Origin of the sequence: Microbacterium maritypicum (assembly GCF_041529975.1) — a bacterium.
Lineage (GTDB): Bacteria > Actinomycetota > Actinomycetes > Actinomycetales > Microbacteriaceae > Microbacterium.
The window spans coordinates 784,134-1,677,602 of the sequence record NZ_CP168030.1; the positions used below are offsets into that span (position 1 = coordinate 784,134).

Here is an 893,469-nt window from a genome sequence, read left to right on the forward strand (position 1 = left end):
CGATCGTGGAGTCCAGGCCGAACCCGATGAGCGCGGCCGAGGAGGCGACGGATCCGGCGGCGATCGCGACGACCGCCTCGATCAGGTTGTAGGCGATCGTGATGCCGACGATGAGGCGGATGCGGCGATGCAGGGTCTCGCGACGGGTGAGGGCGAGCGTGGCGGTCATCAGCAGGTACAGCCTTCGCCGGAGCAGCAGTCCGGTTCCACGATGAGCGTCACCCGCATGAGCATGTCGAGCGCGGGTGCGAGGTGCCGGTCTGCCAGGCGATAGCTGCTGCGGCGGCCGTCCGGCACGCTCTCGACGAGGCCGCAGCCGCGGAGGCACGCGAGATGGTTCGACATGGCCTGGCGCGAGACGCCGAGCGCTTCGGCGAGGTCGGCGGGATAGGCGGCGCCCTCCCGCAGGGCGAGCAGGACACCGGCGCGTGTGGGGTCGGAGAGCGCGTGCCCGAGGCGAGCGACGGCGGCCGTGTGCGTGGGGGAGGAGGCGAGGGCGGTGGTCACATGACCACTGTACAGAAAATGATGAATTCAGAACAGGCTGAACTCAAAGATGTGGGGACGCGACGAGATGTCACGCCCCCGCACCCTGACCTGCTCAGCGGATCGCGTACACCGCGCTGCCGACGATGACGGCGACGATGGTCGTCCAACCGATGATCGCGAGCGCCTGCCAGAAGAGGATGCGGGCCTTGCCGACGCCGGAGGCGGCGAGCATCGTCGCCGTGAACTGCGTCGGCAGCAGGAGAGGGCCGAGCAGGCTGACTCCCGGGACGCCGTAGCGCTCGAACGCGCGCTGGAACTTCTCGCGACGCGGGGTGCTGTGCGTGTCCGCGGTGCCCACCGCACCCTCTTCCGTCGTGCCGCCGCCGGCGAGGGCGACTGCCTTGGCTCGCGAGCGGTTAACGACGGCCTGCCGGGCCCCCGAACTCACCAGCACCACCACCAGGACGCACAGGAAGTTGCCCACGATCGCGGCGATCGCGGCGACCACGGGGGGGATGCCGCCGATGATGCCGATGCTCACCGCTCCCTCGCCCTCGATGAAGGGGATCGCGCCGGCGAGGGCGACGATGAGGGGCTGCACGAGCTCGGGAACCTGGGCGACCAGGTCCTGGAAGGTCTCGATGAGGTTCATGGGGGTGCTCCCTGATGTCGGTGCGAACGGTCTCTCCGCTGCGATGACCCCAGTCCACTCGACGCGAGGGCGTGGCGGCAGTGTCGGGTCGTCACCGCTTCCCGGGTGGATCGCACGCGGCATCCGTGACAACTGTCACGGCCCTATCGTGGGAGCGTGAGCAGCCGCGCCGAGCCCCTCGCCCCCGTCGAGCCGAGTCCGGGGGCGCGACAGCTGTCCCGCGGCGTCACGGCCACGTGGTGGTACACCGTGACCGCCGTGATCGCGTTCGAGCTCGCCCTGATCGCTTCGTGGACGCTCACGTCCCTCGCGGACGACCTCGAGGGTTTCGTCGGCCTCGTGGTCGGCGTCGGCGGCATCCTCTGGTGCACGTCCACGATCCCGTTGCTGCTCGACTACCGGCACCGGCTGGACGCCGAACCGGGCGTGCGCTGGATGCGTCTGCTGCTGCCGTTGCTCGTCGCCCTGATCTACGGAGTCGTCGCCGGCGTCGTGGTCGGCAGTTGGCAGCTCGCAGTGATGCCCCTCGTGCTGACGCTCGTCCTGCTGAACTGGCCGCGCGGGGTGCGGTACAAGGTGGTGATCACGGCCACGATCGCCCTCATCCTCCTCGGCGTCGCGGATTCCGCTCTCGACGTCGCCGACGACAACCCGTTCCTGATCCCCGCCGTGTACACCGTCTTCTTCCCGGTGATGCTGGTCAGTTCGCTGTGGTGGTGGGACGTACTGATCACGCTCGACCGCGCCCGCGCATCCGAGGCGAGGCTCGCCGCCACGCAGGAGCGGCTGCGGGTCGCCACCGATGTGCACGATCTGCAGGGGCACCACCTGCAGGTCATCGCTCTGCAGCTGGAACTCGCGGAGCGTCTGCTGCCGACCGACCCGGACGCGGGGATGGAGCAGCTCCGTGCCGCCCGGGTGAGCGTCGACGAGGCGCGCCAGGGGACCAGGGACCTCGCGACCCGCTTCCGTTCGGTGCCGTTGGGGGATGAGCTGGCCAACGCCCGCGACCTTCTCACCGCGGCCGGGCTCGAGGTGGAGTCCGCCATCGACGCGGATGCCGATTCCGCTCCGGCATCCGCGCTGGGCCCCGTGATCAGGGAGACGACGACGAACGTGCTGCGGCACGGCGGGGGAGCGCGGGCGCGGCTGGCGCTCCGCAGGACCGCGGATGCGTGGCGGTACGAGATCGCGAACGATGTGGTCCCCGGCGTCGACGTCGAGCACGACGGCTCCGGGCTGGAAGGTGTGCGCCGCAGGATCGAGGAGGCGCACGGCTCCCTCGAGGTGCGACGCGACGCCGACGAGTTCGTGGTGGTCGTGACGGTGCCGACGCAGGGTGAGGGTGCTCGATGATCCGCGTGCTGCTCGCCGATGACGAGGCGATGATCCGCTCCGCTCTCGCAGCGCTGCTGCGCCTGGAACCCGACATCGAGGTGGTCGCCGAATGCGCCGACGGCGAGCAGGCCGTCGCCGAAGCCCTGCGCCTGGAGCCGGACGTGTGCCTGCTCGACCTCGAGATGCCGGGACTCGACGGGGTGCAGGTCGCCGAGAAGCTGCACAGGGCGATCGCGACGCGCTGCGTGGTCGTCACCCGTCATGCGCGACCCGGTGTGCTCCGTCGCGCGCTCGCCTCCGGCGTCTCGGGTTTCCTGCCGAAGTCCCGCGGTGCCGACGAGGTCGCCGCCGTCATCCGCCGGGTCGCCGCGGGCGCTCGCTACGTGGATCCCGAGATCGCCGCCGACGCTCTGAGCGACGAGCGCTCCCCGCTCACGGACCGGGAGCTCGACGTGCTGCGCGCCGGTCGCCGCGGCGAGACGACCGGACAGATCGCGCGGGCACTCGCGCTCGCGCCGGGCACCGTGCGCAACCACGTCTCGGTCATCCTCGGAAAGCTCTCCGTCGGCACCCGCCAGCAGGCCGTGCTCATCGCCGAGGAGCGCGGCTGGATCTGACTGCCGTTATGCTGGCAGGCATGGGAACCATATGCGCAGCGCCCATGATGGGGCGCAACTTCGTGATCCGCGACCGCCGCGCCTGACGGCGCGCTCGCTCTCCGCACGCATCTGCGCGCCGTCCACCGAGATGTCATCGCACCTCGGGACGGGCAGTCCTCTCTGACGCCTCTTCGCGTCCTCCCCTCCTTCGAGGTGCTCCGATTCTTCTTCTGGAACGCACTCATGCCTCGTTCAATCCATGGCGGCCGACACGAACTCGGCCAGAACTTCCTCACCCATCGTCCGACCCTCGCCCGCATCACCGACCTCGTCGGGCGCACCTCGGGCTCGATCCTCGAGCTCGGGTGCGGTGACGGCGCACTCACCCGCTCGCTCGCAAGGTTGGAGCGACCCCTCGCGGCGATCGACGTCGATGAGCATCGGGTGCATCGTCTGCGAAAGGCGCTGCCCGGCGTGCGCATCGAGATAGCGGATGCGACTCGCCATCCGCTCGACGCGGAGGTCATCGTCGGCAACATCCCGTTCCATGTGACGACACCGATCCTCCGGCGACTGCTGTCCAGCGGCCGGTGGAGTCAGGCGGTGCTGCTGACGCAGTGGGAGGTGGCCCGCAAGCGGGCAGGTGTCGGCGGCGGCACCATGATGACCGCGCAGTCCGCGCCGTGGTTCGAGTTCTCTCTGGAGGGCCGCGTACCGGCCTGGGGGTTCTCACCGCAACCGAGCGTCGACGGTGGGGTGCTGGCCATCACCCGTCGCGGCTCACCGCTCGTCCCGGCATCCGACCGCCGGGAGTACGAGGCGTTCGTGCGGTCGATGTTCACGGGGCGAGGATCGAACCTGGCTGCGGTGCTGGCCACGGCGGCACGCATCCCGATGTCCCGAGCGCGACGGTGTGTCGCGGCGGCGGGTGCCGACGACCGGCGTCTTCCCCGTGACCTGCGCCCGGAGCACTGGGCCGCGCTCTGGCGTCACGTCTCCCGCGGGTGAGATGACCGGGCCGTCTCGCAGCCCCACCGGGCGACGGCCCGGCCTGCTCGTGATGAGCCCGACGTCGGAGCATCCGGGTAGCCTCGACGCATGTCCGCTTTCGGAACGCTCGCGACTCCGGTCGGTGTCGTCGGCGTCGTCAGCGACGGCGTGGCGATCACCCGCGTCATGTGGCGGTCCGCTCCACCCGAGGGCAGCGCACTCCCGGCCGGCCCGACCGCCGATCCACTGCTCGCCGAGGCCCTCGCGCAACTCGCCGCCTACTTCGCGGGCACGCTGCGCCGCTTCGACGTTCCGGTCGACCTTGGTGTGCCGACCGTGGCGACCAGAGCAGTGCTCACGGTGACGGGGCGGAGGGCGCGGCTTGGCTGCACTCAGCCCAAGACCCCGAGGGCCCGGTGAAGGACGAACGTCTGCTCGACAAACTCCGTCGCGTGTTGGACGTCGCCTAGGGTGTGTCCGACAAAGGTCGACGTGTGCGGACGACTTGTGTGAGAGATCCCTCCGATGACCCCACATCTGAGGGCGAGCCAATCCGGAGCCGTCTCTGTCTCACCGACGTGCGCGTCGGTCCGCAATCGCTTGCGGCAGGAGACGCGGATTTGTGTCAGCAGCCACCGACAACAACGTCACGAGATAGAACACGTAGGTGCGCCCGCCTCTCTCGGTGGTTCGCTCGTATGCTGGGGCGATGACGGACCAGGTGATTTTGATGTGCGGTCCCGCGGGATCCGGCAAGTCCACCTACGCGAAAAGGCTCGAGCGCGCCGGCTATGTCCTGCTCTCGTTCGATGCCGAGGCTTGGAACCGCGGGTACCGAGTTCACCCGGTACCCGCGGACGCGATACAGTCCATCCACGATCACCTGCAGGCCCGCCTGAAGGAGCTCGTCACCCGCGGAGCCCGAGTCGTGGTCGATACCTCGTTCTGGTCCCGGGCCTCCCGCGATCGCTACCGGGATTTTCTCGCACCGCTCGGTGCGACCCCTACGGTCTACTACCTCGAAGTCCCGCACGACGTCCTCCTCGAACGACTCGCAACCAGGACTGATTCTGGTCCTAACGATGTCCTCGTTTCTCCAGCGCAAGCCGCTGCCTACATCGATGGCTTCCAGAGACCCACCCCTAATGAAGGCCCGATGCGTGTCTTCCGCCACCAGGTGGGCACCTAGGTGACGCCTGCGGGGTCGTCGCCCGTGAACGCCGCGGACTCCGGTACCGGGACACCGATCTCCTGCTGGATCAGTTCGACCTCCGCGTCGATATCGTCCTCATCCCAGCCGGGGTGAATGCTGCGGACGATCTCCTTGCGAGACGCAGCGCGTGCGGCGTCGAGCAGCTGCGCGGTGCGGGCGAGCCTCTCCGGGTCGGCCTGCGACACCGGGGCGAACTCGACGGCCGGCATCCGGGTCATGTCGCCGAGGTCAGCGCCGCCGAACACGGTCTTGTCGATCTCCAGCGCAGCGAGGGACCAACGTGCGAGAGCACCCTTCGCGTACAGGGCCTTCTTGTCGCGGGTGCGCTCGCTGTCGGACAGGTCCGCGTCGATCTCCGTGGCGGTGCGCTGGCCCTTCGCGGAGTCGAGGCCGAGGTGCGCTTCGGAGTAGCCGAGCGCGGACGCGAGTTCCTTCTTGAGGCCCTCGATCACGGCGAGGTGTTCTTCGACTCGGATCGCGAACTGCACGATGCCCATCGCGCCGTTGCCGTCCGCTGCCTTCCCGAGCGTGCCGGAGACCGGCGTAAACACCTGCCGGTAGACGTCGAAGTTCGCACCTTCGCCGGGCTTCCCGGACAGGTCAAGCATCTCTTCGGGGACGATGAGGCGGCCCTGGCCGTTCTCCACGTCGCGCATCAGCGATGACCAGGTGAAGTCGACCTTGTCGAGGACGTCCTGTACGCCGTCGAGGTCGGAGCGGCCGAGGGATGCGAGTTCGCCGAGCTTGCGCCAGTCGCGCACCGGCGCCGCGTTCTTCAAGTAGGTGACGGCGAGGTGTTTCGTGCCGGTGCCGATCGCAACCGTCTCCGGGAGGGCGCCCTCCCGGACGTTGAGGTCTGAAGCAGTGCGCATCCGGGCGTAATGCGCCGTCTCCTCGCGCGTGTCGATCTGCACCGGCACACCGAGGGCGCGGTCCGTGCCGCGGTACAGGGTGTACTCAATCGTCCCTGGCTTGTGCTCCTCGATGAGGCGATAGACCTCGTTGCCGTCGTGGTACTCGGACCAGAGCGTCACGCCGGCGAGTCGCCCGTGACGGAACGTGGGGATCGCGGTATCCGCGGCGTACGCTTTCGGGAAGACATGGTCGTGCACATCGGCATCCCAGGCAACAGCGAGGTACGAGCCACCGAGGGCGGCCGAGTACTCGCCAGCAAGAAGGAGTTCGGCGTGCGTTTCGTCGGCACCCGTGATGTCGTCGAGGCGGGTCTGCGCCGGGTGTGCCCACCGCTTCCGCGACGCCCGCGTGTCGCCCTCCTGTAGGGGGACGTCGTCGGGCTTGCGGAACAGGATCTGCGGGGCCTCGCCGAACAGCAGATCAGCGGACAGAGTGCAGAGGTCGGCGGCGAGCGGCAGATGCATACGCATCCGCTTCTCTTCCTCGACGATCGGCTGGCCGAGGAACATCTTCGACAGGGAGCCGAGGTCGCAGCCTCAGATGGATGAATTCCCGTGGGGGCAGATGTTCACGGCGATCGCTGCGCTCGGTGGTGCGGCGATCGCCCTCCACGAGACGGTCGGGCACGGAGAGACGATCACCTACGGCGGGCTCGCCGCGCGCAGCGGCACCGACGTCCCCGCCCGGGGGATCGGTTCGATCATGGGTGCGAACCCCGTCCCCCTGATCGTGCCCTGTCATCGGGTGGTGGCCGGCGACGGCCTCGGCGGATACTCCGGCGGCGATGCGGGCCAGGGCCTCGAGACCAAGCGCTGGCTGCTGGAGCACGAGGGGTCTCTGCCGACCTCGCTGTTCTGAACAGCGGCGGCGGCATCCGTCATCCCGTCATCTCACCGACGAACACCCTGCGAGAATGGACGTGCCGAGTCCCGAGCCGAGGAGCCAACGTGCAGTTCATCTCCACCCGCGGCGGCATGCAGCCGCAGTCGTTCAGCGAGACGCTGTTGGAGGGCCTCGCGCCCGACGGCGGACTGGCGGTGCCCGAGGTCATGCCGACCGTCGACGGCGAAACGCTCGAGCGCTGGCGTGCGCTGACGTACCCGCAGCTGGCGACCGAGGTGCTCGGGCTGTTCGCGACCGACATCCCGCGCGCGGATCTCGCGCGGATGACCGATGCGGCATACGCCGGCTTCCCCGACGGCGTCGTGCCGCTGCGGGCCATCGACGACGAGCTGACGCTCGTCGGACTCTCCGAGGGGCCGACGCTCGCGTTCAAGGACATGGCGATGCAGTTCCTCGGACAGGTGCTCGAGTACACGCTGGAGCGCAACGACGCCGTGCTCAACATCCTCGGCGCGACCTCGGGCGACACCGGTTCTGCGGCCGAGCACGCCCTCCGCGGCAAGGAGCGCGTCGCGGTGTTCATGCTGTCGCCGCAGGGCCGCATGAGTGCGTTCCAGCGGGCGCAGATGTTCTCTCTCGACGACGCGAACGTGCACAACATCGCGGTCGAGGGCGTCTTCGACGACTGCCAGAACCTCGTGAAGAAGCTCGCCGGCGATCTGGACTTCAAGCGCGCACAGCACCTGGGCGCGGTGAACTCGATCAACCTCGCGCGCATCACGGCGCAGACCGTCTACTACTTCTGGGCGTGGCTGCGGGCGACGGATGCCGGTGGCTGGACCGAGCTGTCCTTCACGGTGCCCTCCGGTAACTTCGGCAACATCCTCTCCGGCTTCTTCGCCAAGCAGATGGGTCTCCCGATCCGTCGCCTGGTACTCGCCGCGAACGAGAACAACGTCCTCGACGAGTTCTTCCGCTCCGGCGTCTACCGCCCGCGCAGCGCCGCTCAGACGCTCGCGACCTCGAGCCCCTCGATGGACATCTCCAAGGCGTCGAACCTCGAGCGGTTCATCTTCGAACTCGTCGGCCGTGACCCCGCCCGCGTCGTGGGGGCCTGGGACGACCTCGAGGCCCAGGGGTACTTCGACTTCTCGGCCGATCAGGAGCGCTTCCTCGAGGAGTTCGGCATCGTCAGCGGCACCTCGACGCACGCTGACCGGCTGGCGACGATCCGCTCGGTGTACGAGACGACGGGTGAGGTCATCGACCCGCACACGGCCGACGGCGTCAAGGTCGCGCGCGAGTATGTCGAACCGGGTGTTCCGATGCTCGTGCTCGAGACGGCCAAGCCGGAGAAGTTCGCCGAGACGATCCACGAGGCCATCGGTGTCGAGCTCGGCTATGCGCCCGAGCTCCAGGAGATGCTCGACGCTCCCCAGCACGTGACCGAGATGGGTGACGACGAGCACGCGCTGCGCGCCTTCATCGAGACGAACGCGCTGCACTGATCTTCGCGGCGGTCGTCGAGGCCCCCAGTTCACGTCGAGACCCCCCTCGTGCCGCTGTCGGCAGGAGGGGGTTTCGGTGTTTCCGGGGGTCTCCACGCGAGCTGTCGCGGGCGTGACGCAGAGCGGGTACGTGCGATGCGCACATCCGGGTTCGATTCTCGTGCGATATGCACATGTCGTGCGGTGTCCGAGCGTGGCTACTGTGGCGCACAACCCGTTCCCCTCCTCCTCCCGAAGGATCCTCATGGCACGCACGGCGCACGCAGACGACTTCGCGCTCTCCCGGGTGACTCCCGAGGCCCGCAAATCCTGGTTCGGCATCGCCGTGCAGCGATTCGGACAGGTCTCGGCCCTCTCTCAGTTCCTCCTCGGCGCGACCCTCGGCTACAGCATGACTTTCGGCGAGGCTGTCCTCGCCTTCCTCTTCGGCTCGCTCATCCTCGAGGTGATCATGTGCGTGGTCGGCTTCATCGGCCAGCGCGAGGGACTCAACACCGCCCTCCTCGCACGCTGGACCGGCTTCGGCGAGATCGGCGCCTCCCTCGTCGGGCTCGCGATCGGCATCAGCCTGATCGGCTGGTTCGGCATCCAGTCCGCCATCTCGGCGCAGTCGCTCGACGCCCTCATGCCCGGCGCTCTGCCGGTGTGGGCCTGGAGCCTCATCTTCGGCCTCGCGGTCACCGCGATCGTGGCCTTCGGCTTCGTCGGGATGCAGTGGCTCGCGAACATCACCGTGCCGCTGTTCCTCATCCTCGTCGGCTGGTCGGTCATCTCCGAGCTGAGCCGTCACGACATCGGCGAACTGCTCACAGGCCCCGCGCCCGGACCCACGATGAGCGTGTGGGCCGGAACCGGCATCGTCGCGGGTGGCCTCATCGTCGGCGCGATCATCACGGGCGACATGACCCGCTTCAACCGCTCGCGCGCCGACGTCATCAAGCAGACCGTGGTCGGCGTCTCCCTCGGCGAGTTCGTGATCGGCCTCGCCGGCGTGCTGCTGGCGCACGCCGCGGCCACGGGGGACATCGTCGCGATCGTCACCTCGTCGGTCGGCTTCATCGGCCTGTTCATCGTGCTCACCGGCACCCTGAAGATCAACGACTGGAACCTGTACTCCTCCACACTGGGCCTGGTGAACTTCATCTCGACCGCGTTCGGGAAGAACCTGCACCGCGTCACCACGACCATCGTGCTGGGCGTCGTCGGATCCGTGCTCGCCGCGGTCGGCATCCTCGGACAGTTCACCGAGTTCCTGATCGTGCTGAGCGTCGCGTTCCCCCCGATCGCCGGCATCATGGTCGCCGAGTACTACATCGTGCGTCGCTGGCGTCCCGACCTCGACGCGACGCGCGACGAAGGCACCCTCCCGGCGACCGCCCCGCGCATCGTCCCTGCGACGATCGTCGTCTGGCTGGTCTCCGCGCTGGTCGGCTACTTCGTGACGTGGGGCATCCCGTCGCTTCTCAGCCTTTTCCTCTCGATGGCCCTCTACATCGTCGCGGGCAAGCTCGGCTGGGTGCGCGGCGTCGGCGTGGCCACCACACGGCAGGCCGCACCGGTCGAACAGACAGCAGCGGCCTGAACCGCTACAGACAGACACCCCTCACAGGAAAGCGAGCATCATGCACATCGGCATCGACGTCGGCGGCACCAACACCGACGCAGTCCTCATGGACGGCACCCGCACCCTGGCGGGGGTGAAGCACTCGACCACCCCAGACGTCACCAGCGGCATCATCCAGGCGATCGAGGACCTGCGGGCCGGACACTCGTTCGAGGGCGCCGACATCGATGCCGTCATGATCGGCACGACGCACTTCATCAACGCGCTCGTGCAGGCGAGCCGTCTCGCACCGGTCGCGGCCCTCCGGCTCGGGCTGCCCGCCACCCGTGCGCTGCCGCCCCTGATCGATTGGCCCGAGGTGCTGGTCGAAGCGACCCAGGCCCGCAGCTACCTCGCGCACGGCGGCTACGAGTTCGACGGCCGACCGATCTCACCGCTCGACCCCGACGAGATCCGGGCGCACGCCGAGGACATGAAGGCGCACGGCATCCGCTCGGTCGCCATCTCCTCGGTGTTCAGCCCCGTGAACCACGACCTCGAGGTGCGGGCGGCCGAGATCGTCGCGGAGGTGCTGGGGGCGGACGCCGCCATCTCGCTGTCGCACGAGATCGGACGCATCGGGCTTCTGGAGCGCGAGAACGCGACGATCATCAACGCCGCGCTGCGCGAACTCGCATCGGAGATCGTCGACGGGCTCACCTCGGCCGTTCGCGCCCAGGGCATCGAGGCGCCGATCTTCCTCAGCCAGAACGACGGCACGCTGATGGACGAGGAGTACGTGCGCCGCTACCCGGTCGCGACCTTCGCGTCCGGCCCGACCAACTCGATGCGCGGGGCAGCGGCCACCAGCGGCCTCGACGACTGCGCCGTGATCGACGTGGGCGGCACCACCGCCGACATCGGGTTGCTGATCAACGGCTTCCCACGCGAGACGGCGAACGAGGTCAAGGTCGCCGGCATCCGCACCAACTTCCGGATGCCCGATGTGCTCTCGCTCGGCATCGGCGGCGGCAGCATCGTCGACGAGGAGACGGCCGAGGTCGGCCCGGCTTCCGTCGGCTACAAGCTGACCACGGAGGCACTGGTCTTCGGCGGATCGACTCTGACCGCCACCGACATCGCCGTCGCGGCCGGTCGCGCGCAGGTCGGGGATGCGAGCAAGGTCGCGCACCTCGACCCGGCGTTCGTCGAGCGGGTGCTCGCGCGCATCGCCGAGCGCGTGTCCGAGGCCGTCGACCGCATGCGCACCTCGCCCGAGCCCATCGCGGTGGTCGCGGTCGGCGGCGGATCCATCCTGCTCCCCGACGAGCTGCCGCTGTTCGGCACGGTGCACCGGCCGGAGAACTACGCGGTCGCGAACGCCATCGGCGCCTCGATCGCACAGGTCGGCGGCGAGATCGACAAGGTCTACGCGATCGAACCCGGTCGCCGCGAGGAGACGCTCGCCGAGGTGCGGGCCGAGGCCGTCGACAAGGCCATCGCCGCCGGCGCCAAACCCTCGACCGTGTCGATCATCGACTTCGACGAGGTGCCCATCCCGTACCTCCCCGGCAACGCGACGCGCATCCGCGTGAAAGCCGTCGGCGACCTCGACATGGGAGCGTGACATGAGCTGGACCATCACTCCCGCACACATCGACGGACTCGCCCGCGGCGCCGCCGTTCTCGGCACCGGTGGGGGAGGAGACCCCTACATCGGCGCGCTCCTCGCCCGTCAGGCGCTGACTTCCGGCGACGTCACCGTCGTCGGTCTCGACGAGGTGCCCGACGACGCGCTGGTGCTGTTCGTCGCGATGATGGGCGCGCCGACCGTCATGGTCGAGAAGCTCCCGAGCCTGGCCGAGGTCGTGGAGCCCGTCAAGGCGCTCGCCATCCACCTCGGTCGTCCCGTCACGCACATCGCGTGCGCGGAGGTCGGCGGTGTCAACTCGACCATCCCGATCGCCGCGGCCGCCGCGCTCGGGTTGCCGCTGGTCGACGCCGACGGCATGGGGCGCGCTTTCCCCGAGCTGCAGATGGTGCTCCCGACCCTGTACGGCGTCACGGCATCGCCCCTCGCGTTCAGCGACGAGAAGGGCAACACCGGCGTGCTGCAGACGGCGGACAACTCCTGGACCGAGCGCATCGCCCGCGTGGCCTGCGTCGAGATGGGCTGCTCGGTCATGATCTCCGGGTTCTCCATGTCCGGCACGGCCGCGCGGGAGTCGCTCGTCTCCGGTTCACTGTCGCGCTGCATCGAGATCGGGCAGCGCATCGCCACGGCCCGCGACGAGAAGACCGACCCGGTCGACGCGGTCGTCGATCTCCTGGGCGGCCGAGAGCTGTTCGACGGCAAGGTCGTCGACGTGCACCGGGCCACCACGACCGGCTTCGCACGCGGGCGCGCATGCATCGACGGTGACGCCGGTGCGACGCTGACTCTCCAGTTCCAGAACGAGCACCTCGTGGCCGAGGCCGACGGGGCGGTTCTCGCGACCACTCCCGACCTGATCATGGTGCTCGACGGCGAGTCCGGCGAGCCGATCACGACCGAGGGCCTGCGCTACGGGCAGCGGGTGCGGGTGATCGCGGCTCCGGCGGATGAGCGCTGGCATTCGGAGGCCGCCCTCGCGATGGTGGGCCCCGGCTACTTCGGCTATGACATGCCGGCGCACCGTTTCGACGGCAGCATCTCCACCGGATCGGCGTCGGCGGGAGCCGCGGCATGAGCTGGCAGCTCACGGCTGCCGACCTCCCCGATCTCGCTCGCGGCGCGACGCTCCTCGGCACGGGCGGAGGCGGCGACCCCTACATCGGCAAGATGCTGGTCGAGCGGGTGCTGGGGGAGGGGAGCATCACGATCCTCGACCCGGACGAGCTCGCCGACGACCTGTTCGTGATCCCGACGGCGCAGATGGGCGCCCCGACCGTGATGATCGAGAAGATCCCGGCCGGGACGGAGCCCACGCTCGCCCTGCGCACGCTCGAGGAGCACCTCGGACGGACCGCGGACGCGACCATGCCGATCGAGTGCGGCGGCATCAACTCGATGATCCCGCTCATCGTCGCGGCCGAGACCGGGCTCCCGGTGGTGGACGCCGACGGCATGGGCCGCGCGTTCCCCGAGCTGTCCATGGAGACCTTCGCCGTGTACGGCGTGCACGGGTCGCCGCTCGCGCTCGCCGGGGAACGCGGCGAGAAGGTCGTGATCGACACCGGCGACGACGACAGGCAGATGGAGTGGCTCGCCCGCGGCATCACCATCCGCCTCGGTGGCGTCGGTCACATCGCGGAGTACGCGATGACCGGAGCCGACGTCCGGCGAACGGCCGTGCCCCGCACGATCTCGATGGCACTCGCGCTCGGCCGCGCCATCCGGGTCGCCCGAGAGGAGCACCGTTCGCCGTTCGAGGCGATCGCCGACACCCTCTCGACGACTCTCTACCCGCACCTGCGTGAGCTCTGCGTCGGCAAGGTCATCGACGTGGAACGCCGCACGACAGAGGGCTTCGCCAAGGGGCGGGCGGTCATCGCACCGCTCGGGGCGGAGGAGGGCGACACGTTCGAGATCTCCTTCCAGAACGAGAACCTCATCGCCCACCGTGGAGAGACGCTCGTGGCGATCGTGCCCGACCTCATCTGCGTCGTCGACCACGAGACCGCCGAGCCGATCACGACCGAGGGGCTCCGGTACGGACAGCGCGTGCGGGTGCTGGGCATCTCCACTCCCGAGATGATGCGCACTCCCGATGCGCTCGCCGCGTTCGGCCCGTCCGCATTCGGGCTCTCGGCGGAGTTCGTCCCGGTGGAGACGCTGTCCGCAGGCGAGGGCGTTTCTCCCTAGGCTGGAGCGCATGATGCTGCAGCGCGACGACCTCACGGCGCTCGCCCGCGGCTATGCGCTGCTCGGCTCGGGCGGCGGCGGCTCGACCACCATGCTCGAACTCATGCTCGCGCGGGCGACGGACTGGCCCATCGAGGTCTCCCCGGTCTCCTCGCTCGACCCCGCCACGCCCTGTCTCGGGGTCGCGTTCGTGGGGTCGACGATGCTGCTCGGGGAGCGGCTTCCGGGGGAGGAGCCGTTCGCCCGCCTCCTCGACGCGGTCGAGCGCTGGGTCGGGCATCCGGTTCCCGCGGTCTGCTCGCTCGAAGGCGGGGGGATGAACGGGCTCGCACCGCTGACGCTCGCCGGATCTCACGTCGTGCTCGACGCGGACTGCACCGGCCGCGCCGTGCCGGGGCTGGACCAGATGTCGCTCTTCGTCGACAGCGTGCCGGGGCTCGTCTTCGCCTGCGACACGGGTGCCGACGGAGTCGCGCTCGTCGAGGCGCATCGGGCCATCGACGCCGAGCGCGTCGTGCGATCGGCGATCATCCAGGCCGGCGGTGTCGGCTGTGCGGTGCTCGGCGGCTTCACCGTCGGCGATCTGCGGGAGCACGCGATCGGAGGCCACCTCGCGTACGCGCTCGAGCTCGGCAGGGCCTACCTCGCCGCCGCCGCTGCTCCGCTTCCCCTCCTCGCCGACGCTCTGGGGGCCGAGCTGCTCGCCGAAGGACGTATCGTCTCGGTCGCGCCCTCGCTCCAGGACCCGCACGTGAACGCGGTCGAGATCAGCGGTCTCGGCGGCGCGGTGCACCGCGTGGTCACCCGATCCGAGGCGCTGGCCGTGCTCACCGACGGACTCCTCGTCGCCTCGGCCCCCACCATCATCGTGATCGTCGATGCGGTGTCCCGGGAGATCCTCGAGGTCACCGAACTGGGTCTCGCCCGGAACGTGGCGGTCTTCGCCGTCCCCGCGCCCGAGTGGTGGAACACGCGGTCCGACCGGCGGTCCCAGGTGGTGCCGTCGGCGTACGGTCTCGACGATCTGGATGCAGCGTGATCGAGCGGCTGCGGTTGAGCGCATTGCTCGCCCATGCGGAGAACGGCGGGCTGCGGCGAATCGCCGGCCCTGCGGATACCGCCTGGGAGGCGGTCGCTGTCGGAGCGGGGGAGGCGGAGCTGACGGACAGCGGTGCGGACCGCCTGGCGATCGTCACCTCGACGGCCCCGAGCGCGACCTGGCAGCAGGACGCGCTGCTGCGACGACTGCGGGACCGCGGTTTCACGGGACTCGCCCTCCCCGGCGCGGCCGGCTTCGATGCGGGCGCGTTCCGGCTCGCCGACCGCATCGGCCTGTGTCTGCTCGACGTCGAGCGCCCTGTGCAGCTCGCGAAGGCCTGCTGGATGCTGCTCGAGGCCCGTGACGCGCTGACGCTCAGCCAGGTGCGCAAGGTCGCCCAGTCCTTCGAGTACGCCGCCGACGACCTCGCCGATCTGCTGGGGCACATCGCGGCGAACCTCGGTGTCGGGGCCGCATTGATCGACTCGTCCGGGGTTCTCCAGGAGGCAGGAGCCCACCTCGACGAACACCTGCATGCCGCGATCGGCTTCGATTCCTGGCTCGATCAGGCGAAGGCCGGCGACTCCGCGGCGGCTTCGGTGCGCGTCGACAGTCCAGGGCGCAGCGGCCTGCGGCTCGTGCTCTTCGGACGCGGGCTCGGAGAGGCGCAGGTGCAGTCGCTCTCGGTCGCGGCAGAGATCGCGATGCCCGCAGTCGCGGCGCGCATCCTGATCGACGAGGTGGCGGCCGTGAACGACGTCGCCGTGTCGTCAGGTCTGCTTCGGGACTTCGTCGACCTGCACGGGGCCGCCGATGCCGACGTCGAGCGTCGCATGGCGGAGCGCGGCTGGCGCACGGGCGGGCACCACATCGGCTTCCGTGTGGTGGCGAGGGGACGACTCGATTCCTTCTCGCTGCTGCGGTCGGTGAGCGCCGGTCTCTCCGCGATCGACGGCGAGGCGCATGCGACCACGGCGGGCCGCGGACTCAGCGGATGGCTGTCGTTCCCGGAAGCCCCGCATCCGGATCGGGTGGAGCGCGCCGTCGCCTCACTGCGGGAACTCCACCTCGCCGTGCTGCGCGATTTCGCGGTGGCGACCGGTGTCGGGTCGCTGCAGGCCGGGGCGGAAGGTCTGGCCACGACCCTGGACGAGGCCGGCGACGCGGCGCGCATCGCCGCATCGCGATCCGCGACCGGGTGGTTCGTGCGTGTCGACAGCCTCGGCCTGGAGCAGTTGCTGCTCGCCTGGACCGGGAACGACACCTTCGTCCCGGCGGCGGAATCGCTGTTGGCGCCGTTGCGCGACGGCGGTGGGGAGCTGCTCACCACGCTCTCCGCCTACCTCGATCACGAGTCCGGCATCGCGGCGACGGCGAGTGCGCTCGGCCTGCACCGCAACACGGTCATGGTCCGGATCCGGCGCGTGCAGGAACTCCTCGGTATCGACATGACCGACCCCGAGGCGCGGCTGGCCCTGCACCTCGCGTGTCGAGCCGTGCAGCCGCGCTGAGCAGTACCCGCTCACTCCTCCGGATCGCCGTGCAGCATCCACGGGATGCCGAAGCGGTCGACGAGCATCCCGAAGAGGCCGCCCCACGGCGGCACGTCCAGGGGCATCGTGATCGTGGCCCCGTCGGCCAGCTTCTCCCACACCGCACGGGTCGCGTCCTGCGAGTTGCCGCTGAGCGAGACCGAGAAGCCCTGCGGCTTCTCGTAGGGCATGCCGTCGGGAGAATCGGATGCCATGAGGACGAGTCCGCCGGGTGCATCGAGCTGGGCATGCATGACGAGATCCTTCTGGCTCGGATCCTGCACCATGTCGGGGAACTCTCCGAAGGTGTTGATCACGAGCTCACCGCCGAGCACCCCCTGATAGAACTCCATCGCCTCACGGGCTTCGGTGCGGAACGAGAGATACGGGTTGAGGGCAGGCATGAGGACTCCAGGAGGTGAGAGGTGAGACTACGGCACCGCTGACGCTCAGTCTGCGCCGCGGGCCTTGCCTCCGCAAGAGATCCGACGAGGACGGGCGGGCTCAGGCCGGGAGAGCCTTGACCGCTGCGGTGAGCACCTGGGGAACCGTGGGCACGCCCGTGGCTCGGAACACCTCGACTCCCGATGAATCGCGGATGATCACGGTCGGCGTGTGGTCGATGTCGAGTGCCTCCGCGGCGTCCGGATCCTGAGCGACATCGATCTCGGTCACCGTCGCATCCGGCAGGAAACGAGCGGCGTCGGCCAACACCGACCGAGTGCGTGCGCAGGCGCCGCAGAACGACGATGACACCAGGGTCAGCTCCATCCCCACCTCCTCGGATCCACGATGCTTCTCCCTCGTGCAACCGACGACCGCGCCGCGCTGTTCCCGGAGCTAGGACGCGAGCCACTCGTCGAACGTCTGGACGCCCAGGTCCGCATCGGGCCCGGGCAGGGCATGCCCCGCGCGCATCCCCGCCATCTGCGGCCCCGGCACGTTCAGGGCCGGTATCCACCCGCGGTACCCCTCGCGGCGGGCGAAGGCGCGGATCATGGTCGCGAGGCTCTCCTCGCGCGGGCCGGCGAAGTCGCGCACGCGACCCTGCGGCGACCCGGCAGCGAGTGCGGCGAGGCGTGCGCCCACTTCGGCGGCACCCACGGGCTGCGTCCGCGCGTTCGGGGCGAGGTGCAGCGGCCCCACCTTCGCGTTCTCGAACATCTGGCCCGCGAACTCATGGAACTGCGTCGCGCGGAGGATGGTCCACGGAACTTGTGAGGCCTCGACGATCTTCTCCTGCGTGACCTTTCCTGCGTAGTAGTCGTAGGGGATGCGATCGATCCCGACGATCGACAGCAGCACGGCGTGCGAAACCCCTGCATCCGCTGCCGCCGACAGCAGGTTCCCGGTCGCGGCGGTGAAGAACTCGATCGCCGCGCTCGCCTTGAGCGTCTGGATGCTCGCCACATCGATCACCGCGTCCGCACCGGCCAGGGCAGCATCCAGACCCTGCCCGGTCACCAGGTCGACTCCCTGCGACCGGCTGAGCACGACCGCCTCATGTCCTGCGGCCCGCACCGCCTCCACGGTGTGCCGGCCCACGGTCCCGGTTCCTCCTGCGACGGCGATTCTCATGCGTGCTCCTTCGTCTTCTCGGTACATCCTTCTCCATGGCTGACCGGACAGGTGCGCGAAATGTGAGACGTCGGCAGAAACTGCTCGCTACGATTCCCCGGAGCGGGTGACCGCTTGACCTTGTCCCGAGGGCAGAGAGCATCGTGAACCCTGTGAGCCACTCCATCGACCTCCTCAGCATCGGTCCCTTCTCCGAGGCCGCCCTGCTCTCGCCGAAGGCCCTGCGCCTCTACGAGAAGCGCGGGCTCCTGGTGCCGCATGCGGTGGACCCGGACAACGGGTACCGCTTCTATCGGATCGAGCAGGCGAGGACGGGACGGCTCATCTCCCTGCTGCGGACGGCGGGCATGAGCCTCGATGCGATCCAGGAGGTGCTCGCGCTGCCTGATGGTGACGCGATCGCGGCTCTGGATGCATTCCGGGAGCAGGTACGGACGTCCGCAGCCTCGACCGCCACGCTCCTCGACCAGGCGCGTGGCCATTTCAGAGGATCACCGATGAACACGAAGTCCCTCACGACCGACATCCGCCCCGAGCAGGCGGTGCTCAGTCTGCTCGTCACGACGTACGTCGGCGAGCTCGACGAACGCATCCGAGAGGCACACGAGCGGTTGAGCGCGCAGGCGGCCGAGCGCGGTCTCACCGTCCCCTCCGACGCGTTCGGCATCTTCCACGCCCCGATCACCGCCGACAGCGACGGCCCCATCGAGGTGTGCCTTCCTGTCGACCGCGTCATCCGGGACACCCCGGAGGGCATCCGGAGCCATCGACTCGGCGGCGGTGCGGCCGTCGCCGTCACGGTCGAAGGCGACGACACGGCGTTCCCCGCGATCCTCGCCGCCTACGACCGCGGCTGCGAGTGGATCGACGAGGAGAAGGCGACCAGGGTGGGCCCGCCGCGGGAGATCTGGCATGTGCTTCCGTGGGACGAGTCGCGTCCGGCGCGCATGACGGTGCTCTGGCACTACGCGTAAGCACCGCCCGGCGGCGCTGCGTCCGGGTGGATGCAGGCGGAGCCGGGGCGCTCGGTACGATGGCGACTGTGACCACATCGACCGTGCGCCCCGGCATCGCCGAGCGGCTTTCGCAGATGATCCGGATCCCGACGGTCTCGGCTGAGCTCGACGAGCGCGGTGCCGCGCCGTTCGAGGAGTTCGTCGCACTGATCGCCGAGCTCTATCCCCTGACGCACGCGAAGCTGCGCCTCGAAAGGCACACCGACTTCGGGCTGCTGTTCCACTGGGAGGGCACGGGCGCGGCATCGGGTGGACCGGTCGTGCTGATGGCGCACTACGACGTCGTCCCGGTCGATGAGAGCGATGCCTGGACCCATCCGCCCTTCGACGGCGTGATCGCCGACGGTTCGGTGTTCGGCCGCGGCGCCTTGGACGACAAGGGTCCGCTCATCGTCGTGCTCGAAGCGGTCGAGAATCTGCTCGCCGACGGATTCGTTCCGCCCCGCGACGTGTATCTCTCGTTCGGCGGCAACGAGGAGACCTACGGGAAGGCGGCGGAGGAGATCGCCCGGGTCCTGCGCGAACGCGGCGTCGTGCCCTGGCTCGTGGTCGATGAGGGCGGTGCCGTCGTCGACGCGCCCCTGCCGTTCGTCCCCGGTCGGGCGGCGATGATCGGCGTCGGCGAGAAGGGCGTGATGACGCTCCGGTTGTCGGCGCGCGGCGAGGGCGGTCATGCCTCGGCTCCGCCATCGCTCACCGCCGTGCGACGCATCGCGAGGGCCGTCGACCGCCTCGGTCCCGCCACCTTCCGCCCTCGCGCCTCGAAAGCGGTCCTGCGGATGCTGTCGCAGCTGGCGGCGCAGACGCCGGGGCCGGCCCGCCACCTGCTGCGGTTCCTCGGAGCGGCGCCGCTGCTGACCGGGCAGGTGTTCGCGGCGCTCGGCGGTGAACCGGCGGCACTCGTGCGCACGACCGTCGCCCCGACGATGCAGTCCGGAGGGACTGCGGCCAACGTGCTGCCCTCGCAGGCGTCCGCGACCGTCAACCTCCGCATCGCGCTGGGCGAGACGACGCAGCAGACCGTGTATCGCGTGCGCCGTCGCATCCGCGATCCGCGCGTCTCCGTCGAAGTGGTCGAGGCCAGTGAGCCCTCGCCGGAATCGCCCACCGACAACGCGCAGTTCGCGCTGCTTGCGGCCGCGCTCGAGGTCTCGCATCCCGGGGTTCCGGCAGTGCCCTACGTGATGATGGCCGCCACCGACTCCCGGCACTTCCACCGCTTCTCGCCGGCGGTCTACCGCTTCGCTCCGTTGGACATGTCGAACGCGCAGCGCGCCTCGATCCACGGCGTCGACGAGAGCGTCGAGATCGCCGCGCTGGAGCGCGGAGAGCGATTCCATCGCGCGCTTCTCGAACGGCTAGGGTGATCTCACCCTCCTCCCGCCTCGAGTGGGAGTACCCGAACAAGAAGCAGGAGACGCGATGACGCGCACCCGCACTCTGGGCACCCTCGCCGTCGTCGTCGGCTTCCTCGCGTTCGTGGAGTTCACGAGTGGTGTGCTGCAGGGGTACTACACGCCCATGCTCAGCGACATCGCCCGGCACCTCGGCATCCACGACGCCGACGTGAACTGGCTCGAGGGTGCGCAGCTCATGCTGTCGGCGCTCGTCGTCCCGGCGTTCGCGAAGCTCGGCGACATGGTCGGCCACAAGCGGATGCTGCTGATCTCCACCGCCGTCACCGCGGCGGCGGCCCTGGTGCTGCCGTTCACGGACTCCTTCGGCGTGTTCCTCGCGGCCTGGGCGCTCATGGGTTTCTACGTCGTGTGGCTCCCGCTCGAGATCGCCCTGATCTGGTCGCGGTCGCGCCGCATGGAAGGACGCTCCTCCATCACGGCCAAGGCGGCAGGTCTCCTGGTCGCCGCCCTCGAAGGTGGTGCGATCATCGGCGCTCTCGTGGGCGGCGCGCTGATCGACGTCCTGCCCCTCACGGTCGTCCTCCTGGTTCCGGCTGTGCTCATCGTGGTGTGCTTCTTCGTGATCCTGTTCGGGGTCAAGGAATCTCCCGAGCCGACCGGCGGCATCTTCGACACGGTCGGCCTCGTGCTGATCTCCCTGGCCCTCGTCTGCTTCACCGGCGGACTCAGCCTGCTCCGCCTCGAGGGCGGTCTCGTGAATCCGTGGTCCTGGGCCGTGGTCGTCTTCGGCGTGCTGCTGGTGATCCCGTTCGTGCTCTGGGAGCTGCGGTGCGAAGACCCGCTCATCGACGTGCGCATGTTCCGCTCGCCCGCGCTCGGACCGGTGTTCCTCACCGCGGGCCTCTTCGGAGTCAGCGTGCTCGGTGCTCAGGCGCCGCTGTCGACGTTCGCGCGGACCGATCCGTCGGTCTACGGTTACGGTCTCGGCACGAGCGGGTTCGCGACCTCGCTCATCATCGGCGTGTACCTCGTGGCGATGATCGCGGGTGCGCTGCTGTTCCCGACCATCGCACGATGGGCGACTCCACGGGTCACGCTGATGGGCGCTTCGGTGCTGGTGGGGCTCGGCTTCCTGTTGTTCCTGCCGTTCCATGACACCTATGGTCAGGTCATCACGAACATGGTCGTCGTGGGCCTCGGTTCCGGCGCGCTGGTCGCCGCTCTTCCCGCTGCCGCCGCATCGGCCGCGCCCGCCACGCAGACCGGTGTCGCGACGGGGCTCACCAACTCGGTGAAGACCGTGGGCGGGGCGATCGCCTCGTGCGTCTTCGGCATCGCGCTGCTGCACGGTGTCGCCACGACCGCCGGCGCGACCGAGGGGACGGCCGGTTCGCTGGCGGGGTACTTCACCGTCTGGATCGTCTGCGGTGTCACCGCACTCGTCGCAGCCGTCATCCTCGTGTTCGTGCCGAAGGCCGCGTTCACCGACCGGTCCGTCGACGCGGAGGTCGCCCCGGTCGTCTGACGTCGGTTCTGATCATTCCCGATCGAGACCGAACGTCCGCTTCACGATGGCCTGCACGTCGCCGTCGACACCGTCGATGCGCGTGTTGACGGCGTCGAACCGCGCGTCTACGGCGTCGAAGCGGGCATTCATCTCGTTGCGGAGCCCGCCGATCTCACTGCGGACGACATGGATGAACAGGGTCGAGACTACGGTGAGGGTGCTGAACATCAGCGCGCTGAACGCTCCGATCAGGGTCCAGATCTGCGCGTCATTCATGAATCCCACCCCGTCATCGTCGCATCGATTCGGCAAGCTTGCCAGGCCGCGGGCAGCGAAGATATCGGTGACCCGGGAGGTGGGGACAAGACGTTTTCGAGCGTGCCCGGGGAGGAGTAGTCGAGCCGCTCTGACGAGGGCGACGAGGATGCGGCCGGAGCCGGGCAGCGGGCTCCCCGCCGCCCGGCTCCTTTTCTCAATCGCCCTTCACGTTGACGAGCTGCCGCAGCGTGTGCCGGATCGACACCAGGCTCGCGGCATCCGCCATCACCCGATCGATCGGCTTGTACGCCTGCGGGATCTCATCGACGAAGGCGTCCGTGTCGCGGAACTCGATGCCCGTCATCGCCTCCCGCAGCTGGTCGTGCGTGAACGTCCGCCTCGCGGCCGACCGGGAGTACTCCCGACCTGCGCCGTGCGGTGAGGAGTTCAGTGACTGCGGGTCACCGAGTCCTTCGACCACGTAGGACGCGGTGCCCATCGATCCGGGGATGAGTCCCGGACGACCGGCGTCCGCCTGGATCGCGCCCTTCCGCGACACCCACACCTGCTTGCCGTAGTGCTTCTCCGACTCGGTGAAGTTGTGGTGGCAGTTGATGCGCTCCTGCTCGTCGACCGGGGTGCCGAGGAACTCGGACACCTGCCGCACGACCCGGTCCATCATCTCCTCCCGGTTCAGCAGGGCGAAGTGCTGTGCCCACCGCAGCTCCCGGATGTACCGGGTGAACTCCTCGGTGCCCTCGACCAGGTACGCCAGGTCGGGGTCGGGGAGGTCGATCCACCATCGCTTCGCCAGCTTCTGGGCCACCGAGATGTGGTGCCCGGCGATCCTGTTGCCGACGCCTCGGGAGCCCGAGTGCAGGAACAGCCACACCCGGTCGAGTTCGTCGACCGACACCTCGATGAAGTGGTTGCCCGAACCGAGCGTGCCCAGCTGCAGGCGCCAGTTGCCGGCGTAGCTCGCGGGGTCGAAGCCGTTGTTCTCGGCGAGCTGCTCGAGCTCGGCGATGCGCGGCTCGGCGGTCGCGACGACCTTGCGGTTGTATCTGCCGGCCGACAGCGGGATGGCGCGCTCGATCTGCTCCCGAAGCTCGGCGAGGTCGCGACCCTCGAGGTCGTTCCTCGTGAACTGGGTGCGGACGGCGATCATGCCGCAGCCGATGTCGACGCCGACGGCCGCGGGGATGATCGCGCCGAGCGTCGGGATGACCGAGCCGACCGTCGCCCCCTTGCCGAGGTGCGCATCCGGCATCAGCGCCAGGTGCGGGTGGATGAACGGCATGCGGGCCGTGGTGTGCGCCTGAGCGAGTGTCTTCTCGTCGATCAGCGACGCCCACGACAGCAGCCGTGCGGAGAGCCTCTCCATGATTCCTTCCTTGTGGTGGTGGTCAGCCACAGGTCAGGGTGCTCTCCGAACGGAAAACGCCCCGGACCTGACGGTGCGGGGCGTTGCGAGAGCGGATGCTGTCACACGGCGCGCGCCGGAGGGTACGACTCGTTGCGGTCATTGCGCTTCGACTGAAGCTGCAACACCGCTCCGATGGGAAGGTTCCGCTGGGCGGTCATCCGTCGACTCCTCGGCTGGCGTGCTGGGCCGATCGGCACAGCTTTGCCACATTAGGGGGCGACACGCCCGGGAGTCAAGCCGTCTCGCGCGGCGGGTTGTACATGAATTCGATGCGGATGCCGTCGGCGTCCTCGACGAATGAGGCGTAGTAGCGCTCGGAGTAGCGGGGATACTCCTTGGGGTCACGCACGGCGGTCCAGCCCGCATCCAACGCGATCGCGTGCAGGCGTTCGACCTCGTCGCGCGTCGGAACGGCGAAGGCGATGTGCTGCCAGCCGACCTTGCCGTGCCGGTGCGGGGCGGAGTCCTCGTCCCAGGTGTACAGGATGATCTCGGTCTCTTCGCCGTTGTGCCACGAGATCGAATGGTCGTCTTCGCCGCCGCTCTGATAGCCCAGGGCGGTGAGGACCGGATGGAACTGCGCTCGGCCGCGCTCGAGGTCGTCGACGGTGATGCCCAGATGATCCAGAAGTGCCATGCGGCCCAGTCTTCCAGAAACGCCCGACGGCGTCAGGGAGCGATCTTCCCGAATGTGGCGGGGTCGACGGGCCGTTGGCGACGAGGGAGGTTCTCCACGACGAGGAGGTACGACTCGGTCACCAGCTCCCGGACGAGGTCCTGGGGCAGCTTGCCGCCGGGGCGGAGCGAGATCCAGTGCTTCTTGTTCATGTGATAGCCGGGGATGATGTCATCGAACTGGCGGCGGAGCGCGTCGCCGTCTTCGGGCGCCGCCTTGAGGGTCACCATGGCCTCGCCCGTGGCCGAAGTGAGCAGCATGAACACCTTGTCGCGCACCTTGAACACATCCCATTCGGGGCCGAAAGGATGCTCGAGTCGAGACCCCGGCAGTTCATCGGCGCGGTCCCGCGCGCACTGCTGCAGGCGGTCACCTTTCATGAGCACTCCTCTTCCGAAACGGTGCCGAACGACGGTACGCACCACCGTACGGCCTCCCGCCGACAGTGGAGGCCTCGGAGCCGGCACGGGCTCAGTGCGGTGCGTGGTACTCGGCTTCGCCGCGCTTCCAGTAGCCCTTCACGACGGCGTTCGCGGTGTCGACGCCCCATCGGCCGAGGAGCGCCCGGCCCGGCTTGACAATCGACTGCTCGGCGGCGATGAAGACGAACGGGTCGGAGCCCACGGCATCTTCGGCTGTCAGGCGCTCGAGGAAGGCGATGAGTTCGGAGCCGGAAGGAGCATCGCCGCGGTGCAGCCACTCGACCTCGACCGGCGCTTCGATGTCGAACTCGCGGCCCTGATTGACGGTCTCCACCACGATGCGTGCGGGGGTTCCCTCGGGGATCAGCGCGGCGAAGCGGCGGATCGCGGGGATCGCCGTCTCGTCGCCGACGAGCAGCCATCCGTCGGGCTCGCCGACCAGCACGGCCGACCCGCGGGGGCCGCCGACGCCGATGGACGAACCGAGCGGAGCCGTCGCCGCCCACGGCGCCGCGACGCCCTGATCGCCGTGCACGGCGAACTCGACGTCGAGCCAGTCGTCACCCCAGTCCAGCGGCGTGTACTCACGGCTCGGAGACGCGCGCAGCTCCTCGACGGAGCCGACCGGCCCTGCCGGGAAGAACAGCCGCATGTGGTCGTCGGAACCCAGCGACTCGAAGCCGACGAGGTCGGAGCCGGTCAGTCGCACCCGCACGAAGTCGGGAGCCAGCCATTCGCGGGCGCTGAGGGTCACGGTGCGGAAGCGCAGCTCGAGGCCGCGACGCTCGATCGAGAAGCCGGATTTCGTATCGCTCATGAAGTAAGGCTAACCTAAATATGTCGAGGGAAGGGCACCCTAACCTCGGCCTCCCGGCGCCATCGCGTGCGCACAGATCCCGCAGAACAGGAGTCTCTCCATGTCCGTGCCCAGAACCCTCACCGCCACGAGCGTCGCGCTCGTCGGCCTCCTCGCCCTCGCCGGCTGCGCTTCCGGCAGCACGGCGGAACCTGCGAAGGACGAACCTGCGGCGGCATCCGTCACGATCGAGGACAACACCGGCACGCACGAGATCGCGACCCCTCCGGCCTCCGTCGTCGCCCTCGACAACCGCACCTTCCAGACGCTCTCCGACTGGGGAGTCGAGCTCTCGGCCGGCGCCGTCGCGCTCATGCCCGAGACCGTGTCGTACGTGAAGGACGACGGCATCGTCGACATCGGACTGCACAGCGAACCCGACCTCGAGGCCGTCGTCGCGGTCGAACCCGACCTCATCATCAGCGGTCAGCGCTTCACCCAGCACAACGCGGCCATCGCCGACCTCGTGCCCGAAGCCACGATCATCGACCTCGAGCCGCGTGAAGGCGAGCCCTTCGACGAGGAGCTCAAGCGCCAGGTCACCGCGCTGGGCGAGATCTTCGGCAAGCAGGACGAGGCGCAGAAGCTGGTGGATGACTTCGACGCCGCCGTCGAGCGCGCCCAGGCCGCCTACGACGACGCCGACACCGTCATGGCCGTGAACACCTCCGGCGGTGAGATCGGGTACCTCGCCCCGACCGTCGGCCGCTCGCTCGGCCCGATCTACGACATCCTCGGACTCACGCCGGCGCTCGAGGTCGAGGACGCGACCGACGATCACCAGGGCGACGACATCTCGGTCGAGGCGATCGCGGCTTCGAACCCCGACTGGATCCTCGTGCTCGACCGCGACGCCGTGTTCGCTGCGGAGACCCCCGACTACGTGCAGGCGGCCGAGATCCTGGAGAACTCCGAGGCGCTCGCCGGTGTCACGGCGGTGAAGGACGAGCAGATCGTCTACATGCCCACCGACACCTACTTGAACGAGGGAATCCAGACGTACACGACGTTCCTCGAGGACTTCGCCGACGCCCTCGAGGCCGCGAAGAACTGAGGCAACGCGGCGGCATCCGGATGATTCGGGTGCCGCCGCACCGTCATCATGGTCTCCACCGACATCACCCCGCCGCCCCGGTACACCGGGCGGCTCTTCGACGGCACGCTGCTCATCGGCGTGCTCGTCGTCGTCGTTCTCCTCGTCATCTCGCTGTTCACCGGCGTGTACGACATCGCCGGAGCCGACGACGGCGCGGAGATGTTCCAGATCACGCGCGTGCCCCGCACGATCGCCCTCGTCCTCTCGGGCGCGGCGATGGCGATGGCAGGCCTCGTGATGCAGCTGCTCACCCAGAACCGTTTCGTCGAGCCGACGACGACCGGAACCACCGAGTGGGCGGGGCTCGGACTCCTCATGGTCATGATCCTCGTCCCGCAGCCGTCGCTCCCGTTACGGATGGCGGGGGCAGTGCTCGCGGCGTTCGTCGGCACGATGGTGTTCTTCGCCTTCCTGCGCCGCGTCGCCCTCAAGTCCTCGCTCATCGTCCCGATCGTCGGCATCATGCTCGGCGCGGTCGTCGGCGCCCTGTCGACGTATCTCGCACTGGCGACCAACTCGCTGCAGATCCTGGGCGTGTGGTTCGCCGGCAGCTTCACCTCGGTGATGCGCGGCCAGTACGAGATGCTGTGGATCGTGGCGATCATCGGTGTGATCGTCTTCCTCGTCGCCGATCGGCTGACCATCGCCGGACTCGGCGAAGAGGTGGCCACGAACGTCGGCGTGAACTACAACCGGATCATCCTGCTCGGCACCGTCCTCATCGCGATCACCACGGGCGTGGTCACGGTCGTCGTCGGCAACCTGCCCTTCCTCGGACTGATCGTGCCCAACATCGTCTCGATGGTGCGCGGCGACGACCTGCGCAGCAACCTGCCCTGGGTGTGCCTGCTCGGCATCGCGATCGTCACGGTGTGCGACATCATCGGGCGCACGATCATCATGCCGTTCGAGGTACCGGTGTCGCTGATCCTCGGCGTCGTCGGGGCCGTGGTGTTCGTGCTGCTTCTGCTGAGGCAGCGTCGACGTGGTTAGCGGCGTGGGGGAGCAGCTGACGACGACCCCGGCGACGCGCTCGGCCGGCTCGTTCACGACCCCGCGTGCGCGTCGGCGTTACCTGATCGTGCTGGGCATCCTCATCGTCCTGGCCGCGGGATCCGGATTCGGCCTCCTCGCGTGGGGGAACCCCATGCCCGTCGGCTCGACGGGGTTCTGGCGCATCGCCCAGCATCGCGCGATCGATGTGACGGTGATGGCGCTCGTCGCGGTCGCGCAGGCCATCGCCACCGTGAGCTTCCAGACTGTCACCAACAACCGCATCATCACGCCGTCGATCATGGGCTTCGAGTCGCTCTACCGCGTCGTGCAGACCTCGACCGTCTACCTGTTCGGGGTGGCCGGGCTCGTGGCGATCCAGGGCGTCGGCCAGTTCGCGATCCAGGTCGCGATCATGGTCGGGCTCGCGGTCGCGCTCTACGGCTGGCTGCTGTCCGGTCGATACGGGAACCTGCAGATCATGCTCCTGGTGGGCATCGTGATCGGCGGGGGACTGGGCGCGATCGCCACGTTCATGCAGCGACTGCTCACGCCCAGCGAGTTCGACGTGCTGGCCGCCCGGCTGTTCGGCAACGTGTCCAACGCCGATCCCTCGTACCTCCCGTTGGCGATCCCGCTCGTCGTCGCGGCATCCGCACTGCTGTGGCTGCGATCCCGTCGGCTGAACCTGATGGCCTTGGGGCCGGATGCCGCGCGCTCCCTCGGCGTCGACCATCGCCGCGAGCTCTTCCTCGTGCTCTTCCTGGTGGCCGTGCTGATGGCGACCTCGACCGCGCTCGTCGGTCCGATGACGTTCCTTGGATTCCTGGTGGCGACGCTGGCGTATCAGTTCGCCGACACGCACGACCATCGGCTCATCTTTCCCGTCGCGGTGCTCACGGCGTTCACCATCCTCGCGGGCGCGTACTTCGTGATGAAGAACGTCTTCTACGCGCAGGGGATGGTGTCGATCCTGATCGAGCTCGTCGGCGGCACCGTGTTCCTCATCGTCATCCTCAGAAAGGGCAGACTGTGATCGCACTCGACGGCGTCCGCCGTGACTACAGCAGCGAGGTCGCGATCGGCCCCGTCGACCTCGAGATCCCCGCCGGCGGCATCACCGCGCTCATCGGCCCTAACGGCGCCGGCAAGTCGACGCTGCTGACGATGATCGGTCGCTTGAACGGCATGGACGCCGGTGCGATCGAGATCGCCGGGCTCGACGTCGCCTCCACCAAATCGAAGGACCTCGCGAAGGTCGTGTCGATCCTGCGCCAGGAGAACCACTTCGTCACCCGGCTCACCGTGCGGCAGCTGGTCGGCTTCGGACGCTTCCCGCACTCGAAGGGGCGGCTGACCCGGGCGGACGAGGAGATCATCAGCCGGGCGATCGACTTCCTCGATCTCGGGCCTCTCGAGGGGCGCTATCTCGACGAGCTCTCCGGCGGGCAACGCCAGCGCGCCTACGTCGCGATGGTCTTAGCGCAGGACACCGAGTTCGTGCTGTTGGACGAGCCGCTGAACAACCTCGACATGCGGCACGCGGTGCAGATGATGAAACACCTGCGCCGGGCTGCGGAGGAACTCGGACGCACGATCGTCATCGTGCTGCACGACATCAACTTCGCCGGGCACTACTCCGACCACATCTGCGCCATGAAAGACGGAGCGGTGGTGGAGTTCGGGTCCCCGGCCGAGATCATGACCGACGAGGTGCTCACCCGGGTGTTCGACACCCCGGTGCGCGTCGTCGACGGTCCGTCGGGGCCGCTCGCCGTCTACTACTGAGCGGACGATACGGTGCCAGGGGCCTCAGAGCTCGATGCCGTGATCCTCGTCGTTGACGCCGGCGTTGTTGCCACGACGCGACTCGTAGCCGAGGAACCATCCCAGCCACACGATGGCGGCCAGGAGCACGCCGAGCCAGACGTTCTGGAAGATCAACCCGACGACGACTCCGACGACGAGCAGGCCGACGGTGATGGAGATGCGTAGCGCAGAACGGGACATGGCCCCAGCATAAGCGGACGGAGTCAGCGGCCGCGATGGTCCTCGGGCGCGAGACGGGGTCCGCGGCGCGGTTCCTGAACCCCGCTGGCGAAGATGAGGCGGATGACACGCTGCCGCTGACCCGCCCAGGGCTCGAGGAGCTCGAGCATCCCGTCGTCGTCGGTGCGCTTCCCGGTGAGCGCGTGCCCTACCTCGTGCGCCAGGTGGTAGTCGCCGACGCTGACGGCATCGGGATCACCCAGCGCGCGGATGCGGGTCTCCGCCGAGGTCCAGACGCCGACTCCCGGCAGGCTGGTGAGCACGCGGTCGCGGTCGGCGCCGGTCGTGGCCGCGCTCACGGCACGGGCGATGCGGTCACCGCGCTCGGCTGCGCGCACGATGGTGCGGGACTGCGGGGGCTCGACGCCGGCGCGGTGCCAGGCCCACGAGGGGATGCGGAACCACTGCGCGGCTGTCGGTGCGGCGAACATGGGTCGCGGCGTGGGGCCGGGCGCACGCTCGCCGAAGCGGGAGACGAGCCAGCGCCAAGCGCCGAAGGCCTGCATGCCGGTGACTTTCTGCTCGATGATCGCGCAGGCGAGAGCATCGAACACTGCGTCGGTGCGGGCGAGCCGCAGTCCGGGGGTGCGCCGGGCGGACTCTGCGATGAGCGGATGCAGCGACGCGTCGAAGTCGCCGGGCTCGTCGTGTGCGCCGCAGAGTGCGGGAACGCCCTCGAGAGCGTGCTCGGCTCCGGAACCCCAGGCCGAGACCCTGACCTCGTCGCCGGACATGCGCAGGGCGAGTGTCGCGGGGCCGAGCGGCGTGCGCACGGCACGCCAGATGACGCCGCCGTCGACGATCATCGTCGGATCGGTGCCGCCGCGGCGGAGCATGCCGACGGTGCGTCGAAGATCGAGCGGATGCGGCGGCCGGTAGACGGTCTCCCATCGAGCATCCGCGGACGCGGCGTCGGCCGCTGCAGGGTGCTCGATCAGGGTCATGCGCCCACCCTACGCGCCGGTCCTGACACCGACCCGGGGTGACTCAGAAGCGGTCGGGCGAGGGGGTGCCGTGGCCGTAGCGGATGACGACGTCGGCGTGGCGGTCGAACCGGTAGCCGATGCCGCGCACGGTGCGGACGATGTCCTCGTAGCGGCCGAGCTTGGCGCGAAGGCGGCGGACATGCACGTCGATCGTGCGCTCGCCGGGCGTCTCGTCGTCCTGTGCCTGCCAGAGCGCGGAGACCAGCTCGCTGCGCTCGATCGTGCGTCCCTCACGGAGCACCAGGTACTGCAGCAGCTCGAACTCCTTGTAGGTGAAGGCCGCGGACTCTCCGTCGATGAGCACGCGCTTGCGGGAGATGTCGACGGTCACGCCGGTCTCCTCTTCCACGGTGTCCTCTTCGGCGGCGGCCTTGGTGCGGGCGATGGCACCCGGCTCCTGCAGGGCGAGGCGGACGACGTCGAGGTCGCGGCCCCCGGAGCCGTGCGGTGCGAGGGCGACCGTGGCGTGGGTCTCGGCTCCCGGTGCGAGCTCGGCGAGCGTGCGGCGCAGTGCGTCGACGAGGAGGGGGAGGCTGACCCCGGCTTCGGCTGCCTTGATCTCGTCGAGTCCGACGTAGAGGGCGAAGCCGCGGGGCGAGCGGACGGCGGGCAGATCGGCTCCGGCGGCGGCCAGGGGAGCAGCGGCGTCCGGCTGCGTGCGGATCGCGGCGGTGGTGGCGGGACGCTCGAGAAGTGCGGTGTTCGACATGATGATGAGTCCTCAGGACGTGAGCCCGGATCGAGCGGGGCTCTGATGCGTTGCATGAATGACCGGCGGAGCCGGGAAGCGAGCAAAGGGTGGATGCTCGGTGACTCTGACCTCGCAGATGTCGAGGAGTCAGGTCAGGCGGGGTGGCTGTTCGTTCAGCGACACATTCGGCAACACATGCCAACGCGACCGGGCATCATCATCCCGGCAGTCCTGTTCGCCTCCTGGGCGGACAAAGGGCTTGCGTTGGTGGTCATGGGGGGATTATGTCCGATCATGACCGCTCATGTCAAAACGCCCGGGCGACCGTGAGCGGGCGTAACGTTGCTCGGATGACGATCTCGCACACTGTCGGCGGCTTCATCCTGACCGACGAGAAGGACGCGTCGCGCTACACGCTCATGCGCGACGGAAAGCTCGTGAGCGTTCTCGACTACCGCGACGACGGACACACGATCGCTCTGACGCGAGCCTTCACGGTCCCGACTTTCCGCGGCAACGGCTATGCCGGGAAGGTCGTCGAGGGGGCCGTCGCCGACATCGAGGAGCGCGGAGACCGCAAAGTCGACGCCGTCTGCTGGTACGTCGCGGACTGGTTCGCAGCGAACCCCGAGCACGCCCCGCTGCTGCGTTCGCGCTGACTCGCCTGCTGTATGACGCCGTGTTACGGCCGCCTGCTGCGAGGATGAGCCCATGAAACTCGCTGAGGCCCTCACCGCACGAGCCGATCTGCAGCGCCGCATCGAGCAGCTGCGTGCCCGCATCGTCGCGAACGCCCGCTTCCAGGAGGGGGAGGAGCCGGCAGAGGACGCCGCGGCGCTCATCGTCGAAGCCGACGCCGCCCTGACCCAGCTGCGTGACCTGATCCGTCGCATCAATGCGACCAACGCGCGACTCGAGTTGGGCGCGGCCGGCACGATGACGGATGCGCTCGCCGCCCGCGATGTGCTGCGCCTGCGCCATTCCGTGCTGACGGATGCGGCCGCCGCGGCATCCGGATCCAACGACCAGTACCTGCGCCAGATGCGGTCGGAGCTGCGGCAGGTCTCGGCGCTTCCGGTCGCGCAGCTGCGATCGAGGGCCGACGCCGTCGCGCAGGAGCTGCGGGAGCTCGACAACCGGATCCAGCAGGCGAACTGGTCGAACGACCTCGAGGAGGAGAGCGGAAGTCGGTAGTCACGACGAAGCGGGCACAACCCTCAGTCGGCGGGGCAAGCCGGCACCTGTCGGGCGGAGGGCAGCCCTGATATCGCATCGCGCAGCCCCGCACGCCGCACAGGTGAAGGTGCACAGCGCATCTCGCATCACCGCGTGCCGATCGTCGCGACGAGGGTGGGTCAGGGGACCTTCCGCTTCCTCCTCGAACATCATGCGATAGAATGGAGTTCTGCTCAGCCCCGTTGGCTGAGGTGGTCAGGCGCCGAGAGGCGCGCTGATCCGAGGCTCGAAACCTCCGGCATCCTCATCAGACACCGGAGGTTTTTCCATGTCTTCATCCCTGCGCGCCCGTCCACATTCCCGGTGGTGGGCACTCATCGTCATCTCCCTCACTCAGCTCGTCGTGGTGCTCGACGGCACCATCGTGAGCATCGCGCTGCCGCGTGCACAGGCCGCTCTCGGTCTCACCGACGGACAGCGGCAGTGGGTCGTCACGGCTTACGCCCTCGCGTTCGGTGCGCTCCTCCTCTTCGGCGGACGCCTCGCCGACTACATCGGCCGCAAGCGCATCTTCATGATCGGCATGATCGGATTCGGCGCGGCATCGCTGTACGGCGGGTTCGCGCAGCAGGGGTGGGAGCTCATCCTCGCCCGCGGGCTCCAGGGCGTCTTCGCGGCGCTGCTCGCTCCGGCGGCACTGGCTCTGCTGACGGTGACGTTCCCCTCCGGCCGTGAGCGCAACACCGCCTTCGCCGTGTTCGGCACCGTCGCGGGAACGGGGGCGGCGGTCGGCCTCCTGCTCGGCGGGCTGCTGACCGAATTCGCCGACTGGCGCTGGTGCCTCTTCGTGAACATCTTCTTCGTCGTGGTCGGGCTCATCGGCGGCGCCCTCTTCCTCACCGAGAGCAGGGCCGAGGGTGAGAATCGGTACGACGTCTGGGGGACCATCACGGTGACCCTCGGGCTCGGGGCCCTCGTCTACGGGTTCAGCCTCGCCGAGCACGGCTGGGGCGATCCGCTGACGATCACGTTCCTGGTGCTCGGTGTCGTCCTGCTCGCGGTCTTCGTCTGGATCGAGAGCCGGGTCGCGCAGCCGCTGCTGCCGTTGCGGATCGTGGCCGACCGCGTCCGGGGCGGCGCGTTCCTCATCCAGGGTGTCGCCGGCGCCATCATGATCGGCGCCACGATGTACCTCACGTTCCACCTGCAGTTCGTGCTCGGGATGGGGGCGTTCCCGGCAGGACTCGCCACGCTGCCCCTGCCGATCGCGACCATGATCATCGCACCGATCGCGACCCGGCTGCTGCCGGTGATCGGACCGCGGCCGATGCTCATCGTCGGACCGCTGCTCGCCGCGGCGGGGATGGTCTACCTCTCGGGGATCACGCCGGACGGCGCGTACCTCCTGCAGGTCGCCCCTGCGCTGGTGGTGCTCGGTGTCGGCATGGCTTTCATCTTCATCCCGCTGCAGAACCTGGCGCTGTCGGGGGTGGCCCCGCACGATGCCGGCGTCGCGTCCGCCATGGCGAACTCGGCGATGCAGATCGGCGGATCGATCGGGCTGTCGGTGTTCACCGCCGTGTACGCGGCTTCCGTGGGCGGTCACGCTCAGGCCGACGTCACGCCGTCGCAGTTGACCGACGCATACGGCTGGACGTTCATCGCCGCCGCGATCTTCATGGTCGCCGCCTCCGTGATCGCGATGTTCCTGGTGCGCGGCACCAAGGAGGAGCTGATGCCCACGCAGGGCGAGCGGGCCCTCGCCGCGCACTGAGCCGTGGTCGCGGCATCCGTCCCGGCGTAGATCGCCCGATTCCCGCCCCGGGAACGGATGCCGCGGCACGCCTCGCACGTAATGTCCGAGGGTGTTCGTACCGTGTGAGTATGCGAATCCTGCACACCTCCGACTGGCACATCGGCCGGACGTTCCATGGCAACTCGACCATGGACGCGCTGGCCGAGGTGCTCGGCGCGCTCACGGAGCAGGTTCGCGAGAACGCGGTCGACGTCGTCGTCGTCGCGGGCGACGTCTTCGACTCCGCGACGCCGTCGGGCGCCGCGTACACGCTGCTCGGCGATGCGCTGGTGTCACTGCACGAGACGGGCGCCCGCGTCATCGTCACGAGCGGCAACCACGACTCGGCCGCGCGACTCGGTTTCCAGGCCCGGCTGCTCCGCGAGGGCATCCACGTGCTGACAGATCCGCTCGCGGTCGGCGTGCCGGTCACCATCGCCGACCCCGAGGGGCCTGTTCACTTCTTCGGAATCCCCTACCTCGAACCGGCGATCGTCCGTCAGCACTGGCCCGAGGGTGACAGTTCGGGGCGGCAGCTGCGCACGCAGGCGCAGACCATGGCTCATGCGATGGATCTGGTCCGCGCCGGCATGCGCGAGCACGAGGGACGTTCAGTGGCGATCGCGCACTGCTTCGCGGCCGGCGTCGACGCGACCGTCGGGCTCGAACGCGAGGTGCGTCAGGGCGGACTCGACGTCGTGCCGCTGAGCGTCTTCGACGGCCCCGATTACGTCGCGCTCGGGCACATCCACGGGCGCCAGCAGATCAGCGAGCGCGTCCGGTACGCGGGTGCTCCGCTGCACTACAGCTTCGGCGAGCAGGACAAGCCGCGCGGATCCTGGCTGGTCGAGCTCGACGCCGAGGGCCTCGCCACGGTCGAGTGGCTCGAGCTGCCGGTTCCGCGTCGGCTCGTCACGCTCACGGGCTCGCTCGGAGAGATCCTCGCAGCCGACACCGTCGCCGCACACGCCGACGACTGGGTCTGCGCCGTCTACACGGATGCGGTGCCGCAGTCCGAGCCGATGCGGCGTCTGCGAGAGAGCTATCCCCACTGCGCGATGGTTCAGCACCAGCCCGCAGCTGTCGCAGAGGTGGAGGAGAAGTCGTACGTGCAGCGGCTGCGCTCCGCCGTCACCGACGCCGACCGCATCGAGGCGTTCCTCGAGCATGTGCGGGCAGGACACGGGCCCACCGAGGTCGAGCACGAGCTGATCCGTGCGGTGCTCGATGAGCGCGTGCGCGCGGAGGCACTCGTCTAGATGCGTCTCCATCGCCTGGAGGTCGAGGGCTTCGGTCCCTTCCGTTCGCGGCAGGTCGTCGATTTCGACGCGTTCGCCGATGACGGCATCTTCCTCATCGCCGGCCGCACGGGGGCAGGTAAATCGAGCATCCTCGACGCCGTGTGCTTCGGACTCTACGGCGGGGTGCCGCGTTACGACGGCGGTGAGAAGCGGCTGCGCAGCGATCACTGCGAGCCCGACGATCCGTCGGAGGTGGTGGTCGAGTTCAGCACTCCGGCGGGCCGTTTCCGTGTGACCCGTTCACCGGAGTACCTGCGTCCCGCCAAACGTGGCGGCGGCATGACCAAGCAGGCCTCGGCCGTCGCCCTCGACGAGTGGACCGATGCCGGCTGGGTGGGTCGCGCCGCTCGCGCCGTCGATGTCGCAGGCGAGCTCGATGAGATCCTCCAGCTCAGCCGCGAGCAGTTCCTCCAGGTGATCCTCCTCGCGCAGAACCGATTCTCGGAGTTCCTGCTCGCGGGCAGCAGAGACCGCCAGGCACTGCTGCGGCGGCTGTTCGGCACACAGCGGTTCGAAGACGTGCAGGCACGGTTCGACGAGCGGCGCCGGGAGGCGGAACAGACACTCGGCGCTCGGCTCGCGACGGTGAATGCGCGTATCGACGAGGCCGAGCAGCTCGTGATCACCAGCGGGCTCTCCGACGACGTGACAGCGCCGACCGAGGACGCGGCGGTGTCCGGCCCCCCGCCGATAGAAGGGCGTCTCGAGGCACTCCGACGAGCGAGGGCGCGTGCCGACTATCGGGCGGAGCGCCGCGCCTCGGAGCGGGTGGAGGCGGAGAAGCGTGCGGCCGATGCCGATGCGGCGCTCGCCACCGCTCGCGAAGAGAAGCATGCCCAGGGGGAACGTGATCGCGCCCGGACAGCGCTCGAGCGACTGGATGCCGATGCGCCGTCGATCGACGAGGCCCGCGCCGAGCTCTCAGCCGCGCGTGCCGCCGAGGCGGTGCGGTCGACGATCACTGCCGCAGCCCGAGCGCAGGCGGCGGTCACCGTGGCGGCCGAAGACGAGCAGCGGTCACGGGCGGTGTGGGACGCGTTCGAGGTCACCGTCGATGGCGACCTCGACGGCTGGGTTGCTGCGCGCACCAGGGAAAGCGGTTCCTGGGAGCGCGCGCGGGAGCTCGAGGGCCAGGCGTCGGCGCTCGAGGCCGAGCTGCAGTCCGCCGACGAGACCGTTGCGGCGGCGACCGCGCGCCTCGAAGCCGGGGAAGCGGAACGCGCCGCCCTCCCCGCCGCGATCGCCGCGCTGACAGCGGAACGCGACGAGAAACGTCGTCTGGCCGACCGCGTGGGCGATGCCCGAGCGGCCCAGGAAGAGGCAGGCGCTCGACGCACGGCGGCTCGCGAGGCGGAGCGGCTGCAGAAGACGCAGGCCTCGACCGAGCTCGAACTCGCCGACGCCACTGCTGTGCACGCCGCCGCGCAGACGAACCTCGCACAGCTGCGGCAGCGCCGCATCGACGGGATGTCCGGCGAACTCGCGTCGAGCCTGCGCCCCGAGCATCCGTGTCCGGTCTGCGGCTCACTCGAGCATCCGGCTCCGGCCACGCACGCCGATCCTGTCTCGCCCGACGACATCGCTGAAGCGGAGAAGGCCCGCGACGTCGCGGCGCAGCGGGAGCGCGAACGCTCCGCGGCGTCTTCGAGCCTGCGAGCTGAACTCGCTGCTGTCTCCGCCCGCGCGGACGGGCGGAGCGTCGACCAGGCCGAGACGGAGTACGAAGCAGCCGCCGCAGCCCACGCGCTCAGCCTGGCCGCAGCCGATGAGCTGACGGTGCTCGACGTGCAACTGAGCGGCCTCGTCGCCCGGGTCGATCAGCTCGAGGCCGAGAAGACCGAGGGCATGGCGGCGCTCGCTCGGGCGCGGGAGCAGCACGCTCTGCTGCAGCAGCGGAGCACGGAGGCCCACACGCTGATCGCCGAGGCGCGCGGCTCCTTCGACACGGTCGCCGAGCGTCTCGACGACATGGCCACCAGGATCTCCGCCGCCCGCGCGGTCGCCCAGGCGATGGCAGAACGTCTGCGCAGGACGCAGGCGCTGGCCGAGGCGGAGGCCGAGCGGGATGAGGCGATCGCCGACTCGCCGTTCGACGATGTGACCGCCGCTGAACACGCCCTCCGCTCCGTCGCGACGCAGGAGGCACTGGACGCGCGCATCGCCGAGCACGCCGTGCAGCGGGAGAAGGAACGGGCGATCCTGTTCGATCTGGAGCTGCGGACGCTGCCGGAGGAGCCGATCGACCTCGCGCCCGTCGAAGAGGCCTCGGTGGCCGCCCGAGCGATCTGGACCGAGGCGGTCGACGCGGCGGCTCGAGCGGCGGGCACGGCCGAACGGCTCGGGGGACTGATCGATTCCGCCACCGCCGAGCATGCGCGCACCGCCGCCAATGCCGCCGAATTCGTTGTGCTGCAGAACCTCGCCGACACGATCGCCGGGCGAGGCGCGAACACCCGAAAGATGACGCTGGAGACGTTCGTCCTCGCGGCCGAGCTGGAAGAGATCGTCGACGCGGCGAACCGGCGCCTGCACGACATGTCGACGGGCCGCTACCAGCTGCAGCACTCCGACGCGCTCGCGGCTCGAGGGGCAGCATCCGGACTCGGGATCGTGGTCTCCGATGCCTTCACCGGGCAGACGCGGCCGCCGCAGTCGCTGTCGGGCGGCGAGACCTTCCTCACTTCACTCGCACTCGCACTCGGTCTCGCCGAGGTGGTCACGGCCCGGGCCGGCGGAATCCGCCTCGACACGCTGTTCATCGACGAGGGCTTCGGGTCCCTCGACGGCGACACGCTCGATGTGGCCATGCGCACGCTCGACGAGCTGCGACAGGGCGGCAGGACGGTCGGAGTCATCAGCCATGTCGAGGCCATGCAGGAGCAGATCCCGGCGCAGCTCACGGTGCGGGCGCTGCCGAACGGTCCGAGCATCATCGAGGCCCGCTGAGCCTACGCGGAAGCCGATGGCCTCCGCCGCGTCAGACCCCGTACTCGGTGCGGATGAAGTCGCGAAGCTGCACGCTGCAGCGGGCGACCGCCTCGCGCCAGTCGGTCAATGCGCCGTCTTCAGCCTGGTCGGACACGGCGCGGAACACGCGGATGGGCACGCCGAACTGTCCTGCGACCCAGATGTAGGCGTAGGTCTCCATGTCGACCAGTGCCGCTCCGGAAGGACGGATCACGGCGGTGACCTCGGCATCCTCGACGAAGTGGTCGCCCGTCGCGATCAGCACGCCGTCGCGCCCAGTGGCGACCCGCGCCGGCAGCGACACGTGCTGGCCGGCGACGCCGTCGAGGTCGGTGACGTCGTGCTGGAACGCGGTGCCGACCTCGTGGACGGTCGCTTCGAGGTCGGGATCGATCGCGCCCGCCGTGCCGACGACCACGATCTCGTCGTAGACGGTGGCGTCGAGCGCACGCGTCAGGGCGTACGTCGCCTGCAGCTTGCCCGGGCCGGTCACGAGACGGTCGAAGCCCTCGAGTTCCTCGGGGAAGGCGGACAGTTCGGATGCGAGCGCGGCGACGAGGAGTTTCACTGCCCCATTCTCTCAGGTCGTGACTGGCAGGAGCATCCGAACGCCGCGACGTCACCCCGACGTAACACGGAAGCGGGATACTGATTCGAGGAAACGAGCGGAGGATCACATGTCGTTGCAGCAGCAGATCTCTGAGGACCTCGGTGTCAGGTCCGAGGTCGACCCCGAAGCCGAGACCGAGCGTCGCATCGGTTTCCTCGCCGACTACCTGCGCACGACGGGGGCGAAGGGGTATGTGCTCGGGATATCCGGCGGGCAGGACTCGACTCTCGCCGGTCGCCTCGCCCAACTCGCGGTCGAGCGGGTGCGGGCCGAGGGCGGCGAGGCGAAGTTCCTCGCCGTGCGTCTGCCCTACCGCGTGCAGCACGATGCCGATGACGCCCAGGCCGCGCTGGAGTTCATCGCGCCCGACTCCTCCGTCGAGGTCAACATCCAGAACGGCGTCGACGGCGTCGAGGAAGACATCGAGTTCGCGGTTACGAGCGACATCAGCGACTTCAACCGCGGCAACATCAAGGCTCGCCTCCGCATGGTCACCCAGTACGCGCTCGCAGGTCACGACGGTCTCCTCGTGATCGGTACCGACCACGCCGCCGAGGCGGTCACGGGCTTCTACACGAAGTTCGGCGACGGCGCGGCCGACATCCTCCCGCTGTCCGGTCTCACCAAGCGTCAGGGGCGCTCGCTCCTGCAGTTCCTGGATGCTCCGGATCGTCTCGCGTTCAAGGTGCCCACCGCCGACCTGCTCGACGGCCAGCCCGGTCGTGCCGACGAGGACGAACTCGGTCTCACCTACGAGCAGATCGACGACTTCCTGGAGGGGCGCCCGGTCGACCCGGAGGTCGCCGGCCGCATCGAGGCGCGATACCTCGCCACGCAGCACAAGCGGCACCTCCCGGTGACCCCCGACGACACCTGGTGGCGCTGACCGCACGTTCGCATCTGCGGAGGCGCCGCTTCGCGTCGTGTCGGATGCCGCGGATAGTGTCGAAGCATCCGACAGAACGGGAGCATCGTGCGGATCGACACTCAGGCGCAGCGCGTCATCTGGAGCGCAAGCGACCTCAAGGCGGCCGCCGAGTGCGAGTTCGCGTGGTGTCGGGCGATCGACGCGAAGCTGGGGCGAGTCCCGGCCGTCGAAGAGCCCGAAGACGCGACTCTGAAGCGTGCCGCCGAGCTCGGCGACGTGCACGAGCAGAACGTGCTCGCCCGGTACATCGACGAACTTGGCGATGCGAGTGTCCACCGCATCGAGAAGGTCTCGTCGGTCGATGCCGAGGCTCTGGCGGCCGCGATCGAAGAGACGGTCGCGGCCCTGCGCTCCGATGCGCTCGTGGTGTTCCAAGCGGCTTTCTCCACCGACGAGTTCGTCGGGTTCGCCGACTTCCTCCGCAAAGACGACGACGGCCGATGGCGGGTGCAGGACTCCAAACTGGCGCGCAAGGCCCGGGTCACGGCCCTCATGCAGCTCGCGGCATATGTCGACCAGCTCGACCGGCTCGGCATCCCCCGCTCCGACGAGGTCGACCTGATCCTCGGCGACGGCACACTCAGCACCCATCGGGTCGACGATCTCCTTCCGCTCTTCCAGGTGCGGAGGGCTCGGTTGCGGGCGCTCATCGCCGACCGGCGCATCGCCGACGGGGCGACGGGTGCGCCGCTCGCCTGGGGAGACGATCGCGGCGACCTTCAGGTCGTGGCCTGCGGGCGATGCGCGACCTGCGAGGAGCAGGTGCTCGCCCACCGCGATCTCCTGATGGTCGCGCGGATGCGCCCGGTGCAGCGTGCGCGACTGCGTGCGTCCGGGATCGAGACGATCGATGCCCTGGCGGAGGCATCGGGGCCGCCAGCGGGGATGAACATCGACACGTTCGAGACGCTCCGCGACCAGGCGCGACTGCAGTTGCGCGCCGATGCCGAGGGGCGGCCCACCTACGACGTGCACTACGCGCCGGCGATCCACACCCTCCCGCTGCCAAGCCACGGCGACATCTTCTTCGACTTCGAGGGCGACCCCCTCTACACGGAGCCGGCCGCCGACGGCGAGGGGCACTGGGGAATCGACTACCTCTTCGGGTGGGTCGACAACGCCGACCAGTACTCGGCCCTCTGGGCGCATACCTTCGCCGACGAGAAGCGCGCGCTCGAGACGTTCCTCGACTTCGTGAATGCGCGCAGGATCGCCCACCCCGGCATGCACATCTACCACTACGCGCCCTACGAGACCTCGCACCTGGTGGCGATGGCGGCACGGCACGGGGTGCGCGAGGGCGAGGTGGATCGGCTGCTGCGCGAGGGCGTGTTCGTCGACCTGTATCCGCTCGTGCTGCGGACGGTGCGCGTCGGTTCGCGCTCGTACTCGATCAAGAAGCTCGAGCCGTTGTACATGGGCGCCGACGTGCGAACCAGCGACGTGCAGAAGGGCGACGACTCGATCGTGCAGTACGTCGCGGCCCGTGAGCTCGCCGCTGCGGGGGAGCAGGCCGGGGCAGACGCAGTTCTCGCCGACCTCGCCGACTACAACCGCTACGACTGCGTGTCGACCAGGCGCCTGCGCAACTGGCTGATCGACATCGCGCGTAAAGAGGGTGTCACCCCGGCCCCGCCCGACGAGGCTGACGAGGTCATCTACGAGCCGTCGCCGCGCTCGGTCGCCCTCCTCGCAGATGCCGAGCGCGCGGTCGAGGCGGGTGGTGACGGGCTCGTTCATCGGCTCGCGGCCGCCGCGATCGACTACTTCCCGCGCGAGGCGAAGAGCTTCTGGGTGTCGCACTTCCAGCGGCTTCGCGAGCCGGTGACCATGTGGGACGGGACGCGCGATGTGGTGCGGGTCGACCGCCCGTCCTCGACCGTCCGTCGTGACTGGAGCATCGGTGAGGGGCGTCGGGTGATGTCTCGTGACGTCGAGATCCGTGGCGAGGTGTCGCCCGGCACGACGCTCGGCGCCGGGTCGCAGCCGTTCGCGCTCTACGGCGTTCCGGCGCCGTTCGACACCGAGGTCCCTTCGCGGGCGGTGCATGTGCCGCACACCGTCACGGTGGCGGAGGTGCTCGACGACGGCTACCTCATCACCGAGTCGGCGGTGCAGGGGCAGACCTGGGACGAACTGCCGCTCGCCCTCACCCCGGCCGCACCGCCACGCGTCGTGTCCCTCCAGGGCGCGATCGACGAGTGGGCCGATGCGGTGCACGCCGCAGCTCCGGGGTTCCCGGACGACGCCGCGACCGACATCCTGCGCCGGATTCCTCCGCGCACCGTGTCGGGGAAACCTCTCCCCGCTGCCGGCGACGACACCGTCGGCGCGATCGTGTCGGCGGTGCTCGACCTCGACCGCAGCTATCTGGCGGTGCAGGGCCCTCCGGGAACGGGCAAGACCTACACCGGATCCCGGGTCATCGCACGCCTCGTGAACGAGCACGGCTTCAAGGTCGGCGTCGTGGCGCAGTCGCACGCGATCATCGAGACGCTGCTCGAGCGGGTCGTGGCCGATGGGGTCGCACCGGCTCAGGTCGCCAAGGCTCCGAAGGATCCGGATGCGACGCACTCGTATACCGCCATCCCGAAGCCCGGGATGGCGGCCTTCCTCGCCGAGCACGCCTCCGAGGGTGCCGTCGTGGGCGGGACGGCCTGGGACTTCAGCAACACCCAGCGGGTCGACCGCGACGGGCTCGACCTGCTCGTGATCGACGAGGCGGGGCAGTTCTCGCTCGCCTCGACCATCGCGGTCGCCGCCGGGGCGAAGCGGCTCCTGCTCCTCGGCGATCCGCAGCAGCTTCCGCAGGTGAGTCAGGGCGCCCACCCCGAACCGGTCGACGCCTCCGCGCTCGGCTGGGTGATGGATGGCGACCCGGTCGTGCGGCCGGAGTACGGCTACTTCCTCGCGCGCTCCTGGCGGATGCATCCCTTCGTCGCGGCACCGGTGTCCACGCTGGCCTACGCGGGACAGCTGGCGTCAGCCCCCGGTACCGAGCTGCGGGCGGTCCAGGGGATCGAACCTGGTCTGCACGTCATCCCCCTGCGGCACCGCGGCAATTCCACGCAGTCGCCCGAGGAGGCGGCCGAGGTCGTCCGGCTGGTCCGTGACCTGATCGGTCGCTCCTTCACCGACAACGACGAGTCCCGGTCCACCCGGCCGCTCGTGCCCGCCGACATCATCGTGGTCACGCCGTACAACGCACAGCGTCAGCTCGTGCTCGATGCACTCGCGACGGCGGGCTATCACGACGTCCCGGTCGGCACGGTCGACAACTTCCAGGGCAAGGAGGCGGTCGTCTCGATCACCTCGCTCGCGGCCTCCAGCGGGCGGGACGCTCCGCGCGGCCCGGAGTTCCTTCTGCTGCAGAACCGACTGAACGTGGCGATCTCCCGCGCGCAGGTTGTCGCCTACCTGATCCACTCGCCCGCACTGCTCGACGATCTGCCGTACACCCCGGAGGGAGTCGCTCGTCTCAGCGCGTTCGCCCGTCTGGTCGGCGCGGCGGACTGAGTGCCCCCGCTTCGACGGGCTCTGTGAGACGACCGCGTCGCGGAGTGCAGTCGGCCGGGTCAGACCGTGCCGTAGAGCCGATCGCCGGCGTCGCCGAGCCCGGGCACGATGTACCCCTTCTCGTCGAGACGCTCATCGAGCGCACCCAGCACGAGGGTCACATCGCGGTCACCGGCCATGGCCTCGATCGCGGCGACGCCCTCCGGTGTGCCCAGCAGGCAGATCGCGGTGACGTCCTTCGCGCCGCGGTCGAACAGGAACTGGATCGCCGCGGCGAGCGAGCCGCCGGTGGCCAGCATCGGGTCGATCGCGAAGCACTGGCGGTCGCTGAGGTCGTCGGGGAGGCGCTCGGCGTAGGTCGTCGGCTCGAACGTCGTCTCGTCGCGGACCATGCCGAGGAACCCGACCTCGGCGGTCGGGAGCAGCTTGACGAGGCCCTCGAGCATGCCGAGGCCGGCGCGCAGGATCGGCACCACGATCGGTCGCGGCTCGGAGATCTTGACGCCCATCGTCGTCGTCACCGGCGTGGTGATCTCGACTGGGCTCACCTTCACGTTGCGGGTCGCCTCGTACGCGAGCAGCGTGACGAGCTCCTCCGTGAGCTGCCGGAACACCGGCGAAGGGGTGCGCACGTCGCGCAGCACCGAGAGCTTGTGAGTGATGAGAGGGTGGTCGGCCACGTGAACGCGCATGGATACAGGGTAATGCGCCGCGCCTCCGGGAACGACATCGAGGCACCGGCGGCGGCCGGCGGCTGTCGTAGGCTCGACGCATGACCGCTGCCGACGACCTCGCGATGGGGCGTGCGCTCGAGCTCGCTGCCGAGGCCGCGGCAGAGTCGGAGATCCCCGTCGGCGCCGTGGTCCTGGACCCCGCCGGGCGGATCATCGCCGAGGGGCGCAACACCCGCGCGGCGACGAACGATCCGACCGGGCATGCCGAAATCGAGGCGCTGCGGCGTGCGGCGGCATCCGTCGGGTCCTGGAATCTCGAGGGGCACACGCTGGTCGTGACCCTCGAGCCGTGCATCATGTGCGCCGGCGCGATCCTGCAGGCACGCGTCGGTCGGGTGGTCTTCGGTGCCTGGGATGACAAGGCGGGTGCGGCCGGTTCCATGTACGACGTGCTGCGTGATCGGCGGCTGCCCTATCGGGCGGAGGTGATCGGCGGAATCGAGGCGGAGGCGGCGACGGCACTGCTGCGGACGTTCTTCGAGCAGCGGCGCTGAGCCGCAGCGTGCACGCGTCGGGCTCGTCAGCCCTCGGATTCGACGGTCCACCAGGTGACGTCGACGACGCACAGCCCGTCGTCGGTCTCCTGGTAGAAGACGTAGCCGGGGAATTCCACGCCACCGGCCACGCGCTCCGTAGGCAGGGAGAGGCCGATGTTCCAGCGTGGCTCCAGGGGGACCTGATCCGGCCAGTAGTCCGCCACGAAGCGTTCGGGCTCCTCCGCGGACAGCCCTTCCCAGTCCGCCGGTTCGCGAAGCTCCGGGTCGTGACCCTCGCACGTGTACGAGTCGGCTTCGCCTTCCGTCGCTGCGTCGATCAGGCCCTCGGTAGTCTCGATCACCCCAGCTCCGTCGTCGCCCCAGAGCATCGTGTTCAGGGAGCAACCGGAGAGCAGGACGGCCAGACCGGCCGCGCCCAGGAGCCCGACGAGTTTCTTCGCCTGCATCATGTCGGACTCCGTGATCAGTCCGACGACTTCAGCACGAAGACGTCGGTCGATGGCTCGGGGTCGATCGCCGGGCGGTACACATCCGGCTCGATGTACACGATGCGCGCGACCGGCACGGCGTCGCGGATACGGGCCTCGATCGCGTTGATGTCATCGGCGGCCTCGCGCAGCGGCTTGTCGGCGTTGAGGGCGATCTTCGCGGCGACCATCAGCTCGTCCGGGCCGAGGTAGAGGGTCTTCATGTGGATGATCTTCTCGATCTCGTCGCCCGCGTTGATGGCATCGACGATCCGGTCGTGGTCGGCCTGGGTCGCGCCCTCACCGACCAGCAGGCTCTTGGTCTCGATGCCCAGCACGATGGCGATCAGCACGAGCAGCACACCGATCATCACGGTGCCGAGTGCGTCGAAAACGGGGTTGCCGGTGAGCAGTGTGAGCCCGACGCCGAGCAGAGCGAAGGTGAGACCGGTCAGAGCGCCCACATCTTCGAGCAGCACGACCGGCAGCTCGGGGGCCTTCGAACGGCGCACGAACGACACCCACGACTGCCCCTTCTCCCGCACGAGGTTGCTCTCGCGCACGGCCGTGCGCAGGGAGAACGACTCCAGCCCGATCGCGACGGCGAGGACGACCAGGGGCAGCCACCACCAGGTCTTGTCCAGCTCGTGCGGGTTCGTGAGCTTGTCGATGCCCTCGTAGATCGCGAACAGGCCACCGACCGAGAACAGGATGATCGAGACGACGAACGCGTACACGTAGCGTTCCCGGCCGTAGCCGAACGGGTGTGCGCGGTCGGCCTCCCGCTGGGCCTTGCGTCCGCCGAGCATCAGGAGCAGCTGGTTGCCCGAGTCGGCGACGGAGTGGATGGCCTCGGCGAGCATCGAGGCGGAGCCGGAGAGGGCCCAGGCGATGAACTTCGCGATGGCAATACCCAGGTTCGCCAGGAACGCCGCGACGATGGCCTTGTTGCCTCCGGATGCACTCATGGGACGAGTCTAGAACCGCCCGCCCGAGGTTGCGGGAGTGCCCGCCGTAGGATGACGACATGGCTCACTCGCTTCCTTCTCTCGCTTTTCTCGGTGCCGGTTCGATGGGCGGTGCGATCCTCCGGGGTGTGGTCGCCTCCGGCATCCGGATCGACGGCGGGATCACCGCGACGAACCGTACTGCGGAGAAGGCCGAGGCGTTCGCCGGCCTCGACGGGGTCACGAGTATCGCGCTCGCCGAACGGCCGGACGGCAACGCCGAGGCCGCCGCAAGCGCGCGGATCGTGCTGGTCGGCGTCAAGCCCGCGATGGTGCCCGACCTGCTGCGCGAGATCGCTCCGCACCTGACGGACGACGCGATCGTGGTGAGCGTCGCCGCCGGCGTCACGCTCCAGACCTTTGCCGACGTGCTCGGCGCCGACGCCCGCGTCATCCGCTCGATGCCGAACACGCCGTCGACCGTGCGCAAGGGCGTCACGGGTCTCGCTGCCGGTTCCGCCGCCACCGCCGAGGATCTCGCCCTCGTCCGCCGGCTGTTCGAGACCGTCGGCGCGGTCGTCGAGGTTCCGGAGTCGCAGATCGACGCGCTGTCCACGATCTCGGGCTCCGGGCCCGCCTACGTGTACCTGCTGATCGAGGAGTTCACGAAGGCCGCTGTCGGCATGGGCTTCGCCGACGCCGACGCCCGGCTGATGGTGGAGCAGACCTTCATCGGTGCGACCGCGCTGCTCGACGCGTCGGGGGAGGACCCCGCCGAGCTGCGTCGTCGTGTCACGAGCCCCAAGGGAACCACCGAGCGTGCGGTCGCCGTTCTGCAGGACGCGCAGCTCGACCGCACCTTCGCGGATGCCGCGGCCGCAGCCCTCGCGCGGGCGAAGGAACTCGCCGCCGGGGCCTGATCCATGCAGCTGCGGATCGAGGGAGTCATCTGGTACTGGCGCGGGCCGGCGCCGTTCCACTTCGTCACCGTGCCGCCTGCCGAGAGCGAGCTGATCCACGAGGTCGCGTCGATCGTCACGTACGGGTGGGGGATGATCCCCGCATCCGTCACCATCGGTTCCACCACCGTGACCACGGCCCTCTGGCCGAAGGACGGCGGCTACATCGTGCCGATCAAGAAGGTGCTCCAGGACCGCGAGGGCCTGGGCGTCGATGGCGTGGTCGAACTCGTCCTCGACATCGACGCCTGACCGCCCGACCTCCGCTCAGCTCTCGCTGGAGACCTCGGCGAGAACTTCCGGCCAGCGCCGGTTCAGGATGCTGCCGCCCAGCACCGCCCCGCCCCACAGGGCCGCGGCGCCGAGCACGACGCCGCAGCCGAGGCTCACCCAGCCGAGCGCAGGATTCCAGATGCCGGCGATGGCGAACCCGAGCGCCGGCGCCCCGAGCACGAGCGTGATCGGCCCGATGATGATCATCGCCAGCAGCGACTGCACGCCGCCGGACGAGCCACGACCGAGCGGATTCGCCTCGGGTGCGGGCGCGCGGCCAGGAAGGAAGCTGCCCACCCAGGCCCCGGCGCCTGCCGAGATCGCCGTCAGGCCGAAGGCCGACCCGATGCTTGCGGGGAGCAGGTCCCATCGGCCGGCGATCAGGCAGGTGGCCGCGCACAGCAGCAGCGTCACGGGGATCGCGATCAGCCCGAATCCGAGCAGTCGCCCTGCCCGATCCGCGGCGCCGCTGACGCCGTTCAGGATGTGGGCCGCGACCGCGTCGTTGTCGTAGGCGATCGCCATCTGCACGATCGTGCCGGTGAGGAGCGCGTTGATCGTCGGGATGAGGATGATGGCCGGACCGAACCCGATGGACTCGTCCTGCAGCCCGTTCATCAGGGAGAGCCCGATGAAGATCGCGGGCAGCAGCAGGAGCATCACGATGTTCACGATTTGCCGGGGGTCGCGCCGGAAGTATCGCAGCGTGCGGGCGGCGATCGCCCCGACCGGGCTGGCCGGCAGTATCCGGTCGAGCAGCCCGGCCGAGCGCACGCGTCCGCCGCCGGCGTCCTGGATGGGGGCGACCAGGCGCGCAGCGAGCAGGCCCTGTGCCGCGAACCACAGGGCTGAGACTGTGGCGAGAGCGATGAGCAGCCGGAGCGCCGCCGTGAGGAAGTCGCCCTGAGCCACGGATCCGGAGACGCCGAAGACGGCGCCCATCGGAGTCCAGGCGGCGATGTCGGCGATGGTCGTGAAGGCTCCGCCGACATCGTTCACCCGGACCAGCGCGCCGATCCCCACGTTGAGCAGGACACCGGACGAGGAGAGAAGCACCACGCCGACGATCACCACCAGGTCGCGGGCGCTGCGTCGGGCGAGCCAGCCGGCCAGCACACCGCTCACCACGCGCGCGCCCAGCACGCAGGTGGCCACGGCGACGGGGATCATGATCAGGGCGGTCAGCAGCGCAGGCAGGCTCACCGACCAGCCGAGGAGCATGAGCAGGAGTGCGACGGTGGTGCCGATGCCGCCCACCGTCGTCGCCCCCGCGACGACGAAGCCCGGCAGCAGGGAGCTTGCGGTCAGGGGGAGCAGCGCGAACCGTTCCGGCGCGAGCGAGTCATCGGCACTGACCAGGATCGACCCGACCCACCAGCCGAGGACGATGACGGTGCCCGCCAGCACGATCGCGGTGACGGCGGCGTCAGGGGCGGCGAACCGCAGCGCCACGAGTCCCGCCGTCAGTGCGGCGAGGAATCCGAGGGCGATCAGTCCGGTGATGATCAGGGTGACGACCATCCAGGGATTGCGCGACAACTGGTGGCGCAGCTGGCGCCAGCGCAGGCTTACGAGGAGCGCAACCATGCGAGCGTCTCCGTCCCGAGGTCATGCGCCCCCACCAGGGCGAGGAACCGCTGCTGCAGCGACAGTCCGGCGCGCACCTCGTCGAGAGTGCCGTTCGCGAGCAGGCGTCCCTCGGCGACGATCGCGACCCGATCGCACATCGACTCGACGAGCTCCATCACGTGGCTGGACAGCACCACGGTGCCGCCGCCGTCGACGAACGCCCGGAGGATCTGCCGGATCGTCTCGCCGGACACCGGGTCGACGGCTTCGAGCGGCTCGTCGAGGATCAGCAGACGAGGTGCATGGATCAGCGCGCACGCCAGGCCGATCTTCTTGCGCATGCCCGCCGAGTAGTCGACCACGAGCCGGTCCCGAGCATCGGTGAGGCCGAGCGCGGCGAGGAGCTCGTCACTGCGCGAGACCACCTCGGCTTCGGCCATGCCGCGCAGCAACCCGGTGTAGCGCAGCAGCTCGGCACCGGTGAGGCGGTCGAGCATGCGGATGCCGTCGGGGAGCACGCCCATCCGGGCCTTCGCGTCGGCGGGGTTCTGCCATACGTCCGCGCCCAGCACCCACGCGGCGCCGGCATCCGGCCGCAGCAGACCCGTGGTCATGGCGAGCGTCGTGGTCTTGCCCGCGCCGTTGGGGCCGAGGAGCCCGAGCATGGATCCGGCCGGCACATCGAGGGAGAGGTCATCGACCGCGATCTTCTGCCCGAATTGCTTGCGGAGCCCGCGGAGGGCGAGGACGGGAGGGGCCGCTGCGTTGTCGGTCATGAGTCCCATCCCACCACGGCCGTGCACGACGATGCATCCGCCGTGAGGGGGAGTCGAGGTATCCGGACGTGTCCGAGGTCAGCGGTCGAGGCCGGCGAAGCGTTCGATGTCGCTGTTGGTGCCGGACACGATGATGAGGTCGTGGTTCGTGACGATGGTGTTCGCCTCGGCGTAGCGGAACGGCTTGCCGGGGCTCTTCACACCGACGACCGTGACCTTGTACTTCGAGCGCACGCCCGACTCGTTCAGGCCGACGCCGCGGATGAACTTCGGCGGGTACATCTTGGCGAGGACGAAGTCGTCGTCGAAGCGGATGAAGTCGAGCATCCGCCCGCTCACGAGGTGCGCCACGCGCTCGCCGGCCTCGCGCTCGGGGTAGATGACATGGTTCGCACCGACACGGGCGAGGATCTTGCCGTGGGACTGCGAGACCGCCTTGGCCCAGATCTGCGGCACCTTCAGGTCGACGAGGTTCGCGGTGATCAGCACGGACGCCTCGATCGAGGACCCGACCGCGACGACGGCGACCTGGAAGTCCTGGGCGCCGACCTGGCGGAGGGCGTCGATGTTCTTCGCGTCGGCCTGCACCGTGTGGGTGACGCGGTCGGACCACTTCTGCACGAGTTCGAGGTTGTCGTCGATCGCGAGCACCTCGCGGTCAAGGCGGTCGAGCTCTCCGGCGCAGGCAGCGCCGAACCGACCGAGACCGATGACGAGGACGGGAGCGTCGCCCCGGAGGACTTCAACCAACGATCGGCCTTTCCACGGGCAGTGAGTAGTACTGCGTTCGCGATGTCGCGGCGACCGCCGCGGCGAGTGTCACTGTACCAACGCGCCCCATGAAGATGGTCGCGGCCATGACGTACGAGGCCGAATCAGGGAGCTCTGCGGTGAGCCCCGTGGACAGGCCGACGGTGCCGAACGCCGAGATGACGTCGAACAGCACGTGACTGATGTCGTCCTTGGTGATCTGGGAGATCGTGATGGTCGAGAGCGCGACGATGGTCGCGCCCCACGCGACGACGCTGAGTGCCACGCGCTGCACGTCGCTGGGGATGCGGCGGCCGAAGGCCTCGACCGACTGGCGGCCCTTGGCCTCGGACCAGACGGCGATCGCGAGCACGGCCAGAGTGGTGACCTTGATGCCGCCGGCGGTCGAGGCGGAGCCGCCGCCGACGAACATCAGCATGCTGGCGGCCAGCAGGGACGAGCCGTTCAGATCGTCCATCTCGATCACGTTGAAGCCGCCGGATCTGGTCATGGCGGAGAGGAAGAAGGCTTGGAAGGTGGTGTCGGCCGCATCCATCGACCCGAACGTCTTCGGGTTGTTGAACTCGAGGACGACGAAGACCGCGGCGCCCAGGATGAACAGCAGCACCGTGGTGACGAGTGTCAGCTTGGTGTGCAGCGACCACCGCTTCACGTGCCAGACGTGCTTCGCGAGGGTGTAGATCACGGGGAAGCCGATGCTGCCGAGGAACACACCCACCATGAGGAGGAACAGCACGAGATAGTCGTCCGCGAACACCGCGACGCCACCGTCGTTCGGTGCGAACCCGGTGTTCGTGAACGCCATGGCCGCGAAGTAGGGGGCCTCCCACAGTGCGGCGATGGGGTCGACCTTCGCCATCACCAGCGCCGGGTACAGCAGGGCTGCCAGCGATGCCTCGATGATGAGGGCCGAGACGGCGACCGTGGTCAGCAGCTGCCCGACCTCGCCGAGTCGCACGGTCTGGCTCTCGTTCACCACGCCGCCGTGTGCCCGCAGAGGATTGGTGTCGCCCGCTGCCAGCAGCTTGGCCCGCAGCCCGAGCCGCTTGGAGATCAGCATCCCCATGAGAGACGCGAGCGTGAGGACGCCGAGGGCGCCGATGTTCACCCCGAGGAAGATCAGGACGTGGCCGAAGGGTGACCAGTGGTTGGCCATGTCGACGGTGGCGAGGCCGGTGACGCAGATCGTCGACACGGCGGTGAAGAGCGCATCGCTCAGCGGTGTGACCGTGCCGCTCGCGGAGGCGATCGGCAGCGACAGCAGCACCGTGAACACGAGGATCAGGAGCGCGAACACGACGATCGCGAAGCGGGAGGGCGAGGACGTGACGAGGTGCTTCACCCGTCCGGCGGCGCCTTTGAGGGCCTGTCGTGGGGACGACGCCGAAACGATGCCCGACATCGCTGCCCCCTCGTGATTCTCTCTTGCCCGCGCGCTGCGGACACGCGGCGCCTGTCGCCGAGCCTTCGTCATGGTACTCCGTGCCGGAGCCGACTACCCTGATCACATGACGGACATCTTCGACGTGATCGCAGACGGTACGAGGCGCGACATCCTCCAGCTCCTGCTGCGACGCACGGAAGAAGGAGAGACGGGCACCAGCGTCAGCCAGATCGTCGCCGACCTCGGCATCAGCCAGCCCACCGTGTCGAAGCACCTGAAGGTGCTGCGCGATGCCGAGCTGGTCTCGGTGCGCGAAGACGGACAGCGTCGTTTCTACAGTCTCGCCGTCGAGCCGCTCGAGGTCGTCGACGACTGGCTGGTCCCCTTCCTCGTCGATGCGTACGGCGACGAGGCCCCCGACATCGACTACCCCGTGAACGACAGCGCCGCGCACGCCGCGGAGGTCGTCGGTCGCGCCGCGGCCTCCGCGAAGCATGCCGTCGCCAACGCACTCAAGCGCCTCGGCGCCTGAGGCATCCTCAGCGACGTCCCGCCTTGCGGCGGAAGAGCCACGCGCCCCACGTCACCGCGATCAGTAGGATGACCAGGCACCAGCCGATCGCCCACCAGGCTTCGCCCTGCAGGGGCGTATCCATCAGGAGGGCGCGGATCGTCTCGACGATGGGCGTGATCGGCTGGTTGCCCGCGATCGGCTGCAGCCACTCCGGCATGCTCGCGACGGGCACGAACGCGCTGGAGAGATAGGGCAGGAACAGCAGGACGAAACCGTAGCCGTTCGCGCCCTCCGGGCTTCCTGCGGCGAGACCGATCGCCGCGAACAGGTAGGTGATCGCGAGGATGTAGAGGGTGATGAGGCCCGCCAGCGCGATCCATTCCCCGAGGTCCGCGGTGGGTCGGAACCCGACCAGCACGCCGACGCCGATCACGATCGCGGTGGCGACCAGGTTCCGCAGCACACTGGCGACGACGTGCCCGGTGAGCACGGCGCCTGCACGCAGGGGCATGGTGCGGATCCGATCGATGATGCCGGTGCGCATGTCGTTCGCGACATACACGGCGGTGGACGATGCTCCGAAGCCGGCGCAGGTCAGGATGATGCCCGGCACGACGTAGTCGACGTATGCGCCCGAAGGGTCGATGGCGCCGCCGAAGACCCATGTGAACATCAGCATGAGCATCACCGGCAGCATGATCGCCATCAGCAGCGATTCGCCGTCGCGCACGGAATGGCGCAGGCTCCGTCCGACGAAGACGGCCTCGGCGGCGAACCCGCGCAGCCTCGGACGCGGAGTGGGCGCGGAGGGGGTGGATGCCGTCGGTCGAGGCGTGGCCAGGGTGGCGTTCATGCGTTCTCCTTCACGGGGCGAGAAGTCGAGGTGGGCGAGGTGACGGCGAGGAAGACGTCGTCGAGGGTGGGGCGGCGCAGCGTGACGACGCCGTCGGCTCCCTCCTCATCGAGCAGGTCGAGCGCTCGCCGCAGGTCGGCGACCGTGCCGTCGGTGGGGATCCGTCGGCTGAGTGCGCCGTCACCGTCATGGAGCTCGACCGTGTCTCCGCCGATGCGCGCCTTCAGCTCCGCCGGTGTGCCGAGCGCGGCGATGCGGCCGTCGTGCAGCACGGCGATCCGGTCGGCGAGCTGATCGGCCTCCTCCAGGTACTGCGTCGTGAGGAACACCGTGGTGCCTGACGCCGCGAGCGTCCGGATGATGTCCCACAGGTCGCGGCGGCTCCGGGTGTCGAGGCCGGTCGTCGGTTCGTCGAGGAAGAGTACCTCGGGGGTCACGACGAAGCTCAGGGCGAGGTCCAGTCGACGGCGCATCCCCCCGGAGAACGTGCGCACGGTGCGGGCGGCGGCCTCGGTCAGATCGAACTGGGTGATCAGTTCGGTCGCACGACGCGCGGCGGCTGCGCGGCCGAGCCCGGCGAGCCGGGCGAACATGACCACGTTCTCCGTCGCCGTCAGGGCGTCGTCGACGGCGGCCGCTTGACCGGTGAGGCTGATGCGGCGTTGCACTTCGACCGCGTGGGTGTGTACATCCCACCCGGCGACGGCCACCGCACCGGCGTCGGCACGGGTGAGTGTGGTGAGGATGTTGATCGTGGTCGTCTTTCCCGCCCCGTTTGGTCCGAGCAGGGCGAAGACCTCTCCGCGTCCGACGGTGAAGTCCAGGCCGTCGACGACGGTCTTCTGGGCGAAGGCCTTGTGCAGGCCGCGCACCTCGATGGCTGTGTCCATCAGGCGATCCTTTCTGTGTATGAAGAAAACTGTGTATGAGCAACGCAACTGTGTATGACCGTAACACACTGTTTATTAAATAAACAGAAGTAGGATGAGCGCATGACTGAGACCGAGCCGCCGGAGCTGCCACGGGGGATCGCGCTCGCCTGGGGTGTCGCCGCGAACCCGCAGCGCGGACCCAAGCGGGAGATGAGCGTCGAGAAGATCGTCGATGCGGCCGTCGAGCTGGCCGATGCCGAGGGGATCGGCGCCGTTTCCATGGCGGCCGTGGCGGCGAAGCTCGGCTTCACGCCGATGTCCCTCTATCGGTACGTGACCGCCAAGGACGATCTGCTGCTGCTCATGCAGGAGCAGGCGACGGGGCTTCCGCCGGCGAGCCACCTCGAGGTCGACGGATGGCGTGCACGATTGCTGGCGCTGTACGAGGCGCAGATCATGCTCTACCTGCGCCACCCCTGGATGCTCTCGCTGCCGATCACCGGATCGCCGATCACTCCGAACAGCTCCGCCTGGCTCGATGCAGGCCTCGCCGCGCTCGAAGAGACCCCGCTGACCGCCGAGGAGCGGCTGGCCGTCGCGCTCGCCATGACGGGGCATGCTCGCTGGTGCGGGATCGTGCTGGCCGGCTACACGGAGCAGGCCCGCGGCAGCGGCCTCACTCCCGACGAGGTCTCTGCGCGCGAGGCCGAGCTCTTCGATCGGGTGATCACCGCGGAGGAATTCCCTGCGCTGCATCGCGCGATCGAAGACGACGTGTTCCTCTCCGCGGCCGACCCCTTCCGCTTCGGGGTCGAGCGGACCCTCGACGGCGTTGCTGCGTACATCGCCGCCCTCGAGCGTGGTGAGCCGCGATCCGTGGCGACCGACTGGGTCGACCTCGAGCCCGTAGAACTCGCGGGGGACCGTCGTCTGAAGGAGGCGCAGAGGGCGGTGCGTGACGCGGAGAAGGCTCTGCGCGTGGCCCACAAGATCGAGCGGCAGGCGCTTCGCGAGGCGCGCGAACGACTGGCCAAGGCGAAGAAGCCGGCCTGACCCGCGTCCCGGGTTCAGTGCGTACCCTCGTCGCGGGTCAGTGACCGCGCATTCGTCCCGTTGATCACACGGGCCACATGGGTTTACATGCGTCCCAGCTACCCCATAGAGTGTGCACATCGAGAAAGGGGTACGTGGGATGCCCGAGGTTCCAGATGTCCGATTCCTCACGGTGGCCGAGGTCGCCGAGCTGATGCGCGTGTCCAAGATGACCGTGTACCGGCTGGTTCACGCCGGGGAGCTGCCGGCCGTTCGCTTCGGCCGCAGCTATCGCGTGCCCGAGTCCGCCGTGGCCGATGCGCTGCAGCGGCCCATCGCCGACGTCGGTTGAGGCGCGCGCGGCGGAGCCCGTCGGGTTTGCTAGACTGACCCGAGGCATTTTCCGTGCCCGTACCCGGGTGTCCGATTTCGGCGACACCCAGCCACTGACTTAGTGAGGTTTCCGTGGGTTCTGTCATCAAGAAGCGCCGCAAGCGCATGGCGAAGAAGAAGCACCGCAAGCTGCTTCGTAAGACTCGCCACCAGCGTCGCAACAAGAAGTAAGCGACCAGACACGAGCGCCTGTCTTCGGACGGGCGCTTTGTGTCTCTGCCCGCAGATCCGTACCGCCGAGAGGATTTCATGAAGTCGATCACCGTCACCGAACTCGCCGAGCGGTCGGGTGTTCCGCTCATCGACGTGCGGGAGGTGGACGAGTTCGCCGCAGGCCATGTGCCCGGCGCCGTCAACATCCCCATGTCCGAGATCGGCAACAGGCTCGATGAACTGCCGGCGGAGTCGTTCGACGTCATCTGCCAGGCCGGCGGTCGCTCCGCCCGCGTCGTCGAGGCGCTGGAGTCACGCGGCTTCGATGCCACCAACGTCGAGGGCGGCACGGGGGAGTGGATCTCCCAGGGGCGCGCTGTCGAGGTGCCGTCGGCGTGACCACGCTGACCCTGATCCGCAAGCCTGACTGCCATCTGTGCGAGGTGGCCTCCGACGTGATCGACGCTGTCGTCGCCGAGCTGCCTGACGCCGCCGCGGAGCAGATCGAGATCGTCGAGGCGTCCATCCAGGACGACCCCGCACTGTATGAGCTGTGGTGGGAGAAGATCCCCGTCGTCCTGATCGACGGCGATCTGCACGCGCACTGGCGCGTATCGCCCGAACGACTGCGTGAGGCGCTGGAGACCGCGGTCCGCGGTGAGGCGCGAACCGAGACGAAGGAATCCCTGTGACCATCCGCCATGTCGTGATGTGGAAGCTCGCGGCCGAAGACGCCGCCGTGCGTGCCGAGCAGGCGGCCGAGGTCGCTCGTCGCCTCAACGCCCTGGAGGGTGTCGTGCCGCAGCTGCTGTCGATCTCCGCCGGTGCCAACGCGGCCTACCCGGAGACGAACTGGGACGTGACGCTCGTGGCCGACTTCGACTCGGTCGCCGACATCGACGCGTACCAGGTGCATCCCGCGCACGAGGAGGTCGCCGGCTACATCCGCTCGGTGGTCGCCTCGCGCGCAGCGGTCGACTTCGAGGTCTGAGACCGCGTCTCGTTGCATTCGGCTTGTAGGTGTTTTCCACATACCTGGAGCACTTGCCGTCTGGCAGCGTAGTTCTTGGCTACGTTCTCCGCTGAACGGCCACCGCTCAGAGTGGCCAACGGCGAAAGGCGAACGGCGATGAACAGGTGGAACAAGGTAGCTTTTGGCGCGATTGCCGCCGTGGCGTTGACGGTGGGAATCGCCCTCCCGGCGCAAGCAGCAGATTCGGTAGGAACGTCCTGCGGGGGGACTGTCACGACGTGCGTGCTGACGATCAAGACTCATACGACATCGGGAAGCGTCACGATCAACTGGCACAACACCAACGCGACCTCGACAGTGAAGGTCACGCTTTTCGGTCCGTACAACTACACGTGCACCCTTGAGGGTACGGGTACGACAAAGTCCAAAGTGTGCCCGAGTGTTCCCGGGGGCCAGATGAAGGTAACCGTGTACAAGCCGTTGAACAAGTACGCATACTTTGGAGCCGCGTGGTAGCGGAATAAGGGTCGTAAGGCAATGGCCGTGGATACGCGGTGCGCGAGCGAACTCGGATGGTAGCCGCGCACCGCTTCCTCCGTGAATGCTGAATCGTGGCGCCCGGTCCCAGAACTCTCGGCACTCGGTTCCACGTCGCCACTGACGTGCACTTGCAACGCAAACGTGATACGTCGACCGACTGATGTCATTGGTCACGCGACGGGCCGCATGTTTAGATGTTCTCCTACCCGTCCGTGGGCACACCCCGCCCTCGTCTTACAGGAGCCGACATGCCTCGTCGTAACCTCATCGCCGGTCTCGCCCTCGTGGCGACCGCCACTCTCGCGCTCGCCGGCTGCGCGACCGGTTCGTCCGATGCGGGAAGCAGTGACGCTCCCGCCGCGGGCGATGAGTACGGTCTGATCGAGGCCGGCACGCTCACGGTCTGCTCCGACGTTCCCTACCCGCCCTTCGAGTTTGAGGACGACAACGGGAAGATCATCGGTTTCGACATCGATCTCCTCACCGCGATCGCCGAGAAGCTCGATCTCAAGGTCACCGTGCAGGACGTGGCTTTCGACCCGCTGCAGTCGGGTGCGATCCTCGTCTCGGGCCAGTGCGACATCGGTGCGTCGGCCATGACGATCACCGAGGAGCGCAAGGCCAACATCGACTTCTCCGACCCGTACGTCGAGTCTCTGCAGTCGCTGCTCGTGCGTACCGACTCGGACATCAAGTCCATCGACGACCTCGACGGCAAGAACGTCGGCGTGCAGCAGGGCACCACCGGTGAGACCTACGCGACCGAGAACGCCAAGGGAGCCCAGCTCGTGCAGTACGGCGGCGACGGTGAGTTGTGGCCGGCCATGCAGGCCGGGCAGATCGAGGCCATCCTGCAGGACCAGCCCGTCAACTACGAGCACGAGCAGGCTGACTCCGACTACAAGATCGTCGAGACCTACCCGACCGACGAGTCGTACGGCTTCGCCTTCGCCAAGGGCGAGAAGGACGAGCTCCGTGAAGCCATCAACAAGGCGCTCAAGGAGCTCCAGGACGACGGCGGCTACCAGAAGATCTACGACGAGTACCTCGCGGCCAAGTGACCGGCGGCGTCGGTAGAGCGGGAGGACCTCGACGATGGCGTTGAGGCGTACCACCAAGAGCAAGCTGTATCGGTACTCGGTCTATGCGGTGCTGATCGTGATCGCCGTCTGGGCGATCGTGACCACCGACTGGGCGAAGATCGGACCGCTGTTCTTCAACCCCGCGGTCGCGGCGAAGATGTTCCCCGGGATCATCACGACCGCACTCGTGAACACCCTGTGGTTCACTGCCGTGGCGTTCGTCGGCGGCCTGCTGCTCGGTGTGCTGCTGGCCCTGATGAAGCTGTCGGTCATCGCCCCGTTCCGCTGGATCGCGACGTGCTGGATCGAGCTGTTCCGTGGACTCCCCGCGATCCTCACGATCTTCGGTATCGCCTACATCCTGCCGATCGCCGTGGGCGTTCCCGGGTCGAAGCTCGGCGGACCGGTCGTGCTCGGTCTCGTCGGTCTCATCCTCGTCGCCTCGGCGTACATGGCCGAGACGATCCGCGCCGGGATCCAGGCGGTCCCGAAGGGGCAGACGGAGGCCGCGCGCTCGCTGGGTATGTCGCCCATGAAGACGACGTTCTGGATCGTCGTGCCGCAGGGGTTCCGGATCATCATCCCGCCGCTCACCAACGAGTTCGTGCTGCTGCTGAAGGACACCTCGCTGCTGTTCATCGCCGGGTCCTTCATCTGGTCGAAAGAGCTCACGAACTTCGCGCGTGACGCGAGCACCCAGAACGCGAACGGAACGCCGCTGATCATGGCGGCGATCCTGTACCTGATCGTGACGATCCCGCTCACGCGCTTCAGCGCGTGGCTGGAGCGTCGGATGGCGAGGCAGCGATGATCACCGAACTGATCGATGTGCATGCCCCCGCGATCGATGTGCAGGGGCTCGTGAAGTCGTTCGGCGACAACGAGGTGCTCAAGGGCATCGACCTCACCGTCACCCGAGGCGAGGTCGTCTGCGTGATCGGACCATCGGGCTCCGGCAAGTCGACGTTGCTGCGGTCGGTCAACCTGCTCGAGGAGCCGACCGCCGGCAAGGTGCTGATCGAGGGGATCGACATCACCGATCCCGACGTCGACATCGACGGTGTGCGCACGCGCATCGGCATGGTGTTCCAGAGCTTCAACCTCTTCCCGCATCTGGATGTGCTCGGCAACCTGACGGTCGCCCAGCAGCGGGTGAAGAAGCGCTCGAAGAAGGAAGCCGAGCTGATCGCGCGCGCCATGCTGGAGCGCGTGGGATTGTCCGAGAAGTCGGATGCCTACCCCGGACACCTGTCCGGCGGGCAGCAGCAGCGCGTCGCGATCGCGCGTGCGCTGTGCATGAACCCGGACATGATGCTGTTCGACGAGCCGACCTCGGCACTGGACCCCGAGCTGGTCGGCGAGGTGCTGCAGGTCATGCGCTCACTGGCCGACGAGGGGATGACGATGCTCGTCGTCACGCACGAGATGGGCTTCGCGCGGGAGGTCGGCTCGCGCCTGATCTTCATGGACGGCGGACACATCGTCGAGGAGGGAGACCCGCGCGAAGTGCTGGCGAACCCGCAGCATCCGCGCACGAAGGACTTCCTGGCGCGCGTGCTCTGAGGTTGCGGCGGCAGGGTCCGCCGAGACCCCGCCTTCACGACGAGACCCCCTGTTGCAGACGTCTGCACCAGGGGGTCTCGTCGTGAAGTGGGGGTGTCGAGCTAGTCGACCTCGACGACCTCGGCGTCGGCGGCGTTGCGGCGGACGGCGTCGATGCCGTTCAGCGCGCCGGACTTCGACGAGTAGCCCTCGCTGATCGCGATGACCTCGCCGTTGCCGGCCTTCAGACGGAACCGGTACTCACCGGACTTGTCGGTGTAAAGCTCGAACGTGCCTGCCATGAGGCGTCCTTTCTCTTTCGGATGGAGGGAACCCGCCCTCGCGGCTCACGCTAGCGGTCCCGGTATATCGGTGGGAAGGGCGGCTTCACCCGCGCGGGTGCACCGCGACCGGCTCCGGGGCGACGGCGATGCGCACCCGGTCGCCGAACGAGGGATGGATGCCGGGGGCGTGCTGCACCCGGACGAGCTCGCCCGACTCGGTGCGGACGAGGGTGCGGCGCATGCTGCCGAGGAAGGTGCTCTCCTCGACCAGGGCGTCGGTGGCGGCATCCGCCTCCGACGCGAAGTAGACGTTCTCGGGTCGGAGGTACACATCGACCGGGCCGTCTGCTGGCGACTGCAGCGGCAGGCGCTGCCCCCACACCAGCACGTGGTCGCCCTCGGCGACGCCGGAGACGACGCTGGAGAGCCCCACGAAGGCCGCGACCCCCGCCGTCGAAGGGGTCGTGTACAACTGCTCCGGAGAGCCGATCTGCTCGATCCGCCCCGCGTTCATCACGGCGATCCGGTCGGAGACGGCCAGCGCCTCCTCCTGGTCGTGCGTGACGAAGACCGTCGTGATGCCGAGGCGCAGCTGGATGCGGCGGATCTCATCGCGCAGCTGCACGCGCACCTTGGCGTCCAGGGCCGACAGCGGCTCGTCGAGCAGAAGCACCTTGGGCTCGGTGACGAGAGCCCGCGCGAGCGCGACCCGCTGCTGTTGCCCGCCGGAGAGCTGGTGCGGGAAGCGGTCGGCGAAGTCCGCCAGGCCGACCAGCGCGAGGGCATCGAGCGCACGCTTCTGCGCCTCCTGCCTGCCGACGCCGCGCCGCCGCAGACCGAATGCCGTGTTGTCGACCACCCGCAGATGCGGGAACAGCGAGTACGACTGGAAGACCATGCCGATGTCGCGTCTGTTCGTCGGCACACGCGATACGTCACCGCCCCCGAGCAGCACCGCACCCTCGTCGGCGCCCTCGAGTCCGGCGAGCACCCGGAGCAGCGTCGTCTTGCCGCATCCCGACGGGCCGAGCAGCGAGACGAACTCGCCGGGCGCGATGTCGAGGTCCACCCCGTGCAGCACGCGCGTGCCGGCGTAGCTCTTCACGATGCCTTGCAGCTCGACGCGGGTCCCCTCACCGGCTCGTGCCAGGAGCAGGTTGTCCTTGGTGCGCGGCAGCGCCTGATCGAGGGTCATGAGCGGGCCTTTCCGGTGCCGCGGGCGACGCGGCCGATGAGGAGGAGCACAAGGAAGACGAACGCCAGCGCCAGCAGGGTGAAGATCGCCGGCGCGTAGGGATCCTGCTTCTGCACGACGACCATGGCGGTCTGGAACACCGGGCGGTTCAGGAGCGAGGCGATCGTGAACTCGCCCAGCACGACGGCGATCGAGATCAGCGATGCCGCGAGGAGTCCCTGCCGGAGGTTCGGCGCCAGCACCCTCAGGATCACGGTCGGCCAGCTCGCGCCGAGTGAGCGCGCCGCTTCGGAGAGGGTGCGCAGGTCGGCGGCATCGATCGAGGCCTGGATCGATCGGGAGGCGTAGGGGAGAACGGTGATGCCGTAGGCGAACGCGAGGGTCCAGGTGCCCGTGCCCAGCGTCCGCCCGATCTGCAGATAGAGCGGCGCGAGCCCGACGACGAGTACGATCGCGGGGATCGAGATCGGCAGCAGCGCCGCGAACTCGAATGCGGGCTTGAGCTTCGGGAAGCGCAGGTTGACCAGGATCATGGTCGGCGCGAGCAGGAGCAGCACGATCGCGACCGTGACGACCGCGAGCACGAGCGAGTTGCCCAGGCCCGTCCAGATCGGCTTGATGGCGGCGGAGGCGGCCGGATCGAAGAGGGCGGCCCAGTGTTCGAGAGTCGGTCCTTCCTTCCCACGGAGCGTGAACAGGAAGGTCGAGGCGAGGGGGATGGCGAAGAACGCGCCGACGATGATGCCGATGACCCAGCGGGTCGTGCGAGAGGGACCGAGGCGATTCACGACTGCCACCGTGCCGCGCGGCGCTGGATGAGCGAGTACAGGGACATCACGACCGTCACCACGACGATCATGCCGAGTGCGAGGGCTCCGGCGAGGTTCTCCCGCCCGAGCAGCGTCTCGCTCGTGAGGGCGGTGCGGATCTGCAGCGGCACGATCTGCGAACCCTGGCTGGCGAGAGCGGCGGCCGTCGCATAAGAGGAGAACGCGTTGGCGAACAGCAGCAACAGGCTGGCGAGGAACGAGGGGGCGAGCACGGGGAAGCCGATGCGCAGCCAGAAGCTGGAGCGGCTACCGCCGAGAGTGAGGTTCGCCTCGGCCCACTGCGGCTTGAGCGCGGCGAGGGCGGGCATGAACGTGATGACCATCAGCGGGATCTGGAAGTAGATGTAGGGCAGGATCAGCCCGGGCAGCTCGTACAACCAGGCGCCGTTCGCGAAGATGTCGATCCCGAACGTGTCCTGGAGGAACAGGGTGACGACACCCTGGATGCCGATCGTGGCGATGAAGGCGAACGCCAGCATGACCCCGCCGAACTGCGCGAGCACGCCGGCCGCAGCATCCACCGACTGGCGCATCGCCCCGTCGGGATTCATGCCGAGGAGGGCGTAGCAGACGAGCGCGCCGACGACCGCGCCGACGACGGCCGTGAGCAGGGAGAGCCAGGCGGAGTTCGCGAAGGTGTTCAGCACGACCGGGTCGGCGAGGGCCGCGACGTTCGTCCAGGTGAAGGCGCCGTCGTCGTCGAAGAAGCCGGAGCCGATCGCGAGGATGGTCGGCACGGCGAGGAACAGCAGGACGTAGGCCGCGAACGGGACGAGCCCGAGCCACGCGGGGGACGGGCCGGACCGCCGGGCCCTCGCATGCTGCGAAGGCCCGGCGGCCGTGGCGGGGGCGGATGCCGCAGCATCCACCCCCGGTGCGGAGATTGTCGTCACTGGACGGCCGCGGCCCACTTCTCACCGAGCAGCGTGCCGGCGTTCGTCGACTGCTCCTCGGTCGGCACCACGGTCTCCTCGGGAGCCTCGGGGAGCGCGGCCGCGAGGTCGGCGTCGATCGTTCCCGCCTCGGTCATGGCCTCCATGCGCACCGGACGCGCGCCACCCTTCAGCCAGAGGTTCTGCACCTCGTCGCTGTAGAGGAACTCCTGCCACAGGCGGGCCGCCGCCGGGTTCGGGGCGTCGACGTTGATGGCCTGGTTGTAGTAGCCGGCGTATCCGGTGCCGTCGAGCACGACGACCTTCCAGTCCTCGTTGTCGGCCGTGTGCGAGGCGTTCAGGTAGTCCCAGTCGAAGACGACCGGGGTCTCGCCGCTCGCGATGGTCGCCGTGGTGACATCCACCTTGAGCAGGTTGCCGGCCTTCTGCATGTCCGAGAAGAAGTCGATGCCGGGCTGGAAGTCGTCGAGCGTGCCGTCGGACTGCACGGTGGCGAGGCCCACGGCGGCGAACGCGGCGCCGGCCTGGGTCGGGTCGCCGTTGATCGCGACGGCGCCCTTGTAGTCGGGCGACAGCAGGTCGGCGAGCTCGGCGGGCGCATCGAACTTCGACGAGTCGTAGCCGATCGACATGTATCCGCCGTAGTCGCCGACGAAGAGTCCGGTCGGCTCCTTGAGCTCGTCGGGGATCTCGTCCCACGTCTGCACCTTGTAGGGAGCGAACGTGTCGGTGTTCTGCAGTGCGACGGTCAGACCGAGGTCGAACACGTCGGGCGCGGTGTCGAGGCCCTTGTTGGTCTCGGCGGCCTGGATCTCCTCGGCACTGGAGACGTCGGGCGAGGCCTCGTTGATCGTGATCTCGGGGTACTTCTCGGTGAACAGGTCGAGGATCTCGCCGTAGTTCGCCCAGTCGCGGGGAAGGGCGATGACGTTGAGCGACCCCTCCTCCTTGGCAGCGGCCTCGAGGTCGGCGAACGTGCCGAAGTCCTCCACGGACGTGGCCGCGGCGGCATCGACCCCCTCGCTGCTCGAAGCCGGTGCGTCGGTGGCGGACGCGCAGGAGGTGAGCGCGAGTACGGCCGTGGTGGCCAGGGCGATGCCGGCGCCGATGCGCGCGCGGCGGGTGAAGCGAGCCATGAGTGTCCTCTCGGTGTCCGGCGGGGTGCGCCGGTTTCGGGTTGCGAGAGGACACTATGAGGCGCAGGTTGCCGACCGTCCCGGGCCGGGTGAACGGCGAGTGTCGCGGTGGTGGCGGGACGGATGCGGGGTGCGGTTCGCTCGGCCTTACGCGCTTCGCTCGGCCCGAATCCGAGAATCAGGCCGAGGACGCTGCGATCGGCCGAGGGAAGCGCGGGTCAGGCCTGCGGGACGTTGTACTTGAAGCCGCGGTGCGAGCCCACGTAGCCGAGGCGCTCGTAGAAGCGGTGGGCGTCGGTGCGGGCGGCATCCGAGGTGAGCTGCACCATCGACGCGCCGACAGCGGGGGCCGCCGCCTCACCCACCCAGCGCATCACCGCGGATCCGATGCCCGACGACCGCAGACCGCTGTGCACGCGTACCGCCTCGACCAGCAGTCGCCGCGCGCCGCGGCGTGACATCCCGGGGATCGAGGTGAGCTGCAGCGTGCCGACGACCGCGCCGTCGAGCTCGACGACGAGCAGATCGTTCGAGGGCTCGGCCAGGATCTCGGTGAGGGCCTGAGCGTACACGGGGCGATCCTCGTCGGATGCCACATCGCCCCGCGCCGCGCTGATCGGGTCGTCCGCGAGCAACGCGATCACGGCATCCGCGTCATCGACCACCGCACGGCGGAGCACGGCCGTCCCGATGCGCGATTCGAAGGAGTGGGGCAGTGGGAGGGCCTCGAGCATGCGACCAGTCTGCCAGCGGGCGGAGCGGATGCCGGCGTGCGGCCGACTCTCTGGAATCATGGCCGAGTGGATATCGGCGCCGTGCTCGGACTGGAGCAGCTCACCTGGGGGATGCTCCTCCTCGTCGTCATCGCCGCGTTCTGCGCCGGCTGGATCGATGCGGTCGTCGGCGGGGGCGGTCTGCTGCAGCTGCCGGCGCTGCTGCTGATCCCCGGCATCTCGCCCGTGCAGGCGCTGGCGACCAACAAGCTCGCCTCCGTCTTCGGCACCGCGACCAGCAGTGTCACCTATTACCGCCGCGCCAAACCCGACATCCGTACGGCCTTGCCGATGGCGGCGATCGCGTTCATCGGCTCGTTCGGGGGCGCGGCCGTCGCGACGGTACTGCCGCCCGCCGCGTTCAAGCCCATCATCGTGATCGCCCTGCTGGTCGTCGCTCTGTTCACCGCGTTCCGGCCGCAGATGGGCGCGGCGACGAAGCTGCGGTACCACGGGCACAAACACCACATCATGGCGGGTGCCGCCGGGCTCGGCATCGGGTTCTACGACGGGATGATCGGCCCCGGCACCGGCACCTTCCTCGTCATCACGCTCGTCGCCCTGCTCGGCTACGACTTCCTGCAGGCGAGCGCGAAGGCGAAGATCGTGAACCTCGCGACGAACGCGGGCGCGCTGATGCTGTTCATCCCGCACGGGGCGGTGCTGTGGCTGCTGGGCGGCATCCTCGCGGTGGCGAACGTCGCGGGCAGTTACCTGGGGTCGCGGATGGCGATCTCGCGGGGGACGACCTTCATCCGCGTCGTCTTCCTGGTGGTCGTGGTCGGCCTGATCGCCAAGCTCGGGGTCGACGTGTGGAACGAGAACATCGTCCCCGTGCTCGCGCTCCTCGGCTGAACGGCGTTTCGTCTCGTCGCTGCGCTCCTCGCTCAACGACCGAGGTTGGCGTTGGCTGGGCGTTGCGCTCCTCGATCAACGACCGAGGCCCCTGGGAGGAACCCGGTCGTTGAGCGAGCGGAGCGAGACGAAACGGTCGTCAGGCCTCGTCGTCCTCGGGTTCGAAGTCGACGCCGGCCTCGGCGCGCTGCGCGTCGGTGATGGGCGCGGGAGCGGAGGTCAGCGGGTCGAAGCCGTTGCCGGACTTCGGGAACGCGATGACCTCACGGATCGACTCGGTCTTGGACAGGTGCTGCAGCACGCGGTCCATGCCGAGCGCGATCCCACCGTGCGGCGGTGCGCCGAACTTGAACGCGTCGAGCAGGAAGCCGAACTGCTCGTCGGCCTGCTCGTCGCTGATGCCCATGACCTCGAACACGCGCTTCTGCACGTCTTCGCGGTGGATGCGGATCGAGCCGCCGCCGAGCTCGGAGCCGTTGCACACGATGTCGTACGCGTAGGCGAGGGCCGAGCCGGGGTCGGTGTCGAACGTGTCCTGGAATTCGGGCTTCGGACCGGTGAACGCGTGGTGCACGGCAGTCCAGGCGCCGGCACCCACGGCCACGTCGCCCGAGGCCACGGCGTCGGCGGCCGGCTCGAACATCGGAGCGTCGACGACCCAGGTGAACGCGAACTCGTCCGGGTTCAGGTAGCCGAGGCGGCGACCGATCTCGACGCGGGCGGCGCCGAGCAGTGCGCGGCTCTCCTTGGTGGAACCGGCGGCGAAGAACACGCAGTCGCCCGGCTCGGCGCCCACGAAGGCGGCGAGTCCGGCCTGCTCGGCTTCGGACAGGTTCTTGGCCGCGGGGCCGCCGAGCGAACCGTCTTCGTTGAACAGGACATAGGCGAGACCACGGGCGCCGCGCTGCTTGGCCCAGTCCTGCCAGGCGTCGAGCTGCTTGCGCGGCTGGCTCGCACCACCGGGCATGCGCACGGCACCGACGTACTCCGCCTGGAACACGCGGAACGGCGTGTCCTGGAAGTACTCGGTCGCTTCGACGAGCTCGAGGCCGAAGCGCAGGTCGGGCTTGTCGGAGCCGTACTTGGCCATGGCGTCGGCGTACGTGATGCGGGGGAGCGGGGTCGCGACCTCGACACCGATCGTCTTCCACATCGCGACGATGAGCGACTCCATCAGCGTGATGACGTCTTCCTGGTCGACGAAGCTCATCTCGATGTCGAGCTGCGTGAACTCGGGCTGGCGGTCGGCGCGGAAGTCCTCGTCGCGGTAGCAGCGCGCGATCTGGAAGTACTTCTCCACGCCGCCGACCATCAGCAGCTGCTTGAACAGCTGCGGCGACTGCGGCAGGGCGTACCAGCTTCCCGGGCTCAGACGTGCCGGCACCAGGAAGTCGCGGGCGCCCTCCGGGGTCGAGCGCGTGAGGGTCGGCGTCTCGACCTCGGTGAAGTCCTCGGCGTGCAGCACGTCGCGGATCGCCTTGTAGACGTTCGAGCGCAGGCGCAGGTTCGCCGCCTGGGCAGGACGACGCAGGTCGAGGTAGCGGTACTTGAGGCGTGCCTCCTCGCCGACGGTCTCGGTGTCGGCGACAGCCGTGGAGACCTGGAAGGGGAGTGGCGCGGACTCGTTGAGCACCTCGACGTCGGTCGCGATGAGCTCGATCTCGCCGGTCGGCAGGTTCGGGTTCGCGTTGCCCTCGGGGCGCCGCGACACTTCGCCGGTCACCTTCAGGACGAACTCGTTGCGCAGCGGGTGGGCGATCTCCTCGTCGCGGATGACGACCTGGGCGATGCCCGAGGCATCCCGCAGATCGATGAAAGCGACTCCTCCGTGGTCACGACGGCGGTCGACCCAACCCGAGAGGGTGACGGTCTGACCGATGTGCTCGGCTCGCAGAGAGCCTGCCGAGTGGGTGCGAAGCACGGAGTATTCCTTCTGATCTGGGAAATGGGGAACCCGGCCATTCTACGGGGGTGCGCGGCTCCTCCCGGCGGGGTGGGCCGTCGATCAGTAGGGTGGCTGTGAACGGAAGGTGCCCCATGAATCTCACCCTCGTCCCCGCGGCCGACGTCCCGGTCGTCCCCGACTTCGTCAGCCAGATCTTCTCCGGAACCTCCGGCGTGGTGGCGCTGATCTTCTACATCCTCCTCGCCGTCGCCTGGTGGAAGGTGTTCACCAAGGCCGGATACCCCGGCATCCTCGCCCTCATCCCGATCGTCAACGCGATCTTCCTGCTGCGCATCGCCGGCATGTCGGGCTGGTGGGTGCTGCTCTATCTGGTGCCGATCGCGAACGTGGTGCTCGCGATCGTCGTCGCCGTCAAGGTCGGCGCGCGCTTCGGCAAGGGCGGGGTCTTCTCGTTCTTCCTGCTCTTCGTGTTCTCGTTCATCGGATACTTCATCCTCGGCTTCGGCGACTCCCGCTACCGCAAGGCGTGACATGACGGCGTCTCGTCTGCACCTCGTCCGACACGGTGAGGTGCACAACCCTGCTCGCGTGCTCTACGGGCGGCTTCCCGACTATCACCTGAGCAAGGCAGGCCGGGGGATGGCAGCGGCCGCGGCCGACCACCTGGCGTCGCTCGATCGCCCCGTCGTCGCCCTGTACGCCTCGCCTCTCGAGCGGGCGCAGGAGTCGGCGGAGCCGTTCGCCGAGCGGTTCGACCTCGTGCCCGAGACGGACATCCGCCTGATCGAGCCGGCCAACGTGTTCGAGGGCACGCAGATGCGTCGCTCCCTGATGAACCCGATGAACTGGTGGCACCTGCGCCAGCCTTCTGTGCCGAGCTGGGGCGAGCCGTACACCTCCATTGCGGAGCGGATGCTCAGCGTGATGGACGAGGCCTGGGATGCGGCGCCGGAGGGGGACCTCGTGATGGTCTCGCACCAGGCGCCGATCTGGATCACGCACCTCCGCGTCGCGGGTCTGCCGTTGCGGCACGACCCGCGCACCCGTCGCTGCGCGCTGTCGAGCGTCACCTCGTTCGAGCGGGTCGGTGATGTGTGGCGCGAGGTGGCCTACGCGGAGCCCGCCGCGACGGGCTCCGCTGTCGACGTCGGCGCGGTCTGACTTTCGTTCGCGTGGGCATTTCGTCTCGCTGCGCTCGCTCAACGACCGAATCGGTCGTTGAGCGAGGAGCGCAGCGACGAGACGAAACGTCCCGCTCAGGCGAGTGACTGGATGATGCCGACCGCCGCGAGCTGACCGGCGGCGGCCGCGAGCAGCACCGACGCCATCGGGCCGGGGAGGCTGGCGCGGTGGGCGAGGTCACCGGCGGCGAAGACGCCCGGGATCGAGGTGCGGCCGAACTCGTCGATCTCGATCGAGCCGGACTCGAGCATCGCCAGCCCGAGGTCCGCGGCGAACGGCGCCCGCTGACGCATCGCTCCAGCCGCCACGAAGATGCCGGCGACCGTGCGCTCGTCGTCGTCCGTGCGGATCCGCACACCGTCGGTGTCGTTCTCGACCGAGACGACGGGAGTGCTGCTCACGCGCACACCCTTCGCCTCCAGGGTCCGCGCATCCTCGGCGGAGAACGCCTCGTCGACGGGGAAGACGGTGATGTCGCCGACGATGCGCCCGAGCAGGCCGATCAGGTGCTCGGCTCGAGGAGCTGCACCGACGATACCGATCGGCTTGTCCGCGTGCTCATGTCCATCGCAGAACGGGCACATGAAAGCGTGCGTGCCCCACAGATCCTGCAGTCCGGGGACGGGAGGGAGGTCGTCGGCGACGCCGGTGGCGAGGATCACGCGGCGCCCGTCGACCGCCGAACCGTCGGCGAGGGTGACCTGGAAACCGTCCCCGTCCGTCCCGGCGATGCTCGCAGCGCCGATGTCGCGGACCTCCGCGTCGGCGTAGGCGGAGAGCTCGGTACGGGCGGTGGCGCGGAACTCCGCCGGCGGCGCACCGTCTTCGCCGACCATGTTGTGCATGTGCAGGACGGTGCCGTTGCGGTACTCGCCGGAGTCGAGCAGCAGCGTGGAGCGGTGCATGCGTCCGAGGGTCAGAGCGGCCTGCAGTCCTGCGGGCCCTGCGCCGATGACGATGGCGTCGTACATGGTGGTCCTTCCGGTGGGAGGTTGCTTTCCCCGCCAGTCTGTGACTTCATGTCAACATGAAGTCAAGTGCTGAGCATCCGTGGTCCGTCGGAGATGTCGCCGCCCGGTTCGAGCTGCCGACGAACGTACTGCGGCACTGGGAATCGGTCGGTCTGCTGCGGCCGCCGCGTGACTCGGCGGGACGCCGCCGCTACGGCGAGGACGAGGTCGTGCGCATCGCCGTGATCCAGCGCAGCAAGGCCGCCGGGATGACGCTCGACCAGATCGCCGTGCTGCTCGACGACGGCAGCGCAGGTCGACACCAGGTGCTCCAGCAGCACCTCGACGACCTCGATCGGCGCATGGAAGAGATGCGCCGGTCGCGTGAGATGACCGAACACGCGATGGGATGCCGGGCTCACGACATCGCCACCTGCCCGCGGTTCCGGGCCGGCGTCGACGACGTCCTGGCGCGGTTCTGACCGAGGTCTCAGGCCGCCCCACATCCACCTCGCGCATAGGATCCTCTGCGTAAACTCGGAGTCGTGCCACGCGATTCGACGGTCCGTCAGATCCGCAGCGGCCGCTCCTCCCGCACCCGGCGTTCACGCCGTGCGGTCGGTGCCGCGCTCGCTGCGGTGCTCGCCATCGGTCTGAGCGCCTGCGCTCCCGATCCGGTCAGCCAATCCTTTCTGAGCGGCGAGAACACCGGCTACGTCGCGGCCGACGGCGCGATCGTTGAGATCCCCGTCGCCGAGCGCGGTGAGCCCGTGGAGTTCGGGGGAGTCACCGAGACCGGCGAGAAGTTCGACAGCGCCGACATCGCCGGCAACGTCACCGTCGTCAACTTCTGGTACGCCGGATGCGCGCCGTGTCGCCTCGAAGCCGCCGACCTCGAAGCCGTGTGGCAGGACTTCTCAGGCGAAGATGTCTCGTTCGTCGGCATCAACACCCGCGACCAGGCCGACACCGCCGTCGTGTTCGCCGAGGAGCACGACATCACGTACCCGAGCCTGATCGACGTCGACACCGCCGAGGCCAAGCTCGCGTTCGCGAAGGTCACGCCGATCGCTGCCACCCCGACCACGCTCGTGCTCGACAAGCAGGGCCGTGTCGCCGCGCGCATCATCGGCCCCATCGACGGCCCCTCGATCCTCTCGACGCTCGTCAAGGACGCGCTCGCGGAGGACTCGTGAACACCCCGGTAGCGTTGTGAACCCCGAAGCGATCATCGGCTCCGGGGCCCTGTGGATCGCGATCCCGGTCGCGATGCTGGCGGGACTCGTCTCGTTCCTGTCTCCGTGCGTGCTGCCGCTCGTGCCCGGCTACCTCGGCTTCCTCGGCGGGGCCGTGGCCCCCCGTCCGGCCGTCGCCGCCGACGGCGAAGGGCGCGCCACGACGCAGACGGCTGAGACCGCGACACGCGGCCGGCTCGTCCTCGGCGTGCTGCTGTTCATCTTCGGCTTCAGTCTGGTCTTCGTCTCCATCACCGCCCTCGGGGGCGTGGCGAGCGTCTTCCTGCTGCAGTGGGGCGAGATCATCACGCGCATCCTCGGTGTCGTGATCATCGCCATGGGCCTGGTCTTCCTCGGCCTGTTCGGCTTCGCGCAGCGCGAGCTGCGCTTCCACGTGGACTCGAAGGCCGGCATCATCGGCGCTCCGCTGCTGGGCATCGCGCTCGGCATCGGCTGGGCGCCCTGCCTGGGCCCGACGCTCACGGCGATCTTCGCCCTGTCGTTCAACGCCGGCGATCCGGTGCGCGCGGGCTTCCTCGGCCTCGCCTACTCGCTCGGGCTCGGCATCCCGTTCCTGCTCGTCGCACTCGGTTTCGGCTGGGCGACGAAGGCGATCGGCTTCCTCCGCCGCCACATCCGCGTGGTCAACGTCATCGGAGGGGTGCTGCTGATCCTGCTCGGCATCCTGATGGTCACCGGCCTGTGGACCGACATCATGTCTCGACTGACGGCGGTGATGGGCAGTGTCATCCTCCCGCTCTGACCACTCCGAGAAGACCCGCCCCGAGAAGACCACCACGAAGAACAAGGGTGCCGTGAACAGCGACTCCAGCGATCCGCTCCGCCCGTCCGACCACGTCGACGGCGACGACTCGATCACCCAGCCGCGTCTCGGCTTCGTCGGCTGGCTGCGCTGGGGCTGGCGGCAGCTGACGTCGATGCGCACGGCGCTGGTGCTGCTGCTCGTGCTCGCGATCGCGGCGATCCCCGGCTCGATCTTCCCGCAGCGCATGGCCGACCCGAACGGCGTCACGCAGTGGGAACGCGACAACCCGGATCTCTTCCCGGTGCTCGACGGACTCAAGATGTTCGACGTGTACCTGTCGCCGTGGTTCTCGGCGATCTACCTGCTGCTGTTCGCCTCGCTCGTCGGCTGCGTGATCCCGCGCATCAAGCACCACGCCAAGGCGCTGCGCGCCCGTCCCCCGCGCACTCCCGCGCGATTGCAGCGGCTCGAGGACTACCGTGCCGTCACGCGCGATCCCGCTGCCGACTCGGGAACGAAGACGGGCGACGCCGAGGCAGAAGCCGCCGCGTCGATCGACGTCGCCACCCAGCAGCTCAAGGCTCTCGGCTACCGCGTGGAGCGCTACGACCGCGGCCGCACGTTCTCGGTCTCCGCCGAGCGCGGATACTGGCGCGAGACCGGCAACCTGCTCTTCCACCTCGCGCTCGTCGGGGTGCTCGTGACGGTCGGTGTCGGCGGCGGCTTCTCGTACACGGGCCAGCGGGTGCTGGTCGAGGGTGAGACCTTCGCGAACACCCTGCTCGACTACGACTCGATGAACCGCGGTCGCTTCGTCGCCGACGACGCGTTCTCGCCCTACTCCATGCGCCTCGACTCGTTCGACGTGACCTACCAGCCCTTCGGGGAACCGGGCTCCGGCCAGGCGGGCGACTTCTCGGCAAATGTCACGGTGCAGGAGAACGGCGAGGAGCGTACGGGGGCCGTCAAGGTCAACGAGCCGCTCGGGGTGGCCGACGACGACGTGTTCCTGCTGGGCAACGGCTACGCGCCGACCGTGACCGTGCGCGACCCGGACGGCAATGTGGTCTTCACCAACAGCACGCCGTTCCTCCCGCAGGACACGAACATGACCTCGCTCGGTGTGCTGAAGATTCCGGACGGCCTCGCCGAACAGGTCGGCCTGGTCGGGTTCTTCTACCCGACGACGGGTGTGCTCGAGAGCGGGGCCTTCTTCTCCGCCTACGGCGACCTCACCAACCCGACTCTCACGCTCGATGTGTACACCGGCGACCTCGGCATCAACGAGGGCGTGCCGCGCTCTGTGTACGTGCTCGACACCACCGGCATGACCAAGCTCACCGGTCGCAGCACCGACGTCGAATCGATCGAGCTCGTCCCCGGACAGACGGCCCAGCTGCCGAACGGCCTCGGCTCGGTCACCTTCGAGGACGAGTCTCCGGCCGGGGCGACGGATTCCTCCGAATCGGTGAAGAGATTCGCGTCGCTGCAGATCCACCGTGACGAGTCGGGTGTGTGGGTGCTCGGCTTCGCGCTGCTGGCGCTCGGCGGGCTCATGATCGCCCTGTTCGTGCCGCGTCGGCGCGTGTGGGTCAAGGCCACCGCGCACGACGGGGAGATCGCGCTGGAATACGCCGCGCTCGCTCGCGGTGAGGACCCGACCCTCGCGGCCGCCGTAGACGATCTCGTCGCCGGTCACGCCCGACTCCTCGACGCGGCGGGCGGCACCGTCGTGCGCGCCGAGACGGATGCCGCCGACGACGACATCGCGGAGGATCCCGCAGCGCCGGACGCCCCGGCTCCCGACACCCGGAAAGTAGACTGACACCATGCTCGAGCTCAACGTGATCTCGCCGGTCCTGCTGTGGACGGCGATCGCGATCTACGCGGCGGCCTTCGTGGCCTACGCCTTCGATCTCGCACGGCGCTCGCAGGCGACGGCCGACGCACAGACCGTCCGCGAGTCGGTGCTCGTCGGAGCCGGCGGGGGAGCCACCATCATGGCTTCGGGCGCTGCCGGCGCGGAGCCACCGCCGCAGCGCTTCGTGATGGCGCGGATCGGCACCTCGCTGACGGTGCTCGGATTCGTCTTCCACCTCGCGGCGGCGGTCACCCGTGGCGTCGCCGCCGGTCGCGTGCCCTGGGCGAACCTCTACGAGTTCGCGATGATGGGCACGCTGCTCATCGTGGCGGTCTTCCTCGTCGTCCTCACGCGCCTCGACCTGCGCTTCCTCGGCACTTTCATCACCGGGCTCGTCGTGGTGCTGCTCGGCCTCGGAGCGACGAACTTCTATGTCGACGTCTCGCCGCTCATGGACCCGCTCAAGAGCGTGTGGCTCGTCATCCACGTGTTCGTCGCCTCGCTCGCCACGGCGTTCTTCGCCCTCGCTTTCGCGCTCTCGGTGATCCAGCTCATGCAATCGCGTCGGGAGCGTCTCGTCGCAGAAGGAGCGGCGAAGACCGGCCCGGGCTTCCTCCGCACCTTCCCGAATGCGGTGCGCCTGGAGAGCCTGGCGTACATGTTCACGATCATCGGGTTCATCCTCTGGACGTTCACGCTGATCGCGGGATCCATCTGGGCCTACTACGCCTGGAGCCGCTTCTGGGGCTTCGACGTCAAGGAGACCTGGACGTTCGTGATCTGGGTCATCTACGCGGGGTACATCCACGCACGTGCGACCCGCGGCTGGCGCGGCAACCCCTCGGCGTGGCTCGCTATCGTCGGCTTCTCGGCCGTGATCTTCAACTTCACGATCGTGAACGTGTTCTTCAAGGGCCTGCACGCCTACTCCGGCCTGAGCTGAGTCTCGACCACTCGCACACCCGAGACCCGTCCGCGGCACCATCCGCGCGGACGGGTCTCGTGCGTCCGACACGTGCGCAAACATGCCGCCGAAACCGCGGATACGCGGTTGTATGCTCATCGCAGGGGAGCGCGCCCGAGGCAGGAGCCCACATGCCCGTACTCGTCGGAATCGTCGAAGATCACCCTGCGATGCTGTTCGGCATCGCCACGATCCTCAATCGCAGCGGGGGCATCCGGGTAGCGGCCAGCGGTGCGACGGCTGCTGAGGTTGCGAGCCGCGCTCGGCGGCTCGACGTGATCCTGCTCGATCTCTCGCTATCCGACGGTTCCACTCCGTCTGAGAATCTGCGCACCCTCGAACCCCTCGGCGCGAGCGTCGTCGCCTACACCGCAGGCGATCAGCCGCATCATCTCCGCGAAGCGGCGCGAGCGGGTGCTGTGGGCATGATCAACAAGTCCGACTCCCTCGAGGTGATCACCTCCTCGGTGCGACGGGCGGCGCAGGGCCACATCCTCGCCACGACCGAGTGGGCGGCCGCCCTCGACGCGGATCACCAGTTCGTCGCTGCGCATCTCAGCCGCCGGGAATCCGAGGTGCTGTCCCTCTACGCTTCGGGAGAGACGGCCGAGAGGGTGGCGCAGGCACTGTTCCTGTCCCGTGAGACCGTGCTCGATCACATCCGTCGCATCCGGGCGAAGTACGCGGCGGTCGATCGCGCCGCACCGACCAAGGTCGACCTGTTCCGGCGGGCCGTGGAAGACGGGCTGGTCCTGCAGAACCGGTGAGGGAGGCCGGACTCGCTCAGCCCGTGAACGGCCAGATCAGCGGTACGTAGAACACCGCGACGACGAAGAACAGGACCGTCAGTGGCCAGCCGAAGCGCGCATAGTCGCCGAAGCGGTAGCCGCCAGGCTCCATCACCATGAGGTTCGCCGGCGTCGCGACGGGGGTGAGGAACGACGCCGCCCCGGCGATCGTGAGAGCCATCAGGAACGGCAGCACCGACGCATCCATCGCGGCCGCCAGAGCGACGGCCACCGGAGCCACGATGAGCACGGTCGCGGTGTTGCTGATGAGCTGCCCGAGCACCAGCGTGATCAGCACGATCACCGCCACGGCCGCGTGCGGACCCGCGTCACCGAGGAACGAGCGCAGCCCGTCGGCGATGAGCTGCGCGGCACCGGTCTCCTGGAATGCCGTGGAGAGCGGGATCATTCCCGCCACGAGGATGACCGTCGTCCAGGAGATCGCGCGGTAGGCCTGGGTCATCGAGACGACACGGGTGAGGATCAGCGCCCCCGCGGCGAGCAGCCCCGCGATCGCGGCTGGCACGATCCCCGTCGCGAGCAGCACGATCATCGCGAGCAGGATCACCGCCGTCCGCTTCGCGCCCGCACCGAGCGGCACGGAACGGCGGAGGGTGAGTGGCGCGTCGACCACCAGGACCTCGTCGCGCTGGGACGTGTGCCGTTGGAGGTCGTCCCAGGAGCCGTCGAGGAGCAGGGCATCGCCGGCCTGCAGGTCGGTGCCGGACTCGTCCAGCGCCTCCTGCCCGCGCCGCACACCGAGCACGACGAGGTCGCCCGACGGTGTGCACATGCCGGGGAACACGTGCAGGCCGATCAGGCTGGAGCGCGGCGGCACGACGACCTCGGCGACTCCGCGCGAGGCGGACACCAGCGCCCGGTCCGGGGCGAGCGCATAGTCGGTGCGCAGCAGGGACGCGAGGCGCTCGAGGTCGATCGGTGCGGATGCCGGAGTGCGCTCCGGCAGCAGCCGGTTGCCCAGGAGCAGGATGATCGCGAGCGTGCCGACGAGCAACGGGAGCCCTGCGAGCGCGAACTCGAAGAAGCCGAACGGTCGGGCGCCGTTGTCGGTGGCGACCTCGGACACGATGATGTTCACCGGCGTGCCGGTGAGGGTCAGCATCGACCCCGCGTGGGCTGAGAAGGCGAGCGGCATCAGCATCTGCGAGGGGCGGATCCCCGCGCGGGCGGCGACCACGACGACGAGCGGCAGGAGCGAGGCGACCGAGCCGTTCACGCTGATCACCGCCGTCATCGCGGCGGTCAGCAGCCCGATCGTGAGCAGCAGCCGCCGACGGCCGGTGCCGGAGTGGGCGACCACCTCCTGCCCGGCCCACGCGATGATGCCGGTCGATTCCAGCGCCTCGCTGACGACGAACAGGGAGGCGATGAAGAGCACCGTCGGGTCGCCGAATCCGGCGAGAGCCGAACCCAGGTCGAGCACGCCGGTCAGATAGAGAGCGACCGAGACACCGACGGCGACGACACCGAGGGGGATGCGGTTGGAGACGAAGGCGATCACCGCGCACAGCAGGATGACGAGGGTCGCGACGATCGGGTCCACGGCCCCACGATAGGGCGCGCTTCGGATCGCGGCGACCCCCCTAGTTCTAGGGGGTGTGCTTGCAGGAGGTTCTCGCGCGACACGATCATGGGGGCTATGGCTGCGGAGAAGTCGGTGAGTGCCTCGGATGCCGAGAGCAAGGGATTCCTGAACTGGATCGAGAAGGTCGGCAACAAGGTGCCGGACCCGACGATCATGTTCGTCTACCTGATCGGTCTGATCGCGGTGCTCTCCGCCATCCTGTCCTGGGTGGGGGTGTCGGTCACGGACGACGTCGTGATCCCGGTCCCGAAGGACGAGTTCTCCCAGGTCAACGAGCAGTTCGGTGGCAACTGGGAGATCTACGACACCACGACCGGCATGCCCGCGGAAGTTCCCGACTACACGATCGAGGAGCAGACCTTCGAGGTGCGCAACCTGCTGTCCATCGACGGCATCCGCTTCTTCTTCTCGTCCTTCGTCGACAACTTCGCCGGCTTCGGCGTCGTCGCGGTGGTGCTCATCGCGATGGCCGGTGTCGGCGTGGCCGAGCACGCAGGACTCATGGGCGCGATGATCCGCCGCGTGGTCAAGGTCGCACCGCGTCGCTGGCTCGCGTTCATCCTGATCTTCGTCGGCGTGCTCTCCTCGGTGGCCACGGATGCCGGCTACCTGATCCTCGTTCCCTTGGCTGCCGCCGCGTTCTTCACCGTGGGGCGGCATCCGCTCGCAGGGCTCGCCGGTGCGTTCGCCGGCGTCGGGGCGGCGTTCGGCGCGAACCTCCTCATCACCCCGAGCGACAGCATGCTCACCGAGATCACGAACGAAGTGCTCACCAGTGCCGGGATGCAGCCGATCGAGGTGACGCAGAACTTCTACTTCGGGATCGTGTCGACGTTCCTGCTCACGACGGTGGCGCTGCTCGTGACCGTCCTCGTCACCGAGAAACGGCTCGGAAAATACGACCGCAAAGAGATGACGATCGCGGACGAGGCCGAGAACGTCGACCACGACGCCGAGGCCCGTGGGCTGAAGTTCTCGTTCTGGGCGCTGCTGGGCTTCGTCGCCGTGATCCTCGTGCTCACCCTGCCGCCGGGCGCACCGCTGCGCGACCCGGAGACGGGCGACATCATCGGCACCACGCCGTTCATGGCCAGCCTGGTCTTCATCATCTCGCTCGCGTTCCTCGTGTGCGGCCTCGCGTACGGGGCGGGGGCGAAGACGCTGCGCGGTGGCTCGGCCGCGGTCGGTGCGATCGCGAAGACGTTCGGGAGCCTGGGCGGCCTGCTCGTGATGTTCCTGATGATCGCCCAGTTCATCGCGCTGTTCAACTGGAGCAACCTCCCCACCGTCGCCGCCATCTCGGCCGCCGAACTGCTGGAGCAGGCGAACGTGCCCGCGATCGTGCTGCTGCTCGCGTTCATCGTCGTGATCGTGATCCTCGACTTCATCCTTCCCGGCCTGGTGCCGAAGTGGGTGATCTTCGCCCCGGTCTTCATCCCGATCTTCGCGTCGCTCGATGTGGCACCGCAGACGCTGCTCGCCGCCTACCGCGTCGGTGACTCGCCGGTGAACGTGCTGACCCCGCTCATGGTCTACCTGCCGTTCATGGTCACGGTCGCACAGCGCTACAAGAAGGAGGCCGGCATCGGCACGATCATCGCGCTGATGATCCCGTACGCGGTGTGGATGCTGCTGTCGTGGACCGCCCTGTACGTGGTCTGGTTCCTCCTCGGCATCCCCTGGGGCCCGGGCTCACCGGTCGACATGGTCGGCTGACCCGTCTCCCGTCCCGCAGGGTGCAGGGACGGATCTCGACGCCGCATCGCAGAACAAGGAGCAGACTCATGGACCGCAGGCCGAACAAGCTGATCCCCGCCGATCTGAAGACCACCCCGGGACTGGACGCCGTCGATGCGGTCCGGATCCGGGTGGGTGAGGTCGCCGCCGATGTCGGGGCGATCGGGATCGGGGTGTACTCCGACGGAGAGGTGCCCGCAGACCTCGGGTTCGATCGCGACGCACTCGAGAACGCCGGCTTCACGGCGAAGCCGGGTACCACGATGGTGCTTCCGCGCGCGGGAGAACCCGACCTCGTCGCCGTCGGTCTCGGGGCGAAGGCCGATGCCGGGGCGGGCGGCCTGCGCGACGCCGCCGCGACTCTCGCCAGGGCCGCCTCGCGGCGGGAGACGCTGGGCCTGCGGATCGACGACCTCGCGGGAGTGGATGCCGCAGCTGCCGTGCGCGCGCTCGCCGAAGGGGCGCTGCTCGCCCGCTACCGCTACTCGGTGCTGAACGGGTCGTCGAAGCACGTCCCGCTCGCGGCGTTCACGATCGACGTCCCCGGAGGGACGACCGAGCCCGTCGCCGCTGCCCTCACCGCCGTGCGTGCCGCTGTCGTCGCCCGCGACCTGGCGAACACCCCTCCCGGACATCTGACCGCGGTCAACATGGGCGAGATCGCCGTCGAGCTCGGCGCCCGCTTCGGATTCGAGGTGGAGCTCTTCGACAAGCAGGCGCTCATCGATCTCGGCTGCGGCGGACTGCTCGGTGTGAACCAGGGCTCGGTGGAGGAGCCGCGCATGATCAAGCTCGTCTACACCCCCGGCGGCGGCGGCACGGGACATCTCGGCCTCGTCGGCAAAGGCATCATGTACGACTCGGGCGGCATCAGCCTCAAGCCCAGCGACCCGATGCACCTGCTCATGAAGATGGACATGGGCGGCGCAGCCGCCGTGCTCGGTGCCTTCGTCGGACTGCGCGACGCCGGGGTCACGGCCAAGGTCTCGGGCTGGCTGATGTGCACCGACAACATGCCCTCGGGCACCGCGTACAAGCTCGGCGATGTGCTGACTGCGCGCGGCGGCACCACGATCGAGGTGAAGAACACCGACGCCGAGGGGCGCCTCGTGATGAGCGATGCGCTCGTGCTCGCGAACGAAGACGAGGTGGATGCCATCGTCGACATCGCGACGCTCACCGGAGCCGCGCTGGTGTCGCTCGGCGCCGCGACCGCGCCGGTCTTCGGCAATGACCAGGCGACGGTCGACCTGGTGCGCGCGGCCTCCGAGGCCGTCGACGAGTCGGTGTGGCAGCTGCCGCTGGAGCAGAAGTACCGCAAGCAGCTCGACTCCGAGATCGCGGACATCGCGAACCTCGGCGGTCCGTTCGCGGGGGCGACGACGGCGGCGCTGTTCCTCGAGCACTTCGTCGGTGAGACCCCCTGGGCGCACCTCGACATCGCCGGCACGATGCAGACCGAGAAGGACGACTCCTGGCGCACCGCGGGTGCCACCGGGTTCGGGGCGCGGCTGCTGCTGGAGGCGGCTCGCACGTTCGTGCCGGCATCCTGAGGCCTGACTGCACGGCCGGGGACGGGGTCGCCGAGGGGTTCGCCGGTCCGGCGGCCGGTCAGCCGCCGAGTGGCAGGACCTCGGCGTGCTCGATGCCGTCCTGGTACCAGACCAGTTCGGCCTCGGTGATGACCTCGGCCGGTGCGGGCCGGAGCACGCGGGACTCGGCCTGCGCGAGAGCGCCCCACTCGGCGGCATCGAGGGTCTTGCCGTAGAGCACGGACAGGTGGAACGTCCAGTCGGCCAATGGCAGTTCGCCGAGGCGTCGGAAGTCCGTGGCATCCAGGGCGGTGGTCAGGGTCGAATACGCCGACACGAGCGAGTCGCTGCGGGCGAGGCGGACGATCAGGATCTGCCAGGGCGCGGGGAACTCGTCGACGGCCTCGGCGATGACCTCGATCGGCGGCTGCTTCGCCGCCCAGGCGCGGATCCCCTCGGCGAGTTCTTCACGCCGCTCAGGTTCGTAGAACCCTCGGAGCGTGACGTGCCCGGTGTGCGGATGCCGTGCCGGGATGCCGAGGCGCGCGAGCGCAGCATTCTGGACTTCGCGGTAGACCTCGCCGACGCCCGCGGTGGGCCGGAGCACGAGGTACTGCTGGCCCTCCAGGCTCGTGAGTTGCTCGGTGGTGTCCATGAACGGTCGGCGCATGCCGAGAGCCTAGGGTCGCGCGTCTCCTGTGCGGAAACGGAGACCGAAACACGCACGGCGCGCCGCGTCATACTTCGACGCGCCGGGCCGGGAGCGGATGGTCTCCGTTTTGGCAGGGGTCCAGGGGGAGGGGGCGGGTCAGGCGGTGGCGAGGACCGCCTTGGCCGAGGTCGTTCGGCGCAGGGTGACCGCGAGCGTGGTCGCCACCAGGGACAGCACGCCCCAGACGACCAGGGCAGCGACGGCCGAGCCGCTTCCCGCGATCAAGCCGGCGAACGCCGGAGCGGTGGGGAGCGCTGCGCCGATGCTGGAGAGCCACCCTGGCACGGTCGAGATGAGACCTGTCGCGACGGCGAGCACACCGACGAGGGCGGAGATCCAGCGCCCGACGCCACCGAACAGGGCCACGAGGGCCTGGTTCACGGCTGCGAACGCCACGCCGGCAAGCACGGCTGTTCCGGCGAACGCCCACCAGGTGGCGGCGTCGTAACTCGCCACGATCTGCACGATCAGTGACACGAGCAGCCCCTGTCCCGCGCCTATCAGGGCGGCGGGTGCGAACGCACGCAGCGTCAGCGCGGCGGATGAGCGCCGGGACGTGAGAGTGCGGGCGGTGTGGGCGCGCATCACGATGAAGGTGGCGAGTCCGCCGAACCACAGCACGACGGCGGCGAGCAGCGGGATGGCGGTCGGACCGAAGATCGTGTCCATCGAGGAGTTCGACGACACCGGGTCGGCGATCACCGAGGCGAGCGACTTCGAGTCGCTGTCGCTGAACGAGGGGAGCGAGTCGGATGCGGTGCGCAGCCCGCCCGCCAGGTCGCCGGTCCCGGTCGCCAGGGTGTCGATCCCGGTCGCCAGCTCGGTCGTGCCGTCGGCCAGTGCGGTCGCGCCGGTGGACAGCTGGGTCGCACCGGTCGCGATCCCGCGTGCTCCGGTGGCGGACGCGGCGATGCCCTGGTCGGCGAGCTGCGTGAGCCCGCCGGAGAGCTGGGTGGCGCCGACACCCGCCTGGGTCATGCTCGAGGCGATCGTGCTGAGCGAGCCGGGGAGGGCGGCGATTCCGCCGGCGACCTTCGGGCTGTTGAGCACACCGGAGGCGGTTCCAGCCGAGGTCGCGACCGCGCCCGCGTCCGTGGCGAGCGAGGTCAGGAGGTCGCACTCATCCTGGTCAGCGACCGGCGGCGTGCAGGCGGTCTGCGCCAGCCCGCCCAGCTTCTGCGCGAGAGCGGCCGATCCGCTCGCTGCACTCTTCGCCGATGTCGACGCGCCCTGAATCGCTCCGACGAGCTGCTGTGTCCCGCCGACGCTCTGCTGCAGCTGGTTGCCGCCGCCGGTCAGCCCCGAACCGATCTGCGCAGCACCCGCCGCAGCCTCCCGCGTCTTCCCGGCGATCGTGTCGAGGCCCGTGGCGAGCGACGACGCACCCGTCCCGAGCTCGCCCGCGCCCGAGGCCAGCTTCGTGGCACCGTCGGGGATGGCTGCCGCTCCTGTCGCGGCGTCCCGCGCACCGTTCGCGAGCTTCAGCGCCCCGTCGGCGGCTTCGCCGATCTGGTCGCCGATGGTGGTGAAGCCGACCAGGATGTTCTCGGTCGTCGCCTCGGACAGCATGGTGCCCATCGTCGAGGCCGCGACATCGGCGATCTGGCCGGTGATGAGGTCGTCGGCGACGAGGCCGTCGTCGGGAGTGGTCACGGTGATGGTGGCCTGCTCGGCCTCACCGCCGCCGTCCGAGATCGCCTGACCGGCCGAGGTGGCCGCCGCGGAGAACTCTTCGGGGATCGTGATGACCGCCTGGTACGAACCGTCGGCGAGACCGTCGGCCGCATCGTCTTCGTTCGAGATCACCCACGTGAGGTTGGAGTCGAGGTCGTCCGAACCCTCGACGAGACCTGCGGCCAGCTGGCGTCCGAGCGGGGTGACCTGGTCGTCGATGGTCACCGGCTCGTCGAGGTTCACGATGGCCGCGGTCATCGAGTCCAGACGCTCGGTCGGGTTCTGCAGGGCCGCGACCAGGATGCCGCCGACCGCCGCCGGCAGCAGCAGCACGCCGAGGATGGTCAGCCACGTGATGGGCTTGCGGGAGCGCGCACGCTCGATGGGGAGGGTCATGCGGTCACCTCGGTGGATTCTGCGGCGCTCCGGCGAGGAGCGCGCGTGTCGAGAGTCTGTGCGTCGGGCCATCCGGCCTCGGCGAGGGTGGTCCGTGCCGCGTCGGCATCGGAGGCGGTGGCGAACACCGCGAGCGTGCGGGAGGCCGCGGCATCGCGCAGCATCGCGGCCGCCTGGTCGCGCTGGCCGCCGGTCAGGCGGTCGATCCCGTCGATCACGACGATCTGCGACTTTCCGCGCAGCGCCTCGGCGAGATCGGCGAGGGCGGCGTCGGCGTCGTCGACCAGCACGCAGCCGACGTGTGCGCGCACCCAGGCTCCGCGTCCGGGGAGCAGATGGCCTGCGACGCGGAGTCGTCCGTCGGTAGGTGTCACCCGGCCCGCGATCGTGAGCGCCAGTGCCCGTCGTGCCCGCACGTCGCCACCGGTCGCGATGAGTGCTCCGCCTTCCGGGATGCGCAGCGAGAGGTTCTCGACGATCGGCGCATCGGCGCTGATGTCGAGATCATCCGCGGCGACGATCGAGCCGTCTCCCGGCCATTCGGCCAGGTGGCGCTCGCGCTCCACGGCCTCGCCCTCGACGTCGACCCGGGGGAGGATCTTCTCCAGCCACGCGGGCAGCTCCCAAGCGCGCTCGCCGAGGATCGCCATGAGGGCGGGGATCAGTGTCATCCGCACCAGGAAGGCGTCGATCGCGATGCCGGCCGCGAGGCCCAGGGCGATGGGTTTCAGCGACGAGTCGCCCTCGGGGACGAACGCCACGAAGACCGCGAACATGATGAGCCCTGCGGCGGTGACGACCTTGGCTGAGCCGGTGAAGCCGCTGCGGACGGTGCGCAGCGCGGCAGCGCGTCGCGTGGCCCGATCAGGGCTCTTCGAGTCGGGGTCGTGCACGAAGTCCTCGCGCATCCGCGAGACGAGGAACACCTGGTAGTCCATCGCGAGCCCGAACAGCACGCCCATGAGGATGATCGGCATGAAGCTGATGATCGGACCGACCTTGGCGACATGCAGCAGATCGGCGAACCAGCCCCACTCGAACACGGCGCCGACCACGCCGAACGCGGCGACGATCGAGAGCAGGTAGCCGGCGGCTGCGGTGATCGGCACCCACAGCGAGCGGAAGACGATGGTGAGCAGGATGAGCGAGAGCCCGATCACGAAGATGCCGAACGGCAGCAGCGCATTGCCCAGCTGGTCGGAGATGTCGATGCCGACGGCGGTGAAGCCGGTGACCTTGAGGTCGATCCCGAACTCATCGAGCCACTCGTCGTGGTGGCTCCGCAGCTCGCGCACGAGGTCGGCCGTCGCCGGGTCGTCCGGAGCGGTCTCCGGGACGATCTGCACGATCCCGGTGTCGGCGGTCTCGTTCGGGGTCGCGAGCGCGACCTCCTTGACTCCGGGAACCTCGGCGACGGCATCCCCGAGGTCTTCCATCAGGGTGAGCGGGTCGGTCGAGGTGACGATCGTGCCGGTGAGGATCATCGGTCCGTTGAACCCCGGTCCGAATTCCTCGGCCACGAGGTCGTAGGTCTGACGCGCCTCCGAGTCCTTCGGCAGCACGCCGGCGTTCGGGAGCGCGAGGTTCAGGCTGAGCGCGGGGATGGCCACGATACCGAGGCCGATCACGACGGCGAGCGAGACGAGGATCGGGCGCTTGGTGACGCCGTTCACCCACCGCGCGCTGCCCTTCGCGCGCACCGGAGCGGCGGGCGCATCATCGCTGTCTGCGTTCTTCTTCGCCTTCGGCGCGCGCCTCGGGCGACCCACCACCTTGCCCTTCATGAAGCCGAGGAATGCGGGGGTCAGCGTGACCGCGATCGCGACCGCGACGGCGACCGAGACGGAGGCCGCGATGCCCATGGTCGTCAGGAACGGGATGCCGGCGAAGCCGAGGCCGATCAGTGCGATGAGCACCGTGACGCCGGCGAACACGACGGCCGATCCGGCGGTGCCGACGGCGCGCGAGGCGGACTCCTCGGGATCCACGCCCGCGCGGACCTGATCCTGATGTCGCGCCATGATGAACAGCGCATAGTCGATGCCGACCGCGAGCCCGAGCATGAGCGCCAGCAGCGGGGTGGTGGACGACACGGTCGCGAAGGCCGTCGCGGTGAAGATGCCCGCCATCGAGATGCCGACGCCGAGGATCGCCGTGAGCAGCGGCAGCCCGGCCACCACGAAGGAGCGGAAGGTCACGATCAACACGAGCAGCGCGATCAGGAGGCCGACCGCCTCGGTGAGGGTGACGCCGGGGATCGAGATCGCGAAGAGGTCGCCGCCCAGCGAGGTCTGTGCGCCGTCCGGGAGCTCGGCGTCGAGATCGCTCACGACGGAGCGCAGCGCGTCCTTCGTCTCGTCCGAGACATCGGTGGACTCGCCGTCGAACTGCACGCGCACGATGGCGGCGGTGTCGTCGTCGTTGATCATGCCCTCGACCATCTCGTCGTAGGGCGAGGTGGCGGCGAGCACACCGTCGAGGTCGCCGAGTTCGTCGACGGCATCCTCGATGTGGTCGCGGTAGTCGTCGGCGGTGATCTCGTCGCCGTCGGCTGCCACGACGATGAATTGGGCATTTGTCCCGCTCACCTGCGGGAACGACCGCGAGAGCTGCTCGAGGCCCGCCTGTGATTCAGTGCCGGGGATCGAGAACGTGTTGTCGGTGCCCGCTCCCAGCACGAGTGCTCCGGCTCCGGCGATGCCGAGCGCGAGCAGCCAGGACACGAGGACTCGCCAGGGGTGCCGGAAGGACCAGCGGCCGAGCGAGGACAGGAGTGTGGACACGCGTTCCTCCGAGGGGTACTGATCGGATACACAGGTGTATCCGATACATACATGTATCGTAAATTGACCGGCACATCGGAATCTGTGTGCCGGGTGTGAATCGTGCGAGAGTGAAGGGTCAGGAGGTTTCGATGTCGACACCCGCAACCCGCAGCCGTGAGAACACGCGTGCCCGTCTGCTCGAGGCCGCCGCGCAGGTCTTCGCCGAGGTCGGTCTCGACGGCGCCTCTGTCGAGGCCGTGTGCGAGCGAGCCGGATTCACCCGCGGTGCGTTCTACTCCAACTTCGAATCCAAGGACGAGCTGTTCCTGATGCTCGCCGCGAGCGTCTCCGACGTGCGCGTGAGGGGAGTGCGCACCCGCGTCGAGGAACTGACGGCGGAGGGTGCCCTGGTGGAAGGGTGCGATCCGATCGAGCTCGTGCAGCAGATCATGGAGCTCGGCGGCGATGACCGCCTCGGCGTGATGCTGCTGAGCGAGATCCGCATCCGGGCTCTGCGCGACGCGAAGTTCGGCGAGGCGTACCTCGCGCAGGAGAGCGAGATGGTCGCGAGCATCGCGCAGATCATCGACGACATCGTCTCGGTGAGCGCGCTGAAGCTGCGCCTGCCGGCCGAGACCGCGGCACGCATGCTCATGATCCTCTGGGAGGGCATGACCGTGCGCGGGGCGATGGCCGGCCAGGACGACGCGCAGCTGCGCCAGGCGGGCAGCGAGCAGCTCGGCCGTCTCGTGCAGCTGATCATCGAGTCGTAGCGCGCGTCGCCGGAGCATCGGTCGCGGAATCGCTCGATCGTGCGCGGTTCGGCGCGAGCGACAGCAGGGCGCCGGCTGCCAGGAGCGCGGCCGTCACGAGGAACGTCGTCCGCAACGCAGAGGTCAGCGCGTCCGGGGAGGCGGCTGCGATCTCGCCGGAACCGGATGCTGCCGCGAAAAGCGCGGCGAGCACGGAGGCACCGGTGACGAGACCGAGATTGCGGGAGAGTCCCAGGAGGCCCGAGGCCGCACCGCGACGGTCGGCGGGGGTCGAGTTCAGAACGCCGGTGTTGTTGGCGGCGAGGAACAGCTGGTAACCGGGAGCGAGCAGCACGGTGCCCGTGATGTAGCCCGGCAGCCCCCACCACCCGGGGAGCAGGGCGAGCGCGAGCGCCCCGAGGAGCATGCCGCCGAGTCCGACCGATGTCATCCGGTGCGTGCCGAACCGGTCGACCGCGCGTCCGGCCAGCACGCCGGTGCAGATCGATGCGAGCGGACCGGCCGCCATGACGGCGCCGATCGCCGCGGGCGGCAGGTGCAGAGCGCCCGCGAGGAAGAAGGGGCCCACCACGAGGGTGCTCATCATGACGGTGCCCACGATGAGGTTGAGGACTGCGCCGAGCGAGACGCGGCGGTTCCTGAGCAGGGTCGGCGGCAGCAACGGGTGTTTCGCGCGACGCTCGCGCATCACGAACAGTCCGGTGGCGACGACCGCTCCGCCGAGGAGGGGCAGCGTCGGCCACGAGGCCTGATCGCCCGGTGCGGTGACGCCGAGCGTGTAGAGGGCGACCGCCACCGTCAGCAGGACCATGCCCGGAAGGTCGAAGCCGCGTCGGGGGCTGCCTGCCTGCCGTGCTTCCGCTCCGGTCACCGCCGCCAGGGCTGCGGCGAGGAGTCCGAGCGGCACCATGGCGGCGAAGATCGCCGGCCAACCGGCCACCGTGATCAGGAGCCCGCCGAGCACCGGACCGGAGGCGGTCCCCACCGCGGCCGTGGTGCCGAGCAGGCCCATGACGCGGCCGAGACGATCCGGCGGGACCAGGTCGCGGGCGCGCGCCAGGGGGAGTGCCATCATGACGGCGGCACCGATGCCCTGCAGTGCGCGGGCGGCGATCAGCATCCACAGCGACGGCGCGATCGCACTCAGTGCCGCCGCGATCGTGAAGACACCCATGCCGAGCAGCAGCACCCGACGGCGCCCGATCAGATCGCCCAGGTGCCCCACCGTGAGGCTCGTCGCCGTCATCGTGAGCAGGTAGGCGAGGGCCACCCACTGCGCCTGCGCGAAGGTGCCGTCGAGTTCGACGGCGATCGTGGGGAGCGCGACATTCGCGGCGCTCGTCCCCAGCGATGCGACCAGGACGCTGAGGGCGAGCCCGGCCGTGCCCGCGCGAAGGAGGGGTGTGGGGGTGGAAGTCTCCGTCATACCGTCAGCATCGATCGCGGAGCGCTCGATCAGCAACTCGTGTTGCCGAAACAGGGACGCCTGTGATCCTATGAAGCCATGGAAGAACAGGAATCGGTGCTCGACGCGACACTGGAACAGATCGGCCCCCGTCTCCAGTCGCTGCGCGCTCGCCGAGGGCTGACGCTCGCCGAGGTCGCCACGGCCACCGGGATCTCGAAGAGCACGCTCTCCCGCCTGGAGACCGGTCAGCGGCGGCCGAGCCTGGAGCTGCTGCTGCCCCTCGCGCGGATGTATCGGGTCTCCCTCGACGACATCGTCGGTGCTCCCGAGACCGGAGATCCACGCGTGCGACTACGCCCGCGACGCGTCAACGGTCGGACCGTGGTGGCGCTCACTCGCCAGCCGGGGGAGAGGCATGCGTGGAAGATCATCGTGCCGCGGGAGGCGTCGGAGCCGAAGCTCACCGCGCACGAAGGTTCGTCCTGGATGTACGTGCTCACCGGCCGCATCCGGCTCATCGTCGGCGACCGCGACGTGATGCTCGACGCGGGAGAGGTCGCGGAGTTCGACACCCGAACGCCGCACTGGTTCGGCGCCGACGGCGAGCAGGACGCCGAGATCCTCACGATCTTCGGCGCGGACGGCGAGCCTGGGCCCCGCAGTGCGGATCTGGCGACGCGTCACCTCGCCGAGGTTCTCGGTCAGCACGCGGAGGCGCACTGACCTCCGCAGCGGTGTCGCTCGACGATCCGGATCGGTTCAGTTCGCGCGGGAAGTCAGTTCGTAGTGGCAGCGGGCGAGCCGTGCCACCCACCACTCACGGCGCTCATCTGAGGCCGCGAGACGGCTGAGCGCCTCGGCATCCGGCGTCACCCGACCCACCGGGATCGAGCCGTCGACGGGACGCAGGTCCGCCACGTCGTCGAGGAAGAGCGACGCGGTACCGAGCCCGCAGTCGTAATCCAGCGTCGGGAGAGCTGCGGCGAGTGCGGCGCCCTGGGACAGGCCGATCGCGGTGTCGAGAGCACTCGAGACCACGACCGGGAGCCCCGCTGCGGTGACGATCTGCAGCGCGTGGGTGATGCCGCCGAGCGGCTGCGCCTTGATGACGAGCAGATCGGCTGCACCGGCGCGGGCGACGGCGAGCGGGTCGGAGGACTTGCGCACGCTCTCGTCGGCGGCCACAGGGATGCCCATGTACTTGACCCGCTTGCGCAGATCCGCGAGCTCCGGCACTGTCGCGCAGGGCTGCTCCACGTACTCCAGGTCGTACTCGCCCAGGGCGTGGACGGCGTGCTCGGCCTCGTCGACGTTCCAGGCGCCGTTGGCATCCACGCGGATGCGTCCCTCCGGTCCCATCGCCTCACGCACGGCGCGGACTCGCGCCACGTCGTCGGCGAGGTTCTGACCCGGTTCGGCGACCTTGACCTTGGCGGTGCGGCATCCGGGGAACCGGTCCAGCACCTCGGCGACGCGGGCGGCATCCACCGCGGGGATCGTCGCGTTCACGCCGATCCGGTCGCGCAGTGGCGCCGGCTGCTCGCGCCACGCGAAGTCGATCGCGGCGGCGAGCCAGGTCGCGGCCTCCGCATCCTCGTACTCCACGAACGGCGAGAACTCCGCCCATCCCCGCGGGCCCTCGAAGAGGAGCGCCTCCCGCACCTCGACGCCGCGGAAGCGGCTGTGCATCGGGAGGGCGACGACCCTGGCCGAGTCGATCAGGTCTGCGAGCGGCGGGATCATGTGCCCATTCTGCTCCGTGGAAGCCCCGCCGCGCCGCTCGTCCCCCGGGTGAGTCGCCCCGGCCCGCCCCGCCTCGCCCCCGAGCGCACGGCTTGCTGCCGAGCGCACGGCGTGTAAACGCGACGAAGCCGTGCGCTCGACGAGAAGCCGTGCGCTCGGCTATCCCGAGGGGGCGGGGGTAGGTCAGGCATAAATGTGTGATTGACAATGGTGTGTGGCGCACAGTAATGTGATCGACATGAACGAGACGCTCGACACGCACCTGCAGGAGCTGCGCCGCGGCACGGTGGTGCTGGCCTGCCTGCAGCTGCTGCGCACGCCGGGATACGGATACTCGCTGCTCGAGCAGCTTGAACAGCGAGGCTTCGCGACCGACGCGAACACGCTGTACCCGCTGCTGCGACGACTCGAGAAGCAGGAGTACCTCACGAGCGAGTGGAACACCGACGAGGCCCGGCCCCGCAAGTTCTACCGCACCTCGGATGCCGGCATCCGCCTCGCCGACACCCTCACCGACGAATGGCGGTCGCTCACCACGGCGATCGCCTCCCTCACCGCAGAGGAGAACTGACATGACCACCACAGCCACACTCACCGAGCGCTACATCAGCGCGACGATCCGCAGTCTCCGGCCCGAGGCACAGGACGACGTCCGCGCCGAGCTCGAAGCCTCCATCGCCGACGCGATCGAGGCGAGGCTCGAGCAGGGGGAGGCGCCGGAAGACGCCGAACGCGCCGTCCTCACCGAGCTCGGCGACCCCGGGGTCCTGGCCGCGGGGTACGCGGATCGCCCGTTGTACCTCCTCGGCCCGCGCTTCTATCTGACCTGGTGGCGACTGCTCAAGCTGCTGCTGATGATCGTTCCGGTCTGCGTCCTCGGCGGCGTCGCACTGGGACAGACCATCTCCGGTGCCCCCGTGGGCGAGATCATCTCGACGTCGATCGTGGCGACCGGCGGGGCAATCCTCCACATCTGCTTCTGGACCACGCTCGTCTTCGTCATCCTCGAGCGTTCGAACAGCACGACGGCGATCGAGAAGTGGGATCTCGACCAGCTGCCGGAGCCGACCGAGAAGGGAGTGGGGCGCAGCGAGCTGATCGCGTCGCTCGTCTTCCTCGGCATCGCGATCGGTGCTCTCCTCTGGGATCGCTACCGCGGCTTCGTCCACGTCGACGGCGAGACCTTGCCGATCCTGAACCCGCAACTGTGGCCGTGGGGGATCGGGGTCCTGTTCCTGCTCATCGTCGCGGAGGCCGTGTTCGCGGTCGTGCTCTACCGCAGGGGCCGCTGGACCACGGGGCTGGCCGTGACGAACACGATCCTCGCCCTGGCGTTCCTCGCCTGGGTGCTCGTCCCGCTGCTGACCGGAGACCTGGTGAATCCGGAGTTCCTCGCGCAGATCACGGCGGCCGGCGGGGAGGGCTTCGCGGCCGGACAGGCGGAATCGGCCGACGAGGGCGGGGTGTTCCGCATCCTCGCCGTGCTGCTGGGATTCGGTATCGCGCTCGGCGTCGGCTGGGACATCGTCGACGGCTGGATCAAGACGGTCCGCGCTCGTCGTCGCTGACCACGCGCGATCGAGGAAGCGCCGTCCCGCTCGGGGCGGCGCTTCCTCCGTTGGCGGGGGCGGGCGAGGAATAGGGTGGATGCCGTGACCAGCGCATTCGTCTCCGATCTGTTCGACCCGGCCGAATGGGTGCTCGCGCCCGGCGCCGAGGACTACACCGACATCACCGCCCACGTGTCGAACGACGGCGGGGTCGCGCGCATCGCCTTCGACCGTCCGGAGGTGCGCAACGCCTTCCGCCCGCACACCGTCGACGAGCTCTACCGTGCGCTCGACATCGCCCGGCAGGATGCGCACATCGGAGCGGTGCTGCTGACCGGAAACGGCCCGAGCCCGAAGGACGGCGGCTGGGCGTTCTGCTCGGGTGGGGACCAGCGCATCCGCGGTCGCGACGGCTACAAGTACTCCGATGCGGAGACGGCGATCGTCGACGGTGCGAGCCGCGCGGCTGTCGGCCGCCTGCACATCCTCGAGGTGCAGCGGCTCATCCGCTTCATGCCCAAGGTCGTCATCGCGGTCGTGCCCGGGTGGGCTGCCGGCGGCGGGCACTCGCTGCACGTGGTGTGCGACCTCACGATCGCTTCGGCCGAAGAAGCCCGGTTCAAGCAGACGGATGCCGACGTGGGCAGCTTCGACGCCGGGTACGGTTCGGCGTACATGGCACGGCAGACCGGGCAGAAGTTCGCCCGCGAGGTGTTCTTCCTGGCCGAGGAATATTCCGCACAGCGTGCCTACGAGGCCGGCGCCGTGAACCGCGTGGTACCGCACGCCGATCTCGAGCGCGAGGCCCTGAAGATGGCGCGCACCGTGCTCACGAAGTCGCCCACCGCGATCCGCATGCTGAAGTTCGCCTTCAACGCGGTCGACGACGGTCTGGTCGGACAGCAGGTCTTCGCCGGCGAGGCGACCCGTCTGGCCTACGGAACCGACGAGGCCGTCGAAGGTCGCGACTCCTTCCTCGAGAAGCGCGACGCCGACTGGTCGTCGTTCCCCTGGCACTACTGAGCCGGAGACCCGCATGACCGCCCTGACCACCACGGACGCCGAAGATCCGGATCTGCTGCGGGAGGCCTTGCAGCGCGCGCTCGAGGGCGGACCGGCGCTGGGGCTCGGCATGGTGGCCGGTGCGCCCGAGAACGTGGCGGACGGCATCGCGGCGGTGATCGCGACCTCGGGGTCGAGCGGCATACCGAAGCGGGTCGCGCTGAGCGGTGAGGCGCTGCGCGCGAGTGCCGAGGCGACGGCGGCGAGGATCGGGAGCGGCCGCTGGCTGCTTGCTCTGCCGGCCGGCTACGTGGCAGGGCTCCAGGTGATGGTGCGCTCTATCGTCGCGGGAACCCGGCCGGCCGTGCTCGACGGCCGGTTCTCGCCTGCGTCCTTCGCCGATGCGACACTGGCGATGCTGCGTCCCTCGGCGGGGGCGGGGATTCCCGAGCTGTACACCTCGCTCGTCCCTGCGCAGATCGCGACGCTGCTCGAGGCCGCCGACGACACGGCCGTGCGTGCTGCGCTGACGGCGTACCGGGCGATCCTGGTGGGCGGACAGTCGCTGCCGGAGCCGCTTCGCGAGCGTGCGGCCGACCTGGGCGTGCGGGTGGTCCGAACATACGGCTCCACCGAGACCAGCGGTGGCTGTGTGTACGACGGCGTGCCGCTCGACACGGTCGGCGTTCGCACGGTCGACGGGGAGCTGCGCATCGCGGGGCCCATGCTCGCCGAGGGTTATCTCGGTGACGCCTCGTTGACGACGCGCACCTTCGTGCGGGACGAGCACGGCATCCGCTGGTATCGCACAGGCGACCTCGGTCTGGTGGAAGACGGGATCGTGCGGGTGCACGGGAGGGCCGACAACGTGATCGTGTCGGGCGGCATCAACATCTCCCTCGATCGGGTGGAGCGGATCGTCCGGCGTGTCCCGGGGCTGCACGAGGCTGTCGTGGTCGGCGTGGAGGATGAGCGCTGGGGGGAGGCATCGGTGATCGTCGCGGCGCGTGGCGAGGTGCTGCGGCGCAGCGAGTCCGAGCAGCTCGCGCAGGCCCGTGAGGCTGTCGCGGAAGAGCTCGGCAAGCACGCGCGTCCCTCCCGTCTGATCCTGGTCGACGAGATGGATGTCCTGCTCTCCGGCAAGCCCGACCGTGAGGCGATCCGGCGGGCCGTCGCCGACCTGCGCTGATCGCCGCTGCCAGACTGGGTCGCATGGATGTGCTGCGGCTGGCGGGAGTGCCGGGGGTGGGGAAGAGCGCCGTCGCGTGGGCTGTCGCCGAGCGTCTCGCGTCGGACGGTGTGCCGACCGGGTATGTCGACATCGATCAGCTCGGCATGTGCTACCCCGCGCCGTCCGACGACCCCGACCGGTGGGCGCTGAAGGAGACCGCACTCGCCCGGCTCGCCGTGCGGTTCCGCGACGCGGGTGTCGAACGTCTCGTGGTGTCCGGAGTCGCCGATCCGTCGCAGCCGCCGCCGGCGAGCGGGTTCCCGACGTCGTCCCTGTGGCTGGATGCGGATGAGGAGACGAGGCGGAGACGATTGGCTCCCCGGAGGTGGGAGCGCGAACAGGTCGATGCCGCACTCGCCGCCGGCACCGAGGAGGCGAGCGCGGTGCACCCCGCATGGGAACGACTGGACACGGCGCACTCGACCATCGAGGAGACGGTGCAGGCAGTGATCGCCCGGCCGGCAGGCGGGGCGGAGGTGGCATCCGATGTCGTATTCCCCGAAGAGCATGCGACGGGTCGGGTCATCTGGATCACGGGTCCGAGGTGCGCCGGTGCCTCGCGCGTCGGCTGGGAGCTGGCTCGCAGGCAATGGGTTGCGGGCGAGCGCACGGGGTTCGTTGACGTCGCGCAGTTGAGCTTCTCGTGGAATGCGGATGCTGTGAACGGAGCAGAGGCCGCAGCGGTGGTGCAGACGGTGTTCGCCGAGGTCGGGGCGAAGGCGCTGATCGTCGTCGCACCGTTCGAGGTCTCGCCGAAAGACGTACGCGCGGCTTTCCCGCGAGCGGACGTCCGGTTCTTCCGACTCGATGCCGACGATCGCACGCGCCGCGGCCACGCTGTCCGGAGGGCGGAAGGAGCCGACGGCGCATCTCTCGCCGGGGACGACCTGTACGGTGCGTCCGCCGACGCGATCGAGAGGATCATCGCGACCGGAGCCCGTCAGCGGGCATCGTCGTTGCGCATCGGAGAGATCCTCATCGGCACACCGATGTCCTCGACGCAGCCGGTGGTCGACGAGGTGGCGAAGCGGGCCGGTCTGAGCGCTCTGCCACACTGAAACGCATGGCCTCGTACACGCACGGACACCACGAATCAGTCCTCCGCTCGCACAACGTGCGCGACATCGGGAACTCCGCTGCTTACCTCCGCCCCCACCTCACGTCCGGGACCCGACTCCTCGACGTCGGGGCCGGCCCCGGTACCATCACCGTCGACTTCGCCGGCGTCGTCGCCCACGTCACCGCGACGGAGATCGACGAGAACGCGCTGTCGCTGTCGCGCGGCCTCGCCGAGGAACGCGGCCTGGCCAACCTCGACTTCTCGGTCGAGGATGTGCACGCGCTGAGCTTCGCCGACGACTCGTTCGACGTCGTGCACGCGCACCAGGTGCTGCAGCATGTCGGCGACCCGGTGCAGGCGCTTCGCGAGATGCGCCGCGTAACCGTACCCGGCGGGATCGTCGCCGCGCGCGATGCCGACTACTCGGGCTTCATCTGGTTCCCGGTCCTGCCCGAACTCGATCGGTGGCTCGCCCTGTACCAGGCGGCGGCGCGTGCGAACGGCGGTGAACCCGATGCGGGTCGTCGGCTGCTCTCCTGGGCGCGCGCCGCGGGCTTCGACGACGTCACGGCGACGGCATCCACCTGGTGCTACGCGTCGCCTGCGGAGCGTGCCTGGTGGGGCGGGATGTGGGCCGACCGCATCCTCGAGTCCGCGCTCGCGCGGCAGCTGGTGGACAGCGACATGGCGACTCCGGCGCATCTGCAGGAGATCAGCGATGCCTGGAAGCGCTGGGCCGACGACGGCGACGGCTGGTTCCTCGTGCCGCACGGCGAGATCCTCGCGCGCGTCTGACACTGCACGGATACATCCACGGGCGGATGTGTCCGTGCGGTGCGCTCGCGTAGCGTGGGGGAGTGATCCGCCCGCTCTCCCGCATGGCGCTGACCCTCGACATCGTCGGGGCGGCGCTGCTCTTCCTCGTGCTGATGCCGATGTCTCTCGTGTTCTATGGGCCGGGGACCGGGAACACGGCGATCGGCGGCGTGTCCGTCGTGGCGGTCGTCTTCGCGGCGGTGCTGATGTTCGGCGGTGTCGCGATCGGACGACTTGCGCCGGGTTGGTCACTGGTCGCCGCCTGGGCCGGGGCGATCCTCCAGATGATCGCCGGGTTCGGCCCGCTGCCGATCGACTTCGCCATCCTGCTCGTGCTCTACGCCACGGCGGCGTGGGGCACGAGGCGGGTGCTCTGGTGGGGGTTCGCCTCCGCGCTGTTCGGCGGCATCGTCGCGGCGGTGTACATGGTCATCGTGAACGGCGTCGCCTTCGGGACGGGTACCGGCTGGGAGAAGGTCACGACCGGCACCCTGCTGCTCATCGTCTCCGTCATGGCGCTCGGATTCGCGTGGGTGTGCGGGCTGCTGTGGCGGGTCGTGCTGCGTGCACGTCGGACCCGTGCCGCGCAGCTGCAGGCCGAATCGCTCGCGGTCGAGGAGCAGGAGCGGGTACGCATCGCCCGCGACATGCACGACATCGTCGCCCACTCTCTCGCCGTCGTGATCGCGCAGGCCGACGGTGCGCGCTACGCGGCAGCGGCGAAACCCGAGATGGCGACGGAGGCGCTCGGCACGATCGCACAGACCGCCCGTGGGGCGTTGAGCGACGTGCGGATGCTGCTCACCCAGCTTCGGCACCGGCAGGGAGACGGCCCGCAGCCCACGCTCGCCGACCTCGAAGCGCTGTTCGCGCAGGTGAGGCAGGCGGGGATCGAGCCGCGTGTCACCGTCGACCCGATGCCTCCGGGGGAACCACCGGGGGCGATCCAGCTCGCCGTGTATCGCATCCTCCAGGAGGCGCTGACGAACGCGATCCGCCATGGCGACGGTGCGGTCGACGTGCACCTGGCGTGGTTTCCCGATCGGGTCGACATCGACGTGCGGAACACGGTGCCGCGGGAGACGACGGTCGGGCCCGGTGGGCACGGCGTCATCGGCATGCGCGAGCGGGCGCAGCTCGTCGGCGGTAGTCTGCAAGCCGAGCATCGGGGGGCACAGTTCGTGGTCCACGCCTCGCTTCCGATCGGAGCTTCCGAATGATCAGAGTCGTGCTCGTCGACGACCAGGCGCTGTTCCGCGCCGGCATCCGGATGCTCGTCGCCTCGCAACCCGACCTGGAGGTGGTCGGCGAAGCCGGCAACGGACAGGAGGCACTCGACGTCGTCCGTGCCACGCGGCCCGACGTGGTGCTGATGGACATCCGGATGCCGGTCATGGACGGACTCACGGCGACCGCCGAGATCCTCACCCGGCCGGAGCCTCCCCGCATCGTCATGCTCACGACGTTCGACCTCGACGAGGCTGCGGCCCGAGCGATCCGGCAGGGGGCCAGCGGATTCCTCCTGAAGGACGCCGATCCGGAGTTCCTGCTCGCCGCGATCCGCACCGTGCATTCCGGGTCGAGTGTGATCGCCGCCTCGGCGACGCGCGACCTGTTCGCGCACTTCGCCGAGGCGCCCAAGCCCGTCCCGCCGCAGTACACCACCCTCACCGACCGGGAGAAGGAGATCTTCGCGCTCGCGGCTCGTGGCCTGTCGAATGCCGAGATCGCGGGCCGGGAATACCTGAGTGAGGCGACCGTGAAGACGCACATCAGCCGGATCCTCACGAAGCTCGCGCTTCGCGACCGGGTGCAGCTGGTCGTATTCGCCTTCGAGCACGGCCTCGCCTGACCGCCGATCGACCGGGGAAGGGCCGAGTGCGGATCATCCCTGCGATGTACGCGGATGCTCCGGCCGGGCGATGACCGGCGCGGGGCCGCGGAAATAGCGTCGAAGGCATGGAGATCACGACCACCGACCTGGGGCTCGCCGCCCGCGTCCAGCACCTGAAGAAGACCTACGGCTCGGGCGAAGGCACCGTCCGTGCGCTCGATGACGTCAGCGTCGGCATCCGTCGCGGACAGTTCACCGCGATCATGGGCCCCTCCGGTTCCGGCAAGTCCACGCTGATGCACATCATGGCGGGGCTCGACAGCCCGACGGAGGGGCGCGCGTGGATCGGGGACACCGAGATCACCGGCCTCGGCGACATCGACCTGACGATCCTGCGCCGCCGCCGCGTCGGCTTCATCTTCCAGGCGTTCAACCTGGTGCCCACTCTCGACGCGTTGGGGAACATCATGCTCCCGTTCGAGCTCGACGGCCGTCGGCCGAGCGCGATCGAGCGGGCGCGCATCGACGGACTGATCGAGACGCTCGGACTCGGCTCGCGCCTCAACCACCGCCCGCATCAACTGTCGGGCGGACAGCAGCAGCGTGTGGCCATCGCCCGCGCCCTCGCCACCGCCCCCGACCTGGTGTTCGCGGATGAGCCCACCGGCAACCTCGACTCCCAGACCGGGCGCGAGGTGCTGCGTCTGCTCGCCACCGCGAGCCGCGAGCACGGGCAGTCCATCGCGATGGTGACGCACGACGCGATCGCGGCGAGCCATGCCGACCGCGTGCTCTACCTCGGCGACGGCCGGATCGTCGCCGACCACCCGCGCCAGACCGCGGAGGAGATCTCCGCCTACATGCTCGCTGCCGAGGTGGCGGCATGACCGCCGTCGCCACGGTCGTCCCCGAGACGCGGGCGACAGGTCCTCGACTGGCCTGGCTGCGCGACCGGGGCATGGGCGCCAGCATCCTCGTCGCCGCGCTCTCGGCCGCGTTCGGTGTGCTCCTCGTAGAGATCACGGCATACATCGGCGCTGTCCTGCAGGCAGACCCGTTCATCGGAGACAGTGAGACGCTCGCGTTCGTGGTCGCGCTGCTGTCGGTGCTGCTCACCGTGGTCGCGATGTACGTGGCCGCGATCGTCACGGCGAACACCTTCTCCACGATCATCGCCGGACGCACGCGGCAGATCGCGCTCATGCGTCTGATCGGGGCGACCGCGCGCTCGCAGCGGGCTCAGGTCGGACGACAGGGTCTCGTCGTCGGTGTCCTCGGCGCCGTGATCGGCCTACTCGCCGGGCTCGTGCTGGCGTTGATCGGTGTGCAGATCGGGACGCAGCTGATCGAGAACACCCCGGCGTCCTTCTCGCTCGCACAGCCGTTCGTCGCCCTGCCCGCGATCGGTGTCGCACTCACGACTTGGGCAGCCGCCTGGGCCGGTTCCCGGCGGGTGCTCTCGGTGACCCCGCTGCAGGCACTGGGCGGCTCCGTCGAGCGGACCCACGACGAGGTATCGGGCAAGGCCGGACGGCACGTCGGCGCCTGGATCCTGCTGATCACCGGAGCCGTGCTCCTCGCCGCGGGCGTGGTCGTCGGACTTCTGACTCCGCTCGGCGTCGTCATCGCCTTCTTCGGCGGTGTGCTCTCCTTCACCGGGCTCGCTCTCGGGTCCGTGCTGTTCATGCCGCCGGTGCTGCGCCTGGTGGGCCGGATGTTCGGCTCGAGCGCGACCGCGCGCCTCGCCGCCGAGAACGCGCTGCGCTATCCGGAGCGGTCGTCCCGCATGGCGATCGGCGTGGTGATGGGCGTGACGCTGGTGACGATGTTCGCGGTCGCGCTCGAGTCCGCGAAACGTCTGATGATGAGTCAGGTGACCGGCGAGATCCCCGAGGAGTTCTTCGCCCCGTTCGACGCGTTCGCCGCGATCATGATGGTACTGGTGGCCGTCTCCGCGGTCATCGCGGCCGTCGGCCTCGTCAACCTGCTCACGATCGGCGTGGTGCAGCGTCGCCGCGAGCTCGGACTGCTGCGCTCGATCGGGCTGTCGAACCGTCAGGTGCGTCGCATGGTGCTGCTCGAGGCCACGCACATCACGGTGGCCGCGACGCTGACCGGTCTCGTGCTGGGCGTCACGTATGGGTGGATCGCGGCACAGTCGCTGCTCGGCTCGGTTCCGACCTTGCCGGAGTTCACTCCAGCCGGGCTCGTGGCCCCGCAGATCCCGTGGATCCCCGTCGCCATCATCGTCGTCGCCACGGCGGTGCTCACGCTGGTCGCTGCTGCCACACCCACGCGACTGGCCACTCGGGTGGCGCCGGTCGAAGCACTCGCGGCCGACTGACGGCTCTAGGCTTGTCGGATGCCGTCGCCGTTCGATCAGTCCACGTATCAGGTCCGTCTCGACTGGGGCACGGCGGGTCTCGCCCGTCTCGCACCCGCCGACATCGTCGTGGTCGTGGATGTCCTGCGATTCTCGTCCACCGTGATCGATGCCGCAGTCGCCGACACCGAGGTGGTTCTGGCCGAGGCCGAGGGATGGTCGCGGAATGGCGCCGCCGTCGCCGCCGCGGCCTCCCCGGAGGCGACCGTCCTCGTCGGCGGCATCCGCAACGCCTCGGCTGTCGCCCGCGCGGTGCAGACCGTGCAGGAGCGTCGACAGGCGCGCACCTCGGTGGCGGTCATCGCCGCAGGAGAGGTCGATGCCGGGGGTGTGCTGCGGTTCGCGGTCGAGGATCAGCTCGGCGCGGGGGCCGTCATCCTGGCGCTCTCGGATCGGGGCATCGATCACACGTCGCCGGATGCGGCGGTCGCCGCCGAGGGCTTCCGCGCGCTCCGCGGTGCGCTGCGGCACATGATCGGCGCGAGCGGGTCGGGGCGCGAGCTCGCCGATGGCGTGGCCTCCACCGCTCGTATCGACGCATCCGGCCTGACGCCGACATCGACGACGGATGCCGCCGTGCTCGACGCGGTCGACGTCGTCCCCGTCTTGCGCGAGGGGTTGTTCACTCGGTTCGAGTGATCTCCGCCCGACGCCGCGCGGGAGACGATGGTTCGGCCGGCGCGACGTAGGGTCGTGGCATGAGGTACCTCCCCGCCGTCATCGTCGACATCGTGCTCGTGCTCGTCTTCGCCGCGATCGGTCGTGCCTCGCACGATGAGAATCCGGCGGGGTTCCTGCTCACCGCCTGGCCGTTCCTGATCGCTCTCGCGGTCGGTCATGTGCTCGCGGCACTGCTCCCCGGCAGGCCGCGTCGGCCGTGGTCGGTGCTGTGGGGCACGGTGGTCTGGGTCGTGACGGTCGCCGGAGGCATGCTCATCCGCGTGCTCAGCGGCGACACCGCCGAGGCGCCGTTCATCATCGTGGCCACGATCGTGCTCGGGGTGTTCCTCGTCGGCTGGCGGGCGATCACCGCGCTGCTGCGTCGACGCCGCGCTGCCGCGGAGGCGCAGGCAGATTCCGTCCCGCTCGAGGACGAGTACCCCGACGACCTGCCGCGCTGAGCCGCGGTCAGCGGGGCATCTGAGCGGCGAGACGCACGTCGGACGGGATCTCGCGGCGGGTCCATGCGAAGACGTGTCTGGCGTCGAACGTGCGTGAGCAGCGTGCGCACGAGGTCGCCCTCGTCGGCCGCCGATGCCGGTAGGTCACGTGGCCGGCAGGGCAGCTTCCCACCCACGGCGCGAGCTCGACAGCGGTCTCCCCGTGATGGGTCGTGCCGCCGACGTAGCCGAGTTCTTTCGCCACGCGTTTCCATGCCGGTCCGTGTGCAGCCGCATGTCCGGCGAGTGCATGCGCGACCTCATGCAGCAGCACCTGGTGGATCTCGTCGTCTTCGAAGCGGGCGGCGAGATAGCGCGAGACCGTGATGCGCTTCTTCGTGTAGTCGCATTGCCCGGCCCGGCGCTTGGCATGGTCGAAGCCGAAGGTCCAGCTGTCGTCGAGATGCAGCGTGATCAGTGCTTCGCCCCAGACGCGCACACGGTCGAGTTCCGCCATGCGCCCAGATTATGCCCTGCGACCGACATCGTGGTCGCAGGGCATGCTCAGCCCGCGACGAGCTGCGAGGGGCGGCGGCGCTCGGCGGCCTCGATCGCGAGCAGCACGGTCTCGAGTTCGCGGTCCTCTGCGCCGGACTCGCGTCGCAGGAACAGCGACTGCTTGAAGCTCTCTCGCGCCGTCTCGTAGTCGCCGGCCTCATAAGCGTTCTTGCCGTGGTGCTGGTACGCGAATGCCGCGATCGACAGCCAGCGCTGGCCTTCGGCCTCGGTCGCGCAGGTCGCCAGCTCTTGCTCGGCAGCGGCGTGTGCCCCCCGATACTGCAGGATCGTGGCGTGCAGCACTCGAGCGCGCAGCACGTCCTTGCGGGTGCCGGCCATGCGCGCCTGGCGCACGGTCTCGTCGGCCAGCACGAGCGCTTCGTCCAGGCGGTCGAGCACCTTCAGCAGCCACACCCGCTCGAGCAGTGCGGGCAGGCTGCGCTGCGACTCGATCTCGGCAAGGCGCGTCGCGCACTCGTCGAGATCGACCTTTTCGCGGAGCGTCTCCTGGTCGTATCCCCGGATGAAACTCATTGCTCTCCTTCCGCAGCGTCCCCGTCCAGTCTGCCTTCCGGTCGAGCGCTCGTCGGGGCGGCGCGCCCTGGTCGGCGCATCCGACCCGTGACATACCGCGGCGCGGCCGGGGCACACCCGATCGATCCGGTCGAGGTCAGCGGAGGAAGAGTGAGGCGTCGGGGCGAGGCGACGCGACGGCATCGGCATCCGTGACGATCCGCGCCCCCTGCAAGAAGGCCTCGGCCTCGGCCCCCTGCGCGATCTTCGCCGGGTGCGGGCCGGCCGCCAGCATCCGCGGCAGCCACTCGGTCGGCAGGGGAGAAGCGGATGCCGCGATCACGAGGTTTCCGAACCGACGTCCCTTGAGCACCTGCGTGTCGGCGAGGATGCCGATCTCGGGCAGCACTTCGGCGATCGTCGCGGCCTGCCTGCGGGCGAACGCGAGGCCCGGGCCGTCCGCGACGTTCACGAGCAGCACGCCGCCGGGAGCGAGCAGGCCGGAGAGCTCGCGGTAGAACTCGACGCTCGTGAGGTGGGCGGGCGTCTGCGCTCCGGAGTACACATCCGAGACCACGAGGTCGCAGCTCGCCTGCAGGGCGCCCGGAAGCCGACCCACTCCCTCCCGTGCATCACCGATGCGGATGCGGATGGCGGCGCCCTTCGGCAGCGGCAGATGTTCGCGGACCAGCTGGGCGAGCGGCGCTTCGAGTTCGATGACCTGCTGGCGGGAGCCGGGGCGGGTGGCGTCGATGTAGCGGGGGATCGTGAGCGCGCCGGCGCCGAGGTGCACGGCGGTGAGAGGCCCGGGCGCGAGCTGATCGATCACCGCGCCCATGCGCACGATGTACTCGAAATGCAGGTGTGTGGGGTCATCGAGGTCGACGTGCGACTGCGGGGTGTCGTCGACGATGAGTTCGAACCCGCTGGTGAACTCCGACGGCACGATGCTGGCGATGCCCCCGTGGTCGAGGCGGACCTGCGGGTGCTCGACGTCGCGCGATCGGTTCCGGCCCATGGCCCGAGCCTACGCGTCAGCGGAATGCGTCAGCGCAGCTTGCCGTTGGCGCAGGTCTCCTGCTCGACCGTCTGACCGGAGATGGCCGGGTCGAGCGTCGCGCGTGGTGCGGGAGTCTCGGTCGCCGGGGCGCCCGTGGCCGGAGGGGTCGCCTCCGGGGCCTCGGGGTCGGTGCCCGGTGCGGGCTCGACGAGTTCGACGCCCCCGTTGTTGCTGACGCCGCCGGTGAGCTGCACGGGCTGGCCCGCTTTCAGCGCGTCCCAGATGGTGGCTGCGGCGTCGTAGTTCGGGACGACCCGGTCGGAGTCGTCAGGGTCACCGAACACCGGATACTGCAGGAAGACGAAGTCCGAGAAGGGCACGTCCTTGATCGAGAGCGCGAGCTGTGCGAGCCGGACGGGATTGGCCAGCTCGTCGCTCGGGTCGATGTTGTCGACCACGGTGTCGGCGAGTCCCAGCACCTTGCCCGGATCGCTGAGCACCTCGTCGCTCATGATCTTCTTCACCAGGCGTGACATGTACTGCTGCTGGTTCGAGACGCGGGCCATGTCGCTCTCGTCGCCGACACCGTGCCGGGTGCGGATGAACTGGAGCGCCTCGTAGCCCGAGACGGTGCGCGGTCCCGGCTCCCAGTCGAGAGCCGTGTGTCGGTCGCGGATGCCTTCTCCGCCGATGCACACCTCCACACCGCCGATCGCGTCGGTGACCTCCATCACTCCGTCGAAGGCGATCTTCGCGGCGAACGGGATCTCGATGCCCGTGAGCTGGGTGACCGTCTTCGCGACGCAGGAGAGTCCGGCGCGCTGGAAGATCGAGTTGATCTGCGTCTTGTTGGTCGCGGAGGCGACGGATCCGTCCGGGAGGGTGCACTCCGGGGTCTCGATCATCAGGTCGCGGGGGAGCGAGACCACCGTGACGTTGCGGGGCTCTGCCGAGACGTGCACGAGCAGATTCACGTCGTTGAGGATGCCGCCGTCGGCCTCCGAGCAGCGTTCTCCGAGAAGCCCGGTGGAGACCTCGCCGCACTCGTCGGTGCCGATGATGAGCATGCTGAACTCGCCGGGGAAGGCGCCGATCTGGGGAGGCTCCACCTCGGGGGCGTCTTCGAGGGTGACGGCACCGTCGCTGAAGCGATTGAAGTAGTCCGTCACGATGAACGCGGCGACGGCGATCGCCGACACGAGGATGACGCCCAGCGTGATCCCGGCGATCTTCAGGAAGCCCTTGGCGGGCCCGGGCGTGGGGAGAGTCGCATGGCGCGCGACCGTGGAGCGGTCGGCTTCGTCGTGGCGGCGCATGCCCGCGAGCCTACCGGCGGACCCTGCGGGCGCCGCGCAGGCCGAGCCTGGGCAACACGTGGGAGAGACCGCGTTGATGGGGATGTTACGGCCGCATGACGATTGTGAGAGGAACTTGCAGGTAATTAGTTAGTCGTGGATACTTTTTCCTAACCCCCGGTGAATACCCGATATTCGCCTGGACTTTTCAAAGAGGAGATCCCCGCATGCACAAGCGCATTCTTCCGGCCGTGGCGCTCGGCGCCGTGGCCACGCTCGCCCTCGCCGGCTGCGCCGGCGGCGGTGACACAGGCTCCACCGACGGCGAGGGCAAAGAGCTCACCGTCTGGATCATGAAGGGCACCAACCCGGACGCGTCGGCCTTCTACGACGACGTCGCCGAAGCCTTCGAGAAGGAGACCGGCGCCACCGTCAAGATCGACGAGATCCAGTGGGCAGACGCGCACGACCGCTTCGTGACCTCGATCGCCGGTGGCACGACTCCTGACATCGCCGAGACCGGCACCACCTGGACCGCCGAGTTCGCCGACGCGGGCGCGCTCCTCCCGATCGACGAGTACGTCGACGGCGAGAAGGGCCTGCGTGACGACCTGGTCGAGGGCCTCGAGGTCGCCGGCACCTACGAAGACGAGCTGTACGGCATGCCCTGGTACGCCGGTGTCCGCTCGCTCATGTACCGCGCCGACGTGTTCGAGGAGCTCGGTCTCGAGGCTCCGAAGACGTGGGACGACATCGTCGCCGCGGGTGACGCCATCAAGGCCGCGAAGCCCGACATGCTGCCGTTCCCGGTTCCGGGCGACGCCGAGTTCCAGGTCTACCCCTGGGTCTGGGGTGCCGACGGCGAGATCGCCACGAAGGACGGCGACACCTGGACCAGCGAGCTCGACAGCGCCGAATCGCAGGCCGGCATCGAGTTCTACACGGGCCTCGCCACCGAGCACGGCTTCTCTTCCGCAGGTGCCACCACCTGGAAGGAGACCGACCTCCGTGACGCGTTCACGCAGGGCAACGTCGCCATGATGCTCTCGGGCTCGTGGACGCCGAACTCGCTCATCGAGGCGAACCCCGACCTCGAGGGCAAGATCGGCGCCGCGGTCATCCCCGGGAAGGACGGCGGCATCGCCCCGTCGGTGCTCGGTGGATCGCACCTCTCGATCTTCAACACGACGAAGAACGCCGACCTGGCGTGGGAGTTCGTGAAGCTCGTCACGACCGGCGAGTTCGCCGAGCAGTGGTCGGACGAGACCGGATACTTCCCGGGTGTGCAGTCCGCGATGGAAGAGGCCCTCGCCTCGACCGACCCGCTGGTCGCACCGTTCGCCGAGCAGATGGTCGATGGCGGAGCATCCGTCCCGGTCACCCCGAACTTCGGCGCCGTCCAGGCGAAGAAGACGACCAACTCCATGATCCAGGCCATCCTCAGCGGACAGAAGGACGTCGCGACCGCGACGAAGGACGCTTCCGCCGAGATGACCGAACTGCTCAACCAGTAAGGAAGCATCCCTTCCATGTCGATGGTGCAAGCGCCACTGCCGGCCACGAAGGCGGAGTCCACCTCCGCCTCCGTGGCCGGCGGCCGGAAGCGACGCGGTCTCTCGATCGTCGCGGCCCGCCCCTGGCTTCTTCTCGCGCCCGGGCTGGTCATCCTCGCGGTGCTCATGCTCTGGCCTCTCATCCAGGTGTTCATCTACTCGCTGCAGGACTACGGCCTGCGCGAGATCAACACCGGGGAGAACAACTGGATCGGTCTCGACAACTACGTCGAGGCGCTCACCAACCCGACTCTCTGGACGGTGGTGCTGCCCAACACCGTCGGCTTCGCCGCTGTGGCGGTCTTCGTCACGGTGGCCGTCGGCACGCTCGTGGCCCTGCTGCTCGCGCGGCTCGGCACCACGTGGCGCGTCATCGTCTCCAGCTGCATCATGGTCGCGTGGGCGATGCCCGCCGTGACCGGTACCTACGTCTGGACCTTCATCTTCGATGCCGACCGCGGCATCTTCAACCAGGTCCTCACCGACCTCGGGCTCATGGACGATCCGGTCAACTGGTTCACGAACCAGTGGTCCTTCTACGCGATCGTGCTCCTGAACGTCGTGCACCACGGCTTCCCGTTCGTGGCGATCACCGTGCTCGCCGGACTCCTCGGCGTCTCGAAGGAGATGCTCGAGGCGGCGGCTCTCGACGGCGCCGGCGCCTGGCGTCGTTTCTGGAAGATCATCTTCCCGACGCTCCGCCCGGTGTTCTCGGTCGTGATCATCCTCTCGACAATCTGGGACTTCAAGGTCTTCGCGCAGGTGTACCTGATGCCCGGCGGCGGTGGCGGAAACCGCCAGGTGCTGAACCTCGGCGTCTGGTCGTACGTGGAGTCGTTCGGCCAGAACCGCTACGGCTTCGGTGCAGCGCTCGCCGTGCTGCTCACGCTGGTCCTGATCGGCATCACCATCGTCTACATCCGCTCCCTCATGAAGGAGGACGAGCTGTGAACCCGCGCCCTCGGCTCCGCTCCCGGATCGGACTCGGCATCGCGGTCGCCGCGGTCCTGATCTTCACGTTGTTCCCCGTGTACTGGATGGTCTCCAGCGCGTTCGACGGCAAGGCCTCCAGTGGTGGGCAGTCGCTGATCCCGCAGGAGTTCACGTGGGACAACTTCGCATTCGTCCTCACCGACGGCGGCTTCGGCACGTACCTGCGCAACTCGGCCATCGTCGCCCTCGTGACGGTCCTCGTCAGCGCCCTCGTGTGCCTGCTCGCTGCCGTCGCTGTCGCGCGGTTCAAGTTCAAGTTCCGCACGATGATCCTGATGATGATCCTCGTGGTGCAGATGGTGCCGCTCGAGGCGCTCGTCATCCCGCTGTTCCTCCAGGTCAAGAGCCTCGGCCTGCTCAACAGCATCCTGGGCCTCATGGTCGTCTACGTCGCCCTGTCGCTCGCCTTCGGCATCTGGATGCTGCGCGGCTTCGTCGCCGCCGTTCCGGTCGAGCTCGAGGAGGCCGCCTACATCGACGGTGCCAGCTGGTGGCGGATGTTCCGCTCGGTGCTGCTGCCGCTCGTCATGCCCGGCCTCGTCGCGACGAGCATCTTCAGCTTCATCACGGCGTGGAACGAGTTCATCTTCGCGATGACGATCCTCGGTGCCCAGACCGATCAGTACACGGTCTCGATCGGCCTCAAGTCGTTCTTCGGCCTGCACTCCAACGACTGGGGCAGCATCATGGCCGCGTCGACCATCATCACCGTCCCGGTCATGATCTTCTTCGTGCTGGTGCAGCGCAAGCTCGCCTCCGGCATGGTCGCGGGAGCCGTGAAGGGATGACCGACGAACTCGAGCGCCTCGCGAACGGGGTGCTGTGGCCGGGGTTCTTCGGCACCGAGGCGCCGGAGTGGCTGCGCGCCGAACTGCGTGACGGCCTGGCCGGGGTCGTGTACTTCGGCCAGAACGTGGGCGAAGGACTCCCGGCGCTCAGCGCGGCGATCCTCGACGCGAACCCCGACGCCCTGATCGGTATCGACGAAGAGGGCGGCAGCGTCACCCGCCTGGAATCCGCCACAGGGTCGACCGTTCCCGGAGCAGCCCAGCTCGGTCTGCTCGACGACCTGGTGGCCTCGGAGAAGACCGGCGCAGAGCTGGCTCGGCGCGTGCGCGCGGTCGGCGCCAACGTGGTGCTCGGCCCGGTCGCCGACGTCAACACCGACCCCCGCAACCCGGTCATCGGCGTGCGGGCGTTCGGCGACGACGAAGCGCTCGTCTCACGGCACGTGGTCGCCACGATCGACGGCATCCAGGATGCGGCGGTCGCCGCATGCGTCAAGCACTTCCCCGGTCACGGCGACACCCACATGGACTCGCACCACTCCCTCCCCGAGATCACCCTCGATCTCGAGGAGTTCGAGCGGGTGCACCTCGAACCGTTCCGCGCGGCCGTCGACGCGGGCGTGGATGCCGTGATGACCGCGCACATCGTGGTCCCGGCGTGGGGCGAGCAGCCCGCCACGCTCAACCCCCGGGTGCTCGGCAAGCTGCGCGACTGGGGGTATGACGGCGTCATCATCACGGATGCGCTCGACATGGCCGCCATCCGCGAGACCGTCGGACTCGGTGGGGGAGCAGCCCTGGCCCTCGCCGCCGGTGCCGACCTGCTCTGCATCGGAAACCCGACCAACCCCGGCGACGCCGCGCTTCCCGACCAGGACGAGCGAGACTTCCGTGCGGCCCGTGACGGGATCGTCGCCGCACTGCGTGACGGCTCGCTCTCGCGTGAGCGCGTCGAGGAGGCCGCCCGTCGGGTCGCCGCCCTCGCCGCCAAGCTCCGCGCGGCCGCCGACCGCGACCAGGAGACCGCCGACGACTTCGATGCCGCGGAGATCGTGCGTCGCGTGCTGATGGTCACCGGTGACACCCCCGCTGCAGCATCCGAGCTCGCAGTGATCGATGCCCGTCGCCGCTCGACGCTCGCGGTCGACAGCGCGGGCTCGTATGTCGCGAACGCGCTCGCCGACGACGGTCTGCGCGTGCGCCTCGATGTGGCATCCACCCCGCTCGCCGAGCAGGACCGTGTGCTGGACGAGGTCGTCGCAGCTCCCGGAACCACGGTGCTGCTGATCGACCGTCCGGATACCGATGCCGCGCAGCGGGCTCTCGTCGAACGGGCGGCGGTGCGGGATCCGGCAGCGGTCGTCGTCAATGTCGGTCTACCGACGACGAACCCGTTGCCGCTGCCGACCGTCGAGGTCGCCGCGGCCAGTAGGCTCGGTGCGCAGATGGCGCGCGATGCGCTTCTGGGGCGTTTCGCCGTGAAGCAGAGGGCCAGCGCCGACTGAGGACAGGATCACTCCATGGACGATGACGTTCTGGCACGTGTGCGGCGCTCGCTCTCGAAGCTGAGCGCCGCGGAGGCGCGGGTCGCGGAGACGATCCTCGGCGACCCGACGCTCGTCGTCGACCTGGCCATCAACGACCTCGCCCAGCTCTGTCGGACCTCGCTGTCGACGGTGGCCCGTTTCTCCCAGTCGCTGGGGTACAGCGGTTACCGGGAGCTGCGCGTGGCGGTCGCCCGTGCGATCACGCTCGCCCAGGCGCAGCAGGCGCGGTTCGGTCTGGACACCACGGCCATCGATCCGGACGACGGGCCGACGGCCATCGCCGCGAAGCTCGCCGCGCAGGAGATCGACGCGATCGAGAAGACCGCCCTCGCCCTCGATGCCGCAGCCCTCGACCGGGTAGCCCGCGCGGTTGTCGATGCCCGGCACATCGACCTCTTCGGACAGGCGGCATCGTCGCTGACGGCGCAGGATCTGCTGCTGAAGCTGTCGCGCATCGGGTGCTCCGTGTCGCATTCGCCGGACCCGCATCTCGCGGTGACGACGGCTTCGCTACGCACGGCGGATGACGTCGCGATCGCGTTCTCGCACGGCGGGGAGACCGCAGAGACCCTGCGGGCGCTCGAGGTCGCCCGAGATGCCGGTGCGCTGGCTGTCGCGGTCACCAGCGTCGCGGAGTCGACTCTCGCGCTCGCGGCGGACGTCGTGCTGCTCACGCACGCGCACGAGTCGCCGTTCCGGATGGCGGCGATGTCGAGCCGCATCGCCCAGCTCGCTCTGGTCGACGTGCTGTTCGTCCGTGTCGTGCAGCACCGCGGCGAACCGGTGGCCGTCTCTCTGCAGCGCACCCACGACGCGGTTCCCGCGCGCCGCCGCCGCACCTGACTCCCCGTGCCCGTCTCCCCGTGTGGGGAGGCATCCTCCGTGTCGGGCGGAGAAACCCGGGGCGACTTCCGCCCCACGGCGAGTTCTCCGCCCCGCGGCGCACGGCTCAGTCGACGTGGTCGCGGGTGCTGAGGAGCGCGCGGGTCGCGATGCGGTGCCCGCGGGCGACGCTCCCGGTGAGCGACAACCCGGTCAGCACCCCGGCGAGGAAACCCGCGGCGAAGGCGTCTCCCGCGCCGATGGTCTCCACGACCGGGGCATCGAGCGCGTCGCTCTCGGCACGCTCTTCGCCGTCGAAGGCGACGGCCCCGCTGGCGTCGGTGACCGCCAGGTAGCGCGGCTGGGGGAACTGTGCGCGCAGTTCCTGAGGATCGCTGGTCCCGAACACCGCTTCCGCGTCGGGGCGTGTGCAGAACACGATGTCGGCGCGGCGGGCGAAGCCGGACACGATCTCCCTGCCCTCCGCCTCGCGGCCACGCCACAGCGCCGGGCGCCAGTTCAGGTCGAAGCTGACGAGCCGGCCGGGACGATGGTCGGAGTACAGCGCCTCCTGGGCGGCGAGCGCAGATGCGGAGATGGCGGGCGTGATCCCGGAGGTGTGCACGAGCGCGGCCCTGGCGAGCAGGGTGGATGCCACCGGCGCAGCCAGCTTCTCGGGCGACATCGCGGCGGCCGCGGAGCCCGCGCGGTAGTAGTGCATCGTCCCGTCGACCGCGCCGTCCGCACGGGCGACGAGCTCCTTCACATAGAGCCCGGTCGGCGCCTGATCGTCGATCTCCACGGCCGTGTCGTCGACGCCGTGTGCGCGCAGCTCCGCGGTGAGGAACCGGCCGAATCCGTCGTCGCCGACCCGGGAGAGGACAGCAGTTCGGATGCCGGCCGACGACAGAGCGATGGCGGTGTTCCATTCCGCTCCGGCCAGGGAACGGTGAAAGGTGCGGCAGTCCTCCAGCGGTCCGGCTGTGGCGGCGACGAGGGCGACCATGCCTTCGCCGAAGCAGATGGCGAGCGGGGTGGAGTCGGACACGGTCTGGACACTACCCGATCGGCAGGGCGCCCGCCGATACCGGATTGCAATGCGGATGCGTTTGGCATCTGCCGATCTGCTGGGTACCGTCTAGTCATCACCGTCGCCGAGGCGAAGAAGCCTCGGGACGCGCAAAGAAGCGCCCGACAGGGAAGGTCACACAATGCACCAATCAGTCAAGCGTCGGCGAGGACTCATCGCCGTAACCGGAGCCACGATCGCCGCGATCGCCCTCGCAGGGTGCGTCGCCAGCGAGCGGGGCGACGACGATGCGGACGCGGGAGGCGATGTCGACGGGACGTTCGTGTTCGCGGCATCCTCCGACCCGGCCAGCCTCGATCCCGCCTTCGCGCAGGATGGCGAGAGCTTCCGCGTCTCGCGGCAGATCTTCGAGGGTCTGGTGGGCACCAAGCCCGGTACGGCAGATCCGGCACCGCTCCTCGCCGAGAAGTGGGAGTCGTCCGACGACGGCATGTCGCACACGTTCACCCTCAAGGAGGATGTGACCTTCCAGGACGGCACCCCGTTCAACGCCGAGGCCGTCTGCGTCAACTTCGACCGCTGGTTCAACTGGACCGGTCTCGCCGCCTCGGAAGCGTTCGGCTACTACTACAACAAGCTCTTCAAGGGCTACGCGTCCAACGCGGCCGATGCCGTGTACAAGTCGTGCACCCCCGATGGCGACTACTCGGTCACGATCGAGCTGAACAAGCCGTTCGCCGGTTTCATCCCGTCGCTCTCGCTGCCGTCGTTCGCGATGCAGAGCCCGTCGGCGCTGCAGGAGTTCGGTGCGGACGAGGTCGCCGGCTCCGCCGAGGCCCCGCAGCTGTCGGAGTACGCCATGGGACACCCGGTCGGTACCGGCCCCTACCAGTTCGACGAGTGGGCACCGGGCGAGCAGGTCACGCTCAAGGCCTACGACGACTACTGGGGCGAGGCGGGGCAGATCGACGAGATCATCTTCCGCACGATCGACGACCCGACCGCCCGCCGCCAGGCGCTCGAGTCCGGCTCGATCGACGGCTACGACCTGGTCGGTCCCGCCGACACCAAGGCACTCGACGACGACGGCTTCACGATGGTGTCGCGCCCGCCGTTCACGATCCTCTACCTGGCGTTCAACCAGGCGATCCCGGAGCTGCAGGACCCGAAGGTCCGTGAGGCGCTGTCGTACGCGGTCGACAAGGACGCGCTCATCAGCCAGGTGCTCCCCGAGGGCACCGAGAAGGCGACGCAGTTCGTGCCGGAGGTCGTCAACGGGTACAACCCCGATGTCACGACCTACGACTACGACCCCGAGAAGGCCAAGGATCTGCTGGCCGAGGCCGGCTACGACGAGGCCAACCCGTTGAAGCTCACGTTCAACTACCCGGTCAACGTCTCGCGTCCGTACATGCCGGACCCCGAGCAGATCTACACCGTCCTGTCGTCGCAGCTGTCCGAGGTCGGCGTCGAGACCACCCCGGTCTCGGAGGAGTGGGTCGAGTACCTCGACCGCACCACCGGCACCGCGGATCACGGCATCCACCTGCTGGGCTGGACCGGTGACTACAACGACACCGACAACTTCGTCGGCGTCTTCTTCGGACAGAAGAGCTCCGAGTGGGGCTTCGACAACCCGGAGCTGTTCCAGAAGCTGACCGAGGCGCGCGGCGTCTCCAGCCTCGAGGAGCAGACGCCGCTGTACGAGGAGATCAACGAGATGGTCGCCGAGTTCATCCCCGGCGTCCCGCTCGCGCACCCGGCGCCGACTCTGGCGTTCGACCCCCGCGTGAAGAGCTATCCGGCCAGCCCGGTGAACGACGAGGTCTTCACGGACATCGTCCTCACCAAGTAGTCGGCCTGACCATCTGATATGCCGAGTCCCGGTCCCGCACACATGCGCGGGACCGGGACACGGCGTACCTTCTGATCGACGGAGATCTTCGTGCTGCGCACCATCGGCAGGCGACTGCTGTTCCTCATTCCCACTCTGTTCGGGCTCAGCATCCTGCTGTTCGCCTGGGTCAGAGCCCTTCCCGGCGGCCCCGCGGTCGCCCTACTCGGCGAGAAGGCCACACCGGAGGCCGTCGCCAGGGTCAACGAGCTCTACGGCTTCGACGAACCCCTCATCCAGCAGTACTTCACCTGGATCGGGCGACTGCTCCAGGGCGACTTCGGAACGTCCATCCAGACGAACCGCCCCGTCGTCGAGGAGTTCATGCGCCGCTTCCCGGCGACGCTCGAGCTGAGCGTCATGGCGCTGATCTTCGCGATCGGCGTCGGCATCCCTCTCGGATACTGGGCCGCTCGTCGTCACGGCAAGCTCACCGACCACGCGTCGGTGGTGCTGAGCCTGATCGGCATCACCATCCCGGTGTTCTTCCTGGCGTTCATCCTGAAGTACGTCTTCGCCGTGCAGCTCGGATGGCTGCCGTCGGACGGCCGTCAGGATCCGCGAATAGACGCCACCCATCCCACCGGGTTCTACGTGTGGGACGGCATCATCACGGGCGAGTTCGATGCCTCGTGGGATGCGATCCTGCATCTGATCCTGCCGGCGCTCGCGCTGGGCACGATCCCTCTCGCCATCATCGTCCGCATCACCAGGGCCAGCGTCCTGGAGGTGCAGAACGCGGACTACGTGCGCACCGGACGGGCGAAGGGCGTCGGAGCCCCGACGCTGCGCAACCGCTTCATCCTGCGCAACGCGATGCTGCCGGTGATCACGACGATCGGCCTGCAGACCGGACTCCTGATCTCGGGCGCCGTGCTCACCGAGACGGTGTTCGCGTTCCCGGGCATCGGTTCGTTCCTGGCGCGGGCGATCTTCACCAGGGACTTCCCGGTCCTCCAGGGATTCATCATCTTCATCGCGATCGCGTACGCGCTGATCAACCTGGCGGTCGATGTCTCCTACAGCTTCATCGACCCGAGAGTGAGGGTGCAGTGATGTCCCTCGTCATCGTCCGAAAGGAGGCGGTCTCATGAGCATCGCCCTCCCACCCGCCCAGGGCCCGTCGGCCGAGAGCGGCGGCAGCATCGACACCGTCGCGATCGCCCAGGCCGACCTCAAGAAGGGCTCCGGCGGTTTCTGGCGGGATGTGTTCCGTCGGCTCCGCCGCAACCCGACCGCATGGATCGGCGCGGTCATCGTGGTGCTGTTCCTCCTGGTCGCCGCTCTCGCTCCGTGGCTCGCTCCGTACCCGGAGACGGCGCTTCCCGGCGCGAAGTACATCACGCCGACCTACATCCCGGGTCCGGGCGAGGTGCCGGGGTTCCCGCTGGGCCTCGACCGTTTCGGCGGCGACGTGCTGTCCAAGCTCATCTGGGGTGCGCAGGCCTCCCTGATGATCGGCGTCATCTCCACCGCGATGGGACTCGTGGGCGGCATGATCCTCGGCCTCCTCGCCGGCACGTTCGGCGGGTGGGTCGACACCCTCATCATGCGCGTCGTCGACATCATCCTCTCGGTGCCGAACCTGCTGCTGGCGGTGTCGATCGCCGCGATCCTCGGGCAGACGCCGTTCGCGGTGATGATCGCGATCGGTGCTTCCCAGGTGCCCATCTTCGCTCGGCTGCTCCGTGCGTCGATGCTGCAGCAGCGGTCGAGCGACTACGTGCTCTCGGCGCAGACACTCGGTCTCGGCCGCGGCAGCATCACGATGTCGCACGTGCTGCCGAACGCCATCGGCCCCGTGATCGTCCAGGGCACGTTGACGCTCGCGACGGCCGTGATCGATGCGGCCGCGCTGTCGTTCCTCGGTCTCGGCGGCGGCGGCCCCGCGACCGCCGAGTGGGGGCGCATGCTCACCTACGCGCAGGCCGAGCTCGCGATCGCCCCGTGGCTCGCGTTCCTCCCGGGTATCTGCATCGCCGTCACCGCGCTCGGCTTCACCCTGCTGGGCGAAGCGCTGCGTGAGGCGATGGACCCACGGACGAGGGCACGATGAACGCCCGCGACGAAGGCGCGATGCGCGCCGCGAAGGAGAATCAGATGTCCACCGAGCCGCTGCTGTCCGTCCAGGGGCTCGCCGTGGACTTCGCCACCATGGACGGCGTCGTGCACGCCGTCGAGGGTGTCGACCTCGAGATCCGACCCGGTGAGACCGTCGCGATCGTGGGCGAGTCCGGTTCGGGCAAGTCGACGACGGCCATGGCCATCATCGGGCTGCTCGCAGGGGGAGGGAAGATCGCGTCGGGCAGCATCCGGCTCGACGGGAAGGAGATCTCCCACGCGCCGGAGCACGAGCTGCGCACGATCCGCGGTCGCGACATCGGCCTCGTGCCGCAGGACCCCATGTCGAACCTGAACCCGGTCGCGAAGATCGGCACGCAGGTGGCGGAGACACTGCTCGCGCACGGACTCGCCACGCGGCAGAACGTGCAGGCGAAGGTGGTCGAGGCGTTGACCGCCGCCGGCCTCCCCGATCCGGAGCGGCGCGCCAAGCAGTATCCGCACGAGTTCTCCGGCGGCATGCGTCAGCGCGCCCTGATCGCGATCGGTCTGGCGTGCAAGCCACGGCTGCTGATCGCCGACGAGCCGACCAGTGCGCTCGACGTCACGGTGCAGCAGACGATCCTCGACCAGATCGGCGCGATGACCCGTGAGCTGGGAACGGCGGTGCTGCTCATCACCCACGACCTGGGCCTCGCCGCTGAGCGGGCCGAGCGGGTGATCGTGATGCACCGGGGCAAGGTCGTCGAGCAGGGCGACGCGCGACAGATCCTCGAGGATCCGCAGCATCAGTACACGAAGTCGCTCGTGCAGGCGGCACCATCGGTCGCCGTCGCCCGGCTGCAACCTCAGGCGTTCCAAGTAAAGGAACGGGTGGACGGAGCAGACGCCTCCAGCGCGGCGGCACCGGTCGACAACATCGTCGAGATCGAGAACCTCACCAAGGTGTACCCGGTGCGCGGGCGCGGAGAGGACTTCGTGGCCGTCGACGACGTGTCGCTGGTGATCCCGCGCGGGGAGACCGTGGCGATCGTGGGGGAGTCCGGGTCGGGCAAGACCACGACCGCGCGGATGCTGCTCAAGGTGATCGAACCCACGAGCGGGCTGATCCGCTACGAGGGCAAGGACATCGCGTCGCTGAGCCGAGCGGAGATCAAGGAGTTCCGGCAGCAGGTGCAGCCGATCTTCCAGGATCCGTACTCGAGCCTGAACCCGATGTTCACGATCGAACGTCTGATCGCCGAGCCGCTCGACTTCTACAAGAGGGGGAGCAACGCCGACCGGCGAAAGCGCGTCCGGCAGCTGCTCGACGACGTGGCGCTGCCGCAGTCGATGCTGCGCCGGTATCCGTCAGAGCTGTCCGGCGGCCAGCGGCAACGTGTCGCGATCGCCCGGGCGCTCGCGCTGTCTCCGGATCTGATCGTGTGCGACGAGCCGGTGTCGGCGCTGGACGTGCTGGTGCAGGACCAGATCCTGACGCTGCTCGGCGACCTGCAGAGCGAGTACGGGCTGAGCTACCTCTTCATCTCGCACGACCTCGCGGTGGTGCGCCTCATCAGCGATTACGTGTGCGTGATGAAGGACGGGAAGCTCGTCGAGGCGGCGACCTCTGAGGAGATCTTCACGAACCCGCGCGACCCGTACACGCGGCGTCTGCTGGCGTCGATCCCGGGCAACGAGCTGAACATCGCGTCCTGACATCACCGGGTCGGCCGTGCGCCGACCCGGTGATCGGATGCTCATACCGCAGCATCCGAGATTGGTCAAGGACTCCGCTTGCCATGTCGCACAATCGTGCGTATAGTTGGTAGTTGCGCTCGCTTCTCCCTGCCCTCATATGGTGGTCGGCATCTGTTGAGTTCCCGGGCGCACACTCCACCTGACGACAAAGGAATCGAGAAGCCCTGCGGGGCTCACGGAGGTTATTCCCTTGGCTGCTGCTCGCAACGCATCCACATCCACCACCACCAAGAACGGACGCGGAGCTTCCCGTCTTTCGTTCGCCAAGATCTCCGACACGCTGACTGTCCCAGACCTTCTTGCCCTGCAGACCGAGTCCTTCGGTTGGCTGGTCGGAAACGACGCCTGGAAGGCGCGCGTCGCCGAGGCCAAGAAGCAGGGTCGCACCGACGTCAACGAGAACAGCGGTCTCGGCGAGATCTTCGAGGAGATCTCTCCGATCGAGGACCTCGGCGAGACGATGCAGCTGTCGTTCACGAACCCGTACCTCGAGCCGGAGAAGTACTCGATCGAGGAGTGCAAGGAGCGTGGCAAGACCTACGCCGCTCCGCTGTACGTCGAGGCCGAGTTCATGAACCACCTCACGGGTGAGATCAAGACCCAGACGGTCTTCATGGGCGACTTCCCGCTCCAGACCGACAAGGGCACGTTCATCATCAACGGCTCCGAGCGCGTCGTCGTCTCGCAGCTCGTGCGCTCGCCGGGTGTCTACTTCGACAAGACCCCCGACAAGACGAGTGACAAGGACATCGTGTCGGCTCGCGTCATCCCGAGCCGTGGTGCATGGCTCGAGTTCGAGATCGACAAGCGCGACCAGGTCGGCGTGCGCGTCGACCGCAAGCGCAAGCAGTCGGTCACGGTCTTCCTCAAGGCGCTGGGCATGACCAGCGAGGAGATCCTCGCCGAGTTCGCCGGCTACACCTCGATCGAGGAGACGCTCGCGAAGGACACGATCGTCACGAAGGAAGATGCGCTCCGCGACATCTACCGCAAGCTCCGTCCGGGCGAGCAGGTGGCCGCCGAGGCAGCCCGTGCGCTCCTCGACAACTTCTACTTCAACCCGAAGCGCTACGACCTGGCCAAGGTCGGTCGCTACAAGATCAACCACAAGCTGGGCCTGGACCAGCCGCTGAACTCGTCGGTGCTCACCGTCGAGGACATCGTGGCCACGATCAAATACCTCGTCCGCCTGCACGCAGGCACCGAGGAGACCTTCACGGGCATCCGCGGTGGCAAGAAGGCCGAGATCCGTCTCGCGACCGACGACATCGACAACTTCGGCAACCGTCGCATCCGCGCGGTCGGCGAGCTGATCCAGAACCAGGTCCGCACCGGTCTGTCCCGCATGGAGCGCGTCGTCCGCGAGCGCATGACCACGCAGGACATCGAGGCCATCACGCCGCAGACCCTGATCAACGTGCGCCCCGTCGTCGCCGCGATCAAGGAGTTCTTCGGAACGTCGCAGCTGTCGCAGTTCATGGACCAGAACAACCCGCTCGCGGGTCTGACGAACAAGCGTCGTCTCTCCGCGCTCGGCCCCGGTGGTCTCTCGCGTGACCGCGCCGGCGTCGAGGTCCGTGACGTCCACCCGTCGCACTACGGCCGCATGTGCCCCATCGAGACGCCTGAAGGCCCGAACATCGGTCTGATCGGTGCTCTCGCGACGTTCGCGCGCATCAACTCGTTCGGTTTCATCGAGACCCCGTACCGCAAGGTCGAGGGTGGCGTCGTCACCGACCAGATCGACTACCTCACCGCGTCCGAAGAGGTCGACTTCAACATCGCGCAGGCCAACGCCCCGCTCGATGCCAAGGGTCGCTTCCGCGAGAGCCACGTCCTGGCACGCCCCAAGGGCGGCAGCGGCGAGGTCGACCTGTTCGTCCCCGAGGAGATCGGCTACATCGACGTCTCCCCGCGCCAGATGGTCTCGGTCGCGACCTCGCTCGTCCCCTTCCTCGAGCACGACGACGCACAGCGCGCCCTCATGGGTGCCAACATGCAGCGTCAGGCTGTGCCGCTGCTCCGCAGCGACTCGCCGCTCGTCGGAACCGGTATGGAGGGCTACACGGCCATCGACGCCGGTGACGTGCTCACCGCCGACAAGGCCGGTGTCGTGTCCGAGGTCTCCGCAGACCGCGTCGTCGTCATGCTCGACGAGGGCGGAACGCAGGAGTACCACCTGCGCAAGTTCGACCGCTCCAACCAGGGCACGTCGTACAACCAGAAGGTCGTCGTCAACGCCGGTGAGCGCGTCGAGGTCGGAGAGGTCATCGCCGATGGCCCCGCCACCGAGAACGGCGAGCTGGCCCTCGGAAAGAACCTCCTCGTCGCGTTCATGACGTGGGAGGGCTACAACTTCGAGGACGCGATCATCCTGAGCCAGGACCTGGTGAAGGACGACACCCTCTCGTCGATCCACATCGAGGAGTACGAGGTCGATGCTCGCGACACCAAGCTCGGCAAGGAGGAGATCACCCGTGACCTCCCCAACGTCAGCCCGGAGCTGCTGAAGGACCTCGACGAGCGCGGCATCATCCGCATCGGCGCCGAGGTCCGTCCCGGCGACATCCTCGTCGGCAAGGTCACGCCGAAGGGTGAGACCGAGCTGTCGGCCGAGGAGCGTCTGCTCCGCGCGATCTTCAACGAGAAGAGCCGCGAAGTCCGTGACACCTCGCTGAAGGTGCCCCACGGTGAGCAGGGCACGATCATCGCCGTCAAGGAGTTCAACGCCGAAGACGGCGACGACGAGCTCGGCTCCGGCGTGAACCGCCGCGTCGTGGTCTACATCGCCCAGAAGCGCAAGATCACCGAGGGTGACAAGCTCGCCGGCCGTCACGGCAACAAGGGTGTCATCGCGAAGATCCTCCCGATCGAGGACATGCCGTTCATGGCGGACGGCACCCCGGTCGACATCGTGCTGAACCCGCTCGGTATCCCGGGTCGAATGAACTTCGGTCAGGTCCTCGAGACCCACCTCGGGTGGATCGCGAAGCAGGGCTGGAAGGTCGAGGGCACCCCGGAGTGGGCGGCTCGTCTGCCGGAGCAGGCCTTCGAGGCGGCTCCCGGTACGAAGGTCGCCACCCCGGTGTTCGACGGTGCGAGCGAGGAGGAGATCGCCGGTCTCCTCGACGTGACCACCCCGACCCGCGACGGTGTCCGTCTGATCGACTCCACCGGAAAGGCCCAGATGTTCGACGGCCGCTCGGGTGAGCCGTTCCCGGCTCCGATCTCCGTGGGCTACATGTACATCCTGAAGCTGCACCACCTGGTCGACGACAAGATCCACGCACGTTCCACGGGTCCGTACTCGATGATCACCCAGCAGCCGCTCGGTGGTAAGGCGCAGTTCGGTGGACAGCGCTTCGGTGAGATGGAGGTGTGGGCCCTCGAGGCCTACGGCGCCGCGTACGCGCTCCAGGAGCTCCTCACGATCAAGTCCGACGACATCCTCGGCCGCGTCAAGGTGTACGAGGCGATCGTCAAGGGCGAGAACATCCAGGAGCCCGGCATCCCCGAGTCCTTCAAGGTGCTCATGAAGGAGATGCAGTCGCTCTGCCTGAACGTCGAGGTCCTCTCGGCCGACGGCACGCTGGTCAACCTCCGCGACACCGACGATGAGGCGTTCCGCGCCGCAGAGGAACTCGGTATCAACATCTCCAGCCGCTTCGAGGCCGCCTCGATCGACGAGATCTAATCCGCTGGTGTGCTCGGGAGCCCCGCTCCCGAGCACACCCCAGCAGACTTCTCAAAAAGAATTCCGACACAGGAGAATCAGTGCTCGAGTCAAACACTTTCGATGAGCTTCGCATCGGCCTGGCCACCGCGGACCACATCCGCGCGTGGTCGTACGGTGAGGTCAAGAAGCCCGAAACCATCAACTACCGCACCCTGAAGCCGGAGAAGGATGGTCTCTTCGGAGAACAGATCTTCGGCCCGTCCCGCGACTGGGAGTGCGCCTGCGGCAAGTACAAGCGTGTCCGCTTCAAGGGCATCGTCTGCGAGCGCTGCGGCGTGGAGGTCACCAAGAGCTCCGTCCGTCGCGAGCGCATGGGTCACATCGAGCTCGCCGCTCCCGTCACCCACATCTGGTACTTCAAGGGTGTGCCCTCGCGTCTCGGCTACCTGCTCGACATGGCGCCGAAGGACCTCGAGAAGGTCATCTACTTCGCCGCCTACATGGTCATCTCGGTCGACGAGGATGCTCGTCACCGCGACCTGGGCACGCAGGAGAACAACATCCGCCTCGAGCTGAAGACGCTCGGCGACCGCCGCGACTCCAAGATCGCGGAGCGCCTGGCCAAGCTGGAGGAGGAGCTCGCTGCTCTCGAGGCAGAGGGTGCCAAGGCCGACGCCAAGAAGAAGGTGAAGGACGCCGCCGAGAAGGAGATGTCCCTCATCCGCAAGGGTGCCGACGAGCAGATCGCCAAGCTCGAGCGCGTGTGGGAAGACTTCCGCACCCTCGAGGTCGGCGCACTGCGCCCGGAGGACGACGTCTTCCACGAGCTGCAGGACCGCTTCGGTCAGTACTTCGAGGCCTACATGGGCGCCGAGTCGATCCAGCGTCGCCTCGCGGCGTTCGACCTGGTCGCCGAGGCGGAGAACCTGCGTCTGCAGATCTCCGAGGGCAAGGGCCAGCGCAAGATCCGTGCGATCAAGCGCCTCAAGGTCGTCAGCTCGTTCCTCGAGACCGGCATGAGCCCGGCCGCGATGGTCCTCGACGTCGTCCCGGTCATCCCGCCGGAGCTGCGCCCGATGGTCCAGCTCGACGGTGGCCGTTTCGCCACCTCCGACCTGAACGACCTGTACCGCCGCGTCATCAACCGCAACAACCGTCTTCGTCGTCTGATCGACCTCGGTGCTCCCGAGATCATCGTCAACAACGAGAAGCGCATGCTGCAGGAGGCCGTCGACGCACTGTTCGACAACGGTCGCCGTGGTCGTCCCGTCACCGGTACCGGAAACCGTGCCCTGAAGTCCCTCAGCGACATGCTGAAGGGTAAGCAGGGTCGCTTCCGTCAGAACCTGCTCGGCAAGCGCGTCGACTACTCCGGCCGTTCGGTCATCATCGTCGGCCCGCAGCTGAAGCTGCACCAGTGTGGTCTGCCCAAGCAGATGGCTCTGGAGCTCTTCAAGCCGTTCGTCATCAAGCGTCTGATCGACCTCGGTCACTCGCAGAACATCAAGGCCGCCAAGCGCGCGGTCGAGCGCACCCGTCCCGAGGTCTGGGACGTGCTCGAGGAGATCATCCGTGAGCGTCCGGTTCTGCTGAACCGTGCACCCACGCTGCACCGCCTCGGCATCCAGGCGTTCGAGCCGCAGCTCGTCGAGGGCAAGGCCATCCAGCTGCACCCGCTCGTCTGCGCGGCGTTCAACGCCGACTTCGACGGTGACCAGATGGCTGTGCACCTGCCGCTGTCGGTCGAGGCTCAGGCCGAGGCCCGCGTGCTGATGCTCGCGTCGAACAACATCCTGAAGCCGTCCGACGGACGCCCGGTCACCCTGCCTTCGCAGGACATGATCATCGGTCTGCACCACCTGACCACGGTCAAGGAGGGCGCAGCCGGTGAGGGCCGTGCATTCGGTTCGGTGGGCGAGGCGATCCTGGCCAAGGACGAGGGCACCCTCGACCTCCAGGCGAAGATCCGCATCCGCATCCCGGGTCTGACCTTCCTCGAGGGCGAAGCTCCCGAGGGCTACGAGCGCCACGGTCTCGTGGACGCCTCGCTGGGTCAGGCGATCTTCAACGACACGCTGCCGAAGGGCTACCCGTTCGTCCGCGAGCAGGCTGACAAGAACAAGCTGTCGCAGATCGTCAACAAGCTGGCCGAGGAGTACCCCAAGGTCGAGACCGCTGCATCGCTGGACCGCATCAAGGACGCCGGCTTCTACTGGGCCACGCGCTCCGGTGTGACCGTCGCCCTGAGCGACATCCTCACCCCGCCGAACAAGGCGGAGATCGTCGCCGGCTACGAGAAGCAGGCCGCGAAGGTCCAGTCGCAGTATGAGAAGGGTCTGACGACCGACTCCGAGCGTCGCCAGGAGCTCATCAAGATCTGGACCGAGGCGACCGACGAGGTCCAGGCCGCGATGAAGGCGAACTTCCCGGAGGACAACACCATCAACCGCATGGTGTCCTCGGGCGCCCGTGGTAACTGGCTGCAGATCCGGAACATCGCCGGTATGCGTGGTCTCGTGAACAACCCCAAGGGTGAGATCATCCCGCGTCCGATCATCTCCTCGTACCGCGAGGGTCTGTCGGTTGCGGAGTACTTCATCGCGACGCACGGTACCCGTAAGGGTCTGGCCGACACCGCTCTGCGTACCGCCGACTCGGGTTACCTGACCCGTCGTCTGGTGGATGTCTCGCAGGACGTCATCATCCGCGAAGAGGACTGCGGCACGTCGAAGGGCCTCGAGCTCCCGATCGCCGCTCCGAACTCGCAGGGCGAGCTGGTGCGCGACGCGAACGTCGAGAACTCGGTGTTCGCTCGTACGCTGGCCTCCGACGTGGTCGACAGCAAGGGCGAGGTCCTCGCCTCTGCCGGTGACGACGTGGGTGACGTGCTGATCGACAAGCTGGTCGCTCTGGGCGTCGAGACCATCAAGGTGCGCTCGGTCCTGACCTGCGACTCCGCCGTCGGTGTCTGCGCGCAGTGCTACGGCCGTTCGCTCGCGACGGGTAAGACCGTCGACATCGGCGAGGCCGTCGGTATCATCGCGGCCCAGTCGATCGGTGAGCCCGGTACCCAGCTGACGATGCGTACCTTCCACACGGGTGGTTCGGCATCGGCGGACGACATCACGCAGGGTCTTCCCCGCGTGCAGGAGCTCTTCGAGGCGCGTACCCCCAAGGGCGCGTCGCCGATCGCCGAGGCCGATGGCCGCATCGCGATCGACGAGACCGACAAGGGCAAGAAGGTCATCCTCACGCCCGACAGCGGTGAAGAGCCGGTCATCTACCCGGTGCTGAAGCGTGCGACGCTTCTCGTCGAGGACGGGCAGCACGTCACGGTCGGTCAGCCGATCCTGGTGGGCACGCTCGACCCCAAGGAGATCATGCGCGTCATGGGTGCTCGCGAGGTGCAGCGTTACCTCGTCGGCGGCGTCCAGGGCGTGTACCGCTCGCAGGGTGTGCCGATCCACGACAAGCACATCGAGGTCATCGTCCGTCAGATGCTCCGCAAGGTCACTGTCGTCGATCACGCCGACACGAACCTGCTGCCGGGTGAGATGGTCGACCTCAAGCGCTACCAGTCGATCAACCGCGAGACCGTGGCAGAGGGCAAGCGCCCCGCGTCGGGCCGACCGGAGCTGATGGGTATCACGAAGGCGTCGCTCGCGACCGAGTCGTGGCTGTCGGCCGCCTCCTTCCAGGAGACGACCCGCGTGCTCACCGAGGCTGCGATGCAGGGCAAGCGCGACCCGCTGGTCGGTCTCAAGGAGAACGTCATCATCGGTAAGCTCATCCCCGCCGGAACCGGTCTCTCGAAGTACCGCGACGTCACGGTCGAGGCCACCGAGGAAGCCAAGAGCGAGCGTTACCCGAACCGGATCTTCGCATCCGACGGCGCGTACGCCGACGGCGACTTCGGATACGTCGACTTCGACGCGTTCTCGACGGACGACATCACCCCCGGTACGTATAACTGAGTACTGAGTGATTGAGGAAGGCCCCGGGGTTCGCCCCGGGGCCTTCTTCGTGCGCGCTGCCATCCGCCGAGTGCACGGTTTGCTGCCGAGCGCACGGCGAGTTCGCGTGGACGAGCCGTGCGCTCGACACGAGGCCGTGCACTCGACGGCGGGGTGGCGGGGAAGCGGGCGCGGTAATGTCGGCGGGTGAGCAACGAGACATCTTCCGCTCGGTCCGTGGTCGTGATCGGCGATGCCTTGATCGACGAGATCCACGATGCCGCGGGGGTGCGTGAACTGGTCGGCGGCGCCGCGCTGAACGTCGCCGTGGGCCTGCGTCGGCTCGGCATCGAGACGACTCTGATCGCCATGGTGGGTGACGATGAGGCCGGCGCGCACATCCGCGAGTACCTCTCCGATCACGGCGTGCGTCTGATCTCGAGCGAGGCACCCCTCGGGTCTTCACGCGCGATCGTGCGGCGGGCGGCGAACGGTGAACCGGAGTACGTGTTCAACGAGGCGGCCCGGCAGCGCAGCATCCGTTACTCGGACGAGGCGCGCGAGGCGATCGCGGATGCCGGGCTCGTCGCGATCAGCTGCTTCCCCTTCGACGTGCCGAGCGAGGTGGATGCTCTCGTCGGTGCCCTCGCTGATGCCCGTGTCGCCGTGGACCCCAATCCACGTCTCGGGATGCTGCACGATCGGGCCGAGTTCGTCCGAGGGTTCGAACGGATCGCCGCATCGGCAGTCATCGTCAAGGTCGGCGCCGACGATGCCGCGCTCCTCTACGATGGCGATCTCGACGCGCTGCGAGTGCGGCTTCGCGAGATCGGTGCCGCTGCGGTGCTGGCGACCGCAGGTGCTGCCGGCGCGACGCTCGACACGGAAGCGGGCATCGCCTCCGCGCCGATCACCCCGCTCGCCGGTGACGTGATCGACACGGTCGGCGCAGGAGATGCGACGCTCGCAGCCGTTGCCGCTGGGCTGGTGTCCACGTCCCCGACCGAGCTGAGGGAGTGGCGTGTGCTCCTCCTCCGCGCCATGCACATCGCGGCTGCGACGTGTCGCGCGGAGGGCGGTCTGCTGCGGACTCCGGAGTCGTTGGCGGACGCTCAGCGCGGGGTCCACGGCAGCTGACGGTTCGATTTCTTCGACCCGGCTCGGGCAGGTATGCTTATCTTTCGTGCCCCCGGTTGGCTGTTCAAGTCGGACGGGTGCGCTCTGGCGAGTTACCCAAGCGGCCAAAGGGATCTGACTGTAAATCAGACTGCTCAGCATTCGGGGGTTCGAATCCCTCACTCGCCACCACGGAGGTCCTCGGACCCGACCAGGACGTTTCGAAAGGCCGCTGACTCGAGTCAGCGGCCTTTCGGCTTGATCCGATCGTCTCGGCGAGAGGACGCGACGGGGGACCGCGCCCTCGGTCCCGTGCCCAGCCGCCGACGGAGTCCTCGAATTCTGCCCTCGCCCGCTACAGTCTCACTCGAACCACCTACGAGAGGCAGCACCGATGGTCGATGACGCAAGGCTCGCCCAGCTGGAGAACGAGCACGTCGAACTCGTCCTGCGCCGGTTCGACCGCAAAGACGCGTGGGAGCTCGGGCGTGCCATCGCAGAACGGGCACTCGCAGCTGGTCATCCGGTCGCCGTCGACGTGCGCACCTCGTCCGGGATCCTGTTCCACGCGTCGCTGCCGGGCGCGACCGCCGATAACGATTCCTGGGTGGAGAAGAAGGCCGCGACGGCCCTCCGCTTCGACACCAGCACCGCGCTGCTGGAGGCACGGATCGAGAACGGCGGGCGCGACATGTACGAACCCGGGTGGCTCGATCCCGCCGTCTACGCCGTCGCCGGCGGTGCTGTCCCCATCCGCGTGGAGGGTGTGGGTGTCGTCGCGGTCGCGACGATGTCGGGGTTGCCGTCTGCGCAGGACCACGACAACGTCGTCGACGGCATCCGCGGGCTCGGACTCCTCGCGGGATAGCGCCTCCGGCCCGGCTGCCGGTCAATGCTCGGGCGGTGTGACGCAGATGGCCGGCCCGCATCGGCGGGCCGGCCATCTCTTCGTGATCGGATCAGCGCAGCGTGACGTCGATCGTCTCGGTGAACGGGTCGATGTCGATGTTGGTCGTGATCGCGTAGCCGGAACCGGACGCACCCGTGGGGCGGAACTGGATGCGGATGTTGGTGATGTCGTTCGCGGTGATGATGCCCGTGATCGAGCCGTCAGGGTTCGTCGTCACCACGATGCCGATGGCGTTGGTGACTGCCAGGGTGACGCCAGGGTCGGGCACGATCGTCACGCTCGTGCCGGCGGGAAGCAGCGCGAGGTTCCCGTCCGCGTCGCTGCCCTCCACCGTGAAGTTGGTGACGTTGCCGCTCACGACGCTCACGGTTGCTCCCGTCGCCCAGAAGGTGGCGGGCGGTGCCGTGGTGGAGGCCGCGGCCAGGGGAGTGGCGACCGCGACAGCGACGACCGGCACCGACCACGCCGCCCCCTTGACGAGCGTCCGGCGGGAGAGGCCGTGGGTGTCGAGTTCTTCCTGCATGTTCGTTCCTTGTCCGGCTCTGTCGAGCCCTCTGTTCCGTGGGCTCTCTGTCGTCCCTCGGTAAGGAGTCGGAATGCACTCGGAGGTGACGCGAGGGGGTCAGGAAAGTGGATTCGCGTCACGTTCTCCGCCTTTTCGGCTCTTTCTTCTCCACCTCGCGTCACTTTCGGAGGCCGTCTGACTCCTTGTAGGTGTATCGACGCACAGGCGTCCACACCGGAGGCATCGGCGTCCAATCGAGGGGATTCGGAACAGATGAATGAGAACGAGGTAGCAGTCCCGGGGCGCGGCATGTCGCGCAGGACGATCGTGAAGGGAGCAGCATGGTCGCTGCCCGTGATCGCCGCCGCCGTGGCCACACCACTGGCGGCTGCATCGACGACGAACTGCACGGCGACGGTCAGCACGAGCACCGCCACGTACACACGGCTGAGCGCCACCTCGTCCGTGTTCACGTGGACCGACCTCTTCGGTGACGGCAAGGACTTCACGCTCACGCTCAACGCCGTGCCCAACGGGGCGGCCAACATGACCATCAACACGACGAACAACTTCGTTCTGGATTCCAGCACGCAGGGCAATGAGTCGCTGCCCAGCGTGCGGTTGTCGCTCGACACCGTCAACCTCAACAACATCGGCGGAGGCGAGCGGGTGACATTCAGCTTCGCCCTGGATGGCGCGCCAACCATCGTCGAGAACTTGACGTACAAGATCAAGGACATCGACGGCTTCCAGGCAGTCGATGCCCTCGGCGGCGCAGAGCGCGTCTACCTTTCGGCGGGGGCCGGGACCGGCGTCTACAACTCCGACTGGATCCGCGGACAGGGGACGGCCGCCAACCCGTGGCGGCCGTTCACCGGCGCCCCGAACGTCGAGGTCATTCCCACCAACACGGGAGGCAACATCGCGGTCACCGCAGCGACGGTCGGTGCATTCGACCTCACCTTCGTCGCCAACAACTCGGGTCGTGCGGGCACGGATCGGCCGAACCAGAACATCTGGGTGGGCCCGTTCAGCTTCACCGCGGTGAACCCCGCCTGCCTCGCATGATGCCGTCGAGGAGGTCGACTCGGTCGACGGGATGGGTCGCAGGGGCGATGCTCGTCCTCGGTGCGCTCATCGCACCCGCGGGCGTCAGCGCCGCAGCAGCCGCAGAGGTCGCCCCGGGGGACTCCGTCTACATCGGCAGCAAGGAAGGCTACAGCGGTACGGGGGTCTTCCCGATCTGGTCTGAGGGGATCCCGAGCGGGGATCCTGACCTGTGGGCGTACTGCCTCGAGAACCAGGTGACGGCGCAGACGGGCCGGGTAGGCACTGTCGGCGACGGCGGCGACTTCCTCGGCAGCAACTACTTCGTGGATCCTGCCGTGCAGGGGAAGGTGCTGTGGGTGCTCGCCCACAGCTATCCCGCGGTGAGCCTCGCAGATCTCGCAGCGTCGGCCGGGGTCGCGCAGATCTCGCGGAACGATGCGATCGAGGCCACGCAGTATGCGATCTGGCGCTATACGGACCTCACGTTCGATGCCGCGTGGCCATGGGAGACGCCGGACTCGGAGGCGGCCTACTGGTACCTCGTGAACGGCGCGAACGCGAGTCCAGGGCTGACCCCAGAGGATCTCGAGGTCATGGCCACCGTGACGGCGCCGGATGCGGCGCAGGTCGCGGGGACCCTCATCGGACCGTTCGTCGTGAACACCAACCGGGCCTCGGCCTCCGTCTCCGTCGATCCCGCCGTGGCGGTCACCGACGTGAACGGGGCGGCAGTGGCCCTCGACGCGGTCGTCGACGGTCAGGAACTGTATCTGGACCTGCGTGCATCGACGGCAGCGGGAAGCGCGACCGTTCGGGTCGCGGCCGAGGGATCGAGCAGCACCGGCATGGTGGTCTCGGTGCCGAACGTGCCGGGTGGCACGCCAACTGCCGACGACCACGCGCAGTCGATCATCCTGGTGGCACCCGAGGCGACGCAGACGACCGGGGAGGCGACCGTGGAATGGGCCGCTCAGCCCGGTGCAGCGGAGCCGGTGATCGGGACGTCGCTGGTCGACGCCGCCGACGGCGACCGGGTGCTGGGATGGAACGGGGGAGCGGTGATCGACACCGTCGCCTACCAGAACCTGGTTCCGGGCACGGAGTACACGGTCTCGGGTGAGCTGGTGCGCAAGTCCGACGGTCAGCCGACCGGCATCACGGGTTCGACGACGTTCACTCCGACGACGGCGAACGGCTCCGTCGGTGTGAACCTCGTCGTGCCGGCGGGCTTCGCCGGAGACGTGCTCGTGGCCTTCGAGGAGCTCTTCGAGGGCCCGGACGCATCCGGAGACCCGGTGGCCGAGCACAAGGACATCGACGACCTCGCGCAGACCGTCACGGTGGAGCAGGCGCCGGAAGCACCTGAGCCGTTCATCGGAACATCGCTGGTCGATGCCGCTGACCAGGACCATGTTCTGGCTCCGGGCGGCGGAACCCTCATCGACACGATCGCGTACCGCAACCTGACGCCGGGAACCGAGTACACGGTCACGGGTGTGCTGATGGACAAGGCGAACGGGGAGCCGACGGCCATCACGGGGTCGACCACGTTCACGCCGACCGCTCCGGACGGCTCGGTCGACGTGTCGTTCCGTGTCACGGCAGAGTCCGCCGGCACGGTGCTGGTGGCGTTCGAGGGGCTTTTCGTCGGCACGGATGTCACCGGGGACCCTGTCGCGGTGCACACCGACCTCGATGACGCGGCGCAGACGGTCGCGGTCGAAGCGGCGGATCCCGGTGTGCCCACCACACCGGCTCCGGGTGGAAAGGGAGACCTCGCGGCGACCGGCGCCCCGGCACCGATCGCGGGCATCGCTGCGGCGCTGCTCGCTGTTCTGGCCGGCGCTGTTCTGATGCTGACGAGGCGGCGCCGCCTCGTCGCCTGACCGGGCGCCCGGACAGGACAGGGTCGCGGAGTTCCCCACTCCGCGGCCCTGTCCGCTGCCGCTAATATGAGCCCAGCCCCGTCGTTGAACACAGATTCAGTTGTGGACCGACCGCCTGGATCTGTCTACGGTCAGCTGCTCGTCGGAGATGAGCGGGCGTTCTTCTGGAGAGGGAAGACGTGGAAGATTCTCGCGGTGATGCCGAACTCCTCCGTGCGCTTCGGGACGGTGATCAGGCAGCGTATGCCGTGCTGTGGGAGCGACACATCGGCGCTGCACTCCGCTACGCGCACCGGCTGTTCCCTTCGCGGTCGGAGGATCTCGCCTCCGAGGCGCTGCTCGCCATCTACCAGCAGGTGACGACCTCGGACGCGGGGCCCGAGTTCGCGTTCCGGTCGTATCTCAAGGCGGTGATCCGCAACACGGCGATCCGGTGGCGCAAGGATGCCGACCACATCGACGACACCGTCGAGCCCGATCGGGCCGACTTCCGCGATGCGCTCAGCCTGGTCGAGCGGGAGACGAACGCCCAGCAGTTCCTCGGGGCGTTTCAAGAGCTCCCGGAACGCTGGCAACGCGTGCTGTGGCTGACCGAGGTCGCTGACGTCCCCCGCCCGGAGGTCGCGCGCGAGCTCGGCATCAAGCCCAACGCCGTATCCGCCCTGCAACGACGAGCCCGTTCCGGGCTCAAGATGCACTGGCTCACGTCGCAGGTGCCTCTCGCGCTGCGCGACGACGAGGCTCATGTCGCTCGCCTGCTCCCGCGACACCTCACCGAGCCGCTCGACGAGGTCGTGGCGCAGGAAGTGGCCGGGCATGTGCCCTCATGTGACGTGTGCGGCGACCTGTTCGTCACCCTTCGCAGTGATGCCCAGCGCCTGCACGGCGTCACCCTCTCCGCCGTCGGATTCGGCGCACTGGGAGTCATCCTGCCGTCCACCGGAGCTTTCGCTCCCGGCACCGCGGTGGCGGCCGCGGTCATCGCCACCGGAGCAGGAGCGGGTCTTGCGAGTCTTCTGGCGGGCGGCCTCGGCGTACTCACCGCCGGAACCCTGATACTCGGTTCGCTGCTGCTCCCCGGAGCCACGCCGGCCGTATCCGCGCCCTCCGCGGAGGGCGACAAGCCGTGGAGTGCGGCGCCGTCCGTCCCTCACGTCGGAGCGCCGGCCCCCGTCGTCGGAGCGCCCGACGGGACGGTGGCCACCCCCGCGCCGTCCGCGCCCCCGTCCCCTCCGCGAACCGGACGCTGGAACTCGGACCCGTCGATCGACTCCATCGACCTCGTCGACGACCCGAATGCCCCCGGACCGCGCAACCCCACGAGGCCGGGAACGGCGCCGGGGACGACGCCGGATCCGGGGGAGAATCCGGGCTCGTCCCTCGGCCCGGGGGTCACCAGCCCTGCGGCATCCTCCGGCTACCTCGCTCCGGTGGTGGCGGGCACCGCCACGCCAGGGTCGGCTGTCGCGATCGAAGTCGACGGTGCGCGGTACACGCCGGTCGTCGCCGCCGACGGTGCGTGGTCCTTCGACCCGCGCGCTCTGGAGCTCCCCGCCGGCACGTACGACTATCGCGCCTGGGCGTTCGATGCCACCGGGCAGTCTCCGGCCACGACGGGCACCTTCACCATCGAGCCCATCGTCGTCGAGGGTTTCGAGAACATCGTCGGCACGGAAGACATGCTGGTCGATGAGGCGAGCACCACAGGCTTGGTGATAGCCGTCACGGGGCCGGCGAACGGAACGATCTACGTGACCACCATGCAGGGGCACTCGGCGATCATCCCTCTCGACGACACCGGGTATGCGCTCAAGCGATTGCGGATGAACTCCCGCGGTTGGTACTGGTTCACCTTCCGAGCGATGGACTCCGACGGCTACCTGGGGTCGATGGTGGAACACCCTCTCGACGTCTACGATCCCGACATCATCTTCGACCCCTGGGGGCCGGGGCCGGAGGAGATGACGTTCGAGCTCGTCGACCCCTGACGGCGCTCCGGGCGGCTGCTGTCACCCGTCCGTCGGGACGACCGGTCCGCTGCCGGTGAGCGCGTACCGGCTGCCATCCGAGCGGCGTTCCACGAGCTGGTAGTCCACGAGATAACGGCGGAGCACGGCGACATCTTCCGAATACGGCAAAAGCCTGCTGTTCGCCTCGCGTTCGGTGACGACCTCTCCTTCGGAGAACACAGCGCGGGCGACCCAGGCGAGGAGCTCCCCGCGCTCGTGGAGGTTCGCCGGGTACTGGCGGATGCGCTTTCCGTCGGTGAACCGTTCGATCCCCTCGCGCCGGGGAACGGTGGCCGACGCCAGAATCTCTCGGAACACGTCGGGCGCGAGCGCCTGGGTCTCCGCGTCGACGAGCCCGCTCTGCGTGACCGCCTCCGTCACCCGTCGGCGTCGGGAGGGCGAGAGACCTTCCGTGGCCGACGCGAGACTGCTGCCCAGCATCACCTCGGCGGCGACCCGGCGCGTCTCCGGGTTCGCGAGAATCGCGATCAGCGGTCGCCAGCCGTTCGAGTCTTCCATCGCACCATCTTTCATCCGCAGCGCCGCCTCGTGCTCCCGCTGCGAGCCGTGGGAACCTCCTGCAGGCTACTTCGTGTGATCATCTCAGCGCGATATACGGGTGACACCGAGACCCTCCATCCGCCACACTGAGTCCCATGGGATCAGCGTTGACCACCATCGGATTACCCGTCGCCCTCGGCATCATCATGCTGGGTCTCGGCCTCAGCCTCACTCTCGCCGACTTCGCGAGAGTCCTGAAGCAGCCGAAGGCGGTGATCATCGCGCTGCTCTGTCAGCTCGTCGTGCTGCCGGCGATCTGCTTCGGACTCGTGCTGGCGTTCCAGCTCCCGCCGATCCTGGCCGTCGGCATGATGATGCTGGCCGCATCGCCCGGCGGTACCACCGCGAACCTTTACAGCCATCTGTTCCGCGGAGACATCGCGCTGAACATCTCGCTCACCGCGGTGAACTCGGTCATCGCGGTGATCACACTGCCGATCATCACCAACTTCGCCATCGCCTACTTCCAACCGTTCGACGATCGGCTCGGACTGCAGTGGTCGAAGGCGCTCGAGGTGTTCGCGATCGTGCTGCTGCCGGTGGCCCTGGGCATGCTCGTGCGCCGCTTCTGGCCGACGTTCGCCACGGGCATGGACAAGCCGGTGCGCATCGCCTCGGTGATCATCCTGATCGTCGTGATCGCGGGCGCGGTGGCCTCGAACTGGACACTGCTGGTGGCCAACTTCACGCAGCTCGCCCTCATCACGGTGTTGTTCTGTCTGATCAGCCTCACCATCGGGTTCCTGGTCCCCCGGATGCTGCGGGTGGGGAAGCGGCAGGCGATCGCCACGTCGTTCGAGATCGGCATCCACAACGCGACGCTGGCGATCGTGATCGCGCAGTCCGTGCTCGGCTCTGTGGAGCTGAGCCTCCCCGCCGCCGTCTACGGAGTGCTGATGTTCTTCATCGCGTTCGGGTTCGGCTTCCTCATCCGGGATCGCTCATCCGAAGGTGCCGAGGGCATTGCGGCGCCCTCGGGTGCCTCCCGTTCATAGACTGGAGCGATGCGACCGCTCACAGAGGCCGACGTCAGGGCATCGTTCGTCAATGCGGATGCCGATGAGCTGCGGACCATGGAGATGCCGCACGACTTCCTGCTCGTCGACTGGGACTACCTCGACTTCTTCGCCTGGCAGGATCCGAGCGCCAATCGACGCGGCTATGTGCTGGTCCCGCACGGCGATGGGGTTCTCGGCGTCGTCCTCCGTGCCACCGAGCCGGGGCGCGGACGCTCGGGTCTGTGCAACATCTGCCACACCATGCAGCCGGGCAATCAGATCGCACTCCTCTCCGCACGGCGCGCGGGAGAGGCGGGGCGACGAGGGGACTCGTTCGGCACCTACATGTGTGCCGATCTGTCGTGCCACGAGAACGTGCGTCTGGCGCACCCGCTCGCGCCCAACGAGATCCGGACTCCCGGGCAGGTCGACTTCCGCCTCGACGGCACGCGGCGTCGGATGGAGAGCTTCGTCTCGCAGGTCTGGGAGCAGAACTGATCACGGTTACGCTGGACCACACGTCCTGTGCTCGAAGGAGAAGCCATGAGTGATGCCATCCTGTTCGCCGTCGAAGAGGGAATGGCTCGGCTCACGCTGAACCGTCCTGCTCGCCTCAATGCGTTCAACGCCGACCTCGCCCACGCGTGGAGGGATGCGACGGCCGAGGCGACGTCGCGGTCCGACGTGCAGGCGATCCTGATCGATGCGGCAGGTCCGGCCTTCTGTGCCGGCGGCGATGTCATCGACATGGCCACGACGATGGGTGCATCCGGTGCGGAGATCACCGCGCTCGCCGAGGTAATCAACGCCGGTATCCGGTCGCTCACCGAGTCTGCGGTGCCCGTCGTCGCCGCCGCGCACGGCACCACGGCCGGCGGAGGCCTCGGCATCCTGCTCTCCAGCGATTACGCGGTCGTCGGGTCGCGTTCCAAGCTCGGCAGCCTGTACGCGAACATCGGCCTGACTCCCGACCTCTCGGTGTCGGCGCAGCTCGCCAGGGCGGTCGGCCAGCGTCGCGCGTTGCAGCTCGTGCTTCAGGACCGGCTGCTGTCGGCATCGGAGGCCGTGGAGTGGGGGCTCGTCGCCGAGTCGGTGGAAGGCGCCGACGGTGCCGCCGAGGCGGATGCCGTGCGTGCCCGCGGCGAGGAGATCGCGCGCTTCTGGCTCGCCGGCGCAGCCGACGCGTACGGACAGGCGAAGCGGCTCGTGCGCTCGCAGCCCGAACGCTCGTTCGTCGAGCAGCTGACGGAGGAGGCGCGCTCGATCGGCGCAGCGCTGGAGACTCCGGATGCGCAGGCGAGGGTCGCGGCCTTCGCTGCCGCCTCCGCGAGGAAGTCGGGCTGACTTCTCCTACCCGCATCGGCGTCGGGTGACGACTTCTCCTCAGCACGGCGCTCGGCCCTCGCCTGCGGCGATGCGCGTGGCAGGATGAAGGCATCGCCGCTCGACGAGAGGATCGCCATGTCCCAGCCGGACATCACCACGCAGCCGCAGGGTGAGAAGAAGAATATGTCGCTGCTGATCAGAGGATCCCTCTGGATCGCCATCGGCGCACTGATCGCCGCGGCGCTCGTGTGCGTCATCTGGGTGCTCGTTGGGGATCAGGACGGGCTGATCGGAAGAGCCTTCCTCACGATCCTGCTCCTGGCGGCCTTCGCGGGGATCGCGATCCTCGAGGCCGGCCTCGCGCCGAATCGCCCCGACTGGTTGCAACTGGCCAGCATGGTGAGCTGGATCGTCGCGCTCCTCGTCGGAGCCGTCAAGATCTGGCTCCCCGAAGACGGCATGTTCTTCGGGGCCGAGCGCTTCTTCCAGCTGTTGCTCGTCATCGGCATCCTGCAGCTCGCCCTCCTGCATGTGCGGCTGTTCACTCCCGCCGCTGAACGGCACGTCACGACCTTCACCCGTGTGATCTACATCGTCACGATCACCTTCCTGGTCGGACTCGTCGGCATGCTCGTGTTCTTCCTCGCCTTCCCGAACACGTTCCACTACGGCGAGCTCTACTGGCGGATCGTCGTCGCGCTCACGATCCTCGTCGCCGTCGGCACCACGCTCATCCCGCTGCTCAACGCGCTGTTCGCGCCGAAGAAGAAGGCGTCGCCCGCTCGTGGCGTCGCACCGGCGCCGTCGTGGCCGACCTACGCCGACGGCGTCACCCCGCTGCCGGCGCTGCCCGACTCGTCGCCCGACTGGAACGCCTACTACACCGGATATCCGACCCCGGCGCCGTCGCAGCAGCAGCTTGCCGCGCCCGCGTCGAGTTTCCCGGTCGCGCCGCAGCCCGTGCCCCCGCAGCCCGTGCCGCCGCAGTTCGCGCCGCCCGCCGCTCCGGGTGGACACCTCGTCCCTCCTGCGCCTGCCGGAGGCCAGGCGTCGGCCCCGCAGCAGGGCGAACCGCAGGCGTTCCCGCCGCCGCCGCCCGCGCCCCAGCACCCTGCACAGTGACGCTCGAACTCGAGCTCGGCGAACTCGCGACCGAGATCGCCCGGGAAGCAGGGGCGCTCGCCCGAGCCCGTCGGCGTGACGGGGTGCGTCTCGCCGCCACCAAGACGACCCTCGCCGACATCGTGACGGACGCCGACCGCGAGGTCGAGGCGCTCATCCGAGAGCGTCTGCGCGCCGCCCGTCCCGACGACGGCTTCCTCGGCGAAGAGTCGGGGGCTGAGCCGGGTGCGAGCGGGATCACGTGGGTCGTCGATCCGATCGACGGCACGGTGAACTACGCCTACGGCATCCCGGCGTACAACGTCAGCATCGCCGCGGTGCAGGGCGAACCCGACCCGGAGACCTGGGTGGCACTCGCCGCAGCTGTCAACGCGCCCGCGCTCGGGGAGATCTTCACGGCGGCCCGTGGCCACGGAGCATGGTTGGAGGGAAGCCGCCTCGCGGTGACCGAGGAGACTCCGGCTGGTGCACTCTTGGGCACCGGGTTCGGCTACGACCCTGCGACCCACGAGGGCGATCTCGCCACGGTGGCGCGCGTCATGCCGATGGCGCGCGATCTTCGACGCATGGGTGCTGCGGCGCTCGACCTCGCCTACGTCGCGGCCGGTCGGCTCGACGGGTACTTCGAGCGGGGGCTCCGCCCGTGGGACCACGCCGCCGGGGCACTTCTGATCACGGAGGCGGGGGGCTGCGTGTCCCGCGTCGACGTCGAGTCGACGCGGCCGATGCTGGTGGCCGGAGGTCGCGACGTGCACGCCCGACTGCTCGACATCCTCGACCCGAAACACTGACCGATTCATGGCATTCCCAGGCTGATCAGGGTATGGTTTACCCGATCGTTACTTTCGCCACCCGAAGGTGAAAGTCTGAGTTTGCGCCCCCGAGCATGACGCACGACCGAGAGAAACGCTTTGCCCTTCGAGAATTCCCAGGCTGCCTCTGCGCCCACGCGCCGGTCCAGCCGACTCCGCACTGAGGCCCCCGAAGCCTCCGCGGCGGGAACGACGGCACCCGACTCCGCGGCAGAAGCCGCAGCCATCGCCCTCGCCGTCGTCGCTCCGCTTTCCCGCCGTGCTGCACGCCAGCGACAGACCACCGATGACACCGTGGTCGAACCGCCCTTCATCGCCCCGACGCCCGAGCCGATCATCGCGGATGTGCCCGCCTCGCCGGTTGCGGTCGACAAGGTGGAGCAGATCATCGAGATCGCCACCGGCGACGAGGCCCACGCTGCGGCCGAGCCGGAGCCGGCGACCGACCTGCCCCTCGAAGACGATGCCGACGCCTTCGAGCGTGCGTCCCGCGCTTTCCGCACGGGCTCGATCCCGACGGTCGACTCCGCCGCCGCCGCGTTCACCGCGCGGAAGTCGCCGGCTGCGGACTCTGCGCAGCCCGACGCGCCCGCCCACGTCGTCGCGCGCCGCCCGCGTAGCTTCCGCAAGGTCGTGGCCGTCGGCGCCAGCGTCGGCGTGATGAGCCTCGCAGGGCTCCTCGCCGTCTCCATGACTCTTCCCGCCGAGGCCGTCGCCGCGGTTCAGGGAACCTCGGTCGCCGCCACTTCGCTGGTCTCGGCTGCTGCCGCCGACGCGAAGGGAGCGGCCGACGACGAGATCCAGGCCTTCGTCGCACCCTCGGGCGTCGAGAACGAGACGCTTGCGCGGTCCGACGACTTCAGCACCGTCTCGCTGGTCCAGGTCGCCGCCGAGCAGGGCATCAACTACTCGGGTGAGATCTTCACGAACGACCCCGACGCGGCCATCCAGTGGCCCTTCCTGGTCGGCGTCGGCATGAGCTACGGGTACGGCATGCGCAGTGGCCGTCTGCACGAGGGCATCGACTTCGTTCCCGGCGACGGCGCCCCGGTTCAGGCGATCGCCGACGGCACCGTCCGCATCGCGACCGAGCAGGGCGGCGCTTACGGCGTGACCGTCTACATCGATCACGTCATCGACGGTTCGGTCATCACGAGCCACTACTCGCACATGCAGTACGGTTCGCTGCAGGTCAAGGCCGGCGAGACCGTCAAGGTCGGCACGGTCGTCGGCAAGACCGGAAACACGGGCCGTTCCTACGGCGCGCACATGCACTTCGAGCTCATCGTCAACGGGTCGACCATCGATCCGATGCCGTGGCTCAAGGAGAACGCCGGGCGGACGTCGTACTGACCGGCCCGGATTTCATGAGGACGCCACAGTAATGGTATTCTCGTACGGTTGCCCCGCGAGGGGCAGCACGCCCCGATAGCTCAGTGGCAGAGCACTTCCATGGTAAGGAAGGGGTCGTCAGTTCAATCCTGACTCGGGGCTCGCAGCATTCTTCTCACGCGGACGGATGCCTCGCGGCAGGGTAGCTCAGCTGGTTAGAGCGCACGACTCATAATCGTGAGGTCGCGGGTTCAAGCCCCGCTCCTGCTACAGATGAAAACCCCCGGTCATCCGGGGGTTTTGTCGTTTCCTGAACGGGCGCGGTATAGCCGATGATGTGGCCCGGCGCCGCGAGAGAGCAGGCGTGCGCGTGTCAGTCGACGACGCGCATCAGCCGGTCGCGGGAACGCTCGATGTGCGTGCGCATCGACTCGGCGGCCGCGGACGGATCGCCGTCGGTGATGGCGCGGACGATGGCCGCGTGCTCGTCGACCGTGTCGGACACGTACGCGCCCGTGTAGGCGAGTCGGAACGTGTGCAGGTGGCAGTGCGTGCGCGCATACGCCTGGCGGACCGTCTCGTTCTGCGCCGATCGGAACACGAGATCGTGCAGTCGCACGTCATGGCGGGAGAGCAGGCGGTAGGCGTCCGCTTCGCCGACCGCGGTCCGCCCCGCCTCGACCTCGTGGGCGAGTTCCTCAAGGTCCGTGGCCGAGCGGCGTTCGGCGGCGCTCGCCGCGCTGCCCGGCTCCAGCAGCAGGCGCAGTTCGAAGAGTTCGGTCAGCCGCGTCCGGTCGAGCAGATCGGTCGTGCGGTACCCGCGCAAGGGGAGCTTCTCGACGAGCCCGTCCGACTCGAGTCGAGCGAGCGCCTCGCGCACGGGGGTCGGCGACACCTCGAACTGCCGGGCCAGCTCGCCGGCGTTGATGCGTGCGTCCGGCGGGAAGGTGCCGTCGAGGATCGACTGCTGGAGCGCGCCGTACACCTCGTCGCCGAGCATCGTGCGTGCACCGGGGGTGAAGGAGGGCAACTGACCGAGCGTAGACATCCGACCTTTCCCTTGACATAGTGGCGGAGTGCAGCCATCATATCCTTTGAAAGATCAAATACGATATTTCAAAAGGAACCCTTTCCTGGAGGCTCAAAGATGCGCATCACACAGCACGTGCGGCTCGGCGCCGTCATCGCGGCAGCCGCCGCCCTCACCCTCGCGCTCGGCGCGTGCACCCCGCAGAACGCCGATCCGGATGCCGGCGGCGACGGGGCCGGCGGGGATCTGTCCGACGTGCGCGTCGCCCTCGTTCCCGGCGGCGCCCACCCGTACTTCCAGCCCTGGATCGAGGCCGGCGAGAAGGCGGCCAAGGACTTCAGCCTCGGCGAGGTCACGTTCAACGAGACCGCCGAGTGGGACCAGACCAAGCAGAACGATGTGATCAACTCGCTCGTTGCCAACGGCTACAACGCGTTCGGCATCTTCGGCGTCTCCCCGACGGACATCAACGCGACCTTCAAGAAGCTCACCGATGCGGGGGTCGCGGTCGGATCCATCGCCTCCTGTCCGGCAGGCGACGAGAACCTCGCCGCGTTCTGCCTCTCGACCGACACCGAGGAAGCCGCCTACCAGGCTGCCGCTGCGGCCATAGAGGCGATCGGCGGCAAGGGCACGATCGTGCACATGACCGGCAACAACGTCGACTCCAACACGCAGCGTCGCATCGAAGGCGTCCAGCGCGCGATCGACGAGACCGACGGCGCCGTGACCCTGCTCCAGACCATCACCGATGTCGACACCGACCTCGCGACCGCCCAGAAGGCGGCATCCGACCTCCTCGCGGCGAGCGGCTCCGAGATCAACGCGATCGTCACCACGGCCTACAACCCGGCCGTGGCGAGCGCTGAGGCGATCGCCGAATCCGGCCTCGAGATCCAGCTCGTCGCGATCGACGACGACGCCACCATCCTCGACGGCATCCGCGACGGCTCCGTCTACGGAACGGTCGCGCAGAACCCCGCCGGCCAGGCCTATGTGGGCAGCTGGGTGCTGGCGCAGCTCGCGAGCGGCACCTGCGAGATGGCCGACCCCGGAGTGATCGTCGACTCCGGCTCGTTCGTCGTCACGAAGGACAACGTCGACACGTACGACGACGAGCGCGTCGCGTTCGCCGAGAAGGTGAAGAAGCAGTTCGACGACGAGCTGCTCACCTGCAAGTGATCTGACCCACACCAGGAGATGTACCCGATGGCCAGTACGATCACCGATGCTCGCGCGTTCCTCGTGGACGTCGCCGTCGAGACCGAACGCACGGATGCCGTGCAGAGCTTCGTGTCTCAGGAGACGATCTTCGTCGAACTCACCACGAGCGATGGCCTGCACGGCCTCGGGTACTCCTACACGATCGGAACGGGAGGTCGCGCAGTGCTGTCGATGCTGCGCGACCACCTGCTCCCGATCCTCGTCGGCCAGGAAGCCGACCGCATCGAGGCGGTCTGGTACCGCCTGTTCGCCTCGACCCGCGCGACGACGACCGGGGCCATCACCTCGCTCGCACTGGCTGCCGTCGACACGGCGCTGTGGGACATCGCCTCGCGCAGAGCGGGACTCCCGTTGTGGCGCCTCGCGGGAGGGTTCCGTCGTGACATCCCCCTCTACGACACGGAGGGTGGGTGGCTGCACCTCGACACCGACGAGCTGGTGGCCGGAGCGCTCGCCTCGAAGGACGCCGGACTCAAAGGCGTGAAGGTCAAAATCGGCAAGCCGAGCGGACAGGAGGATCGCGAGCGACTGACGGCCGTTCGTGAGGCCGTCGGCTCGCACTTCGACATCATGGTCGACGCCAACCAATCGATGACCTCCGCCGAGGCCATCCGCCGTGCGCGGCTGTTCGACGGACTCGACCTCGGCTGGATCGAGGAGCCCCTGCCCGCCGATGACATCGAGGGGCATGCCAGGCTCGCGGCATCGACCTCGACACCGATCGCGGTGGGGGAGTCGATGTACTCGATCGCGCAGTTCCGCGAGTATCTCGACCGCGGCGCCGCGGGAATCGTCCAGGTGGACGTCGCCCGCATCGGCGGCATCACCCCTTGGCTGAAGGTCGCGCACCTCGCCGAGTCGTTCAACGTGCACGTGTGCCCGCACTTCCTCATGGAGCTGCACGTGAGCCTGGTCGCCGCAGTCCCGAACGGACGCTACGTCGAGCACATCCCGCAGCTGCGCGCGATCACCCGGACCGGCATGACCATCGAAGACGGCCGCGCCCTCGCCCCCGAGACGCTCGGTCTCGGGATCGATTGGGATCGCGACGCCATGGACGATCGGATCGTGCTCTGATGTCGCGTCTGGGCGCTGCCGCACGCGCCGAGCTCCGCTCACCGCGCGCGCTCCTCGTCGTCCTGATCGTCGTCCTGGTCACGACCCTGGCCATCCTCAAGCCGGCGTTCCTCAACGGCCCCTTCGTCATCGCGCCGCTGCTCACGACGATCGCGATCTTCACGGTCGTCGGGCTCGCACAGATGGTCGTGCTCTCGATCGGCCACATGAACCTCGCTGTGGGACAGCTCGCGGGGATCGGAGCGCTCGTCACCGGTGCCGCGTTCGAGAACTTCGGCCTGCCGCTCCTCGCCGGGCTCGCTCTCGGGGTGCTCGCCAGTACGGCGCTCGGCGCGCTCGCCGGATGGATCATCGCCAAGACCGGAGTGAACTCCTTCATCGTGACTCTCGCGATGAGCTTCACGCTGCTGGGGCTGATCCCCACGCTGTACAAGTCGTGGAGCACCGGCCAGGCGTTCACGGTCTCGCCCGCCGGGTTCGAGACCATCGGTCGCGGCACCTTCGCCGACGTCTGCATGTTCGGCTACTGCGGCTCGAACGCCGTGCCGCTCATGGTCCTGCCCGCCCTCGGCTGCATGGCCGTGATCTGGTACTTCTACACCTGCACCCGCAGCGGACGCGAAGTCCTGATGACCGGCAGCAGTGTGAAGGCCGCGGAGCTCTCCGGCATCCCCACCGCGAGCCGGACCATCCTCGCGCATGCCCTCTCCGGGCTGCTCGCGGCGATCGCCGGGTTCTTGCTCGCCGCGAGCACGGGGTCGTTCACCCCCGCCATCGGCAGCGAGTTCATGCTCTCCTCGTTCCTCGGACCGATCCTCGGCGGCACGCGGCTCGCCGGCGGCCTGGTCTCGATCGTCGGCACCGCGCTCGGCATCACGCTGACCTCGGTGATCCGCAAGGGGCTCGAGCTGTTCGGGGTCGGGCTCGAGACGCTCAACGTCCTGCTCGGCGTCATCCTCCTGGCGGCACTCGCCACGGACCGGCTGCGGCTGCTCTTCGCGCGACGCCGTCCCGCCGCAGCGACGGAGTCCGCCGCGACGCTCGCCGTCGAACTCGAAGAGGCGGAGGCCCACCGATGAAACGCATGATCAGCGCGAACAACCTCCTGCTGGTCGGGATCGTCGTGGTCGGAGCAGCCGTGCTGGGCATGGCGACGTCGGGACAGTTCTTCGGCCCGGTGTCGATGACGAGCTTCTTCCGGTTCGTCAGCGTGCCGATCCTGATCGGGCTCGCCCAGATGATCACGCTCTGCGTCGGGCAGCTCAACCTCGCGGTCGGTGCCATAGGCGGTGTCGCGGCCTGCTTCACCGGCGTGATCGTCACCTCCTGGGGCGTCCCCCCATGGATCGGTGCCCTCGTCGCCGTGCTCACCGGCGCCGTCCTCGGCCTCGTCAACGGCCTGCTGGTCGTCGGGACCAGGATCAACGGCTTCATCGTGACTCTCGCGATGTCGCAGATCCTGATCGGTGTGCAGTACGCCCTCGTGGGCACCCGTACGATCGAGCGCAAGGCCTGGCCCGAGCTCGCCGCCTTCGGGCGGTCGGAGATCCTGGGCATCCCCACGATCTTCCTGATGACGCTCGTGGTCGCCGTGATCGTCGCCCTCTACTTCGCACAGACGGTGTCGGGACGCAAGCTCCTGGCCAGCGGGGGCAACGCCTCGGCCGCGCAGCTCGCGGGAATCTCGACCGACCGGGCTCTCATCGTGGCCCACACGCTCTCCGGACTCCTCTGCGGCGTCGCCGCGATGGTGAGCATCTCGTTCCTCCCCGGCGTGAACACGACCGTCGGCGGCGACTGGCTGCTGCCGAGCTTCGCCGCACCGATCATCGGCGGCGTCGCGCTTGCCGGAGGGACCGTGGCCGTCCTCGGCACGGTGCTCGCGGCGATGGTCGTGCGGCTCGTGGATGCCGCCAGCCCGATCTTCCGCTTCGATGCCGAGGTCGTGAACTTCGTCGTCGGTGCGGTGGTGCTGGGTACCGTGGCTCTCGGCAAGCTGCGCGAGGTGCAGGCGTCTCGACATGCCAGCAGGATCAGATCGTTGCGAGCGGAAGCCGCACTGGCGGAGGTGAAGCGATGACCGTCGCACTGGAAGTCCGGAATCTGCGCAAGACGTTCCCTGGCGTGACCGCGCTCGCCGACGCGAACCTGACCCTCGAGGCCGGCTCGGTGCACGCGCTCATGGGCGAGAACGGTGCGGGCAAGTCGACGCTCATCAAGATCGTGACCGGTGTGCAGGGCGCTGACTCCGGGAGCCTGATCCTGGGCGGTGAGGAGATCTCGTTCTCGAACCCGCTGGAGGCGATGGCGGCCGGCATCGGTGTCGTGCATCAGGAGCGCAACGTCGTCCGCGAGTTCACCGTGGGGGAGAACATCGCCCTCTCCGCGATGCCCCGCCGTGCGGGCGCGGTCGACTGGCGGCAGGTGTGGCGCGAGTCGAAGCGCTGCCTGGACATGCTCGACCTCGACATCGATCCCCGCACGCCCATGCGTGAGCTCTCGGCCGCGCAGATCCAGCTCGTGGAGATCGCCCGCGGCCTGTACCGCAGCGCCAAGGTGCTCCTGCTCGACGAACCGACCGCCTCACTCAGCAACGACGAGGCCGACCGGCTCTACAAAGTGGTGCGCCAGCTCAGCGCCGAGGGCACCGCCGTCGTCCTCGTCAGCCACAAGCTCGACGAGGTGTTCGCGCACTGCGATGCGATCACGGTGCTCCGCGACGGCAGCACCGTCATGCCCTCGCAGCCGATCGCGGACACGACCCATGACGAGGTCGTCGCGCGGATGGTCGGCCGCACGCTCGCCGATCTGGAGGTCGAGGAGCGCGAGGTCGACCGCACCGTCACGCCCGCGCTCGAGCTGACGGATGTCAGCACCGCCGCCGGGCATCGCCGCATCTCGCTCGCGGTTCATCCGGGAGAGGTGCTCGGGATGTACGGGCTCGTCGGCGCCGGCCGCACCGAGCTCGCGCGAGCCATCCTCGGACTCGACCGAGTCGTCGGGGGAGAGGTGAAGGTCGACGGCAGATCGGTGCGGATCCGCTCCGTGCGCGATGCCCTGCGCCGTTTCCGCATCGGCTACGTCACCGAGAACCGCAAGGAGGAGGGAGTCTTCCTCCTGCAGCCGATCACGCGCAACGTCGCCGTCACCATCTGGTCGGAGATCTCGAAGGTCCTCGGATTCGTCCCCGGGCGCACGGAGCGCGACGCGGTGCAGACCCACGTCGACGCCCTGGACATCAGGATCAGCTCGCAGGATCAGCTCGCCGGACAGCTCTCCGGAGGCAACCAGCAGAAGGTCTCTCTGGCCAAGTGGCTCGCCGCGCGGACCCGTGTGCTCATCATCGACGAGCCGACGGTCGGGATCGACGTGCGCACCAAGCGCGCGTTCTACGAACTCATCTGGCGGCTCGCCGACGACGGCATGGCGATCCTGCTCATCTCGAGCGACCTCGCCGAGATGGTGACTCTCGCCGACCGCATCGTCGTCATGGACCAATTCATCGTGCGCGGCGTCGTCGAGAACACGCACGATTACCAACCGATGAGCGCGGCCGTGATGAGTCACATCCACGGATCGTCGGTGGAGGCCTCATGATCCCCGTTCGCACGCATCGCGGGCTCGACGTCAGCATCCTCGGCATGGGATGCGCCCAGCTCGGCAATCTGGGCAGCGTGATGACCGACGAGGAGGCGGAAGCGTCGGTGCACGCGGCCTGGGACGCCGGCATCCGCTACTTCGACACGGCGCCCCACTACGGACTCGGGCTCTCGGAGCGCCGACTCGGCCGCGCGCTCGCCGCGTATCCGCGGGACGAGTACGTGCTCTCCACGAAAGTCGGGCGATTACTCGTCCCGAGCCCGGAGACGGCTCACCTGCGGGACATGGCCAACCTCTTCGACGTGCCGTCCGACGTGCGTCGCGTCTACGACCTCAGCCGCGACGGCGTGCTGCGGTCGCTCGAGGCGAGCCTGGACCGGCTCGGAGTCGACCGGGTGGACGTCGTGTACATGCACGACCCGGACGACCACTTCGACGCCGCCAGGACCACCGGTGCGCAGACGCTGTCGGCGCTGCGCGACGAGGGCGTGATCGGAGCGTACGGCGCCGGGATGAACCAGGCCGGGATGCTCGCCGACCTGATCGAGCAGACCGACGCGGACATCGTGATGTGCGCCGGCCGGCTCACACTCCTCGAGCAGGCCGCCAGTCTGCGGATGCTGCGGCTCGCGCGCGAGCGTGGTGTCGCGGTGGTCGCCGCCGCCGTCTACAACTCGGGACTCCTCGCCCGTGACAGCGTGCCCGACCGGGTCAGCTACGACTACGCCGATGCGCCCCAGGACGTGGTGGAGCGGGCGCGCGAGCTCGAGCGCATCTGCCGCGCGCATGGCGGGACGCTGCCGTCGGCAGCCGTGCAGTATCCGCTGCGGATGCCGCAGGTGGTCTCGGCCGTCGTGGGGATGCACGGGGTGCAGCAGGTGACGGAGGCCGTCGCCCGCGCGACGGCGAGCATTCCGGAGTCGCTGTGGAACGCATTGGAGCACGCCGGGCATGTCCTGTCACCGGAATCGATCTGAGCGCGGAGGGGACCACATGCGCATCGCCCTGCATTCGATCATCGCCGAGGGCGCGGTCGACGACTACCGAGCCCACCACGCCCGGATCCCCGACGCGCTGCGCGACCTCTTCGGCGTCGCGGGCATCCACGACTGGACGATCTGGCGCTCCGGGCGACACCTCTTCCACTTGGTCGAATGCGCCGACTTCGAGGCCGCGATGCGCGTCGTCGAGGCCTCGCCGGTGAACGACGCGTGGCAGGCCGACATCGGCCGGTTCGTCGAAGGCTTCCACGGTGCTGATGGCGAGGACGGCTTCACCCCGATCGAGCAGGTGTGGGCGCTGTCGGTGCAGCGCGGCACCGACGCGTGACGCGCGGTCAGGCCGGACGTGTCTCGCTGAAGTCCGGGCGGGTGTCGCCGACGCGGCCGCGGATGAAGAAGATCGTCACGAAGCCGGCGACGACCACCACGATGTTGCCGAGACCGGCGAAGCCCGTGAGCGCGCCCTCCGCCGGGTAGGCGGTCTGCAGGAAGATGCTCGGGTCGGTGCTCGCGTGCAGCAGGATCGGCGCGATGATCGTTCCGGTCACGCGGAGCGCGAGGTACATCAGGATGCCGAAGGCGAAGGTGTAGACCAGCTGGAACCCGGTCGCGAGGAGGTTCTGCCCGTTGAGCAGGTTGCCCGCGTGCAGTCCCGCGAAGAGGGCGGCCGAGACCACGGCCACCACGACCTCGCGGTGGCCCGCCTTGCGCATCAGGTTCACGACCAGGCCGCGAGTGAGCACCTCCTCGGTGAAGCCGATCAGGAGTCCGGCCAGGAGCCACGTCAGCACGACGTCGAAGCCCGCCTTGCCGTAGTCGATCGTCGCGAAGCGGAGGATGTTGAACAGCAGCACCACAACGATGGCGATCCACATCCAGCCTCGGCCGCGGATCGGCTGCCGGCCGAAGACCTCGCGCCACCACCCGACCGAGAGGGTGAAGGCGGCGAGGATGACGGCCCCGACGAGTTCGGGCAGGACGTAGAACACGGCGAGGCCCGCCGCGCTGCTCGGTTCCTGGATGTTCAGCGCGAGCGGAGTGAACGACAGCGAGAGCAGCTGGAAGAGGACGAAGTACGCGGCCGTGAGGAGGAGCGCTCGCCACCATCCGCCCTTTTCCCAGAACCTCTTCCAGAACGTGGCGGTGGGTGCGGGAGAGGTCATGAGGACTCCAGGCGGTGGGGGAGGGCCGGCGTGTTCACGTCAGCTTTGCGCAGGCCGGCGCTGTGCGTCCAGCGGAGGCATCTCGGCGTGTCAGCGAGGAGCGCTCCGACCCGCACCCCGGTTGCGCGTCGGTGGGAGGTGCGGGATCGGGATCGGCCGCGTCGCCCGAGAGGCGTCCTGGAACCTCCGGACGGCGTCGAGCACGTCCTCTGCGGAGCTGTACCGCAGGGCGAGGGGGAGGTCGCGTCGCCACAGGACCTCGAACTCCGTCGGCGCGTCTTCGAAGATCGTGCAGACCACTCGGCGGTGATCGCCCTCCGGGTAGTGCAGATCATGGATCGCCCAGTCGGTGTCGCCGACGCGCGCCAGGGCGAACCTGCGGTCCGGGTCGTGCTCCATCGTTCTCCTGCCTGTCCCCACGATGAAGGATGACCGCTCGCTTCGCGGAAAGGGAGGGGCTTGACACCGTCGCGCCCTCACCCTTCATCGGAAGGGTGAGGGCGCGAGGATGTCAGCGGACCGTCGGTGTGGAACCTGTGTCCGTCGGCCCGGCATCCGCCGTTGCGAGATCGTCCGGATGGGCGATGCCGCGCTGCTCGGCTTCCATGCGCTCCGCTTCCTCACCGCTGATCGCCTCGCCGCGGGCGACGAGTCCGGCCTGATCGGACAGCGGGATCTGCTTGAGGAACAGCGACAGCACGAGTGCGAGTGCGATGAAGGGTACGAGGTACCAGAACACCGGCGCCAGAGCGTCCGCGTACGCGGTGACGATGCCGTCGCGCACCTCGTCGGGGAGGGTGTTCAGCGTCGCGGGGTCGATCGTGGACGCGGCCTGCGACGCGGCATCCGGCGAGGCACCGGCCCCGGCGAAGACCCCGGTGAGGTTCTCGGTCAGGCGCGTGGTGAAGATCGTGCCGAACACGGCGGTTCCCAGCGACGCGCCGACCTCGCGGAAGTAGTTGTTCGTGCTGGTGGCGGTGCCGAGCTCGCCCGCGGGGACCGCGTTCTGCACGACCAGGACGACGACCTGCATGATGAGGCCGAGCCCGGCGCCGAACACGAACAGGAACGTGCAGATCAACCAGATCGGTGTGGAGGCCGACAGGGTGGTCATCGAGACCATCGCGATGCCGGTGATGATCGTGCCGAGGATCGGATAGATCTTGTACTTGCCGGTCTTGGAGATCGCGATGCCCGAGAAGATCGACGTGCCCATCAGGCCCACCATCATCGGGATCATCAGCAGACCGGATTCCGCCGCCGAGGTGCCGGACGACATCTGCAGGAAGGTCGGCACGAAGCCGATCGCCGCGAACATGCCGATTCCGAGCACCAGTCCGATCGCGGTCGCGTTCACGAAGATCGGGTTGCGGAAGAGGCTGAGCGGGATGATCGGGTCCTTGACCCGCGATTCCGTGATGACGAAGGCCGTGGCTGCGACGATCAGGCCGGCGCCCCAGGCCCAGGTGGCCAGCGAATCCCAGCCGAACTCCTTGTCGCCGCCGAAGTCGGTGAAGAAGATCAGGCAGGTGGTCGCGATCGAGAGGAAGATGACGCCGAAGATGTCGATCGGCTTCTCGGCCTTCTTGCTCGGCAGCTTCAGCGCGACCAGAGCGATGATGAACGCGGCGATGCCGACGGGGATGTTGATGTAGAACGCCCACTGCCAGGTCAGGTGGTCGACGAAGTAGCCGCCGAGGAGCGGCCCCGCGACGGCCGACAGACCGAACACGGCGCCGAGCGGGCCCATGTACTTGCCGCGCTCGTTGGCCGGCACGATGTCGGCGATGATCGCCTGCGACAGGATCATCAGGCCGCCGCCGCCGAGGCCCTGCAGGGCGCGGAAGACGACGAACATCCAGAAGTCGGTGGCGAAGGCGCAGCCGACCGAGGCCAGGGTGAACAGCGCGATGGCGACCAGGAACAGGTTGCGTCGGCCGAGGACGTCACCGAACTTGCCGTAGATCGGCATCACGATGGTCGTGGCGAGCAGGTAGGCGGTGGTGATCCAGACCTGGTGGTCGACGCCGCCGAGCTGCCCGACGATGGTCGGCATGGCGGTCGAGACGATGGTCTGATCGAGGCTGGAGAGCAGCATGCCCGCGATGAGGGCGCTGAAGATGATCCAGATGCGGCGCTTCGTGAGCAGGAAGGGCGCATCCTTCGTGGCGGTGGCGGACATTCAGTGGGCTTTCTGTGACCGTGCGTAGAGCGAGCGGGCGAGGTCGAGACGTCGGGTGATGAGGTCGCTGAACGGCTCGGTGGCCTGGTGGTGCAGGAGCTGGTCCATGCTCATCCGCACGAGCGCGCCGACGGTGTGCACGATCACCTCGGCGCAGAGTTCGGCATCAGCGTCGTCTCCGGTGCGGCGGACGATCAGCCCCATGTCGCGACGCTCGTTCTTGGCGAGCTGCTCGAACGCGGCCTTGAGCAGACGCGGCTCCTGCTCGATCACGGCGAACATCGCCGGAGCATCCTCGACCGGGTTGAACAGCTCGAAGCGGCGGATCGTCAGCTGAATGAAGTCGTCGAGCAGGTCACCGTGTTGCGAGGCGAACTCCTCTTCGAGGGCCTCCTGGCGCGAGTCGATGGTGGCGAACCCGAAGACCGCGTTCTCCTTGCTCTCGAAGTAGTTGAAGAAGGTGCGTCGGGACACGCCCACCTCGGCGCACAGCTCTTCGATGGTGAAACCCGCGAAGCCCTGCTCCGTCGTCAGTCGGCGGGCGGCATCGGTGAGTGCACGGGACGTCTCGCGCTTGCGCTGCTCCCGCAGTGAATCTGCACTGTCGCTCATAGAGTGCAATATTGCACTCTCTTCCTTGGAGTGCACTGTGAGTGCCCGCTCAGGCGGGGACGAAAAAGTTCCGACGAATCTGTGACGTTCTCCGCCCGGCATCCGTCCTAGTGGTGTCGCTGAACGGCGACCCGCACTCCGCAGGGGGACGGATACACGGATGAAGGAGCTCGAGATGGCGAACGTGACCGGCAGTACTCAGCCCAAGACCCAGATCGTCGCACCGCAGCAGGGGGCTGCTGCGGGCAAGACCACGATCGAGGATGCGGTGGTGGCGAAGATCGCCGGCATCGCCGCTCGCGAGGTCAGCGGCGTCTACGCACTCGGTGGGGGCACCGCGCGCATGGTGGGGGCCATCCGCGACGCGCTCAACACCACCGACCTCTCGCAGGGGATCCGCGTGGAGGTCGGGGAGACTCAGGTCGCGGTCGACGTGACGATCGTCGCCGAGTACCCGGTCTCGCTCCAGAAGGTGGCGGACGACGTCCGCGCCGCCATCCACCGCGCCATGGTGGAACTGGTCGGCATGGAAGTCGCCGAGGTCAACGTGACCGTCAACGACGTGCACATCCCCTCCGATGACGAGGGCGACGGCACGCAGGAGACGCGAGTCCAGTGACCGCGTCGGTGATCGGAGCGGCGGCTGCGGCCGCCCTCGCGTTGACCTGGGTGGCTCTGGGCTTCTGGGCCTTCGTGCTCGTGGCACTGGCGATGCTGGTGGGCGCGGTCGCCGGCCGCATCATCGACGGTCGACTCGACCTGCGGGCGCTCGCCGAGGTCTTCCGAGGCCGGCGCTCCTCCTCATGACGGCCGACCGCTCACCCCTGGCGGAGGCAGGTGCCGTCCTGGGGACGACGACCTTCACCGCCCGCGCGCTGCAACGGCTCGCCGCGGGCATCGCGCACGATGTCGCCCGGGTCTCGGCTCGCGACGTCGGGGTGCAGCTGTCGGACGATCACGGTGCACTGCGGATCGCGGTCACCGTGCCCGTGGCCGTGGCATCGACGCGTCGAACGGACCTGGTCGCCGGCGGGGAGGAACTCCGCACCGGTCTGATCGAGGGCATGCGAGAACTGGCCGGCCGTCAGGTCGGCACCGTGGACGTCCGGTACTCGGGCGTCCACCGGAGTACGGAGAGGAGAGTGCGATGACGAACGAACAGGCGACATATCGCCGCGTCCTGCGTCGCGAGACGCACACGTCCCGCACTGCCGCGGCGGTGGTGGTCGCATCCATCGGTGCCCTGCTCCTGATCGCGCTGCTCGCCGGCGCCGTGTGGTGGCTTGTCGACGGCGGCTTCCGTGATGCGGCAGCGCGACCGCTCGAGGAGATCTCCGTCGGGGTGCAGCAGCCGCCGGTGCTGTTCGCCGTGGGTGGGGTGCTCACGGCTCTCGCCGTGGTGCTCCTCGCGCTCGCACTGCTGCCCGGACGACGGGCACGGCGGGCACGCCTCACCGAACGGACCGCGCTGCTCGTGGACGACGGCGTGATCGCCGACTCGATCGCCGCAGCGGTCGCCCGTCGTGCCGGCGTCGAACGCAGCCGGGTGGCCGTCTTCGTCGGCCGGCGCACGGTCGAAGTCCGCATCACTCCGACCAGCGGCGTCTTCGTCCGGGTGGCCGACGCCGAGGACGCAGCGAACGACATCCTCGCGGGGATCGGCTTCTCGGCCACCCCGCGCGTCATCGTCGAACCGAACGGAGTGGTCGCATGAACGCGACGAACCGATTCGTGAACCGCAGCGTGCTCTTCCTCGTGGGTGCGGCGCTTCTGATCGCTGGAGCCGTCGCTCTCGCGGCAGGAGTGCTCTCCGCCGGTGATCCGCCGGCGTGGGTGCGGCGGCCGGCGGCAGAAGTCGCGGCCGCGTGGAAATCCGTCGACGACCGGACGTGGCAGGTGATGGGCATCGGCCCGGTGCCGATGCCGCTGCTGTTCGCGGCGGCGGCTGCGCTGGTGCTGACGGTTCTGCTGGTGGTGTTCCTGATCTCGCGCCGACGTGGGCGCTCGAAGACCGTGCTCGACGTGCATACCGCCACCGGGCGGACGACTGTCGATCGCAACGTGGTCGACGCCGTGCTCACCGAGCCGCTGATCCGGCGACCCGATGTGCTCTCGGCCCGCACAGGCACCTACCGTGTCGGTCAGACGCGCGCGGTCGAGTTGGCCGTGACCGTGCGGCCGGGGGCTCCACTGGCGAACGTCGTCGCGGCGGCCGAGGCGGCGATCGGCGAATGGGACGAGCTGCTGGGGTCTCGAATCCCGATCCTGCTGCACCTCTCGGACCGGCGCTGGAGCGAGGGTTTCCGCTCGCCGATGAGAGTGCGGTGATCGGGTGCGACGGCGACACAGACCAACGCACGGACCACGTGCGTGAACACGCGAACCCGAGACACGGGTGCGATGAGAAAAGGAGACGCCATGGGCGCTGAAGACAAGATCAAGGCCGCTGCGGAGAAGGTCGCCGGCAAGGCGAAGGAGGCCGTCGGCAAGGTCACCAACGACGACAAGCTCGTCGCCGAGGGCAAGGCCGAGCAGGCCAAGGGCGAGATCCGCGACACGGCCGAGAACGTCAAGGATGCGTTCAAGAAGTAGCGGACGCGGGGAGGGACCCGACCGGGTTCCTCCCCGATCACTCCCAGGTCGGTCGGCGAGGATCCGATCCGGTGAGGCGTCGGTTCCGAATCTCCTGTGGGGATCGGATCGAGGGGTGGGGAACAGATGGAAGAGGAACGCTTTCGCAGAGCGCTCGAGCAGGCCGACGACGGCATCGTCGCCGGACGTGCGATGGACGGCGATGTCGAAGCCTTCGCGGTGCTCGTGCGGAGATACACGCCGATGATGCGTGCGTACACGCAGCGGATGCTGAACGCCTCGGCCGATGTCGACGACATCGTGCAGGAGTCGTTCGTCACCGCCTGGCAGCGGTTCGGCGAGCTCGACGACCCGTCGAAGGTGAAGAGCTGGCTGATGCGGATCGTGAGTCGGAAGGCGGTGGATCGCATTCGTGCGGCCCGACCCGTCGTGGACATCGACTCCATCGATCGCCCGGCACCTCTGCACGCCTCGCCGTCGGCGGTGGTCGAGGTGCGAGCCGGAGTCGCCGCCGTCGGTGCCGCGCTGCGCGAGCTGCCCGATGCCCAGCGCGAATGCTGGGTCCTGCGCGAGATCGGCGGCTACTCCTACGAGGAGATCTCGGAAGAGCTCGGCATTCCCGTCTCCACCGCGCGAGGACTGCTCGCGCGGGCCCGGAAATACATGATCGTACGGATGGAGGAGTGGCGATGACTGACGAGAGAGACATGCCAGAAGTCCGCCGTCTCGGTCTGGAACCGAGCGATCTCGACGGGCACACGCTCGACGAGCTCACCGACTACCTCGAAGCGGGACGACAGCCCTCCGACCGCTCGATCGACGAGTCGCCCGGCTGTCAGCTGGCGCTGGACGCGCTCGAACGCCTGCACGGCCTCGGCGCGGAGCTGATGGCCGCCGAGACCGCCGCGGAACCGGAGGTCGAGGGGAGCTGGGTCGACCGCATCCTCAGCGGCATCGCCATGGATGCGCGCTCGGGCCGACGCATCCCGTTCGAGTCCCCGGATCCGTCGACGGATCTCGGGATCACCGAGGGGGCGGTGCGCGGACTCATCCGCTCGGCCGAGAGCACCGTGCAGGGACTGCTCATCGGGCGCTGCCGCCTCATCGGCGACGTGACCGTCGCGGATGAGCCGATCCGCGTCGAGATCGACGCCAGCGCGCTGCACGGGCAGCCGATCCCGGTGGTCGCCGACCGCCTCCGGGGCGAGGTGGATCGGGTCCTTCGTGCGCACACGGAGTTGAACGTCGTCGCGATCGACATCGCGATCCGGGACATCAGGGAGGTGTCGTCATGGACGCAGGAGAGCTGAGGGTCACCGATGCAGGGCCGGCGCTCGCCGCCGAGATCGAGACGGCGGTGCGGGCGACTCCCGGTGTCCGCAGCGTGTACCGCTCCGGTTCGCTCATCTCGAATCTGTTGCGCGCGGGGGCCGCGGCGCTCGGCGGGCGACAGGAGGATGAGCCGCTGGTGTCGGTCGCGCCGGTGGGCGACGGCATCGCCGTGGAGGTGTCGATCGGGGTGGACTCCGACGCGAGATCGGCGGATGCCCTTCGCGCCGTGCACGCCGCGGTCGATGCGGTGCTCGAGACGCGGGGGCTCCGGCCGGACAGCATCACCCTCACGGTCGTGCACGTGCAGTCCGCAGAGGCAGCCCCCGCAGGATGACACGGGGGATGCCGCCCTCGGAGGAGGGCGGCATCCCACGGAGAACCCGGTGGCGATCAGGCGATCGCGCGCAGCCCTTCGACCAGCGGGGTGGTGGGGCGTCCGATCAGCCGCGCGAGCGTCCCGTCGGTCTCGGCCAGCGCGCCACCGCGGATCCCGGCGTCGAGCGCGGCGACGAATCCGGCCGTTCCCTCATCGAGACCGGCTTCGCGCAGAGCCGCGAGCTGTTCGTCGAACGAGACCGGGACGAACGCGACCTCGCGTCCCGTGATCTCGGAGAAGGCCGAGGCCAGATCGCTGTAGGTCCAGGCGACGTCGCCGCCGAGCTCGTAGACCTCGCCGACGTGCCCGTCTTCGAGCGCGACGACGGCCGCCGCCTCTGCGAAGTCCTTGCGGCTGGCCGAGGCGACCCGTCCGTCACCGGTGCCCGAGGTGAGCACGCCGGTCTCGGCGGCGCGAGCGAGGTCGGCGGCGTAGTTCTCGGTGTACCAGTTGTTGCGGAGGATCACGGCGGGGAGTCCCGCGGCGGCGATCAGCTCTTCCGTCGCCTTGTGCTCGGGCGCGAGGACCAGGTCGCTGGTGGTCGCCTTCGGTGCGCTGGTGTAGATGAACTTGGAGACCCCGGCGGCCTTCGCGGCGTCGATGACCGCCTGGTGCTGGGCCACCCGCTGTCCGACCTCCGATCCGGACACGAGCACGACGGTGTCGACGCCCTCGACGGCCGCGGCCACCGAGGCGGGGTCGGTGTAGTCCAGGCGCACGACGCGCACGCCGAGGTCGGCGGCCTTCGCGGTGTCGCGGGCTCCGGCGACGATCGACTGCGGGTCGGCGCCGCGCTCGAGGAGGCTGGCGATGATGAGGCGTCCGAGGTTGCCGGTCGCGCCGGTGACGAGGATGGTCATGAGGGTCCTTTCGTAAGTGACACCCTCGACAACCTCGCGACGGGTCGCGCGCATTCCGATCGGCGGGTACCCACTTTGAAGTAAGGTACCCACATGACGGTTAGTTTCGCGCAGATAAAGGAATCCACGCCGTTCGTCTTCGATCAGAACTGCGGCACGCGGGTCGTCCTCGACCACATCATGAGCAAGTGGGGTGTGCTCGTGCTCTCCTGCCTGTCCGACGGCACGCACCGCTGGGGTGCACTGCGTCGCGAGGTCGACGGCATCAGCGAGAAGATGCTCGCCTCGACGCTGCGCACGCTCGCCGAGGACGGGCTCGTGCATCGGGAGTCGCTCCCGACGGTGCCGCCGCACGTGGAGTACAGCCTCACTCCGCTCGGCCGCGATCTGATGGAGCGGATGCTGCCGCTGATGGAATGGGTTGCCGACCACGCCGACGGGATGCTCGAAAGGGGTTGAATCTGCGGATTCCGTTGCCAGGATGCGCCGTTGGCCGCGGATTCGGTCGGTGAAAGAAACCGTTGACGCGATAACCGCGGTGGCCCTACTGTTCTGACATGGCAGCAACGACGCCCATTCATCTGGAACGACCCGACGGCAAGGGTCTGGCTGCGGGAACCCTGGGACTCTGGGGGTCGACCGTCATCGGTCTCGCCTCGACGGCCCCGGTCTACTCGCTCGTCGCGACGCTCGGCTTCGTGGTGCTCGCCGTCGGTGCGCAGGCGCCGATCGCCTTCATCATCGCCTTCGTCCCGATGCTCCTGATCGCTTTCGCGTATCGAGAGCTCAACAACGCGGTGCCCGACTGCGGCACGACCTTCACCTGGGGCACCAAGGCGTTCGGTCCGTGGGTGGGCTGGATGGGCGGCTGGGGTGTCGCCGTCGCCGGTATGGTCGTTCTCGCCAACCTCGCCCAGATCGCCTCGGTCTACTTCTGGTCACTGATCGGACAGGACCTCGAGAACAACGACTGGCGCGTGGTCGTCGTGGCCGTGCTCTTCATCGCTGCGATGACCTGGGTCAGCTGGCGTGGAGTCGAGATCGGCGAGCGCATCCAGAACATCCTGCTGGGCATCCAGTACCTGGCGCTCGCGATCTTCGTGGTGACCGCGCTGTGGCAGTTCTTCGCCGGCACCGCCCCGAACCCCACGCCCTTCTCCTGGGAGTGGATGAACCCCTTCGCCTTCACGGACTGGTCGGGCTTCACCGAGGCCATCCTGCTCGCCCTCTTCATCTACTGGGGCTGGGACACCTGCCTCGCCCTGAACGAGGAGACCAAGGACCCGAAGCGCATCCCGGGCCGTGCCGCATTGCTGACCACCGTCATCCTGCTGTTCACCTACGTCGCCGTGACCATCGCCGCCATGATGTACGCCGGTCTGGGGGAGAGCGGCACGGGCCTGGGCAACGAGGCGAACGCCGACGACTTCTTCCTCGCGATCAAGGACGGACTGCTGGGCCCGTTCGGCTGGGTGCTCGTCGTCTCGGTGATCATCTCGGCGATCTCGTCGACGCAGACCACGATCCTGCCGACCGCCCGCGGCACGCTCGCGATGGGCGTGTACCGCGCCCTGCCGGCGAAGTTCAAGGACGTGCACCCCACCTACAAGACGCCGTCGTTCTCCACGATCGTCATGGGCGTCGTCGCCTCGGCCTACTACATCGGCATGACGCTGATCAGCGACAACATCCTCCAGGATTCGATCCTGTCGCTCGGCCTGGCGATCGCGTTCTACTACGCCATCACCGGATTCGCGTGCGTCTGGTACTTCCGCAAGGATCTGACGGCGTCGCCGCGGGACTTCTTCTTCAAGGGACTCTTCCCGCTGCTGGGCGGACTCATGCTGACCTGGGCGTTCATCCAGTCCGCCATCGACATGTGGGACGTCGACTACGGGTACACCGTCCTGTTCGGCATCGGCGGCACATTCGTGATCGGCGTCGGCTCGCTGGCATTCGGTCTGGTGCTGATGTTCGTCTGGTACCTGTTCCCGCGGTCGAAGCGGTTCTTCCGCGGCGAGAGCCTGAACCGCGAGACGCAGGTGATGGTGCCGGACGAACCCAGCGTCACGATCCGTTCGATCGACGGCGGCATCTGAGGTCGCCCGGGCACGTCCGCGGACGTGTCCTAGGCTTGCTCCGTGCGCATCCGGCTCGACATCGCCTACGACGGCACCCACTTCCGCGGGTGGGCGAAGCAGCCGACGCTCCGCACCGTGCAGGGGACTCTCGAGGCGGCCCTCGCGCGGATCGTCGGCTCCGACGTGCAGTTCGTCGTCGCGGGCCGCACCGACGCGGGAGTGCACGCCAGCGGTCAGGTCGCGCACGTCGACCTCGACGAGAAGCAGTGGTCGCGCATCGAGGCCAGGCAGGGGCGGGCTCCGCTGGCTCCCGCAGAGACCATCGCCGGGCGCATGCGCGGGGTGCTCGGTGCCTACTCCGATGTCACCGTCACGAAGACGTCGATCGCTCCCGAGGGGTTCGACGCCCGGTTCTCGGCGGTGTGGCGGTGTTACCGCTACCGTCTCGCCGATACCCAGGCCGGGTTCGACCCGCTGCGTCGGCACGACACGACGAACATCCGCGGGAATCTCGACGAACAGGCGATGGATGCCGCGGCTCGCAGCCTCATCGGCCTGCACGACTTCGCTTCGTACTGCAAGCCGCGCGAAGAGGCGACGACGATCCGCACGCTGCTCGACTACCGCTGGGTGCGTGATGCCGAGGGCGTTCTCATCGCCGAGGTCAAGGCCGACGCGTTCTGCCACAGCATGGTGCGCGCACTCGTCGGCGCGTGCGCGGCGGTGGGGGAGGGACGCCTCGACGTCGAGGATGTCGTGCTGCTGCGCGACGCCCTGACGCGCACCAGCGAGTTCAAGGTCCTGGCGGCGCGCGGCCTGATCCTCACCGAGGTCGGCTACCCCGCCGACGAGCTGCTCGCGACGCGCGCGGAGCAGACGCGGGCTCGACGTGACGGTACGAGCCGCGTTCGTGATCCGGAGCCCGACCACAGCCTGGGCGAGTAGCGTGGAACGGTCATGAAGGTCATCTCGTACAACCTCCAGAAGCATCGCGCGGCCGGTGAACTCGCCGCCATCGTCGGCGAGCACGACCCCGACATCCTGTGTCTGCAGGAGTGCGACGTTCCGGAGCTGCCCGCAGAGATCGGCGACCTGGTCCTCGCGGATGCGACGCAGGGCAACCGCCTCGGGCTCGCGCTGTTCTACCGCTCGAGCACCTACCATCTGCAGTCGATCCGCACCCTCGGGTTGAAGAAGTCGCTGCACGACCGGATCGCGAAACCCGCTCACGAGCGTGTGCTCGGCGCTCGGCTGCGTGACATCGACGACGCCCAGGATTTCATCGTCGCCTCGTTCCATGCCGCACCGCTCACCGCACTGAACTCGTTGCGTCGGCACCAGATCCGCGCGGCGCTCACCGAGCTCGCGACTCTCGGGGAGGGTCTGCCGCAGCTGATGGTCGGCGACTACAACTACCCGATCTTCAAGGAGAACCTCGGTCAGGCCGTGCGCGACCACGGTTATGCCCTCTCGCTCAGCGACGACCACACCTACACGCGCTACCGGGTGTTCCGCGGGCACTACGACTTCGCGACCTCGGCCGGTTTCGAGATCGAGCGCATCACGACGCTGCCCCAGGGGTCGAGCGACCACCGCCCGATCCTGGTCACGGTCAAACCCGACTGAGTCGGCGGTTTGGGCATCCGCGCCCGGTGGCGTATGATTTCCCTTTGGTGCCTTTCCCGTTCGCGGGAAGTGGGCATCGTCCGAACGTGAGCCCTCCACTGGCGTGTTCCTCCCTGTCGGGAAGAACCACCCCGGAGTGGGATTCACGAACTTCTCCGTTCGACACAAGAAAGCAGCACTATCGTGACGCGCACTTACACCCCCAAGGCTGGCGAAGTCCAGCGCGATTGGGTCGTCATCGACGCCACCGACGTCGTTCTCGGCCGTCTGGCTTCGCACGCCGCTACGCTCCTGCGTGGCAAGCACAAGCCGACCTTCGCCAACCACATCGACTCGGGTGACTTCGTCATCATCGTGAACGCCGACAAGGTCGCGCTCACCGGTCAGAAGCTCCAGAAGAAGCTGGCCTACCGCCACTCGGGTTACCCGGGCGGCCTGAAGTCGGTCACCTACGCCGAGCTCCTCGAGAAGAACCCGGTTCGCGCTGTGGAGAAGGCCATCCGTGGCATGCTCCCCAAGAACAGCCTCGGCCGCCAGCAGCTGACCAAGCTCAAGGTGTACGTCGGTGCCGAGCACCCGCACGCCGCGCAGCAGCCGCAGACGTACACCCTCGACCAGGTCGCCCAGTAAGCGCCGTAAAGACTTAAGGACATACTCGTGGCTGACATCCAGGACACCACCGAAACCCCCCAGAACTTCTCGACGTCGACTCCGGAGACCGACGTGGTCGAGGCGGCTCCCCGCCCCGTCCTCAGCGTCCCGGGTGCCGCTGTCGGCCGTCGCAAGCAGGCCATCGCCCGCGTGCGCATCGTCCCCGGCTCGGGCACGATCACGGTCAACGGCCGCACGATCGAGGACTACTTCCCGAACAAGCTGCACCAGCAGCTGATCAACGACCCGTTCACGGTGCTGAACCTCACCGGTGCATACGACGTCATCGCGCGCATCTCCGGTGGTGGCCCCTCGGGCCAGGCCGGTGCGCTCCGCCTCGGCATCGCCCGTTCGCTGAACGGCATCGACGAGGAGAACAACCGTCCGACCCTGAAGAAGGCCGGCTTCCTCTCGCGTGACGCTCGCGTCAAGGAGCGCAAGAAGGCCGGACTCAAGAAGGCCCGTAAGGCGCCTCAGTACTCGAAGCGTTAAGGTCCACTGCTCCGATGCCGATCTTTGGCACGGACGGCGTGCGAGGACTTGCCAATGGCATCCTCACCGCCGACCTGGCGCTCACCCTGGCCCAGGCGACTGCTGTCGTCCTGGGCCAGGGCCGTACTGCGGAGGCTCGCAAAGCCGAAGGCAAGCGACTCACCGCAGTGGTCGCCCGCGACCCCCGGGTCTCCGGACACTTCCTGACGTCGGCCGTCTCGGCCGGGCTCGCCTCCTCGGGGGTCGACGTCCTCGAGGCCGGTGTCATCCCGACCCCGGCGCTGGCGTTCCTCGTCGCCGACCGTGACGCCGACTTCGGTGTCATGATCTCGGCCTCGCACAACGCCGCTCCCGACAACGGGATCAAGATCTTCGCCCGCGGGGGCCGCAAGCTCCCCGATGAGGTCGAGCAGCGCATCGAAGAGGCCATGCACGGCGAGATGCTGCGCCCGACGGGTGCCGGCGTCGGTCGTGTCGACCGCTTCTCCGACGCGGAGGACCGCTACGTCGTGCACCTCCTCGGCTCGCTGCCGAACCGTCTCGAGGGCATCCACGTCGTGCTCGACTGCGCCCACGGCGCGGCATCCGGCGTCTCGCCCGAGACGTTCCGCGACGCGGGCGCCGAGGTGACCGTCATCGGGGCCGACCCCGACGGCTGGAACATCAACGACGGAGTCGGCTCGACCCACCTCGACAACCTCGCCGAGGCTGTCGTGCGTCTGGGCGCCGACATCGGCATCGCCCACGACGGCGACGCCGACCGCTGCCTCGCCGTGGACGCCGAGGGCAATCACATCGACGGCGACCAGATCATGGCCATCCTCGCGGTGTCGATGAAGGAGCGCGGACGCCTCACCGACGACACGCTCGTGGCGACCGTCATGAGCAACCTCGGCCTGCATGTCGCGATGCGCGAGCACGGCATCACGGTGCGTCAGACCGCCGTCGGCGACCGCTACGTGCTGGAAGACATGAACGAGGGTGGATACGCGCTCGGCGGCGAGCAGTCCGGTCACGTGATCATGAGCGAGTACGCCACCACCGGTGACGGCATCCTCACGGGCCTCCACCTGGTGGCGGAGATGGCGCGGCAGAAGAAGTCGATCGCGGAGCTCGCATCGATCATGACCGTGTACCCGCAGGTGCTCATCAATGTGCGCGACGTCGACAAGGATCGCGTCGCAGACGACGAGGTCGTGCAGCAGGCTGTGCGCGACATCGAGGGTGAGCTGGGTGATTCCGGCCGCGTGCTGCTGCGCAAGTCCGGCACCGAGCCCCTGGTGCGCGTCATGGTCGAAGCCGCCGATGCGGAGTCGGTGCACGCCTACGCCGGACGACTGGCGGAGGTCGTGCAGGAGCGCCTCTCGCTCTGACGCTCGCAGAACCTCGGAACCGGCCGGTCGCTGATCTCAGCGGTCGGCCGGTTCTCTGTGTACGGGGAGCCGAGGGGCGGCGGTCAGGGTGCCGCGCAGATGCGGTACTGGCCGGCGTCGACGAGCGTCTCGGTGGTGCAGGGCTGAGTGGTCAGCCGTGGCACGTCGGCCATGGCGGGGGCGTCGAAGAGCCCGACGTGCGCACCCGTCAGCACGATGGGCGCGACCGCGTACCCCCAGGGCTCGGCCGCCAGCCATTCGACGTCGTTCGCCTCGACCCAGGCCGTGAGCGGCACGAGGGCCGTGCGCTGGCTCTCCAGCGTGGTGCGGGGCTCGTACGTCGACACGACATGAGCCACGCCGCCGCCGGCGATGATGGCGGCCAGAGCGGACGCGGCGATGATCCCGATGACGCGCGCGCCCTTGCGGCGGGGCAGGGCGGCCACCGCCCACAGCGCGGCCGCGGCGATGACGGGGAAGAATGCGAGGATGCCGGGCGCGGGGTGCCGCACCCACAGCGGCAGGCGGGAGGCGGTGGCCCACCAGCCGACGAAGGCGAGCGCGCCGACGATCGCCGCTACGGCGTAGGCGATCACGATCCGGTCCGCTGCGCTCGCGTCACGCCAGCGCCGCACGATGCCGGTGATGGCGAGGCCGAGGGCGATGACCGCTCCGAACACGGCGACGAAACCGGGCAGCGACCACGAGTCCGCCAGCGTGCCGAGCTTCTGCAGCACCGTGGTCGCGGCGTCGCCCTGCCCGCCCGTGCGGAGGAAGTGGGCGAAGTCGCGCACGTGCTGCCAATAACCGGAGAACCCCAGCGACAGCAGCGCGCCCAGCTCGAGGAGCAGCGTCGGCACGGTGGCGAGCAGGAGGGGCAGCCACGACCGCCGGAGCGTGTCGCGCACCCGGGCCCAGCCGGTGCCGTCGGAGAGCACCCACAGGGCGATGGCGAAGGCGGGAAGGGCGAGGGCGGCGATGAGCTTCGCCTGGATCGCGAGGCCCACGAGGAGCCCGGCGAGCCAGGCGCGGCGGGGAAGCAGTGTGAGGGCCCAGACGAGGAGCGCGGCCGCGGGGATCTCGCCGAGCAGGTCGGCGGGGCCCTGGATGGGGGAGAAGCCGGCATCCGCAGTGAACGCCAGGGGCACGGCCACGGCGAGCAGAGCGGCCCAGCGTCCGCCGATGCGTCGCCCGATCACGGCGAGGCCGGCGAGGAGCGCCACCCAGAAGGCCAAGGGGACGAGACGTGCGGCCAGCACCGGGTCCATCCCGGTCGCGAGGAGCGCGGCGACGGGCAGGAGCACGACGGGCCCGGTCGAGATACGCGGGTCGAACGGCGTGATGGTCGAGCCGGAGAGCGCGCCGTCGCTGGAGTATCCGAGTCCGTCCAGCAGATTGAGCGGGACCGTGAGGTTGAAGGCCTCGTCCTCCCAGAAGCGCCACACCACGAGGCTGTGCCAGGCCACGATGACGTGACCGATCAGCAGGGCGACGGCCGCCGCCCAGAACACGACCGTGCGTGCTCGGGTCATCGCGCGACGGTCTCCGGAAGACGGATGCCGCGCAGGGGAGCGGATGGCCGCAGAGAGAGGGTCCACGCCTCGACGAGGGCGACGCGAACGAACCGGCGCAGACGCTTCGGCGGCAGGGTGACCGAGTTCCCTCGCCCCCACATGGTGCCCGTGGTCGATTCGCCCCGACGAGGGATGCTGGCGACGCGGAGGTAGCGCACGGTGAAGCCCGCGCGCGCCTCGGCGAGGGAGAAGTGCACGTGCGGCACCGTGGCGTCGGGCGGGGTCGCGTCGACGAGCAGCCGCAGGGCAGCGGGGCGGTAGGCGCGCAGCGGGGTGTTGACGTCGGGGATGCGGCGTCCGGCGGCGAGGGCGATCAGCAGGCCGACGGCGCCCGTGAGCACCTTGCGGTACCAGGGGTCGGTGCGGCCGTCGCGCACGCCGTGGACGACATCGGCGTCTTCGGTGGTGAGCGCGTTGATGAGCCGAACGAAGTCGCTCCCGTAGAACTGCCCGTCGCCGTCGACATGCACCAGCACGTCGGGGTCGGCGGCGAGCCCGGCGCGGTAGGCCGAGAGCGCGGTCGGGCCGTGGCCGCGGTTCAGCGGCTGCACCTCGACGGTCACGTCGGAGACGGCGTCGAACACCGTGGCCGTGGTATCCGTGGAGCGATCGTCGGCGACGTGGAAGGAGACGTGGTCGGCCAGGGGGGAGACGCAGTCACGGATCTCGTCGATGAAGCCCTGGATGCCCTCGGCCTCGTTGTAGGCGGGCATGACGACGGCGAGGTGGCGAAGGGTCACGGGGTCCTTGGGGTGGCGGAGGGCGCGGGGATCAGCCAGTAGCCTAGTTGAGCCATGAACCCTCCCTCCCGCATCCGTCGCATCGCCAGCGTCGGCAGCCGTTTCCTCGTCGTGGGTGCGCTGAGCACCATCATCGAGGTCGGCGTCTTCAATCTGCTGGTCTTCGTGTGGGGATGGGATGTGGTCGCCGCGAAGATCGTCGCCTCGCTCGTCGCGCTCGTGAACGCGTACATCGGCAACCGCGAGTGGACGTTCCGTCACCGCGATCGTCGCGGACGGGTCTCCGAGGTCACGTTGTTCCTCGTGACCAACGCCGTCTGCACGGCCATCGGCGCCGTGCTCGTCTGGGTGGGCGTCGAAGCGGTCGGCGCGGTCCTCGGTCGTGAGCCGGGCGCGGTCGCCGTCAACCTCGTGAACCTGACGAGCATCGTCATCGTGGTCCTGCTGCGCTTCGTGCTCTATCACGGCATCGTCTTCCGGGTGGCGCCGACCAAGTAGTGGTGCGGCTCGGTCGCGGGCAGGTCAGGCGCGAGCGGTTTCGCGCTTCTTGGCGCTCTTCGCCTTCTTGGCCTTCTTCGCCTTCCGCCGATCCGTCGACGTCTCGCCGTCGAGGTCGTGCGTCGAGCCGTAGGTGTAGGAGCCGTAGCCGTAGCTGTCGGGGCCCTTGGTTGGCAGCATCGTGACGACCACGCCGAGCATCTGCACGCCGGCGTTCTCGAGTGCGCGCAGTGCTCCGGAGAGCTCCTGCTTCTTGGTCTTGCCGGAGGCGGCGGCGAGGATCACTCCGCGGGTCTTGCTTCCCACCACGGCCGCGTCGGTCACCAGCAGCAGCGGCGGGGCATCGATCAGCACGTAGTCGAAGTAGTCGCCGAGCGACGTGAGCACCTGATCCATCGCGGCCGAGCCGAGCAGCTCGCTGGGGTTCGGCGGGACCTGCCCGCTCGGCAGGACGTACAGGTCGGACGTGCCCCACTTCTGCAGCGCGTCGGCCACGTCCACGCGTCCGATGAGCACGTCGGTGAGTCCGACGCCGCCCTCGATGCCCAGGTAGTCGGCCACGCGGGGCAGCCGCAGGTCGCCGTCGACCAGGGCCACGCGGGCTCCCGTCTCGGCGAGGGCGATGGCGAGGTTGGCGGTGGTCGTAGACTTTCCTTCGCCGGGGCCGGCGCTGGAGACGACGAAGATGCGGGGGCCCGAGTCGAGGTTGAGGAACTGCAGGTTCGTACGCAGGCTGCGGAACGATTCGGCGCGCGGGCTGCGCGGATCGGCGTGCACGATGAGGGGCCGCTTGGTGGCATCCGGGTCGTACGCGATGCCGCCGAGGACGGGGCGATCGGTGAGCGCCTCGATGTCGTGGAGCGTGTGGATGCGGTTGTCGAGCACGGTGCGGAGCATCGCGATGCCGAGGCCGAGTGCGAGGCCGATGATGCCGCCGAGGATGATCAGCAGGCGCACGTTGGGGCTCGTCGGCGTGGAGGAGGCGATGGCGGGCTCGGTCACGGTGATGCGCACCGGGCTGACGGCATCTTCGGTGGCGGGCTGCTCGAGCGTCTTCTGCACGGCGTCCTGGAAGCTCACTGCGACGGCATTGGCGATGGCCGCGGCCTGCTCGGGGTCTCCGTCGGTCACACTGACGTCGATCAGGACCGTGTTGAGCGGCGTGGTCGCGGTGACGCGGCTACTGAGGCCCGAGACCGAGTCGTCGAGGCCGAGCTCGTCGATCACGGGTTCGAGCACGAGCGCCGTGCCGACGACGTCGACGTAGCTCGTGACCATCTGTCGTGCGAAGGTCGTGCCCTGCACGAGGTCGCCGGTGGCGGCGCCCTCGGTGCGGACCGAGACGTACAGCTGCGTCGATGCGACGTACTTCGGCTGCTGGAGTGCGGCATAGCCGGCACCGCCGGCGAGGCCGAGGACCATCAGGACGAGGATCAGGATCCAGTTTCTGTGCAGCACACGCACATAGTCGCGAAGTTCCACGCGGCAGATTCCCCCTGATGCAATGCGACCGCTGCCGATCAAGGCGGGCCGTGAAAACGGTATCCCGGTATTCTTCCACAGCGACGGTGGGACGACCGGCCGCTGCGTGTGGTCAGTGCGTCGTCGCCGCCGCGGCGGTGCCGTAGGCCGTGCTCGCGGCCGCGCTGACCGGTGCCTTCGTCAACACGGTGCCGAGCACTCGGGCTCCGACCGACTCGATGCTCTTGGCCGCGTCGGTGAGCCGGTTGGCCTGCGACGATCCGGCGGCGGCGATCAGGAGGGCTCCCGTCGTGACGCGCGCGATCACGGCGGCGTCCGTCACGAGCAGCAGCGGAGGGGCGTCGATGATGACGACGTCGAAGGCCTCTGTGAGCGTCTCGATCAGACTCTCCATCGCGGAAGAGCCGAGCAGCTCGGCCGGGTTCGGCGGCACGGTGCCGGCCGGGAGGACGAACAGGGCGCTGCGGCCCCAGCGCTGGATGACGTCGTTGAGCTGCACGCGTCCGGCCAGCACATCGCTGAGCCCGATCCCGCCCTCGATACCGAAGTACTCCGCCACGCGGGGGAGCCGGAGGTCGCCGTCGAGCAGGGCCACGCGCTGACCGGCGTCGGCGAAGGCGAGCGCCAGGTTCGCCGCGGTGGTCGACTTGCCCTCGCCCGGGCCGGAGCTGGTCACGACGAACACGCCCTGGTTGCCGGAGAAGAAGAAGCGCACGTTGGTGCGGAGGCTGCGGTAGGCCTCGGCGCGGAGGCCGTGCGGTGCGGTGCTCATGGCGAGGGGGTGCTCTCTCGTGTCCGGGTCGAGCGGGATCTGTCCGAGGACGGGAACCGGCACGGCGGCCTCGACGTCGGCGGCGACGCGCACCCGGCGGTCGAGCGTCGCACGCAGGAGAGCGACGCCGACGCCGACCGCGAGCCCGAGCAGCGAGCCGATGATGAGAGACAGGGAGAGGTTCGGCGCGACGGGATTCGTCGGCACCTGAGCGGGTTCGAGCGTGACGATGCGGATGCTGAACGCAGCCGCCTGTTCCCGGCTCTCGAGCGTGTCGGTGACGACCGTGGCGAAGCTGTCGGCGACGGCGTTCGCGATGCGGGCGGCCTGCCCCGGGTTGCGGTTGTCGACGGTGATCGTGATGATCGCGCTGTTGAGGGGTGCGGAGGCGCTGATGCCCGTGGGGGCTGCGGAGAGGCCGAGGTCTTCGACGACGGGATCGAGCACGAGTGAGCTCGTGATGAGTGAGCGGTAGGTCTCGACAGCCTGCTTCGCGTAGCCGGTCGCGAGCGAGCGCTCCGCGGGCGTGGCGGTGTCGGCGACCTGCACGGCCACCATGACCTCGGTCGAAGCCTGGTAGCGGGGAGGAGTGAGCATCGCGACCAGCGCGCCGGTGGAGAGCCCGATCAGAACACTCGCGACGATGACGACGATCTGTCGACGGAACACCCGAAGGTAGTCATGGATGTCCATAGCTCTCCAGCATGGTCGGGTGCGATCGGCGGTATCGTCTTCCGAGACTACCGATTCCTATGAAGGCGACATGACGCACCTCAACGATCTCTTCCCCGACGGGCCCCGCGCCGGCGACGCAGGGAGTGTGGTGCTCGACGACCACCACACGGCTCGCCGGTTGCGGGAGATGATCGGGGAGCCGCGGCAGAGTGGCGCAGCGGCGACGTCCGACGCAGACGCCAGGGCGCTCGCCGACATGGTTCAGGCTGCCGCCCGCACCGCCGTTCCGGTCGGTGCAGGTTCCGGGGAGTCCTCCCGTTCGAAGAAGCGCCCGAGACGGTCGGTCGACGCCGTGACGCTGTCGGCTGCCTCGCTCGCCGTCGTGGCGCTGGTCGTCGCCGGCACCGTCGGCGGCATCCAGATGGCGACGGCCAGCCCGGCCGCGAGTGCCGTGGAGTCGTTGGAGGCCGATGAGGCCGCCCTCCTGAATGCTCACCAGTCCCTGAAGACGGCTCAGGACCGGCTCATCGCCGACATCGACGCGCAGACGGCGGAAGTCGCCCCGCTTCGGAGTGCGCTCACCGGGACGAGCACCGCCCCCGATCCGGCCGGTGAGACCGACGATGCGCCGATCGCGGTGACCGACGCCGCCACGCTCGCCACGGCGCTCGCGGCCGTCGACGCCTACGCCTCGGGGCTGGCGGCGATCACCGTTCCCGAGCTGCCCGCCGAGTACGCACGTGCCGACATCGACGAGGATTCGCTCGTGGAGGTCGGCGGCGCGATCGACGGCGTGCAGGAGCGTCTGGTCGCGATGGATGACGCGACCGCCGAAATGCGGGCGGTTCGGGAGCGGCTCGATGCTCTCCGGCCCGCCGCAGACGCGGCGGTGGATGCGTACGCCGCCTCGTTCGTGCCTGCAGCCCAGGCCGCGCTCGGCCGCTATCCGGATGGCGAGGAGTCGCTGCGTGCGGCTGTGACCGCTGCGGCGGCGCGCGTCGCTGCCGCGGATCTGTGGACGGTCGAGGGACGTTCGGCGCTGGCGGCCTACCGGGATGCGTTCGTCGCTTTGGCTGCGGACCAGCTGCGGTTCGAGATCGAGCGCGACCAGCGCGAGGACATGAACCAGTGGCAGCCGCAGCAACAGCAGCAGCAGGGCGACGGGACTCAGAATCCGCCCACGGAGGGAAGCACCGATCCGGGAACCGGCGTCACTCCGCCGGTCACGGACCCCGGTAGCGGTGACCCGGACCCCGGCACCGACCCGCCGCCGGACGGAGAGGGAACGCCATAACGCTCAGACCTGGTCATTCGCTGTGAGAACATATCTCCAGGAGAGTGAATAAGTCTGAGGGGGCTCCGTATCTTGATTCCGGATGGGTCTGTCGACGTGTCTACCGGCAATATTCCAATATTGTCTGAGGTGTCGGTGAAGCAGCGGCGACGCCGCATGCTGGCCGCGGCGGTCGATGGGCTCGCCTGGACTTTCGGCGTCGTGCTGGCGATCGCGCTCCGCTTCGAGTTCATGATGGACGCGGAGGGGTGGATCTCGACCATCGTGCTCGCGCTCGCCGCCGGCATCATCCAGATGGCGGTCGGATTCGCGACAGCCCTCTACCGCGGGCGCTTCACCTACGGCTCGTTCGACGAGGTCCGCGCGGTGGCGTTGATCGTCGTGATCGAGGCGATCCTGCTGTCCCTCATCGTCATCCCGATCGGCCCGGTGGTCGGCATCCCGCGCGGAACGCTGCTGCTCGCCTTCCCCTTCGTGCTGCTGCTGATGTTCGGCGTGCGCTACGTGGCCCGCCTCGCGATCGAGCGCGCACGCAAACCCGGTGCGGATGCCGAGGCAGCACTGATCATCGGTGCGGGATTCCTCGGCGACAAGCTGCTCGCGAACGTCACGACCGATCCGTCTTCGCCGATCCGGCCCGTCGGCCTTTTGGACGACGACCCGGCCAAGCGCAACCTGCGACTGCGCGGCGTCCCGGTGCTGGGCACCACGCGCGACATCGCGTCGGCCGCCCGGACCACCGGTGCAAAGCTCGCGGTCATCGCCATCCCGAATGCCGACAGCACCCTGCTGCGTGCGCTGAGCGACCGTGCCGAGAGTGCCGGTCTGCGCGTCGCGGTCACCCCCACGCTCGCGACGCTCGCGTCGGGGGAGCAGTCCGTCACCGACGTGCGCGACATCAGCATCGAGGACCTGATCGGACGCCACCCCGTCGACACGAACGTCGAGCTGATCGCCGGGTACATCACCGGTCGACGCGTGCTGGTGACCGGTGCCGGTGGCTCCATCGGTTCGGAGCTGTGCCGACAGTTGGCCAAGTACGGGCCGAGCGAGCTGATCATGATCGACCGCGACGAGACCGGACTCCAGGTGGCCCAGCTCGGGACGCTCGGACACGGGCTGCTCGATTCTCGCGACGTCGTCCTCGCGGACATCCGAGAAGAGCAGAACCTGCTCGACATCTTCGTCGACCGGCGCCCCGAGGTCGTGTTCCACGCGGCCGCTCTGAAGCACCTGCCGATGCTCGAGCAGTACCCCGACGAGGCGTGGAAGACGAACGTGCTGGGCACGCTCAACGTGATCAACGCCGCGCGTGCCGTCGGCGTCGACACCTTCGTCAACATCTCCACCGACAAAGCGGCCAACCCGACGAGCGTGCTCGGACACTCCAAGCGCGTCGCCGAGAAGCTCACCGCCTGGGCGGGATCCGTGACCGGGATGCGGTACCTCTCGGTGCGGTTCGGCAACGTGATCGGCAGCCGCGGGTCGATGCTGCCGACGTTCCAGCGGCTGATCGCCGAGGGGCGGCCGATCACGGTCACCCATCCCGAGGCGACGCGGTATTTCATGACGATCCCCGAGGCGTGCCAGCTGGTCGTCCAGGCGGGCGGCATCGGGCGTGCGGGCGAGGTGCTGATCCTCGACATGGGTGAGCCGGTGTCGATCCTCGAGGTCGCCAAGCGCATGATCGCGATGTCGGGCAAGAGCGTCGAGATCGTGTTCACCGGACTCCGCCGCGGCGAGAAGCTGCACGAAGAGCTCGTCGGTTCGCGCGAGAACCTGGAGCGGCCCTTCCACCCGAAGGTGTCGCACACGCGGGCCGACATCATCACGCCCGAGCGGCTCGACAAGGCGGGCTGGATGGACCGGATGTACGCGAGCCCGCGGATCAATGACACGGTGGCGATCGAGCCGATCGACGTTGGACGCCGCTGATGGCGGCTGAGCTCTGGCTCGTCGGCACTCTCGCGCTGGTTCTCGGCGCAGTGCTGCCCTTCGCCATTCGTCCGCTGCTCTCCAGGATCGGCGCCGTCGACGTGCCAAACGAGCGCTCCTCGCACTCTGCTCCTACCCTCCGGGGAGGAGGACTGGCGCCTCTGCTTGCCTGGGACGCGGCACTCATCTTGGCGATTGCGCTCGGTATGGATGCCGTGCCACTTGTGCTTCTCCTGATCGCGACGAACTCGGCAGCGGCGGTCGGTTTCGCGGACGATCTGCTCAGTCTCGGCTCGGGCTTGCGGTTGTCTCTGCAGCTCATCATCGGGCTTGGGGCCAGCATCGTCATCCTCGCGGTCGCGTCGCAATCCGGGTGGTGGGCGATCATCGGGATGATCTTCATCGCCGGGTACATCAACGTTGCCAACTTCATCGACGGCATCAACGGCATCTCCGGGATCCACGGGGCGGTTGCCGGAGTGGCATTCGTCGTCGCGGGCGTCGCATCCGATCAGCCGTGGCTTGCAGCGTCCGGCGTCATTCTCGCCGCCGCCTTCACCTCCTTCCTGCCTTGGAACCTGCGGCGACCGCATCTTTTCCTCGGGGATACCGGAAGCTACTTGCTCGGATCAGCGATCGGAGTGATCGTCGTGATGGCTCTGTCGCTCGGCGTAAGTCCGCTTCTCGTCGTGCCGGTTCTCGCACCGTGGCTGGCCGACACCGGTGCGACCGTCGTGCGGCGATTCGCGCGCGGTGAGGGAGTGTTGTCGGCACACCGTACGCACGCGTATCAACGGCTGACGGACACGGGGCTCGTCCACGGTTCGGTGACGGTAGTCGTCGGCGCTATTAGCGTGGCGACGGCGTTCATCGGGTACCTCGCCTGGAACGGTGCACTACCGATCTGGGCAGGACTGGCGATCATCGTCGCCCTCTGCGCGTTCTATCTGGCGCTGCCGAGACTGCGAGGTTCGCGCCTGCCGAGTTCGCCTCACCGTCCGCTCGCCGCTTCCGCCGAGGTCGTGCCCGCGCCCTCGGCGCCGGGGAAGCGACGCCGATGGGCCGTCATCGGAGCGTCAGGTTTCGTCGGCGCTGGTGTGGTGCGCCACCTGCGCGCTCGTGGATACGAGGTGGTCGAGCTGCCGGCACCTCGGCTTGAGTATGACGTCGATGTTCTCGACGGCGTCGTGCTCGCCGCGTCTGCCAAAACGGACGCTTCCCTCGCGGGAATGGTCGAACAGCTGGTCGGTGTCGATGTGGTGGTCAATGCGGCAGGAGCGGCTGCGCCGGACGGCGATGCGACGCGACAGCTCTGGGGTGCGAACGCATATCTGCCTGCGGTCCTCGCTCAGGCGAGCCGACAGGCCCGAGCCGTGCGCTTCGTGCAACTCAGCTCTGCGGCGGTGCAGGGGCGTACGCGGAGACTCGATGAGACGCCCAGGTACGCGCCGTTCTCCCCCTACTCGCGATCGAAAGCGTTGGGCGAGCTCGCCCTCCTCGCAGTGGCTGGGACGGATCCGAACGCCACGGGTGGAATCGTCATCGTGCGTGCCACCTCGGTTCAGGGGCCGGGTAGGCCAACCACCCAGAATCTTCGACGTCTCGCTGGCTCCCGCCTGGCAAGCGTTGCTGCCCCCGGCACTCAGCCGTCGGTCGTGAGCGGCCTCCACGGTCTCGCTGCCACGATCGAGTCGATCGGCACCGAGCAGGGCGAAGTGCCCGGCATCGTCTTGCAGCCCTGGGAGGGCTTGTCCGTCGCCGACGTCCTGCGCGTGGCTGGAGGCGAGCGGTCACCGCTGGTCATCCCGCGATGGCTCTGCTCCTCGGCGCTCTCGGCAGGTTATTTCGCGGGACGCATCGCACCTCAGTTCGCCGGCCTGGCGAGGCGCCTCGAGATGATGTGGTTCGGACAATCTCAGGTGAGCGGATGGGCGAGCGACAGAGTGTCTCGAGACGATAGCTGGTTGCGCGACGTGCTCGCAGCAGGAGAGGCACATCATGTCCGCTGAACGCCCGACGATCGTCTTCGGCGTCACGATCGACTACCAGCTTCGCTACCACGACGGCCTCTACCAGCGACTTGCCGATGAGGGGTGGGAAGTTCACGTTGTCGCCGGAGCCGGAGAAATCGGGCTGGGGCTCGGCAAGCACCCCGGCGTGACTAATCACGTCCTCGAAATGGCTCGCGCGCCGAGCCCCGTTGCCGACCTCCGTGGCCTGAAGGACTGGGTTCGGCTGTTGCGGCGGCTGCGGCCGGACGTTGTCGTTGTGGGTACTCCGAAGGCCGGGCTCCTTGGTGGTGTCGCTGCCCTTATCACCCGGGCGCCGGTGCGCGTATACGAACTTCACGGACTGCGTCTCGAGAGCGCGAGGGGGTTGCTGCGATCATTCCTTCGGATGATGGAGCGCATCAGCTGTGCCGCGTCGACTAGCGTCATCGCGGTCGGGCCATCACTTCGTGATCGTGCCGTCGCTGAGAGACTCGTCTCAGCGAAGAAGGTCGATGTCCTCGGCGCAGGCAGCCCGAACGGGGTGGATGTCGACCGCTTCAACGCCGCGACCCGTGACGAGGACACGCGCGCATCGCTTCTAGGGGAACTCGGAATACCGTCTTCCGCGCAGGTGGTCACGTTCGTCGGCCGGCTCACTGCCGACAAAGGCCTGGCGACACTCGCGGAGGCCATGCTGAAGGTCGAGCGCAAGACATCGGCGTGGCTCCTGGTCATCGGCGGAGTCGACGATCAGTCAGGGCTCGACGGGGAGCGCCATCTCCGGGAATCGCTGCCGCGGCTGTTGATCGTCGGCGAGGTCAACGACGTCGCCCCCTACCTGGCGATCTCCGACGTTTTCTGTCTGCCGAGTCGACGCGAAGGACTGCCGACCGTCGTCCTGGAGGCGTTCGCGGCGGGAGTTCCGGTCGTGGCGACGAAGGCCACAGGGATCGTCGACCTAGTCTCCGACGGAGACACGGGGCGACTGGCGCCCATCGACGACGCTCCGGCGTTGGAGCAGCAACTTCTCGCTGCACTGCACGATCGAGTGGCATCACTGACTATGGCGGCCGCAGCATCCCGATTCGTCAGCGAGAAGTTCGCGAGGGAGACGGTCCAGGATGCATGGGTCGATACGGTAGAACTCATGCGTGCGGGCAGACATCGATGACGGCCAATCCGAGTCTCGCCACTCCCGCACGACGTGCCACGATCACTTCCACGGCTTCCTTCGAGATTCGCCGACCCGGATCCGACTAACGAGGTCAAGCAATGAGTACTGAGCCATACCGACGCGATGAGGCTAGCCCGCTCGTATCCGTCGTTGTCCCCGTGTATAACATCGAGACACTCGTCGAGGCCTGCGTTCAGAGCATTTTGGGCCAGAGCTACGCTCACTTGGAGATCATCCTGGTCGATGACGGTTCCACTGATCGATCAGGTTCGATCTGCGAAGCCATCGCTCAGACCGACGACCGAGTGCGGGTATTGACCAAAGTGAACGGCGGGCTGTCAGACGCACGCAACCACGGTATTCGTCACGCGGTAGGCGCGTTGATCACGTGTGTCGATGGCGACGACATGGTCGCCCGGGATTACGTGGCTGCCCTGATGCGTCCCCTTATCGAGACGGACGCAGACCTTTCTTCCATTGGTTTCTTGAGGGTGCTTGAGGGATACGTGGATGCTCGAACAGACACGCCGGACGCCACGTACGAGTTTTGGCCGCGGGAGGTAGCGCTGGAACGTCTCTTCCTCCAGGACGGCTTGACAACGAGCGCGTGGGGGAAGATGTACCGGAGCAATGCCTTCGACGGAATCGAGTACCCCGTCGGCTCCATCCACGAAGATCTCCCCGTCACATACAAGTTGGTCTCGCGAGCGAGAGCCGTCGCTGTGATCAACAGCGTCGGATACTTCTATGTTCAGCGACGAGGGAGCATCACGGGGCGGGCCGACTACGGGCGACGTGTCGAGGCGGTGCGGTTCGCGGAGGAGGCGGTGGAGTTCTGTCGGTTGGAGGAGCCGACCCTGGTGGGTGCGGCGAAGGCGCGGGCGATGATGGAATGCGCGTACATCATCTCTCAAGTGCCGAGGCTCGCAGATCTCCGTGACCTCGATCCTGTTGTGCCAGGCACAATACGGAGCTACCGCGGCGATGTTCTGCGCTATCGGCGCACGCCGAAAGCGCAGAAGCTCACTGCGCTGATTTCCTTTGCAGGCATCGGGGCCGTCTGGTCGCTCATGCGAGTGCGATCCATCGCGAGCGCGGCGCGAACAACTATGAGGAGTACCAGATGATTCGCCGGATCAAGCACATGTTGATTCCGTTCTATCAACGAGCGGCAACGCTACGCGGTGGGCGGACGTTCGTGCGTGAGGGAGACAGACCGACAGCATTCCTGCTCCTCACGCCCGACTACGGGAACATCGGTGATCTCGCGATCGGAGTCGCCGAGGCGAAGTACCTCGAGCGGAAGATTCCGGGCTACGACGTCGTATCGATCCCGCTCGCGGAAACGTACGCATGGCTACGTTCCATCAAGACGCGGAGTCGCGAAGGTGACCTCGTGTTCCTCGTCGGAGGGGGCAGTACCGGAGATCTGTATCCCCGCGCGCATTTCGGGCGCGTCTTCGTCATTCGATATCTCCGCAAGCTCCCCATGATCTCGTTTCCCCAATCGATCATCTACAGCTCAGACGACGCGAAGAGAGTATTTGGGCGGCGAGAACGGGCCGCATTCCAGCGCCACTCATCGCTACGCCTCTTCGTGAGAGAGCGTACGAGTATGAAGATCATGAGGGAGATCTTCGACGGAGAGGTCGGGTTCTCGCCGGACATCGTTCTCTCAATGACAGGACTGGGCGACGAGCAAGAGCAGCGTTCTCATGCGTTACTCGTGTTGCGCGGAGATAGTGAGAGAGCTCTCAGCGAGGCTGACCACGAAGAGATCCTCGCGGCAGCCGGCGCAGTGTCCGAGTCAGTCGTGTTTCAGGACCACGAAGTTGCTTACGACCCCAGCGGAGACGCATCACCTGCCGAGGTGGTCGATACGATGATGGACCGCTACCGCCGGGCTCGGGTGGTAGTCACCGATCGCCTCCACGGCATGATCTTTGCGGCCGTGACGAGGACTCCCTGTGTCGTGCTTCCGAACTCCAATCACAAGATCACGGGCACCTACGAGGATTGGTTGAAGGACGCGTGCCCGTTCATTCGGTTTGCCGATGGCAGGGATACAAAGTCACTGCTGCGCGTCATCGATGAAGTGATGGTTGCTGGACGCGCGGAGGTACGACCACCCCAGCTCGATTTTTCCCAGTTGGATGCCGCGGTAGCTGAGTTCGCGCTGCGCAAGGACTGAGGATGGCGCTGAAGAAGGCCCGTCTCGCCGGAGCGCGCAGTGCGCTCTTGATCAGCGGCGGAACGCTCGTCGGCCAGGTTGTCACTTTCGTGGCGCTTCCGTTTCTCGCGCGGATCTACTCTCCCGCTGAGTTCGGTGTCTATTCGCTTGCGCTGACGATCACTGCGCTCGGGCTTCCCATCGCAGTCCTGCGCCTCGATCGTGCGCTCCTGCTTCCGCCCCTCGAGTCCACTACCAAGTCGCTACTCTGGGCGGCGCTGGCGATCGCCGTCGTGGTTTCGGCGGTCGTTGGCGCCGGGACATGGCTGTTCGGGACCTTTGATCGCGACCCGGTGACGTCCGTGCTGGTTGCGATTCTCTTGCTGACCTCCGCAGCCGTCGCACTTTTCGTGCCTCTTGCTTCGCGGTCAGGCAACTACGGCTCGCTCGGAATTCGTACCGCAACACAATCCGCGAGCAGCACGGCCGCCCAGTTCGCCTTTGGGCTCGCTGGCGTCACATCGGCAGGCCTGGTCGCGGGAGCGGCTATCGGTTCAAGTGTCGGCGCCACCCTGCTGAGTCCATACGTGCGGCGGTTGCGTGGGCGCGCATCACTGCGCAAGGCGCTCGCGAGTCTGCGGTTGTACTGGCGCTTCCCGGTGATCTTCATGCCGATCGCCTTCCTGACCTTGCTGGCTCAGCAGATGCCCCTTCTCTTCGGCGCAAGTGTGTTCGGGCTCAGCGCCGCAGGCGTCATCGGGATGGCTGAGCGGGTGGTTGCCATACCGGTGACGTTGCTTGGGCTGGCAGTCGGAACGGTGTTCGAGAGCGAACTCGCACGCTCCCTCCGGGAACGTGGCGGAGGGCTGCTGCAGCGTTACCTGCAGACTTCCCTAGCGCTCGCGATCATCGGCCTGCTGGCGGGCGCCGTTCTGGGATTGTTGGCACCTTGGGGCCTCACTCTGCTCTTTGGAGAAGAATGGGCCGTCGCGGGTCAGGTTGCTCAAGCTATGTCGATAGTCGTGGCGACGCGCTTGGTTGTCTCCGCTACCAAGAACCTCACTCAGTTGCTACAGCGGGGGCTGGACTCGCTTGGGCTGGAGATTACGCGTGTCGTGCTCGTAGCGGGCACAGCTGGCATTGCGCTTGTCTGCGGTCTCGACTTGATCGCGTCGTTGTGGCTGATCTACGGAGCACTCGCGATATCGGATGTCGCAACCTGGTGCTGGGGTCTGCGAGTGCTTCGCGATCATGAGAGAAATGGAGTGCCGCTGTGAGAATTGTCCACGTCATAAACGCGCTGGCCACAGGCGGAGCAGAGCGCATGGTCGTCGAGTTATCCACGCATGGAATCGCTCAGGGGCATGACGTCGGCATCGTTGTTCTCGCGGACCTCGACGGGATTCCGCGGGCGATAGCGAAGGATAGGCAGATTCCCATCTCCGTGGCAGGTGCTTCCTTAAAGGACCCTCGCCTGCCTTCTCGGCTGCGAAAGCTTACGGCCGATGCCGACATCGTGCACGTGCACCTCTTCCCTGCGATGTACTGGGCGGCGACGTTGAGAAGCCCGAAGATCTTTACCGAGCACAGCACTCACAACCGTCGGATGGATAGGGCTCGGTTCCGACTGCCGGAGCGGTGGGCCTACGACCACTACGACCGCGTTGTGGCGATCGGACGAGGAGTAGAGCGAAGACTCATCGAGCACGCCGTCTCGATCCGGAGCCGGACACCGATCGTCACGGCTCAGAATGGTGTCTCGGACGATTTCTTCTCCGCCACGTGGAACGCCCCCGAGGGTCGACCGCGCCTGATCTCTGTCGGGTCGTTGACAGACGTGAAGCAGCATCGCATCGCCATCGATGCGCTGGCGCTCTTGCCAAGAGCGACTCTCGACATTGCCGGCGATGGCCCGCTACGAGACGAACTTCAATCGCAGATCGAAACGAGGGGTCTGCGTGATCGGGTGCAACTGCTGGGCAACGTCAAAGACATTCCGGGGCTGCTGCGGGGATTCAGCCTGCTGCTCTCCACGTCGAAGTTCGAGGGGTTCAGCCTCGTGGCGGCGGAAGCGCAAGCGGTTGGTCTTCCCGTGGTGGGCCCTGCAGTAGAGGGATTCGACGACGTGGTGATCGACCACGAGTCCGGCCTCCTTTTCGACACGACCACGCCCGAGACGGTAGCGTCCACCGTTCTCCGGGCGCTGGAGCCGGAACGATACGCAGCTCTCGCAGCAGGCGCCGTAGCGAATGCGCGTCGTTTCACGATGGCCGCCTCCTTCGAGGCGAACTTTGCGGTCTACACATCTGTGTTGGAGAGGCGGTCCGCATCAACAAAGTGAGCGTGCCCGGCGGCCGACTCCGCCCAACTCTCGTCCAGGGGACTCCAGTTCTTCGCCCCGGGCTGCAGGTCGGCCGTTGGGAGGCGATCATCGGCATCCTGCGGATGTCGTGGGGGTGCCCTATCTCCTCGGTCGCCGACTGATCGCATAGGGGCGTCCGCGCGAAGTAGCGGGCGCCTTGCTCTTCATGAGGGTGCCTTCCGCCTAGACTGAGCCGATAAGTAGCAGAGCACCGGGGGAGTAGGCGTGGCATTCTTGCTGGCGTTCGTGAACATCGTCGCGTATCTGGCCGCCCCGCCCGCAGGGTTTGCGACTGTCGTGGTCACGATGGTGATCGTTGGCGTCCGTCGAGGCCGCTCACGGCTTGAGAAACTTCTGACGATGCTCGTGCTGACGATGCCCCTCTACGCGCTCCCCGTACTGCCGGGTCTTCATCACGTCGCGTCTTGGACAACGCTTCTCCTCGTTGCACTGCTTGTGATGGTGATACCGCACATCACACGCATGTCTCCGGTCATCCTGGTGGCGTTGTTCATCATCGTGGCCTTCAGCATCCTGACCGGACTGTCGTCGGGTGACGGTGCCGATGGGTGGTATTACATCGCTCAGTTCTTGATGTTTACCGTTCCAGCAGTAATCGTCTATGAAGCGCGATCCTGGATCCGAGCCACGCTGGACAAAGACGCCGCAAACCGTCTGTTGTCGACCCTGGCGTCGACGCAACTTGCGCTCGCGATCGGCGTTCTTGTTCAATGGCAACTTCACAGTCGCCTAGGGATTTCGCTGGGTTCCATTAGCTTCTTCGCCGAGCGCGTCACCTATGACCTCACGGTCTCCGCCTACAGTGTCCTCTCTGGACTGCTAGCCATCGGAATCGTCTTGGCACCCACTCTGTGGCGCCGAGGGCGCTGGAAGATGGCCGTCATCCTTGCCGTCGTCTCTTCGTTCGCAATCGTGGTCAATTCCTCGCGCACCGGCATCATCGTGGGCGCTGTCGTACTCGGCCTCGCGATCTTGTTCCCGCCGAAGGGCGCCCGCCGATTCGGTGCGCGGCTTGCTATCGTCCCGGCTGGAATTCTCGCTTGGTGGATGTACGACCTGTACGCGGGCTCGGTCCGAGGTCGAGAAGGATTCCTGGACGACAACGGACGGTTCGAGACGTTCCGCAATGCGTTCGACCGGATGATGGCAACCGACGAGAACTTCCTCCTTGGGGTCGGCTACGCCGATTACGAGGGTGTCGCACCGCACAACTTCGTTGTGGAGACTTTGGTCAGTTCCGGCGTTATTGTCAGCGCCGTCGTCTTCGCACTGATCGTCGGCCTGCTGGTCTACCTTCGGCAGAGCGAATGGCAGTACTCAATCTGGGCTCTGCTCGGAGCCTCCATGCTGTTCGCCGGTTTTTACGCGGTGAAGGCAGCCGCGGTCATCGCCGTGCTCATGCTCGCTCTGCGAGCCGCTGACAACGCTACACAGCGGGGTGATGTCGCTCCTCCGGCTGTTGGACTCGCGAACCAAGAGCGTCCCGAGATGATGAACGGCTCGCAAAAGACACGTCGGACTGCGTGATCGCTTTCGGTTGTCCCGCGCCCGGTTCGGGCCCCACTGCGCCCGCTGATTGAATGGAAGACATGCATCAGGAGGACCCCCAGCCCCGCACGCGGCGCGAAGCGCGCTCTCTTGCGGAGCCCCCCACTGACGACCTTCCGCCGCGCGGTGATGACGGCCCCCGTCCGCGCCGCCGCCGTCGAGTGTGGATCTGGCTCACAGTCAGCGTGCTGCTGGTGCTCATCGTCGCCGGTGCCGCTTTCGCGGCCGTGAAACTGTATGACCGGGCGATGACCACGCGTGCGCATCTTGAAGCGGCGATGGGCGAGGTGCAGACCGTCCAGCAGTCGGTCCTCGCGCAGGACACGGCCGCTGCAACGGAGGCAGCAGCGCGCTTGGCGCAGGAGACGTCTGCCGCGCTAGAGCCCACGCAGGGCCGTCTGTGGGCATTTGCCGAGTACGTGCCGTGGGTCGGGTCGAACCTTGCGGCTGTTCGTCAGGTCGCGGAAGTGACGGACGCGCTCGTCGCGGACGTCGTGACGCCGGCAACCCAGCTCAACCTGGCGGCGCTCGCGCCCAGCGGTGGACGCATCGATGTGGCAGCGCTCGGCGAGCTGTCCACTGTCGTCGACGGCGTGGCCACTGGCGTGGAGAAGGCATCCTCGACGATCAACAAGATCGATAAGTCCGGTCTGATCGACCAAGTATCGGCGGGAGTCGTCAAGCTCGAAGGCGCACTCGCGAAACTGGACGAGACGCTCGCTCCGGTGCACGAGATCCTCGGCGTGCTTCCTGAAGCGCTCGGAGCGGGTGGAGCGCGGGACTACCTCGTTATGTTCCAGGGGAACTCTGAGGCCCGTAGCCTCGGCGGGAACGCGGCAGTTTTCATCGTCATCCACGTCGACAACGGGGCGATTTCCATCACCGAGCATGTGGACAGCTCTGACTTCAAGCAGCCCCTGGACGAACCCGTCGTTCCCCTCGACCCGGAAGCGGTCGCGATCTATGGAGACAAGATCGGCCGCTACACCCCCGACTTCACGATGGTTCCCGACTTCCCGACGGCGTCGGGAATTCTGCAGGGGTGGTGGGATCGCGATGTGCAGACGAACGTTGACGCGTACATCTCGATGGACCCTGTGGCTCTCTCGTATCTCCTCGCCGCGACGGGCCCGGTCGCGCTACCGACCGGCGACACTCTGACGGCCGAGAACGCCGTACCGCTTCTCTTGAACGAGGCGTATTTCCGATACGAAGATCCCCTGATGCAAAACGCGTTCTTCGGAGCAGCCGCCGATGCGGTGTTCACTGCGCTGACAAGCGGTACCGGGTCGCCGACCGGCCTGATCTCCGCGCTGGGGCGCGCTGCGGCGGAAGGGCGCATCCTCTACACAAGCGAGGACCCGGACGAGATGGCGTTGATCGCGTCATCGCGTATGAGCGGTCGGATGCCGACAGCAGCGGAGGGTAACCCGTTGCTCGGTGTTTTCGTGAACGACAACACCGCTTCGAAGAAGAGCTACTACCTCGACATGAGTATCGACGCTTGCGCGGCCGACGGGGAGACGAGCGCATCGGTGACTCTGAAGTCGTCTCTCGACGAGGCGGAAGCTGCGCGTCTTCCTTACTACATCGCGGGCCCTTACTACCCGCTGGGTGACATCAGCAGTTATGTCGTCCTCTACGGGCCGGTCGGTTCGATGTTCGCGAGCGTCGAGATCGATGGGCAGGCAGCGACACCGCTCGCGGTCGGTCAGCACCTCGGACGCCCTGCCGTCAAGGTCGAAGTGCTGAACCATTACGTGAGCGAACATGTGATCGATGTTCGTTTCACTGATGTGCCCGCGGGGGGAGAGGACCTGGAGGTATGGCACACGCCGATGACGCGCGAGACGCCTGTCACTCTGACTTCTTGCGGCGGATAGCGAAGTGGCGAGCGTCGTGAGAGCCACCGATGCCGTGACCTCAAGCCTCAGCCTCGGGCACGCGACCACGCTCGCCCATGCGCTCTGCGGGGCGATCGGCGATCGTCACGATATCCGGGTGCTGTCGATCAAAGGCCCGTTTGCCGAGTACCACGGCCTCCGTCCTGCTCGGACGGCCGCCGACGCGGACGTCCTCGTGGCGCCTAGCGATTTCGATGCCTTCTGCGCTGCCATCGAGGCTGCCGGGTGGAAGGAGCGTGTCGCGCGAGAGACACCGACTCTGATCGCGAACCACTCCCGCACGTACATCCATGATTCCTGGCCGTGTGACATCGATGTGCATCTGTGGTTTCCCGGCTTCTTCGCGGATCCATCTGTGGTGTTCGATGAGCTGTGGAAGCGTCGATGCGCGATCCCGATCGGCGAAGTCACCGTGCTGTTCCCCGGGCGTCCGGGTGCGGCGGCGATCGCTGCCATGCATGCGCTGCGGAACATGACCGTCGTCCGTCACCAGGCGGAATGGGCGTGGGTTCGAGATGCGCTTCGCGACGACTTCTCCGAAACGGATCGGCGCGACTTCCTCGATCTCGTGACGAAGGGTCGCGCGCAGTGGGTGCTCCGCGATCAGCTGCGCGACATCACAGGGGTGGAACCCGAGAACGATCTCACGGCAGAGGAGCAGCGCGCCTGGCAGGCACACCGGGACTTCGCTGCCGACGGTGGTGCCGCGAGTTGGTGGATCGCCCTGCGGCGGCAGCCGTTTTCGGAATGGCCGGCTTTCCTGTTGCGCGCGGCCTGGGTGCCGCGGGCCGAGATTCCTCGAAACGATGCGTCGGTTCTCCCATCTCGAGGGCAGGCCTGGTCCTATCAGGTTGCTCGATGGGGACGCGGATTCACCGCGACGCTGCGATACGTACGCGGTGCAGACCGTTGAGCGGGCAGGGAGCTGCGGGGAGCGGTTCAGCGAGATCTGAAGGGCTCACGGTCCAGATCGCCGACGTCACCGTAGGGATAACGCTGAGTGGGTGCAACACAGACCTCATCGACGCGGTCCACGCCGAATACGCCCCGATGATGCCGAGCGTCCCGGTTTCCGCGGAGACCCAGGTCGTGGTCGCGGCTGACACCGATGCTGGGAGCGGCATGGAGCTCGTGCGGAGAGAGGTCGACGCCGCCGTCGCCGGGATCCATCGCCAACGCGGATTCATCGACTTCGGTGCAGACCTGCTCGTGGATGATCGCGGCTCTGCCCTGATCGTCACCCTGGATGGAAGCGAGCAAGCGCACGCGGTGATGGCGGCCCTCAGCGCGCGTCACACGAGGCTGCCGCCAGGGAGCTGGGTTTCTGACCGCTCGGGCAACATCGTGCATCGGGCCGCGTCGACGACGATCGCGGGCGACGCGCTGGAGAACGGTGCAGTGGGCGGATCAGCTCGTCTCATCGGCGCGCTCCTTCTGGGCGACGGGGAGAGCGTTGCCGATGCCGAGCAAGAGGACGGTGTCCTCGCGCTCGCGCGTCACACGATCGAACAGGGCTCGCCGAATGAAAGCGCCCCCGTGCTCCGGGCGGTGCAGATGATCGCCGGGAGCACGAGCCGTATTCGACGAGTCGCTGTCGGAGATCTGTCCCACGCTCTCCGCGAGGTGGCGGAGCGGTTTGCCGAGGGGCCTCGAACGATGCGGTTCGCGCCACCGTCTCCCGTGCACTCCGCTCCCGCATCGGTTCCGACGAATGACGGGAGCAAAGTGTGGTTCCGCGGGCCCGCGCACGACTACCTCCAGCGCGACCATGATGTGCTCGTCGTCCGTCGATCGGGCGACGGGCTGGAGCTGGAAGCGCTGCAGTCGCACGCGCGCGCGCTGTGGATGCACGCCGACGGGGCCAGTAGGGAGCAGCTCCTGAGTATCGTGCGGGATCAGTCCTCTCCGGAGAGGAGCGAAAACACACCCCTCGAGGTCGTGTTCGACGAGCTCGTCAGCGAGGGGTTGCTCGTCGACGAGCCGAGTTGGGCCGTGCGGTCGAACGTCGCATACTCGACGAGCTCATCGCAGACCTTCGTGCTCGGGACTGACGGGGGAGACCTCCAACCGCTCGCCCTGGAAGGACCGGCGATGACGATCTGGGAAGCCATGATCGAGCGACCTCACATCTCGATCACCGAGATCACCGCGTGGTGTGCGGAGCGCTATGACGTCGACGCGGATGGCATCCGGCCGGAGGTACAGCAGATGATGGAGGACTTGCGCGAGCGCGACCTGATCGGCTGGGTCTGACAACTGGCCTCCGCGCCGACCGGCCTACGGCCCGCCCCACCGCCCGATCGGCCACAGGATGGCCCCGGCCTTGCCGAACACGTCGTCGCGCGTCATCCAGCGCCAGCAGCTCTCGTCCGGATCCGCCGTCCCTCGGCAGAGGTACGCGGAGTCGGCCGAGTTCGCCCGATTGTCTCCGAGCACGAGATACGAATCCTCCGGAACGGTGACCGGCGCGAAGCAGCGGGTCGACATCGGTTCGCTGTCGCAGTCGAGTGAATCTGTGACGAACGGGAGATCTTTGACGACATACGGCTCGTCGAGCGGCTCGCCGTCGACCAGCACCCTGCCCTGGGCGTCGCAGCACTCCACGGTCTGCCCGGGTCCGGCGATGACCCGCTTCACCAGCACGTAGGGCCGGATGCCGGTGGTCTCGCCGACCCAGTGGAACGCCTGCGAGAACCAGTTTCCGCCGGCCGCCGGCTTCTCACCCCAGGCCTCATCGGGACGGAACACGACGATGTCGCCCGGCGCGGGGTCTGCGGCGACGTAGGCGAGGCGGTTGACGATGAGGCGGTCGCCGGGCTCGAGCGTCGGCGACATGGATCCGGACGACGGCTGGCCGATGAAGGCGACGATGATGCCGGTCAGCGCGAGGGCGAGCACGATGTTCACCCAGATGTTCCCGAGGAGTCGCCGACGCGGTCTCGGTGCATCTGTCGTCATCATCTGCTCTCCGGCTCGCGCGCTGCGGTGTCGACACAATACTGTCAGTGAATGGCCCAGTATTCCGGTGACAGCGGTCCCCGCCTGCTCGAGTCCGCGCAGGCGTCGCAAGCCCAGCGACTGCTCATCCCCGACGTCCTCCGTGGCATCGCGATCGTCGCGATGGTGATCGCGCACGCGAACCCGTTCCTGCCCGAACTGCCCTGGGCCGCGAAGTTCGTGACGGCGAACCTCAGCGACCTGGCGTCGCCGCTGTTCGCGCTCGTCATGGGCATGTCGGCAGAGCTCGTCTGGCGCCGTGGCGGACGCGTCGGCGTCACACTTCTGCAGCAGGTCATCCGCGGACTGTTCCTGATCGCGCTGGGCGTCTGGATGGCGACCTGGGGCTCGTGGGTCGACGTGATCCTGGCGTATCTCGGCGTGACCATCATCCTCGGAGCGCCGATCCTCCTCGCGCGCACGCCCGTGGTGATCGGAGTGACGGCGGTCCTCCTGCTCATCAGCCAACCGCTGGTGGACCTCGCCCGGACCTGGACCTGGGTGTACACGGCGCCCGCCCCGGTCGCCGACATCATGCAGTGGCTCTTCCTCGGATCGCACTACCGCGTGCTCAATCTCCTGCCGATGTTCCTCATCGGCGCGCTCCTCATCCGGCACGGTCTGCAGCGCGACCGACTGCTCACAGTGCTGGCGATCGCGGCACCGCTTGCCTACGTGGCCTGGGCTGTTGGGCAGCGGCTCGGCGGCGTGCAGTCCGGCGACTACCTCGACACCCTGAAAGACTTCGGCCTCGTCTTCGCGGTCTACGTGATCGTGGTCTTCGCCGCGACCGCTCGACGCGACGGAGTCAAGCGCTTCTGGAGCCCGATCTTCGTGCCCCTCGTCGCATGCGGACAGGTCGCGCTGAGTCTCTACCTGCTGCACGTGGGGCTCATCGCGCTGTGGAACAACGCGAACGGACGTCCGACCGAGAACTTCTGGCCGGGGTGGCTCGTGATCGTTCCGGGCATGATCCTGGTGGGGTGGCTCTGGTGGCGGTTCGTCGGCACGGGCCCCGTCGAATGGGTGATGGGCTGGCTGACCGGTCGGCGCAAGCCCCTGCTCCGGAGGCGATGATCGCAGCCGCGCGCCACTGACACCGCGTCAGGCGGGGGAGACCTCGACCGCCGCACGGATGCTGTCGATCAGCACCCGCACCTCGTCGCTGCCGACCGCCAGCGGCCCGGCCTGCGTCCCGTCGGTGCCGATGAGGGCGGCCACCGGGGTCGCCGCTCCGATGCTGAGCACCGCCGCAACAGAACCGCCCACGTCGAGCGCGAAGCGCGTCGAAGCGGGGAGGTCGTGCGGCGGCTCTGTGCTCGCCGCGACGCTCACGGCGCGCTGGATCACGTAAACGTCGACAACGGCCGCCAGAGTGGCCTCTGCGGCCTTGAGTGATGTCATGGCGGTCGCGCACGCGTGGCACCCTGGCGCCACGAACACCAGGAGTCGGGCGCGGGCGGCCGGGGCGAGCACGTCGACGATCTCCGCAGTGCCAGGCAGCAGCACGGCGCCGGCTCCACGGGGAATCTGCGCATCCGCTCGTCCGGCGGCGTTCGATGCGCGGACCAGGGACCAGACGCCGACGGCGATCAGCAATCCTGCACCGACAGCGCCGAGCACGAGGGGCACCGTCGGGCCCGTGAGGAGCGTGGCCGGAATCCCGACGGGCTCGGAGACGGCGGCCGTGGCGACGGCCCCTGCCAGCACGGAGGCGGCGATGGCGGTGAGGACCGCGTTGCGCACGATGAGGCGAGGTCCGATCGCGGAGGGGAGCCAGTCGCCGAAGCAGCCGCAATCATCGGTGGCGCCGAGGCGGTGCGCCCGGATGACGGCGATCAGAAGGCCGGAGGTCAGCAGGAGCGCCGCGGCAGCGAAGACCACGAAGAGCCAGCCGTCCGTCGCGAGCAGCCCGACGGCGACGACCGCCTCGACGGCGATCAGTGCTCCGGCCGCGGTCTTCGGGTGACCGACAGGGATACGCAAGGCCGCGAAGGCGGCGCTTCCGCGATCGGCCGATCGGAGCTTTCCGACGGCGCTCACGGCGAAGACGACGGCGAGGAAGAAGGCAAGCGGAACGAGGAATGCGCTCATGGGTTGATTCTCCCGGATCGGAAAAGCGGGCGGATCCTGGAAGGATCCGCCCGCTCGGTGCTGCACGTCGCCCTGCCGCCACCATCGGCGGTGGCCGGAGCGACGATGGGAGCGTCGGTGCTGGGCCCGGCGCTCCCATCGAAATCCGCTCAGAGCAGGTTGATGCCCACGTTCTGCGAGGTCGAGTTGTTGCCGGTGACCGAGTCGCCGGTGACGGTCGCGGACATGACCTGCTGCGGTCCGCCGAGGAGCGAGGTGAGCAGCCCGACGTTGAGCAGCGAGTCGAGCGTCGTGCCCAGGCCGATCACGATGTTGCCGCCGGCGGGGATCGACGGGAGCGTCAGCGTGTAGTTGCCGTCTGCCCCACCGATGGACACCCCGGCCACGTTGGCGATGTTCAGGCTCAGCAGGCCCGGGTTGTACTGCACGACGGCCGTGGCGCCGGCGGGCGAGGCGTCGGTGCCGTTGTTGGTGATCGTCAGCGTGTTCACGGTGTTGATGGTCGCCAGCGTCAGGGGTGGCAGGCCGAGGTTCAGCGAGATCGGGCCGCTGAGCGCGGGAACGAGGTCATCGTTCACCAGCGACGCGGCCGCGAGCGGCGTGGCGACGGCTGCCGCGATGACGGGGACCGACCATGCCGCGCCCTTGACGATCGTGCGGCGCGAGATGCCCTTGTTCTTCTGGATTTCTTCGGTCACGTGAGTGCCCTCCCTGTTCGATGCAGATGCGGTTTCCCGCTGTGTCGTGAAGAGGCGACACGTTGTCTGCATCCCCCAGGAGCCTCTTCGTGGTCATCAAAGTAGGGAGAGGAAGAGGGGGAGGAAGGGGGTTTCGGTGAACTACGCGCAGGGTGCGCTCAACCTGCGCGATCTGTTCGTTTCCGCGTGCGCGGAGCTACGCGCGGCGCGAGGAGCGCAGTGTGCGCGGGGTGGCCCGATAGGCCTCGTCGAGTGCCCTGCGCATGCTCATCGGAGAGTGGAATCCGGCACGCTGCGCGATCTGATCGATGCTCAGCACGTCGTAGCGACTGTCGACGAGCAGCGAGTGCGCCAGCCGCGCGCGCTGCCGACGGATCTCGGCCGCCACGCTGTTGCCGGATTCGGAGAAGACGAGCTGCAGCTGCCGCAACGACGACTGCACCTCGTGCGCCACACGTGACGGGTTCAGTGAGGGGTCGCCGCACTGCTGCGAGATCACCGCGATGGCGCGCTCACGCAGCACGGCATGCGGCGAGCCCTGCCCGCTGACCCCGCCGATCCGGTCGAGGAGCACCGCCCCGCACATCTCCATCACCAGTTGCTCGATCGCGTACTGCTCGATCGGAGATGCCTTGTCGTCGGTGTCGAGAAGGCACCCGATGAACTGCTGCATCGAGGTATCCAGGAGCCGGCGGTCAGCGAACACGCTCGCATCGGGAGGCAGCGACGGCACGAACGAGGCGATGGCCGAGCGCGGCACGAGGGCGGCGACGAAGCGCCACTGTCCGGCCCACCGCAGTCGGCGTGCGATGCCGTGTGCGGCGACGACGAGACCGCCGTCGGTCTCGACCCAGGGTTCGCCCTCGAGACGTGACCACAACGCCTGCGCTTCGACGAACGCGAACACGGCGTGGTCGGGGTACGAGCTCACGGTGTCCACGTGGAGTTCGGAGGTCCCTCCGCCTGTGCTGAGCAGGCGCACACCGCCGGAGGCACGCTCCCGGGAACGCAGTCCAGGGCGGTCTCCGACCCGCCGGACACCGTGCTTCGCGAGCTCTCTGTCGTCGATGACCTGAGCGTGGGAATGACTCACGAGACGTCCCCTTTCAGGGTGCCAGCGAGCGGCAGTAGCGCCTCTGCGATCGGTGCGGCCTCGAAGCCGAAGCCCCGATACAGCGGTGTATTGAATATAGATTCAATCATCCCGGACCTCCTGTCAATGCAGATCTCGAATTCGTGTAGTGAGACGACACGAAACTCATCTGCATCCCCCAGGAGCCTCACTGCGAGCCACCGTAGAGCGCCCGTCAGGGAAAATCGGACGAATAGACGAAAAGCGCGCAATGTGCGTTGTTCCTGCGCGGAATGTGCTTTCGCGTGCGCGGGTCGCCGAGTCGAAGAACGTGGATAGGCTTGCTGCCATGTCCGATCGCCTCCTCGTCAACGCGGTCGGAGCCGTCATCGAGATCGACGCCTCTCAACGCGACGAAGACTTCCGGGCTCGCGCCGCCGCTGCCTGGACGGACGCGCGCTACGAGGGCGATCGAGTCGCCGATGCGGTCGCCGTGGTTCCGGCCGACACGGAGGACGCCGCAGCCCTCTCCGCGCTCTCGACCGACGTCACGATCAAAGCCCTCGCGCACCGCCGACACGACCCGATCTGGATGCTGCATGCTGCCGGTCTCGCCACTGACGACGGTCGCGTCGTGGTCCTCAGTGCGGCATCCGGCACCGGCAAGACGACGGCGGCGCGCCACCTCTCGAAGCGCTACGCGTATGTGAGTGACGAGACCATCGGCATCGACGACACCGGTCGCGTGGTGCCTTACCGCAAGCCACTGTCGATCATCGAACAGGATGCCGTCCCCAAGGCTCAGGTCGCGCTGTCGAGCATCGGCGGCGCGCACCCGCTTCCCGATGAGCTGCGGGTGGCGAAGATCGTCGTGATCGATCGCTCGCCGGAGGGCCCGGAAGCGCCCGAGATCGAACCGCTGGACATCGCGGATGCCCTGGCGCTGCTGGGGCCGCAGACCAGCTATCTCTCCGACGGCCCGGTACCCCTGCAGCGGATCGCTGCGCTGCTCGAAGCCACCGGCGGTGCCGTGCGACTGCGCTACCGGGAGGTGACGGGCATCGACGGGATCATCGATGATCTGCTCGACGTCGAGCCGGCTCCGATTCCGTCGATCGTCACCCGCACCGCACCCGTGGTCGAGACGTCAGTCGCGGACGCATACCGCCGTGCGGAGACGGTCGACGAGCTGGTGCTCGACGGCCGCATCGCCGTGCTGCGGCGGACGCCGACCGGGGGACAGGTGCACGTCCTCGACGGCATCGGCCCGACGATCTGGACCGCGGCCGCAGGGGGGAGCGCGCTCGCTCAGCTCGTCGACGCCGTGGTGAGCGCGCACGGGGAGCCCGCGGATGGAGACCCCGTGACGATCGTGCAGACGGCCGTGCAGGTGCTCATCGCCGACGGGATCCTGCTGCCGCCGACTCAGCCCTGAGAGGGGCCGCAGACCGAGCGGTGACTCAGACCTGAGCGGTGCCGCGCCGGCGTACACCGGGCGCGGCGTCGGGCTCAGTGCTCTCGCTGTCGCCGCCGTCCTTCGCGTAGCGCTCGTAGGCGCCGTAGTACTCGCGGCCGTAGTACGCCGACTCGGCACCCTTGCGGGGCACACGGTTGAGCACCACGCCGAGCACCCGACCCGTCGTGCGCGTGATGTTGTCGATCGCACGCTGCAGCATGTCGAAGGTGGTCTTCCCGGACGAGACGACGACCAGCACGCCGTCTGCGTTCGCGGCCAGCACCGCGGCGTCGGTCACCGGCAGCACCGGCGGGGAGTCCAGGATGACGATCGCCGACTTGCTGATCTCCGCCAGGAAGTCGCGCATCCGCTGCGACCCGAGCAGCTCGCTGGGGTTCGGCGGGATGCGCCCGGCGCCGACGACGGCGAGCGGGATGTCGCGCGAGGGGCGATGCGCCACATCCTGCAGCTCGGCCCGACCCGCGAGCACATCGGTGAGGCCGACGTCGTGGGACATGCCGAAGATGTCGGCGATGACCGGGCGGCGCAGGTCGCAGTCGATGAGGATGGCCCACTGTCCGGCGGCGGCGAGGCTGGAGGCGAGGTTGACCGAGACGGTGGACTTGCCGTCGCCGGGCACGGAACTCGTGACCACGATCACGCGCGGCGGGTTGTCGACGTCGATGAACTGCAGGTTCGTGCGCAGCTCGCGCATCGATTCGATGAGGTGGTGCGACACCCCGTGCTGCGACTCCAGCGAGAAATCGATCACCTGTCGCTCGTCGGCGATCGACTTCTCGAGCGGGAGGGTGCCGATGACGGAGACGCCCGTCTCGCGCTCGATGTCGCGGGGGTGACGCACGCGACGGTCGACGGTGTGCCGCACGAACGCGTAGACGAGACCGAGGGCGAGACCGGCGAGAGCGCCGATGATGACGTTCAGTCGCGTGTTCGGCGACGACGGGGTGCTGGGAAGGCGTGCGGAGTCACCGACGATGAGGGAGATCGCCGCCGGCGTCTCGGCGGTGCCGCCCTCGAGCTTCTCGATCTCGATCGCCATGCCGTCGAGCCAGGCCTGCGCCAGTGCCTGCGCCGACTCGGGCGTCGGCCCGGTGGCGGTGACCTTCAGCGCGGTGGTGTCGACGGGGTTCGTCACCGTGACCCGGTTCACCAGCACGTCGGGCGAGGCGTCGATGTCGAGTTCGTCGATCGCATGCTCGGCGACCGCCCGCCAGGAACCGAGATTGAGGTACGACTTGACCCTGCTCTGAGCGAGCTGGTTGCCCACGAGCGCGGAACCGCTCGTGCCGTCTCCGCCCACGGCAGTCACGATGCCTGTCGTGTCGGCCGAGTACACCCGCGGCTGGAGGGAACTCCAGCCGAACGCGAGGGCCGCACCCACCAGCGTGGCCGCGACGATGACGATCCAATGCGCGCGCAGAATGCGCGCGTAGTCTCTCAGTTCCAACTCTTCATCCCCTCGCACATCCCGCGGGGAGGCCGGGATGCAGACATGAGAATGAGCATACGGCGAACACCCCGCCGCCGGAGGCGCACACGGCTCACGTGAGGGCGGCGCGCACGATTCGTTCGACCTCGACCAGCGCGGGAGTCAGCTCCGCCGCCGACCGCGCGTAGGTCTCACGCGACCGCCGGTATGGGTCGATCACGTCGTCGTCATCCCCGGAGGAGGCGGTGACGCCGCGCTGATCGTTGACAGCACGCAGCACGGCGGCGAACCGCTCGTGGGACGACGAGCCGGCCGCATCGGCGGCAGCGCGGGCGTCGTCGGTGCTCACCGTCGATGCGAGGCGCGCGAACTCGCGGACCGTGAAGGTGCGACGCAGTCGGTTGGGCATCATCTTGACCACGTGCGACCGATGCTCGCGCGCCATGGTGAGGACGAGGTCGGCGTCTTCGAGAAGCGGCTCGACCAGGTAGCGGGCCAGGTGGGCGGATGCCGTCGCGGGATCGACGCCCGCCTGCGCGGCCAGCTCCAGCGCCGGCTCGGGCATGCCGTGACCTACCAGGGCATGGGTGCCCGCGCTGTGGACCCGCACGCCGAGCGGTTCGAGGTCGGCCCGTAGCATGACCTCGGCCAGCGGCGACCGGCAGATGTTGCCGGTGCACACGGTGAGGATCGTGAGGCGTGACGAGGGGGCATCCGACGCCGGTGCGCCCAGGATCGCGGCGAGGGGGGCGGCATCCTCCGTGGGGGCGGATGCGGGGGCGACGGGTGCGGACGGCGCTTCCGGGGCGGTGGCGGAGTTCTGTCGTTCGCGCCATTCCCGGCGGCTCATGCCGGCCGGCGGACCATCGTCGTGCTGCGGGTTCACGCCACCAGCCTAGGGCTCCGTGCAGGCCGCGACGGCAGCATCAGGATGAGCAGCACCGCGATCACGCCACCCGCGAGAGTTCCGAGACTGTTGGCGATCACATCGGAGATCGTGGGGTAGCGCGAGGGCATGAGACCCTGGACCGACTCGATCAGCCCGCTCATCAGGGCGCCGATCAGCACCACCTGCCACAGCCGCAGACGCGACCAGGCGAACGGCAGCAGGAATCCCACCGGGACGAAGAGGGCGACGTTCGCCAGGAACTCGAACACCACGGCGCTCTGGTAGTAGGGAGCGATGCCGGCGTCGGACACCCATCGAGCCATGACGCCGACGAGACCGGTGACCTTCGCCGAGACGTTCGCCGGCAGCCACACCGTGAAGCCGATGAAGAGCAGGTAGCCGACGAGTGCGACCCGCGCCGTCGCAGCCCCGGCGCGGACGGGGGCAGCGGTGGCGGAGGACATCCCGTCATGGTAGCCGCGGCGCCCCGGCGCGACTCTCAGCTTCGGGCGTCGCTCCAGCTCAGCTGCTCGATGTAGCGCAGCAGCACGCCCTCACGCAGTGCCCACGGCGACACCTCGAGCTCCTCCACCTTCAGCGCCGTCATCGCGGCATGCAGCGACACCGCCGCGGCCACGATCTGGAACGTGCGATCCGGGGTGATGCCGGGGAGCTCCTGCCGGGCCGACGCGGGTAGCCGCGCCAGCCGAGGGATCCACGAGCCGAGCGAGGCCCGGGGGAGCAGCATCCGCTCGGTCCCCGACCACCCGGGCGCCGGGTAGCCGACCAGCCGTGCCAGCGAGCGGATGGCCTTCGATGAACCGACGACGTGGTCAGGCCGGGGCAGCGCGGCGAACTGCGGCAGGACCGTGGCGAGCGTCTCGGCGGCGTGGGTGCGCAGCTTCTCGACGTCGGCCTCACCGGGCGGGTCGTTCGGCAGGAACTGCACGGTCATGCGTCCGGCGCCGAGGGGGACGGATGCCGCGGCATCGGGCATCTCCTCCGCGCCCGCGGCGATCTCCAGCGAGCCCCCGCCGATGTCGAGGAGCAGCAGCTGCCCCGCCGACCATCCGACCCAGCGGCGGACGGCGAGGAACGTCAGCTCGGCCTCGGTCTCACCGTCGAGCACCTGCAGCGGCTGCCCGAGAGCCGCCTCGATGCGGGCGATCACGTCGGCTCCGTTGCGCGCATCGCGCACCGCACTCGTGGCCGTCGCGAGCAGCGCATCCACGCGCTCGGTCTCGGCGACGCGACGCGCCTGGGCGACCGCGGCCTCGAGCGCGACCACGCCCTCTTCCGAGATCGCGCCGTCGGGTGTGAGGTAGCGCATCAGGCGCAGCACCGTCCTGTCGCTCGTCGTCGCGAGCGGACGTCCACCGGGGCGGACGTCGGCCGCCAGCATGTGGACGGTGTTGGATCCGATGTCGAGGACTCCCAGGCGCACGGGAAGAGACTACTCGCGCCCGAAGCCATCATCGCGCTCGTATCGTACGGCCGACCTCGGAAACAGGGCGCCGACACGGTTCGTCACACATGGCAACAGATCGACCCGCCCGAAAGGCGACTCACAGCAGATCGATAATCTCGCGCCATGCCCGATAGCGCCGTCCTCCTGCCCATCGCAGCGCTCACCGTCACCCTCGTCGCGTTCGTCGGCATCGCGTTGCTCCGTCGCCGCGGCGCGGGATTCACCTCGCTCGTCCTGATCGCCCTGGGCGTCGGCATCGGGATCGGCATCGGGTTCCGTGACGGCCTCGAGTACGTCGCCGTTCTGGGGGACCTCTACGTGCAGGTGATCACGGCGATCGTGGCTCCGCTGATCTTCATCTCGATCCTGTCCAGCGTCACTTCGCTGGGATCGGCCGTGAAGCTGCGCACGATCGGGTTGTCGAGCGCCTTCTGGCTGCTCCTCACCAACGCGATCGCCATCGTCCTCACCCTCGCCATCGCGCTGAGCGTCGGCCTCGGGCAGGGAGTGCAGCTCGATCTGCAGGAGGGCAGCGGCGACACGCTCACCGGGCTGATCAAGCCGCTCGACGAGGTGCTGCTCGGACTCTTCCCCTCGAACATCGCCGGCGACTTCGTCGGCAACAACATCACCGGCATCATCCTGTTCGCCCTGCTCTTCGCCGTCGCCTACCTGGTCGCCAACCGGAGCGACGACCCGAACCTGCGCTCGTTCAAGAGCGTGATCGACGGCACCAAGAAGGTCATCATGACCGCGGTGGGCTTCATCATCGAGCTCACTCCGTATGCGGTCCTCGCCCTCGTCGCCACGACGACGGCCACCGCCGTCACGCGCATCGAGACCGTGCTGGCGCTGGCGCTCGTTCTGGTGCTGGCACTCGGGATCGCGTTCATCGACGCCTACGTCGTGAACGGCGTGCTGCTGCGAGTCTTCGCCGACGTGAATCCGATCCGGTGGTTCCGCCTCCTCACCCCCGCCCAGTACACGGCGTTCACGACCCAGTCGAGTGTGGGGACGCTCCCGCTGACCATCCCCACCCTCACCCGCAAGGTCGGCGTGCCCGAGGACGTGGCCGCGTTCACCGCTCCGATCGGCACGACCATCGGGATGCCCGGGTGCGCGGGCATCTGGCCGATCATCGTCGCGGTCTTCTCGATCAACGTCCTCGGCATCGAGTACTCGGTGTGGGACTACGTCGCCCTCGCACTCCTCTGCCTGCTGGTCTCGATCGGCACCGCCGGGGTCCCGGGCACCGCCATCATCACCGCCACCGCGGTGCTCAGCGCCTCCGGTCTCCCCATCGAGGTGCTGGTCGTCCTCATCCCGATCAGCGCGGTCGCCGGGACCGCATCGACGATGGCCAACGTCACCGCGGCGGCCACGGCGGCGACCATCGTGGCACGCCGCCTGGGCGTGCTCGACGACGCCGTCTTCCGCGGCGAACGGCGGCCCGTCGAGGCTCCGGCAGAGCCCGCATCGCGGCGGGAGCGTCGGCGCGCGCAGACCGGCCCGACACCCGTCGTCTCCGACCTCGGCATCCCCGCCGACCTCCCCCTCGGGCAGTGCGAGCTGCCCGCCGCCCGTCCGATCCACGAGAGAGTCTCCCGATGAAATCCGTCCGCCGTTCCCGCGTACTGTCCGCCCTCGCGGTTTCCGCCGCCTTCCTGCTCGCCCCGATCGCGATCCCGACCGCTGCACACGCCGCGGGCGACGTCTGCGACCTGTGCTCGATCAACTTCGACCTGGGAGCCTGCGAGGGCCTCGGCGGCTACCCCTACGACTCCACGGTGGAGGCACCCCCGGCGGCGGTCTCCGGCGGCGGCGGCGCGCCCAAGCCCGCGCCGGCTCCGGCTCCCGCTCCCAAGCCGGCGCCAGCCCCCGCTCCGGCGCCCAAGCCCGCGCAGCCACCCGCGACGGGCAACGACAAGCCGGCGGCCGGTACGTCGAACTCCACGACCACGAGCACGAGCACGAGCACGACCCCGGAGAAGGCGGCGGTCGCGGCCACGGTTCCGACGGCTCCGAGCGGCCTCTCCCACGAGATCGACGGAACCACGCTCTCCCTCGCCTGGACGGCTCCGGCCGACGGCGGCTCCGCGCTCACCGGCTACAAGCTGGTCCTGAACGAGGGCACGCCGATCGCCCTTCCGGCAGATGCCACCGAGTACGAGATCGAACTCGGCGAGGGCACCTACGACCTCACGCTGATCGCGACGAACGCCGTGGGCGACTCTCCGGCGTCCGAGTCGATCGCGGGCGTGGAGATCGCCGGCGAGGAGACGGAGACGGCGAAGACCGCTGCGACCGTCACAGCCGAAGCGCCCGTGGAAGCCGGGATCCCCCTGGCGGCGCCGCTGACGCTCGGCGGCATCGTCGTCGTCGCCGGCGGGCTGCTCACCTGGTGGTGGCTGCGTCGTCGCTCCAGCGCGACAGCGACCGTCCCGGCCGCGGCATCCGACGACGGCACCCCCATCCTCTGACCCCAACACACACGTACCGAGAACAGGAAACCTTCATCATGTCCAGAACAGCACGAGGCAGACGTCTCGCCGCGGGGTCCGTCATCGCGGCGCTCGTCGCGGGCGGAGCCGCGGGTCTCACGGCCCTCCCGGCAGCAGCCGCCCCGGTCCCCACCCCGACGTTCGACTACTTCGCCGACACCATCCCGGGCCTCCGCGCCGGCTCGGTTTTCGAGTCCGTGACGTTCGAGCGGTTCGAGAGCCTCCTCAACAGCGACGGCACCTACGCGTTCCTCCTCGGCGGTCCGAGCGATCCGACCACCGTCGCCACCGCGGCGCAGATCGACCAGGTCGCTCAGCAGTACGGCGTCGACGCGATCTACACGTTCGATCCACTGCTGGACGGTGCCTCCGTCGACATCCGGACCTTCGTCACTGGGGTCACTGGCGAGGCCGCTGGCGCGCTCTACACGCGCCTCGTCGACGGGTACCTGAACAAGGACACGACCCCCGAGTTCGGCGCAGGCACCGACCCCTACCTCTTCGTCTACGACGGCGACCGCCGCGTGGAGGGCGTCGAGGACCGCATCGTCTCGTCGCTCGGCGGCAGTGAGGACACCACCTCGGCGGCGACGGACGGGTACCGCCAGAAAGTGGCATCGGTGTTCGAGGCCGTCGCCGTGAACGGCCATGCGACGCTGGACACCCAGTCGCAGTACGAGTTCTTCTCGACCGCGGTCAACTCCCGCCACCGTGCGGCGTACAGCACCAACCTCACCGCGTACGGCGAGACCATCTTCACGGACGCCGACGCCGATGACTTCGTGCTGCAGTCGATCACGTACCCGGAGCTCGTCGACCTGCTCGAGGCGGACGGGGAGCACACGATCCTGTTCGGCGGCACCTGGTGCCACAACACCCGCGCCGTGATCCGCGACGTGAACCACAAGGCCGCGGAGTCCGGCGTGCAGACCGTGTACGTGTTCGACCTGCGCCTCGACGGCTGGAGCGGGGCGAACGCGCACATCCGCGACTCCAACTCGTCGATCGCGCACCTCTACGGTGACCTGGTGCAGAAGCACCTCCCGAACCTCCAGACCCAGTACGTCCTGAACGGCAGCGCCGGCCAGCGGGTCGAGTACCACCCGGGCGGCGACACCGCGGCGGAGAAGGTCGCGGCCCGCAAGCTGCAGGTTCCGTACCTCTTCGACTACGACGGCTCCGACACGGCTGCCCCCATCACGAAGAACTGGATCCAGGACAACGGCGAGGCGGGCTTCCGCGAGTACATGACCGAATGGTGGTGGATCTCCGACCTGCAGGGCCCCGCGAAGCGGCCGAATCAGACCGATGAGCAGTACGAGGCCGGTCGCCTCGCGAACCTCGCGTTCGCCGATGAGGCGCTCGCGAAGCTCGATCAGTTCTTCGGACTCGGGGTCGAGCCCGTGGTGACCGCTCCCGCGGCGCCGTCGGCTCCGACGGTGACCGCTGTGGGCGATGCCGTCACGGTCAGCTGGGCCGCCCCGGCATCCGACGGCGGATCGCCGCTCACCGGATACTCCGTCACGCTCGGTGCCACCACCGTCGAGATCGCGGCGGGCGTCGCCAGCCACACCTTCACCGGGGTCCCGGTCGGCACCCACACGGCGTCGGTGACGGCGCGGAACGAGATCGGGAGCTCGCCGGCTTCCGCCACCGCCTCCGTCACCGTGGGCGGCGACCAGCCCGGCGGCGGTGAGCCGGGCAGCGGCGAGGGGGAGCTTCCCGCAACGGGTGACGCCTCGGTCACCGTGACGGGCGATCTGCGCCCCGGCGGCGAGATCAGGGTGCAAGGAGAAGGGGTCGACCCCGACTCCGACGCCGTGCGCATCGAGCTGCACTCCACGCCCACGGTGCTCGGCAGCACGACCGCCGCGGCCGACGGCACGTTCGCGCTGAACGCCACGATCCCGGCATCCGTCCCGGCTGGTGGCCACGCGGTCGTCGTGTTCGTCGACGGCGTCGAGGTGGCTCGCACCTCCGTGACGCTGGGGGCATCGGGGCTGGCCAACACGGGAGCTGATGCCGGGCTGCTGATCGCCGGCGGCGTGACCGCCCTGGTCCTGCTCGGTGCTGGCGGTCTGCTGGTGGCTCGCCGTCGAGCGGCGTCGGCATCCTGACGCACGCACGTCGCATCCGGACGCCCCTTCCCTCCCGCGGGGTAAGGGGCGTCCGGCGCGTCACGCGTGCGAGCACGCGGATACGATGTACTCCGTGACCACCGTCGACCCCACGCTGCCGCTGTCGCCCTATCGGGAGATCGGCCGCGCGGAATGGGCCCGGCTCGCCGCCGGACTCGAGCAGCCCCTCACCGAAACCGAGGTCGTGGAGCTGCGCGGCATCGGCGACCGGCTCTCCCTCACCGAGGTGCGCGAGGTGTACCTGCCGCTGAGCCGCCTGCTCAGCCTCTACGCGACCGCCACCAAGCGTCTGGGGGCGGCCACGTCGTCGTTCCTCCAGGAGGACGACACGACCACCCCGTTCGTCGTCGGCGTCGCCGGGTCGGTCGCGGTCGGCAAGTCGACCATCGCGCGCCTGCTGCGCGAGCTCATGAGCCGCTGGCCCGGCACTCCGCGTGTCGAGCTGGTCACCACCGACGGCTTCCTCTACCCGAACGCCGAACTCGAGCGCCGCGGGATCATGGATCGCAAGGGCTTCCCAGAGTCGTACGACCGCCGCGCGCTGATCGAGTTCCTCACGAACGTCAAGAGCGGCGCGACCGAGGTGCGCGCTCCCTTCTATTCGCACATGCGCTACGACATCGTGCCTGACGCCAACGTCGTCGTCCGTCGTCCCGATGTGGTCATCGTCGAGGGCCTCAATGTCCTCCAGCCGCCGCCCGCGCCGAACGACGTCGCCGTGAGTGACCTCTTCGACTTCTCGATCTTCGTCGACGCGGACACCTCGCACATCGAGAAGTGGTACGTCGACCGCTTCCTCGCCCTCCGCCAGGCCGCGTTCGCCAACCCGTCGTCCTACTTCAACGTGTTCGCGCACCTCACGGACGAGGAGGCGATCACCACTGCACTCGGATATTGGAATGAGATCAACATGCCCAACCTCGTCGAGAACGTGATGCCGACGCGGCACCGTGCGCGACTGGTCCTGCGCAAGGGCGCGGATCACGACGTGGAGACCGTGCTGCTGCGCAAACTCTGAGCGCCGTTCGGGGCGGGAGAATGTACGGACGACTCGCAAAAAACCCGCCTTACTCTTGATCCCATGTGTGGAATCGTCGGATACGTGGGCCCGCGCCCCAGCCAGGACATCCTTCTCGCCGGTCTTGCCCGCCTCGAGTACCGCGGCTATGACTCCGCGGGCGTCGCCGTGATCGACGGGGACGGCTCACTCGGCATGCGCAAGAAGGCGGGCAAGCTCGCCATGCTGCGCGACTCGCTCGCCGACGCGCCGCTGCCCGACGGGTCGACCGGCATCGGTCACACCCGCTGGGCGACGCACGGTGGACCGACCGACGTCAACGCGCACCCGCACCTGGCCGACGACGACAAGCTCGCCGTGATCCACAACGGCATCATCGAGAACTTCTCGGCCCTGCGGGAGGAACTGCTCGCCGATGGCGTGGTGTTCCGCAGCGAGACCGACACCGAGGTCGCGGCGGCCCTGCTCGGGCGTGAGTACGCGGGCAACGGCGGCAACCTGCAGCTGGCCTTCCGCAGCGTCGTGAACCGTCTCGAGGGCGCGTTCACCCTGCTGGCGATGCACCAGGACCACCCCGGTCTCGTGGTCGGCGCCCGCCGCAACTCCCCGCTCGTGATCGGACTCGGCGAGGGTGAGAACTTCCTCGGCTCCGATGTCGCCGCCTTCATCGAATACACCCGCAAGGCGCTGTCGATCGGACAGGACCAGATCGTCTCGATCACGCCGGAGGCCGTCACGGTCACCGACTTCGCCGGCACGCCCGTCGAGGCCGAGCCGTTCGACGTGTCGTGGGATGCCGCCGCCGCCGAGAAGGGCGGATGGTCGAGCTTCATGGCCAAGGAGGTCTCGGAGCAGCCCGAGGCCGTCGCGAACACGATCCGCGGACGCATCCAGGACGGCCAGGTCGTCATCCCCGAGCTCGACGGACTCGACGAGCTGTTCGTCGGCATCAACCGTGTCATCATCACCGCCTGCGGCACGGCGTCGTATGCCGCGCTCGTCGGCAAGTACGCGATCGAGCAGTGGGCACGCGTCGCCGTCGACGTCGAGCTCGCGCACGAGTTCCGCTACCGCGACCCGGTGATCGGCGCCGACACCCTCGTCGTCTCGATCAGCCAGTCCGGCGAGACCATGGACACGCTGATGGCCGTGAAGTACGCCCGCGAGCGCGGCGCACGCACGCTGTCGGTCTGCAACACGCAGGGCGCCACGATTCCCCGCGAGTCGGATGCCGTCGTCTACACCCACGCCGGCCCCGAGGTCGCCGTCGCGTCGACCAAGGCGTTCTCGGCGCAGATCACCGCGCTGCTGCTGCTCGGCCTGCACATGGGCCGTGTGCGCGGAGCGATCGCCGACGCGTCGACCGACGTCGCCGAGCTCGCAGCTCTCCCGGAGAAGATCGCGAAGGTCCTCGAGAGCGAGCAGGAGCACGTGACGCAGCTCGCCGGCTGGATGGCGGACACCCGCTCGGTGCTGTTCCTCGGTCGCCACGTGGGCTACCCGATCGCGCTCGAGGGTGCGCTCAAGCTCAAGGAGATCTCGTACATCCACGCCGAGGGCTTCGCCGCCGGCGAGCTCAAGCACGGACCGATCGCGCTCATCGAGCCGGGACAGCCGGTGTTCGTGCTGGTGCCGTCTCCGCGTCACTCCGCGCTCGTGCACTCGAAGGTCGTCTCGAACATCCAGGAGATCCGCGCTCGCGGCGCCCGGGTGATCGTGATCGCCGAAGAGGGCGACGCGGCCGTGCTGCCGTTCGCCGACGAGGTCATCCACATCCCGCTGGCCGGTGCGATGTTCGAGCCGCTGCTCGCCGTCGTCCCGCTGCAGATCTTCGCGATGGCACTCGCCACCGCCAAGGGACTCGACGTCGACCAGCCCCGCAACCTCGCGAAGTCGGTCACGGTCGAGTAAGCCCGTCTTCACGTCGCACGAATGGCCTTGTTTCCACGGAGACGAGGCCATTCGCACGATTCCGATGCGACGCATGCTCGCTAGGCTGAACGGGTGATCATCGGCACCGGCATCGACCTCGTGGACATCCCGCGATTCGAACGGACGATGACCCGAACGCCCCGCCTCAGGGAGCGGCTCTTCGCCCCCTCCGAGCGCACGCTGCGCCTTCCCTCGCTCGCCGCGAGATACGCCGCCAAAGAGGCGCTCATCAAGGCGCTGGGCGGTTCAGACGGCGTGCACTGGACCGAGATCGAGATCGCCTCCGAGCCGTCGGGACGCCCGCACTTCGTCCTCACCGGTTCGACCGCCGCGGTCGTCGAGGAGCGCGGCATCCGTACTCTGCATCTGACCCTCACCCATGACGCCGGCCTGGCCGCGGCGTTCGTCGTCGCCGAAGGAGCCCCGCTGTGACCGTCCCCTTCCGCGAGGCGTCCATCGATCTCGACGCGATCGCCGACAACGTGCGGCACTTCCGCCGACTCACCGGCGTCGAGGTCATCGCCGTCGTCAAGGCCAACGCCTACGGGCACGGCGCCGCAGCCACCGCTGTAGCCGCGCTCTCGGCTGGTGCCACGCGCCTCGGCGTCGCCGAGATCCCCGAGGCGCTCGAACTGCGCAGGCAGGGCGTGCACGCGCCCCTCATGGCGTGGCTGCACGCGCCGGGGGAGAGGTTCGAGCACGCGGCCGCGCAGGACATCGAGCTCGGCATCTCCTCGTTCGACCAGCTCGAAGCGGCTGCCGCGGCGGCCACGGTCGACCGCCCGGTGGGCGTGCACCTGAAGTTCGAGACCGGGCTGTCACGCAACGGCATCGCCCCGGCCGACTGGGGGCGTGTGCTCGCCGAGGCCGCGCGCCTCGAACGCATCGGACGGCTGCGCATCGTCGGGCTGTTCAGCCACCTCTCGAACACCTCGGCAGACGACGACAGGGCCGCGCTCGCGAAGTTCGAGGAAGGTGTCGCCGCGGCCGCATCCTTCGGCATCCACCCGGAGATCCGCCACATCGCCGCCACGGCCGCCGCCATCGACCTGCCCGAGATGCGACTCGACGCCGTGCGCATCGGGGTCGGCCTGTTCGGCCTGTCCCCCTTCGACGACCGCAGTTCCGCCGAACTCGGGCTGCGACCCGCCATGACCCTCCGCGGAGCGATCGCCGCCGTGCGCAGAGTGCCGGCGGGCACGGGCGTCTCGTACGGCTACGACCACCGCACCGACCGGGACACGACGCTGGTCCTCGTCCCGCTCGGATACGCCGACGGTGTGCCGCGGAATGCCTCGGGGCGACTCCCCGTCTCGATCGCCGGACGCCGCTTCGCGAACGTCGGGCGGATCGCGATGGATCAGTTCGTCGTCGACGTCGGCGATACCCCGGTCTCGATCGGCGACGAGGTCGTGCTCTTCGGCGACCCCACGCTCGGGGTACCCTCCGCCGCCGATTGGGCTGCGGCGGCCGACACCATCAACTACGAGATCGTCACGCGCATCGGTCCCCGCGTCCCCCGGCGGGCATCATGAGCGTCGACCCGGCCTTCCTCGGCCGGCGGGAGATCGCGACGACCGAGGCGATGGAGCAGCTGGGCCTCCGCATCGGCGAGCAGCTGGAGGCGGGCGACCTGCTCATCCTCACCGGCCCTCTCGGCGCCGGGAAGACCACCTTCACCCGCGGCCTCGCCGAGGGGCTCGGGGTGCGCGGACCCGTGCAGAGTCCGACCTTCGTGATCGCGCGCACGCATCCGTCGCTCACCGGCCGGGCTCCGCTCGTGCACGTCGATGCCTACCGCCTGGGCTCCGCTGCGGAGCTCGACGACCTCGACCTGGACCTGGAGCATTCGGTGGTCGTGATCGAGTGGGGACGCGGCATGGCCGAAGAGCTCGCCGATTCGTGGTGGGACATCGAGCTCGAGCGGCCGGTCGGCGCCTCCGACCTCGACCCCGCAGAGCTCGACCCCGCAGAGCTCGACGCCGACGCTCCGCGGATCGTCACGATCGTGCGCGAGGGCATCACGTGACGGCGGCTGTGCGCCCGCCGCTCGTCGCCGTCATCATCGAAGACGACCCGGGTGTGCGCTCGCTCCTCGACGAGGTGTTCCTCGCCGCCGGTTTCGAGACCCACCTCGCCGGTTCCGGGCCGGAGGGCATCGCCGCGATCGAGGAACACCAGCCGGTGATCACGACCCTCGACATCAATCTCCCCGGCATCGACGGGTTCGAGGTCGCGAGACGCATCCGCCGGGTGAGCGACACGTTCATCATCATGCTGTCCGCGCTCTCCGACGAGTCGGACGTGGTCCTCGGGCTCACCTCCGGTGCGGACGAGTACCTCGTGAAGCCGTTCCGGCCCCGAGAGCTGCGCGCGCGGATCGAGGCGCTCCTCCGACGCCCCCGGATCGTCGACACGCGCCCGGACCCGACGCCGGCCCCGGCCGTCGTGCACGAGCCGGGGACGGAAGGCGCCACCGTCTTGACCTGGCGGGGCCTGGTGCACCGCGACCTCAGCGTCGACCTGGACACGCGGCTCGTGCTGATCGGGCAGAAGCGGATCGACCTCACACCCACGGAGTTCGACCTGCTCGCCGCCATCCTCGAAGCGAAGCTCCGGGTGCGCAGCAAAGCGGACCTCGCGCGCGGGCTGCGCGGCGCTCCCGACGGCTCCACCGACTACGTGAGCGAGCCGGACAAGCGCGCGATCGAGACGCACATCGCGAATCTGCGGCGCAAACTCGGCGACAGCTCTGCGCGACCGCGCTACATCGAGACAGTCCGCGGCGTGGGCTATCGCCTCGCTCCCGCCGATGACACGGCGACCTGACTGGGGCGGGGCCGCGGCTCCCCAGCCGCGGCCCCGGTGCCTGCGAATCCCCATTCGCGTGGCCCCAGCGTCTGCGTTGTTCCCCAGTCGCAGTGTCGGCCCCCACTCAGAATGCTAGGGCTGCGGGGACGCCTGAAGAGCTGGCACCCGCGATCTTTGAGTAATCTTGCGGTAAAGCTGAGGTTCTTGGGGGAGGGCGAGCGTCGATGATCCGTACTGTGTCGATCTGGCGCTGGCAATTGGTCTTCACCGGCAGCATGGTGGCGATCGTCGTGATGGTCGCAGCATTCAAGCCGCAGACTCTCGGCATACCCTTCTTCCTCGCGGGGATCACGCTGATCGTCGTCACGACCATCGCGACGCTGCTCGTCCCGTGGCACCGCCTCCCACCGAACGCGGTGATCGTCGTGCCGTTCCTCGACGCGCTCGCGGTGGGCTTGACCACCAACGCTCCCGACCTGCGGCTCGGGTTCCTGTGGGTCTTCCCGGTCGTGTGGCTGGCGTCATACTTCACCATGCCGTGGGTGGTGGGAGGCATCGCCTTCATCGGACTCTGTCTGGCGGTGTTCTCCGATCGCACCGGCACGCCGGCCGACGTGCTGCTGCGCGTGCTCACCGCGATCATCACGCTCGGCTTCCTCGGGGTGACGGTCCGCATCGGAGCGCAGCGGGCGCGCGCCTCCCGGCGGCTCCTCCAGCGTCGCTCCGAGCAGATCAACCGCGCCGCGGAGCGTGCCGAGACCAACCAGCAGCGGGTGACGCAGATCATCGATGCGCTCGGGGTGGCCCTCGTCGTGGTCACGGCGGAGGGACGCATCCTGCAGATGAACGATGCCTACCGGGTGCTGTACGGGCGGGATCGCTTCGGAGCCGCACTGCCCACGGCGGCCGTGGAGTACGACGGACGGCGCGGCGCGACCGTGCCCCCCGAGCGCACGACCCTCGCCAGGGCGGCCGCCGGCGAGCAGCTGCAGGACGAGCGCGTCTGGCTCTTCGACGGCACCGGCAAGTGGCGTGCGCTGGAGGTGACGACGCAGACGGTGGCAAGCGCGAAGGCGCGCGACCAGATCACGCTCGTCGTCATCGACGACGTCACGATGCTCCTCGAAGCAGCAGAGGAGCGCCGCGCACTCACCGCGATCGTCTCCCACGAGCTGCGCAATCCCCTCACCGCGATCGTCGGCCACGTCGACCTGCTGCGCGAGCGCGAGGATCTGCCGGGCCGGGTCCCCGCGCAGCTCGAGGTCATCGCCAATGCCGGAGAGCGGATGCAGGAGCTCGTGACGACCATGCTGGACCAGACCGTGCCGCCGACCGAGGACCCGTTCGAGCCTGTGGACCTTCGTCAGATCTTCGATGCCGCCGCCGCATCCGCTGCGCCGCTGATCGCGGTGAATCGCCAGGTGCTGGAAATCGTCGGCGTGGATGCCCTCATCATCCACGGGGATGCCTTCCGGCTGCGTCAGGTGCTCGACAATCTGCTCAGCAACGCCGTCAAGTACACGCCCTCCGGTGGGCGCATCACGGCCCGGCTGCGGGCGATGAGTGCGCAGGCCGAGCTCGTCCTCTCCGACACGGGCATGGGCATCGCGCCGGATGAGCTGCCCCGGCTGTTCGAACCGTACTTCCGTTCCGACGCCGCCATCCGCGGCGGCATCGCCGGCACCGGTCTCGGCATGGGCATCGCCCGCGAGATCGTGGTCGCCCACGAGGGCACCATCGAGGTCACGAGCGAGGTGGGGCAGGGCACCACCGTCACACTCCGTTTTCCCCGCCGTCGTAAGAAAGAGGTGCAGGCATGACGCCTCTCGTGCCCGTGAACGTCGACATCACCACGAGCATGGTCGCGGTCGTCACTGTCCTGACGGTGCTGGTGCTCGGCCTCGCCACACTCGCCCGCCCTTCGCGGGCGACGGTGATCTGGGGAGCCGCGTTCGGGCTCGGCATGCTCGGCGCATACCTCTGGCTCGCGGGGCACCAGAACGACTTCCAGCCGCTTCGCAGTGCGGCATCGGCGCTGCTGCTCTGCTTCGAACCGCTGATCTGGATCGGTCTGCGGGTGCACCTCGGACGACGCGCTCCCTGGTGGATCGTGGTGGTGTTCGTGGCCGTCGCTCCCGTGTTGCTCGTCGCGACATCGGACTCGCCCTGGTATCTGTCCGCTTTCAACCTCGTCTTCGTCGGCAGCGGCGTCTTCGCCGGTCTCGTCGCCTACGAGCTGCTGCGCAGGCAGCCGGTCTCGCGGGACATCATTCTCCCGCTCGCCCTGGCGTCCTGCGGCTTCGTGATCGTGTCGGTCGCCAGCGCGGTCAGTGCGCTCACGATCGGCACGGCGAGCTCCGCGGAGCAGCTGGACGCCCTGCGCGGCATGAACGCCGTCGGCACCATCGTGGTGTCGACCTGCGCGGCCTTCACGCTCGTGCTGCTGGTGCGGGCGGGGGAGTCCCGACCCACCGAGACGGATGGGGTCGCGCAGCGCGCCCGTCGGCGGCTCCGGAAGGCGGAGGCGCAGAACGACCACGGCTGGTCGATTCTCGAGGTGCGTCTGGACGACCCCGCCGACCTCCGCGAGGCGATGTCGGGCTCGGAGTTCGCACGCATCGTCGATCGCTTCCACGACGACATCCAGGAGGCGCTCCCGCCGCTGGCCGATGCCGAGCGTATCGCCGACGACCGTGCCGTCGTGGTGATCCGTGCGAGCGATGAAGCGGTCAGGTTCCATGTCAGGGCGGTGCTGAGCCGGATCTCCGACATCGACCACGACCGGGCCGTCGGTGGCGTCCGCGCCTCCGCCAGTATCGGGTGGGCCACGGCCGACACCTGCGGCTACGACTACGACGTGCTGGTGGCCGCTGCAGGACGGGCGGCGGCGCGGGCACGAGAGGCCGGTGGCGATCAGTGGAAGCGAGCGGCCGAGGCCGACGCGACGGTCGCCTGAGAGGTTGAGGTCGTCGACGGCGGACGACGATCCTCCGTCCGTATGCGGGTCAGGACGGGCGCGACTCGCGGCCACGGGCGAGGGCGGCGACGATCGCATCCTCGGCATCGGCGCCGGTCTCGGCAGCGGCAGACACGTTCTCCGCGACCACGGCCTCGATGATCTCGGTCCGCTGGATGCGCGTCTCTCGCGGCGCCTTCACGCCGATCCGCACGCTGTCGCCCTTGATCTCGAGCAGCGTGATCTCGATGTCGCCGTCGATGCGCACGCTCTCACCGATCCGCCTCGTCAAAACCAGCATTCGTTCAGCCTACTGCCGCGGAGACGGCGCCGATCGACGGGGCCGGGGCGTCACGGACGACGCCGACCGTCTCGATGGTGAGCGCGGCGGACGTCGCCTCCGTGTAGGAGAGCACGGGGAGGCCGTCGGTCTGCGCAGAGACGAGTCGTCGCACGGCCGGACGCAACGACGGAGCGCACACCAGCACCGGCTCTCCGCCCTCGCGAACCGAGGAGACGGCCTGCTTCACGGACTCCACGACGGACTCCATGCGCTGCGGGTCGAAGACGATCTGCGTGCCCTCGTCGCCGGGACGCAGGTTCTCGAGCATCGCCTGCTCGAGGAGCGGGTTGATCATCACGACGCGGAGGATGCCCGCGTCGGCGAAGCGCGCGGCGATCGCCGGGCCGAGCGCGGCCCGCGCCGCCTCGATCAGTCCTTCCGGGTCGGTCGACGTCCTGGCGCGCAGCGCGAGCGCCTCGTAGATCCGGCTGAGGTCGTTGATCGGCACGCGCTCGGCGAGGAGACCCTGGAGCACGCGCTGGATCTCGGCCAGCGACAGCAGGGCGGGCGTGAGCTCCTCGACGGCGGCCGGGGAGGCCTGCTTGAGGGCGTCGGTGAGCTGACGGACGTCCTCGCGGCTCAGCAGACGCGCGGCGTGGGCGTGGATCACGCTGGAGAGGTGCGTGATGATGACGCTGGCCCGGTCGATCACGGTGGCCCCGGCGAACTCGGCGCTGTGCCGCATCTCCAGAGGGATCCACTTGCCCTCCAGCCCGAACACCGGGTCGAGCGTGGCCGTCCCCGGAAGGGATTCCAGGCCCTGTCCGAGGGCCAGCACCGAGCCGATCGGTGCCGTGCCGCGCCCGGTCTCGACCCCGGCGATGCGGATCACATAGGTCGCCTGTGCGAGTTCGATGCTGTCGCGGGTGCGCACGGGCGGGGTGATCAGGCCCAGGTCGAGGGCGATCCGGCGGCGGAGCGCCTTCACGCGCGCCAGGAGGTCGTCCGGGCCGCCCGTGACCAGATCGACGATGTCGGGCGAGAGGAGGATCTCGAGCGGGTGCACCCGCATCTTCTCGATCAGCTCCTCCGGCTGGTCGGTCGGAGCGGCCGTCGGGGTCTGGGCCGCGATCGCCTCCTCCCGCTGTTGGTTCGCCTTGATGCGCTGCGCGACGAGCAGCAGGAGGGCTCCGATCGCGACGAACGGCAGCATCGGCATGTGCGGGATCAGCGACATGATGATCGCGGCGCATCCCGCGATGATGAGCGCGTTGCGGGACTGCCCGAGCTGCGCCGATGCCGCCGTCCCCATCTCGGCCTCGGCCGTGGAGCGGGTGACGATCATGCCGGTCGAGACCGCCATGAGCAGTGCCGGGATCTGCGTGACGAGCCCGTCGCCGATCGTGAGCAGGCTGTACGTGCTCACGGCCTCGTCGATCGCCATGCCGTGCTGCACGATGCCGATCGCGATGCCGCCGATGAGGTTGATGATGATGATGACGAGGCCGGCGATCGCATCGCCCTTCACGAACTTGGACGCACCGTCCATCGCGCCGTAGAAGTCGGCTTCCGCCGCGACCTCCGCACGGCGCTCGCGGGCCTCGGCATCGGTGATGAGACCGGCGTTGAGGTCGGCGTCGATCGCCATCTGCTTGCCGGGCATGGCGTCGAGCGTGAACCGGGCGCCGACCTCGGCCACGCGCTCCGCGCCCTTGGTGACGACCACGAACTGGATGACGACGAGGATGAGGAACACCACGGCGCCGATGATGAGCGAGCCGCCGACGGCGATCGCCCCGAACGCCTCGATCACCTGACCTGCGTACGCCTCCCCGAGCACCAGCCGGGTCGACGCGACGTTCAGCCCGAGCCGGAACAGCGTCGCCACCAGCAGCAGCGAGGGGAACACCGAGAAGTCCAGCGGCTTCTTCACGAACATCGACGTGAGCAGGATCACGAGTGCGAACATGATGTTCAGGATGATGAGGATGTCGAGCAGGAACGGCGGCACCGGGACGACGAGCAGCATGATGATGCCGACGACCCCGATGGGCACCATGAGCTTGACGAACAGCTGTCTCATGCGGTCCTCCGGTAGGGAAGGGTGTGGATGCCGCGGGCGGCGCCGCGCCGACGCAGCGCGTCGACGAACACCAGCACGCGCGCGACGGCGTTGTACAGGTCTTCGGGGATCTCCTGGCCGAGCTCGCACGCGGCGTGCAGGGCGCGGGCGAGCGTGATCTCGCGCACGAGCGGCACACCGGCGCGCACGGCCTCGTCACGGATGCGTTCCGCGATCACACCGCTGCCCTTCGCGACGACCTTGGGGGCCGCGCGACCGGGCTCGTACCGGAGGGCGATCGCGATGTGCGTCGGGTTGACGACCACGACATCCGATCCGGCGACCGCGGCGATCATGCGGTTGCGGCTGGCGGCGAGCTGCCGGGACCGCCGCTGCTGACGGATCAGCGGATCGCCCTCGGAGTTCTTGCTCTCGTCGCGGATCTCGCGCTTGGTCATGCGCGTGTGCTTGCGGTTGCGGCGCATCACGACGAACATGTCGATCGCGGCGAGGACCAGTCCGACGGCGATCGCGGTCTGCAGCAGGGCGGCCGTGCCCTCGGATGCCGTGCCGAGCAGGCGCGAGATCGAATGGGCGCCGCTGGCGGTGAGCACCGGCATCAGCCCCGCGATGACCACCCAGAGCGCGATGCCGATCGCCGCGGTCTTCAGCAGGGCTTTGGCGCCCTCCCACAGCGCCTGCAGGCCGAACACGCGTCGGATGCCGCTGACGATGTTGAACTGCTCGAAGCGCCCGGTGAGCGGTTTCAGATGCACGCCGCCCTGGACCACGGCGCCGATCAGCGTGACGATCGCGACGGCGGCGAGCATCACCGCGATGGTCGGGAGCACGGAGGCGAGGCCACGCTCGAGCGCACCGAGTGCCGCCTCCGGCGTGGGGCTGAACACCAGAGAGGTGACGGTGAGGAGCTGCTCGGTCCCGGCGCCTGCGCCGAGGGCGATCGCCGCGGGCATGGCGATCGCCGCTGCCCCGATGCCGAGCCACGCCGTGAGGTCCTGGCTGCGCGAGAGACGCCCCTTCTTGCGGGCCTCATTGAGGTGCTTGTCGGTGGCCTTCTCGCTGCGTTCGCCGGTGTCGGTGCCGCTCACTCGTGCACCCCCTGCATCATCTTCAGCGCCTGCCCGGAGAGGGCGTCGACGATGCCGGGGAGCACCGCGTACACGGCACCGGCCAGCAGCAGGGTGAGCAGGATCTTCACCGGGAAGCCCATCGCGAAGGCGTTGAGCGCCGGCGCGACCCGGGTGATCAGTCCGAGCCCGACGTCGGCGAGGAACAGCACCAGCACCAGGGGACCTGCGATCTGCACGGCGGCGAGGACCATCTGCGACACCCCGTCGATGAGGAGTTCGGCGGGCCCGGCCACCTCGAAGATGCCGTCGACGGGCACCGCCTCGAAGCTCCGGGCGAGGCCGGCGAGGATCAGCTGATACCCGCCGGAGGCGAATAGCAGCGTGAGCGCGGTGATGTGGAAGAGCCGGGTGAACTGGGCGCCGTTCACGAGCGAGTGGGGGTCGAACGCCTGCGCGAGCTGGAAACCGCCGAACACGTCGATCAGGCTGCCGGCCGCCTGCAGCGCCGAGAAGCACAGCAGCACGACGAAGCCGAGCAGCGCTCCCGTGAGCACCTGCAGCACCAGGGCTCCGAGGAACGGGCCGGTGTCGAGGTTCTCGTAGCCGGGAGCGACCGCGGTGCCCACGGCGAGGGAGAGGCCGATGGCGAGCATCGCCTTGACCCGCACCGGGATGGCGCCGTAGGAGAACGGCGGGGCGATCATGATGAAGGCGGTGATGCGCACAGCGGCGAGCATGGTCGCCTCGAGCCACGCGAAGTCGATGGGGATGAACACGCGGTCACCCGCTCAGCAGGGTGGGGATGCGGGCGAACATCTCGTTCGTGAAGGCGATCATCTCGGCGATCATCCAGTTGCCGGCGATGAGCAGCGCGATGCCGACGGCGACGATCTTCGGCACGAACGACAGCGTCACCTCCTGCACCTGCGTGATGGACTGCAGCAGCGAGATCGCGAAGCCGACCACGAGCGCCGTGACGAGCACCGGGGCGGCCAGCTTCGCGGCGATGATCAGGCCCTGGGTGCCGATGTCGATGACCGCTTCCGGGCTCATCCGACACCCCCGTAACTCTCCAGCAGGGCGCGGATGATGAGGCCCCAGCCGTCGACGAGGATGAACAGCAGGATCTTGAAGGGCAGCGAGATCATGACCGGCGGCAGCATCATCATGCCCATCGACATCAGCGCCGCGGCGACGACGAGGTCGATCACGAGGAACGGCACGAAGATGACGAAGCCGATGATGAAGGCGGCGCGCAGCTCCGAGATCATGAACGCCGGGATGAGCGTGTACATCGGCACGCTCGAGGGATCCTCGGGGTTCGGCTGCCCCGCCATCCGCGTCATCAGGGCCAGATCCTCTTCGCGCGTGAAGCGCAGCATCCACTCCTGGAGCGGCAGCTGGCCGACGTCGATCGCCTGCGTGAAGGTGAGCGTGCCGTCGATGTACGGCTGCACGGCGACCGTGTTGATCTCGGTCAGCACCGGCCACATGATGAACAGCGACAGGAAGAGTGAGAGCCCGGCCAGCACCTGGTTCGGGGGGATCGTGGGCAGCGACAGGGCATTCCTGGTCATCGCCAGCACGACGAAGATCTTCGTGAACGACGACATCATCAGCAGAAGTGCCGGGGCGACCGAGAGCAGCGTGATGCCCAGCAGGGTCAGGATCGAACCCGAGGGGCCGCCGTCGACGCCGTTGATGTCGATCGTGACTCCCTCGCCCGGGTCGTCGGGGGTGACCTCGGCGTGGGCGGCGGTGCCGGTGAGCAATGTGAGCACCGCGACCAGGGCGAAGGCAGCGAGGAGGATCAGTGCGACCCGTCGCAGCGCGCGGCCGTCGACGATCCCACGGGACGCGCTCATCGCGTGCGCCGGATGGCCTCGGCGGTCTGCCGCCAGGTTTCGGGGGAGAGGATGGAGCCGCGCAGGGGATCGTTCCGATGACGCACCCGGCGCTGCGGAGCCGGCCGGGTCGGCGATGCCGCGGTCGTCTCGGTCAGGGCGGTCGCGGCGAGGATGCGGTCGAACTCCGCGGCATCGGATGCGGCGTCCGCGGTGGCCGCCGACCAGTGGGTGTCTGCATCGGGTTGCGCCGCGGCCTTGACCGGAAGCTTGTCGACCACGCTCACGCCGTGCTCGGTGACACCGAGGACGTACCGGGCGTCCTCGGTCTGGACCACGACGACCTGCGCCTTCGGACCCACGCCCTGTCGCCCGAGCACCGTGATGACCTCGCCGTCGCGCCGACGCGCCTGCGTGCGTGCGACGCGGCGCTGCAGGAACCACAGCACCCCGAGCACGGCGGCGAGCGAGAGCACGACCCGCAGGCCGAGCAGGAGGTCGTCCAGGGTCAGGCCTCGACGTTCTCGAGGATGCGGGTGATCCGCACCGCGTAGTCCTGGTCGACCACCACCACCTCGCCGTGCGCGATGATGCGGCCGTTGAGCTTGATGTCGGCCGGGGCGCCGGCGGAACGGTCGAGCTCGACGATGCGGCCGGGTTCGAGGTCGAGCACATCGCGCACCGACATGCGGGTTCGGCCGATCTCGACCGTGAGCTCCATCTCGACGCCGGCGATGCGGTGCAGACGCCGGGTCGAGCTCGATGCCGCCGCCGGAGCGCGGGTGACGACGACGGCGAGGCGTCCGACCGTGCGATCCGCATCGTCCTGCAGGTCGAAGAGCTGCGCGGTCGGGTTCGAGAAGAGCGGAGAGGCATCGCCGATCACGGCATCACCGAGCGCGCCGGCTCCCAGGGTGCTCGTCGAGGCTTCCAGCGCGTCGCGCAGCCGATCGGCGAGGGGCGCTCCGGAGAGCCCGTCGACCAGGGTCTCGGCGTCGAAGAGCTGCACGGCGAGCTGCGCGCTGGCCTCACCGACGAACTGCACGATCACGGCGTCGCCGGTATCCCCGGACACCTGCGAGGCGCGGGCGGTGACGGGAGCGGCGGTCGGCAACGACGCGGCGAAGGCGGCCGCGACGGCCGACTCATAGGTGGTGGTGCTGGTCACGCGGGCTCCTCGGCGAAGACGGGATCGGGGACGGTGGTGGCGACGACGCACGCGAGACGGGCGCCGGCACTGCCCACAGCGGCGGTGGCGACGGTCTGATCGCCCACGGCGAGCAGCATCGGGCGATCGGCGGAGTGCGGGAAGGAGATGATGTCGCCGACGGCGAGGTCGAGCACCTCACGGGGGAGCACGGCGCGCGGGGCCAGACGCAGCGAGAGCTCGATGGGGGAGACCTCGACCTGGCGTCGGACCAGGCCCGGCGCTGCGGCGCGGTCGGCGTCGGAGGTGCGCACGGTGAAGCCGGCGAGGACCGACGCCGGCAGCATGATGCTCACCGGCACCGCCCGACCCGCGAGGCGCATCGAGAAGCGGGCGACGATGACCGGTTCTCCCGATGCCGCGACCTGGGCGAACTGCGAGCTGTACTGGATGCCGCTCACGGTGACGCCGGCGGGGAGCAGTCCGTCCAGGGAGCCGGTCAGGTGCTCGAGCGCGTCGACGATGAGAGAGCGGATCAGTGCCTGCTCGATCGGGGTGAACGTGCGGTCCTCCGACGTCGCGGACGCTCGTCCACCGACCATCTGCACGATCCAGGTCGTGGCGGCGGAGGTCGGCAGCTGCACGATGAGCCGCTCGTCGGAGTCAGGCAGCGCGCACACGATCAAGGTCGTCGTGGTCGGCAGCGAGGCGGCGTACTCGCCGTAGGTCAGCATCCCGACATGCTCGACGGCGATGGTGGCACGTACGTGGATCTTCGCCGAGAGCTGCGCCGACCACTGCCGCGAGAACGTCTCGAAGGCCAGCTCCAGGGCGCGGGTGTGCTCGCGCGACAGGGTCGCCGAACGGCCGAAGTCGTACACCTCGACTTCGGCGGTCGTCGACGCCGTCGCTGTGCGCACGTCGGAGCGCACGCTGTCCTCGATCACCACGAACCCGACTATCGGGTGGCGATCGACGTGCGTTAGAAGGGAACGGTCAGGAGGCCGGCTGCGCGGCCTGTGCTTCGGGGATGAGTGCTCGCACCTCCTCCGTCGCATCGGAGAGGACGACGATGTCGACGCGCCGGTTCTGGGCCAGCGCCGCGGGCGAAGAACCCGCCGCGACGGGCCGCGTGTCGCCGAACCCGACCGACTTCAGGTGCGCCGGCGGGAGCCCGGACGATTCGACGAGGTGCCGCAGCACCTGGGTGGATCGACCGGCCGAGAGCTCCCAGTTCGTGGGGAACGGGGCGACCGATCCGCGGACGTCGGCGTGGCCTTCGACCGAGATCTCGTTCGGCGCGGTCACGAGGACCGAGCCGAGCGCGTCGAGCACCAGCACGGCCTTCGAGCTGAGGGTGGTGCTGTTCGTGGTGAAGAACGTCTCGGCGCTGACGAGTCCGATCGTGAGGCCCCGCTCGTCGATGGTGAAGGTGACGTCGGCCTCGAGGCCGTTCTCGGCGAGCACCGTGCGCAGCCGTTCGCGGAGGGCCGAGAGCTCGTCGAACTCGGTCTGCGCCGCGGCCAGCTCGATGTCGGCGAAGTCCTCGCCCTTCTCGTCGACCAGCTCCGGCGGCACCACGACCCCCGTGACGGCATCCACGTCTTCCGAGGGCTCCTGGCCGAAGCCGGTCGCGAGTGACGCGCTGAGCGCCTCGAACTTCTCCTGGTCGACGGTCGACATCGCGAACAGCACGATGAACATGCACATCAGCACGGTCACCATGTCCATGTAGGACGCCATCCACCGCTCGTCCGGACCGCTGTGCTCCTCCTGGGGCACGCGGCGACGGGCCCGGACGCTCACGGCGCGGGCTCCGTCTCCGTCTCCTCCGCGGCGCGGGTGCGGGTGCGACGGCCCGAGCGGGCGGAGGGGCGCTCGGACACGAGGGCGCGCAGGCGCTCTCCGACGAACTGCGGCGGGGCGCCGGCCTGGATCGCGAGCATGCCCTCCATGAGCACGGTCATGCGTTCGAGCTCGAGCTCGCCGAGACGCTGGAGGCGTCCGCCGATGGGCAGCCAGATGAAGTTGGCCGACAGGAGACCCCACAGCGTCGCCACGAATGCCGTCGCGATCATGGGACCGAGCGTGTCGGGTTTGTCGAGCTTCTCCAGCACATGCGTGAGGGAGACGACGGTGCCGATGATGCCGACCGTCGGGGCGAAGCCGCCGAGGGTCATGTAGAAGCGTGAGGCGGTGCGGTTACGGGCAGCGGTCGAGGTGAGCTCATCCTCCAGCAGGGTTCGCAGGTCTTCGGCGTCCGTGCCGTCGGCGATGCTCTGCAGTGCCTGGCGCAGGAACGGGTCCTTCTCGTCCTCCAGCCCCTGCTCGAGGGCGAGGAGCCCTTCTGCGCGGGCCTTCTCGGCGTAGCCGACCACCGTGTCGATCATGCTCGACGCGGTGCGGCGCTCGCCGCGGAAGGCGCGGGGGAGCGACTTGACCGCATGCAGCGCATCGCGCACGGTGCCGCTCGCGATGCCGACGGCGATCGTGGCTCCGAAGACCAGCACCATCGGGGCGGGGATCAGCAGCGAGCCGATGGTCGCGCCTTCGAGGTTGATCATGGCGATCAAAGCGCCGAACGCGAGGACCAGCCCGAGGAGGAGGGACGGATCCATCAGCGGTCCGTCTCGGGGTCGGTGGGAGCTGCGGGGGCGTCGTCGGCCGCCGTGATCATCGCGGCAGCCGCGGCGAGCACGCCGGCCCGGAACCGGGTGATCTGCGCGATCACGTCGTCCATCGTCTCGGTGACGACGAAGGTCGCGCCGTCGACCATGATGAGCGTCGTGTCCGGCGTTGCCTGGACACGTTCGATCAGGTCGGGATTCACCGCGAACCGGGAACGGTTCAGGCGCGTGAGGACGATCATGGGCTCCATCCTGGAAAGATCCGTCCGCGTTCCGGAGAGCGCGGACCCGACGGCCCGTCCTGGGCTGTCGGAGGTGACTGTCGGCCGGTGAGCGTCGGGCGTTAGCGACGGGGCCGGTGGGCGCGGGGAACCGGCGCACTGGTGCTGTAAACACGAGTAGTCGCTCCGTTACTCGTGGTTAAGGATGCTAAACCTTAGTTTCGGGTGCGATAATCGGCTTTATGAAACCCCAGGCAGATGCGCAGGGAACCGGGTGGCCAGAACATGCCACGGAGACGCTTCCTTGGCGCCAGCAGGTTCGCGGCGGTACGCGAGCAGATCGGATGCTGGCGTCGGTGGAGGCGTCCATTCCCCCGATGATCGCGGATCTCGACTTTCTCGCACCCGCGGCGACTATCGTCGCCGCGGAGCGCGCGCTGCTCGCCGTCGCACAGGCGGACACCGACGCCGAAGGGCATTCGGCGGCGCTGAGTCGGTTCATGATGCGCACGGAATCCGTCGCATCATCGAAGATCGAGCGGATCACGGCCACCGCGACGGACTACGCCAGGGCGCTGGCGGGCAACCGTTCGAACTCCTCGGCGACGAGCATGGTGGCGGCGAGCACCGCGCTGCACGCGCTCGTCACCGGCGTCGGCGATCGAGGCCGGTTCGCGGTCGATGATCTGCTGGCGGCTCACCATGAACTGATGAAGGACGACCCCGTGGAGGCGAGTTATGCGGGCCGTCTGCGTGACATGCAGAACTGGATCGGGGGGAGTGACCACTCGCCGCGCGGTGCGCTGCATGTGCCGCCAGCGTCGCAACGAGTCGCTCCGCTGATGGACGACCTGATCACCTTTCTCAACCGGGATGACGTCCCGGTGATGGTGCAGGCCGCGATCGGGCACGCGCAGTTCGAGTCCATACACGCGTTCACGGATGGCAACGGCCGCCTCGGTCGAGCTCTCGTATCGGCGGTGCTCCGTCGCCGAGGCGCGACGGTGAACGCGGTCGTCCCGCTGGCGAGCGGTCTGCTCGCCAAGAGGGACGATTATTTCGCCGCGCTGGGCGACTATCGGCGGGGCGACCCTACGCCACTCATCGACCTGTTCGCCCGATCGGCACGTGCGGCGGCTGTGTGCTCGCGTGTATCCATCGCCCGCATCAAAGCCCTGCCGGAGGAGTGGGCGAACGAGCTGCGCCCACGTGCCGGGTCAGCAGCGGCCGCGCTTATCTCTGCGTTCTACGACCACCCCGTCATGGCGGCTGCCGAGATCGAGCAGCGCTCGGGAGCGTCCGAGCAGCAGGCCTACAAGGCCATCATCCGGCTCGAAGAAGCGGGATTCGTCCAGGAGATCACCGGGCGCAAGCGGGACAGGGTGTGGGTCGCCGCTGAACTGCTCGCAGAACTCGACGACCTCGACCGCCGTATCCAGGCGGAGATGAGCATCTGAACGCAGACCGGGAGGGCTCCCCGCGATCACGCGGAGAACCCTCCCGGGGAAGCAGCGAGCGGCCGCGGCTCAGCGCTTGAGGTTCGTGAGCTCCTGCAGCACTTCGTCGCTCGTGGTGATGATGCGGGCGTTCGCCTGGAAGCCGCGCTGCGCGACGATCAGGTTGGTGAACTCCTGCGAGAGGTCGACGTTCGACATCTCGAGGGCGCCGCTGATGATGCCGCCCAGGCCGTCGGTTCCGGCCTCGCCGAGCGTCGGCTGGCCGGAGTTGCCGCTGGGGCGGAACTGGGAGGACCCGGTCTTCTCGAGTCCGCCGGGGTTCACGAAGCCCGCCAGTGCGATGCGTGCGAGCACCTCGGTGTCGCCGTTGCTGAACGTGCCCACGAGGCTGCCGTCGTTGGTCAGGGCGTAGGAGCTCAGGGTGCCGGCCGGCTTGCCGTTCTGCTCCTTGATGGCGATGTCGCTGACGTCGGCGAAGCCGGTGACCGCCGAGAGATCGACCGTGATGCCGCCGGACACGATCGATGAAGCGCCGGCCTGCTTGCCGTCGGTGAAGGCCAGCGGGGTGCGCGCGCCGGCAGCGTCGGTGACGTCCCAGCCGGCGGTCGTGCGGGTGAAGGTGAGACGCATCGAGGTCTCCGTGCCCTGCGCGTCGTAGGTCTTGATGTCGCGCACGAGCGTGTCGCCGACGGCCGCGCCCGAAGGCAGGTTGCCGGTCACCCGGGCGGTGGTCGTCGCGGCGGCCGGGCTCAGAGCGCCCACGGGGAGCGTGATGTCGCCGATGCCCTGACCCGGGACGATGGCTCCGCCGCGCGCGGTCCAGCCCTGCACGAGCGCGCCGTCGGCCGAGACCAGCTTGCCGCTCGCATCGAACGAGAAGCCGCCGTTGCGGGTGTACAGCGTCTCGCCGCCGGAGCGCACCACGAAGAAGCCGTCGCCGGCGATCATGAGGTCGGTGGGGACGCCGGTGGGCTGCGGTGCCCCCGACGCGAAGTTGGTGCTGATGCCGGCGACCTGCACACCGAGACCGACCTGGGCGGGGTTCTGACCGCCGAGGTTCGTCTGCGGCATCATCGAGTTGCGCAGCAGCTGCGACAGCGAATCCTGGAACTGCACGGCTGAGGCCTTGAAGCCCGTCGTGTTGACGTTGGCGATGTTGTTGCCCGTGACGTCGAGCATGGTCTGGTGCGAGCGCAGGCCCGAGATTCCGGCGAAGAGGGAGCGGAGCATGGTGGTGCCTTTCTGGGTGCGGGGCTGATCAGGATTTGGGGACGAGGGAGACGCCGGAGACGGCGTCGAGGGGGATGGAGGCTTCGCCGATGGTCACGAGCGGGACAACGCCCGCGTAGGAGACCGAGGTGACGATGCCCTTCTGAGTGACACCGTCGGCATCGACGTACTGCGCTTCATGGCCGATGAGCGCGGCGGCGGTCTGCCGCATGCTGAGCGCGAAGCTCTCGGTCGAGGTGGCCGACAGCGCGGTCAGCTGCTCCATGGACGCGAGCTGCGTGGTCTGCGAGATCATCTCGTTCGTGTTCATCGGAGAGCTGGGGTCCTGGTTGGTCAGCTGGGTCACGAGCAGCTTCAGGAACACCTCCGAGTCGAGCGTCTTCTTGCGTTCGACCGGAGGTGTGGTGCTTCCTGTCTGCACGCCGGTGGGCGGGATGGTGCCGGTGATGGGGTCGACCGTGGTCATGGGGTTCCTCTCGGATCAGGCGAAGACATCGATGCCGCCGAGCGGCGAGTCGAGGGGGCCGGATGGTGCGCCGTCCGGTGCGGTGGGGACGACGACCGGGTTCGGCCGCGCGCCGGTATTCCGGTCGGCGGGGGCGTCGCCGCGGGCCTGGCCGCCGCCCGCGCTCGCCGCGTTCCCGTTCGCCGCGTTGCCGTTCGCGGAGCCGCCGCCGTTCGGCGACGATTGCGGATTCGACGAGCCGGGGCCGTCGTCCGAGGTCGAGAGCATCAGGGAGGCGTGCGGTGCCGCTGCCGCGAGATCCCGCCGCAGGTCGGCGAGCACGGCCCGCAGCGCCTCGCGGCCGAGATCGTTCGGGGCGTGCAGCTCGATGTGGATGGCCCCGCCGGAGATGTGCGCGCGCACGGTCACCGGCCCGAGGTTCTCCGGCGACACGGTCAGCGTGAGACTGTGATCACCGTCTGCGGCCTGGGCGAGGGAGACGACGGGGGCTGTGATCTGGGGGAGCAGCACCGGCCGGGCGATCGCGGCCGCGGCGGCAGGCGTCGTCGGGGCGATCGGGGGCGGTGATGCGTGTGCCGGTGCGGTGACGGCGGCCGTCGGGCCGGCGGCATCCGCGGTCGCGGGTACCGACGCGGCGGGGGCGGCGACGACCGGAGTCGAGCCTGCAGAGGACGGCGCGGCGTCGGGTGCCGTGTCAGCGGCGGTGGCTGCCCCGGCCAGGAGTGCCGGGTCGGCGTTCGACCCCGGTGCCGGTTCCGACGAGGCAGCCGCGACGACGGCACCATGCGGCCCGGCGGGGGCGGTGACGAGGCGGAGAGCGGTCTCGGCCGGAACATCCGCCGTCGTGCTGTTCGCGCCGGATGCGCCGGCGACAGCGGCGTTGCCGACCGGAGCCGATGCCGCACCGACGGCGGCGGGCCCGGTCGAGGCGCGCGGCGACGATACGCCGGTGGCGGCGGGAGGCACGGATGATGCGGCCAGGACTGCCGTCGATGCGGTGGTGCGTGCCGGATCGACCGATGCGGCGACAGCGCCGGACGCCGCGATCGGGTTGGGGTCGGCGGCTTCCGCAGGGGCATCCGCCGCTCCGGTGTCTTCCCCGGCATCCACCGGTGGCGGGGTCCCGTCGAGGTCGGGGCTCGCTCCCGATGCGCTCCCGTCGACGGGAGCCCCCGTCCCCGACCCGCTCGGGATCGTGAGGGGTGGGAGAGGCGATGCGGTCACCGGAACAACCGGATCAGCGGATTCGGCGGTCGCATCCGTCGTCTCGGTTCCCGTCGACGCACCCGACGACACTCCCTCAGCGAGGACGCCATCGGTGGGCGCGTCGTCGGCGAGCTCAGCCCGCGCCGCATCCTGGATCACGTCGGCGAAGGCCGCGGCACCCGGGGTCGCGCCGCGCGAAGGCGCCGCGCCGCTCGGCCGCGACCCGCGAGGGTCGAGCATGTCGACGATGCCGAGAGCGGTCATGACTGCCCCTCCGTGTCGGTGCGCGATCCGATCTCGTCGAGCTCCGCCTGTTCGGCGTGCAGCTCGGCCGCCCGCACCCGCACGGCGTGGGCCTGGGCCAGACGGTCGAGTCCGCGCATCGCTCGTCGCGCCTCCGAGTGCTCTGTGCGGGCCTGGTCGACCGTCTGCTCCTGCAGCTCCGCCAGCATCGTCAGGTCGGAGAGCAGCGTCCGCCCGGCGACCCGGGCGGCCGCGAGCGCCGCCAGGGAGCGGACGTCCACGGCTTCGCTCCCGGCCCCGGCCAGATGCGCGCGGAGGGAGCGATCGCGGGCCTCGGTGTGCCGGGCGTCGAGCACCGCGCGGGAGAGTCGTTGGGCCGCGGCGCGCTCCTGGATCTCGCGCACACGCAGCAGGCCCGCCAGGGAGAACGACCGTGTCATGAGACTCCTCCGAAACCGGAGACGAGCTCGTCGAGTCGACGCCACGATTCGTCGATCGCGCTCGTCTCGTCGAGCGACTGGGTGAGGAAAGCGGAGATCGCCCGTTCGTGGGCGATCGCGGCGTCGATGCGGGCGTCGGCACCCGGCTGGTACGCGCCGATGTCGATCAGGTCGTTGGCCCGGCGACGCGCGGCGAGCACCGCACGTAGCGTCGCCGCGTGTGCCCGCTGCCCGGGGGCGGTGATCTTCCCCACCACGCGGGAGACGGAGCCGAGCACGTCGATCGCCGGATGGTGTCCGGAGAGCGCGAGCGCGCGGTCGAGCACGACGTGGCCGTCGAGGATCGAGCGCACGGTGTCGGCGATCGGCTCGTTGTGGTCGTCACCGTCCACGAGCACCGTGTAGATGCCGGTGATCGAGCCACCCCGGTCGGTGCCGGCGCGCTCGAGCAGACCGGCGAGGAGCGAGAACGTCGACGGCGGGTACCCACGGGTTGCGGGGGGTTCTCCGGCCGACAGGCCGATCTCGCGCTGCGCCATCGCGACGCGGGTCAGCGAGTCCATCATGAGGATGGCGTGCGCGCCGTCGTCGCGGAAGGCCTCGGCGATCCGGGTGGCGGTGTACGCGGCCCGGATGCGCGCCATGGCCGGCTGGTCGGAGGTCGAGACGACGACCACCGAACGAGCGAGTCCCTCCGGCCCCAGGTCGTCTTCGATGAACTCGCGCACCTCACGGCCGCGCTCGCCGACGAGGGCGATCACCGTCACCTCGGCCTCGGTGCCGCGCGCGATCATCGACAGCAGCGACGACTTGCCCACTCCCGAGCCGGCGAAGAGCCCGACGCGCTGCCCGCGACCCACGCTGACGAGCGTGTCGAGCGCGCGCACCCCGAGCGGAAGAGGGGAGTCGATCCGGTCGCGCCCCATGATCGAGGGCGGAGCGTGGTCGAGGCTCACCGAGATCGCACCCGTCAACGGGCCCTTGCCGTCGATCGGCCGACCGAGTCCGTCCAGGACGCGGCCGAGCAGAGCGGTCCCGGTCGGCACGCGCAGGGCGCCACCGCGGCCCCGCACGGGCGCCCCGACGGTGAGCCCGGCGACGGCCCCGAGGGGCATGCATCGTAGCCCGCCCTCGCCGATCGCGACGACCTCGGCATCGACCCCGTCGAGGGTCACGACGTCGCCGACAGCCCCTTCGAGACCGCGCACCTGCACGCTCAGGCCGCGCACCTGGGAGACGACGCCGATGCGTTCCGGTCGAACCGCCTCGCGGACGGCGGTCCAGGCCGTCACGACCCGGCCTCCGCGAGGGCGCGACGGGCACGTTCGAGGGCGCTGCCGATCCGGGCGTCGATGTGGCCGTGCGCCAGGATCGCGACGGCATCGCCGCGCTCGAGCGTGTCATCGGCGACGAGCGCGAACGTGGTCAGGTCCGACTCCGCGGTCTGCAGAGTGCGCAGGTCGTCGGGGTGCAGGCGCACCTCGCGGATGTCGGCGGGGTCGGCGACCGCGAGTGCGCGCCGCGCGGCGGCCGCGGCAGACGAGCCGGCATCCGAGAGCTCCGCGACGAGGATGAGCTCGGCGAGTTCGATCGCGCCGCGCAGAACCTCATCGCGTGCAGCAGCGGTGAGCTCGCGCTCCCGCTCGCCCAGTGAGAGGGCGGCGGCCTGCAGAGCAGACACCGCGGTCGCCACCTCGCGCGCGGCTGCCGCGTCGCGGGCTGCCTGCTCCGCGGCGGCGACCCGCTGTGCCGACTCGGCCTCGGCGAGTCCGGCGCGGAAGCCCTCCGCGTGTCCCTCGGCGTAGCCCCGCATCCGGGCGCGCGCATGCTCCGCGCCGTCCGCGCGTCCGTCGAGACGAGGGAACAGCACCGGAGAGAACGCGTCAGTAGACATACTCGTCCTCGTCGGTGCGCTGCACCGTGATGTCGCCCGCCGCCTCCAGGGCGCGGATGGTGCGGACGATCTCGGCTCTGGCCTCCTCGACCTGTGAGACGCGCACCGGACCGAGGGTCCGTGCCTCCTCATCGAGGTTCTCCCGGTTGCGCTCGGAGACGTTGCGGCGGATGAGATCGGCGATCGCCTGGTTGGCGCCCTTCAGCGCCAGAGCCAGCGAGCGGATGTCCATGCCGCGCAGCACCCGCTGCGTGTCGCGGTCGTCGAGCTTGACGATGTCGGCGAAGGTGAACATGCGCGAGCGGATGTCTTCGGCGAGGGCGCTGTCGCGGTCCTCGATGCTCGCGAGCAGTGCCTTCTCGACGGTCGCCCCGGAGCGGGCGATGATCTCGACGAGCGGTTCGACGCCGCCGAGGGTCTCCGGGGCGTCGCGGCTCGCGAAGCTCCCGGTGCGGGTCTTCAACGCGTCGGCCACGATCGCGATCGCCTCCTGCGACGCGGTGCCCATGGTCGCGATCGCGTGGGCGACATCGGTGCGGGTCGGGTCGGGGAGCGCTGCCAGCACGGCCGCCGCGCGGTCGGTGGGCAGGTGTGCGAGCACGAGGGCGACGGTCTGCGGAAGCTCGCCGTCGAGCAGGGTCGCCAGCTGTGCCGGGTCGGCGGAGCCGAGGAAGTCGAACGACGAGTTCATCGACGTCGAACCCACCCGGCCGAGCACTGCCGCGGCACGTTCCGCGCCGAACGATGCCTCCAGCAGACCGGCCGCGAGGTCACGACCACCGCGGGCGGGCGGCAGGTGTCCGGTCGCGATCCGGTGGAACTGCCCGAGCGCCTGGGCGGTGGTGGCGGCGTCCAGGTCCTGCAGCTCGATGATCTCGGTGGCGACGGCCTCGGCCTCCGACTCCGAGAGGTGCTTCATCACCTCGATCGCCTGCGCGCGGTCGAGGTTCATCAGCACGACGGCCGCCGTCTGCCGGTCGGTCAACCCGCTCATACGTGCTGCCTGTCGTCGATGAGGGTCCGCAGCAGCTCGGCTGTGCGCTTCGGGTCCTGCCGCGTGAGCGAGTCGATCTCCGCGCGGCGGCGCTCGAGGCTCACCTGGGCGGGCTCGGGGTCGGGCTCCGGCTCCGGGTCGGGCGTCGTCTCCAGGAAGGCCAGCGGCGTCGTGGCTGCCTGGTCGATGGCGACGGTGGCCGCACCGGGGTCGAGGGCCGCCGACAACGGGGCAGGCCGGTCGCCGAACAGCTGATCGAACTCGGTCGCGGAGTTGGCGCGGCGCCGCATCCGCACGAGGGCGGCGATGACAGCCAGCAGCAGGGGCAGTGCGATCGCGGCGGCGATGATGGCGGTGTTCAGGAGCACGGCCTGACGCTCGGCCGCCTCCGCGTCCTTGGCGGCCTGGAGGGCGGCCTGTGCGGCTTCGGCATCCGTCTGACTGAACGAGACGAGTTCGACGGCGATGGAGTCGCCGCGTGCGGTGTCGATCCCGGCGGCGGTCTCGACCAGTTCGGTCAGCTGCGCGGTGCTCAGGTCGCCACCGGCACCCGCGTCGACCGCGACCGAGACCGACTGGCGCAGCACGTTGCCGGCGGGGGTCGAGGTGCTCTGCGTGCTCTTGTTGACGGCGTTGGTCTTCGAGGTCTCCGTGGATTCGGAGGTGCCGTCCGCGCCGGCCGACGGCACCGCGATGTTGTCGGGTCCGAGCACACCGGCGTTGGAGCTCGAGCCGTTCTGCGTGTCCGTTCGGGACTGCTCGGTCAGCGGAGGCGCGCCCTCCGCCGGGGTGTAGGTCTCTTCGACACGCTCGTTGACCGAGCGGTCGATCTCGGCGACCACCGTCACGGTCGCATTGCCGGGGCCGACGACGGTGTCGAGCATCTGCTGCACGCTCGCGGTCACCCGTGCCTCGTAGTCGCCGGCCTGCTGGTCGACGCCGCCGATCGCCCCGACGCCGGCGGCCGAGAGGGTCTGGCCGCTCTGGTCCACGACGGCGACGTTCTCGGGCTTCATGCCGCTGACCGCGGCGGAGGTCAGGTGCACGATCGCCTCGACCTGCTTCGAGGTGAGCGACGAGCTGCCCGAGGTCTCCACGAACACCGATGCGGTGGCGTCGACGGTCTCCGAGACGAAGACGCTCTCCTCCGGGATGGCGAGCTGTACGGAGGCCGCCGTCACGCCCTCGATGGACGAGATGGTCGCGGCGAGCTCGCCCTCGATGGCGCGCTTGTAGGTGACGGACTGCTGGAACTCCGAGGTGGTCACGCCCATGTCGTCGAGCAGTGAGTACCCGCCGGAGCTCGCACCGGGGAGACCTGCGGAGGCGGCGGCGAGCCGCTGGTCGTAGACGTCCTTCTCCGGCACGAGCACGGTGGCACCGCCGTCGGCGAGCTCGTAGGGGACGGAAGACGATCGCAGCTGCTCGACGACGGCGTTCGCATCGGAGGCGCTCATCCCCGAGAACAGCGGGGTGTAGGTCGGGCGGGTCAGCCAGCTGGAGAGCGCGACGATCCCGAGCGCGAGCACGGCCACGCCGATGATCGCGATGGTGCGCTGCGCGAGCGTGAAGCCCGCGATCACGCGTCCGATCCGCTGGAAGACGTTGGTGACGGCCTGGGGCATCAGGCTTGCATCCGCATGATCTCGTTGAACGCGTCGACGCCCTTGTTGCGCACGGCGGCGACGAGTTCGAGGGTGACCGACGCGCGCGAGGAGGCGATCATGGCCGAGTGGATGTCGTCGAGGTCACCCGTGACGGCGGCGACCTTGAGCGCGTCGGATTCGGACTGCAGGGAGCGCAGCTCGTCGATCGCCCCGGTGACGCTGTTCGCGAAGGCGGTGTCGTCGGCCGCCTTCGCCGGAGCGGTGGGCGGGGCGAGGGTGAACGCCGAGGAGATGCCCTCGACGCCGGAGAGGGGATCCATCAGCTGCGTCCGATCTGGAGGGCGGATTCGTAGGCGTTGCGGGCACGGTCCACGATCGCGGCACTGGCCTGGTAGCCGCGCTGCGCGAGGATGAGCTGGCTCATCTGGTCGCCGAGGTCGATGTCGGGGTAGCGGACGTAGCCGTCGGCGTCGGCGAGCGGGTGGTCGGGCTGATGCACGAGCCGCCCCTCCGCACTGCCCTGCACGGCGCCGGCGACATACACACCCGGCGACTGGTCGCTGGTCTGGGCGGTGATGTACCGCGCACGGAAGGCGGCGCCGTCGGTCGCCGTCACGGTGTTGATGTTCGCGATGTTGTCGCTGATGGCGTCGAGCCACTTGCGGTGCACGGTCAGGCCGGTGCTCGCGATGCCGATCGCGTCGAAGGTCATGAGGTCCTCATCGCCGCGCGCATCGACGCGAACGAGCCGTTCACGGCCTGCGTGGCGAACTGGTAGCGCAGCATCGTGTCGACACTGGACAGGGTCTCGGTGTCGAGGTTGACGTTGTTGCCGTTCAGGCGCGTGGGCTCGAGCGAGGTGCCGACCGTCGAGCCGACCCGTCCGTCACCCGCCTGGACCGAGTCCGCGAGCGCCTCTTCGAAGCGCACCCGCTTGGCGTGATAGTCGGGGGTGTTGATGTTGGCGATGTTGTCGGCGATCGCCCGCTGGCGCAGCGCGAGGCCGTCGAGCGCGCTCGTCAGCGCGTTGATGGTCACAGAATCGAACACGACCGCTCCCCGTGTGTGGTGGTGTGGCCGATCCATGGCCGAGTCTTGCGAGCCATCCGTGCTCTCCCTGTCCTATCGGCAGGGTCGCGCACGACGTTAGGGAGCGGTCTCAGCCGTCCACGTCGAGGAATGCGGGAGCATCGGGGCGACGGGTCCCCGGGATCCGGTCCACCGCGCCGAGGTGCTGTCGGAGGTCGTCGAGATCGGTGCGGGCGCGCTCCATCGCGAGGCGCTGACGCTCGACCACCCGGCGGGCGCGATCGGCGAGATGCATGGGCAGGGGAGTGGAGGGCGGCGTCCACGGTTCGATGACGGCCGTGTCGGCGGTTCCGGGGGTAGCCGTGAGGATGCGGTCGGCGTCGAGCTCGAGGCGATCCAGCAGTTCGGTCCACTCCGCCGTCACGTCGTCGGCGCTCACGACCGGGTCTCCGCGACGGTCCTGGCGGCTTCGTGCCAGGCGTCCCGCAGCGGGGCGACGATCCCGTGGCACGCACGGGTGCGCTCGGGATCGCGGCCGATGTTGGCGCCGATCAGGGTCTGCGACAGGAAGACGTACACCGAGCGGAGGCCCGCGCTGCCGTTCCAGTCGTCGGTCAACGACGAGGTCAGCTCCGACACGATGGCCTGCGCGTGCTGCAGTTGGGCATTCGCCTCGGTCCAGTCCTCGGCTCGCTGTGCGGCCTCGCCGCGCTCGATGTCGAGCAGCAGCCGGTCGTACAGCAGCGTCACGAGACGCTCGGGCGGTGCCGACAGCACGGCATCGTCACGGTAGCGCTGCTGCGCACGCAGGGCGGCGTTCATGCTCACTTCCCCGAGCTCGAGGTCGGAAGGGCAGCGATCTGCGACGACAGGTAGGTCGACTGCGACTGCAGTTGCGACAGCATCACCTCGAGGCGGGCGTAGGTGCGCTCGAGCGTCGCCTTCCGCTGGGCGAGGCGCACGTCCCAGCGCTCCATCTGCTCGCCGAGGCTCTTGACCTCGCTCTCCTGGCCGGTGATGCGGGAGGTGAGCAGGCCGTCGTACTTGTCGGAGTACACCTTCGCGGTGTCCTGCACGCGCGAGGCGACGTCGGAGAACAGTCCGGCGACCGCATCCGGGTCCTTCGCGAGGGCTTCGGCGAACTTCTCCTCGTCGAAGCTCAGCACGCCGTACATGTCGGTCTCGATGCCGATGGAGGAGGGAGACACCCCATCGACCGGATGCTGGATGGCATCGGCGATCGCCGTCCGCAGCGATCGGACGGTGCTGTCGCCCGTGAAGACGCCCAGGGTGGTCTTGTCGCCCTGGTTCGCGGCGACGGTGGCCTTCGACCCGTTGTCGATACGCGTCAGGATGTCTTTGACTGCGGCGATGAACTCCGCGGAGGCCTTGGTGCGGGCCTCGGTGTCGATGGTGACGCCGATCGTGATCGGGTCGGCGGATGCCGCGGACACCGTCACATCGACGCCGTCGAACAGATCGGTGAAGGTGTTGCTCGACGAGGTCAGCACCTGTTCGGCGCTGGTGCCCGCCCACAGCCGCAACTGTGCGTCGGCGCCCACCGCGATCACGGCCGCCCCCGCTTCGGTGGCGATGTCGGATGCGGTGCCGGCCTCGACCGCGGCGACGTCACCGCGATAGGCGCGGAACTGGCCGCCCTCGCCCGAGTCGGCCGCGCGCAGCTGCAGGCGGTGCAGGGGGTTGCCGTCGGCGTCGCGGCCCGCGGGCACTGCTGACGCGACGACTCCGAAGCCCGCTTCGTTGATGGCCTGGGCGACCTCCTGCATCGAGGCGCCGTCGGCCTCGATCTGCAGACGCTCGCCCTGGGCGTTCTCGAGGGTGATCACCGGCGGGTCGACGGGCCATCCATTCGACGCGGCCGAGACGATGGTGTGATTCTTCGCGACCTTGTCGACGACGATCTCCGCCGCGACCGGGGCGGCGCCGGTGCGGGTGGCGACCGTGACGGTGTTCGACGACGACGATGTCGTGAAGCGTGCCAGTCCGTCGCGCGATGCGGCCTTCTCGGCGGCCGTGGCGAGGTTCTGGATCGCGGTGTTCAGCGTCTGCAGTTGGGTGACGATGCCGTTCTTGTCATCCATCTTCGCTTTGAGCAGCGAACGCGGGATGGCGTGCACGTCCATCAGGGCCTTGATGACCTCTGTGGTCTTCAGGCCGGAGACGAGGCCGTCGAGCGAGAGAGACATGTTCGCCTTTGCAGGTCGGGAGCGGACGGGGTCCGGGCGACGGTCGCGACCGCCGCCCGGACCCTATGGCGTGGTTCAGCGCAGGAGCTGGAGAACGCCCTGGTTGGACTGGTTCGCCTGGGCCAGCATGGCCGTGCCCGCCTGCGACAGGATGTTCGCCGAGGTGAACTTGACCATCTCGGACGCCATGTCGGTGTCGCGGATACGGCTCTCGGCGGCGGACAGGTTCTCCGCCGACACGTTGAGGCTGTTGATGGTCGACTCGAAGCGGTTCTGCAGCGCACCGTAACCGGCACGTGCGGTCGAGACCGCCTGGATCTCCGTGTCGATGTCAGCCAGCGCGGCACCGTAGGTGGCCGCATCCGTCATCGTCGGCGCGTAGCCCTTGATGTCTGCTCCGAGGGTGGCGAAGTTGGTCAGGCCGACCGAGATCTGGTCCTCGGCGGCGACCGCGCCCGCACCGACCTGGAACGTCAGCGTCGTGCCACCCGAGAGCAGCTTGATGCCGTTGAAGTTCGTGCTCTCGGCGATCCGGGTGAGCTCATCACCCAGGGTGTTGATCTCCTTCTGGATCGCTTCGCGCGACTTCGCGTTGTTCGAGTCGTTCGCACCCTGAGCGGTCAGGTCGCGAACGCGCTGCAGGATCGAGTGGACCTCGGTCAGGGCGCCTTCCGCGGTCTGGATGACCGAGATGCCGTCCTGGGCGTTGCGCGCCGCGACGTTCAGGCCGTTGACCTGCGAGCGCAGGCCCTCGGAGATCGCGAGGCCGGCGGCGTCGTCCGCTGCACGGTTGATCCGCAGACCGCTCGAGAGCTTCTCGAGCGACTTCGACAGGTCGTTCTGCGTGCTGGACAGGTTGCGGTAGGCGTTGAGCGCCGACACGTTGGTGTTGATCTGCATACCCATAAGGGTTCTCCTCCGTGAATTTCGTTGTGCGAGAGACCATCCGTGGTCTCCCGCACACACCTATCGGCGGAGGCGGCGCGGGCGTTAGCCGGGCGCGTCGGGGAAAGCAGGCTAGGCGGGGGCCGATTCGCGGAAGACGCCGGCGATCCGCGCGCTGGCCGCATCGGCGATCCGTGTGAAGTAGGCGTCGCGCGCTCCGGCCGACACCCGGGTCGTCGTGGCGGGGGCGGCGCCTTCGGCGAAGTACCGGTCCAGGGCGTCGCGCAGCAGGCGGATGGCCTCCGACCTCTGCTGCGACACGGCGGAATGGGTCACCCCGAGCTCTTCGGCGATCTCCTTGACGGGGCGTTCTTCGAAGTAGACGCCCTGCACGATCCGGCGCATGCGCTCCGGCAGCGCGGCGACGGCCTGCTCGAGCACCTCGCGGCGCTCACCGACGAGCGCCGATTCCTCGGGCAGCAGGATGTCGGCGGTCACATCGCGGGCGGCGGGGTCTTCCAGTGTGGTGACGGTGCGGGCGGCATCGCCGAGGGCTTCGAGGACGACGTCCTTCGCGACGCCCATCGTGGTGGCGACCTCGGCCGCCGTCGCCGTTCTGCCGAGTCCTGCGGTGAGGGTCTCGCGCACGGCGACCGTCTCTTTGATGCGCTTGCGGATGCCGCGGGAGGCCCAGTCCATGGAACGCATCTCATCGGCGAATGCCCCGAGGATGCGGCGGCGCGCGTAAGCGCCGAAGGGGACGCCCAGCGACGGGTCGAACGCGTCCGCGGCGGTCACGAGCGCGAGCGCTCCGACGGCCGCGAGCTCGTCGCGGGGGATATGGGTTGCTCGGGCGTGTGTTTCGGAGGCGAGGTAGCCGACCAGGGGGAGGTTGCTCTCGATGAGCAGATTGCGCTCAGCGCGCGACGACATGGGGGATGATCCACCTCTCTGGATTCACTCCGGAAGCTCCAAGGAGACGAGTAGATGCACTTATCACACTTCTTGTGATCTGTACATGGGGAGAACTACCCATCGCCGTTCCACATAGTAACCTTAGGGGCGCGGCAGCCGATAGTGACCTTTGGCCACGTTAACAGGCGTGGCGATCACTGGGGAAAAGGGGATCATGGGAGCCAACGAACTATCGATACAGCTGTGGCGCGAGCGTGAACTGCTCGAGATGCTGCTCTTCAAACTAGACGAACAGCAGCTGCTGCTCGCAGCCGGGCGATCCCAATGGATCCAGTTCGCCGCGCGTGAGATCGATCAGGTCCTCGATCGCCTGCGTGGCGCGGGACTCGCGCGCACGGTCGAGGTCGCCGCGGTCGCCGAGGAGTGGGGGGCTCCGGAGGGCGCGACGATCCGCGAACTGGTCGCACACGCGCCGGAGGGCGCGTGGCAGGAGGTCTTCGCCGACCACATGCGCGCGCTGACGAAGCTCGCCGCCGAGGTCGAGCAGCTGCGCGACGCGAACACGGAGCAGCTCAGCGGCGTGCTCCGTGCCACTCAGGAGACGCTCGCCGCGCTGGGGCACGAGACGGGCGAATACACGACGAACGGTGACCGCGCACGCGACGACGCAGCGCGCATCATCGACACCGAGATGTGACCGGAAGGGGATCATGTCGACCTTCAGCGGATTGAACACTGCGGCCAGCGGACTCGCCGCCGCCCGACGCGGCATGGACGTGGTCGGGCAGAACATCGCCAACCAGAAGACCGAGGGCTACACGCGTCAGCGGGTCCAGACCTCGGCCATCGCGGCGATCGCCCAGACCGGCCGATTCAGCGTCGGCGCTCTGCCGGGACACGGCGTCTCGATCGACGGCGTCGCCCGTCTCGGCGATGCCCTGCTCGACGCCCGCGTCCGCGACTCGCTCGCCGCATCGGGCTTCTGGTCCACGCGCGCGGTCGCCGCGACCACGATCGAGGCCTCGCTCGCCGAGCCCACCGAGAACGGACTGGCGGCGCGACTGTCGAAGTTCTGGTCCGGCTGGCAAGATCTCGCAAACACACCGGACTCCGGTGCAGCGGCATCCACCATCCTCGAATCCGCCAAGGAGCTCGCGTCCCACATCGCCGGCGGCTACCGCACCGTGGCCACCCAGTGGAGCGACGCGCGGGCCACCGCCGAGCGCACCGTGACGCAGGTCAATGCCGCCGCCGACCAGATCGCGGTGCTCAACGGCGAGATCCGCGACGCCCTCGCCTCCGGGCGCTCGGCGAACGAGCTCATGGACCAGCGGAGCGTGCTCGCGCAGAACGTCGCCCGCATGTCCGGGGCGGCGGCCACCATCGAGAGCGACGGGTCGATGACCCTCCGCGTCGGCGGTAACGCGCTGGTCTCGGGTTCCGATGCGCGCCACCTCGTCCTCAACGGCCCGGCCACGATCGACGCGGGGCAGCGCTTCACCGTCTCGTGGGAATCCGCGCCCGATCTCCCGGCCTCGATCGACGGCGGCGAGCTCGGCGGCTCGCTCGCCGTGCTCGCACCTGCAGCCGACGGCGGCATGCTCGCGCAGCTCGCCTCGACCTACGACGCGGTGGCGACAGCCCTGGCCGGTGCGCTGAACGCGCAGCACCGCGCGGGTGTCACCTCGTCCGGGCAGCCGGGCGGCGACTTCTTCACCCTTCCGACGACCGGGTCGGCCGCGCTCGGACTGCGGGTCGCCGTGACGACCCCGTCCGAGCTGGCGCTCGCCGCACCGGGTGCCGGTGCGCTGGATGCGACCAACGCCGACCTGATCTCGCAGATCGGGCGCGGCGCCACCTCGCCCGACGCCCTCTGGTCCGACCACGTCACGCGCTTCGGGGTGGCGACAGCCGCCGACGTGCAGCGGGCGAAGGTCTCCGATTCGGCCGCGGTCGCCGCGGTCGGGGCGCAGCAGTCCGTGGCCGCCGTCGACGGCGACGAGGAGACGATCAGCCTGCTCACGTACCAGACCGCCTACCAGGCCGCAGCCCGCGTGATGACGGCGGTGGACGAGGCGCTCGACGTCCTCATCAACCGCACGGGTCTCGTCGGACGCTGATAAAGGAGCACCGTGATCTCTCGAGTGACATCGTCATCCATGACGCAGACGGCGATGCGCCAGCTGCAGTCCAACCTCACCGAGCTGGCGCGTCTGCAGGAGCAGGCGACATCGCAGCGCGCTTTCGCCACTCCGTCCGAAGACCCGGCAGCCGCGGCCGCGGCCCTCGCCCTGCATGCGGAGCAGCGCCGCAACGACCAGTACGCACGCAACATCGACGACGGGCTCGCGTGGGTCACGGCGGCGGATGTCGCGATCACCGCGAGCACCTCGCTGCTGGGCCGGGTCCGCGACCTCACCGCCCAGGGGGCGAACGACGGTGCGCTGGATGCCACCGCCAAGGAGGCCCTGGCCGTCGAACTGGAGGGCATCCGCAAGGAGCTCCTGTCCCAGGCGAACACCCGACTGCTCGGTCGCTCGGTGTTCGCCGGCACCTCGGACACGGCGGCCTTCGCCGCGGACTACTCGTACAGCGGCGTGGCGGGCTCCGAGGTCAGCCGCCGCGTCTCCGACGCGGCATCCGTCCGCGTCGACACCGACGGCGCCGCGGTCTTCGGCACCGGCGACGACTCGGTGTTCGCGCTCGTCGACAAGATCGTCGCCGACCTCCGTTCCGGTACGAACGTCGGCCCCCGTCTCGCGGAGATCGACGATCGACGCACCGCCATGCTCGGAGTGCAGGGCTCCGTCGGAACCCGCCAGTCCCAGATCGAACGCGCCAAGGAGGCGGCAGTGCAGAATTCCGTGTCCCTCGAGTCCCGCCGCACGGCGGTCGAGGACGTCGATTCGATCGAGGTGCTCGTGCGGTTGCAAGCGCAGGAGCTCGTGTACCGCTCCGCGCTCGCGGTGAACGCGCGCGTTCTCCAGCCCTCGCTGATGGACTTCCTGCGATGACCGCGGCTCTCAGCTTCCTGACGCCCCCTCCGGGACTCGCGCCGCACGTCGACTTCGCTCTCGCACCGGTCGACGGTGCGGACGGTCTGTTCTCGATGCGAGCCGTGGACGACGCGGATCTGCGCCTGTACCTCGTCGACCCGAGCACCGTGCTCGCCGAGTATGCGCCGATCCTCACCGACGACCAGGCCGAGAGCCTCGCGCTCGCCTCGGCCGACGACGCACTGGTCCTCGTGGTCGCCCACCCCTCCACGGAAGGCGTGAGCGTGAACCTGATGGCGCCGGTGATCGTCAATCGCACCACGGGAGCCGCGTCGCAGGTGATCCTCGAGGATCAGGACTACCCGCTCCGCGCTCCGCTGGGCTGAGGCGCGAGCCGCGGGCACTCCGGGCCGCTCTCACAGCGCGACCACGGCTACCCTGGAGACGTGATCCTTGCCGTCGACACCTCCCTGGGCACCGCTGTCGCCCTCATCGATGCCGACGGGGCGCGACGCGCCGAAGCCGCCGCCACCGACCCGCTGGGCCACGCCGAGGTGATCGGCGATCTGCTCGTCGCGGCGCTCAGCGATGCGGGTGACGGCGAGGTGACGCATGTCATCGCCGGCATGGGCCCAGGACCCTTCACCGGGCTCCGCATCGGCATCGCCGCGGCCCGCACCTTCGCCCTCGGGCGCGGCATCCCGGTCGTCCCGGTCCCCAGCCATCTCGCCGCCGCTCTCACCGCGCTCGAGACCGAGTCGCAGCCGTTCGCGATCGTCACCGATGCCCGCCGACGCGAGGTCGCGATCACCGTCTTCGACGGGCTCGATGCCGACGGGATCCCGCACATCGTCGCCGACACCGTCCTCGTGCGTGCGGCCGACGCCGACGCGCACCTCGACGGCATCCGCCGCATCGATGTCGCCACCCTGTCGGCGGCGGACCTGGCGCGCGTCGGAGCACGCGCCCTGGCAGCCGGTCGCACGCTCACGGGTGACGAGCCGCTCTACATGCGCCACCCCGACGTGACGGTGCCCGGTGCACCGAAGAAGGTCGGCTCATGACCCTCCGCGACGCCACCGCGGACGACCTCGACGCGATCATGGCGATCGAGGAGCGGTCCTTCCCGACCGACGCGTGGAGCCGCGAGACGATGGCCGCCGAGCTCGCGAGCATCCACGGCCGCTACCTCGTCGACGACCACGACGGCGCGGTCATCGGCTACGGCGGCGTGCGCGCGCTGCGTGGCAGTGCCGACGCCGACATCCAGACCATCGCGCTCCTCGCCGAGCACCGCGGGCAGGGTCGGGGCCGCGCGCTCCTGCGTGCACTCCTGGCCGCCGCGGCCGAGCGCGGTGCCCGTGAGGTGTTCCTCGAGGTCAGGGCCGACAACCCCGCGGCGGAAGGCCTGTACCTCGCGGAGGGGTTCGAGGAGATCGGCCGTCGCCCCCGCTACTATCAGCCGGACGACGTGGACGCGATCGTGATGCGTCTGGAACTGCGCCGCCACCCGGCATCGCACGACACGACCGAGGAGGCGAAGGCATGAGCGAACCTCTGGTCCTCGGCATCGAGACGAGCTGCGACGAGACCGGGATCGGCATCGTCCGCGGGCGCACCCTGCTCTCCAACACCATCGCGTCGAGCATGGACGAGCACGCCCGATACGGCGGCGTCGTGCCCGAGGTCGCCGCGCGGGCGCACCTCGAGGCGCTTCAGCCCGCCATCGATGCGGCACTCGCCGAAGCAGGGGTGCGTCTCGACGACCTCGATGCGGTCGCCGTCACGAGCGGCCCCGGCCTCGCGGGCGCGCTCATGGTCGGAGTGGGCGCCGCCAAGGGCCTGGCCGTCTCGATCGACAAGCCGCTGTACGCCGTCAACCACCTCGTCGGCCACATCGCCGCCGACATCCTCACGGCCGATTCCGCGCCGCTCGAGTACCCGACCATCGCGCTGCTCGTCTCCGGTGGTCACACCTCGCTGCTGCACGTCCGCGACCTCACCACCGACGTCGAGCTGCTCGGCGAGACGATGGACGACGCCGCCGGCGAAGCCTTCGACAAGGTCGCCCGGCTCCTGTCGCTGCCGTACCCCGGCGGTCCCGAGATCGACCGGGCGGCGGCCGACGGCGACCCGGACGCGATCCGGTTCCCGCGCGGTCTCTCCCGCGCATCGGATCTGGCGAAGCATCGGTACGACTTCTCGTTCTCGGGGCTGAAGACCGCGGTGGCCCGGTGGGTCGAGCGCTGCGAGGCCGACGGGGTCGAGGTGCCCGTGGCCGATGTCGCCGCGAGCTTCCGCGAGGCGGTCGTCGACGTGCTGGTGACCAAGGCACTCGCGGCCTGCGCCGACCTCGGGGTGCCGCGCCTGCTGCTGGGCGGCGGCGTGATCGCGAACCGTCGGCTGCGCGAGGTCGCCCTCCGGCGTGCCGATGAGGCGGGAGTCACGGTGCGCATCCCGCCCCTCTCGCTGTGCACCGACAACGGCGCGATGATCGCCGCGCTGGCCGCCGAGCTGATCTCCTCAGGCCGGCGCCCCTCGACTCTGGCGTTCGGGGCGGACTCCACCCTTCCGGTCACCGAGATCCAGATCGCCGAGGCGGTGCCCGCATGAGCGACGTCTCCGGCTCGTCCGACGCGAAGACCCCCCGGACTCCGCCGGCGCGCGTCGAACGCGCCAGTGACGAGGTCGAGCAGCATCCCGGGGCGGCGCCGCGGCTTCCCGGCGCCCGTCGCGAGGGCTACACGAAACTGCCCACCGGCCCCGTCGGCATCGAGCCCGTGGTGGTGAGCGGGCCCGACATCGATGCCCCGGGCGAGGCGGAGTGGGAGCCGACGACCGGGGCCATCCCGGTCGACGACACCCGCCTCGCGCCGTGGGCCCTGCTCGCCGCGATCGTGGCGCTCGGAGCATCGTTCTTCGTCGGCTGGGGGATCCCCGTCGCGGTCGTCGCGGTGATCGCCGCGATCATGTCGCTGCGTCGTCCGCTCGAGAGCCGTTCCATCGCGCTGTGGGCGCTCGTGCTGGGCCTCTGCGCGACCGCGTACAGCCTGGGCTGGTTGGTCTGGGCGGGCATGCAGTTCGAGAAGCTCGGCTGACCGGATGCTCGAGCCGGAGGAGTCGGAGGAGCTGCGTTCCCTGCAGGCGCGGGCGTATGGTCGCGATTCCTCGCTGACATCGGCCGAAGCCGAACGCCTCCGCGAGCTGGAGGACCTCAGGCTCGCACCGGTCGCCGAGGCTGCACCCGCCGCACACCCGGGCGAAGTGGAGCGGAGCGCCGCCGCCGAGCCCGATACCGCGGTCGCCGTCTCCGAAGCCGCGCCCGCCGACGAGGGCCGAGTGTCCGCGGGGGAAGACGCGGCAGACGACGCGGTCGACGCCCTCTCGCCCGCATCGTCGTCCTGGCGCTCCCTGTTCTCGCTGCTCCGCACGCGCTGGCGGCCGGTCGCCCTGGTGGCCGTCGCGGTGCTCGCGATCGGGGTGGGGGTCGGCTGGCTCGCGTTCGGCCGATCCGGAGCCGCGGCGGTGGAGCTGACCGCCGACCAGCAGGGATGGCAGAACGATCTCGTCGCGGCCGGCGTGTACGATCCCGGTTCGATCCGCGCGCTCAGCGTCGAGGAGGACGTGGTCATCTGGACGGCGACGAAGGACACGAAGGAGCGCACCTGCCTGATCCTCGGCACGGGTGAAGCGACGGTTCCGTCCTGTGACCGTACGGAGATGATCGCCGAAACCGGGATCTACGGCTCGATCTCGGTCAAGGGTCACAAGGGCCTGCAGCGCGAGGTCAGCGCGCAGATGCTGTTCACCGCATCGGGCGAACCCGCTGTCGCGGTGAGCGTCTACGACTACGACCCGACGGAGAGCGGCATCACCTACGCGAACGAGGCCGAATCGGAGACGGCGGCCCGGTTGGCGGAGAACGGCTTCGACGCCGGCTCGCTCTGGGTCGTCGGCTACGACGGCGACGTGCCGATCTGGATGGCCTCGCAGACCGAGTCGCAGAACCAGTGCCTCATCTACGACGGATCGACCGATGAGGCTCCGGTCACCTGTGCCGACCCGCAGACCATGCAGGAGCAGGCCTCGAGCCTCGTGCTCAACGTCGTCGACACGGAGACGGGCGGCGTGACGCACCTGGAGATGATGTCGAATCGGGGGCCCGGGTATCTGACCATCACCCGGGAGGGAGATGCCTCGGGTGCCGTCGGAGACTGAGGCCGAAGAGTTACGGGCACTGCAGCGGAAGGCCTACGGCCGAGGAGGGCTGCTGACCGCAACGGAATCGCAGCGGCTGCGCGCGCTCGAGGATTCGCGTCGCTCGCACGCCGCGGCCGCGTCCCCGGAGCGGTCGGAGGCCGGCCACGGTACCGACGGCGGCGGCGGATCCATGAGGGGGGACCAGACAGAGGTGGCGATCGGGCCCGTCGACGAAGCGTTCGCGGCGAACACGGCCTCTGACGCGGCCGAGGTTCCCTCCGCAGCGCTCACGCAGCGTGCTCCGGATGCGCAGGCATCGCCGACGCCGCAGCCGACGCCCCCGACCCCGGCTCGAGGCTCGATGCGCCGGCAGGTGGTGGCGACGCTGGTCGCCGTGTCCGCCGTCCTGCTCGCGCTCGGCGTCGGCATCGGCTGGGGGCTGTTCGCGCCGCGAGCCGGCGGCATCCCGCTGACGGCGGAGCAGCAGCAGCGCCTCGGAGAGCTGGTCACCGAGGCGTTCGATCCCGGTTCGGTCCGCGCGGTCGCGCAGGATGGTGATGCCCTCGTCTGGTACGCGACGAAGGACGAGGGATCGGCCGCCTGCCTGGTCCTCGACGTCGGCGTGCAGTCGCAGACGAACTGTCTCGCCGCGGAGGAGTCGGAGCGCGGACTGTCGGCGTCATTGTCGCTCCCGGGGGAGACGGGCTCCGACATCATCCAGGCCACGATGCTCCTCTCGACAGCGGGGGAGCCGCTGGTCGCGATCCAACGGTGGGGCGGGGTCGATTCGCTCCTGGCCCAGTTCCCCGAAGACGTGCGCGACCGGGCGGAATCGCTGACGACGGAGGGGTTCGAGCTCGGTCTCTCGCTCGTCGGTGTCTTCCGGGACGCGCCGGTGTGGCTGGGGGATCGGCTATCGGAACAGGGCGCCACCGAGCGGTGCCTGATCGTGGATGCCGCCGGGCCGGTCGTCTGCAAGGGCTTCGAGACCGCGTTCGCGGAGGGACTCACTGTGAAACTCGAGACCGTCGACCCCTCGGGTGCGCGGGTCGCGACCGCGGCGTTGGACCTGCAGTTCACGAACCAGCAGACGCCGTACCTGACTGTCTCCGTCGACTCCGCAGCGCCCGATGGCGTGGACGAGGTGTCCGATGCGGTGGATGACCCCTTGATGATCCAGCTGTCGCCGGGCGGGCGGATCGAGCTCCAGGACCCGGGCGACGACGGCTGACCCCGGCGGGGCGGGTCGCGATCAGCTCGCGGCCGGAACCCGATCGGCGAGGATCGCCCGCCGCTGATCGCCGATACGCGCGAGGATCAGCGTGGCCTCCTGATCACCGCGCAGCGTGAGCTTCTTCCGGAACGCCGCAGGGTCGATGTCGACACCGCGCTTCTTGATCTCGATGCGACCGACGCCGTGCGCCTTGAGAGCGGCGTTGATCGCCTTGGGGTTGGCGGGCAGGGTCTCGCGCACGCGGAACGACTGCACGAACGGGCTCGTCAGCGCGGCATCCGAGGTGAGATAGGCGATGTGCTCGTCGAGCATCCCGGCATCGAGGCTCCGGGCCACATCGCCGATCAGGCGGGCGCGGATCACGGCGCCGTCCGGCTCGTGCACGAAGGCGCCGAGCTCGCGCACGGGCTCATCGGCCACGTCGGCCGGTGCGGTCATCTCGTGCGATCGGTCGCCGCGGATCACGAGCGCCGAGCGTCGCACGCCTTCTCGGGCGAGGGCGCCGCTCCACACGACCAGCTCGACGACGCTGCCGTCGGCGCTCACCCACTGCGCCTCGGCGTCGGCGGGAAGAGCGTCGCGGTCGTGCGCGGGGCCGAGCTTGATGCCCGTCGGCACGCGCGCCGCGACGTCGAAGGCCCAGTCCAGCGAGGGGGAGTAGTCGTCTGCAGAGACGCGGCGGGTCTCACTGTGCCCGGAGGTGCGCCGGGCGGGATCCATCCAGATCGCGCGTGCGTTCGAAGCATCCGAGCCCTCGAAGGCGTCTTCCGCCGTGCTGTGCCGAACCACCGCGCCCTCTCCGAAGGGCGCGAGGTTGTAGGCCGCGATGGCGGCGGTGACCTCGTCGGCATCGACGGCGAGCACATCGAGTCCGGCTCCGGCGAACGCGAGGGCGTCGCCGCCGATCCCGCAGCCGAGGTCGGCAACGGTGGTGAACCCCGCGCTGCGGATCCGCTGGGCGTGTCGTGCGGCCACACCGAGCCGCGTCGCCTGCTCGAGCCCGGCTCGGGTGAACAGCATCCGCGCGGCGAAGGGGCCGAACTTCGCCGACGCCTTGGACCGCAGGTGCGCCTGGCCGACCACCGCCGAGACCAGCTCGGGGGAGTGCCCGGCGGCACGCAGCCGTGACACGGCGCGGGCGACGTCGGCGGTCGACCCGATCGTCCCGACCGTGTCGAGCAGTTCGAGACCGGCGGGGGTCAGCAGGGCACGCAGCTCGGACATCTCCACGTCCTCAGCCTAATTCCCGCTCGCATCACTGAATCACGGCGTGCGTTGGCACTCGCATTGCATGAGTGCCAGCCCAGCGCATAGACTGGATTAGCACTCTCGGGTTGAGAGTGCGAACAAGTCTTTCGTGTCAGTGTCAAGAAAGAAGAGGTAGACCGTGTCGGTTTCCATCAAGCCGCTCGAAGACCGCATCGTCATCCAGCAGGTCGAGGCCGAGCAGACCACCGCGAGTGGCCTGGTCATCCCCGACACCGCCAAGGAGAAGCCCCAGGAGGGCGAGGTCGTGGCCGTCGGCCCCGGCCGCATCGACGACAACGGCAACCGCGTTCCGATCGACGTCGCTGTCGGCGACCGTGTCCTGTACAGCAAGTACGGCGGCACCGAGGTCAAGTTCGGCGCAGACGAGTACCTCGTCCTGTCCGCTCGCGACGTCCTGGCGGTCGTCGTCCGCTGATCTGCGGAACCGGGTTCCGCCCCTCTCGAAGAGGTGGTGCCCAGGTCCTCGAAGGGGGCTCGGATGCTTCGGCATCCGGGCCCCCTTCTGCATCCCGCCATCGAGCATCCGATTCCTGCCGAACTCCGCGAGGACGGCTCACCGTCGCTCTTCGGGCCGTCGACGCGGGCATAGTGTTGTGCGGTGACCCCCGAGACGACCCGCGCCACCCAGACCGCCGGAGTCGCCTACGCCGGAGCCGCCTATCTCCTCTGGGGCGTGCTCCCGCTCTATTTCCTCCTCCTGGTGCCGACCGGTCCGTGGGAGGTCGTCGCGTGGCGGGTGCTGCTGTCGTTCGTCTTCTGCATCCTGCTGCTCACGGTCACGCGCGGCTGGGCGCCGTTCGGCGTGATCCTGCGGCAGCCGAAGCTGCTGGGCTGGACCGCACTCGCCGGTGTTCTGATCTACATCAACTGGCAGGTGTTCCTGATCGGAACGCTCAGCGACAACGTGGTCGAGACGAGCCTGGGCTACTTCATCAACCCGATCACCACGGTGCTGCTGGGTGTCTTCGTCTTGAAAGAGCGCATCCGCAGGCTGCAGTGGGCCGCGATCGCCATCGCCGCGATCGCGGTCGTCGTGATCATCGTGGCTTACGGTGACTTCCCCTGGATCGCGCTCTCGCTGACCGCGTCCTTCGGGGTGTACGGGCTCATCAAGAAGAAGATCGGTCCGGCGGTGGACGCCGTCAGCGGTCTCACCCTCGAATCGTTCTGGCTGATCCCGATCGCCGTCGTGCAGCTGATCGTGGTCGCGACGACTCCCGCGGGCATCACGATGGGCGGCAACGGGTGGGTGCACGCGGTGCTGCTGGCCTTCGCCGGTGTGGCGACGGCCGTGCCCCTGCTGCTGTTCGCGGCGGGAACCCGCCGGATCAACCTCACGGTGATCGGGATGATCCAGTTCATCACCCCGGTGATGCAGTTCCTCATCGGCGTCGCGATCCTGCACGAGCCGATGCCGCCGGAGCGCTGGGCCGGGTTCATCATCGTCTGGATCGCGATCGGCGTCTTCGTCGTCGACCTGCTGATCGCCGCCCGTCGAGGACGCCGGATCGGCCAGCCCGAACTCGTCTGAACCCGCGGTTCTCCGGCCCGGAATCCCGGTATCGGATCGTTAACGCACCGAGATACTTGCACCCCCTGTGGACGGGTATCACGCCCTAGTGTTAGAGCACCCGCCCGTGGTCACAATCCACGTTCAGTTACGCAAGGGAGCACCATGAACGCAATGAAGGGTTCGCGCACCGCGAAGGTCTTCGCAGGGATCGCTTTGATCAGCGCATCCGCCATCGTCATCGCCGGCTGCAGCAGCACGCCGAACGCTGAGCCCAGCGAAGGTGGTGAGAAGCCGGCCGTCGATCTGACGCTCAAGCTCGGCTCGCTGCTTCCCGCGACCGGCTCGCTCGCCTTCCTCGGCGCTCCGATGGAAGCCGGCGTCCAGCTGGCTGTCAACGAGATCAACGAGGCCGACGCCGGCGTGACCATCGACCTCACCACCGCCGACGAGGGTGACCTCGACAACAAGGCGTATGAGACCTCGATCACCAACCTCCAGAACGAGGGCATCACTGCGATGGTCGGCGCAGCGTCGTCGAGCGTCACCAAGCTCATCCTCGACGGCAACGCCGGCGCGGGCATCCTCACCGTCTCGCCGTCGAACACGTCGCCGGACTTCTCGGGCATCAACCCGCTGTACTTCCGCACGGCACCGAGCGACAACCTGCAGGGCGAGGTCCTCGGCAACCAGATCGCCGAAGACGGTCACAAGACCCTCGGCATCATCTACCAGAACGACCCCTACGGCACCGGCCTGTTCGAAGCCATCAAGTCGACGTTCGAGGGCACCGGCGGCGAGGTCGTCGCCGATGCATCGTTCAACCAGGGCGACGGCCAGTTCAACGCTCAGGTCTCCGAGATCGCGGCCGCCAAGCCCGACGCCGTCGCAGTCGTCTCGTACGACCAGTTCGCGACCATCGCGCCGCTGCTCGGCAACGCGGGCGTCGACACGGGTTCGCTGTACCTCGTCGACGGCAACCTGAAGGACTGGGGCACCGACGTCTCGGTCAACCTCGAGGGCTCGAAGGGCACCCGCGCCGGCGCTGAGCTGCCGCAGGACTTCCTCGACCAGCTCAACGAGGTCTGGACCGCCGACGGCAACGACCCGATCGACGCCGTGACCTACTCGGCTGAGGCCTACGACGCCGTCATCCTCATGGCGCTGTCGGCTCTGGCTGCCGGCTCCGTCGAGGGCGCCGACATGGCCGAGCAGATGGGCACCGTGTCCGGCGGTGGCGACGAGGGCGAGAAGTGCACCACGTACGCCGAGTGCGCCGACATCATCAACGGCGGCGGCACGGCGGACTACGACGGCCTCTCCGGCGAGATCACGTTCGACGAGAACAACGACCCGAAGGGCGCCGCGATCGGCGTCTACGAGTTCGGCGCCGACAACACCACCACGCGCCTCAAGTAAGCGCACAGACGAGGCCCCGGATGCTCAGCATCCGGGGCCTTCGTCGTCCCCGCCCCGTCCCCGCCCCGTCCCGCCCCGTCCCGTCCCGGTTCATCCGTCGGGAGCTCGCACGGATGTCGGGAGAAACGCCGGGCGAGGACCCGACGGATGCACGAACTCCCGACGGACGCTCGCGCCGAGAGGCGACGGATGCCCGCCATGCACGCAGGAGGGGGATGCCGCGTGGCATCCCCCTCCCGCGTGACGCGCTCAGGCGGCGTCGGTGCCGAGCGTGCCGAGGTAGAGGCCGATGACCTTGGGGTCGTTCAGCAGCTCGCGCCCGGTGCCCTCGTAGGCGTCCTTGCCCTGATCGAGCACATAGCCGCGGTCGCAGATCTGCAGGCAGCGGCGCGCGTTCTGCTCGACCATGATCGTCGTCACGCCCGCCTTGTTGATGTCGGAGACGCGGATGAAGGCATCGTCCTGACGCACGGGGGAGAGGCCAGCCGACGGCTCGTCCAGCAGCAGCACCGACGGATCCATCATCAGCGCCCGCGACATGGCGACCATCTGTCGCTCGCCGCCCGAGAGCGACCCTGCGCGCTGCTTCAGGCGCTTGCCCAACTCGCCGAAGATGCTGCTGACGAACTCCAGGCGCTCGGCGAAGATCTTGGGGTTCTGGTACAGCCCCATCTCCAGGTTCTCCTGGATCGTGAGCGACGGGAACACGTTGTTCGTCTGCGGCACGAAGGCCACGCCACGGCGCACGAGCTTGTCGGCCTTGAGCCCGACGATGCTCTCGCCCTTCACCGTGACATCGCCCGAGCGGATCTCGACCATGCCGAAGATCGCCTTGAGCAGCGTCGACTTGCCGGCGCCGTTCGGGCCGATGATGCCGATCAGCTCACCTTTGTGGGCCACGAGGTTCGCGCCGTTGAGGATGTTCACCCCGGGCAGGTATCCGGCGTGCACATCGGTCAGCTCGACGATCACGTCGTCGTTCTTGATCTCGTTGCGCTCCGCGGGCGCGGGCGCGGGCGTGGGGGCGGATGCGTCGGTCATGCCTTCTCCTCCTCGACGTCTTCGGCCTCGACTTCGGCCTCGACCTCGGTCTCGATCTGCTCCCGGATCCGGATCGCGTCCTCTTCCGAGATCACCGGAAGACGACCGGTGACGGCCCCGAGATCGACGTCCTGGTGTGCGCCCAGGTAGGCGTCCACGACGGCCGGATCCTCCATGACCTGGTCGGGCGGGCCCTCGGCGACGACACGGCCCTCGGCCATCACGACCACCCAGTCGGCGATGTGGCGGACCATGTGCATGTCGTGCTCGACGAACAGCACCGTCATCCCCAGATCCTTGAGGTCGAGGATGTGCTCCAGCAGCGACTGCGTGAGCGCGGGGTTCACACCGGCCATGGGCTCGTCGAGCATCACCAGGGTCGGGTCGCTCATGAGCGCGCGGGCCATCTCGAGGAGCTTGCGCTGACCGCCCGAGAGCGATGCGGCGAAGTCCTGCTCCTTGGCGTCGAGCTTGAAGCGGGTGAGCAGCTCGTGCGCCCGTGCCTCGATCTCCTGATCCTGCTTGCGCCAGAGGAAGGGGAACAGCCCCGCCCAGAAGCCCTCGCCGCGCTGGTCCTTCGCGCCGAGCTTCATGTTCTCGAGCACGGTCAGCAGCGACAGCGACTTCGTGAGCTGGAAGGTGCGCACCTGTCCCATCCGCGCCACCTTGAACGAGGGGATGCCGGAGAGGTTCTTCCCGTCGAACGACCAGGTGCCGGCGTTCGGCTTGTCGAAGCCGCACAGCAGGTTGAACAGGGTCGTCTTGCCGGCGCCGTTCGGGCCGATCAGCGCCGTGATGGCTCCGCGCGGGATCTCCAGGTGGTCGACATCGACCGCGGTGAGACCGCCGAAACGGCGCTCCACCGCATCGACGATGAGGATCGGGTCGACCTTCTTGACGCCGGGCGCGGCGGGACCGGCGGCCAGGCCTCCGGTCTTGGCGCGGGGCGTGCTCTTCGCGGGCGTGACCACCGCGTCGTCATTACTTGACAAAGGTCATCTCCCTCTTGTTTCCGAGGATGCCCTGCGGGCGGAAAATGACGATCAGCATCAGCACGACGCCGATCACGATGTACCGCACGACGTCGGCCTGTGCGCCGGACATGGGCAGGTAGCCGGCGTTCGCCATGGCGGGGAGGAGCGCACCGAGGAAGGCGAACACCACCCAGAACAGCACCGCGCCGAGCGTCGGGCCGAGCACGGTGGCCGCGCCGCCGAGCAGGAGGATCGTCCACAGGAAGAACGTCAGCGACGTGGAGTAGCTGCCGGGGATCACCGCGGACGGCAGAATGAAGATGATGCCGCCGACGGCGCCGATCACACCACCGACCACGAGCGCCTGCATCTTGTAGGCGAAGACGTTCTTGCCGAGCGAGCGCACCGCATCCTCGTCCTCACGGATGCCCTTGAGCACCCGACCCCATGGGCTGCGCATGAGCGCCCAGACCACGAGCACGGCGATCACGAGGGCGATCAGTCCGACCACCCGCACCCACAGATCGGTCGCGTTGTAGGTCCACGGGCCGAAGCCGTAGGTGCCCGGCGGGAAGGGGTTCGAGTCGCGGAAGCTCTGGTGGTACCCGGAGAGTCCGCCGGCGGAGTTCGTCCAGTCCTTGAAGAGCTCGGTCACGAACATGAGCCGCACCACCTCGGCGGCGGCGATGGTCGCGATGGCGAGGTAGTCGGCACGAAGACGCAGGGTCGGGATACCCAGGATCAGAGCGAATGCCGCGCCGCCCAGCATGCCGACGAGGACGCCGGCCCACCACGGGAACCCGAAGGTCAGGATCGAGATCGCGTAGCCGTAGCCGCCGATGGCCATGAACGCGGCCATGCCGAAGTTGAGCAGGCCGGTGTAGCCGAAGTGCACGGCGAGGCCGGTCGCCGCCAGGGCGTAGGCGATCGTCGTCGGGCTGAAGAGATAGGAGGCGGTGTTGCCGAAGATGCTTCCGAAGTCCATGCGTCAGCCCAACCTTTCCTTGCGTCCGAGGATGCCTTGCGGTCGCACCAGCAGAATGATGATCAGCGCGACGAGTGCCGTGGCGTACTTGAGGTCGGACGGCACACCCAGCAGGGTCGACACCTCGACGGCGAGGCCGACGATGATCGAGCCGATCAGGGCGCCGATCGCGGAGCCGAGGCCACCGAGGGTGATCGCGCAGAACATCAGCAGCAGCATCTGCATACCCATGTCCCACTTCACACCGGGGCGGAAGTACGCCCACAGGATGCCGGAGATCGCGGCGAGAGCGCCCGCGAGGATCCACACCGTGCGGATGACCTTGTCGACGTCGATGCCGGATGCCGCGGCCAGCTGCGGGTTGTCCGAGATGGCCCTGGTCGCCTTTCCGGTGCGGGTCCTGGTGAGGAAGAACGCGACACCGAGGATCACGACGATGCTCGTCCCCATCGCGATCATGTCGATGTACGACAGCGAGATGGGTCCGAGGCGGATGGGCTCGGGGCTCGCTCCCGGAAGCTGGTACGTGTTGCCGCCGATGAAGTACTGCATGCCGTACCGGAGCGCGAGGGAGAGCCCGATGCTCACGATCATGAGCTGGACCACCCCGAGGCCTCTTCGCCGCAGGGGTTTCCAGATCCCGGCATCCAGCGCCCACCCGAGCGCGGCTCCGCCGATGACGGCGGCGATGATGCCGAGCCAGAGCGGCAGGTGCCAGAACGTCGTGCAGAGCAGCGCGACGACCGCGCCCCAGGTGACCATCTCGCCGTGGGCGAAGTTCGACAGGCGGGTGGTGCCGTAGATGAGCGCGGCGCCCATGGAGGCGAGTCCGAGGAGGAGCCCGAAGTTCAGGCCGCCGACGATGCGCGACAGGAGTTGATCGAGGAACGACACGGTGACCCGCTCGCCCGCTCCGAGGAAGAAGTTGACGATCTTCGTGCCGGTGAGACCGAATTCGAGCTCGAACGACGCGGTGGTCCCCGAGACGGGCTGGATGCCCTCGGGGAGCTGGGTCGCGTCGACGATGACGCCCTTCGGCAGCGTGGACTCGTCCACCGTGAGGGTGTACGTCTCCATCTCCGGCACGTAGAGGCGCCACTTGCCTTCGGCGTCGGTCTCCGTCTCGGCTTCGAAGCCGTTGCCCTCGATGGACATGACGACGCCTTCGACCGGCTCATCCGCATTGGTGACGACACCGGCGAAGTAGAAGTCCGTGACCTCCTGCCCGTCGTCCGTCGTCTCAGCCGAGGCCGATGAGGGGGGCAGGAACAGGAACGCCATGAGCGCCATGAGGATACCGAGGCAGATGACGGCCCAGGGGCGCCTTCGCTGCACGGCGATTGTTGTGGGTCCCACGCAACCTCCACTGTGAGTGCTGTCACTGCGGCATCGGGTATGAACCGCAGGGATGGACGACGCATTTGAGCGTAGTGTGCGATCCCCGAATCACCTACCGTCGCGGTCAACGGTCCGATAACGGCGGGCTCCGGGAATGTTCTCGGGTGCGTCGCGCTTAGAATCTTCATACGGGCCGTGGCCCCGCAAAGGCCGACGTCGACCACCCCCTCGCACTCGGACATGCGCGACTCGCGCAGAAGGAGAATCCATGGAACAGCACGATCCCTTCGGCTTCGTCGGACTGACGTACGACGATGTGCTGCTCCTGCCGGGGCACACCGACGTCATCCCCAGCGAAGCGGACACCTCGTCGCGGATCACCCGCCGCATCTCGGTCGCCACCCCGCTGCTGTCGAGCGCGATGGACACGGTCACCGAATCCCGCATGGCGATCGCCATGGCGCGCGAGGGCGGCATCGGCATCCTGCACCGCAACCTCTCCATCGCCGACCAGGCCGCGCACGTCGACCGCGTCAAGCGCAGCGAGTCCGGCATGATCACCGACCCGATCACCACGACCCAGGACGCGACCGTCGAAGAGGTCGACAACCTGTGCGCCAAGTACCGCATCTCGGGGCTGCCCGTGGTCGACGACGACGGCAAGCTGGTCGGCATCATCACCAACCGCGACATGCGCTTCGTGTCGGGCTTCGAGCGTCAGAGCACTTTCGTGAAAGACGTCATGACGAGCGAGAACCTCGTCACCGCGCCGGTCGGGGTGGCCGCCGGAGAGGTCATCGCGCTGTTCGCGAAGCACCGCGTCGAGAAGCTGCCGCTCATCGATGACAACGGCAAGCTCGCGGGCCTCATCACCATCAAGGACTTCGACAAGAGCGAGAAGTACCCCCTCGCCACCAAGGACGACCAGGGCCGCCTGCGCGTCGGTGCCGCGATCGGCTTCTTCGGAGACGCGTGGGAGCGTGCCGAGGCGCTGCGCGACGCCGGTGTCGACGTGCTCGTCGTCGACACCGCCAACGGGCAGTCCCAGGGCGTCATCGACCTCGTCCGCCGACTGAAGGCCGACGCGTCGTTCGAGCACATCGACATCGTCGGCGGCAACGTCGCGACCCGTGAGGGCGCCCAGGCTCTGGTCGATGCGGGCGTCGACGCGGTCAAGGTCGGCGTGGGTCCCGGGTCGATCTGCACCACGCGCGTCGTCGCAGGTGTGGGAGTGCCCCAGGTCACGGCCGTCTACGAGGCCTCGCTGGCGGCCCGACCGGCGGGCGTGCCCGTGATCGCCGACGGGGGACTGCAGTACTCCGGTGACATCGCCAAGGCTCTCGTCGCCGGTGCCGACGCCGTCATGCTCGGCTCGCTCCTGGCCGGAACCGACGAGTCCCCGGGCGAGATCGTCTTCCAGTCCGGTAAGCAGTTCAAGCAGTACCGCGGAATGGGTTCGCTCGGCGCGATGCAGACCCGCGGCAAGCAGACCTCGTATTCCAAGGACCGCTACTTCCAGGCCGACGTCCCCAGCGACGACAAGCTGATCCCTGAGGGCATCGAGGGGCAGGTGCCGTATCGCGGCCCGCTCGCCGCCGTCGCCTATCAGCTGGTCGGCGGTCTCCGTCAGTCGATGTTCTACGTCGGAGCGCGCACGATCGAAGAGCTCAAGACGCGCGGCAAGTTCGTGCGCATCACCTCGGCGGGGCTCAAGGAGTCGCACCCGCACGACGTGCAGATCGTCGTGGAAGCACCGAACTACAAGAAGTGACGTCGGATCCCGACGGGATCTTCGCAGAGGGGCCGGATGCCGCGCGCATCCGGCCCCTTCCGTCTGTCTACGGCCCGGCGTACCGTGCCGGTATGTGCCGAAACATCGTTCCGCTGAACAACCTCGAGCCCGCCGCGACCGACGACGAGTGCCACGAGGCGGCCCTCCAGTTCGTCCGGAAGATCTCCGGGGCGAACGCGCCGTCGCGTGCCAATCGCGCCGCGTTCGACCGCGCGGTCGCCGAGATCGCGCAGGCGACCCGTGCCCTGTTGGACGAACTCGTCACGACCGCCCCGCCGAAGAATCGCGATGACGAGGCGGCCAAGCGTCGCGCCCGCTCGGCCGACCGCTACGAGGCGATCCGGGTCTACCAACAGGAGAAGAAGGCCGCTGCCGCGAGGTCGTGATCCGCGCGGGCCCGGGTGGCGAACGGGCTATGCCAGAATCGACATACCCCGCTCGACTTTCCCTGCGGTCCCGGTGTTGAAGGCGCCGAGATCGCACTCGCCGATCCCCATCGGTCAGGGAACCTCCCCAAGGAGAGCTGTACACATGCCTGAGGATGCTCCCAGAGTCCTCGTCGTCGACGACGACGCCGACGTCGCCCTGCTCGTGAAGACCGTGCTCGAGAGGCGGGCCGGCTGCATCGTCGACGTCGCCGAAGACGGGCGGGCCGCTGTCGAACGCGTGGCGCAGGTGCGCCCGGACGTCGTCGTGACCGACATCGAGATGCCCGGACTCAACGGACTCGAACTGCTCGCCGAACTCCGGCGCACGGTCCCCACCGTTCCCGTCGTGGTGATGACCGCCCACGTGTCGGTCGAGTACGCCGTCTCGGCTCTGCGCGCACAGGCCGATGAGTTCCTCACCAAACCCCTCGACAACGCCAAGCTCGTCGAGTCGGTCATGCGACTGGTCGAGGAAGGACGCCGTCGCCGGGAAGAGGCGCGCCCGACGGAGCGCGTGCTCGCGATCGGCGCCCATCCCGACGACGTCGAGATCGGGGTCGGGGGACTCCTCGCTGCTCACTCGCGTGCGCAGGACGAGATCACGATCCTCACCCTGTCCCGCGGAGCCCGCGGCGGCGATGCCGCGAGCCGACAGGACGAGTCGCTGGCGGCGGCGGAGATGCTCGGCGCCCGGCTGTTCCTGAAGGATCTCGTGGACACGGAGATCTCCGGCGGCGGCTCGACCGTGCGCCTCATCGAGGAGGTCGTGCAGGAGATCCAGCCGACGATCGTCTACACGCACTCGAGCAACGACCGGCACCAGGATCACCGTGCGGTGAGCGAGGCCACGATCGTGGCGACCCGTCGCGTGGGCACGGTCGCCTGCTATCAGAGCCCGTCGTCGACGATCGATTTCCGTCCCACCCGGTTCGTGCGGATCGATCAGTACCTCGACGACAAGCTCCGGCTGCTGGAGCGTTTCAGCTCGCAGACGGCGAATCGCGACTACCTGGCACCCGAGTTCGTCACCGCGACGGCGCGGTACTGGTCGCGGTTCGGCGGCGGAACAGCCGTGGAACCCCTGGAAGTGGTGCGCGAGACGGCTGAGTTCATCGGCGCCCATGAACTCAGCCGACGGGAGAGCTGATGACGAAGCGTGTGCTGGTGACCGGAGCAGGCGGACCGGCCGGAGTCGCCGTGATCCGATCCCTCCTCCGCCGATCCGATCTGACCGTGTTCGCCGCCGACATGGACGGCTGGGCGAGCGGAATCTATCTGGTGCCCCCGGCCCAGCGTCGCCTGGTCCCACCAGGAAGGGACGACGACTTCGTGCCGGCGATCGCGCGCATGGTCGAGGCTGATCAACTCGATCTCGTGATTTCGACGGTCGACGTCGAGCTCATCGCCCTGGCCGAGCGGCGGGACGAACTGGCACCCGCCGTGCTCGCCGCGCCGTCGGCCGACACGCTGAACACGGCGCTGGACAAGCTCGCGCTCGCCGAACGGTGCGCGCCGACCGGTCTCACTCCTCGCACGGTCCTCGCCGGCCCCGACGCGCAGGCCGTCGACTGGGAGTTCCCGGTCTTCGCCAAGCCGCGCCAGGGTGCCGGCAGCCGCGGCGTGCGTCTCGTGCCCGATCGCGCGGCCCTCGAGGCGCTGCCCACGGACGAGGGTCTGATCGTGCAGGACTTCCTTCCGGGGGAGGAATACTCGGTCGACGTCATCGCGGATGCGACGGGTCACGTGGTCGCCGCGGTGCCCCGCACCCGTGCGCGGGTCGATTCCGGCGTCGCCATCGCCGGACGCACCGTGCAGGACCCGGAGCTCGAAGAGGCGGCGGCATCGATCGCCCGCGCCATCGGACTCGTCGGCGTCGCGAACGTGCAGCTGCGCCGGGACCGCGCCGGCCGGGCCGTGCTGCTCGAGGTCAATCCGCGCTTCCCCGGCGCGCTGCCGCTGACGATCGCGGCCGGTGTCGACATCCCGTCACTCGTGGCCGACCTGTTCCTCGGACGCGAGCTGCCGGTGCGCGTTCCGTTCCGCGAAGTCGCGTCGGTGCGCTTCCTCGAAGATGTGATCGTCGAGGTCGACGACCTGCTGGTCTCCGAGCACGCGGGTCATCAGGAGGAGCTGTGACCCACGCCGTACTGCGCGGCGACCATCACGTGCACTCGACCTTCTCGGACGATGCCGTCTCGACGCTCGCCCAGAACGTCGATGCCGCGGTCGCGGCCGGGTTGACCTCGCTGCGTCTCGTCGACCACGTGCGTCAGAGCACCACGTGGGTGCCCGAGTACCTGGCCGCCGTGCGCGCGCTGCGGGTGCCCGATGGACTCATCGTGCTCTCGGGCGTCGAGGCCAAGATCCTCGATGCCTCGGGGTCGCTCGACATCCCGGTGCTGCCGGAGGGCATCGACCGGATCCTGATCGCCGACCACCAGTTCCCCGGGACGGACGGCCCCCTCGGCCCCTCGACCGTGCGCGATCGGATCGCCGCGGGGTGGGCCCCGGACGACGTGCTGGATCAGTTCGTCGACGCGCTCATCGCGACCATGCGTCGGTACCCCGGGAATCAGCTTGCGCACTGCTTCTCGATCCTCCCCAAGATCGGTCTGTCCGAGCTCGATCTCGGCCCGGAGCGCACGCAGGCGTGGGCGCTCGCCGCGGCGCAGACCGACACCCTGGTCGAGGTCAATGAGAAGTGGGGGTGCCCCGGCGTCGAAGCGCTGTCGGCCCTCCGCCGCGCCGGGGGAGTGATCGTCGCCTCCACCGACAGCCACGACGCCGCCGAGGTCGGCCGCTATTCGCGCGTGATCCCGCTGCTCGATGCGGTGGAGGTGTCTTGATGGCCGATCTGACCTGGCTCGAGACGGCACTCGTCATCGTGCTCCTGCTCTGCGTCCTGGTCGGCACGCTGCCGGTGATCAACACGGGACTGCAGTTCCTCATGCTGCCGGTGCATGCGTTCCGCAACCACTACGGCAAGGCCGCGCCGTACCATCCGAACGTCGCCGTCATCATCCCGGCGTGGAACGAGGGGGCTGTCATCGGCCCGGCGATCGAGCGGCTGCTCCAGCTGGAGTACCCCGCCGATCGCCTGCGCGTGTTCGTCGTCGACGACGCGTCCACCGACGACACCCCCGCCATCGTCGGGGCCAAGGCCGATGCCCACCCCGGACGGGTCGTGCACCTGCGGCGCGAGAGGGGTGGCGAGGGCAAGGCTCACACGCTCAACCACGGCCTGGATGTGGTGCTCGCCGACGTCTGGACCGAAGCCGTGCTCATCATGGACGCCGACGTGATCTTCGCGCGCGACTCCCTGCGCAAACTCAGCCGGCATCTCGCCGACGACAAGGTCGGGGCGGTGACCGCCTACATCGCCGAGGGCAGCCGCGACCGCAACTACCTCACGCGGTTCATCGCGATCGAGTACGTGATCGGCCAGCTCTCCGCCCGTCGGGTGCAGAACGTCGGCGGCGCGATCGCCTGTCTCGCCGGCGGCGCCCAGCTGCATTCGCGGGCCAACCTCGAGGCGATCGGCGGGCGGATCCCGACGGGGACTCTCGCCGAAGACACGATGACCACGTTCGAGGGTCAGCTCAAGGGTCGCCGGATGGTGTTCGAGCCGCACGCCGTCGTGCTCGCCGAAGAGCCGCGGACGATCGACAGCCTCTGGAAGCAGCGACTGCGCTGGGCCCGCGGCAACGTGCAGCTGACCTCGATCTACCGCAAGCTGTGGTTCCGTCCGAGCCGCGAGCACAACCTGGGCAGCTTCTCGTTCGGACTGGCCTGGTTCACCATCCTCCTGCTGCCCGCGTTCATGCTGCTCGCCGCGGCGGGAATGCTCGCTCTGCTCGTGCTGCACAGCGACATCGCGGAGTTCGTCTTCCGCTTCATGTGGATCTCGGCGGCCTGCATCTACCTGTATTCGATGCTGTACGCGGTGCAGCTCGATCCCCGTACGGGCCGGCACTCCTGGCGCGAGGCGATCATGTTCCCGGGGCTGGGTGCGCTCCTCCTGATGGTGATCGCCCTCTTCCCGTGGGCATTCGAATCCGGTCTCGAGGCCGTCGGACTGGATCTCACCGACGAGACGCGCATCCTCTGGGCCGTGATCTTCTACCTCTGGGGCCCGATCTCGATGCTCGGGATCTGGCTCGCGCGCGCGGTCGAGAAGCTTCCGGGCGGGCGTTTCTTCGCCGGGCTCCTGCTCTACATCTGCGGCTACGGCTCCCTGCTGTGCGCGATCACCGTGGACTCCTACATCAAAGAGTGGCGTCGTGCTGACGCCTCCTGGATCAAGACCGAGAAGATCGGACGCGTCGACTCATGAACGCTGCACCGTCACCCGAAGCCGAGCGGGAGGAGATCGTCGCGGATGCCCGGCGCGAGCGACGACTGATCCCGCAGGCTGTTCTCGCGCTCGTCGTCGTCGTCGTGGTCGTCGTCGTGCGAGAGCTGTTCCTTCGATGACCGGGAGGCCGTTGGCCCTCGTCGTCGAGGACGCTCCCGACCAGGCTGCGCTCCTGCGGCGCTATCTCGATCGTGAGGGCTTCGATGTCTTCATCGCGCACGACGCCGAGTCGGCGATCGCGGCCTTCCCGGACATCGATCCGGTGGTCGCCGTGCTCGATCTGCTGCTCCCGGGAATCTCCGGGCAGGCCTGCGCGCGCCTGGTGCAGCAGCGATTCCCCGACTGCTTCCTCGTGATCAGCTCGGTGCTCGATGCCGCCGACTACCCGCCGGCGGATGCCGCGCTGCCGAAACCGATCACGGGCGCCGACCTGCACGCCATCGTCGAAAGGGTGCCACGATGAGGGCGACGCCGCTCGGCCGCGCGGAGAACCGCTGGTATCAGGTCTTCGACAACCCGAGCCCGCTGCTCAAGCAGGCGCCGACGGTCATCGCCACGGTCATCGCGGCGATCCTGACCTGGTGGGTCCCCGATCTTCCGATCACGCATGTCATGCCCGCGGTGGCAGGGATCGCCGTCGTCCTCGCGGCCACCGTGCTCGCCGCCGTGCTCACGACGCGGGGGATGCATGACGGCTGGGCCGTACTGCTCATCCCCATCGTCGATATCGTCGGTCTCGGTCTCTTCCGCACCGGCACAGGCGGCGCCACCTCGCTCTTCTCCTCGCTCGTGCTCCTGCCCGTGGTCTGGTTGGCCGCGGCTCCCGGCATCCGGTGGGTGTTCGTCGTCGGCGGGTTGACCTCGATCGCGCTCCTGATGCCGTACTTCACCAACCCCCCGGACACCTCGGTCGAGTGGCTGCGCGGGGTGGTCGGTCCGCTGGTGTTCTCTGCGGTGGCCGCGGTCATCAACCAGCTCTCCCGGCAGCAGCGCATGCGCGTCGACCAGGCGGAGGAGCTCGTCGTCGAACGCACGAGAGCGTTGTCGGAGAACGTCGCGATGATCGTGCAGCTCCGCGACAAGGAACGTCAGTACCGCGAGCTGCTGGACTCGTTCGAGAGCCTGTGGGCGTCGATCACGGCGCAGGCGGTGATCGCGACGGACTGCAGTGGGAAGATCACGGCCTGGAATCCCGGAGCGGAACGCCTGCTGGGACTCTCGGCGGAGGAGGCCCGCGACGACGTGCGCATCGACCGCTTCTTCTCGACGGCGGTCCTGTCGATGCTGGCCGCCGACAACGTCGACCGTCCCGGCTCGGACCACGAGCTTCTGCCCGGCTATGCGGACCTCTCTCCTGGAATCCAGGCGCTGTTCTCGCAGGCTGATGCCGGGCTCCCGGTCGACGGGGACGTCGAGGTGACGACGGCGGGCGGTACGACGGTTCCCGCCCGGGTCACCGTCACCCCGCACAAGGACGGCGCCGGCGCGCAGCAGGGATACCTGTTCGTGCTCACCGACGAGACCAGGGCGGTCGAGGTCGCGCGCATGAAGGACGAGTTCGTCGGGATGATCTCCCACGAGCTCCGCACGCCGCTGAGCGCGATCATCGGCTTCCTCGATCTGCTGCAGAACGATCCCGGTCAGCCGCTCACCGTCGACCAGCAGGAGTTCGTCGGCATCATCGAGCGCAATGCGAAGCGTCTGCTCAACCTCGTCGGTGATCTGCTCTTCACCGCGCAGGTCGAGTCCGGGAGGTTCCCGCTCGAGCGCGAAGAGGTCGATATCGCCGAGCTCGTCCGATCGGCGGTTGTCTCGGCGGGTCCGCACGCGCAGCGCGAGGGCATAGAGATCGCGGCGGAGGTCGGTTCCGACGCCATTCCTCTCCTGATCGACTCCGGGCGGATCGGTCAGGCTCTCGACAATCTGCTGTCCAACGCGATCAAGTTCACCCCGCGTGGCGGGCGCGTCAACGCCCGCGTCCGTCCGGTCGACGGGGGAGTGGAGCTGGCCGTGCAGGACACGGGCGTCGGGATCCCGGAAGACGAACAGGGGATGCTGTTCACCCGGTTCTTCCGTGCGTCGACTGCGACGCGCAATGCCGTGCCGGGTGTCGGTCTCGGGCTCACGATCACCCGGGCGATCGTCCTGGCGCACGGCGGGAGCATGGACGTGACGAGTCAGGAGGGCGTGGGCACCGAGTTTCGCTTCGTCCTCCCGTCGGCACCCCGCACCGAGGTGCTGACGAGCCTGAGCCGCGCCGACTGACATCCCACTGCGTGCGCATGAGTGGTACCGTAGATCCATGGATACCACGTTCGTCGCGCCGATGGGTGATCGCGGTCGGCTGGTCATCCCCGCTGAGCTCCGCAGCCGCCAGCATTGGGAGCAGGGCGTGCCGCTGCTGATGATCGAGACCGTGGGTGGGGTCATCCTGGTCACCCGCGAGCAGGCCAAGGCCCTCGTCAGGTCTCAGCTCGAAGGCAAAGACGTTCTGAAATCGCTCCTCGCCGAACGTCGGGCGGCCGCGAGCTCCGACGACGCCGCTGCGTGATCGTCCTGGATGCGTCCGCACTCCTCGCATTCCTGCAGGGCGAACCCGGAGCCGATCGCGTGGAGGAGGTTCTCGACGATGCGGTGGTCGGAGCGGCGAACTGGTCCGAGGTCGCGCGGAAGGTGCGCGCATCCGGTGCCGACTGGGGCGTGGCGTCCGGACTGCTGCTCAGCTATCGATTGCGCGTCGAGCCGGTGTCGCACCGTGACGCCGAGGAGGCGGCCCGGCTGTGGAAGCGTGGGAGCGGCCTCTCGCTCGGCGATCGGCTGTGCCTCGCGGTGGCGGCGCGTCTCGACGCGGTCGCGCTCACGGCGGATCGCGCCTGGGGCGAATCTGAACGCGTCGAGCAGCTCCGGCGGTGATCTGAACGGCGGAGCGTCGCGTCCGTGACGCTCCGTTTCCGGGTGTGAAGCCGGATGACGGTCCTCATGCCGCCCGAGCGCAGGGATCGCTACCGTCGGGCCATGACTCTCCTCCAGGACCAGCTCGCCGGTATCGGCGATGTCACTCCCGCCGAACGCGCTCGGCGACTCACCGACGCCGGAACCGCGTGGAACGAGCGGATCGCCGCGGATGCCGCGAACGCACAGCTCACCTACCGCGTGAGCGGGCGGGGCATCGGCTCCGTCGCCACCGAGATCCGCGCAGGGAAGCACCGCTTCCTGGTCGACGAGCCCGGTGCGCTGGCCGGCGACGATGTGGCGGCGAGCCCCGTCGAGTACGCGCTGGGTGCGCTCATCTCGTGTCAGGTGGTCGTGTACCGGCTCTACGCGCAGGCGCTCGGTCTCACTATCGACCAGATCGAGATCACCGCGGAGGGCGACCTCGATGTGCGCAAGCTCTTCGGCATCGACGAATCGGGGAGGGCAGGTTTCCACGATGTCCGGGTCTCGGTCGACATCACGGGCCCGGACAGCGCCGAGCAGTACGAGAACCTGCGCGCCGTCGTGGATGCGCACTGCCCGGTGCTCGACCTCTTCGCGGCGCCCGTGCCGACATCGAGCGCTCTCGGCTGAGCGCGGTTCGGTGCGCGGCACCCGCGCCTGATAGCCTGGTCGGCTCGGCATGCGCGGGCGGAAGGACGGCCACGCACCGTGGGCTACATCGATGTCTCCAGCGTCTCACTGACGCTCCCCGACGGCAGACCGCTTCTCGACGAGGCGACGTTCCGGGTGGGTGCAGGCTCCACCAGCGCCCTGATCGGACCGAACGGGGCGGGCAAGACCACTCTGCTGCGCATCATCCGCGGTGATCAGCCCGCCGATGACGGCGTGGTCACGATCGATGGCGGTCTCGGTGTCATGGACCAGTTCGTCGGTCACGGCGAGGCGGGCGAGACCGTGCACCAGCTGCTGGTGCGCGTAGCGCCGGCTCGCATCCGCGCGGCGGCCGAGGCTCTCGAGGCCGCCGAGAACGCACTGATCGAACGCGACGAGCACGACACGCAGATGGCCTACGCCACGGCGATCGCCGAGTACGCGGATGCCGGTGGATACGAACACGAGACCGTCTGGGATCAGTGCACGGTCGCGGCGCTCGGCGTGCCGTTCGAGCGGGCGCGGTATCGCGAACTCACCACCCTCTCGGGGGGTGAGCAGAAGCGGCTCGCGCTCGAAGCCCTGCTGCGCGGACCCGATGAGGTGCTGCTGCTCGACGAGCCGGACAACTACCTCGACGTGCCGACGAAGCGGTGGCTGGAGGAGCAGCTGCGTCAGACGCCGAAGACCGTGCTGCTCGTGTCGCACGACCGCGAGTTGCTCGCACGCGCCGTCGACCGCCTGATCACGCTGGAGCCCGGCGGCGCCGGTGCCACGGCATGGGTGCACGGCGGAGGCTTCTCGACGTATCAGCAGGCGCGGACCGACCGGATGGACCGACTGGACGAGCTGCGTCGGCGCTGGGACGAGCAGCACGAGAAGCTGCGCACCCTCGTCGCGAACCTCAAAGTCAAGGCGTCGGCGAACGACGGGTTCGCGTCGCGATATCAGGCGGCGCAGACGCGCCTGCGCAAGTTCGAGGAGGCGGGCCCGCCCGAGGAGCGTCCGCCCACGCAGGACTTCGACATGCGTCTGCGCGGCGCACGCACCGGCAAGCGGGCCGTGGTCGCACAGCGTCTCGAGCTGACCGGGCTCATGCGTCCCTTCGACGCGGAGGTCTGGTACGGCGACCGGGTCGCAGTGCTCGGTTCCAACGGATCGGGCAAGTCGCACTTCCTGCGGTTGCTCGCCCGTGGCGGCAGCGACCCTGATGCCACGCTCGGTCACGTCACGTCGACAGGAGAGCAGGTGACCACGGTGGCGCACACCGGCACGGCGACTCTCGGCGCACGTGTCGTGCCCGGACTGTTCGCCCAGACTCACGCGCATCCGGAGTTCGTCGGGCGCACGCTGCTGGAGATCCTGCACCGCGGCGACGACCGTCGGGCGGGGATGCCGCGGGATGCCGCGAGTTCGGCGCTCGATCGGTACGGCCTCGTGCGGCAGGCGCAGCAGACGTTCGACTCGCTGTCGGGCGGGCAGCAGGCGCGGTTCCAGGTGCTGCTGCTCGAGCTGTCCGGGGCGACGCTGCTGCTGCTGGACGAACCCACCGACAACCTCGATCTGGAATCGGCCGAGGCGCTGGAGCAGGCCCTGGCGCGATTCGAGGGGACCGTGCTGGCGGTGACGCACGACCGCTGGTTCGCCCGGTCGTTCGACCGTTTCCTGGTCTTCGGGTCGGACGGCGACGTCTACGAATCGGACGAGCCCGTGTGGGACGAGAAGCGGGTCGCTCGGACGCGCTGACGAGAGCAGAACCACGACCGACGCGAGTCCGCGAGTAAAGGGTGAAATAATACCGAGATGATAGATCTCGGGGACATCACTCACGCACACGGATCAGTGGTTGCGCTCCTGCAACGGAGCGGCCTGGTCGACCGACCTCGGTTGCGGCGGATCTTCGACGCCTTCGAGCGTGAGATCAGGGTCGTGGGTATCTGGGCTCCCGCCGGCTCGGGCAAGTCCGTGCTTCTCCGGCAGTGGATGGCCACCGTCGACGGCCTGGTGTGTTTCGCAGATGCCGCCGATGAGGCACAGGTGTTCGACGCGATCCAGCGGAGCAGGGCGGCAGGTGCCTCCCGGGTGTATCTCGTGATCGACCAGCTGGATCGGCCGTCGGCGCAAGCGCGGGAGGCCATCGCGGCGGCGGTCGACAGCGGCGATGGCCGCCTTCGGGTGGTTCTCGCCGGCAGATTCGATGCACTTCCGGTGTCGCCCGCCAGGTGGGTGCGAACCAGCGAGATCTCCGGTGCCGATCTCGCCTTCACCGCCGACGAGGCGACCAGCCTTCTCGCGGATGTGACAGCCCCCACCGGGAAGCAGCTCCGCGGTCTCCTCGCCCGCACCGGTGGGTGGGCGACCGCACTCGTGCTCGTGCGCCGTCTGCGGGAGACGGGCGACGGCTCGGTGGTGGATCGGTTCGACGGCGACAGTCGCCCTGTCGCCGACTATCTCGTCACCGAGGTGCTGTCCGCTCTCGATCCGGAGCAGGAAGAAGTGCTCGTCTGGTCGGCTGTCGCGCCGACGGTATCGGCAGCACTCGCCGTCACGGTGACGGGGAGTCCCGACGCCGGTCGTGTTCTCGAGCAGCTCGCCTGTGCCAACTCGCTCGTGATGCGACAGGACGCGGATTCGTATCGGTTCCATCCCATCCTCTGGGCGTTTCTCGCCGCAGAGCAGCGACGACGCGATCTCCCACGGGCGAACAGCGCCCACGCAGCAGCGGCGCGGTGGTTCTCGGCGAGGGGCGATCTGCGCAGCGCCCTCGCTCAGACAGTCCGGGCCGCAGACGCGGCCGCGCTCGCCGCCTTCCTCGATCAGCACGGCTACGAGTTGATCTTCCAAGGCGAATCCGGCCCGGTGATGCGTGCCGTTCGCGCGGTCGCGCCCCGGGACCGCGAGAGGCTGGAGGCGGATATGGGGCTGCTTCTCGCGATTCCGCACTTCCCCGATCGCCCAGGGGCAGCGCAGCTCCTCCGTGTCCGCACCCACGCCCAGCGGAGGGCTGAGCGGACCGCCGTGGACGAGATCGTGGACGCGCTGTGGGCGCACGCGAATCGGCGGCGGGGCGACATGCGGGACCGGCCGCCACTAGCCGTCGACGCGTCCTGCTCCCGCGGAACCGCACTCCTTCTCGAGTATGTGCAGGTGTGGACCACGGGAGGGGTGGATGGCGAGATGAACGACAACATGAGCGCGGCGCTCGTGCACCTCGGCTCGCCGACCGCCGACACCTCGGAACTGCGGTGGTTGCGGATGCTCATCCTGGAGAGTGCGCTGTCGATCGTCTCCCGGGCGCCGAGTCGGGTCGACATGGAGCCTGTCCTCCTCCAGATCGAACGTGACCGGCTCAGTGGCGCCGATGAGCGGGATACCGTGGCTGCGCGCGCCGTCTGCCTCCAGGCGACGCGTGCCTATCACCGGGCCGACCCTCTCTCGACGAGCGTGCTGGAGCACTGGAGTCCTCGTGCCGGCGCACGCCTCGACCATTTGACGCAGATGCTCCTCGCGCTCGACGAGCTCACTCGTCGTGGGGGCGGCGCCGCGCTCGCGCGGGTGGTGGCTCTGATCGAGAACGACCTCTCCGATACGGTCTCCAGCCTCGCCTATGCCGTGGTTCCTGCGATCGGGTCCGCCATCCGCCAGGGCGACGTGCCGCTGGCAGACCGGCTCCTGGCGCGCTGTCGTCGTGTACTCGGCGAATACAGCGTCGAATCGGCGACAGCGGCTTTCCTCCGGCATCCGAACCGTGAGGGCGATCACGTCCTCCGTGAGGCCTTGGCGGGCGGTGCTCCACGATTCACCCCGCTGGCTCTGGCCTCTGCCTGGGTGGCTCTTGCCGTTCACGCGCACCGCCACAGACGTGACTCGTCGGCGACCGCGGCGATCCTGAACGCGCTGATGTGCGCGGCGCCGCTGGGGGCCGTGCGGCCGTTCCTCCAGGAGGGGAACGAGCCGTCGGTCGTGCTGCGTGCACGCATCGAACGGTTGGGGGCGTGGCGGCCTGTGGCAGAGGAGATCCTCGCGCATCCGGACATGGCGATGTCGGAGAAGGCCGCGACCGTCACGATCGCGAAGCTCACGGCGCGGGAACAGGAGTTGCTGCGGGAGCTTCCCGCCCACCAGAGCATCGCCGAGATCGCAGGGCGTCGGTACGTCAGCGCCAACACCGTCAAGTCAAAGCTGCGAAGCATCTACAGCAAGCTCCAGGTCAACGGACGTGCCGAGGCGGTCGAGGCTGCTCGCCGTGTCGGTCTGCTCTGACCGGATCGACACGGGGAGGGGCTCGCCGTCGCGTGAGACCACGAGCCCCTGCTTCGCCTCGGATCAGCCCGCGAGCACGCGCGTCTTGATCTGCTCGTACTCCGCAGCGGTGATGGTGCCGCCGTCGAGGAGGGCCTTCGCCTTCGCGATCTCGTCGCTCGGGCTGCTGCCGGCCACGGACTTGATGTAGTCGGCGGCGGCGGATTGCGCGGCCTGCGTTTCGCGGACGCCGCGTTCCGCCATCCCTCCACCGCGGGCGATCAGGTAGATCAGCGCGGTGAGGAACGGGACGAAGACAAGGAAGAGCAGCCAGGCCGCCTTCGCCCACCCGTTCAGCTTGTGATCGCGGAACAGGTCCGTGATGATCGCGAACAGCGCGAACAGGTACGCGAACAGGACGAACACCGCCAGGAACCACCAGACGATGTCCCAGAAACTGGCCCACAGGGTCATGAAGTCACCTCTCATAGAGAACGGGACCCGCTCGGATCCCGCAGGCCAACGATCGCTGGCGATGGGAAGGTCGGTCATCCCCCCATCCGGGTGAAAGGCGGTGCACTCGGTGCTCGATGTCTTCGAGCGCTGTCGCCGTTCCGCGACGCTTCGAGCTCTGCCCGAGTCGACCGCCGCGCCCGGGTAGGCTGGAGGGGTGACCATGGAGATCGAGCTCGGCCGAGGAAAGCGCGCACGTCGCGCGTACACGTTCGATGACATCGCGGTGGTGCCGTCTCGGCGCACGCGCAACCCGGAGGACGTGTCGACCGCCTGGACGATCGACGCCTTCGGCTTCGGCATCCCGGTGCTCGGAGCCCCCATGGACTCCGTCGTCAGCCCGCAGACCGCGATCATGCTGGGTCAGCTGGGCGGACTGGGTGTGCTCGACCTCGAGGGTCTGTGGACCCGGTACGAGAGCCCGGAGCCGCTGCTCGCCGAGATCGCCGGTCTCGACGAGGGCACGGCCACGGTCCGCATGCAGGAGCTGTACGCCGAGCCGATCAAGCCCGAGCTCATCACCCGTCGCCTCGCGGAGATCCGCGAGGCCGGCGTCACGGTGGCGGGCTCGCTCACGCCGCAGCGCACGCAGGAGTTCTACGACACCGTCGCCCGCGCCGGCGTCGACCTGTTCGTCATCCGCGGCACCACGGTCTCCGCCGAGCACGTGTCCAGCGTCGCCGAGCCCCTCAACCTCAAGAAGTTCATCTACGACCTCGACGTCCCCGTCATCGTCGGCGGAGCCGCCACCTACACCGCGGCACTGCATCTCATGCGCACCGGAGCAGCCGGCGTCCTCGTCGGCTTCGGCGGGGGAGCGGCGTCCACGACCCGCGCGACCCTCGGCATCCACGCGCCGATGGCGACCGCGGTCTCCGACGTCGCCGCCGCGCGCCGTGACTACCTCGACGAATCCGGTGGCCGCTACGTGCACGTGATCGCCGACGGCGGCGTCGGCACCTCGGGCGACATCGTCAAGGCGCTCGCCATGGGGGCGGACGCCGTCATGCTCGGCGTCGCGCTGGCCCGCGCCACCGATGCGCCCGGCCGCGGATTCCACTGGGGTCCCGAAGCCCACCACCCGAAGCTCCCGCGCGGTCGTCGGGTCGAGGTCGGCGGCATCGGCACGCTCGAAGAGATCCTCTACGGCCCCGCGCCGGTCGCCGACGGCACCGCGAACCTGATCGGTGCGCTGCGAAAGTCGATGGCGACCACCGGATACTCCGACCTCAAGGAGTTCCAGCGGGTCGAGGTCGTGCTCGCACCGTACGAGGCCTGAGGTTCAGCGCACCACCGTGACGACTCCTGCTCTGTTCCCCCCGACCCTGCGTGAGGTTATGCTCCGGGGACGCTGGATCGGCATGCTGCTGCTCTGCCTCCTCGTCGCCGGCGTGTTCGCCTGGCTCGGGCAGTGGCAGCTCGAGCGTGCGATCGAGACGGATCCGCCCGACCCCGGCGCCACCGAGCAGGTGCAGCAGCTCACCGAGGTCCTCGAACCGGGCCAGTATCTTCCCGAGCCGCTCGTGGGGCAGCGTGTGGAGACCTCCGGTGTCTGGGTTCCCGAGGACTTCATCGTCGTGTCGAGCCGGTTCAACGACGACGTCCAGGGCTACTGGGTCACCGGGCAGCTGCGCGTCGACGAGCGCACCTCCATCGCGGTCGCGATCGGTTGGGCGCCGGACCGGGCCACCGCGGACGCTGCGGTGAAGGAGCTCGAGGCGGGTGCCGACGGCTCTCCTGTCGATATCACCGGGCGCATCATCTCGGACGAGGGCCCCCAGGTCCCGCCGCATTCCGATCCCGAGCAACTGGATCGGATGTCGCCCGCGGCCCTCCTCAGCCGTTGGCACGACATCGAGCAGCTCGACGTCTACCGCCCCTACCTGGCCTCGACGACGGCGACGGCCGGTCTGGTCGACATCTCGTCGCCGGCCCCCGAGGAGATGTCGCCGGTGAACTGGCTCAACGTCTTCTACGCGGTGGAGTGGGCGATCTTCGCGGGGTTCGCGTTCTACCTCTGGTATCGCCTCGCGAAGGATGCCTGGGAGCGCGAGGTCGAGGAGTTCGAAGACGCGGCCGCGGCGGAAACCGTCTGATCGATCCGCGCATCCGCGCGCGTCACGCTGCGCAATTGCGTGCCGCCGCCTCGCGATAGCGACCTTCGTCAGGGGTCGTCGAGGCCATCCGGTGAGCGCTCGATGACGAATCGGAAAACTCCGTTGAGGATGTCCGGACCGCTACGTATGCTCGCACCATGTGAGCATGCTGGGAGTTTCCCCTGTGTGCAGCGTCAGTCCTGAGAAGTGTCGAACCCGACCGAGGAGACAGCACCGATGATGTCCGCTCCAGACGACGAGAACCGCATGGGTTCCGTCTCGCACCGTAGAAGTCGGGGGCGCATCGGCGCTCTCGCCGTGACCTGCGTCGCCACGTTGAGCCTCGGCTCGCTGGCCGCTGTGCCCGCCACCGCCGACACCACCGGCACGGGGGTGGTGATCAACGAGGCGTATCTCTCCGGCGGCAGCGCGGGGGCGGCGTTCAAGAACAAGTTCGTCGAGCTCTACAACCCGACCTCGGCGCCGATCACCCTCGACGGCATGTCGCTGCAGTACCGCTCCGGCACCGGGACCGGCGCCGCCAACGGCGTCGCCACGCTCTCCGGCGTGATCCCGGCCGGCGGCCACTACCTCGTGCAGGGCAACAGCAACGGCGCGAACGGCGCCGAACTGCCCGCTCCGGACGCCACGAGCACACTGACCCCGAGCGGCACCACAGGAACGCTGGCGCTCGTCGAGGGCACGGCGGCGGTGACTCTCACTCCCGGTTCGGTCGTGGGCGTCGACGGCGTGGTCGACCTGCTCGGCTACGGCACCTCCAACACGTTCGAGACCAAGGCGGCTACCCCGCCCGCCGGCAACACCGACGTGAAGTCGCTGAACCGCACCGACGGCGTCGACACCGACGACAACAGCGCCGACTTCACACTCTCGGCCACGATCACCCCGCAGAACTCCGGCGACACCGACCCGGGCACCGACCCGGGCGGCGAGCCGACGAAGGCGACGATCGCCGAGGTGCAGGGCACCACCGATGTCTCTCCGCTGAGCGGCAAGACCGTGCAGGTCGAAGGCGTCGTCACGGCCGACTACCGCACCGGCGGCTACAAGGGCATCGTCATCCAGACGCAGGGCTCCGGCGGCGCGGCGGACGCGACTCCCGGTGCCTCCGACGGCGTGTTCGTCTTCCTGAACGCTCTGTCTCCGAGCCTCGAGATCGGAGACCTCGTCTCGGTCACCGGCTCCGTGAGCGAGTACTTCGGGCAGACACAGCTCAGCCCGGCCGCAGCAGCCGACATCGAGGTGCTGACCGCCGGCGTCGGCGTTCCTGCCGTCACGCCGCTGCCCGCCACGGTGCAGGGTGCCGACCGCGAGCAGTACGAGAACATGTACGTGGCTCCCGAGGGCAGCTACCGTCTCGCCTCCAGCCACCAGCTCTTCAACTTCGGCACGCTGTGGCTGAACGCCGGTGCAGACCTCGCGGTGAAGAGCACCGAGACCACGCGTCCCGGCGACGAGGCGGCGGCGATCGCCGCGGCCAACCGCGCCAACCGCATCCTGCTCGACGACGGCTGGTCCATCCAGGTGTCCAACAGCGGACACCCGGGCGAGCAGCCGTACTTCACGAAGGATGCCGTCGTCCGCAACGGCGACACGGTCGACTTCGGCGACAACGGCTATGTGCTGCAGTGGGGCTTCAACGACTGGCGTCTGCAGCCCGTCGTGCCGATCGACGACTCCTCGTCCGCAGACCTCAAGGTCGGCTTCGAGGCGACGAACCCGCGCACCGAGTCCGCGCCCGAGGTGGGCGGCGACGTGCAGGTCGCGTCGTTCAACGTCTACAACTACTTCACGACGCTGAAGAGTGAGAACTCGAACGCCCGCGGGGCCGCGAACGCGGCGCAGTTCGCGATCCAGAAGTCCAAGATCGTCGCGGCGATCAACGGACTCGACGCCGAGATCGTCTCCCTCATGGAGATCGAGAACTCGGTGAAGCTCGGCAAGCCCGTCGACACGGCGCTCAAGGATCTGGTCGCCGGCCTCAACGCCGACGCCGGCAGCGACGTGTGGGGCTACGTTCCCACGCCCGCCGCGCTGAACGACGCGGCGACGACCGACTTCATCACCAACGCGATCATCTACAAGAAAGACGCCGTCGAGACCGTGGGCGACAGCGCCACGGTCACCGACGAGACCGTGTGGGGCAACGCCCGCGAGCCGATCGCGCAGGCGTTCGACATCGACGGTCGCGTCGTGACCGTGGTGGCGAACCACCTGAAGTCGAAGTCACCGCCCGAGGGCGCAGGTGCCGAGCCGGCCGACGGACAGGGCTTCTTCAACGCCGACCGCGTGAAGCAGGCGAATGCGATCCTCGCCTTCACCGCTGAGCTCGAGGAGACGACCGGCAGCAGCAACATGCTGCTGATCGGCGACTTCAACGCCTACGGCAAGGAGGACCCGATCGACGTGTTCACGTCGAACGGGTGGAGCGACCTCGTCGCCGACAAGACCGATGGCCAGTACACGTACACGTTCGACGGCGAGCTCGGCTCGCTGGACCACGTGATCGCGTCGCCGTCGCTCGTGTCGTCGATCACGGGCGCGGGCGTGTGGGGCATCAACTCGCCGGAGTGGAGCGACCGCGGCTACGCGTACGGCGCCACCGAGGAGGGCACGCCCTACCGCTCCAGCGACCATGACCCGATCATCGTCGGCGTCTCCTCGGAGATCCCGCCGGTGAGCATCGACGTCGTCACGGTCAACGACTTCCACGGCCGGGTCGAGGCCGACGGTGCCGCCGCCGGTGCCGCCGTCCTCGCGGGAGCCGTGAAGCAGTTCCGCGACGCGAACCCGAACACGATCTTCGCCGGTGCCGGCGACCTGATCGGTGCGTCGACGTTCACCTCGTTCATCAACGACGACAACCCGACGATCGACGCGCTGAACGCGGCCGGTCTCGATGTCAGCGCTGCGGGCAACCACGAGTTCGACCAGGGCTGGGAAGATCTGCGCGACCGCGTGCAGGAGCGCGCGGACTGGGAGTACATCTCGTCGAACGTGTTCGTCACCGAGACCGGCGAGCCCGCGCTCGCACCGGCCTGGGTGAAGGAACTCGACGGCGTGAAGGTCGGCTTCGTCGGAGCGGTGACCGAAGACCTCGACTCGCTCGTCTCGCCCGAGGGCATCAAGGATCTCGAGGTCCGCAGCATCGTCGATTCCGTGAACGCGGTGGCCGACGATCTGCGCGACGGTGACGAGTCCAACGGTGAGGCGGATGTCGTCATCCTGCTCGTACACGAGGGCGCATCCAGCGTCGAGCTGTCGAGCATCACTCCGGATTCGCCCCTCGGCGAGATCGTCTACGGCGTCGACGACGACGTGGACGCGATCGTGTCGGCGCACACCCACCTCGCGTACAACCACGTGATCGACGGCCGCCCGGTCGTCTCCGCGGGGCAGTACGGCGAGAACCTGGGCCTGATGAACATCAAGGTCGACCCGAAGACGAAGGACCTGATCTCGATCACCAACGAGATCAAGCCCCTCACCGCTGCGGGCAAGCCGCTGTATCCGGCGGTGCCGGAGGTACAGACGATCGTCGACCAGGCCAAGGCCGAGGCCGACATCCTGGGCGCGATCAAGGTCGGCGACATCACCGCCGACTTCAACCGGGCGCGCCAGAGCGACGGCAAGACGGAGAACCGCGGTGGCGAGTCCACCATCGGCAACTTCGTCGCCGACGTGCAGCAGTGGTCCACGGGCGCCGACCTGGCGCTCATGAACCCCGGCGGCATCCGCGCGAACCTCACCTACGCCTCGTCCAACGCGAACGATCCCGCAGGCAACGTCACCTATCGCGAGGCGGCGACGGTACAGCCGTTCGCCAACACGCTGGTGACGCTGACGCTCACCGGTGCGCAGCTGAAGGGCGTGCTCGAGGAGCAGTGGCAGCCGGCGGGTTCTGCGCGTCCGTTCTTGAAGCTCGGAGTCTCGGAGGGGCTGGTCTACACCTACGACCCCGCCGCGGCACAGGGCTCGCGGATCACGTCGATCACGCTCAACGGCACGCCGGTCGACCCGGCGGCGAACTACACGGTCGCCGCCAACTCGTTCCTCGCCGCGGGTGGAGACAACTTCTTCACCTTCAAGGAGGGCGCGGGCAAGCGCGACACCGGCAAGATCGACCTGCAGTCGATGGTCGACTGGTTCGACGCGAACAAGACCGCGAGCCCCGACTACGCCCAGCGGGCAGTCGGTGTCGCTGTCAGCGCGGCGGATGCCGACGGCTACAGCGCCGGCGACCAGGTGACGGTGTCGCTCTCCTCGCTGGCCTTCAGCGCGGGTGAGCCGGCACCGGGCGAGGTGACGCTCTCGCTGGGCGACACGGTGCTCGCCACCGGAGCCGTCGACCCGGCCGTGGTCGACACCACCGATGAGGGCGGGCGCGCGAGCCTGACATTCACTGTTCCGTCGGGCGTCTTCGGCGAGCAGGTCCTGACCGTCGCGGTCGCCGGAACCGGAACGACGGTGCAGGTGCCGTTCACGATCGCCGGTGAGGAGGAGTTCGCCGGCACGATCACCCTGGGGTCTTCCAAGGTGGCAGCGGGCAAGAACCTCAAGGTCACCGGCGAAGGCTACGTGCCCGGTGAGACGGTGAACATCGAGCTGCGGCCGAAGAAGGGCAAGCCGGTCCAGGTCGGCACGGTCCAGGTGGGGGCGGACGGCACGTTCAGCACCCAGGTCACCGTGCCGAAGAGCGCGCCGTCGGGCAAGTACACCGTGGCGGCGTCTCAGGCCGACGGGGATGCGGCGACCGCCACGGTCACCGTCAACCGCGCCGGCGGCATCATCGGTGCGATCCTCGACTGGCTCTGGGAGCTGCTCACCCGGTGGTTCTGATCGGGGAAGAGTGTTTCTGATCCGCTAGTCGGATGACACAGGCGAAGGCCGTCGGGAGCGATCCCGGCGGCCTTCGTCGTCTTGTCTCCGTGTCAGGCTGTCACCGCGACCGGAGCCCAGACGAAGCCGTCTGGGTCGACGGCCGCGCCGAGCACGCCGTTGACCGTGATCCGATGCGAACCGGAGCCCTCTGCTGGAACGCCTGCGTCCTTGGCGAGCGAGGCATGTCGGTAGAGGCCGAGGCCGATCGGTCCCGACCCCGTGTCGAACTGCACGTAACTGCGCCCGAAGCTCTTGCCGACGGGGATGCCGCGGTCCGCATAGAACGTTTTCGAGGCGACCACGTCCGCGGCGCCGAGCAGCAGGATGATCTCGTCGACCGTGCGGCTCGGCGCGGCCGTGTCCTTCTTCGCCGAGGTGGCGACCTTCCAGATCGTGCCGTCCGGGGCCTGGATCGTGCCGCCGACGCCCCACAGGGACTTCGAGACGGGCTTGATCACGGTGGCCCCAGCGGCGACGGCCGCATCGATCAGGGCGTGCACGTTCGCCGGCTGGGAGACGACCAGCGAGAGGGTGAAACCGCGGAAGCCCGAGGTCTCGGCATCTGCGGTTCGGAAATGCAGACGATCGCCGAGGTCGAAGGCCCGCGCGTAGAAGGAGCGGGCGGCGTCCACATCGGGAACGTCGAGGGTGAGGGAATCGATCGTGGTGTTCATGCAGAAGACGCTACGGAGGCGCTGGACGACCTGCTTCTCGATTCCTGACCGATGCCTCGGAGGCCGGAATCGGCACGATTTCCCGGCGGCTAGACTGGACGCATGCCCGAACCGAAAGTCGCCAGCTTTCCGGCGATCCGCGGTGCGCTGAAGTTCTACCAGATCGCGTCGATCATCACAGGAGTCATGCTGCTCCTGCTGCTGACCGAGATGGTGCTGAAGTACACGCCGATCCACCTCGAGCTCTTCATGGGAGGCTCCGGAGGACCGCTCTGGTTCGCCGGCGTGCTCGCCGGCCCCGACTGCCAGTGGTGGTCGCTGTTCGCCCCGATGACCAACTCCTGCGAGATGACCTCGCTCGGCGACGGGTTCAACCTCTCGCTGTTCATCCTGGTGGCGCACGGCTGGTTCTACGTCGTCTACCTCTTCGCGTGCTTCCGCATGTGGAGCCTGATGCGCTGGCGCTTCCCGCGCTTCATCCTCCTCGCGCTCGGCGGTGTCATCCCGCTGCTGTCGTTCTTCATGGAGGCGGTCGTCGCCCGTGAGGTCAAGACCTATCTCGCCACCCGAGAGGCCGCCGAGGCCTCCACCCCCGCCCCGGAAGGTGTCCGTTGACCGAACAGTCCGAGACCCAGCAGCGTCCTGCGCTCGTCGTCGACTTCGGCGCGCAGTACGCGCAGCTGATCGCCCGTCGAGTCCGCGAAGCGGGTGTGTACAGCGAGATCGTGCCGCACACCGCCACGGCCGAGGAGATCGCCGCCAAGAACCCCGTCGCGATCATCCTCTCCGGCGGGCCCTCGTCCGTGTACGAAGAGGGCGCGCCGAAGCTCGACCCGGCGGTCTTCGACCTCGGCGTCCCGACGCTCGGCATCTGCTACGGCTTCCAGTACATGGCCCAGACGCTCGGCGGCGAGGTCGCGCACACCGGACTGCGCGAGTACGGCGCGACGGACGCCGCGATCTCCGGCGACGGCGGCACGCTGCTCGGCGGTCAGCCGGCGGAGCAGAACGTGTGGATGAGCCACGGTGACCAGGTCGCCACGGCGCCTGAGGGCTTCGACGTGCTCGCCACGACCGAGGCCACGAAGGTCGCGGCGTTCGCGAACGAGGAGCGCGGGTTCTACGGCGTGCAGTGGCACCCGGAGGTCAAGCACTCTGACCACGGCCAGCGCGTGATCGAGAACTTCCTGCACAAGGGTGCGGGGCTCGCCTCCGACTGGAACAGCGGCAACGTGATCGCCGAGCAGATCGAGCGCATCCGCGAGCAGGTCGGTGACGCCCGTGTCATCTCCGCTCTCTCCGGCGGCGTCGACTCCGCGGTCTCCACGGCACTCGTGCACAAGGCGATCGGCGACCAGCTGACCGCCGTCTTCGTCGACCATGGCCTCCTCCGCAAGGGAGAGCGCGAGCAGGTCGAGAACGACTACGTCGAGTCCACCGGTGTGCGTCTCATCACCGTCGACGCGGCAGAGACCTTCCTCGGTCACCTCGAGGGAGTGACCGACCCGGAGGAGAAGCGCAAGATCATCGGCCGCGAGTTCATCCGCGCGTTCGAGAAGGTGCAGCTCGACCTCGTCGCCGAGGCGAAGGCTTCGGGCGGCGCTCCGGTGAAGTTCCTCGTGCAGGGCACGCTCTACCCCGACGTCGTCGAGTCCGGCGGCGGTGCGGGCACCGCGAACATCAAGTCGCACCACAACGTGGGCGGCCTTCCCGACGACCTCGACTTCGAGCTGATCGAGCCGCTGCGCGCGCTGTTCAAGGACGAGGTGCGAGCGATCGGCCGCGAGCTCGGAATCCCCGAGGCGATCGTCGGACGTCAGCCGTTTCCGGGGCCCGGTCTCGGCATCCGGATCATCGGTGAGGTCACCGCTGACCGTCTCGAGATTCTGCGTGAGGCCGACGCCATCGCCCGTGAAGAGCTGACGAAGGCGGGTCTCGACCAGGAGATCTGGCAGTGCCCCGTCGTGCTGCTGGCCGACGTGCGCTCGGTGGGCGTGCAGGGCGACGGCCGCACCTACGGTCACCCGATCGTGCTGCGCCCCGTGTCGAGCGAAGACGCCATGACGGCGGACTGGACGCGTCTGCCGTACGACGTGCTGTCGAAGATCTCGAACCGCATCACGAACGGCGTCCGCGACGTCAACCGCGTCGTGCTCGACGTCACGTCGAAGCCGCCGGGGACGATCGAGTGGGAGTAGGGAGCACCATGCTCCCCCATACGGCGCCGGCTCTGCCCGACGCCGAGTACCTGGTGCTGTCCAGCCGGTTGATCCCGGGTCTGGACGGCGGGTACACGATCGCGACGCTCGCGCGCGCCCGGCAGCTGGCCGGTGCCGGCGTCGCCGAGGGGGCCGGCCCGCAGCTCCTGACGTTCGACCCGGGAACCGCGGCCGATCACGCTGCCCACCGCAGGACGTTCGCGGAACAGGGGGCGCTCACCGACCCGTCGCGGATGCGCAACCTCTTCGATGAAGCGGTCGCGTCCGACGGGGGAGCGGCCGGATGGCTGCGTGCGGCAGCGGATGCCGCCGTCACCGCCGACCCCGACGTCGAGTACCGTGTGCTGACCGATGCCGACGGGCGCCCGTTCGCGGCGCTCCCGGTCATCCCGGGCAACCCCGACTGGCACCTCACCGCGGAGCCGGTCCTGGTCTACGACGGCGCCGGCGAGGTCGCCGGCGCGCTGCACGGTTTCCGCGGTCTCTACCGCGCGTGGCTCGATCATGTGGCGGCCGCGTTCGGTGACCGTCGCATCGTCGTGATCTGTGAGTCTCGCCAGCTCGGAGAGCTCATCGCGGACTGGTCGGATCCGCGGGTGCGCATCGTCCACACCATTCACACCATGCACGTCGAGGCGCCCTATACGCCGGACGCGACCATGAACACGCTCTGGACCCGGTGGTTCCGCCTTGCTGACCGGTTCGACGCCGTGATCTGGCCCACCGCCACGCAGCGTGACGACGTCGTGGCCCGGTTCGGGGATTCGGCTCTGCACGCGGTCGTGCCCAATCCGATCGCTCCCGTCGAGGGTCGGGACGACCTGCGCGAAGACGGCCTCGTCGTGGTGCTGGGCCGCCTCGCACCGGGAAAGCGCATCGATCACGCGATCCGCGCCTTCCTTGCGGCCGACGTGCCCGGTGCCCGGATGGAGATCTGGGGCGGCGGCCCGGAGCAGGAGCGCCTGCACGCTCTGATCGAGGAGCTCGACGCCGGAGACCGCGTCGTGCTCGCCGGATACACGGACTCACCCGCGACGGTTCTCGACCGGGCGTCGATCCTGGTCACCTCCACGGCCTTCGAGGGGCAGCCCCTCGGCGTGGTCGAAGCGCTGCTGCACGGCACTCCCGTGATCTCGTACGACGTGCGCTACGGCATCCGCGACGTGCTGCAGCAGGGCGGCGGTGCCCTGGTGCCGAGCGGAGACGTCGACGCGCTGGGCGACGCGATCCGTTCCCTGTTGACCGAACCCGATCGGCTCGCGGCGCTGAGCGCCGAGGCCCCGACGGTCGCTGCGGCGTGGAGCCCGGAGCGCTCACTCGATGCCCTCACCGCCGTGATCGCTGCGGTCGCTTCCGCGCCACCGCGTCGCTGACACCCCCGCTCTCCTCGGCCCCGGAGTCGGGGTGACGATGCGCTCCTCGCGACCGCGAAAGAAATCTCGAAGATTTCCGTCGCCGATGTCGATCCGCGGCATTCCCGTTCGACGTCTGGAATGAGAGGGTCGAGAGACGGCCCTTCGAACAAGGAGAACATCATGAAGTTCATGCTCATCATGCGCGCAGACGACACCGCCGTCGAGGCATACAAGGAGATGCCCTTCGAGCAGGTCATCGAGGCCATGGGCAAGTACAACGAGTCGATGATGAAGGCCGGCGTGCTGGTCGCGGGCGAGGGCCTGACCGATGCCGCCAAGGGATTCGTCGTCGACTTCAGCGCGGAGAAGCCGCTCATCACCGACGGCCCCTACGGAGAGACCAAGGAGCTGTTCAACGGCTTCTGGATCCTCGAGGTCTCGTCGCGCGAGGAAGCTGCCGAATGGGCGAGCCGTGCACCCCTCGGTGCCGGATCGTTCCTCGAAGTGCGCCGGGTCACCGGCGTCGAGGACTTCCCGGCCGACAACGAGTGGATCGAGAAGGAAGCCGGCTGGCGCGAGGAGCAGGCCCAGCGCGCACAGCAGTGATGGACGGATCCGCGAACGACGAGGCCGAGCGCTCCGCCCCCGATGACGGGTCGGCGGAGCGCGCGGTCGCCGCGGTATGGCGCATCGAGTCCGCGCGCATCGTGGGGGCGCTCACCCGCATGGTCGGCGATTTCGGGCTCGCGGAGGACCTCGCCCAGGAGGCGCTGGTCGATGCGCTCCGGCAGTGGCCCGTCGAGGGGGTGCCGCGCAACGCCGGGGCCTGGCTCACGGCGGTGGCGAAGCGCAAGGCGATCGACGGATGGCGCCGGGCGGAGCGTCTGGATGCCCGGGTCGCCGCTCTCGCCCGCGACCTGGAGCGGGAGCAGGCCGAGTCTCCGGACGTGCTGTGGGACCCGGATGCCGTCGACGACGACGTGCTGCGCCTGATCTTCATCGCCTGCCACCCGGTGCTGTCGAAGGAGGCGCAGGTCGCCCTGACGCTGCGGGTGGTCGGTGGCCTGTCGAGCGAGGAGATCGCCCGTGCCTTCCTCGTACCGACGGCGACCGTGCAGCAGCGCATCGTGCGGGCGAAGAAGACGCTCGCGGCGGCGAACGTACCCTTCGAGGTGCCGCCCCGCGAGGAATATGCCGCGCGTCTGAGTGCCATCCTCGGCGTGCTGTACCTGATCTTCAACGAGGCGCATGCGGCGAGCAGCGGCCCGGAATGGATGCGGCCCGAGCTGAGCGACGAGGCCATTCGTCTCGGCAGGGTGCTCGCGGCGCTGATGCCGCGCGAGCCCGAGGTGCACGGCCTGCTGGCGCTGATGGAGCTGACGGCGGCCCGGTTCGCTGCGCGTGTGGACGGAAACGGCGACCCCGTGCTGCTCGCCGATCAAGACCGTGGGCGGTGGGATCGCGGGCGCATCACCCGTGGTCGAGCAGCACTCGCGACGGCCGACGCGCTCGGTCGCGGTCGGGGTGCCTACTGCCTGCAGGCCGCGATCGCCGAGTGTCATGCCGTGGCGGCATCCGTCGACGACACCGACTGGGACCGCATCGTGCTCCTCTACGAGGCGCTCGGCCGGATAGCACCCTCGCCGGTCGTGGAGCTCAACCGTGCCGCCGCTGTAGCGATGGCGACCGGCCCGGCATCCGCGTTGCGCATCATCGATCAGCTCTCGAGCTCGGGAGCGCTGCGCGGGTACCACCTGCTGCCCGCGACCCGGGGGGAGTTGCTGCGGCGGCTCGGGCGCGAAGAGGAGGCACGGAGCGAGTTCGCGGTCGCCGCCGGCCTCGCGGGCAACGATCGCGAACGGTCGCTGCTCGAGCGGAAAGCCGCCGGCGCAGAGAAATGACCCGCCCCCTTCGGGAAGCGCGAGGCTGCCGAAGGGGACGGGCGTCGAGGATGCGGGAGCGTCAGTCGTTGACCTTCTGACCGCGACCCGCGATCAAGCCGTAGATCAGCAGGACGATGATCGAACCGGCGATGGCGAGGAGCCAGGTGCCGAGATCCCAGAACTCGGTCAGCGGGCGGTTGAGGATCAGGCTGCCGAGCCAGCCGCCGAGCAGGGCGCCGACGACACCGAGAAGGAGGGTGATGAACCACCCGCCACCCTGCTTGCCGGGCAGGATCAGCTTGGCGATGGCCCCGGCGATGAGGCCGAGGAGAAGAAAGCCGAGAAAACTCATGGTCAGCTCCTATGTGTCGGGAGCCCCGGGGGGCCAGGGCTCGTAACACCCACACTGCCGGTCTTCGCGACCGCACGACAACCCCTTGCGCGCACCTCCCCGGATGTGCCAAAAGGCCCGCCTCCGCAAGGGAGACGGGCCTTTCGTACTGCGGTTCGCGTCAGTTGTTGCCGCGGACGATCGCGATGATGCGCAGGATCTCGACGTAGAGCCAGACGACCGTGACCATGATGCCGAAGGCACCGAGCCAGCCGTACTGGCGGGGAGCGCCGTTGCGGACGCCCTGCTGGATCTGGTCGAAGTCGAGCACCAGCGAGTACGCGGCCATGATCACGACGAGGACGCCGATGATGACGCCGAGCGGGATGCCCATGATGGTGGCGCTGAGCATGCCGAACGCCTGATCCTGCGGCAGGACGCCGGTCCACATGAGGACGAGGTTCAGCAGCGAGAAGACCAGGTAGCCGATCATCGCGATCATGAAGATCTTGGTCGCCTTCTTCGACGCGCGGATCTTGCCGCTTGCGAAGAGGGCCAGGGTCACGCCGACGACCGAGACGGTCGCGAGGGTGGCCTGGAACACGATGCCGGGGTAGATGACCTCGAAGAACGCCGAGATGCCACCGATGAAGAGGCCCTCGAGCGCGGCGTAGGCGAAGATCAGCGCGGGTCGCACCTTCTTGCGCGAGGTGAAGGTGATGACCATCGCGAGCACGAAGCCGCCGAGCGCACCGATGATCCACGGCATCATGTTGACGGGCGCCGGGTTCTGGGGGTTGTACGGCGGAGCGTCGATCCCACCGAGCGTCCACACCCAGCCGACGGCTGCGGTGACGAGCAGGATGGCGAACAGGCCGGCGGTCTTCCAGACGGTGTCCTCGACGGACATCCGGTCGGTCTCGATCGCACCGGCAGGCGGTGCGGCGTACATGCCCTCGAGCTGCGCGTTGGCCGCGACATCCATCGCCCCGTGCTGGAGCGAGGCGTTCTGCGCGCCCTGAGCAGCCTGAGGTCCGCCCGGGTAGGTCGCGACGTTGCGCGGGTCCTGCTGCTGGAAAGCAGGGTTGTTGAAAGCGAAGTTGCTCATTGGTGGGCCTCACTCCAAAGGGGGTTGTAGGTCTCTTGCCTCCACGATACTCGGGTGGTGCCGCTCCAGGCGTGTTCTACGCTGAGAGCGTGCCCAGGAAATCACCCCTCGTCATCGGGCACCGCGGTGCGCCCGGCTACCGACCGGAGCACAGCCGCTCCTCCTACGAGCTCGCGCTCGCCATGGGCGTGGATGCCGTGGAACCCGACGTCGTGGCCACCAAGGACGGCGTCCTCGTCGTGCGGCATGAGAACGAGATCTCGGGCACGACCGACGTCGCCCTGCATCCGGAGTTCGCCGACCGAAAGACGACCAAGCGCGTCGACGGACAGGCGCTGACCGGTTGGTTCACCGAGGACTTCACCTGGGCGGAGCTGTCGACTCTGCGCGGACGCGAGCGCCTGCCCGAGGTGCGGGTGTCGAGCGCGAGCTTCGACGACTCGCAGGCCATCCTCCGCCTGCGGGACGTGCTCGACATCGTGCGCGACGGCTCGGTCGAGCACGGCCGAGAGATCGGTGTGGTGCTCGAGGTCAAGCACGCCACGTACTTCGCGAGCATCGGCCTCGATCTGGCTCCGTTGATCGAGCGTGAGCTGCGGGATGCGGGGTGGGCCGACGGAGAGCTGCCGCTGGTGATCGAGTGCTTCGAGTCGACGGTGCTCGGGCAGCTGCGGGAGCGCGGCGTCGCGGCGTCGTACATCTACCTGATCGAGGCGACCGGTCGCCCGTACGACCGGCTGGTGGCCGAAGGCAAGCAGGCGCTCACGTACAAGGCGACCGTCACCCCGCAGGGGCTCGACGGCCTCGTCGGACGTGTCGACGGCATCAGCGTCAACAAGAAGATGCTGCTCGACCGCGGCAACACGATCGTCGCCGATGCGCATGCGCGCGGCCTCGCGGTCTTCACGTGGACGTGCCGGCCGGAGAACGCGTTCCTGTCGCCGGAGTTCCGCGGCTCGGGAGGGCGCTCGGCGTTCGGGGACTACGAGTCGGAGTGGGGCGTCATCGCGCGCCAGGGTATCGACGGCGTGTTCGTGGACCATCCCGATCTGGGCGTCGCGTTCTTCCGCAGCTGAGCGGAGGCGTCTCCGGCCGACCGTTCGTCAGAGCGGACCGAGGACGGTCTTCACGTCGCCGTCGAGCGCTAGTGCGCGCAGCGGTTCGAGGATCTCGCGCTCCTCGAACCGGAAGTGCGACTCCATGATCGCGGCGATGCCGTCGAGGTGCCCGGCGATGGTGGGCGCATCATCTCCCCGCTCCGCCGCGGTGCGCAGCGAGCCGAGCAGGTGGGCGAGCATCGAGTGGTCCTGCATGAGCTTGTCGATCACGCCACCGAGTTCGGGATGCTCCGTGCGCAGCGCGGGGAAGAGCATGCGGTCCTCGGCGCCGTGGTGGCCGTCGAGAGCCGTGCAGAAGCCGATGCAGAAGAGCACGAGCTCGGACGTGGCATCGGGCGCCGAGCCGCCCTGATCGAGGGCCTCACGGGTGGCGGCGAGCGCCGCGCGCAGGCGCGAGTGCGCCGAGCGGAGCTCGTGATCCCAGGCGATCAGGCGGGCGGCATCCATCGCCCCAGTGTAGGCGGGGGCCGGGTCAGAGAGTGCGGTCGAACGCGCCGCGACGGGTGGAGACGATCTCCTTGCCGAGCGGCATGAGCGAGATCGGGACCATCTTGAAGTCGGCGATTCCCATCGGGATGCCGATGATCGTGACGCACAGCAGGATGCCGGAGACGATGTGGCCGATCGCGAGCCACCAGCCGGCGAGGATCACCCACAGGACGTTGCCGAGGAACGAGCCGACGCCGGCCGTCGGCTTGCTGATGACCTCGCGCCCGAACGGCCAGATCGCGTACGCGGCGATACGGAACGAGGCGATCGCCCACGGGATCGTGATGATCGGGATGCACAGCAGGATGCCGGCCAGGACGTACCCGAGGAACAGGGCCCATCCGGCCAGGATGACCCAGATGATGTTGAGGATCGTGCGCATGGGGAGATTGTGTCACCCCCGAGGCTCGGTGTCTGAGCATCCGCCCCGAGGTCCCGGGCGCGCGGCGGTCCGGATGCCAGACTGACCGCATGACCGGAATCGTGGTGCAAGACGTCAGTAGAGCGTTCGGAACGGTGCAGGCGGTGCGAGGGGCCACCCTGCGAGCCGAGCCGGGCCGCGTGACCGGGCTGGTCGGGCCGAACGGAGCGGGCAAGACGACGCTGCTCCTCATGCTCGCCTCACTCCTCGCCCCGGACAGCGGGACGATCAGCATCGGCGGCGTCGACCCGTCGGTCGACCCGCTCGCGGCTCGGCGTCTGCTGGGCTGGATGCCGGACGCACTCGGCGCCTGGCCGTCGCTCACGGCGCGGGAGACCATCGTCACCACCGCCCGCCTGTACGGCATCGAGAAGCCGGACGCCGCCGCGCGGGCGCAGCAGCTGCTCACACTCGTCGGGCTTGGGGAGCTCGCGGACTCGCCCGCGAAGGTGCTGTCGCGGGGACAGAAGCAGAAGCTCGGCCTCGCCCGCGCCCTCGTGCACGACCCCCAGGTGCTGCTTCTCGACGAGCCGGCATCCGGACTCGACCCCGAGGCGCGTGTCCAACTGCGCGAGCTGCTGCGTCGCCTGGCCGCCGAGGGGCGCACGGTGCTGATCTCGAGCCACATCCTCTCGGAGTTGGAGGAGGTGGTCGACGATTCGGTCTTCCTCGTGGCCGGTGCCGTGGTGGACGCGGCTCCCCTGCAGACCTCTGTGCGCGCGTGGCGCGTGCGCCTGGCCGGCGCGACGCCGGAACGTCTGAACGCCGACACCTGGCAGGTGGCATCGAACCTCGGCCTGTCCCCGGACTCCCTCGCCACGGATCGCGGAGCGGTACTCGTCGGATTCGCCGGTGAAGACGCTGCGGCGCAGTCGCTGCGCCGGCTCGTCGAGGCGGGCCTGCCGGTAGCGGAGTTCGCCCCGGCGCAGAGCGATCTGGAGCACACGTTCCTCAACCTGTCGCATGCGCCGCTGCCGCAGGCCGCCGCCTCCGGAGCGCAGCATCCGGCGGCGCCTGCGCCCGCTTCCCCCGCCGCACCACCCGCCGCGCCTCCGGCGCCACCCGCCCCCGCAGCACCGACCGGAACGGAGACGGGAGCATGAGCCTCGCGAACATCGGGATCATCGCCCGACTCGAACTGACCCAGCGGCTGCGGAGCGTCGGCTGGTACGTCCTCCTGGGTGTCTTCGCCCTCATCCTGCTCGGGGTCACCGGACTCGCGTTCGCCGTGTACTCCTGGGGCGACTTCGTCGGTGCCGGCGTCTACTCCATCGTCGTCAACATCGTGCTGCTGCTGGTCGTGCTGGTCTCGCCGACCCTCAGCGGCAACGCGATCAACGGCGACCGTGATGCGGCGACCCTCGCCGCGGTCCAGGTGACCGCGGCGTCGACCGGTGACATCATGCTCGGCAAGCTCCTCGCCGCCATCGCGACCGGCGGCGCCTTCCTGCTCGTCGCCGTGCCGTTCCTCGCCCTGTCGCTCCTGGGCGGGGGAGCGGATGCGCTCGTGCTGCTGGTCTCGCTGCTCGTGCTCGCGGTCGAGATCATCGTGGTCGCGGCCATCGGCGTCGGCCTGAGCGGACTCATCGCCCGCCCGCTGTTCTCGGTCGCGGCGACGTATCTCGTGGTCGCCGGCCTCGTGTTCGGCACGCTCATCGCCTTCGGGCTGGGCGGCATGGCCGTGCGCAGCGAGGCGACGACATACTCGCGCCCGTACGACGCGAACGGCGCCCCCATCTGCGACGAGTGGGAGGTCGGCACCACCTACGAGGTGCCGCGATTCGACTACGTCTGGTGGGCGCTGTCGGCCAACCCGTTCGTCGTGCTCGCCGATGCGACCCCCACGGAGTTCTCGCCCGAGGGCTACCCGGTCGACCTGTTCGGCCAGATCAAGCTCGGCGTGCGCAGCGCGCAGCAGTCGCCGCTCGAACAGCGCTGGGACGAGTGCGACCCGAACGGCGGCTACCGCACGCCGGAGGAGATCATGGACTCGTCGGTGCCCAGCTGGTTCGTGGGACTCGGGGTGCAGATCGTCATCGCCGGATCGCTGTTCGCCGGGGCATGGGCACGTACGCGGACGCCCGCGAAGCGTCTGCCGCCGGGCACCCGCATCGCCTGAGGATGTGAGAACGGAAGGGGAACGGGAAGTCGCCACCTCCCGTTCACCTTCCGTGCACCGGAGGGATTCCTCGCGGCCACGCGGGATCGGTGGTCTGGGCTGGTACCCGACTGAGTCCGGTCGGGCCCCGCCTGGGGCCTGCCGGCCGACCCCCAGGAGTCCTCCATGCCCCGCCTGCAATCCGCAGCCGCGGTCGCGGCGGTGTGCGCACTGAGCGCCGCCGCCCTGCTCGCCACTCCCGCCGCCGCCATCGGCGCCTCTCCCGGCATCCGCCCGGCGGAGAAGGTCTCGGCCGCGCCGAGCCTCGTGCTCAACGAGATCGTCTACGACGACGCGGCGACCGGCCTCGCCGACCAGATCGAGATCTACAACGCGGGCACCGAGACGGTCGATCTCGCCGGCTGGAAGGTCGCCGACGAGAAGCGCGACAGCTTCGGGGAGGCTCCGGAGCGCACGTCGCTCGCTCCCGGCGAGTTCCTCGTCCTCGTGAAGGACATCGACTTCCCGTTCGGACTCGGCAAGGGCGACGAGGTCGTGCTCTTCGACCCGAGCGGCGCCGAGGCCGACTCCTATGCCTACGAGAACACCGCGCCGCTGTCGGTGTGGGCCCGGTGCGCCGACGGCACGGGCGAGTGGGCACATGCCACGACAGCGACCCCCGGCGCAGCGAACGACTGCACGGTCGCTCCCGTCGCCGGCTCCATCGTGATCAACGAGGTCGACTCGCAGCCCGCCGACTGGGTCGAGTTCTACAACCCCGGAACCGAGGCGCTCGACATCTCGGGCTACGAGATCCGCGACAACTCCGACGATCACCGCTGGCAGTTCCTGGCCGGCACGCAGATCGGAGCGGGCGAGTTCCTCGTCGTCGATGAGGGCACGATCGGTCTCGTCGGAGGAGCCGAGGCCGCGTTCCGCGACCCCATCGGCATCGGCAGCGCCGACCGCATCCGCCTGTTCGACGCAGCAGCAGCGCAGATCGACGACACCCTCCCGTGGGAGGGGCACGCGGCGATCGACGGAGACTTCTCCGCCGCCACGCTCGCACGCTGCCCGGACGGTGTCGGCGCGTTCGTACTCGCTCATTCGACGCCCGGAGCCGCCAACTCGTGCGTCATGCCCGACGTCGTGATCAACGAGATCGAGTCGAACGGCGACACCACCGACTGGGTCGAGGTCGCGAACACCGGCAGCACGGCCGTCGATCTGTCGGGCTGGAGCGTCATGGACAGCGACCCCAGCGGTCATGCGGGTGAGACCACACCGCTGCCGGTCGGCACGACGTTGCAGCCGGGCGCGTACTTCGTCTTCGACCAGCCGGCGAACTTCGTCTTCGGTCTCGGCAACGGCGACACCGTGACGGTCCGCGATGCGAACGGCAACACCGTCGACGAGCATGTGTACACCGCCCACGCTGCGGGCGTGCTGGCGCGCTGCGCCGACGGCTCCGGTGACTTCGTCGATGTCGCGGTCTCGACCAAGGGGCTGCGCAACGCCTGCGGCAATCCGGTGCGCCTCAACGAGGTCGAGTCCGACGGCGGCTCGCCCGACGACTGGGTGGAGCTCGTGAACCCGACCGACGCGGCGCTCGACGTCTCGGGCATCGTGGTGAAGGACGACGACGACACCCACGCCTATTCGATCCCGGACGGAACCCGCATCGGCGCGGGGGAGTACCTCGTCATCGAGCGCGAGCAGCTCGGCTTCGGCCTGGGCGGCGGCGACGCGGTGCGACTGTTCGACGGCGAGCTGCTCGTCGACGAGACCAGCTGGGGCGAGGGACACGCAGCCATCACCTGGGGGCGCTGCCCCGACACGACGGGTGCCTTCGCCGCGACGACCGCGTCCTCGAAGGGCGCCGCGAACGTCTGCGCCGGCGAGGTCACCGTCTCGCCGTGGCCCGGATCGGCCGAGGTCCGCGTGCTCGACAGCATCCCGACGTTCCTCGAGGACAGCTCGGGGCTCGACGTGCAGGAGACCGCCGACGGCGCGTTCCTCTGGGCGGTCGACAACGGCGAGGGGCGCATCTGGAAGCTCGAGGCGCACGCCGACGGCTCGGTCGAGAAGGTCGACGGCTGGGATGCGGGCAAGCGGGTCCGCTTCCAGAAGGACGCCGCGGATGCGGGTGCCGCAGGTCCGGACACCGAGGGCATCACGGTCGACGGAGACGGCTTCGTGTACGTGGCCTCGGAGCGCGACAACGGTGCCAAGGGGGTGAACCAGAACAAGGTGCTGAAGGTCGACCCGGAGGCGTCGGACGGGGACCTCGTCGCCCAGCAGGAATGGGACCTCACCGCGCTGCTGCCCTCCGTCGGGGCGAACCTCGGCATGGAGGCCGTGCAGTGGGTGCCGGATGCCGCGCTCGCCGGAAAGCTCTTCGATGACAACACCGACGCGGCGTACAAGCCCGCGGACTATGCCGGCCACGGCGGCGGACTGTTCCTGGTGGCGGTCGAGGACAACGGCCACGTGTACGCCTTCGCCCTCCGCGGTGACGGGACCGCGACGCTGGTCTCGGAGGTCGCTCCCGGGCTCGCCGGCGTGATGGCTCTCGACTACGACAGCGTGCGCGGCACGCTGTGGGCCGTCTGCGACGACGGCTGCCAAGGCCGTTCGGCCGAGATCACCCTCAACGGCACCGCCCAGCCGGGCATTGTCCAGTACGCGCGTCCTGCCGGCATGCCCGACATCAACAACGAGGGCTTCGCGACCGCGCCGGCCTCGCTCTCGGTCGACGGTCAGCGTCCGGTGTGGTGGTTCGCCGACGGCTTCGCCTCCGAGTCGCTGCGCACCGGAACGCTTCCGGGCGTCGACGGTGAGAATCCCGGTGGCGAGAACCCGGGTGGGGAGACCCCTGGTGGCGAGAACCCCGGTGGCGAGAATCCGCCGCTGCCCGGCACGGACCTGGTCGACGGCAACCGCAACGGCGTGACGGTCGATCCCGCGGTCGCCACCCGCGGTCAGAAGGTCACGGTCACCGTCGGCGCGGACGCGGCGGGAGAGGACATCGCGGTGTGGATGTACTCCGACCCGGTGCAGCTCGCGACAGGCGCGCTGTCCGCGGCAGGGGCGATCACCGTGACGGTACCGACCGATGCCGCGCTGGGTGCGCATCGGATCGCGGTGTACGACGCCGATGGAGTGTTGCTCGGCTGGGCGGACATCCGTGTCGCCGACGGAGCGGGTGGTCTGGCCGCGACCGGTGCCGAGTTCCCCGTCGCCGCGATCGCGCTGGCACTGATGCTCCTGGTCGCGGGAGGGGTGGCGGTCCGACGCCGCACGCGCACCGTCTGAGATCGATCGGGTGCGCGGGTCGTCCCGCGCACCCCATCGCAGCCGCCTCGGCTGGGGCATCCTCGTGCCGCAGTGTCGGTGCCGACGCCTAGACTCATAAGGCCATGACCGAAGCTCCTCTCATCGTCCCCGGATCCGTCGGCCCCCGCTCCTCCGGGGCCCCGGGGCAGGACGATCTCCTCGCCGGCCTGAACCCGCAACAGCTCGAGGCCGTCACCTATCGCGGGCCCGCACTCCTCATCGTCGCGGGCGCCGGATCGGGCAAGACGAGCGTGCTCACCCGCCGCATCGCCTCGCTGCTCCGCGGGCGCGAAGCCTGGCCGAGCCAGATCCTCGCGATCACCTTCACCAACAAGGCCGCCGGCGAGATGCGGGAGCGCGTCGAAGGACTGATCGGCGACGCCGCGCGCGGCATGTGGATCTCGACGTTCCACTCCGCCTGCGTCCGCATCCTGCGCCGCGAGGCCCAGCAGTTCGGCTACACGAAGTCGTTCACGATCTACGATTCCGGCGACTCGCGCGCGCTGCTGAAGCGCCTGGTCAAGGAGCACGAGGCCGACGCCTACGGGCTCACCCCGGCATCCGTGCAGTCGCGCATCTCCAAGCTGAAGAACGAGCTGTCCGACGCCGAGTCTTACGCCCGGCAGGCCAACATGAGCGACCCGGCCGAGCGGGTCTTCGTCGAGGTCTTCGCCGATTACCAGCGGCAGTTGCAGAAAGCCAACGCCTTCGACTTCGACGACCTCATCGGTCAGACCGTCTACCTGTTCCGGGCGTTCCCGCAGGTCGCCGACACGTACCGTCGCCGGTTCCGGCACATCCTCGTCGACGAGTACCAGGACACGAATCACGCGCAGTACTCGCTGATCCACGAGCTCACCCGCCCCGTCTCCGGTGCTGCGGGCTCTGCCCCCGACCCGTATGCCTCCAACGGCATGATGATCTTCGAGCCCGATCCCGCGCCCACGGCGGATGCCGGCGAACCGGGCGCCTCGCTCACCGTGGTCGGCGACTCCGACCAGTCGATCTACGCCTTCCGCGGTGCCGACATCCGCAACATCAGCGAGTTCGAACGCGACTTCCCGGGCGCCCGCGTGGTGCTGCTCGAGCAGAACTACCGGTCGACGCAGAACATCCTCTCCGCCGCGAACGCGGTGATCGGCAACAACTTCGACCGCAAGGACAAGAAGCTCTGGAGCGACAAGGGCGACGGCGACGCCATCATCGGCTTCACCGGCTACTCGCAGCACGACGAGGCGCAGTTCGTCGCCGACGAGGTCGAGGCGCTGCACCGTGCGGGCATGCCGTACTCCGAGATGGCCGTGTTCTACCGCACGAACTCGCAGTCCCGTGCGCTGGAAGAGATCTTCATCCGCTCCGCGGTGCCCTACAAGATCATGGGCGGCACCAAGTTCTACGACCGCGCCGAGATCAAGGACGCACTCGCCTACCTGGTCGCGGTCGCGAACCCGGCCGATGAGATGTCGGTGCGACGCATCCTGAACAAGCCGCGGCGCGGCATCGGAGATGTGACCGAGACGGCCATCGCCCGGTTCGCCGAAGACCACGGCATCAGCTTCCGCGACGCGCTGTCGATGCCGGGTCAGCTCGGGGTCGGACCGAAGATCCAGGCGGCGATCGGGCAGCTCGACGCCGTGCTCGCCGAAGCCGCCGCGATCCTGACTCCCGCCACCGGCGAGGTGCCGCCCCCCACGAGCGTGGCTGATGGTCTGGGCGTGCTGCTCGGCAAGAGCGGCTACCTCGACGCGCTGCGCGCCAGCCGCGACCCGCAGGACGAGGCCCGTGTCGAGAACCTCGACGAGTTCGTGGCCGTCGCCCGCGACTTCGCCCGCAACAACCCCGAGGGCACGATCGTCGACTTCCTCACCGAGGTCGCGCTGGTGTCCGATGCCGACGACCTCGACGACGAGTCCGGGTCGGTCTCTCTCATGACCATGCACACGGCGAAGGGCCTCGAATACGACGCCGTCTTCGTCACGGGTGTCGAGGAAGATCTGATCCCGCACCGCATCTCGGCGGGAGAGCCCGGTGGGCCGCAGGAGGAGCGACGCCTCTTCTACGTCGGCATCACACGGGCGCGCAAGCGGCTGCACCTGTCGCTCGCCATGACGAGAGCGCAGTTCGGCGAGGTCACCGTGGCGATGCCCAGCCGCTTCCTGCAGGAGATCCCGGCGAACCTCATCGACTGGCGGCAGTCGCCGGGAGATGTGAACTCCCGCGGGGGCATGCAGTCGCGGGCGCTCAACGCCCGTCGCCAGGGCGGGTTCGGCGGTTCCGGCTCCAGCGACCGGTTCGCCGTCAAGGCGCTGCCCGGTCGCGACTCCCTGAAGCCGCTGTCGACCGCGATGGACAAGTTCCCCAACCGGGTCACGGCCAAGATGCGCGACAACGGCGACCTCGAGCTCACGGCGGGCGACCGCATCCGTCACGTCGACTTCGGCGAAGGGCGGGTGGATGCCGTGACCGGCGAGGGTGCGAAGCGCATCGCCCACGTGCGGTTCGACTCGGCGGGGCAGAAGAAGCTCCTCATCAAGGTCGCGCCGATCGAGAAGATCTAGCCCGCGCCGCGCGCCGGTCACCGGCGGAGCGCGCGGGGGAATGCCGGTTAGGCTGGCTGATTATGGCCCTCTTCTCCCGCCGCAAGAAGTCCGCAGACGATGCTGTCACCCCCGCGCCCGACGCGGAGGAGACCGCGACCGGGTCGGATGCCGTGAACGCCGATCATGCCGTGACCGAGGTCGAGCAGCCCGTCGAGGCGCCGTCGATCGGCATCTCGGTGCAGGCGTTCCGCGGCGTCGGTGCCCAGGCCGGGCCCGAGGTCGCGCTGCCGACCTCCGATGCGCAGCCCGAGGCAGCAGCCGCGGACCCGCGTCCGGTGCAGCCCGCTCCGCCTGCGCAGCCCGCAGCTCCCGAGGAACGGCGTCTTCCGCTCGCCTCGCCCCTGCCGCCCGAGCAGACCGAGACCGTCGCCGGGATGAAGGACAACGTGCTGCTCCGCGAGGCTCTCACCGAGATCGAGGCGGGCGCGAGCAACGACCAGCTCCTCGGTGTGATGCGTCAGGCGCTCCAGGGCCACCTCTACATCCGCGTGAACGGCGACGCGCGTGCGCAGATCAGCGAAGGAAAGCCGCTGTCGGTCGCTGTCGTGCGCGACAACGACGACCGGCAGTTCATGCTGGCCTTCAGCTCGGCCCGTGCCGTGCGCGATTCGGTACAGCTCGAGGCCGACCCCGCCGCGACCTCTGCCGTCGCGCAGCCGGTGACCTCGGTGCTCCAGCAGGTCGTGTCCGGTGACTTCGCCGGCCTCATCGTCGACAACGCCTCCGCCCCGCATCGCGTGGTGTTCCCCACCGATCTGCTGCAGAAGACGCTCGAACAGGCCGACGTCGACATGACCGTCAAGACGATCCTCGCCGCTCCGCGCGAGCAGGACTCGACGCTCAAGGTCGGCGAAGCGCTCGCGGTGAAGCGCATGTGGGTCGCCGTGAACGAGGGTGACGGCAGCGGCCAGGCCGGTATCGCCGAGGCGCAGACCACCGACGGGCGCCGCTTCCTGCAGCTGTTCTCCCACCCCCTCGAGGTGATCGCGCTGGGCCGCGGCGACCGTCCGCTCCCGTTCGAGCCGGAGCAGCTGGCGAAGGTCCTGTCGAGCCATTCCGACATGGCGGGCGTGATCGTCGACTCCGCGGGTCCGTCGATCGTCGTCGAGCGGGATGCGCTCACCCCGGTTCTCGCGCTGGCTGTCGCCCTCGGCGACTGAGCGGTACCTGAGCCGGTGGCCCCCGCGGTGCGGGGTTCCGTCGGTCGGAGCATCGCTCTAGGGTCGGAGCATGGCCTCAGAACGTGTCACCCTGACCATCACCGACTCCGACGGAGAGCGCGATGTCGCGCTGTCGAGCCCGAACCGGGTGGTGTGGCCGGACCTCGGAATCACGAAGGCGGAACTGGCCGAGTACGTGCAGCTCGTCGCGGATCCCTTCCTCGCGGCCAACGGCAACCGTCCGGTGTCGCTCGAGCGATTCCGTGACGGCGTCGGTGCGTCGGGCGGACCGCGTGCCGAGGGCTTCTTCTCGAAGAATCCGCCCAAGGGGACCCCCGACTTCGTCGACGCCGTCACCGTCACGTACAACAGCGGACGTCAGCATCCGCAGATCGTGCTCAACAGGGCGAGCGCGATCGTCTGGGCTGTGCAGATGAACACGATCGTGTTCCACCCCTGGGCGTCGCTGGCGACCGACGCGGACAACCCGGTCGAACTGCGCATCGACCTCGACCCGCAGCCGGGCACGGACTTCGCGGATGCCGTGACCGCGGCGCACACGCTGCGCGAGGTGCTGCGCGAGGCGGGACTCGAGGCGTTCGCCAAGACCAGCGGCAACCGCGGTCTGCATGTCTTCGCTCCCATCGAGCCGACCCACGAGTTCCTGGATGTGCGGCACGGCGTGATCGCGGCCGGGCGCGAACTGGAGCGACGGATGCCGGAGCAGGTCACCACGAACTGGTGGAAGGAGGAGCGCGGGGAGCGGATCTTCGTCGACTTCAACCAGGCCAACCGAGACCGGACGATGGCCGGCGCCTACAGCCCCCGCGCGCTGCCGGGGGCGACGGTGTCGACTCCGGTGCAGTGGGACGAGCTCGACGGCCTGGATCCGCGCACGTTCACGGTGCGCAGTATCCCGAAGCGTCTCGAGGAGGTAGGTGACCCCTGGGCGACGATGCAGGCTTCTCCCGGCCGCATCGACACCCTGCTGGAGTGGTGGGAGCGCGACAGGGCGAACGGACTGGGAGAGCTGCCGTTCCCGCCCGAGTTCCCGAAGATGCCGGGGGAGCCGCCCCGCGTACAGCCGAGCAAGAAGGTCGCCGCGAACTGGGACGAAGACGGTACTCCCGCCGAGAAGGACTGACCTTGCGCGAACGGCCCGTCAGCGGAGGACGTCGGCGAGGTCGTAGCCGGCGACCGTGTCGAGCTGGTCGTAGGTGCAGGAGCGGGCGTCACGGTCGGGCCGCCACCGCTCGAACTGCACCGTGTGGCGGAAGCGGGCGCCCTCGAGCTGGTCGTAGCGGACCTCGAGCACCCGCTCGGGGCGCAGCCTCACGAACGAGACGTCCTTGCTGCCGCTGAACCGTGACCGCTCGCCTTCTGCGGTCAGCGCTTCGCCGCTGTCGTCGCGCTCGACGAGGGGAGCGAGCTCCTCGACGAGTTCCTGCCGCCGCACGTCACTCCAGGCGGCCACGCCGCCGACCTGCCGCAGCACCCCGTCGTCGCCGTACAGCCCGACCAGGAGCGATCCGACGCCCGAGCCGGACTTGTGGGTGCGGTAGCCGAGCGCCACCACATCGGCCGTGCGGGCGTGCTTGATCTTGAACAGCGTCCGCTTCCCCGGCGCATACGGCTGGTCGAGGGGCTTGGCGACGACACCGTCGAGTCCTGCTCCTTCGAATTCGGCGAGCCAGCGGACGGCCGCGTCGCGGTCTCGAGTCGTGCGGGTGATGTGCAGCGGATGCTCGACGCCATCCATGAGTGTCTCGAGACGGGACCGGCGGGTCTCGAAGGGCTGCGTCAACAGGTCGTCGTCGCCGAGGGCGAGCAGATCGAAGGCGATGAACATCGCCGGCGTCTCCGCCGCGAGCTTCGCGACGCGTGAGGCCGCCGGGTGGATGCGCTGGCTCAGCGCCTCCCAGTCCAGGCGCTGCGAGCCGAGTGGTCCGGTGGCGACGACGATCTCCCCGTCGAGCAGGCACGGTCCGGGCAGCAGCTCGGGGATCGCCTCGACCAGCTCGGGGAAGTAGCGGGTGAGCGGCTTCGCGCCCCGAGAGCCGATCTCCACGGTCTCGCCGTCCCAGGCCATGAGGCCGCGGAAGCCGTCCCACTTGGGTTCGAACAGGAGCCCACCGGAGGTCTTCGCCGGATCGGGAACCGCCGGCACCGCTTTGGCGAGCATCGGCGCGGGGATCTCGTAGCGCATGCTCCCATCCTGGCCGCGGCATCTCGATTCCGGAACCCCGGCGTCGCCGGCGACCGAGCGTCAGCCGAACACGTCGTCGAGCCCGGCCGGCATCCCCGCGTCGCGCAGCACGGTGCGGGCCGCGTGCCACCCGGCCATGCCGCTCACGGCGGGTCCCGGCGGAGTCGACGCCGACGCCAGATACACCCCGCGCATCGGGGTGCGCCAGGGCACCGGAGACACCACCGGGCGCCGCACCGCCTGCCGGATGTCGAACACGCCGCCGGAGATGTCTCCGCCGATCTCCCCGGGGTTGATGGCCTCCCGAGACGACGCAGGAACCGCGTGATGAGCGAGGATCAAGTCCCGGAAGCCGGGCGCGAAGCGCTCCACCTGCGCCGTGATGAGCTCGGTGGGGTCGAGGTCGGAGCCGTTCGGCACATGGATGTATGCCCACAAGACGGCCTTGCCCTCGGGCGCGCGCGTCGGGTCGAAGACGGAGGGCTGCACGGCGAGCACGTAGGGGCGCGCGCTCACACGACCCGCGGCCACGGCGTTCTCGCTCGCCCACACCTCGTCGCGGGTGCCGCCGAGGTGCAGGGTCACCGCGTTCCGCACCTCCGGGTTCGACCACGGGATGGGGCCGTCGAGCGCGAAGTCCACCTTGGCCGCGGCGGCGCCGTATCGGTAGCCGCGGAGCGCTCTGGCGTATCCGGCCGGCACGTCGGGGTGGGTGAGGGCGAGGCGGGGCGAGGTGTTCAGCAGGAGCACGTCCCCGCGGGAGGGGTCGCCCGCGTCCAGGGTGCGCAAATCGTTCACGCGCGCACCGGTCTCGACCGTTCCCCCGTGCGCTTCGAGGTCGGCCACCAGTGCATCGGCGATGGTCTGCGAACCGCCGCGCGGGTAGGGCCAGCCTCCGGCGTGGGCGAGAGCGGCGAGGAGGAGCCCCGCTGCCGCCCCGGCGAGGGTCGGCTGCGGGGAGTTCGCGTGGGCCACGACTCCCGACATCAGGGCGGCGGCCTCCTCGGCCCGGAACGAGACGCGGGCGAGAGGGGTGCCCTGGTCGAGCATCCGGATCGCGTAGCGCACCGCGGTGACGGGGTCGGCCGGCATCCGGAGGAGTTGATTGCCCGTGAAGTCCGTCACCCCTTCGATGTGCGTGCTGAGCGGACGCAGGCGGGTCAGCCAGGCGTCGCGGTCGGGTCCGAGGGCGGCGGCGGTGCGCTCGATGTCCCGCCAGGCGACGGCCGCGCGGCCGCCGTCGAGGGGGTGGGCGAACGAGATGTCGGGGCGGATCCATTCGATGCGCTCGTCGAGCCGGAAGGCGTGGAAGAACGGCGAGGATACCGCCGCCGGATGCACGGCGGAGCACACGTCGTGGCGGAAGCCCGGAAGCGTCCCTTCTCGGGTGCGCAGCCCGCCGCCGATCGTGTCAGCGGCCTCGAGAACGCGGACCTCATAGCCGGTGCGGGCGAGCGCCACCCCGGCGGCGAGGCCGTTGGGTCCGGATCCGATGATCGTCGCGCGTGCCATGCGGCCAGTCTCGCACGGGCAGCGTGGTCGAAAGAGGGGGTTGCGGCGTGCGATCCTGGAACAAATGAAAGAAGTACAAGGGCCGACCCCCGCAGGCACCTCCCGTCCATACCGTTCGCTCCAGGAAGCGCTGCGCGCGCACCGCATCGACCCGTCGAACCACGCGTTCATCGCGGAGATCACCCAGACGATCGGAATCAGCTCGTTCATCGACCGTGGTCGCTACATCGAGGCCATCCGTCGCGGTGAGGGCGCCGCGCTGCACATCGGACGCACCTACACGAACGGTTTCACCGAGGACGAACGGCTCGTCGTCGGGTCCACTCCGCTTCGTCTGCAGCCGAGCGAGGGTCGCGCGCCCTACTTCTACGTCAGCCACCCGAGCGAGTTCATCCCGCTGACCCCGCCGCGCGCTGCCAAGCGCACCACGACTCCTCGTGTCTCCGCTCCGCGTGCCGAGAAGGCACCCAAGCCGGTGGAGGAGCGGGACTACGGCGTGTGCGACGTGTGCTTCATGGTGAAGACCCCGTCCGGCGGCTGCGGCTGCGACTGACGGTGAGCGTCGACGCGCACCGTCCGCTCGAGCGACCGGTGATCCGCGTAGCCGATCTGACCGGCCCCGATGCGATCGAGGTCGGTTCCGCGGTGCGGGCCTATCTGCTGCAGACCGAGCTCGAGAAGCACCAGCAGGAACGGACCGTTCCGGATCCTGCGGCCCCGCTCCCGGAACGCTATCGCCGCGAGGTGGAGACCCCGGCCGCCGCGTATGCCGGGCATCGGGTTCTGCTCGCGCAGCTTGAGGAACGCGTCGTCGGTGTGGTCGTGCTCTCGGAACGAGAGGGGATCGCGGAGATCAAACGTCTCTGGGCGGTTCCTGCCGCCCGCGGCCGCGGTGTGGGGTCGGCGTTGCTCGACGGCGCCGTGCACGCGGCGGCCGCGTCAGGTGCGACTGAAGTTCGACTGTCCGTCTGGGACTGGCGACAGGGAGCTCTGCGTCTCTACGAATCGCGGGGCTTCGAGCGCGTGCCCTCCTGGGACGACCGGGAGCGGCTCGTGTGCCTCGTGCGTCCGGTCTGACGAGAACGCTCGCCGACCGAGGTCTCAGGCGAACGCGCTCATCCCGGTGATGTCACGCCCGAGCAGCAGCGCCTGGACGCTCTCCGTGCCCTCGTAGGTGTGGATGGCCTCGATGTCGGCCATGTGCTGGATGACGCCGTTCTCGAGCAGGATGCCGTTGCCGCCGAGCAGGTCGCGGGCGGTGGAGGCGATGCGTCGCGCGGCGCGTGTGTTGTGGAACTTCGCGAGCGACGCCTGGGTCGGCCGCAGCTCGCCCGCGGTCTCGAGATCGGCCATCCGCCGGCAATACAGCTGCATGGCGGTGAGATCTTCGAGCATGTGGGTGAGGCGCTCCTGCACCATCTGGAACTTCGCGAGCGGCTTGCCGAACTGCACGCGCTGTGTCGCGTAGGCGAGCGCGGCCTCGTAGCAGGCGGTCGCGTGTCCGAGCGCCGACCAGGCGACGCCGGAGCGGGTCGCGTACAGCACGGTCGAGGCGTCCTTGAAGCTCTTCGTCCCCGGCAGCACGGCGTCGAGCGGCACCCGCACGTCGTCGAGGACGATGTGGGCCTGGTGGATAGCCCGCAGCGAGGCCTTGCCGCGGATCACGCTCCCGGTGTACCCCGGCGTCCCCTGTTCGACGAGGAAGCAGCGGACCGCGCCGTGCTCGTCGGCGCCCTCGTCGTCGACGCGGGCCCAGACGAAAGTGATGCCGCCGGACGCGCCGTTGCCGATCCATTTCTTCGCGCCGCGGATGACCCACGAGTCGCCGTCGCGGCGGGCGACGGTCTCGAGGGAGACGGAGTCCGAGCCGTGGTCGGGCTCGGTCAGCGCGAAGGATCCGAGGACCGAGCCGTCGGCGAGAGCGGTCAGCCACCTCTCCTGCTGTTCCGGGGAGCCGAACAGGGCGAGGGTGCGCAGGGCGAGTCCGCCCTGCACGGCGAGGATCGTGCCCAGCGAACCGTCGCCGCGGGAGATCTCCATGTTGACGAGCCCGGCGGCCAGCGGTGACAGGCTCGTGAGCGAAGGGTGCTGGACGCCGTCGACGACGAGGTCCATCTCGCCCATCCGACGGGCCGCCTCCAGCGGGTACTCCGCACGGTCCCAGGCATCCGCCATCTGCGGGGCGACCTCGTCGACGTAGGACTTCGCCCGGTCCCACGCCTCGCGATCGGCTGCGGGGATGTCGGTGAAAGCGGCGTAGTAGTCGCTGTCCTGACGCGCGGTGATGTCGTACGACGAGACCCGTTCGCCGGGGAACGGGGTGGCTGCAGTGCTCATGGGGCTCCTTCGTGGACCTGAGTATCGTACTCCTCGATACTCGGTTCCACGACCCTGACGCGGCTAGTCGAGCTCCGACTGCAGGCGGCGGGACACCTCGGCGATCGGCATCGAACGTGGGAACACCGCGACGACCATGTCGTCCGGGGCGGTGGCGGCTTCGCCCGCCACACCGTAGCGGCGGCGCACATCGGCCAGTGCCGTCTGCAGGGTAGACAGCGGCACTTTCTTGCGCCCCCGCAGCAGCTGGCGCAGCACGTGGTTGTGCACGGCGGTCACGAGGGCGGCGAAGCCCACGGCGTCCAGCGGGTCGACGCCGGGAAGCGCACCGCGCAGGTACTCGTCGAACAACCTCTCGTATCGGAAGACCGTGATGATCTCGCGTTCGCGCAGCACGGGCACCTCGCGGACGATCTGGTAGCGACGGCGGGCGAGCTCGGGGTCGTGCGCGAAGTGCGCGAAGACCGACTCGGATGCTGCGCACACCGCGCCCCACGGATCGTCGTGCCCCTCGGCGAGGAACTCCCTGAGCTGCTCGAGCAGCACCTCGTGGTCGGCGAACACCACGTCCTCCTTGCCGCCGAACTGGCGGAAGAACGTCGAGCGCGAGACACCGGCGGCCTTGGCGATCTGTTCCACCGAGGTCTGGTCGAACCCCTGGGCGCTGAAGAGCTCGAGCGCTGCGGCCACGACGCCGGTGCGCAGTTCTGCGGATTCGTGCATGGCGAAAGCCTAGACCTCGGCGGGCGGAGACGCCGAGGCGAGGCCGTCATACTGAGAGCGTGAGTGAGCGCGGAATTGCGGCCGGATGGTTCGAGACCCGGCGACGCGGCACCCTGCGCTGGTGGGACGGCTCGCGCTGGACCGAGCACATCGCGGTGCGAGGGCGGACGACCACGCTCGCCGAGGACAGGGCGTCCGTGCGCAGGCAGCTCATCCTGACAGAGGTGGTGCTGGTCGCCCTGATGGTCGTCTCCATCCTCATCGCCTTGTGGGGCTCGCTGCCGGTCGTCGCCGTCCGCCCCGTGATCGTGGCGGCCGGCACAGCGGCGGTGTGCGTCCCGATCGTGATCGCGCGCCAGCTCCGTCTGGTCGCGCTGCCGTCGCGGCGCTTCGGTGTACCGGCACTGCGCTGACCCGGCGATGCCGCGGCCGCAGGAGCGTCCAGGCCGAGGTAGTAGGCTGGGGGACTGGTCGATGTCTCGACATCGAGAGAATTACCAGACAGCAGCCCAGTGAAGGAACCACAGTGGATCTGTACGAGTACCAGGCACGAGACGTTTTCGAAAAGTACGGAGTGCCGGTCCTCGCCGGCATCGTCGCGGACACCCCTGAAGAGGTGAGGGCGGCCGCCGAGAAGATCGGTGGAGTGGTCGTCGTCAAGGCTCAGGTCAAGACCGGCGGCCGTGGCAAGGCGGGCGGCGTCAAGGTCGCCAAGACGCCCGATGAGGCGTACGAGGCAGCGAAGGCCATTCTCGGCCTCGACATCAAGGGCCACGTCGTCAAGCGCGTCATGGTCGCGCAGGGCGCGCGCATCGCCGAGGAGTTCTACTTCTCCGTGCTGCTCGACCGCGCCAACCGCTCCTACCTGAGCCTCTGCTCGGTCGAGGGCGGCATGGAGATCGAGGAGCTCGCGGTGGAGCGTCCCGAGGCGCTCGCGCGCGTCGAGGTCAACCCGCTCACGGGCATCGACAAGGAGAAGGCCGTCGAGATCGCTCGCGCGGCGAACTTCCCCGAAGACCTCGTCGAGAAGGTCTCCGACGTGTTCGTCAAGCTCTTCGACGTCTACAAGGGCGAAGACGCGACGCTGGTCGAGGTCAACCCGCTGGTGCGCACCGAAGAGGGCGACATCATCGCGCTCGACGGCAAGGTCACGCTCGACGACAACGCCTCCGAGATCCGTCACCCGGAGCACGAGGCGCTCGAGGACAAGGACGCCGCAGACCCGCTCGAGGCCAAGGCCAAGCAGTCGGGCCTCAACTACGTGAAGCTCGACGGCGAGGTCGGCATCATCGGCAACGGCGCAGGGCTCGTCATGTCCACGCTCGATGTGGTCGCCTACGCGGGCGAGAACCACAACGGCGTGAAGCCGGCCAACTTCCTCGACATCGGCGGCGGCGCCTCGGCCGAGGTCATGGCCGCGGGCCTCGACGTCATCCTCGGCGACCCGCAGGTCAAGAGCGTGTTCGTCAACGTGTTCGGTGGCATCACGGCGTGCGACGCCGTCGCCAACGGCATCAAGGGTGCACTCGAGACGCTGGGCGCCACGGCCTCCAAGCCGCTCGTCGTGCGCCTCGACGGCAACCGCGTCGACGAGGGTCGCGCGATCCTCGCCGAGTACGCGCACCCGCTCGTGACCCTGGCCGCCACGATGGACGAGGGCGCCGACAAGGCCGCCGAGCTCGCCAACGCCTGAGACTGAAGGACTAGAAGAATGTCGATCTACCTCAACAAGGACTCCAAGGTCATCGTCCAGGGCATCACCGGCGGCGAGGGCACCAAGCACACCGCGCTGATGCTCAAGGCCGGCACCCAGGTCGTCGGTGGCGTGAACGCCCGCAAGGCCGGCACCACGGTCGCCCACACCGACAAGGACGGCAACGCCGTCGAGCTGCCCGTCTTCGCCTCGGTCGCCGAGGCCATGAAGGAGACCGGCGCCGACGTGTCGATCGCCTTCGTCCCCGGCGCCTTCACGAAGGACGCGATGATCGAGGCCATCGACGCCGAGATCCCGCTGCTCGTCGTCATCACCGAGGGCGTCCCCGTCGGCGACTCGGCCGAGGCCTGGGCCTACGCGCAGAGCAAGGGCAACAAGACCCGCATCATCGGCCCGAACTGCCCCGGCATCATCACGCCGGGCGAGGCGCTCGTCGGCATCACGCCGGCGAACATCACGGGCAAGGGGCCGATCGGCCTCGTGTCGAAGTCGGGCACCCTGACCTACCAGATGATGTTCGAGCTGCGCGACCTGGGCTTCTCGACCGCCATCGGCATCGGCGGCGACCCGGTCATCGGCACCACGCACATCGACGCGCTCGCCGCGTTCGAGGCCGACCCTGAGACCAAGGCCATCGTCATGATCGGTGAGATCGGCGGCGACGCCGAGGAGCGTGCGGCCGACTACATCAAGGCGCACGTCACCAAGCCGGTCGTCGGCTACGTCGCGGGCTTCACGGCTCCCGAGGGCAAGACCATGGGTCACGCCGGTGCGATCGTCTCCGGCTCGGCCGGTACCGCTCAGGCGAAGAAGGAGGCCCTCGAGGCCGCCGGCGTCAAGGTCGGCAAGACGCCGTCCGAGACGGCAGACCTGATGCGCGCGATCATCGAGTCGCTCTGATCTGAGTTACGCTTGATCTGAAGGCCCCGGACTCCACTCCGGGGCCTTCTTTCATCCCCTCGGTTGGTGGACCGTCGAGTCAGGTGCGCGGGGTCACCGCGTCCAGAATGTCGTCGAGCGCCGTGTGGGCCTGCGTCCGCGCGTCGGTATCGTCCGGGTGCGCGGCGAGCCAGAGCGCGAGCTCGTTCATCGCTCCGGACAGCGCCGCGGTCAGGGCGTCGAGGAGGGCGGGGGCGGCCCCGGCTTCGCGTAGTCCCAGGCGCAGTTCCCGTTCGGGCCCATCGGCATCCAGCTTTCGCCATTCCTGCCAGCCGAGCACGGCCGGGCCGTCGACGAGGAGGATGCGCGAAGCCGCTCCTCGGGTGATGGCGTCGAGGAACGCGTGGCTGCCGTCGCGGAGTGCGGCGTCCGGAACGCCCGCGGCAGTGGCCTGCACGATCGCCCCCGCGACGACTTCCTGCTGTGCCGCAGCGACCGCCGCGAAGAGCAGCGGCTTCGACGAGTAGTGGTGGTACACGGCGCCGCGGGTGACTCCGGCCGCCTGGGCGATCTCGTCGACGGACGCGGTGGCGTATCCCTGTTCGGCGAAGTGCGCGGTCGCGGCATCGAGGATCCGGCGTGCGGTCTCAGCGGCGTCGGCGGCGGATGCTCGGGGCATGGGGTTCCTTTACGTGCGGCGTGTATGTATTCTAGCGGAAAGATACAAACACACTGTACGTAAAGGGAGAGATGATGGAGATCACGAGCTTCTATCCGGTGCTGATGGTCGACGACGTCGCCACTGCCACGCAGTTCTACCGCGAGGAACTCGGCTTCGAGACGACGTTCGAGGCCGACTGGTACGTGAGCCTGCGCTTCGCCGGCGGAGAGCTCGCGCTTCTGGACCGGACACACGAGACCATCCCGGAAGGCTTCCGCGAGCCGGTGCGCGGACTGCTGCTCAACGTCGAGGTCCCCGATGCCGCAGCCGAATACGCGCGGCTGGTCGGGGAGCGCGGGCTGCCGGAGCGGCTGCCCCTGCGGGACGAGGCCTTCGGGCAGCGGCACTTCATCGTCGAGGCTCCCGGTGGTGTGCTGATCGACGTGATCGAGCCGATCGAGCCGTCCGCGGAGTTCGCCGCCGCCTACGGGGGCTGAACACCAAAGAGGGGCGGATGCCGCAGCATCCGCCCCTCTTGTGACGCTTCGGGTCAGATCCCGACGCCGAAGAGCGCCTCGATAGGCCCTCGCGCGAAGAAGATCAGGAAGCCGGCCCCGACGACCCACAGCAGCGGGCTGATGGTCTTGGCCTTGCCGGAGAAGGCGTGGATGAGCACCCAGCTCACGAAGCCCGCGCCGATGCCGTTCGCGATCGAGTAGGTCAGCGGCATGACCGAGACGGTGAGGAACACCGGGAGCAGTACGCGGAAGTCGCTGAAGTCGATGTAGCGGATCTGCGCCATCATCATGGCTCCGACGATGATCAGCGCGGCCGCGGCGATCTCGGTCGGGACGATCGAGGTGAGCGGGGTCAGGAACATCGCGATCAGGAACACGACGCCGGTCACGACGTTCGCGAGTCCTGTGCGCGCGCCCTCGCCGATGCCCGCACCCGACTCGATGAAGACCGTGCTCGACGACGACGAGGTCGCCCCACCGGCGATCGCACCGACACCCTCGACGACCAGTGCCGACTTGATGCGCGGGAAGTCGCCGTTGTCGTCGGCCAGGTTGGCCTCCTTCGCGAGACCGGTCATGGTGCCCATGGCGTCGAAGAAGTTCGTGAACAGCAGCGTGAAGACGATCATCACGATCGCCACGAGGCTGACCTTGCTCAGGTCGAAGCTGAAGTCGACCGCGCCGATCAGGCTGAGGTCGGGGACGCCCACGGGGGAGCCGTTCAGCGCCGGGACGGTGAGTCCCCATCCGCCGGGGTTGACCACGTTGCCCTCGTCGTCGAAGCCACGGGCTCCGATGTGCCAGATGGCCTCGACGATGACCGCGAGCACGGTGCCGCCGATGAGGCCGATCAGCATGCCGCCCTTGATCTTGAGGGCGACGAGGATGCCGGTGAGCAGGAGCGTGATCACGAAGAGCAGCGTCGGCACTGTCGCGACCGAGCCGTTGACGCCGAGGCCCACCGGCGGCGAGGAGGCGCCGGTCGCGGTGACGAAGCCCGAGTTGACGAAGCCGATGAAGGCGATGAACAGGCCGATGCCGACCGTGATCGCGATCTTCAGCTGGAACGGCACGGCGTCGAAGATCGCCTTCCGAAGTCCGGTGGCGGCGAGCAGCACGATGACCACACCGTTGATCATCACCAGTGCCATGGCCTCGGGCCAGGTCACCTGGCCGACGACCGAGAACGCGACGAAGGCGTTGATGCCGAGGCCGGCGGCGAAACCGAACGGCAAGCGGGTGACGAGTCCGAACAGGATCGTCATCACACCGGCGGTCAGCGCGGTGGCGGCTCCCACGGCGTTGAACTCGAGCATGTTCCCGGCGACGTCGGGCTTGCCGGAGAGGATGATCGGGTTCAGGATCACGATGTAGGCCATCGTGACGAACGTCACCAGACCCCCTCGGATCTCGGTGCCGATCGTGGATCCGCGCTTGCTGATTTCGAAGAAGCGGTCCAGGGAGTTCTTGGGCTCGGTGGATGCCGGGGCGGGCGGGGCAGTTGTCATCGGGAAACCTCCGGAGAAACGCTATCGTGTCGCCGACCTCACGCGCGCCCCCAGGGCTTCGTCGGCAACTCGTCGTAGTCTCGAAACGCTATGCAACGCCTCCTCGTCGCGCTCCTCGCCGCCTTCGACGCCGCCATCGCCGCGGCGGTCGGCCTCGTCGTGCTCCTGGCGCCGTTGACGCTGCTCTGGACCGTCGCCTTCGGGATCACGGCCGACTGGGGAGCCCTCTGGCCGCTCACCGGGACGCTCTGGGAGTTCGGTCACGGCGTTCCGCTGACGGTCACGATCCCGGACGCGCTCCTCGTCGCGCTCGCGATCCCACCGGCGGCGGCGAACTTCGTCGTGTCGATCACACCGCTCGCCTTCCTGGTGTTCACGCTGCTCTTCGCGGCGCGTTCGGGCAGCAGAGCGGCGAAGGCCGGAGCCTGGCTGCTCGGCTCGCTCACCGGAGCCGCCGTGTTCACCCTCATCGCCGCCGGCGTCGCGCTGACGGCACGACTGGACGCGGCGCAGACGCCGTTCGCGCCGGCGATCATCCTCCCCGCCGCGGTCTACCTCGTCGGTGTGCTCTGCGGCGCGGTGCGCATCGCGTGGGAGGAGGGCGACGGCGGCATCCTCGACCGACTGCACGACTGGTTCGACGCCCGCGAGGACTGGGCGCCCGTTCCGGCGGCGATCGTGCGCGGCGCCGCCTTCGCCCTCGTCGGAGTGGTCGGCGCGTCCGCCCTCGCACTGGCCGTCGCCACGCTGCTCCGCGGGGGAGAGGTCGTGGCCCTGTTCCAGGCCGCCAGGGTCGACGCGCTCGGCGCGACGGTGATGACCCTCGCCCAGCTCGCCTACCTGCCGACCATGCTCGTGTGGACGGCGGCGTGGCTCGCCGGTCCCGGCTTCGCCGTCGGCGCCGGAACGGCGGTGTCGCCCGCGGGTACGCAGCTCGGCGTCGTCCCCGGCATCCCCGTGTTCGGGCTGCTGCCGGAGAACAGCTCGATCTGGATGCTGATCGTCGTGCTCATCCCCATCGCCGCCGGTGCGTTCGCCGGCTGGGCGGTCCGCTCGCGCCTCGTGTGGGAGGGCACACCCCTCGGTATGCTGCAGCGTGCGGTGATCGCCGTCGGCATCGCGGCCCTGAGTGCCGGGGTCGGCGGGCTCGCAGCCGCCCTCGCGAACGGCTCGATGGGTCCGGGGCGGCTGGCTGTCGTCGGACCGGCTGCCTATCCGTTCGCCCTCGCGCTCGGTGCGGAGGTGCTGGTCGGTGCGGCCATCCTGCTGCTGTCTCCGCGGAACCGTGATGAGCTCGCCGAGGAGCGCACGGACCGGTGGATCGCCGAGATGACCGAGCTCGACCCGAATGCTGTCGTCGTCGCCGGCGCGGCGTCCGCTGTGCCCTTCGCAGACGTGTCGGCCGCCGACGACACGGCACCGCTCGATGACGTGCGCGGGTTCCTCGCACCGCCGCGTGATCCGGCGGAACCGCGCGACTGACGGCGGGGTCCGGTCGGCCCCGGACACCGGGCGGGAGCAGTATGCACACCCCGGTAGACTGGGCGCGTGCTCACGGTCGCCGTTCTCATCTCGGGCACCGGCTCGAACCTTCGCGCCCTCCTCGAGGCCGCTCGTCATCCCGATTTTCCCGCCAGGGTGATCGTCGTGGGTGCCGACCGCGAAGCCGACGGGCTGGCCCACGCCGAGGAGTTCGGCATCCCCAGTTTCACCGTGCCGTGGCACGAGCACGAGAGCCGTGAGGCCTGGGGGGAAGAGCTCGGCCGTCAGCTCGCCGTCTGGAACCCCGATCTCGTCGTCCTCTCCGGACTCATGCGTCTGCTGCCGCCGTCGCTCGTCGCGCAGTACTCCCCGCGCCTCATCAACACGCACCCCGCCTACCTGCCGGAGTTCCCCGGAGCGCACGGCGTCCGCGATGCGCTCGCCGCGGGCGTCAGCGAGACCGGCGCCAGCGTGATCGTCGTCGACGACGGCGTCGACTCCGGACCGATCCTCGCCCAGGAGCGCGTGCCCGTCCTCGACGGCGACACCGAGCATAGCCTGCACGAGCGCATCAAGCCCGTCGAACGCCGACTGCTCATCGACGTCGTCCGCGGCATCGCCACTGGCGAGCTCACCCTCACGCCTTCTTCCTGACCCCCACCCGACGCCCCCGCACGAAGGAGCCATCATGGCCGGCCCCCGCCACGACCCCACGCTCTACCGCGATCGCGACACCGTGCCGATCCGGCGCGCGCTCGTCTCCGTGAGCGACAAGACCGACCTGTTGGTGCTCGCCGCAGCCCTCGCCGATGCCGGCGTGGAGATCGTCTCGACCGGGTCGACCGCCGCGACGATCCGCGACGCCGGCTTCACCGTGACCGATGTGGCCGCCGTCACCGGCGTCGCCGAGATGCTCGACGGTCGGGTGAAGACCCTGCACCCGAAGGTGCACGGAGGTCTGCTGGCAGACCTGCGCCTCGAGGAGCACGAGCGTCAGCTCGAGGAGCTCGATATCGCGCCGTTCGAGCTCGTCGTGGTGAACCTGTACCCGTTCGTCGAGACCGTCGCCTCGGGCGCGGTCGGCGACGACGTGGTCGAGCAGATCGACATCGGCGGCCCCGCCATGGTGCGCGCCGCGGCCAAGAACCACGCCAACGTCGCGATCGTCGTGTCGCCGCAGTCCTACCCCGCGATCGTCGAGGCCGTGGCCGCCGGCGGCACCTCCGTCGCGCAGCGCCGCGAACTCGCGGCCCGCGCATTCGCGCACACCGCCGCCTACGACACCGCGGTGGCGCAGTGGTTCGCCGAGGGCACGCTCACCGAGCCCGGCGACCTGCCCGCACACCTGACGATCCAGGCCGAGCGCCTCGCGACCCTCCGCTACGGCGAGAACTCGCACCAGCGCGGCGCGATCTACACGCGCGCCGGCGGTCACGGCATCGCCCAGGCCACGCAGCTGCAGGGCAAGGAGATGTCCTACAACAACTACGTCGACGCGGATGCCGCGCTGCGGGCCGCGTACGACATGGTCAAGCCGGCCGTCGCGATCATCAAGCACGCCAACCCGTGCGGCATCGCCACGACCGCCCCGAATGCCCTCGACCCGATCGCCAGCGCCCACCTGCGCGCGCACGAGTGCGACCCGGTCTCCGCCTACGGGGGAGTGATCGCCGCGAACGGCACGGTCACCCTGAAGATGGCCGAGAACCTCAAGGACATCTTCACCGAGGTCATCGTCGCGCCCTCGTTCGAGCCCGCCGCCCTCGAGGTGTTCAAGGCGAAGAAGAACCTGCGACTGCTGCAGCTCCCGCAGGACTGGCAGCAGGAGCGCATGGACGTGCGCCTGGTCTCGGGTGGACTGCTGCTGCAGGACGCCGACCGCTTCCCCGACGACATCGGCTCCGTCGCCAAGAACTGGGAGCTCGTGTCGGGCGAGCGTCCGAGCGACGAGGAGATGGAGAACCTCATCTTCGCGTGGAAGGCCTGCCGCGCCGTCAAGTCGAACGCCATTGTCCTCGCGAAGGACAACGCCACGGTCGGCGTCGGCATGGGCCAGGTCAACCGCGTCGACTCGTGCCGCCTCGCGGTCGAGCGCGCCGGCGACCGCGCGGCCGGTTCGGTCGCCTCGTCGGATGCCTTCTTCCCGTTCGCCGACGGCGCCCAGGTGCTGATCGACGCCGGTGTCACCGCGATCGTGCAGCCCGGCGGATCGGTGCGCGACGAGGAGGTCGTGGACGCGGCTCGCAAGGCCGGCGTCACGATGTTCTTCACCGGAGAGCGTCACTTCTTCCACTGAGCGGCCGGCGTCCGCGCCGACGCCCCCGCTTCTCGCCGAGACCCCGGCCTGCCCACGTGTGCAGGTCGGGGTCTCGGCGTTGTGACGGGGCTTCGTGTCAGCTCGGGGGTTCGGTCTTGAGGCGCACAGCGATGTCCGATTTCCGCCAGTCGAGGTCGGTGGTGCGTGGCAGGGTGGAGGCATGAGCTTCCCCGTGATCGACTTCGACGAGCGCTACCGTGCCATCAGCGCGCGCGACACCCGCTTCGACGGGCAGTTCGTGACGGCCGTGCGCTCGACCGGGATCTACTGCCGTCCGAGCTGCCCTGCTCGCACACCCAAACGGCAGAACGTGACGTTCTATCCGACGAGCGCGGCCGCACACGAAGCCGGATACCGCGCGTGCAAGCGCTGCCTGCCCGAGGCGGCCCCCGGGTCTCCGGCGTGGGACATCCGCGGCGACGTCGCGGCCAGGGCCATGCGCCTCATCTCCGACGGCGTCGTCGAGCGCGAGGGGGTGCCGGGGCTCGCCGCGCGTCTCGGGTATTCCAGCCGGCACCTCACCCGTCTGCTGACGACCGAACTCGGTGCCGGGCCCCTCGCCCTCGCCAGGGCGCATCGTGCGCACACGGCGCGGATGCTGCTCGTCGGCACCGACATGCCGATCTCCGATGTGGCGTTCTCGGCCGGCTTCGCCAGCATCCGCCAGTGCAACGACACGATCCGCGAGGTCTTCGGCCTCGCCCCCGGCGAGCTCAGGGCGCGTCGACGTCTGCCGGCGTCCGCGGTTCCCGGCGCCATCGACCTCGTCCTGCCGTACCGCGGTCCGCTCGACGCGAGCGGCATCTTCACCTGGATGGCGGCACGCGCCGTACCCGGGGTCGAAGAAACCACAGCGTCGTCTTTCTCCCGGCATCTGCGGATGGCCGGCGGTCCCGCCTGGTTCGAGGTGAGTCAGGATGCGTCGGAACGCCTGCACCTGCGGGCTCGAGTCGCGCGCCTCGGCGATCTGGCGCCGCTGGTGGCTACCGTGCGCCGCATCTTCGACCTCGACGCCGATCCGCTGGCGATCGACGAAGCGCTCTCCGCGCACCCCGAGCTCGCCCCGCTCGTCGCCCGCACGCCCGGCATGCGGGTTCCCGGCTCCGCCGACCCGCACGAGATGCTGATCCGCGCCATGGTCGGGCAGCAGATCACGGTGGTCGCCGCCCGCACGGCCCTCATCGCGCTCACCGAGGCGCTGGGGGAGCGCACCGCGCAGGGGCTGCTCTTCCCCACGATGCCCGCGATCGCCGAGCACGGCGCCGAGGTGCTCCGCGGACCCGCCGCCCGTATCCGTGCGATCACGGGTGCCGCCGCGGCCCTCGCCGACGGCTCGTTGACGCTCACGGTCGGTGACGACGGTATCGAGCAGCGCGAAGCTCTCCTCGCGATGCCGGGGATCGGCCCCTGGACGGCCGACTACGTGCGCATGCGTGTGCTCGGCGACCCCGACATCCTGCTCCCCGGCGACGTCGCGCTGCGGGCAGGAGCCGCGGCCTCCGGACTCCCGGGAGAGGCGCGACCGCTCACCGCCTGGGCGGAACGCACCGCCCCCTGGCGCAGCTACCTGAGCGCGCATCTCTGGCGCGCCGCCCCGGTGCGACCGGCAGGGCCCCGGCGCGCGGCATCCACCGCCCGCGCTGCCACCACAGCTGACACGACATCGAAGGAGACCTCATGACCGCTCTCATCCAGACCATCGAGACCCCGGACGGGGCCTTCACGATCCTCGCCGACGAGCGCCAGCGGGTGCTGTCGTCGGGGTGGACCTCCGACGTCGAGGCGATCCTTGAGCGACTGTCTCCGGCGAACCGCCCCGAGGAGCTCCGCGAGGCGGAGACAGACGCTGGGGACGCCGCACTGGCCTTCTACGCGGGCGACCTGTCCGCGATCGACACGGTCACGGTGAAGCAGTCGGGCACCGTGCTGCAGCTCGCCGGATGGTCGGCGCTGCGGGCGATCGAACCCGGCGCCCCGCTCACCTACACCGGCTTCGCGGCGCGGCTCGGCAACCCGAACGCCGTGCGCGCGGCTGCCTCGATCTGCGCGCGGAACGCCCCGGCGCTGTTCGTGCCGTGCCACCGCGTGCTGCGCACCGACGGCAGCCTCGGCGGCTTCGCCTGGGGGCTGGACGTGAAGGAGAGCCTGCTCGCGCGCGAGGGCATCGCCGCCTGAACGCCCTCTCCTCGCCGCGCTGCCCACCCCCGGCGGCGCGGCGTCGGCGTGCCGGAAGGCGGGCTGATCACGGATTGCCGCGAAAGACGCCGAACAAATCGGGAATGCGTCTTGTGTTCAGCTGGTTCACAGCAATAGGCTGGTGGGCTGTCGCGCCGACCGGACGACACAGCCGAGCCCTGAGGAGGACACCATGACCACGATCGCCACCGCGCGGATCGCAGCTCTCGGCTCGACCCCGGCGCGCCCGCTCTCCTAGAGCCACTCCGCCCCTTCTGCACCGGATGCCGGACTCTGTGAGTCCGCTCTCGCATCCGTCCCCTTCCGCAACCGCATTCCATACGAAACTCGTCTGAGAGACATGTCTTCCTCGCCTTCCGCGCAGAATCCCTCGCCTTCGTCCACCCTTTCCACTCCGGCCGCACTGTGGCGGCTGAAGCCGTTCGTGAAGCCCGTCATCTGGCGGCTCGCCGGCGGTGCTGCCAGCGCGCTCATCGCGGCCATCATCGCCCTGATGATCCCGATCGTCCTCGAGCAGATCATCAGCGGACCGGTCCGCTCCGGTAACTTCACCGCGATCGTCTGGGGTGCCCTCGCCGTCTTCGCGCTGGGCCTCGGCGAGGCGCTGATGGTCTGGCTGCGTCGTCAGTTCGTGCTCAACCCCTCGACCGAGGTCGAGTACAAGATGCGCACCGAGCTGTATTCGCGCCTGCAGACGCTGCCGGTGTCCTTCCACGACAGGTGGGGCTCCGGTCAGCTGCTCAGCCGCATGATGCAGGACATCGGCCTCATCCGCCGCTGGCTGGCCTTCGGGCTCGTGCTGCTCGTCGTCAACGTGCTCACCATCATCATCGGATCGGTGCTGCTGTTCCGCTGGCACTGGCTGCTCGGCACGATCTTCCTGGTCACGGCGATCCCGCTGTGGATCCGCGGCTACCTCTTCGAGAAGCGCTACGGCGCGCTCACCCGCCGCAGCCAGGACCAGGCCGGCGACCTCGCGACCAGCGTCGAGGAGAGCGTGCACGGCATCCGCGTGCTCAAGGCTTTCGGCCGCGGCAAGCACGCGCTCAGCCGCTTCAGCCGCCAGGCCGAGACGCTGCGCGAGACCGAGATGAGCAAGGCCGGTGCGATCGCGTCGATCTGGTTCTGGCTCGACATGATGCCGCAGATCGCGTTCGGCCTCAGCCTGATGTCGGGCATCTGGCTGATCTCGCAGGGGCAGATCGACGAGGCGCAGCTGTTCGCGTTCTTCGCGATGGCCGTGGTGCTCCGCTGGCCGATCGAGTCGATCGGCTTCCTGTTCTCGTTCATGCTCGACGCCCGCACGGCGACGGACCGCGTGTTCGACATCTTCTCCGAGACCAACACCATCACGGACCCGGAGAACCCCGTGCACATCGAGAACCCGCGCGGCGAGCTCGCGTTCGTGAACGCCCACTTCCGGTATCAGGACGCCGGTGCGAACGAGCGCGATCTGCTCGACGGCATCGATCTGGTCCTCCGCCCCGGCGAGACCATGGCGCTGGTCGGTCTCACCGGCAGCGGCAAGACCACGCTCACGACGCTGCCCACCCGCCTGTATGACGTGACGGGCGGCAAGGTCACGCTCGACGGCGTCGACGTGCGCGATCTTCCGCTGTCCGAACTGCGTCAGCACATCGCGATGGCGTTCGAAGACGCGACGCTGTTCTCGGCGACCGTGCGCGAGAACGTGTTGCTCGGCCGTGCCGACCTCGACGTGCACAGCGAAGAGGGGGAGCGCGTGCTCCGGGAAGCGCTCGACGTCGCGCAGGCGTCGTTCGTGGACTCGCTGCCCGACGGCGTCGAGACCGTGATCGGCGAGGAGGGGCTCAGCCTCTCCGGTGGGCAGCGTCAGCGGCTCGCCCTCGCCCGCGCGGTGGCGGCGGCGCCGAAGGTGCTCGTGCTCGACGACCCGCTCTCGGCGCTCGACGTCGACACCGAGGCGCTCGTCGAAGAGGCACTGCGGCATGTTCTCGCCGAGACGACGGCTCTGATCGTGGCGCACCGTCCCTCGACCGTCGCGCTCGCCGACCGCGTCGCGCTGCTCGAAGCCGGCCGCGTGACCGCGGTGGGCACCCACTCCGAGCTGCTGAAGACGAGCCGGCACTACCGCCACGTGATCTCCAGCCTGGAGGCCGAGGAGGCGGCGCGGACCGGGGCGATCCCGATCATCCGCGACGAACAGCTCGAGGTCGAAGACGAGGTCCGTGAGGGCCGCAGAGCCGAGGCCGCCGACGAAGACCCGATCACCGAGAAGGAGGTGCAGCGATGAGCTCCGCCATCACCGGAACCCAGGACGAGGATCGTTCCGAGTACACCCGCGAGGAGAGCAGGGAGATCCGTCGTCGGTCTCTCCGGCTGCTCGGATCGCTGGTGCGCCCGCTGAAGCCGCAGATCGTGCTGGCCGCCGCGGTACTGATCATCTCGACCGCTCTGCAGGTCGCCGGTCCCATCCTGATCAGCATCGGCCTCGACCGTGCGCTGCCTGCAGCCATCGACCAGGCCGACTGGATGCCGACCTTCATGATCGGCGGCATCTACTTGGCCGCCGGCATCCTGGCCGCCGTGATGATCGCCTGGTACGTCATCATCGCCGCCAAGCTGACGCAGGCCGTGCTGCTCGATCTGCGCAAGCGGATCTTCCTGCACACCCAGCGCCTGAGCCTGGAGTTCCACGAGTCGTACACGTCGGGTCGCATCATCTCGCGCCAGACGAGTGACCTCGATTCCATCAAGGAGCTCCTCGACGGAGGTCTGAACGAGCTCGTCTCGGGCGTGCTCTTCGGACTCTTCACCTTCATCGCCCTGTGCTTCTGGGACTGGCAGTCCGGCCTGATCCTCGCGATCGGCGGCGTCCCGCTGTTCTTCCTGATGAAGTGGTTCTACTCGCGCTCGCAGCTGGTCTATCGCGAGTCGCGTGTGATCAGCGCGAAGGTGATCGTCCAGTTCGTCGAGACGATGACCGGAATCCGCGCCGTCAAGGCGTTCCGCAAGGAGCCCCGCAACGACAAGGCGTTCCAGGAGATCGCGGGAGAGTACCGCGATGTGAACCGCCGCTCGATGCTGCTGTTCGGCACGTTCGAGCCCGGTCTCATGGGCGTCGCCGCGCTGGTGCTCGGCATCGTCGTGCTGTGGGGCGGCATCCGCGTGTCCGAGGGCGCGCTCACCGTGGGTGTGCTGCTGTCGGCGGTCCTCTACGTGCGCAACTTCTTCGCTCCGATGCAGGAGATCGCGATGTTCCTGAACTCCTACCAGTCGGCCACGGCCGCGCTGGAGAAGGTGTCGGGCGTGCTCGAAGAGGTGCCGACCGTTCCGGATCCCGAGAAGCCGGTCGACCTGTGGGAATCCCGCGGCCACATCCGGTTCGACGAGGTGACCTTCGGCTACAACGGCGAGAAGACGATCCTCCCGAACTTCTCGCTCGACATCCCCGCCGGTGAGACGATCGCCCTGGTGGGCACGACCGGTGCGGGCAAGTCCACGCTGGCCAAGCTCATCTCGCGGTTCTACGACCCCTCCCAGGGGCGGGTCACTCTCGACGACGTCGACCTCCGCTCGCTGCACCCGAAGGACCTTCGCCGCGCGATCGTCATGGTCACGCAGGAGGCCTACCTGTTCAGTGGCACCGTCGCGGACAACATCGCCCTCGGCAAGCCGGATGCGTCGCTCGACGAGATCAGGGCCGCCGCGCGTGCGGTGGGAGCGGACGAGTTCATCTCGTCGCTGCCCGACGGCTACGGCACCGACGTGAACAAGCGCGGTGGACGGGTCTCGGCCGGTCAGCGCCAGCTCATCTCGTTCGCCAGGGCGTTCCTCGCGGACCCCGCGGTGCTGATCCTCGACGAGGCCACGGCATCGCTCGACATCCCGTCGGAGCGGTTGATCCAGGATGCGCTGCAGACCCTGCTCAAGGACCGCACCGCGATCATCATCGCGCACCGCTTGTCGACGGTCGCGATCGCGGACCGGGTGCTGGTGATGGAGCACGGGCAGATCATCGAGGACGACACTCCGGCCGCGCTCATCGGCGGTACCGGCAAGTTCGCCCAGCTGCATGCGGCTTGGCAGGAGACACTGGTCTGATGATGCCGATCACCTCAGCTCTGCGGGCGCGGGACCTCCCCGTGCTCGCAGAGGTGGGGACCGGCTTCGGGAGCGCGGCACGGGGGATCCGTCCGTCGCCGCGCCTGGGTAGCATCGAATCATGGACCCCTTGCTGTTCGCCGCCGAGTGGTGGTGGATCGCGCCGACCGCCGTCGCTGCGGGAACGGCCGGTGCGATCGGTCTGCGTCGCAGGAGCAGCACGATGAGCGGGCGTCGGCTCGAGGTCGATGCGGCGCGCCACGACCTCAGGACGGCGCAGCGGATCGCGTCCGAGCGACGCATCGCCCTGAAGATCGCCCGTGCCGATCTGGCTCGCGTGACCGCGGAGCGCGCAGCGCAACGCGCGACAGCGGAACAGGTGGCCGGAGCGCGGCGCATGCTCAAGGAACGGGAGCGCGACGCCAAGGCGGCCTCGGCCGACGTGCGTGCCCGTCAGGTGCGTCTGAACGCCGCACGCGCGGCGATTCCGGGGTCCTCCGAGCCCGGCCCCGTGGAACGGCTGCATGCCACGCACGACGCCGTGACGGTCCGGTGGATGCGGTACGAGACCGACCCCGCGCTCCAGATCGCCTATCCCGCGATGACCGATGTCAAGCTCCCCGCCACGGCGGCGTACCTGCGGGCAGCCGGACACGCGGCCGAGATGCGGCGCGCGGTCTCCGGCAAGACCACACCCGCCGACTTCGCGGCCTACCGAGACGCGGTCGCCGAGCTCGAGCGCGCCTTCGAGGCCGCCGAGCACGCGGCGAGGGTCCAGGCCGGCGAGGCCCCGCCGAACGCGGCGTGGCAGGACGCGGCCCAGGACATGCTCAGCCGTTCCGCCGAGGCGATCGACCGTGCTGCCGGTGCGGCGGCATCCGCCATCGCCGCCTGGACCAACCGGAAGAAGCCCGGCAAGCCGGACGACCGCCCCTGACGGCCGCCCGGCGAAGCGCGTCAGGCGGTCAGCCCTCCACGGTGCGGGTGCGGATGAGTTCCCGGTACCAGAGGCCGGAGTCCTTCACTGTGCGTGCGAGGTCGTCGAAGTCGACCCGCACGATGCCGAACCGCTTGGCGTAGCCGTATCCCCACTCGAAGTTGTCGAGCAGCGACCACACGAAATACCCGCGCAGGTCCACACCGCGCTCGATCGCCCGGTGTGCGGCGGTGAAGTGCCGGCGCAGGTAGTCGGTGCGCTCGACATCATGCACCGCACCGTCCTCGGTCACCTCGTCTTCGAACGCGGCGCCGTTCTCGGTGACCATGAGCGCCTGCTCGGGGAACTGCTCGGAGAGTGACACCAGCAGCTCCTCCAGTCCCTCCGGAGCGATGTTCCAGCCCATGGCGGTGTAGGGACCGGGCTGCTCGACGAACTCGACCAGCTGGTCGCTGCCGGGCCAGGCCGTTCCGCCCGCGGCACCCTTGTGGCCGTCGTTCTGCTGCTTCGGCGAGACGCCGTCCCAGAGGCGCACGGTCGCGGTCGAGTAGTAGTTCACTCCGAGCACGTCGATCGGCTGGGCGATCGTGGCGAGGTCGCCCTCCTGCACGAAGTTCCAGTCGGTGACCGATGCGGTGTCCTCGAGGAGATCGGCCGGGTATTCGCCGCGCAGGATCGGTCCGGTGAACGCGCGGTTGGCGAGGGCGTCGATCCTGCGCATCGCCTCCGCGGCGCCGTCTCCCTGTCCGCGGAGCACGTGGAAGTTCAGGGTGACCGAGTAGTCCGGGTCGCCGGTGGAGGTCGCGCGAAGCGCCTGCACCGCGCGACCGTGGGCGAGGTTCAGGTGGTGCACGGCAGACAGCGCCGACGCCGGTTCGTGGCGGCCCGGCGCGTGACCGCCCTGGCCGTAGCCGAGGTAGGCCGAGCACCACGGCTCGTTCAGTGTCGTCCAGGTGTGCACGCGGTCGCCGAGTGCCGTGCCCATGATCTCGGCATAGCGCTCGAAGGCGTCGGTCGTCGCCCGCGACGTCCAGCCACCGGCATCCTCGAGGTACTGCGGGAGGTCCCAGTGGTAGAGCGTCGCCACCGGCCGGATTCCGCGTTCGAGCAGCCCGTCGACCAGGCGCGAGTAGAAGTCGATCCCGGCCTGATTCACCGCGCCCGATGCGGTGGGGACGATGCGCGGCCAGGCGATCGAGAACCGGTAGGCCTCGAGCCCGAGGTCGGACATCAGATCGAGGTCCTCGTCCACACGGTGGTAGTGATCGCACGCGACGTCGCCGGTGTCGCCGTTCCAGACCCGACCCGGTGTCTTGCTGAAGGTGTCCCAGATCGAGGGGGTGCGCCCGTCCTCGGCCGCGGCTCCCTCGATCTGATAGGAGGCGGTGGCCGACCCGAACGTGAAGTCCTCGGGGAACACGAGTCCGGAGCCGCGGTAGTCGTCGCGGGGCGTGAGCAGGCTGGTCATGCGGTGATCTCCTCGAGGTCGACGGTGTAGTCCTCGGCGCGCCCATCGGGGTCCGTCACGGTGACCGTGGTGCTGCCGGCGCCGCCGGGGAAGACCCGGAGCCGCAGTCCGTCATGGTAGTCGTAGTCGGGGCGGTCGACCCGGGCGCCCCAGGGGAGCGCCGTGCCCGGCCGTACGTACAGCGGCAGCGAGTCGAACCCGTGCTTCTCGCGCCGCCAGCCGCCGCCCGTGACGGTCTCGCCCGTCAGCAACGAGGTCCACTCGCCGGCGGGGAGGTAGAACTCGACCTCTCCGTCTTCGGTGAACACCGGGGCGACGAGCAGGTCGGAGCCCAGCATGTACTGCCGGTCGAGGTAGGCGGTCGCCGGATCCTCGGGGAACTCCAGCACCATCGGCCGCATCAGCGGCACCCCCGTCGCCGCGGCATCCAGCCCCTGCTGGTACAGGTACGGCATCAGGCGCATCTTGAGGTGCGTGAACTGCCGCGTCACCTCCACGGCCTCCTCGTCGAACGCCCACGGCACCCGGTACGAGCTCGAGCCGTGGAAGCGCGAGTGCGACCCCAGCAGCCCGAATGCCGTCCAGCGCTTGAAGACACCGGCATCCGGCATGCCTTCGAACCCGCCGATGTCGTGGCTCCAGAACGCGAACCCCGAGAGCGCGAGCGACAGGCCTCCGCGCAGCGTCTCGGCCATCGACGTGTAGGTCGACGTGGAGTCGCCGCCCCAGTGCACCGGCATGGTCTGGCCGCCGGCGGTCGCTGACCGGGCGAACAGCACCGCGTCGCCAGCGCCGCGCGTCTCGGTGAGCACGTCGAACACCGCGCGGTTGTACAGGTCGGTGTAGAGGTTGTGCATGCGCTCGGGGTCTGCGCCGTCGGCCCACACCACATCCGTGGGGATGCGCTCGCCGAAGTCGGTCTTGAAGCAGTCGACGCCCTGCGCGACGAGGCCCCGCAGCTTCGACTGGTACCAGGCGGTGGCGTCGGGGTTCGTGAAATCGACGAGTCCCATACCGGCCTGCCAGAGGTCCCACTGCCACACCGAGCCGTCGGCGCGCTTCACCAGGAATCCCTGATCGGCGGCTTCCCGGAACAGGGGGGAGCGCTGGGCGATGTAGGGGTTGATCCACACGCAGACCCGCAGATCCTTGTCGTGCAGGCGTCCGAGCATCCCCTCGGGGTCGGGGAAGACCCGCGGATCCCACTCGAAGTCGCACCACTGGAACTCGCGCATCCAGAAGCAGTCGAAGTGGAAGACCGACACCGGCAGCTCGCGCGCGGACATCTCGTCGATGAAGGAGTTCACGGTCTGCTCGTCGTAGTCGGTCGTGAAGCTGGTCGACAGCCACAGCCCGTAGGACCAGGCGGGGACGACGGGCGGGCGACCGGTGAGAGCCGTGTAGCGACCGAGCACGTCCTTCGGAGTCGGACCCGCGATCACGAAGTACTCGAGCACCTCGCCGGACACCGAGAACTGCACGCGCTCCACGGATTCCGAGCCGATCTCGTAGGAGACGTGGCCCGGGTCGTTCACGAGCACGCCGTAGCCGCGGTCCGAGAGGTGGAACGGGACGTTCTTGTAGGCCTGCTCGCTGGAGGTGCCGCCGTCCGCGTTCCAGATCTCCACGGTCTGGCCGTTCTTGACCAGCGGTCCGAAGCGCTCGCCGAGTCCGTAGACGTGCTCTCCGACGCCGAGGTCGAGCTGCTCGTGGACGTAGGCGGATGCGCGGGGAGCTGCGCCGCCCTGCCGTCCGTTGCCGACGATCCCGCGATCGACCTGGGCATCGTCCGCCAGCCGCACGTAGCCCTGCGCCTTGTGGCCGCTGCCGGTCACCCGGCGTCCGTCGACCTCGAACGAGAGGTCCCACGGCTCGCCGGGGGTGATGCGCGCGACCAGGGATCCGGCGTCCAGCACACCGCCGTGGTCGCCGACGGAGATCGAGGCCGTTCCCGTTCCCGCGCCGGGCAGTGAGAAGCCTCCCTGCCGACGTCCGCCGGCGTGATGCGCGATGCGTACGCGGATGACGCCCTCCGCGGGGGAGGAGAGGGTGGTGGTGAGTACGGGCCGGTTGAGGGTGTCGCCGCGCTTCGCGATGACCATCGTGGGTGCGGTGATGACGATGCCGGTTCCGTCCGGCGTCTCGTCGGTCGCGGCGATGTCGTACGCCTCCTGCGCGTAGAGCGCCGAGACTCCGGGACGCAGCTGCCAGAACCCGTCGGTGAACTTCATTACTTGACTGCTCCTGCGGTGATGCCCCTGGTGAGGGTGCGTTGGAAGATGAGGAAGAAGATGAGCGTCGGGATGATGCCGAGCAGGGCCGAGGCGCTCGTGGTGGTGACGTCCATCAGGCGGTCGCCCTGGAGCACGCTGATGGCCACCGGGACGGTCTGATTCGCGTTCGACGCGAGGAACGTCAGCGGGATCAGGAACTCGTTCCACGTCCAGATGAAGAAGAAGATCAGCAGGACCGAGAGCGTGGGACGGCTGATCGGGAAGATCACTCGCCACAGGATCTGCCAGCGGCTCGCACCGTCGAGCGATGCGGCCTCGAGGATCTCCTTGGGGAACGTGCCGTATACGGACGAGAGCAGGTAGGTGCCGAACGCCGCCTGGATGACGGTGAACACGATGATGACCGACCACACGTTGTCGTACAGTCCGACCGATTTGAACATGTAGTACAGCGGGTAGAGCAGGGCCTCCTGCGGCAGCAGGTTCGCCATGAGGAAGAGCAGCACGATCCAGCTGCGACCGCGGATGCGTCCGATGCCGATCGCGAACGCGTTGAGCATCGAGATGACGACCGCGAGCACCGACACGATGCCGGCGATGAAGATCGAGTTCCACACCTTCTCCGGGAAGTTCACCCGCTCCCAGAACTTGACGATGCCGCCGAAGTCGAGGGTCTCGGGGAGGGCGAGGGGACCGGAGGTGGCGTAGTCGACGGGCGACTTGAAGGAGTTCACGAGCACCAGGTAGAAGGGGGCGATGACGAGCAGCGCGCCGACGATGACGAGCGCGAGCAGGAGCCAGTCGATCGGGCGCTTCTTGGTCATGCCGCCGCGCGGGCGCGCCTTGACGGGCTTTCCGGTGACGATGGCGGTGGTGGCGTGCATCACAGACCCGCCCTTTCCTTGCGCTCGAGGGAGTTCTGGACGCGGATGAAGATGATCGACACGATCACGACCACGATGGTGAGCACCGTCGCGATCGTGGCGCCGTAGCCGACGTTCCGTTTCGTGAAGAACTCCTGGTAGGCGTAGTAGGCGGGCACCAGGGTGGCACCGGCAGGGCCGCCGCGGGTGATGATGTAGACCGGTCCGAAGACCTTGAGCGCCGCGATCGTGCAGGTCAGGGTGACGACGAAGATCTCGGGGCGGATGATGCTCATCGTGATCGCCGAGAACCGCTGGAACCAGTTCGCGCCGTCGAGCTCGGCGGCCTCGTACAGCTCGGGGTCCACGCGCTGGAGCGCGGCCATGAAGACGACGACGGGGTAGCCGAGCTGCACCCACACCATGACGACCATCAGCACGATGAGCGCCGACGGCATCTGGCCTAGCCAGTCGTAGGCGGGCAGCCCGAACCATCCGAGCATCTGGTTGAGGGCGCCGTCGCCGCCGGGGCGCACGATCCAGCCGATCACGATGCCGGCGACGGCGATCGGGAGGATCTGCGGCAGGTAGTAGGTGGCGCGGAGGAAGCTGCCGACCTTGCCGCCGAACTTGCGTCCGACGACGTCGAACAGGAGGGCTGCGACGATGAGGCCGACGATCGTGGGCACCACGACCATCGCGATGATCATCCATACCGAGTTCGTGAACGACGTCCAGAAGTCGTCGTCGGTGAGGATCTTCTGCCAGTTCTCGAGGCCGATGAACTCCGGTGTGCGCACCCCCTTCCACTTGGTGAAGGTCAGGTACACGTTCCAGATGAGCGGGACGATCACGACGACGAGCAGGAGCACGAAGCCAGGCAGCAGGTAGATCCAGTAAGCCCCGGTCCCACCGCGGCGCTGCGGGATCGACGGCTGTTCGGGCGGCAGCTTCGTGCGGCCCTCGCGGCGGGTGGCGAGTGACATGTTCATCTCCAGGAGGTGCGGGGGCGGCGTCCCTGTGGATGCCGCCCCCGCAGGTCGATCAACGGAAGTCGGCGGTGCCTTCGTCGTACTGCTCGCCGAGGTTCTTGTTCGTGGTCTCGACGTCCTGCACGCCGGTGACGAGGCCCTGCAGCTCCTGCACGATCACGTCGTAGAAGCCGGGCGCGGGCCAGTCCGGGTAGAACGAGAGGCCGTCGGCGTCGAGGACCCCGTTGAAGGTCTCGATGAGGGCCGCGCTCTTCTCGTCGGTGATGTCGGCGGTGTCGGCCGCGACGGGCAGTCCGCCGTTGTTGCCGATGATCGCCTGGATCTCGGGGCGCATCGTGATGTCGATGAACTCGTAGGCGAGGTCCTTGTTCGACGCGTTCTCGGGGACGACCCAGAGGTTGCCCGACGAGCCGAGCGAGAGGTCTGCTCCGGGGAACGCGGCCATCGACCAGTCGAAGCCGGTGGCCTCGGCGACGAAGCGACCGAACCACCACGAGCCCGAGACGAAGATCGGCGACGAGCCGTTGATGAACGAGACGCCGGCGTCCTCGGCCTTGACCGACGAGACGTCGGAGGCGATGTAGCCCTTGTCGACGTACTCCTTCAGGGTCTCGGTCGCCGACGTGACCTCGGAGCCCTGCCAGTCGACGGGCTCCTTGTAGAGCTGGTAGTCGTCGACGAAGCCGCGGTCGGCCTCGCGCAGCGCGAGCTGATACCAGAGCTGCCCCAGCGGGTACTCGGCTCCGGCTTCCGCGAGCGGCGTGACGCCCTGGGCGACGAAGGCGTCGAGCACGTCGACGAACTCCTCGTACGTGGTGGGAATCTCCAGCCCTGCTGCGGCGAAGGCATCCTCGTTGTAGTAGACGCCGACGAACTCGCCGTAGTTCGGAACGCCGAACCAGGTGTCACCGCCCATCACGCCGTCTTCCGAGTACTTGGCGGTGGTCTGCAGCGACGGCGCCAGCTTCTCGTCCCATCCGTACTCCTCGACCGCGTCGGAGATGTCGGCGATCAGGCCGGTGGAGGCGAGGAAGCCTGCCGTCGCGTTGCCCTTGTTGAACTCCATGAGGTCGGGCGCGGCGTCGGTGTCGAGCACCTGGCTCGCCGTCTTCTGGATCTGCTCGAAGGACTTCTCCTCGAACTCGACCTTCGCTCCGGTCTCCTTCTCGAAGATCTTGATGGACTCGGCCCAGGCCTTGCCCATCGCGCTGTCGGCGCCCTCGTAGTGCCAGAGCTTGAGGGTCTGACCGTCGCCGCCCTCTTCGCCCAAACCGGCTGTACAGCCGCTCAGCGCGATGCCGGTCGTCGTGAGCGCGGCCACCAGGGCCAGCGCCTTCGTCCTGCGGGTGCTGCGTGCCATCGTCGGCACTCCTTTCTCAATGGCCCCATGGGCCGGACACTTCACTGGGTCGGATTGTTCAGTTGTGGGCGAGGCATCGTCGAAGCGTTTCGATCGCGAACATGCCGGCGAGCGGGCGAGGAGGGTGGTCAGTCCTGGGCGGGGGAGACGGAGCCGACCGAGCGGTACTCGGGCGGGATGAGGTGGATCTCGGCGGGGGCGAGAGGGTCGTCCAGGCGGCGAACCGCCAGGTCGACCGCGAGTTCGCACGATCGCTGCGGCACGAGTGGGATCGTGTCGACGGGGACCGGCAGTGCGGCGGTGTCGAAGGATGCGGCGGCGGAGATCACCGAGACGTCGTCGCCGACCCGCAGTCCGTGTTCGGCGAGCACGGACAGCAGCACCTGGTGCACATCGTCGACGGCGTGCACGATGAACGCGCGGTCTCCGCGGGCGAGCGCGGTCTCCGTGCACGCACGCACGGCGGACGCATCCGTCACCGCCGAACCGGAGGCTGACCAGTCGAGAGTGACGTCGCGGGCGGCTGCCTGTTCCTGCGCGCCCCGGAGCAGACGGCGGGGGAAGTTCGATTTGCGGTACGAGACCTCGGTCTGACCGAGCAGGGCGATGCGTCGGTGACCCGCGTCGGCGAGACGGTCGACCGCCAGCCGACCGGCCGCTTCGAAGTCGAGGTCGACGCAGGTCAGACCCTCGCGGTCGTCGGGCAGGCCGATGAAGATGGTGGGCGTGCCGACCGAGCGGGCTATGGGGACGCGCTCGTCGTCGGGAGCGACGTCGAGCACGAGGATCGCGTCGACGAGGTTGCTCGCCGCCACGCGGTTCATCCCCTCGGACGCCTGCTCGTCGGTGAGGAGGAGGATGTCGAAGCCCTGCCGCCGTGCGGCGACCGCGGTCGCGAGCACGAAGGCCATGTGGGTGGGGGCGTGCGTGTCGGCGCGCAGCGGCTCGGTCAGGGCGAAGATGTGCGTGCGGCGACCGGCCAGCATGCGTGCGCCGGCATCGGGCTCGTAGCCGAGCGCGTGCACCGCATCCTCGATGCGCATCCGGGTCTTCTCCGACACCGGGCGCTTGCCGCTGAGTGCGTAGGAGACCGTGCTGATCGACACACCGGCGGCGCGTGCCACCTCATGGATCGTCGTCATCGGGACTCCATCGTCATCGTGCGGAAAGCAATCGTCGAAGCGCTTCGCTCACGCTTCTCCAGCGATGATAGACACGACCCGTCGCCCTGCGCAAGCCTTTTGTGGTCATGCGCAACAAATACGCTTCCGCAACCGTGGGAGCGATCCCGCGGTCTAGGGCGACGAGGTCTCGATGGGGGAGGGGATTCGAGACCCCGCCGCCGGCCTAGGACGTGACGCGGATCTCGGCGATGACCTCGCCGTAGGCGGTCTCGCCGACAGGCGTGAAGCCGACGCGGTGGAAGAAGGTCTCGGGCCCGCCCTCGCCGGCCTCGTAGATGACGTTGACGTGGTCGACGTCGCGCGCCTTGGCCTCTTCGACCAGCGCCTCGACGGCGAAGCGGCCGACGCCGCGACCCTGATCGTCGGCGTCGACGTTGATGCGCCACAGCACGGAGCGGAAATGCTCCTCCGGTGCTTCGGGATCGAAGTTCGCGCTGACGAAGCCGACGACCTCGTTGCGGTCGAGGATCACCCGCTGCCAGGAGGTCTGCGGGTTGATGACTGTGGCTGCGATCCCGTACGAGACGGGAGCGAGGAACTGCTCCTGTCCGGGCTTGAGCGACAGGTTGTTCACGGCGACGATCGTCGCAGCGGAGAGTTCGACCATGCGCAGTTCGGACATGGACCCAGGCTAACCCCTCGGGCCGGCACCGACACGTCTCGGTCGAACATTTCGTCCAGAACTGGCCGATCGTCACCACTCGCCGGACGTCGGTGAGGGGCCGGGGCAACGGGCCCGAAGCCACTCAGGTATCTTGGTATCGAGACAAATAGACCACAAGAGCGGAGAACCTCCCGGTGACCGACGAAGCCATCATCTACACCCACACAGACGAGGCGCCGGCACTGGCCACCGCCTCGTTCCTGCCGATCATCCAGGCCTACACGGGTCAGGCGGGCATCGACTTCGAGACCCGCGACATCTCGCTGGCAGGCCGCATCCTGGCCGCCTTCCCGCAGAAGCTCACGCCGGAGCAGCAGGTGGGCGACGCGCTCGCCGAGCTGGGCGGCCTGGCCACGCTCCCCGAGGCGAACATCATCAAGCTGCCGAACATCTCGGCATCGATCCCCCAGCTCAAGGGCGCCATCGCGGAACTGCAGAAGCAGGGCTACGACATCCCCGACTTCCCGGACGAGCCGTCGTCGCTCGAAGAGAAGGACGTGCGCGCGCGCTACGACCGCATCAAGGGCTCCGCCGTGAACCCGGTGCTGCGCGAGGGCAACAGCGACCGCCGTGCGCCTCTCGCCGTGAAGAACTACGCGAAGAAGCACCCGCACCGCAACAAGCCGTTCGCCGCGGGATCGAAGACGCGCGTCGCCACCCTGGGGCACGACGACTTCAAGCACAACGAGCGCTCCTGGGTCGCTGCCCACGACGACGTGCTGAGCTTCCGGCACACGGCCGAAGACGGAACGGTCACCGTGCTGAAGGAGGGCCTCAAGGTCCTGCCGCGCGAGATCATCGACGCGACCTTCCTCTCCGCCAAGGAGCTGGATGCCTTCCTCGCCGAGACGCTGAAGACAGCCGCGGCCGACGACGTGCTGTACTCGGTGCACCTCAAGGCGACCATGATGAAGGTCAGCGACCCCATCATCTTCGGCCACGTCGTGAAGGCGTTCTTCGCCGACGTGTTCGCGCAGTACGGCGACAAGCTCGCCGCGGCAGGACTCAGCGCGAACGACGGACTCGGCTCGATCCTCGCGGGGCTCGCGAACGTGGCGGGTGGCGACGAGATCGCCGCCGCCTTCGACAAGGCGATCGCCGAGGGGCCGCGCCTGTCGTACGTGAACTCGGACAAGGGCACGACGAACCTGCACGTGCCGAGCGACGTGATCGTCGACGCATCGATGCCCGCGCTCGTCCGCAACGGTGGAAAGCTCTGGGGCAAGGACGGGGAAGAGGCGGACACCCTCGCGGTGATCCCCGACTCCTCGTACGCGAGCGTCTACCAGGCCGTGATCGACGACGTGATCGCGAACGGTCCGCTCGACCCGGCGACGATCGGCACGGTCCCGAACGTGGGGCTCATGGCGCAGGCCGCCGAGGAGTACGGCAGCCACGACAAGACGTTCGAGATCGCCGCAGACGGCATCGTCCAGGTGCTCGACAGCGAGGGCACGGTGCTCATCGAGCACACCGTCGGCAGGGGCGACATCTGGCGCGCGACGCAGACCAAGCACATCCCCGTCATGGACTGGGTCAAGCTCGCGGTCACCCGTGCACGCGCGACCGGCGACCCCGCCGTGTTCTGGCTCGACGCGAACCGCTCGCACGACGCCCAGATCATCGCCAAGGTGCACCAGGGCCTCGCGACGCTCGACACCAAGGGCCTCACGATCACGATCCTCGCGCCCGAGGAAGCGACGCGCTACACGCTCGCCCGCATGCGTCACGGGCTCGACACGATCTCGGTCACCGGCAACGTGCTGCGCGACTACCTCACCGATCTGTTCCCGATCCTCGAGGTCGGCACGAGCGCCAAGATGCTCTCGATCGTGCCGCTGCTCGCGGGCGGCGGTCTCTTCGAGACCGGCGCCGGGGGCTCCGCACCGAAGCACGTGCAGCAGCTGGTCGAGGAGAACTACCTGCGGTGGGACTCCCTCGGCGAGTTCTTCGCGCTGGCCGCATCGCTCGAGCACTTCGCCGACCGCACGGGCAACGAGAAGGCCCGCGTGCTGGCCGAGACGCTGGACGCCGCGACCGGCACCTTCCTCGAGGAGGACCGCTCCCCGGGCCGCGCGCTGGGCACCATCGACAACCGCGGCAGCCACTTCTACCTGGGCCTGTACTGGGCTCAGGAGCTGGCGAAGCAGTCGAAGGACGCCGAGCTCGCAGCGGCGTTCGCCCCCATCGCCGCGACGCTCGCCGAGAACGAGGAGAGGATCGTCTCCGAGCTCAACGCGGTGCAGGGCAAGCCGGTGGAGATCGGCGGCTACTACCGTCCCGACGAGGATCTCGTCGCCGCGGTCATGCGTCCGTCCGCCACACTGAACGGCATCGTCGACGCACTGCGCTGACACACGAGAAGGGGGTGGATGCTTCGGCATCCACCCCCTTCTTCATGTCCGCGGGAGAGCGGTTCAGTAGTAGACCGAGACCTCGAGGCCGACCGGCGACCAGTCGTAGACGTACTTGGCGAGATCGATCGGGAGGTTCACGCAGCCGTGGCTCATCCGCTGGCCGAAGTTGTTGTGCCAGTAGGTGCCGTGGAAGCCGATGTTCGGCGCGAACCAGGTGATCCAGGGGACGTCTTCGGTGCAGTAGGGCGCGCCCTCGTAGCAGCCCATGTCCTGGATGGCCGTGTGCGCGAACACCTTGAAGTTGCCGGCCGGGGTCAGCGTGCCGGGCAACCCGGTCGACACCGCCCAGGACTGCACGACCTCGTTGTTCTGGAACAGGTAGGCGCGCTGCGAGCTCAGGTTGATCTCGATGCGGCGGAACAGGTTGACCGTCTCGAAAGCGGTCTCGCCCACGGTGAGCTTGTAGACCCCGTCGCCGGCGGCGAGCTGCTGAGCGAACTGCTCGGCGATGCCCGACGTGTCGCCGACGGCGCGGCCCACGACGCCCTCCTGCTCGGCCCGCAACACGGTGCCGGCGGAGTCGACGATGTTCGTGGCGTTGACCGGCGCCCGGTCGACGAGACCCGGAAGCGTGTCGACGGTGGCCTGGATGGCCTGGGCGTCGGCTTCGATGCGCAGCTGGCCGTCTTCGTCGACCACGGTCAGCCAGGTGGCTGCGACCGCGGGCTTGACCGGCACGGTGCGTTCGTCGCCGACGTAGAAGCCGATCGTCCCGAGCATCGTGTTCAGCTCGGTGGCGGTGGCGGTGGCGTCGTCGTCGGAGACGGCAGGCAGGGCCTCGGCAGGACCGCCGGGGTATTCGAGAGACGTCTTCCCCGCGGCCACCGCATCGGTGAAGGCGGCGGTGAGATCATCGACGTCGATTCCGGTGCCGGGCTCCGAGGCCGTGACGATGTACTTACCGCCGGCGGGGTCGAATGCGACACCGGCGTCCACCGGGTCTTGGAAGCTCGACGGCACGGCGCTGCGCAGCGCCGCTGAGGCCTTCTCCGTATCGAGGGCGATGTCGGCGGGAACCGGATCGCCCATCCACATGCCGAGGTTCCACAGCGGTCGGGCGGCGAAGGCGGCATCGGCGAGAGCGGTCGCATCGAGGGACGCGCCGAGGTCGGCGCCGGTCAGGACCGCGTCATCTCCGTCGCCGGTGAGCGTGACCTCGGTCTCGGCGAGATGCGTGCTGATCGCTTCGGCCGCGGCGCCCGGTGTCATCCATCCGACCGGGATTCCGGCGACGGTGGTTCCCGGGGCGATGAGTACCAGCGAGGCTGCTCCCGCGCCCAGGGCGACGACGCCGAGTCCGAGCCCGATCCAGAGGCCGAGGCGGCGCTTCTTGGGGGCCGGCTCGACGGGGGCCCACGCCAACGGCTGTTCGCCGGTGGTGGGCGGGACGGCGTCGGTGGCCGAATCCCGCGGCGTGAGTACGGCGGTGGGCGTGGCGTCGTCGCCATGCGCCTCGGCTGCTGCGCCCGGCGCAGAAATCAGATCGGTCACGAACTTCACCCCCCGGATCTCAAACGTGTCCTGAGGTCCAATGGTACGGGATGGGAGGTAACGGGGAGGCAACGGTCCGTGATATCGTCCCTCCCCGCGCCAGGTCAGTCGACGATGGCGATGCCGTCGATCTCGACGAGCATCTCCTCGCGGGGGAGACCGGTGAAGACGGTGGTGCGCGACGGGAGGACTCCGCTGAGGGTGTTCGCGGTCACGAAGGCGCCGTAGGCATCGTTCATGATCGGGAAGTCCTCGCGCTTGGTGAGGTACACGCGCAGCATCACGACGTCGTCGAACGTCGCGCCCGATGCCTCGACGATCGCCTTGACGTTCTCGAGGGTGCGAGTGGTCTGCGCGGCCACGTCGCCGGGGAAGAGGTACTCGTTCGTCTGCGGGTCGACCGGGCCCTGGCCGGACACCTGGACGAACGGGCCCTTGCGGATCCCCTGCGAGAAGGTGTGCGCGGGAGCGGGGGCGGCATCGGTGGAAACTCGGATCTTCGCGGTCATGCCGTCCAGCCTAGTAGCCTTGTTAGATGCCTCTACAAATTCCGGATCCCGTTCTCGGCGCCTGGACGAAGGGCTTCCCGGCGCATGCTGCGGGACTCCGACTCTCGGAGGTCGCGGGCGCCGATCTGCGCCTCTCCGACCTGGTCACTCCGGTGCTCACGGTGCATGAGGGCGCACTCGCGCACAACGAGGGGACCGTCTTCGCATGGGCGCGGGAGCAGGGGGTGCTGCTCGCGCCGCACGGCAAGACCACGATGGCGCCGGCCCTCTGGCAGCGGCTCCTCGAAGCGGGCGCGTGGGGCATCTCGGTCGCGACGCCGTGGCAGGCCGAGGTCGCCGTCGACGCCGGTGTCGCGACGGTGCTGATCGCCAATGCTGTGACAGATGCCGCGGCGGTGCGCCGCCTGAGCGCACTGCTCGCCGCCGATGACGGGCTGCGGGTGCTGTGCTGGGCGGATTCCCTCGCCGGCGTCGCGATCCTGGCGGACGGGACGCGCGGTGCCGTGCGGCCGCTCGACGTGCTGGTGGAGCTCGGCGGCGCGCAGGGCCGCACCGGCGCCCGCAGCGTGGAGGAGGGCGAGCGGATCGCGCAGGCGATCTCGGAGGCTCCCGGGCTGCGACTCGCCGGTGTCGCCGGGTACGAAGGTCCGTTCGGGCCGGATCGCAGCGACGCTTCCGTCGCGGCCGTCGACGCGTATCTCCGGACGATCGTCGAGCTGCACACGCGCCTGGTGTACCCCGCGGACATCCGCCCTGTGCTCAGCGCGGGCGGCAGCTCGTTCCCCGATCGGGCTGCCACGGTACTCGCGCCCCAGGGCGCGGAGGCCGACGTCGTCCTGCGGTCTGGTGCCTTCCAGATCCACGACGACGGGTTCTACTCCCGCATGTCGCCGTTCGGCCCGTTGACCGGAACCGCGCCACTTCGTTCGGCGATGCACGCCTGGTCGCGTGTCGTCTCGCAGCCGGAACAGGGCCTCGCCCTGTTGGACGCGGGCCGTCGAGATGTGCCGTTCGATCTCGATCTGCCGGTCCCGCAGTCGGTCGACGGTGAGATCACGGCGCTCAACGATCAGCACGCGTTCCTGCGGCTCGCGGACGGCGCTTCGGCGGGGGTCGGCGACGTGGTGCGTCTGGGCCTCTCGCACCCATGCACGGCGTTCGACAAGTGGCGGGTGGTCGCCGTGATCGACGATCCCGACGCGGATGACCCGCGCGTGATCGGGGCGGTCGCGACATGCTTCTGAGTGCGGAGAAGGCGGCGGCCGGCCTGGTGCGGGTCTACCGCGGAGCGACGGTCGTCGACGGGACGGGGGCGGCGCGCTACGTGGCCGACGTCGCCGTCGAGGGTGCCCGGGTGGCCGCGGTGCTGACGAAGGAAGCCACCGAGGGCCTCGAGCTTCCGGATGGGGCGACGGAGATCGATGCGGCCGGCCTGGTGCTGGCCCCGGGATTCATCGACATGCACGCGCACAGCGACCTCGCCGTGCTGAGCGGCGCTGCCCACGAGGCGAAGATCCGGCAGGGGGTCACCACCGAAGTGCTCGGTCAGGACGGCCTTGGCTACGCCCCGTCGGACGACCGCGCGGCCGCCGTCATCCCCGGCCAGATCGCCGGATGGAACGGCATGCCCGCCGAGGTGCCCTGGCGGACGATGGACGACCTGCTCGCCGCGATCGATGCCGCAGCCGTGGCCAACGCCGCAGTGCTCGTGCCGCAGGGGAACCTCAGGATGATGGTCGTCGGGCATGAGAACCGCCCGGCGACGTCGGCCGAGATCTCCGCCATGGCGGACCTGCTCGGCGCGGCGCTGGATGCCGGTGCGTTCGGGATGTCGAGCGGCCTCACCTATACGCCGGGGATGTACGCCGACACGGCGGAGCTCGAGGCGCTGTGCCGCGTGGTCGCGGAACGGGGCGGTTACTGGGCGCCGCACACGCGCAGCTACGGCGGGGGAGCGCTCGACGCCTATCGGGAGGCGCTCGACATCGGCCGCCGCACCGGGTGTCCCGTCCACCTCACCCACGCCACGATGAACTTCACCCCGAACCGGGGGCGGGCAGCGGAGCTCCTCGCTCTCATCGATGAGGCCATCGCGGATGGCGTCGACGTGACCCTGGACACCTATCCCTATCTGCCGGGAGCCACCACGCTCGCGGCCCTGCTGCCGAGCAGGCTCGCCGCCACGGGCGACCTGTTGCGTGCTGTCGCCGAGCTGGACGCGGCCGGTCGGGAGACGGTCCGAGTCGAGCTCGAAGAGGTCGGCTGCGACGGCTTCCACGGTGAGAGGGCCGACTGGACGCAGATCCAGATCTCCGGCACGGTCCATCCTGACCTGGTCGACCTGGTCGGTCGGACGGTCGCCGAGATCGCCGAGACCACGGGGCGTCGAGCCGTCGACGTCGTGCTCGACACGATCATCGCCGATGCCGGGGCCACCGGCATCCTGATGCACATCGGCGACGAGGAGAACGTCCGCGCGATCATGCGCCACCCGCAGCACACCGGCGGAAGCGACGGCATCCTGATCGGTGCGCGGCCGCACCCCCGTGGCCGGGGCACGTTCCCGCGCTATCTCGGACACTACGTGCGCGAGCTCGGCATCCTCACGCTGGAGGAGGCGGTGCAGCACCTGGCGGGTACACCGGCCAGACGGCTGGGCCTCGACCGCGACGATGCTCCGCGCGGTGTGATCCGCTCCGGCGCGACCGCCGACCTGGTGCTCTTCGATCCCGAGACCATCGCCGCCGGCGCGACCTTCGACGAGCCGTTCACCCCACCGCTCGGCATCGTCGAGGTGCTGGTCGGCGGAGTGCCCGTGGTCTCCGACGGCGAGCCCACCGGTGCCACGCCGGGGCGGGCGCTGCGGATGCCGCCGGTGGCCCATCGAGCCACGGTGCCGCGCATCGACGCACGCATCGACCCGCTGGCAACAGGTTTCGCCTGGTCGGACGAGACACCCGTGCTCGCCACCGCGGAGCTCGCCACCGTTGCGGGCCGGCTGGGTGGAGTCGGTCGCGACGACGGACGGCCGGGCATCCGCCTCGTGGTCGATGAGACGCTCGGCGCCGATGCCGCAGCGGCGGGTCGCATCGCACCGGAGGCGTTCCGCGTGAGCGTGAGCGCCTCGGGTATCGAGGTCCGGGGTGCGAGTCCTGCCGGCGTGTACCGGGGTGCCACGGTGCTGCGGCAGCTCCGTGACCCGGACGGAGCGACGACGCCGATTCCGGCCGGAGTCTGGGAGGGAGCGCCCGCCTATGCGTGGCGAGGCGCGATGCTCGACGTCGCACGTCACTTCCGGACCGTGGAAGAGGTCCGTCGTCTCATCGACCAGCTCGCGGATCACCATCTCAACGTCCTGCACCTGCATCTCTCGGATGACCAGGGCTGGCGGTTCGAGGTGCCGGGCTTCCCCCGCCTCACCGAGATCGGTGCCCGTCGAGCAGCGACGCAGCGCGGCCACGGTCCGCTCGCGACCGTCGAGCCCGGCGTCCATGAGGGCTTCTACACGACCGCCGAGTTGCGTGATCTCGTGAGGTACGCCGCCGAACGCTTCGTCACGCTCGTCCCGGAGGTCGAACTCCCCGGTCACGTGCAGGCCGCGCTCGCCGCCTATCCTGAGCTCGGGAACACCGACGTCGGCGACCCGGTCGAGTCGCCGTGGGAGCGGTTCGGCGTGAACCCGCGCACGCTCGCGCCCACCGAGGCCTCGCTGGCCTTCGGGCGCGCGGCCATCGACGCGCTGTGCGACGTGTTCGACTCGGAGTGGATCGGCATCGGCGGTGACGAGGTCCCGGTGACCGAGTGGGCGCAGAGCGCCGCGGCCGCCGCGCGTGTGCAGGAGCTCGGACTCGCCACCGCGCACGACGTGCAGCCGTGGTTCACGGCCCATTTCGTCGCTCACGTACGCGCCAGAGGTCGCACGGCGCTGGCGTGGGACGAGGTGCTCGAGGGTGACGTGCCCGACGGCGTCCGGATTCTCGCATGGCGTGGCCCGGTCGCGATGCGCGCGGCTCTCTCGCGGGGCATCGAGGTCGTGGCCTGCCCCGACCTCGAGGCGTACCTCGACTACCCGCAGTCCGAATCCGCGGAGGAGCCCATCAGGGTCGGCCCGCCACTGACGATCGAGCGGGCGTACACCCTGCGCGTCGAGGACGGAGCCGTCGGCGGTCAGGCCAACGTCTGGAGCGAGCATCTGCCCACCCGTGATCGGGTCGACTTCGCGATGTTCCCTCGTCTGTCGGCGATCGCCGAGCGGCTTTGGGAGGGTGGTGACCCGGCACCGTTTGCGGACTTCGGTCGACGTCTGCCGATGCAGCTGCGCCGTCTCCGCGCGGCGGGGGTGCGGTATCGTCCACTGGACGGACCTGCACCCGATCAGCGTCGTCCCGGAGTGCCCGGCAAACCCCTCACGGTCGAGGCGCGCGAGCGCATCGTCGCCGGTCTGGTGACGCGGCTTCTCGAGCGTTCGGAGGACGCCTCCGCCGAGCTTCGAAAGTAATGTAACGTTTCGGTAACCCTCCTCGCGCGACCGCGGGGAGAGGTTGCACAAATTTTGTTCGTAAGGTCTACTAACAAACATGTCCGTTTCGGATGAACAGCGTCCCGCGCCGCCGGTAGAGTACCTCGGCGCGAACACGCATGCCTTCGGCCCGGGGCGCCACCTGCGCTCGCGTGCGAAAGTGCTTCCCGAGCATGCACGCGGCCACAACCGTGCACTCGTGCTGCAGACGCTGTATCACGCCGGTGCGATGAGCCGTGCGGATCTCTCGCGAGAGACCGGGCTGACCCGAGTCACGATCTCCGACCTGGTCGCCGAATTCATCGCCGACGGCATCGTCATCGAGATGGGCGTCCGCGAGGCCGTAGGTCCGGGCAAGCCGCCCATCCTGATCGACATCGACCGCGTCGGCCACCAGATCCTCGGCCTCGATCTCTCGGGTCCCAGCGCTTTCACCGGCGCGGTGCTGAGCCTCGACGGCGACGTGCTCGAACGGCGTGAGGTGCCGAGGCCGGACTCGCCCGACGGCGAAGCGGCGTACGCGGCCCTGCACGAGCTCGCCAAGACCCTGGTCGCCGCTTCCACGCAGCCGCTGCTCGGCGTCGGCATCGGAACTCCCGGTGTCGTGCGGCCCGATGGACTCGTCCTCAGCTCGCCGAACCTCGGCTGGACGAACTTCCCGCTCGAGGCGAAGCTCGGCATCGACCTCGATCTGCCCGTCCTCGCCAGGAACGACGCCAACGCGGCGGTGCTCGCCGAATACACGTTCGGCGATGCGAAGGCCGACTTCATGCTGATCAAGATCGGCAAGGGCGTTGGCGCCGGGCTCATCACCGGCAGCCAGCCGCTGCTGGGCAGCCGCTTCGCGGCGGGGGAGATCGGACACGTCGTCGTCGGCACCGACGGCGGTCCCCGATGTGCCTGCGGCAAGGATGGCTGTCTCGAGGCCTGGCTGAGCGTCAGCCGCCTGCGTGCGGCGCTGGAGTCCGACTCCGACGCTCGCGACGAGATCCTGCGCGACGCCGGAACGCGCATGGCGATCGCCGTCGCTCCGATCGTCGCTGCTCTCGACCTCTCCGAGGTCGTGCTCTCCGGTCCCGCAGATCTGCTCGACGGCATCCTGATCGATGCCGCGATCGAGACGCTGCACGCCCGCACGCTCGAGGGTGTGTTCGAGGACGTGGTCGTGCGCCGGACCCATCAGGAGGACATCGTCCTGCGCGGTGCCGCCGTGATGGTGCTCTCCGGCCAGCTGGGCGTGTCGTGACGCTCCCCTTCGCCACCGCGGAGACCGCGGGGAGCAGCATCCGATGAGTGATGCGCGTGCTGCCGACCCCGCCGGTCGGCGGATTCGAGTGGGCCTGGACGTCGGCGGTACCAAGATCGACGCCGTGGCTGTAGACCCTTCCGGGGAGATCATCGGCCGACTCCGCCGGGTCACCGGCTGGGGAGACGATGCCGTCGTCGAGAGCATCGTGACGGCCGTCAGCGGGCTCGCCGATGAAGTCGGATTGTCGCTGTCGGACATCGGCTCCGTCGGAATCGGCATCCCCGGGCTGGTCGACGCCGACGCCGGCCGCGTCGACCATGCGGTCAACCTCGGCGTGGAATCCCTCGATCTCGCCGACCGTGCCGAACAGGCGCTCGGCATGCCGTTCCGTGTGGAGAACGATGTGAAGGCGGCCGCACTCGGTGCGGCGGCCCTGAGCGGGGTCACCGGGTCGATGGCATATCTCAACCTCGGCACCGGCGTCGCCGCCGGCATCGTGATCGACGGCCGCATCTGGCGCGGCGCCCGTGGCACAGCCGGGGAAGTGGGGCACCTCTCGGTCGATCCGAAGGGACGCCTGTGCGGATGCGGTCAGCATGGCTGCGTCGAGACGTTCTGCGGCGGCGGAGCGCTCGCCAAGGCCTGGGGTCGCCCGGGCGCGCTGCCGATCAGAGACATCTTCGACGCCGCGGACGCCGGCGATCCGCTCGCTCTCGCGCTCCGAGAGGACCTGTTCCACGGCGCTGCCGCCGCCGTTCGTGTGCTCGTCCTCTCGGCCGACGTCGAGACCGTCGTCATCGGAGGAGGGCTCACGGCTCTCGGCGACCGCCTGGAGGCCGGCGTACGTGCGGCGCTGCATGCCGGCGCCGACGCGTCGCCGTTCATGCGGTCCCTCCGCCTGGATGAGAGAATCGAACTGCTTCCGGCCGGGTCTCCCGCTGCCGCTTTCGGCGCCGCACTGGTCGGCGCATCCATCACCGAGAAGGAGATCGTCCCGCATGGCTGAGGTCGTCATCGTCGAGAATGCCGAGGCCGCAGGCGCCTTGGTCGCCACCGAGATCGTCGAGCTGATCGAACGCCGGGCGGATGCGGTGCTGGGGCTGGCGACCGGATCCACTCCGCTTCCCGTGTACCAGGCGCTGCGCACGCAGCTCGCCGGTCGCGACGTCTCGCAGGTGCGCGGCTTCGCGCTCGACGAGTACGTCGGCATCGACCCGTCGCACCCGGAGAGCTACCGCTCCGTGATCACGCGCGAGGTCGTCGAACCACTCGGTCTCGACCCGCAGCGCATCCACGTTCCCAACGGCGCTCTCGCGACGATCCAGCACGCCGGCGACGACTACGAGGTCGCCATCGATGCGGCCGGTGGGGTCGACCTGCAGATCCTCGGGATCGGTACCGACGGACACATCGGCTTCAACGAGCCGGGGTCGTCCTTCGCGTCGCGCACCCGGGTGAAGACGCTCACGGAGCAGACCCGCGAGGACAACGCGCGCTTCTTCGACTCCATCGACGACGTGCCGATGCACTGCATCACGCAGGGACTCGGCACCATCCTGAAGGCGCGGCACCTGGTGCTGCTCGCTTTCGGCGAAGGCAAGGCCGAGGCCGTGGCCGGCGCCGTCGAGGGACCGCTCACCGCGCTCCTTCCGGGCTCCGCCATCCAGCTGCACCCGCATGCGACGATCGTCGTCGATGAGGCTGCGGCATCGCGTCTCGCTCTTGCCGACTACTACCGCTACACGTTCGCGAACAAGCCGGCCTGGCAGGGCATCTGACGCCTGTCCGGCGCGTTCAGCCCGCCAGCGCGGGCCAGGCGATCGGCAGCAGGTGCTCGACGCTCAGGGGCGCCAGGGGGAGTGTCGCGACGTCTGCCGGCGTGATCCATCGCAGTTCAGCGAGCTCCGCCTGGACCGTGACGGCTCCGGGGTCGACGGATGTCGCGAAGGCCGCAGCGACGACACGGTGCCCCGGTTCGTTCGCGGCCGCGGAGATGAAGGTCCCGAGTGGGTGAAGGTCACTCTCGTCGAGCGTGAGTCCCAACTCCTCGTGGAGCTCGCGGATCAGGGTCTGCACCGCGGATTCGCCCGGCTCGGGCTTGCCTCCCGGCTGCATGAACCGCGTGGTGCCCTGCTTGCGGACGACCAGCACCCGGCCTTCGGCATCGATGATCACGGCCGCGCTCACATGGATGTCAGGCATCGGGGCTGAACACCTTTCCCGGGTTGAGGATGCCGAGGGGATCGAACACCGCGGCGATCTGCCGTTGCAGCTGCCACTGGTCGTCACCGAGCTCTTCGGCGAGCCAGCGGCGCTTCAGCACGCCGATGCCGTGCTCTCCGGTCAGGGTCCCGCCGAGGCGGATCGCCGCGCGGAACAGCTCGTCCGCCGCGACCCACACCTCGGGCGGAACGTCCGGACCTTCGAAGAGGAAGTTGGGGTGCAGATTGCCGTCGCCGGCGTGCGCCACCGTCGGGATGGTGAGCGCGTGCTCGCGTTCGATGCGCGCGATCTCGTCGAACATGGCGGGCATCGCGCTGCGCGGCACGGAGACGTCCTCGATGAGCGTCGTTCCCAGTGACGCCATCGCCGCGTGCATCGATCGGCGGATCGCGAGCAGCTGTTCGCCCTCCGCGCGATCGTGCGAGACCACAGTGACCCCGCCATGGGAACGGAGGATCTCCGCGATGGCGTCGGCCTCGGCACGGGCGGCGGGTCCGTCGGTCTGAATGGTGAGCTGGGCCGCCCCCGGCGTCGGGGCGACGAGACCGAGGAGCGCGTGCACGGCGGTGAGGCTCGCGGCATCCATCAGCTCCATGATCGCCGGTTGCACCCCGGCGGCGGTGACAGCGGCAGAAGCGGAGGCTGCGGCGCGCACGCCGGGGAAGGTGGCGACGACCGTGCAGGTCTCTCCGGGCACGAGCCTGCGCAGCTTGAGGGTCGCTCCCACCACGACACCCAGCGTGCCTTCGGAGCCGACGACCAGTGCGGTGAGGTCGAGACCGGTGACGCCTTTGACGCTCCGGTGGCCGAGGTGCAGAAGCCGTCCGTCCGCGAGCACGAGGTCGGCGCCCAGCACGGCATCGCGGACGACACCGTATTTGGCGCAGAGCAGTCCGCCGGCACCGGTGGCGATGTTGCCGCCCACCGTGGAGATGTCGCGGCTGGCCGGGTCGGGCGCCCACCACAGGCCATGCCGGGCGAGCTCCGTGTTGAGGTCGGCGTTCAGGATGCCGGGTTCGACGACCGCGAGCAGATCGTCTGGTCGCACCTCGCGGATCGCGGTCATCCGCCGCAGGGACAGCACGATCTCGCCACTGCCGGCGTTGGCGGCACCGGCGAGTCCGGTGCCGGCACCGCGGATGACGACGGGGGTGCGCGTGGCCGTCGCGATGCGCATGGTCTGCTGGACGTGCTCGACCCGTTCGGCGTGGATGACGGCGATCGGGCGTCCGGCGGCGGCATGACCGGAGCGGTCTGCTCTGGCCTGCTCGAGAACAGTCTCGTCGGTGTCGACGAGCGCGCCGAGCGTCTCCTTCAGCCGTGCCAGGACGCTCACGGCCGCGCGCTCACCACGAGAGGCTCACGACAGTGCGCGCCGACCACTGAGAACGCCCGCGACGACGGCCACCAGGGCGAACGCGGTGCCGATCAGCGCCTGGCCCATCGACCACCAGGCGATCGTGACGCCGACGTAGATCAGCAGCTCGACGGCGGCGCGGAGGAACGGGTGCACGCGCAGTACCGGGCGCGGAGACAGGAAGAGCGCCCAGACGAGGATCACGAGCACCGGCGCACCGATACCGAGGATGACGTTCCAGGGGAGGTCCCAGCTGGCGAAGCCCCACAGGGCGAGGGAGGCGACCGCAGCGACCAGGACGACGGTGCGGACGACGTCGAGAGCGGAGATGGTCGGGCGCTCGACGCCGGGGACGGGTGCGGGATCCGAGGACATGCATCCAGTCTATTCGGCGTCCGGAGCGTCCTCAGCCGGTGCGATGGCGGCGGTTTCGGTGGCGGGTGCGTCGGTGGCGGGTGCGGAGTCGACCGGCTCCTCGGGAGCAGGTGCTACCGGTGCCGGTGCGGCCGGTGCGGGTGCCGGTGCCGGTGCGGCCGGTGCGGGTGCAGCCTGTGCGGGTGCAGCCGGCGCGGGCTCGACGGGTGCCGGCGCGGGCTCGACGGGTGCGGGCTCGGCGGGAGCCGGCTGCGTCTCCGCGGCGGTGACGGCCGTCGTCGTGTCGTCGCCCTCGAGAGCCTGTTCCGCCTCCTGCAGGACGGCCTCGACGGCGGGGCCGGATTCGAGTGCCAGCAGAGTCGTGTCGGCGGACGGGCCGATCTTGTCAGCCAGGACGTAGCGGAACGTGACGACGGTCGTGTCGGCGTCCACGACCTGCCAGAAGCTCGGACGAAGATCGATCGTCCCGGTGCCCGCGTCGTCGAGGACGATGCTGTCGCCACCGCCGCCGCTGCCGTCGAGGAGCGCTTCGACCGTCGTTCCCGGTGCGCCGGTGACCGGCACGCTGTAGTGGATGGTGAAACCGCTGAACCAGATGGTCGCAGCGGACCAGGTGGGTGCCTCCGTCGGGTCCACCGGATCGACCGGGTCCACGGGATCGACCGGGTCCACCGGATCCACGGGATCGACGGGATCGACGGGATCGACGGGATCGACGGGATCGACGGGATCGACGGGATCGACGGGATCCACGGGATCCACGGGATCCACGGGATCCACGGGATCCACGGGATCCACCGGGTCAACGGGATCGACGGGATCGACGGGAGTCGCGGGGGGAACCGGCGGAGCGATGACCGGGCCGGCGTCTTCCCGCGGCTGCGCCGGCGAGGAGTCTTCCTCAGGAGGAATGACCGGCGCCTCTTCCGGCACGGTCTCCGGCTCGTCGATGACGATCGGCTCGTCGAGGTTCAACGAGGCGTCGGGGCCGACCTGCGAAGTGATCGACGACGGGTCGGAGTCTCCGGCGCTGGGCTGCGATGTGGCCGGGTCCGCCCCGGCGAGTCCAGGAATGATGGTTGCCGCGGCGACGACTCCCGCGACGACCAGCGCAGCGGAGCCCGCGCCGACGAGGGCGCCGATCCCCGTCAACGCGCCACCGGTCGAGCCCGCTCCTGCGGTCGCACCGCCGCCGGCGGCGCCACCCGACCCGGTCCCGCCACCCGAGGAGGCGATGCCCGTCGCTGCCGGACCCGTCGGGTCTCCGGCGAACACCGCTCCGGGGATGCCGGACGGCATGGCAGCCAGAGCCACGATGGGAGTGCCGGCGCCCTGCAGCGTCGCAAGGTATCCGGCCGCGCCGGTGACGCCGAGCACGAGCGGGAGCAGCACGAGGGCGAGGCGCTTGGAGACGTCTTTGGCCTCGGCAGCGACGATCATGCATCGGGCGCACTCATCGAGGTGCAGCTCGAGGCGCTTGTGGTCACGAGTGCTGAGGTTGCCGCGCGAGTAGGCGCCGAGATGTTCGATCGTCCACTGGCATTCGGAGCCTTCGTCGGCGCTGCGCAGATGAGCCTGGATCCAGGCCTCGCGGAGGCCTTCGCGAGCGCGGAACGCCAGCTGCGACACCGCGCCGGACTTCATGCCCAGCAGGTGTCCGACTTCCTGCGGCTTCATCTGCTCGATCTCGGTGTACCAGAGCACCTCCTGCCAACGGGAGGGAAGGCTGCGGAAAGCCTGCGCGGTGAGGCTCCGATCGAGCGCCTCGTTCGCGGCCTGGTCGGTGGTGTCGGGGTCGGCGACGGCGTCGAGCTCGTCGATCGCGGTCTCCCGGCGGGCGCGACCCCATCCTGCGGCAGTGTTGCGGATGCTCGTGAAGAGGTAAGCGCGGAAGGAGCCGTTGGGACCGCCGCCCTTGAGGATCGCCTGGTAGATGCGGGTGTACGCCTCTTGGACCAGGTCGTCCGGGTCGATCGAGGAGGTGACCGAGCGAGCGACCGCGAGGCCGGACGGATAGTGGCGACGCCAGAGTTCGCCGAACGCGCCTGTGTCGCCCGAGCGGGCTCGCAGGATCAGGTCGGCGTCGCCGATCGGTTCGTCGTGAGTCGTGTTCTCTTCGTGCACAATCATCCATCTGTCGCGGGCGCAGGTACGTCTCTACAGGGTGAGATGCGTGAGGGCGCCGCTCATCACGCGACTTCATCATTCTCTCGCGAATCTCCCAGCTAAGCCACCCTTCCCTGCGGATTCTGAACAGATATACGGGATCTCGCCAGGCCGACCGGGAGCCCGCGGCCCGCGGGAGCACGGCGGCACGAACTTTTTTCCGAAGTCGCGTAATGAACCCGAGGGGTCGCCGTCTCATCCCATAGGGACAGCCGTACGAACTCCACCGGGGGGCGGAGTTCAGGTGCTGGTGTGAAGGACATGCACCGGTCGGGCGGGTCGGGATCCTCGGGGGAGGAGAGCCCGGCCCCCCATCTCTGCACACGAGGAAGAGACCGCCGATCTGGGGACCGGCGGCCTCCCGCGTGGATCGGTCCTCGGACCGGGGTGGCTTTCCGAAGATTTTCGAGAAGTCGCGTAATGAATCGGTGGGGATGCCGTCTCATCCCATAGAGACAGCCGTACGAATTCCTCCGGGGGGCGGGATTCAGGCAGCGGTCGGTCGGGATCCTCGGGGGAGGAGAGCCCGGCCACCGGCTCTGAGAGGGGAACGGGGCCGTCGATCTGGGGACCGGCGGCCCCCCACCCGAACCTGAACGACCGGAGAGCGCAGGGTTGCGCGTCGCGCGATGCTCTGCTGCCTCTAGGCGTGCAGCCGTGGTCCTGACCACACTCGTGCGACGCGCAGCTCGGCATCCAGCAGTACGGCATCTCCGAGCATCCCGACCCGGAGCCCGCCGAGTTCGGCGGAGCGGCCGATCGCCCGCGCCGGCGTCTCGGTGAGGGCCCGCACGGCTTCAGCGACGTCCACCCCGGCGGCCACCGTGCGTCGCAGCGCGACATCCTGGGTGAGGGTCGACCCGGCGATCGAACCGGTGTCATCGGTTCGGGCGACGCCGTTCTCGACCGTGACGCTCACCGCTCCGAGGTCGTAGTGGCCGTCGGCGCTTCCGGCCGCGGCCATGGCGTCGGTGATGAGGGCCACTCGGCCGGGCGCGGAGTCGAACACGAGCTTGATGACGTGCGGGTCGAGGTGCACGTTGTCGGCGATCGCCTCCAGCACCACACGATGATCTGCGGCGGCGGCGAGCACCGGTCCGGGAGCACGATGGTGGATGCCGGGCATCGCATTGAACGCGTGGGTGAGGATCGACGCGCCGGCCTCGAATGCGGCGACCGCCATCGCCGCGTCGGCATCGGTGTGTCCCACGGCTGCCGCGGATCCGGCGGCCACGATCTGTCGGATCGCGTCGAGTCCGCCCGGAAGCTCCGGCGCGATCGTCACCTGCCGGACCGTGCCGCGGCCCGCGTCGAGCAGACGCGCGACGTCGGCCGCAACCGGGTGGCGCAGAAGCGCGGGCTCGTGCGCGCCGTGGTGGCCCGGGTCGAGGAAGGGTCCTTCGAGGTGCGAACCGAGGATGTCCGCATCGGTCTCGGTCAGGTCGGCGATCGTGGCGACGTTGCGCGCGAGCGCGTCGATCGACGCCGTCACGAGCGACACGACCGCCCGGGTGGTGCCGTGCGCGCGATGCAGACCGCGCCCGGTGCGGATCGCCTCCACCCCGTCGTCGAACGATGCACCGGCACCGCCGTGTCCGTGGATATCGATGAAACCCGGGGTGAGCAGGGCGCCGGGTCCGGCATCCGCCGCGGCGTCGACGACCTCATCGGCGGGCGACCAGTCGGCGCCGGTGCCGCGAGCCGTGACGGCGCCGTTCTCGATGCGGACCCAGCCGTCTTCGGTGATCTCGCCGCGATCGACGATCCTGGCCGAATGGACGACCAGTGAACCGGTCGCGGAGGAGTGGGTGCTCAACGTTCGCTCCAGGGGATCTCGTCTGCGGGGTGGAAATCGACCCCCTCAGCCTTCCACAGCGGGGCGAGCGCTCCGACCCGCTCGCGGAAGGACTCCCACACCCGCTCGGGAGCGTGCTGCGGCGACCATGCCACCTCCGCCTGGGCGGCCACGCGGGGGAAGACCAGCTGCTCGACGTCGCCGAGTGTGCGCGTGGTCTCGGACCACAGCGGCGCTTCGACGCCGAGGATCGCGGCATCCGGCACGTCGAGGACCGCGGTCGGCTCCCACTCGTAGGCGGAGCGGACGTCGATGATCGCGGCCCAGGTGAGTCCCAGGGGGAAGTCCTCGGTGTACTTCATGTCGAGGTAGGTGACGTCGGCCGCGGACATGATCAGTGCGCCGCCGCGCTCGACGAAGTGCGCGGCCTCTTCCGCATGGGCGCCCTCCGGGGTCGTCTTGCCCCAGTACTGCCCGACCGTACCCTCGGCGATGTTCGCCGCCGATCCCATCTCATGCCAGGCGACCGGTGTCTTGCCCGCGTCGACCACGATCGCGGTGGCGCGCTCGGCGAACAGGTCGAAGTCCGCCTGGGGCGTGCCGAGCGACTCGTCGCCGCCGATGTGGATGTACGGACCGGGTGTCATCTCGGCCAGCTCGCGGACGACGTCGCGCACGAAGTCGTACGTGCGCTCCTCGTGGATGCGCACGCTGGAGTGTCCGACGCCCCAGCCCAGGTAGCTCTCGCCGGCGACCGGCAGCGCCTGGCCGAGGCGTTCCGAATCCGCGATCAGGTTGTCGTTCATGACCGGCTCCTCGACGAGCTCCGGGTAGGCGACGCCGATCGCGTGCGTGTGACCGGGGAGGTCGATCTCGGGGATCACGATCATGTGCCGGGATGCGGCGTACGCGACGATCTCCCGGTAGTCGTCCTTCGTGTAGAAGCCGCCAGGGTCGCCGTTCGCCGACGTGCCGGCCGACAACTCCGTGAGCCGCGGCCAGGAGTCGATGTGCACACGCCACCCCTGGTCGTCGCTGAGGTGGAGGTGCAGATGGTTGAGCTTGAGTGCGCTCGTGCTGTCGATGAACTTCTTGACGTCGTCGACGCCGAAGAAGTGCCGGGCCACGTCGAGCATCACGCCGCGCCGGGCGAAGCGGGGGGAGTCGGCGATGTCGGCGCCGAGGAGCGTCCAGCCGGAGTCGTCCTGCCGGAGCAGTTGCAGCAGTGTCTGCACGCCGTAGAAGAGTCCGGCCTCGTCGGCGCCGACGACGACGGCCCGCTCACCGATCTCGAGCGTGTAGCCCTCCGGCGCCGACGAATTCGGGTCGACGAACAGCTCGATCTCGGCGGGGGCCCCGTCGGCGACGGAGAGGCGGATGCCGGTGCGGCGCTCCACCGCGTCGATCAGTTGGGCGGCGGCGGGGGAGGAGCCGAGCACGCGCGTCGTCGCGGTGACGGGCATCCGCCCTTCTCGTGCGGCGGCGGAGACGGGCACGGGCACGAGAGGAAGGGGATGAGGAAGGACCATGAACAAAACCTACCTGCCGCGGCCCCTCAACGGAACGGGGAATCGAATCGATTCTGTGGCGGGGTGTCGATGTCTCCGCGTCCGCCGCCTCGGGCATCCGCTATGCTCGTAACCGTCGCGACTGGCGTCTGGGTGGACTACCACCGGGGAGCGACTGACCACGGAATTCGACCGCGCGCCTGGGCCGATAGGAACACCCCTTTCGAATCCGTCGTCAAAGGAGCATGTCACCATGACCGACCGTTACTTCAACGCCCCGCTCGCCGAGGTCGACCCCGAGATCGCACAGGTCCTCGACCGTGAGCTGAAGCGTCAGCAGACCTTCCTCGAGATGATCGCCTCGGAGAACTTCGTTCCCGTCTCGATCCTGCAGTCGCAGGGTTCCGTGCTCACGAACAAGTACGCCGAGGGATACCCCGGCCGCCGCTACTACGGTGGCTGCGAAGAGGTCGACGTCGCGGAGTCCCTCGCGATCGAGCGGGCGAAGAGCCTGTTCGGCGCCGAGTTCGCGAACGTGCAGCCGCACTCCGGCGCGTCGGCGAACGCCGCGGTCCTGCACGCGATCGCCCGCCCCGGCGACACCCTGCTCGGCCTGTCGCTCGACCAGGGCGGCCACCTCACGCACGGCATGAAGATCAACTTCTCCGGCCGGCTCTACGACATCGTCGCGTACGGTGTCGACCCCGAGACCTCGACCATCGACATGGCGGAGGTCCGCCGCCTCGCGATCGAGCACAAGCCCAAGGTCATCATCGCCGGCTGGTCGGCCTACCCGCGCACCATGGACTTCGCGGCCTTCCGCGAGATCGCCGATGAGGTCGGCGCGCTGCTCTGGGTGGACATGGCGCACTTCGCCGGTCTGGTCGCCGCGGGTCTGCACCCGAACCCGGTTCCGCACGCGCACGTCGTCTCCTCGACCGTGCACAAGACCATCGGTGGCCCGCGCTCGGGCTTCATCCTCACGAACGACGCCGAGCTCGCCAAGAAGATCAACACCGCGGTCTTCCCGGGCCAGCAGGGCGGACCGTTGATGCACGTGATCGCCGCCAAGGCGACCGCGTTCAAGCTCGCCGGCACCCCGGAATTCAAGGAGCGCCAGGAGCGCGTGCTACGCGGAGCGAAGCTCATCGCCGAGCGCCTTTCGCAGCAGGACGTGAAGGATGCCGGCATCGCGGTGCGCTCGGGCGGCACCGACGTGCACCTGGTGCTGGTCGACCTGCGCGACGCCGAGATCGACGGCAAGCAGGCGGAAGACCTGCTGCACGACATCCACATCACCGTGAACCGCAACGCCGTTCCGAACGACCCGCGTCCGCCGATGGTGACCTCGGGTCTGCGCGTCGGCACGCCGGCGCTCGCGACCCGCGGCTTCGGTGACGCCGAGTTCACCGAGGTCGCCGACATCATCGCCCTCGCGCTGCTGCCGGGTGCGGATGTGGAGTCGCTGCGCGCCCGCGTCGACGCCCTGGCCGCCGCGTTCCCCCTCTACCCGGACCTGCAGCAGTGACGGCGAAGATCCTCGACGGGAAGGCGGCTTCCGCCGCGATCCGTGCCGAACTCACCGAGCGCGTCGCCGCGCTGAAGGCACGGGGCATCACCCCGGGCATCGCGACGGTCCTCGTGGGCGCGGACCCGGCATCGCAGCTGTACGTGGGCATGAAGCACCGGCAGTCCGAGGCGATCGGGATGAACTCGATCCAACGCGAGCTGCCCGCGGATGCGACCCAGGCCGAGGTCGAGGCGCTGATCGACGAGCTCAACGCCGACCCCGCGTGCCACGGCTACATCGTGCAGCTGCCGCTGCCGAAGCACCTCGACACCGACGCCATCCTGGAGCGGATCGATCCGGCGAAGGATGCCGACGGACTGCACCCGACCAACCTCGGCCGCCTCGTGCTGAACGTCAACGGTCCGATCCACACGCCGCTGCCCTGCACGCCGCGCGGCGTGATCGAGCTGCTGCTGCGCAACGACTACGACCTCAAGGGCAAGCACGTGGTCGTGGTCGGGCGCGGCGTCACCATCGGCCGTTCCATCGGGCTGCTGCTCACCCGCCGCGACCTCAACGCGACGGTCACGCTGACGCACACCGGCACCGTCGACATGCCGCGGTACCTGCGTGAGGCGGACGTGATCGTGGCTGCGGCCGGCGTCAAGCACCTGATCCGCGCCGAGGACGTCAAGCCCGGTGCCGCCGTGCTCGACGTCGGCGTGACGCGCGAGACGCACCCGGAGACCGGCAAGAGCCTGGTCTTCGGTGACGTCGCCCCCGGCGTCGCGGATGTCGCTGGTTACATCTCGCCGAACCCCGGCGGTGTGGGGCCGATGACGGTCGCCCTGCTCATGACGAATGTCGTCGAGGCCGCCGAGCGGGTCGTGTAGCCGCCGGTCGCCGCAGATACGCACGATGTCGCAGGAATCCGTGAGATTCCTGCGACATCGTCGTTTGACTGCGAGGTGAGGCCGGTCAGCCGAGTTCGTCGAGCATCCGTCGCTGCTCGGGCGTGAGTCCGTCGTTGAGCTCGTCGCGGGCCGCGGTCGTCTCGGGGGACTCGGGTGCGGCCGTCGTGGAGGCCGTCGCGGGTGCGGACTTCGAGCGTCCGCCCGTCACCCGCGCCTGCACGGAGTCGTAGATCTCCGCGGCCTTGGCCCGCATCCGGTCGTCGATCTGGTCGTAGATCATCCAGCCGAACAGCAGGGCGAGCGGCGGCAGCACGAACGCCCAGAAGCCGGAGGCGCGAACGCCGCTCAACCACACCGTGAGCACCCAGACGATGAGCTCGACGAGGTAGACGAGCACGTATTGGACGATCTTCTCGCCGGTCTTCGTGCGTTCGGCGGCCGACTTCGCTGCGGACTTGCGGAAGGCACCGGCGATCAGCGGCTTCACGAAGAGCGCGGCGAGGGTCAGGATGACCGATGCCCACAGCGCATTGAACCCGACGGAGACGCCGGGCAGCAGCAGACCGATCAGGAGCAGCACCGCGACGTTGAACACGTAGAGCGCGGCGAACCGGACGATTCCGTTCTTCATGCGACCAGAATCCCATAGATCGCGGTGGCGCGGAGGGGGAGCGGCCGCCCCGCGCGGTCAGCCCTGTGGGTGCAGCGTGCTCTCGATGCCGCTGATGCGGGCCTGCTCGTCGAACCGGAACGTCGCCGTGCCGGTGGTGTCCGACACGGACGCGCCCGAGAAGGCCTCATCGGTCCAGGTCAGGGTCCAGCCGGCGAGCCGCGCGAGGTCCCACACCGCGGTGCGGGCGTCGGGCAGGTCTGCTCCGGCGAGCACACGGGGGAGGGCGACGACCGCGTCGGCGACGGTGAGCGGTGCGAGCGGTGCGTCGAGCAGGAACACCGCGCGGGTGCCGTTGCCGACGGGCGCGGAGTAGTACGGGGAGCGTCCGGTCAGCTCGACGGCGACGCCGCCGATGGTGTGCGCCGCCTGCGCGATCCAGTCGTCGTCGCCCGCGCCCTCGGGGAACGGCACTTCCGAGTTCGTCAACTCCGCGATGCCGTGCTCGGCGCCGTATGCGTGCAGCTGAGCGGCGACGCCCTGCGGGTCCCCGTTGGGGTGCGCCCAGGCCCACAGCAGCGAACGGGGGCCCGGCGCGATCGTCGCGATCAGGTGCGCGCGGGCGACGAACTGCTTCGAAGGGTCGTCGTTCGCCGTGAAGGTGAGCGTGCCGGCCGCCATGTCCGCGTCCCAGCGGTGCTCACCGAGCGCGTCGGCGGCGGCGGAGAGGGCTTCCTGTCGGAGTGCGACGAAGAGGGCGGCACGGTCGGCGAGGGGCTGGAGCGCGGCGAAGGTCATGCCGACAGTCTCGCCGGAAATGCTATGAATCCGCTAGCTCGCACACCGTTCGTGTGAGCGGCTCAGTAGCTGGCGCGCGCCGCCCCGTCCGCGGCGATGAATCGCGCCGCCAGCGCCTCGGATGCGCGGGCCAGCAGGGCGACATCCGCACCCACGGCCACGAAGTCCGCGCCCGCGGCGAGGTAGGCATCAGCGGCGGCGGGGTCGAACGCGTTCACGCCGACGGCCTTGCCCGCGGCCTTGACCGCGGCGAACACCTTCTCGACGGAGGCCGTCACATCGGGATGCGTCTGCTGCCCGAGGAGCCCCATCGAAGCGGACAGGTCGGACGGTCCGACGAAGACGGCATCCACGCCGTCGACCGCGGCGATGTCGGCTGCGGCCTCGACCCCTGCAGCCGTCTCGATCTGCACGGTCAGCGAGACGTGCTGCGCGGACTCCTGCAGATACTGGTCGACGCGGTTCCACCGGGCGCTGCGGGCCAGGGCGCTTCCCACTCCGCGTACGCCCTCCGGCGGGTAGCGGGTGGCGGCCACGGCGGCGCGGGCCTCATCGGCTGAGGAGACCATCGGGACGATAAGATTCTGCGCCCCGAGATCGAGGATCTGCTTGATCGCGACCGTGTCGTTCGACGGCACGCGCACGAGCGGGGCGATCGGATAGGCGGCGACGGCCTGCAGCTGCTGCAGCACGGAGTCGAGCGTGTTCGCCGAGTGCTCCATGTCGATCAGCAGCCAGTCCAGCCCGGACCCTGCAGCGACCTCCGCGAGAAGCGGGCTGCCGGAGCAGACCCACATGCCCACGAACGGGTGATCGGAGTCCGCGAGCTGTTCGCGGAAGGAGGGGTCTAGACGAAGCGGCATGCGATTGTTCCCATCGGTCCGTAATCGCACAGCACTTCATCGCCACGCGACACCCACATCGGGCGCGTGAACGATCCTGCCAGGATGATCTCGCCTGCTTCGAGACGCGCGCCGTGCTGATGGAACTTGTTCGCGAGCCAGGCCACGCCGGTGGCCGGATGGCCGAGCACTCCGGCGGCGACGCCGGTCTCCTCGATCTCGCCGTTGCGGGACAGGACGCCGGGAACCCATCGCAGGTCGATCTCATCGGGGCGCTTGTGCACGGTGCCGAGCACCATCGCCCCGTACGCGGCGTTGTCGCTGATCGTGTCGACGATCGTCCGACCCTCCAGCTCGATGTGCGAGTTGAGCACCTCGAGGGCCGGCACGGCATAGTCGATCGCCGCGAGGGCGTCTTCGAGAGTGCAGTCGGGGCCTTCCAGTGGGCTCTTCAGCACGAAGGCCAGCTCGACCTCGATGCGCACGTTCGAGAAGTGGGAGGTCGCGATCTCGGCCCCGGACTCGTACACGGTGTCGTCGAACATCACGCCGTAGTCCGGCTCGGTGATACCCGTCGCCTGCTGCATCGCCTTGGACGTCAGCCCGATCTTGCGCCCGACGAGCCGACGGCCCGCCGCGAGGTTCTGGTCGCGCCAGACCCCCTGGATCGCATACGAGTCCTCGACCGTCGCCTCCGGGTACCGTGCGGTGATGCGCGGGATCACGCTGTGCGTGCGATCGGCTTCGGCGAGCTCCGCCGCGATCGCCGAGATGGTCTCGTCTGACAGCATCGGTGCCTCCTAGAGCTGGTGGCCGAGCTTGTACTCGCCCTGCTTGTACTCGGGCATGTCCTTGTCGTCCTCGGCGCGGGTGTACGAGAAGCCGTCGGCGCCGATGGTCACCGCCATCTCGCTGGAGTCGGTGCGGGCGACGACCGGCTGCGGGTTGCCGTCGAGGTCGAGCACGAGCGAGGCATCCGTGTACCAGGACGGGACGACGGGGTTCCCCCACCAGTCGCGGCGCTGGTTGTCGTGCACGTCCCAGGTGACGACCGGGTTGTCGGGGTCGCCCGTGTAGTAGTCCTGCGTGTACACCTCGACGCGGTGTCCGTCGGGGTCGCGCAGGTACAGGTAGAACGCGTTCGAGACGCCGTGGCGGCCGGGGCCGCGCTCGATCGCATCGGAGCGGCGGAGCGCGCCGAGCTTGTCGCAGATCGCGAGGATGTTGTGCTTCTCGTGCGTCGCGAAGCACACGTGGTGCATGCGGGGCCCGTCGCCGCCGGTCATGGCGGTGTCGTGCACGGTGGGCTTGCGGCGCATCCACGCGGCGTAGACGGTGCCCTCCTCGTCCTGGATGTCTTCCGTGACCCGGAATCCGAGGTCCTGCATGAAGCCGACCGCGCGCGGCACGTCGGGGGTGACCTGGTTGAAGTGGTCGAGACGCACCAGTTCGCCCGGGATATGGAGGTCATAGCGCCACGACATCCGCTCGACGTGCTCGGTGGCGTAGAAGAACTCGTACGGGAAGCCGAGCGGATCGACCACGCGCACGGAGTCGCCGATGCCCTTCACGAAGCCATCCGGGTTGCGGCGTACGTCGCAGCCGAGCTCTGTGTAGAACTCGACGGCGCGGTCGAGGTCTTCGGGCGTGCGGACCCGGTAGGAGAAGGCGGCGACCGCGGCGATCGGTCCCTTGCGCAGCACGAGGTTGTGATGGATGAACTCCTCCGTCGAACGCAGGTAGAGCGCCTCGTCGTCTTCTGCGGTCACGTAGAGACCCAGCACGTCGACGTAGAACTGACGGGAGGCCGCGAGGTCGGTGACCACGAGCTCCATGTACGCGCAGCGGAGGATGTCCGGCGGCGTGCTCTTCGGTGTCGCCACGGGGTTCTCCGAGTGGATCGGCGCCTCCTGGGAGACGTAGAAGCCGGAGGAGGTCAGGGTCATGTCTTCGCGGTGTGTCATGTCAGCGTCCTTGCGTGATCGGGCAGACGGGTTTCAGTTCTTGCCGAAGGTCGGGTTGTGGGCTCCGCCGAGCGTGATGTGCACGCTCTGCTGGTCGGTGTAGAAGTCGATCGAGCGGTAGCCGCCCTCGTGACCGAGGCCCGAGGCCTTCACGCCTCCGAACGGGGTGCGCAGGTCGCGCACGTTGTTGCTGTTCAGCCACACCATGCCGGCCTCGACCGACTGCGCGAAGTTGTGTGCGCGCTTGAGGTCGTTGGTCCAGATGTAGGCGGCGAGCCCGTACTTGGTGTTGTTCGCGAGGGACAGCGCCTCCTCGTCGGAGTCGAACGGCGTGATCGCGACGACCGGGCCGAAGATCTCCTCCTGGAAGATTCGGGCGTCGGGGGAGACGTCGGCGAACACGGTCGGCGCGACGAAGTTGCCCTCGTCGAACCCCTCCGGGCGACCACCCCCGGCGACCAGACGCCCCTCGGTCTTGCCGATCTCGACGTAGCTCATCACCTTCTCGTAGTGCTCGGGGTGCACGAGTGCGCCGACCTCGGTGGCCGGGTCATGCGGGTAGCCGACCTTGACGCGCTTCGCCTGCGCCGCGTAGCGCTCGACGAACTCCTCGTAGATCGAACGCTCGACGAGGATGCGCGATCCGGCCGTGCAGCGCTCGCCGTTGAGGGAGAAGACGCCGAAGATCGTGGCATCGACCGCGGCTTCGAGATCGGCATCGGCGAAGACGACGGCGGGGGACTTGCCGCCGAGCTCCATCGACAGGCCCTTGAGGAAGGGCGCGGCGTTGCCGAAGATCAGCTGCCCGGTCGAACTCTCGCCCGTGAAGGAGATGAGCGGCACGTCGGGGTGCTTCACGAGAGCGTCGCCCGCGTCTTCGCCGAGGCCGTTCACGAGGTTGAAGACACCCTGGGGGAGACCTGCCTCTTCGAAGATGCCGGCCCAGAGGGAGGCCGACAGCGGGGTGAACTCGGCGGGCTTGAGCACGACCGTGTTGCCGGTCGCCAGCGCGGGGCCGAGCTTCCACGACTCGAGCATGAAGGGGGTGTTCCACGGGGTGATGAGCCCGGCGACACCGATCGGCTTGCGGTTGACGTAGTTCATCTGGCGCCCGGGCACCTTGAAGGCGTCGTCGGACTGCGCGACGATCAGATCGGCGAAGAAGCGGAAGTTCTCGGCGGCGCGGCGGGCCTGGCCCAGCGCCTGCGTGATCGGAAGACCGGAGTCGTATGACTCGAGCTCGGCGAGGCGCGCGTCGCGGGACTCGACGAGGTCGGCGATGCGGTGCAGCACGCGCGAGCGCTCGCGGGGGAGCATCCGCGGCCAGGGTCCTTCATCGAAGGCGCGCTTGGCGGCGGCGACGGCGAGATCGATGTCGGCCTTCTTGCCGGCGGCGGCCGTCGTGTAGGTCTGATTGGTGACCGGGTCGAGCACGTCGAAGGTGTCGCCGTCGACGGAATCGACGAACGCGCCGTCGATGTAGTGCTGGATGTGGTCGGGGAGGTCGGCGGGGATGCGCGAATCGGTCATGAGTGTTCTCCGGTCGTCTGGGCGGAACGGGTGTGCAGGGCGTCGAGGAACGCGTCCATCGTGCGCCAGCGGTGGTTGCGGGCGGCGAGTTCGATCTCGAGCGGGTCGGCGCCCGCGCGGATGAGCTCGAGGATCTGGGTGTGCTCCTCGACAGAGTGCTGGGCGCGTCCGGGGACCGACGCGAAGGTCGTGTCGCGGATGCCGGAGAGCCGAGACCAGCCGCGGTGCACGAGGTCGAGCAGATGAGGGTTGGGGCACGGCTCGAACAGCACCGAGTGGAACTGGCGGTTGAGCTCGGTGAAGGCGTGGGCGTCGAGGTGGTCGAGCATCTGCGCCATGCGCTCGTTGATGCGGGCGGCCTCGTCGAGGGCGGCCTCGTCGAGCAGGGGAGCGGAGAGCGCGGTGGCGCACCCCTCGACCAGGCCGAGCGTCTGCATCGTGTGGGCGTATTCGCTCTCGTCGACGAGTGTCACCCGCGCTCCGACATTGCGCTCGAACGTGACGAGCCCCTCGGCTTCGAGGCGGCGGATCGCCTCGCGCACGGGGACGACGCTCATCTTGAGGTCTTCGGCGATCGAGCCCAGCACCAACCGGTAGCCGGGGCTGAACATGTGTCCCGTGATGCGCGAGCGGATCCACTCGTACGCGACCTCGGACTTGCTGGCCGTCGTCATCGTCATCGGGAGCTCCGGTGGGCCGTGGCCTCCTCGTAGCGGGCGCGCCACTCGGCGTTGAGCGGGAACAAGCCGTCTACCGGGTGGCCGGCGGCGACCTGTTCGGCGATCCACGCGTCTTCGACCTCCTGCGCCACGGCGTCGGCCGCGACCTCGGCTGCCAGGGCCGGCGGGATGACGATCACGCCGTCGCTGTCGCCGACGATGATGTCGCCCGGCTGCACGGTCGCGCCCCCGCAGGAGATGGTGACATCCACGTCCCACGGCACGTGCTTGCGGCCGAGGACCGACGGGTGCGCGCCCTGCGAGAACACGGGGAGTCCGATCTCGGCGACCGCGTCGAAGTCGCGGACCCCGCCGTCGGTCACGACGCCGGCAGCACCGCGGGCCTTCGCGCGCAGGGCGAGGATGTCGCCCAGTGTGCCGGTGGTGGCGTCGCCGCGGGCCTCGATCACGATGATCTCGCCGTCATCCACGGCGTCGAACGCCCGCTTCTGGGCGTTGTACCCGCCGCCGTGGGCCTTGAACAGGTCTTCGCGGAACGGCACGAACCGCAGGGTCTTCGCGGTGCCGACGATCTTGCTGCCGGGGATGTTCACCGACACCCCGTCGATGAAGCAGGAGTGGTGTCCGCGCTTGCGGAGCTGGGCGGAGAGCCCCGCCGTCGGAGCTTCGAGGAGCAGGGCGCGCAGCTCGGGGGAGAGGCGTGAAGGGTCAGGAATCGCCGCGTCGGCAGGGGGGAGCGCGGCATTCTGCGACCCCTCACCGGTGGGGGGCGCGAGCCCGGCAGCCTCGGCCGAGCCCCACGCCTCGGTGCGCTGCAGGTCGTCGACGGCGGGAAGTGAGCCGAGGTCGCCGTCGAACGGGACATCGCCCTGGGTCACGGTGGTGACCAGGCGGCCGGAGGTCGGTGCGCCGGGAGCATCGGGAGCATCCACCTCGACCTCGACGACGTCGCCGGGGACGATGACCGAGGATCCCGCGGGGGTGCCCGTGAGGATGACGTCGCCCGGCTCGAGCGTGAAGTGCTGGGAGAGGTCGGCCACGAGCTGCGCGAGCGGGAAGATGAGCCCAGCCGTGGTGTCGTCCTGGCGGAGTTCGCCGTTGACCCAGGAGCGCACGCGGAGGGCGGCGGGGTCGACGGTGCGGGCATCGATCAGCTCGGGGCCGAGAGGGGTGTAGCCGTCGCCGCCCTTGGACCGGACGTTCGAGCCCTTGTCGTTCGCGCGCAGGTCGTACAGTCCGAGATCGTTCGACGCGGTGACCCACCCCACGTGGGACCAGGCGTCGTCGAGGGAGACGCGCCGGGCGGCGGTGCCGATGACGAGGGCGATCTCACCCTCGAAGGCCAGCAACTCGGTGCCGGCCGGGCGCTCGACCGAGCCGCCCGAGACACCGACGGAACTGGCCGGCTTGAAGAAATAGGAGGGGGCGGCGGGACGCCGGCCGCGCTGATCGGCGCGGGAGGCATAGCTCAAATGAATCGCGATGATCTTGCCGGGGCGGTCGATGGTATCCGTCACGGGGCGCCTCCTCGCGCTCGTCTGCGTGGTCGTGCAGGACGCCTTGTGCGTCGTATTCGAAATCATATATCATCGGTTCACCCCTCGGCAAGCACTCCGGATCCGCATCCGCTGCACGCCGTGACAATGCGGTCACAACCAAAGGAGACACCCATGAGCGGGCAGTCACAGGATGGGTTCACACCCACCGGAACCATCGCGACAGCGGCCGATCGGCGCCGCGTCGTGTTCGCCACCGTCGTCGGCACCACGGTCGAGTGGTACGACTTCTTCATCTACGCCACGGCCGTCGGGCTCGTGTTCGGCCAGCTGTTCTTCGAGCCGCTCGGGGCGGACAGCGCGCTGATCGCGTTCGCCACCGTCGGCGTGAGCTTCCTGTTCCGGCCGCTCGGCGCATTCCTCGCCGGGCACTACGGCGACAAGCTCGGACGCAAGACCGTGCTCATGTGGACGCTGATCCTGATGGGTGCCGCAACCGCGCTCATCGGTCTGCTCCCGACATACGAGACGATCGGCATCATGGCGCCGATCCTCCTCGTGCTCCTGCGCATCATCCAGGGCATCTCGGCCGGTGGCGAGTGGGGCGGCGCTGTACTGATGGCGGTCGAGCACGCTCCGCGCAAGAAGCGCGGCATCTTCGGGGCTTCACCGCAGATCGGCGTTCCCCTCGGCCTGCTGCTCGCCTCCGGTGTGATGGCGCTGATGACCGTGATCGCCCCCGGCGACCAGTTCGCGATCTGGGGCTGGCGTGTGCCGTTCCTCCTCAGCGTGGTGCTGATCCTCGTCGGCTACTACGTGCGCCGCAAGGTTGAGGAGAGCCCGGTCTTCACCGAGCTCGCCGCGCGTAAGGAGAAGGCGCGGATGCCGATCGCGCAGCTGTTCCGCAAGCACCTGCTGCTCGTGATCATCGCGGCGCTCGTGTTCGCCGGCAACAACGCGGTCGGCTACATGACCACCGGCGGGTACATCCAGGGCTACGCCACGAACCCCGAGGGGGCGATCGGCCTCGAGCGCGGTCCGGTGCTCTGGGCCGTCGCGGGCTCCGCCGTCACGTGGCTGCTCACGACGCTCCTGGCCGGCTGGCTGTCCGACCGCATCGGGCGCCGAACGACGTACGTCATCGGCTGGGTACTGCAGCTGGTCGGCGTATTCACGCTGTTCCCCCTCGTGAACACCGGTGAGATCGGACTCCTGTTCGCCGGTCTCGCGATCCTGACGATCGGTCTCGGCTTCACCTACGGCCCGCAGGCGGCGCTCTACGCCGAGCTGTTCCCCGCGAGCATCCGGTTCTCGGGCGTCTCGATCTCGTACGCGATCGGTGCCATCGCGGGTGGGGCCTTCGCGCCGACCATCGCCACGGCCATCGTGAGTGCCACGGGCTCGACCGACGCTGTCACCTGGTACCTCGCCGGGATGACGCTGATCGGCCTGGTCGCCACGCTCCTGCTGCGCGACCGCTCCGGTATCCCGCTCGGTCCGGACCATGAAGAGGAGCAGTCCGTCAGCCCGATCTACGGTCTCGCGAAGGCCTGAGCGGCCTGTTCGCGGAATCCGATCGAGAGCGTGCGTCCCCAGTGGGCGCACGCTCTCGTCGTGCCGCCCTCGCCCTCGCCTCGACCGGGTCGTCAGCCGTCGAGGGCCTCACGGATGACGGCGGCCGAGCGGTGCAGTCGTGCGGCGATCTGGGCGTCGTCGAGATCCGTCGCCACATGCACCACGGCGATCGCGGCCAGGCGCTGACTCCGCAGGACCAGCGGCACGGCAACGGATTGCACGGTGGGGATGACCTCGTCATGGCTGGTGGCGTAACCGCGGAGCTTCGTCGCCGCCACGTCCGCGGGCAATGACGCGGGCGCTTCGGCGGGCCATTCGGCGCTCGGCAGCTGAGCGAGAATCGCTTTGCCCGGGGCGCCGACGGTGATCGGATGCCGGGCGCCGGGGCGCTGGGCGACGCTCGCGACGGCATGCCGCGGTTCGACGCTGGCCAGCGTGATGCACTCGGCCCCGTCGAGGACGGCGAGGAAGCACGTCATCCCGAGCTCGTTGGCGATCGCGGTGAGTTCGGGGAGTGCTTCGGCCTGCAGATCGTGCGCGACGCCGGCCGCGAGTGCCGCCATCCGCGCGCCGAGGCTCACCGCCCCGGCCGCGTCCCGCGTGACGAGGCCGTGGTCCTCGAGCGTGCGCAGCAGGCGGTAGGCGATCGAGCGATGCACGCCGAGACGGGTCGCGATCTCGTCGATCGTGAGGGGGCCGCGGGCGTCGGCGAGGACTTCGAGGATGCGGATGCCGCGGCTCAGCGTCTGCGAGGCGGGGGAGGTGCTCGGGGTCTCGGGCATGCGTGCGCTCCCTTGCGGTCACCGGCGCGGCGGTTTAGGCTGTGTTCAATAGTAGAACAGTGTGTTCGAATATAGAACACACACCCCCCGAGCGCAAGACCCGAAGCGCAGGACCGACGAAGAAGTCCGGAAGGAATCGACGACGATGCAGTTCCACCACCACGGCTACGTCTCCGCAGACCCGCGCGTGCAGGACGCCGCCGGCGTCGGACTCGACCGGCCGACCGACCTCCCCGATGAGATCGATGTGCTCATCGTCGGCTCCGGACCCGCCGGGATGCTCCTCGCCGCCCAGATGTCGCAGTACCCCGGCATCTCCACCCGCATCATCGAGAAGCGCGACGGCCGCCTCCCGTTGGGACAGGCCGACGGGATCCAGCCGCGCAGTGTCGAGACCTTTCAGGCGTTCGGATTCGCCGAGCGGATCATCGCCGAGGCCTACAACATCGGCTGGATGAACTTCTGGGGCCCGAACCCCGACAAGCGCGACGAGATCGTCCGCACCTCGCGCACCGCCGACTACGCCTACGACATCTGCGAGTTCCCGCACCTGATCGTCAACCAGGCACGCGTGCTGGACTACTTCGCCGAGGCGGCCGCGAACGGCCCCGGCCGCATCGCCCCCGACTACGGAGTCGAGTTCGTGGGGCTCACCGTGCACGAGGAAGGCGAGTACCCGGTCGAGGTCCGCATCCGCTACGTCGCAGGGGAGCGCGCAGGGGAGGAGCGGACGATCCGCACCAAGTTCGTCGCCGGGTGCGACGGCGCCCGCAGCGGCGTGCGCCAGGCGATCGGGCGCACGCACGTCGGTGCCTCGGCCGCGCACGCATGGGGCGTGATGGACGTGCTCGTCAACACCGACTTCCCGGACTGGCGGACCAAGTGCGCCATCAACTCCGAGGCCGGCAACATCCTGCACATCCCGCGTGAGGGCGGCTACCTCTCCCGCATGTACATCGACCTGGGCGAAGTCGCCGCCGACGACGACCACCGGGTACGGCAGACGCCGATCGAGGAGATCATCCGCCGCGCCAACGAGATCCTCCACCCGTACACCCTCGATGTGCGCGAGGTCGCCTGGCACAGCGTGTACGAGGTCGGCCACCGCGTCACCGACGGGTTCGACGACGTGATCGACGAGTCGGGACGCACGCCGCGCGTCTTTCTCACCGGCGACGCCTGCCACACGCACAGCGCCAAGGCAGGCCAGGGCATGAACGTCTCGATGCAGGACGGCTTCAACCTCGGCTGGAAGCTCGGCTCGGTGCTCACGGGGCGCGCCCCGGAGGCGCTCCTGGCGACGTACGGCGCGGAACGACGTCCGGTGGCGCAGCAGCTCATCGACTTCGACCGCGAATGGTCGAGCCTGATGGCGCGCAAGCCCGAGGAGATCTCCGACCCCGGCGACCTCGCGACCTACTACCTCGCGACCGCCGAGTTCCCGTCGGGCTTCATGACGCAGTACACCTCGTCGATGATCACCGGCACCGACGCCCACCAGGCGCTCGCCGTCGGCTACCCCCTCGGCAAGCGCTTCAAGTCGGCCGAGGTCATGCGCGTGGGCGACGGCAACGTCACCCACCTCGGACACCATGCGAAGGCGGACGGCCGCTGGCGCGTGTACGCCTTCGGCGACCGCACCGGGGAGGCGCTCGCCGCCTGGGCCGCCGATGCCGCCCCGTTGTTCGCGCGCTTCACTCCGGCGGATGCCGACGTCGACGCCGTGTTCGACGTGAAGGCCGTGTACCAGCAGCCCTTCGAGGAGGTGGAGGTCACCTCGGCGCCGGACCTGTTCCAGCCGAAGACCGGTCCGCTCGGCCTCACCGACTGGGAGAAGGTCTATGCGGCGGGCCCCAGCAAGTGGACCGAGACCGACATCTTCGCGGCGCGAGAGCTCTCGCGCGACGGCGTGGTGGTCGTCGTGCGACCCGACCAGTACGTAGCGGCGATCCTGCCGCTGGACGCGGTGGACGAGCTCGCCGGGTTCCTCGACGGGGCGCTGCTCCCGGCCCGCTGAATCTCCTCGGCATGACACGTGTCATGCCGAGGAGATGACACCTCCCTCCGGTGTCGTGATGCTCCTGCCGCGAGGCTGGAGACATGAACAACTCCTCCGTGGACGGGTCGGCGACGCAGGTCACCGCGCGTCCGGCATCCGAAGCCTCGAACCATGATCCGGTCGTCCTCGAGCTGAACGGCGTCACACGCCACTTCGGCTCGGGCGACCGCCGCGTGCAGGCCGTCGGCGGGGTCGACCTGTCGATCCGCCGCGGCGAGGTCGTCGCGCTGCTCGGACCGAACGGCGCGGGCAAGACGACGACTCTCGACATGCTCCTCGGGCTCACGCAGCCCAGCAGCGGCAGCGTCCGGGTGCTCGGCGTCACGCCGGAGCAGGCGACGTCGAGCGGAGCGATCGGCGCGGTGCTGCAGACCGGCGGCCTTCTGGGCGACCTGACCGTGGGCGAGACCGTGCGCCTCATCGCCTCGCTGTACGGAACGGAAGCGGCCGCGCGGGTGCCTGAGGTCATGGCCCGCGCCGACCTCGAGCACCTCGCCCGCCGCCGCGTCTCCAAGTGCTCGGGGGGAGAGCAGCAGCGGGTGAAGTTCGCGCTCGCGATGGTGTCCGACCCCGACATCCTCGTGCTCGACGAGCCGACGGCCGGGATGGACGTCACCGCCCGGCGACACTTCTGGGACGTGATGCGGGCCGATGCGGATGCCGGACGCACGATCATCTTCGCCACCCACTACCTGGAGGAGGCGGAGCAGTTCGCCCGGCGGACCGTCGTGATGCACCGCGGTGCGGTCGTCGCGGATGCGCCCACCGCTCTGCTGCGAGCGAGCCTGGGGGAGCGGAGCGTCTCCGCGACGGTCGGAGAGGGGGGAGCGGCGCTCGTCGCGACGCTGAGCGCGACCGATGGCGTGGTCGACGTGCGGCTCGACGGAGATCGTCTCAGCCTGCGGGCCGTGGACTCCGACGCCGCCGCCCGCATCCTGCTCGACCACGGCGCTCACGACCTGGAGATCGCCGCACCCACCCTCGAAACCGCCTTCACGGCTCTGACGGAGAACTGACATGCTCGTCTCACCCACCATGCTGCGCATCGAAGGCGTCCGCCAGCTGCGCAACCCGTACACTCTCGCGTTCACCCTGGCGATGCCGGTCGCGATGTACCTGCTGTTCGGAGCCGGGATGGGCTTCGGCTCGCTCTCGGCCGGGCACGGCAACGTCTCGTTCTACGTGATGACCTCGATGGCCGCGTACGGCACGGCGGTCGCGATGAGCTCCCTGACCTCGCTCGCCGCGACCGAGGCGAAGCAGGGCTGGGGGCGCCAGCTCGCCATGACGCCCCTGACGACCGCGGGCTATGCGCTCACGAAGCTGCTCACCTCCGTCACCTTCGCGGCGCTGGCACTGGTGGCCGTCTTCGCCGCAGGCATGATGACCGGCGCGGAGGTCGAGGACGGCTGGCGCTGGGTGGCGACCGCGGGCATCATCCTCGGGGTCGGCCTGATCTACGGCCTCTTCGGGCTCGGTGTCGGCCTGTTCTTCAGCTCCGACTCGGCCGCGGCGCTCGCCTCGATCTCGATGACGTTCTTCGCGTTCTTCGGCAACGTCTTCATGCCCCTCGACGGGGTGATGCTCGACATCGCCCGGTTCACCCCTCTCTACGGCTTCGTGGCCCTGAGCCGCTGGCCGTTGACCGACGGCACCCTCACCACCGGACAGACGGATGAGCTGTGGATGGTGTTCCTGAACGTCGCCGTGTGGCTCGCACTGTTCGTGCTGCTGGTCACCCTGGGCATGAAGCGCTCCCGGGCGCGGCAGTAAGACGCCGGCCAGATCGGGCGACGACAGTAGGTTGGACGGATGACGCAGCACTCGAAGCGGGCCTCCTCGGAAGCATCCGAGGAGGCCCGGCGGTTCGCCGCCCTGGGAGCACCGCCGGCCGCGTGGTCGGCTCCGGGAGCGCGGGCACCGCGTGGGCCGGTGGGAAAGGATCCCTGGGCGCGGTTCGGCTGGCTGATGGCCGTGATCTGGCTGGTCTTCCTCGTGTACCCGGTGATCGCACTGCTGCGTTCCGAAGCGCCGCTCGCGTGGATCGTCGTCGGCTGGATCGCACTGGTCGTCTTCGTCGTGCTGTACGTCACCGGTTTCATGCACGGCATGCGGGGTGGTGGAGGACTGGGGAGGCCGCCGTCGACACGACAGTGGGTCACGTTCGTGGTCCTCATCGTCTGCGTGCTGGTTTCGGTGCCGGCTGAGGGCGGATCGGCGCTCAGCTTCCTGCCGTTCATCATGTCGTTCGCCTCGTACGGGCTGACGCGCGTGTGGCACTGGATCACGACAGCCGCAGCCGTGATCGTCGCGGCGCTGTGTGTGTTCCTCCTTCCTGGAGGCCTCAGCTACCTCTCGGTGCTGGCGATCATCGGGCTGCTCGGCGTGGTGAACACGGTGTCGACGTGGCTCATCATCCGCTCCGCCGAGGCCGAACAGCTCGGGCTCGAGCTGGCCACGAGTGAGGGTCGCGAAGCGGTCGCCCGCGACGTGCACGACCTGATCGGCCACTCGCTGACGGTCGTCGGTCTCAAGGCGCAGCTCGTGCGCCGGCTCATGGATTCCGATCCGGAGCGCGCCAAGGCCGAGCTCGCCGATATCGAACGGCTGACCGCGGAGGCGATCGCGGGGGTGCGGTCGTCGGTTGCCGGTGCACGGGCCACGACGCTCGTCGAACAGCTCGCGTCGTCGCGGGACTCTCTCCGCGCGGCCGACATCGATCTGCGCGTCGACGGGGAGCCCGCTGCTCTGTCGCCGGTGCAGGCGATCACCGCGAGCTGGATCCTGCGCGAGGCGACGACCAATGCGCTGCGTCATTCCGAGGCCCGCACGGTTCGAGTGCTGCTGGCGCCGGGGCGCCTGGTGGTCGAAGACGACGGGGTCGGCCTCGCGGAGGGAGCGGATGACGCGACCGGGAACGGCATCCGCAGCATGCGCGAACGCGCCGCTGAGGCGGGGGCCGGTTTCGTGATCGCCGCGTCGCGGGAAGCAGGCGCCTCGGGCACCCGCGTGGAGGTGACCTGGTGACGGCCGCCGGGGAGGCCGGCGGCATCCGGCTGCTGATCGCCGACGACCAGGCGCTGGTGCGTGGCGCGTTGGGGGCGCTGCTCGATCTGGAGCCGGATCTCACCGTGATCGGCATGGCTTCCGATGGTGCAGAGGCGCTACGGCTCGCGGAGGAGCTGCGACCGGACGTGTGCCTGATGGACATCCAGATGCCGGGCATGGACGGTGTGGAGGCCACGCGCCGCATCCGCGAGGCGAGTCCGGAGACGCGCGTCCTGGTCGTGACCACCTTCGCGCGCCCCGGCTACCTGCGGTCGGCGCTGGATGCCGGAGCCAGCGGATTCATCGTGAAGGACACTCCCGCCGAGCAGCTGGCGGAGGCGGTTCGTCGGGTGCATTCCGGGTTGCGCGTGCTGGATCCGGTGCTCGCCGCAGACAGCCTGTTCGACGGCGCGAACCCGCTGAGCGACCGCGAGCGTCAGGTGCTGCGCCTGGCCGCCGACGGGCGGTCGGCTGCGGCCATCGCGGCGGAGGTGTTCCTGTCGGCCGGCACCGTGCGGAACCATCTCTCCGCGGCGATCGGCAAGACGGGTGCGGGGAACCGGGCGCAGGCCGTGCGGATCGCCCTCGACAAGGGGTGGATCTGACGCTCAGCCGTCTGCAGCGGATCCCGCCTGCGCGCGCTGTGCCGCGGCCTGCTTCTGCCGTGCGAGCCAGGTGTGCCCGGCGATCGCGGCCCTGACCTCGGCGGAGTAGTCCCTTCCCTCGTCCGGGTGGCGTAAGAGGTTCCTCCGGTGGAAGGGAGACGCCTCCCGATGCGGCCCGCTGCGGTCGATGCGCCGGGCGAGTTCGGTGAGGCTGTCGCGGCCGGCTTCGTGGTACTCCTGGCGCTCGGCCTCATCCAGGCGGATCAAGCACGAGTCGTCGGCCATCGAGGAGATCGTGTACCGGGAGTCGAGGTACAGGTCGCCGTGCTGTTCGACCAGGAACCACAGGCCCGGCTCATGATCGACGTAGCGCATCGCATCGCGCACCTCGGCGATGCGAGCGGCGTCGCCCCACTCCTCGACGGGAGGGATGGCTTCGAGGGGCCGTCGCATCGCGGCATCCAGCGGGTGATACCCGAATGTCGGAGGGGCGTCGCGATACAGGGTGAGGCAGGCGACCCGGCCGCACGCGGTGCACGTGACCTGGCTCTCCACCCGCTCCATGAGGGCGGAGGCGTGCAGCAGCCGGAGGTCGGCGAGGCTCACGGCTCCGCTGGACTCCTTGAGGACTCCTGCTTCGACCCCCGCCACGAGAGCGTCGACCGTGCCGTCCAGATCGAAGGACCCGTCGCCGGTGCGCACGATCAGTTCGCGGCACACCGGGCAGTCCTCGTCGGCCGGGCGGCACGTCTCCCTCGGATCGTCCACGGTGAACGCCACCCGCTGCAGGTCGCCGGCTCGACGGCCCCCGTGCTTCACGAACTCCGGGCGCAGATACGCTGCCTCGAGGACGAAGTAGCGGTCCCCGTCGGCGAACCTCCAGGGGACGTCGAACGTCGCCTTGAAGTCGGCGAAGGTCGCATCGTTGTCGACCCCCGGGAGCCACTCCGCGGCGTCGAGGCCGCGCGGAGCGGACGGCGTTGGCGCGAGGTGCAGGATCACGGCGACGACCGCGTCATCGTGCAGCACGATCTCGCCGCCGGACCCGAACAGCAGATGCTGCGAGAGCACGGCCGGTTCACCGATCCGGCGCTCCGTCGTCTCCACGGGTTCGGTGCCCAAGGCATCGATCAGGCGACGCACGGGGGCGTCGTCACGTGCCAGGCAGAGGGCGTCGAGAATCAGGGGCATCCGGTCATGCTCTCGGCGTCGCCTCACCCGACCAGTATCGGTCACCGACCGCTCTGGTGCGACGTCGGCGGCGCCGCGTACCGTGGACGCCGATGGGCGACGGCGCCCGACAGGAGGAGCACGTGATGGATTGGAAGATCGAACTCATCTTCGTCCCGGTCTCGGATGTCGACCGGTCGAAGGCCTTCTACGAGAAGATCGGCTTCCACGCCGACCACGACCAGACGCCCGTGGAGGGGCTGCGGTTCGTGCAGATGACTCCACCGGGTTCGGCCTGCTCGATCGCCTTCGGCACCGGCCTCGGCATCGATCTCGAGCCGGGGCAGCAGAACACGATCCAGGTCGTGGTGCCCGACGCCGACGAGGCGCTGGCGCATCTGCAGGGCCTCGGCGTCGACGCACGAGGCGTCGAAGACATGGACTGGGGGCGTTTCGTTTCTTTCGACGACCCCGACGGCAACAGCTGGACGCTGCAGGAGCTGCCTGACTACGGCGCCCAGGCCTAGGCGGTGGTGGTCGCCGGCGTCGACGTGGTGTCGGCGACCACCTCGACCTTGAAGCCCGCGGCATTCTCGAGCCAGCCCGCGTAGTGCTGCTCGCCGCCGGCGTGCGGGTAACGCTCGGAATAGAGCGGGTGCCAGCCGTGCGCCGGGGCCTCGGACATGAGCGCATCCACGGAAGCGGGGTCGCCACCGTGGAACGCCAGATGGTTGAGCCCGGCGCGCCGGCGGTCGTGCCCGGCATCCGACAGATTCGGAGAGGTCGTGAAGGTGAGGTAGGTCCCGCCCGCAGCCCAGGATTCGCCGTCGGCCCACTCGCTGTCGAGGGTGAAGCCCAGACGATCGAGGATCCAGCGCCATTCCGTGCGCACGGCATCGAGGTCGGCGACCCACAGTTCGACGTGATGAAGACCCGGCATCATCCGAGTCTGCCAGTCGCGTCAGGAGTTCACGCGGATGATCTCCTGCTGGTACGGCGCGATGACGTCCCCGGAGATGCGCAGGTCGAGGAGCAGGAAGCGGCGGGTGGAGGGATCCTCGGCGGTCCAGCTCTCGAGGCGGTCGAGGTCGGCGAGCGTGCGCACGACGACGCCCTCGGCTCCGACGGCCGCGCCGAAGGCGGCGAAGTCCACCTCGGGGATGCGCATCGGGCCCTCGGCGAGGCCCTTGAGCCCGTACAGGTTCACTTCGGCGCCGTATGCCGCGTCGTTCCAGACGACGGCCATGCCCCGGCCGCCGGCCGCGCGGACCGCAGATTCGAGGTCGGCGATCGCCATCAGTCCGCCGCCGTCGCCGGAGGTGAGTACGACGGTCGATTCGCGCCGAGCCAGAGCGGCCCCGACGACGCTCGGCCAGCCCTGCCCGATGGACTGGAACGCGGTGCCGATCATCATCATGCGATCGGGCGCGGCGACCGGCCAGTACATGTTCGCCCAGCCGATGAAGTGGCCGCCGTCGGACACCACGACACGATTCTCGGGGAGCAGTTCCGCGATACGACGGGCGGCCGATCGCGGGTCGAGGCGTCCGTCGGCGGCGAGGTCGTCACCGGCGTCGTACGCTCGGGCCGCGGCGACGTCGACGCTCTCCCGCCACGGGCTCGACGACAGGGAACCACCGAGCCGGGACACGAGAGCCTCGGCGGCCAGGCGGGCGTCCGCGCGTACGAACCCGCCGACGTGGGCATGGGTGGCGGCGGGGGCGATGTCGACCTGGAAGACCCGCGTCCCCGGCGCGAAGAGTTCGCCGAACCGCATCGTGAACTGGTTCAGGGAGGCGCCGAACACCACGGCGACATCGGCTGTGCGCACGAGGTCCATCGCGCCGTCCGCACCGAAGCCGCCGGTGACGCCCAGGTCGTACCGCGTATCGGGGAAGATGCCCCGGCCGAGAGCCGAGGACGCCGTCAATGCGCCGGTCGCCGCGGCGAGCTCGCCCAGCGCGGCGCCGGCACCGGAGAGCCACGCGCCGCGACCTCCCAGGAGGAAGGGTCGCCGGGCGGTGCGCAGAGCATCAGCGATCTCGTCGAGCATCCCGTCGGCGAACTCCCCGCGCGGCGCGAGCGGAGCGGGCACCCGTGGCGACGGGGCCGCCGGAACCTCGCCGGCTTCGAGCGCCGCGACGTCGTAGGGGATGGCGAGGACGACCGGGACGCGATAGGTCAGCGCGTGCTCGATGGCGATGATCGTCGTGGCCGCGGCATCCGCTCGGCCGACCGTATAGGTGCGGGCGCCGACGGCCGAGGCGAGGGCGATCTGGTCGACGTCCCACGGGCGCGGGCCGGACGTGGGCTCGTCGCCGACCACGAGCACGAGCGGGACGTGCGCCTGCACGGCCTCGGCGAGGGCGGTCAGGGTGTTGGTGAATCCGGCGCCGTACGTCGAGGTGCCGGCGGCGATGCGCCCGGACGCGCGGAAGTGGGCGTCGGCGGCGACCACGGCCCCCTGCTCGTGACGGACGGCGGTGAAGGAGGCATCCGTCTGCGTCTCGATGGCGTCGAGGAAGTAGGCGTTGCCGTTGCCCATCACGCCGAAGACCGAGTCGATGTGCTGGGCGAGGGTGAGGGCGACGTGCGCGGAGACGGTGGGCATGCGAAGGCCTTTCGAGACAGGGACGGAGGAACTGCGGGATCCGTATGTGTCTCGCCTCCGCGTCTTCGCGAAGTGCTTCGTGCCTCTTTTTCAGGCACCGGCCGGGCCGGACCCGCTCAGTCTACCGGCGAGGAAGCACCGCGGGATGCGGGAGAATGCAGAGATGACGGATGCGGCGCTCGAGCGCGAGACACTGACCTGGGACGGCTTCGGAGCGGCGACACGGGAGCTGGCGCGGAGCATCCTCGCCACCGGCTTCGAACCGGAGGTGGTGGTGGCGATCGCCCGCGGCGGGTTGCTCCCGGCCGGTGCCATCGCCTACGGGCTCGGTGCCAAGAACTGCGGCGCGATCAACGTCGAGTTCTACACCGGCATCGGCACGGTGCTCGAAGCGCCCGAGGTGCTTCCGCCCGAGCTCGACATGGCGTATCTCGACGGCCGCCGGGTGCTGCTCGTCGACGATGTGGCCGACTCCGGGCGCACGCTCGCGCTGGCCGTGCAGCTGCTGCAGGAGAAGGGTGCCGACGTGCGGTCGGTCACGATCTACACCAAGCCTTCGACGATCATCCAGCCCGACTTCGCCTGGAAGGACACCGACCTGTGGATCAACTTCCCGTGGTCGTTCCAGGGCACGGTGCGCGAAGAAGATCTGGGCCTCGCGCCCTCGGCCTGAACCGCGGCTCCCTCGGGTCAACCCCGCAGCAGCGACTGCAGCGTCTGGATCGTGTCGGCTTCGGCCGCGGTCTTGTCCGGACGGTAGCCCTTCACCCGGGCGAAGCGCAGCGCGATGCCGCCCGGATACCGCGGAGAGCGCTGCACACCGTCGATCGCGATCTCGACGACGATGTCGGGGCGCACGAAAACGGTGGATGCCGTGCGGTGCGACTCGTGCTCGGGGAACTCGGCGGTCTGCCACCGCAGCAGCTCGTCGGTGAGTCCTTTGAACGTCTTGCCCACCATGACGAATCCGCCGGGGTCGCCGAACTCGCCGTCGGGGTCGCGCGCGCCGAGGTGCAGGTTCGAGAGCCAGCCCCGACGACGCCCCGAGCCCCACTCGGCGCCCAGGACCACCAGGTCGAAGGTCAGCACCGGCTTGACCTTGACCCACGACTTGCCGCGGCGCCCGGCGGCGTAGGGGGCGTCGATCGCCTTGACCACGACCCCCTCGTGCCCGGCGGCGAGGGCATCGTGCGACAGCTGCTCGGCGGCATCGGCATCGGCCGTGACGATGCCGGGCATCCGCCATTGGCCGGCCACGCGTTCCAGCTCGGCCAGCCGTGTCGAGAGCGGCTCGTCGAGCAGGTCGCGTCCGTCGACATGCAGCATGTCGAAGAACCAAGGCCGCAGAACGAGCTCCCGCGAGACCTCGGCCCCGAACCGCGACATGGTCTCCTGGAACGGGCGCGGCCCGCCGTCTTCGTCGAGCGACAGTGTCTCGCCGTCGAGGATGACGTCGTGCACCGGCAGCGACCGCACGATCTCCACGATCTCGGGCACCCGGTGGGTGATGTCGGCGAGGCTCCGCGTGTAGACACCGACCTCGTCGCCGTGGCGATGCACCTGGATGCGGGCACCGTCGAGCTTGTATTCGACGGACGCTTCGCCGGTGACCTGCAGGGCCTCCGATGCGCTCGCCGCGGTCGATGCCAGCATCGGCAGCACCGGACGCCCCACCTGAAGCCCGACCGCCTCGAGGTCGTCGGGTGCGCCTGTGAGGGCGATGCGCGCGGTCTCGCCGAGGTCGCCCGACAGCATCGCCGCGCGTCGGACGACGGCCGCCGGACGGTCGGACGCCCGGGCGATCGCGTCGAGGAGCACGCCCGACAGAGCGCCGGTGCGGAGCTCACCGAGCATCGCCCGCACCAGGAAGTCCCATTCGGCGGCGGTCGCTCGCGAGCCGAGATCGACGAGGATGCCGGTGCGGCCCGCCGCCGAGCCCGAACCGGACGTCGAGGCGAGGGCATCGAGCGAGTCATCGACATCACCGACCGTCAGGGTGGATTCGTCGGCGTGGGCGATCTCGATGGCCGAGAGCCCGCGCCAGCCGACGCCCAGCCTGCCCTGGCGCGGTGACGCGAGGAGGAGACCCATGACGATCGGGAGCTCGGAGGGGTCGGCGCGCGCGAGGAGCTCGGCGAGGGCATCGATCTTGGCGAGCCGGGACGACGTGGCGCCGACGCGGTCGGTCGTGGTGACGAGCTCTGCGAGCTTCATCCGAGCATTCTCGCACCGGCCTCGGACATCGGGTCGGTGTCGGGTCTCAGCGCCCGCGGAACTCCGGCTTGCGCTTCTCCTGGAAGGCGGCGAACCCTTCGCGATAGTCATCGGTGTCGCACAGGGCGGCCTGCGCCGCGTTCTCGATGCGGACCGCATCCCACAGCGCGAGTCGCTCGTCGCGGATGCGCGCGATCAGCTCCTTGCTCGCCAGGAACGCCGCCGTGGCGCCGCGGGCGGCCGTCGCGGCGGCGTCCGTCGTCGCCTGGACGACCTCGTCGTCAGGGAAGACCCGCGAGAAGAGGCCCGAGGACACGGCCTCGGCCCCGCTCATCAGACGTCCGGTGTAGATGAGGTCGAGCGTCTTGTGGGCCCCGAGGCGGTCGAGGAACAGCGCATGACCGCCGGAGTCGAGCGTCGCACCGAGCGCGGCGAACGGGGAGCCGATCTTCGCGGACTCGGCGACGTAGACGACATCGGTCGCGATCAACAGGCCGAGTCCCACCCCGAGGCAGGCGCCGTGCGCGACCGCGAAGGTCGGCGCAGGGAACCGCGCCATCCGCTGCAGCAGCGGGGTGACGAGCCCACCGAGGTAGCCGAGCACGTCGTCGTCGCGCGGGTCGACGCCCGAGATGTCCCGGCCGGCGCAGAACGCACGCCCCTCACCGCGGAGTACCAGCGCGCGCACGCCCGCGACCTCCGCGGCCTCGTAGGCGGCATCCAACTCGGCCAGCGCCCGCTCGTCGAGAGCATTGAGCTTCGCCGGCGCATTCAGCACGATCGTCGCGACATCGTCGGCGACGGTGAGGTCGATCATGGGGGCTCCTGGTCAGACGTCGTAGTCGACGACCACACGGTCGCTGGTCGGGTGGGACTGGCAGGTGAGGACGAACCCGCGTTCGAGCTCGTCCGGCTCCAGGGCGTAGTTCTCGGTCATCGTGACGCTGCCCTCGAGCACGCGTGCTCGGCAGGTGCCGCAGACCCCGCCCGCACAGGCGAAGGGCGCATCGGGGCGCACGCGCAGGGCGGCGTTCAGTACCGACTCGTGCGCATCGACCGGGCTCTCGACCGTCGATGAGACACCGTCGAGGGTGACCTCGATCCGCACGGTCTTCTCGCCGGCCCGCACCTGCACCGGACGGGCCGCGCGCGCGGGCTCGTCGCCGGTCGTGAAGAGCTCGAAGCGGATGTGCGAGCGGTCGACGCCGACATCGGCCAGCACCTCGCGGCAGAGGTCGACCAGGGCGAGCGGTCCGCAGAGGAACCACTCGTCGACGGTGGCCGGAGGGATGAGCGTGCCGAGGATCGTCCGCAGCTTCTCCTCGTCGATCCGGCCCGAGAGCACCGGGGCCGCCCGCTGCTCGCGGGAGAGCACATGGTGCAGCACGAGTCGCGTCGGATACCGGTCCTTGAGGTCGGCGAGGTCCTCCAGGAACATCACGTCGAGCGTGGCGCGGTTCGTGTACAGCAGGGTGAACCGCGACGTGTCCGACCGGGTGAGCACCGTGTGGGCGAGAGCCATCAGCGGCGTGATGCCGGAGCCCGCGGCGATCCCGACCACGTGCCGGTCGTCGAGGTCGGGAAGCGCCGAGGTGAACGTGCCCTGCGGGCTCATCACGTCGATCTCGAATCCGGGCTGGAGCCCGGTCTGCGCCCAGGTCGAGAAGAGCCCGCCCTCATCGCGCTTCACTGCGACGCTGAGGCGCGTGTCCTGCCCGTCGTCGCGGTGCTCCGGCGCGCGGCACAGCGAGTAGGAGCGCCGCACCTCGACCCCGTCGAGCGTCGTGCGCAGGGCGACGTACTGTCCGGGCAGGTGGTCGTACTCGTCCGCGAGCGCGGCGGGCACCGTGAACGTGACCTCGACCGCGTCGTCGGTGAGCGGGCGCACGTCCTCGACCGTGAGCGTGTGGAAGCGGGCGCGCTTTCGAGGAGCGGTCTCGCGGGCGGTCGTCGCGCGGGGGACGGATGCCGGCGCGGACGTGAAGAGCGACATCTCAGTGCACCTTGAAGTGGTCGAAGGGCTCGAGGCAGGCCCGGCATTCGAACAGCGCCTTGCACGAGGTGGAGCCGAAGTGGGACACCTCACGGGTGTCGAGGGAGCCGCAACGCGGGCAGCGCACGCTCAGCGAGAGCCGGATCGGTCCGGTCGACACCGCGGCGCGGCCGGACGGCGGGGCGATGCCGTAGGCGGCGAGCTTGGCCTTGCCGGCATCCGACATCCAGTCCGTCGTCCAGGCGGGCGAGAGGACGAGGCGCACCTCGACCCGGTCGTATCCCGCCGCCGTGAGCGCGAGGATGACGTCGTCGCGGATCGTGTCCATCGCCGGGCAGCCGCTGTAGGTCGGGGTGATGTCGACCCGCACGCGATCACCGTCGGCCTCGACCGCGCGGAGCACACCGAGGTCCTCGATCGTGAGGACGGGCACCTCGGGGTCGGGGACCGCCGCGGCGATGCGCCAGGCATCCTGGGTGGGGGTCCGCGTCACCATGACGCCCCCGGATGCCGTCGTGCGAGCACCTGCATCTCGGCGAGGATGTGGCCGAGGGGTGTCGCGTGGGTGCCCTGCCGTCCGCCGGCGGAGGATGCCGCGATTGCGGGCACCGACAACTCCGCCTCGGCGAAGACCGTATCGACCACGCCGTCGAATCCGGCGCGGAGGCTCGACGGGCGCACCGCGGCATCACCGAGACGCTCGATCAGGTCGTCGTCGCGGAACAGCTCATCGACATACGGCCAGACGTCTCCGATCGCGCGGACGATCCTGGTGCGGGACTCCTCGGTGCCTCCGGCGAGGCGCAGCATCCACTGCACCGCGTGGTCCCGGTGGTAGTCGACCTCTTTGAGGGACTTCTCCGCGATCGCCGCGAACGTCTCGTCGCTGCTCGCCCGGAGGGCCGAGTACAGCTCGAACATGTAGGTGGCCACCACGAACTGCCGGGCGATCGTCTGGGCGAAGTCGCCGTTGGGCTGCTGCACGATCCAGGCGCAGCGGAACTCGGGCTCGTCGCGGAAGAAGGCCAGGTCGTCTTCGCTGCGCCCGTCGTACGACCCCGCGTAGTGCAGGAAGGAGCGCGCGTGCCCGAGCAGGTCGAGGGCGATGTTCCCGAGGGCGACGTCTTCTTCGAGCTCGGGGGCTCGCGAGATCCAGGCGCCGAGTTGCTGGGAGAGGATGAGCGCGTCGTCACCGAGGCGCAGCGCGTACTCCGCGATGTCGGCCGATGCCGCGACCGCGCCGGTGCCCGAGAGCTCCTGCGAGAGGCGGAGCTCCTCGACCGAGACGTCGCCGTGGACGTCGCCGTGGACGTCGATGTCCTCGTGCGCGGTGTTCGGGTGTGCGATGCTCACAGGTGCGGCACCCCCTCGGAGGCCGTGTAGTACACGGCATGGCGGTAGTTCTTGCCGGCGGGGCTCTCGAAGTAGGCGCCCTTGGCATCCGGATCGCTCGTCGTGATCGCCTCGGCCGGTGCGACCCAGATCGACACGCCCTCACCGCGGCGGGTGTAGAGGTCGCGGGCGTTGCGGATCGCCATCTCGGCGTCCGGCGCATGCAGCGAGCCGACGTGCACGTGGCTCAGCCCGCGGTTCGCGCGGACGAAGACCTCCCACAGTGGCCAGGGTTCGCGTTCGTCGGCACCGGGAGTCGCCATCACGCCACCGCCTTCTTCTTCAGGGACTGCTTGCGGGCGTACTCGGCCGCGGCCTCGCGCACCCAGGCGCCGTCTTCGTGAGCCGTGCGACGGCGCTCGAGCCGCTCGGCGTTGCAGGGACCGTTGCCGCGGAGCACCTCGAAGAACTCGTCCCAGTCGATCTCGCCGATCACGTACTGCCCGGTCTCATCGTCGAAGCGCAGCTCGGGGTCGGGCAGCGTGACGCCGAGGATCTCGGCCTGCGGCACGAGCATCCCCACGAAGCGCTGACGCAGCTCGTCGTTCGTGAAGCGCTTGATCTTCCACTTCATCGACTGGGCGGAGTTCGGGGACTGGTCATCGGGCGGCCCGAACATGGCGAGGCTCGGCCAGTACCAGCGGTTCACGGCATCCTGCGCCATCTCGCGCTGCTCGTCGGTGCCGCGCATGAGTGAGAGCAGGATCTCGAAGCCCTGGCGCTGGTGGAACGACTCCTCCTTGCACACCCGCACCATCGCGCGTCCGTAGGGGCCGTACGACGCGCGGCACAGCGGCACCTGATTGCAGATCGCGGCGCCGTCGACGAGCCATCCGATCGCGCCCATGTCGGCCCAGGTGGGCGTGGGGTAGTTGAATATCGAGGAGTACTTGGCTTTGCCGCTGATGAGCTGGTCCATCATCTCGTCGCGGGTGGTGCCGAGGGTCTGCGCGGCGGAGTAGAGGTAGAGCCCGTGACCCGCTTCGTCCTGCACCTTGGCCATCAGGATCGCCTTGCGCTTGAGGCTCGGGGCGCGCGTGATCCAGTTGCCCTCCGGCTGCATGCCGATGATCTCGGAGTGCGCGTGCTGGGAGATCTGGCGCACCAGGGTCTTGCGGTACGCATCGGGCATCCAGTCGCGCGGCTCGATGCGCTGCTCGTTCGCGATGAGCTCGTCGAAGAGACGTTCCTCATCGGAGATCTCGCCCACGAGGGACAGGTCTGCGGGACTGGTCATCATCGACTCCTCGGCATCAGGCCATCTTTACTGACCGATCGTTAGGTAATTCTGACACAGCGGATGGCCGGTTTCAAGACGGCCCTGAGTGCGGCTCAGTGTGAGCGGGAGATCAACGCCAGCAGCGCGCGCCCATATGCTTCGGACGGATCCGGATGCTCGAAGACCGAAGTGGCGTCCGCGATCTCGATCTCGACCCGGAAGGTGTCCTCGACGCGCGACAGCGAGCGGAACGTGCCGCGCAGCAGCTCGCGCAGCTGATCCTCCCGCGGCAGCCACACCGCGTCGGCGAGCGTCACCGCGTCGAGCGCCCACTCGGTCGTGCCGTTGAAGGCGAGGTCGGTGCCGCTCGGGGTCTGTCTGGCCTCGATCGTCATCTCGCTGACCGTGAAGATCTCGGCCTCCGCCTCGAGCTCGACCTCATCGGGGAGATCGAGCTGGAAACGGTCGCCCTCCGCCGGGTGCCAGACGAGTCCGGCCTCTCGAAGGGTGACGGCGAGCTCGCGAGTGATCATCCCTTCACGCTAGACGACGGAGGATCGCCCGGGATGCGAGCGGGCTGGGGATGAGGGGCCGGTCGTGTCGGCGGGGTGAGGCAGAGTGGAGGCATGACCTCCCTCGCTCCTGCCGACACCCGGGGCGCCGCGCTCGCCGCTCTGCGCGAGCTCGTCGGCCGACCGGGCGCCGACTTCCACGACGGCCAGTACGAGGCGATCGAGGCGCTGGTCGAAGGGCGCCGGCGTGCGCTCGTGGTGCAGCGCACGGGATGGGGCAAGTCCGCGGTGTACTTCGTCGCGACGCTGCTGCTGCGACGTCAGGGCGCGGGACCGACCGTGCTCGTCTCGCCGCTGCTGGCGCTCATGCGCGACCAGATCGCCGCCGCCGAGCGTGCGGGAGTGCGCGCGGTCGCGATCAACTCGACCAACGCGCACGAGTGGTCCGACGTGCTCGCGCAGCTCGATCGCGACGAGGTCGACGTGCTGCTGGTCTCACCCGAGCGGCTCAACAACCCGGCCTTCCGCGAGCAGCAGCTGCCGGCGCTCGTGCGTCGCATCGGGATGCTCGTGGTCGATGAGGCGCACTGCATCAGCGACTGGGGCCACGACTTCCGCCCCGACTACCGGCGGCTGCGTGATCTGATCGCGCAGATGCCGGCGGACGTGCCGGTGCTCGCGACCACCGCGACCGCGAACAGTCGGGTCGTGGCCGATGTCGCGGAGCAGCTCGGCAGCCTCCAGGCGGGCGAGACGGTAGAGGGTGACGCGGCGCCCGTGCTCACGATCCGCGGGCCGCTCGCACGGACCTCGCTGCGTCTCGGCGTGCTGCGGCTGCGCGACTCGGCGAGCCGCCTGGCCTGGCTGCTGAGCCACCTCGATGATCTGCCGGGGTCCGGCATCATCTACACGCTGACCGTCGCCGCGGCGGTCGACACGGCCCGGCTGCTGCGTGATCACGGGCACGACGTCCGCGCGTACACCGGGCAGACCGACACCGACGAGCGCGCGGAGTCCGAGGGGATGCTCAAGCGTAACGAGGTCAAGGCGCTGGTCGCGACCAGCGCGCTGGGCATGGGGTTCGACAAGCCCGATCTGGGCTTCGTCCTGCACCTCGGTGCCCCATCCTCGCCTGTGGCCTATTACCAGCAGGTCGGCCGAGCCGGTCGAGCGAGCGAGAGCGCCGACGTGCTGCTGCTCCCCGGCGTCGAAGACCGCGATATCTGGCACTACTTCGCCACCGCGTCGATGCCCGACCGGGAACGGGCGGAGCGGGTGATCGGCGCGCTCGGCGACGCGCCGATCTCGACACCGGCACTCGAGGCGATGGTCGACATCCGGCGGACGCCGCTCGAGCTGCTGCTCAAGGTGCTCGACGTCGACGGTGCGGTGCGACGCGTGCAGGGCGGCTGGGTCGCGACGGGCGAGCCCTGGGCGTACGATGCCGAGCGCTACGAGCGCATCGCCGCCGAGCGCATCGCCGAGCAGCAGCACATGATCGACTACGAGCAGACCGACGGATGCCGCATGGAGTTCCTGCAGCGCTCGCTCGATGATGACACGGCCGCTCCCTGCGGACGGTGCGACAACTGCGCGGGCGGATGGTTCCCCCGCGAGATCGGGGAGTCGGCGACCACCCAGGCCGCGGAGTCGCTCGACCGGGTCGGTGTTCCGATCGAACCTCGTCGTGCCTGGCCGACCGGTGCCGATCGGTTGGAGGTGCCGGTCAAGGGCCGCATCCCCACCGACGAGCAGGCGGGAGAGGGACGAGCCCTGGCTCGACTCACGGATCTCGGGTGGGGCGGTGCGCTGCGCGAGCTCTTCGCCGCGGGGGCGACGGATGCCCCGGTGACGCCGCAGTTGCTGCAGGCCTGCATCCGTGTGCTCGCCGGGTGGGGCTGGGGCGAGCGGCCGGTGGCCGTGGTCGCCCTGCCGTCGCGGTCGCATCCGCTGCTCGTCGACTCGCTCGCGCGCGGCCTCGCCGACGTCGGACGACTGCCCTATCTCGGAGCGCTCGAACCGGTCGGTGGCGGTCCTACCGGGCAGCCGGGCGGCAACAGCGTGTTCCGCCTCGGCGGCGTCTGGGATCGGTTCAGTGCCGAGCACCTCGACGTTCCGGCGGGGCCGGTGCTTCTCGTGGACGACCTGGTCGACAGCCGGTGGACGATGACGGTCGCCGCCCGGGTGCTACGGCAGGCCGGTGCGACTCAGGTGCTGCCGTTCGCGCTGGCGTTGCGCGGCTGAGTCAGGGCCGGACCGGCGTCAGTCGTCGGCGGGCGCGATGCGGGGCGGCCACGAGGTCGCTCCGAGTTCCCGCGAGATGTTCCTGGCGGTCTCGCGCAACGCGTTCATGATGGCGTCGGAGGCCGGCGTCTGCGAGGTCGGCAACACGACCGCGACCGCCGCGACGATGTCGTTCGAGGCGTCGGCGACGGGGGCGGCGAGCGAGGACTCGCCCAGCACGGCCTCGTCGAATTCGCCCGCGGTGCCGCGCTCCGCGATCGCGGGGAGCTCCAGGGTGAGGCGGGCGACGTCGGTGATCGTGTCGCCGGTGAGGCTGCGCAGCGGCTGCTCGAAGACGCTCTGCTGGAATCCCTGGTCGTAGGCGAGCAGCACCTTGCCCATCGCGGAGGCGTGCGCGGGGATGGCGACGCCGGTCTCGAGCATCTGCTGGCTGTCGTCGGGACGAAGGTTGTGGTGGATGACGAGCACGTCGGTGAAGTGGGGGGCGCCGAGCCGCACGGAGAGGTCGGTGCGACGAGCGAGCTCCTGCGTCCAGCGCATGGCCCGCGCGCGCACGTCGAGGGTGTCGAGGTACACGTTGCTCAGGCGCAGCAGCGTCGGCCCGAGCATGTAGCGCTGGCCACCGCGCTCCTTCGCGACGAGGCCGTGCGATCGCAGCGACTTCACGATCCCGTGCACGGTCGACGGCGGCAGGCTGAGGGCTGCGGCGAGGTCGGTGATGCCGAGGTGGCGTGCTCCCTGGAGCAGTTCGAGGATCTTCGCCGCGCGGTCGATGGCCTGGATCACGGGGGAGCCTCCTTCCGGTGCGTCGTCGAGCCGGTGCGTGTGCCGTGCCGGTCTTCAGGATGATCTTGACAACCCGGCAGGGTCCGAGCATATTCGACATTAACGAATTGCTTTCGGATTTCGCGAAAGAAGTCCCGAGGATCAAAGGAGATCGAACGATGAAGAAGCTCATCAACGCCCCCGAGGACGTTCTCGTCGAATCACTGAAGGGGGTCGCGCTCGCTCACCCCGAGCTCTCGGTCGACCTGGAGAACCACGTCATCACGCGGGCGACGCCCAAGGCGCAGGGCAAGGTCGCCATCGTGTCCGGTGGCGGTTCGGGCCACGAGCCCCTGCACGGCGGCTTCGTCGGCACCGGGATGTTGGATGCCGCCGTGGCCGGCGAGGTCTTCACCTCCCCGACGCCGGACCGCGTCCAGGTCGCCACCAAGGCCGTCGACCGCGGGGCCGGCGTGCTCCACATCGTGAAGAACTACACCGGCGACGTGCTGAACTTCGAGATGGCCGCCGAGCTCGCCTCCATGGAGGGGATCGAGGTGGGCAGCATCACGGTGGACGATGACGTCGCCGTGCAGGATTCCCTGTACACGGCAGGTCGCCGCGGCGTGGGTCTGACTGTGCTGCTCGAGAAGATCGTCGGTGCCGCCGCGGAAGAGGGCCGCGACCTCGCCGCTGTCGTGGAACTCGCCAAGAAGGTCAACGGCCAGGGTCGCTCGATGGGCATGGCGCTCACCAGCTGCACGGTTCCCGCCGCGGGCAAGCCCACCTTCGACCTCCCCGACGACCAGATGGAGATCGGCATCGGCATCCACGGTGAGCCCGGTCGTCATCGCGAACCGCTCGCTCCGGCATCCGACATCGCCCGGCAGCTGGTGGAGCCGATCCTCGCCGACATCGATGCCGCAGGCCCCGCAATCGTGATGCTCAACGGCATGGGTGCGACACCGCTGATCGAGCTGTACCTGATGTACGCCGAGGTCGCGGCGATCCTCGAGAAGTCCGGGGTGCAGATCGCGCGGAACCTGGTCGGCAACTACATCACCTCGCTCGACATGGCGGGCTGCTCGGTCACGGTGCTCAAGGCGGATGACGAGCTGCTGCGCCTGTGGGACGCCCCGGTGAACACCCCCGGCCTGCGGTGGGGTGCGTGATGGCGGCTGTCGACACCGCTGTGCTCGCCGACTGGGTCTCCCGTTTCGGCGCGGCTGTCACGGAGAAGCGCGACTGGCTCACCGAACTCGACTCGGCGATCGGCGACGCCGACCACGGCGCGAACATGGCCCGCGGGATGAGCGCGGTGAGCGAGAAGCTCGGGGCGAGCACTCCGGCCACGGTCGATGAGCTGCTGAAAACCGTGGGCATGACGCTGGTGAGCTCCGTGGGCGGGGCGAGCGGGCCGCTCTACGGCACGTTCTTCCTGCGGATGGGGATGGCGGCCGGTGCCGTGTCGGAGCTCGACGGGCCGGCGCTCGCCGCCGCCCTGCGCGCAGGACTCGACGGCATCGTGGCGCGAGGCAAGGCCGAGGCGGGCGACAAGACGATGTTCGACGCGATGGCTCCGGCCGTCGATGCGCTCGACACCGCGCTCGCCGGAGGTGCGTCTGTCGTCGATGCCGCGAGGACCGCAGCGGATGCGGCCGCGGCCGGCCGCGACGCCACGCTCCCGCTCGTCGCCCGAAAGGGCAGGGCCAGCTATCTCGGCGAACGCAGCGCCGGGCACCTCGATCCGGGAGCCGCATCGACGGCGATCCTGTTCGACACGCTCGCCGCAGCGGTGGAGGGCAGCGCCGGATGATCGGCATAGTCGCCGTCTCCCACAGTGCACGGCTCGGGGAGGCGGCCCTGGAGCTTGCCCTGCAGATGGTGCAGGGCGGCGGGGTGCGCGTGCAGGTCGCCGCCGGCGCCGGAGTGGACGGCGACGGCACGCCGATCCTCGGGACGGATGCAGTGGCGGTGGCCGCCGCGATCGACGAGCTCGCGGCGGACTGCGACGGCGTCCTGGTCCTCATGGATCTCGGATCGGCCGTGCTGAGTGCCGAGCTCGCACTCGAGCTGCGTGCGAGTGACGTGCCCGTGCGCCTCGTGCCGGCTCCGTTCGTGGAGGGGCTGCTCGCCGCGGTCGTCTCCGCCGCGGCGGGGGGCGGGCTGGACGCGGTCGCGGCGGAAGCGACCGCCGCACTCGGGGTGAAGACCGGGCAACTCGGGGTGCCTGACGACGCGGCGCCGTCATCCGACGCCGAGCCCACGTCCGGTGTCGCAGAGGATGGGGGGCCGACCGGCGAGGAGATCGTCCGACGGGTGCGCGTGCGCAATCCGCTGGGCATCCATGCGCGCCCCGCCGCGCTGATCGCCGAAGCCTCGGCGGGGGCCGATGTGCGGCTGCGTCGTCTACCCGACGGTCCCGACGCGCCGGCCGCGAGCCTCTCTCGACTGCTGATACTCGGGGCTCGGCAGGGCGACGAACTGGAGCTGGTCGCGCGCGGCCCGGAAGCCGACGCGGTGCTGGAGAAGCTGTCCGCGCTGTTCGACGACGGCTTCGGCGAGGGGACGGACGAAGCAGCACCGACGGCGGCTGCGGCGGCCTCGGGATCCACCGCCCCGCTCTCCGACGCCCCGGCGCCCGTCATCGCGTCCGGCGCGGTGTTGCGGGGCCGCGGTGTCAGTCCCGGTCGCGTGGCCGCACCGCTCGTGCACCTCGCGCCGGCGGTCGGCGAACCGGAAGCGGGCGAGGTCGTCGCTTCGGCCGACCGCGACGCCGAGGTCTCGGCGATCGAGTGGGCCGCCGTGGCCGTGGCGGATCAGCTGCGCGCACGGACGTCTCAGGCGACGGGGGAGACCAGGGCGATCCTCGATGCGTCGCGTCTGCTGGCCTCCGACCCCGAGCTGGTCTCGGAGGCGACGGCGCTCGTCCGGTCGAAGGGCCGCAGTGCGGCGCGCGCGATCTGGGAGACCGCAGCCGCGCACGAGAAGGGTGTGGCTGCGCTGGGAGGCCGGATGGCGGAGCGTGTCGCCGACATCCGTGACGTGCGGGACCGGATCATCGCCGAGATCCTGCAGGTCGACATGCCCGGGGTGCCCGAGCGCGATGAGCCGTTCGTGCTCGTGGCGACGGACCTCGCGCCCGCCGACACCGCAGCCCTCACCGGAGGGCACTGCGTCGCGCTCGTCACCGAGCAGGGCGGGCCGACTTCGCACACCGCGATCATCGCGCGATCGCTCGGTCTTCCCGCAGTCGTCGGCGTCACCGGCGCGGTCGGCATCCCGGTCGGCTCGACGCTCCTCGTCGACGGCGGGCGCGGCACGGTCGAGGTCGATCCGCCGGCATCCCGCGTCGCCGACGCCCAGGCCGCCGCCACCGTCGTCGAGTTCGACGGATCCGGGCGGCTCGCCGACGGGCACCGCGTGGCCCTGCTGGCGAATGTGGGCGGTGCTCCGGATGCCGTGAACGCCGCGGCGGCACGGGCGGAGGGCGTCGGCCTGTTCCGCACCGAGTTCTGCTTCCTCGACCGGACCGAAGCGCCGACGGTCGAGGAGCAGACCGCCGCCTACCGCGGTGTCCTGGCCGCATTCCCCGATCGCAAGGTCGTCGTGCGCACGCTGGACGCGGGGAGCGACAAGCCCCTCCCGTTCGCGAACTCCGACGAGGAGGACAATCCGGCGCTCGGCGTGCGGGGACTCCGGATCGCGCGCCGCCGGCCGCAGCTGCTCGCGGACCAGCTGCGCGCGCTCGCGCTCGCCACGGCCGAGGAGTCGGCCGAGGTCGAGGTGATGGCCCCGATGGTGGCCACCGTCGAAGAGGCCAGGGAGTTCGCCGATCTCGCGCGTGCGGCGGGGATCGGCCGCGTCGGCATCATGATCGAGACACCGTCGGCGGCACTTCTCGCCGCCGAGCTGTTCGAGGTGGTCGACTTCGTGAGCCTCGGAACCAACGACCTCGCGCAGTACACGCTCGCCGCCGATCGGCTGCTCAGCGACCTGGGTGATCTGAACGATCCGTGGCAGCCCGCGGTGCTGCGCCTGATCGGCGTGGTCGGAGCGGCGGGGCGTGCGGCGGGGAAGCCGGTGGGTGTCTGCGGAGAGGCGGGTGGGGACCCGACCCTCGCTCCGGTGCTCGTGGGGCTCGGGGTCACCTCGCTCTCGATGACCCCGAGGTCGCTCGGACGAGTCGCGGAGGCGCTCCGCGATGTGACTGAGGAGGAGTGCCGTCGCGCCGCCGAGGCCGTGCTCGAGGCCGCCACCGCGGACGAGGCCAGGGCCGTGGGCGCCGCCGCTCTGCAGCGTGCCGACGCTCGGTGATCGCACCGCATATGCGTGCTCCGGCATGTGCAGAATCTCATTCTGATCTCGACGTGGAACGAGCGCCTCAGATGCCCGGGGCGAGGCTCTAGGCTCGGCTGCACGGGGGTGCGCCGATGCCGGCGCCGAGTGTGGATCGGAGTGGGACATGTCGCGGTCGAGGACGTTCGTGCAGGGCCTGATCGGTGTGGTCGCGGTCGGGGCATTGGCGGCTCTTTCCGGGTGCGCTCCGACTCCGCAGTCCACGCCCACACCCGAGCCCACGGCCGCGCCGGAATCCCCGGCTCCCGACCCGTATGCCGGACCCATCGCCTTCGTCGGCGACGAGCTGGACTGGTTCCTGCTGAGTGCCGAGGAGATCTCCGGTCTGCTTCCCGATGTGGGTGACGTCAGCCCGGCGGTGCCCTCCCTGATCCAGGTGTCCGACGGGGGCGGCTACGAGCCGGATCCCTCCATCTGCAACGCGGTCTACGCCGAAGCCTCGCTGGGCTCCATCGGTGCACGGTCCGTCACGTGGACGACGACCGTTTCCGAAGGGCGAGACGGCTGGCTCCACGTGATGCAGTTCGCCGATGAAGCGGCCGCCACGGCGCGCATGGACCAGTACGCCCAAGCCGCGGAGCAGTGCGGTGAGTTCACCTTCGGCGGGGCGCCTTCTTCCTTCGCCTCGTCGACGGCCGAGGGCGACGGGGGCGTCCGCGCCATCGCCGGATCCCTGGTCCTCACCTACCCGGGCGGCGACGGTCACTCCCTCTACAAGACCTACTCCTCGGTCGGAAACGTGGTCGTCGAGATGTGGCAGCCCTTCACGGGGGAACCCGCGTTCGACACCGAGGCCGCTGCAGCTCAGCTGCGCGATCGCGCGAGCGAGGCGAGGGCGAAGCTGATCGACGAGCTGACGGAGAACCCGCCGGTTCCCGTGGACGTCCCCGCCGCCGACGCCGCGGCGCCCTGGAGCGAGTGGGAGATCACGACGGAGGGGGTCGGCCCGGTGCGCCTGGGCGTCGAGCTCGATGAGGCCATCGCCGCCGTGCCCGGAGCTCGGGTCGCGGAGCCCGAGTGGCCGGGGGCGCCGACGCGATTGATCTCGGCCGATGGGGCGGCCTCGCTGGTGCTCTGGACGCAGGACGAGTCGACCGTCGTCGCCGGAGTCTCCGTCGGCATCGCGAACGTCGCAGGGGACCTGACCCACGATGGCGCGTCGCTTCCGTCCGCCGGTGGTGTGCGAATCGGAGATCCGGTCAGCGCCGCGGCAGCTGCCTTCCCCGAGGGGACGGCGCTGCGCATCATCTCGTCGGGCGAGTACTTCTACGAGTGGTCCAGCCGCGAGGGGGTCGTCATGCGGTTCCGCCTGGATCGCGACTCGACGGCAGACCCCGCCGCGGTGATCACCGGCATCACGGTCGACGACGCCACGCTCGCAAAGCCGCTGATCTTCGGCTGAGCTTCGTGCAGGTTGCCGGCCCGCATGGCCCTTCTTTACCGACCGAGCGGTCAGTTAGTATGGGCCTGTCGGGCGCTGCTGCGGTGGCATCCGCGCGACGAGGAGGTCGACGATGACGGATGCGACGCCGCGGGCCACGGACGCCGTGCGCCCCAACCGCGCCATGATGGAGCGCGATCGTGCGTCCGCCTCGCTGGGCCTCGTCGTGGAACGCGACGATCCCGGACACGCCGTGGTCTCGATGCGCGTGCGCGACGACATGACCAACGGGTTCCACATCACCCATGGCGGTTTCGTCTTCGCCCTGGCCGACACGGCCTTCGCGATCGCCTGCAACGAGGACGATCGGGTCACGGTGGCTGCGGGCGCCGACATCTCCTTCCTGAAATCCACCGTCTCCGGACAGACGCTGACCGCGACGGCCGTGCGGCGCACCCGCAGCGGCCGCTCCGGCATCTACGACGTGACGGTCGTCGACGAACTCGGCGATCCGGTCGCGGAGTTCCGTGGGCGCTCGCGCACCACCGACCAGACCTACTGACCCCGTGCTGCCGATCCCGGCCGACAGCGCGATCCGATGCGAGACTGTGGGGATGTCCGAGATGCAGAGCACGAGACGAGGCCGCCCCGGGTACGACCAGCAGGGCATCCTCGCGGTCGCCGTCGCCGCATTCAACGAGCACGGGTACGACGCGACCTCGATCGGCATGCTGGCCGAGCGGCTCGGCCTGTCGAAGTCGGCGATCTACCATCACTTCGGATCGAAGGATGAGATGCTCGACCTCGCCCTCGACGCCGCGCTCGGGGGGCTCGAGGCCGTGGTGGACGACCCGCTCCCGGCCACCGTCGATCGTGACGATTCCCGCGCGGTCGCCCGCCTCGAGCACGTCCTCCGGGGTGCCGTCCACGTGCTGGTGGACCAGCTCCCCGCCGTGACGCTCCTGCTGCGAGTGCGCGGCAACACCGATGTCGAGCGCCGTGCGCTCACTCGACGTCGCGCGTTCGACCGCCGGATCACCGCGCTCGTCTCGGAAGCACAGGCCGAAGGTACGCTGCGCGCCGACATCGACGCCAGCGTCGTGGCCCGCCTGGCGTTCGGAATGATCAACTCGATCGTGGAGTGGTACCGTCCGGGCGGCCGCGAGGGCGCGGATCGGCTCGCCGACGACGTCGTCGCCATCGCCCTCGACGGTCTGCGCCGACGATCCGACGATCCCGCGGGCGCCCCGGTCTCCTGACCGGCGCGCCCGCCGGGGATCAAGCGGCTGCGGCCTGCTCCTTCGCGACGAGGGTGAGCACGTCGTACGTGGCGACGATCTCGTCGCTCTGGTTCTTCAGCACCGCGTCCCAGCGCACCTCGCCGTACTCGTCGGTCTCGCGGGGAGTGATCTGCTTGGCGGTGAGCTCGACGCGGATCTCGTCGCCGGGGGAGACCGGGGTCAGGAAGCGCAGGTTCTCCAAGCCCGAGTTGGCGAGGACGGGACCGGGCGCCGGGTCGACGAAGAGGCCGGCAGCCCACGACACGAGCAGGTAGCCGTGGGCGACGCGACCGGGGAAGAACGGGTTCGCCGCCGCGGAGGCCTCGTCCATGTGCGCATAGAAGGTGTCGCCGGTGAACGCCGCGAACGTCTCGATGTCCTCGAGCGTCACCGTGCGCGAGCCGCTCACGACCTGATCGCCGATGCGCAGCTCGGCCAGCGACTTACGGAAGGGGTGGACGCCCCCGCTCTCCTGGTACGGACGCGCCACCGTGCCCTGATGCCAGACCCCGGTCAGGGCGGTCAGCATCGCGGGCGAGCCCTGCACCGCGGTGCGCTGCATGTGGTGCAGCACGGCACGGATGCCGCCGAGCTCCTCGCCACCGCCGGCGCGGCCGGGGCCGCCGTGCACGAGGTTCGGCAGCGGAGAGCCGTGGCCCGTGGAGCTGCGGGCGTCGTCGCGATCGAGGAACAGCACGCGTCCGTTGTAGGCGGCCATGCCGGTGGCGAGCGCGACGGCGACCTCGGGGTCGTGCGTGGCGACACTGGTCACCAGGGAGCCACCGCCCCGGGCGACCAGGGCGCTCGCTTCGTCGAGGGTGCGATAGCCGACGATGCTCGAGACCGGGCCGAACGCCTCGATCTCGTTGACCGCCGCGCTCTGCGGGTCGGAGAAGCGCAGCAGCATCGGCGCGAGGAAGGCGCCATCCGGAGAGGGCCCCTGACTTCCGTCGCCGTGTCGCACGTCCGGAGCATCGGTCGAGCCGATGACCAGCTCGCCGCCGCCGTCCTGCAGCCGTGCCACCTGGCGCAGCACCTCGTCACGCTGCGCGGTCGAGGCCAGCGGCCCCATCGTGACGCCCTCCGCCCGGGGGTCGCCGAGCACGATGCGTTCGGACAGCCGTGCCCGCACGGCGCCGATCACGTCGTCGACGGTGCCGGCCGGCACGATCGCGCGTCGGATCGCTGTGCACTTCTGCCCGGCCTTGCTGGTCATCTCCGCCACGAGCTGCTTGACGTAGGCGTCGAACTCCGGCGTGCCCGCGACGGCGTCCGTCCCGAGGATGGACGCGTTGATGGAGTCGGTCTCGCTCGTGAAGCGCACGCCGCCGGTCTGTACCGCATCGTGGGCGCGCAGCCCCTCCGCGGTCGACGCCGATCCGGTGAAGGCCACCAGATCACCGAGCCGCAGCTCGTCGAAGATACCGGGAATGCTGCCCGAGACGAGTTGCAGCGACCCCTCGGGTAGCAGGCCGGACTCGACCATGATCCGCACCATCGCCTCGGCGAGGTACCCGGTCGGCGTCGCGGGCTTCACGACGGTCGGCACACCGGCGAGGAAAGCGGGCGCGAACTTCTCCAGCGAGCCCCAGACCGGGAAGTTGAAGGCATTGATCTGCACGGCGACGCCGGGGAGCCGGGTGTAGATGTGGCGCCCGAGGAACGAACCGTCCCTGGACAGGTTCTCCACCGCGCCGTCGACATAGACCTTCGCATTCGGCAGCTCTCGCCTGCCCTTGCTGGAGTAGGCGAACAGCACGCCGATACCGCCGTCGATGTCGACCCACGAGTCCTGGGTGGTCGCGCCCGTCCGGCTCGAGATCTCGTACAGCTCCGCCTTTCGTTCGGTGAGCGCGAGCGCGAGCTGCTTGAGCCGAACGGCGCGCTGGTGGAAGGTCAGCTCACCGAGCGAAGCCTGCCCCGCGGTGCGGGCGTAGGCGAGAGCCGCTGAGAGGTCGATGCCCTCGGTCGACACGCGGGCGACGATCTCGCCCGTCGAGGCGTCGCGCACCTCGGTCGCCTCGGCGTCGGCAGCCGGCGACCACCAGGATCCCTGCAGGTAGCTGGGGAGGATCTCGGTCATGTCAGTTCCCTTCATGAGGCGTCCCATTCGTAGAAGCCGCGTCCGCTCTTTCGTCCGAGGTGGCCCTCGGCGACGAGGCGGCGCAGCAGAGCCGGCGGTTCGAAGCGTTCGCCGAGGTTCGCGGCGAGGTATTCGGAGATGCCGAGCCGCACGTCGAGCCCGACGATGTCGGTGAGGCGGAGTGGCCCGACCGGATGCTTGTAGCCCAAGGTCATCGCGGCGTCGATGTCTGCGGCCGAGGCGACGCCCTCTTCGAGCATGCGGATCGCCTCCAGGCCGATCGCGACGCCGAGTCTCGACGACGCGAACCCGGGGGCATCGGCCACGACGATCGGCGTCTTGCCGAGGGCGTGCACCCAGGCCCTCGCATCGTCGACGAGCGGGGGAGCGGTGGCCGTGCCGCGCACGATCTCGACCAGGGTGGACGCGGGCACCGGGTTGAAGAAGTGCATTCCGAGGAAGCGCGACGGACGGTCCAGCACTGCGGCGAGCTCATCGATCGAGATCGACGAGGTGTTCGAGGCGAGGACGGCGTCCGGTCCGATCTGCGCTTCGACGCGAGTGAGGGCGTCGACCTTCAAGGCCAGATCCTCGGGCACGGCTTCCACGACGAGGTTGCACGGAGCGAACAGCGCGAGATCTGTGCCGGTGTCGAAGCACGCACGGTAGGCGTCTCCCGGTTCGGCCGCGGTGCCGCGGGCGATCGAGGCGTCGACGGATTCGAGCACGCGATGGGCGGCTGCCGCGGCAGCATCCGCATCGCGTTCGACGACCGTCACGCGCGAACCCGCGAGAAGGAACGCGTGGGCGATGCCGGCGCCCATTCGCCCGCCGCCGAGCACTCCGACGTGCGCGGGAGCGTGAGGCGTGGCCTCGGTCATCGGTCTCTCCGTTCCAGGAAGTCGGTCATGCGTCGGAACTTCTCCGGGCTCTCGAAGAGCTCGGCCTGGGCTTCCAGATCGGCGGCGGGGTGGCGGTCGCGGGGCGCGCGGAACACCCGTTTCGTCGCGATGGTGGCGGCCGGGTCGTTGCGGGCGATCCGGTCGGCGATCGCCTCGGCTGCGGCCAGCAGTTCCTCGGGGTCGTGGATCGCCGAGACGAGGCCGATGCGCAGCGCCTCCTCGGCCTTCACCGTGCGGCCGGTGAGCAGCAGCTCGATCGCCCTGGCATCGCCGACGATCTCCTTCAGCCGCCAGCTCGCGCCGGCCGCGGCGAGGATGCCGAGGCCCGTCTCCGGGTTGCCGATCGCGAGCGAGGGCGTGGCGATGCGGATGTCCGCGGCGTAGGCGAGTTCGGCGCCGCCTCCCAGGGCATAGCCGTCGATCGCCGCGATGACCGGCATCGGCAGCTCGGCGACCCGGACGAAGGCGTGCGCGTTGATGCCGCGCAGCGCGTCGGCGGCCCGGCGTTCGCGCAGCTCGGCGATGTCGGCGCCCGCCGCGAAGACGCCGTCGGCGCCGACGAGGATCAGGGTCCGCGGCGTCTCTTCGAGCTCGTCGCAGAGCAGGTGCAGGGCATCGATCGTGGCCTGGTCGATCGCGTTGCGCTTGTGGGGACGGTTGAGAGTGGCGACCACACGGTCGGGGTGCCGCTCGACGAGCAACGGCTCTTCGGGATTCGCCGGGCCGGGCATCACACCTTCTCCAGGATCACGGCCGCACCCTGACCGACGCCCACGCACATGGTCGCGAGTCCGTACCGGGAGCCCTCGCGCTCCATGCGCCCGAGCAGTGTGATCAGCAGGCGGGAGCCGGACGAGCCGAGCGCATGGCCGAGGGCGATGGCCCCGCCGTCGGCGTTGACGCGCTCGTCGTCGAGGCCGAGCCGACGGATGGAGGCGATCGACTGTGTGGCGAAGGCCTCGTTGAGCTCGACGGAGCCGATGTCGTCGATGGTGAGTCCGGCGCGGCGGAGCGCCTTCTGCGTCGCGGGCACCGGGCCGAGGCCCATGACCTCCGGTGCGAGACCGGCACTGGTGCCGACGACGATCCGGGCGCGGGGCACGAGGCCATGGCGCTCGACCGCTTCGGCGCTCGCCACGAGGATCGCCGAGGCGCCGTCGTTGAGGGCGCTGGAGTTCCCGGCCGTCACGACCTGGCCGCCGGCGACCACGGGGCGCAGTCGGGCGAGCGCCTCGAGCGTGGTCTCGGGTCGTGGGCCCTCGTCGACCAGCACCTCTCCGGCCGCGGTCGGCACGCCGACGATCTCGGGGGCGAAGCGTCCGGTCGCGATCGCGGCGGCGGCGCGCTGCTGCGAACGCAGGGCGAAGGCGTCAGCCTCGTCACGCGTGATCCCGTCGATCCGGGCGACCTCCTCCGCGGTCTCGGGCATCGAGAAGGTCGCCTTGTCGCGGGCGACGAGGCGCGGGTTCGGGAAACGCCAGCCGATCGAGGTGTCGAAGGCCGCGCCCGGTTTGGACCAGGCCTTCTCCGGCTTGGCCTGTACCCAGGGCGCACGGGTCATGGACTCGACGCCGCCGGCGACGATGAGGTCGGCATCGCCCGCGCGGATCGCCTGCGCGGCCATGGTCACGGCCGACATGCCCGAAGCGCAGAGCCGGTTCACCGTGATGCCCGGAACGCTGTCGGGGAGCCCGGCGAGCAGCACCGCCATCCGGGCGACATTGCGGTTGTCCTCGCCGGCCTGGTTCGCCGCCCCCAGGATCACCTCGTCGATGTCGATCTGCGTCGCATCGATGCCGGCCCGGCGCACCGTTTCGGCCACCACGATCGAGGCGAGGTCGTCGGGGCGGACGGTGGCGAGCACGCCGCCGTAGCGCCCGACCGGGGTGCGCGCCCCTCCGACGAGGAATGCCTCGGTCATGCGGATCTCCTGACTTCGTCGTCTCGGCGGGGGCTCGTCGCCCTCTCGCGCGGCCAGGAATTACTGACCGATCGTATGGTAATTATGGCACACGCGCCGCGTCGGCCCGAGGGGCTTCGGGCGGTCTCAGACCCGCACGAACGCGCGCAGCGGATGCTCGATGAGCTCGGTGACGCGCCGCAGGAATCCCGCCGCGTACCCGCCGTCGCAGACGCGATGGTCGAACGCGAGCGACAGCTGCACGATGCGACGCGCGACGATCGCCCCGTCGACGACCCACGGCCGCTCGATGATCCGGCCGATGCCGAGGATGGCGACGTCCGGGTGGTTGATGATCGCCGCCGAGCCGTCGACGCCCAACCCGCCGTAGTTGTTGAGGGTGAAGGTCGAGCCGCGCAGGCGTTCCGGCGGCATCGTGCCTGCTCTGGCCGTGGCGGTGAGCTCGCGCAGTGCCGCATCGAGCTGCTCCACGGTGAGGGCGTGCGCACGGGGGACGACCGGGACCAGGAGTCCGCGTTCGGTGTCCGCCGCGATCCCGAGGTTCACACCGTCGAACGAGATCAGCTCCTCGCCGCTCTCGTCGAGTCGCGAGGCCAGCACCGGATAGTCCTCGAGGGCGAGCAGGACGAAGCGCGCGAGCAGTGCCGTGACCGAGGGGGCCTTGCCGCCCTCCGGGGCCATCTGCGCGCGGAGGGCCCATAGGGACGTGGCATCGACGTCGACCCAGACGGTGGCCTCGGGGATCTCGGTGCGACTGCGCGTGAGCTTCGCGCTGACCGCGCGCCGCAGCGGCGACATGCGCTCGCGGGAGACGACGTCGAGCCCGTCGACGGACTCACCCGTCCCGTTCGTGGCGCGGTGATGCGCGGCCGCGCCGTCCACGGCGTTCTCGACCGCGGCCTTCAGCACGTCGGCGCGGGTGATCGCCCCGTCGGGGCCGGTCGCGGCGATCGTGTGCACGTCGAGGCCGAGATCGCGGGCGAGGCGACGGACGAGGGGGGAGCGCACGGCCACCGGGCGGCGGACGGATGCAGCGAGGGCAGGGGTCGCGTCAGGGTCGACGGCGGCGGCCTTCGATGCGGATGCCGGTGCCGGTGCCGGTGCGGGTGCGGGTGGGGATGCGGTCGGGCGGTCGACTCGGACCGACGCGGCGGCCGGCCGTCGCCGCCCCTTCGTCGTGTGCGCTGTGGTGCCGTAGCCGATCAGCACGTTCCCGGATCCGGCGCGTTCCTCCTCGCGGTACGCCTCATGCTCGGGGGTGCTCGACGCTGCAGACCCGGCAGCATCCGGAGTCGTTCCCTCCGCCGCCGATGCCGATTCCGGGTCGGCGACCTCGAGCACCGGTGCACCGACGTCGATGGTGTCCCCGGCGGTGCCGTGGAGAGCCGTGACGACGCCGGCGAACGGCGATGGCAGCTCCACCACGCTCTTCGCGGTCTCGACCTCGGCGATCGGCTGGTCGGTCGTGATGGTGTCGCCCACCGCGACGAGCCACGTCACGAGTCCCGCCTCAGTCAGGCCCTCGCCGAGGTCCGGCAGGCGGAAGATGTGCGTGGACGGCTTCAGCGGGGCGCTCATACGTCGTCCTCCCAGTGCAGGGTGTCGATCGCATCGAGCACGCGGTCGACATCGGGCAGGTACCAGTGCTCGAGCTTCGGAGGTGCGTAGGGGGTGTCGAACCCCGTGACCCGTCGGACCGGGGCCGCGAGGTACTCGAAGCAGCGCTCGAACACGCGGGCCTGGATCTCCGAGGCGACGCTCACATATCCGGGGGCCTCGGCGATGACCACGGCACGGCCGGTGGACTTCACCGCGGCGGTCACGGTCGCGTCGTCGAAGGGGGAGAGCGAGCGCACGTCGACCACCTGCACGCTGCGCCCCTCGGCGGCGGCGACATCGGCGACCTCGAGTGCGAGCGGCACGGAGGCGCCGTAGGCCAGGAGCGTCACATCCGTGCCCTCGCGGGCGATACGGGCGGTGCCGAGTTCCGTGGTGATCGAGGTGTCGACTTCGCCCTTCGACCAGTACAGCTTCTTCGGCTCGAGGAAGATCACCGGATCCGGCGAGGCAATCGCCGCGCGCAGCAGCGAGTAGGCATCCTGCGGCGTCGACGGACTGACGACCGTGAGGCCGGGGGTGTGCGCGTAGTAGGCCTCGGACGAGTCGCAGTGATGCTCCACGCCGCCGATGCCGCCACCGAACGGGATGCGGATCACCAGCGGCATCCGCATCCCACCGCGTGTGCGGTTGCCGAGCTTGGCGACATGGCTGACGACCTGCTCGAACGCCGGAAGTGCGAACGCGTCGAACTGCATCTCCACCACGGGGCGCATCCCGTTCATGGCCATGCCGACCGCGGTGCCGACGATGCCGGACTCGGCCAGGGGTGTGTCGAAGCAGCGCTCCTCGCCGAACCGCGCAGTGAGGCCGTCGGTGATGCGGAAGACGCCCCCGAGCGCCCCGACGTCCTCACCGAAGACGACCACATCCGGGTCGGACTCGATGGCGTCGGCGAGTGCTCTGTTCAACGCGGCGGCCATGGTCATGGTGGTCGCCGTGGGGGACTCGACCTCGGTGCGGGTGTCGTCGTGTGTGATCGTCATCGGTGGCCTCCGTTCGGGGTGATCTCTGCACTCGCATCGGCGAGGCGCGAGCGCTCGATCTCGTCGCGCAGCAGGTGCCATTGCTCGTCGAGCTGTGGCGAGCGTGTCGCGGTGACGAAGCGGAACAGGTCTTCGGGGTCGAGGTCGGCGTCGGTGTTCAGCGCGGTCCGCATGGCCGCGGCGATCGCCTCGGCTCCGGCGGCGAACCGCTCCTCGGCGTCGGCGTCGAGAGCCCCGGTGTTCGTCAGGTGGGTGCGCAGGCGAAGCAGGGGGTCGCGGGCGGTCCAGGCCTGCACCTCATCGCGTTCCCGGTAGCGGGTGTCGTCGTCGGCGTTGGTGTGCGCCTGCATCCGGTAGGTGTGCGCCTCGATGAGCGAAGGGCCGCCGCCGGTACGGGCGCGATCCACCGCCTCGCCGAGCACGGCGAGCACGGCGGCGACGTCGTTCCCGTCGACACGCTGTCCCGGCATCCCGTAGCCGACCGCCTTGTGGGCGAGGGACGGAGCCGCGGTCTGCCGCGAGAGCGGGACCGAGATCGCGAACCCGTTGTTCTGCACGAAGAAGACGACCGGCACCTGGAAGACGGCGGCGAAGTTCATCGCCTCGTGGAAGTCGCCCTCGCTGGTGGCGCCGTCGCCGCACAGCGCGAGCACGACCGTGTCCTCGCCGCGATGCTTGGCCGCCTGCGCGAAGCCGACCGCGTGCAGCAGCTGGGTGGCGAGCGGGGTGGCCTGCGGTGCGACCCGGTGGGAGCGCACGTCGTAGCCCGAGTGCCAGTCGCCCTTGAGGAGGACCATCGCGTCGGCGGGTTCGACTCCGCGTGCGATGACGGCGACCGAGTCGCGATAGGTCGGGAACAGCCAGTCCGTTTCGCCGAGAACCATCGCGGCGGCGACCTGGCACGCTTCTTGACCGTGGGACGACGGGTAGACGGCGAGACGTCCCTGACGTACGAGCGCGCCGGCCTGGTCGTTGATGCGGCGGCCCTCGACGAGGCCGCGATAGGCGGCCAGCAGGGTGTCGCCGTCGGGGAGCGCGTAGTGCTCGTCCGCGACAGGCTGTCCGTCCGCATCGATCAGTTGCACCGCGGTGTCTCGCGGAAGCATGTCGGTGTGCAGCATGCGCTCGTCCTCCTTGCCGAACTCGGTGGGGACAGCTTGCCTCTGTGGGCGACAGTCATCCAAGATCATCCGCGAAATACTGGATGGAAGAGCGACAGATGCGGCATTCTTGATCGAAGTGTCAGATTTTCTGGCCCGAGGAAGGGGTGTCATGATCGCGCTGGACGACACGGACCGAGCGATCCTCGAGGAGCTGCGTCGCGACGCGCGCTCGTCGATGACGGCGATCGCGGATGCCGTGCACATCTCGCGCGCCGGTGCGCACGCGAGGATCAAGCGCCTCACCGACGCCGGTGTCATCACGGGATACACGGTCCGCACGGATCCCGTCCTGCTCGGGCACCATGCGAGCGCCTACGTGACCCTTGCCATCGAGCAGGCGACGTGGCAGGCGGTGAGCGACCGGCTGCGCGCGATCCCCGAGATCGAGCACATGGCGCTCGTCGGCGGTGACTTCGACGTGATCCTGTTGGTGCGCGCCAACGACGCCCGCGACCTGCGTCGAATCGTGCTCGAGGACATCCAGGCGATCCCTTCGATCCGCTCGACCCGGACCACGCTGATCTTCGAGGACTACACGCGGGAGTAACGGGGACGCGGGCGCGTTCTGCGGTGCGGGTGGGTTCTGGGGCGTGGTCTGCGGCGGCGGGGTCTGCGGGGGCGGGGTCTGCGGCGAGTGTGGACAAGTGCTGCGTCGGTGTTTCTGTGGAGGGCGTGTCGGTGTTTCGCGTGTTTCGGAATATTGCTCTGAACTGGGGTTATCGGGGTTTGAATGTCTGTGGTCCCGGGTTGACTTAGGGGTATGAACAACCCCGTGGAGGTGCTCGGCCAGGTCGTCGCTGACCTGGATGCGGTGCTGCGCTCTGACGTGATCGCCCGGCTCGGTGACGACGAGAAGATGGGGCTGTTGCGGGTCGCGGGTGAGGTGCAGCGGCGGGTGGAGGCGGTGGTCGTGGAGACGGTCGCGTCGGTCGATGAGCGGCCGGCGGGGTCGGGGGAGCCGGCGTTCTGTGGGCGATATGGCTGTCGCACGGTGAACGAGTTGCTGCAGCGGGTGTTGCGCACGGATGCTGCGGGGGCGGGGCGGGTGGTGAAGGCCGCGAAGGCGGTGCGGCGGGAGGTGGGGGTGTCGTCGGGGGCGTGGTTGCCGGCGCGGTGGCCGGCGTTGCGGGTGGCGTTGGTGGACGGGACGATCGGGGTCGCGGGGCTGTTGGCGGCGATCGGGCCGATCGAGCAGGCCGGGTCCCGGGTCGGGACGGCGGACCGGTTGCGGGCGGATGCGGAGTTGGCCGCGTACGCGCGGGGAACCTCTGTTGCTGACCCGGATGCGGGTGCGGATGCGGAACCGGACGCTGGCGGGGATGTTGGACCGGCGGCGACGCCGGAGGATCTGCGGTTGTTGGCGCAGGTGATCGTGCAGTATCTCGACCCCGATGGTGCGGAACCCGCGGACGACATCGCGATGCGGGTGCGGGGGCTGACCCTCGGGCGCGCGAAAGACGGGGTGATCCCGGTCCGGGGACGGTTGCTGCCCGAGGTCGCGGGACAGTTGCAGCGCCTGTTCGACGCGTACCTGAACCCGAAAGTCGACGGACCACCCGTCCCCGGAGTCATGTTCCGGCCTTCGGACGCGACGAACTCGGAAACGAACTCGGAAACCCTCGATGACGGTGCGGGTATGGACGACGACGCCCTTCCGTCCGGTGACCCGGGACGGATGGTCGACACCCGCTCCCGGTCGCAGAAGCAGCACGACACCCTCGCCGCGATCCTCGGCATCGCCGCCCGCCACGACGACACCCCACGCCTGGGTGGGGGCGCGCCCACACTGGTGGTGTCCGTCACCGCCGACGACTACACGACCGGCCGCGGCTGGGCGCACATCGACGGCATCGACACCCCCGTCCCCACCCGTGTCGCCGTCCACACCGCGTGCGCGGGCGGGGTGCAACGGGTGCTGTTCGACCCGCACGGGCGGATCATCGGCATCAGCACCACCGACCGGATCTTCACCGCGCATCAGCGTCGCGCGATCACCCTCCGCGACCGCGAGTGCCTCATCCCCGGCTGCCACGTCCCCGCGACCTGGTGCGAGATCCACCACGTCCACGAGCACGCCCACGGCGGCCCCACCCACACCGACAACGGCGTCGCCCTCTGCTGGCACCACCACAGAACCCTCGACACCAGCGGATGGGAGATCCGCATGCGCCACGGCACACCCCACGTCCGCGGACCCGCCTGGTGGGACCCCACCCGACGCTGGCGCACCCCACGACCCCCGACACCACGACCGGCACCTGAGGCCTGCCGGTCGACTGCGCTCAGAGCATGAGCGGCCACGACCGGGCTCGGCGTGAACTGTCGACCTGTGCGACACGATGTGGCATGCTTGCGGGCATTGCGCCGGGCCCCGTTTCTGGGGCCGTCCGTGAATCGAGAGGTAGACGCCGGAACACATGTCCAGACCACTCGCGGGACCGCAGGGCCTGCTACGCACGCTCAACGGTCGCGCGATCCTGGAGGCGCTCGCGCGCAGCGGTCCGCAGACCCGCGCGGAGCTGATGTCGGCGACGGGGCTGTCCCGCACGGCCGTCACCCAGGTGCTGCGGATGCTCGAGGCAGCGGGCGCCGTCGCCTCGGCAGGCATCGACCGCGAGACGCGCGGGCCTGCCGCCGGTCGCGTGACCCTGCATCCGCGGCTCGGGTTCGCCGCCGCCGTGCACATCGACCACCACGCCGCGCACGTGGTGCTCGTCGACGCCCGCGGAGTCGTGCACGCCGAGGAGCACGCCGTGCTGCCCATCCAGGAGGACCGCGTCGAGCAAATCGTCGCCCTCGTCGACCGTTGCCGAGGGTCGGTGAAGGCGGCCAAGGGGGCGATCCACCTCGCCGTCGTCGGCATCCCCGGGATCGTCACCGCCGACGGCGGCATCCGCGACGATCTCGGTCCGGACGGCGGCGCCTTCCGCGCTGCGCTGACCGCATCGCTCGGCTGCCCGGTACGCATCGAGAACGACGTCAACCTCGCCGCCCTCGCCGAGCTCACGGCGGGCGTGGGCGGCGACCTCGCCAGTTTCGCGCTGCTGCTCCTCGACGACGGGCTCGGTGCCGGCATCGTGATCGACGGCGCACTGCACCGCGGATTCTCCGGTGTCGCGGGCGAGGTCATGTACCTGCCACAGACTCCGCTCCCGATCGGGGCGCCCATCGTGAGCGACGCCGTGGTCGGAGATCTCGCACTCGGGGTAGGGCGAGACGCCGAGGCCACGTTGGAGGACCATCTCGAAGCCGCTGGTCGCGGTGACGAAGCCGCGATCCGGGTCGTCGCCGAGATCGGCAAGCGCATCGTCCTCGTGGCCGGCAGCATCGGCCTGGTGCTGGACCCGGAGGCGTTCATCCTCAGCGGCACGGCAGCCCATCCCGTGCTGGTCGACGCGATCCAGCGCGTCGCAGACGAGTATGCCGCCCAGCTGCCGCTGCGGTTCCTGGTCTCCTCGTTCGGCCCGGAAGCCCCGCTGGTCGGCGCCGTCGACGAAGCGGCATCCGCCCTCCGCAGCATGCTCTTCACCCGCATCCTGACGCCGACGCCGAAGCCCGGCCGCTGAGCACCCCCGATCGTCGCCCCCGATCGCCCGTCCCTACCCGACAGGACCTCTGATGACCGCTCCCTCCGATCTCGCCGACCGCCTCGGCCTCGCACCCGGCGCCAGGGCGATCATCCTCAACGCCGACGACTTCGGCATGTGCCATGCGGCGAACACCGCGATCGTCGAGCTGCTCACGACCGGGCACATCGACTCGACGACCGTGATGGTCCCGTGCTCGTGGTCGCCCGAAGCACTGGCCTTCGCGGCTTCCCGCACCGATCTCGACGTCGGCGTGCACCTGGTGCTCACCAGCGAGTGGAGACGCTACCGCTGGCGCCCATTGACCGGCACGGGAACGAGCCTCGTCGACGCCGACGGGTTCTTCCCCGCTGATGTCGCGACCGTCGAGCGGGATGCGACCGACGACGATGTCGCCGCCGAGCTCGCCGCCCAGCTGCAGGCCGCGCTCGACGCCGGGGTCGACGTGACGCACCTCGACAACCACATGGGCTCGGTCTACGGCCTCGTCACCGGCCACGACTTCCTGCGCCCGGTGTTCGAGCTCGCCGCCCGCAACGGCCTCCCGTTCCGGCTGCCGCGGACGATGGACGGGGTGGGGGAGGATGCCGCGTTGCAGGCCAAGCTCGACGACGCGGCGGCCGCAGCGGACGCCAGCGGCATCGAGATCATCGATCGGCTCTGGTCGCATCCCTTCGAGCTCCTCCGCGAGGGCGAGCCCGACGAGGAGACCTACGAGCAGGTGCGCGACGGCTTCATCGCGTTGCTGCGCGCTGTTCCTGCCGGCGTCACCGAGATCTACCTGCACCCGATGATCGACGACGACGAGCTCCGGGCCGCGGTCGACTTCAGCGCGGCGAAGCGTGGGTACGAGCTGCGTCTGCTCACCGACCCCGCCGTGCTGCAGGCCATCGAAGACGAGGCTCTCGTGCGCATCGGCTGGCGTGACCTGCGCGACCTGCAGCGGTCGTCCGCGCGATGACGGTTCTGGGCGAACGCCTGCGCGATCGACGGCTGGATGCGGCGCCGACCAGGGCGCAGACGATCGCATTCGGGGCATCCGGGTTCCCGACCCAACTGATGGCGCAGACCTTCTCGGCCTTCATCGTCTACTTCTACGTCTCACACCTCGCTGTCCCAGCCGGATGGGTGGCCGCGGCGATGATCGCCCACGGTGTGCTGAACGCGGTGCTGAATCCGGTCGTCGGCACGATCTCCGACCGGCTGCGCACTCCCTGGGGTCGGCGCATCCCGTGGATCGGTCTGGGCATCGTGCCGCTCGTGGTCGCCTTCGCGCTGGTGTGGATGCCGCCCGAGCTCCCGGCGGCCGGCCTCATCGTGTGGTTCCTCGTGGTCGTCGCCGTGTACGACATCGCGTTCGTCGTCGTGGTGCTGAACATCTCGGCCCTGTTCCCCGAGATCTTCCGCACCACCGAGGAGCGCGCCCGAGGCAACGTGCCGCGGCAGATCTTCGCGATCCTCGGCATGGTCCTCGGCACCGCCGGCGCGCCCGCCCTGTACAGCGCGCTCGGGTGGCCGGGGATGGCCCTGGTGCTGGGCGCCGTCTGCCTGGTGCTGCTCGTGTGGTCGTTCCTCGGCGGGATGATCGAGCGCCGGGTCCCGGAGGCGGCTTCCGAGGCCATGCGGTGGGGCGACCAGCTGAAGTACACCTTCCGCAATCGGGCCTTCGTCCCCTACGTGCTCGGGTCGCTGTTCGTGCAGACCTCGATCGCGGTGATCCTCGCCGCGATCCCCTTCTACGTGCGGTACTCGCTCGGGGCTGCCGAGGGAGAAGGCAGTCTGCTGCTCGGGGCCATCTTCGTCACCGCGATCCCGTCGATCGTGCTGTGGAGCGCGGTCGTCCGCCGCACCTCGCCGCGCACGGCGGTGCTGTGGAGCGTGGCGGTCTTCGGCGTCGCCGTGCTCGGCTACCTCGCCCCGTCGGACGTGCTCGGGGCGGTGCTGGTCGGCGTCGCGGTCGGGGTGGGCGTCGGCGGCCTGCTGCAGCTGCTCGAGGTCATGCTCGCGCAGATCATCGACGAGGATGCCGTGCGCACCGGGCACCGCCGCGAGGGGGCCTACTTCGGGGTCAACGGCTTCGTGGTGCGAGGATCGGTGGTGCTGCAGGCGATCGTGGCCGCGGTGGTGCTGACGGCATCCGGATTCGATGCCACGCTCGGCGACGCGCAGCCCGAGAGCGTCGACGGTGGAATCCGTCTGATGCTCGCCGTGATTCCGCTCGGGTTCACCGCCCTCGCGTGGCTGTGCTTCTGGCTCTACCCCATCCGCGCCCGCGACATCTGAGTCAGGCCGACGCCGCCTGCCGCGCCTCCCACCCCGTGCGCACCATCTCGTCGACCGTGTACCGCATGGTCCAGTCGAGGTCGCGGGCGGCGAGCTCGCCGGTGGCGACGATGCGGTCGGGGTCGCCGGGGCGGCGGGGGCCGATCTCGGGCGTGAAGTCGATGCCGGTCACGCGGGCGACGGCATCCATGATCTGCTTCACGCTGAGTCCGTCGCCGGAGCCGAGGTTGTACGCCGCCTCGATGGGGCTTCCGTCGGCGAGGCGCTGGGCGGCGGCGACGTGGGCGGCGGCGATGTCGCCCACGTGCACGTAGTCGCGCACATTCGTGCCGTCGGCGGTGTCGTAGTCGTCACCGAAGATCTTCGGGGTCTTGCCCGCGAGCAGCGCCTCGAACACGATCGGGAAGAGGTTGTGCGGGCTCACGTCGTAGACGGTCGGATCGGCGGAGCCCACCACGTTGAAGTACCGCAGCGAGGTGTGCCGCAGCGGGCGCGCGGCGTCGGCCGTCGCGATGGCCTGGTCGCGCAGCAGCCACTCGCCGATGAGCTTCGATTCGCCGTAGGGGCTGGCCGGCTTCTTGGCGGTGTCCTCGACGACGAGCGCGACGTCGGGGGTGCCGAACACCGCAGCCGACGACGAGAACACGATGTTCGAGACGCCCGCGGCTTCCATCGCCTCGAGGATGATCCGGGTGCCCTCGACGTTCTGCGCGTAGGTGTGCAGCGGGCGCTGCACCGAGACGCCCGCGTACTTGTACCCGGCGACGTGGATGACGCCCTGGGCGTCGTGGTCGCGCAACGTCTTCTCGACCAGGTCGCGATCGAGGATGCTGCCCTGCACGAACGGCACGCCCTCGGGCACGAACGACGCGACGCCGCTGGAGAGGTCGTCGAGCACGACCGGGGTGAGCCCTGCTTCGGCGAGGGCCCGGACGACGTGGGCTCCGATGTAGCCGGCGCCGCCGGTGACGATCCAGGACATTGCGTTCCTCTCCTGCCGCGGAGTGATCGCGGCTCGATCGATCATTCTCTCAGGCGTCGCGGAGCGGACCTGCGGAGGGGGTGACCGTGAACAGGTGCGGAGCGCCGAATCCCGAGGCGGCGAACGCGGCGGTCACGGCACCCGACACCGCCTCGACGGCATCCTGCTCGATCAGCGCGATCGCAGCACCGCCGAAACCGCCGCCGGTCATGCGGGCGCCGAGAGCGCCGGCGGCCAGCGCGGTGTCGACCGCGGTGTCGAGCTCGACGGTCGAGATCTCGAAGTCGTCCCGCATTGACACATGCGACGCTACGAGGAGGTCGCCGATGGCTCTCGCGCCCTTCTCCCGCAGCACCTGGACGGTGTCGAGCACGCGCTGGTTCTCGGTGACGATGTGACGCACGCGGCGGAAGGTCACGTCGTCCATCAGCTCCTGAGCGCGGGGAAGGTCGGCGATCGACACGTCGCGCAGGGCGGGCACGCCCATGAGTGATGCCCCGAGTTCGCACGACGCCCGGCGTTCGCGGTAGCCGCCCGTGGAGTGGGCGTGCTTCACGTGGGTGTCGATCACGAGGATCGCGAGTCCGGCCTCGGCGATGCCGAGCGGCACCGGCCGGGCCTCGAGCGAGCGGCAGTCGAGGAAGATCGCGGTGTCGGGCTGACCGAGCATGGACGCCATCTGGTCCATGATCCCGGTGGGGGCCCCGACGGCCTCGTTCTCGGCGCGGCGTCCGACGCGGGCGAGAGTCGTGGCGTCGAGGCCGGTGCCCCAGAGCTCGTTGAGGGCGGATGCCGTCGCCCCCTCGATCGCGGCGGAGGAGGAGAGCCCGGCGCCCACCGGCACGTCGGAGGCGATCGCGATGTCGAGGCCGCGGAACGGGCCGTCCTCGGCGGTCTCGCGCCGCAGCGCCCAGGCGACTCCGAGCGGGTAGGCGGCCCACTCCGGGACGGCGGGGTGTGTGCCCGGCGCGGTCGGGAAGAGTCCGTCGAGCTCGTCCAGGCCGACCTCCACCGGTTCCTCGGCGAAGGTCGAACCGACCATGACCCGGCCGCGATCGTCGCCGCGCAGCCCGACTGCGGCGACCGTGCGCTGGGGGATGGCGAACGGCAGCACGAAGCCGTCGTTGTAGTCGGTGTGCTCGCCGATGAGGTTGACGCGGCCCGGTGCCGACCAGAGGCCGTCGGGCTCGCGGCCGGTGAGGTCGGCGAACAGTGCGCGGGCGTCGTCGTGGGCGGCGGTCATGCGGATGCTCCGTCGGAGGTCGGGTTCGGGGTCTGGTTCGGGGATGAGCGTTCGATCGCCTCGCGGAGGCGTGCGGCGCCCACCTCCGGCGGGACCTCGGCGGCCCACGCCCCCATCGCGGCCTCGGAACCGGCGAGGAACTTCAGCTTGTCAGCGGCCCGGCGCGGGCTCGTCAGCTGCAGGTGCAGGCGCACGGTGTCGCGGCCGATGTGCACGGGCGCCTGGTGCCAGGCGGCGATGTACGGGGTCGGGGTGTCGTAGAGGGCATCGACGCCGCGGAGCAGGCGCAGGTAGAGCGGGGCCAGCTCGTCTCGTTCGGCCTCGGTCGTCTCGGCGAAGTCGGGCACGTGGCGGTGCGGCATCAGGTGCACCTCGAGGGGCCAGCGGGCGGCGAACGGCACGAAGGCCGTCCAGTGCTCGCCGCGGAACACCACGCGCTCGGAGGCCTGCTCGGACTCGAGGATGTGCTGGAACAGGTCGGGCGCGGTGCGGTCGATCGAATCGAGCAGCCGGGTGGTGCGCGGCGTCACGTAGGGGTAGGCGTAGATCTGGCCGTGCGGGTGCGGCAGGGTGACCCCGATCGCCTCGCCGCGGTTCTCGAACGGGAAGATCTGCTGGATGCCGGGCAGCTTCGAGATCGCGGTCGTGCGGTCAGCCCAGGCCTCGATGACCGTGCGGGCGCGGGTGACGGACTGCGTGCCGAAGGAGCCGGAGTGGTCGGGACTGAAGCAGACCACCTCGCAGCGGCCGACCGACGTGCGGGTGCGACCGAGGCCCAGGGCGGCGAGGTCGTCGAGGCCTCGAGGCGCGTTCGATGCCTGTGGGGCGGTGCCGACGGCCTCGGCGAGGGCGGGGCCGAATGCGGGGGAGCGGTTCTCGAACACCGCGACGTCGTAGCGCGACGGCACCTCGGAGGGGTTGCCCGGTGTCTGCGGCGCGAGCGGGTCCGCGTCGGCGCTGGGCATCATGACGCGGTTCTGCCGGTTGGCGGCGACAGTGATCCAGTCGCCCGTGAGCACGTCGAGGCGCATCGTCGCGGTGTCGGGGCGCGGGTCGAGGGTGCGGGCATCGACGGCGCGCTCGGCTCCGAGCGCGGTGCCCGGATCGTCGTAGTAGATGAGGTCGCGGCCGTCGGCGAGGGTGGTGGCGCGTTTGACGACGCCGGCGCCGAGGGTCTCGGTGCGCAACTCAGGAAGATCGTGCGTGTTCACGTAAACATGGTACCCACAGGGCCGTGATAACGTCAACATTGCGGAGTTGTGCACCGGCGGCGAACGGAGAAAGTGCGTGGGAGACGAACGCGACCTGGTCGGGGAACCGCGCTCGGGACGGCACGCATCACCGTCCGGACGTGTATCGATGGCAATGGTCGCCGCCCGCGCCGGGGTCTCGGGCCAGACCGTGTCGCGCGTCGTCAACGGCAGCCCGCGTGTCGACCCGGACACCCGCGCCCGCGTCGAGAGCGCGATGGCCGACCTCGGGTATCGCCCGCACCGTGCCGCCCGCGCCCTGCGCACCGGACGCTCGCAGACCATCGGCCTCGTCGTCACCACCCTCGCCACGGTCGGAAACTCGCGGATGCTGCAGGCCACGGCCGAAGCGGCGGCGGAACGCGGATATGCCCTGACGCTCGTGACCGCGACCGACGGCGTCGCCGAGGCGTTCGAGCGGCTCGCCGAGCAGGAGGTCGACGGCGCGATCGTGCTCAACGAGGCCTCGGCACTCGTGCCCGCGACGCAGCCCCCCGCGGGACTGCGCCTGGTCGTGGTCGATGCGCCGACCGACGCGGGGGTCACCTCCGTGCACAGCGACCATGCGGGCGGTGCGGCTGCGGCGACGGCTCGGCTCCTCGCCCTCGGACGCGAGACGGTGCACCACCTCGCCGGTCCCGAAGACTCCTTCGCGGCTGTCGAGCGTGAGCGGGGATGGCGCGAGACGCTGATCGCCGCCGGCATCCACCCGCCCGCCGTGGTCCGCGGTGACTGGAGTGCCGACTCGGGATACTCGGCGGGGGGAGCGCTCGCCGGAGCATCCGCGGTCTTCTGCGCCAATGACCAGATGGCGCTCGGACTGATGCGCGCCCTGGCCGAGTCCGGCCGCCGGGTGCCCGAGGATGTCGCGGTCATCGGCTTCGACGACGTGCCGGATGCGGCGAACTACCGTCCGCCGCTGACCACGATCCGGCAGGACTTCGCCGCCCTCGCCCACCGTGCGGTCGCAGCGCTGGTCGATGCGATCGAGGGTGCTCCGCGGTCCGAGTGCTCCGCGGTCATCCCGACCGAGCTCGTCGAGCGCGACAGCGCGGGCTGACCTCGGGCACGAAAGCGCTTCGGTTGCGTTCGACTCTCGTCTCGTGGCATGATCTCGGAAAGCGCTTTCCACTCACGGTCGAGAGAAAGCGGCGACTGCTTCCCGCGAAAGAAACGGAACACCATGACCCAGGCGAACACCCGCGAGATCGGCATCATCATGAACGGCGTCTCCGGACGCATGGGATACCGGCAGCACCTGGTGCGCTCGATCCTCGCGATCCGCGAGGAGGGCGGCATCGAGCTGCCCGACGGCTCCCGCATCACGGTGAAGCCGATCCTCGTCGGCCGCAGCGAGGCCAAGCTCGCCGAGCTCGCCGCGAAACACGGCATCGAGGACTGGACGACCGATCTCGACGCCGCCCTCGCCGACCCCCAGTGGGAGATCTACGCCGACTTCCTGGTGACCAAGGCCCGCGCCACCGCGATCCGCAAGGCCATCGCCGCCGGCAAGGCCATCTACACCGAGAAGCCCACCGCCGAGTCTCTGGAGGAGGCGCTCGAGCTCGCCCGCCTCGCGAAGGACGCCGGCATCAAGACCGGCGTCGTGCACGACAAGCTCTACCTGCCGGGCCTGCAGAAGCTCAAGCGCCTGATCGACTCCGGGTTCTTCGGCCGCATCCTCTCGGTGCGCGGCGAGTTCGGCTACTGGGTGTTCGAGGGCGACTGGCAGCCGGCCCAGCGCCCGAGCTGGAACTACCGCACCGAAGACGGCGGCGGCATCATCACCGACATGTTCCCGCACTGGAACTACGTGCTCGAGAACCTCTTCGGCGAGGTCAAGAGCGTCTACGCGCAGGCGGCCGTGCACATCGCCGACCGCTGGGACGAGAAGGGCGAGCACTACACCGCCACGGCCGAAGACGCCGCCTACGGCATCTTCGAGATCGAGGGCGGCGTGATCGCCGAGATCAACTCGTCGTGGACCGTGCGGGTGAACCGCGACGAGCTCGTCGAGTTCCAGGTCGACGGCACGCACGGATCGGCCGTGGTCGGGCTGTTCGGTGCGAAGATCCAGCCCCGCAACGCCACGCCCAAGCCGGTCTGGAACCCCGACCTGGAAGACACCCGCGACTACGACGCCGACTGGCAGAAGGTGCCCACCAACGACGTGTTCCTCAACGGATTCCGTCAGCAGTGGGAGGAGTACCTGGTCTCCTACGTCGAGGGCACCGACTATCCGTTCGACCTGCTCGCCGGCGCCCGCGGTGTGCAGTTCGCCGAGGCCGGTCTGACATCGAGTGCCGAGGGTCGCAAGATCGCCCTCGAGCCGCTGACGCTGGGCTGAGGCGCGCATGAGCACCCTCCGACTTCTCCGCGCGACCGGGGAGACCGCCGACGTCTCCCTCAACGACTCGGGCGCGTACACCCGTCCGACCACCCCGCTGCAGAGCCGGGTCGCCTACGCCGCCGCGCATGTGGTGCCGAAGGTGCACGCCGACAACACCCCGGGGCAGCCGGCCGACATCGACTGGGACGCCACGCTCGCGTTCCGCCGCAACGTGTACTCGTGGGGGCTCGGCGTCGCCGACGCGATGGACACCGCACAGCGGAACATGGGGCTGGATGCCGCGGCCACCCGCGAGTTGATCGCCCGCAGCGCCGAGGTCGCCCGGGAGGAGGGCGGCTCGGTCGTCGTCGGCGTCAACACCGACCACGTCGCCGAGACGCACATCTCACTCGAACAGGTCATCGCCGCCTACCTCGAGCAGCTGCACTTCACCGAGGAGCAGGGAGCCGGCCCCGTGCTCATGGCCTCCCGCCACCTCGCCCGCGTCGCGACGGATGCCGACGACTACCGCCGCGTCTACCGCGAGGTGCTGTCGCGCGCGACCGTTCCCGTGGTGCTCCACTGGCTCGGCACGGCGTTCGACCCCGAGCTGGCCGGATACTTCGGAGCCGACGACTGGCAGACGGCATCCGCGGTGCTGCTCGATGTGATCGCAGAGAACCCCGACAAGGTCGCCGGCGTCAAGATGAGCCTGCTGAACGCCGAGTCCGAGATCTCGGTGCGGGAGCGACTGCCCGAGGGCGTGCGCATGTTCACCGGCGACGACTTCAACTACGTGAGCCTGATCGGCGGCGACACCGTCGGCGACGGCGCGGGGCACTCGGACGCACTGCTCGGGGCGTTCGCGGCGATCACCCCGGTGGCGTCGGCGGCGATCCAGGCGCTGGATGCCGGCGACCCGGAGGCGTACCTGCGCATCCTCGGCCCGACCGAGGAGCTCAGCCGACAGGTCTTCGCCGCGCCGACCTTCTACTACAAGACCGGTGTCGCCTTCCTCGCCTGGCTGAACGGGCACCAACCGGCGTTCCAGATGGTGGGAGGCCTGCACTCCGCGCGCAGCCTGCCGCATCTGAGCCGCATCGTCGAGCTCGCCAACGCCTCGCTCGCGCTCGAGCAGCCCGACCTCGCCCGCGAACGGTGGCACGGGATGCTGCGCCTGAACGGAGTGGACGCGTGAGCGCCGTGGATCCGCGCCTGTCGATCAACCAGGCGACCATCAAGTACGCCGACCTGGCCACGGCCCTGCGGGTCACCGCCGACGCCGGCATCCAGGCGATCGGACTGTGGCGCGAGCCGGTCAACGAGGTCGGCCTCGACATCGCGGCCCGGATGCTGTCGGACTCGGGGCTGCGCTTCACGACCCACTGCCGTGGCGGCTTCTTCACGCTGCCGGCCGGGGCGGAGCGGGATGCCGCGCTCGACGACAACCGTCGGGCGATCGAGGAGACCGCGACCCTGGCCGCCGCCGGTGCCGAGGGCTCGACCGCGGTGCTCGTGCTCGTCGCGGGTGGCCTGCCCGAGGGGTCGCGCGACCTGATCGGGGCGCGCGAGCGTGTCCGCGATGCGATCGGCGTTCTCGCTCCCGAAGCGAAGGCCGCGGGGGTCACACTCGCGATCGAGCCGCTGCATCCGATGTTCGCCTCCGATCGTGCGGTCGTCTCGACGCTCGGTCAGGCGCTCGACATCGCCGCCGATTTCGAGCCCGAGGTGGTGGGGGCGGCGGTCGACACCTTCCACATCTGGTGGGACCCGCAGGTGCTCGAGCAGATCGCCCGCGCGGGTCGCGAAGGCCGCATCGCCACCTACCAGGTGTGCGACTGGAAGACGCCCCTCCCGTCCGACGTGCTGCTCTCGCGGCATTACACCGGCGACGGGGTGATCGACTTCGGCTCGCTCACCCGTGCGGTCATCGCGACCGGGTACGACCGCGACATCGAGGTCGAGATCTTCAACGCCGACATCTGGGCGGATGCTCCTTCGAACGTCGTGCGCCGCACGGCTGACACCTTCGCCGCGGCCGTCTCCCCGCACCTCGGATGACGCCCGCCGGTCGCCGGCAGGAACGGGACTGAGAGGATGACGCCATGACCCGCACCCGCCCCGGACTGTGCTCGGTGACCTTCCGCGCGCTCGCGCCCGAGCGGATCATCGAGCTCGCAGCGGATGCCGGGCTCGAGGCGATCGAGTGGGGCGGCGATGTGCACGTGCCGTCGGGAGACGTTATACGCGCCGGGAAGGTCGCCCACCTCACCGCGGACGCGGGCCTCGCGGTCGCGTCGTACGGGTCGTATTTCCGCGCCGGAGCGGACGAGCCCCTGACCCCGGTGCTCGACAGCGCCGAGGCCCTCGGAGCCGATCGTGTGCGCATCTGGGCAGGCAGGATCGGCTCGGATGCCGCGACCCCCGACGACTGGAGCGCGGTGGTCGACCGACTGCAGGCCGCGGCAGCAGAGGCGGCGGCCCGCGGCATCGCTCTCGCTCTCGAGTTCCACTCCCGCACGCTCGCCGACACGGCGCCGACGACGCTGCGGCTCCTCGCCGAGGTCGGCAGCCCGGCGCTGTCGACCTACTGGCAGCCGACGGTCGGAGCCTCCGTCGACACCGTGCTGGAGGAGTACCTCGCGCTCGCCGCGCACACGCGGGCGGCCCACGTCTTCTCCTGGTGGCCACAGGACGAGCGGTTGCCCCTGCGCGCGCGGGACGCGCTGTGGACCCGGTTCTTCGCGGCGGCGGCATCGGCCGCGGCGCCCCCACGGGATGCGCTTCTCGAGTTCGTGCCCGGCGACGATCCGGCCCTGCTCGCCCGCGAGGCGGCAGCGCTGCGCGACTATCTGGAGAGGCCCGCGTGACGAATTTCCGGGAAGTAGGCTCGGAGTCATGACCAACCCCGCATCCCCCGCGGAGCGGCCGTCGTCGGAGCGCGCCTCACGTCATCCCCGCGGCCCCGCGCCCACGCTGCACGACGTGGCTCGCGAGGCCGGTGTCTCCTTGGCCACGGCCTCGCGCGCGCTCAACGGCTCGGAGCGCAAGGTGGCCGAATCGTTCCGCGAACGCGTCGAAGCCGCAGCGGCGAAACTCGGCTACACCGCCAACGTCTCCGCCCAGGCGATCGCCCGGGGCACGTCGCCCGTCATCGCCCTGCTCGTCGCCGACATCGCCGACCCCTACTTCGGGCTGATCGCATCCGGCGTCGCGCGTGGTGCCGACGAGCACGGACTGGTCGTGACCATCGCGATCACCGAACGCGATCAGGAGCGGGAAGCGCGGATCGTGCGCGCTCTGCGCGGCCAGCGTCCGCGCGGGCTGATCCTCGCGGCCTCGCGCACGCAGGAGCCCAGGGAGGTCGACACCGCGCACGAGCTCGCCGAGTTCGCCCGCCTGGGCGGCACGGTCGTCGCTTTCGGGCCGGACGGCGACGCGGATCGGCGCATCGAGATCGACAACCGTTCCGGCGCCGAGGCGCTCGGTCGGCGGATGGCCGAGCTCGGCTACCGCTCAGCGATCGTGCTCGGCACCGCCGAGGGCGTGCGCACCTCGGATGATCGTCTGGCCGGTTTCCGCGCCGGGTTCGAGGCCTCCGGGGGCGCGGTGGAGAGCGTGCGGCGGGGGGACTTCCGGCGCGAATCGGGTGCGGCGGGCATGGCGGCCGCCCTCGCCGACGGGGTGCCGGCGGGAACCCTCGTCTTCGCGATCAGCGATGTCGTCGCGATCGGTGCGATGTCCGCCATCCGCGAGGCCGGTCGCGAGATCGGCGCGGACATCGCCGTCTGCGGCTTCGACGACGTGCCCGCGAGCAGCGACGTGTCCCCGGCGTTGACGACCGTCCGCGTACCGCTGACCGAGGTGGGCTACCAGGCCTTCCGCGCGACGGTCGACGCCGATTGGGAGCAGTCGCCGCTCCCGCTCGAAGTCGTCGTGCGGGCGAGCACTCCCGCGATCCCCCGATGACCCGCGTGGTGCTGGCGCCCGACAGCTTCAAGGGCACGCTCACGGCGGCCGACGCCGCGGCGGCGCTCGCCGAGGGATGGACCGCGGTCGATCCGGCCGCGGAGTTCGTGCATCGACCGATGGCAGACGGCGGCGAGGGCACGGTCGCCGCGTTCGAGGCCGCGGTCCCCGGTGCGGTTCGGATGCCCGTGGTCGTCGACGGGCCTGCCGGCACCCGCATCGACACCTCGTGGCTGCTGCTGCCGCCGAGCAAGGGTGCGCCCGCGGGAACCGCGGTGGTCGACCTCGGCTCGACCTCCGGAATCGAGCTCCTCGACGAGCTGCGGCCCTGGGATGCCGACACGACGGGCCTCGGCCAGGCCATGGCCTCAGCCCTCGATCACGGTGTCTCGTGTCTCGTGGTCGGCATCGGATCGAGCGCCTCGACCGACGGCGGCACCGGGATGCTCACCGCGCTGGGTGCGCGGTTCCTCGACGCGTCCGGCGCCCCCGTGGCCCGCGGTGCCCGAGGGCTCGCCGAGATCGCCTCGGTCGACCTGACGGCGTTGCGAGCGGCGCCCGAGGTGCGCGTGCTGACCGACGTCACCAACCCGCTCACCGGCCCGCGGGGTGCCGCCGCGGTCTTCGGGCCGCAGAAGGGGCTGCGTTCGGCAGAAGACATCGCCCTCGCCGACGACGGTCTGCGCCGCCTCGCCGACCTGCTGGGCATCGACCCGGCGGGGGAGGGGTACGGCGCGGCGGGAGGCACCGGTGCCGCGCTCGTCGTGTGGGGCGGTGTGCTCGCACCCGGCGCCGCCGAGGTGGCCGAGCTCATCGGCCTCGCCGACGCGATCGCCGACGCCGACTTCGTCATCACGGGCGAAGGCTCCTACGACGGACAGTCCGGCGACGGCAAGGTGCCCTCGTTCCTCGCCGGCCTCGCCGCCGTCGCGGACACCCGCGCGCTGCTCGCCGCCGGGCGCATCACCGCGGATGCGGACACCGCGCTGTTCGCGGCATCCGTTTCTCTCACCGATCTCGCCGGCTCCTCCGAGGCCGCTCTCGCCGACCCCGCGCGCTGGCTGCGCGAGGCCGGCGCCGTGCTGGCTCGCCCCGCCGCCTCCTGAGGTGCTTCTCGGCGTTTCCCCGTCGAAAACCAACCATCCGACGTAGGGTTCGCCCTCTGCTACGATCAGCGCAGAATACCGGTTGTTCGATCGAATGGACTGAGCCGGCTTCGCTCGATCTAGTGGAGATTGTCCGTGAGTCCTGTCCGTTCGCGCCGTCGCGCTGCGCTGTCCGAATCGCACCGGGGGCTCCGGTCCCGCATGCTCCGCACCGGCGGGGTCCTGCTCACTGCACTCGCGCTGATCGCCTCCTCCGCAGTGCCCGCCGTCGCCGGCGAGATCGCACCCGCGACCCCGACGATCGTCACCGCAGCAGCATCGGACCTGGTCAGCGACGACCCCGCGGTGGTCTCGGCGGCCCACGGAGCGCAGATCAGCACCGAGCTCGGTGACGTCTCGTCGCGCGACGCATCGTCCGACGATGCCTCCACCGATGATGCCTCCGACGCCGAGCCGCCGACCCCGGATGCCCCGGCAGCTCAGTCGCGCATCGTCGATGCGGCAGCGACCGAGGCGGGCCCGCCGGAATCGAGCTACGGCGAGGTGGTGAGGGTCACCGTCTCCGGACGCTTCGTGACCCCCGCAGGCGCGGCGGCTATGGGCGTGAACCTTCGGGCAGAGGCCATCTACGGCGATGGTCCCGGCCTGCTGGCTCAGATCACCACCGGTGCGAACGGGACGTTCACGATGAACGTGGAGACGGCGCGTCCCTTCTACCTCCTGGTGACCCCGGGCGCGGGCTACGTCCCTGGGACGATCGGCACCGACCGCAAGATCCTTCCGGGCAACTGGTCGGAGGGTCAGTGGGTCCTGGAGCCCGTCGCGGCCGTCTCGACGCTGGGCGACGTCGCGCTCGTCGCCGGACAGCAGGTGTCGGGAACCGTGACGGTCACCGGTCCGCTGTCGCCCACCGAAGCTCGGCTCCAGTTGTCATCGGACGGTGCGCAGTTCGAGCAGCCGCTGTCGATCCAGACGGGCTCGACGCCCTGGTCGATGACCGTGCCCAAGGGTACGTATCGCGCCTCGGTGAGCGCCTACGGGCCGGGCATCCAGGGCTACCACGGAGGCACCTCGTACGAGACCGCGAAGCTGATCGTCGTGAACGGCGCGGTGCCGAACATCGGGATCGGTGTGACCGTGAACTCCCGGACGATCTCGGGCACGGTCCGCGACCTGAAGGGGAACCCGGTCGAGGGTGCCGGTGTCATGCTGAACCCGCGCCCGTGGGTGCCGGGGAGCCTCTCCCGGTCCGCCTCCACCGCGGCGAACGGCACATACACCCTCATCAACATCGTGCCAGGTACCTACGATCTGAGCTTCTACGGCTCCGGACCGGTCACGTACTGGCCCGGGGTCAGCAATTGGGCGGATGCCGGGACCATCACCGTCACGAGCGCGTCCGCCTCGCTCACCGGCCACAACGCCACGGTGACGGCCGGGGTGCGCATCACCGGGCGCTCCACCAATCCGGACGGGACTGCTCGACAGGGCGACTCGATCTCGTTCACCCGGGCGGGCAGCGACGACGTCGCGTCCACCGTGACCGGCGCCGACGGCTCGTACTCGTCCTACAACCTGCCGGCCGGCGACTACACCGTCGGTCTGAGCCACGCCGGCTCCGCAGGGGCGCCGCAGCAGTGGTACGACGGCAAGAGGAGCGCCGCCGAGGCCAATACCGTGCGCGCGACGACGGACGGCGCGGTCTACGGCGGCATCGACTTCGTCGCCGTGAAGGGCGGCTCGATCACCGGTACCGTGTCCTTCGCGAACGGCGTCGCGGTGAACGGCGCCACGGTCTCGGTCTACGCCGCGCATGACACCTACCAGCCCGTCGCCACCGCGACCACGGATGCGCAGGGCCGATACGCGGTCAAGGGTCTCAACCGCGAGAACTACGTCGTCAAGGTCACCTCGGGCTCCAGCGGCGTCGCCGACGTCTGGTTCGGGGCCAGTGCCGACGATCCGGCCGCCGTCGTGATCGAGCTCGGTCTCGATGCGACGTTCCGCGCCGATGTCACCGCCGTCCTCGGCGGCACGATCAGCGGAAGCCTCACACCGAGCGTCGCAGGTGAGACGTACTGGGTCACGCTGACCAGGCAGGACGGCTCCGCGCAGCGCTCGATCGCGGTGCCGACCACCGACGGCTCCGCCGTTGCATGGGAGGTCTCCGGCCTGACGGGCACGTGGATCGCTTCGGTCGACGATGTCTACTGGAACGGCGCCGGCTCGCCCGATGGGTTCACGCCGATCACCGTCGCCCCCGGTCAGGTCTTCGGCGGCGTCGACATCGATCTGCGCAAGGACCTGAACGTCACCGGAACGCTGAGGACCACAGACGGATCGGAGATCGCGCGCGTCGACGTGACGATCGAGCGCCAGGACGGCGAGTGGTGGAACTACGTCGACTCCTCGTATGTGACCGGCACGAAGTTCGGGTTCTCCGTGGAACCGGGCGTGTATCGGGTGCGCACCTCGGGATACTCCCCGAACGGCGACGCGCTGCGTGAGACGACGACGCCTCTCACCGTCGTCGCCGGGACGCAGACGGTGCTCGACATCACGACCCAGCGGGGCTGGACGATCAGCGGACGCCTGACCGACGCCGCGACGGGTGAGCCGGTGTCCGGGGCATCCGTCCGGGCGCACTCGCTCGTCACCTACTCGTCCGCCTACGGCACGACCCAATCCGATGGAAGCTACCGAGTCGTGGTCGGGGCCCCCGGGGCCTGGGATGTCGTCGCGGCGGAGGGCTCCACCACCTACTCGGCTGCGACACGGCGCGTCACCCTCGCCGGCACGGATCTCACGGACATCACCTTCGCGCTCGCCAAGGGTCAGCGGGTGAGCGGCCGGGCGACCGGCGAGAACACGACGAATCCGCTGCCCGGCATCCAGGTCGATGTCTGGAACGCCGCGGGGGAGATCGTCGCCTCGGCGACCACCTCCGGCGATGGCACCTATCGCACTCCCGCCCTGGCCGACGGCACCTACACCGTGCGCTTCGTGAACTGGAACGGACTGTACGTCGAGGAGTGGTGGAAGGATGCCACGACCTCGGCAACCGCGACGAAGATCAGCGTCGCGGGCAAGCCGGTCACGGCCGTCGACGCCTCCATGCGTCTCGGCGGCGTCATCATCGGGTCGGTGCTCGACGCCGACGGCGATCCGCTCGCGGGGGCGACGGTCGGTCTCGCGACGCTCCCGGATACGGGGATCGGGGCGTTCATCGCACCCCTGACGCAGATGTTCGGTGCCACGCCCGGGGGAACGATCCTCGACGTCGAGACCACCACCGATGCGGACGGGACCTACACGCTGCCACCGGTGGAGGCGGGATCGTACGGGTTGTACGTCTACTCGCCGACGACGGGCACGACGTGGTTCGACGGCAAGAAGACGTTGAGCGAGGCGGATGCCGTCGAGGTCTCCGCCGGAGGGACCGTGAGCGTCCCGCTGCAGCTGCGTGCGCTCGCCTCGGGGGAGGAGCCGCGCACGCCGGAGCAGTCCATCAGCGACGAGTTCACGATTCAGCGACAGCCCGCCGACGTCACCGTGACCGACGGTGAGACTGCGACCTTCCGCGCCGCCGCGTCGGGTGCGACGGCACCGACGATCCGGTGGGAGAAGCGCAAGTCGGGTGCCTCGGCATTCACGACGATCGCGGGCGCGACCGACTCGACGCTCGCGCTGACCGGAACGCTGGCCGACTCCGGCACAGCGTTCCGCGCCGTCTTCACCTCGGATGGAGCGACGAAGACCACCGACATCGCGACGCTGACGGTCATGGCCAGGCCCGCGGTGCCGAAAGCGCCGACGGTGCCGGTCGTGTCGAAGCTGCAGGACGCGGCCGCACAGCTCGACTGGACCGCGCCCGCCTCGGGAGGATCTCCGATCACCGGGTACTCGGTGCGGATCTACACCGGGGGAGCGCTCGTCCGAGAGATCGCCGTCACCGGTGAGTCCTTCTCGCTCACCGGGCTCACCGCGCAGACGACCTATGCGGCGTCTGTGACCGCGGTGAACGCGGTCGGCAGCGGTGTGGAATCGCCGCGGGTCTCGTTCACCACGCTCAAGCCCCTGACGGTGCCGACCGCTCCGACCGCGGTGTCGGCCGTTCCCGGCGACGGGCAGGCCGTGGTGTCGTGGAAGGCACCGACCTCGAACGGCGGGTCTGCGATCACGGGCTACACCGTGACGGCGTCGCCGGGCGGTGCCAAGGTGACGACGACGGGTGCGACGACCGGAACGGTCACCGGACTCACGAACGGCACCGCGTACAAGTTCCTCGTCACGGCGACGAACGCGGTGGGGACGTCCGTGCCGTCGGCCGTCTCGGAGGCAGTCACCCCCGTGGCCGCGCCGAAGGCTCCCGGTGCCCCGACCGCGGTCACGGCGGTGGCCGGCAACGGACAGGCGACGGTGTCGTGGAAGGCCCCGGCCTCGAACGGCGGGTCTGCGATCACGAGTTACACCGTGACGGCGTCGCCGGGCGGTGCCAAGGTGACGACGACGAGTGCCACGACCGGGACGGTCACCGGGCTCACGAACGGAACGGCCTACACGTTCACGGTCACGGCGAAGAATGCGATCGGCACGTCGATCGCGTCTGCCGCCTCTGCGGCCGTGACGCCGACGACCGCCCCGACCGCTCCGGTTGCCCCGACCGCGGTGTCGGCGGTGGCCGGCAACGCTCAGGCGACGGTGTCGTGGACGGCATCGGCGTCGAACGGCGGGTCCGCGATCACCGGTTACACGGTGACAGCGCAGCCCGGCGGCAAGACAGCCACGACCACGGGTGGCACGACGGCCACGGTCACAGGCCTCGCGAACGGGACGGCGTACACGTTCACGGTGAAGGCGACGAACGCGGTCGGCTCCTCCGCGGCCTCCACCGCATCCGCCGCGGTCACGCCGAAGGCCGCCGTCGCCGCGGTTTCCCGTCAGTCGGGTCCTGGTCGGTATGAGACGGCGGTGGCGGTGTCGGTGGCGTCGTTCCCGACGGCGGGCGTGCCGGTGGTGTATCTCGCGAACGGGCGGGACTTCCCGGATGCGTTGGCGGGTGCGGCGGCGGCGGGGCACTTCGGTGGTCCGGTGCTGCTGACGGAGCCGGGGGCGTTGCCGCCGGTGGTGGCTCAGGAGTTGGCGCGTCTGAAGCCGCAGAAGATCGTGATCCTCGGTGGCACGGGTGTGGTGTCCGAGGCGGTCAAGAAGCAGGCGGGTGCGTACACGACGGGCGGTGTGACTCGTCAGTCGGGGCCGGGTCGGTATGAGACGGCGGTGGCGGTGTCGGTGGCGTCGTTCCCGACGGCGGGCGTACCGGTGGTGTATCTCGCGAACGGGCGAGGCTTCCCGGATGCGTTGGCGGGTGCGGCGGCGGCGGGGCACTTCGGTGGTCCGGTGCTGCTGACGGAGCCGGGCGCGTTGCCGCCGGTGGTCGCGGCGGAGCTGGCGCGTCTAAAGCCGCAGAAGATCGTGATCCTCGGTGGCACCGGTGTGGTGACCGAGGCGGTCAAGAAGCAGGCGGGTGCGTACACGACGGGCGGTGTTTCCCGTCAGTCGGGTCCTGGTCGGTATGAGACGGCGGTAGCGGTCTCGGTGGCGTCGTTCCCGACAGCTGGCGTGCCGGTGGTGTATCTCGCGAACGGGCGGGACTTCCCGGATGCGTTGGCCGGTGCGGCCGCGGCGGGGCACTTCGGTGGTCCGGTGCTCCTGACGGAGCCGGGGGCGCTGCCGCCGGTGGTCGCTCAGGAGCTGGCGCGTCTGAAGCCCCAGAAGATCGTCATCCTCGGTGGCACGGGTGTGGTGACCGAGGCGGTCAAGAAGCAGGCCGAGACCTACGTCAAGCGCTGACGACAGAATTCACGGGATTCGGAGTTCGTTGATCGGTTCTCGACGGCTCGCCAGAATCGCCGGAGCGATGGCAGCGACGAGAGCCGTGTTCACAGCGACCACCGCCAGCGCTCCGGTGAAGGTCGCCCCTGGCCAGGGGTCGCCACTCGCGGCGAGCGCGACGAGCGAGATGCCGATTCCGATCCCGGTGCCGATGACGCAGAGCACCGCGGTTTGCATCAGGAGGAGGGTGATGATGAGCGCGCGACTCGCCCCGAGCGCCCTCCTCCGGCCGAAATCCTTTCGCCTCATCAGCACCAGGCCGTACTGCAGAACAGCGACCAGAAGGGCGGTCAGAGTGAGGAGAGCGATCACGAGGCCTCGGGAGAATCCGCGGAGTTGCGCGTCGATTAGTCCTCGCAGATCGGCCAGCGCCTCACTCGTCTGTACCTTCGTCTTCGAGGCGTCTTCGACGCCGAGCAGAGATACGACTGTCTCACTGATCGGGCCGACGAGTTCGGGTGACGTGGCGATGACGATAAGGACAGCGATTCGCTCGTCGCCATCGACGGGGTGTGGGACCAGCGCCAGAGGCTCGAATCTCCGAAGAAATTCTGGAACCTCAAGTCGCCCGCCTATGCCGAAGGCGCCGCCCGAGTCGACGATTGAGACTCCACCGACGAAGTCTGGAGTGCCGAGCTGCTCCGCTGCCTGATCCGACTCCCAAACCAGGGCGCCTGGTAACGGGGACTCATGGGGTATTCCTAGTCGCTCGAGGTCGGCGCCGTAGGCGAGGCGAACGGGAACGTGCGCCCCGCCTGGCACGCGCGAATTGGTGGCATCCACCGCAGCCGACAAGCCCGCGGCCCACTCGATCCCTTCGATCCCGTCGATCCGGTCGAGAACGTCGGCGGTGAGGCCGGAATCGGGATCGGCGCGGATCGTTATCGAGCGCGTGCCTGCGGAGTCGATGGAGTTGAGAACGTTCTGCTCGGCTCCGACGGTGCGCCCGGTGGTGAGCATGACGACGACGATCATGCCCACGACCATCAGGACCGTGATGAGGGAAGCCACCGGTTGGGAGCGGATCGCCGCTCGCGATTCGCGGAGAACAGGACCGATCACAGTGTGATCTCCCGGTCGCACGCGCTCGCGACCTCGGGGGAGTGCGTGACGATGATGACAGCGGCCCCCGCGCGGGCATGATCCTGCAGTGCCTTGACGACGACGCTTGCCGTCGTCGGGTCCAAGTTTCCCGTGGGTTCATCGGCCAAGAGAATGTCCGGCGCGTTGAGGAGAGCCCGGCAGAGAGCGATGCGCTGTGCCTGACCCCCGGACACTTGCCCGGGTTTGCGTTGCGCCGGCACATCGACACCGAACCGCGCGAGAAGCTCGTGTCCTCGCGGCTCGAGAGCGTGTCGAGGCAGTCCGCGGTACAGAGCCGTCTCAGTGACGTTGTCCAGCACGGATCGCGTGGTGTCGAGGGCGGCATCCTGAAAGACGAATCCGAACCTTTCGGCGCGCAGATGCGCGCGCTGCGCATCGCGGAACACACGGCTCGAAGTCCCATCGATCAACACTTCCCCGCTGCTCGGCTTCAGCATGAGGCCGAGCAGGTACAGCACCGTTGACTTTCCGCGGCCAGACCGGCCCGTCAGCGCCGTTGTCGAACCGGCGGGAAATTCTGCCGACCAGCCTTCGATGAGCGGATGATCGGCGTCGTACCGGAAGGTCAGGTCATCGGCGCGCAACCTCATGCCGGTCGCGGAACTCATTTCGTCGCACTCCCGGGGATCTGTACACGCAACCCCTGCCGCGCCCCGGTGATCGCCGACATCCCTTTCGCAGACGCAACGACCTTCACCGCGACCTCACTCCCGTCCTCATCGACAACAGCTGTCGATCCGTCTGCGACGGTCACCAGCGCCGCAGAGGGCACGACAAGTCCTTCGACTTCTGCGACGACGATGATCCGTGAACGGAGGGCGGTCTTGCCCGTAGGCGGTATCTCGCTGCACGCGGTTGCGCAGATGAACTCTCCGTCCGGTGCGCTCAGACGGATATCAATGGCGCCTTCGTCACCGCGCAGTTGTTCTTCGGCGGTCGCCTCCCATGTCTCTCCGCGCGGAGAGGTGATCTCGACTTTCGTTCCGGTGGGCATCATCGCCGCCTGAGCCTCGGTGACGGGGATCTGGAATGTCGGAGCGGGCGAGAGTCCGCGTACGACACTCTCGCCCCCGGTGAGCGTTGCCCCGCGATTGATCACGGCGGTGTCGAGCGTCACGCGCGCGGGTAGCGACGGCACAAAGATGACGTCACCGACGTCGACCATCCCCGACGGTTGTGCGCCAAGCGTCCTCTGCCAGCGGCTGACGGCGCCCTTGGTTCCCTCGCCGAACACCCCGTCGATGCTGCCGCCGTACTGGCCGCTGTCGCGAAGCATCTCCTGCAATTGGCGAACGTCCGCGCCCGCGCTGTCGAGACCGAGGGATCGGAACATCGGAACGGCGCCCTGAGCGACGACGACCGGACGCAGATCGACGGTGTAGAGCACCGTGCCGGAGGTGACCGCGGTGCCTGCTTCGACGGCGATATCCGTGACGATACCCGCGGCACGGTTGGTGCCGATGGGCTGCTGCGCCCACTCAGTCATCGTGTTGAGGCTCACCGCGTACCCGACACTGCCGTGTTCCACCGCGACGAAGGAGTGTCCCGCCGAGGACAGAGGATCGTCGGCGGGACGGAGGATCGTCACGACGGCCCAAGTACTCGCGGCACCGATCACCAGCAGGGCGATGGCCGCGAGGATCATCGCACCGCGCAGGCGACCGCGAGGCCGTCCGGCGATGTCCTCGCGGTATGCCGAGTCGACAGGTGATGAAGACATCTAGTATCCCGGCCGAGGGCACTCTTCGAGAAGTGCGAAGTACTCGTCTTCGGTGACCTGGGAGTTCGAGGTCGTGTACACCTCCGCGTACGGGTCCCATGCGTTCCCATCGGCGAGTGCACCTTCCACGAAGCTCTGCTCGCTCGGTGGGCTCCCTGGATCGAGGCCCTGACCGCGGATGCACTCGGCCGTGTCCAGCTCCATGAGATAAAGCAGCCTCAACTCGGGTTCGGTGAGTGCGGGGGCGATCTTGTCGAGTCCGTTCTCCTTCGCGCACTCCGCGAGGTCTGCGTCATACGGCTCTTCCTGTCCATCGGGGACGTTGCTCAACACTCCGCCGTCGCCGGTGACGTCCGCGTCCCATCCGTGATCGACCATGCATGACGCCATGGTGCTGCCGAACTCTGGATCGATCCCCAGATCCACGCTTTCCGCAGTCGCGCGCGGCTCCGGGGCTGAGCTCGCGCATCCTCCGAGGAGTAGTGCGGGGGTTGCGATGATTGCGCTGAGTAGCACCGCTGCGGTTCGCTTCATCACCGACCTCAGTAGCTGCAGTCGTAGCCTTGATATACCCAACGGGAGGCGCTCGTGTACGCTGATCCGCTCTGCTGATCCTCGTTGGGGCTGTTCACGTAGCGGCGGGTGGCGACGGCGCCGTTGCCCCAGGTTCCGGACTTGGTTCCCGTTCGCGCCGTCCCGGTGATCTTCAGCGTCACGGTGTTCGTAGCGGAGCCTTCCACATACGCGTGCATGGGCCAGTAACAGTCGTGCGGGCCGTAGTACGTCGTCATCGCGGCGGCGGGCAGCGCGGTGAGCGCGACCAGTGCTATCGCGCTGAACGTTCCGATCAGCCCCAGTCGAATCTGCTTCTTCGTTTCCATAGTGATGGCCTCTCCCTATCGTGAGTGATGTGTAAAACATTACTGACGATACGGGTAAAGGTGAGAAAAGTATGTCCCCCTTCTGGGGGACATACCCGTTTTGGTGGCGGTTGCCTCAGCCCTCGAGCGCAGCCGAAACCACGGCGCGCGCCTCGGCCTGCACCTCGGCGAGGTGCTCCGGGCCGCGCAGACTCTCGGCGTACAGCTTGTAGACGTCTTCGGTGCCCGACGGCCGGGCGGCGAACCAGGCGTGCTCGGTCTGCACCTTGAGGCCACCGATCGCCGCGCCGTTGCCCGGTGCGTGCGAGAGCTTCGCCGAGATGTCCTCACCGGCGAGAGTCGTCGCCGTCACGGCCTCGGGAGCGAGCTTCGCGAGCGTCGCCTTCTGTTCGGGCGTCGCCGGTGCGTCGACGCGCTGATAGGCGGATGCGCCGAAGGCAGCCTCCAGCTCGCTGTACCGCTCCGACGGCGTCTTGCCGGTGACGGCGATGATCTCGGCGGCCAGCAGGCACAGCAGGATGCCGTCCTTGTCGGTCGACCAGACCGAGCCGTCGCGACGGAGGAAGGATGCGCCGGCCGACTCCTCGCCGCCGAACGCGACCGAGCCGTCGAGCAGACCGGGCACGAACCACTTGAATCCGACGGGCACTTCCAGCAACCGCCGGCCGAGTGACTCGGCGACGCGGTCGATGATCATCGACGACACGAGCGTCTTGCCGATCGCGGCATCCCGCGGCCAGTCCTGCCGGTGCGAGAACAGGTAGTCGATCGCGACAGCCAGGTAGTGGTTCGGGTTCATCAGCCCGGCATCCGGGGTGACGATGCCGTGCCGGTCGGCATCCGCGTCGTTGCCGGTGAGGACGTCGTAGGAGCCCTTCTTCGCGACCAGCGAGGCCATCGCGGAGGGCGACGACGGGTCCATCCGGATCTTCTCATCCCAGTCCAGGGTCATGAAGCGCCAGGTCGGATCGACCTCGGGATTCACGACGGTGAGGTCGAGATCGTGCATCTCGGCGATCAGCGACCAGTACTCGACGGATGCTCCGCCCAGGGGGTCGGCGCCGATGCTGACCCCGGCGTTGCGGATCGCGTCGATGTCGATGATCGAGGGCAGGTCGCGCACGTAGGCGTCGCGGAAGTCGTAGCCGTTGAGCCCGTCCCAGTCGACGTCGGCGAAGCGCACGAGCTTGACGCCCTCGAGCCCCGCGGCGATCAGCGCGTTCGCCCGGTCGGCGATCCAGCCGGTGGCATCGGTGTCGGCGGGTCCGCCGTGCGGCGGGTTGTACTTGAAGCCGCCGTCACGCGGCGGGTTGTGCGACGGGGTCACGACGATGCCGTCGGCGCGGCCCGGGTCGTCCGCCGCGCGGCCGCGGTTGTACGTGAGGATCGCGTGGCTGAGCGCCGGCGTCGGCACCCACGAGTCGCGCGAGTCGACGCGCACGTCCACGCCGTTGGCGAGCAGCACCTCGATCGCGCTGCGCTCGGCCGGCAGCGACAGCGCATGCGTGTCGCGACCGAGGAACAGCGGACCGGCGATGCCCTGGGTGGCCCGGTAGTCCACGATCGCCTGCGTCGTGGCGAGGATGTGGTTCTCGTTGAAGCTGTTCGACAGCGACGACCCACGGTGGCCGCTGGTGCCGAACACGACCCGCTCGGCGGCGACGTCGGGGTTCGGTGCGCGGTCGTAGTAGGCGGCGATCAGCTCGTCGACGTCGATCAGGTCACTTTCCTCCGCGGGGAGGCCGGCACGGCTGGTCATCTCTTCAGTCTGCCCCCTGATCGGCAGGATCGCATCCGCGAAGTCATCCGCATATCGGTCTGTCAGCTGGGGGATAAGGTGAAACCCGTGACTGAACGCCGTACCTACAGCTATCTGGGCCCTGCGGGAACCTTCACGGAGGCGGCGCTGGAACAGGTGGCCGAAGCCCGAGGTCAGCAGTGGCGCTCCGTGCACAACGTGGGCGAAGCTCTGGCCGACGTGCTCGAGGGCCGCAGCGACGCCGCGATGATCGCGATCGAGAACTCGATCGAGGGCGGCGTCTCCACCACGCAGGACGCCCTCGCGACGCTCCCCGGCCTCCGCATCATCGGCGAATACCTGGTGCGGGTGAACTTCGTGCTCGTCGCGCCGCGGGGGACCACGCTCGACCAGGTCGAGGTGATCGCGGCGCATCCGGTCGCGTACGCCCAGTGCCACGGCTGGCTCGGCGCCCATCTCCCCTCGCACTCGCACGTGCCCGCATCGAGCAACGTCGCATCCGCGATCGGCGTCCTCGACGGCACGCTGCCCGCGCAGGCGGCCATCGCGGCACCCGGCATCGTGAACCACTACGACGTCGACGTGCTCGCGGAGGGCATCGGCGACAACGCCCAGGCCGTGACTCGCTTCGTCCTCGTCACCCGCACGACCCGTTCGCCCGAGCCGACCGGGGCGGACAAGACCTCGCTCATCGTCGAGCTCCCGCACGACCACCCCGGTTCGCTCCTCGAGATGCTCGAGCAGTTCTCGACCCGCGGCATCAACCTGTCGCTCATCGAGTCGCGGCCGATCGGCGACGAGCTCGGCCGCTACCGGTTCGTCATCGACGCCGACGGGCACATCGAGCACGAGCGCATGGCCGACGCGCTGCTCGGCATCCGGCGATTCAGCCCTCGGGTCGTGTTCCTCGGCTCGTATCCGCGCGCCGACCGGCAGATCGTGCACTACCCCGAGCGCTACTCCGACGACATCTTCATCGAGGCGCGCGACTGGTTGCGCGGCATCCTCTCCGGCGAGCCCGACGTCTGACGTCACCCGCCCGACCGCCCAGCACGGTCAGGCGGATGCCGTGGTTCAGTGCTCCTGGAAGCGGGGCCAGTCGCTGCCCGGAGCCATATGGGAATGCAGGGAGCCCTTGGCCGAAGCGAGGTTCGGGTACGTCCCGGTCGCCTCGTCGGAGCCGACCATCGTCACCGTGTAACCGGCGTCATCGTGGCGGATGCTGCCGACGACGCCGTTGCGGCCATAGGCGACCCAGAGGGCGAGAGTCTTGGTGGTGCTCATCATCGAACTCCTTCTGCTGCTGTCGACAGTGCGATCGCCGAAGGGTCCGCGCCCCTGTCGACGGCACTGTTCGTGACGCTACGCCTGTACCGGCGGGAAAGCCAGGGCTTGACAGGAGCTCAGCGCGCGGCGGCGATGAGCTCGAGCGTCTGTGCGCGACCGGTCGGTGCGTCGTTCGGTTCGGCATCGTAGGCGCCGGCGACCGGCGACAGCATGACCTCGTCGACACCGTATCGTTCGGCGAAGGCGCTGATCTCCGCGGCCACGCTCTCGCCCGTGCCGACGAACCACCGCGAGCGGGCGGCCTGTACGACCTCGTCGGTCGCAGCGTCGGTCTCGGCCGCGGCCGCCTGCTCGACGGTCTCGAGAGCGGCGAGCGGCTGATTCAGGCGCAGTCGCGCCATCATGCGCAGCTGCGGGAGGGCGCGCGACTCCGCCTCCTCCTGCGTGGGTGCGGCGACCGCGTTGACCGTGAGGAAGGTGCGCGGCTCCGGGTGCTCCTCGCTCGGACGGTAGCCGGTGCGATACAGGTCGAGCGCGCGCTCGAGGCCCTGGCCCGAGAAGTGGTTCGCGAAGACGTAGGGCAGACCGTGCGAGGCGGCCAGCTGCGCCGAGTAGTCGCTCGACCCGAGCAGCCACACCTCGGGGGTGCCGGTCGCGGCGGGTGTCGCGCGCACGGTGTACTCGCCGCCCGAGGTGAACCGCAGCGCGGCGCCCTCGGCGGAGAGCAGCGCCGCGATGTCCTGCACGTGGCGGGGGAACTGCTCGACGTCGCTCGTGGTGCCCGAGCCGCGCAGCAGCTGCGTGATGACGGGGTCACTGCCGGGGGCGCGGCCGAGACCCAGGTCGATGCGTCCTGGGGCGATGGCCTCGAGCGCCGCGAACTGCTCGGCGACGATGAGCGGGGCGTGGTTGGGCAGCATCACGCCGCCGGAGCCCAGGCGCATGCGGGAGGTGCGGGTGGCTGCCGCCGCGATCAGCACCGGGGGAGTGGTGGATGCCACCGACGGCATGTTGTGGTGCTCGGCGAACCAGTACCGGCGGTAGCCGAGCCGATCGGCGATCTCGGCGAGGGACAGGGAGGCGGCGATGGCCTCGGCACTGGTCTGGCCGGTGCGCACCGGGACGAGGTCGAGGACGGAGAGGGCGACGTCATTCATCCCGAGGGACAACCCGCCGCCGCTCTCCGGCATTCCCCGATCAGGCCGCGACCGGCGTGGCGGGGGTGGCGCGCGCGGCGCCACCCCCGGTGGGTCAGGCGTCGATGGCCTGGCGCTGCTCGGTCGACTCCACGGTGATCTTGCGCGGCTTGGCGCGTTCGCTCACGGGGATGATCACCGAGAGCACGCCGCTGTCGTACGAGGCGCTGATGCCGTCGAGGTCGACGCCCTCGCCGAGCGAGAACTGTCGCAGGAATGAGCCGGCACCGCGCTCGCGGGCGAGCCAGCGCACGCCTTCTCGACTGTCGGCCGTGCGCTGCGCCCGGAGGGTCAGCTGGCCGCCGTCGAGGTCGACGTCGATCGATCCGGGATCGACTCCCGGCAGGTCGGCGTGCAGGATGTACCGGTCGCCGTCGCGGTACAGGTCCACCGGCATCAGCCGGGGTGCGCGAACGGAGTCCAGCACGCTCGCGGCGAAGCGATCGAGCTGACTGAAGGGATCGAAGGTGAGTGCCATGGGGTGTCTCCTTTCGTGCGGCCCAGTTGGGCGGTGATTCGATGCAGGTTATCTGCATCTCGTGCTATAGATTTTTTATAGAACAACTTCGGAGAACTCGCAACCCGAGCTGAGGGACTTTTCAGGATGACGCACCGCGACTCACGCACACCGCTCTACGGCATCGCCGTGGCAGCTCAGCTCGTCGACCTTCCCGAGGCGACGCTCCGGTTGTTCGAAAGTAAGGGTCTGCTCCTGCCGGCGCGCAGCGAGGGAGGCACCCGGCGCTACAGCGACGACGACATCGACCGGCTTCGGCGCGCGGCGCAGTTGCGAGACGACGGCCTCAACATCGTCGGGATCGCCCGGGTGCTCGAGCTGCAGGACGAGAACGCCGACCTGCGCGAATCCCTCGCCGACGATTCCGCGTCCGCCTCTGATCGGGAAAGGCCCACCTCCCGCCGCTCCTGAGCGCCGGGAAGCCATGCAGGGCGGCGATACGCTTCCCTCATGGAAGCAGGCATCTTCTACGTCCTCGTCGGCTCGGTCGCGGTGGCGGCGTTCGCACGCTCACGAGGGTGGCCGGCGCCGCTGCTGGTGACGGTCGTGGCGCTCGCCGTCTCCTTCCTCCCGTTCGTCCCCGACATCGACATCGACGGGCACCTGCTCCTCAGCCTGGTGCTGCCGCCGCTGCTGTACTCGGCCGCGCTCGACGTCTCGTTCGTCGGGTTCAAGCGCAGCCTGCCGCAGATCCGCAGGCTCGGGATCTGGCTCGTGCTGATCACCGCCCTCGCTGTCGGATTCGTGGCCTGGTGGATCTTCCCCGCGCTCACCCTCCCCGGCGCGCTGCTGCTCGGTGCGATCGTCGCCCCGCCCGATGCGGTGTCCGCCGCGGCGATCGGTCGCCGACTCGGTCTGCCCCGCCGGATCATGACCGTCCTCTCCGGCGAGAGCCTCATCAACGACGCCACCTCGCTCACGCTGTACCGGGTGTTCGCGGCGATCCTCGCCGGCGCCACGGTCTCGGTCTGGGGTGGGATCGGGCAGTTCCTGCTGGCCGTCGCGATCGGGGTCGGCATCGGCCTCGTGTTCGGGATCGTCCTGCACCAGCTGCGGATGCGCATCAGCGATGCGGTCGTGATCGGCACGTTCGGGCTCCTCGCTCCGTTCGGCGCCTATGCGATCGCCGAGCATCTGCTGGGCTCCGGGGTTCTCGCCGTCGTCGCGATGGGCCTCTACGTCGGCTACAACTCCCCGCGCACCGACTACACGACCCGTCAGCAGGAGAAGCCGCTCTGGCTCTCGGCCGACCTGCTGCTGGAGAGCTTCGTGTTCGCCTACATCGGGCTGCAGTTCCCGCGCGTGCTCCGCGATCTCGGCAGCGAGTCGGTCGGACACATCCTCCTGCTCTCCGGTGCCGTGCTGCTGGTCGTCCTGGTCGTGCGGCCGCTCTACATCTACCCGACGAGTGCCTGGGCGAACTTCCAGGACCGCCGGAAGCTCGAACGGTGGGACCGGGGTGTGCAGAGCGGCGAGTTCGAGAAGCGGCACCGCAAGTCCCGGCGCTGGGGGGACTACACGGCCGACGAGCTTCGCAGCCAGATCGTGCGCGACCGGATGGCGGGGCTCAAGCTCACTTGGAAGGACAGCGCCGTCATCTCCTGGGCGGGCATGCGCGGCGTGGTCACCCTCGCGATCGCGGTGGCCGCCGCCGACCTCGCGACGCTCGACGCCGAAGCCTCGCACGCCATCGTCGTGGTCGCCTTCATCGTCACCGTCGGCACGCTGCTGCTGCAGGGGCTCACGCTGCCGCTGCTCATCCGGAGCCTCGGGATCGCCAGCGACGCCGATGAGAAGGAAGACGAAGCGGCGCTCGCCGAAGTGCGGGCGAAGAGCCGCGAGGCCGGGAAGAAGTTCCTCGCCGAGAGGCGCGTCGAGTGGGAGGCGAAGTACGGCGAGGTCGACCTCGATGTGTTCGACGCGTTCACGAAGCGCATGACGCGGGTCGAGAAGGACACCGACGAGGCCCAGAAGGTGGAGGATGCCGCGAGCCGCCCGTCCTACGAAGACCTCGTCGCCCTGTCCCGGGGATGGCTGCAGGTGCGGCGCGAGATCCTCCTCGCCGAGCGTGATGCCGGGAACCTCGACGAAGAGGTCATGCGCGAGCTGATCGCCGCGATGGATGCCGAGGAGCTCGCGCTCGACACCCGCGGCGCCACCCGTCAGCAGAGCCGGGCCTGACCTGAGACGCGAGAGCGCCCCGTCCCGAGAAGGGGCGGGGCGCTCTGTGCGAGGCGGGAGTGGGGTCAGCGTGCGCCGACCGGCTCCTTGTCGGAGGTGGCATCCGCTTCGGGAGCGTCGTCGTCGCCGGAGTCGTCGGCGAAGGGCAGGCCCTCGCGCGGCGCGTTGTAGAGCTCCTCGTTCAGGATGCCCTCGCGCTTGGCGACGATGGTCGGGATCAGCGCCTGGCCCGCGACGTTGACCGCGGTGCGGCCCATGTCGAGGATCGGGTCGATCGCGAGCAGCAGTCCGACGCCCTCGAGCGGCAGGCCCAGGGTCGACAGCGTCAGCGTGAGCATGACGACCGCGCCGGTGGTGCCGGCGGTGGCCGCCGAGCCGACGACCGAGACGATCACGATCAGCAGGTACTGCACGAAGTTCAGCTCGATGCCGAAGAACTGGGCCACGAAGATCGCGGCGATGGCCGGGTAGATCGCGGCGCAGCCGTCCATCTTGGTGGTCGCCCCCAGCGGCACGGCGAACGACGCGTAGGAGCGCGGGACGCCGAGGTTGCGCTCGGTGACGCGCTCGGTGAGGGGCAGCGTGCCGATCGAGGAGCGGCTGACGAACGCCAGCTGCACGGCGGGCCAGACGCCCGAGAAGTACTGCTTGATCGACAGGCCGTGCGTGCGCACCAGGATCGGGTACACGACGAACAGCACGAGCGCGAGGCCGATGTAGACGGCGGCCGCGAACCAGCCGAGCGAGGCGAGCTTCTCCCAGCCGTACTTGATCACGGCCGAGCCGATGAGGCCGAAGGTGCCGAGCGGGGCGATGCGGATGATCCACCACAGCACGCGCTGGATGACCTTCAGCAGCGACTCGGTGAAGACGAGGAAGGGCTCGGCTTTCTTGCCGGCCTTGAGTGCCGCGATGCCGATGACGGCCGCGACCACGATGACCTGGAGGATGTTGAAGCCCACGCTCGACGAGAACGTGCCGTCGGCTGCGCCGGGCGAGGTGTTGACCGTCAGGCCGAGGAAGTTCTGCGGGATCAGGCCCAGCAGGAAGTTCCACCAGGTACCCACGGTGTACGGCTCGCCGGTCTCGAGGCCCTCGCCGGCGCGGTTGCCCGGCTGGATCACGAGACCCAGCACGATGCCGATGATGACCGCGATGAAGGCGGTGATCGCGAACCACAGGATCGTCTGGCCGGCCAGGCGTGCGGCGTTCTGCACGCGACGCAGGTTCGAGATGCTGGCGACGATGGCCGTGAAGATCAGCGGGACGACAGCGGCGCGCAGCAGCGTCACATACGAGTTGCCGATGGTGTCGAGGGTGGCCGACAGACCGTTGGGGTTCTCCGCCGTGGCTCCGAGCTGGCGGCCGATCAGACCGGCGGCGATGCCGAGGACGAGGGCTGCGAGGATCTGGAAGCCGAACGAGGTCAGCAGCTTCCGGACCGGCCCGCGGGTGTCAGGCGCCTTCTGGGCGCGTGCGGTGGTGCTCATGAGGGTGGGGACTCCAGGATCACGGCGCGCCGAGTGCGCGCCCTGAGGCCCAACGCTATGACCGCCTGGGAATTCCCTGGGCGGATATGACGAACGATGACGCTGTTCGCTCAGCTGCCGCCGCGGGCTCGCGCGTCCGTCGCCGGATCGAACCATTTCAGGTCGGGGAATCGGGCGAAGCCGCGGTCGCGGGTGGCGAGACGTGCGCCGTTCGCCAGAGTGAGCGCGGCGATGTATGCGTCGGGGACGAGGTTCCCGCGGATGCCCTGATCGCTTGCGGCGAGATCGTCGAGCCGGTTCCAGGCCGGTGCCCCTGCCGTGAGCCACTGTGTGCGCGGGGCGGCGACGAGGCTGCGGGTGAAGGCCATCGCCGCGTCGATCGGTGCCGGGGCCGTGGTGATCCGAGGATGGGTGACGATGCGGACGAACCCACTCAGGATCGTGTCCGAGACGCCGATCGGTTCGAGGGTGAGCACCTCGTTCAGCCATGGGGCGTAGGTCTGATGTTCCGCGGAGTCGGCACGGAACGCGTAGACGAGGATGTTGACGTCGGGAACGATCACCGGATCGGAGTCTCTTCCAGTGCTTCCCACAGCGCGTCGCGGTCGTCGATGTCGACGAGGAATCGTGAGGTGCGCGGGTTGCCGAAGGTCGGCAGGGGCTCGACGGGCGCCGCGGGTTCGAGCTTCGCTAAGTGCTCCCGCAGAGCCTCTTCGATGAAGCTCGTGAAGGTCCGGCCCTCCGCGGCTGCGCGCGCCTTCGCCTCGGCCGCGAGGGCTTCAGAGAGGTTCAGGGTGGTTCGCATGCAGATGAGCATACTCGTCCACGCAGACGTCTGCCTGCGTCAGCGCGGAGCCAGCACCAGCAGCTCACCCACCTCGCAGTCGAGCGCCTCGCAGATCGCGCGCAGCGTGGAGTACCGGATGGCGCGGGCGCGGTCGTTCTTCAGCACCGACAGGTTCACGATGCTCACCCCCACCGTGGCGCTGAGTTCGGTCAGGGTCATCCCGCGCTCGGCGAGCAGCTCGTCGAGCCGGCAGTGGATGCCGGTGAACTCGTCGTCGCTCTCGGCCGGGGTCACACCAGTCCCTCCGTGTCCTTCTGCAGGCGCTCGGTCTCCTGCTGCAGGCGAGCCCTGTCCTGCTCTAGACGCATGCCCTGGCGGAAGACGGCGGCGAGGGCGACGAGCGCGAGCGCGGCTCCGAACGGGAGCGGGGTGACGGTGAGCTGGTAGGCCGAGGGGTACCACTCGCTGTCGGGCGGGAACACCTCGCGCAGCCCGGCGGTCGCAGCGATCCCGCCCAGCAGGTCGGCGGCGACGCCGAACACGAGGACGGCGATCGCGCCGCCCACGAGAGCCCGCGTGACCGTGCGCGAGAACACGCGTCCGCGCAGGGTGTGGAAGCAGATGACCGCGAGGATCACGGCGGGCATGGTCGTCAGGGCGAGGGTGCTCAGCTGGGCCGCTGCGGCGAGGAGGCGGAGCCCGAGGGGCGCGTTCCCGACCGTGAAATCCGCGAGCGACGACCCGCTGCAGGTGAGCATGGTCGTCGCGCTGTCGCCGAATTCGGAGCACGGAAGGTCCGCCGGCCATGCCACCCAGACGTTCGTCTCGCCGTGGAGCTCGGCCCAGTCGACGGTGAACGCTTTCGCGATGACGATCACTGCGCCCACGGCGGAGAGCAGGATCCACCACGCGGAGAGGGTGAGGGCGGCATCGAGGGCGACGGTGCGGCTCCCACGGCGGCGACTGTTCCATACGACGACCGCCACGATCAGGGCGATCACCGCGAGCCCGATCCCGATGTAGAGCAGGGACTGTCCGAGTTCGTCAGATCCGAATGTGAGCATCAGACGAGTCCCTCCGTCTCCTTCTCGAGCGCCGCCTTCTCGTGCTGGAGGCGGATGCCGCGGCGGAATGCGACGGCGACCAGGCCGACGGTCACCCCGGTGGCGAAGAACGGCGCGATCGTCCAGAACTCGACCAGATGTACGGGCTCACCGTCGCCGAGACCGAGAGCGCTCGTCACGCCGTTGCGCCCCATCGTCTCCAGCATCACGATCAGGATCGGCGCTGCCACGAGCGTCCAGCCGATCGCGTTGAACGCCCACACGTTCGCGCGGACGAAGAAGCGGCCGCGCAGGAAGTTCCAGGCGACCAGGGTCACGCTCGCGATGACGAGGAGCGCCGCGAGAGCCCACAGCGCGATGGCGGCGACGATCGCGACGATCGACACCGTGTCCACGCCGCTCGCGATGATCATCGCCTCGTCGGCGAACCCTTCGATCGAGATGGCGCCCGAGTCGGTCGTCGTCGAGATCGGCTGCTGGTCGATCGGGATCGTCCAGGCGATTCCGGTCTCGCGGAACGTGCGCGCGACGCGCAGGATCGTGGCGAACGCGACCGTGACCAGCGCCGCGGCGGCGTAGAGGATCACGGTGATGGCATCCGCCGTCTCGGATCGGGTGGCTCTGGTGGTCGTGTTCGTCGTGGTCATCAGACGAGTCCTTCCGTGTCGCGCTGCAGTCTTCGGCCGATCTCGAACAGACCGGCGACGAGGGCGAGGGCGAACGCCCAGCCCACGGGTGCGAGGTCGAACTGCACGAGGAGCGTCCACAGCACGTCCTCGACCTGCGGATCGGTGGTGGCGAGGTCCTGCACGATCATGGCCCGGCCGACGCCGCCGGCGAACTGTCCGAACAACGAGCCGGCGATCATCAGGATTGCGGCGACCGCGAACATCCAGCCGAGCGATGCGCGGAAGGGCCGTGAGCGGATGAGGGAGACACCGAGCCACCAGACGCCGGCGCACAGCGCCACGGTCGCGAGGGCCGGGAGCAGCGTCTCGAGGAGCAGCATCCAGCGGGCCCCCGAAGGCATCGCCGGAACCGTGACCAGCGCGGTGTCGACCGTCGCCGCGCTCACGCCGGAGACTCCGTCCAGCGCGGTCAGGTCGACGTCGTGCACGGGCATCGACACGGTCGGCGCGGTGCCGAAGATCTCGGATGCGGCCGAGGTCACGGCGACGATCGCGCCGATCCCGACGCTGACGGCGCCGGTGGCGATGAGTCCGAGGGCGATCCCGTCGACGAGTGAGGGGCGTCCTTCTCTGGTGCGCATCGCTGCCTCCTTGAGTTCGGTTGTTATCGACTGTCGTTAACATAACGACTGTCGATAACACGGTCAAGCCCCGGTATGCCCACGGCGAACACGGGCATACGTGCCCGATGTGGTGGTTACTCTCGATGTACAAGCGCTTCACGCGTCTTCGCCCCGTGCGAATAAGGAGTCACAGCATGTTCGAGAGATTCACGGACCGAGCCCGTCGAGTGGTCGTCCTCGCCCAAGAAGAGGCGAAGATGCTCAACCACAACTACATCGGGACCGAGCACATCCTGCTCGGCCTCATCCACGAGGGTGAAGGCGTCGCCGCCAAGGCCCTCGAGAGCCTCGGCATCTCCCTCGACGCCGTGCGCGAGCAGGTGCAGGACATCATCGGCCAGGGTCAGCAGCAGCCGACCGGGCACATCCCGTTCACGCCGCGCGCCAAGAAGGTGCTCGAGCTCAGCCTCCGCGAGGCCCTGCAGCTCGGCCACAACTACATCGGCACCGAGCACATCCTGCTCGGCCTCATCCGTGAGGGCGAGGGCGTCGCCGCCCAGGTGCTCGTCAAGCTCGGCGCCGACCTCAACAAGGTCCGCCAGCAGGTCATCCAGCTGCTCTCCGGAGCCCCTGGCCGCGAGCCGGCATCCGTCGGTGCGCAGACCAACGACTCGCCTGCCGGCACCCAGGGTGGTTCCGCGGTGCTCGACCAGTTCGGTCGCAACCTCACCCAGGCCGCGCGCGACAACAAGCTCGACCCGGTGATCGGGCGCGAGAAGGAGGCGGAGCGGGTCATGCAGATCCTCTCCCGCCGCTCCAAGAACAACCCCGTCCTGATCGGCGAGCCCGGCGTCGGCAAGACCGCCGTCGTCGAGGGTCTGGCCCAGGCGATCGTCAAGGGCGATGTGCCCGAGACGCTGAAGGACAAGCAGCTCTACTCGCTCGACCTCGGCTCCCTCATCGCCGGTTCCCGCTACCGCGGTGACTTCGAGGAGCGCCTGAAGAAGGTCACCAAGGAGATCCGCACGCGCGGCGACATCATCGTCTTCATCGACGAGATCCACACCCTCGTGGGTGCGGGTGCCGCCGAGGGCGCGATCGACGCGGCCAGCATCCTGAAGCCGCTGCTCGCTCGTGGTGAGCTCCAGACCATCGGCGCCACCACGCTCGACGAGTACCGCAAGCACTTCGAGAAGGATGCGGCGCTCGAGCGCCGCTTCCAGCCGGTGCAGGTCAACGAGCCGACGCTGCCGCACACCATCAACATCCTCAAGGGGCTGCGCGACCGCTACGAGGCGCACCACAAGGTGCAGATCACAGACGGTGCCATCGTGGCCGCGGCGAACCTCGCCGACCGCTACGTCTCCGACCGCTTCCTTCCGGACAAGGCCATCGACCTGATCGACGAGGCCGGCGCACGCCTGCGGCTGTCGATCCTGTCGAGCCCGCCCGAGCTGCGTGAGTTCGACGAGAAGATCGCCACGGTGCGCGAGCAGAAGGAAGTCGCCTCCGAGGAGCAGGACTTCGAGAAGGCCGCATCCCTCCGCGACGAGGAGAAGAGCCTCCTCGCCGAGCGTCTGCGTCTCGAGAAGCAGTGGCGTGCGGGCGACGTCGCGACCTCCGCGGTCGTCGACGAGGGTCTGATCGCCGAGGTGCTCGCACAGGCCACCGGCATCCCCGTATTCAAGCTCACGGAAGAGGAGTCCAGCCGACTCGTCTTCATGGAGAAGGCTCTGCACCAGCGCGTCGTCGGTCAGGAAGAGGCGATCGCCGCCCTCTCCAAGACGATCCGTCGCCAGCGTGCCGGTCTCAAGGACCCGAAGCGCCCCTCGGGCTCGTTCATCTTCGCCGGCCCCACGGGTGTCGGAAAGACCGAGCTCGCCAAGGCTCTCGCCGAGTTCCTGTTCGACGACGAGGCGGCTCTCATCTCGCTCGACATGAGCGAGTTCGGTGAGAAGCACACGGTCTCGCGTCTGTTCGGTGCCCCTCCCGGATTCGTCGGATTCGAAGAGGGTGGCCAGCTCACCGAGAAGGTGCGCCGCAAGCCGTTCAGCGTGGTGCTCTTCGACGAGATCGAGAAGGCCCACCCCGACATCTTCAACTCGCTGCTGCAGATCCTCGAAGAGGGTCGGCTCACCGACGGCCAGGGTCGGATCGTGGACTTCAAGAACACGGTCATCATCATGACCACCAACCTCGGTGCACGTGACATCGCGGGCGGTCCTGTCGGCTTCCAGATCGAGGGCAACGACTCGACCAGCTACGACCGGATGAAGGGCAAGGTGAACGAAGAGCTCAAGCGGCACTTCAAGCCCGAGTTCCTCAACCGTGTCGACGACATCATCGTGTTCCCGCAGCTGTCCAAGACCGAGCTGGTGCAGATCGTCGATCTGTTCGCCAAGCGCCTCGGCGAGCGTCTGCTGGACCGCGACATGACGATCGAGCTGTCGCAGGCCGCCAAGGAGCGTCTCATCGAGATCGGCTTCGACCCGGCGCTCGGCGCCCGACCGCTGCGTCGCGCGATGCAGCACGAGGTCGAGGACCGTCTGTCGGAGAAGATCCTGCACGGTGAGCTCAACTCGGGTGACCACGTGAAGGTCGACGCGAAGGACGGGGAGTTCCTGTTCGAGCACGGCCCGCGCGGCGAGAAGGTCGCGGTCGGTGCCAACACCGGCGGCGGCGCGATCGCCGGCACTCCCGACCTGGCGGTCGCCAGCGGGGAGTGACCTCCGGCTGAATCACGAAGGCTGAATCACGAAAGGGGCGGATGCTGCGGCATCCGCCCCTTTCCTGTGTCCGGCACAGGCGGCGACGGGTCGTGGGTTCTAGGCTTGTCCCGTGAGTGAGTACATCGTCCGACCGGCCCGCAGCGCCGACATCGTCGGCATCCGCAACCTGCTGCAGCCCCTCGTGGAGCAGCGCATCCTGCTCGGCAAGGATCTGGCGGTGCTCTACGGCGCGGTGCAGGAGTTCGTCGTCGCCGAGGCCGACGGTGTGCTGATCGGCTGCGGCGCGCTGCACGTGTTCTGGGAAGATCTCGGCGAGGTGCGCACCCTGCTCGTGCAGGATGACTGGCTGCACCACGGCGTCGGCCGGGCCATCGTCGATCGTCTCGAGGAGAACGCGCGCACGCTCGGGCTGTCGCGCCTGTTCTGCCTCACGTTCGAGGTCGAGTTCTTCAGCCGCCGCGGCTTCACTCCCATCGGCGAGCAGGTTGTCGACCCCGACGTGTACTCCCAGCTGCTGCGCAGCGGTGACGCGGGTGTCGAGGAGTTCCTCGATCTCGCGCACGTCAAGCCGAACACGCTCGGCAACACGCGCATGCTCAAGGTGCTCTGAGGACGCACGGCAGACCGCCGCCGCGGCCTCCCAGGCTGCACGGGCACGATCGCTTAACCTGGAACCATGCCCCGTCCTTCCGCTGCCGTCTATCGTCGTCGGCGACTGGTCGTGGTGATCGGGCTCATCCTGCTCGTCGCCGCGATCGGCATCGGGATCTGGCTCCTGATCGCGAAGCCCTGGGCAGCCGCGGATGCCTCTCCGAAGCCGACATCCTCGTCGTCGCAGACACCCACCACGACCCCGACGACCGACGCCGAGTCGCCGTCGCCGAGCCCTTCGTCCGAGCAGACGCCGGCGATCGTCGCCTGCGAGGCGAAAGACGTCGAGGTCTCGGCGGTCACGGATGCGGAGACCTATGCCGCGGGTGTCCTGCCGAAGCTCTCCATCTCCTTGACCAACAAGGGCACGAAGGACTGCACGCTCGATGTCGGCTCGACGACGCAGGTCTTCACGATCTCCAGCGGCGCCGACGTCTGGTGGCGGTCGACGGACTGCCAGGAGAACCCGAGCAGCATGATCGCGACGCTCACCGCCGGCACGACCGTCACCAGCAAAGACCCGGTGACCTGGGATCGCACCCGCTCGAGCGTCGAGACCTGCGACCAGGAGAACCGTCAGCGCGCTCCCGGCGGGGGAGCCTCGTACCACGTCGAGGTTTCCATCGGCGGATTCACGAGCCTCACGACCACGCAGATCCTCCTGTACTGACCCGTCGTTCGAGTTCGCTGTTCGCACTTCGAAGTGATCGCGCCGCAGCGCCTTCGAAATGCGTCGCGTTGAGCGGCTTCCCATGCGGAAAGGCGCGACCTTGGCATCCTCGGCTGTCTGAGGCAGACAGGCGCGGATCTTTGGGATACCATTGAGGTGACTCTCCGCATCATGCGGCAACATGCCATCCCCAGTGGCGTCGAACTACAGCGTCCCCAGCGCTTCGACATCGCCGCACCGAGAGTCCGAGGGCCCTCTCGAGTACCCCAGTCCCCAATGGAGGACTCGAGAGGGCCCCTTACATCTCCGCTGTCGATTCCGCGCGCGGCGCCTCGCCGTCTGCATAAGCTGGATGCATGGCAGCGAAGAAGGCGAAACCCGGGAAGAAGAAGCCCGCCCCCGAGGACTTCCGTTCGGAGGCTCTGGCCCTGGCGCTCGAGAAGCAGGACGTCGCAGCGGTCGCCCTCGCCCTCCGTAACGGCACCACGGTCGTGCCGCTGATCAAGCCGGGAGCCCGCGACAATCCGCTCGACAGCGGAGAGGTATGGACCTACCGTGACGCGAACACCGGTGACCTCGCGCTGCTGTTGTTCAGTGACGCGAAGAACAAGCCCGCCAACCTCCCGCCCGGCGTGGGCATCTACACGTCAGACTGGCTCCGGAGCTTCCTGGCGGCGCATCCGATCACGACCGTGTTCCTCGACATCGCGGGCCCGCATCCGATGCAGGCGGACCCGGTCGAGCTGCTCAAGGCGCTCGACGCCTGAGAGCCGAGACCCTCGGGGGCTGCAGCGACCCGCCGGGGTCTATCAGAACGGCGGAACGTCGCGATCGGAACGGCGTGACGTGTTGCGGGCGCGGACATCGCCGAGCGCGGCGCGGAGGGTCTTCGATCGGTCGTCGACGACCTGCTCGTAACCGAGACGAGCGGCCTCGGATCGACGTTGCGCCGCTTGGGTGACCGGACGGATCTCACCCGCGAGGCTGAGCTCACCGACGGCGGCGACCGTGCGCGGCACCGAGAACTGCTGGATGGAGCCGGCCACGGCGATGGCGATGGCGAGGTCGGCGGCCGGTTCGGTGAAGCGCACGCCGCCCACGGTCGACACGTAGACGTCGAGCGTGCTTGTCTTGATGTTCGCGCGCCGTTCGAGGATCGCCAGCACCATCGCCACGCGCGACGAGTCGACCCCGTGCACGATGCGGCGGGGATTCGGAGCGTTGCTGGGCACCGTGAGTGCTTGCACCTCGACGGGAAGCGCGCGGCGCCCCTCGAGGGAGATCGCGACGCAGGTTCCCGGCTCGGTGGCACCCTGCGAGAGGAAGAGCCCAGAAGGGTCGGGGACTTCGGCAATTCCGTCGCCCGTCATCTCGAAGCAGCCGACCTCGTCGGTCGGACCGAAGCGGTTCTTTAGCGCGCGGATGAAGCGCAGCGACGTCTGCCGGTCGCCCTCGAAATGGCACACCACGTCGACCAGGTGCTCGAGCACGCGGGGGCCGGCGACCTGGCCGTCTTTCGTCACGTGGCCCACGATGATGATCGGCAGATCGCGGTCCTTCGCGATGCGGATCAGTGTCGCCGCGACCTCGCGCACCTGGCTCGGCTGCCCGGCGGCACCGTCGATCAGCGACGACGAGACGGTCTGCACCGAGTCGACGATCACGAGCTGCGGCTTGACCTCGTCGATGTGGCCGAGGATGGTCGCCAGGTCGGTCTCGCTCGCCAGGTACAGCTCGTCGTGCAGGGCGCCGGTACGTTCGGCGCGCAGGCGCACCTGGCCCGGCGACTCCTCGGCACTGGCGTACAGGACACGGCGACCGCCGCGAGCCGCCTGGGCCGCGACCTCGAGCAGCAGGGTCGATTTGCCGACTCCCGGCTCGCCGCTGAGCAGGATCGCGGCTCCGGGCACGATGCCGCCGCCGAGCACCCGGTCGAACTCCCCGACGCCGCTCGAGCGCCGCGGAGCATCCTGCGTCGTGATCTGCGTGATCGGTCGTGCCGCGCGATCCGCCGTCGGAGCGACGGGGCCGACGCGTCGGAGGATGCCGGTCTGCGCTGCCTGCTCCTGAACCGTGCCCCACTGCTGGCATTCGCCGCAGCGGCCGACCCACTTGGCGGTGGTCCACCCGCATTCCGTGCAGACGTAGGCTGGAGGAGCGGGTTTTCGGGTGGCCATGCTGCCAGGCTATCGCCGGGATCGGACATCCCTATCGACCAGGTGTTTATTCACGGCCGGACACCGGTGCAAAGTCCCGGTATCACGGGATACTGGGACCATGGCCAACGGCGGGTCCGTTTGCGGGCCGATATCGAGCTACTCCCGGGTGCAGATCCTGCACCTGCTCTTCGAGGCGGGAAGCACGAGGGCGCGCGCCGAACTGACGATCGCGGAGCTGTGCGAGGCCACGGGGCTGCATCCCAACACGGTCCGCGAGCACCTGCAGCGCCTGATCGAAGGCGGCCACGTCATCCCGACCGTCGAGCACCGCAAGACGCGCGGACGACCGCGCACCCTCTACCGGGCAGCCACGGGCGCGCCGGGCGCGTCCAGCCCGGTGGCGCGCGACAAGGCCAAGGCGGCTGCGCGTCGGGGCGACCTGATGCGCAGCATGATTCCCGACGCGGCGTCCGACCTCGGCCGTGAGGCCACGTATCAGCTCGACGCGCTGGTGGAGCACCTGGAGGAGAGCGGCTTCGAGCCGGTCGTCGACGACGGCAGCCTCTCGGTCGACCTCAGCCCGTGCCCGCATGCGGCCAGTCGGTCGGAGGACCGTCCGATGCTGTGCCGCGTGCATCTCGAGCTCATGCAGAGCGTGCTGAACGAGGCCGGCGGACCACTCGAAGCCGAGTGCGTCCGCGACGCGGTCCTCGCATCGGATTGCACCGTCCAGCTGCGCGACGCCACGGCGCGGATGGCTGAGGGAACGACGCTGCGGCGTCACACCGCGGGGCAACGGCCTCACAGAACAGGAGTAGCGCATGGAATGGCTTGATCCGCTCGCTCTCGCCCGATGGCAATTCGGGCTGACGACCGTCTACCATTACCTCTTCGTTCCGCTGACGATCGGCATGGCCCTGGTGGCCGCGATCTTCCAGACCGCGTGGGTGCGCACCGGCAAGGTCCAGTACCTGCACCTGACCCGCTTCTTCGGCAAGATCTTCCTGATCAACTTCGCCATGGGCGTCGTCACCGGCATCGTGCAGGAGTTCCAGTTCGGCATGAACTGGTCGGACTACTCCCGCTTCGTCGGCGACGTGTTCGGCGCCCCGCTCGCCTTCGAGGGGCTCCTCGCGTTCTTCTTCGAGGCGACGTTCATCGGACTGTGGATCTTCGGCTGGGACAAGCTCCCGCAGAAACTCCACCTCGCCACGATCTGGTGCGTCTCGATCGGCAGCATCCTCTCGGCGTACTTCATCATCGCCGCCAACGCGTTCATGCAGAACCCGGTCGGCTACACCTTCAACGAGGCGACCAACCGCGCCGAGTTGACGGACTTCTGGGCCCTGCTGACCAACCCCGTCGCGCTCGCCGCGTTCCCGCACACGATCTTCGGCGCGTTCATGTTCGCCGCCGGTGTCGTCATCTCGGTGTCGGCCTGGCATCTCTCGCGCGGCCAGCACTTCGACACGATGCGCATCTCGCTCAAGTTCGGGCTGTGGGCGATGATCGTCTCCACCGCCGGGGTCGTGCTCACGGGAGACCAGCTCGGACTCGCGATGTATGCCGCGCAGCCGATGAAGATGGCGGCAGCGGAGGCGACGTTCAACACGGTCTGCGGGCCGGACGCCTCGTTCAGCCTCTTCACCCTGGGTACGCCGGACGGCAGCTCCGAGCTGTTCTCGATCCGGGTGCCGTACCTGCTGTCGCTGCTGTCGACGCACACTCTCGACGCGTGCGTGCACGGCATCAACGACCTGAACGCCGAGTACGCCCAGACGTACGCCGCGACGGGGCTCGAGGACTTCGCCCCGGTCCTGTGGATCACGTACTGGGCGTTCCGCTGGATGATCGGCCTGGGCATCGCGGCCGCCCTCGTCGCCGTCGCCGGCCTCTGGCTGACCCGCAAGGGCGCCAAGAAGCCCCCGGCGCAGTGGATGTGGAAGCTCGCGATCTGGTCGTTCCCGCTCGCGCTCGCCGCCAACATCATGGGCTGGGTCTTCACCGAGATGGGCAGACAGCCCTGGATCGTGTTCGGGTTGATGACCACCCAGGACGGTGTCTCGCCGGGAGTCAGCGGCCTCGAGGTGCTGATCTCGCTGATCTCGTTCACGGCGATCTACGCGGCGCTCGCCGTCGTCGAGATCCGCCTCATCATCCGGGCCGCGCAGAAGGGACCGGACACCGACGAGCAACCGCACGAGGAGACGGCCCAGCTGCCGTCGGTCGTCTACTGAGAGGGAGGAGCATCATGGATCTCGCAACACTCTGGTTCTTCATCGTCGCCTTCTTCTTCGTGGGCTACTTCGTGCTCGACGGGTTCGACTTCGGAGTCGGCATGTCGCTGCCGTTCCTCGGCAAGGACGACGTCTCGCGCCGTCAGGTCATCAACACGATCGGTCCGGTCTGGGATCTCAACGAGACCTGGGTCATCGTCGCCGGCGCCGTGCTGTTCGCGTCGTTCCCCGAGTGGTACGCGACGCTGTTCAGCGGGTTCTACCTGCCGCTGCTGCTGATCCTGCTCGCGCTGATCCTGCGCGGCGTCTCGTTCGAGTACCGGCACCAGCGCGACAGCGCGAAGTGGAAGGCCGGCTTCGACCGGATGATCGTGATCGGCTCGGTCGTGCCGGCGCTGCTGTGGGGCGTTGCCTTCGGCAACATCGTGCAGGGCGTCGCGATCGACGAGAACCACATCTACGTCGGCGGCTTCTTCGCGCTGCTGAACCCGTATGCCCTGCTGGTCGGCGTCACCACGCTGCTGCTGTTCTTCCTGCACGGCGTGCTTTTCGTCGCGCTCAAGACCGACGGTCAGGTGCACGAGGATGCGCGGCGTCTGGCGAAGAGGGCGGCCATCCCGACCATCCTCGTGGCGGCCGCAACGGTGATCTGGACGGTCGCGATCGCGATGGGGCGCGAGGCTCCGCTGCTCTGGCTCGTCATCGGTGCCGGTGCGCTCGCGGCGGTCAGTCTCATCGCAGCTGTCGGGCTCTCGCTCGTTCGGCGCGACGGCTGGGCGTTCTTCTCCGGCATGCTCACGGTGCTGTTCGCCGTGGTGATGCTGTTCGCCGCCCTGTTCCCGTTCGTGATGCCGTCGACGATCGACCCGGCCTACAGCCTCACGATCGCCAACGCATCCAGCACCCCGTATACGCTGCAGATCATGAGCTGGACCGCCCTGATCGCGATGCCGCTCGTGCTCGCGTACCAGGCGTGGACCTACTGGGTGTTCCGTAAGCGCGTCACCCGGAAGTCCATCGAGGGGGCTCCGGCGCACGCGTGAAACCCGTCGATCCGAGACTGCTGCGCTACGCGGGTGCCGCGAGGGGGTTCCTCGCGGCATCCGCGTTGATCGGCGTCGTCCAGACGGCGGTCGTTATCGTCTTCGCCTGGCTGCTGACGGATGCCGTCACCGGGGCGATCGCGGGGCGTGACGTCTCGGCATCCCTGATCTGGTTGCTGCTCACGGCGCTGCTGCGCGGGCTGCTGATCGCCGCCTCGGATGCCGCGGGCACCCGGGCCGCCGCGAAGACCGGGATGCAGCTGCGCTCGGCCCTGATCTCGGCGGTCGGTCGATTGGGACCGGGGTGGCTCGCGCAGCGGAACCAGACCGAGCTCGCCGTGACCGCGGGACACGGACTGGAAGCGCTCGACGCGTACTTCGCCCGCTACATCCCGCAGCTCGTGCTGACCGTGATCGCGACGCCGGTGGTGGTGGCCGTGATGTGGTGGCAGGACTGGCCGAGCGGGCTCACCGCGATCATCACCCTGCCGCTGATCCCGCTGTTCCTGATCCTCATCGGGATGGCGACCCGCACCGTGCAGACGCGGCAGTGGCAGACGCTGCAGCGCCTCGCCGCCCGCTTCGCCGACACGGTGCAGGGGCTGTCGACGCTGCGGCTGTTCGGGCGTGACCGGCGGGCGGCCGACCGCATCGAGGTCACCGCCGACGAGTACCGCCGCGAGACCATGAAGGTGCTGCGGTTCTCGTTCCTGTCCGGCTTCGCGATGGAACTGCTGGCCTCGCTCGCGGTCGCACTGATCGCGGTGTCGGTCGGGTTCCGGCTGCTGTCGGGCGACCTGACACTCGAGGTCGGGCTGTTCGTGCTGCTGCTCGCGCCCGAGGCGTTCCTGCCGATCAGGCAGGTGGGGGTGCAGTTCCACGCGGCCGCCGAGGGGGTCGCGGCGACCGAAGACGTGTTCGAGGTGCTCGACGCGGCGCGGGCCCGGGTACAGATGCAGGACGGTTCCACGGATGCAGGAGGAATCGCCGGCGAATCGTCCGGCATCCGTGAATCGATCCTGCAAGTGGGACCGGCGGGACCGGCGAGACCGGTGGGACCGGCGGGACCGGTGGGGCCGGCGGGACCGGCGGATGCGGGAGCCCTCGTGGTCGAAGGGCTGCGCGTGCGGGACCTGCCTCCCGTGTCGTTCACCGCCGAGCCCGGAACGATCACGCTGATCGAGGGGCCGAGCGGCGCGGGCAAGTCCTCCCTGCTCGCGGCGCTCCGGGGCGCGGCCGACTTCGACGGGATGGCCACCTTCGCCGGGCGCGACCTCCGAGGGCTCTCCCCGGCGGTCTGGCTCGCCTGGGCCGGGCAGACTCCGGGGCTGATGCGGGGGACAGTGGCGGCGAACGTCGCACTCGGCGATCCGGAACCGGATGCCGACCGCATCCGAGTGGCGCTCGACGACGCCTGTGCGGAGGGCATCGACCTCGCCCTCGAACTCGGCGTGCAGGGCAGCGGTCTGTCGGGCGGTCAGGCGCAGCGCGTCGCTGTCGCCCGAGCGCTGTACCGTCAGTCGTCCGACCCGTGCCGGATGCTCGCGCTCGACGAGCCCTCGAGTGCTCTCGACCCCGACACCGAGGACCGGCTCTGGCGTTCGCTGCGCGCACGAGCGGATGCCGGGGCGAGCATCCTCCTGGTGTCGCACCGTCGGACCGCGCGGGACATCGCCGATCACATCGTGACGCTGGGGGTGAACGCATGAGCGGGTCGACACGTCGCGAACGGATCCGCGGTGTCCTGCAGCTCGCGCAGCCGCCGATCGGACGCTTCGTCCCCGGCCTCGTCTGGGGCGTGTTGTCGGCCGCCGCCGCCGTGAGCCTGCTGGCGGTCAGCGGCTGGCTGATCGTGAGCGCGTCCATCGTCGACTCGCTCGTCCCGCTGTCGATCGCGGTCGTCGGCGTGCGGTTCTTCGCGGTGTCCCGCGCCGTCACCCGCTATCTCGAGCGGCTGAGCGGCCACGATGCTGCGCTGCGACAGCTCGCCTCGACGCGGGCCGACATGGTGCGGAGAGTGACACCGCTCTCTCCGGCCGGTCTCGGTGCGACGGATCGCGGACAGATGCTCACCGCCCTGGTGGACGACGTCGAGAACCTGCAGAACCTGCCGCTGCGCGTGGTGCAGCCGCTCGGGGTCGCCGCGGTCGTGGCGGTCGGTGCCGTGGGCTTCATCGCATTCGTCTCGCCGCCGGCCGCCCTCACGCTGGCGGTGTGCCTGTTGGCCGCTGCGGCCGCGGCGATCGGACTCGGCTGGGTGTTCGGCTCGCGTGCCGAAGCGCTCGTGTCCGTGCGACGGGCCGAGCTCTCGGCCGCGCTGGTCGACTACTTCGGCAGCCTCGACGTGCTCCTGGCCTACGGTGCCGAGGCGCTGGCGCGCGAGCGGATCGCGGCGGCGGATTCCGCCCTGCGACGCGTCGTCGATCGCGCCTCATTCGCGCAGGCCATCGCCGCGGGTGTCGTCTCCGCGGTCGCCGGGGCGGCGTCCGTGTGGGCGCTCGCCGCTGCCGCGCCCGGACTCGTCGACGGTTCCATCGACGGGCCGTGGCTGGCCGTCGCAGTCCTGGTGCCGATGGTGGTGTTCGAGATCTTCGGCGCGGTTCCGGTGGCCGCGGCGTCATGGCGGAGCGTCCGTTCGAGCGCGGAGCGCATCGTCGACACGTTGCCGGAGCGGATGCCCGACGAGCTCCGCCCAGACGCGGGCGACGACGTCGAGTTTGACGGTACGCCGACGATCCGGATGCGTGGCGTTCGCGCGAACTGGCCCGGCGGTGCTCCTGCGCTCACGGGGGTCGACCTCGATCTGCGGCCAGGGGAGCGGGTGCTGGTGGCAGGGCCGAGTGGGGCGGGGAAGAGCTCGCTGGCGGCTGTGCTCGTCGGCTTCCTCCGCGTGCAGGGCGAGTACCTGATCGACGGGCAGGACGCGGCGGAGATGTCCGGGCCGGCGCTGCGTCGGACCATCGGCCTCTGCGAGCAGAGCCCCCAGCTGTTCGATGAGGACATCCGCCAGAACCTGCTCTTCGCGCGCGACACGGCGACCGACGACGAACTGTATGCCGTGCTCGACCGGGTCGGCCTCGGGGAGTGGGCCCGGGAGCGCGGTGGCCTCGACGCGAGGGTCGGCGACCGTGGCGTGCTCGTGTCGGGTGGCCAGGCGCAGCGCCTCGCGCTCGCCCGCGCCCTGCTGCGTGGGTTCCCCGTGCTGGTGCTGGACGAGCCCACGGCGGGAGTCGACCCCGACGCGTCCGACGCGCTGCTGCGCGACCTGCTCGAGGCGGCGGGGGAGCAGTCGGTGCTGTTGATCTCGCACGTGGCACCGCCCGCAGGCACGGTCGATCGCGTCGTGCGGCTCGAGGGCGGCCGCACGGTCTGAGCCACGCTCGCGCAGGTTGCTCCGGCGGGGCGTCAGCCGCCGATCGCGTTCATGCCGCGTGCAGGCTGGAGGAAGGCCGGGTCGTTGATCGCGTGTCCGGGCAGCTTGGCCCAGACGCAGCGCCGCAGCACGTCGTCGACCGCCGCGTCGCTGCCGGGGTCGCCCGTGGCGCGAAGCACGGGCAGGAGGTCGAACTCATCGGTGGAGAAAAGACAGTTCCGCAGCTGCCCATCGGCCGTGAGGCGCAGGCGATCGCATGCGCCGCAGAAGGGAGCCGTCACCGAGGCGATCACGCCGACGGTCGCCGCCCCTCCGTCGAGATGCCACCGCTCGGCGGGTGCCCCACCCCGGCCGGGGATCTCGGTCAGCGTCCAGCGCTCGGAGAGCGTGTCGAGGATCTCCTCCCGCGTGACCATCCGATCGCGATCCCAGGTGTGACCGGAGTCGAGCGGCATCTGCTCGATGAAGCGCAGCTCGGCTCCGCGGGCTGTCGCGAACTCGACGAGGTCGCACAGCTCGTCGTCGTTGACTCCGCGCATCGCGACGGTGTTCAGCTTGAGGGGACGCAGCCCCGAGGCCGAGGCCGCCGCGATCCCGCGCAGCACGTCGTCGAGGCGGTCACGTCGCGTCAGGGCGGCGAACCTGTCGGGGCGCAGCGTGTCGATCGAGATGTTCAGGCGGCTCAGACCGGCGGAGATCAGGTCGTCGAGCACCTCGTCGAGGCGGATTCCGTTCGTCGTCATCGCGACCTGGACGGGGCCGTCCTCGGTATCGATCTCTCGCAGTCGACGCACGATGTCGACGATGTCGCGGCGTAGCAGCGGTTCGCCGCCGGTGAGGCGGAAGGTCGTGATGCCGGCCTCGGCGGCGATACGGGCGACCCGGACGATCTCGTCGACGGACAGGATCGACTCGCGCGCGAGCCACTCGTTGCCCTGCTCCGGCATGCAGTAGGTGCAGCGCAACGAGCACCTGTCGGTGAGCGAGATGCGGAGGTCCTTGTGGCTCCGACCATGCGTATCGAGGAGCGCACCCGACGTCGGGTGCGACGCCGGCGCCGGCGGCATCCGGCGTCCGATCTGCACAGGAACGGTCGTCACGATCTGCCCAGGTTACGCTTTCCACCGACGTCTCGGAGCATTCCCGCGACCACCAGGGCGAAGGCGCCGACGAAAACCAGGAGCCATAGACCGAGCGAGTAGGAGTTGGTGTCGGGGTTGTATGTCGCTCCCATGACCAGCGGCGGGAAGTATCCGCCGAGGCCGCCCGCTGCCGCGACGATGCCGCTGACCGATCCGACCTTCTCCGGTGGCGTCGATGGGCCGATCCAGGCGAAGACCGCCCCCATGCCGAGCCCCATCGCCGCGGCCATCAGGATGAAGGTCACCCCGGTGACCACGCCCTCGGGCGGCTGCTGGCCCACGATGTAGGCGAGGGAGACGATCCCACCGAGTGAGATCAGTGCGATCACCTTGGGGCCGAAGCGGTCGGCCAGCACGCCGCCGATGGGACGCGCGATGACCGCCGCCGCGGCGAACAGAGCGGTTCGTGTCCCCGCTCCGACGACATCGACGTCGTTGGGATAGATCGTGGTGAGGTACTTGGGCAGGAAGGTCGAGAATGCGACGAAGCCGCCGAAAACGATGCCGTAGAGGAAGGCCATCTCCCACGTCACCGCGAGCTTGAGCGCACCGATGACCTTCGGCACGAATCGCTCCGTGTTGGGCCGCCAGACCGGCGAGTCGCGGAGGAAGAACCAGGAAAGCACGGCGAGTGCGGCCAGTGCCCCCGCGATCACCAGGTGCGTGGGGAGGTAGCCGATCGACTCCACCAGGCGGGGCGTGAAGAACGCCGAGACGGCCGTGCCGATCATCCCCATCCCGAAGACGCCGTTCGCGAACCCACGTCGAGCCGGCGGGAACCAGGCGCTCGAGAACGGGATGCCGACCGCGAAGATCGTTCCGGCGACACCGAGGTAGAACCCGGCGATCAGCAGCAGGGGGAAGCTGCGGATCTCTCCCGCCACCGCGACGAGGAGGACGGCCGGAACCGAGATCAGCAGCACGGCGGTGAACATCTTCCGCCCGCCGAAGCGATCGGTCATCGCACCGACGACGATGCGTCCGAGCGCGCCCACCAGCACGGGCGTGGCCAGCATCAGCGAGATCTGCCCCTCATCGAGGCCCATATCGGTGGCGTACGCCTTCTGCAGTGGAGCGATCGCCATCCAGGCCCAGAACCCGACCGTGGAGGCGAGAGTCGCGAGGATCACCTGCGCGAAGCCGCCTTTGAGTTCGGACGGGGCGGGGGAAGTTGCGGCAGAACTCATGGGTGGTTCCTCCTCTGAGCGATGAGAGTAGCCCCGCGACCACCCCGCACACCACCCTGTTCTCCCGTGCTAATTGCCCCGCGGATTAACACGGCGCACCCTTGTGCGGGTCCGGGCTCGGGTGTTGGATGCTGAGTCAAAGGCCGCCTGAAGGAGACACGATGACCCCTGGCATCCGAACCGAGAGTCCGCACTCCACAGATGGCGCTCTCGCCGATGGGCTGGTGAGCCTCGGCAGGTTCATGAGGCCGGGCGAGGTCTCCTCCGATCTGCGGTCGCTGTTTCTGGAAGGCGGCCGCTCGGGCGATGCGTTCTACCGCGACCGCTGGTCGCACGACAAGGTGGTGCGCTCGACGCACGGTGTGAACTGCACGGGCTCGTGCTCGTGGAAGGTGTACGTCAAGGACGGCATCATCACGTGGGAAGCACAGCAGACCGACTACCCCTCCATCGGTCCCGACTCGCCGGAGTACGAACCGCGCGGCTGCCCCCGGGGTGCCGCCTTCAGTTGGTACACGTACTCGCCGACCCGGGTGCGCTATCCGTACATCCGCGAGACGCTCGCGCAGCTCTACCGTGAAGCTCGGGCCGTGCACGCAGACCCCGTCGACGCCTGGGCCTCGATCGTCGAAGATCCGGAGAAGGCCACCGCCTACAAACGCGTCCGTGGCAAGGGGGGTCTGATCCGCGCGACCTGGGATGAGGTGCTCGAGATCGCGGCGGCTGCCCACGTGCACACGGTGAAGAAGTACGGCCCCGATCGCGTCGCGGGCTTCTCGCCGATCCCGGCCATGTCGATGGTGTCCCACGGAGCGGGCTCGCGCTTCCTCAATCTGCTCGGTGGCACGATGCTGTCGTTCTACGACTGGTACGCCGACCTGCCGGTCGCGAGCCCCCAGGTGTTCGGCGATCAGACCGACGTGCCGGAGTCCGCCGACTGGTGGAACGCCGGCTACCTCATCATGTGGGGCTCGAACGTCCCGGTCACCCGCACGCCGGACGCACACTTCATGGCCGAGGCGCGCTACCGCGGCCAGAAGGTCGTCACGGTCTCGCCGGACTACACCGACAACACCAAGTTCGCCGACGAGTGGGTCGCGCCGCACCCGGGTACGGATGCTGCACTCGCGCTCGCCATGGGCCACGTCATCCTCCGCGAGCACTTCGTCGAGAAGCGGACGCCGCGGTTCGAGGACTACATGCGGCGCTACACCGATGCGCCCTACCTCGTGGCGCTCGAGGAGCGGAACGGCGGGCTGGTTCCCGGCAAGTTCGTCACGGCGTCCGATCTCGACGGGGACGCTGCAGCGCAGGCGCGCGCCGACTTCAAGCCGGTGCTGCTCGATGCCGTCGGGAATCCGGTCGTTCCGAACGGTTCGCTCGGCCACCGGTTCACGGCGGAGGACGAGGGGCGCTGGAACCTCGACCTCGGCGACGTCGTCCCGCCGCTCTCCATCAGTGATCTGCCGGGTGATCACGATGCCGTCGAGGTGCGACTGCCGCGCTTCGATCTCGATCCGGAGCCGGGTCAGGAGCATGCCGGCGGGTCCGGGGTCGTCGTGCGCGGCGTTCCGGTGCGCACGGTCGCCGGGCGGAAGGTCACGACCGTGTTCGACCTCATGCTCGCCCAATACGGCGTCGGTCGCGAAGGGCTGCCGGGTGCGTGGCCGACCGGCTACGACGACGCGAGCAGTCCCGGAACACCGGCGTGGCAGGAGGAACACACCTCGGTCCCGGCGCCGCAGGCGCTTCGCATCGCGCGCGAGTTCGCCGACAATGCCGAGCGGTCGGGCGGCCGGTCGATGATCCTCATGGGTGCCGGCACGAATCACTGGTTCCACTCCGACACGATCTACCGCACCTTCCTGGCGCTGACGACGATGACCGGATGCCAAGGGGTGAACGGCGGCGGCTGGGCGCACTACGTCGGTCAGGAGAAGGTGCGTCCGATCACGGGGTATCAGCAGTACGCGGCCGCAGCGGACTGGGGGCGCCCGCCGCGTCACACCATCGGGACCGCGTTCTGGTATCTGGCGACCGATCAGTGGCGCTACGACGGGCTGCCAGCCGACCAGCTGTCGTCTCCGCTCGGTCTCGGACGCTTCGCCGACCGCACCACGGCCGACTGTCTCGTCGAGTCCGTGCAGCGCGGATGGATGCCCAGCTATCCGACATTCGACCGGAACCCGCTCGATCTGTGCGACGAGGCCGATGCGATCGGAAAGGAACCGGCGCAGCACGTGGTCGACAGCCTCGACGACGGCTCCCTGAAGTTCGCCGTCGAGGATCCGGATGCGCCGGAGAACTTCCCGCGCGTCGTGCTGGTGTGGCGGGCGAACATCCTCGGCTCCTCGGGCAAGGGCAACGAGTACTTCCTCAAGCATCTGCTCGGCACCGACGCCGCGATCCGCGCCGACGAAACAGCGCCGGGCTCGCGTCCGACCACCATGACCTGGCGGGACGAGGCTCCGGAGGGCAAGCTCGATCTGCTGATGACGGCGGATTTCCGCATGACGAGCACCACGCTCTTCAGCGACATCGTGCTGCCGGCGGCGACCTGGTACGAGAAGCATGATCTCTCGTCGACCGACATGCACCCGTTCATCCATGCGTTCAACCCGGCGATCGCGCCGCCATGGCAGACCAAGACCGATTTCGACACGTTCGGGATGCTGGCGGAGAAGTTCAGCGAGATGGCCCGCACGCACCTGGGTGTGCGGCGGGACCTCGTGGCGGCGCCCCTGCAGCACGACACCCCGGATGCCATGGCGACGCCCCACGGCACGGTGCAGGATCTGCCCCGCGTGCCGGGTGTGACCATGCCGAAGCTGATCGTCGTCGAGCGGGACTATCCGAATCTTTTCGACAGGTGGAAGGCGCTCGGACCGCTCACACAGAAGCTGGGCATGACCACCAAGGGCATCACGTACCGTGCCGAGCCCGAGATCGAGAAGCTCAAACGGAGCAACGGCGTCGTCGAGGCAGGACCGTATGCCGGATCGGTGCGCCTCGACGACGATCGTCGGGCGTGCGAGATGATCCTCGCGTTCTCGGGCACGAGCAACGGCCGCCTCGCTGTGCAGGGCTTTCACGCACTCGAGAAGCACACCGGTCAGAAGATGGCCTTCCTCGCCGAGGAGCATGAGGGGACGCACCTGACCTTCTCCGACGTGTCGGTTCAGCCGCGCAGCGTGATCACGTCGCCGGAGTGGTCGGGGTCGGAGCACGGGGGTCGGCGCTACACGGCCTTCGCGATCAACGTCGAGCATCTCAAGCCGTGGCACACCCTGACCGGTCGCCAGCACTTCTACCTCGACCACGACTGGATGGACGAGCTCGGCGAGGCGCTTCCGATCTACCGGCCCCCACTCGACATGCACCGTCTGTTCGGCGACGTCGTCCCGGGGACGAACGGTGGGGCAGAGGTGCACGTGCGCTACCTGACGCCGCACTCCAAGTGGTCGATCCACTCGGAGTATCAGGACAACCTCTTCATGCTGTCGCTGTCGCGCGGCGGCCCCACGATCTGGATGAGTCCGCAGGACGCCGAAAAGATCGGTGTCCGTGACAACGACTGGATCGAGTCCTACAACCGCAACGGGGTGGTCGTCGCGCGGGCGAACGTCTCCCACCGCATGCCGGAGGGCACCGTGTACATGTACCACGCGAAGGATCGCACGGTGGATGTGCCCATCTCGGAGATCAGCGGACAGCGCGGCGGCATCCATAACTCCCTCACCCGCATCCTGCTCAAACCGAGTCATCTGATCGGCGGCTACGCGCAGTTGTCGTGGGCGTTCAACTATCTCGGCCCGACCGGGAACCAACGCGACGAGGTCACCACGATCCGTCGCCGCGACCAGGAGGTGCGGTACCGATGAAGGTCATGGCGCAGATGTCGATGGTGATGAACCTCGACAAGTGCATCGGATGTCACACCTGCTCGGTCACGTGCAAGCAGGCGTGGACGAACCGCACCGGCATGGAGTACGTCTGGTTCAACAACGTCGAGACACGGCCCGGTGTCGGGTACCCGCGTGGGTATCAGGACCAGGAGAAATGGGGTGGCGGCTGGGTGCGCGACAAGCGCGGTCGGCTGCGGCTGCGGAGCGGCGGACGGTTGGCGAAGCTCATGCGCATCTTCTCCAACCCGAAGCTGCCGGGCATCGACGACTACTACGAGCCCTGGACGTACGACTACGACATGCTCGTCAACGCTCCGAGCGGCGAGCACACCCCGGTGGCTCGACCGAAGAGCCTGATCACCGGCAAGGACATGAAGATCTCGTGGTCGGCCAACTGGGACGACGACCTGGGCGGTTCGATCGAGACCATGCAGGAGGACCCGATCCTGCAGAAGATGAGCGAGCAGGTCGAGGCCGAGTTCCAGAAGGCCTTCATGTTCTACCTGCCGCGTATCTGTGAGCACTGCCTCAATCCCTCATGCGTGGCATCGTGCCCCTCGGGTGCGATGTACAAGCGGGAAGAGGACGGCATCGTCCTCGTGGACCAGGATGCGTGCCGCGGTTGGCGCATGTGCGTGTCGGGCTGCCCCTACAAGAAGGTCTACTTCAATCACAAGACCGGCAAGGCCGAGAAGTGCACCATGTGCTACCCGCGGATCGAGGTGGGGCTGCCCACCGTGTGCTCGGAGACCTGCGTCGGCCGACTGCGGTATCTCGGACTGGTGCTCTACGACGTCGATCGGGTCGCCGAGGCCGCGGCGGTGGAAGACGAGCACGAGCTCCTCGAGGCGCAGCGTTCGGTGATCCTCGACCCGAACGACCCCGCGGTGATCGAGGCGGCACGTCGTGACGGGATCCCCGAGGACTGGATCGATGCCGCCCAGCGGAGCCCGATCCACCGGCTGATCCAGAAGTACAAGGTCGCGCTTCCCCTGCACCCCGAGTATCGGACGATGCCGATGGTCTGGTACATCCCGCCGCTGTCGCCCGTCGTCGACGTGATCACCGGATCGGGCAGCGACGGGGAGGATGCGCGGACGCTCTTCGCCGCGATCGACAAGCTCCGGATCCCGATCGGCTACCTCGCCGAGATGTTCACCGCGGGCGACCCGAAACCGGTGGATGCATCGCTGCGCAAGCTCGCGGCGATGCGGTCCTACATGCGCGGGGTCAGTCTCGATGACGAGCGCGACGAGCGCATCGCGACGGCGGTCGGCATGACCGGCAACGAGATCGAGGAGATGTACCGGCTGCTCGCGATCGCGAAGTACGAGGAACGGTACGTGATCCCGGCAGCGCACGCGGAACGGGCGCATGAGCTGGAGGAGATGGCCTGTTCGCTCGACTACGACGACGGGCCCGGCATGGGTGGTGCCGGCCCCTTCGGAGCGAACAGCGGCTACCCGACGCCGGTCGCGGTCGAGAACTTCCACGTGCTGGCCGACCGGCAGACCGCCGACAGGCCGTCGACACCGAATCGCCTGAACCTGTTGAACTGGGACGGCAACGGCAGGCCGGGCGGCCTGTTCCCGCCGGAGGCGGACTCGTGAGCAGCGTGCTCCCGATCCGGGACCGGACGGAGCGGGTCACACCGCTGCGTCCGCTTCCCGAAACGCTGGCTCCCACGGCGCTCACCCCCGGTCAGCGCCGGACGGTGCATATGCTCGCATCGCTGCTTCTGGAGTACCCGGACGCCGTGTGGTTCGACCGCATCCCCGTGCTGCGCGAGCACATCTCCGCGTTGCCCCGGCCCGTGGCCGAGCCGATGACGCGGTTCCTCGATGGGGCGGAGCGTGACGGGGCATCCGGGCTGCAGCGCGAATACGTGACGACGTTCGACCTGAAACGGAAGTGCTCGCTGTACCTGAGTTACTACGCCACCGGTGACACTCGGCGTCGTGGCACCGCACTCGTCACGTTCCTCGAGGCGTACCGTGCAGCCGGCTGGGAGTTCGACGCGGCCGACCTGCCCGACTACCTGCCGGCTGTGCTGGAGTTCTCCGCGCTGTCGGGGTCTCCCATCGCCGACGCGCTCCTGGCCGCGCACCGGGAGGGCGTCGAAGTGCTGCGGGCTGCGCTGGAGAGCATGGGCAGCCGCTGGGCGGATCCCGTGCGCGCTGTGACGCTGTCGCTGCCGAAAGTCGACCAGGCCACGAGAGAGCGAGTGCTCGCACTGGTGAACGAGGGACCGCCCGCCGAGACGGTCGGTCTGAGTCTGCCGATGCCCGCATTCCGAGCGAGGGAGTCGAGATGAGCGTGCAGATCATCCTGTGGGTCGCGCTGCCGTACGTGTGTTCGGCGATCTTCGTCGTCGGCCACATCTGGCGGTACCGCTACGACAAGTTCGGGTGGACGACCCGCTCCTCTCAGACGTACGAGAACAGGCTGCTGCGCTGGGGATCCCCGATGTTCCACCTCGGCATCCTCATGGTGATCGCCGGACACGTCGTCGGGCTCCTCATCCCACGGGAGTGGTTGTACGCGATCGGTATCAACGAGGAGATGTATCACATCGGGGCGACCGTGCTCGGAACGGCCGCGGCGGTGCTCACCCTGGCGGGGCTCGCCATCCTCATCTACCGACGCCGCACGGTCGCGGCGGTGTTCCTCGCGACCACCGTCATGGACAAGGTGATGTACGTGTTCCTCGGCGCGACGCTGCTGTTCGGTACGGCGGCCACCGTCGTCTACCAGGTGTTCGGGGAGGGGTTCCACTACCGCGAGACGGTCTCGCCCTGGTTGCGTCAGCTGATCATCCTCCAGCCGCGACCCGACCTGATGCTCGATGTGCCGCTGCTCTTCCAGCTGCACGTCATCACGGCGACACTCCTGTTCGGCCTGTGGCCGTTCACCCGCCTGGTGCACGTGTTCTCCGCACCGGTCGGTTACCTGTTCCGCCCGTACATCGTCTACCGCTCGCGCGACGAGCAGCGTGGATCGCGGGCGCCGAAGCGAGGGTGGGATCCCATCTCCACTCCGGATCCGGAGCGGCTGCGTCGCCCCTGACCGGCACCCCTGACCGGCACCCCTGACCGGCACCCCTGACCGGCGCCCGTGACCGTGCAGACCCGGGATCGGGAGGCCGCGTCAGCGTGCTGAATCGGCGACGGCGGCCGCGAAGGGAGTCGCCGGGGAGGCGAGCACCTCGGCGACGGCGGCATCCTGAACGATGCGCCCGGCCTGCACGATCACCAGCCGCTCCGCGAGAGCCTGGGCGTCGAGGATGCCGTGCGAGACGAGGATCGTCGTGGTGGCTCCGCGCTGTTCGCGCACGACCTCGCGCAGCTGGGCCGCGGCCTCGACGTCGAGCGAGGTGAACGGCTCGTCGAGCAGCAGCAGCCGCGGCGAGGCGGCGAGGGCTCGGGCGAGGGCGATGCGCTGGCGCTGTCCGCCGGAGAGCTCGTCGGGCCGCCGATCGCCATACCCGGCGAGGCCGATGCGGTTCAGCCACTCCGTCGCGCGTCGGGTGGACTCCTCGCGGGTGCGTCCGGCGGCCCGGGCGGCGAACGCGATGTTCTCTGCCGCGGTCATGTGCGGGAACAGCAGGGCGTCCTGCCCGAGCAGGCCGATCGCACGGCGTGACGGCGGCGTGTGCTGCCGCGGTCCGGAGAGGCGGATCCCATCGAGGTCGACGTGCCCCTCGTCGAGTCGCACGAGCCCGGCGACCGCCTCCAGGAGGGAGGTCTTGCCGGCGCCGCTCGGGCCCATGATCGCGACGAACTCGCCCGCGGCGACGCGGAGTGCGGCATCGAGACCCGCATGCCGCACCACGACGTGAGCGTCGAGGGCGCCCTGGTCGAGCGAGCCGACGTCGCCGGTCATCGGAGGGCCCCCGGCCGCCACGCCCGCACGAGCAGCAACACGGCGACGGCCGTGCCCAGCAGCAGGATCGACAGGGCCACCGCCGTCTCGCGGCCGGCACCGGCCCCGTTGAAGGCGGTGTAGATCGCGAGCGGCATGGTCTGCGTCACGCCGGGGGCGTTGCCGGCGAACAGGGCCGTGGCCCCGAACTCGCCGATGGCGCGGGCGAAGCACAGGATCACCCCGACCACGATGCCGGGCGCGGCGAGGGGCAGCGTGACCCGCCACAGCACGGTGCTTGGCGAGGCCCCGAGTGTGGCAGCGGTGCGCTCGTATCGGCTCCCCGTGCTGCGGATCGTCCCCTCGACGGCGAGCACCAGGAACGGCAGCGCCACGAACGCCTGCGCGAGCACCACGGCCGCCGGCGTGAACGGGATGCCGGTGCCGAACCACGCGGCGATGAGGCCCCCGAGTGGACTGGAGCGGCCGAGGAGGAACAGCAGGGCGACCCCGCCCACCATTGGCGGGAGCACGAGCGGCACCGCGACGAGAGCTCGCAGCAGGGCGGAGGTGCGCGGTCCCGAGCGGGCGATCAGCAGGGCGAGCGGGAGGCCGAGCACGATGCACAGCGCGGTCGCGGCGAGCCCGGTGGTGAGTGAGAGGCGGAGGGCGTCCAGTGCCACCGTGGAGGTGATGTCGGTCCAGAAGGTCGACCAGGACGCGCGCGTGAGAAGGGCGACCAGCGGCAGCGCGAGCAGGAGGACACCGAGCACGGCGGGCGCGACCAGGAGGAACGGGGGCGCTGCGCCCGTGTCGACCCGTCGCATCGTCGTCGTGCTCGTCCTCGTCATGCTCCGCCTCGCGGGCCGATCCCCGATCACGGCGTACCGAAGCCGTGGTCGGCGAGGATCCCGCGGCCGACCGGACCCCGCACGAACTCGGTGAATGCTCCTCCGGCATCCGTGGCTCCGTCGAGTGCGACGATCGGGTAGCGGTTCACGACCTCGTCGCTGCCCTCCGGAGCGAAGCTCTCGACGTCTGCGCCCACCACGTCGGTCGCGTAGACCAGACCGGCGTCCGCTTCGCCGGCGACGATCTTCTGCAGGACCGCGGAGACGTTCTGCTCGAGGCTCGCCGCCGTGACCGAGACGCCGGCGGCGTCGAGCAGCGTCTGCGATGCCGCCCCGCAGGGCACCTCGGGCGCACACAGCACGGTGGTCGCGTCTGCGAGGTCGGCGAGTGAGGTGATGCCGGCGGGGTTTCCTGCGGGCACCGCGACCACGAGGGTGTTCGTCGCGAACGGCTCCGGGTCGTCGGCGAGGCCGGTGTCGATGAGCGTCTGCATCGTGCGTTCGTCGGCGGTGGCGAGGACATCGGCGTGTGCGCCCTCGGCGAGCTGCGTCACGAGCACGCTCGACCCGTCGTAGACGATCGGAGCCACGTCGACCGTCGGGTGCTCCGCGGTGAAGGCCGCGGCGATCTCGTCGAAGACCGGGCTCAGCGAGGCCGCGGCGAAGACGGTGACCTCGCCGGTGAGCTCTCCCTCGGCGGGGGAGGGCGACGGATCGGCGGAGGAGACGGCAGAGCAGCCGCCCAGCAGCAGCGCGAGGACCAGCGCTGCCGACCCGGTGAGGAGCCGGTGGTTCACCGCGGCGTCTCCACGATCACGGTGGTGGCCTTGATCACCGCGACGGCGAGAGACCCCGGCTGCAGATCGAGCTCGCGAACGGCCTCGGCCGAGAGCAGCGATACGAATCGATGGGGACCCGCCTGGATATCGACCTGCGCCATGACGCCGTCGATCTGCACGCGGGTGACGAGTCCCGTGAAGCGGTTGCGGGCGCTGGAGAGCACATCGCCCGGAGTGGGCGGGGCCGCGGCGAGGGCGACCGCGTGCTGGGCGAGGGCCGCACCGGGGATGCGGGCGGGACTGTCGGCGGTGACCGGCAGTGCGTCCTGGTCGACCCACCGCCGCACCGTGTCGTCGCTCACGCCGAGCAGCCGTGCGGCTTCGGCGATGCGATAGGTGGTCACAGACCGAGCCTAAAGGCGCGAGTTCCGCAGATCCAGGCCATCTGCCGTGCATATTCCGCATCCGCGGAGATCTGCCGCATCATCGGTCCTTCGGCGGGGGATTTCTCCGGCGCTCGGAGAGCCCGCTGCCACGCGTCCCGGGGTAGCCTGAGCGCATGCCGCTGCCTCCGCTCGTCGAGCCCGTCGCAGCACTCAGCGCCGCGGAAGCACAGCGGACCGCCCGGCACCTCGTCCTCGCCGACCTCGGCGAAATCGGACAGCGACGGTTGCGCGCGGCCCACGTCACCGTCGTCGGTGTGGGTGGGCTCGGATCTCCCGTCGTGCTCGCGCTCGCCGCAGCCGGCGTCGGCACCCTCACGGTCATCGACGACGACGTGGTCGAGTTCTCGAACCTGCAGCGTCAGGTGTTGCACCGGCTCGCCGACGTCGACGCGCCGAAGGTCGACAGCGCGGTGCGCGTCGCGGCCGACCTCGCACCCGAGACGACCGTGCTCCCCGTGCGCGAACGACTGACCGCGACGAACGTCGAGGTGCTGCTGGCCGGTGCCGACCTCGTGATCGACGGCTCCGACACGTTCGAGACCCGCACGCTCGTCGCTGCGGCGTGCGAGCGGCTCCGGGTGCCGCTCGTGTGGGGTGTCGTGCAGGAGTTCGCCGCACAGGTGACGGTGTTCTGGTCGGCTCCGCCTGCGGGAGTGCCGCCGGTCGTGCTGAGCGACCTTTATCCGCCCGAGGGGGTCGGCGAGCTGCCGAGCTGCGCGACGGTGGGAGTGCTCGGGGCCCTCTGCCTGCAGGTCGGATCGGTGCTCGCGATGGAGGCCATCAAGCTCATCGCCGGAATCGGTGAGCCGCTGTTCGGCCGCGTGCTGCTGATCGACGCGCTGCGGGGGCGGATGAGTGAGGTTCCGCTGCGCGGGCGCGCGGAGACGGCCGGTGCGGCGACGACCAGCGCGGCGACCTCGGTTCCCGCGCGCCCGGCGGTACCTCACGTCGCCGCGGACGCACTCGACGACGAGGTCGCCGCCGGAGCGTTCGTGCTCGATGTGCGCGAGGCGGATGAGATCGCCACCGGCGCGATCCCCGGAGCCCGGCACGCTCCGCTGGCGGAAGTACTCGGTCGTCCCGAGGCCTTTTCCGCCGAGGGCCGGATCGTCGTCGTGTGCCAGCGCGGACTGCGGGCAGTGCGCGCTGCGGCAGCCCTGCGGGACGCCGGGGCCGACGCCGTGGTGCTGACCGGCGGCATGGACGCCTGGAGCGCGCGATGAGCGGCATGCGCACGGTCGAAGAGCAGCTCGCCGTGGTGCTCGCCGCCGTGCGGACTCGTCCGGCGGTCACCCGGACTCTGGACGAGGCGGTCGGCTTCACGCTGACGGAGCCTGCTCGCGCGCAGAACCCCGTCCCCGTGTTCGACAACTCTGCGATGGACGGCTTCGCGGTGCGTTTCGCCGACGTCGCCACGGCATCCTCGGAGCGTCCGGCGGTGCTGCGCGTCGTGGCGGACGTCCCGGCGGGCAGCGCGGAGGATCCACCACTCGCTCGGGGCACGGCCGCCCGCATCATGACCGGCGCTCCGGTGCCGGCTGCGGCCGACACAGTCGTGCCTTTCGAAGACACCGTGGGTGGCCTCGCCGACTCCCTGGGGGACATCCGGGTGGTTCGCGCACCGGCGGCGGAGGGCGCGCATGTGCGGCGGGCGGGGGCGGATGCCGCGGTCGGCGCCGTCGTTCTCGAGCCGGGCACGCTGCTCGGCGCCCGGCAGCTGGCCGCGCTGGCATCCGTCGGCATCGCTCGGGTCGCCGTCGCCCCGCGGCCGCGGGTGGCCATCGTCTCGACCGGCGCCGAGCTCGTCCCGCCGGGGGAGCCTCTGGCCCGAGGGCAGATTCCGGAATCGAACGGGCTGTTGCTCGCCGGGCTCGTGGCCGAGGTCGGGGCCGAGGTGGTGTTCCGGGAGGTCGTCGGTGACGATGGTGCGGGTCCTGCCGAGGCTGTGGCCCGTGCGACCGCGCTCGGGCTCGATGCCGTGATCTTCTCCGGGGGCGTGAGCGCCGGCGCATACGAGCCGGTGCGGCAGGGTCTGAGCGACGCGATGGAGTTCGTGAAGGTCGCGATGCAGCCGGGCAAGCCCCAGGGGTTCGGGGCGACGGACGCGGGCATGCTGCTGTTCGGGTTGCCCGGCAATCCGGTGAGCGTGGCCGTCTCTTTCGAGGTGCTGGTGCGGCCGGCGTTGCTGCGCCTGCAGGGTCGCCGCGATATCCATCGCCCACGGAGACGTCTCGCCGCGGGCACCGGATGGCGCACCCCTCCCGGTCGTCGTCAGTATCTGCCCGCCGTGATCGACGCGGAGGGCCGCGTGCATCCGGCGACCCGCGGGGGATCCGGCTCGCACCTCGCGGTCGGCCTCGGGGCCGCCACCGCCTATGCCATCGTCGCCGCCGAGACCGAACAGGTCGAGATCGGCGACCTCATCGACGTGCTGGAGCTGTCATGACCTTCACCCATCTGGATTCGGCCGGCCATGCGCGCATGGTCGATGTGACCGAGAAGCAGCCGACCCTGCGGGCCGCGACCGCCGCGGGTTTCGTGCGCTGCGCGCCGGAGACGGTCGCACTGCTCCGTGACGGCACGGTGCCCAAGGGCGATGTGCTCGCGGTGGCGCGCATCGCCGGCATCCAGGCGGCCAAGCGCACGCCCGAACTGCTGCCGCTCGCACATGTCATCGGCGTGCACGGCGCGGTCGTCGACCTCGACATCGAAGACGCGGGGATCCGGATCAGCGCCACCGTGCGCACGGCCGATCGCACCGGGGTCGAGATGGAGGCGCTCACCGCCGTCTCGGTCGCGGCGCTCGCCGTGGTCGACATGATCAAGGGTGTGGACCGCGCGGTGACGATCGAGAACGTGCGCATCGTCGCCAAGGAGGGTGGGCGCAGCGGTTCCTGGCGGAGGCCGGGGGAGTGACCACGTCGTCGCACGCCGGGGTCGGCGCCGTGCTGCTCGTCGGCGGCGAGGGTCGCCGGATGGGCGGCATCGCGAAGCCTCTTCTCACGCTGGAGGGGCGATCGCTGCTGACGCGCACCGTGGAGGCGCTGGTCGATGCCGGTGTGGGCCCGATCGTGGCGGTCGGTCCGGTGCTCGAGGAGTCGGCCGACGTGGTCTGGACGCGGGAGGAGCCGCCGCTCGGCGGCCCGGTGGCGGGGATCGCTGCGGGACTCGCGCGGATGCCGGCGGAGAGGGTGCTGATCCTCGCCGGGGACCTCGCGCGACCGGATGCGGTCGTGCACGGCTTGCTCTCCCACCGCGCCGATGATGCGGGGGCAGCGGCATCCGTCGACGGTGTCGTGTTCTCTGCAGACGGGCAGCCGCAGTGGCTGGCCGGCCTGTATCGCACGGCATCGGTCCGCGGCGCGCTCGACGTGATCACGACCGACCGCGATGCCTCCGTCCACGCCCTCCTCGGCGGTCTCGCCATCGAGTGGGTCGTCGACCAGGAGGGGACCACCGCCGACATCGACTCGCCCGCCGACCTGGCTCGCGCACGAGAGGAAATCGAGGAGACGCCATGACCGAGAACAGTCGCACCCTTCCTCCGGAGGCGCTCGACGCCTGGGCGGCGGAGCTGCGTGAACGATTCGACCTGGGCGAGGAGGATGTGCCGGTCGCGTTGATCCTCGACCTCGCCCGAGACGTCGCGAACGGGGTCGCGCGCCCGGCTGCGCCGTTCAGTGCCTTCGTCGCCGGTCTGGTCGCCGGTCGCGCCGGCGGTTCGTCCGACGATGTGAGGGCGGCGGTGGCGGCGATCGTCGAGCTCGCGAATGCGCATGCCGCGGAGGGGAAGAGCTGATGGCGACGGTGCGCTACTTCGCGGCAGCGGAGGATGCGGCGGGCCGGGCGAATGAGCCCACGGATGCGGTGACCCTCGGCGCGCTGCGGGCCGAGCTGGTGGACGCGCATCCGGCACTCGGAGCGATCCTCGACCGCTGTGCGCTGCTCGTCGACGGCGCCAGGGTGGACGACGACTTCGTATTGGCGGGGGTGGGGACCGTCGACGTGCTGCCTCCGTTCGCCGGAGGCTGAGGCTCAGCCGCCGATACCCTTCCAGGCGGTGGTGCCGTCGGCCTCGACCTGACGCTTCCAGACCGGGAGCTCGCGCTTGATGGCCTCGATGATCTCGCGGCACACCACGAACGCCTCGTCGCGATGTGCGGCGGCGACCGCGACGACGACAGCGGCCGAGCCGACGGGCAGGCGGCCGATGCGGTGGCTCACGGCGACGATCGCCTCTCCGCTGACACCTGCGGCGACGGCGCGTTCGGCGAGGTCGCGAAGGATCCGCTCGGCATCCGGGTGCGAGGAGTACTCGAGGGCGACGACCTCGCCGGCGGCATCCGGGTCGTGGTCGCGGACGCGTCCGAGGAACGTCGTGACCGCGCCCGCGCGGGCGTCGTCCACCGCGGCGAGGTGCGCATCGAGAGACAGGGCTGTGTCGCTGATCGCGGCAAGGGTGACGGTCATCGGTGGTCCTCTCCGTCGAGCTGGGCGATCACGTGCGGGGCGACCGACAGGATGACCGGCATGCCGTCGGCGACGCCGCCGGGGGAGCCGGGCAGGTTCACGATCAGCGCGCCCTGCGCGGTGCCGGCGAGGCCGCGGCTGAGCATCGCGGCGGGGAACCTCGCGGCACCCTGCCGCCGCAGCTCTTCCGGGATTCCCGGAAGCTGTCGCTCGAGCACGCGTGCGGTGCCCTCGGGGGTCTCGTCGCGCGCGGCGATGCCGGTGCCGCCGGTGGTGACGATGAGCCGCAGACCGTGGGCGAGGAGTTCGTGCAGCGCCTGCTCGACGGCATCCGCGCCGTCGGGGATGATCACAGGGTCGGCGCAGTCGAACCCCGCTTCGCGGAGCGCGGCGACGGCGAGGGGACCGGCCGTGTCGGCGCGGGTGCCTGCCGCACCGCGATCGGACACGGTGAGCACGGCGGCGGAGGTCATGAGCCGAGGGTAGCGTCGGGAGTTCCGGACACGAGCGGTCAGACGCTCATGTCGACGGGCGGTTCCATCACGATGCCCTGCGCTTCGAAGGCGCGGCGGCGCTCCTCGATGCGGCGGTGCAGCTCGACCTGCGCGTCGTCGACGAACTGAGGGTCGAGGTCGACGGTCGGCGGATGCGGGTCGCCGTGGTTCGCGGCGATGTACGCGTCGAGCTCGGGTCCGCTCGTCCACGACGTGATGAGGGCGTAGCGCGGGGCGGTGCCGCGGTGCCAGACCGCGTGCCAGAAGCGCTGGGTGTCGACGATGATGCGCGAGCCCGCGCGCAGCGGCAGGCGGATCTCGGTGGCCGGGTCGAAGCGGTCTGAGCGCAGGATCAGCATCGACTCGGTGTCGTCCGAGAGGTTGAAGAACCCGCGGACCACCCACCCGGTTCCCTCTTCATTGAGGCGGTTGTTGTCGTCCTGATGCAGGTTGTAGATCGCGTCGGCGTACTCGTTGGGCTGCAGCTCGATCACGCGGCAGCGGCCGATGCCGGCGCCCGGCTCCTGTGCCCGGCGCTGGAGCGTGGGGGCGATCGCGATCTGCGACTCGACCCAGACGCCGTCTTTGTCGGCCCGCGGCGGGGTGTGGTTCCAGAAGCCGTTGCAGTCGACGTCGCCCGCGTAGCTGGTGAGCGGGGCGAAGCGCGTGATGCCCGAGGAGCGCCACCCGACGTACTCCAGATCGAGCCATTCGGCCGGATCGGCGGCCGACGTGTGGTCGTCGAGGACGACGTAGCCCGTCTCGGCCAGTGCCTCGGACGTGATGAAGCCCATGATGAGTACCCTTCCCGTCATCGCTGCCCCCACAGGCGGCGGGTTCTTAGGCAATCCTAACCCGCATCTCCCGCTCTCGTGGAGGGATCCTGCCGTGCAAAAGCGCGAGGGTGCCGGTCCTGCGCGCCGATATTCTGAGGGCATGACTCAGCCGCAGGGCGCCCTCCTCGTGGGCAGTGTGAACTTCGACGACGCCGAGACCACGATGCGCACGGCGGCAGAGCTTCTCGGCGACCGGCTTCGCCGCATCCCGGACGGTGAGGTGGGCAAGCGGTTCCACTGGATCATGTTCCAGCCCGACGTGATCGGCCGGGCCGACGGCATCGAGCGCATCGGCGACGAGCCCATCCCGTTCCCCGCGGGGATCGACGCGCGTGGCCTGCGCATCGCCGAGGGAGTGGATGCCGCGAGCATCGTGCTGCCGCCGCTCGGCTACGCCGCCGCTGCGATCGAGTCGTACGCCGTGTTCACGCGCCTCCGCGCTGAGGGGGCTGTGCCCGCCGGCATCCGATTCCAGGTGTCGCTGCCGACCCCGCTGGCCGTGATCTCCTCGTTCTTCCACGGCGACGACCGGGCTGCGATCGAGCCCGTGTACACGGCGGCCATCGTCCGCGAGCTCGATGAGATCCTCGCCGCGATCCCGCACGAGGACCTCGCCGTGCAGTGGGACGTCGCGAGTGAGATGGGCATCATCGAGCGCGCGGCAGGTTACGGCGCGGTCATGGAGGCGTGGTGGCCCGGCGACCCGTTCGACGGTCTCGTCTCGCGTCTTGCCGCGCTGGTCGACGCCGTGCCCGCAGGAGTCGAGGTGGGCGTGCACCTCTGCTACGGCGATGCGGGGGAGAAGCACTTCTTCGAGCCGACGGATGCTGCGAACCTGGTGCGCTACGCGAACGCCGTGGCCGCGGCATCCGCCCGCCCGCTGACGTGGCTGCACCTGCCCGTGCCGATCGCCCACGACGACGCCGCCTACTTCGCGCCGCTCGCCGACCTCGCGCCCGTGAACGAGCTGTACCTCGGGCTCGTGCACCGGGAGGATGGCGCCGAGGGGGCCGCGCGCCGCATCGCCGCCGCATCCCCGTACGCGGCCGAGTTCGGCGTCGCGACCGAGTGCGGCATCGGCCGCGCACCCGCCGGCTCGACCGAGGGCATCCTGCGCACCCACGCCGAGGTCGCCGCCGCCTGGTGACCCGCATCGCTCGATTCGCGCGCTCGCCCCGCGTCGCGTAAGCTATTCCGCGGTGACGTGTCCGAGCGGCCGAAGGTGCAACTCTCGAAAAGTTGTGTAGGGTAACCCCCTACCGTGGGTTCAAATCCCACCGTCACCGCCATGGAAACCCCCTCCTTGTGAGGGGGTTTTTCCGTGTCCGGGGAGGCCATGGGCACCTTGATGAAGCTCATGGCATCGCGACCCGCCGAGGAAGCGCCTAGGAGTCGGTCTCAAGGGTGAGGTCGGCCCGAAGTTTCGCGCGTGCCCGCGAGTATCGGCTGCGGACGGTCGCGGGCTTCTTGCCGAGGACCTTCGCCGCCTCTGCGAGGGAGAACCCGTCCCAGTGGACGAGCTGGATGATCTCGCGATCGCCCGCCGGAAGTGCCTCGAGTGCTTCCCACACGTCATCACGCACGGGGCGGACGTCGCCGCTGACGAGCGCTTCACCCGTGAGTCTGTCGCTGAGCTTCCGTGTGGATATCGCTTCGATGATCATGGGGCCTCGATCGTCTCGATCGCGTGGATCCCCTTCTGGCCGTGGGCGCAGCTGAAACGCCTACGCGAGCTCGAGGCGAGTGCCGCCGTGCATCCTGATCAGGAGTCGTAGATTCAGCCGGAAGAGGACCTACAGCACCTCGAGCTTCTACCCGAGGATGACCGCGTGCGCGCGGTCTCTGAGGTAGAGCTTCGCGACGACCCGGTTGACGTGGGTCTTCACCGTCGCCGGAGTGAGGTGCAGGCGCTCACTGATCTCCGGATTGGAGAGCCCGTGCGCAGAACGCGTCGGTCTGCGACGAGGCCGCCGACGATGATCGGAATATCGGCGAGGGAGCCATCGGACAGGACCAGCTGGACCGCATTCATCGCCGTGGTCTGGCCCGAGGGCCACTCCCGACCGACGACAGCCCATTCGCTGTCGCCGAGCGTGGTGCCGGCGGGTATCGTCGGTGCCGCCGCCGGAAGCGGGGATATCGGGTCGACGAGACTCGAGACGCTGCTCGCCAGTTGTTCCTGATACCGCTCCTCGACGCTCGCGGTCGGGGTGGCTTCGGTGGTCGGCGCCCTCGTGGCGGTCGGCTAGCGTGGTGCGCATGTGTCCCCGTTTCCGTGTCTCCCACAGCCAGGCCGAGGGCGGTGCCGCATGAGCACCGACGTGTGGTTCCTCGCGGCGAACGCCTCCTTCGACGAGTTCGTCGCCGCGTTCCAGCCGGGCGACGCCGGGCGTGACTTCGGTGACGGGCAGACCCTGCTGCACCGCGCTCTGACCAACGGCGACCTGTCTGCGCGCGTGGCGATCAGTTCGTTCCTGCTCGACGAGGGGGCCGATGCCACAGCCCTCTCCGGGGTCGGTGGCGAGCGGAACACCGTGCTGCACGCCCTGCTCGGCCGGGGTGACCACGACGTGCGGGCGGAGGTGCCGTTGCTGCGCCGGCTCATCGAGGCGGGTGCCGACATCAATCACTTCTCCGGTCGGTTCCGCACTCCGCTGCTCACCATCGCCCGTCAGGCGAAGTTCTCGGATGCCACGCTGGCACCGTTCTACGACGTGTTCTTCGAACAGCCGCACCTCGATCTGCGGGCAACGGCGAAGGATGGTCGCTCGGTGTACGAGAGCATCCAGCTCATGCGCGAACCGCATCGTTCCGACCTGAAGCGCCGTGCGGCCGCCTACCTCGCAGAGCGCGGCCAGCACGCACCCGAGACCCCAGCGAAAGAGTAGGTGGATGATGCCCAGGGGCGGAAGATCGCCACGCCCGCGCGCGGCCGAGGCCGCCGCAGCCGCTGGTCGAGCTGCTGATCGAGGGTGTCGATTCGCGCTGGCGGGCTAGGCCTGTGCGGGTGCGGTGGTCGTTGCTCCGACCGGCTTCTCATCTGTTCCCTTGATCACCCAGCGGACGACGACGACAGCGAGGATGCCGATGACGGGCGCCAGGATGCTCGCCCCGGCACCGTTGAGGGGGGGCGAAGCCGACGGCGAAGACGGATATATCCCAGAGTCCGTGCAGTGCCATGGCCCAGATGAGAGAGCCGGTGACCCGTCGCACGATGTAGAAGCAGGTGCCGGACATGGCGGCGATCACCACTTGACCGAGAGTGCCCGGGAGCGGGGCCCCGAGGGCGGCGTTGAGCAGGTGCATCGCGCCGAAGAGGATCGAGGTGAGCAGCCAGACCCAGACCTCGGATAGGCGTGAGCGGAACGCTGTCAGCAGGAGCCCTCGCGACATCAGTTCTTCGCAGAATCCGACGGCGACTCCGAGGGCGAGCAGGGACAGGAGGAATGACGTGTCGAACTGGGACCATTCGGTGCTGAACAGGTTCACCACAGCGACGACGAGCATCAGCACCGGAACGAAGATCGGCCACTTGTGGTGCGATCGCTTCCGCTCGAACAGCGCAGGCTTCCACCACCCCATCGCCCAGGTGGTGATGGCGAGGAGGACAGCGCCGACAGCGAGATCGAGCACCGCGCCGCGCCAGGTGAACTCGGCGGACTTTCCGATGTCGGTGTACGCCACCCCGCTGAGCTTCGACACGACGAAGATGACGACGACGTAACCGACGTAGATCGTCAAGCCGATCCAGACGCGAGGAGTGACGCGCATGTGCTGTTGCCTTCCGGTCAGGGAGTGGTTCGACTGCTCAACCTAGCGCGGCGCTCCGAAAGCCGCATAGCGAGGGACAGGCTCACCCGAGCAGTTCCACCCCGAACCCCGAGACGACGGTCCGCAGCTCGGCGAGGTAGCGCTGCGCCTGCTCGGTGAGGGGGATCGCGGAGCGGCCGATCCAGCCGATCTCGATGCGCTCGTCGACGTCGAGCGGGATGGCGACGATCTCGGGATCGAGGTCGTCGCTGATGATGCCCGTCGAGATGGTGTACCCGTCGAGACCGATCATGAGGTTGAAGATCGTCGCGCGGTCGGAGACGCGGATGTCCTGCGGGCTCGAGAGGGTGGAGAGGATCTCCTCGGCGAAGTAGAACGAGTTGTTCGCACCTTGATCGAAAGTCAGGCGCGGCACCTCGGCGAGGTCGTCGAGGGTCACGCGATCCCGCGATGCGAGGGGATTCTTGCGGGAGATGAAGATGTGCGGCTCCGCGACGAAGAGCGGGTGGAACGCGAGCCCGGAGTCGCGCAGCAGCTTGTCGATGACGTTGCGGTTGAAGTCGTTGCGGTAGAGGATCCCCAACTCGCTGCGGAGGGTGCGGACGTCTTCGATGATGTCCCACGTGCGCGTCTCCCGCAGCGAGAACTCGTACTCGGCCGCCGAGGTCGCCTTCACCATCCGCACCAGCGCGTCGACCGCGAACGAGTAATGCTGCGTCGACACTCCGAGCAGGCGTCGAGATGGCGGCCGGTCGAGGTAGCGCTGCTCGAGGAGCGCGACCTGCTCGACGACCTGCCGGGCGTAGCCGAGGAACTCCACACCATCCGTGGTGAGTGTCACTCCGCGCGCGGAGCGGAGGAGGAGCACACGGCCCACCCGGCTCTCGAGGTCTTTCATCGCCGCCGACATCGTGGGCTGCGCGACGTAGAGCAGGTCGGCGGCGGCGCTGATCGATCCTTCCGCGGCGACCTCGATGTAATAGGTGAGCTGCTGCAGGGTGATGCCGCTCGAACGCTTGGCCATAGGCACAGACTATGCCACGGCATAGTCACAGCGCATTTCTCGATAGGGCGGCTTGCACCGCACCATGGAGTCACCCCCTTTCGCGAGGCCGAGCCCGGCCGATCAGCTCACCGATTGGCAACCTCATGGCCCACGACTTCACGTTCCGCATCACGACGACCCGCTTCGACGAGGACTATTCGCCGTCGGAGAACTCCCGCATCACCACGAACTTCGCCAACCTGGCGCGCGGTGAGCACCGCCAGCAGAACCTCCGCAACGCCCTGTCGATGATCGACCGTCGATTCAACGATCTCGCCGAGTGGGACAACCCGCACGGCGACCGCTACACCGTCGAACTCGAGATCGTCTCCGTCGCGGTCCAGTTCGCCGCGGCGGGCGAAGACCAGGAGTTTCCGCTGCTCGAGGTCCTCGACATCCAGATCGTCGACCGCCTCACCGGAAAGCGCAGCCACGGGATCGTGGGGAACAACTTCTCGTCCTACGTGCGCGACTTCGACTTCAGTGTGCGGCTTCCGGCCGCGACGGCAGCGGCAGGAGGGTTCACCGTTCCCTCCGACTTCGGCGACCTGCACGGCAAGCTCTTCCAGCACTTCCTCGACTCGACCGCCTACCGGGAGCGCTTCGCGGTGTCGCCCGTGATCTGCATCAGCGTCTCGACGAGCAAGACCTACCGTCGCACCGAGAACCACCACCCGATCCTCGGCGTCGAATACGAGCAGAAGGACCCGTCGCTGACCGACGCGTACTTCGGGAAGATGGGTCTCTCCGTCCGGTACTTCATGCCACGCGGCAGTGTCGCGCCCCTGGCGTTCTACTTCCGCGGCGACCTGCTCGACGACTACACGAACCTCCAGCTCATCGGCACGATCAGCACGATGGAGACGTTCCAGAAGATCTATCGACCGGAGATCTACAACGCGAACTCGGCCGCGGCGAAGATCTATCAGCCGAGCCTGGAGCAGCAGGACTACTCGGTGACGAAGATCGCCTACGACCGCGACGAGCGCAGCCGGCTCGCGGCCGAGCAGGGGAAGTACACGGAGGAGCACCTCATGAAGCCGCACGGTGAGCTGCTCGAGCAGTGGGCCGCCGGCAGTTCCGCAGCCTCCCTGGTCTCCGTCGGATGATGACCGGAGAATCGCCGATCATGAACACGCTGCTTCCCACCGCGATCGTCGGCAGCCTGCCCAAGCCGTCCTGGCTCGCGCAGCCGGAGACCCTCTGGTCTCCCTGGAAGCTGGAGGGGGAGGCGCTGGTCGAGGGCACGCAGGATGCGCTGCGCATCGCCGTCCAGGAGCAGCGCCTCGCGGGCCTCGACATCGTCAGCGACGGCGAGCAGACCCGCCAGCACTTCGTCACGACCTTCATCGAGCACCTTTCCGGCGTCGACTTCGACCAGCGCGAGACCGTCCGCATCCGCGACCGCTACGACGCCAGCGTGCCGACGGTCGTCGGTGCCGTGGGTCGGGAGAAGCCCGTGTTCGTGGAGGATGCGAAGTTCCTCCGCCAGCAGACCGACCAGCCGATCAAGTGGGCGCTGCCCGGTCCGATGACCATGATCGACACTCTCTACGATCGCCACTACAAGAGCCGCGAGAAGCTGGCCTGGGAGTTCGCGACGATCCTCAACCAGGAGGCGAGAGAACTCGAGGCCGCGGGCGTCGACATCATCCAGTTCGACGAGCCGGCGTTCAACGTGTTCTTCGACGACGTGCGGGACTGGGGAGTCGCGGCGCTCGAGCGGGCGGCCGAGGGGCTGCGCGCCGAGACCGTGGTGCACATCTGCTACGGCTACGGGATCAAGGCGAACACCGACTGGAAGGCGACCCTCGGCGCGGAGTGGCGGCAGTACGAGACGTCGTTCCCGCTGCTGCAGCGCTCGAGCATCGACACCATCTCGCTCGAGAGTCACCACTCCCACGTCCCCCTCGACCTCATCGAACTCATCCGCGGCAAGAAGGTCATGCTCGGAGCCATCGACGTCGCCAGCGAGACCATCGAGACGCCGGAAGAGGTCGCGGACACCCTCCGCGACGCGCTCCGTTTCGTCGATGCCGACAAGCTCGTGGCGAGCACGAACTGCGGCCTGGCGCCGTTGCCTCGTGACGTCGCACGTGGCAAGCTGCGCGCGCTCAGCGCGGGTGCCGCTCTTCTGCGCGAAGAGCTCGCCGTGGTCGAGGACTGACTGCGCGGCACCGGCGCCGCGTGCCGCTAGCATCCGACGGGTGAGCGGGCAAGGGGCGCGGGGATGCAGCGCTCGTGCCGTAGAACGGCACTATGCAATCGATCCTGTATGGCGGCGAAGAGTTCCTGACCGGTGACGACATCGCGGACGCTCTGCTGGCGTACGGGCGCGCGCTGGGCGATGAGGAGCGCGCGGAGATCATCGAGATACCGGTGCGGGAGCAGGACGGCACCGTCGTGTCGGCGAAGTTCCTGATCGGTCCGGCCAGCCAGATCGTGGCGAAGGCGATCAGCGGCAGCGGGCCGGAGCTGGAGGATCCCGAACTGGTCCGTCGTCTGCAGGCGCTCACCCGCGCGGTCGAGTCCCCCTCGGGGCCGCCCCTCGACGCACCCGAAGGTCCGGAGTACGAGCTCGGCTAGACGGCGCGTACAGTTCTTCTCATGGGAACTCTGGAGTACAACAGTTCGCGCCCCGCGATCGAGATCGACGATGCCACTCTGGCGCACCTCAAGATCGTGATCGGCACGAAGCTCCGCCGCAACGAGAGCTTCATGATGACCTGGCTGCCGAAGCCTGAAGTGCAGTCGGGGCGGTTGAGCATCTGGGTGCACCCGAGCATCCCGTTGGTCTTCGAGTTCGACAAGCCGACGCTGCCGAAGGTCGAGGCCAATCGGGTCACGCACATGATGGAGCAGTTGAACTCGCGCGGGGAGCTCGTCCTCGATCAGCTCTGAACCGTCACGCGGTCAGCCCTCGGCGTTCCAACGGAGGCGCGGGGGTGAGGCGTCGAGGTCGGCGAGCAGCGCGGTCGGGTCGGCGACGGGGAACATCGTGATGAGTCGGCGACCCTGTGCGGGGGAGTCGAGCGCGTAGGCGAGCGCCGAGGGGTGCGGCTGCCGATCGGCGACCGCGACGACGGCATCCACGTCGCCGAGTCGTTGCCGCCGCACCGGCACGCCTGCTATCAGGGTCTCGGCGACCTCGGTCACGCGGTCGAGGAGTGTGCGCTCGCCGATCCAGGGGACGAAGGCGTCGGGGGCCAGTCCGCACGCGCGGGCCAGCTCACCGCCGAGCCAGCGATCGCGCTTCAGACCGTACGGAGTGGGCGTGGTCGAAAGCAGATAGCCGTACACATGCAGCAGCCCCGCGTTGCCGACCGGCCACGCCGAGTCCAGACCTGCGCGGTCGTGCAGCGCTTCGAAGGTCGACCGCGACAGCACCGGCGCTCCGACGTTCTCGTCCACGACGGTGGATCGGCCCCAGCGGGCGAAGCGCTCGTCCCGAGCATCGGCATCGATCGCCGGACCGAGCCAGTCGAACATCGACAGCACGTCGGCGGCGTCGTGCGCGGTAGCCGCGGCATCCAGTCGTTCGATCACGACGATGAGCGTAGCGGGCGCGGATGCCCGCACCGGAACGGGAGTTCACGCACTGTTCACACACGATGGTCGTATCGTCCATAAACGACGTTCCAGGAGACCGTGCTCTTAGTCATCGCCATCCTCGTCTCATTTTCGCTCTCACCATAGACGCCCGCGATACAACGGCGTGGCGGTCGCGCGGCCTATGAGACGACGCATGCGCTCAGCGTAATGGACCAGCTAGAAATGGCGCTTCGTCTTGTATTCGAACGGTTCGCCTTCGACTGACCAACCGATCGTCGCGACAGCCCCGGCTCCAGCCCTGTTGCCAGAGATCGCGGTAAAGGTCAGGACGTCACCATATTCGACGTGGGCAGGCAGATCCTGCGGGAAGAAGAGCTTGACGTCACCTCCTTCCACATCCAGAGCGTTCACGATGACTGCCTGTCCCGAAGTGTTGGGGATGCCGTAGCCGGACTTGTCGTCTCCTAGCCTGAAAGGAACGCCCCACGGCGCCGGGAGAGTGCGGCGCTGAGCGTTGAGCGCGTCCTTCGCAATCTGGTTCGCTTCCACGAGCGCAGTCGCAGATGCCTTCTGCGCCGCAACAGCTTCATTCTTCGCGTTCTTGGCCGCCTCCGCGTCATGTAGCGCTGCCCGAGCCTGCACGAATGCGACGAGCGCCATGACTCCGGTCAGGACCAGGATGCCGACGTTGACGAACAGGGCGGGCAGGTCAGTCTCGTTCATGAGGCGAGATTGTCCAGGAAGCCCGGCAAACCGAGGATGACGCTGACAAGCAGAGTCACGACGGCGACGATGAGCGTCGCCCATGCGATCCGGCGGCCTGACTTCTCACGCTCCCCGCTCTTCTCTGCTTCGTCTTTCTGATGCGACAGCTGGTCCGACTGGAGATCGCGCTGGGCTGTCTGGAGGTCGACGAGGCGTTCGAGGTACTGATTCGCCGCGAGCTGAACGGCGTCCTGCACCTCCGCGGCCGTCTCCGCAGGCGCTTCGTCAGCCGCAAGGTCGACCGACACCTCGGCGCTGCCCGTCGCGGTCAACTCACCCTTCGCCGTCCGGTAGATCATCGGAATTCCCGTGGCGGGGTTGATGGCGCTCTTGGGCAATGTGGAAACAAAGTCGGTCAGCGACTCCGTCGCCCACTTCCCCAGACCGAAATCGACGGGCTTGGCAAATCCCGAATCGAAGTGCGTCGTCAGATTCCAGCCCGGGTGAATCTCGAATAGCGGTCGCATCGGCGCGATTACCTCCCGCGCGACCTCCTTCGCCTTCTCATGAAGGGGGTTCTCGGGGTCGGTCTCGATTTCAGCCAGTTCGCGAAACGACATCTTCCACAACCGCTGATAGTCCGGGTCACTCGACTCCCGCGTCGACGGCTCATCTTCCATGCGGCCGATCGTATCGGCCCGCTGTACTTCCCGGCGCGATGCCGGGTCGGCCCCGTGACGGGGCTCTCACAGGAAGGGCGACCATGCCCAGAGATCAGATCACCCACAATCGCATCGTGCCCCCGCCTTCCGACGTGCCGTTCGACACGAGCGCCCCTGACGGCGAGACGGTCGCTCCGGCGATTGTGCAACAGGAAGTTGCATGCCGGAACCTGCATGGCGGATGGAACCGCGAGGTCAGATGGATTCAGGTCGCGATCGACCTGACCGTGGCCGAGATCCGCAGCCTCCTGGAGCACGCCGAGCGCGAAGCTGCAGCGGCGGCGCGCACGAACGAGCACATCGGCGAGTACTTCACCGAGCAGCACCAGGTGAAGGTCTGGTCCGACGTTCTGGACCGCGGCGAGGCGAACAAGACGATCCTCGCGCTGCGCCGAGCACGCGACGCCGCCTACGGGAAGGACGCGTGATGGGCCGCCGCGACGCGATCTCCGCTGTCTTCGCCTGGGTCTTCATCGTCAGATTCGTGATCTCGCTCTGCGCTGTCACCTTCGGCATCCGTCTCGCGATCACCGGCGGCGACGTCGGATCCGTGTTCGCCACCGACTCGGCGCTCTGCGCATTGTGGTGAAAAGGGTCAGCATGTGCGCATCTGGCCGACGTCGTCGAGACGGCGCGGCGTTTGGCTCAGGAGACCGGTACCTTAGCGTGGGCGCTTCACCCGCGTCTGCGCGATCGCGATGCTGACGGCCGACCCACCGATCAACGCGAAGGCGATGCAAATCCACGCCAACAACGCAGGCAGGTCACCCTGCATCCAAGCGACCGCTTCGGGCAACATCGCGACGATTGTTGATATCAGGTCCATCTTGGTCACCTGCCTCTAGTAGGGCGCAGTTGCTTCGCCTGGAGGTCGGCAACTGCGCCCTAGAATACACCTTCCCTATTTCTCCGGGAGGCGGTTCACGGTGTGCATCCCGATTAGGGTCTTACCGTCCACCTCATAAACGGGCACCTCGTACGGTTCATCGGTACTCAGTGCCTTCGCTTCGTTTTGGGATCTGGCGACTGCTGCCGGGAAAAGCTCCGCGTAGTACGCGTAACCGTCAACGCCTTCTTCTGTGGTCACGAGAACGAGCTGGGGCCGCACTGATGAATCGGACAATAGCCCCTGATCGACGAGACCGTAACTCTGGCCTGATTCATTTACAGGGAACTTCTCGACTGCACGCACGCTCTCGGCTCCGCCTTGCGGCTGGGCGACAGGGGCTGGGGAGGTCGCCACTGCGATGGTGAACCCCGCAAGGCTCCCACCAACGATGGCGCCGGACGAGACCGCGAGAACGATAGCAACTTTGGCGAGTTTCTTCATGTTGTCGATCCCTTAAAAGGCCTGGTAAGGGGCCATAATTGACTTGCTCTTGTAACCCGTGCTGACGTATCCGTAGCTGGTCCCTCCGCCCGCGAAACTACCTGTGCCGCAAGCTGAGCTGCTGTAGGTCGCTGAGCGGAGATGGTAGATACCGTGCACGTAGGTGGCGGACGCCGAGGAGCATGTAGCTCCGTTCGACTTCTTCAGGTAGGCCGAACCTCCAATGTCGTGAGCAATGTTGTTCGCGCAAACGCTGCCGCGCGACCAAGTTTGCATCCTTCCGCCGACTCCACTGATGGTGGACGCCTGCGCGTCATAGCACAGGGTGCCGTCGTTGTGGTATCGAGTCACGCTGCTAGATGCATCCGCGTACGCAACGCCAGCGCTCACTCCAAAGAGTCCGCCAAAAGCGATAGACGCCACTGCCAAGGCGGTCAATCGTGACCGCAATCTCTTCTTCAAACCGATCTCCTTTGATCAATTTCCCGCACACAGCGAGGAATCTCCGCAAGCTATCGGCCCAGATCTCGCAGTGTCTGTCCCCTCTATGGGGGACAGCGGATCTGAGCCACTCGTCTAAGACGAAACGATCGCACCGCACGTCCCAGGTCTCTCAACCCTGCTGGCTGGTAGCCCCGTCCCGAAGCGGCGGAGTCGACCCGCGTGCCCTTCACTTCCCACGGCTGGAGGGGCGTCAACGCGTCTGAGGATCCGCGAAGGATCCCATGAAGTCACTCCACCACGGCGAGGACACCCTGCGCCCCTCCACGCCCTCACCATCGCCCGGAAGGAGCCACCATGCCGCTGCCCGAAGGGAACGCCGTCTGGCCGCCGAAGGAATTCGTCCCGTACCTGGACCTCCTCGAAGTGTTCGACGGTTGGTACAGCGGCGACATCGAGACTCTGGCGAGCATCTACCAGTCGCGGCCGATCACGCACCGCGCGCAGTACAACGGCGGCCTCGTCGGCGCTGGTGCTCGCGTGTGGCTCGGGAAGCCCCCAACGCCCGCCGAGGGCCGGAACCGCCTGCACATCCCGCTCGCGGCCTCGCGGCCGACCTCGCCACGCTCTCCACGGACTATCTGTTCTCTTAGGCCCCGCGGGTGGTGTTCCCGGGCGAGTGGTCAGAGAACGGCGACAGCGAACGCGACAAGGTTCGGACCGCACCGGAATCGGAGTTCACGCACTGTTCACACAGGATGGTCGTATCGTCCATAAACGACTGTAAGTATGGACGCATCGTCCCGATCCTGACCAGGAGAACCGTGCTCCCCACTATCGTCCTCGACTTCGACGGCACCATCGCGCTCGGCGCGGGGCCGCTCGAGGCCTTCGCCCGCGCCGTCGCCATCTCCGCCGACGACCCGACGTTCGCCGACCGCGCGATGTCCGACCTCGCCGCATTCGAACGCGGCGAGACCGACGCCCGCGACGGCTACGACGTGATCAGCACGCTCGCCGCCGGGCAGGGCGTGACCGCCGATGCGCTCGAGGCCGCCTACCAGTCGTCGCGGGCGCTGTTGGGCTCCGAGCACGCGGCGATCGCGCCACCGGCAGGGCTCGCCGACTTCCTGACCCGTGTCCACCCGCGGGTCCGGCTGGTGCTCGCGACCAATGCGCCCGGTGCCGGCATCCGTCCCGTCCTGGACGGGTGGGGCATCACTCACCTGTTCGACGACCTGCACTTCACGGTCGGCAAGCCCTCGGGGCTCATCCCCATCATCCAGGCGGCGATCGCCGAGGGGCCGGTGCTCTCGGTCGGCGACATCTTCGAGTTCGACCTCGCACCGGCCGCCGCGCAGGGCGCAGCCACGGCGCTCGTCGGCGCCACCGCCGAACGCTCCCCGGCCGCCGTCACGATGCGCGGCCGGACCATCGCCGACCTGTACGGCGACATCGAAGCCTGGGCCGCGACTGCGGCTTCCAGTACCCCCCGCAGCACCACCCTCACCGAAAGGCACGATCCGAATGCGTAAGTCCTTGCTCACCACGGGCATCGCCGCCGTCGCCGTCCTGGCGCTCGCCGGCTGCAGCAGCAGCGCACCCGACGAGACGGCAGACGAGACGACCGAATGGCCGTCCTCCATCACCCTTTCGCTGGTCCCGTCGGTCGAGGGCGAAGACCTCGCCCAGGCCCTCGACCCGCTCACCACGTACCTGTCCGAGAACCTCGACATCGAGGTGAAGGGGGTCGTCGCCTCCGACTACGCCGCCACGGTCGAGGCCCTCGGCACCGACCAGGCGCAGGTCATCATCACCGACGCCGGATCGCTGTACAACGCGACCGAGCGCTACGACGCCGAGCTCATCCTCCGCGACGTGCGCTTCGGCGCCACCTCGTACGCCTCGGTGGCGTACACGAACAACCCCGACAAGTACTGCGAGGACGAGCCGGTCATGTCGACCTACGCGGCCAGCGGCATCGAGCTCTCCTACTGCAACGGCATCGAAGAGGCCGCCGCCGACGCGACCGGCTCCGGTCCCGCCGGCATCGAGGCGCTCGGTGAGATCTCCGACGGCACGAAGGTCGCCCTGCAGGCCGCCACGTCGCCGGCCGGTTACCAGTACCCCGTCGTCGCGATGCGCGAACAGGGTGTCGACACGGATGCCGGCATCACGCAGGTGCCCGTCGAAGGCAACAACAACGCGGTCCTCGCCGTGTACAACGGCGACGCCGAGGTCTCGTTCGCATACTGGGACGCCCGCACGACCGTGACCGAAGAGGCCCCGGACATCGCCGAGAAGGTCGTAGCCTTCGCCTACACGGAGATGATCCCCAACGGCGGCGTCGCGGTCACCTCGACGCTTCCGGACGACCTCGTCGCGGAGCTCACCGAGCTGCTGGACGGCTACGCCGACTCGTCCGAAGAGGCCGCATCCGTGATGTTCGACCTCGTCGGGCTCTCGGACTGGACCAGCGAGACCGCCCCGGACGAGATCACCCGCTACGGCGAGATCCTCGCCGAGTTCTCGAACTGACACGCAGAACTGAGAACAATGCACACTGATCCGCAGCGCGCGGAGGCCGGAGCCCTGCTCCCGGCCTCCGCGTCGTGGTCGATCCGTCTCGACGACGTCTCGGTCACCTATCCCAACGGCACCCGCGCCCTCCGCGGTGTGTCCCTCGACATCGCCGCCGGCGAGATGGTCTCGGTGGTCGGCCTCTCCGGCTCGGGCAAGTCCACGCTGATCCGCACGATCAACGGTCTCGTGCCGGTGACGAGCGGCACGGTCACCGTCGGCCCGCATGCGGTCACCGGCATGCGCGGACGACGCCTGCGTGAGACCCGAGGGCACATCGGAATGATCTTCCAGGGGTTCAACCTCGCCGATCGGGCCAGCGTCTACCGCAACGTACTCGTCGGCAGGTTCGCCCACACCCCTACCTGGCGGACGGTGCTCGGCCTGAGCACGCCGCAGGATCGCGAGCTCGCCCTGCGCGCACTCGACTCGGTCGGCATGCTCGAGAAGGTCTGGAACCGTGCCGGCCAGCTCTCCGGCGGCCAGAAGCAGCGCGTCGCGATCGCCCGGGCTCTGACGCAGCAGCCGAGCGTCATGCTCGCCGACGAGCCGGTCGCCAGCCTCGACCCGCCCACCGCGCACGCGGTCATGCACGACCTGCGCCGCGTCAACGTCGAGGAGCACCTCACCGTGCTCGTCAACATCCACCTGATGGACCTGGCTCGTCAGTACACGACGCGCATGATCGGCCTGCGGGCCGGTGAGGTCGTCTACGACGGGCCGGCAGCGGATGCCGCAGACCACGACTTCGAGCAGATCTACGGCCGTCCGATCCAGCCGAGGGACGTGCTCGGCGCATGACCACCGAAGCCCGCCCCCTCGTCGTGCCACCCAAGCCCACGTCGAGGCTGCGCACCAGCCTCGTCGTCCTGGCGTTCGCCGCGTTCACCGTCGCCACCTGCATCCCGGCGATCGGCGGCATTGAGCTGGACTTCGGTGCGCTCATCCGCAACTGGGACAACGGGTCCGCGCTGCTCGTGCAGTTCCTGCAGCCGGACTTCTCGTTCCTGCCGCGCACGTTCGGGCCCATGCTCGAGACGCTCCAGATGGCCGTGGTCGGCGCGGCGGTGGCCGCGGTGATCTCCGTGCCGCTGACGCTGTGGGCCGCTGCCCCGACCAACCCGAACAGTCCGACCCGCATCGCGGTGCGGACCGTCATCAACGTCATCCGCTCCGTCCCCGACCTCGTGTACGCGACCGTCCTGGTCGCGATGGTCGGCGTCGGCGCACTGCCCGGCCTGCTCACCCTGCTCCTGTTCGACATCGGCATCATCGTCAAGCTCGTGTCGGAGGCGATCGACTCCACAGATCTGCCGGTCATCGAGGCCGGACGCGCCACCGGCGGCGGCCAGACGCAGATCAACCGCAGCGTCGTGCTGCCGCAGACCTGGCCGCTCTTCGCGAACCAGTGGCTGTACACGCTCGAGCTCAACGTGCGCATCTCGGCGATCCTCGGCATCGTCGGCGCGGGCGGCATCGGCCGACTCCTCGACGAGCGGCGGGCGTTCTACGCCTACGACGACGTCGCGGTGATCGTGCTCGAGATCCTCGTCGTCGTGGTGCTGATCGAAGTGTTCTCGAATTTCCTGCGGAGGCGATTGGTATGACGCTCTCGACCACCGCACGGGGCATCGGGCTCGAGCTGCCCCGGCATCCGTCCCGTCTCGTCCCGACCGTCGTCGCCGTCATCGTCGGTGTCGTGGTCCTGGCCGCGGCGGCGGGGCTGCCGATCCCGTGGAGCGACCTCGGATCGCTGCCCGGACAGATCGCGCACTACCTGACGCTCATGTTCGCCGACCCCAACTGGGAGAAGCTGCCGCAGGCGCTGTTCGAGACGTGGCGGTCGATCTCGATGGCCTGGATCGGCGCGATCGGCTGCGTGATCGTGTCGATCCCGCTCGGCATGCTCGCCGCGAACAACGTCGGACCCGTCTGGGTGCGTCTGCCGCTGCGCGGACTGTTCGCCGTGATCCGCGCCGTGCCCGAAGTCATCATCGCCCTGCTGCTGCTCACCGTCACCGGGCTCACGCCGTTCACGGGTGCGCTGGCGCTGGCGATCGCCGGAATCGGCACGCAGGCCAAGTGGGTCTACGAGACGGTCGAGTCGGTGCAGGAGGGCGCATCCGAGGCCGTCAAGGCTGCCGGGGGCAACACGGCGCAGGTGACGCGGTGGGCGCTCTGGCCCGCGGCGGCCCCGACGCTGCTGTCGTTCGCGCTCTACCGTTTCGAGATCAACATCCGCACCTCGGCGGTGCTCGGACTCGTCGGCGCGGGGGGAATCGGCAGCATGCTCGCGAACTACACGAACTTCCGCGAGTGGGATACGGTCGGGATGCTGCTGATCGTGGTCGTCATCGCGACGATGCTGATGGATGCGGTCTCCGGTGCGATCCGCCGCCGGATCATGCGCGGCCCGCGGGTCAAGGCGATCGTGGAACCGAAGAAGGAGCGCGCCGATGTGGCAGGGACCCGCTGAGACGCCGCCGACGGCGCGCATCGCGATGCTGGCTCCGTCGATGCAGCCGAGCGAGCGTCGTGTGGCCGAAGCGATCGCCGCCGATGTCGACATCTCGATCGAGCGCACGGCGCAGGAGATCGCGGATGCCGTCGAGGTCGGTCGCACCACCGTGGTGCGCACTGCCCAGACCCTCGGCTACGACGGTTACCCGCAGCTGCGGGTGGCGCTCGCGCGCGAGCGGGCGAGTTCGGCGCCATCGCAGGATGCCGCGGCCGATGCCACGATGCTCGGGGCGCTTCGTGGTGCGGTCGACCGCTTCGCGTCCCGCCTGGCGCACACCGTCTCCGCGGTCACCGAGGAGACCCTGGCGGCCTTCGTTGGCGAGCTCGACGGTGCGACGCGGCTGCTCGTCGCGGCCAACGGTCTCTCTGCGCCGGTCGGCGCCGATCTCTCGATGCGCCTGACCTCGGCCGGTCGACCCGCCGAGTACGTGGCGGACACCCTCGGCCAGCAGATCACCGCGTCGCAGCTCGGCGCCGGCTCGGCCTGCCTGGTCGTGTCCGGGTCGGGGGTGAATCGCGCATCGATCGACGTGATGACGGCCGCCCGGGCGAGCGGCGCCCGGGTGCTCGCGATCACGTCGTTCCCGCGCTCACCGGTCGCCGAGATGGCCGATGTGGCTCTGGTCGTCGCCCCGATCAACGACTCGTTCCGCGACGAGCTCCTCTACACCTCGCGCGCCGCGCTGATGCTCGTCACCGAGTCGGTCGTGGGTCTGCTGGTGAGCAGACGAGGGGCGAGCGCCACCGCGGCCCAGATGGCGACGTTCTCCGTGCTCGGCCACTCGCTGTCGGAGTGATCACCATCCGAGGAGGGCGAGTGCGCCGGTTGCCGCGGCCGCGATGAGGCTCGTCCACAAGACGATCGCGACGACCTGCCACAGGATCACCCATCGCTTGCTCACCCCGGACGCGACGAAGAACGCCGCCGTCAGCATCGTGGGCAGGGCGAGCGGAGCCAGGATGCTCGCCCCCGGAACGCCGAAGCGCACCAGCCAGCGACCGAGCTTGGCCCGTCCCTTCGTCTTCCGCGACGGCTTCTCCGGATCCGCGTCGCTCGGCGACGTTCCGCCGGGAGCCGGCGCCGTGCCAGATCCGCCGACGAGGGAGGGCTCGAGGCGCATCGCCTCGGTGCGGGCTGCTTTCCGCGACACGACGCCCTCTCTCATGCGTGCACCGAGGAAGACCACTCCGATGACGCACAGGATGTTCCCCGCCGCCCCCGCGACGGCGGCGACGATCGGGTTGATCCCTGCGAGGATGCCGAGGCCGGCGGCGCCTTCACCCTCGATGTAGGGGATCGCACCCGCCAGCATGACGAGAAGCGGCTGCAGGAACTCCGGCAGCTGGTCGATGGCACTCTGCAGCCACTCGTACGGGTTGTCCACCATGGCGGTGTCTCTTTCTCTTCAGGCGCGGCCGGAAGCCGGCGCGGGGCATGGGAAGAAGTACAGACCCTGTTCCCCGCACAGGGTCAAGCGACCTCGGCAGATCGACGTCGGGTCTTGACCCTGTTCCGAGAACAGGGTCTTGAATGGTGCTGAGCGCCACGACCGAGACCCCGGCCCTGCGTGCCGACAGAAGGATGGACGGATGCCCTGGAGTACGAGTGAACTCGCCGAGCTCGCGGGGACGACCGTGAACACGGTGCGTCATTACCACCGCTCCGGCCTGCTCGAGGAACCGGAGCGGATGTCGAACGGCTACAAGCAGTACCGCGCTCGGCATCTTGTCCGGCTGCTGCAGATCCGGCGGCTTCGCGACCTCGGCGTCCCGTTGGCCCAGATCGAGTCCGTCGGCTCTGCGGGGGACACCACGAAAGAGGCGCTGCTCGCGATTGATGCCGACCTCGCCGCGAGCATCGAGCGGCTGCAGCGGGCACGGGCCGAGATCCGCGCCATCGTCGACGGAGCATCGACGACCGACCTGCCTGCCGGGTTCGAGGACGTCGCGGGGAGACTGTCGACCACCGAGCGGTCGCTCATGCTCGTCTACGAGCAGCTGTACGACACGGAGGCGATGGCGGATCTGCGCACGATGGTCGAGACGGAATCCGACGACGGCAGTGCAGAGTTCGAAGCGCTCACGGTGGAGGCGGATGACCAGACGCGTCAGCGCGTGGCAGAGATGTTCGCGCCGGTGATCGCGCAGCACCTCACCGACTACCCATGGCTCAGCGAGCCGACCGAGCATCTGTCGAAGGGGCCGCGCGTCACGGCGCAGGCTTTCCTGGAGACCGTCGGTGGGCTGTACAACGAGGCACAACTCGACGTGCTCGGCCGAGCATCCGGGCTCGCCAGGGAGCAGGCGTTCGGGTCGAACGCCGCACCGAGCGACGACGCTGCAGCCGACGACGCTGCACCCGAAGATGCCGCACCCGAAGAAGGAGAGAGACGATGACGGACCAGCCCGACGCCCGCTCCACGAACGATTCGCCCGACCCGCACCTCGGCGAGCCCCTGCTCGTCGAAGACGTGCTGCTTCTGCTCTTCCAGCCCGATTCGGGCTCGATCGCCGGGGAGAACATCCTCTTCTACGTGCTCGGCGGCGCTGCTCTGGGCGACCTGGCGCTTCAGGAGCGGATCGAGGTGCGCAACGAGGGAGCGCTCACGAGCCGCATCCACGCGCTCGACGCTCACGCCGCGCCCGACGAGCTGCTCGTGCCCGGGCTCGAGTACATCGAACGGAAGCCGCGCGATGCGCAGACGGTGCTCGCGGCGAGCGGTCCGAACCTCCGTGCACCGGTGCTCGACCGCCTCGTGGAGCGCGGCGATCTCACCAGGGAACACGGCAGATCGCTCGGAATCTTCCCGACGACGAAGCTCGCCCTGGGAAGCGACCGACGTGCCGTGTTGATCGAGCGGGTGCGCTCCGTGCTGACCGACGGCGAGACACCCGACATCCGCACCGCCGCGAGCATCGCCCTCCTGTCCGCGAGCGGAACCCTGCCGCAGTTCCACAGAGAGATCCCGTGGAGCGGCGACGTCTACACGCGCGCCAAGGCGATGGAGCGCGGCGACTGGGGTGCCGCGGCCGCGGCTGAGGCCGTGGCCCGCACGATGAGCGCGGTGCTCACGAACGCGCTCATCGCGGCCCTCGCCCTCCCCAAGAACTGACAGGGCACACCGGCTCGCGCGGGAGCTGAAAGCGCTCTTCAATCCATCCGGCCGTCGGCGCTGGTGCCCGGCCCCGGCATGCGCGTCACGCGGCCGGGTGCGCGCTCATCGTGCGGCCGCGGGTCACACGCCGCCGCGCGGTGTGTAGATTGCAGGACGTGGACCTCTCCGACATCCTCGCCGCCCTCGGTCTCGTCCTTCTCGCGCTCGGAGGCGGAACGTTCTGGTCGTTCTCGACGGGGGTGATGCCGGGGCTGGGGCGTACCGACGACGAGACCTTCGTCTCGTCGATGAGGTCGATCAACCGCGCTGTCGTGAACCCGCTGTTCCTGCTGCCGATCTTCCTGCCGCCGGTCCCGCTCGTGTGGGCGGGGCTCCTCGATCTGGATGACCCGCGCGGATGGATGCTGGTCGCGTCGGGCGTCGTCTTCTTCGTCGGGGTCATCGTCGTCACAGGTGCAGGCAACGTCCCGTTGAACAATGCCCTGGACGGCTCGACGTCATCGTCGACGGCTGCGCGCGCGGCGTTCGAACGGCGCTGGAACGCGCTGAACGGCGTGCGCTCGCTCTCGTCGGTCGCAGCGATCGTGCTCGCGGTACTGGCACTCGTGGTCTGAGCGCGAGGATGCGGAGTCGCGGCGTCGCGCTCCAATAGGCTTCGGGGCATGACGACTTTTCGCCGCGCCGCCGTTGTGAGCGTGTCCCTCGCCGCCATCACCTTCCTCGCCGCAGCGTGCGCGCCGTCCGCTGATGTGCAGGAGAAGCCGACCACGGATCCCGCCGGGGCCGGCTGCGACGTGGACGAGTCCGCTCTCGGCGCTGCCGCGGCATCCGAGGTCGTCACAGACGAGCGGGGAGGCTACTGCCATCTCGAGGTCGATCTCGCTCAGGTGGAATTCACGCCCCTCGAGGATGTCCGCGCCGGCACCTGGGCATCTGAGACCGGCATCACATGGAGCGACGAGGCACCCGCTCTCGACGCGGAGGCCATCGAGATGTCGCAGCGGATGAGCGCGGAGTGGGTCGTCGGCGACTTCCTGGACGGACCGGCGATCGAGCTGTCGGCCGACGATTACTCCGCATGGATCGAGAGCACTGACCTCATCGGCGAGGACTGGCGTGCGGGCTATCTGTCCGAGTGGAACGACAACGGCTCGACCGGCGGGCTGACGGTGACCCCGTTCACGACGCCCCTCGTGCGGGACGACGCCGCGCGGGTCTCGCAGATCGCGCTCTCCCCGTCGTCGACGAGCATCCTCGATGTCGAGGGGCGCACGTTCGTGGAGACCTGCTACGACGTCACCGCCGTCTATCACGGTGAGGGCGAGGCGGCTTTCGACTTCTCGGGCAAGGCGTGCTCCACCTTCCCGCACGACGGCACCACGATCAACCGCGTTCTCGAAGGCACGCACGGGGGCTTCACCGTGACCGACGAGTCCGGAACCGTCATCGCCGAAGAGCAGGACAGCTGAGCCGGAGCGACCTCAGTGTCGCTCCCACGGGAAGCGACCGCGCACGTGGAACGGATCCTCGAACGACTCCCCGCCCGAGAGCGCCAGTTCCTCCAGGTGATGTCAGAGCTGCCTGCCCCGGAGCGCACAGCCACCCGCATCGCCGGGGCGATGGGGTTCTCGAAAGTGACCGAGGTGGGCCCCACCGCCCAACGCCTGGACACCGTGCGCGGCGTCATCGACAGGGGCAAGCCATACAGCTTCCGGCACCGCGCCGTCGAGGCCTATCTGACCAGCGAGTGGCCGAGGGTCTGAGCGACGGACAGATCTCAGTCGAATTCGTGCAAGTCTGAGGTCATGTCGCCGCCGGCGTCTCCGGTGTTCACCGTGCCCTTCGGCTCGAACAGGATCGCGTGCACCTCGTCGGTCGCCTTCGGGCAGTGCTCGACTCCGCGCGGCACGACGAACACGTCATTCGGGTTCAGTACGACATCGCGGTCGCGGAGCTGGATCGTCAGCTGACCGCTGACGACCATGAACAGCTCATCGGTGTCGGGGTGGGTGTGCCAGACGAACTCGCCCTGCAGCTTGACCACCTTGACGTCGTAGTCGTTGATGCTGGTGAGCCGATGCGGCTGCCAGTGCTCGTCGATCGTGGAGAGGGCTTCGAGCACGTTGCGAACATCGTCTGCCATACATCTCAGCGTAGTCGCGGCGTCATCGTCGGGGTCTGTCGAGCTACCTCGCAGCGCCCGCGCCGACGAACCCCCGAATGTCCGTGGCCAGCGCGACCCGGGGTGCCTCTCCGAGATAGGGCATGTGGCCGGATCCGTAGACCTTCAGGTGTACGCGCGAGCGATCGAACCGGAAGCGGGTGAAGGTGAACTCGGTCGCCGCCCTGGTCGTGACGAGGTCGTACTCGCCCACGCCGATCATCAGCTCGAAGCGCTCGTCGCGACGCACCGCCTCGGTGAAGTCGTCGAAGCAGTTGCTGTGGGGTGAGTCGTGCCCGTCCCAGTCCCAACCGCCCATCGCGAGACGGAAGTCGATGGCACGGTACTCGTCGTCGCTCGCGTATCCGAGTTCCTCGCGCAGATAGTGCTGGATCGCTCCGGTGAACTGCGGAGCGTATGCGCCCATCGCCGGGTCGTCGGCGACAGGGTCGGAGCCGGCGCCCTGTGCGGAGAGCGTGTAGCGGCTGTCGTACATTCCGAGCTGGCGACCCTCGGCACGCAACGCGAGCCGGGCGAAGGCATCCGGGGTGATCCGCAGATCGTGCTCGATGAGCACCGGCGCGGGGAGTCCGAGCAGCCCGCCCATGCGCGCCGCGAGGGCCTCCCGCTCCGCGTCGTCCAGCTGCGTTCCCGCGACGAGCGCCGGGAGCAGTTCGGTGCGGGCGAAATCCGAGACATCGTCATCGGAGAGATCGGCGGCAGCGCCGTGCTGGCGGGCGGTGCGCACGAGCGTGGGGAACTCCAAGGCCGCGCGCACATCTCCGTTCCAGGCGGGTTCGCCGAGTCCGAACGCCGGCCCGAGCACGATCGCGCCGTTCAGCGAGGTCGCCCTCGTGGTGCCTCCGCGCATCGGGCCGCCGTTCGCGAGACGCGACATGCGCGCCGCGCGATGCGTGCCGTAGCTCTCGCCCATCACGAAGCGCGGCGACTGCTCCCGGCCGTTCCGACGCACCCAGCGACCGATGAACTCCAGAGTCGCGCGGGCATCCTGCTCCACGCCGTGGAAACGTTCGCGATCGGCGTCCGGGTGGATCCTGCTGTAGCCGGTGCCGGGCGGATCGATGAACACCAGGTCGGCGACGTCGAGCGGCGATTCCTCGTTGTCGATGAGGGCGAACGGCGGAGCCATGCGCGGATGCAGCGTGTCGGCGTCGGCCACCCGTCGAGGTCCGAGGCCCAGGTGCAGCCACACCGATGACGAGCCGGGGCCGCCGTTGAACGCGAACAGCACGGGGCGCGCGGCGCGTTCATCGTCGGTCAGGTCGGTGCGGATGTACTCGGTGAAGACGTAGCGCGCACCGGGGCCGTCTTCGCCGTCGGAGACGTCGATCTCCCCGACGGCGCCGCGGTACTCGATCTCGGCGCCGCCGATGCGCGCTCTGCGTGCGGCCCCGGTCATTCGTGGCCGCCCGTCACGAAGTCACGCAGGTCGGCGTTGAGCTTCACGACCGTGTCCCTCTCGCTGTACATCATGTGACCGCCGTCGTACCAGTGCGAGACCACGCGATCCCGCGGCAGGTCCCACTGGCGAAGAAGGTGGTCCGCCGAGCCGATGGTGGTGAGGGAATCGTAGATCCCGGTGCCGATGAACAGGCGCCCCGATGGCATCTGCTTCATCCATCGGCTGAGGCGTGCCGGGTACGGGTAGGTGTGGAACGGCGACGGCTTGCCCATCGACATGAACAGGGCGCCGCCCTGATCCGCCCATTCCCATTCCCTGGCGGCGTTCACGTCGTGGACGAGATAGGGGATGCCGGGGGTGTCGTCGAAGAGCTCCTCGAAGAGCTGCGCGAACGCCGCGGTGTAGCGAGGGGAGAGGTGCGTGCCGGCCGCGTCGAGTCCGAGCTCGCCGAAGCCGGGATCGGTCGCGGGGGAGGTGTAGCGGCTGTCGTTCACGCCGACCTCGAGCCCGCGATCTCGAAGCAGTCGCGTGCGGAAGTCGGTCTTGGAGATCCAGAGGCGAGACCGGACCAGTTCCTCTGCGGGGATCCCGATCATGCCGGACAGGCGGGCGGCCTCGGCCTGCAGCTCGGCGCCGGGCAGTGACGTCCCCTGCAGCATGGCGGTGGCGAGGTCGCCCCAGGCGTAGTCGAGCGCGGCGTGGATGGCATCCTCGACGGACTCGTGCTCGCGCGATCCTGCTCCGTGGTACCAGGCGACCGCGGCCTTGTACGGCACGTTCGCCAGGGCGCCGGGCACGTTGCCGGGTCGCTCGGCCGTCTCTTGGATGTTGACCGCCTGGCCCAGCAGCGCGATGCCGTCCAACGGCACCGTCGACATGCCGTGTGTGCTCGACGCGAGGAACGCGGCCCGGTGGGTGCCGTAGCTCTCGCCGAGGAAGTACTTCGGAGAATCCCAGCGTCGATGCCGGCCCACCCACTCGGTGATGGCCCGGGCGAACGCCTCGGCATCGCCCTCCATGGAGAAGAAGGGCGTGAGGTCTGCGCCCTCCGCCACCGTGCCGAACCCCGTCCCCGGAGCGTCGATGAACACCAGATCCGCGGTATCCAGCAGCGACGACGGGCTCTCCTCGATGCCGTAGGGAGCGCGGACACCCGACTCCAGGTCGGCGGGGATCTGGGCGCGGAACGGGCCGATGCCGCTGAGATGCAGGTAGCTGGACGCGGCGCCGGGGCCGCCATTGGTGAGGAACAGCACGGGGCGGTGCCGACGGGTCTCGGCGTCGGTCTCGGCGATGTACGAGAACGCCGACAGCGTGCCGACCTGGGTGCCGTCGGCCGTGCGCAGCGGGATCTGCTCGAGGCTCATCGCGTAGTCGATCGGGCGTCCGTTGCAGGTGGCGGAGCGGATGACGCGTCGTTCGTCCACGAATCCCTATTCCTCTTCGTTCGAGGCGTCCGCGGATTCCTCGATCTCGTTCAGATAGTTGTAGATGGTGTGCCGACCGACCCCGAGGTTCTGGGCGGCGATCGGCACGGCCTCGCGCATGGTGAAGAAGCCGCGATCGCGCAGCTGCCGGACCACCTCCACCTTGTGCCGCTTCTTCATGGCCTCGACGGGGATGCCGGTCTCGGTGACGGCCTCGGCGAGGATCCCCTGCGCGAGATCCTCGACGGAGGCGGGGAACTTCTCGGCGGTCATCGTCTCGGATCGCAGCGACGGATCGATGGTCGTGATGGCGCTCAGGCTGCGCAGCAGCTCCTGCGCGCGCACCACTTCGCTCACGTCGGTGTTCAGGCACAGGCAGGCGACGGGTCGACCACTGGCGGCGTGGAAGAAGATGCTGGACGAGCGCATCGGCAACCCGTCGTTCGTCTCGGTCCGGTAGCCGATGAGGTGCTCGTTCCACCCCGAGGAGAACGTGCGCAGGCCCAGATCGGTGGCCGGGCCGCCGATGCCGCGCCCGGTGATGTTGCCGCCGATCGCGGCGATCGTGCCGGGCATCTTGGTGAGGTCGTGCAGCAGCACCTCGGTGCGAGGAGCGAGCGCGCGGGCCAGCGGCACGATGATCGGACCCACGATGTCGACGATCGTGGCGGCATGCGCCCGCTCCTCATCGGTGAACGCGGGGATGCGCGATGTCGTGTCCGACGTCGGCGGTGCGGTATCCGTCATGGTCCCTCCACAGTTCTGGGTACCTGGAATTTGGCACAGATTGTAGAAATTTGCAATGAATTCTTGCCCGGCCCGGATAGGAGGCTGATCTGCTCTCTCCCGGAATCACGGGGTATTCGGGCGAGTTATCACCGCCGTAACACAGTTGTTACATGAACGTTCTTCGTCATGGTGTTGAATAGCGCCCAACAAACTGTCGAAGGCGACGACGCTCGCCCCGAACCCTGGAGGACCCTTGCGCACTACCCCGAAGTCCCCGCGCCTCGTCCCCGCTGCGGTGGGGGCCGGCCTGGCCCTGGCAATGGCGCTCACCGCGTGCACCCCCGCCATCCCCGGCGAATCCGGCGGCGGTGGTGACAGCTCGAAGCTCACCATGCTGCTCCCGGACACGGTCAACAGCATCGACCCGGCACTCGCGTTCAGCACCGGCGGACGCCAGGCCACCTGGCTCATCTACGAGGCGCTCGTCCGGGAAGACCCGAAGACCGGCGAGGCCATTCCCGGACTCGCGGAGTCGTGGGACTTCACGCCGATGTCTGCCTCCTTCGTCATCAAGGAGGGCGCGATGTGCGCCGACGGTAGCGAGATCACCGCCGGCACCGTCGCCCGCAACTTCGAGCGGTGGAAGGACCCGGAGACCAACGCCCCGCTCGTGAACAACTTCTTCGGCTCCTCCGACTTCACCGTCGAGTACGACGACACCGCCCGCACGGTCGACGTCGCCCTCACGGTCGGCATGCCGTTCCTGGGTGCAGAGCCCTCGTTCACCCAGCTGGGGATCGTGTGCGACTCGGCGCTGGAAGACCCGTCGGTGCTCACCACCGGCTCCGACGGCACCGGCCCCTACGTCGTCGACGAGTTCGTCACCGGCTCGCACATCACCCTCACCCGCAACGACGACTACGCCTGGGGCCCGGAAGGGTTCTCGGTCAAGGACCTCCCGAAGACCGTCAACCTGAACATCGTCGAAGACCTCAACACCCAGGTGAACCTGCTCCTGGGCGGCGACGCCGACACCGCGCTGCTGCAGGTCGATCAGCTCGCGCGGCTGGAGGGCGAGTCGGGCTTCACCGAGCAGGTGGCCGACACCGGCGTCACGATGATGATGTTCAACGAGCGCGACGGCTACCCGACGCAGGACGAAGCCGTGCGTCGTGCGCTCGCCCAGGCCCTCGATTTCGAGGAGCTCACCCAGGTGCAGACCCAGGGGCTCGGCTACGTGGCCGACTTCCTGCGCGCACCCTCGAACATCTGCGTCGACCAGAAGGCGATCGCCGACGTCATCCCCACCGGCGGCATCGAGGCGGCATCCGCCACGCTCGAAGAAGCCGGTTACGCGAAGGGCGACGACGGGATCTACGCCAAGGACGGCGTGCCGCTGAGCGTGCAGCTGCTGCAGATGGAGTTCACCTCCGCCGCATCCGAGCTCGTCTCCAGCGCCTGGAAGGACCTCGGCGTGAAGGTCGAACTCGACAACCGCGGACCGGCTCAGGCCGTGGACGTGCTGTACTCCGGCACCGGATGGAGCGTCAGCTTCGTCTCCATGGGAGCGTCGCAGCCCACCGGCTTCCGTCCGTTCTTCGTCGGCCCGGCGGCTCCCGAGGGCCCGAACTTCGGTGCGATCAACAACCCCGTCTACGCGCAGAAGCAGGGCGAGGCGTCGCAGGTCGGCGGACTGGACTCCTGCCCGCTCTGGATCGAGGCCGAGGCCTCCGTGGTCGAGCGCGCGGACTGGGTGCCCACCATCGCCGCCGACTCCAAGTGGGTGCTCGGGGAGGGCGTGAGCTTCTTCTCGAAGGGCGCCTTCGTCGATCCGCTCACCCTCCGCAAGAACTGATCGCAGGACAGACCGCGTGATGACCAGCACCGTCACCACCCCCTCCCGGGAGGACTCGTCGGAGTCCTCCCGGAAGGGGGCGCGATCGCCGTGGGTGGGCTTCATCGTCCGACGCACCGGATCGCTGATCCTGAGCCTCTGGCTGATCGCCACCCTCATCTTCTTCCTCTCCCGCGCCATCGGCGGGGATGCCGTCCGCGCCGCCGCGGGCGTCACCGCGACTCCGGAGTACGTCGCCGCCCGTCGTGCGGAGCTCGGCCTGGATGACCCGCTGCTGGAGCAGTACGGCCGGTTCATCGAGCGGATCGTCACCTTCGACTTCGGCGAATCGATCTCGACAGGCAACAGCGTGGCCGTCGAGATCGCCGCGCGACTGCCGTACACGGTGCAGCTCGGCCTCTACGCGTTCCTGCTGGCGATGCTCGTCTCGATCCCGCTCGGGATCTGGATGGCCGTGCGCACCGAGAACGGGCGCGGCGAGCGCACCAACGCCGCCTTCAACGCGATCTCCGGGTTCTTCGCCTCGATCCCCGACTTCCTCATCGCGATCTCCCTGGTGATGATCTTCGCGGTCGGTCTGCGCTGGCTGCCGGCCGCCGGGGGAGAGGGCGTGACCGCGTTCATCCTTCCGGTGCTCACGATGTCGCTCGGTCTCATCGCCGTGCTCAGCCGTCTGATGAAGGCCGAGACGACCCGGGTGCTGCGCGAGGACTACACGCGCACCGCCCGCGCCAACAACCTTCCTCCCCGCGTGGTGCTCTTCCGGCATGTGCTGCCCAACGTGATGACCGCCACGCTCACCTACTCGGGCATGATGCTGGCCTCGCTCATGGGCGGCGCGATCATCACCGAGACCGTATTCGGATGGCCGGGCATCGGCAACCTCTTCGTCAAGTCCATCGCCGTGTACGACTATCCGCTTCTGGAAGGTCTGGTGATCATCATCGCGACGTTCTCGCTCGTTGCCACCTTCATCGTCGATCTGATCCTCGCGAAGGTCGATCCCAAGTCTCTGATCCGGAGCAGCTGATGACCGAGTCCCTCACCACCACGCTCGGCACCAAGACGCCCCGACGACTGCTGCGGCGGGTGTTCCAGACGCCGGCGGGCCTGGTCGGGTTCGTCCTCGTCCTGTTCTGGGTGCTCGCCGCCCTCTTCGCTCCGTTCTTCCTCGAACCGCAGGCGAACGACTTCGACACCGCCAATCCGCTCGCCGGGCCCTCTCTCGAGCACTGGTTCGGCACCGACGCCCTGGGGCGCGACGTCCTGAGCCGTGTGCTCGTGGCGGCACGACTGACCTTCGCGCTCACCTTCGGTGCCGTCATCATCTCTCTCGTTCTGGGTGTGTTCATCGGGGTGCTCGCGGCCGTGCTCGGCAACGGTGCCCGCCAGGTGCTGTTCCAGCTGATCGCCGCGGCGACCGCGTTCCCCTCGATCATCCTCGCCCTGCTGCTGGCGACGATGCTCGGCCGCTCGGGAACCGCCGCGATGCTCGGTCTCGCGCTCGCCGGTGTGCCGTCGACCGCGCGACTGGTGGTCAACCTCACCGCCACCGTCGCGGGCGCCGACTTCGTCGGAAGTGCGCGCCTTCTCGGCGTGCCCAAGGGGCGACTGATGTGGCGCTACATCGTCCCCAACGTGGCCGAGCCGATCGTCACGCTCACCGTCGTGACCATGGGCGCGAGCCTCATGATGATGGCCGCCCTCTCGTTCCTCGGCATCGGAGTGCAGCCGCCCGAGTACGACTGGGGCGGGATGATCGCCGAGGCGATGAAGGACATCTACTCCACGCCCTGGACCACGATCGGCCCTGCCGTGGCGATCGTCTCCGCCGGGATCGGATTCAGCCTGCTCGGCGAGAAGCTCGCGGAGCTTCTCGACCCGCGGGGCGCGGTGATGACCCCGGGCCGGATGCTGCGCCGTCTCGCCCGCGACCGCGGCCGTGGTGGAGCACCCGCCGCCGAGATCGACGACGCACCGTCGTCGCAGGCCCCGAAGGGCGAGCTGCCGCAAGACGTGGTGCTCGGTGTGCAGAACCTGCGCGTCTTCACCGGCCACGGCGACGATCGGCGCGAGCTCGTGCGCGGGATCGACCTGATCGTCCGCCGCGGTGAGCGCGTCGGCATCGTCGGAGAGTCCGGCTCCGGGAAGAGCCTCACCATCTCGGCGCTCGCCCACATGCTCCCCGGCCTGCTCGAAGCCGAGGTCGACGCGCACACCTTCCTCGGCACGGATCTGCGCGGGCTCAGCCGTTCACGCCTCCGCCGCATCATCGGCGCGAAGATGCCGATGATCTTCCAGGACCCGATGTCATCGCTCAACCCGTCGCTCACGGTGGGGAGGCAGATGCGCGACAAGCTCGACGCCCACACCTCGTTGCGCGGTGCTGCGGCGAAGGCGTGCATGATCGAAGCACTCGAGAACGTCGGCATCCCCGAGCCCGCGCGGCGCCTTCGGCAGCATCCGCACGAGCTGTCGGGCGGCCAGCGTCAGCGCGTCATGATCGCGATGGCCACGCTCGGCGATCCGCAGGTGATCCTCGCCGACGAGCCGACGACCGCGCTCGACGTGTCGGTGCAGGCGCAGGTCATCGACCTGTTGAAGAAGCTCAACGAGGAAGACGGGACGGCGCTGGTGATGGTCTCGCACGACCTGGCGCTGATCAGCCAGGTCTGCGAACGCGTGATCGTCATGTACGACGGGCGCATCGTCGAGGAGGGCCCCATGGCCGAGGTGATCGGTGACCCGCAGCATCCGTACACGAGGGCGCTGCTCGGCGCGGTACCTGATCTCTCGGGTGGCACCGCGCACGAGCTGACCACGATCGACGACTACTCGTGGAACACGGACGAATACCGCGCCGCCCATCCGGTGCCCCGGCACACGGACTCCGCAGCGAGCGTCGCAGGAGGTGCACGATGAGCGGTCAGCTGATCGGCTCGGACATCCATGTCGTCTACGGGCGCGGCGCCACCCGGGTGCACGCCGTGCGCGGGGTGAGCGTCGCGGTCTCGACCGAGCGCTCGCTGGGCCTGGCCGGAGAATCCGGATCGGGCAAGTCGACGCTCGCCCGCGCCCTCGTGGGCATGAGCCGGCCCACCGACGGGCGCGTGGAATGGAACGGCGCCCGATTGGAGACGCTGCCCGCGCGCGGCGTGGGATCTCGTCCTCGCATCGTGCAGATGGTGTTCCAGGACCCGATGTCGTCGCTGAACCCGCGCATGACCGTGGGCGATGCGATCCGCGAGGCGCTGCAGGTCAACGACATCCCGGGAGACCACCGCACGGAGACGGTCCGGCTGCTGAACATCGTCGGTCTGAGTGCGACGGACGTCGAGAAGTATCCGTTCCAGTTCTCCGGCGGGCAGCGTCAGCGCGTGGCGATCGCCCGTGCGCTGGCCGTGCGACCCGAGGTGCTCGTCTGCGACGAGGCCACGAGCGCGCTCGACGTGAGCGTGCAGGCGTCGGTGCTGAACCTCCTCCGTGACATCCGCCGCGAGTCCGGGCTCGCGCTCGCCGTGGTGTCGCACAACCTCGATGTGCTGCGCTACCTCTGCGACGACATCGCCGTCATGCGGCAGGGCGTCGTCGTGGAGAACCGGCCGGCGGAGGACCTGTTCCGCGACCCGCACGATCCCTACACGCGGATGCTGCTCGACGCCGTGCCCCGGTTCTCGGTGACGCCGGGGATCGACCGGGGGACGGCCGCATGATCGACGAACGCGCCATCGCCGACCACTTCCCGCATCGTCCGCGCGGGTACTTCGATCACGCGGCGGTGAGCACGGTCCCGGTCGAGGTGGAGTCGGCCGTCGCCGGAGTCGCGCGCGCTCTCGGTCGCGGGACGCGCGGTTCGTCGGACTGGCATGAGCTCACGGATGACGTGTCGGTGCTGCTGGCGGATGAGCTCGGGGTCGCGGCGACCGCGGTCTCGGTGCTGGCGAACACCGGCACGGCGATCAACTCCGTGGCCCGCGCGATCCCCTTCGTCGGTGGAGACGAGGTCATCGTGCTCGCCGATGACTTCCCGAGCCCGCGGATGCCGTGGCACACGATCCCCGGGCTCTCCGTCCAGGAGGTCGCCACCACCGCGCACGCCGACCGCACGACGGCGCTCATCGCGGCGATCAGCCCGGGCACGCGGGCGGTCTCGGTGACGCACGTGCACGCGACGACGGGTGATGTTCTCGACCTTGCTCGGCTGCACGACGCGTGCGTGTCTGCGGACGCGCTCCTGATCGTGGACGGGGCGCAGGCGGCCGGGCTGCTCCCCGGTGCCGCTCGCGACGCCGACGTCTACGTCGCCGCGTCGTACAAGTGGCTGCTGGCGGGATTCGGCGCCGCCGTGGTCGCGACCGGCGAGCGCTTCGACGACCGCGCGGTCCCGGGGCTCATCGGCTACATGAACGAGCCGCCCTCGCCGCGACTGGCCGTCGGCCACAGCAACCTGTTCGGCATGGCCGCGCTGCAGGCCGCGGCCCGCGTGCGGCAGGGGATCGGGCTCGAGGCCATCCGCGCGCACACGCTCTCGCTCGCCCGGCGCATCGCCGACGGAGCAGCCGACCTCGGCCTGCCTCCGGCCGTCGCCGAGCCCGCATCGGGCATCGTCAGCCTCACGGTGGCGGACGCCCCGACACTGACCGACCGGCTGAAAGACCGCGGAATCACCACGACCGTCCGGGACGGCGCCCTGCGCGTCTCGCCGTACCTGACGACGACCCACGACGACGTCGACCTGCTGCTGTCTGCGCTGACAGAGCTCGCGCCGGCACACCATCCCCATGGAGGACACTCATGACCACGCGCGCCACCCTCGTGCCGCAGCCCAAAGGCCCCTACGCCACGACCAGGCGGGTCGGCGACGTGCTCTACCTGTCGGGCCAGGGATCGATCGACGTGGCAACGGGCGATGCCGTGCTCGACGACATCGGCGCGCAGACCCGCCGCACGCTCGAGAACGTCGAGGCGCTGCTGCACTCGGAGGGATTCGCCCTCGAAGACCTGGCGCAGATCGTGTGCTTCCTCACCGACATGGATGAGTGGCCGGCCATGAACGAGGCGTATGCGGCGTACCTGAGCGATCGCGCCCACCCGGTGCGGACGGCGGTGGAGGTCTCCCGGCTGCCGTTCGGGATCAGCGTCGAGATGTCGTGCATCGCGCATCGACCGGCAGCTCGGGGATGAGCATGCCGCGGTTCGAGCTCGACCTCCGGCCCGTCGCGGACGGCGATGTGTGGACGGCGTTCGACGTGCACTACCTCGTCGACCTGCCCGCGGTGGCGGCGGGCGAGACGCTGCTCAGCATCCCGGAGGTCGTCGTCTCGATTCCGGCGACGCCCTACCGCACGGAGGATCTCGCCGTCTCCGACGACGCGGGGCCGCTGGTGCTCACGGAAGCCGAGCCCACGTCGGATTCCTCCGGTGTCTACCGTCACTGGGTCGCGGATCGCACGACGGAGGGCCGTGTCGAGGTCTCCTTCCGGGCGTCCGTGCGACCCCACGACGAACTCACTCCGGTGGGGCCGCTGTTCGACCTCCGGGCCGAAGCGCTCGGACTGTTCGGCGCCGGCCTGAACTTCCTGGTGCTTCCCGGCGACGTCTCGACCCCCGACGGACCCGTGTTCGACTTCACGCTTCGCTGGCGCCTGAGCGAGGGCGTCCAGGCGGTGTCGAGCTACGGCACCGGCGATCGCTCGTGGAACGGGCCGCTGCAGTCGGTCGCGTTCTGCTACTACGCCGCCGGTACCCCGCACCGCACTCCGGAGGGGTCAGCGGACTTCGGCATCCACTCCTACAACGACACCCCGTTCGATCTGGACGAGATCGGCGAGTACGTCGCGAGGCTGCACACCGAGTTCACCCGGTTCTTCGAGGACGAGGGGTCGAGCTACCACGTGCTCATCCGCAAGAACCTCGGGCAGGGGACGGGCGGTTCGGCGTTCCCCGGGTCCTTCGCGTTCGCGTTCTCAGCGGTCGGCGAGACCGAGACGGACCAGCTGCGGAGTCTCCTCGCGCACGAGATGGCGCACAACTGGCCCACCCTGAACGACCACCACTCGACGATCTCCTGGTACACCGAGGGCACCGCCGAGTACTACTCGCACGTGCTGCCGCACCGCAGCGGCATCCTTTCGACCCCGGCGCTTGCCGCGCAGCTCACCGACAGGTTCCAGCAGTACGACACCAACGCCCTGCGAGGGCTCGACAACGACGCGGCCTCCGCCGCGTACTGGGCCGATCCCCGCGCGCAGCGCATCCCCTACGGGCGCGGTCTCCGCTACCTGATCGCGACCGACGGCCGGATCCGGCAGGCCACCGACGGTGAGAAGGCGCTCGACGACGTCGTGCTCGACATCCTGCGCGCGCAGCGCGCCGGCGAGCAGGTCGGAGCTGCGGGTTGGGTCGAGCGGGTGGCGGTTTTCACGGGGGCTGACGCGCAGCGCGACTTCGACGCCATGGCCGCAGGGACCCCCATCCCGCTTCCGGATGTTCCGTTCGAGGGGATGCGAGCGGTCCCGGCGACGGCTGCCGAGTACGACCTCGGCTTCGACGTCGCCTCTTTCCGCAGCGACGGGCGGCGCGTGCAGGGTCTGCGTCCCGATTCCGCGGCCGCCCGTGCCGGGGTGCGCGACGGGGATGCGCTGGTCGATCTCGCGCTGCCGTACCACGCATCCCGCTACAGCGACCGGCCGCTGTCGCTGCACGTCGTGCGCGACGGCGAGCCGCTCGACTTCGACTATCTGCCGGCCGGCGACCAGGTCGCCACCGTGCGCTGGGAGGCGCTCTCATGACTCTGCCCGTGTTCGATCTCGAGCTCACCCCGTTCCGCAGCGCGGAGGGATGGGCGGGCATCGACGCCCGCTATCGCGCCGAGTTCGGCCCCGTCGCCGCGGGGGAGGTGCTGCTTCGGCTTCCGGCGGTGATCGCCTCCGTTCCCGGCGCGGTCTACGGGCTGGAAGACATCCGGGTGAGCGATTCCGCCGGCGCCGTCTCGTTGACGGAGGTCGAGGGCACGTCGGATCCCATGAGCACCTATCGGCACTTCCTCGCCGACCGCGACGTCGACGGCGTCGTGGAGGTCGCGGTGCGGGCCCCCGTGCGCGATGTGGATCTGCGCACACCGGTCGGGCCGCTGTTCGACCTGCGCCGCGAGCAGCTCGGACTGTTCGGCGCCGGCTGCACCTTCCTTCCCGTGCCGCTCAGTGCGGAGAGCGAGTTCGACTTCTCGCTGACCTGGCACCTCGACGACGGCGTGACGGCGGTCTCGAGCCACGGGGCCGGCGATGAGGTGCGGCGCTGGTCGGGCGACATCGCATCGATCGAGCACTGCCTGTTCGGCGCCGGGACCCCGATCATCGCCCCTGAGGGTGCGACGAACTTCGGCATCCACGCCTACAGCGACGTGCCCTTCGACCTCGACGGCCTCAGCAGCTACCTGCGAGACATCCACACCACGATGAGCGCGTTCTTCGAAGAGGAGAATCCGCAGTATCACGTGCTCGTGCGCCGCAACCCCGACAAGGGCTCCGGCGGCACGTCCTTCCCGTCGTCGTTCGCGTTCGGCTATTCGCCGACGACCGAGGTCGACGAGGCGGATCTGCGCACTCTGCTCGCGCACGAGATGGTGCACAACTGGCCGCACCTCGACGAGGACTGGACCGTCGGATCCTGGTACAGCGAGGGGACGGCCGAGTTCTATTCGCTGGTGCTGCCCTGGCGAGCAGGGATACTCGACTCCGCGACCTTCGCCGAGCAGCTCACCGACATGTACCGCCGGTACGACGCGAACCCGCGACGGCACCTGAGCTACGCGGCCGCGGCCGATCTGTTCTGGGCGGATCTGCGAGCGCAGACCATCCCCTATGGGCGCGGCATCCAGTACCTCGTGGCCGTCGATGCCCGCCTGCGGGCGGAGTCGGCCGGAGAGGTCTCGCTCGACGACATCGTCATCGACATCCAGCGGGCGCAGCGTCGCGGCGAGAAGGTGCTCGTGGAGGGCTGGCTGCAGCGGATCGAGAAGATCATCGGCGAGCGGGCGCGAACCGACTACGACGCGATGGTGGCCGGCGAACCGATCGAACGACCGACGGAGCTTTTCCAGGGAGTGCTTCGCCCGGTTCCCGTTGTCGCCCCCGAGCATGACCTCGGCTTCGACATCGTGTCGTTCCAGGAGCCGCGGCGCATCACCGGTCTGGTCGCGGGGTCTGCGGCCGAACGCGCGGGACTCCGCGACGGCGACGAACTCGTCACGCGCCGCTTCTCGTACAGCGCGGCACGGGACGGATCCACGCCGCTCGACATCGTCATCGCGCGCGACGGCGAGGAGGTGACCGTGCGCTACGAGCCCCGAGGCGGCGACATCCGCACCACCGACTGGGTGGTGGACGGGTGAGGTCGATCGAGGGGCGCGTCTCGCACGCCGCAGATCTGGGCGGCGGCGTCGCGCGATGGAGCGAGCTGGTCCTCCTCGGGCCCGACGGCGAACCGGATGCGACCATCAGCGCGACGAGCTACGTCCGGCACTCGGACACGGAGCGCCCTGTCGCCTTCCTGTGGAACGGCGGCCCCGGCGCCTCGTCGTCTCCGCTGCACATGAACGCCCTGGGCCCGCGCATCCTCCGCTCCGGTGAGGTCGTCGAGAACGCCGTCTCGCTGCTCGACGCGGCCGATCTCGTCTTCGTCGATCCGGTCGGCACCGGGTTCAGCCGGGTGCTCCGGGACGAGGCGAAGGCGCGGCTGCTCACGGTGCCCGGCGATGCGGATGCCGTGGAGACCTTGATCCGCGCCTGGCTCCGCGCGAACGACCGGGAGCACGCCTCGATCCATCTGATCGGAGAGAGCTTCGGCGGCTACCGGCTCGCCGCCGTCGCCCCGCAGCTGACGGATCTGCGGTTGGACAGCATCACCCTCATCTCGCCGATGCTCGACGCCACGACGGTCGCCGAGGCGCCCGAGAACGACCTCGCCGCGGTGTTCGCGCTGCCGACGATGGCGGTGGCGGCCTGGTTCCACGGTGCCGCCCGTGCGGGCGTCGATCACGTCGCGGAGGTCTGGGCCGAGGCGGAGCGCTTCGCCGTCGACGAGGTGCTTCCTGCGCTGCACCGGGGCGCGGCCCTCGAGCTCGAAACCCGCACCCGCCTCGCCGCACGGATCGCCGAGCTCGTGGGCCTCTCGCCGGATGACGTGCTCGCCGCCGACCTGCGTGTGGGCAGCGAGGACTTCCTCCGCAGCCTGCGCGGCGATGAGGGACTCGTCGTCGGGCGGCTGGACGTGCGGGTGACCGGCCCGCTGCCCGAGCCCCATCCCGACGGTCGGCCGCCGGCAGCCGATGACCCGGCTCTCGGTCTCGGCCGCGGCAACGTCATCCACTCCGCGCCCATCGCCCGGTACCTCCGCGACGAGCTGGGCGCACCCGTCGATGCGGACGAGCCCTATGTGTCGCTCTCCCTCGATCTGAACTTCGCCTGGGACTGGCGTCCGGCAGAGGCCATGCCGCCCATCTTCCGCACTTCGGTGGCGACGAACCTCGGCGAGGTCGCGAAGGAGCGGCCTGACCTGCGCATCCTCCTGCTCGGAGGATACTTCGACCTCGCCACCACGCTGGCCAGCACGATCCACGCGGTGCGGCACTCCGGCGTGCCGGCATCCGCCGTCGAGATCCGTCCGCTGATCGCCGGGCACTCCCTCGATGAGACGGTTCTCGTCGAAGCCCGCGACGCGATCGGCCGAACCATCACCCACACCTCGAAAGCAGGGACCCGCCGATGACGGTGCAACTGATCCTCGTGTCCAACGGCGAGCCTGTCGGATCACTCTCGGCCGACACCGATCCGGACGGCCTCACCCGCATCGTCTATGAGGTCGACAACAACGGCCGCGGTGCGAGACTCGCCGAGACACTCCGGCTCGATGCCGGTCGGCCGGTGCGGTGGGAGATCGACGGCACGTCGCTCATGGGCGGCACGGTGCACGAGAGGTTCGCGATCGACCCCGACGGGGCGGCGCGCTGGAGCAGCCAGGCCGACGAGGGCACCACCACGGCGGAGGGCTTCTACCTTCCCGCCGACGCCAGCCCGTACGGCCTGGTGCTGCTGGTCGAGCGCGCCCTCGCCACCGGAAGGCCTGTTCCACTGCTGCCGGCCGGGGAGGTCGCGGTCGTCTCGGTGCCGCTCGGTGAAGTCGGCGGCCGTGATGTCGAGGCCTTCGCGCTCACGGGTGTGCAGCTGCGGCCGCAGTACGTGCTGCGAGACCGCGTCACCGGGGAGCTGCTCGGCATCGCCGACGGCGAGCTGCTGCTCCACCCGGATCTCGTCGGCGCGGCAGCCGAGATCGATGCGGCGCTGCAGCGAGCGACCAGACGCCGCTTCGCCGCGATCTCCCGCGAGGCCACGCTGCACCAGGGCGGGACGCTCGTCGTGCGCGACGTGCGCATCTTCGACCCGGTGAGCGGGCAGGTCGGCGATCCGCAGACCATCGTGGTCGACGGGCGACGCATCACCGGGATCGGCCCCGACATCGCGGTTCCCGACGGCGCCACGATCATCGACGGGGCCGGTCGCACCGCCATCCCCGGCCTGCACGACATGCATGCTCATCTCGACACGTCATCCGCTCTGCTGTACATCGCCGCCGGAGTCACGAACATCCGCGACATGGGCAACGACAACGATGCGCTCGCCGCTCTGATGGGCGCCATCGAGGCGGGGGATGTGACGGGGCCTTCCACCGTGCCCGCCGGATTCATCGAGGGCCGGAGCGCGCACGCGATGCGGATGGGCCACGTCGTGGAGAGTCTGGACGAGGCGCTCGCAGCTGTCGACTGGTATGCCGATCGCGGGTTCCACGCGATCAAGATCTACAACTCCTTCACGCCCGACTGGGTCGCCGAGACCGCCGTGCGCGCCCACGACCGGGGGATGCGGGTGCAGGGCCACGTGCCGGCGTTCATGGATGCCGATCGGGCCATCGCCGACGGGTACGACGAGATCACGCACCTCAACCAGCTCGCACTCGGCTGGGTGCTGGAGCCGGAGGAGGACACGCGCACGCCGCTGCGGCTGACGGCGCTCACCCGGGTCGCCGACCTCGACCTCGACTCGGAGCGAGTCCAGCGCACCATGACCTCGATGGTCGACGGGGGCGTGAGCCTCGACGTGACCCTGGTCATTCTCGAACAGCTGATGCTGAGCAGAGCGCGCACCGTGATCCCCGCTCACGAGCCGGTCATCGAGCACTTCCCGGCGGGCGTCCGCCGCTACCGCCGACGTACCTACGTGCCCTACCGGGACCAGGCCGAACTCGACAGCTACGAGACGGCATTCCGGTGCCTTCAGGAGATCGTGGTCCGGCTGCACCAGAAGGGCGTGAAGCTGTGGCCGGGAACGGATGACGGCACCGGCGTCACCGTGCACCGCGAGCTGGAGCTCTTCGTCGATGCCGGCATCAGTCCGGTCGACACGCTCCGCATCGCCACGATCGAATGCGCGGAGCACCTGCATCGCGCCGAAGACCGGGGCACGATCGAGGTGGGCAAGGCCGCCGACTTCATCCTCGTCGACGGTGATCCGACGCGGTCGATCAGGGACATCCGCAACGTGGCCCTCACCGTGGCCGAGGGGCGGGCCGTGAGTCCGGAGCGGATCTACCGCGGCTTCGGGATGGTGCCGTTCGCCGCGGAGCCGGGCGTGACGACCGGATAGTCTCCCGCCCCGGTTGACGCGATGTCGATCCCTCGTGATACTTAGGTGCATGCCTAAGTATCACGAGGAGATCGACGCCGTGTTCCGCGCTCTCGCGGACCCGACGCGTCGCGCCATCGTGGAACGGCTGGCGAAGTCTCCTGCCGTCGTGTCCGATCTCGCGGCGCCGTTCGCCATGGCGCTGCCGTCATTCCTGCAGCACCTGAGTGTGCTCGAGGGTGCCGGAGTCGTGACGTCGGAGAAGCTCGGGCGGGTGCGCACCGTGAGCCTCCGGCCCGGCGCCCTCGACGTGCTGCACCTGTGGCTCGGCGAGCAGCGCACACCCGCGGAGCACCGCGCCGACCGACTCGGCATCCATCTCGCTCTCACGACCCCGAAGGAGAACTGACATGACACGTGTCCGCATGGACCTGTTCGCCTCGCTGGACGGCTACACGCCGTCGGATGCGACCCCCGAGAATCCGATGGGCGAAGACTGGGCGCGACTTACCGCTGCGTATGCCGCCACCCGAACTTTTCGCGAGAACGTCTTCGGGGACACGAGCGGCGCGGGAACGACCGGCGTCGATGACCGTCATGCGGCCGCGTTCTTCGACGGAGTCGGCTCAGAGATCATGGGTGCCGGCATGTTCGGACTCCACTCCTTCCCCGACGATCCGGACTGGAAGGGCTGGTGGGGTGACACGCCTCCGTTCGGCACCCCGGTCTACGTCCTCACCCACACGGCACCTCGGGCGCCGCTTCCGATGAACGGCGGAACCACCTTCCACTTCCGCGACGCCCCGATCGACGAGGTGCTCGCCGAGGCGAAGGAAGCCGCCGGCGACCTCGACGTGCGCGTCGGCGGAGGGTACCGAACGGCGCGAGACTTCCTGCGCGCAGGGCTGATCGACGACCTGCACCTCATGGTCGCCCCGATCTTCCTCGGTCGAGGGCATCGGCTGTGGGACGACCTGGTCGGCTTCGAGCTCACCCACGAGGTGACGACAGAAGTCGCCGATAGCGGCGCGATCCACGTCACTCTGGCCCGATAGGAGGCGGGGATGACGATCGAACGCCGACTCGCGCGCTCCGGATTCACCCTGACCCGCGACTATGCGGCGCCCGTCGAGCGCGTCTGGGCGGCGTTCGCCGACGAGGACAGCAAGCGGAGCTGGTGGGGCGACGCCGACCGCATCAGTACTCGGGAGTGGGTGTTCGACTTCCGCGTCGGCGGCCGCGACATCGACGAGGGCAAGTTCCACGGCGGTCCGGTTTCACGGTACGAGGCGACGTACACCGACATCGTCGAACACGTCCGCATCGTCACGACGTACGACATGTGGCTCGACGGGGCCCACATGTCGACGTCGGTCGCGTCGTTGGAGTTCGAACCGATCGATGCCGGTACCCGCTTCACGCACACGGAGCACGGCGTCTTCTTCGACCAGTTCTGGGCGGACGGGCAGGGGCGTGAGGACGGCACGCGCGGTCTCCTCGACGCCCTGGGTCGCCACCTCGCCTGACCTCCGCAGGTCTCAGCGGGTGAGCAGCGCGACCACGACGATGATGGCGGCGATCGCCACGACCAGCGCGGCCCAGCCCAGCCAGCTCTCCCGCGGCGGGCGTCCCATCGCGGGAGGAGACCCCAGTCGGAGGCGGATGGCGTCGGCTTCGGCCTCGAGTTCTTCCTCGCCATCGTCCGGGGGGAACGTGGCGAGCGTCCCGCGCAGTCGCTCGCGCGCGATCACCTCGAGTTCGACCTGGATGTCGGCCAGACGGCGCTCCAGCTCCGCCCGCTCTTGAGCGGGGAGTGCCTCGCGGTGCCCGTGGTCGCTCACGGGGTCAATCGTCGGACTCGATGGCGAGGGTGTTTCCGTCGGGGTCTTCCACCCAGGCGATGCGGCCACCGCCCGCACGCGGTCCGATCCCATGATCGTCTTGCCCGAATCCCTCGTAGCGGAGGGGTTGCGCCCCCGCGGCCTTCAAGCCGGCGACGACCGCATCGATGTCGTCGACGTACCAGGTGGCCACTGTCGAGCGCGTCGAACCCGCAGTGGGCGTCTCGAAAACGTTGAGCACGGTCCCCTGCCCGCAGGCGTAGAACCGAGCGCCTCCTTGGATTCCGGCACTCGGGCCGATGCTCACGGGGACGAGGCCCAGCACTTGCTCGTAGAACGCCGCCGACCGTTCGATATCGGTCACCCCGATCGAGGCCCTGACCGGGTAATTGCCTAGCGTCATGAAGTCACCATGCTCTCGAACTCTGTGAGATCCATGCGAGGGCGAAGCGCTCCAGGACCATCCTTAGACTTCCGAACACATTCCGAATAGAATGAACGCATGACGATCCTCAACGACCTCCGCACGACGACTCGGCGCTCGTCCGATCTCAGCAAGCACTCCGCTGACGTCTTCGCCGAGGCGGAGGACCACACGGTCCAGATCACGCGCCGAGACGGTGAGCCGCTCGTACTGATGTCGCAGCGTGAGGCCGACGCCCGCGCGGCGCTGCTGCAGTTCGCCGCCGACCTGATCACGGTCACGCTCGACGAGGAGGGCACTCTCGCGTCGCGGATGGCTGACCGCTTCCCGTGGATGCTGGCGCTCTCCGATACCGACCAGGCGACGTGCGCACGGGATCTCGTCGATGCGGCTCGCGCATCGTTCGCCACAGGACAGCCCCATCTGGCGATCGCGGAGCTCACGTCCTGGCGGGAGACGGCGACCGCGATCGCCGCAGGGCTCTCCGCTCGACCTGCGGAGTGGCTGGATCACGACGAGCTGATCGAGCGTCCCTGAGCGTGGCCAAGGACGACCTGGTCGCCAGGCCCACGAAGAAGACCGAATACACGATCCGATACGCGACCGCCGGCGCCCGCAGGGGTTGGCGCGACCTCGTCGCGACCATCCGCAACCCCATGGCCGATACATGGGACTTCCTCACGGGAAGCCCTCTCGAGCGAACACCGACGAACTATCCGCTGCGAGGCGAGCTGCAGTTCATCCAGCGCGGCAACGCTCGTCACGAGCGCTGGCAGCACAAGCCGACCGCCCAGGGTGATGCGCGAATCTGGTTCTACGTCGACGGTGGCGACGTGTTGATCGAGCAGGTGCACACGCATCACCCGAACGCGACGAAGTAGCGAGCCACTTCTGGTGCACTCGCCCACGGCCGGGGCCGGTCCGGTGACTGACGGGTGGGTTCGACCCCTCAGCGATCCTTGAGCAGCTCGTCCCGCACCTGGCGACGCAGCACCTTGCCGATGAGCGACCGGGGCAGGTCGTCGACGGCGGTGATGCGGCGCGGCACCTTGTAGGGCGTGAGCCTGGTGCGGCAGAAGTCGCGGAGCGCATCCACGTCGAGGGTGGCGCCCTCGCGGAGCACGACCGCGGCGGCGACGTCTTCTCCGCCGTGGGGCCTCGGAAGACCGATGACGGCGGCGGCGGTGACATCCGGGTGCGCCGCGAGCACGTCTTCCACCTCGCTGGGTGACACGTTGAACCCGCCCGTGATGATGAGTTCCTTGAGGCGGTCGACGATGCTCACGAACCCGTCGTCCGAGACCTCGGCGATGTCTCCGGTGCGGAGCCAGCCGTCTGCCAGCAGCGCATCCGCCGTATCGCCCGGACGCCCCCAGTAGCCCTGGAAGACCTGAGGCCCACGGATGAGGAGCTCTCCGCGCTCGCCGGCCGGCATGTCGACATCGGTGTCCTCGGGGTCGACGACGCGGATCTCGGTGCTCGGGAAGGGCACGCCGACGGTGCCGGGACGACGGGTCGGCCCCATCGGATTGCCTAGTGCCACCGGCGAGCTCTCGGTCATGCCGTAGCCCTCGACGAGGAGGCCGCCGGTCGCCTCCTCCCACCGCTTCACCGTCGCGACCGGAAGGCTCATCGCGCCGGAGATGGCGAAGCGGACCGTCGAGAGATCGATGGTCCCGCGCGTGGCTGCGCGAGCCAGAGCGTCGTAGATCGGCGGCACGGCGGGGAGGAAGGTGGGCGGAGTCGAGCGCGCCGCGGCGGTGACCAGCCCCAGATCGAACGCGGGGAACAGGACGAGCCGCGCGCCGATGCTCATCGCGAACGTGAGGCACAGCGTCATCCCGTACGCGTGGAACAGCGGCAGCACGCCGTAGAACGTCTCCTCGCCGTCGACGAGCCCTGGTACCCACGCCCGTCCCTGCATCGCGTTGGCGCGGAGGTTCGAGTGCGTGAGGATCGCGCCCTTCGGAACGCCCGTCGTCCCGCTCGTGTACTGCAACAGCGCGGTGTCGCCCAAGGCGGGACCGGGCACGCGTCGCGAGAGCCGGCGATGGTCGATGAGACTCTTCCAGGCGACGAGGTGCCGTGCCTTCGGTGTGCTGGTCAGCTTCGCTCGCGCCTCACGAGCCTTGGGGATCGGGAGTCGGAGCGCGACGCGCTTCGACAGGGGCATCGCCGCGGTGATGTCGACGCTGACGATGTGCTCGACCCGGAGGTCGGCGGGAAAACCTGCGACCATGTCGGCGGCCTTGTCCCACACGATGGCGACGCGCGCGCCGTGATCCTCGAACTGGTGTCGCAGCTCGCGAGGCGTGTAGAGGGGGTTGTGCTCGACCACGATCGCGCCGAGTCGCAGAGTCGCATAGAAGGCCACGACATGCTGCGGGCAGTTGGGAAGCACGAGGGCGACGCGATCGCCCTTGCCGACCCCGAGCCGCCGGAGACCTTCGGCGGCTCGCTCGATCTGCTCCCCGAGCTCCCGGTACGTCGTGACCGCGCCGAAGAAATCCAGTGCCGGACGCCGGCCGAACGCCTTCACGCTCGCCGACAGCATCTCCGGGAGGGTCTGCGTCGGCTCGTCGATCTCCGCGGGGACGCCCTCCGCGTACGAATCGAGCCAGGGGCGTGAAGAGAGGGGAGGAACGGCCATGCCTCCATCCTGCCGGGGAATGCCGGTGCCTGTCAGGCCGGCCGCCGTCGATTCACCCCACGAACAGCAGGATGATCGAGAGCGTGACCGCCGCAGCACCGACGCTGGCGAGCGTGACTCCGAGCACCTGGACGGCATGGAGGAGAGGGCGGCGGGGTTCGAATCGCATCAGGCTGGGGTGGTGTTCGCTGACGAACGCATCGACCTCTTCGCGGCCCTGCCAGTGGCCGGATTCGTCGGCGCGGAGCGGGCGCTCCCAGAAGTCGCCGGCGGTGAACCATCGGGCACGGGCGCGGCCGTCGTCCTCGAGGATGAAGACCTCATGCGGCACCCAGCGGCCATCGTGCACTTTCACCAGGAAGACGATGAGAAGCAGGGGGAGACCGACCCCGAGGCCGATCCACGACAGGATCTCGGCGATCAGCCCGATCGCATCGGCAGCATCCATGATCGGCTCCGTTCTCCTGAGAAAACAGTACCGGGGGTGTGTGGGCGCTCGTGTCAAGGCCCGAGCCTCGAGCGCGTCGAATCCGTAAGGTGGGCGTTCGCCGCCCGATACCCGACGGGCGTCAGGAGGATTCGACGATGACCGATGACTCGCTTCCTACCGAAGCGCTGCTCGATGGGCGCTATCAGCTGCAGGAATGCGTCGGGCAGGGCGGTATGGCCCGCGTGTATCGCGCCGACGACATCTTCCTCGGCCGCACCGTGGCGATCAAGATGCTGCGCGAGGAGATGGACGACGCCCAGTCATCCGGTCGTGCGCGCAGCGAGATGACGGTGCTCGCCTCGCTCAATCACCCCGGCCTGGTCACGCTCTATGACGCGCAGCTCGTCCCGGGGCGAGCCGAGTACCTGGTGATGGAGTTCATCGATGGGCCGACCTTGTCCGCCCGCATCGCGCAGGGGCCGCTCGCGCCCGCGGAGGTCGCCCGGCTCGCAGCGGACCTCGCCGAGGCGCTGCATGTCGTGCACGGCGCCGGCATCGTGCATCGCGACATCAAGCCGTCGAACGTGTTGATGTCGCGGACGCCGCTCGCCGGCAGCCGGTCGGGGGCGAAACTCGCCGACTTCGGGATCTCCGTCCTCGTCGACGGCGCGCGGCTCACCACCCCCGGGCTCGTGATCGGAACCGCGGCGTATCTCGCCCCGGAGCAGTTGAGAGGGGAGCCGCCCGCTCCGCCCGCCGACATCTATTCGCTGGGGCTGGTGCTGCTCGAGGCCCTCACCGGTGCGCGAGCCTTCCCGGAGGCCGAGGGTATCGGTGCCGCGATGGCCCGGCTCATCGAGACGCCGGAGGTGCCGGCGGTGCTGGGATCCGAGTGGTCCACCCTCCTGACCCGGATGCTGGCAGCGGACCCGGGTGATCGGCCGCGCGCCTCGGAGGTGTTCGCTGCCTCGTCGGCACTCGCGACGGCAGCGACGGCACCGTCAGCATCGTCGCGTCCGGCACCTCCTGCGCCTCCGCGTCCTGCCGTCCCGGCCACGGTCGCCGCGATGGCCGCAGCGGGCGCCGTGTCATCGCCGGCCACCACCCCGACCCTCCTTCTTCCCGACGGCGCTGTCCGACCGCGCGGTCGGACAGCGCGAAAGGCTCGCAGACGTCGCCGGGGGATTATCGGCGGCGCGGTGGTCGCGGCATCCGTCCTGACCGGGGTGTGGCTGTCGGGCATCGGCCCCGTGGATCCGGACGTGACCGACACGGTCGACACCGAGCAGTCTCCCGCGACGACTCCGGAGCCCTCCGTGACACCCGTGAACGCTCCGGACCAGCCTGCTGAGCCTGCCGAGCCGGTCGTGCCCGCCGAGGACACCGAGCCCGGCGGTGGAAAGCCGACCGACGAGCAGAAAGCCGCCGAGAAAGCGGCCAGGGAAGCAGAGAAGGCGCAGCAGAAGGCTGAAGAAGAGGCCAGGAAGCAGGCGGAGAAGGTGCAGAAAGAGGCGGAGAAGCGGGGCGACGGTTAGATCCTCCGGCCTCGGACGGCTCGCTACTCGACGATGCAGGCCGAGCTCACGGTGAGGTGGACCAGGCCGTCGGTGCTCGATGTGTCCCGCACGCTCATCCGCTCCACGGGGCGGCCCTCGCTGTAGCGGATGTCCTCCTGCATGGCACGATCCTTCTCGTACCCGGCCCGGTCCCAGTGTGCCTCGAGACCGCACTGCGGCGTACGCCCTTCGACCCAGGACACTGTCGGCATCCGGTGAGCGTCGACCGGCGAACCCGCAGAAGCGATCCGACCGCTGGTCCTCAGCGGTCAGTTCGTTCCGGGCGGGAGCTTGTCGACGCCGTGCCGGTTCGGCTTGCCGGGTTCGGCTGCCGTCTCGGGCGAGGCGTGGGTTTCGCCGACGGGTGCCTCGGAGGTCGGATAGCTCGGCTCTTCGATCTCGATCGCCTTGTCCCGCTCTTCGAGGGGAGGCAGGTGGTCCAGGGGCTGTTTGATGTCGTCTGGGTGTGTCATGCCCCGAGGATGCGACGCTCCGGAAGAGAACGCCAGGGGGTTGCGCACGTGCGAATCAGGTCACTCGTCCTGGTCGGCGACGTCGATATCGTCGTCCTCGTCGATGTCGTCATCGGTGGACGGCATGTCCGGGTCGATGCCGACGGCGTCGACGAGGGGCTGGTCATCGTGGTTGTTCTGCGGATCTGACATCAGAGACTCCGTTCGGACGAAAGGGATGGGGAGTTCAGTCTCGCCCTGCCGGCCCGGGCACGCGTGCCCATTGACAGACGCGTGCGCCGGGCCGGACAATCCCGACCCTCGTCGGCTCGCCCGCCGGCGTCTCGTCGACGTCAGGCGGTGGCCAGCGGGGGCAGATGCGGGATCGGAACCGGGCGTCCGGCACGGCTCGGCGAGTGGAACCGCTGCACGTCCTCCAGAACATCCGCCGCAGACATGTAGTAGGTCGCGAGCGGCAGGTCTCGTAGCCAGACGGCCTCGACCTCGACCGTGTCGACCTGATAGATGCAGGCGACCGTGCGGCGCGAGTCATCCGCGGCGTAGCGGTGGTCGAGGATCAGCCACTCGGTATCGGTGATCTTCCTGAGCTCGAATCGGGGATCGGGCATCGTGAACATCTCAACACTCCAATCAGTCGGCCGGCATCGGCTGTCGAGGAGCGCACCGCATCCGAGGATGCTGATCTCTGCATCGTGCGGTGGAACGGGCGCCCTTTCAGCCCGCCGGAATTCACGGAAATTATACGTCCGACCCGATATGTTGCTCAACTTCCGGTGCGCGTCGTTCGGGTGGGTCGCCGAGTGCACGGCGTGCCCTCGAGTGCACGGCTCGTCGACGCGGATAGCCCGTGCACTCGGCGACAAACCGTGCACTCGGCGGGGAGAGGAGCGAGAGGAGCGAGAGGAGTGAGAGGAGTGAGAGGAGGCGAGAGGGGACCGGGGGTCAGCGGCGGACGCGGGCGCGGGTCTTCGCCACGCTCGCGAGAGTCGCCCGCACCGGGGTGCCGAGGTAGAGGCCGAGCGAGGCGCCGGACGCCAGACCGATGCCGATCACTGCCGCGTCGATGAGCGATCCGCCGGCGACCAGCATCCCCGTGGACGTCCCGGTGGCGTGCACCATCTCCAGCAGGCCCTGGAACACGGCGACACCGGGAACGAGGGGGACGATGGCCGCCGTCGTGACCGCGACCGACGGGACGTGCAGGTTGCGGGCGATGAGCATCCCGAGGAAGCTCGCGAGCAGAGCGCCGACCGCGCTCGCCGCAGCCGGGTGCAGGTTCAGCGCCACCGAACCCGAGTAGCCCGCGAGGGTCACCGCACTGAGCAGCGCGCTCACCAGGATGATGCGGATGCCGGCGCCGTTGAACACCGCGACGGCGATCGCGATGATGATCGCGCCGACGAACTGGTTCAGGATCGGGCCGAACGGTGCCGGGTCGTCGGGGAGGTCCATGGTGAACCCCAGGACGCTCCCGAGTTCCAGGCCGACGAGGATGCCGATCACCACACCGAGGGTCTGCATCGTGAGGTCGAGGATGCGCCCGCCGGCGGTGAGTGCGAAGCCGTCGATCGCATCCTGTGCCGCGCCCACCACGGTGAGACCGGCCAGCATCAGCACGATGCCCGAGGCGACGATGATCGACGGACGGATTCCGACGAACGGCTCGATCCCCGCCGAGCCCAGCGCCGAGACGACCACCGCCACGACGGTGGTCACGAACCCTCCGGCGATCTGGCTGAAGAACAGCGGAACGCGGAGGCGAGCGAGACCCGCCTGGGTCAGAGCCGCGCACAGGGCGGCGACGAACGTGAGTCCGACGATGATCGGGGAGGCGCCGAGCATGATGCTTACGCCGACGGCGAGCAGGGCTCGGGCGACGATCACGACCGACTGCTGATAGCGGAACGGGACCCGGCGGATCGCTCGGAAGGTCGTGCGGGCGGATTCGAGGTCGAGCCCACCGTCGATGTCGGCGACCAGGGCCTGCACCCGCTGCAGCTTCGCGTGATCGGGGGCGGTGACCCGCACGACGCGCACCAGCGTCTCGGGCCAGACCTCGCCGCTCAGGTGGAACGACACCGTGATCGAGTTGTAGGTGACGTCGACCTGCACGCCCTTCATCCCGTACGCATCGCAGACGCGGGTGATGGCCAACGTCACCTCATGGGCCGAGGCGCCGACCGCGAACATCGACTCCCCGATCCTCGTCGCCAGGTCGAGCACCCGGGGCACCGTGCGCTCGTCGATGACGGGCAGGACCTCGGTGTGCGCGACCGTGGAGGGGTCGGTGTGCAGCAGGCGGCGCACAGCGGAGAGCAGCGGCCGGCGGGGTGTCGCGGACATATCGTCCATTCTCCCGGACGAGGGCCGCCGATCGAGGTGATCGAAGGCTCTGCTTTCGACGCGGATGCCGAATATCGTGCGGATCGTCGCTCCTGCAACCCCTACGGCGCGCGCTTAGCGCACCCTTGCGGCGGCTGTAAAGGGGAGCGCGCTGTGGACGGTGCGCACGTATCGTTCCAGAGTGCCGAACTCCGCCCGACCCGATCACGACGTCCTCTGGGCCTGCGTCGAGGAGGGCTTCCATGTCGGAAGCCGCCGCGGCGACTTCCTCGGATACATCGACAGGCAACCGGACGGAGGGTATCGCGCGTTCGATGCCCGGTCACGGCCCCAGGGTGACTTCCCGACGTTGCCGGCGGCCACGGCCGCGGTGGAGCAGCTGATGGTCGAGTCGTCGCCCGAGTTCCATGACGGCGAGCAGGGGGTGGCGTTGTGACCACGAAAGCCGACACCGGTCTGGTCTCGCTGGTTTACACCAGCACTGCTTCCCAGCCGTTCCGTGAAACCGCACTCGAGCAGCTCCTCACCGTGTGCCGGCGTCTCAACGATGGGCGTGCCATAACCGGCATGCTCCTTCATCGAGACGGGCGCTTCATCCAGGTGCTGGAGGGGCATCCGGAGACCGTCGCGGACCTCGTCGACGTCATCCGCAACGACTCCCGACACCACGACCTGCGCGTGCTCATGCAGGAGTCGATCGCCGAGCGCCGCTTCTCGGACTGGACCATGGGGTACCGGGTGTTGCATCGCGGCGAGAGGCGCCCCGAGGGGTACCGGGACTCGTTCGCCGACCTGGACGCCGGCTCAGACGTGGACACCCTCGTCCGGGCGCTGACCGAGCTCACCCTCTGGTTCCGGGTGCGCGCGGGGGATCGGTCGGTCACTGCCGAAGCTGTGGCGAGTCCGGGGCGGTTCGGCGAAGCGAGCGCCTGAACGATCACCAGCGGGCGCGAGCGTGCGCCCGCCGCGGCCTCAGTCCTGCGCGAAGATCTCGGGGTGCGCGCCGATGAGCTCGGCCTGCTCCGTCCACGAGAGGCCCACGATGCTCAGCACCACGCGGACGACGGTGGAGTCGGCATCGGTCGTGGTGAGCCGCAGCTCGCGCAGCGTGGCCCGCGCCGTCTCCTCGATGAGGAAGGCGAGCAGCTCGGCCGGCATGTCTCCGCGGAACGCCCCGGACTCCACTCCGGCCCGCGTCAGATCACGGATTCGTCGGCGCAGCGGTGCCAGGGCGAGCACGGTGTCGGTCAGATGGGCATCATCGAGGGCGATGTTGGCCGAAGCGCGCACGGCCGAGGCCTCCCGCCACAGCCGCGTCGCCATCCGCGCCAGCGTGACGCGGGGGTCGGATTCGTCGGTCGCCTCGGCGATCGCGTTGAACCGCTGCGCACCGACGGCGATCACCTCGCGCAGCAGGCTGTCGCGGTCGGCGAAGTGGCCGTAGACGGACCGACGCGTGAGGCCGGCGGCCTGGGCGATCACGTCGAGCGACGCCGTGGGGTTGGTCGCGAGCACCGACTGCGCCGCGCGCAGCAGGGCCTCGCGGTTGGCGAGCGCATCGCGCCGACGTCGGGGATTCGGTGCGGTCACTTCATGGTCCTTTCGCGGAGACACAGGAGTCACGACATCAACTTGGTCGACGCGAGTGCGTCGACGAGCTTGCGGTTGTACGTCATCAACGGGCGACGGAGCACGAGACCGAGGAGCAGCGCGGGGATGATGAACAGCGCGAGCGCGCCCAGCGACCACCAGAAGTCGCCCTGGTAGACGCCGGCGATCGCCGATCGCACCATGTTCACGGCGTAGGTCGCGGGCAGGAACGGGCTGATGCTCTGGAACCAGTCGGGCAGCAGCTGCAGCGGATACGCTCCGCCCGAACCCGAGATCTGGATCACCAGGAGCAGCACCGAGAGCGCCTTGCCCGCGTTGCCGAACGCGACCACGGCCGTGTAGACGATGAGGGTGAACACGGTCGAGATCGCCCACCCGGCCAGGATCAGCAGGAGCGGATGTGCGGGTTCGACCTGGACGAAGAGGATCAGCCCGAGCGTCAGCAGCGTGCTCTGTGCGAGCCCGACCAGGCCGAAGATGCCGTAGCGGCCGAGATACTTCTGCGTCGGGGTGAGCTCGGGGCGATCGGGGAGCGTCTCGGCGTTCACGTCGACGCGGATCGTCACGGTCATCAGCAGCGCACCCACCCAGAGGGCCAGGATCATGTACAGCGGTGCCATGGCCGCGCCGAAACCGGCCACGGGGAAGACCGCGGTGCGGTCCACGCGCACGGGTTCGGCGAGAGAGGTGGCGAGCACGCCGGGGTCGGCGCCCATCAGCTCGCTGAGATCGCCGGTGTCCGCGGCTTTCGTCATCGCCTGCTGCACGGTGTCGAACCGGTCGGCCAACGAGTTCAGCGATGCCGACAGCTGCGTCGTGGCCTCCTGCGCGCGCGACAGGGTCGACTGCACGGAATCGGATGCTCCGGAGAGGCCGGACGTGATGCCGGAGAGGTCGGAGCGGATCGCCGAGACGTCGGAGCCGATCTGCGTGAGGGTCGACGAGAGGGAGTTCAGCTGGGCTTTCAGCCCGTTGTCGTACGTGCTCCGTGCATCCGTGATCGCCTTCTTCGCCGCGGCGATCGCGGCGGTGATCTCCTGGTGCGAGCTCTGCGCCGAGTCGTTGCCGGCCGCGATCTCGGTCGCCGCGCTCTGGAGGCGCTCCTGCAGCGCCTGCTGCCGGGCGATGGCCTCGTCGAGTCGGCTGATCACGGCGTCGAAGTCGGGCTGCGCGGATTCGGGAAGGTTCGGTCCGACCTCGGTCTCCAGGGTGTTCTTGACCGCGGAGTACTGGTCGATCTGCTGCTGCACGCGCTCGGCGAGCGTGGTGATCGCCTGCACCTGGCTGCCGCTGAGCGAGTCGGCACCGGCGTACAGCTCGTCGATGCGCTGGCCGACGGCGTCGTAGCTGCTCGACGTCGCCGCGAGCGCATCCGTCAGGGACTGCGCCGCCGTCTGGAGGGTGGACTTCAGCGTGCCCGCCGCGTCCACCCCGCTGCCGAGCGCGCCCGAGGTGTCGGTGAACGCGTCACCGGCCGAGCCCACCAGGCCCGAGGCGCTGTCGAGCAGGGGCCGGCTCGCCTCCAGCAGCGCCGTGAAGCTGTCGGCCGTGTGCGCCCCGGACCGCAGCTGATCTCCCACGCTCCCGAGGCGGGCCTCGATGCGGGTGAGCGCTGCCTGCGTGTCCTCATCGGTGAGGTAGTCCGACATCGACGAGACGAGGCCGAGAGCCACGTCGCCGAGCGTCTGGGCGAAGGTGTCGCTGATCGCGGACGAGACCCCTTCCGCGCCCTGTCCGGTGATCTTCGGCGCCAGGGCGTTCTTCTTCTCGTTCGTGTAGAGCGCGATGTGCGTGCGGTCGCCGCCATCGGCGTAGAACGTCAGCATGTCGGCGCTGAACGTCTCGGGCAGCACGATCGCGGCGTAGTACTCGCCGGACTTCGTCCCGTCGATCGCGTCGTGCTCATCGGTGATGACCCAGTCGAGCTGGTCGTTCCCGCGAAGCTGGGAGAGGACCTGTTCGCCGACGTTCACGCGGATCGGCACGAGGTCGCTCTCATACCCGGCGTCGGTGCTCGCGACCGCGATCTTCAGGTCCTTCGTGTTCGCGAACGGATCCCAGCTGGCGATGACGTTGAACCAGGTGAACAGCGACGGGATGACGACGAGGCCGAACAGGACGATGCACGCCATCACGTTCTGGGTCGCGTGCCGCACGTCGCGGGCCGTCAGGTGCAGAATGTCCCTCATGCGCGGTCCTCCCCTTCTGCGGTCCGGTGTTCGTCTTCGTCGGTGAGTGGTTCTTCGTCCGCGAGATCTTCTTCTGTCTGCTCGGCGTCGTCCTGCTCGGCGGTCGGCCCGGCATCCGGTCCGATAAGGGGTTCCGCTACCGTCTCCGTCTCCGGATACGGCTCCGTGTCCGTCTCCGGGTACGGCTGCGTGTCCGGCTCCGGCTCGAACCACTCGGTGAGCAGGGCATCGGCCTCGGCGCCGGCGGCCGGAGCATCCGGAGCATCCGGGGCCTCGGGCGCCTCCGCCTCGGTCGTGGCGACCGGTGCGTACCGGACCGTGCCGAGCGGCCCCTCCGCTGAGGCGGGCATGACCGCGTCACGGCCGGCGGGACCGACGAGGGCGAGCTCACGCAGCTCGGCATCGTCGAGAGCCGCGACCTCCGCGCCGTTCTCGAAGCTGTGCTTGATGTATTCGATGGCCACGAGGAATCCGATGACGAGCAGGATCCAGAGCGTCCACAGGCCCAGCAGCAGCGCTTTCGATCCGGGGAGCGCCCAGGTGATGACTCCGAGCACGACGAGCCCGGCGACCCCCGTGAGCACCGTCGCCTTCAACAGGGTGGGGTAGCGGCGGGTGAACGGCTCGGCGCGTCGAGCGAGGTCTTCGCGGTATTCGCTGCGGTTCGAGAGCGCGCGGATCACGTCGGTGAGCCGGTACCCGCTGCCGACGACCTGCACCTTCTCGCCGATCAGCAGGTCGGTCGCGAGCACCTGCCGGTTGAAGAGCAGGGTGAAGTTCGCGAGCCGGCGCCGCAGGACGAGCCCGATGAGGAACGCCAGGGCGACGAACACGGCGAGGGCGCCCAAGTACCGCCAGTAGTGGCCGTCGTAGAACCCGCCGATCGTCTCGCGCATCGCGTCGATGCCGTACGAGAACGGGAGGAGCGGGTAGATCGCCCGGAAGAATCCGGGCATCAGCTCGATCGGGTACAGCCCGGATGCTCCGGGGATCTGCATGATGACCAGCAGGATGCACAGGCCGCGGCCGACGTGCCCGAACGCGACGCAGAGGGCGTAGATGATGCTCACGTAGGCGAGGGCGATGAGCACGCCGGTGCCGAGGAAGGCAGCGGCGCTGACGGTCTGCACGCCGATGATCAGGTTTCCGGTGCACACGATCAGCGCCTGGCCGACGGCGAGCGTCGCGAAGAGGAAGAAGCGGCCGAAGTAGGCCTCGCGCACGGTGACGCCCTCGACGCCCTCGGTGTCGACCTCGACGCGGAAGATCACCATGAGCACGAAGGCGCCGATCCACAGCGACAGGTTCGTGAAGAGCGCCGCCATCGCCGACCCATAGGTGTCGACGGGGAACACCAGGTGCTCGTCGACCTCGACGGGGGAGGAGATGAACTGGGCGATCTGCTCGGGCTCCAGGTCGGTCAGTGTGCCCAGCAGACCCCATTCGGATGCGGCGTTGAGGGCGACGACGTCGGTGCGCGAGGTCTGCAGCCCCTGCTCGATGCCGGCGAGGTCGCCGTCGAAGCTCTCCAGTGCCGACGAGGTGGCCACGAGCTGAGAGTCCAACCCGCCCAGCAGCTGATCGGCTTCGGCGAGCACGCCCTTCTGCGCATCCAGCGCCGCCGACAACGATCCGACGCTCGACGACAGCTGCGACATGGCGCTGTTCAGCGAGGGGACGGTGCGGGTGAGGATGTCGCGCATCGCCGACGACGCATCCCTGGTGTCCTGCATCGCCTTGTCGACCGCGTCGGCCGTCGCCTGGACGGAGCCCACGGTGTCGGATGCGCTGGCCTTGAGGTCCTTCAGGTCTGCGAGCAGCTGCTGGTCGGTGGCGTTGCGCTGCTGGAGCGAGGCGATGACCTCGGTGAGCTGCTGCTTCGTCTCGTCGCTGAGGTCGGTGTCGTCCACGAGCGCCTGCAGACGGGCGGCGGCCGCTTCGTTCGCCTCGAGCACGTTCGAGACGTCGTCGATCCCGGCGTCGATGCGCACACCCGCCTGCTCGAGGCTCTGGGTGAGACGGGTGATCGAGACGTTCGCCTTCGACGACGCATCGGCGAGCAGCGTGGTGCCCTGGAGGAACGCGGTGGTGGCGCTGTCGGTGAAGGCGATCACCTCCTTCTGCGTCTCGGCGATGATCGACTGCGTCTGGTCGAGCGACTTCTGCACATCGCCGAGCGTCTTGTCGACGTCGCCGAGCGTGCTCCGGGCGGAGGCGAGAGTGCCGCGAGACGAGGTCAGCCCGGCCTGCGTCTCGGCGAGGTTCTCGCGCGCCGACGAGATGGTCTGCGCTGCCTGGTCGAACGCGTTGAGGGTGTTGTCCCTGGCGTTCAGCAGCCGCAGCTCGGTGGAGTCGCCGACGTCTTTGAGGGCGTTCGTCGCGGCGAGTGCCACCTGCTCCTTGAAAGCGGTGGTGACCTGCTTGTCGAGTTCGGATGCGCCGACGTCGGTGATCTTGGGCGCGATCGCCCCGGCCTTCTCGTTGACGTAGTACTCCAGCGCCGGCTGGGTGAAGTCACCGCTGGTGATGCTGACCAGGTCTTCGCTGAACTGCGCGGGGATGACGATGGCGGCGTAGACGTCGCCCTTCTTCACGGCCTCCTGAGCCTCGTCCTCGCCCATGAACGTCCAGCCGAGCTGGTCGTCGTCCTCGAGCTGCGCGGTCACCTGCTCGCCGATGTCGATGTGACCGGTGAGGTCGGAGGTGGCGCCCTCGTCGAGATCGACCACCGCCACGCGGATGTTCGCGGTGTTCGCGTAGGGGTCCCAGAACGCGTTGATGTTGAACCACGCGTACAGGGCCGGGGTGATGAGCACCCCGATGATGATGATCCAGGCTTTGGGTACGCGGGAGAGTCTCTTGACGTCGCGCTTGTAGACCCGCCAGCTCTGTTTCACAGGACGAGTTTACACAATACGTGCACACGAGCGTGCAAGTTAGCTGAGTAAAGCGGTCGGGGCGTGCGTCAATTCAGGGTCGTGACCGTCAGCTCGTTGGTGGCGGTGTCGCACATCGTGAGCTGCCACACGGGCGCGCCGTCGTCCATCACGCGGGCCATCTCCACGATGAGCGGACTGGGGTATTCCTCGCCCGAGAGCTGCGCCGCGGCGTAGGCGCTGCTGCCGTTCAGCTGCTGCTCCGCCTCGGTGAGCTCCGTCTCGCCGGTCGAGAGAACCTCCAGGGTGCGGACGTCGACCAGCGACTCCCGGCCGAAGCTCGGGTCGTCGACCCGTTCGCCGAACGTATCCTCACGGGTGTCGGCGCTGCGCAGCCGCCACGCGAAATCGTCGTCGAGCCACTCGAGGCGCAGACCGACGATGGCGCCGCCGATCGCCTCGGACTCTCCGGGCAGGGACTCGAGGAAGTCGGACGGCCAGGAGACCTCCGACGGCAGGCAAGTGCCGGGGAAGTCGTCGCCGACGGCCGCCGGCGGGCTCGGAATCGCCGCGGAGCAGCCGGCGCAGGCCAGGATCCCTGCGAGCACGAGTGCGCTCGCGCGCAGCCTGGGGGGAGTGGGCATCGGTGCCTCCATGGTCGTCGACGGCTTCTGGGAGCCTAGCCGGGCCAGCGTCGTCGCCCCCGCCCGGACCTCCGGCGGTCATCGCGGCGGGATCGGCGAGGCGATTCCGATCAGTCCGCGCAGCTCGTCGGCGGTCACGTCGGCGCCGAACGCGGGGTTCCCGGGTTGGAGCGCAGCTCCGGCCGCCAGAGTGTCGATGAGCACGGCGTCGAAGCCGAGCCTGTCGATCAGCTCCGCGACGCGGGCGAGGTCGGCGGACTTGTCACCCGCGACGGCGATGGCCTTGCGCCCGGGCGCTCCGGCCGGTCGGGACTCGTCTTCGAGGTCGTGATAGCCCATGTGGTTCAGGGCCTTCACGACCCGCGACTCCGGCAGGAACTCCTGCACGAGCTCGCTGGTCGAGGTGCGTGGATCGCTCAGGTCGTCACGGATCCCGTCGGTCTCCCACCAGTAGTTCATGGCGTCGAGCACCAACGTCCCGCGCAGCTGCTCGACCGGAAGCGTGCGGTACTTGCCGAGGGGAAGGGCCAGGATGACGGCATCCGCCCCGGCGGCCGCGTCCGCGGCCGTCACCGCGCTGGCCCCGGGGGCGAAGACGTCGATGGTGAGCGCGATCCTCTCCGGAGCGCCCGAGCCGGCGATGAGCACGCGGTATCCCGCGGCGAGGGCGAGGCGGGCGATCGTGGTGCCCACCTTGCCCGCGCCGAGGATGCCGATGGTTTCGATGGTGTCGTTCATGGTGATCTCCCTCACGCGTGGACGGCCTTGCCGTCTTTCGTGATCCGGGCCACACCCGGGTCGGCGAACGCGCCCTCTCCCGGGTCGTCGGCGAGCAGTTCGCGCACGCGCGGGGCGACCTTCTCTCCGAAGAGGCGGATGCTGCGCTCGCGCACGTCCTTCGGCAGGTGCATGATGTCGTACTTCAGGTCGAACCGCGACAGATGATTGCTCCGAACGGCGGCGGCGAGCTTGTGCGCGACGGTCTCGGGGGAGCCGACGTAGAGGGCGCCGGTGTCGACCTCCTCTTCGTAGCGCTCGAGCGTCGGTGCGTAGAACCCGCGCTCCTTGCTCATCTGAGTCACGACCGGCTCCCAGTGCTTCCAGTGCACGATCTTCGCCTCATCGTCGGTGTCGGCGATGAGGCCGAGCGAGTGCTGCCCGATCGGGAGTTCCGCCCGCCTGAACTGCTCCAGTGCGCGCAGGTACAAGCGGGCGTGGCCGGCGAAGCGCTCGGGGCGTCCGCCGATGATCGCCATCATGAGGGGCAGTCCGTGCTCGGCGGCGCGGATGACCGAGTCGGGGCTGCCGCCGATACCGATCCATGCCGGGATGCCGCCCTCGGGCATGCGCGGATGCAGGCGCACGTTCTCGAGCGGGCTGCGGTAGTTGCCGCTCCAGGTGACGCTGTCCTCGCGCATCAGGCGCAGGAAGAGGTCGAGCTTCTCCTCGAAGATCCGCTCGTACTCGGCGATGTCGTATCCGAAGAGCGGGAAGGACTCGATCGCCGACGCCCGCCCGAGGATGAGCTGGGCGCGTCCGTTCGAGAGTCCGTCGACCGTCGCGAACTCCTGGTACAGCCGCACCGGATCCTGCGTCGAGAGCACGGTCACCGACGAGCCGAGCCCGATCGTCGACGTGGCCTGCGCCGCGGCCGCCAGCAGCACCGGGGTCGCGGAGTCCATGTGCCCCTCGCGGTAGTGCTCGCCGACGCTGAAGACATCCAGGCCCACCGACTCGGCGAGCTGCGCCTCTTCGACGAGCAGCCGCAGCGTCTCACCGTCCGACAGGATGCGACCGCCGTCCGTCGCCACCTCGCCGAAGGAGTTCAGCCCGAACTCGAGTTCCGTCATGTCCATCACGACCCTTCTCCACGGCACCGGTCCCTCCGGATTGACGTGTCAATACCTTGCAACCGTAGAATTGACATATCAATTCCCAGGAGGTGTCATGATCGAAGAACGTCGTCGCCGCACGCCGACGCCCGAGCAGCTGCGCATCTGGCGGGACTTCATCGAGACGAGTGAGGTCCTTCGCTCTCGTCTCTCCGCACAGTTGCAGAGCGAGTCGTCGCTCTCCTCCGGCGACTACCAGGTGCTGCTCGCGCTCAGCGAAGCCGACGGCCGCAGGGCGCGCTCGTCCGAGCTCGCGACGCTGATCGACTGGGAGCGCAGTCGGCTGTCACACCACCTCGGACGGATGGAGAAGCGCGAACTCATCCGACGAGTCCCGTGCGCCGACGGCGTGCACGGCGTCGACGTGCTTCTCACCGAGACCGGAGCCGACGCGTTCCGGGCCGCGAACGTGCCGCACCTGCGCGCCATCCGCTCGCTGTTCGTCGACGCGCTCTCGCCCGAGCAGCTCGCGCAGGTCGACGACATCACCACTGCGCTGCGCAGGAACCTCGAAGGCTGATCGGGCCTCGAGGAGCCTCAGAGCGCGGCGTGGTCGGCGGCGACCTGGCGTCCGATCTCGGCGGACAGGATCACGCCGGGGTGAGCGATCGCCAGATGGAGGCCGGGCATCGCCGGCACCGGCCCGACCAGAGGGTGGCCGCCCGCCGGTATCGGGCGTTCGGCGATGACGGCGTGCTCGAGGCGGACGTCATCGGTGTCGACGAAAGAGCGGCGGATCGCGGCGAGAGCGGCAACGGCGAGCTCTCTCGGATCACCGGAGAAGCCCTCGGGGACGTCTTCTGCGGCGAGGAGGGTGGTGTCGTCCAGCTGGCGAACCTCGAGCTCCGGGGTGGAGAGGATGCCGCGCGCGAGCGGGCGGGGCGTGGAGAAGCGCAGCAGGCAGCACGGCGACCCCACGACGTCGATGTTCACTCCGGCGGATGCGGCGATCCCCACGGAGGCGGTGCCCGCAGCGATGACGACGCTTTTCGCCACGAGTTCGCCATGGTCGGTCAGAACGCCTCGAACTCCTCCGTCATCGCTGAGCACCCGCACGACGGTGATACCGGTCCGCACCTCCGCACCGTGCTCCTGCGCGCTCTGCAGCAGGGCGCGCGTATACCCGACGGGGTCGACGCCGACATCGTCGGGGGCGTAGGCCACGACGTCGGGAACTTCACGAAGGCCAGGCTCCCGCATCCGCGCCTCGTCGGCCGTGAGCAGCTCCATCCGGTGTCCCGCGGCCTGGTGATCGGAGACGAAGGCGCGAGTCAGCGCATCGGATTCCTCCCAGGTGACCGCGCCGAACGCACGGAGCCCGATGGGCGCGGGGAGTTCCGTGACGACGCGATCGAACTCCGGCCGCGCACGCTGACGAAGGGAACCGGCGTAGGCGTCGGCCGGGCTCTTGGCCATCCCGACCCAGGCGAACGACGCGGCGGTCACCCCCGCCCCCGGTGCCTCGCGTTCGAGCACGATCACGTCGTGTCCCGCGCGAGCCAGATGATGTGCGACCGCGGCGCCGATCACACCGGCACCGATCACGATGATGCGGTCGCTCTCGGAGGGCCGGGCGGCCGACTCCGCTTCCCGCGTCGTCACTCGAAGACGGGGCTCAGGAAGCGACGCTCGTAGCGGCGGATGCACTGCGTCCGGCGGGCGAAGTCGAACGCCTCGACGCACTCCGGATCGGTCTTCGACGCGGTCCGGTAGACCTCGTACTCGGCGAGGGAGGGGAACGTGAACAGTGCGAACGCCTCGTCGCTGTCGCCCTCGCTCGGCAGGAAATAGCCGTGGTGGGTGCCGCCGTGCTTGGCCACGAGCCGGATCCAGGTGCGACCGTACTCGGTGAAGTCCTCGAGCTTGTCGGGGTCGATCTCGTAGCGCAGGTGAACGGTGATCATCCCCCGATCCTCTCAGAGCACCGAGGCCGCCTGACGTGCCATGCCGACGGCGACATACTCCGCGGCCTCCGGCACCTCGACCGGCAGCCCGAACACCAGTGGGGCGATCTCGCGGACGGCCTGCGACTGGGCGCCCCCGCCCACGAGCAGCACCCGCTCCAGGGGGATGCCGAGCTCGCGCAGCGCGTCGAGCCCGAAGCGCAGCCCGCCGAGCATGCCCTCGACCGCAGCCCGGGCGAGGTTCTCGCGGGTGGTGGAAGCGAGCGTCATGGCGGTCAGGCTCGCGGTGGCATCGGGCAGGTTCGGGGAGCGCTCGCCCTCGAAGTACGGGACGAGTCCGAGTCCGCCGGCGCCGGGTTCCGCGATCAAGGCGAGTGTGCTCAGCCCGTCGTGGTCCACCCCGAGGAGGCGGGCGATCACGTCGAGCACCCGCGCGGCGTTGAGCGTGCAGACCAGCGGCAGGTACCCGCCGTCGGCATCAGCGAACCCCGCGACGATGCCGGTCGGCTCCGCCACCGGGCGGTCGGTCACGGCGAAGATCGTGCCCGAGGTGCCGATCGAGACGACGACGTCGCCGGTCCGTGCACCGAGGCCCAGCGCGACGGCGGCGTTGTCTCCCGCACCGGGGGCGACGCGACGCGACGCAGCGTCCGTCACGGACTCGCGCGGTCCGAGCACTCGCGGCAGGATCACGTCGTGGCCGAGGGCGGCGACGAGCAACTCGCGGTCGTACTCGCCGGTCGCCGGGTTCCAGTAGCCGGTGCCCGAGGCATCCGACCGGTCGGTCACGAGTTCGTCGAGGTCGGGCCGCTCAGGACCGAACCCGCGCAGCCGCCACGTGAGCCAGTCGTGCGGCAGAGCGACGGCGGCGACGCGAGCCGCGTTCTCGGGCTCGTGGTCGCGCAGCCAGCGCAGCTTCGTGATCGTGAACGAGGCGACCGGCACGAGTCCGGTGCGATCGGCCAGGGCTGCGGCCCCGAACTCGCCGATCAGGTCTTCCGCCGCCTGCGCGGAACGAGTGTCGTTCCACAGCAGGGCGTCGCGGATGACGCGTCCCTGGGCATCGAGGGCGACCAGGCCGTGCTGCTGCCCGCCGATCGCCCAGGCCTCGACGTCATCGAGGCCACCGGCATCCGCGATGGCCGCCTGCAACGCGACCCACCACGCCTCGGGATCGACCGACGTGCCATTGGGATGCGGAGCGCGGCCGGAGCGGACGACGGCATCCGTCTCGGAGTCGACGACGACGACCTTGCAGGACTGGGTCGAGGAGTCGACCCCGAGGACGAGTGCCATCGCCGGACTCAGCGCGCGCCGAGCAGGTGCTCGGTGGCGAGCTGCTGCAGGCGCACGAAGCCGAAGCCCTTGCCGCCGAGGTACGCGTTCGCGTCGAAGTCCTCGTAGGCCGAGCGGTCGGCGAGGAAGTCGTCGTACGACTCGCCGTCGTTCAGCGTCGGGGTCGAGAGCTCGGCGACCTTCGCGGCGGCCAGGGCCTCCTGCACCTCGGGGTCGGCGCGGAAGGCCGCGGCGCGCTCCTTCAGCAGCAGGTACGTGCGCATGTTGGCCGCGGCGGAGGCCCAGACGCCCGCCTCGTCCTCGGTGCGCGAGGGCTTGTAGTCGAAGTGACGCGGGCCGTCGTAGGCGGGAACCCCGCCGGGGCCGCCGTTCTCGAGCAAGTCGACGAGCGAGAACGCATTGTGCAGGTCGCCGTGGCCGAACACCAGGTCCTGGTCGTACTTGATGCCGCGCTGACCGTTGAGGTCGATGTGGAAGAGCTTGCCGTGGAACAGCGCCTGCGCGATGCCGGCCGTGAAGTTGAGTCCGGCCATCTGCTCGTGCCCGACCTCGGGGTTCACGCCCACGAGCTCGGGGCGTTCGAGCGAGTCGATGAACGCGATCGCGTGGCCGAGCGTCGGCAGCAGGATGTCGCCGCGGGGCTCGTTGGGCTTCGGCTCGATCGCGAAGCGGATGTCGTAGCCCTTGTCGGTCACGTAGTCGCCGAGCAGGTTCACGGCTTCGCGGTAGCGCTCCAGAGCCGCGCGCACGTCCTTGGCGGAGTCATACTCCGCACCCTCGCGGCCGCCCCACATGACGAAGGTCTTGGCGCCGAGCTCGGCACCGAGGTCGAGCTGGCGGAACACCTTGCGCAGCGCGAACCGGCGCACCTGGCGGTCGTTCGAGGTGAAGCCGCCGTCCTTGAAGACCGGGGCGCTGAAGAGGTTGGTGGTGACCATCGGCACGATCAGGCCGGTGTCGGCGAGCGCGCCCTTGAGGCGGTCGATCTGCGTCTGGCGCTCGGCATCCGTCGATCCGAACGCGAAGAGGTCGTCGTCGTGGAAGGTGAGGCCGTAGGCACCGAGCTCGGCGAGCTTCTCGACCGCGTGCACGACGTCGAGCGCCGGACGGGTCGGGCCGCCGAACGGGTCAGTGCCGTTGTAGCCGACGGTCCATAGTCCGAACGAGAACTTGTCGTCGCGGGTGGGGTTGGGCATGATCGCTCCTCTGCGAATGCTGCGGGCGTGCGGGATGCACGGACGCAATAAGTTGTGCTTCACAACATAACCGATGACAGGTGGCATCCGCACCCCTAAAGTGGGAACGTGCCCCCTGAATCCGCTGCCCCGCGCTCCCGCGAAGCGAACCTGGCGTGGATCCTCTCGATCGTCCACCACGACGGCCCCCGTTCCCGCTCGGCCCTGACCGAGGCGACGGGCCTCAACCGCTCGACCATCGCCGCGCTGGTGGCGGAGCTCGTCGGTGCCGGACTCGTCGACGAGCGGCCGCCGGAGTCCTCGGCGCGAGCCGGTCGCCCCTCTCCGGTGGTCGCGCCTTCGGCTGACGTCGTCGCGATCAGCGTGCACCCCGAGGTCGACGCGGTCGAGATCGCCGCCGTCGCCCTCGACCGCAGCATCCGCGTCCGCGAGCGCATCGTCAACGCCGCCCCGCCGTCCACGGCCGATGTCGCCGCCCTCGTCGCCGAGCGCATCGAAGGCTGGCGGGCGGATGCTCTCGCCGACTGCAGCGTGATCGGCATCGGCGTCGCGGTGCCGGGGCTCGTGCGCTCGGCCGACGGCGTGGTGCGCAACGCCCCGCACCTCGGCTGGACCGACGAGCCGCTGGCCGCCCGGATCCAGGAGGCGACCGGGATCCGCACCGCGGTGGACAACGACGCGACCCTCGGCGCGCTGGCCGAGCACCTCTTCGGCGCCGGCCGCGGTATCGACGAACTCGTCTACCTCAACGGCGGCGCCTCCGGCATTGGCGGAGGACTCGTGATCCGTGGTCTGGCCGCCACCGGCGCGAGCGGCTACGCGGGCGAGTTCGGGCACAACCGACCCGGCATCGAGGGCGCCGACCGTCGCACCGACGACGGCGTGCTCGAAGACGAGGTGAACCGGCGGCACCTGCTCGACCTGCTCGGGATCGACGACGCCGACGACGACGAGCTCGCCGCAGCCCTCGCCGCCACGGAGGCGCCCGAGGTGCACGCGGAACTGGTGCGGCAGGCCAAGATCCTCGGAAGTGCGCTGGCGAACGCGGTCAACGTGCTCAATCCGGCTCTCGTTGTTCTCGGTGGCTTCCTGGCGCTCGTCGACGAGGGGGCGCACGACCTGCTGGTCGACGAGCTCTCGCGGTTGGCGATGCCCGAGAGTGCTGCCGCGGTCGCGATCCGCGCCGCCGAACTCGGCTCCGACCGGCTGCTCGTCGGTGCAGCGGAGTTGGCGTTCCGCCCGCTGTGGGGGAGCACCAGGGCGTTCGACGCGTCCCGCTGAGCGCAGGATCCGCCGGCCGGAATACTCCCGGTCCTCCCGCCGCGGCCGAACACTACGCTGAGTCTCGTGACGAACTCGCGCGACATGGTCCACATCCCCGGCGGCACGTTCCTGATGGGGTCGGATGACTTCTATCCCGACGAACGGCCGGCGCACGAGCGCGAGGTCGAGTCGTTCTTCATCGACCGCTATCAGGTGACGAACGCGCAATACGCCGAGTTCGTCGGCGCCACCGGATACGTGACCGTCGCCGAACGAGAGCTCGATCCCGCCGCGTTCCCCGGAGCCGATCCCGCCGACCTCGTTCCCGGGGCGATGGTCTTCACTCCGACCGCCGGTCCGACGAATCTGGGTGACTGGCGCAACTGGTGGCGCTGGCAGCCCGGGGCGTTCTGGCGCAAGCCGTTCGGCCCTGACTCGTCGATCGATGACCGGCTGCAGCATCCGGTCGTCCACATCGCGTTCGAGGATGCCGTGGCCTACGCCGACTGGGTGGGGATGCGGCTGCCCACCGAGGCCGAACACGAATACGCGGCGCGGGGAGGACTCGAGGGTGCGGCCTTCGCCTGGGGCGACGAGGCGTACCCCGACGGGGTCGCACAGGCGAACTCGTGGCTCGGACGCTTCCCGTACGACAATCAGGGCGTCGGCGGCACGGCGCCCGTCGGCTCGTACCCGCCCAACGGTTACGGCCTCTACGACATGATCGCGAACGTCTGGGAGTGGACGACCGACTTCTACACTCCGCGCCACCTCCGCCTCTCGGACACCCCGGTCGATGCCGGCAAGCGCACGAACCTGCTCGCCGCCGCCAGTGCGCAGGAGGGTTTCCCCGACATCCCGCGCCGTGTGCTCAAGGGCGGATCGCACCTCTGTTCCCCGGACTACTGCCTGCGCTTCCGGCCCGCCGCGCGCTCGCCGCAGGCCGAGGACACCGGGATGTCGCACATCGGATTCCGGCTCACCCGCTCCGTGTGAGGGCCCCTGGGCACAGGCCCGGAATACTGCTTGGCTTCGACCGAGGGCACGTGCCCACCTCACCGGTCGAAGCTAGGAGTCACTCATGGCCGAGAAGCCCAACATCCTCATCATCTGGGGCGATGACATCGGCATCAGCAACCTCAGCACGTACTCCGACGGCCTGATGGGCTATCGGACCCCGAACATCGATCGCATCGCCCACGAGGGTGTGAAGTTCACCGACTACTACGGCGAGCAGAGCTGCACCGCGGGGCGGGCCGCCTTCATCACCGGCCAGAACCCCTACCGCACCGGCCTGACGAAGGTGGGGATGCCCGGGGCTCCGCTGGGCCTCCAGCCCGAGGACCCGACCATCGCCGATGCTCTCAAGCACCACGGCTACGCCACCGGGCAGTTCGGGAAGAACCACCTCGGCGACCGCGACGAGCACCTGCCGACCGCCCACGGTTTCGACGAGTTCTTCGGCAACCTCTATCACCTCAACGCGGAAGAGGAGCCGGAGCACCCGGACTACCCGACCGACGAGGAGTACCCCGGGTTCAGCGAGAAGTTCCGTCCGCGCGGGGTGCTGCACACCTGGGCGAACGGCGACGGCACGCAGCGCATCGAAGACACCGGTCCGCTGACGAAGAAGCGCATGGAGACGGTCGACGAGGAGTTCCGCGACGCGGCCGCCGACTTCATCCGCACGCAGGCCGAGGACGACACCCCGTTCTTCGTCTGGTTCAACTCGACGCACATGCACTTCCGCACGCACACCAAGGAAGAGAGCAAGGGGCGTGCGGGACGCTGGCAGTCGAACTACCACGACACGATGCTCGACCATGACGACGTCGTGGGCAGTCTGCTCGACCTCCTCGACGAGCTCGGACTGGCCGAGAACACCATCGTCATGTACTCCACCGACAACGGTCCGCACATGAACAGCTGGCCGGATGCGGGCATGACCCCCTTCCGCAACGAGAAGAACTCGAACTGGGAGGGTGCCTACCGGGTGCCCGCGATGGTCCGCTGGCCCGGGCACATCCCCGCGGGGACGACGCTCAACGGCATTGTGAGCCACAACGACTGGTTCGTCACGCTGCTCGCGGCCGTCGGTGACGACGACGTGGCCGAGCGGTTGAAGTCCGGGACCGAATTGCACGGGACCGAGTACAAGGTGCACCTCGACGGACACAACCAGCTCGACTACATCACGGGTGCGGTCGAGCACAGTCCGCGTCGACACTTCTTCTACGTCTCGGACGACGGCGACCTGACGGCGCTGCGTTTCGAGAACTGGAAGCTCGTGTTCCTGGAGCAGCGCGCCGCGGGAACGCTGCTGGTGTGGCAGGAGCCGTACATCGAGCTGCGCTTCCCGAAGCTGTTCAACCTGCGCACCGATCCGTACGAGCGTGCCGACATCACGTCGAACACATACTGGGACTGGGTGATCGACCGCATCTTCCTGTTCGTGCCGGCCCAGGCCTACGTCGCCCGCATGCTGCAGTCGCTCGCCGAGTTCCCGGCGCGGCAGGAGTCGGCGTCGTTCACGATCAACCAGGTCATGAAGAAGTTGAACACCACCGCCGGCAACTCCTGAGTCTTGAGCGGGTGACCTCCCGGTCACCCGCTCCGGATGAAAACCCCTGTCGTTCGCCATCGACGGTCGATAGTTTCTGGAGAGGTGGCGGATTCACCGCCGCTCTCACCTGAACCGATGAGGGACCTGATGAAGACATATCACGAGGGCGAGCGGTTCCCAGGCCGTATCGGTCGCACGTATGAGGAATCCGAACCGGCATTTCCGATGCCGCCGACAGCGCCGGAAGGCGCACCGAACGTCCTGTACATCGTGATCGACGACATCGGATTCGGATGGATCGATGCCTTCGGTGGTCTGATCCACACCCCGAACATCTCTCGGCTCGCCGACGGCGGCCTGCGCTACACCTCGTTCACCACGACGGCGCTGTGCTCACCGACCCGCTCGTGTCTGCTCACCGGTCGCAACCATCACTCGGTGGGAATGGCGAACATCCCCGAACTCGCGAGCGGGTTCCCGGGCTACAACGCCCGCCAGCCGCAGAACAAAGCCGGGATCGCGGCGATGCTCCACGATCACGGATACACGAGCTTCTGCATCGGCAAGTGGCACAACACGCCGTCCGAGGAGACCGGGATCTCCGGGCCCTACGATCGCTGGCCGACCGGCCCCGTGTTCGGGTTCGACCGGTTCTACGGTTTCCTGGGCGGCGATTCCGACCAGTGGTATCCGAAGCTCTTCCTCGACAGGGAGGCGATCGACCAGCCGCGGCTCCCGGAGGAGGGATACCACCTTTCCGAGGATCTGACGGAGCGGGCGATGAGCTGGATCGCCCAGCACAAGTCGCTGTCACCGGACAAGCCGTGGTTGACCTACCTGGCTTTCGGCGCGATGCACGCGCCGCACCACATCTGGCCGGAATGGGCGGACCGGTACAAGGGCAAGTTCGATTCGGGCTGGGACACCTACCGCGAGGAGACACTCGCAAGGCAGAAGGCGATGGGCATCGTCCCGGAGTCGGCGGAACTGTCGCCGATGCTCGAGGGCGTGCCCGAGTGGGACACCCTCTCGGCAGACGAGAAGCGTCTTTTCGCCCGCATGGCCGAGGTCTACGCCGGCTACATGGAACACACGGACGAGCAGATCGGCCGATTGATCGACTTCCTCGAAGAGACCGAGCAGCTGGAGAACACCCTCCTCTTCGTGTTCGTCGGCGACAACGGCTCTTCCGGTGAAGGCACCCTGAACGGTCTGTTCAACGAGCAGTCCGTGACGATCTTCGCCGGAGAGCCGCCCGAGACGGTCGAGCGGAACGTGGAGCGCATCGACCAGCTGGGTCAGCCCGGGTCGTACAACCACTATCCGGTCGGGTGGGCGTTCGCGGGGAACACGCCGTTCAAGCTGTGCAAGCAGTACACGCACTGGGGCGGTGTGCGCAACCCGATGGTGGTCCACTGGCCGGCCGGGATCAGCGCCGCCGGTGAGCTGCGCCATCAGTATCACCACGTCACCGACATCGTGCCGACCATCCTCGATGCGGTCGGCGTCGAAGCGCCGCGCTTCGTCAACTCCGTGCAGCAGGCGGAGATCGAGGGCGAGTCGATGCAGTACACCTTCGAGGCCGAACCCGACGCCCCGTCGACGCACGTGACCCAGTACTTCGAGATGCTCGGAAACAGGGGCCTGTACCACGATGGCTGGAAGGTGGTCACCTATCACGGGCGCAAACCCTGGGAGAACGCCGCCGCATGGTCGTTCGATGAGGACAAGTGGGAGCTGTACCACGTCGCCGAGGATCCGGCCGAGGCCCACAACCTCATGGAAGGCAAAGACGCGAGCAATCTCGACGATCCCGATGTGCGCAAGTGCATCGATCTCGTGTCGCTGTGGTGGGCAGAAGCGGGCAAGTACCAGGTGCTGCCTCTCGATGACCGGTTCCAGGCGCGCGCGCTCGATCGGGAGGCGCTGTACGCCGTCAACCCGAAGACGACCTGGTACGAGGGTGCCGTGCGCATCCAGCCGTTCGAGGCCCCGCCGACGCTCAGCCGGTCCTGGTCGATGAGCGCCGTCATCGAGGTTCCCGACGGAGGTGCGACCGGTCCTATCGCGGCGATGGGCGGCGACTCGTCCGGATGGAGCCTGTACTTGAACGACGGCGTCCCGACGTTCTGCTACAACTTCCCCGGGCCGGAGCTGACCTACATCCGCGGGACCGAGAAGCTCAGCCCCGGGCGTCACACCATCGACTACGTCTTCGAGAAGACGGGGCCGGAACCGCTCGGTGCCGGGGGCGTCGGACGGATCACCGTCGACGGAGCCGTGGTCGCCGACGGCGAGATCCCGCGAACGTGCACGGTCGGATACTCCATGGACGAGACGTTCGACATCGGATGGGACAAGGGGTCACCCGTCTCGGAGGACTACGGTCCCATTGCCGAGTTCACCGGGAAGATCATTCGCGTCGATTTCGATTCGCAGCCGGATCTGCACTCCGACCACGACGACCATCACGCGCAGCACCACGTCACCCAGGCGATGATGCGGCAGTAGGAGTACGCGACGAACGCCCCGCCCTCCACGCAGGAGGGCGGGGCGTTCTGCCGTCCTGTGGAGCTTCGCATCCCTCTCGGTTGCTTAGCCGCGAGGCGGGCCGGACGACTGCCGGATGATGAGCTCGTGCGCGGTCTCGATCGTCCGCGCCTCATCGCTCGCGGGGCGGAGGATGAGCGAGACGGCGTGCTGCCCCATCTCGAACATCGGGATGCGCGCGGTGGTGAGGGCGGGCGCGACATCCGGGGCGACGGAGATGTCGTCGAAGCCGACGACCGACATCTCCTCCGGCACGCGGATGCCGTGCTGTCGCAACTCGCTGAGGATGCCGATGGCCATCGCGTCGTTGAGGCCGACGATGGCGGTGACGTCGCGGTCGAGCAGCTCGCGTGCCCCCGCGATGCCGCCCTCGCGGGTGAATTCGTGGGAGACCACGACGAGCTCCAGGTCCGGATCGCTCGTGCCTTCGCGGAGCCCGGCGATGCGGTCGGCGACCGTGTTGAGGTCGAGCGGGCCGGCGACGACGCCGATCCGGCGGTGCCCCAGCTCGGCGAGGTGGCGTCCGACCGAGATGCCCGCACGGTGATTGTCGGGCAGCACCGCGTCGACCGGAAGGTGGTGGCGGCCGATGACCGCGGCACGGCCCCCGGACAGCGTGAAGTCGAGCAGCGCCTCGGTCATGCCCTGCTCGCGTGCGGGGTCGGCGTACCCGGAGCCGGCGATGATGATCGAGCCGACGCGTTGGCGCAGCAGCGACTTGACCTGCGCGAGCTCGCTGTCGGGGGTGCGGTCGGCCTGGGCGATCTGCACGGATCGGTTCTCGAGCGTCGCACTGCGGATCACGCCGCTGGCGATGTCGGAGAAGTAGGGGTCGCCGATCTCGTGCACCACGAGGCCGATCGTCGGCACGAGCCCGCCGGCGAGACCTCGCGCATGCATGTTGGGTTCGTAACCGAGCTGCTTCGCGATGACGCGCACGTGCGCCGCCACTTCGGGAGAGATGCCGGAGCCTCCGGTCATCGCCCGCGACGCGCTCGCCAGGGAGACCCCTGCGGTTTCGGCCACATCGATGAGTCGTGGCGCGCCTTCACGCTTCACGAAACCTCCCCCTTGTGGAGCAAGATCAACGCTGATTGCGAGGTAGGTTGCTCTTCGTTCTTCGGTCCCACTATAGTGGCGGAAGCGCTTACGAAAGCGCTTTCGCTACGATGACGTAGGAGACTCGGATGACTGCACCCAGACACGGTCGACGGATCGCGGCAGCGATCGGAACGCTGTCGATCGCCGCGCTCACGGTTTCGGCCTGCTCGGCCCCCGGCGATCAGGCGGAGGGGGGTGGATCCGACGATCCGATCGTTATCGGCATCTCGCTGCCGCTCACCGGCGACTTCTCCGAACCCGGCAAGGGTGTCGAGCGGGGCTATGAGGCCTGGCGCGACATCGTCAACGAGAACGGCGGCCTCCTCGGACGCCAGGTCGAGCTGAAGATCCTCGACGACCAGTCCAACGCCGACCGCGTGGTCTCGGACTACGAGTCGCTGATCGCGCAGGACGGCGTCGACCTCGTGTTCGGCCCGTTCTCGACCCGACTCGTCGTTCCCTCGGCGCGCGTCGCCCAGGAATACGGCATGCTCTTCGTCGAGCCGGCCGGCGCGGCGGAGGAGGTCTTCGAGCAGGGCTTCGACAACCTCTTCTACGCGGCCCCCGCGATCGCGAACGACCACTACAACAACCTCGCGGACTACCTGCTCGCGCTTCCCGAGGAGGAGCGGCCCGAGACGGTCGCCGTCGCCGCGATGGACGACCCCTTCGCGCAGGGCACCGCCTACGGCCTCAGGGACAAGCTCGAAGAGGGCGGGGTCGAGGTCGTCGTGAACGAGGTCTACCCGCCGAACACGACCGACTTCTCCACCATCGCGGCCAAGATCGCGCAGTCGGATGCCGACATGGTGATCGGCGGCACGCAGTATCAGGATGCCGTCAACCTGATCATCGCGCTGCAGCAGCTGAACTATCAGCCCGAGCTCGCGGCATTCTCGACCGCGCCGACCAACCCGGAATTCGCCGCTGCGATCGGCGGCGCGACCGAGGGCATCCTCGCTCCCACCGGCTACTCGCCGAAGTCGCAGTTCCCCAGCAACATCGAGTTCGTCGAGAAGTACACCGAGATGCACGGCAACCCGCCGTCCGAGGACGAGGCCAACGCCTACACGACCGGTCAGGTCGTCGCCGCTGCGGTCGAGGCCGCGGGCTGCGCCGAGCAGGGTGAATGCCAGCAGGAGCTCATCGACTGGCTGCGCGACAACTCCGTGGAGACCGTCGTCGGCGAGCTCAGCTGGGACGAGACGGGCAAGCCCACCGGCGCGCACCTCATCCAGCAGTGGATCGACGGCGAGATCCTGATCGTCCTCCCGGACGACGTCAAGGAAGCCGACTTCCTCTTCCCGAAGCCGACGTGGTGATCCGCACATCGTGAGTGGAGCACTGCTGCTGCAAAGCCTGATCCTCGGCATCCTGCTGGGAGGGCTCTACGCCCTCCTGGCGGCCGGGCTCACGCTGTACTTCGGAATCATGCGCGTCGTCATGATCGCGCACTCCGCCTTCCTCATCCTGGCCGCGTACCTCGCGTGGTGGTTCAACCGGGAGACCGGCATCGACCCCCTCGTGTCGCTCGTCGTCACGGTGCCCCTGTTCTTCCTGACGGGTGTCGTGATGCAGCGACTGCTCGTCTCGAGGCTCAAGCCGCTGACCTTGACCATGATGTCGGTGCTGCTCACGTTCGCCGTGGCGCTGATCATCGAGGGGGCGCTCGGGTTCTTCTTCACCGGCACCCAGCGCCGCATCCCCCTGCCGTACGCGAGTGCGAGCCTCGACTTCTTCGGCGCGCAGGTGCCGGTGGTCAAGCTCATCGCCTTCGGGCTGGCGGCGGTGGCCCTCGCGCTCCTGTTCGTGCTGCTGAAGTACACGAAGTTCGGGCAGGCGCTGCGGGCGACGATCCAGCACCCCGAGGCCGCGCGACTGGTCGGCATCAACACCGACCGGGTCGCCGGCTACGGGTTCGGACTCGGGCTCGCCACGGCGGCGATCGGCGGCACCGCGCTCTCGCTCGACGCCACGATCTACCCGTCGCTGCACTGGCACTGGATCGGACCGCTCATGGCGATCATCGTCGTCGGCGGACTCGGCAGCATCCCGGGTGCCGCCATCGCGGCTCTCGTCCTCGGCGTCGCACAGAGCCTGCTCCAGCTCCCGCTGGGGCCGACCTGGGCACAGACGGTGTTCTACGTCGCCCTGTTCGCCACGCTCATGTTCCGTCCGCAAGGATTCTTCGGAGGTCGTCTTGCCCAGCGTTTCTAGCAGAGAGCCGATCCCCACCGAAACGGTCGTGATCGCTCCTCCCGCCCCCGTGCGGCGCTCGTCGTCGAAGTGGGTGCGGATCGTCCTCCTCGTCGTGGGCGCAGCCCTCGTCCTGTCGTTCCCGACCATCGCCCCGAACCCGTACATCCTGTCGGCGGGCGTCGTCATCCTCAACTACGCCGTGCTGTCGACGGGGTGGAACTTCATGGGCGGGTTCACGGGCTACATCTCCCTCGGACACGCCGCCTACTTCGGGCTCGGCGCCTACGGCACCGGACTCCTCATCAAGTACCTGGCGCTGCCCGGCTTCGTCGCCTGGATCCTCGCGGCCGTGCTCGTCTCGATCATCGCGATCCCGATCGGTATCGCCGCCCTCCGGGTGCGCGGCGCCTCGTTCGTGATCGTCTCGATCGCCTTCGTGCTCATCATGCTGCTGGTGTTCCAGAGCTGGCGCGACGTCACCGGCGGCTCCGAGGGACTGAACGTCCCGCGTCCGTTCGACGTGCTGCGGCCCGAGCACCACCGCATCTTCTACTACCTGTTCGCGGGCCTGCTGGCCTTCGCGCTCGTGGTGTGGTGGATCATCGACCGGTCCAAGTTCGGCACCGCGCTCAAGTCGGTCCGCGAGGATGAAGACAAGGCGCAGGCCCTCGGCGTGCCCACCACGCGGTACAAGCTGATCGCCTACGTGCTGTCGGCACTCTTCGTGTCGCTGGGCGGCGGACTCTACGCGCTGTGGTTCGGAGACCTGGATCCCATCTTCCAATTCTCGATCCTCATCGGCTCGTACATGGTGCTGATGGCGCTGCTCGGCGGGGTGCGCAACCTCTTCGGTCCGCTGCTCGGCGCCGTCGTCGTCGGTCTCGCGCTCGAGTATTTCAAGCTCGAGTTCGGCGACACGCAGTTCCACCTCATCGCCACCGGCATCCTGCTCGGCATCGTCGTGCTCTTCATGCCCGACGGCATCATCCCCGCCGTGAAGGGACTGTTCACGCGGTCGTCGAACGCGGCATCGATCCGCGAGTTGACCGCCGGCCAGCTGCTCGAGCAGAACGAGAAGCGGGCGGCGGATGCGTCGGCCCGAACAGCGGATGCCTCGACGAAGGAGACGTCGTCATGAACGCCCCCACGGCACAGCCCACGACGCTGGAGAGCCTGAGCACGGTCGAGATGACCAAGTCCTTCGGCGGCGTCACCGCCGTCGACGGTGCGACGGTCACCTTCCAGGAGGGCAAGGTCAACGGTCTGATCGGGCCGAACGGCTCGGGTAAGACCACCTTCTTCAACTGCGTGACCGGCATGATCAAGCCCGACTCGGGCGAGGTGCGTTACCGGGGGCAGGCGATCACCCGCAAGTCGCCCGACCGCATCGCCCGTGCCGGCATCGGCCGCAGCTTCCAGCTGTGCCGGGTCTTCCCTCGCATGACCGTGATGGAGAACCTGCTCGTGGCGGTGCGCAGCACGAGCATCCGCCAGCAGCTGCGCTCGGCGCACGATCCGGAGGAGTTGGAGCGGGCGCGCGGCTGGCTGCGGCGCGTCGGCATCGACCACCTCGAGCATGCCGAGGCACGCAATCTCAGCTACGGCCAGCAGAAGCTGCTGGAGCTGGCGGGCGTGCTCATGGGCGAACCCGACACGATCATGCTCGACGAGCCGGCCGGCGGGGTGAACCCCGCCCTCATCGGACGCATCGCCACCCTGGTGCGCGAGCTCAACGAAGAGGGCAAGACGTTCATCATCGTCGAGCACAACATGGAGATGGTCATGAGCCTGTGCGACCACGTCGTGGTGTTCGACCGCGGGCGCCAGATCGCCGAGGGAACCCCGGAGATCATCCAGCAAGACCCGCGAGTCCTGGAGGCCTACCTTGGAGTCTGAAGCGAAGAACCTGCTCGAGCTGCGCGACATCGAGGCCGGCTACGGTCGGGCGGCGCTCGTGCTCCGCGGCCTCACGGTCGAGGTGCCGCCCGGATCGGTCGTCTGCCTCGTCGGGCCCAACGGTGCCGGCAAGTCGACCGTGCTCAAGGTGGCATCCGGCATGCTCAAGCCCCGCTCGGGGAGCATCCGCGTCGACGGTCGTGACATCACCGGCGAGGGACCGCAGTCGATGCTGCGCCACGGGCTCGCGCACGTGCTGCAGGGGCACAGCGTGTTCCGGGAGATGACGGTCGGCGAGAACGTGATGCTCGGCGCCTTCACCCTCAAGGATCAGAAGGTCATCCAGGAGCGCGTCGATTTCGTGCAGAACCTCTTCCCCATCGTGGGGGAGCGGTGGAAGCAGCTCGCCGGCCTGCTCTCGGGCGGTCAGCAGAAGCAGGTCGAGTTCGCGCGGTCGCTGATGGTCAGCCCCAAGGTCGTCCTCCTCGATGAGCCGTCGATGGGCCTCGACCCCAAGACGACCGAGAAGGTGTTCGAGCAGATCGTGCGGATGCGCGATGCCGGCACCGCCGTGCTGCTCGTAGAGCAGAACGCGCGGCGGGCGCTCGAGACTGCGGACATCGGGTGTGTGCTCGACCTCGGTCGGGTGCACATCTCGGGCCCGGCATCCGAGCTCCTCGCGGATCCGACCCTCGCCGCGCTGTATCTCGGCGGCAAGCCCACCGTCCCCGACGCGGGATGAACCTCCGGCGGGAGGAGGCAGCGACTGCCTCCTCCCGCCTTTCTCGTCCATCGGACGAAAGCGCTTGCGAAAGCGGTTCCGCCCCCGACCCGCAGTACCGTTCCACACCTTCTCCGCTGCAGTGCCGCCCCGGAGAAGGCGGCACGACCCATCGGCACGACACCACACGACGACGACGTTGAGAGGTTTCTGATGCACGAACGATCCATGCGACCCGCGAGCTCGAGCACTCGATCGGCAGCACCTCCTCCTCGATCGGTCGGGGTGCGGCGAACGGGTGCGCTGGTCGCCGCGGCGGCCGTCGTCGGAGCCCTGCTCACCGCGACCCCCGCTGCCGCGGCGGAAACCTTCACCGAGCTGGTCGACTTCGAGGCGTATGAGCGCGTCGCGCTGAACGGGCAGGACGGATGGACGTCGTCTGCGGCTCCGCGTGTGATCGCCGACCCGCTCAACGGCAACAACCAGGTCGTCGAGTCCGTGGGTGGCGGGCAGCAGTCGTATCGCGCGATCCCGGCCATCGCCGAGGGGGACACCGGCACGCTGTTCTTCCGCTTCCTGCGCACCGGCAGCGTCGACACCTCGTTCGGCCTCACCGACGTGGATGCGCCGAACGACTACGTGAACAGCCGCGCCTACGTGAACAACCAGAACGACGACGTGCTGCGCGTGCGTGACGGCGGCGCCTTCAAGCCCGCGGGCGTGTGGTCGAAGGACGCCTGGCAGTGCGTGTGGATCGTCGCCGACAACGCGACCGACAAGGTCACCGTGTACAGCCAGGGCGGCGCGTACGAGGATCAGACCCGTCTCCCGGAGGGCACCGAACAGCAGTTCGGCTTCCGTCAGGCGGTGAACGGCGCGCTCGACCGGTTCTTCTGGAAGAACGGCGCCACCAGCACCGGACGTCTACTGCTCGACGACGTCGCCGTCGACAACACGGGGGAGAACCTCGCGATCGCCACCGGCAACCCCGGCGACTGCGCACCGGGCGGCACGGCGAACGAGCCGTTGCTCAATCCGCTCCCCGACCCCGCGCTGGCCGACCTCGGCATCGAGGTGACCGAGCTCGCTCAGCTTCCGAAGTCGCAGACGACCCCGGCCACGCAGGACCAGCGTCTGGTGCGCCACAACCGCATCACGCACCTCGACGAGGTGCCGGACGACTCCGGCCGGCTGATGGTCCCCGACAACAACGACATCCTCTATCTGGTCGACAAGGAGTCGGGCGAGTACGTGCCGTACCTCAACGTCCGGAACGAGTTCATCGACAACTTCCACAACAGCGCAGGGCTCGGCACAGGTCTCGGATCCGCCGAGTTCCACCCCGACTTCGCTGAGAACGGGCTTTTCTACACCGTGCACACCGAGGGCGGCACCGCGCTGACCGAAGACACCCCGGACTTCCCGGCCTTCGGCACCACCGCGTTCCACAGTGTGATCACCGAGTGGAAGGCCGATGACCCGTCGGCGGCGACCTTCGCCGGAACGCACCGCGAGGTCATGCGCATCCCGTTCGCCGGTCGGGTGCACACCGTGCAGCAGATCGCGTTCAACCCGACGGTGTCGGAGGGCGACGCCGACTACGGCAACCTCTACATCCTGGTCGGTGACGGCGGCAACGGCGTCGGGAACGGCAACCCGCAGGACCTGGCCACGCCGCAGGGCAAGATCCTGCGTGTGAACCCCACGGGCGACGACAGCGAGAACGGCGAGTACGGCGTTCCGGCCGACAACCCCTTCGTCGATGACGCCGATGCGCTGCCGGAGATCTACGCCGTCGGCATGCGCGACCCGCACCGCATCAGCTGGGACACCGAGGGCGACCACACCATGTATCTCGCGCACATCGGCGAGTGGCAGGTCGAGTCGGTCTACGCCGTCGAGCCGGGGGACAACTTCGGCTGGTCGGTGCGCGAGGGCTCGTTCCTGGCCGAGAACCGGCAGATCTTCCCGCTGCCGAAGGACGACGCCGAGAACGGCTTCACCTACCCGGTGGCCGCCTACGATCACAACCGCGACCCCGGTCAGACCGGTGATGCGGGCGTGGCCGTGAACGGTGGATTCGTCTACCACGGCGACATCCCCGAGCTCCAGGGACGCTACCTCTTCACGGACCTGGTGCGCGGTTGGGTGCTGTCCACGGATGCCGAGGAGATGGTGCGCAACGACGGCGACATCGACGACCTTGCCACCATCGAGGAGCTGCGGGTCTTCGCCGACGGCGAGGAGACCACGTTCCAGGAGCTGGTCGGCGACAAGCGCGTCGACCTGCGGTTCGGCTCCGACGCCGACGGCGAGCTCTACCTCGTCTCCAAGGCGAACGGCAAGATCTGGAAGGTCACGGGGGCGCGCTCGGTCGATGAGCCGACCAACCCCTTCGTCCTCCCGGCGCTCGCCCCGAACCTCGTCACGCACCACGACTTCGATCACCCGGATGCGGCGAAGCCGACGATCGAGGTCGACCAAGGTCGTTCCGGCACCGACATCTCGCTGATCAACGGCGGGGTCGAGATGCGGGTCGCCGACCGGGCCTACCCCGGTGCGGGCGAGGCGCTGCAGACCCAGCAGATGAGTCCGCGAACCGCGTCGAACGACGACTGGAAGGCGGGCATCTACAACGCGAACGGGGTCGAGTCGCTGGACGCGTTCGCCGGTACGGACAAGGCCTCCGTCATGGGCTGGTTCAAGCCGACCGGCGATCACCCGGCACTGAACTCGGGCACCGCGAACCCGGACGACGTGTACAACGCGATCGGTCTCGCGGGCGTGCTCACCGGCACCTCCGACGGACACGCGGTGCGGGCGCTGCTCGAGGTCATCACGGTCGACGGCGAGCTCAAGCTTGTGGCGCTCGGGCGTCGTGTCGACGGTGCCGGCTCCTGGACGTTCGCGGCCGACCTGCCGTGGAACGAGATCCTCAAGAAGGGGCAGTGGGTGCATCTCGCGGCGACCTTCGACTTCGCGGCGGGCGAGATGAAGCTGTTCATGAACGGTGAAGAGCTCGCGGGGAAGTACACCGCGGCGAACCCGTGGGGTGGCGGATCCACGTCCGACACCGCACCGGCCGGAATCAAGATCGGCGGCAGCTTCCCGCAGAACACGCGCGAAGCCAACCCGTTCAACGGGCGGATGGACGACATCATGCTGCTCGACACCGTGCCGACGGCCGAACAGGTCGCCGCACAGTACGCGCTGTACGCGGTGCCCCCGGTCGAACCGCCGACGCCGCCCACCTGCACGCCCGACGGCGAGGTCATCACCGACGTGATGGCGGAGGGCGACTGGGCACCGCGGACCCCGGCCAAGTGGGACTTCCCCGGCGACGAGGTCGTGCTCACCGAGGCGGGGACGAACCCGAACGACGGCATCCGCCGACCGTTCGAGTACGCCGTCCTCACCGAAGGGCCGGAGCTCGGATCGTTCGACCTCACCGGCCAGGTGCGGCTCGACGAGAAGGCCTCCGTGAACAACCGTGACGTGATCATCGTCTTCGGCTGGAAGTCGGACACGGAGTACTACTACGCGCACCTCTCGCAGGACAACTCGATCTACCCGCACAACGGCATCTTCAAGGTGAACAAGGCCGACCGCGAGCGGATCGACGACCAGTGGGACGGTGCGGTCGGTGCTCCGCCGGCGGTCACCGACGAGGAGTGGCACGACGTGCGCGTGGTCCGCTGCGTGGACAGCGGCGACATCGCCGTCTACGTCGACGGACTCGACGCCCCGCTGATGACCGCGAACGACAAGACGTTCCCCGAGGGTCGGGTGGGCTTCGGCTCGTTCGACAATTTCGGGCGTCTCCGCGACCTCTCGGTCACGGCGGCGGCGACGGACACCACGGCTCCCGCGGCGACGGTCAAGAGCGGCGCGGAGTTCACGGTCGGTCGTGACGGCGTCTACAGCAAGGTGTCGTTCAAGCTCCAGGACGAGGGGAAGATCGATCGACTGACCCTCAACGGCGTCGAGAAGGATCTGACCGACAACGTCTGGTCCGACCTGAACCACGTGAAGCCGGGAGTGTTCGGTGCCGTGGCCGGGGCGAACACGCTGGTCGTGTACGACGTGGCGGGCAACGCCACCACCCTGAAGTTCACGCTCGACGTCACGGCTCCCGCCGTGACGGTCAAGGAGGGTGGCCAGTACACCGTGGGCGCCAACGGCTCCTACAGTCTGGTGTCGTACAAGCTCAACGACGCCGGCAAGGTCGATCGGCTGACGGTCAACGGAGTGGCGAAGGATCTGACGGACAACGTCTGGTCCGACCTCAACTTCGTGAAGCCGGGAGCATTCGGCGCCAAGGTCGGGGCGAACACGCTGGTCGTGTACGACGTGGCGGGCAATGCCACGACCGTGCCGTTCACGCTGACCGGCGCCGGCGGGTAGTTGCGATCTCGGACGGCGCGGCCTCGGGGGCGGATCATCGTTCCCGAGGCCGCGCTGTGTAAGTGCGTCAGACGACGGCCGAGCTCGCGCGGGTGAAGAGCGTGGGGGTCATCGTGATCGTGCGGTGCGTGTGGTCGGCGGGGTCGGCGATCTCCTCGTAGAGCACCTGAGCGGCGGTGCGCCCCATCTCGTGTCCCGGCTGGCCGACGCTGGTGATCGGGATCGAGCTGTCCTGCGCGAAATGGTTGTTGTCGTAGCCGACCACCGCGATGTCCGAGGGGACATGCATGCCAGCCAGTTGCATGGTCTGGATCGCTCCCGCGGCGAGGGCGTCGGCGGCGGCGAACAGTCCTTCGGGGCGCTCGCCGACGGGGCGCGAGCTGAGCATCTCGCCGAGCGCATAGCCGCCGCGCACGGTGATGCTGTGCGTCTCGATCGTCTCGAGATGGGCATCGGCGACCTCCGCCACCGCCCGCTGCGCTCCGATGTGACGCTGGGCGATCGCGGAGAGTGAGAACGGCCCTCCGGCGAAGGCCAGGCGTCGCAGACCCTGGTCGAGCAGGTGCCTGGTCGCGAGGTAACCGCCGAGTTCCTCATCGACGACCACGCCGCAGGCGTCGTCGTCTCCCGGCCAGTTCACGTGCACGACCGGCATGCCGCGGTGGCGGGCGGCGCGAGCGGCATCGAGGGGGGCGTCGAGAGGGGCGAGGAGGATGCCGGCCACCTTCGCCTCCTCGAACACGCTGATGTAGGAGTCCTGCTTCGCGAGGTTCACGTCGCTGTTGGCGAGCAGGAGCCGGATGTTGTGCGCGTCGAGCTCTTCCTCGACGCCGCGCGCCATGTCGACGAAGAACGAGTTTCCGACATCGACGACCACGAACCCGACGGTGTCCGCTCGTCCGGTCACGAGGGAGCGGGCCGCGTTGTTGCGCACGAACCCGAGTTCGTCGATGGCGTTCAGCACGCGCTCGCGCGTCTCCTGAGCGACGATCTGCGGATTGTTCAGCACGTTCGACACCGTGCCGAGGGCGACGCCCGCGTGCCGGGCGACGTCAGCCATCACCGGGCGGGGCCGACTCGCGTCGGGGGAGGTGTTCATGTGTTCGTCGTCCGTTCGTCACGAATTGCCATTTGCATCTTGGAGCGCTTCAAGCGTACTATCTGAAGCGCTTCAAGTGTGTGATCAATGCGGCTCGCCCGTTTCAAGGAGGAATCATGAAGCTGACCACAGCACGGCTCTGGAGACGCGGTGCGATCACCGCCATCGCCGGAGCATCGGCCCTCGCACTCACCGCGTGCGGTGGCGGCGGGGGATCGACGGCGGGCACGGACTCTCTGTCCCTGTTCGTGAACGTCGAGAACACCGAAGTACCCGCCATCCTGGAGACCCTCGCCGGTGAGGCGTGCTCCGCCGAGGCCGACACCCTGCCGCTCGACGTCGAGACGGTGCCGCAGTCGAACCTCGACCAGCAGCTGCAGCTCAAGGCCGGCCAGGGCGACCTGCCGGTGCTCTTCAGCGCGGGCAACGCTCCTGCGCTGACCAAGACCCTCGCCGATTCGGGCAACGTCGCCGACTTCGAAGAGATCCTCACCGACCTCGACGTGATCGACAACATCGAGCCCGCGGCGATCTCGACCATCGAGAACCTCTACGGCGGCTTCCGTGTGCTGCCCTTCGAGTACAACGTCGAGGGCATCTGGTACAACAAGGCGATCTTCGCTGAGCAGGGCATCGACGAGCCGCAGACCTTCGACGAGCTCACTGCCGCAGCCGCGAAGCTCGAGGCCGCCGGCATCCAGCCGTTCTCCGCGAGTGGTGAGCAGGGCTGGCCCATCACGCGCCTCATCTCCGGCTACCTCTTCCGCGACCTCGGTCCGGACGCACTGCAGAAGGTCGCCGACGGCGAGGCGAAGCTCACCGACCCCGAGTACGTGGCCGCCGCGCAGGCGATCGCCGACCTCGGCGCCGAGGGCTACTTCGGCAAGGGAGTCGGCTCCATCGACATGGCCACCAGCGAGAACCAGTTCCTCAACGGCTCCGCGGCGATGTTCTACATGGGCTCGTGGTTCCTGAGCCAGGCCAACGACCCCGAGGTGAACCGGATCGGCGCCGAGAACGTCGGCTTCATGCCGTTCCCGGGCGTCGAGGGCGGCGCGGGCGACCGTTCGCAGCTCGCCGCCAATGTGGGCCTTCCCATCACGATGAACGCCAAGGCCGTGAACGACGACACCGAGGCGTGGCTGTCCTGCATCACCGAGAACTACGGCTCCGTGGCGCTCGAGCAGGAGAACCGCGTGTCCGGTTTCGCGCTCAACACCGAGGTCACCGATGTGCCGCCGCTCACGCAGCTCATCCAGGAGCAGGTCGCCGACACCGAGACGACCGTCCTCTGGTTCGAGGCGCTGTTCTCCGCGGAGGCCACGACCACGAGCCAGCGCAATGCGGCACCGCTGATCACCGGCAGTGTCTCCGCCGAGGAGTTCATGTCGATGATCCAGGCGGACCTCGACTAGCGAGAAAACGAGAGGGGGCGGCGTCCCCGCGCGCCGCCCCCTCATCCTTCAGGAGAACGAATGCAGAACGTGCTGGGCGACCGCAAGGCGATCGCCATCCTTCTAGGCCCCGCCTTGCTCATCTACTCGGTGGTGATGCTCATCCCCGTGTTCTGGTCGCTGGGCTACACGCTGTTCGAGGGCAACGCCATCGTCGGCTTCGAGTTCGTCGGCCTCGACAACTTCGTCCGGCTGATCGGCGACTCCGAGGTGCACGCCGCGCTGCTGTTCACCCTGAAGTACGCCGCCGTCGTGACCATCGGGCAGGTCCTGCTCGGGTATCTGCTCTCGCTCCTCTACGTCTTCGCGCTCAAGCGCGCCTCCGGCCTCGTCCGGACCCTGGTGTTCTTCCCCGTCGTCATGCCGACCGTCGCCGTCGCGCTGCTCTTCCAGCAGCTGTTCTCGATCGCGCCGACCGAGGGCGTCGTCAACTCGATGCTGTCGGGCCTCGGCGGGGTCCCCGTCGACTGGTTCGGTGACGGCGCGAGCGCGTTCATCGTCATCGCGATCATGGACATCTGGCGCTCCATGGGCTTCTACGGTGTGCTGCTCTACGCCGGGCTGATCGACATCCCCGAGGATGTGCTGGAGTCGGCCCGCCTCGACGGCGCCAGCGGATGGAAGCTCGTCCGCCACGTGGTGCTGCCGCTCTCCGCCCCGGTGCTGATCTCGTCGCTGATCTTCTCGGTCAACGGAACCCTGAAGGTGTTCGACAGCGTGCTCGCGCTCACCAACGGTGGCCCAGGCACCTCGACCAGCCCCCTCACGATCTCCATGTTCGACAACGCCTTCACCTACGGCAACTACGGCTACGGCTCGACCATCGCGATGCTGCTCACCATCATCTGCCTCGTCGTGACCGTGTTCATCTTCCGTGCCAATGCCCGCACGGCGAAGAAGGGAGGCGTGGCATGAGCGCGTCGACACCCGTATCCCGCCGTGCGACGAGGATGCTGCGCCGCACACCCATCTGGCTGCTCGTCGCCGTGCTCCTGGTCATCGTCGGCTACCCGCTGATCTGGCTGCTGCTGGGCTCGTTCAAGAGCCAGCGGGAGTTCCTGGAGTCACCCACCTGGGCGCTGCCCGAGCAGTGGAACTTCGACAACTACATCGTCGCCTGGGACACGGCCGGCCTCGGCCAGTCCCTCTTCAACAGCGCCATCACCGTGCTGCCCTCGCTCTTCCTCATGCTGCTCCTCGGCACCGCGGCGGCGTTCGCCCTCGAGGTTCTCGTGTGGAAGGGCCGCAACGGGGTGCTCATCATCTTCCTCGCCGGCATCATGGTGCCGACGCAGATGATCCTGCTGCCGCTGTTCAGTACCTACTTCCAGCTCGGACTCACCGGCTCGCTGTGGCCGCTGATCATCACATACACGGCCACCGGTCTGCCGCTGACGGTCTTCCTGATGGCGACGTACTTCCGTGCGATCCCGCGTGAGGTGTTCGAGGCGGCGACGCTCGACGGCGCCAGCATCTACCGGCAGTTCTTCTCCATCGCGCTGCCGATGATGAAGAACGGGCTCTTCACGGTCGGTCTCGTGCAGTTCTTCTTCTTCTGGAACGACCTGCTCATCGCGCTGACCTTCGCCAACTCCGGCGACCTGCGCACCCTGCAGGTCGGGCTGCTCAACTTCAACGGCCAGTTCGGGACGACCCAGTACGGTCCGCTGTTCGCCGCCATCAGCATCAACGTGTTCGCCCTCCTGATCATCTACCTGGTGCTCAACCAGCGCATCCAGAAGGGCCTGACGGCCGGAGCGGTCAAGGGATGAGCGCGCCCACCTCTGAAAGGACGTTCGTGAAGGTCTCCGCTCCCCGGTTCGAGCACATCGACGACACCCTCGGGATGGGGGCTCGCACGCCGCGACTCTCCTGGAAGACCGAAGCCCCGGAGGGATGGACGCAGCACGGGTGGCAGCTCGAGTGCGAGCGCGCGGACGGCACGGTCATCGCCTCCGGTACGAATGCCGACCAGGTGCTCGTCGCCTGGCCGTTCGAACCGCTCTCCTCCCGCGAGCAGGTGCGCGTGCGCGTGCGTGTCCGCGGCGAAGATCAGCGCTGGTCGCCTTGGAGCGACCAGACGACCGCCGAGGCGGGGCTGTTGGATGCCGCCGACTGGGTCGCTGCTCCCGTCGGCGCGGCGTGGCCGGAGACGCCGGACACCGACCGTCGGCCGGCACTCGTGCGGCGCACCTTCCGTCTCGACCGCCCGGTCTCCCGGGCACGCCTGTACGTCACGGCGCACGGACTCTACGAGGCGGAGATCAACGGCGCGCGCATCGGCGACCACGAGTTCTCGCCGGGATGGACCAAGTACGACGAGCGTCTCGTGTACTGGACCTTCGACGTCACCGACGAGCTCGTCGAGGGCGAGAACACCCTGGGCGCGTGGCTCGGCGACGGCTGGTATCGCGGCCGCCTCGGCTTCAACGGCGGCTACCGCGACCTCTACGGCACGGACCAGGCCCTCATCGCCCAGCTGGAGGTCACGCACGACGACGGCAGCGTCACGGTCATCGCCACCGACGAGAGCTGGTCGGCCGCGCCGAGCCCGGTCCTGGTGTCGGGCCTGTACGACGGCGAGAAGCACGATACCCGCGAGGAGCAGCCCGGGTGGTCGCGCCCCGGAGCCGGTGACGACGGATGGAGCCCCGTGCGTGTCGGCCATCGCGACCCGACGACGCTTGTCGCCCCAGCACTCCCGCCGGTGCGCTGCACCGAAGAACTCGCCCCCGTCACCGTCACCCGGATCGACGACACAACTCACCTGCTCGACTTCGGGCAGAACCTCGTCGGGCGATTGCGCGTCCGGGTGCAGGGGCCGGCCGGGCACGTGGTCGCGCTGCGCCATGCCGAGGTGCTGGAACACGGCGAGCTCGGCATCCGCCCGCTGCGCCTGGCCGACGCGCAAGATCTGATCACGCTCGACGGTGGCGAGCCGCGCTTCTGGGAGCCGAAGTTCACCTTCCACGGCTTCCGGTACGCGACGGTCACCGGTCTCGACGAGATCGGGGAGGGAGACGTGGTCGCCCGCGTCATCCACAGCGACATGCGCCGCACGGGGTGGCTGGAGACGTCGAACCCCGACCTGAACCGCCTGCACGAGAACGTGCGGTGGGGCATGCGCGGCAACTTCCTCAGTATCCCCACCGACTGCCCGCAGCGCGACGAGCGCCTCGGCTGGACGGGCGATGTGCAGGTCTTCGCGCCCACGGCATCCTTCCTCTACGACTCGGCGGGCTTCCTCGAGAACTGGCTCACCGACGTCGCCTTGGAGCAGCTGCCCGACGGCACCATCCCGTGGTTCGTCCCGGTGATTCCCGGCGGCCCCACCTGGAACCCGATCCGGACCGGGGCAGTGTGGGGAGATGTCTCGGTGCTCACGCCGTGGACCCTCCACGAGCGATTCGGCGACCTCGACGTGCTGCGCCGCCAGTACGACAGCGGCCGGAAGTGGGTCGAGCGGATGATCACGCAGTCCGGGCCGTCGCGGCTCTGGCGCGACGGTCATCAGCTCGGTGACTGGCTCGACCCGGCGGCACCGCCGCACGATCCGGCCGACGCGCGCACCGACAGGTACCTGGTCGCCTCCGCGTACTTCGCCTTCTCGACGCGGCGGCTGGCCGACACCGCCAGGCTCCTCGGTCTGGCGGCCGACGCCGATCGCTACGCGCGGATCGCCGAGGAGGCGCGCGATGCCTTCCGCGCCGAATACGTGCGGCCGGACGGCACTCTGACCTCCGATGCGCAGACCGCGTATGCGCTCGCCATCCGCTTCGGACTCCTGAGCGTGACCGAGGAGGCTGTCGCGGGTCGGCGTCTCGCCGCGCTCGTCCGCGAGGCCGGCAACCGCATCGCGACGGGCTTCGCAGGGACCCCGGTCATCAGCGATGCGCTGTCGCAGACCGGGCACGTCGACACGGCGTACGACCTGATCCTCGAGACCGAGTGCCCGTCGTGGCTGTACACCGTGCGCATGGGTGGGACGACGATCTGGGAGCGCTGGGACTCGATGCTCCCGGACGGATCGATCAATCCGGGCGAGATGACCAGCTTCAACCACTTCGCTCTCGGAAGCGTCGCGGACTGGATGCACCGCGTCATCGGGGGGCTCTCGCCGGCCGCACCCGGATACCGTCGCATCGAGTGGGCACCGCAGCCCGGAGGTGATCTCGAACATGCCCGGGTGGCATTCGAGTCGCCGTACGGACTCATCGAAGGGTCATGGGAGCGTGTGGCCGAAGGAATCCGGTACTCGCTCTCCGTCCCCACCGGTGTCGAGGGCACGATCCGCGTGCCGGGTCTCGACGAGCAGTACGTCGTCTCGGGCGGACGGTTCGAGGCGTTCGTCTCGTCGTCGGACGCCGCCGCCGCGTGATCCGGGCATCGCGTCGCCGCTGATCACCAGGTCGACTTCAGCATGCCTCGATACCCTCGGGGCATGCGCCGAATCCTCGTCCTCCCGCTCGTGCTCGCCGCCGGCCTCATCCTGGCGGGCTGCTCGCAGGTGACGCAGATGGCGGGCGATGCTCTCGGCGTCGACGTGCAGGCTGCCTGCACGACGATCGACGACGCCTACGGGCAGTACCAGACGCTGCTCGACCAGGGGGAGCTGTCGGCGGAGCAGGCGGATGCCGCGCGCGACGACCTGGTCGCCTCGCTCAACGGGCTGGCCGAGAACACCGACGGTCAGCTGGGCGACCTCATCCGCTCGGGTGCGGAGAAGATCGGCGGGATGACCGATCTGCAGGCGCCCGAGACCGTCGAGGCGATCGAGCAGCTCAAGAACTCCGCCTCCGCGTTCTGCGGCTGACCGCGAGAGGTGCTCGCCTATCGCATCGGTGTCAAGGGGCGTGCCACTGCGCCTGCACCGTCGTAGCGTCGGACCGACATAGACGTCGTCCCGCATGCGCGGGGCCTGCGGCGTCTGCCCACGGGAAGGAACGCACATGAGTGGTGGAAGCGACGACATCCGCACCGACCGGAACGACATCAGCACGGAGCCGGGCCCGGGTGCAGAGGAGAACGACAACCTCGGCGCCGAGGACGGCAAGGGGAACCCGCCCACGGTGGTCCCGAGCGACGGAGGCGACACCGACGACGCCGATGTCCTCGCGGAAGACCCCGAAGACGGCTGACCGCGCTCCTGGCCGACGCCTCAGTTGAGACGTTCGGTCAGATGGTGAGCTTGATCACCGCTGAACGCCCGCATGCATGCGCGAACTGACGCTGAGTCCAGTCGCTAACATTATACTTCGGGGTCATTCGGGAATTGGATCAAGAGATTTCCGAGGTTGTGAGGAGTTCAACGTGACCGAAGCGCGCACCACGCGTCCATCAGGCGCAGTCATCACTGGCTGGGTGGCAGTTATCTTCTGCGGAGCTCTCGCGTTTCTCAACGCGACGATCGCAACCGAAGTTGGATTTCGGGTCTTCTTTCTCGCTCTTGGGGCAATCCTCGTTGTCGGCGGAATCTGTCTCATCGCACGCTGGTATCGCGTGAATTCCAAGATCAGCAATGCCCCGAACTGACTCAAGTCGGACGAGCACGCAGAAGGAGGGGACGACCGGATTGGTCGTCCCCTCCTTCTTGCCCGCGGGCGGAAAACTCCGAAAGGACCGCCAGAGGGAGGCGAGCCCGGACCGTCGCGCCGGATCCGAGGCGCCGACCGGTTAGGACGTGACCTGCGCCGCGGGGGAGCTCGACCGCTTCGCCGCGGTCGGCATCGCCCGCCGCATCGCATAGGCCCAGGTGGCGAGGCCGAGGAGCGGACCCCAGAGCCAGAACGGGAACATCAGAAGCACGTACACGGAGTTCTCCACGTTCCCCACCCCTTCCAACGCGAACTGGATGCCGGCGGCCGTGAACAGGACGCTGACGAGGCTCGCCGGGACGATGGCCAGCCCCGGCGGCACCGACCGACCGCCGAGTCCGGCGAAGGCGCGGGGGAACCGCTCGCCCCACGGCAGGATCAGCCCGAGGGTGAGCACACCTCCCGTGAGCATGGCCGCGCCGAGCGCGAGGCCGAGCGCACGCACCGACGGGTCTGCGGCGAACATCTCCGCGCCTCCGCCAAAAAGCGGCCACGGGGTCAGCCAGCTCGCACGGGCGAACGCGTAGGGGAGAGCGCACGCGGCCGCCACGATCGTGATCGCGCGGCGGTGACGGAGCACCTCGCGCGCGAATCGGCTTCGGCGGGACGACGGGTCAGCGATCATCCAGATCAGCAGGCCGGCGGCCGCGGCGACATGCGCGAGTGCGAGACCCGCCTGCGGAAGGATCATGTCGTAACTGCCCAGGATCTGTGGGACGAGCGGCCCGGCCCCGAGCCCGATGGCGGCGTAGGCGAGGGCGCCGACGACTACAGCGGCGAGGAGGAGACCGAGCAGCGGACGGCGCAGCACCGTGAGCACGATGAGGACCAGGGCGCCGACGATGACCATCATCGCGAAGGTGTAACCCGCCGCGGCGATCACTCCTCCGGGCATCGTGACGGCGAGGATCCCCGCGGCCACGAGACCGACCGTGTGCAGGAGCCACCGCGGCACGGCGCGGTTCACGAGGTCACGAGTCGCCAGTGCGGACACGGATACGAGGAGCGCGGCGAGCGCCCCCGTGAGGGAGAGCGCGAGTTCGACACCGTGACCGAGGTTGCCGACGAGGCTCGAGGGCAGTGCGTCGGTGCCGGGAGTGAGCATCCTCACGAGGCTGGTGACGGTCACGGCCAGGGCGCCGACAGCGGCGGCGAGAAGGACGATGATGCGTGTGGGAATGGACATGCTTCCACGCTAGGAACGCGTTCCGCCGCCGACTTCGACCGCAGGGGTCATCCTCCTCACCCGCAGGAGTGAACCTGCGGGCGCAGAGCGGTCAGCGTCCCGGGCGCAGCAGCCCGTTCTCGTATGCCCAGATGACGACGTGCACCCGGTCGGGAACGCCGAGCTTCGCGAGGACGGCCTTCACATGCGTCTTCACCGTGTTCGCCGAGAGGAACAGCGTCCGAGCGATGTCGTCGTTCGAGGCGCCGGTGGCGAGAGCGCGGGCGACCTCCTGCTCGCGAGGGCTGAGGGCGGCGAGCGCCGACGCCGGGTCTGCTCCGGGGGCCCCGTCGCGAACGAACCCGATCAGTGCCTCGGTGGCGCGTGAGGACATCACCGACTCGCCGGAGGCCACGGCGACGGCGGCATCCGCGAGTTCCGCCGGGCTGGCGTCTTTGGTGAGGAAGCCGCTCGCCCCCTCGCGGATCGCCGCGTATACGTACTCGTCCAGGTCGAAGGTGGTGAGGATCAGGACCCGGGTGGCGGGCCGGAGCCGCAGCACCTCCCGGGTGGCGGCGATGCCGTCCATCCCCGGCATCCGGATGTCCATCAGGACCACGTCGACGGCATGAGCGCGCACATGCTCGATCGCTGCTCCACCCGACGAGGCGGTGGCCACGTCCGACAGGCGCGGGTCGCGCGAGAGCATCAGCGCGATGGCCGTGCGGAACAGCTCCTGGTCGTCGACGATCAGAATGCGAAGGGTCATCCGATGCTCCTCTCGGTCGGAAGATCCACCGTCACGATCCATCCCCGCAGATCCCGTCCGTGCGCGGTGAGCGTGCCGCCGGCGAGCCGCACCCGCTCGGTGATGCCCACCAGGCCCACGCCGCTGCCGAGATCGGTCACGACCGGGCCCGACCCTCCGTCGTCTTCGATCGTTGCCTGCACCCCTTCCGGTCGCCAGTCGATCCGCACCTCGATGGCGACCGGAGGCGCATTGTGACGGATCGCGTTCGTGAGCGCCTCGCGCACCGCATGATGCAGTGCCAGCGCGGCGTCGGCGCGAAGTGGAGCCCTGGTGCCCGACTCGCTCAGCCGCACGTCGGTCGAGGGAGTACGCACGCCCTCGACGAGCTCCTCCAGGGAGTCGACGGTGGGCAACGGCTGGCGCGGGGCATCGTCGGCGACGACCGAACGCATTCCGCGCAGAGCCTCACGGCCGGTGTCCACGACGATCCCGAGAGCAGCGTCACTCCGGTCGGGGTCGTCGGCGCGCACCGTGCGGGCGACCTCGGCCTGCGCGATCATCACCGTCATCGAGTGCGCGACGATGTCGTGCAGGTCGCGGTTGATCCGTCCGCGCTCATCCGCGATCGCCTGCGAGACGCGCGCCGCCATCCGCTCCTCGGCCTGGTCACGCCGCACCCGCAGGACCAGCCCCAGCGCCCAGGCCGCCGCGATCGCACCGCTGAGTCCGAGGAACGCCCCGAGGCGGAGCTCCGGATCGTCGAGTCGAAGCTCGGTGAAGGCGATGAGGCCGGCGCCGAAGATGCCGCCCGCCAGCGCCGCGATCCGCACGCTCGAGCGGGTCTGCGCGGCGACTTGGCCGATGACGAGCAGGTAGGCCGCGGCCGAGGGGAGGAAGGCTCCGGATGCCGCGCGGATACCCGGGACGAGCACGAGTGCGCACATGACGGCGTTCGCGATCACGATCGCGGCGACCGGGTGCCGCACGGCGAGCAGTGTCGTGAGGTGGAGCACCACGTACAGGGCGATCATGAGCGCGAGGATCCAGGGCTCGGGGCGCGTGGCCGGCTCTGTGAGGATCGCGATGCTCGACGGCAGCAGGATCACGAGGGCGATGAGCGCCACGATGACGTCGACACGCAGCCAGGCGTGCCGACGGGGACTCGCGACAGAGGCCTCGGACCGCATCGCCCTCATGCTCTCACGCGGCTTCGCGGCGGCGGATCACCCCTCCGGGTGAGTGGCGAGCGGCGGCGCAGTCGGCGGGACGAGGGCTTCGGCGACGGCCTCCGCGACGATCGCGCTGGCGCGGGCATCGAGATGGATGCCGTCCGGATGCCGCGTGACGGATCGGCGGGTGACGTCGAAGACATCGATCAGGTCGACCCCCAGCCTGCTCGCGACGGCGCGCACGATCGGGGCCACCTCGTCGGCGATGATCCGCTTGTGGACCCCGCGGCGATTCGGGAACGCGACGGGTGGAGTCAGCAGGAAGACGGTCGCGCCGCGCGTGCGGTAGCGCTCGACGAACGCGGCGAGCTGGGTCTCGTAGCGCTCCGCATTCCAGTTGTCGCCGCGGGCATCGTTCGAGCCGAGCATGACGAGCACGATGTCCGCCCCCGCGTGCAGAGACGCCGTGGCCTGGGGAGTCGCGTCGTACGGCCAGTCGCCTTCGCGCTGCAGCGTGCACCGATTCACGCCGTAGTTGAGCACCTGGTATCCGTCGCCGAGGAGCTGTTCGAGGCGGCCCGGGTAGGACCGGCGGCCCCGGCCTCGGAACAGCATCCCTGCACCATAGGTGTTGCTGTCACCGACGGCGGCGAGCCGGATCCGGTCTTCCCGGGGGCGGGGCAGCGGCGGGTACATGACGCGTCTGTAGACGACGCCGACGACGGCCGCGAAGGCAGCGACCGCCGCCGCGATGGCGACGAGGGGTTTCCCGGTCAGGCGCGTGCCGGTCATCGAAGCGATCTGCCGATCTCGTCACGGATCATCCATCCATCCTCTCTCAATCGCCGTCTGACGGGGCTGCACGCGGGAGACTGTCTCCGAGGCCTGCACGCACGAGAGGAGAACGATGACGACCGTCTTCCCCCGTTCCGTCTCGGTGGTCATCCCGGTGCGGAACGACGCCGTCCTTCTCGAGCAGTGTCTGCGCGCTCTCGAGCGGCAGACCCGCAGAGCCGACGAGGTCGTCGTCGTCGACAACGGCAGCACGGATGACACGGTGGCGGTCGCCGAGCGATTCGGCGCACGCGTCGTGACCGAGCCCGTGCGGGGGATTCCCCGGGCGTCCGCGGCGGGGTACGACGCGGCGACGGGCGACATCATCGCGCGGCTGGATGCCGACTCGCGCCCGAGGCCCGACTGGATCGAGCGGATCGAGCGGATCTTCCGCAGCCGCGACGGCCTCGACTTCCTCACCGGCGACCCGAGCTTCTACGGCTCCACGCCGCTGGTGCACTGGATGGGGGAGCACCTCTACATCGGCGGCATGTACACGGTGCTCACGCCGCTGCTCGGCCATGCCCCGCTGTTCGGCTCCAACATGGCGATGCGCGCCGAGACCTGGCGGTCGCTGAGCGGCGAGGTGCACCGGGAGCCGCAGAACATCCACGACGACTTCGACCTGTCCTTCCATGTGCGTCCGGAGATGACGGTGCTGCGGGACCGGAGTCTCGTCGTCGAGGTGTCGGCGCGCCCGTTCCGGGATTGGGCGTCGCTTCGACGTCGGCTGAGCTACGTGCTCCCCACGGTCCGGCTGCATCTGCCGCGGGAGCCGCTGCGCGTGCGGCGACGGGCGCGGCGTGAGGCTGATGCGGAGGCCCTCCGCGGCTGAGTCAGCCGTCGGCGCGCGCGTAGAGATCGAGCAGGTCGGCGGTGAGCTGATGCGGAGTGGTCTCGCTCGGGCTGTGCCCGGTCGCGTAAGCGCGGAAGTCGGCGCCGATGTCGTGGGCATAGCGTTCGTGGGCGGCCAGCGGCCACAGGTCGTGCGAGCCGGCGACGACCAGCTTGGGGATCGGCAGCGCCCGCACGCGGCCGCGCACATCCGGGGCGGCCATCATGAGCCCGACGATCTCGTCGACGCTGCGCCTGCTCGTGAGCGCGAACCGTGAGCGGACGAACTCGAGCCTCCGGGGCGGGACCCGGTTCTTGTTCGTCACGATCCCCCAGATCATGAGACCGGCACCGCGACGTGGGCTCGCGATCGGCGCGATCGGGCCCAGCCACTTCATGGTCGCGAACACGTTGCCCACGCCGGGGGGAGTGGTCAGGAGCGCCAGGGACAGCACGAGGTCGGGGCGACGGGCGGCGACCAGCTGCGCGACCGTGCCCGCGAAGGAGTACCCCAGCAGATGAGCGGGGCTGTCGGCTTCGAGGAAGGCGATGAGGTCGCCGATGAACAGCTCGTACGTGTAGCTCGTGTGCGCGCCGGCGGCGTGGGACTCGTACTGCCCGGCGAGATCGAACGACTGCACGAAGAAGCCAGCCTCCGCCAGGAGCGGCAGCATCAGGGCGAAGTCCTCCTTGGAGCCGGTCGCCCCGGGGACCAGGACCACGCGCGGATGCGCGGGATCGCCCAGCGACACCACGGCCAGCTCGCCGCTCGGCGCTGAGAACCGCGAGGCCGTCGACCCGGGCGGCAGCACCGTCCAGTCGACGTCGCCGATCGCCGCGTCGAGGTCTGCCGGGGCGATGTGCGCCCGCTCACTCCGCGATTCCGTCGACACGCTGACACGGTACCGCTCGGGGTGCCCGCCGAGAAGGAAGAGCGCCGTCACTGTCGGATCTCCCTGCACTGCCGACAGTGGGCAGAGAGTCCCTCGGGGCCGCCGGGCGACTCTGCGCCCGGTCATGCGCACAAGGAAGGCGGCCCATGAAGCCGAAGAAGTTTGTCCCTGTCCTCACGATCACCGCGATCGCGGCGGTCGCTCTCGCCGGATGCTCCGGGGAATCGGCGGGCCCGCAGCAGGGCGTGTTCGAGTTCGAGTCGGCCTACGGCGATTCGACCACGGGTGAGCTGCTCATCCGCGTTCCGGAGGCTCTCATCGAGGCCGCGGGCAGCGATGCCGACGCACTGCTCGTGCGTGAGGTGCGGGCCACGCCCCGCGAGCTCGACGGCGCGCAGTACTGTGCCGTCGACCTCGCCATGACCTACGCGGGCGATGCGCCCGACGTGCTCACGGAGCCGTCGATGACCCGGGCCGAGCGGGAGGCGCAGGCAGAGGACGAGTTCGAGCGTCGGCTGACCGGCGACTTCGGCGTGAGCACCGAGGAGGAGGCGCTCGCGAACGGCGCGGATCCCGCGCACATCGAAGAGCTGAAGGAGGTCGCCGGCATCGGCGCACCCTTCACGCCGACGCCGGCGTGGGCTCCGCTGATGGCCGCCGTGCCGGTCGCCGATCTCGACGACGCCGATGCCGCACCCGGGCTCTACCACTCCGACGACTACGCGACCCTGACGCTGGTGCAGGACTGTGCGGCATCCGCATCGGATTACGACAACAGCACCGAGTTCTGGCTCCCTGCGATCGCCGATGACGGCGGCATCACCCGGTTCGCCGGTATGAACCTCGCCGTGATGACGTCGGGCACGATGTTCGTCCACGAGGCGGAGATCTCCGGCTACGTCCGCGACTCAGAGGGCAACTGGATCGCCAGCTGACGGCGGTTCCGCTCCATGTGTCGGGGGTTCCTCTCATCGTTCCGGTGAGAGGAACCCCCGATCCTGCTCCAGCGTCGTGCGAGCCAGCCCGCGAGCCACCTCGAACGGCGTGCCGAACGTCTCCATGCCGACCGTGACGATGGCGCCCTCGTAGAGCAGCATCAGGGCCTTCGACATCAGGTCGGGGTCCGCGGCGCCGGCCTCCCGGCAGAGCTCGGCGAAGAGGTCGAGCAGCCAGGCCTTCTGACGCGCTACCTCGGGGAAGACGGGATGCCCGTCGTGGCCGTCGCCGATCTCGGCGCGGGCGTTGATCGCGCTGCACCCCTTGGGGCTGTTCTCGTCCGACCAGGTGATCGCCGCGTCGAACACGGCGAGCACGCGCTCGATGCCGGGCTCCGGTACGCGGGACAGGTGCTCGGCGACGTGTGTCCGCCACCGTGCATCCCGGTGCTGCAGGTACGAGACGACCAGTGCCTCCTTGGAGCCGAAGCGGTCGTAGAGGGTCTTCTTGGTGACGCCAGCGGCCTCGGCGATCGTGTCGACTCCCACCGCGTGGATGCCGCGCTCGTAGAAGAGCAGTGATGCGGCGTCGAGCACGCGGGACGCGCCAGGGGTGAGCGGGGCGAGGTCGGGAACGGGGACGGGGACGGCCATGTCCCCGACTATACCAACCTGTATAGTCGGGGGAATGGGTATACAGGTCGGTATAGTTCGTGTCGGCGTGACGATCGCGGCATCCGTGGCGTTCGTCGTCACCTGGAGCTCCGGATTCCTCGTGCCGGCGATCGCCGCCGTCGAGGTGCCGCCGCTGACGCTGCTCGTCTGGCGCTTCGTTCCTCTCGCTGTGATCCTGCTCGCCGTGGTCGGCTTCACCGGCGCGGGGCGGGACGTCACCCGCGCTGATGTGGGACGGCAGGCGCTCATCGGTCTCTTCGCCCAGTTCGGATACTGCACCGCGGTGTACGCGGCCGTCGCCTCGGGCGTCGCCACCGGCACCACGGCGCTGATCGACGCCGTGCAGCCGCTCATCATCGCCGTCCTCGTGGGTCCGCTGCTCGGACTGCGTGTGCGCGGGGCGCAGTGGGCCGGGCTTCTGATCGGCGCGGCGGGCGTGCTCCTGGTGGTGCGCTCGCAGCTCGACGACTCGACCGCGCACCCCGCCGCCTACGTCTGGCCTGCCCTCGCCATGGCCAGCCTCATCGTCGGCACCTTCCTCCAGCGCCGTTCGGAACCGCGTACGGGCACGCTTGTCACGCTCACCATCCACGTGAGCGTGACCGCACTGGCTCTCGTGCCGGTCGCCGCAGTCTTCGGTGCCCTCGCGCCGCCGGCATCCGCATCGTTCTGGATCGCCGCCGGGTTCGCCGCTGTCTTCCCGACGCTCGCCGCGTACGGGCTCTACTGGTGGCTGCTGCGCCGGGTCGGCATCACCGCTCTGAACGCGCTGCTCTTCCTGATCGCGCCGACGACCGCGCTGGCCGGAGCGCTGCTGCTGGGTGAACCGCTCACCCTCGTCACCCTCGGCGGATTCGCCCTCTGTGCCGCCGGTGTGGCCGCGGTGCTCGTGAGCGAGACGCGCGCCGTGCATAACTCCTCAGAATCGTCGGGAGATTCGCGATCCGGGGCTCTGGGCTCGGTTTCGCGCGCGTTCATTGAGGAGTTGTGAACACCCTCCCGATAGTTGCGCTTTCGCAACTATCGGAGTATGGTTGACCTCGATCAACTTTCTACGCAGGAGCGTTACCCCCGTGACACACACCCCATCCTCAGCACCCGAAGCCACCCGCTCGGCCCGCGAGGTCTTCACCGCGATCTCCGGACTCGTCGTCGGCATGTTCGTCGCCGTGCTCTCGGGCACCGTCGTGTCGACCTCGATGCCGGTCATCATCGCCGACCTCGGCGGCACCCAGTCCCAATACACCTGGGTCATCACCGCGAGCCTTCTGGCCACCGCCGTCTCGACCCCCATCTGGGGCAAGCTCGCCGACCTCGTCGACCGCAAGGTCCTCGTGCAGATCTCGCTCATCCTCTTCACCGTCGGCACCGTGATCGCCGGCTTCTCGACCGACACGAACATGCTCATCGCGGTTCGCGTCATCCAGGGCATCGGCGTCGGCGGCCTCATGTCGCTCGTCATGATCGCCGTGGCCCTCATCATCTCCCCGCGTGAGCGCGGCAAGTACATGGGCGTCGTCGGCGGCATCATGGCCCTCGGCACCATCGGCGGCCCGCTGCTCGGCGGACTCCTCACCGACGTGTGGGGCTGGCGCTCCAACTTCTTCGTCGGCGTGCCGTTCGCGATCCTCGCCCTCGTCCTGCTGCAGTTCACGCTGCACCTGCCCAAGCCGCAGCGTGACAGCAAGGTCTCGATCGACTACTTCGGCATCGTGCTCCTCGCGGTCGGCGTCTCGACCCTGCTCATCTGGGTCTCGATGGGCGGCAGCCAGTTCGACTGGGACTCCTCGACGAGCATCATGCTCGCCGTCATCGCCGGAGTCGCGATCGCCGCCTTCATCACGGTCGAGTTCTTCGTCAAGGAACCGATCGTGCCGATGTCGCTGTTCCGCAACCGCACCTTCACGCTGTCGGTCATCGCCTCGATCGCCATCGGCGTCTCGATGTTCGCCACCTCGGTGTTCCTCGCGCAGTACTTCCAGCTGGCTCGTGGCGCCACGCCCACCGAGTCCGGCCTGATGACCATCCCGATGATCATCGGCCAGATGGGTGCGTCGATCATCATCGGCCAGCTCGTGAGCCGCTTCGGCAAGTGGAAGGGCTGGATGCTGACGGGCTCGGTCCTCGCCACCATCGGCGTCAGCCTGATGGCCACCCTGCGCTACGACACCCCGTTCCCGCTGGTCGCCGTCTACATGTTCATCCTCGGTGCGGGCCTCGGCATGGTCATGCAGAACCTCACGCTCATCGTGCAGAACGACACTGCTCCGCAGCAGCTGGGCGCCGCGTCGTCGAACGTGAACTTCTTCCGCACGATCGCCGGCACCATCGGCGTCACGGTCATGGGTGCGATGCTGTCGACCAGCGTCGCGTCGTACATCACCGACTCGCTCGAGGGCTTCACGCCGACGACCCCCGCCGAGGTCGATGCGCTCAAGCACCTCGCCTCGGGTGATGTGCCGAAGGTCGGACAGCTGCCCGACACGATCCGCACGATCGTCGAGGGTGCTTACGGCCACGGCATCGCCGACTCGTTCATCATCGCCATCCCGCTCGCGGTGATCGCCATCATCGCGATCGCGTTCATCAAGAACAAGCCGTTGTCGACGAAGAACGCCGCCGAGCAGATGCTCGAGCAGGCGGAGGAATCCGTCATCGAGGTCTCCGAGGCCGAGGTCGGCGCGTCGCTCTCCACCGGGGCCATCCGGCTCGGGGGTGCGGAGTCCGCGTCGCCCGCGACCGGTTCGGTGCGCGTCCTCGAACGCGAAGATCGGGACCAGGAGCGCTGAGATGCTCGCCCCCGAAGCGGTCGAGCAGGCGGATGTCGACAGCGCGCTCGGTGACCTCCAGGCGCACCTGAACCTTATCTTCGCGAGGACCAGGTCGCTCTGGAAGGAGTCTGCAGCTCGGGTGCACCCCGAGCTGCAGGTGGCCGGGTACAAGCTGCTGACATTCATCGCCCGGGCGGGCACCGCGAACGCGCATGAGCTGGCCGAGCGGTTCGAGATGGACAAGTCGGTCATCAGCCGTCAGGTGCGGATGCTGGAGGAGGCAGGACTCCTCGAGTCCCGGCCGGACGAGCGGGACGGGCGGCTCCGGGTGCTGAGCGCGACGCCGTCGGCCTGCGAGGCGCTCGCCGAGGTCCGCCGCGAATACGGCACACGCCTGCAGGCCGTGGTCGACGAGCTGACGCCCGACGAGATCCAGGCCGCATCCAAGGTGTTCCGACTCCTCGCCGAGGTCTGAGTGAAGCCCCGCTGTCACGTTCGACAGTCGGGCTTCGCCGTACACTGGCGAGCATGAGCGCCTCGTCCGACGCCCCCGCCGACGCCCCCGCATCTCCCTCTGAAGAGGGCCGTCTGAGCGGGGCGGATCTCGACCAGGCCGTCACCAGGGTCGAGCAGGAACTCGGCCGTCTGTTCGCGCGGATCCGTATCAGCTGGCGCGAGGCCGCCGCGACCGTCCACCCCGAACTGCAGCCGCTGGGATACCAGGTGCTCACGTCGATCGCGACAGGCAAGGCGACCTCGGCGGGTGCGATCATCGAGCACCTGCAGACCGACAAGTCGGCGGTGAGTCGTCAGGTGCGTCAGCTCGAGCAGCTCGGACTCGTCGAGAGCGTGCACGATCCGGAGGACCGCCGCGCACGCGTCCTCGTCGCGACCGACCTGGCGCAGGAGCGGATCGCCGTCGCCCGCTCCCGCTACGAGGGCCGCATCGGCGAGCGGCTGCGCAAGTGGACGGCCGCCGACCTCGACCACTTCGCCGACCTGCTGTCGGCCCTCGGTGGCAACTGAGGGGAATACGAGGCTCGCCCCGAGCCTTACCTCCCACTGTGACTCTCTTCGATCCGGCCGTCTTCGGCGCCCTGCAGCTGTCCAATCGCGTCGTCATGGCGCCGCTCACCCGCACCCGCGCGGATGACGACGGCGTGCCCACCGAGGTGATGGCGGAGTACTACCGGCAGCGCGCGGGTCAGGGCCTCATCATCTCCGAGGGCACCTGGCCGGCTGCCGAGGGCAAGTCCTATGCGGGCCAGCCGGGCATCGTCACGCCCGCCCAGATCGAGGGGTGGCGGCCCGTCACCGCGGCGGTCCACGAGGCGGGCGGCACGATCGTCATGCAGCTGATGCACGGTGGCCGAGTGGGGCACCCGGAGATCTCCGGGCAGCCGCGCGTGGTCGCCCCGAGCCCGCTCGCCGCACCGGGTCAGACGCACACGCCCGTGGGGAAGGTCGATCTCCCGGTGGCTCACGCGCTCACCCTCGATGAGATCCCCGAGGTCGTCGAGCAGTTCGCGCAGGCCGCGCGCAACGCGATCGCCGCGGGCTTCGACGGCGTCGAGGTGCACGGTGCCAACGGCTACCTGGTGCACGAGTTCCTCTCGCCGGTCTCGAACATCCGTGACGACCAGTACGGCGGGTCGCCCGAGAACCGCGCCCGCTTCGCGATCGAGGTCACGACAGCCGTCGCGGCGGCGGTGGGAGCCGACCGCACCGGCATCCGGCTGTCGCCGCAGCACAACATCCAGGGTGTGCTCGAAGAGGACGACGCGGACGTCCACGCGACCTACGCCGCCGTCGCCCAGGGCCTCGCCCCGCTCGGTCTCGCCTTCATCGATGTGCTGAGTGCTGCGCCGACGAGCGCGCTCGTGCAAGAGGACATCCGCCGCACGGCCGGCGCAGCGTTGATCATCAACACCGGCTTCGGCGTCGTCACGACGCGGGAGGAGGCCGAGGCGCTGGTCGACGACGGATGGGCGGATGCCGTGGCCGCCGGCCGCCCCGTGATCGCCAACCCCGATCTGGTGGCGCGGTGGCGTGAGGGGACCGAGCTCAACGACCCGCGCCCGCAGCTGTTCTACGGGCGGACCGCCGAGGGGTACACGGACTACCCCTCGCTGGAGAGCGTGCGCGCCGGGGTCTGAGGGCTCATCGGGATGCGCCCTCCTTGGCAGTTGCCGGTGCGACGCGCAGACTGATGGCCGTCCACGAGACGGGCGGCAGCTCGACGACCGCGACGCCTTCGGAGTGGACGAGAGTCTCGTTCTGGCGAAGGGTCACGCGCTCCGGATCTTCGAGCGTGTTCACGGCGTAGACATCGTCGTCGCTGAGGGTGCGTGCAGACGCTTCCAGGACCGTGCCGAAGTCCGCGATATCGAAAGAGAGTGTCACCGGGTCGGTCTGCGATCGGTTGACCAGGAACACGCTGACGCTGCCTGTGGCGGCGTCGAACGTGGTCACGGCGTCGATGACCGGCACGCTCCCGTAGGCGTCGGTTTCATAGAGATCGCACTCGATGTGCGTGGGGATCGACTGCCCGGATGCGAGCTCCGAGGTGACGGCGAACGGGAAGAACGTCGTCTGCTTCCAGGCGATGCCGCCGGGCTCCGTCATGATCGGGGCGATCACGTTGACCAATTGAGCGAGCGAGGCGCTGGTCACCCTGTCCGACCGGCGCAGCAAGGAGATGAGGAGGCTACCCACCACCACGGCGTCCGCCACGGAGTACGCGTCTTCGAGGAGCCTCGGCGCGGTCGGCCAGTTCTGCGCACCGGTGATCTTGTCCACGGTCTCGAACCGGGTGTTGTACCAGACGTTCCACTCGTCGAACGAGATGTTCACGACGTGATCGCTGCGCTTCGCCGCCTTGACATGGTCGATGGTCGCTATCACCGACTCGATGAACTCGTCCATGTCGACCGACGACGCGAGGAAGCTCGCGAGGTCTCCGTCCTTCTCCTCGTAGTACGCGTGGCAGGAGATGTAGTCGATGTCGTCGTACGTGTGCGAGAGGACGACGCGTTCCCAGTCGCTGAAGGTCGGCATCGAGCGACTCGAAGAGCCGCAGACGACCAGCTCGAGCGTGGGATCGAACATCCGCATGGCGCGAGCAGTCTGGGCGGCGAGCTTGCCGTAGTCGTCCGCCGAGCGGTGACCGAGTTGCCATGGGCCGTCCATCTCGTTCCCGAGGCACCACATCCGCACGTCGAACGGCTCGGTGCGGCCGTTGGCTGCCCGCTCCACCGCCCGTGCCGAGCCCGATCGCAGGTTCGTGTACTCCAGGAGGTCGAGCGCCTCCAGTGTGCCGCGTGTGCCCAGGTTCACGGCGAGCATGAGCTCACTGCCGACGGAGTCGAGCCACGTCGCGAACTCGTGCAGGCCCACCTGGTTCGATTCCGCCGAATGCCAGGCGAGGTCGAGTCGGGCGGGGCGCTGCGAGCGCGGGCCCACGCTGTCCTCCCAGCGGAACCCCGATACGAAGTTGCCACCGGGGTAGCGGATCGCGCTCACCCCGAGCTCGGACACCAGGGCCTTCACGTCGGAGCGAAAGCCCTCGGCGTCGGCGCTCGGGTGTCCGGGCTCGTAGATGCCGTCGTAGACGGATCGGCCGAGGTGCTCCACGAAGGAGCCGAAGACTCGTCGGTTCACAGCTCCGACCGGAAGCTGGGGGTCGAAGGTCAATCGTGCGGCGGTCATTTCTGCCTTTCGGTCGGATTCTCGCGGCCCTTCGAGCGGGTCGCGGCCGGCGTGCGGATGGTGGGTCTACTTGAGTCCGGTGCTCGCGACGCTCTCGATGAAGCGCCGTTGGACGAAGAGGAACATGATCGCGAGGGGCACCACGGCGATCAGGGAGCCGGCCATCATGACGCCGTAGGGGATGATCCCGCTCGGTCCCGTGAGCAGTGTGAGCCCGGAGGTGATGGTCCCCATCTCCTGTTCCGTCGTGAAGACGAGCGGCCACAGCAGATCGTTCCAGTTGTTGACGAACGTGTAGATGCCCAGTGTGAGAAGGGCGGGGACAGCGTTGGGGAGCACGACGCTGCGGAAGATCCGGAACTCCGAAGCCCCGTCGATGCGGGCGGCGTTGTCGAGGTCGCGCGGGAGGGAGAGGAAGAACTGGCGGAGGAAGAAGATCCCGAAGGCGTCTGCCGCGCGGGGGATGATGAGGCCCCAGAACGTGTTCACCCAGCCGAAGTCCGAGACCAGCTGGTAGATCGGGATGAGCGTCGCCTGGAACGGAATCATGAGGCTCGCCACGATCACGACGAGGAGCACACGACTTCCACGGAAGTCGATGCGGGCGAGGACGTAGGCGGCCAGAGAATCGAAGACGAGTGCGCAGATCGTGACTCCGCCCGCGAAGACGAAGCTGTTGAAGATCAGTCGGGCGAACGGCAGGTCCGTGAAGATCCGCTCGAAGTTATCGAATGTCCACGTCCCCGGAACGAGCGAGGGTGGGAAGGCGTTGACCTCGGAGACCGGCTTGAAGGCGGTGAAGACGATGATGAGGATCGGCAGCAGGATGAGGAGTGTGACGAACAGCATCGCCAGGAAGTAGAGCCCGCGTCCGACACGCAGTCGGGTGGGTCGGCGTCGGGATGTGGCGATGTCGGTCATGCGGCGTCCTTCGCTCGACGGCCCGAGAGGGCGAACTGGACGAGGCTCAGCAGGAGCGTCGCGATGAGCAGTACGTACGACACCGCCGAGGCGAAGCCGAGCTCGAGGTCACGGAATCCGGACTGGTAGATCTGCATGACGATCGTCTGCGTGCTGCGGTACGGTCCGCCGTCGGTGAGCACATAGATTTGGTCGAAGGCCTGGAGCGCGGCGATCGTCGCGATGATGAGCACGAATCCCGTGGTGTTTCCCAGCAGGGGGAGGGTGACGTTGCGGAAGCGGGCGATGGGGCCGGCGCCGTCCATGTTGGCCGCCTCGTACAGGCTCTTCGGTATCTCCTGGAGCCCAGCGAGGAAGACGATCATGTAGAAGGCGAAGTTCTTCCACACTGCGACCAGGACGACGGTCGGCATCGCGAGCACCGGATCCTGGAGCACATTGCCGATGCGGATGCCGAAGGCCTGTAGCCAGTAGTTCAGCAGACCGACCTGCGGGTCGAGCAGATACTGCCAGGCGAACGCGGCGACGGCGAGGGAGACGATGAACGGCAGGAACAGCCATGTGCGGAACATGCCGCGCAGGGGGAGATGCGGGCTGTTGAGCGCGAGGGCGAGCAGGAGTGCGAGCACGACGGCCACTGGCGTGAAGAGCACGGTGTACAGCACGGTGTTGCTCATCGCCTGGAGCATGTCGGGGTCGGTGAAGACCTCGACGTAGTTGGCGAAGCCCACGTATTCCTCGAGCCCGAATCCGCTCGCGTCGGTGAAGGACAGCCGAAGTGCGGACACCATCGGCCAGAAGACGAACAGGGCGAGGATCGTCAGGGCCGGCACGAGGAAGGCGAGGATCGTGAGGCGGCGCTTCGCGATCCCGGCGATCGGGCCGCGTCCGCCGAGCTGCGCCGGCGGGCGACGGCGGCGGGCGGGTGGGGAAGTCGTGGCGGTCATTGTCACTTCTCTCTACAACGTTGTAACCCACACAGTAAGGACCTTGGGGTCGGCTCGTCAACTCGCGGTCACGAGCGCTGGACGGCTGCGGGAGCGCCCAGGTGGGACGAGGGGCCGAGTGGCTTGACTTTTCTCGGAACATCGAGAACCATAACCTCTATAACGTTTACTTACAACGTTGTAAAGCGATGATGAGGACACCCGTCCTCCGCGCCGACAGAGTGGTCGAACAGTGGAGGTTCCCCTGATGAAGAAAGCACTACCCGCAGCATTCGCGAGCGTCCTTCTGCTCGCCCTGGCCGGCTGCTCGTCGGCCGGCACCCCTTCCGAGGAAGGCGGAGTGATTGAGCTCGACTTCTGGCACGGCTACACGGAAGCGGATGGCGAGGTGCTCAACGACCTCGTCGCCGAGTTCAACAAGTCGCAGGACGAGGTCAAGATCACGCCGTCGGTCAAGCCGTGGGCGACTCTCCTGGACTCGGCTCTGCCCGCGCTCACCGCGAAGAAGGGGCCGCAGCTCATGGCGATCCCTCCCGAGAACATCCCGGTCTTCGCGTCGAAGGGCGCTCTCCAGCCGCTCGATGACTGGTACGAAAGCGACAGCGCCGCGGACGTCCTCAACCCGGGCGCCGTCGATACCGGCATCGTCGACGGCGAGCGCTTCGGGGCTCCGCTGAGCTTCACCCCGCTGACGATGTTCTACAACACCGCGATGTTCGAGGCTGCCGGCGTCTCCGTGCCGACGACGTGGGACGAGTGGGTCGGCGCGGCGACCGCGCTCACCGTCGACGCGAACGGCGATGGCGAGCCCGAGCAGTACGGACTCGCCCTGCAGGACAACGCGACCGTAGGCAACGGCGTCTGGCCGTCTCTGTTCAAGAGCGGCGGTGGCGATGTCGTGACCTCCGATGGCGACGTCGTGGTCGATTCGCCGGAGAACGTCGAGACGCTCACCTACTGGTCCGATGCCGTCGCCACCGGGAAGTTCTCGCCGACGGGCCTCACCGGGGCCGACGCGGACGGACTGTTCAGTGCGGGGAAGGTCGCGATGACCCTCGGGGGTCCGTGGCTCGCCACCGTCTCCGAAGAATCGGGCATCGAGTACGGCATCGCGCCGCTCCCGGCCGGCCCGGACGGGATCGTGGCCTCCGCTCTCGCCGTCGACATGAGCATCACCGCGCAGGCGTCGGCAGAGGAGAAGTCGGCCGCCGAGAAGTTCTTCACCTGGTTCTACCAGAAGGAGAACATGGTCACGTGGTCGCTGGCTTCCGGCTGGCCGCCGCTCACATCCGAAGTGACGGCGGAGGACGTCGCGGAGAACCCGGTCGTGTCCGCCCTCGCGGAGCAGTCCCAGTACGGCGCCGCACTCCTGCCCGGCGTCATCCCGTCGACGGATGTGCTCACCGCGCTCGACACCGCCACGCAGAAGGCGCTCGCCGGGGGCGACCCCGCGGAGCTGCTCCGCACGGCGCAGCAGGAGATGGAGGCGGCCCTGGCGGGCTGACTCCGTTGCACGACCACCCGCACCGACGCTCCCGATCGGTGCGGGTTGCCGTGTGTCGGGCGCCGACACGCGGCAGAGAGATCGAAACGGATCCGCGGATCCGAGAAGGAGAACGACGACGTGAACTGGTTCGAGGACGGACGCCTGCGATTCGCGATGGGAGTGGAAGACACCTTCATCCCTCAGACCCGGCCGGGTGAGCGCGCGCTGGATGAGTACGAACTCATGCAGCACTACCGCTTCTGGTCGGAGGATCTCGGCTACTGCGCCGACGTGGGCAGTGAGATGGTGCGGTGGGGCATCCCCTGGTACCGCGTGAACCCGGCGCCGGGTGAGTGGGACTGGGAGTGGCTCGATAAGGTCATCGACCGCTTCGACGAGCTGGGGATCGAGCTCATCGCCGATCTCGTCCACTACGGGACGCCGCTCTGGCTCGAGGATCAGTTCGTCAACCCGGAGTATCCGGAGCGCGTCGCCGAGTACGCCGCCGCCGTCGCCGAAAGGTATCGAGGTCGAATCCGGCACTACACGCCTCTGAACGAACCGCTTCTGAACATCATGTACTGCGGTGAGTTCGCGCAGTGGCCGCCGTACTGCTCCGGCGATCGTGGCTTCGTGGAGGTGCTCCGTGGGATCTCCCGCGGCATCGTCACGACGCAGCGGGCCATCGCCGCCGCCGATCCGGATGCCGATTTCGTGCATGTCGAGGCCTCCTTCCGGTTCGCGGGAGACACCGCTGCGCAGAGCGAGACTCACGAGCACCTCCGGCATCGCGCGTACATCGTCCAGGATCTCGTGATGGGTCGCGTCGGCGGCGACCACCCGCTCGCCGAATACCTGCGGGAGAACGGGTTCACCGACGAGGACTTCGCCTGGGCCGTCGAGAACACGGCGATCCCCGACGTGGTCGGGGTCAACTACTACCCGCAGCACTCCACGGAGGTGTTCGAAGCAGGGGTCGTGCACACCGGGGGTCCGCGCGATCTTCGGCCTCGCCTCGATGCCGGCACCGAGGGTCTGGCGGACGTCATCCAGTCGTTCGCCGCGCGCTACGAGCGGCCCGTCTTCCTGACCGAGACGAGCTATACCGGCACCGTCGAAGAGCGGATCGCCTGGATGGATGCGTCGATCGCGGCGGTCGAGGACCTTCGCGCCGCCGGCGTCGACGTCATCGGATACACGTGGTGGTGCATCACGGACATGGTCGAGTGGTCCTATCGCCCGGGAGACGGCAAGCCGATGGACTACCGCCTTTCCATGGGACTGTGGGCGCTCGAGGAGGACAGTGATGGTGTGCTCCAGCGGCATCGCACGCCGGTGGCCGACGCGTTCCTGCGGCATTCCCGGCGCTGATCGCCGCGGCTCTTGACTGATTTACAACGTTGTGCAATTCTCCATTTACAACGATGTAAATCCTGATGGGGAACTCCGCGTCAGGACCTCAACCTCGGAGGACGCAATGAAGCGGTTATCGGAACAGAGATCGCGCGGGAGGCTGGCAGGACTGTCCGCCATCGCCGCGACGCTGGCACTCGTGGCGACGGGATTCGTCGCGACATCGGCTCAGGCGGTGACGACGGGCAACGGATCGCTCGTGTACGCCCCACCGGACGGTTCGTCGTTCAACGATGAGGGCGGAGACGCGACGGGCACTGCCTACGCGAAGATCATCGCCCTCAAGCACAACGGCACCTCCAACGGGACGCTCCTGAACACGTTCGACGACGGGCGTCTGATCAAGGACGTCGACCCGAGCTCCAACCCCACGACGGACACGCAGGCCTGCCTCGCGAACCCGGCCCTGGCGTGCCACCAGGAGTGGCCGATCTTCCGCAGCACCAACGACGGCACGAGCTGGCAGAAGATCTCGGCGGTCAACCCGGGGCTGCAGTTCCCCGGGATCGCCGGGCAGGAGAGCACGACGCAGCTCGACCGCCTGGCGCAGCCGTTCCTCTTCGAGGTTCCGCAGACGACGGGGAACCTCGCGGCGGGCACGATCCTGCTCACCGGCCAGATCAGGCCCGCTGATCGCAACGCCGCGTCGTCGGTGACGAAGCTGGTCGTCTACAAGAGCACCGACCGAGGAGTGTCCTGGAGCTACGTGAGCACGATCGACACGGGTGGGCCGGCGATCTACGACCCCTCCTCGACGTCGACGACCACGACCGTCTGGGAGCCGACGCTGGCGATCGATGGCGGGGGCGGACTCGTCGCCTACTTCTCGGACGAGCGGCAGAAGGCGAACGGCGTGCTCCAGGCCGTCTCCTACCGGCGCTCGCTCGACGGCGGCCAGACGTGGGGCGCGCTCTCGAACGTGTCCGCTCCGACCGACTCCACGCATCGCCCAGGAATGATCACGGTGGACAAGCTGCCCGACGGCTCCTACATCGCGACGTATGAAGTGGTGAATGCGCAGGGATATGCCTTCTCGAACGCGTCGCCGGTGTTCTTCAAGAAGTCGCCCGACGGACTCAATTGGGGATCGACGACGAGTCTGGGAACGCCGGTCGAACTCGCGGACGGTCGCGGAATCGGATCGTCCCCGACGGTGAAGTGGGTGCCCACCGGCGGGCCGAAGGGAATGATCGTCGTCGCCTCGAAGTGGGGGCTCGATGCCGCCGGCAACCTCGACGGCGGACAGAACTTCTTCGTCAATTACAACCTCGGCGCCGGTCCGTGGGAGCGACTGCCCTTTGCGGTGACGTTCAACGGTCCGAGCTCGATCACCGGCTTCGCGCAGGGGATCGATTACAGCCCGGACGGACGCACGCTGTACCAGGCGGTGAACGTCGACAACTACCGCGCGAATCCGTCGAACCCTAGTCAGACCTACCTCTACAACGACATCCGGGTCGGGACGATCCCGCTCACCGCGACCGCCTACGAGGCGGAGAACGCCGCGCGGACGAACACCACGCTCGTCACGCACGGCGACGCCTCGAACGGGAGCAAGGTCGGCAACATCAACTTCGCCGACAGCACGGTGACCTTCACCGTGGACGTTCCGCAGGCGGGAACTTACGACCTCAACGTCCGGTACGCGAACGGCACGGGGGCCACGAGCGGCCATGCGGTGTCGGTGAACGGAGGGGCGGCGTCGAGCATCAGCTATCCCGCCACCGCTGACTGGGGCCGCTACCTCTGGGCGCAGAAGGCCGTCACCCTCAACGCCGGGTCCAACACCGTGCGGTTCGCCTACTCGGGGACCTTCGCCGAGCTCGACCAGATCCAGCTCCACAAGAGCGGGACGACCCTGCCGGCGACCTTCCAGGTGCAGAACCGCAACAGCGGCAAGGTGCTCGAGATCCTGTCTGCGCTCACGACCGACGGTGCCCCTGCCGGGCAGTGGGGGCCGACGGCGAACGCCACGCAGATCTGGAAGGTGCAGCCCGCGACGGGGGGAACGTTCGAACTCGTGAACAAGAACAGCCGGAAGCTCCTCGAGATCCCAGGGGCGTCCACGGCTGACGGCACCGACGCGGTACAGCGGTCGGCGAGCGGAACCGCGACGCAGCGCTGGAACCTCTCGCCCAACAGTGCGGGTTACTGGACCGTCGCCAACGCGAACAGTGGAAAGCTCCTCGAGATCGGCTCCTGCTCGACCGCCGACGGAGCGGTCGCGCAGCAGTGGGGCCCGACGGGCGCGGCGTGCCAGGAGTGGCGCCTCATCAAGGAGGGCATCCAGTGATGCAGGAGTGATGCAGGGCGCGGGGCGGTCGGAGACATCGGCCGCTCCGCTCCGGTATCCCGACAGGCGTCAGTCGGCCGGGACTGCGGATTCGCGGACGACCACCTCGAAGTCGACCAGCACCTCGCGGGGCTCCGATGGCCGACCGCCGCCGTCACGGATACGGGCGAGAAGCAGTTCCACGGCGAGCGCGGCGATCTGCTCCCGACCGGGGTTGATCGTCGACAGGCTCGGAAGCGTGTACTGGGCCTCGTCGATGTCGTCGAAGCCCACGACCGAGACGTCGTCGGGAATGCGCAGGCCTGCCTCCTGGAGGGCGCGCATCGACCCCAGGGCGAGTGCGTCGTTGAGGCCGAAGACGGCATCGAACTCGACGCCGTCGCTCAGAAGGTCTCGGATCGCCGCGGCACCGTTGGACCGGTGCCAGAGCGTCGTGTACCGCACCAAAGAGGGATCGACCTCGATGCCGGCGGCGGTGAGCGCCTGCTCGTAGCCCCGCGTGCGGAGGGCTGCGGACCCGACATCCTCATCGACGTGCGCGCCGACGAGGGCGATGCGTCGGCGACCCGCTTTCAGGAGGAGTTCCGTCGCGGCCTGCGCCGCCTCGACGTTGCGCATCGTGACGTGGTCGACGGGGCCGCCGAAGATGCGCTCGCCGAGGAGCACGACCGGGAAGTCGACTTCGAAGTGCCGCGCATCCGCCTGACCCATGCCGAGCGGGCTGAAGATGAGTCCGTCGGTGAGTTGCATGCGCGGACTGGTCAGGACGGCGATCTCGCGGTCACGATCGGCGCCGGTCTTCTCGATGAGCACCACGAGACCATGCTTCTCCGCCTCGGCGATGACCGCGTCGGCGAGTTCCCCGAAGTAGCTGAGGCTCAGTTCAGGCAGCACCAGCCCGATCACTCCGCTCCGTCCGGAGCGGAGAGAGCGTGCCGACAGATTCGGCTGGTAATTGAGCTCTTCGATCGCCTGGCGTACGCGGGTCCTCGTCGACTCCTTGACATGCGGATAGTCGTTCACGACGTTGGAGACGGTCTTGATCGAGACGCCGGCGAGATTCGCCACGTCGTGGAGGGTGGCTGCCATACGACCTCCCAGACGTCATCACCGTCCTTGATGATACAACGTCGTAATCTCCTGGCTGCCGTAGGGGTGAGGGTAGTGAGTCGGCGACTCCACCGGTCCAGTGCGCTCCGTCGCCGGCGTCACAGCAGGATGTCATCCGCAGTGTCCAGACTCCGCCATCCCGTTTCCCGCGCTCCGGGTCGCTCACGCACATCTGCAGCTGGCAGCGGGCCCAGGTCGATGCCGGTCAGAGCGGCGATGTCGGCGATCGGCACCTGGAACGTGCGGAAGGCCCCGAGTGGCGGCACGGCGAGCACGCCCTCCCGCGTGTCGACGAGCTCGGACTGGTCGAGCAGGAACCCGGCGGCGGCGAGCCCGTCCGGCCCCTGCCAGGCGGCGATCTTCCAGAACCGCAACGGGATCCGGATGCCGCGGTACGGCGGGTCGTCGTCGGCCAGGACCGGCGCGGTGAAGACCGACACCCGCTGATCGGTCGTCTCGGCGTAGGCGAGCACATGGTCTTCGAGGCCGAGCCAGAGCTCCTTCGACTGGTTGAAGCCGGCGGCCTGCGGTGCGGCGTTCGGGTAGGAGAAGGTCGCCTCGGTGGCGGCGCGGGCCGCATCGACCGGCCCCCATCCGGGATCGCGGCGGCGCACGAGGTGCCCGCGGTCGAGGTCGTTGCGGGCATAGACCTCCGGCCCGGTCTGCTCGGCGGCCGGCACGCGTTCGTCGAGCCGCCAGTCGCCGGTGCGCGGGAGATCCTGCAGCGAGGCGCCGTCGATGTTCACCGCGGTCACTGCGGCGAGCTGCCGTGCAGGATCGAGCAGCACCGTGAAGCGCGGATAGGGGAGTGGGCGCACCGGCTGCGCCGGGCGTGGAAGGGCGAGGGTCGCTCCGAGGAACGCCGGATCGTGGCCGTCGGTCATGCCCTCATCGTGCCCGGTGCCACCGACGCGCGCACGCCCCCGACCGCTCGCCGCGCCGCGGTCAGGCAGGCATCGCCGCGTAGGCCGCGGCCAGCGGCATGTACTCCGTGTCGAAGTCGTCGAGAGAGGGCAGCGGTCGATCGGTGGACGCGGCGACCAATCGGTCCAGGTACCACTCCCAGCCGGGGCCCGTCTCGCCCAACGTGCCGGGGTCGACGTCCTCCTGCCGAAGGATGAGGGTGGTGCGCCCGTATGCCTCGACCAGCTCGGCGACCAGCCGCCAGGCGCCGTACTCATCGACGGCACTGACGTCGAGGCGATGCGGCGGCTCACACACATGGATGTCGTAGGGGGCGGGCGGGATGGGCGCAGCCTCGGCATTCATCGTGACCAGGACCCGCCCCGTCGACGGGTCGCCCGTCCAGGTGCCGAACCAGCGTGCGAGTCGGTCGGATTCCGTGATGCTCGCCCAGACGTCTGTGACGGGTGCAGAAAAGACCCGCTGCAGCGATAAGGTGCGCCGTTCGGCGTCGAAGACTCCGGTCGGGTTCATGCGATGTTCTCCTCCGTGCTCAGGGATGCGGATGCGGCGCGGCGACGGTCGCGGCCCGCGCGATGAACCTCGGTGTCGAGCGCGTCCAGGTGCTGCGCCGTCACGGGTGCGCGACCGGCGACCAGCTCCGCGAGGAAATCGCCGACCACGGCGAGCGGCTCGATCTCGAGCGAGTAGTGGCGCTCGCGACCGTGGTGTTCGCCGCGGGTCAGCCCGGCGTCGGTCAGGATGCGCAGGTGCTTGCTGATCGCCGGTCGTGAGATGTCATGCCGGTCGGCGAGGTCCACGACGCGCGCGGGGCCCGCTGCCAGCCGACGCAGCAGATCGCGACGGATCGGATCGGCGATCGCCGCGAAGATGTCCATGCTCAGAATGGTAACCAGGAGGTTACCATTGGTCAAGTGCCGGTCCGCGACGATCCGCGGCACGGTACCCTCGATGCCGCCCGGGGGTCCGGCGCCCTCTAGCGCTCCTCAGCCGACGATCACATCCAGCGCGACGGTGGGGCAGGCGACCCGCGGGAGGTCGGCGAGACCGCTGCCGCGCACCGAGTCGCCGGTCGCCCATCGCGGATCGGTCGACACGACCACGCGTCCGACGCCGTTCGTCAGCGTGACCTCGCTGCCCAGCGCGGCGAACCGGTGGGTCAGGTCCCGCTCGACCGCCGACACGAGCAGGTCGAGTCCGGCGACGCCGATCCGCTGTCCGTCCACATCGGCGGGCACGGCGATCGTGATCGTGTACTCGTCGCTGCAGAGGTAGTCGACATAAGGGCCGGCGACATGCGGCTCCCCGGTGGTCATCGGCACGCGGTACCACTCGAGCGCGCTGTAGTCGATGTTCTCCTTGTTGAGCGACTGCGAGGCGAGCACGAGCTGCCGCCGGTCGTCGCCCTGCCACCACGCCAGGTGGCTGTGGGCGTCGGCGAGCAGATCGATCGCCGCGATGAACCCGGCGCCGTACACGGGCACGCCGCGCAGGTCGAGTGTCTTCAGTGCATGCGGTCGCACCAGGGCATCGATCTTCGAGCGGGTGAGCGGTCCGCTGGCCCTGGCCTCGGCGACCTGGGTGGCGAACGGGCCCACCCAGTCGACCAGTGCCCGCACGGGCGCTGCGAAGTAGTCCTCCACGATCGCGGCCGCGGCCTGGGTGGCGGTGTCGGTTGCTGTGTTCATCGCGTCCTCCTGTGCACGTCGATGCGGGTCTTCGGAACTAACCGTTCGCGGCCTGGAGCCGGATCAGCGCGTCGATGGTCTCGGCGGCCATGAGCTCGGTCCTCGCCCCGGCGGCGTCGGGGTCTCCGGCCTCCACGGCGTCGATGACGGCGGCGAGGTGCGCGCCCTGCCGTCGAAGATTCTCGGTCTCGTGCGCGACGAGACGCAGGTAGGGCGAGAGCTCCGCCTGCAGCTTCATCTGCTCACGGGTCAGTCGCGCGGACTGGCTGAGGGCCACGATCTCGATCTGCACGTCGTCGAGCAGCCGGCGCTGCGCCTCGGTGTCGAGCTCGTCGATCCGGTCCATCCGACGGCGCACCCGCTGCGTCTCACTCGGGTCGGCGCGCCTCGCTGCGAGGCGGACGCAGGCACCGGTGATGGCGGCGTAGTGCGCGCCGAGATCGCGCAGGGCGACGCGCGAGGTGCGACGCACCGCTTCCCGCGCGAACGTCAGGGGATCGGCGTGTGCGGCGACGAAGCTGCCGCCGTTACGCCCGCGTCGGGTGACGACGAGACCGCGACCGCGCAGCGCGAGCAGTGCCTCGCGCACGGTCACCGGAGCGACGCCGAGGCTCTTGCTGAGGTCGGCCTCGGAGGGGAGGCGCTCGCCGGCGCGGAGGTGGCCGCGGGTGATCGCGTCGACCAGGCGGCGCTCGACGAGCTCGGCCCTGCCCTCGTCGCCGATGGGCTGGAACAGTGCGCCCTGAAGGCGGTGCGGTTGTTCGTGCTCCGCGTCGGGGGAGGGGTCGGCAGGGGCGTGCGTCGGATGCGTCGTCGAGCTCGATGCCATTCTGCGATTCTCCCTTCCGCGCTCACCATACCCAAGAAACTCGCTGTTGACATATTACCTCTGGGTTTATATGTTTTGGGGAATCTTCCGAGTTCGACGATGACCGAGGAGCGCGAGATGATCGCCACGGCACCCGCAGCACCCGCAGCCGCAGAGGCCGCCCGCCCCGACGGGACGGTGACCCTGAGCGGCGTCACGAAGTCGTTCGGCGAGTTCACCGCCGTCCGCGACCTCGACCTCGAGGTCGCCTCGGGCGAGTTCCTGTCGATGCTCGGTCCGTCGGGCTCGGGCAAGACGACGGTGCTGCGCATGATCGCCGGGTTCGAAGACACCACCTCCGGCAGCATCCGCCTCTCCGGCGTCGACGTGACCAGGACCCCTCCGCACGCCCGTCCGGTCAACACCGTCTTCCAGGACTACGCGCTGTTCCCGCACCTGACCATCGCCGACAACGTCGGCTACGGGTTGCGCGTCCGCGGCGAGGGCAAGAGCGCCAGGGCCGCGCGGGTGCAGACCTCGCTGGAGCAGGTGCGGCTCGACCACGTCGCCGACCGCCTGCCGCACCAGCTCTCCGGCGGGCAGAGGCAGCGGATCGCCCTGGCCCGCGCCCTCATCCTGCGCCCTCAGGTGCTGCTGCTCGACGAGCCGCTCGGTGCGCTCGACAAGCAGCTCCGTGAGCAGATGCAGATCGAGCTCAAGCAGATCCAGCGCGAGGTCGGCATCACCTTCATCTTCGTCACCCACGACCAGGAGGAGGCCCTCACGCTCAGCGACCGCGTCGCGGTGTTCAACGGCGGCCGGATCGAGCAGGTCGGCACCGCACGCGATGTGTACGAGCGCCCGGAGACCGAGTTCGTCGCACGCTTCCTCGGACTCTCGAACCTCATCGGCGGAGAGCTGGCCGAGAGCCTGACCGGCGACCGGCGGACCATGAGTGTGCGCCCGGAGCGGATGCGGCTGATCGGACCGGATGCGGCGCTCGCCGCGGGCGAGGTCTCGCTCACCGGCACCATCAGCGAGGTCGTCTACACGGGCCCCGCCACCCGCTACCTCGTCACGACCGATGCGGGCCTCGACCTCATCGCCGAACGCCCGAACGCACGCCACTCCGCCGACGACGACCTCGCCCGCGGACACCACGTCCGTGCTGTCTGGTCACCCGACCACGCGGCCCGGCTTCCCTGAAGAACCGCACGTGAAACACCGCAACACCCGAACACCTGAGAACACAGCAGCACCGATCACGAAGGAGCGATCCATGCGTAAGAAGATCCTGGCCACCGCGGCGATGACCGCGGTCGCCGCCCTGGCACTGTCCGGCTGTTCCACCGGCGGAGAGGAGACGCCGGCCGAAGGGGGCGGCGGACTCCAGATCGACGTTCCCGACATCGCGATGCAGGAGGAGCTCGGCGACTACGAGGGCGAGGTCAACATCGTCGCCTGGAGTGGATTCGTCGAGCCCGCCTGGAGCGACGCCTTCACCACCGAGACCGGCTGCGTCGTGAACCGCCGCGTCGCCGGCACCAGCGACGAGATGGTCCAGCTCATGCGCACCGGCGACTACGACCTGGTCTCCGCCTCGGGCGACGCGAGCCTGCGCCTGATCGCCGGTGGCGACGTGCAGCCGCTCAACCTCGAGCTCATCCCGAACTTCGGCGACGACATCGTCGAGGGCATGAAGGGTCAGATCTACGACACCATCAACGGCAAGTCCTACGGCATCCCGATCGGTCGCGGCGCGAACATCCTCCAGTACAACAGCGAGGTCGTGACCGAGGAACCCACCAGCTGGGACATCGCGTGGGAGGAGGACAGCCCCTACGCGGGCAAGGTCATCGCCTACGACGCCCCGATCTACATCGCCGACGCCGCGGTGTACCTGATGGCGCACGAGCCCGACCTCGGCATCACGAACCCGTACGCGCTCGACCAGAAGCAGCTGGATGCGGCGATCGACCTGCTCAAGCAGCAGAACGACATCGTCTCGGAGTACTGGTCCGACCCGGCCGCGCAGATCACCTCGTTCGCGGGCGGCACCACGGTGCTCGGCACGTCGTGGGAGGTGCTGCGCAAGCTCACCGAGGATGACAAGTTCAAGAGCGTGCTGCCGGAAGAGGGCTCGACCGGGTGGTCGGACGCCTGGATGATGGCGACCGAGTCGAAGAACCCGAACTGCGCCTACGCGTGGATGGACTACTCGTCCTCGCCGGAGGTGAACGGCGCGATCGCGATGAACTTCGGCATGGCTCCCGCGAACGCCGCCTTCTGCGACACCAGCGACGAGGCGAAGGCGCACTGCGACTACTTCAACGCCACGGACGAGGAGTACTTCAAGAACGTCTGGTTCTGGACGACGCCGATCGAGCAGTGCATCGACGGCCGCACCGACGTCACCTGCACGAACTTCCAGCAGTGGACGGACGCCTGGCTCTCGGTCAAGGGCTGAGCCGCATCGAGGGGCGGGTCTTCCGGCCCGCCCCTCACCTCCGCAGATCTTCCGCCACCACGAACGGGATCGACATGAAGCGCCGCCTCCGCATCGCCGGGCTCCTCGCTCTTCCGATGACCTGGCTCATCGGGATCTACATCTTCTCGCTGGTCATGCTCCTCGTGACCGCCTTCTGGATCACCGACCCCTTCACCTCGAAGGTGAAGCCCGGTTTCACGCTGCGCAACTTCGAGCAGCTCTTCGTCAACCCCGCCTACCTGTCGACGTCGCTGCGCACCCTCGAGATCGCGCTCGCCGTGACGGTGCTCGCCGTGCTCATCTCCGTCCCCCTCGGCATCTTCATGGCGAAGGTCGCCTCGCCCTGGTTGCGGGCACTCCTCGCGGTCTCGATCACCCTGCCGCTGTGGGCCGGCTACCTGGTCAAGGTGCTCGCGATGCGCATCACCTTCACCGAGCAGGGCTTCGCGAACTGGCTGCTCGCACCCCTCGGGCTCTCCGGCCCCGGTTTCAGCATCCTGACCGTCGTGCTGACCCTCACGTACCTGTGGCTGCCGTACATGGCGGTGCCCGTCTACACCGCGATCCGACAACTGCCGCCCAACCTCTTCGACGCCTCCGCCGACCTCGGTGCGGGATCGTGGCGCACGATCGTCTCGGTCGTGCTCCCGCTCATCAAGCCCGCCCTCATCGCGGGTTCCGTGTTCACGTTCTCCCTGAGCCTCGGCGACTACCTCGTCGCCCGATTCGTCGGCGGCGACACGCAGATGATCGGCAGCGTGATCGCGTCGAACATCAACCTGAACCCGCCGCTGGCGGCCGCGTACTCGCTCGTGCCGATCGTCTTCGTCGTCGTCTACCTGGTGAGCGTGCAGCGCACCGGTGCTCTGGAAAGGATGTGAGTCGCGCATGCTGAGACTGTCCCGCACCTCCAAGGTCGTGCTCGGAATCATCGTCGCGATCGTGCTCGCGTTCATGTACATCCCGCTCGCGCTCGTCGTGCTCAACTCGTTCAACTCCGCGCGCATCGTGAGCTGGCCGGTCACCGGGTTCTCGCTCGAATGGTGGGGCAAGGCGTTCACCAGCGAGCCGGTGCGCGCGGCCCTGCTGAACTCGGTCCTCGTCGCCTCCGGTGCCACCGTGATCGCCGTGATCCTCGGAACGCTCGTGGCCTTCGCGCTGCAGCGGTACTCGTTCTTCGGTCAGCGCGCCGTGAATCTCCTCGTGGTGCTGCCGATCGCTCTACCGGGCATCGTCACCGGCGTCGCCCTGAACAACACGTACAACCAGATCCTGGAGCCCATCGGCATCCAGGTCGGCTTCTACGGCATGATCATCGCGCACGGCACCTTCTGCATCGTCATGGTGTTCAACAACGTGCTCGCGCGGCTGCGACGGATGAACCCCGGCATCGAGGAGGCGTCGAAAGACCTGGGGGCGAGCCCGTGGCAGACGTTCGTGCTGGTGACGCTGCCGCAGTTCCGCAGCGCGCTCATCGCCGGCGCCATCCTCGCCTTCGCCCTCAGCTTCGACGAGGTGTACGTGACGATCTTCACGGCTCCTCCCGGCGTCGACACCCTGCCGCTGTGGATCATGAACCAGATGGCGCGGCCCAATGAGGCCAACGTCGTCAACGTCGTCGCGACGGTCGTCATCGTCGCGTCCTTCATCCCGGTGTGGATCTCACAGCGGCTCGGGAAGGAGGTCGACGAGCGCGGCTGACGCGGACGCGGGCGTCGCCGGATGCGGCGCTCGCTCAGATCTGGGGGACTGCAGGGGGCTGCAGTCAGGCACACAGCAGTTTTCGGTCTTCCACGATCAAAGGAGTTCGTTGATGGAAAAGCGCATGAGTGACGTCGTCTTCTCGCGGCGTGCAGTGCTGGGCGGGATGCTCGGGGCGGGCGCGATCATGCTCGTCGGGTGCGGGCCGGGTGAGGCATCGCCCTCGCCGTCCGCGGGAAGCGGAGGAGGGTCCTACGACGTCATCGTCATCGGGGCGGGCTCCGCCGGCATGGCCGCCGCGCGGGAGCTGATGGACGCCGGCAAGAAGGTGATCGTGCTCGAGGCGCGCGACCGCGTGGGCGGACGCCTGTGGACCGACCGCACCCTGATGAGCATCCCGCACGAGCGCGGTGCATCGCTGTGTCACGGCGGGCCGGACACCGAGACCTGGGCCTGGGCGCAGAAGCTCGGGATCGAGGGGCGGAAGTTCGAGAACAAGTTCTCCCGCTACAGCCCGAGCACGCCGTGGGTCGGCTGGGACACCCCCGACTTCTACGCCTTCCCCGAGGGCACGCCCGCGCTCGCGGTGCCGCTGCCGGAGCCGACGGCGAAGGACTCGGCGCTGCAGTACCTGGAGCGCCTCGGCATCGCGCCGACGAACTACCCGCTCGCGCTGTTGGGCATCCAGGTCGACACCGAGCAGTTCGCCGTCTACCCGGCCTCCGGTGTCGTCGACACGCTGACCGCCTGCCTGACGGTGTCGAAGACCGGGGTGATCGAGCCCGACGGGTACGCCGGTGACTACAAGCTGCTCGCGCCGTACGTCGACATCCTGAACGCCGTGGGGGAAGGCGTGGAGGTGCGGTTGGAGACGCCGATCGAGACGATCGACTACTCCGGATCCGGAGTGAGCGTGCAGGCGGGATCCGAGACATTCGAGGCGGATGCCTGCGTCGTCACGGTGCCCATCGGGGTGCTGCAGAAGAAGTCGATCACCTTCTCGCCGCCGCTGGAGGACGACCGGATGGCGGCCATCGACGCGGTGAAGCAGACCGTCGCGTACAAGACCATCCTCGAGTTCGACCACCCGGTGCGCCCGGAGAGCTTCGACATGGTGAACCAGCACGACGAGGGGCCCTGCCAGTTCTGGGATGAGTCCACCGGGATGCCCGGCTACGACGGCCAGCTCATCGTGGCCTGGGACACCGGGGATCGCGCGCGGGAGCTGCTCGCGCTTCCGGAGAAGGAGCGGTTCGACGCGGCGCTCGCCGGAGTGCGCAAGCTCGCCGGCGACCAGGGGCTGGACTACGTGAACGCGTCGAACTACGACTGGCGCGACGACGAGTTCGCCCTCGGGGCGTATGCGACCGGCGAGCGGGATCAGGACACGATCTACCGGCCGGCGAAGGACACGCTGTTCTGGGCCGGGGCGATCAAGAGCTCGGTCGCGAGCGCGCACTCCAGCGGGCTCGAAGCGGCGCAGGCGGTGCTGGTCGCGTCGTAGCGGCGCGGGAGTAGGGGAGGAGCGGGGCCGGTGGCGCACGTCCCGCTCCTCTGCCGCCTCGGCGCGACTTTGACATAGGTCAAAATCTCGAATAGCGTCGAGCCATGGCACAGGCACGCGATCGCGACGACGTCTCCGACCGCATCGCGGGCGCCACCGCCGCCGAGATCTCGGAGAGCGTGCGCGATCTAGTCGATCGCGGCGAGCTCGCCCCCGGCGATCACCTCCCCTCGGTCCGGGCCCTCGCCGCCCGCCTCGGCGTCAACCGCAACACGGTGCTCGCGGCCTACCGCTCGCTGGTCACCGCGCGCATCGCTATCACGGGCGGTCGCACCGGCACGACGGTGCTCGGTCCTGCGCAGAACCCCGACGAGGGCTTCACCGCGGGGACCGTGCTGCGCGACATCGGGAGCGGCAACCCCGATGCCGCGCACCTTCCCGACCTCGCCGCCGCCTTCGCCGGTGTCGAGCCCGCCCACGTGCTCTACGGCGAATCCGTGATCGATCCCGCACTGGCCGAATGGGCCACGGAGTGGATCGCCGCCGACCACCCTCGACCCTTCCGTCTGTCGATCACCGCCGGGGCCGTGGACGCCGTCGAACGCCTGCTCGCCCAGAGCCTGGTGCAGGGCGACCGCGTCGGCCTCGAAGACCCGTGCTTCCTCTCCAGCATCCACACCGCACGCCTGGCGGGGTACGCGCCTGTCGCGATCCCCGTCGACCGCGAGGGGATGACCGTCGAGGGGCTGCGCACCGCACTGGAGAGCGGCGCCCGCGCGATCATCTGCACGCCGCGCGCACACAACCCGACCGGTGTCGGCATCAGTGCGGCGCGGGCGATGGCGCTTCGCGAGGTGCTCGCCGAGCACCCGCATGTCCTGATCGTCGAAGACGACCACTTCTCGCTGCTCTCGACGACGCCCTACTCCAGCATCATCGCGCCCACCCATCACCGATGGGCGTTGGTGCGCTCGGTGTCCAAGTTCCTCGGACCCGACATGCGCCTCGCGGTCACGGCATCCGACCCGGTCACCGCGAACCGGCTGGCCCTGCGACTCAGCCCCGGCACGATGTGGGTGAGCCATGTGATGCAGCGGCTCGCCGCCGGGATGCTGCGCGATACGGCGACCCAGAACCTGATCGCCGACTCCGGCGCGCACTATGCGGCACGCAACCGCGCGTTCGTCGCGCTGCTCGCCGAGCGGGGAGTGCACGCGCAGGGCGACGACGGACTCAACGTCTGGGTCGATGTCCAGGGCGATACCGCCGAGGCCGCCCGTCGCCTCGCGCTGCGGGGCTGGCTCGCCCGCTCCGGTGCGGAGTTCGCGCTCGATCAGGACGGCTCGACGAGTGACTCGCACCTGCGCCTGACCGTGCACGACCTCGATGAGGCCGACACGCAGCGCCTCGTCGAGGACCTCGCCACGGCCATCGCCGGTGTCCGTGCGACGGGGGAGGGGGCGTGAGGGCGGGCGGTATGGCGGGCGCCGAGTACCGGATCGGGCGTTCCTCCCGGCTGGAGGGCGTGCTGTACGACCTCCGCGGCCCCGTCGCGGCACGCGCAGCCGAACTCGAGCGCAGTGGTGAGTCCATCCTGCGGCTCGACATCGGCAACCCGGCCCCCTTCGGGTTCGAGGCTCCGGCGGCCATCGTCGAGGCACTGCGCTCCGCGCTCCCGCACGCGCACGGCTACTCGGAATCGGCGGGTCTGCCCGAGACCCGCGAGGCCATCGCCGCGCACTACGCCCACCGCCGCGGTTTCCCCGCTCTCTCGATCGACGACATCACGGTCGGCAACGGCGTCTCCGAGCTCGTCGGACTCACTCTGCAGGCCTTGCTGGAGCCGGGCGACGAGGTGCTGATCCCGAGCCCGGACTATCCGCTGTGGACCGCATCGACCGTGCTCTCCGGAGGGCAGCCGGTGCACTACCCCTGTGTCGAGTCCGAAGGCTGGATGCCCGACCTCGCAGCGATGGAGTCGCTGATCGGCCCGCACACCGCAGCGATCGTCCTCATCAACCCGAACAACCCGACGGGGGCGGTGTACGGGCGCGAGGTGCTCGAGCAGATCGCCGAGCTCGCGCGACGACACGGGCTGCTGCTGCTCTCCGATGAGATCTACGACCGGGTCGTCTATCCCGGATTCGAGCACCTCTCCACCGCGCAGGTCGCGCCGGATGTGCCCTGCGTCACGTTCGCCGGGCTGTCGAAGACCCATCGCGTCGCGGGCTACCGCGCCGCCTGGATGACGGTCACCGGGTTCCATGCCGATGACCAGTTCCTCTCCGGCGTGCGCCTGCTGGCGTCCATGCGGATGTGCGCATCGGTTCCCGCGCAGCACGCGATCACGGCCGCGCTGACGCAGGATGACTCGCTCGACGCGCTGGTCGCATCCGATGGCCGGCTCACGCGGCAACGGGATGCGGCGCTCGACGCGCTCGACGCGATTCCGGGTATCCGCACCCAGGCCGCGGGTGGGGGGCTGTATCTCTTCCCGCGCCTCGATCCGGAGCTGCACCGCATCGACGACGACGAACGGCTGGTCCTCGACCTCCTCGACGCGGAGCGTATCCTCCTCGTGCACGGGAGGGCGTTCCACCTGCGTACCCCCGATCACGTCCGGATCGCCTTCCTCCCCCAGACCGACGTGCTCGCCGACGCGCTCCGACGCTTCGGCTCCTTTCTGAGCGGATACTCGCCGCCAGCATCCTGAGCGCCTCCGACCCGGTGGAGTGACCGAGTGGCCAGGTCGCGGTCCGCAAGACCGTGCACGCAGGTTCGATTCCTGCCTCCACCTCAGACCGGGCTCACTCGAGCCGACGCCGACGAAGGGCCTTCCGCCATGGACAGCGCATTCATCCCCGCAGCCAAACCGCTCATCGGCGACGAGGAAGTGGCGGCCGTCGAGCGCGTGCTGCGCAGCGGGATGCTCGCGCAGGGCCCGGAGGTCGCCGCGTTCGAGGCGGAGTTCGCCGAGCAGTTCCTGCAGGGTCGCACGGCGGTCGCGGTCAACTCGGGCACGAGCGGGCAGCTGCTGGGCCTGATCGCTTCGGGGGTGGGAGCGGGCGACGAGGTGATCGTGCCCTCATTCACGTTCGCTGCGGTGGCGAACTCCGTCGTCCTCGCGGGCGCGACCCCGGTCTTCGTCGATATCGAGCCGGTGCACTTCACCCTCGATCCGGCACGGGTGCACGAGGCGATCACTCCGCGGACGAAGGGCATCATGCCGGTGCATCTGTACGGGCATCCCTTCCTCGTCGACGAGATCGAAGCGGTGGCGGCCGAGCACGGCCTGGCGATCTACGAGGATGCGGCGCAGGCGCACGGGGCTGCCTGGCGCGGTCGTCCGGCCGGCACCATCGGCGCGTTCGGGATGTTCAGCCTGTATCCGACCAAGAACATGACGGCCATCGAAGGCGGCATCGTCGCGTGTGCCGACGAGGACATGGCTCGCACCATGCGGCTGCTGCGAAACCAGGGGATGGAGACGCAGTACGCGAACGAGATCGTCGGGTACAACAACCGCATGAGCGAGGTGCACGCCGCGGTGGGTCGCGTGCAGCTGCGGAAGGTGGGGGAGTGGACCCGGCAGCGTCAGCGGAATGCGGCGCTGTTGGATGAGGCGCTCGCCGGCATCGACGGGCTCACGATTCCGCGGGTCGCCGACGGCGCCGAGCACGTGTATCACCAGTACACGGTGCGCATCGCCGGGGGCGAGCGCGACCGGGTGCGGGACGCCCTGCGCGATGAACACGCTGTCGGAGCGGGCGTCTACTACCCGATCCCCAACCACCGGCTGCCCTCGCTGCAGCGGTACGCCCCCGGGGAAGACCTGCCCGAGACCGAGCGGGCGGCGCAGGAGGTGCTCTCGATCCCGGTGCACCCGTCGCTCACGCGCGAGGACCTCGACCGGGTCGTCAGCGGTCTCGAGGTCGTGATGTCGGCCGGCGGCTGATCGCCGGGGTTCCGCTGCGGGTCAGGCGGCCAGGGCGAGCCACGCTCTCGGCGAATGGCCGATGCGCTGGGCGAACACCCGAGAGAACGCCGAGGCGCTGGCGTAGCCGAGCTCCGCGGCGACGGTGCTCACCGACATCCCGGCGCGCAGCTGCTCCTGTGCGACGGTGAGACGCCACTCGGTGAGGTGGTCCCCGGGCGATCGTCCGAGGACGTCCTTGAACCGCGCGGCGAACGCACTCCGCGACATGTTCGACCGGCGCGCCAGCGACTCCAGATTCCAGGGATCGCCGGGCGCCTCGTGCATCGCGACGAGTGCCGGGGCGAGCCGTTCGTCCGCGAGCCCGGGAAGCAGGCCCGGCGGGAGATCGAGGCGCCCGCTGTTGTCGAGCATCCACCGCAGCAGCTGGATCAGGACCACTTCGAACATGCGGTCGGCGACGAGCGGGCGTCCGCAGCGGACGTTGTCGACCTCGGAGAACAGCAGGTCGAGCGCCGGGGCGAGCGCGGCGACCTCATCGAGGGGCAGCACGATCGTCGAAGGAAGCGTGCGCACGAGCGGATGTGTGGCCCCGCCGTCGAAGTCCAACGTCGCGCACGCGAAGTCCGACTCGTCGGTCGGCGCGTTGAGGAAGGTGTGGTCGAGCGGACGCGGGAAGAACAGCAGGCTCGGCCGCGTGATGAGCTCGCGCTCGGTGCTGCCGTCGGGGCGACGGTGGGTCACCTCCATCTCGCCGCGTCGCAGCACATGCAGGTAGCCGTGGCCGCCGCTCGCCGGGAAGACCGTCGTGCCGCACAGGGGGCCGGAGTGGAACAGGCGCGTGCGCACGCGGAAGCGCTCGAGCAGCGGAGTGAGGCGGTCGACAGAGGGCATGGTTCCAGTATCTGGACGATCTGTCATGAATGCAAGACGTTCTGCTGCGCATCGTCCGATGATTCTCGGAAGACTCGAGGGGAGGCCGATCGGCCTCACCCGACTAACGAAGGAGCATTACATGCCCAACGTCTCTCTCATCGAACGCGAATCGGCCACCGGACCCGTCAAGGAGCAGCTCGACCAGATCGCCGGCGCCTTCGGGACCGTGCCGGCGATGTTCCGCGCCGTCGCGAACTCCCCGGCTGCCCTCACGAGCATGTGGAGCGCATTCGGCGCGTACGGCGGCGGCACCCTCGGTGCTGCGCTCAGTGAGCAGATCGCCGTGGCGGTCGCCGATCGCAACTCGTGCAACTACTGCCTCGCGGCGCACACCGCACTCGGCAAGAAGGCCGGTCTGACGCGCGAGACGCTCGCCGCAGCACAGGTCGGCGAGTCCGACGATCCGCGCACGGCCGCCCTGCTGGCATTCGCGCTGAAGCTCGTCGACGCCCGCGGACAGGTGTCCTCGGCCGATGTCGACGCGGTCCGCGCGCAGGGGTGGAACGACGAGCAGATCGTCGAGACCATCGGCCAGGTGGCGCTGAACCTGTTCACGAACTACGTGAACATCGCGCTCGATGTGCCGGTGGACTTCCCGAGCGTGGCACTGCGCCGCGCGAGCTGATCTGCCGCAGACGAAGGGCCGGGACCATCAGGTCCCGGCCCTTCGTCGTGCCGTCTCAGCTCGCGTCGGCGGAGTGCGCCGGGCTGTCGACCTCGTCCAGCCAGGTGGCGATCGCGGCACGGGCGGCGGCCTCGAGTCGCGGGCCGTGGATCCTCGCCTGCTCGCGGATCGTGCGCGGGTCGATGTCGTGGTGGTGCAGCTCGTGCGCGTCCCCGATGAGCCAGTTCCCGATCGTGCGGTGGTCGGCCTCCAAGTGGAACTGCAGTGCGAGCACCGTGTCGGTGGCGAACGCCTGGTTCGGGAAGTCCGGAGTGCGGGCGAGATGGCGGGCGCCCTCAGGGATGGTGAAGGCATCGCCGTGCCAGTGCAGGACGGGCAGACCGTCGAGGGGACGCAGGGGAGAGTCGAGGCCCTCGGGCGTGAGCTCGAGCGGCGCGTAGCCGATCTCCACGGACCCGGTCGGAGCGACCGCTGCTCCCATCTCCTCGGCGATGAGCTGTGCGCCCAGACAGATGCCCAACATCGCCCGGCCGTCGCGCAGCCGGTGCGCGATCGCCTCCTTCGACGCGTGCAGGAACGGATAGTGCACGGTCTCGTACACCCCGATGGGGCCACCGAGCACGATGAGCAGATCCGCGTCGTCCACCCGCTCGATGTCGATCGCCTGCACGCCGAGGTCGACGTACTCCACGCGATACCCCCGCTCGATCAGCAGCGGCTCGAGGATGCCCAGGCCTTCGAAGTGGACGTGCCGGAATGCGAGCACGGTGCGCGGCGGCGAGGACGAGGTCGTCATGGAGTCCGCCTTTCTGCGACGTGTGCGACGAGTTCGGTGAGACGGTGCGAGTATCCCCACTCGTCGTCGTACCAGGCCGAGATCTTGACCTGTGAGCCGATCACGCGGATCAGTGTGGTGTCCAGAATCGACGAGTGCGGGTCGATGACCGAGTCCGAGACAGCGATCTCATCGTCGGCGCAGCGCAGGATCCCTTTGAGTCTTCCCTCCGAAGCCGTCTGGAAGGCCACTCTCACCTCGTCGGCCGTCACGGTCCGCGTCGCCGTGACGGTGAGATGCGTGATCGACCCCCTGAGCGTGGGAGCCCGCAGCGCCGTGCCCTCGAGTCGGCCGTCGAGGTGCGGGAGGACGCGGGTGACAGCCTCGGCGGCGCCGAGGCTGCTCGCGCTGATCCTCGCGTCTCGGGTTCCCGCGGGCAGCAGGTCGGCGTGCGGGATGTCTTGGACGCAGTCGTCGACGGAGCCTGCGTGGACCGTCGTCATCAGCGCCGCGTCGATCCCGAACGCGTCGTCGAACACCTGCAACACCGGCGCCAGACAGAGCGTGGTGCACGACCCGCTGGAGACGACGTGGTGCCGGTCGGGGTCGTACGATCCCTCGTTCACGCCGAGCACGAAGGTCCCGTCGTCGCCGGCAGCGGGCGACGTCAAGATCACCTTCTCGGCGCCGGCGGCGAGATGCTCCCTCGCGGTGTCCGCGCGGACGGCCTGGCCGGTCGACTCGATCACGATGTCGACGCCGAGTTCGTCCCACGGCAGGGATCGGCGGTCGTGTTCGGCGTACACCCGGATCGCGTGACCGTTGACGAAGAGATGCTTGTCGTCATGTCGGGCCGCGGCTGTCGGCCGGCCGCTTCCCCGGTCGCTCTCGAGGAGGTCGGCGATCCCGCGAGCGCCGCGCGGGTCGTTCAGCGCGACCAGCTCCAGGTCGGACCTGCGCGTCATGAGAAGGCGGAGCTGGTTGCGCCCGATCCGCCCGAGTCCGTTGATGGCGATCTTCGTGGGCATGGAGTTCTTTCGGGGGTGGTGAGGATCCGGAGCGATCTGTCGGGTGTGGCGCGAGGCGATCCAGCCTCACATCAGATCGGCCTAAGACTATGTTAGTCTTTGGCCTATGTCAAAAATGGAACGGCCGGACGGGGCCGACGATCGATACCCCACGGCGGTCACCGTCGACGACTTCCGTTCCAACATCGCAGCGGTCCGCGCACGCATCGACGAGGCGGCCCGTCGCGCGGGGCGTCACCCGCACGACATCACGCTGCTTCCGGTGAGCAAGACCGTCCCCACCGAGCGCGTCCGGGTCGCCATCGAGTCCGGCATGCGGCTGCTCGGAGAGAACAAGGTGCAGGAGGCGGTGCGCAAGCACGGCGAGACGACCGACCTCGACGTGTCGTGGTCGATCATCGGACATCTGCAGACCAACAAGGCACGGGACGTCGCCGCGTTCGCCGCGGAGTTCCAGGCCCTCGACCGGCTGCGTGTCGCCGAAGCGCTCGACCGGCGCCTGCAGGCGGCAGGACGCAGCCTCGACGTCTTCGTGCAGGTGAACACCTCGGCGGAGGACTCGAAGTTCGGGATGCCGCCGGAGGAACTCCCCACGTTCCTCGAGGCGCTGCCCTCGTATCAGAGCCTTCGCGTGCGCGGACTCATGACGCTCGCCATCCTGACGCCCGACGACCAGCGGGTGCGCGAGTGCTTCTCCCTCCTTCGCACGCTGCGAGACCAGGCCAGGGAAGACGCCCCCGACCTCATCGGCTCCGGCGAGCTCTCGATGGGGATGTCGGGGGACTACGAGATCGCGGTCGAGGAGGGGGCGACCTGTGTCCGTGTCGGTCAGGCGATCTTCGGCGCCCGCGCCCTTCCCGACAGCTACTACTGGCCCGAGGCCTGAACCGCGACGACGTCGGCGCGGCGATCAGTCGTCGGTGCGGAAACCCGCCGCCTTGTGGGTGCCGTCGCAGAACGGCTTGAGGGTCGAGAGCCCGCAGCGGCACAGCGCCACGGTGCGGCGATTCGGCTCGATCGGCTCACCGTCGGCGGTGCGCAGTTCGACGGCGCCCCGCACGAGCAGCGGTCCGTCGGGATAGGGCGTGATCGACGGCGGCTCGGTCCGGGCATTCATGACGCCACCCGCGGTCGGAGCGACGAGGTGCCCGCCTGCCAGGACTCCAGGATGTGTTCGCCGCCCCAACCGTCCACCGTCAGGCACGCCGCCGCGCCGAACAGGATGTCGGGCAGCAGCTCGGGGTGGTCCTCGGCGAGGCTCCCTGCGAGGTCTCGCGCGGCGATCTGCTCGTGCACCGCATCCGCCTCGACGTGCTCCTCGAAATAGGCCGCCACATCCGGGTCGAACCCCAGACGATGCAGGCCGTCGGCATACAGGCGGCAGGGGATGGACGAGGTCATCTCGAATGCGGCCAGGTGCCCGACGATCGCGCCGACGAGGCGGCGGTTGAGCCCGAACATCGACATCATGTTGTGCGAGGCGAGAGTGATCGCCGGCACATCGTCGACGTACGCCCCGTACGTGGAATCGAGGCCCGCGGCACGCATCGCGCGGGCGAAGAGCTCGGCATGCACGCGCTGCGGTCGCCCGCCGCCGTACTCGTCCGACTGGATCTCGACGAGGGCGGCCTTGGCGCGTCCCTGCAGGCGGGGGATGGCCCAGGAGTGCGGATCCGCCTCGCGCAGCGTGTACACCGAGCGCTGGATGAGGGTCTCCTCCGCCTGCTCCCTGGTGGCCTTCTTCGCGATGTGCCGCGAGAGGCTCGGTCCCGTGTCGGCGGCGGCCAGGGCGAAGAGCGCGCGGCCGACGGCGTCCACGGTCGGCTCGGGAGACTCCGGCATCGGCACCCTCGCGCGCAGCGCGCTCTCGAACGTCTCCTCGAGGATCCGGCGGGTGGTGAGAAGGGCGGGGTCCCACTCCAGGTCGGCATCGAGCTGCGGGAGCGATCCGTAGGACGAGGCGTAGAGGACGAAGAGCGCGAGCTGGATGTCGTCGTCGCGCACCACGTCAGCGCTCGCCGCCACGGCAGCGGTCGCGAGGCCCGTGTGGTCGGCGGCAGTGGTGTCGTCGCCCGTCAGGTGCGACATGACGGCGTGACTCAGCGGCCCTCTGTCGGTGAAGGGGAGGGTTGCGGCCGGGGCGGATGCCGGGGCGGATACGGTCATGAACAGGGCTCCCATCGGTGCGATGCTTCGTATCCTGCCGCGTGTGGATCATCCGCTCCAGGGACTTGACGCAGACGGGCGTGCGGGGCATACGCGCCGCGGCGCGGGCGGGGTGTCGACATCCGCTCCGCAGGGGCAGTCAGCGAACCGGTACCGTGGGGGCATGATCCCGGCCGTGCGCACCTTCGGGCGCCTCCTCGCACGGCACGGTCTCGCGTTGGCGGCCTGGTATCTCGCCGGCGAGGCTCTTCACGAGATCTTCGTGCAGCTCGCGGGTTTCGTAGGCGGACTCACCACGCTCGGCGGACTCCTGCTCCTGCCGCTCGCCGTGGCCGCGCGCCTGGTGTCGTACGTCGCCATGTACCTCACGGTGCAGCGGTCGCTGCCGCACAGCGCATCCGACCACCGCCCGGGCTACCGGCAATTCGCGCAGACGACGCTGGTCGCCATCCTGCCGTTCTTCGCCTTCTATGCCGCCTGGGGAATGCTCGACGTCGACATCAAGGCGTTCTTCAACATCGCGAGCGGCATCGCCCTGCGCGACGCCAGCTACGACGCCGCCCAGGTCGGCGACCGCGGCGGCCTCATCGCGGTGGGCGTGCTGCCGGTCGCCGTGCTGGTCATCGCGCTCGTCGTGCGCGTGCTCCTCGCTCGGATCGGCGGGAGACTGCCGTCGTGGACGCTCGCGCTCGCCGCGTACGCCGAGGTGGTCTGGACCTTCATGCTCTTCACCCTGGTGGGCCAGTGGTGGGCGCAGGCCAAGGAGTGGATCGCCGAGCGAGCGGGCATCGCCTGGTTCGAGGGCATCGGCGACTGGTTCGGAGCCCACGTGCTCCCGGTGGCGACGCTGTGGGAGACGGTGCTGTGGCTGGTCGGACTGGTGGTCGCCGCGGTCGTCGTGCCCGCGGCATGGTTGACCGTGGCCGGCGTCATCTACGGCACGACCTTCGACGCGACTCCGGCGGTGCTGGGGCGTATCGAGCAGGCGCCCCCTGGTGCGGTGTCGAACCTCGCGCGAAACCTCGCACTCCGCCTCGAAGGGCTGTGGGCGGCACTGGCCCTGATCTGGCGCGGCGGCCCCGTCGTGTTCGGCTGCACGGCACTGGCGTATGCCGTGTGGTCGTGGGCCGAGCAGGTCGGCTCGCGCGGCGTTCTGCAACTCGTCGGCGCGCACGACACCGCGTTCTGGTCGGGCTTCTTCCCGCTTCTCCTCGTCGCCGTGGCCGCCGTAGCTGAGCCGCTGCGTGTCGCGATCGTGGCGACCGCCTTCGACACCGTGGTGGGTCGCCCGGAAGCACGGATGGGCACACGCGAATCAGGGTTCGATGGGGAAGCGCGCGATCTCGTCGGTGCCGGGGATGTCGAGCACGAACGGCCCGTCGGCGTCGTCGGGGAGCAGGAACACCGCGAGGATGACGGAGGAGCCTGACTCCTTCTGGCAGCCCGACTCGCCCTCGTCGTAGGGCACGTCGAGCACGGACCGGGCGTTGGTCCAGACGCGCGCGCCGTCGGTCTCGGCGAGGGTGAACATCCCGCATCCGGCGGACTCGCCCTCCGCCCTGGCATCGATCCGGATGCTGAGTGTCCGCGATCCCGCCGGTGCCTCGAACTCATCCCAGCGGGCGGAGTCCAGACGGAGTGTCTGCCCGGCGACCTCGGCCCTCCCTTCTTCCGCATCCTGCACCTGCGTGCTCTTCGGGGCGGCAGGCAGCACATCGAACCAGACGTGCACAGCGATCGCGGCGGCCGCGGCCACCACGAGCGCCACCAGCGCGAAGCGCTGTGTCCGCCACCAGGTCATGGCGCCCCCAATCGCGGCTCGTCGAGTTCCCTGTCGGTCTCCTGCGGCACCTCATCGAGCGAGAGCGGGAAGGTGATGACGTCGTCGAGACGCGGCGTCGGGTACTCACCGGTGAGGCGCAGCTCTCCGTTCCCGGTCCGCAGGCCCTCCGGAAGCTCGAACGCCAGTGTCCCGACGGTGTCGGTGCCCACTCGCAGCTTGGCCCGAAGCAGCGATGTCGGCGGACGCTCGCTCGCCAGGAATACCTGCCCGTCGACCACGAGGCTGGCGACGCCGATCACGGCGTCCTCCTCCGTCGTCGGTGCGGACACGGCGAGTTCGATCACGAGCCAGTTCCCGTCAGCCTCCCACTTGTCCGCCACCGTCAATCTGTCGGCGAACGAGGTCTCCTGCACCGCGGCGATGAGGGTACGGGAAGTCGCCGTATCGTCGACGGCCACCCTCGTGAAGAAGGGATCGGTCAGCGCATCCTCGGGCGGTGTAACCGCCGTCACCACGCCGGCCGCGAGGACGAGTGCGACACCCGCGACCCACGGAACCCATCCGCCGCGCGCGCTCACGGATCGACCTCCACGGGGGTGCGGGCGATCAGGTCGGTCCGCCGCCACGTGATCGCCGACGGCGAGAGGATGACCTGGCCGGACTGCTCCCTGGCGTCGTACACATCGAGGTGGGCTTCGTGCTCGTCCAGCGCATCGTCGGCGACGGGGAAGGCGATGCGCACGTCGGCGGGGACGCCGGGTTGCAGCACCACCGCGCGCAGCGAACCGTCCGTCCGCCAGGAGCGCGCGGTGTCGGTCACGGTCACCCCGGAGAGTTCGAGAAGCGGTGCGCTCGACGAGAGGAGCCGTGAGGCGACCTGGTCGGCCGTGCCCTCCACCCCGACCGCGCGGTCGGACAGGTTCTCCAGTCGCACCGTGACGATGAGCAGTGTCTCGCCCGGCTCCGCCTCCAGATACTGCTCCTCGACCTCGTCGGTGACCTCGGCGTCGATCACGGTCACGGTGTACAGCGAGGTGCGCACCTCGCTGCCGACGGGAACGAGCAACGGCTGCGTCGTCGCCGGAGCGAGGCCGCCGAATGCCACGAACGCGCCCAGCAGGCCGACGATCGCGACCACGACGGCCCAGAGCGGCACCGCCGCACGGCTGAAGGCACCGGAGGCGGCCTGGCGTACGGAATCGACCACTCCGCCTGTCCTCGTCACGCCGTCAGCCTAGCGACAGGTCTCGAACACGTAGTCGTCGTCGGTCGGGGTGACCAGGTCGCGGTCGCGGAGCACCATCGATGCCGGGGAGTCGTCGTCCGCACACATCTCGGCGAACGGGCGGGGCAGCTCGTCGGCGTACTCGATGTCGATCACGTGATCGCCATAGACCGCCGCGTAGGCGCCGCACTCGACGTAGACCGCGCACTCCTCGGTGACAGCGAAGTCGAACCCGGCCCGCTCGTGCAGCACGGCCGCGTCCTCGGCCGTGTTCTTCTGCCCGGCCGCGAGGCCGGCCGTATGGGCCGCATCGACGAACAGTGTGGCCAGCGCCAGGTTGTCGTCGAACGAGAGCGCCCCGTCCGACCGGGTGTGCGAGTCGAGGTTGTCGAACTCGACGGCGTCGAAGCCGGCATCCGCGCACCCCTCGATCCACGGGATCACCGTGGCGGCGATCCGGTCGCGGCGCTCGGCTGTCGACGTGTCGAGCAACGCCTCGTCGGGCCAGTCCGGGTCGAAGACCACCTCGCCGTCGCGCCGGAGCAGGAGGTCGCGGGGCCAGGAGTCGAGTTCGTCGGGCTGTGTCTGGAACCCGTTGACGTAGCAGATCGAGTACACGCCCTCAGCCGGCTCCGCGCTCCGGTCCCGGCCGACGATCCCGACCTCGGACGCCGGTTCGTACGCACCACCGAGCTGGTAGTCGGGGGTCGCGCCGGACGGCGGAAGGCTGAACGACGCGGCGGGTGCCGACGATTCGCCGGACGCGGGGGGAGCGGCGGGCGCCGCGCATCCGCCGAGCGCCAGCACCAGCATGGCGGCGGCGAGCAGCGCCCCGCCCCGGCGCGTCCCCGAGGGCACGGTCACTGCGGGGCGCCGGACGCGGCGACGTCGGCCGGCGCCGGTTCGGCCGGGTTGCGGCGGATGCCGATCCACGACACCACGCCGCCCACGACGAGCAACGCCGCCGTGACCCAGGCCGCATTGTGGAAGCCGTCGAGGTCGAGGGTGCCGCCGACGATCGTCGAGAGCATCGCGACGACGAGCAGACCGGCGACGCGGGAGATCGCGTTGTTCACCGCCGAGGCGATGCCGGAGTGGTTCTCGTCGATCGCCCCGAGGATCGCGGCGGTCAGCGGCGCGACGGTGAGCGAGAGGCCGAGACCCATCACGATCATCGCGGGCAGCACCTGCCACCAGTAGTCGAAGTCGTCTGCGACGAGCAGCAGCATGAGCGCGCCGACCGCCATGATCAGCGGACCGATGGTCATGAAGATGCGCGGCCCCCACCGGCCGGCCCACTGTCCCGCGCGGGAAGAGATCAGGATCATCAGGATCGTCATCGGGAGGCTCGCGAGCCCGGCCGCCGTGGCGCTGAGACCCGCGCCCTGCTGCAGGTAGACACCGACGACGAAGCCGTTGAGCGACAGTGCCGCGTACACGAAGAGGGTGGCGAGGTTGCCCCAGCCGAAGTCGCGCACCCGGAACAGCCACAGCGGCATGAGCGGCGAGGCCGAGTGCTGCTGGCGCCACAGGAACAGGGCGAACAGGGCAGCGCCCACGACAGCGGGGATCCAGATCGCCGGCGACTGCCACCCCATGTTGGGCTGCTCGATCAGGGCGAACACCACGGCGCCGAGGCCGAGGGCGCACAGCGCACCGCTCCACCAGTCGACCTTGATGCCGCGCGGGTGCTCCGGAAGCTTCAGGCGGGCGAGCAGCAGCAGGGTGATGCCGATGGGGATCACGTTGATGAGGAAGACGAAGCGCCAGGACAGGTAGTCGACGAACAGGCCGCCGAGCAGCGGGCCGACGAGTTGCGCGCCGGTCGTGAAGGCGGTCCACACACCGATCGCCCGGGACTGCACGTCGGCGCGCATGGTCGCGGTGATGAGCGCGAGCGAACTCGGCACCAGCAGCGCGCCGGCCGCACCCTGCGCGGCCCGGGCGATGATCAGCATGAGCGGATCGAAGGCCGCGGCCACCGCGATGGAGGCGATTCCGAACGCGATCAGGCCGATGCGCATCACCAGCACGCGGCCGTAGGCGTCGGACACCGATCCGGCGAGCAGGATCAGCGCGCTCAGCGTGATCAGGTATGCGTCGACCACCCACTGCTGGGTGGTGATGCCGCCGCCGAGTTCGCGGCTGATCGCGGGCAGAGCGACGTTCACGACGGTGCCGTCGAGGAACGTCACGAACGAGGCGAGCACGGCGATCGAGATGACGAGCCGCTGGAGCGGGGCGAAGGAGGAGGCCACAGGCCGACATTACTCCCGGCGGCGGACACCCGGGCGGCGGTGGTCAGGCTGCCGGCGCGGGCGCGGGCTCCTGTCGTTCCCCGTGCGGATCGGGTCGAGGCGCAGCTGGTGCCGGGTGAGGTGCCGGCGTTCCGGCGCGGAGGAGTCGCGCGAGCCCGGCCGTCCCATCCTGCTCGACGCTGCGGCGCTGCCGGGTGGCGCCGGTGCCGTCGGTGCGCAGCCGGGCGAGCCCGTCGTGCACCCACTCCTCGTCACCGAGTTCACGAAGCGCCGGGGCGATAACGCCCTGCATCCGCTCGGCGACGGTCCGCGCGTCGTCGATCTCCCCGGTCGTCGGGTCGATCACGCGCGCGTCCATGCCGCGGCGAGCAGCGGTCCACAGCGACGCGTCGATCACATCTGCGCCGATCGCGGCGGGAGGCGGGTCGTCGGTCAGCACGATCGCGCGGCTGAGCAGCGCGGCGAGCACCGATTCCTCCGGAGTCAGCTGCGCATCGAAGACCCGCACCTCGACCGTCGGGTAGCGCTCCGAGATGCGCACCGCCCAGGAGAGGGAGGCGGCATCGGCGATGGCCCGCAGATCGATGAGTCGCTGCACCCCCGCGCGGTAGTCGGCGAGATCGCGGAAGTGCGGCGGGCTCCACGAACCGGGCAGACGACGGATCAGGATGCTGCGCCAGCTGGCGAAGGAGGTGTCGCGGCCCTCCACGAACGGGCTGTTCCCGGTGAGGGCCAGCAGCACGGGCAACCAGCCGCGCACCCGGCCGAGGGCGCGCACCCGCTCCTCGTCGTCGAGCACCTCGACGTGCACGTGCAGGCCGTTGACCTCGTGATCGTGGGTGAGATGGCCGAGCTGCTCGGCGACCACGTCGTAGTGCGGGGACGGGGAGACGGCGGAGGAGCGCGTCGTAGCGAACGGTGTTCCCGACGAGGCCGCGATCGCCTGCTGCTCCTGCGCGTGCCACCCGATCAGCTCGCGCAGGTGTCGCAGCTGTGCCTCGGCATCCGCTCCGGTCGAGACGGGCTCGGTGAGGCACTCGATCTGCGAGGTCAGATACTCCTTCGTGACCTCGCCGCCGGTGCGGAGCCGCGTGATGCGCTCGCGCGTGCCGGCGGCCAGGGCCACGGGCACCAGCGAGTGCTCATCGAGGAAGAGGAACTCCTCCTCGATGCCGAAGCGGGTCATCCCCGGCCTCAGTGATTCCTGAGGGCGGAGATCAGCTCGGACTTCCGCTTTCCGCTGTAGCCGGTGAGTCCCAGCTCCTTCGCGCGTTTGCGCAGCTCCGGAACGGTCCAGTCGTCGTAGTCGCCGTGTTCTCCGCCACGGCGCCCGACGGTGCTGCGACCTTCCTTCGCGGCGGCGTTCGAGATGCGCGCCGCCTTCTCCTTGGACGCCCCGTCGTCCCTGAGCTCTTCGTACAGCTCGGGGTCCTTGAGCGAACTGTTCCGTCGTCCTGGCATTGGTTCATCCTTTCGCGCACTCGGAGGGTAGAAGTCAACCCCCTCGGGAAGATGGCTCCGGGGAGCTAGCGTGGGGTCACCGCAGGCGGGCGTTCGCGCCCCGAAAGAAGGGAAAGACCGATGAACATCCTCCTGATCATCGTCATCGTCGTCGCAGTGATCCTCGCGATCACCGGAGGACTGGTGCAGTCGCTCCAGTTCCTCCTGTGGGTCGGACTCGTCCTCCTCGCGATCGCTGTGATCGCCTGGTTGATCCGAGCGATCAGCGGCAGCCGCAAGGTCTGACCGAGGTCTGATCCCGAAGAGGTGGGGCCCGCCCGATGGCGGGCCCCACCTCTTTGCCGTTTCCGGGGGACTCTCGTCCTACTTCTTGTCGAACGCGTCGCGCACGCTGTCGCCGGTCTTCTCGGCGGCGTCCTTCACGTTCTGACCGGCCTGCTTGGTCGAAGCCTTGACCTGATCTGCCTGGCCCTCGGCCTCGAGACGCTCGTTGTCGGTGAGCTTGCCGACGCCCTCTTTGACCTTTCCTGCGGCCTTCTCGGCGGCGTTCTTGACGTCATCTGCAGCACTCATGTTCTGCTCCTCTCCTAGGGCGGATTCGATTGATCCCGACCTTTCCACGCGTGCGCGGAACGGGCCACGGGATTGACAATCCGGCCCGCTCATGTCAGCGTTCCGCCCCATCGACGCGGGGTCCCCGAGGGACTAGCCTGGCGCCAGGCGGGTGGTCCTGCCCGCGGACCTCGAAGGAAGCGGTGAGCGATGGACTCGATGATGATGGGCGCCATGTCGAAGAACATGGAGTCGATGCCCGACATGGGCATGATGGACATGTCCGTCATGCAGGCGTGCATGGATGCGTGTGCCGCGTGTGAGCAGGCGTGCACGGTGTGCTCGACGCAGATGATGGACTGTTCGCCGGCCTGTATGAATTGCGCCGACATGTGCAACACCATGATGCGCTCGATGATGCGGATGCAGGGCATGACCCCGGCCTCGATGATGGCCATGCTCAACGCGTGCATCGCGATGTGCCAGGTCTGCATGGACGAGTGCATGCGGCATGCCGACGACAGCGACGTGTGCCGCATGTGCGCTCAGGCGTGCCAGGCGTGCATGGATGCCTGCATGGCCATGAAGGACATGATGATGGCGAGCGCCTGAGGCGCGATCGTTCTCGACGGCCCGTCGATGACGGGCCGCGTCAGACGGTGGCGACGTTGAACTGCGTGCGCCCCACGGCGAGCACGCCGTAGCGGGCATGCAGCGCGACCGGCGTGCCCGGGGCCGCTTCGAGCGCCGCGCCGGATCCGTTCCACAGCTCGTGGACCTCGCCGTCGAGCGTGCGCACGACGAGGTCGCCGGCGACGGTATCCGTTGCCACGACCAGGGCGTCGACCCACTCGGCGGGTGTCGCCGAGGCGATGCGCGCCTGGATCAGGTGCAGCGCGTGGCCGGGTGCGAACGAGGAGCACCGGTCGCCGCGGCTGCACATGCACGCTGCACGCTCACGCACCGGGAGGGGCGAAAGGCGGTTCAGCGGCGTGGACACGGTGGTCTCCTTCAGGATCGACGTTCCGGAAAGACTAGGTCGGCTTCCGGGTCGGATCCAGGCGGGCCGACACGGAGTGAAACAAACGGGTGTAGTCTCTCGGGGTGCTGTCGTCGATGAGCGCCCCTCGGGCGCAGAGCGGAGCTGCAGGCGCCTTCCGCGCCGCAGGCAGAGGCTGAGGACCGGCCGGAGGCGGAACCCCCGTCCCCGGTGCTGCGTCGTACCCCGGCATCCGTCCGGGGATCCTCACCCCGATCGACTCGCCCTCCGGGGCGACCACTCCGAAAGCACTTCTCCCATGCGTCCCATCGACGAGCGCGGCATCCGCGCCTCCTTCCTCAACGCCTCCCGCAAGGAGGTCTCCGACCTGACCCTCCCGCCCGGCTTCGCCGAGATCGACTTCGATCGGCTCGACTTCCTCGGCTGGGTGGATCCGAAGATGCCCCGCCGCGCGTACGTCGTCACGTGGGTCGACGACGCCCCGGTCGGCGTGTTTCTGCAGCGTGCCGAGCAGCGCGTGATCGCCCGGGCGCAGTGCTCCTGGTGCGAAGACGTCACGCTCCGCAACGACGTGCAGTTGTTCGTGGCGCGCAAGGCCGGGGCCGCCGGACGCAAGGGTGATTCGATCGGCGTGCTCACGTGCGCTGAGTTCGGCTGCAACCGCAACGTGCGCATCCTCCCGCCGCTGGCGTACCAGGGCTTCGACCGCGAGTTCGCGCGCGATCTGCGCATCCTGCGTCTGCAGGAGCACGTCGCCGGCTTCCTCGCCGAGGTGGCGGGGCCGAGGTCCTAGACGGCGCGTGCGCGTCCGGTCGTCCGGGCGCGCACGTGCGCGCGGGCGGGAGCGGCCAGCTCGGCGGAGAGCCGCGCGAACTCCTCGAAGCTGCGTCGTCCGGGCCAGTCGGCCGTCAGCATCGACGGCGGAAGCCCGGGATCGGTGTACGGCAGCACCCGCCAGCGGTCGATCAGCTGCACGTACGCGGCGAACGGCTCGGACGGCAACGCGGTGAGCTGGGCCTGGAAGGCGAGGTGCTCGGCGCGCAGCGCCGCGAGATCCCACCACTGCGCCGCGGCTTCCTCGAGCGTGCCGGCCGGCGCGGGGGCGGACGCCTGGAACAGGGTCGCCCAGCTCCGGGCGTCGAGCTCTTCCAGGATCTGCTCCACCTCCTCCTGGAGATGCCCCGGACAGATCCACAGCGCGGGGGAGACGACCCCGGCGCCGATCCACTGCAGGCGGCGGCGCAGCTGGTGGCGGATGCTGCGTGCGCTCTCGGGGATCGAGAACGAGATCAGGCACCAGGGGTCGGCATCCGTCATCTCGCGCATCTCGAAGATGCGGCGGTCTCCGCGCTCGAGCATCCCGACGGCGGCCGGGTTGAGGCGATAGCCGATCCCGGCGTCGCGCTCCGCGAGCAGGAGCCCTTTCTGTTTCAGGCGGGTGATGCCGGTGCGAGCGGGGCCCGCCTCGATCCCGAGGTCGCCCGCGAGCGCGACGAGGTCGGCCGCCGAGATCCAGCCGCCGAGCGGGCGCAGGAACACTCCGACGAGTGTCCGCAGCAGCGAGGCGGTACTGCCGGGGCGTGCGTCGATGTCGTCGAGCACGGGCGCGGCGGCGAGGTCAGAAGTCACCGGACTCCAGGGCATCGCGCACGGCCAGGACCCCGGTGATCGTCTCTGCGTGCGAGGTGCTCAGCGGGGAGAGCCCGAGGCGGATGCCGTCGGGGAAGCGGAAGTCGGGGATGATGCCGTCGGCCCACAGCCGTCGCGTCACGTCACGGAAGTCCGGGTGGCCGATCGTCACGTGGCCGCCCCGGAGATCAGCGTCGCGCGGGCTCAGCAGCCGCACGCCGAGAGGTGCGAGCACCTCGTCGTACGCGCGCACCGCGAGGTCGGTCAGCGACTGAGACTTTGCCCGGACACCGGCGATCGTGGACTGCTCGATGAGGTCGAGCATCCCCTGCATCGCGAGCATCGACGTCACCGGCGGGGTGCCGCTCAGCAGCTGACGGATGTCTCCCGACGGCACGTACTCCGGGCCCATGGCGAAGATGTCGGCGGCGCTCCACCAGCCCTGGATCGGCTGACGCAGCACGCCCTGCAGTCCGCGGCGCAGGTAGGCGAACGCGGGGGAGCCCGGTCCGCCGTTGAGGTACTTGTAGGTGCACCCGACGGCCATGTCGACGCCCCACTCGTCGAGCTGCATCGGGATCACCCCGGCCGAATGGCAGAGGTCCCACATCATGAGCGCGCCCGCGTCGTGCACCGCCGCCGTGATGCCGGGCATGTCCGCCAGGGCACCGGAGCGGTAGTCGACGTGGCTCAGCGAGACCAGGGCGGTGCGTTCCGACACGACGGCCTCGACGTCGGCGACGGTCACCCCGTGCACGGCATCGGGTTCGAGCCAGCGCAGCGTCATGCCCGTCTCGGCGGCGACGCCCTCGGCGAGGAATCGGTCGGTGGGGAAGTTGCCGGCCTCGATCACGAGATCGGTGCGGTCAGGGTCGGCTGATGCGGCGGCGCGCATGAGCTTGTAGATCAGCACGCTCGTCGAGTCGGCCACGACGGTCTGGCCGGCGGCTGCGCCGAGCGCGACCCGGCCGATGCGGTCGCCGAGCTCCATCGGCAGTGCCATCCACTGCTCGTCCCACGAGCGGATGAGCCGCGTGCCCCAGTCCTCCCGCACGAACGCGGCGAGCTTCTCCGGGATGTCGCGCAGCGGGCGGCCGAGCGAGTTGCCGTCGAGGTAGGCCGTGACGCCCGGAGCCTCGGCGAACGCGTCGAGGTGGGCGCGCAGCGGATCGGCGGCGTCGAGGGCACGGGCGGCGTCGAGCAGGTCGGTATCGCGGGAGTCGGTCATCGTCACACCTTCAGATCGGCGGGGGTGAGGGGGCGGGCATCGAGCGGGTCGGCGGCCGCGGGGGTGCCTCCGGGGAGGAACAGGAGGGGCGAGGCGGGGTCGAGCGGGTCGACCGGGGAGAGCGCTCGCCAGAGAGCCGCGTCGTCGAGCCCGGCCTCGCGGAGGGCGGCGATCTCGCGCGGGTTCAGGTCGACCGGCATCGGCCCGTTGCCCAGATCTGTGCCGTAGAGCACGGTGCCACCCGCCGCGTGGAAACGGCGGACGTTGTCGATGGCGATCTCGCGCTCGGGGTCGTCGTGGATCGCGAGGGTCGAGATCCACGAGGCGCTCGCCGCCTGCCGGCTGATCTCGGAATCGCTCAGCCGTTCGGTGAAGGGCGCGTGGGCGAGGCGGGCGGCGCCGAGACCGACGACCCGCTCCGCTTCGCCCGCGCCCTCGGCATGTGCGACGACGAGGAGCCCGCGGTCGGCGGCGAGCCCGACGATGGTGCGCAGGAGCGAGTCCGAGAACACCGGCCCGGCGGTGCTGTTGCTGGTGACCTTGATGCACGAGGCTCCAGCCGCGGCCATCTCGGTCACGGCCGCGGCGGCGGCATCCGCATCGGCGATCTCCCGCACCGACCCCTCCGGCGCCCAGGAGCGGTCCGACGGATAGCCGCCCGGCGCGGTCAGGAAGGCGCCGCCGAACTCGATGCGGACCTGGTGGACAACGAGCCGCCGAACAACGTCCGGATTTCCGCCGAGATCGACCACCCGGCCGAGGCGCGAGCCCGCCAGCGGGGAGTGATCCACGAGCTGCAGGTGCACGTGATGGTCGGTGAATCCGCCGACGACGACACCGTCGAGGCGGGGGAGTCCGATGGTCGCAACCGCTTCCTGCAGCCGCACGCGCCCGTCGACGAGCTCGACGACGCCCTCGCGCCAGCCGATCCCGTCGAAGAACGTGGCGGCGGGCATCAGCGGCCGATCTCCGTGCGCACGGTGTAGAGCTCGGGGAAGAAGGTCAGATCGAGGGCGCGCTGCAGGAAGCCGACGCCGCTGGAGCCGCCGGTGCCGACCTTCATGCCGATCGTGCGGGCGACCGTCTTGAGGTGCCGGAACCGCCAGAACTGGAAGTTGTCCTCGAGGTCGACGAGGTCCTCGCACGCCTCGTACAGGTCCCAGTACCGGCTCGGGTCCTGGTAGATCTCGCGGATCGCGGGTACGAGCTCCGGCGTCTCACGGTAGGGCTCGCGCACATCGCGGTCGAGGATCTCGGTCGGGACGGGCAGTCCGCGGCGCGCGGCGAAGCGCAGGAACTCGTCGTACAGCGTGGGCTTCTCCCACTCGGCGGTGAGCAGCGCGAGGTTGGCCGGGTGGTCGGCGAAGACGCTCAGCATCTTCTCGTTCTTGTTGCCGAGGGCGAACTCCACCGCGCGGTACTGCACGGACTGGAAGCCCGAGGAGTTGCCGAGCGCCCCGCGGAACTGCGCGTATTCGGTGGGCGTCAGGGTGGCGAGCACCGACCACTGCTGCGTCATCACATCCTGGATGCGCTTGACGCGGGCGATGCGCTTGAGGGCTTCGCGCAGGTCGTCTCGGGCCAGCAGCTCGCGGGCGGAGGAGAGCTCGTGCAGCAGCTGCTTGAGCCAGAGCTCGGTGGTCTGGTGCTGGATGATGAACAGCATCTCGTCGTGGTGCTGCGGGTCGCTCACCGGATGCTGCGCGGTGAGCAGCTGGTCCAGCGCCAGGTACGACCCGTAGGTCATCCGCCCGGAAAGGTCGGTGACGATCCCGGATTCGAGGGCGCGTTCGTTCTCGGTGTGCATGCGCCGAACATATCACTTCTGAGTCGATCGTCACAGAAGTGAAATGTCTGCGCGGTGCGCAGTGAGACCGTCAGCGTGTGGTGTTCGCGTCCAGGAAGTCGATCGTCTTCTGCAGAGCGGTCCGCGCATCCGGCAGGTCGAGGTGGAACTGGTACTCGTGCGGGAGCTGCGGTTCGTGCGGTGCGGGCCAGAACTGTGTCGTCACGTCGACCCCGAGCTCATCCAGGCGCTTCGCCATCGGGATCGACTGCAGCCAGGTGAGCCCATCGCCGTTGCCGCCGGAGATGTAGGTCGTCGGGAAGTCCTCGGTGACCCAGTCGATGGTCGACATCGTGGCGCCGGTCGAGTCCTCTGCCCAGGTCTTCGTGCCCGAGTAGGCCCACATGGCCGATTTGAACCCCCAGCCGGCGATGCCGTCGAGCTGGGCGAGAGCCGACAGGTCGTAGACGCCGCAGTTGAGCACGGTCGCGACGAGTTGGTCCGGCGCGAGCGATGGGGTGATGCCCATGATCTCGGCGTAGTCCGGGCTGGTGATGAGCGTCGCCATCTGGCTGGCGAGCTGGCCTCCGGCGGAGTCGCCCGCGAGGACGAGCTGGTCGGAGTCGACGCCGAGCTCCTCGGCATGCTCGTCGATGTAGGCCAGGGCTGCGTCGAGCTGGTGCACGGCGAGCGGATACACGCCCTCCGGGCCGATCGTGTAGTTAACGGCGATGGTCGTGTACCCCTCGGCGGCGAGGATGCGCATGTACGGGTCGACGTTCTCCTTCGTGCCCGAGATCCAGGCGCCGCCGTGGATCCAGACGACCGTCGGCAGGGGGCCGTCGGCGGATGCCGGGCGGAAGACGTCCATCGTGGTGTCGGCGCCGTCGTCACCGTAGGCGACATCCTTCTGCTCCGAGAGCTTCGTGTCGGGGACGTGCTTCTCCATCTCGGCGGCGGTGTCATCCCCGCCCTGGGTGAACACGGAGCGGATGACCATGGCTGACGGCCAGGGCGTGATCGTTCCGATGATCGCGACCACGGCGACCGCAGCGAGGATGATGCCGAGGACGATCTTCGTCCGATGCCACGGCTTGCGGGCCTTCGCCGGGCGTGCGGGTTCTTCGGTGTGCGCGTCGATGCTCATGGACCCCTCCACCGATCAGTGTGCCAGTAGTCCGGGGCCGGGGTCAGTCGGCCATCCCGGCGAGGAGTCGACGCAGGCCGTAGCCGAACGCGCGGTCGACGTCACCCCCGAGGCGGAAGGCTCCGGAGAGTTCCATCTGCAGGAAGCCCGTCGCCCAGGCGGTGAAGAGACGGGCGGCATCGAGTGCGTCGTCCTCGCCGACCAGCGCAGCTGTCGCACGGATCAGCGGCGCGGCCGAGTGATCGAGTGCATCGTGGGGCGCAGCGACGGTGAACATGAGCCGGAAGCCCTCCGGATGCGCGTGTGCGAACGCCCGATAAGCGTGGGCGAGGGCGGTGAGGTCGTCGCCCACGGCCTCGAGTCGAGCCGTGAGCGCCTCGATGGAGGCGGTCGCCACCGCGGTGAGAAGCGCGTCCCGGTCCCGGACCCGCTTGTACAGCGATGGGGCGCGCACGCCCACGCGCTCGGCAACGGCCTGCATCGTCAGTCCCGCGGGGCCGGCGATCTCGAGGATCTCCCGCCCGGCCTCGACGATCTCCGCTGTGGATGTGCGTTCGGGTGTCGGCATCGCGTCCTCCTGCATGGCTATTGACAATAGCCATGATAGCTACGTAACGTAGCCATCGCAAACACTCCGAGAGGACCCGCCATGAAGCTCGCCCCCCACCTGCACCGCATCGGCAACGACATCGTCGCCGCGTACGTCGTCGACCTGCCCGAGGGCATCACCCTGATCGACGCGGGCCTCCCCGGGCACTGGCACGACCTTCAGCGCGAACTCGACGACATCGGTCGTCCGCTCACGGACATCCGCGGTCTGGTCCTGACCCACGGCGACAGTGACCACATCGGCTTCGCCGAGCGGCTCCGTCAGGAGGCGGGCGTCCCGGTGTTCATCCACGCGGCCGACAGTCACCGGGTGCGCACGGGGGAGAAGCCGAAGACGCCGATGGGGCCCGCCAAGTTCGGTCCCACGCTGGGCTTCTTCGCCTACGGAATCCGCAAGAATGCGCTGCGCACGCACCACGTCGCCGAGGTGGTCGAGGTGGCCGACGGCGACGTGCTCGAGCTGCCGGGTGCCCCTCTCGTGATCGGAATGCCCGGTCACTCTCCCGGCAGCATCGCGGTGCACGTCCCCGCCGTGGATGCCGTGTTCGTCGGCGATGCCCTGACCACGCGGCACGTGCTGACCGGGCGGACCGGCGCGCAGCCCGCGCCGTTCACGGACGAGCCCGCCGAGGCTCTCGCCTCACTCGACCGGTTGACCGCGGTGACGGCCTCGTGGGTGCTGCCGGGGCACGGGGCGCCGTGGCATGGTTCCCCCTCCGACATCGCCGCCGCCGTGCGGGCCGCGGCCTGAGGGACCGGCCTCGGACGATCGCCCGAGCCCCGGATGGTTCCCTGAACCCCGGACGATTCCCCGAACCCCGGACGATTCCCCGAACCCCGGATGATTCGCCGATCGATCGAAGTCAATTCGTCGGCGGATCGTCATCCGCTCGGCGTTTCGTCAGGCGAGGACGGTCGCCGTGTCGCTGATCGTGATCTGCGGCGGATACAGCCCCATCACCTGCAGGGCGGCCGCATGGTTCTCGGACGTCGACCCGGCGCAGGCATCCGCCGCGATCGTCAGGTGCGTGCCCGCGTCGGCCGCGGACAGCGCCGTCGAGATGACGCAGCAGTCGGTGGAGACGCCGGCCAGCACGACGTGCGCTCCGGACCCGATGACCGCCTCGATCTCGGGACCCCACTTGCCGAACGTCGGCAGGTCGATCGTCGGATGCGGCGACAGCCCCACCGCGTCAGGGACGAGGTCGAACAGCGGATCGCCCGGCGGCTGGTCGGCGAAAGGCCACGCGGCGAAGTAGTCGCCCCACGAGGTCGACCGGTCGGCGGTCGGCATCCACCGGGTGACCAGCACCCGGTCGCCGAACGCATCGGCCAGCTCGCGGATGCGCGGCACCACCTCGGCAAAGAACGGCGATCCCCACGCCGAGTCGGGAGAGGCGAAGATCGCCTGCGGGTCGATCACCACGAGCCACGCGTCGTCGCGCACCGGAGCGGTCACACGCCCTCCTGCCGGCGGATCTTCCCGGCCCGCGCGAAGTACGTCACGAGGAACGACAGAACCAGCGCGAAGAACACTCCGAGGTTGGCGTACGCCCAGGCGCCGTCGGGGCCGCCGACGAGGAACAGCAGATAGCCCTGCCAGTTGTTCCACGGCGCATCTTCGGCGAAGCCGTTGAGCACCAGACCCCAGCCGATCACGCTCGTGACGACCATGGTGCCGATCGAGGTCCAGTCCCAGGCTCCGTAGCGGCCACGGCTGTCGAACAGCGCCTCCTCGTCGTAGTCCTTCTTCCGGCGGAGGATGTCGGCGATCAGGATGCCCGCCCACGAGGCGAGCGGCACGCCGAGCGTGATGAGGAAGCTCTGGAACGGGCCGAGGAAGTCGGTCGCGAAGAACACCACGTAGATCGTGCCGATCGTGAGGATCACCCCGTCGATCGCGGCGGCGGACGGGCGGGGGATGCGGATGCCGAGGCTGAGCAGCGTGAGTCCCGAGGAGTAGATGCCCAGCACCGCGCCCGAGACGAGGGCGAGGACAGCCGTGAGCAGGAACGGCACGAGCACCCACAGCGGCAGGATCGAGGCGAGCGCACCGATCGGATCGGCGCCGATGGCCGCCATGAGGTCGTCGTTCGAGCCGCCGAGCAGCAGGCCGAACACGACGAGGATCACCGGTGCCACCGACCCGCCGATCGTGTTCCAGGCGACGATCGCCCCGTCGGATGCCGTGCGCTTCTGGTAGCGCGACCAGTCGGCGGCGATGTTGATCCATCCGAGCCCGAACCCGGTCATCACCATGACCAGGGCGCCGATCACCTGGCCGATGCCGCCGTCGGGACGAGCGAGCACGGCGGCGAGATCGATGCTGGGCGCCGCGAGGATGATGTAGAGCACGGTGACGACACCCGTGATCCACGTCAGCACCGACTGGAGTTTCATGATCGTGTGATAGCCGAGCACGGATGCCGTGACGATCAGCGCCGCGACGATCACGGTCGCGATGATCTTGAGTGCGATGCTGTCGCCGTCGCCGCCCAGCTGCGTGATCACGGTGGCCGTGGCGAGCACCGCCATGATCGCGAGGAACGTCTCCCACCCGATCGAGGTCAGCCAGGAGACGATGCCCGGCACCTTCTGGCCCTGCACGCCGAAGGCCGCTCGCGAGAGGACCATGGTCGGCGCCGAACCGCGCTTGCCGGCGATCGCGATGAGCCCGCAGAGCAGGAACGACACCACGATGCCGATGACCGAGACGAGTGTCGCCTGCCAGAACGAGATGCCGAAGCCCAGGACGAAAGAGCCGTACGACATGCCGAACACCGACACGTTCGCCGCGAACCAGGGCCAGAAGAGGTTGCGCGGCTTCGCGGTCCGCTCGGATTCGGGGATGATCTCGATGCCCGCGCGCTCGATCAGGGCCGGCTTGATGTCCGTCATGGTCACATCCTGGCACTGCCGGGAGGCGGTCGGGCGGAGTTCTCGAGCCAGATCCTGCCCGCGGGTCAGCCCGCGAAGAACGACTGCGCGGTGCGCGTGAGGTCGTGCAGGTCCGAGACCCCGGCGAGCTCACGCGCGGAGTGCATCGAGAGGATCGGGATGCCGACGTCGACCGTGCGGATGCCGAGCCGTGTCGCGGTGATCGGGCCGATCGTCGATCCGCAGGGCACGCCGTTGTTCGACACGAACTCCTGGCCGGCCACACCGGCGCGCTCGCACCAGGCCGACCAGGATGCCGCGCCGACGGCATCCGTCGCGTACCTCTGGTTCGCGTTGATCTTCAGGATCGGACCGGAGCCGAGCACCGGCTGCACCACGGGGTCGTGCTTGGCCGCGTAGTTCGGGTGCACCGAGTGGCCGACGTCGCTCGACAGGCACCACGACGAGGCGTACGCCTGCCGACGTTCGGAGTCATCCGCCCCGAGCCCGGCGTACAGGCGCTCGAGCACGTCTTCGAGGAACGGGCCGGCCGCGCCGGAGCGCGACGCCGAGCCGAGCTCCTCGTGATCGAAGGCGGCGAGCACGGCGATCGGCCCACCGGCCGCCGGTTCGTGCGCGGCGAGTGCGACCACACCGGCATGCACCGAGGCGAGGTCGTCGAGGCGGCCGGAGGCGAAGAACGCGCTGTCCTTGCCGAAGACGGCTCCCCGCGCGGTGTCGGCGACCACGACGTCGTAGCCGCGGATGTCGGCGGCCGACACATCGGCGGATGCGGCGAGCTCGGCGAGGATGTCCGCCTCGCTCGGGTCGCCGAGTCCCCACACCGGCTGCGTCTCGGTCTGCTTGTCGAGCGCGAGCCCGTTGTTGACGCCCCGGTCGAGGTGGATCGCGAGCTGGGGGAGGCGCAGCAGCGGCCCGGTGTCGGCGAGCACCACGCGGCCGTCCGCCAGCGCCAGGCGTCCGGCGAGGCGCAGCTCGCGGTCGAGCCAGGAGTTCAGCAGCGGGCCGCCGTAGACCTCGACGGCGGCCTGCAACCACCCGCGCGAACCCGTCGTCGGCTGCGGCTTGAGCTTGAAGCCGGGGGAGTCCGTGTGTGCGCCGAAGATCTGCACGGGCGTGGCGGCCGCGGCATCCGTCGGCACGACCCAGGCGATCGTGGCACCGTCGCGCACGACCACGTAGCGTCCACCCGCCTGGACGGGCCAGGCCTCCTCCTCGCGGAGCGGCGTGAAGCCGGCGTCTTCGAGGCGTCGGGCCACCTCGGCCGCCGCGTGATAGCTCGACGGGGAGGCGGCGACGAAGTCGGCGAGGTCCTCGGCGTGGGCGAGTGCGACCGGGGTGACGGGCATGGCGGGCCTTCCTGGAGACGAGCGGTCCTTCGAGCGTAGCCGGGGTGATGCGCGGGTCCGCTTCCTGCCGCGGGCTGTCGTTTCCCGGCCGTTCATCCCGGAGGGTTAGGCTCGTCTCGATAGCGCCTAGGGTTCCGGGGTCCACACCCGTCTGGTCCGAGCGGCGCCACGGTCCTCCTCCGTAGGAGGGCCGTCATCTGACAGGACAAAAGCCCGGAGGACCCTGTTCGTCGCGCCGTGCGCCGGACGGAAGGGTCTCGTCGTGTCCCCTCTCGCGTTCGTCCTCGTCTTCGGGGCGGCCATCGCCCATGCCGCGTGGAACATCATCGCCCACGGCGTCAGCAGAGCGGGGTCGCCGTTCCTCTGGTGGGGCGCGGTCGGCAGCACGCTCGTGTGGATCGGCGTCGTGCCGTTCACAGGCGGTCTGGGAACGGATGACCTCGGCTCTTTCGCGCTGGGCGTGACCGTCTCGGCCGTGCTGCACGTGGCCTACATGACGGTGCTGCAGCGCGGCTACCGCGAGGGCAACCTCTCCACCGTGTACGCGACGGCACGGGGCACCGGGCCGTTCCTCTCGGTGATCGTCGCGGTGCTGTTGCTCGGGGAGCGGCCCTCCATCGTGGCGCTGATCGGGGTGGCGGCCGTGATCGTCGGCGTCGTGGCGATCGGCCTGGTCGATCGGGGGACCGGCACTGGCTCGCGGCGCATCGATCCCGGCATCCTGTTCGGCCTGCTCACCGGGGTCGCGATCGCCGTCTACACGATCTGGGACGCGCACGCGGTGCGGACCTGGAGCCTTTCGCCCGTCGCGTTCATGGTCGGCACGAGCCTGCTGCAGGTGCCGTTCTACTCGTTCGCGGTGCGCCGTCGATGGGATGCCGTCTGGGCGCTCGGGCGCGCGCAGTGGCGGCGGATCCTCGTCTTCGGCATCCTGTCGCCGCTGTCGTACATCCTCGTGCTGACCGCGATCCAGATCGCCCCGGTGGCGCTGGTGGCGCCGCTGCGCGAGGTGAGCGTCGTGCTGGTGAGCCTGTTCGGGGTGTTCGCGCTGCGGGAGTCGCGTCCGGGCTGGCGGATCGCGGCTTCGCTCGTCGTGGTCGCGGGGATCGTCCTCCTCGCGGTCTGATCAGCGGAAGCTGACGAGCCCGGCGTGCGCGGCGGTGACCAGGATCTGCACGCGGTCGCGCAGGTGCCACTTCGACATCATGCGTCCGAGGTGCGCCTTCACCGTCCCCTCCGAGACGATCAGCGCCTTCGCGATCTCGGCGTTGGACATGCCCTTCGCGAGGCAGTTCAGCACCTCGGTCTCGCGATCGGTGAGAGGTTCGAGGGCGTCGGCGTCCGCGGCGACGGGGGTGGAGTCGCGCACGTGCTTGATCAGCATCGACGCGATCCGCGGGGAGAGCGAGCTCGCGCCGCTGTGCACCTCGCGCACGCCCGTGACGATCTCTTCGGCGCTCGAGTCCTTGAGGAGGTATCCGGAGGCGCCGGCGCTGAGCATGGGGAGCACCGTGTCGCTGCCGTCGAGCGTGGTGACCGCGAGCACGCGCACGTGCGGCCAGCGTTCGGCGATCACTCCGGTGGCTTCGATGCCGTCCATCTCGGGCATCTGCACGTCCATCATCACGACGTCGGGCTGCTCGCGTTCGACCGTGGCGATCGCTTCCACGCCGTCCTCCGCCTGGGCGATCACGGTGATCTCGGGGTCGCGGGAGACGAAGTGCGACAGCGCCGAGCGGACCAGGGGATCGTCATCGACGATCACGACACGGATTTCCTGCATGGGGGAAGCCTAACGGCGCGGGCGACGGGCGATGGCGATGTAGACCTTTGGCTAAAAACCTCTAGACGAGAGACAGATGTGCGCTCCGCGATTCGCCGAGAAGATGAATACAGACATCGACGAACGACTACAAAATGGAGGTGAACGTTATGACTTTCTGGCAGCAGGTTGGCAAGTTCTTTGGTCTCCACAACTAATCTAGTTGGCAAATAGGAGATAGTGAAGCATGGCCTTTGACCACTCGACCCGGGAAACAGCGGATACGCTCCGCCTGAACCGAGGAGAGAAGCTCAGCGCGATCGAGCGGATCATCGTTCTGGTGATCGTTTCGATCACCATCGCCGCAGACGTCATCGGCTTCTTCACCACACCGGGTGTCAACCCGGTCGCGCTTCTGGTCAGCGTCGCCTCGACGGCGTCGTTCGCTCTCTATCTCTGGAAGCCGCTCATAGCGACATGCGCCCTCGGCGTCGTGTTCGCCGTCTCATTCATCCCCGGATCGGAACTCCAAGTCTTGACCGCCGCCGCAGTTGCGGCCGGCCTGGTCATGCGACTGGGGTGGACCTCGCTGATCCTTTCCTACACCGGCGGTTTTCTGGTCGCCGCGGCGCTCGTTCCGTTCGCCGCCGCACCAGGCGTGATCGTCAACATCGGCCTCTATCTCGTCTTCGCCACTGTGGCTGGAGCTGTCGGGTTCGCCCTGCGGCTCGCTTTCGCCCGTGGCAGCCGCCTCGAACGTGAACTCGAGGCGCGCGCCGAGCAGGAGCGCCAAGCCGTACTCGCCGAGCGACGCTGGATCGCCGGTGAGCTGCACGACAGCATCGCGCACCACCTCACGGTGGTCGCACTGCACGTGCAGATGCTCGAAGACCCCCAGACGAGTTCCGATTCGCAGGAGGCGATCCGAGTCGCCGCGCGCAAGGCGATGACCGATCTCCGCTTCGTGATCGAACTCGCCGACGACGGTCCGCAGTCGTCGAGCGTGCAGACGGGCGACCTCGCCGCCGCGATCGACGAAGCGGCGGAGGAGTTCGAAGCCGCCGGCCACTCCGTCGCCCGAGAGGGTGATCCGCAGGACGAGCGGATCCCGAGAGCCGTCGAGATCGTCCTCGCGCGCATCACGCGTGAATCCGCCACGAACATCCTCAAATACGCCGGCCCCGGCGAGGTGCAGATCACCCTCGCCGTGGACGATGAGGTCGCTTTCCTCACGTTGCGCAGCCCCCTTCCGACCACGCCGCGCCGCGAGCTCTCGTCGAGCCGCACGGGCCTCGGGCGGATGGCGGAGCGGGTCATGGGCGCGAGCGGTGAGTTCAGCGCCGGCGAAGTCGACGGATTCTGGGTCGTGTCGGCCCGACTTCCGGTCGTCTGATGCTCTAGAGTGTGGAGGCACCCTTTCCGCGATCCGCGAGAACCTAGACGAAAGTCTAGGGAAGTCTCGACGTTCGACAGTGTGGAACGGGTTGCGCGCAGCCGTATCCTGAAGGCTCCCCAGATAAAGCGTCCCCAGCGCTGCGATCGCGGGCGCGGTCTTTCTGGCTTCTGAAAAACTTGCGCGCTCGCGATCGCCTTCTGCGTTAACGGCCCGTTTCTCCGGCCTCCGAGCAGGGCTTACCCGCTTCGCTAACCGCCGACCGCGCGCATGTAATGCCCGTCCGTGGAGATGCCGGATGCGGCGACCGTGAAGCGCACGACCTCGCTCAGGTAACGGTCCTCCGAGGCCTCGAAGATCCGACCCTCCGCGTCACGGGACGTGCGGGTCAGCCGCAGGATGGGCGTGCCGCGCGGGACACGCAGCAGAGCGGCATCCTGATCATCGGCGGCCACCGCATCGATCACATGCTGCAGGGTCACGATCGGATGACCGACCGACGACAGGTGCTCGGTGATCGACACCTGGTCGAGATCGACATCGAACAGAGGTCGGCCCGCGGCCTCGGTGTAGTTGAGGCGCTCGAGCATGGTCGGGCGCCCGTCGAGCAGGCGCAGCCGCACAACGCTGACGATCGTGTCGCTCGGGTCCACCTCGAGTGCCGCCGCCAAGTCGCCGGCACGGCGCAGGCTCAGCTCCTGCGTCTCAGCCCCGGGGGAGACGCCCAGCTCGCGGGCCCAGCGCGTGAACGGCACCGACACGTCCACCGCCTGGTTCGCCTTGCGGGCGACGACCCTGGCCGGCCGGCCGCGGCTGGTCTCGATCAGGCCCTCACCGCGCAGCGCCGCCAGCGCGTTGCGGATCGGGCCGCGGGACGTATGCCATCTCTCGGCGAGCTCCGCCTCGGTCGGGACGTCGTCGCCAGGACGCAGTCCGCCGGCAGCGATCTGCGCGCGGAGGTCGTCGGCGATCTGGGTGTACACAGCTTCAGCCACATAGGTACATTACTTGGTCAGGCCGGAGCGCGCGAGCACGTTTTTGGAGTGTTCATCCAGAAGAATGCTCGGTAAACGAGGCCTGAACAAATCCGAGTTAGGTACATATCTCGGCGCGGCACCTGCGAGAGTCTTCCGTGGATCACCCCTCACACCCTGAAAGGCCCTCATGAAGCTTCGCGCTCTCCCCGCCCTCGCCGGCGTCGCGCTCCTCGCCCTCGGCCTCGCCGCCTGCTCCGGCTCCGCCGAGGCCACCGGCACTCCCGGCGCCGACGAATCGTCCGCTGCGAGCGGCTTCGCGGTCGACGAGAACACCCTCGTCTTCGGCGTCGTCCCCGACTCGGTCGACACCGAGACGAACTACCAGCCGCTCATGGACTACATCGCCGACCTCACCGGCAAGACCGTCGAATACCACGAGTCCACCGACTACGCGGCGCTCATCGAGGCCGCCGTCGCCGGCAAGGTCGACGTCGCCTCGTTCTCCGGCTTCACCTACGTCACCGCCACCAACAACGGTGCCAAGCTCACCCCCATCTCCTCCATCGTCACGGACGAGGGCCAGGAGCCCGGCTACTACTCGCAGGCGATCGTCCCCGTCGACAGCGACATCAAGAGCCTCGAGGACTTCCAGGGCAAGAAGGTCTGCTTCGTGGACCCGTCTTCGACCTCGGGCTACCTGTTCCCGTCGTACAACCTGATCGAGGCCGGCATCGACCCGAAGACCGACATCACTCCGGTCTTCGCCGGCAAGCACGATGTGAGCGTGACCAAGGTCGGCGAGGGCGTCGAGTGCGAGGTCGGCTTCGCCGAGGACTCCGAGGTCGAGAAGTCGGACAAGGTCAAGGTCGTCGCCGAGACGATGGTCCCCGGCGCCCCGCTCGTGTACTCGTCGACGCTTCCGGAGGAGGTCTCGAAGCAGCTCGTCGACGGACTCTCCGAGGTCACGATCGACGACATCATCGCCGCCGGCATCGACAGCGCCGACAGCGACTCCTTCCGCAGCGTCTTCTACGCCACGAAGCCGGTCGACGACGCCTACTACGACCTGATCCGCGACATCTGCAAGGAGACCGAAGCGGAGCAGTGCCAGGGCTGAGCCCGGCCTGACCCCTTCGTCTCACCCGGTGCCCTCCGCCTCGTCCGCCCCGCGCGGCGAGCCGGAGGGCCCCACCGCAGGACACACACCACATCACAGGAGCTCCGACATGACCGCCTCGGCATCCGACGCCCTCATCCGTCTCGACGGCGTGACGAAGACCTTCGGCACGACCACTGCCCTGAAGGGTGCCTCGCTCGAGGTCTCCCGCGGCGAGATCGTCGTTCTCCTCGGCCTCTCCGGCTCGGGGAAGTCGACCCTGCTGCGCCACCTCGACGGGCTCGAGGTCCCCACCGCAGGTTCGGTGGAGGTGCTCGGCTCCCAGGTTCCCTCGCTGAAGGGCCGGGCGCTCCGCGGCCTCCGCAGCCGCGTCGGGTTCATCTTCCAGCAGTTCGAGCTCGTGCCCTCGCTCACCGTGCTCGAGAACGTGCTCACCGGCTCGCTGTCGGGTGTGCGCGGACCGCGCCTCGGGCTCTGGGGCTACTCGCGGGCCGCCAAGCTCACCGCGCTCGAGCACCTCGACCGCGTGGGTCTGCTCGACCGCGCCTACCAGCGCAGCGACACCCTCTCGGGCGGACAGCAACAGCGTGTGGCCATCGCCCGCGCCCTCATGCAGAAGCCCGACATCCTGCTCGCCGACGAGCCGGTCGCCTCGCTCGACCCGGAATCGAGCGAGCAGGTCATGGCACTGATCCGCGAGATCGCCGCCGACGAAGGACTCACGGTCGTGTGCAGCCTGCACCAGGTCGACCTGGCGATCAGCTGGGCCGACCGCATCGTCGGGCTCCGCCACGGCGAGGTCGTGCTCGACACCCCCACCACCGACCTCACCAAGGCCGAGGTCATGGAGATCTACGGCCGCGTCGCGACCACCACCGCCGAGATCCGGGCCGTGCAGGAAGAGCTCGTCGTGGCGGCCGCACAGGTGGCGGCATCATGACGATCCTCGCCGACCGTCCGCGCACCGCAGCGGCCTCGACGGTCGCCGAGCGGGCTCCGAAGCGACCGATCTCGCCGGAGCGCATCGCGGCGTCCCTCACTCTGGTCGCGCTCGTCGTGCTCGGCATCCTCGCCGTTCGCGAGGTCGACATCTCCATCCCGGCGATGGTGCAGAGCTGGGGCAACGCCGAGAACTTCATGGCGCGTGTGGGCGGCCTCTCGTTCCCCGAGCCCGCCGACCTGGCCTGGCTCATCGCCCTGACCGTCGGCCTCGTGCTCGTCGGCACCCTGCTCGCCGCGGTGCTGTCGGTGCCGATCGCCTACCTCGCCGCATCCAACACGACGCCGGGGAACGGCTGGCGCGCCGCCGCCCGGTTCATCGGCGTCCTCACCCGCGCTCTGCCCGACGTGGTGCTCGCGATGGCGTTCGTGCTGATGTTCTCGCTCGGCACGCTCCCGGGCATCCTCGCCATCGGCATCCACTCGATCGGCATGATCTCGAAGATGTTCGCCGACGCGATCGAGCAGATCGATGAAGGCCCCCGTCTCGCGATCCGCGCCGCGGGCGGCTCGAAGATGCAGGAGTTCAGCGCCGGCATCCTGCCGCAGGTACTGCCCAGCTGGGTGGCGACGGTCTTGCACCGCAACGACATCAACCTGCGCGGCAGCGTGGTGCTCGGCTACGTCGGCGTCGCCGGCCTCGGCCTCGAGATGTCGTACGCCTTCAAGTCGCTCAACTACGGCAAGGGGCTGGGCATCGCCCTGGTCATCTTCATCCTCTGCATCGTGATGGAGATCGTCTCCAGTTTGGTCCGCGGGGCGATGCTCGGCGAGCAGAGGCACACCCGCTCCTGGATGGACCGGATGCTGCATCCGCGACTCAGCACCCACGCCGCAGCGGCACCCGCGGGACGCCCGGCATGGGCCACCAGCCCGCAGACCGCGGTGCGCCGCCCCTGGACGGCGCAGCGTGTGCGTCACACGATCGCCGGTGTCGTCGCCGTGCTCGTCGTGATCGGCAGCGTCGTGGTCAGCCAGATCAACTGGATGGACTTCGTCACGTTCTGGGCCAAGCTGCCCGAGGTCGCCGCCCGGTTCTGGCCGCCGTCGTTCGGAAGCTACGACGCGAGCGCGATGTTCGAGGCCATGCGCGACACGGTCGCGATCGCGCTCGCCGCGACCGTGCTCACCCTGCTCCCGTCGATCCTGCTCGGCTCCCTCGCCGCACGCAACGTCGCTCCCAGCCCGGGGGCGCGCGGAACGGCGCGACTGCTGCTCGTCGGCATCCGCGGCATCCCCGAGCTGATCCTCGCGATCGTGCTCGTCGTCATCACGGGCCTCGGTGCGCAGGCGGGCGTCATCGCCCTCGCGATCGGCGGCATCGGACTGCTCGGGAAGCTCATCGCCGACTCGTTCGAAGAGGTGGACCGCGGCCCCGAGCGGGCGCTGCGCGCGGTCGGCGCGACGCGTCTGCAGACCTACACCTCGGCCACCGTGCCGCAGGGGATGCAGGCGCTCATCGGCCACAGCTTCTACATGCTCGACACGAACATCCGCGCGGCGACGATCCTCGGCATCGTCGGCGGCGGAGGAGTGGGGTACTACCTGCTCAATGCCAGCCAGGGTTCGCGCTACGAGACCGTGACCGCGATCGTCCTGATGATCCTCGCCACCGTGCTCGTGGTCGAAGGGCTCGCCATGTGGATGCGGAAGGTGTTCCGATGAACGGCACTCCGGACACGGCCGACGTCGTGGTCGTCGGCTCGGGGATCGTCGGCCTCGGTGCGGCATACGCGGCGGTCCGTCGCGGGCTGCGCGTGATCGTGGTCGACCGCACCGAGGCCCCGGTCGGCGCCACGATCCGCAACTTCGGTCACCTCTGCATCGGCGCCCAAGGAGGGGAGGCGCGGCGCTACGCCGACGTCTCCCGCGCGCTGTGGCTGCGCCTCGCCAGAGACGCCGGCTTCTGGCTGCGCGAGTCGGGCACACTCGTGGCCGCCCGCCACGATGACGAGATCGCCGTGCTCGAGGCGGCCTCGCGCGAGGGCGGCATCCGCCTGCTCGAGGCCGACGAGCTCCTGCGTCTCGCCCCGCTCCGGGCCGACGGCCTCGTCGGCGGCGCGCACATCGAGGTCGACCTGCAGACCGATCCGCGCACCGCGGCCACCGCGATCGTGCGTCATCTCGCGAGCCTCGGCGTGGAGTTCCGCTTCCGCACCGCGGTCACCGCGGTGGGGGCGGGCCGAGTGGAGACCACCCGGGGCCCGATCGGCTGCGGAAGCGTCGTCGTCGCGGTGAACCACGACATCGACCAGTTGCTCCCCGAGGTCGCCGAGCGGCACGGGATCGCGCGCTGCGCCCTCGACATGATGCGGGCGGCGGTGTCGTTCCGGCGTCCGCTCGCCGCACCGCTGCTCACCGGCTGGTCGCTCGTGCGCTACGGGCGCTTCGCCGACGGGGTCGAGGCCACGGTGCTGCGGGAACGCCTGCATGCCGAGCGGCCCGACCTCGCCGCCATCGACCTCAATCAGATGTACACACAGCTGCCGGATGGCACGCTCATCATCGGCGACTCGCACGCGACCGCGGTCGCTCCGGCGCCCTTCCAGCCCGAGGCCGCCTTCACCGCATTCCTCGCCGAGGCCGAGGCGCTGTTCGACGCCCCGGCCCCGCGCGTGATCGAGCGGTGGCAGGGCGTCTACGCGAAGGGGCCGCAGGAGTTCCTGATCGACCGCGGCGACGACGGCGTGCTCGTGCTCGCCGCGACCACCGGCATCGGGATGACCACGGGCCTCGGCCTGGCCGAAGAGAACCTCGCCGCCGCCTTCGGGTGGACGGCAGCAATGGAAGGAACATCATGACCACTCCTCTCGAACTCGTCGTCCTCGACATGGCGGGGACCACCGTGCTCGACGACGGCGTCGTGGAGCAGGCGTTCCAGCGCGCCGCCGAGCGCACGGGAGTCGCCGACCGGATGCCGTGGGCCGAGGCCCTCGACTACGTCCGCGTGACCATGGGCCAGTCGAAGATCGACGTCTTCACCCACCTCGCCTCCGGAGACCGGGCCGCGGCCGAGCGTGCCACCGCCGCGTTCGAGGGGGCTTACGCCGAGATCGTCGCCGAGCAGGGCGTCTCCGAGATTCCCGGCGCGGCCGACGCCATCCAGGAGCTGAAGGATGCCGGGCTCACGGTCGTGCTGACGACCGGGTTCGCCCCGGTGACCCGCGATGCCCTGATCGACGGGCTCGGCTGGCAGGACCTCATCGACCTCGTGCTGTCGCCCGTCGACGCGGGGCGCGGCCGCCCCGCACCCGACCTCGTGCTCACGGCGCTGCTGCGCACGCAGACGTCCTCCGTGCGTGCGGTCGCCGTCGCCGGAGACACCGTCAGCGACGTCGAGTCCGGGCGTCGGGCCGGTGCCGGCTTCGTCGCCGGCGTGCTCACCGGTGCCCACGACCGTCCGGCGCTGAGCGCCGCGGGGGCGGATGCCGTGTTGAGCGATGTGACGGCACTCCGCGGAGTCCTCGCCCAGCGCGAGCTGCTTCCGCTCGTCGCCACCTCCTCCTGAGAGAGATCGTCATGGGAACGCTGCTGATCCGTCCGCCCGGTCACCGTCGCGACGTCACGCTGCGCCCGGCGGCCACCGCGATGGTCTGGATCGGCGAAGGCCATCCGCACGAGACGATCGCCGTCCCGGGGGTGGCCCTCGCCGACGGTGACGTGCTCGTCGCGGTCGAGATGTCGACGATCTGCGGCTCCGACGTGCACACGGTGCAGGGACGCCGATCCGCCCCGACACCCCTCGTGCTCGGTCACGAGAGTGTCGGGAGGGTGATCGCGACCGGCGACACCGGCGCGAACGCGGTCGACGGCACCCCGCTGCGCATCGGCGACCGCGTGGTGTGGTCGGTGACGATCTCGTGCGCGAGCTGTGACCGCTGCCTGCGGGGAATGCCGCAGAAGTGCCGCAGCCTCGGAAAGTACGGGCACGACCGGGTCGGTGCGCACGGCGACCTCACCGGCGCATTCGCGAGTCACGTGCAGCTGCGGGAGGGTACCGCCATCGTGCGCGTGCCCGAGGCGCTGCCGGCCGCCGTGCTCGCCCCGGCGGGGTGCGCGACGGCGACCGCGTGGGCAGCCGTGGCCAGGGCTGCCCGGGACCATGACCTCGATGGTGCCGCCGTGCGGATCCACGGTGCGGGGCTCGTCGGGCTCTCCGCCGCCGCGATCGCCGCGGAGCAGGGGGCGACGGTCGAGGTGCTCGACCCCAACCCGGACCGTCGCGCGCTCGCCGCACGGTTCGGCGCGACGAGTCTGGACCGCGAGCCCGACGTCGTGATCGAAGCCTCGGGCCACGCTGTGGGCGAGGCGCTCGCCGGGGTGACCGTCGGTGGCACGGTGGTGCTGGTCGGCAGCGTGTTCCCCGCCGATCCGGTGCCGTTCGACGCCGAGAGCATCGTGCGGCGCCTGGTCACGGTCGCCGGCATCCACAACTACACGGGAGCCGAGCTCGCCGCGGCCGTCGCGTTCCTGGCCGGACGCGGGCGTGCCTATCCGTTCGGTGACGCGGTCGGCGCGGTGCGTGGGCTGCACGAGATCGATGCCGCCCTCGAAGAAGCGACGGCAGCCGGCGCCCCCCTGCGGATCGGACTGCTCCCGGGGCACTGACCCGGCCGCGGTGGTCGGCCGAGCTACGCGGTCTGCTGCGGGCTTCGGCGGGGCCCGGCGGGTCGCAGGCCCTCTGCATGGAAGGCCAGGAGCCGGACGGCGGCCTCGACCGTCGTGGCGAGGACCTCCTCGGGATCGCCCGTCAGCGCCAGGCGGCGGTGTCCGACCGCGTCGGGGGTGGCCCACCCGAGGTACACCGTCCCGGGCGGATGGCCGCCGTCGGGATCCGGCCCGCCGACGCCGGTCGTCGACACGCAGAGGTCGGCGTCGAGCAGATCGCGCGCTCCGATGGCGAGCTGCTCGGCGCACGCTGCAGAGCACGGGTCCGTCCCGGGGACCAGTCCGAGCACCCGCTCCTTCACATCCGTCAGATACGCCACGACGCCGCCCGCGAACCACTCCGACGCGTCTGCCCCGGAACCGACGGTGTTCGCCAGCCGGCCCGAGGTGAGGGACTCCGCCACAGCCACACGCAGCCCCCGCTCGCGGGCGAGGTCGCTCAGTCGTTCGATGTGATCCGTCACTGCGAGACGCTCTCCGATGTCGTGCCCGTCGTCGTTCAGCGGGACTCGTCGCCGTCGTAGTCCGGACGCGGCGGCTGCAGCGGCTGATCGGAGTACTCGCCGCCCGCGCGGCCGCCGAAGGGGCGCCCGTGGTCGGCGAACTCGTCGCGAGCGAACACCAGCGTCCACGGTCCCGCCGTGAAGTGCGCACCGGTGCGGAGCGTCTCGGAATCGTCACCGGGGTGCGTGGCGTCCGCTCCGGCGCTGGCGTTCATCTCGCCCTCGCCGTGCAGGGTCAGGACATACTCGTCGCGGTCGTCGTGCGTGATCGTGGCGTGCACGGGATCGGTGTCCGCCAGACGCAGTTCGTTGCCTTCGGCGGAGCCGACCCGGACCACGTCGGCCTCGAGCGCGAACTCGGTGCGCTCATCGTCGCGCGTGATGCGCAGCCGGGGGTTTCCCGCGCCCCACTCGGCGTGCGTGGTTCCGGGGGTGTACCCCTCGTCGGGGCGATCGTCGATGTGTCGTGCGTTCATGGAAATGCCCTCCTCGAGCTCGGGTGTTCGAGATTAGGGTGAGCGTGTTCGTTCTGCCGAGGGGGTTGACTTCGCGATGGCGGACCCGCATCCGCCATCGGTCTGAACAGAGGCAGAATACTGTCGCCGCGTGAGCGAGAATAGGATGAGCCGTCGTCTCGGCCAGACTGCGACCAAGGAGCACAGAATGGGCAAGTTCGTCTATGAAGGCGGAGTGAAGACCGAGATCGAGGACCGCGCTCTCACACACCTGCAGCTCGTCATCACCGCGAAGCTGCGCCGTGGCGAGCCGTTCCCGTTCAGCTGGCGTGAAGACGCGAGCGTCGGCGGCGGCCGCACGACGGTCTGGATCCAGCCGGGCAGCTCGCTGGTGTTCAAGTACTTCGGCAGCCGTCAGCCCTCCATCAACCGGGCGTGGATCGAGGCGCTCGCCTTCACCGCCAACGCGCCGAGCGGGCTGTACCTGGTTCCCGAACCCGCCGAGGCGGGCGTGGAACCCGGCACCGAAGAGGTCCCCGTCACGCCTCAGCTCTGACCCGCCGCACAGCTCCTCTCGCGGCGGCGCTCCTCCCGCCTCCCTGCACGGCTGTCAACCCCCTGCACTCGTGGCTGCCGATCCGGAAGAGTCGATCGGACACATCGAGACGAGGAGGATCGGCCATGACCGACGACACTTCCGACCCCCGGCACGCGCATCGCGAAGAAGGCTTCCCCGCGCAGCAGCAGGACCAGCCCGGGCTCACGGAGCTGACACGTCCCGACCCCGATCACGGCGAGGAGAGCTACGTCGGCCACGGCCGGCTGGCGGGGCGCCGAGCGCTCATCACCGGCGGGGACTCCGGCATCGGGCGAGCCGTCGCGATCGCCTTCGCGCGCGAGGGCGCCGATGTCGCGATCGCGCACATGCCGGAGGAGCAGGACGACGCGGAGGACACTCTGGCCCTGGTCCGTGAGGCCGGACGCACGGGGGTGAGCTTCGCCGGAGATCTGCGCGACGAGGCCTTCGCCACCGACATCGTCGCCCGCACGCGGAGCGAGCTCGGCGGACTCGACACGCTCGTGCTCAACGCCGCGTACCAGCACGACATCGACGGCTTCGAGAACCTGGCGACCGACCGGATGCGGCGCGTGTTCGACACGAACCTCGTCGGTCTGCTGTTCTCCGCCCGCGCGGCGTACCCCGACCTCGAGCCCGGCGCGAGCATCATCGTGACGGCATCCGTCCAGGCGTTCAACCCGTCTCCGGGCCTCATCGACTACGCGATGACCAAGGCCGCGCAGGTGGCGTTCGTGAAGGCGCTCGCCGAGGAGGCGGGCCCCCGAGGCATCCGGGTGAACGCGGTCGCTCCCGGTCCGATCTGGACGCCGTTGATCCCCGCGACCGGCTGGGACGCGGAGAGGCTGGCGACCTTCGGGCAGGACACGCCCCTCGGACGCGCGGGTCAGCCGGCGGAGCTCGCCAGCGCCTACGTGTACCTCGCCTCGAACGAGTCCTCGTACACTTCCGGCTCGGTGATCGCGGTGACGGGCGGCAAGCCGCTCTGATCTGAGGGCGGCCGGCGGCGGGCGGCCACCTAAGCTTGTCTGGTGCAGAAGCCCGCCGCATCCGGCCCCCTCGTGGGCGTCGCACTCGTCATCGGCTCCTGCCTCTCGCTGCCCTTCGGCGCGGCCGTCGCGGCGCAGCTGTTCCCGGTGCTCGGGCCGTGGGGCGTGACCTCGCTGCGGGTCGCGATCGCCGCGATCCTGCTCGTCGTCATCGTGCGGCCGCGGCCCGGGAAGTGGACGCGCCCGCAGTGGCTCGCCGCGGTGCTCTTCGGCGTCTCGCTGGCCGCGATGAACGGCTTCTTCTACGCGGCGATCGACCGCATCCCGCTCGGCCCCGCTGTCGCGATCGAGTTCCTCGGGCCGCTCGTGCTCGCCGCGGTGCTGACTCGTCGTCTGGCGGATGCCGCCTGGGTCGGTGTCGCCCTCCTCGGCATGGTCGCCCTGGGCATCGACGGCCTCATCGGGGCCGAGCCGCTCGACCCGTTGGGGCTCGTCTTCATCCTCATCGCGGCCGGGTTCTGGGTGATGTACATCCGCATGAGCGCCCGTGTCGGCGCCCTCATCCCCGGCAGCAGTGGCCTGGCGATGGGGCTCGTGGTGGCGGCCGTGCTGCTGATCCCGGTCGGCATCCCGGCCGCATCGACGGTCGCGATGGATCCGCAGCTGCTGCTGCTCGCCGCCATCACCGCGGTGCTGTCGTCGGTCATCCCGTATAGCTTCGAGCTGGCCGCACTGCGCCGGCTGCCCCAGCGCGTGTTCGGCGTGCTGCTGAGCCTCGAGCCGGCGTTCGCGACACTGGCCGGCTGGCTGATCCTCGGACAGGATGCGACCCCGCTGCGGCTGCTCGCGGTCGCCCTCGTGATCGCCGCCAGCGTCGGCGCGACGCTCGGCGTGCGGAAGGACCGCCGCGACGGCGGCCCCTCCGGCCCCTTCACCGCCCCGATACCGCTGCCCGACTGACCGCCGGCGTCGGCAGCGGGAAGCGTCGGCGCAGGATGACGCGCTGCACGAGCGTCCACACGACTGTGACCGTGAGGTACAGCGCGGCGGCGAGCGGCACGAAGGCCGCGAACACCGCCGTCAGGTAGTGCAGCGACGACATCACGCGCAGCATCGTCGGGGAGTTCAGTGGCGAATCGTCGCCCTCGACCGGCGTCGGGCGGAACACCCGGCGGGTGACCTCGGCCACGGCGATCATGATGGCGAGCAGCACCCCGAAGACGAGGAACGTCGCCGGCGTGGCCGTGCCGCCGAACAGGGCCGAGACCAGGCTCGTGCCCAGCGGAGCACCGAACAGGTCGTGAGAGAGCAGCTCGTTCGGATGCCCGGCGATCTCCGGCCGGAGGAACAGCGTGTAGAGGATGCCGACGACGGGGGCCTGCGCCAGCACCGGGAGCATCCCCGCGAACGGCGAGGTGTTCTCGGCCTTGTACAGCGCCATCATCTCCTTCTGCAGGCGCTCGGGGTTCTTCTTGTGGCGGCGCTGCAGCTCGCGCAGCTTCGGGGCGAGGCGTGCCCTGGTCTGCTCGGCTTTGGCCTGCGAGATGCCGACGGGGATGAGCAGCGCGCGCACCAGCAGAGTGACGAGCACGACCGCGAGGGCGGCGGCCGATGCTCCGGCGATCGGGGTCAGGAGGTCGGAGAGCCCGGTCAGCGCGCCGTAGGCGGCGTCGAGGAGGGCGGCGAGAGGGGGGAAGGCAAAGGGGTCCATGGAAGTGTCCGTTCGTGGCGTCGGGAAGGGTCGGCGAAAGCCGCGCGATCCCGTCGTGTGGACGGACTACGCGGCGGTCGCGACTCCCGGCGCCCGCGGGCGTGGATGCCCGGCGGCGTCAGGATCGCTCTGCGTGAGCAGGGTTCCGACATCGATGGCCCGCAGCGGATGCGGGGCGTCGGAGGTGGCCTCGGGGCGCACGCTCAGCACGATCGCGAGCGTCAGCGCCGTCACGGCGAGCAGTGCGATGGCGAGACCGAGGGCCGCGGCATCCGGCATCGAGACGAGTCCGAGCGCGGTCGCGACGAAGCTCAGCATCTGCCCGAACCACTTGCTCATGCGCACTCCCCTCTGCAGCCGAGGGTAGCACCGGGGACCGCGGGACCGGCCGTCACGGTCGACCGTCTCCCTCCGCTGCGGGCGTAACGTCGAAGCATGAGTGACCTTCGCGCCCTGCTCGGGATCGAGCATCCGATCATCCTCGGCCCGTTCGGCGGGCTCTCCTCGACCGCCCTCACCGCCGCGGTGAGCGACGCCGGCGGGCTCGGTTCGTTCGGCCTGTACGGCTACGACGGTGACCGCATCCGCGCGACCGGGGTCGAGCTGCGGGCGGCGACCGACCGGCCGTTCGCGGTGAACATCTGGATCCCCACGGGCGATGAGGTCGAGCCGAACCCGCAGCACACGATCTTCGCGCAGGCGCTACAGCCGTTCTACGAGGCGGTCGGTATCGAGGTGCCCGCCCGACCGGAGCGGTACAACCCGCCTCTGGAGGAGCAGCTCGAGGCGGTCTGGGAGATCGCGCCCGCGGTGCTCAGCGTGGTGTTCGGCGTGCCGTCTGCGTCTGTGGTCGAGGAGGCTCACCGCCGCGGCACCCGGCTCGTGGGGACCGCGACCACCGTGGCCGAGGCGGTCGCCCTCGCCGAGGCGGGCGTGGATGCCGTCGTCGCCACCGGAGCGGAGGCCGGGGGTCACCGGGTGTCGTTCCTGCGCCCGGCGGAGGAGTCGCTGGTCGGGACGTTCGCGCTGGTCCCGCAGGTCGTCGACGCGGTCGGAGTGCCCGTGATCGCGGCGGGTGGGATCGCCGACCGGCGTGGGGTGGCTGCGGCGTTCGCGCTGGGCGCCTCCGGCGTGCAGGTGGGGACGGCCTTCCTCGCCACCGCCGAGTCTGCAGCGAACGACGCCCACCGCGACGCGATCCGCTCCACCGCGGCCGACGAGACCGTGCTCACCCGGGCGATGAGCGGACGGCTGGCTCGCGGGGCGCGCAACCGCGTCGTGCGGGCGATCGAGGCGAGCGGCACGATCGCTCCGTTCCCGATGCAGAACTGGCTCACCGGGCGGTTCCGCACGGCGGCCGGACAGCAGAACCTGGGCGCGCTGCAGTCGCTGTGGATGGGGCAGGCCGCCCCGCTCGTGCGCCATGACACCGCCGCCGAGGTGTTCGCCGAGCTGGCGGCGGGGGTTCCGGCGGACCGGGCTGGCCGGTCCGCGACCTCGGCCGAGATCGACGCGCGGATAGAAGAGAACCGGAACGCCTGGACGACGCCGACCGCTAGAGGATGACCGTGGACTTGCCGTGCACGATCACGCGGTCCTCGGCATGCCACTGCACGGCGCGGGCGAGCACCAGGCGCTCCACATCGGCACCACGGCTCTGCAGCTGAGCCGCCGACTCGGAGTGGGTCACTCGCGTGACGTCCTGCTCGATGATCGGGCCCTCGTCGAGGTCGGCCGTCGCGTAGTGCGCTGTAGCGCCGATGAGCTTGACGCCGCGATCCTTGGCACGCGCATACGGGTTCGCGCCGATGAACGCGGGCAGGAACGAGTGGTGGATGTTGATCACCGGCACCTCGAGACGCGTGATGAAGTCGTCGGTGAGGATCTGCATGTAGCGGGCGAGCACGACCAGGTCGACGTTTCCGTGCAGCAGCTCGAGCTGACGCTCCTCCATGGCGGCCTTGTCGCCGGAGGGGATGTGCACGAACGGCACGCCGAACGAGCGCACCGACTGGGCCAGATCGGGGTGGTTGGAGACGACCATCGTGATGTCGATATCGAGCTGGCCGCGCTGCGTGCGCCACAGCAGTTCCATCAGGCAGTGGTCGTACTTGGAGACGAAGATCGCGACGCGCTTGCGGCGGGCCACATCGTGCAGTGACCATTCCATGCCGAAGCGCTCGGCGACGACGGCGATGTCGGCTTCGAGGGCCGGGCGCGCGGCGGAGAGACCGTCGAGGTGGATCACGGTGCGCTGGAAGAAGCGTCCGCCCTCGGAATCGGTGGAGTGCTGATCGAGCGAGATGATGTTCGCGCCGTGCTGGGCGAGCACACCGGCGACAGCGGCGACGATGCCGGGCTGGTCGTCGCAGGCGATCAGCAGGCGGGCGGTATCGGGCTGAGACATGGGGGCTCCTCGAGGGTGTGCATCGATTCTGCCGTGGATGCTGAGCGGGGGCGAATCGCGGGAGGCGACTCGCTACTCTGAGACCGTGGAAGCGAGTGACCTCGGCCTGGTGCTGATCCCCCTGTTGGCTGTTGCGGCGCCGCTGCTCGCCCGCGGCGTGCGTCCCGTGGTGCGGGTGCCCATCGTGGTGTTCGAGCTCGTGCTCGGCATCCTCGTCGGGCCTGCCGTGCTCGGCTGGGTCGAGCCCGGCCCGCTGCTGGAGAAGCTCAGCGACTTCGGCCTGGCGCTGCTGTTCTTCGTCGCCGGCACCGAGATCGACTTCAAGATGGTGGCCGGAAAGCCGCTCGCACGGGCATCGGCCGGCTGGCTCCTCAGCGTGCTGCTGGGCATCGGCCTCGGCTTCTTCTTCGCTCCGGGCGAGGGGATGGTGGTCGTGGGCATCGCGCTCAGCTCCACGGCGCTGGGCACGCTGATGCCGATCCTGCGCGATGCCCGCGAGCTGGACACGCCTTTCGGGCGAGCGATCAGCACGATCGGGGCCGTCGGGGAGTTCCTGCCCCTGATCGCGATCTCGATCTTCCTGAGCACGCGGACCACGCCGATCGCCACAGCCGTGCTGCTGACCTTCGTGGTGCTGGCAGGCCTCGCGGTGCTGCTGGCGCATCGCGTGCCCCACGGCCGACTCCACCGCATCGTCCTCGCCACACTGCACACGTCCGACCAGTTCGGGGTGCGGTTCGTGATCCTCCTCATCGCGGCGCTCGTGGGGCTGAGCGTGATGCTCGACCTCGACATGCTGCTCGGTGCGTTCGTGGCCGGTGCGGTCTGGCGCATCATCATGACGCGCGCGCCGAAGGAGTCCGCCGAGCAGATCGAGAGCAAAATCGAGGCCATCGCCTTCGGCTTCCTGGTGCCGATCTTCTTCCTCTACACCGGTGTCACGTTCGACCTGCAAGCGCTGCTCACCTCACCCACCGCGCTGGCGCTGGTGCCGATCTTCCTGATCGCCCTGCTCGTGATCCGCGGTGCGGCGGCGCAGCTCTCGGCTCCCGCGGGGATGAGCGTCCGCGACCGGGCAGCGCTCGGGCTGCTGGCCGCCACCGGTCTGCCGATCATCGTCGCGGTCACCGCGATCGGTGTGGATCAGGACATGCTCGACACGGGCACAGCCGCCGCGCTGGTCGGGGCCGGCATGCTCTCGGTGCTGCTGTATCCGCTGATCGGGATGACGCTGCGCGGCGATCGCGCGGAGGTCGTCGGACCGGCACGCGCGGGCGAGGCTGTGCAGGGGGAACTGTGACCACCGCATCGGCGCTGCTGACCGCGGCTGTGGCCGATCTCGCCGGCGCCCCGAAGGAGGGGCTGGGCGAGCAGCGCGATTCGCGGTGGCGCGGGCGCCGCATCGTGCGCGTCGGCGAAGCCTGGCATCTCGGGGCGCTGCTGCTGACCGACACGCACGCGCTGGCCACCGCCGAAGTGCTGCGGGCTGCCGATCCCGGCCGCCGCGGCTACACGGCCGAGTCGGCTCGCGAGCGGGCCGAGCGCCGGGCCGAGGCGCTGCGTGGCGGGTTCGACGAGGGTGACGTCGTGCACGTGGGGTGGAGCGTGATCGACGTGGACGCCGTGGACGCCGGGGGCTCGTCCGGTCCGCTGGCCCTGGTCGACGGGGCGCCGTCGGTGCGCTGGAGCGCGGCCGGAGGCTTCATGCCGCTGGAGGCATACCTGCGGGAGCGAGTGGCTCTGCTACGCGACGGGGCAGCCGGCTGACTCAGGCGCGCTGACTCAGGCGGGCTGACTCAGGCGAACGTTTCGGCGAACCGGCGGAGGAGCGCCGCGCCCTCGGTGACGGATGCCGCGAGCACCTGCTGCTGCACCGCGTCGAACTCGTCGGGGTCGAAGTAGCCGGTGGTGCGGTAGAACGTCATCCGGTCGGCGAAGTCGCGGGGAGTGGGCTCGGGGTGGAACTGTGCCGCGTACAGATGCGTGCCCACGCGGTAGGCCTGCACCGGGCATGCGTCGTTGGTCGCGAGCAGCACGGCGCCGGGCGGGGTGTGCGCCGCGCTCTCCTTGTGTGCCGTGAAGACCGTGAGAGCGGGCCCGCTGGGGCCGAACACCGGGTCGGCTGCACCCTCGGGCGTGACGTCGATGACCGTGGCGCTCGCGGGCTCCGGGGTGTCGGTGACGACCTCTCCGCCGAGCATGCGGGTCACGACGCCGATGCTGAAGCACGTGAAGAACACGGCGACCTCGGACGCGACGGCCGCATCGGCCAGGGTGCGCAGGTCGGCCTCGACGCGCAGCTGCTCCGGGGACTTCACGGTGTCGGAGACGTTGTACGGCGAACCGCCGACGACGATGCCCCGATAGGCCCGCGCGCGCTCGAGGTCGAGCGGCGTCTGCAGCAGGTCGAGCCGGTCGACCACGTCGGCGCCGAGCGCCCGCCGGAACGAGGCGTGCTCAGCATCCGCCGCCCCGAGCTCGGGACGCACGCAGACATAGAGGAGCGAGGCCATCAGGAGATTCTAACGAGCGCGACGACCGTCGCCGGTCACCGGGAGGAGTTCGCCGTGCGGCCGCGGACGATGCCGACGAACGTCTCGACGTCGGGCGTGGTGCGCTCGCGCGGCCAGACGAGGGCGACGGTCGAGGTCGGTCCTTCAGCCAGGATGCGGTGGTCGGCATCCTTGCGGTGATGCATGCGGGCGAGTGACATCGGGACGACCACGATGCCGACTCCCGATGCCGCGGTCGCGATCGCCTCGTGGGTCGGCAGGGCGGCGAAGCCCGCCGGCGTGGTGCCGGGGAGGTCGAGCGGTCCGAGCACGTCGTCGGTCAGGCCGATCACGACCTCGCCCTCCAGGTCGGCGGACGTGAGCTCCTCGACCGCCATCAGGTGCGAGTCGGCGGCGGCCACGACCACCGGGACCTCGTCGTACAGGGGGATGATGTGCAGCGACTCGTCCGTGAGCGGCAGTCGCACCAGCGCCGCATCCAGCTGGTCGAGGGCGGCGCGCTGCGTGGCCGCCTCGATCGGGACGAGCTCGAGCGGCACGCGCGGCATCCGCTGCTTCCACGCATCGATCCACTTGCCCGGAGTCGCACCGGGCACCGCGCCCAATCGGAAAGTGCGCGGTGCCTCGGGCTCGGACTGCGGGGCGTCGAAGACGACCTTGGCCGTCTTCTTCTTGGGCTTCTGCGGGGGGAACCGCTCGGCGGGGGCGGCCTTGTTGCGCCGTACGGGCGTGCCGCGGCCTGCGCCCTTCGCGGGCCGTCTTCCCTGATTCGCCATGCGGACAAGGCTACTCGGCGAAGGGCGCGGCCACTTCCTGCTGCGGGTGGGATGCGGCCGCCAGCTTGCGCTGTGCACGGCGGATGAGCCCGGCGGCCCCGCCGACGAGCAGCAGCACACCGGCGGTGAGCAGGACGATCGCGGTGATCGTCGTGGGCGTCATGGTCATCAGTGCGTCCGCGATCGTCTCCCGTCGGGAAGGGTCGGCGAGCTGGCCGAGCGCGAGGGCCGCGATGGTGGCGAACAGCAGTCCCCAGATGATGGCCGCCCAGCGGGTGCGCGGCGCGGTGGTCGGTTCGGTGGTCGTGGGAGTGCTCATCACTGGTCTTCCTTCTTCGGCTCGACGACGGTGATGGAGATCTCGCCGCTGTTCTGATCGATGGTGACGGGCTGGATGGTGGTCGTCGACACGTTCTCCGCAGAGATGTTCTCGGCGACGACCGACTCCCCGTCGCGCCGCGTGCCCGCCCAGGTGCCGGAATCGATGACGTTGTAGTACTCCGCGTCGACGCGGGTCCAGGTGATGTCCGCCGTGTCGACGGTCGCACGCAGCTGCAGCTGGACACCCGGATCGACGTAGATGTTGGTCGCGCCGGAGCCCTTCTCGATCACGATCGGCCGGGGCGCGTCGTCATGCTGATTCAGAGTCACGTTGAGCTCGCCGAACGGCTGCCGGATGTGCTCCGCACGGTAGTTCGTGACCGACGCCCAGCCGAGGCTGAAGCCCTGCAGGGTGGAGAACCCCCCGACGACGAGCCCGCTCACCAGCGTGAGCACGGTGATGAAGGCCAGGAAGCCGCTGCGTCGACGGAAAGCCCCGGCGACGATCATCCCGAGCGCCAGGATGAGGGCGGCGGCGAGCAGTCCGAGCGCGGTGCCGACCACGTCGCCACCCGCGACGAGGCCGACTGCCGCCCCCGTGATGATCGCGAGACCGAGGATGGTCGCGGCGAATGCGAAGCCCGCGCGCGGGTTCGATGCGCGGCGGATGCGCCGACGCTCGGCTGCCTCGGAGGCGAAGACGGCGGCCTCGGCCTGGCGCTCGCGGCGCAGCTGATCGCGGGCGGCGCGCTCGATGTCCTGCTGCTGGCGTCGCCATGCCTGGTCCTGTTCCTTCCAGGCGGCGTGCTGGCCGCGCCAGGCCTCGAGGGCGGCGGGGTCCTGCGAGCCGGGAGGCAGGGGGGCGGGAGGCGCCGGTGGGATCGCCGCGGTCGCTGCCGGGTCGAGCGGCGGGAGGTCGGATGCCCCGACCTCGGCCGAGGCAGGCGTGTCCGCGACCACGGTGTCCGCATCCGCCGGAGCGTACGCGCCGAGCGGGAGTGTGGCGTCCGTCGCCTCGGCGGTACCCGAACCACCGAGGGCGACGGACGCGGCCGGGGCCGCCGGATCTGCGGAAGCCATCGGCAGATCCGGCGCGGAAGCACCCGGGGTGCGGCTCGCAGCACGCACGATGAGGATGAGCAGGACGGCGACGAGGACGAGGCCGATGATCCAGCTCATGAGAGACAGGGCCGACCAGCCGTCGTAGCCGAGTCCGAAGAGGCGGCCGGCGAGGGGAGCGGTCGGGAACAGCCCGATGACGGCCATCGCGAGGATGCCCCACTGCACCGGCTGGTAGTCGCGGCGGAGCAGATCGCGGACGTGGACGCGGCCGTCGACGTCCGGCAGCAGCGCCCAGGCCGCGGCGTACAGGAAGATGACCGGCAGCCCGAAGAGGGCCGCGACCACGAGGACGCCGCGGACGATCAGCGGGTCGATGCGCAGTCGGGCGGCGATGCCCGCCGAGACACCGCCCAGCCAGCCCTCGGACCGGGCGACGCCGAGACCGGCGACCCAGAGGAGGAATCGCTCGGCTCCGCGAGGGATGCCGGTGCCCGGTGTGCCGGTGGCCGGAGCGGCGTGGTCGGCGGGGGGCGGTGGCGCAGTCGGAATCGTCATGCTTCGATCCTGGCGGCAGCCGCGTACTGCCTGCCATGGGGGGAACCCCTGAGCGACCCCTGATTCTGCGCCGGGGAGGACCCGGAGCGGGCACGCGGATGATTGGATTGCCACATGTCCTCTTCGGCGCACGCTCCTGCGCGACCTCCGCGCGCGGCTGCTCCGCCGCGCCCGCCGCTGAGCCGCGACCGCGACTGCCTGGTGGCCGGCGTGAGCGCCGGTCTCGCCCGTCACCTCGGCGTGCGCGTGGGGCTGGTGCGGGCGCTGTCCATCGCGCTGACACTGTGCGGTGGCGCCGGCATCCTGCTCTATGCCTGGTGCTGGGTCTTCATGCCGTGGGCCGAGGGCGACAGTGCACCGACGAGGCGGATGCCGGTGGCCTGGCTGCTGCTCGCTCCTGCCGCGGTCGGGATGCTCGTCGTCCTGGTCTGGCGCGGGGGCAGCGACTGGCTGAGCGGGTCGATCCCCCCGGATCTCGCCGCGGTCGTGGTGGGCGGCGCGGCGGCGTTCGCGACCGGTGCCGGGCTGTGGGCCACCCTCGTCGACCGTACCGACACGGCTCGTGGGCCGCGGCACACGATGACCGTGCGGGTCGTCGCGATCCTGCTGCTGGCGCTGCTGTTCACGGTGCTGCTCTCCTGGCCCGTCGCCCGGTCGGGGGTGGCGCTGGTGCTCCTCCCGCTCGCCGGGCTCGCCGCCGTGGTCGCGTCGGCCCTGATCCCACGCTGGCGCGAACTCTCCGGTGAGCGGGTCCGCCGCATCCGCGAGGAGCAGCGCAGCCAGATGGCCGCGCACCTGCACGACTCGGTGCTGCAGACGCTCGCGCTGATCCAGAACAGGGCCGGTGCCTCCAGTGAGGCCGCGCGTCTCGCCAGAGCGCAGGAGCGCGAGCTGCGGGCGTGGCTGTACGACGGTGACGCCCCGGCCGACAGCGACCTGCCGACGGATCTGCGTGACTACGCCGGAGCGCTCGAACTCGACTACCCGGTGCGCATCGACGTGGTCTCGGCCGGCCTCTCCGCCGAGCGTGCGAGTGGCGAGCTCGCGGCCGCGGCCAGAGAGGCGATCCTGAACGCGGCTCGTCACGCCGGTGGCGAGATCTCGGTGTACATCGAGGGCAGCGCGACCGGCGTCGACGTGTTCATCCGCGATCGCGGTGCCGGGTTCTCCCTCGACGACGTGCCCAGCGACCGCCTCGGGGTGCGGGAGTCGATCATCGGCCGGATGCGTCGCGCCGGCGGCTCGGGCGGGGTCCGCAGCGACGAGAACGGCACCGAGGTGCATCTGAGCATCACGTCCCGGGAGGAGAACCGTGGCTGACAGCATCCGCGTCGTGATCGTCGACGACCACTCGATCTTCCGCTCCGGTCTGCGGGCCGACCTCGATGCCAGTGTCGATGTGGTCGGGGAGGCTGCCGACGTGCCGTCCGCCATCGCGGTGATCGGCGCGACGCAGCCCGATGTGGTGCTGCTCGACGTGCACCTGCCGGGCGGCCCCGGCGACGACGCGACCGGGGGAGAGGCCGTGATCCGCGGCTCGGCGCCGACGACGGCCCGGTTCCTCGCGCTGAGCGTGTCGGATGCGGCGGCCGATGTCGTGCGGGTGATCCGCGCCGGCGCCCGCGGCTACATCACCAAGGGATCGTCCGGCATCGAGGTCAGCAAGGCCGTTCATGCCGTGGCCGACGGTGATGCGGTGTTCTCGCCGCGGCTCGCCGGCTTCGTGCTCGACGCGTTCGGGGCCGTCGCGGGGGAGACAGCGACCGCGACGGATGAGCTCGACCGGCTCTCGGCGCGCGAGCAGGAGGTCATGCGTCTGATCGCCCGCGGCTACGCCTACAAGGAGGTCGCGTCGGAGCTGTTCATCTCGATCAAGACGGTCGAGACGCACGTGTCGTCCGTGCTGCGCAAGCTGCAGCTCTCCTCGCGGCATGAACTCACCGCGTGGGCGTCGGAGCGGAGACTGCTGTAGTCGCTCCACCCGACCCGCTCAGGTCGAGCGCGCGGCGTCAGGCCGCGAGCCAGAGGCCCTTCTGATCCGTCGCGATGGTGAGTCCGGCGGCGACCGTCTCGTCGTCGCCGATCCTGGCGCCGCGGACGATGCGCGCTCCGGCGCCAACGTCGGTGCGGACACCCACGTACGCGTGGTCCCCGATCGCGGCTCCCTGACCGATGTGCGCGTGCGCATCGACGAAAGCTCCCTCGCCGACCACGGCGTCTTCGTCGATCCAGGCACCGCGGGCGATGGTCGCCCCGGCGCCGACGCGCGCGCCCGGTTCGATATAGGCACCCGCCTCGATGTGCGCCTTCGGATGCACCTTCGCGCCATGCGCGACGAGACCTCGACCGTTCGCGTGCTTGCGGTACCGCAGCGTCGCGCCCTGGTCGTTCTCGATGTCGACGTAGTTCTTACCCACGATTCCTCCCGTGCTCCGGAGTTCTCCGGATATATCAACAACCACGGCACGGGCGGATTCATTCCCGCGGATGGATGTGGGGAGCGCGGTGCGTTTCGGTTCGCTAGTCGACGCGGGTCGCCGCGGAACCGATCATTTTCGCGAGATCCGCAGGGCGGCTCCACATCGGCCAATGCCCGGTCGGGAGATCGATGACCTCGAGATCGTCGAGGGCATCGACCTCGGCGAACATGGGATGCCCGGCGCGAGCGAGTTCCAGAAGCTGAGCGCTGGGGATGGAGCAGCAGACCAGGGTGGTGGGTACTCGGCGGCGCGCCTCATCCGTGAGTTCCACGGGCTGCCGGAGCACCGGCCCGGGCTCGGGGACGGCTCGGGCACGGAAACGCTCGAGCATCTCGGGGCTCAGGCCTTCGAGGCTGGCCTGTTGTCCGAGGATCTCGAAGGGCGGCAAGGGCAGCTCTGCCACCGTGTCGGGGAGGTCGGGCGCGAAGACGCTTCCCGCTGCGACGGGGCCGGAGTCGACCCAGATGATCCGGCGGACGCGCTCGGGATGCCGGTCGAGGACGATGCTGAGCGGAGCGTTGGCTCCGCTGTGACCCACGAGCACCACGGGGTTCTCCACCGAGGCGTCGGCGCGGGCCATGGCCTCTTCGATCGCCGCGGCCTGATCGTCGAGGGTCCGGGACGATCGCTCGGGATCGTGAGGGTCGAGGCCGGGGAGCGTCATCGCGATGGCGTTCTGCCCGTCGGTCGTCAGCCCTTCCTGCACCTCGTCCCAGGCCCATGCGCCGAGCCAGTGACCCGCGATCAGGATGATGGTCGGATTCCGTGTTTCTGTCGTCATAACCCGATGCTGGCACCGCCTCCGGACAGGTGTATGTCACTATTTCTGTCATGAATTCAACGAGGTGCCGGCGGTGAAGCGAAGCGAGCGGCTCCATGCGCTTTCCGAGATGCTGCGCCGCAACGGCACGCGAGGATGCACCGCGGATCGGCTCGCCGCCGAGTTCGAGGTGTCCGTCCGCACCGTGAAGCGCGACCTCGCCGCGCTGGCGAGCAGCGGTGCGGCGGTGTGGTCGCGCCCGGGACCCGGTGGTGGCTACGGGTTGGCATCGAGCGCCTCCCTGCCGCCCATCACGCTCTCGCCGGCCCAGGCCGTGGCGCTCCTGGCGGCCGTCTCGGCGGCGCCCGATGCTCCCTACGCCGACCTGGCATCGGCCGGGGTGCAGAAGATCATGGACGTGCTCGATCCCCGCACACGGGAGAGGGCCGCCGACCTGGGGCGTCGAGTGTGGGTCGACGGATCGCCCCCTTCCTCCCGCGCCGTCCGGTCGGTCCTCGAGGAGGCGATGGCCGAGCAGAGGACGATCCGGATCCGCTACACCTCCCTCGCCGGTGCCACGACCGCGCGTGAGATCGAGCCCGTGATGTTCGCCTCCACGAACGGCCGGTGGTACCTGGTCGGATGGTGTCTGCTGCGCGACGCGATGCGCTGGTTCGTCGTGTCGCGAATCGAGCAGGCTCGCATGACGAACACCGCCTGCAGCGGTCATACCGTGCAGGAGGTCGGGACCCCGCCGGTGAACGCTCGGCCGGTGCACGTCGGCGGTTGAACGACTCGCGCCGTTCCTGCCCGATACTCAGTGCTGGCAGACCGGACACCAGAACGTGACGCGCTCGCGGGTCGGGTCGGCGCCCTGCTCGCCGCGCCGGATGAGGGTTCCGCAGCGGCGGCACGGGCGCCCGGCGCGGCCGTAGACCCAGGTGCCCTGGCCCGGACGGTCGATGCCCGTGAAGGTGCGGTTGCGGCGGTCGCGGTTGACCCGGATGGTGCGCACACCGAGGTCGAGGAGGGCGGCCACATCCACCTCGGGTGTCGGCCGTGTCGGCAGGATTCCGCGCAGGAACAGGAGTTCTGCGGCGTATTCGTTGCCGAATCCTGCGACGTTGCGCTGATCGAGGAGGGCGACGTGGATGCTGCGGGTGTCGGCTCCGAGTCGTCGGAGGGCTTCAGCCGCATCCCAGTCGTGCGCGAGCGGATCGGGGCCCAGGTAGCCGACGAGCTGGTCCTCGTCACGAGTGGGCACGACCTCGATCTCGGCGATGTCGACCCCGACGGCATCACGCTCGGAGGTGCCGACGATCGCACGTACCTTGAAGGCCGGATGCCGCCATCTCTCGCCCGGGCGGTACGCGAACCACGCGCCGTCCATGCGCAGATGCGAATGCAGCGTGCTGTCGCCGATGCGCATGAGCAGATGCTTGCCGCGGGGAACGACGCCGTGCACGTGCTGCCCGGTCAGGTCGAGCGTCGCGAATCGGGGGACGCGGAGGTCGAAGCGGGTGACCTCGCCGCCCGCCAGCGCCTCGTCGAGGCGTCGCGCGGTGCGGAAGACGGTGTCGCCCTCGGGCATCAGGAAGCTCCCGGTCCTGTCCCGAGATGCGGCGGCGGCGGAAGCGGTGACGATACGGCATTCGGAGCGGGCGGCGGAGGTGTCATCGTCGTTCCGGAGGCCGCCGCCGTGGTGCCCGTGCGGGCGAGCATGTCGCGGGCGAGCATCGTGCTGCCGGCGACGGCGACCGGCATGATCGCGACCGCGCCGCCGGGGATCAGGAAGCAGAGTTGTGTGGCGACGCCGAAGCCGAGCACCCGTGCGCGGCTGCCCGAGAACAGTGCGGCGCGATCGAGGGGGCTCAGATCGCGCGCATCGAAGGCGCGGCCGGTGAGCTCGCGCGCCAGCAGTCGGCCGGTCAGGACGACGCCGGCGACAGCGCCCAGGAAGCCGCCGACGCCCGGGATGAGGCCGATGAGAAGCACGGAGAGGGCGATGAGGATGCCGAGGAGGACCAGTCGCAGTCCCTCGCCGAGCGTGGTCCAGAAGCTGCCGCCGTCGGCGGGCGGGGGCGAGCCGAGGTCGACCTCGACCGCGTGCCAGATGCGCTGATAGAAGGGGTCGCCGATGGTCAGGGTCAGCGCGCTGAAGACCACGCTCGCGAGAGCCAGGGCGGCGGCGACGACGACAAGGCTCACGGCGGCGCGCAGCAGACCGCGCCACGGCTCGATCCATCCGTCGGCGAACGGGGTGAGCCACGTGGACAGCGACGGCATGCCGATCACCAGCGGCACGAGCAGGGCGGCGAGCACGATGACGGCGATGATCGCCGGGATCAGGCCCAGCACCATGAGGCCCGGTCGCGTGCGCCAGAGCCCGATTCCGCGCAGCAGAGTGCGGATGCCGGCGGCGAACTCTCGGATCATGGCTTCCAGCGTAGGTGGGTCAGTAGTGGTAGCGGGCCTGCAGGATGATGACCTGATGGTCGTTGGCGGTGTAGACCAGTCGGTTCGTCTCATCGATGCGCCGAGACCAGGCTCCGGCCAGAGCGTGCTTCAGCGGTTCCGGCTTGCCGATCCCCTCGAAGGGGGCGTCGCGCAGGACGTCGGTCAGGAGGAGGTTGATCCGCTTCAGAGTCCGACGATCCTCGGTCTGCCAATGGAGATAGTCCTCCCACCCCTGCGACGTCCAGACCAGTACTCGCGAGGTCATGCCTCGTCGAGTGGATGTTCTGCGACATCGCCCGCCTGTGCGGCGGCGAGAGCGACGAGCAGCCGGTTCGCATTCGCGGGGGAGCGCAGAAGGTGGCTGGTCTCGATCAGGGAGTCGTATTCGGACTTCGACATGAGGACGGCGGCGCCTCGGCGGGAGACGATCTCGATCTCGGAATGATCGAGGTTGACGCGCTCGATCAGGCCGAAGAGGTCGCGGCGCGCTTCGCTCGTGGTGATGGCCATGTGCATCCATTCTGGTACCACTTATGGTACCACTCTGGATGGTTCAGACGACCTTGCGGAGGGTGTAGCCCCGCGGGGTGGCCACGAAGCCCGCCTCCTGCAGGGCGAGTGCGAGGTCGGTGCCGTAGACGCCTTCGCCGTTGATCTTCTCGACGGTCAGGGTGTCGAGTCGGCGGGCGCGTGCGGTGGCCGCGAGATCGGACGCGGCGGCGCGGAGCACTTCGCCGTCATCACTGAACGACAGCACGGTGCGGCCGCCGCGTTCGAGGGAGAGCACGAGGACGCCGTCGACCAGCACGACCAGGCCGCCCGCCTTGCGGCCCGGGCGATGCGAGACCCCGTCGAGCTTGGGCCAGCCGAGGGCCGCGCCATAGGGGTTCGCGGGATCGGTGGCCGCGACGGTCACGGCCTTGCGTGGCGGTGGATCGGCGAGCCCGGCGTAGGTGCGGAGTCGGTCGACCGTGCCGGAGGCGGCGAACTGTGCGGCGCCGAGCTTCTCGATCACATAACCGCGACGGCAGTGGCCCGCCTCTTCGAAACCGGCGAGCACGCGATAGGCCTGGGCGAAGCCACCGGGAACGCCCTCGGCCTGCACGGCTCCGCGCGTGACCACGCCGTAGCGGTCGAGCAGGAGGCCCGCGGTGACGGTGGCGCGGCGGGCGGCATCCGTCTCGAGCGCTGGCAGCAGCGACCAGCGCCCGCCGATCGACGTCGGCCGAGGCGCAGGGGAACCCGTGAAGGACACCCCACGGTAGGTGCGAGCGCGGGGAGCCCGGCGCTTGACCTTGTGCGCCTGCGAACCGCCGGCGAGGAGTGAGCGGATGGGGCCGAACGTGTCGTTCGTGACGTAGCCCGACCACGTCAGCGACCACAGCGCCTCGAGCACGGACTGCTCGTTCTCGGCCGCCGCCATGTCTTTCAGCTGCGCCGCGAAGTACGCGCCGCCGACGTCGAGCGCGATGAGGATGCGCGACTCCAAAGAGTCGGAAGCGATTTCGGCGTCTCGCTCGGGCAGCGTGAACGGCGCGAGGTCGACCGGGTGCAGCGACACCCAGCCGTCGCGCCCCGGGAGGGTGCCGTGGCCGGACCAGATGACCTCGCCCGCTGCCGTGAGCTCATCGAGCATCGAGGGGGAGTAGTCGCGTACTCGCGAGGGCAGGACCAGCGATTCCCACGCACTCGCCGGGATCGGCACTCCGGCGAACTGCTCGATCACGCTCAGCACCCCGTCGACGCCCTCCAGCGGTCGGCCCACATGCTGCCAGTCGGGCAGAAAACGCGCATACGCCTCGGGGGAGACCGGCTCGACCGACCCGCGGATGGCCGCGAGCGAGCGCATCCGCAGGCGTCGTAGCACCTCGCTGTCGCACCACTCGATCGCGTCGCCGCTGCCGGCGGCCTCGGGCAGGAAGTAGCCGCTCGTGAGTCGGCCGGCGTTCTCCAGCCGCTGCAGGGTGTGGCGGGCCACCGCGGCTCCGAGTCCGAACCGGGTGGCGACGGCATCCGTCGTGAAGGGGCCGTGCGTCCGGGCGTGCCGGGCGACGAGGTCTCCCAGCGGGTCGGCCAGCGGTTCGAGGAACGCCACCGGGATGCCCGTGGGGAGTGCGACCCCGAGCGCATCGCGCAGTCGGCCCGCGTCTTCGATCGCAGCCACCCGGCTCACGCCGCCGATCGTCACCGGAATCGCGCGCCGGGCGGTGATCAGGTCGTTGAGCAGTGCGGCGGCGGTCGCGGTGTCGACGGACTCGGCCTCCGCTTCGAGCACACTCGCGGGGTCGAGACGAGCCGCGACCTCTTCCGCATCGAGCGGTCCGAGCATCCGCAGCAGGTCAGCGACGCCCTCGAGACCGCGGGCACGGCGGTCCGGATCGAGTCGCTGCGCCTCCCGCTCGAACTGTGCGATCACCTCGGGGTCGAGCAGCTCGCGGAGCTCGACGGTTCCCAGCAACTCACCGAGAAGCGCGGGGTCGACCGAGAGCGCGGCGGCGCGGCGCTCGGCGAGCGGCGAGTCGCCCTCGTACATGAAGGCGCCCACGTATCCGAACAGCAGGTCGCGGGCATACGGCGAGGGCTGACCGGGCTCGGTCTCGACCAGGCGGATCCGGCGATCGGCGATGGAGGTCGCGAGCTTGCGCAGGGACGGCAGGTCGTAGACGTCTTGCAGCACCTCGCGCAGCGTCTCGAGGATCACCGGGAACGTCGGATGCCGCCGCGCCACCTCGAGCAGCTGCGCCGACCGCTGCCGCTGCTGCCAGAGGGGCGTGCGCTTGTTCGGGTTTATGCGGGGCATGAGCAGCGCCCTGGCCGCGCACTCGCGGAACCGCGAGGCGAACAGCGCGGAGCCGCCCACCTCCTCGGTGACCAGGTGCTCCAGCTCGTCGGGCTCGAACACGAACAGCTCGGCTCCGGGCGGCTCGGCTTCGGCATCGGGGATGCGAACGATGATGCCGTCGTCGCTCGCGACCGCCGATCCTTCGACACCGAGGCGCTCGCGCACGCGGGCGTTGATGGCCAGCGCCCACGGGGCGTGCACCTTCATGCCGTACGGGGAATGCAGGATGACCCGCCAGTCGCCGACCTCATCGCGGCCGCGCTCCACGGTGAGCGTGCGGTCGGTGGGGAGGGTGCCCGTCGCCTCGCGCTGCTCGGTCAGGTGCGCCATGAGGTTCGCCCGCGCCTGTTCGTCGAGCCCGGCGTCGATCAGTCGCTGCGCCGCCTTCTCGGGGGTCGCCGCCGACACTTCGCGGGAGAACGCTCCGAGCGCCTCACCGAGCTCGAACGGGCGACCGATGCCGTCGCCGTGCCAGAACGGCACCTTGCCGGGCTGCCCGTACGCGGGGATCACGTTCACACGGTCGTGAGTGATCTCGGCGATGCGCCAGCTGGTGGTGCCGAGCGTGAACACGTCGCCCACGCGCGACTCGTAGACCATCTCCTCGTCGAGCTCGCCGACGCGGGCACCGGTGCTCTCGCCCGCGACGAACACCCCGAACAGGCCGCGGTCGGGGATGGTGCCGCCGCTGGTCACGGCGATGCGCTGAGCTCCGGGCCGCCCGGTGAGGGTGCCCGCGTCGCGGTCCCACACAAGCCGCGGCCGCAGTTCGGCGAACTCGTCGGAGGGGAAGCGCCCGGCCAGCAGGTCGAGCGTCGCTTCGTACGCTGAGCGGGGCAGCGACTGGAACGGCGCGGAACGGCGGACCGTCTCGAACCACTCCTCGACGCTGATGGCTCCGAGCGCGCTCGCGGCGACCGTCTGCTGCGCGAGGATGTCGAGCGGATTGCGCGGCACCTGGATCGCCTCGATCTTGCCCGCCAGCATCCGTTCGGTGACGATCGCGGTGTGCAGCACGTCACCGCGGTGCTTCGGGAAGAGGGCGGCACGGCTGATCTCGCCCACCTGGTGCCCGGCGCGGCCGACGCGCTGCAGCCCGGAGGCTGCAGACGGCGGGGCCTCGACCTGGATCACCAGGTCGACCGCGCCCATGTCGATGCCGAGTTCGAGACTGCTCGTCGCGACGACGCAGCGCAGCACGCCCGACTTGAGCTCTTCTTCGACCTGGGCGCGCTGCTCTTTCGACACCGAGCCGTGGTGCGCCTTGGCGAGCACGGGATCGGCGCCCGCGGTCGCCCCGGCCTGCGCCATCATCGCGGCAGGCACCGTCGCGGCCGGAAGCTCGACCCCGATCCGCTCGGAGTAGATCTCGTTCAGACGGCCGGTGAGGCGCTCGGCGAGCCGACGGGAGTTGGCGAACACGATCGTGGAGTTGTTCTGCAGGATGCGGTCGACGATCGCCTCTTCGACGTGCGGCCAGACCGACCCGGTGACCTCGCTGTACTCGGCATCCGCCGCGTCCCCCGGTACCCCTGGCGGCGGGGGCGGGTTGGTCATGTCGTCCATCGGGACGACGACCCCGAGCTCGAAGGTCTTCGATGCGGGAGGTGCGACGATCTCGACCGGTGCCGAACCGCCGAGGAATCGCGCCACCTCGTCGATCGGGCGGACCGTGGCCGACAGGCCGATCCGCTGTGCGGGGGTCTCGATGCCGTTGAGTCGGCGCAGCGCGTCGAGGCGCTCCAGGCTCACGGCGAGATGCGCTCCGCGCTTGGTGGCGGCGACCGCGTGCACCTCGTCGATGATCACGGTGTGCACTCCACGCAGGGTCTCGCCCGCGCGGCTCGTGAGCATGAGGTACAGCGACTCGGGAGTGGTGATGAGGATATCGGGCGGATCGGAGACCAGTTTGCGGCGGTCGCTCGACGTCGTATCACCGGAGCGCACACCGACCGTCACCGCGGGGGCGGGCACTCCGAGCCGCCGGGCCGACTGTCCGATGCCGATGAGCGGGGACCGCAGGTTGCGCTCGACGTCGACGCCGAGGGCCTTCAGCGGGGAGATGTAGAGGATGCGGGTGCGCGGCTCGCCCTTGGCCGGTGGGGCAGTCTCGGTCATGCGCTCGCGGAACACGCTGTCGATCGCCCAGAGGAACGCCGACAGTGTCTTGCCGGAACCGGTCGGAGCCACCACGAGCGCGTGCTTGCCCGCGGAGATCGCGTCCCACGCACCCGCCTGCGCGGGAGTGGGCGCGGGGAAAGCCCCCCGGAACCAGTCCTGCGTGGCGGGGGTGAAGCGTTCGAGCACGTCGCTCATCCCTCCATCTTCGTCGAGGCCGGGGACATCGGGGTCGTCGCACCCGCACGACGACACCACGCCGGCACGAGCGGACGGGGGGGATCCGGTCGTGCAGGCGTGATCGCGTCGTGCAGGTGCGCCCCGGTCATGACCCCAGCGAGACCTCCTGCAGAACCCCTTCGCCGTCGATCTCGAGGGTGAGATCGAGGTCGAGTCGGCGCAGGAACGCGTCGTCATGGCTGACGACGAGCACCGCACCCCGGTAGGCGCGCAGCGCCTCGACCAGCTGATCGACCGTGTCGACGTCGAGGTTGTTGGTCGGCTCGTCGAGCACCACGAGGTGCGGTGCGGGATCGGCGAGCAGCAGCTTCGCCAGCGCCACCCGGAAGCGCTCGCCGCCGGAGAGGGCGGACACCGGGCGCTCCGCCGTCGCGCCGCGGATCAGGAACCGGGCGAGCCGGTTGCGCAGCTCCTTCTCCGGTACCTGGGGTGCCGCGCCCGCGATGTTCTCGAACACCGATCGCTGCTCGATGAGCCCGTCGACCCGCTGTGGCAGGTAGCCGATCAGGTCGGTGTGGGCCTCGATGTGCAGGGTCGGGCGTTCATAACTCCTCAATTCTTCGGCTGAATCGGCCGAAGAGCCGTGTTCCGGGCCATCGGCCGCCGTTTTTGAGGAGTTGTGAACACCACCCGCGACCAACCGCTCCAGCAGGGTCGTCTTGCCGGCGCCGTTCCGGCCGATCAGGGCCACACGCTCCGGACCCTGGATCACCCAGGCCCGCTCCTCGTCGCCGATCGTCGCGATCCGGCGGCTCCGGGACACCTGCGGATCGGGCAGCTCGATCTTCATCGAGGAGTCCGAGCGCACGCGGCGCCCGGCCTCCTCGCGTGCGGCGTGCGCGGCCTCCTCCTTGGCGCCGACCTCGGTGCGGAGCCGACCCGCCGACACCTCGGCCGCCATCTTGCGACCGTGCGCGATGATCTTCGGGACCCGTTTCTCGATCTCGGCCTTCTTCGCCGTGCGGGCGCGATGCGCGAGTTTGACCTCGGCTTCGATCCGCTGGCGCTTCTCCTTGCGGAGCGCCTGCGCGGCGGTGACCTCGGCCTGCTTCGCGGCATCCTGCTCCGCGTCCAGCCAAGCCCGCCACTCGGAGTACGGTCCGCCGAACACGCTCAGCGTCTGGGCGTAGAGCTCGGCGGTGTCGTCCATCAGCTCCAGCAGCGACAGGTCGTGGCTGACGACGATGAGCGTGCCCTTCCAGGCGCGCACCATCGCCGCGAGCTTCGCCCTGGCGTCACGGTCGAGGTTGTTGGTCGGCTCGTCGAGGAGTGTGATCGGCGCGCGACGCAGGCGGATGCCGGCGATCGCGACGAGCACGGCCTCGCCGCCGGAGAGTTCCCCGACCCTGCGGTCGAGGAACTCCGGCGCGAGGCCGGCTTCGGCGAGCGATGCCTCGGCCCGTGCCTCGATGTCCCAGTCGTCGCCGACCGCGTCGAAGTGGGCCGGGTCGACATCGCCGGAGCTGATCGCCCGCACGGCGTCGAGCGCCCCGGAGACGCCGAGCAGTTCGGCGACGCGGCGGTCGACGTCGAGGGTCAGCTGCTGGGGGAGGTACGCGACCTCACCGGATGCCGTGACGATGCCCGAGGTCGGTTCGAGCTCGCCGGCCATCAGTCGCAGCAGCGTGGACTTGCCGGCGCCGTTGCGGCCGACGAGGCCGGTGCGTCCGGAGCCGAAGGCCCCGGACACGCCGTCGAGCGCGACCGACCCGTCGGGCCAGGTGAAGGTGAGTCGGTCGAGGACGACCGACGCGTGAAGAGTGGTGGGGGTTGACATGAGTGTCTCCTGTCGAGTGCGAGGGTGCACTGACACCGAGCCCCGGCCGGGCGTGAACACGTCACGGATGCGGAGGGGTGGGTCTGCCGTGGAGTCGGCGATCGTCGGGTCAGCGCGCGGAAAGAGGAGCGCGGAGGCGACGGATCAGATCAAAGGACTTCCAGACACGGCGGACAGGACTCCCCGACGATACCCGGGCGTGTCGGAGTTTCGCAACCCCGGGCGTGTCGCGGAGTGGTCGCGTAGCTCAGCTCTTCGCGATCCCGTCGATCCACTTCGTGAGGAAGCGGTGCACGTCGGTCAACTCCTCTTCGGAGATGCTGTGCGTGAGCCCGGTGTACACCCGGCCCGACAGGTCGGAGTGCCCGGGCAGCCACTGCGCGGTGTGATCGACCAGCTCGGGCGGGATGACGTCGTCGTGCGTGCCGCGCCCCCAGAAGACCGGCGGGCGCAGCTCGGCCAGTGCCTCATCGTGCGGCAGTTCGCCGGATGCCACGTAGCCGCTGAGCGCCGCGACCGCGCCGAAGCGCTCGGGGGCGAGCCGGAGAGCCTGCAGCGACACCGCCGCGCCCTGCGAGAAGCCGAGCAGTGCGACCGAGGGAGCATCCACTGCCGCGACGTCGAGCCAGCGCAGGAACGCCTCGGCGGCGGCCGTGACCGCCTCGGGGCTGCGTCCGTCGAGCCCCTCGATCGCGTACCAGGACCGCCCCGGCATCGGCCACGGCGGCGCGAGGGGAGCGGCCACGGAGGCGACGGCGATGCCCTCGGGGAGGTACGGGACGAGTCCGAACAGGTCGTGCTCATCCGCCCCGTAGCCGTGCAGCAGTACCAGCAGCGGCATCCGTGCGCGGTTGGAGGTCGACCAGCGGGTCGCGGTGTCGTCGATCGTCAGGTTCTCGCTCACACCGTCATCCTGCCAGGGACGACCGACGTGCACGCGGTGTCGGTCGGGGGAGGCGGCTGGTAGAAAGGACACATGGCGGTCCGCACACCTGATCCCGATCCGGAGCCCGAAGACGATGGTCTCGGCGCGTTCCCGGACGCGAACCCGCCGGCGCCCGACGGCAACCCCGGCTGGTTGAGTGAGTTCGAACTCGAAGAGGCGCGGCGCCGACTGCCGATGCTCTACGTCGAAGCGATCCCGGTGCGCACCGACGGCTCCGGGCAGGTCATCGAGATCGGCATCCTCCTGCGGTCCACGCCGATGGGGGAGATGACACGCACGATCGTGTCGGGTCGGGTGCGCTTCGGCGAGACCATCCGCGACGCCCTGTTCCGGCACGTCGAGAACGATCTCGGGCCGATGGCGTTCCCGATCATGCCGCCGCAGCCGCTGCCGTTCACGGTGGCCGAATACTTCCCGATGCCCGGTGTGAGCGCGTTCCACGACGACCGGCAGCACGCCGTGTCGCTGGCGTTCGTCGTGCCGGTCACCGGCACGTGCGAGCCGCGTCAGGATGCCCTCGAGGTCACCTGGTTCTCGCCGGAGGCCGCGGGGTCGGATGCGGTCGCCGCCGAGATGGAGAACGGTCGAGGCACCCTCATCCGTCAGGCACTCGCCTACCTCGGCCTGCTCCGCTAGCTGGCTCCGCACCCTGCACTCCCTCCGGTCGCCCTGGGCCTTCCCGAGGGTGACTCTTGCGTCGACGAATCTAATGGGCTAGAAAGTAGACCATTAGTCCAATCGGCAAAAGGATGCTTCGACATGGATGCTTCGACAACGACGTCGCGCAGCACGGCAGCACCCCGGGAGCGCAATCTCCGCGGGAACCTCGGGGCGGTGTCCGTCACCTTCATGGTGATCGCGGCCGCAGCCCCCCTCACGGTCGTCGGCGGACTCGTGCCCATCGGCTTCCTCGTGGGCAACGGCATCGGCTTCCCGGTCATGTTCCTCGTTGCCACCGTGATCCTGCTGCTCTTCTCGGTGGGCCTCACGGCGATGAGCCGCTTCCTGCCCAAGGCAGGTTCGTTCTTCGTGTTCGCGACCCACGGGCTCGGTCGCACGCCCGGGCTCGCCACCGCCTACCTCGCGCTCGTCTGCTACACGACCGTGCAGATCGCGGTGTTCTCCTACCTGGGCGCGACGATCAGCTCGAGCATCGTCCTCCTCGGCGGCCCCGAGATCCCGTGGTGGCTGCTCACCCTCGCCTCCGTGGCGCTCGTCGGCGCGCTCGGCTATCGGCAGATCGAGCTCAGCTCCCGCGTCCTCGTGGTCGTGCTGCTCGCCGAGATCGGCATCGTCGTGCTGCTGGGGATCGTCATCCTCGTCACCGGCGGTGCGGAGGGTGTGACCTTCGGGTCGTTCCTGCTGCAGAACGTCCTCTCCGGTGCGCCCGCACTCGGCCTGATGTTCGCGATCGCGAGCTTCATCGGCTTCGAGTCGACCGTCGTCTACCGCGATGAGGTGCGCACGCCGGAGCGTACGATCCCCCGTGCGACCTACGCGTCCGCGATCGTGATCGGCGTCTTCTACGCCTTCGCCGCCTGGGCCGTTGTGGTGGGTGTCGGCGAGGGAGCGATCATCGAGGAGGCGGCCGCCGACCCGACCACGCTGATCACCCGTGTCACCGAGCAGTACCTCGGCCCGGTCGGCTCGATCGCCGTCGCCGTGCTGTTCCTCGGGAGCATGTTCGCCGCGGTGCTGTCGCTGCACAACGTGCTGACCCGCTACCACCACGCCATGGCCAACGCCCGCGTGCTGCCCGACAGGGTCGGCACGGTGCACGCGCAGCATGGTTCCCCGCACGTCGCCTCGATCGTGCAGGTGGCGACCTCCGGCATCGCGATCATCGTGCTCGCCCTGATCGGCTTCGCACCGGAGAACATCTTCTCCTGGTTCGCCGGCATCGGGACGCTCGCGATCGTGATCCTGATGGCGGTCACGTGCCTCTCGGTCGTGGTCTACTTCGCCCGCACCCGGGTGCTGCGAAGCCCCTGGCACACCGTGATCGCCCCGATTCTCGGCTTCGTCGGTCTCGCCGTCTCAGCCGTCCTCATCGCCGCCAACTTCCCGCTGCTCGTGAGCGATGTCGACGCCGACGGGAACCCCGCCTGGGGCCCGATCAGCATCACCCTGGTCGGGGTCGTGGTCATCGCCCCCGTGATCGGACTCGTGCAGGCCGCGATCATGCGCGCGAAGGCACCGGAGGCGTACGCCCAGATCGTGCGTCGATTCGACGAGAACGCCTGACCCTCGACACGCTCGCCCCGCACCCGAAGGATGGACATCATCAGCACCCCCGCCCTGCCCCGACCCCTGATCGGCATCTCCGGACGACGCTTGCGTGGCGCGGCGATCGGCGCTCCGCACGGTTTCGCCGACGCTCCGCTCGAGGCCTACCTCAGCGAGTACTCGACCTCGGTGCTGCACGCCGGCGGGCTGCCGGTGCACCTGCCGATGGATGCCGTGCCGGCCGAGCTCGTCGAGCGCCTCGACGGCGTCGTGATCGTGGGCGGTGACGACGTCGATCCCCGCCTCTACGGGCAGACCCCGGGACCGTTCACCCCTCTGATCGACCCGCAGCGCGACGCGTTCGAGGCCGGGCTGATCGAGGCCGCCATCAGCGGCGGCATCCCGCTGCTCGGAGTCTGCCGCGGCGCACAGCTCCTCAACGTCGTCCGCGGCGGCACGCTCCACTCGCACCTGGCGCCGGGCGAGGGGGAGTCGCACGGCTCCTACGCCTACCCGCGCGCCCATCGGGTGCACGAGGTGCGCACGGCGCCGGGCAGCGTCGCTCAGACGCTCTATGGCGAGACGACCCGTGTCAACTCGTTCCATCACCAGGCGGTCGATGTGCCCGGCCGCGGAGTCGTGGTGACCGGGTGGGCGCCGGACGGCGTCGTCGAGGCCATCGAGCTCGAGGGTCTTCCGGTGATCGGGGTGCAGTGGCATCCCGAGACCTTCGGAGCCGACCCGGTCTTCGGCTGGCTGGTCGCACAGGCCGCCGCCCGTGCGACGCTCGCCGCGTCCGCCACACAGAACATCGCCTAGGCGTCACCGAACAAGGAGAAGAAATGCGACACGCAGACAAGAACGCCCTCATCACGGGCGCAGGCTCCGGCATCGGGCGGGAGACGGCCCTCCGGCTCGCCGGTGAAGGAGCGCGCATCCTGGTGACCGACGTGTCCGCCGATGGTGCGGCCGAGACGGTGCGCCTCATCGAGGAGGCAGGCGGCACCGCCCTTGCGTCCGTGGTGGACGTGCGCTCGCGGGAGCAGATCCGCGCGGCGGTCGACCTCGCGCGTGCGGCCTGGGGGTCGCTGCACCTCCTGGTGAACAACGCCGGAGTCGTCACCGAGCACTCGTTCGAGACCCTCACCGAGGAGGCATGGGACTTCGTCTTCGACATCAACCTCAAGGGACAGTTCCTCGTCGCGCAGGAGGTCGCCCCGCTCATCGCCGAGTCCGGCGGCGGGGCGATCGTGAACCTGTCGACCGTCGAGGCCCTCGTCGTCGTGACGAGCACCGGCACCGCGCAACCGCACTACAACGCGAGCAAGGGCGGCGTGCCGATGCTCACGAAGGCGCTCGCGGTCGAGCTCGCGGCGAAGAACATCCGCGTCAACTGCGTGGCCCCCGGCCCGATCGCGACGGACTTCTTCGACTACGAGAGCGTCACGAGCCCCGAGGCTCTGGAGTTCATGAAGCAACGCCTCCTGGTGCCGCGGGTGGGCGTGCCCGCCGATATCGCCTCCGCGGTCTCCTGGCTGCTCAGCGACGAGGCGTCCTGGATCGACGGCATCCAGCTCCCCGTCGACGGAGGGTGGCTGACGCGATGATCGACGACGTGCGCCTGGCTCCGGACGAGCTGGAGGCTGCCGGCATCCGCACCGTGATCGTCGCGACGCCCGACCTGCAGGGTCGACTCGTCGGCCGCCGCATCCCGGTCGAGGGCTTCGGCCGCGTCGTGGAGAACGGTGTCGACATCTGCACCTGTGCCTGGGCGTGGGACATCGACCAGGGCCTCGAACTGATCGATGCGAACAAGTTCGCGCTGTGCGGGATGCACAACGGCGTCCCCGACGTGACGCTGATCCCCGACCTCGAGACCCTCCGCCCCGCGGCCTGGCTCGAGGGGGTGGCCATCTGCCTCGCCGACCCGGTCGACGTGCACACGCACGAGCCGATGCCGCTCTCGCCCCGCGTGCTGCTGAAGCAGGAGCTCGCCCGCATCCGGGAGCTCGGGCTCACCCCGCTCGCGGGGACGGAACTGGAGTTCTACCTGTTCCGCAACGACCCCAGGGAGCTGCGCCGCTCCGGATTCCGTGACCTCGACCCGACCACCCTCACGCCGTCGGACTTCATGATCCACGAGGGCAATCTCTACGAGCCCTTCTTCCAGAAGCTGCGCGCCGACCTCCGTGCCAGCGGCATCCTCGTCGAAGCCGCGCAGAGCGAATGGGGACTCGGGCAGTGGGAGATGACCTTCGAGTACGGCGACCCGCTGGAGATGGCCGATCGGCACGCGCTCTACAAGCTGGCGGTGCGCGACACCGCCGCTCGCGCGGGCATGTCGGCGACGTTCATGGCGCGGCCGCTCAACGACCAGCCCGGATCCTCCTGCCACGTGCACGTCTCGTTCGTCGACGACGAGAGCACGGCGGTGTTCTGGGACGAGTCGGCTCCGGATCGCCTCAGCGGGCGGATGCGGTCGGCGATCGCCGGCGCACTCGAACACGCCCCCGCGCTGATGGCCTGGTATGCGCCGACCGTCAACTCCTACCGCCGCAGCAACTCGTCCGACGTGGCGGGGAGCGGTCAGACCTGGGGCTTCGACAACCGCACCACGACGGTGCGGGTGGTGGGGCACTCGCCGCAGGCGCTGCGCTTCGAGTTCCGCCTGCCCGGCGCCGACACGAACCCGTACTTCACCCTCACCGGGGTCCTGGCGTCGGCGCGCGACGGCATGGAGAAGGAGACCGTGCTGGGTGACGCCGTGGTCGGAAGCGCCTACGACCTTCCCGCCGACGGGGCCATGCCCGCAGATCCTCGTCAGGCGAGCATCCTGTTCGGCGAGAGCCCGCTCGTGCAGGAGCTCCTCACTCCCGAGCTGATCTCACATCAGCAGGTGCTGCTCGACCACGAGTGGACGACGTTCATGGCCCGCGTCACCGACTGGGACCTGCACCGCTACTTCGATCGGATCTGACATGACGTACCCCGCCCTGCGCACCTGGATCGCCGGCGTCGCCGAGGACAGTCCCGAGAGCGACGGCACCTGGCTGCACGACCCGAACACGGGGGAGGCCCTGGTCGCCTCCGCGTCGAGCTCACTCGACCAGGTCGGCCGTGCCGTGACCGCGGCGCAGCAGGCGCACGACGACGGGCGCTGGCGCGGCCTCGCCCCCGAGCGCCGCGCGGAGAAGCTGGAGGCGCTCGCCGACTGGCTGGACGAGCGGGCCGAGGAGGTCGCGCATCTCGACGCACTCAACAGCGGCGTGCCGATCTCCGTCACGCGGCTGTTCGGCGGGGCGAACGGCGCGACCCTGCGGGATGCCGCCCGGCGCGCGGTCGCGGTCGGCGACTCGCGGGCGCTCGCCGCCGAGCACGGGCCCGTGCGTCTGCACCGTGTGCCCTGGGGTCCGACCGCGCTGATCCTGCCGTGGAACGCCCCGTCGGCCATGGCGGTGAAGAAGACGGCGTTCGCGCTCGCGGCCGGTGCGACGGTCGTGCTCAAGCCGTCCTCGTTCTCGCCGTGGAGCGCCCAGCTGCTGCTGGAGGGTGTGCACGCGGTCGGCATCCCCGACGCGGTGGTGGGTCTCGTGCAGGGCAGCGGGGGCGTCGGACGCAGCCTCGTCGCCGACGAGCGCATCGCCGCGATCTCGATGACCGGTTCGACGCCGACCGGGCGCGCGATCGCCGCGACGGCCGCTCCGCGCTTCGCGAGACTGCAGCTGGAGCTGGGCTCGAACAACGCCGCGATCGTCCGCACCGACGCCGACCTGGAGCAGACGGCGAAGGCGCTGGCCGATGGTGTGCTGAAGCTGTCGGGCCAGTGGTGCGAGGCACCCCGCCGGGTGCTCGTCGACCGTGCGCGCCGGGACGAGCTGGCAGGTCTCCTGATCGCCGAGTTCGGCCGCCGGGCGATCGGGTCGAGCCTGGACGATGCGACCGAGGTGGGCCCGGTCGCGTTCGCCGGGCGCCGCGACGAGCTCGTCGAGCAGCGGGAGCGGCTGGCGCAGGCCGGTGCCGAGCTGCTGCGCGTCACGCAGGTGCCCGCACAGGGATGGTTCTTCGAGCCGACGGTGGCGGTGCTCGACGGTCCGGGCCTCGCGGACGAGGTCTTCGGACCCCTGCTGCTCGTGGGCGGCTATGCCGACGAGGACGAGGCGGTGGCGCTCGCGAACACCGGGCAGGTCGGACTCGCCGGCTACGTGTTCGGCGCCGACGAGCACGCCGCGGCCGCACTCGGCACACGGCTCGTCGCCGGTGAGGTCAAGGTCAACGGCGCGAGCGTGCTCGACATGTCGCCGGAGTCGTCGCAGAGCTTCTTCGGCGCGAGCGGACTGGGAGGGCACGGAGACGCCGATGTGCTTGACTTCTTCGTGGGGAAGCAGATCGTGGGCTCCGACCGCCCGGGTCTGCCCCTCTGATCGAAGGAGCACGGATGAGCGAGCGTGACGACGCGCCGCACGACTTCTCCCGTGCCGTCCTGCAGCCGGTCTCCGGCTATCAGGCGGTCGCCGGGTTCCTGCGGCGCGAGATGGCGCTCGGCCGCATCCGCCCCGGCGATCGGCTTCCGCCGGAGCGTCGGCTCGCGGAGCAACTCGGCGTCTCGCGCGAGACGTTGCGTCAAGCCTTGCGGATACTCGAGGGCAGCGGGCAGATCGTGATCTCGCGCGGTGCGTCCGGTGGGGCGTTCGTGCAGGATGCCGCCCTCGACCCGCGGCTCATCCGCGAGGAGGTGCGCACGCGTTCGGCTGAGATCGGTGAGCTCACCGAGTTCCGCTCGATCGTCGAGTCCGGTGGGGCGGCGCTGGCTGCGAACCGCCGCAGTGACGCCGACCTGGAGGCGATGGCGCTGGCGCAGCGCGACCTCGCCGCCGCCGGCACGAAGGCCGAGTCCCGCATCGCCGACACCGACTTCCACATCGCCCTCGCCGAGGCCTCCGGAAACTCCTTCGTCCGCGATGCGGTCGAGGAGGCGAGGGTTCGCATGTTCGAGCCCGTCGACCTGATGAGCTTCGACTTCGTGAAGGAGTCGAGCTGGCAGGCGCACGAGCAGATCCTCGACGCGGTGCGTCGGGGCGACGCCGAGGCCGCAGATGCCGCGATGCGCGCGCACCTGCGCACCACGCGCGAGGAATTCTCGCGCGTCGTCGAATCCTGACGCCCGAGGGACTCGGGCAGGTCAGCGCGTGGTGAGGCGGGAGAGCTCGGCGACGAAAGCGTCGACGTCGGCCTCTTCGGTGTCGAAGCCGCACATCCAGCGCACTTCCTTGCGCGCGGCATCCCAGTCGTAGAAGCGGAACGAGTCGCGGAGCTGGTCGGCGACGCCGTCGGGCAGGATCGCGAAGACGCCGTTGGACTGGGTCGGCTGCGTGAAGTCGACGCCCTGGATGGATCCGTCGGCGATGCCGGCCTCGATTTCGGAACGCAGACGCGCGGCCATGGCGTTCGCGTGCTTCGCGTTGCGCAGCCACAGGTCGCCCTCGAGCAGCGCGATCAGCTGCGCCGACACGAACCGCATCTTCGACGACAGCTGCATGTTGAACTTGCGCGAGTACTTCAGGCCGTCGGCCGCGTCGGGGTTCAGCACCACGATCGCCTCGCCGAGCATCGCGCCGTTCTTGGTGCCGCCGAAGGTGAGAACGTCGACGCCGGCGTCGCGGGTGAACGCGCGCAGCGGCAGGTCGAGGGCGGCGGCGGCGTTCGAGAGGCGCGCACCGTCGAGGTGCAGCTTCATGCCGCGCTCGTGCACGTGGTCGGCGATCGCGCGGATCTCGTCGGCCGTGTACAGCGTGCCGAGCTCGGTCGACTGGGTGATCGAGACCACCAGCGGCTGCGCGCGGTGCTCGTCGCCCCAGCCCCAGGCCTCGCGGTCGATGAGCTCGGTGGTGAGCTTGCCGTCGTCGGTGGGGACCGTCAGCAGCTTGAAGCCGCCGATCTTCTCGGGTGCCGCTGCCTCGTCCACGTTGATGTGAGCGGTGGATGCCGCGATCACCGCGCCCCAGCGGGGCAGCATCGACTGCAGGCCCGTCACGTTCGCGCCCGTGCCGTTGAAAACGGGGAACGCCTCGACGCCCTCGCCGAAGTGCGCCTGGAAGACCTCCTGCAGGCGCGCGGTGTACGCATCCTCGCCGTAGGCGCTCTGGTGTCCGCCGTTCGCCGCCGCGATGGCCGCGAGGACCTCGGGGTGGATGCCGGAGTAGTTGTCACTGGCGAAGCCCCGGATCGCGGGGTCATGCTGGATGCTCACCGACCCAGCCTAATTGTCCGCATCGCCCTCGCGGTCCGGGGGAGGGTCTTCCGGATGTCGGATGCCGGCCCTACCCTCGACTTCATGGAGCGCACCGCCGCCACTCGGGCATTCGGCAACGTCCTCGTCAACACGCTCATCGCGAACGTGACGACGAGCTTCCTCTGGTTCGCGCTCACGTTCTGGGTGTACATCGAGACGCAGTCCGTGCTGGCCACGGGCATCATCGGCGGCGCGTACATGCTGTTCGTCGCGTTCTTCGCGATGGCGTTCGGCACGATCGTCGATCGCAACCGCAAGCACACCGTCATGGTGATCTCGAGTGTCATCTCCGCCGCTGCCTTCCTGGTGGCCGGGCTCCTCTACCTCTGGCAGCCCGAGGCGGCACTGCTCGATCTGGGTGGCCCGTGGTTCTGGCTCTTCTCCGGGGTGATCCTCTTCGGCGGTGTCATCGAGCAGCTGCGCAACATCGCGCTGTCCACGACGGTGACTCTGCTGATCCCCGAAGACAAGCGGGCGAACGCCAACGGGCTCGTCGGCACGGTGCAGGGCATCGCCTTCCTCGTCACGAGCGTGTTCTCGGGTCTGTCGATCGGGTTCCTCGGCATGGGATGGACCCTCGCGATCGCGATCGCGGCCATGGCACTCACGTTCGCCCACCTGCTGTTCATCCGCATCCCCGAGGGTGCTCCGGAGCCCGACCCGAACGCATCGAGCGCGCTCGACTTCCGCGGCAGCGTGCGGGCGATCCGACTCGCTCCCGGCCTGTTCGCCCTGATCATCTTCTCGACCTTCAACAACCTCATCGGGGGCGTCTACATGGCGCTCATGGACCCGTACGGCCTGACCCTCTTCGATGCGCAGACCTGGGGCTTCGCACTGGCTTTCGCCTCCACCGGCTTCCTGGTGGGCGGCGGCCTGGTGGCGAAGTTCGGGCTCGGCCCCAAGCCCATGCGCACCATGCTGCTCGTCGTGATCGCCATGGGGCTGCTGGGCTCGGTGTTCATGCTGCGGGAGTGGTGGCCGCTGTATGTGATCGGCATGTGGGCCTATATGGCCCTGGTGCCCCCGGTCGAGGCGGCGGAGCAGACCATCATCCAGAAGGTCGTGCCGTACGAACGGCAGGGTCGCGTGTTCGGTGTGGCCGCGGCGATGGAAGCGGCGGCGGCCCCGATCACCGCGTTCCTGATCGCCCCGATCGCCGAGTTCCTGATCATCCCCTACATGAACACCCGCGAGGGGCAACAGAGCTGGGGCTGGCTGCTCGGCGAGGGCGAGGCCCGCGGTATCGCGCTGATCTGCCTGTTCGCGGGACTGATCATGGTGGTGGCCGCGACGCTGGCCTTCTTCACCCGTTCGTACCGCAAGCTCACCGAGCTCTACGCCGAGGCGCCGGAGCAGGAGATCGACCACGGTGAGGCCGGCGGGGAAGACGGCGGTGATGCCGGCGCAGAAGCCGTGGCGGAGGAGCCGTCGATCGAGTCGGGCCCTGCCCGGCACAGTGAGGCTCCGCCCGTGGTCCCCGGCATGCCGCCCGAGTCCCGCTGAGCCCGGACGATTCCCCGAGCCCCGACGAGTCCCGCTGAGCCTCGGACGTTTCCCCGAGCCTCGGACGATTCCCCGAGGTTCGGACGTTTCCCCGAGGTTCCGATGGAAGAAGTTCCGCAGATCGTCACTCCGTCGGCGGATCGTCCGACACTCGGGATCAGTCGAGGTCGAACACCCGGTCGTTGAGGGCGGAGGCGTCCGTGTCCCAGAGCATGAGGAGCCGTGCGGCCAAGACCTCGGGATCGAGCGACTTGGCCCGGAACACGACGGATGCCGTGCGCAGCTGCTCACCGGAATCGCGTGCGGACTTCGCGTACCCCTGGGCGACGGCCCGGGTCCAGGCCTCGCTCGCCGCCTTCACCGCGGCGTAGTTCGCCCCGCCGGCGAGGGGCCGCGCGACCGCCGTCGACGACACGATCGCGAACCGACCCGCCCCCGACGCGCGCAGCGCCGTGTCGAACGCCCGGCTCGTCGCGCGGACGGCCTCGAGCGCGGGCAGCAGCGCGGCGAAGTCCTCGTCGGACTGCCCGGCGAGGCCGCCGCCCCCGCGCCAGCCCCCGACGAGGGGGACCACCGCGTCGACGGGGCCGATCTGCCCCGCCAGAACCGTCATCTCGTCGAGCGAGGTCGCATCCGCGAGGAAGACCTCCGTGCCCGCATCCGCCAACTGCTGCAGCCCTTCTGCGGACCGGCCGGTCGCGATCACCCGTGCACCCGCACCGTGCAGAGCGCGTGCCGCCGCCCGCCCCGCCGCACTGGTCGCTCCGGCGAGCACCACCGTGCGGCCGGACAGTCTCGAGTCGATGAGTTCATCCATGTCGCTCACTCTTCCGGTTCGGAGGGGCTTCTGCGGCCGGAACCCGCGGAGAGATCCGCAGAACAGGTTCCGGCCGCAGCGCGGTGCGCCCCAGCGTCACACTCGGAACGCGCGCCATGCGCGCGTGGTCATCAGTCGTCCGTGCCGCGGATGCCCACGGTCGATTCGATGACGGGCTTCATCTTCTTGTGAAGGGTCTCGAAGAACATCGACAGCGGGAACTCGTCGTCCATCACGGCATCCGTGTACCCCTTCGGCGCGCCGGCGAGGATCTCGTCCGACAGGCCGCGGGCCCACTGCGAGGCCGGGTGCGGGGTGAGCGTGCCGCGGACGAGCTCGTACGCGGCGAGCCAGTGCGCGACCTTGGGGCGGTCGATCGAGTGCCAGTACAGGTCGTCGATCGCGTCGCCGAGCGCCACGACGGCATCCGGCACGGCGTCCCAGTCGAAGGTGAGAGCCGTGTCGGTCCAGTGCAGCACGCCGCGCTGGTGCAGCCACGCGAACAGCAGCTGTCCGCCGACCGCGTCGTAGTTGCGCGTGCGGGTGCCGGTGATCGAGAAGCGGAAGATGCGGTCGAAGATCACCGCGTACTGCACGAGGTGCGCGTAGTCGTGCATCTCCTGCTCGGTCTCGGTGAGCTCCTCACCGGCGGCGATGCGGGCCGCGAGGGCGCGCTCGATCTTCACCGACTCGCGGAACGCCGTCATGTCGCAGCGCATCTCCTCGAGGGAGTAGAGGAAGAACGGCATCCGCTGCTTGATCATGAACGGGTCGAACGGCAGATCGCCGCGCATGTGGGTGCGGTCGTGGATGATGTCCCACATGACGAAGGTCTTCTCGGCCACCTGCTGGTCGTCGAGCATCGCGGCGGCCCGCTCGGGCAGGTCGAGGTTGGTGATCTCCGCTGCGGCACGGGTGACGCGGCGGTAGCGAGCGGCCTCGCGGTCCTGGAAGATCGCACCCCACGTGAAGGTCGGGATCTCGCGCATCGCGACGGTCTCGGGGAACAGCACGGCCGAGTTCGTGTCGTAGCCGGGCGTGAAGTCGACGAGCCGCAGCGAGACGAACAGCTTGTTGCCGTAGTCGCCGGCCTCAAGGGCGGCGATGAACTCGGGCCAGATCGTCTCGACGATCAGCGCCTCGACCAGACGGTCGCTCGAGCCGTTCTGCGTGTACATCGGGAACACGACGAGGTGACGGATGCCGTCGACGCGGGCCTGCTGCGGCTGGAAGGCCATGAGCGAGTCGAGGAAGTCCGGCACGCCGAAGTCTTCGGATACCCAGCGGTCGAAGTCGACCACGGAGGCGGTGAGGTACTCCGCGTCGTGCGGGAAGGCAGGGGCGAGTGCGCGGATCGCGGCGGTGATCGCGCCGACGAGCTCGCGGGCCGCGGCGTGGTGCGCGCCATCCGGGATCGAGCCGTCCTTGATCTGCATCTCGCGGAGGGCGATCGCGGCGTCCTTCAGCTGCGCCCAGGCGGCGGACTGCTCGGCGATCGACGCGTCCTCGACGACCTCGGGTTCGCCGACGATGGCCTGGACAGCGGAACTGTTGGCGGAAAGAAGGGACATCGGGACCTCCGATCGGAGTTTTCAACGGAAAGATTCCGGCATATACGGAATCCTGACGATAATCTTACAGCCATGGATGATTCTGTCGACCGCGCGATCCTGACCGCGATCTCCCGTGACGGGCGCGCCACGCTCTCCCAGCTGTCGGAGGCCGTCGGCCTGTCGGTCTCGGCCGTGCAGTCGCGTCTGCGCCGGCTGGAGACGAGGGGAGTCATCTCCGGCTACCAGGCGATCCTCGACCCCGAGCAGGTGGGCACCCCGCTCTCGGCCTTCATCGAGATCACCCCGCTCGACCCCGCCCAGCCCGACAACGCTCCGGAGCTGCTGGAGCACCTCGACGCGATCGAGGCCTGCCACTCCATCGCCGGCGACGCGAGCTACATGCTGTTCGTTCGCGTGCCCTCTCCGCGTGCACTCGAAGAGCTCGTGCGCGACGTGCGGCTCGCGGCGAACGTCAGCACCCGCACCACCGTGGTGCTGCAGACCTACTACGAGCACCGGCCGATCATCCCCGTCGGCTCGGCGGAGTAGCCGGGAGCGCTTCAGAGCACGGCGCCCACCATCGCCTCGCCCAGCGGAGTGCGCAGGTGCAGCATCCGGGTGCCGTCGCGCTCGCTGCCGATCAGCCCCGCGCCCCGCAGCACGGCGAGGTGATGCGACGCGGTCGATATCGCGAGCCCGGCGTCCCGAGCGACCTGCGACGTCGTGCGGGCGAAGCCTGCTCGGAGCAGGATGCCCGCTCGCGCCGGCCCCAGCAGCGCGCCCAATGTCTCCTCGATGTCGGCGGTGTCCCGCGCCCAGCCGGCCGTCACGCCGCGGGCAGGATAGAACAGTGTCGGCTGCGCCGGCGGCTCGGTGAGCACCATGCAGCCCCACGACGACATGACCGACGGCACCAGCACCAGGCCGCTTCCCCGGCAGTCGACCTGTTCGCTGTGACGGCGCAGCGAGACGCGGACGGCGCCTTCTCCCCAGGTCACCTGTGGGTGCAGGTCTCCGGCCATCCCTGCGATGCCGCCGGTCGCGATCCGCTGCGCACGGAACGCGATGTCGGCGCGCAACAGGCGTTCGAGCTGCGGCCAGACGGGAGCCAGCGCGGCATCCCATACCGCGGACCAGGCGTCGGCGATCATCGAGCGCGCCCGTGCCGGCTTCCCCTGCATCTCGCCCAGCGCCCGTTGCCGCGCTCCGGTCGAGCGCCGCACCATCTTCCCGAAGTCGACGCGCATCGGGTCGAGAGGTGTGGTGCGCAGCTCGTCGAGCTCGCCCTCCGGGCTCAGGTCCCATCGCGGTGCGGTCGTCAAGAAGTCGGGCAGGTAGCCGTCGTCCCCGATGACGGTCGCGAGCAGGGCGAACTCCTCGCGGGGCAGGCGCTCGCGCACGGCACGCAGCCACCCCCATTGCAGGGGATGCGCCTCGGGGCGCCGCAGGACCCGCACGGCGTGGGCCAGCTCGTGCCCGGGCGAGATGCCGAATCGCACCGCCTCGACATCGCCGGGACTCAGGTGGAACTCGACGCGGTGGTCGGGGTGCTCGACGCCCTCGACGGGCCGTGTGTTTCGATTCACATCGAAACTCTAGGGGTGGCCCTGCGCGCTGTCGAGACTGGAGTCATGAACAGCACAACCCCCGGATCCGGAATCGTCGCCGGCGCGGACATCCGCATCGGCACGGGCCGCAGTCGCAGGTTCGTCGGCGCAGAGCACGGCGCGGAGGTGTCGTACTTCTTCGTCGAGAACCAGCCGGGCGAAGGCCCGGGGCGGCACTGGCATCCCTACGCCGAGACCTGGGTCGTTATCGAGGGACTTGCCCGCATCACCGTGGGCGAGGAGACTTTCGTCGCCGGGGCGGGCGACACCGCGACCGGCCCCGCCTTCGTCCCGCACTGCTTCACCAACGCGGGAGACGGGGTCCTCAGGATCATCGGCATCCACGCATCCGCCACCATCATCCAGACGTTCCTCGACGAGGACTGAGCACCAGGAGCACCATGTCCTTCCAGGCATACCTCGACAACATCGAGACCAAGACGGGGCTGACCCCGCGACAGTTCATCGAGCTCGCGACGGAGAAGGGGTTCGACCGGACGACGAAGGCCACGCCCATCGTCGCGTGGCTCAAGGAGGATTACGCGCTGGGGCAGGGGCACGCGATGGCCCTCGTGCACGTGATCACCAAGGGCCCGCAGATCAGCAGCAAGCACGTGGGCACGGGCGGTGCGCACGGCGACGCCTCCGACACGCTCTGGCTCGACGGCAAGGACAGCAACCCGAACCCCTGATCCGTCGTCCCGCTGAGGTCGGGCATCGCCCCGGCCAGTAGGATTCCCTGCGTGGCAGCATCCTCCCAGCGCAAGAAGAAGAGTCGGACCGCGAAGCACACCCCGGCCCGCACCAGCGGCAACCCGGCGCGGCGTCCGGTCGTCGAGGCGGGGCCGGTCACCGCATCCGATTGGATCGGGGCCGCGCGGCTGCGCACCCTCCCGCTCGCGATCGCCCCGGTGATCATCGGAACCGGTGCGGCGCGCAGCACCGGCCCCGAGTTCCACTGGGTGATCGCGCTCGCGTGCCTCGCCGTCGCGGTGCTGCTGCAGATCGGCGTGAACTTCACGAACGACTACAGCGACGGCGTCCGCGGCACCGACGCCCACCGGGTCGGGCCCGCGCGCCTGACGGCATCCGGGCGGGTGAAGCCGCGCACCGTCCTGATCATCGGCCTGATCTTCTTCGCGCTCGCCGCGGTCGTCGGGCTCGCGATCGTCGTGCGCACCGAGCAGTGGTGGATGCTGGCCGTCGGTGCGGCGTGCATCGTCGCGGCCTGGTTCTACACCGGCGGCAAGAGGCCGTACGGGTACTACGGCCTCGGCGAGGTCTTCGTGTTCGTGTTCTTCGGACTCGTCGCCACGCTCGGCACCACCTGGGTGCAGGTGTTCGAGCTGCCGCTGCAGGCGTGGCTCGGAGCCATCGCGGCCGGCCTGTTCGCGTGTGCCGTGCTGCTCGCCAACAACCTGCGTGACATCGACCAGGACCGCGAGGTCGGCAAGCGCACCCTGACCGTCTTGATCGGACGCCGCGCCACGCAGGTGCTGTTCACCCTGTTCGTCCTGGCGCCGTTCGGCATCGCCGTGTTCCTCGCGCTGCTGTTCCCGATCGCATGGATCTCGCTCCTCGCACTGCTGGCGGGACTCCCTGCCATCGTCATCGTCTGGGCCTACCGGCAGCCGAGGGAGTTGGTGACCGCGCTCGCCCTGACGTCGCTGACATCACTGCTGTACGCCGGCGCCCTGTTCTGGGCGTTCGTCGGCTGAGCCGCAGCGCGGCGGTCAGGCCTTCGGGTCGGTGGACTCGTCCGCGTCGATCGCCTGATCCTCGGCATCCGCATCGGCCTGGCTGCCCGATGACCGACTCTCGCGGCGCTCCGCGAGTCGGGCCGAAGCGTCGGTGAGCGGTGTGCGCAGGAACAGCATCGAGATGCTCATGCCGATGAGCGCGGCGAAGATCGCGGCGAGCCACCAGTATTCGCGGAAGATCGGGAAGAAGAACCAGAGGATGGCGAGCGGGACGAGGAACGCCAGCAGCCGCAGCACGGTGTAGACGAGGAAAGGCGCGGGCTTCTTCACCCCTCCAGTCTACGTTCGCCGCGCAGGCGGCTCGGCGCCGGTGCCCTCGATGCCGAGTCGAGCGAACGAGATGCCGCGCACGACCCGGTGCCACGGATGCTCGCCGAGCGACCAGAGCAGCCCCGCGTTGATGTCGAGTGCCAGGTCTTCGCAGCCGACCGGGAGGGGCATGTCGTCCTGCTCCAGCGCCGACCGCGGCCCGCTCCACAGCGCACCGGGGCGCAGGCCGTCGGACTGTGAGACGAAGTGGCGGTCTCCCCACCGCACGGCGCCCTGCATGCGGGGGATGCCGGGGCTGAAGACGTGCTCCTCGGTGAACCGCCCGTCGGCGTCCTCCGGGATCGAGAACTCGCCGATCCGGCCGCTGTCGTCGGTGCGGTGCTCGCCGATGAGGACACGCCGCAGGGGAGTGCCGTCCTCGTCGAACACCCGACCCAGGTACGAGCAGCGCAGCGCGACGGGGTGCACGCGCGTGCGGACGGCGACGAGCGCCGTGGTACGACCGCGCCGAGGTCGCCCGCCGGCGATGCGCTGAGCGGCGGCGCCGCGGACCGTCCGCACGTCTGCGAGGTCGAACTCCCAGATGCCGCGACCGGTCGCCGCGACGAAGAGTCGGTCGTCGAACCAGGCGAGTCCCCCGGCGTGGATCGGTGCCGGCTGCAGTTCGCCGCCGTCGTCGGGGACGGCGAGCAGCACGTCGAGGTGGCGGGAGCGCTCGAGGTCGACGAACGTCACGCGGGAGGCGAGATGCACGCCGTCGAGCTGTTGCCGGAACCAGCTCACCGCCACGGTGCGTCGACCCCGCCACTCGCCGAGGTCGATGCCCTGCGGGTACCAGCGTCGGGTCCAGGTCCGGGCGGTCAGCCATCGCAGGTCCAGGGTGTCGCGCTGCTTCTGCCGCACCGGACGCCACGTCGATCCGAAGGGCCAGAGCATGCTCCCATCGTCGCCGATCGAACGGATCCTCGCGAACTCGACCGCGAGTCGAGCGCCGGATCTCGGCGTACGTACAGCTTCACGAAATGCGACATGTATTATGTTACGTGTCGTCGCGCGTATCTCTAGGGGGAGGGAGCGCGACGACACACAACGTCCCGGGTCCGGCTGATGGGGGTCAGCAGGGCACGAGGCGGGCGGGGCCATCATCGGTGGCCCCGCTCTCCGAACGCCTCGCGTTCGGCAGTGCGTAGCACTGGGAGGTGTGGCTCCGTTCGGGTACGGGGCCACACCTCACTGCGCACGGGCCGCAGCATCGGCGGACACCGGTCGTTCACCTCCAGGTCGCCGTCCGGCAACGGTGACCTGACACGATTCCGGGACACCGCCTCTCCCTGGAGCTCCGTGCGCACACCGCTCGTCACCGTCATCCTGCCCGCGAAAGACGCCGGCGCGTACATCGGGACGACGCTCGAGACGCTCACCCGCCAGTTCGAGGATGCGTCGGCGCTCAAGCTCGTCGCGATCGACGACGGCTCACGCGACGACACGGGTGCACTCATGCGCGCGTATGCCGAGCGGCTCCCGCGCGTCGAGGTCATCCGGAACCCGATCGCCCGGGGGCTCGCGACCGCCCGGAATCAGGGGCTGGAACGGGTCGAGGGCGACGCCTTCTGCTTCCTCGACGGCGACGACTGGATGCAGCCGCGGCGGCTCGAGGTGCTGGTGTCGCGATTGCGCGAACTGGACTGCGACTTCCTCCGCACCGACCACGTCACGGTCAGCGGAACGCACCGGGCGCTCGTGCGTGCCCCGCACCCGTGGCGTGAACGCGTGCTCGTTCCGAGGGAGGCGATCCTGCCCGAGAACGAATCCACGATGGTCGACTACCCCTACGCGTGGGCGGGTGTCTTCCACCGAAAAATCCTCGACGACGGGCTGGCACAGTTCCCGGAGGGACTGTTCACGGCGGAGGACCGACCCTGGATCTGGCGGCTCCATCTTCGCGCGCGGTCGTTCGCGGTCGTGGACGCGCCCGCGCTGCTCTACCGACGCGGTGTCGCGACATCCCTCACCCAGGCCAGGGATCGCCGCCAGCTCGACTTCGCCCGGGCGATGGACGAGGTCATCGCCGTCGTGGAGCAGGACGCGGAGGCGGAGCGCTTCCTGCCCAAGGTCGTGTGGACCGCGCTCGCGCTCAGCTCCCACCACCTGGTGCGTGCGCGTCGGATGCGTCCGCGGCTGCGCGCCGAGATGCGCGGCGGCATCCGGGACATGCTCCGCCGCCTGCCGGACGACGAACTCGACGAGACGCTCACGCGCTTCGACGGGCCGCGCCGGCGGGTGCTGGCGCGCGTTCTCCGACAGGCGGGGCGCACGGCATGACCCAGCTGTTCGCGCTGCACAGTGCGTACGGACTCGCCACGGCCGCCGCGGCGATCGACGCCGGGCTCCTCGGCCGCGACGGCGGGGCGGAGCGCATCCTGGTGCCGTTCACCTCGAGCCGGGTGCCGGAGACGGCGGTCGGCATCGCGGGCGACCCCGTGCTCGGGCCGCTGCGCGCGCGGTTCGACCGCGTCGAGCCGCTGGAAGATGTCCTCGGCCCGTTGCATCCGAGCTCGTGGGAACCCGCTGAGGCCGACCTCCCGATCCTGGAGCGGTTGCTCGTACGGGCGTGGCGACTCGATCCTCAGGGCCTGGAGCTGTTCGTGCAGAGCCCGCAGGTCGCGCCGGCCCGCACCCTGATGGCGCTGTTCCCCTACGCGCGGATCACGATCGTGGGGGATGGGCTCATGACCTACTCGCCGATGCGGGTGCGGCTGCCGTATGCGGTCGCGGCGCGCATCGAACGCGTGGTCCATGCGGACGTGGTGCCCGGAGTGCGGCCGCTCGTCGGGTCCCCTCGTGCCGAGATCGTGCCGGTTCCTCCCGTTGCGTTCGCCGCGGCACTGCGGGAGACGGATGCCGGCGAATCGGGCACCGCGGACGACGCCTCCAGCGTGCTCGTCCTCGGCCAGTACCTGTCGGCGCTCGGACTCATGACGCCCGCCGCGGAGGTCGACCTGCAGAAGCAGCTGATCGACCGCGCCGCGCGGTGGGCTCCGCAGCGCATCGTCTTCAAGCCGCACCCCGCCGCACCGCCGCTGATGACCGCGGCGGTCCGCGACCGGGCGCACGTGCACGGAATCGACTTCGTCGAGTATCGCGGCCCGCTCGCGGCCGAGCTGCTCGCTGAACGACTGGATGCGCTGGCCGTCGTCGCTGGGTTCTCGACCGCGTTGCCGACCGTGCACACGCTCTTCGGTCGGGCGATCGGATCGGCGGGCAACGACCGGGTGCTGGCGGCGCTGACGCCGTTCGAGAACAGCAACCGCATACCCGTGACCCTGGTCGATGCCCTCACCCGCGACGACGCGCCCTACAGCGACCCCGCCCGGCTGCAACTGCTGGTGGATGCCGTCGGCTACGCGATGCAGCCTGAGAACGCCGCCCACCTGCGCGGTCGCGCCGAAGAGCTGCTGCACGACCTGGACCCGGTCGAGCGGGATCGGTATTTCGCGCCACGACGGCTTGCGGAGCTGCGGCTGCCGGGAGCGCCGCGGGAGCGCGCCCTGAACCGTGCATTGCGCCCCGCCGGCGGAGTGGGCAGGGTCGAGGAGTGGCGGCTCCACGCCCTCGGCGCGCGGCGACGAGTCGGTCGTGCCTGGCGGGCGCTGCGCGGGCGATGACGATGACGACGAGGATGACGATGACGACGAGGATGAACGACATGGACGAGCAGCGGCCCCTCACGGTGGCGATCATCCCCGCGCGCGGCGGGTCGAAGCAGGTGCCGCGCAAGAACCTCCAGCGGGTGGGCGGAGTCCCGCTGGTCGAGCGTGCTGTTCGGGCGGCGACCGCGGCATCCGGCATCGACCTGGTCGTGGTGTCCACCGACGATGACGAGATCGCCGCGGTCGCGAACACCGCGGGAGCCCGTGTCATCCGCCGCCCCGCCGAGCTCGCCGAAGACACTGCGACCTCGGAGAGCGCGATCCTGCATGCCCTCGACGAGCTCGAAGCAGCCGGAGAGAGGGTCGAGATCGTGGCGTTCCTGCAGGCGACGTCGCCGTTCATCCCGAGTGACGCGCTCGCCGCGGCCGTGGAGGAGATTCGTGCAGACCGCGCCGACAGCGTGTTCGCGGCCCATGAGACCTACGGATTCCTGTGGCGGGAAGACGACCGCGGTGAGGCGGTCGCGATCAACCACGAAGCCGCGCACCGCCCGCGGCGCCAGGACCGGGAGCCGCACCACCTCGAGACCGGCGCCTTCTATGTGTTCCGGGCCGCGGGGTTCCGTGAGAGCCGGCATCGGTTCTTCGGCAGGATCCGCATCGCTGCGGTGCCGGAGTGGACGGCGATCGAGATCGACGATGCGGATCAGCTCCGAGTCGCCCGTGCTCTCGCGACCCTGCACGAGGTTCCAGGGCGCATCCCGGTGCGGGCGGTCGTGACCGACTTCGACGGCGTGCACACCGACGACACCGCGATCATCGATGCAGACGGCGGGGAACGGGTGAGGGTCAGCCGCGAGGACGGGATGGGGGTTGCCCTGCTGCGCCGCGCCGGTGTGCCGCTGCTCATCCTGTCGACCGAGGTCAATCCCGTGGTCCGCGCCCGGGCGACGAAGCTCCGCGTTCCGGTGCTCCATGGCCTCGACGACAAGGAGACGGCACTGCGCGACTGGGCGCAGGAGAACGACGTGCCGCTCGCCGACATCGCCTACCTCGGGAACGACGTCAACGACCTTCCGGCGATGCGGATCGTGGGCTGGCCGGTCGCGGTCGCCAACGCACATCCGCTCGTGATCGAGGAGGCCCGTGTGGTGCTGCGCCGGCGCGGCGGCGAGGGTGCGGTGAGGGAGCTGATCGAACGGGTGTTGTCGAGCTGACCGATGCCGGTAACCCGGCCGTCGCCCGGTGTTCATCCTCGGCCCGTACTCAGGAGGGAGGGGTTGCACCAGCGCTCGACGACCGGAGGAATCATGACTGTCAGCATCGGCTCACGAGTGATCGGCGGCGGTCGTCCCGCCTATGTCATCGCCGAGATCGGACTCAATCACAACGGCGATGTCGACATCGCGAAGAAGCTCATCGACGTCGCAGCCCGCGCCGGCGCCGATGCGGTGAAGTTCCAGAAGCGCACGCCCGAGATCTCCACTCCCGAGCACATGCGCGACGTTCCGCGTGAGACGCCGTGGGGCGTCATGAGCTACCTCGACTACCGCCGTCGCGTCGAGTTCGGCCGCGACGAGTACGTCGAGATCGGCGATCACGCCACCATGCTCGGCCTGGACTGGTTCGCGTCGCCGTGGGACGTGCCGAGCGTCGACTTCCTCGAAGACCTCAACGTGGTGGCGCACAAGGTCGCCTCGGCCAGCCTCACCGATACCGAGCTGCTGGTCGCCCTGCGCGAGACGGGCAAGCCCGTCATCCTCTCGACCGGCATGTCGACCATCGAGCAGATCGACCGGGCGCTCGACACGCTCGGCACCGACCGGGTGGTCCTCATGCACGCGACCTCGACCTACCCGCTCGAGCCCGAAGAGGCGAACCTGCGCGTGATCGCCACCCTGCGCGACCGCTACCCGGGTGTGCCCGTCGGCTACTCGGGGCACGAGCGCGGCCTGCAGATCTCCCTCGCCGCGGTGGCCATCGGCGCAGTCGCGGTCGAGCGCCACATCACGCTCGACCGCACGATGTGGGGCTCCGACCACGCGGCCTCCCTCGAGCCGACCGGTCTCGAGCACCTGGTGCGCGATATCCGCGTGATCGAGCGCGCGACCGGCGACGGGGTCAAGCGCGTGTTCGACAGCGAGCGCGCGCCGATGGCGAAGCTGCGCCGCGTCTCCGCATGACCGGTGCCACCGGCATCCGCGTCGTCGCCATCGCGGACGCCGACTCCTTCGTGAAGTGGGCGGCCTCGCTCCTCGGCTCGGTGCCGGGCCTGCGTCCACACCTGCTGCTCGTACGCACCCCGCTCACGGCCAGTGTCGAGCAGCAGCGCACGGCGCTGGCGGGCACGACGCTCGGCTCCGACGACATCACCCGCATCGGGTTCGCGGAGACGGCGGCCTGGCTGGCCGGGCAGCGCCCCGACGTGGTGCTGCTCGCCGGGCGCGGACCGTTCGTGCGGCTCATGGGGCGCGTCATCGACGCGCTGGAGCATCGACCGGTCACCGTCTCGGGGCTTCCCGGCATGGCCATCCCCGCCCAGCGCGGGGCGCTCGACTATCGCCGTCACACCGACCTGCTGGTGGTGCATTCCCATCGAGAGGTGCGGGCGTTCGAAGAGCTCGGGCGACGCATCGGCGTGCGGACGCCCGTGGCGCTCGCGACCCTGCCGTTCGCCCGGCGCCGGCAGCGGATGCTGCGCCCGGAGCGGATACGGGTCGACGCCGCGGCCGGCGGTCGCGGTGGCATCGCGGTCGCCGAGCGCCCGGCACCGGCTGCTCCGGCGCGACCGCCTGCGACGGACATCGTGTTCGCCGCGCAGGCGCTCGTGCCCGTCGGGAAGGACGAGCGGGCCGAGATCGCGGCCATGCTGGTCCGGGCGGCGGAGGCGGAGCCCGCGCGACGCGTGGTGGTGAAGCTGCGGTCGCGGCCGGGGGAGTCGGAGACGCACCTCGAACGCGAGCCCTACGCGGGGTTGCTGCCGTCGCGCCTTCCGCAGAACCTGGTCTTCTCGTACGACTCGATGTCCGCCGCCCTGCAGACGGCCGCCGGTCTCGTCACGGTGAGCTCGACCGCCGCGATCGAGGCCACCGCGCTCGGAGTGCCCGTGATCGCGCTCGACTCCTTCGGGGTGAGCAAGAGCCTGCTGAACACGGTGTTCGTGGGAAGTGGGCTGCTCGGCGGTCGGAGCGAGGTCGTCGCCGGGCGGTTCCGGCATCCGCATCCGGACTGGCTCCGCGACAACTACTTCCATCCCGAGGTCGAGTCGACGTGGTGGGAGCGGGTGGAGCAGCTCGTGGCGCTGCGGCGCTCGGGCGCGCTGCCGCCACGCCGCGTCCCGGCCGCTCGCGGGGGAGCCCTGCACGAGGCGTGGCATCGGGCGAGCGTGCTCGGCGCCGAGGATCGCACGGTGCAGGGCGCGGTCGCGCTTGCGGTGGGTTCTCCTGCGACTCGCGCGATGGCCGCGGTCCGCGCGCGCCGGGCGCCGTCCGGCGGAGGCACCTGGTCCGATGCGTCGACGGACTACACGCTCGAGCCGAACCCGTTCGACGACTCCCTCCGGCGCTGAATCGGCCGTCTCAGCGCCCGAGGAGAGCCACGATCTGACGGTCGATGTCGTCGACGAGCTCGTCGACGGTCAGATCGACGTTCGTGCTCGCCGTCAGGGTGAGGAACATGATGGCGGACACGATACGGGCGAGGGCGGCGGCACGTTCCTCGCTCGTCTTCGGGTCGCGGCGGAGGATCGACGCCACGGCGTCCTCGGTCTCGCCCACGATGCGGAGCGCTTCGGCATGGTGCCCGTCCGAGGGTTCGGCGAACACCATCTCGCGCAGGTAGGTGCGTCCGTTCTCGACCTGAACGCGGTTGCACTCGACGATCGGTCGCAGCAGTGCGACGATCGCCGCGCGCGCATCGGGAGTCGCTTCGGCCGCCGCGATGCCCTTCTCGAGGGCGACGGCGTAGTGCGCGTTCTGCACGAGCAGCAGCAGCTCGCCCTTGGTCTTCGCGTAGAGGAACAGGGTGCCGGTGCCGACATCGGCTCGCTCGGCGATCTGCTGGGTCGTGACATCGTCGATGCCGTGCTCGGCGAAGAGCTCCGACGCCGCGGCCGTGATCCGTTCGAGTTTCTGCTGCTTGTTGCGCTCGCGACGACCGAGGGCGTTCGAAGCGGACGTCGACATACTCTTCCTCCGGGAATAGAAACTGATTACGCTCAGTTATGACGAGAGTCGCTTATGCGCACGCTCAACTATTCCTCATTGTCGCAAAGAAGAGAGCAGTCCATGCCTTCACTCCACGGAGCCGTCGTCCTCGTCACCGGAGCGAACGGAGGCATCGGCACGCAGTTCGTCCACCAGGCGCTCGCACGCGGAGCCGCCAAGGTCTACGCCAGCGCCCGCACGCCGCGCACCTGGGACGACGAGCGCGTCGTCCCGCTCGCGCTCGATGTGACGGACGCCGAGTCGATCCGCGCCGCCGTCGACGCGGCGCCCGATGTGACGGTGCTCATCAACAACGCGGGCGCCTCGGTGCCGACCGCGGGAATCCTCACCCACTCCGACGAGGACATCCGTCGGAACGTGGAGACGAACTTCCTCGGACCGCTCTTCCTCGCGCGTGCCTACGCGCCACTTCTCGCCGGGCGCCACGGCGCGGCGATCATCGACATCCACTCCGCCCTCGCCTGGTACGCCGTCGGCGGCATCTACAGCGCGACCAAGGCGGCGCTGTGGTCGGCGACGAACTCGCTCCGCCTCGAGCTCGCCCCGGCGGGAGTGCACGTCGTGGGGGTGCACGTCGGCTACGTCGACACCGCCATGGCCGAGCACGTCACCGACCCCAAGACCGATCCGGCCGATCTCGTCCGGGCCGTGCTGGACGCAACCGAGCGCGACGAGTACGAGGTGCTTGCCGACGAGATCTCGGTGCAGGTCAAGGCGGGGCTGAGCGCGCCGCTGGAAGCGGTCTACCCGCAGCTGCGGGCGAACGCCTGAGGAGCCGTCATGCGTGCATTCGTCGTCGACAAGTACAAGCAGCCGCTCGTGGAGCGGGAGGTCGCCGAACCCGAGGTGGGGGACCGAGACGTCCTCGTGCGGGTGGAGGCCGCGGGGCTCAACCAGCTGGACGAGAAGATCCGCCAGGGGGAGTTCGCGCAGATCCTGCCCTACGACCTGCCCCTGGTCCTCGGCAACGATGTGGCGGGGACGGTGATCCGCGTCGGTCGGCTCGTCGACGGATTCCGGCCCGGCGACCGCGTATACGCCCGTCCCGACGCCGCCCGCATCGGGACGTTCGCCGAGCGGATCGCCGTCGCCGAGAAGGATCTCGCCCCCGTGCCCGCCGGTCTCTCGATGGCCGAGGCGGGGTCGCTCCCGCTGGTCGCCCTCACGGCCTGGCAGGCGCTGGTCGAGCGCGGTGGGGTCACGGCGGGCCAGAAGGTGCTCATCCACGCCGGCGCCGGTGGGGTCGGATCCATCGCCATCCAGCTCGCGGCGCACCTCGGGGCCACGGTCGCCACGACGGCCAGTGCCGCGAATGCCGACTTCGCGCGTGAGCTCGGTGCCGACGTCGTGATCGACTACCGTCGGCAGGACTTCGCCGAGGAGCTGTCGGGCTACGACTTCGTGTTGGACAGCCTCGGTGGCGAGAACCTCGAGAAGTCGCTGCGGGTGCTGAGGCCGGGTGGGTTGGTCGTCGGGATATCGGGACCGCCCGACCCCGCCTTCGCCCGTGCCCAGGGGTTGAACCTCGTCGTGCGGCTGGCCATCGCGGGCCTCAGCCGTAAGGTGCGAGCTCAGGCGAAGAAGCTCGGCGTGCGGTACGAGTTCCTCTTCATGCGTGCGGATGGCGACCAGCTGCGCGAGATCACGGCGCTCGTCGACAGCGGCGCGATCCGCCCCGTCGTCGCGAAGACGTACCCGTTGGACCGTCTGCCCGAGGCCCTCGCCGACCTCGCCGCCGGGGTGAGCCGGGGCAAGCTCGTGGTCACGAACGACTGAACCCTCGGAGTCGGCAGCCGAAACCCAGACGCACCGTGCTGCCGCCGGCGCGTCGCGGGTGGACACGCCGACGGTGCGCCGCTTCGTCTGCGTTTTCGCAGGGGCGGCGCACCGTCGGGCCGGGTCAGTTGCTGCGGCGGATGGCGCGCACCCCGACGATCAGTCCGACCACCGCGACCGCGAGAGCGGACACCCAGCCCCACAGCACGGTCACGTCGCCGAGGTCTCCGGCGAACAGCGCCCGCTCGGCCTGCACGACCCAGTTCACCGGGTTGACCGACGCCACGGCGCGCATCCACTCCGGAGCATCGTCGAGCGGCAACAGCATCCCGGACAGGATCAGCAGCGGGAAGATCAGCGACTGCTGCACTCCCCAGAACAGCCACTCCCGGTCCTTCGTCGCCAGCGCCAGCGAATACGACAGCGAGCCGAGGCCCACCCCGAACACGGCCAGCAGCGCCAGCCCGATGAGCAGCCCGAGGATGTCGGCGGCGAAGCCGAACGGCCAGGCGATCAGTACGATCACGAGCGCCTGCACCACGATCGGTGCGATCTCCTTGAGCGCTCGCCCGACCAGCAGCGAGGAGCGGGCGAGCGGGGCGACCAGGGTGCGCTCGTGCGAGCCGGTCATCATCTCGTACTGCAGGTTCGAACCGGTGGCACCGGTGCCGAACAGCACGATCATCACGAGCACGCCGGGCACGAACCAGGCCAGGGTCTCGCCGGCCGGCTGCCCCGAGTCGCCGATCAGCAGGGGAGCGAACAGCCCGAGGAAGACGAGCGGCTGCAGCAGGCTGAAGATCAGCGTGAACGGATCGCGGACCACGGGCTTGAGCTCGCGCGTCAGCACGTTGCGGGTGTCGCGCGCGAGGTTCGGGCGCACGAGCGTGTCGGTGGCGGTCATGAGAGGACTCCTGTCGTGCTGTTCGCGGAAGCGGTGCTGTTCGCGGAGGTCGTGCTGGTGTCGGCGGAATCGGATGCGTCGCCGGTGGCATCCGCTCCTTCGCCGGCGTCGCGCAGGGTGCGGCCGGTGAGTGCCAGGAACACGTCGTCCAGCGTGGGCGGGACGCCGGTCGCGCGGCGGACGAGGATGCCGGCGGCGTCGAGCTCGCGCACGATGACCGGCAGCAGCCGGTCGCCGTCCTGCACCGCGAGCGAGATGGACTCGCCCTCGACCGTGACCTCGGCGGAGCTGAGGCGGGCGACCACGGCGCGGGCGCTCGCCGCTTCGGCAGCATCCGCGAACCCGAAGGTGAGCACGTCGCCGGCCAGTGTCGCCTTGAGGGAGGCGGCGTCGTCGTCGGCGATGATGCGCCCCTTGTCCATGACCATCACGCGCTCGGCGTAGCGGTCGGCCTCTTCCAGGTAGTGCGTGGTGAGGAAGACCGTGGTGCCGTGCTGTGTGCGCAGGTCGAGGATGTGCTCCCACAGGTTCGCCCTGCTCTGCGGGTCGAGTCCGGTGGAGGGCTCGTCGAGGAAGATCAGCGGCGGCGCATGCATGAGCCCGAGCGCGATGTCGAGTCGGCGCTTCTGCCCGCCGCTGAGCTGCTGCACGGTCCGCGTCGCGAAGGAGGTGAGGTCGAGCGACTCGATCAACTCGTCGGCCCGCTTCGCGCTGTCGCGCCGGGACATCCCGTAGAAGGCGCCCTGGCTCAGCAGCTCGTCGCGCACCCGCTGCGAGAAGCTGCCGCTGGTGAGCTGGCCGACGTAGCCGATGCGGGCGCGCACCCCGGCGGCATCCGTGCGGATGTCGTGGCCGACGACGCGTGCGCTCCCCGAGGTGGGCGGGATGAGGGTGGTCAGCATCCGCAGGGTGGTCGACTTGCCGGCGCCGTTCGGGCCGAGGAAGGCGACGAGCTCGCCGCGCACGGCGGTGAAGGAGACGTCGGTCACGGCATGCACCGGCGTCTTCTTGACGGTGAAGACCTTGGTCAGGCCTTCGGTCTCGATGAGGGATTCGTTCATGGGGAGAGCGTAGAAACCCATGCGGACAGATACTGTCCGCATGATCTGGCAATCTGAGACGCATGACCGACACCACCTCGCGTGCACTGGCTCTGCTCAACCTGCTGCAGACGCACCGGCACTGGCCGGGGACCGAGCTCGCCACCCGGCTGGGCGTGACCGAGCGCACCGTGCGCCGCGACGTCGACCGTCTGCGCGAGCTCGGGTACCGCGTGGAGTCCACCCCGGGCATCGCCGGCGGCTACCGGCTCGAGGCCGGGAGTGCGGTGCCTCCGCTGCTGCTCAACGACGACGAAGCCGTCACGATGGCCATCGGGCTGCGGGTCGCCGCCACGCAGCAGCTCGTCGGCGGTCCCGAGGTGACGCTCACCGCCCTGGCCAAGCTCGAGCAGGTGTTGCCGTCGGCGCTGCGCCAGCGGGTCAACGCGCTCGCCGCATCGGTGCAGGCACCGAGCATCGGAGACGGTCCGGTCGTCTCGCCCGAGGTGCTGGGGGAGATCGCGCTCGCCACGCGCGACACCGAGCGGCTGCGGCTGCGGTACGTGGATGGCGAAGGGCGCGAGAGCGTGCGCCGGGTCGAGCCGCACGCCCTGGCGCCGGCCGGTCGCAAGTGGTTTCTGCTCTGCTGGGACCTCGACCGCGAGGACTGGCGCACGTTCCGCGTCGACCGCATCGCTGCCGTCGAGCACACGCGCATACTGTTCGCCCGCCGCGACATCACCGAGGAGGAGATCGAGGAACGCGTGCTGATCGCCTCGTCGTGGTCGCCGCAGAAGGTCGAGGCAGCCGCGGTGATGGAGCTGCCGCTCGCCGAGATGCAGGAGCGCTTCGGCCCGTGGTCGCAGGGAGCGACGGCGGTGGGCGACGACCGCACGCGGTGGCCGTTCGGAGGCTCGGACTGGCGCGAGGCCATGTATGCACTGCTCTGGATCCCCGAGGGTGTCGAGTACGCGGTGGCGCTCGCCGAACCGCACCGGAGCGAGCTGCGCGAGGCCGTCGCCCGGCTGCTGCGCGCCCTCGACGCCCCGGAGCCCGATGACGCCGCGTGACCGGCATCCGTCATCCTCGGACTCATAGGGTTATCCCAGGCAACGGTCCTGGCGGGTCAGATCACGGCCGGGTAACGTCATTCCCATCGCGGCGATCCGGGCGGTCCCGGGCCTCAGCTCATACCTGATGGCGTTGCGGGTTCGACTCCCGCCGTCGCGTCCACTTCAGGTCAGCCGTCGGGCGGCACCGTCAGCGGTTCCGTCGCTTCGAACGGATCGTGAGCGCCTGAGACAGCACCACGCAGGCCATCGCGACGACGGTGAACCATAGGGTCGGGCTCAGCACCTCGGTGAGGATCAGCACCGCGCAGGTCAGCCCGAAGAGGGCGCCGAAGGCGAGCAGCCCCCAGTGGATGCCGGTGCTGGTTCCGTTGCCTCGCATCACTTCACCCTGCCAGTCGGGTGCGTCGATGTCGACCGGGGATCCGTCCTCGTGGCGAGCGGACGACACACCGAGCGGCCTGTTGCATATCGGTGGAGAACGGTTCTCCGGGCGAGGTCATGCTTAGCATCGGAGGATGCGAACGCGACGAACTGTGCAGGTCTACGTCGACGGTTTCGCGCTCTACAAGGGGCTGCTTCAGCGCAGGTTCCCCGAGCACAAGTGGCTGGATCTGAATTCCCTTTCCCAGAGGCTCTTCCCACATCGAGAGGTGGTCGGCGTCAAGTTCTTCACGGCGCAGCTCAAGCCGCAAACGAACGATCCAGGCGTCGGACAGCGCCAGCAGGTGTATTGGCGAGCCCTACGCACGGTAGGTGTCGACATCATCGAGGGAACGTTCCGGTTCAACCGCCAGTACCTGCCGAAGTCGCCCGAGGAGCTGGACGCGTCGGGGAAGGTGGTCACGGTGAAGGTGAAGCGCCCAGAAGAGAAGGGCAGTGACGTCGCGCTCGCCTCGCATCTGATCATTGACGCGTTCGAGATGGTCGCCGACTCATACGCCGTGATCACGAATGACTCTGACCTGGTGGCTCCCGTTCGTATGCTCAGCGAACGAGGGCACGCATTAGCGCTCGTGTCTGTAGCGAACGGAATGTACAACAAAGCGTTCGACTGCGTGGGTCTTGAGACCGTGCGCCAGATTCGGCGGGGAACGTTGTCTGCGTCACAGTTCCCGACCGAACTCATCGGTGTTGACGGGAAGACCATTCGGAAGCCATCGACCTGGCCCTAAAAAAGCAGGCCCTCCGATCTCTCGGAGGGCCGCGCCCGGTAGTCGAAACATCCGGGTGGTTATGAGTCAAGGATACCTCAGCAGCGGCGTAACTGCTCAGGTTTGTCCGCATCGCAGGGAACGCTGGTCTCGTCGGTGTGCACCTGCCCCCTCACAACCCCAACTGATCCAGCCGTTCCTCGAAGCGCACCTGCACATCCTCGGGCTCATCGCCCTCGGCCTCGGCCCAGATCGCGTCTAACTCCTTCTGCACGGAGTCGGGGAGCGCGGCGAACTTCTCGTCCCAGGCGGCGACGGGGGTCCAGTAGCCGACGACCTTGAAGCGGGTCGCGGGCAGGCCGAGTTCCCTGCGCAGGTACTTGCGCACGTCGCGCAGCGCCACGGTCTCGCCGGCCACCCACACGTACCCCTCGTCGAGCGGGAGCCGGTCGTCGACGATGCCGCGGACGAGCGGGCCGAGCGCGCTGGGGCCGTGGCCGTTGCCGCCGACCACCCAGGCGACCTCGACGTCGGGGCCGACCTCGAGCGGCACGCGGTCCGCCTCGCTCGGCACCTCGAGCACGACCCGGGTGCGCACGCCCGACGGCACCTCGGCGATGATGCGTGCCACGGCGGGAAGCCCGGTGAGGTCGGCCACGAGCACCTGCCACGTGATGTCTTCCGGCGGCGAGTAGAGACCGGTCGGGGAGTTCAGCCCGAGCACGTGCCCCGGCTCCGCGCGCGCAGCCCACGGCCCCGCGATGCCCGCCTCGTGGATCACGAAGTCGATGTCGAGCTCGCCGGCATCCGGGCGCACACCGCTGATCGTGTACGTGCGCATCGGCGCTTCGGGCGCGCCCTCCGGCGTCTCCCACCAGTCGCCCGCGGGCACGGGAAGCGAGACATCTTTCGGGTCCTCGCCGTGCGGGAAGAACACCCGCACGTACTCGTCGCCGATGCCGGTGCTGAGGAAGTCGGTGATGCCGTCACCGCCGAGCGTGACGCGGACCAGGGTCGGAGTGAGGGTGGTGGTGCTGCTGACGATGCCGCGGTGGATGCTCACGGAGTCTCCGTCTCTGTGGTGGGGGTCTGGCCGGCAGGGGTGTGGCCGGTGGGGGTGTGCGGATGGGGAGCGCTGCGGGTCTGGGCGAGCCAGGAGTCGCGGTAGAGACCCGCCGTGGCGATGAGCTCGTCGTGCGTGCCGCGCTGCGTCGGCCTGCCGTCGGCGAACACGACGATCTGCTCGGCGGTGACGGCCTGCTGCAGCCGGTGCGCGATGAGCACGGCGGTGCGGCCCTTGCGCAGCGCCGCGATCGCGTCTTCCACGGCTTCGCGGTGATGGAGACCGACGTCGGCGGTGGCCTCGTCGAGGATCACGACGTCGGGGTCGGCGAGGAATGCCCGCGCGACCGCGAGCTGCTGGATGCGTCCCTCGTCGAGCGGCACGGCGGACTCGGATGCGGTGCCGCCGTCCCGCTCGAGGACCATCGCCTCGACCGCCCACTCCGCGCCGACCGCCCGCAATGCGGCGACGATCTCGTCGTCGCTCGCCTCGGGGGCGACCAGCCGCAGGTTGTCGGCGATCGTGCCCCGGAAGTGGTGCAGCTCCTGCGACAGGTAATACGGGGCCTCCGCGCTCGACGCGAGGTGCACGCTGCCCGAGGTGGGCGGATGATGCCCGGCGATCACGCGCGCGAGCGTGCTCTTGCCCGACCCCGAGGTGCCGACCAGTGCCGCCGTGGTGCCCTGGTCGACCCGCAGGTTCACGTCGCTGATGCCGCGACCGGTGGTCGGATAGTGGAAGGTCAGGTCCCGCACCTCGATGCCCACGGATGCCCGTGGTGCCGCATCCGTCTCCTCGTCCCGTGGGGCCGACGCGGGCGCGAGGTCGATGACCCCGACGAGTCGCGCGAGCCCGATCGCCGCGCGCTGGATGTCGTCGAGCCCGAAGATCAGCTGCCCGACCGGCCCGAACAGGCGATGGAACAGCAGCGCGGCCGTCGTGACCGCGCCCACCGTGATCGCGCCGGCGGACTGCAGCAGGAACCCCGTGCCGAGGATCGCAGCCAGCCCGACGAGCTCGCCGCCGTTGATCCACCGGAACAGCCGGTTCGTCACCCGCACGCCCTCGATCTGCATATGGATCGAGGCTTCGGCGCGCTCACGGACACGCTCGAGAGCGGGTTCCTGCTCGTTGAACGCGGTGAGCGTCTCGATGCCCTCGACCGCGTCGAGCACGGCCTGACTGCGCGCGGCTTCACGCACGCGAACCTCGCGGAAGACCACGCGTGACCGCCGCAGGAACGCACGGGTGCCGAGCACATAGAACGGCGCCGAGGCGAGTCCGGCGAGGGTGAGCCACGGGTCGAGGGCGGTGAGCGCCACCACCGAGACCCCGATCGCGAAGCCCGCCGACAGCAGGGTCGGGGCGACGTTGCCGCCGGCCTCGGCCACGGCATCCACGTCTCCGGTGACGCGGGAGAGCAGGTCGGCGCTCTCGCCGTCGTCGACCTCGCCGACCGGCAACCGCATCGCCGAGGCGAACACGTCTTCGCGCAGGGTGGCGAGCATGTCCTGCACCAGGCCGGTGAGCACGCGCACGGCCCACAGCATCATCACGGCCGCGCCGATCGCGCCGAGGCCCGCTCCGGCGACCCACCCGGAGATGATCACGAAGCCGGCGTCCGACGCGACCGCATCCACGATCCGGCCCAGGCACGTGGGCATCACGATCCCGAGAGCGGATGCCGCGAGGAAGAGCGCGGCGACGGCGGCGACCCGGCCCGGATGCTGCCGCAGCAGCCCGCCGACGACGGCCCGAACACGGGCCCCGGAGGCGATGGGCAGCAGAGCGGCGGTCGGGGTCGTGTCACTCATGGGGAGCATCCGATCCGGGAGAGGGGAGGTCGATGACCCGGTCGCAGGCGTCGAGCAGCACGGGGGAGGTGGTGATCACGATCACGGTCTCCTCGTGCGCGGCGAGGGCGTGGGCGATGTGCGCCTCGGTGAGGGCATCGACGGCCGAGGTCGGCTCGTCGAGCACCAGCACGTCGGCCTCCGCGTGCAGGGCGCGGGCGATCCCGATGCGCTGGCGCTGTCCGCCCGAGAGCCGTCGACCGGCCTCGCCGACCTGCGATTCCCAGCCGCCCACCTGCGCCACGGTGTCGTGCAGTGCTGCCATCTCGATGAACGGCGGATGCGCGGGTCCGTCCGCCCCGTGGCCGCGCACGGCCTCGCGCAGAGACCCGCTCACGATCGTCTGCTCGTGTGGCGGGGCGACGACCCGACGGCGGTAGTCGACGGGGTCGAGGGTGGTCAGATCACGGAGTCCGCCGTCGACGGCGACCGACACCAGCCCGGGCTCGGCGCGCGAGCGCAGCCCGAGCAGGCGGGAGAGCGCGCGGGCCGCGTCGCTGTCGGCGGGACGGATGCCGAGCACCTCACGCTCGCGCACCTCCACGAGCGGGGATCCCGAGCCGGCGCGGAAAGCCAGCACGACATCGCCGGCCGGCTCTGTCGGGGAAGACGCGGCGGGCGGGTCGAGCAGGTCTTCGGCGTCGATCACCTCCGCGAGCCGCTTGGCCGAGGCGAGCTTGTGGATCCAGTTGCTGGGGAACGAGCCCGCGTACGCGAGATACCCGCTGATGAACTGGGCGAGTCCGAGCACGGCCACCAGTTCGCCGATGCTGATGCGGCCCTCTGCCGCGAACCACGCAGACATGCCCGCGAGGGCGGTCGTCGCGACCGCGGCCAGGGTGCCGCTCACCGCTTCGTAGGCGGCGAGGGACCGGCCAGCAGCTGTCGCGGCCCGGCGGGAGGTGTCGCTCGCCGCGATGTACCGCCGCACGGCCTCCTCGCGCGCACCGATTCCCACGAGCACCCGGAAGCCGCTCATGAAGTCGGCCGCGACCGCCCCGGCCTCGGTCGCGGCGTGCTGCTCGGCGAAGCCGCGACGCTCCAACGGGCGCGAGACCACCTGCATCACGAACATCATCGCGATGGTCGAGCCGAACACCACGAGCGTCGCGACGGGCGAGATCACGAGCATCGCGAGACCTGCCCCGATGATCGCGGCGATCGTCGAGCACTGCTGCGCGACCGACCAGGCGACTCCGGCCACGCGGTAGGTGTCGGAAGTGACGAACGTGAGTGCTTCGCCCGGAGTGACCGCGCGACGGGAGAGCCGGGGGCGCAGCATCCGCGACAGGGCGAGGTGGCGCAGCGCCTGCTCGCCGTAGCCGTAGATCGAGACCATGAGTCGGGATGCCGCCTGGTAGCTCGCGGTCAACACGAGGAACGTGCCGACCAGCACGCCGAGCCAGAGCACGAGGGCTGCGGGGTCGGCGGGCAGCACGGCGCGGTCGATCGTCGCCCCGATGAGGACCGGGATGGTCGCCTCGGCGAGGGAGTGCACGATGAGCAGCGCGGTGGCCCCGGCGAGGGCGATGCCGCGCCCATCGGACTTCAGCGCGATCCCGAACAGCCTTCGCGGAGTGGACGTCATGGCGTCCGCCGTCCGAGCGGCAGCACCAGCGGCGTTCCCGACACCGGGTCCGTGATGACCTTGCAGGGCAGGTCGTACACGGCCTGGACGAGCTCGGCGGTGATGATCTCCCGCGGGTCGCCCTGCGCCACGATGGCGCCGTCGCGCATCGCCACGAGGTGCGTCGCGTAGCGGGCGGCATGGTTGAGGTCGTGCAGCACGGCGACGAGCGTCGTGCCGTCGCGGTGCAGGTCGGCGAACAGCTCCATCAGGTCGATCTGGTGCGCGATGTCGAGGAACGTCGTCGGCTCGTCGAGCAGCAGGTGCTTCGTCTGCTGGGCGAGGGCCATCGCCACCCAGACCCGCTGCCGCTGCCCGCCCGAGAGCTCATCGACCAGGCGTCGCGACAGGTCGGTGACCCCGGTCGCGGCCATCGCCTCGGACACTGCGCGCTCGTCGGCGCTGCTCCAGGTGCGCATGGCGCTCTGGTGGGGGAACCGACCGCGGCCCACGAGGTCGGCGACGGTGATGCCGTCGGGGGCGATGGACGACTGCGGCAGCAGGCCGAGCTTGCGGGCGGCCTCCTTCGGCTTGAGCGAGCGCAGCTCATCGCCGTCGAGGAGCACCGCGCCGGTCGTCGGGCGCAGCAGGCGGGCGAACCCGCGCAGCAGGGTCGACTTTCCGCACGCGTTCGGTCCGATGATGATCGTGAAAGAGCCGTCGGGGACCTCGAGCGACAGGTCGGAGATGATGGGGGTCTCTCCGTAGCCCAGCGTGATGTCGCGGGCCAGCAGCGAAGCGGTCATGGGTGTTCCTTTCAGGTGCGGCGCACGTACTGGGCGGCCAGCAGCCAGGCGAGATAGATGCCGCCGACCGAGACCGTCACCACGCCGACCGGTACGGCGACGAGCTGGGCGACGGCATCCGACACCACGACGAGGGCGGCGCCGGTCAGCATCACGGGCACCGTGCCCATCGGGGTGTTCGAGCGGGTGAGTCGCTGCGAGATCTGCGGGGCCGCGAGGGCGATGAACGAGATGGGTCCGGCGGCGGCGGTGACGAGGGCGACCAGGGCCACACCGAAGACCATGGCCGCGAGGCGGGTGCGCCCCGGACTGATGCCGAGCGCGGTGGCTGCGTCGTCGCCCATCTCCAGCACCGGCAGCGTGCGGGCGAGCGGGAGGGAGAGCACGGTGACGATCGCGAACACGATCGTCGCGGGGATCAGCTGGTCGAAGCCGAGCGAGGCGAGCGAGCCCGCGCCCCAGGTCGCGGCCATCATCGCCTTCTCGACGCTGACCGAGATGAGGATCCACGAGGTGAGCGACCCGAGCCCTGCCGAGACGCCGATGCCGACGATGATCAGGCGGAACGACGACATGGTGTTCTTGTTGGCCAGCACGTAGACGAGCAGCGCGGTGAGCAGACCGCCGACGAGGGCTCCCGCCGCCTTGAACATGTAGGTGTTCAGCTCGAGCACGATCATCACGAGCGTCACGCCGAACTGGGCTCCGATCCCGAAGCCGATGATGTCGGGGGAGCCGAGCGGGTTGCGCGTGAGGGACTGGAAGATCCCGCCGGCGAGGGCCAGCGCTGCTCCGCACAGCACCGCGAAGAGCACGCGCGGTAGACGCCACTCGAAGACCACCTGGCGGATGTCGGGGTCGGATGCCGGATCGACGATGGCGCGCAGGACCGCAGGGAAATCGACCTCGTAGGCGCCGATGGTCATCGAGGCCAGGCCGGTTCCGACGATGACGATGATGAGCACGACGCTGACGACGACGGAGCGCACGGGGATGAGACCGGCGAGGCGCGCGGTCTCGATCCGGATCAGGCGGCGCCCGTGATCGACCGGGGCGAACTCGGTGTGCGAAGAGTCGATGGTGGGCAGGGCGACGGGCTTCTGGTCGATGCTCACAGTCCGCTCACCCGCTTCCGGCGCACGAGGATGATCAGGATCGGGGCTCCGAGCAGAGCGGTCACGATCCCGACGCGCATCTCCCCGTTGGGGAGCACGATGCGGCCGAGGATGTCGGCGAACAGCAGGAACGCCGAGCCGATGACCATCGAGTACGTCAGCACCCAGCGTTGATCGGGTCCGGTGAACCAGCGGACGACGTGCGGGATCATGAGCCCGACGAAAGCGATGGGGCCGGCGGCGGCGACGCTGGTTCCCGCCAGCAGGGTGACGGCGATGATGACGAGGATCCGCGTCACGCGCACGCGTGCGCCGAGCGCCTGCGCGAGGTCATCGCCCAGGGCGAGGGCGTTCAGCGAGCGCGCGCACAGCAGTCCGATCAGCAGACCGATCGCGATCAGTGGCGCCGCCCACGCGAGCTGGTCGAGGGTGCGTCCGCCGATCGAGCCGACACCCCAGAACCGCATGACCTGGAGGGTGCCGAGGTCGCGCAGCACGATCGCGGTGGTGAATCCGGTGAAGGCCGCGCCCAGGGCGACCCCGGCGAGGGTGAGCTTCATGGGGGTCGCGCCCGATGCCCCGAACGAGCCGAGCACGTAGACGAGCACGGTCAGGACGAAGGCGCCGGCGAGGGCGAACGGCACGTAGGCGCCGGGTGCCGTCAGGCCGAGCACGCCGACCGCGAAGGTGACGGCGAAGGAGGCACCGGCGTTGACTCCGAGGATGCCGGGGTCGGCCAGCGGGTTGCGGGTGAAGGCCTGGATGAGTCCGCCGCACACGGCGAGGGCGGCACCGACGACGATGCCGAGCAGCGTGCGCGGCACCCGCAGTTCCATGACCATCAGGTGCAGCGGGTTCTCGTCGTCGTAGGAGAAGAGGGACTGCAGCACGGTGAGGGGAGCGATCGCGCGGCTGCCGATCGCGAGCGAGGCGACGACGGCGACCACCAGCACCACGGTGGAGACGATGAGCCCCAGCAGCAGCGTCCCGTTGCGGTGCGGGGAGTCGTCGCTGCGACTCCCCGCACCTGTGTTCGAGACGTCCGTGTCGTCTTGCGTCGCCAGGGACATCTCGCGGGTCACTTCCCGTCGATGGTCGGCTCGCCCTGCAGTGCGGCTGCGAGGTCGTCGACGTACTTCGGGAGGATGTACTTCAGCGACAGCACGGTCGGTGCGCTGATCGCGGAGGCCTCGGCGTCGTTCGCGTAGATCACGTACGACCCGGCGGCGATCGGCTCCCAGCGGGAGACGACCTTGTTCTCGACCGTGTACTTCCCCTCATCCGCGCTGCCGCCCCAGGCCGCGAACAGGTCGGCCTGCACGTCGTAGAGGTTCTCGAGGCTGACTCCGGTGTACCAGTTGTCGCCCTCGGCGCTCGCGAGGAAGCTGTCCATCGCCGAGGTGGAGGTGAAGCCCAGCGCCTCGGTGATGCGCACTCGCGGGTCGTACTCGAGGTAGACGCCGAGGTCGGTGCCGCCCTCGTTCAGGGTCAGGCCCCAGACGAAGGTCTTGTCCTGGAACTCGGGGTGCTCTCCGGAGAGGGTGGTGATCTGCTCCTCGGTCTCGGCGATCAGCTCCTCGGCCTTCGTCTCCTCCGACAGGGCCTTGCCGACCGTGCGGGTCATGCCCTCCCAGGTGCCCGGGTTCCACGGACCCTCGATGTACGGCACCGTCGGAGCGATCTCGCTCAGGCGCTCGTACTCGATGTCGGTGACGCCCGAGTAGAGGCTCAGGATCAGGTCGGGCTTGAGCTCCTTGATGGCCTCGTAGTTCGGGCCGTCCTCGACGAAGGGGATGATCTCAGGGGTCTCGCCGTATTCCTCGGTGACGTAGTCCTCGAACCAGGGCTGGTAGCCGCTCTCGTCGGCGCCCCAGACCTCTTCGATGCCGACCGGGTTGGTGCCGAGGGCCGCGACGATGTCGGGCGTCATCCAGCCGAGGGCGACCACGCGCTGGGGCTTCTCGGGGATCACGGTCTTCCCGTGGCCGTGCTCGATGACCACCCCGTCGACGGCGGCCGACGTGGGTGTGGATCCGGCGGCTTCACCGGATGCCGTGCACCCTGCCAGGGTGAGCGCGGCGGCGATGGCCGCGGCGACGAGGGCCGAGCCTCGGCGGATCTTCGGGCGCGCAGAAGCGTGCGACATGGTTCTCCTTCGGGAAGGGGGGAGGGGTGTGCCGCGTCGACGCGGCGAGAAGTTAGGTAAGCATGCCCTAACAGAACGATGTTAGAACGCGGATGGCTCGCTCAGTGTCGCGGGAGCGACGACTTGTGTCGCGGAACCGACAATGGCGGTCGGAACAACCGTGGGCGGTCAGCGCCAGTACAGCTGATGGGCGGTGTCGGCCTGCACGCGCGCGACGTGCTGGCGGGGGGTGATTCCGAACCGCTCCTTGAAGGCGGCGGAGAATGCGCTCGTGGTCGCGTAGCCGCAGCGGTGCGCGGCGGCGCCGATGGGTGTGCCGTCCACGATCAGGCGCGCGCCCAGCGTCATCCGGACTCCCGTGCGCCACCGGCCGAAGCTCATGCCGACGTCGTTCTGGAAGATGCGCAGGACCGTGCGCTCGTGGAGTCCGTGCGCGAGGAACAGCTCGACGGAACCTCGCGGATCGCCGGGGTCGGCGAGTACCGCCTGCACCAGCGGGGCGACCCGTTTGTCGGTGGGCATCGGCACCTCGCCCCACTCGCTCGCGGCCTCGGGCAGCGGCTGCTGCAGCATCTCGATCAGCACCGACTGGATGCGCACGCGCAAGTCGGTGGGCATGTCGTTGATGCCGAGGTGGAGCAGCATCTCCTGCACCGCCCGCGGCACCAGAACTCGGGTGATCTGGTCGACCGGAGCGAGCAGGGCCGTATCCGGGATGTAGGTGTAGCAGCCGATCGAGTCGGGCTCGTGATGGGCGGTGTGCGGGGTGTTCGCGGGGATCCACACGCCCTGCCCCGGGGCCAGGCGCCACCGCGCGTCCTGCAGGTGCACCCAGACCGTGCCGCGGTAGCACCAGGCGAGCATCGGGTCGGCGTGGCTGTGCGGAGGGGAGAGCGGGCGGGCGCCGGTGTCCTCCCCGGTGACGACGCCCGTGCCCATCAAGTACGGCTCGGCCACCGTCGACGGGAACGAGGGGCTCGCCGCCCAGTCGTCCTGCCGGAATGAGTTCATCGTGCTCCGCGTGAGGGCCGCGTGCGCTGCCGTGGAGTGGATGCTGCGCGGCTCGTCGTACCCCGCAATGCTAGCCGGGCTGCAGCGGGAGGCTGCGTGAGGCCCGATGATGGAGACATGCCTTCCGCCCATCGCCCCGGTCTGCGGGTCTCGTCGGGTCTCACGATCCCCGAGGCCGAGCTGTCGTGGCGCTTCTCGCGGTCGTCGGGTCCGGGAGGGCAGGGCGTGAACACCGCCGACTCGCGTGCGGAACTCGTCTGGGACGCGGCGAACTCCACTGCGCTCACGCCGTATCAGCGCGAGCGGCTCCTCGATCGGCTCAGCGGCCGTCTGGTCGACGGGGTGCTGACGATCGCGGCATCCGAGCATCGCGCGCAGTTGCGCAACCGCGACGCCGCGCGCGACCGGCTGGTCGCGCTGGTAGCCGAGGCGCTGCGCCCGCCGGCGCCCCCGCGTCGTGCGACGAAGCCCAGTCGCGGGTCGAAGGAGCGTCGGCTCAAGGCCAAGCAGCGACGGACGGACGTCAAGAGTCTGCGCCGCCGGCCTCGCGAGGATTGAGTCCGCGCGGCAGCCAGCTCCCGATGCCGTCGAGCAGCGCGTATGTGCTGGCCGGCGAGCTCGGGCGTGCGGCCGGAGATCATGCCGCGGCCTTCGCCCGCTACGAGGAGATCATGCGCCCCTACGTCGCGACTGCCCACACGCTGGCACCCGGTGGTGTGGACGGCTTCCTTCCGCGCGGTCGATTCATGCTCCGGATGCGGGTGTTCACCGCTCGGCTCATGCACCACTGGCCGATGCGACAGATCGTCGCGCGGATGCTCGACAAGTCCGAGGCGATCGAGCTCGCGGACTACGCCTCGACCTCGGTCACTGTCGCCTGATCGCGGTCTCGTCGCCGTCGATCGGCTCCGCGCGCAGTGGGCCGAGGCGGTCGACCTCCGGAAGGGGCGGCCCTGATCTCGGAGCCCGCGCCGCCGTATCGGCCCCGCCGACGCGGTTGCTGCGTTCGGTGAGCGCGACGAGGGCCAGGTGGCGATCGGCGGTCCAGCACACGAGCCGTCCGCGCTGGTCCTTGGTGCGGGACAGGATGTCTGCGTCGGCCAGCAGCGTGAGGGCTCGATGGGCGGCCGTGGTCGAGACGCCGTGGCGCTCGGCGACCGAATCGAGCGTCAGGACCGGCTCGGCCGCAAGGTGCTCCAGGATGCGGAGGGCCACGGAGTCGCGTCTCGGCACGGCAGGCGCGAGGCCTTGCGCGCGGCGGTAGGCGATGAAGTCGGCGTTGATCTGCGCGTCCAATGAGGCGATGTCATCGGCGAGGTGCACGGCGTTCGTGGCAGCGATCTCGGTCGCCCTCGCGAAGCCGAGCACCCATTCGTCGAGGCGCGGAGGCTCCGCTCGGAAGGCCGAGAGCCCGGCGATGTATGAATCCGTATCGCCGGCGAAGACGGTACTGATCGGGATCAGTGCATGGCGCACGGCATCCGCACGTCGCAGTACCGTGTGGATGAGCGCCCGCCCGGTGCGCCCGTTGCCGTCGATGAAAGGGTGGATCGTCTCGAACTGGGCATGGGCGATGGCGGCACGGACCACGGCATTTCCTGAGGTCTCGGTGAGGAATCCGGCAAGGTCGGACACCAGTCGTTCCACCTCGGACTCGGGCGGGGGGATGAACTCGGCGCGCAGGGGGCTCCACCCGGCTCCCCCGACCCAGTTCTGCTCCGTCCGGAGCCCGCGCTCGAGGGAAGGCTCGATCACGTGTTGCAGATCCTCGATGTCGGAGACGCTGATGACGTGACGGTGATCTGCGAGCGTGTCGATCGCGTCTTCGGTTGCGCGGACGTTGGCGATCACGTCGAGCGCGACGCGGGGACCGTGATGGAGGAGCTCGGCCACCGCGAGGCGCTTGGGTGTGATGCGGTTGCCTTCGATCCATGATGACGAGATGCTCTCCGACCGGATGAGCAGGTGGTTCAGATAGGAGGATCGGGAGCCGATGCGCTCGTCGGCACGCGCGAGTACGGTGAGGGCGTCTTCCGCAGCGGCCTGGGCGTCGGGGCCGATCGGAGGGAGTGCAGACCCGAGTTCATCGGGGATGTAGGCGCGGTAGCGTCCGGCCGCGCGGTCGCGTCGGCTCAGCTGACCGTACCCGGTCGGGTTCCACAAGCGTTCGACGAAACGTGCCATGGTCGCCTCCTAACGTGGGCGACCGTGTCGCTTGATTAACTTTAGCGCATCTAAAGTTAATCAAGTCCGGAGTTCGGCGATCTTCGCCTCGATCGGCGCCCAGCCGCTGTCGAGCAGCCGGAATCCTGCGTCCAGGGTGCCGAGGGGGTCGTCGCTGTCGTTGACGAGCAGCTGCATCTGCAGCACGAACCGGGCGTAGACACGGATCTCGGCGATCGGGTCGGCGAGACCGAGTTCTTCGGCGATGGCGTCGGCGAGCGCGTCTTCGTGCCGGAGCCACATCTTCGCCGCGTAATCGCGCAGTGCCGGCGTCTCGTTGAGGAAGCGCAGGAACACACGGGTGACGTCGTTGCCGTGCTCGTCGACGTTCGCGCGGAGCTCGGCCGTATAGAAGTCGTGGATCGCACGGTTGATCGTGGTGCCCGTCGGCCGGTCTCGGACGGTGGAGACGAGGCGGTCGCGCTGCTCGTCGTCCTCGTCGAAGACGAGGGCTTCCTTCTGCGGGAAGTGCGCGAAGACGGTGGTGGGGGAGACGTCGGCGGCGTCGGCGACCTCGCGGATGCTCACGTTGTCGAAGCCGCGCTCGAGGAACATCATCGTCGCGACGTCGGAGATCGCCTTGCGGGTCGCGGCCTTCTTCCGTTCGCGGCGCCCGAGGGGCTCTGGGGTCGTCATGTCCTCACCTTATCGTGAACCGACCACAAAACTGGCTTGACACCAAAACTGGTATCGCTACACTTTCGGTATGACTTCACCTAACACCCTCACGCGTCGGGAACAGAACCGCGCGTGGATCATGCTCATCGTGCTGACGATGCTGACTGTCATCGGGATGACGGTCGTCCTCCCCGTCCTGCCTTTCGTGGTGCTCCAGTACGTCTCGCACGAGAGTGACCTCGCCATCTGGGTGGGCGTGCTCGAGGCGGTCAACGGGCTCTGCGCCTTCCTGGCCGCACCGTTCCTCGGCCGCCTCTCCGACCGGTTCGGCCGTCGACCCGTCATCATCGTCGCCGCCTTCGGGGCCGCGTTCTCGATGGCGCTGTTCGGCATCGGCGGCGCGATCTGGGTCCTCGTCCTCGCCCGCGTCATCCAGGGATTGACGGCGGGCGACCTGCCGGCCCTCTTCGCCTACCTCGCCGACATCACCCCGCCCGAGCAGCGTGCCAAGCGCTTCGGCCTGCTCGGTGCGCTGTCCGGCATCGGGACCATGATCGGCCCGGGGATCGGCGGTCTGCTCGCCGCCGTGAGCCTCCAACTCCCGGTCTTCCTCACTGCCGCGGTCGCCCTCACGATCGCGATCCTCAGTATCTTCCTGCTCCCCGAGAGCCTGAAGCCCGGCAACCGCATCGCCACGATCAAGCTCCGTGATGTGCAGCCCTTCGCGGTGTTCAAGGAGGCGTTCGGACGCAAGGAGCTGCGCGGGCTCATGATCGGCTTCGGCCTGCTCGCCCTGCCGTTCGGCTTCTTCGTGAACAACTTCAGCGTGCTGGCGCTCGACTCGATCCAGTGGGGGCCGACGCAGATCGGACTCCTGACCGCGGCGGTCGGCATCATCGACATCCTCATCCAGGGTGTGCTACTCGGCATCCTGCTCCCGCGCATCGGGGAGCGCGGTGTGATCGTGAGCGGCATCATCGCGCAGATGATCGGCCTCGCGGCCCTCGCCATCGTGGCCTCCATCTTCGCTCAGCCGTGGGTGTTCATCGTCGGCGCGCTCATGCTCGCCGCCGGCCAGGGTGCCTCGCAGGCCGCGATGGACGGCGCCATGTCGAACGCCGTCGGCGACGACGAGCAGGGCTGGCTCGGCGGAGCGACGCAGTCGCTGAACGCGGCCATGGGCACGGCGGCCCCGCTCGTCGCGGGCGCGCTCTACGCCCTGGGCAGCCCCGCCGCGCCGTACTGGCTGGGCGTCGCGATCATGATCGTCGCGGTGATCGTCGTCAGCCGCGCACACATCGCGAACACTGCCAAGCGCCCGGTCGGCGCGGATGCGGATGCGGATGCCCCGAGGGAGTCCGTCGTGCAGCGTGATCCGTCGGCTGGTGTATTGACAGATTGATACACCACGGGCAGACTCTGTATCACCTGAGTGATACACGGAGGCAGAATCATGGCGGGGATCGCGCTTGTCGGATACATCGTTTGCGTCGCGGCGGTGGTCGCCGTCGTGTGGTTGGTCGTCCGTGGCCGTCCACGGCGAATCGAGCCGCTGGCGGCATCCGTCCAGTCGCTTCTCGACGCGGCCAGGCGGCGGGCGGTGATCGCCGTCGTCTTCTCCGGCGCCGTGATCGTCGCCCTCTTTCTGGCCGGGTCCTTCCTGCAGTCGTTGGTGGGACTTCCGATCGCTCTCGCCCCTGCCCTGGGCGGCTCTGCGGGCTTGCTTCTCTACTCCGCCACCCCGCCTCGTGCGGTCGTGGTCGCCTCCGGCGCCGCACGCGAGGCGTCCCTGACACCGCGGACGCCGTTGTCGTTCGTGCCCCCGCTGGGAGCGGGCCTGCTCGCGGCGGCCGTGATCCTCCAGGTCGCGTTCCTCATCTTCACGGGGGTGACGTCGAGTCCGGACGGATCGGGCCGCTACCGGACCATCGCCTTCCAGACCGCGGACTCCGCCAGCGCCAGCAGCCCCTACCCCGGTTGGTTCTATGGTGTTCCTCTTCTCGTGGCGACGGTGGTCCTCGTGGCAGCCACGTTCCTCGCGCTCTGGCGCGTCAGCTCCACGCCCGCACTGCCCCAGCGTGAGCGCGCCGACGTGGATGCCGGCTGGCGGCGGGCGACCAATCGGATCATCCTCGCCGTCGGCGGCGCGATGCTCCTGCTCCAGTTCGGCGGTACGGCCCTCCAATCGGGGTCGGCGATGCACAACACGTATTTCGAAGGCGTCCCCGCGATCTGGGACGTGCTCGGTCAGACGCTTGCGGGAGCGGGACTCGTCCTGATGATCGGCAGCATCGTCGTCCTCACGCTCGCCACGCTCTGGGCCTTCACGCTCCCGGACGCGGCGCTCGCCGCCGGAGCGTCGGCCGGTCCGCGGAACGCCGAGTCCGCGCCTGCGGGACTGCCTCGATGATCACCTTCGATCCGCAGAGCAGCGTCGTCCCCTTCGAGCAGATCCGCGGGCAGATCACCGACCTGATCCGCTCCGGGGACCTCGCCGACGGCCAGAGACTGCCCTCCATACGCCAACTCGCCGCCGATCTGCGCGTCGCGGCCGGGACGGCGGCGAAGGCCTACGCGACCCTCGAATCCGAAGGTCTCATCGAAACCAGCAGAACTCGAGGAACCCGAGTCGCGCCGGGGAAAGCACATCCTCCAGAGGTTCAGCGTGCGGCGAAGCGCTACGTGAGCACCATCGGCGATCTCGACCTCGACCAGGCCCTCAGTGCCGTCCGGACCGCCTGGCTCGCACTGCACCCCCAGACGCCCGCGGCGCACTGAGCCGATCCGGGGCCTTCGGGCGTCGCGTGGTTTCGTCAGCGGACATCCGCCGCGTGCGCGACCGGGCGCGGGAGTTCCCGCAGCCGCACGATCGATGCGAGCAGCTCTTCGGGGGAGGTGCCGAGACTCCCGAGCGCCTCGGCGGCCGCCGCACTGAACCCGCGGGTGTCGATCGGCAGGCGAGCGACGTTCGTGACGAGCCCCTTCTCGTTCGTGACCCAGTTGCCGGCCGAGGCGTGCCAGGCGTGCGCGGTGAGCATGGTCGTCGTGGTCCCGCACAGCGACACGTAGGCGACGTCACCGGACTTCGCACCCTTCACGGCGGCGTTCAGCAGGAAGTCGACCTGCCAGAGGTTCGTGAGGAACGCGTCCCGCAGTGCCTCCGGGTAGGGGGTGACGCTGCGGGCGAGGCCGATCAGGATCCCCTCCGGGTCGCGCAGCGGCACACTCGTCGCGACCTCGCCGGCGTAGGCGACGTCGAGGAAGCCGAGCGGATGCCCCGGCTGGGCGTGGAACGCGAACTCGCCCCTCGCGGCGCGAGCGCACTGCTCCGCCACCCGGTCCACGTCGCGGAGGATGAGATCGACCGGCACGCCGTCGACGATCAGCCAGGCGCCGCCGTCGACCCATGGACCCCAGCCGCCCCGTTCGGCGATCTCGACGGGCGCACCCGTCCAGCTGCTCGCCACACGCCCCAGGCCCGCGCGGTCGACGTCCGCGTCGACATAGAGACCCAGGTCGATGTCGGAGTCCGGGCGATGCGTGCCCCGGGCTCGGCTGCCTCCGAGTGTGACGGCGCGCACACCGGGCACGCCGGTGAGTTCGTCGGCCATGGAGCGGAGGCGGTCTTCATCGAGCACGACACCGATCGTACTCACGTCGTGCCCGCCGGGTGCGGGGCGGGTGATATCCGGAAATCCGCATCGCGTTGTGTTATCCGGAAAACGTAATAGTCAGTCCCTTCCACCGCCGCGGACGAGCTCGAGTCCGGCCCCGGCGAACTGCCGCAGGGTGGCATCCGGCAGGAACGCCCGCGTGAGCGCGCCGCCGATGCGGGTGAGATCGCTCTCGTCGCGGAACAGGAGGTACATGGTCTCGTAGCGCGGGTGGAACTTCTGCTTGAAACGGTGCAGTGAGCCGAAGCCGTAGACCGGCTCCAGGGCATCCGCGAGTCGCTCGCTCAGCGCGGCGATCACACCGGCATCCGGCGGATAGTCGTGGGCGAGGGGAGCGCCGGAGAGCGACATGATCTCGGCCCCCTCCTCGGAGAACTGCTTCGCTGAGGATCCGATGAGATATTCCATCACCGGGCCGAACCCGCCGTCGCGGCGGCGCATCAGATCGAGCGTCCACCCGCGCACCGCACCGTCGCCGCCGTACACGGGCAGCCACGAGAGGAACCCGTCGATGTCGCCGTTGGGGGCGACGGCCAGCGCGAGGCGCACCTCCGGGTCCTCCGCCTCATCGAGCGTGCCGAGGGTGAAGCGCATCTCCGGCAGATCCTTGTCGCCGACCCAGGCTTCGGAGATCGCCCGCAGCTGCTGCTGCACACCCCAGGACTCGGCCTTCAGGTGCGTCATCCGGAAGGTCATGTCGTCGCGGCCGGCTCTGTTGAGTGAGGTGCGCACGGAGTTCCACCGCTTACCCGTGAACTCCAGCCCCGGCAGGTCGACGATCGTGTCGTCGGCCACGACGATGCTGCGCCAGGTCGAGGGCACGGCGGCCCGGGTGGCCTCATCGGCGCTGAAGAAGCACGGCACGAGACCTGCCTGCTCAGCGGTGCGGATGAACTCCGTCACGGCCTCGGCGCGAGAATCCGCCGGGCCGATCGGGTCGGCGAGCGCCAGAGCCACGCCGTTGCGCCGCTGGTACGCGACGATGCCGCCGGTCACCCGGGCGTAGCTGTTGCCGTCCCAGGTCGTCATCCACGACAGGGTGCCTCCGCCGTGCGTGCGCAGCTCCTTCTTCATGTCGTCCGCCGTGGGGGAGGGCTGGATGCCGAGCTTCGTCTTGCGCCTGGCCCCGAACGCCCGGCGCACCCAGATGAGGTAGACGAGCATGACCAACCAGAGGAAACCGTTCGCCAGGGAGAGCTCGGTCTCGCCGTCCCAGCGGAAGTCGACCTGGGCCTGGCTGAAGACGGTGATGAGGGTGAGCACGAGCGCCGCGACCAGGACGTTGAAGAGGCCGAGCAGCAGTGCGAGCACCCAGGTCCAGCGGCGGCCGCGGCGCAGACCGTTCACGAGCACCAGGATCACGACGACGTCGATCGCGAGGTCGATGAAGCCACCCGATGCGGGTTCGGTCGGGCCGAACGGGCCGTCGGTGGGGAGGAGGGTCGTGATGATCTCGACCGCGCCGAGCACGAGGATGGCGATCACCGCGATCAGCCTCTGCTCGCGGACGGTCGTGTGCCGCACGCGCAGCGAGCGGTCGACCACGAGGATCAGCAGCACGGCGAGCAGGTGCTCGAGGTCGGCGATCTTGCCCCAGAACAGCATCGCGATGAACACGAAGCCGAGCAGGATCAGCCAGCCGCGCACCCGCCACGGTGGGCGGAACAGTCCGACGGCCGCGGCGATGCAGGCCATGGTTCCGCCTGATGCTCCGACGTCGAGCGCCTGCGCCTGGGTCGTGGCCCACTCCCAGGGGAACTGCGAGAGCAGGAGGAGCAGCAGCGCGGTGGCGAAGATCGCGAACAGCTGACCGATCCAGTAGTACGCGAGTGCGACCCGCGATCCGCGCCGGAACTCCAGGTACGCCATGCCCCAGAAGCCGGCGATCGTGAACACGTAGACCCACGGCTGGTTCACGAAGAACGTGCCGGTCAGCGGGGTCCACCACTTGCCGTCGACGAGGTTCGGCAGACCGTAGGCCACGGTCGGGAACAGCTTCGTGTCCTCGAACGGTGCCCAGAGCCCGTTCCAGGCGACCCCGACGATGAGGATGAGCAGCGCCATGATCAGCGTCGCCGGGATGCGGCGGACGACGGCGATGGCCGGGCGGGGCGTGGGGGAGCGCTCCTCAGTCATGCGCTCAGCGTAGCGAGGGGGCTCCGTGCTGTGGCTACTCGCCGCGCAGCACCCGGCGGAGCTCCGCGATCTCGTCGTTCGTCATGCCGCCGCTGCGCAGATAGCCCGAGACGTCGCCGTGGTTCGCGTCGATCCACTCCAGGGCCGCCTCGATTGCCGAGGCGGGAGACTCGGTTGCCAGCGTCTTGAGGGCGGGCGTGAGGGGGACGCCGAGAGAGGTGATGAGCGCGGTGAGAGCCTCGGCGAAACCGAGAGCCAGGTTCTTCTCCGTCTGCGTGTAGTCCTCGACGATCGCTTCGCGCGGCACCCCGGCGACCGACAGCAGGATGGCCGCCGCGAGTCCGGTGCGATCCTTGCCCGCGGTGCAGTGGAACAGCACGCCGGGGCTGTCGGTGCGCGACGCGGCGAGCACGGTGCGCGCGACGGTCGCGAACTGCGCGGCGCTCGCCTCCAGGATGGCCACGTACAGTCCCTCCAGCGTCGGCACCTGCTTGAGCACGTCGGCGACCTGCGTGACCGACAGGCTCGCGCCGCCCGCCGCGGGAAGCAGCTGCTTCACCATCTCGTCCATGGCGCCGCCCTGCATCGGCAGGGGCAGCAGGGTGACGCTGCCGTCTTCGGGAAGCCGGTCCGCCGCGCGGGAGCGCTCGCCGTCGGTGCGCAGGTCGATCACGGTCCCGATGCGGAGGTCGACGAGCTCCTGCAGCCCCTCGTCGGTGAGCCCTGCGAGGGCGTCGGAGCGGAAGAGGAGACCGGAGGCGAGCGTTCCGCCGCCGGTGAGCGGGAGCCCGGTGAGCTCTCGAGCGTTGTGCGTCCCCTGCAGAATCGACGTCAGTTCCATGGTCGTCCGGGCCCTCTCCTGATTTTGGTCTCAGCGTATCGGGAGTGCACATCCGGCGTTCTCACCGTTTCGGGGTGGGCGTGGACGTTTCGTCCTGTGCTGCACATATACAGGTATGGACCGAATCGAGGAGAACGAGATGCGCGGCATCGGGGATGACGATCTGGACCGCGCGCTGCAGGTCGCGGGCGAGCTGATCGCGCCGCGAACGCCGGAGCTGGAATGGGAGCTGGCGAGGCTCTCGGTCGCGACGAGAACGCGTGGTCGGCGAACTCGCTCCCATCGGGTCGGAGCGATCGCGGCCGCCGGTGGTGTCGCCCTCTTGTTGGCGGGCGGCGCAGCGGCCGCGGCCACAGGCCTCTGGCGGCCGTGGGCGGAGACGCCGGACGGGACGTTCACCTATGTGCTGCCCAGCGGGATCGAATGCGAGGAGCGGGTGGGCGAGATCACGGCCGAGAATCCCGAGGTGCGCGCGGCGATCCAGAGCATCTTCCGGGACACCGACGTCGTCGCGGCGGCCGATCCCGCGCAGTGGGAGCGTCGGCTGGAAGCGCAGCCCGACGTCACCGAGACCGCCCGCTCGTGGATCGAATCGGGCCGCTCCGCCCTCCCCACAGTCGACGACGTCATCGCGCAGATGGCCATGTCGCGCGCGGTGAACGACGTCGTCATCACCGAACTCGAGGAGCGCGGGTTCGACCCCGAGCGGCCGGACAACATGATCGCCTCGAGCGGGCAGGCGATCTGCACGGAGGAGGGCCGGCGAACCCGGTGTCGGGAGGGGGCGCCCGAGCCCGTGCCCTCGATTGCATCTCGGCATGCTCGCCGGATCTGCTGGCGTATTTCGAACGGAGAACGGCGAGCGCTGACGCCGCCGATCTCCTGTCCGAGACGATGCTCACGGCATGGCGGCGGATCGACGACCTGCCGAAGGACGACATCGAGGCGCGGATGTGGCTGTTCGGGGTCGCGAGGCGGATCCTCGCGAACGCCGAACGGGCATCCGTGCGGCGGTGGAAGCTCGCGGAGCGACTGCGGGGCCACCTGGCCACCCACCCGCACACGCACGACGATGCCCAGGCGATCGATGTGCGTGATGCGGTCCGCCGGCTCCCGGACGATCTGAGGGATCTGATCGGGCTCGTGCATTGGGAAGGCTTCACGCTCGAGGAGGCGGCGCGCATCATCGGCATCCCCGCGTCCACGGCGAGGGGGAGGTATCGGAATGCGCGGCGCCTGCTCGCTGACATGCTGCTGTCACCCCAGGCTGCCGGCTCAAGCGCCTCGGCCTCCGAGGGCGCCTGAGCCGGCGTGCCGTGTCAGCCGTTGACGGCCTTCTCGATCGCCTGCTCGAGGTCGTCCCACTCCTGCAGCTCGACCTTCCGGCCGTCGACGAAGAACGACGGGGTGCTGCTCACCTCGAGCTTCTCGCCGTCGCTCTTGTCGGCCTGCACGCGTTCCGCGGTGGCGGGGTCGGCGATCGCGGCGTCGTAGGCAGTCATGTCGAGGCCCAGGTCCTCGGCGAAGCCACGGAACACCTCTGGTGTCTCCTGGGGCTGCTCGCCCCACTGCGCCTGGGTCTCGAACAGCCGGTGGTACATGTCCTCGAATCGGTCCTGCTGCGCCGCCGCCTCGGCGGCGAGGGCGGCCTGGGTGGAGTTGATGTGCCCCGGCAGCGGGAAGTAGCGGACGACGTAGGTGATCTCGCCGTCGAACTTCTCGCGCAGCTCTTCGACGATCGGGTAGAACGCCCCGCACGCCTCACACTCGAAGTCGAGGAATTCGACCACGGTGACGGCGCCCTCGCCGCCGTCGTCGAGCACGTGCGAGTCGGTGCGCACGGTCTGCCGCTCCTCGCCTTCGGGTGGCGCGGTGGTCGCCTTCTGGTTGAGGGCGAACACGATGCCGACGATCAGCAGCACGATGGCGACGGCGATGGCGATCAGGGTCGCTTTGACAGAGTTCTTCATGGGGTCTCCAGACACAGGGGTACGACGGGGAAGGATGCCGCGCGAGGCGGCTCGCTGCACGCGTCGGGGGTCAGGTGCGGGAGATCGAGAGCTGTGTCAGGGAGAGGGCGGGGACGATGAGGCGCGGGCCGGCACGGCTCGGCGACGTCAGGCGGGGAGCGCGGGTGCGGAGGGGCCGGGAGCCCCGACCGCGAAGCCGGAGGAACAGCAGCACCAGTGCGACGCCGCACAGCACGGCGAGCACGCAGACGCCGATGTCGGAGGAGAGCACGTCGATGGCCGTCGCGCTGTCGGGGCCACCACCGGCGGACACGGTGTCAGTCGGAGACGAGACGCCGGACGCGAGGCAGAGGGTGGCGTGCACATCGGCCGGGCCGTGGGAGCTGGACCAGGCGCCGATCACCAGCAGGAGCGCGAGGCCGACGGCGGTGATCGCGCGGGCGATCAGCGTCCGATCAGCCCGCGCTCGCAGCATCCGATCCGGCGGTGAGGGCAGCATTTCCCGCGCAGTCTAGCAACGGTGCCTCTGTCTCTCCGGGGCCGGGCCACCGCTGACACGCCTACACTGGAGGGGTGGCGAGACTACTGATCGTCGGCGGCTTCCTCGCCGCCGTGTTCTGGGTGTACAGCATCGTCGATTGCGCAGTGCAGCCGGCGACGCGGCACCGGGGTGTGTCCAAGGCCGCCTGGATCGCGATCGTGGTGCTCCTCCCCGTGATCGGTGGAATCCTCTGGTTCGTGATCGGCCGGCGCCGTGCGAACGATTCCGGTACCCGCCCCGTCATCGCGCCGGACGACGATCCTGCGTTCCTGCGCAGCATCAGCAAGACCGAGCAGGATGCCCGCATCCGCCGCCTCGAAGAGGAACTCGCCCGTCTGGACGAGGAGACCGACGAGCCTCCCGCCTCGGACCCGCGCCCGTGACGTCGTCGCCGGCGATGGAGGCCGCGGCTTCCCTGATCGCCGACCTCGTCGCGAACGGTGTGCGCGACGTCGTGCTGTCGCCGGGCTCGCGCTCGCAGGCGCTCGCGCTCGCCGCCGTGCGCTTCGCCGATGACGGGCACGTGCGCGTGCACGTGCGCATCGATGAACGCGTCGCCGGGTTCACCGCGCTCGGGATCGCCCGGGAGACGGGTGTGCCCGTGGCCGTGATCTGCACCTCGGGCACGGCCGTCGCCAACCTGCTTCCTGCGGTGCTGGAGGCTTTCCACGCCGGTGTCCCGCTGCTGCTGCTGACCGCCGACCGTCCGCCCGAACTCCGCGGCGTCGGAGCGAATCAGGCGACGCGCCAAGAAGGTCTCTTCCACCCCTGGGTGCGTGACCAGATCGATGCCCCGGTTCCGGGGGACGGTGAATGGGCCGGGCTCGCCGAGCGTGCTGTGGCGGGCGCGATGGGCGCGCGCGAGGTCGATGGCGCGCTGCCCGGCGTTGCGGGCCCCGTGCACCTGAACCTCCCCGCCAGGGAACCGCTCTCGGGCGACCTCACCGCGACCACGGCAGCCCCGGGCGAAGCACCCCGTCCGCTCGCGGAGGAGCCGTTCGCACTCGAGCGCGGTCCGCGGACGGTCGTGATCGCGGGCGCCGATGCGGGAGCGGATGCCGAAGAGGTCGCCCACGCAGGAGGCTGGCCCCTGATCGCCGAGATCGTGAGCGGTGCGCGCTTCGGGCGACAGGTCGTGCACGGCTACCGTCGGCTGCTGTCGCGCGACGAGCTCGGCGGCCGGATCGAACGGGTCGTCGTGCTCGGCCACCCGACGCTCAGCCGTGAGGTGGCAGCACTCCTCGCCCGTACGGATGTCGACGTGATCACGGTGCGCCGAGGCGGGGAGGATCTGAACCTCAACCACCGCACCCGTGCCGTCGGCGCCGTGTCCGTCGCGCCCGGTCCCGCCGATCGCGCCTGGCTCGGCGACTGGCTCCAGGCCTCGGCCGCCGAGGTCGTCGACCTGAGCGAGAACGCCCCCGACCCCGACGGGCTGGCCTCCACGGACTTCGCCGCCCGCAGGGACGCCGTCAAGGCCGAGCTCGACGCCGTCCGCCGCCCGCTCGACCGTGCACTCCTGGTCGACGCCGTGTGGCGTGCCACCTGGCCGCACGACCGGCTGGTGTTCGGCTCTTCGCGGCTGGTGCGCGTCGCCGATCAGGTGCTCGGCGGCAAGAAGGTGCCCGTGCACGCCAACCGCGGACTCGCCGGGATCGACGGCACCATCGCGACGGCGACCGGCATCGCACTCGCCAGTCAGGCAGCCGGAGCCCCCGGTGTGACGAGGGTGCTGCTGGGTGATCTCGCCTTCCTGCACGACGTCGGTGCACTGCTGCTGCCTCCGGACGAGACCGAGCCCCGGCTCCAGGTCATCGTCGGCAACGACGGCGGCGGCACCATCTTCGACTCCCTGGAGGTCGCAGGGTCCGCGTCGCCGGCCGACCTCGATCGCGCTTTCTACACCCCGCACACCGTGCGCCTGGAGCACCTCGCGTCGGCCTACGGCTGGGAGTACCAGAGGGTCACGACCCGCACGGCGCTCGACCAGGCGCTGACCACTCCGCGCGGCGGCCGTCAGATCATCGAGGTGCCGCTGCCGCGTTGACTGGCAGGATGTGCGTATGGACGCGCACCGCTGGACGCAGACGCTACGAGTGGGCGAGGGATTCCGCCTCGCCGATCTCGACCCCGATACCAAGCCCGGATACGTCGGCGGCAAGTCGCACGGCGCCCGTGACCTCGCGGCGGGGCTCGAGAAGCTGAACGATCTGCAGGAGAGGTTGTTCGCCGAGAGTCGGGTCGGGGTGGCGAAGGATGCCGTACTGCTGGTGCTGCAGGCGATGGACTCGGCCGGCAAGGGCGGGATCGTGCGGCACGTGGTCGGCGGGGTCGATCCCCAGGGCGTCGCGCTCGCCGCGTTCAAGGCGCCGACACCCGAGGAGCGCAGCCACGACTTCCTGTGGCGTATCGAGAAGCGTCTGCCGGAGCCGGGCTTCATCGGGGTGTTCGACCGCTCCCACTACGAAGACGTCCTGATCGGCAAGGTGCGCGAGCTGGCGGACGCCGCGGAGATCGAGCGCCGGTACGACGCGATCAACGAGTTCGAGGCGCGCGTCGCGGCATCCGGCACCCGCATCGTCAAGGTCATGCTGCACATCTCGCCGGAGGAGCAGAAGGAGCGGCTCATGGAGCGGCTCGAGCGCCCGGACAAGTACTGGAAGTACAACCCCGGCGATGTGGACGAGCGGATGCTGTGGCCGCAGTACATGCAGGCGTACCAGACCGTGTTCGACCGCACCTCCACCGAGGCGGCCCCGTGGCACGTGATCCCGGCGAATGCCAAGTGGTACGCCCGCCTCGCGGTGCAGGAGCTGCTGCTCGCAGCCCTGGAGGACATCGACCCGCAGTGGCCGGTCGCCGACTTCGACGTCGAGGCCGAGAAGAAGCGCCTCGCCGCGAGCTGAGCGCGCTCAGGCCAGCGCGTCGACCAGCGGCCGGAACTTCACCCGCGTCTCGAGCAGTTCGCTCTCGGGGTCCGAGCCCGCGACGATCCCTGCGCCGGCGTATGCCGTCACCGCGATCTCCCCGGATCCTGCCGTGAACTGTGCGCAGCGCAGGGCGATAGCCCATTCGCCGTTGCCCGCGGCGTCCACCCAGCCGACCGGGCCGGCGTAACGGCCGCGGTCGAAGGGCTCGAGCTCGCGGATGGCGGCGATGGCCGCGGGCGTCGGGGTGCCGGCGACGGCGGCGGTCGGATGCAGCACCTGCACCAGGTCGAGCGCCGATTCGCCGTCGGCGAGCTCGCCCTCGACGTCTGTCGCGAGATGGAAGAGGTTCGGCAGCTTCAGAAGGAAGGGCTGCTCGCTCGCGGCCAACGCCCGGGTGTGCGTCCGGAGCGAGGCGAGCACGCTCTGCACGGCGTACTGGTGCTCGTCGAGATCCTTCGTGCTCGAGGCGAGGTGGGAGGATGCCGCGGTGTCGGCGTCCGCATCCGCTCCCCGGCCGATGGTACCGGCGAGCACACGAGCGGTCACGGTGCCGTCGTGCACCGTGACGAGGGTCTCCGGGCTCGCGCCGATCAGCCCGTCCACGGCGAAGGCCCAGGTGTCGGGGTAGCCGGTCGACAGGGCACGCACGAGACGGCGCAGGTCCGACCCGGCCGGGACGCTGCCGGTGAGGTCGCGCGCGAGCACGACCTTGCTCAGCTCGCCGTCGGCGATGCGTGTGAGCGCGCGGCGCACCGAGTTCTGGTAGCCCTGCGGGCTCTGGGCGCCCGGTCCGACGGTGCCGGCCCAGTGCGGACCGTACGGCTGGGTCGCGAACGGCTCCTCGGAGACGGGCGATGCGGCGAGGCGGATGCGGGTCTCCCAGAAGCGATCGCCGTGGCGCCCGAGCACCTGACTCGGCACGACGAGCACGCTGTCGGCCGCCGACTCCTCGTCGAAGGCGAACGCGCCGAAAGCCACCAGCCCGCTGCCGGGCAGGTCCACGGGGTCGGAGCTCTCGGCCTGTGCCACCATGCCTCGCCAGGCGTTCGCGAGCGCCGCAGTGCGCGACAGTCCGGCCGCCGACGGCTGACGGACCTCGGCCAGCGGTTCGCCGACCGCGACGATGCCGTCTCCGCGCCGCAGCCAGGCGAGCGGGCGGGCGGGATCCGCGTAGGCGAGGAGGTCTTCGACCGGGTCGATCTCTCGGGTCTCCACGACCAGGTGGGTGGTGTGCACGCATCCAGCCTATGCCGCTCTCACGGCACGGATCTGCGCCGACGTAGGGTGAACGGATGAGCGCTGCACGCCCCGCACCCGGCACCGAGATGGTCTTCCAGTGGCGCAAGTGGGACGGGTCGCCGCACTGGCGGCACGAGTGCGTGTATCTCGGCGCCGACGAATGGGGCGACTGGATCGGGCAGCCGGTGGGTTGGCACAGCTTCCGGCCCGGGGCCGAGTTCCATGCGGGCGGACCCAACGTCACGCTCGTTCCGGCGAGCGGCGACCACGCCGTGACGGTGAACCGTCGCCACCGCCGCGGCATGCGGATCTACATCGACCTGGGGTGGGACATCCACTGGTCCGACGACCCGCTCCTCGCGACCGGCATCGACATGGACCTCGATGTCGTGCGCGTGGCCGGGGCCCGGGGCACCTGGGTCGACGACCGCGACGAGTGGGCCGAGCACAGCGTCCGCTACGGCTATCCCGTCGACGTCATGGAGCATCTCGAGACGCTCGCGCTCGACCTGGAGGATCGGGTGCGCGCGCAGGTCGTACCGTTCGACGATGCCACCGCCGATCCGTGGCTCGACCGCCTCGAAGCCCTGGGCCTCGCGCCTAGACTGAACGCGTGACTTCGAACGAGAAGAACCGCGCCGACCTCGGCAAGGACCCCGCCCGCGTCAGCGGCATGTTCGACCAGGTCGCCGCCGGGTACGACCGCACCAACACGGCCATGACCTTCGGCAACGACGTGCTGTGGCGCGCGGCGACCACCCGTGCGGTCGCACCGAAGCCGGGGGAGCGGATCCTCGACCTCGGGGCAGGTACCGCGTCGTCGTCGGCGTCGCTCGCCCGCAGCGGTGCTGACGTCGTCGCGGCCGACTTCTCGCCCGGGATGCTGGCCGAGGGCGAACGTCGCCACGGTGCGATGCGCAACCTCTCGTTCGTGCAGGCGGATGCCACGGCGCTGCCGTTCGCGGATGCCGAGTTCGACGCGGTCACGATGTCGTACGCGCTGCGCAACGTCAACGATCCGAAGAAGGCGCTGCGCGAGCTGTATCGGGTGACCAAGCCCGGCGGCCGGCTCGTGATCAACGAGTTCTCCACGCCTCCGGGGAAGCTGTTCCGCGGCGCATACCGGTTCTACAACGCGCAGGTGCTGCCCCGTGTCGCCCGGGTGGCAGGCACGAACGGCGACGCGTACGACTACCTGAACGAGTCGATCCGCGAGTGGCCCGACCAGAAGAAGCTATCGGCCTGGATCCGCGAGGCGGGGTGGGGCGACGTGGCCTACCGCAACCTCACGTTCGGCATCGTGGCCCTGCACCGAGCGCGCAAGCCCGCGTGAGCGCCGCGCACGCAACTGCGGCATCCCGGCGCAGGTAGGCTGGGACCGTGACTTCGAGCCCCATCGCCCCGGGTTCACGGCTGGCCAGCCGTCTGGGGTTCAGCGACCGCGTGTTCATCGGCCCTGCCGCACGCAAGGTCGCGCGCGCGATCGAAGACGGCCTCGAGCTCGTCGAGACCGGCCTCGCCCAAGACGTCCGGGTCGCCGACCCGCTGGCCGATGCGGCCAGCCGCTATCTGTACGAGGCGGGCGGCAAGCGCATCCGTCCCGTGCTCACGCTGCTCGCCGCCCAACTCGGCGACGGCAACACCTCCGAGGTGATCGATGTCGCCAAGGCGCTGGAGATCACCCACCTGGGCTCGCTGTATCACGACGACGTCATGGACGGCGCCGACCGCCGTCGTGGCGTGCCGGCGGCGCATGCCGTGTGGGGCAACAACATCGCCATCCTCACCGGCGACATCCTCTTCTCCCGCGCCAGCCAGCTGATGTCCCGGCTCGGTGAGCGCGCCATCCGGCTCCAAGCCGACACGTTCGAGCGCCTGGTCCTCGGTCAGATGCACGAGACCCTCGGGCCGCAGCAGGACGACGACCCGATCGCGTTCTACATCCAGGTGCTCGCCGACAAGACCGGCTCTCTCATCGCCGCCGCCACGCAGGGCGGTGTGATCTTCTCCAACGCGCCGAGCGAGTACGAGGAGCCGCTGCGCATGTACGGCGAGAAGATCGGCGTCGCGTTCCAGCTGCTCGACGATGTGATCGACCTGTCGGCCAAGCCCGAAGAGACCGGGAAGGTGCCGGGTACCGATCTCCGCGCCGGCGTCCCGACCATGCCGTACCTGCTGCTGAAGGCCGAGCCCGATGACGCCGCCGTCGACCTCGCGGCGCGCATCGATGACGGGGTGGCCCTCATCGCCGATGGCGCCGACCCCGCGATCCTCGACGGCCCGCTCGACGAGCTGCGCGATCACCGGGTGACGCAGAAGACCCTCGAACTCGCGCACGCCTGGACGCGGGATGCCGTCGACGCGCTCGCACCGCTGCCGCGTGGGACCGTGCGCGAGGCGCTGACCCGATTCGCAGAGACCCTCGCCGAACGCTCCAGCTGATCGCGCGCGACCGTCGGGTCGCGCGCCGGTTACGTCGGCATACGAAAGGACCTCCCATGACCAAGCTCAGACTGGCCATCGTCGGTGCGGGCCCCGCCGGCATCTATGCCGCGGACATCCTGCTGAAGGCCGAGCGCAAGTTCGACGTCTCGATCGACCTCTTCGAGCAGCTCCCCGCTCCGTATGGACTCGTGCGCTACGGCGTCGCCCCCGATCACCCTCGTATCAAGGGGATCGTCAACGCGCTGCGAGACGTGCTCGACCGCGGGGACATCCGCCTGTTCGGCAACGTGCGCTTCGGTGAGGACATCACCCTCGACGACCTGAAGAAGCACTACAACGCCGTCGTCTTCGCGACCGGCGCGATCCGCGATACCTCGATGGACATCCCGGGGATCGATGCGGTCGCCTCTTACGGTGCCGCCGACTACGTCAGCTGGTTCGACGGACACCCGGACGTGCCGCGCGAGTGGCCGCTGGATGCCGCATCCGTCGGTGTGCTCGGCAACGGCAACGTGGCGCTCGACGTCGCGCGCATGCTCGCGAAGCACGCCGAGGATCTGCTCGTCACCGAGGTGCCGGCCAATGTCTACGAGGGCCTCAAGGCCAGCGAGATCACCGACGTGCACGTCTTCGGTCGCCGCGGCCCGGCGCAGGTGAAGTTCACGCCGCTGGAGCTCCGCGAGCTCGGCGAGCTGCGCGACGTCGACATGGTCGTCTACGACGAGGACTTCGACTACGACGAGGCCTCGAAGGATGCGGTCGCCAGCAACAAGCAGGTCATGGTCATCGACCGCATCCTGCAGTCGTGGCGCAAGCGCGACTCGGTGAACAATGCCGGGGGCACGGCCTCACGCCGTCTGCACCTGCATTTCTGGGCGCGCCCTGTCGAGGTGCGCAAGGACGAGAACGGCCGCGTCGCGGCACTCGTCTACGAGCGCACGCAGCCCGACGGACAGGGCGGCGCGGTGGGAACCGGGGAGCTGCGCGAGGTGCCGATCCAGGCGCTGTACCGTGCGATCGGATACTTCGGCTCGCCCCTTCCCGGTGTGCCGTTCGACAAGAAGCACGGCGTCATCCCGAACCGTGAGGGCCAGGTGCTCGCGAAGGACTCCAACGAGCGGGTCTCCGGCATCTACGCGACCGGGTGGATCAAGCGCGGTCCGGTGGGTCTGATCGGGCACACGAAGTCCGACGCCATGGAGACCGTTCGGCACATCATCAACGACCAGGGCTCCTGGTGGCACCCGGAGGACCCCTCCGAAGAGGCCGTCGTCGAGCTGCTGCGCGAGCGCGGCGTGCGCTGGACCGACCTCGAGGGGTGGCACCGTCTCGACGAGCACGAGATCTCCCTCGGTGCTCCCGAGGAGCGCGCCCGCGTCAAGGTCGTGCCGCGCGACGAGATGGTGCGCGTCTCCCGCGGCGAATAGGAGGTTCGCCTCCGCCGTCCCCGGTCTCGTCGGCTAGCCTGGCGACGACGGGGGAGGAATGCATGACCGAATGGATCCGGGATGTGCTCGGCGATGAGTTCCAGCAGCTGACCCTCGACCTCGGCACCGATGAGCAGGGTCCGGTGGTGGCCACCCTGGTGCGCGCGCTCCCGGCCGAGCCGGACCTCTGGAACCGCATCCGTGGACGGTGGCCGTTGCTCGACGGCGTCGACGTGCTCTACGTGCACGGTTGGTCGGACTACTTCTTCCAGAAACGGCTCGCGCGTTTCTGGACCTCGCGGGGTGCCCGCTTCTTCGCGCTCGATCTCCGCAAGTACGGTCGCAGCCTCCGCGACGGACAGACGCCCGGCTACGTCGCCGACCTCGCCACCTACGACGAGGACATCGGGGCGGCGCTGGAAGCGATGGGACGGGGGCAGGGCGGAATCGAGTCGTCCCGGCGTCTGGTGCTGCTCGGACACTCGACCGGCGGGCTCGTCCTGAGCCTCTGGGCGTCTCGTCATCCTGGTGCGGCGGATGCGGTGATCCTGAACAGCCCTTGGCTGGAGTTCCAGTTCGCGCCGGCGCGGGCGGCGATCGCGCCCATGGTGGAGCTGCAGGCTCGCATCCGGCCCATGGAGGCGGCGCCGCAGGTCGACCTGGGCTTCTACACCCGTGCTCAGCTGGAGGTCGCCGACCCGGATGATCCGATGGAGGTGAATCCGCTCTGGCGCCCCGCGCAGACCATGGCGGTGTACGCGGGCTGGTTGCACGCGATCCTCTCCGGGCACAAGGCCGTGGCCGCAGGACTGGGGATCACGGCTCCGGTGTGCGTGTTGCTCTCGGCGCGGTTCGTGCCCCCGACGCGGTGGTCGGAAGAGCTCACCAGCGCAGACTCCGTGCTCGTCGTCGACGACATCGCGCGCGCGGCGCTGCGGCTCGGGGCGAGTGTGACGGTGGAGCGCATCGACGGTGCGCTGCACGACGTCTTCCTCTCGCGCCACGATGCGCGCGAGGACGCCTACCGACGCCTCGAGCGTTGGGTCACGGGCTGGTGCGCGGCGATCTGATCTCGCGTCACAGGTAGTACATCGTCCGGACGAGGCGCTCCGCCTCATCGCCGTCGCCGTCGCGGACGGCGCCCGCGAAGGCGATGTACACGTCGCGCATCCGAGCGCGGTCCGTCACGGGGACCACCCAGTCGCGGAGGTTGCGGAACAGAACCATGCTCGCGTCCTCCATCAGTGTTCGGTGCTGCGCGTTCCCGCTCCGATCTCCGAGATACGAGAACACCGCCCATCGCGCGTCCGAGGTCGTCTCGGGGTGTTCGAGGGACGCGTGCATCGCGGCCACGAGGCGCACGACGTGATCGCGCTGCGCGTCGCTGATGCGCGGCACGGCCAACCGGGCGGCTATCGCCGCCTGGTACCCGGCGAACTCGAGCGACTGCGCGATCGTCTCCGACGTCACCTCGGTCACCTCCGTGTACCGGCTCGGATACATCGTCACCATCCCCAGCCGCTCCAGACGCTGAAGTGCTTCGCGAACGGGAGTTCGTGACACGTGCAGCTCTTCGGCCACGTCGACGTCGCGGATGCGTTCGCCGGCTTCGATCGTGCCCTCGATGATCTGTCTGCCGAGGTGGTGGAACACCTCTTCGGCCAGAAGCTGCTTGCTCTCGCCGACACTCGTCGATCCGATAATGCTCATGGACCTGCCCCCAGTTGCCCTTCATTTCCCGAGCATCCCCATGATTCGCCCCGGGTGGGCCACCGCATCATGAGGTCGCATCGGTTTCCAACACGATCTACGCCTGTCGACGCGTGTGGGGGCACACGGCTGTCGGCGACCTCTCCAGTCTTGGCCACTCGGGCCGGTATTCCGGTATGCGATCCTACTGCGCGGCTCCGGAAGACCGAAGTCGCGCCCGCGGGCAGACGAAAGGCCCCACTCGGTCTTTCGCCGAATGAGGCCTTTCGTCGTACAGGCGGGAGGTTCGCCTAGCGGTAGTTGATGAACTGCAGGTCGAGATCGAGGTCGGCGCCCTTCAGCAGCGCGATGACCGACTGCAGGTCGTCGCGGCTCTTCGACTGCACGCGCAGTTCGTCGCCCTGGATCTGGCTCTTGACGCCCTTGGGGCCCTCGTCGCGGATGATCTTGTTGATCTTCTTCGCGTTCTCCGAGGAGATGCCGTCCTTGAGCGTCGAGACGATGCGGAACTCCTTGCCGCTGGCGAACGGGTCGCCCGACTCGAGGCTCTTCAGCGAGATGCCGCGCTTGATGAGCTTGGACTGGAACACGTCGAGCACGGCCTTCGCCCGCTCCTCGGTGTTCGCGATGATGAGGATGCTCTCGCCGCTCCAGGCGATCGACGCACCGGTGCCCTTGAAGTCGTAGCGCTGCTCGATCTCCTTGCGGGCCTGGTTCAGGGCGTTCTCCGCCTCCTGGTGATCCACCTTCGAGACGATGTCAAATGAGCTGTCAGCCATGGTTTCATCCTACTCAGGGGCTGAGCGCGTAGACATTGTCGGATATCCTGGTGGCTCCGTCCGGAGTGGGGTAGTCGTCCGGCACCGTCGTGAAGTGACCCGCCGGTCCGCTCATCTCCACCGGGCCCCGCTCCCCGCCGCAGCCCATGCCCCACTCGTCCTCGTCGCGGTAGGCGAGTACGCAGACCGTCGACGGCTCGACGCCCCGCAACAGCCAGATCGAGCTGCCGGAGTGCTCGCCGACCAAGCGCGCCGACGAGAGGTCAGCGACGTCGCCCGAGTCCTGCTCGACCACCCCGTCCGGCACGCTGTCCGCAGCCTCCGCGTCTCGATCCAGCACGGCGTAGTTCGTGGCGAACGCGGTGCAGCCGCTCAGGGCAATCGCCGACAGTGTCAGGAGGAGACCCGCCGCTGTCCGCGCGACGCGAAGGGAACGATCCGTCATGGCCCCAGTCTACGAGCGCTCCGTCTCGTGTCCCATGGAAGCGTTTTCACAAGCCTTGCCTCCATTCATCCCGGTCACGGCTTGGTATCGACGCTCATCTTCGTTGCAAAAGCCACCGTGTTCGATGCATACTGTAAGCGCTTGCAGTATGTGCAGGCCACCAGCACCGAGAGAGGCACACACCAATGAAGGTGAACAAGAGGGGCATCGCCGCCGCAGGCGCGATCGCCATCGTTTCGACTCTGACGCTTGCCGGCTGCTCCACGGGGACCAGCGGCGACGACACCTCCGACTCCCAGGGGAGCGGCAAGCTGGTCGTCTGGGTCGACGCCGAGCGCGTGGACGCGCTGCAGGACGCGGCGGACTCCTACGAGGACAAGACCGGCGTCAAGGTCGAGCTCGTGGGCAAGTCGGTCGACGACATGAAGGACGACTTCATCCAGCAGGTCCCGACCGGTAAGGGCCCCGATGTCGTCATGGGTGCGCACGACTGGCTGGGGGAGCTCTCCACCAACGGCGTCGTCGCCCCGATCGAACTCGGCGACAGCTCGGAGGACTACCTTCCCGTCGCGCTGCAGGCCGCAACGTACGAGGGCACCGTCTACATGCTGCCGTACGCGGTCGAGAACATCGCGGTGCTGCGCAACGCCGACCTCGTCCCGGCTGCAGCCACCAGCTTCGACGACATGGTCTCGAAGGGCACCTTCGTCGTCGAGCAGGGCACCGAGGGCAACCCGTACCACCTGTACCCGTTCCAGACCGCGTTCGGTGCTCCGGTCTTCGGCACCGACGACTCGGGGAGCTATGACCCCACCGACCTGCAGCTCGGCAGCGAGGGCGGCTTCGCGTTCGCCGACTGGCTGGGTGTGCAGGGCGCCGCGGGCGTGCTGAACACCGACGTCGACGGCGAGATCGCCAAGCAGCAGTTCCTCGACGGCACGGCAGCCTTCTGGCTGACCGGTCCGTGGAACGTGGGCGCCGCAACCGACGCCGGCATCAACGTCGCGATCGACCCGATCCCGAGCCCGACCGGTGAGACCGCTTCGCCGTTCGCCGGCGTGAAGGGCTTCTTCGTCAGTTCCGAGTCGAAGAATAAGGTCGCCGCGAACGACTTCCTCGTCAACTACATCGGCACCGAAGACGTGCAGCTCGAGCTGTTCAAGGCCGGCAACATCCTGCCGGCGCTCACCGCAGCCGCCGACACCGCGGCGTCCGACCCGATCATCGCCGGCTTCCAGGCCGTCGGCGAAGACGCCGTGCCGATGCCGGCCATCCCGGCCATGGGCGCGGTGTGGGAGTTCTGGGGCGTGGCCGAGGCCGCGATCATCAACGGCGCGGACCCGAAGACGACGTGGCAGAAGCTCGTCGACGACGTGACCGCCGCGATCAAGTAACAGCACCCACTGGCCCTGCCGGGGTGGACGCTCCGGTCCGCCCCGGCAGGATCATGACGAGGACGACATGACAGACATCGACGAGCGCACTGCTCCTCCGACCCGACGCCAGCGACAGGCCGCGAAGATCGCCGAGGCCGCGTCCGGCCCGATCGGCTGGATGCTGCTGAAGATCCTCCTGCTGGCCGTCGTCGACGCGATCGCGCTGTACGCGGCGTTCGTGCTCTTCGCCCACCAGGAATGGCTGATCCTCGGCATCGTCGTCGTGGTGGCCGTCTTCGTCAACTACATCTACTTCTCCCGCAAGCGCATCGCGGCGAAGTACCTCACGCCGGGCATCATCTTCCTGATCCTGTTCCAGGTGTTCACCCTGCTCTACACCGGCTACATCGGTTTCACGAACTACGGCACCGGGCACAACGGCACGAAAGACCAGGCCATCTCCTCGCTCCTCGCGTCGGCGCAGGAGCGGGTCGAGGACTCTCCCACCTATCCGGTCACGGTCGTCGAACAGTTCGGCACCTATGGTCTCCTGGTCACCGACCCGGACTCCGGCGACGCGCTTCTCGGCACGGCCGAGCAGCCGCTCGAAGAGGTGGGCGCGCAGTTCGAGGGCGGACAGGCCGTCGCGGTCGACGGCTGGACGACGCTCCAGCTGGCCACCGTGTTCACGCTCTCCGAAGAGCTCGAGAAGCTGTCGGTTCCCTTCAGCGATGACCCCAATGACGGCGCCCTGCGGGCTCCGGACGGCCAGAAGGGGTATCTGTACGTCTCGACGCTCGAGTACGACGCGGCCGCCGACACCATCACCGACACCACCACCGGCACGGTCTACTCCGACACCGGCGAGGGAGCCTTCACCGCCGATGACGGCGAGCAGCTGCTCCCGGGATGGCAGACCACCGTCGGCTTCGACAACTTCGTGCGCGCGGTCACCGACTCCTCGATCCGCGGACCGCTCATCGCCGTGACGCTGTGGACCTTCGCGTTCGCGTTGATCTCGGTCGCCACGACGTTCTTCCTCGGGCTCCTGCTCGCGCTGGTCTTCAACAACACCCGGATGCGGTTCCGCAACGGGTACCGGATCATCCTGATCCTCCCGTACGCGTTCCCTGCGTTCCTGTCGGCGCTCGTCTGGGCCGGCATGATGAACGAGAGCTTCGGCTTCATCAACCAGGTCATCTTCGGCGGAGCGGACATCCCGTGGCTCACGGATCCGACGCTGGCCAAGGTGTCGGTGCTGCTGGTGAACCTGTGGCTCGGATTCCCCTACATGTTCCTCGTCTGCATGGGCGCCCTTCAGGGCATCCCGGAGGACGTGAACGAGGCCGCCGTCATGGACGGCGCGAACCCGTGGCAGGTCTTCCGCCGCATCAAACTGCCGCTGCTGCTCGTCACGGTGGCGCCACTGCTGATCTCGTCCTTCGCGTTCAACTTCAACAACTTCAACCTGATCTACATGCTCACCAAGGGCGGACCCCGCTTCAGCGACGTGTCGATCCCGGTCGGGCACACCGACATCCTGATCTCGATGGTCTACAAGGTGGCGTTCACCGGGCAGACCCGCGACTACGGACTGGCTTCGGCATTCACCATCCTGATCTTCATCGTGGTCGCGACGATCTCGATCATCAGCTTCCGCAAGACCAAGGCCCTCGAGGAGCTGAACTGACATGAGCACCGCCAGCCCTGCCGCCGCCACCGCCGCCACCACCGCCTCGAAGACCGATGAGCGCACACCCGGCCCGCGTCGCCGCAGCTTCGGCGCCTGGTTCGCCGATACCGGATGGCGACACCTCGTCGCGATCGTCGTGAGCGCCTTCGCCCTGTTCCCCCTTCTGTACGTCGTGTCGGCGTCGCTGAATCCGAAGGGGACGCTGACCGGATCGAACCAGCTGTTCTCCGCGATCGGGATCGACAGCTACGTGCGCATCCTGAGCGACCCGCAGAACCCGTACGGCACGTGGTTCCTCAACACTCTGCTGATCGCCGTCGTGACCGGGGCGGTCACGGTCTTCATCGGCGCCTGCGCGGCATATGCGTTCTCGCGCATGCGCTTCGCCGGGCGCCGTGTCGGGCTCGTCACGATCGTGGTCGTGCAGATGTTCCCGCAGCTGCTCGCCGTGGTCGCGATCTTCCTGCTCATGTCGACCCTGGGGGACTGGTTCCCCGCCATCGGGCTGAACACCCACACCGGCCTGATCCTGGTGTACCTCGGGGGAGCGCTCGGCGTGAACACGTACTTGATGTACGGGTTCTTCAACACGATCCCGAAGGAGATCGACGAGGCCGCCCGCATCGACGGCGCCGGTCACGCGCGCATCTTCTTCACCATCATCCTGCGCCTGGTCGCGCCCATCCTCGCCGTCGTCGGACTCCTCTCCTTCATCGGCACGGTCAACGAGTACGTGATCGCGAGCGTGATGCTCGTCGACGTGGAGCAGCAGACGCTCGTCGTCGGACTCACCAAGCTCGTGGCGAATCCGCGCTACGCGGACTGGTCGGCATTCTCGGCCGGCGCGGTGATGGCCGCCATCCCGGTGATGATCCTGTTCCTCTTCCTGCAGAAGTACATCGTCGGCGGTCTCACCGCGGGGGCGACGAAGGGCTGACCCTCGGTGGGGTTCACCCGCGGGGGCCGGCGTCGCCGGTAGCGTGCATGGCATGGTAGCTTGTCATGCATGACAGCTGATGTCGGATCGCAGATGCGCAAAGGGGTGGTCGAGTACTGCGTGCTCGGACTCCTCGCGCGTGAGCCGATGTACGGCTGGCAGCTGGCCGATGCACTCACCGGCGCCGGACTGATCGCCAGCATCGGCACGCTCTACCCGCTGCTGGGACGGCTGCGGGACAACGGCTGGGTCAGCACGTTCGACCTGCCGTCGGAGAGCGGGCCCGTGCGCAAGTACTACCGGCTCACCGAGTCGGGTACCGAGCAGCTCGAGCGCTTCCGAGTGCAGTGGACCCCGTTCGCCCGTGTCGTGACGGGCATCGTCGGAGAGGGACGACCATGACAGAGACGACAGCAGACACACTGCGCGAGGAGTATCTCGCCCGGCTCGACGAGGCGATGCGCGGGCTCCCGCACGGCGTCGCGTCGGACATCCGTGGCGGCATCGTCGAAGAGCTGCAGGGCCTCGACGCCGCGGATACCGCCGCGCGGATCGCTCGGCTCGGTGATCCGGTGGCCATCGCGAGGAGGCGCAGGACGAGGTGCCGGCGAATCCCGCGATCGTGGTCGCTGCGCCGGTCGCGGCCCCGCCCGCGCCCCGACCGCCGGCGACCTCGACGCGCGGTTTCGCGATCGCTGCCGCGCTGACGCTGAGCTTCGGCGGTTTCCTCGTCCCGGTGCTCGGCTGGTTCGTCGGCGCGGTACTCGTCAGCATCAGCACCCTCTGGAAGACGTGGGAGAAGGTCGTCGCGATCATCGTGCCGTTCGTCTTCGGCGCGGTCTCGTTGTTCCTGGTGCAGTTCATGAGCTTCGTGGAGTTCAGCTCGGCCGGCAGCTCGTCCGGCACCGGCACCCCTGCCGATGAGGTCGTGAACAACCCGCTGCTGCCCGGCTTCAGTGCCTGGCACGTCCTCCTTCTCCTCGGGTTCCTCCTCATCCCGGCGTCGGGTCTCTGGCTGCTCTGGCGGCTCCGGGGGCGCGTCGCTCGCTGAGTCACGCCCCGCCACACCGCGTGCATGCTCGGCGTTGCGCCCGGCCAGTATCCCGGTCGGGCCATACCGTGGAGACATGGCACGGGTGGCGGGGCGCAATCTGGCGATGAGCTGGTTCGCCGGCATCGTGTGCGCCGGAATCATCGGGGCGCTCGTCTGGCTGTCCCTCCCGATCCTTCCGACTCTCGCGGAGTTCGCGGGAACCGCGCTCCGCAACGCCCTTCCCTGACGGCTCGCGAGGGGACGCCGACGCGTGTATCCCGACACGTCGGCACGCCTGCGTCGACGGTCGTCGGCCCGGCGGTACCCTCACAATGCACATATCCGATGAGAGGCGCACCCCATGAGTGACCCCGACGCTCCCCAGCCCGAGAAGCCGACTGACGTCGACGACGTCGTCGGCAGCGCGAACGCCGGTCTCGACGCCGCCGCCGCGGCGGGTGCGGATGTCCCCGGTTCCGCCGATGCGCCGGACCACAAACCGGCAGACGCCGTCGACGAGAAGATCGTCGACCCCGATCTCGCCGCGTTCGAAGCCGCGGAGCGCGACCACCCCGGAACGTTCGCGTCCCCGCCTCCCGCCGTCACTCCGGCACCCATCGTCGAGTCGCGCGAGACCGCGCGCGACGTCCGGGCGGAGGCCGACGCGGAGACCGAATCCTTCTACCCGGAGCCGATCGTGGGCGAGCCCGTGCCGTTCGGGCACGAGCAGTCCGGCCTGGCCGGGGCCGCCTACGCCCAGTACGGTGACGACACCGAGACACGCATCGTGCCGTCGGAGCCGCTGATCGGTGCGACGGGTGTCGCCGCGGCAGCGCAGCCTCAACCCATCTTCGTGCAGGCTCCCGAGCCGCCCCGTGACCGCGGCAACCGCGGCACCGCCGGCCTCATCGGCCTACTCGCGACCCTCGTTTTCGCCGTGCTGTACCTCGGCACGGCGCTGGGTCTCGGCGCGATCGCCGGCGAGGTGAACGGCGAGAACATCGGTGAGGCCGCGCTGGCACCGCTGATGACCTGGGGCTACTGGACGCCGGTCGTCGTCTTCTTCCTCGGCTTCTGGCTGCTCGGCGCGATCATCAACCGCGGCCGCTGGGGCCTCTGGGTGGTCTTCGGCATCATCGTCGGCGTCATCGCCTATGCGGGCCACATCCTCGGACAGCTGTTCGAGGCGCCGTTCTGGAAGCTCACGTCGTCTCAGGGCCTCGACCTCGTCGGCGAGCAGCTGCTCGCCCCGCTCGCCATCGCCGCATTCGTGTTCGCGCGCGAACTGACCATCTGGTTCGGCGCATGGGTGTCGCGCAGCGGCGCTCGCAAGACCGAACTGAACGCCGAGGCGCAGCGCGAGTACGAGCGCACCCTCGAAGCCGGTCCGACGCTGTCGAGGTAATCACGAACTCCACCACGCCGAACCCCCGCGGGCCCGAGTCCGCGGGGGTTTCGGCTGTCCTGGCCGTGGTGCTCGCGACGATCGGCTTCTTCGCGCTCGCGGTGTTCGGCCTGGGGGCCCTGAGTGTGGCCACCGATACCGACATCATCGCGGTGCGAGGGTTGGGGCAGGCACCGGGCGCCGTCGGGATGCTGGCGGCGGTCGCGGTCTTCGCGCTCATGCTGTGGTCGACGCTCCGTCGTGGCCATCCCTCCTTCGTGGCGACGATCGCGATCGCTCTCCTCGCAGCTCTGGCTCATCTCGCGGCGGTGTGGATCACGGTCGTCCTCGGCTCGTCCGACTTCGTGATCGCGACTGCGGTGGCGGGGGATCTGGTCCGCGGTGGTGCGAGTGCGGTGCTGGTGGTCGCGGGGCTGATAGCCGGCTGGGGTGGCATCGCCCTCCGTCGCACTCGTGCCGCGCATCCGCGCTGGCCCTGGGAGCGCGAAGAAGACGAGGAGTGACGCGGCCGCCCCGCCGCGATGCGCGAAATCGCGGTCACGACGGGCGGCGCGCCGTACGCTGGTGGGGTGGAGCGCTCATTGGAGACGCAGGTGGACCAGGCCGTCGAGGCCTGGTTGCGCTGGGTGCCGCGCTGGGAGCCGGCGACCCACCGCGGTCGCGTCGCGCCATGCCGCCGCTGTCTGGGATCGCCGATCCTCTCGGCGGCGGGAATCGGTGCGAACACCCCGCACGGTGTGCAGCACGGACTCTCGACGCGCATCAAGACCATCGTCGACCACGCCGTCGCGGACTACACGGCACGGAATCTCCCCATGCTGCAGCGCGAGCTCGATCAGCAGGCCGCCCGGAACCGCGCCCGCAGCTACCGCCCTGCCGAAGACCTCGATCCGGAATTCGACGGCCTCCCGCTCGACCCCGAGCCGGTTCCCGGCGCGCCGTTCCTCTTCACCATCGCCGGGCTCGCCGATGACTCCGCCGCGGAGCTGCCGGCGTTGCCGCCTCTGACCGAGGAAGCCAAGATCGCCCTCCGGCAGGAGGTCGCCCTCGCCGACGAGTACGCCAATATGGTCGGGCGGGAGATCTGCGGCATCCTGCTTCGCCACCGGATCTACATCCAGGCGGCCATCTCGCAGCACGTGGAGCCGCAGATCGAGGCACTGCTCGCCGAGCTGACGGAGTCGCTGGATTCGCCGTTCGACCCCGACCTGCCGTGATGCTCCGAGCGCCGCTCCGCCGTCACACCGGACTTGCGTTCATTTGACCACCACGTTACGTGGCATTACACTTGACCAGGTGTGTGCACGTCTTGACGTGCGCACTGGGCGTCGGCACCATGCCGGTCCGCCCCCACGGCATACCCACCACACCAAAAGCGCGTCGATTCCGGCGTGCCGGTGGGTCATGATGTGAAACCCATCACGCTGTCACCGTGCAGCACTATGAGGAGAGAACGTGCCAACCATTCAGCAGTTGGTTCGCAAGGGTCGCTCGCCCAAGGTCACCAAGACCAAGGCGCCGGCGCTCAAGTCGAACCCGCAGCAGGCCGGGGTCTGCACCCGCGTCTACACCACCACCCCCAAGAAGCCGAACTCGGCGATGCGCAAGGTCGCTCGTGTGAAGCTCCGCAACGGCACCGAGGTCACCGCGTACATCCCCGGTGAGGGTCACAACCTCCAGGAGCACTCGCTGGTGCTCGTCCGTGGCGGTCGTGTCAAGGACCTCCCCGGTGTGCGTTACAAGATCGTCCGTGGCGCCCTGGACACCCAGGCAGTCAAGAACCGTAAGCAGGCTCGTTCCCGCTACGGCGCGAAGAAGGGTTGAGTTAGATGCCTCGTAAGGGACCAGCCCCCAAGCGCCCCGTCGTCAACGACCCGGTATACGGCGCACCGATCGTCACCTCGCTGGTGAACAAGATCCTCGTCGACGGCAAGAAGTCGCTGGCCGAGTCGATCGTCTACGGCGCCCTCCGCGGCGTCGAGGCGAAGAACGGTCAGGACGCCGTCGCCACGCTCAAGAAGGCGCTCGACAACGTGCGCCCGACCCTCGAGGTCCGCAGCCGCCGCGTCGGTGGCTCGACCTACCAGGTGCCGGTCGAGGTCAAGCCTCACCGCGCCAACACGCTCGCTCTGCGCTGGCTCGTGAGCTACGCGAAGGGCCGTCGTGAGAAGACGATGACCGAGCGTCTGCAGAACGAGATCCTCGACGCGTCGAACGGCCTGGGTGCCGCGGTCAAGCGCCGCGAGGACACGCACAAGATGGCCGAGTCGAACCGCGCGTTCGCTCACTACCGCTGGTAACCAGCTTCGCCCGCCCTTCGGCCACTCGCCGACGGGCGGGCACCCCCTCTTCGCAGTACGACTGCTCCAAAAGATAAGGACACTCCTGTGGCACAAGACGTGCTCACGGACCTGAGCAAGGTCCGCAACATCGGCATCATGGCGCACATCGATGCCGGCAAGACCACGACGACCGAGCGCATCCTGTTCTACACGGGCGTCAACCACAAGCTCGGCGAGACGCACGATGGCGCGTCGACCACCGACTGGATGGAGCAGGAGAAGGAGCGCGGCATCACGATCACGTCTGCCGCCGTGACCTGCTACTGGAACAAGAACCAGATCAACATCATCGACACCCCCGGCCACGTGGACTTCACGGTCGAGGTGGAGCGTTCGCTCCGTGTCCTCGATGGTGCCGTCGCCGTGTTCGACGGCAAGGAGGGCGTCGAGCCCCAGTCCGAGACGGTCTGGCGTCAGGCCGACAAGTACAACGTCCCCCGCATCTGCTTCGTCAACAAGATGGACAAGCTCGGCGCGGACTTCTACTTCACCGTCGACACCATCATCAACCGCCTGGGTGCCAAGCCCCTCGTGATCCAGCTGCCGATCGGTGCGGAGAGCGACTTCATCGGCGTCGTCGACCTGGTCGAGATGCGTGCGCTGGTGTGGGCCGGAGACTCCAAGGGTGACGTCACGATGGGCGCCTCCTACGAGATCCAGGAGATCCCGGAGAACCTCAAGGAGAAGGCGGCGGAGTACCGTCAGCAGCTCCTCGAGACCGTCGCCGAGACCGATGACGCGCTGCTCGAGAAGTTCTTCGGTGGCGAGGAGCTCACGGTCGCCGAGATCAAGGGCGCGATCCGCAAGCTGACCGTCGCTTCCGAGATCTACCCGGTGCTCTGCGGCTCCGCATTCAAGAACCGCGGCGTCCAGCCGATGCTCGACGCGGTCGTCGACTACCTCCCGAACCCGCTCGACGTGGGCTCGATCGAGGCACACGACCCGAAGGACTACGACACGATCATCGAGCGTCACCCCGACGCCAATGACCCGTTCGCAGCCCTCGCGTTCAAGGTCGCCGTGCACCCGTTCTTCGGTCGCCTCACCTACGTGCGCGTCTACTCGGGTCACCTCGAGTCCGGTTCTGCGGTCATCAACTCGACCAAGAACAAGAAGGAGCGCATCGGGAAGATCTTCCAGATGCACGCCAACAAGGAGATCCCGGTCCCCTCGGTCACCGCGGGTAACATCTACGCGGTCATCGGTCTGAAGGACACCACCACCGGTGACACCCTGACCGACCCGGCAGCTCCGGTCGTCCTCGAGTCGATGACGTTCCCCGAGCCCGTCATCGAGGTCGCGATCGAGCCGAAGACCAAGGCCGACCAGGAGAAGCTGGGTGTCGCCATCCAGAAGCTCGCTGAGGAGGACCCGACCTTCCGCACGGAGCTCAACCCCGAGACCGGTCAGACGACCATCAAGGGCATGGGCGAGCTTCACCTCGACATCCTCGTGGACCGCATGAAGCGCGAGTTCAACGTCGAGGCCAACGTCGGCAAGCCGCAGGTCGCGTACCGCGAGACCCTGAAGAAGGCCGTCGAGAAGCACGACTACACGCACAAGAAGCAGACCGGTGGCTCCGGCCAGTTCGCGAAGATCCAGTTCACCATCGAGCCGATGGACCTGGACTCCGAGAAGACCTACGAGTTCGTGAACGCCGTCACCGGTGGTCGCATCCCTCGTGAGTACATCGGTTCGATCGACGCCGGTTTCCAGGACGCGATGAACGTCGGTGTGCTCGCGGGCTACCCGATGGTCGGCGTCAAGGCGACCATCGTCGATGGTGCGGCGCACGACGTCGACTCCTCGGAGATGGCGTTCAAGATCGCGGGCTCCATGGGCTTCAAGGAGGCCGCTCGCCGTGCCAACCCCGTGCTGCTCGAGCCGCTGATGGCCGTCGAGGTCCGTACTCCTGAGGAGTACATGGGCGACGTCATCGGTGACCTGAACTCGCGTCGTGGCCAGATCCAGTCGATGGAAGACGCCGCAGGCGTCAAGGTCGTCCGCGCTCAGGTCCCGCTGTCCGAGATGTTCGGCTACATCGGCGACCTGCGCTCGAAGACCTCGGGCCGTGCCGTCTACTCCATGGAGTTCCACAGCTACGCTGAGGTTCCCCGCGCAGTGGCCGACGAGATCGTCCAGAAGACCAAGGGCGAGTAATCGCTCTTCTGGGCTCCCCGCGGCGCCGAGCACCGCGAAGCGCCGCGGGGTTCCCAGGTCACCTACAACTTCACATTCCCTCTCTACTAAACTGAGAACCTAACCCGTAGAGAACCGGTCGCAAACCAGTGCCCGGTCACCTTTACAACGACGTCCTGAGGAGGACCCAGTGGCTAAGGCCAAGTTCGAGCGGACCAAGCCGCACGTCAACATCGGAACGATCGGTCACGTCGACCACGGCAAGACCACGCTCTCCGCAGCGATCTCGAAGGTGCTTGCTGACAAGTTCCCGTCCGACACCAACGTGCAGCGTGACTTCGCTTCCATCGACTCGGCGCCGGAAGAGCGCCAGCGTGGAATCACCATCAACATCTCGCACATCGAGTACGAGACCCCCAAGCGCCACTACGCTCACGTCGACGCTCCCGGCCACGCCGACTACGTCAAGAACATGATCACCGGTGCTGCTCAGATGGACGGCGCGATCCTCGTGGTCGCCGCCACCGACGGCCCGATGGCTCAGACGCGTGAGCACGTGCTGCTCGCCAAGCAGGTCGGCGTGCCGTACCTGCTGGTCGCGCTGAACAAGTCGGACATGGTCGACGACGAGGAGATCCTGGAGCTCGTCGAGCTCGAGGTCCGCGAGCTGCTCGCAGCCCAGGGCTTCGACGAGGACGCTCCTGTCGTCCGCGTCTCGGCTCTCAAGGCTCTCGAGGGCGACGAGAAGTGGACCCAGGCGATCCTGGACCTCATGCAGGCTGTCGACGACAGCGTTCCGGACCCGGAGCGTGACCGTGACAAGCCGTTCCTGATGCCCGTCGAGGACGTCTTCACGATCACCGGTCGTGGAACCGTCGTCACGGGTCGCGCCGAGCGTGGCACGCTGGCCATCAACTCCGAGGTCGAGATCGTCGGACTCCGTCCGACCGTCAAGACCACGGTCACGGGTATCGAGATGTTCCACAAGCAGCTCGACGAGGCCTGGGCCGGCGAGAACTGTGGTCTCCTGCTCCGTGGCACGAAGCGTGAGGACGTCGAGCGCGGTCAGGTCATCGTCAAGCCGGGTTCGGTCACGCCGCACACCGACTTCGAGGGCACCGCGTACATCCTGTCCAAGGACGAGGGTGGGCGTCACAACCCCTTCTACACGAACTACCGCCCGCAGTTCTACTTCCGCACCACCGACGTCACCGGCGTCATCTCGCTGCCCGAGGGCACCGAGATGGTCATGCCCGGCGACACCACCGACATGACGGTCGAGCTGATCCAGCCGATCGCCATGGAGGAGGGCCTCGGCTTCGCCATCCGTGAGGGTGGACGCACCGTGGGCGCCGGTACGGTCACGAAGATCGTCAAGTAAGCACCTGCTTCCTCGCAGAGGGGTCGGACCTTCGGGTCCGGCCCCTCTGTGCTTTGTATCGTGTCGGGAGTTTCCTCTCCGCGCCAAGACGTGCACAATGATCTCGTCGGCCTCTCCGTCGACGCACACCTGAGAAGGGGATTCACATGGGTATCGATGACGCGGTGAACAAGGGCAAGGACCTCTACGAGCAGAACAAGGACAAGATCGCCGAGGCCGTCAAGAGCGACCAGGCCGAGGACATCAGTGACAAGGTCCTCGATGGCGTCGCGGACTTCGCGAAGAAGATCGCCCCGGGTGCAGCAGACAAGATCGACGAGATCCGGGACAGCGCGGACAAGGCCGTCGGCAACGAGTAGCAGCCCCGCACTCTTCAAGCGGCGATCCACCACCGGGTGGATCGCCGCTTTCGTATGCAGAGGCACGCCCCCGTTCGATCTAGTGGTCGTCAGATGTGGCGGATTCGCAGATGTATCGAGTAGGATCGTCTCGACCGCCTGGGGATCTTGCGGTCGGGGAAGCCGAAGGGGTTCGGTTTCCCGAAGCACGCGGGCTTTCCGCGTTGAAACTGGGGATAAGCGATCTTGGGGATCATCGTGCGACGCGCGCACTCTGTGCGCCTGAGCGTCACCCTGCCTGCGCGGCGGGTCTTCCGCCGCGCCCTCGAACGAGGAGTTCGGCGTCCCTTCACGCCGGGCTACTCGCGTTCGGTGTGCCCCCTCGCACTGAACGCCCTCCCCAAGCGGGGCGAGGCATGGGGATGCTTCGCCCCGCTATCTCCTTCCTTCTGAGCCGGAATTCGACGTCGGTCACCGCCTCGCTGAGAGGCGCGACACGCCCGGGTTTGCAGAAGTGAAATCAGCCGTGGCAGAATAGACAGGTTCGATATTCCGTCGCCGCTGTGCGTGCGCCGGATCACTGCCAGGGCAGTGCATAGACGGCGGTTCCTCATGGGGGCTGCAGGGTTCTAGGCCGCGGGTAGCAGAACACACACCCCGACACCCTTCTCACCGAAGGGTTCGCCGTGCGCGGCGGAGGTCGGGCATCCGGTCGCCTCGCGGCGTCCGGCTGACAGAAGAACAGTGGTGCAGCAGATCGACTCGTGAGAGCCGTTCTCGTGCCGAGGCGCGAACAGCGCCGACGTGCGTCCAATGCCCCAGGGCCACCCGGTCCCGGACGGTATGACGCCTAAAGAGAGAGAGCAGACAATGGCGGGACAGAAGATCCGCATTCGCCTGAAGTCGTATGACCACGAGGTCATCGACACGTCCGCACGCAAGATCGTGGACACCGTGACCCGTGCGGGTGCGACCGTCGTCGGACCCGTGCCCCTTCCGACCGAGAAGAACGTCGTGTGCGTCATCCGGTCGCCGCACAAGTACAAGGACAGCCGCGAGCACTTCGAGATGCGCACCCACAAGCGTCTGATCGACATCGTCGACCCGACGCCCAAGGCCGTCGACTCGCTGATGCGTCTCGACCTGCCTGCCGATGTCAACATCGAGATCAAGCTCTGAGGTCGGACATGGTTGACATCAACTCCAAGATTTCCAAGGGCATGCTGGGCACGAAGCTCGGCATGACCCAGGTCTGGAACGAGAGCGGCAAGCTCGTTCCCGTCACCGTCATCGAGCTCGCCTCGAACGTGGTTACGCAGATCCGTACGCCCGAGAAGGACGGCTACAACGCCGTGCAGATCGCGTACGGCCAGATCGACCCGCGCAAGGTGAACAAGCCCCTCACGGCCCACTTCGAGGCAGCCGGCGTCACGCCGCGTCGTCACGTCACCGAGATCCGCACCGCGGACGCCGGCGACTACAGCCTGGGCCAGGAGCTCACGGTCGACGGCACCTTCGAAGCCGGCCAGCTCGTCGACGTCGTCGGCACGAGCAAGGGCAAGGGCTTCGCCGGTGTCATGAAGCGTCACAACTTCAAGGGCGTCTCGGCTTCGCACGGTTCGCACCGCAACCACCGCAAGCCCGGCTCGATCGGCGCATCGTCGACCCCGAGCCGCGTCTTCAAGGGCATGCGCATGGCCGGCCGTATGGGTGGCGAGCGTGTGACCGTCCTCAACCTCACGGTGCACGCCATCGACATCGAGAAGGGTCTGCTGCTCGTCAAGGGCGCTGTCCCCGGTGCTCGTGGCCGCATCGTCTATGTCCGCAACGCAGTGAAGGGTGCCTGAACATGGCTGACTCCACTCTCGCGCTCGACGTCCTCAAGGCAGACGGCAAGAAGGCAGGCTCCATCGAGCTTCCCGCCGCGCTGTTCGACGCCAAGACGAACATCCCGCTCATCCACCAGGTCGTCGTCGCGCAGCTCGCGGCGGCTCGCCAGGGCACGCACTCGACCAAGCGTCGTGGCGAGGTCTCCGGTGCCGGCCGCAAGCCCTTCAAGCAGAAGGGCACGGGTAACGCCCGTCAGGGTTCCATCCGCGCGCCGCACATGACCGGTGGTGGCATCGTCCACGGGCCGAAGCCGCGTGACTACTCGCAGCGCACGCCCAAGAAGATGATCGCGGCCGCCCTGCTGGGCGCGCTCAGCGACCGCTTCCGTGGCGACCGCATCCACGCCATCGAGTCCTTCGGGATCGACGGCACGCCCTCGACGAAGACCGCGGTGAACTTCCTCACCAACGTCGTCTCGTCGAAGAACGTGCTCGTCGTTATCGAGCGCAACGACGACGTGACGCTGAAGAGCATCCGCAACCTGTCGAACCTGCACGTGCTGACGTTCGACCAGCTCAACGCATACGACGTGCTCGTCTCCGACGACATCGTCTTCACCCAGGCCGCGCTCGAGGGCTTCATCGCCTCCAAGTCCGGCGCCAACCAGGAGGTCTCCGCATGAGCGAGCAGGCATCTGTTCTCCAGACGGCCCTGAACAAGGACCCGCGCGACATCATCCTGAAGCCGGTCGTGTCCGAGAAGAGCTACGGGCTCATCGATGAAGGAAAGTACACCTTCCTCGTCGACCCGCGCGCTTCGAAGACCGAGATCAAGCTCGCCATCGAGAAGATCTTCGGCGTCAAGGTCGCAGGGGTCAACACCCTCAACCGCGTCGGCAAGGCTCGTCGCACCCGCTTCGGCACCGGCAAGCGCAAGGACACCAAGCGCGCCATCGTCACCCTGAAGTCGGGCACCATCGACATCTTCACGGCAATCGGCTGACCCGGGGGATAAGGACAATAATGGCTATTCGCAAGTACAAGCCCACGACCCCGGGCCGTCGCGGCTCGTCGGTGGCTGACTTCGCCGAGATCACTCGATCGACGCCGGAGAAGTCGCTGCTGCGCCCGCTCTCGAAGACCGGTGGTCGCAACAACCAGGGCCGCATCACGACCCGTCACATCGGTGGTGGCCACAAGCGCCAGTACCGCGTCATCGACTTCCGTCGTAACGACAAGGACGGCGTCAACGCCAAGGTCGCTCACATCGAGTACGACCCCAACCGCACCGCGCGCATCGCGCTGCTGCACTACTTCGACGGTGAGAAGCGCTACATCCTCGCTCCGGCGAAGCTGAAGCAGGGCGACATCGTCGAGTCGGGTGCCGGGGCTGACATCAAGCCGGGCAACAACCTCCCGCTGAAGAACATCCCCACGGGTACCGTCATCCACGCGATCGAGCTCCGCCCCGGTGGCGGCGCGAAGATGGCACGTTCGGCCGGTGCATCCGTCCGTCTCGTCGCCAAGGACGGCCCCTACGCCCAGCTGCGTCTCCCCTCGGGCGAGATCCGCAACGTCGATGCGCGCTGCCGCGCGACCATCGGCGAGGTCGGCAACGCCGAGCAGTCGAACATCAACTGGGGCAAGGCCGGCCGCATGCGCTGGAAGGGCGTCCGCCCGACCGTGCGTGGTGTCGCGATGAACCCGGTGGACCACCCGCACGGTGGTGGTGAGGGTAAGACCTCTGGTGGTCGTCACCCCGTCTCCCCGTGGGGCCAGGCTGAGGGTCGTACCCGTCATGCCAACAAGGAAAGCGACAAGTACATCGTGCGTCGTCGTAACGCCGGCAAGAAGCGTAAGTAGGAGTAAGAGAAGATGCCTCGCAGTCTTAAGAAGGGCCCCTTCGTCGACGATCACCTGCTTCGCAAGGTGGTCGTGCAGAACGAAGCCGGCACCAAGAACGTCATCAAGACCTGGTCCCGTCGGTCCATGATCATCCCGGCCATGCTGGGTCACACGATCGCGGTCCACGACGGACGCAAGCACATCCCTGTGTTCGTGTCCGAGACCATGGTCGGTCACAAGCTGGGCGAGTTCGCGCCCACCCGCACCTTCCGCGGCCACGAGAAGGACGACAAGAAGGGGCGGCGCCGCTAATGGTCGAATCGATCGCACGCGTGCGACACATCCGCGTGACCCCTCAGAAGGCTCGTCGTGTCGTCGCGCTCATCAAGGGCAAGCAGGCCCAGGAGGCTCTGGCGATCCTGAAGTTCGCACAGCAGAGCGCCAGCGAGCCGATCTACAAGCTTGTCGCGTCGGCCATGGCCAACGCGCAGGTCAAGGCAGATCGCGACGGCGAGTTCCTCGACGAGAAGGACCTGTACGTGGCCAACGCGTACGTCGACGAGGGCACCACGCTCAAGCGTTTCCAGCCCCGTGCACAGGGTCGCGCTTTCCAGATCAAGAAGCGCACGAGCCACATCACGGTCGTGCTCTCGACGCCTGAGGCAGCTCCGGCCGCCGCGGGCGACAGCAACAAGAAGGCGAGCAAGTAATGGGACAGAAGGTAAACCCGTACGGCTTCCGTCTCGGCATCACGACGGACCACGTCTCGCGTTGGTTCTCTGACTCGACGAAGCCGGGTCAGCGTTACGCCGACTACGTCGCCGAGGACATCAAGATCCGCAACCTGCTCAAGACGCAGCTCGACCGCGCCGGTGTCTCGAACATCGAGATCGAGCGCACCCGTGACCGCGTCCGCGTCGACATCCACACCGCCCGTCCGGGCATCGTGATCGGTCGTCGTGGCGCCGAGGCCGAGCGCATCCGCGGCGACCTCGAGAAGCTCTCGGGCAAGCAGATCCAGCTGAACATCCTCGAGGTCAAGAACCCCGAGGCTGACGCTCAGCTCGTCGCACAGGGCATCGCCGAGCAGCTCTCTGCTCGCGTGGCGTTCCGTCGTGCGATGCGCAAGGGTCTGCAGGGCGCTCAGCGCGCCGGCGCAAAGGGCATCCGCATCCAGGTCTCCGGCCGCCTCGGCGGCGCCGAGATGAGCCGCTCGGAGTTCTACCGCGAAGGTCGTGTGCCGCTGCACACGCTGCGCGCGAACATCGACTACGGCTTCTACGAGGCGAAGACCACCTTCGGCCGCATCGGCGTGAAGGTCTGGATCTACAAGGGCGACCTGACCGCCAAGGAGCTCGCTCGCGAGCAGGCCAACGCACCCAAGGCTCGTCGTGACGACCGTGGTGGCGACCGCCGCCGTGCCCCGCGCAACGAGGCACCTGTCGCAGAAGGAGCGTCGGCATAATGCTCATCCCCCGTAAGGTCAAGTTCCGCAAGCAGCACCACCCGGGTCGCTCGGGCCAGGCAACCGGCGGCACGAAGGTCTCCTTCGGCGAGTACGGCATCCAGGCTCTGACCCCCGCTTACGTGACGAACCGTCAGATCGAGTCCGCTCGTATCGCGATGACCCGTCACATCAAGCGTGGTGGAAAGGTGTGGATCAACATCTACCCCGACCGTCCGCTCACGAAGAAGCCTGCCGAGACCCGCATGGGTTCCGGTAAGGGTTCTCCCGAGTGGTGGGTCGCCAACGTCAAGCCGGGCCGTGTCCTCTTCGAGGTCGCGGGTGTCGACGAGGAGCTCGCTCGCGAAGCTCTGACCCGTGCAATTCACAAGCTGCCGCTCAAGGCACGCATCATCAAGCGCGAGGAGGGCGACGCGTAATGGCGATCGGCACCAAGGAGCTCGCCCCGGCAGAGCTCGATACATTCGAAGACCAGCGCCTCGTTGAGGAGCTGCGCAAGGCCAAGGAGGAGCTGTTCAACCTCCGTTTCCAGTCGGCCACCGGCCAGCTGGAGAGCCACGGCCGCATCCGCGCCGTCAAGCGCGACATCGCGCGCCTCTACACCGTGATCCGCGAACGCGAGCTGGGCATCCGTGCGACGCCCGCTCCGGTCGAGGCTCCGGCCAAGAAGGCGACCAAGTCGAAGGCGAAGAAGGCGGACTCCGCCGACGACGCCGTGAAGGAAGAGGCTGAGTGATGGCCACCAAGAAGGAAGCGACTGTGGAGACGCAGGCCGCAGGACACGAGTCGTCCGAGCACGACGTCCGCGACTCCGCTGCCCGCGGTTACCGCAAGGCACGTCGCGGCTACGTCGTCAGCGACAAGATGGACAAGACCATCGTGGTCGAGGTCGAGGACCGCGTGAAGCACCCGCTTTACGGCAAGGTCATCCGCCGCACCTCGAAGGTCAAGGCGCACGATGAGGCGAACTCCGCCGGCATCGGCGACCTGGTCCTGATCAACGAGACCCGCCCGCTGAGCGCCACGAAGCGCTGGCGTCTGGTGGAGATTCTGGAGAAGGCCAAGTGATTCAGCAGGAATCCCGACTCAAGGTCGCCGACAACACCGGCGCCAAGGAGCTCCTCACGATTCGTGTCCTCGGTGGCTCGAAGCGTCGTTACGCCGGTCTCGGCGACACCATCGTCGCTACCGTCAAGGACGCGATCCCCGGTGGCAACGTGAAGAAGGGCGACGTCGTCAAGGCGGTCATCGTCCGCACCAAGAAGGAGGTCCGTCGTCCGGACGGCTCCTACATCAAGTTCGACGAGAACGCCGCAGTTATCCTGAAGAACGACGGGGAGCCCCGCGGCACCCGTATCTTCGGGCCGGTCGGTCGTGAGCTTCGTGACAAGAAGTTCATGAAGATCGTCTCGCTGGCGCCGGAGGTCATCTAATCATGGCGAAGATCAAGAAGGGTGACCTGGTTCAGGTCATCACCGGTGCCACGCAGGAGCGTGGCGGCGACCGTGGCAAGCAGGGCAAGGTCCTCGACGTCCTCGGTGACAAGAACCGCGTGATCGTCGAAGGCGTGAACTACGTCACCAAGCACACCCGCGTCGGACAGACGCAGCGTGGCACCAAGACCGGAGGCATCGAGACCGTCGAAGCCTCCATCCACATCTCGAACGTCGCACTCGTCGACCCTTCGACCAAGAAGCCGACCAAGGTCGGCCACCGGGTCGAGGAGCAGACCAAGGACGGCGTCAAGCGCACCGTCCGCGTGCGGTACGCGAAGAAGAGCGGTAAGGACCTCTGATGAGCACCGACACTGCCGCGCCGGCTGGCAAGATCCAGCCGCGCCTGAAGCAGAAGTACAACAGCGAGATCAAGAAGGCTCTGCAGGACGAGTTCGGTTACGCGAACGTCATGCAGATCCCCGGACTGGTCAAGGTCGTCGTGAACACCGGTGTCGGCGAGGCAGCTCGCGACAGCAAGGTGATCGATGGTGCCGTCGACGATCTCACCAAGATCACCGGCCAGAAGCCGATCGTCACGAAGGCCCGTAAGTCCATCGCGCAGTTCAAGCTGCGTGAGGGCCAGGCCATCGGCGCGCACGTCACCCTCCGCGGTGACCGCGCGTGGGAGTTCGTGGACCGTCTGGTCTCGCTGGCTCTGCCCCGTATCCGCGACTTCCGCGGTCTTTCGGGCAAGCAGTTCGACGGCAACGGCAACTACACCTTCGGTCTCCAGGAGCAGAGCGTGTTCCACGAGATCGATCAGGACAAGATCGACCGGGTTCGCGGTTTCGACATCACCGTCGTCACCACCGCGAAGACGGATGACGAGGGACGGGCACTGCTCCGTCACCTCGGCTTCCCGTTCCGCTCGGAAGACGCACAGGCGTGACCCTTCGACAGGCTCAGGGACCCATGGGTTGCTGAGCCTGTCGAAGTACTCGCCGACATGCACCTACAATTGAAGATTGCGTGTCATCGCAGGCCGTCTGTCGTGTAACGGCAGCCGGAACCTCATGAACAAAGGAAAACAACAATGACAATGACAGACCCGGTCGCAGATCTGCTGACCCGTCTGCGTAACGCGAACTCGGCGCACCACGATTCCGTGACCCTGCCGTCGAGCAAGCTCAAGACGAACATCGCTCAGATCCTCCAGCAGGAGGGCTACATCGCCGGCTGGGAGACCTCTGACGCTCGCGTCGGACAGAACCTCACGCTGACGCTGAAGTACGGCCCCAACCGTGAGCGCTCGATTGCTGGTATCAAGCGCGTCTCGAAGCCCGGCCTCCGCGTCTACGCGAAGTCCACCGAGCTCCCCACGGTCCTCGGCGGCCTCGGCGTGGCCATCCTGTCCACCTCCTCCGGTCTTCTCACCGACCGTCAGGCTGAGCAGAAGGGCGTGGGCGGAGAAGTTCTCGCCTACGTGTGGTAATTCGAAATGTCGCGTATTGGACGACTTCCCATCGACGTTCCCGCGGGCGTGACCGTTTCGGTCGCAGGCCGCGTGGTCTCGGTGAAGGGCCCCAAGGGTGAGCTCACCCTCACGGTGGCCAACCCCATCGAGGTCGCGGTCGAGGAGAACCAGGTTCTGGTCTCCCGTCCCGACGACGAGCGCGAGTCTCGGTCGCTTCACGGCCTGACCCGCACGCTCATCAACAACAACATCATCGGCGTGACCCAGGGCTACACCAAGGGTCTCGAGGTCGTCGGCACCGGTTACCGCGTGCAGCAGAAGGGGAGCTCGGTCGAGTTCGCCCTCGGCTTCTCGCACCCGGTCCTGATCGACCCGCCCGCCGGCATCACGCTCACGGTCGAGGGCACCACCAAGCTCACCGTCAGCGGGATCGACAAGCAGGCTGTCGGCGAGGCAGCTGCCAACATCCGCAAGATCCGCAAGCCCGAGCCGTACAAGGGCAAGGGTGTGCGCTACGCCGGCGAGAACGTGCGTCGCAAGGCCGGAAAGAGTGGTAAGTAACCATGGCTCTCAAGTCAAAGTCTGACGCCCGCGCGCGTCGTCACGCCCGCCTTCGCAAGAAGGTCGTCGGCACCGAGGTGCGTCCGCGCCTCGTCGTCAACCGCTCGGCCCGCCACGTCTTCGTGCAGCTGGTCGACGACAGCAAGGGTCACACCGTCGCGTCGGCTTCGACGCTCGAGACCGACCTGCGTTCGCTCGAGGGTGACAAGACCGCCAAGGCCCGCAAGGTCGGCGAGCTCCTCGCCGAGCGTGCGAAGGCTGCCGGCGTTTCCGAGGCAGTGTTCGACCGTGGCGGTAACCGCTACGCCGGTCGTGTCGCCGCCATCGCCGACGGCGCCCGCGAAGGGGGTCTGGCACTGTGAGTGACAACAAGGAGAACGAAGTGACCGAAGCGGCAGCTGCCACTTCCGAGACGGCTGCGGGCACCACGCAGGCAGAGCCGGCTCGCGATCAGCGTGATGGCCGCCGCGGTGGCCGCGGTGACCGCAACCAGGGTGGCCGCGACCGCAACTCGCGCGACCGCGGTGACAACCAGTTCCTGGAGCGCGTCGTCACGATCAACCGTGTCTCGAAGGTCGTGAAGGGTGGTCGTCGCTTCAGCTTCACCGCCCTCGTGGTCGTCGGTGACGGCAACGGTCTGGTCGGCGTCGGCTACGGCAAGGCCCGAGAGGTCCCCCTGGCGATCTCGAAGGGTGTCGAAGAGGCCAAGCGCAACTTCTTCCGTGTTCCGCGCGTCGGCAGCACCATCCCGCACCCCGTGCAGGGTGAGGCCGCCGCAGGTGTGGTCCTGCTCCGTCCGGCCGCTGCCGGTACCGGTGTCATCGCCGGTGGTCCGGTCCGTGCCGTGCTCGAGTGCGCCGGTATCCACGACGTGCTGTCGAAGTCGCTCGGCTCGTCGAACACGATCAACATCGTGCACGCGACGGTCACGGCCCTGAAGCAGCTCGAGGAGCCTCGTGCGGTCGCCGCGCGTCGTGGCCTCGAGTTCGACCAGGTCGCCCCTGCCCGCCTCGTGCGCGCAGAGGCCGAGGCCATCGCCGCACAGAAGGTAGGTGCCTGATGGCCGCGCGACTGAAGGTCACGCAGATCAAGTCCAAGGTGAGCGAGAAGCAGAACCAGCGTGACACGCTGCGCAGCCTCGGTCTCAAGCGGATCGGTGACACCACCGTCCGCCCCGACGACGCGCAGACGCGCGGTTACGTCAAGACCGTCGCACACCTCGTCAAGGTTGAGGAGATCGACTAATGGCTGAGAAGAACGAGGCCGTCGAGGCTGAGAAGGCCCCGAAGAAGGCTGCAGCTCCTAAGGCTGCCGCTGAGAAGAAGCCCGCCGCGAAGAAGGCTCCGGCCAAGACCGCTGCGTCCGCCGCCAAGGCTGACGCTCCGGCCAAGAAGCCGGCCGCCAAGAAGGCTGCGCCTGCGAAGGATGCTCCGGCATCCCGCCCCGGCGTCCTGAAGGTGCACCACCTGCGTCCGGTCCCCGGATCCAACACCGCCAAGACTCGCGTCGGCCGTGGTGAGGGCTCCAAGGGTAAGACCGCCGGTCGTGGTACCAAGGGCACCAAGGCGCGCAACACCGTTCGCGTCGGCTTCGAGGGTGGGCAGATGCCGCTGCACATGCGCACCCCGAAGCTGCGCGGGTTCAAGAACCCGTTCCGCGTCGAGTACCAGGTCGTGAACCTGGAGAAGCTCGCGGAGCTGTACCCCAAGGGTGGCGATGTCACCATCGGCGACCTGGTCGCCAAGGGTGCCGTTCGCAAGAACGAGAAGGTCAAGGTTCTCGGAAACGGCGACATCGCCGTGAAGCTCACCGTCTCGGTCGACAAGGTCTCGGGTTCTGCCGAGCAGAAGATCGTCGCGGCGGGCGGATCCGTCAAGTAACCGCAAGATGAGAGGGGCCGGAGATTCTCCGGCCCCTCTCGTCGTTTCACACTCCGAGACCTCGCTCTGGGGCCGCATCCGGCGGGCCTGGTATCGGTGACGAATTCCGGGAACCCCGGATTGCGTTACCCTGGTCTTTCAGCCGTCCTTCGGGAATCGGCAACTTTTCAGGAGGAACGTCCTTGTTTAGCGCCATCGCGCGGATCTTCCGCACCCCGGACCTGCGTCGGAAGATCGGTTTCACCCTCGCCATCATCGCGATCTACCGTCTCGGCTCCAACGTCCCTGCGCCGTTCGTGAACTTCCCGAACGTCGAGGAGTGCCTCGCGGCGAACGCGGGCACCGACGGCCTGCTCGGACTGGTCAACCTCTTCTCCGGTGGTGCTCTGCTGCAGCTGTCGATCTTTGCGCTCGGCGTCATGCCGTACATCACGGCGACGATCATCACCCAGCTCCTTCGCGTGGTGATCCCGCACTTCGAGGCGCTGCACAAGGAAGGACAGGCCGGTCAGGCCCGTCTGACCCAGTACACCCGGTACCTCACCATCGCGCTCGCGCTCCTCCAGTCGACGACGCTCGTGACGGTGGCGCGCAGCGGCCAGCTGTTCGGATCCACCGATCTCGCCGCCTGCCAGCAGTTGCTGACCAATGACGTGTGGTGGGCGCAGCTGCTCATCATCATGACCATGACGGCCGGTACCGGTCTCATCATGTGGTTCGCCGAGCTGGTCACCGAGCGCGGCATCGGCAACGGCATGTCGCTGCTCATCTTCACCTCCATCGCCGCGACGTTCCCCGGTGCCATGGGCCTCATCTGGCAGACCAAGGGCTTCGAGGTCTTCCTCCTCGTGCTGCTGGTAGGAATCATCGTCATGGGGCTCGTCGTCTTCGTCGAGCAATCCCAGCGACGGATCCCCGTGCAGTACGCCAAGCGCATGGTCGGTCGCCGCACGTACGGCGGCACCAACACGTACATCCCGATCAAGGTGAACATGGCGGGTGTGATCCCCGTGATCTTCGCGTCGTCGCTGCTGTACATCCCGGCTCTCATCGCGCAGTTCAACACTCCGCAGGACGGATCCACGCCGCCCGAGTGGGTCAGCTGGATCACCGCGAACTTCACCACCGGCAACAGCCCGGTGTACATGGCCGCCTACTTCCTGCTGATCATCGGCTTCACCTACTTCTACGTGGCGATCACGTTCAACCCGGTCGAGGTCGCGGACAACATGAAGAAGTACGGCGGGTTCATCCCCGGCATCCGTGCGGGTCGCCCGACCGCCGAGTACCTCGACTACGTGCTCACCCGCATCACGCTCCCGGGCTCGCTGTACCTCGGTCTGATCGCGCTCATCCCGCTGATCGCACTGGCCACGGTCGGCGCGAACCAGAACTTCCCGTTCGGCGGCGCCTCGATCCTCATCATCGTGGGTGTGGGTCTCGAGACGGTCAAGCAGATCGACGCTCAGCTGCAGCAGCGACACTATGAAGGGCTCCTCCGATGACAGCATCCGCACGTCTTCTCATCGTCGGCCCGCAGGGCTCCGGCAAGGGCACGCAGGGCGTGCGCATCGCCGAGTCCTACGGCATCCCGGTCGTCTCGACCGGTGACATCTTCCGCGCGAACATCAAGGAGGGGACGCCGCTGGGCCAGCAGGTCACGGCGATCCTCGACAAGGGTGACCTCGTTCCGGACGAGCTGACGAGCGAGATCGTGCGCGACCGGCTGTCGCAGGACGATGCAGCCCACGGGTTCCTGCTCGACGGGTACCCGCGCAACACTGCGCAGGTCGCCCACCTGGAGTCGTTCCTCGCGGGGCGGGGGGAGTCGCTCGACGCGGTCATCCTCCTCGACGTGCCACGTGAGGAGAGCCTGGAGCGTCTGACGCTCCGCGCCACCGAGCAGGGCCGTTCGGATGACACCCCGGAGGCCATCGGCCACCGTCTCGACATCTACGAGCGGGAGACCGCTCCGATCATCGAGGTGTACGGTGCCAAGGGCATCGTCGACCGCATCGACGGTACCGGCGCTCTCGACGACGTCACCGAGCGGATCACGGCGGCTCTGGCCGCCCGCGGCCTGCGCCTCGCGGCCTCCGCCTCCTGAGATGTTCCGCCGGTCGATCTACAAGACCCCGGCTCAGCTGCGAGCGATGGTCGAGCCGGGGCTCATCACGGCCGCAGCGCTGGATGCCGTCCGCCCGTTGATCAAGGCCGGCGTGACGACCCTCGAGCTGGACGCGATGGCCAACCGCACGATCCTGGCCCGCGGCGCGGAGTCGAACTTCCAGCTGGTGCGCGGCTACCACCACACGACGTGCATCTCGGTGAACGAGCAGGTCGTGCACGGGATCCCGGGTGAGCGCGTGCTGCAGCCCGGCGACATCGTCTCGGTCGACTGCGGCGCGCAGTTCAAGGGCTGGAACGGCGACAGTGCGATCACGGTCGTGGTTCCCGACCCGGAGCGGCCGGAACTGGTCGCGCAGCGCGAAGAGCTCTCCCGCGTGACCGAGGGATCCATGTGGGCGGGGATCGCCGCGATGGCATCCGTCTCCTCGATCGATGAGATCGGCGCGGCCATCCAGGACTACATCGAGGCTCAGGGCCCATCGGCGGTGTCGGGGGACCCGTACGGCATCCTCCGTGAGTATGTCGGGCACGGCATCGGCCGCAAGATGCACGAAGCCCCCAGTGTCTTCAACTACCGCACGCCCGACCGTGGCGAAGACGTCAAACCCGGTCTCGTGCTCGCGATCGAGCCGATGGTCACCGCGGGTGGGGATTCGACGTTCATCGAGGACGATGACTGGACCGTCACGACGGTCGACGGAACGGACGGCTCCCATTGGGAACATAGCGTCGCCCTGCATGATGGGGGTATCTGGGTGCTGACTGCGCCCGATGGCGGAAGAGCCGGACTCGCTCCATTCGGAGTCGAGCCTCGAGAGATCGGAAAGTAATGGCAGCGGCGAAGAGCAACACCAACTGGTTCGCGATCGGCGTCTCCATCGCCGTGGTCGTGGTGCTGGTGGCGATCGGTGGACTCGTGGTGTTCCTCAACAACCAGGCCACCTCGCCCGGCGCGGCACCGAAGGCCAACGACACGTTCAATTCAGAGACCGGTGCGATCTCGTTCGGTGACGGCGAGGACACTGTCGCGGTCTTCGTCGACTTCCAGTGCCCGATCTGCGCCAGCTTCGAGGAGCAGTACGGCGAGCAGCTGGAAGCCGCTGCCGCCGACGGTCGCATCACCCTCGAGTACCATCCCATCGCGATTCTGGACCGCTACTCGCAGGGCACCGAGTACTCGTCTCGCTCCGCCGGCGCGGCCTTCTGCGTTGCGGAGTCGAACCCGGATCTCTACCTCGACTACTCCAAGACGCTGTTCGACAACCAGCCGGCAGAGAATTCCGCGGGTCTCACCACGGATCAGCTCGCCGACTTCGCATCGCAGGTCGGCGCTGACGATGCGGTCTCGTGCATCACTGACGAGACCTATCGCAAGTTCGGAGCGGCGCAGGCGAAGGCTCATGAAATCGGGGGCACGCCGACCATCGAGGTCAACGGCAAGCGCCTCGACCTGCAGGCCGGCGAGATCACCGAGATGGAGAAGCTGATCGGTTGATCCGACAGCTGTCCGCCACGGGCGGTCAAGTTGCCGGATGACTCCGGAGCGTCTAACATAGATCTTTGGTGCTTTGTGCCTTGATTCGGCGTGTCCGTCGGCGCAGCACCACAAACCCAATCACCCACCGCAGATCGACCGATCTGCAGAAGCGTCAGCGAGGCTATGGCTAAGAAAGACGGTGTCATCGAGATCGAGGGCGTGATCTCCGAGGCTCTGCCCAACGCGATGTTCCGCGTTGAGCTCAGCAACGGACACAAGGTCCTTGCAACGATCTCCGGCAAGATGCGGCAGAACTACATCCGTATCATCCCCGAGGACCGTGTGGTCGTGGAGCTCAGCCCCTACGACCTGACCCGCGGCCGTATCGTCTACCGCTACCGCTGATCGGTCGAGAAGTAACGGCCTGCCCCTGCCTGGGGCGGTACGAAGACAGCGAACAGGAAACATCATGAAGGTCAACCCCAGCGTCAAGCCCATCTGCGATCACTGCAAGGTGATCCGCCGTCACGGCCGCGTCATGGTGATCTGCAAGAGCAACCCGCGTCACAAGCAGCGCCAGGGCTGAGTCCCCGGCGGGCCCGCCGATCCGCTCGACGGGCCCGAGCTGCGCGGCATCGCTCACGCACATCTCATAACTGAAAACACAACGGCAGGATCAGAACCCGCGGAAGCGGGGGACACCTCGGGGCGGAGGCCCGGGCACCGATCCTGTTCCACACCTCCACAACACCCAGGAGAACCGCATGGCACGTCTTGCCGGCGTTGACATCCCGCGCGACAAGCGCGTGGTGATCGCCCTTACCTACATCTACGGCGTCGGCCGTACCCGCTCGGTCGAGATCCTCAAGGCGACGGAGATCGACGAGAGCATCCGCGTGAAGGACCTCAGCGACGACCAGCTGATCGCCCTCCGCGACCACATCGAAGGCAACTACAAGGTGGAGGGTGACCTGCGCCGCGAGGTTGCAGCAGACATCCGCCGCAAGGTCGAGATCGGCTCCTACGAGGGCATCCGCCACCGTCGTGGTCTCCCGGTCCGTGGTCAGCGCACCAAGACCAACGCCCGTACCCGCAAGGGCCCGAAGCGCACCGTCGCAGGCAAGAAGAAGGCCCGCTAAGCGCGGCCCCAGGGACTAGGAGAACACTTTCATGGCTGCACCCAAGGCCGCCGCGCGCAAGCCGCGCCGCAAGGAAAAGAAGAACATCGCGCTGGGCCAGGCCCACATCAAGTCGACGTTCAACAACACGATCGTCTCGATCACCGACCCGTCCGGGGCTGTCATCGCCTGGGCATCGTCGGGTGGCGTGGGCTTCAAGGGCTCCCGCAAGTCGACCCCGTACGCCGCCGGTATGGCTGCCGAGTCCGCAGCCCGCCAGGCCGCGGAGCACGGCGTCAAGAAGGTCGACGTCCTCGTGAAGGGTCCGGGCTCCGGCCGCGAGACCGCGATCCGCTCGCTGCAGGCCGCAGGCCTCGAGGTGGGTTCGATCCAGGACGTCACCCCCCAGGCGCACAACGGCTGCCGTCCGCCGAAGCGTCGCCGCGTCTGATACGCGCCTCGAGCCGCTCGGCCCATTCGTGGTCCGAGCGGCTCGACGCCCGCGTACGGGCATCGACTTCCACAACTCAAAACCTCACCCCACCACATGTCATATAGCGGGCATGTGATCGAAAGGAACACAGAGTGCTTATTGCACAGCGTCCCACACTGACCGAGGAAAAGATCGTCGAGAACCGTAGCCGGTTCATCATCGAGCCTCTGGAGCCCGGCTTCGGTTACACGATCGGCAACGCGCTGCGCCGCAGCCTGCTGTCGTCGATCCCCGGTGCTGCTGTCACCAGCGTTCGCATCGACGGCGTGCTGCACGAGTTCAGCACCATCCCCGGCGTGAAGGAGGATGTCACCGAGATCATCCTCAACATCAAGCAGCTGGTCGTCTCCTCGGAGCGCGACGAGCCCATCACGGCGTACCTGCGCAAGACCGGTTCGGGCGAGGTCACCGCCGCCGACATCTCGGCTCCGGCCGGTGTCGAGGTGCAGAACCCCGAGCTCGTCATCGCGACGCTGAACGAGACCGCGAAGTTCGAGCTCGAGCTCACGATCGAGCGTGGCCGTGGCTACGTCTCGGCGACGCAGAACCGCAACGAGTACGCCGAGGCCGGTCAGATCCCGATCGACTCGATCTACTCGCCGGTCCTCAAGGTGAGCTACCGCGTCGAGGCGACTCGTGCCGGTGAGCGTACCGACTTCGACAAGCTCGTCCTCGACGTCGAGACCAAGTCGGCGATCAGCCCCCGCGACGCCGTCGCGTCGGCTGCGAAGACGCTCACCGAGCTGTTCGGTCTCGCCCGCGAGCTGAACGTCGAGGCCGAGGGCATCGAGATCGGCCCGGCGCCGGTGGAGGCTGTGAACTCCAGCGAGCTGTCGATGCCGATCGAAGACCTCGACCTGTCGGTCCGCTCGTACAACTGCCTGAAGCGTGAGGGCATCAACACTGTTTCGGAGCTCGTCGCCCTGTCGGAGACGCAGCTCATGAACATCCGCAATTTCGGCCAGAAGTCGGTCGACGAGGTGCGCGACAAGCTCATCTCGCTCGGTCTGTCGCTCAAGGATTCGGTGCCCGGTTTCGACGGCGCCCACTTCTACGGCGGCAGCGAAGACGAGTCCTTCTGAAACCCGACCTTTCTGACCAGGAGTTAGACGATTATGCCCAAGCCCACTAAGGGTCCCCGCCTCGGAGGCGGCCCCGCACACGAGCGCCTGATGCTTGCCAACCTCGCGGCGGCGCTCTACACCCACAAGTCGATCAAGACGACCGAGACCAAGGCCAAGCGCCTTCGTCCGCTCGCCGAGCGTCTGATCACCTTCGCCAAGCGTGGCGACCTGCACGCGCGTCGTCGCGTGCTGTCGGTCATCGGTGACAAGGAAGTCGTGCACATCCTGTTCTCCGAGATCGCACCGCTCGTCGCCGAGCGCGAGGGCGGCTACACCCGCATCACGAAGGTCGGCAACCGCAAGGGCGACAACGCTCCGATGGCCGTGATCGAGCTCGTTCTCGAGCCCGTCACCGCGAAGGCGAAGTCGACCAAGAAGGCTGCTGCTGCGCCGAAGGCCGAGAAGGCGGAGAAGCCCGCCGAGGTCGTCGAGGAGACCCCCGCTGAGGAGGCTCCCGCCGAGGACGCAGCCGAGGCCGGCGCCGAGTCGCAGGCCGAAGGCGAAGCAGCCGAGGCTGCCGCTGAGGACGCTGTCGAGAAGAAGTCCGAGTAAGCACTTCGCTCACGAAGAAGCCCGCCGCCCCATTCGGGGTGGCGGGCTTCTTCGTGTGCCGGGCGGTGGGCCGCGGCGGGGTCATATCACGGTGACGGGGGAGTGACCGAGACGACGATCGAGGTCATCGCGTCACTGGCGTTGATGTAGCGATGCGGCTGGCGGGAGTCGAAGGTGATCGACTCGCTGCCCACGATGATGTACGTCTGCCCCGCGATCTCGACGGTGAGTTCCCCGCTGATGACGAAGACGCACTCGGTCGACGGGTGGCCCCAGGGGTGTGCGGAGCTCGCGGCCCCCGGGGGGATGTCGGCGGTGAGGACTTCGAGGTCGCCGCGTCCCGGCGTCAGTCGCTCGTAGACGAAGCCCGCGTCGGATCCGCTGAGTCGATGCCGGGCGCCCGGCCGGCTGACGGACACGTTGGGGGCATCCGGATCGCTGAACAGCGTGGCGATCGAGGCTTCGAACACCTGGGCGAGCTTGCGCAGCGAACCGAGGCTCGGGTCGGCCGAGCCGCTCTCGATCTGGCTGAGCATGCTGACCGAGAGGCCGGACAGGTCGGAGAGCTGCCGCAGGGTGAGACCCTTCGCGGCCCTGAGGGATTTGAGGCGTTCGCCGAGCACGTGATTCATCGATCCTTTCGATCGAACGGATGACTGTTGCATGTTCGATTTCAATGTGATTGTATCTTTTAATCGGATTGAAAATCTCGATCAGATTGAAATCCGTTCCCCCGAACGCGCGAGCAACCGGATCAACTTCCCAGAACTCTACTGCGTCCTGCCCCCTGATCACAGGAAGATCGACGATGACTTCATCCTTCGCGAAACCCCTCGCACTGGCCTCATCTCTCGCCGTCGCCGCACTCGTGCTCGCCGGTTGTTCAGCTTCATCGAACAATGCAGCCTCGGGCGGCGGTGGGACCCTCACGGTCGACACCTCGTTCGTGCTGAAGACCCTCGACCCGGGACTCGTCTACGAGCAGACCGGCAACATCATCGTGCACGCGCTGTACGACACGCTCGTGACGTACGAGGGCTCCGACGTCACCACTGTCGTGCCGGAACTCGCCAGCGAGTGGGTGCAGTCCGACGACGGCACGACCTGGACCTTCACGTTGAACCCGGACGCCACGTTCGCCGACGGCTCCGCGGTGACCGCGGAGGACGTCGTGTTCAGCCTCACGCGCCTGCAGAACCTCAAGGGGTCCTCCTCCCAGACCGTCGAGGGGCTGACCTTCGCCGCGGACGGTGACGACACCGTCGTCGTGACCAGCCCGACCCCGAACCCGAACGTCCCGGTCGTCCTCGCGATGCCCGCGGCGAGCATCCTGAACGCCGAGGAGGCGGAGAAGCTCGGCGCGACCGACGCGGCCGATGCAGCCTCCGCGGACACGATCGGCACGCAGCTCGACGAGGTCAGCCTCGGTTCCGGGCCGTACAAGATCAAGAGCTACGACTCGAGCTCGAAGGTCGTGCTCGAGGTGAACGACGACTACTGGGGCGACGCCCCGGCCTACTCGCGTGTGGTCGTGCAGAACGTCGACGTGCAGAACCAGAAGCTCACGATCTCCCGCGCCAAGGCCGATGAGATCGCCCTCGACCTCTCCGGCCCGCAGGCCGCCGAGCTCTCCGACGACCTCCAGGTCTCCGGGGTCGCCGACACGTCGTACTTCCTCAGCGTGAACCAGGACCCCGCCGTCTCGGAGATCACCTCCAACCCGGCGTTCCTCGCGGCGCTGCGTGCCAGCGTCGACGGCGCAGGCATCGCCGAGATCTTCGGTGAGGGTGCGACGGCCGCGGCCGGTCTCGTCCCGCCCGCATTCGGCGGCGCGCTCGACGAGTCCGAGGTGCAGCCGCAGGACATCGAGAAGGCGAAGTCGCTGCTCGAGGAGGCGGGCATCTCCGCACCGAAGGTGAACCTCGTCTACCCGGCGATCACGTACCGCGGCGTCGACCTCGGCACCATCGTCACGAAGGTGCAGCAGGACGCGAAGAAGGCCGGCATCGAGATCGAACTCCAGCCCGAGCCGATCAACGTCTTCCTGCAGTCGCAGTCCGAGGGCAAGAACGAGATCAACTTCTCGCCGAACAGCCTGAACTACCCGGCCGCGGACTCGCTCGTGAACAACATGGCACCCGGCGCCTCGACCTCGACCCGTGCGGGATGGACCGTGGAGCGCGCAGATCCGCGCGCGGTCGAGGCCAGCGACGCCGTGAACGCCGAGGTGACGCCGGAAGGCCGTGCCGAGGCGATGATCGCCTGGCAGAAGATCATGAACGAGACTTCGCCCTTCGTGGTCCTCGCGAACAACGCCGGCATCGTCGTCGCCACCTCGAACCTGGTCGGTGCGTCGTACACGCCGGCAGGCTGGACGGTCGACCTCGCGGCCATCTCCGCGAAGTAGTCCGCCGCGGTCGGCCGCCTGTCCCTCCTGTCGGGCGGCCGACCTCCGGTTCTCACCACCTCACCGAAGGCGAACGAGCAATGCCAGCCCTCCTGCAGATGATCGGCCGCCGGCTGATCAGCGCGATCATCCTCCTCTGGGGGGTCACCGTCGTGACCTTCGCGCTCATGACCATCGTCCCCGGGGACCCGGCCGCCGCGAACCTGTCGCAGCAGGCCTACGACGACCCCGAGCTGCGTGCCGCGTTCGAGCAGAAATGGGGGCTGGACCAGCCCATCTGGGTGCAGTACGGCCGCTACATCGCGAACCTCTTCCAGGGTGATCTCGGTATCTCGCAGCAGACCCACCGCCCGATCACCCAGGACCTCGCGCAGTACATCCCCGCGACGCTCGAGGTGGCGCTGCCCGCCATGATCCTCGCGATCGTCATCGCCGTCGCGCTGGGCATGATCGCCGCCACCCGCAAGGGTTCGACCATCGACGGCGGCATCCGCGGCGTGTCCCTCATCGGGCTCTCCACCCCGCCGTTCTGGCTCGCGCTCGTCGCGCTGTACGTCTTCTTCTACGCGCTCGGACTCGTCCCCAACGGCGGGCGCCTCAGCAACGAATACGACCCGCCGCCCACCGTCACCGGCATGTACACGCTGGACGCCGTGTTCGCCGGGCAGTGGGACGTGTTCGCCGACGCCGTCTGGCACCTCATCCTCCCCGTCGGCATCCTCACCGCGCTCACCGTCTCGGGCCTGCTGCGCTTCGTGCGCTCCGCCATGATCGAGGTGCTGGACGCCGAGTACATCCGAGCCGCCACCGCGAAGGGCCTCCCGGCGCGGACGATCACCTGGCGCCACGTCTTCAAAGCGGGACTGCTGCCGGTGCTCACGGTGACCGGGCTGATGTTCGCCTCGCTGCTCGGTGGCGCCGTGCTCGTCGAGCAGGTGCTCTCGTGGCCGGGGCTCGGCCAGTACGCCTACAAGAGCGCCCTCTCGCTCGATCTGCAGGCGATCCTCGGCGTGACGCTGTTCATCGCCGTCGTCTACACCCTGATCAACCTCCTCGTCGACGTGCTCTACACGATCGTGGACCCCCGGATCGGAGCGAAATGACCATCCTGTCCTCCGACCGGCTCGCCGTCGCGAAGGAGCCGCGTCGTCGCGGATTCCGTCGCAGCCGCCGGTTCACACCGCGCACCTCGTTCTGGACGCCGGTGACGGTGATCTCCTTCGGCGTGATCGCCGCGTGGATCCTCGCAGCGCTCCTCGCCCCGGTCATCGCGCCGTACGACCCGCTCGAGACGAGCGGACCATTCCTGGACGCACCGTCGGCCGCGCACTGGATGGGGACGGACGACCTCGGTCGCGACGTTCTGAGCCGAGTGATCTACGGTGCCCAACTCTCGCTGCCCCTCGCCCTCGCGATCGTCGTGTTCTCGCTGCTCGTCGGCGGAACCGTCGGCCTCGCGGCCGGGTACTTCGGCAAGGCGGCGGACAACCTGCTGATGCGCGTGGCCGACCTCGTGCTCGCGTTCCCGCAGATCATCCTCGCCATGGCGGTCGCCGCGGCCTTCGGGCCGAGCGTCGGAAACGCCGTGCTCGCGCTCGTGATCGTCTCCTGGCCGCTGTACGCGCGGATCATCCGCAGCTCGGTGCTCAGCGTGCGCGAGCAGGAATACGTCTTCTCCGGACGCCTGCTCGGGTCGACGACCCTGAAGTCCATCGTCAAGGACGTCATCCCCAACAGCGCCGGCCCCGCGCTCGTGATGGCGACTATCGAGCTCGGCAATGCCATCCTCATGCTCGCCGCGCTCTCGTTCCTCGGCCTCGGCCCCCGGCCCCCGGCTGCGGAATGGGGCGCGATGATCGCCCTCGGCTCGCAGAACCTCGGGAACTGGTGGATCAGCCTGTTCCCCGGTCTCGCGATCCTCACGATCGTGATGGCCTTCAACCTGCTGGGAGACGCCGTCCAGGACTACCTGGATCCCCGCTCACGGAATGCGAGGAAGCGATGAGCGACGCGACGCTGCTCTCGATCGAGGACCTCTCCGTCGTCATGCCGACGCCGGACGGCGAGATCGAGCTCGTACACGACACGAGCATCCGGATCGGCCAGGGCGAGGTCGTCGGCCTCGCCGGCGAGAGCGGCTCGGGAAAGAGCATGACGGCCTCAGCAGTCATGGGCATCCTTCCCGAGGGCGCGACCGCCTCCGGCCGGGTCCTGTTCGAGGGGCGGGACCTGCTGAACCTCAGCACCCGGGAGCTCAACGAGGTGCGCGGCAATCGCATCTCCATCGTGTTCCAGGATCCGACTGCGGCACTGCACCCGCTGCTGCGGATCGGCACGCAGATCACCGAGCACCTCATCCACCACACCGGTGTGAGCCAGAAGCAGGCGCAGGCGCGAGCGATCGAGCTGCTCGATCTCGTGCGCATCCGCGACCCGCACCAGGCGATCACGGCGTATCCGCACCAGTTCTCCGGAGGCATGCGCCAGCGTGCGGCCATCGCGATCGCGCTCGCGTGCGAGCCCCGCCTGCTGATCGCCGACGAACCCACCACCGCGCTCGACGTCACCGTGCAGGCCGGCATCCTCCGTCTGTTCGACCGCCTGGCGCGCGAGACGGGGGTGTCGATGCTGTTCATCACGCACGACCTCGGGGTGATGAGCGCGATCGCCGACCGCACCTACATCTTCAAGGACGGCACCGTCGTCGAGCACGGTCCGACGAACGAGATCCTCAACACCCCGTCGCACGAGTACACCCGCGCGCTGATCGCATCCAGGGCGCAGTCGCTCGCCGCGCAGCGCACCCACCGAGGAGGCGCACGATGAGCGCGTTGGAGATCGACGACGTCGTCGTCACGCACCGCCGGCGCGGCGCCCCGCCCGTGCACGCGGTGAAGGGCGTCTCGCTGACCGTCGAACGCGGCCGGATCGTCGGACTCGTGGGGGAGTCGGGATGCGGCAAGTCGTCGCTCGCCCGGGTCGCCGTGGGGATCGACCGTCCGACCTCGGGCACTGTGCGCTTCGACGGAGAGCCGCTGCATCCGCTCACGATGCGCCGCCGCCCGAGTCGCGACCGCGGGCTGCAGATGGTGTTCCAGAACCCGTACGCCTCGCTGAGTCCCCGTCGCTCGATCGGAGCGCAGCTGCTGGATGGCGCTCCCGATGCGCTGGAGCGATCCGCCCGTGCTGCCGAGGTCTCGAGACTGCTGCGACTGGTCGGACTCGACGAGTCGGCCGCCTCTCGCTACCCCACCCAGTTCTCGGGTGGTCAACGGCAACGGCTCGCGATCGCCCGTGCGCTCGCCGCCCAGCCCAGCGTGGTCGTCGCCGATGAGCCGGTCACGGCCCTCGATGCCTTCTCGTCGGCGCAGATCGTCGAGCTGCTGCAGGGCCTCGTCCGCGAACTCGGCATGGCGATGCTGTTCATCTCGCACGACCTGTCGTTGGTGCGGGCCATCGCCGACGAGACGGCCGTGATGTACGCGGGTGAGATCATCGAGCGCGGGCCCAGCGAACAGCTGTGGCAGCACGCAGAGCACCCCTACACGCAGCGCCTCATCGATGCCATCCCGGAGATCGGCCCGACGAAGCGGCTGCCGGGCAGAGAAGAAGACCTCGCGGAGGCCGTCGCGGCCCCCGCCACGGGAGGAGAAGCATGATCACCATCGCCGAGGACCGCCGCGTCCTCCTCACCGGAGCCCGCATCTTCGACGGGCGCTCCGAGCACCTGCGGGACGGGCTCGACATCCTCGTCGACGCCGACGGAGTGATCGCGGGGCTCGGCGCCACCCGCACCCTCGATGCCGGCGACGCACGCGTGATCGACCTGGCCGGAAGGATCCTCAGCCCGGGGCTGATCAACATGCACGTGCACCTGGGGCTCGCGCTGCCCGGGACGGCCGGGGCGGAGATCGCCTCCAAGGGCGACCCCGACCTGCTGCTGGTGATGGCCGACAGCGCCCGACGCACCCTGCATGCGGGTGTCACGACCGCGCGGCTGGTCGGCGAGAGCCGCTACCTCGACTTCGCCCTGCGCCGCGGCATCGACGCCGGGATCATCGCCGGCCCACGGCTGTACACCGCCGGACACGCACTGTGCTGCACCGGTGGGCACGGATGGGAGTCCGACGCGCTGGAGGGCGACGGCGCCGACGACCTGCGCCGACTGACGCGCCTGCAGATCCGTCACGGCGCCGACCTGATCAAGGTCTGCATCTCGGGCGGGATCGCGGGGGAGCACGAGCAGATCGACACCCCGCAGCTGACCGACGACGAGATGGCCGCCGTCATCCAGACCGCGCATGACTGGGGCCGCAAGGTCACCGCGCACGTCGGGCCGTCCGAGACGCTGCGGCGTGCCATCGAGCTCGGCCTGGACTGCGTCGAGCACGGCTACGAGCTGACCCGTGAGGTCACCGATCTGATGAGCGAGCGCGGCGTCTGGTACGTGCCGACCATCACGGTCAGCCGGTGCGAGGAGTTCTTCGACGCGCAGGGCGTGCCCACCTGGATGAAGGAGCGTGCGCTCGGTGCGGGTCCGCGTCACTGGGAGAGCCTCGAGAACGCGATCGCGAGCGGGGTGCGCATCGCCATGGGCACAGACATGCCGCCCGCCGCGGACTTCGACGGCACGACCGCGACGGTGCGCGAGATGGAGTTCATGGTCGACGCGGGCATGACCTCGCTGGACGTCATGCGCTCGGCCACCTCGTACGCGGCGGAGCTGCTCGGAGCTGACGACCTCGGCGTCGTCGAGGTCGGTGCGAGGGCGGACTTCATCGCCACGGACGCGGATCCGACAGCGGATGTGGCTGCGCTGCGCGGAATCGACTGGGTCATGCAGGGCGGCGCCGTGCTGCGGGACGACCGGGCCGGACGGTGAACACCCCGACTTCGGGCACCCCGACCTCGGGCACCTCGACCGCGCGCATCGCCGACGAGTACGTCGCGACGCTCGCCGACCACGAGCCGGCCGCTGCGCAGGCGCTCGGCGTCACCGCGCAGGATCGACTGCCCGATCTCAGCGCCGACTGGGCGGTCGAACGTCGTGCGCTCGCCGTGCGCACGCGCGACGCCCTGGCGACCGTCGAGCCGACGACGGAGGATGCCGCGCTGCACGCCGCTCTTCGGGAACGCATGGACAGCGACATCGCCCTGTTCGACACCGGTTTCACCGCACGGCTGCTCGCACCGCTGGCGACACCGGTGCATCTGGTGCGCGAGGCGTTCGACGACGTCACCGTCACGGATGACGCCGCCGGCGACGAGATCATCACCCGCCTGTCGGCGGTGCCGCGGGCGCTGACCCAGCTCGACGACCGCCTGAAGTGGGCGCGCGCGGCGGGGGAGCGGGGCGAGTTCATCGGCACCGGCATCGCCGCGGAACGGCAGGTGCGCGAGGTCGCGGATCAGATCGCGAGCTGGATCGATCCGGATGGGGTCGACTACTTCCGCTCCCTCCGGGCGACAGACCTGTCCACCTCCCGCCGCAGCGCTCTGGATCGTGCGGCACTCGCGGCGACCGACGCGATGGCGGGGTTCGAGCGGATGCTGCGCGACGAATTGCTGCCCCATGCGCCACTGCAGGATGCCGTCGGCGAGAGCGTCTATCGCGCGACCGCGCAGAGCTTCCTCGGCACCGAGCTCGACCTCGACGAGGTGTACGACTACGGCTGGCACGAACTCGATCGGCTGTGGCGGCAGGCGCGCGGCGTCGCGGGGGAGATCCTCGGCACCGGCGCGACGGCAGACGTCTCCGTCGCCGCTCGCGCGCTCGCGCAGGACCCCGGGCACCGCGTCGATGCGGACGCTGTCATCGGCTGGTTGCGTGATCGCCTGGACTGGACCCTGGATCGGGTCGACGGCACGGCCTTCACGCTGCCCGCGGACGTGCGCGATGTCGACATCGTCGTTCCGCGGGCCGCGAAGGGCGTCGTCTACTACACGCCCGGTGCGCCCGACGGCTCGGTGCGCAGCAAGATCGTCTGGACGATCCCCGCCGGAGCGACGTCGGTGCCGACCTGGCAGGAGCTCACGAGTCTCCACCATGAGGGCGTCCCCGGCCACCACCTCGAGCATGCGGTGAACCGGGCCAATGCGTCCCTGCACCCCTGGCAGCGCTACCTCTGCGAGATCCACGGGTATGCCGAGGGCTGGGCGCACTACTCGGAGGCGCTGTCGGACGAGCTGGGCCTGCTGCGCGATGCCCCGGAACGGCTGGGGATGCTGCTCGGACAGCTGTGGCGCACGGTGCGCATCGTCGCCGACATCGGTCTGCACACCGGCCGGCCGCTGCGGCGCAACGAAGTCACCGACCAGACGGAGTGGACGCCGGCGATCGCCCGCGACTTCCTGGTGCACTACGGCCTCGTCGACCCCGTGACCGCGCGGTTCGAGGTGGACCGCTACCTCGGCTGGCCGGGCCAAGCCCTGGCGTTCAAGGTCGGCGCGAAGCTCTGGGCCGAGGCGCGTACGGCGAGCACCGCATCCACTCTCGACTTCCACACCCGGGCACTCGCGCTCGGACCGATGGGGCTCGCGCCGCTGCGCGAGCGTCTGCTGCAGGATCTGACGAAGGAACACGCATGACCACCACCGCCGAACTCGAGCACTTCATCGTCGACCTGTACCAGGACCTCGCCGACCGTGCCGCGTTCGACGCGCGCCTCGCCGACGACGTGACGGTGTGGGAGACGCCCTGGCCGACGCTCATGCACGGCATCACCGAACTCGACGAGCTGCGGGGGCCCGCCGCCGACCCCGAAGAGCGCCGGCGGACCCTGCCGAGCGTCGTGCCGACCGGCATCGTCACGAGCGACTTCGGTGACACCGGGGTGATCCGGTACGTGCTCGAGGTGCGCCCTGCGGCGGGCGAGCCGCTGGTCGAGGTCGTACGCGTCACGGATGTGGTGCGTCGTGACGCCGACGGATGGCGGATCGTGCACCACCACGCCCAGGACATGCCGGTCGAGTGAGTCGCACGAGTCGGAGCAAGGAGAGACAGATGGACCGCAACACCGTCGACTGGCACGGGTACATCCCGGCGATCACCACCCCGTTCACGCGCGAGGGGGAGCTGGACCCCGTCGCGTTCGAAGGGCAGATGCAGTGGCTGGCTGCGCAGGGGATGCACGGCGTCATCCTCGCCGGCACCTCCGGCGAGTGGTTCAGCATGACCGAGGCCGAACGGGCAGAGCTGTTCGCACTCGGCGGCCGGTTCCGCGCGGACATGCGCGTGATCGGCGGCTGCAACGCGTTCACGGCGGCCGAGGCGATCCGGCACGCGCACGCGGCGGAGGAGGCCGGGCTCGACGGTATCCTCGTGACGCCGCCGCCCTACATGGTGCCCACCCGCGAGGAGATCGTGGCCTTCTACCAGGAGGTCTCCGACGGCACATCGCTCCCCGTCACCGTGTACAACTGGCCGCGCGGCTGCATCGTCGACCTGAGCCCGGACCTCCTGAGCGAACTGGCCGACATCGAGAACGTCGTGGCGATCAAGAACTCCACCGGCGACTTCCGGGCTTTCCTCGACGCCATGTATCTCGTGGAGGATCGCGTGCGCTACTTCGGCGTCCCGACGAACGCGCTCGGAGCCGACCTCGCGACGCTCGGTCACGGAGACGGTCTCATGGGCTCCGGAGCCCCGCTCGGCAACGACCACCCCGGCTTCTGGGATGCGCTCGCCGCGGGGGATCGGGCGCGGGCGATCGAACTCGGCGCTCGTGATCGCGTGGTCATGACCAGCTGGTTCGGGCCGGACTACGGCGCGCAGTTCGGAAACCAGCAGGCGATCATGAAGACCGCCCTTCGGTTGCAGGGCGTTCCGGCCGGTTTCGTCCGCCGCCCCCTGCTCGAACTCTCGACCGAGCAGGTGGACCGTGTCCGCACCACGCTGGAGGGGCTCGGCATCGCGACCGTGCCGTTGTCGTGAGCATGCGGTACGACGCGGTCGTCATCGGCGGTGGCCTGCTCGGCGGGGCACTGACCTGGATGCTGGCACGCGAGGGCGCCTCCGTACTGCTGCTGGAGAAAGACCAGTTGAACCAGCACGCCTCCGGCCAGAACGCCGGCAGCCTGCACTTCCAGCTCGAGTATCGGATGGTCGAGAACGGGTGGGAGTCGGCGCGCACCGCCGCCGCAGCCATGCCCCTGCATCTGGACGCCGCCGAGGCCTGGACGCGGCTGGGAGATGAGCTGGGCGAATCGGTCGGTGTCGTGCAGCGCGGCGGCTTCATGCTCGCCGAGACGGCGGAGCAGGTCGCGGTGCTCGAACGCAAGGTCGGTCTCGAGCAGGAGTGGGGGCTGGATGTCACCCTCCTCGACGGTGATGAGGCGCGGCGCATCGCGCCCTACCTGTCGGAGTCGGTGCTCGCGGCCGCCTTCTGTCCGATCGAGGGCAAGGCCGAGACGCGCACCGCGGGGCCTGCGCTCGTGCGGGGTGCGGTGAAGCTCGGTGCAGAAGTCCGCACGCACACCCGTGTGACCGGGCTCGAGCGCGACGCGCACGGCTGGAAGGTGACCGCCGCCGGTCCGGACTCGACGCTGAGCATCCACGCCGACACGGTGATGATCGCCGCGGGGGTGTGGACCACGGAACTGGGCGCGCTCGCCGGGGCCGACCTGCCGACCATCCCGCTCGCCCTCATGATGAGCGTGAGCGCGCCGGTCGAACCGTTCATCGGACACCTGATCCAGCACGCCGGCGCCAAGCTCTCGCTCAAGCAGACGCAGAACGGCACGGTGCTGATCGGCGGGGGGTGGCCCGCGGCACTCAGCCGCCGCGCGGGCTCCCCGGACCTGGAGACGCGTCCTCGCCTTCTCCCGGAATCCATCGTGGGCAATGCCCGCGCGGCGATCGGAGTGGTGCCGGGCACAGCTCGACTGCCCATCGTGCGTTCCTGGGCGGGGACCACGACGATCACCCCGGATCAGCTGCCCCTCGTGGGAGAGGTGCCCGGATGTCCGGGGATGTTCGTGGCCACCGGGGGATCGGCCTTCACGCTCGGGCCGAGCTTCGCCCGTTCCCTCTGCGACCTGGCTGCCGGTCGCACACCTCACATCGACCTGCGGCCCTACGCCCCGGACAGATTCGGAGTCATGGCATGAAAGACCAGCCCCTCGCCGATCGCGCGGTGCCGCGGCGGCTGGACGTGTCCTTCGTCGTGGACGGACGCTCCGTGCGCGCTGCGGCGGGGGAGACCGTGGCGGCGGCGATGCTGGCCGAGGGCGAGCGGTGCTTCGCCCGGCGGAGCGGCGAGCAGCGCGCGCCGCTGTGCAACATGGGCACCTGCTTCGAGTGCGCGATCACAGTCGACGGCGTGCCGATGACCCGCACCTGCCTGACAACCGTCCGCGACGGCATGAACGTGCGGACCGACGCATGAGCGCCGACCTCTACGACCTTGCGATCGTCGGGGCAGGACCGGCCGGTCTGGCCGCAGCGCTCGAGGCGCACGCACAGGGCCTTCGGACGCTCGTGATCGACGAGCAGCGCGCGGCGGGGGGACAGATCTTCCGTCAGCCGCCGACCGAGTTCGACGAGCCGGTGCGGTCTCCGGTCGGGTACCCCTGGGCGGCGGATCTGCTCGCGGATGCGGCCGGGGCCACCGGCGTCGACTGGTGGTTCGAGTCGACGGTGTTCGGTGTGCTCGACGCGCGCTCGACCGGCCGCGACGACTTCGAGGTGCTCGTCACGGGCTCTCAGGGTTCGCGGCGCGCGCACGCCCGAAGGCTGCTCGTCGCCACCGGCGCCTACGACATGCCGGTGGCGATCCCCGGATGGACGATGCCTGGCGTGCTGATGGCCGGCGCGGCACAGGGACTCCTGAAGGCGCAGCATGTGCGGGCAGTGGGTCCGGTCGTGCTGGCAGGCTCGCATCCGCTGATGCTGATCGTGGCCGCCCAGCTGGTCCGTTCGGGGGCCGACGTGGCCGAGGTGGTCTTCGCCCGCGGACTGCCCTCCCTGCGCGAGCTGTTCCTCGCCGCTCCGGCCGTGCCGGGGCATGTGCGTCTGCTGGCCGAGCTCGCCGGCTGCGTGCTCACCCTCGTGCGACACGGCGTCCGGATAACGACGTCGGCGGTCCCCACCGCGATCATCGGCGACGGCGGTGTGACCGGCATCCGACTGGCGAAGGCCGACCGGGCGTGGCGCGTGCGCGGCCCCGAGCGCGAGGTTCCGGCGCGGACCGTCGTCCTCGGATACGGGTTCCAGGCCTCCACCGAGCTCGCGCGTCAGCTCGGATGCCCCGTGCGTTGGGACTCGGCCGCCGGCGGGTGGCTCGTGGATGTCGACGGCACCTTCGAGACGGGCGTTCCCGGGGTCTTCGTCGCGGGTGAGCCCACCGGTGTCTCCGGGGCCGAGCAGTCACGGGCGGAGGGGGCCGCAGCGGCGGCAGCGATCGCCGCCGGTCTCGGCAGGCCCGTGGACGCCGTGCGCGCTCGGGCGATCGAACGGGACCTGCGCCGCTCCCGACGGTTCGCCGCGGTCGTGCAGCGGATGTTCGCGCCCGAGCGCCCTGGCCTCACGGCACTCGCGACGCCGGCGACGACGGTCTGCCGATGCGAGGCGATTCCGCGGTCCGACGTCGACGGGTTCCTCGAGGCGAACAGGCATGCCGACACCGTGGATGCGGTCAAGCTGAGCTGCCGCACGGGTATGGGCCCCTGCCAGGGGCGCTACTGCGAGACGACTGTGGCCGGTGCGGTCGCCGCCGCGCGCGGCGGGACGGTCTCCGACGCCGGTCGCTTCGCCGCCCAGCTGCCCGTCAAGCCGGTGTCCCTGCAGACGTACGCCGACCTCTTCGACGCGGACTGACCGAGGTCGGCGCCCGGGTGGGCGCCGACCGGCGTCAGCGGATCCGCAGATCCTTGCGGAGGATCTTCCCGGAGCTCGACTTCGGGATCACGTCGATGAACTCGACCTGTCGCACCTTCTCGTGCGGGGCGACATGGGCGGCGACGTGCGCCATGACGGCATCCGTGTCGAGGTCGGCGTCCGGCTGCCGCACCACGAACGCCTTCGGCACCTCCTGGCCGTCGTCGTCGAGGGCGCCGATAACGGCGGCGTCGGCGATGGCAGGGTGTTCGAGCAGCACCGCCTCCAGTACGGCGGGGGCGACCTGGTACCCCTTGTACTTGATGAGCTCCTTGAGCCGGTCGACGATGCGATAGATGCCGTCGTGGGTGACGGTCGCGACATCGCCGGTGTGCAGCCAGCCGTCGGCGTCGAGCATCTCGGCTGTGGCATCCGGACGGTTGAGATACCCGACCATGACCTGCGGCCCGCGCACCCACAGCTCGCCCGGCTCGCTGGCACCCTCGGCGGGCACGGCCACGTCTTCGCCCGATTCCGGGTCGACCAGTCGTGCCTCGGTGTTCGGCACGAGCGGGCCGATGGCCGAGCGGTCGATGTCGTCGCGGGTCTCGGAGGTGAGGTTCACGGCCGGGCTGGTCTCGGTCATGCCGTACCCCTGGGTGACGATGCAGTCGAGCCGGCTCGCCACCGCAGACGCCAGCGCCCCGTCGAGGGGAGCGGCTCCGGAGAAGATGACCTTCACCGCCGAGAGGTCGTACTGGTCGACGATCGGATGCTTCGCCAGTGCGACCGCGATCGGGGGCGCGACGAACACCCAGGTCGTCCGATGCTCGGCGATGATGCGGAGGAACTCGGGCAGATCGAACTTCGGCATCGTGACGAGTCCCGCGCGCTGGCGGAGCGCGAAGTTCAGCAGCACGGTCATCCCGTAGATGTGGAAGAAGGGAAGCACCGCGAGGAGGCGGTCGTTCGCGCCGACGCCGAGAACGGGTCGGCACTGCGACACGTTCGCCACGAGGTTCCGATGCGTGAGCATCACGCCCTTCGGTCGTCCGGTCGTGCCGGAGGAGTAGGGCAGGACGGCCAGGTGCGTCGCGGGATCGAACGACACCTCGGGTGCGGGATGCCCCTCGCCCAGCAGCGCCGGCAGCGACGGATGGCCCTCCACTCCGTCGAGGACGATCACGTGATCGGCCGCGAAGCCGAGCTTCTCCGCAGCCGCCAGAGCTCCGGGGAGCAGCGGTGAGACGGTCACGAGCCACGTCGCCCCCGCATCGGTGAGCTGATTCGCGATCTCATCTGCGGTGTAGAGGGAGTTGATGGTCGTCGCGGTCGCCCCCGCGCGGAGGATGCCGTGGAACACCGTCGCGAACGCGGGGATGTTCGGGCACAGCACGCCGACCGTGGTCCCCACACCCACCCCGCGGGCGGCGAGGGCTCCCGCGAAGAGGTCGATCTGCCCGACGAGCTGCCGGTAGCTGGTGGTCGCTCCGCTCACCCCGTCGATCAGTGCGATCGAGTCGAGCTCGGTCTCGTCGAGCCCGCCGAAGAGGAACTCGTGGATGGAGACCTCGGGGATCTCCACATCGGGATAGGCGCTGCGAACCATGAGATCTCCTTCGATCCGGGGGTGTCGACGTCGTCGTCGAATGCGATCCAGTGTCGCACACAACGGCACCGGGTCCCAGGGTTCGGGAGAGGTCAGACGGCGCCGTTCAGCCGGTACCGCGTGCTCGGTCGACCCTTCGTCGTGTAGTCGAGCGTGCGGATCGCTCGACCGGCGCTCGCGAGGTGCTCGAGGTAGCGTCGCGCGCTGACCCGGGAGATGTCGAGGTCCTCGCCGATCTCGGTCGCCGAGGCATCCGGGCGTGCCGCGAGTGCCGCGACCACGCGATCGAGCGTCTCCGCACTGAGCCCCTTCGGAACGCCGAACCGCTGACGGAACGCGATGATCGCGTCCGCGGCCTCGACGCGGCGGACGACGTCGTGCAGCTCGGTGTGATCCCGCAGCAGCAGAGTCGCCCCGATGCCGCCGCCGTCGGCGTCGCTGCCGGTGCTCCGGGCGACGAGCACATGCGAGCCGACGATCACGGGCCGCCCGGCCGCCTCGCCCTCGCGGAGCACGGTCGTCAACTCCTCGCCCAGCACCTCCGCGGCCGGCGCCCCGTCGAGGTCTGCGGCATCCCGGCCGAGGAAGCGCGCGGCCGCGTCGTTGACCAGCGTGATCCGTCCTGTTCCGTCGACCGTGACCACGCCTTCGCTGAGGCCGTGCAGCGTGGTCTCCTGGTTCTTCACGAGCGCGGCGATCTGATGGGGCTCGAGCCCGTAGATCCGACGACGGATGATCGAGGTCACCCACGCCGAGCCGAACACCCCGAACACGGCGGCCGCGAGCATCGCCGAGATCAGCCAGACCAGGTTCGCGGTGAACTCCTCGTTGAGCTCCGATTCGAGGATCCCGACCGACGCGGTGCCGATGACGGTGCCGTCGTCGTCGCGGATCGGGACCTTGACCCGCCAGGACGTGCCGAGCGTTCCGGTCTGCGTGCCCACGTAGACCTCGCCGGAGAGGGGGATCGAGGGGTCGGTGGACACCTTCTCCCCGATGCGCTCCGGATTCGGGTGCGAGTAGCGGATGCCGTCCTCGTCGGCCACGACGACGTACGCGAGGTCGGATGCCTCGCGGATGACCTCGGCGATCGGCTGGATGGTGGTCGAGGGCTCCGCATCGTCGAAGGCGTCGAGGACGGTCGGCAGTGCGGCCACCGACTGGGCCACGGCCTGCATCCGGTCTTTGTAGGCCTCGCGGAGCGCCTGCTCCTGGAACGCGCCGGCCACGATGCCGGTCGCCAGGGTCACCAGGAACACGATCAGCGCCTGCAGCACGAGGAGCTGCACGCGGAGCGTCATCTTCGAGGCCACCTGATCATTGTCGCGCCTGCGCGAGGACCCCGCGAGCGGGGGACGACGCCGTCTCCGACCAATAGTTCCGAAACTCCGACCAATGGTTTCCGAAGCTTGAGCGGCGGCACGCGAGCTTCCACTGTTGACCCCACAGCAGCACGAACGCTCAAGGAGGAGCGCATATGAAGAACGCACGCATCGCCACCCTGACCGCACTCGCGGCGGTGGCGGCATTCACACTGACCTCGTGCGCCGGAGGCAGCGCCGCGAACGACGGCGGCGGTGAGGCCGAGGCCGCCGCCGTCACCGACGTCTCGATCGTCGTCCCCGCAGACCCCGGCGGAGGCTGGGACCAGACCGGCCGTGCCGTGTCGCAGGTGCTCACCGAGGAAGACATCGTCAGCTCGGCTCCCGTGACCAACGTCGGCGGCGCCGGCGGAACGGTCGGCCTGGCCCAGCTCGCGAACGAGAAGGACCCGAACACCCTCATGGTCATGGGGCTCGTGATGGTCGGCGCCGTCGAGACGAACGCCTCGGCGGTGCGGATCGAGGACACCACGCCGATCGCCCGCCTCACGGACGAGCCGCTCGTGGTGGTCGTCCCGGCGGATTCGAAGTACGACACCCTCGAGGATCTGGTGGAAGACGTCGTCGACAACGGGCAGTCGGTCACGATCACGGGAGGCTCGGCGGGAGGGGCCGATCACATCCTCGCCGGGCTGATGCTCGAGGAGGCGGGCCTCGATGGTGCGGAGATCGCGGAGAAGCTGAACTACACCCCGAACTCCGGCGGCGGCGAGGCGGTCCCGCTGCTCATCGGCGGCAAGGTCGCGGCGGGCATCTCCGGCGTCGGCGAGTTCGCGCAGCACATCGAGAGCGGCGACCTTCGGGCGCTGGCGGTCTCGAGCGAGGAGCCGGTCTCCCAGCTCCCGGACGTGCCGACCATCACCGAAGAGGGCTACGACGTGGTGCTCACCAACTGGCGCGGGGTGATCGCGCCCGGGGGCATCTCCGACGGCGAGAAGGACGAGCTGGTGCGCGTGATCACCGAGCTGCACGACTCCGAGGCCTGGACCGATCAGTTGGAGACCAAGGGCTGGACGGATGCATTCCTGGTCGGCGCGGAGTTCGATGAGTTCCTCACCGGGGACATCGAAGAGGTCACCGCGACGCTGAAGAACATCGGTCTGGTGCAGTGACATGACGGTCCCCGCATCGTCGGGGACCGAGGAGCGGGGCGTGCGAGACGGCCATGACGGCCGGCTCGCACGCCGTGCTCCCTCCGTCCCCATCGGCGAGCTCGTGTTCGCCGGCATCATGGTCGCCCTCGGCGTCTTCGCTGTGGTCGGCATCTTCCTGATCCACGTCCCGGTCGGCATGAAGGCCGGGCCGACGGTCTTCCCGATCTTCGTCTCGGTGATCCTGCTCGCCTCCGCGGTCGCCGTCCTGATCGGCGTGCTGCGGGGGGAACGCGGCGGGGCGGAGGACGCGGAAGACGTCGATCAGAGCCTCCCGACCGACTGGGTCACCCTCGCCAAGCTCGCGGGACTCGTCGTCGCGCACCTGCTCCTGATCGAGCCGCTGGGATGGGCGCCCGCAGCCGCCCTGCTGTTCGGCGGAGTCGCGTGGTCGCTCGCCGCCAAACGGTGGTGGATGGCGTTCCTCATCGGCATCGTCGTAGCCCTCGTGATCCAGATCGTCTTCGGCGGTCTGCTCGGTCTGTCGCTGCCGTGGGGTCCTGCTCTCGGCTGGCTCGGAAGGATGTTCTGATGGACAGCTGGACCCTGCTCCTGGAGGGATTCGCGACCGCGCTGCAGCCGCAGTACCTCGCGTTCGCCTTCCTCGGCGTCTTCGTCGGCACCGCGGTCGGAGTGCTCCCGGGCATCGGCCCCGCGATGACGGTGGCGCTGCTGCTGCCCCTCACCTACACGCTCGATCCCGCCGCGGCGCTCATCACCTTCGCCGGCATCTACTACGGCGGCATGTACGGCGGCTCGACGACGAGCATCCTCCTCAACACCCCAGGGGAGTCGGCGTCGATCGTCACGGCGATCGAGGGCAACAAGATGGCCAGGATGGGGCGCGGCGCAGCGGCGCTCGCCACCGCGGCCATCGGATCCTTCATCGCGGGAACACTGGCGACGCTCGGGCTGACGCTGCTGGCGCCGCTGCTCGCGCGGTTCGCGGTGAACCTCGGTCCCGCGGACTACGTGGCCCTCATCGTGATCGCGTTCATCACGGTCGGCGCACTGATCGGCAGCTCGATCTCGCGCGGCATGCTCTCGCTCGGGGTCGGCTTGTTCCTCGGGCTCGTGGGCACCGACTGGCTCTCGGGGCAGCAGCGCTACACGCTCGGGCTCCCGGCACTGTCCGACGGCGTGGACATCGTCCTGGTCGCCGTCGGTCTGTTCGCGGTCGGGGAGACGTTCTACATCGCCGCGCGGCTGCGACACGGCGGCGTCGATGTGATCCCCGTGACCCGCGGATGGCGCTCCTGGATGACCAAGGCCGACTGGCGGAGGTCGTGGAAGCCCTGGCTGCGAGGAACCGCGATCGGCTTCCCGATCGGCACCATCCCGGCGGGCGGCGCGGATGTCGCCACGTTCCTGTCGTACGCGACCGAGCGCAAGCTGTCGAAGCACCGCGACGAGTTCGGACGCGGTGCGATCGAGGGCGTCGCAGGCCCCGAGTCGGCGAACAACGCGGCCGCCGCCGGTGTGCTGGTGCCGCTGCTCACGCTGGGCCTTCCGACGACGGCGACCGCCGCGATCATCCTCACGGCGTTCCAGTCGTACGGCATCCAGCCGGGGCCGCTGCTGTTCGAGAGCCAGTCGAACCTGGTGTGGGCTCTCATCGCGAGCCTGTACATCGGCAACGTCATCCTGATCGTGCTCAACCTGCCGCTCGTGGGCATGTGGGTGAAGCTGCTGCAGATCCCGCGGCCGTACCTGTACGCGGGCATCCTGCTGTTCGCGGTCTTCGGGGCGTACGCGCTGCACAGCTCGCCGACCGACATCGTGATCCTGTTGATCGTCGGCATCCTCGGCTACTTCATGCGGCGGTACGGCTACCCCGTGGCGCCGCTGGTGGTCGGGATGATCCTGGGGCCGATGGCCGAGGAGCAGCTGCGCAAGGCGCTGCAGCTGAGCCAGGGCGATCTGAGCACGCTGGTCCTGCAGCCGTTCGCGGCGATCGCCTACGGGGTGCTCGCGCTCCTCATCGTCGGCGGGCTGTGGCTGCGTCGACGGCAGCGTCGGTACGAGCAGGCGCTGACGGAGTCGATCTCGGTGCCCATCAAGGCCGACTCGGAGGTCTGAGTCCGAGACGGTGGGTTCGAGAGGGGAGGAGGCCGCGAGTAGGCTGATCCGGTGAGTGACGTACAGGCCCCCGCGCGAGGGCCTCGCGCCTACGCAGCATTCATCGGGATCGGCCTTCTCGCCGGTCTCCTCTCCGGACTCTTCGGCGTCGGCGGCGGCACGGTCATCGTCCCGCTGCTGGTGCTCCTGCTGCACTTCGACCAGCGCCTCGCGGCCGGAACCTCGCTGGCCGCGATCGTGCCGACCGCGAGCGTCGGCGTCATCTCCTACGCCACGACGGGTTCCGTCGCCTGGATCCCCGCGATCATCCTCGCGGCCGGTGCCGTGGTGGGTGCGCAGATCGGCACGCGCCTGCTGCCCCGCATCTCGCAGACCGCTCTGCGCTGGGGCTTCGTCGGCTTCCTGGTGGTCGTGATCGTCAGCCTCTTCCTGGTGATCCCCTCCCGCGATGCCGCCTTCGAACTCTCCTGGCTGACCGGCATCGCCCTCGTCGGTGTCGGTGTCGGCACGGGCATCCTCGCCGGGCTCATCGGTGTCGGCGGCGGCGTGATCGTCGTCCCCGTGCTGATGCTGGCCTTCGGCACGAGCGACCTGGTCGCTAAGGGCACCTCGCTGCTGATGATGATCCCGACCGCGATCTCGGGCACGGTCGGCAACCTACGCAACCGCAACGTCGACCTCCTCGCCGCCGCGCTCATCGGCGTCTCCGCGTGCACGACCACGGCCCTCGGTGCGTGGTTGGCGACGATCGTCGACCCGACGCTGGGCAACATGCTGTTCGCGGCATACCTCGTCGTCATCGCGGTGCAGATGGCGATCAAGGCGGTCCGCGGGCGCAAGCGCGGCTGAGCTCGCGCCGCCGTTCCGCCCGGGGAGTTTCCTCGCCCGGGCGTCCGCAGCAGCATGCCCTCGCGTCGTGCCTCCGGTGATGGCCGGAAGAGGCGACGCTCGCTTTTTCTGTTCCGCCTCTTTACAGCGATGAGCTTGTTCGCTAACGTCAGTCATCACATGACGTTATATAACGAGTTATGACGTCTGAATCGAAGGTCATCAGAAGGGACCACCTTGTCTGCCACCGCACTGTTCGTCGACTCCGCCACGATCGAGAGCCAGCTCGCTGCGGCTCGCCAGGCGATCGCGACCCGGGAGAACATCTCGCGTGTCGTGCTCACCGCCTGCGGCGGCTCCTACGCCGTCATGCAGCCCATCGAGTACTTCTTCGGCACTACGGCGAAGACGCTCGAGGCCACCGCCCTCAACGCGGCCGAGTTCACGTCGCGCGCATCCTCCCGGGTCGACGCGGAGACGCTCGTCATCCTCTGCTCGCACTCCGGCACCACACCGGAGACGGTGCAGGCCGCGAAGCACGCCCGAGAGCGCGGTGCGCTCACCGTCGCATTCACGTTCGACCCGACGTCGCCCCTCGCTGAGGCCGCGGAGTACGTGGTGGCGTACCAGCACGGCGAGGGCAAGAGCGAGGCCCACGTCGGGCCCGCCCTCATCCTCCGCCTCGTCGCCGGCATCCTCGACGATCGCGAGCAGGCCGGGCTCGCCACGGCGATCGACGACGCGGTCGCCCAGCTCCCCGCTCTCGTCCCCGCGCTCCGGGAGGCGCACGCGGTCGCTGCGGACGAGTGGGGCTACTCCTCGCGGCGCGAGCCGCTCATCTACACGCTCGCGTCCGGCTCGAACTTCGGCACGGCATACTCCTTCGCGATCTGCCTGCTGCAGGAAATGCAGTGGGTGCATTCGGCCGCGATCCACGCGGGCGAGTACTTCCACGGTCCCTTCGAGATCACGGAGGAGGACGTGCCGTTCATCGCCCTCCTCGGGCTCGATGAGACTCGGCCCGTGGAGCAGCGCGCCGTCGACTTCCTCACCTCGCACTCGAAGCGCGTCCTGGTGATCGACGCGCAGGAGTTCGGCCTCGACGCCGTGTCTCCCGAGGTCCGCGGGATCTTCGCGCACCTCCTCTTCAACGTCGTGCTGCGCGCCTACGCGGACGCTCTGGCCGATCACCGTGGTCACCCCCTCAGCGTGCGCCGCTACATGTGGCGCATGGAGTACTAGGAACGAAAGGATCGCAACGATGCGAAAGTCAACCCGAATCGCTGTGGCGGCTGCGGCCGTCGCGGCCCTCGCCCTCCCGTTGTCCGCCTGCGCAGGCGGAGACGGCGCCGCGACGGACGGAGAGGTGGAGATCAGCTTCTTCCACCGCTGGCCGAACGAACCGAAGAACACGTACTACAGCGACATCGTCGCGGAGTTCGAGAAGGAGAACCCCGACGTCAAGGTCAAGGTGGAAAGCGTCCTCAACGACGCCTACAAGGACAAGGTGAAGGTGGTCGCCGGCTCGGCCAACGCGCCCGACGTCCTGTTCACGTGGAGCGGCTCGTTCGTCGACGAGCTGGTGTCGAACGACGCCCTGCTCGACCTCGGGCCGTGGCTCGAGAAGGACACCGAGTTCCGGGACAGCTTCTATCCGAGTCAGCTGGCCGCGTTCACGGTCGACGGCGCTCCGTACGGGCTCCCGGTGGGCATGCAGTCGAAGCTCTTCTTCTACAACAAGGAGGTGTTCGAGGAGCTGGGGCTGGAGGTGCCGACCACCTGGGACGAATTCATCGACGTCCTGGAGGCGATCAAGGACGCCGGTCTGACCCCGATCGAGTACGGCGCGCAGGAGCAGTGGACCATCGCCCACTACGTCGGCACGCTCAACCAGCGCGTCGTGGATCCCGAGGTGTTTGCCGCGGACCAGGACCCGGCGACGGGGGAGTTCACCGACGAGGGGTACGTCGAAGCGCTGGAGCGATTCCAGGAGCTGGCCACGTACATGAACGACGACCTCGCGGCCGTCGGGCATGAGGTCGCGAGGAACGCATGGATCGCGGGCGATGCGCCGATCATGTACATGCAGAGTGCCGAGGTCGGGTACTTCGGAGACGCCCAGTTCGAATACGGGACGTTCAACTTCCCGGAGGTCGAAGGCGGCAAGGGGGATCCGAACGAACTCACGGGCGCGCCCGAGGGCTTCGCGATCTCGAAGACCACGAAGCATCCGGAGGAGGCGGAGCGCTTCCTGGAGTTCCTGCTCAGCAAGGAGAGCGGCACCGCGTACGCGGAGCAGGCCGGAGAACTGAGCGCGGTCGTCGGCGCGGTGGAGGATGCCGACGTGCCGGAGATCACCAAGGAGCTGGCGCAGGGGATCGTCGACGCTTCGGCGATGACGACCTGGCTCGACAACGCCTACGATCCGCAGATCGTCCAGGCGTACCTGGCCGAGACCCAGCTGATGCTCAGCGGTCAGCAGACGCCGGAGGGCGTCATGGCCGCCGTGCAGGAAGCAGCGAAGCGCGTGCGCGACGCATCCTGATCCACTCCTGGGGCCGTCGGCGCGAGCCGTCGGCGGCCCCACTCACCTATGGAAGAGATCCCGTGATGAGAACACGCTCACGAGCATGGTCGAACCTGCTCTACGTGCTCCCCGCGATCATCCTCATCGGGGTGTTCGTGTACTACCCGCTGTTCGCGAATGCGGCGTTCGGCTTCTTCTCGTTCAGCGCCGGTGCGGGCGAGATGCGATTCGTCGGCTGGGACAATTTCGTCCGGCTCTTCAGCGACCCCGTCATCGCCACCGCGCTCGGCAACAACCTGCTCTACGCCGTCGTCTCCATCGTGTGCCAGGTGGGCGGCAGCCTCGTGATCGCCGCGTGGCTGACCCGGTTGCTCGGCAGGCGCATGGGCGCCTTCCTGCGCAGCCTGTACTTCCTCCCCGCGGTCATCTCCATGACCGTCATCGCGCTCCTCTTCACGTTCGTCTACAACGCGCGCGGCGGGCTCCTGAACTCGCTGCTGGAGCTGGTCGGACTGGGGGATCTGCAGACCGCCTGGCTGGCAGACGTCGACACCGCGATGGGGGCCGTGATCGGTGTCTCGCAGTGGCAGAGCATCGGCTACATCTGCATGCTCTACGTCGTCGCACTCCAGCAGATCCCCGAGGAGTACTACGAAGCCGCCGCGTTGGATGGCGCGGGGCGCATCCGTCAGTTCTTCAGCATCACCGTCCCGCAGGCGAAGGAGATGATCTTCGTCGCGATGATCCTCACGGTCTCCGGGGCGTTCACCGTCTTCAACGAGCCCTACATCCTGACCAAGGGCGGTCCGGGCAACACGACACAGGTCCTGGCGACGTACATGTACAACCAGGGCTTCTTCCAGAACCAGATGGGCTACGCCTCGGCGATCGCGAGCCTGATCTTCGTGATCACCCTCGTGCTCTCCGTGGTGCAGATGCTGTCGTTCCGAAGTGGGAAGGACTGAGATGAGCAGCACCGGCATGCGTCCGATGGAGCGGCTCCGCCGTCTCCCCGTCCATGTGATCCTCGCGATCTACGCCGTCGTGATCGCCTACCCCCTCATCTGGATGGTGATCTCCTCGTTCAAGTCGTCCTCCGAGATCTTCACCGACCCGTGGGGGCTGCCGTCCGTCTGGCTCGTCCAGAACTATGCGGCGGCGTGGGACCGGGGCATCTCCGACTACTTCCTCAACTCGGTCATCGTGACGATCGTCTCGACGCTCGCCACCGTCGCGATCGCGGCCCTCTGCGCCTACGGCATGGTCCGGCTGGGAAGCCGGGCGGCGAACGTCATGCTCGTCATCGCGATGGGCGGGCTCGTGGTCGCGCCGCAGGTGAGCCTGATCCCGCTGTACCGGCTGCTCGATGCGATGGGGCTGCTCAACACGCCGTGGGCGATGATCCTCCCGTATGTCGCCTTCCGCCTCCCCATGGCGATCCTCCTGATCCGCTCGGTGTTCCTCGGGATCCCTCGGGAGCTGGAGGACGCGGCCACGATCGACGGATGCCGTTCCCTCGGTGTCTTCCGGCACGTGTACCTGCCTCTGAGCGCCTCGGTGCTGACCACGACCGCCGTGCTCACGGGGTACTTCGCCTGGAACGAGTTCCTGTTCGCGATCGTGTACATCGACACCGACTCGCTGCGGACGATCCCGGCGGGACTCATGTCCTTCCGGGACTCGCTGTCGACGGAGTGGGGTGTTCTGCTGGCAGGATTGACGATCGCCGCGCTGCCCATCGTCGTGGTCTTCATCGCCCTGCAGCGGTATTTCGTCGCGGGCGTCGCCGCCGGGAGTGTGAAGGGATGAGCATGGACACTGCGGATGAGCTCCGCGAGGTGCTCGCACGAGTCGAGCCGCCGTCGCTGGTGGGGGTCGGGGACAACGTGCTCGACTGCTATCTGCACGAGGACCTCGCGTATCCGGGCGGCAACGCCCTCAACGTCGCCGCGTACAGCCGGCTGTTCTTCGGCGGCGAGGCCGGATTCGTCGGGATCATGGGGGATGACCGGTTCGCCGACCACATCCGCCACGTGCTCGACGAGATCGCCGTGGACCGGAGGCGCGTCCGCGACGTGCACGGTGCGAACGGAATGGCGTTCGTGGCGCTCGACGACGACGGCGACCGACGGTTCGTCGCATCCAACCGCGGTGGCGTGCAGTCGGAACTCCGCCTGCGGCTGACCGAGACCGACCACGACTACCTCGCGGGGTTCGCGCGGGTGCACACCTCGGTGTACTCGTCGATCGAGCCGGAGCTGCCGGCGATCGCCGCGCGTGGCATCCGGGTCTCGTACGACTACTCCGACGACGCGCCGCGCGAGATCATCCAGGAGACCGCGAGGCACGTCGATGTCGGCTTCTTCTCAGGAGGAGCGCTGTCGGAGGCCGAGGTCGAGGACCTCGGGCGGTTCGCCGTCGACTGCGGTCTCGGCTCGGCGGTGATCACTCTCGGCGCACGGGGTTCGTGGGCGTTCGACGCGGTGTCCGCCCGCCGCTCCGGCATCCGCCCGGTCGACGCGGTCGATGCGCTCGGTGCCGGGGACTCGTTCATCACCGGGTTCCTCGCCGCACGGGCAGCGGGCGCGGACCTCGCCGAGAGCCTCGACGTCGCAGCCACCAGCGGGGCACTCGCCTGCACGTTGCGAGGAGCGTTCGGATACCCTGTGCATGCGGGGGACGATGCTCGAGCACAGATGCTTCGACGGTATCCGTCGCCATAGCGAGGAGGGTTTCGACGTGACACAGCTGGCGTCCGCCGTCGGATCCACGCCGCTCCATGAGCAGGTGCGCAGCCTGCTCATGCGTGAGATCGACGCGGGCACGTACGCCGAAGGCGAGCGGCTTCCCTCGGAGCCCGAACTGTGCGAACGGTTCGGCGTCAGCCGGATCACCGTGCGGCGTGCGGTCGCCGACCTCGAAGGTCTGGGGCTCGTGCACCGACAGCAGGGGAGAGGCACGTTCGTCGCCCCGCGCCGGGAGGTCGTCGGTACCATGACCGTCGGTGGCTTCGCCGACAAGGTGGTCGGCGACGGAGTGAAGTCCCGGCGGATCATGCGCGCCGAGATCATCCCCGCGGAGGAGAAGCACGCCCGTCGGCTCGGCGTTCCCGTCGGCGACCCGGTGTTCCATCTGGTCCGTGTCTTCGCCCTCGACAGCACACCGCTGTCCATCGACGACAGCCGCTACTCGCTCACGCGGTTCCCCGACTTCGACTCCCACATCGATCACGACACCTCCACCTATCAGGTGCTCCGCGACGTCTACGGGGTCGAGTTCTCGGAGATGTACCGCGAGATCGACGTCGGATTCACGAATGAGCAGACCGCGCGGTGGCTCGGTCGGCCCGAGCGCGACCCGCTGATCGTCATCCGAAAGCGGGCGCTCGACACGCACGGAGAGATCGTGCACACCTCTCGCGTGAAGGTCGTGCCGAGCCGGGTGACCTTGAACATGGTGGCCAGGTCCACCGACGGAACCGCCACCACCGCGTCGGTCGCCGGCGATTCCTGAACAGGCCGAGCGAGACGCGCAGCCGGGCCTCGGTAGGATCGAGGGGTGGCAGTGAACCAAGAACTGGTCGGCCGGGAGTTCCCGCCGACGGCCCCCTACCTCGTCGGCCGCGAGAAGGTGCGCGAGTTCGCGCGCGCCGTCTTCGCCGATGCTCCGCAGCACACCGACGTCGAAGCGGCCCGCGCGGCCGGCTTCTCCGACGTCGTGGCGCCGCCGACCTTCGCGATGGTCATCCAGGACCTCACGCTCCAGCAGCTGCTGGCGCAGGAGGACTCCGGCATCGTGCTCGCCCGCACGATCCACGCCGAGCAGCGCTTCACCTACACGCGACCGATCGTGGCGGGCGATGAGCTCACCGCGCAGCTGCGCGTCACCGGCATCCGGATGATGGGCGGCAACGCCATGATCACCAGCGAGGCCGCGATCACCGACGCCGCGGGCGACCATGTCGTCACGGCGACGAGCGTGCTGCTGGTGGGCGCCGAGAGCACGGACGAAGGGAAGGCCGCCTGATGGGCTACACCGTCGGAGACGTGGTCGCCGAGCGCACCGTGCATCTCACCCGCGAGTCGCTCGTGCGCTACGCGGGAGCGTCCGGAGACTTCAACCCCATCCACTACCGTGACGATGTCGCCGCATCCGTCGGGCTTCCCGGCGTGCTCGCGCACGGCATGCTGACGATGGGCATCGCCTCGTCGGTGGTCGTCGCCGCCCTCGACCCGGCCGCGAAGATCCTCGACTACGGGGTGCGCTTCACCAAGCCGGTCGTCGTCGACCCGGTCGATGGTGCCGACATCACCGTCGTCGCCACGGTCGGCGCGGTCGATGAAGAGGTCGCGCGCATCGACCTCAAGGTCACGTTCGGCGAGACCACGGTGCTCGTCAAGGCGCAGCTGCGCGTCGCCGTCTGATGAGGACGCTCTGATGCGGGAGCTCGAGCCGGTCCGCCTGGCCGAGCTGACCACGCTGCGCACGGGCGCCGCGCCCGAGCGGATGCAGGAGGCGACGACGACCGCCGGTCTGATCGAGGCACTGCGCGACACCTGGGCCCGCGGTGACGAGTGGTTCGTCCTCGGTGGCGGTTCCAACCTCTTCGTCGGCGACGAGCCCTTCGAGGGCACCGTCATCCGCGTGCGCACCGAGGGGATCGAAGAGATTCCTTCGCCGCACCCGGGTCGCATCCGTCTGCGCGCGCAGGCCGGGCACTCCTGGGACGACCTGGTCGCCTATGCGGTCGCGCACGGCTACGCCGGCCTCGAGGCCATGAGCGGGATCCCCGGCACGGTCGGCGCGTCCCCCGTGCAGAACATCGGCGCATACGGACAGGAGATCCAGGAGACGCTGGTCGAGGTCGAGTTGATCGACGAGTCGACCGGCGTGGTCTCGACCGTTCCCGCGGCCGAGCTCGGATTGGGTTTCCGCACCTCCGTCCTCAAGCACCACCACGGCAGCGTGCCGCTGCGACGTGCCGTGATCCTCTCCGTCACCGTCGACCTGGCGATCGCCGGTGAGCGCGTGGTGCGCGGCGAGCAGCTGCGTCGGGCGCTCGGGCTGACCGATGAGACACCGGTTCCGCTGAGCTGGGTGCGCGAGCGCATCCTCTCGACCCGCGCGTCGAAGGGCATGCTGCTCGACGACGCCGACCCCGACACCCACGGCGTCGGCTCGTTCTTCCAGAACGCGATCGTGACGGCCGCGGTGGCAGGCGCACTGCCGCCGGAGTGCCCGCGCTGGCCGGTGGCGCCCGATCTGGATGCCGTGACCGTGATCCCGCTCGCTTCCTACGACGGGCAGGTGCCGCTGTCGAAGCCGACGACCGTCTCCGACGTGAAGGTCAGCGCAGCCTGGCTGATCGAGCAGGCGGGCATCCGCAAGGGGTTCAAGCTTCCGCGCTCGCGCGCTTCGGTCTCGACCAAGCATGCGCTGGCGCTCACGAACCGCGGCGGCGCGACCGCGGGCGAGGTCGCCGAGCTCGCGCGGTTCATCCAGAGCCGGGTCCACGCCGAGTTCGGTCTCGTGCTGCAGCCGGAGCCGGTGCTGGTCGGCGTCGACCTGTAGGGCGATCGTCCTGTGGGGCGTCGTCGGTCGCGGCTACACTCGCGGCATGAGCGGACTGATCCCGTACCTGCTGTTTCCCGGCAACGCCGCAGAGGCGCTGCGTCACTACCGCTCGGTGTTCGGCGGTGAACTGCAGCTGCTCGACTACGCCACGGCGGGCCGGCGTGACGGACCCGGCGATGCCGTCGCGCACGGCCAGCTGAGCGGGCCGGTCGAGCTCGCCGGCGCCGATGCCGGAGCCGACGACGACGCCGTGCAGATGAGCGGCATGTTCCTCTCACTCCTCGGCACGGCGGATGCGCTGACCCTCACCGGCTGGTACGACAAGCTCGCGGCCGACGGCCGAGTGATCGACGCCCTGCAGAAGCGCCCGTGGGGAGACTTCGACGGCACGCTCGTCGACCGCTACGGCATCCGCTGGCTGATCGGCTTCCAGCCCGAGGACTGATCACGCCGCGAAACCCGAAGGCCCCCTCCCGTCTGTCGACAGGAGGGGGCCTTCGGTACGAGCGGGGTCAGGCGAACAGGCGCTGCAGGCGCTGCACGCCCTCGAGCAGCTGGTCGTCGCCGAGGGCGTACGACATGCGGATGTAGCCCGAGGGGCCGAAGGCCTCGCCGGGGACGACCGCGACCTCGGCCTGGTCGAGGATGAGGTCGGCGAGCTCGAGCGAGGTGGTCGGCGTCACGCCGCCCCAGGTGCGACCGAGCAGACCCTGCACGTCGGGGTACACGTAGAACGCGCCGAGCGGGTTCGGAACCACGAGGCCGTCGATCTTCGACAGCTCCGACACGATGAGCTGGCGACGGCGGTCGAATGCCTGGCGGAACTGTTCGGCCTCGTCCTGCGGTCCGTTGAGGGCGGCGATGGCGGCCCTCTGTGCGACGTTGTTCACGTTGCTCGACAGGTGCGACTGCAGGTTGCCGGCGACCTTGATGGCGTCGGCCGGGCCCACCATCCAGCCCACGCGCCAGCCGGTCATGGCGTAGGTCTTGGCGACGCCGTTGACGAGGATCGTCTGCCCGGCGACCTCGGGCACGGCCTCGACGATCGAGGTGGCCTTGACGCCCTCGTAGGTGAGGTTCTGGTAGATCTCGTCGCTGATGATCCAGATCCCGTGCTCGAGTGCCCACTCGCCGATGGCGCGGGTCTCCTCGGCCGTGTAGACCGAGCCGGTGGGGTTCGAGGGCGACACGAACACGAGCGCGGTGGTGCGGGCGGTACGAGCGGCCTCGAGCTGCGCGACCGTGACCTTGTACTCCTGGTCGGCGCCGGCGAACACCTCGACCGGGGTGCCGTCAGCGAGGCGGATGGCTTCGGGGTAGGTGGTCCAGTACGGCGCGGGCAGCAGGACCTCGTCACCCGGGTTCACCACGGCCTGGAAGGCCTGGTAGACGGACTGCTTGCCGCCGTTGGTGACGATGACCTGGCTGGGGGAGACCTCGAGACCGGAGTCACGCAGCGTCTTCGCGGCGATCGCCTCGCGCAGTGCCGGAAGACCCGGAGCGGGCGTGTACCGGTAGCTCGCCGGGTCGGCCAGCGCCTCGGCTGCGGCATCCACGATGAACTGCGGCGTCGCGAAGTCGGGCTCGCCGGCGGCGTACGAGATGACGTCCTTGCCTTCGGCCTTGAGGGCCTTGGCCTTGGCGTCGACCTTGAGGGTCGCGGACTCGGCGATGGCGGACAGCTTGCGGGAGAGAGGAGCGCGTTCGGTCACGACTACGAGCGTACTCGGCTCGATGCGGTGGGAGCGGTGTGGGATATCGCCAAGATCCGAGGTTCTTTCGGGTTCGGAAGGTCAGCGGGCGGCGAGCCCGTGCGCCTGGGCGACGGCCGGGAGCGTGATGCGTCCGCCCTGCACGTTCAGACCCGCGGCCAGCGCCGCGTCTTCGGAGGCCGCGCGCTCCCAGCCCTTGCCGGCGATCGCCGAGACGTAGGGGAGGGTCGCGTTCGTCAGTGCGCGGGTCGCGGTCTCGGGAACCGCGCCAGGCATGTTCGCGACGCAGTAATAGATCGAGTCGTGGACGGCGAACGTGGGGTCGTCGTGCGTGGTCGGGCGCGAGCCCTCGAAGCATCCGCCCTGGTCGATCGCGATGTCGACGAGCACGGAGCCGGGCTTCATAGCGGCGACCATGTCGTCTGTCACGAGCTTGGGGGCCGCGGCACCGGGGATGAGCACGGAGCCGATCACGAGGTCGGCGGCCTTGAGCTCTTCGGCGATGTCGTAGCGACTCGAGGCGCGGGTCTCCAGCGCTCCGCCGTAGCGGTGCTCGAGTTCGCGCAGACGCGGCAGCGAGACGTCGACCACGGTCACCTTCGATCCGAGACCGAGCGCGTTCGCGGCGGCGTGCTCTCCGGCGACGCCGCCTCCGATCACGACGGTCTTGGCGCGCGGAGTGCCGGCGATACCGCCCAGCAGCATCCCGCGTCCTCCTTGCGAGCGCAGCAGCGAGTGCGAGCCCATCACGACCGAGAGCCGCCCGGCGATCTCGCTCATCGGCACGAGCAGCGGCAGGCTGCGGTCGGGCAGCTGCACGGTCTCGTAGGCCACGGCGGTGGTCCCGGCCTCCACGAGCGCCGTGGTCAGGGCGCGGTCAGCGGCGAGGTGCAGGTAGGTGAACAGGGTGAGGTCCTCGCGCAGGAACCCGTACTCCTGCGCGATCGGCTCCTTGACCTTGATGACGAGGTCGGTGTCGCCCCAGGCCTCGGCGGCGGTCGCCACGATCTCGGCGCCGGCGGCGCGGTAGTCGTCGTCCGTGATGCGCGAGCCGAGGCCCGCGCCGGACTGCACGAGCACCCGATGTCCCTCGTGCACCAGCCGGTCGGCGCCGGCGGGCGTGAGGGACACGCGGTTCTCGTTGTTCTTGACCTCGGTGGGGACGCCGATCTTCATTGATCCTCCTGGGTTGATGCGGTGCGGCACCAGGATCGCAGAAACATCGATGGAACAACAGAATCACTGAAGATGATTCGTGAAGACGCGCCATCGTGAATAATGCTTCGTATGGAGACGACTTCAGGAGCCTCGGAGCCGAACAGCGTTCGGGCGCCCGCCCTCGACGCGATCGACGCGCGGATCGTGCAGCTGATGACGGCCGACGGGCGTATGACCAACGCCGAGCTCGCCGGTCGCCTCGGCGTCGCGCCCTCGACCGCGCACACCCGGCTGCGGGCTCTCGTCGACCGCGGCGTGATCACGGGGTTCCATGCGAGTGTGGACGAGCGGATGCTCGGAGCCGGGCTCCAGGCCGTGATCGGCGTCACGCTGCGCCCGAGCGGACGGCGCGAGAGCATCGTCGAGTTCGCGGACCGTGTGCGGGTGCTGCCGCAGGTGATCCAGGTCTTCTTCCTCGGAGGTGACGACGACTTCCTGCTGCACATCGCGGTCGCCGACTCGTCCGAGATGCGCGAGTTCGTGCTCGAGCATCTCTCGGCCCAGAGCAGCGTCGCCTCCACTCGCACGAGCATCGTGTTCGACTATCACCGCAACTCGGTCGCGGCGTCGTTCCGCTGACGCGGGAAGAGGCCCCGCTCAGCGGCCTCCGAGGAGGGTCGCCAACCGGAGTACGGCTTCTTCGACGAGAGTGTCGTCGAGGTTGCCGTAGCCGAGCACCAGGGAATCCGGATGCCGGTCGCGGACCTCGTAGCGGGCCAACGGTGTGAGCGCCAGGCCCGCTGCAGCCCCTGCTGCGGTGATGTCGGTGGAGGATGAGCCGGTGGGCACGGCCAGCACCAGATGCATCCCCGCGGCGATGCCGGTCACGGTCAGCTCGGGCAGGGCGCGTTCGAGCGCGTCGAGCAGCCGCTGCCGCCGGCGACGGAACCGGGTGCGGGACGAGCGCAGGTGCCGTTCGAGGTCACCGCGCGTGAGGAACTCCGCGAGGGCGGCCTGGTCGATGAGGGAGGGCGGAGCCGTCGAGACCGGGGAAGCGATGTCCGGCGGGAGCAGCATCCATCCGAGCCCCAGCGCGGGTGACACCGACTTCGACAGCGAGCCGACGAGCGCGACGCGGTCCGGCGCGAGGCGCTGCAGGGCGGGGACGGGTCGGCGGTCGTAGCGGAACTCGGCGTCGTAGTCGTCCTCGATCACCAGCGCGTCCCGATCCCGGGCCCAGCGCACCAGTTCTTCGCGGCGGGCGGGAGCGAGTGCCGCGCCGAGGGGGAACTGGTGGGCGGGAGTCACAAGGGCGGCCCCGGCCCCGGTGCGGGATGCGAGCGCGCGCAGCTGCTCGGTGTCGATGCCGTCGTCGTCCACGGGCACCGGAACCGGATGCAGACCGTTCTCCTCCGCGACTGCGCGCAACCGCGGCCAACTCGGGTCCTCGACGAGGATCGTCCGGTGGCCGCGGCGGTGCAGCTCGCGGGCGAGCATTCCCATGCTGTCGGTGGCGCCGTGGGTGATCGTGATCCGGGTGGGGTCGGCGACGGCGTGCCGCGAGCGTGAGAGGTACGCGGCGACCGCATCGCGCGCCGGTGCGTAACCATACGGGTGAGCGGCGGCGAGATCGTGGTCGGGGAGCGCAGCGAGGGCCGCGCGCAACGCGGCTGACCAGCGTGACCTCGGAGTCGCCCGCAGGTCGGGGATGCCGGGACGCAGGTCGTACCGTGTGGGCGGGCCGGCCACGAGGGCGACGGAAGAGGGCGTGCGCGGTGTCCGCAGCGGAGCCCCGCTCTGCTCGGCCACACGGGTGGCCGAACCGGTCCTCGCCTCCAGCACCCCCTCGGCCACCAGCTGTCCGTATGCCTCGGTCACGACCCACCGGGAGACGCCGAGCGTCTCCGCGAGGGTGCGGCTGGGCGGCACAGCGGCGCCGGAGGAGAGCCGGCCCTCGTCGATCGCGCGGCGCAGCGCGGTCTCCACGCGGTCCCGCAGAGGCGGGGCAGCGTCGGAGCCGCGCGTCTCGTCGAGGTCGAGGAGTGTCTCCCATACGAGAATCGGTCTGGTGTTCTGCATCGTGATTGGAGTGTATCCCCGAGCCGATCTGTTTCTACGGTGGAGCCATCCCCCGAGAAAGGAACACCATGCAGTACCGCACCCTCTCCGATGGCCGCACCGCGTTCGACGTCTCGACGCTGTGCCTGGGAGCCATGAACTTCGGTACCCGTACCGACGGGGACACGTCACGCGCCATCCTCGACCGGTTCGTGGAGGCGGGCGGCACCTTCATCGACACCGCCAACAACTACAGTCTCTGGGCGGGCGGCCACGGCCGCGAGAGCGAAGACCTGCTCGGTCGTTGGATGAGGGATCGCGGCAACCGCGACGCGCTCCGCATCGCCACCAAGCTCGGTGCCGCGCAGAAGGACCCGTCGAAGCCGCTGTCGAACACCCCGCCGACGAACTTCGAGGGACTCTCCGCCGAGGTCATCCGCCGGCAGGCCCCGGAGAGCGCCCGGCACCTCGGCATCGACCACATCGACGTGCTCTACGGCCACGTGGACGACCGCGATGTGGCTCTGACCGAGACGGTCGGCGCCTTCGGCGAGCTCCAGGAAGAAGGGCTCGTCGTCATCACCGGAATCTCCAACGTGCCGACCTGGCGCGTGGTCGAGGCGCGAGAGGAGGCGCGGCGGCAGAGCATCGCGCCCTATGGAGTGGTGCAGCAGCAGTACAGCTATCTGTACCCCGCGCCGCGCATCGGGCGGAACAACTTCGTCACGCCCGACCTGCTCGACTATGCGGCATCCACCGGCACGCCCGAGCGTCCGCAGCTCGCCATCACCGTGTACTCGCCGTTGCACCAGGGTGGGATCGCGCGTCTCGACAAGCCGCTGTGGGGTGGGGTCGATCACCCGACCAGCCACGCCCGCCGCGCGCTGCTGCACGAGGTCGCGGCGGAGATCGGCGCGACGCCGAACCAGGTCGCGCTCGCCTGGCTCCTCGGTGCGGAGGTCCCCGTGATCCCCGTCGTCGGGGTCTCTTCCCTCGAGCAGCTGGAAGAGTCGCTGGGCGCTGCCGACCTGGTGCTGGACGACGAGGTGCGCGCGCGCCTCGACGCCGAACCGAGTGACATGCGCTGAGCGGTCGGGTGGATCAGGCTCCGTAGGAGGCCGGCAGCGAGCAGTAGTCGGCGAACCGCCGCACCGGATGCGCGGGGTCGCTCACATCGACGATCGACCCCGCGACCGTGTGCGGCGGCTCGTCGCCGGCCAGCTGCCACACCGCGTAGTTCCACATGCCCCTCGTGCGCTCGCCGAGCAGACCGGCCGGCCCCGAGGCGAGCAGGATGCCCTCGCTCTTCGGGTCTTCGCGGAAAGCGGTGACCGTCGCGCGCACCCCGGCTTCGTCACCCTCGGGCGAGTGCTCGCGGCGAACCGGCTGCCCCGCCTTCGTCAGCGCGGCCGCGAGGTCGTCGGCCGCCTGTCGCGAGCGCTCGGCATCTGCTCCGGCGACCGCGAGCAGCCGTCGGCCGCGCGGGTAGAAGTGCAGGAACTCGGAGGCGATGTCCGCCCAGACGTCGGTCATGCCTCCAGGCTACGCCCGCCTGTCGGCACCGGCTCCGGACGCGGAAGAGCCCCCGAGCGCGGCATCGGCCGCGGTCGGGGGCTCTTGCGTGCGCTCAGTCCTCGTCGACCAGGAACCGGCTGTAGGCGCCCAGCGTGAGGAAGGTCGGGAACTCCTCCTGCAGGGCGACCTCGCGGAAGATCTCCGCCGCGTCGTCGTACCGGTCGCCGTGGCTGCGCGTCGCCTGTGCGAGCACCTGCGTGATCAGTCCCTCGATGTACTCCGCCGTGATGGGGGTGCCGTCCTGTGTCGTCCGGTCCTGGTGGATCCACTGCCACACCTGCGAGCGGCTGATCTCGGCCGTCGCGGCATCCTCCATCAGGTTGTCGATCGCGACCGCGCCGAGTCCGCGCAGCCAGGCCTCCAGGTAGCGGATGGCGACCGACACGTTGTCCCGCACACCCTGCGCCGTGATCGGCCGACCGATGTGCAGGTCGAGCAGATCGCGGGCCTCGACGTGCACGTCGTCGCGCTGGCGGTCGACCTGGTTGGGGCGGTCGCCCAGCACCGCGTCGAACTCCGCCTGAGCCGTGGGGATCAGGTCGGGGTGGGCCACCCAGGTGCCGTCGAAGCCGTCGCCCGCCTCGCGCCTCTTGTCGGCCGTGACCTTCTCGATCGCGCGGGCCGTCACCTCGGGGTCGCGGCGGTTGGGGATGAACGCGCTCATGCCGCCGATCGCGAAGGCTCCGCGCTTGTGGCAGGTCTGCACGAGCAGGTCGGTGTACGCCCGCATGAACGGCACCGTCATCGTCACCTCGCTGCGGTCGGGGAGCACGAAGCGCGCTCCGCGGCCGCGGTAGTTCTTGATGATCGAGAAGATGTAGTCCCAGCGGCCGGCGTTCAACCCCGCGCAGTGGTCGCGCAGCTCGTACAGGATCTCGTCCATCTCGAACGCGGCCGGCAGGGTCTCGATCAGCACCGTCGCGCGGATAGTGCCGTGCGGGATGCCGATGTACTCCTCGCTGAACGAGAAGACGTCGTCCCACAGCTTCGCCTCCTCGCTCGACTCGAGCTTGGCGATGTAGAAGTAGGGGCCGCGGCCGCCGTCGATCAGTGCCTGCGCGTTGTGCAGGAAGTAGAGGCCGAAGTCGACGAGGGAACCGGATGTCGACGTGCGACGACCGGCGCGGTCGATGAAGGCGATGTGCTTCTCGGGCAGGTGCCACCCGCGCGGACGCATCACGATCGTGGGCGTGCGCTCGGCCGTGACCCGGTACTCCTTCCCTTCCGGGGAGGTGAAGGACAGCTCGCCGCGGATTGCATCTCGCAGCGACAGCTGACCCTCGATCACGTTCTTCCAGGTCGGGCTCGTGGCATCCTCCTGGTCGGCGAGCCACACGCGGGCCCCGGAGTTGAGGGCGTTGATCGTCATCTTCGGGTCGGTCGGCCCGGTGATCTCGATGCGGCGGTCGTCGAGACCGGGACCGGCACCGGCGACCCGCCAGTCGCGGTCCTCGCGGATGTGTGCCGTGTCTTCGCGGAAGCGCGGGTCGTGCCCGTTGCCGATCTCGAAGCGGCGGCGCATCCGGTCGGCCAGCCGGTCGTGACGGCGGGAGGCGAACCGGTGGTGCAGCTCGGTGAGGAAGGCGATGGCCTCGGGGGTGAGGATCTCCTCGTAGCGGTCGCGGATGGGTCCGGTGACCTCGATCGCCGGGCCCTGCTGGGTCGTCTGGATCGGAGCCGTGGTCGGGGGAGCGGTGGGAATGGTCATGATCGTGAGTCCTTCAGTTGGTGTCGAACGATGCGACAAGAGGGCCACGCGCGGAGGGGCGTGGGGATCAGTGGAACTGCGAGGCTTCGGTGGAGCCGGCGAGGGCGAGCGTCGCGCTGTCGGGGTTGAGCGCGGTGGAGATGACGTCGAAGTAGCCGGTGCCCGCCTCGCGCTGGTGCTTGGTGGCGGTATAGCCGTGGGCTTCGGCGGCGAACTCGGCTTCCTGAAGCTCGACGTAGGCGCTCATGGCGCGATCGGCGTAGCCGCGGGCGAGGTCGAACATCGAGTGGTTCAGGGCGTGGAAGCCGGCGAGCGTGATGAACTGGAACTTGTAGCCCAGGTCAGCCAACTCCTGCTGGAACGTCGCGATCTCGGCGTCGGACAGGTGCTTCTTCCAGTTGAAACTCGGAGAGCAGTTGTAGGCCAGGAGCTTACCCGGGAACTGCGCGTGGATTGCTGCTGCGAAGTTGCGCGCGAGCTCGATGTCCGGCTCGCCCGTCTCCACCCACAGCAGGTCGGCATAGGGGGCGAACGCCAGACCACGGCTGATGACCGATTCGAGTCCCGGCTCGATCCGGTAGAAACCCTCCGTCGTGCGCTCGCCGGTGGTGAACTGCTGGTCGCGTTCGTCGACGTCGCTGGTGAGCAGGTCGGCGGCGAGGGCATCCGTGCGGGCGATGATCACGGTCGGCACGCCCGCGACGTCCGCCGCGAGCCTGGCCGCGTTCAGGGTGCGGATGTGCTGCTGGGTCGGCACGAGCACCTTGCCTCCGAGGTGGCCGCACTTCTTCTCGCTGGCCAGCTGGTCCTCCCAGTGGATGCCGGCGGCGCCGGACTGGATGAGCGACTGTGCGAGCTCGTACGCGTTCAGCGGTCCCCCAAAGCCGGCCTCGGCGTCGGCGACGATCGGTGCGAGCCAGTCCTGCGTGATCTCGCCTTCGGCATGCTCGAGCTGGTCCTGGCGGATGAGGGCGTTGTTGATGCGGCGAACCACCGCCGGGACCGAGTTCGCGGGGTACAGCGACTGGTCGGGGTAGGTCTGGCCGGCGAGGTTGCCGTCGGCAGCGACCTGCCACCCCGAGAGGTAGATGGCTTTCAGTCCTGCCCGCACCTGCTGCACGGCCTGACCGCCGGTGTAGGCGCCGAGCGCCCGGACGTAGTCCTCGGTGTGCAGGAGGTTCCAGAGGTTCTCGGCGCCGCGGTGGGCGAGGGTCGACTCTTCGCGGACCGAGCCACGGATGCGGATGACGTCTTCTGCCGAGTAGGTGCGCTCGACGCCGTCCCAGCGGGGATCGGTATCCCAGATCTCCTGGAGCTCGGCGGCCGTCTGAACCTGGTCGCCGGCTCGCAGACCGGCGGGGCGGGGCGTCGGGGTGTGGGCGGTGTTCGTCATGGTGTCTCCTCGGTGGATCCGGCGGCTGTGCCGGTGTGGCGTGGTTCCACTGTGCGTGAAGATCGGGACATCGAACCGCCGATACCGGAGAGAAGATCGATCGAAATTCTGTTTCTGTGACAGAATCTGCCGCATGAGCACCATCGACGCTGCAGAAGAGACCGACGCCCTCACGATCGGTCGCCGCATCCGCCGGCTCCGCACGGCGAAGGGCATGACGCTCGACGACCTCGCCTCCGCCGTCGATCGGGCGCCGAGTCAGATGTCGATGATCGAGACCGGCAAGCGCGAACCCAAGCTCACGCAACTGCAGGCGATCGCCCGCGCCCTGGGTGTGACGATCGACGCCCTGCTCGAGGGCGAGCCGCTCGACGAGCGCAGTGCCGTCGAGATCGCCCTGGAGCGCGCGATGAAGGGGCAGACGTTCCAGGCCCTGGGCATCGAGCCGTTCCGCATCGCGAAGAGTCTGCCGACCGATGCGCTGAAGGCCCTGCTCGCGCTGCACGGGGAGATCGACCGGCTCAGGGACGAGCGGGCCGCGACGCCGGAGGAGGCCAGGCGGGCGAACGTCGAGCTGCGGCACCTGATGCGCAGACAGGACAACCACTTCGCCGACCTCGAGGCCAAGGCTGCCGAGATCCTCGCCGCGGTCGGCCACCCCGGCGGCCCTCTGACACAGCGCACCGCATCCGAGATCGCGGCCTACCTCGGCTTCACCCTGCATTACGCGCCAGACCTGCCGCAGACCACCCGCAGTGTCGCCGATCTCGCGAACGGTCGGCTGTACCTGTCGAGCAGCGTGCCCGCGAAGGGCGATGCTCGCACCGCGGTGCTGCAGGCGCTGTCGAGCCGCATCCTCGGGCACTCCGAGCCGCGCAGCTATGCCGAGTTCCTGCGGCAGCGCGTCGAGACCAACTACCTCACGGGCGCCCTCCTCATCCCGGAGGCGCATGTCGTGCCCGCGTTGAGGGATGCCAAGCAGCGGCGGGCGATCTCGATCGAAGACCTCCGCGATGCGTATTCGGTGTCGTACGAGACGGCCGCGCACCGCTTCACGAACCTCGCGACACGTCACCTCGACATCCCGGTGCACTTCCTGAAGGTGCATGAGTCGGGCACGATCACCAAGGCGTACGAGAACGACGACGTGAACTTCCCGACCGACCGCCTCGGCGCCATCGAGGGGCAGATGTGCTGCCGCCGGTGGACCTCGCGCGTGGTGTTCGACGAGGACGACCGCTTCAACCCGTACTACCAATACACCGACACCGGCAACGGCACGTACTGGTGCACGGCGCGGGTCGAGTCCTCGAGCGAGGGGCTGCACTCGGTGAGCGTTGGTGTGCGCTTCGACGACACCAAGTGGTTCGTGGGGAGGGACACCCCGCACCGCGGCGTCTCGAAGCACTCGGTCGAGGTGTGCTGCCGCCGGGCTCCCGCCGAGTTGGAAGACCGCTGGCGGGAGAACTCCTGGCCGAACGTGAAGACGCCGCGCACGCTGCTCGCGACGCTGCCGACCGGCGCGTTCCCCGGGGTCGACACGACTGATGTGTACGAGTTCCTGGAGGCGCACGCGCCGCAGTGAGTTCAGAGAGTCCCCGCTGTTTCGTCAAAAGTTAGTTTCATCTTGCTTAGTCAATCTTGACTATGTTACTTTCGACGAGCCATCAATGACGAACGGCCGAGAAGGGACCCTCATGGCTACTTCCTCTGCGGAAACCCGATTCCGCATCACTGCCACCCTGACGTGCGTTCTCGCCGCCACGCTGACGCTCGGAGCATGCTCCGCGCAGACGCCAGGCGGCGATACCGCCCCCACGAGTGCGAGCGACACCGACGCCTGCAAGCGCAATCAGGATGCCGGCACCATCACCTACATCTCCGGCTACGGCTACTCCGCCAGCGCCGGACAGCTCGACGTGTTCCTCGCCGAGGAGCTGGGCTATTTCGACGACCTCTGCCTCGATGTCGAGATCAACGCCTCCGGTGCGAACGGGCAGCAGCTCGTGGCATCCGGTCAGGCGCAGTTCACGGCGCTCGGCTCCGCATCCGACGTGATGCTGGCCGCGGCGAACAGCAAGAACCTCACGGCCGTCGCCACCTACGGCACCACCCCGCCGTTCTCCATCTTCGGTAACGAGAAGCTCGACAGCCTCAAGGATCTCGAGGGGGGATCGCTCGGGTACTTCATCAACCTGACCCCGATCGCCTCGGCCATGCTCGACGAGGCCGGCGTCGATGTCTCGAAGGTCGAGATGGTCAAGATGACCAACTACGACCCGACGGTCGTGGTGCGCGAGCAGGTCGATGCGATCGTCGGCTACGCCTCGAACCAGCCGCAGTCGCTCAAGGCGCAGGACCTGCCGTTCAGCGAGTTCCTCCCCTCCGACCTCGGCGTCGAGGGCACGTACAACGTGATGGAGGTCAATTCCCGCTTCCTCGACGAGCACCGCGAGGTCGCCGCCGACTTCATGCGGGCGAGCCTCAAGGCGCTGCAGTACTGCCTCGACGAGTCGGATGCCTGCATCGACAAGCTCGCGAAGCTGGCCGAGGACAACAACCAGGGCGCCGCGTTCCCGCGCGACCAGCTGGCCCGCACCTGGGAGGTGGAGTCCGCCTGGGTCCGCGAGAGCGCCGGTGGCAACCCCGGTGTGCAGAACGAGTCGATGTGGGAGCCGGAGTACGCGCTCGTCGAGAAGTACGGCGACGTCAAGGACCTGCCCGCGATCGCCGACATGATGGACGCCGATCTCGTCGCCGACCTCTACGACGGCGACACCCTCATCTGGCAGGCCGAGTGATGTCGGTCGCACAGGGAGCAGGCGTCGAAGTCAGGAACGTCTCGAAGTCCTTCGGCGTCGACGGCGCGAAGGTCACCGTGCTCGACGACGTGAGTCTCACGATCGGCATGGGCGAGTTCGTGTCGGTGATCGGTCCGAGCGGCTGTGGCAAGTCCACGCTGCTCAAGGTGGTCGCCGGTCTCCTCGACGCCGACTCGGGCACCGTCACGATCGACGGCGAGAGCGTCACCGCGGCCTCGCGCGACAAGAAGATCGGCCTCGTGCCGCAGTCGCCCGCGCTGTTGCCGTGGAAGACCGTGCGCGAGAACGTCGAACTGCCGGTGCGCATCAACGCCAAGGCGAACTCCGGGCGAGCGCTGCGCGACCCCGCGGAGCTGCTGGCGACCTTCGGCCTCGGTCAGGCGATGACGAAGTACCCCGGTCAGCTGTCCGGCGGCATGCAGCAGCGTGCCGCGATCGCCAGGGCGTTCGTGTTCGACCCGGCCATCATGCTGATGGACGAGCCGTTCTCGGCGCTCGACGAGATGAACCGTGACCTGCAGCGCATCGCCCTGCTGGAGTTCTGGCAGTCCAACCGCAAGGCCGTCATGTTCGTCACGCACTCCGTGCCGGAGGCGATCATGCTCTCCGACCGCATCGTGGTGATGGCCGCCCACCCGGGGCGCATCGCCCAGGTGATCGACGTGAACCTGCCGCGGCCGCGCGACGAGCAGTCGTATGCCACGGAGGAGTTCCGCGAGATGGAAGCAGTCGTGCGCGATGCGCTGCGTGCGCAGACGGAGAAGGCCCATGTCTGAGCTGACGATGAGAGACACGACCGCGACCCTCGCGACCGCCCGCCTGAAGGCCCAGCCGCGCCGTGGCGTCCCGACCTGGCTGCGCTGGGGGTCGTGGGGACCCACCCTGATCACGTTCGTGATCGCCGCGCTGCTCTGGCAGGTCGTGGCCTGGACCAACCCGTACGTGCTCCCGACGCTGGAGGCGATCGGCGGCAGCCTCGTCGACGACGCCGGCATGTACTGGTCGAACTTCCTCGTCACGCTGCTCGAAGTGGTGGTCGGAGCCTCCGCCGGCATCCTCGCCGGTTTCCTGCTGGCCGTGGTCATGGCCGAGTTCCAGATCATCGAGCGGGCCGTGATGCCGCTCGTGATCATCGTGATGGTGACCCCGATCGTGGCGATCGCCCCGGCGCTGGTCGTGGCCTTCGGGTTCGGCATGGTGCCGAAGTTCATCGTGACGGGGCTCGTGGTCTTCTTCCCGATGCTCGTGAACTCGCTGGCGGGTCTGCGCGACGTCGACCAGAAGGCGCTCGACGTCTTCAAGACGCTGCATGCCTCGCGGTGGGAGATCTTCCGGGAACTGCGCTTCCCCGGCAGCATGCCCTATGTGTTCGCGGGTCTCCGCATCGCCCTGCCGCTCGCCGTCGTCGGCGCCGCGGTCGCCGAGTTCGTGGCAGCGGGACAGCAGGCCGGTCTCGGCTCGCTCGTCACCACCTCCGCCGCCCAGGCGAACCTGCCGGTCACCTGGGCCAGCATCGCCCTGCTGTGCCTGCTCGGTGTGCTGCTGATCATCGTCCTCGCCCTGGTGCGCAAGCGCGTGCTCTGGTGGAGCGACGGCGAGGTCACGGCCAAGGGCTGACACGGCATCCGGATCCCGGGGCGGGCGCTCCACCCGCCCCGGGGTTCCTCCGGCGTGCCCGGAACCACTCGAGAACGACCAGAACCACCCACAAGGAAGGCACCCGCACATGACCGATCAGAACACCGTCAAGCCGCTGCGTCTCGGCCTCTTCGAGAACGCGCAGGCGAACGACTCCGGCACCGCCACCTGGCGTCACCCCGACAACGGGCGCTACCTGTTCGACAAGCTGGAGTACTGGCGCGACACCGCACGCATGGTCGAAGACGCCGGGTTCGACTTCCTGTTCCTCGCGGATGCCTGGGGCTGGGCCGACGTCGCGGGCGAACGCCCCGACATCTGCTCCGTCGAAGGGCTCGATCTGCCCCGCCTCGACCCGGCGATCATCCTCGCCGCCCTGATCCCCGAGACCACGCGGCTGGGTCTCGTCGCCACCGGCTCGACCCTCCTCGAGCCGCCCTACTCGTTCGCGCGCCGGATGGCGACACTCGACATCCTCTCCGGCGGACGCATCGGATGGAACGTGGTGACCACGGGGACGGCCGACACCGCGGTGCAGGGCTTCGGGGTGCCGATGGTCGGTCATGACGAGCGCTACCTGATGGCCGACGACTTCATGCAGGTCGTGTACAAGCTGTGGGAGCAGGCGTGGGAGGACGGGGCGCTGGAGCGCGACAAGTCCGGCCGTTTCGCTGACCCCTCCAAGGTGCACCGCATCGCGCATGACGGCCCCTACTTCCGTTCGCACGGCTACGGCAACACCTCGCGCTCGCCGCAGGGCACCCCGGTGCTGTTCCAGGCCGGGGCGTCGCCCGCCGGCCGGGAGTTCGGAGGCAAGCACGGCGAGGCGATCTTCGTCGGCAGCGGCTCGGTCGAGCAGCTCCGCGCGCACTCCTCGGCGATCCGGGAGGAGGCCGTGAAGAACGGCCGCGGAGCCGACGAGGTCAAGATCATGTCGGCGTTCGCCGCGATCGTCGGCAGCACGGAGGAAGAGGCGCAGCGCAAGTACGCCGAGGTCGCCGACGCGCAGAACCCCGACGTCACCGTCGCCTCCTACGCCTGGTTCACCGGCCTCGACCTGTCGGCGTACGCGCCGAACACGCCGATGTCCGAGCTCAGCACCGAGCTGTCGCAGACCCAGGTCGCCCGCTTCGCCGACAAGACCGTCGGCGACGTGCTCGGAGACTGGCACGCGCACGGTGTCGGCGCCCGCCCGATCGTGGGCACCCCCGAGCAGGTGGCTGACCGCATGATCGAGCTCGCCGACGGCGCCGACCTCGACGGATTCCTCTTCGCCCCCGTGATCCCGCCGGCATCGACCGTCGACTTCATCGAGCACGTGCTGCCGATCCTCAAGGAGCGCGGCGCGATCGTCGAGCCGTCGTCGGAGCCGCAGTCGCTGCGGGAGCGCCTGATCGGCACATCGACTCCGGCACTCGCCGATTCGCACACCGGATCGCAGTACCGGCGGACGATGTCGCGTGTCTGACACCCTCACCGGTGTCGCCGTCGTGGGGAGCGCGAACCTCGACCTCGTGGTCGAGGTCTCGCGCCCCCCACGCGTCGGCGAGACCCTCCTCGGACGAGCCGGCGGACGCTTCTCCGGCGGCAAGGGGCTGAATCAGGCCGTGGCGTCCGCCCGCAGCGGGGCGCCCACGAGGTTCTGCGCGGTCGTCGGAGGCGATGAGGCCGCCGACGTGCTGCAGCAGACGCTGACGGAGGCCGGAGTCGTGGCGGCCCTCCGCCGCAGCGCCACCGCTCCGACCGGAGTGGCGCACGTGCTCGCCCTCGACGGCGGGGACAACAGTATCGTCGTCGCGGCGGGTGCCAACGCCGATCTCACCCCGGAAGACGCGGTCGGCGGGATCGCAGGAGCCGGGGTCGTGCTCGCGCAGCTGGAGGTGCCCGTCGAGAGCGTGGCCGCAGGGTTGCGTGCGGGGCGCGCTGCCGGCGCACTGACGATCCTCAACGCCGCCCCCGCGCATGCCGCGACGATCGGGATGCTCGCCGACGTCGATGTTCTCGTCGTGAACGAGACCGAGTGCGTCGAACTCGGCGGCGTCGACCGACTCCATGCGGCCGGTGCGCAGACGGTCGTTCTCACGCAGGGTGCCGGGGGAGTGACGCTCCATCGCTCGGGGAGCGATCCCGTGCACGTCGCCGCCTTCCGGATCGATTCGGTGGACACGACGGGAGCCGGCGATGCCTTCTGCGGTGCGCTCGCCGCGGCGCTCGCCCAGGGGATGGCGATCGAGGACGCCCTGGTCAGAGCCTGCGCGGCAGGAGCCGTCGTGGCTCAGCACCGCGGGGCGACCACGCCGCAGTTGACGCCCGGGTCGATCGCGGCGTTCGTCGACTCGCGCTGAGCCGCTACCGCGCAGGGGGCGTGGCGGGCGATGCGACCTCTTCCGCCTCGCCGGCGAACGTGTACTCACCCCCGCGCAGGCGCTCCAGCAGGTCGAGCAGCCACTGCTTCTCGGCGGTGAGGCGGGCGGTGGAGAGGTCGAAGATCTCCCGCACGTACTTCGGTGTCGTCTCGGAGCGCAGAGTGTCCTGCACGTCGAAGCCGTTCTGGGTGATGATCGCGTCGCTCTTGATGAGGCGGTGCTCGAGGCCGGCGATCACCTCCTGGCGGCTCAGCACGAACATGAACGAGGCCACGGTCATGATGGCCTGGGTGTCGAAGGCTGCGACGTTCCAGAGGTTCTCGCGCAGCATGCGCTGGAGCTCGACCTCGCCGGCCGGAGTGATGCGGTAGGTCGTGCGTGCCGGGCGCTTGCCCTCGGCTTCGGTGCCGCTCTCGGCGATGTAGCCGTCGACCTCGAGGGCGCGCAGGGCGTTGTAGATCGAGCCGGGCTGGATGTGCGCCCATTCGTCGACGTGCCACGTCATGAGCTCGCGGCGGAGGAAGTAACCGTGCACGGGCTGGAACTGCTTCACGGCGCCGAGGACGACGAGGCGGGTGGTCGACATGCCCCTCATGCTAACGGCTGGTGTCCCACATTCTTATTGTTTGCATGATCAAACTTGCCTATTATGAGTACTAGTCAAAGTTGACTAACGAAAGGAAGCCGAAATGACGACTGCCGTGACCGACGCCCTGCCGCGCGACCTCGCCCTCCGCCGGGCGTTCTCGGTGTATCCGACCGGCGTCGTAGCCCTCGCCGCGCATGTCGATGACCGCGCTGTCGGGATGGCGGTCAACTCCTTCACCTCGATCTCGCTCGAGCCCGCCCTCGTCGCGATCAGCGCGGCGCGGACCTCGAAGACCTGGCCGCTGCTCCGCGAGGTGCCCGAGCTCGGCATGAGCGTGCTGGCCGCGCATCACGAGCCGCTCAGTCGCTCGCTCTCGGCGCGTGAGGGCGATCGCTTCGGCGGGCATGACTGGCAGCGCACCGAGGGCGGCGCCGTGCTGATCTCGGATGCCGCGCTCTGGCTCACCTGCCGCCTGCACAGCACCTTCGATGGCGGGGACCACGAGATCGCCCTGTACGAGATCGCCGACATCACCCTGTTCGACGATGTGGAGCCGCTGGTCTTCCATCAGAGCCGCTATCGGTCGATCGCCGGGTCTGCGAGCGCGTGAGCGCTTCGCCGTCCGCGATCGTCGTCGGCGTGGTCGTGCCCGGTGACGGGCGGGGGCGCGAGCTCGGCTTCCCGACGGCGAACCTGGCGCTGGACGGCAGCGACCTGCCCGCCGATGGGATCTACGCGGCGTGGACGCGTATCGACGACGAACCGGAGGTCTGGCCCGCGAGCGTCAGCGTCGGGACGAATCCGACCTTTGCCGGCGACCGGGAGAGGCGGGTCGAGGTGTATCTGCATGATGTGAACCTCGATCTGTACGGCCGGACGCTGGCGGTGACGCTCGTCGCCCGCCTGCGGCCCACGCTGCACTTCGAGGGGGTCGATGCGCTGGTCTCGCAGAGTGCGGACGATGTCCGCCGCTGTCGACGGCTCCTGGCTGGTCGTGGACCGGCTGGGGTCGCCTGAGAGGCGAGGACCGCCGCAGATCGAGTACTGTTTTACATTTCACTCCTGTGGTACTTTCTCCGCATCACCGACGATCCGGAGGAAAACCCATGCTCGCCCGCAAGAAGACCGCTTTCTTCACGTCCGCCGTCGTGGCACTCACCCTGTCGCTGACAGGTGTGTCATCGGCCCATGGCGCCACCGGCTACTCCGCGCCCGAAGCTGCGGCTGCGACGAGCGCCGGGCTGCAGGCCGCGGGCGACGAGGCCGACCTCGATCCTCGCCTCGCGTCGTCGACCGACCTGGAGCTGCTGCTCCTTGTCATGACGGGACGCGGAGCCCTCGCCGATGCGCACCCCGAACTGATCGCCGAGCTCGGCATCACTGTGTCCACACAGGCGCAGGCCGACGCGATGGCGGCCGTCGCCGCGCAGTTCCTCACCGTCTCTCCCGCATTCTCCGCGACATGGGCGCCCGCGATCAGGAGTACCGACCCGGCCGTGAGGGATCAGGGCATCTCCGGATTCATGACGGACTTCATGGCTTACGTGATGTCGCACTGCCGACCCTCGTGCACCGTGTGAGCGGTCGGCCCCGACCGCAGCGGATGCTCACTCCGACGAGGTGCCGCGCGGCAGTTCGTGCCGGGTGCCGCCGTCACTGCGGCGACGCCCCGTCGGAGGAGGCCCCTCGTCGGACAGCACGGTGCGGGGGACGCTCCAGCGTGCCGTGGTTCCGCGCTCCGTCCGCTGATCCAGTGTGAAGGTGCCGCCATGCAGCGCCGCACGTTCGGCGAGGTTCTCGGTCCCTCCGGGGTCGCCGAGGGACTCCGCGATCCCGTCACCGTCGTCCTGCACCGAGACGATGACCTCTCTCTCCGAGACGGCGACCGTGACGGCGCAGGTGCTGGCCTGGGCATGGTGGGCGACGTTGGCGAGCGCCTCGCGGATGACGGCGATGACGTCATCCGCGAGCTTCCCGGTGACGACCGGATCGACCGGCCCCACGAAGGTGATCGTCGGCGCGGACGGCAGCGCGGGAGTGAGTTCGGTGATCACGTCGAGCGCGCGCCGGCGCACAGGACGGTCTTTTCTCTTCACCCGGCGCGTGCGGAGCGAGAATATCCCGGAGCGGATGTCGGTGATGGCCGCGTCGATCTCCGCGACGTGCTGCTCGAGTTCTTCGGCGTGGGCGGGGTCGGTGGCAGCGAACGCCTGCAGGCTCATCCCCGTCGCGAACAGCCGCTGGATGACGTTGTCATGCAGGTCGCGGGCGATGCGGTTGCGCTCTTCGATGATGTCGAGGTGCTGCCGATCCTCTCGAGCCCAGGCGAGTGAGGTCGCGAGACCCGCCTGGGCGACGAAATCGGAGATCGCGTCGATCTCGCTCGGGGAGAAGTCGCTGCCGGATGCCACTCGCGTGACGCACAGCGCCCCGATCGCATGCCCGGCAGCCACCAGGGGGACGGCCACCGTGGGCCCTGCGGCATCCTGGTCTCCGGCCAGGCTGGCGTGGGTGTCCTCATCGGTGAGGCTTCCGCTCACCACCCTTCCGCTGGCGATGGCGTGCGCGGCGACCGAGCTCGCCGCCGGGAGGACCCCGTGTTCGTATGCGGCGGACAGCGGTCCGCGGGCGGCGTCGATGCGGAGACGGTCGGCATCCACGTGGACGACGATCGTCACCAGGTCGCAGGCGACCACGTGAGTGACGCGCTCGGCCATGACGTCGAGGATGTCCTCGCGCTGAGGGGTCAGGAGCACGGCGCTCACGTCCGAGAGCGCTCGATTCAGTCGCTGCTGGCGACGAGCCTCTTCGGCCGCGCGGGCGTTGTGGATGGTGATTCCCGCGGTCGCGGCCATCGACTCGATGAGCTCCTCATCCTCGAGCGTGAAGACACCGGTTCGCCGATTCGACAGCACGAGGACGCCGCACACCTCGCCGTGGCTTCGGACCGGGACCCCGAGGAACCCCTCCATGGCAGGGTGATGCGGGGGGAAACCCGCGGACCGAGGGTCATCGCTCATCTGGTTCAGACGGATCGTGCGTCCGCTGTCGACCACCGCGCGGAACAGGGTCCCCGGCTCGGGCGGATCGGCGATCGTGGCCGCACTTCGCTGGTCGATGCCCACGTGGATGAATCGCTCGACAGCGCCGGCCGCGTCGATCACGATCAGCGCGCCGTATCGGGCTTGGATGAGGTCGGCGGCAGCTCGGACGATGCGTGTGAGAATCCTGTCGGCGTCGAGTTGGTCCGACGCGTCCGGCGAGAAGTCGACGAGACCGCGGAGCTGGCGGCGGGTGGCGAGGAGCCGAGGTGCGCGTGTCACGGGAGCGTCGTCCCCGTCGTCCTGCTGGGGGCCGGGCGTAATATGCGTCTGTCGGCATCTGTCCTGCATCCCTCCACCTTCCCCGGAGACCGACCCGTCTGCAACGCTCAGCCGGTATATGGCAGGCGCGTCGCCGGCAGGACTCCCGCTGCCGGAGGCCCGCTTTCCCGATCGAGCGGGGACCATGGTCCCGGCCGAGGCCGCGAAACGCCCGTTACGGTGCGAGAGACGTGCCTGGGCAGACCGGGCGGGCGAGCAGGCAGGAACGGGAGAGTGCGGGCATGACCTCAGTGTTCCTGGTCGACGACCATGAGATGGTGCGCAGGGGTGTCGCCGCTGTGATCCAGGCCACCCCGGATCTCGATGTCGTCGGTGAGGCGGGGGGCTACCGGGAGGCGACGAGGCGGATCGCGGCCACTCTTCCCGATGTCGTGGTCCTCGATGTGCACCTGCCGGACGGCAGCGGAATCGACCTGTGCCGGGCGATCCGGCAGAAGCATCCGGGGATGCGGTGCCTGATCCTCACGGCCTACGACGACGACGACGCGGTGATCGCGGCCGTGATGGCGGGGGCGGACGGGCATCTGCTCAAGACGGTGCGCGCTGCGGACCTTCCCGAAGCGGTGCGTGCCGTCGCTGCCGGACGTCGGCTGCTCGATCCCGCCACGGTGCGTCGGGCGACGGGCCAGGTCGCCTCGGGGTCGGCTGATTCCGCTGATCCCCGGTTCGCGTCCTTGACCATGCGCGAACGGCAGATCCTCGCTCTCATCGCCGACGCCCTGACGAACCGTCAGATCGCGGACCGGCTCGGTCTCGCTGAGAAGACGGTCAAGAACTACGTCACCTCGATGCTCGGGAAGCTGGGTTTCACCCACCGGACGCAGGCGGCGGTCTTCGAACTCTCGCGGATGCACGACGAAGGCTGACGCGCGGACGAGGATCCTCCCGGCGGGAGGCCGAGGGACGAAGGGCCCTAGAGCGCTGCTGTCTTCTGAGTGAGGGTGGCAGAGGACGATCTGGAGTCAGGCGAAGGGACGAGACGGTGAGCATTGCGATGCACAGCGACGCCGTGGGACTTCGGGCGCGAGGGGTGGAGGGCGGAGCGAACGACGATGGGGGCGTTCGCCCGGTGATGGGGACTGCGTGGGTGGCCGGGGGAGCCGTCCGAGCGGTTGCGGGGCTGTGCGGGTGGCTGTGGGAGCTGCGCGGACGGCTGTCCGGGGTTGCGGATGGCGGGGGCGCCGTCCGGGGGACGTGGACGGCTGTGGGAGCGGTCCACGGATGAACGGATGGCTGTGGGGAGCTGTTCGGGCAGCGAGGGGCGGGCAGGCCACCCGCCCCTCGCTGGTCGTCCGCGAGTCGCGCGAAGTCAGTCCCGTGCCGTCTGCAGGAGGGTCCACAGTTCAGCCCGTGCGGGAAAAGTCGAGAGGTCGATGTCGAGCAGGCCTCCGGCCTGAGCGATGCGGGACCGCAGGGTGTGCCGATGCACGCCGAGTGCCGTCGCCGCGGATTCCGCCTTGGCATCGTGCTCCAGCCAGGTGCGCAACGAGCGCTCCAGCTCGGCGCCGGTGCGGGCATCGTGCTCGCGCAGCGGCGCGAGACGTGACTCCGCGACCAGGCGGGCCTCATCGGTCGCCAGCGCGGTGAGGATGCTGGAGCCCACCGTCTCGGAGTATCGTGCCGCCCCGTGTGTTCCCTGCTGGCGAAGAGCCGTCAGTGCTTGCGCGTGCGCCCGGGCGAACGAGTCGTACCCGTCGGGATCGGAGACGCCGATGCGGATGCCGAAGCGCGTGGCGACCTCGTCGAGCAGTGCTTCCTCGCCGGCGGAGACGCACATGGTCACGCCGTCCTCGGATTCGGCGAGGAAGACGGGAGTGCCGTGCTCGGAGCGATGCCGCTCCCACCATTCGCCCAGCGGACCGGCCGGGGCATCCGCGGCGACGGCCACGATCACCGGAGCGGGGGGCAGGCCGCCGAGCACTCTCCTCGCCAGCGTGGGATCGTCGGCGAGCAGGGAGCCGAGGAGCTGGGCGTGCAGGCGCCGCCGGCTCCGTGCGAGCTGCTCGCTCTGCTCCATCGCGAGCCCTGCCATCGCGATCACCGACGTCACGACCGACCGGGCTTCGGGATCGAGCGCATCGAGTGCCAGCGCGATCACCCCTCGCAGATGCCCTCCGCGGCCCACGGTGAACAGCATGAACGCGTGCTCGCCGAGGGGGAGCGACTGACTCGCTTCCAATCCGCGCGTGAGGATCTCCATCACCCGCCCGCTCAGGGCGTCGAGTAGCTCGGCATGGAGGCGGTCGCGCGGGTGGGCGGCGACGACCGCGCCCGCGGCATCGAACATCCCCGCCCAGACGTCGAGGCGTCGTCCGAGTTCCGCGATGGTCGCCTCGAGCCCGCTGGGGCGGAGAGCTGCGAGGGCGAGGGCGCGCTGGGTGTCGAGCGCCCAGGATCGCCGGGCGTACGCCTGAGCGGCGATCGCCTCGGAGTGGGCGCGGGCCACAGCGATGAACGGCGTGCGATACGGCACCGCGAACAGCGGCATCCCGTGTGTGGCGCACGAGGCGACGAGCTCCTCCGGAATGCCCGATCGATGGACCTCGGTGCCGAAGCCGAGCCCGAGGACGCCCCGGTCGGCGAGGCGTCCCACGTAGGTGTCGATATCGATCGCCCGGTCGAACTGCGTACCCGTGGTCAGCAATGCCAGGTCCTCGGAGAGGAAGGGGGTCGGGTCTGCGAGGTCGGAACTGTGCACCCAACGCAGCGGGCGGTCGAGAGCACCCTCGGGCAGGTCCTCCTCAAGCGGTACGAGTGCGAGCCCGAGGTCCCGACGGCGCAGCAGCGCCCGCAGAGTCGGCTGCTCCGGTTCGGTGGCGGCCATGAGGAACCTTTCCGCTGTACAGTCGGGCGAACTCTTCGCCTAGATTGTACAAGTTGGCTAGTGCGGCGGCCTCCGTTGCCGCCGTACGCTCGCGAACATGGCACTCCTCGACACCGCAGCCCCCGCAGTCCCTCTCGGCGGACCCGACCTCCCGCAGGAGCGTCGCCTGGTCACGGACCTCCCCGGACCTCGCTCGGCCGAGATCCTCGCACGCAAGGCGGATGCCGTCGCGGCCGGTGTGGGGCACACCGTGCCGATCGCGGCCGTGGCAGCCGGCGGCGGAGTGATCGTCGACGCGGACGGCAACTCGCTCATCGACCTCGGCTCCGGTATCGCCGTGACCACGGTCGGCAACGCGCACCCCAAGGTCGCCGCAGCCGTGGCCGCGCAGGCCGCGCAGTTCACGCACACCTGCTTCATGATCTCGCCCTACGAGTCGTACGTCGGCGTCGCCGAGGCCCTCAACCGCGTCACCCCCGGCGACTTCGCGAAGAAGAGTGCCCTGTTCAACTCGGGTGCGGAGGCCGTCGAGAACGCGATCAAGATCGCCCGCAAGCACACCGGACGTCAGGCGGTCGTCGCCTTCGATCACGGCTACCACGGCCGCACGAACCTGACCATGGCGCTCACCGCCAAGTCGATGCCGTACAAGAGCGGCTTCGGTCCGTTCGCCCCGGAGGTGTACCGCGCTCCGATGTCGTACCCGTTCCGCGATGGGCTCGACGGAAACGAGGCCGCGGCCCGCGTCATCCTCCAGCTCGAGAAGCAGATCGGCGCCGACAACCTCGCCGCGGTCATCATCGAGCCGATCCAGGGCGAGGGCGGCTTCATCGTCCCGGCCGACGGTTTCCTGCCGGCGATCGTCGACTGGTGCCGCGCGAACGGCGTCGTCTTCATCGCGGACGAGGTGCAGACCGGATTCGCCCGCACCGGGCACATGTTCGCGAGCGAGATCTTCGGCATCGAGCCCGACCTGATCACCACGGCCAAGGGCATCGCCGGCGGTCTCCCGCTCGCGGCCGTCACCGGTCGCGCCGAGATCGTGGACGCCTCGCACTCCGGCGGCCTCGGAGGTACCTACGGCGGCAACCCGATCGCCTGCGCTGCCGCCCTCGCCTCGATCGATGTGTTCGAGAACGACGGCGTGATCGAGCGTGCCCGTGAGATCGGGGCGACCCTCACGCAGCGTCTCACCGCGATCCAGCAGAACGACCCGCGCGTCGGCGACGTCCGCGGCCACGGTGCGATGATCGCCGCCGAGTTCGTCGACCCCGAGACCCAGGCCCCGGATGCCGCTCTCACGGCCGCCGTCGCGAAGGCGTGCATCGCCCAGGGCGTCGTCGTCCTCACCTGCGGAACCTACGGGAACGTCATCCGCTTCCTTCCCCCGCTCTCGATCGGCGACGATCTGCTGAACGAAGGACTCGACATCGTCGCTGCGGCGCTCGCCGCGGCCTGACACCCCTGTCCGGTCGCGACCCCGATCGGGGGATTTCGGGTCGCGACCGGCACTGTTTCACCCAACGAAGGAGTTGCAGATGGCTGAGATCACACGCGACGTACTGATCATCGGTGCCGGAGCCGCAGGGCTCACGGCGGCGAACGACCTCCGCAAGGCCGGCCTCTCGGTCGCCGTGCTGGAGGCCCGTGACCGCGTCGGCGGGCGCCTGTGGACCGACGTGATCGAGGGCGCCATGCTCGAGATCGGCGGCCAGTGGGTGTCGCCCGACCAGGACGCGCTCAAGGACACGATCGAGGAGCTGGGGCTCGAGACCTACAGCCGCTACCGTGAAGGCGACAGCGTCTATGTCGGCCCCGACGGGAAGGCACACCGCTTCACGGGCGAGATGTTCCCGGTGGCGCCCGAGACCGAGGCCGAGATCGCCAGGGTCACCGAGATCCTCGACGCACTGGTCGCCGAGATCGACCCGGACCGTCCCTGGGCCCACCCCAGCGCCGAGGACTGGGACACGATCACCTGGGACGCCTGGCTGCGCTCGCAGACCGACGACGACGAGGCCGTGCGCAACCTGGCCTTCGCCACCGGTTCCGCGATGCTCACCAAGCCCACTCACTCCTTCTCACTGCTGCAGTCGCTGCTGATGGCCGCGTCCGCAGGTTCCTACTCGAACCTCGTCGACGCCGACTTCATCCTCGACAAGCGAGTGGTCGGCGGTCTGCAGCAGGTTCCGCTGCGCCTCGCTGAGCGCCTGGGCGACGACGTGCTGCTGAACCAGCCAGTGCGCGGCCTCGAATGGTCCGACACGGGTGTCGTCGCCACCACCGATCAGCACACGGTGCGCGCCCGCCACGCGATCCTCGCGCACGCGCCGGTGCTCTACAGCCGCATCGCGTTCGACCCTCCGCTGCCGCGCCGACAGCATCAGCTGCACCAACACCTGTCGATGGGCTTCGTCATCAAGGTGCACGCCGTGTACGACCGGCCGTTCTGGCGCGAGCAGGGCCTCAGCGGCACCGCCTTCAGCCCGTACGAGCTCTCGCACGAGGCTTATGACAACACCAACCACGGCGACGAGCGCGGCACCCTGGTCGGCTTCGTCTCCGACGCCAACGCCGACGGCGTGTTCGAGCTGTCGGCCGAGGAGCGCAAGGAGCGCATCCTCGAGTCGCTGTCGCACTACTACGGACCCGAGGCCAAGAACCCGGTCGTATACTACGAGAGCGACTGGGGCAGCGAGGAGTGGACGCGCGGCGCCTACGCCGCGAGCTTCGACATGGGGGGCCTGCACCGCTACGGCGCGGACCTCCGCACGGCGGTCGGCCCGATCCACTTCGCGTGCAGCGACATGGCCGGCGCCGGGTACCAGCACGTCGACGGGGCGATCCGCATGGGCCACCTCGTCGCATCGAACATCGTCGACGCGAGTCGCGACGCCGGCGCTGTCGAGAGCGGCAGCTGATGACCGGCTCGGTCGTCGTCGGATACACGGCGACGGACGCGGGAGCGGATGCCGCGGCACTCGGCGCCCGGCTCGCTCGCAGCCTCGGTGCGACCCTGCACCTGGTGATCGTGCTGCCGAACGAGGGCACGCGCAGCGCGGCAGTCCCACCGGAGCGCGCGTACGAGGAGCACGTCAAGGCGCAGGCGCGGCAGTGGCTCAAAGACGCCGTGGTCCGGCTCCCGCAGGAGCTGACCCGCAGCGGTCACGTGCGCTTCTCCGAATCGTTCGCCGAGGGCCTGATCGCCGCCGGCGAGGAATTCGGCGCCAGGGTGATCGTGATCGGCGCGGCCGGGGGCGGCATCTTCGGACGCCACCGTCTCGGCAGCGTCGCCTCCGAGCTGCTGCACTCGTCGACCATTCCGGTGGCGCTCGCGCCCGTGGGCGCCGCCCAGCAGGACGATCACGTCCTGCCGCGCGTGACGGTCGCCGTCGGATCCCGACCCGGTGCCGACGCCCTCCTCGACGAGGCCGTCGCGCTCGCCGGAGACAGCGGTGTCGACCTCCGGCTCGTATCCCTCGTTCCGTTCGACGTTCCCCCCGGACTCGACACCGGAGCGATCCGCACGGTCGGCGACACCCACGGACAGGAGGTGCTCGCCGTCGCCGCGGAGTTGCTGCCGGACGGTCGCACGGCCGCGGTCGAGAGGGCACCGGGCGACTCGGTCGAAGACGCCGTCGCCCATCTCTCCTGGCTTCCCGGCGAGGTCGTCCTGGTCGGCTCCAGCAGGCTGGCGCAACCGCGTCGTCTGTTCCTGGGCTCCACGGCAGCGAAGATGCTGCACGAACTGCCCGTTCCCATGATCGTCGTCCCGCGTACCCGCAACGAAGCAGGAGACCGCTGATGAGCAGCACGAACCGGGCGACGGAGCCCGAATCCGGTGTCACGACCGGCATCTCCACCAAAGGCCTGAGCGCCGGAACGGTCGGCCTGATCGGCGCGGTCGTGATCGGCATCTCGTGCATCGCCCCCGCGTACACCTTCACCGCCGCCGTCGGCCCCACGGCATCCGAGGTCGGGGCGCAGATCCCGGCCATCATCCTCGTCGGCTTCATCCCGATGCTCCTCGTCGCCTTCGGCTACCGCGAGCTCAACAATCGGATGCCGGACTCCGGCACGTCGTTCACCTGGGCGGCCCGAGCGTTCGGACCGTGGGTCGGCTGGATGGCCGGCTGGGGTCTGGTCGTCGCGACGATCCTGGTGCTGTCGAACCTCGCCGGCGTCGCGGTCGACTTCCTCTTCCTGCTGCTGTCGCAGATCACCGGGAACCCGGAGATCGGCGACCTCGCCGGTGTCACCTGGATCAACATCGGTGTCTGCCTGCTGTTCATGCTCGGTGCGACGTGGATCTCGTATCGCGACATGCAGACGACGCAGAAGCTGCAGTACTGGCTCGTCAGCTTCCAGATCCTGGTGCTGGTGTTCTTCGCCGTCGCGGCCATCGTGCAGGCGGTGAACGGCAACGGCTTCGACTACCAGCCGTTCGACCTGAACTGGTTCAACCCGTTCGCGATCTCCTCCTTCAGCGCGGTCGCCGCGGGCCTCTCCCTCTCGATCTTCATCTTCTGGGGCTGGGATGTCACCCTCACCATGAACGAGGAGACCAAGGATCCGGAGAGGACACCGGGTCGCGCGGCCACCGTCACGGTGCTCACGATCGTGTCGCTGTACCTGCTGCTCGCGGTCGCGATGATCATGTTCGCCGGCGTCGGCACCGGGGCGCTGGGGCTCGGCAACGCGGACATCCAGGAGAACGTGTTCTTCCACCTCTCCGGCCCGATCCTGGGGCCGCTCGCGTTCCTGGTGTCGCTGGCCGTTCTGACCAGCTCCGCGTCGTCGCTGCAGTCCACGTTCGTGGGCCCGGCGCGCACACTGCTGGCCATGGGGCACTACGGCGCACTGCCGAAGGCGTTCGCGAAGGTCAGCCCCCGCTTCTTCACGCCGGGGTACGCGACCATCATCTCGGCGATCGTGGCCTCCGCGTTCTACGCCGTGATGCGCGTCGTCAGCGAAGACACGCTGTGGGACACGATCCTCACGCTCGGCATGATGATCTGCTTCTACTACGGGATCACCGCGTTCGCGTGCGTGTGGTACTTCCGCAAGCAGTGGTTCGACTCGACGCGGAACGTCTTCTTCACGTTCCTCTTCCCGCTCGTCGGTGGCGCGATCCTCGCGGTGCTGTTCTTCACGACGCTGATCGACTCGATGGACCCGGAATACGGTTCCGGATCGCAGATCGGCGGGGTCGGCATCGTCTTCATCCTCGGGATGCTGATCATCGTCGTCGGCATCGCGGTCATGATCTGGAACGCGGTCCGCCGGCCCGCCTTCTTCCGCGGCGAGACGCTGGGCATCGACGCACCGCCCAGCCGACGCAAGCGCGCATAGCCCTCCTCACAGAAAGAGAATCATGAGCACTCAGACCGAACAGGCGCTCCTCGACAGCATCCCCACCGGCCTCTTCATCGGCGGGCAGTGGATCGACGGCGAGACCGGCGGCACCTTCGACGTGCAGGACCCGGCGACCGGCACGGTGATCCGGACGATCGCCGACGCGACGCCGGCCGACGGCATCCGTGCTCTCGACGCCGCGGTCGCCGCTCAGGACGAGTGGGCGGCCACCGCCCCGCGCGTGCGCAGCGAGATCCTCCGCACGGCGTTCGACCTCGTGCAGGAGCACAAGGAGGACCTGGCGCTGCTCATGACGCTCGAGATGGGCAAGCCCCTCGCCGAGGCCCGTGGCGAGGTCGTCTACGGCGGCGAGTTCCTGCGCTGGTTCAGCGAGGAGGCCGTGCGCATCAGCGGTCGCTACGGCATCAACCCCGAGGGCACCGGCCACATGGTCGTGTCGCAGCGTCCGGTCGGACCGTCGTTCTTCGTGACGCCGTGGAACTTCCCCTTCGCGATGGCCACCCGCAAGATCGCTCCGGCACTCGCGGCCGGGTGCACGGTCGTCATCAAGCCCCCGGCGCTGACTCCCTTGACGACGATCTTCTTCGTCTCGCTGCTCGAGAAGGCAGGGCTCCCGGCGGGCGTCGTCAACGTCGTGCAGACGTCGAAGTCCAGCGCGCTGTCGGCACCGATCATCGCCGACCCGCGGCTGCGCAAGCTCTCCTTCACCGGATCGACCGAGGTGGGGCGCAAGCTCATCGCCCAGGCGGCCGAGGGCGTGCTGCGGGTGTCGATGGAGCTCGGCGGCAACGCGCCGTTCGTGGTGTTCGACGACGCCGACCTGGACAAGGCGGTGGAGGGTGCACTCGCCGCGAAGTTCCGCAACATCGGCCAGGCCTGCACCGCAGCCAACCGCTTCATCGTGCACAAGGACGTCGCGGGTGAGTTCGCCAAGCGTGTCACCGAGCGCGTCAACGGCATGAAGATCGGTCGCGGTACCGAGGAAGGTGTGGCGATCGGACCGCTCATCGACGCGGATGCCGTCGCCAAGGCGGGCGAGCTCGTCGACGAGGCCGTCGGTCGCGGTGCGACTCTGCTCGCCGGTGGCAAGGCCGTCGAGGGCACCGGCACGTTCTACGAGCCCACCGTGCTCACCGACGTCGTCGCCGGCAGCGCGATCCTCCGCGAGGAGATCTTCGGCCCGGTGCTCGCGATCGCGACCTTCGAGACCGAGGACGAGGCCGTACACCTGGCGAACGACACCGAGTACGGGCTCGTCTCGTACGTGTTCACCGAGAACCTGCAGCGCGGCCAGCGGATGATCGACAAGCTCGAGACCGGCATGATGGGTCTCAACGTGGGCGTCGTCTCCAACGCCGCCGCACCCTTCGGCGGAGTGAAGCAGTCCGGCGTCGGACGCGAGGGCGGATTCGAGGGCATCCACGAGTACCTGTCCACCAAGTACACGCTGATCCCGGTCTCCTGACCGAGCAGCCAGAGGAGGAGAGAACATGACCGACTACGCCGTCATCAACCCCGCCACCGGAGAGACGCTGGCGTCCTTCGACACCTTCACCGACGCTCAGATCGAGGAGGCGGTCGCCGCCGCCGACGAGGCCCACCGCGAGTGGTCCCGTTCGTCGACCGTCGCTGAGCGTTCAGCCCTCGTCCGCCGCGCGGCCGAGCTGCACCGCGAGCGTCGGGAGGAGCTCGCCGACATCTTCGTGCGCGAGATGGGCAAGCCCCGCGAGGCCGCCCTCGGGGAGGTCGACTTCGCCGCCGACATCGCCGAGTACTACGCCGACCAGGCGGAGTCGATCATGGCCGACCAGCCGATCGCGATCCTGGGGGAGGGGTCGGCCATCATCCGCCGCTCCTCGCTCGGCCCGCTCGTCGGCATCATGCCGTGGAACTTCCCGGCGTACCAGATCGTGCGCTTCGCGGCTCCGAACCTGATCGTGGGCAACACGATCCTGCTCAAGCCCGCGCCGCAGTGCCCGGAGTCCTCGTCCGCGATCGAGGCGATCTACCACGATGCCGGCTTCCCGAAGGGTGCCTACCAGAACGTGCTCGCCACGAACGAGCAGATCGCGACGATGATCGCCGACCCGCGCGTGCAGGGCGTCTCGCTCACCGGGTCCGAGCGTGCCGGGGCCGCCGTCGCCGAGATCGCCGGTCGCAACCTCAAGAAGGTCGCCCTCGAGCTGGGCGGGTCCGACCCGTTCATCGTGCTCTCGACAGACGACCTCGACGCGACGGTGCAGGCCGGCGTCGACGCACGCCTCGACAACAACGGTCAGGCGTGCAACGGCGCCAAGCGTTTCATCATCGTCGACGGGCTGTACGACGCGTTCGTCGAGAAGTTCACGGAGAAGATGGCCGCTGTCGAGGCGACGGATCCGACGCTCGACGACACGGTCCTCGGACCGGTGGCCTCCGAAGCCGCGGCCGAGAACCTGCAGAAGCAGATCGATCAGGCCGTCGAGCAGGGCGCGACGCTGCTCACCGGCGGCACCCGCGACGGAGCATTCTTCGCGCCGACCGTGCTCACCGACGTGACGCCCGAGATGAACGTGTACCGCGAGGAACTCTTCGGTCCCGCAGCCGTCGTCTACCGCGTGGCCGACGAGGACGCGGCGGTCGAGCTCGCGAACGACACCACCTTCGGCCTCGGCTCCTACGTCTTCACGACGGATGCCGAACAGGCCGAGCGCGTCGCCGACAAGATCGAGGCGGGCATGGTCTACGTCAACCTCGTGCTGGCAGACAGCCCCGAGCTGCCTTTCGGTGGCGTCAAGCGCAGCGGCACGGCCCGCGAGCTGGGCCACCTGGCCGCCGACGAGTTCGTGAACAAGAAGCTGATCCGCATCGGCTGACGCGAGCAGGTCGGGGGCTCGCGCCCGGAAGGAGATCTCGCGGAATGAAGGAGCGGATGCCGCATCCACTCCTTCACACCGTGAGATCTCCTTCCTTTCGTGCGACCTCGGAGAGGTGGTGCGTCGTCCTGTCAACGCCCGAGCCGCCGTCGCTGCTCGGGCGTAGGGTCGAAGCATGGCCAACGTCGCTGAGAACATCGTCAAGACTCTGCATGCCAACGGGATCGACCGTGTCTACGGCATCCCCGGGGACTCGCTGAACGGCTTCACGGACGCGCTGCGCAAAGACGGCACGATTCGCTGGGTGCACGTGCGGCACGAAGAATCCGCCGCCTTCGCGGCCGCCGCGGATGCCGCCACCACGGGAGAGCTCGCGGTCGTCGCCGGCTCGTGTGGTCCGGGCAACCTGCACCTCATCAACGGCCTCTACGACGCCAACCGCTCGCGCGTGCCCGTGCTCGCGATCGCCGCGCACATCCCCACCACCGAGATCGGCACCGGGTACTTCCAGGAGACGCATCCGCAGGAGCTCTTCCGCGAGTGCAGCGTCTACGTCGAGTACGTCGCCGACCCGAAGCAGATGCCGAGACTGCTCGAGATCGCCATGCGCGCCGCGATCGAGGAGCGGGGAGTCGCGGTGCTCGTGATCCCGGGCGACGTCGCCCTCGCCGACATCGCCGACGACCGCGCCGTCGTGATCGAGCGCGCGCGGCCCGTGGTGGTCCCCAGCGGGGCCGAGCTCGAGAGGGCAGCCACTCTGCTGAACGCCGCGAAGAACGTGACGATCCTCGCCGGTGCCGGTGTCGAGGGTGCGCACGACGAGGTCATCGCCCTCGCCGACAAGTTGGGCGCTCCCATCGTGCACGCGCTCCGCGGCAAGGAGTTCATCGAGTACGACAACCCCTTCGATGTCGGGATGACGGGCCTGCTGGGCTTCGCCTCCGGCTTCCGCGCCATGGAGGCCGCCGACGCCCTGCTGGTGCTGGGCAGCGACTTCCCGTACGAGCAGTTCTACCCGGACCACGCCAAGACCATCCAGGTCGACATCCGCGGCGCGCAGCTCGGCAAACGGCATCCGCTCGATCTGGGGCTGGTCGGCGACGTGCGTGCGACGGCCGACGCGCTGCTGCCGCGAGTGGCGAAGAAAGACGACCGCGGCCATCTCGATGACGCGATCGCGCACTACCGCAAGACGAGGAAGAAGCTCGACGAGCTCGCCGTCCCCGCCAAGGGAAAGCGCCCCATCCACCCCCAGTACCTGGCCCGACTCCTGGACGAGCATGCTGCCGACGACGCGATCTTCACCGCCGACGTGGGATCACCGACCGTGTGGGCGGCGCGCTACCTCTCGATGACGGAGCAGCGTCGCCTGATCGGCTCCTTCACACACGGCTCGATGGCGAACGCCCTGATGCACGGCATCGGCGCGCAGGCCGCGCATCCCGACCGTCAGGTGGTCGCGCTGGCCGGCGACGGCGGGCTCGCGATGATGCTCGGCGAGCTCCTCACGCTCACGCAGAACAAGCTGCCGGTGAAGACGATCGTGGTCAACAACTCCTCGCTGAACTTCGTCGAGCTCGAGATGAAGGCCGCGGGCTTCGTCACTTACGGGACCGGCCTGGAGAACCCGAGCTTCGCGGCGATCGCCGAAGCCATGGGCATCTTCGCGCGTCGGGTGGAACGCAGCGAAGACCTCCCGGATGCCGTGCGCGAGGTGCTCGCACACGACGGGCCCGCCCTGCTCGACGTCGTCACCGAGCGGCAGGAACTCTCCATGCCGCCGGCGATCGAGGCCGCGCAGGTCAAGGGGTTCGCGCTCTATGCGATCCGCACGGTGATGTCCGGCCGCGGCGACGAGCTCCTCGACCTCGCGAAGGCCAACTGGCGCCAGCTCTTCTGACCCGCAGGTCAGCTCTGCACGAGGGCCCGCACCTCGGCCGCCTCACCGTGCCGCCCGAGCGACTCGAGCACGTTGCCGAGCTCGAGGGCTGCGACCTGGAGCAGCGGAGGGTGGTCGGCGGCGTGGTCGATGGTGCTGCGGTAGAGGGGTACGGCATCGGCTGCGCGGTCGTTCCCTGCCAGCACGCGGGCGGCGAAGAGCTCGGAGCCGCCGGCCGAGCCGAGGTCGCCGAGCGCGGCGAACCCGTCGGCTGCGGTGAGGGCGGCGGCGACCGCTTCGTCGATCCGGCCGAGCTCGGCCAACGCACGTCCGCGGGAATCGGTGACGTCGGCGAGGAGCCACTCCGCCTCGTGCTGCTGTGCGAGGGCGGCGACCTCGTCGAAGAGCGCGAACGCACGTTCGTCGCCGCGTCCGCCGTACGCCTGGCCGAGGCTGTGCAGCACTTCGCTCAGCGCGCCCACGGCCTCGGGTGCGCGCCGCACGGTCTCGGCGGCGGACTCGAGCAGTTCGATCGCGTCGTCGTGCTCGTCGAAGCGGGCGAGGATCTTGGCCTGCTCGGTCATGGACATCGCCTGGTCGGCGTGTTCCTCTGCCTGTCCGAAGAGCTCGGAGGCGTAGCTGTGAGCACCGACGGCCTGGCCGAACTCACCGGCCGCGCTCAGTGACCGTGCCAGCATCGAGGCGGTCATCGCGCGCGAGCCGGCGGCCACGTCTGCTTCCTCCTCGCGCTGCAGGACGTCACCGAACAGCTCTGCGGCCTCTTCGGCGTCGCCGGCGCGCAGCATGACCCTGGCGAGTCGGAAGTCCACGCCGGTCGAGTCGCCGTCGCCTTCGCTCGCGATGTGCGCGGCGAGACGGTAACGGGAGACGGCCTTCTCCGGTTCGTCCGCGTCTTCCCAGAGCGCCCCGGCGAGCAGGTGCGCATCGCCGAGAGCGCGGGTCGCGCCCAGTTCTGCGAGCAGCCGGCATACCTCGTCGGCGTCGGCAGCGCCCTCGGCATAGCTGTTGCCGCCGCCGCGCACGCGAGCCCTGGTCTGCAGGGCCTGCGCGCGATGCCCGGTGCTGAGGTCTTCCTGAGAGAGGAAACGGTCGAGCAATGCGGTCGCCGCCTCCATGTCGCCCTTGCGCAGCACGGCCGAGATCGCCACCAGAGTCGTCGTGTTCGCGAGCCGCGTGTCATCCGCCTCCGCGAAGGAGCGCGCGGCGAGCTCGGCGAGGTCCAGCGCGGCGTCCGCCTCCCCGGCCTGCAGGTGAAGTGCGGCGCGGCTGAGGGCCAGGTCGCCGCGCGACCAGGCGGGCAGCGACGCGGCATCGGCGATCGCGTCCTCGAGGTCGGCCGTCGCCTCCGGCGTGTCGATCCCGAAGGTCGCAAGGCCCAGATGTTCCTCCAGCGCGGCCTGCTCATCGCGCCCGGCGGCGCGGAGTGCGGCGATGCGCTGGGGAAGCAGCTCCAGGGCCTCGTCGGCGCGTTCGAAGGCGATGAGGATCCCGAGGCGCATGGAGAGCAGCTGGGCGCGCTTGTACGGGTCCTCGACCTCGAGGGCGCGGGGGAGGGCGTCGAGGGTCTCGTGCTCCGCACCGAACTGGGCGAGCTGCATGGCGCGCTCGAACCACCCGTCGGCGTCCACCGGAGCTGTCGAGGGGGCAGGGGCCACGAACGCGTCCGAGCGGATCGGCACGTCGTACTGCTCGTCGGAGAGCGCACGCATGCGCCCCAGGCTGCGTGCGTGGCCGTCGGTGCCGTCGCGCTCGTCGAACGCGGTGGCGATGCGGTCTGCGGCCGTCCAGGCGGACGCCGCGAGTTCGGCGGCGCTCCAGCGGCCCTCATGCTCGCCGAAGAACGGCACGAGCGCCGGCGAATCCGCTCCGCGTACCGGGGTGTCGCCGTAGCCGGCAGCCGTGACGCGGTCGAGCGCGACGGCGAGGGCGGCGAGGGCGGCGAAGTGCGCGTCGACGTTCAGCCCATCGTGGGCGAGCCAGGCGATGTGCTTCTCGACAAGTGCGAGCGCACGGGCCTCGTTCCCGGTGAGCGCCGCGAAGACGATGTTGTTGGCGACGATGCGCAGGTTGTCGGGGTTGTCCTTGGCCAATCGGTAACTGCGCAGGTGCGCGGTCTTCGCCTCGTCGAAGCGCCCGGCGCGGAGGTAGGGGAGGAGCACGCGGGAGAGGGCGTGCTCAGGCTCCTCTCCGCACGAGAAGCCGCCCTCGATCATCTCTTCCACCAGGACGATGGCCTCCGCGTCGCGGTCGGTGTCCGCGAAGAAGCCCGCGATCTGGCTCCGACCGCAGGCGTCGCAGTGGCTGTGGTCGTCGCGCGGTGTGGCTTCCAGCTGCACCCGCAGCGTCTCGGCTTCGTCGATGCGTCCGGCATCCCAGGCGTCCTCGAAACGGGCGGTGAGCACACCGCTCAGGCCGAGGCCGCCGGCGCGGTAGTGCTTCTCCATGTCGTCGAGGACGGCGGCGATCTGGTCCTGGGAGAACGCCGGCGAGGAGCGCAGAGACGCCGCCATCCACTTGAACTGCCACATCAGGTCGGCGCCGCCGTTGTCGAGGTCGGCGGGGAACCGCTGCGGGTCGGCCTCGTGGTGTGCGAGGCACCAGGCGAACGAGTTCAGCATCACATCGGTCGCGCCGCCCATGTTCGCCGAGGCCGTCTGCCGCATCCGCGCCTCGTACTCGAGTCGCTCGTCGCCGATCTCCACGGCCAGCGCCACCGCCTCCGAGACCAGGGCCTGCTCGGCGGGCCCCCACGGGGTGCGGTCGATCTCCTCGATCAGCTGCTGGAAGCGCTTCTTCGGACGTGCCATGGGGAACCCTTCGGTGGGATGTGTCAGCGGACGTCGCCGAAGGGGATCTGGTCCCCTTCGATGCCGGCTGAGAGGGAGACGAGGTCGGCGAGCGCGCTGGTCATCAGCGCACGGTCGGCGTCGGCGAGCGGATGGTGTCCGGCGAGCAGCGCCTGGATGTACAGGAGCTGCACGGTGCGGGCGAAGACGGCGTCGTCCTGCACGCGCACCAGGGCGCGGACCACCCGGTTCGACCAGTTCAGGCACAGGCGGGCGCGGACGTCGTCGTCGCGGGCCGCGGACAGGGTCTTGTCGATGCGGTCCAGCACGCCGCCCCACAGTGCGCCGGTGACGCCCTTGGTGCGGCCGCGGTCGATCGCGCGCAGCACCTCCGGGTCGGCGACGTAGAGCCCGGCGAGATCGGCGCGGTCGATCGAGCGCACGACCACGGAGCAGTCGGATGCGGCGAGCACGGCGCCCGCGCGCGTCTCCAGCGCCACGGCGGCGTCGCGGTCGTCGAGCGGGGGCGGATCGAGGCGGTCGAGCTCTCCGGTGACGTCGACCTGCTCGACGGTGACGTGCGGGTACAGGTCGGGCAGCATCCGGATCAGGTCGGCGTCGTACAGGTATCCACCGTTGACGAGCACCTCTCCGGCGGGGGAGATGCCGGCCACCTGACGGAACTCGTCGACGGTCTGCGCATAGCGGATGTGCGGGTATCGCTCGACGAGGTCGCCGATCCGCACCGTGCCGTGCGTGGTCTCGACCGTCAGCCAGCGGGAGATGAAGTGTGCCAGCTCCTCGTCGTGGCGTACGAGGGACTTGAGTCCGACCTCGTGCACGGCGACGAACTGAGCGAGGCGATGCGGCTCGCTCAGCCCCAGCTCCAGGACCCAACGGCGGATGCCGGCGCCGAGCTGCGCGCGGACCCGCTCGAGCGCCGCGTCGTCGACGAGCGACTCCCTGCTCGCGGTGGGGGCGAGCCCGGTGGAGTCGACCACGGCGCGGACGAAGAACGCCCATTCGGGGAGGACGTCGTCGACGCGCTCGGAGAGCAGCATCCGTCCCAGATACATGCGCGTCGCCTGACGTGCGCCCGGCGGCGGAGCGTAGGGCAGCACGTAGGCGAGGCCGCGGGTGCCGGTGGCGGGCTCGCTCAGCTCGATCACGTCGAGCGGACTCGCTCCGAGGAGGTCGCGCCCGTACTGCACGGCGGACTCCGGGTCCTGGGCGGCGTCGAGGAACGGCGCGTCCCTGGTGATGTCGATGTCGCCGCCGGCGGTGTCGATCGTGACCCGCACGGGCAGGAACTCGCCGAACGTCGTCGCGAGCTCGTGCACGGCGGCGGGACGCAGCAGATCGTCGGCGTCGAAGCGCGGCACGAGGTGCACGCTGGTGCCGATGGGGAGCTCCTCGTCGATCTCCGCCACCTGGAACGTTCCGTCGGCGCTTCCCGTCCACTCGACCGAGGCGCCGCCCCGGGCGCTGCGGGAGCGGATGACGATGGTGTCGGCGACCATGAAGCAGCTGAGCAGACCGATGCCGAACTGACCGAGGTAGTCGCTGCGCGGGAGGTCGAAGATGTCGCGCTTGGAGCTGCGCCCGACGGTGGCCAGCAGATCGGCCACCTCGGTGACCGTCAGGCCCACGCCGTCGTCGCGCAGGACGAACTCGCCGTTCTCCGCGGTCAGCGGGGTGATCCGGATGCGTCCGCCGCCGCCGTCGACCTCGCGGCGTGCAGTGATCGCGTCGCGGGCGTTCTGCAGGAGTTCCCGCAGGTACACCCGTGGACTGGAGTAGATGTGTCTGCTGAGCAGATCGACCACTCCGCGCAGATCCACCTGGAACTGCTGCACCTCAGCGCTCACCGGCGCTCCCTCCTCCTGCATACGCTCGCTGAGCCTAACAAGAACACGCCTTCGCGATCCCGGTTCGGCGCCACCGGATCGATGCCGTATGCTTGTGGGGCAGTTGTTCTCTGCATTCTTTCGCCATGCCTGGGGTCTCCCGATCACAGTCACGGTGGCAGAGTGGAGAGAGAACCCCGAGACCTCCCGGTCTCTAGGGCGGTAGCTCAATTGGCAGAGCAGCGGTCTCCAAAACCGCAGGTTGCAGGTTCGATTCCTGTCCGCCCTGCGCGTCAGCGCAACGCTGACACACGAAAGGTACATTCAGGATGGATCAGGACGAACCGCGCGGCGAGGTCGTCGCGGCCGGCGCCACCCGCGAGAAGAAGGGCAACCCCTTCTCACGGTTCTTCGGGGGTATCGCCCTGTTCATCCGCCAGGTCATCGCCGAGCTCCGCAAGGTCGTCACCCCGACTCGCAAGGAGCTGTTCAAGTTCACCCTGGTGGTGCTCGTCTTCGTTCTGATCGTCATGGGCATCGTCTACGGCTTGGACACGCTGTTCGCGTTCTTGACGCACTGGGTGTTCGGAATCCCTGGCTGATGACCCCCGCGGCTCGCGCCGCAGCTATGGAGAAGAAACAACGTGTCTGAACGATATTCCGACGACGCCGACTGGGCGACCGCCGCAGAGCAGTCCAGCGAGGAAGACGAAGCCCAGGAGGGCAACGTCCTCGCTGAGGAAGAGCTCTCGGCCACCCCGGCCGAGCACATCGCGGTTCACGTCGAAGACGAGGACGGCGAAGAGGATGACACGGCTGACATCGACATCGACATCGACGACCCGGAGGCGGACGCGATCGTGAACGACGCTCTGAACCTGGACGAAGCGGCTGAGTCTGAGGCTGCCGCTGAGGTCCTCAACGAATCTGTGGCCGAAGAGGCCGCCGACCTCGACGCGGCTGCGGCCGACGAGGTCACCCCGTACGACGGCCCCGAGCTCGGTGCGGACGACGTGCAGGGCGACGAGGACTCCTCCGCCGATGAAGTTGACGAGGACGCCGAGGAAGACCCGTACGAGGCCTTCCGCATGGACCTCCGCATGCTCCCGGGCAAGTGGTATGTCATCCACTCCTACGCCGGCTTCGAGCGCAAGGTGAAGGCGAACATCGAGCAGCGCAAGTCGACGCTCGAGGTCGAGGACGAGATCTACCAGATCGAGGTCCCGATGGAAGACGTGGTCGAGATCAAGAACGGCCAGCGCAAGATGGTCACCCGCGTGCGCATCCCCGGCTACGTGCTGGTGCGCATGGAGCTCACGGAAGACACCTGGTCGGTCGTGCGTCACACCCCGGGTGTCACCGGTTTCGTGGGCAACGCCCACAACCCGACGCCGCTGCGCTTCGAAGAGGCCTTCAACATGCTGAAGTCGCTCGTCGAGGTCAAGGACGTCCCCACGGCCAAGAACATCGCGTCGAAGGGCGGCGTCGCCGTCGCTCGTCCGCTGCCGGCCGAGGTCGACTTCGAGGTCGGCGAGACCATCACGATCAAGGAGGGCTCGTTCGCGGGTCTTCCCGGTTCGATCAGCGAGATCAAGCCCGAGAGCGGCAAGCTCACGGTCCTCGTCTCGCTCTTCGAGCGTGAGACCCCGGTCGAGCTGTCGTTCGACCAGGTCACCAAGATGGTCTGACACATCCTGAGAGCGGCCGTCCCTTTCGGGGCGGCCGTTCTTGCGTTCGCTCTCTCCTTGCGAGGGGCCAGAACACGCCGCAGTACGTCGGGCGGTTGCGGCGTGTCTTGGCTCCTCAGCGCGGGGTGGTGCGGCGTTCGTGCTGTGCGGCACGATCAGGTAGACTTGTGTGGTTTGTGTGCCGCTTCGGCGTGCGCAGAGACGACCACGATCCGGAAACGCCGGATCTGTGGGAGAAGCGGATGCTCCGGCATCCGATTCGATGAAAGGAAAGAGAATGGCACCGAAGAAGAAGGTGACCGGCCTGATCAAGCTTCAGATCAACGCCGGTGCAGCCAACCCGGCGCCGCCGATCGGCCCTGCGCTCGGTCAGCATGGCGTCAACATCATGGAGTTCTGCAAGGCGTACAACGCCGCGACCGAGTCGCAGCGCGGCAACGTCATCCCCGTCGAGATCACCGTCTACGAGGACCGCAGCTTCACCTTCGTCCTGAAGACCCCGCCGGCGGCGGAGCTCATCAAGAAGGCCGCAGGCGTCCCCAAGGGCTCCGCGACCCCGCACACCGTCAAGGTCGCGAAGATCACCAAGGACCAGGTCCGCCAGATCGCTGAGACCAAGCAGGCCGACCTGAACGCGAACGACATCGAGGCCGCGATCTCGATCATCGCCGGCACCGCCCGTTCCATGGGCATCACGGTCGAGGGCTGAGGAGAATAATCATGGCTACCAAGTCCAAGGCTTACAAGGCTGCCGCCGAGAAGATCGAGGCAGACCGTTTCTACACCCCGACCGAGGCAGTCGCCCTCGCGAAGGAGACCGGCTCGTCGAAGTTCGACTCGACCGTCGAGGTCGCGCTGAAGCTCGCGGTCGACCCCCGCAAGGCAGACCAGATGGTGCGCGGCACCGTCATCCTGCCCCACGGCACCGGTAAGACCGCCCGCGTCATCGTCTTCGCCACCGGCCCCGCGGCTGAGGCAGCGATCGCCGCAGGTGCGGATGAGGTCGGCGGCGCCGAGCTCATCCAGAAGGTCGCCGATGGCTGGACCAACTTCGACGCCGCAGTCTCCACCCCGGAGCTCATGGGCCAGGTCGGTCGTCTCGGAAAGGTGCTCGGACCGCGTGGTCTGATGCCGAACCCGAAGACCGGAACCGTGACCCCGAACCCGGCCAAGGCCGTCGAGGAGATCAAGGGCGGAAAGATCGAGTTCCGCGTCGACAAGCACGCCAACGTGCACTTCGTCGTCGGCAAGGCGTCCTTCACCGCAGAGCAGCTCGACGAGAACATCGGCGCAGCGCTCGAGGAGATCGTCCGCCTCAAGCCCTCGAGCTCGAAGGGCCGTTACATCCAGAAGGGTGCGGTGTCGACCACGTTCGGCCCCGGCATCCCGCTGGACGTCAACTCCATCTGAGTCTGCTCCGCAGAAACGCCCCCGGGTTCTCCCGGGGGCGTTTCTGCGTTGTCGGAGAGGGGCCGGGGTGGCAGGATGCCGTGATGGGCACTGTCGACGACTATCTCGAAGAACTTGTTCCTGCGGATCGTGACGCGATCGACCGCGTGTACGCGGTCGCACGTCGGGAGGCTCCGGATGCCGAGCAGGGCAAGGGCTACGGCATGCCGGCCCTCGTCCACGCCGGGAAGCCGCTGCTGTCGGTGATGCGCGCCAAGAAGCACATCGGCATCTATCCGTTCAGCCCGGGTGCCGTCGCGGCCGTGGCGGGAGCGCTGGAGGGTCATCCGGGTGTCAGCGTCGACAAGGGGACCATCCGGTTCCAGCCGGAGCATCCGATCCCCGATGACGTGCTCGAGCAGCTGGTCCGGGCGCGGGTGGCGCAGATCGACGGCTGATCGGTCAGCCGCCCAGTACCGGCAGCACGAGACTGATCGCGATGGCGATCATGATCACGGCGATCACCGCATCCAGGATGCGCCAGGAGCGCGGCGTACGCAGCCAGCGTCCCAGATAGCGCGCACCGAACCCCAGCGCTGTGAACCACAGGATGCTGGCGGCCATGGCGCCGCCCGCGAACAGCCAGCGTTCCTCGCCGTGAGTGGCCGCGATCGAGCCGAGCATCAGCACGGTGTCGAGGTAGACATGCGGGTTGAGCCACGTGAGCGCGAGCGTGGTCAGGACGACAGGCGCCAGCCGGGTGCGGGTGAGGGTCGCCGTCGCGCTGCCCGGCGTCGCCGCGGCCGAGTCGGCGGCATCCGCTCCGTCCACCCGCAGCTCTTCGCCGCCGCGCCAGGCGCGGCGCGCGGCCAGGACGCCGTAGCCCAGCAGGAACAGCGCCCCCGCCCAACGAGCCACGATGACGAGCCAGGGGGCGGCCGACAGCACGAATCCGAGCCCCGCGACGCCCGCGGCGATCAGTGCGGCATCCGACAGGGCGCAGATGATCACGACAGCCCACACGTGCTCGCGGCGGATTCCCTGGCGCAGCACGAAGACGTTCTGCGCGCCGATGGCGACGATGAGGGAGAGGCCGAGTCCGAGGCCGGCGAGAACGGTGAGCATGGGTCCAGCCTAGGAATCTCGCATCATGAAGAGAAGCGAAGATTCCTACCGAACCATTAGCATCGCTTATGTGAGAATCGACCCGGAACTCGCCGCCACGCTCGCCGCGATCGTCGACGAGGGCACGCTCGACGCCGCTTCCAGGCGACTGCAGATCACGCCGTCGGCGGTGAGTCAGCGCCTGAAGACGCTGGAGCAGCAACTCGGTCGGATCCTGGTCGTGCGTACGAAGCCCGCGCAGTTGACCGAGGCGGGGGAGGCCGTCGTCCGCCTAGCCCGCCAGATAGCTCTGCTCGAGCACGACGCGCTCCTCGGCGTGGGGATCGACGAGGTCGCGGAGAGCCGGCGGATCAGCATCCCGCTCGCCGTGAACGCCGATTCGATGGCGACGTGGTTCCTCGCGCCGCTCTCCCGGCTCGCGGCCGGCCACGACATCGACTTCGATCTGCACCGCGACGACCAGAACTTCACCGCCCGGCTCCTGGAATCCGGTACCGTGATGGCCGCGGTCACGAGCGAGGCCGCGCCGGTCGCCGGATGCTCGGTGTCGCCGCTCGGCGTACTCGAATACCGGGCGATGGCGGAACCGGGGTTCGCAGCGCGCTGGTTCGCCGACGGAGTGACGGCGGAGGCCCTGACGGCCGCACCGTTCGTCGACTTCGACCGGCGGGATACGCTGCAGCACGAGTGGCTCCGGGCGATGTCCGTCAGCGAGGCGGGGGTGCCGCGGCACTACGTTCCGGCGTCCCATGACTATGCGCTCGCCGTCGGGCTCGGGCTCGGGTGGGGGATGGTCCCGCTCCTGCAGGAGTCCTCCGGGCTGATCCCGTTGGGCGGCCCGACGCTTCGGGTCCAGCTCTACTGGCAGCAGTGGAACCTGCGCTCAGAGCTGCTCGACACCATCGCTGCCGAGATCGCCGCCGAGGCACGTCGGGTGCTCGGGGAGACGTCCCTCACTCCGAAGCGATCGCGTCCGGGCTCGCGCCCGAAGCGAGGGCGTGCAGCAGGCGGGTGAGGCTCCCGATGTCGGCGAGGCTCCAGTCCTCGAGCGTGCGGAGCAGCCGGCCTTCCTGAGGGAGCCGCGCGGCTGCGAGGCGCTCTTCCCCCAGGTGCGTGAGCTGCAGCAGGAAGGAGCGCCCGTCGGCGGGATCGGTCGAGCGTTCGACGAGATCGAGCTCCTCGAGCTCGCGCACCATCCGACTGACCTGCCCCTTGTCCAGCAGCATCCGCTCGGACAGCGACGACACCGTGACGGTCTCGCACCGGGCGATCGTGGTGAAGATCTTGTACGCGCCCGGCAGCAGGCCTGGACTCACGCGGTTTGCGTTCTCCGAGATCACCCGACGGAAGTGCGTGATCAGTTCGCCGAACTCCGCCTCGAGGGCGCGGACTGCAGCGGCCCGCGCCTCGGGGGTGTCGGAGAGGTGATCAACGTCCGGCATCGGCGGCCGTATCGTCGTGTGCGTCGCGTGTGCGACCGGCCACGGTGACGGTGCCGGTGGTCGGTGCACCGGAGAGCGCCGTGGCATCGGCGATCGCGACGTCTGCCGCGTCGTCGACCGGGGTGGCATCGTCGTCTGCGGCCGAGTCCGCCTTCGCCGCATCCGCCTGCGCCCGCTCGCTCGTCGTCATCGTGGTGAGCGGACGGTTCGGCAGGAACAGGATCGCGATGAGGCTGATCACCGCGAGCGGGATGCCGATCAGGAACGCATGCGAGATGGCCTGCGCGTAGAAGTCCTCGATGATCGAACGCACCGGCTCCGGAAGCAGCCGGACCTCGGGCAGCGTTCCGCTGGAGAGCTGCGCGGCGACATCGGCGCCCTTGTCGCCGAGCTGGGCGATCGCCGCCCCGATACGCTCCTTGCCGTCGCTGAACAGGCTGGTGAGACTGTTCGCCAGTACGGCGCCCATGACCGAGACCCCGACCGTGCCGCCGAGGCTGCGGAAGAACGTCACGCCCGAACTCGCGACACCCATCTCGCTCGGCTTCGCGACGTTCTGCACGATGAGGACGAGGTTCTGCATGGTCATGCCGACGCCGGCGCCCATCACGAACATGTAGATCGAGACGAGGACGAAGTTCGTGTCGTAGTGCAGCGTCGACAGCATGACGGAACCGGCGATCAGCAGCACGGAGCCGAGGATCAGATAGCCCTTCCACTTGCCGAAGCGGGTCACGAGCTGGCCGATGACCATCGACGAGATCAGGAGCCCCGCCATCATCGGCAGCGTCATGAGGCCGGCCTCGGTCGGCGTGGCGCCACGGGAGAGCTGCATGTACTGCGCGAGGTACACCGAGGTGCCGAACATCGCGACGCCGATCGAGATCGATGCCAGGACCGACAGGGTGAACGTGCGACCGCGGAAGAGCGTGAGCGGGATGAGTGGCTCGCGGACCTTGAGCTCGACGATGATGAAGGCGATGGCCGAGACGATCGCGCCGCCGACCATGAGCACGGTCTCGGTGCTCCACCAGTCGAACGTCGAGCCGGCGTTCGTGATCCAGATGAGGATCAGCGACACCGCGGCCGAGAGCAGCACGATGCCGACGTAGTCGATTGAGACCTTGCGGGTGCGCTCGGTGCTGATGTGCAGCGTCTTCTGCAGGATGATCAGCGCGGCCACGGCGAAGGGGAGGGCGACGAAGAAGTTCCAGCGCCAGTTCGCGACGTCGGTGATCCAGCCGCCGAGGAGCGGGCCGCCGACGGTGGCGACGGCCATCACGGCGCCGAACAGCCCCATGTACCGGCCGCGCTCGCGCGGGCTGATGATGTCGGCCATGATGACCTGGCTGAGGGCGGCGAGCCCGCCACCGCCGATGCCCTGGATGGCGCGGAAGGCGATGAGGGTGTTGGTGTCCTGCGCGAATCCGGCCGCCGCAGTCGCTCCGACGAAGATGACGATCGCGATCTGGATCAGGAGCTTGCGGTTGAAGAGGTCGGCGAGCTTGCCCCAGATCGGCGTGGAGATCGCTGTCGTCAGGAGGGTCGCGGTGATGACCCAGGTGTATGCGGCCTGGTCGCCGCCGAGGTCATGGACGATGACCGGCATCGAGGTGGAGACCACCGTGGTGGCGATCATCGAGACGAACATGCCGAGGAGGAGCCCGGTGAGGGCTTCGAGCACCTGGCGATGCGTCATCTTGACGGGGGAGTCCGTGGTCATGCGAGACCTTTCGCGGTCGGAAGGACGGATGCTGCGACAGCTCTGGCGCGCGCAAGATGGTTGAACTGCGTCAACTATATGGGAATCGTTGATCTACGTCAACCATTGTGGCGGGAAATGCGGTGCGCGCGATGTGCCTCGGACGTGCGCGAAATCGCCTTGTTCTGGGGGAAGGCGTCAGTGAGGATGAGGGCACGGCGGGGATGCGGGGCCTCTGCGAGGCGGTCGTTCTCAGGCATTCACGCGATCGCCTGATTCCTGAGGGGGACTCCGATGGCTACCAAAGACACGCAGCGCAAGGTTCTCGCCGTCCTGGCGGGCGGACTCGTCCTCGGAGTGGGGGTGGCCGTCACACTCGCCGCGTGGAACGACTCCGAGTTCGCGAACGGCACCTTCACCGCCGGATCCTTCACGTTCACGGGCTCCACCGACGGAACGACGTTCAGCGAGCACGCGACCGACGACGCGGCAGCTTCGCTGACCTTCGAGCTCAACCCGACGAACCTCAGCCCGGGCGACGTGGTGTACGCGCCGTACGCCCTGCGTCTCGGCGGCACCTACGACGCCACGCTCGACGCCGTCGCTCCCGTCGGGGCAGGCGACTTCGTCACCGCGGGCAAGCTGACCTACGACGTCGTGTCGACGGGGACGACCTTCGGCTGCGACGAGACCGCGTTCGCCGCGGGAACCGCGGTGCCTGCGACGATGACGCCGGGCACGGACGTCAACCTGTGCATCCAGGTCACCGCCGCCTCCGGTGCGGGCGGGATCGAGCAGGGCGACACGGGAACCGTCACATGGCAGTGGAACGCGACCTCGGTGCAGCCGTAGCGCCCACCCGCCGCTCGTTGCGCGCGTCCGTTCGCCCGCGGCCCTCGCGTGCATTTCGGCGCGTGCGGGCCCTGCTCGCCGGCGGGCTGGTGCTCGGCGTCGGCGCGACGATGACGATCGCGGCGTGGACCGACCAGGAACTTGCGACGAGCACGGTCAGCGCCGGGAGCTTCTCGATCGTGTCACGGTCCGATCAGGGGGCATTCGCGTCGCACGGACCCACCGAGACCGTGCTCACCGTGCCTCTCGACGCGACGGGCCTCTACCCCGGGGTGAAGAAGGCGGCGTATGTGCAGGTGCAGGCGTCGGGCACCCTGGGTGGCACGGTCAACCTCACCGCCGTCGCTGTGACGAACAACGCGGGCACGGCGCCGACCGGAGCAGACCTCGCGCTGCAGAACGCGATCAGGGTCAACATCGCCGTGGTCGCTGCACCCGCCAACTGCACGACGACGGCGACCGCGACGGCCGCTCTGACCGCGGTTCCCGCGCTTCCCGCGCAGACACTCACCGTGACCCCGCTCAACACGATCACGTATTGCATCGTGCTCGAGCTGCCCTCAGATGCGACCGGAACGGCGCAGGGCGGCACCGTGAAACCGACCTGGACCTTCACCGGAAGCACGAGCTGAGAGGCGACATGGCCACCATCGCACGCGGCGCCCGCGCAGTGGGACGCGGAGTGCGCGAGGTGCTGCTCACTCTGGCGGCCATCGGCGGTGTGATCTGCATCGTGCTCGTGATCATGGCCTTCACCGGTGGCTATTCGCTCATCATGTTCAAGACCGGGTCGATGGCGCCGACCATCCCTGCTGGATCCGTCGCACTCGTGCAGAAGATACCCGCTTCCGACATCGCGGTCGGTGACGTCGTGACGGTGGATCGGGATGCAGCCCTGCCGATCACGCACCGCGTCACCGGGGTCGAGCCGGCGGATGCGGGCGACATGCGCACCCTCACCATGAAGGGTGACGCGAACGACGTCGAGGATCCGGCGCCGTACATCGTGTCCGACGTCCGCATCGTCCGTGGCTCGGTGCCCGCCCTCGCGAATGTCATCGTCTGGTTCGGCAGTCCGTGGGTGCTCGGCGGGGTCACGCTCGGTGCATCGCTGCTGGTCGTGTGGGCGTTCTGGCCGCGGAGGGAGCGCATGGCGCCGGAGGAATCCTCCGACGACGTCGAGGAGCCAGCGGCTCCGGAGGCGCTGGTCGCGGCGGGGGCCAGACGGAGGGATCGGCGCCCATGAGACGCCTGAGCGTCGGAGTCGTCGTGCTCTTCATGCTGCTCGGCTCGGCGGCCCCTGCGTGGGCGTCGCCGACGACGGAGATCATCCAGGGGCGCATCCTGCGGCTCGTCTCGGTGGCGGACTGGGAAGCCGCCGGATCGCTGCTCCCCGGGCAGCAGGTGCGATGGGATGTCGCCGTCAGTGCTGTGGCACCGGATCCGGGGGTCGTGACGATAGCCCTGAGCGCCACCGGCGAAGCGCCGCTGGTCCTCGACGTGTCCATCTGTCTGCGCGCCTGGGAGGGGAGCGCATGCCCCGGCGGTGCCGTGATCGTGCGCTCGGCATGGCAGGTGCCGCGCGACGGCGGCGAGGTGCGGCTCGGCGAGGTCACCGACACCGACGTCGCGCACGTCCGGCTTTCCATCGGGCTCGGCGAAGAGGCGGCGGGCTCGACGACCCTCCGCCTCCATGCCAGCGGCATCGGTGAAGACGTGATCGTCGGTCCCGGTGGAGGCCTGGCAGCGACCGGCCCGACGCCGCTGCCGCCGTGGGTGCTCGCCGGTGCATCGGCGCTGGTCGTCGTCGGTGTCCTGCTCGTCGCTCGTCGTCGTGCCGTGTCGATCGGTGTCGAGCCGCGTGAACCCGGCGGTGTCCGATGAGTCCCGAGAAGCGTCTGCGGTCGGCGGGCGCCGTGCTCGGGATCTCGCTGCTGATCGGGGTCGGCCTCGCCCCGACCGTCCCGTCGACCGAGGCGGCGTGGACCGATGCCGAGCGGGCGACCGCGACCGGAGCCTCGATCAACGTCCCGGAACCCATCGCCTCCGCATCTCCCGGCTGCGTGGCGAGTAGCGGACTGCTGGGCGCCAACCCGAAGGTGACCATCTCCTGGCGGGCGCCGGCCGCCGCGACGGGGTACGACCTGACGAAAGCCGAGTTCGGGCAGATCGTCAATCAGGGCCTCCTCGAGCCGATCCTGAGCAATCTCCTCGGGAACGTCCAGACGACGGGATCCGCGGCTGCCTACGTCACCGTCATCGACGGGGGCCTGCTCACGGGGCTTCTGGGGGCGACGAAGACCTTCGGCATCCGCTTCACCGGGCCGGGCGGGTGGAAGTCCGACTGGCTCGTGGCGAACGCGACCATGGGACTGCTCGGCGCGAACCCGCAGTGCACGATGGGCACCGCAGCCAGCTACTAGGTCGAAGCCGAGAGGTCAGTCGGCCAGTGCCAGTGCACGGAACGCGTCGCGTTCGCGGAGCTGCTCGCGGCGGCTGGCTGCGGCATCCTCCGGAGTGAGGCTCGGGACCTGCCGGCCGGTGGTGCGTCGGTAGAGCTCGTCGATGAGGTCGGTGGCGAGGCCGACCAGCTTGGCGATCTCGCGGTCGTCGCGGTCGATCCATACACAGCGCGGCTCGTCGTGGATCGGGGAGAAGTCGACGTGCTCCTCCCAGACGAACAGTGTCCGCTCGGCGCCGAGGACGTGCTGCTGCCACCAGATCTGGCGGAGGTAGGTGCGCGGGATGCCGCGGAACGCCTTGTTGGTCGTCTTGATCTCGGCGAGCTTCACTCGCCCCTCGGCGTCGACCGCGATGCCGTCGGGCGTGGCCAGGTGCCGGTGCTCGACCTCGGCGCGGAACAGGGCGGAAGACGGGAGGATGCCGTGGGTCGCTGCCACCCACGCCGCGATCTCGGGCTCCCGCCGCCGGCCGTGATCGGTGTAGGCGTTGCCGCCGAAGCGGGGGCCTCCGCCGAGCTTGGAGTCCGCCGCGCGAGCGATCGACTTCTCGGAGGTGAGTCCGGCGACGTCGGTGGCGGTGATCCCCCGGGAGCGTGCGCGCATCCACGCCACGCGGTCGCGAGAATCCGCGACGATGCGGGCGGCGAGTTCGGGGGTCACCCTTCGACCCTAACCCCGCCCGCCGACCCTCCCTCGCACACACGCCGCCCTCCCGCCCCCGCATCCCTCGCCCTCCCCTTCCGCCCGCCCTCCCCTTCCGCCGAGTGCACGGCTTGATGCCGAGCGCACGGCCCGTTCACGCGTGTAGCCCGTGCGCTCGGCAGCATCCGGTGCACTCGCGGTGTGGCACTCGTCCTGCACAACGAGCCGGGAGCAGCAAGAAGAGGGGAGACGGTGGGGAGGAGGGATGCCGGGAAGGGGGACGGCGGAACTATGAGGCATGCCGATGACAACTGTGCCTGTCCTCACCCAGCTCGTCCGATCGCGGGCAGATCTCTTTCTGAACGGGTGGACGGATCGGAGGATCGCCGCCGCGCTGCAGAGCGGAGTGCTGTTCAGCATCCGGCGAGGGTGGTTCATGGACACCGCCGATCGGGAGTCTCTGCTGCCGGAACAGCGGCACCACGCGCACGTCATCGCTGTGGCCCGAGATGCGAGCGGTTCCGCGGTCATGTCCCATGCGTCGGCGGCCGTGCTGTGGGGACTGCCGCTGTACGCGATGCGCCTCGCCCGTGTCCATATGACCACTCCGTCGCCGCGGAGGATCTCGAGTGCGCCGGACGTGTTCCGTCATGTCGCGCCGCTCCCGATCTCCGACGTCACAGTGCGCAGCGGCATCCGGTGCACCACCTTGTCGCGTACGGTGTTCGATCTCATCCGCGCATTGACGCCGCCCGCGGCCGTGGCACTGGCGGACGCTGCGGAGCGGCAGATGGCGGAGCGGCAGTGGGAGTGGGACATGGATGCCGTCCTCTCTTGGCGTCGTGAACTTGCGGCCAGGTTGACCGCTGCCGGGGGAGCGCGGGGGATCCGTCAGGCGCGGTGGGTCGCGGACTTCGCCGACGGGCGGGCGCAGCTTCCCGGTGAGAGTGTGAGCCGGTTGCATCTGCACAGACTCGGCTTCGCCGCCCCGGACCTGCAGGTGCCGGTGGACGGGCCCGGCGGCACTCGCTACTTCGTCGACTTCGGGCTCGCCGATGTCCGCAGTTTCGGAGAGTTCGACGGCAAGACGAAATACCTCGACGAGGCTCTGCGCTCGGGGCGCACGCTCGAGCAGGTCCTGCTCGCGGAGAAGCAGCGCGAGGACTGGATCCGGGGTCGCACGCAGTGGCGTTTCGCCCGATGGGGGTCGGAGCACATCGGGTCGCCCGCCGCCCTCGCCGCGCGCCTCGCCACCTTCCACATCACTCCTCCCTGACCCTCGCCGCCCCATCGAGACGCCGACTGTGCGGCCCGCCGCCGAGCGCACCGCGTATTCACGGCAACAACCCGTGCATTCGTCAACAACCCGTGCACTCGGCGAAGAGGAGAGGAGGGGAGGGAGGGAGGGGGATTTGGGGGAGAGGAGCGGGTGAGGTAGAGTTGTGGCAACCGAAGACCGCTGGTCATCAGGCGTGCGCAATCACGCAGGATCGAAGCTCTGCACAGCAGGGGCCCGCGCAGGACACGAACTTCTCAAAGCTCCGTGCGCTTGCGCCGGAGCTTTTTTCTGTGCAGGTGGTCCAGGTCGGCGCCCCACCACCGTGCGGCGCCTCGTACACACCAAGGAGTGACCATGGCGCAGAAGGATGCATCGGTCGCCGAGCTCACGAAGTCATTCGAGAACTCGAACGCCGTCCTGCTGACCGAGTACCGCGGTCTGACGGTTGCCCAGCTCAAGGAGCTGCGCAACAGCATCCGTCAGGACGCTGAGTACGCCGTGGTGAAGAACACGCTGACCAAGATCGCCGCCAACAAGGCTGGCATCTCCGCGCTGGACGACGACCTCAAGGGTCCGTCGGCTGTCGCGTTCGTGCACGGTGACTTCGTCGCCACCGCCAAGGCTCTGCGTGACTTCGCCAAGGCCAACCCGCTTCTCGTGATCAAGTCCGGCATCTTCGAGGGCAACGCCCTCACCGCGGACGAGGTCAACAAGTACGCCGCGCTCGAGAGCCGTGAGGTTCTGCTGGCGAAGGCTGCGGGCATGATGAAGGCGACGATGGGCAAGGCTGCCGCCACCATCGATGCTCTTCGCGAAAAGCTGGAGACCGCAGAGGCCGCGTAAGCGACCTGCGATCTCGTCTACAAACCCCATCTATCTAGGAGATACATCATGGCTAAGCTCACCACTGAGGAGCTGCTCGAGCAGTTCGCCGGCCTGACCCTCGTCGAGCTCAACGACTTCGTCAAGGCGTTCGAGGAGAAGTTCGAGGTCACCGCTGCTGCTCCCGTCGCCGTTGCCGGTGCTGCGGGTGGCGCAGGCGCCGCTGAGGCTGAGGAAGAGAAGGACTCCTTCGACGTCATCCTCGAGGCTGCTGGCGACAAGAAGATCCAGGTCATCAAGACCGTCCGCGAGCTCACCTCGCTGGGTCTCGGCGAGGCCAAGGCTGTCGTCGACGGTGCCCCGAAGGCTGTCCTTGAGGGCGCCAACAAGGAGACCGCCGAGAAGGCCAAGGCTGCTCTCGAAGAGGCAGGCGCCACGGTTACCCTCAAGTAATCGCGACGCTCACGCGTTTCTGATCGAAGGCCCCGGGTTCGCCCGGGGCCTTCGTGCGTCTCCGGCGCTTTCCGCGCAGGTCAGCGCGGCGGAGCGGTGGAGTTGCGCACCACGAGGGCGGATGCCGCCGCCACATGTTCGAGCGGAGCATCCGGCCTGTCGATCCGCTGCATCAGGAGGCGCACGGCCTCGTGTCCCTGTTCGCGGGGCGATTGCCCGATCGTGGTCAGGGCGAACATGTCGGCGTGCTGATGGTCATCGATGCCGACGACGCTGAGTTCGGTAGGCACCGCGATGCCCAGGCGACGCGCGGCGATGATCGCGCCGATGGCCGCCTCGTCGCACACTCCGACGATCGCGGTCGGGCGGTTCCGACGGTCGCCGAGCAGACCGGCCGTCGCCGCGTAGCCGCCCGGCATGGTGGGAGCGGCACCGGCGACCCGCGCGTGCTCGGTGAGTCCCGCGGCGCGGAGTGCGCCGCGATAGCCGTCGAGTCGCCGGGCGTCGCCGAGGCTCAGCGCTTTCCCGTCGGACGCGCCGCCGACGAAGGCGATATCGGTGTGACCGAGTTCGATGAGATGCTCGGTCGCGATGCGGGCTGCGGCGGCGTCGTCGATGGAGACGGCAGTGGATCCTTCGCTGTACGGACCCACGCTCACCAGCGGACGCCCGGTGAGCTGCAGGCGTTCGAGCTCGAGGGCGCTGGGCTGGATGTCCACGGCGATGATGCCGTCGAATCGTCGCCCGGGAAGCACGTTCTCGAACAGCCGATCTCGCATCTGCGAACCTTCGGGCACGCCGTAGAGCGCGAGGTCGTAGTCGAGCGTCAACAGAGAGTCCTGGATGCCCGCCAGCAGTTCGGCGAAGAACCAGCGGTCCACGGGCGGCATCACGACGCCGACGGTCTGCGTGCGACCGGTGGCCAGGCTCGTCGCGGAGGAGTGCGCGACATACGACAGCTCGCGCGCCGCATCCGTGACGCGGGTACGGGTGTCCTCCGAGACATAACCGCGCCCGCTCAGCGCACGGCTCGCGGTGGCCTTCGACACCCCGGCACGCGCAGCGACGTCCGCGATCGTGCTCATCGGTCCTCCTCGACCTGATCACGCGGTTGCGTGGGTGGCGGCGCGGTCGCCGCGCCGGGTGACAGCGTAGTCCTCGAAGCGCTCAAAAGGAACCGGTTCCACACTGTGCGCGAGGGAGCGCTCCCATCGACGGCGTCGATCTGAGTCGAATGGTTGTGAGCTTGTGACCCTTCCGTGTTGTGCCGGGATATCGATCGCCAGTAGGTTGGCCTGGAATCGGTTCCCTACCGGTGCCGCGGGGTGGCATCGCATCAGGTGGGACCCTGTACTCGAAGAGGAGAATTCACATGGCTCTGTCACAGCGTTCCCGGCGTTACGCGCCGCTCGCCCTGCTGGGGGTCGCGGGCATCGCGCTCGCCGGATGCGGGGCTCCCGGTGGGACCTCCGGAGGCGGCGGTGGTGGCGGCGGAGACAACACCGTCACGATCTACGGCACGATCGTCGAGGGCGAAGCAGAACTCCTCGCGGAATCCTGGGCGGATTTCGAGAAGGAGAACGACATCGAGATCAAATACGAGGGCAGCCAGGACTTCGAGACGCAGCTCGGCACCCGCGCACAGGGCGGCAACCCGCCCGACATCGCGATCTTCCCGCAGCCCGGCCTGTTCGCGGACTACGCGTCGCGTGACCTGCTGAAGCCGGCTCCGGAGGCGGTCAAGAAGAACGCCGAGGAGTACTGGACGCAGGGCTGGGTCGACTTCGGCACCTACGACGGCACGTTCTACGGCGCACCGCTGATGGCGAGCGTCAAGGGGTGGGTCTGGTACTCGCCGACCAAGTTCGCCGAGTGGGGCGTCGAGGAGCCGACCAGCTGGGACGAGCTGCTGACGCTGACGCAGACCATCAAGGACAAGAGCGGCGCCGCCCCGTGGTGCGCCGGCTTCGAGTCGGGCGTCGCGACCGGCTGGCCGGGCACCGACTGGATCGAAGACCTCGTGCTCCGCAACGCGGGTCCTGACGTCTATGACCAGTGGGTCAAGAACGAGATCCCCTTCACCGATCCGCAGATCAAGGAGGCGTTCGACGCCACCGGTGAGATCCTGCTGAACCCGGAGTACGTCAACGCCGGCTTCGGTGACGTGCGTTCGATCAACTCCACCGCGTTCGGTGACGTGGCCGCGAAGGTCGCGAGCGGCGAGTGTGGGCTGACCCACCAGGCCTCGTTCCTGTCGGGCTTCTACCCCGAGGGCACGAACTTCGCCGAGGACGGCGATGTCTGGGCGTTCCTGACGCCGAGCCCGAACCCGGACGAGACTCTCATCACCGGTGGTGGCGAGATCGTCGGCGCGTTCAGCGACTCGGAGGCGACGCAGAAGGTGCTCGAGTACCTGTCCAGCCCCGAGTGGGCCAACAGCCGTCTCGCCCTGGGTGGCGTGACGTCGGCCAACAAGGGTGTCGACCTCGACGTGGTCGAGGACCCGATCCTGCAGGAGTCGATCAAGCTCCTCCAGGACGACTCGGTGACGTTCCGCTTCGACGGTTCGGACCAGATGCCCGGTGCTGTCGGCTCCGGAACCTTCTGGAAGGGCATGGTCGCCTGGATCAACGGGACCTCCACCGATGAGGTGCTGACCCAGATCGAGACCGGCTGGCCTTCCAGCTGATCGGATGAGGAGGGCCGCCCCGCGGGGCGGCCCTCCTTCTCACACCCGGTCCGCGCATCGCCGCGCCGACCGCTGATCAGCTCCGTCTCATGAAGGGGAATCCATGAACGCGACTGTGTTCTTCCAATGGATCGGGACACTCCCGCCGATCCTCCAGGCGCTCGCCGTGGTCATCGCATTCGCGGTGGTCGTGGTGGTGATCCTGCTGCTCGTCGACATCGCCCCGCGAAAGGGCGCTCTCTACACCGGCATCCGCCTCGCGATGTGCCTGCTCATCCCGCTCGCGGTGATGTGGTTCTTCAACTCCTATTACTGGGCGATGGGAGTCGCGGTCGCCGTCGGTGCACTGTTCTTCTTCCTGGACTACCGGTCCCGCGACGGCGCGGGCTACCTGATCCAGCTCGTGGCCTTCATGGCTCCGGCGATGCTGCTGCTTCTCGCCGGCCTCATCCTGCCGTCGATCCAAACCGTCTATGCGTCGTTCTGGAACTCGACCGGCAGCGACTTCGTCGGGTTCTCCAACTATCTCTGGATCTTCACGCAGTCGGACGGCGTGACCTCGGTGATCAACACGATCGTGTGGGTGCTGCTCGTCCCGACGCTCTCCACGATGATCGGCCTCGGGTACGCGGTGTTCATCGATCGGACCCGCGGCGAGAAGATCTACAAGCTGCTGGTGTTCATGCCGATGGCGATCTCGTTCGTCGGTGCCAGCATCATCTGGCGCTTCGTGTACGCCTACCGAGGCCCGGAGTTCGAGCAGATCGGTCTGCTCAACCAGATCCTGGTGTGGTTCGGCGGCGAGCCGCAGCAATTCCTGTTGAACGGTCCGTGGAACAACCTGGCGCTCATCGTGGTGCTGATCTGGGTGCAGACCGGTTTCGCGATGGTCGTGCTCTCGGCGTCGATCAAGGGCGTGCCGGCCGAGCTGCTGGAAGCGGCGGAGCTCGACGGCGCCAACGCCTGGGAGCGTTTCAAGTCGGTGACGATCCCGTCGATCCGTCCGGCGCTCATCGTCGTGCTGACCACGATCTCGATCGCCTCCCTGAAGGTGTTCGACATCGTTCGCACGATGACCGGTGGAAACTACGGCACGTCGGTGCTGGCGAATGAGATGTACACCCAGTTCTCGAAGTTCGAGGCGGGTCGCAGTGCTGCGCTCTCCGTCATCCTGTTCATCCTGGTGCTGCCGATCGTCATCTACAACGCACGCCAGATCAAGAAGCAGCGGGAGATCCGATGACCGACACCGTGAATTCCGACACTGGCGCCAGCACCCGCGCGATCACGACCTCCGGTCGATTCGAGGCCTCGGCCGGACGAGCGCGCAAGCGGCTCAGCCGGCCCTGGGCGAGCGTCGCCGCGATCATCATCGCCGTCGTGTGGACCGTTCCGACGCTCGGCCTCTTCATCTCGTCGTTCCGCGACCGGGAAGCGATCGAGACCACCGGTTGGTGGACGGTCTTCACCGACCCGAGGCTGACACTCGACAACTACGCGGCGGTGCTGCAGTCCGGCACCACGCAGTTGACGATCCTGGAATCCTTCTTCAACTCGATCGTCATCACGATCCCGGCGACGCTCATCCCGCTGATGATCGCGGCGATGGCGGCGTATGCGTTCTCGTGGATCGAGTTCAAGGGGCGCAACGCGCTGTTCATCTTCGTGTTCGCGCTGCAGATCGTTCCCATCCAGATGGCTCTGGTGCCTCTCCTGTCATCGTTCTCCCGAGGGATCAACCTGTTCGGTGTGCAGGTGACGGAGGGGCTCGACGTCGCCGGCGGCTATGCGCAAGTGTGGATCGCCCACACGATGTTCGCGTTGCCGCTCGCGATCTACCTGCTGCACAACTTCATGTCGGAGATCCCCGGCGAGATCATCGAGGCCGCGCGCGTCGACGGCGCGTCCCGCGGACAGATCTTCTTCCGCGTGGTGCTTCCGCTCACGATGCCGGCGATCGCGTCCGTGGCGATCTTCCAGTTCCTCTGGGTCTGGAACGATCTGCTCGTGGCGCTCGTGTTCGCCGACGGTGCCGCCTCTCCGATCACGAAGGTGCTCGCCGAGATCACCGGCCGCGGTGAGGGCTGGTACCTGCTCACTGCGGGTGCGTTCGTGTCGATCATCGTGCCGCTGATCGTGTTCTTCGCGCTGCAGCGGTACTTCGTCCGCGGTCTGCTGGCCGGTTCGACGAAGGGCTGACGCTTCGGAAGACACCGGGGGGCCTTTCGTGAGAACGGATGCCGCGGGTGGGCGAAACACAGCCCCGCCCGCGGCATCCGCGCGTCTACCCTGAAGTCATGAAGTACGCAGACTCGATCGTCGACCTCGTCGGCGACACGCCCCTCGTGAAGCTCACTCGCGTCACCGAGGGTGTTGCGTGCACGGTGCTCGTCAAGCTCGAGTATCTGAACCCGGGCGGCTCGTCGAAGGATCGCATCGCCGCGAGGATCATCGACGCCGCCGAGGCATCGGGAGACCTGAAGCCCGGTGGCACGATCGTCGAACCCACCAGCGGCAACACCGGAGTGGGCCTCGCGCTGGTGGCGCAGCAGCGCGGCTACAAGTGCGTGTTCGTGCTTCCCGACAAGGTGGGCGAGGACAAGATCGACGTGCTGCGGGCCTACGGCGCGGAGGTCGTGGTGACGCCCACGTCGGTCGCGCCGGACAGCCCGGAGTCGTACTACAGCGTCAGTGATCGACTCACCCGCGAGATCCCCGGCGCGTTCAAGCCGAACCAGTACGAGAACCCCAACGGTCCGCGCAGCCACTACGAGACCACAGGACCGGAGATCTGGCGCGACACCGAGGGGCAGGTCACGCACTTCGTGGCCGGCGTCGGCACGGGCGGCACGATCACGGGGACCGGGCGCTACCTCCGCGAGGTGTCGGCGGGGCAGGTGCGCATCGTCGGCGTCGATCCCGAGGGCAGCGTCTATAGCGGCGGCACCGGTCGTCCCTACCTCGTCGAAGGCGTCGGGGAGGACATCTGGCCCGGTGCCTACGATCCGACCGTCCCGCACGAGATCGTGGCGGTGGACGACGCGGACTCGTTCGCGATGACGAGACGGCTCGCCCGCGAGGAGGGCATCCTCGTCGGCGGATCGAGCGGCATGGCCGTCGTCGGCGCCCTGCGCGTTGCGCGCGAACTGCCCGCAGATGCCGTGATGGTCGTCCTCCTGCCGGACGGCGGTCGCGGCTATCTCGGGAAGATCTTCAATGACGGATGGATGCGCTCCTACGGGTTCAGCGACGTGGAAGAGGGGGAGACCGTCGCCGACGTGCTCGCCGCGCGGCCATCGCGCCAGGGCGAGGGCATCCCCGACCTCGTGCACGCGCATCCGACCGACACGGTTCTTGAGGCCATCGGGATGATGACGCACTACGACGTCTCGCAGCTGGTCGTCCTCAGCGCCGAACCGCCCGTCATGATGGGCGAGGTCGTCGGCACGGTCGACGAGAAGGGGCTGCTCGACCTGCTGTTCCGCGGCGAGGCGAGTGCGACCGATGCCGTCGGAGCGCACGTGGGGGAGCGGCTCCCGCTCATCGGCATCCACGCCTCCGTCGCCCAGGCGAAGACGGCGCTCGCCGACGCCGATGCCCTGCTGGTCACGGAAGACGGCAAGCCGCACACGGTGCTGACGCGACAGGATCTGCTCGGGTACCTCTCCCGCTGAGCGCTCCGACGTCGCCTGACCCCGGGCGTAACGGGAGGGCCTCCGCTGCGGGGGCGGTCGTAGGCTGAGGGCATGTCCGACCACGCCTTCGCCACTCGCGCCATCCATGCAGGACAAGCTCCCGACCCGACGACGGGGGCGATCATCCCGCCGATCTACCAGTCCTCCACGCACGTGCAGGACGGCATCGGCGGTTTCCGCGAGGGCTACGAATACAACCGTGCCGGCAACCCCACGCGGTCGTCGCTCGAGACGCAGCTGGCCGCGCTCGAAGGCGGCGCGAGCGCACTCTCCTTCGCCTCGGGTCTTGCCGCCGAAGACGCTCTGCTGCGCGGCATCCTGAAGCCGGGCGATCATGTGCTGCTCGGCAACGACGTGTACGGCGGCACGTACCGACTGCTCACCAAGGTGCTCTCGCCGTGGGGAATCGACACGACGACGGTCGAGCTCTCGGATGTCGATGTGCTCCGCGCCGCGATCCGCCCCGAGACGAAGATCGTCTGGCTGGAGACGCCGAGCAACCCGCTGCTGAAGGTCGTGGACATCGCGCTCATCGCCGAGATCGCGCACGAGTCCGGTGCGATCGTGGTCGTGGACAACACCTTCGCCTCGCCCGCGCTCCAGCAGCCGCTCGCGCTCGGGGCCGACCTGGTCGTGCACTCCACGACGAAGTACCTCGGCGGCCACTCGGACGTGCTCGGGGGCGCCGTCGTGTTCAGCGACGACCGCTTCTTCGATCAGGTGAAGTTCCAGCAGTTCGCGGTCGGTGCGGTATCCGCGCCCCTGGACGCCTGGCTCACCACGCGGGGTATCAAGACGCTGGCGCTGCGGATGCGGCAGCACTCCGAGAACGCGCAGGCGATCGCGGAGTGGGCGGCAGCGCGCCCCGAGTTCGCGCAGGTGTATTACCCCGGACTCGCCTCGCACCCCGGTCACGAGATCGCCGCGAAGCAGATGAGCCGCTTCGGCGGGATGCTCTCGCTCGGGCTCGCCGCGGGCGCTGACGCCGCACGGGCCTTCGCCGAGAGCACCTCGCTGTTCCAACTGGCGGAGTCGCTGGGCGGAGTCGAATCCCTCATCGGGTACCCGCCGGACATGACCCACGCGTCGGTGCGCGGCACCGAGCTCGCCGTCCCGGAGAACGTCGTGCGGCTCTCGGTCGGGATCGAGGACATCGGCGACCTGCTCGCCGACCTCGAGCAGGGTCTGGAGCGCATCGCGCGCTGACCTCCCGCCCGGAGCCATCGCGGGGGTGGGGTCGGGTCGGCGGTAGCATGGGTTCTTCCCCTGGCGAATCGATTCGACCACGCACCCCGAACACTGGAAGGACGTCGTGTCCGACGCTCCCCGCACTGACTCCATCCCCACCTCGCGACCCGACGGGTCGGACGCCGTTCCTCCCGCAGAGCCCGAGCGCACCGCCACCGGCAGCATCCGCACCTCCACCGCCACCGGCGCCATCCGCACCCTCGGCGCGAACCCGGCGACAGCGCCCATCATGCTGCACCCGGGGGATGCGATCTCCCTCGGTCGCCGGACGCTGTACATCATCCTGCTCGGCGCGCTCACGGCACTCGGGCCGTTCACGATCGACCTCTACCTCCCCGCCTTCCCGGTGCTGGAGGAGGACTTCCAGACCACGGCTGCGGCGATCCAGCTGACCCTCACCGGCACGATGATCGGCTTCGCCCTCGGGCAGCTCGTCGTCGGTCCGCTCAGCGACAAGGTCGGCCGCCGGGTGCCGCTGATCGCGGTCACCGCCCTGCACGTGCTCGCCAGCGTCGGAGCGGCGTTCGCTCCGGACCTCGGTCTGCTCAGCGCCGCGCGCGTCCTCATGGGTGTGGGAGCCGCGGCCGGTGGCGTCGTGGCCATGGCCATCGTGCGTGACCTGTTCGGCGGCCGCCGCCTGGTGGTCATGCTCTCGCGTCTCGCGCTGGTGTCGGGTGTTGCCCCGGTCATCGCGCCGCTCATCGGCTCCTGGCTGCTGACTCTCATGCCCTGGCGGGGGATCTTCGTCGTCCTCGCCGCCTACGGCGTCGTGATGCTGGCCTCGGCGATCCTGTTCATCCCGGAGACGCTGCCCGTCGCCCGCCGACAGGACCGCGGTGGCGCGACGATGCTGCAGCGCTATCGCTCGGTGCTCTCGGATCGGGTCTTCCTCGGTGTGCTGGTGATCGGCGGCATGACCTTCTCGGGGCTGTTCTCCTACCTCTCGGCTTCGCCGTTCCTGTTCCAGGTCACGCACGGACTCGATGCGCAGCAATACGGCCTGCTCTTCGCCGTGAACTCGCTCGGCGTCGTCGCGGGCGTCCAGACCGCGTCTCGTCTCGCCGCCCGGTTCGGACCGCAGTGGGTCATGGCCTACTCCACCGCCGTGCTGCTGCTCGCCGGCGTCGCGATCATCGTCACCGACCAGCTCGGGCTCGGACTCTGGGGAACGGTCATCCCGCTCTTCGTGTTCATGACCGCCTGCGGTTTCACGTTCCCCAACGTGCAGGTGCTGGCGTTGGACCGCCACGGGAAAGCGGCCGGCACCGCGGCCTCCATCATCGGCGCGACGAACTTCGGTGTCGCCGGGCTCATCTCACCGGTCGTCGGATGGCTCTCCCACGACGCCGGGATCACCGCGACGACGATGGCCTCGGTCATGGTCGGCTGCGCGGCCATCGGCATCCTCTCGCTCTGGTTCGTCGTGCGTCCGCGGACCGTCGGGATGCTCAATCCCTGATCGGCAGGGCCTCGTCCCGCAGAATGGGACGATGGACAGGCGGATGCTGCTGTGGTGGGGGGCGGGCCTCCTCGCGCTCGCGACGGTGCTCGGTGCCCTGGTGGTGTTCGTGTATCCGGAGACGCCCGGCTTCGACCACTGGTGGAACGAGACGGTCGCCGGCATCCGGGGTGACTGGCTGCTGCAGTTCGCGCTGGTCATGGACTGGATCGGCGGCGGCTGGGTGGCGATCCTCGGGGTGCCGCTGCTGGCGATCCTCGTGCTCGTGCTCGCACGACGCTGGCGTGGTGCGGTCTTCGCGGCCGTGTGCTTCGCCGCGAGCGCCGGTGCGGTGCAGCTGCTCAAACAGCTCTTCGGAAGAGCGCGCCCGGAGGACATGCTGGTGGTGAGCGACTACGGCTCGTTCCCATCCGGCCACACCGCGAACGCGGCGACGATCGCGCTCGTGGTCTGGGTGCTGTTCCCGCGGGTCTGGACCGCGATCCTCGGTGTGCTGTGGGTGCTGGCGATGGCGCTCTCGCGGACATTCCTGTCGGTGCACTGGGCCACCGACACGCTCGGCGGTGCGCTCGTCGGCGCCGGCGTCGTGCTCGTGCTGGCGGCGTGGCTGCTGCCCTGGGTGCAGCAGAAGAAGTCCGAGGTGGAGGCGCCGATAGGCTGAACCGGACCGTTCAGTCAGAGGAGCCTTCGTGTCGCGCATCCGTCCCTACCGCCCCACCGATCGTGCCGCGCTGTACGAGATCTGCGTGCAGACCGCCGACGCGGGCGGGGATGCGACCGGCATCCTCCCCGACGACTCGCTGTGGGGCGACCTGTTCGCCGTTCCTTATGCCGAGCGGCATCCCGACCTCGCCTGGGTGGTCGAGAGCGACGACGAGCGCACCATCGGGTACATCGTGGCGACGGACGACACCGACGCTTTCTACACCTGGTTCCGCGACGAGTGGTGGCCCGGGCTGCAGGAGCGATACCCCCGGTCTGCGGAGCCCGCGACCCGGGAGGAGCGGATGGTCGAGTACGGGTACGAGCGAGCCCCCGGCATCGAGCCGAACGCCGCCGAGTACCCCGCCCACCTGCACATCGATCTGCTCCCCGAGACGCAGGGGCAGGGGCTGGGGCGCGGTCTCATGGAGACCCTGTTCGCCGAGCTGACCCGCCGCGGGGTGCGCGGACTGCACCTGGGGATCGACCCGAACAACGCCGGAGCGGCCGCGTTCTACGAGCGGCTCGGGATGACGCGACTGCCCGCGGCGCCCGGTGGGCAGATCTACGGCGTGCGCTTCGACGGCTGAGTGAGCCGGGGGCGTATCCCGGCGCTCGCTCCTCCCCGAATCCCCGTACTGGAGAGAAACGCAAGAAGGGCCCCCGCTGGCGCGGAGACCCTTCTTGCGTTTCTGGCGGTGACGGCGGGATTCGAACCCGCGGTTGCTTGCACAACACACGCTTTCCAAGCGTGCTCCTTCGGCCGCTCGGACACGTCACCAGGAACAACCTGTCCATCCTATCCGATCGGGGGAGGGTGGCGTGACAGAGCCGTGACGCGCGGCCCTCGGCCGGTCGCGAGGATGCCGCGGGCAGAATATTGCATGTCACACGTCAGCTGTATAGCCTCAGATGAGGACAGATCGTGTTCGATCAAGGTCCTCGTCGTCTGGGGGAGAGTATGCAGGACAGCGCGACCACGGCATCACGGCCGAGCCACCGCACGGCCACTGCTTTCGAGCAGTACGTCAGCGGAAGGCGGGGAATCGTCGAGGGCGCCGTGTTCTTCCTCGAATCCGGAGACCACATCGAGGAGGTGCTGCACGCGGCGGAGCCCTGCGACATCGTGATCGCCCCCATACGACATTCCGATCCGCGGACCATCGCGTACGACGGTTCCTTCCTCGAACCCGGCGATGAGATCACCCTCGGCGGGCGCCACACCTTCGAACTGCAGGACTACGTCGCTGTTCCCTTCACCACCTTCGCCGGTCCGACCGTCGTCCGGCAGTTCTCGGCAGTGGGGATCGCCGCCTTCCTGAGCGATGCCGACACGGCGCGGAACTCCGGCGTCTTCGTGGGTCAGCTACTGAACACGGAAGTGCTGTTGGATTCCTGGGCCTCCTCTCTCGCGGCGGACCTCATCGGCGACTCACTCGGTCGGGTCCACGTCACGCGTCATGGGGAGTATCGAGACGGGCCTGACGGGCTTCTGCTCGGGAGCGTGGGCGATGAACGGGCCGATATCGAGGCGACGGCCGCGGCGGGAGCAGGGCGAGGGCGCTCGTTTGCCGGGGTCGTCGACCCTCGCGTCCTCGAGGCGGACCTCGACGACCGCCCGTGGTTCGGGCGGTATCTGGCGGCTCTCGATCTGATGCGAGGGTGGGAGGGCGCACCGCCTCGTGCTGCCATCTCCGGATTCGGCCGCCACCTTGTCGCGGTGCTCGACGAGGGTGGGGCATATCCCTCGATACTGGCTGCCGATGCACCCTTCCTCGTTACAGGGGACGGCGAGGAGTACATCCTGGTTGATCGAGTGAGCCACAGACGTCTCCGACTCGGAGTCGATTCCGCGAGGGCTGCGGAATGCCTGATCGCGACCTCGGAGGAGTTTGAGGCGACGGCCCTGCTCGCCACCGAACTCGGCACGCGGGTGAGCAGGGTCGCTCCGCTGGTGCGTGCGCTGCAGGACAGGTTTGCGGCGACGGGATTCGATGTCACCGGCTACCGGCGGCACGGGTCATGACGCGCGACGAAGAAGGGGCGGTCGATATCGAACGCGTCGGAGCCCGGGCACTGCGTGAATGGATCACCGGAGTGCGCGATCAGCACACGCGGGTGTACCTCGTGGATGTCGGAGCCTCGGCACGGAACCTGGACGCGGTGACCAGTAAGGACGACGTCATGCTGTTGCCGACAGGAAGCGATCCGTACAGAGGACCTGCCACGGCCGTCCATTACAACGGCGCACTGCGCGACCCCGGAGACGAGCTGTTTTTCGGAGAACGTGGAGTCGAACTCCAGGACTATTCGGCTGCGGAGTTCGTTCAGATCGTCGGCCCCACTGCGGTGTGCTTCTTCGATGAGTCGAGCTGGCGCGCCTTCCTCGATGACGCTGAACTCGCCCGACGGACGGGCATCTTTCCCTCGACTCTGCTCGACCCCCGGATTCTTCTCGCGGACCGCAGAGCGCTTGCCGACCCCCGCGGACTGGAGACTCCGAGCGCCATCCGCTTGAGTTCCGATGGCAGAGTGAGCATCGGTGTGCGCGGCGCCGACATCGGCCATGTCGATGACCTGCCGGCGGTACTCACGATCCCGCTTCCGGGTGTCGCCGCGTGGGACGACATCGCGCCCAGAGATGTGCTCCTCGCCGACCTCGCGAATCGGGAGTGGATCGGTCGATACCTCCAGGCGACGGATCTCATGAAGATGCTCCGGCTTGCCAACGGTGCGGCGAGAATCACGGGGTTCGGCTGGTCCCTGGTCGACGACAACCTCTCCGATGCCGAACCGCCCATCCGCGATCCATTCCTGCTCGAGATGGCAGACGGTTTCATACTGGCCGACCCCACCACACTGCGTCGCCAGCTGCTGTCGCCCATGACTGCCGCGGTGGTCGCCGTCGCCCAGACTTCCAGCACGCTCGCCCTCGCGGCTGAGCGGGTGGCGCGAAAACTCGGCATCTCTGTCTCGGAAGCGGAGACCCTGTGCCGTGCAGCCCTCGCAGCTCTCGGCGTCCACTCCGGCAGACGCGCTGCCGCCGCACCACGCCCCACGGGAGTCGACGCATGACCGACCCGCACGCGCTGTGGACCTCGATGCTCCCGGCCGACGTCACCTTCGCGCCTGACCGAGTGGCCGTCGGCGCGTCAGGAAACCGCATCGAGTTCGCTGACGGATCCACGCGCCTCTGTGCGACGAGCGGGCTGTGGAATGTCCCCCTCGGCTTCGGCAACGCTGCGGTGACCGAAGCGGTGAGCAGAGCGACACATGATGCCTCGTACCTGTCCCTGTTCAGAGCGCCGCACAGGTATGCGGAAATCGCGGCGGAGGCTCTCATCGAACTGGCGAAACCGAGCAGGTACCGCCGTGTCATCTTCTCGACGTCGGGCGGGGCGGCGAACGATGCCGCCGTGAAGCTGGCGCGACAGTACTGGGTGCAGAAGGGCTCCGGGTCCCGATCGCTCGTCGTCGGACTGAAGGGTAGCTATCACGGCACCATGTACGGCAGCCATGCACTGAGTGGCGATGAACTCCACCAAGCGGTCTATTCGGTCGATCGCAGATCGGTGAGGCACGTGTCGCACAGCGATGACGGGGAGGAGCTGGCGACACTGCTCTCACGCGAAGGGTCGCGGGTGGCCTCGGTCGTCGTCGAGCCCGTCCTTGGCAGCGGCGCGTACGCGCTCTCAGATGCCTTCGTGCACCGTCTTCTCGCTTTGAGGGAGGAGTACGGGTTTCTGATCGTCGCTGATGAGGTCGCGACGGGATTCGGCCGCACCGGGACGATGTTCGCTACCGACCGCTGGGCGGCCGCGCCCGACGTCCTCATCCTCTCGAAAGCACTGACGAACGGCGCGATGGGCGCCGCAGCACTCCTTGTCGGGCACCGTGTGGCCTCCGAGTTCGTCCGAGGAGGCTGGACGTTCATCCACGGCGAGACGCAGGCGGGGACACCAGGGTGTTCGGCGGCGATCGTCGCCGTCATCGAGGAGCTGCACCGCATCGACGTGGAATCGGTAACCATGTCACTGGCAGACGAGTTGTCACAGCTCACGACACGATTGGTGTCGGACGGCATCGTCACCGGGGTCACGGGACGCGGCTGCTTTCTCGGGTTGGAACTCTGCGACCAGGATGGGAATCCGCTCTCCGGTCCCGAGGTTCTTCGCGTCGTCTCCGCGGTCGCGGCGAACGGCGTCCTTGTGCAGCCGGGGCCGAGCTCCATCGAACTGATTCCGGCGTACGGGTTCACCCCCGGGGAACTCGTGGAAATGGATACCGCGGTGCGTGCGGGTGTGGCGCAGTCACGGGAGATCTCCGCATGAATAGAGGCTTTGCGGGGCGCGTTCCCACGCTATGGCACGGAAGCGGGATCGCACGGGAGGCGGTGGGGCGCCTCACGGCGGGACGGGAGACCTTGGTGATCGCTGATGCGGCCGTCACGGTTCCCTTCCTGGACGACGGCAACGCCAGGATGATCGACATCGACGCACTCGCCTCAGACGTCACGACGGTGGTAGCTATCGCGCGCGAGATCGTTCGCCGCCCTCCACGCGTCATCGTGGCAGTCGGTGGAGGGAGCGTACTCGACGCCAGCAAGCTCGCCGCGCTCGCGCTCGCCAATGGGCGGGTGTTCGACTACGCCGTCGAACATGCGTCGAGGGCGCCACTGACATTCCTGCCCGATGCTCCGCCGCCCGTCGACATCGTCACCATGCCGACTACGCTCGGCACCTCGTCGGAGACGAACAGTGTCGCCATCCTCAGAAACGAACACGGCAATCGCCTCATCGTCGGGCGCTCCCTGAGGCCGCGTCACGCCATCATCGATCCCTGCAATTCGGTCACCCTCCGGCCGACTTCGGTCAGGGAGGGAGCGCTGGAGGCGTTCCTTCGCCTGGCAGGGGCGTCGACGAGTCCGGGAAGGAGTGCGAGGGCGAAAAGCGACGCCGTCACGCTCGGTAGGGCACTCCTCGAGACCGCCGCTCGTCACTCGGGTTCCCCCACGGGAAGGTTGCGCGTCGCGCGTCTGAGCGCAGCGACCCAGCGCACCGCAGCGCTCAGGGGCCCCGACCCCTACGGCGCCCGTCATTGGTACCTGGCGAACGAAGTCGCGTTCGTGCTCGGGGTTCGCAAGATGGTCGCAACGGCTGGCATCATCGCTGCCGTGTGGCGGCGAATCTGCTCGGGTGAGTCACGCTGGGGGGATCGTGAGAGCCTCCAGGATTTCTGGGCCGGGGTCACCGCCGGGACCGGGTTGCCTCTCGATCCGCCCGCCGGCGCGGCTGCGCTCGTCGACGGGTGGGGAATCCCGTGCCCGGCGAAGCCGACGGCTGACGAGATCGGTCGCATCTCCACGGCCACCGAGAAAGCGTGGGGGCATCGCCAACCGATGCTTCGCGGACTTCTCGCGGCGGACTTCCGTGATGTGCTCCGCGATTCGTGCTAGAACGCTCAGCCCGTTGGCACCCCCATGCCAACCTCTCACGTTCGACATGAAGGAGGTGAATTCAATGAACAACGGTGTTGAAAGGCAGATCTGCTTTCAAGAACTCGACGAAATGGAAGCCCCCAGCTGGGAGAGCTTCTATGAAGGCGCGATCGGCGCACTGATACTCATCGGAATCGGCGCAGCCGCAGCGACGTGATCTCGTCGACCCGATGAGGGTGACGAAACGAAAGGAGGAAATATGCAGGCCACGATGCCGAAGCTCGAGTTCACCGAACTCGAGGCCATGGAAGCGCTGAACGACGGCGAGGACTTCCTGCGGGGATTCGCCGCGGGCGTCATCATCGGGATTCTCGCGCTGACGTAGTAGTCGTATCCGACTACCGATTGAGGAGGTACCAAATGCTGACGAGATCGCTGGAATTCCAGGAACTCGAACAGATCGACGCACCACTCGAATGGTGGGAGCACGCGGGCTACATCATCGCCATCATCGGCGGTGCGGCAGCGATCGCAACCTGACCGAGGGGTGCGGGCGGACCACACCCGCCCGCACTCCACTGCTCACGCTGAGAGGCCATCGAATGCCAGGACTGATCACCGAAGCCATGCAGGCGCGACTCGACCTGGTCGGGGCGCGTCCCCGGGAACAAGACCTGTACGAAGGGGAGGGCACCGACTTCTATGAGCGACTCGTCGGCCCCGACCGTGCCGAGATTCGAGAGATGCTGGCACTCGCGAGAGATGCCGCGGGGCCTGTACTCGATCTCGCCGCGGGAAGCGGGAGAGTGACGATCCCGCTGGTGAGATCCGGCAAGCGAGTCACCGCCATCGACCTTTCGGACGACATGCTCGCCCACCTGCGACGCGCCTTGCCGGAGCGGTCGGCCGTCGAGTGCATCGTCGCGGACATGCGTCACTTCTCGCTGGAGGCCCGGTACGAGCTCGTCATCATCGGCGCGACGTCCATCACCTTGCTCGATCACGAAGGAAGGTCGCTTCTCTACGCGAACGTGCGGCGTCACCTCGCCCCCGGCGGCGTCTTCGCCTTCACCGTCGCCACAGGTGCGTCTGCGCAGAGTCTCGCCGTGCCGACAGAGCGTGAGATCAGAGTCCCTGGTAGAGGCCAAGACGACATCTATCTCTTCTCCCAGCAGGTGGAAGCGGACGGCGCGGCGCGGGTGGTCAATTGGGTCCGTGCCTCAGACGTGACCCCTGGCGGCGAAGTCACCATCCTCACCAGCCGATTGCAGCTGCTCAGCCACGAGGTTCTCGCGAGAGAACTCGTCGAAGCCGGCTTCCACGAACCTGCCGTATCTCCTGTTCGAACGCACCTCGGAGCGGAGATCCTCCTTCTCAAGACGTCGTGGGCGGGGGCCTGGGGAATGGCGGATGGCGATGTTTCCGACTAGTTCCCTTCGGAGGAGAAAGAGCTCCGCACCAGCACCGCTCACTGCAGACACGTGTCCGCTTCTGTCGACCGGAGTCACGTTCGTGGGAGTCGGCGATGAATCGACGGGGATAGCAGTGCTGCACGGCGTGCCTTCATCCAGGGTTTCGCGGCCGGTCGTCGACCTGCTGTCGGCGATGGACGGCACGACCTCGCTTCACGATCTGCATCTGCGCTTCGCCGCATCCGAGTCCTCCGAGAGCTTCCTCCAGCTGGTCCAGCGTTTCCGCGCCACGGGGCTGCTCGAGGGCGACACCAAGCTGCCGCCCGGTCGGCTGACCTATCGGCCCCCGTTCACGCTGCAGATCGCAACCCTTCGTGCGGCCGCCATCTTCGGTCGACTGCACCGTCTGATCGCGCCCCTCCCACGCCGGGCGATCCTGGTATCCGTTGCGGCCGTGCTCAGCCTGGGGTTCATGGCGGCCATCCTTCAGGCGAGAGAGCTGCTGAACGTCGTCACCACGCCCATGCCTTTGGGGGCGATCGTGGTTCTCGTCGCCGTCCTCGCGTGCCTCACCCTGCTCCATGAGAGCGCCCACGGCCTCACACTCACGCGCTACGGCGGCAGGTCCCGGCGCGCCGGCGTCATGCTCTTCTATCTCGCTCCCGCCTTTTTCGTCGATGTGACGGATGGCTGGCGCCTGCCTCGCCGTCGGCAGCGCGTGGAAGTCGCTCTTGCCGGACCCGCCGTGCACGCCGTGGTCGCGGCGATCGCACTCACGGCGGCGCTGGTGGCTCCGCAACCGGTCGTCCGCGAGACCCTGCAGATCCTTGGTCTCTCCTGCACAGCCATCGTCCTCGTCAATCTGATCCCGTTCGTGCGGTTCGACGGGTACATCGCGCTCATGAGTGCGCTGGACGAGCCGAACCTCAGGAATCGGACGATTCGCGACGGAGCGAACTTCCTGACAGGCCTCCTCTTCGGCGGACGGCGCATGAGCAAGAGCGTGAACACGTGGTGGAGCGTGCCGTTCGGCCTCGCGAGCCTCATCGCACCGATCACGCTGGTGCTGCTCGCCGTCACACGCGCGGTCCGATCTCTGGCCGCGGGCGGACCAAGTCTCGGGATGTTCGTGGTGGCGCTGGAAGCCGTCGTCGTGCTCGTCGGGATGGGGCTTTTATGGAGGGCCCTGCACCGGGTGCTCCGGTCAGGTGTGTCGCGACTGCGCTTCATCTCGGTCTGCGCCGCGCTGGGTGCGATCATCGTGATCGCCGGAGCCGTGATCCCCGTACCGATGACCGCCACCTTCGGCTTCTCCACAGAAGGCGGTCGGGTGGTCCTTGTCCACGCCGACGGGCAAACGGCAGTGGAGGTGCGCGACGGGACCCCTATCGTGCTCTTGAGCAGCGGCATCCTGGGCAGCCGGCAGGTCGGTGAAGGAACCGCGAGACCGCAGCGACCCGAGCCCACGAGGGTGCCGCTCGATGCTCTGGTTCCCGCCACAGCGGCGGGCGTGTCGGTCTCGGCCGTGTCCTTCGCAGAAGTGGATGTATCCGACAGAGGCGGGAGCCCTCCCGAGGCCGGGCAGGCGAGGTTCGATCTCGGAATGGTGAGTCTGTGGGAGTTCCTCTGGGCCACCGGCGTGATGCAGCCACTTTCGGCATCCCAGAACGAGAAGTAGAAAGAGGATCAAGATGAACGACCATGCGATCGAAGTCCGAGGACTCACCAAACGATATGGCAACCGAACCGCCGTCGAGGAGCTGTCGTTCGCTGTGCCGCGGGGGTCCATCGTCGGTCTGCTCGGGCCCAACGGCGCGGGCAAGTCGACGACTCTGCGCAGCATCGTGGGTCTGCTCGCGCCGACCAGCGGCGACAGCCTCATCGACGGTGCCCCGTTCACCGCCCTCGACAACCCCGCATCGCACGTCGGCGTGCACATGGACGGCTTCGGCTTCGAACTCGGGATCACCGCGAGACGGCATCTGGAGATATCCCGACTCGCGGCCGGCGCATCTTCCGGCCGCGTCGACGAGGTCCTGGAGATGGTCGGACTCGCTCCAGACGCCCGTCGCCGTGTGAAGACCTACTCGACCGGGATGGCCCAGCGACTCGGGCTCGCTGCTGCGCTCATCGGTTCTCCGCGCACTCTCATCCTCGACGAGCCGGCGAACGGGTTGGACCCCAACGGCATTCGATGGCTCCGCCGGTTCCTCCGCGGCTTCGCGGAAAGCGGCGGCACCGTCTTGATCGCCAGTCATCAACTGGCCGAACTGGAACAGGTCGTGGATGAGGTCGTCGTCATCAAGCGGCGCGCGCTCTACGCCGGGCGGCTCGGCGACCTCGTAACGAGCGACCGCGATTCTCTCGAGAGCAAGTACTTCGACCTGGTCGAAGGAGCACCCGCATGAGACGAGCCATTCGGAGCGAGGTGCTGCGCGCGGTGAGCGGCCTCTCCATTCTGCCCGTCTACTTCATCGCGCTCCTCATGCCCCTGTTCGTTCTCTTCTCCGACGGCTCCCGCTTCGATGTCGCCGGCGTCGAGGCTGGCGCTGCCACGACCCGGCTCCTGGAGCCGCTTGCCTGGTCCGCCATCGCCGCGGCGTTCGCCGGGGCATACGGTGTCACCCGCGAGTACTACTACGGCTCGATGGACAGAACGCTGACCGGCGTCGGATTTCGTCGCGCATTCACGGGAAAGCTCGTCGCCGGTGCCTTTGTCGCGAGCGCACTGTCAGTGTGCATCTTCGTGCTGTGGACGGTGGGGGTGCACTTCCTTCTCGCTCAGAACGGACTTTCGCTCGTGCTCACCCAGGATGCCTGGCAGATATATGCGGGAGCTCTGCTCGGCTCCGTGCTCGGTTCCCTCGTCGGAGGTGCCATCGGCTGGATAACACGGAACTACTACGTGACGGCGGCTCTCGTTCTCGCCATCCCGATGGCGGTGGAGTTCGCGCTGCTGCGGAACGCACCTGAGCTGGCGCGGTTCTCGCCCGGGTTGGCCCTCGCCGCGCTGAGCGTTCCCGGGTACCAGGACCAGCTGCTCGAGTTCATCCCTGCACTCGCTGTCGCGCTCGCTTGGGCTGTCGGCCTGGTCGCGCTCGCGTGGTACCGGAGACGAAGGGCCGTTTCGTGATTCTGCGGGCTCTGTGCGCTCAGAGCCGGAGCTTCACGGCCGACATCGTCCTCCTCTGGAGCGCGGTGGCGGCATTTGCGATGTCGCTCTCCCTGGCGACGAGCGTCCCACCGGAGTTCGCGACTGCGCCTGCTGATGTTCGTGAGGCGCTCATCGCGCCCTTCGGGGCCGTGCTTGCGACGTATGGCGCAGTTGTCGCGGCTGTTTATGGTTCCTTCCGGTACACCGTCGACCGCCGAGATGGTGTCATCGCGCAGCGTCTGATGCTCCAGCCTCGGTGGGTGATCTTCCTCACCCGAATGCCCACTTCTGCGCTCGGCGGTGCGGTCGTCGCTCTCGCTGGCGTGGTGGGGGGTCACGTTGCGCTGATGATCGCCATGGGCGGCATTCCTGTGCAGTGGTCATCGGTCGGCCCCGTCGTTGCGCTCGGCGCTGTCGCGGGCCTCTGGGGAATGGGGCTCGGGATCGTCATCCAGACCCATCTGGTGGCTTTGTTCGCCGCATCCATGTCGATGGCGGCGGCGATGCTGGTGGCGCCCTTCTGGAGTGCGGGCGCCGTCTACCTTCCGCTTCTCGCAATGCTCGAAGCCCTTCAGTTCGACATCACCGCCCTGGGAGTGGAACCGAAGGACAGCCTCGACACATGGCTGGCCGTGCTGGTGGTAGCAGGGTGGGTGGTGGCGGCACTCGGGGTTGGCGCAGTCGCGTTTCTGAAGCGCGACGTGAAGTAGCGCGGCCGGGACCGGCTCTGAGCGGGTTCCGCCCACCACCCGCACCCGACGTAGGATTCCTGGGTGGCAACCCCCAAGATCGTCCTCTTCTACGCGTTCACGCCCCTCGCCGACCCCGACGCCGTGCGCGTCTGGCAGCGCGACATCGGCGAGGCGCTCGGGCTGCGCGGACGACTGCTCATCTCGAAGGACGGGATCAACGGCACTCTCGGTGGTGACATCACGGTCCTGAAGAAATGGCTCCGTTCCTTCCGCTCCTACGCGCCGTTCGCGGACGCCGACATCAAGTGGAGCGAGGGGACGGGGCTCGATGCCGAAGGCCGCAGCCTCGACTTCCCGAAGCTCAGCGTCAAGGTGCGTGACGAGATCGTGTCGTTCGGAGCCCCGGGAGAGCTGCGTGTCGACGAGCACGGCGTCGTCGGTGGAGGCACCCGCCTGACCCCGGAAGAACTGCACGCGCTGATGGACGAACGCGGCGACGACGTGGTGTTCTTCGATGGCCGCAACGCCCTCGAGGCGCAGATCGGACGGTTCCGCGGCGCGGTCGTGCCCGACACCGAGACGACCCGGGATTTCGTGCAGCTCCTCGACTCCGGCGCCTACGACGACCTGAAGGGCAAGCCGGTCGTGACCTACTGCACCGGCGGGATCCGCTGCGAGGTGCTATCGAGTCTCATGACGGCTCGCGGCTTCGGCGAGGTCTACCAGCTCGAGGGCGGCATCGTCCGCTACGGCGAGAAGTACGGCGACGACGGCCTCTGGGACGGCTCGCTGTACGTGTTCGACGGCCGTGGCTCCGTCGACTTCTCCGACCACGCGCGGGTCATCGGCGAGTGCGTCGGCTGCGGGACGCCCACCAAGCGCACCGCCAACTGCCCCGACCTCTCCTGCCGCTCGCAGTTCGTGGTGTGCGAGGCGTGCGTCGCCGTGTCCTGCGCCGTTCACGCCGCCTGAACGCGGGTTCGACCGACCCAGCCGACCCGAGCCGAGCGTCCCGGAGCCCTGCCGTCAGACCGCCGCTCCTGGCTCGGCGGCTCGCGGAGCGTACAGGGACCGCGGCAGCAGTGCGGCGCGCACCCGGGTCGGTCGGTCGACGCTTTCGCGCAGCTGCACCAAGACCTGGCGCAGTGGCTCGGACAGATCAGTCTCCGCATCACCGGAGCGGGCGTAATTGGACTGCTCGACGGCATCCGTGAGTCGACGCATCGCCGCCGCGTCGACCTGGTTCGACCGCACGAGACCCGCCGCACGCACACGTGGGGTCTCGGCATCGGACACGTCTTGTTGGAGGTCGATCAACGTGTCGCGGAGCTCGGCCCAAGCCGCCGCGGAGTCTCCGCCTCGCGCTCGGCTCATGCGACCGCGGCGCTCCACGACGCGGATGAGCGCCGGCAGCAGGAGCAGCACGACGACTCCGAGTGCGGTGAGCGCGACCGGCATCGGGTCGAGGGTGCGCCGTGCGCCGCCGTCCGCCGAGTCGCCGCCGTCGGGGTCACGGTCCACCTCCGGAGCCGAGGTCTCTTCGCTCTGCGGGGCCGTGGTGGGGACGGGGACGGACGGGTCTCCGGAGCCACCGCCCTGCGTCACCCCCGCCCGGAAGGCGGTCGGTACCCCCAGCGAGGCCGTCGGCTCGAAGGGAACCCAGCCGACGCCGGGGAAGAGCACTTCCGGCCAGGAATGCAGCTGGTCGCTGGTCACGGAGAAGACCGATTCCGTGCCGCGCTTCTCATCGGTGAGCGAGCCGGGCAGGTACCCGACGACGATGCGCACCTGCATCCCCAGGCTCTCGGCCATCAGTGCGAAGGCTCCGGCGAAGTGCACGCAGTACCCGTGGCGCTCTTCGAGGAACTGCGCCACGGCCTCGGCTCCGGTGCCGTCGAAGCCTTCCTGCACCGGTGTCTCGAGGGAGTACGCGAACTGCGAGCGGAACCAGTTCTGCAGTGCCACGAGTCGGTCGTAGTCGGTGCTCGCGGCCGCGGTCACGTCGGTGGCCAGCTCGGCGATGATGCCCGGCAGCTCCACGGGCTCCGCCTCGGGATCGACGACGGGGGGCGCGGCGTCGATCGCGCGGATCTGCTCGAGCGTCGGGATCAGGCGGGACGAGGTGACGGTGTAGTCGTTGCCGACGGCATCGGCGCTGCGCGAGAAGAGCGTGCGGTTGTCGGGGGAGACCCGCCACGAGCCGCTCAGACCCTGCACGGCGGTGGCCGGGTACGGCACCGGAAGCCACGAGCTCGACATGCGCAGCACCCGGATGGAGGTGTTCTCCTCCTCCGTCGCGATCTCCTCACCCCACTCCGGGGCGCCGAAGCCGTCGTCCTGCGACTGCAGGTCGCCTCGGTCGGGCTGCCAGACGCGTCCGTCGAACCGGGAGAGCGTCGTCAACCGCAGGTAGGGGGCGGTCTCGCCGTCCGCCGCCACGGTCAGCACCTCGACCGGGTTCGGTTGGCGCAGGTCGTCACCGAGGCGCAGCGATGCGTCGACCGTGACGCCGACGCCGGTGCCGGCCATGCTCGTCGCGACGGGCAGCGCGGGTGCGATGGCCACGGTCGTGACCAGCGCGGCGGCCCCGAGCGCGACGGCGAGCGAGGTCGACGATCGGCGAGGCGATTCCGGATGCCGGCGCGCGGTGTAACGGAAGAGGAGCAGGGCCATCACGCCGTAGAGCACGAACCAGATCACGTTCGTCTCACCCAGGGTGACGATCATCGGCACCGCGCCGATGGCGCCGGTCAGCAGCGCAGCCAGCACGGCCGAGCGGTGCGCCACGAGCTGGTCGAGGAGGATCGCGACGATCGCGAAGCCGGCGCCCATCGTGGCGGCGAGCCCGGGCGAGGCGTCGAGCGGCGCGGAACCGAAAGCGACCTCCTCGAAGGCCGCGGCCCCGAGGGCTCCGAACACCGCGAGGGTGGTCGTCGTCGGGACCACCCCGAAGATCGCGGTGTCACCCGCGACGAGCAGCGTCACGGCGCCGATGGCCACGACGATCTGGGTGAGGAGGGTGCCGGTGTCCCGGACCCATGCCGCCCGTCGGCGCAGCAGGTGCCGCAGCAGCATGCCCGTCCCGGCCACGACGATGACCACGACGAGGACCGTACCCGACCAGGTGCCCGGAGAGATGACCGACGTGTACGGCCACGTCGCCACGAGTGTCGCCGCGGCAGCCAGTGCACCGGGGCCGACGACGCCGGTCGTCTCCTCGCGGTCGCGGTGCCACTGCGGCGCGGATGGCGTGGGGGCGGCCGCGGTCGGGGCCGACCGCTCAGCGCGGAACATCGCCGACTCCGATCCGCGCCGAGACGGCATCCTCCCACGCCTCGGCGATGTCCGCTCCGAGCTCCACGACCGTCCAGCCGTGCGGGACGGAGGCCTCGGCGGCACCGGGCAGCAGCTCGGTGCTGAACAGCATGGGGGCGGTGGCTCCCGCCGGACGCAGCAGGGCGGCGTCCTCCTCATCGAGGCGCCCGGTGATGAAGACCAGCGGGCCGGGAGGCGTTCCTCCGATGAGCGACGCCAGGTCCCGACTCTCGCCGCGGGGTGTCACCATCGCCAGCGCCACGAGCAGTCCGTCACGGTCGTCTTCGTGCCCGCGCAGGGCGCCGAGCAGAGTTCCCGCGCCGTCGATCACGTCGACGCTGTAGCCCTCGGACGCGAGATGGATGGCGGAGGAGGCGCACAGGGACACAGCGGCTTCGAAGGCCGGATCGGCGTGGACGCCCGGCGCATCCCAGTGGCGGCTGCTGCGGTCGAGCACGACGACCGCGTCAGGGCTCGACTCCTCCTCTTCCTGTCGCACCATGAGCTGCCCGCGGTGTGCGGTCGCCCTCCAGTGGATGCGACGCATCGAGTCGCCGGGGATGTAGCCGCGCGGTGACAGGTTGTCGCTGCCCTGCCCCAGCCTCGTCGACGAGGTGTGCGCGGTTCCTCCGGCGGCTCCGACCCGCACGGCGAGCGGGGCGAGGGCGAAGACCTCGGGCACGACGGTGACGCTGCGGCTGTCGCCGAACGGCTGCTCGCGCTGCGCCAGCCCGAACGGATCCACCGTGCGCAGCATGAGCGGCCCGAGCGGCCAGACGCCGCGTCGGACGCCGGTGATCAGGTAGGTGAGCTGACCGGTCTCGGGCGGGTACTCGCCGCCCGAGTCGCCGGTGACGGCGTCGGGCAGCACGTCGTGCCAGAGCCCCCGTGGCACGCGGAGGGCGCGCAACGTGAAGCGCACCGTGACCCTCGAGGTCTCCGACACGGTCAGCAGGTCGGTCGAGATCTGACGGGTGACCGTCCCGGAGCGGCGGGGGAGACGCACGGCGAGGAGCGAGAAGAGGGTGAGGGCGGCGAGCAGCACCCCGATGTAGAGCAGGATGCGGGCGCCGAGGACGTTGGCGGCGATCATGCAGCCCAGCGCGGCGATGAGCGCACCGGCGCCGCGGCTGGTGAGGGATCGGCGTCGTCGCATGAGGGTCTCGGTCAGGAACGGGTCGCGACGGGAACGCGCACCCGTTCGACGATCTGGGCGAGCGCCGCCTCGACGGGCTGGGCGCCCGCACGGTGGGCGCCGCGAGCGGGCAGCAGCCGGTGCGCCAGCACGGGGATCAGCAGCGCCGTGATGTCGTCGGGAATGACGTAGTCGCGCCCGTCGAGGGCGGCCCACACCTTCGCCGCCCTGATCAGCTGCAGGGTGGCCCGGGGGCTCGCGCCGAGGTGGAGGTTCGGGTCGGAACGGGTCGACTGCGCGAGGGCGACCGTGTACTCCTCCAGCGCGGGGGCCACGTGGACGGAGCGCGCCCACGCGATGAGCTGGGAGATGGATGCCGCATCGGCGACGGGCGTCACCGCGGCGAGCGGGCTCACCACATCGCGCTGACGGAGCATGAGGGTTTCGGCTGCGGCATCCGGGTATCCCATCGAGATGCGCATCATGAAGCGGTCGCGCTGCGCTTCGGGCAGGGCATAGGTGCCCTCCATCTCGAGCGGATTCTGGGTCGCCACGACCAGGAACGGCTTCGGCAGCATGTGCGTGGCTCCGTCGACCGTGACCTGTCCCTCCTCCATCGCCTCGAGCAGCGCAGACTGCGTCTTCGGGGAGGAGCGGTTGATCTCGTCGGCGATCACGATGTGGGCGAACACCGCGCCGCGCTTGAACTCGAACTCCCGATCGACCGGGTTGTAGACCGAGACGCCGGTGACATCGCCGGGAAGCAGGTCGGGGGTGAACTGGATGCGGCGCACCGTCGCGTCCACGCTCGCGGCCAGCGCCCGGGCGAGCATCGTCTTGCCGACGCCGGGCACATCTTCGATGAGCAGGTGCCCCTCGGCGAGGAGGCAGACGAGCGCGCTGCGCACGGCATCGGGCTTGCCGTCGATGACCTGGCCGATGGAGCCGAGGATCGCGGAGGTCTGCGCGGCGAACCGCTCGGCGTCGATCGTCACCGGGACCAGGGGGGCGTTCTCGGGCATGCGTTCCCTCTCACATCGGCGCTGCGGTGCGCGTTACTCGATCGTAACCCTGTGGAGGGGGTAACGCTCTGGCAGGTTCCCCTGAGCTCTCCGCCATCCGCGGTGACGGTTCGAACCACCCGGCGCATCGGGTTAGGATGGTTGACGGCTCTCCGCGTGGCGGCATCCAGGCCAATTCCCCCAGGGCGGAAACGCAGCAAGGGTAACCGGGCTCTGCTGGGTGCGCGGAGGGTCACTTTCTTTTTCTGCGGGTGATCCGCCGGATGCTCAGTCGTCTCCTGGCTGCACCTGCGACAATCATCCGGTGACCGTCTCCCCACCACCGAAGGTGCAGCATCCGCTCGGCCGTTTCGCCTCGCCGGTGCTCCTGCTCGTCGCGATGTGGGTCGTGCAGTTCGCCGATGCGATCCTGCCGGGGTCTTTCACCGGCTTCGGGTTGCGGTCCTGGGATGTGTCCGGTCTCGGTGGCATCGTGCTCGGTCCGCTCCTGCACGCGAACTGGCAGCATCTCATCGGCAACTCGGTGCCGTTCCTCGTCCTCGGCTGCCTCGTCGCGGTCGAAGGAACCCGCCGATTCTGGGCCGTCACGGCGATCGTCGCGGTCGTCAGCGGCATCGGCACGTGGCTCTTCAATGCTCCCGGCACGCTGACGGTCGGCGCCTCCGGACTCGTGTTCGGATACTTCGGCTACGTCGTGATGCGGGTGTTCGCGCCGGGCCGGGTCGCCCACCGGATCCTCTACGCCGTCATCGCGTTGATCGTGCTCGCCCTGTACGGTGCCACGATGCTGGCCGGGGTGTTCGGCGTCGCCGAGGGGATCTCCTGGCAGGGTCACCTCTTCGGCGCGATCGGTGGCGGACTCGCCGCCCTCATCGGCCGTCGCCCGCGAACAGAGCGCGGAGCGCTCGCGGCATGAGTCCTCGACGCGCGGCGTCGCCGGCGAAGCGCAGGCGGGCGACGACGAAGCCGAGATCGAAGCGGAAGAGCACGGCGCGGCGGCGCAAACCCGGCACGCGACGGCAGGCGGCGATCCGGCTCCGCCGCCGGAAGATCCTGCAGCGGGTGCTCGTGTCGACCACGGCCGTCCTGGTGCTCGGCGGGCTGCTGGCCCTCATCCCGCTCGGGCTCGCGCGCGACCCGGCACCGATCTGCATCGACGAGCCGCAGACGTTCCCGGAGGCGGGCATCGAGGGGTGGAGCGGAGAGCAGCTCGAGAATGCGGCGACCATCGTGCGCACGGCGGCCCGGCTGGGCTTCCCGCGAGAGGGGCAGATCCTCGGGGTGATGACGGCGATGGGCGAGAGCAGCCTGCGCAACATCGACTACGGCGACTGGGAGACGAGCGGGTTCACCAACCCCGACGGCTCGCGCACCACGAGCATCGGGCTGTTCCAGCAGCAGGACTGGTGGGGGAGTGCCGAGCAGCGGATGGATCCGGCGACCGCCACGACCCTGTTCTTCGACCGCCTCGGCCGGCTTCCCGACTGGCAGAGCATGCAGCCGTCGCACGCGATCCACCGGGTGCAGATCAACATGGATCGCGACTACTACTCCCGATTCCAGGCGGATGCCACGGCGGTCGTCGATGCGCTGTCGGGGCACTGCGAGTGACGCCGGCGCAATAGTTCCGGTGGCATGCCCGGTGGGTTCACGGATGCCGCGCCTAAGCTGAAGCTGTGGCGCAGAGCATCTACATCACCTCGGCCGAAGGCCATACCGGAAAGTCGACGATCGCCCTCGGGGCGCTCGACGCGTTGATGCGCGTCTCGCCGCGGGTGGGGGTGTTCCGCCCGATCGCGCGGTCCGTCACCGAACGCGACGACATCCTCGAGCTGATGCTGGCGCACGACGGCGTGCAGCTCGACTACGAGGACTGCATCGGCGTCACCTACGACGACGTGCGCAGCGACCCGGAAGCGGCGCTGTCGACGATCGTCGCGCGGTTCAAGGCGGTCGAGGCGCAGTGCGACTCCGTCGTGATCATCGGCAGCGACTACACGGATGTCGCCAGCCCCGCCGAGCTCGGCTTCAACGCGCGTGTGGCCGCCAACCTGGGGGCGCCGGTCATGCTCGTCCTCAGCGGTCGTGATCAGCAGCGCCAGGCGGAGCAGCTGGGCACGACGACCGCTCGCGCAGCCGCTGCCGTCGGACAGATCGCAGAGCTGGCGCTGTCCGAGCTCGCCGCCGAACGGGCCGAACTCTTCGCGGTCGCCGTGAACCGGGCAGACCCCGACGCGCTCGACGCCGTGATCGATGCCGTGCGTGCGGTCCTCCACGACGAGCGCACGCCGGTGTGGGCGATCCCCGAGGACCGTGCGCTGGTCGCCCCGTCGATCCGCGGCATCCTCGCAGCCGTCGACGGGAAGCTCCTCAAGGGCGACGACGACCGGTTGGCGGCGGAGGCGCTGACGATCGTGGTCGCCGGGATGTCGATGGTCAACGTGCTGCCGCGGCTCACCGAAGAGGCGGTCGTGGTGATCCCCGCCGACCGCACCGAGGTGCTCCTCGCTGCGCTGCTGGCCGACTCGTCCGGCACCTTCCCGCGCATCGCCGGCATCATCCTGAACGGCCCCTTCCCGCTGCCGGAGCCGATCCTCCAGCTGCTCGACGGATTCGCCTCCACGGTTCCGATCATCACGACCGACCTGGGCACGTACGACACGGCGGTGCGGGTGATGGGCGCCCGCGGCCGGATCTCGGCCGATTCCCGCAGCCGGTACGACCGCGCGCTCGGCCTGTTCCAGGCGCATGTGGACATCGCCGAGCTGACCGAGAAACTCGGGCTCGCGGAGTCACGGGTCGTCACACCGTTGATGTTCCAGTACGGGCTCATCGAGCGTGCCCGGTCCGACCGTCGCCGCATCGTGCTGCCCGAAGGGGGAGACGACCGCATCCTCCGCGCCGCCGCCACGCTGCTGGCCCGGGAGGTCGCCGACCTCACGATCCTCGGTGACGAGGCCGCGGTGCGGGCGCGTGCCGTCGAGCTGGGCGTCGACATCGCGGCGGCCCAGGTGCTCAGCCCGACCGACCCCGAGCTGGTGGAGCGCTTCGCCGCCGAGTACGCGCGCCTCCGCGCCCACAAGGGCATCACGCTCGCCCAGGCGGCCGACACCGTGACCGACGTGTCGTACTTCGGCACGATGATGGTGCATCTCGGCCTCGCCGACGGGATGGTCTCCGGCGCCGCGCACACGACCGCGCACACCATCCGCCCGTCGTTCGAGATCATCAAGACGAAGCCGGGGGTGAACGTCGTCTCGAGTGTCTTCCTGATGGCGCTCGCCGACCGTGTGCTCGTGTACGGCGACTGCGCCGTGATCCCCGATCCGACGAGCGAGCAGCTCGCCGACATCGCGATCTCCTCCGCGACCACGGCGCGCCAGTTCGGGATCGATCCGCGCGTCGCGATGCTGTCGTACTCGACCGGAGAATCCGGCACCGGCGCCGACGTCGACAAGGTGCGCGCGGCGACCACCCTCGTGCGCGAGAGGGCACCGGAGCTGCCGGTGGAGGGCCCCATCCAGTACGACGCGGCGGCGGATGCGGCGGTCGCCAAGGCCAAGCTCCCCGGCTCCGCCGTGGCCGGACGGGCGACGGTGTTCGTGTTCCCCGACCTCAACACCGGCAACAACACCTACAAGGCCGTGCAGCGATCGGCGGGCGCCGTCGCCATCGGACCGGTGCTGCAGGGGCTCAACAAGCCCATCAACGACCTCTCCCGCGGCGCCCTGGTCGACGACATCGTCAACACCGTCGCGATCACCGCGATCCAGGCGCAGGGAGAGCACGCATGAGCGCGATCCTGGTGATCAACAGCGGTTCGTCGTCGCTGAAGTACAGCCTGATCGACATCGAGCAGGAGAACCTGCTGGCGAGCGGGCTCATCGAGCGCATCGGCCAGGACGCCAGCCCGGTCGCCCACACCGTCCGCCCCGAGTCCGACGGCACGGCCATGCCGACGATGCTGGACGCGACGTATCGCGACGAGCGCCCGATCGCCGATCATGCCGCCGCCTTCGAGATCATGCGCGCGCAGTTCGCCGCGCACGGCCCGTCACTCGAGGAACACCGCCCGGTCGCCGTGGGGCACCGCGTGGTCCACGGGGGCGCCCGCTTCTACGCCCCGACGTTGATCGATGCCGATGTGGAGCGGCAGATCGATGAGCTCGCTGTGCTCGCGCCGCTGCACAACCCCGCGAACCTGGCCGGCATCCGCGCCGCCCGCGCCGTGTTCGATCAGGTTCCGCACGTCGCCGTCTTCGACACGGCGTTCCACCAGACGCTCCCGCCCGCCGCGTACACCTACGCGATCGACGCCGCGCTCGCCGCGGAGCACCGGGTGCGCCGCTACGGCTTCCACGGCACGAGCCACCAGTTTGTGAGCGAGGCCGCGGCGGCGTTCCTCGGCCGTGACCTCGGCAGCCTCCGACAGCTCGTGTTCCACCTCGGAAACGGGGCGTCGGTGACGGCGATCGACGGCGGTCGCTCGGTCGAGACCTCGATGGGGCTCACCCCGCTCGAGGGCCTGGTCATGGGCACCCGCTCCGGCGACATCGACCCCGCCGCGCTCGTGCACCTGTCGCGTCGTGCCGGCCTCTCGATCGACGACCTCGACTCGCTGCTCAACACCCGCAGCGGGCTGGCCGGCCTCGCCGGTCGGAGCGACATGCGCGACATCCTCGCCGGGGTGGAGGCGGGGGACGACGCCGCGATGCTCGCCTTCGACGTGTACGTGCACCGCCTGCGCGCCTATGCCGGCGCGTACATCGCGCAGCTCGGGGGAGTGGACGTCATCTCCTTCACCGCCGGCGTCGGCGAGAACTCGGCGCCGGTGCGGGCGGCCGCGATGGCGACCCTCGGATTCGCGGGTGTGGAGATGGATGCCGCCCGCAACGAGGCGAGGGAACGCGGCATCCGGCGCATCTCCACGAACACCTCACCGGTGACGGTCCTCGTGGTGCCGACGGATGAGGAACTGCAGATCGCCCGGCAGACGGCCGAACTGCTCTGATCCGTCCGCCGGGGTTACCTCCTGAAGCGCCACCGCATTACGCTTGCACAGTGGCACGGAGAGGTGCCGGCCCGACGATCGCCCTTCTCCTGGAGGCTCTGTGCCAGAAGCACTGCCCGACCTGTTCCACGCCGACGGCGTACTGTTCGACCTCGACGGCGTGCTCACTCCGACCGCCGAGGTGCACATGCGCGCCTGGAAGGTCGTGTTCGACGACGTGTTCGCCCGCTGGGGCATCACGTCGCCGTACACCGATGCCGACTACTACGACTACGTCGACGGCAAGAAGCGCTACGACGGAGTGGCGAGTCTGCTGCGCAGTCGCAACGTCGAGGTGCCCTGGGGCGAGGTCGATGACGACCCCTCGACCGAGACCATCTGCGGGATCGGCAACCGCAAGAACGCCGCCTTCGCGCAGTCGCTGCGCGGGCAGGGCATCGCGCCGTACCCGGGCTCACTCGCGGTCGTCGAGGCTCTGCATGCCGCCGGCATCCCGCTCGGCGTGGTGTCGAGCTCCAAGAACGCCGAGGAGGTGCTGGCCGCCGCCGGCATCCGCTCCTTCTTCCGGATCGTCGTGGACGGGGTCGTGGCCGAGCGCGACGGTCTCGCGTCGAAGCCCGCCGCCGACATGTTCGCCGCGGGCGCGGTGGCGCTCGGTGTCGACCCGGCCCGCTCGGTCGCCGTGGAGGATGCCACCTCCGGGGCCGCTTCCGCCGCTGCCGCCGGCTATGCGAGCGTGATCGGCGTCGACCGCGGTGCCGGTGCCGATGCGCTCCGTGCCGCCGGCGCCACCGTCGTCGTCGACGACCTGGCCGTGTTCGTCCCCGATACCCGCACCGACATCCCGGAGACCGCATGATCGACCGCGACCGCTTCCCCGTCGACCCCTGGCGACTGATCGACACGCACTACTCGGAGGAGGGCGTCGGCGAGACGCTGTTCTCGGTCGGCAACGGCTACCTGGGCCTGCGCGGCAACCACATCGAGGGCCGCGGCGCGCAGGAGCACGGCACGTTCATCAACGGGCTGCACGAGACGTGGCCGATCCGGCACGCTGAGCAGGCCTACGGTTTCGCCGAGGTCGGGCAGACGATCGTCAACGCTCCCGACGCCAAGGTCATGCGCGTCTACGTCGACGACGAACCCATCTCCCTCGACGACGCCGACGTGCGCGAGTACCGCCGCACGCTCGACCTGCGCACCGGAGTGCTGGAGCGTCACGTGGTCTGGGAGACCCCGTCGGGCAAGCGTGTGCGCATGCGTGACGAGCGCATCGTGAGCTTCGAGGAGCGGCACCTCGCCGTGCTGCGGCTCGAGGTCGTCGTCGAGAACGCCGATGCCCCGGTCACCATCAGCTGCCAGCTGCTGAACCGCCAGGACGGTGCGGGCGTGTACGCCGGCACTCCGATCGGCACGAAGGCCGCTGCCTTCGATCCTCGCAAGGCCGAGAAGATCGCCGACCGCGTGCTGGAGCCTGCCGAGCACTGGCAGGACGGGCTGCGCTCCGCGCTGTCGTACCGGGTCGCCGACTCCGGGATGACGGTCGCCGTCGTGGCCGACCACGTGGTCGAGACCGAGAACGAGTACAACGCCCGCACGCTCGTGGAGCCCGACATCGCGAAGAACGTGTTCCGCGTGCAGGCGAAGGCCGGCGTCCCCATCACGGTCACGAAGCTCGTCAGCTACCACACCTCGCGGGGCGTACCGCCGCGTGAGCTCGTCGATCGCTGCCGTCGTTCGCTCGACCGCGCGGCCGATGAGGGCGTCGAGACGGTCTTCCAGCGTCAGCGGGCCTGGCTCGATGCGTTCTGGGAGCGCAGCGACGTGCAGATCGGTGGCCGCGACGACCTGCAGCAGGCCACCCGGTGGTGCCTTTTCCAGCTGGCTCAGGCCTCCGCCCGCGCAGACGGCGCCGGCGTCCCCGCGAAGGGCGTCTCCGGGTCGGGATACAGCGGACACTACTTCTGGGACACCGAGATCTACGTGCTCCCCTTCCTCACCTACACGACGCCGCGGTGGGCATACAACGCACTGCGGGCGCGGGTGAAGATGCTCCCGGCTGCGCGTCGCCGGGCCGCACAGCTCAACGAGGCGGGGGCGCTCTTCCCGTGGCGCACCATCAACGGCGAGGAGGCCTCCGCGTACTACGCGGCCGGTACCGCGCAGTACCACATCAACGCCGACATCAGCTTCGCGCTCGGCAAGTACGTGCGCGCGACCGGTGACGAGGAGTTCCTCCGGCGCGAGGGCGCCGACATCGCGATCGAGACCGCGCGGCTGTGGGCGACTCTCGGCTTCTGGCGTGCCTCGAGACTGGTGGAGGAGGCGGATGCCGGCGACGGGATCGAGACCTTCCACATCCACGGCGTCACGGGGCCCGACGAGTACACCACGGTCGTCAACGACAATCTCTACACGAACGTCATGGCGCGCTACAACCTCCGCTACGCGGCGAAGATCGTCCGCGAGATCAAGGAGAGCCACCCCGAGGACTATGTGAAGCTCGTCGATCGCACGGGGCTCGGCGTCGGAGAGGCCGAGGCGTGGGACCGCGCGGCGGAGGCGATGTACATCCCCTACAGCGAGGGCCTCGGCATCCATCCGCAGGACTCGCTGTTCCTCGAGCGCGAGGTCTGGGATCTCGCCAACACGCCCGCCGAGCAGCGACCGCTGCTGCTGCACTTCCACCCGCTGGTGATCTACCGGTTCCAGGTGCTCAAGCAGGCGGATGTCGTGCTGGCGCTGTTCCTGCAGGGGAACCACTTCTCGCCCGAGGAGAAGAAGGCCGACTTCGATTACTACGATCCGCTGACCACGGGTGACTCGACGCTCTCGGCGGTCGTGCAGTCGATCCTCGCCGCGGAGGTCGGGTACCAGGATCTCGCGCAGAGGTATTTCGAGCAGTCGCTGTTCGTCGACCTGCACGACCTGCACCACAACGCGGCCGACGGCGTGCATGTGGCCTCCGCCGGTGGAGTGTGGACGGCGCTGGTGTGCGGTTTCGGCGGCATGCGTGACTATGCCGGCGACCTGAGCTTCGATCCACGCCTGCCGGCCGACTGGCCGTCGCTGTCGTTCCCGCTGCAGTGGCAGGGATCCACGCTGCACGTCTCGGTCACCAAGGACGAGCTGCGCGTGCAGGTGCGCAGCGGCCCCCCGGTGCCTTTCAGCGTGCGGGACACCGCGTATTTCGCGACCGTGGAGGACGAGGTCGTCGTGCCGCTGGCGGATCAGGGACCACTGATCCCCGGGCGTCCGACGCTGCGGCAGTTCGCCGACGCCCGCCGCGACGACGGCACCCGGATGTCGGCATCCGTCCCCGTCATCACCACCGCCATCCCGGTGATCGAGTCGACCGATTGACGCTTCCGGACGCCGTGGATCGGCCGACCCGCCGAAGGTCGGTGGCACGCCGTAGGCTGTTGAGGTGACCACAGCCCTCTACCGCCGCTACCGCCCCGAGACGTTCGGCGAGATGATCGGGCAGTCCCAGGTGACCGACCCGCTCATGACGGCGCTGCGCGGCGATCGGGTCGGCCACGCGTACCTGTTCTCCGGCCCTCGCGGCTGCGGCAAGACGACCTCGGCGCGCATCCTGGCACGCTGCCTGAACTGCGCCGAGGGGCCGACCGACGTGCCGTGCGGCGTCTGCCCGAGCTGCGTCGAGCTGTCGCGCGCCGGCGGGGGATCGCTCGACGTCGTCGAGATCGACGCGGCCAGCCACAACGGCGTCGACGACGCCCGTGACCTGCGCGAGCGGGCGACCTTCGCGCCCAGCCGCGACCGGTACAAGATCTTCATCCTCGACGAGGCGCATATGGTCACCCCACAGGGGTTCAACGCGCTGCTCAAGCTCGTCGAGGAGCCGCCGGAGCACGTCAAGTTCATCTTCGCGACGACCGAGCCCGAGAAGGTCCTCGGCACGATCCGCTCCCGCACGCACCACTACCCGTTCCGTCTCGTGCCGCCCGCAGCGATGCTCGAGTACGTCGAGAAGCTCTGCGCCGAAGAGGGCGTGATCGTCGAACAGGGCGTGCTGCCGCTCGTCGTCCGCGCGGGTGGCGGCTCTCCGCGAGACACGCTCTCGCTGCTCGACCAGCTCATCGCCGGATCCGACGCACCCGCCGGTTCCGAGACCGTCACGGTCGGCTACGCGCGTGCCGTCTCTCTGCTCGGCTACACGCACGGTGCCCTCCTCGACGAGATCGTCGACGCGCTCGCCGCCGGAGACGCCGCCGCCGCGTTCCCCGCCATCGACCGTGTCGTGCAGACCGGTCAAGACCCGCGGCGGTTCGTCGACGACCTGCTCGAACGGCTGCGCGACCTGATCGTCATCGCGGCCGTCGGTGCCGGCGCTTCGGCCGTCCTGCGTGGGATCGCCGAAGACGACCTGCAGCGCATGCGCGGCCAGGCAGAGGTCTTCGGTGCCGCGCGCCTGTCCCGCACCGCCGACGTCGTGAGCGCAGCCCTCGACGACATGTCGGGGGCGACATCCCCGCGCCTGCATCTCGAGCTCATGGTGGCGCGTGTGCTCGCCAGTGCGACGGATGCTGCCGCTGCGGCGCCGGCGGCTCCCATTGCCGAGCGCGCCCCGGCGCCCACGCGGCCCACGGCGGCGTCGGCGCCTGTTTCGGCGCCTGCGGCCTCGGCACCCGCGGTCCCGGCACTCACTCCTGCTTCGCAGGCGTCGGACACGCCGCCCGCGGATTCGGAGGTTGCTGCCGCTGCGCCTGCTCCCGCAGCCGCAGCGCCGGCAGCGCCTGCGCCGGAAGCGCCGAGTTCAGCCGATGCCGCAACGCCCGCTCCGGCGGCGACCGAGCCGGCCGCCGCCGAACCCGCCGCTCATCGAGGGCCGGTCACGTTCGACAGCATCCGCGCATCCTGGCCCGCCGTCCTCACCCGGCTCGAGGGCATCAGTCGCACGTCCTGGCTGCTGGCCACGGCCGTGCAGCCGCTCGCCTACGTCACTGACGCCGAGGTGCTGACGCTGGGCTTCACGAGCCAGCACGACGTCGCGAAGTTCAAGGGCACGACCCCCGGTTCCGGTCCCTCCGACCACCTGCGGTCCGCGATCGAGCACGAGCTCGGGGTGCGGGTGAAGTACCTTCCTGCACCGATGCCTGCCGGTGGTGCTCCACGCCAGTCGGCGGCATCCGGTCCCTCGGCGCCCGCCGATTCCGCTGCCGCATCGGAGCCTGCGTCAGCGAGTTCCTCCCGCTCGCAGGTCCGTGGCTCGTCGGCATCCGCGGTGACCGAATGGGCGGTCGCACCGATCCCCACCGCGCAGGAAGAGCCGGCGAGCGCCCCGCCCGCGCCGTCTTCGCCGCTCCCCGTCGACGAGGAGCCCGAAGAGGTCGAGGCAGCGGCATCCGCTCCCGTCCCGCCATCCGATGGTGCGGTCGATCGTGACGAACCTCCGCTTCCGGGCGACGATGAGGCTCCGGCCTTCGATGACGAGCCGCCCTACGATCCTTCGTACGAGCCGCCGGTCTCGCGGCAGCCTGCTCCGCGGGAGCCAGTGCCTCCACGGGCTGCTCCTCAGCAGCAGCCCGCCCCGCAGGCGCAGCGCGCGGCAGCAGCCCCACCGGTCGTCATCGAGCGCGCTCCTTCGGTCGGGGGAGTGCAGCGCTACGGTGAGGCCGTGATCCGCCAGGTGCTCGGCGCGACCTTCCTGCGCGAAGAGCCCTACGAGCCCCCGACGAGGTTCAACTGATGTATGACGGCATCGTTCAGGAGCTGATCGACGAGTTCGGTCGCCTGCCCGGCATCGGCCCGAAGTCCGCCCAGCGGATCACGTTCCACATCCTGCAGACGCCGACGTTCGACGTCGCCCGTCTCGCGGAACTCCTCAGCGAGATCCGCACCCGTGTGCGGTTCTGCGAGATCTGCGGCAACGTCGCCGAGCAGGAGCGGTGTGCCATCTGTCGCGACCCGCGCCGCAGCCAGACGCTGATCTGCGTGGTCGAAGACGCCAAAGACGTCGCGGCCATCGAGCGCACGCGCGAGTTCCGCGGGCTCTACCACGTGCTCGGCGGGGCCATCAGCCCCATCGCCGGCGTCGGGCCCGACGACCTCCGCATCGCGCAGCTCATGACGCGCCTCGCCGACGGCACGGTGCAGGAGGTCATCCTCGCCACCAACCCGAACCTCGAAGGGGAGGCGACCGCGAGCTATCTGAGCCGGCTGCTCACGACGATGCAGATCACGGTGTCCCGGCTCGCCTCCGGGCTCCCGGTCGGCGGCGACCTCGAATATGCCGACGAGGTCACCCTCGGTCGTGCCTTCGAGGGCCGGCGCATCCTGTGACCCCGAACGCGGGCTTCTCGCGTCGTGGCTGGCTTCTCTTCGGGGCCATGGCCCTGCTGTGGGGCGTGCCGTACCTGTTCATCAGCGTCGCGGTCGAGTCGTTCTCGCCGCCCGCGATCGTCGCCGGGCGCACTCTCATCGCCGCCCTGCTGCTCCTGCCGTTCGCGATCCGCAGCGGAGCGCTCCGGGCTGCGCTGAAGCACTGGCCCTGGGTGCTGGCCTTCGGCGCCGTCGAGATGGCCGGTCCCTTCCTGCTGCTCGGACACGCCGAGATGACGCTGCCCTCCGGCATGACCGGTCTGCTGGTGGCGACGGTTCCGCTCTTCGCCGCGCTGATCGCTCTCGGCGGCGGCGACCGTGGGGTGCTGCGGCCCACTCGCGGAATCGGCCTGCTCGTCGGCTTCATCGGCGTCGCGATCGTGGTCGCCGGTCCCGGTCTCTTCGGTGGCGAGGTCAGCCTGCTGGCGGCCGGCGAAGTCCTGCTGGTGGCGGTGCTCTACGCGATCGCCCCGTTCATCGTGGCGCGCAAGCTCAACGACGTCCCTTCGCTGGGCACCATCACCCTGTCGCTGCTCATGATCGGCATCTTCTACCTTCCGATCGGTCTGCTCACGCAGCACGAGGTCCCCACGCTGCCCTCGATCGCCGCGCTCCTCGCGCTCGCCGTGATCTGCACGGCCGTAGCGTTCCTCGCGTTCTTCGCCCTCATCCGCGAGGTGGGACCGGTACGCGCCCCGCTGTTCACCTACGTGAATCCGGTGGTCGCGATCATCCTCGGGGCGATCGTCCTCGCCGAGCCGCTGACGCCCGGGTTGCTGCTCGGGTTCCCGCTGATCATCGTCGGCTGCTGGTTCGCCGCCACCGGTGGCCGTCTGCGTCCGGTCTCTCCGCAGGCGCTCCCTCCCGCACTCTGACCCACGCGCGCCCCGTGACACATGCACGACTGGGCATACGCGCCGATCGTAGAATGAGCGTGGGCGGATCCGCCCGACATCCCAGGGAGTGATCGTGGCCCTCATCGTGCAGAAGTACGGCGGCTCGTCCGTCGCCGACGCAGAGAGCATCAAGCGCGTCGCCAAGCGCATCGTCGACACCCGTCGTGCCGGTCACGACGTCGTGGTCGCGGTCAGCGCCATGGGCGACACCACCGACGAGCTCCTCGAGCTCGCCAACGAGGTCGCCCCGATTCCCGCGCCGCGCGAGCTCGACATGCTCCTCTCCAGCGGAGAGCGCATCTCGATGGCGCTGCTGGCCATGGCGATCCACTCGATGGGCTTCGAGGCGCGCTCTTTCACGGGCAGCCAGGCGGGCATGATCACCGACTCGCAGCACGGTGCCGCCCGCATCGTCGATGTCACTCCCGTGCGTCTGCGCGAGGCTCTCGACGAGGGGGCGATCGTGATCGTCGCCGGATTCCAGGGCTTCAACCGCGACACCCGCGACATCACCACGCTCGGTCGCGGGGGGTCGGACACCACGGCCGTCGCCCTCGCCGCCGCGCTCGACGCCGACGTGTGCGAGATCTACAGCGACGTGGACGGCATCTTCACCGCCGATCCGCGCGTGATCCCGAAGGCGCAGAAGCTCGATCACGTTTCGAGCGAGGAGATGCTGGAGCTCGCCGCCAACGGCGCCAAGGTGCTCTACATCCGCGCCGTCGAGTACGCGCGCCGTCACGGCGTCCTCATTCACGCTCGGTCGACGTTCTCGTCGGCCGAGGGCACGTACGTTCTGGGCGAGGGTATGAAGAACCCTCGCGAAGCCGAGGGAGCAGTCATGGAAGAACCGATCGTCGCCGGGGTCGCCACCGACTTCAGCCAGGCCAAGATCACGGTCGCGGGCGTGCCCGACGTCCCCGGCAAGGCCGCCGAGATCTTCAAGATCGTGGCCAAGTCCGGCGCGAACGTCGACATGATCGTGCAGAATGTCTCGGCCACCGGGCGCACCGACATCTCCTTCACCGTCCCCAAGGCGGATGCCGCGGCAGCGCTCAAGGCGCTGGCGGGGGATCAGACCGAGGTGGGCTTCCAGAATCTGATCCACGACGACCAGATCGGCAAGCTCTCCGTCGTCGGTGCGGGTATGCGCACTCACTCCGGCGTTTCCGCGACGCTGTTCGAGGCGCTCTCCGCCGGCGGCATCAACATCGAGATGATCTCGACGTCCGAGATCCGCATCTCGGTGGTCCTGCGCGACACCGACCTGACCGAGGCCGCGCGCACCGTGCACACCGCCTACGGACTCGACGGGGATTCCGACGCCACGGTCCACGCCGGCACCGGACGCTGATCTCCGCCATCCGCCTTCGCTTTCCTGCCGACTGTGCGGGCGTGTGCAGCGTGGAAGCCGCATCGCCTCGGACCGCGGTAGACTCACCGAAACCCTGACACCGGCGCCAGGCGCAGCATCCGCATCCCGACGCCGCGCCCGAAGCCTCGTACGCCGCACCGCACGACGCCAAGGAACATCATGACCCGCATCTCCGAATCAGGACTCTCCGTCGCCATCGTCGGCGCCACCGGCCAGGTGGGCACCGTGATGCGCGAGATTCTCGCCGAGCGGTCGTTCCCGATCCGCGACCTGCGCCTGTTCTCCTCCGCACGTTCCGCCGGCACCGCGATCGAATTCGGTGGCGCGACCGTCATCGTCGAAGACGTCGAGACGGCGGATGCCGCGGGCATCGACATCGCCCTGTTCTCCGCCGGGGCCACCGCGAGCCGTGCCTACGCGCCGCGTTTCGCCGCTGCCGGTGCCGTGGTCGTCGACAACTCCAGCGCTTGGCGCATGGACCCCGAGGTTCCGCTCGTCGTCAGCGAAGTGAACCCGCACGCGATCGATGAGCGCCCCAAGGGCATCATCGCGAACCCGAACTGCACCACGATGGCCGCGATGCCGGTGCTGAAGGCGCTGGATGCCGAGGCCGGCCTCGAGCGCCTGATCGTGTCGACCTACCAGGCGGTCTCTGGCTCCGGCCTCGCCGGTGCGCAGGAACTGCTCGGCCAGGTCGAGGGCGTGCTCGCTCAGGGCGACACCCTGCGTCTCGTGCACGATGGCTCGGCGGTCGACTTCCCCGAGCCCGAGAAGTACGTCGCACCGATCGCGTTCGACGTGATCCCGTTCGCCGGCAACCTCGTCGACGACGGCGACAACGAGACCGACGAGGAGAAGAAGCTCCGCAACGAGAGCCGCAAGATCCTCGAACTCCCCGGCCTCCGCGTGGCGGGCACGTGCGTGCGCGTCCCGGTCTTCACCGGTCACTCGCTGTCGATCAACGTCGAGTTCGCTCGGGACATCACGCCCGAGCGTGCCCGCGAGGTCCTGAGCGCGGCTCCCGGCGTCGTACTCGACGAGGTTCCGACCCCGCTGCAGGCGGCGGGCAAGGACCCGAGCTTCGTCGGCCGCATCCGTGCCGACCAGTCGGCAGCTGAGGGCAAGGGTCTCGTCCTCTTCATCAGCAACGACAACCTGCGCAAGGGTGCGGCGCTGAACGCCGTGCAGATCGCCGAGGTCCTCGCGGAGCGTCTGGTCATAGCCTGACGGTATCCCCGCCATGTCGAACCGGTCTGGCAGGGTCGGACGCATGGTCTGCGACCCCGTGCCCGCGAACTAGACTGGTTCGGTGACAGAAAACGTCGATGTCGTCCTGATCGGCGGTGGCATCATGAGCGCCACCCTGGGTACTCTCCTGCATGAGCTGCAGCCGGAGTGGAAGATCGTCGCCTTCGAGCGACTCTCCGATGTGGCTCAGGAGAGCTCGAACCCGTGGAACAACGCCGGCACGGGGCACGCCGCCCTGTGCGAGTTGAACTACATGCCGCAGCAGGGCGACGCTCCGCTCGACCCCGCCAAGGCCGTGTCGATCAACGAGCAGTTCCAGCAGAGCCGGCAGTTCTGGTCGTCGCTGGTCGAGAAGGGTGTGCTCGACGCGCCGTCGACGTTCATCAACGCGACTCCGCACATGACGTTCGTCCGCGGCGAGAAGGATGTCGCCTACCTCAAGGCCCGCTACGAGGTGCTCAAGGAGCAGCCCCTGTTCGCCGGCATCGAGTACAGCGAGGACTCCCGCGTCATCAACCAGTGGGCGCCGCTGCTCATGCAGCAGCGCCGCAAGGGTGAGCCGTTCGCCGCGACGCGCGTGCCGGCCGGCACCGATGTCGACTTCGGAGCCCTGACGCACCAGCTCTTCGACCACCTGACCGAGTCGGGTGTCACGCTGCGCACGAACCACGAGGTGCGCAGCCTCAAGAAGCAGAAGGACGGCGGCTGGCTGGTCAAGTACCGCACGACCATCGGTCGCACGCCGAACGAGATCAAGGCGCGCTTCGTGTTCGTAGGTGCGGGCGGCTGGGCGCTCAAGCTGCTGCAGAATTCCGGCATTCCTGAGATCAAGGGCTACGGCGTCTTCCCGATCGGCGGCCAGTTCCTCAAGACCACGAACCCGAAGGTCGTCGCGCAGCACAAGGCGAAGGTCTACTCGCAGGCATCCGTCGGCGCTCCGCCGATGTCGGTTCCGCACCTCGATACCCGCGTCGTCGGTGGTGAGTCCTCGCTCATGTTCGGGCCGTTCGCGACGTTCAGCCCGAAGTTCCTCAAGAACGGATCGATGCTCGACATCGTCTCGCAGGTGCGCCCGCACAACCTGCTGCCGATGCTGCAGGTCGCCGTGAAGAACCCCGACCTGATCACCTACCTGGTCGGCGAGCTGCTGAAGAACCACGCCAAGAAGGTCGACAGCCTGCGCACGTTCATGCCGACGGCCAAGGACGAGGACTGGACTCTCATCGACGCCGGTCAGCGGGCTCAGGTCATGAAGAAGGACCCGAAGAAGGGCGGCATCCTGCAGTTCGGCACGGAGGTCGTCTCGTCGGCAGACGGATCGATCGCCGGGCTCCTCGGTGCTTCTCCGGGAGCTTCGACCGCTGTCCCGATCATGCTCGAGCTGCTCAAGGCCTGCTTCCCGGACGAGTATCCGCACTGGGAGCCGGAACTCCGCGCCCTGATCCCCACGTTCGGCGAGAAGCTGAACACGGATGCGGCGCTGGCGGAGCAGTACACCGAGGCGACCGCCGCCACCCTCGGCATCAACGTCTGAGTCCGGACCGTGGCGAAGCTCTACTTCCGCTACGGCGCGATGAATTCGGGCAAGTCGACCTCGCTGCTCCAGGCCGCGTACAACTACGAGGAGCGCGGCCAGCACGTGCTGCTGGCGAAGCCCGCGATCGACACCAAGGGGGCGTCCGAGATCGAGAGTCGGCTCGGCGTCACCCGTCCGGTCGACTTCCTGATCGGCCCCGACGACGACGCGCGAGTGCTCTTCGCGGAGCACCGTGCGCGCATGCAGCATTCGTCGGACGACGAGCTGCTCCCGGCGGGACCCACCGATGTCGCCTGCCTTCTCATCGACGAGGCGCAGTTCCTCACGCCGGCTCAGGTCGACGACGTCTTCCGCATCGCGGTGGAAGACGGCATCCCGGTGATGGCGTACGGGATCCGCAACGACTTCCTCACGCATGCTTTTCCCGGCTCCGCGCGGCTGCTCGCGATCGCGCACTCGCTGGAGGAGCTCAAGACGATCTGTCGGTGCGGGCGGAAGGCCGTGTTCAACGGCCGGGTCGTCGGCGGGCGCTTCGTGTTCGACGGCGATCAGGTCGCCATCGACGAGGGGGCCATCGGGTCGGCCTCGCCGGAGCTGACGACGTACGAGTCCCTGTGCGGCACCTGCTATCTCGAGGAGTCCGGCGGACGCCTGGGCTGATCGCCCGGCACACGGCCCGCAGTGCGTGCAGCGGGGCGATCGAGCGCGCTCGTTTGCGTGGTCTGACCACACGCGCTAACCTGTGGTCAGACCACAGGAGGATCGATGAGCGACCAGCCGGCGCGCGCCTGGCAACTCGTGCTCGAGCACATCGAGCGCGACCTGCTCGACGGCCGACTCGGGCCCGGTGACCGTCTGCCGTCGGAGCGAGATCTCGCGACCGAGCTCGGCGTCGGCAGGTCCAGCGTCCGCGAGGCGTTCCGCGTGCTCGAGGTGATGGGACTCATCCGCACCGCGACCGGTTCCGGTCCGCAGTCCGGCGCCATCGTCATCGCCACGCCGACCGGTGGCATGTCGGCGCTGCTGCGGCTGCAGGTGGCGGCTCAGGGTTTCGCGCTGGATGATGTCGTGCGCACCCGCCTCGTCCTCGAAGACGCGGTCGTCACCGCCCTGGCCACTTCGCCCGATCGCGACACCGCACGAGCTCATGAGCTGCTCGAGGCGATGGATGCCGTCGGCCTGTCCGCCGGGGAGTTCCTCGCCCTCGACGCCCAGTTGCACCTCTCGCTTGCGGAAGCCAGCGGAAACACGGTCATCGCCGCGATGATGGCGGGCCTGCGCTCCTCGATCGAGTCCTACGTGCAGGCGGGGGTCGCGGCGATCCCGGACTGGGCGGCGATGGCGACCAGGCTCCGCGCCGAGCACCACGCACTGGTCGCCGCGATCGATGCCGCCGATGTCGAGGCTGCTCGAACCCTCGTCCGCACGCACATCACCGGCTACCACACGTCCGCGGGGCTCACCCGCGACATCCATCCCCAGAACTGAGAGGCACATCATGGTGCAGCGCCAGCTTCCCAACCCCGTCGAACTGCTCGATCTCATGAAGTTCAAGAAGCCCGAGCTCGACGGCCGCAAGCGCCGCCTCGACGCCGCGCTGACCATCGACGATCTGCGTCTGATCGCCAAGCGGCGCACTCCCAAGGCCGCGTTCGACTACACGGACGGTGCGGCCGAGGGTGAGCTCTCCCTCACCCGAGCGCGTCAGGCTTTCCAGGACGTCGAGTTCCACCCCGGCATCCTGCGTCCGGCACCCGATGTCGACACGAGCACCGAGATCCTCGGAGGTCCGTCGGCCCTGCCGTTCGGCATCGCGCCCACCGGGTTCACCCGCCTGATGCAGACCGAGGGCGAGGTCGCCGGAGCCGGTGCGGCGGCTGCCGCCGGCATCCCGTTCACGCTCTCCACTCTCGGCACCACGTCGATCGAGGGCGTGAAGGCTGCGAACCCGGACGGGCGCAACTGGTTCCAGCTGTATGTGATGCGCGATCGCGAGATCTCCTACGAGCTCACCCGACGCGCGGCCGCGGCCGGCTTCGACACCCTGCAGTTCACCGTGGACACCCCCGTCGCCGGTGCTCGTCTGCGCGACAAGCGCAACGGCTTCAGCATCCCGCCGCAGCTGACGCTCGGCACGATCATCAACGCGATCCCGCGTCCCTGGTGGTGGTTCGATTTCCTCACGACGCCCAAGCTGGAGTTCGCGTCGCTGAGCACCACCGGCGGCACAGTCGGCGAGCTGTTGGATGCGGCGATGGATCCGACGATCAGCTACGACGACCTCGCCGTCATCCGCGACATCTGGCCCGGCAAGATCGTGATCAAGGGCGTGCAGAACGTCGAGGACTCCGTGCGTCTGCGTGATGCGGGCGTCGACGGCATCGTCCTGTCGAACCACGGTGGGCGCCAACTCGACCGCGCGCCCATCCCGTTCCACCTGCTGCCCGAGGTACGGCGGGCTGTCGGCGACGACTTCACCGTCATGATCGACACCGGGATCATGAACGGCGCCGACATCGTCGCCGCGGTCGCTCTCGGCGCCGACTTCACGCTCATCGGTCGCGCGTATCTCTACGGGCTCATGGCCGGTGGGCGCCAGGGCGTCGACCGCACGATCGCCATCCTGCGCAGCGAGATCGAACGCACGATGCGGCTGCTGGGCGTCTCTTCGCTGGCCGAGCTCGAGCCGGGTCATGTCACCCAGCTCACCCGTCTGGTGCCGGTCGCCCGCGCGAACGCCGAGGCGCGCACGCGCTGATCGCGGCGGCCGCGCGGTGGCCTCTCCGTCTCAGGACTGCGGGGCCACGGCGCGCGCACGCGGCGGCCACGGGATGAGCATCGAGGTCGAGCGCTTGTACTCCGCGTAGGCCGGGTACTTGGATGCGGTGATCGACTCCGTGAAGATGGTCGACCCGATGAACAGCACCGTCAGCAGGGCGGGACCGACGATGGTCGGGTTGAGCGCCCCGCCGACGAAGCCCGCACCGCCGGCGACCGCAGCCGTCGCCCCGAGCGCGTAGAACGCCCACCACTGCGCCTGCTCGAAGAAGAAGTTCGGGTGGCGGCTGAAGCGGAACAGCCCGGTCGTCAGGAACCCCGGGGCGAGCGTGCCCCCTGCCTCCTTCTTGCGCTGGTGGAAGCGCCACTGCTGCTGATCGGCCACGGTCTCGCCGAGGAGGAACCCGAGGAACGCAGCGACGAACAGTGCATCCCACCCGGTGAGGGCTGCGGGATGCTCGGCCGCGACCAGCGCGGGCAGCGTGATGAGCACGAGCAGCGTCATCTGGTAGCCGATGATGAACAGCACGTTGAAGACCTGGAACTGCCACGGGCGCATGCGCCCGCGCAGGATCGCCCACCGGTAGTCCTCCACGCCCGTGTAGCCGCCCTTGCGCGCGAAGTTGAAGGTCAAGCGTGCGCCCCAGGCGGTCGCGAGCACCCCCATGAGTACGACACGCACGGAGCCGTCGCTGTTAGCGAAGGCGCCGGCCACGAAGATCCACACGTAGACCACGGGAACGATCGACCATGCCCGGTCGACCCACGAGGTGTCGCGTGTGATCAGGGAGAGGATCCAGCACACGGCGCTGGCGACCGCGGCGGTGATGACGACGATCAGCAGGGCATCCATGACGCCATGTTAGGACCAGGGGGCGGCAGAACGTCGCAGGACGCCCCCGAGGTCAGAGCGTCCGCAGGAGGCCGTCGAGCTTGTCCGCAGTGTCTTCCCAGCCGTCGACGGCCACGGACGGCACTCCGATGGCCAGGACCGGGTAGTCGTTCCCGCCCTCGTCGAGTCGGTCGCCGTAGAACAGCATCTCGGTGAGAGGGATGCCGGTGTGCTCGGCGAGCTGCCGCATCCCGAAGGCCTTGTCGATGCCGGCCTGGGTGATGTCGATGGATGTCGATCCGCCGGAGCGGACCTCGAGTCCGGGAAGGCGGGCGGCGACGGCGGCACGAAGAGCCGCGCGCTTGGTCCCCGTGGGATCCCAGTCGTGCTTCGCCTCGCGCGGCGCGCGCTGCCCCAGTGCGGAGAAAGTGATCTGCGAGCCGCGGTCCTCGAGGATCTCGCCCCAGGGTTCGGCCTCCCACAGCCCCAGGTGCTCGGCCTCTTCGCGCAGCGCCGTCAACGCGGACTGCTTGTCCTCGTCGCTGAGGTCGTGCGCATACACCGGTGTGAAGTCGGTCCCGTCGTGGCGGAGGTAGCGCGTACCGCACGTCGGCAGCAGGTGCAGGCGGGCGAGGTCGGCGGCATCCGCATCGCCCAGGCGCGAGAGCACCTGACTGCGGAACTGCGCCTCGTTGCCGCCGGAGATGATGGCAACGTCGACCGAACGCAGCAGGCTGCGCAGCAGCGCGGCGATGCGCGGGTCGATCAGCCCCTTGGAAGGGGCGAGCGTGTCATCGAGATCGAAGGCGACGAGTGTGGGCGCGGTCATGATGTCTCCAGCCTAGAAGGTGGCCGCTGGGAGGGTCGTGAAGCAAGCAGCAGTGTGCAGAGGATGGCGAACACGACGCCGACGAGCGCGCCGGTCGAGTTCGCCACGATGTCGGTGACGGTGGCGGCGCGATGGGGGAGGGCCACACGCTGCGCGGTCTCGATCCCGAGCGACAACAGCGGCCCGACCAGCAGGGCGAGCGGCCACACCCGGCGGGGGAGCAGGACGAAGGCGAGGATGCCGACGGGAACGAACACCAGGATGTTCGCGATGATCTCGAGTCGGGTGAAGTCGAGGGATTCCCATCCGAGGCGGTGCGCCGTGCCGAGGACCAGGTCGAGCAGGTTGGGCATCGCCCGTTCGATCCGCGACGGTGTCAGGGTCAGAGCCGCGAGGCCCAGGAGGAACGGGATGCCGAGCGCGAGGGCCCACAGACGGGTGAACCGGCGCGGTGGTGGAAGCAGCGACCCCATGCGTTCCCTTCCCCTTCGTGCACGTGCCCGATACAGAGAAGGCCGCCCCGGTGGGGGCGGCCTTCTCTTGTCACTGGTCGGGGTGACAGGATTTGAACCTGCGACCTCTTCGTCCCGAACGAAGCGCGCTACCAAGCTGCGCCACACCCCGTTTGCAACCCTCCGAGTCTACAGGGAAATGCTCCGTGCGCCGAATCGAGCCGGCGATCAGTCCCGCGCGGTGAGCGTGAGCAGCGTGGCCTCGGGGCGGCAGGCGAAGCGGACCGGTGCGTAGATCGAGTGTCCGCACCCGGCGCTGACATTGAGCGGCACCGTGCGGCCCTCGTGCGTCCACGTGCTCAGTCCCTTGGCCTGCTTGAGGGGGATGTCGCAGTTGGCCACGAGGGCACCGTAGCCGGGGAGGCACACCTGGCCGCCGTGGGTGTGGCCACCGAGGATCGCGTCGGCGCCGAGGCCGATGAAGCCGTTGAGCACGCGCTGGTAGGGCGCGTGGGTGACGCCCAGCATCGGTATGCCGGCGTCACGCGGACCGAGCGCGCCGATGGCGTCCGGCAGCACGTCGAGGCGGTCCCAGTCGCGGTGGGCGTCGTTGACGCCGAAGAGGTCGACCGCTGTGCCGGCGAGGGTGAGTCGCGCGGCGGCGTTGTTCAGGTCGGTCCATCCGAGCTCGTCCGTGAAGTACCGGTCCATCGCCGCGGTGTCGAGGTGCTCCGGCTCGGGCTGCTTCTTGGACGGACCGAGGAAGTAGCGCAGAGGATTGCGCGGAGACGGCGCGGTCACATCGTTCGACCCGTGCACGAACACTCCAGGGATGCCCGCGAGCGGGTCGAACGCGCGGCGGATGCCTTCCAAGCCGTTCGCGTGCCCGAGGTTGTCGCCGGTGTTGACGACGAGGTCCGGCTTCAGCTCGGCGAGCGAGGCCAGCCAGTCCTGCTTGCGGTGCTGCCAGGGCGCCATGTGCGCGTCCGACACGTGCAGGATGCGCAAGGGGGCCGAACCGGGAGGGAGCGCGGATGCCGTCGCCTCGCGCACCGTGAACAGGTAGCGCTCGATGCCGATGCCCCAGACTGCTGCGGCGGCACCGACGGCCCCCACCGCGCCGAGCGCGATGAGGGCCGGGTGCGCAGCGCCGCGAGCGGTCACTTGCACGTCACGGTGACGGGAGTGGACTTGCTGGTCGCCGTGCCGGGCGCCGGGTCCGTCGAGGACACGACCGCGGTCGGCGGGTTGCACGAGTTATCCCTCTCGGTCGTCGTGAAGCCGGCAGCGTTCAGCGCCGTCATCGCGTCAGCTGGCGACATACCTACGAGGTTGGCGGGAACCGTGGTGCCCTGGCCGTTGCTGGGGGAGATCGTGATGGTCGACCCGCCCGCGGTCTGCCCGGAGGGGTCCTGTGCGACGACGATGTTCGTCGGCTTGTCGCTGTCGACGGCGGCACCGACGGCCACGCCGAAGCCCTTGCTCTTGAGAGTCGACTCGGCTTCTTCCATCGTCATGCCGACGACGTTCGGGACCTCCGCCATCACCCGACGGGTCAGGTTGCCGTACTCACGCGGGAAGTCACCTCCCTCGTACACCTCGTTGGCGGCGGCCTGCGCGGCCTTGGCCAACGGATAGCGCATCTCGTTGAGCCGGTAACCAGCGGGGGTCCGCTTCTGGTAGATGTCCGACTGCCCCTTCCAGCGGCCGGCCCAGACCGCTGTGGTGACCTTGGTGCTGGACTCGATCATCATGGTCGACCAGCGGTCGTGCGTCCCGGTCTTGCCGATCAACGGCGTGCCGTCGTACGGGTTCGCTTCGCGGCCGGTGCCGCCTGCCATCACGCCCTGGAGCGCGTAAGCAGCCGTCGCCGCGACCTCGGGAGAGATCACGCCGTCGGTGCACGAGGCCGCCGGGAGTTCGCGGTCCTTGCCATCGGGGCCGACCACGCGGTCGATCGCGCGCGGGGTGCAGTACTTGCCGCCGCTCGCGACCGTGGCATAGGCGTTCGCCATCGCGATGGGGGAGATGTTCTTCGGGCCGAGCACGTCGTACGGCACGTTCTCTTCGGTGACCTTCTTGCCGCTGGCGAGCGTGACGCCCATGCGATCGGCGACCTTGTTGATGTCGCAGATGTCGAGCTTCGAGGCCATCGCGAAGTAGCCGCTGTTCAGCGACTGCCGCGTGAAGTCCATGACGCTCGCGTTGTACCCGCCACCGCCGCCGAAGTTGCCGATCTCCTTGGTGTTCGTGCTCTGCGGGCTCTCGCAGACGGGGATCTTCAAGTTCGTCTGCACGCGACCGTTCAGCACCTCGTTGACGGAGTGCCCCTTCTCGAGCCAGTCGATCAGCGTGAAGAGCTTGTACACCGAGCCGACCTGGAAGCCGCCGGAGTTGCCGTGCTTCTGGTCGCCGGCGAAGACGAGCGAGGTCTTCCCGAGATCATCGGTGGTGGTCTCGTCGAACCGCGTGTTCTGCGTGATCGACAGGATGCGACCGGTGCCGACCTCGATCGAGACGCCGGCAGCGCCAAAGTAGTCGTTGTCGTAGTTGGCCGGAACGATCTCGCTCATCGTCTGTGCCGCCGGGTTCTGAATGCGGTAGTCCAGCGAGGTGTAGATCTTCAGGCCGCCGCGACGGAGCAGATCGGCGCGCTCCTGGGGAGTCTTGCCGAAGGCTTCGTCGTCGAGCACGATCGACCGCACGTACTGGCAGAAGTAGGCGTTGAGGCCGGCCGCCGCGCAGCCCTGCGTGGGCTGCTTCAGCGTCGGCGTGATCTCGGAGGCATCCGCTTCGTCGTACTGCGCCTGGGTGATCTTGCCGTCGGCGAGCATGCGGCCCAGCACGTAGTGGCGACGGTCCTTCGTGAGCGAGTAGCCGCTGTCGGCGGTGTTCAGCGCCTCACCGGCCTCGTTCGTCGTGGTGCCCTGCGGCATGTCGATGCGGTACGTGTTGGGGTTCTGCACGATGCCGGCCAAGGTCGCCGCCTGTGCGACCGTGAGCTTCGCGGCGCTCGTGCTGAAGTAGTACTTCGATGCGGCTTCGATGCCGTACACCGTGCCGCCGAAGTTCGCGATGTTCAGGTATCCGAGCAGGATGTCGTTCTTGGAGAAGTCCTTCTCGACCTGGATCGCGTAGCGCATCTCCTGCAGCTTGCGTTCGATGCCCTCGTTGCCGCTGGCGTTGGTCGCGTCTTCGAAGCACTTGCGCAGGTCGTCCGTGTAGGTCTCGGAGGCGCGGTCGACGTCTTGCTCGCACTCCTGGATCAGCACGTTCTTCACGTACTGCTGGCTGATCGTGGAAGCGCCTCGGCTGGAGGTGCCGCGCACGTTGTCGACGAGCGCCTTCACCGTCGCACCGAGGTTGACGCCGCCGTGGCTGTAGAAGCTCTTGTCCTCACTGGAGAGGATGGCGTCGTACAGCACGGGGGCCACCTGCTCGTACGTGACCGGGATGCGGTTCTGCTCGTAGAAAGAGGCCAGCTCGACCGGCTTGCCGTCGGGGTCCGTGGCGTAGATCGTCGACTGCTCCATCGGCGTACCCGGGTTGAGGTTCTCGGGGAGCTGGTCGAAGAGAGTCAGTGCCTGGGCGCCGGCGAGACCGGTCATGGTGAGGACGGGCGTGACGCTGGCAGCGACCAGGAGGCCGGCGACGGCGCTCAAGCCGACGAGCCCGACGAGACCGCCGAGCACGCCTCTCACCGTGCGATTCTTTTGGGGCATACGCTTGATCGTAGGGGAGTTCCCTGAATACCACCTTTGACGAGCCGGCCCGCAATCACGGTGTCGCGCCCCGATCGACAGGAGTGCCATGACCACGTGGGAGTACCTCACCACGCCGCTGCTGATCCACAACACGGCAGCCATCCTCAACAACTGGGGCAAGCAGGGCTGGGAGCTCGTGCAGGTCGTGCAGGGTCCCGAAGGCGGTCTCGTCGCCTACCTGAAGCGTCCGGTGAACGCGGATGCCTCCGCCAACGCCGGCCTCGCCGCGGCGGAGCAGGCCGCCCGTCAGTTCGAGGGAGGCCAGGCATGAGCGTCGCCGCCCGCCTCGCCGAACTCGGCATCGAGCTGCCCGCGGTCGCCGCACCCGTCGCCGCCTACGTCCCGGCGGTCGTGCACGACGGTCTCGTCTACACCTCGGGCCAGCTCCCGTTCGTCTCCGGTGCGCTCCCTGCCGTCGGCAAGGTCGGCGCCGAGGTCTCGGTGGAAGACGCGAAGGCGTATGCGCGCACCTGTGCGTTGAACGCCCTTGCCGCGGCGGCGGATGCCGCGGGCGGCGTCGACCGCATCGGCGGAGTGCTCCGCGTGGGCGGCTTCGTCGCCTCCGCCGCAGACTTCACGGGGCAGCCGGGCGTCATCAACGGCGCCAGCGAGGTGCTCGGCGAGATCTTCGGCGACGCCGGGCGTCATGCGCGTGCGGCCGTGGGTGTGGCGGAGCTTCCCCTCGGCAGCCCGGTCGAGGTCGAAGTGACCTTCATCCTCGCCTGAGCATTCGGCCATCCGGCACGTCCGTGCCGCGCACGAAGAACGCGCCTCCCCGGATCGGGAAGGCGCGTTCTTCGTCTACGGGGGAGTCCTACTTGACCTGCGCCGAGATGATGCTCATCACCGCGGTGTCGGCCAGCGTCGTCGTGTCCCCGACCTCGCGGCCTTCGGCGACGTCGCGCAGCAGGCGCCGCATGATCTTGCCGGAGCGGGTCTTCGGCAGCTCGCCCACGATGTATACGTCGCGCGGACGGGCGATCGCCCCGATCTGCTCTCCGACCCACAGGCGCAGCAGCTGGGCGAGGCCCGCGGGCTCGTGCTCGGCGAGGTAGCTCTCCTTGATGATGACGAAGGCCACGACCGCCTGTCCGGTCGTCTCGTCCGATGCGCCGACCACGGCGGCTTCAGCCGTCGCCTCGTGCGCGACCAGCGACGACTCGATCTCGGCGGTGGAGAGACGGTGTCCCGAGACGTTCATGACGTCGTCGACGCGGCCGAGCAGCCACAGGTCGCCGTCCTCGTCGAGTCGGGCTCCATCACCCGCGAAGTAGTAACCCTGGTCCTCGAACTTCTCCCAGTACGTCTCGCGGTAGCGCTCCGGGTCGCCCCAGATGCCGCGCAGCATGCTCGGCCAGGGCTCGGTGATCACGAGGAGTCCGCCGTTGCCGTTGCCGACCTCGACACCCTGCTCGTCGACGACATCGATCGAGATCCCCGGAAGCGGAACCTGCGCGGATCCGGGCTTGGTCTCGGTGACGCCGGGGAGGGCCGAGACCATGATCGCTCCGGTCTCGGTCTGCCACCACGTGTCGACGATCGGCGTCTTGCCGGCGCCGATGACCTCGCGGTACCACATCCACGCCTCGGGGTTGATGGGCTCACCCACCGAACCGAGCAGTCGCAGCGACGACAGGTCGAACTTCTTCGGCACGCTGCGGCCGATCTTCATGAACGAACGGATCGCCGTCGGCGCGGTGTAGAAGATCGAGACCTTGTACTTCTCGATGATCTCCCACCAGCGGCCGGGGTGTGGAGCGTCCGGCGTGCCTTCGTAGAGCACCTGGGTCGCGCCGTTCGCGAGCGGACCGTAGGTGACGTAGCTGTGTCCGGTGATCCATCCGATGTCGGCCGTGCACCAGAAGACGTCGGTCTCCGGATGCAGGTCGAACACGTACTTGTGCGAGTACGCGACCTGGGTGAGGTAACCGCCCGAGGTGTGCAGGATGCCCTTGGGCTTCCCGGTGGTGCCCGACGTGTAGAGGATGAACAGCGGGTTCTCCGCGGGGAAGGCCTGGGCCGTGTGCTCGGCGGACGCCGCGGGAACCACGTCGTGCCACCACAGGTCGCGTCCCTCGACCCAGTCCACCTCGTTCTCGCCGCGCCGGACGACCAGGACGTGCTCGACGGTCTGCTGCTCGCCCTCGCCACGGTCGGCGAGCGCCTGATCCACCGCCGGCTTCAAAGCGGACACCCGGCCCTTGCGGTAGCCGCCGTCAGCGGTGATGACGAGCTTCGCTCCGGCGTCGTCGATGCGTGAGCGGAGGCTGTCGGCGCTGAATCCGCCGAACACCACGGAGTGGATCGCACCGACGCGGGCGACGGCGAGCATCGAGGCGATCGCCTCGGGGATCATGGGCAGATAGATCGCGACGCGGTCGCCCTGGCCGATGCCGAGCCCTTCGAGGACGTTGGCGACCCGCTTGACCTCTGCGGTCAGCTCGGCGTAAGTGATGCGTCGGGAATCCCCGGGCTCACCCTCCCAGTGCAGAGCGACCCGGTCGCCATTGCCCTCTTCGACGTGCCGGTCGAGGCAGTTGTACGCCACGTTCAGCTCGCCGTCGTCGAACCACTTCGCGAACGGCGGGTTCGTCCAGTCGAGAACCTGCGTGAACGGCTTGTGCCAGTGCACCAGGTCGCGGGACTGCTCGCCCCAGAACGCCTCGCGATCGGCAGCGGCGCGCTCGTAGAGTTCGGGCGATGAGATGGTCTGGGCGACGAATTCCTCCGACGGTGCGAACCGCCGGGTCTCGTCGAGAAGGTGGTCGATCTGGCTGCTCATCGGCAGGCGCTCCTTTGCGGCATTCGGGTCGTTCGAACCTGGCCGTGGGGGTGGACGGCGCGGTCAGGGTGAATCTATCCGCGGGGCCACACATCGCATACTGCCGAAAGTCGGTAGTCGCACCGGTTTTGTCAGGACGGTTGCCTTGCGTACACTCGACGACAGCCGAAATCTCATTCCGGCCTTGGCATGCCCGATTCCCCCAATCGTGCATCGCCGTGGGCGGCATCTCATTCCCCCCGTGAGATGCCGCCCATTCCGTTGGGAGCGCTCCCGTTCTCGGCGCCCCGGCCCGTCCGTCTCCTGCACCGGTCGGCGACTGCGACTCTTCTGCACAGCGCCTGAGCCGCGGTGGCGTATCCGATCGCTCGCGCCGTCCCGGCCGCCTACCTTCGCGGTATGCCCGATTCCTTCGTCATCCAGCCCCGTGGTGCGGCACCGGTGACGGGCGCGATGGATGCCGCTCCCGAGCCGCTGCGCCTCGACCCCGCCTTCGGTCCGCTCATCGCCCACATCGACGACGCCGTCACCGATGTCTTCGTCAACGGCCCGGCGGGTCTGTTCGTCGACCGGGGCAGCGGCGCGGATCCGGTGAGCGGATGGCGGGCGTCGGAGCGGGAGGTCCGCGACCTCGCCGTCGCCCTCGTCGGTCTCGGCGGGCGCCATCTCGACGACCAGGCTCCGTGCGTCGACGTCCGTCTCGATTCCGGCATCCGCGTGCATGCCGTCCTCGCTCCGGTGTCCACGATGGGCACCGCGCTCTCGATCCGCATCCCTCGGGTGCGGGCGGCCGACCTCGAGGCGCTCGCTGCGCTCGGCTCCTTCGGCGCACGTCAGCAGGCCTGGCTCCTCGGGCTGGTGGCCGAACGGGCCAACATCCTCATCACCGGCGGCACCGGAACGGGCAAGACGACGCTCCTGTCCGCGCTGCTCTCCGAGGTCCCGGCGACCGAGCGCATCGTCACGATCGAAGATGTCGCAGAGCTCCGTCCGCGCCACCCGCATCACGTCGCCCTCGAGGCGCGTCAGGCGAATGTCGAGGGAGCGGGAGGGATCACGCTGGCTCGGCTGGTGCGCGAGTCACTGCGGATGCGGCCGGACCGTCTGGTGGTGGGCGAATGCCGCGGGGAAGAGGTCCGAGAGCTGCTCACCGCGCTCAACACCGGACACGACGGCGGCGCCGGCACGATGCACGCCAGCGGGCTCCGCGATGTGCCGGCCCGGCTCGAGGCCCTCGGTGCGCTGGCCGGGATGGATGCAGTCGCCCTCGCGCGGCAGGCGGTGAGTGCGTTCACGGTGGTGCTGCATCTCGACCGTGCTCCCGGGGGCGTCCGTCGGATCCGGCAGGCCGGACGACTCGTGATGGCGGGCGACCGGTTGGACATCGAGGAGGTCACGCCGTGGTGATCCGACGACGCCCTGCGCCCCCTGCGAGTGAGACGGGGGCGAGCGATGCCGCGACCTCGGTGCAGACCCTGGCCGTCCTGCTGCAGGCGGGAGCGGTGCCGGTCGTCGCCTGGCGGCACCTCGCCGACATCGGCGACCCGCATGCGCTGGCCGTGACCGAGCGGGTGGAGGGAGGCATTCCCCTGCTCGACGCCATCGAGGCCGAGGGTGGGGCCTGGGTCGACCTCGCGGCCGCATGGGAGATCGCCACCACGGTCGGTGCCCCGCTTGCCGAGGTGCTCCGGATCATCGCCGAATCTCTGCGCGACGCCGCGTCCGCCGCCGACGATGTGCGCATCGCACTCGCCGAGCCCGCGGGAACAGCGCGCCTGCTGCTGTGGATGCCGCTCGCGGGACTTCTTCTCGGGTTCGCGCTCGGCTTCGACACCGTCGGCGTCATCGTCGGCAATCCGCTCGGTGCCGCCTGCGTGGTCGCGGGCCTTCTCCTCGTGCTCGCAGCTCGGCTGTGGACGCGGCGGCTGCTCCGCCGCGCTGCGCCCGAGCCGGGCACGCCCGGGATGCGAGCCGAACTGGTGGCCGTCGCGCTCGCCGGGGGCGCCTCCATCGACCGCGCCCTCCGTCTGGTCGCCGAGAGCTCGGCCGGAGGGGGGACCGAGGAGGGCATCCGATCCGTGCTCGAGCTGTCCCGAGCAGCCGGCGTGCCCGCGGTGGAGCTCCTTCGAGCGTCCGCAGCGCAGGATCGGCATGCCGCGCGGGTGCACGGCCGCCTGCGTGCGGCGAAGCTCTCGACACGACTGCTCATCCCGCTCGGTGTGTGCACCCTGCCTGCGTTCCTCCTGCTCGGTGTGGCGCCGATGCTGCTCAGCGTCCTGGCCTCGACACCGCTGCCCCTGTGAGCGACGTGCCGAGCGACCCGCTGAGACCGACCAACCGATGCGAAGGCATCACAGAGAAAGAGGTACATCATGATCCGCATTCCCCGACTCGACCGGCGCCGCGCGGCTGCGCTGTTCGGCGACGACACCGGCGCGGCCACGGCCGAATACGCGATCACCACGATGGCCACTGTCGAAGATTTAGAGCACAATTAGCGCATGGTCCCCAAGAAGCGCACTCCCGCTGTCATCCGCGCCGCGGTGTACGCGCGACAGTCTGTCTACGAACCCGAGGGCATCGAGCGACAGATCGAAGCGTGTCGGCAACTCGCTGACGCACGTGACTACGTCCCCGCTGATATCTACGCCGATGACAACGTCAGTGGATACCGCGATCGCGGCGACGGGACTGCGTTCGCTCGGATGCTCGAAGATGCGCGCGCCGGGAAGTTCGACGTACTCATCGTGCGGAAGCTCGACCGACTCGCGCGCTCCCTCTCGGCGATTGAGTCCCTGACCGCCGCTCGCGTTCAAGTCGTCACGACCGACGGCGAACTCGACCTCACGACCGTCAACGGGCGACTCATCGCCAACGTGTTGACCGCCGTCGCTCGCGCCGAGAGTGAGACGAAGGCCGAGCGCCGCGTCTTCGCGAACGCCGGGAGACGACGCGAGGGCATCCCAACGTCGGGACGCGTGCCGTACGGCTATGTATGGGTTCCGACGAAGGTTCGGAAGGATCACGGCAGCGTCGAAGCGTACGAGCTCGACGGTGAACGCGCGGAGGACGTGCGGCGGATCTTCGAGGCCTTTCTCGCGGGGGTGCCTCTCGGATCGATCGCCCGTGATCTTGCTCTCGCTGGAAAGCGCACGGCCGGCACCAAACGCCACCCTGACGGCGTCCCTTTCTCTCCGACGACCCTGCGACGCATGCTGATGTCGCCGTACTACGCGGCATTGCTTCCGCTGCCCTCCGAAGACGGCGGCGCCTACGACCAAGACGCGATCACGCGTGGCTCGTGCGAGGTCGGCAAGTGGCCGGCGATCGTCAGCGTCGAGCAGTGGGAAGCGGCGAAGGCGAAGCTTGCACACCCCTCGCGTAAGACGTCACCCGGGCCTACGCGTCGATGGTTACTCTCGGGGATCGCAGTGTGCGGAGCAGCAGGGTGCGGGCGACCGATCCTCGCTGGCGGCGGTGAAAAGGGCGTGCACTCGTACCGCTGCCCTTCGATGCGCCATTTCATGCGGCAGGGCGACCCGCTCGATGCCTTCGTGGAGCGCTACGCGGTCGAATACATCGCGAAGCACCGAGGAGCACTGCTCGCCCCGCGGGAGAGGTCCGACGCGGCAGCGATCAATGCCGAGCTCGCCCGGCTCGACGCGCGTCTCGTCGAGCTCGGTGAAGACCGCGACGGCGGACTCATCGACCGCGCCGAGTACTTGCGTCGCCGCCCTCCGCTCATCGCGAAGCGCGATGCGCTGCGCCGTGACCTCGCGGCGGGTGCTGACCGCTCAGCGCTGGAAGGCATCGTCGATGCGGGCGACGTGCTCGAAGCCTGGCGGGGGCTCACGCTCGGCGAGAAGCGCGCCGTGCTCGGCGACCTCTTCGAGATCCGTGTGCACTCTGTCGGTCAGGGCAACCGGCGCAACATGCCCGCGGACAAGTTCGCGGCGACGCTCGCCATCGCGCCGCTAGTCATCCGGTAGCGTCCGGCCCCGGCCCCGATCCTTGCGCCGAGCCGCCTTGCTCTTGTTCGAGTTGGGGGGATACCACTCGTTCAAGATGCGGTTGAGCGTCGCCTGATCCTCCGGATCACGGAACGGCAGCGTCGTCGCGGCACCCTCGTCGTCCGGTGTCTCGGGCGCCTCCGGGGTGAGCGTCGCGTGTGCATGACCCCAGGCGGAATCGGTTGGCTTCGCAACGATCGCCACCGCTTCACGAAGCTCAACGTCGTTCGCGACGGCACGCTTTGCAGTTCCGCTCGCCCGGTAGGCCACGATCAGCGACACGACGGCTAGCGCCGTCCCGATGAACCCGCCGGCGGCCGCGATCCAATTTGGGACAACCACGCCCCAGAAGTCAGTCGCCACAGTCACCATGCGCTGAGCATATCGGCGCCTCGGGTGCGCGCTAATGGCGACAGCGGGCGCTGTGGGAGTTGCAGCGTGTCCGAGCGACGGATAACTCGGGCGCCGACGGGAAGATAGTGACGGTTGTGCGGGGGCGACGCTCACTCCTCGCGCTATCTGGGAATCGTGCGCGAGGTTATGCGTGATGCGACCCCGCGACGCTCAACAACCCCGAAATCTGTCCCGGACAGCTCAGCCCGTCGAGCCCTCCCAATCGAGCTCTGGCGGCGACACTCTCAGGACAGCTACTTCCGCGTAATTCTGCGCTTTTCGACTTGTCCTAGGACTGTCCTGGATTGTCCTCTAGGACAGGTGTCTAGTTGTCCTGCAGTTCCCCAGGGCTTTAGCCCGGGACACAGGACAGGACACACCGCCGGACACGCACCGATCGATGTGTGAGTGACGCAGCGACGTGAAGAAGTGGAGCCCCCAAGAGAGATCCGACACGCCGTACGCCCGTGCTCCACGCATTCGCGGGATGGATGTATTCTGACCTCACGGCTGCAGCCAATACGGTGAGAATCCCCGGCACGCAGCACACCAAAACCAGATTCAGCTTGAGTCTCGGCGACGAGTGGAGGGCGCGAAAGCGCCGGGCACCACGGCCGGGGCAAGACCTCTCCGGGTCGATCCGTGGCTAGAGCGGACCCATCTCGATTCCGAGAAGGTTCCTCGCCATGGCTGAATCAGCCGCTACCGCCGCAACGACGGCGTGCCACTCACTCGACGTCCTCTTCCCCGACCCTGACGGCGTGATCGCTGCTCTCGTCGCCGATCTCCCCGCGCCATCACCGGAGAGCGCCGCCCGCGTCTCTGCCCTTCTGGCGGTGCGCTGATGCCTACCGTCCGCTCGTCTGAAGAAGCCGCCGCTCTGGCACGCAAGCGTTGGGACAAGCCTCGCCCCGCACCCGCCGACAAACGAGTGCGCACGCTGCCGTCGGGCTCGAAGATAGAAGCCCGATGGATGGCGAAGGCCGAAGAGCTCGGGCTCGTCTACGAAGGCATGAGCCGCAATGCTCACCGCCGGCTCGCGAAGCGTCTATCCGACGATGACACGATGCGGCGCGTCAAGCGCGTGCACGAGCCTCGCCCGCAGACGATCGACGATGACGACGACCTTTTGCTCGCGCATCTCGAAGCCGAGGCCGCACGGTGGCGCGCTCGCGTCAAGCGCGACCGCCGTGTCGCGCTCGCTCATGAGTTGCTCGCCGACAAGGCCGAGAGCGAGCTCGCAGAGCTCATGTTCAAGCTCGGGCTCATCTCGTGAACGTCCTCGGTCGAGAACTTGCCGAGCTCACTCCCGAGCGCGCACTCGATACATACGACCGGCTCCTCGACCTCACAGACGGAACGCCGTCGATGTTGGCGACGGTCGCCTTCCGCATCGGTCAGATCCCGCCGCGGGCGTTGCCGGATCACGACGACATCGTCGCGACGATGCTCTACCGTGCTGACATCGACGAGAGCGAGCACAAGGGGTACGCGAAGAAGATCCGGAAGGCGCTCCGGAAGGGGCACGACAAGCTCGCCTACACGGTCGTTGACCCCGACGTGCTCGGCCGGCAAGCGGCGGTCGATGCCGAGGCCGAGAAGATCCGCATACGTGAGGACGCTCGTCGCCTCGTCGCCGAGGAAGCCACACAGGACGACGAGCCCGCCGACGACTATGCAGACGTCGCCGCGCTCATCGAGATGGGCGTAGAGCGGCGTGTGCCGGACGCTGGCGCCGTTCGCAACGACGGAGTGCGTCTCGCGTACTCCGCGGCCGTGAACGGGCTCGTTGGGCCGCCCGAGTCCGGGAAGACGCTGATCGCGGTCGCGAGCGCGTGCGACACGCTCAAAGCCGGTGGGAGCGTCCTCCACATCGATGCGGATCACAACGGCGCCGAGGCGACGATCTCGCACTACCTCGCGGCGGACGGCGTGAAGCGTCGCGTGCTTTCCGATCGCGATCGTTTTCGCTATGTCGACGTGCGCTCGGCCGACCACCTTCGCCGCGTGGTCGCAGAAGCAAAGGAGTGGGCGCCGTCACTCGTCGTCGTCGACTCCGTCGGCGAGATCGTTCCGCTCATGGGCGGCGAGTCGAACTCGAACGACGACTATCGACGTATCCACCGCGAGATCCTGTCGCCGCTCGCCGATGGCGGCGCGGCCGTGCTCGTCTTGGACCACGTCACGAAGGAAGAGGGTCGTGGCGGGTATGCGATCGGTGCCGGCGCGAAGAAGGCCGCGATCGACGGCTCATACCTCGCAGTCATGCCTGTCGAGCCGTTCGTGCCGGGTGTCGGCGGTGCCGCTTCTCTGACGATCCTCAAGGATCGGCACGGCGGGGTCCGCGCTCAGTCGCCGAGCGGAAAGAGCCCGACCGCTGCCGTCTTCCGTCTCGACTCTCGCGATGGTGCGTCGACGTGGGAGTTCTGGCGAGGTCGCTCAGACGACGAGCGCGACGATGCACAGGCTCAAGCCGACGTCGAGCACGTGCTCGCGCTCGATCCGTTCCCGACGAGCCGGTCGAAGCTACAGGCCGTACTCAAAGCCGCCCAGGGCAAGGCGTGGGGTAACGACCGCGCGCATGCCGCCCTCACTGAAGCCCGACGTCGCCGCGAGTCCGCGATGACCACTATCCCGATCGAAACCAACACGAAGGAGTAACCCTCATGGCAATCATCAGCGAAAACATCTCAGGCGTCTTGCTCAACGTCCCGGACGACCTCCCCGCCCCCAAGACTCGAAAGGCGATCCAGCGTGCGGTCGCCTCCAAGCTGGCGCGCCAGGCGGCACAGGGAACCTTCGGCGACGCAGTCGATCGGCGTCGCAAGCTCGACGGGATCATCGCCGACGAGTACGGCGCGATTCTCGACAACGATCCCGATGCCGACCTCCCGGATGCACGTCCCCGAGTAACGGCAGCGAAGGCCGAAGTCGAAGACGCACGTCGAGATCTCGACGTGCGGATCAACGTCGAGCAACGCGCGGCACAGAAGGTCCGTAAGGCAGTGGCGGAAGAGCTTCCGTTGCTCGCTCGTACGGCACTTGCCGAGGGCGACACGGCTCTCGCGATGCTCTCAGCGGTGCTGGAAGATGCGATCGCTGCGCGTGACGCTCTTTGGTCTTCGATCGGTGTCGGTCGAATGGCCGCGCGACTCGCGGAAGAGCCCGGCGCTCCGATCGCGATTCAGCACAAGGCCTACGGGTACACCTTCGATCTTGAGGCAGTGATCGAGGGGCTCCACGAGTCGCTTGCGAAGGCAAGCGCCGAGCTCACGGAGCTACGCGGCGACGCGCGGCTCTCCACGGGCAAGAAGACCCGGAAGCCGCGAAAGGCCGCCAGCGAGGCACACAGCCCCGCACAGACGGCAGCCACGCCCGATCCCGCTCTCGGCAACCTCACGATCGGCGAGGACGATGACGACTGACATGCGCGACCCAGAAGAGATCGACCGCGACTTCATGGTGAGCGAGATGTCCATCCCCCCGGTCCCGTACGACGCCCGTCGCGAGATGCTCCGCATCATCGACAAATGCCTCGACCTTCTCGACCGCATCATCGACCAAAACGGGCTGCGCTCATGACCGTCAACCAGCGCGCTCAGTCGCCTTTCAATGCCGACAAGAAGGAGTTCACCCCATGAGCACAGCATCCGACCGGGCAGCCGCGTTTCTGTCCGAAAACACGAACCGGCGCTCGGTACCGTCTCGTACGGCTGGAGCGATCACAGCATCAGGTAAGGCCGCGGCCTTCCTCTCCGACAGTGGAGCCGCGCCCGAACGCGCGGGCGAGACACGCGACGAGACAGGCGACTATGCACGGCTCCGCGAGCTCATCGAGCGAGACGCGCTCACCGACGACGAAGAGAGAGAGTTCTCCGCGCTCGCTGGGAAGCGGCGCGCCGGCACTCTCGAGGGTCAGCCCCGCCGCACCGTCTATCGGCGGCGTAGCGTCGCCGGCGAACAGAGCGAAGCGGGCCGCGCCGACGCCGCGCCGACCGCGAGCGAACAGGCCGCCCGCGCTCTTCGAGGGCATCTGTAATGCGTAGCTCACGCATGGGGGCGATCCCGTCCGACCTCGGCCCCCTGATCGACATGCTCCGTGACTACGGCGACAGGATCCAGAGCCTCGAAGCGCCGTCGGGAGAGACGGTTAATGCGACGGTGTCTCGGCTGACGAAAGTCGTCGCGGATCTCTCGGTGCTCGTCAACAACATCGAGGCGACGCTCACCGCATTCATCGAGAACGACGTGAACGACATTGTCGATGCACGGATAGCGATCGCTCTCGCGTCGTACTTCTCTGGCTCGATAGCGATCGGCGGGAATCTCCTCGTCAACGGTACGGTGCAACTCCCCGGCGCCAGGCTTACTGATCTCTCGATAGCGGAAGACCGCACGGTCGCATGGCTCGCCGGGGCCGGCGACGATCGGCTCGGCCACACATGACCGTCGCCGTGTGCAAGGTCGACCGGAGCACGGCGACGGGCTCGCTCGTCGTCTGCACGTGCGGCCTTGTGCTCGGCCCGTTCATGAATCATGAGCGGGCCGTCCAGGTCGCTCGGTCACACCGGCAGATCCACGCAACGGACAGAGACGGCGCGCGTACGCGGGGTCACTGACTCCGGCTGAGAACGGCGTACGCGCGTTCATAGCTATCGAGCGCGGATAGGTATTTCGCGGCTTCACCACGAACGTCCTCGACGACGGCGCGCGCGGCGCGAAGAATGGATATCCGACCCGACCCGGGAAGCGGCTCAATGTCGACGCCCAGCAACAGCGCTTGGGTCGCGACTTGGACCGCGTGGAAATCCGCTGAACGGCGGACCAGAGGGTGGCGCTCGATCGCGCTGTAAACAGTGTTGCTTAGGCTCATGGTCAGATGATCCAACTCCGGGTAGTCCCGATCCAACGTGGCGAGCGCGGCAATCTCATCGTTGTCTGGCAACGCATCTGTGAGCATGACGAGGTCGAGCCTTCGAACAGCATCCCGCACAGCCCAAGCGCCCTCCCTCCAGAACGCTAGTTCTGCCTCTCGTGTCATCGGGTGAGCTGTGGCGTGGATGAGTGGTCGAACGTGGTTCCACTGCCGCTCCGCGAGTAGGCGGCGCTCGCGCTTTGTTGCCTGTGTCTGCACGACCCACAAGCCCACACCGACGAGAGCACCGACGACGGCGGTATTCACGAGATCCGGAAGGAACTGGCTCCAGTCCGCCGGCCACCAGGCCAAATGCGCCCACGGGCCTTCGACATCGAACGAAACGATCTGCACGCGGCTGAGCCTATCGGCCGCAGTTCCTCAATCAGAGACGGGGATCCTGGCTAGCATCGCGTCGAGCTCGTCATCGATCAGGGTGCGCGACTTCACTTCGGCGACGAAGGCCGTCGGGGCGTCAAGGCCGAGAAGACGAGCCTCGCGCGAGTGGATGTCGAGCAACAGTCGGGCCGCATCCTTGTCGAGCTTCCCCGCGGTTGCTGCCTGCGCCAGCGCGGCTTGAGCGAGGCGCGACAACTCGTCGAGCTCGGCAATCTGTCGCTCTCGCGCCGTCACTGCATTCGCTTCGAGGAAGGGGCGCATGCGGTCGCGGTAGGCATCGAGCCGCGCCTTCACCTGCGGTTCGCTCAGCCTGTGCCCGAGTCCGCCCTCGGCGACCGGCAGATCCGAGCGGCGAGAAATCTCGGCGAAGCTCAGGCGCTGCCGCCAGGCGTCGTACGCCCACTCTTGTTCGCGAAGGACGCGGACGGCGATCAACTCGCTCTGTCGACTCATGGGGACCCCGATCAATGCCATTTCGGGGGGCGTACTCATCTTATGTTGTTCAGCCGACCTTCGGGGCTTGGCTGACCCCCCACTCGACAAGTCGCTCTATGAGGGCACGAACGCTGTCAATGTAGTCTGCGGCGCCTTGCCCGTCGACCTTCGCGGTTCGTTCAGTGACGTCGATCGCGAGCTTCCGTGCTTCGCGGATATCTGCCGCGAGATCGTCAGGTAGCGAGAGCGCGTCAAGGGTTGGCTCGACCCCTGCCAGCGGACCGCGTTGCCCGCTGGTTGACCCAACGAGAAACGCGATCAAGCGGACCGCCTGCTTGAGATCCGCGTACGTCGTGCCGACTATCTCAGCCCCGAGTCGGGCGGAGGTCGTGTCAGTGTTGTACTTGCTGCGGCGAAGTCGATCGATGACGATACGGCCGTAGAAGCGAATCGTCCGATCGGGCGTCGGAGTTGCATCCTCGACGAGGGGGTCGGGATCCCCTGATGATGCTGCAACGCCGTGCTGAGTGGAAACTGGGTCGCGTTCTTCGACCGCATCGTCGCGGTGCGGCGCAGTCTCTTGCTTGAGGTTCCGGGAGCGCTGGTTGCCACGCTTCACGGTGGCGCTACCCCAGCCGGCTTCTTCCGCGTCTGAAATGAAGGCGTAAATGGGCTTTCGAAACGCGAAAATAAGCGTCGCTACTAGAAGCGGCCACACGATGTGCCCAACAACATCGGACACGACGTTCCAACCCTCGATAGTCATCACGCACATGTGGATGACACTACCGTTCGCCATTTCTGCTTTAACTCGGCCACAGTTGCCGCCGTGGCGTTCGCAGGGCTCCTGGTCGTCATCATGCGATCCGACGAGGTTCGCGGCATCCTGACCGATCTCGTCCGGCGAGCCCTCACCGTGTCGTGATGCGCCCCCGGAGGAGCGGCGCCGGTCGCGCCGGGGCGGGGGAGCGAGGCTCCGTCGCCACAGAACTCGCTCTCGGGCTGCCCGCCGTGGTGCTGGCGCTCCTGCTCGGTGCGGGCGCGCTCGGCGCGGCATCGCGCCAGGTGGCGCTGCAGGACGCATCGGCGGATGCGGCCCGTCTCCTCGGCCGCGGCGAGGGGGCGGACGCCGCCCAGCGCGTGGTGGGCACGGCCGTCCCCGGCGCAGGGATCTCGTCTTCACACTCGGGTGATCTCGTGTGCGTCACGGCAACCTTCGAGGCCTCGATCGGCGCGCTGGTGCGGCTGCCCCTCCGGGCGTCGAGCTGCGCGCTCGACGGAGGCCGCTGATGGCGGGCACGGCGGTGGCCGCGGGGGTCCTGGTGGTCGCCGCGGCGCTGTCTCTCGGGCTGGCCGCCGTCGGCGGAGCGGCGGTGACGGCGCAGCGCGCGGCCGGGGCGGCCGATGCCGCGGCGCTCGCCGCAGCCGATGCCGCGAGCGGTGCCGTGCCGACCGCAGCGGAGCCGTGTGCGCTCGCCGCGCGGGTCGCGGAGGCGGCGGGCGCGGCGCTCACCGGCTGCTCTCTCGAGGGCTTCGTGGCGACCGTGGAGGTGCAGGCGGCGTACGCTGGACTCGCAGCCGTCTCCCGAGCCCGTGCCGGGCCACCCGAGGGACAGTGACGGCCGTGCGACCTCACTCACTGTGAACGACCCCACACAGTGGTGTGTATGGTGTGCTTCGAAGAAAGGACGCACCCTTGGCTGAAGGCAAGAAGCTCGTCATCGTCGAGTCCCCGACGAAGATGCGGTCTATTCAGGGATACCTCGGCGACGGCTATGAGGTACTCAGCTCCGTCGGCCATATCCGCGACCTCGCTGACAAGAAGGACATCCCGGCTGCCGACAAGCAGGCCTACGGGAAGTACTCCATCGACATCGACAACGGGTTCGACCCGTACTACGTCGTCTCCGATCGCAAGACGAAGACGGTCGCAGAACTCAAGCGCGCACTGAAGAGCGCCGACGAGCTCCTGCTCGCCACTGATGAGGACCGCGAAGGCGAGGCGATCGCCTGGCACCTGCTCGAGACGCTCAAGCCCAAGGTCCCCGTCAAGCGCATGGTGTTCCACGAGATCACCAAGGACGCGATCCAGGCGGCAGTCGGCAACACGCGTGAGCTCGACCACGACCTCGTCGACGCGCAGGAGACCCGCCGCATCCTCGACCGCCTGTACGGCTGGGACGTCTCGCCTGTCCTCTGGTACAAGGTCAAGACCGGCATCTCGGCCGGACGCGTGCAGTCCGCCGCGACCCGCCTCATCGTCGACCGCGAGCGTGAGCGCATGGCGTTCACCTCGGCCGAGTACTGGGACGTCGACGCTCAGGCAGCCGCGACCGGCACGTCGTTCAAGATCCGCCTCGTGCGTGTCGACGGCGGCCAGCTCGCCCGCGGCACCGACTTCGACGATGACGGAAAGCTCAAGAAGGCCGTCGTCATCCTCGATGAGGCCACCGCTGCCGCGCTCGCCGAGGCGGTCGACGCCGTCGGCGCCGGCAGCGTCACCAAGGTCGAAGCCAAGCCGGGCACACGCAGCCCCTATGCGCCGTTCACCACCTCCACGATGCAGCAGGAGGCGGGCCGCAAGCTCTCGATGGGTGCCAAGCAGGCGATGGGCGTGGCCCAGCGGCTGTACGAAAAGGGCTACATCACTTATATGCGTACCGACTCCACGTCGCTGAGCACCCAGGCGGTGCAGGCGGCGCGGAGCCAGGCGGTGGCCCTCTACGGCGACGCCGCGGTGCCGCTGAAGCCGCGCGTGTACAAGTCCAAGAGCAAGAACGCGCAGGAGGCGCACGAGGCGATCCGTCCCTCGGGAGACACCTTCCGCACGCCCGCCTCTCTCTCGTCCGAGCTCGACCGCGACGAGCAGCGCCTCTACGACCTCATCTGGAAGCGCACGGTCGCCAGCCAGATGTCCGACGCCAAGTACGAGACCACCACGGTCACGATCGCCGTCGACGCCGCGGGGAAGAAGGCCGAGTTCACGGCTTCCGGAACCGTCTACACCTTCAAGGGCTTCCTGGAGGCCTACGAAGAGGGCCGCGACGAGAAGCGCGGCGACGCGGATGCTACCGAGAACCAGTCGCTCCCCGCCGTCGCCGTCGGAGATCAGCTCGCGGTGTCGGATGCGGAGGCCAAGGGGCACCGCACCACGCCGAAGCCGCGCTACACCGAGGCGTCGCTCGTGAAGGTCCTCGAAGAGAAGGGCATCGGCCGTCCCTCGACCTTCGCCTCGATCCCCGAGACCATTCTCGACCGCGGTTATGCGGTCAAGCGCGGACAGGCACTCGTGCCGACGTGGCTCGCGTTCAGCGTGGTCCGGCTGCTCGAGGAGCACTTCGCCGAGCTGGTCGACTACGACTTCACCGCTGCGCTCGAGGACGACCTCGACACGATCGCCCGGGGCGAGCAGAACCGCGTGGAATGGCTCAAGTCGTTCTACTTCGGGTCCGACTCACACGTCGGCCTCCGCCAGGTCGTCGACAACCTCGGCGAGATCGACGCGCGTGCCCTCAACTCCACCCGCATCACGGACACCGCCACGCTGCGCTTCGGCAAGTACGGCCCGTACCTCGAGGTCGCCGACCCGGAGAACCCCGACGCCAAGCCTCGCATCGTCAATGTGCCGGAAGACCTCGCGCCCGACGAGCTGACCGCCGAGAAGGCGCAGGAGCTCATCGACGCTCCCGTCGCGGGCGACCGTGTGCTCGGGGAGAACCCGGAGAACGGCAAGATCGTCGTCGTCAAGGACGGCCGGTTCGGACCGTATGTCCAGGAGAACGACCCGGTGTCCGAGGACGCAGCGGTCGACGAGACGACCGGCGAGGTCGTCGAGGCCCCGAAGCCGAAGCGCGGAGCGAAGAAGGAGGCGGCCCCGAAGCCGCGTACCGCATCGCTGTTCCGCTCGATGTCGGTCGACACGATCGAGCTCGACACCGCGCTGCAGCTCCTGAGCCTGCCGCGTGTCGTGGGCGTCGACCCGGAATCGGGAGACGAGATCACGGCCCAGAACGGCCGCTTCGGTCCGTACCTGAAGAAGGGCACCGACTCGCGGTCGCTCGAGAGCGAATCGCAGATCTTCGACGTCACGCTCGAGCAGGCGCTGGAGATCTACTCCCAGCCGAAGTACGGTGCCGGTCGTCGTGCATCCAGCGCACTCGCCGAGTTCGAGGCCGACCCCGTCAGCGGTAAGCCGATCCGCATCCGCGACGGCCGGTTCGGTGCCTACGTGACCGATGGCGAGACGAACGTGACGATTCCGCGCGGCCAGACGGTCGAGGACATCACATTCGAGATCGCCGTGCAGATGCTCGCCGACAAGCGTGCCAAGGGCCCGGCTCCGAAGCGCGGTGCGGCCAAGAAGGCGCCCGCCAAGAAGGCGCCGGCCAAGAAGGCCGCCGCCAAGAAGCCCGCAGCCAAGACGGCGGCCAAGTCGACGACCGCGAAGAAGGCCCCCGCGAAGAAGACCACGGCGGCGACGTCGGCCGCACGGTCGGCTGCGGCGAAGAAGGCTGCAGCCACCCGTGCGGCGAACGCCGCCGCGAAGGCAGCGGAGAAGGCGAGCTCGTGACTCCAGGTCACGGGGTGTGGATCACGCTCGAAGGCGGAGACGGCTCTGGCAAGACCACGCAGTCGAATCTGCTCGCGGAGTGGCTCGAAGGCACCGGGCGCACTGTCGTGCGCACGCGCGAACCCGGTGGTTCCGAGGTCGGGCAGCTCATCCGCGACATCGTGCTGCATCATCGAGGTGACATCGCGCCGCGCGCCGAGGCGTTGCTCTACGCGGCCGACCGCGCGCACCACGTGGCGACGGTCGTGCGACCCGCACTCGACCGCGGGGATGTCGTGCTGCAGGATCGCTACCTCGACTCGTCCGTGGCGTACCAGGGTGCCGGCCGTGTGCTCGATGCGACCGAGATCCGCGAGCTTTCGCTCTGGGCGGCCGAAGGCGCGCTGCCCGACCTGACCGTGCTGCTCGACCTCGACCCCGCTGCGGCCCGCACCCGCCTCGACTCCGCCGACAAGCCGTTCGACCGGCTGGAAGCAGAACAGGCGGAGTTCCACGGGCGCGTCCGCGACGCGTACCTGGCCCTCGCGGCGGCCGAGCCCGAGAGGTTCCTCGTCCTCGACGCCGCCGCAGCGCCGACGGTGATCGCGGAGCAGATCCGTGCCCGGGTCGGCGCACTGCTCGGCTGACCTGTGCGAGCGACACCCATGCCGTCGGCGTCGGTGGTCGCGATTAGGCTGAGTGCATGCCCCGCACTGTTCCTCCTCCTTTCCCGTGGGCGGACGTGTGGGGGCAGGATGCTGCCGTCGACACGCTCCGTGCGGCGGCATCCGATCCGGGTGCGCTCTCGCATGCCTGGCTGATCACCGGCCCGCCCGGATCCGGCCGTTCGACTCTCGCGTACGCGTTCGCGGCCGCTCTGGTCGCCGACCACCCCGAAGACGAGGCGGTGATGCGGCAGGTCTTCGCGGGCACCCATCCCGACGTCACGGCGCTCCGCACCGACAAGGTGATCATCACGATCGCCGAGGCCCGCGCTCTCGTGGAGCGCTCCTACTTCGCACCCTCCGCGGGTCGGTACCGTGTCATCGTCGTCGAGGACGCCGATCGCATGGTCGAACGCACCTCCAATGTGCTGCTGAAAGCACTCGAGGAGCCGCCCGAGCAGACGGTGTGGATCCTGTGCGCGCCCAGCGAGGCCGACCTGCTGCCGACGATCCGCTCCCGGGTCCGCTCGCTGCGACTGCGGGAGCCGGATGTCGCCGACGTGGCCCGGCTCATCACCCTGCGCACGGGGGCCGATGAGGCCGTCGCCGAGCAGGCGGCGCGGCATTCGCAGCGCCACATCGGGATGGCGCAGCGTCTCGCCACCGATGACGCGGCTCGGCGTCGGCGCGACGAGACCCTGCGGTCCGTCATCGGCGTCCGCGGTGTCGGCGATGCGGTCGATGTCGCGGGTCGGATCATCCAGGCCGCGACCGAAGACGCGAAGGCCCTCACGGCGGAGCGCGACGCGCAGGAGCGGGCTTCGCTCCTGCGCACGATCGGAATCGCCGAGGGGCAGGCCGTGCCGCCGGCATTGCGCACACAGCTCTCGGCGCTCGAAGACGATCAGAAGAAGCGCGCCACGCGCAGCCTGCGTGACGGCATCGACCGCGTGCTCACCGACCTGCAGTCGCTGTTCCGCGACGTGATCATGCTGCAGTTCGGCCGCGGCGACGATCTCATCAACCGCGAGCTGCGCCCCGAGCTGGAAGGCCTCGCGTCGGCCTGGCCTGAGGCCCGTACCCTTGTCGTACTTGACCACCTTGCCGAGACGCGGCAGTCGCTGGAGCGCAACGTCGCTCCGCTGCTCGCACTGGAGAGCTTGCTCGTGACGATCACGAGCGGGAGGAAACCGTGAACAACCGATCGACTTCCCGCTTCCGTCGCGCCGCCGCGGCCATCGCCGGCCTCGCCGCGGCATCCGTCGCCCTCTCGGGCTGTCTCTACGCGATGATCCCCGAGCAGTCGTCGCGGCCGGCGACGACCATCGTCCCCGACACCGACGGGGTCGCCGAAGATCTGCTGCCCTTCTATTCGCAGGAACTGGAGTGGACGGACTGCGGCCCCGGCTTCGACTGCACCGAGGTGACGGCGCCCCTCGACTGGGAGAACCCGGGGGCCGGTGACATCAGCCTGTCGGTGATCCGCCATCGCGCGCAGGGGACCCCCGTCGGCTCCCTGTTGACGAACCCGGGCGGACCCGGATCGAGCGGTGTGGAGCTCGTCCAGCGCAGCCTCGACTTCGCCGTCGGGCCCGATCTCATCGAGAACTACGACGTGATCGGCTTCGACCCGCGCGGAGTCGGGGGCTCGACCGCGGTGACCTGCTACGACGCACCGGAGATGGACGACTACCTCTACGGCATCCCGTCCGCCGCCCGTGGCACCGCGGAGTGGGAAGCCGAGCTGCTCGACGCGCACAAGTCGTTCGCCGAGGCATGCGAGGCGAACAGTGACGGCATCCTGCCGCACATCACGACGGTCAACTCCGCCCGCGACATGGACCTGATCCGCGCGGTGCTGGGCGACAAGCAGCTCAACTATCTCGGCTACTCCTACGGCACGTTCCTCGGCGCGACCTATGCCAAGCTCTACCCCGAGAAGGCCGGACGCCTGGTGCTCGATGGCGCGATCGATCCGGCGGTTCCGGGTCTCGAGGTCGGGGCGACTCAGGCTCTGGGCTTCGAGTCGGCGCTGCGCGCCTACATGCAGAACTGTCTCGACTCGGGGAACTGCCCCTTCAACGGCACAGTGGACGAGGCGATGGCTGATCTCGGGGCGCTGCTGGCGAGCGTCGACCGCACTCCGCTCGAGAACGGCGATGGGCGGATGATGGGCGCGGACTCCCTGCTGACGGGGATCATCGCCGCGCTCTACGCCCAGGAAAGCTGGGACATCCTCACCCAGGCCCTCGATGAGGCGCTGCAGGGAGACCCGACCACGGCGTTCCTGCTCGCCGACTATTACAACAAACGCGGCGATGACGGAATCTACACCGACAACTCCACCGAGGCCTTCCGTGCATACAACTGCATGGACTACCCGGTCGAGGACGACCCGGCCGCCGAAGCCGCGATCGAGGCCAAGATCGCCGAGGGCGCGCCGACCATCGCCCCGTACTGGACCGGACCGGACTCCTGCGAGGTCTGGCCCTACCCGCCGACCGGCACGCGGGGCGAGATCGCGGCTGAGGGTGCAGGACCCATCCTCGTGATCGGCACGACGAACGATCCGGCGACGCCGTACGAGTGGTCCGAGTCGCTGGCGGACCAGCTCGAAGAAGGGGTCCTGATCACCCGCGTCGGCGAGGGCCACACCGGTTACAACAAGGGCAACGTCTGTGTGGACGACGCCGTCGAAGCATTCCTGCTCGACGATGTGGTGCCCGAAGACGGCCTGCGCTGCGAGTGAGGCGGGCTCGATTCGCGACCGGGCACGAGACAGGGTAATATCGGTGATCGCGCCGCTCACGCGTCGCACGCCGCTTTAGCTCAGTCGGCAGAGCATTTCACTCGTAATGAAAAGGTCGTCAGTTCGATTCTGACAAGCGGCTCCGAAGGCCCCGTGATGTGAAGAACATCACGGGGCCTTTCCCGTTCCAGCGGCGTACCCTCGAATCATGAGCAGAGCGCTTCTGATCGTCGATGTGCAGAACGATTTCACGGAGGGTGGTGCACTCGCCGTGACGGGCGGTGATGCGGTGGCCGCTGCCGTCACGACATTCCTCGCCGCGCATGCCTCCGACTACGCGGTGATCATCGCGTCGCGGGACTGGCATGACGCGCAGGGAGACAACGGCGGACACTTCGCCGGCACGCCCGACTTCGTCGACTCCTGGCCCGTGCACTGCGTCGCGGGCACGGAAGGTGCCGACTACGACCCGCTCCTGGTGACGGATGCCGTGACGCACCATGTCCGCAAAGGGCAGGGCAAACCCGCGTACTCGATGTTCGAGGGGGAGACGGAGGCGGGTGAGACCGTCGGAGCGCTCCTCACTGCCGCGGGAGTGCTCAGTGCCGATGTGGTCGGCATCGCGACCGATCACTGCGTCCGGGCGTCCGCACTCGACGCGATCGCGCACGGCGTCCATGTACGGATTCTGACCGACCTCGTGGCCGGGGTGGCTCCGGAGCCGAGCGAAGCGGCCCTCGCAGAACTCGTGCACGCGGGTGCGGAATTGGTCGAGAGCACCGACGCGTGAACCGCAGCGTCCTGCTGCTTCGGGCTGTGAACGTCAGCGGACGCAACAGCGTGCCGATGGCACGGTTGCGAGAGGTGCTGGCGACCGACACTGATCTCGCCGACGTGTCGACCTACATCGCGAGCGGCAACATCGTCTGCGCGACGCCGAAGAACCCGGATGCCGCGTGCAGCGTCGTCCGCTCGCTCATCCATGAGGAGTTCGGGGTCGACACTCCGGTCATCCACCGAACGCACACGCAGTTGGTCGCGTCGGAGTCCGCTCAGCCCTTTCCCGAGGGTGACGTGAAGTTCGTGCACGCGATGTTCCTCGAGGGGACGCCCTCGGCGGGGGCGGTCGAGGCGCTGGAGGAGCGACGTCTGCCGGAGGAGCGTATCGCGCTGATCGGCAACGACCTGTGGATCGACTACGGGAGTGGTGGAGTGCACTCCACGAAGCTCACGAAGGGGGTGCTGGACCGTGCGCTGGGCGTGGCCGGGACCGCCCGCAACCTCCGGACGACGCGCACACTCATCGAGCTGACGGCGTGACGGCGTGACGGAGTGACGGAGTGACGGCGCCGGAGATCGTCGAGGCCTGAGTCTCAGCCCTGGACCCCGCCGGTCTCCGTGCTCAGCGCGGTCGGCGGCGTGTGCGGGTGCGACTGCAGGTCGACGCGGCGGGTGCCGCATCCCCCGCACCGCACGTAGAGGATGACGCCCTCACTCGTCGGATGCCGCGACTCGACGAGCCATGCGTGCTCATGGGACGCGGTTTCGGGCCGGATGCGGGGGATCGGGAGCGTGTTCTGCGAGGTCATGTACCCAGCGTGATGTAATGGTCTTATGCATCTCAACCCTTACGGCGAATATGCGGTGCTCCTGGCCGCCTCCCTCGTCAACGACTGGCCGGCCGACCGCGCCGGGATCGAGGAGCGCACCCTCGAGCTGGGCATGACGCAGACGTTCCCGCCGGCGGCCGATGATCATGAGCGGATCAAGACGGTCATCGACGACTGGCTCGCGATCGTCGACGAGTCTGACCCCGATGCCCGGGCTCTGCTGCTGAACGCCCAGCTCGCGGCCGCGGCCGCCTACCCGCGGCTCACGAACCACGACGGGGAGGGCTGGCACCTGCACTACCGCGATGACGTGCCGTCACTGCCCTACGTGTTGCGGGCGATCATCAGCCTCGGCACCTCGCTGCACCTCGTGACACGAGGGATGAGCAGGCTCGGCAGGTGTCAGGCCGCGCCGTGCACGAACGTCGTCGCGGACGTGACCCGCAACGGCCGTCAGCGCTTCTGCTCCGTGCGCTGTGCGAACCGCGCGGCCGTCCGACGGCACCGGGCGCGGGCCTGACACCGCTGCTCAGGCGGTCTGCCCGGAGTGCTTGCCCTCGCCGATCTCCTCGACGAGCTTCGCGTTGAAGGCGGGCAGGTCGTCGGGCGTGCGGCTGGAGACGAGGCCCTCGTCCACGACGACCTCCTCGTCGACCCAGGTCGCCCCCGCATTGCGGAGGTCGGTCGTCAGGCTTGGGTAGCTGGTGAGCGTCCGCCCGTCCACGACACCGGCCTCGATGAGGATCCAGGCGCCGTGGCAGATCACGCCCACGGGCTTGTGCTGCTCGAAGAAGGACCGCGCGAGGGCGATCGACGGCTTGTCGAGGCGCAGGTGGTCGGCGTTCACGACGCCGCCGGGAAGCACGAGCGCGTCGAATTGGTCGGCCGACGCGTCGGAGGCGAGGAGATCCACGGCCTGCTCGTGACCGTTCTTCCCGGTGATCGCGGCGCCGTCCGGGGCGATCAGCGTCGCGCTCGCGCCCTCGGCGGTCACCGCATCCCAGGGGCTGGTGAGCTCGCTGTCCTCGAATCCGTCCGTCGCCAGGAATGCCACTCGGTTGCCGGTGAGAGTCATGGTTCGTCGTCCTTTCGTGGAGGGTCGTCCGCGGGGAGCGGACGAGTAGACCCTCTCCCGGGACACCCGAATGTGGGAAGGGGGTGGCCTCTGCGAGGAGCCGGTGATACAGGAGAAGCCGTCGTCTCCGGAGCGCTCCCCTCGGATTCCGCTGCGGCGGCAGTAGCATCCAGACATGCGCGTTCGTCCTGCTCTCGTCCTCCTGCCGATGCTCGTTCTGCTCGCGGCCTGCGCCCCCGAGCCGGCTCCGAGCCCGTCGCCGTCGACGTCGTCGACCTCTGCGCCGACATCGCCCACTCCCACGCCGTCTGAGACCTCCGCGCCGACCCCGGACCCGACGGAGGCCGCCTCGGAATTCTCCGGTCCCCAGCTCGTGAATCTCTGCACCGAGAAGACGCGCAGCCTGGCACCGGACGCGACCTACTACGCCGACATGGCGACCACCGAGTGGCTTGCGGAGAAGTCCCTCTGGTTCGTCGTCATCCCCAAGACGCTGGACGGCCAGGACAGCGTCGCGGTGTGCGCGATCGGCGGTACCCCGAAAGCCCCGACGTTCGAACTCGAAGGCGAGACGCTGCCCAGTGGCGTGGCCGACATCCGCGCGGAGCTGCTGGCGGGCGAGCACGACGGCGAATCCTGAGACAGGTGCCGCCGCGCTCACCCTGCGGTGGGCCCCGTGGGGCTCGAACCCACGACCCGCGGATTAAAAGTCCGATGCTCTGCCAACTGAGCTAGAGGCCCCTGCTCAAAGTCTAGTGCGCACGACGAGGGGCCGTCGGCGACAGAACGTCGCCGACGGCCCCTTCTCCTTCCCGGGTGGCTCCCCCTACCCCGAGAAGGCCGCGTGCCGGGTCCTCCTCCCGGCCATCCCGTGCTTAGGAAGCCGGGGGCATCAGGACCGTGTCGATCAGGTACACGGTCGCGTTCGCGGTCTGCACTCCACCACAGACGACCTTGGCGTCGTTGACCATCCAGTCATCGCCGCTGCCGGTGACTTCGAGCTCGGCACCCTGGACCGTCTTGTGCATGCCCTCGATGTCGGCCGGCTCGATCTGGCCGGGGACCACGTGGTAGGTCAGGATCGAGCTCAGCGTCTCACTGTCGGTCTTGAGAGCCTCGATGGTGGCCGGGTCGATCTTCGCGAAGGCGTCATCCACCGGTGCGAACACGGTGAACTCGTCTCCGTTGAGCGTGTCGACGAGGTTCACGTCGGGGTTGAGCTGTCCGCTCACCGCTGCGACCAGCGTGGTCAGCATCGGGTTGTTGGATGCGGCGACGGCGACCGGGTCCTGGGACATGCCCTGGATCGATCCTGCGCCCTCCGGCACAGCTTCGGCGTAGGCGGCGCAACCGGGGCCCACGAGGTTCGCGGCCGGGTCCATCTCCTCCATCGGCGTCGACTCCGACGTCTCCGGAGTCTTGGGCTCGGTGGACTCCTCCGTGGTGCTGCCGCTGCCCATCGAACAGGCGGAGAGCAGGAACGCGCTCGCCAGGCCGAGGGTGATGGCTGCGGTGACCTTCTTCTTGGTGCTGAACATGTCGAGCTCCTTCAGAACTGAGCCACGGCCTCTCCGTGGCGTCGAGGGCTGTTCGGAGCACCTTCGAGATCGGATGGGAGAAATCTCAGAAATCTCTCAGATCGATCGAATCCAATCCGTTGTCGTCCCCGGAGCGAACAGCTCCCGACAGAAGTGGGGACCTCATGGACCTGATCATCATCGGCCTGCTCGGCGGGCTCATCACCGGCATCTCGCCGTGCATCCTGCCCGTGCTGCCCGTGATCTTCCTCACCGGGGGCGCCCAGTCCGCGCGGTATGAAGACGAGGTGGTGCCCGCCAGGCGCAGCCGCCCGTACTTCGTGATCGCGGGGCTGGTGCTGAGCTTCACGCTCGTCACGCTCGGCGGCTCACTGCTGCTCGGGCTGCTGAATCTGCCGCAGGACATCATCCGCTGGGTCGGCATCGCGGTGCTGATCATCATCGGCGTCGGGCTCATCGTGCCGCGGTTCCAGCACATCCTCGAGCGCCCGTTCCAGCGGTTCGGTCAGCGCGAGGTGAAGAACCGGGGGAGCGGCTTCGGCGTCGGCCTCGCGCTGGGTGCGGTCTTCGTGCCGTGCGCCGGCCCCGTGCTGGCCGCCATCATCGTCGCCGGCTCCACCGGTCAGATCGGCATCGGAACCGTGCTGCTCACCGTGTCGTTCTCGATCGGCGTGGCGGTGCCGCTGCTGATCTTCGCCCTCGCCGGCCGCAGTGTCGTCGAGCGCATCCGCTCCTTCCGCTCGAAGGAGCGCGGGCTGCGCATCGCCGCCGGCATCGCGATGATCGCGCTCGCTGTCGGGCTCGTGTTCAACGTGCCCCAGGCGCTGCAGCGTCTGCTGCCCGACTACACGGCTCCGCTCCAGGAGCAGATCGCCGACTCCGACCAGGTGAAGGACGCCCTCGATCTCGGCGGACTCGTCAACGAAGAGAACAAGGATCTCGACAAGTGCACCAACGGTGCCGAGGAACTCGAGTCGTGCGGAACGGCGCCGTCGATCAAGGGCATCCAGGAATGGCTCAACACCCCGAACGGGGAGGCGCTCGACCTCAAGGATCTGCGCGGCCAGGTGGTGCTGATCGACTTCTGGGCGTACTCGTGCATCAACTGCCAGCGTTCGCTCCCGCACGTGGTCGCCTGGGACGAGGCATACCGCGATGCGGGCCTGCAGGTGATCGGCATCCACTCTCCCGAGTACGCGTTCGAGAAGGACCCGGGCAATGTGGCGGCCGGCGCGCGAGACTTCGGCATCGAGTACCCGGTCGCCCTCGACAACAACCTGTCGACGTGGACGAACTACCGCAACCGCTACTGGCCCGCCCACTACCTGATCGATGCAGAGGGAACCGTGCGCCACATCTCGTTCGGAGAGGGCAACTACGCCGCGACCGAGTCGATGATCCGCGAGCTGTTGAAGGACGCGGATCCGTCCGTCGACCTTCCCGGCGCGACAGACGTCGAAGATGACACACCCGATGTGGGGTCGACGACGAGGGAGACATTCCTCGGTTCGTCGAAGGACGTCAACTACGGCGGCGACGGCGACTACCGCTCCGGCACCAACGCGTACACGTTCCCGAAGGATCAGCCGGCCGACAGCTTCGCGCTCGACGGCGACTGGACGATCGAGACGCAGTACGCGACGCCGGAGGGTGATGACGGACGCATCAGCCTCGAGTATCACGCCGCCGAGGTGCGGGTCGTGGTCGCCGGGACGGGAGACATCGAGCTCCGACGCGACGACGGATCGACGGAGACCATCGCGATCGACGGCACTCCGCGCTCGTACGAGCTGCTCAAGCAGACCGACATCGCCGAAGGCACCCTCACGCTCGACGTCCCGCCCGGAATCCAGGTCTATTCCTTCACATTCGGGTGACGTCTGCACGGGTACGGAGAGGAGATGCGGCATGCTTGTGGAGATGGTCATCGATGGAATGGACGTCCCGGAGGACGGCGCGACGCAGGATGCTGTCGGCGACCTCCTCGTGCGCGTCGCCGACGGTGACCAGGCTGCCTTCGCGGCCCTCTACGACGCCCTCTCCTCCCGCGCCTTCGGGCTGATCCTCCGCGTGCTGGTGAACCGGGCGCAGAGCGAGGAGGTCCTGCAGGAGGTCTTCCTGGAGATCTGGCAATCCGCTTCCCGCTTCGCTCCGAACAGAGGTCAAGGACGAACGTGGGTCATGACGATCGCACATCGTCGGGCCGTCGACCGGGTGCGGGCATCGCAGTCGAGCGCCGACCGCGATGTGCGGGCCGGATTCAAGGACATCGGTGTGGCACACGACAGCGTCGCAGAACAGGTGGAGCTGGGAATCGAAGGCGAGAAGGTCGTCGACGCTCTCTCGGGGCTTCCTGAGGTGCAGCGCGAGGCACTCGTCCTCGCCTACTACGGCGGTTACAGTCAGAACGAGATCGCGGCCCTGGTGGGCGCGCCGCTGGGGACGATCAAGACACGGATGCGAGACGGGCTGACCCGTTTGCGCACGGCGATGGGGGTGACGGCATGAACGAGAAAGAGTTCGCAGAGCTCGCGGCGGGTGCCGCCCTGCACGCGCTGTCGGCAGACGACGAGCGCCGTTTCCGTGACGCATTCGCCGCGCACCCCGAGTGGCAGGCCATCGTCGAGGCGGATGCCGGTGCGGCCGGGCTGCTCGCCGAGACGGCCGCGACGGTCGATCCGCCCGCGAGCATCCGGTCCGCCCTGCTCGCGCAGATCGCCGTCACGCCACAGAGAATCGAGTCGGACGGCGACGAGCCGCGTGCGGCCGCTCCAGCACCGGAGAGCTTCACGACGGAGGAGGCCGCCGCCGAATCCCCGAAGCCGCGCCGATGGACTCGCACGGTGTTCGCGTTGGCCGCGTGCCTCGCCCTCCTCGTCGGCGTCGGCATCGGCGCAGTGGCTCTGAATCAGCAGCTGAACCGCCCCGCGAGCGTGGTCGCCCTGCAGGAGATCGAAGCGGCGGGAGACGCCGAGCAGGCGACGGTCGCGCTCGATGACGGCGGAACGGCGACGGCGCACTGGTCGGGCTCGGTCGGCAAGGCCGTGCTCGTGGCCGACGGGCTCCCGAATCCCGGGGAGGGCGAGACCTACGAACTCTGGTTCGTGCGCGGTGACGCCCCCGTCTCGGCAGGCGTGTTCGATGTCGACGGCGGTGAGGCGACAGCCCTGCTCGATGGCGACATGCAGGCAGGAGATGCGATCGCGGTGACCGTCGAACAGGCCGGCGGCTCGCCGACGGGGCAACCGACGTCTGACCCGGTGATCGTCATCCCCACGGCCTGAGCGTCGCCGATCGCGCGTACCCTGGAGGGATGCCTGAGCAGCACCACCGCCCTGTGCGCCGACCGTCCTCCTCCTTCGACAACATCGTCGGCGCGCACGATCCCGCCGAAGAGACGCGGGTCGCACACGCCACGGCATCCGCTCTGCTGACGCGCGTCCGTGCGGACGAGAGCGGTGCCAGCGCGGAGAGGCTCGTGGCATTCACCTCCGAGCACGGCATCGACGAGATCGCGGAGCTGTGGTCGAAGGCTCCGTCCCGCACGCTTCCCGGCGCGCTGTGGCGCCTGTACGTGCTGCAGCTCGCGATCCACGCCGACGCCCGCACGGCCGCGCTGCTCTACGACCGCGGTCGGGTGGAGCTGGCCTCGGCCGATGTCGTGATCGCCGGCGCTCCGGTGCCGGCGAGCCCTGACGAGCTCGTCGCGCTGATCGACACGATCCTGCGCGGGGCGTTCCGCGGGGACTTCGCGGTGGCTCTCGACCGCGCCGCCGCGTTCTGCCGGGTGCAGGCTTCGGGGGCGACCCACTCGGCGGACGACTACGAGCCCACCGAACCGGCGCGAGCCAGCGAACTGACCACCCGAGCGCTGCGACTCAGCAGCTATGCGCAGGATCTGGCGGCTGCAGCGGTGCTGTGGCGCACGGGCGCTCTCAGCTGACGGACACGCTCCGGCGGGCCGCAGGGCCCTGCAGAATAGAGCCCGGACAGAGAAAAGACCGGGCCGCAAGAACGCCTCTCGGCGGAAGGCCGCTCGTAGCGGCGAAAAATGGAGCCCGGGGTTATGCGGCCCGGCCACTCAATTGTAACGCGATGCGGCGGTGGCTATTCCCGCCCTCTAGGCTCGGATCATGACCGGGCGTTTCGCACTCATGATCGATCCCGTGCCCGCCGAGGAGCAGCGCTCCGACTACGCCGACACGTTCACGCAGGTGGATGCCGCGGCCCCCGCGCTCAGCGTGGGAGAGCTGAGCACGCAGCGCGGTGACGGCGTGTTCGAGTCGATCGGCGTGGTCGACGGGCATGCGCAGGAAGTCGTCCCGCACCTCGAGCGGCTCGCGCACTCGGCACGCCTGTGCGACCTTCCGGTGCCGAACCTCGCGCAGTGGCGCCAGGCCATCGACCGGGCCGCGGCACAACTCGGTGCGGGCGAATCCGTGATCAAGCTCATCCTCAGCCGCGGCGTCGAGCACGGGCCCACGCCGACGGCATGGGTGACGGCGGCGCCGGCAGCCGACTTCTCCGCCGTGCGGGAGACGGGCGTGCGCGTCGTCACCCTCGACCGCGGATACGACCTGGGCGCGGCCGAGCGGGCGCCGTGGCTGCTGCTGGGCGCCAAGACCCTCTCGTACGCCGTGAACATGGCTGCTCTGCGTGAGGCGCACCGGCGCGGGGCGGACGACGCGATCTTCCTGTCGAGCGACGGCTTCGTGCTGGAGGCGCCGACGGCTTCGCTGATCCTCCGGTTCGGCGACCGCTTCGTCACCCCCGCCCCGAACGGCGGCATCCTGCACGGCACGACCCAGCTCAGCGTGTACGACC

General features: G+C 68.9%; 891 protein-coding genes, 11 tRNA genes, 1 other RNA gene, 1 pseudogene and 1 riboswitch (2 of these 905 running past the window's edge). Of the genes and pseudogenes, 562 read left to right on the forward strand and 342 right to left on the reverse strand.

The annotated features are described in order from the left end of the window. The 3 genes from ACCO44_RS03750 to ACCO44_RS03760 form a co-directional block, all read right to left on the reverse strand. Positions 1-169 carry the 5' portion of a cation transporter gene (locus ACCO44_RS03750; protein WP_372468432.1) on the reverse strand. Its footprint begins 500 nt before the window's first position, so the window shows 169 of its 669 coding nt (coding positions 1-169); the start codon lies at positions 167-169; its stop codon lies beyond the left edge, outside the window. Further along, entirely contained in the window at positions 169-507 is a 339-nt protein-coding gene (locus ACCO44_RS03755; protein ID WP_262002280.1) for a helix-turn-helix transcriptional regulator, read from the reverse strand. Before ACCO44_RS03755 ends, ACCO44_RS03750 begins: the two co-directional genes overlap by 1 nt. 94 nt (positions 508-601) lie before the next feature. After that, complete coding sequence (locus ACCO44_RS03760) at positions 602-1,141, reverse strand: small multidrug efflux protein (protein WP_372468433.1); 540 nt, start codon at positions 1,139-1,141, stop codon at positions 602-604. A 156-nt stretch (positions 1,142-1,297) separates the two neighbouring features. Between ACCO44_RS03760 and ACCO44_RS03765 the strand changes: the two genes are divergently transcribed. The 5 genes from ACCO44_RS03765 to ACCO44_RS03785 all read left to right on the forward strand — a co-directional run bounded on the left by ACCO44_RS03765 (position 1,298) and on the right by ACCO44_RS03785 (position 5,257). Next, positions 1,298-2,497: a sensor histidine kinase gene (locus tag ACCO44_RS03765; RefSeq protein ID WP_372468434.1), complete on the forward strand. Its 1,200-nt coding sequence runs from the start codon at positions 1,298-1,300 to the stop codon at positions 2,495-2,497. Beyond that, entirely contained in the window at positions 2,494-3,096 is a 603-nt protein-coding gene (locus ACCO44_RS03770; RefSeq protein WP_372468435.1) for a response regulator, read from the forward strand. Before ACCO44_RS03765 ends, ACCO44_RS03770 begins: the two co-directional genes overlap by 4 nt. A 225-nt stretch (positions 3,097-3,321) precedes the next feature. Continuing rightward, entirely contained in the window at positions 3,322-4,086 is a 765-nt protein-coding gene (gene erm / locus ACCO44_RS03775; protein WP_372468436.1) for a 23S ribosomal RNA methyltransferase Erm, read from the forward strand. Between the two features lie 90 nt (positions 4,087-4,176). Then, positions 4,177-4,488 (forward strand): hypothetical protein, encoded by a 312-nt coding sequence (locus ACCO44_RS03780; protein ID WP_372468437.1) that lies wholly within the window; start codon positions 4,177-4,179, stop codon positions 4,486-4,488. A 289-nt stretch (positions 4,489-4,777) separates the two neighbouring features. Then, entirely contained in the window at positions 4,778-5,257 is a 480-nt protein-coding gene (locus tag ACCO44_RS03785; RefSeq protein WP_372468438.1) for an ATP-binding protein, read from the forward strand. Here the strand turns inward: ACCO44_RS03785 and ACCO44_RS03790 are convergent. After that, positions 5,254-6,666 carry a phage portal protein gene (locus ACCO44_RS03790; protein WP_372468439.1) on the reverse strand — a complete coding sequence of 471 codons (1,413 nt, stop codon included), beginning with the start codon at positions 6,664-6,666 and terminating at the stop codon, positions 5,254-5,256. The two genes, ACCO44_RS03785 and ACCO44_RS03790, sit on opposite strands and share 4 nt — an antisense overlap. Before the next feature lie 70 nt (positions 6,667-6,736). Here ACCO44_RS03790 and ACCO44_RS03795 point away from each other — a divergent pair, with 70 nt between their 5' ends. The 8 genes from ACCO44_RS03795 (at position 6,737) to ACCO44_RS03830 (ending at position 16,484) form a co-directional block, all read left to right on the forward strand. Next, a complete protein-coding gene (locus ACCO44_RS03795; protein WP_372468440.1) occupies positions 6,737-7,054 on the forward strand; it encodes a methylated-DNA--[protein]-cysteine S-methyltransferase in 318 nt (105 codons plus the stop codon). Between the two features lie 89 nt (positions 7,055-7,143). Beyond that, positions 7,144-8,547: a threonine synthase gene (gene thrC / locus ACCO44_RS03800; protein ID WP_372468441.1), complete on the forward strand. Its 1,404-nt coding sequence runs from the start codon at positions 7,144-7,146 to the stop codon at positions 8,545-8,547. Positions 8,548-8,791: 244 nt separating this feature from the next. Further along, positions 8,792-10,129: a cytosine permease gene (locus ACCO44_RS03805; RefSeq protein WP_372468442.1), complete on the forward strand. Its 1,338-nt coding sequence runs from the start codon at positions 8,792-8,794 to the stop codon at positions 10,127-10,129. Between the two features lie 40 nt (positions 10,130-10,169). Continuing rightward, positions 10,170-11,717, forward strand: coding sequence for a hydantoinase/oxoprolinase N-terminal domain-containing protein (locus ACCO44_RS03810; protein WP_029263811.1), 1,548 nt, complete (start codon positions 10,170-10,172; stop codon positions 11,715-11,717). Position 11,718: 1 nt separating this feature from the next. Further along, the gene (locus tag ACCO44_RS03815; RefSeq protein ID WP_372468443.1) at positions 11,719-12,819 is read left to right on the forward strand and encodes a DUF917 domain-containing protein; all 1,101 of its coding nucleotides are present in this window, start codon (positions 11,719-11,721) and stop codon (positions 12,817-12,819) included. Further along, positions 12,816-13,934, forward strand: coding sequence for a DUF917 domain-containing protein (locus ACCO44_RS03820; RefSeq protein WP_372468444.1), 1,119 nt, complete (start codon positions 12,816-12,818; stop codon positions 13,932-13,934). The genes ACCO44_RS03815 and ACCO44_RS03820 overlap by 4 nt, the downstream gene beginning before the upstream one ends. A 10-nt stretch (positions 13,935-13,944) precedes the next feature. Then, complete coding sequence (locus ACCO44_RS03825) at positions 13,945-14,973, forward strand: DUF917 family protein (protein ID WP_372468445.1); 1,029 nt, start codon at positions 13,945-13,947, stop codon at positions 14,971-14,973. Next, on the forward strand, positions 14,970-16,484 hold the full coding sequence (locus ACCO44_RS03830; protein ID WP_029263815.1) for a CdaR family transcriptional regulator: 1,515 nt from the start codon (positions 14,970-14,972) through the stop codon (positions 16,482-16,484). Before ACCO44_RS03825 ends, ACCO44_RS03830 begins: the two co-directional genes overlap by 4 nt. Positions 16,485-16,495: 11 nt before the next feature. On the opposite strand, the gene ACCO44_RS03835 is transcribed toward ACCO44_RS03830, so the two are convergent. The 3 genes from ACCO44_RS03835 to ACCO44_RS03845 all read right to left on the reverse strand — a co-directional run bounded on the left by ACCO44_RS03835 (position 16,496) and on the right by ACCO44_RS03845 (position 18,083). Then, on the reverse strand, positions 16,496-16,909 hold the full coding sequence (locus ACCO44_RS03835; RefSeq protein ID WP_105711116.1) for a VOC family protein: 414 nt from the start codon (positions 16,907-16,909) through the stop codon (positions 16,496-16,498). A 100-nt stretch (positions 16,910-17,009) separates the two neighbouring features. Further along, positions 17,010-17,276 carry a glutaredoxin domain-containing protein gene (locus ACCO44_RS03840; protein WP_029263817.1) on the reverse strand — a complete coding sequence of 89 codons (267 nt, stop codon included), beginning with the start codon at positions 17,274-17,276 and terminating at the stop codon, positions 17,010-17,012. A 69-nt stretch (positions 17,277-17,345) separates the two neighbouring features. Beyond that, a complete protein-coding gene (locus tag ACCO44_RS03845) occupies positions 17,346-18,083 on the reverse strand; it encodes an SDR family oxidoreductase (RefSeq protein ID WP_372468447.1) in 738 nt (245 codons plus the stop codon). Between the two features lie 152 nt (positions 18,084-18,235). Between ACCO44_RS03845 and ACCO44_RS03850 the strand changes: the two genes are divergently transcribed. The 3 genes from ACCO44_RS03850 (at position 18,236) to ACCO44_RS03860 (ending at position 21,982) form a co-directional block, all read left to right on the forward strand. Then, positions 18,236-19,057, forward strand: a complete 822-nt coding sequence (locus ACCO44_RS03850) for a MerR family transcriptional regulator (protein ID WP_372468449.1) — start codon at positions 18,236-18,238, stop codon at positions 19,055-19,057. A 68-nt stretch (positions 19,058-19,125) separates the two neighbouring features. After that, positions 19,126-20,466 (forward strand): M20/M25/M40 family metallo-hydrolase, encoded by a 1,341-nt coding sequence (locus ACCO44_RS03855; RefSeq protein WP_372468451.1) that lies wholly within the window; start codon positions 19,126-19,128, stop codon positions 20,464-20,466. A gap of 55 nt (positions 20,467-20,521) precedes the next feature. Beyond that, a complete protein-coding gene (locus tag ACCO44_RS03860) occupies positions 20,522-21,982 on the forward strand; it encodes an MFS transporter (protein ID WP_372468453.1) in 1,461 nt (486 codons plus the stop codon). A gap of 12 nt (positions 21,983-21,994) precedes the next feature. Here the strand turns inward: ACCO44_RS03860 and ACCO44_RS03865 are convergent, their stop codons facing one another. From ACCO44_RS03865 to ACCO44_RS03885, 5 genes are all read right to left on the reverse strand, one after another. Continuing rightward, positions 21,995-22,240 carry a hypothetical protein gene (locus ACCO44_RS03865; RefSeq protein WP_262002293.1) on the reverse strand — a complete coding sequence of 82 codons (246 nt, stop codon included), beginning with the start codon at positions 22,238-22,240 and terminating at the stop codon, positions 21,995-21,997. A 196-nt stretch (positions 22,241-22,436) separates the two neighbouring features. Then, positions 22,437-23,606, reverse strand: coding sequence for an RtcB family protein (locus tag ACCO44_RS03870; protein ID WP_372468454.1), 1,170 nt, complete (start codon positions 23,604-23,606; stop codon positions 22,437-22,439). A gap of 274 nt (positions 23,607-23,880) precedes the next feature. Then, positions 23,881-24,285, reverse strand: a complete 405-nt coding sequence (locus ACCO44_RS03875) for a VOC family protein (RefSeq protein ID WP_105711122.1) — start codon at positions 24,283-24,285, stop codon at positions 23,881-23,883. A 32-nt stretch (positions 24,286-24,317) separates the two neighbouring features. Further along, positions 24,318-24,704, reverse strand: a complete 387-nt coding sequence (locus tag ACCO44_RS03880; protein ID WP_372468457.1) for an MmcQ/YjbR family DNA-binding protein — start codon at positions 24,702-24,704, stop codon at positions 24,318-24,320. Between the two features lie 91 nt (positions 24,705-24,795). Beyond that, entirely contained in the window at positions 24,796-25,563 is a 768-nt protein-coding gene (locus ACCO44_RS03885) for a siderophore-interacting protein (RefSeq protein ID WP_372468458.1), read from the reverse strand. Between the two features lie 100 nt (positions 25,564-25,663). Here ACCO44_RS03885 and ACCO44_RS03890 point away from each other — a divergent pair, with 100 nt between their 5' ends. Genes ACCO44_RS03890 through ACCO44_RS03905 form a run of 4 tightly spaced genes read left to right on the forward strand, consistent with a single transcriptional unit; the run spans position 25,664 to position 29,479 of the window. After that, positions 25,664-26,656: a siderophore ABC transporter substrate-binding protein gene (locus ACCO44_RS03890; protein ID WP_105711124.1), complete on the forward strand. Its 993-nt coding sequence runs from the start codon at positions 25,664-25,666 to the stop codon at positions 26,654-26,656. 48 nt (positions 26,657-26,704) lie between these two features. Beyond that, positions 26,705-27,691, forward strand: a complete 987-nt coding sequence (locus ACCO44_RS03895) for an ABC transporter permease (RefSeq protein WP_105711125.1) — start codon at positions 26,705-26,707, stop codon at positions 27,689-27,691. Then, positions 27,684-28,727 carry an iron chelate uptake ABC transporter family permease subunit gene (locus ACCO44_RS03900; protein ID WP_258134185.1) on the forward strand — a complete coding sequence of 348 codons (1,044 nt, stop codon included), beginning with the start codon at positions 27,684-27,686 and terminating at the stop codon, positions 28,725-28,727. Before ACCO44_RS03895 ends, ACCO44_RS03900 begins: the two co-directional genes overlap by 8 nt. Beyond that, positions 28,724-29,479 (forward strand): ABC transporter ATP-binding protein, encoded by a 756-nt coding sequence (locus ACCO44_RS03905; RefSeq protein ID WP_372468459.1) that lies wholly within the window; start codon positions 28,724-28,726, stop codon positions 29,477-29,479. The genes ACCO44_RS03900 and ACCO44_RS03905 overlap by 4 nt, the downstream gene beginning before the upstream one ends. Before the next feature lie 24 nt (positions 29,480-29,503). Here the strand turns inward: ACCO44_RS03905 and ACCO44_RS03910 are convergent, their stop codons facing one another. Genes ACCO44_RS03910 through ACCO44_RS03920 form a run of 3 tightly spaced genes read right to left on the reverse strand, consistent with a single transcriptional unit; the run spans position 29,504 to position 31,435 of the window. Beyond that, the gene (locus ACCO44_RS03910) at positions 29,504-29,701 is read right to left on the reverse strand and encodes a hypothetical protein (RefSeq protein ID WP_105711128.1); all 198 of its coding nucleotides are present in this window, start codon (positions 29,699-29,701) and stop codon (positions 29,504-29,506) included. Positions 29,702-29,724: 23 nt separating this feature from the next. Continuing rightward, positions 29,725-30,684, reverse strand: coding sequence for a DNA-3-methyladenine glycosylase (locus ACCO44_RS03915; protein ID WP_372468461.1), 960 nt, complete (start codon positions 30,682-30,684; stop codon positions 29,725-29,727). A gap of 43 nt (positions 30,685-30,727) precedes the next feature. Beyond that, positions 30,728-31,435: a winged helix-turn-helix domain-containing protein gene (locus ACCO44_RS03920; RefSeq protein WP_029263833.1), complete on the reverse strand. Its 708-nt coding sequence runs from the start codon at positions 31,433-31,435 to the stop codon at positions 30,728-30,730. A gap of 332 nt (positions 31,436-31,767) precedes the next feature. Between ACCO44_RS03920 and ACCO44_RS03925 the strand changes: the two genes are divergently transcribed. The 5 genes from ACCO44_RS03925 to ACCO44_RS03945 all read left to right on the forward strand — a co-directional run bounded on the left by ACCO44_RS03925 (position 31,768) and on the right by ACCO44_RS03945 (position 38,635). Continuing rightward, entirely contained in the window at positions 31,768-32,076 is a 309-nt protein-coding gene (locus ACCO44_RS03925; RefSeq protein ID WP_029263834.1) for a GNAT family N-acetyltransferase, read from the forward strand. 52 nt (positions 32,077-32,128) lie between these two features. Next, positions 32,129-32,611 (forward strand): DIP1984 family protein, encoded by a 483-nt coding sequence (locus tag ACCO44_RS03930; RefSeq protein WP_372468462.1) that lies wholly within the window; start codon positions 32,129-32,131, stop codon positions 32,609-32,611. 310 nt (positions 32,612-32,921) lie between these two features. Next, positions 32,922-34,367 carry an MFS transporter gene (locus ACCO44_RS03935; protein WP_372468464.1) on the forward strand — a complete coding sequence of 482 codons (1,446 nt, stop codon included), beginning with the start codon at positions 32,922-32,924 and terminating at the stop codon, positions 34,365-34,367. Positions 34,368-34,477: 110 nt separating this feature from the next. After that, positions 34,478-35,647, forward strand: a complete 1,170-nt coding sequence (locus ACCO44_RS03940; protein ID WP_372468466.1) for an exonuclease SbcCD subunit D — start codon at positions 34,478-34,480, stop codon at positions 35,645-35,647. Next, positions 35,648-38,635: an AAA family ATPase gene (locus ACCO44_RS03945; RefSeq protein ID WP_372468467.1), complete on the forward strand. Its 2,988-nt coding sequence runs from the start codon at positions 35,648-35,650 to the stop codon at positions 38,633-38,635. A 31-nt stretch (positions 38,636-38,666) separates the two neighbouring features. Here ACCO44_RS03945 and ACCO44_RS03950 read toward each other — a convergent pair whose 3' ends face one another. Further along, the gene (locus ACCO44_RS03950) at positions 38,667-39,224 is read right to left on the reverse strand and encodes a nucleoside phosphorylase (protein ID WP_029263839.1); all 558 of its coding nucleotides are present in this window, start codon (positions 39,222-39,224) and stop codon (positions 38,667-38,669) included. Between the two features lie 109 nt (positions 39,225-39,333). Between ACCO44_RS03950 and nadE the strand changes: the two genes are divergently transcribed. Next, positions 39,334-40,152, forward strand: coding sequence for an ammonia-dependent NAD(+) synthetase (nadE, locus tag ACCO44_RS03955; RefSeq protein ID WP_372468468.1), 819 nt, complete (start codon positions 39,334-39,336; stop codon positions 40,150-40,152). A gap of 87 nt (positions 40,153-40,239) precedes the next feature. Further along, positions 40,240-43,710: a TM0106 family RecB-like putative nuclease gene (locus ACCO44_RS03960; protein WP_372468469.1), complete on the forward strand. Its 3,471-nt coding sequence runs from the start codon at positions 40,240-40,242 to the stop codon at positions 43,708-43,710. Between the two features lie 59 nt (positions 43,711-43,769). Here ACCO44_RS03960 and upp read toward each other — a convergent pair whose 3' ends face one another. Further along, the gene (upp, locus tag ACCO44_RS03965) at positions 43,770-44,402 is read right to left on the reverse strand and encodes a uracil phosphoribosyltransferase (RefSeq protein WP_372468470.1); all 633 of its coding nucleotides are present in this window, start codon (positions 44,400-44,402) and stop codon (positions 43,770-43,772) included. An 80-nt stretch (positions 44,403-44,482) separates the two neighbouring features. Between upp and tadA the strand changes: the two genes are divergently transcribed. Then, positions 44,483-44,938 (forward strand): tRNA adenosine(34) deaminase TadA, encoded by a 456-nt coding sequence (gene tadA / locus ACCO44_RS03970; protein WP_372468472.1) that lies wholly within the window; start codon positions 44,483-44,485, stop codon positions 44,936-44,938. A gap of 26 nt (positions 44,939-44,964) precedes the next feature. Here the strand turns inward: tadA and ACCO44_RS03975 are convergent, their stop codons facing one another. Both ACCO44_RS03975 and ACCO44_RS03980 read right to left on the reverse strand, forming a co-directional pair. Continuing rightward, on the reverse strand, positions 44,965-45,390 hold the full coding sequence (locus ACCO44_RS03975; protein WP_372468473.1) for a hypothetical protein: 426 nt from the start codon (positions 45,388-45,390) through the stop codon (positions 44,965-44,967). Between the two features lie 14 nt (positions 45,391-45,404). Then, complete coding sequence (locus ACCO44_RS03980) at positions 45,405-46,376, reverse strand: cation diffusion facilitator family transporter (RefSeq protein WP_029263845.1); 972 nt, start codon at positions 46,374-46,376, stop codon at positions 45,405-45,407. A 59-nt stretch (positions 46,377-46,435) separates the two neighbouring features. Between ACCO44_RS03980 and proC the strand changes: the two genes are divergently transcribed. Both proC and ACCO44_RS03990 read left to right on the forward strand, forming a co-directional pair. Beyond that, positions 46,436-47,275 (forward strand): pyrroline-5-carboxylate reductase, encoded by an 840-nt coding sequence (gene proC, locus ACCO44_RS03985; RefSeq protein ID WP_372468475.1) that lies wholly within the window; start codon positions 46,436-46,438, stop codon positions 47,273-47,275. A 3-nt stretch (positions 47,276-47,278) separates the two neighbouring features. Beyond that, the gene (locus ACCO44_RS03990; protein ID WP_372468476.1) at positions 47,279-47,566 is read left to right on the forward strand and encodes a DUF1905 domain-containing protein; all 288 of its coding nucleotides are present in this window, start codon (positions 47,279-47,281) and stop codon (positions 47,564-47,566) included. A gap of 15 nt (positions 47,567-47,581) precedes the next feature. Here ACCO44_RS03990 and ACCO44_RS03995 read toward each other — a convergent pair whose 3' ends face one another. The 4 genes from ACCO44_RS03995 to ACCO44_RS04010 all read right to left on the reverse strand — a co-directional run bounded on the left by ACCO44_RS03995 (position 47,582) and on the right by ACCO44_RS04010 (position 52,105). Next, entirely contained in the window at positions 47,582-49,174 is a 1,593-nt protein-coding gene (locus ACCO44_RS03995; protein ID WP_105711142.1) for a hypothetical protein, read from the reverse strand. After that, positions 49,156-49,932 carry an ABC transporter ATP-binding protein gene (locus ACCO44_RS04000; RefSeq protein WP_029263849.1) on the reverse strand — a complete coding sequence of 259 codons (777 nt, stop codon included), beginning with the start codon at positions 49,930-49,932 and terminating at the stop codon, positions 49,156-49,158. The genes ACCO44_RS03995 and ACCO44_RS04000 overlap by 19 nt, the downstream gene beginning before the upstream one ends. 78 nt (positions 49,933-50,010) lie before the next feature. Then, the gene (locus ACCO44_RS04005; RefSeq protein WP_029263850.1) at positions 50,011-50,682 is read right to left on the reverse strand and encodes a TrkA family potassium uptake protein; all 672 of its coding nucleotides are present in this window, start codon (positions 50,680-50,682) and stop codon (positions 50,011-50,013) included. Beyond that, positions 50,675-52,105, reverse strand: coding sequence for a TrkH family potassium uptake protein (locus ACCO44_RS04010; protein ID WP_029263851.1), 1,431 nt, complete (start codon positions 52,103-52,105; stop codon positions 50,675-50,677). The genes ACCO44_RS04005 and ACCO44_RS04010 overlap by 8 nt, the downstream gene beginning before the upstream one ends. Positions 52,106-52,211: 106 nt before the next feature. Between ACCO44_RS04010 and ACCO44_RS04015 the strand changes: the two genes are divergently transcribed. Beyond that, positions 52,212-52,619 carry a helix-turn-helix transcriptional regulator gene (locus ACCO44_RS04015; RefSeq protein WP_029263852.1) on the forward strand — a complete coding sequence of 136 codons (408 nt, stop codon included), beginning with the start codon at positions 52,212-52,214 and terminating at the stop codon, positions 52,617-52,619. 7 nt (positions 52,620-52,626) lie between these two features. Here the strand turns inward: ACCO44_RS04015 and ACCO44_RS04020 are convergent, their stop codons facing one another. Both ACCO44_RS04020 and ACCO44_RS04025 read right to left on the reverse strand, forming a co-directional pair. Further along, the gene (locus ACCO44_RS04020; RefSeq protein ID WP_105711143.1) at positions 52,627-53,454 is read right to left on the reverse strand and encodes an ABC transporter permease; all 828 of its coding nucleotides are present in this window, start codon (positions 53,452-53,454) and stop codon (positions 52,627-52,629) included. Continuing rightward, complete coding sequence (locus ACCO44_RS04025) at positions 53,451-54,344, reverse strand: ATP-binding cassette domain-containing protein (protein ID WP_372468478.1); 894 nt, start codon at positions 54,342-54,344, stop codon at positions 53,451-53,453. The genes ACCO44_RS04020 and ACCO44_RS04025 overlap by 4 nt, the downstream gene beginning before the upstream one ends. A gap of 102 nt (positions 54,345-54,446) precedes the next feature. Here ACCO44_RS04025 and ACCO44_RS04030 point away from each other — a divergent pair, with 102 nt between their 5' ends. The 9 genes from ACCO44_RS04030 to ACCO44_RS04070 all read left to right on the forward strand — a co-directional run bounded on the left by ACCO44_RS04030 (position 54,447) and on the right by ACCO44_RS04070 (position 60,062). Then, on the forward strand, positions 54,447-55,379 hold the full coding sequence (locus ACCO44_RS04030) for a TetR/AcrR family transcriptional regulator (protein WP_372468480.1): 933 nt from the start codon (positions 54,447-54,449) through the stop codon (positions 55,377-55,379). A 139-nt stretch (positions 55,380-55,518) separates the two neighbouring features. Beyond that, entirely contained in the window at positions 55,519-55,710 is a 192-nt protein-coding gene (locus ACCO44_RS04035; RefSeq protein ID WP_017204627.1) for a helix-turn-helix domain-containing protein, read from the forward strand. Positions 55,711-55,823: 113 nt separating this feature from the next. Continuing rightward, positions 55,824-55,922, forward strand: a complete 99-nt coding sequence (locus ACCO44_RS04040) for a 30S ribosomal protein bS22 (RefSeq protein ID WP_003792170.1) — start codon at positions 55,824-55,826, stop codon at positions 55,920-55,922. Between the two features lie 78 nt (positions 55,923-56,000). Continuing rightward, positions 56,001-56,303 carry a rhodanese-like domain-containing protein gene (locus ACCO44_RS04045; protein ID WP_136042966.1) on the forward strand — a complete coding sequence of 101 codons (303 nt, stop codon included), beginning with the start codon at positions 56,001-56,003 and terminating at the stop codon, positions 56,301-56,303. Continuing rightward, positions 56,300-56,596, forward strand: a complete 297-nt coding sequence (locus ACCO44_RS04050) for a glutaredoxin family protein (protein ID WP_372468483.1) — start codon at positions 56,300-56,302, stop codon at positions 56,594-56,596. Before ACCO44_RS04045 ends, ACCO44_RS04050 begins: the two co-directional genes overlap by 4 nt. Then, positions 56,593-56,895 (forward strand): Dabb family protein, encoded by a 303-nt coding sequence (locus ACCO44_RS04055; RefSeq protein WP_372468485.1) that lies wholly within the window; start codon positions 56,593-56,595, stop codon positions 56,893-56,895. The genes ACCO44_RS04050 and ACCO44_RS04055 overlap by 4 nt, the downstream gene beginning before the upstream one ends. A 770-nt stretch (positions 56,896-57,665) precedes the next feature. Next, positions 57,666-58,478, forward strand: coding sequence for a basic amino acid ABC transporter substrate-binding protein (locus ACCO44_RS04060; RefSeq protein WP_105711145.1), 813 nt, complete (start codon positions 57,666-57,668; stop codon positions 58,476-58,478). Positions 58,479-58,512: 34 nt separating this feature from the next. Continuing rightward, entirely contained in the window at positions 58,513-59,310 is a 798-nt protein-coding gene (locus ACCO44_RS04065) for an amino acid ABC transporter permease (protein ID WP_372468488.1), read from the forward strand. Continuing rightward, positions 59,307-60,062 (forward strand): amino acid ABC transporter ATP-binding protein, encoded by a 756-nt coding sequence (locus tag ACCO44_RS04070; protein ID WP_029263861.1) that lies wholly within the window; start codon positions 59,307-59,309, stop codon positions 60,060-60,062. Before ACCO44_RS04065 ends, ACCO44_RS04070 begins: the two co-directional genes overlap by 4 nt. 101 nt (positions 60,063-60,163) lie before the next feature. Here ACCO44_RS04070 and ACCO44_RS04075 read toward each other — a convergent pair whose 3' ends face one another. From ACCO44_RS04075 to ACCO44_RS04100, 6 genes are all read right to left on the reverse strand, one after another. Further along, the gene (locus tag ACCO44_RS04075) at positions 60,164-60,343 is read right to left on the reverse strand and encodes a YegP family protein (protein ID WP_372468491.1); all 180 of its coding nucleotides are present in this window, start codon (positions 60,341-60,343) and stop codon (positions 60,164-60,166) included. Positions 60,344-60,428: 85 nt separating this feature from the next. Beyond that, the gene (locus ACCO44_RS04080; protein WP_372468493.1) at positions 60,429-61,520 is read right to left on the reverse strand and encodes an ABC transporter ATP-binding protein; all 1,092 of its coding nucleotides are present in this window, start codon (positions 61,518-61,520) and stop codon (positions 60,429-60,431) included. After that, positions 61,517-62,308 carry an ABC transporter permease gene (locus ACCO44_RS04085; protein ID WP_372468495.1) on the reverse strand — a complete coding sequence of 264 codons (792 nt, stop codon included), beginning with the start codon at positions 62,306-62,308 and terminating at the stop codon, positions 61,517-61,519. Before ACCO44_RS04085 ends, ACCO44_RS04080 begins: the two co-directional genes overlap by 4 nt. After that, the gene (locus ACCO44_RS04090) at positions 62,305-63,243 is read right to left on the reverse strand and encodes an ABC transporter permease (protein ID WP_372468497.1); all 939 of its coding nucleotides are present in this window, start codon (positions 63,241-63,243) and stop codon (positions 62,305-62,307) included. The genes ACCO44_RS04085 and ACCO44_RS04090 overlap by 4 nt, the downstream gene beginning before the upstream one ends. Then, positions 63,240-64,379: an ABC transporter substrate-binding protein gene (locus ACCO44_RS04095; RefSeq protein WP_372468499.1), complete on the reverse strand. Its 1,140-nt coding sequence runs from the start codon at positions 64,377-64,379 to the stop codon at positions 63,240-63,242. Before ACCO44_RS04095 ends, ACCO44_RS04090 begins: the two co-directional genes overlap by 4 nt. A gap of 218 nt (positions 64,380-64,597) precedes the next feature. Next, positions 64,598-65,113, reverse strand: a complete 516-nt coding sequence (locus ACCO44_RS04100) for a GNAT family N-acetyltransferase (protein ID WP_262002311.1) — start codon at positions 65,111-65,113, stop codon at positions 64,598-64,600. A gap of 66 nt (positions 65,114-65,179) precedes the next feature. Between ACCO44_RS04100 and ACCO44_RS04105 the strand changes: the two genes are divergently transcribed. Beyond that, entirely contained in the window at positions 65,180-66,007 is an 828-nt protein-coding gene (locus tag ACCO44_RS04105; RefSeq protein WP_372468502.1) for a sulfite exporter TauE/SafE family protein, read from the forward strand. A 139-nt stretch (positions 66,008-66,146) separates the two neighbouring features. Here ACCO44_RS04105 and aspS read toward each other — a convergent pair whose 3' ends face one another. Continuing rightward, positions 66,147-67,928, reverse strand: coding sequence for an aspartate--tRNA ligase (gene aspS, locus ACCO44_RS04110; RefSeq protein WP_105711151.1), 1,782 nt, complete (start codon positions 67,926-67,928; stop codon positions 66,147-66,149). A gap of 116 nt (positions 67,929-68,044) precedes the next feature. Here aspS and ACCO44_RS04115 point away from each other — a divergent pair, with 116 nt between their 5' ends. Next, positions 68,045-68,443, forward strand: a complete 399-nt coding sequence (locus ACCO44_RS04115) for a DUF5684 domain-containing protein (RefSeq protein WP_029263870.1) — start codon at positions 68,045-68,047, stop codon at positions 68,441-68,443. A 1-nt stretch (position 68,444) separates the two neighbouring features. Beyond that, the gene (locus ACCO44_RS04120) at positions 68,445-69,074 is read left to right on the forward strand and encodes a histidine phosphatase family protein (protein WP_372468505.1); all 630 of its coding nucleotides are present in this window, start codon (positions 68,445-68,447) and stop codon (positions 69,072-69,074) included. A gap of 95 nt (positions 69,075-69,169) precedes the next feature. Here the strand turns inward: ACCO44_RS04120 and ACCO44_RS04125 are convergent, their stop codons facing one another. Continuing rightward, positions 69,170-70,066, reverse strand: coding sequence for an NAD(P)/FAD-dependent oxidoreductase (locus ACCO44_RS04125; protein ID WP_372468507.1), 897 nt, complete (start codon positions 70,064-70,066; stop codon positions 69,170-69,172). A 56-nt stretch (positions 70,067-70,122) separates the two neighbouring features. On the opposite strand from ACCO44_RS04125, the gene ACCO44_RS04130 reads away from it, so the two are divergent. The 6 genes from ACCO44_RS04130 (at position 70,123) to ACCO44_RS04155 (ending at position 75,638) form a co-directional block, all read left to right on the forward strand. Beyond that, a complete protein-coding gene (locus ACCO44_RS04130; RefSeq protein WP_029263873.1) occupies positions 70,123-70,527 on the forward strand; it encodes a MerR family transcriptional regulator in 405 nt (134 codons plus the stop codon). Positions 70,528-70,590: 63 nt separating this feature from the next. Then, the gene (locus ACCO44_RS04135; RefSeq protein ID WP_372468510.1) at positions 70,591-71,241 is read left to right on the forward strand and encodes a TlpA family protein disulfide reductase; all 651 of its coding nucleotides are present in this window, start codon (positions 70,591-70,593) and stop codon (positions 71,239-71,241) included. Positions 71,242-71,257: 16 nt separating this feature from the next. Next, a complete protein-coding gene (locus ACCO44_RS04140) occupies positions 71,258-72,043 on the forward strand; it encodes a cytochrome c biogenesis CcdA family protein (protein ID WP_105711155.1) in 786 nt (261 codons plus the stop codon). Further along, positions 72,024-73,871, forward strand: a complete 1,848-nt coding sequence (locus ACCO44_RS04145; protein ID WP_105711156.1) for a cytochrome c biogenesis protein ResB — start codon at positions 72,024-72,026, stop codon at positions 73,869-73,871. The genes ACCO44_RS04140 and ACCO44_RS04145 overlap by 20 nt, the downstream gene beginning before the upstream one ends. A gap of 4 nt (positions 73,872-73,875) precedes the next feature. Further along, entirely contained in the window at positions 73,876-74,850 is a 975-nt protein-coding gene (gene ccsB, locus ACCO44_RS04150; RefSeq protein WP_372468514.1) for a c-type cytochrome biogenesis protein CcsB, read from the forward strand. 152 nt (positions 74,851-75,002) lie between these two features. Continuing rightward, positions 75,003-75,638 carry a response regulator transcription factor gene (locus tag ACCO44_RS04155; protein ID WP_029263878.1) on the forward strand — a complete coding sequence of 212 codons (636 nt, stop codon included), beginning with the start codon at positions 75,003-75,005 and terminating at the stop codon, positions 75,636-75,638. A gap of 16 nt (positions 75,639-75,654) precedes the next feature. On the opposite strand, the gene ACCO44_RS04160 is transcribed toward ACCO44_RS04155, so the two are convergent. Beyond that, a complete protein-coding gene (locus ACCO44_RS04160; protein WP_372468517.1) occupies positions 75,655-77,223 on the reverse strand; it encodes an SLC13 family permease in 1,569 nt (522 codons plus the stop codon). 96 nt (positions 77,224-77,319) lie between these two features. On the opposite strand from ACCO44_RS04160, the gene ACCO44_RS04165 reads away from it, so the two are divergent. Both ACCO44_RS04165 and ACCO44_RS04170 read left to right on the forward strand, forming a co-directional pair. Continuing rightward, positions 77,320-78,981: an AbgT family transporter gene (locus tag ACCO44_RS04165; protein ID WP_105711160.1), complete on the forward strand. Its 1,662-nt coding sequence runs from the start codon at positions 77,320-77,322 to the stop codon at positions 78,979-78,981. A gap of 68 nt (positions 78,982-79,049) precedes the next feature. Then, a complete protein-coding gene (locus ACCO44_RS04170) occupies positions 79,050-80,555 on the forward strand; it encodes a M17 family metallopeptidase (RefSeq protein ID WP_372468519.1) in 1,506 nt (501 codons plus the stop codon). Between the two features lie 58 nt (positions 80,556-80,613). On the opposite strand, the gene ACCO44_RS04175 is transcribed toward ACCO44_RS04170, so the two are convergent. From ACCO44_RS04175 to ACCO44_RS04185, 3 genes are all read right to left on the reverse strand, one after another. Next, positions 80,614-81,204, reverse strand: a complete 591-nt coding sequence (locus ACCO44_RS04175) for a 2'-5' RNA ligase family protein (RefSeq protein ID WP_372468521.1) — start codon at positions 81,202-81,204, stop codon at positions 80,614-80,616. Positions 81,205-81,342: 138 nt separating this feature from the next. Next, a complete protein-coding gene (locus tag ACCO44_RS04180) occupies positions 81,343-83,316 on the reverse strand; it encodes a YhgE/Pip family protein (RefSeq protein ID WP_372468523.1) in 1,974 nt (657 codons plus the stop codon). Next, complete coding sequence (locus ACCO44_RS04185) at positions 83,313-86,099, reverse strand: efflux RND transporter permease subunit (RefSeq protein WP_372468525.1); 2,787 nt, start codon at positions 86,097-86,099, stop codon at positions 83,313-83,315. Before ACCO44_RS04185 ends, ACCO44_RS04180 begins: the two co-directional genes overlap by 4 nt. A gap of 131 nt (positions 86,100-86,230) precedes the next feature. Here ACCO44_RS04185 and ACCO44_RS04190 point away from each other — a divergent pair, with 131 nt between their 5' ends. Continuing rightward, on the forward strand, positions 86,231-86,854 hold the full coding sequence (locus tag ACCO44_RS04190; RefSeq protein ID WP_029263884.1) for a TetR/AcrR family transcriptional regulator: 624 nt from the start codon (positions 86,231-86,233) through the stop codon (positions 86,852-86,854). Here ACCO44_RS04190 and ACCO44_RS04195 read toward each other — a convergent pair. Continuing rightward, the gene (locus tag ACCO44_RS04195; protein WP_146114836.1) at positions 86,841-88,280 is read right to left on the reverse strand and encodes an MFS transporter; all 1,440 of its coding nucleotides are present in this window, start codon (positions 88,278-88,280) and stop codon (positions 86,841-86,843) included. The two genes, ACCO44_RS04190 and ACCO44_RS04195, sit on opposite strands and share 14 nt — an antisense overlap. A 78-nt stretch (positions 88,281-88,358) precedes the next feature. Here ACCO44_RS04195 and ACCO44_RS04200 point away from each other — a divergent pair, with 78 nt between their 5' ends. After that, positions 88,359-88,985: a helix-turn-helix domain-containing protein gene (locus ACCO44_RS04200; RefSeq protein ID WP_372468528.1), complete on the forward strand. Its 627-nt coding sequence runs from the start codon at positions 88,359-88,361 to the stop codon at positions 88,983-88,985. Positions 88,986-89,021: 36 nt separating this feature from the next. Here the strand turns inward: ACCO44_RS04200 and ACCO44_RS04205 are convergent, their stop codons facing one another. Further along, complete coding sequence (locus tag ACCO44_RS04205; RefSeq protein ID WP_372468530.1) at positions 89,022-90,005, reverse strand: o-succinylbenzoate synthase; 984 nt, start codon at positions 90,003-90,005, stop codon at positions 89,022-89,024. Between the two features lie 238 nt (positions 90,006-90,243). Here ACCO44_RS04205 and ACCO44_RS04210 point away from each other — a divergent pair, with 238 nt between their 5' ends. The 12 genes from ACCO44_RS04210 (at position 90,244) to ACCO44_RS04265 (ending at position 101,002) form a co-directional block, all read left to right on the forward strand. Then, a complete protein-coding gene (locus ACCO44_RS04210; protein ID WP_029259789.1) occupies positions 90,244-90,576 on the forward strand; it encodes a PadR family transcriptional regulator in 333 nt (110 codons plus the stop codon). Position 90,577: 1 nt separating this feature from the next. Beyond that, complete coding sequence (locus ACCO44_RS04215) at positions 90,578-91,573, forward strand: permease prefix domain 1-containing protein (protein ID WP_372468531.1); 996 nt, start codon at positions 90,578-90,580, stop codon at positions 91,571-91,573. A gap of 84 nt (positions 91,574-91,657) precedes the next feature. Further along, complete coding sequence (locus tag ACCO44_RS04220; protein WP_372468533.1) at positions 91,658-92,578, forward strand: 1,4-dihydroxy-2-naphthoyl-CoA synthase; 921 nt, start codon at positions 91,658-91,660, stop codon at positions 92,576-92,578. Positions 92,579-92,591: 13 nt separating this feature from the next. Continuing rightward, positions 92,592-93,746 (forward strand): AMP-binding protein, encoded by a 1,155-nt coding sequence (locus ACCO44_RS04225; RefSeq protein WP_372468535.1) that lies wholly within the window; start codon positions 92,592-92,594, stop codon positions 93,744-93,746. A gap of 23 nt (positions 93,747-93,769) precedes the next feature. Continuing rightward, a complete protein-coding gene (locus tag ACCO44_RS04230) occupies positions 93,770-94,846 on the forward strand; it encodes a hypothetical protein (protein ID WP_372468536.1) in 1,077 nt (358 codons plus the stop codon). A 5-nt stretch (positions 94,847-94,851) separates the two neighbouring features. Beyond that, on the forward strand, positions 94,852-95,643 hold the full coding sequence (locus ACCO44_RS04235) for a class I SAM-dependent methyltransferase (protein WP_372468538.1): 792 nt from the start codon (positions 94,852-94,854) through the stop codon (positions 95,641-95,643). A 62-nt stretch (positions 95,644-95,705) separates the two neighbouring features. Continuing rightward, entirely contained in the window at positions 95,706-96,884 is a 1,179-nt protein-coding gene (locus ACCO44_RS04240) for a sensor histidine kinase (RefSeq protein ID WP_372468540.1), read from the forward strand. Then, entirely contained in the window at positions 96,881-97,516 is a 636-nt protein-coding gene (locus tag ACCO44_RS04245; protein ID WP_105712370.1) for a response regulator transcription factor, read from the forward strand. Before ACCO44_RS04240 ends, ACCO44_RS04245 begins: the two co-directional genes overlap by 4 nt. A gap of 107 nt (positions 97,517-97,623) precedes the next feature. Further along, entirely contained in the window at positions 97,624-98,385 is a 762-nt protein-coding gene (locus ACCO44_RS04250; protein ID WP_372468542.1) for an ABC transporter ATP-binding protein, read from the forward strand. Continuing rightward, positions 98,382-99,842: an FtsX-like permease family protein gene (locus ACCO44_RS04255; RefSeq protein WP_372468544.1), complete on the forward strand. Its 1,461-nt coding sequence runs from the start codon at positions 98,382-98,384 to the stop codon at positions 99,840-99,842. The genes ACCO44_RS04250 and ACCO44_RS04255 overlap by 4 nt, the downstream gene beginning before the upstream one ends. An 18-nt stretch (positions 99,843-99,860) precedes the next feature. Further along, on the forward strand, positions 99,861-100,520 hold the full coding sequence (locus ACCO44_RS04260; RefSeq protein ID WP_372468546.1) for a 2-phosphosulfolactate phosphatase: 660 nt from the start codon (positions 99,861-99,863) through the stop codon (positions 100,518-100,520). A 59-nt stretch (positions 100,521-100,579) separates the two neighbouring features. Continuing rightward, the gene (locus ACCO44_RS04265; RefSeq protein ID WP_372468548.1) at positions 100,580-101,002 is read left to right on the forward strand and encodes a DUF3054 domain-containing protein; all 423 of its coding nucleotides are present in this window, start codon (positions 100,580-100,582) and stop codon (positions 101,000-101,002) included. A gap of 7 nt (positions 101,003-101,009) precedes the next feature. Here the strand turns inward: ACCO44_RS04265 and ACCO44_RS04270 are convergent, their stop codons facing one another. The 4 genes from ACCO44_RS04270 to ACCO44_RS04285 all read right to left on the reverse strand — a co-directional run bounded on the left by ACCO44_RS04270 (position 101,010) and on the right by ACCO44_RS04285 (position 104,368). Then, the gene (locus ACCO44_RS04270; protein WP_372468550.1) at positions 101,010-101,498 is read right to left on the reverse strand and encodes a SprT-like domain-containing protein; all 489 of its coding nucleotides are present in this window, start codon (positions 101,496-101,498) and stop codon (positions 101,010-101,012) included. 47 nt (positions 101,499-101,545) lie between these two features. Next, positions 101,546-102,073, reverse strand: coding sequence for a hypothetical protein (locus ACCO44_RS04275; protein ID WP_029261824.1), 528 nt, complete (start codon positions 102,071-102,073; stop codon positions 101,546-101,548). Positions 102,074-102,209: 136 nt separating this feature from the next. Beyond that, positions 102,210-103,070 (reverse strand): spermidine synthase, encoded by an 861-nt coding sequence (locus ACCO44_RS04280; RefSeq protein ID WP_372468552.1) that lies wholly within the window; start codon positions 103,068-103,070, stop codon positions 102,210-102,212. A 29-nt stretch (positions 103,071-103,099) separates the two neighbouring features. Beyond that, positions 103,100-104,368: an LCP family protein gene (locus ACCO44_RS04285; RefSeq protein ID WP_372468554.1), complete on the reverse strand. Its 1,269-nt coding sequence runs from the start codon at positions 104,366-104,368 to the stop codon at positions 103,100-103,102. A gap of 206 nt (positions 104,369-104,574) precedes the next feature. On the opposite strand from ACCO44_RS04285, the gene ACCO44_RS04290 reads away from it, so the two are divergent. From ACCO44_RS04290 to ACCO44_RS04310, 5 genes are read left to right on the forward strand one after another with little or no spacing between them, the layout of a single operon-like run. After that, positions 104,575-105,861: a sugar ABC transporter substrate-binding protein gene (locus tag ACCO44_RS04290; RefSeq protein WP_029261827.1), complete on the forward strand. Its 1,287-nt coding sequence runs from the start codon at positions 104,575-104,577 to the stop codon at positions 105,859-105,861. A 15-nt stretch (positions 105,862-105,876) separates the two neighbouring features. Then, the gene (locus ACCO44_RS04295; protein ID WP_029261828.1) at positions 105,877-106,851 is read left to right on the forward strand and encodes a carbohydrate ABC transporter permease; all 975 of its coding nucleotides are present in this window, start codon (positions 105,877-105,879) and stop codon (positions 106,849-106,851) included. Further along, positions 106,848-107,681, forward strand: a complete 834-nt coding sequence (locus ACCO44_RS04300; protein ID WP_029261829.1) for a carbohydrate ABC transporter permease — start codon at positions 106,848-106,850, stop codon at positions 107,679-107,681. The genes ACCO44_RS04295 and ACCO44_RS04300 overlap by 4 nt, the downstream gene beginning before the upstream one ends. Continuing rightward, complete coding sequence (locus ACCO44_RS04305; protein WP_372468556.1) at positions 107,678-109,186, forward strand: glycoside hydrolase family 3 N-terminal domain-containing protein; 1,509 nt, start codon at positions 107,678-107,680, stop codon at positions 109,184-109,186. The genes ACCO44_RS04300 and ACCO44_RS04305 overlap by 4 nt, the downstream gene beginning before the upstream one ends. A 15-nt stretch (positions 109,187-109,201) precedes the next feature. Further along, on the forward strand, positions 109,202-110,071 hold the full coding sequence (locus ACCO44_RS04310; protein ID WP_029261831.1) for a MurR/RpiR family transcriptional regulator: 870 nt from the start codon (positions 109,202-109,204) through the stop codon (positions 110,069-110,071). Positions 110,072-110,177: 106 nt separating this feature from the next. Here ACCO44_RS04310 and ACCO44_RS04315 read toward each other — a convergent pair whose 3' ends face one another. After that, a complete protein-coding gene (locus tag ACCO44_RS04315; RefSeq protein ID WP_372468559.1) occupies positions 110,178-111,098 on the reverse strand; it encodes a sugar kinase in 921 nt (306 codons plus the stop codon). A gap of 163 nt (positions 111,099-111,261) precedes the next feature. Here ACCO44_RS04315 and ACCO44_RS04320 point away from each other — a divergent pair, with 163 nt between their 5' ends. The 9 genes from ACCO44_RS04320 (at position 111,262) to ACCO44_RS04360 (ending at position 126,388) form a co-directional block, all read left to right on the forward strand. Beyond that, complete coding sequence (locus tag ACCO44_RS04320; RefSeq protein ID WP_372468561.1) at positions 111,262-112,935, forward strand: ABC transporter substrate-binding protein; 1,674 nt, start codon at positions 111,262-111,264, stop codon at positions 112,933-112,935. Positions 112,936-113,025: 90 nt separating this feature from the next. After that, positions 113,026-114,030: an ABC transporter permease gene (locus tag ACCO44_RS04325; RefSeq protein ID WP_105712362.1), complete on the forward strand. Its 1,005-nt coding sequence runs from the start codon at positions 113,026-113,028 to the stop codon at positions 114,028-114,030. 34 nt (positions 114,031-114,064) lie between these two features. Next, positions 114,065-115,030 (forward strand): ABC transporter permease, encoded by a 966-nt coding sequence (locus ACCO44_RS04330; RefSeq protein WP_029261835.1) that lies wholly within the window; start codon positions 114,065-114,067, stop codon positions 115,028-115,030. Next, positions 115,027-116,733: an ABC transporter ATP-binding protein gene (locus tag ACCO44_RS04335; protein WP_372468563.1), complete on the forward strand. Its 1,707-nt coding sequence runs from the start codon at positions 115,027-115,029 to the stop codon at positions 116,731-116,733. The genes ACCO44_RS04330 and ACCO44_RS04335 overlap by 4 nt, the downstream gene beginning before the upstream one ends. A 232-nt stretch (positions 116,734-116,965) precedes the next feature. After that, on the forward strand, positions 116,966-120,469 hold the full coding sequence (locus ACCO44_RS04340; protein ID WP_105712378.1) for a DNA-directed RNA polymerase subunit beta: 3,504 nt from the start codon (positions 116,966-116,968) through the stop codon (positions 120,467-120,469). Positions 120,470-120,549: 80 nt separating this feature from the next. After that, positions 120,550-124,425: a DNA-directed RNA polymerase subunit beta' gene (rpoC, locus tag ACCO44_RS04345; protein ID WP_029261838.1), complete on the forward strand. Its 3,876-nt coding sequence runs from the start codon at positions 120,550-120,552 to the stop codon at positions 124,423-124,425. A 186-nt stretch (positions 124,426-124,611) separates the two neighbouring features. Continuing rightward, positions 124,612-125,541, forward strand: a complete 930-nt coding sequence (locus ACCO44_RS04350; RefSeq protein ID WP_372468566.1) for a PfkB family carbohydrate kinase — start codon at positions 124,612-124,614, stop codon at positions 125,539-125,541. An 86-nt stretch (positions 125,542-125,627) separates the two neighbouring features. Next, a tRNA-Tyr gene (locus tag ACCO44_RS04355) sits at positions 125,628-125,712 on the forward strand. 202 nt (positions 125,713-125,914) lie between these two features. Beyond that, on the forward strand, positions 125,915-126,388 hold the full coding sequence (locus ACCO44_RS04360; protein ID WP_372468568.1) for a heme-binding protein: 474 nt from the start codon (positions 125,915-125,917) through the stop codon (positions 126,386-126,388). Positions 126,389-126,479: 91 nt separating this feature from the next. Here ACCO44_RS04360 and ACCO44_RS04365 read toward each other — a convergent pair whose 3' ends face one another. Beyond that, the gene (locus tag ACCO44_RS04365; RefSeq protein ID WP_029261841.1) at positions 126,480-126,953 is read right to left on the reverse strand and encodes a hypothetical protein; all 474 of its coding nucleotides are present in this window, start codon (positions 126,951-126,953) and stop codon (positions 126,480-126,482) included. A gap of 255 nt (positions 126,954-127,208) precedes the next feature. Between ACCO44_RS04365 and ACCO44_RS04370 the strand changes: the two genes are divergently transcribed. The 3 genes from ACCO44_RS04370 (at position 127,209) to ACCO44_RS04380 (ending at position 131,859) form a co-directional block, all read left to right on the forward strand. Beyond that, positions 127,209-128,003 carry a hypothetical protein gene (locus ACCO44_RS04370; RefSeq protein ID WP_372468570.1) on the forward strand — a complete coding sequence of 265 codons (795 nt, stop codon included), beginning with the start codon at positions 127,209-127,211 and terminating at the stop codon, positions 128,001-128,003. A 47-nt stretch (positions 128,004-128,050) separates the two neighbouring features. After that, the gene (locus ACCO44_RS04375) at positions 128,051-129,871 is read left to right on the forward strand and encodes a VaFE repeat-containing surface-anchored protein (protein ID WP_372468572.1); all 1,821 of its coding nucleotides are present in this window, start codon (positions 128,051-128,053) and stop codon (positions 129,869-129,871) included. Between the two features lie 179 nt (positions 129,872-130,050). Next, positions 130,051-131,859, forward strand: coding sequence for a sigma-70 family RNA polymerase sigma factor (locus ACCO44_RS04380; protein WP_372468574.1), 1,809 nt, complete (start codon positions 130,051-130,053; stop codon positions 131,857-131,859). 21 nt (positions 131,860-131,880) lie between these two features. Here the strand turns inward: ACCO44_RS04380 and ACCO44_RS04385 are convergent, their stop codons facing one another. Further along, positions 131,881-132,399 carry a DUF2087 domain-containing protein gene (locus ACCO44_RS04385; protein ID WP_372468576.1) on the reverse strand — a complete coding sequence of 173 codons (519 nt, stop codon included), beginning with the start codon at positions 132,397-132,399 and terminating at the stop codon, positions 131,881-131,883. Between the two features lie 137 nt (positions 132,400-132,536). Between ACCO44_RS04385 and ACCO44_RS04390 the strand changes: the two genes are divergently transcribed. The 8 genes from ACCO44_RS04390 to ACCO44_RS04425 all read left to right on the forward strand — a co-directional run bounded on the left by ACCO44_RS04390 (position 132,537) and on the right by ACCO44_RS04425 (position 138,301). Continuing rightward, the gene (locus ACCO44_RS04390) at positions 132,537-133,436 is read left to right on the forward strand and encodes a bile acid:sodium symporter family protein (RefSeq protein WP_372468578.1); all 900 of its coding nucleotides are present in this window, start codon (positions 132,537-132,539) and stop codon (positions 133,434-133,436) included. A gap of 9 nt (positions 133,437-133,445) precedes the next feature. Then, on the forward strand, positions 133,446-133,937 hold the full coding sequence (locus tag ACCO44_RS04395) for an FBP domain-containing protein (protein ID WP_105712277.1): 492 nt from the start codon (positions 133,446-133,448) through the stop codon (positions 133,935-133,937). 45 nt (positions 133,938-133,982) lie between these two features. Then, a complete protein-coding gene (locus ACCO44_RS04400; RefSeq protein WP_105712276.1) occupies positions 133,983-134,783 on the forward strand; it encodes an enoyl-CoA hydratase/isomerase family protein in 801 nt (266 codons plus the stop codon). Positions 134,784-134,900: 117 nt separating this feature from the next. Then, positions 134,901-135,887 (forward strand): hypothetical protein, encoded by a 987-nt coding sequence (locus ACCO44_RS04405; protein ID WP_372468581.1) that lies wholly within the window; start codon positions 134,901-134,903, stop codon positions 135,885-135,887. Further along, positions 135,884-136,678, forward strand: a complete 795-nt coding sequence (locus ACCO44_RS04410) for an inositol monophosphatase family protein (protein ID WP_372468583.1) — start codon at positions 135,884-135,886, stop codon at positions 136,676-136,678. The genes ACCO44_RS04405 and ACCO44_RS04410 overlap by 4 nt, the downstream gene beginning before the upstream one ends. A gap of 120 nt (positions 136,679-136,798) precedes the next feature. Further along, positions 136,799-138,052 carry a M23 family metallopeptidase gene (locus ACCO44_RS04415; RefSeq protein ID WP_372468584.1) on the forward strand — a complete coding sequence of 418 codons (1,254 nt, stop codon included), beginning with the start codon at positions 136,799-136,801 and terminating at the stop codon, positions 138,050-138,052. 69 nt (positions 138,053-138,121) lie between these two features. After that, positions 138,122-138,193 (forward strand) — tRNA-Thr (locus tag ACCO44_RS04420). 34 nt (positions 138,194-138,227) lie between these two features. Then, positions 138,228-138,301: transfer RNA gene (locus tag ACCO44_RS04425), tRNA-Met, on the forward strand. Between the two features lie 103 nt (positions 138,302-138,404). Here ACCO44_RS04425 and ACCO44_RS04430 read toward each other — a convergent pair. Further along, positions 138,405-139,079 carry a GntR family transcriptional regulator gene (locus tag ACCO44_RS04430; RefSeq protein WP_372468585.1) on the reverse strand — a complete coding sequence of 225 codons (675 nt, stop codon included), beginning with the start codon at positions 139,077-139,079 and terminating at the stop codon, positions 138,405-138,407. 99 nt (positions 139,080-139,178) lie between these two features. Between ACCO44_RS04430 and ACCO44_RS04435 the strand changes: the two genes are divergently transcribed. The 7 genes from ACCO44_RS04435 to ACCO44_RS04465 are packed head-to-tail and all read left to right on the forward strand — an operon-like array spanning position 139,179 to position 146,291. Then, the gene (locus tag ACCO44_RS04435; RefSeq protein ID WP_105712271.1) at positions 139,179-140,243 is read left to right on the forward strand and encodes a substrate-binding domain-containing protein; all 1,065 of its coding nucleotides are present in this window, start codon (positions 139,179-139,181) and stop codon (positions 140,241-140,243) included. Positions 140,244-140,270: 27 nt separating this feature from the next. Further along, positions 140,271-141,362 carry a mandelate racemase/muconate lactonizing enzyme family protein gene (locus ACCO44_RS04440; RefSeq protein WP_372468587.1) on the forward strand — a complete coding sequence of 364 codons (1,092 nt, stop codon included), beginning with the start codon at positions 140,271-140,273 and terminating at the stop codon, positions 141,360-141,362. Continuing rightward, positions 141,362-142,441: an ABC transporter permease gene (locus ACCO44_RS04445; RefSeq protein ID WP_372468588.1), complete on the forward strand. Its 1,080-nt coding sequence runs from the start codon at positions 141,362-141,364 to the stop codon at positions 142,439-142,441. Before ACCO44_RS04440 ends, ACCO44_RS04445 begins: the two co-directional genes overlap by 1 nt. Then, positions 142,438-143,442 carry an ABC transporter permease gene (locus ACCO44_RS04450; protein WP_372468589.1) on the forward strand — a complete coding sequence of 335 codons (1,005 nt, stop codon included), beginning with the start codon at positions 142,438-142,440 and terminating at the stop codon, positions 143,440-143,442. Before ACCO44_RS04445 ends, ACCO44_RS04450 begins: the two co-directional genes overlap by 4 nt. Further along, on the forward strand, positions 143,439-144,959 hold the full coding sequence (locus ACCO44_RS04455) for a sugar ABC transporter ATP-binding protein (protein ID WP_372468590.1): 1,521 nt from the start codon (positions 143,439-143,441) through the stop codon (positions 144,957-144,959). Before ACCO44_RS04450 ends, ACCO44_RS04455 begins: the two co-directional genes overlap by 4 nt. Next, positions 144,956-145,939 carry an aldo/keto reductase gene (locus ACCO44_RS04460; RefSeq protein WP_372468591.1) on the forward strand — a complete coding sequence of 328 codons (984 nt, stop codon included), beginning with the start codon at positions 144,956-144,958 and terminating at the stop codon, positions 145,937-145,939. The genes ACCO44_RS04455 and ACCO44_RS04460 overlap by 4 nt, the downstream gene beginning before the upstream one ends. A 16-nt stretch (positions 145,940-145,955) precedes the next feature. Beyond that, positions 145,956-146,291, forward strand: a complete 336-nt coding sequence (locus ACCO44_RS04465; RefSeq protein WP_372468592.1) for an L-rhamnose mutarotase — start codon at positions 145,956-145,958, stop codon at positions 146,289-146,291. A 7-nt stretch (positions 146,292-146,298) separates the two neighbouring features. Here the strand turns inward: ACCO44_RS04465 and ACCO44_RS04470 are convergent, their stop codons facing one another. From ACCO44_RS04470 to ACCO44_RS04485, 4 genes are all read right to left on the reverse strand, one after another. Further along, entirely contained in the window at positions 146,299-147,126 is an 828-nt protein-coding gene (locus tag ACCO44_RS04470; RefSeq protein WP_372468593.1) for a CPBP family intramembrane glutamic endopeptidase, read from the reverse strand. A gap of 90 nt (positions 147,127-147,216) precedes the next feature. After that, positions 147,217-147,525, reverse strand: coding sequence for a hypothetical protein (locus ACCO44_RS04475; protein WP_105712263.1), 309 nt, complete (start codon positions 147,523-147,525; stop codon positions 147,217-147,219). Positions 147,526-147,637: 112 nt separating this feature from the next. Further along, complete coding sequence (locus tag ACCO44_RS04480; protein ID WP_029261142.1) at positions 147,638-149,308, reverse strand: MDR family MFS transporter; 1,671 nt, start codon at positions 149,306-149,308, stop codon at positions 147,638-147,640. Then, positions 149,309-149,920 (reverse strand): TetR/AcrR family transcriptional regulator, encoded by a 612-nt coding sequence (locus tag ACCO44_RS04485; protein ID WP_372468595.1) that lies wholly within the window; start codon positions 149,918-149,920, stop codon positions 149,309-149,311. A 175-nt stretch (positions 149,921-150,095) separates the two neighbouring features. Here ACCO44_RS04485 and ACCO44_RS04490 point away from each other — a divergent pair, with 175 nt between their 5' ends. From ACCO44_RS04490 to ACCO44_RS04530, 9 genes are all read left to right on the forward strand, one after another. Further along, positions 150,096-150,539 (forward strand): Asp23/Gls24 family envelope stress response protein, encoded by a 444-nt coding sequence (locus ACCO44_RS04490; protein ID WP_081859859.1) that lies wholly within the window; start codon positions 150,096-150,098, stop codon positions 150,537-150,539. Next, on the forward strand, positions 150,536-150,727 hold the full coding sequence (locus ACCO44_RS04495) for a DUF2273 domain-containing protein (protein WP_029261145.1): 192 nt from the start codon (positions 150,536-150,538) through the stop codon (positions 150,725-150,727). Before ACCO44_RS04490 ends, ACCO44_RS04495 begins: the two co-directional genes overlap by 4 nt. Beyond that, entirely contained in the window at positions 150,724-151,071 is a 348-nt protein-coding gene (locus ACCO44_RS04500) for a hypothetical protein (protein ID WP_372468597.1), read from the forward strand. Before ACCO44_RS04495 ends, ACCO44_RS04500 begins: the two co-directional genes overlap by 4 nt. Further along, positions 151,068-151,634, forward strand: coding sequence for a hypothetical protein (locus ACCO44_RS04505; protein WP_372468598.1), 567 nt, complete (start codon positions 151,068-151,070; stop codon positions 151,632-151,634). Before ACCO44_RS04500 ends, ACCO44_RS04505 begins: the two co-directional genes overlap by 4 nt. Continuing rightward, positions 151,631-152,248, forward strand: a complete 618-nt coding sequence (locus ACCO44_RS04510) for a hypothetical protein (RefSeq protein ID WP_262003515.1) — start codon at positions 151,631-151,633, stop codon at positions 152,246-152,248. The genes ACCO44_RS04505 and ACCO44_RS04510 overlap by 4 nt, the downstream gene beginning before the upstream one ends. A gap of 90 nt (positions 152,249-152,338) precedes the next feature. After that, complete coding sequence (locus ACCO44_RS04515; protein WP_029261149.1) at positions 152,339-152,512, forward strand: CsbD family protein; 174 nt, start codon at positions 152,339-152,341, stop codon at positions 152,510-152,512. Between the two features lie 126 nt (positions 152,513-152,638). After that, the gene (locus ACCO44_RS04520; protein WP_029261150.1) at positions 152,639-153,205 is read left to right on the forward strand and encodes an RNA polymerase sigma factor; all 567 of its coding nucleotides are present in this window, start codon (positions 152,639-152,641) and stop codon (positions 153,203-153,205) included. After that, complete coding sequence (locus tag ACCO44_RS04525; RefSeq protein WP_105712255.1) at positions 153,202-153,822, forward strand: Asp23/Gls24 family envelope stress response protein; 621 nt, start codon at positions 153,202-153,204, stop codon at positions 153,820-153,822. The genes ACCO44_RS04520 and ACCO44_RS04525 overlap by 4 nt, the downstream gene beginning before the upstream one ends. After that, positions 153,804-154,178 carry a hypothetical protein gene (locus ACCO44_RS04530; RefSeq protein ID WP_372468601.1) on the forward strand — a complete coding sequence of 125 codons (375 nt, stop codon included), beginning with the start codon at positions 153,804-153,806 and terminating at the stop codon, positions 154,176-154,178. The genes ACCO44_RS04525 and ACCO44_RS04530 overlap by 19 nt, the downstream gene beginning before the upstream one ends. Positions 154,179-154,234: 56 nt before the next feature. Here the strand turns inward: ACCO44_RS04530 and ACCO44_RS04535 are convergent, their stop codons facing one another. Beyond that, the gene (locus ACCO44_RS04535) at positions 154,235-155,080 is read right to left on the reverse strand and encodes an SDR family oxidoreductase (protein WP_372468603.1); all 846 of its coding nucleotides are present in this window, start codon (positions 155,078-155,080) and stop codon (positions 154,235-154,237) included. Positions 155,081-155,173: 93 nt separating this feature from the next. Here ACCO44_RS04535 and ACCO44_RS04540 point away from each other — a divergent pair, with 93 nt between their 5' ends. From ACCO44_RS04540 to glmM, 7 genes are all read left to right on the forward strand, one after another. Then, entirely contained in the window at positions 155,174-155,539 is a 366-nt protein-coding gene (locus ACCO44_RS04540) for a helix-turn-helix domain-containing protein (RefSeq protein WP_029261154.1), read from the forward strand. A 98-nt stretch (positions 155,540-155,637) separates the two neighbouring features. Continuing rightward, positions 155,638-157,179: an APC family permease gene (locus tag ACCO44_RS04545; RefSeq protein WP_372468607.1), complete on the forward strand. Its 1,542-nt coding sequence runs from the start codon at positions 155,638-155,640 to the stop codon at positions 157,177-157,179. 42 nt (positions 157,180-157,221) lie between these two features. After that, entirely contained in the window at positions 157,222-158,106 is an 885-nt protein-coding gene (gene truA / locus ACCO44_RS04550; RefSeq protein WP_372468608.1) for a tRNA pseudouridine(38-40) synthase TruA, read from the forward strand. 12 nt (positions 158,107-158,118) lie between these two features. Then, the gene (locus tag ACCO44_RS04555) at positions 158,119-158,787 is read left to right on the forward strand and encodes an endonuclease/exonuclease/phosphatase family protein (protein ID WP_029261157.1); all 669 of its coding nucleotides are present in this window, start codon (positions 158,119-158,121) and stop codon (positions 158,785-158,787) included. Positions 158,788-158,970: 183 nt separating this feature from the next. Continuing rightward, positions 158,971-159,417, forward strand: coding sequence for a 50S ribosomal protein L13 (rplM, locus tag ACCO44_RS04560; RefSeq protein ID WP_029261158.1), 447 nt, complete (start codon positions 158,971-158,973; stop codon positions 159,415-159,417). Positions 159,418-159,444: 27 nt separating this feature from the next. After that, a complete protein-coding gene (gene rpsI, locus ACCO44_RS04565) occupies positions 159,445-159,930 on the forward strand; it encodes a 30S ribosomal protein S9 (RefSeq protein ID WP_028502255.1) in 486 nt (161 codons plus the stop codon). A 14-nt stretch (positions 159,931-159,944) separates the two neighbouring features. Further along, the gene (gene glmM / locus ACCO44_RS04570; protein WP_029261159.1) at positions 159,945-161,303 is read left to right on the forward strand and encodes a phosphoglucosamine mutase; all 1,359 of its coding nucleotides are present in this window, start codon (positions 159,945-159,947) and stop codon (positions 161,301-161,303) included. Positions 161,304-161,386: 83 nt separating this feature from the next. On the opposite strand, the gene ACCO44_RS04575 is transcribed toward glmM, so the two are convergent. Together ACCO44_RS04575 and ACCO44_RS04580 are read right to left on the reverse strand one after the other, a co-directional pair. Then, positions 161,387-162,835, reverse strand: coding sequence for a hypothetical protein (locus ACCO44_RS04575; RefSeq protein WP_372468611.1), 1,449 nt, complete (start codon positions 162,833-162,835; stop codon positions 161,387-161,389). After that, complete coding sequence (locus tag ACCO44_RS04580) at positions 162,832-163,617, reverse strand: glycosyltransferase family 2 protein (RefSeq protein ID WP_372468613.1); 786 nt, start codon at positions 163,615-163,617, stop codon at positions 162,832-162,834. The genes ACCO44_RS04575 and ACCO44_RS04580 overlap by 4 nt, the downstream gene beginning before the upstream one ends. Before the next feature lie 54 nt (positions 163,618-163,671). On the opposite strand from ACCO44_RS04580, the gene ACCO44_RS04585 reads away from it, so the two are divergent. Further along, a complete protein-coding gene (locus tag ACCO44_RS04585; RefSeq protein WP_372468615.1) occupies positions 163,672-164,115 on the forward strand; it encodes a GtrA family protein in 444 nt (147 codons plus the stop codon). Positions 164,116-164,139: 24 nt separating this feature from the next. On the opposite strand, the gene ACCO44_RS04590 is transcribed toward ACCO44_RS04585, so the two are convergent. Both ACCO44_RS04590 and ACCO44_RS04595 read right to left on the reverse strand, forming a co-directional pair. Next, entirely contained in the window at positions 164,140-165,597 is a 1,458-nt protein-coding gene (locus ACCO44_RS04590) for a polysaccharide biosynthesis tyrosine autokinase (protein ID WP_372468616.1), read from the reverse strand. 112 nt (positions 165,598-165,709) lie between these two features. Further along, positions 165,710-167,062: a polysaccharide biosynthesis tyrosine autokinase gene (locus ACCO44_RS04595; RefSeq protein ID WP_372468620.1), complete on the reverse strand. Its 1,353-nt coding sequence runs from the start codon at positions 167,060-167,062 to the stop codon at positions 165,710-165,712. A gap of 70 nt (positions 167,063-167,132) precedes the next feature. On the opposite strand from ACCO44_RS04595, the gene ACCO44_RS04600 reads away from it, so the two are divergent. The 12 genes from ACCO44_RS04600 to ACCO44_RS04655 all read left to right on the forward strand — a co-directional run bounded on the left by ACCO44_RS04600 (position 167,133) and on the right by ACCO44_RS04655 (position 183,696). Beyond that, positions 167,133-168,338, forward strand: coding sequence for a hypothetical protein (locus ACCO44_RS04600; RefSeq protein WP_372468622.1), 1,206 nt, complete (start codon positions 167,133-167,135; stop codon positions 168,336-168,338). Between the two features lie 129 nt (positions 168,339-168,467). Next, complete coding sequence (locus ACCO44_RS04605; protein WP_372468623.1) at positions 168,468-170,273, forward strand: polysaccharide biosynthesis protein; 1,806 nt, start codon at positions 168,468-168,470, stop codon at positions 170,271-170,273. Further along, on the forward strand, positions 170,273-172,282 hold the full coding sequence (locus tag ACCO44_RS04610) for an NAD-dependent epimerase/dehydratase family protein (RefSeq protein WP_372468625.1): 2,010 nt from the start codon (positions 170,273-170,275) through the stop codon (positions 172,280-172,282). The genes ACCO44_RS04605 and ACCO44_RS04610 overlap by 1 nt, the downstream gene beginning before the upstream one ends. Further along, on the forward strand, positions 172,272-173,435 hold the full coding sequence (locus ACCO44_RS04615) for a glycosyltransferase family 4 protein (protein ID WP_372468627.1): 1,164 nt from the start codon (positions 172,272-172,274) through the stop codon (positions 173,433-173,435). The genes ACCO44_RS04610 and ACCO44_RS04615 overlap by 11 nt, the downstream gene beginning before the upstream one ends. 101 nt (positions 173,436-173,536) lie before the next feature. Further along, positions 173,537-174,565 (forward strand): glycosyltransferase family 2 protein, encoded by a 1,029-nt coding sequence (locus tag ACCO44_RS04620; RefSeq protein WP_372468628.1) that lies wholly within the window; start codon positions 173,537-173,539, stop codon positions 174,563-174,565. Then, positions 174,562-175,629 (forward strand): polysaccharide pyruvyl transferase family protein, encoded by a 1,068-nt coding sequence (locus ACCO44_RS04625; protein ID WP_372468631.1) that lies wholly within the window; start codon positions 174,562-174,564, stop codon positions 175,627-175,629. The genes ACCO44_RS04620 and ACCO44_RS04625 overlap by 4 nt, the downstream gene beginning before the upstream one ends. 2 nt (positions 175,630-175,631) lie before the next feature. After that, on the forward strand, positions 175,632-176,885 hold the full coding sequence (locus ACCO44_RS04630; RefSeq protein WP_372468633.1) for an oligosaccharide flippase family protein: 1,254 nt from the start codon (positions 175,632-175,634) through the stop codon (positions 176,883-176,885). Further along, entirely contained in the window at positions 176,882-177,949 is a 1,068-nt protein-coding gene (locus ACCO44_RS04635) for a glycosyltransferase (protein ID WP_372468634.1), read from the forward strand. The genes ACCO44_RS04630 and ACCO44_RS04635 overlap by 4 nt, the downstream gene beginning before the upstream one ends. Before the next feature lie 246 nt (positions 177,950-178,195). Next, complete coding sequence (locus tag ACCO44_RS04640; RefSeq protein WP_372468635.1) at positions 178,196-179,518, forward strand: O-antigen ligase family protein; 1,323 nt, start codon at positions 178,196-178,198, stop codon at positions 179,516-179,518. A 206-nt stretch (positions 179,519-179,724) separates the two neighbouring features. Then, positions 179,725-181,422 (forward strand): DUF4012 domain-containing protein, encoded by a 1,698-nt coding sequence (locus ACCO44_RS04645; RefSeq protein ID WP_372468637.1) that lies wholly within the window; start codon positions 179,725-179,727, stop codon positions 181,420-181,422. A gap of 34 nt (positions 181,423-181,456) precedes the next feature. Beyond that, entirely contained in the window at positions 181,457-182,356 is a 900-nt protein-coding gene (locus ACCO44_RS04650; RefSeq protein ID WP_372468639.1) for a nucleotidyltransferase family protein, read from the forward strand. Then, a complete protein-coding gene (locus ACCO44_RS04655; protein WP_372468640.1) occupies positions 182,302-183,696 on the forward strand; it encodes a PqqD family protein in 1,395 nt (464 codons plus the stop codon). The genes ACCO44_RS04650 and ACCO44_RS04655 overlap by 55 nt, the downstream gene beginning before the upstream one ends. 24 nt (positions 183,697-183,720) lie before the next feature. On the opposite strand, the gene lepB is transcribed toward ACCO44_RS04655, so the two are convergent. Further along, positions 183,721-184,401, reverse strand: coding sequence for a signal peptidase I (gene lepB / locus ACCO44_RS04660; RefSeq protein WP_372468641.1), 681 nt, complete (start codon positions 184,399-184,401; stop codon positions 183,721-183,723). A 51-nt stretch (positions 184,402-184,452) separates the two neighbouring features. Between lepB and ACCO44_RS04665 the strand changes: the two genes are divergently transcribed. After that, positions 184,453-185,517, forward strand: a complete 1,065-nt coding sequence (locus ACCO44_RS04665; protein WP_372468642.1) for an acyltransferase family protein — start codon at positions 184,453-184,455, stop codon at positions 185,515-185,517. 27 nt (positions 185,518-185,544) lie between these two features. Here ACCO44_RS04665 and ACCO44_RS04670 read toward each other — a convergent pair whose 3' ends face one another. From ACCO44_RS04670 to ACCO44_RS04680, 3 genes are all read right to left on the reverse strand, one after another. Further along, positions 185,545-186,534 carry a MauE/DoxX family redox-associated membrane protein gene (locus ACCO44_RS04670; protein ID WP_372468644.1) on the reverse strand — a complete coding sequence of 330 codons (990 nt, stop codon included), beginning with the start codon at positions 186,532-186,534 and terminating at the stop codon, positions 185,545-185,547. Between the two features lie 149 nt (positions 186,535-186,683). Further along, the gene (locus ACCO44_RS04675) at positions 186,684-187,232 is read right to left on the reverse strand and encodes a hypothetical protein (RefSeq protein ID WP_372468645.1); all 549 of its coding nucleotides are present in this window, start codon (positions 187,230-187,232) and stop codon (positions 186,684-186,686) included. 196 nt (positions 187,233-187,428) lie between these two features. Then, entirely contained in the window at positions 187,429-188,325 is an 897-nt protein-coding gene (locus ACCO44_RS04680; protein WP_372468646.1) for a helix-turn-helix domain-containing protein, read from the reverse strand. Positions 188,326-188,653: 328 nt separating this feature from the next. On the opposite strand from ACCO44_RS04680, the gene ACCO44_RS04685 reads away from it, so the two are divergent. After that, positions 188,654-189,739, forward strand: coding sequence for a hypothetical protein (locus ACCO44_RS04685; RefSeq protein ID WP_372468647.1), 1,086 nt, complete (start codon positions 188,654-188,656; stop codon positions 189,737-189,739). A gap of 25 nt (positions 189,740-189,764) precedes the next feature. Here the strand turns inward: ACCO44_RS04685 and ACCO44_RS04690 are convergent, their stop codons facing one another. The 4 genes from ACCO44_RS04690 to ACCO44_RS04705 all read right to left on the reverse strand — a co-directional run bounded on the left by ACCO44_RS04690 (position 189,765) and on the right by ACCO44_RS04705 (position 193,543). Then, on the reverse strand, positions 189,765-191,228 hold the full coding sequence (locus tag ACCO44_RS04690) for a polysaccharide biosynthesis tyrosine autokinase (RefSeq protein WP_372468648.1): 1,464 nt from the start codon (positions 191,226-191,228) through the stop codon (positions 189,765-189,767). 94 nt (positions 191,229-191,322) lie between these two features. Beyond that, positions 191,323-192,096, reverse strand: a complete 774-nt coding sequence (locus ACCO44_RS04695; protein ID WP_372468650.1) for a low molecular weight phosphatase family protein — start codon at positions 192,094-192,096, stop codon at positions 191,323-191,325. Further along, the gene (locus ACCO44_RS04700; protein WP_051662302.1) at positions 192,093-192,563 is read right to left on the reverse strand and encodes a VanZ family protein; all 471 of its coding nucleotides are present in this window, start codon (positions 192,561-192,563) and stop codon (positions 192,093-192,095) included. Before ACCO44_RS04700 ends, ACCO44_RS04695 begins: the two co-directional genes overlap by 4 nt. A 35-nt stretch (positions 192,564-192,598) precedes the next feature. Beyond that, positions 192,599-193,543, reverse strand: a complete 945-nt coding sequence (locus ACCO44_RS04705; RefSeq protein ID WP_372468651.1) for a Ppx/GppA phosphatase family protein — start codon at positions 193,541-193,543, stop codon at positions 192,599-192,601. A 147-nt stretch (positions 193,544-193,690) separates the two neighbouring features. Here ACCO44_RS04705 and ACCO44_RS04710 point away from each other — a divergent pair, with 147 nt between their 5' ends. From ACCO44_RS04710 to ACCO44_RS04760, 11 genes are all read left to right on the forward strand, one after another. Further along, entirely contained in the window at positions 193,691-195,178 is a 1,488-nt protein-coding gene (locus ACCO44_RS04710) for a dicarboxylate/amino acid:cation symporter (RefSeq protein WP_372468653.1), read from the forward strand. Further along, entirely contained in the window at positions 195,175-196,047 is an 873-nt protein-coding gene (locus tag ACCO44_RS04715; protein ID WP_372468655.1) for a fibronectin type III domain-containing protein, read from the forward strand. Before ACCO44_RS04710 ends, ACCO44_RS04715 begins: the two co-directional genes overlap by 4 nt. 38 nt (positions 196,048-196,085) lie before the next feature. Then, positions 196,086-198,185: a fibronectin type III domain-containing protein gene (locus tag ACCO44_RS04720; RefSeq protein WP_372468658.1), complete on the forward strand. Its 2,100-nt coding sequence runs from the start codon at positions 196,086-196,088 to the stop codon at positions 198,183-198,185. A gap of 85 nt (positions 198,186-198,270) precedes the next feature. Further along, a complete protein-coding gene (coaA, locus tag ACCO44_RS04725; RefSeq protein ID WP_091035079.1) occupies positions 198,271-199,224 on the forward strand; it encodes a type I pantothenate kinase in 954 nt (317 codons plus the stop codon). Between the two features lie 63 nt (positions 199,225-199,287). Then, positions 199,288-201,135 carry a glutamine--fructose-6-phosphate transaminase (isomerizing) gene (glmS, locus tag ACCO44_RS04730; RefSeq protein WP_029261111.1) on the forward strand — a complete coding sequence of 616 codons (1,848 nt, stop codon included), beginning with the start codon at positions 199,288-199,290 and terminating at the stop codon, positions 201,133-201,135. 93 nt (positions 201,136-201,228) lie between these two features. After that, positions 201,229-201,588 carry a holo-ACP synthase gene (locus ACCO44_RS04735; RefSeq protein ID WP_029261110.1) on the forward strand — a complete coding sequence of 120 codons (360 nt, stop codon included), beginning with the start codon at positions 201,229-201,231 and terminating at the stop codon, positions 201,586-201,588. After that, positions 201,585-202,691, forward strand: coding sequence for an alanine racemase (gene alr / locus ACCO44_RS04740; RefSeq protein WP_372468661.1), 1,107 nt, complete (start codon positions 201,585-201,587; stop codon positions 202,689-202,691). Before ACCO44_RS04735 ends, alr begins: the two co-directional genes overlap by 4 nt. Then, on the forward strand, positions 202,688-203,185 hold the full coding sequence (gene tsaE, locus ACCO44_RS04745) for a tRNA (adenosine(37)-N6)-threonylcarbamoyltransferase complex ATPase subunit type 1 TsaE (RefSeq protein ID WP_029261108.1): 498 nt from the start codon (positions 202,688-202,690) through the stop codon (positions 203,183-203,185). Before alr ends, tsaE begins: the two co-directional genes overlap by 4 nt. Beyond that, entirely contained in the window at positions 203,182-203,985 is an 804-nt protein-coding gene (locus ACCO44_RS04750; RefSeq protein WP_105711650.1) for a response regulator transcription factor, read from the forward strand. The genes tsaE and ACCO44_RS04750 overlap by 4 nt, the downstream gene beginning before the upstream one ends. A gap of 206 nt (positions 203,986-204,191) precedes the next feature. After that, complete coding sequence (locus ACCO44_RS04755; RefSeq protein WP_372468663.1) at positions 204,192-205,787, forward strand: ATP-binding protein; 1,596 nt, start codon at positions 204,192-204,194, stop codon at positions 205,785-205,787. Further along, positions 205,784-206,923 (forward strand): hypothetical protein, encoded by a 1,140-nt coding sequence (locus ACCO44_RS04760; RefSeq protein WP_372468664.1) that lies wholly within the window; start codon positions 205,784-205,786, stop codon positions 206,921-206,923. The genes ACCO44_RS04755 and ACCO44_RS04760 overlap by 4 nt, the downstream gene beginning before the upstream one ends. Before the next feature lie 49 nt (positions 206,924-206,972). On the opposite strand, the gene csrA is transcribed toward ACCO44_RS04760, so the two are convergent. The 12 genes from csrA to ACCO44_RS04820 are packed head-to-tail and all read right to left on the reverse strand — an operon-like array spanning position 206,973 to position 216,219. Beyond that, positions 206,973-207,224 carry a carbon storage regulator CsrA gene (gene csrA / locus ACCO44_RS04765; protein ID WP_105711647.1) on the reverse strand — a complete coding sequence of 84 codons (252 nt, stop codon included), beginning with the start codon at positions 207,222-207,224 and terminating at the stop codon, positions 206,973-206,975. Positions 207,225-207,228: 4 nt separating this feature from the next. Beyond that, positions 207,229-209,289 carry a flagellar biosynthesis protein FlhA gene (locus ACCO44_RS04770; protein WP_029261103.1) on the reverse strand — a complete coding sequence of 687 codons (2,061 nt, stop codon included), beginning with the start codon at positions 209,287-209,289 and terminating at the stop codon, positions 207,229-207,231. After that, positions 209,286-210,377: a flagellar biosynthesis protein FlhB gene (locus tag ACCO44_RS04775; RefSeq protein ID WP_029261102.1), complete on the reverse strand. Its 1,092-nt coding sequence runs from the start codon at positions 210,375-210,377 to the stop codon at positions 209,286-209,288. The genes ACCO44_RS04770 and ACCO44_RS04775 overlap by 4 nt, the downstream gene beginning before the upstream one ends. Further along, entirely contained in the window at positions 210,374-211,135 is a 762-nt protein-coding gene (locus ACCO44_RS04780) for a flagellar biosynthetic protein FliR (RefSeq protein ID WP_372468666.1), read from the reverse strand. The genes ACCO44_RS04775 and ACCO44_RS04780 overlap by 4 nt, the downstream gene beginning before the upstream one ends. A gap of 4 nt (positions 211,136-211,139) precedes the next feature. Then, positions 211,140-211,412, reverse strand: coding sequence for a flagellar biosynthesis protein FliQ (gene fliQ, locus ACCO44_RS04785; protein WP_029261100.1), 273 nt, complete (start codon positions 211,410-211,412; stop codon positions 211,140-211,142). Then, on the reverse strand, positions 211,409-212,224 hold the full coding sequence (fliP, locus tag ACCO44_RS04790; protein WP_372468667.1) for a flagellar type III secretion system pore protein FliP: 816 nt from the start codon (positions 212,222-212,224) through the stop codon (positions 211,409-211,411). The genes fliQ and fliP overlap by 4 nt, the downstream gene beginning before the upstream one ends. Further along, positions 212,221-212,679, reverse strand: a complete 459-nt coding sequence (locus ACCO44_RS04795) for a FliO/MopB family protein (RefSeq protein WP_372468669.1) — start codon at positions 212,677-212,679, stop codon at positions 212,221-212,223. Before ACCO44_RS04795 ends, fliP begins: the two co-directional genes overlap by 4 nt. Positions 212,680-212,711: 32 nt before the next feature. Next, on the reverse strand, positions 212,712-213,371 hold the full coding sequence (gene fliN / locus ACCO44_RS04800) for a flagellar motor switch protein FliN (protein WP_372468670.1): 660 nt from the start codon (positions 213,369-213,371) through the stop codon (positions 212,712-212,714). Then, positions 213,368-214,300: a flagellar motor switch protein FliM gene (locus ACCO44_RS04805; RefSeq protein ID WP_372468671.1), complete on the reverse strand. Its 933-nt coding sequence runs from the start codon at positions 214,298-214,300 to the stop codon at positions 213,368-213,370. Before ACCO44_RS04805 ends, fliN begins: the two co-directional genes overlap by 4 nt. A gap of 46 nt (positions 214,301-214,346) precedes the next feature. After that, positions 214,347-215,156, reverse strand: coding sequence for a flagellar motor protein MotB (locus tag ACCO44_RS04810; RefSeq protein ID WP_372468673.1), 810 nt, complete (start codon positions 215,154-215,156; stop codon positions 214,347-214,349). Then, on the reverse strand, positions 215,153-215,968 hold the full coding sequence (locus ACCO44_RS04815; protein WP_372468674.1) for a motility protein A: 816 nt from the start codon (positions 215,966-215,968) through the stop codon (positions 215,153-215,155). Before ACCO44_RS04815 ends, ACCO44_RS04810 begins: the two co-directional genes overlap by 4 nt. Beyond that, positions 215,968-216,219 carry a flagellar FlbD family protein gene (locus tag ACCO44_RS04820; protein ID WP_105711637.1) on the reverse strand — a complete coding sequence of 84 codons (252 nt, stop codon included), beginning with the start codon at positions 216,217-216,219 and terminating at the stop codon, positions 215,968-215,970. The genes ACCO44_RS04815 and ACCO44_RS04820 overlap by 1 nt, the downstream gene beginning before the upstream one ends. A 323-nt stretch (positions 216,220-216,542) precedes the next feature. On the opposite strand from ACCO44_RS04820, the gene ACCO44_RS04825 reads away from it, so the two are divergent. Continuing rightward, complete coding sequence (locus tag ACCO44_RS04825; protein ID WP_372468675.1) at positions 216,543-217,655, forward strand: Fic family protein; 1,113 nt, start codon at positions 216,543-216,545, stop codon at positions 217,653-217,655. Positions 217,656-217,724: 69 nt separating this feature from the next. Here the strand turns inward: ACCO44_RS04825 and ACCO44_RS04830 are convergent, their stop codons facing one another. The 16 genes from ACCO44_RS04830 to ACCO44_RS04905 form a co-directional block, all read right to left on the reverse strand. Continuing rightward, positions 217,725-218,885: a flagellar hook protein FlgE gene (locus ACCO44_RS04830; RefSeq protein ID WP_029261090.1), complete on the reverse strand. Its 1,161-nt coding sequence runs from the start codon at positions 218,883-218,885 to the stop codon at positions 217,725-217,727. A 28-nt stretch (positions 218,886-218,913) separates the two neighbouring features. Continuing rightward, on the reverse strand, positions 218,914-219,351 hold the full coding sequence (locus tag ACCO44_RS04835; protein WP_372468677.1) for a flagellar hook assembly protein FlgD: 438 nt from the start codon (positions 219,349-219,351) through the stop codon (positions 218,914-218,916). 15 nt (positions 219,352-219,366) lie between these two features. Continuing rightward, on the reverse strand, positions 219,367-220,821 hold the full coding sequence (locus ACCO44_RS04840) for a flagellar hook-length control protein FliK (protein WP_372468678.1): 1,455 nt from the start codon (positions 220,819-220,821) through the stop codon (positions 219,367-219,369). Beyond that, positions 220,818-221,240 carry a hypothetical protein gene (locus ACCO44_RS04845; protein WP_262003410.1) on the reverse strand — a complete coding sequence of 141 codons (423 nt, stop codon included), beginning with the start codon at positions 221,238-221,240 and terminating at the stop codon, positions 220,818-220,820. Before ACCO44_RS04845 ends, ACCO44_RS04840 begins: the two co-directional genes overlap by 4 nt. Then, on the reverse strand, positions 221,237-222,532 hold the full coding sequence (locus ACCO44_RS04850) for a FliI/YscN family ATPase (RefSeq protein ID WP_372468680.1): 1,296 nt from the start codon (positions 222,530-222,532) through the stop codon (positions 221,237-221,239). The genes ACCO44_RS04845 and ACCO44_RS04850 overlap by 4 nt, the downstream gene beginning before the upstream one ends. Next, positions 222,529-223,134: a FliH/SctL family protein gene (locus tag ACCO44_RS04855; RefSeq protein ID WP_372468681.1), complete on the reverse strand. Its 606-nt coding sequence runs from the start codon at positions 223,132-223,134 to the stop codon at positions 222,529-222,531. Before ACCO44_RS04855 ends, ACCO44_RS04850 begins: the two co-directional genes overlap by 4 nt. Beyond that, positions 223,124-224,128, reverse strand: a complete 1,005-nt coding sequence (gene fliG, locus ACCO44_RS04860; protein ID WP_372468682.1) for a flagellar motor switch protein FliG — start codon at positions 224,126-224,128, stop codon at positions 223,124-223,126. Before fliG ends, ACCO44_RS04855 begins: the two co-directional genes overlap by 11 nt. Further along, positions 224,125-225,753 (reverse strand): flagellar basal-body MS-ring/collar protein FliF, encoded by a 1,629-nt coding sequence (gene fliF, locus ACCO44_RS04865; protein ID WP_372468683.1) that lies wholly within the window; start codon positions 225,751-225,753, stop codon positions 224,125-224,127. The genes fliG and fliF overlap by 4 nt, the downstream gene beginning before the upstream one ends. Further along, positions 225,753-226,055, reverse strand: a complete 303-nt coding sequence (fliE, locus tag ACCO44_RS04870; RefSeq protein ID WP_029262222.1) for a flagellar hook-basal body complex protein FliE — start codon at positions 226,053-226,055, stop codon at positions 225,753-225,755. The genes fliF and fliE overlap by 1 nt, the downstream gene beginning before the upstream one ends. Then, complete coding sequence (locus ACCO44_RS04875; protein ID WP_029262223.1) at positions 226,055-226,447, reverse strand: flagellar basal body rod protein FlgC; 393 nt, start codon at positions 226,445-226,447, stop codon at positions 226,055-226,057. The genes fliE and ACCO44_RS04875 overlap by 1 nt, the downstream gene beginning before the upstream one ends. Continuing rightward, a complete protein-coding gene (locus tag ACCO44_RS04880; protein WP_029262224.1) occupies positions 226,444-226,785 on the reverse strand; it encodes a flagellar basal body protein in 342 nt (113 codons plus the stop codon). Before ACCO44_RS04880 ends, ACCO44_RS04875 begins: the two co-directional genes overlap by 4 nt. Positions 226,786-226,894: 109 nt before the next feature. After that, on the reverse strand, positions 226,895-227,203 hold the full coding sequence (locus tag ACCO44_RS04885) for a hypothetical protein (RefSeq protein WP_231481817.1): 309 nt from the start codon (positions 227,201-227,203) through the stop codon (positions 226,895-226,897). Next, positions 227,200-227,586: a flagellar export chaperone FliS gene (gene fliS, locus ACCO44_RS04890; RefSeq protein WP_029262226.1), complete on the reverse strand. Its 387-nt coding sequence runs from the start codon at positions 227,584-227,586 to the stop codon at positions 227,200-227,202. Before fliS ends, ACCO44_RS04885 begins: the two co-directional genes overlap by 4 nt. A gap of 2 nt (positions 227,587-227,588) precedes the next feature. Further along, the gene (fliD, locus tag ACCO44_RS04895; RefSeq protein ID WP_372468685.1) at positions 227,589-228,971 is read right to left on the reverse strand and encodes a flagellar filament capping protein FliD; all 1,383 of its coding nucleotides are present in this window, start codon (positions 228,969-228,971) and stop codon (positions 227,589-227,591) included. A gap of 75 nt (positions 228,972-229,046) precedes the next feature. Then, positions 229,047-229,877, reverse strand: a complete 831-nt coding sequence (locus tag ACCO44_RS04900) for a flagellin (protein WP_372468687.1) — start codon at positions 229,875-229,877, stop codon at positions 229,047-229,049. A gap of 111 nt (positions 229,878-229,988) precedes the next feature. Then, entirely contained in the window at positions 229,989-230,789 is an 801-nt protein-coding gene (locus ACCO44_RS04905; RefSeq protein ID WP_372468689.1) for a sigma-70 family RNA polymerase sigma factor, read from the reverse strand. A 196-nt stretch (positions 230,790-230,985) separates the two neighbouring features. Between ACCO44_RS04905 and flgN the strand changes: the two genes are divergently transcribed. Genes flgN through ACCO44_RS04955 form a run of 10 tightly spaced genes read left to right on the forward strand, consistent with a single transcriptional unit; the run spans position 230,986 to position 239,198 of the window. Beyond that, on the forward strand, positions 230,986-231,468 hold the full coding sequence (gene flgN, locus ACCO44_RS04910) for a flagellar export chaperone FlgN (protein ID WP_029262230.1): 483 nt from the start codon (positions 230,986-230,988) through the stop codon (positions 231,466-231,468). A gap of 13 nt (positions 231,469-231,481) precedes the next feature. Beyond that, positions 231,482-232,891 carry a flagellar hook-associated protein FlgK gene (gene flgK / locus ACCO44_RS04915; protein WP_372468691.1) on the forward strand — a complete coding sequence of 470 codons (1,410 nt, stop codon included), beginning with the start codon at positions 231,482-231,484 and terminating at the stop codon, positions 232,889-232,891. Positions 232,892-232,915: 24 nt separating this feature from the next. After that, a complete protein-coding gene (locus ACCO44_RS04920) occupies positions 232,916-233,785 on the forward strand; it encodes a flagellar hook-associated protein 3 (protein WP_372469445.1) in 870 nt (289 codons plus the stop codon). Then, entirely contained in the window at positions 233,782-234,153 is a 372-nt protein-coding gene (locus tag ACCO44_RS04925; protein WP_372468692.1) for a flagellar assembly protein FliW, read from the forward strand. Before ACCO44_RS04920 ends, ACCO44_RS04925 begins: the two co-directional genes overlap by 4 nt. A 60-nt stretch (positions 234,154-234,213) precedes the next feature. Further along, positions 234,214-234,831 carry a tRNA (adenosine(37)-N6)-threonylcarbamoyltransferase complex dimerization subunit type 1 TsaB gene (gene tsaB / locus ACCO44_RS04930; RefSeq protein ID WP_105711624.1) on the forward strand — a complete coding sequence of 206 codons (618 nt, stop codon included), beginning with the start codon at positions 234,214-234,216 and terminating at the stop codon, positions 234,829-234,831. Next, a complete protein-coding gene (gene rimI, locus ACCO44_RS04935) occupies positions 234,828-235,316 on the forward strand; it encodes a ribosomal protein S18-alanine N-acetyltransferase (protein ID WP_105711623.1) in 489 nt (162 codons plus the stop codon). Before tsaB ends, rimI begins: the two co-directional genes overlap by 4 nt. Further along, positions 235,313-236,380, forward strand: a complete 1,068-nt coding sequence (gene tsaD, locus ACCO44_RS04940; RefSeq protein WP_372468694.1) for a tRNA (adenosine(37)-N6)-threonylcarbamoyltransferase complex transferase subunit TsaD — start codon at positions 235,313-235,315, stop codon at positions 236,378-236,380. The genes rimI and tsaD overlap by 4 nt, the downstream gene beginning before the upstream one ends. Beyond that, entirely contained in the window at positions 236,377-236,865 is a 489-nt protein-coding gene (locus ACCO44_RS04945) for a hypothetical protein (protein WP_029262237.1), read from the forward strand. Before tsaD ends, ACCO44_RS04945 begins: the two co-directional genes overlap by 4 nt. A 4-nt stretch (positions 236,866-236,869) precedes the next feature. Continuing rightward, positions 236,870-237,985, forward strand: coding sequence for a hypothetical protein (locus tag ACCO44_RS04950; RefSeq protein ID WP_029262238.1), 1,116 nt, complete (start codon positions 236,870-236,872; stop codon positions 237,983-237,985). Continuing rightward, positions 237,969-239,198: a hypothetical protein gene (locus ACCO44_RS04955; RefSeq protein WP_372468695.1), complete on the forward strand. Its 1,230-nt coding sequence runs from the start codon at positions 237,969-237,971 to the stop codon at positions 239,196-239,198. The genes ACCO44_RS04950 and ACCO44_RS04955 overlap by 17 nt, the downstream gene beginning before the upstream one ends. Before the next feature lie 21 nt (positions 239,199-239,219). On the opposite strand, the gene ACCO44_RS04960 is transcribed toward ACCO44_RS04955, so the two are convergent. Then, positions 239,220-240,425 (reverse strand): SAM-dependent methyltransferase, encoded by a 1,206-nt coding sequence (locus tag ACCO44_RS04960; RefSeq protein ID WP_372469446.1) that lies wholly within the window; start codon positions 240,423-240,425, stop codon positions 239,220-239,222. A gap of 163 nt (positions 240,426-240,588) precedes the next feature. On the opposite strand from ACCO44_RS04960, the gene groES reads away from it, so the two are divergent. The 3 genes from groES (at position 240,589) to ACCO44_RS04975 (ending at position 243,399) form a co-directional block, all read left to right on the forward strand. Then, on the forward strand, positions 240,589-240,885 hold the full coding sequence (gene groES, locus ACCO44_RS04965; RefSeq protein ID WP_028502311.1) for a co-chaperone GroES: 297 nt from the start codon (positions 240,589-240,591) through the stop codon (positions 240,883-240,885). 183 nt (positions 240,886-241,068) lie between these two features. Further along, positions 241,069-242,001, forward strand: coding sequence for an EamA family transporter RarD (gene rarD, locus ACCO44_RS04970; RefSeq protein WP_372468697.1), 933 nt, complete (start codon positions 241,069-241,071; stop codon positions 241,999-242,001). A gap of 144 nt (positions 242,002-242,145) precedes the next feature. Beyond that, positions 242,146-243,399: an ABC transporter substrate-binding protein gene (locus ACCO44_RS04975; protein ID WP_029262242.1), complete on the forward strand. Its 1,254-nt coding sequence runs from the start codon at positions 242,146-242,148 to the stop codon at positions 243,397-243,399. A 249-nt stretch (positions 243,400-243,648) separates the two neighbouring features. Here ACCO44_RS04975 and ACCO44_RS04980 read toward each other — a convergent pair whose 3' ends face one another. From ACCO44_RS04980 to ACCO44_RS04995, 4 genes are read right to left on the reverse strand one after another with little or no spacing between them, the layout of a single operon-like run. Beyond that, positions 243,649-244,440, reverse strand: coding sequence for an ABC transporter ATP-binding protein (locus ACCO44_RS04980; RefSeq protein WP_051662550.1), 792 nt, complete (start codon positions 244,438-244,440; stop codon positions 243,649-243,651). Beyond that, positions 244,437-245,432: an ABC transporter ATP-binding protein gene (locus ACCO44_RS04985; RefSeq protein ID WP_181156332.1), complete on the reverse strand. Its 996-nt coding sequence runs from the start codon at positions 245,430-245,432 to the stop codon at positions 244,437-244,439. Before ACCO44_RS04985 ends, ACCO44_RS04980 begins: the two co-directional genes overlap by 4 nt. Then, complete coding sequence (locus ACCO44_RS04990) at positions 245,422-246,399, reverse strand: branched-chain amino acid ABC transporter permease (protein WP_372468698.1); 978 nt, start codon at positions 246,397-246,399, stop codon at positions 245,422-245,424. Before ACCO44_RS04990 ends, ACCO44_RS04985 begins: the two co-directional genes overlap by 11 nt. A 3-nt stretch (positions 246,400-246,402) precedes the next feature. Continuing rightward, entirely contained in the window at positions 246,403-247,755 is a 1,353-nt protein-coding gene (locus ACCO44_RS04995; protein ID WP_029262246.1) for a branched-chain amino acid ABC transporter permease, read from the reverse strand. Between the two features lie 250 nt (positions 247,756-248,005). Between ACCO44_RS04995 and guaB the strand changes: the two genes are divergently transcribed. The 14 genes from guaB (at position 248,006) to ACCO44_RS05065 (ending at position 262,162) form a co-directional block, all read left to right on the forward strand. Continuing rightward, the gene (gene guaB / locus ACCO44_RS05000) at positions 248,006-249,508 is read left to right on the forward strand and encodes an IMP dehydrogenase (protein ID WP_029262247.1); all 1,503 of its coding nucleotides are present in this window, start codon (positions 248,006-248,008) and stop codon (positions 249,506-249,508) included. Between the two features lie 92 nt (positions 249,509-249,600). Next, a complete protein-coding gene (locus ACCO44_RS05005) occupies positions 249,601-249,915 on the forward strand; it encodes a DUF2277 domain-containing protein (RefSeq protein WP_372468700.1) in 315 nt (104 codons plus the stop codon). 145 nt (positions 249,916-250,060) lie between these two features. After that, positions 250,061-251,104, forward strand: coding sequence for a response regulator (locus tag ACCO44_RS05010; protein WP_105711615.1), 1,044 nt, complete (start codon positions 250,061-250,063; stop codon positions 251,102-251,104). Then, the gene (locus ACCO44_RS05015) at positions 251,104-252,093 is read left to right on the forward strand and encodes an ATP-grasp domain-containing protein (protein ID WP_105711614.1); all 990 of its coding nucleotides are present in this window, start codon (positions 251,104-251,106) and stop codon (positions 252,091-252,093) included. The genes ACCO44_RS05010 and ACCO44_RS05015 overlap by 1 nt, the downstream gene beginning before the upstream one ends. Beyond that, positions 252,090-252,803 carry a PHP domain-containing protein gene (locus ACCO44_RS05020; protein WP_372468702.1) on the forward strand — a complete coding sequence of 238 codons (714 nt, stop codon included), beginning with the start codon at positions 252,090-252,092 and terminating at the stop codon, positions 252,801-252,803. Before ACCO44_RS05015 ends, ACCO44_RS05020 begins: the two co-directional genes overlap by 4 nt. Further along, complete coding sequence (locus tag ACCO44_RS05025; protein WP_372468703.1) at positions 252,803-254,290, forward strand: glycosyltransferase; 1,488 nt, start codon at positions 252,803-252,805, stop codon at positions 254,288-254,290. Before ACCO44_RS05020 ends, ACCO44_RS05025 begins: the two co-directional genes overlap by 1 nt. Further along, positions 254,287-254,430 (forward strand): hypothetical protein, encoded by a 144-nt coding sequence (locus ACCO44_RS05030; protein ID WP_167381624.1) that lies wholly within the window; start codon positions 254,287-254,289, stop codon positions 254,428-254,430. The genes ACCO44_RS05025 and ACCO44_RS05030 overlap by 4 nt, the downstream gene beginning before the upstream one ends. Continuing rightward, positions 254,427-254,774 carry a response regulator gene (locus ACCO44_RS05035; protein WP_372468705.1) on the forward strand — a complete coding sequence of 116 codons (348 nt, stop codon included), beginning with the start codon at positions 254,427-254,429 and terminating at the stop codon, positions 254,772-254,774. The genes ACCO44_RS05030 and ACCO44_RS05035 overlap by 4 nt, the downstream gene beginning before the upstream one ends. After that, positions 254,771-256,576, forward strand: a complete 1,806-nt coding sequence (locus ACCO44_RS05040; RefSeq protein ID WP_372468707.1) for a sensor histidine kinase — start codon at positions 254,771-254,773, stop codon at positions 256,574-256,576. Before ACCO44_RS05035 ends, ACCO44_RS05040 begins: the two co-directional genes overlap by 4 nt. Before the next feature lie 37 nt (positions 256,577-256,613). Then, positions 256,614-256,862, forward strand: coding sequence for an AbrB/MazE/SpoVT family DNA-binding domain-containing protein (locus ACCO44_RS05045; protein WP_372468708.1), 249 nt, complete (start codon positions 256,614-256,616; stop codon positions 256,860-256,862). Next, positions 256,859-257,224 carry a type II toxin-antitoxin system VapC family toxin gene (locus ACCO44_RS05050; RefSeq protein ID WP_372468710.1) on the forward strand — a complete coding sequence of 122 codons (366 nt, stop codon included), beginning with the start codon at positions 256,859-256,861 and terminating at the stop codon, positions 257,222-257,224. The genes ACCO44_RS05045 and ACCO44_RS05050 overlap by 4 nt, the downstream gene beginning before the upstream one ends. Positions 257,225-257,326: 102 nt before the next feature. Then, positions 257,327-257,878, forward strand: a complete 552-nt coding sequence (locus ACCO44_RS05055) for an OsmC family protein (protein WP_372468712.1) — start codon at positions 257,327-257,329, stop codon at positions 257,876-257,878. 78 nt (positions 257,879-257,956) lie between these two features. Further along, positions 257,957-259,645 carry an ABC-F family ATP-binding cassette domain-containing protein gene (locus tag ACCO44_RS05060; RefSeq protein ID WP_262003337.1) on the forward strand — a complete coding sequence of 563 codons (1,689 nt, stop codon included), beginning with the start codon at positions 257,957-257,959 and terminating at the stop codon, positions 259,643-259,645. A gap of 57 nt (positions 259,646-259,702) precedes the next feature. Further along, positions 259,703-262,162, forward strand: a complete 2,460-nt coding sequence (locus ACCO44_RS05065; RefSeq protein ID WP_372468714.1) for a LuxR C-terminal-related transcriptional regulator — start codon at positions 259,703-259,705, stop codon at positions 262,160-262,162. A gap of 63 nt (positions 262,163-262,225) precedes the next feature. Here the strand turns inward: ACCO44_RS05065 and ACCO44_RS05070 are convergent, their stop codons facing one another. Then, entirely contained in the window at positions 262,226-262,615 is a 390-nt protein-coding gene (locus ACCO44_RS05070) for a PLD nuclease N-terminal domain-containing protein (RefSeq protein ID WP_105711660.1), read from the reverse strand. Between the two features lie 202 nt (positions 262,616-262,817). Here ACCO44_RS05070 and ACCO44_RS05075 point away from each other — a divergent pair, with 202 nt between their 5' ends. The 3 genes from ACCO44_RS05075 (at position 262,818) to ACCO44_RS05085 (ending at position 269,610) form a co-directional block, all read left to right on the forward strand. After that, positions 262,818-263,933 (forward strand): GuaB3 family IMP dehydrogenase-related protein, encoded by a 1,116-nt coding sequence (locus tag ACCO44_RS05075; RefSeq protein WP_372469447.1) that lies wholly within the window; start codon positions 262,818-262,820, stop codon positions 263,931-263,933. Between the two features lie 58 nt (positions 263,934-263,991). Next, complete coding sequence (locus tag ACCO44_RS05080) at positions 263,992-264,750, forward strand: SURF1 family protein (protein WP_051662555.1); 759 nt, start codon at positions 263,992-263,994, stop codon at positions 264,748-264,750. A gap of 237 nt (positions 264,751-264,987) precedes the next feature. After that, positions 264,988-269,610, forward strand: a complete 4,623-nt coding sequence (locus tag ACCO44_RS05085) for an ExeM/NucH family extracellular endonuclease (protein ID WP_372468716.1) — start codon at positions 264,988-264,990, stop codon at positions 269,608-269,610. Between the two features lie 92 nt (positions 269,611-269,702). Here the strand turns inward: ACCO44_RS05085 and ACCO44_RS05090 are convergent, their stop codons facing one another. Beyond that, positions 269,703-270,326: a glyoxalase gene (locus ACCO44_RS05090; protein ID WP_372468718.1), complete on the reverse strand. Its 624-nt coding sequence runs from the start codon at positions 270,324-270,326 to the stop codon at positions 269,703-269,705. A 102-nt stretch (positions 270,327-270,428) separates the two neighbouring features. On the opposite strand from ACCO44_RS05090, the gene ACCO44_RS05095 reads away from it, so the two are divergent. The 5 genes from ACCO44_RS05095 to ACCO44_RS05115 all read left to right on the forward strand — a co-directional run bounded on the left by ACCO44_RS05095 (position 270,429) and on the right by ACCO44_RS05115 (position 275,801). After that, entirely contained in the window at positions 270,429-270,941 is a 513-nt protein-coding gene (locus tag ACCO44_RS05095) for a DUF3817 domain-containing protein (protein ID WP_372468720.1), read from the forward strand. Next, positions 270,938-272,524, forward strand: a complete 1,587-nt coding sequence (gene guaA, locus ACCO44_RS05100; RefSeq protein ID WP_105711600.1) for a glutamine-hydrolyzing GMP synthase — start codon at positions 270,938-270,940, stop codon at positions 272,522-272,524. Before ACCO44_RS05095 ends, guaA begins: the two co-directional genes overlap by 4 nt. An 8-nt stretch (positions 272,525-272,532) precedes the next feature. Next, positions 272,533-273,918, forward strand: a complete 1,386-nt coding sequence (locus ACCO44_RS05105) for a glycosyltransferase (protein WP_372468721.1) — start codon at positions 272,533-272,535, stop codon at positions 273,916-273,918. Between the two features lie 162 nt (positions 273,919-274,080). Next, positions 274,081-274,506, forward strand: a complete 426-nt coding sequence (locus tag ACCO44_RS05110) for a YciI family protein (protein ID WP_372468722.1) — start codon at positions 274,081-274,083, stop codon at positions 274,504-274,506. Beyond that, positions 274,506-275,801 (forward strand): RNA polymerase sigma factor, encoded by a 1,296-nt coding sequence (locus tag ACCO44_RS05115; RefSeq protein ID WP_372468724.1) that lies wholly within the window; start codon positions 274,506-274,508, stop codon positions 275,799-275,801. The genes ACCO44_RS05110 and ACCO44_RS05115 overlap by 1 nt, the downstream gene beginning before the upstream one ends. 61 nt (positions 275,802-275,862) lie before the next feature. Here ACCO44_RS05115 and ACCO44_RS05120 read toward each other — a convergent pair whose 3' ends face one another. Both ACCO44_RS05120 and ACCO44_RS05125 read right to left on the reverse strand, forming a co-directional pair. Further along, a complete protein-coding gene (locus ACCO44_RS05120) occupies positions 275,863-276,135 on the reverse strand; it encodes a GlsB/YeaQ/YmgE family stress response membrane protein (protein ID WP_017203627.1) in 273 nt (90 codons plus the stop codon). A gap of 160 nt (positions 276,136-276,295) precedes the next feature. Beyond that, positions 276,296-277,222 (reverse strand): Bax inhibitor-1/YccA family protein, encoded by a 927-nt coding sequence (locus tag ACCO44_RS05125; protein WP_372468726.1) that lies wholly within the window; start codon positions 277,220-277,222, stop codon positions 276,296-276,298. An 89-nt stretch (positions 277,223-277,311) separates the two neighbouring features. On the opposite strand from ACCO44_RS05125, the gene ACCO44_RS05130 reads away from it, so the two are divergent. Then, positions 277,312-278,298: a glycerophosphodiester phosphodiesterase family protein gene (locus tag ACCO44_RS05130; RefSeq protein WP_372468727.1), complete on the forward strand. Its 987-nt coding sequence runs from the start codon at positions 277,312-277,314 to the stop codon at positions 278,296-278,298. Positions 278,299-278,325: 27 nt separating this feature from the next. On the opposite strand, the gene ACCO44_RS05135 is transcribed toward ACCO44_RS05130, so the two are convergent. Together ACCO44_RS05135 and ACCO44_RS05140 are read right to left on the reverse strand one after the other, a co-directional pair. After that, entirely contained in the window at positions 278,326-278,787 is a 462-nt protein-coding gene (locus ACCO44_RS05135) for a hemerythrin domain-containing protein (RefSeq protein ID WP_372468728.1), read from the reverse strand. Between the two features lie 25 nt (positions 278,788-278,812). After that, positions 278,813-279,211, reverse strand: coding sequence for a YccF domain-containing protein (locus tag ACCO44_RS05140; protein ID WP_029262278.1), 399 nt, complete (start codon positions 279,209-279,211; stop codon positions 278,813-278,815). 89 nt (positions 279,212-279,300) lie between these two features. On the opposite strand from ACCO44_RS05140, the gene ACCO44_RS05145 reads away from it, so the two are divergent. From ACCO44_RS05145 to ligD, 6 genes are all read left to right on the forward strand, one after another. Further along, positions 279,301-280,353 carry an ABC transporter ATP-binding protein gene (locus tag ACCO44_RS05145; RefSeq protein WP_372468730.1) on the forward strand — a complete coding sequence of 351 codons (1,053 nt, stop codon included), beginning with the start codon at positions 279,301-279,303 and terminating at the stop codon, positions 280,351-280,353. Beyond that, on the forward strand, positions 280,350-281,369 hold the full coding sequence (locus ACCO44_RS05150; RefSeq protein ID WP_105711594.1) for an ABC transporter permease: 1,020 nt from the start codon (positions 280,350-280,352) through the stop codon (positions 281,367-281,369). Before ACCO44_RS05145 ends, ACCO44_RS05150 begins: the two co-directional genes overlap by 4 nt. A gap of 165 nt (positions 281,370-281,534) precedes the next feature. Then, entirely contained in the window at positions 281,535-284,663 is a 3,129-nt protein-coding gene (locus tag ACCO44_RS05155; RefSeq protein ID WP_372468732.1) for a lamin tail domain-containing protein, read from the forward strand. A 104-nt stretch (positions 284,664-284,767) separates the two neighbouring features. Continuing rightward, positions 284,768-287,242, forward strand: coding sequence for an ATP-dependent helicase (locus ACCO44_RS05160; protein ID WP_105711592.1), 2,475 nt, complete (start codon positions 284,768-284,770; stop codon positions 287,240-287,242). 62 nt (positions 287,243-287,304) lie between these two features. Continuing rightward, positions 287,305-288,444: an SseB family protein gene (locus tag ACCO44_RS05165; RefSeq protein ID WP_105711591.1), complete on the forward strand. Its 1,140-nt coding sequence runs from the start codon at positions 287,305-287,307 to the stop codon at positions 288,442-288,444. A 70-nt stretch (positions 288,445-288,514) separates the two neighbouring features. Next, positions 288,515-289,588, forward strand: a complete 1,074-nt coding sequence (gene ligD, locus ACCO44_RS05170) for a non-homologous end-joining DNA ligase (protein WP_372468734.1) — start codon at positions 288,515-288,517, stop codon at positions 289,586-289,588. Between the two features lie 18 nt (positions 289,589-289,606). Here the strand turns inward: ligD and ACCO44_RS05175 are convergent, their stop codons facing one another. Together ACCO44_RS05175 and ACCO44_RS05180 are read right to left on the reverse strand one after the other, a co-directional pair. Continuing rightward, positions 289,607-290,650 (reverse strand): ATP-dependent DNA ligase, encoded by a 1,044-nt coding sequence (locus ACCO44_RS05175; RefSeq protein WP_372468736.1) that lies wholly within the window; start codon positions 290,648-290,650, stop codon positions 289,607-289,609. 60 nt (positions 290,651-290,710) lie between these two features. Beyond that, positions 290,711-292,162, reverse strand: a complete 1,452-nt coding sequence (locus ACCO44_RS05180) for a phytoene desaturase family protein (protein ID WP_372468738.1) — start codon at positions 292,160-292,162, stop codon at positions 290,711-290,713. 64 nt (positions 292,163-292,226) lie between these two features. Between ACCO44_RS05180 and ACCO44_RS05185 the strand changes: the two genes are divergently transcribed. Beyond that, entirely contained in the window at positions 292,227-292,715 is a 489-nt protein-coding gene (locus ACCO44_RS05185; protein ID WP_105711586.1) for a hypothetical protein, read from the forward strand. Positions 292,716-292,717: 2 nt separating this feature from the next. Continuing rightward, on the forward strand, positions 292,718-293,239 hold the full coding sequence (locus ACCO44_RS05190) for a GNAT family N-acetyltransferase (RefSeq protein WP_372468740.1): 522 nt from the start codon (positions 292,718-292,720) through the stop codon (positions 293,237-293,239). Between the two features lie 24 nt (positions 293,240-293,263). Here ACCO44_RS05190 and ACCO44_RS05195 read toward each other — a convergent pair whose 3' ends face one another. Then, positions 293,264-294,499, reverse strand: a complete 1,236-nt coding sequence (locus ACCO44_RS05195; RefSeq protein WP_372468742.1) for an acyl-CoA dehydrogenase family protein — start codon at positions 294,497-294,499, stop codon at positions 293,264-293,266. Between the two features lie 63 nt (positions 294,500-294,562). After that, positions 294,563-295,222, reverse strand: coding sequence for a TetR/AcrR family transcriptional regulator (locus ACCO44_RS05200; protein ID WP_029262291.1), 660 nt, complete (start codon positions 295,220-295,222; stop codon positions 294,563-294,565). Positions 295,223-295,281: 59 nt separating this feature from the next. On the opposite strand from ACCO44_RS05200, the gene ACCO44_RS05205 reads away from it, so the two are divergent. The 3 genes from ACCO44_RS05205 to sucD all read left to right on the forward strand — a co-directional run bounded on the left by ACCO44_RS05205 (position 295,282) and on the right by sucD (position 297,836). Next, positions 295,282-295,635 carry a DUF2510 domain-containing protein gene (locus ACCO44_RS05205; protein ID WP_105711583.1) on the forward strand — a complete coding sequence of 118 codons (354 nt, stop codon included), beginning with the start codon at positions 295,282-295,284 and terminating at the stop codon, positions 295,633-295,635. Between the two features lie 113 nt (positions 295,636-295,748). Continuing rightward, positions 295,749-296,915, forward strand: a complete 1,167-nt coding sequence (gene sucC, locus ACCO44_RS05210; protein WP_029262293.1) for an ADP-forming succinate--CoA ligase subunit beta — start codon at positions 295,749-295,751, stop codon at positions 296,913-296,915. Between the two features lie 18 nt (positions 296,916-296,933). Next, positions 296,934-297,836, forward strand: coding sequence for a succinate--CoA ligase subunit alpha (gene sucD, locus ACCO44_RS05215; protein ID WP_029262294.1), 903 nt, complete (start codon positions 296,934-296,936; stop codon positions 297,834-297,836). A gap of 79 nt (positions 297,837-297,915) precedes the next feature. Here the strand turns inward: sucD and ACCO44_RS05220 are convergent, their stop codons facing one another. After that, complete coding sequence (locus tag ACCO44_RS05220) at positions 297,916-298,494, reverse strand: TetR/AcrR family transcriptional regulator (protein WP_372468744.1); 579 nt, start codon at positions 298,492-298,494, stop codon at positions 297,916-297,918. Positions 298,495-298,568: 74 nt separating this feature from the next. On the opposite strand from ACCO44_RS05220, the gene ACCO44_RS05225 reads away from it, so the two are divergent. Continuing rightward, positions 298,569-298,973, forward strand: coding sequence for a VOC family protein (locus tag ACCO44_RS05225; protein WP_372468745.1), 405 nt, complete (start codon positions 298,569-298,571; stop codon positions 298,971-298,973). Positions 298,974-299,026: 53 nt separating this feature from the next. Here the strand turns inward: ACCO44_RS05225 and ACCO44_RS05230 are convergent, their stop codons facing one another. Continuing rightward, the gene (locus tag ACCO44_RS05230) at positions 299,027-300,502 is read right to left on the reverse strand and encodes an NCS2 family permease (RefSeq protein WP_372468747.1); all 1,476 of its coding nucleotides are present in this window, start codon (positions 300,500-300,502) and stop codon (positions 299,027-299,029) included. Positions 300,503-300,592: 90 nt separating this feature from the next. Here ACCO44_RS05230 and ACCO44_RS05235 point away from each other — a divergent pair, with 90 nt between their 5' ends. The 8 genes from ACCO44_RS05235 to ACCO44_RS05270 all read left to right on the forward strand — a co-directional run bounded on the left by ACCO44_RS05235 (position 300,593) and on the right by ACCO44_RS05270 (position 311,517). Beyond that, positions 300,593-301,984 (forward strand): DUF6350 family protein, encoded by a 1,392-nt coding sequence (locus ACCO44_RS05235; protein WP_372468749.1) that lies wholly within the window; start codon positions 300,593-300,595, stop codon positions 301,982-301,984. A 66-nt stretch (positions 301,985-302,050) separates the two neighbouring features. Next, entirely contained in the window at positions 302,051-302,638 is a 588-nt protein-coding gene (gene purN / locus ACCO44_RS05240) for a phosphoribosylglycinamide formyltransferase (RefSeq protein ID WP_029262299.1), read from the forward strand. Between the two features lie 34 nt (positions 302,639-302,672). Continuing rightward, entirely contained in the window at positions 302,673-304,280 is a 1,608-nt protein-coding gene (gene purH / locus ACCO44_RS05245; protein ID WP_029262300.1) for a bifunctional phosphoribosylaminoimidazolecarboxamide formyltransferase/IMP cyclohydrolase, read from the forward strand. 181 nt (positions 304,281-304,461) lie between these two features. Further along, a complete protein-coding gene (locus ACCO44_RS05250; RefSeq protein WP_036303540.1) occupies positions 304,462-305,982 on the forward strand; it encodes a DNA-3-methyladenine glycosylase 2 family protein in 1,521 nt (506 codons plus the stop codon). Continuing rightward, on the forward strand, positions 305,979-306,476 hold the full coding sequence (locus ACCO44_RS05255; protein WP_372468752.1) for a methylated-DNA--[protein]-cysteine S-methyltransferase: 498 nt from the start codon (positions 305,979-305,981) through the stop codon (positions 306,474-306,476). Before ACCO44_RS05250 ends, ACCO44_RS05255 begins: the two co-directional genes overlap by 4 nt. A 361-nt stretch (positions 306,477-306,837) precedes the next feature. Further along, positions 306,838-308,769, forward strand: a complete 1,932-nt coding sequence (locus ACCO44_RS05260; protein ID WP_372468754.1) for an ABC transporter ATP-binding protein — start codon at positions 306,838-306,840, stop codon at positions 308,767-308,769. After that, a complete protein-coding gene (locus ACCO44_RS05265) occupies positions 308,766-310,580 on the forward strand; it encodes an ABC transporter ATP-binding protein (protein ID WP_029262304.1) in 1,815 nt (604 codons plus the stop codon). Before ACCO44_RS05260 ends, ACCO44_RS05265 begins: the two co-directional genes overlap by 4 nt. A 121-nt stretch (positions 310,581-310,701) precedes the next feature. Next, positions 310,702-311,517 carry a hypothetical protein gene (locus tag ACCO44_RS05270; protein WP_372468756.1) on the forward strand — a complete coding sequence of 272 codons (816 nt, stop codon included), beginning with the start codon at positions 310,702-310,704 and terminating at the stop codon, positions 311,515-311,517. Positions 311,518-311,545: 28 nt separating this feature from the next. Here the strand turns inward: ACCO44_RS05270 and ACCO44_RS05275 are convergent, their stop codons facing one another. From ACCO44_RS05275 to ACCO44_RS05305, 7 genes are all read right to left on the reverse strand, one after another. Next, positions 311,546-312,985, reverse strand: coding sequence for a GH1 family beta-glucosidase (locus ACCO44_RS05275; protein ID WP_372468758.1), 1,440 nt, complete (start codon positions 312,983-312,985; stop codon positions 311,546-311,548). Continuing rightward, positions 312,982-315,216: an alpha-xylosidase gene (gene yicI / locus ACCO44_RS05280; protein ID WP_372468760.1), complete on the reverse strand. Its 2,235-nt coding sequence runs from the start codon at positions 315,214-315,216 to the stop codon at positions 312,982-312,984. The genes ACCO44_RS05275 and yicI overlap by 4 nt, the downstream gene beginning before the upstream one ends. After that, positions 315,216-316,103: a carbohydrate ABC transporter permease gene (locus tag ACCO44_RS05285; protein ID WP_372468761.1), complete on the reverse strand. Its 888-nt coding sequence runs from the start codon at positions 316,101-316,103 to the stop codon at positions 315,216-315,218. Before ACCO44_RS05285 ends, yicI begins: the two co-directional genes overlap by 1 nt. Beyond that, positions 316,103-317,068: a carbohydrate ABC transporter permease gene (locus tag ACCO44_RS05290; protein WP_091034730.1), complete on the reverse strand. Its 966-nt coding sequence runs from the start codon at positions 317,066-317,068 to the stop codon at positions 316,103-316,105. The genes ACCO44_RS05285 and ACCO44_RS05290 overlap by 1 nt, the downstream gene beginning before the upstream one ends. A 58-nt stretch (positions 317,069-317,126) precedes the next feature. Then, complete coding sequence (locus tag ACCO44_RS05295; protein ID WP_372468763.1) at positions 317,127-318,434, reverse strand: ABC transporter substrate-binding protein; 1,308 nt, start codon at positions 318,432-318,434, stop codon at positions 317,127-317,129. Between the two features lie 128 nt (positions 318,435-318,562). Further along, positions 318,563-319,576, reverse strand: a complete 1,014-nt coding sequence (locus ACCO44_RS05300) for a LacI family DNA-binding transcriptional regulator (protein WP_372468764.1) — start codon at positions 319,574-319,576, stop codon at positions 318,563-318,565. Between the two features lie 205 nt (positions 319,577-319,781). Next, positions 319,782-320,240 carry a GNAT family N-acetyltransferase gene (locus ACCO44_RS05305; protein WP_029262312.1) on the reverse strand — a complete coding sequence of 153 codons (459 nt, stop codon included), beginning with the start codon at positions 320,238-320,240 and terminating at the stop codon, positions 319,782-319,784. Between the two features lie 176 nt (positions 320,241-320,416). Here ACCO44_RS05305 and ACCO44_RS05310 point away from each other — a divergent pair, with 176 nt between their 5' ends. Then, positions 320,417-322,636 carry an NADP-dependent isocitrate dehydrogenase gene (locus tag ACCO44_RS05310; RefSeq protein ID WP_372468765.1) on the forward strand — a complete coding sequence of 740 codons (2,220 nt, stop codon included), beginning with the start codon at positions 320,417-320,419 and terminating at the stop codon, positions 322,634-322,636. A 63-nt stretch (positions 322,637-322,699) separates the two neighbouring features. On the opposite strand, the gene ACCO44_RS05315 is transcribed toward ACCO44_RS05310, so the two are convergent. Together ACCO44_RS05315 and ACCO44_RS05320 are read right to left on the reverse strand one after the other, a co-directional pair. Further along, positions 322,700-324,190, reverse strand: coding sequence for a L,D-transpeptidase family protein (locus ACCO44_RS05315; RefSeq protein WP_231481818.1), 1,491 nt, complete (start codon positions 324,188-324,190; stop codon positions 322,700-322,702). 104 nt (positions 324,191-324,294) lie between these two features. Continuing rightward, complete coding sequence (locus ACCO44_RS05320; protein WP_029262315.1) at positions 324,295-324,699, reverse strand: RidA family protein; 405 nt, start codon at positions 324,697-324,699, stop codon at positions 324,295-324,297. 26 nt (positions 324,700-324,725) lie between these two features. Between ACCO44_RS05320 and ACCO44_RS05325 the strand changes: the two genes are divergently transcribed. The 5 genes from ACCO44_RS05325 to nagB all read left to right on the forward strand — a co-directional run bounded on the left by ACCO44_RS05325 (position 324,726) and on the right by nagB (position 332,245). Beyond that, on the forward strand, positions 324,726-325,943 hold the full coding sequence (locus ACCO44_RS05325; protein ID WP_372468766.1) for an amino acid deaminase: 1,218 nt from the start codon (positions 324,726-324,728) through the stop codon (positions 325,941-325,943). After that, on the forward strand, positions 325,934-329,197 hold the full coding sequence (locus tag ACCO44_RS05330; RefSeq protein ID WP_372468768.1) for a family 20 glycosylhydrolase: 3,264 nt from the start codon (positions 325,934-325,936) through the stop codon (positions 329,195-329,197). The genes ACCO44_RS05325 and ACCO44_RS05330 overlap by 10 nt, the downstream gene beginning before the upstream one ends. A 79-nt stretch (positions 329,198-329,276) precedes the next feature. Beyond that, entirely contained in the window at positions 329,277-330,464 is a 1,188-nt protein-coding gene (locus ACCO44_RS05335; protein WP_372468770.1) for an ROK family protein, read from the forward strand. A 43-nt stretch (positions 330,465-330,507) separates the two neighbouring features. After that, on the forward strand, positions 330,508-331,473 hold the full coding sequence (locus ACCO44_RS05340) for an ROK family protein (RefSeq protein WP_372468771.1): 966 nt from the start codon (positions 330,508-330,510) through the stop codon (positions 331,471-331,473). After that, positions 331,466-332,245 carry a glucosamine-6-phosphate deaminase gene (gene nagB / locus ACCO44_RS05345; protein WP_105711852.1) on the forward strand — a complete coding sequence of 260 codons (780 nt, stop codon included), beginning with the start codon at positions 331,466-331,468 and terminating at the stop codon, positions 332,243-332,245. Before ACCO44_RS05340 ends, nagB begins: the two co-directional genes overlap by 8 nt. Before the next feature lie 16 nt (positions 332,246-332,261). Here the strand turns inward: nagB and ACCO44_RS05350 are convergent, their stop codons facing one another. The 6 genes from ACCO44_RS05350 to ACCO44_RS05375 form a co-directional block, all read right to left on the reverse strand. Then, positions 332,262-332,669: an NUDIX domain-containing protein gene (locus tag ACCO44_RS05350; protein WP_372468772.1), complete on the reverse strand. Its 408-nt coding sequence runs from the start codon at positions 332,667-332,669 to the stop codon at positions 332,262-332,264. Beyond that, a complete protein-coding gene (locus ACCO44_RS05355; protein WP_372468773.1) occupies positions 332,662-334,026 on the reverse strand; it encodes an FAD-binding oxidoreductase in 1,365 nt (454 codons plus the stop codon). Before ACCO44_RS05355 ends, ACCO44_RS05350 begins: the two co-directional genes overlap by 8 nt. Before the next feature lie 24 nt (positions 334,027-334,050). Continuing rightward, the gene (locus tag ACCO44_RS05360) at positions 334,051-334,422 is read right to left on the reverse strand and encodes a YrdB family protein (RefSeq protein ID WP_029262323.1); all 372 of its coding nucleotides are present in this window, start codon (positions 334,420-334,422) and stop codon (positions 334,051-334,053) included. Between the two features lie 9 nt (positions 334,423-334,431). Next, positions 334,432-336,546, reverse strand: coding sequence for a sigma-70 family RNA polymerase sigma factor (locus ACCO44_RS05365; protein ID WP_372468775.1), 2,115 nt, complete (start codon positions 336,544-336,546; stop codon positions 334,432-334,434). 685 nt (positions 336,547-337,231) lie between these two features. Beyond that, the gene (locus ACCO44_RS05370; protein WP_372468777.1) at positions 337,232-338,404 is read right to left on the reverse strand and encodes an N-acetylglucosamine-6-phosphate deacetylase; all 1,173 of its coding nucleotides are present in this window, start codon (positions 338,402-338,404) and stop codon (positions 337,232-337,234) included. Then, the gene (locus ACCO44_RS05375; protein ID WP_372468778.1) at positions 338,401-339,912 is read right to left on the reverse strand and encodes a family 20 glycosylhydrolase; all 1,512 of its coding nucleotides are present in this window, start codon (positions 339,910-339,912) and stop codon (positions 338,401-338,403) included. Before ACCO44_RS05375 ends, ACCO44_RS05370 begins: the two co-directional genes overlap by 4 nt. A gap of 107 nt (positions 339,913-340,019) precedes the next feature. Continuing rightward, a riboswitch (ZMP/ZTP riboswitch) is annotated at positions 340,020-340,104 on the forward strand. A gap of 40 nt (positions 340,105-340,144) precedes the next feature. Between ACCO44_RS05375 and glyA the strand changes: the two genes are divergently transcribed. Beyond that, on the forward strand, positions 340,145-341,419 hold the full coding sequence (gene glyA, locus ACCO44_RS05380) for a serine hydroxymethyltransferase (protein WP_029262328.1): 1,275 nt from the start codon (positions 340,145-340,147) through the stop codon (positions 341,417-341,419). Then, a complete protein-coding gene (locus ACCO44_RS05385) occupies positions 341,416-342,294 on the forward strand; it encodes a bifunctional methylenetetrahydrofolate dehydrogenase/methenyltetrahydrofolate cyclohydrolase (RefSeq protein ID WP_372468780.1) in 879 nt (292 codons plus the stop codon). Before glyA ends, ACCO44_RS05385 begins: the two co-directional genes overlap by 4 nt. Before the next feature lie 85 nt (positions 342,295-342,379). Here ACCO44_RS05385 and ACCO44_RS05390 read toward each other — a convergent pair whose 3' ends face one another. From ACCO44_RS05390 to ACCO44_RS05425, 8 genes are all read right to left on the reverse strand, one after another. Beyond that, entirely contained in the window at positions 342,380-342,946 is a 567-nt protein-coding gene (locus ACCO44_RS05390; protein ID WP_105711859.1) for a hypothetical protein, read from the reverse strand. A gap of 57 nt (positions 342,947-343,003) precedes the next feature. Then, entirely contained in the window at positions 343,004-343,723 is a 720-nt protein-coding gene (locus tag ACCO44_RS05395) for a DUF6882 domain-containing protein (RefSeq protein ID WP_372468782.1), read from the reverse strand. A 62-nt stretch (positions 343,724-343,785) separates the two neighbouring features. Continuing rightward, positions 343,786-344,586, reverse strand: a complete 801-nt coding sequence (locus ACCO44_RS05400; RefSeq protein WP_262003224.1) for an HpcH/HpaI aldolase/citrate lyase family protein — start codon at positions 344,584-344,586, stop codon at positions 343,786-343,788. Next, on the reverse strand, positions 344,571-345,356 hold the full coding sequence (locus ACCO44_RS05405; protein ID WP_372468785.1) for a 2-oxo-hepta-3-ene-1,7-dioate hydratase: 786 nt from the start codon (positions 345,354-345,356) through the stop codon (positions 344,571-344,573). Before ACCO44_RS05405 ends, ACCO44_RS05400 begins: the two co-directional genes overlap by 16 nt. A 9-nt stretch (positions 345,357-345,365) precedes the next feature. Beyond that, positions 345,366-346,529: a 3,4-dihydroxyphenylacetate 2,3-dioxygenase gene (gene hpaD, locus ACCO44_RS05410; protein WP_372468786.1), complete on the reverse strand. Its 1,164-nt coding sequence runs from the start codon at positions 346,527-346,529 to the stop codon at positions 345,366-345,368. A gap of 33 nt (positions 346,530-346,562) precedes the next feature. Continuing rightward, positions 346,563-348,059 carry a 5-carboxymethyl-2-hydroxymuconate semialdehyde dehydrogenase gene (gene hpaE, locus ACCO44_RS05415; protein ID WP_029262335.1) on the reverse strand — a complete coding sequence of 499 codons (1,497 nt, stop codon included), beginning with the start codon at positions 348,057-348,059 and terminating at the stop codon, positions 346,563-346,565. Then, entirely contained in the window at positions 348,056-348,739 is a 684-nt protein-coding gene (locus tag ACCO44_RS05420) for a GntR family transcriptional regulator (RefSeq protein WP_372468788.1), read from the reverse strand. Before ACCO44_RS05420 ends, hpaE begins: the two co-directional genes overlap by 4 nt. After that, a complete protein-coding gene (locus ACCO44_RS05425) occupies positions 348,736-350,256 on the reverse strand; it encodes a fumarylacetoacetate hydrolase family protein (RefSeq protein ID WP_372468790.1) in 1,521 nt (506 codons plus the stop codon). Before ACCO44_RS05425 ends, ACCO44_RS05420 begins: the two co-directional genes overlap by 4 nt. Before the next feature lie 153 nt (positions 350,257-350,409). Here ACCO44_RS05425 and ACCO44_RS05430 point away from each other — a divergent pair, with 153 nt between their 5' ends. Then, entirely contained in the window at positions 350,410-351,789 is a 1,380-nt protein-coding gene (locus ACCO44_RS05430) for an MFS transporter (protein ID WP_029262338.1), read from the forward strand. Positions 351,790-351,881: 92 nt separating this feature from the next. Here ACCO44_RS05430 and ACCO44_RS05435 read toward each other — a convergent pair whose 3' ends face one another. After that, positions 351,882-352,592, reverse strand: a complete 711-nt coding sequence (locus ACCO44_RS05435; RefSeq protein WP_372468791.1) for an IclR family transcriptional regulator — start codon at positions 352,590-352,592, stop codon at positions 351,882-351,884. Positions 352,593-352,737: 145 nt separating this feature from the next. On the opposite strand from ACCO44_RS05435, the gene ACCO44_RS05440 reads away from it, so the two are divergent. From ACCO44_RS05440 to ACCO44_RS05460, 5 genes are all read left to right on the forward strand, one after another. After that, a complete protein-coding gene (locus ACCO44_RS05440; protein ID WP_372468793.1) occupies positions 352,738-354,609 on the forward strand; it encodes an FAD-dependent monooxygenase in 1,872 nt (623 codons plus the stop codon). Between the two features lie 83 nt (positions 354,610-354,692). After that, the gene (locus ACCO44_RS05445) at positions 354,693-355,667 is read left to right on the forward strand and encodes an ABC transporter ATP-binding protein (RefSeq protein ID WP_372468795.1); all 975 of its coding nucleotides are present in this window, start codon (positions 354,693-354,695) and stop codon (positions 355,665-355,667) included. A 1-nt stretch (position 355,668) separates the two neighbouring features. Beyond that, a complete protein-coding gene (locus tag ACCO44_RS05450) occupies positions 355,669-356,424 on the forward strand; it encodes an ABC transporter permease (protein ID WP_372468797.1) in 756 nt (251 codons plus the stop codon). A 39-nt stretch (positions 356,425-356,463) separates the two neighbouring features. Beyond that, positions 356,464-357,678: a sensor histidine kinase gene (locus ACCO44_RS05455; RefSeq protein WP_372468798.1), complete on the forward strand. Its 1,215-nt coding sequence runs from the start codon at positions 356,464-356,466 to the stop codon at positions 357,676-357,678. After that, positions 357,675-358,304 (forward strand): response regulator, encoded by a 630-nt coding sequence (locus ACCO44_RS05460; RefSeq protein WP_372468799.1) that lies wholly within the window; start codon positions 357,675-357,677, stop codon positions 358,302-358,304. The genes ACCO44_RS05455 and ACCO44_RS05460 overlap by 4 nt, the downstream gene beginning before the upstream one ends. 3 nt (positions 358,305-358,307) lie before the next feature. On the opposite strand, the gene ACCO44_RS05465 is transcribed toward ACCO44_RS05460, so the two are convergent. Further along, positions 358,308-359,495: a hypothetical protein gene (locus ACCO44_RS05465; RefSeq protein ID WP_372468800.1), complete on the reverse strand. Its 1,188-nt coding sequence runs from the start codon at positions 359,493-359,495 to the stop codon at positions 358,308-358,310. A 125-nt stretch (positions 359,496-359,620) separates the two neighbouring features. On the opposite strand from ACCO44_RS05465, the gene ACCO44_RS05470 reads away from it, so the two are divergent. Beyond that, positions 359,621-360,001 (forward strand): VOC family protein, encoded by a 381-nt coding sequence (locus tag ACCO44_RS05470; protein WP_372469448.1) that lies wholly within the window; start codon positions 359,621-359,623, stop codon positions 359,999-360,001. Here the strand turns inward: ACCO44_RS05470 and ACCO44_RS05475 are convergent. Both ACCO44_RS05475 and ACCO44_RS05480 read right to left on the reverse strand, forming a co-directional pair. After that, positions 359,998-360,414, reverse strand: a complete 417-nt coding sequence (locus ACCO44_RS05475) for a VOC family protein (RefSeq protein WP_372468801.1) — start codon at positions 360,412-360,414, stop codon at positions 359,998-360,000. The genes ACCO44_RS05470 and ACCO44_RS05475 overlap by 4 nt on opposite strands. Before the next feature lie 21 nt (positions 360,415-360,435). Further along, positions 360,436-362,085: a thiamine pyrophosphate-binding protein gene (locus ACCO44_RS05480; protein ID WP_372468802.1), complete on the reverse strand. Its 1,650-nt coding sequence runs from the start codon at positions 362,083-362,085 to the stop codon at positions 360,436-360,438. Between the two features lie 163 nt (positions 362,086-362,248). Between ACCO44_RS05480 and ACCO44_RS05485 the strand changes: the two genes are divergently transcribed. Beyond that, a complete protein-coding gene (locus ACCO44_RS05485) occupies positions 362,249-362,758 on the forward strand; it encodes a phosphoribosyltransferase (protein ID WP_372468803.1) in 510 nt (169 codons plus the stop codon). Between the two features lie 17 nt (positions 362,759-362,775). Here the strand turns inward: ACCO44_RS05485 and ACCO44_RS05490 are convergent, their stop codons facing one another. The 8 genes from ACCO44_RS05490 to ACCO44_RS05525 form a co-directional block, all read right to left on the reverse strand. After that, on the reverse strand, positions 362,776-364,299 hold the full coding sequence (locus ACCO44_RS05490; RefSeq protein ID WP_372468806.1) for an ATP-dependent DNA ligase: 1,524 nt from the start codon (positions 364,297-364,299) through the stop codon (positions 362,776-362,778). 46 nt (positions 364,300-364,345) lie between these two features. Continuing rightward, on the reverse strand, positions 364,346-365,116 hold the full coding sequence (locus ACCO44_RS05495; protein WP_372468807.1) for an enoyl-CoA hydratase/isomerase family protein: 771 nt from the start codon (positions 365,114-365,116) through the stop codon (positions 364,346-364,348). A 12-nt stretch (positions 365,117-365,128) separates the two neighbouring features. Further along, entirely contained in the window at positions 365,129-366,292 is a 1,164-nt protein-coding gene (paaE, locus tag ACCO44_RS05500; RefSeq protein ID WP_372468809.1) for a 1,2-phenylacetyl-CoA epoxidase subunit PaaE, read from the reverse strand. 1 nt (position 366,293) lies between these two features. Next, positions 366,294-366,788 (reverse strand): 1,2-phenylacetyl-CoA epoxidase subunit PaaD, encoded by a 495-nt coding sequence (paaD, locus tag ACCO44_RS05505; RefSeq protein ID WP_372468811.1) that lies wholly within the window; start codon positions 366,786-366,788, stop codon positions 366,294-366,296. Beyond that, entirely contained in the window at positions 366,782-367,645 is an 864-nt protein-coding gene (gene paaC, locus ACCO44_RS05510) for a 1,2-phenylacetyl-CoA epoxidase subunit PaaC (RefSeq protein ID WP_372468812.1), read from the reverse strand. Before paaC ends, paaD begins: the two co-directional genes overlap by 7 nt. Then, a complete protein-coding gene (gene paaB / locus ACCO44_RS05515) occupies positions 367,642-367,947 on the reverse strand; it encodes a 1,2-phenylacetyl-CoA epoxidase subunit PaaB (protein ID WP_029262355.1) in 306 nt (101 codons plus the stop codon). The genes paaC and paaB overlap by 4 nt, the downstream gene beginning before the upstream one ends. Then, positions 367,947-368,921 carry a 1,2-phenylacetyl-CoA epoxidase subunit PaaA gene (paaA, locus tag ACCO44_RS05520; protein ID WP_372468813.1) on the reverse strand — a complete coding sequence of 325 codons (975 nt, stop codon included), beginning with the start codon at positions 368,919-368,921 and terminating at the stop codon, positions 367,947-367,949. The genes paaB and paaA overlap by 1 nt, the downstream gene beginning before the upstream one ends. A gap of 95 nt (positions 368,922-369,016) precedes the next feature. Continuing rightward, positions 369,017-369,436 (reverse strand): hypothetical protein, encoded by a 420-nt coding sequence (locus tag ACCO44_RS05525; protein ID WP_029262357.1) that lies wholly within the window; start codon positions 369,434-369,436, stop codon positions 369,017-369,019. Between the two features lie 93 nt (positions 369,437-369,529). Here ACCO44_RS05525 and ACCO44_RS05530 point away from each other — a divergent pair, with 93 nt between their 5' ends. After that, a complete protein-coding gene (locus ACCO44_RS05530; RefSeq protein WP_372468814.1) occupies positions 369,530-371,659 on the forward strand; it encodes a RecQ family ATP-dependent DNA helicase in 2,130 nt (709 codons plus the stop codon). A gap of 18 nt (positions 371,660-371,677) precedes the next feature. Here ACCO44_RS05530 and ACCO44_RS05535 read toward each other — a convergent pair whose 3' ends face one another. Next, the gene (locus ACCO44_RS05535; RefSeq protein WP_091034617.1) at positions 371,678-372,445 is read right to left on the reverse strand and encodes an IclR family transcriptional regulator; all 768 of its coding nucleotides are present in this window, start codon (positions 372,443-372,445) and stop codon (positions 371,678-371,680) included. A gap of 158 nt (positions 372,446-372,603) precedes the next feature. On the opposite strand from ACCO44_RS05535, the gene dhaK reads away from it, so the two are divergent. The 7 genes and pseudogenes from dhaK to ACCO44_RS05570 all read left to right on the forward strand — a co-directional run bounded on the left by dhaK (position 372,604) and on the right by ACCO44_RS05570 (position 379,423). After that, complete coding sequence (dhaK, locus tag ACCO44_RS05540) at positions 372,604-373,596, forward strand: dihydroxyacetone kinase subunit DhaK (protein ID WP_029262361.1); 993 nt, start codon at positions 372,604-372,606, stop codon at positions 373,594-373,596. Further along, the gene (gene dhaL, locus ACCO44_RS05545) at positions 373,596-374,240 is read left to right on the forward strand and encodes a dihydroxyacetone kinase subunit DhaL (protein ID WP_105711884.1); all 645 of its coding nucleotides are present in this window, start codon (positions 373,596-373,598) and stop codon (positions 374,238-374,240) included. The genes dhaK and dhaL overlap by 1 nt, the downstream gene beginning before the upstream one ends. Then, a pseudogene (locus tag ACCO44_RS05550) lies at positions 374,237-374,962 on the forward strand (HPr family phosphocarrier protein); the annotation flags it as partial. The gene dhaL and the pseudogene ACCO44_RS05550, both read left to right, overlap by 4 nt. Positions 374,963-375,070: 108 nt before the next feature. Then, positions 375,071-376,741, forward strand: a complete 1,671-nt coding sequence (gene ptsP, locus ACCO44_RS05555; RefSeq protein WP_372469449.1) for a phosphoenolpyruvate--protein phosphotransferase — start codon at positions 375,071-375,073, stop codon at positions 376,739-376,741. Positions 376,742-376,889: 148 nt separating this feature from the next. Further along, positions 376,890-378,185 carry a hypothetical protein gene (locus ACCO44_RS05560; RefSeq protein ID WP_372468816.1) on the forward strand — a complete coding sequence of 432 codons (1,296 nt, stop codon included), beginning with the start codon at positions 376,890-376,892 and terminating at the stop codon, positions 378,183-378,185. A 112-nt stretch (positions 378,186-378,297) separates the two neighbouring features. Then, on the forward strand, positions 378,298-378,726 hold the full coding sequence (gene paaI / locus ACCO44_RS05565) for a hydroxyphenylacetyl-CoA thioesterase PaaI (protein ID WP_029262365.1): 429 nt from the start codon (positions 378,298-378,300) through the stop codon (positions 378,724-378,726). A 52-nt stretch (positions 378,727-378,778) separates the two neighbouring features. Then, a complete protein-coding gene (locus tag ACCO44_RS05570) occupies positions 378,779-379,423 on the forward strand; it encodes a TetR/AcrR family transcriptional regulator (RefSeq protein WP_372468817.1) in 645 nt (214 codons plus the stop codon). Between the two features lie 19 nt (positions 379,424-379,442). On the opposite strand, the gene paaZ is transcribed toward ACCO44_RS05570, so the two are convergent. The 7 genes from paaZ to pdhA all read right to left on the reverse strand — a co-directional run bounded on the left by paaZ (position 379,443) and on the right by pdhA (position 388,074). After that, positions 379,443-381,527, reverse strand: coding sequence for a phenylacetic acid degradation bifunctional protein PaaZ (paaZ, locus tag ACCO44_RS05575; protein ID WP_372468818.1), 2,085 nt, complete (start codon positions 381,525-381,527; stop codon positions 379,443-379,445). Positions 381,528-381,538: 11 nt separating this feature from the next. After that, a complete protein-coding gene (locus tag ACCO44_RS05580) occupies positions 381,539-382,408 on the reverse strand; it encodes a 3-hydroxyacyl-CoA dehydrogenase family protein (protein WP_372468819.1) in 870 nt (289 codons plus the stop codon). Then, on the reverse strand, positions 382,405-383,160 hold the full coding sequence (locus ACCO44_RS05585; protein WP_372468820.1) for an enoyl-CoA hydratase/isomerase family protein: 756 nt from the start codon (positions 383,158-383,160) through the stop codon (positions 382,405-382,407). The genes ACCO44_RS05580 and ACCO44_RS05585 overlap by 4 nt, the downstream gene beginning before the upstream one ends. Further along, positions 383,160-384,350 carry an acetyl-CoA C-acyltransferase gene (locus ACCO44_RS05590; RefSeq protein WP_372468821.1) on the reverse strand — a complete coding sequence of 397 codons (1,191 nt, stop codon included), beginning with the start codon at positions 384,348-384,350 and terminating at the stop codon, positions 383,160-383,162. The genes ACCO44_RS05585 and ACCO44_RS05590 overlap by 1 nt, the downstream gene beginning before the upstream one ends. A gap of 126 nt (positions 384,351-384,476) precedes the next feature. Further along, the gene (locus tag ACCO44_RS05595) at positions 384,477-385,928 is read right to left on the reverse strand and encodes a dihydrolipoamide acetyltransferase family protein (RefSeq protein ID WP_372468822.1); all 1,452 of its coding nucleotides are present in this window, start codon (positions 385,926-385,928) and stop codon (positions 384,477-384,479) included. Beyond that, entirely contained in the window at positions 385,925-386,953 is a 1,029-nt protein-coding gene (locus ACCO44_RS05600; protein WP_372468823.1) for an alpha-ketoacid dehydrogenase subunit beta, read from the reverse strand. Before ACCO44_RS05600 ends, ACCO44_RS05595 begins: the two co-directional genes overlap by 4 nt. Then, complete coding sequence (pdhA, locus tag ACCO44_RS05605; protein WP_372468824.1) at positions 386,950-388,074, reverse strand: pyruvate dehydrogenase (acetyl-transferring) E1 component subunit alpha; 1,125 nt, start codon at positions 388,072-388,074, stop codon at positions 386,950-386,952. The genes ACCO44_RS05600 and pdhA overlap by 4 nt, the downstream gene beginning before the upstream one ends. A gap of 151 nt (positions 388,075-388,225) precedes the next feature. On the opposite strand from pdhA, the gene ACCO44_RS05610 reads away from it, so the two are divergent. The 5 genes from ACCO44_RS05610 to ACCO44_RS05630 all read left to right on the forward strand — a co-directional run bounded on the left by ACCO44_RS05610 (position 388,226) and on the right by ACCO44_RS05630 (position 393,986). Beyond that, entirely contained in the window at positions 388,226-388,663 is a 438-nt protein-coding gene (locus tag ACCO44_RS05610) for an Lrp/AsnC family transcriptional regulator (RefSeq protein WP_029262374.1), read from the forward strand. Positions 388,664-388,876: 213 nt separating this feature from the next. Next, positions 388,877-390,409, forward strand: coding sequence for a DUF222 domain-containing protein (locus ACCO44_RS05615; protein ID WP_372468826.1), 1,533 nt, complete (start codon positions 388,877-388,879; stop codon positions 390,407-390,409). Between the two features lie 124 nt (positions 390,410-390,533). Beyond that, complete coding sequence (locus ACCO44_RS05620; RefSeq protein ID WP_372468827.1) at positions 390,534-391,682, forward strand: ROK family transcriptional regulator; 1,149 nt, start codon at positions 390,534-390,536, stop codon at positions 391,680-391,682. Positions 391,683-391,734: 52 nt separating this feature from the next. Next, positions 391,735-392,664 (forward strand): polysaccharide deacetylase family protein, encoded by a 930-nt coding sequence (locus tag ACCO44_RS05625; RefSeq protein ID WP_105711960.1) that lies wholly within the window; start codon positions 391,735-391,737, stop codon positions 392,662-392,664. Then, positions 392,661-393,986, forward strand: coding sequence for an MFS transporter (locus tag ACCO44_RS05630; protein ID WP_372468829.1), 1,326 nt, complete (start codon positions 392,661-392,663; stop codon positions 393,984-393,986). Before ACCO44_RS05625 ends, ACCO44_RS05630 begins: the two co-directional genes overlap by 4 nt. A gap of 1 nt (position 393,987) precedes the next feature. On the opposite strand, the gene galE is transcribed toward ACCO44_RS05630, so the two are convergent. From galE to galT, 3 genes are read right to left on the reverse strand one after another with little or no spacing between them, the layout of a single operon-like run. Continuing rightward, positions 393,988-394,968: a UDP-glucose 4-epimerase GalE gene (gene galE, locus ACCO44_RS05635; protein WP_372468830.1), complete on the reverse strand. Its 981-nt coding sequence runs from the start codon at positions 394,966-394,968 to the stop codon at positions 393,988-393,990. Positions 394,969-395,017: 49 nt separating this feature from the next. Beyond that, on the reverse strand, positions 395,018-396,211 hold the full coding sequence (gene galK / locus ACCO44_RS05640) for a galactokinase (protein ID WP_372468831.1): 1,194 nt from the start codon (positions 396,209-396,211) through the stop codon (positions 395,018-395,020). After that, a complete protein-coding gene (gene galT / locus ACCO44_RS05645; RefSeq protein ID WP_372468832.1) occupies positions 396,208-397,422 on the reverse strand; it encodes a galactose-1-phosphate uridylyltransferase in 1,215 nt (404 codons plus the stop codon). The genes galK and galT overlap by 4 nt, the downstream gene beginning before the upstream one ends. Positions 397,423-397,570: 148 nt before the next feature. Between galT and ACCO44_RS05650 the strand changes: the two genes are divergently transcribed. The 8 genes from ACCO44_RS05650 to ACCO44_RS05685 all read left to right on the forward strand — a co-directional run bounded on the left by ACCO44_RS05650 (position 397,571) and on the right by ACCO44_RS05685 (position 410,715). Beyond that, positions 397,571-398,521 carry a LacI family DNA-binding transcriptional regulator gene (locus ACCO44_RS05650; protein WP_372468834.1) on the forward strand — a complete coding sequence of 317 codons (951 nt, stop codon included), beginning with the start codon at positions 397,571-397,573 and terminating at the stop codon, positions 398,519-398,521. Positions 398,522-398,644: 123 nt separating this feature from the next. After that, positions 398,645-399,808, forward strand: coding sequence for a Gfo/Idh/MocA family protein (locus ACCO44_RS05655; protein WP_105711949.1), 1,164 nt, complete (start codon positions 398,645-398,647; stop codon positions 399,806-399,808). 7 nt (positions 399,809-399,815) lie between these two features. Beyond that, positions 399,816-400,988, forward strand: a complete 1,173-nt coding sequence (locus ACCO44_RS05660; RefSeq protein ID WP_372468835.1) for a dihydrodipicolinate synthase family protein — start codon at positions 399,816-399,818, stop codon at positions 400,986-400,988. Further along, entirely contained in the window at positions 400,985-401,851 is an 867-nt protein-coding gene (locus tag ACCO44_RS05665; protein WP_372468837.1) for a sugar phosphate isomerase/epimerase family protein, read from the forward strand. Before ACCO44_RS05660 ends, ACCO44_RS05665 begins: the two co-directional genes overlap by 4 nt. Before the next feature lie 44 nt (positions 401,852-401,895). Continuing rightward, on the forward strand, positions 401,896-402,660 hold the full coding sequence (locus ACCO44_RS05670; protein WP_372468838.1) for a sugar phosphate isomerase/epimerase family protein: 765 nt from the start codon (positions 401,896-401,898) through the stop codon (positions 402,658-402,660). Between the two features lie 28 nt (positions 402,661-402,688). Next, positions 402,689-403,759: a LacI family DNA-binding transcriptional regulator gene (locus ACCO44_RS05675; RefSeq protein WP_262001563.1), complete on the forward strand. Its 1,071-nt coding sequence runs from the start codon at positions 402,689-402,691 to the stop codon at positions 403,757-403,759. Then, a complete protein-coding gene (locus tag ACCO44_RS05680; RefSeq protein ID WP_372468841.1) occupies positions 403,756-404,865 on the forward strand; it encodes a glycerate kinase in 1,110 nt (369 codons plus the stop codon). The genes ACCO44_RS05675 and ACCO44_RS05680 overlap by 4 nt, the downstream gene beginning before the upstream one ends. A 201-nt stretch (positions 404,866-405,066) precedes the next feature. Beyond that, on the forward strand, positions 405,067-410,715 hold the full coding sequence (locus tag ACCO44_RS05685; protein ID WP_372468843.1) for a fibronectin type III domain-containing protein: 5,649 nt from the start codon (positions 405,067-405,069) through the stop codon (positions 410,713-410,715). 9 nt (positions 410,716-410,724) lie between these two features. On the opposite strand, the gene ACCO44_RS05690 is transcribed toward ACCO44_RS05685, so the two are convergent. The 6 genes from ACCO44_RS05690 to pgm all read right to left on the reverse strand — a co-directional run bounded on the left by ACCO44_RS05690 (position 410,725) and on the right by pgm (position 416,221). Continuing rightward, on the reverse strand, positions 410,725-411,768 hold the full coding sequence (locus ACCO44_RS05690; RefSeq protein WP_262001561.1) for an ABC transporter permease: 1,044 nt from the start codon (positions 411,766-411,768) through the stop codon (positions 410,725-410,727). Positions 411,769-411,815: 47 nt separating this feature from the next. Beyond that, complete coding sequence (locus ACCO44_RS05695; protein ID WP_372468846.1) at positions 411,816-412,469, reverse strand: ABC transporter ATP-binding protein; 654 nt, start codon at positions 412,467-412,469, stop codon at positions 411,816-411,818. Then, complete coding sequence (locus ACCO44_RS05700) at positions 412,466-413,581, reverse strand: peptidoglycan-binding protein (protein WP_372468847.1); 1,116 nt, start codon at positions 413,579-413,581, stop codon at positions 412,466-412,468. The genes ACCO44_RS05695 and ACCO44_RS05700 overlap by 4 nt, the downstream gene beginning before the upstream one ends. Beyond that, a complete protein-coding gene (locus tag ACCO44_RS05705) occupies positions 413,582-414,118 on the reverse strand; it encodes a hypothetical protein (protein ID WP_262001558.1) in 537 nt (178 codons plus the stop codon). It abuts the gene before it with no gap. A 5-nt stretch (positions 414,119-414,123) separates the two neighbouring features. Then, the gene (locus tag ACCO44_RS05710; RefSeq protein WP_105711939.1) at positions 414,124-414,462 is read right to left on the reverse strand and encodes a hypothetical protein; all 339 of its coding nucleotides are present in this window, start codon (positions 414,460-414,462) and stop codon (positions 414,124-414,126) included. A gap of 115 nt (positions 414,463-414,577) precedes the next feature. Next, positions 414,578-416,221 (reverse strand): phosphoglucomutase (alpha-D-glucose-1,6-bisphosphate-dependent), encoded by a 1,644-nt coding sequence (gene pgm / locus ACCO44_RS05715; protein ID WP_372468848.1) that lies wholly within the window; start codon positions 416,219-416,221, stop codon positions 414,578-414,580. Positions 416,222-416,299: 78 nt separating this feature from the next. On the opposite strand from pgm, the gene pheA reads away from it, so the two are divergent. After that, a complete protein-coding gene (pheA, locus tag ACCO44_RS05720) occupies positions 416,300-417,250 on the forward strand; it encodes a prephenate dehydratase (RefSeq protein ID WP_029262458.1) in 951 nt (316 codons plus the stop codon). 45 nt (positions 417,251-417,295) lie between these two features. Here the strand turns inward: pheA and ACCO44_RS05725 are convergent, their stop codons facing one another. The 3 genes from ACCO44_RS05725 to ACCO44_RS05735 form a co-directional block, all read right to left on the reverse strand. Beyond that, positions 417,296-417,505: a methyltransferase gene (locus ACCO44_RS05725; RefSeq protein ID WP_262001556.1), complete on the reverse strand. Its 210-nt coding sequence runs from the start codon at positions 417,503-417,505 to the stop codon at positions 417,296-417,298. A 119-nt stretch (positions 417,506-417,624) separates the two neighbouring features. Continuing rightward, complete coding sequence (locus ACCO44_RS05730; RefSeq protein ID WP_372468850.1) at positions 417,625-418,665, reverse strand: LLM class flavin-dependent oxidoreductase; 1,041 nt, start codon at positions 418,663-418,665, stop codon at positions 417,625-417,627. Between the two features lie 94 nt (positions 418,666-418,759). Continuing rightward, positions 418,760-419,182: an Hsp20/alpha crystallin family protein gene (locus ACCO44_RS05735; protein ID WP_029262455.1), complete on the reverse strand. Its 423-nt coding sequence runs from the start codon at positions 419,180-419,182 to the stop codon at positions 418,760-418,762. 126 nt (positions 419,183-419,308) lie between these two features. Here ACCO44_RS05735 and ACCO44_RS05740 point away from each other — a divergent pair, with 126 nt between their 5' ends. Together ACCO44_RS05740 and ACCO44_RS05745 are read left to right on the forward strand one after the other, a co-directional pair. Continuing rightward, on the forward strand, positions 419,309-419,632 hold the full coding sequence (locus tag ACCO44_RS05740; RefSeq protein ID WP_372468852.1) for a MerR family transcriptional regulator: 324 nt from the start codon (positions 419,309-419,311) through the stop codon (positions 419,630-419,632). Between the two features lie 39 nt (positions 419,633-419,671). Next, the gene (locus ACCO44_RS05745; protein ID WP_372468853.1) at positions 419,672-421,402 is read left to right on the forward strand and encodes a cation:proton antiporter; all 1,731 of its coding nucleotides are present in this window, start codon (positions 419,672-419,674) and stop codon (positions 421,400-421,402) included. Positions 421,403-421,467: 65 nt separating this feature from the next. Here the strand turns inward: ACCO44_RS05745 and ACCO44_RS05750 are convergent, their stop codons facing one another. The 7 genes from ACCO44_RS05750 to ACCO44_RS05780 all read right to left on the reverse strand — a co-directional run bounded on the left by ACCO44_RS05750 (position 421,468) and on the right by ACCO44_RS05780 (position 426,013). Further along, positions 421,468-422,892 (reverse strand): dicarboxylate/amino acid:cation symporter, encoded by a 1,425-nt coding sequence (locus ACCO44_RS05750; RefSeq protein WP_372468855.1) that lies wholly within the window; start codon positions 422,890-422,892, stop codon positions 421,468-421,470. 110 nt (positions 422,893-423,002) lie between these two features. Continuing rightward, a complete protein-coding gene (locus tag ACCO44_RS05755; protein WP_372468856.1) occupies positions 423,003-423,455 on the reverse strand; it encodes a TA system VapC family ribonuclease toxin in 453 nt (150 codons plus the stop codon). Then, on the reverse strand, positions 423,452-423,697 hold the full coding sequence (locus ACCO44_RS05760) for a CopG family transcriptional regulator (RefSeq protein WP_372468857.1): 246 nt from the start codon (positions 423,695-423,697) through the stop codon (positions 423,452-423,454). The genes ACCO44_RS05755 and ACCO44_RS05760 overlap by 4 nt, the downstream gene beginning before the upstream one ends. Before the next feature lie 39 nt (positions 423,698-423,736). Next, the gene (locus ACCO44_RS05765) at positions 423,737-423,973 is read right to left on the reverse strand and encodes a helix-turn-helix transcriptional regulator (RefSeq protein WP_262001553.1); all 237 of its coding nucleotides are present in this window, start codon (positions 423,971-423,973) and stop codon (positions 423,737-423,739) included. Further along, positions 423,970-424,743 (reverse strand): hypothetical protein, encoded by a 774-nt coding sequence (locus ACCO44_RS05770; RefSeq protein ID WP_372468859.1) that lies wholly within the window; start codon positions 424,741-424,743, stop codon positions 423,970-423,972. Before ACCO44_RS05770 ends, ACCO44_RS05765 begins: the two co-directional genes overlap by 4 nt. Beyond that, positions 424,743-425,390, reverse strand: a complete 648-nt coding sequence (locus ACCO44_RS05775; protein ID WP_372468860.1) for a hypothetical protein — start codon at positions 425,388-425,390, stop codon at positions 424,743-424,745. The genes ACCO44_RS05770 and ACCO44_RS05775 overlap by 1 nt, the downstream gene beginning before the upstream one ends. Beyond that, entirely contained in the window at positions 425,390-426,013 is a 624-nt protein-coding gene (locus ACCO44_RS05780) for a hypothetical protein (RefSeq protein ID WP_105711933.1), read from the reverse strand. Before ACCO44_RS05780 ends, ACCO44_RS05775 begins: the two co-directional genes overlap by 1 nt. 176 nt (positions 426,014-426,189) lie before the next feature. On the opposite strand from ACCO44_RS05780, the gene ACCO44_RS05785 reads away from it, so the two are divergent. From ACCO44_RS05785 to ACCO44_RS05800, 4 genes are all read left to right on the forward strand, one after another. Further along, a complete protein-coding gene (locus tag ACCO44_RS05785; protein ID WP_029262445.1) occupies positions 426,190-428,721 on the forward strand; it encodes an ATP-dependent Clp protease ATP-binding subunit in 2,532 nt (843 codons plus the stop codon). Positions 428,722-428,833: 112 nt separating this feature from the next. Next, positions 428,834-429,334 carry an amino-acid N-acetyltransferase gene (locus ACCO44_RS05790; protein WP_029262444.1) on the forward strand — a complete coding sequence of 167 codons (501 nt, stop codon included), beginning with the start codon at positions 428,834-428,836 and terminating at the stop codon, positions 429,332-429,334. A gap of 66 nt (positions 429,335-429,400) precedes the next feature. Continuing rightward, positions 429,401-430,045 carry a hypothetical protein gene (locus tag ACCO44_RS05795; RefSeq protein WP_029262443.1) on the forward strand — a complete coding sequence of 215 codons (645 nt, stop codon included), beginning with the start codon at positions 429,401-429,403 and terminating at the stop codon, positions 430,043-430,045. Positions 430,046-430,401: 356 nt separating this feature from the next. Beyond that, positions 430,402-430,812 carry a hypothetical protein gene (locus ACCO44_RS05800; protein WP_029262442.1) on the forward strand — a complete coding sequence of 137 codons (411 nt, stop codon included), beginning with the start codon at positions 430,402-430,404 and terminating at the stop codon, positions 430,810-430,812. A gap of 42 nt (positions 430,813-430,854) precedes the next feature. Here ACCO44_RS05800 and radA read toward each other — a convergent pair whose 3' ends face one another. Then, positions 430,855-432,222, reverse strand: coding sequence for a DNA repair protein RadA (gene radA / locus ACCO44_RS05805; protein ID WP_105711931.1), 1,368 nt, complete (start codon positions 432,220-432,222; stop codon positions 430,855-430,857). 100 nt (positions 432,223-432,322) lie between these two features. On the opposite strand from radA, the gene ACCO44_RS05810 reads away from it, so the two are divergent. Genes ACCO44_RS05810 through cydC form a run of 5 tightly spaced genes read left to right on the forward strand, consistent with a single transcriptional unit; the run spans position 432,323 to position 438,857 of the window. After that, positions 432,323-433,039: a helix-turn-helix domain-containing protein gene (locus ACCO44_RS05810; protein WP_262001548.1), complete on the forward strand. Its 717-nt coding sequence runs from the start codon at positions 432,323-432,325 to the stop codon at positions 433,037-433,039. Further along, the gene (locus ACCO44_RS05815) at positions 433,026-434,441 is read left to right on the forward strand and encodes a cytochrome ubiquinol oxidase subunit I (RefSeq protein ID WP_029262439.1); all 1,416 of its coding nucleotides are present in this window, start codon (positions 433,026-433,028) and stop codon (positions 434,439-434,441) included. The genes ACCO44_RS05810 and ACCO44_RS05815 overlap by 14 nt, the downstream gene beginning before the upstream one ends. A 14-nt stretch (positions 434,442-434,455) precedes the next feature. Next, positions 434,456-435,484 carry a cytochrome d ubiquinol oxidase subunit II gene (gene cydB / locus ACCO44_RS05820; RefSeq protein WP_029262438.1) on the forward strand — a complete coding sequence of 343 codons (1,029 nt, stop codon included), beginning with the start codon at positions 434,456-434,458 and terminating at the stop codon, positions 435,482-435,484. Further along, positions 435,481-437,193, forward strand: coding sequence for a thiol reductant ABC exporter subunit CydD (cydD, locus tag ACCO44_RS05825; protein ID WP_372468864.1), 1,713 nt, complete (start codon positions 435,481-435,483; stop codon positions 437,191-437,193). The genes cydB and cydD overlap by 4 nt, the downstream gene beginning before the upstream one ends. Further along, the gene (gene cydC / locus ACCO44_RS05830; RefSeq protein WP_372468866.1) at positions 437,190-438,857 is read left to right on the forward strand and encodes a thiol reductant ABC exporter subunit CydC; all 1,668 of its coding nucleotides are present in this window, start codon (positions 437,190-437,192) and stop codon (positions 438,855-438,857) included. Before cydD ends, cydC begins: the two co-directional genes overlap by 4 nt. Positions 438,858-438,889: 32 nt before the next feature. Here the strand turns inward: cydC and moaA are convergent, their stop codons facing one another. Together moaA and ACCO44_RS05840 are read right to left on the reverse strand one after the other, a co-directional pair. After that, positions 438,890-439,924 (reverse strand): GTP 3',8-cyclase MoaA, encoded by a 1,035-nt coding sequence (gene moaA / locus ACCO44_RS05835; RefSeq protein ID WP_372469450.1) that lies wholly within the window; start codon positions 439,922-439,924, stop codon positions 438,890-438,892. Positions 439,925-439,953: 29 nt separating this feature from the next. Beyond that, positions 439,954-441,186, reverse strand: a complete 1,233-nt coding sequence (locus tag ACCO44_RS05840; RefSeq protein WP_372468867.1) for an MFS transporter — start codon at positions 441,184-441,186, stop codon at positions 439,954-439,956. Between the two features lie 161 nt (positions 441,187-441,347). Here ACCO44_RS05840 and ACCO44_RS05845 point away from each other — a divergent pair, with 161 nt between their 5' ends. The 4 genes from ACCO44_RS05845 to narI are packed head-to-tail and all read left to right on the forward strand — an operon-like array spanning position 441,348 to position 448,157. Continuing rightward, the gene (locus tag ACCO44_RS05845; RefSeq protein WP_372468868.1) at positions 441,348-445,067 is read left to right on the forward strand and encodes a nitrate reductase subunit alpha; all 3,720 of its coding nucleotides are present in this window, start codon (positions 441,348-441,350) and stop codon (positions 445,065-445,067) included. Then, positions 445,064-446,701, forward strand: a complete 1,638-nt coding sequence (gene narH / locus ACCO44_RS05850; protein WP_262001543.1) for a nitrate reductase subunit beta — start codon at positions 445,064-445,066, stop codon at positions 446,699-446,701. Before ACCO44_RS05845 ends, narH begins: the two co-directional genes overlap by 4 nt. Beyond that, positions 446,698-447,405, forward strand: coding sequence for a nitrate reductase molybdenum cofactor assembly chaperone (narJ, locus tag ACCO44_RS05855; protein ID WP_372468870.1), 708 nt, complete (start codon positions 446,698-446,700; stop codon positions 447,403-447,405). The genes narH and narJ overlap by 4 nt, the downstream gene beginning before the upstream one ends. Beyond that, complete coding sequence (gene narI, locus ACCO44_RS05860; RefSeq protein ID WP_372468871.1) at positions 447,402-448,157, forward strand: respiratory nitrate reductase subunit gamma; 756 nt, start codon at positions 447,402-447,404, stop codon at positions 448,155-448,157. Before narJ ends, narI begins: the two co-directional genes overlap by 4 nt. An 81-nt stretch (positions 448,158-448,238) precedes the next feature. Here the strand turns inward: narI and ACCO44_RS05865 are convergent, their stop codons facing one another. The 4 genes from ACCO44_RS05865 to ACCO44_RS05880 are packed head-to-tail and all read right to left on the reverse strand — an operon-like array spanning position 448,239 to position 450,986. Continuing rightward, positions 448,239-448,973, reverse strand: coding sequence for a sulfate/molybdate ABC transporter ATP-binding protein (locus tag ACCO44_RS05865; protein WP_372468872.1), 735 nt, complete (start codon positions 448,971-448,973; stop codon positions 448,239-448,241). Further along, on the reverse strand, positions 448,970-449,803 hold the full coding sequence (locus ACCO44_RS05870; protein ID WP_372468874.1) for an ABC transporter permease: 834 nt from the start codon (positions 449,801-449,803) through the stop codon (positions 448,970-448,972). Before ACCO44_RS05870 ends, ACCO44_RS05865 begins: the two co-directional genes overlap by 4 nt. 26 nt (positions 449,804-449,829) lie before the next feature. Next, positions 449,830-450,600 (reverse strand): molybdate ABC transporter substrate-binding protein, encoded by a 771-nt coding sequence (gene modA / locus ACCO44_RS05875; protein WP_219860807.1) that lies wholly within the window; start codon positions 450,598-450,600, stop codon positions 449,830-449,832. Next, entirely contained in the window at positions 450,597-450,986 is a 390-nt protein-coding gene (locus ACCO44_RS05880; protein ID WP_219860806.1) for a molybdopterin-binding protein, read from the reverse strand. The genes modA and ACCO44_RS05880 overlap by 4 nt, the downstream gene beginning before the upstream one ends. A 155-nt stretch (positions 450,987-451,141) precedes the next feature. On the opposite strand from ACCO44_RS05880, the gene ACCO44_RS05885 reads away from it, so the two are divergent. Genes ACCO44_RS05885 through ACCO44_RS05910 form a run of 6 tightly spaced genes read left to right on the forward strand, consistent with a single transcriptional unit; the run spans position 451,142 to position 455,060 of the window. Then, positions 451,142-452,251: a ThiF family adenylyltransferase gene (locus tag ACCO44_RS05885; protein ID WP_372468876.1), complete on the forward strand. Its 1,110-nt coding sequence runs from the start codon at positions 451,142-451,144 to the stop codon at positions 452,249-452,251. Then, a complete protein-coding gene (gene glp, locus ACCO44_RS05890) occupies positions 452,248-453,474 on the forward strand; it encodes a gephyrin-like molybdotransferase Glp (RefSeq protein ID WP_372468878.1) in 1,227 nt (408 codons plus the stop codon). Before ACCO44_RS05885 ends, glp begins: the two co-directional genes overlap by 4 nt. Next, positions 453,471-453,944 (forward strand): cyclic pyranopterin monophosphate synthase MoaC, encoded by a 474-nt coding sequence (gene moaC / locus ACCO44_RS05895; RefSeq protein ID WP_372468879.1) that lies wholly within the window; start codon positions 453,471-453,473, stop codon positions 453,942-453,944. Before glp ends, moaC begins: the two co-directional genes overlap by 4 nt. Then, on the forward strand, positions 453,941-454,549 hold the full coding sequence (locus ACCO44_RS05900; protein WP_372468880.1) for a molybdenum cofactor guanylyltransferase: 609 nt from the start codon (positions 453,941-453,943) through the stop codon (positions 454,547-454,549). The genes moaC and ACCO44_RS05900 overlap by 4 nt, the downstream gene beginning before the upstream one ends. Continuing rightward, on the forward strand, positions 454,546-454,827 hold the full coding sequence (locus ACCO44_RS05905) for a DUF6457 domain-containing protein (RefSeq protein ID WP_372468882.1): 282 nt from the start codon (positions 454,546-454,548) through the stop codon (positions 454,825-454,827). The genes ACCO44_RS05900 and ACCO44_RS05905 overlap by 4 nt, the downstream gene beginning before the upstream one ends. Continuing rightward, a complete protein-coding gene (locus ACCO44_RS05910) occupies positions 454,827-455,060 on the forward strand; it encodes a MoaD/ThiS family protein (RefSeq protein WP_029262419.1) in 234 nt (77 codons plus the stop codon). The genes ACCO44_RS05905 and ACCO44_RS05910 overlap by 1 nt, the downstream gene beginning before the upstream one ends. 3 nt (positions 455,061-455,063) lie before the next feature. Here the strand turns inward: ACCO44_RS05910 and ACCO44_RS05915 are convergent, their stop codons facing one another. From ACCO44_RS05915 to ACCO44_RS05925, 3 genes are read right to left on the reverse strand one after another with little or no spacing between them, the layout of a single operon-like run. Beyond that, positions 455,064-455,498, reverse strand: a complete 435-nt coding sequence (locus ACCO44_RS05915) for a molybdenum cofactor biosynthesis protein MoaE (RefSeq protein ID WP_029262418.1) — start codon at positions 455,496-455,498, stop codon at positions 455,064-455,066. After that, on the reverse strand, positions 455,495-455,971 hold the full coding sequence (locus ACCO44_RS05920; protein WP_372468883.1) for a molybdenum cofactor biosynthesis protein B: 477 nt from the start codon (positions 455,969-455,971) through the stop codon (positions 455,495-455,497). Before ACCO44_RS05920 ends, ACCO44_RS05915 begins: the two co-directional genes overlap by 4 nt. A gap of 38 nt (positions 455,972-456,009) precedes the next feature. Beyond that, the gene (locus ACCO44_RS05925; RefSeq protein ID WP_029262416.1) at positions 456,010-456,786 is read right to left on the reverse strand and encodes a hypothetical protein; all 777 of its coding nucleotides are present in this window, start codon (positions 456,784-456,786) and stop codon (positions 456,010-456,012) included. Between the two features lie 142 nt (positions 456,787-456,928). Between ACCO44_RS05925 and ACCO44_RS05930 the strand changes: the two genes are divergently transcribed. Then, positions 456,929-457,975: a hypothetical protein gene (locus tag ACCO44_RS05930; protein WP_372468884.1), complete on the forward strand. Its 1,047-nt coding sequence runs from the start codon at positions 456,929-456,931 to the stop codon at positions 457,973-457,975. Positions 457,976-458,026: 51 nt separating this feature from the next. Continuing rightward, positions 458,027-458,117, forward strand: a tRNA-Ser gene (locus tag ACCO44_RS05935). Between the two features lie 96 nt (positions 458,118-458,213). Here the strand turns inward: ACCO44_RS05935 and ACCO44_RS05940 are convergent. Further along, complete coding sequence (locus tag ACCO44_RS05940; RefSeq protein ID WP_372468885.1) at positions 458,214-458,492, reverse strand: RNA polymerase sigma factor; 279 nt, start codon at positions 458,490-458,492, stop codon at positions 458,214-458,216. A gap of 147 nt (positions 458,493-458,639) precedes the next feature. After that, positions 458,640-459,089, reverse strand: coding sequence for a helix-turn-helix transcriptional regulator (locus ACCO44_RS05945; protein WP_372468886.1), 450 nt, complete (start codon positions 459,087-459,089; stop codon positions 458,640-458,642). Between the two features lie 48 nt (positions 459,090-459,137). On the opposite strand from ACCO44_RS05945, the gene ACCO44_RS05950 reads away from it, so the two are divergent. Further along, the gene (locus tag ACCO44_RS05950; RefSeq protein WP_372468887.1) at positions 459,138-459,716 is read left to right on the forward strand and encodes a hypothetical protein; all 579 of its coding nucleotides are present in this window, start codon (positions 459,138-459,140) and stop codon (positions 459,714-459,716) included. A gap of 148 nt (positions 459,717-459,864) precedes the next feature. On the opposite strand, the gene ACCO44_RS05955 is transcribed toward ACCO44_RS05950, so the two are convergent. Then, entirely contained in the window at positions 459,865-460,599 is a 735-nt protein-coding gene (locus ACCO44_RS05955) for a lysostaphin resistance A-like protein (protein WP_372468889.1), read from the reverse strand. Between the two features lie 82 nt (positions 460,600-460,681). Then, positions 460,682-461,623 (reverse strand): LysR family transcriptional regulator, encoded by a 942-nt coding sequence (locus tag ACCO44_RS05960; protein WP_372468890.1) that lies wholly within the window; start codon positions 461,621-461,623, stop codon positions 460,682-460,684. 125 nt (positions 461,624-461,748) lie between these two features. Here ACCO44_RS05960 and ACCO44_RS05965 point away from each other — a divergent pair, with 125 nt between their 5' ends. The 4 genes from ACCO44_RS05965 to ACCO44_RS05980 all read left to right on the forward strand — a co-directional run bounded on the left by ACCO44_RS05965 (position 461,749) and on the right by ACCO44_RS05980 (position 464,545). Continuing rightward, positions 461,749-462,753 carry a DUF1852 domain-containing protein gene (locus ACCO44_RS05965; protein WP_372468893.1) on the forward strand — a complete coding sequence of 335 codons (1,005 nt, stop codon included), beginning with the start codon at positions 461,749-461,751 and terminating at the stop codon, positions 462,751-462,753. A 20-nt stretch (positions 462,754-462,773) separates the two neighbouring features. After that, the gene (locus ACCO44_RS05970; RefSeq protein WP_372468895.1) at positions 462,774-463,811 is read left to right on the forward strand and encodes a methionine synthase; all 1,038 of its coding nucleotides are present in this window, start codon (positions 462,774-462,776) and stop codon (positions 463,809-463,811) included. Positions 463,812-463,903: 92 nt separating this feature from the next. Continuing rightward, positions 463,904-464,230: a hypothetical protein gene (locus ACCO44_RS05975; protein ID WP_372468896.1), complete on the forward strand. Its 327-nt coding sequence runs from the start codon at positions 463,904-463,906 to the stop codon at positions 464,228-464,230. A 21-nt stretch (positions 464,231-464,251) separates the two neighbouring features. After that, on the forward strand, positions 464,252-464,545 hold the full coding sequence (locus ACCO44_RS05980; RefSeq protein WP_372468897.1) for a hypothetical protein: 294 nt from the start codon (positions 464,252-464,254) through the stop codon (positions 464,543-464,545). Positions 464,546-464,557: 12 nt separating this feature from the next. Here the strand turns inward: ACCO44_RS05980 and ACCO44_RS05985 are convergent, their stop codons facing one another. From ACCO44_RS05985 to ACCO44_RS05995, 3 genes are all read right to left on the reverse strand, one after another. Next, complete coding sequence (locus ACCO44_RS05985; RefSeq protein ID WP_372468899.1) at positions 464,558-465,190, reverse strand: amino acid deaminase; 633 nt, start codon at positions 465,188-465,190, stop codon at positions 464,558-464,560. 222 nt (positions 465,191-465,412) lie between these two features. After that, the gene (locus ACCO44_RS05990; RefSeq protein WP_372468900.1) at positions 465,413-465,919 is read right to left on the reverse strand and encodes a hypothetical protein; all 507 of its coding nucleotides are present in this window, start codon (positions 465,917-465,919) and stop codon (positions 465,413-465,415) included. Further along, positions 465,916-466,581, reverse strand: a complete 666-nt coding sequence (locus ACCO44_RS05995) for a hypothetical protein (RefSeq protein WP_372468901.1) — start codon at positions 466,579-466,581, stop codon at positions 465,916-465,918. Before ACCO44_RS05995 ends, ACCO44_RS05990 begins: the two co-directional genes overlap by 4 nt. 116 nt (positions 466,582-466,697) lie before the next feature. Here ACCO44_RS05995 and ACCO44_RS06000 point away from each other — a divergent pair, with 116 nt between their 5' ends. Then, positions 466,698-467,051 carry a hypothetical protein gene (locus tag ACCO44_RS06000; RefSeq protein ID WP_372468904.1) on the forward strand — a complete coding sequence of 118 codons (354 nt, stop codon included), beginning with the start codon at positions 466,698-466,700 and terminating at the stop codon, positions 467,049-467,051. Beyond that, entirely contained in the window at positions 467,051-467,212 is a 162-nt protein-coding gene (locus ACCO44_RS06005) for a hypothetical protein (protein ID WP_372468906.1), read from the forward strand. The genes ACCO44_RS06000 and ACCO44_RS06005 overlap by 1 nt, the downstream gene beginning before the upstream one ends. Before the next feature lie 72 nt (positions 467,213-467,284). Here ACCO44_RS06005 and ACCO44_RS06010 read toward each other — a convergent pair whose 3' ends face one another. Continuing rightward, positions 467,285-467,458 carry a hypothetical protein gene (locus ACCO44_RS06010; protein WP_372468909.1) on the reverse strand — a complete coding sequence of 58 codons (174 nt, stop codon included), beginning with the start codon at positions 467,456-467,458 and terminating at the stop codon, positions 467,285-467,287. A 66-nt stretch (positions 467,459-467,524) separates the two neighbouring features. Next, positions 467,525-467,953 carry a hypothetical protein gene (locus ACCO44_RS06015; RefSeq protein WP_372468911.1) on the reverse strand — a complete coding sequence of 143 codons (429 nt, stop codon included), beginning with the start codon at positions 467,951-467,953 and terminating at the stop codon, positions 467,525-467,527. 1,265 nt (positions 467,954-469,218) lie between these two features. On the opposite strand from ACCO44_RS06015, the gene ACCO44_RS06020 reads away from it, so the two are divergent. The 6 genes from ACCO44_RS06020 to ACCO44_RS06045 are packed head-to-tail and all read left to right on the forward strand — an operon-like array spanning position 469,219 to position 474,291. Beyond that, positions 469,219-469,929, forward strand: a complete 711-nt coding sequence (locus ACCO44_RS06020) for an HAD family hydrolase (RefSeq protein WP_372468912.1) — start codon at positions 469,219-469,221, stop codon at positions 469,927-469,929. Next, entirely contained in the window at positions 469,922-470,932 is a 1,011-nt protein-coding gene (phnD, locus tag ACCO44_RS06025) for a phosphate/phosphite/phosphonate ABC transporter substrate-binding protein (protein ID WP_372468915.1), read from the forward strand. The genes ACCO44_RS06020 and phnD overlap by 8 nt, the downstream gene beginning before the upstream one ends. 18 nt (positions 470,933-470,950) lie before the next feature. Then, positions 470,951-471,775: a phosphonate ABC transporter ATP-binding protein gene (phnC, locus tag ACCO44_RS06030; RefSeq protein ID WP_372468917.1), complete on the forward strand. Its 825-nt coding sequence runs from the start codon at positions 470,951-470,953 to the stop codon at positions 471,773-471,775. Next, the gene (gene phnE / locus ACCO44_RS06035) at positions 471,772-472,581 is read left to right on the forward strand and encodes a phosphonate ABC transporter, permease protein PhnE (protein ID WP_372468918.1); all 810 of its coding nucleotides are present in this window, start codon (positions 471,772-471,774) and stop codon (positions 472,579-472,581) included. Before phnC (ACCO44_RS06030) ends, phnE (ACCO44_RS06035) begins: the two co-directional genes overlap by 4 nt. Then, positions 472,578-473,450, forward strand: coding sequence for a phosphonate ABC transporter, permease protein PhnE (gene phnE, locus ACCO44_RS06040; protein WP_372468920.1), 873 nt, complete (start codon positions 472,578-472,580; stop codon positions 473,448-473,450). The genes phnE (ACCO44_RS06035) and phnE (ACCO44_RS06040) overlap by 4 nt, the downstream gene beginning before the upstream one ends. Further along, the gene (locus ACCO44_RS06045) at positions 473,431-474,291 is read left to right on the forward strand and encodes a MurR/RpiR family transcriptional regulator (RefSeq protein WP_372468922.1); all 861 of its coding nucleotides are present in this window, start codon (positions 473,431-473,433) and stop codon (positions 474,289-474,291) included. The genes phnE (ACCO44_RS06040) and ACCO44_RS06045 overlap by 20 nt, the downstream gene beginning before the upstream one ends. On the opposite strand, the gene ACCO44_RS06050 is transcribed toward ACCO44_RS06045, so the two are convergent. After that, on the reverse strand, positions 474,292-474,882 hold the full coding sequence (locus tag ACCO44_RS06050) for a hypothetical protein (protein ID WP_029262397.1): 591 nt from the start codon (positions 474,880-474,882) through the stop codon (positions 474,292-474,294). It abuts the gene before it with no gap. A 202-nt stretch (positions 474,883-475,084) separates the two neighbouring features. On the opposite strand from ACCO44_RS06050, the gene ACCO44_RS06055 reads away from it, so the two are divergent. The 6 genes from ACCO44_RS06055 to ACCO44_RS06080 are packed head-to-tail and all read left to right on the forward strand — an operon-like array spanning position 475,085 to position 478,373. Beyond that, on the forward strand, positions 475,085-475,891 hold the full coding sequence (locus ACCO44_RS06055; protein ID WP_372468924.1) for a MerR family transcriptional regulator: 807 nt from the start codon (positions 475,085-475,087) through the stop codon (positions 475,889-475,891). Then, entirely contained in the window at positions 475,888-476,607 is a 720-nt protein-coding gene (locus ACCO44_RS06060) for a GPP34 family phosphoprotein (RefSeq protein ID WP_372468926.1), read from the forward strand. The genes ACCO44_RS06055 and ACCO44_RS06060 overlap by 4 nt, the downstream gene beginning before the upstream one ends. Before the next feature lie 25 nt (positions 476,608-476,632). Next, positions 476,633-476,755: a CGNR zinc finger domain-containing protein gene (locus tag ACCO44_RS06065; RefSeq protein WP_219860820.1), complete on the forward strand. Its 123-nt coding sequence runs from the start codon at positions 476,633-476,635 to the stop codon at positions 476,753-476,755. Between the two features lie 10 nt (positions 476,756-476,765). After that, the gene (locus ACCO44_RS06070) at positions 476,766-477,224 is read left to right on the forward strand and encodes a DUF1772 domain-containing protein (protein WP_372468928.1); all 459 of its coding nucleotides are present in this window, start codon (positions 476,766-476,768) and stop codon (positions 477,222-477,224) included. Positions 477,225-477,272: 48 nt separating this feature from the next. After that, a complete protein-coding gene (locus ACCO44_RS06075; protein ID WP_372468930.1) occupies positions 477,273-478,079 on the forward strand; it encodes a hypothetical protein in 807 nt (268 codons plus the stop codon). Between the two features lie 45 nt (positions 478,080-478,124). Further along, positions 478,125-478,373: a hypothetical protein gene (locus ACCO44_RS06080; protein WP_372468931.1), complete on the forward strand. Its 249-nt coding sequence runs from the start codon at positions 478,125-478,127 to the stop codon at positions 478,371-478,373. Between the two features lie 14 nt (positions 478,374-478,387). On the opposite strand, the gene ACCO44_RS06085 is transcribed toward ACCO44_RS06080, so the two are convergent. Genes ACCO44_RS06085 through ACCO44_RS06100 form a run of 4 tightly spaced genes read right to left on the reverse strand, consistent with a single transcriptional unit; the run spans position 478,388 to position 482,368 of the window. Further along, the gene (locus ACCO44_RS06085; protein ID WP_029262391.1) at positions 478,388-478,753 is read right to left on the reverse strand and encodes a cupin domain-containing protein; all 366 of its coding nucleotides are present in this window, start codon (positions 478,751-478,753) and stop codon (positions 478,388-478,390) included. Positions 478,754-478,796: 43 nt separating this feature from the next. Further along, a complete protein-coding gene (locus tag ACCO44_RS06090) occupies positions 478,797-480,191 on the reverse strand; it encodes a S10 family peptidase (protein ID WP_372468933.1) in 1,395 nt (464 codons plus the stop codon). Continuing rightward, positions 480,188-481,621 (reverse strand): hypothetical protein, encoded by a 1,434-nt coding sequence (locus ACCO44_RS06095; protein WP_372468935.1) that lies wholly within the window; start codon positions 481,619-481,621, stop codon positions 480,188-480,190. The genes ACCO44_RS06090 and ACCO44_RS06095 overlap by 4 nt, the downstream gene beginning before the upstream one ends. 6 nt (positions 481,622-481,627) lie before the next feature. After that, positions 481,628-482,368, reverse strand: a complete 741-nt coding sequence (locus ACCO44_RS06100; protein WP_091029785.1) for a transcriptional regulator — start codon at positions 482,366-482,368, stop codon at positions 481,628-481,630. A gap of 235 nt (positions 482,369-482,603) precedes the next feature. Between ACCO44_RS06100 and ACCO44_RS06105 the strand changes: the two genes are divergently transcribed. Genes ACCO44_RS06105 through ACCO44_RS06165 form a run of 13 tightly spaced genes read left to right on the forward strand, consistent with a single transcriptional unit; the run spans position 482,604 to position 497,409 of the window. Beyond that, positions 482,604-484,205 (forward strand): ABC transporter substrate-binding protein, encoded by a 1,602-nt coding sequence (locus tag ACCO44_RS06105; RefSeq protein ID WP_262001496.1) that lies wholly within the window; start codon positions 482,604-482,606, stop codon positions 484,203-484,205. 19 nt (positions 484,206-484,224) lie between these two features. After that, positions 484,225-485,235 carry an ABC transporter permease gene (locus tag ACCO44_RS06110; RefSeq protein WP_105712310.1) on the forward strand — a complete coding sequence of 337 codons (1,011 nt, stop codon included), beginning with the start codon at positions 484,225-484,227 and terminating at the stop codon, positions 485,233-485,235. Continuing rightward, a complete protein-coding gene (locus ACCO44_RS06115; RefSeq protein ID WP_372468936.1) occupies positions 485,235-487,127 on the forward strand; it encodes a dipeptide/oligopeptide/nickel ABC transporter permease/ATP-binding protein in 1,893 nt (630 codons plus the stop codon). Before ACCO44_RS06110 ends, ACCO44_RS06115 begins: the two co-directional genes overlap by 1 nt. Beyond that, a complete protein-coding gene (locus ACCO44_RS06120) occupies positions 487,124-487,918 on the forward strand; it encodes an ABC transporter ATP-binding protein (protein WP_262001494.1) in 795 nt (264 codons plus the stop codon). The genes ACCO44_RS06115 and ACCO44_RS06120 overlap by 4 nt, the downstream gene beginning before the upstream one ends. Further along, positions 487,915-489,003, forward strand: coding sequence for an aminotransferase class V-fold PLP-dependent enzyme (locus ACCO44_RS06125; protein WP_372468938.1), 1,089 nt, complete (start codon positions 487,915-487,917; stop codon positions 489,001-489,003). The genes ACCO44_RS06120 and ACCO44_RS06125 overlap by 4 nt, the downstream gene beginning before the upstream one ends. Further along, complete coding sequence (locus ACCO44_RS06130) at positions 489,000-489,389, forward strand: RidA family protein (RefSeq protein WP_091029766.1); 390 nt, start codon at positions 489,000-489,002, stop codon at positions 489,387-489,389. Before ACCO44_RS06125 ends, ACCO44_RS06130 begins: the two co-directional genes overlap by 4 nt. Before the next feature lie 2 nt (positions 489,390-489,391). Next, positions 489,392-490,996 carry a hypothetical protein gene (locus ACCO44_RS06135; protein WP_372468940.1) on the forward strand — a complete coding sequence of 535 codons (1,605 nt, stop codon included), beginning with the start codon at positions 489,392-489,394 and terminating at the stop codon, positions 490,994-490,996. Continuing rightward, the gene (locus ACCO44_RS06140) at positions 490,993-492,597 is read left to right on the forward strand and encodes a hypothetical protein (protein WP_372468942.1); all 1,605 of its coding nucleotides are present in this window, start codon (positions 490,993-490,995) and stop codon (positions 492,595-492,597) included. The genes ACCO44_RS06135 and ACCO44_RS06140 overlap by 4 nt, the downstream gene beginning before the upstream one ends. Further along, complete coding sequence (locus ACCO44_RS06145; RefSeq protein ID WP_372468945.1) at positions 492,594-493,973, forward strand: hypothetical protein; 1,380 nt, start codon at positions 492,594-492,596, stop codon at positions 493,971-493,973. Before ACCO44_RS06140 ends, ACCO44_RS06145 begins: the two co-directional genes overlap by 4 nt. After that, positions 493,970-495,904: an amidohydrolase family protein gene (locus ACCO44_RS06150; RefSeq protein ID WP_372468948.1), complete on the forward strand. Its 1,935-nt coding sequence runs from the start codon at positions 493,970-493,972 to the stop codon at positions 495,902-495,904. Before ACCO44_RS06145 ends, ACCO44_RS06150 begins: the two co-directional genes overlap by 4 nt. Positions 495,905-495,953: 49 nt before the next feature. Further along, positions 495,954-496,292, forward strand: coding sequence for an ArsR/SmtB family transcription factor (locus ACCO44_RS06155; RefSeq protein WP_372468950.1), 339 nt, complete (start codon positions 495,954-495,956; stop codon positions 496,290-496,292). Between the two features lies 1 nt (position 496,293). Next, positions 496,294-496,938 (forward strand): dihydrofolate reductase family protein, encoded by a 645-nt coding sequence (locus ACCO44_RS06160; protein WP_372468952.1) that lies wholly within the window; start codon positions 496,294-496,296, stop codon positions 496,936-496,938. Between the two features lie 9 nt (positions 496,939-496,947). Further along, a complete protein-coding gene (locus tag ACCO44_RS06165; RefSeq protein WP_372468954.1) occupies positions 496,948-497,409 on the forward strand; it encodes an SRPBCC domain-containing protein in 462 nt (153 codons plus the stop codon). Between the two features lie 12 nt (positions 497,410-497,421). On the opposite strand, the gene ACCO44_RS06170 is transcribed toward ACCO44_RS06165, so the two are convergent. Together ACCO44_RS06170 and ACCO44_RS06175 are read right to left on the reverse strand one after the other, a co-directional pair. Beyond that, entirely contained in the window at positions 497,422-497,724 is a 303-nt protein-coding gene (locus ACCO44_RS06170; protein ID WP_372468956.1) for a hypothetical protein, read from the reverse strand. A 4-nt stretch (positions 497,725-497,728) separates the two neighbouring features. Further along, the gene (locus ACCO44_RS06175) at positions 497,729-498,127 is read right to left on the reverse strand and encodes a VOC family protein (RefSeq protein WP_372468958.1); all 399 of its coding nucleotides are present in this window, start codon (positions 498,125-498,127) and stop codon (positions 497,729-497,731) included. 99 nt (positions 498,128-498,226) lie between these two features. Between ACCO44_RS06175 and ACCO44_RS06180 the strand changes: the two genes are divergently transcribed. Continuing rightward, complete coding sequence (locus ACCO44_RS06180) at positions 498,227-498,685, forward strand: prevent-host-death protein (RefSeq protein ID WP_105712296.1); 459 nt, start codon at positions 498,227-498,229, stop codon at positions 498,683-498,685. Positions 498,686-498,687: 2 nt separating this feature from the next. Beyond that, positions 498,688-499,029 (forward strand): hypothetical protein, encoded by a 342-nt coding sequence (locus ACCO44_RS06185; protein WP_105712295.1) that lies wholly within the window; start codon positions 498,688-498,690, stop codon positions 499,027-499,029. A gap of 68 nt (positions 499,030-499,097) precedes the next feature. Here ACCO44_RS06185 and ACCO44_RS06190 read toward each other — a convergent pair whose 3' ends face one another. Both ACCO44_RS06190 and ACCO44_RS06195 read right to left on the reverse strand, forming a co-directional pair. Further along, on the reverse strand, positions 499,098-500,798 hold the full coding sequence (locus ACCO44_RS06190) for a long-chain-fatty-acid--CoA ligase (RefSeq protein WP_372468960.1): 1,701 nt from the start codon (positions 500,796-500,798) through the stop codon (positions 499,098-499,100). Between the two features lie 52 nt (positions 500,799-500,850). After that, complete coding sequence (locus ACCO44_RS06195; RefSeq protein WP_372468961.1) at positions 500,851-501,246, reverse strand: hypothetical protein; 396 nt, start codon at positions 501,244-501,246, stop codon at positions 500,851-500,853. Between the two features lie 137 nt (positions 501,247-501,383). Between ACCO44_RS06195 and ACCO44_RS06200 the strand changes: the two genes are divergently transcribed. Beyond that, positions 501,384-502,763 carry a serine/threonine-protein kinase gene (locus ACCO44_RS06200; protein ID WP_372468962.1) on the forward strand — a complete coding sequence of 460 codons (1,380 nt, stop codon included), beginning with the start codon at positions 501,384-501,386 and terminating at the stop codon, positions 502,761-502,763. Between the two features lie 23 nt (positions 502,764-502,786). Here ACCO44_RS06200 and ACCO44_RS06205 read toward each other — a convergent pair whose 3' ends face one another. The 5 genes from ACCO44_RS06205 to ACCO44_RS06225 form a co-directional block, all read right to left on the reverse strand. Beyond that, positions 502,787-502,996: a hypothetical protein gene (locus tag ACCO44_RS06205; protein WP_372468963.1), complete on the reverse strand. Its 210-nt coding sequence runs from the start codon at positions 502,994-502,996 to the stop codon at positions 502,787-502,789. A 57-nt stretch (positions 502,997-503,053) separates the two neighbouring features. Continuing rightward, the gene (locus ACCO44_RS06210) at positions 503,054-503,257 is read right to left on the reverse strand and encodes a hypothetical protein (protein ID WP_029262377.1); all 204 of its coding nucleotides are present in this window, start codon (positions 503,255-503,257) and stop codon (positions 503,054-503,056) included. A 60-nt stretch (positions 503,258-503,317) separates the two neighbouring features. Further along, positions 503,318-503,449: a hypothetical protein gene (locus tag ACCO44_RS06215; RefSeq protein WP_258134278.1), complete on the reverse strand. Its 132-nt coding sequence runs from the start codon at positions 503,447-503,449 to the stop codon at positions 503,318-503,320. Positions 503,450-503,589: 140 nt separating this feature from the next. After that, positions 503,590-503,865: a hypothetical protein gene (locus ACCO44_RS06220; protein WP_258134277.1), complete on the reverse strand. Its 276-nt coding sequence runs from the start codon at positions 503,863-503,865 to the stop codon at positions 503,590-503,592. Between the two features lie 334 nt (positions 503,866-504,199). Further along, positions 504,200-505,600, reverse strand: coding sequence for a threonine/serine exporter ThrE family protein (locus tag ACCO44_RS06225; RefSeq protein ID WP_372468964.1), 1,401 nt, complete (start codon positions 505,598-505,600; stop codon positions 504,200-504,202). Positions 505,601-505,781: 181 nt separating this feature from the next. On the opposite strand from ACCO44_RS06225, the gene ACCO44_RS06230 reads away from it, so the two are divergent. Together ACCO44_RS06230 and ACCO44_RS06235 are read left to right on the forward strand one after the other, a co-directional pair. Then, positions 505,782-506,036: a hypothetical protein gene (locus ACCO44_RS06230; protein WP_105710589.1), complete on the forward strand. Its 255-nt coding sequence runs from the start codon at positions 505,782-505,784 to the stop codon at positions 506,034-506,036. Further along, entirely contained in the window at positions 506,033-506,533 is a 501-nt protein-coding gene (locus ACCO44_RS06235) for a BLUF domain-containing protein (protein ID WP_372468966.1), read from the forward strand. Before ACCO44_RS06230 ends, ACCO44_RS06235 begins: the two co-directional genes overlap by 4 nt. A 39-nt stretch (positions 506,534-506,572) precedes the next feature. On the opposite strand, the gene ACCO44_RS06240 is transcribed toward ACCO44_RS06235, so the two are convergent. From ACCO44_RS06240 to ACCO44_RS06265, 6 genes are all read right to left on the reverse strand, one after another. Continuing rightward, positions 506,573-507,190 carry a TetR/AcrR family transcriptional regulator gene (locus tag ACCO44_RS06240; protein ID WP_215070173.1) on the reverse strand — a complete coding sequence of 206 codons (618 nt, stop codon included), beginning with the start codon at positions 507,188-507,190 and terminating at the stop codon, positions 506,573-506,575. Between the two features lie 29 nt (positions 507,191-507,219). Further along, positions 507,220-509,400 carry a YhgE/Pip family protein gene (locus ACCO44_RS06245; RefSeq protein ID WP_372468968.1) on the reverse strand — a complete coding sequence of 727 codons (2,181 nt, stop codon included), beginning with the start codon at positions 509,398-509,400 and terminating at the stop codon, positions 507,220-507,222. After that, complete coding sequence (locus ACCO44_RS06250; protein ID WP_372468970.1) at positions 509,397-512,297, reverse strand: YhgE/Pip family protein; 2,901 nt, start codon at positions 512,295-512,297, stop codon at positions 509,397-509,399. Before ACCO44_RS06250 ends, ACCO44_RS06245 begins: the two co-directional genes overlap by 4 nt. A 68-nt stretch (positions 512,298-512,365) precedes the next feature. Further along, complete coding sequence (locus ACCO44_RS06255) at positions 512,366-512,920, reverse strand: hypothetical protein (RefSeq protein ID WP_372468973.1); 555 nt, start codon at positions 512,918-512,920, stop codon at positions 512,366-512,368. Positions 512,921-512,998: 78 nt separating this feature from the next. After that, the gene (locus tag ACCO44_RS06260) at positions 512,999-513,658 is read right to left on the reverse strand and encodes an NADPH-dependent F420 reductase (RefSeq protein ID WP_372468976.1); all 660 of its coding nucleotides are present in this window, start codon (positions 513,656-513,658) and stop codon (positions 512,999-513,001) included. A gap of 11 nt (positions 513,659-513,669) precedes the next feature. After that, the gene (locus ACCO44_RS06265) at positions 513,670-514,776 is read right to left on the reverse strand and encodes an LLM class flavin-dependent oxidoreductase (RefSeq protein WP_372468978.1); all 1,107 of its coding nucleotides are present in this window, start codon (positions 514,774-514,776) and stop codon (positions 513,670-513,672) included. Positions 514,777-514,867: 91 nt separating this feature from the next. Between ACCO44_RS06265 and ACCO44_RS06270 the strand changes: the two genes are divergently transcribed. Continuing rightward, positions 514,868-515,332, forward strand: a complete 465-nt coding sequence (locus ACCO44_RS06270) for a MarR family winged helix-turn-helix transcriptional regulator (protein WP_262001470.1) — start codon at positions 514,868-514,870, stop codon at positions 515,330-515,332. Between the two features lie 17 nt (positions 515,333-515,349). Here the strand turns inward: ACCO44_RS06270 and ACCO44_RS06275 are convergent, their stop codons facing one another. The 4 genes from ACCO44_RS06275 to xylA are packed head-to-tail and all read right to left on the reverse strand — an operon-like array spanning position 515,350 to position 519,208. Then, on the reverse strand, positions 515,350-516,414 hold the full coding sequence (locus tag ACCO44_RS06275; protein WP_372468980.1) for an NAD(P)/FAD-dependent oxidoreductase: 1,065 nt from the start codon (positions 516,412-516,414) through the stop codon (positions 515,350-515,352). After that, positions 516,411-516,716 carry an NIPSNAP family protein gene (locus ACCO44_RS06280; RefSeq protein WP_372468982.1) on the reverse strand — a complete coding sequence of 102 codons (306 nt, stop codon included), beginning with the start codon at positions 516,714-516,716 and terminating at the stop codon, positions 516,411-516,413. Before ACCO44_RS06280 ends, ACCO44_RS06275 begins: the two co-directional genes overlap by 4 nt. Positions 516,717-516,728: 12 nt before the next feature. Then, positions 516,729-518,012 carry a xylulokinase gene (gene xylB, locus ACCO44_RS06285; protein WP_372468983.1) on the reverse strand — a complete coding sequence of 428 codons (1,284 nt, stop codon included), beginning with the start codon at positions 518,010-518,012 and terminating at the stop codon, positions 516,729-516,731. 8 nt (positions 518,013-518,020) lie between these two features. Beyond that, positions 518,021-519,208, reverse strand: a complete 1,188-nt coding sequence (gene xylA / locus ACCO44_RS06290) for a xylose isomerase (RefSeq protein ID WP_091028667.1) — start codon at positions 519,206-519,208, stop codon at positions 518,021-518,023. A 108-nt stretch (positions 519,209-519,316) separates the two neighbouring features. Here xylA and ACCO44_RS06295 point away from each other — a divergent pair, with 108 nt between their 5' ends. From ACCO44_RS06295 to ACCO44_RS06310, 4 genes are all read left to right on the forward strand, one after another. After that, a complete protein-coding gene (locus tag ACCO44_RS06295) occupies positions 519,317-520,489 on the forward strand; it encodes an ROK family protein (protein ID WP_372468985.1) in 1,173 nt (390 codons plus the stop codon). 84 nt (positions 520,490-520,573) lie between these two features. Then, positions 520,574-521,467 carry a formylglycine-generating enzyme family protein gene (locus ACCO44_RS06300; RefSeq protein WP_262001579.1) on the forward strand — a complete coding sequence of 298 codons (894 nt, stop codon included), beginning with the start codon at positions 520,574-520,576 and terminating at the stop codon, positions 521,465-521,467. 85 nt (positions 521,468-521,552) lie between these two features. Continuing rightward, positions 521,553-523,052 (forward strand): arylsulfatase, encoded by a 1,500-nt coding sequence (locus ACCO44_RS06305; RefSeq protein ID WP_372468986.1) that lies wholly within the window; start codon positions 521,553-521,555, stop codon positions 523,050-523,052. A 129-nt stretch (positions 523,053-523,181) separates the two neighbouring features. Further along, the gene (locus tag ACCO44_RS06310; protein WP_372468987.1) at positions 523,182-525,545 is read left to right on the forward strand and encodes an arylsulfatase; all 2,364 of its coding nucleotides are present in this window, start codon (positions 523,182-523,184) and stop codon (positions 525,543-525,545) included. 84 nt (positions 525,546-525,629) lie between these two features. Here the strand turns inward: ACCO44_RS06310 and ACCO44_RS06315 are convergent, their stop codons facing one another. After that, positions 525,630-526,643 carry a LacI family DNA-binding transcriptional regulator gene (locus tag ACCO44_RS06315; RefSeq protein ID WP_372468989.1) on the reverse strand — a complete coding sequence of 338 codons (1,014 nt, stop codon included), beginning with the start codon at positions 526,641-526,643 and terminating at the stop codon, positions 525,630-525,632. A 128-nt stretch (positions 526,644-526,771) separates the two neighbouring features. Between ACCO44_RS06315 and ACCO44_RS06320 the strand changes: the two genes are divergently transcribed. From ACCO44_RS06320 to ACCO44_RS06345, 6 genes are all read left to right on the forward strand, one after another. After that, positions 526,772-528,007 (forward strand): amino acid ABC transporter substrate-binding protein, encoded by a 1,236-nt coding sequence (locus ACCO44_RS06320; protein WP_262001462.1) that lies wholly within the window; start codon positions 526,772-526,774, stop codon positions 528,005-528,007. Positions 528,008-528,017: 10 nt separating this feature from the next. Continuing rightward, positions 528,018-528,902, forward strand: coding sequence for a branched-chain amino acid ABC transporter permease (locus ACCO44_RS06325; protein ID WP_029262173.1), 885 nt, complete (start codon positions 528,018-528,020; stop codon positions 528,900-528,902). A 28-nt stretch (positions 528,903-528,930) separates the two neighbouring features. Then, complete coding sequence (locus tag ACCO44_RS06330; protein ID WP_231481836.1) at positions 528,931-530,022, forward strand: branched-chain amino acid ABC transporter permease; 1,092 nt, start codon at positions 528,931-528,933, stop codon at positions 530,020-530,022. After that, complete coding sequence (locus ACCO44_RS06335; protein ID WP_262001461.1) at positions 530,019-530,780, forward strand: ABC transporter ATP-binding protein; 762 nt, start codon at positions 530,019-530,021, stop codon at positions 530,778-530,780. Before ACCO44_RS06330 ends, ACCO44_RS06335 begins: the two co-directional genes overlap by 4 nt. Next, the gene (locus ACCO44_RS06340) at positions 530,770-531,522 is read left to right on the forward strand and encodes an ABC transporter ATP-binding protein (protein WP_029262176.1); all 753 of its coding nucleotides are present in this window, start codon (positions 530,770-530,772) and stop codon (positions 531,520-531,522) included. The genes ACCO44_RS06335 and ACCO44_RS06340 overlap by 11 nt, the downstream gene beginning before the upstream one ends. 264 nt (positions 531,523-531,786) lie before the next feature. Beyond that, entirely contained in the window at positions 531,787-535,905 is a 4,119-nt protein-coding gene (locus ACCO44_RS06345) for a PQQ-dependent sugar dehydrogenase (protein WP_372468992.1), read from the forward strand. A gap of 67 nt (positions 535,906-535,972) precedes the next feature. Here the strand turns inward: ACCO44_RS06345 and ACCO44_RS06350 are convergent, their stop codons facing one another. Beyond that, a complete protein-coding gene (locus ACCO44_RS06350) occupies positions 535,973-537,004 on the reverse strand; it encodes a LacI family DNA-binding transcriptional regulator (protein ID WP_372468993.1) in 1,032 nt (343 codons plus the stop codon). Between the two features lie 116 nt (positions 537,005-537,120). On the opposite strand from ACCO44_RS06350, the gene ACCO44_RS06355 reads away from it, so the two are divergent. The 7 genes from ACCO44_RS06355 to ACCO44_RS06385 all read left to right on the forward strand — a co-directional run bounded on the left by ACCO44_RS06355 (position 537,121) and on the right by ACCO44_RS06385 (position 543,990). Then, positions 537,121-538,419 (forward strand): ABC transporter substrate-binding protein, encoded by a 1,299-nt coding sequence (locus tag ACCO44_RS06355; RefSeq protein WP_372468995.1) that lies wholly within the window; start codon positions 537,121-537,123, stop codon positions 538,417-538,419. A gap of 60 nt (positions 538,420-538,479) precedes the next feature. Next, positions 538,480-539,373, forward strand: a complete 894-nt coding sequence (locus ACCO44_RS06360; RefSeq protein ID WP_215070205.1) for a carbohydrate ABC transporter permease — start codon at positions 538,480-538,482, stop codon at positions 539,371-539,373. After that, on the forward strand, positions 539,370-540,230 hold the full coding sequence (locus ACCO44_RS06365) for a carbohydrate ABC transporter permease (RefSeq protein ID WP_167634612.1): 861 nt from the start codon (positions 539,370-539,372) through the stop codon (positions 540,228-540,230). Before ACCO44_RS06360 ends, ACCO44_RS06365 begins: the two co-directional genes overlap by 4 nt. Continuing rightward, positions 540,227-542,836, forward strand: coding sequence for a family 78 glycoside hydrolase catalytic domain (locus ACCO44_RS06370; RefSeq protein WP_372468996.1), 2,610 nt, complete (start codon positions 540,227-540,229; stop codon positions 542,834-542,836). The genes ACCO44_RS06365 and ACCO44_RS06370 overlap by 4 nt, the downstream gene beginning before the upstream one ends. A gap of 63 nt (positions 542,837-542,899) precedes the next feature. Next, complete coding sequence (locus ACCO44_RS06375; protein WP_091028623.1) at positions 542,900-543,271, forward strand: hypothetical protein; 372 nt, start codon at positions 542,900-542,902, stop codon at positions 543,269-543,271. A gap of 136 nt (positions 543,272-543,407) precedes the next feature. Further along, complete coding sequence (locus ACCO44_RS06380; protein WP_091028620.1) at positions 543,408-543,596, forward strand: hypothetical protein; 189 nt, start codon at positions 543,408-543,410, stop codon at positions 543,594-543,596. 172 nt (positions 543,597-543,768) lie between these two features. Beyond that, positions 543,769-543,990, forward strand: coding sequence for a hypothetical protein (locus ACCO44_RS06385; protein WP_372468997.1), 222 nt, complete (start codon positions 543,769-543,771; stop codon positions 543,988-543,990). A gap of 141 nt (positions 543,991-544,131) precedes the next feature. Here ACCO44_RS06385 and ACCO44_RS06390 read toward each other — a convergent pair whose 3' ends face one another. The 4 genes from ACCO44_RS06390 to ACCO44_RS06405 form a co-directional block, all read right to left on the reverse strand. After that, on the reverse strand, positions 544,132-545,238 hold the full coding sequence (locus ACCO44_RS06390) for a hypothetical protein (protein ID WP_372468998.1): 1,107 nt from the start codon (positions 545,236-545,238) through the stop codon (positions 544,132-544,134). A 91-nt stretch (positions 545,239-545,329) separates the two neighbouring features. Then, positions 545,330-545,986 (reverse strand): response regulator, encoded by a 657-nt coding sequence (locus ACCO44_RS06395; protein WP_372468999.1) that lies wholly within the window; start codon positions 545,984-545,986, stop codon positions 545,330-545,332. After that, positions 545,983-547,155, reverse strand: coding sequence for a sensor histidine kinase (locus tag ACCO44_RS06400; RefSeq protein WP_372469000.1), 1,173 nt, complete (start codon positions 547,153-547,155; stop codon positions 545,983-545,985). The genes ACCO44_RS06395 and ACCO44_RS06400 overlap by 4 nt, the downstream gene beginning before the upstream one ends. A gap of 36 nt (positions 547,156-547,191) precedes the next feature. Continuing rightward, a complete protein-coding gene (locus tag ACCO44_RS06405) occupies positions 547,192-547,929 on the reverse strand; it encodes a GDSL-type esterase/lipase family protein (RefSeq protein WP_372469001.1) in 738 nt (245 codons plus the stop codon). 115 nt (positions 547,930-548,044) lie between these two features. Between ACCO44_RS06405 and ACCO44_RS06410 the strand changes: the two genes are divergently transcribed. Then, the gene (locus ACCO44_RS06410) at positions 548,045-548,806 is read left to right on the forward strand and encodes a glycosyltransferase family 2 protein (protein ID WP_372469002.1); all 762 of its coding nucleotides are present in this window, start codon (positions 548,045-548,047) and stop codon (positions 548,804-548,806) included. A 1-nt stretch (position 548,807) separates the two neighbouring features. Here the strand turns inward: ACCO44_RS06410 and ACCO44_RS06415 are convergent, their stop codons facing one another. Further along, the gene (locus ACCO44_RS06415; RefSeq protein WP_372469003.1) at positions 548,808-549,698 is read right to left on the reverse strand and encodes an alpha/beta fold hydrolase; all 891 of its coding nucleotides are present in this window, start codon (positions 549,696-549,698) and stop codon (positions 548,808-548,810) included. A 146-nt stretch (positions 549,699-549,844) separates the two neighbouring features. Between ACCO44_RS06415 and ACCO44_RS06420 the strand changes: the two genes are divergently transcribed. Then, positions 549,845-550,633 carry a hypothetical protein gene (locus tag ACCO44_RS06420; RefSeq protein ID WP_029262191.1) on the forward strand — a complete coding sequence of 263 codons (789 nt, stop codon included), beginning with the start codon at positions 549,845-549,847 and terminating at the stop codon, positions 550,631-550,633. 33 nt (positions 550,634-550,666) lie between these two features. On the opposite strand, the gene ACCO44_RS06425 is transcribed toward ACCO44_RS06420, so the two are convergent. Beyond that, complete coding sequence (locus ACCO44_RS06425; protein WP_372469004.1) at positions 550,667-551,287, reverse strand: TetR/AcrR family transcriptional regulator; 621 nt, start codon at positions 551,285-551,287, stop codon at positions 550,667-550,669. A gap of 34 nt (positions 551,288-551,321) precedes the next feature. On the opposite strand from ACCO44_RS06425, the gene ACCO44_RS06430 reads away from it, so the two are divergent. Genes ACCO44_RS06430 through ACCO44_RS06450 form a run of 5 tightly spaced genes read left to right on the forward strand, consistent with a single transcriptional unit; the run spans position 551,322 to position 556,235 of the window. Further along, positions 551,322-552,299 (forward strand): DMT family transporter, encoded by a 978-nt coding sequence (locus ACCO44_RS06430; protein WP_372469005.1) that lies wholly within the window; start codon positions 551,322-551,324, stop codon positions 552,297-552,299. Between the two features lie 31 nt (positions 552,300-552,330). Next, a complete protein-coding gene (locus ACCO44_RS06435) occupies positions 552,331-554,097 on the forward strand; it encodes an MDR family MFS transporter (protein ID WP_105710562.1) in 1,767 nt (588 codons plus the stop codon). Between the two features lies 1 nt (position 554,098). Next, entirely contained in the window at positions 554,099-554,554 is a 456-nt protein-coding gene (locus ACCO44_RS06440) for a MarR family winged helix-turn-helix transcriptional regulator (RefSeq protein WP_105710561.1), read from the forward strand. 53 nt (positions 554,555-554,607) lie between these two features. Continuing rightward, on the forward strand, positions 554,608-555,105 hold the full coding sequence (locus ACCO44_RS06445) for a MarR family winged helix-turn-helix transcriptional regulator (RefSeq protein ID WP_029262195.1): 498 nt from the start codon (positions 554,608-554,610) through the stop codon (positions 555,103-555,105). 38 nt (positions 555,106-555,143) lie between these two features. Beyond that, the gene (locus ACCO44_RS06450; RefSeq protein ID WP_372469006.1) at positions 555,144-556,235 is read left to right on the forward strand and encodes an alkene reductase; all 1,092 of its coding nucleotides are present in this window, start codon (positions 555,144-555,146) and stop codon (positions 556,233-556,235) included. Positions 556,236-556,239: 4 nt separating this feature from the next. Here ACCO44_RS06450 and ACCO44_RS06455 read toward each other — a convergent pair whose 3' ends face one another. The 3 genes from ACCO44_RS06455 to ACCO44_RS06465 form a co-directional block, all read right to left on the reverse strand. After that, a complete protein-coding gene (locus ACCO44_RS06455) occupies positions 556,240-557,787 on the reverse strand; it encodes an alpha-N-arabinofuranosidase (protein WP_372469007.1) in 1,548 nt (515 codons plus the stop codon). Between the two features lie 66 nt (positions 557,788-557,853). After that, on the reverse strand, positions 557,854-558,708 hold the full coding sequence (locus tag ACCO44_RS06460; protein WP_105710558.1) for a carbohydrate ABC transporter permease: 855 nt from the start codon (positions 558,706-558,708) through the stop codon (positions 557,854-557,856). Beyond that, positions 558,705-559,655, reverse strand: coding sequence for a carbohydrate ABC transporter permease (locus tag ACCO44_RS06465; protein ID WP_372469008.1), 951 nt, complete (start codon positions 559,653-559,655; stop codon positions 558,705-558,707). The genes ACCO44_RS06460 and ACCO44_RS06465 overlap by 4 nt, the downstream gene beginning before the upstream one ends. 247 nt (positions 559,656-559,902) lie before the next feature. Between ACCO44_RS06465 and ACCO44_RS06470 the strand changes: the two genes are divergently transcribed. From ACCO44_RS06470 to ACCO44_RS06480, 3 genes are all read left to right on the forward strand, one after another. Then, the gene (locus ACCO44_RS06470; protein ID WP_372469009.1) at positions 559,903-561,159 is read left to right on the forward strand and encodes an ABC transporter substrate-binding protein; all 1,257 of its coding nucleotides are present in this window, start codon (positions 559,903-559,905) and stop codon (positions 561,157-561,159) included. A gap of 120 nt (positions 561,160-561,279) precedes the next feature. Then, positions 561,280-562,512 (forward strand): family 1 glycosylhydrolase, encoded by a 1,233-nt coding sequence (locus ACCO44_RS06475; protein ID WP_372469010.1) that lies wholly within the window; start codon positions 561,280-561,282, stop codon positions 562,510-562,512. 106 nt (positions 562,513-562,618) lie between these two features. Further along, on the forward strand, positions 562,619-564,847 hold the full coding sequence (locus tag ACCO44_RS06480; RefSeq protein WP_372469011.1) for an RICIN domain-containing protein: 2,229 nt from the start codon (positions 562,619-562,621) through the stop codon (positions 564,845-564,847). A 69-nt stretch (positions 564,848-564,916) separates the two neighbouring features. On the opposite strand, the gene ACCO44_RS06485 is transcribed toward ACCO44_RS06480, so the two are convergent. From ACCO44_RS06485 to ACCO44_RS06510, 6 genes are all read right to left on the reverse strand, one after another. After that, a complete protein-coding gene (locus ACCO44_RS06485; protein ID WP_262001435.1) occupies positions 564,917-565,936 on the reverse strand; it encodes a LacI family DNA-binding transcriptional regulator in 1,020 nt (339 codons plus the stop codon). Between the two features lie 119 nt (positions 565,937-566,055). Further along, the gene (locus tag ACCO44_RS06490) at positions 566,056-566,841 is read right to left on the reverse strand and encodes a DNA/RNA non-specific endonuclease (protein ID WP_372469012.1); all 786 of its coding nucleotides are present in this window, start codon (positions 566,839-566,841) and stop codon (positions 566,056-566,058) included. Positions 566,842-566,902: 61 nt separating this feature from the next. Beyond that, positions 566,903-567,394, reverse strand: coding sequence for an SRPBCC domain-containing protein (locus tag ACCO44_RS06495; RefSeq protein ID WP_372469013.1), 492 nt, complete (start codon positions 567,392-567,394; stop codon positions 566,903-566,905). Further along, positions 567,391-567,759 (reverse strand): helix-turn-helix transcriptional regulator, encoded by a 369-nt coding sequence (locus ACCO44_RS06500; RefSeq protein ID WP_029262200.1) that lies wholly within the window; start codon positions 567,757-567,759, stop codon positions 567,391-567,393. Before ACCO44_RS06500 ends, ACCO44_RS06495 begins: the two co-directional genes overlap by 4 nt. Positions 567,760-567,867: 108 nt before the next feature. Further along, positions 567,868-568,569: a cache domain-containing protein gene (locus tag ACCO44_RS06505; protein WP_029262201.1), complete on the reverse strand. Its 702-nt coding sequence runs from the start codon at positions 568,567-568,569 to the stop codon at positions 567,868-567,870. Positions 568,570-568,606: 37 nt separating this feature from the next. Further along, entirely contained in the window at positions 568,607-569,398 is a 792-nt protein-coding gene (locus tag ACCO44_RS06510) for a FadR/GntR family transcriptional regulator (RefSeq protein WP_029273944.1), read from the reverse strand. 117 nt (positions 569,399-569,515) lie between these two features. Between ACCO44_RS06510 and ACCO44_RS06515 the strand changes: the two genes are divergently transcribed. The 9 genes from ACCO44_RS06515 (at position 569,516) to ACCO44_RS06555 (ending at position 579,025) form a co-directional block, all read left to right on the forward strand. Then, the gene (locus tag ACCO44_RS06515; RefSeq protein ID WP_105710605.1) at positions 569,516-570,583 is read left to right on the forward strand and encodes an ABC transporter ATP-binding protein; all 1,068 of its coding nucleotides are present in this window, start codon (positions 569,516-569,518) and stop codon (positions 570,581-570,583) included. Between the two features lie 73 nt (positions 570,584-570,656). Further along, a complete protein-coding gene (locus ACCO44_RS06520) occupies positions 570,657-571,844 on the forward strand; it encodes an extracellular solute-binding protein (RefSeq protein WP_372469014.1) in 1,188 nt (395 codons plus the stop codon). A gap of 74 nt (positions 571,845-571,918) precedes the next feature. Next, complete coding sequence (locus tag ACCO44_RS06525; protein ID WP_372469015.1) at positions 571,919-572,746, forward strand: ABC transporter permease; 828 nt, start codon at positions 571,919-571,921, stop codon at positions 572,744-572,746. A gap of 7 nt (positions 572,747-572,753) precedes the next feature. After that, positions 572,754-573,566: an ABC transporter permease gene (locus tag ACCO44_RS06530; protein ID WP_029262206.1), complete on the forward strand. Its 813-nt coding sequence runs from the start codon at positions 572,754-572,756 to the stop codon at positions 573,564-573,566. Between the two features lie 124 nt (positions 573,567-573,690). Beyond that, positions 573,691-575,070 (forward strand): flavin monoamine oxidase family protein, encoded by a 1,380-nt coding sequence (locus tag ACCO44_RS06535; protein ID WP_372469016.1) that lies wholly within the window; start codon positions 573,691-573,693, stop codon positions 575,068-575,070. Between the two features lie 104 nt (positions 575,071-575,174). Beyond that, positions 575,175-576,536 carry an aminotransferase class I/II-fold pyridoxal phosphate-dependent enzyme gene (locus ACCO44_RS06540; RefSeq protein ID WP_372469017.1) on the forward strand — a complete coding sequence of 454 codons (1,362 nt, stop codon included), beginning with the start codon at positions 575,175-575,177 and terminating at the stop codon, positions 576,534-576,536. Positions 576,537-576,547: 11 nt separating this feature from the next. Beyond that, positions 576,548-577,783 (forward strand): pyridoxal phosphate-dependent aminotransferase, encoded by a 1,236-nt coding sequence (locus tag ACCO44_RS06545; protein ID WP_372469018.1) that lies wholly within the window; start codon positions 576,548-576,550, stop codon positions 577,781-577,783. 13 nt (positions 577,784-577,796) lie between these two features. Continuing rightward, positions 577,797-577,867 (forward strand) — tRNA-Cys (locus ACCO44_RS06550). 45 nt (positions 577,868-577,912) lie between these two features. Next, positions 577,913-579,025, forward strand: coding sequence for a DegT/DnrJ/EryC1/StrS family aminotransferase (locus ACCO44_RS06555; RefSeq protein ID WP_372469019.1), 1,113 nt, complete (start codon positions 577,913-577,915; stop codon positions 579,023-579,025). A 21-nt stretch (positions 579,026-579,046) separates the two neighbouring features. Here ACCO44_RS06555 and ACCO44_RS06560 read toward each other — a convergent pair whose 3' ends face one another. Then, positions 579,047-579,898, reverse strand: coding sequence for an AraC family transcriptional regulator (locus tag ACCO44_RS06560; protein WP_372469020.1), 852 nt, complete (start codon positions 579,896-579,898; stop codon positions 579,047-579,049). 121 nt (positions 579,899-580,019) lie between these two features. Between ACCO44_RS06560 and ACCO44_RS06565 the strand changes: the two genes are divergently transcribed. Further along, complete coding sequence (locus ACCO44_RS06565; RefSeq protein WP_372469021.1) at positions 580,020-580,565, forward strand: carboxymuconolactone decarboxylase family protein; 546 nt, start codon at positions 580,020-580,022, stop codon at positions 580,563-580,565. A 55-nt stretch (positions 580,566-580,620) separates the two neighbouring features. On the opposite strand, the gene ACCO44_RS06570 is transcribed toward ACCO44_RS06565, so the two are convergent. Further along, positions 580,621-581,361: a glutamine amidotransferase gene (locus tag ACCO44_RS06570; protein ID WP_372469022.1), complete on the reverse strand. Its 741-nt coding sequence runs from the start codon at positions 581,359-581,361 to the stop codon at positions 580,621-580,623. After that, positions 581,358-582,368 (reverse strand): type I glyceraldehyde-3-phosphate dehydrogenase, encoded by a 1,011-nt coding sequence (locus tag ACCO44_RS06575; protein WP_372469023.1) that lies wholly within the window; start codon positions 582,366-582,368, stop codon positions 581,358-581,360. The genes ACCO44_RS06570 and ACCO44_RS06575 overlap by 4 nt, the downstream gene beginning before the upstream one ends. Before the next feature lie 106 nt (positions 582,369-582,474). Between ACCO44_RS06575 and ACCO44_RS06580 the strand changes: the two genes are divergently transcribed. Next, the gene (locus tag ACCO44_RS06580) at positions 582,475-583,254 is read left to right on the forward strand and encodes a YggS family pyridoxal phosphate-dependent enzyme (RefSeq protein WP_372469024.1); all 780 of its coding nucleotides are present in this window, start codon (positions 582,475-582,477) and stop codon (positions 583,252-583,254) included. Positions 583,255-583,278: 24 nt separating this feature from the next. Here the strand turns inward: ACCO44_RS06580 and ACCO44_RS06585 are convergent, their stop codons facing one another. Next, positions 583,279-583,485, reverse strand: coding sequence for a CDGSH iron-sulfur domain-containing protein (locus tag ACCO44_RS06585; RefSeq protein WP_372469025.1), 207 nt, complete (start codon positions 583,483-583,485; stop codon positions 583,279-583,281). Next, positions 583,482-584,534: an iron-containing redox enzyme family protein gene (locus ACCO44_RS06590; RefSeq protein WP_372469026.1), complete on the reverse strand. Its 1,053-nt coding sequence runs from the start codon at positions 584,532-584,534 to the stop codon at positions 583,482-583,484. The genes ACCO44_RS06585 and ACCO44_RS06590 overlap by 4 nt, the downstream gene beginning before the upstream one ends. Positions 584,535-584,697: 163 nt before the next feature. On the opposite strand from ACCO44_RS06590, the gene ACCO44_RS06595 reads away from it, so the two are divergent. Continuing rightward, positions 584,698-585,963 carry a hypothetical protein gene (locus ACCO44_RS06595; RefSeq protein ID WP_372469027.1) on the forward strand — a complete coding sequence of 422 codons (1,266 nt, stop codon included), beginning with the start codon at positions 584,698-584,700 and terminating at the stop codon, positions 585,961-585,963. Here ACCO44_RS06595 and ACCO44_RS06600 read toward each other — a convergent pair. From ACCO44_RS06600 to ACCO44_RS06630, 7 genes are read right to left on the reverse strand one after another with little or no spacing between them, the layout of a single operon-like run. Next, positions 585,850-586,335, reverse strand: coding sequence for a hypothetical protein (locus ACCO44_RS06600; RefSeq protein WP_146114816.1), 486 nt, complete (start codon positions 586,333-586,335; stop codon positions 585,850-585,852). The two genes, ACCO44_RS06595 and ACCO44_RS06600, sit on opposite strands and share 114 nt — an antisense overlap. After that, positions 586,332-586,895, reverse strand: coding sequence for a hypothetical protein (locus tag ACCO44_RS06605; RefSeq protein ID WP_105710537.1), 564 nt, complete (start codon positions 586,893-586,895; stop codon positions 586,332-586,334). Before ACCO44_RS06605 ends, ACCO44_RS06600 begins: the two co-directional genes overlap by 4 nt. After that, entirely contained in the window at positions 586,892-587,542 is a 651-nt protein-coding gene (locus ACCO44_RS06610; protein ID WP_372469028.1) for a hypothetical protein, read from the reverse strand. The genes ACCO44_RS06605 and ACCO44_RS06610 overlap by 4 nt, the downstream gene beginning before the upstream one ends. Positions 587,543-587,551: 9 nt before the next feature. After that, positions 587,552-588,355 (reverse strand): endo alpha-1,4 polygalactosaminidase, encoded by an 804-nt coding sequence (locus ACCO44_RS06615; RefSeq protein ID WP_372469451.1) that lies wholly within the window; start codon positions 588,353-588,355, stop codon positions 587,552-587,554. 47 nt (positions 588,356-588,402) lie between these two features. Further along, complete coding sequence (locus ACCO44_RS06620) at positions 588,403-589,800, reverse strand: MFS transporter (protein WP_105710535.1); 1,398 nt, start codon at positions 589,798-589,800, stop codon at positions 588,403-588,405. A 43-nt stretch (positions 589,801-589,843) separates the two neighbouring features. Beyond that, the gene (locus tag ACCO44_RS06625) at positions 589,844-590,986 is read right to left on the reverse strand and encodes a YbdK family carboxylate-amine ligase (RefSeq protein WP_372469029.1); all 1,143 of its coding nucleotides are present in this window, start codon (positions 590,984-590,986) and stop codon (positions 589,844-589,846) included. Positions 590,987-590,994: 8 nt separating this feature from the next. Further along, complete coding sequence (locus ACCO44_RS06630) at positions 590,995-591,261, reverse strand: Rho termination factor N-terminal domain-containing protein (RefSeq protein ID WP_372469030.1); 267 nt, start codon at positions 591,259-591,261, stop codon at positions 590,995-590,997. A gap of 120 nt (positions 591,262-591,381) precedes the next feature. Between ACCO44_RS06630 and ACCO44_RS06635 the strand changes: the two genes are divergently transcribed. After that, entirely contained in the window at positions 591,382-591,546 is a 165-nt protein-coding gene (locus ACCO44_RS06635; protein ID WP_017201713.1) for a hypothetical protein, read from the forward strand. A 78-nt stretch (positions 591,547-591,624) separates the two neighbouring features. Here ACCO44_RS06635 and ACCO44_RS06640 read toward each other — a convergent pair whose 3' ends face one another. Next, a complete protein-coding gene (locus ACCO44_RS06640) occupies positions 591,625-591,834 on the reverse strand; it encodes a CsbD family protein (RefSeq protein ID WP_029261061.1) in 210 nt (69 codons plus the stop codon). Positions 591,835-592,023: 189 nt separating this feature from the next. Between ACCO44_RS06640 and ACCO44_RS06645 the strand changes: the two genes are divergently transcribed. Beyond that, a complete protein-coding gene (locus ACCO44_RS06645; RefSeq protein WP_091028412.1) occupies positions 592,024-592,425 on the forward strand; it encodes a hypothetical protein in 402 nt (133 codons plus the stop codon). A 40-nt stretch (positions 592,426-592,465) separates the two neighbouring features. Here ACCO44_RS06645 and ACCO44_RS06650 read toward each other — a convergent pair whose 3' ends face one another. Next, positions 592,466-592,813, reverse strand: coding sequence for a hypothetical protein (locus ACCO44_RS06650; RefSeq protein WP_372469031.1), 348 nt, complete (start codon positions 592,811-592,813; stop codon positions 592,466-592,468). 298 nt (positions 592,814-593,111) lie between these two features. On the opposite strand from ACCO44_RS06650, the gene ACCO44_RS06655 reads away from it, so the two are divergent. Continuing rightward, complete coding sequence (locus ACCO44_RS06655) at positions 593,112-593,606, forward strand: FBP domain-containing protein (RefSeq protein ID WP_029261064.1); 495 nt, start codon at positions 593,112-593,114, stop codon at positions 593,604-593,606. Here the strand turns inward: ACCO44_RS06655 and ACCO44_RS06660 are convergent. From ACCO44_RS06660 to ACCO44_RS06685, 6 genes are all read right to left on the reverse strand, one after another. Continuing rightward, entirely contained in the window at positions 593,603-594,442 is an 840-nt protein-coding gene (locus ACCO44_RS06660; RefSeq protein ID WP_372469032.1) for a PaaX family transcriptional regulator C-terminal domain-containing protein, read from the reverse strand. The genes ACCO44_RS06655 and ACCO44_RS06660 overlap by 4 nt on opposite strands. Further along, positions 594,432-595,670 carry a kynureninase gene (locus ACCO44_RS06665; RefSeq protein WP_372469033.1) on the reverse strand — a complete coding sequence of 413 codons (1,239 nt, stop codon included), beginning with the start codon at positions 595,668-595,670 and terminating at the stop codon, positions 594,432-594,434. The genes ACCO44_RS06660 and ACCO44_RS06665 overlap by 11 nt, the downstream gene beginning before the upstream one ends. A gap of 2 nt (positions 595,671-595,672) precedes the next feature. Then, on the reverse strand, positions 595,673-596,626 hold the full coding sequence (locus tag ACCO44_RS06670) for a hydrolase (RefSeq protein WP_372469034.1): 954 nt from the start codon (positions 596,624-596,626) through the stop codon (positions 595,673-595,675). Next, positions 596,626-597,477 (reverse strand): tryptophan 2,3-dioxygenase, encoded by an 852-nt coding sequence (locus tag ACCO44_RS06675; RefSeq protein ID WP_105710530.1) that lies wholly within the window; start codon positions 597,475-597,477, stop codon positions 596,626-596,628. The genes ACCO44_RS06670 and ACCO44_RS06675 overlap by 1 nt, the downstream gene beginning before the upstream one ends. Positions 597,478-597,547: 70 nt before the next feature. Beyond that, positions 597,548-598,603, reverse strand: coding sequence for an alpha/beta hydrolase (locus ACCO44_RS06680; RefSeq protein ID WP_372469035.1), 1,056 nt, complete (start codon positions 598,601-598,603; stop codon positions 597,548-597,550). Between the two features lie 43 nt (positions 598,604-598,646). Continuing rightward, positions 598,647-599,171, reverse strand: coding sequence for a TetR/AcrR family transcriptional regulator (locus ACCO44_RS06685; RefSeq protein ID WP_262001414.1), 525 nt, complete (start codon positions 599,169-599,171; stop codon positions 598,647-598,649). 81 nt (positions 599,172-599,252) lie between these two features. On the opposite strand from ACCO44_RS06685, the gene ACCO44_RS06690 reads away from it, so the two are divergent. After that, the gene (locus ACCO44_RS06690; protein ID WP_372469036.1) at positions 599,253-599,963 is read left to right on the forward strand and encodes an MBL fold metallo-hydrolase; all 711 of its coding nucleotides are present in this window, start codon (positions 599,253-599,255) and stop codon (positions 599,961-599,963) included. A 150-nt stretch (positions 599,964-600,113) separates the two neighbouring features. Here the strand turns inward: ACCO44_RS06690 and ACCO44_RS06695 are convergent, their stop codons facing one another. The 3 genes from ACCO44_RS06695 to ACCO44_RS06705 all read right to left on the reverse strand — a co-directional run bounded on the left by ACCO44_RS06695 (position 600,114) and on the right by ACCO44_RS06705 (position 603,459). Then, a complete protein-coding gene (locus tag ACCO44_RS06695) occupies positions 600,114-600,671 on the reverse strand; it encodes a cysteine hydrolase family protein (RefSeq protein WP_372469037.1) in 558 nt (185 codons plus the stop codon). Further along, positions 600,668-602,110, reverse strand: coding sequence for a cytosine permease (locus ACCO44_RS06700; protein ID WP_372469038.1), 1,443 nt, complete (start codon positions 602,108-602,110; stop codon positions 600,668-600,670). Before ACCO44_RS06700 ends, ACCO44_RS06695 begins: the two co-directional genes overlap by 4 nt. 65 nt (positions 602,111-602,175) lie before the next feature. Then, on the reverse strand, positions 602,176-603,459 hold the full coding sequence (locus ACCO44_RS06705; protein ID WP_372469039.1) for a M18 family aminopeptidase: 1,284 nt from the start codon (positions 603,457-603,459) through the stop codon (positions 602,176-602,178). 262 nt (positions 603,460-603,721) lie between these two features. Between ACCO44_RS06705 and ACCO44_RS06710 the strand changes: the two genes are divergently transcribed. Beyond that, a complete protein-coding gene (locus ACCO44_RS06710; protein WP_262001410.1) occupies positions 603,722-604,585 on the forward strand; it encodes an EamA family transporter in 864 nt (287 codons plus the stop codon). Here the strand turns inward: ACCO44_RS06710 and ACCO44_RS06715 are convergent, their stop codons facing one another. Then, positions 604,586-605,242 carry a response regulator transcription factor gene (locus tag ACCO44_RS06715; RefSeq protein WP_029261076.1) on the reverse strand — a complete coding sequence of 219 codons (657 nt, stop codon included), beginning with the start codon at positions 605,240-605,242 and terminating at the stop codon, positions 604,586-604,588. It lies immediately after the preceding gene. A 226-nt stretch (positions 605,243-605,468) separates the two neighbouring features. On the opposite strand from ACCO44_RS06715, the gene ACCO44_RS06720 reads away from it, so the two are divergent. Then, positions 605,469-606,614, forward strand: coding sequence for a sensor histidine kinase (locus ACCO44_RS06720; RefSeq protein ID WP_105710522.1), 1,146 nt, complete (start codon positions 605,469-605,471; stop codon positions 606,612-606,614). A 251-nt stretch (positions 606,615-606,865) separates the two neighbouring features. On the opposite strand, the gene ACCO44_RS06725 is transcribed toward ACCO44_RS06720, so the two are convergent. Then, positions 606,866-607,609 carry a GntR family transcriptional regulator gene (locus tag ACCO44_RS06725; RefSeq protein ID WP_258134121.1) on the reverse strand — a complete coding sequence of 248 codons (744 nt, stop codon included), beginning with the start codon at positions 607,607-607,609 and terminating at the stop codon, positions 606,866-606,868. A 169-nt stretch (positions 607,610-607,778) separates the two neighbouring features. Here ACCO44_RS06725 and ACCO44_RS06730 point away from each other — a divergent pair, with 169 nt between their 5' ends. The 6 genes from ACCO44_RS06730 to ACCO44_RS06755 all read left to right on the forward strand — a co-directional run bounded on the left by ACCO44_RS06730 (position 607,779) and on the right by ACCO44_RS06755 (position 614,315). Continuing rightward, on the forward strand, positions 607,779-608,708 hold the full coding sequence (locus ACCO44_RS06730) for a phosphate/phosphite/phosphonate ABC transporter substrate-binding protein (RefSeq protein ID WP_372469040.1): 930 nt from the start codon (positions 607,779-607,781) through the stop codon (positions 608,706-608,708). A gap of 109 nt (positions 608,709-608,817) precedes the next feature. After that, positions 608,818-609,648 (forward strand): phosphonate ABC transporter ATP-binding protein, encoded by an 831-nt coding sequence (gene phnC / locus ACCO44_RS06735; protein WP_029261080.1) that lies wholly within the window; start codon positions 608,818-608,820, stop codon positions 609,646-609,648. Continuing rightward, the gene (gene phnE, locus ACCO44_RS06740; RefSeq protein ID WP_372469041.1) at positions 609,645-611,372 is read left to right on the forward strand and encodes a phosphonate ABC transporter, permease protein PhnE; all 1,728 of its coding nucleotides are present in this window, start codon (positions 609,645-609,647) and stop codon (positions 611,370-611,372) included. The genes phnC (ACCO44_RS06735) and phnE (ACCO44_RS06740) overlap by 4 nt, the downstream gene beginning before the upstream one ends. Beyond that, the gene (locus ACCO44_RS06745) at positions 611,369-612,508 is read left to right on the forward strand and encodes a TIGR03364 family FAD-dependent oxidoreductase (RefSeq protein WP_372469042.1); all 1,140 of its coding nucleotides are present in this window, start codon (positions 611,369-611,371) and stop codon (positions 612,506-612,508) included. Before phnE (ACCO44_RS06740) ends, ACCO44_RS06745 begins: the two co-directional genes overlap by 4 nt. Further along, positions 612,505-613,215, forward strand: coding sequence for a phosphonatase-like hydrolase (locus tag ACCO44_RS06750; RefSeq protein WP_372469043.1), 711 nt, complete (start codon positions 612,505-612,507; stop codon positions 613,213-613,215). The genes ACCO44_RS06745 and ACCO44_RS06750 overlap by 4 nt, the downstream gene beginning before the upstream one ends. Before the next feature lie 11 nt (positions 613,216-613,226). Next, positions 613,227-614,315: an alcohol dehydrogenase catalytic domain-containing protein gene (locus ACCO44_RS06755; protein ID WP_372469044.1), complete on the forward strand. Its 1,089-nt coding sequence runs from the start codon at positions 613,227-613,229 to the stop codon at positions 614,313-614,315. 23 nt (positions 614,316-614,338) lie between these two features. Here ACCO44_RS06755 and ACCO44_RS06760 read toward each other — a convergent pair whose 3' ends face one another. Further along, positions 614,339-614,839, reverse strand: a complete 501-nt coding sequence (locus tag ACCO44_RS06760; RefSeq protein WP_372469045.1) for a CinA family protein — start codon at positions 614,837-614,839, stop codon at positions 614,339-614,341. A 35-nt stretch (positions 614,840-614,874) separates the two neighbouring features. Further along, entirely contained in the window at positions 614,875-615,354 is a 480-nt protein-coding gene (locus tag ACCO44_RS06765) for a hypothetical protein (RefSeq protein ID WP_029261356.1), read from the reverse strand. A 187-nt stretch (positions 615,355-615,541) separates the two neighbouring features. On the opposite strand from ACCO44_RS06765, the gene ACCO44_RS06770 reads away from it, so the two are divergent. The 3 genes from ACCO44_RS06770 (at position 615,542) to ACCO44_RS06780 (ending at position 617,859) form a co-directional block, all read left to right on the forward strand. After that, on the forward strand, positions 615,542-615,889 hold the full coding sequence (locus tag ACCO44_RS06770) for an ATP-dependent DNA ligase (RefSeq protein ID WP_105710515.1): 348 nt from the start codon (positions 615,542-615,544) through the stop codon (positions 615,887-615,889). A 125-nt stretch (positions 615,890-616,014) separates the two neighbouring features. Further along, positions 616,015-616,899, forward strand: a complete 885-nt coding sequence (locus tag ACCO44_RS06775; RefSeq protein ID WP_105710514.1) for an SDR family oxidoreductase — start codon at positions 616,015-616,017, stop codon at positions 616,897-616,899. Between the two features lie 42 nt (positions 616,900-616,941). Beyond that, positions 616,942-617,859: a DMT family transporter gene (locus tag ACCO44_RS06780; protein WP_105710513.1), complete on the forward strand. Its 918-nt coding sequence runs from the start codon at positions 616,942-616,944 to the stop codon at positions 617,857-617,859. Here the strand turns inward: ACCO44_RS06780 and ACCO44_RS06785 are convergent. Together ACCO44_RS06785 and ACCO44_RS06790 are read right to left on the reverse strand one after the other, a co-directional pair. Next, positions 617,831-618,610, reverse strand: coding sequence for a YidC/Oxa1 family membrane protein insertase (locus ACCO44_RS06785; protein ID WP_262001398.1), 780 nt, complete (start codon positions 618,608-618,610; stop codon positions 617,831-617,833). The two genes, ACCO44_RS06780 and ACCO44_RS06785, sit on opposite strands and share 29 nt — an antisense overlap. Before the next feature lie 66 nt (positions 618,611-618,676). Further along, entirely contained in the window at positions 618,677-618,949 is a 273-nt protein-coding gene (locus ACCO44_RS06790; RefSeq protein WP_105710511.1) for a DUF6412 domain-containing protein, read from the reverse strand. Between the two features lie 96 nt (positions 618,950-619,045). Here ACCO44_RS06790 and ACCO44_RS06795 point away from each other — a divergent pair, with 96 nt between their 5' ends. Continuing rightward, positions 619,046-620,176, forward strand: coding sequence for an NAD(P)H-dependent flavin oxidoreductase (locus tag ACCO44_RS06795; protein ID WP_372469046.1), 1,131 nt, complete (start codon positions 619,046-619,048; stop codon positions 620,174-620,176). Here ACCO44_RS06795 and purU read toward each other — a convergent pair. Then, positions 620,166-621,017, reverse strand: a complete 852-nt coding sequence (purU, locus tag ACCO44_RS06800) for a formyltetrahydrofolate deformylase (RefSeq protein ID WP_029261363.1) — start codon at positions 621,015-621,017, stop codon at positions 620,166-620,168. The two genes, ACCO44_RS06795 and purU, sit on opposite strands and share 11 nt — an antisense overlap. An 85-nt stretch (positions 621,018-621,102) precedes the next feature. On the opposite strand from purU, the gene ACCO44_RS06805 reads away from it, so the two are divergent. Both ACCO44_RS06805 and ACCO44_RS06810 read left to right on the forward strand, forming a co-directional pair. After that, positions 621,103-622,317: a cation:proton antiporter gene (locus ACCO44_RS06805; protein WP_036303154.1), complete on the forward strand. Its 1,215-nt coding sequence runs from the start codon at positions 621,103-621,105 to the stop codon at positions 622,315-622,317. After that, complete coding sequence (locus ACCO44_RS06810) at positions 622,314-622,784, forward strand: glutaminase (protein ID WP_372469047.1); 471 nt, start codon at positions 622,314-622,316, stop codon at positions 622,782-622,784. Before ACCO44_RS06805 ends, ACCO44_RS06810 begins: the two co-directional genes overlap by 4 nt. A gap of 29 nt (positions 622,785-622,813) precedes the next feature. Here the strand turns inward: ACCO44_RS06810 and ACCO44_RS06815 are convergent, their stop codons facing one another. The 4 genes from ACCO44_RS06815 to ACCO44_RS06830 are packed head-to-tail and all read right to left on the reverse strand — an operon-like array spanning position 622,814 to position 626,244. Next, on the reverse strand, positions 622,814-623,530 hold the full coding sequence (locus tag ACCO44_RS06815; protein WP_372469048.1) for a GMP synthase: 717 nt from the start codon (positions 623,528-623,530) through the stop codon (positions 622,814-622,816). Between the two features lie 35 nt (positions 623,531-623,565). After that, positions 623,566-624,306 carry a substrate-binding domain-containing protein gene (locus ACCO44_RS06820; RefSeq protein ID WP_036303143.1) on the reverse strand — a complete coding sequence of 247 codons (741 nt, stop codon included), beginning with the start codon at positions 624,304-624,306 and terminating at the stop codon, positions 623,566-623,568. Positions 624,307-624,316: 10 nt separating this feature from the next. Then, entirely contained in the window at positions 624,317-624,625 is a 309-nt protein-coding gene (locus ACCO44_RS06825; protein WP_105710504.1) for a hypothetical protein, read from the reverse strand. Then, entirely contained in the window at positions 624,625-626,244 is a 1,620-nt protein-coding gene (locus ACCO44_RS06830; RefSeq protein WP_372469049.1) for a PspC domain-containing protein, read from the reverse strand. The genes ACCO44_RS06825 and ACCO44_RS06830 overlap by 1 nt, the downstream gene beginning before the upstream one ends. 114 nt (positions 626,245-626,358) lie before the next feature. On the opposite strand from ACCO44_RS06830, the gene ACCO44_RS06835 reads away from it, so the two are divergent. Together ACCO44_RS06835 and ACCO44_RS06840 are read left to right on the forward strand one after the other, a co-directional pair. Continuing rightward, complete coding sequence (locus tag ACCO44_RS06835; protein WP_372469050.1) at positions 626,359-627,564, forward strand: PspC domain-containing protein; 1,206 nt, start codon at positions 626,359-626,361, stop codon at positions 627,562-627,564. Then, positions 627,557-628,216 carry a response regulator transcription factor gene (locus ACCO44_RS06840; RefSeq protein WP_215070350.1) on the forward strand — a complete coding sequence of 220 codons (660 nt, stop codon included), beginning with the start codon at positions 627,557-627,559 and terminating at the stop codon, positions 628,214-628,216. The genes ACCO44_RS06835 and ACCO44_RS06840 overlap by 8 nt, the downstream gene beginning before the upstream one ends. 37 nt (positions 628,217-628,253) lie before the next feature. On the opposite strand, the gene ACCO44_RS06845 is transcribed toward ACCO44_RS06840, so the two are convergent. Together ACCO44_RS06845 and ACCO44_RS06850 are read right to left on the reverse strand one after the other, a co-directional pair. Continuing rightward, positions 628,254-628,661 carry a DapH/DapD/GlmU-related protein gene (locus tag ACCO44_RS06845; protein WP_029261372.1) on the reverse strand — a complete coding sequence of 136 codons (408 nt, stop codon included), beginning with the start codon at positions 628,659-628,661 and terminating at the stop codon, positions 628,254-628,256. Positions 628,662-628,764: 103 nt separating this feature from the next. Beyond that, positions 628,765-629,505, reverse strand: coding sequence for an alpha/beta fold hydrolase (locus ACCO44_RS06850; RefSeq protein WP_372469051.1), 741 nt, complete (start codon positions 629,503-629,505; stop codon positions 628,765-628,767). Between the two features lie 73 nt (positions 629,506-629,578). Here ACCO44_RS06850 and ACCO44_RS06855 point away from each other — a divergent pair, with 73 nt between their 5' ends. Further along, the gene (locus tag ACCO44_RS06855; protein WP_372469052.1) at positions 629,579-630,274 is read left to right on the forward strand and encodes a helix-turn-helix transcriptional regulator; all 696 of its coding nucleotides are present in this window, start codon (positions 629,579-629,581) and stop codon (positions 630,272-630,274) included. A 27-nt stretch (positions 630,275-630,301) separates the two neighbouring features. Here the strand turns inward: ACCO44_RS06855 and ACCO44_RS06860 are convergent, their stop codons facing one another. From ACCO44_RS06860 to ACCO44_RS06890, 7 genes are all read right to left on the reverse strand, one after another. Further along, entirely contained in the window at positions 630,302-631,075 is a 774-nt protein-coding gene (locus ACCO44_RS06860) for a DNA-formamidopyrimidine glycosylase family protein (RefSeq protein ID WP_372469053.1), read from the reverse strand. Beyond that, positions 631,075-631,920: an EI24 domain-containing protein gene (locus ACCO44_RS06865; RefSeq protein WP_372469054.1), complete on the reverse strand. Its 846-nt coding sequence runs from the start codon at positions 631,918-631,920 to the stop codon at positions 631,075-631,077. The genes ACCO44_RS06860 and ACCO44_RS06865 overlap by 1 nt, the downstream gene beginning before the upstream one ends. Positions 631,921-631,939: 19 nt before the next feature. After that, on the reverse strand, positions 631,940-632,206 hold the full coding sequence (locus tag ACCO44_RS06870; protein ID WP_372469055.1) for a Txe/YoeB family addiction module toxin: 267 nt from the start codon (positions 632,204-632,206) through the stop codon (positions 631,940-631,942). Then, the gene (locus ACCO44_RS06875; protein ID WP_091029280.1) at positions 632,203-632,451 is read right to left on the reverse strand and encodes a type II toxin-antitoxin system Phd/YefM family antitoxin; all 249 of its coding nucleotides are present in this window, start codon (positions 632,449-632,451) and stop codon (positions 632,203-632,205) included. The genes ACCO44_RS06870 and ACCO44_RS06875 overlap by 4 nt, the downstream gene beginning before the upstream one ends. A gap of 43 nt (positions 632,452-632,494) precedes the next feature. Beyond that, on the reverse strand, positions 632,495-637,099 hold the full coding sequence (locus ACCO44_RS06880) for an ATP-dependent helicase (protein ID WP_372469056.1): 4,605 nt from the start codon (positions 637,097-637,099) through the stop codon (positions 632,495-632,497). Between the two features lie 127 nt (positions 637,100-637,226). Next, positions 637,227-638,918: an ABC-F family ATP-binding cassette domain-containing protein gene (locus tag ACCO44_RS06885; RefSeq protein ID WP_372469057.1), complete on the reverse strand. Its 1,692-nt coding sequence runs from the start codon at positions 638,916-638,918 to the stop codon at positions 637,227-637,229. A 247-nt stretch (positions 638,919-639,165) separates the two neighbouring features. Then, positions 639,166-639,822 (reverse strand): alpha/beta hydrolase, encoded by a 657-nt coding sequence (locus tag ACCO44_RS06890; protein ID WP_372469058.1) that lies wholly within the window; start codon positions 639,820-639,822, stop codon positions 639,166-639,168. A gap of 72 nt (positions 639,823-639,894) precedes the next feature. Between ACCO44_RS06890 and ACCO44_RS06895 the strand changes: the two genes are divergently transcribed. The 7 genes from ACCO44_RS06895 to ACCO44_RS06925 all read left to right on the forward strand — a co-directional run bounded on the left by ACCO44_RS06895 (position 639,895) and on the right by ACCO44_RS06925 (position 647,248). Continuing rightward, positions 639,895-640,500, forward strand: a complete 606-nt coding sequence (locus ACCO44_RS06895; RefSeq protein WP_105710493.1) for an NUDIX hydrolase family protein — start codon at positions 639,895-639,897, stop codon at positions 640,498-640,500. A 123-nt stretch (positions 640,501-640,623) separates the two neighbouring features. Then, positions 640,624-642,108 carry an APC family permease gene (locus ACCO44_RS06900; protein WP_105710492.1) on the forward strand — a complete coding sequence of 495 codons (1,485 nt, stop codon included), beginning with the start codon at positions 640,624-640,626 and terminating at the stop codon, positions 642,106-642,108. A gap of 30 nt (positions 642,109-642,138) precedes the next feature. After that, positions 642,139-642,909 (forward strand): gamma-glutamyl-gamma-aminobutyrate hydrolase family protein, encoded by a 771-nt coding sequence (locus tag ACCO44_RS06905; RefSeq protein WP_372469059.1) that lies wholly within the window; start codon positions 642,139-642,141, stop codon positions 642,907-642,909. 23 nt (positions 642,910-642,932) lie between these two features. Beyond that, the gene (locus tag ACCO44_RS06910; protein ID WP_029261385.1) at positions 642,933-643,697 is read left to right on the forward strand and encodes an SDR family NAD(P)-dependent oxidoreductase; all 765 of its coding nucleotides are present in this window, start codon (positions 642,933-642,935) and stop codon (positions 643,695-643,697) included. Then, positions 643,694-645,067, forward strand: a complete 1,374-nt coding sequence (locus tag ACCO44_RS06915) for a glutamine synthetase family protein (RefSeq protein ID WP_146114814.1) — start codon at positions 643,694-643,696, stop codon at positions 645,065-645,067. Before ACCO44_RS06910 ends, ACCO44_RS06915 begins: the two co-directional genes overlap by 4 nt. Position 645,068: 1 nt before the next feature. Then, positions 645,069-646,511 (forward strand): aldehyde dehydrogenase, encoded by a 1,443-nt coding sequence (locus tag ACCO44_RS06920; protein WP_372469061.1) that lies wholly within the window; start codon positions 645,069-645,071, stop codon positions 646,509-646,511. Positions 646,512-646,525: 14 nt separating this feature from the next. Beyond that, a complete protein-coding gene (locus tag ACCO44_RS06925) occupies positions 646,526-647,248 on the forward strand; it encodes a FadR/GntR family transcriptional regulator (RefSeq protein ID WP_372469062.1) in 723 nt (240 codons plus the stop codon). 21 nt (positions 647,249-647,269) lie between these two features. On the opposite strand, the gene ACCO44_RS06930 is transcribed toward ACCO44_RS06925, so the two are convergent. Then, the gene (locus ACCO44_RS06930) at positions 647,270-648,337 is read right to left on the reverse strand and encodes a low specificity L-threonine aldolase (RefSeq protein WP_372469063.1); all 1,068 of its coding nucleotides are present in this window, start codon (positions 648,335-648,337) and stop codon (positions 647,270-647,272) included. Positions 648,338-648,421: 84 nt separating this feature from the next. On the opposite strand from ACCO44_RS06930, the gene ACCO44_RS06935 reads away from it, so the two are divergent. Further along, positions 648,422-649,885, forward strand: coding sequence for an MFS transporter (locus ACCO44_RS06935; protein WP_372469064.1), 1,464 nt, complete (start codon positions 648,422-648,424; stop codon positions 649,883-649,885). A 157-nt stretch (positions 649,886-650,042) separates the two neighbouring features. Here the strand turns inward: ACCO44_RS06935 and ACCO44_RS06940 are convergent, their stop codons facing one another. Together ACCO44_RS06940 and ACCO44_RS06945 are read right to left on the reverse strand one after the other, a co-directional pair. Then, a complete protein-coding gene (locus ACCO44_RS06940) occupies positions 650,043-650,702 on the reverse strand; it encodes an SDR family NAD(P)-dependent oxidoreductase (protein ID WP_372469066.1) in 660 nt (219 codons plus the stop codon). 131 nt (positions 650,703-650,833) lie between these two features. Continuing rightward, a complete protein-coding gene (locus ACCO44_RS06945) occupies positions 650,834-652,273 on the reverse strand; it encodes a DUF6421 family protein (RefSeq protein WP_372469067.1) in 1,440 nt (479 codons plus the stop codon). Positions 652,274-652,345: 72 nt separating this feature from the next. Between ACCO44_RS06945 and ACCO44_RS06950 the strand changes: the two genes are divergently transcribed. Further along, on the forward strand, positions 652,346-652,804 hold the full coding sequence (locus ACCO44_RS06950) for an Lrp/AsnC family transcriptional regulator (RefSeq protein WP_029260858.1): 459 nt from the start codon (positions 652,346-652,348) through the stop codon (positions 652,802-652,804). Positions 652,805-652,815: 11 nt separating this feature from the next. On the opposite strand, the gene ACCO44_RS06955 is transcribed toward ACCO44_RS06950, so the two are convergent. Next, complete coding sequence (locus tag ACCO44_RS06955; RefSeq protein ID WP_372469069.1) at positions 652,816-653,841, reverse strand: DUF5937 family protein; 1,026 nt, start codon at positions 653,839-653,841, stop codon at positions 652,816-652,818. Between the two features lie 45 nt (positions 653,842-653,886). On the opposite strand from ACCO44_RS06955, the gene ACCO44_RS06960 reads away from it, so the two are divergent. Genes ACCO44_RS06960 through ACCO44_RS06970 form a run of 3 tightly spaced genes read left to right on the forward strand, consistent with a single transcriptional unit; the run spans position 653,887 to position 655,580 of the window. Then, entirely contained in the window at positions 653,887-654,249 is a 363-nt protein-coding gene (locus ACCO44_RS06960) for a cupin domain-containing protein (protein WP_105710483.1), read from the forward strand. Between the two features lie 14 nt (positions 654,250-654,263). Beyond that, complete coding sequence (locus ACCO44_RS06965; RefSeq protein ID WP_029260861.1) at positions 654,264-654,554, forward strand: DUF4287 domain-containing protein; 291 nt, start codon at positions 654,264-654,266, stop codon at positions 654,552-654,554. Positions 654,555-654,605: 51 nt separating this feature from the next. Then, positions 654,606-655,580 (forward strand): 1,4-dihydroxy-2-naphthoate polyprenyltransferase, encoded by a 975-nt coding sequence (locus ACCO44_RS06970; RefSeq protein ID WP_029260862.1) that lies wholly within the window; start codon positions 654,606-654,608, stop codon positions 655,578-655,580. 15 nt (positions 655,581-655,595) lie between these two features. On the opposite strand, the gene ACCO44_RS06975 is transcribed toward ACCO44_RS06970, so the two are convergent. After that, complete coding sequence (locus ACCO44_RS06975) at positions 655,596-655,892, reverse strand: DUF4229 domain-containing protein (protein ID WP_372469070.1); 297 nt, start codon at positions 655,890-655,892, stop codon at positions 655,596-655,598. A 9-nt stretch (positions 655,893-655,901) separates the two neighbouring features. Further along, complete coding sequence (locus ACCO44_RS06980; RefSeq protein WP_372469071.1) at positions 655,902-656,828, reverse strand: hypothetical protein; 927 nt, start codon at positions 656,826-656,828, stop codon at positions 655,902-655,904. A gap of 405 nt (positions 656,829-657,233) precedes the next feature. Here ACCO44_RS06980 and ACCO44_RS06985 point away from each other — a divergent pair, with 405 nt between their 5' ends. The 5 genes from ACCO44_RS06985 (at position 657,234) to ACCO44_RS07005 (ending at position 663,110) form a co-directional block, all read left to right on the forward strand. Beyond that, a complete protein-coding gene (locus tag ACCO44_RS06985; RefSeq protein WP_372469072.1) occupies positions 657,234-658,214 on the forward strand; it encodes a glycosyltransferase family 2 protein in 981 nt (326 codons plus the stop codon). Beyond that, the gene (locus tag ACCO44_RS06990) at positions 658,211-659,557 is read left to right on the forward strand and encodes a polysialyltransferase family glycosyltransferase (protein WP_372469073.1); all 1,347 of its coding nucleotides are present in this window, start codon (positions 658,211-658,213) and stop codon (positions 659,555-659,557) included. Before ACCO44_RS06985 ends, ACCO44_RS06990 begins: the two co-directional genes overlap by 4 nt. A 20-nt stretch (positions 659,558-659,577) precedes the next feature. After that, complete coding sequence (locus ACCO44_RS06995; RefSeq protein ID WP_372469074.1) at positions 659,578-660,759, forward strand: cytidylyltransferase domain-containing protein; 1,182 nt, start codon at positions 659,578-659,580, stop codon at positions 660,757-660,759. Between the two features lie 93 nt (positions 660,760-660,852). Further along, positions 660,853-661,725 carry an N-acetylneuraminate synthase family protein gene (locus tag ACCO44_RS07000; protein WP_262001373.1) on the forward strand — a complete coding sequence of 291 codons (873 nt, stop codon included), beginning with the start codon at positions 660,853-660,855 and terminating at the stop codon, positions 661,723-661,725. Next, positions 661,722-663,110 (forward strand): DUF6716 putative glycosyltransferase, encoded by a 1,389-nt coding sequence (locus ACCO44_RS07005; protein ID WP_372469075.1) that lies wholly within the window; start codon positions 661,722-661,724, stop codon positions 663,108-663,110. Before ACCO44_RS07000 ends, ACCO44_RS07005 begins: the two co-directional genes overlap by 4 nt. A gap of 10 nt (positions 663,111-663,120) precedes the next feature. Here the strand turns inward: ACCO44_RS07005 and ACCO44_RS07010 are convergent, their stop codons facing one another. Beyond that, complete coding sequence (locus ACCO44_RS07010; protein ID WP_262001371.1) at positions 663,121-663,726, reverse strand: TetR/AcrR family transcriptional regulator; 606 nt, start codon at positions 663,724-663,726, stop codon at positions 663,121-663,123. Between the two features lie 102 nt (positions 663,727-663,828). Here ACCO44_RS07010 and ACCO44_RS07015 point away from each other — a divergent pair, with 102 nt between their 5' ends. Both ACCO44_RS07015 and ACCO44_RS07020 read left to right on the forward strand, forming a co-directional pair. Further along, positions 663,829-664,539 (forward strand): SDR family oxidoreductase, encoded by a 711-nt coding sequence (locus ACCO44_RS07015; RefSeq protein WP_372469076.1) that lies wholly within the window; start codon positions 663,829-663,831, stop codon positions 664,537-664,539. A 9-nt stretch (positions 664,540-664,548) separates the two neighbouring features. Further along, positions 664,549-665,544: an NADP-dependent oxidoreductase gene (locus ACCO44_RS07020; RefSeq protein WP_372469077.1), complete on the forward strand. Its 996-nt coding sequence runs from the start codon at positions 664,549-664,551 to the stop codon at positions 665,542-665,544. A gap of 124 nt (positions 665,545-665,668) precedes the next feature. Here the strand turns inward: ACCO44_RS07020 and ACCO44_RS07025 are convergent, their stop codons facing one another. Next, the gene (locus tag ACCO44_RS07025) at positions 665,669-666,448 is read right to left on the reverse strand and encodes an ABC transporter permease (protein WP_372469078.1); all 780 of its coding nucleotides are present in this window, start codon (positions 666,446-666,448) and stop codon (positions 665,669-665,671) included. Then, a complete protein-coding gene (locus ACCO44_RS07030; RefSeq protein WP_372469079.1) occupies positions 666,445-667,509 on the reverse strand; it encodes an ABC transporter ATP-binding protein in 1,065 nt (354 codons plus the stop codon). Before ACCO44_RS07030 ends, ACCO44_RS07025 begins: the two co-directional genes overlap by 4 nt. Positions 667,510-667,571: 62 nt before the next feature. On the opposite strand from ACCO44_RS07030, the gene ACCO44_RS07035 reads away from it, so the two are divergent. Further along, positions 667,572-668,558, forward strand: a complete 987-nt coding sequence (locus ACCO44_RS07035; RefSeq protein WP_372469080.1) for a helix-turn-helix transcriptional regulator — start codon at positions 667,572-667,574, stop codon at positions 668,556-668,558. A gap of 87 nt (positions 668,559-668,645) precedes the next feature. Beyond that, positions 668,646-668,721 (forward strand) — tRNA-Met (locus ACCO44_RS07040). A gap of 27 nt (positions 668,722-668,748) precedes the next feature. On the opposite strand, the gene ACCO44_RS07045 is transcribed toward ACCO44_RS07040, so the two are convergent. Next, complete coding sequence (locus ACCO44_RS07045) at positions 668,749-668,940, reverse strand: hypothetical protein (protein ID WP_029260876.1); 192 nt, start codon at positions 668,938-668,940, stop codon at positions 668,749-668,751. Between the two features lie 136 nt (positions 668,941-669,076). Between ACCO44_RS07045 and ACCO44_RS07050 the strand changes: the two genes are divergently transcribed. Then, the gene (locus ACCO44_RS07050; protein ID WP_262001366.1) at positions 669,077-669,733 is read left to right on the forward strand and encodes an NYN domain-containing protein; all 657 of its coding nucleotides are present in this window, start codon (positions 669,077-669,079) and stop codon (positions 669,731-669,733) included. Between the two features lie 151 nt (positions 669,734-669,884). On the opposite strand, the gene ACCO44_RS07055 is transcribed toward ACCO44_RS07050, so the two are convergent. The 8 genes from ACCO44_RS07055 to ACCO44_RS07090 form a co-directional block, all read right to left on the reverse strand. Beyond that, entirely contained in the window at positions 669,885-670,775 is an 891-nt protein-coding gene (locus ACCO44_RS07055; RefSeq protein ID WP_372469081.1) for a siderophore-interacting protein, read from the reverse strand. Then, entirely contained in the window at positions 670,772-672,589 is a 1,818-nt protein-coding gene (locus tag ACCO44_RS07060) for an ABC transporter ATP-binding protein (RefSeq protein ID WP_372469082.1), read from the reverse strand. Before ACCO44_RS07060 ends, ACCO44_RS07055 begins: the two co-directional genes overlap by 4 nt. Continuing rightward, complete coding sequence (locus ACCO44_RS07065; RefSeq protein ID WP_372469083.1) at positions 672,582-674,216, reverse strand: ABC transporter transmembrane domain-containing protein; 1,635 nt, start codon at positions 674,214-674,216, stop codon at positions 672,582-672,584. Before ACCO44_RS07065 ends, ACCO44_RS07060 begins: the two co-directional genes overlap by 8 nt. Continuing rightward, positions 674,213-675,001, reverse strand: coding sequence for an ABC transporter ATP-binding protein (locus tag ACCO44_RS07070; protein ID WP_105710471.1), 789 nt, complete (start codon positions 674,999-675,001; stop codon positions 674,213-674,215). The genes ACCO44_RS07065 and ACCO44_RS07070 overlap by 4 nt, the downstream gene beginning before the upstream one ends. Positions 675,002-675,012: 11 nt before the next feature. Continuing rightward, the gene (locus tag ACCO44_RS07075) at positions 675,013-676,116 is read right to left on the reverse strand and encodes a FecCD family ABC transporter permease (RefSeq protein WP_372469084.1); all 1,104 of its coding nucleotides are present in this window, start codon (positions 676,114-676,116) and stop codon (positions 675,013-675,015) included. Then, the gene (locus ACCO44_RS07080; protein WP_372469085.1) at positions 676,113-677,198 is read right to left on the reverse strand and encodes a FecCD family ABC transporter permease; all 1,086 of its coding nucleotides are present in this window, start codon (positions 677,196-677,198) and stop codon (positions 676,113-676,115) included. Before ACCO44_RS07080 ends, ACCO44_RS07075 begins: the two co-directional genes overlap by 4 nt. Then, positions 677,195-678,262 carry an ABC transporter substrate-binding protein gene (locus ACCO44_RS07085; protein ID WP_372469086.1) on the reverse strand — a complete coding sequence of 356 codons (1,068 nt, stop codon included), beginning with the start codon at positions 678,260-678,262 and terminating at the stop codon, positions 677,195-677,197. The genes ACCO44_RS07080 and ACCO44_RS07085 overlap by 4 nt, the downstream gene beginning before the upstream one ends. Positions 678,263-678,430: 168 nt before the next feature. Further along, positions 678,431-679,273 carry a helix-turn-helix domain-containing protein gene (locus ACCO44_RS07090; protein ID WP_372469087.1) on the reverse strand — a complete coding sequence of 281 codons (843 nt, stop codon included), beginning with the start codon at positions 679,271-679,273 and terminating at the stop codon, positions 678,431-678,433. A 117-nt stretch (positions 679,274-679,390) separates the two neighbouring features. Between ACCO44_RS07090 and arfB the strand changes: the two genes are divergently transcribed. After that, complete coding sequence (gene arfB, locus ACCO44_RS07095; protein ID WP_372469088.1) at positions 679,391-679,831, forward strand: alternative ribosome rescue aminoacyl-tRNA hydrolase ArfB; 441 nt, start codon at positions 679,391-679,393, stop codon at positions 679,829-679,831. 23 nt (positions 679,832-679,854) lie between these two features. Then, positions 679,855-680,154 (forward strand): hypothetical protein, encoded by a 300-nt coding sequence (locus ACCO44_RS07100; protein WP_372469089.1) that lies wholly within the window; start codon positions 679,855-679,857, stop codon positions 680,152-680,154. Here the strand turns inward: ACCO44_RS07100 and ACCO44_RS07105 are convergent. Both ACCO44_RS07105 and ACCO44_RS07110 read right to left on the reverse strand, forming a co-directional pair. Further along, the gene (locus ACCO44_RS07105) at positions 680,141-681,457 is read right to left on the reverse strand and encodes a Fic family protein (RefSeq protein WP_372469090.1); all 1,317 of its coding nucleotides are present in this window, start codon (positions 681,455-681,457) and stop codon (positions 680,141-680,143) included. The genes ACCO44_RS07100 and ACCO44_RS07105 overlap by 14 nt on opposite strands. 60 nt (positions 681,458-681,517) lie before the next feature. Continuing rightward, positions 681,518-682,132 (reverse strand): TetR/AcrR family transcriptional regulator, encoded by a 615-nt coding sequence (locus tag ACCO44_RS07110; protein ID WP_105710463.1) that lies wholly within the window; start codon positions 682,130-682,132, stop codon positions 681,518-681,520. 70 nt (positions 682,133-682,202) lie between these two features. On the opposite strand from ACCO44_RS07110, the gene tet(42) reads away from it, so the two are divergent. Genes tet(42) through ACCO44_RS07125 form a run of 3 tightly spaced genes read left to right on the forward strand, consistent with a single transcriptional unit; the run spans position 682,203 to position 684,892 of the window. Continuing rightward, complete coding sequence (gene tet(42), locus ACCO44_RS07115) at positions 682,203-683,516, forward strand: tetracycline efflux MFS transporter Tet(42) (protein ID WP_372469091.1); 1,314 nt, start codon at positions 682,203-682,205, stop codon at positions 683,514-683,516. 51 nt (positions 683,517-683,567) lie between these two features. After that, entirely contained in the window at positions 683,568-684,524 is a 957-nt protein-coding gene (locus tag ACCO44_RS07120) for a hypothetical protein (RefSeq protein WP_372469092.1), read from the forward strand. After that, positions 684,521-684,892, forward strand: coding sequence for a GntR family transcriptional regulator (locus ACCO44_RS07125; RefSeq protein ID WP_372469093.1), 372 nt, complete (start codon positions 684,521-684,523; stop codon positions 684,890-684,892). The genes ACCO44_RS07120 and ACCO44_RS07125 overlap by 4 nt, the downstream gene beginning before the upstream one ends. 35 nt (positions 684,893-684,927) lie before the next feature. On the opposite strand, the gene ACCO44_RS07130 is transcribed toward ACCO44_RS07125, so the two are convergent. From ACCO44_RS07130 to ACCO44_RS07140, 3 genes are all read right to left on the reverse strand, one after another. After that, positions 684,928-685,752: a nucleotidyltransferase domain-containing protein gene (locus ACCO44_RS07130; protein ID WP_372469094.1), complete on the reverse strand. Its 825-nt coding sequence runs from the start codon at positions 685,750-685,752 to the stop codon at positions 684,928-684,930. Between the two features lie 93 nt (positions 685,753-685,845). Next, positions 685,846-687,924 carry a bifunctional lysylphosphatidylglycerol flippase/synthetase MprF gene (locus ACCO44_RS07135; RefSeq protein ID WP_372469095.1) on the reverse strand — a complete coding sequence of 693 codons (2,079 nt, stop codon included), beginning with the start codon at positions 687,922-687,924 and terminating at the stop codon, positions 685,846-685,848. Positions 687,925-687,958: 34 nt separating this feature from the next. After that, positions 687,959-688,765, reverse strand: coding sequence for a tyrosine-protein phosphatase (locus tag ACCO44_RS07140; RefSeq protein WP_372469096.1), 807 nt, complete (start codon positions 688,763-688,765; stop codon positions 687,959-687,961). A 423-nt stretch (positions 688,766-689,188) separates the two neighbouring features. On the opposite strand from ACCO44_RS07140, the gene ACCO44_RS07145 reads away from it, so the two are divergent. Continuing rightward, positions 689,189-690,070, forward strand: a complete 882-nt coding sequence (locus ACCO44_RS07145) for an RNA polymerase sigma factor (protein WP_372469452.1) — start codon at positions 689,189-689,191, stop codon at positions 690,068-690,070. Positions 690,071-690,084: 14 nt separating this feature from the next. Here the strand turns inward: ACCO44_RS07145 and ACCO44_RS07150 are convergent, their stop codons facing one another. Further along, a complete protein-coding gene (locus tag ACCO44_RS07150; protein ID WP_372469097.1) occupies positions 690,085-690,735 on the reverse strand; it encodes a DsbA family protein in 651 nt (216 codons plus the stop codon). A gap of 70 nt (positions 690,736-690,805) precedes the next feature. Beyond that, positions 690,806-691,234 carry a hypothetical protein gene (locus tag ACCO44_RS07155; protein ID WP_372469098.1) on the reverse strand — a complete coding sequence of 143 codons (429 nt, stop codon included), beginning with the start codon at positions 691,232-691,234 and terminating at the stop codon, positions 690,806-690,808. 74 nt (positions 691,235-691,308) lie between these two features. On the opposite strand from ACCO44_RS07155, the gene ACCO44_RS07160 reads away from it, so the two are divergent. Genes ACCO44_RS07160 through ACCO44_RS07170 form a run of 3 tightly spaced genes read left to right on the forward strand, consistent with a single transcriptional unit; the run spans position 691,309 to position 694,182 of the window. After that, positions 691,309-691,659 carry a PLD nuclease N-terminal domain-containing protein gene (locus ACCO44_RS07160; RefSeq protein WP_029260899.1) on the forward strand — a complete coding sequence of 117 codons (351 nt, stop codon included), beginning with the start codon at positions 691,309-691,311 and terminating at the stop codon, positions 691,657-691,659. 14 nt (positions 691,660-691,673) lie between these two features. After that, positions 691,674-693,323, forward strand: coding sequence for a 2-succinyl-5-enolpyruvyl-6-hydroxy-3-cyclohexene-1-carboxylic-acid synthase (menD, locus tag ACCO44_RS07165; protein ID WP_372469453.1), 1,650 nt, complete (start codon positions 691,674-691,676; stop codon positions 693,321-693,323). Between the two features lie 16 nt (positions 693,324-693,339). After that, entirely contained in the window at positions 693,340-694,182 is an 843-nt protein-coding gene (locus ACCO44_RS07170) for a polyphosphate kinase 2 family protein (RefSeq protein WP_372469099.1), read from the forward strand. A 6-nt stretch (positions 694,183-694,188) separates the two neighbouring features. Here ACCO44_RS07170 and ACCO44_RS07175 read toward each other — a convergent pair whose 3' ends face one another. Further along, positions 694,189-695,442: an isochorismate synthase MenF gene (locus ACCO44_RS07175; RefSeq protein WP_372469100.1), complete on the reverse strand. Its 1,254-nt coding sequence runs from the start codon at positions 695,440-695,442 to the stop codon at positions 694,189-694,191. A 56-nt stretch (positions 695,443-695,498) separates the two neighbouring features. On the opposite strand from ACCO44_RS07175, the gene ACCO44_RS07180 reads away from it, so the two are divergent. From ACCO44_RS07180 to ACCO44_RS07200, 5 genes are all read left to right on the forward strand, one after another. Continuing rightward, on the forward strand, positions 695,499-696,062 hold the full coding sequence (locus ACCO44_RS07180; RefSeq protein ID WP_262001345.1) for a hypothetical protein: 564 nt from the start codon (positions 695,499-695,501) through the stop codon (positions 696,060-696,062). Further along, positions 696,059-696,778 (forward strand): class I SAM-dependent methyltransferase, encoded by a 720-nt coding sequence (locus tag ACCO44_RS07185; RefSeq protein ID WP_029260904.1) that lies wholly within the window; start codon positions 696,059-696,061, stop codon positions 696,776-696,778. Before ACCO44_RS07180 ends, ACCO44_RS07185 begins: the two co-directional genes overlap by 4 nt. A gap of 47 nt (positions 696,779-696,825) precedes the next feature. Continuing rightward, positions 696,826-697,887 carry a polyprenyl synthetase family protein gene (locus ACCO44_RS07190; RefSeq protein ID WP_105710451.1) on the forward strand — a complete coding sequence of 354 codons (1,062 nt, stop codon included), beginning with the start codon at positions 696,826-696,828 and terminating at the stop codon, positions 697,885-697,887. Positions 697,888-697,943: 56 nt separating this feature from the next. After that, on the forward strand, positions 697,944-699,317 hold the full coding sequence (locus ACCO44_RS07195) for an FAD-dependent oxidoreductase (protein WP_262001344.1): 1,374 nt from the start codon (positions 697,944-697,946) through the stop codon (positions 699,315-699,317). Positions 699,318-699,379: 62 nt separating this feature from the next. Next, complete coding sequence (locus ACCO44_RS07200) at positions 699,380-700,387, forward strand: alpha/beta hydrolase (protein ID WP_262001343.1); 1,008 nt, start codon at positions 699,380-699,382, stop codon at positions 700,385-700,387. A gap of 7 nt (positions 700,388-700,394) precedes the next feature. Here the strand turns inward: ACCO44_RS07200 and ACCO44_RS07205 are convergent, their stop codons facing one another. The 3 genes from ACCO44_RS07205 to ACCO44_RS07215 form a co-directional block, all read right to left on the reverse strand. Further along, on the reverse strand, positions 700,395-701,027 hold the full coding sequence (locus ACCO44_RS07205; protein WP_029260908.1) for a GntR family transcriptional regulator: 633 nt from the start codon (positions 701,025-701,027) through the stop codon (positions 700,395-700,397). A 290-nt stretch (positions 701,028-701,317) separates the two neighbouring features. Next, positions 701,318-701,806: a YajQ family cyclic di-GMP-binding protein gene (locus ACCO44_RS07210; protein WP_017829222.1), complete on the reverse strand. Its 489-nt coding sequence runs from the start codon at positions 701,804-701,806 to the stop codon at positions 701,318-701,320. A 13-nt stretch (positions 701,807-701,819) separates the two neighbouring features. Continuing rightward, positions 701,820-702,251 (reverse strand): hypothetical protein, encoded by a 432-nt coding sequence (locus ACCO44_RS07215; protein ID WP_029260909.1) that lies wholly within the window; start codon positions 702,249-702,251, stop codon positions 701,820-701,822. 185 nt (positions 702,252-702,436) lie between these two features. On the opposite strand from ACCO44_RS07215, the gene ACCO44_RS07220 reads away from it, so the two are divergent. From ACCO44_RS07220 to rplQ, 45 genes are all read left to right on the forward strand, one after another. After that, positions 702,437-703,645, forward strand: a complete 1,209-nt coding sequence (locus tag ACCO44_RS07220) for an extracellular solute-binding protein (protein WP_372469101.1) — start codon at positions 702,437-702,439, stop codon at positions 703,643-703,645. A gap of 67 nt (positions 703,646-703,712) precedes the next feature. Then, positions 703,713-705,317 carry an ABC transporter permease subunit gene (locus tag ACCO44_RS07225; RefSeq protein WP_372469102.1) on the forward strand — a complete coding sequence of 535 codons (1,605 nt, stop codon included), beginning with the start codon at positions 703,713-703,715 and terminating at the stop codon, positions 705,315-705,317. A 1-nt stretch (position 705,318) separates the two neighbouring features. Continuing rightward, positions 705,319-706,257, forward strand: a complete 939-nt coding sequence (locus ACCO44_RS07230) for a sugar ABC transporter permease (protein ID WP_105710446.1) — start codon at positions 705,319-705,321, stop codon at positions 706,255-706,257. Between the two features lie 69 nt (positions 706,258-706,326). Then, entirely contained in the window at positions 706,327-706,659 is a 333-nt protein-coding gene (locus ACCO44_RS07235; protein WP_029260913.1) for a PadR family transcriptional regulator, read from the forward strand. Then, positions 706,656-706,964 (forward strand): hypothetical protein, encoded by a 309-nt coding sequence (locus tag ACCO44_RS07240; RefSeq protein WP_372469103.1) that lies wholly within the window; start codon positions 706,656-706,658, stop codon positions 706,962-706,964. Before ACCO44_RS07235 ends, ACCO44_RS07240 begins: the two co-directional genes overlap by 4 nt. Continuing rightward, entirely contained in the window at positions 706,859-707,308 is a 450-nt protein-coding gene (locus ACCO44_RS07245; protein WP_372469104.1) for a hypothetical protein, read from the forward strand. Before ACCO44_RS07240 ends, ACCO44_RS07245 begins: the two co-directional genes overlap by 106 nt. A 76-nt stretch (positions 707,309-707,384) precedes the next feature. Next, on the forward strand, positions 707,385-707,537 hold the full coding sequence (locus ACCO44_RS07250; RefSeq protein ID WP_156027125.1) for a hypothetical protein: 153 nt from the start codon (positions 707,385-707,387) through the stop codon (positions 707,535-707,537). Between the two features lie 114 nt (positions 707,538-707,651). Beyond that, positions 707,652-708,695 carry an ABC transporter gene (locus ACCO44_RS07255; RefSeq protein WP_105710444.1) on the forward strand — a complete coding sequence of 348 codons (1,044 nt, stop codon included), beginning with the start codon at positions 707,652-707,654 and terminating at the stop codon, positions 708,693-708,695. A 68-nt stretch (positions 708,696-708,763) separates the two neighbouring features. Beyond that, positions 708,764-709,198 carry a hypothetical protein gene (locus tag ACCO44_RS07260; protein ID WP_105710593.1) on the forward strand — a complete coding sequence of 145 codons (435 nt, stop codon included), beginning with the start codon at positions 708,764-708,766 and terminating at the stop codon, positions 709,196-709,198. Positions 709,199-709,264: 66 nt separating this feature from the next. Further along, positions 709,265-709,912 carry a hypothetical protein gene (locus ACCO44_RS07265; RefSeq protein WP_029260917.1) on the forward strand — a complete coding sequence of 216 codons (648 nt, stop codon included), beginning with the start codon at positions 709,265-709,267 and terminating at the stop codon, positions 709,910-709,912. Between the two features lie 238 nt (positions 709,913-710,150). Then, the gene (rpsL, locus tag ACCO44_RS07270; protein ID WP_017201609.1) at positions 710,151-710,519 is read left to right on the forward strand and encodes a 30S ribosomal protein S12; all 369 of its coding nucleotides are present in this window, start codon (positions 710,151-710,153) and stop codon (positions 710,517-710,519) included. Positions 710,520-710,524: 5 nt separating this feature from the next. Further along, positions 710,525-710,995 carry a 30S ribosomal protein S7 gene (rpsG, locus tag ACCO44_RS07275; protein WP_017201608.1) on the forward strand — a complete coding sequence of 157 codons (471 nt, stop codon included), beginning with the start codon at positions 710,525-710,527 and terminating at the stop codon, positions 710,993-710,995. A gap of 87 nt (positions 710,996-711,082) precedes the next feature. After that, the gene (gene fusA / locus ACCO44_RS07280) at positions 711,083-713,197 is read left to right on the forward strand and encodes an elongation factor G (RefSeq protein ID WP_029260918.1); all 2,115 of its coding nucleotides are present in this window, start codon (positions 711,083-711,085) and stop codon (positions 713,195-713,197) included. A 169-nt stretch (positions 713,198-713,366) separates the two neighbouring features. Next, complete coding sequence (gene tuf / locus ACCO44_RS07285) at positions 713,367-714,557, forward strand: elongation factor Tu (protein ID WP_028502475.1); 1,191 nt, start codon at positions 713,367-713,369, stop codon at positions 714,555-714,557. Between the two features lie 146 nt (positions 714,558-714,703). After that, on the forward strand, positions 714,704-714,916 hold the full coding sequence (locus ACCO44_RS07290) for a hypothetical protein (protein WP_029260920.1): 213 nt from the start codon (positions 714,704-714,706) through the stop codon (positions 714,914-714,916). 849 nt (positions 714,917-715,765) lie between these two features. Next, the gene (gene rpsJ, locus ACCO44_RS07295) at positions 715,766-716,074 is read left to right on the forward strand and encodes a 30S ribosomal protein S10 (protein ID WP_017201594.1); all 309 of its coding nucleotides are present in this window, start codon (positions 715,766-715,768) and stop codon (positions 716,072-716,074) included. A gap of 8 nt (positions 716,075-716,082) precedes the next feature. Then, positions 716,083-716,742, forward strand: a complete 660-nt coding sequence (gene rplC / locus ACCO44_RS07300) for a 50S ribosomal protein L3 (protein ID WP_029260921.1) — start codon at positions 716,083-716,085, stop codon at positions 716,740-716,742. Between the two features lie 2 nt (positions 716,743-716,744). Further along, positions 716,745-717,407: a 50S ribosomal protein L4 gene (rplD, locus tag ACCO44_RS07305; protein ID WP_021201122.1), complete on the forward strand. Its 663-nt coding sequence runs from the start codon at positions 716,745-716,747 to the stop codon at positions 717,405-717,407. Beyond that, on the forward strand, positions 717,404-717,727 hold the full coding sequence (gene rplW / locus ACCO44_RS07310; RefSeq protein WP_017829206.1) for a 50S ribosomal protein L23: 324 nt from the start codon (positions 717,404-717,406) through the stop codon (positions 717,725-717,727). The genes rplD and rplW overlap by 4 nt, the downstream gene beginning before the upstream one ends. A 20-nt stretch (positions 717,728-717,747) precedes the next feature. After that, positions 717,748-718,587: a 50S ribosomal protein L2 gene (gene rplB, locus ACCO44_RS07315; protein WP_017201590.1), complete on the forward strand. Its 840-nt coding sequence runs from the start codon at positions 717,748-717,750 to the stop codon at positions 718,585-718,587. A gap of 12 nt (positions 718,588-718,599) precedes the next feature. Continuing rightward, positions 718,600-718,881 (forward strand): 30S ribosomal protein S19, encoded by a 282-nt coding sequence (gene rpsS, locus ACCO44_RS07320; RefSeq protein ID WP_017829205.1) that lies wholly within the window; start codon positions 718,600-718,602, stop codon positions 718,879-718,881. Continuing rightward, positions 718,881-719,279, forward strand: a complete 399-nt coding sequence (gene rplV, locus ACCO44_RS07325) for a 50S ribosomal protein L22 (RefSeq protein ID WP_017829204.1) — start codon at positions 718,881-718,883, stop codon at positions 719,277-719,279. The genes rpsS and rplV overlap by 1 nt, the downstream gene beginning before the upstream one ends. Continuing rightward, a complete protein-coding gene (gene rpsC, locus ACCO44_RS07330; RefSeq protein ID WP_017201587.1) occupies positions 719,279-720,034 on the forward strand; it encodes a 30S ribosomal protein S3 in 756 nt (251 codons plus the stop codon). The genes rplV and rpsC overlap by 1 nt, the downstream gene beginning before the upstream one ends. Continuing rightward, complete coding sequence (gene rplP, locus ACCO44_RS07335) at positions 720,034-720,453, forward strand: 50S ribosomal protein L16 (RefSeq protein ID WP_017829203.1); 420 nt, start codon at positions 720,034-720,036, stop codon at positions 720,451-720,453. The genes rpsC and rplP overlap by 1 nt, the downstream gene beginning before the upstream one ends. Continuing rightward, positions 720,453-720,770, forward strand: coding sequence for a 50S ribosomal protein L29 (gene rpmC, locus ACCO44_RS07340; RefSeq protein WP_017829202.1), 318 nt, complete (start codon positions 720,453-720,455; stop codon positions 720,768-720,770). Before rplP ends, rpmC begins: the two co-directional genes overlap by 1 nt. Then, positions 720,770-721,102, forward strand: coding sequence for a 30S ribosomal protein S17 (rpsQ, locus tag ACCO44_RS07345; RefSeq protein WP_021201120.1), 333 nt, complete (start codon positions 720,770-720,772; stop codon positions 721,100-721,102). The genes rpmC and rpsQ overlap by 1 nt, the downstream gene beginning before the upstream one ends. Then, positions 721,099-721,467 carry a 50S ribosomal protein L14 gene (gene rplN, locus ACCO44_RS07350; RefSeq protein ID WP_017201583.1) on the forward strand — a complete coding sequence of 123 codons (369 nt, stop codon included), beginning with the start codon at positions 721,099-721,101 and terminating at the stop codon, positions 721,465-721,467. The genes rpsQ and rplN overlap by 4 nt, the downstream gene beginning before the upstream one ends. Before the next feature lie 2 nt (positions 721,468-721,469). Continuing rightward, positions 721,470-721,829: a 50S ribosomal protein L24 gene (gene rplX / locus ACCO44_RS07355; RefSeq protein WP_029260922.1), complete on the forward strand. Its 360-nt coding sequence runs from the start codon at positions 721,470-721,472 to the stop codon at positions 721,827-721,829. Then, positions 721,829-722,419 carry a 50S ribosomal protein L5 gene (rplE, locus tag ACCO44_RS07360; protein WP_029260923.1) on the forward strand — a complete coding sequence of 197 codons (591 nt, stop codon included), beginning with the start codon at positions 721,829-721,831 and terminating at the stop codon, positions 722,417-722,419. The genes rplX and rplE overlap by 1 nt, the downstream gene beginning before the upstream one ends. Before the next feature lie 144 nt (positions 722,420-722,563). Beyond that, entirely contained in the window at positions 722,564-722,962 is a 399-nt protein-coding gene (gene rpsH, locus ACCO44_RS07365) for a 30S ribosomal protein S8 (RefSeq protein ID WP_029260924.1), read from the forward strand. Positions 722,963-722,968: 6 nt separating this feature from the next. Beyond that, positions 722,969-723,505 carry a 50S ribosomal protein L6 gene (rplF, locus tag ACCO44_RS07370; protein WP_029260925.1) on the forward strand — a complete coding sequence of 179 codons (537 nt, stop codon included), beginning with the start codon at positions 722,969-722,971 and terminating at the stop codon, positions 723,503-723,505. Between the two features lie 2 nt (positions 723,506-723,507). Next, positions 723,508-723,867, forward strand: coding sequence for a 50S ribosomal protein L18 (gene rplR / locus ACCO44_RS07375; RefSeq protein ID WP_029260926.1), 360 nt, complete (start codon positions 723,508-723,510; stop codon positions 723,865-723,867). Continuing rightward, positions 723,864-724,565, forward strand: a complete 702-nt coding sequence (gene rpsE / locus ACCO44_RS07380) for a 30S ribosomal protein S5 (protein ID WP_029260927.1) — start codon at positions 723,864-723,866, stop codon at positions 724,563-724,565. Before rplR ends, rpsE begins: the two co-directional genes overlap by 4 nt. Beyond that, the gene (gene rpmD / locus ACCO44_RS07385; protein WP_017201575.1) at positions 724,565-724,750 is read left to right on the forward strand and encodes a 50S ribosomal protein L30; all 186 of its coding nucleotides are present in this window, start codon (positions 724,565-724,567) and stop codon (positions 724,748-724,750) included. Before rpsE ends, rpmD begins: the two co-directional genes overlap by 1 nt. After that, on the forward strand, positions 724,750-725,385 hold the full coding sequence (rplO, locus tag ACCO44_RS07390) for a 50S ribosomal protein L15 (protein WP_036302867.1): 636 nt from the start codon (positions 724,750-724,752) through the stop codon (positions 725,383-725,385). The genes rpmD and rplO overlap by 1 nt, the downstream gene beginning before the upstream one ends. A gap of 182 nt (positions 725,386-725,567) precedes the next feature. After that, positions 725,568-726,890, forward strand: coding sequence for a preprotein translocase subunit SecY (gene secY, locus ACCO44_RS07395; RefSeq protein ID WP_029260928.1), 1,323 nt, complete (start codon positions 725,568-725,570; stop codon positions 726,888-726,890). After that, the gene (locus ACCO44_RS07400; RefSeq protein ID WP_029260929.1) at positions 726,887-727,492 is read left to right on the forward strand and encodes an adenylate kinase; all 606 of its coding nucleotides are present in this window, start codon (positions 726,887-726,889) and stop codon (positions 727,490-727,492) included. The genes secY and ACCO44_RS07400 overlap by 4 nt, the downstream gene beginning before the upstream one ends. Before the next feature lies 1 nt (position 727,493). Further along, the gene (gene map / locus ACCO44_RS07405; RefSeq protein WP_372469107.1) at positions 727,494-728,345 is read left to right on the forward strand and encodes a type I methionyl aminopeptidase; all 852 of its coding nucleotides are present in this window, start codon (positions 727,494-727,496) and stop codon (positions 728,343-728,345) included. Then, positions 728,345-729,010: a thioredoxin domain-containing protein gene (locus tag ACCO44_RS07410; RefSeq protein ID WP_029260931.1), complete on the forward strand. Its 666-nt coding sequence runs from the start codon at positions 728,345-728,347 to the stop codon at positions 729,008-729,010. The genes map and ACCO44_RS07410 overlap by 1 nt, the downstream gene beginning before the upstream one ends. A gap of 165 nt (positions 729,011-729,175) precedes the next feature. Next, on the forward strand, positions 729,176-729,397 hold the full coding sequence (gene infA, locus ACCO44_RS07415) for a translation initiation factor IF-1 (protein ID WP_017201569.1): 222 nt from the start codon (positions 729,176-729,178) through the stop codon (positions 729,395-729,397). A 64-nt stretch (positions 729,398-729,461) separates the two neighbouring features. Further along, on the forward strand, positions 729,462-729,578 hold the full coding sequence (gene rpmJ / locus ACCO44_RS07420) for a 50S ribosomal protein L36 (protein WP_005050492.1): 117 nt from the start codon (positions 729,462-729,464) through the stop codon (positions 729,576-729,578). 178 nt (positions 729,579-729,756) lie between these two features. After that, a complete protein-coding gene (gene rpsM / locus ACCO44_RS07425) occupies positions 729,757-730,131 on the forward strand; it encodes a 30S ribosomal protein S13 (RefSeq protein WP_017829190.1) in 375 nt (124 codons plus the stop codon). 31 nt (positions 730,132-730,162) lie between these two features. Further along, positions 730,163-730,561 (forward strand): 30S ribosomal protein S11, encoded by a 399-nt coding sequence (gene rpsK, locus ACCO44_RS07430; protein ID WP_017829189.1) that lies wholly within the window; start codon positions 730,163-730,165, stop codon positions 730,559-730,561. A 134-nt stretch (positions 730,562-730,695) separates the two neighbouring features. Continuing rightward, positions 730,696-731,685 carry a DNA-directed RNA polymerase subunit alpha gene (locus tag ACCO44_RS07435; RefSeq protein WP_029260932.1) on the forward strand — a complete coding sequence of 330 codons (990 nt, stop codon included), beginning with the start codon at positions 730,696-730,698 and terminating at the stop codon, positions 731,683-731,685. Positions 731,686-731,718: 33 nt separating this feature from the next. Beyond that, entirely contained in the window at positions 731,719-732,279 is a 561-nt protein-coding gene (gene rplQ, locus ACCO44_RS07440) for a 50S ribosomal protein L17 (protein ID WP_372469110.1), read from the forward strand. A gap of 86 nt (positions 732,280-732,365) precedes the next feature. On the opposite strand, the gene ACCO44_RS07445 is transcribed toward rplQ, so the two are convergent. Continuing rightward, entirely contained in the window at positions 732,366-732,911 is a 546-nt protein-coding gene (locus tag ACCO44_RS07445) for a helix-turn-helix domain-containing protein (RefSeq protein ID WP_036302868.1), read from the reverse strand. Positions 732,912-733,087: 176 nt separating this feature from the next. Between ACCO44_RS07445 and ACCO44_RS07450 the strand changes: the two genes are divergently transcribed. From ACCO44_RS07450 to ACCO44_RS07505, 12 genes are all read left to right on the forward strand, one after another. Further along, the gene (locus ACCO44_RS07450; RefSeq protein ID WP_372469111.1) at positions 733,088-734,686 is read left to right on the forward strand and encodes an ABC transporter substrate-binding protein; all 1,599 of its coding nucleotides are present in this window, start codon (positions 733,088-733,090) and stop codon (positions 734,684-734,686) included. A gap of 80 nt (positions 734,687-734,766) precedes the next feature. After that, on the forward strand, positions 734,767-735,789 hold the full coding sequence (locus ACCO44_RS07455) for an ABC transporter permease (RefSeq protein ID WP_372469112.1): 1,023 nt from the start codon (positions 734,767-734,769) through the stop codon (positions 735,787-735,789). Beyond that, positions 735,786-736,691: an ABC transporter permease gene (locus ACCO44_RS07460; protein ID WP_372469113.1), complete on the forward strand. Its 906-nt coding sequence runs from the start codon at positions 735,786-735,788 to the stop codon at positions 736,689-736,691. The genes ACCO44_RS07455 and ACCO44_RS07460 overlap by 4 nt, the downstream gene beginning before the upstream one ends. Continuing rightward, a complete protein-coding gene (locus ACCO44_RS07465; RefSeq protein WP_219860770.1) occupies positions 736,688-737,512 on the forward strand; it encodes an ABC transporter ATP-binding protein in 825 nt (274 codons plus the stop codon). The genes ACCO44_RS07460 and ACCO44_RS07465 overlap by 4 nt, the downstream gene beginning before the upstream one ends. Next, positions 737,509-738,345, forward strand: coding sequence for an ABC transporter ATP-binding protein (locus ACCO44_RS07470; RefSeq protein WP_051662235.1), 837 nt, complete (start codon positions 737,509-737,511; stop codon positions 738,343-738,345). The genes ACCO44_RS07465 and ACCO44_RS07470 overlap by 4 nt, the downstream gene beginning before the upstream one ends. Further along, positions 738,342-739,568: an amidohydrolase family protein gene (locus ACCO44_RS07475; RefSeq protein ID WP_372469114.1), complete on the forward strand. Its 1,227-nt coding sequence runs from the start codon at positions 738,342-738,344 to the stop codon at positions 739,566-739,568. The genes ACCO44_RS07470 and ACCO44_RS07475 overlap by 4 nt, the downstream gene beginning before the upstream one ends. After that, positions 739,565-741,274, forward strand: coding sequence for a DUF885 domain-containing protein (locus ACCO44_RS07480; protein ID WP_372469115.1), 1,710 nt, complete (start codon positions 739,565-739,567; stop codon positions 741,272-741,274). Before ACCO44_RS07475 ends, ACCO44_RS07480 begins: the two co-directional genes overlap by 4 nt. Next, the gene (locus tag ACCO44_RS07485) at positions 741,271-741,660 is read left to right on the forward strand and encodes a nuclear transport factor 2 family protein (protein WP_372469116.1); all 390 of its coding nucleotides are present in this window, start codon (positions 741,271-741,273) and stop codon (positions 741,658-741,660) included. Before ACCO44_RS07480 ends, ACCO44_RS07485 begins: the two co-directional genes overlap by 4 nt. A gap of 29 nt (positions 741,661-741,689) precedes the next feature. Next, complete coding sequence (locus ACCO44_RS07490) at positions 741,690-742,619, forward strand: dihydrodipicolinate synthase family protein (protein ID WP_105710433.1); 930 nt, start codon at positions 741,690-741,692, stop codon at positions 742,617-742,619. Between the two features lie 2 nt (positions 742,620-742,621). After that, positions 742,622-743,794 carry an NAD(P)/FAD-dependent oxidoreductase gene (locus ACCO44_RS07495; protein ID WP_372469454.1) on the forward strand — a complete coding sequence of 391 codons (1,173 nt, stop codon included), beginning with the start codon at positions 742,622-742,624 and terminating at the stop codon, positions 743,792-743,794. After that, positions 743,791-744,072, forward strand: coding sequence for a 2Fe-2S iron-sulfur cluster-binding protein (locus ACCO44_RS07500; RefSeq protein WP_372469117.1), 282 nt, complete (start codon positions 743,791-743,793; stop codon positions 744,070-744,072). The genes ACCO44_RS07495 and ACCO44_RS07500 overlap by 4 nt, the downstream gene beginning before the upstream one ends. Beyond that, on the forward strand, positions 744,069-745,502 hold the full coding sequence (locus ACCO44_RS07505) for an FAD-dependent oxidoreductase (protein WP_372469119.1): 1,434 nt from the start codon (positions 744,069-744,071) through the stop codon (positions 745,500-745,502). Before ACCO44_RS07500 ends, ACCO44_RS07505 begins: the two co-directional genes overlap by 4 nt. A gap of 34 nt (positions 745,503-745,536) precedes the next feature. Here the strand turns inward: ACCO44_RS07505 and ACCO44_RS07510 are convergent, their stop codons facing one another. Together ACCO44_RS07510 and ACCO44_RS07515 are read right to left on the reverse strand one after the other, a co-directional pair. Then, on the reverse strand, positions 745,537-747,111 hold the full coding sequence (locus tag ACCO44_RS07510) for an AMP-binding protein (protein ID WP_372469120.1): 1,575 nt from the start codon (positions 747,109-747,111) through the stop codon (positions 745,537-745,539). A 92-nt stretch (positions 747,112-747,203) separates the two neighbouring features. Beyond that, the gene (locus ACCO44_RS07515; RefSeq protein WP_372469121.1) at positions 747,204-748,424 is read right to left on the reverse strand and encodes a PAS domain-containing protein; all 1,221 of its coding nucleotides are present in this window, start codon (positions 748,422-748,424) and stop codon (positions 747,204-747,206) included. 164 nt (positions 748,425-748,588) lie between these two features. On the opposite strand from ACCO44_RS07515, the gene ACCO44_RS07520 reads away from it, so the two are divergent. The 14 genes from ACCO44_RS07520 (at position 748,589) to ACCO44_RS07585 (ending at position 761,097) form a co-directional block, all read left to right on the forward strand. After that, positions 748,589-749,605 (forward strand): tripartite tricarboxylate transporter substrate binding protein, encoded by a 1,017-nt coding sequence (locus tag ACCO44_RS07520; RefSeq protein ID WP_215070474.1) that lies wholly within the window; start codon positions 748,589-748,591, stop codon positions 749,603-749,605. Positions 749,606-749,645: 40 nt separating this feature from the next. Next, positions 749,646-750,176 (forward strand): tripartite tricarboxylate transporter TctB family protein, encoded by a 531-nt coding sequence (locus tag ACCO44_RS07525; protein ID WP_167634475.1) that lies wholly within the window; start codon positions 749,646-749,648, stop codon positions 750,174-750,176. Beyond that, a complete protein-coding gene (locus ACCO44_RS07530; protein WP_262001327.1) occupies positions 750,176-751,723 on the forward strand; it encodes a tripartite tricarboxylate transporter permease in 1,548 nt (515 codons plus the stop codon). The genes ACCO44_RS07525 and ACCO44_RS07530 overlap by 1 nt, the downstream gene beginning before the upstream one ends. A gap of 51 nt (positions 751,724-751,774) precedes the next feature. Then, complete coding sequence (locus ACCO44_RS07535) at positions 751,775-752,572, forward strand: sulfite exporter TauE/SafE family protein (protein WP_372469122.1); 798 nt, start codon at positions 751,775-751,777, stop codon at positions 752,570-752,572. Positions 752,573-752,788: 216 nt separating this feature from the next. After that, the gene (locus tag ACCO44_RS07540) at positions 752,789-753,793 is read left to right on the forward strand and encodes an SIS domain-containing protein (protein WP_372469124.1); all 1,005 of its coding nucleotides are present in this window, start codon (positions 752,789-752,791) and stop codon (positions 753,791-753,793) included. 19 nt (positions 753,794-753,812) lie between these two features. Further along, entirely contained in the window at positions 753,813-755,096 is a 1,284-nt protein-coding gene (locus ACCO44_RS07545) for an extracellular solute-binding protein (RefSeq protein WP_372469125.1), read from the forward strand. Between the two features lie 65 nt (positions 755,097-755,161). Then, the gene (locus ACCO44_RS07550) at positions 755,162-756,043 is read left to right on the forward strand and encodes a carbohydrate ABC transporter permease (RefSeq protein ID WP_372469126.1); all 882 of its coding nucleotides are present in this window, start codon (positions 755,162-755,164) and stop codon (positions 756,041-756,043) included. Position 756,044: 1 nt separating this feature from the next. Further along, complete coding sequence (locus tag ACCO44_RS07555; protein ID WP_372469128.1) at positions 756,045-756,887, forward strand: carbohydrate ABC transporter permease; 843 nt, start codon at positions 756,045-756,047, stop codon at positions 756,885-756,887. Then, positions 756,884-757,801 (forward strand): PfkB family carbohydrate kinase, encoded by a 918-nt coding sequence (locus tag ACCO44_RS07560; protein ID WP_372469129.1) that lies wholly within the window; start codon positions 756,884-756,886, stop codon positions 757,799-757,801. The genes ACCO44_RS07555 and ACCO44_RS07560 overlap by 4 nt, the downstream gene beginning before the upstream one ends. A gap of 16 nt (positions 757,802-757,817) precedes the next feature. Further along, a complete protein-coding gene (locus tag ACCO44_RS07565; RefSeq protein WP_372469130.1) occupies positions 757,818-758,591 on the forward strand; it encodes a GntR family transcriptional regulator in 774 nt (257 codons plus the stop codon). 45 nt (positions 758,592-758,636) lie between these two features. Continuing rightward, the gene (locus ACCO44_RS07570) at positions 758,637-759,104 is read left to right on the forward strand and encodes a MaoC family dehydratase N-terminal domain-containing protein (RefSeq protein ID WP_029260958.1); all 468 of its coding nucleotides are present in this window, start codon (positions 758,637-758,639) and stop codon (positions 759,102-759,104) included. After that, a complete protein-coding gene (locus ACCO44_RS07575; protein ID WP_105710422.1) occupies positions 759,104-759,502 on the forward strand; it encodes a MaoC/PaaZ C-terminal domain-containing protein in 399 nt (132 codons plus the stop codon). The genes ACCO44_RS07570 and ACCO44_RS07575 overlap by 1 nt, the downstream gene beginning before the upstream one ends. A gap of 13 nt (positions 759,503-759,515) precedes the next feature. Then, positions 759,516-760,649 (forward strand): UDP-N-acetylmuramate dehydrogenase, encoded by a 1,134-nt coding sequence (locus ACCO44_RS07580; RefSeq protein ID WP_372469131.1) that lies wholly within the window; start codon positions 759,516-759,518, stop codon positions 760,647-760,649. 46 nt (positions 760,650-760,695) lie between these two features. Then, complete coding sequence (locus ACCO44_RS07585) at positions 760,696-761,097, forward strand: VOC family protein (protein WP_029260961.1); 402 nt, start codon at positions 760,696-760,698, stop codon at positions 761,095-761,097. Positions 761,098-761,164: 67 nt separating this feature from the next. Here the strand turns inward: ACCO44_RS07585 and ACCO44_RS07590 are convergent, their stop codons facing one another. After that, complete coding sequence (locus tag ACCO44_RS07590; protein ID WP_372469132.1) at positions 761,165-762,364, reverse strand: pyridoxal phosphate-dependent aminotransferase; 1,200 nt, start codon at positions 762,362-762,364, stop codon at positions 761,165-761,167. Between the two features lie 81 nt (positions 762,365-762,445). After that, positions 762,446-763,540 (reverse strand): alanine dehydrogenase, encoded by a 1,095-nt coding sequence (gene ald, locus ACCO44_RS07595; protein WP_372469133.1) that lies wholly within the window; start codon positions 763,538-763,540, stop codon positions 762,446-762,448. Between the two features lie 102 nt (positions 763,541-763,642). Between ald and ACCO44_RS07600 the strand changes: the two genes are divergently transcribed. Then, entirely contained in the window at positions 763,643-764,161 is a 519-nt protein-coding gene (locus tag ACCO44_RS07600) for an Lrp/AsnC family transcriptional regulator (protein WP_029260964.1), read from the forward strand. An 18-nt stretch (positions 764,162-764,179) separates the two neighbouring features. Here the strand turns inward: ACCO44_RS07600 and ACCO44_RS07605 are convergent, their stop codons facing one another. Then, entirely contained in the window at positions 764,180-765,601 is a 1,422-nt protein-coding gene (locus ACCO44_RS07605; protein ID WP_372469134.1) for a PLP-dependent aminotransferase family protein, read from the reverse strand. A gap of 68 nt (positions 765,602-765,669) precedes the next feature. On the opposite strand from ACCO44_RS07605, the gene ACCO44_RS07610 reads away from it, so the two are divergent. After that, positions 765,670-766,668, forward strand: a complete 999-nt coding sequence (locus tag ACCO44_RS07610; RefSeq protein ID WP_372469135.1) for an aldo/keto reductase — start codon at positions 765,670-765,672, stop codon at positions 766,666-766,668. 13 nt (positions 766,669-766,681) lie between these two features. On the opposite strand, the gene ACCO44_RS07615 is transcribed toward ACCO44_RS07610, so the two are convergent. The 3 genes from ACCO44_RS07615 to aceA form a co-directional block, all read right to left on the reverse strand. Then, positions 766,682-767,113 carry a hypothetical protein gene (locus ACCO44_RS07615; protein WP_372469136.1) on the reverse strand — a complete coding sequence of 144 codons (432 nt, stop codon included), beginning with the start codon at positions 767,111-767,113 and terminating at the stop codon, positions 766,682-766,684. Positions 767,114-767,207: 94 nt separating this feature from the next. After that, positions 767,208-768,863, reverse strand: a complete 1,656-nt coding sequence (gene aceB / locus ACCO44_RS07620) for a malate synthase A (RefSeq protein ID WP_372469137.1) — start codon at positions 768,861-768,863, stop codon at positions 767,208-767,210. A gap of 67 nt (positions 768,864-768,930) precedes the next feature. Further along, positions 768,931-770,256 (reverse strand): isocitrate lyase, encoded by a 1,326-nt coding sequence (aceA, locus tag ACCO44_RS07625; RefSeq protein ID WP_372469138.1) that lies wholly within the window; start codon positions 770,254-770,256, stop codon positions 768,931-768,933. A 133-nt stretch (positions 770,257-770,389) separates the two neighbouring features. On the opposite strand from aceA, the gene ACCO44_RS07630 reads away from it, so the two are divergent. The 6 genes from ACCO44_RS07630 (at position 770,390) to ACCO44_RS07655 (ending at position 777,061) form a co-directional block, all read left to right on the forward strand. Then, positions 770,390-771,841 carry a helix-turn-helix domain-containing protein gene (locus tag ACCO44_RS07630; RefSeq protein WP_372469139.1) on the forward strand — a complete coding sequence of 484 codons (1,452 nt, stop codon included), beginning with the start codon at positions 770,390-770,392 and terminating at the stop codon, positions 771,839-771,841. A gap of 112 nt (positions 771,842-771,953) precedes the next feature. Continuing rightward, positions 771,954-773,057, forward strand: a complete 1,104-nt coding sequence (locus tag ACCO44_RS07635; RefSeq protein ID WP_231481663.1) for an ABC transporter substrate-binding protein — start codon at positions 771,954-771,956, stop codon at positions 773,055-773,057. Further along, positions 773,057-773,854 carry an ABC transporter ATP-binding protein gene (locus ACCO44_RS07640; RefSeq protein WP_029260972.1) on the forward strand — a complete coding sequence of 266 codons (798 nt, stop codon included), beginning with the start codon at positions 773,057-773,059 and terminating at the stop codon, positions 773,852-773,854. The genes ACCO44_RS07635 and ACCO44_RS07640 overlap by 1 nt, the downstream gene beginning before the upstream one ends. Then, complete coding sequence (locus ACCO44_RS07645) at positions 773,847-774,695, forward strand: ABC transporter permease (protein ID WP_372469140.1); 849 nt, start codon at positions 773,847-773,849, stop codon at positions 774,693-774,695. Before ACCO44_RS07640 ends, ACCO44_RS07645 begins: the two co-directional genes overlap by 8 nt. A gap of 109 nt (positions 774,696-774,804) precedes the next feature. Then, positions 774,805-776,184 carry an NtaA/DmoA family FMN-dependent monooxygenase gene (locus ACCO44_RS07650; protein ID WP_372469141.1) on the forward strand — a complete coding sequence of 460 codons (1,380 nt, stop codon included), beginning with the start codon at positions 774,805-774,807 and terminating at the stop codon, positions 776,182-776,184. Continuing rightward, complete coding sequence (locus tag ACCO44_RS07655) at positions 776,177-777,061, forward strand: ribokinase (protein ID WP_372469142.1); 885 nt, start codon at positions 776,177-776,179, stop codon at positions 777,059-777,061. Before ACCO44_RS07650 ends, ACCO44_RS07655 begins: the two co-directional genes overlap by 8 nt. Positions 777,062-777,065: 4 nt before the next feature. On the opposite strand, the gene ACCO44_RS07660 is transcribed toward ACCO44_RS07655, so the two are convergent. Beyond that, positions 777,066-777,668 (reverse strand): PadR family transcriptional regulator, encoded by a 603-nt coding sequence (locus ACCO44_RS07660; RefSeq protein ID WP_372469143.1) that lies wholly within the window; start codon positions 777,666-777,668, stop codon positions 777,066-777,068. A gap of 103 nt (positions 777,669-777,771) precedes the next feature. On the opposite strand from ACCO44_RS07660, the gene ACCO44_RS07665 reads away from it, so the two are divergent. The 3 genes from ACCO44_RS07665 (at position 777,772) to ACCO44_RS07675 (ending at position 779,251) form a co-directional block, all read left to right on the forward strand. Beyond that, a complete protein-coding gene (locus ACCO44_RS07665) occupies positions 777,772-778,281 on the forward strand; it encodes a flavin reductase family protein (protein ID WP_372469144.1) in 510 nt (169 codons plus the stop codon). Beyond that, complete coding sequence (locus tag ACCO44_RS07670; protein ID WP_036302874.1) at positions 778,278-778,688, forward strand: riboflavin kinase; 411 nt, start codon at positions 778,278-778,280, stop codon at positions 778,686-778,688. The genes ACCO44_RS07665 and ACCO44_RS07670 overlap by 4 nt, the downstream gene beginning before the upstream one ends. A gap of 89 nt (positions 778,689-778,777) precedes the next feature. Beyond that, on the forward strand, positions 778,778-779,251 hold the full coding sequence (locus ACCO44_RS07675) for a hypothetical protein (RefSeq protein ID WP_105710405.1): 474 nt from the start codon (positions 778,778-778,780) through the stop codon (positions 779,249-779,251). A 27-nt stretch (positions 779,252-779,278) separates the two neighbouring features. On the opposite strand, the gene ACCO44_RS07680 is transcribed toward ACCO44_RS07675, so the two are convergent. Then, a complete protein-coding gene (locus ACCO44_RS07680; RefSeq protein WP_372469145.1) occupies positions 779,279-780,994 on the reverse strand; it encodes a GAF domain-containing protein in 1,716 nt (571 codons plus the stop codon). Positions 780,995-781,275: 281 nt separating this feature from the next. Here ACCO44_RS07680 and ACCO44_RS07685 point away from each other — a divergent pair, with 281 nt between their 5' ends. Next, positions 781,276-781,920: a response regulator transcription factor gene (locus ACCO44_RS07685; RefSeq protein ID WP_029260981.1), complete on the forward strand. Its 645-nt coding sequence runs from the start codon at positions 781,276-781,278 to the stop codon at positions 781,918-781,920. 443 nt (positions 781,921-782,363) lie between these two features. On the opposite strand, the gene ACCO44_RS07690 is transcribed toward ACCO44_RS07685, so the two are convergent. Further along, positions 782,364-783,878, reverse strand: coding sequence for a PucR family transcriptional regulator (locus ACCO44_RS07690; RefSeq protein WP_372469146.1), 1,515 nt, complete (start codon positions 783,876-783,878; stop codon positions 782,364-782,366). 97 nt (positions 783,879-783,975) lie between these two features. Here ACCO44_RS07690 and gabT point away from each other — a divergent pair, with 97 nt between their 5' ends. The 7 genes from gabT to poxB all read left to right on the forward strand — a co-directional run bounded on the left by gabT (position 783,976) and on the right by poxB (position 794,009). Then, positions 783,976-785,337 (forward strand): 4-aminobutyrate--2-oxoglutarate transaminase, encoded by a 1,362-nt coding sequence (gabT, locus tag ACCO44_RS07695; protein WP_372469147.1) that lies wholly within the window; start codon positions 783,976-783,978, stop codon positions 785,335-785,337. A 79-nt stretch (positions 785,338-785,416) separates the two neighbouring features. After that, a complete protein-coding gene (locus ACCO44_RS07700; protein ID WP_372469148.1) occupies positions 785,417-786,799 on the forward strand; it encodes a flavin monoamine oxidase family protein in 1,383 nt (460 codons plus the stop codon). Next, entirely contained in the window at positions 786,799-787,683 is an 885-nt protein-coding gene (locus ACCO44_RS07705) for a universal stress protein (RefSeq protein ID WP_372469149.1), read from the forward strand. Before ACCO44_RS07700 ends, ACCO44_RS07705 begins: the two co-directional genes overlap by 1 nt. Next, complete coding sequence (locus tag ACCO44_RS07710) at positions 787,683-789,230, forward strand: APC family permease (protein ID WP_105710400.1); 1,548 nt, start codon at positions 787,683-787,685, stop codon at positions 789,228-789,230. Before ACCO44_RS07705 ends, ACCO44_RS07710 begins: the two co-directional genes overlap by 1 nt. Before the next feature lie 22 nt (positions 789,231-789,252). Next, positions 789,253-790,719 (forward strand): NAD-dependent succinate-semialdehyde dehydrogenase, encoded by a 1,467-nt coding sequence (locus ACCO44_RS07715; protein WP_105710399.1) that lies wholly within the window; start codon positions 789,253-789,255, stop codon positions 790,717-790,719. A 25-nt stretch (positions 790,720-790,744) separates the two neighbouring features. Further along, a complete protein-coding gene (locus ACCO44_RS07720) occupies positions 790,745-792,109 on the forward strand; it encodes an NAD-dependent succinate-semialdehyde dehydrogenase (protein ID WP_372469150.1) in 1,365 nt (454 codons plus the stop codon). A 175-nt stretch (positions 792,110-792,284) separates the two neighbouring features. Next, positions 792,285-794,009, forward strand: a complete 1,725-nt coding sequence (gene poxB / locus ACCO44_RS07725; protein ID WP_372469151.1) for a ubiquinone-dependent pyruvate dehydrogenase — start codon at positions 792,285-792,287, stop codon at positions 794,007-794,009. Between the two features lie 8 nt (positions 794,010-794,017). Here the strand turns inward: poxB and ACCO44_RS07730 are convergent, their stop codons facing one another. Together ACCO44_RS07730 and ACCO44_RS07735 are read right to left on the reverse strand one after the other, a co-directional pair. Next, positions 794,018-796,816, reverse strand: a complete 2,799-nt coding sequence (locus ACCO44_RS07730; protein WP_372469152.1) for a hypothetical protein — start codon at positions 796,814-796,816, stop codon at positions 794,018-794,020. Between the two features lie 23 nt (positions 796,817-796,839). Next, positions 796,840-798,663: an HSP90 family protein gene (locus ACCO44_RS07735; protein ID WP_372469153.1), complete on the reverse strand. Its 1,824-nt coding sequence runs from the start codon at positions 798,661-798,663 to the stop codon at positions 796,840-796,842. A gap of 195 nt (positions 798,664-798,858) precedes the next feature. On the opposite strand from ACCO44_RS07735, the gene ACCO44_RS07740 reads away from it, so the two are divergent. The 6 genes from ACCO44_RS07740 to ACCO44_RS07765 all read left to right on the forward strand — a co-directional run bounded on the left by ACCO44_RS07740 (position 798,859) and on the right by ACCO44_RS07765 (position 802,177). After that, positions 798,859-798,931: transfer RNA gene (locus tag ACCO44_RS07740), tRNA-Trp, on the forward strand. Between the two features lie 40 nt (positions 798,932-798,971). After that, positions 798,972-799,244, forward strand: a complete 273-nt coding sequence (gene secE / locus ACCO44_RS07745) for a preprotein translocase subunit SecE (RefSeq protein ID WP_029260992.1) — start codon at positions 798,972-798,974, stop codon at positions 799,242-799,244. Between the two features lie 42 nt (positions 799,245-799,286). Then, positions 799,287-800,330: a transcription termination/antitermination protein NusG gene (nusG, locus tag ACCO44_RS07750; RefSeq protein WP_105710394.1), complete on the forward strand. Its 1,044-nt coding sequence runs from the start codon at positions 799,287-799,289 to the stop codon at positions 800,328-800,330. A 277-nt stretch (positions 800,331-800,607) separates the two neighbouring features. Further along, entirely contained in the window at positions 800,608-801,039 is a 432-nt protein-coding gene (gene rplK, locus ACCO44_RS07755; RefSeq protein ID WP_017829145.1) for a 50S ribosomal protein L11, read from the forward strand. 11 nt (positions 801,040-801,050) lie between these two features. Beyond that, positions 801,051-801,740, forward strand: a complete 690-nt coding sequence (gene rplA, locus ACCO44_RS07760) for a 50S ribosomal protein L1 (RefSeq protein ID WP_029260994.1) — start codon at positions 801,051-801,053, stop codon at positions 801,738-801,740. A gap of 83 nt (positions 801,741-801,823) precedes the next feature. Then, entirely contained in the window at positions 801,824-802,177 is a 354-nt protein-coding gene (locus tag ACCO44_RS07765) for an iron chaperone (RefSeq protein ID WP_372469154.1), read from the forward strand. A 4-nt stretch (positions 802,178-802,181) separates the two neighbouring features. Here ACCO44_RS07765 and ACCO44_RS07770 read toward each other — a convergent pair whose 3' ends face one another. Next, positions 802,182-802,844: a LysE/ArgO family amino acid transporter gene (locus ACCO44_RS07770; RefSeq protein WP_372469155.1), complete on the reverse strand. Its 663-nt coding sequence runs from the start codon at positions 802,842-802,844 to the stop codon at positions 802,182-802,184. A gap of 70 nt (positions 802,845-802,914) precedes the next feature. On the opposite strand from ACCO44_RS07770, the gene ACCO44_RS07775 reads away from it, so the two are divergent. After that, positions 802,915-803,859 carry a LysR family transcriptional regulator ArgP gene (locus ACCO44_RS07775; RefSeq protein WP_372469156.1) on the forward strand — a complete coding sequence of 315 codons (945 nt, stop codon included), beginning with the start codon at positions 802,915-802,917 and terminating at the stop codon, positions 803,857-803,859. On the opposite strand, the gene ACCO44_RS07780 is transcribed toward ACCO44_RS07775, so the two are convergent. Together ACCO44_RS07780 and ACCO44_RS07785 are read right to left on the reverse strand one after the other, a co-directional pair. Then, a complete protein-coding gene (locus ACCO44_RS07780) occupies positions 803,798-804,286 on the reverse strand; it encodes a MarR family winged helix-turn-helix transcriptional regulator (protein ID WP_372469157.1) in 489 nt (162 codons plus the stop codon). The genes ACCO44_RS07775 and ACCO44_RS07780 overlap by 62 nt on opposite strands. Next, entirely contained in the window at positions 804,273-806,009 is a 1,737-nt protein-coding gene (locus tag ACCO44_RS07785; RefSeq protein WP_372469158.1) for a DHA2 family efflux MFS transporter permease subunit, read from the reverse strand. Before ACCO44_RS07785 ends, ACCO44_RS07780 begins: the two co-directional genes overlap by 14 nt. Positions 806,010-806,282: 273 nt before the next feature. On the opposite strand from ACCO44_RS07785, the gene ACCO44_RS07790 reads away from it, so the two are divergent. The 5 genes from ACCO44_RS07790 (at position 806,283) to ACCO44_RS07810 (ending at position 809,263) form a co-directional block, all read left to right on the forward strand. Further along, positions 806,283-806,840 carry a SipW-dependent-type signal peptide-containing protein gene (locus tag ACCO44_RS07790; RefSeq protein WP_262001297.1) on the forward strand — a complete coding sequence of 186 codons (558 nt, stop codon included), beginning with the start codon at positions 806,283-806,285 and terminating at the stop codon, positions 806,838-806,840. 62 nt (positions 806,841-806,902) lie between these two features. After that, positions 806,903-807,472, forward strand: coding sequence for a SipW-dependent-type signal peptide-containing protein (locus tag ACCO44_RS07795; protein WP_258134110.1), 570 nt, complete (start codon positions 806,903-806,905; stop codon positions 807,470-807,472). A gap of 8 nt (positions 807,473-807,480) precedes the next feature. Beyond that, positions 807,481-808,086 carry a signal peptidase I gene (locus ACCO44_RS07800; protein WP_372469160.1) on the forward strand — a complete coding sequence of 202 codons (606 nt, stop codon included), beginning with the start codon at positions 807,481-807,483 and terminating at the stop codon, positions 808,084-808,086. Next, positions 808,083-808,724, forward strand: a complete 642-nt coding sequence (locus ACCO44_RS07805; RefSeq protein WP_372469161.1) for a hypothetical protein — start codon at positions 808,083-808,085, stop codon at positions 808,722-808,724. Before ACCO44_RS07800 ends, ACCO44_RS07805 begins: the two co-directional genes overlap by 4 nt. Continuing rightward, the gene (locus tag ACCO44_RS07810; protein ID WP_372469162.1) at positions 808,721-809,263 is read left to right on the forward strand and encodes a hypothetical protein; all 543 of its coding nucleotides are present in this window, start codon (positions 808,721-808,723) and stop codon (positions 809,261-809,263) included. Before ACCO44_RS07805 ends, ACCO44_RS07810 begins: the two co-directional genes overlap by 4 nt. A gap of 15 nt (positions 809,264-809,278) precedes the next feature. Here the strand turns inward: ACCO44_RS07810 and ACCO44_RS07815 are convergent, their stop codons facing one another. Continuing rightward, complete coding sequence (locus tag ACCO44_RS07815; protein ID WP_029261004.1) at positions 809,279-809,962, reverse strand: YqaJ viral recombinase family protein; 684 nt, start codon at positions 809,960-809,962, stop codon at positions 809,279-809,281. Between the two features lie 286 nt (positions 809,963-810,248). Here ACCO44_RS07815 and ACCO44_RS07820 point away from each other — a divergent pair, with 286 nt between their 5' ends. The 3 genes from ACCO44_RS07820 to rplL all read left to right on the forward strand — a co-directional run bounded on the left by ACCO44_RS07820 (position 810,249) and on the right by rplL (position 812,498). Beyond that, entirely contained in the window at positions 810,249-811,220 is a 972-nt protein-coding gene (locus ACCO44_RS07820) for a hypothetical protein (protein ID WP_372469164.1), read from the forward strand. A 357-nt stretch (positions 811,221-811,577) separates the two neighbouring features. Beyond that, on the forward strand, positions 811,578-812,066 hold the full coding sequence (rplJ, locus tag ACCO44_RS07825; protein WP_029261006.1) for a 50S ribosomal protein L10: 489 nt from the start codon (positions 811,578-811,580) through the stop codon (positions 812,064-812,066). 48 nt (positions 812,067-812,114) lie between these two features. Next, positions 812,115-812,498 (forward strand): 50S ribosomal protein L7/L12, encoded by a 384-nt coding sequence (gene rplL / locus ACCO44_RS07830; RefSeq protein ID WP_029261007.1) that lies wholly within the window; start codon positions 812,115-812,117, stop codon positions 812,496-812,498. Positions 812,499-812,578: 80 nt separating this feature from the next. Here the strand turns inward: rplL and ACCO44_RS07835 are convergent, their stop codons facing one another. Continuing rightward, positions 812,579-813,583 (reverse strand): LacI family DNA-binding transcriptional regulator, encoded by a 1,005-nt coding sequence (locus ACCO44_RS07835; protein WP_372469166.1) that lies wholly within the window; start codon positions 813,581-813,583, stop codon positions 812,579-812,581. A 287-nt stretch (positions 813,584-813,870) separates the two neighbouring features. Here ACCO44_RS07835 and ACCO44_RS07840 point away from each other — a divergent pair, with 287 nt between their 5' ends. The 8 genes from ACCO44_RS07840 to ACCO44_RS07875 all read left to right on the forward strand — a co-directional run bounded on the left by ACCO44_RS07840 (position 813,871) and on the right by ACCO44_RS07875 (position 822,881). Beyond that, positions 813,871-815,187: an ABC transporter substrate-binding protein gene (locus tag ACCO44_RS07840; protein WP_105711389.1), complete on the forward strand. Its 1,317-nt coding sequence runs from the start codon at positions 813,871-813,873 to the stop codon at positions 815,185-815,187. 103 nt (positions 815,188-815,290) lie between these two features. After that, entirely contained in the window at positions 815,291-816,430 is a 1,140-nt protein-coding gene (locus tag ACCO44_RS07845) for a carbohydrate ABC transporter permease (RefSeq protein ID WP_372469167.1), read from the forward strand. Next, positions 816,427-817,386, forward strand: coding sequence for a carbohydrate ABC transporter permease (locus ACCO44_RS07850; protein ID WP_372469168.1), 960 nt, complete (start codon positions 816,427-816,429; stop codon positions 817,384-817,386). Before ACCO44_RS07845 ends, ACCO44_RS07850 begins: the two co-directional genes overlap by 4 nt. A 98-nt stretch (positions 817,387-817,484) precedes the next feature. Continuing rightward, the gene (locus ACCO44_RS07855; protein WP_372469169.1) at positions 817,485-818,861 is read left to right on the forward strand and encodes a cystathionine beta-synthase; all 1,377 of its coding nucleotides are present in this window, start codon (positions 817,485-817,487) and stop codon (positions 818,859-818,861) included. Between the two features lie 72 nt (positions 818,862-818,933). Next, positions 818,934-820,088 (forward strand): cystathionine gamma-synthase, encoded by a 1,155-nt coding sequence (locus ACCO44_RS07860; protein ID WP_372469170.1) that lies wholly within the window; start codon positions 818,934-818,936, stop codon positions 820,086-820,088. Between the two features lie 106 nt (positions 820,089-820,194). Continuing rightward, on the forward strand, positions 820,195-821,589 hold the full coding sequence (locus ACCO44_RS07865) for a multidrug effflux MFS transporter (RefSeq protein WP_372469171.1): 1,395 nt from the start codon (positions 820,195-820,197) through the stop codon (positions 821,587-821,589). Positions 821,590-821,620: 31 nt separating this feature from the next. After that, entirely contained in the window at positions 821,621-822,250 is a 630-nt protein-coding gene (locus ACCO44_RS07870; RefSeq protein WP_372469172.1) for a phosphatase PAP2 family protein, read from the forward strand. A 28-nt stretch (positions 822,251-822,278) separates the two neighbouring features. Next, entirely contained in the window at positions 822,279-822,881 is a 603-nt protein-coding gene (locus tag ACCO44_RS07875; RefSeq protein WP_372469173.1) for an N-acetyltransferase family protein, read from the forward strand. 103 nt (positions 822,882-822,984) lie between these two features. Here the strand turns inward: ACCO44_RS07875 and ACCO44_RS07880 are convergent. Continuing rightward, positions 822,985-823,072, reverse strand: a tRNA-Ser gene (locus ACCO44_RS07880). Positions 823,073-823,252: 180 nt separating this feature from the next. On the opposite strand from ACCO44_RS07880, the gene mpaB (ACCO44_RS07885) reads away from it, so the two are divergent. The 13 genes from mpaB (ACCO44_RS07885) (at position 823,253) to ACCO44_RS07945 (ending at position 833,958) form a co-directional block, all read left to right on the forward strand. Continuing rightward, positions 823,253-824,317: a daptide biosynthesis RiPP recognition protein gene (gene mpaB, locus ACCO44_RS07885; protein WP_372469174.1), complete on the forward strand. Its 1,065-nt coding sequence runs from the start codon at positions 823,253-823,255 to the stop codon at positions 824,315-824,317. Further along, a complete protein-coding gene (mpaB, locus tag ACCO44_RS07890; RefSeq protein ID WP_372469175.1) occupies positions 824,314-825,366 on the forward strand; it encodes a daptide biosynthesis RiPP recognition protein in 1,053 nt (350 codons plus the stop codon). The genes mpaB (ACCO44_RS07885) and mpaB (ACCO44_RS07890) overlap by 4 nt, the downstream gene beginning before the upstream one ends. 26 nt (positions 825,367-825,392) lie before the next feature. Beyond that, the gene (mpaD, locus tag ACCO44_RS07895) at positions 825,393-826,622 is read left to right on the forward strand and encodes a daptide-type RiPP biosynthesis aminotransferase (protein ID WP_372469176.1); all 1,230 of its coding nucleotides are present in this window, start codon (positions 825,393-825,395) and stop codon (positions 826,620-826,622) included. A 95-nt stretch (positions 826,623-826,717) separates the two neighbouring features. Then, complete coding sequence (gene mpaC / locus ACCO44_RS07900; protein ID WP_372469177.1) at positions 826,718-827,746, forward strand: daptide-type RiPP biosynthesis dehydogenase; 1,029 nt, start codon at positions 826,718-826,720, stop codon at positions 827,744-827,746. Between the two features lie 64 nt (positions 827,747-827,810). Beyond that, the gene (gene mpaA1, locus ACCO44_RS07905; protein WP_258134203.1) at positions 827,811-827,945 is read left to right on the forward strand and encodes an MpaA1 family daptide-type RiPP; all 135 of its coding nucleotides are present in this window, start codon (positions 827,811-827,813) and stop codon (positions 827,943-827,945) included. 42 nt (positions 827,946-827,987) lie between these two features. Beyond that, positions 827,988-828,113: an MpaA2 family daptide-type RiPP gene (gene mpaA2, locus ACCO44_RS07910; RefSeq protein ID WP_258134202.1), complete on the forward strand. Its 126-nt coding sequence runs from the start codon at positions 827,988-827,990 to the stop codon at positions 828,111-828,113. Between the two features lie 35 nt (positions 828,114-828,148). Beyond that, on the forward strand, positions 828,149-828,268 hold the full coding sequence (gene mpaA3, locus ACCO44_RS07915) for an MpaA3 family daptide-type RiPP (RefSeq protein ID WP_308737268.1): 120 nt from the start codon (positions 828,149-828,151) through the stop codon (positions 828,266-828,268). Positions 828,269-828,330: 62 nt separating this feature from the next. Then, the gene (gene mpaM / locus ACCO44_RS07920; RefSeq protein WP_105711379.1) at positions 828,331-829,158 is read left to right on the forward strand and encodes a daptide-type RiPP biosynthesis methyltransferase; all 828 of its coding nucleotides are present in this window, start codon (positions 828,331-828,333) and stop codon (positions 829,156-829,158) included. Continuing rightward, positions 829,145-830,818, forward strand: a complete 1,674-nt coding sequence (gene mpaP, locus ACCO44_RS07925; protein ID WP_372469455.1) for a daptide biosynthesis intramembrane metalloprotease — start codon at positions 829,145-829,147, stop codon at positions 830,816-830,818. The genes mpaM and mpaP overlap by 14 nt, the downstream gene beginning before the upstream one ends. A 13-nt stretch (positions 830,819-830,831) precedes the next feature. Beyond that, positions 830,832-831,548, forward strand: a complete 717-nt coding sequence (locus tag ACCO44_RS07930) for an ATP-binding cassette domain-containing protein (RefSeq protein WP_372469179.1) — start codon at positions 830,832-830,834, stop codon at positions 831,546-831,548. Further along, complete coding sequence (locus ACCO44_RS07935) at positions 831,545-832,273, forward strand: ABC transporter permease (RefSeq protein ID WP_372469180.1); 729 nt, start codon at positions 831,545-831,547, stop codon at positions 832,271-832,273. Before ACCO44_RS07930 ends, ACCO44_RS07935 begins: the two co-directional genes overlap by 4 nt. Beyond that, the gene (locus ACCO44_RS07940) at positions 832,270-833,004 is read left to right on the forward strand and encodes a hypothetical protein (protein ID WP_372469181.1); all 735 of its coding nucleotides are present in this window, start codon (positions 832,270-832,272) and stop codon (positions 833,002-833,004) included. The genes ACCO44_RS07935 and ACCO44_RS07940 overlap by 4 nt, the downstream gene beginning before the upstream one ends. Positions 833,005-833,067: 63 nt before the next feature. Next, positions 833,068-833,958: a rhodanese-related sulfurtransferase gene (locus ACCO44_RS07945; RefSeq protein WP_372469182.1), complete on the forward strand. Its 891-nt coding sequence runs from the start codon at positions 833,068-833,070 to the stop codon at positions 833,956-833,958. A 54-nt stretch (positions 833,959-834,012) separates the two neighbouring features. Here the strand turns inward: ACCO44_RS07945 and ACCO44_RS07950 are convergent, their stop codons facing one another. The 3 genes from ACCO44_RS07950 to ACCO44_RS07960 are packed head-to-tail and all read right to left on the reverse strand — an operon-like array spanning position 834,013 to position 838,458. After that, positions 834,013-836,280: a transglutaminaseTgpA domain-containing protein gene (locus tag ACCO44_RS07950; RefSeq protein ID WP_372469183.1), complete on the reverse strand. Its 2,268-nt coding sequence runs from the start codon at positions 836,278-836,280 to the stop codon at positions 834,013-834,015. Next, complete coding sequence (locus tag ACCO44_RS07955; RefSeq protein ID WP_372469184.1) at positions 836,267-837,457, reverse strand: DUF58 domain-containing protein; 1,191 nt, start codon at positions 837,455-837,457, stop codon at positions 836,267-836,269. The genes ACCO44_RS07950 and ACCO44_RS07955 overlap by 14 nt, the downstream gene beginning before the upstream one ends. An 11-nt stretch (positions 837,458-837,468) precedes the next feature. Then, entirely contained in the window at positions 837,469-838,458 is a 990-nt protein-coding gene (locus tag ACCO44_RS07960) for an AAA family ATPase (RefSeq protein WP_372469185.1), read from the reverse strand. Positions 838,459-838,601: 143 nt separating this feature from the next. On the opposite strand from ACCO44_RS07960, the gene ffs reads away from it, so the two are divergent. The 16 genes from ffs (at position 838,602) to ACCO44_RS08040 (ending at position 857,628) form a co-directional block, all read left to right on the forward strand. After that, positions 838,602-838,698: signal recognition particle sRNA small type (gene ffs / locus ACCO44_RS07965), an RNA gene on the forward strand. Positions 838,699-838,762: 64 nt separating this feature from the next. Next, a complete protein-coding gene (locus tag ACCO44_RS07970) occupies positions 838,763-839,374 on the forward strand; it encodes a rhomboid family intramembrane serine protease (protein WP_372469186.1) in 612 nt (203 codons plus the stop codon). After that, positions 839,371-840,069: a hypothetical protein gene (locus ACCO44_RS07975; protein WP_372469187.1), complete on the forward strand. Its 699-nt coding sequence runs from the start codon at positions 839,371-839,373 to the stop codon at positions 840,067-840,069. Before ACCO44_RS07970 ends, ACCO44_RS07975 begins: the two co-directional genes overlap by 4 nt. Before the next feature lie 65 nt (positions 840,070-840,134). After that, entirely contained in the window at positions 840,135-842,252 is a 2,118-nt protein-coding gene (gene pta / locus ACCO44_RS07980) for a phosphate acetyltransferase (RefSeq protein ID WP_372469188.1), read from the forward strand. Then, positions 842,249-843,469, forward strand: a complete 1,221-nt coding sequence (locus ACCO44_RS07985) for an acetate/propionate family kinase (RefSeq protein ID WP_372469189.1) — start codon at positions 842,249-842,251, stop codon at positions 843,467-843,469. Before pta ends, ACCO44_RS07985 begins: the two co-directional genes overlap by 4 nt. Before the next feature lie 100 nt (positions 843,470-843,569). Next, positions 843,570-844,328, forward strand: coding sequence for an HAD-IA family hydrolase (locus tag ACCO44_RS07990; RefSeq protein ID WP_372469190.1), 759 nt, complete (start codon positions 843,570-843,572; stop codon positions 844,326-844,328). Continuing rightward, entirely contained in the window at positions 844,325-846,832 is a 2,508-nt protein-coding gene (locus ACCO44_RS07995) for a glycoside hydrolase family 65 protein (protein ID WP_029261035.1), read from the forward strand. The genes ACCO44_RS07990 and ACCO44_RS07995 overlap by 4 nt, the downstream gene beginning before the upstream one ends. A gap of 64 nt (positions 846,833-846,896) precedes the next feature. Continuing rightward, the gene (locus tag ACCO44_RS08000) at positions 846,897-849,182 is read left to right on the forward strand and encodes a DNA polymerase III subunit gamma and tau (RefSeq protein ID WP_372469191.1); all 2,286 of its coding nucleotides are present in this window, start codon (positions 846,897-846,899) and stop codon (positions 849,180-849,182) included. Beyond that, positions 849,182-849,775, forward strand: coding sequence for a recombination mediator RecR (gene recR, locus ACCO44_RS08005; RefSeq protein WP_029261037.1), 594 nt, complete (start codon positions 849,182-849,184; stop codon positions 849,773-849,775). The genes ACCO44_RS08000 and recR overlap by 1 nt, the downstream gene beginning before the upstream one ends. Next, positions 849,772-850,689 (forward strand): DMT family transporter, encoded by a 918-nt coding sequence (locus ACCO44_RS08010; RefSeq protein WP_029261038.1) that lies wholly within the window; start codon positions 849,772-849,774, stop codon positions 850,687-850,689. The genes recR and ACCO44_RS08010 overlap by 4 nt, the downstream gene beginning before the upstream one ends. Before the next feature lie 94 nt (positions 850,690-850,783). Then, positions 850,784-852,064 carry an aspartate kinase gene (locus ACCO44_RS08015; protein ID WP_029261039.1) on the forward strand — a complete coding sequence of 427 codons (1,281 nt, stop codon included), beginning with the start codon at positions 850,784-850,786 and terminating at the stop codon, positions 852,062-852,064. A 180-nt stretch (positions 852,065-852,244) separates the two neighbouring features. Further along, a complete protein-coding gene (locus tag ACCO44_RS08020; protein WP_029261040.1) occupies positions 852,245-853,312 on the forward strand; it encodes an aspartate-semialdehyde dehydrogenase in 1,068 nt (355 codons plus the stop codon). Between the two features lie 82 nt (positions 853,313-853,394). After that, positions 853,395-854,867: a malate:quinone oxidoreductase gene (locus tag ACCO44_RS08025; RefSeq protein WP_372469192.1), complete on the forward strand. Its 1,473-nt coding sequence runs from the start codon at positions 853,395-853,397 to the stop codon at positions 854,865-854,867. Positions 854,868-854,876: 9 nt separating this feature from the next. After that, complete coding sequence (locus ACCO44_RS08030; RefSeq protein WP_372469193.1) at positions 854,877-855,530, forward strand: thymidine kinase; 654 nt, start codon at positions 854,877-854,879, stop codon at positions 855,528-855,530. 105 nt (positions 855,531-855,635) lie between these two features. Beyond that, complete coding sequence (locus tag ACCO44_RS08035) at positions 855,636-856,358, forward strand: FadR/GntR family transcriptional regulator (RefSeq protein WP_372469194.1); 723 nt, start codon at positions 855,636-855,638, stop codon at positions 856,356-856,358. A 10-nt stretch (positions 856,359-856,368) separates the two neighbouring features. Then, on the forward strand, positions 856,369-857,628 hold the full coding sequence (locus ACCO44_RS08040) for an alpha-hydroxy acid oxidase (RefSeq protein ID WP_029261044.1): 1,260 nt from the start codon (positions 856,369-856,371) through the stop codon (positions 857,626-857,628). A gap of 30 nt (positions 857,629-857,658) precedes the next feature. Here the strand turns inward: ACCO44_RS08040 and ACCO44_RS08045 are convergent, their stop codons facing one another. The 6 genes from ACCO44_RS08045 to ACCO44_RS08070 form a co-directional block, all read right to left on the reverse strand. After that, on the reverse strand, positions 857,659-858,501 hold the full coding sequence (locus ACCO44_RS08045) for a DUF1295 domain-containing protein (protein WP_372469195.1): 843 nt from the start codon (positions 858,499-858,501) through the stop codon (positions 857,659-857,661). A 52-nt stretch (positions 858,502-858,553) separates the two neighbouring features. Beyond that, the gene (locus ACCO44_RS08050; protein WP_372469196.1) at positions 858,554-859,309 is read right to left on the reverse strand and encodes an HAD-IIB family hydrolase; all 756 of its coding nucleotides are present in this window, start codon (positions 859,307-859,309) and stop codon (positions 858,554-858,556) included. Continuing rightward, entirely contained in the window at positions 859,306-859,782 is a 477-nt protein-coding gene (locus ACCO44_RS08055; RefSeq protein WP_372469197.1) for a VanZ family protein, read from the reverse strand. Before ACCO44_RS08055 ends, ACCO44_RS08050 begins: the two co-directional genes overlap by 4 nt. Before the next feature lie 74 nt (positions 859,783-859,856). Then, positions 859,857-859,933 (reverse strand) — tRNA-Pro (locus ACCO44_RS08060). Between the two features lie 56 nt (positions 859,934-859,989). Then, positions 859,990-860,925 carry a metallophosphoesterase gene (locus tag ACCO44_RS08065; protein WP_372469198.1) on the reverse strand — a complete coding sequence of 312 codons (936 nt, stop codon included), beginning with the start codon at positions 860,923-860,925 and terminating at the stop codon, positions 859,990-859,992. Then, a complete protein-coding gene (locus tag ACCO44_RS08070) occupies positions 860,922-863,483 on the reverse strand; it encodes a transglycosylase domain-containing protein (protein ID WP_372469199.1) in 2,562 nt (853 codons plus the stop codon). The genes ACCO44_RS08065 and ACCO44_RS08070 overlap by 4 nt, the downstream gene beginning before the upstream one ends. A gap of 88 nt (positions 863,484-863,571) precedes the next feature. Between ACCO44_RS08070 and ACCO44_RS08075 the strand changes: the two genes are divergently transcribed. Both ACCO44_RS08075 and ACCO44_RS08080 read left to right on the forward strand, forming a co-directional pair. Continuing rightward, positions 863,572-863,796 carry a hypothetical protein gene (locus tag ACCO44_RS08075; protein WP_029261050.1) on the forward strand — a complete coding sequence of 75 codons (225 nt, stop codon included), beginning with the start codon at positions 863,572-863,574 and terminating at the stop codon, positions 863,794-863,796. After that, positions 863,793-864,251 (forward strand): RidA family protein, encoded by a 459-nt coding sequence (locus ACCO44_RS08080; protein ID WP_372469200.1) that lies wholly within the window; start codon positions 863,793-863,795, stop codon positions 864,249-864,251. The genes ACCO44_RS08075 and ACCO44_RS08080 overlap by 4 nt, the downstream gene beginning before the upstream one ends. An 88-nt stretch (positions 864,252-864,339) precedes the next feature. Here the strand turns inward: ACCO44_RS08080 and acs are convergent, their stop codons facing one another. Next, positions 864,340-866,307 (reverse strand): acetate--CoA ligase, encoded by a 1,968-nt coding sequence (gene acs / locus ACCO44_RS08085; RefSeq protein ID WP_029261053.1) that lies wholly within the window; start codon positions 866,305-866,307, stop codon positions 864,340-864,342. Positions 866,308-866,706: 399 nt separating this feature from the next. Here acs and ACCO44_RS08090 point away from each other — a divergent pair, with 399 nt between their 5' ends. From ACCO44_RS08090 to ACCO44_RS08105, 4 genes are all read left to right on the forward strand, one after another. Beyond that, positions 866,707-867,714 carry a TadA family conjugal transfer-associated ATPase gene (locus tag ACCO44_RS08090; protein WP_029261054.1) on the forward strand — a complete coding sequence of 336 codons (1,008 nt, stop codon included), beginning with the start codon at positions 866,707-866,709 and terminating at the stop codon, positions 867,712-867,714. Beyond that, entirely contained in the window at positions 867,708-868,610 is a 903-nt protein-coding gene (locus tag ACCO44_RS08095; protein WP_372469201.1) for a type II secretion system F family protein, read from the forward strand. Before ACCO44_RS08090 ends, ACCO44_RS08095 begins: the two co-directional genes overlap by 7 nt. Before the next feature lie 69 nt (positions 868,611-868,679). Then, entirely contained in the window at positions 868,680-868,805 is a 126-nt protein-coding gene (locus ACCO44_RS08100) for a hypothetical protein (protein ID WP_372469202.1), read from the forward strand. 3 nt (positions 868,806-868,808) lie between these two features. Continuing rightward, the gene (locus tag ACCO44_RS08105) at positions 868,809-870,296 is read left to right on the forward strand and encodes a recombinase family protein (protein ID WP_372469203.1); all 1,488 of its coding nucleotides are present in this window, start codon (positions 868,809-868,811) and stop codon (positions 870,294-870,296) included. Here ACCO44_RS08105 and ACCO44_RS08110 read toward each other — a convergent pair. Further along, on the reverse strand, positions 870,282-870,689 hold the full coding sequence (locus ACCO44_RS08110; protein WP_372469204.1) for a hypothetical protein: 408 nt from the start codon (positions 870,687-870,689) through the stop codon (positions 870,282-870,284). The two genes, ACCO44_RS08105 and ACCO44_RS08110, sit on opposite strands and share 15 nt — an antisense overlap. 707 nt (positions 870,690-871,396) lie before the next feature. Here ACCO44_RS08110 and ACCO44_RS08115 point away from each other — a divergent pair. The 5 genes from ACCO44_RS08115 (at position 871,397) to ACCO44_RS08135 (ending at position 874,292) form a co-directional block, all read left to right on the forward strand. Then, positions 871,397-871,555, forward strand: coding sequence for a hypothetical protein (locus tag ACCO44_RS08115; RefSeq protein ID WP_372469205.1), 159 nt, complete (start codon positions 871,397-871,399; stop codon positions 871,553-871,555). A 128-nt stretch (positions 871,556-871,683) separates the two neighbouring features. Next, positions 871,684-871,986, forward strand: coding sequence for a hypothetical protein (locus ACCO44_RS08120; protein ID WP_372469206.1), 303 nt, complete (start codon positions 871,684-871,686; stop codon positions 871,984-871,986). Continuing rightward, a complete protein-coding gene (locus tag ACCO44_RS08125; protein WP_372469207.1) occupies positions 871,983-873,371 on the forward strand; it encodes an AAA family ATPase in 1,389 nt (462 codons plus the stop codon). Before ACCO44_RS08120 ends, ACCO44_RS08125 begins: the two co-directional genes overlap by 4 nt. Before the next feature lie 5 nt (positions 873,372-873,376). After that, on the forward strand, positions 873,377-874,135 hold the full coding sequence (locus ACCO44_RS08130) for a hypothetical protein (RefSeq protein ID WP_372469208.1): 759 nt from the start codon (positions 873,377-873,379) through the stop codon (positions 874,133-874,135). Then, entirely contained in the window at positions 874,125-874,292 is a 168-nt protein-coding gene (locus tag ACCO44_RS08135) for a hypothetical protein (protein WP_372469209.1), read from the forward strand. The genes ACCO44_RS08130 and ACCO44_RS08135 overlap by 11 nt, the downstream gene beginning before the upstream one ends. Positions 874,293-874,440: 148 nt before the next feature. Here the strand turns inward: ACCO44_RS08135 and ACCO44_RS08140 are convergent, their stop codons facing one another. Beyond that, positions 874,441-874,743, reverse strand: coding sequence for a hypothetical protein (locus ACCO44_RS08140; RefSeq protein ID WP_372469210.1), 303 nt, complete (start codon positions 874,741-874,743; stop codon positions 874,441-874,443). A 59-nt stretch (positions 874,744-874,802) separates the two neighbouring features. Here ACCO44_RS08140 and ACCO44_RS08145 point away from each other — a divergent pair, with 59 nt between their 5' ends. Beyond that, the gene (locus ACCO44_RS08145) at positions 874,803-875,156 is read left to right on the forward strand and encodes a hypothetical protein (protein WP_372469211.1); all 354 of its coding nucleotides are present in this window, start codon (positions 874,803-874,805) and stop codon (positions 875,154-875,156) included. Positions 875,157-875,322: 166 nt separating this feature from the next. On the opposite strand, the gene ACCO44_RS08150 is transcribed toward ACCO44_RS08145, so the two are convergent. The 3 genes from ACCO44_RS08150 to ACCO44_RS08160 are packed head-to-tail and all read right to left on the reverse strand — an operon-like array spanning position 875,323 to position 877,234. Continuing rightward, positions 875,323-875,979 carry a hypothetical protein gene (locus tag ACCO44_RS08150; protein ID WP_372469212.1) on the reverse strand — a complete coding sequence of 219 codons (657 nt, stop codon included), beginning with the start codon at positions 875,977-875,979 and terminating at the stop codon, positions 875,323-875,325. Positions 875,980-876,006: 27 nt separating this feature from the next. Beyond that, positions 876,007-876,516, reverse strand: a complete 510-nt coding sequence (locus ACCO44_RS08155; protein WP_372469213.1) for a hypothetical protein — start codon at positions 876,514-876,516, stop codon at positions 876,007-876,009. Positions 876,517-876,526: 10 nt separating this feature from the next. Next, positions 876,527-877,234: a hypothetical protein gene (locus ACCO44_RS08160; protein WP_372469214.1), complete on the reverse strand. Its 708-nt coding sequence runs from the start codon at positions 877,232-877,234 to the stop codon at positions 876,527-876,529. Here ACCO44_RS08160 and ACCO44_RS08165 point away from each other — a divergent pair, their 5' ends adjacent. The 10 genes from ACCO44_RS08165 to ACCO44_RS08210 all read left to right on the forward strand — a co-directional run bounded on the left by ACCO44_RS08165 (position 877,235) and on the right by ACCO44_RS08210 (position 885,742). Beyond that, entirely contained in the window at positions 877,235-877,384 is a 150-nt protein-coding gene (locus ACCO44_RS08165; RefSeq protein ID WP_372469215.1) for a DUF4244 domain-containing protein, read from the forward strand. It abuts the gene before it with no gap. Further along, complete coding sequence (locus tag ACCO44_RS08170) at positions 877,384-877,749, forward strand: TadE family type IV pilus minor pilin (RefSeq protein WP_372469216.1); 366 nt, start codon at positions 877,384-877,386, stop codon at positions 877,747-877,749. Before ACCO44_RS08165 ends, ACCO44_RS08170 begins: the two co-directional genes overlap by 1 nt. Continuing rightward, positions 877,749-878,078 carry a helicase gene (locus ACCO44_RS08175; RefSeq protein WP_105711357.1) on the forward strand — a complete coding sequence of 110 codons (330 nt, stop codon included), beginning with the start codon at positions 877,749-877,751 and terminating at the stop codon, positions 878,076-878,078. The genes ACCO44_RS08170 and ACCO44_RS08175 overlap by 1 nt, the downstream gene beginning before the upstream one ends. Before the next feature lie 77 nt (positions 878,079-878,155). Continuing rightward, positions 878,156-881,029, forward strand: a complete 2,874-nt coding sequence (gene topA, locus ACCO44_RS08180) for a type I DNA topoisomerase (protein WP_372469217.1) — start codon at positions 878,156-878,158, stop codon at positions 881,027-881,029. Next, positions 881,026-881,655: a dTMP kinase gene (gene tmk, locus ACCO44_RS08185; RefSeq protein ID WP_105711355.1), complete on the forward strand. Its 630-nt coding sequence runs from the start codon at positions 881,026-881,028 to the stop codon at positions 881,653-881,655. The genes topA and tmk overlap by 4 nt, the downstream gene beginning before the upstream one ends. 56 nt (positions 881,656-881,711) lie before the next feature. Beyond that, a complete protein-coding gene (locus ACCO44_RS08190) occupies positions 881,712-882,869 on the forward strand; it encodes a DNA polymerase III subunit delta' (RefSeq protein WP_372469218.1) in 1,158 nt (385 codons plus the stop codon). Beyond that, positions 882,866-884,422 carry an alpha/beta hydrolase gene (locus tag ACCO44_RS08195; RefSeq protein ID WP_372469219.1) on the forward strand — a complete coding sequence of 519 codons (1,557 nt, stop codon included), beginning with the start codon at positions 882,866-882,868 and terminating at the stop codon, positions 884,420-884,422. The genes ACCO44_RS08190 and ACCO44_RS08195 overlap by 4 nt, the downstream gene beginning before the upstream one ends. A gap of 69 nt (positions 884,423-884,491) precedes the next feature. Continuing rightward, a tRNA-Thr gene (locus tag ACCO44_RS08200) sits at positions 884,492-884,564 on the forward strand. 66 nt (positions 884,565-884,630) lie between these two features. Then, positions 884,631-885,212: an isochorismatase family protein gene (locus ACCO44_RS08205; RefSeq protein ID WP_262001257.1), complete on the forward strand. Its 582-nt coding sequence runs from the start codon at positions 884,631-884,633 to the stop codon at positions 885,210-885,212. Further along, entirely contained in the window at positions 885,209-885,742 is a 534-nt protein-coding gene (locus ACCO44_RS08210; RefSeq protein ID WP_372469220.1) for a DUF1697 domain-containing protein, read from the forward strand. The genes ACCO44_RS08205 and ACCO44_RS08210 overlap by 4 nt, the downstream gene beginning before the upstream one ends. A gap of 53 nt (positions 885,743-885,795) precedes the next feature. Here ACCO44_RS08210 and ACCO44_RS08215 read toward each other — a convergent pair whose 3' ends face one another. Next, on the reverse strand, positions 885,796-886,011 hold the full coding sequence (locus ACCO44_RS08215) for a hypothetical protein (RefSeq protein WP_029262792.1): 216 nt from the start codon (positions 886,009-886,011) through the stop codon (positions 885,796-885,798). Positions 886,012-886,036: 25 nt separating this feature from the next. Between ACCO44_RS08215 and ACCO44_RS08220 the strand changes: the two genes are divergently transcribed. Then, positions 886,037-886,552: a CGNR zinc finger domain-containing protein gene (locus tag ACCO44_RS08220; RefSeq protein WP_372469221.1), complete on the forward strand. Its 516-nt coding sequence runs from the start codon at positions 886,037-886,039 to the stop codon at positions 886,550-886,552. A gap of 9 nt (positions 886,553-886,561) precedes the next feature. On the opposite strand, the gene ACCO44_RS08225 is transcribed toward ACCO44_RS08220, so the two are convergent. Continuing rightward, positions 886,562-887,107: a type 1 glutamine amidotransferase domain-containing protein gene (locus ACCO44_RS08225; protein ID WP_105711349.1), complete on the reverse strand. Its 546-nt coding sequence runs from the start codon at positions 887,105-887,107 to the stop codon at positions 886,562-886,564. Between the two features lie 175 nt (positions 887,108-887,282). Between ACCO44_RS08225 and ACCO44_RS08230 the strand changes: the two genes are divergently transcribed. Beyond that, positions 887,283-887,747 carry a hypothetical protein gene (locus tag ACCO44_RS08230; RefSeq protein WP_372469222.1) on the forward strand — a complete coding sequence of 155 codons (465 nt, stop codon included), beginning with the start codon at positions 887,283-887,285 and terminating at the stop codon, positions 887,745-887,747. 28 nt (positions 887,748-887,775) lie between these two features. On the opposite strand, the gene ACCO44_RS08235 is transcribed toward ACCO44_RS08230, so the two are convergent. Together ACCO44_RS08235 and ACCO44_RS08240 are read right to left on the reverse strand one after the other, a co-directional pair. After that, positions 887,776-887,848, reverse strand: a tRNA-Lys gene (locus ACCO44_RS08235). A 134-nt stretch (positions 887,849-887,982) separates the two neighbouring features. Then, a complete protein-coding gene (locus ACCO44_RS08240) occupies positions 887,983-888,645 on the reverse strand; it encodes a fasciclin domain-containing protein (protein WP_029262788.1) in 663 nt (220 codons plus the stop codon). A gap of 164 nt (positions 888,646-888,809) precedes the next feature. Here ACCO44_RS08240 and ACCO44_RS08245 point away from each other — a divergent pair, with 164 nt between their 5' ends. The 5 genes from ACCO44_RS08245 to ACCO44_RS08265 all read left to right on the forward strand — a co-directional run. Next, positions 888,810-890,522 (forward strand): cytochrome c biogenesis protein DipZ, encoded by a 1,713-nt coding sequence (locus tag ACCO44_RS08245; RefSeq protein ID WP_262001253.1) that lies wholly within the window; start codon positions 888,810-888,812, stop codon positions 890,520-890,522. 31 nt (positions 890,523-890,553) lie between these two features. Continuing rightward, entirely contained in the window at positions 890,554-891,153 is a 600-nt protein-coding gene (gene sigK / locus ACCO44_RS08250) for an ECF RNA polymerase sigma factor SigK (RefSeq protein ID WP_029262786.1), read from the forward strand. Continuing rightward, on the forward strand, positions 891,150-891,929 hold the full coding sequence (locus ACCO44_RS08255; protein ID WP_372469223.1) for an anti-sigma factor domain-containing protein: 780 nt from the start codon (positions 891,150-891,152) through the stop codon (positions 891,927-891,929). The genes sigK and ACCO44_RS08255 overlap by 4 nt, the downstream gene beginning before the upstream one ends. Before the next feature lie 29 nt (positions 891,930-891,958). Then, the gene (locus ACCO44_RS08260) at positions 891,959-892,588 is read left to right on the forward strand and encodes a hypothetical protein (RefSeq protein WP_029262784.1); all 630 of its coding nucleotides are present in this window, start codon (positions 891,959-891,961) and stop codon (positions 892,586-892,588) included. A gap of 190 nt (positions 892,589-892,778) precedes the next feature. Further along, positions 892,779-893,469 carry the 5' portion of an aminodeoxychorismate lyase gene (locus ACCO44_RS08265; protein WP_372469224.1) on the forward strand. It continues 194 nt past the right edge of the window, so the window shows 691 of its 885 coding nt (coding positions 1-691); its start codon is at positions 892,779-892,781; the stop codon falls past the right edge of the window.

Excerpts from the sequence above, each read along its gene's own strand:
- ACCO44_RS07235 (WP_029260913.1), top strand. The coding sequence starts at position 706,327 with ATGACAGCTGATGTCGGATCGCAGATGCGCAAAGGGGTGGTCGAGTAC.
- ACCO44_RS06245 (WP_372468968.1), bottom strand. The coding sequence starts at position 509,400 with ATGAGGGACATTCTGCACCTGACGGCCCGCGACGTGCGGCACGCGACC.
- ACCO44_RS07000 (WP_262001373.1), top strand. The coding sequence starts at position 660,853 with ATGACTGTCAGCATCGGCTCACGAGTGATCGGCGGCGGTCGTCCCGCC.
- ACCO44_RS06110 (WP_105712310.1), top strand. The coding sequence starts at position 484,225 with ATGACCAGCACCGTCACCACCCCCTCCCGGGAGGACTCGTCGGAGTCC.
- ACCO44_RS05120 (WP_017203627.1), bottom strand. The coding sequence starts at position 276,135 with ATGAGTTTTCTCGGCTTTCTTCTCCTCGGCCTCATCGCCGGGGCCATC.
- ACCO44_RS06045 (WP_372468922.1), top strand. The coding sequence starts at position 473,431 with ATGTGGCAGGGACCCGCTGAGACGCCGCCGACGGCGCGCATCGCGATG.
- ACCO44_RS05290 (WP_091034730.1), bottom strand. The coding sequence starts at position 317,068 with ATGTCACTCGCCACCCGCCGCGAGGGCCGCACGAAGCTGCCGCCCGAA.
- rpsH (WP_029260924.1), top strand. The coding sequence starts at position 722,564 with ATGACAATGACAGACCCGGTCGCAGATCTGCTGACCCGTCTGCGTAAC.
- ACCO44_RS05250 (WP_036303540.1), top strand. The coding sequence starts at position 304,462 with ATGAGCTTCCCCGTGATCGACTTCGACGAGCGCTACCGTGCCATCAGC.
- ACCO44_RS06370 (WP_372468996.1), top strand. The coding sequence starts at position 540,227 with ATGAGCGCGCCCACCTCTGAAAGGACGTTCGTGAAGGTCTCCGCTCCC.
- ACCO44_RS07850 (WP_372469168.1), top strand. The coding sequence starts at position 816,427 with ATGACCGACACCGTGAATTCCGACACTGGCGCCAGCACCCGCGCGATC.
- ACCO44_RS06530 (WP_029262206.1), top strand. The coding sequence starts at position 572,754 with ATGCTGAGACTGTCCCGCACCTCCAAGGTCGTGCTCGGAATCATCGTC.
- ACCO44_RS05730 (WP_372468850.1), bottom strand. The coding sequence starts at position 418,665 with ATGAATGACGTCGCCCTCTCCGTCCTCGACCTCGTCCCGGTGCGCACC.
- ACCO44_RS04575 (WP_372468611.1), bottom strand. The coding sequence starts at position 162,835 with ATGACCCGAGCACGCACGGTCGTGTTCTGGGCGGCGGCCGTCGCCCTG.
- gabT (WP_372469147.1), top strand. The coding sequence starts at position 783,976 with ATGGCACTCCTCGACACCGCAGCCCCCGCAGTCCCTCTCGGCGGACCC.
- ACCO44_RS06570 (WP_372469022.1), bottom strand. The coding sequence starts at position 581,361 with ATGACGACCTCGTCCTCGCCGCCGCGCACCGTGCTCGCATTCCGGCAC.
- ccsB (WP_372468514.1), top strand. The coding sequence starts at position 73,876 with ATGCTCGAGCTCAACGTGATCTCGCCGGTCCTGCTGTGGACGGCGATC.
- ACCO44_RS04125 (WP_372468507.1), bottom strand. The coding sequence starts at position 70,066 with ATGTACGACGCCATCGTCATCGGCGCAGGGCCCGCAGGACTGCAGGCC.
- ACCO44_RS05255 (WP_372468752.1), top strand. The coding sequence starts at position 305,979 with ATGACCGCTCTCATCCAGACCATCGAGACCCCGGACGGGGCCTTCACG.
- dhaK (WP_029262361.1), top strand. The coding sequence starts at position 372,604 with ATGAAGAAGCTCATCAACGCCCCCGAGGACGTTCTCGTCGAATCACTG.
- ACCO44_RS05750 (WP_372468855.1), bottom strand. The coding sequence starts at position 422,892 with ATGAGCACCACCGCACGCGCCCAGAAGGCGCCTGACACCCGCGGGCCG.
- ACCO44_RS05140 (WP_029262278.1), bottom strand. The coding sequence starts at position 279,211 with ATGCGCACGATCCTCAACATCATCTGGGTCATCCTGGCCGGATGGGCC.
- ACCO44_RS07705 (WP_372469149.1), top strand. The coding sequence starts at position 786,799 with ATGACCGGCTCGGTCGTCGTCGGATACACGGCGACGGACGCGGGAGCG.
- ACCO44_RS05970 (WP_372468895.1), top strand. The coding sequence starts at position 462,774 with ATGAACACGCTGCTTCCCACCGCGATCGTCGGCAGCCTGCCCAAGCCG.
- ACCO44_RS06210 (WP_029262377.1), bottom strand. The coding sequence starts at position 503,257 with ATGACACACCCAGACGACATCAAACAGCCCCTGGACCACCTGCCTCCC.
- ACCO44_RS06965 (WP_029260861.1), top strand. The coding sequence starts at position 654,264 with ATGTCCTTCCAGGCATACCTCGACAACATCGAGACCAAGACGGGGCTG.
- ACCO44_RS06745 (WP_372469042.1), top strand. The coding sequence starts at position 611,369 with ATGAACGGCACTCCGGACACGGCCGACGTCGTGGTCGTCGGCTCGGGG.
- phnC (WP_372468917.1), top strand. The coding sequence starts at position 470,951 with ATGCACACTGATCCGCAGCGCGCGGAGGCCGGAGCCCTGCTCCCGGCC.
- ACCO44_RS04845 (WP_262003410.1), bottom strand. The coding sequence starts at position 221,240 with ATGACACGGTCGTTCTCCCTGGCGGGCCTGCTGCGTGTGCGCGAGATC.
- ACCO44_RS06180 (WP_105712296.1), top strand. The coding sequence starts at position 498,227 with ATGACGATCCTCAACGACCTCCGCACGACGACTCGGCGCTCGTCCGAT.
- ACCO44_RS04485 (WP_372468595.1), bottom strand. The coding sequence starts at position 149,920 with ATGAGCGACAGTGCAGATTCACTGCGGGAGCAGCGCAAGCGCGAGACG.
- ACCO44_RS05580 (WP_372468819.1), bottom strand. The coding sequence starts at position 382,408 with ATGACCGAGGCCACGCCTCACGCTCCCGCGCACGTCGGAGTGCTCGGC.
- ACCO44_RS03990 (WP_372468476.1), top strand. The coding sequence starts at position 47,279 with ATGCAGCTGCGGATCGAGGGAGTCATCTGGTACTGGCGCGGGCCGGCG.
- ACCO44_RS06720 (WP_105710522.1), top strand. The coding sequence starts at position 605,469 with ATGGCCTTTGACCACTCGACCCGGGAAACAGCGGATACGCTCCGCCTG.
- ACCO44_RS05920 (WP_372468883.1), bottom strand. The coding sequence starts at position 455,971 with ATGACCTCCGCCGCCGTGCTCACCGTGTCCGATCGCGGTGCGGCAGGC.
- ACCO44_RS04490 (WP_081859859.1), top strand. The coding sequence starts at position 150,096 with ATGGCGAACGTGACCGGCAGTACTCAGCCCAAGACCCAGATCGTCGCA.
- aceA (WP_372469138.1), bottom strand. The coding sequence starts at position 770,256 with ATGACGAACACCGCCCACACCCCGACGCCCCGCCCCGCCGGTCTGCGA.
- ACCO44_RS04615 (WP_372468627.1), top strand. The coding sequence starts at position 172,272 with ATGTCCGCTGAACGCCCGACGATCGTCTTCGGCGTCACGATCGACTAC.
- ACCO44_RS07650 (WP_372469141.1), top strand. The coding sequence starts at position 774,805 with ATGACCGATCAGAACACCGTCAAGCCGCTGCGTCTCGGCCTCTTCGAG.
- rplD (WP_021201122.1), top strand. The coding sequence starts at position 716,745 with ATGGCTGACTCCACTCTCGCGCTCGACGTCCTCAAGGCAGACGGCAAG.
- ACCO44_RS04625 (WP_372468631.1), top strand. The coding sequence starts at position 174,562 with ATGATTCGCCGGATCAAGCACATGTTGATTCCGTTCTATCAACGAGCG.
- ACCO44_RS06850 (WP_372469051.1), bottom strand. The coding sequence starts at position 629,505 with ATGACGACAGAAACACGGAATCCGACCATCATCCTGATCGCGGGTCAC.
- ald (WP_372469133.1), bottom strand. The coding sequence starts at position 763,540 with ATGAAGATCGGCGTCCCCACCGAGGTCAAGAACAACGAGAACCGCGTG.
- ACCO44_RS04290 (WP_029261827.1), top strand. The coding sequence starts at position 104,575 with ATGCACAAGCGCATTCTTCCGGCCGTGGCGCTCGGCGCCGTGGCCACG.
- ACCO44_RS05905 (WP_372468882.1), top strand. The coding sequence starts at position 454,546 with ATGACCGAGAACAGTCGCACCCTTCCTCCGGAGGCGCTCGACGCCTGG.
- ACCO44_RS06350 (WP_372468993.1), bottom strand. The coding sequence starts at position 537,004 with ATGAACACCTCCCCCGACGCGAGTCGGCCCCGCCCGGTGATGGCTGAC.
- ACCO44_RS08260 (WP_029262784.1), top strand. The coding sequence starts at position 891,959 with ATGCCTGAGCAGCACCACCGCCCTGTGCGCCGACCGTCCTCCTCCTTC.
- ACCO44_RS04665 (WP_372468642.1), top strand. The coding sequence starts at position 184,453 with ATGGCCCAGTATTCCGGTGACAGCGGTCCCCGCCTGCTCGAGTCCGCG.
- ACCO44_RS04670 (WP_372468644.1), bottom strand. The coding sequence starts at position 186,534 with ATGAGCGCATTCCTCGTTCCGCTTGCCTTCTTCCTCGCCGTCGTCTTC.
- ACCO44_RS07110 (WP_105710463.1), bottom strand. The coding sequence starts at position 682,132 with ATGACGACCCCAGAGCCCCTCGGGCGCCGCGAACGGAAGAAGGCCGCG.
- ACCO44_RS06355 (WP_372468995.1), top strand. The coding sequence starts at position 537,121 with ATGAAGCTGACCACAGCACGGCTCTGGAGACGCGGTGCGATCACCGCC.
- infA (WP_017201569.1), top strand. The coding sequence starts at position 729,176 with ATGGCTAAGAAAGACGGTGTCATCGAGATCGAGGGCGTGATCTCCGAG.
- ACCO44_RS04975 (WP_029262242.1), top strand. The coding sequence starts at position 242,146 with ATGAACGCAATGAAGGGTTCGCGCACCGCGAAGGTCTTCGCAGGGATC.
- ACCO44_RS04075 (WP_372468491.1), bottom strand. The coding sequence starts at position 60,343 with ATGGCAGGCACGTTCGAGCTTTACACCGACAAGTCCGGTGAGTACCGG.
- ACCO44_RS08245 (WP_262001253.1), top strand. The coding sequence starts at position 888,810 with ATGGACCTGATCATCATCGGCCTGCTCGGCGGGCTCATCACCGGCATC.
- ACCO44_RS04505 (WP_372468598.1), top strand. The coding sequence starts at position 151,068 with ATGACGAACGAACAGGCGACATATCGCCGCGTCCTGCGTCGCGAGACG.
- ACCO44_RS04385 (WP_372468576.1), bottom strand. The coding sequence starts at position 132,399 with ATGGAAGACTCGAACGGCTGGCGACCGCTGATCGCGATTCTCGCGAAC.
- ACCO44_RS04170 (WP_372468519.1), top strand. The coding sequence starts at position 79,050 with ATGGACCGCAGGCCGAACAAGCTGATCCCCGCCGATCTGAAGACCACC.
- ACCO44_RS07500 (WP_372469117.1), top strand. The coding sequence starts at position 743,791 with ATGAAAGACCAGCCCCTCGCCGATCGCGCGGTGCCGCGGCGGCTGGAC.
- ACCO44_RS05320 (WP_029262315.1), bottom strand. The coding sequence starts at position 324,699 with ATGACCGCGAAGATCCGAGTTTCCACCGATGCCGCCCCCGCTCCCGCG.
- ACCO44_RS04855 (WP_372468681.1), bottom strand. The coding sequence starts at position 223,134 with ATGTCTACTGACGCGTTCTCTCCGGTGCTGTTCCCTCGTCTCGACGGA.
- ACCO44_RS06125 (WP_372468938.1), top strand. The coding sequence starts at position 487,915 with ATGATCGACGAACGCGCCATCGCCGACCACTTCCCGCATCGTCCGCGC.
- ACCO44_RS05285 (WP_372468761.1), bottom strand. The coding sequence starts at position 316,103 with ATGCACGCCACCACCGCCATCGTCACCGGAAAGCCCGTCAAGGCGCGC.
- ACCO44_RS05810 (WP_262001548.1), top strand. The coding sequence starts at position 432,323 with ATGGCCAACGGCGGGTCCGTTTGCGGGCCGATATCGAGCTACTCCCGG.
- ACCO44_RS06500 (WP_029262200.1), bottom strand. The coding sequence starts at position 567,759 with ATGGACATCTTCGCGGCGATCGCCGATCCGATCCGTCGCGATCTGCTG.
- ACCO44_RS08190 (WP_372469218.1), top strand. The coding sequence starts at position 881,712 with ATGCCCCGCACTGTTCCTCCTCCTTTCCCGTGGGCGGACGTGTGGGGG.
- ACCO44_RS03825 (WP_372468445.1), top strand. The coding sequence starts at position 13,945 with ATGATGCTGCAGCGCGACGACCTCACGGCGCTCGCCCGCGGCTATGCG.
- ACCO44_RS07455 (WP_372469112.1), top strand. The coding sequence starts at position 734,767 with ATGCCAGCCCTCCTGCAGATGATCGGCCGCCGGCTGATCAGCGCGATC.
- rpsJ (WP_017201594.1), top strand. The coding sequence starts at position 715,766 with ATGGCGGGACAGAAGATCCGCATTCGCCTGAAGTCGTATGACCACGAG.
- ACCO44_RS07950 (WP_372469183.1), bottom strand. The coding sequence starts at position 836,280 with ATGTTCCGCGCTGAGCGGTCGGCCCCGACCGCGGCCGCCCCCACGCCA.
- ACCO44_RS04250 (WP_372468542.1), top strand. The coding sequence starts at position 97,624 with ATGGAGATCACGACCACCGACCTGGGGCTCGCCGCCCGCGTCCAGCAC.
- ACCO44_RS06670 (WP_372469034.1), bottom strand. The coding sequence starts at position 596,626 with ATGCCCGCCGCCACGTTCTTCGACGGGATCGGCTGGCGCGAGGGCGTC.
- erm (WP_372468436.1), top strand. The coding sequence starts at position 3,322 with ATGCCTCGTTCAATCCATGGCGGCCGACACGAACTCGGCCAGAACTTC.
- ACCO44_RS06935 (WP_372469064.1), top strand. The coding sequence starts at position 648,422 with ATGGAGCGCACCGCCGCCACTCGGGCATTCGGCAACGTCCTCGTCAAC.
- ACCO44_RS07580 (WP_372469131.1), top strand. The coding sequence starts at position 759,516 with ATGCGGGAGCTCGAGCCGGTCCGCCTGGCCGAGCTGACCACGCTGCGC.
- rpmJ (WP_005050492.1), top strand. The coding sequence starts at position 729,462 with ATGAAGGTCAACCCCAGCGTCAAGCCCATCTGCGATCACTGCAAGGTG.
- ACCO44_RS07615 (WP_372469136.1), bottom strand. The coding sequence starts at position 767,113 with ATGACCGACGTCTGGGCGGACATCGCCTCCGAGTTCCTGCACTTCTAC.
- ACCO44_RS05695 (WP_372468846.1), bottom strand. The coding sequence starts at position 412,469 with ATGAGTTCCGCGACCGGCATGAGGTTGCGCGCCGATGACCTGACCTTC.
- phnE (WP_372468920.1), top strand. The coding sequence starts at position 472,578 with ATGACGCTCTCGACCACCGCACGGGGCATCGGGCTCGAGCTGCCCCGG.
- ACCO44_RS05485 (WP_372468803.1), top strand. The coding sequence starts at position 362,249 with ATGACGGATGCGGCGCTCGAGCGCGAGACACTGACCTGGGACGGCTTC.
- ACCO44_RS04460 (WP_372468591.1), top strand. The coding sequence starts at position 144,956 with ATGATCCCCGTTCGCACGCATCGCGGGCTCGACGTCAGCATCCTCGGC.
- ACCO44_RS05390 (WP_105711859.1), bottom strand. The coding sequence starts at position 342,946 with ATGAAGAACGGAATCGTCCGGTTCGCCGCGCTCTACGTGTTCAACGTC.
- ACCO44_RS05590 (WP_372468821.1), bottom strand. The coding sequence starts at position 384,350 with ATGACCGAGGCATTCCTCGTCGGAGGGGCGCGCACCCCGGTCGGGCGC.
- ACCO44_RS04545 (WP_372468607.1), top strand. The coding sequence starts at position 155,638 with ATGGCAGCAACGACGCCCATTCATCTGGAACGACCCGACGGCAAGGGT.
- ACCO44_RS08255 (WP_372469223.1), top strand. The coding sequence starts at position 891,150 with ATGAACGAGAAAGAGTTCGCAGAGCTCGCGGCGGGTGCCGCCCTGCAC.
- ACCO44_RS05740 (WP_372468852.1), top strand. The coding sequence starts at position 419,309 with ATGACGCACCGCGACTCACGCACACCGCTCTACGGCATCGCCGTGGCA.
- ACCO44_RS04540 (WP_029261154.1), top strand. The coding sequence starts at position 155,174 with ATGACGGTTAGTTTCGCGCAGATAAAGGAATCCACGCCGTTCGTCTTC.
- ACCO44_RS05525 (WP_029262357.1), bottom strand. The coding sequence starts at position 369,436 with ATGATCACTCGCGAGCTCGCCGTCACCCTTCGAGAGGCCGGACTCGTC.
- ACCO44_RS04190 (WP_029263884.1), top strand. The coding sequence starts at position 86,231 with ATGTCGACACCCGCAACCCGCAGCCGTGAGAACACGCGTGCCCGTCTG.
- ACCO44_RS06445 (WP_029262195.1), top strand. The coding sequence starts at position 554,608 with ATGAGCGCCTCGTCCGACGCCCCCGCCGACGCCCCCGCATCTCCCTCT.
- ACCO44_RS04010 (WP_029263851.1), bottom strand. The coding sequence starts at position 52,105 with ATGTCGGGCATCGTTTCGGCGTCGTCCCCACGACAGGCCCTCAAAGGC.
- rplV (WP_017829204.1), top strand. The coding sequence starts at position 718,881 with ATGGTCGAATCGATCGCACGCGTGCGACACATCCGCGTGACCCCTCAG.
- ACCO44_RS08040 (WP_029261044.1), top strand. The coding sequence starts at position 856,369 with ATGGTGCAGCGCCAGCTTCCCAACCCCGTCGAACTGCTCGATCTCATG.
- ACCO44_RS06490 (WP_372469012.1), bottom strand. The coding sequence starts at position 566,841 with ATGACCGACGGCCACGATCCGGCGTTCCTCGGAGCGACCCTCGCCCTT.
- ACCO44_RS04120 (WP_372468505.1), top strand. The coding sequence starts at position 68,445 with ATGACGGCGTCTCGTCTGCACCTCGTCCGACACGGTGAGGTGCACAAC.
- ACCO44_RS05980 (WP_372468897.1), top strand. The coding sequence starts at position 464,252 with ATGGGAACTCTGGAGTACAACAGTTCGCGCCCCGCGATCGAGATCGAC.
- ACCO44_RS04305 (WP_372468556.1), top strand. The coding sequence starts at position 107,678 with ATGACCGACGAACTCGAGCGCCTCGCGAACGGGGTGCTGTGGCCGGGG.
- ACCO44_RS04065 (WP_372468488.1), top strand. The coding sequence starts at position 58,513 with ATGGCGTTGAGGCGTACCACCAAGAGCAAGCTGTATCGGTACTCGGTC.
- ACCO44_RS05745 (WP_372468853.1), top strand. The coding sequence starts at position 419,672 with ATGGAAGCAGGCATCTTCTACGTCCTCGTCGGCTCGGTCGCGGTGGCG.
- ACCO44_RS07560 (WP_372469129.1), top strand. The coding sequence starts at position 756,884 with ATGAGCATGGACACTGCGGATGAGCTCCGCGAGGTGCTCGCACGAGTC.
- ACCO44_RS07015 (WP_372469076.1), top strand. The coding sequence starts at position 663,829 with ATGCCTTCACTCCACGGAGCCGTCGTCCTCGTCACCGGAGCGAACGGA.
- ACCO44_RS05785 (WP_029262445.1), top strand. The coding sequence starts at position 426,190 with ATGTTCGAGAGATTCACGGACCGAGCCCGTCGAGTGGTCGTCCTCGCC.
- ACCO44_RS05725 (WP_262001556.1), bottom strand. The coding sequence starts at position 417,505 with ATGAGCACCACCAAGACTCTCGCCCTCTGGGTCGCCTATGGCCGCAAC.
- ACCO44_RS03860 (WP_372468453.1), top strand. The coding sequence starts at position 20,522 with ATGACGCGCACCCGCACTCTGGGCACCCTCGCCGTCGTCGTCGGCTTC.
- ACCO44_RS05735 (WP_029262455.1), bottom strand. The coding sequence starts at position 419,182 with ATGGCACTCACCTTCGATCCCTTCAGTCAGCTCGATCGCTTCGCCGCG.
- ACCO44_RS07250 (WP_156027125.1), top strand. The coding sequence starts at position 707,385 with ATGGCACGGGTGGCGGGGCGCAATCTGGCGATGAGCTGGTTCGCCGGC.
- ACCO44_RS05030 (WP_167381624.1), top strand. The coding sequence starts at position 254,287 with ATGAACGCTGCACCGTCACCCGAAGCCGAGCGGGAGGAGATCGTCGCG.
- ACCO44_RS04450 (WP_372468589.1), top strand. The coding sequence starts at position 142,438 with ATGAAACGCATGATCAGCGCGAACAACCTCCTGCTGGTCGGGATCGTC.
- cydB (WP_029262438.1), top strand. The coding sequence starts at position 434,456 with ATGGATCTCGCAACACTCTGGTTCTTCATCGTCGCCTTCTTCTTCGTG.
- coaA (WP_091035079.1), top strand. The coding sequence starts at position 198,271 with ATGTACTCCGTGACCACCGTCGACCCCACGCTGCCGCTGTCGCCCTAT.
- ACCO44_RS04520 (WP_029261150.1), top strand. The coding sequence starts at position 152,639 with ATGGAAGAGGAACGCTTTCGCAGAGCGCTCGAGCAGGCCGACGACGGC.
- hpaD (WP_372468786.1), bottom strand. The coding sequence starts at position 346,529 with ATGACACACCGCGAAGACATGACCCTGACCTCCTCCGGCTTCTACGTC.
- ACCO44_RS06135 (WP_372468940.1), top strand. The coding sequence starts at position 489,392 with ATGCCGCGGTTCGAGCTCGACCTCCGGCCCGTCGCGGACGGCGATGTG.
- ACCO44_RS04610 (WP_372468625.1), top strand. The coding sequence starts at position 170,273 with ATGGCGGCTGAGCTCTGGCTCGTCGGCACTCTCGCGCTGGTTCTCGGC.
- ACCO44_RS07810 (WP_372469162.1), top strand. The coding sequence starts at position 808,721 with ATGAGTCCCGAGAAGCGTCTGCGGTCGGCGGGCGCCGTGCTCGGGATC.
- ACCO44_RS04510 (WP_262003515.1), top strand. The coding sequence starts at position 151,631 with ATGAACGCGACGAACCGATTCGTGAACCGCAGCGTGCTCTTCCTCGTG.
- ACCO44_RS08055 (WP_372469197.1), bottom strand. The coding sequence starts at position 859,782 with ATGGGGTCGCTGCTTCCACCACCGCGCCGGTTCACCCGTCTGTGGGCC.
- ACCO44_RS05530 (WP_372468814.1), top strand. The coding sequence starts at position 369,530 with ATGACCTCCCTCGCTCCTGCCGACACCCGGGGCGCCGCGCTCGCCGCT.
- rplJ (WP_029261006.1), top strand. The coding sequence starts at position 811,578 with ATGGCGCAGAAGGATGCATCGGTCGCCGAGCTCACGAAGTCATTCGAG.
- ACCO44_RS07715 (WP_105710399.1), top strand. The coding sequence starts at position 789,253 with ATGAGCACTCAGACCGAACAGGCGCTCCTCGACAGCATCCCCACCGGC.
- ACCO44_RS04820 (WP_105711637.1), bottom strand. The coding sequence starts at position 216,219 with ATGATCGTCCTCACGCGCCTGAACCGTTCCCGGTTCGCGGTGAATCCC.
- ACCO44_RS05455 (WP_372468798.1), top strand. The coding sequence starts at position 356,464 with ATGACGCAGCACTCGAAGCGGGCCTCCTCGGAAGCATCCGAGGAGGCC.
- ACCO44_RS04255 (WP_372468544.1), top strand. The coding sequence starts at position 98,382 with ATGACCGCCGTCGCCACGGTCGTCCCCGAGACGCGGGCGACAGGTCCT.
- ACCO44_RS05995 (WP_372468901.1), bottom strand. The coding sequence starts at position 466,581 with ATGGAAGATGAGCCGTCGACGCGGGAGTCGAGTGACCCGGACTATCAG.
- ACCO44_RS07025 (WP_372469078.1), bottom strand. The coding sequence starts at position 666,448 with ATGACCGCCACCGACACGCTCGTGCGCCCGAACCTCGCGCGCGACACC.
- ACCO44_RS06120 (WP_262001494.1), top strand. The coding sequence starts at position 487,124 with ATGAGCGGTCAGCTGATCGGCTCGGACATCCATGTCGTCTACGGGCGC.
- ACCO44_RS03895 (WP_105711125.1), top strand. The coding sequence starts at position 26,705 with ATGGTCTCCACCGACATCACCCCGCCGCCCCGGTACACCGGGCGGCTC.
- ACCO44_RS03880 (WP_372468457.1), bottom strand. The coding sequence starts at position 24,704 with ATGAAAGGTGACCGCCTGCAGCAGTGCGCGCGGGACCGCGCCGATGAA.
- ACCO44_RS07685 (WP_029260981.1), top strand. The coding sequence starts at position 781,276 with ATGACCTCAGTGTTCCTGGTCGACGACCATGAGATGGTGCGCAGGGGT.
- nadE (WP_372468468.1), top strand. The coding sequence starts at position 39,334 with ATGTCGTTGCAGCAGCAGATCTCTGAGGACCTCGGTGTCAGGTCCGAG.
- ACCO44_RS05045 (WP_372468708.1), top strand. The coding sequence starts at position 256,614 with ATGGATACCACGTTCGTCGCGCCGATGGGTGATCGCGGTCGGCTGGTC.
- phnC (WP_029261080.1), top strand. The coding sequence starts at position 608,818 with ATGACCGCCTCGGCATCCGACGCCCTCATCCGTCTCGACGGCGTGACG.
- ACCO44_RS08020 (WP_029261040.1), top strand. The coding sequence starts at position 852,245 with ATGACCCGCATCTCCGAATCAGGACTCTCCGTCGCCATCGTCGGCGCC.
- ACCO44_RS07935 (WP_372469180.1), top strand. The coding sequence starts at position 831,545 with ATGAGACGAGCCATTCGGAGCGAGGTGCTGCGCGCGGTGAGCGGCCTC.
- ACCO44_RS08045 (WP_372469195.1), bottom strand. The coding sequence starts at position 858,501 with ATGGATGCCCTGCTGATCGTCGTCATCACCGCCGCGGTCGCCAGCGCC.
- ACCO44_RS08145 (WP_372469211.1), top strand. The coding sequence starts at position 874,803 with ATGCTCCGTGACTACGGCGACAGGATCCAGAGCCTCGAAGCGCCGTCG.
- flgK (WP_372468691.1), top strand. The coding sequence starts at position 231,482 with ATGTCGACCTTCAGCGGATTGAACACTGCGGCCAGCGGACTCGCCGCC.
- ACCO44_RS05175 (WP_372468736.1), bottom strand. The coding sequence starts at position 290,650 with ATGCGCTACGAGATCCCCGCGCCGATGCTCGCCAAAGCGGTGCCGGCG.
- ACCO44_RS07220 (WP_372469101.1), top strand. The coding sequence starts at position 702,437 with ATGAAGGTGAACAAGAGGGGCATCGCCGCCGCAGGCGCGATCGCCATC.
- ACCO44_RS04980 (WP_051662550.1), bottom strand. The coding sequence starts at position 244,440 with ATGACCGACGCATCCGCCCCCACGCCCGCGCCCGCGCCCGCGGAGCGC.
- ACCO44_RS07060 (WP_372469082.1), bottom strand. The coding sequence starts at position 672,589 with ATGAGTGACACGACCCCGACCGCCGCTCTGCTGCCCATCGCCTCCGGG.
- ACCO44_RS07840 (WP_105711389.1), top strand. The coding sequence starts at position 813,871 with ATGGCTCTGTCACAGCGTTCCCGGCGTTACGCGCCGCTCGCCCTGCTG.
- ACCO44_RS06090 (WP_372468933.1), bottom strand. The coding sequence starts at position 480,191 with ATGACCGGGGCCGCACGCAGAGCGCGCATCGGCGGCGCCGAGATCGAG.
- ACCO44_RS07400 (WP_029260929.1), top strand. The coding sequence starts at position 726,887 with ATGACAGCATCCGCACGTCTTCTCATCGTCGGCCCGCAGGGCTCCGGC.
- ACCO44_RS05700 (WP_372468847.1), bottom strand. The coding sequence starts at position 413,581 with ATGTCTTCATCACCTGTCGACTCGGCATACCGCGAGGACATCGCCGGA.
- ACCO44_RS04320 (WP_372468561.1), top strand. The coding sequence starts at position 111,262 with ATGCACCAATCAGTCAAGCGTCGGCGAGGACTCATCGCCGTAACCGGA.
- ACCO44_RS05265 (WP_029262304.1), top strand. The coding sequence starts at position 308,766 with ATGAGCTCCGCCATCACCGGAACCCAGGACGAGGATCGTTCCGAGTAC.
- ACCO44_RS07225 (WP_372469102.1), top strand. The coding sequence starts at position 703,713 with ATGACAGACATCGACGAGCGCACTGCTCCTCCGACCCGACGCCAGCGA.
- ACCO44_RS04095 (WP_372468499.1), bottom strand. The coding sequence starts at position 64,379 with ATGGCTCGCTTCACCCGCCGCGCGCGCATCGGCGCCGGCATCGCCCTG.
- ACCO44_RS05440 (WP_372468793.1), top strand. The coding sequence starts at position 352,738 with ATGCAGTTCCACCACCACGGCTACGTCTCCGCAGACCCGCGCGTGCAG.
- xylB (WP_372468983.1), bottom strand. The coding sequence starts at position 518,012 with ATGGCACTCGTCCTCGGGGTCGACTCCTCGACCCAGTCCTGCAAGGTC.
- purU (WP_029261363.1), bottom strand. The coding sequence starts at position 621,017 with ATGTCTCAGCCCGATACCGCCCGCCTGCTGATCGCCTGCGACGACCAG.
- ACCO44_RS06265 (WP_372468978.1), bottom strand. The coding sequence starts at position 514,776 with ATGGACATGACGGAACTCGAGTTCGGGCTGAACTCCTTCGGCGAGGTG.
- ACCO44_RS05610 (WP_029262374.1), top strand. The coding sequence starts at position 388,226 with ATGATCGCGCTGGACGACACGGACCGAGCGATCCTCGAGGAGCTGCGT.
- ACCO44_RS06715 (WP_029261076.1), bottom strand. The coding sequence starts at position 605,242 with ATGCAGGAAATCCGTGTCGTGATCGTCGATGACGATCCCCTGGTCCGC.
- ACCO44_RS06390 (WP_372468998.1), bottom strand. The coding sequence starts at position 545,238 with ATGTCCATTCCCACACGCATCATCGTCCTTCTCGCCGCCGCTGTCGGC.
- yicI (WP_372468760.1), bottom strand. The coding sequence starts at position 315,216 with ATGAAGTTCACCGACGGGTTCTGGCAGCTGCGTCCCGGAGTCTCGGCG.
- ACCO44_RS07575 (WP_105710422.1), top strand. The coding sequence starts at position 759,104 with ATGGGCTACACCGTCGGAGACGTGGTCGCCGAGCGCACCGTGCATCTC.
- ACCO44_RS04455 (WP_372468590.1), top strand. The coding sequence starts at position 143,439 with ATGACCGTCGCACTGGAAGTCCGGAATCTGCGCAAGACGTTCCCTGGC.
- ACCO44_RS07700 (WP_372469148.1), top strand. The coding sequence starts at position 785,417 with ATGGCTGAGATCACACGCGACGTACTGATCATCGGTGCCGGAGCCGCA.
- ACCO44_RS05430 (WP_029262338.1), top strand. The coding sequence starts at position 350,410 with ATGAGCGGGCAGTCACAGGATGGGTTCACACCCACCGGAACCATCGCG.
- ACCO44_RS06905 (WP_372469059.1), top strand. The coding sequence starts at position 642,139 with ATGGACATCATCAGCACCCCCGCCCTGCCCCGACCCCTGATCGGCATC.
- narH (WP_262001543.1), top strand. The coding sequence starts at position 445,064 with ATGAAGGTCATGGCGCAGATGTCGATGGTGATGAACCTCGACAAGTGC.
- ACCO44_RS03890 (WP_105711124.1), top strand. The coding sequence starts at position 25,664 with ATGTCCGTGCCCAGAACCCTCACCGCCACGAGCGTCGCGCTCGTCGGC.
- ACCO44_RS05155 (WP_372468732.1), top strand. The coding sequence starts at position 281,535 with ATGCCCCGCCTGCAATCCGCAGCCGCGGTCGCGGCGGTGTGCGCACTG.
- ACCO44_RS07630 (WP_372469139.1), top strand. The coding sequence starts at position 770,390 with ATGAGCACCATCGACGCTGCAGAAGAGACCGACGCCCTCACGATCGGT.
- ACCO44_RS06580 (WP_372469024.1), top strand. The coding sequence starts at position 582,475 with ATGTCAAAAATGGAACGGCCGGACGGGGCCGACGATCGATACCCCACG.
- ACCO44_RS05335 (WP_372468770.1), top strand. The coding sequence starts at position 329,277 with ATGTCCGTTTCGGATGAACAGCGTCCCGCGCCGCCGGTAGAGTACCTC.
- ACCO44_RS05675 (WP_262001563.1), top strand. The coding sequence starts at position 402,689 with ATGACCAACCCCGCATCCCCCGCGGAGCGGCCGTCGTCGGAGCGCGCC.
- ACCO44_RS05150 (WP_105711594.1), top strand. The coding sequence starts at position 280,350 with ATGAGCCTCGCGAACATCGGGATCATCGCCCGACTCGAACTGACCCAG.
- ACCO44_RS07600 (WP_029260964.1), top strand. The coding sequence starts at position 763,643 with ATGCTTCGTATGGAGACGACTTCAGGAGCCTCGGAGCCGAACAGCGTT.
- ACCO44_RS06770 (WP_105710515.1), top strand. The coding sequence starts at position 615,542 with ATGGGCAAGTTCGTCTATGAAGGCGGAGTGAAGACCGAGATCGAGGAC.
- ACCO44_RS04555 (WP_029261157.1), top strand. The coding sequence starts at position 158,119 with ATGAAGGTCATCTCGTACAACCTCCAGAAGCATCGCGCGGCCGGTGAA.
- ACCO44_RS04825 (WP_372468675.1), top strand. The coding sequence starts at position 216,543 with ATGCTGGCGTCGGTGGAGGCGTCCATTCCCCCGATGATCGCGGATCTC.
- ACCO44_RS04480 (WP_029261142.1), bottom strand. The coding sequence starts at position 149,308 with ATGTCCGCCACCGCCACGAAGGATGCGCCCTTCCTGCTCACGAAGCGC.
- ACCO44_RS05055 (WP_372468712.1), top strand. The coding sequence starts at position 257,327 with ATGACTCTCCTCCAGGACCAGCTCGCCGGTATCGGCGATGTCACTCCC.
- aceB (WP_372469137.1), bottom strand. The coding sequence starts at position 768,863 with ATGACCATTCCCACCGCTCCCCCGACCACGGCTCCGATCCAGACGACC.
- ACCO44_RS07495 (WP_372469454.1), top strand. The coding sequence starts at position 742,622 with ATGCGGTACGACGCGGTCGTCATCGGCGGTGGCCTGCTCGGCGGGGCA.
- ACCO44_RS07135 (WP_372469095.1), bottom strand. The coding sequence starts at position 687,924 with ATGACTGAGGAGCGCTCCCCCACGCCCCGCCCGGCCATCGCCGTCGTC.
- ACCO44_RS05005 (WP_372468700.1), top strand. The coding sequence starts at position 249,601 with ATGTGCCGAAACATCGTTCCGCTGAACAACCTCGAGCCCGCCGCGACC.
- ACCO44_RS07960 (WP_372469185.1), bottom strand. The coding sequence starts at position 838,458 with ATGCCCGAGAACGCCCCCCTGGTCCCGGTGACGATCGACGCCGAGCGG.
- mpaP (WP_372469455.1), top strand. The coding sequence starts at position 829,145 with ATGTTTCCGACTAGTTCCCTTCGGAGGAGAAAGAGCTCCGCACCAGCA.
- ACCO44_RS06460 (WP_105710558.1), bottom strand. The coding sequence starts at position 558,708 with ATGACCGACATCGCCACATCCCGACGCCGACCCACCCGACTGCGTGTC.
- ACCO44_RS07470 (WP_051662235.1), top strand. The coding sequence starts at position 737,509 with ATGAGCGCGTTGGAGATCGACGACGTCGTCGTCACGCACCGCCGGCGC.
- ACCO44_RS08120 (WP_372469206.1), top strand. The coding sequence starts at position 871,684 with ATGGCGAAGGCCGAAGAGCTCGGGCTCGTCTACGAAGGCATGAGCCGC.
- ACCO44_RS04210 (WP_029259789.1), top strand. The coding sequence starts at position 90,244 with ATGAACGAGACGCTCGACACGCACCTGCAGGAGCTGCGCCGCGGCACG.
- ACCO44_RS04990 (WP_372468698.1), bottom strand. The coding sequence starts at position 246,399 with ATGGACTTCGGAAGCATCTTCGGCAACACCGCCTCCTATCTCTTCAGC.
- ACCO44_RS04720 (WP_372468658.1), top strand. The coding sequence starts at position 196,086 with ATGTCCAGAACAGCACGAGGCAGACGTCTCGCCGCGGGGTCCGTCATC.
- ACCO44_RS06750 (WP_372469043.1), top strand. The coding sequence starts at position 612,505 with ATGACCACTCCTCTCGAACTCGTCGTCCTCGACATGGCGGGGACCACC.
- ACCO44_RS03945 (WP_372468467.1), top strand. The coding sequence starts at position 35,648 with ATGCGTCTCCATCGCCTGGAGGTCGAGGGCTTCGGTCCCTTCCGTTCG.
- ACCO44_RS04390 (WP_372468578.1), top strand. The coding sequence starts at position 132,537 with ATGGGATCAGCGTTGACCACCATCGGATTACCCGTCGCCCTCGGCATC.
- ACCO44_RS07730 (WP_372469152.1), bottom strand. The coding sequence starts at position 796,816 with ATGGCACGTCCGAAGAAGCGCTTCCAGCAGCTGATCGAGGAGATCGAC.
- ACCO44_RS05010 (WP_105711615.1), top strand. The coding sequence starts at position 250,061 with ATGCCTGAGGATGCTCCCAGAGTCCTCGTCGTCGACGACGACGCCGAC.
- galK (WP_372468831.1), bottom strand. The coding sequence starts at position 396,211 with ATGACCGCCGCCCACGACGACGCCCGCGCACTGTTCGCCGACCTCACC.
- purH (WP_029262300.1), top strand. The coding sequence starts at position 302,673 with ATGGCCGGCCCCCGCCACGACCCCACGCTCTACCGCGATCGCGACACC.
- recR (WP_029261037.1), top strand. The coding sequence starts at position 849,182 with ATGTATGACGGCATCGTTCAGGAGCTGATCGACGAGTTCGGTCGCCTG.
- ACCO44_RS08215 (WP_029262792.1), bottom strand. The coding sequence starts at position 886,011 with ATGACCTCGCAGAACACGCTCCCGATCCCCCGCATCCGGCCCGAAACC.
- ACCO44_RS04235 (WP_372468538.1), top strand. The coding sequence starts at position 94,852 with ATGGCCTCGTACACGCACGGACACCACGAATCAGTCCTCCGCTCGCAC.
- ACCO44_RS04470 (WP_372468593.1), bottom strand. The coding sequence starts at position 147,126 with ATGACCTCTCCCGCACCCACCGCCACGTTCTGGAAGAGGTTCTGGGAA.
- rplA (WP_029260994.1), top strand. The coding sequence starts at position 801,051 with ATGGCTACCAAGTCCAAGGCTTACAAGGCTGCCGCCGAGAAGATCGAG.
- narI (WP_372468871.1), top strand. The coding sequence starts at position 447,402 with ATGAGCGTGCAGATCATCCTGTGGGTCGCGCTGCCGTACGTGTGTTCG.
- ACCO44_RS04165 (WP_105711160.1), top strand. The coding sequence starts at position 77,320 with ATGGCTGCGGAGAAGTCGGTGAGTGCCTCGGATGCCGAGAGCAAGGGA.
- rpsK (WP_017829189.1), top strand. The coding sequence starts at position 730,163 with ATGGCTGCACCCAAGGCCGCCGCGCGCAAGCCGCGCCGCAAGGAAAAG.
- ACCO44_RS07180 (WP_262001345.1), top strand. The coding sequence starts at position 695,499 with ATGAGCGCTGCACGCCCCGCACCCGGCACCGAGATGGTCTTCCAGTGG.
- ACCO44_RS04180 (WP_372468523.1), bottom strand. The coding sequence starts at position 83,316 with ATGACCCTCCCCATCGAGCGTGCGCGCTCCCGCAAGCCCATCACGTGG.
- ACCO44_RS07065 (WP_372469083.1), bottom strand. The coding sequence starts at position 674,216 with ATGACGTCCACTCCGCGAAGGCTGTTCGGGATCGCGCTGAAGTCCGAT.
- ACCO44_RS07585 (WP_029260961.1), top strand. The coding sequence starts at position 760,696 with ATGAGCGGACTGATCCCGTACCTGCTGTTTCCCGGCAACGCCGCAGAG.
- ACCO44_RS07030 (WP_372469079.1), bottom strand. The coding sequence starts at position 667,509 with ATGAACGAATCCCTCATCGAGACCGAAGGCCTGACCAAGGTCTTCACC.
- ACCO44_RS06980 (WP_372469071.1), bottom strand. The coding sequence starts at position 656,828 with ATGCTCTGGCCCTTCGGATCGACGTGGCGTCCGGTGCGGCAGAAGCAG.
- ACCO44_RS08170 (WP_372469216.1), top strand. The coding sequence starts at position 877,384 with ATGCGCCCCCGGAGGAGCGGCGCCGGTCGCGCCGGGGCGGGGGAGCGA.
- ACCO44_RS04205 (WP_372468530.1), bottom strand. The coding sequence starts at position 90,005 with ATGATCCCGCCGCTCGCAGACCTGATCGACTCGGCCAGGGTCGTCGCC.
- ACCO44_RS06625 (WP_372469029.1), bottom strand. The coding sequence starts at position 590,986 with ATGACCCGCTTCGGCATCGAGGAGGAGTTCCTCTTCCTCGATGAGCAC.
- rplL (WP_029261007.1), top strand. The coding sequence starts at position 812,115 with ATGGCTAAGCTCACCACTGAGGAGCTGCTCGAGCAGTTCGCCGGCCTG.
- ACCO44_RS03810 (WP_029263811.1), top strand. The coding sequence starts at position 10,170 with ATGCACATCGGCATCGACGTCGGCGGCACCAACACCGACGCAGTCCTC.
- ACCO44_RS05405 (WP_372468785.1), bottom strand. The coding sequence starts at position 345,356 with ATGCTGTCAGACGAGACCATCTCGGCGATCGCGGCGGAGCTCGCCGAA.
- ACCO44_RS04225 (WP_372468535.1), top strand. The coding sequence starts at position 92,592 with ATGACCGCCCTGACCACCACGGACGCCGAAGATCCGGATCTGCTGCGG.
- ACCO44_RS03915 (WP_372468461.1), bottom strand. The coding sequence starts at position 30,684 with ATGACCCTGATCGAGCACCCTGCAGCGGCCGACGCCGCGTCCGCGGAT.
- ACCO44_RS05015 (WP_105711614.1), top strand. The coding sequence starts at position 251,104 with ATGACGAAGCGTGTGCTGGTGACCGGAGCAGGCGGACCGGCCGGAGTC.
- ACCO44_RS06280 (WP_372468982.1), bottom strand. The coding sequence starts at position 516,716 with ATGATCACCGTTCACCTGCGCTACGAGATCGACCCCGACAAGCTCGAG.
- ACCO44_RS07550 (WP_372469126.1), top strand. The coding sequence starts at position 755,162 with ATGAGAACACGCTCACGAGCATGGTCGAACCTGCTCTACGTGCTCCCC.
- rpmD (WP_017201575.1), top strand. The coding sequence starts at position 724,565 with ATGGCCGCGCGACTGAAGGTCACGCAGATCAAGTCCAAGGTGAGCGAG.
- lepB (WP_372468641.1), bottom strand. The coding sequence starts at position 184,401 with ATGACGACAGATGCACCGAGACCGCGTCGGCGACTCCTCGGGAACATC.
- ACCO44_RS03865 (WP_262002293.1), bottom strand. The coding sequence starts at position 22,240 with ATGAATGACGCGCAGATCTGGACCCTGATCGGAGCGTTCAGCGCGCTG.
- ACCO44_RS07660 (WP_372469143.1), bottom strand. The coding sequence starts at position 777,668 with ATGTCGACCACCCGCCTCGTCGTCCTCGGCGCCGTGAAGCAGTTCCAG.
- ACCO44_RS04830 (WP_029261090.1), bottom strand. The coding sequence starts at position 218,885 with ATGCTCCGCTCCCTCTTCGCCGGAATCTCGGGCCTGCGCTCGCACCAG.
- ACCO44_RS05710 (WP_105711939.1), bottom strand. The coding sequence starts at position 414,462 with ATGGAAACGAAGAAGCAGATTCGACTGGGGCTGATCGGAACGTTCAGC.
- ACCO44_RS07530 (WP_262001327.1), top strand. The coding sequence starts at position 750,176 with ATGGACAGCTGGACCCTGCTCCTGGAGGGATTCGCGACCGCGCTGCAG.
- ACCO44_RS04175 (WP_372468521.1), bottom strand. The coding sequence starts at position 81,204 with ATGCGCCGACCGTTCATGGACACCACCGAGCAACTCACGAGCCTGGAG.
- ACCO44_RS05330 (WP_372468768.1), top strand. The coding sequence starts at position 325,934 with ATGCTTCTGAGTGCGGAGAAGGCGGCGGCCGGCCTGGTGCGGGTCTAC.
- ACCO44_RS06560 (WP_372469020.1), bottom strand. The coding sequence starts at position 579,898 with ATGCCCTCTGTCGACCGCCTCACTCCGCTGCTCGAGCGCTTCCGCGTG.
- ACCO44_RS07930 (WP_372469179.1), top strand. The coding sequence starts at position 830,832 with ATGAACGACCATGCGATCGAAGTCCGAGGACTCACCAAACGATATGGC.
- ACCO44_RS04265 (WP_372468548.1), top strand. The coding sequence starts at position 100,580 with ATGAGGTACCTCCCCGCCGTCATCGTCGACATCGTGCTCGTGCTCGTC.
- ACCO44_RS03975 (WP_372468473.1), bottom strand. The coding sequence starts at position 45,390 with ATGATGCAGGCGAAGAAACTCGTCGGGCTCCTGGGCGCGGCCGGTCTG.
- ACCO44_RS06115 (WP_372468936.1), top strand. The coding sequence starts at position 485,235 with ATGACCGAGTCCCTCACCACCACGCTCGGCACCAAGACGCCCCGACGA.
- ACCO44_RS08075 (WP_029261050.1), top strand. The coding sequence starts at position 863,572 with ATGACCACGTGGGAGTACCTCACCACGCCGCTGCTGATCCACAACACG.
- ACCO44_RS07020 (WP_372469077.1), top strand. The coding sequence starts at position 664,549 with ATGCGTGCATTCGTCGTCGACAAGTACAAGCAGCCGCTCGTGGAGCGG.
- ACCO44_RS05685 (WP_372468843.1), top strand. The coding sequence starts at position 405,067 with ATGCTCCGCACCGGCGGGGTCCTGCTCACTGCACTCGCGCTGATCGCC.
- ACCO44_RS06480 (WP_372469011.1), top strand. The coding sequence starts at position 562,619 with ATGAAGCGGTTATCGGAACAGAGATCGCGCGGGAGGCTGGCAGGACTG.
- ACCO44_RS05770 (WP_372468859.1), bottom strand. The coding sequence starts at position 424,743 with ATGCTCACATTCGGATCTGACGAACTCGGACAGTCCCTGCTCTACATC.
- ACCO44_RS03920 (WP_029263833.1), bottom strand. The coding sequence starts at position 31,435 with ATGTCGAACACCGCACTTCTCGAGCGTCCCGCCACCACCGCCGCGATC.
- ACCO44_RS04070 (WP_029263861.1), top strand. The coding sequence starts at position 59,307 with ATGATCACCGAACTGATCGATGTGCATGCCCCCGCGATCGATGTGCAG.
- ACCO44_RS06895 (WP_105710493.1), top strand. The coding sequence starts at position 639,895 with ATGGCGGTCCGCACACCTGATCCCGATCCGGAGCCCGAAGACGATGGT.
- ACCO44_RS06360 (WP_215070205.1), top strand. The coding sequence starts at position 538,480 with ATGCAGAACGTGCTGGGCGACCGCAAGGCGATCGCCATCCTTCTAGGC.
- fliD (WP_372468685.1), bottom strand. The coding sequence starts at position 228,971 with ATGTCTCTCTCGCTCGACGGCCTCGTCTCCGGCCTGAAGACCACAGAG.
- ACCO44_RS08205 (WP_262001257.1), top strand. The coding sequence starts at position 884,631 with ATGAGCAGAGCGCTTCTGATCGTCGATGTGCAGAACGATTTCACGGAG.
- ACCO44_RS06015 (WP_372468911.1), bottom strand. The coding sequence starts at position 467,953 with ATGAAGAAACTCGCCAAAGTTGCTATCGTTCTCGCGGTCTCGTCCGGC.
- ACCO44_RS04335 (WP_372468563.1), top strand. The coding sequence starts at position 115,027 with ATGAACGCCCGCGACGAAGGCGCGATGCGCGCCGCGAAGGAGAATCAG.
- ACCO44_RS05025 (WP_372468703.1), top strand. The coding sequence starts at position 252,803 with ATGGCCGATCTGACCTGGCTCGAGACGGCACTCGTCATCGTGCTCCTG.
- ACCO44_RS06925 (WP_372469062.1), top strand. The coding sequence starts at position 646,526 with ATGAGCGAGCGTGACGACGCGCCGCACGACTTCTCCCGTGCCGTCCTG.
- ACCO44_RS05125 (WP_372468726.1), bottom strand. The coding sequence starts at position 277,222 with ATGAGCAACTTCGCTTTCAACAACCCTGCTTTCCAGCAGCAGGACCCG.
- ACCO44_RS03845 (WP_372468447.1), bottom strand. The coding sequence starts at position 18,083 with ATGAGAATCGCCGTCGCAGGAGGAACCGGGACCGTGGGCCGGCACACC.
- ACCO44_RS08135 (WP_372469209.1), top strand. The coding sequence starts at position 874,125 with ATGACGACTGACATGCGCGACCCAGAAGAGATCGACCGCGACTTCATG.
- ACCO44_RS05105 (WP_372468721.1), top strand. The coding sequence starts at position 272,533 with ATGCTCCCCCATACGGCGCCGGCTCTGCCCGACGCCGAGTACCTGGTG.
- ACCO44_RS06320 (WP_262001462.1), top strand. The coding sequence starts at position 526,772 with ATGACTGCACCCAGACACGGTCGACGGATCGCGGCAGCGATCGGAACG.
- ACCO44_RS04715 (WP_372468655.1), top strand. The coding sequence starts at position 195,175 with ATGAAATCCGTCCGCCGTTCCCGCGTACTGTCCGCCCTCGCGGTTTCC.
- ACCO44_RS04840 (WP_372468678.1), bottom strand. The coding sequence starts at position 220,821 with ATGACCGCTCTCGGCATCGTCGACATGCTCGACCCTCGCGGGTCGCGG.
- ACCO44_RS04030 (WP_372468480.1), top strand. The coding sequence starts at position 54,447 with ATGACTGAGACCGAGCCGCCGGAGCTGCCACGGGGGATCGCGCTCGCC.
- mpaA3 (WP_308737268.1), top strand. The coding sequence starts at position 828,149 with ATGCTGACGAGATCGCTGGAATTCCAGGAACTCGAACAGATCGACGCA.
- ACCO44_RS07780 (WP_372469157.1), bottom strand. The coding sequence starts at position 804,286 with ATGCCGGACGTTGATCACCTCTCCGACACCCCCGAGGCGCGGGCCGCT.
- ACCO44_RS05235 (WP_372468749.1), top strand. The coding sequence starts at position 300,593 with ATGCAACGCCTCCTCGTCGCGCTCCTCGCCGCCTTCGACGCCGCCATC.
- ACCO44_RS05800 (WP_029262442.1), top strand. The coding sequence starts at position 430,402 with ATGGCAGCGAAGAAGGCGAAACCCGGGAAGAAGAAGCCCGCCCCCGAG.
- ACCO44_RS06730 (WP_372469040.1), top strand. The coding sequence starts at position 607,779 with ATGAAGCTTCGCGCTCTCCCCGCCCTCGCCGGCGTCGCGCTCCTCGCC.
- ACCO44_RS04900 (WP_372468687.1), bottom strand. The coding sequence starts at position 229,877 with ATGGGTATGCAGATCAACACCAACGTGTCGGCGCTCAACGCCTACCGC.
- ACCO44_RS04310 (WP_029261831.1), top strand. The coding sequence starts at position 109,202 with ATGGACGATGACGTTCTGGCACGTGTGCGGCGCTCGCTCTCGAAGCTG.
- ACCO44_RS07085 (WP_372469086.1), bottom strand. The coding sequence starts at position 678,262 with ATGTCGCACGCTTCTGCGCGCCCGAAGATCCGCCGAGGCTCGGCCCTC.
- ACCO44_RS07155 (WP_372469098.1), bottom strand. The coding sequence starts at position 691,234 with ATGCTGCCCTCACCGCCGGATCGGATGCTGCGAGCGCGGGCTGATCGG.
- ACCO44_RS06915 (WP_146114814.1), top strand. The coding sequence starts at position 643,694 with ATGATCGACGACGTGCGCCTGGCTCCGGACGAGCTGGAGGCTGCCGGC.
- ACCO44_RS05200 (WP_029262291.1), bottom strand. The coding sequence starts at position 295,222 with ATGCACGAATCCGCAGAACTGCGCACCGGCGTCGTGGCCGCAGCGCTC.
- ACCO44_RS03935 (WP_372468464.1), top strand. The coding sequence starts at position 32,922 with ATGTCTTCATCCCTGCGCGCCCGTCCACATTCCCGGTGGTGGGCACTC.
- rplF (WP_029260925.1), top strand. The coding sequence starts at position 722,969 with ATGTCGCGTATTGGACGACTTCCCATCGACGTTCCCGCGGGCGTGACC.
- ACCO44_RS04535 (WP_372468603.1), bottom strand. The coding sequence starts at position 155,080 with ATGACCATCCTCGTCACCGGCGCGACCGGCAACCTCGGACGCCTCATC.
- ACCO44_RS08090 (WP_029261054.1), top strand. The coding sequence starts at position 866,707 with ATGCCCGATTCCTTCGTCATCCAGCCCCGTGGTGCGGCACCGGTGACG.
- fliF (WP_372468683.1), bottom strand. The coding sequence starts at position 225,753 with ATGCCCCAGGCCGTCACCAACGTCTTCCAGCGGATCGGACGCGTGATC.
- ACCO44_RS06545 (WP_372469018.1), top strand. The coding sequence starts at position 576,548 with ATGGCGGGCGCCGAGTACCGGATCGGGCGTTCCTCCCGGCTGGAGGGC.
- ACCO44_RS06420 (WP_029262191.1), top strand. The coding sequence starts at position 549,845 with ATGAAGCCGAAGAAGTTTGTCCCTGTCCTCACGATCACCGCGATCGCG.
- ACCO44_RS04370 (WP_372468570.1), top strand. The coding sequence starts at position 127,209 with ATGAATGAGAACGAGGTAGCAGTCCCGGGGCGCGGCATGTCGCGCAGG.
- ACCO44_RS05340 (WP_372468771.1), top strand. The coding sequence starts at position 330,508 with ATGAGTGATGCGCGTGCTGCCGACCCCGCCGGTCGGCGGATTCGAGTG.
- ACCO44_RS05495 (WP_372468807.1), bottom strand. The coding sequence starts at position 365,116 with ATGATCGACCTCACCGTCGCCGACGATGTCGCGACGATCGTGCTGAAT.
- ACCO44_RS08050 (WP_372469196.1), bottom strand. The coding sequence starts at position 859,309 with ATGACCGCGCCCACACTCGTCGCCTTCGATCTCGATGACACGCTCGCC.
- ACCO44_RS08140 (WP_372469210.1), bottom strand. The coding sequence starts at position 874,743 with ATGCCCTCGAAGAGCGCGGGCGGCCTGTTCGCTCGCGGTCGGCGCGGC.
- ACCO44_RS06470 (WP_372469009.1), top strand. The coding sequence starts at position 559,903 with ATGAAGAAAGCACTACCCGCAGCATTCGCGAGCGTCCTTCTGCTCGCC.
- ACCO44_RS06595 (WP_372469027.1), top strand. The coding sequence starts at position 584,698 with ATGATCCCGGCCGTGCGCACCTTCGGGCGCCTCCTCGCACGGCACGGT.
- ACCO44_RS07765 (WP_372469154.1), top strand. The coding sequence starts at position 801,824 with ATGGGCACTGTCGACGACTATCTCGAAGAACTTGTTCCTGCGGATCGT.
- ACCO44_RS06565 (WP_372469021.1), top strand. The coding sequence starts at position 580,020 with ATGCCCAACGTCTCTCTCATCGAACGCGAATCGGCCACCGGACCCGTC.
- tsaE (WP_029261108.1), top strand. The coding sequence starts at position 202,688 with ATGAGCGTCGACCCGGCCTTCCTCGGCCGGCGGGAGATCGCGACGACC.
- ACCO44_RS07635 (WP_231481663.1), top strand. The coding sequence starts at position 771,954 with ATGGCTACTTCCTCTGCGGAAACCCGATTCCGCATCACTGCCACCCTG.
- ACCO44_RS08240 (WP_029262788.1), bottom strand. The coding sequence starts at position 888,645 with ATGTTCAGCACCAAGAAGAAGGTCACCGCAGCCATCACCCTCGGCCTG.
- ACCO44_RS03815 (WP_372468443.1), top strand. The coding sequence starts at position 11,719 with ATGAGCTGGACCATCACTCCCGCACACATCGACGGACTCGCCCGCGGC.
- ACCO44_RS06775 (WP_105710514.1), top strand. The coding sequence starts at position 616,015 with ATGACCGACGACACTTCCGACCCCCGGCACGCGCATCGCGAAGAAGGC.
- ACCO44_RS04875 (WP_029262223.1), bottom strand. The coding sequence starts at position 226,447 with ATGACCTTCGACGCGATCGGCATCGCGAGCACCGGCCTGACCGTGCAC.
- glmM (WP_029261159.1), top strand. The coding sequence starts at position 159,945 with ATGCCGATCTTTGGCACGGACGGCGTGCGAGGACTTGCCAATGGCATC.
- ACCO44_RS06060 (WP_372468926.1), top strand. The coding sequence starts at position 475,888 with ATGACGGACCAGCCCGACGCCCGCTCCACGAACGATTCGCCCGACCCG.
- ACCO44_RS05950 (WP_372468887.1), top strand. The coding sequence starts at position 459,138 with ATGAGCACCGACGTGTGGTTCCTCGCGGCGAACGCCTCCTTCGACGAG.
- ACCO44_RS05445 (WP_372468795.1), top strand. The coding sequence starts at position 354,693 with ATGAACAACTCCTCCGTGGACGGGTCGGCGACGCAGGTCACCGCGCGT.
- ACCO44_RS04475 (WP_105712263.1), bottom strand. The coding sequence starts at position 147,525 with ATGGAGCACGACCCGGACCGCAGGTTCGCCCTGGCGCGCGTCGGCGAC.
- ACCO44_RS06130 (WP_091029766.1), top strand. The coding sequence starts at position 489,000 with ATGACCACGCGCGCCACCCTCGTGCCGCAGCCCAAAGGCCCCTACGCC.
- ACCO44_RS06175 (WP_372468958.1), bottom strand. The coding sequence starts at position 498,127 with ATGACGCTAGGCAATTACCCGGTCAGGGCCTCGATCGGGGTGACCGAT.
- ACCO44_RS04500 (WP_372468597.1), top strand. The coding sequence starts at position 150,724 with ATGACGGCCGACCGCTCACCCCTGGCGGAGGCAGGTGCCGTCCTGGGG.
- ACCO44_RS03930 (WP_372468462.1), top strand. The coding sequence starts at position 32,129 with ATGAAACTCGCTGAGGCCCTCACCGCACGAGCCGATCTGCAGCGCCGC.
- ACCO44_RS06515 (WP_105710605.1), top strand. The coding sequence starts at position 569,516 with ATGATCGCCACGGCACCCGCAGCACCCGCAGCCGCAGAGGCCGCCCGC.
- rimI (WP_105711623.1), top strand. The coding sequence starts at position 234,828 with ATGACCCTCCGCGACGCCACCGCGGACGACCTCGACGCGATCATGGCG.
- ACCO44_RS05595 (WP_372468822.1), bottom strand. The coding sequence starts at position 385,928 with ATGAGCGCCCCGCTGAAGCCGTCCACGCACATCTTCCGCCTGCCGGAC.
- ACCO44_RS06640 (WP_029261061.1), bottom strand. The coding sequence starts at position 591,834 with ATGAGTGCTGCAGATGACGTCAAGAACGCCGCCGAGAAGGCCGCAGGA.
- ACCO44_RS07120 (WP_372469092.1), top strand. The coding sequence starts at position 683,568 with ATGGCGGGGATCGCGCTTGTCGGATACATCGTTTGCGTCGCGGCGGTG.
- ACCO44_RS07210 (WP_017829222.1), bottom strand. The coding sequence starts at position 701,806 with ATGGCTGACAGCTCATTTGACATCGTCTCGAAGGTGGATCACCAGGAG.
- ACCO44_RS04155 (WP_029263878.1), top strand. The coding sequence starts at position 75,003 with ATGCCCGTACTCGTCGGAATCGTCGAAGATCACCCTGCGATGCTGTTC.
- ACCO44_RS06875 (WP_091029280.1), bottom strand. The coding sequence starts at position 632,451 with ATGGCCATCACCACGAGCGAAGCGCGCCGCGACCTCTTCGGCCTGATC.
- ACCO44_RS04760 (WP_372468664.1), top strand. The coding sequence starts at position 205,784 with ATGACGCCTCTCGTGCCCGTGAACGTCGACATCACCACGAGCATGGTC.
- ACCO44_RS04245 (WP_105712370.1), top strand. The coding sequence starts at position 96,881 with ATGATCAGAGTCGTGCTCGTCGACGACCAGGCGCTGTTCCGCGCCGGC.
- ACCO44_RS05625 (WP_105711960.1), top strand. The coding sequence starts at position 391,735 with ATGACCGCTCCCTCCGATCTCGCCGACCGCCTCGGCCTCGCACCCGGC.
- ACCO44_RS06100 (WP_091029785.1), bottom strand. The coding sequence starts at position 482,368 with ATGACGGATACCGCACCGCCGACGTCGGACACGACATCGCGCATCCCC.
- ACCO44_RS03835 (WP_105711116.1), bottom strand. The coding sequence starts at position 16,909 with ATGCCTGCCCTCAACCCGTATCTCTCGTTCCGCACCGAAGCCCGTGAG.
- ACCO44_RS04465 (WP_372468592.1), top strand. The coding sequence starts at position 145,956 with ATGCGCATCGCCCTGCATTCGATCATCGCCGAGGGCGCGGTCGACGAC.
- ACCO44_RS06055 (WP_372468924.1), top strand. The coding sequence starts at position 475,085 with ATGCCCTGGAGTACGAGTGAACTCGCCGAGCTCGCGGGGACGACCGTG.
- ACCO44_RS04365 (WP_029261841.1), bottom strand. The coding sequence starts at position 126,953 with ATGCAGGAAGAACTCGACACCCACGGCCTCTCCCGCCGGACGCTCGTC.
- ACCO44_RS04950 (WP_029262238.1), top strand. The coding sequence starts at position 236,870 with ATGCTCGAGCCGGAGGAGTCGGAGGAGCTGCGTTCCCTGCAGGCGCGG.
- ACCO44_RS07640 (WP_029260972.1), top strand. The coding sequence starts at position 773,057 with ATGTCGGTCGCACAGGGAGCAGGCGTCGAAGTCAGGAACGTCTCGAAG.
- ACCO44_RS06590 (WP_372469026.1), bottom strand. The coding sequence starts at position 584,534 with ATGACCGTATCCGCCCCGGCATCCGCCCCGGCCGCAACCCTCCCCTTC.
- ACCO44_RS05300 (WP_372468764.1), bottom strand. The coding sequence starts at position 319,576 with ATGACGACGATCCATGAGGTGGCACGCGCCGCCGGTGTGTCGATCAGC.
- ACCO44_RS06900 (WP_105710492.1), top strand. The coding sequence starts at position 640,624 with ATGGATGCTTCGACAACGACGTCGCGCAGCACGGCAGCACCCCGGGAG.
- rplX (WP_029260922.1), top strand. The coding sequence starts at position 721,470 with ATGGCGAAGATCAAGAAGGGTGACCTGGTTCAGGTCATCACCGGTGCC.
- ACCO44_RS06835 (WP_372469050.1), top strand. The coding sequence starts at position 626,359 with ATGTCCTCTTCGGCGCACGCTCCTGCGCGACCTCCGCGCGCGGCTGCT.
- ACCO44_RS05465 (WP_372468800.1), bottom strand. The coding sequence starts at position 359,495 with ATGCCCCTGATTCTCGACGCCCTCTGCCTGGCACGTGACGACGCCCCC.
- ACCO44_RS06950 (WP_029260858.1), top strand. The coding sequence starts at position 652,346 with ATGGATGATTCTGTCGACCGCGCGATCCTGACCGCGATCTCCCGTGAC.
- ACCO44_RS04230 (WP_372468536.1), top strand. The coding sequence starts at position 93,770 with ATGGATGTGCTGCGGCTGGCGGGAGTGCCGGGGGTGGGGAAGAGCGCC.
- ACCO44_RS06575 (WP_372469023.1), bottom strand. The coding sequence starts at position 582,368 with ATGCCCACGAAGATCGCCATCAACGGACTCGGGCGGATCGGGCGCAAC.
- ACCO44_RS08130 (WP_372469208.1), top strand. The coding sequence starts at position 873,377 with ATGGCAATCATCAGCGAAAACATCTCAGGCGTCTTGCTCAACGTCCCG.
- ACCO44_RS04440 (WP_372468587.1), top strand. The coding sequence starts at position 140,271 with ATGGCCAGTACGATCACCGATGCTCGCGCGTTCCTCGTGGACGTCGCC.
- ACCO44_RS05360 (WP_029262323.1), bottom strand. The coding sequence starts at position 334,422 with ATGTCCTCGGATCCCGCACCCGTCCCCGGCGTCGAGCGCCCGACCATC.
- ACCO44_RS06200 (WP_372468962.1), top strand. The coding sequence starts at position 501,384 with ATGACCGATGACTCGCTTCCTACCGAAGCGCTGCTCGATGGGCGCTAT.
- glmS (WP_029261111.1), top strand. The coding sequence starts at position 199,288 with ATGTGTGGAATCGTCGGATACGTGGGCCCGCGCCCCAGCCAGGACATC.
- ACCO44_RS07195 (WP_262001344.1), top strand. The coding sequence starts at position 697,944 with ATGACCAAGCTCAGACTGGCCATCGTCGGTGCGGGCCCCGCCGGCATC.
- ACCO44_RS04905 (WP_372468689.1), bottom strand. The coding sequence starts at position 230,789 with ATGTCGTCGCGCGCTGAGCGCAATCTGCTCATCGAGAGCAACCTCCCC.
- fliP (WP_372468667.1), bottom strand. The coding sequence starts at position 212,224 with ATGAGCGCGTCCCGTGGGATCGTCGACGGCCGCGCGCTGCGACGGGTC.
- ACCO44_RS03785 (WP_372468438.1), top strand. The coding sequence starts at position 4,778 with ATGACGGACCAGGTGATTTTGATGTGCGGTCCCGCGGGATCCGGCAAG.
- ACCO44_RS06860 (WP_372469053.1), bottom strand. The coding sequence starts at position 631,075 with ATGCCCGAGGGCGACACCGTCTTCCGCACCGCGCGACGCCTCGACGAG.
- ACCO44_RS03820 (WP_372468444.1), top strand. The coding sequence starts at position 12,816 with ATGAGCTGGCAGCTCACGGCTGCCGACCTCCCCGATCTCGCTCGCGGC.
- upp (WP_372468470.1), bottom strand. The coding sequence starts at position 44,402 with ATGCGCGTTCACGTGGCCGACCACCCTCTCATCACTCACAAGCTCTCG.
- ACCO44_RS05035 (WP_372468705.1), top strand. The coding sequence starts at position 254,427 with ATGACCGGGAGGCCGTTGGCCCTCGTCGTCGAGGACGCTCCCGACCAG.
- ACCO44_RS06815 (WP_372469048.1), bottom strand. The coding sequence starts at position 623,530 with ATGGCCTCGCTCCTCTATGTCTGCGTGCGTCCCGAGCTCGGGGCGGCG.
- ACCO44_RS04400 (WP_105712276.1), top strand. The coding sequence starts at position 133,983 with ATGAGTGATGCCATCCTGTTCGCCGTCGAAGAGGGAATGGCTCGGCTC.
- ACCO44_RS04595 (WP_372468620.1), bottom strand. The coding sequence starts at position 167,062 with ATGGACATCCATGACTACCTTCGGGTGTTCCGTCGACAGATCGTCGTC.
- ACCO44_RS06645 (WP_091028412.1), top strand. The coding sequence starts at position 592,024 with ATGGACTCGATGATGATGGGCGCCATGTCGAAGAACATGGAGTCGATG.
- ACCO44_RS07855 (WP_372469169.1), top strand. The coding sequence starts at position 817,485 with ATGAAGTACGCAGACTCGATCGTCGACCTCGTCGGCGACACGCCCCTC.
- ACCO44_RS06150 (WP_372468948.1), top strand. The coding sequence starts at position 493,970 with ATGACGGTGCAACTGATCCTCGTGTCCAACGGCGAGCCTGTCGGATCA.
- ACCO44_RS05470 (WP_372469448.1), top strand. The coding sequence starts at position 359,621 with ATGGATTGGAAGATCGAACTCATCTTCGTCCCGGTCTCGGATGTCGAC.
- ACCO44_RS05145 (WP_372468730.1), top strand. The coding sequence starts at position 279,301 with ATGACCGGAATCGTGGTGCAAGACGTCAGTAGAGCGTTCGGAACGGTG.
- rpsM (WP_017829190.1), top strand. The coding sequence starts at position 729,757 with ATGGCACGTCTTGCCGGCGTTGACATCCCGCGCGACAAGCGCGTGGTG.
- ACCO44_RS06990 (WP_372469073.1), top strand. The coding sequence starts at position 658,211 with ATGACCCAGCTGTTCGCGCTGCACAGTGCGTACGGACTCGCCACGGCC.
- ACCO44_RS05925 (WP_029262416.1), bottom strand. The coding sequence starts at position 456,786 with ATGGGCTTCATCACGTCCGAGGCACTGGCCGAGACGGGCTACGTCGTC.
- ACCO44_RS04200 (WP_372468528.1), top strand. The coding sequence starts at position 88,359 with ATGGAAGAACAGGAATCGGTGCTCGACGCGACACTGGAACAGATCGGC.
- ACCO44_RS06790 (WP_105710511.1), bottom strand. The coding sequence starts at position 618,949 with ATGAGCAAGTGGTTCGGGCAGATGCTGAGCTTCGTCGCGACCGCGCTC.
- ACCO44_RS06680 (WP_372469035.1), bottom strand. The coding sequence starts at position 598,603 with ATGAGCATCGACGCGCACACCGAAGAACCCGCACGCCCGGCGAAGGCC.
- ACCO44_RS07200 (WP_262001343.1), top strand. The coding sequence starts at position 699,380 with ATGACCGAATGGATCCGGGATGTGCTCGGCGATGAGTTCCAGCAGCTG.
- ACCO44_RS06005 (WP_372468906.1), top strand. The coding sequence starts at position 467,051 with ATGGGCCGCCGCGACGCGATCTCCGCTGTCTTCGCCTGGGTCTTCATC.
- ACCO44_RS04960 (WP_372469446.1), bottom strand. The coding sequence starts at position 240,425 with ATGTCCGAGCTGCGTGCCCTGCTGACCCCCGCCGGTCTCGAACTGCTC.
- ACCO44_RS07555 (WP_372469128.1), top strand. The coding sequence starts at position 756,045 with ATGAGCAGCACCGGCATGCGTCCGATGGAGCGGCTCCGCCGTCTCCCC.
- ACCO44_RS03980 (WP_029263845.1), bottom strand. The coding sequence starts at position 46,376 with ATGAGTGCATCCGGAGGCAACAAGGCCATCGTCGCGGCGTTCCTGGCG.
- ACCO44_RS07610 (WP_372469135.1), top strand. The coding sequence starts at position 765,670 with ATGCAGTACCGCACCCTCTCCGATGGCCGCACCGCGTTCGACGTCTCG.
- ACCO44_RS05600 (WP_372468823.1), bottom strand. The coding sequence starts at position 386,953 with ATGACGATCACACACGACGACACCCGCACCGAGGTCGAGTCCCCCACG.
- ACCO44_RS04710 (WP_372468653.1), top strand. The coding sequence starts at position 193,691 with ATGCCCGATAGCGCCGTCCTCCTGCCCATCGCAGCGCTCACCGTCACC.
- ACCO44_RS07005 (WP_372469075.1), top strand. The coding sequence starts at position 661,722 with ATGACCGGTGCCACCGGCATCCGCGTCGTCGCCATCGCGGACGCCGAC.
- rpsC (WP_017201587.1), top strand. The coding sequence starts at position 719,279 with ATGGGACAGAAGGTAAACCCGTACGGCTTCCGTCTCGGCATCACGACG.
- ACCO44_RS06945 (WP_372469067.1), bottom strand. The coding sequence starts at position 652,273 with ATGTCCCTTCTTTCCGCCAACAGTTCCGCTGTCCAGGCCATCGTCGGC.
- ACCO44_RS06585 (WP_372469025.1), bottom strand. The coding sequence starts at position 583,485 with ATGAATGCCCGGACCGAGCCGCCGTCGATCACGCCCTATCCCGACGGA.
- menD (WP_372469453.1), top strand. The coding sequence starts at position 691,674 with ATGGAGGCCGCGGCTTCCCTGATCGCCGACCTCGTCGCGAACGGTGTG.
- ACCO44_RS07465 (WP_219860770.1), top strand. The coding sequence starts at position 736,688 with ATGAGCGACGCGACGCTGCTCTCGATCGAGGACCTCTCCGTCGTCATG.
- ACCO44_RS04195 (WP_146114836.1), bottom strand. The coding sequence starts at position 88,280 with ATGACGGAGACTTCCACCCCCACACCCCTCCTTCGCGCGGGCACGGCC.
- ACCO44_RS05180 (WP_372468738.1), bottom strand. The coding sequence starts at position 292,162 with ATGGCACGCGCGACGATCATCGGATCCGGACCCAACGGCCTCGCCGCC.
- ACCO44_RS05450 (WP_372468797.1), top strand. The coding sequence starts at position 355,669 with ATGCTCGTCTCACCCACCATGCTGCGCATCGAAGGCGTCCGCCAGCTG.
- ACCO44_RS08070 (WP_372469199.1), bottom strand. The coding sequence starts at position 863,483 with ATGCCCCAAAAGAATCGCACGGTGAGAGGCGTGCTCGGCGGTCTCGTC.
- ACCO44_RS06195 (WP_372468961.1), bottom strand. The coding sequence starts at position 501,246 with ATGGATGCTGCCGATGCGATCGGGCTGATCGCCGAGATCCTGTCGTGG.
- ACCO44_RS07010 (WP_262001371.1), bottom strand. The coding sequence starts at position 663,726 with ATGTCGACGTCCGCTTCGAACGCCCTCGGTCGTCGCGAGCGCAACAAG.
- ACCO44_RS06395 (WP_372468999.1), bottom strand. The coding sequence starts at position 545,986 with ATGACCCTTCGCATTCTGATCGTCGACGACCAGGAGCTGTTCCGCACG.
- ACCO44_RS05475 (WP_372468801.1), bottom strand. The coding sequence starts at position 360,414 with ATGCCGGGTCTTCATCACGTCGAACTGTGGGTCGCCGACCTCGATGCC.
- ACCO44_RS06190 (WP_372468960.1), bottom strand. The coding sequence starts at position 500,798 with ATGGCCGTTCCTCCCCTCTCTTCACGCCCCTGGCTCGATTCGTACGCG.
- ACCO44_RS04530 (WP_372468601.1), top strand. The coding sequence starts at position 153,804 with ATGGACGCAGGAGAGCTGAGGGTCACCGATGCAGGGCCGGCGCTCGCC.
- ACCO44_RS03925 (WP_029263834.1), top strand. The coding sequence starts at position 31,768 with ATGACGATCTCGCACACTGTCGGCGGCTTCATCCTGACCGACGAGAAG.
- ACCO44_RS05375 (WP_372468778.1), bottom strand. The coding sequence starts at position 339,912 with ATGGTCCTTCCTCATCCCCTTCCTCTCGTGCCCGTGCCCGTCTCCGCC.
- rpsS (WP_017829205.1), top strand. The coding sequence starts at position 718,600 with ATGCCTCGCAGTCTTAAGAAGGGCCCCTTCGTCGACGATCACCTGCTT.
- ACCO44_RS06465 (WP_372469008.1), bottom strand. The coding sequence starts at position 559,655 with ATGACCGCCACGACTTCCCCACCCGCCCGCCGCCGTCGCCCGCCGGCG.
- fliG (WP_372468682.1), bottom strand. The coding sequence starts at position 224,128 with ATGAGCGGGTTGACCGACCGGCAGACGGCGGCCGTCGTGCTGATGAAC.
- ACCO44_RS05760 (WP_372468857.1), bottom strand. The coding sequence starts at position 423,697 with ATGCGAACCACCCTGAACCTCTCTGAAGCCCTCGCGGCCGAGGCGAAG.
- ACCO44_RS05915 (WP_029262418.1), bottom strand. The coding sequence starts at position 455,498 with ATGACCGTCACCCTTGCCGCGATCAGCGACACAGCCCTGTCTCTCGAT.
- ACCO44_RS05225 (WP_372468745.1), top strand. The coding sequence starts at position 298,569 with ATGGAGATCACGAGCTTCTATCCGGTGCTGATGGTCGACGACGTCGCC.
- ACCO44_RS07045 (WP_029260876.1), bottom strand. The coding sequence starts at position 668,940 with ATGCGAGGCAACGGAACCAGCACCGGCATCCACTGGGGGCTGCTCGCC.
- ACCO44_RS04275 (WP_029261824.1), bottom strand. The coding sequence starts at position 102,073 with ATGAGTTTCATCCGGGGATACGACCAGGAGACGCTCCGCGAAAAGGTC.
- ACCO44_RS04445 (WP_372468588.1), top strand. The coding sequence starts at position 141,362 with ATGTCGCGTCTGGGCGCTGCCGCACGCGCCGAGCTCCGCTCACCGCGC.
- ACCO44_RS06600 (WP_146114816.1), bottom strand. The coding sequence starts at position 586,335 with ATGACCTGGTGGCGGACACAGCGCTTCGCGCTGGTGGCGCTCGTGGTG.
- ACCO44_RS04600 (WP_372468622.1), top strand. The coding sequence starts at position 167,133 with ATGACGCACCTCAACGATCTCTTCCCCGACGGGCCCCGCGCCGGCGAC.
- rplB (WP_017201590.1), top strand. The coding sequence starts at position 717,748 with ATGGCTATTCGCAAGTACAAGCCCACGACCCCGGGCCGTCGCGGCTCG.
- guaB (WP_029262247.1), top strand. The coding sequence starts at position 248,006 with ATGGAACAGCACGATCCCTTCGGCTTCGTCGGACTGACGTACGACGAT.
- ACCO44_RS06525 (WP_372469015.1), top strand. The coding sequence starts at position 571,919 with ATGAAGCGCCGCCTCCGCATCGCCGGGCTCCTCGCTCTTCCGATGACC.
- ACCO44_RS07870 (WP_372469172.1), top strand. The coding sequence starts at position 821,621 with ATGGACAGGCGGATGCTGCTGTGGTGGGGGGCGGGCCTCCTCGCGCTC.
- ACCO44_RS07090 (WP_372469087.1), bottom strand. The coding sequence starts at position 679,273 with ATGAACTCATTCCGGCAGGACGACTGGGCGGCGAGCCCCTCGTTCCCG.
- ACCO44_RS07710 (WP_105710400.1), top strand. The coding sequence starts at position 787,683 with ATGAGCAGCACGAACCGGGCGACGGAGCCCGAATCCGGTGTCACGACC.
- ACCO44_RS07720 (WP_372469150.1), top strand. The coding sequence starts at position 790,745 with ATGACCGACTACGCCGTCATCAACCCCGCCACCGGAGAGACGCTGGCG.
- ACCO44_RS06690 (WP_372469036.1), top strand. The coding sequence starts at position 599,253 with ATGAAGCTCGCCCCCCACCTGCACCGCATCGGCAACGACATCGTCGCC.
- ACCO44_RS05230 (WP_372468747.1), bottom strand. The coding sequence starts at position 300,502 with ATGACAACTGCCCCGCCCGCCCCGGCATCCACCGAGCCCAAGAACTCC.
- ACCO44_RS06255 (WP_372468973.1), bottom strand. The coding sequence starts at position 512,920 with ATGCCCACTCCCCCCAGGCTGCGCGCGAGCGCACTCGTGCTCGCAGGG.
- ACCO44_RS05815 (WP_029262439.1), top strand. The coding sequence starts at position 433,026 with ATGGAATGGCTTGATCCGCTCGCTCTCGCCCGATGGCAATTCGGGCTG.
- ACCO44_RS04015 (WP_029263852.1), top strand. The coding sequence starts at position 52,212 with ATGACGGACATCTTCGACGTGATCGCAGACGGTACGAGGCGCGACATC.
- ACCO44_RS07790 (WP_262001297.1), top strand. The coding sequence starts at position 806,283 with ATGGCTACCAAAGACACGCAGCGCAAGGTTCTCGCCGTCCTGGCGGGC.
- ACCO44_RS06375 (WP_091028623.1), top strand. The coding sequence starts at position 542,900 with ATGCGCCGAATCCTCGTCCTCCCGCTCGTGCTCGCCGCCGGCCTCATC.
- ACCO44_RS05885 (WP_372468876.1), top strand. The coding sequence starts at position 451,142 with ATGCCGCTGCCTCCGCTCGTCGAGCCCGTCGCAGCACTCAGCGCCGCG.
- ACCO44_RS06705 (WP_372469039.1), bottom strand. The coding sequence starts at position 603,459 with ATGCCCGTCACCCCGGTCGCACTCGCCCACGCCGAGGACCTCGCCGAC.
- ACCO44_RS05845 (WP_372468868.1), top strand. The coding sequence starts at position 441,348 with ATGACCCCTGGCATCCGAACCGAGAGTCCGCACTCCACAGATGGCGCT.
- tsaD (WP_372468694.1), top strand. The coding sequence starts at position 235,313 with ATGAGCGAACCTCTGGTCCTCGGCATCGAGACGAGCTGCGACGAGACC.
- ACCO44_RS04045 (WP_136042966.1), top strand. The coding sequence starts at position 56,001 with ATGAAGTCGATCACCGTCACCGAACTCGCCGAGCGGTCGGGTGTTCCG.
- ACCO44_RS08225 (WP_105711349.1), bottom strand. The coding sequence starts at position 887,107 with ATGACTCTCACCGGCAACCGAGTGGCATTCCTGGCGACGGACGGATTC.
- ligD (WP_372468734.1), top strand. The coding sequence starts at position 288,515 with ATGGCCTCAGAACGTGTCACCCTGACCATCACCGACTCCGACGGAGAG.
- ACCO44_RS06960 (WP_105710483.1), top strand. The coding sequence starts at position 653,887 with ATGAACAGCACAACCCCCGGATCCGGAATCGTCGCCGGCGCGGACATC.
- ACCO44_RS05660 (WP_372468835.1), top strand. The coding sequence starts at position 399,816 with ATGAGCACCCTCCGACTTCTCCGCGCGACCGGGGAGACCGCCGACGTC.
- ACCO44_RS03875 (WP_105711122.1), bottom strand. The coding sequence starts at position 24,285 with ATGGCACTTCTGGATCATCTGGGCATCACCGTCGACGACCTCGAGCGC.
- ACCO44_RS04835 (WP_372468677.1), bottom strand. The coding sequence starts at position 219,351 with ATGACCACGGTCGACCCCATCACCGGCACCATCCCGCCCACCGGCGTG.
- ACCO44_RS06795 (WP_372469046.1), top strand. The coding sequence starts at position 619,046 with ATGAGTGACCTTCGCGCCCTGCTCGGGATCGAGCATCCGATCATCCTC.
- mpaM (WP_105711379.1), top strand. The coding sequence starts at position 828,331 with ATGCCAGGACTGATCACCGAAGCCATGCAGGCGCGACTCGACCTGGTC.
- ACCO44_RS07995 (WP_029261035.1), top strand. The coding sequence starts at position 844,325 with ATGATCGACCGCGACCGCTTCCCCGTCGACCCCTGGCGACTGATCGAC.
- ACCO44_RS06910 (WP_029261385.1), top strand. The coding sequence starts at position 642,933 with ATGCGACACGCAGACAAGAACGCCCTCATCACGGGCGCAGGCTCCGGC.
- map (WP_372469107.1), top strand. The coding sequence starts at position 727,494 with ATGTTCCGCCGGTCGATCTACAAGACCCCGGCTCAGCTGCGAGCGATG.
- ACCO44_RS08220 (WP_372469221.1), top strand. The coding sequence starts at position 886,037 with ATGCATCTCAACCCTTACGGCGAATATGCGGTGCTCCTGGCCGCCTCC.
- ACCO44_RS07520 (WP_215070474.1), top strand. The coding sequence starts at position 748,589 with ATGAAGAACGCACGCATCGCCACCCTGACCGCACTCGCGGCGGTGGCG.
- ACCO44_RS06365 (WP_167634612.1), top strand. The coding sequence starts at position 539,370 with ATGAGCGCGTCGACACCCGTATCCCGCCGTGCGACGAGGATGCTGCGC.
- ACCO44_RS06655 (WP_029261064.1), top strand. The coding sequence starts at position 593,112 with ATGCGTCCCATCGACGAGCGCGGCATCCGCGCCTCCTTCCTCAACGCC.
- ACCO44_RS04215 (WP_372468531.1), top strand. The coding sequence starts at position 90,578 with ATGACCACCACAGCCACACTCACCGAGCGCTACATCAGCGCGACGATC.
- ACCO44_RS05395 (WP_372468782.1), bottom strand. The coding sequence starts at position 343,723 with ATGACCTTCGCCGCGCTCCAGCCCCTCGCCGACCGTGCCGCCCTCTTC.
- ACCO44_RS06430 (WP_372469005.1), top strand. The coding sequence starts at position 551,322 with ATGGGTATACAGGTCGGTATAGTTCGTGTCGGCGTGACGATCGCGGCA.
- ACCO44_RS06535 (WP_372469016.1), top strand. The coding sequence starts at position 573,691 with ATGAGTGACGTCGTCTTCTCGCGGCGTGCAGTGCTGGGCGGGATGCTC.
- ACCO44_RS07820 (WP_372469164.1), top strand. The coding sequence starts at position 810,249 with ATGACAACTGTGCCTGTCCTCACCCAGCTCGTCCGATCGCGGGCAGAT.
- ACCO44_RS05840 (WP_372468867.1), bottom strand. The coding sequence starts at position 441,186 with ATGAGTTCTGCCGCAACTTCCCCCGCCCCGTCCGAACTCAAAGGCGGC.
- ACCO44_RS06455 (WP_372469007.1), bottom strand. The coding sequence starts at position 557,787 with ATGACCGCCGCACGATTGACCTTCGACCCCCAGCTTCCGGTCGGAGCT.
- rplK (WP_017829145.1), top strand. The coding sequence starts at position 800,608 with ATGGCACCGAAGAAGAAGGTGACCGGCCTGATCAAGCTTCAGATCAAC.
- paaZ (WP_372468818.1), bottom strand. The coding sequence starts at position 381,527 with ATGACCGAGATCCTCCCCAGCTACCTGCAGGGATCCTGGTGGTCGCCG.
- ACCO44_RS05490 (WP_372468806.1), bottom strand. The coding sequence starts at position 364,299 with ATGAAGCTCGCAGAGCTCGTCACCACGACCGACCGCGTCGGCGCCACG.
- xylA (WP_091028667.1), bottom strand. The coding sequence starts at position 519,208 with ATGCCCAACCCCACCCGCGACGACAAGTTCTCGTTCGGACTATGGACC.
- ACCO44_RS07170 (WP_372469099.1), top strand. The coding sequence starts at position 693,340 with ATGGACGCGCACCGCTGGACGCAGACGCTACGAGTGGGCGAGGGATTC.
- paaE (WP_372468809.1), bottom strand. The coding sequence starts at position 366,292 with ATGTCGCTCTTCACGTCCGCGCCGGCATCCGTCCCCCGCGCGACGACC.
- ACCO44_RS06700 (WP_372469038.1), bottom strand. The coding sequence starts at position 602,110 with ATGACGGACATCAAGCCGGCCCTGATCGAGCGCGCGGGCATCGAGATC.
- ACCO44_RS06675 (WP_105710530.1), bottom strand. The coding sequence starts at position 597,477 with ATGCACACCGAGAACGAACGCGCCCTCGAATCCGGGATCGTCACCGAC.
- ACCO44_RS06085 (WP_029262391.1), bottom strand. The coding sequence starts at position 478,753 with ATGGCAGACGATGTTCGCAACGTGCTCGAAGCCCTCTCCACGATCGAC.
- ACCO44_RS06785 (WP_262001398.1), bottom strand. The coding sequence starts at position 618,610 with ATGGACCCCTTTGCCTTCCCCCCTCTCGCCGCCCTCCTCGACGCCGCC.
- ACCO44_RS05275 (WP_372468758.1), bottom strand. The coding sequence starts at position 312,985 with ATGACCAGCCTGCTCACGCCCCGCGACGACTACCGCGGCTCCGGACTC.
- ACCO44_RS05350 (WP_372468772.1), bottom strand. The coding sequence starts at position 332,669 with ATGCCTGACATCCATGTGAGCGCGGCCGTGATCATCGATGCCGAAGGC.
- ACCO44_RS04755 (WP_372468663.1), top strand. The coding sequence starts at position 204,192 with ATGATCCGTACTGTGTCGATCTGGCGCTGGCAATTGGTCTTCACCGGC.
- ACCO44_RS04945 (WP_029262237.1), top strand. The coding sequence starts at position 236,377 with ATGAGCGACGTCTCCGGCTCGTCCGACGCGAAGACCCCCCGGACTCCG.
- ACCO44_RS08035 (WP_372469194.1), top strand. The coding sequence starts at position 855,636 with ATGAGCGACCAGCCGGCGCGCGCCTGGCAACTCGTGCTCGAGCACATC.
- ACCO44_RS06400 (WP_372469000.1), bottom strand. The coding sequence starts at position 547,155 with ATGCGGTCCGAGGCCTCTGTCGCGAGTCCCCGTCGGCACGCCTGGCTG.
- ACCO44_RS03780 (WP_372468437.1), top strand. The coding sequence starts at position 4,177 with ATGTCCGCTTTCGGAACGCTCGCGACTCCGGTCGGTGTCGTCGGCGTC.
- ACCO44_RS07985 (WP_372469189.1), top strand. The coding sequence starts at position 842,249 with ATGAGCGCGATCCTGGTGATCAACAGCGGTTCGTCGTCGCTGAAGTAC.
- ACCO44_RS07510 (WP_372469120.1), bottom strand. The coding sequence starts at position 747,111 with ATGGTTCGCAGCGCCTATCCCGATGTGGAGATCCCCGAGGTCTCCATC.
- ACCO44_RS06425 (WP_372469004.1), bottom strand. The coding sequence starts at position 551,287 with ATGGCCGTCCCCGTCCCCGTTCCCGACCTCGCCCCGCTCACCCCTGGC.
- ACCO44_RS07485 (WP_372469116.1), top strand. The coding sequence starts at position 741,271 with ATGACCACCACCGCCGAACTCGAGCACTTCATCGTCGACCTGTACCAG.
- paaD (WP_372468811.1), bottom strand. The coding sequence starts at position 366,788 with ATGGTGACGCGGACCCCCACCCAGGATGCCTGGCGCATCGCCGCGGCG.
- ACCO44_RS05680 (WP_372468841.1), top strand. The coding sequence starts at position 403,756 with ATGACCCGCGTGGTGCTGGCGCCCGACAGCTTCAAGGGCACGCTCACG.
- ACCO44_RS06300 (WP_262001579.1), top strand. The coding sequence starts at position 520,574 with ATGGTCCACATCCCCGGCGGCACGTTCCTGATGGGGTCGGATGACTTC.
- acs (WP_029261053.1), bottom strand. The coding sequence starts at position 866,307 with ATGAGCAGCCAGATCGACCACCTTCTCGACGAGACCCGGCGGTTCGCA.
- ACCO44_RS05075 (WP_372469447.1), top strand. The coding sequence starts at position 262,818 with ATGGAGATCGAGCTCGGCCGAGGAAAGCGCGCACGTCGCGCGTACACG.
- ACCO44_RS07860 (WP_372469170.1), top strand. The coding sequence starts at position 818,934 with ATGTCCGACCACGCCTTCGCCACTCGCGCCATCCATGCAGGACAAGCT.
- ACCO44_RS06335 (WP_262001461.1), top strand. The coding sequence starts at position 530,019 with ATGAACGCCCCCACGGCACAGCCCACGACGCTGGAGAGCCTGAGCACG.
- ACCO44_RS06405 (WP_372469001.1), bottom strand. The coding sequence starts at position 547,929 with ATGACCGGCACGCGCCTGACCGGGAAACCCCTCGTCGCCATCGCGGCG.
- ACCO44_RS06555 (WP_372469019.1), top strand. The coding sequence starts at position 577,913 with ATGGACAGCGCATTCATCCCCGCAGCCAAACCGCTCATCGGCGACGAG.
- ACCO44_RS08105 (WP_372469203.1), top strand. The coding sequence starts at position 868,809 with ATGGTCCCCAAGAAGCGCACTCCCGCTGTCATCCGCGCCGCGGTGTAC.
- ACCO44_RS05615 (WP_372468826.1), top strand. The coding sequence starts at position 388,877 with ATGAACAACCCCGTGGAGGTGCTCGGCCAGGTCGTCGCTGACCTGGAT.
- ACCO44_RS03870 (WP_372468454.1), bottom strand. The coding sequence starts at position 23,606 with ATGGAGAGGCTCTCCGCACGGCTGCTGTCGTGGGCGTCGCTGATCGAC.
- ACCO44_RS05865 (WP_372468872.1), bottom strand. The coding sequence starts at position 448,973 with ATGACCGGCGACGTCGGCTCGCTCGACCAGGGCGCCCTCGACGCTCAC.
- ACCO44_RS07145 (WP_372469452.1), top strand. The coding sequence starts at position 689,189 with ATGCGAGGAGCGGGTGGGCGAGATCACGGCCGAGAATCCCGAGGTGCG.
- paaB (WP_029262355.1), bottom strand. The coding sequence starts at position 367,947 with ATGGCGACTCCCGGTGCCGACGAACGCGAACCCTGGCCACTGTGGGAG.
- ACCO44_RS06410 (WP_372469002.1), top strand. The coding sequence starts at position 548,045 with ATGACGACCGTCTTCCCCCGTTCCGTCTCGGTGGTCATCCCGGTGCGG.
- ACCO44_RS07125 (WP_372469093.1), top strand. The coding sequence starts at position 684,521 with ATGATCACCTTCGATCCGCAGAGCAGCGTCGTCCCCTTCGAGCAGATC.
- rpmC (WP_017829202.1), top strand. The coding sequence starts at position 720,453 with ATGGCGATCGGCACCAAGGAGCTCGCCCCGGCAGAGCTCGATACATTC.
- ACCO44_RS05435 (WP_372468791.1), bottom strand. The coding sequence starts at position 352,592 with ATGCCCGAGACCCCGAGCACCTCCCCCGCCTCGCAGACGCTGAGCCGC.
- ACCO44_RS04435 (WP_105712271.1), top strand. The coding sequence starts at position 139,179 with ATGCGCATCACACAGCACGTGCGGCTCGGCGCCGTCATCGCGGCAGCC.
- ACCO44_RS06755 (WP_372469044.1), top strand. The coding sequence starts at position 613,227 with ATGGGAACGCTGCTGATCCGTCCGCCCGGTCACCGTCGCGACGTCACG.
- secE (WP_029260992.1), top strand. The coding sequence starts at position 798,972 with ATGGATCAGGACGAACCGCGCGGCGAGGTCGTCGCGGCCGGCGCCACC.
- ACCO44_RS06510 (WP_029273944.1), bottom strand. The coding sequence starts at position 569,398 with ATGGCATCGAGCTCGACGACGCATCCGACGCACGCCCCTGCCGACCCC.
- dhaL (WP_105711884.1), top strand. The coding sequence starts at position 373,596 with ATGGCGGCTGTCGACACCGCTGTGCTCGCCGACTGGGTCTCCCGTTTC.
- ACCO44_RS05975 (WP_372468896.1), top strand. The coding sequence starts at position 463,904 with ATGCAATCGATCCTGTATGGCGGCGAAGAGTTCCTGACCGGTGACGAC.
- ACCO44_RS06540 (WP_372469017.1), top strand. The coding sequence starts at position 575,175 with ATGGCACAGGCACGCGATCGCGACGACGTCTCCGACCGCATCGCGGGC.
- ACCO44_RS07505 (WP_372469119.1), top strand. The coding sequence starts at position 744,069 with ATGAGCGCCGACCTCTACGACCTTGCGATCGTCGGGGCAGGACCGGCC.
- ACCO44_RS06870 (WP_372469055.1), bottom strand. The coding sequence starts at position 632,206 with ATGACCTCGCGAGTACTGGTCTGGACGTCGCAGGGGTGGGAGGACTAT.
- ACCO44_RS06310 (WP_372468987.1), top strand. The coding sequence starts at position 523,182 with ATGAAGACATATCACGAGGGCGAGCGGTTCCCAGGCCGTATCGGTCGC.
- ACCO44_RS07605 (WP_372469134.1), bottom strand. The coding sequence starts at position 765,601 with ATGCAGAACACCAGACCGATTCTCGTATGGGAGACACTCCTCGACCTC.
- ACCO44_RS05325 (WP_372468766.1), top strand. The coding sequence starts at position 324,726 with ATGCCTCTACAAATTCCGGATCCCGTTCTCGGCGCCTGGACGAAGGGC.
- ACCO44_RS07215 (WP_029260909.1), bottom strand. The coding sequence starts at position 702,251 with ATGACGGATCGTTCCCTTCGCGTCGCGCGGACAGCGGCGGGTCTCCTC.
- ACCO44_RS03840 (WP_029263817.1), bottom strand. The coding sequence starts at position 17,276 with ATGGAGCTGACCCTGGTGTCATCGTCGTTCTGCGGCGCCTGCGCACGC.
- ACCO44_RS06485 (WP_262001435.1), bottom strand. The coding sequence starts at position 565,936 with ATGGCAGCCACCCTCCACGACGTGGCGAATCTCGCCGGCGTCTCGATC.
- ACCO44_RS07150 (WP_372469097.1), bottom strand. The coding sequence starts at position 690,735 with ATGAAGAACTCTGTCAAAGCGACCCTGATCGCCATCGCCGTCGCCATC.
- ACCO44_RS07450 (WP_372469111.1), top strand. The coding sequence starts at position 733,088 with ATGACTTCATCCTTCGCGAAACCCCTCGCACTGGCCTCATCTCTCGCC.
- ACCO44_RS04100 (WP_262002311.1), bottom strand. The coding sequence starts at position 65,113 with ATGCTCGAGGCCCTCCCACTGCCCCACTCCTTCGAATCGCGCATCGGG.
- ACCO44_RS05870 (WP_372468874.1), bottom strand. The coding sequence starts at position 449,803 with ATGACGAGGACGAGCACGACGACGATGCGACGGGTCGACACGGGCGCA.
- ACCO44_RS07645 (WP_372469140.1), top strand. The coding sequence starts at position 773,847 with ATGTCTGAGCTGACGATGAGAGACACGACCGCGACCCTCGCGACCGCC.
- rplC (WP_029260921.1), top strand. The coding sequence starts at position 716,083 with ATGGTTGACATCAACTCCAAGATTTCCAAGGGCATGCTGGGCACGAAG.
- ACCO44_RS06765 (WP_029261356.1), bottom strand. The coding sequence starts at position 615,354 with ATGAACGCACGACACATCGACGATCGCCCCGACGAGGGGTACACCCCC.
- ACCO44_RS04685 (WP_372468647.1), top strand. The coding sequence starts at position 188,654 with ATGTCCGATCGCCTCCTCGTCAACGCGGTCGGAGCCGTCATCGAGATC.
- paaA (WP_372468813.1), bottom strand. The coding sequence starts at position 368,921 with ATGACCAGTCCCGCAGACCTGTCCCTCGTGGGCGAGATCTCCGATGAG.
- ACCO44_RS07050 (WP_262001366.1), top strand. The coding sequence starts at position 669,077 with ATGCGAACGCGACGAACTGTGCAGGTCTACGTCGACGGTTTCGCGCTC.
- ACCO44_RS04770 (WP_029261103.1), bottom strand. The coding sequence starts at position 209,289 with ATGAGACAGCTGTTCGTCAAGCTCATGGTGCCCATCGGGGTCGTCGGC.
- ACCO44_RS05185 (WP_105711586.1), top strand. The coding sequence starts at position 292,227 with ATGAAAGAAGTACAAGGGCCGACCCCCGCAGGCACCTCCCGTCCATAC.
- ACCO44_RS05090 (WP_372468718.1), bottom strand. The coding sequence starts at position 270,326 with ATGAACACCACGATCGATTCCCTCACCCTCGACGTTCCCGATGTGGAC.
- ACCO44_RS07255 (WP_105710444.1), top strand. The coding sequence starts at position 707,652 with ATGAGTGACCCCGACGCTCCCCAGCCCGAGAAGCCGACTGACGTCGAC.
- ACCO44_RS04330 (WP_029261835.1), top strand. The coding sequence starts at position 114,065 with ATGAGCATCGCCCTCCCACCCGCCCAGGGCCCGTCGGCCGAGAGCGGC.
- ACCO44_RS07410 (WP_029260931.1), top strand. The coding sequence starts at position 728,345 with ATGGCAGCGGCGAAGAGCAACACCAACTGGTTCGCGATCGGCGTCTCC.
- ACCO44_RS04525 (WP_105712255.1), top strand. The coding sequence starts at position 153,202 with ATGACTGACGAGAGAGACATGCCAGAAGTCCGCCGTCTCGGTCTGGAA.
- ACCO44_RS06825 (WP_105710504.1), bottom strand. The coding sequence starts at position 624,625 with ATGAGCACTCCCACGACCACCGAACCGACCACCGCGCCGCGCACCCGC.
- ACCO44_RS05110 (WP_372468722.1), top strand. The coding sequence starts at position 274,081 with ATGAAGTTCATGCTCATCATGCGCGCAGACGACACCGCCGTCGAGGCA.
- ACCO44_RS07035 (WP_372469080.1), top strand. The coding sequence starts at position 667,572 with ATGACCGACACCACCTCGCGTGCACTGGCTCTGCTCAACCTGCTGCAG.
- ACCO44_RS06225 (WP_372468964.1), bottom strand. The coding sequence starts at position 505,600 with ATGTCCGCGACACCCCGCCGGCCGCTGCTCTCCGCTGTGCGCCGCCTG.
- sucD (WP_029262294.1), top strand. The coding sequence starts at position 296,934 with ATGTCGATCTACCTCAACAAGGACTCCAAGGTCATCGTCCAGGGCATC.
- phnE (WP_372469041.1), top strand. The coding sequence starts at position 609,645 with ATGACGATCCTCGCCGACCGTCCGCGCACCGCAGCGGCCTCGACGGTC.
- paaI (WP_029262365.1), top strand. The coding sequence starts at position 378,298 with ATGACGGATGCGACGCCGCGGGCCACGGACGCCGTGCGCCCCAACCGC.
- rplR (WP_029260926.1), top strand. The coding sequence starts at position 723,508 with ATGGCTCTCAAGTCAAAGTCTGACGCCCGCGCGCGTCGTCACGCCCGC.
- ACCO44_RS03910 (WP_105711128.1), bottom strand. The coding sequence starts at position 29,701 with ATGTCCCGTTCTGCGCTACGCATCTCCATCACCGTCGGCCTGCTCGTC.
- ACCO44_RS03940 (WP_372468466.1), top strand. The coding sequence starts at position 34,478 with ATGCGAATCCTGCACACCTCCGACTGGCACATCGGCCGGACGTTCCAT.
- ACCO44_RS05220 (WP_372468744.1), bottom strand. The coding sequence starts at position 298,494 with ATGCCCCGAGCATCCGCCGCCGACGCCGCTGAGACCGCACGCCGGATC.
- ACCO44_RS05260 (WP_372468754.1), top strand. The coding sequence starts at position 306,838 with ATGTCTTCCTCGCCTTCCGCGCAGAATCCCTCGCCTTCGTCCACCCTT.
- ACCO44_RS07770 (WP_372469155.1), bottom strand. The coding sequence starts at position 802,844 with ATGCTCACCGTTCTCGCCGGCCTCGGACTCGGCCTCTCCCTCATCGTC.
- ACCO44_RS04260 (WP_372468546.1), top strand. The coding sequence starts at position 99,861 with ATGCCGTCGCCGTTCGATCAGTCCACGTATCAGGTCCGTCTCGACTGG.
- cydC (WP_372468866.1), top strand. The coding sequence starts at position 437,190 with ATGAGCGGGTCGACACGTCGCGAACGGATCCGCGGTGTCCTGCAGCTC.
- ACCO44_RS06615 (WP_372469451.1), bottom strand. The coding sequence starts at position 588,355 with ATGCTGGTGCTGGCGCTCGGCGGATGCGCGGCGCCCGCCGCTCCCCCC.
- ACCO44_RS05400 (WP_262003224.1), bottom strand. The coding sequence starts at position 344,586 with ATGCCGCTTCGTCTAGACCCCTCCTTCCGCGAACAGCTCGCGGACTCC.
- ACCO44_RS05080 (WP_051662555.1), top strand. The coding sequence starts at position 263,992 with ATGCTCCGGGGACGCTGGATCGGCATGCTGCTGCTCTGCCTCCTCGTC.
- ACCO44_RS04020 (WP_105711143.1), bottom strand. The coding sequence starts at position 53,454 with ATGAACGCCACCCTGGCCACGCCTCGACCGACGGCATCCACCCCCTCC.
- ACCO44_RS08160 (WP_372469214.1), bottom strand. The coding sequence starts at position 877,234 with ATGTGCGTGATGACTATCGAGGGTTGGAACGTCGTGTCCGATGTTGTT.
- ACCO44_RS06685 (WP_262001414.1), bottom strand. The coding sequence starts at position 599,171 with ATGCCGACACCCGAACGCACATCCACAGCGGAGATCGTCGAGGCCGGG.
- ACCO44_RS08115 (WP_372469205.1), top strand. The coding sequence starts at position 871,397 with ATGGCTGAATCAGCCGCTACCGCCGCAACGACGGCGTGCCACTCACTC.
- ACCO44_RS06205 (WP_372468963.1), bottom strand. The coding sequence starts at position 502,996 with ATGCCGACAGTGTCCTGGGTCGAAGGGCGTACGCCGCAGTGCGGTCTC.
- ACCO44_RS06440 (WP_105710561.1), top strand. The coding sequence starts at position 554,099 with ATGCTCGCCCCCGAAGCGGTCGAGCAGGCGGATGTCGACAGCGCGCTC.
- ACCO44_RS07805 (WP_372469161.1), top strand. The coding sequence starts at position 808,083 with ATGAGACGCCTGAGCGTCGGAGTCGTCGTGCTCTTCATGCTGCTCGGC.
- ACCO44_RS06630 (WP_372469030.1), bottom strand. The coding sequence starts at position 591,261 with ATGCCAGGACGACGGAACAGTTCGCTCAAGGACCCCGAGCTGTACGAA.
- fliE (WP_029262222.1), bottom strand. The coding sequence starts at position 226,055 with ATGGATCCCCTCTCCGGCGTCGAGGGCATCTCCTCGGCGTTCACCCTC.
- rplW (WP_017829206.1), top strand. The coding sequence starts at position 717,404 with ATGAGCGAGCAGGCATCTGTTCTCCAGACGGCCCTGAACAAGGACCCG.
- ACCO44_RS08100 (WP_372469202.1), top strand. The coding sequence starts at position 868,680 with ATGATCCGCATTCCCCGACTCGACCGGCGCCGCGCGGCTGCGCTGTTC.
- ACCO44_RS04430 (WP_372468585.1), bottom strand. The coding sequence starts at position 139,079 with ATGTCTACGCTCGGTCAGTTGCCCTCCTTCACCCCCGGTGCACGCACG.
- ACCO44_RS05965 (WP_372468893.1), top strand. The coding sequence starts at position 461,749 with ATGGCCCACGACTTCACGTTCCGCATCACGACGACCCGCTTCGACGAG.
- ACCO44_RS06220 (WP_258134277.1), bottom strand. The coding sequence starts at position 503,865 with ATGCCCGATCCCCGATTCGAGCTCAGGAAGATCACCGATACCGAGTGG.
- galE (WP_372468830.1), bottom strand. The coding sequence starts at position 394,968 with ATGTCCTGGATCGTCACCGGCGGCGCCGGCTACATCGGAGCCCACGTC.
- ACCO44_RS05795 (WP_029262443.1), top strand. The coding sequence starts at position 429,401 with ATGCCCCGTCCTTCCGCTGCCGTCTATCGTCGTCGGCGACTGGTCGTG.
- moaC (WP_372468879.1), top strand. The coding sequence starts at position 453,471 with ATGACCTTCACCCATCTGGATTCGGCCGGCCATGCGCGCATGGTCGAT.
- ACCO44_RS05630 (WP_372468829.1), top strand. The coding sequence starts at position 392,661 with ATGACGGTTCTGGGCGAACGCCTGCGCGATCGACGGCTGGATGCGGCG.
- ACCO44_RS07975 (WP_372469187.1), top strand. The coding sequence starts at position 839,371 with ATGAGTCCTCGACGCGCGGCGTCGCCGGCGAAGCGCAGGCGGGCGACG.
- ACCO44_RS07290 (WP_029260920.1), top strand. The coding sequence starts at position 714,704 with ATGGGTATCGATGACGCGGTGAACAAGGGCAAGGACCTCTACGAGCAG.
- pgm (WP_372468848.1), bottom strand. The coding sequence starts at position 416,221 with ATGACCAGCCGTGCCGGCCTCCCCGCGGAGGAAAGTGACCTGATCGAC.
- mpaA2 (WP_258134202.1), top strand. The coding sequence starts at position 827,988 with ATGCAGGCCACGATGCCGAAGCTCGAGTTCACCGAACTCGAGGCCATG.
- ACCO44_RS04295 (WP_029261828.1), top strand. The coding sequence starts at position 105,877 with ATGTCGATGGTGCAAGCGCCACTGCCGGCCACGAAGGCGGAGTCCACC.
- ACCO44_RS05945 (WP_372468886.1), bottom strand. The coding sequence starts at position 459,089 with ATGCGCACCACGCTAGCCGACCGCCACGAGGGCGCCGACCACCGAAGC.
- ACCO44_RS04000 (WP_029263849.1), bottom strand. The coding sequence starts at position 49,932 with ATGACCGACAACGCAGCGGCCCCTCCCGTCCTCGCCCTCCGCGGGCTC.
- ACCO44_RS06520 (WP_372469014.1), top strand. The coding sequence starts at position 570,657 with ATGCGTAAGAAGATCCTGGCCACCGCGGCGATGACCGCGGTCGCCGCC.
- ACCO44_RS05165 (WP_105711591.1), top strand. The coding sequence starts at position 287,305 with ATGGCCCTCTTCTCCCGCCGCAAGAAGTCCGCAGACGATGCTGTCACC.
- ACCO44_RS05305 (WP_029262312.1), bottom strand. The coding sequence starts at position 320,240 with ATGTCCGAACTGCGCATGGTCGAACTCTCCGCTGCGACGATCGTCGCC.
- ACCO44_RS06885 (WP_372469057.1), bottom strand. The coding sequence starts at position 638,918 with ATGTCAACCCCCACCACTCTTCACGCGTCGGTCGTCCTCGACCGACTC.
- ACCO44_RS03790 (WP_372468439.1), bottom strand. The coding sequence starts at position 6,666 with ATGCGTATGCATCTGCCGCTCGCCGCCGACCTCTGCACTCTGTCCGCT.
- ACCO44_RS06270 (WP_262001470.1), top strand. The coding sequence starts at position 514,868 with ATGATCGAAGAACGTCGTCGCCGCACGCCGACGCCCGAGCAGCTGCGC.
- ACCO44_RS06920 (WP_372469061.1), top strand. The coding sequence starts at position 645,069 with ATGACGTACCCCGCCCTGCGCACCTGGATCGCCGGCGTCGCCGAGGAC.
- ACCO44_RS07445 (WP_036302868.1), bottom strand. The coding sequence starts at position 732,911 with ATGAATCACGTGCTCGGCGAACGCCTCAAATCCCTCAGGGCCGCGAAG.
- ACCO44_RS04280 (WP_372468552.1), bottom strand. The coding sequence starts at position 103,070 with ATGGGCCGGAACCGATCGCGCGACGTCGAGCACCCGCAGGTCCGCCTC.
- phnD (WP_372468915.1), top strand. The coding sequence starts at position 469,922 with ATGCGTAAGTCCTTGCTCACCACGGGCATCGCCGCCGTCGCCGTCCTG.
- ACCO44_RS06865 (WP_372469054.1), bottom strand. The coding sequence starts at position 631,920 with ATGATCCGAGAGTTCGCCGCCGGCATCCGCACTCTGCTGCGCGGAATC.
- mpaB (WP_372469175.1), top strand. The coding sequence starts at position 824,314 with ATGACGCGCGACGAAGAAGGGGCGGTCGATATCGAACGCGTCGGAGCC.
- poxB (WP_372469151.1), top strand. The coding sequence starts at position 792,285 with ATGGCCAACGTCGCTGAGAACATCGTCAAGACTCTGCATGCCAACGGG.
- ACCO44_RS03770 (WP_372468435.1), top strand. The coding sequence starts at position 2,494 with ATGATCCGCGTGCTGCTCGCCGATGACGAGGCGATGATCCGCTCCGCT.
- csrA (WP_105711647.1), bottom strand. The coding sequence starts at position 207,224 with ATGCTGGTTTTGACGAGGCGGATCGGTGAGAGCGTGCGCATCGACGGC.
- rplO (WP_036302867.1), top strand. The coding sequence starts at position 724,750 with ATGGCTGAGAAGAACGAGGCCGTCGAGGCTGAGAAGGCCCCGAAGAAG.
- phnE (WP_372468918.1), top strand. The coding sequence starts at position 471,772 with ATGACCACCGAAGCCCGCCCCCTCGTCGTGCCACCCAAGCCCACGTCG.
- ACCO44_RS05295 (WP_372468763.1), bottom strand. The coding sequence starts at position 318,434 with ATGGCACGCAGCACCCGCAGGACGAAGGCGCTGGCCCTGGTGGCCGCG.
- ACCO44_RS03805 (WP_372468442.1), top strand. The coding sequence starts at position 8,792 with ATGGCACGCACGGCGCACGCAGACGACTTCGCGCTCTCCCGGGTGACT.
- ACCO44_RS04115 (WP_029263870.1), top strand. The coding sequence starts at position 68,045 with ATGAATCTCACCCTCGTCCCCGCGGCCGACGTCCCGGTCGTCCCCGAC.
- ACCO44_RS04620 (WP_372468628.1), top strand. The coding sequence starts at position 173,537 with ATGAGTACTGAGCCATACCGACGCGATGAGGCTAGCCCGCTCGTATCC.
- nagB (WP_105711852.1), top strand. The coding sequence starts at position 331,466 with ATGGCTGAGGTCGTCATCGTCGAGAATGCCGAGGCCGCAGGCGCCTTG.
- ACCO44_RS05065 (WP_372468714.1), top strand. The coding sequence starts at position 259,703 with ATGATAGATCTCGGGGACATCACTCACGCACACGGATCAGTGGTTGCG.
- ACCO44_RS08175 (WP_105711357.1), top strand. The coding sequence starts at position 877,749 with ATGGCGGGCACGGCGGTGGCCGCGGGGGTCCTGGTGGTCGCCGCGGCG.
- ACCO44_RS06940 (WP_372469066.1), bottom strand. The coding sequence starts at position 650,702 with ATGGATGAACTCATCGACTCGAGACTGTCCGGCCGCACGGTGGTGCTC.
- rplP (WP_017829203.1), top strand. The coding sequence starts at position 720,034 with ATGCTCATCCCCCGTAAGGTCAAGTTCCGCAAGCAGCACCACCCGGGT.
- ACCO44_RS05570 (WP_372468817.1), top strand. The coding sequence starts at position 378,779 with ATGTCCGAGATGCAGAGCACGAGACGAGGCCGCCCCGGGTACGACCAG.
- ACCO44_RS06505 (WP_029262201.1), bottom strand. The coding sequence starts at position 568,569 with ATGAACACAGCAACCGACACCGCCACCCAGGCCGCGGCCGCGATCGTG.
- ACCO44_RS05990 (WP_372468900.1), bottom strand. The coding sequence starts at position 465,919 with ATGAACGAGACTGACCTGCCCGCCCTGTTCGTCAACGTCGGCATCCTG.
- ACCO44_RS05585 (WP_372468820.1), bottom strand. The coding sequence starts at position 383,160 with ATGCCCGGCCCGGCGAATCCCGAAGAGCCGTTGCTCGTCGAGCGGCAC.
- radA (WP_105711931.1), bottom strand. The coding sequence starts at position 432,222 with ATGGCCACCCGAAAACCCGCTCCTCCAGCCTACGTCTGCACGGAATGC.
- ACCO44_RS05940 (WP_372468885.1), bottom strand. The coding sequence starts at position 458,492 with ATGATCATCGAAGCGATATCCACACGGAAGCTCAGCGACAGACTCACG.
- moaA (WP_372469450.1), bottom strand. The coding sequence starts at position 439,924 with ATGCCGCCGGCGCCGGCGTCGCACCCGACGTCGGGTGCGCTCCTCGAT.
- ACCO44_RS07800 (WP_372469160.1), top strand. The coding sequence starts at position 807,481 with ATGGCCACCATCGCACGCGGCGCCCGCGCAGTGGGACGCGGAGTGCGC.
- glp (WP_372468878.1), top strand. The coding sequence starts at position 452,248 with ATGAGCGGCATGCGCACGGTCGAAGAGCAGCTCGCCGTGGTGCTCGCC.
- ACCO44_RS05040 (WP_372468707.1), top strand. The coding sequence starts at position 254,771 with ATGAGGGCGACGCCGCTCGGCCGCGCGGAGAACCGCTGGTATCAGGTC.
- ACCO44_RS04080 (WP_372468493.1), bottom strand. The coding sequence starts at position 61,520 with ATGACCCTCGATCAGGCGCTGCCGCGCACCAAGGACAACCTGCTCCTG.
- ACCO44_RS05195 (WP_372468742.1), bottom strand. The coding sequence starts at position 294,499 with ATGAGCACTGCAGCCACCCCGTTCCCCGGCGAACGGGTCTCGTCGTAC.
- rplE (WP_029260923.1), top strand. The coding sequence starts at position 721,829 with ATGAGCACCGACACTGCCGCGCCGGCTGGCAAGATCCAGCCGCGCCTG.
- hpaE (WP_029262335.1), bottom strand. The coding sequence starts at position 348,059 with ATGACCGATTCGCGCATCCCCGCCGACCTCCCCGACCACATCCAGCAC.
- ACCO44_RS06380 (WP_091028620.1), top strand. The coding sequence starts at position 543,408 with ATGAGTGGTGGAAGCGACGACATCCGCACCGACCGGAACGACATCAGC.
- ACCO44_RS04585 (WP_372468615.1), top strand. The coding sequence starts at position 163,672 with ATGAACCCTCCCTCCCGCATCCGTCGCATCGCCAGCGTCGGCAGCCGT.
- ACCO44_RS03885 (WP_372468458.1), bottom strand. The coding sequence starts at position 25,563 with ATGAGCGATACGAAATCCGGCTTCTCGATCGAGCGTCGCGGCCTCGAG.
- ACCO44_RS05775 (WP_372468860.1), bottom strand. The coding sequence starts at position 425,390 with ATGACCACGACGAACACGACCACCAGAGCCACCCGATCCGAGACGGCG.
- ACCO44_RS04630 (WP_372468633.1), top strand. The coding sequence starts at position 175,632 with ATGGCGCTGAAGAAGGCCCGTCTCGCCGGAGCGCGCAGTGCGCTCTTG.
- rplQ (WP_372469110.1), top strand. The coding sequence starts at position 731,719 with ATGCCCAAGCCCACTAAGGGTCCCCGCCTCGGAGGCGGCCCCGCACAC.
- ACCO44_RS07105 (WP_372469090.1), bottom strand. The coding sequence starts at position 681,457 with ATGGCACGTTTCGTCGAACGCTTGTGGAACCCGACCGGGTACGGTCAG.
- ACCO44_RS05655 (WP_105711949.1), top strand. The coding sequence starts at position 398,645 with ATGACCCAGGCGAACACCCGCGAGATCGGCATCATCATGAACGGCGTC.
- ACCO44_RS04285 (WP_372468554.1), bottom strand. The coding sequence starts at position 104,368 with ATGCGCCGCCACGACGAAGCCGACCGCTCCACGGTCGCGCGCCATGCG.
- ACCO44_RS05115 (WP_372468724.1), top strand. The coding sequence starts at position 274,506 with ATGGACGGATCCGCGAACGACGAGGCCGAGCGCTCCGCCCCCGATGAC.
- ACCO44_RS08230 (WP_372469222.1), top strand. The coding sequence starts at position 887,283 with ATGCGCGTTCGTCCTGCTCTCGTCCTCCTGCCGATGCTCGTTCTGCTC.
- ACCO44_RS07205 (WP_029260908.1), bottom strand. The coding sequence starts at position 701,027 with ATGAGCATTATCGGATCGACGAGTGTCGGCGAGAGCAAGCAGCTTCTG.
- ACCO44_RS07545 (WP_372469125.1), top strand. The coding sequence starts at position 753,813 with ATGCGAAAGTCAACCCGAATCGCTGTGGCGGCTGCGGCCGTCGCGGCC.
- ACCO44_RS05620 (WP_372468827.1), top strand. The coding sequence starts at position 390,534 with ATGTCCAGACCACTCGCGGGACCGCAGGGCCTGCTACGCACGCTCAAC.
- ACCO44_RS06305 (WP_372468986.1), top strand. The coding sequence starts at position 521,553 with ATGGCCGAGAAGCCCAACATCCTCATCATCTGGGGCGATGACATCGGC.
- ACCO44_RS04025 (WP_372468478.1), bottom strand. The coding sequence starts at position 54,344 with ATGGACACAGCCATCGAGGTGCGCGGCCTGCACAAGGCCTTCGCCCAG.
- ACCO44_RS07070 (WP_105710471.1), bottom strand. The coding sequence starts at position 675,001 with ATGACCGCTTCGCTGCTGGCCCGCGACATCACGCTGGGCTACGGAGAG.
- ACCO44_RS07490 (WP_105710433.1), top strand. The coding sequence starts at position 741,690 with ATGGACCGCAACACCGTCGACTGGCACGGGTACATCCCGGCGATCACC.
- ACCO44_RS05560 (WP_372468816.1), top strand. The coding sequence starts at position 376,890 with ATGTCGCGGTCGAGGACGTTCGTGCAGGGCCTGATCGGTGTGGTCGCG.
- ACCO44_RS04060 (WP_105711145.1), top strand. The coding sequence starts at position 57,666 with ATGCCTCGTCGTAACCTCATCGCCGGTCTCGCCCTCGTGGCGACCGCC.
- ACCO44_RS07475 (WP_372469114.1), top strand. The coding sequence starts at position 738,342 with ATGATCACCATCGCCGAGGACCGCCGCGTCCTCCTCACCGGAGCCCGC.
- ACCO44_RS06880 (WP_372469056.1), bottom strand. The coding sequence starts at position 637,099 with ATGAGCGACGTGCTCGAACGCTTCACCCCCGCCACGCAGGACTGGTTC.
- ACCO44_RS05070 (WP_105711660.1), bottom strand. The coding sequence starts at position 262,615 with ATGACCCTGTGGGCCAGTTTCTGGGACATCGTCTGGTGGTTCCTGGCG.
- ACCO44_RS06075 (WP_372468930.1), top strand. The coding sequence starts at position 477,273 with ATGACGACTTTTCGCCGCGCCGCCGTTGTGAGCGTGTCCCTCGCCGCC.
- ACCO44_RS06215 (WP_258134278.1), bottom strand. The coding sequence starts at position 503,449 with ATGTCAGATCCGCAGAACAACCACGATGACCAGCCCCTCGTCGACGCC.
- ACCO44_RS06155 (WP_372468950.1), top strand. The coding sequence starts at position 495,954 with ATGCCTAAGTATCACGAGGAGATCGACGCCGTGTTCCGCGCTCTCGCG.
- mpaB (WP_372469174.1), top strand. The coding sequence starts at position 823,253 with ATGCAGGACAGCGCGACCACGGCATCACGGCCGAGCCACCGCACGGCC.
- tadA (WP_372468472.1), top strand. The coding sequence starts at position 44,483 with ATGACCGCTGCCGACGACCTCGCGATGGGGCGTGCGCTCGAGCTCGCT.
- rpsQ (WP_021201120.1), top strand. The coding sequence starts at position 720,770 with ATGGCCACCAAGAAGGAAGCGACTGTGGAGACGCAGGCCGCAGGACAC.
- ACCO44_RS06830 (WP_372469049.1), bottom strand. The coding sequence starts at position 626,244 with ATGACGATTCCGACTGCGCCACCGCCCCCCGCCGACCACGCCGCTCCG.
- ACCO44_RS05095 (WP_372468720.1), top strand. The coding sequence starts at position 270,429 with ATGCCCGAACCGAAAGTCGCCAGCTTTCCGGCGATCCGCGGTGCGCTG.
- ACCO44_RS06820 (WP_036303143.1), bottom strand. The coding sequence starts at position 624,306 with ATGGCGAATCAGGGAAGACGGCCCGCGAAGGGCGCAGGCCGCGGCACG.
- ACCO44_RS05480 (WP_372468802.1), bottom strand. The coding sequence starts at position 362,085 with ATGCCCACCGTCTCCGCGCACGTCGCCCTCACCCTCGCCCAGCACATC.
- ACCO44_RS05420 (WP_372468788.1), bottom strand. The coding sequence starts at position 348,739 with ATGACGATGACGACGGCCAGCAAGTCCGAGGTCGCGTACGAGTGGATC.
- ACCO44_RS06665 (WP_372469033.1), bottom strand. The coding sequence starts at position 595,670 with ATGACCGACTCCCGCGATACCGACCTGCTCGACGCCGCCCGTGCCCTC.
- ACCO44_RS04405 (WP_372468581.1), top strand. The coding sequence starts at position 134,901 with ATGTCCCAGCCGGACATCACCACGCAGCCGCAGGGTGAGAAGAAGAAT.
- ACCO44_RS07230 (WP_105710446.1), top strand. The coding sequence starts at position 705,319 with ATGAGCACCGCCAGCCCTGCCGCCGCCACCGCCGCCACCACCGCCTCG.
- pdhA (WP_372468824.1), bottom strand. The coding sequence starts at position 388,074 with ATGCTGCACACCGACATGCTTCCGCGAGACACCGCGGTGCAACTGATC.
- ACCO44_RS06260 (WP_372468976.1), bottom strand. The coding sequence starts at position 513,658 with ATGAACGACACCATCGAAACCATCGGCATCCTCGGCGCGGGCAAGGTG.
- ACCO44_RS04130 (WP_029263873.1), top strand. The coding sequence starts at position 70,123 with ATGAAGTCAAGTGCTGAGCATCCGTGGTCCGTCGGAGATGTCGCCGCC.
- ACCO44_RS06140 (WP_372468942.1), top strand. The coding sequence starts at position 490,993 with ATGACTCTGCCCGTGTTCGATCTCGAGCTCACCCCGTTCCGCAGCGCG.
- ACCO44_RS04360 (WP_372468568.1), top strand. The coding sequence starts at position 125,915 with ATGGTCGATGACGCAAGGCTCGCCCAGCTGGAGAACGAGCACGTCGAA.
- ACCO44_RS05650 (WP_372468834.1), top strand. The coding sequence starts at position 397,571 with ATGGCAATGGTCGCCGCCCGCGCCGGGGTCTCGGGCCAGACCGTGTCG.
- ACCO44_RS06165 (WP_372468954.1), top strand. The coding sequence starts at position 496,948 with ATGACGATCGAACGCCGACTCGCGCGCTCCGGATTCACCCTGACCCGC.
- ACCO44_RS07460 (WP_372469113.1), top strand. The coding sequence starts at position 735,786 with ATGACCATCCTGTCCTCCGACCGGCTCGCCGTCGCGAAGGAGCCGCGT.
- ACCO44_RS07140 (WP_372469096.1), bottom strand. The coding sequence starts at position 688,765 with ATGGAACTGACGTCGATTCTGCAGGGGACGCACAACGCTCGAGAGCTC.
- fliQ (WP_029261100.1), bottom strand. The coding sequence starts at position 211,412 with ATGAGCCCGGAAGCGGTCATCGACATCGGCACCCAGGGCCTGATCATC.
- ACCO44_RS04655 (WP_372468640.1), top strand. The coding sequence starts at position 182,302 with ATGGGGACGCGGATTCACCGCGACGCTGCGATACGTACGCGGTGCAGA.
- fliS (WP_029262226.1), bottom strand. The coding sequence starts at position 227,586 with ATGAACGCCGCCCTGCGTGCGCAGCAGCGCTACCGTGACGATGCCGTG.
- ACCO44_RS06635 (WP_017201713.1), top strand. The coding sequence starts at position 591,382 with ATGAACATCCTCCTGATCATCGTCATCGTCGTCGCAGTGATCCTCGCG.
- ACCO44_RS03795 (WP_372468440.1), top strand. The coding sequence starts at position 6,737 with ATGGATGAATTCCCGTGGGGGCAGATGTTCACGGCGATCGCTGCGCTC.
- ACCO44_RS05930 (WP_372468884.1), top strand. The coding sequence starts at position 456,929 with ATGACTCAGCCGCAGGGCGCCCTCCTCGTGGGCAGTGTGAACTTCGAC.
- proC (WP_372468475.1), top strand. The coding sequence starts at position 46,436 with ATGGCTCACTCGCTTCCTTCTCTCGCTTTTCTCGGTGCCGGTTCGATG.
- ACCO44_RS04375 (WP_372468572.1), top strand. The coding sequence starts at position 128,051 with ATGCTCGTCCTCGGTGCGCTCATCGCACCCGCGGGCGTCAGCGCCGCA.
- ACCO44_RS06995 (WP_372469074.1), top strand. The coding sequence starts at position 659,578 with ATGACGACGAGGATGAACGACATGGACGAGCAGCGGCCCCTCACGGTG.
- ACCO44_RS06050 (WP_029262397.1), bottom strand. The coding sequence starts at position 474,882 with ATGGTGGACAACCCGTACGAGTGGCTGCAGAGTGCCATCGACCAGCTG.
- ACCO44_RS08110 (WP_372469204.1), bottom strand. The coding sequence starts at position 870,689 with ATGGTGACTGTGGCGACTGACTTCTGGGGCGTGGTTGTCCCAAATTGG.
- ACCO44_RS04035 (WP_017204627.1), top strand. The coding sequence starts at position 55,519 with ATGCCCGAGGTTCCAGATGTCCGATTCCTCACGGTGGCCGAGGTCGCC.
- ACCO44_RS05910 (WP_029262419.1), top strand. The coding sequence starts at position 454,827 with ATGGCGACGGTGCGCTACTTCGCGGCAGCGGAGGATGCGGCGGGCCGG.
- ACCO44_RS05960 (WP_372468890.1), bottom strand. The coding sequence starts at position 461,623 with ATGGCCAAGCGTTCGAGCGGCATCACCCTGCAGCAGCTCACCTATTAC.
- ACCO44_RS07785 (WP_372469158.1), bottom strand. The coding sequence starts at position 806,009 with ATGACCACGGACTCCCCCGTCAAGATGACGCATCGCCAGGTGCTCGAA.
- arfB (WP_372469088.1), top strand. The coding sequence starts at position 679,391 with ATGCCTTCCGCCCATCGCCCCGGTCTGCGGGTCTCGTCGGGTCTCACG.
- ACCO44_RS04815 (WP_372468674.1), bottom strand. The coding sequence starts at position 215,968 with ATGGATCCGTCCCTCCTCCTCGGGCTGGTCCTCGCGTTCGGCGCTTTG.
- ACCO44_RS04700 (WP_051662302.1), bottom strand. The coding sequence starts at position 192,563 with ATGTCCTCCGCCACCGCTGCCCCCGTCCGCGCCGGGGCTGCGACGGCG.
- ACCO44_RS05085 (WP_372468716.1), top strand. The coding sequence starts at position 264,988 with ATGATGTCCGCTCCAGACGACGAGAACCGCATGGGTTCCGTCTCGCAC.
- ACCO44_RS04270 (WP_372468550.1), bottom strand. The coding sequence starts at position 101,498 with ATGGCGGAACTCGACCGTGTGCGCGTCTGGGGCGAAGCACTGATCACG.
- ACCO44_RS08155 (WP_372469213.1), bottom strand. The coding sequence starts at position 876,516 with ATGAGTACGCCCCCCGAAATGGCATTGATCGGGGTCCCCATGAGTCGA.
- ACCO44_RS06160 (WP_372468952.1), top strand. The coding sequence starts at position 496,294 with ATGACACGTGTCCGCATGGACCTGTTCGCCTCGCTGGACGGCTACACG.
- ACCO44_RS05780 (WP_105711933.1), bottom strand. The coding sequence starts at position 426,013 with ATGCGCACCAGAGAAGGACGCCCCTCACTCGTCGACGGGATCGCCCTC.
- ACCO44_RS08080 (WP_372469200.1), top strand. The coding sequence starts at position 863,793 with ATGAGCGTCGCCGCCCGCCTCGCCGAACTCGGCATCGAGCTGCCCGCG.
- ACCO44_RS03995 (WP_105711142.1), bottom strand. The coding sequence starts at position 49,174 with ATGGTTGCGCTCCTCGTAAGCCTGCGCTGGCGCCAGCTGCGCCACCAG.
- ACCO44_RS05270 (WP_372468756.1), top strand. The coding sequence starts at position 310,702 with ATGGACCCCTTGCTGTTCGCCGCCGAGTGGTGGTGGATCGCGCCGACC.
- ACCO44_RS04515 (WP_029261149.1), top strand. The coding sequence starts at position 152,339 with ATGGGCGCTGAAGACAAGATCAAGGCCGCTGCGGAGAAGGTCGCCGGC.
- mpaA1 (WP_258134203.1), top strand. The coding sequence starts at position 827,811 with ATGAACAACGGTGTTGAAAGGCAGATCTGCTTTCAAGAACTCGACGAA.
- ACCO44_RS05670 (WP_372468838.1), top strand. The coding sequence starts at position 401,896 with ATGACCCGCACCCGCCCCGGACTGTGCTCGGTGACCTTCCGCGCGCTC.
- ACCO44_RS04395 (WP_105712277.1), top strand. The coding sequence starts at position 133,446 with ATGCGACCGCTCACAGAGGCCGACGTCAGGGCATCGTTCGTCAATGCG.
- ACCO44_RS05955 (WP_372468889.1), bottom strand. The coding sequence starts at position 460,599 with ATGCGCGTCACTCCTCGCGTCTGGATCGGCTTGACGATCTACGTCGGT.
- ACCO44_RS05160 (WP_105711592.1), top strand. The coding sequence starts at position 284,768 with ATGACCGAAGCTCCTCTCATCGTCCCCGGATCCGTCGGCCCCCGCTCC.
- ACCO44_RS07690 (WP_372469146.1), bottom strand. The coding sequence starts at position 783,878 with ATGGCCGCCACCGAACCGGAGCAGCCGACTCTGCGGGCGCTGCTGCGC.
- ACCO44_RS07240 (WP_372469103.1), top strand. The coding sequence starts at position 706,656 with ATGACAGAGACGACAGCAGACACACTGCGCGAGGAGTATCTCGCCCGG.
- ACCO44_RS07955 (WP_372469184.1), bottom strand. The coding sequence starts at position 837,457 with ATGCGACGACGCCGATCCCTCACCAGCCGCGGCGCCGGTGCGCTCATC.
- ACCO44_RS07845 (WP_372469167.1), top strand. The coding sequence starts at position 815,291 with ATGAACGCGACTGTGTTCTTCCAATGGATCGGGACACTCCCGCCGATC.
- ACCO44_RS07100 (WP_372469089.1), top strand. The coding sequence starts at position 679,855 with ATGCCGTCGAGCAGCGCGTATGTGCTGGCCGGCGAGCTCGGGCGTGCG.
- glyA (WP_029262328.1), top strand. The coding sequence starts at position 340,145 with ATGACCGACCGTTACTTCAACGCCCCGCTCGCCGAGGTCGACCCCGAG.
- ACCO44_RS05135 (WP_372468728.1), bottom strand. The coding sequence starts at position 278,787 with ATGGATGCCGCCCGCCTGATCGCCTGGGATCACGAGCTCCGCTCGGCG.
- ACCO44_RS06495 (WP_372469013.1), bottom strand. The coding sequence starts at position 567,394 with ATGAACCCGACCGGAGTCTTCGACGCCGAACGGCGCACCTTATCGCTG.
- ACCO44_RS07835 (WP_372469166.1), bottom strand. The coding sequence starts at position 813,583 with ATGAGCACGATCGCGGACGTCGCTGCGCGTGCCGGGGTGTCGAAGGCC.
- mpaD (WP_372469176.1), top strand. The coding sequence starts at position 825,393 with ATGCTCCCGGCCGACGTCACCTTCGCGCCTGACCGAGTGGCCGTCGGC.
- ACCO44_RS04925 (WP_372468692.1), top strand. The coding sequence starts at position 233,782 with ATGACCGCGGCTCTCAGCTTCCTGACGCCCCCTCCGGGACTCGCGCCG.
- rpsG (WP_017201608.1), top strand. The coding sequence starts at position 710,525 with ATGCCTCGTAAGGGACCAGCCCCCAAGCGCCCCGTCGTCAACGACCCG.
- ACCO44_RS07675 (WP_105710405.1), top strand. The coding sequence starts at position 778,778 with ATGCTCGCCCGCAAGAAGACCGCTTTCTTCACGTCCGCCGTCGTGGCA.
- ACCO44_RS07665 (WP_372469144.1), top strand. The coding sequence starts at position 777,772 with ATGACGACTGCCGTGACCGACGCCCTGCCGCGCGACCTCGCCCTCCGC.
- ACCO44_RS03760 (WP_372468433.1), bottom strand. The coding sequence starts at position 1,141 with ATGAACCTCATCGAGACCTTCCAGGACCTGGTCGCCCAGGTTCCCGAG.
- flgN (WP_029262230.1), top strand. The coding sequence starts at position 230,986 with ATGGGAGCCAACGAACTATCGATACAGCTGTGGCGCGAGCGTGAACTG.
- sigK (WP_029262786.1), top strand. The coding sequence starts at position 890,554 with ATGCTTGTGGAGATGGTCATCGATGGAATGGACGTCCCGGAGGACGGC.